The following is a 922,746-nucleotide window of genomic DNA, read 5'->3' as shown; positions in this document are numbered from 1 at the left end:
ACATTACCAGAAATACGGAAAAATCACCAATGAAAACGTACGGCATTATCTGACCGCCAATGGTGGTTCAGTGGCTCCGCCGCACGTGCTGCAGGATGAAAAAGATGTAATTCTGTATGGTACCAGAGGGGTAGTGGTAAAGGCCAGAACGGCAAATCAGCGATTGATGGTGGAGAAAGCTGCCGAAAACGATCTGATGTTCGCGATCGGTCCGGCAGGAACGGGAAAAACCTATACTGCGGTAGCTATTGCGGTACAGGCGCTGAAAGAGAAGAAAGTGAAAAAGCTTATTATTACTCGTCCGGCCGTGGAAGCAGGGGAGAACCTAGGGTTTTTGCCGGGAAATTTAGAGGAAAAGATCGATCCCTACCTGCGTCCTATCTATGACGCCCTTGACGATATGATCTTAAGTGAAAAGCTTAAATTTTATCTGGAAAACCGCATTGTCGAAATCGCTCCTTTGGCATACATGCGCGGACGAACACTTAATAATGCTTTTGTCCTGTTGGATGAAGCCCAAAATACAACCCCTGCGCAGATGAAGATGTTTTTGACGCGTATGGGTCCCAGTTCAAAGGTGATCATAACGGGAGATAAAACCCAAATAGATTTACCGAAAAATCAAAAATCCGGTTTGAAAGATGCGCTTGAAACCCTTAAAGATGTCAAGGGAATTGCCTTTGTCGAGCTTGATGGACGTGATGTAGTGCGCCACCGCCTCGTCAAAGATATTTTGGATGCTTATGAAAAGAAAGAGAAAGAATAAAAAACGTTTATCGGTGAGCAGTTCATTAAAGAACCTGCTCACCGATAAACGTTTTTTAGCGGCCTTTTTACTGCTTTGCGGTTCGCTCTCAGGTTCTTATGCACAGCGTTGCGCCTCAGTACAATATGATTCTGCCATCGCGAAGCGCTACCCTTATTGGCGCTTGAAACGAACGATGCTGGAAGATTCCATTCAATCGTATCTGAAAACCCCTGCCGCTAATCGCCGTGCTCGGTTGGGTGCGATTTGCAGTCAAATTCGTATTCCGATTGTGGTGCACATCGTGCATAACAATGCTGCCGGAACCATAGGCGGCAAAGACAACGGTAATATTTCAGACGACCAGATTCTATCTCAAATTCGGACGCTGAATGAAGATTATCAACGCAAAACCGGAACGCGCGGCTTTAACAATAATCCCGTGGGCGTCAATACAGGAATAGAATTTTATTTGGCTACCGAAGATCCCAACGGAAGTCCAACCAATGGTATCACGCGGCATTATTACAACGCAAAAACTACTTTTGATGTCTTTACCGATGACCAAACATTGGCCAATGTTGTCAGTTGGCCTACCGACCGCTATTTGAATATTTGGGTTACTCGATTCGGTAGTAATTATTTGGGAATTGCGCAGTTTCCCTCAACAACCGGCATCGACGGGTTGGATTCGGGCAATGAATTACTGGAAAAAACGGACGGGGTATTCATTGATTATAGAGTTTTTGGCTCAGGAGGCGCTGTAAACAGTAATCTGTACCGCTTGGGGCGTACCACAACCCATGAAGTAGGGCATTGGTTGGGGTTGATACACACGTGGGGAGATACCAACTGCGGTGATGATTATTGTGCCGATACTCCACCCGCTGAGAAAGGAAACCAATCGGATAACTGCGGGCCTCTTTATTCCAATTGTACGGGAGTACGTACTCGCAACATGACTGAGAACTACATGGATTATTCGCCCGATTCGTGCATGAATATCTTTACTAAAAACCAAAGTGAACGAATGATGGCGGTCATTGAAAAATCGGCACGGCGGGCAAGATTGGTGAAGTATTGGTGCGCAAAACTTCCTTTCAGCGATTCGTTTGGGGTAAATATTTTTCCTAATCCTGCCACCGATCAAGTGAATATTCAAGTAAATGTGACAGAATTTACGGATTTTGAAGTCGGATTGTACAGCTTAACGGGCCAACTGATGGGCCAACAGCAGTTCAACGATTATCCAAGTTGGGTAGTCTCATTTCCGACCACTTCGATACAGCCGGGTGTTTATATCGTGCGGGTAAAAACGGAGAAAGAGACCGTCAGCAAACGATTAGTGATCACCCGATGAACGTTTTATTGCGCTGCACAATCGCTTTTGCCGGTGGTATTTTACTTCAATCCTTTCTTCCAAACCATTGGTATATCTCCGGCAAAGAGTGGGTGATCATTGGCGGTGTCGGTATTTTATTTACTGTACTTTTGCTGCTCGTTATTTTCCGTCGTGGCAACCGTTATTGGTTGGGTACGCTGACGACGCTTCTTTTTGTCATTCTGGGTTGGATTCGAACGCCCGATGCCGTTTCGGTACCTGACCTGTCGCAGTTTACGGCGTATGAAGCAGCAGTACTTTCGCCGCCCGAAACCCGTTCCAAAACCTACAAAGCAGAAGCCGAATTAAAAAGTGCGAAATGGGAGAATGTGTGGCATCCAATACAGGGAAAGGTGCTGTTATACATTGATAAAATGGCAACAAAGCCGCGTTACGGCGAAGTATTGTTGATTCGTGGGCAACCCCGCCCGGTAGAGCCGCCAATGAATCCCGCGCAATTTGATTATCGAAAATTTCTGAGCTATAAACGCATCTGCCATCAACATTATCTCAAAGCAACGGATTTTACCATAACGAGTGATTATCAGGGTATATGGTACAAAAAATGGGCGTTTGCCGTAAGTGAGTGGAGCGATGCCGCGTTGCGGCGGCTTGTTCCTTTTGATCGAGAATACGCCGTTGCCAAAGCAATGGTTCTTGGCCTTCGCGATGAAATGGACAATGAATTGGTTCAGTCATATTCGGCGGCGGGAGCGGTGCATGTGTTGTCGGTGTCAGGGTTTCATATTACAATATTTATTTGGCTTTTGAATCTTATTCTGTCGGGCTTGGAAAAGCGCCGCCACGGGCGATGGCTGTCATTGAGCATTACATTAATAATTCTGTGGTTTTACGCGGTGCTTACCGGGCTTTCGGCACCCGTTATTCGCTCGGCGCTGATGTTTACGATTTTTTTATTGGCTAATCCACTAAATCGGACAAAAAATGGAGAAACTGCCCTTTTTGGCTCTGCATTGATTCTTTTGGCCATTGATCCTTTACTGCTGTATTCGGTTAGTTTTCAACTTTCATACGCTGCGTTGGGAGGTATTATTTTTCTTCAACCTGTTTTATATCAATCTTTTACGATTAAAAATTGGTTTGGCAATAAATTGTGGGAAATTACTGCGGTAGCCTTGGCAGCTCAACTCGTTACGTTTCCCATTGGTGTCTATTACTTTTATCAATTTCCCACCTATTTCTTACTGGCTAATCCTTTTGTGGCCCTTTTAGCGACGGCCATGCTGCCGGTTGCAATGGCAGCTATCGTCTTTTCTTGGATTCCTTTGTTGGGTCAAGGGCTCGGTTGGGTACTGACGGGCATTACGTGGTTATTGAATAAAATAGTGATCTGGACTGACGCATTGCCTTTTTCTACCCTTGGAGGGCTATCCCTGTCAGCGTTGGAATTGGGATTAGTGTACGCAGTCATAGCAATGCTTTTAGCGTTACTATATTACCGAGACAGACGTTGGCTTTGGAGTGCTGCAACGCTGAGTGTTTTGCTCTGCGCTTTGCAACTTATTGAAATGAACCATTATAGGAGGCAGAATGTGTTTGCTGTTCATGCAGTCTCTCGTCAAACGGTACTTAGTTTTATCAATGCCAATGACGCTTTTTTGGTGGCAGATTCTGCTTTTTTTCAGGCGGGGCAACAGCCGTTCAATTTTTACCTCAAAAACTTTTTCGTAGAGCGAAATATTCGACGAATCCACCGGCAGGCATTGGAGCGGAAAACGCAGCCTTTGGTCAGGCAACTTCCCTTTGGCAAACTGATCATTTGGCAGGGAAAAAGCCTTTTGTTGGTAGATCGGCCGGTACGCAGTGCCATTCCTGCCGTGGCAAATTATGTACTTATTAAAAATTCTGCTTTCCGAAAAGTAGAACAATTGCTTCCCATTTTTGGCACCCAAAAACTCATTTTTGACAACTCCAACAAACTTTATGTGTTAGAAACACTGCACGCCGAAGCACAAAAACTTGGCCTTCCTTGGTACTTTGTGAATAAAAAAGGCGCATTTTTGACCTTTTTGTAAGATTTAACTGGATAATTTAAAGAATTTAAAGTGCCCGTTTGTTTTTGTAAAAATAGTTGGCTTACATTTGCATACTAAATCAATAGATAATAAGTAGTAATACTCCGTATAGTCTATCTGGAGTAGGGTGTTAAGAGGTAACGCATTCTAATTGTTTTCTATTTAAAACTATTAAATCTATATTTTTACTATTTATTGCTAAAACAGAGAAATACCACCAACCACAATTACCAATGAAACAAATTTTCAAATCAGTTTTCTTTATAGGGGTGCTTATTTTGCCCTTTCTTTTATCAGCCCAAAATACGCCTACCATCAATGCCACCGTATCCGGGGTTGTAGTGGACGCACAAACCAATGAAAAATTAGTGGGCGCTACGGTATCCATCAAGGGAACCACCAACGGAGCGGCTACCGATGCCAATGGAGAATTTTCGCTCATTACCGGTCAAAAACTTCCTTTTACCCTTATTGTTTCGTTTGTAGGATATGTAAAAAAAGAAATCCTGATCAATGAAAGTAAAGTAGAAATTAAGCTCGAACAGGATGTAAATAAATTGGAAGATGTAGTTGTTTCGTCTCGTCGCCGTCAGGAAGCTGTTCAGGATATTCCAATTCCAATTTCGGTAATTCGTGGTGCTACTGCTGAGGATGCCGGTGCTTTCAACGTAAACCGTTTGAAGGAACTTGTGCCAACGGTTCAGTTGTATGCTTCAAATGCCCGTAATACAACATTGAATATTCGTGGGTTAGGTTCAACTTTCGGTCTGACCAACGATGGAATCGACCCGGGCGTAGGGTTTTACGTAGATGGTGTATACTATGCTCGTCCGGCTGCTACTGCATTAGACTTTGTTGACATTGATCGTGTTGAAGTTTTACGCGGTCCACAGGGTACGCTGTTTGGTAAGAATACGACTTCCGGGGCGTTTAATATTACAACTCGTGAGGCGAGTTTCACCCCAAGTGCCAGTTTTGAATTAAGTTATGGCAACTACGGATATATTCAGGCGAAAGGGTCACTTTCCGGGCCATTGAGCAAAAAATTGGCGGCAAGACTCTCTTTCTCGGGTACACAAAGAGATGGGCTTCTATACAATATCAAGACCCAACAACACATGAATGACATCAATAACCTTGGAGTTAGAGGTCAGTTGTTGTATACGCCTACGGATAAAATTAAAATTACATTCATTGGCGATTATACTGACCAAAAACCGAATGGGTATGGTTGGCCGGTAGCGGGCGTAGTTACTACTAAACGTGCTGCTTACCGTCAATTTAATGCTATCATTGCTGATTTGAACTATAAACTTCCATACAGCAGTCCTTTCGAGAGAATTGTTGACCTTGACACACCTTCAAAAGCCGATAACCAACTCGGTGGTGCTTCTGTGAACGCCGATATAAAAATCGGTAACGGTACGTTGACATCAACTTCTGCCTGGCGTTATTGGAAATGGACTCCACTGAATGACCGTGACTATACGGGTTTGCCCATTTTTACCATTTCATCGGGTAACTCAGTACACGAACAATGGTCCCAAGAGATCAGGTATTCAGGAAAGATTTCTTCAAAAGTGAGCGGAGTTGTTGGTGTATTCGGATTATGGCAGGATTTAAAATCAGATCCGGTTCAGACCGAAGAAGCGGGTTCGGCGCAATGGCGTTTTGCCCAAAGCTCAACAAGTGCCTTATGGAAAACGCCGGGTTTGTTTGATAATTTCGGTATCCGTACCACCAACCGTATCCAAAGCACAAGTTTGGCCGTTTTCAGTCAGGCAGACTGGGCTATTACCGAGAAACTACACGTTTTGCCGGGGGTTAGATATAACTATGATAAGAAAGTAGCCAACTATAAAAGAGAAACCTACGGTGGGCTCCAAACAACGGATGCGGCTTTAGTTGCCTTGAAAAATGGGGTTTATACCAACCAGGCATTTGATACAGAAGCCACAAACGGGAATTTTTCAGGGCAGTTGACTTTGCAATATAAAGCAAACAGCAACCTTAATGCCTTCGCAACGTACGCAATAAGCTATAAGCCGGTAGGGATTAATATCGGAGGTTTACCAACAGCCAATGGCCAGATTCTGCTCGATCTCGCTACAGTAAAACCTGAATTTGTAAAACACATTGAAGTGGGTTTGAAAACGAAACCTTCGGCCAACTCTGTTCTTAACATTGTATTCTTCGATGATGAGATCAAAGATTATCAAACGCAGGTTCAAACGCCTGAGCCCGGTGTAAACAGAGGTTATTTGGCCAATGCCGAGAAAGTTCGGGTAAGAGGTATTGAATTGGATGGAAATATCAGAGCAAGCAGTCACTTTACCTTCAACGCAGCAGTAGCTTATACAGACGGCAAGTATGTTTCATTTATCAATGCTCCTGTGCCGCTTGAAGAAGTAGGTGGAGCTCAGGCATTCAAAGATGTATCGGGTGGAGTCTTGCCGGGTATTTCAAAATGGTCGGGATCGGTGGGGGCAGAAGCTTCAGCGAAAGGAAGTCTTCTGGGCTTAAAAGGTAATTATTTTGCAGCACTGGATGTTTATTTCCGTTCGAAATTCTCATCGAGTCCATCACCTTCTGAGTTCTTAAACATTGACGGTTATTCATTGTTAAACGGCCGTGTCGGTTTCAGAGCATCAAATGGTATTTCGCTCTTATTTTGGAGCAGAAACCTTGGCAACAAAGATTATTTCGAGCAATTGCTGGCTGCTCCGGGTAGCGCGGGCCAATATGCAGGTATCTTAGGTGATCCACGCACTTACGGTACTACATTAAGATATTCTTTCTAATCAGAATAGCAGCGTAGAAAGTAGAATATAGAACGTTCGGATGGTTTTGAACCGTCCGAACGTCTCAAAGATTTAAACGGTTTAAGACCCGAATAAATGTATCAAAGTACACTTGATCAACGAATTATAAAACTAAATACGGCTATGAAAAACACAATCAATACAAACTTTTCATCCTCACTGACCCAATTGGAAATATTGGGTTTTGACCGTGTCGGATTTGTCGAGGAAGTCACTCGGTTTACTTCTGATTACGGTAAAATTGTAAGTGTAAAATTTGAAGCAGACGGTGTGCGCTCGGAGGGATTCTTACGAATCAAGCTTGAAAACAGCGACCGGTTGGACAGCTTGCTCGTGCGGCTTAAAGCCATTACGGGATTGGTAAAAGTAAAACATTTGATTTAAATCGAAGTAAAACAATGGTAGAAACTCAATCACAGGGGCGTGTTTTTTTGGGCAATAGGCTGCTTTATGGTTTATTCGTGAGCATATTTGCTATCGCCATTGCCCTGACGATCTGGCAATTATATGGCACAGACATAAAGCCATTTGCGGAATCTTTTTTTACAGCCGAGACATTGCTTTTTATCGGTGCCGGTTTTTTAGCCCAGACAATTGATGGAGCCTTGGGAATGGCGTATGGCATCAGCTCCACTTCTTTATTGTTGAGTTTGGGAGTAAGCCCTGCTGCTGCGAGTGCAAGCGTTCATATTGCCGAAGTTTTTACGAGCGGTGCCTCCGGACTTTCACATTGGAAATTTGGCAACGTAAACAAAAAACTTTTCAAACTTCTGCTCATTCCGGGCATCATTGGAGCCGTTACGGGAGCGTATATTTTAAGTTCATTTGACGGTAAAATCATACGGCCTTATATTTCAGCGTACCTGCTGATCATGGGTATAGTGGTGATTTTGAAGGCCATTCGTAAAAAAACACCTAAGAAGAAAACCCGTTTTGTGGGGCCGCTGGCATTGCTGGGCGGTTTTGTGGATGCCGTAGGTGGTGGTGGATGGGGACCCGTAGTGACCTCAACATTGATCGGGAGCGGACGCGACCCGCGTTATACCATCGGGTCAGTGAACACGTCTGAATTCTTCATTGCTGCTGCGGGCGCCGGAATGTTTACGTTGATGATCGGAATTGATAATTGGCGCGTGATCATCGGCCTTTTACTGGGAGGAGTCATAGCGTCGCCTTTTGCGGCATTTGTGTGCGGAAAGGTCAATCCAAAAATCCTGATGATTTTTGTCGGAATTGTTATTATCGCGTTGAGCGTACGAAATATTGTGACGCTGTTTTAACTGATTTGAGTTATGGTACTAAACGTTTTTGCTTTTGCTGTGCCGCTTTTCCTATTTTTTATCGCTTTAGAATATTATATCGGTAGAAAAACAGGGAAAATATATCATCAATTTAATGAGTCTGTTGCCAACCTTAACGTTGGTATAGCAGAGCGTTTGATCGACCTTTTTACGGCGGGTGGATTTTATTTTGTGTATGATTATCTGCACCGCCATTTTGCTCTTTTTGATATTAAACCCACATTTTTGCTGTGGGTAGCTTTACTGTTGGCAACTGACTTGCTGTGGTATTGGTACCATCGTTTCGGGCATGGAATTAACCTGTTTTGGGCGGCGCACATTGTCCATCACCAAAGCGAAGATTTTAACCTGACAACAGGCACCCGAATTACAATTCTTCAAGCGGTGGTTCGGACGGGCTTTTGGGCCATTTTGCCCATTATCGGTTTTCCTGCCGATATGATCACGTCCATTCTGATCGTCCACGGATTGTATCCATTCTTTACGCATACGCAATTGGTAGGTAAACTTGGTGTATTGGAATATATATTGGTTACGCCCTCGCACCATCGGGTGCATCATGCTGCCAATGAAATCTATCTTGATAAGAACTTCGGAGATATGTTCATCATTTGGGATAAGCTTTTCGGAACATTTGCCAAAGAAACCGAACCGCCAGCGTATGGACTGACCAAACCGCTTAAAAGCTACAGTTTTATGTGGCAGCACTTTCATTACTTTGTGGAACTCGGTTATGCACTTAAACAACAGAAAGGAATCCTTAAAAAACTAAAGGTACTTTTTGGATCACCCGCTGATTTTGATCCTTCCGCTCGCTTAAAGGCAGAGAAGAAATTTTTATCGAAACGGAAAGTCAGAGCGCATTCCAATCGGTTACGGGGCTATGTGTTTGCCCAAATGGCAGCCATTTTAGTGATTTTGTTCCTGTTGCTGTTGTTTGAACATTATTTGCCGCTTCCCCTGCAAATTGCGGCAGCACTGTTCATTGTGATCACGCTCATCAACAGCGGCGCTATTTTGGAACAACGCCGTTGGGTATTTTACCTTGAATACATTCGGGCGAGCATCCTCTTAGGCGTAGCGTATTACTACTATCCCGATCCAACCATCTTACTTCTTTCAATTGGGATTTTTACCGTCTCATTAGTGTACGAAAAGTCAATTCAGAAAAAATATCTACGATTGGTCTACGGATAAATAAACATAATTCATTGTATACAAGCACTTAAACCATAAAACGAACATGAAGTCGATTATTAAAATTGTGGGTGAAGATTACGTGATTTCTGCCCTGCCTAAGTCGTATCAAAAAATTCAACCCTTAAAAAATCGGGATACCATTCCTACCATTCGTATCAATTGTGAGTTGGGAGTATGGCAACATCTGCCTTCCGAGTTGCAGATGGCCAATACCATTTATCTGCATCAGTTATTGCAGGATGGTCCCTTGGTGATAAGCACCTATAGCCCCGATTGGAACGGATACGGCGAGCGTCATTTGCAACTGCTCAACAGCGTGTATCCACGGATTCGTGCTTTGGGAGGCAATTTACTGTTGCTGACTACCGAATACTTCAAAAACATTGTACACACGATTCAGGAATATGACCTTGAGTTTAACGTGGTGCAGGATTACGAAAACAGAATCAGCGAAGCGTTGGGAATATATTCCAAATACGAACCTGTTTGGGACCGTATCGCCGGCATTTCCGAAGACGTTCCTTTTGCGGCCACGTTCGTGATCAATTCTGATCGTCGTGTTGTGTATGATTACGTAGATCGTGATTTTGAATTTATTGTATCGGATAAAGAAATTGAAAAAGCCGTTAAAATTGCGCGATTATGAGTATTTTAGCACAAAATCAGCCATTGCATCAAGCACAGGTCAATGAAAATAAAGTACGGGTCACTGCGTTTTTGGTCTTGATTTTGGTTATTCTGTATGCCATTACCCGTTGGCCTGTCATTGCTGTATTGTTGGTTGTTGATTTCGGGTTGCGAGGATTTGATCTGGGGAAATTCAGCCCGTTGGCTTTTGTGAGTGATTGGATAGTAAAAGCATTGGGATTTCCCGTAAAACCGATCTATTATCCTCCAAAACGGTTCTCGGCACGCATCGGCTTGGGGTTTTCAATTGCCATTGTGATTTTGCATTTTGGCGGTTGGGACCCCCTTATAGTAAGTGCAGTCCTTGGCTTTTTTGCCGCCTTGGAATCGCTTGCGGGGTTTTGTGCGGGGTGTTATATGTATGATTTGCTCGTTAAACTCAAATGGATATAAAAATGCCTTTCAACTATAAAATCCTGCTTTTCTTTTTGCTGGGTGCAGTGGCAACCGGTTTCAGAACTGATGATTCAGGCTATGAAACCGAACTCAAAACCTGGCACCAAAAACGCATAGAAGGTCTTAAAGCCGAAAATGGTTGGCTGAATTTGGTGGGCCTTTTTTGGTTGGAAGAAGGGAAAAACAGCTTTGGCTCCGATGCTGGAAATAACATTGTCTTTCCTGCGGGAAAAAGTGCTCCGCTGCTTGGCAGTTTTACCTTAAAGAATGGGGAGGTGTGGGTCGATGTTGATCCCAACGCTAAGGTGTCGGTCAATAAAGAACCTGTTACTTCACTTAAAATTTATCCTTCTGAGAAAAATGTTGTGTTGGAAAGTGGTTCACTGCGTTGGTTTGTGATCAAACGGGGCAACAAATTCGGAATTCGCCTGAGAGACTTGGAAAGCCATGACCTGCAACATTTTACCGGAATAAAAACCTATTCAATTGACCAAAAATGGCGCATTGAAGCCAAACTGGAACCTGCGGCTGCCGATAAAAAAATCCCGATCACGGATGTAATGGGACAAACTTCGCTGCAAACGTCACCCGGTACATTGGTCTTTTCGGTTGACGGAAAAGAGTACCGTTTGGATGCCGTAGAAAGTGACCAACAACTGTTTATCCTTTTTGCCGACAAAACAAGCGGCAAAGAAACCTACGGCGCCGGCCGTTTTTTGTATGCCGAGCGGCCAAACGAACAGGGAATTACCGTCTTGGATTTTAATAAGTCGATCAATCCGCCGTGTGCTTTTACAAGCTTTGCGACTTGTCCACTACCGCCAAAACAAAACCGATTGCCGATTGCTGTAACGGCCGGAGAGAAGAATTACGGAACTCACTGATAGCTATAAATTGATACACAAAGGCGCGGAAAACTATTGACTTCCCGCGCCTTTGTGTTTTTATTGACAACCTGAAAGATAAGCGGTAAAAGTCGTGGTGGCATTGGCGGTTACGGTAAATGTTGGATTAAGTTCTACGTAATTCCCGCCTCTGTAAATGACCGTACCATTCGAAATGGTATTGGTTGCAATGACCGATTGAGACGCCTGCACTATGGTAGAAGCAGAAATAGCTGCCGTTTGGGTAATGGACGATGTGCAGGGAAGAATAGTAACACTTACCGAATTGTTGCTCAATTCACCGCAGACAACGAAATTGGCCAGGTCTATTTGTAAATCCGTGAAACTCCCTCCGATATTTGTCAGCAAAGCGGCCTGTTGGCTTGTAAGATAAGAGATGCCATATACGCTGTAACTGCCTGTTCCGTAGGCAGATGAATTACTTAGGTCTGCCGTTGGGGAAATATCAACCACATTGCCGGAAGCAGTATTGACAATGACGTAACCGTAAGAATAACTCGCCCCCGGATCAAAATATTGGTTTACACCCAGCTTCCCTCCTGCCGGAACGGTAAAGGAAACAGAATAAGAAGCCAACGTTCCCGATGAAAAATTAGCAGGAGTTGTGACTGCAAGATAGTATTGAATGCCGGGTTGTAATGTGGCTGAAATGGTATAGCGAGTACCTTGAAACGTGTTTGGAGAATTGTACTTCCGTGTTGAGGCCAGAAAATTGGTACAGGGAGAATTTTGGGTAAAAGATGTTTGGTACAGATTTGCTATTTCATAACCACTGCTTGTAGCATCAAAAGTATAGATTCCGGCAATATTCACCTGAAAAGGATAAATATCATAAAGAGAATTGGAAGGACTCCAATTGGCGCAGGCATCGGTGGTAGCTTCCGGAACAGCGAATGAACTTGTCAGATCTCCTGCAAGAAGGCTGCCCGCAATGGGGGAGGTATATTCGGCGGTATATTGAGGGGAAAGTGATAACGCTAATGCGGCATTGCCGGCGTAAGCCGCTACGCCGGTAGTTGGAGCAATCGGTGCGCCCGAGGCCAGACAATCAGAGGCATCGGTAATGGTGATGTTGGCGTTGTTGATGTCAAAGAAAATGTTGCCAATGGCTTCAATTTTAATGCGGCCGGCAGAAGTAACATACTTAGGAACGATCAGCGTTTCACTGCCATCGTTGGAGGTGCTTGATTTCAATACATATGGGAAGGTCAGGCCGCCGTCTTTGGAGAACGAGATCTTTACATTGCTGCAATTGACGGGCGCGCCGGTGGTTCCGTTCACATCCCATGTAATCGCGAAGGTAGCGTTTCCGTCAGCGGCTAAAGCAGTAGCGGTATTCTGCGAAGTAAGGGCAAAAGGTCCGGAATTGGCCACTGTAATGGTCGTTGCATCAAAATGAACTCCTCCACCTCCTGCACGATTGTCTTTGGTGGTAAGGCGAAATGTCAATGACCGGGCTACCAAAGGCAGTTCTTCGCCTGCCTGATCCGGCGCATCGTTGGCATTGTTTAAAATAAAAGAAAGAGCCGGTAATGTTCTTACCGCGCCTGATGATACGCTGCTTCTGAACAACGGTGCCGTCGTGCTGTTTGCCGCTGTACTGCCTATCAGACCTGCATCTCCTGCCGTTGCAAGGTTGAATTGCTCCCATTGATACGTAAGCGCATCTCCATCTGCATCGGTTCCTGAGCCGTTTAGTACAAAAGGAGTGCCTTTGGGAATGGTATAATCTGCTCCTGCATTTGCTACGGGCGGGGTGTTGCCGGTAGCGGAGGTTGTGGCGCAGGTACCCTGAGTTGCGCTGAAAGAATTAATGACGGTTTCAATGGTATTGGTATGGAAATAGGTTTGTCGGGAGCCGGTCAGATTTTGGGGAGAGCAGGAACCCTGATACGACATAAGTGTAGAACCACTGGCGGGTTCATACGCTCCGGCCGCCATTCTGTTACCTCCTGCGCATGAGCCGGTGTTTGAGTTAAAGGTATGAGGGGCATTGAATTGGTGGGCTATTTCGTGCGCAAATACGATAACGATCAGGGCATTGGAGGCCGAAAATCCGGTTGTTTCCGTATATTGTGTCCATGCGAGTGCTTTAGAGGCATTGGTGCAGGGCGTAGCTCCGGCTACTCCGTTTGCGCCCGCCGAACTTCCTGAGGCGGGAGGAATGGTTCCGCTATAATGCAGCAGATGACCAATGTCATAATTTGCATAAGGTAATGTTGCAGTGGTATTCAATGAGTCAAAAATAGATTGAGCACGACCGGCATTGGCGCTCGTTGTTGATAGATTTCCGATAGATACCGGCGATACTAATGTAAAATGCACCGCAACTTCGTTTTCCCAGATGGCATTTGTCAGGTTGATGATCGTAGTGATTCTGGAAACGGTATTCACGTCATTACGCGTGGTAAACTCTCCGGAAGCAACAATTGCCATGCGATAGGTCCGTAATGTACCTCCGTTGCTGTATACTTGGTTTTGAAGCAATCGACCATTGCGGGAAACCGCCCCGAAAGCATTGCCGGTGACCGAGCAGCCTTGTTCACCTTCCACTTCACCGGGCGAGATAACCTTGTAAATACCTCCCTTTGTATCGACCGGTTCAATGAATTTATAACCGCTTGGTGAAACGATGATGCCATGAAATCCCGTCGGGGAAATGTCAAAACGAATGGTTTCTTTTGGGCTATTTATGTTAACTCCGTGGTATGTTTTTATGGAAGGAAATTTGCCGGCAAGTTCCGCTGATAAAACATCGTATTCCACTACTTTGTAAGGAGCTAAATTGCCTTGCCGGTCGGGCAGGGATACCGTCGGAAGATTTGTGTTTTTTGTAGCATTGGAAAGATTTGATGCCGTTGCTTTAGGAGAGTTTTGCAGTGCTCTTTGCAAAGAAATTATATCCAATTTGACCGTTTGGGGTATATTTTGAGCCAATGACTGAAAAGAAAAGAAAAGGCCAAGGCTAACTGCAAGTAAATGTATTGGCTTCATAACTATAAATGATTTTTTAAATTTTATATCTTATAGTAGTTTTTTTACATTAAAATATATGGCTGTTATTGCCATTGTATACAAATAAATATAAAAAAATCACTAATTAATACAATATATACCATTAAAATCTTTTTTAGCCTCTACTTTACAATTACATTATTGGTATAATTAATATATCTTTTAAACATTGCAGTTATTGCAGAACACTAAACTAAGAACCCTCACATCGGAGATGTGAGGGTTCTTAGTTTAACAGTTAACCGGATTAAAGGCTTCTATAAGTCAAGCAAACTGCTGAAAAGGCGGGTATTATAATTTACCCAATGCCTGCTCTATATCCGCTTTTATATCATCGATGTGTTCAATACCGACCGAAATCCGCAATTGGTTGGGATCTACGCCGGCGGTGATTTGCTCTGCTTCTGAAAGTTGAGAGTGAGTGGTAGAGGCAGGGTGAATAATGAGTGTCTTGGAATCACCCACGTTTGCCAAATGGCTGATCAATTCAAGGCTGTTCACAAATTTCTCAGCCTGTGCTTTATCTCCTTTTAGCTTAAATGAAAGCACACCGCCAAAGCCACGGGTAAGGTATTTTTTGGCAAGTTCATGGTACGGACTGCTTTCCAAACCTAAGTAATTGACGCTTTCGATGGCTGAATGTTGTTGCAACCATTGGGCCAGATTCAGGGCATTTTCGCCGATGCGTTCTACCCGTAAAGTAAGTGTTTCTAACCCTTGCAACAGCAAAAATGAATTGAAAGGTGATTGTGACGGGCCCCAATCACGCAAGCCTTCAACGCGTGCCCGAATGATGAATTGAATATTGCCGAAAGGCCCGCCTATACCAAAAACATCGTTGAGAACCAAACCGTGATAGCTCGGCGAAGGCTCTGTAAATTGCGGATATTTGCCGTTGCCCCAGTTGAACGTTCCTGCATCAACGATCACCCCGCCCATTGTAGTGCCGTGACCACCGATCCACTTGGTCGCGGATTCAACGACGATGTGTGCGCCGTGTTTGATAGGTTGGGCAATGGCACCTCCTGCTCCAAATGTATTATCGACAATGATGGGTAGGTCGTATTTCTGCGCCAATTTGGCAAATGCTTCAAAATCAGGAACATTGAAGCCCGGGTTGCCGATGGTTTCCAAGTACAGAAACTTGGTTTTTTCGTCGATCAGTTTTTCAAAATCTTCGACTTTATCGCCTGACACAAAACGGGCTTCTACGCCGATGTTTTTGAAAGAATTTTTGAATTGGTTGTATGACCCGCCGTACAGAAAAGAAGTGGTAACAAAGTTGTCGCCGACGGTTGTAATATTATTAATGGCCAGAAATTGCGCTGCATGTCCGGATGCCGTTGCCAATGCTGCTACGCCTCCTTCAAGGGCCGCGATGCGTTTTTCAAAAACATCATGCGTAGGATTCATGATCCGCGTGTAGATGTTCCCAAACTCTTTGAGCGCAAACAGATTTGCTCCGTGCTCGGAGTTGTTGAAAACATAAGATGTTGTTTGATAGATCGGTACGGCACGTGCGTTGGTTGTAGGATCGGGCACTTGTCCTGCGTGCAGCTGAAGCGTTTCGAATTTCATAAAATTATTTTAGTTAGATGTAAATAAATCTGAGTGATTGGAAAGAATACTGATAGATTTTAGGAAAATCGTTTAGATAGCCCTTGAGCAGGTTTTCTACAAGTCAAGGGCTATTTCTTTTTTTCACGGAGTATATTTCAGTAAAAGACAGAAGACGGTGTTTTTTCTAATTATTTCATAAAAAAAGACTGAAATTTATGCTTTTCCTGCTTCAGTAGCTTCGGGAACCTCGATCAATTGGCCTGATTTTACGTCGTAGATGTAGCCATAAACAGGGATACTTTTGTTGACGAGCGGGTGCGCTTTGATGCGTTTTACATCTTCTGTAACACTGTTGGCAAGATTTGTAAACGTAAGAAACGGAATAAAATTGGCTTCTTCCGAGCCGCCTTCTTCGGTCACATTGCGCCAGCCGTTTTCGTCTACCGTTGCGGTGGTTAAGCTTTTGGCAAGCAATCCACGGATAATATCGTCGGTAAACAATTCCATGCCGCAGTCGGTATGATGGATCACAAACCATTCTTTGGTGCCGAGCAATTTATGCGAAATGATCAACGAACGAATGGCGTCATCGCTGGCTCTGCCGCCGGCATTGCGGATAACGTGTGCGTCGCCTTCCGAAAGCCCGGCGTACTTGGCGGGATCAAGTCGTGCGTCCATGCACGTCAAAATGGCAAATTGACGAGCGGGCGGAAGCGCCAATTTGCTTTTATCGCCAAAACTTTGGACGTAATTGTGATTGGCGTTAAGTACTTCCTGAAGTACAAAACCGGTTTCTTTTGCAAATGTTGCTGACATGGTTAACGTGTTTATGTTTTACAATTGGAGAAAAAACATGCTGATTTTTGGGATAAAGTACCGTCGGACAAATCTACCCGACGGTATCTTTTCACTTTTCGGTATTGACAGCATCATGTGCCGCACTTGCTGCCAATATTGACATCTAACTGACCGTATAACTAACCAAAGTTTTAAACTGCAAAAACATTTGAAAAATATTTAATACATGTATTTTGTAGATTAAAAAATAAAACATAACCTGCCTTATAAAACTGCAATCAATGCTCCGTGCATAACACATATTAGAGCAATTTCGTATTTGTCTTTTTTGTCTATTGATTTAATTCCATTGCAAAGATGAATGAAACATTTTGAATTCTCAACGTTTTTTTAGGAAAATGTTTGAAAAAAAAATTACGTATGAAAATTTATTAGTCTATTGATTATTAGGGCTTTAAGCTTTTGAAAAAAGCGAAATGCCGAATAAAGGGCTTTTAAATATGACTGCACCATTGTCGCGTAGCATTATTAATAGAAATTGGCTGAAACTTAGGTCTGGTGGCATTACAGATACTCCTTAAAATGGGTCGTTTTCAGGGAGTAAAGCCAAAGAAAATTGAATGATTTACTTTGGCTTTTTCGAAGGTTGTCTCTAACATTGTACCGATCCTTTCACTTCTTACTTCATCTACTCACTTTATTCGTATGAAAAAACATTTTCTCCTTTCGTTCGCCCTATTATTGGGCAGTATCATTGGATTCAGTCAAACGCCTATTCTGGTCAATGAAAAATCCACGACCCGTCACGGTCCCGAAAAAGGCTCACTTCTCATCATTGGCGGCGGGAGTGTTACGCCTGAGATATGGGCTAAATTTATTGAGCTGGCGGGTGGAAAAGAAAAGGCCAAACTGGTCGTGGTAACAGCTGCAGCAGGCGACAGTGCCGCGTTAAGCATGTCTCATGTAGAATTGTTAAAAAAACAAACCGGGGCGGCCAAAGTCACACTTTTGCATACCAAGAGCCTTAAAGAAGCCAACAGCGAAGCATTTGTAGCACCTTTGCGCGAAGCTACGGGCGTATTTTTTGTGGGCGGACGCCAATGGCGCATCGCTGATTCCTATTTAAACACCCTTACACACGAAGCATTTCAGGGAGTGTTGGAGCGGGGAGGAGTGATTGCCGGTACCTCGGCGGGTGCCAGTATTCAGGGATCATTTTTATGGCGCGGTGACACCAAAGGGCCGCAGATTTTGGTCGGTGATCATACGCAGGGATTAGGCTTTTTGAAAAATTCAGCCATCGACCAACATTTGCTTCGCCGAAATCGTATGTTTGATCTGGTAGAATTTATCAAACAGTCGCCTGATCTGATCGGTATCGGCCTTGATGAGTCTACGTCGGTACTGGTTCAAAAGGATTCGATGGAGGTGATCGGTAAATCATACGCCGTGATCTATGATTATGCCACTATTGTTGGAAAAGGAGAAAAGCACACCGAAGCCAACGGCGAAAACTTTACGGCCTCCAACGGCGCTTTCTTTTTCCTGGGTAATGGGCAAAAATATGACCTGAAGAATCGAAAAGTTATTCCGGAAACGCGTCGTCGCCCGGTACAGACGGGTAACAGATAATTTGTTTTTGGGGTAAAAGTAGCTCGAAAAAACAGTGACGATTTAGATTAACCTATCTTTTTGTAATGACCCAAACAGAGTATGATGCCATTGTGGTTGGTTCCGGCCCGAATGGATTAGCCGCTGCCATTACACTGCAACAGGCAGGATTGAAAGTTTTATTGGTGGAAGGCAAAAAAACGATAGGTGGCGGACTGCGTTCTGCGGAATTAACCTTACCGGGTTTTATACACGATATTTGTTCGGCCATTCATCCATTGGCCATTGCCGCTCCTTTTTTTAAGACGGTTTCGTTAGAAAAATTTGGGTTTGAATTTATTCATCCGGCTATTCCGCTGGCGCATCCCTTTGAAGATGGCACAGCAGCCCTGATAAAGCGGTCGCTGGAAGAAACGGCTGCTTTGTTGGGAACTGATGAAAAAACGTATCAACAACTCATCCATCTGCTTGTAGCAAAGTGGGATACGTTTATTGGTGATACATTGAATCCGTTGAGTTTTCCTAAACATCCGTTTGATTTTGCTCGATTTGGGTTGAACGCCATTCAGCCGGCGATGTGGCTTTCCAAGCATTTTTCAACCAAGCACGGCAAAGGTCTGTGGGGCGGACTGGCCGCGCATTCCATTCAACCCTTTCATAAATTGACCACTTCGGCCATTGGATTGGTGTTAATGGCGGCGGCCCATACCAACGGATGGCCCATACCCAAAGGCGGATCGCAGCAACTGGCCAATGCGTTGGCAGCGTATTTTGTGTCTATCGGCGGTAAGATCGAAACGCAGTTTTATGTTGAATCATTGGGGCAATTACCTTCGGCCAAAGCTGTTTTGTTTGATGTTACACCGCGCCAATTATTGAAGATCGCGGGCCATACTTTTTCTTCCATCTATAAATGGCAACTGGAAAAGTACCGCTACGGTATGAGTGTTTTTAAGGTCGATTGGGCATTGGATGGGCCTGTGCCCTTTGCTTCTGAGGGCAGTGCAATGGCAGGAACGCTGCATTTGGGCAATACGTTTCAGGAAATTGCGTGGAGCGAAGGTCAAACCTGGAAAGGAAAACATCCCGAAAAACCGTTTGTGTTGCTGGCGCAGCCCAGCGTATTGGATGCCACCCGCGCGCCTGCCGGTAAGCACACACTTTGGGGCTATTGTCACGTACCTAATGGCTCTACCAAAGACATGACCGAAGCCATTGAACGTCAGGTGGAGCGGTTTGCGCCCGGATTCCGCGAGCGTATTTTGGCCAAACACGTCATGAATTCTGTGCAGATGGAAGAGCATAATCCCAACTATGTGGGTGGCGACATCAACGGCGGAGTCATTGATCTGGGACAACTGTTTACCCGACCTGCGTTGCGGTGGTCTCCCTACCGAACCTCTACCAAGGGTTTGTACATTTGTTCCTCTTCTACGCCGCCCGGCGGGGGCATCCACGGAATGTGCGGATACAACGCTGCCCGTCGTGTTTTGAAAGATTTGTTTCCAAAAAACTGATAAATTGCTAGCTGAGAAGTGAATAGCTCATTAGATCAGGGAAATTTCAGCAGTTATCTTTTGCATTATCTGCAAAAAAGGTTACCTTTGCGCCCTCATTTACAATGAGTTCATTCATATAAACATTTAACAATTCTCAGTATGTTTACAAAACAGTATGAGATGGTGTTCATTTTAACTCCCGTTTTATCTGATCAACAGATGAAGGACACCGTCGAGAAGTTCCGCAAAATCCTTACCGACAACGGTGCGGAACTGGTACACGAAGAAAACTGGGGCCTAAAAAAATTGGCGTACCCGATCCAGAACAAGAACACAGGTTTTTATCACCTCGTTGAGTTCAAGTCTGAGCCTTCTCTCATTCAAGTCGTTGAGACTGAATTCCGTCGCGATGAGCGCGTAATGCGCTATTTGACGGTAGCTATGGAAAAACACCACATCACGTATGCAGAACGCAAACGCAGTGGATTAGTTGGAAGAAAACAAACCGAAACAGCTAAGGAGGGCGACGCATAATGACACTAGTAAACGAACCAATCGAGCGTAATCAAAATCGCAAAAAGTATTGCCGCTTCAAAAAAGCCGGTATCAAGTTCATTGATTACAAGGATCCTAACTTCCTTTTGAAGTTGATCAACGAGCAAGGTAAAATCTTACCTCGCCGCCTGACAGGTACCTCTTTGAAGTACCAACGTAAAGTGTCGCAAGCCATCAAACGTGCGCGTCACTTGGGATTATTGCCATACGTAGCTGATCAATTAAAGTAAAAACGGAAGGAGAAAACTGACGATGCAAGTTATTTTAAGAACTGATATTGCCGGCCTTGGATATAAGAATGATATCCTTGAGGTGAAAGCCGGTTATGGTCGCAACTATCTTATTCCGCAGGGTTTCGCGGTGATGGCGACCGAATCCAACAAGAAGCAATTGGCCGAAAACTTGAAGCAAGCTGCTCACAAGGCCGAAAAAATCAAAAAAGACGCCGAAGATCTGGCAGCAGCCATCGGTGATTTGACCGTTCAAATCGCGGCGAAAGCAGGTGATAGCGGCAAAATCTTTGGCCGTGTTACGAGCATCCAAATCTCAGAAGCGCTGAAAGCCAAAGGATTTGACGTGGATCGTAAGAAAATCACGGTTGAAGACGTAAAAACCATCGGAACTTACAAAGCTACGCTTGACCTTCACAAAGAAGTGAAACATGTCGTAACGGTAAATGTAGTGGCTGAAGCGTAATCAACGCCGAACATAAAAAAAGTGGCGCGACTTTCGGTTGCGCCACTTTTTTTGTGCCCTCATTTAAGGGGTAGGAGGGGTAGCCGGTTCAGAAGTGCCGCTTTTTCCCCGAAAACTATCCAACAGATCCTGAAGAATTTTCTCGGCTTCCGGCGAATACTTTTTCAACGTTTCGGAGCCTTGATTTTTGAGTTGTTCAAAATACTCAGGCATTTTATCAAGCGCACCTTCGGCTTCCGTTTTCAGGTCACCCGCCTTGGATTTCAGGTCGTCGAGCATTTTCTCTCCTTCTTCCGTCTGTAAATATTTGTGTAATGCTACCCCGGCAGCTGCTCCCAGAACAAACGTAGCTAAGTGTTTGGCATTGACCATGATATTTGTGGTTTTAGTGATAAACTGAAACAAAGGAATGTGATTAATCGAACCAAAAAATGATTTTTACACCAACGGTTGGCTTTTTATTTAGACTTTGCAAAACTCTGCTTTAATTTTGTTTGTTCTATTTTTAATGCAATCGCGTTGGTGTGGAAGACCTTAAAAGGTCGTTCATTACTAACGGAATTACTCACTACTAATTATCGACAAAGTGCTTGATATTCAAAAAATTCGGCAGGACTTTCCCATTTTGGATGAAGTGATCAACGGGAAACCGTTGGTCTATTTTGACAATGCCGCCACTACTCAGAAGCCATTTCCTGTTTTGAATGCATTGGCGCGTTATTATGAGCATTACAACGCCAACATTCACCGTGGTATTCACCATTTAGCCGAAAAAGCTACTTCTGCCTTTGAAGCTTCCCGTCATAAAATTCAGACCTTTTTGAACGCCCGTTACGTAGAAGAGATTATCTTCACCTACGGTACCACCGACGGTATCAACCTCGTTTCGCAAACTTACGGACGTACTTTTTTGAAAGCGGGCGATGAGATCATTATCAGCACCATGGAGCACCACTCCAACATTGTGCCCTGGCAAATGCTGTGCGAAGAAAAAGGCTGCGTGTTGCGCGTGATTCCCATCAATGATGAAGGCGAATTGCTGATGGATGAGTACGAAAAGATGCTTTCTGAAAAAACCAAATTTGTTTCGGTCGTACACGTTTCCAATGCCCTCGGCACCATCAACCCCGTCGCCGAAATCATTCAAAAAGCGCATGCAGTCGGAGCTAAAGTGCTGATCGACGGCGCGCAGGCCAGTTCTCACATTGACATTGACGTTCAGGCGTTGGATTGTGATTTTTACGTATTTTCGTTGCATAAATTGTATGGCCCCACGGGTATGGGAGTACTGTACGGGAAAAAAGACATTCTCAATGCCATGCCGCCGTATCGAGGGGGAGGGGAGATGATCAAAGAAGTGACGTTTGCCAAAACAATTTACAACGATCTGCCCTATAAATTTGAAGCCGGAACGCCCAATATCGCCGATGTAGTGGCCGCTTATAATGCATTGGAATATGTAGAAATGCTTGGTAAACAGGAAATTGCGAAGTATGAGCATGAATTGTTGGAATACGGTACGGATGCGCTGCAAAGCATTGAAGGATTGCGCCTAATAGGAACCGCCAAAGAGAAGGTAAGCGTGATATCATTCGTGATGGAAGGGATTCACCCGCAGGATATTGGAGTGATCTTGGATCAACAGGGCATTGCCGTTCGAACGGGCCATCATTGTACGCAACCTTTGATGCATCGACTGGGAATTGTCGGAACTTCCAGAGCCTCTTTTGCGGTTTACAATACCAAGGAAGAAATTGATAAATTAGTGGTAGGTTTGGAGAGAGTTAAGAAAATGTTGAGCTAAATCAAAAAACAATGTTATCAACAACAATAAGAACGGAAAGCGTCATTGAGTCTCTTCGCGATTTGCCCGAAAGAGTAAGCGTTGATGAAATTATTGAACGAATTATTGTGATTGCAAAATTGGATGATGCCTTAGAACAGGCCGCATTGGGCAAGGTATCTTCACATGCAAATGTCATGAATCAGGCCAAAGAATGGATAAAACGATAGTCTGGTCTGACCCTGCTAAAGAAGATTTTCGAGATGTGGTTTTTTATTTAATGCGCGATTCAGACGTTCTGGCTGAAAATTGGATAGAAGAATTAGATCATGCTTTACTTCTTTTGAGCAAATTTCCTGAAATGGGAAAGATGAACCCTGAGAAAGAAGTACGTTTTATCAGGGAAATATTTGTTGGGAAATATAGGATTGTTTATAGTTAGTTAAATGATGTTATAACTGTGCTAATGATAAGGCATCAATCCAGACCTTTAGGAAAAATAGAATGACAATCAACGAAAAGCAAGACGAGTTAATTGAGGACTTTGATTTGTTCGACGATCAGTTGGACAAAACACAATACATTATTGATTTAGGCAAGAAACTCCCGCCCATTGCGGAAGAATATAAGACGGATGAAAATCTTATCAGAGGCTGCCAATCAAAGGTTTGGTTGCATTCTGAAATGCGCGGCGATGTAGTTCATTTTGAAGCAGACAGCGAACCAACGGCTCAGATCAGTAAGGGGTTGGTAAGTCTTTTGATAAAAATATTGTCGGACGAAAAGCCCGAAGATGTAGCAAATGCAGATCTGTATTTTATTGAAAAGATCGGAATGAGCAGCATTATTACTTCACGGCGTGCCGGTGGTTTGGCTTCTATGATCGCGCGAATGAAAGAATTTGCGCAGAACGAGGCGGAAAAGGTTAGCTGATGAAAGATTGAATCATTCAGGCTACTACTTGATCTATAACGATTAACCCTAACAAAAAATGACTGAGTCAGAATTAAGAGAAGAAGTTGTCAAAGCGATAAAGTCGGTCTATGACCCCGAAATCCCCGTGGATGTATGGGAGTTGGGCCTTATCTATGACCTGAAAATATTCCCCGTAAACAATGTCTACGTTGAAATGACCCTGACGTCGCCTTCTTGCCCTTCGGCCGGAACGATTCCAAGCGAAGTTGAACAAAAGATTCGCGAAGTGGAAGGCGTCAATGATGTAAGCGTAGAACTGACGTGGGATCCGCCTTACTCGCAGGATATGATGAGCGAAGAAGCCAAATTAGAGCTTGGATTTATGTAAACCCCGTAGGGAAGTATAAAATTAAAAAAACTGTAAACTTAAAACTGTAAACTGATTATGTATCCTCCTCACTTAGTAGCTCCGATGAAAGAAGATCTGACGAGCGTAGGATTTCAACAACTTGAAAGCGCCGAAGACGTAGATAACTTTATGGCCAATGCCAAAGGTACTTCGTTGGTAGTTGTTAACTCGGTATGTGGCTGTGCCGCCGGGGCAGCACGTCCGGGCATCAAAGCTGCTTTGGCGTTCAGCGATGTAAAACCTGAAAACCTGGTTACGGTTTTTGCGGGTGTTGATCAGGAAGCTACTGCCAAAATGCGCGACTATCTGTTGCCATATCCTCCGTCATCTCCTTCTATCGCCATTTTCAAAGATGATGAATTGGTGCATTTTATTGAGCGTCACCACATTGAAGGACGTAACGCTAAAATGATCGCTGAACATTTGGTGATGGCTTTCGAAGAATTCTGCGGCGAAGGCGAAAAAGCATAATTTTCTTAGCTTTTGAAAATAAGGAGTGAGAAACACAGTTGTTTCTCACTTTTTTTATGCCTCTAAAATATCTTAACTCCTTCGCCTTTGTGACGGCACAAGACCGCGTAAGCATTGGGCTTTACTTGGCGCAAAGGCGAGTTTTCGAGCAAAAAAGCTTTTGTTTTATAGACCAACCGTTGTTTCCAATCTTTCATTAAATACGAAACAACCTCGTCACTGAAAAACAAAAACAACTCATCGATCACTTCAAATCCCTCCGATTTCAACAAAAACTTAAACAACGCCGGAGTGAAAATATTGATGTGTCCGTAGGAAAGAAAATGCTCGATCTTCCGATCCACGAACATACTGAAATCAATAGGAACCTCAAAGAATTGATATTCAGCGACGCGGGCAATTTCGCGTAATAACAATCGCGGATGCTCTACGTGTTCAATAACGTGCGAGCAGGTAGCCAACGGAAACGCTTTGTCTTCGTACGGAATGGTGTAGCCATCAAACAGTTTTACTTCCCGCAATGATTTCAGTTGGCGCTGATTGATCTTTTCAATGCCGCTGCCTGAGATCTCTACCGCGTGTAGATTTTCTGTAAATTCACGGCTATCCAGCTCTTTCAATACCGCTCCGTCGCCGGCGCCTACGTCCAATACCTTTTTAAAGTTATATTTTTGGCATAACTTTATAATGTCATCCGCTTTTTGACGCGCGCCGATCTCACGCCATTGTGCATCCGAATTGACGTATTGTTGGTCGTAAACAGTTTGTATAGAGGAAGAAAGCGGCGCGTTTGACATAGTTCAGAAGGTAACAAATACATTTTATCTTCAACAAAATTAATCAAAACCCTCGAAATCCGCGTAGATTATGCAAAAGTGCCTAAACTTCCCGGGGGATTTGATTGTTAACCCAAAATACAACAGTTCACATCCTTAACTTGATATTCAACCATGCTTGGTCATCGTTTTTCGGAATTTAAACCCACGGAACAAACCGGTAAAAATAAATTTGATGAGTTGTTGAACATCTTTCAGCAACTCCTGCTGATGAATTCAGGTGACGTAACGCAGGCAATGGCGTGGATGAGTCAACTGGATCGTCAATACAATCTGACCAATGATCAATACGGCATCGGCGATTTCTTCGAAGACCTGAAACGCAAAGGCTACATTACCGAAGAAAACGAAGAAGGGAAGGTCATCATGACGCCCAAAACAGAGCGGAGCATTCGTCGGAGCGCGTTGGAAGAGATCTTTGGTAAACTTAAGCGCTCAAAAGCGGGCGGTAACCACCATACACCATATACCGGCACGGGTGATGAACTCAGCAGCGATGTGCGTGATTTTCAGTTTGGCGATACACTTGACCAGATTGCCATGACCGAATCCATCAAAAATGCCCAGATCAACCACGGCATCGGCGAATTTTTCTTGGTGGAAAATGATCTGGAAGTAGTTGAAAAAGAGCAAAAAACGTTTACCGCCACGGTCTTGATGATCGACGTAAGCCACTCCATGATCCTATACGGTGAAGACCGCATTACACCGGCAAAGAAAGTAGCTTTGGCAATGGCTGAATTGATCAAAACCAAGTACCCAAAAGATACACTTGACATTATTGTTTTTGGCAATGATGCCTGGCAGATTCAGTTGAAAGACCTGCCGTATCTGGAAGTAGGCCCGTACCATACCAATACGGTGGCAGGATTGGAATTGGCAATGGATCTATTACGTCGTCGCAAGACCAAAAATAAGCAGATTTTCATGATCACTGACGGCAAGCCGACGTGCTTGAAAGAAGGCATTAAATATTACAAAAACAGCTTCGGTCTTGACCGTAAGATCGTGAGCAAGACTCTCACGCTGGCCGCTCAATGCCGCCGATTGGACGTTCCGATCACCACTTTTATGATTGCCTCCGATCCCTATTTGAAGCAATTTGTGCAGGAATTTACGCGGGTCAACAACGGTCGTGCTTATTACAGTAATTTGCAGGGATTAGGTGGTTTTGTGTTGGAAGATTTTCAACGCAATCGTCGTAAAAATATGAAGTAAATAAAACAGGACTTGGGAAGTTTTTAAACTTCCCAAGTCTTATAATAGTACTCTCTTCGCCATTACGGTTTTCAACGGAAAATATGCCCTCCAAATAAGGCGAAAACCCGTGTACGCTTACGCAATATTCAAAGAAACTTCTTGGGAGTTAGCTCAACAAAAAGACGGTTAAGGGTTTGATAATTAGGTTTTTTTGCTAATTTAGTTTTAGCATTATGATCTCATTGTTCATGTAATAAATTCCCGACATATGAAACTCCGGTTAGCGGTTATTGGTCTGATTGCGTTGCTTACCCAATTCGGTTGGGCACAAAGTAAAAAAGAGAAGTTGGATGAACTGATGAAAACCTATCATCGTTTCAACATGTTTGACGGTAGTGTTTTAGTGGCCGAGAATGGAAAAGTTATTTACAAAAATGCTTTTGGAATGGCAAATCGGGAGTGGGATATTCCAAACACGACCGATACAAAATTCATGATCGGGTCGGTATCAAAGCCAATTACATCCATTTTAATGCTCATACAGGTGCAGAAAGGCTTAATCAGCCTTGACAAAACCATTTCTGACTACATTCCTGAATTTTCAAAGAAAAACGGAAATCGCATCACCATTCGGCAATTGCTGGGGCACGCCTCCGGTCTGCCCAATTATGATATTATCAAGGATTTTTTTCCCCGAATCAGTCGGCAGAATTTTTCAAGGGAAGAATACATAAAATTGTACATGGATTCGACCTTGGTATTTGAACCGGGTAAGAGCTATTATTACAGCAGTTGGGGGTATTTTACGCTCGGTTACATTATGGAAAGAGTAACGGGAAAAACGTACGCTCAGTTGATGAAAGAAGATATTTTTGATAAACTGGACATGAATGCTTCCGGTTCTTATTACCATACCCAAGTCGTTAAAAAGAGAGCCACGGGCTATGATTACAGCCTTGGAGGCTTCACAAGTGCTGATTTTCGTGACCAATCGAATACCATGGGTACAGGAGATATTTATTCAACTGTCGAAGATCTTTTCAAACTGCACATCGCTATCTCCAACAATACGCTGCTCAATAAGAAACTCACGGAAGAAATGTTTACTCCGGGGATAAGACCCTGGCGGTATGGGTACGGATGGTTTAATCAAAATTTCAAATACACACCTACCGATAGTGTTTTTACCAATTATCATTTGGGAATGACCGAAGGGTTTCTTTCTTTTCTGGTTCGTATTCCTTCTTCCAACAGCTTTATTGTGTTTTTGTGCAATAGCTCGCCTACTCATTTTTTTGGAATAGCTACCAACCTCATGAAAGTACTTTATAACAAACCGGTCGACCTAAAACAACCGGTTCACAAAGCTTTGGAACCGATAATTGTGTCAAACGGAGCCGTAAAAGCCGTAGAAGAATACAAACGAATGAAGGCAGATACCGCACATTATTATATAGATTGGCTGGCTATGGATTTTTTGGGTAATCAATTGTATACCCTGAAAAAGTACGAAGATGCCCGGGTAATTTTTGAAAACAACGCGTTGGAATTTCCACAACGGGATCTGGTAATGCTGAGTTTGGCAAAAACGTATGAAGAGTTGGGGCGAAAAGAAGACGCAGTTGTCTATTACAAGAAAGTAATTGCCCTCAATCCGGGATATGAGGAAGCAAAAAACAGGTTGAAAGAATTAGTTAGGTAAGTAGTGGCTCATTCTAACTTCAGAACATGAAAATACAACGAAAAGGAATAGAAGCAGACCTCTGCATTTTTAAATTAATGCGTTAGTTTTGTTGCCGCCCCGTATTACTATTTACATTATTTACCTTCTCATGATTATCCGTAAATCCGCCTTGGAAGATTTAGCATCCATTCAACAATTGTATAAAGATGTAGCTCGTATTTCCGGAGGAATTGCGCGCAAAGAACACGAAATTTCGGAAGCATATATTCAGAATTTCTTATCCAAAAGTCTCGACAATGGTTGTTCGATGGTAGCGGAAGAAAACGGAAAAATCGTGGCGGAAGTGCATACCTATTCGTTTGGGATAGAATGTTTTACCCATTTGCTGGGAGATACTACCATTTGCGTACATCCTGAGTACCAGGGCAGAGGCTTAGGGAGGGAAATATTTGCAGCCTTGTTGGACTACATCAGCAATGAACGAAAGGATATTTTACGCGTAGAATTACACGCCCGAGAAAGCAATTCCGGCGCAATAGAGCTATATAAAAAATTGGGTTTCAAGGTCGAAGGACGCGCGGAAGGGCGCGTCCTTGACCCTGATGGCCGCATCGTTGCCGATGTGCCTATGGGGTGGTTGAATCCCAATTTTGTTCAATAACGGTAATGAATTATGAAAGTAGGGTAAAATTTGTTAATCAAAGGTCTGCCTCGAATTCTATTCTAAAACCGGTACAGGCTCCTGAATGAACGCCACCAGATCGTGATTCAATTGAGGCCAGTTAGTATAGAAAAAGCCGTGAGGCGCGTCTTCGTAGGAGATCAGCTGTGATCCGGCAATGCCGGCGTGCAATACTTTAGCGCTGATATCAAAAGGAACGATCTTGTCACCGGTACCGTGAATAATGAGCGTTGGCACGTCAATACCCGCTAACTCGTCGCTTAAATCTGCCTGACTGAACGTAAGGACACAATTAATAAAAGCACGGGGCGATGATTTCATGGCAAGTGCGTGGAACCAGTCCATGAGTTTACTGCTCAAAGGTGAACTGATGAGGGTAGCGCCAAAGAAATCTTTCGAAAAAGATTCCATAAATGCGGCACGGTCCTCAATGGCGGTTTCGATCATGGTATCAAACACCGATTTTTCAACGCCTTCTTCAAAGGCAGGTGTTTTCAACAAACGCGGCGCAGCAGCTCCCAGCAACACCAATTTTGAAATACGGCTGCTGCCGTGTCTGGTGATATAACGGATGGCTTCGGCGCCTCCCATTGAAAAGCCTACGAGCGTAATGTTATGCAGGTCAAGCTGTTCAAAAACAACCTGCAAATCGTCGGCAAGTGTGTCGTAATCATAACCTGTCCATGGTTTGTCTGATTGTCCAAAACCACGGCGATCAATCATGATGCAGCGAAAATCATTACCCAGTTGATTTATTTGGTATTCAAACATTTCGTGGCTAAGCGGCCAGCCGTGCAAAAAAACAATGGGTTGTCCCTGACCCCAATCTTCAACGTGCAATTGGACATCGGGTGCGGTGGTTATCTTTGGCATAAGAAAAGATGTTAAAAGCTGTCTGTGGATAAAAACAGCAGTTGAACTAATGTTTCTTTGTCTATAAAAGAAGTATGCCGTGCGTTGTTCAGGCAAAAAAATCCCCAACTTGATTAAAAAGTTGGGGAACTGAAAAACAGGTGAGTCAATAAAACTACGTGAGATTTTAAAAAGGGGAACGATTCAGATCAAATTTTTCCAAATAATCGGAAACCCGTTTAACAAACATTCCACCCAACGCACCATCCACCACGCGATGATCGTAAGAATGAGAAATATACATCATGCTACGCACGCCGATCACATCTCCCTGCGGTGTTTCGATCACCACAGGGCGTTTTTGGATCGCTCCAAACGCCATAATAGCCACTTGTGGTTGGACGATGATGGGAGTCCCCATCAGATTGCCAAAACTGCCGATGTTTGAAACAGTGTATGTTCCACCCGAAAGGTCGTCGGCGGTGAGTTTATTTTGACGGGCGCGATTGGCTAATTCATTTACTTTCTTAGCCAGCCCGATCAGACTGTATTGGTCTGCATTATGGATGACCGGTACAATGAGATTACCGTTTGGCAGGGCTACCGCCATGCCAACGTTAATATCCCGTTTCTTGAGAATGTTATCGCCTTCTACGGATATATTGATCAGTGGAAAATCCTTAATAGCTTTCACCACGGCCTCAATCAACAGGGGCGTGAAAGTAATTCCTTCACCCGTTTGTTTTTTGAATTCATCTTTGATCTGATTCCGCCAAAGCACGATATTGGTCATGTCGGTTTCTACAAACGATGATACATGCGCTGAAATACGCTGTGATTCCAACATCCGTTCCGCAATTACTTTTCGCATTCGGTCCATCGGAATGATTTCTACGCCTGATTTCCGAATTGAAGCCGCTGACTGTTTGACTGTTGGCTTGTCTTGAATAGATTCCGGATCCTGGGCAGACGCAAGGCTTTGGATAGATGCGAGGCTTTGGGCAGATGCGAGGCCTTGGGCAGACGCAAGGCCTTGGGCAGACGCGAGGCCTGCCCCTACTTTCTTTTGTTCAATGTATCCTAAAATATCATGCTTTGTGACGCGTTTTTCGGTACCGGTGCCGGCAATCTGATCAAGCTCCTGACGCGAAATTCCTTCGGTTTGGGCGATATTGAGCACTAAAGGAGAATAAAAACGCGCGTTGTCCAAAGAGACTAAGACTTCAGAAGGGGTACTTTGTACAGACGGTGAAACCAACGCCTGAAACTGAGATTCCAACTCAACTGCTTCCTGAGGCACATCTCCTTTTGGCGCAGACGAGCCTGAGCCATTGACGTGCGCTATTGCCTCAGTTTCAATCCGCATAACTGCGTTTCCGATGGCAACTACATCACCTTCCTGAACCAATATTTCTTTGATAGTGCCGCTGTAAGGACTGGGAACTTCGGTATCTACTTTATCGGTAGCAACTTCCATGACAGAATCATCAGATTCGACACGGTCGCCTACTCGTTTTAAGATGCTGATGATGGTACATTCCATGACGCTTTCTCCCATTCGGGGCATCACCATTTCAACTGTTGCCATTTGTTTTCGTGTTAAATTCTATTCCAAACTCGCAAACTTTTAACGTATTATAGAGCTGTGCTTACAAGCCAAGAATCTGTTTTCTCAGTAAATTCAACAGATAAACGCTTGTGAATTGGATGTTTTGTTCGCGAAATTTTCCAAGTTGTAATTTTTGAGTAACAGTACCGTCCGGTCCGGCACTTGCGATCCAGATGGTACCGACGGGTTTTTCGTCCGTTCCGCCATCGGGCCCTGCAACACCGCTTGCCGCAATGCCATATGTCGTATTGAGGCGTTTGCGAACTCCCTCAGCCATTTCAACGACCGTCTGCTCACTTACCGCGCCAAACGCCGCCAATGTTTCAGGCTTGACCCCTAATTCAGCTATTTTGACCTCGTTGCTATAACTGACCACTCCACCGACAAAATACTGCGATGAGCCCGGCACTTTTGTGACCAAATGCGATGCATACCCGCCTGTGCAGCTTTCAGCCGTAGAAAGCGTTTGGCCACGTTCTTTTAAAAGAGCGCCGATCACATTCTCAATTTCAACATTATCGTAGCCAAATATGTTGATGCTGATCAGCGGTATCAGTTTCTCAACTTCCGTTTGAGCGTCTTTTTTGAGTTGTTCTAAGTCCGTTCCGGTGGCAGTAAGCCGAAGACGTACCTGCCCAAAATTGGGCAAATAAGCCAATTTGATATGCGAAGGCAGATTATCCTCCCAATCGGCGATGCGCTCGGCAAGGAATGATTCGCCGATCCCGATAGTATGAATCATTTTGTGGTAAATGACCGGCGTTTCAAAAAAGGCCTGCAATTTGGGCAACATGGCATGAGTCATGAGGTTTTTCATCTCAAACGGCACACCGGGCATGGAGATAAATACCTTGCCGTTGTGTTCGATCCACATGCCGGGAGCGGTGCCCCAGAGGTTAGGAATGTAAGTGCTGTTTTTGGGAAGCGCCGCCTGCATGCGGTTAAGGTCGGTCATGGGGCGCCCTCTTTTTTCAAAAAAAGCAGTGATGAACGTCAATGCTTCTTCGTTAATATACAGCTCGGTATTAAAATAAGTGCAAAGCGTTTTTTTTGTAATATCGTCTTTTGTAGGCCCCAGACCACCCGTTATGAGAATGACATCCGCTCGTTTTTCGGCTTCGGCGAGGATTTCTAAAATGGCTCCTTCGGTATCTCCGACCGACGATTTTCGGATGGTTCTTATGCCGATATTCGTTAATTCGGTGCTAATCCACTGGGTATTAGTGTCGGTAATCTGTCCAAACAATATTTCGTCACCAATCGTAATTACTTCTGCTTTGACCATGAATGCTGAAATTTTTTCAAAGTTAGACAAAATTCTGTTTTGGCATGAATCTTGGCTTCGGGGTAAAGCAGATTGTTGACATTGAAGAGGTATTATTTGTTATTTAATCTTTCTCGGTACTTGCCAAAATCAATGCTCCTCCGGCTATTGCCAAGTCTTTGAGAACCGTACTGAGCGCCGATTGATCTCCTCCCAAAAATTTGGGCAGATGTACCAATACCACAAATACAATAAGCATGACTGCGAGGAGAATACAGGCAATTTTTGCCCCTTTTTGAAGAATAATAGCCAGCGAGGCGGCAATGAAGGCGACTCCCGTAATGTATACCCAAACGATACTTCCGGGTAAATAAGCAGGAACGATGTTTGCCATAACGGAAGCATTCATAAGATGAAATGCGCCAAAAACAGCCATTGGAATTGCCAATAGCAGACGACCGAGCGTTGGAAGCATAGATTGGAACGAGGTTTAGGGAAAGTATAAAATAGAAGCCTAAAATTAAATGTAATTACAGTTAAATACGTAACTATCCCGATAAATAATGTAAAAATAATAAGATATTATAGTTGCTATCAGTCATAAAGCCTTTCCCGTAGAAGCAGCTCCGGTGCTTCTACCGCTTAATAAACATTTATACCGTTCTTGGAAAGTTTTACTACCTTCATCCTTAAAGCGTTGTAATACGCAGCTTTATCCCGTATTTTCGTTTCATATTTAAACCTTAACTATCCTCATGATTGCATTTATCGTTATTCTCGTTTTGGCCTTGCTCATCGTATTGATGACGGTCAAAGTGGTACCTCAACAAACGGCTTATGTCGTAGAACGTCTTGGTAAATTTTATGCAGTATTACAACCGGGTATTAACTTTATAATTCCCTTCTTTGATCGCACTGCTTATAAGCATAGTTTGAAAGAAAAAGCAATTGATATTCCGGAGCAAATATGTATCACCCGCGACAACGTACAGGTACGGGTAGACGGTGTACTTTTTTTGCAGGTAGTTGATCCACAGCGCGCTTCTTACGGAATTGGCGATTATATCTTTGGGGTAACTCAGTTGGCTCAAACTACCATGCGTTCGGAAATGGGCAAGATTGATCTGGATAAAACGTTTGAAGAACGGACTACGGTCAATCAGGCAGTCGTACATGCTATTGATGAAGCCGCCATTGGTTGGGGCGTGAAAATGCTTCGTTATGAAATCAAGAACATCACGCCACCGCAAAGCGTATTGCACGCGATGGAGAAGCAGATGCAGGCAGAACGTGAACGCCGCGCGTTGATCTTGCAATCGGATGGTGAAAAAATGGCGGCCGTCAACGTAGCTGAAGGACAAAAACAGAAGGTAGTATTGGAATCGGAAGCCTTAAAAACTCGTCAGATCAATGAGGCAGAAGGACAGGCAGCGGCCATTATGTCAGTGGCAGATGCAACGGCCGAAAGTATCAGGGTAGTGGCAGCGGCCATTCAGGAAAAAGGAGGGATGGACGCCGTACAACTCAAAGTGGCAGAGCAAATGGTGCAACAGTTCGGTAACTTGGCCAAATCGACCAACACGATGATTCTGCCGGCCAATTTTGGAGACATGGCATCGATGATCGCGGCAGCCATGAGCGTAGTAAAACACGAAAATAAATCAGGCAAATAAAGCCTGCGGTAAATAAATGTTTATTAATCAAATGGATTCTACACAGATTTGGGTAATTGTTGGAGTGGCTATGCTCATAGCAGAGTTACTTTCAGTATCGTTTGTTTTCTTATTTCTGAGTGTTGGGGCATTTGCGACGGCGCTGTTGTCATGGATGGGAATTATACCGGCCGTAAATTCGCAACTTTTCAGTTTTTCGGTCATTTCAGTGCTTTCTATGCTGGCATTACGGAAGCCGTTGCAACAGTTTTCGCGTCGTAAAAACAAGACGCTGGAATATTCGGAATACGTCGGTGATAAAGCAACCGTGGTGCAGACAATTCCATCCGATGGAGAAGGTAAAGTTTTTTATCGGGGAACAGAATGGATCGCATTAACCCGAAAAGGACACCCTATTGCAATGGGTTCTTCGGTGGTGATCAAACAACTCGACGGCATAAAATTGATCGTTTCAGATACAGAAATAGAAGCTTTTGAATAAGGTAAATCCAATACCTATTTTAAGGACAATAAAAAAGAGGCGGACCGTTTGGTGCCGCCTCTTTCAGTATCGTTTTAAACCTAATTCTAGTACATAAACGGTTTGCCGCCGGCCAATACCTCCTGCGTTTTTTCGTCGAACGTAACGCGCTGACCGGTGCGGTAAGCGGCGTTGGCCATGATGGTTGCAATAGAGTGTTGATAACCTGCCTCAATCGGAGCGTTTGGCTGCTTGCGGCTGCGCACGCACTCCATCCAGTTTTTGATGTGATTGAAAGTCAATGGATCGCCGCCCGTGTTTGCATCGGTAGCAACTTTTATACCTTCGAGTTTGAAAGGAGCTACTAAATTGGCTTTCAATCCCATCGCGGCGGCTTCGCGTTCGCGCAAGCCACCTGTTGAACTGATCTCATTGGTATCCAAATTGATCATACCACCGTTTGAGTAATACAATTCTTTGGTTTCACCCGCTGAGTTAGAAAAACGGCTTGTAAACTGTACCTGGAAGCCTGTGGTAGGATCATTGAGCGGACCGTAATCAAATACGACCGTAAGGGTATCAGCATTGGTACGCCCGTCTTTCCACTGATAAATACCGCCATTGGCTACCGCAGAGCGTGGGTGTGGCAAACCGCTGAACCAGTGTACCGTGTCAATTTGGTGGCTCATCCACTGACCGGCAATTCCTGAAGAATAAGGCCAGAATAAACGGTATTCCAAGTATTTGCGAGGATCAAAAGCTGCTTTGGGACGATTGAGTTGATAGCGTACCCAGTCTACATCTGATTCTTTCAGGTCTTTGGTCAATTCAGGACGGCGCCAGCGGCCGGGTTGGTTAACGTTCCACATCAATTCCACCATAACGATGGGGCCGAATTTGCCTGATTTGATAAACTCGTCAGCCGCCCAGTAGTTTTCACCGCTACGACGTTGTGAACCGATCTGAACGATTTTCCCTGAAGCTTTGACGGCTTTCAATACGGCGCGGTTGTCTGCCATTGTTTCGGCCAACGGTTTTTCGGCGTATACATCACAACCTGCTTTTACGGCCTCTACGGTATGAAGGGCATGTTGAAAATCGGCAGTGCTCAAAAATACGGCGTCTACGACCTTGGCATCATACATTTCTTCGTTATTACGAAATGTTTTTACGTTACCTCCCAACTGTTTGTCTAAGAACGCTTTTCCTTCATCACGACGGCGATTCCAAATGTCGGAAACGGCGGTCATTTCAAAGTTCATTTTTTTAGATAATTCCTTGAACGGACCTACGTGTGAGGCGCGGTGACGGTCTGAGAATCCAACGACACCTACGCGTACGCGGTCATTGGCGCCGATGATTTTGGCATAGCTGGTAGCCGACATCGCGGTGGCAGTACCGGCTAAAATGGATTTTTTAATAAAGTCGCGTCTTTCCATGATAATATGTTCTAAACGGGGGTTACTATAGTTGTATGAATTAATTACGTTAAAATGCGAATGATGGACTACTGCAATTTCCGAATTCTAATGCTGCAATATACTGCCTTTTATGTGATAATTGGTTGGTTATTATGGCTTTAAAGGCAATTAATTAGGTTTTTCCAATGTTAAAACGTTCGACACCGAATTCTGATATGTGATCTTATAAAGGATGGTTCAGCGTCTTAACAATATAATCACGATTAGTGGTAGCACACGATAAAGGCGTTTTGTCTTTTTCAGGCACACCGTCCAATTCAATCACTCCCCAACCTTTAAATTTAATTTTGTCAATGGCTTTGAACACCGCAGGTACATCCACATTTCCGCGCCCCAATTCCACAAAGCGATAAGCTTTTGGGTCATCGGGCTTGTCGGGAACGGGCGAAAGGGTATCTTTTAAATGCAAAGAATGTAAAATATCCTTGTATTTGATGACGGCTTCTTCGGGCTTTCCTCCTCCCTGACGGTAATGGGCAATGTCCAACAACAATTGCACATATTTTGGATTCATTCCCTGAACCAACATATCTACTTCTTCGGGCGTTTCGCCCCACTGATTCATGTGGTTATGATAAACCGCCGTAACGCCCAGATCGGCTGTTTGCTGCCCGATCTTATTCATTACCTCCGAGAGTTTTTTCAGCTCGTCGGCAGTAGGAACAACACCTTTTTTGCGGAGGCTATTGGTCATTTGAATCGCATTTCCACCCAACGCCTTTACAAAACTGGCGTGTGCAACGTGCATATCAATGGTGCTTGATTCTTTGGCGGGGTCAATTTCCACACTTCCGCTTGAAAACATGGCAAGCTTTAAATTATTGGCTTGAAGCAAATCATGAAGTTCACTGACCTTGTTTCGATAAGGCCCAAACGTGTTGGCTCTCAGTTGAATACCTTTGAATCCCAATGAAGCGATCTCGCGAATGGCAACATCGTCTTTTCCACCCCATGTAATGGAGGAATATCCAATTTTAAAATCGGATTTTTTAAGAATATCAGCCCATAGATCGCTGCTTATCAATGAAGCAGCGCCGGCGATTGATAGTTGTTGGAGAAAATGACGGCGGGTAAGCATGGATTTGGTAAAAGCCTTTGCAGGCTATCGTTTACTGTTCAACTTTGGACCTTTGGTAATTTAAGACATGCTCTTTCAATTTCTACCCTGCAAAGGCTCGTTCATTATAAGTCTTACACAATTTACTTGGTTTTATTTTCAAGAATATGCAATCCGGTCATGCCCTTAGGCATTGGATTTGTATAAGGCGGTCGCTCAAGATAGCCCAACAACAGGTCATTATCCCCGTCTTGGTCATAATCAGCTTTTTCGAGCAGCATCCATTTGTCCTGTCGCGGATTGGGGAAAGTTTGGGCGGTAAACTTCATATTGCCCTGATTCTCAAAATACACAAATCCATCCTGCGGTTTGGAAGGAAAATAAGAAATGGCTGCAATATCAATATCTCCGTCCTTGTCAAAATCATCAGCGAGGGCTTTTGAAGCGCCGTGTAAGGGGAAAAACCATTTTTCCTCAAATTGATTTTTACCATTGTTCAAAAAGATACGCACGCCGTGGTACGGTTTTAAGATCAGGGAATAATCGGCATTGTCACCATTGGAGTATACTATATCGACCCAACCGTCACCGTTTACGTCAGCCAAGTCGGCGTAACTGGAACCATATACGGGTGGAAATCTGAGCAATAGCTGTTTTTCGTATTTTCCGCCACCACGGTTGTAAATAATGAATAATTTCTCGTCGCCCTGCGCCATCAAAACGAAAAAGTCTAATTTCCCGTCACGATTAAAATCATAGGGTTGAACCAATCGTGCCCCCGCCGCAGGGTCCAATTCGAAAACTTGGTAGGTATGGTCTTTCTCCTGTTTGAACCACGATAATTGTCCTACATAATTTCCGTATTCGCATATCACAATGTCTTCGAGGCCATCGCCATCTACATCAGTAAAAGATTGATTGACAGGACGACGCAGTTTTTTGAGAACCGGATTCAGCGTCCACGTTTTACCGTCGGCCGATTTTTTGGCTCTTTCCAACGTTCCTTTCGTGTGATCGTTGGGGTCCATGATGCCCATCAACAAAATATCCAAACTGCCGTCGGCATACGCACGCAAGTCCGAAGGGGGACTGCTTACCAGAATGGAATCAATGCGATTGAATTTTTGGTCAAAAACAGATACCATTCCGCGACGACTGCCCACAAATAATTTCTTAGTAGCAGAATCAAATTTAATAAGCGAAACAAATGGATCTATCTGAGGAGCATCGGATTTAGGAACAAAGCGAGTTAACGTAGGTGCGATAGGAAATTTACCTGATGAATCGGGCAATTTATCGGGAGCATTTTTGACGTAATAATTAACAATACTTTCCCATTGTTCCTGCGTAACGATGGGCGTTTCGGGAAAAATGTTGGCTTGGGTCAAAGCTACAATTTCTTCGGGCGAGAAATCCTGATAGAAGCCAATGTTCTGTTTGACAACGCCCAAACGCAGCGCCATCTGAGGCAGTACGCTTTCTTTCCACGTTTTTTTATCGAGCAAATCGGGCGTTGGCATTAAATGGCAGCCACCGCAATAACTTTGGGCTAATTTTTGCTCTTGGGATTCTTTGGTGGTATTGCAGGCAATAAGAATTGATAATACTAAACCAACGGCAATAATTTTCGTCATGGAATTGTTTACTTTGCAACTAAAACGCAGTGTCGGTGAAAAACTACGCAATGAAATCCAAAACTCCCCTTTTTTGGCGTATTCAGCAATTATTTTTTTGCTTTACCTTAATCAGTTACACGCTTACCTACTTTGCCTTTACCGGACATTGGATTGCGGGGTTCATTATGATGAGTCTTCCTTTGTTACTGATTCTTCATATTTTGTTGTTTGGCTTTTGGTTAGTGATTAGACCAAAGAAAGCTTGGTTATCGGGTTTGGCATTGTTACTGAGTTTCCCTTTTTGGGCAAGGACCTACGGATGGGGAGCCCCGGAGGAGGCCGAAAAGCATTCAGGGAAAGAAATTAAAGTCATGAGTTACAATGTGATGTCGTTTGACATGCAGAGTTACCTGGGCGAAAATGAACGTGAAAATACCTACAAATTAATTAAATGGGCTGAGAATGAAGATGCGGATGTGAAGTGTTTTCAGGAGTTTTTTAACCACGAAACTCAAGTGGAATTGCAAACATTTTCTCAATTCCAAAAGAAAGGCTACCCTTATCGTGTGTCTTTGCATTCTGAAGAAGAATCCGGAAAGGACTATTCAAACGGCTTGGCAATTCTCTCCAAATATCCGATTGTGCAGCACAAAGAAAAAGAGTTCAGTGCTCAAAATGGGATCATTTATGCTGATATTAACATTAAAGGAGATACCATCCGATTCATAAGTGTTCATTTACGTTCAATGATCGTACGAGTGGGCGGCATAAAATTAGCGGTTCGTGAAAAAAACTTCGGTTTGGGGCGTTATGAATTGTTCAACATTTTCAGAAAGCTGAAATGGGGGTTTGTCCATCACGCCGAAGAAGCCGCCATTCTTACGGAATGGATCGAAGAAAGCCCGCATCCGGTGTTGGTGTGTGGTGATTTTAACGAGATTCCTTATAGTTATGCGTATGGACAAGTCCGGAAACGATTGTTGAATGGATTTGAAGAAGCAGGCAGCGGATTTGGATTTACGTACCGAAAAGCGCCCGGCTTTATTCGAATAGACAATCAGTTTTATGATCAAAAAAGCCTAAAAGTGATTGATTTTCAAACCCGTAAAGATGTAAAATATTCGGATCATTACCCGACGATTGCGCGTTATAAAGTATTATAAAACGTAAATACTTTGGTGATGTCGCTACGGGATTTGAGGCTGAGTTTATTGGTCTTTATAAATTCTTCCACATCATCGGCGCGGTCGGCCATAGCATCCAATAACTTTTTCTTAGAAGAGCCGATCGCTACCAACGTATTTCCTTTTACAACGTAATATTGGCTGTTCTTTACGATCTTAGTGTCTTTGCTTCCCAACGCCATCGCTTCATTGTAGTTGGGTTTGATGATAGCTGTTTTCGTTAATTCCACCAACGATAAGCGTCCGCCTTTGATCAATTCTACGAATCCCTGAAGGTTGTCTTCAGACCTGAATTGGTTTGTATTCAGAAAAATCCGCCGCTCGGGGGCTTCAAGGGTGAAGAATCGGACTAGGTTTCCCGTCACTACCCTGACTTCTTTCGCTTCCCCGATCCGTACTTCCAATTCATTGACAAACAGGTCCAAACGGAGAGGTACGTTAGCTATGCTATCCCCTTCGCGTCCCGGAGGGCCTATTTTTTTGTATAATTTAATACTCCCGATTTGCCAGGTTGAGTCAAGATAAGGATCACCAACGAGATTGCCTTTAGGTCCTTTTATTCCAAAAAGCCCCACGTTGGAGTTATTGGCGTTGAGTTTAAACCCGTCTAAATTGATCAGATCACGAGCCGTATTTGTCAACTGCCCATTGGTTTGTTGAGCGATTGCGATGAACGTAAATCCAAGGAATAATAAGGTAAAATTGAATTTCTTCATTTTCAAAAAAGGGTTGATAAATGGTTTTTTGCTCAACGTAAAGCTACAAACAATTCTCAAATCAGGGGGTAGGCAATGCAGTTTTTATTTGCCATAACTGATATCAGTCAGTTAATCGGTTGATAAACCTCATACCTGAAAAAAAAAATAATAAGGAGTTTAGGTCTATTCATCTAACCACGCATATCATGGCACGAAATACTAAATTTGATCTGGCGCGATTTCATTTTGAGCATTCGCTTTGGCTCAATGAAACCATCTTTGTTGAGCAGGAAATTGATTTTTTTTCGCATTTGGTTCATGAAATGCGCGCGTTTTTGCCTGTTGAAGAAATAGAGAGCCACTTTGAAGAAACACTGACACGCTTTGAACGAGAGTTTGACCATTTTAAGCGGACCATTAAAAACATTCAGGCAGATCTCCGTGATCAGGAGGGGATCATCGCCAGTGTTATTAAAGAACAAACAGAAGATTTTAACGAAGAGATCCGTGAGACACAAACCTATTTACGGGAGAAAATGGTCTTTTTTCATGATAATTATCGTAAGTTAAAAACTGAATTTAAGCTGTTTGTAAGTAAAGATCTGGAAAAACACATTGACATCCCGGCAGATGCCCCGGGAGCGGAAAAATAAGACCGCTTGATTTTTATCATTGCTCTGCGTAAGTTGTTGCCGGAAACCCATTTTTCTGATGCGACAACTTATTTTTTTATGCCTCATGCTGCTCACGCTAGCGAGTAATGCGCAAAAAGGCCTTTCTTTTAACGCCCTTGAAACTTATCTTTCGCAACTTCCTGCCAAGACCGTTGTAAACCTGCAAATTGAATCGCTGAAAGGAGAAGTGTATTTCAGCAAAGGACCCGCTGAGGCCGTTCCGTCGGCGAGTATCATTAAAATTCCGATCTTGGTGGAATTGATGGAACAGGTCAAGGCAGGGAAAATCAGCCTAAATGAAACCTATACGTTGCTGGCTACCGACAAAACGGGCGGTTCAGGGGTGATGGCATCCTATCCCGACGGGAAGCAAATGACCCTGAAAGAAGTAGCTCGTTTGATGATGATCGCGAGCGATAATACGGCCACCAATATCTTTATTCGAAAACTCGGAAGAGCAACGGTCAATGATCGTATGAAACAACTCGGGTTGTCGACGCTCCAATTGAATCGAGTGATGATGGATACCGCAGCGGTAGCGCGCGGGATCGATAATTATGTGACTCCCCGTGACATCAACGCATTATTACGTCTTATTTATAGCCATAAAGTGGCTACGCCCGATCTGTGTGAGCAAATGATGGAATTCCTATACCAAAATCAAGATACGGTGACATTGCCTCGGCTCATTCCTAAAACAGTTAAAATAGCGCATAAAACAGGCGGATTGACGTACGTACGAGGTGATGCAGGCATTGTATTTGCTTCTATGCCTTTTGTGATCTCGGTTTTTATTCGTGGAACGCCCGAAAAAGAGGCCGAAAAAATGATTGGAGAAATAGGAGAGATTTGTTTTACCATTTTTAATAAAACTACTAAACCCTGATGAATACATTCATAGATTGGATTGCAATGGTCCCTTGGTGGGCATGGATATTGTTGGTTTTGGTTGTGGTTGCGATTTGGGATATAACCCAAAAAAAGCACACCGTTCTGCATAACTTTCCGGTTATTGGGCATCTTCGGTATTGGTTGGAGACCGTCGGACCGGAATTTCGCCAATACATTGTGGCCAACAACCGCGAAGAACTTCCCTTCAATCGCCGGCAACGTTCGTGGATATATGCGTCGTCCAAACGGGAAAATAACTTTCAGGGTTTTGGAACTGACCAGGATGTTAACAGTGCGGGGTTCATTTTTATCAAACCGGCATTGGTAACCAAACGGCTCGCCCCGGATCATCCCTATCGCGAAAATCCGTACGTCTTGCCTGCTCCCAAAGTCATTGGGTTAAGCCATAATCGTCGCAAGCCGTATCGTCCCAAACAGGTCGTTAATATCTCCGGAATGAGTTTTGGCTCTTTGTCGGCCTCTGCCATCACTTCGCTCAACGAAGGTGCGGCCAAATTTGGCTGTTATCACAACACCGGGGAAGGAGGTTTTTCGCCGTATCATGCCAAAGGCGGCGACGTGGTACTTAATATCGGTACTGCCTATTTCGGTATTCGAGATGAAAACGGAAATTTTGTGATGGAAAAATTGGTCAAACTCACGCAGAAAAACCCGGCCATTCGGATGCTTGAACTGAAACTTTCGCAAGGCGCTAAGCCCGGAAAAGGAGGCGTATTGCCCGCCGCCAAGATCACGCAGGAAATTGCTGATATTCGGCACGTTGCGATGGGGAAAGACGTTATTTCGCCCGCAGCCCACAGTGCTTTTTCTACCTTGCCGGAGATGGTAAATCTTATTGAAGCCATGGCTGAGGCCACGGGGCTGCCGGTCGGAATTAAAGCAGCGGTTGGGAAATTGGATATGTGGGAGGAGCTGGCTGAGTTAATGGTAAAAACAGGTCATGGGCCTGATTTTATAACCATTGATGGGGGAGAAGGTGGAACGGGTGCGGCTCCGCCTTCGTTTGCCGACCATGTATCTTTGCCTTGGGTCTACGGCTTTTCGAGCGTGTACCGGATCTTTAAAAAGCATGGACTTACCGACCGCATCACGTTCATCGGTTCAGGGAAGTTAGGGCTTCCTGCTCAGGCAATTATGGCTTTTTCGATGGGTGCAGACATTATCAATGTAGCCCGCGAAGCCATGATGTCTATTGGGTGTATTCAGGCGCAGTTATGCCATACCAACCGTTGCCCGTCGGGTGTGGCAACGCAGAATAAGTGGCTTCAGTCGGGGCTGGACCCGACATTGAAAAGCGAGCGTTTTTACAATTATGGCAAAACATTGACCAAAGAAATTCTTGAGATCGCGATTGCCTGTGGGTATGAACACCCTTGCCAATTTACGATGGATGACGTAGATGTGGCCATGGGCGATAATAATCATACGCGTTCGCTCAAAGTAGCCTACCAATACGAAAAAGTGCCTGTTCCATATCCCGGCATTGATGCTTTGATCAATTGTCAATACTTGGGAGGTGGTATTAAAAATGAACACTAAACTTAATTCATGGACCAACGTCTTTATCAGTTAGGATTGCATTTAACTCCCGGGTTGGGAGGTGTACTGATTCGGTATTTAATGGCTCATTTTGGAGATGCCCAAAAGGTTTTTGAGGCCAATTTTAAAACATTGATCCGTGTTACGGGCGTAGGGGAAGCACTGGCACGGACCATTTTACAAAAAGAAGGATTAAAGACAGCTGAAGCTGAATTAGTGAAGCTGGAAAAAGTAAATGGCAACATTGTTTTTTACACCGATGTTGCTTTCCCGCAACGGCTCAAATCACTGTACGATGCTCCCGTTTTGCTGTATACAAAAGGTAACATTGATTTTAACAACGGACGCTATGTGTCGTTGGTCGGAACGCGCAAAGCCACCGATTATGGTCGAAACATCACGGAACAGATCGTGGAAGGCCTTGTCAATCATGACGTAACGATTGTCAGCGGCCTTGCATACGGCATTGATATTTCGGCGCATCGGGCTAGTGTCAGGAGTCATATGCCTACCATTGGCGTTATGGCTACGGGAGTGGATGTGGTATATCCTGACAGTCATGCCAAAACCGCGGTTGAGATGGAAAGCAACGGCGGGATCGTAACGGAATATTGTTTGGGAACTAAGCCTGATCCTATGCGCTTTCCGGCCCGAAACCGCATCATTGCAGGTCTTTCAGATGCTGTTATTGTGGTAGAATCTGCCAAAAAAGGAGGAGGATTGCTTACCGCCGAGTTTGCCAATAATTACAACCGAGATGTGTTTGCTGTGCCCGGAAATCTCTCAAATCCGTATTCCATTGGCCCTAATAATCTGATAAGTGCCAACAAAGCCCAGATTTTTACGGGAGTGGATAATTTGCTGGAATCCCTGAGTTGGCTATCCAACAAATCATCTGTCAAGATCGAAGTTCCCGAACATTTTACGTTGGAAGAAAGCCAAATTGTTTCGTTACTTCGTCAAAAAGGAGAAATGCACATTGATAATCTTACGTGGGAAAGCCAGGTATCCACGGGCAAACTGGCAACGTTACTGCTTAATCTGGAGTTGCAAGGCTATGTGCGTTCACTGCCCGGCAAGCGTTATGCGTTGGGATAGAAGTCAGAAAACCTTATAGGCCTGATATACAATGATAACCAGACCTATAAGGTGGATTCTCATTACTTCCCGATCACTTTCACCAACATTCCTTTCTGGATGGGCGTATCGGCTTTCATGCTGTTGACCACTCCCAACTCTTCTAAGCGACTTGCGGGCATTCCCAAAGCACTCATAATTTCCTTAAATGTACCGTTACGGGGCGCACTTTTTACAAATATGCGTTCGGGTTTGCGGTTAAGCTTGTCAGGATCGCTCAGCGAACGAAAATTTTCGGCGGTATTTTTGAAGGTTGGAAACAACGAAGGAAAAATGTCGGCGGTAGATAAACCGTGCATGGCATAGATCAATCCGTTGTATTGAATCAACCATGTCCCGATCTGCACTGTAGTGGCGGGTGTTTGTGGTTGTTGGGCTTGTCCCTGTTGCGGTTGAGGAATTTGTTGTGATACTATTACAATGGCCGGGTTGCCGTTGATGGTTTTGCGCGTAGACTCAAGCACTTTCAAATTGTATTGTTTCACCACATTTTGTGCCGCTGAATCAAGCATTTTGCCTTGGGCAACGTTGAACAATATTCCTGATTTACCATCTTTAGGTGCCATGACCAGTTGCTCGGGCGAGTTTTGCGTTTGCCAGTCGGCAGGTACAGGAAATTGAAAACGCAGTTCAGGATGGTAAAAAACATTGTTTTCCACAAACCCCTGTTTAGGGTCTTCACCGTACACAATACCGTTGATCATTTGCAAATAGCTGTCCCGATTAATGGCGTAATTGCCCGCATTTTTGGCTTGCCAATCGGTCGCCATTGCATGAACATTGTTAAAACGGTCGCCCGGATCGGGGTGCGTTGACATAATATTTGGAATAGACTGCCCTGAGTTATCCGAAATACGCTTAATGGTACCGAAAAAGTTGGCCATTTGATGCGCATCATACCCTACTTTGCTCGAATATTCCACCCCAATTTTGTCTGACTCAGATTCATGGGCGCGGCTATAACTAAGCATCAACATTTGCAAACCCTGCATGGCTTGCTCACCAAACTGAGCAAATTTGGGCGAAATAGCCATGCCGGCGATTAGCCCAACCGTTCCCAAAATTTGGCTCGTCTGTTGGCGTGCAGAGTGGCGCGCCGTTACGTGGCCGATTTCATGTCCCAATACGCCCGCAAATTCGGCTTCATTGTTGAAATGGGCCATAATACCACGCGTAAAATAAACGTACCCACCGGGCACCGCAAAGGCATTAACGACGGGAGAATCAATGATATTGAACTGATAAGGCAGGTCGGGGCGATGGGAAATTTTAGCCATTGCCATGCCTTTTTCGGTAATAAAACTTTGCAGTTTCTTGTCTTCATACAGACCCATAGAGGCTATGATGGAAGGGTGAGACTGTTGACCCAAAGCAATCTCCTGATCGGTCGACATCAGGATAATTTCCCGTTTGCCCGTTACAGGATTACGCGAGCAGGATTGCAGGAAGACTATGCCGATTAGGATAAGGATCCCATGAAAACGAATACGGTTTCTCATAATAAGTAGTGATAAAATCAATAAAGGTATATTTTGTATTGACGAATAAGGCTGTAAAATGTCACTTTGAATTGCAAGTTTAAAAAATGTTTTGTTGGAAATCGTGATGAGAAGGCTTAGCCGTTAAAATCTCTTATTTTTGAAATCTCATCCTTTTGGTCTCAGAATTACATTGCGCGATTTAAAACACTTTCTGTATATTCCACTTATCACCCTCAATAATGGTGTTACCATGCCGCAATTTGGCTTAGGCATTTATGATCCGCAACCGGACCAAGACATTAAACAGGCAGTATTGTGGGCGTTTGAATTAGGATATCGACTCGTAGATACCGCCGCTGCTTATCGCAATGAACGGGAGGTGGGACAGGCTATGCGCGAAAGCGGTCTGGCGCGTGAAGAAATTTTCGTAACCACTAAAGTTCAAAACGAGGACCGGGGCTTTGAGCCAACATTGCGCGCTTTTGAAGAAAGTCTTCGTCAATTGAATACCGATTATGTGGATCTGTATTTGATTCATTGGCCGGTGCGTGGCCATCGCATTGAAACATGGAAGGCGTTGGAAAAGATCTATACCGATGGCAAAGCGCGTGCTATCGGCGTTTCGAATTACTACATTCCTCATTTTGAAGAGCTTTGGCCTGAGGCGGAAATTATCCCTGCCGTCAATCAGTTTGAACTGAGCCCGTACTGCTATTTGCCTGAGCAATTGGACTATTGCCGGCAGCGGGGCATTCAGGTGGAGGGCTATGCACCGTTGGTGCGCGGACTGAAAGCAAATGACCCAAGACTGGTAAAAATCGCTGAAAAATACGACAAAACTACCTTTCAGGTTTTAATTCGCTGGTCGTTGCAGCAAGATGCTGTTACGATTCCTAAATCAGTAAGCAAAAGCCGTTTGGCGGCAAACATTGATGTGTTCGATTTTATTCTTTCCGCCGAAGATATGGCCGAAATGAGTACATGGCACGACAATACACGCGTGGCCGATGATCCGATGGATTATTGAGTGTGTGAAGTTGAACTTGTGGAGTGGGTTTCTCAAAACCCACTCTATTGACGTTTTTATACCTTCGTTTTCAAGGTTTTGAGAAACCTTTGTATCGGATGAAGGCATCCGATAACACATTATCTATATCACATTACCCTAGGCTCTTTTTGATGTTTATTACAACTCTCTCTAAATCTTCCTCTGTCAGATTTGAACCTGAGGGGAGGCAGAGCCCGTTGTTGAATAATTTTTCAGCAGTGTTACCTCCATAATAGATCGCATGTTTGAATACAGGCTGTAGGTGCATCGGTTTCCACAAGGGGCGTGCTTCGATGTTCTCGGCGGCTAATTTCAATCGTATAGCTTCCCGTGTGATGCCGCCCGTCAGCGCAGGGTTAACAACGATACAACTCAACCATCGGTTGGAAAAATTGCCTTCGGTTTCGGGTTGGAATATAATGCCTTCACTATTTCCCAATTCTTTTTGGTAAAACGCAAAATTGGCGCGCCGTTGAGCCACTCGTTCGTCGATCACTTCCATCTGTCCGCGCCCGATGCCTGCGCAAATATTGCTCAATCGGTAATTATAGCCGATTTCGGAATGCTGATAATGAGGGGCATTGTCGCGGGCTTGGGTGGCCAGAAAACGTGCTTTTTGAATAAAAATTTCATTATCGGAAAGCAGTGCGCCTCCTCCTGAAGTGGTAATGATCTTATTGCCGTTGAACGATAATACATTCAATAAACCAAAACTTCCCATTTTTTGTCCATGATAGGAAGCTCCCAATGCTTCCGCAGCATCTTCAATGAGCGGAATATCATAAAGGCGGCAGATTTCCTGAATTTCGCGCATCTTTGCCGGCATCCCGTAGAGATGTACCGCAATTACCGCTTTCACTTTTTTGCCCTTTGCTTTTTCGCCTTTAATGGCAGTTTCCAGCGCATTTGGGCATATATTCCACGTTTCCGGCTCTGAATCTACAAAAACGGGTACCGCACCCTGATAAGCAATCGGGTTAGCGGAAGCGGCAAACGTAAATGACTGGCAGATGACCCTATCCTCGCGGCCAACCCCCAACAGCACTAATGCCAAATGAAGGGCCGCCGTTCCCGAGGAAAGGGCTGCTGCATGCTCTGCGCCGACATATGTACAAAGATCCCGCTCAAAACCATCGACATTTGGACCAAGGGGGGCGACCCAGTTGGTTGCAAATGCTTCCTGTACGTATTTTTGTTCATGGCCGCTCAAATGCGGAGAAGAAAGCCAAATTTTATTCATTGTTCGTTGGAAAACTTCCCGAAAGTTCTACATCTTTCGGGAAGTTCCAAAAAAAATCACTATCAGATGCACGCTCTCACCAACTGCACGATCTACACCGGCGAAGAGGTTTTGACCAATTATGCGGTTCTTGTTGAAAATGAAATCATTACAAATGTTGTGCTGCAAAACGACATTCCCCAAGACCTACAAACCATTGATCTGCAGGGCCACGACCTCCTGCCGGGTTTGGTCGACCTGCAACTGTATGGCGGGAAAAATGGCTTTTTTGTACGAGATCTGTCGGAAGAGTCACTCACCGATATGGTCGAAACGCACCGCCAAGACGGAACAATTGCTCTGGTGCCTACACTGTATTCTACCTCACACGAACGAATTTTAAAGGCGATTGAAGTAACCAAAGCCTATATTGCTTCAGGAAAAACGGGAGTTTTAGGATTACACATAGAAGGGCCTTTTATTAATTTTACCAAACGCGGTGCCCACAGTGCCAATGCGGTGCGCGTGCCTATCAAAGCGGAAATTGCCGAGATCATCGCCGCATGTGAAGGGTTGCTGACGGTCATGACCATTGCCCCCGAAATATGGCCCGAAGAATTATTTCATCTTTTGCAGGAAAGTGATATTATTCTTTCATTGGGTCATACCAATGCCACTTACGAACAATCCAAAAGTTATTTTAACGGCGGCATTCAATTGGCTACTCACCTCTATAATGCCATGCGGCCGTTTGAAAGCCGGGAACCCGGCGTAGTAACGGCAATTTGGGATACGCCTACGGTCAATGCCAGCATTATAGTAGATGGATACCATTGCGATTATGCCACGGTGCGCATTGCCAAACAGCTCATGCGTGAGCGCCTTTTTCTGATCTCAGATGCGACTTTGGCTAAGATCGATCCTATGCGGTTTGAATTTGAAGATTTCATTGCCAATTACGACGGCCACCGTCTCCTCAACGACGAAGGTAAACTGGCCGGTTCGGCGATCACACTGCTTGATGCCGTGCGTAACTGCATTCAGCACGTAGGTATTCCTAAAGACGAAGCTTTTCGAATGGCATCCATGTACCCTGCCCAACATCTCGGTGTTGGCGACCGATTTGGGAAGATCAAAACGGGCTATCCGGCAAATTTAGTCGTATTGAATGGTGAACAACAGGTCGTTGGCTTGGTCGGAATGCTGTGAGATTGCCGGTGAAAAACACAAATAAAGGCGTTAAACGATACATAAAAATGGTGCCGACGTTTTCGCTGTCGAGAAAACGTCGGCACCATTTTATGGGGCAAAATCATTTTAGTTCTATAAACTATTCACTCTTCAACACCTTTGCGGGATTGCTTCGTGCTACTTTCAGGGTTTGTGATCCGATGAGTAAAAAGGCCAGCGTCATTACTGCCAAAACCCCGGCTAAAAGTTCTGCCAAGCTAATAGACTGATGATAGGCGAATTTGGTTAGTACCACTTGTTCAAAGAAGAAATAAGTGGCAGGAAGGGCTATCAGCGCCGAAAGTATGAGCAGCATTAAAAAACCTTTGCTCAACAAATAGACCAAGGTAAATTCATTGGCTCCCAATACTTTGCGAATACTGATTTCTTTTAGCTTGGTTTCGGTAGTAAACACGACCATCCCAAACAGCCCCATAGAAGCGATGCAAATAGCCAGAAAAGCCAGAAAACCGATCACTTTGACCATGACCGAAAATTGACGATATGCTTCTTCAATTTGGTCATCATAAAAACGAGCATCCAACGGATGCGTTTTATCTATCCTCTTCCAAGCTTCTTTAATACTTTCCATCGCGCCGGGCAAATCGTTAGAGCTGATTTTGACATTGAGATAGCCGCCCGACTCTTCCGATGAATAGCGAAACACTAAAGGCTCAATTTTGTCTTCCAACGTACCATAATGAAAGTCTTTCACCACACCTACAATGCTCAGGTGTTTGCCTTCAGGCGTAATCAATTGTTTGCCAATGGCTTTCACAGGGAGGCGTTTCGCGATGTTAAAACGCTTGAGCAATTGTTCATTCACAATTACTTCGGTTTCTTCACCGTTTTTCGGACGAGTCCGGAAATTGCTCCCCGCTAAAAATTGGTGTTTATGAATAGGAAAATACTTTTCATCCACAAAGTTTAGCCACACGCCCGTTGAGTCAGTTTGATATTTCATGGACATGCCATATTTACTTCCTAAACTTGTTATCATGCGGGAGGTAGAAATATCACTTACTGCCGGAAGAGCAGCCAATTCCTTCTTAAATACTTCCGCTTTATTTCCCTGCATCCGAATGTTTAAAATATTCTCCGTAGTAAAGCCTAAATCAAAAACCAGAAAACTTTTGTATTGATTGTACCCGATGACCGTAGTGGTGATGAAAATGAGCGATAATGTGTATTGCACCACAATAAGTACTTTTCGCATCGTAACCCGACGGAATAATTGCAGTGATGCCATGTCTTTCATCACCTGAACGGCTTTAATGCGGGCAAAAAACAAAGCCGGCAGGAACCCTGCCAGAATGCCGACAAAGATGGAAAATCCGATAAAATAGACAATAAGTAATGGAGAAAGTTCCAGGGAAATAAGGTCACTGATTTGCGGTGCTAGCGAAAGAAATTGGGTTCTTAAAAACAGAAATAAGATAAAGGAGAAGGCCAATGCCAGTAAAGAAATGAGTACTGATTCCATGATAAACTGCCCCAATACATGACCCTTCAATGCCCCGATTACTTTGCGAATGCCCACCTCGCGCGAGCGGCGGAGTGAACGGGCGATGGAGAGGTTGGTGTAATTGAAACAGGCCGAAAGGATAACAACCACTACCAATCCGCTCAATATCCATATTGCAATTCTGTTTATGGTAGGGCCAATGGAGTTTTCCACTCTGTTACCGATCACCACCTCACTCAACGGTTGAAGCGACAACGAAATGATATGATTTTTTATATTCTTATTCTCTTGATTACTGAATTGATTCAGACGGTCTTGCAAAGTTTGGCGGTTTCCGTTTTTAGGTAAAACCAAGTAAGTGAAATTCGAATAAATGTTTTCCCAACTTAAAAAGTCCCCGTCGGCTCCCCCGGGATTTTGCAGTTCGATGGTTGCATAAGAAACCAGTGCCTCAAACCGCAGGTGCGAGAGTTTGGGAATGTCTTTCATGATGCCCGTCACTACGTAATTCAGGGTATCAAAACGAATAGACTTACCCAACGCGTCAGTGTCACCAAACAGTTTTTTTGCCGTTTTTTCGGTCAATACCAAGGAGTAAGGTTCTTTCAAAGCGGTGTTTGGATCGCCTTTGAGCAATGAAAACGAAAATACCTTGTAAAAATCATTATCGGCCCACAGCCCTGACAGTGGAATTTTGGTGTCACCAATCTGCGCATCGCCGCCAAATCCCCAACGAATGAGTGTTGTCTTTTCAACACCCGGCAGTTCATTTTTAATTTTTTTACCTGTTTTTACCGAACCCGAAACAAGCTCCATAGGTCGTTGGCCCGGTCGTTGGCTGGTCGTAATGATCCGATAAATCCGGTCTTTCTTTTCGTGAAAATCATCGTACGAAAGCAGGTCGGTAAGAAAGGCGATCAAGAGTAATCCGACCGACATACTAATGGACAGACCAATGATGTTAATGGCTGAAAATAATTTGTTGCGCACCAAACTGCGCCGTGATGTTTTAAAATAGCTGCTAATCATGATCCAAGGAATTATAGGGTGAAAAAAATCGAATTTTCGTACGGTATAAAAGCGGAAGAACTTCAATACATCAAGGCAATAAATGAAGCGGGCGCGTTTGGCACCTTTGGCTTTCAGGTTGCGGTCAAAAAACTCATTAAGATCGCCCTGTAAGTCTTCCAATAATTCGGCACGACAATACCAGCGCAGAAATCGTTGCGCCCAGCGGGGTGGTTGCGGAGAAGTGGCAGAGGTTTTCATAGAGAGCCTTCCAAGTTAAAACCGGGAATAATGCGCCAAAGCCCTTCACGCACATCTTTGGCGCGCATTAAGGCAATTTTGCCCGTTTGCGTCACTTCGTAAAAACGTTTGCGTTTGCCACCGCGCGTACTCGTTGCTTCTCCCAATTGACTTTTGACTAATCCTTTCTCTTCCAGTCGATTCAATACAGAATGCACTACTCCCAATTTCGCGGCGCGGCCGGTATGTTTTTCCAATTCATCACAAATAGCCACGCTGTAAGCCTCACTGATCAGCGCTGCAATAGTGAGTAAAACCAATTCTTCAAATTCTCCCAGATTGCTTCCTTTCATAAAAAATGATACCTGATGTTATTTATTTAGTAAATGTATGTAAAATCAATTTGATTTATTTGGTATTTGTATGTAAAATATTTTTTTGACCTGAATTTCTAATTCTTTCGGTTTTGAGAAACCGAAAGCACAGCACCAAAAGTACACTACGCCAATGTAACGTCAGGTTCTCAAACCTGACGATGAGGTTTCTCAAAACCGAATGTAAACAGGAGTAGTATTTGGAAACTTTGTATCTTTAGAAACAAAATATCAGCCTATCTTAAAAATGGAATTGAAACTTAGGATAATTTTAGAAAAGCCGGTATCGGGCGTAGTTATTGGACTTCAAGAGGGCAGTGGTTCCTTTTATCAAACCATTCAAAAACAGCAATTTGAAGGAAAAGACCTTCTGTTTGAATTTACATTGAAAGTAAAATCAGAAACGGATGAATTTCCGGTGTTTCTGGGTGCGATGGCGCAAGGTTCCCCCAAAGAGCGCTTCGTCTACCTTGACATTGGCACTGCCGCCGGCCAATTTGATTCGATCTGGAGCCGCCGATTGAAGGTTCCGCTGAAGAGCATTACGTGGGAAATGATTCATCAAATGCAAAGTCTCCCACAGGCAGTGTTGGAAATAAAAGTGCCGGGTACGGCCAAAGATGGCAGCCCCGGTTGCGCTACTGTAAAGACACCGGAAGGATGGAAGATAGTCCAATAATGGTTTAAATGTACAATGGAAGCAACATTTCGGAAGGAAAAACATCCTTTGCCAAACCCTTCATTTATGTCTGACCTCAAAACAGATACTCGGCGTTATTATTTAGATTGGCTTCGCGTCATTGCTTTCAGTTTACTGGTTTTTTATCATACAGGCCTCATGTTTGTAGACTGGGGCTTTCACATTCAAAACGACATCTTCAGCAATGATTTAAAACTGCCGATGCTGTTTTTGAACCAATGGCGATTGCCACTGTTGTTTTTCATTTCGGGCGCAGGTATCAAATTTGCGCTTAAAAAAAGGACGGCCGGCGCATTTCTCAAAGAGCGTTTTGTCAGGATATTTATTCCCCTTGTTTTCGGTATTTTGGTAGTGATTCCTCCACAGGTTTACATTGAACGGCTGTACCAAAACAAATTTGTCGGTTCCTATTTTCAGTTTTATCCCCATTTTTTTGACGGCGTTTATCCGCAGGGAAATTTTACTTGGAACCACTTATGGTTCTTAGTATATCTGTTTGTATTTACACTGATTACGTTGCCTTTATTCCTGCTTTTCCGGACGGAAAAAGGAACAAATTTCGTCCAACGATTGCATACCTTTTTGGCCGGCAGAGCCGCGCTGCTTTTTGTGTTTGCGGTGCCGTTAATTATTGTCGAAATTACCTTACGTGCCGCGTGGCCCACTACCCGAAATTTAATAAGCGATTGGTATAATTTTGCTTTTTACATTTTGATCTTCATCTACGGTTATTTCACCGCATCGACCGAAAAGCTTTGGAATGCTATAGAAAAAGATACGTGGCTTTATGTTTTTGTGGGCTGCGTTTCGTTCTCAATGATCTATTTTGGGCTGCACGCAAAGGGTAAAAATTTTCTGGAAAGCAGCGCATTGGGGTATTTTGGATTTCAAGTTTTCAGCAGTGTGAATGTTGTTACCTGGATTTTGGGCCTGATCGGTTTGGCTAAGAAATACTTTAACAAGAACCTTCCTGTTCTTCAATATACCAATAAAGCAGTATATCCTTTTTACATTCTTCACCAAACCGTTTTGCTTATTGCCGGCTATTTCATTCTCAAAACAGATTACGGAATTGCCGTAAAATACCTCCTTATTGTAGCCGCTACCTTTATCGGTTCCATGGTTTTGTACGAGTTGGTGATACGTCGAGTACCTTGGATCGGGTTCTTTTTTGGCGTAAAGCCGGAGAAATCGATATCATGATTATTATAATTGCTTGACTTTTATAAGAGTCTGAAAGGCAATATTCTAATTTTGGATAAATACGCAATTGACTCTGAAAGTGCTTTAAGAGATAATCAAAGTGATAGAATTGACTAACAATTATGGAATAATGATCTTTTAGTACGTACATTTGTATATGACCAAAACCTTAATGTTATGTTACAAACATTTGAAGGCACATTAGAAAATGGGCATATTGTGTGGGATGAACCTAACAATGTCCCTAAAAAAGCAAAAGTTTTAGTAACAGTTCTGTATCCGGTACAGGAAACGCCTACTGCAGAAAAACCTTCCCGAAGATTTCGAGGGGCATTAAAGCACCTTACTCAAACTCAAAAAGATGCCCACGGCCAACAAATACAAGAGCTTCGTAATGAATGGGAAAGGGATATTTAATTGATACAAATGTTTTTGTTAAATACATTCAAGAGCAACTTTCGGAGAAAGGAAGTGAATTGGTAGATACTATTTTTGATGCTAATGATTGCCGAATTTCTATCATCAATTGGATTGAACTGTTAAGTTGGCAAACGGATCAACAGACTCAAAAATTGGTTGAGGATTTTATTGAAATAGCCAATGAGTACGAGCTTTCGGAAATGATTGCCAATAAGACAATTATTATTCGAAGACAATTCAAAATTAAGCTTCCTGACGCTGTTATAGCAGCTACTGCAATGGTTCATGAGTTAATTCTATTGTTAGATAATGACAGAGATTTTGGCAAAATTGCTCATTTAAGCTACATCAATCCTACAAAACTATAGCTAAAGCATCACGCCGCTAATGCCCACAAAATCCCTTTTGCTTCATTATTCCTTTCCCGGCGATTTGGCCCGAGTGTATGAATGCGTTTTGAATTTCAGAAAATTCGGTGAACTTCATCCGCACATGGTGGAGGTAAATGAATTGTCAAAAACGGCGGCAGGGGGTATTGAATATGAAGTGAAAGAAGAAGTGGTATTGCTGGGATTTCTGAAAATGCGCCCTGAATACAAAGCGGAAGTTATTGAAATCGAGAAAGATAAGCACATTCGATATGTCAGCAATGTCAAAGGTGGGATTAACCTTGTGATTGATTTTACATTTATACCCGATAAAACTACGAGCTCAGTTCTGGTCGAGGAAAAGATTGAAATAAAAGGAAATAGCCTGCTGATTGCCTATTTCAGCACTATTCTGAAAAATGCCCATCTTCAATTGTTTAACCATCTTTCGGCCCGTCTTTTAGTAGAACGCTGATCGTTAAGATTTTTATGATTTAATTCCTCACTTCCAAACCCTTCATCCAATCCATGAAAAAGACCTTTTACCTTCTGCCGGTTTTATTTCTTCATGTTTTTTTCATTAACGCTCAGGTTATTACGTCTACCGAAATTGATGCTTTGGTCGAAAAAACCTTAAAAACCTTCGAAGTGCCGGGCATTGCCGTTGCGGTGGTGAAAGATGGAAAGGTGATTCATGCCAAAGGCTACGGCGTTCGGTCGTTGGCGACCGGGCAAAAAATGGACGAGAATACCTTGTTTGGGATTGCTTCCAACAGCAAAGCTTTCACATCGGCGGCGTTGGGAATGCTGATTGATGAGAAAAAAATGACTTGGGATACCAAGGTAACGGACGTTATTCCCGAATTTAAAATGTACAACCCGTACGTAACCGAAGAATTTACGGTACGTGACCTGCTTACTCACCGCAGCGGATTGGGGCTGGGCGCCGGCGATCTGATGTTTTGGCCGGATCAAAATGATTTTACCAAAAAAGACATCATTCATAACCTCCGTTACCTGAAGCCCGTTTCCGGTTTTCGTACCAAATATGATTACGATAACCTGCTTTACATTGTAGCCGGTGAAGTCGTGACGCGGGTGTCGGGGATGCCTTGGGAGGAGTTTATCGAAATCCGTATTTTGAAACCATTGGGCATGAACGCTACGGCGGCTTCGTTCAAACGGCTGAAAGATAAGTCGAACGTGATCGATCCACATGCGCCCGTAGAAGGCACGGTGAAAGTGATTCGCCGCGATTGGAGCGAAGTAGCCAATGCCGCCGGCGGTATTTACAGCAATGTGACCGACATGAGTAAATGGATCATCATGCAAATGGACAACGGCAAATACGATGGCAGCAAACAACTTTTCAGCGCAGATGTTCACGAGGATATGTGGACACCCCAAACCATTATTCCCGTCAGAGGAACAAATTCTTATAATACGCATTTTTCAAGCTATGGTTTAGGATGGGGGCTAACCGATGTAAAAGGCTATAAACAGGCCACGCACACGGGCGGTTTGGCGGGTATCGTAACGCAGGTAACGCTGCTGCCCGAGCTAAAATTGGGCATCATTGTTTTTACTAACCAACAGTCAGGGGCAGCATTTACGTCAGTTACCAATACTATAAAAGACAGCTATTTAGGCGTAAAAGGCATAGATCGGGTGAAAGAAAACCACGACAGGATGCTTAGAAATGAAGCCGAAGCAAAGAAAATAACCGGCGAAATTTGGCGCGATATTGAAGCGCAGCAAAAAGCCAACACCGGAAAAACAGATGCGTCGCTTTTTACAGGAACGTATCAGGATCAATGGTTTGGCGATGTGGTGATTTCGGTGAAAAATGGAAAACTATGGTTTGATTCCAAACGCTCTTTCCAACTGACCGGCGAGCTTTTTCCCTACAAAGGCAATACGCTGATCGTAAAATGGACTGAGCGTAGCATGGACGCCGACGCCTACGTGATGTTTGAGCTGGACAATGAAGGCAAAGCATCGGGCTTTAAGATGAAAGCTATTTCCCCTTTGACGGATTTTAGTTTTGATTTTCACGATCTGGATTTTAAAGTGAAAGACAAATAGCGTATAGACGAACGAGTATTGCTCAAAATGATAACAAATTCATGAATCTTTCTTTAACACGTATCCAACACATAGGCATTCCGGTCACTGATCTGACTCGCTCCATTGGTTTTTATGAGCGTTTGGGATTTGAAAATGTGATGTCGTCGTCGTTTACGCATAACGGCGATCAGGGGCAGGTTGCGATGATGCAAAGTGGTGAAATAATCGTCGAAATCTATCAAATGCCCGAAAGTGCATTGGCGGAGATCAGGCAGCGAAAAGATGGGCACGTAGACCACGTAGCCTTTGATGTAGAGGATATTGACGCAGTATTCCAAACGCTCAAAGCGGCTGATTTTAATGTGTTGGAAGAAGCGCCTGTATTTTTACCTTTCTGGAAAAATGGATGTAAATATTTCAACATCGCGGGGCCGGATGGTGAACGTTTGGAGTTTAATCAGATATTGTAGAGGATATATTTTTGTCTAATGATTCGTGTGCTGTTAGACCCCGGATGGGGTCAGACGTTTGTAGAAATCGGATTATTACCTACAAATGTCTGACCCCATCCGGGGTCTAACAGCCTGAAAGTAACTTAAAGCAATTTTGAATAAACACTTATGCAGATGCTTTACAAAACATTCCCATTTCACTAAAGGAACAAACATATATAGTGGAGCATTTCTATAACCAAAGACAATATGAGTAAAAAATGCCCTATTTTCAGTTTTAAGGGTAATTTGAAATTAGCATGAGAAAGAAACTTACCTCCGTTTTTATTATCGTTGGCTCTATGATTGCCGGCTTTGCCCAAGCCCAAACATCTACCGCTTGGGAAACTGTTCAATCGACCACAAGCTGTACCGCACGGCACGAAAATGCCTTTACCAAAGTTGGCGATAAATTATACCTGATCGGTGGACGCGGCACTCGCCCCGTGGATGAGTACGACCCTGAAACCAATACCTGGAAGCAATTGGCAGCACCTCCTGTTGAAATGAATCATTTTCAAGCCATTGAATACAAAAATGAGGCGTATGTCATGGGGGCTTTTATGGGGCCGTATCCGCACGAAAAACCCATCCCGAGCGTATATATTTTCAATCCTGTCAAAAATGAGTGGCGCGTAGGGCCATCCATTCCGGCTGACCGTCTGCGCGGAGCGGCCGGTTCGGTGGTGTATAAAAACAAGCTATACCTCGTCTGCGGAATTCAGGATGGGCATTATGATGGGCACGTAGGTTGGTTGGACGAATACGATCCTAAAACCAATACATGGCGCAAACTTCCCGATGCACCGCACGTGCGTGATCACGTATCGGTAGCGATCATTGATGATAAGTTGTACGTTGCCGGCGGACGACGCTCTACGGCCCGCATCAATCAGGTGTTGAATCTGACCGAGCCTGCGGTGGATGTGTTTGATTTTAAGACAAATGCATGGACGACCTTGCCCGAAAGTATGAATTTGCCCACGCAACGGGCGGGAAATACAACGGTACCTTTCGGCTATAAACTGCTCATCATGGGCGGTGAAAGCCCCGCGCAGGTAGAAGCACACGCCGAAGTGGAAGCTTTTGATACCAAACAAATGAAGTGGGAAAAACTGCCCAACCTTAACAAAGGTCGCCACGGAACGGGTGCAACGGTCTACAAAAAGAAAGTATACGTAGCAGCCGGTTCCGGCAACCGTGGCGGCGGCCCCGAGCTTACAACAATGGAAGTGCTTAAATAAAAGCAGGCAGGCTGTTTACTTTTACATTTTAAATTGCGGTCCGCCGCCCAGCGGTTCGGTTTAACATTTTTCAGTTTATTATTTATCATTTCTCGGTTTATTATTTCTTCAATGACAATTGATTCTCACCAACATTTCTGGATGTATGATGCTGTGCGTGACGCTTGGATCAATGACCAAATGACGCGTATTCAGTGCAATTTTTTACCCGAAGACTTATTGCCCGTTTTGCAGGCCAATGGCGTTGACGGCTGCGTAGCCGTGCAGGCCGATCAATCAGAAGCCGAAACACTTTTTTTGCTGGCCTTGGCCGAAAAATATTCCACCTTCGTCAAAGGCGTAGTAGGTTGGGTAGACCTGAGAGCGGAAAATCTCTACGAAAAACTGGAATACTATTCACAATACGAATTGCTTAAAGGTTTTCGCCACGTAGCACAGGCCGAGCCGGATGATTTTTTGATGCGTCCCGAAGTGATGAAAGGCATTCGGCAATTGACCGCTTTTGACTTTACGTACGATATTCTCATTTATCCAACCCAACTCAAAGCGGCGTTGCATTTAGTGCGAGAAGCACCTAACGTGAATTTTGTGGTTGATCACATTGCTAAACCATACATCAAAGATGGAAAGATCAATACATGGTCAAATTATATGCGCCAATTGGCCGCGCAACCGCATGTGCTTTGCAAAATATCGGGAATGGTGACGGAAGCTGATTGGAAAAATTGGACAAAAAAAGATTTTTATCCTTACCTCGATGTGGTATTTGAAGCTTTCGGCCCGGATCGCCTTTTATTCGGTTCTGACTGGCCGGTCTGTCTGGTAGCGGCTGAATATGAGCAGGTTATTGGGTTGGTGCGGGAATATATGACCAACATCGGCTTTTCAGAAAGCGATAAAGCAAAGGTTTTCGGAGAAAATGCAATGCGTTTCTATCGACTGGAAGAGTGATAATGCCGGCAACTGATTCTGATGTATTTTGGATAATACCTAAAAAAGCAGTCACTTAATGACTGCTTTTTTAGGTTGGGAAATCGCGTTTTCCTTCCATCATTTCCCTGAATTCTTCTAACGTATAACGGGGCGTAATGTGTTGCGGGCAATTCCAATCAAACGCTTTGACGTGTAGGATAAAAAGCCGTTCGGGTTTATGTCTATAATGTGCCGGGTCCAACTTTTTAAACAATTCCGGTCGTTCGTTCAAACCAACAAGCTCTGCTTCGGCATACAGTTTCAAACGCATTTGTCGAGCGTAATCCATCATGATCAGTGAGACGTTGGGGTGTGTTTGCAGATTACCCACCGATATGTATTGCTTATTACCACTGAAATCAACGAAACCCAACGTAAACTCATCCAGCACATGCACAAACCCTTTCGGGCCTCCTCGGTGCTGAATGTAAGGAAATCCGTTTTCACCAATGGTCGCCATGTAAAAACTGTCTCTTTGAGAAATAAAATTGATCTCTCTTGGTGTAAACCCTTTGTTTTCAATAGCTTTTTCAAATCGCTCATATGCTGCGCGGCTGTGTTGCTCCTGCTGTATTGCTTTGACAGGCTCCGTAAAGGCAAGCGAAGCATAACTTTGCGGTTTGGCCGGAGTGGGTTCCTGTGCAAGCACTTCGTCCCAAAGCGTATCACCGCATTCTTCATTTACGAACGGTACAAAATCGTTATCGTCCGGGGATTGATCTGATGTCGTTTCCATGGTATAAAATTAGTTTATATATAAGTATTTTAACTCTCACGCAAAGTCGCAAAGATATTGATCATCATGCATTTGCTCCTCTGCGGCTTTGCGTGAATAATTTTGTCTTTTTAAGAAAAAACTTCTTCCAAAGCAGGAACCGCCGGAAAATCTAAGGGAACCTGCGTTAAATTGTGCAGGTAATTCATGGCGGTTTTGTCACTTATCTGAAGAATGATATCCACTAAATTTCCATTGGTATATCCGGCGGCATAAAAAGCATTAAGCGTAGCATCATCAACGTGGCCTTTGTAAAGGGTAGCTTCTTTGGCAAATTTTACCAGCGCGTCAAATTTAGCGTTTGAGCTATTGCCCGAACGAAGTTTCAGGATTTCTTCGTCCGAAAAACCGTTCATTTTTCCGATCACTGTATGAGCGGCCAAACAATAAGCGCAGCCGTTTACTTCACTGACAATCAGGTTAACGATCTCTTTTTCTTTGTTGTTCAATGACGTTTTTGCGTTTTGATACGCCAAAAATTTTGCCAACCCGTTGTCGGAATAAGCGATCGTTGCGTACAAATTGGGAACAAAACCAAGGGCTTTTTGGAGGTTATCAAAAATAACTTTGTGTGTTTCAGAAACTTGGTCTTTGGTGGGAACGGTGAAAGTTGACATTGTCGTGGTTGTTTTAAAATGAATGATACATTGACAATGCAAAGGTGCGGCAATAACGAAGGCCGGTAAATGGCCCCATTTCCCGACTTGTTGTGTTTATTTCCCTACGGCAGCGATTTGTTTCCGATTTTTGAAATCGGTAGCGGAAACACCCGTTTGTTTTTTGAAAAAACTGCTGAAATAAGCCGCATCTTCGAAGCCCAATTCATAGGCCACTTCTTTCGCTGATTTGTCAGTATAGTAAAACAATCGCTTGGCTTCCATGATGAGACGTTCATGGATGAGCTGTTGCGGTGTTTTGGCACCGTAAAGCGCAAAATAATTGGACAGTGTTTTGGGAGATTTGTTGAGTTTGGCGGCGTAGAAAGCCACTTGGTGTTGGGTTTTGTAATGATGTTCTACCAAAATATTGTATTCCCGGACGATGTCAAATCTGCCGTCCGGTAGCATGTTATCATTGAATTGTTGTTGTCGGGCGAGCCGTGTAACAATGATAATGAGTCGTTTGAGCAGCATCAGCAACATTTCGGATTGAATGTTGTCAATGGTTTCAAATTCATCAATAAAGATCTGCACCAGCAGTTCAATTTTTTGTTGATGAACGGCGTCCAACGGCAGAAACAGTGTTTGGTTCCAACCATAAAACAAAAAACCAACGCAGCTCACTTCCTGGTCGTGGTCAATGATGCAGTAAAATTCACGATTGAACTGCCAAGCCACGATTTGTTCGGGTTTTTCAAAACGAAATGATTGATTGACAACCAATGGCAGAATACTGTTGGAAGGAAAAACATGGGTTATTTCGTCAATAATGACTTTCTGAGCTTTGCCTCGGTTATAGGCAATGGTAAAATGATTATCGGTACTGTCTTTGCCGAAAAAATGACGGTCAAATTGCTTATTTTCAATACTGAGCGATAAACTTGCGCCCATTTGAGCGCCCGAAAAATGATAAACCATTGTTCTGCTGATTTTTAGAGAACAGAAAAATTCTTTAAAATGGTCGCAACTCTAACATTCCAACCACCGATTCAGACTATTGATGCCGTTACTCAAAAGTAAGGAAGCAATTTGTTAACGTCTAATGCTCAGGGTTTAAATGCGTCAGTATCTCTTTGATCGTTTTAAAATCCCTGAAATTATCGTGCTCAATATGGTGCTCGATCTGCTCGTACGCCCACGTGGTGTGAAACGGGATATGAATGCCATGTCCTCCAATGGCCAACACCGGCAACACATCTGATTTGAGCGAATTGCCGATCATTAAGAATTCACTCGGATGAATGTCTAAATGCTTGATAAGTTTTTGGTAATCGGTTTCTTTCTTTTCGCTCATGATCTCAATGTGGTGAAAATAGTGTTCCAATCCCGATTTGCGCAGCTTTCGTTCCTGATCAAGCAGATCTCCTTTGGTCGCTACCACCAAGCGGTAATGTCCTGACAATGAATGTAAAACGTGCTCAACATCCTCCAAAAGTTCAATGGGTTTTTCGAGCATTTCTTTGCCCAACTGAATGATTCTTTCGATAACCGTTATGCTGATCGTGTTTTCAGAAATGCGCAAGGCTGTTTCTACCATGCTCAAAATGAAACTCTTAACACCATAGCCGTACAGCGGCATGTTTTGAATTTGGGTTCTGAATACTTCCTGAGATATACTGTGATGAGGAAGATAATCTTCCAGCAATGCGCAGAATTTTTGTTCAGTTTCCAGAAAAAAAGGTTCGTTTACCCAAAGGGTATCGTCGGCGTCAAAGGCAATTACTTTAATACTCATTGTTGCGTTTTGGTCATTCAGCCGCAAAAATAGCGTTGTTTTCGGTAACTGTACCGGATTATCTTACAGCGAATGTGGAATCCGGTTGAGCCTTTGACGAAGCAGGAGGAAGTTTTTTTGGTAACTCGGGTCTTTGTCCAGATCGTCGCTCATTTGTTGAACGAGTTGATTACTCAAAAACCATCCCAAAGGGTAATCACGTCGGCCACCGATTTCTTTTTGGGAATCCACCCTTTTCAGTTGGATATGGTAAAATGACGCATTCAGGTCTTTGCGTTTTTCAAAAACAGACTTAAATAAAATGGTACGCGTCTGTGTGCCGCGCGACCAGGGATTAAAAAAGCTTTTTACTATCGTTGAGTAATCGGTGAATGCGGCTCGTTTTATAGGTTTGAGCAGCAATTCATTGGTTGGAATATTTTTGGTGGAATCGATCTCATTTTCTGTATCGGAAGGTTGAGAGTTTTGAAGAAAAATAATGTGAAAATTGATCACTAAGTGGGTGGAGTCGGTTGCTGTTCGCAGTTTGTTAACGTCCTCAGAAACTGAATTGAGAAGTTGAGTTAAGGTTTCCATTCCCGTATTTTCAAAATAGCCACCGTCCGTGATATGGCCTACTCTTTCGTCTTTTGCATTTTTAAGCAACCCACCGCTTGTAATGAGCGGAAAGCGCGCACAAAGCAAAGCTGCGGTTTTTACGGGAATGTCATTCGGACGTTGGTCAAATGTAAAAACGATGTCTTCAAACGATCCTTTTTTGTTCTTTAAATCAAGATTGGACGTAATGATCCGTTGGCCGGTCTCGGCCAGTGTACCGTTGAGGATCAGCGCCGGCAGATCAAAATTGCGCGGCACATTGGCCGACGGTTTCCACAACTTGCTGAAATCGGAATCAAGAGTAGGGGAGTCAAAAACTCTTTTGTATCCTGCTGCCCAGGCATCTTCCAATTTCCGATTTCGGTCCAGTCCCGTTATGGGAAACGGCGAAAGACTGTTGATGGCATCCGAAAATAAAAAACCACCCAAAACGTCGGACAAAAAATCCTGATGGCAAAAAGCGCGCAACAGGCTGTCTTTCATGTGAAAAGGACTGAGTTGCTGATCGTGACGATACGCAGTATAAAAAGTAGCCCCCACACCGCCGCCGGAAACGCCGCTGACGGCGTACAAATGAGCATCAAACTCGGGGATAACTGTGTTGAGTTTGAGCAATGACAGCATCGTAAAGGCCGCTGCCCGTATGCCACCGCCCTCCGTGGCTATAAGCACCACGGGAAGTGTATCTTTAGGGGCATACCCTTTGGCTTTACGGTCGAGCGCCCATGCTCTAAAGTCGTTGCTGTCTGCAACGATACTGCGATTCGCTTGGCCTTCACCTTTTCTGATCTCTTTGTTGTCGTTCCAATACGAAACCACCCAAAGGTACACAAAGAAAAAGGTGACAATAGGGCGCCGCGCCGGAGAACTCATGAACAACAGAAGGCTGAAAAAAGTAGTAAGAACACAAACACCTGCTACTAAAATGGCGGGGGTTCCTATCAAAACAGCTATGCCGGAATCGACCGGTAGAATGACAAAAAAGAAGATACAAACAATGCTGACTCCTCCGATGGCTTCCAAAAAGATACGGTATTGTACATTACTCCATAATTTTCGAAAATCATCGGGAATGGACCCGGATAAATTCCAAAGTTGCGATATCCACTTCTCGTCCCACTTGATCAATGCAATCAGATTAGAAATGAAGAAAACAAGGTAGAGCACTGTCAACAATGACAAGACGAGCAGGCTATATCCCCACAAATTTTGCAAAAGTGCGACAAAAGGCAATTGAGCAAGAATGAATGGGAACCATTTGGCAACTCGCTCCGCAACGGCATTTTTGTCAATATTCTCGGCGTTGAAAAGGGTAATGTTCAGGCAAGCCTGACTCACATACGACCAAAAAAATACGGCACCGTAAAGGAAGGTTAATGGCCATGTCCATCCCTTTTGACTCATGTATTCTTTAAGAACATCTTGAGCTTGGGGCAGTTGAGTAAGCGTGTACCAGCCCAGAAATAAAAGGGCAAGCGTAAAGGAAGAATTTATAATGATCTGATAGAGAGCCAAAGCATAAGGCTTCAGCAATAACCAACGGTTTTTCATAGGGTTTACGGCAAAGGAAAGGGTCGAATCAAGGCAATGAAGATATAATTTTACACTTTCTTTTTCCTGAAAAGTCCATTAAAAATGCCAAAATTGTTGCCAAGCGGTTACACGTTCCACCAATAGGTTAATTTCAGAACAACAGCCCGGTTTTTAACCATGAGATTTTCGGGTAAATAGTTGTCAGTATAAACGATAAACAGGTCAGAGGCAGGCTTATAGCGCCATTGCAGACGGGTATTGAGGTTGATATTTTTTGCCTGACTGTTGTATTGTACAAACGTTGTCCAGAAAAGGCTGTTGGTAAACGTAACATCCACGCGCGGCCCCACGAGCCATAATTCAACGGGCGTTTTCAGGTACGGTACTTTGATGTTGTTGTAATCCACCGAAAACTTGGTTGCTACATACGGTTGGAAACGATAACCGAGCGTTGTTTTCAGGTTGAGGCGGGTGCCGTTTGCGTAAAAACCGCCGTAACGGGTATTAAAGGAATAGGTGAAGCGCGAGCGCGGGCTTGATATAAAATCCGTTCCCCATGCCTTCCATGAGTGTTTAGTGCCGGTAGCCAGTTTTTCGCGACCGGTATTTGTTGGGTCAAAAGGCGCCAACAATTCTACATAACTCGAACCTGCCCAAATATCGGCAATGGCTCGATTACGGAAGTTGAAATTGTAAATGAGCAGCGTTTCATTGTCCGTTAAACGGTTTGACTTGTTCCAAAACAGGGTCGATTGGATCAATGGCCCGTGACTGATCAACAGGTTGGACTTGACAAAGAACAAATAACCAACGTTCGGAACGGCCATTTGGTAGCCTTTGCGGGCCGCGTTGGGTACGTAGCCTACTTCTGCATTGTAATTTTCGCCCACAAACTCATGTCGTAATTGCCAAAAGAAATTGGCTTTATTGAAGTTAAGAAGGCTTGAAATGGCAACATCGTTGCCTGAAATACGCGGACTGAATGATTTGAGTACCGTGGCTTTGCCGGTCCAGATGTTGTTGGCCGAAGCCAAATTGAATTCAGCACCTATGTTGCGGTTGTATTGATTTACGGAGGTATGAATTTGCTCATTATAACCCAAGGATTCTTTATTGACCATTAATATTCCGACATTGGAACGGGCGAATACTTTGCGTTGTAACGCAACAACCGCAAAGTTTTGGGCCGGCAGATCGCCCTGTTTTTGGGTTTGAGTGTCCAATACCCCAATTCGCCAATTTTTATCCAACTTTCCGCTGAGCCGTGCGCCAAACAAAATCGGCACTCCTAATCCAATACGGCGCGAAAAAAAGGGGCGGAGTGTAGAAAAGCCAAAACTGGCGAATAAGTCTGCATTCTCTAAAAAGAATTGCCGCCGTTCGGGGAAAAACAGTTCAAAACGATCCAAATTGGTTTGCTGCACATCCACTTCCACTTGCGAGAAGTCGGGATTAACGGTCAAGTCAAGATTAAGCGAGGAATTAAGGGCAATTTTAGCATCTCCTCCAATGGCAGGTTTCCAATCGGTTGGCTTATTGTTGAGGTGATCTTTCGAGACATTGGTAAGTGCGTACGGAATCAGCGAAATGTTTTTGCCCGCAGGAGGAAGGGGTTTATCCCAAACCAATACTCCGGCGTAGCCGAGGTTGGCAGATTGGAATTGCCGGGGAACGGGTGCCCATGCCGATTTTTCGTTGATGGTCAGTTCCAAGCGGCTGAAATTTATCCCCCAACGCATTTGATCGGGCCGATACCGAATGGTTTTAAAGGGAATAACCGCTTCCCAGACCCAACGGTCGTCGTAATTTTTGGTTACACAATGCCATTTATTGTCCCAGTTGAGATTGATAATGGTTCCATCCGATTCCTGTCCGTCCCAATAGGCACCGGCGGCACTGGCACCAAATGAAAAGCCGTTTGTTAAGTCCTCAAAGGTATCCAGAACAACAAAAAAGTTGTCGTTATTGCCAAAAGCAAAATCACGCTTCAACGATTCTACCACCAATGTACCCTTGACGGGTTTATAGTTAATGGCTAAGATGTACAAATTGTGTTGGTCATAACACAGTTTTACCTCCGTTTTGCTGCGCGACAAACTGGTGTCCATCGGCGTGAGCATAAAAAAATCTTTGGCGGTTTCGGTGGTTTGCCAAGCCGCGTCGCCTTCGAGTCCGTCGATTTTCAGAGGAGCACTTGCTTCACGAATGTGGTATTGGTAGGCTTCGTTTTTCTTTTGGGCAAAAACCGTTGCCCCGCACAATAGAAACCACAGAAAGAAGCGCATTTGTTGAATTTGAATAAGTTAACGAAAAAAGAAAGAGGGTGGTTAAAGCCAAATCGTCCCTAACCACCCGATAAAGGTAAGTGTTTTGTGTTTATTGGTAAGCCACCGCCACCTGACGTTGGGTGCCGAGGTTGTCAATGCCTAGTTCGATCACGTCTCCTGCTTTAAGGTAGCGGGGAGGTTTGAACCCAAGGCCTACCCCAAACGGCGTACCTGTTGAAATAACATCTCCGGGCAGGAGGGTCATAAATTGGCTGAGATAACTCACAAGTTTGGGAATTTTGAAAACCATATCGTCAGTATTCGAATCCTGCAACATTTCGTCGTTTACTTTCAGCCAGAGGCGTAAGTTGTGTGGGTCGGTGATTTCGTCTTTGGTAGCCATAAAAGGGCCGAGAGGCGCAAATGTATCGCTGCTTTTGCCTTTTACCCACTGACCGCTGCGTTCAAGCTGAAATTCGCGTTCCGAATAATCATTGTGTAAAATATAACCGCCCACATAGTCCATGGCATCGGCTTCGTCGACGTAGCTTGCTTTTTTACCGATCACAAATGCTAATTCTACCTCCCAGTCGGTCTTGACGGAGTTGCGGGGAATGATGACGTTATCGAACGGGCCGCAGAGTGCCGTAGTGGATTTAAAGAAAATAACAGGCTCTGGTGGTACTTGTGCGCCCGATTCGGCGGCATGTTTGGCGTAATTCAGGCCTATACACACAATTTTGGACGGCCGAGCCACGCAGGAGCCGAGGCGAATGCTGTCAGATACTTCCGGACAAGTATCGGCATTGGTCTTTAGCCATTCGGCCAAACGATTGATACCGTCGCTCCCAAAAAAGGCTTCATTATAATCCTGACCGAAAGCGGATACATCAATTTTGCGACCGTTAGGGAGAATTACCCCCGGTTTTTCCTGTTCAAAAGTACCAAAACGAAAAAGTTTCATTGAATTAGGTGGTGTTTAAAGACTATCTCGGAGAGAAAGGCCATTGTTTAATGAATCGTTCTTCAAAAGAAGCAGTTTTGATTTGATTTCTAACGCTATGGGGGGATAGATTTAAAAAAATAAAAAAATATTTCAATCGTAATTGCTTGATATAGGGTAAGTTCTGTTTTTGATGCAATTTTTTTTCATGCGATTACTTGCGTCGTATTACCCATACGCCTACTTTTGCACCACAATTCACGGGAACAACCGCAAAATTGTTGAAAAAGTCGATTCTGTAGCTCAGCTGGTAGAGCAATACACTTTTAATGTATGGGTCCTGGGTTCGAATCCCAGCGGGATCACAAATTCATCTTTCATATCTATAAAAACCCTCAAAACAGCCCGTTTTGAGGGTTTTTTGTTTTCATTTTGTTTCAACATCTCGAAATTTCTTCATTTTTCAACCCTTATTTCAACATTGTTTCAATATGAAGTACTCTGTAAAGCTCTGTATCAACAAGCAGCGTGCACGACCAAACGGGACTGCTGCACTCTATTTTCAGATCATTCTCGACCGCGTAAAGACCACGGTGCCCATGAATCTTTATTGGCCTATAGACTGTTTCGATGCCGGTAAAGAAGCTATCATACCCCAAAGCAAAACAGACGCAATTCATGAGGATTACCAACGGGAAATAGACAGATTGAGAGGGGAGATCAACGAAGTCTTTATTTGGGCCAGGCTTTCACGTATAGAGCTAACGGTACCACGATTTAAAATGGAGTTAAAAAACAGCTACTCCCGAGCTGACTTCATTGCTTTTTGGGAGCAGGAGATAGCAGATAGAAAAGAAAAGGGAAGAGTAAAGATGCGCTCGGCCAGCGCCCAAAAAAGCTCATTAACAACCTTGAAGCGATTTAAAAAGGAGTTACTGTTTTCCGAGATTAATAAAAAGTTTTTGGAAGATTATAAGGCTTTTCTCATCAATAAGGAAAATTTAGAAATCAATACGGTCTGGAATAAGTTTAAAGACTTTCGAACCTACCTGAACCTTGCCAAAGAAGCCGGTCACCACTTCGACTATGCCTTTAAGGGTTTCAAGATGCCAAAGCTCCGAAATCGTTTAGACCATCTTTCTGAAGAGGAGTATATGAAGATGAAAAACTATTACTATTCAGGGCAACTGGAAGAGGGTGATGCCACTACATTAAGAGCGTTTTTATTCAGTTGTTATACAGGTTTACGTATCTCAGATGTAAAACAGGTATCATGGTCACAGGTAAATCAGGATCTACTTGTTTTCAGGCCCCAAAAGCAATCTCGTGAAATGATCACAGAGGTTATTATTCCTTTATGTCCGCCGGCCAAGGAACTGATAATTACCAAACGCGGGCGATTAGTTGAAACCCGGGCCGATCAGGTTATGAACCGAATGCTCAAAAAAATTGCCGCAAAATTGGATATCAAAAAGGAAGTTACCTTTCACTGGGCGAGGCACACCTTTGCTACGCGTTTCCTCCGACATGGCGGGCGTTTGGAGGTACTGCAAAAACTGCTCGGTCATGCAAAAATAGAAACGACAATGATTTATGTACACGTAGACAATGAACGACTTAGAAAAGAAATCAACCTGCTGTCATAAAAAACGGCCACCCATTTGGGTGGCCGGCACTTGTTTAGGTGGGTATCAACTTTGAGGCTTACCTGATGCCGCTACATACATGAGATAGTAGCGTTGCTTGTCTTTTTGAGCCTTTTCCTGAAGCTCAGTAAGGCTTTGTATCTTCTGAGTTAAACTCTCCTCCTGCATTGCCGAAGCTGTAAATCTCATCAAAATTTCCTCGGCCGCAAGGGCTTGCTCTGAATTATCTTTATCTTTGTCCTGCATGTTTTTAATTGGTTTCTATCGATTGAACATGGGGGTAGCGTCTCGAACACGCTACCCTTTTTTATTTAGTTTTCCTCTTTGCCAAAAATCGTGAGTTGGCTTCTCATGTTTTTCTTAATGCGCTTACCCATCTCACTGGCCTTTGATTGCAGCTCTATCATCTCAGCATATTCAGAATTTTCCTGTAGCAACTTTTGGTGTAGTTGCTCCCGTCGTATTTCTGCTTCCGCTTTTTCCTTTAGGTCGGTGCGGGTAGTTCCAAACATAAGTTGATCAATGGTGATATAAACCCAAAGCTCAAACGCAGGGTCAAGCCATGCTGCAAATTTCAAAGCCAGTACACGGTGCATCCATGTACCAGAACGTTGTTTAGAAACGTACAAATTCTCCTCTTTTACCAAACCTAAATAACGGGAATTCCCGTTATTTAGACAGGCTTCGATAAAACGTTTTGTGCTTTCATTAGCAAAAAAATCACTCATCCTTGCATTGTAAATCTTTGCCATTTCAGTGGCATTGACCATGATGTTTGCAGAGCTTAAATCAAACTCTACTTGCTGACCATTGAACTCTAAAATCTGATGTTGTTGCATCATGTCAGTGTTTATATTTATGATAAAAATTTATTAATATAAATATTTGTCACAAATATAAACACTACAAACATATATACAAGGTATGTTGTGACTTATTTTTATATTTGTCACAACAAACCATAATGTACCATGACAACCACAAAGATTTACCTAGAAACCCCTGATGATATACACGCAAAAATCAAACGAATCCAACTGGATAGGCAAGAGAAGGGGGAAAAAGTAAATCTAAAGGACTTATACTATGAAGTACTTCGTAAGGGCCTTGAAGCACTGGAGCCAAAAAAGCCCGCTTAGTAGCGGGCTTTTTTGTTTACCAATCTTTTTTAGGTCTAGACCTTATATATTTTTTCAAGCTCTCAAAACTATCTCTCACGTTTCTGTCAAGTTCATTTTGTAAATCAAGTTTTTCCTGTTTCATATCCTCCAGCCTGAGATTAGGCAAATACTTTTGGGCATTTTTAGGCACCATTTCTTTCAATTTTGCTTGTCCGGCTATTGCTTTTCCTTCATCATAAAATATACTTTCAACTGTAAACTTCTCACCATTTGGCCCTTTTGATTCACCGTTAAAGTCATTAGCATAAATCCGATACCTGCCTTTTTTTGTTTCAATCTCCAGTTTATAATGGAAATTATATTGATTCACAACTTCTTTAACCGCATAACCTACAGGCATTGATAATTTGGTTGTAATTTTGATAACAGGCTTTATGATCATTGTTGAATCGGCTTCGTCATAATAATCAATCATGTCTTTTCCTGCACCAAAAACAGTCACTGCCCATTTTTTAGTCAATTTCAATATAGTTATTGCAGATAGAGAATCAGCGGGTACTATTTCTTCATAACTGATAGTATTGGCCACTGGGTCTACTCTCAATTCCTGACTATAGCCCACAGTAATAGCAAGCATACCTAAAAGCATAAAGAGAAGCCGTTTCATTAGTAAAAGGTTTAAGGGTTATGAACTTGTATCATCACGGATAAAGTTAAATCTATTTCCTTCCCGGTCAAATTCAGTCCTGTTAAAGACAATCTTCTTTTCAGATTTCTCCTCTATCCCTTCCAAAATTATTATCATACGCATGAGCAGCGCATCACTCATCAAGGGCCCTGCATTTTTTCCCTTCGATGGTGATGGTGGTGTATTGCCTGCCGATGAGTAATAACGTGGCCGCAAATCTTCAATCATCCCGGCCATGTTGGCAACTACAGGGTCTTGCATCATGCGCCAGGGAATGATGTATTCAGGACGAAATCCCTCACCTGCCACAAATGCACTTTGTCCGAAAAGCGTAGGTCTATCCACCCGCCCGGCGGCCTCTCCTTTATTGACGGACAATGTTGGAGCAGATCCACCCGCTTCACGTCCCGCAAAAACAGGTATAGCCTGCGCGGCTATACTGGCAATACTCACCCCTGCACTTGTTTTAGCTGCCGTAATTTGGGCCGTCGTCGCTGCCAAACCTGCCCATGCTCCTACATCAGCACCCATTGATGCTGACAACCTTAATGAATAGTTAGCTAAAGCTGCTTGGTATTTGGTGATGGCTACGGTGGTAGTGGCAATAATATCTGCAATAGCCAGACCTTTTTGAACCAGAAATAAGGCTTTCCAAATACCTGATTGTTGCTTGGCCATACCCATCAATGCTTGAGTTCCTTGCTGCCAGAGTTCTCTTTTGTTGTCTGCTATTTGTTTTTCGGCTGTAAACTGCTTTTCATTTAGCTCACCCACTTCCTTTTTAATAGCATCATCGGCTTTTTTCGACGCTTTAAGTATCTCGGTTTTTTTATCTGCAGTATCTTGAGCAAGATCAATTTCGGCCTGAGCCAACTCCCGCTCTAAACTTAGAGTGTCTTCATCATACAGTTGACGAAACATGATTTCTGCACCAAGCTGGGCCACTTTCTTCTCCTTTTTGAGGCGGTCGAGTTCCTCTTCAGTAAGCAGGCCTTGCGCTGCTTTCTGTTCAATACTCAGATAATAAGTATCATATTCAATACCTAAATCTTTTAAAAGGTTAGCAAGGCCCTTTTTGCGTTCCTCGGCTACTCTTTCATCCAGATCGGCATAGGCTTCGATTTCTGCATCTTTAGCAGCCTGCAATTCCTCATAGCCATAGGTTTGTTTTTTCTTGCGTTTTTTGTCTTCTTCGTCACCGAGTGGCGACTTAATCTTATTGGGATTGACAGTTGGCTGTGTTTTTTCGGGCCGATTTAAACGATTATGGCGATCAATATCCTTCTGGGATATAATCCCCGTCAATTGCGCAAATTCCAATTCAGATTTACCTAGCTCCTTCTGTAAGGTTTCAGCCTCTTTTCGAAGTTCATTGATTTCATCTGCCGACAAATCTCGTCTGAATCCATAATCCCCTTCCACTTCAACGGTCATTCCGTCCCTAATCTGCCCATTGACTTCGGTTAGACGTTTATTTTTGTTTGCTATATCAATTCTTATTTTCTCTGCAGTCTGCTTTTTTGTCTCTTCAAAAGCCCTTCGTTGAACTATAAGAAATTGCTCCAACTTCTCACGGTCAACATCAATCGCATTGCCATAATCATCCCATGCCGTTACCGCCTGCGGGACAATTGATGCTATTTTTTGGGTAATATCATGCAATTCCTTTTGACGTTTTCCAGTAGTCAATACCTCTAACGAGAGCTCTGCATGTTTTTTCAGTAGGGGAGGTAAGGCACTGTCGAGTTGATTAATTGCTGAGTTTTGTTTTTCAAATTCTGCTCTAGCTTCTGCAATCTCATCTCTTAAGCCCATAACTGCTGTAAGCATGGCTACTGTCCCCTCAACAAATCCTTGGGCAGTATCACTGTACAGCAGACCGTTCCACCATTCCGATAGCTGCTTCATTCCCAAGGCAAGAGAGTGATTCCTTTTCTGGAATTCTGCCATGATGCTGTCGGTATTTTGCAACGCTGTACCTGCCTTGGTAATCTTACCGGTAAGCATTTCGGAGTTAGCGGCAAGTTTTGAGAGTACTTCACTCGCGCCAGAGCCTGTCAGCTTTGATTTTTCCAGTACCGACATAAACTCGATCTGATTTGGCACCACTTTCTTGAGTCCTTCCAGGTACTTCATGAATGCGCCGAAAATATCGTCCTGAATCAGCTTTTTATATTCCTTCAGGGGGATACCTGCTACCTTGGCAAACGTCTCGGTTTCGGTAAGCATCCGTTGGAAAATATCTACCGTAGCGGTAGATCCACGCTCAGCCGTTACGTTCAGTTCTTCGAGCGTGGCCGACAGTCCTAAAACCTGAGCTTCAGTAACTTTCAGAGGGATAAGCGTTCCCCCGATACGACTCGAAAAATCTGCCATGCCTGCGCCGGTCGCCGCGCCATCGGCCTCCAATACGTTCAGTCCGTTTCCTATTTTGAGCATATCCTGCTCAATGTTATCAGACTTTAAGTTTTGGAAAATATTTCTCAGCTTCAGTACGGCGCCGGCTGTGGCCTCAGCACCGCCAAACTGATCACCCAGCGCCACGTTTACTTTATCAGCCCCGGAAACAAACCCTTCGATCTGATTTTTCGCTACGCCAAATTGCCCGCCAACGCCCGCCATTTCGCGCAGTTCTGAGGTGGCCGTTCGGGTATTGATTTTTTTAATGGAACTGTTAAGCTTATTGACTTCCCGGTCGGTCATGTCAGTCTTTTTAGCCACGTCGGACAGCTCATCTTTCAGTTTGAGGCTGTGAGCTGTGAGCTGTGGCAAGTACATCAGCAATTTTTCGCTCATGGCCGTGATCAGATTACCTCCTACTACGCCCGTGGCAATGGTGACAAATTCCGATCTGAATTTTTGCCAACCGGTTCTTATATCTCCAATTTGCTTTTTCTGCTTTTCATACTCCGCTGAAATGGCACGCTTTTGTTCAATGAGGCCATCACGGCCGCTGTCATTGGCCTTCATGGCACGCAGCTCCTTATTGACTTGGTTCAGCGCACCCCCCAACTGATTGACGGAAGTTTCGGCTCCTTTGCCATCAATGACAAGCTGAATGATTGATTTGGACGTATTGGTACCGTTATTCTTTGCCATGATTATAGCTTGATTTCGACTTTTACATTCATTTGAGCGGCCAATTCTGCCAATACTTCCTGTGTATTGGCGGCGGCGAGTTTCCGGAGCTGATCCAATTCGTGCGCGAACTGAGGGCCAAACCACGGTTTTGGTTTCCGTCGGCTGTTCATTCGGCCTGCCCGAAGCGCGACGCCCGTTTGCAGCTCCAGCAAACTTGTTCCCTTCCCAACACCCCAATCCGTGAACCGGCCGTAGAAATTAAAACTGAGGATACCGGTTACCCCATCTGCCGACTTCTCCATTTTGGTACGGATACTTTCATCCAAATCACCTTCATGGCCAATGCCCAGTTCCTGCAAATTCCGTTTGAGGCGCTCCCTGAAAATCGGCATGAATTGCTTCATCGTGGCCTCATTCATGGCACTGAGCCTGATGGAGGGAAGCTCATTATTAGCCAAGCCGGGAATAGTTTGGGTTCCGACCAACTTCCGTTCCTTTGCTGTGCGTCTCCAGACGGCCTGCACTGTGCGGCCATCGGCTTTGATGGCGGTTTGCTTTGCCATTATTCGATAATTGAGTAGGTGGAACTTGCGATCAGTTTGGGCGTGTAGGCGTTGGTGGTATTGGGCAGAAAATCGTAGTTGGTGGCATAGATCACCGTCGTGTCGGTCAATACCACCTGCTCACTGCCGGTCACATCAACGGGGTATTCTGTACGCTCTTTGGTCAGTACATTTTCCATTGCAAACCAAACTCGAAGATTACTGACGGCCGCAGTTCTCTCTTTTTTATCGTCGGCATATACCCGTATTACCACATCAGCAATGGCATGGTAGATGGCACCTTCGCTCTGATCACGTTGATTGACAAACTCGATTACAAGCCAAATTACATTATTGCCGATGGTCCCGAGTTGACCCGGAAGCAGTGCATAACTATACACTTTGGCATGGAAGAAACCTCCCTGAGCAGGGAGATCGACCACCAACTTTTGAATCAAATGGCGCATCATCACGCGGTTTTCACCCATCAACCCTACTTTTTTGGAAAGTTTATATCCCTGCAAAGCGGTAATGGGCAATAGCAACGTCTGTTGAATTTGGCGGCTTTGATCCCTGAAAAACAGGTACGGTTTCATGTATTGAGCATACACGCTGTTGGTCAGCTCCGGGTTATCACTCAGCAGTCCAACCTTATTGCCTTTGGTATCGTATATCTCCGATGTAATCAGGGGATATACATTTCCTTCCAGATCGGGTTGCATCCCTCGGAAGGCAAGCAATCTGAGTTTGATATCATTCTTAGGAGGAAAAGTATCCGAGAAATTCTCACTTTTTGCGTAAAATCGACCGCGTAAATTGCCCGGTTGTTTGCTGTTGGGAATGGTCCAGAGCGCGCCGGTAGTTTCATTTTTTTGGCGTACCATGGGGAGCGTGGCCAGCGGTACCGAATAGGTTTGCTCACCGTCACCGATCAGGAATTCAGTCACCGGATTCAACTCTTTATAGAGCTTATCGGCACTATCCTCCTCAAACTTCACTTTCCAACCCTGCCCGGACGGACGGCCGATACGCACCGGGTCTAACGTTTGGTATTCTCTCCAATCAACGTAGTCGTTACTGATCTCAATGGTTTTGAACGGAATAATGGAAACCGTGCCGCGCAGCGCATCAAAGTCGATATTCAGCGCATAATATTTGCGGATGGCTTTGATATATTCCGCAATGGTCATATCAGGTACGTGCTCGGCTATTTTTACCGAAATCACCGGATTGGCCTGCGTTGTTTCAGTAAAACTTGTCAGCGCCTGTGTATTGTAGATAACTCTGCACTGAATTTCGGGATCAAAAAACCACTGGCTTTCAATGCCGAAACCCAGATAATCCATTATTTGCTGAAGGACGTACGCCATAAAAACGTACGGAACATTGATGATACCCGCGTTGATCGCCGTCACATTCAACTTTACCGGGCCGATTTTGTCCAAAAAGGAAGTTGTCGTATTGTATAAAAAACCACGGCTTCCATCCTGTCGTTTGCCCCAAGGGTTGATGGTATCATTGCGAGTGTAAAGAATAAAAGTAGACGCCGGCAGACCTTCAATATCCTCCCGTTCCAAGATAAAATCTTTTTCTACAAATTCAGGATTATAGACCGGGCCAAATACAATCGGATAATGGCCGATTTCTGCCCTGACCATATCTTCCATAATGCTCGCGGCCTGTGCCGGATTCCTTCCTAAATACACCACCTCAGTAAGCAGCTCACTGAGTTTTACGTTTTTGATCTGAGCGTTTACCTTGGCATGCTCAAACTTGAGAAAGCCTAAACCGTCTTTGCCTTCAATCTCATAGGCAAGGTTACAGCTCATTGTCAGTGCATTGCTGAGTACTGCAAAAACCTCAATTTCACGATAGGGCTGCTCAGCCAAATGGCGGTATTCCAGAAAGGCAATATTGAGAGGACTGAGCGGAAAACGGAACTCATGCGTGAAGCTGCCCAGCAACGTATCACTATCACTGAAAAGCCAACTGTTCAGCTCCAGATCAAAGCTTGTATCGGGATAGAGTTCGAGTTCCGAATTGTTGCGAGTGATGCGTATCATGTCGCAATAGTAGGATTCTGACCTGCTTACAAAAAGGAAAATAAGAAACCCGCACCACAAAGCGGAACGGGTTTCCAGTCACATAGCCATGTAGAAAATGTTATTTAAAAAGATTGATAATTAAGTAAATAATAGTGATGCCCAAAGAACCTGTGATAAGACCACCCGTTTGAGCCAATCTTGCATCGGTTTTTGCTTTCTCACGCGTTCGCTGAAGAACCTGAGTAGTGTCGGTAAGGGCGCATTCACAGGCGTTGAGCATGTCAACTGCCGCAATGGCCGCTTGTCTGTCACTTATTTTGGAGGCTCTTGAGGCTGTCAAGCTGTCGGCGTAATGTTGCAGCTGCAAGTCTCTTTTTGAAGGCTTCGAGCTTATACAGCCCGGTAGTGTCAGCATCAGAGCGAGCAATAACAGCAGCGCCCACAGCGTCGGAGTTGGTTTGAACGTTTTCAAGGGTAGCTTTTCGGTTAGGTGGGGGATTGAGTTGAAAAGATTTTATGGCAATGATGATCATGATGATACTGAACACGGTCACAATCAGGCCGAAGATGAGTTTCGTTTTCATGAGCTATTGAATGATTTCTGCCAGTGCTTCCACCAGCAAATTGTAATTGCGTCGATAAGAATCTACGTCGCCGTTATTGGTTAGAAAGCAAACCTCGACCAACACATTGACCGCGGCCGATGGTACTGAAATGATGGCCAAGCTACTGTGTTGGCTTTCCGATTCGTGTCTCACGCCTGCATTGCCGCGCAGTTTGATGCCCAGTACCCGGCTGATGGCCGTGGCAATTTGCCGCGCAAAAACTACTTCTTCACCGGTCGGTGTATCATCAATATAGACTTCTACGCCTGTCGCAGTTGGAGGCCCGGCATTAAAGTGCATTTCAATTACCTTATCGTTTTTCTTAACCAGCGACTTGAGCCACATCACTACTTTTTGCAACGGTGTAGTGTCTACGTCGTTAATTACCGCTACGTTTTTTGAACGGAGGAGCTTCGTTATATCATCACGAAGCCGGGCGGCTTCAATGGCCTCATCGAAGCCATTAATGCCAAATGCGCCGGTGCCCTTCCCGGCAATGATAGTATGTCCTGCCAATAAGTAAAGCATGATTATTAAGGGTTAGGGTTTTGAAGGTCACTGAGTTTACCGGACGTATCGAATTTCTTCAGGTATGACAGAATATTGGGATTGATAAGCCCCGGACGAATCGCACCTACAAGCTCTAATACACTGATACCTTCACGCACTACAATAAGCGATTGGGCAGAGGCTTTGAACCACCCCAAAACAACCTGTGCCCCTGCCATTGACGGCAGGTTATACAGAACATGAATTACAATTAAGGCAGAGAAATAGAGTACCAGTTTTTCGAAATATTTTGAAAAACCGCGTGAGCTGACCTGCTTGGTTTTTACTGCGTTCCAAAATCCCAAAAAGGTGTCAAGATGAACTAAGATCAATAGGGCAATAAGTACGTCCCAATCATTAAAAAGGTGAATTTCAACCAGATCAAAAACGGCTTTCAGCCAACTGATCAGTAGGGTTGAAGCCAAAATCATAGGTTTGGAGGCAAAATATTCGAAGAAATCAAACAGCTTTTTCATTGGTAAAGGTGGGTTAATGGGAAATAGGTAGGATGATTAGGCCATTGCTGTATCAAATCGGGCAAATGCTTCTTTGTAGGCCAATACTTCTGAATCGGTCAGTTGGGCAAAGCCAACAATAGCGCCTCTGATTGTACAGTCTGCATTGACAGAAGGGTTACTTGTACCGGTTGAAAGTCCACCCACATAGAGAGGGGTATTGCCATTGGTTTGCCAAGTATCGGAACGCGTAGTTTGTGCTATAACAACACCGTTATCGTACAGTTTTTCTACACCACCGGTAGTTCTGACCAATGAAAGCAGACCCGTTTTATTAATGTCATAGCCACCGGGAGCCGCCAAATAAAAAGGGGCAGAGTATGGCGAAAAAGCCCCTTTGGTAAAGGTATTTCCACGCCGATGCAGACCAATGTAAAACGCATTTCCTGTTGCATTTGCCTGCGCACCTGCCAAGAATGCATTGGTATTGGTGGAGGCTGTTTTGTTGAAAACGTGCAGGTGAAAACCGTTAATATCCCCGTTTATGGGAAAGTTTGTATTAGCGACGCGGCCCGTTAAACCGTCCGGTATATAGCCGGCTCGCGTGTGCGCTCCGGTAGTGTCGTTTAGCCAAGTGATTTGGTAGGCAGGCGCAGAAATTCCCAAGGCAGGATACACCAGATTGATAGAATCGGAGAGCGCCGTACCGCCACCAAAAGCATAAATGGCTTGACACTTTAGAAACGCTCCTGCGGCTTCCAGATCGGTGTAAAGTTGTCGGTAGGCATTTTTAATAATATCGTCGGTGATCTGCGCATTTCTGATAAATGTTTCTGCCGCGAAAACACTTTCTTCGCCGTTTCCGCTAAAATCAGCGCCTTCTATTGTGACTGTAAATCCCATATTTTTAATGTTTAGTTGATTGTATATTCGGTTATCGGCATCCAATTGTATATTCTGAAATTGGTTCCGTTGGGGTTGAAATTGACGTTTTGGGAGTCTCTTACACAGCCTCTTGTGCCTCCTGTTGGTCCGGAGCCGCCCAAGACGCCATTAAAACCATACCTTAACTTGGAGCCGGCAAGTATTGCGGTTGCGGCCACAATACGAATACGATTGGAGCCGGTAAGCGTAACGCTGTTGATGGTGATGGCCGCGCCGCTTGAAGAAACGAGCGAAAAACCGTAGTTTCCGGGATTGTTGATGGTGACAGTATCCAGTACCAAAGGTTCTACCGGAACGCGAAGCTCTACCTCTAAAATAGCACCCTGCAATACATAGTTTTGTATAATGATCGGCTTCCAGTCGATACCGTCCCAAACCTTTTTCGCGGCAATACCAAGCGATGCGCCCACTAATTTGGAAGATAGGGCCGGCAGGTGAATACCGTCCACATTGTACGTGTATTGATACATTGGCCCTGCCATAAAAATGTTTTTATGGCTTTTGTTCAGTGCGGCATTGAGTTGCTGAATGGCAACGGTTGGGGTTGCAACGGTTTGGGATACGGCGTTAAAACTTGCGGTTTGATAAATGATAAACATTACATCGTTCGGCTGTTTGGTTCTCGCTTTTATATCAGCGTTAATGTCCTTAAAAAGCGCAAACAGATTGTTCGTATACGTCGTGTCTGACAAATTGGCTTCTCCCTGCATCCAAAACAGGAAAGGAACATTGTACGTCTTATTGTCCTGATTTGCCCGTAAAAGCCCATACTCCACATCCTTCATAAGATGTGCGTAATGTGTTGTTCCTTTACTGAGTTGTGCAAGGCTCATTCCTCCATTGCCCGGTGCTGATACCAGAAATTTATTATCATCATTGGCTGTATATCCGTTTTCTGCTGTCAACAGTTGAATGAGCATTTCCACTAAGCCGGCCAGCGGGGTTTCCTGTACCGGTTGAGTGAAGGGTATAAAGCCGGCATATTTGGCAGCTTCAGAACCGGTAGGGTCAAGTGCCCAAGTGATTGGGCCTGCCGAAAAACAAATGGTATTGTATAGCTGTGTTGTGGTGATCGGTGGGGTGGAGCTGCCGCCAACGCCCAACGATTGACTGTAAATAATAAGGTGGTTGATGTTAGCCAGTGGCCTTGAAAGCTTTTTATTGGTTTGAGTTGGGGAGGGCCTGTTATCCACAAGATTTAACAGGCGGTCAAAACCATAACCTAGAATTCCGTTCGGGTCTTTGATAGCAAAAGGGTACAGATCGTTAAGGCTCGGCGTAACTTCAATGTCCTTTACTTTTAATTTACCCCTTTTATCAATACCTGCAAGCGTTATTCCACTTGATATACTTTTTACCGCAAATCCACCTGTACCGTCAGATTCCAGACTTAAATCCGTACCGATAATGAGTTTAGGGGTACGAACTTCCATTGCGAACAGTTTGCCATCTTTTCCGGCTTTAAAATTCGCGTAGCCTCTTGGGTCAATCTGAAGTAAAAAGAAATTGTCATTATTGGTGAATTTTACGCCATTCACCTTGTTGGCAGTGATCGTATTTCTGACAATAAGCTCCTTCAGTTTTGTGATCCCGGTTTTTGTGATTTGCAGAGCCGGAATACCGTTTTTATCAGTAATGTTAAAATTACCGAACAGGTCAATTTTGAATATTCCCCGTACAAACGACAAAAAATTAGACAGTGGGTTTTCCAGCTTTACCTGTGCAACTGTTCCATCGGCAAGCGCAAATGGCCCGCGAAACCATTGATTATTGATTTTACGGAGTTGGTCGCCTATCTGAAAGGTTTGTCCGGAAGCAAAATTGGTGCCTGCAAAACCGGCATTACCGGCGGCAGTAACAATAAACACTGTACCTGCTGAATATGCAGATGAGTCAGCCGTAAGGGCAGGGCTATTGGTGGAAGCGTTCCAGGCAAGCGGAGGTTGAACCTGCGCCTGAATGGCTTCGGCATATGCCTGTGCCTGCGTTTGACTTAACCCGGCGTTCATTTCGCTCGTATGAGCGTTGCCGGCACTTGTCAATGCTTCACCTGCTTTGTTTGTGGCAATACCTGCCTGTGCTGTCGCAATGCCTGCCTGCGCCGTTGCGGTATTTTTGGAATTATTGGCATCAAGGGCATGATTTTCCGCACCAGCTTCGCTGATCAGCGCCTCGTCCCTGAAATCTTCCGCTTCGTTGCGAAAGCCCAGTGCCTGATTTCGTGCTGCGACCGCTGCCGTTTTTTCTGCCGTTGCATCGTCGACCAAACCTTCAATTGTAGTAACGGCAGTATTTTTGACCCCTTCAATGGCATCAATCATTGGTTGGCTCAACACTGCCGAAACAACCTCAATGACCTGAGCTGAGGGGCTGACATACTTGATCGTAACGAGTTGGCTTTCTCCTGAAGCATTTTCTTCACCTTCAACGACCGGATTTTGAACGTTCACAGCAGCCTCAATCTGCACAGTAAATGCCTTAAAAGGAGTATGATCATCACCCGTATTGAACACGGCAAGTTGTGCCAGATAGGAAGTGCCTGAGCGACCCACACGGCCACGGGTATAGGAACCCTTAAAATGCGCTTTAAAGGTATCTGCACTGATCTTCTCCAGTATATAATCACCGGTATTGTCGCTTTTGAACTCCCATGTTTTATTGGCAGCCGCAGAAACTTTTAACTGCAAGCCGGCAAATTCAAAATCAGACAGATCGAAGTTCTCGACCTTTATGTAGAGATCAAATCCCTGTCCTTCAAAAAAACTGACTTCTTTCATTATCGAAAATTAAAAAGTGCTGAATGTTCCCATACGCTTCCAACCGGCAGCGGTTTTTTTATAGAGGTAATTATCATCACTGGCGAAGTCTCCGACATTGCCGTTAATGTCCGATGTGTCCGTTGGCGTATAGTCAGTTCTAAGGCGTAACTGGTTGTAACCGTTAGCCCCGACGATATCCAATTTGGAAGTTGGAGAAGCGGTATTGATGCCAACATTGCCGCCGGCTCCCAGAATGGTCATTCGCAGAGAGCTGTTATTGTTTGTATAAAAACTGACATTATTCGTTGATTGCGAGCTGATCTGAAGTTCATTGCTGCCCGATCCTAATATCCTTCGTATGTACAGATTGTTGAAAGCTGCTGCTGTATTACCGATGCTTACGGATAGGTTGCCATCAGGAAAAAGACTGCCGCCCAATTTTGTTGTACTCTTCAGGTACACCGTACCGTTCACGACAAAGTATTCCCCGGTAGGTGTCAGGGTATTAAAGTAAACATTGGAGCCGTACAAAAAGGCAAATTGCGAACCGTGATATTCGACCGGAACCCTTCCGGCTGTATCGTTTTCAGCGGAAAGACTCAAGCCTGCCGATCCTGAAATGTAAGACTTAACCACAAAATTTTGATTGGCGCCGGTCTTTACGCGCAGATTTCCATAAAGGTCTAAGGGATAAGCCGGCGCATTGGTACCAACTCCTAAGCGATTGTTTTTCCAGAAAATATTGCTGCCTCCGATGGTGTAACTGTTGATCCACGCGGCCACTGTGCCTTCAGGATACATAGTGGTTTTTGTCGGCCGATAGATCTGCACATTGTTCGGATCGGATGCAGCTCCTGCCAGCGTTACCCGTTGATAACGCAACCCGGAAGAATGTTTACGAATGCTATCGCTTTCCGGCGAGCGTCGGTCGTTGGGAATCAGCTTCCAAATCGTACCCCGATAGCCGTTTTTTCCAATGACAAAAACAACCGGGTTTGCCGTAGGCGAAATGCTGTTAAATTTTTCTTCCTCAATGATGGGAATGCTGTTGAGCTGCGCCTGTGACAAAAAGGAAAACGCGAACAGGAGAAGGAAAAGAAGCTTTTTCATTGCTAAGAGGTTTTGGTTTTGGTGTATTTGGCCGTAGCGCGCGCTGCCTCAGCAGCACCCAGCGAGGTAAGGCCGGATTGAAGAATTTTAGGGGGATTGAAGCGTTGCGCCTGTGCGTTGTCGGTGGTGGTACCGCTTACCACTTCGCCTACTTCGAGATTGAAGGTGAACGTCCCTGAAGGTTCTTTTACCTTCACAATTATTGCAGCTTCCTCAACCGTAACAGTATCGGCTACCGTGGGCGACTCCCCTGTTTTAAATGCATCAGCCTTGAAATTTCCGCCTTTGGCAAGACCTGTGATCGGAATTTCAATGGTGATAGTACCGGCGGTACTGTTTGGTCGCTGCGGCCCAAAGGCCAGACCATCCCGCAGGAGCTGTATGCTGGCACCTGCTTCAATGTTTTCGACGAAAACTTGAGTATGATGTGAATAGATAGGTTTACGGATCACCGGCTTATCGACCACCTCCAGACTGCTGACCAATTCAAAGGCAAACTGTTCGGCGGAGCTGTTTACCTGAAAAGAAAAAAGTTGAATATAACGGCCTTCATCGGGCAACGGTCCGGCAAGCTGCACGCGCGCATTGGGTGCGCTCCTGGGTGCAAGCATCACTACGCCCGCACTTACTTCGATCAATTGAAAACACTGCCGAAAAAAAGCATTGTCGGTCAAGCCGAGATCGTTTTGCAGGGTAAGCGGGCCGTCGCCGGTATTGGGCACTGTCCAATACTTGTTACTGTCGCTCTTGAGCTTATAGTAAGTAGTGGTCAAAAGCACCGTTTCCACTGCAATGAATTCAAAGAGAATATCATTGGCATTGTAGGTGTAATGGCCCAGCTGAGGAGTAGCGTCCGCGTTCGGCTTGATGTATTTTGAAAAAGCCAGGTTACGTACCCGGTATCTTGCGTTGTTGGTCAGGTTCATGGTTTTGAAAGATTAAAGTGTGCCTCTCCAGATGTGTAAAATGCCGCCTTCCCGATCATTCAGGGTGATTGTCTTGCCATTGTAGGTGCCGACGATATCCTCCTTCACGACCGGTGTCAAATAGGAATTAAGATAAACCGCGGCATATTGATTGCCCGCATGGCAGGCCAGCATCAGTCCTTTGCGATCATTGGCCCAATGCAATACCGTATCCTGATTCCAATTCTGTACACCGGGGCGAAAAAGTCTGGTATCTTCCGGTTTTTGAACGGCCACTGTCACACCGTCTGCCGTGTGTGGCACGTAATGCCAACCATCCGAAGCCCACAGGATATCTGCAATGGCTTCAAACTGCTGAGCACCCATTGTCATGGCATCATTGCCGCACTGAGGATATTGAGGATACATGGATTCGGTTGCGCCGGAATTAAATTGTGGCAGATCGGGTTCATCACCGCCTTCGCTGACCCAAACGGGCAGCGAAGGATAGCCGGGGCCTGTAGGCAATTTTTTACGATTTGCCTTATTTTTCGACCAAATAACTCCCGACTCCCAACTGAAGCAACCATCGGCCAGCGCGCAGCCGAAGAAACCGATCCAGCGCATCCTTTCGAAGGGAACGACATGCCAATTTTGCATTAACCAATAACCGCCTTCAGCCTCCTGATACCAGCCGGGATTACGGGAATGAGTATTGATAAGGGTAAGCACCGATTGCGTCCAGGGAGAAGTATAGACCACCGTACGGGCATCGGTTTTGGCAGCATACTTGCGCTGAATCTCAAAGACCCAGTACATGAACCAGTCGGTCACGTCACCGTCATTGGCAAACAAGGCCATTGTGAAGCTGTTGCACCATTCATGAAATCCGGATGTATAGAAGCCATCATCCGCCTGAGGCGAAGCGGGATTTCCAAAATCGTTGCTTTGCGCTTTCTTACGCGCACCCGCTTGAGAAGCTAAGGCACCGGTAAAACGTGCATGCAGCGGATTGCGGGAAGTAATGCCGGTAATATTAAAAAACTCTCCGCAGAAATTGGCCAGCCCCGAATCGTAGGTGCCGAAAAAATTATTGATAAAAGCCCGCGTGGCCAGCTTTTCACAAAGACGCCTATAGAACTTCGTCCCAACCGTATAATAATCACCCAGAGAAATCGCATTTGTTCCCTCACAAAACTGTTCACCAATTGCTGACTGTGCTTCAATGAGCGTCGCTACCTGATCGGCAAAGGCATTGATCTGTGCATCTGAAGGAGTAGAGGAACCGAAGCCATCGGGCAGCATTACAAAGCATTTGCGTACTTTTCCAAAGGTTGAATCATAGAAGTATTGCAGGTGTGTGATACCCCGATCAAATTTTTGCTGAATAGTAATTTCAGCATCCTGCGTAAAATTGGCCACGATCTTGCCACTCGGGTCGATCACGGGCGCTTCATCAATGTGCGAGGGAAAATCGGCAGTGAACCATTCTCCATTGGTAATTTCCTCTAGTGGCATGATTAGTAAGTCTTAAAATTATGTTGGCAGTAATAGCCGATCTTGTCCTCATTACCGGTGCCGATGGCCGCCTGCCAATGGTTGGCTTCGTAATCTGCCCAGCTGTCAAAAAATACCGGGTCTAAGAAAACTTTAGAAACTTCAATGAGTAAACCCGCGCGAAACGACACGTTTTCGAACTTAATTCTGGTGCCGCCCGAACCTTTCAAAGCAATGCCGTTCACATAATAGTGTGCGAGTTTGCCACCTTCCGAATCCGTGTAGGTATCAGACCAAACACCGTCAATTTTCTGAATGTTGATCTTTGCGGTGCGTACACCGGGGCTTGGAGTGCCGCTGCCGGATGTCGGCTCAGTCACCGAAGAAGACCAGGCAGAAGGAACCGAATCAACCACCGTACGAACGCGTGACTCAATGATCGCATTGGAGAACATGGCGTTTGCCAGCAGGAATTTAACGTTGAAGGGCAGGGCCTCGTCGATCTGATCATGCAAAAAGGGTATGGGTGGATTAATGGTCAGATTACCAAAGCTGTCCAGTGTATACCAGCTTGAGGTATTTTTCACCCGATAGTTCATTTCGTAATGATCCACCTTGCCGGGGTTCGTGTCGATAACCTCTACGGAAATCGTATTGGCATTGTAGCGCGTCACTTTGATCACAGGGGGATTTGGTGTACTGGTGGGAGGCTCAACCGTCACGGCACTGTACCAGCGCACTGATGCAGCCACGACTTCGTAGGTTGTTTCACCGGGATCAACGGGCGGCACATCCTGCCACCAACGCACTGTACCGGGAACAACTTCATACGTCGTCTCGTCAATGACCTCTTCATCTTCATCGAAAGCTGTTTGTTGCATAATCCACGCTGAAGCTTTATTCAGGGCGTCAATGTAGCGAACACGCCCGGCTACTTCGGTCATTCCTGAAGGGTGATTTTCGGCTGTCCAGAGGTGTTTCAGGGAAGTATAATCCTGCTGATTGACAAGCAGCCATTCACTCCATGCACCACCTGAAATGCGGTAGCGAACCTCTACGTGATAATAGCCACTTGTGCGGGCAATGTCAGTCCAGGCGATTTCCACATCAAATCCTTTCTGCGTCACCGTGATCGATGTAGGTGCTGATACAACCCCTGAAAGAATAGCTGACAGAGCCGGAAAGAACGTGGCCAGCATTTCACCCAAAGGCTTACTTGTCACACTGTCGCCATCCTCGCCAACTATAAGGACATTACCGGGCGGCAATTCTTCACGCTGAAATTTATTGGCAAACCACTGAAGCGCGTCCGCCTGTACCTGAGTAATAGTTTTTACCCATCGGGGAACGGTAGGATCAGCTTCCTCGGTAATCAGTCCGGCAGGTTTGCCGGTTATTTGGTCCCATGAAAAACCAATGGCTCCAATTGCGTTATCCAATAGTTGCTGAACCCAAGTTAAGAGCGGTCGCCAGGTTTTATTTCCAACCCATACATAATCTGTGGGATTTACTTCCACAGGCTGAATAACATCTTCTTTTGCCTGAAAAGCAGAATATACTCCTCCTGACGAAACAGCATTACTGCTGCCCTCAGTAGGGGTAGCATCAATAGGGATCGTTGTACCGCCATCACCGCCAATGGTTACCGGGCCTTCTCCCTGATAACCGGGCGGCGGATATTGATTGCCTGTTAAGTCCTGATTCATTGTAGAAGGGCGTCGTTTTTAAATAAATATTTGTACTCAAATTGATAATACAGCATTGTTTCATCGTCGGTCTGCTCACTCAAACGGCTGCTGGTAATGCCGATTGGATATAAGTCGCCATTCACATAGCGATATTTTTTCGGGGAAATAAACAGGTCACGGCAACGCTTTTGCTCTTCTCTTGAGAGCCAATCGGTAGAGCATTGGAAAGTTTGTTCATAGCTTACGTAGTAATCCGTTTGCTCACCATCGCCCTGAACCTGCGGATACGCCGGCCGTTTGGAGGAACTGTAGGTTTTAAGCTCAAGGGTACGATCTTCCACGCCGTTGGCACGTTGACATTCCCACGCTCCGAGGCTGTTGAAATACACAAAATACTTGCGTTTATCGCGGAGGTTAGCATCGGCTAAGTACCGGTATCGAAGCGTTTTTTCTGTACTTCCGGTTTTCAGATATAGGGTATATTCCTTTACTCGTTTGCCGGTGCTGTAGCTGTTTACGTTCAACTGCGTAATGCCCGCAGGTAAGATGATTTTTTCACCGTTGTTGACCTGATTGAGAGAAGCCAGTGTGTAGGTGCCGGTAGAATTATCATGCCAAACCACCTCCATTTTGTATTGAAGCCCTGTGATGTATGCCTCAACGCAAATGAAGGTCAGCCATTGCGGCTCATCTGCCATTACATAGCGTATGGTTGATCCGTTTCTGAGGGCTTTCATCAGGCCGTTGGCGTACAATCTTGCTGATACACCTGCCTGCTGAAAGTAACCGCTTCCTCCCCATAGCACTCGTTTCTCAGGAAGCGTAGCAGCGATTCCGATCTTGGTCGGACGGCCGTAGGCTTCCGCTACCGAAAGCTGGTATTTACGACTGGTAGCCCGGCTGATCACTGCGGTGGAGCCTGTCCAATAAGGATTTTCAATTTTGGGCTGGAGTATTGAGTTAAACACGTCGGCCAAATCAATTTCCGCTCGGCCATCGGCATCCGTAGGCAGGTATACTTCATAAATTTTATCCTGTCCGGCCCCGCCGATTTTTTCAAGATAAACCTGCATGAAAATGCAATGATTGATCCGAAGCTTTTCGTCGGTGCCGGGAGTGATGTTTTGCACTCCCCATTTGCCGGCAACGGCAATGGCTGACATATTGAAAGCCTCACCCTTTGCTTTTGCGGTAAAAACCAGCGCGGGCACACTTAGATCGGTTGAAACCGTAAAATCTTTGGAGATAGCGGGATTGCCTTGGAAATAAGGCAGGTTGGTCGTAACAAAGGCGGAATTGCCTGCTCCTGATTTAAACTGAAGCCCGTTGTTGACCGGAAATACGGCGGCGGTGAGCGTAGTCAGGACGCCGTTCCACAGTAGCTGTATGACCGTTCCTGCCAAAATTGGACCCGAAAAATAAAGGCGATTAACGGCCACCTCACCGACTGCACCGGTGTAGTCGTCAGACTGGAGGCGATAGACCAAGGGGTCTTTGGAAAGCCCAATTTCGGGGGGAGTAACGGTAGCCGTAATCATGCCCCGAAATTGGGTGGGAGAAGCACCTTAAAAAAGGAAAATAAGGCAGCGAACTACACAAAAAGCTCTTTTCCGTAGTTGATGTTTTCCGCAAATGACCACGAGAAATCCCGATTCCAACCTACGAACTGATTGGCAATTGGTGGAGTGCCATTGCCGGGACTATTGGAAAAGAAGTTGATCTTATTATTTAAAAGACTGCTCGTCTGTCCTGATTCCTCCGGAAACAGAGCAGAGCTGCTTCGTTTCATGTATTTCAGAATAGCTCGTACGTGTTGCCGGCATTCCTTCTGTTTTTTGATCATATCTGAAGGATTTCCCTGCTGAAACACATCTACAAGGGTAATACTTCCCTCCAGTGTACCGCGCGGATTGTCTTTGGAAAAATCCTCATCATCATCCGGTATGAAAACAATAAGGTGCTTCCCTTTAACGACATTACGGAGAGCCTGCGAAAACTCACTGAACAACATATCTTTAGAACAAAGGAATATCCGTGGTGATGCGGGGGTATGGCCGTAGAGTTTTTCAGCTATCTTAGTGAAAAACTCGATGTAATAATCTATGATCTCATCAGACGTCATTTCTTAGGATTTTTAGCTTTTAACTCTTTGATTTTAGTAAGCTTATTGTTCAGCATTTGCAGCGCAATGAGTACATTTTGTTTACGAAGTGACTCAAACTCCAGGGCGCTGTCATTGGCCATGTTAATGGCCAGTTGAAGCCAGCTGCCTTTTCCTTGTGCCTGTTTTTTCGGCTCCTGAGTCTCTTTGGTTTTTTGAGGAAAAACAATCTTGAATTGGTTGGCAAATGCCGCGCGGCATCCGGCATAATTGAAAGCAATCATCTCCTTTTTCAGCTCAGGCAAACGCCCTAAATGTGATTGCGTTTTATCAATCATTTCGGTAGAAAATGCCTTTTTTCGAAAAGCATCATCCCGGTACAGTACTCCGATCAAAGTATCAATATCACCCCGCTCATACGCAGCTTCGGCAAACCAAAATTCTTCAAATGTCAAAAGGGTTAAGCCATCGCCCGGGCCGTAGTAATTCTTACCGAGAAACGGGGTTTTCAGCTTCGGAACCTTCCAGTCGGAAGGCGCTGCGGATTGCGTAAACAGCTCACAAACTTTCAGCAGGGCTTGTCCCTGTTGCAATACGATTTCCTGCCCTTCATCGCTCATTACACCCATCATGCGCATAGCATCACGGTCGTAGAGGAACTGTAAAACCGAAGGATCAATCCTGAAAAGTGCTTGAGGAAGGGCAAAAACGGCATGAGGTTTTTCGGCCAAAAGCTGACCGACCTCAAATATTTTTTCGTAACACGCAGGATCTGTTTCCTGCCAGTTTTTAGGACCCTGATAATTGTACTGTTTGGCACCTACATGGAGGGTAATTTTCATCAGTTTGGCTATGTTTAGAATCCGACACTAAATTTTGAAGCAACAATTCCCGATGCGGTAGAGGTATCCACCACAGGAGGGTTAATTTCAGTAAGAATAGAATTGACGGTACTCCACATTTTTTCGGCTCTGCGCGCGGCAGCCTGTTGGGCTGAGATGCGCTGCGCGTCAGTGGGCGGAGTGTAATACTTGGTATTCTCAAATTGCGCGGTATAATTCACCCGTAAACCGCCTGCATCCAACTCCACATTCAGTTCGAGTTCCAGTACGTCAGCCACGGTCTGATAAGCCAAAAACCACTTACAGGCGTCCAGTAATTTTTTCTGAAGATCACTAAGTCCTGTGCCTGTTTTCAAAGTAGTATACAGCTCACCCAAGGCAGGTGCCAGGCGCTGAGTTTCGACCGCTGCCATCGTGGGCCGCAGGGCCAAAAAAGTAAGCTGCTTGCCGAAAATCTGATAATACGTGGAAAACTCAGTTGCATTTTTAATCAGGTATTTTTGATTTTCGGTACGCTGAGCAGAAGTAGCATATTGAGTCAGCTCAGTGAGAATATTGGGCTTTTCCAACCACCTGAGTAATTGCTCCAGTGCATTATAAGCAGAGTTGGTAAGAGAAGCCGTAATCCGTGCAATTTGGGCATCGTAGGCAGCCGTACGCATTTCACCCTTGCCCACGGTCGTGATGCCATCATTGCCGAATTGTACTTCTCCCATGGGAAGCCATCGAAGTGTACCCAGCCGGGCAACAAACCGCCGACAAAAAACAAGCCCTTGCCTTTCGATAGCATTGGGGTTTTCTGCGCCAACCAAACGTGCAATGAGGTCTGAGCCGATATAATCAGCCAGATCAATTTCCTCCGCATCGGTGAGGTAGGTTTCAATGGTAGGGAAATCAAAAATCAGGTTGAACTTGACGTAATCCCTAACATCTTCAATAGTCTGGAAAAGTGGCATCAGCTTATTTTTTTCTCGGTACCGGCGCCCGTATTGAGCGTGGTAAGGATGGTATCACGATACATAATCTTGAACTTAGGGTAGCGTTTGCGCCAACCGTTGTAACGGGCTGCAAACATCAACGGCTCATTAATGGCATCACGGTAAGGTTTCAGCTCAGCATTGGCAATCAGCCAGCTTTCCCGGATATCGGAGCCGGAGCCGCGTGAGCTTCCTCCGGTTTTGTTACTCAAGCCGATTTCGGTACCATCCACGCCCATCCCATAGCTGATATTATACGCGGCTTCGATACTGTCTTCGATGTACTTGTTATCCAACTTTGCATCGTCGATAGTCGTCAGCTCAATGTATTCCTGGTACTTACTGCTTTGCTCATCCCAAAACTTAGGAGTAGAGATCGATTTGCCCGCATTGGCAGCTTCAGCCAGCCTCGCATCCATTTCGGTAAGCCATTCAATACGAATATCCCTGCGCTGTTCAGGACCTGCTTTATCCCAGCGCTCGCCGTAGCGCAGTGGCCAGTAGCGTTCGTCAATCTTCCAGTGATACTTAATAGTCATCTGATTTTTCATCAGAAACTTTTTGAACTGGGGGATTGCTAAATGCACTTCAAGCCATCCGCTTTGGCGAATGCTGTCGTGAAAAGCAAGCTGATAGAAGGTTTTGCCGGGAGTGGGGAAAGAAACCGGATAGATGTATTTGTAGAGGTTGTCAGTCTGTACTTTTTCGACCCTCGAAAAATCATAGGGGTCAATCGCTTTTACAACCGTGGTATAAGGGTCTTTGGTGTGAACGTGGGGCCAATTGGCATTGATATGCACATTTTCACAGCGGCCCGTTTTATGATCCTGCTTGCTCCAACGGCAGTACGATGCTTCCTGATGGACCAATTGCACCACCCGTTTACGGTTTTGGCTCAGGTGCATTTCAGAAAACGCATTGAAAAACCATACCATATCCGTCGCCACTTCCCTCATGTACTTTTCCATCCATTCGGAGAAGAAAAACTCCCAAATGTCATCATCCATGATGGGCGTGTATTGCTCGGTACCGTCGGAGTTGAAACCCGTTACATTGACCGGGATGATACCATTGCCGATGATCTTGGAAACAAGCTTATTGAGTGCACGCAAAACGACCGTATCCTTATAGTATTCGCCCGTTACGAGCTGAGGGAAGTCGTTAGCGTCGCCCCACATTTCCACCTCATCGGTGTGGTGTCCGTAGTATGGATCAACAATGGGCATCGTTGGACCGCCGACAGTTCGCGTACTTGCCGACTCATTGCGCATAAAGACACTGCTCTGCGATTTTGGAAGCAGGGCAACATCAAAATATTCACCGCCAAAAAATTCAGGTTTACTCATGAGGTGGGTTTGTCATTAATCCAAAGAATCAAGTCCCAATGGACGCTTATGATCTGATTAGGCAGGCCGTACGGTGCAATATTCACCATGCGTTTTTTCTGTTTGATACCTACCAGTACCGCCCTGCGAAGTTCTTTTTTAGAACCTGCGGTTTTACGGGCTTCATCGAATGTTAGCCAAGCCAGGTCGAAGGGCCTTGGTTTGCCCCCCGCCAATTTCTGCTCCATCACGATCAGTACGTCTGTCCATTTAACCATTGATTTTCTTTGCAAAAACGGGCAGATTTCACTCTCAAAAAAGGAAAGTAAGGGAGGAAAGTGGTATCTTTGTATATGGTTGAGCTATCGACAGACGACGCCTTTGCCCTGCTTGTCAACAATCAATATCGTTGGCATAAGATGGGAGGGAATGAATCAACAAGGCGGTCGATACTGACGCGGATTGGCAATGGGAAAGAGATCAGTATGGATACGAAATTCAAATATCTGAAGATGGCAGGGTTTCGTCTGAAGTCATATCCGCGTTGGGTAACTCCCAAATTCAAGTAGCCCACTTATTTTTCGAGTTTTTACTCAAGAAAAAAGTGTTTATGTTTCAATTGAAACACAAAGCCCTTCTGCACTGCGGAAGGGCTTTTTAAATGACAGAATTTTATACATCGTGCCGGAATTTTATACAAACTCACGTGCCGTTTTGGGTTTTTCGCCCAAATGGGCACACTTGTGAAGTAGGGTGTTGGTCATTTTCAGCCAACTTCCTGCTTCACACCGCTTCGCGCCCGGGTCGAGCAAAGCAGGCGGGTTCTTTGCTACTTTCTTGATGCCTAAGGCAAGAAAGTAGTCACGAGCGCAAAAATCCCTATCGTTCACCGTGAAGTAAACAATAGGGATATAAACCGGAAAGTAAGACTACTTCACTACGCTATCTGAAATAGTAGGGCTTCGTCCTGAAGTTCATTTATACGCGAATTAAGGCGTATTTCAAGGGCTTCAACCTGTTCCTCAATCAATGTTACCCGATTGGTCGAAAACTCCCGGCCGGTCGAATCTCTTAAAATCAACGTGGCCACGTTGGAAACGTCCCCGGCTTGGTCAAATCTAAAGAGTCTCAAATCGTCGCGGGTTTCGGTTAGCTTGGTCAAATTGCGACGAATCCGGGTTAATTCCTCCAACTTTTGAAACTTGCTCCCGAGTTGAATCTGCTTGCTGTGATAGTCGGCTTTTGCCTGTGCAACCGGGTCCGGTTCGGGAGTTGGCGGTGTTAGGCTTGGCGTCGGTTTGAGGGTCGTAAGCGCGGGAGTCGTTGAACCGGCTTCGTCACTTTTAGGCGTTGTGTTCTCGCCTTTTTTTGGGGTGTTTTGATTGTTTGACATTGCAGTAAAAAAAATTATAGTTGAACATTTATTTGCTTGGATACGGGAAATTGATTTTTATTTGTGCGAGTTCCAGAGTTATATTTTTGTTGCATTTCTCGCATAGAATCCAATCAACTTCATTGGTCTTTATTTTTGTTACGTTGATTTGGCCGGGGTTCTCAGGGTCTTGAAATCCATAAAAAGCGGTCGCCTCCTGAATAATAAATTTAGTGCCTTGACAATGGGGGCAAACTGCCGTTTTATGCGGTTCAAATTCCTGTTCAAAGCCCATTATAAAAGGATTGTTTTGCATGGCTCAGGCGTGGTTCGGTTTGGTTAGGGTAGAAAATTCGGGAACCTGTTTAATGAGAAAATCAAATGCCTTTTGAGCTTCGGCGGCGGCTTCCCATAATAATTTAGGCTCGGCTTTCAGTACTTTGAGCCAACTTTTGAGGTAAGCGGCAGAAATACCGGTAATGTCTACGTTAGCAATTCCAAAGGCATTGCAGAGAAAACACGCGCCCAATTCCGCGACTAATTCCTCTTTAGAATAGTTTTCGTCACCAAATTGATGCTGTTCGGCCAACGTCGGGCGGTTGAGCCTCTTAGGGTGTCCGGTACTGTGTATGAGTTCGTGAAAAGCTACTGCATAGAAATTATTGGAAGTTTCAAACTGCTGAATCAGCGGCATATTAAGCAGGTCTTTTGTTTTGCTGTAGTAGGCATAATCTGAAAGTTTTACGTCAATAGTGGGCTTATCTTTCAGATTTTCAAAGAAGTAATCAACCTCCGCGTAACTGTCGTTTTCGTTCCAAGCGGTAGAAAATGGCTTTAACTCTATCCCTTCGGTATCGGCCATATTAAAAACCATGTCAAACTTGATGTAATAAATACGGCGTAAATCGTTCCGGACATGGGGCGGCATGTTTTCAAAGTCGGCCTCGTGGTATTCGTTTCCCTTCGAGTCATACCAAAGATTTTTAGAGAAGTACAAACGATGGGCTTTGCTGCCCTTTTTAACCTTTCCCCCGTTTTTGGTGATTTGGTTAAACGTCGCAAAGTAGGGCGTGGGGTACTGCTTAAAGAAAATCAAAAAGGCATTGATTCCCCGGTACTGATGCCCGGAAAAGTAGTTTTGGGGCGGCTCAACAAATCCCCATGTTTGACGCCAAGGCGCTACGCCGGCTTCGATAGAGGCAATAACCTTCCCGGTTATCTCCTCAAAGACAACTTCATTTTTCATTAATTTTTACTCTTAAAGTGTTATGTTTCAGTTACTAAGATAGTAATAATCAACGATTTACGCAAGTTTTTACAGGGAAAAAATGCGTTTTTTTTTCATTTAAAGCACTCATTTTCAACCTTTTTAAAAGTGTTTTTCACTTTTAAAAACCTCGTCAGCGACGAAAGACCCCGGAACGCACTGTCGAAAAGTGCAATTGCATAGGGGGGGAGGGGTGCGAAATGTGAAAACCCCACTCGCCTACTAGGTTTATAGGTTGGTGGGGTTTCAGAATCGAAACGAGAAAAGTGCGCGGACTCCCTTACTAAAACAGACCTTATAAATCTATTATAATCTTAGGTAGGGATAGTAGTATCAGGCTATCAGAAGGCTACATCGAAACCTATCATCTTATCAGTTAAGAGGAACTTATTAGCACCCAGCAATAAAGTATCAACGGCATCCGTGAAGTGGGTCGTTTCGCGTTGGTCTATCTTTAGTTTAGTTTCATTGCGCTTATCCTTTTGGTAGGTCTTAGTGCCCTGCTTGATTTGGGTGAGGCGCATAGCAGTAAGCAGATACTCACAGTTAGTCCGATTGAATGATACATTAAATACTTTATCACTTCCGCCTTTGAGAGCAACACCCCATGCTTCATATCGCTTATCAAAGGAGGGTGTATGACCCATGTAGCATTTATGTACCTTCCATCCATTGGCCTCTAAGAAGTTTACCACTTCATCGGCATACGATATATCAGAGCTTGCGTTGGTGGCAATGGCGGTATGATCGTAGAAATAGTAGAAGACTTTACACTTTGCAAAACGATAGTAATCTACAAACTTTGCTAACAGATCCTTTAACCGTTGAGGGTGCTTGACGTACATTGAATTAATGACCGGTAAATCAAAGTGTTTTGCCTGCCCGAGCGTCAACGTACTGATAATTGCACCATAGTCAAACCCACCACAGAGGGGCAAATGAGGATTATAATCGGCATCCTTTCGGCAGTCATCCAGCAAAAAGCCTTCCTGATTGAGTATCCTATCAATATTATCATCGACATACTTAAAATCAGTGGCATCATAGCAGTGCAGCTTATCGCGTAAATCAGGATAAAACGCGTTATCGGTCAGATAGGGGCGTTCATTCAGGATAGAGGTACGAAACACGAATGAAGGTAAAGTACGCTTCAAATCAAGAATTTGCTTGATACCAAACCCTTCCATGTTATCATGGCCTTTGGGTTCGTGGTAGCAAAAAGTGTATTTGCGGATAGCGTCCCAATATTGGTCAAGAGACGCTATTTTCTGCAAAATGCCCTTACGCCTGGACTCATGGGCAATGAGCAGTTTTTGAATCAGCTCATACTTTTCATACTGAATATCCAGCAGCAATTGCACCCTATCAGGATGCGCGACTTTTTCTTCTTCCAATACCCACATCGTATCCTGATCGGTGGGCATATCGGTTGTCCAAAGCCATGAATGAAACTCCGGTAAATGGGCAAAATCAAGGTGCATATCACCCCTATTGGCCTGCCGAAGCTCCGTATCAATCATGTTTTTGTCGAGCAGCTTCTTTTCATCGCCCTGCACCCAGTGGAGTGTCATGGAGTTGGCCGAACCTTTCCTGTCCTGACTGATAAGCTGAATAGCCGAACCGTTACGCATAAAGATCGCGTGACTGGAGTCAAGCGTTTCTCCGTAGGGTTCGGGTACGCCCATGCTCTTGGGGAATCGCTCTTTGATCGAAAAATCAACGCCTCGCTTCCATCCCAAATCTTTCCATCCCTTCACTAAACCCGGCAGAATATTCTCGAATAATTTCAGGTAAGAGTTTCCTACAAAACCACCGCGGGCGCCGGGCATTCGGGTGCTGCACTTATGAGAACGATGGGCGTGTATCTTCTCGGTTTTACCGGTACCCCTTGGCATGACCATCGTCATTTCGTTGGCATCTACCATCATCGCTTTGAACTGCGATAGGGTTCGGTGCTTTACCACAAATTCCTGCACTTCAGGAAGGAATATATCATCCATCAGCTGACCGAGTACTGCCCCTGAAGCGGGATTCCACTTGATCAGATCTATTATGTCGTCATTATCGATCAGATTCATCCTCCAATTCCTCTTTTAGGGTTTCAAAATCAGCCATTTGCGCTTCCTGTTCCGCTTCAATCTTCTTTAATTCCTGAGCAATTTGAGTTAGTAGATTAGGCCGCTTTTGCGCACCGATCAATGATGGGTCAAAGTTGAAAATGTTGATGATCACCGCACCGCCACCGCCCGAATGACTTGCCTCATCGGCTTTGAAAATCTTCATCAAATTGGCGTGTTCCTTAGCCATCACGTCCCGATCTTTGGGCGTATTGGCAATAGCCGCCTTTTGGGCATTGTCCTTAATGCTGTGAATCAGTTTAATCTTCTCCAGCTCCACATTCATCGGGTTCAGATAAACCGTAAGCATCTTGGCCAGCTGCAGATAATGCCTTGTTTTGGTCTTGGATACGTCAGGGTATTGCTCGTTGACCTTCTTAATAAGCTTCCAGTCCTCCCAATACCGGCTTTTCCGATCGCTTATCAGCTCCAGTGCAAAACTCACGACAAGGGCTGTATCATTCAGGTGGTTAGGAATTAAGTACTGATCATCGGTAGCAGCCCGTTTGAGTGCCTGAAATTCTTCCGTTTGGTCTATTTTGTCAAGGTTCATCAGTCTGCGGTTTTAGATTGTTCCCATAGCTTCAGGGCCAACGTTTGGGCCGGGCTGCTTCCCTGTTTTGCCAGTCGCATGACGGCCGTTCTTAGCTCAGCTTCGGATTTATAATGGCCGCGGTAATAGTGTTTGTAGATGGCGGAATCTTCATCTTCGAGTTCATCCATAAAATCAGATTCCTCTATGCCCACGATGATAGAAATGGCTTTTGGCGTCATAAACAGACCTGCCATTTCTTCTATTTCCAGTAAGATTTCATTCGTTAGAGTCATTGTTCAAAAGGGTTTTCACCGTTGAGTTCGGCTAAAATCCAATCACGGTGAAGTTCACTCACCGCGCGGCCTGCCGACAATACCCCCGCCTCGATGCGCGGGTTGTTGGTGTAGTTAGAAGATCCTACAATTCTGATGGCCCATTCCTGATTCATGAGCACCGTTACCTTGGCATGAGAGTTGCCAATGCCAACAGTCGTAAAATGTTGTTTGACGTAATCATGAACGCCCGGATACCTTACCTTGATTCGGTAGTCAAACAGGCAGTGCAGCTCTCTGATCACACCGGCCTGCATGGCTTCTACCAGCATTCGGGCAGGTGTTTCGCTCATGCTCCACGTAGCCACGTACAGGTTAGCCGGGCCGATCAGGCTCAGAAGATGAAATACCATTTCATGCGTGCTCCACTCACTCAAGCTGACAAAATCATAGCTTTTGCCCTGCTGAATGTCAGGAAAACACGCATCAAGTGCCTGTTTCACCTTGCATTTGACGAAATTTTCAGCAAACTCCTCGGCCGTTACCGGAGTTCTACGCTCAGGAAGAGCAACGGCGATATCTTTAGTCCTGAACAGCATCTTCGAGCGTTTTGAGTTTTTGTTCGATGCCAAACAATTCACTTTGCCAGAGCTGCCGTTTCGGACTGCCTTTCTTAGCCGTTCGGCTCAGGTAGGTACGAAGCGTATTGCGACGATTGATCAACTCCGATACCGATTGCACCGCCACCGCTGCCGTTTCAGGCAGGTAGCCATTGGCATCGTAAAAATCCCTCAAGCCAAAGATTTCGTCCAATCGCGGATTGATGCCCTGCATGATCCTAAGCACTATTTCGCTAAGTTCAGCTTCAGTATCAATTTTGCGTTCGATGATCAACCTCGCCCGCTCCTTCAGGGCCGTACGTTCATCCATTAAACTACCGGCTTCACGCATCAGGATTTGCACCACATCAGGGCGGGCCGCTTCTTTGGCGGTGACGGTGGCCACAGTAGCGGTAAGCAGCTCCTTCAGCTCTGTTGTGAGCAAATTACGGCGATGGTTCTCGGTACCATCATTGAAAAACTTCTTCAGATAGGCATTACTGCCATATTTTTGGTACAGCTGTACTCCTTCATAATACATCTCGTTTTCGAGCCAGGCAGTTATTTCCTCAATGATCTTTTCTTCCATGGTGGTAAGGAAAAAAAGCCGAAACACAGTATGTGCCCGGCTTTTTTTTTCATAGGTAAGGGTTTGGGAAAGCTATTTCAGGAATGGCACTTCATCAGGGAATTGCTTCAAATAGGTTTTCTGATCTTCAGTAAGATTACTTAAGTCATATCCCTGACCTTGAAACACAAAAGGCCGTTTCAGCTTTTTCTTTTCCTGTGGTGTAGCATTGGCACCACTTACGACTACTTTCGCTTCTTTTTCCATGATTATTCAGTAGGTTTAAGCGTGACAGCGCCCGTATACAGGATTTTAAACGGCTGCTTAACCATCAGCTCTCCAAAATACCCGCGACCGTGCTCTGTGGTGATCGGACCCGTTTTGTAGTCCAATTTTATGAAAACAAAGTGGTGCTGAGTTCCAAGCTGATTAAGGGTGCCGTCATTGTCCGGAATCAACGCCACAAACACATCTGACCGGCATACGTTGGCGACATAATTGAGTTCCTTGTCATTGCCGGGGATGAATATTTTCACTGAACCGTCGAAGCCTCCACCATCGCGGGCGCCAATAGCTGCCATGTCAAATTCACCAATCTCAGGCGTACAGTAAAATTTCAAAAAACCTTCATCCACTTTGGGAACAAAGGCTATTGTATGCAAAAACTTGTTACTGCCGGTCGAATTGGCCGCAGGAGCTGACCAAGTGGTAATATTACGCACCGCGATAATGTATCCGATCTGCGCAATTCCTCCCATGTTGGAGGTTTCGTTTCCCCAATCGGGGAGTAAATCTTTTAATACTGAAGACATTTTCTTGAGTGGTTAAGGGTGAAAGGTTAAACAGACTCTACCAATACGCCCGCTTTTTCTTCGACCAGTTTTGCCGCCAGTACAGGATCTGCTTTCACATCAGCCGCCGTCCGCTCTTCCCCTTCGTAGTTAAACTTAGGGATAGCAATGATGTAGGTTTTCTTACCCACTTTCACCGTAGGCACCACAGGAGCATCGTCCTTTTCGCTTATAAAAGCAGCGATTTCGTTGTTAAGGGCAGTAATGACTTTGTCCTTTCCCTGAACCTCCGTGACAAGATCAGATTTCAACTGACTTAAATCATTGACCTCTTTTACAAGGTCAATAATCATCGTTTCTTTTTCTGCAATGACCTTATCTTTTGCCTTAATATCAGATTTCAATGCATCCCTGTCAGTGTTGGCTATATTGATTTCGTTTGTAAGGCTTAATACGGTCGCTTTGGAATCTGCGATCTCAAGGTCTTTTCCTTCAAAAAATGCTTTCAAAGCAGCATATTCTTCCTCTGTCAGAGGAGTTTTTATCAGAGTCTCCACATTTACCGGAGTTTTGTCTTTTGCCATTGTATCAGTAGCGGGGGCTTTGACGGTTACCCATCGCCGCCCCCTGTTTGGGTTATCTTAGGTGAGAAATTAAGCCTGGTCGTTTACGATCAGGTAGCGCAAATCATCGAACTCAAAGGCCAACGTAAATTTCATGATGGTTTTGTAACCATGCATCGTATCTACGCGGTTACCCCATACGCCAAGGCTGTCAATGGAGTTCGTACCCATTACCAGGTTACTGTCAATCGTAACGATCACGCGTTGACTGGTACCCATCCAGTTACATGGAATGATCTCAGCCCGGCGGCTTGAGTCAATGATGTACTTGGCATGGCCTTCAAGTTCTACATCAGAATAACTAGCGCCTGCATCCTTTTTGGCACGCAGATGTGCCAAACGTTTGTCGTAAACGCTCCAGCTTACGTAGAACTTCACTTTCTTTTGGCGGAGCAGTTCCGGTACCGCTGCCCACATTACGCCGTCGATTTTGTCCACCGCGTTGGAGGTTGTAATGGCTCCCGTTACCACAGGCGTCAAATTCGTAGCCGCAATTTCTTTGGCCAATACCGTTCCCCAACCATCGCACAAATATTTGTTGGATGCCCATTGCCATTTGGCAGGGTGGGTAAGGGGCGTTTGTCCGGCTGAAGTTGTAGCAAGGCACAAAAAGTATTGCTGCAATGTACCATAGATGATCACATCACCGGCAGCATAGGTAGAACCGGCATTATAGGCGACCGCTACTGACTTATCTTTCATCAGATAAGCGTTGGTTTCCACCTCTTCCGCTACCTTCATCATTTGATTGCTCCAGTATTCCTCGGCAAACAAAGGAGGATGTTCACGGGTTAAATCCTTTTGCCCTTCATACAGGAACGTATCGGCAAATTCTTCCGAATTGATTTTCAGGATCTTCATGGCTTTGCGTGGCGAAATGCTGCGAAGCAACAAAGTACCGTCAACCAGATCCGTGTCTTCAATATTAGGGTTGTTGGGCTGCAAGCCATCGGCGGCTTTAAATCCCCAAAGTTGTTTGTCAACCGTCAGGTTGTTGATCGTACGCACGCCGGGCGTGCTGATGATCGTAAGGTTGCTGTAAAGCGTCTTCAGAATCTTAGGGGTATAAGCCCCTGCATAGTTCTGAATCGCTGCTACGTTTGATACTGGCATTGTCGTAGAAAATTGTTAAGGTGGGTTTGGGAAAATCAGGGGCTTATTTTTTTGGCCACAATGCACGCATCTGAATATCAGCTTCGCTCAAAAGTTCGTCACCCGCATTACCTGTGCGTTCGATTTTCTCTTCGCGTTTCAGAGGGTTGGTTACCTCATCACCGTGCTTTTCATAGCCTTCGAGCTTGGTCGTAAGCTCACCTACTTTGGTAGTGGCAGTAGTCAGTTTTGCTTCCAGTGCTTTGTATTCTACCGATGCTTTCACATCCACTGTGGTAGCTTTGGGTTGACCGAAAGACTGCATCAACTCAATAAAGCCTTCTCCACCTGCACTTTGCAGTTCGGTAAGGGCCGCATTGAGTTGTTCTTCGGTAATATCGCCCGCCGCTACGCCCATCAGGGCAAGCACCGCAGGCGCTTTCATAAATCCGAACATATCCGTATTTTGGGTTTGGTTTGAAAAATTTGCAGAGAGTTTCATTACACGCTTCAGTACAGCGTCAATATTTCCGATGCCATCAATCAGCCCTTGTTCCAGGGCTTTGGGCGCGGAAAATTCCCCACCCTTCAGGACAGTATCTGACTTGAGTTTTCCGCCACGTGCTAAGATTACCCGTGCCTGAAATTCCAAAGCTATTTCCTGAGCTTGGGCCTCAAGAAGTTTGAAATTGCCCTTTTTGGCTTCGCGGGTCGATTTGTTTTTGTCTGGACTGGCTTCTGCATACACGTCTTTTCGTACTATTCCAAACTTGGCATCCCAAGCATCGTAGTCCACAAAAGAGATATAGGCCCCAATGGAGCCAACAGAATCGGTATCGTTGCTGCAATTAATTCCATCACAACTACAAGCTACCAAGTAGTGTCCACTGTAGGCGCTGCCGTATTCGATATAGGCATATACGGGCTTATTGCGACGGCCAACAGCATCGGCCACCATGTAGGATGCTTTGCGCTCGCCACCCATACCATTGCCAAAACGCAGGACTACACCCTTACAGGAGGCGTCAGCATAGGCTTTGTCCAAGGCATCAGCATAATAAGCAGCTCCATAGGAGCGGCCGTAATTACTGCGCCACATGACCGAATCCATGTCGATTAGCCAAATAGATTCACCTTCCTGAAGCTCTGTAGTTTGACGACCGGGGATGTCGTCATCTTCGTAGTCAGCCCATAGGCGAGCATCTACCTGTTCAATGGTTTTGGCTTTTTGCTCTGGAGTGAGCGTCTGAAGATAATCAGCTAATGCCGATTGGAGCTCCTTAGGAACCAGCCAACCGGCATTCAGAAGTTCTGTTACATGTGAGGTGGGCGTTTGCATTCGTCGCGGTACACGATAATAGTGGCCGCAACGTTACGCCTGTGTCTCTGCCAAAAAAATGAAAGTAAGGCAGAGCATAAAAATTATAAGTGCCGATCAATCTTTTGTATAGGTATATACATCAAATTGTCAAGTTTTGTATACTTAATTTCATGTACAGGTTTTGTATACAAAATAGGCAGCTGTGAGGTCCATTTCTATACATGAATCAATTTGCATTTTTTGTACAGTTATACATTCCTTTTTTTATACAGGTCACTAAATAAAAAAAGGCGACAATTAGCCGCCTTTCGATTTTTTCATAAGATTAACACCTTTGACCGATTTCAGCAGGAGGTTTTTCCTCTACTGTCAGAAACCCTTCAAGTACTTTTGCAGGCAGATCAATTATAGGCACCACAGGAGCTTGTACATCCCACGGAGTATAAGTAACACCGGTAATACTAAAATCCAATGAGGGGATTATACATTCGATTTTAGGACTACTGCCTACAAAATCCTTTGTTTGGGTTTCTGTTATTGCTACCGCAAGGAAAATCCCTGCACCCAGCAACATTAGCCTTAAACTTTTCATTTGCGAACACTTAAGTAAACAGTGGCTGCAACGTTACGCCTGTCTTTATGCAAAAAAAATGAAAGTAAGGTAGAGCAAAAAAAAGCTAATTTTGGAAGGAAATATTTTTTGTAAAAATCCATTTAATTTTGGCTGAAATAGCTCGGGACTACTATGATAACAGGAATACCAACATCTGATGATTACAAAGCGATAGGGATTGAATGTTTGCTTCAGGCATATACAAATATCTATGAAGTTGATACATCCAAAACTATGAAAAATGTTCCCAGAAGGGAGATGTGGGGATATCATGCCATAGTCGTGAGAACATCAATTGTATTAGTTCATCAAGGTATAGAGTCTCTATTAAAAGCAAAAATAGCAGAAACAACGCCATTGTTATTAATTGATCAAAAAAGAGGTGACTGGAAAACCATGCCCAATAGTAGTGAGCAAAATTTTTCTGATTTATATACTATTTCCGGAGAAGATTTAATAAGGACTTATTATGCATGTATAATACCGGGTTCAGTTTCTGAAGAGTTTCAAGCTCACTTTGAAACAGTCAGAATTGCAAGAAATCGTATTGTTCATGGAGTTGGTGGCAAATTATTATCACCGGATGAAGTATTAAAATTGATTTTATGGACATTCACCTATTTATTTGGTCAAGATGGCTTTTGGGCCTGTTTTAAAGCAAAATTTGATAATCACCCCGGACACGATGCAAATGCTGATGAGATAGAGGAAGTTGAAGCCTTTCTGTATGATAATTTAGATTATTTAGAATTTGTGCTTAGTAAAAGAGAATTAAATAGACATTTTATAATTGATATAACTAAGAGAAGATATTTCTGTCCTGAATGTGTTGGGGGAAATATAATTAAAATGGGGATAGATGGACCCATAGAAGCTAGTAAATGGGCTTTTTTAAGCCCTAATGAACCTACATCTACTGCTGTTTATTGCTTAAGTTGTGATCAAACTTCAGAGGTTAAAAGAGAGGATTGCAATCAAATTATTAAAGGAAAGCAATGCAAAGGTAATGTTCTTTATATTGAAAACGAAGCAGAAGAAACCAGTTTATGCCTTACCTGTCTTGGTTCTCAAAATGAGTAATCAATATAGATCTTCACTAATTAGTATTGGATTGCTTTGGTCGTGCAAATTATGCAGTAATTGACCTGCCTTTTTTGCTATTTGATACCCTTCTTTGCGGTCAACATATCTATTCAGATTTGTAATAAAGCCCTGTTTATCCCGTCCAACATTTAGCTTACCATCATTATTTCCTAATAAAGCAGAAAGTGTCATATAGCAGTTGTCATGCCTGCGACCACAGATTATCAGACCACTACTTATGTTTTCAGGCTGATGTGGATATTGTTTACCATCTTCATAGTGGATGGCTGCACATAGAATGTATTCCATATTAACTAAACGGATAAAGCCCACTCAAGGCAGGTGTCTTCCCTTCAAATGCAATACTGAAGCCACGCGTGCCGGCCATGATACGATCAGTATCAAAGTCGGCTTTTTCCAGCTTCAGGCCGTGCCATGGTGTGCCGATCAAACGCCAATCACCCACGTGATCTTTGGTACGTACGATAAAGCGCCGATCCTCAGCCCATTCAAACACATCCCTAAACTCGGCATCATCGCCCGGTACCACACAACCCGCTTCTGTTTCGTAAAAAATGCCGGCAGCCGCCCGGCGTTTGGGTTCTCGGAAAAATAGTGTTTCGGGTATGCCATACACGTTAAACCAACGCCACCCCGCAAAAAACACAATTTCGCCACGGTACAAACCGCCGCTTTTGGCTATCCATGTTTGTACGGATTCTACCGGTGCAAACTGCATCAACATCACCCCTGCGGGGTTGGTGTCATCTAATTTTCGGATGATATCTTTCATGATACCACAACATTAGTGCTTAGACTCACCCACAAAAAGGAAAATAAGAACCTACGCGTAGGTTTTCTCGAAAGGAAAACTGCTGAACATGGCCACCATTCCCGCCGAGCGGTGATTGTGAAATGTTCTTATTTCCCGTTCCATATCCAATTCACCGTTGTGCTGATAGCCATATTTTTGGCTGAAAAGATTGAAGCCATCCATTTGCCCGACTTCCTGCATGTACTGATACAGCTCCTGTCTTATCAGCCATTCAACATATTTCACCCAGGGGCGGGTTTCCAGTACGGAAAATATTTCCTGAGGCTGTCCGGGAGTAAAGAAGTTCCAACGTCGATGATGAAAATGGGGGATTTCAATTTCAATCTTTTTCCATCCGGGTTCCATCGAAGTATCCAATACACGGGGGCATTGGGCCGTCCAGTAGAGGTAGCTTGTCAGCACATCACTCCACTCAATTTGCAGAGGCTTGTCATGGTTACATTTCGCGCGAAGCCATGGCGCGGCCAGGTCTGTGACTTGGATCACAAGCGGCACATTGCCGGGGTATCTCATAAGGTGGTCAGGTGGATTAATAATCTCCGAAAGATACGAAGAATCCAAGATATTTATTGCGTGTTCCGGCTCGTTTCAGGCCGTTGTTCTTCTTTCTGTCCGGAATAGCACCCGGCTCCAAAGTGGTTTTTTTTTTGTAACTTTTGTACCTGCGTTTTGTATCCTGATTTTCAGGAGATTAAAAGGTAAAACAGCATAATTGATTTTGTACCCGGGTCTGTTTTTTTTTGTATTTGTACCCTTATCAAGGCCAAAGGCTAATTCTTCTTTTTTATTTTTTGTAACTTCTTACCTTTTAGGTACAAAAAGATAAGAAAATATTATTTCTGCTAAAACCCTGATTTCCACACTATTTAAACCGCACTTTTCCCCAAGGGATAAGAAGTTACAAAAATATTATGAGTTTAAGAGGAGGGAAAGGAGGAAAAGTCAGGGCCTCTCTCTGAGGCACAAAAAAGGCCGCCCCCTCGGGCAGCCTGTTAAAAGGATTTTTTGTATTTTTTTTAGGGAGAAGTATGGCAGGAAAGTTAAACAGGTGTTACCCAATATCCAGACTTTTCCACTACATATTCAATCTTATACCACCGCCACGGCTCTATCCGTTCCTGATGGCTGTCGTATTCGATTCCCCGGGCCATCAGAAACTGTCCCAAGATGCCGGGAATCTCATAAGAACCTTGTGTCGCCATCGGATTTGTTTTTAAAGTGTTTATATATATCCCACCAAGGAGAAGAATCAATCCGGGCAAACGCGTAAAAATCATCAGTCAATACAGGAGGTTCAGGAGGAAACCTAAATCTTAATGACTCCCATTCATCTGACATGATCAGAATTTGGTTAGGGCTAATTAATGGACTGACATGCGTTTTGAACTTTTGAGATAAAAGAGGTTCTAACCCGGAAAGATTAGAACCTAAAATGATTATGAAGGGCTTACCATTTTCAGCTAACCTTTTTAGCGCCTCTTCATGATCGCTGAAAATATGAGTTAATATTTCCAGTTGGGATTCGGGAATATTTTCCCGCTGTATAGTCAAGTGACTCTCAATGTACTCCAAAAGTTCAGCAATGCTCTTCATGTTCTTCACCTTCAGGAGTTATCAATATAAGTGCAGGGTCCGGCCATTTTTCAAAATCCCAACCCTGCACTATCAGTGAGTTGGTGATCTGAGCACTGAAAATAAAGCCCTGCTCCGAGAGCAGGCCCATGGGGCGGGCTTCGTATCCTTCTTTGGGGCATTCCATCGCTTCGGCGTGTTCGGGCTTCATGGCCAGCGCTATGATCTGTTGCTCAGGATTAATTTGCAGCCATCGGGCAGGGATTTTGACTTCTCTTCCATCGCCGCTTGTCACGGTTACGAAAGTGTCATAAGCGGGCCGCTCATCGTCGGTTTTAAAGTCGTTTTGCATAGTTATAGAAATTAATAACCAATTTTTTTAAAGTATTGCCAATCTTTAGTTTTAAACAAATCAGCCACAAATGGCAAAGACTTATCAGTTAGAATACAATCTTTAGGTATTTCTTCCTGTAAACTTCTAATATCAAAATGCACCCATCCCTTGCAGGGCAATTGTATAAAATACCAGTACATCATACCCACACCGTATTTTAAACAATGCCTTACTTCTGTTTTTGTGCCGTTGGCAAATGAAGCCTCTATTCTTTGGTATCCTCTACTAAATTCACTCATTGATTTATTATTTAGCGTTATTCAGGCGTTTTTGAATCCATTTCAATCGGGAGGGGGGCAGGTAAGTCGGTAAGGACTCTTTTGCGCTCATTACAGCCATTTTCATCGCAGTAATTCATTCCGCAGTTACCGTTACAATTTTTGGCAACGGTATCTTTTTGAGTATTGATTGCGTCTAATTTCCAAATAGGAATATTATCCGGAATCACTGCTACTATTTCAGCACCTTGGTCATAAAGTATGGTAGGACGCTTTTCCTGAGGTACCAATAGTTTACCTTTTAAAATAATGTATTGGCCATTGGGTAATAAAAGTTGAAATTCGTGCATAAGATTTCTATTAAAAGGTTACTACTTCCATTTGCAATCACGGCAGTACTGCATGGTTCTATCCCTGACGTACTGTTCTATTTGTTTGGCGGGACGATTCACAAACGTAAAATCGTCCACCACCAACAAATCAAAGCTCTCTACATTTTCAGCATTGGCCCAATGAATCCGCCAGATCAATACGGTGCGTCGTTTATCGTCAATCCAAATACTGCCTTCGGTGAGCATACGCAATTCATCACTTATTTCGGGCATTGGCTTTACAGTATTTATTGAAAAGACCTACGACTGATCGGTTATTGACAAACTTTCTATAGAGATTCAAATCCTTCTGTTGCCGTTTTATTTCAATCCTCGTATTATCGTTGATCTTCTTTTGAATAGCATTTGCCTGTTTAAGCTCAGCATTTTTCTCCCGCAGGTATTTGTTTTCAGCCTCCAGCGTATCATTATCTTTAAGCAATCGGTCGCAATGCTGAGCAAGTATACGTACCTGTACTTCTTTTGGCAGGCTTTGAAATTGCATTTCAACGTCCGTAAATGGTGGCGCTTCCGCGTCTGTTATTCCGGGAACAGTATTCATATCAGTAAGGTTTTTGAGGTGAACCGGTAGTGATTTTTAGTTTTGGTGTAGGATCAATGATTTGATAATGGGTCGGCATTAAATCGTCTTCTGTATTATAGTAGTCTTGGTAGTTATTCCAGACGGCCGTTACAAATTTCCCATCCAACAAAAATCCGATGCGTGTGCCCTTAGGATTATAGTCTTCATCAATCCATTCAGAATGATGCGCAATGACTTCCTCACCCTCAACGAGCGGCATTTCAGCGGTAAGAATCCACTCCTTTTTAGTATCAGAAAACCAGATAAGAAGGCCGTAGAAGGCGCAACAAAGCCAGGCAATTGCCTCAGTATTATCTTTTTCGATAAAGCTCTGAACCATGTACCAAATATTGAAGCCGATAAAAAGGCGCCACCCGATTGTATTTAATTTTTTTGCCATATTAAATTGATTTTAAGTTGTCCGACTTCGTAATGTTTCCCGAATTTTTTACGACGAGCGTTGTCAAAACGGTCGTGTTTCAGATGGCATCGTTGGCAGAGCGCCTTCAGATTTGCCAAATCGTTGTTCTTTATGTCGTGGTCGAGGTGTGCGATAGTGAGTACGATCACCAACCAATCAGCATAAAAATGCGATGCTTTTAAATGGATACGGAGTTTTAGGGCAACTGAAAAGCAGTCAGGCGTTTCCTCATCATCGTATTCATAATAAGCCTCTCTGTCTTCATCCCAGCGGACCACAGCGTAGTTTTTGACCTTACAGCATTCACACGCATTGTTAGCACGGGTCAATACCGCAGGCCGAAGCTCTGTAAACCAGTTTTCAGGATAGAATTTGTAATTGATCGGCATCAGTTGAAAGGCAAAAGGTTGTTGGTCACGATAAATTCCTTCCAATACTTTTCCCTTTTTTTATGAAAAGCCTTTCGAGCATTTACCTGCTTTTTGTAGAGCCGATATTGTACCCAATTACGTCGATCAGGAATGCCGGTCTTTTTGTAGGTTTCATCAACGTTATTGCCTTCAGGAATTTTGCTGAGAATTACTATCCATTTTCCCCCAGGCAGTTCATTAGCCAACTCCATCAATGTGAGGATTTTTAAGGTTGCACACATGCTTCACCTCCTTCCACCACTTCACAAAGCAGTTTTTTATCATTGGTAGTCTCGTGATAAACCTTCACTGATTTAATTTCCATTTCCACCTTGATATAAGTGCTGAGAAATCCGCAATTTATACGGGGAAAATGATCGATTTCAGATTGGATGCCACGCATACAACCGCGCAGATCATCTTCGCTTGCACCGAATATTTTGGAAGTAAGATTCGACTCATATACTACCTTCTGAGTAAGTGCTCTTGCCTGCAAATGGATAAATTTCGATGATTTAGTGTGAGCTACATATTGAAGAATCATCCTTCACCCCCTTTCTGCTTGCTTTTTGATCTCGTAATTTCTACAAGACCATTTTTCTCCATTTCGAGCAATTTGTCATGGTTGAAGCTCATGCAGTAGTCACCCACTGTGCCAAAGGTGCGGCCCTGTTGGTAGACTATTTGGTGCTCCTTTTTTGCCACAGGCTTCACCTTATCAAGGTCTATTAAAACGCAGCAGTTAACAGGAAATACAAAACCGCCTAAGGTGATTGGCTTGAGCTGTCTTACTTTTAAGATTCGCATTTCTCACCTCCTTTCGGCAATGGCAATAGTCGCTTTTTGCGTTTAACTCTGGCAGATTCAGCATGGCATAAATCATCAGGCCATCCAAGTGCTTTTTTTACGAAATTCCCGCCTTTGGCCGCCATCTCGGATTCAGTCACAGATTTCCCCCATGTGACTACTGAAGTAGATCCGGTATTCCCATCCCATGCCACAATGATTACCTGAGAGTAACCGTGTGTCTCACCTATTTTGATTGCATCTGCAATCGGAATCCTGCTGCCTGATTTGTTTTCAGTTTCCATATTCACCTCCTTCCGGCAATACATAAGTGATCTGGCAAAGAAGTACAGTACGCTCCTTGGTATCCCAAATCAGGCCCACATAGCGGCGGCGTGGCGTGGTAGGATGCGGCTTGGGAGTCGATATAAGCAGAGCTTTACGAAGCTCGGGCGCGGCATTCATCACTTCGGCAATGTTAGTCTCAAGCGCAGTTTTTAAGCTTTCGGGCTTCTCGGTTATCTCATGAAACTGACCCTGATTGTGTTTGGCAACCAGGTCTTTCATGTGCTCCATTACTGCCATATAGAGCAGATTGGGCGCTTTTGTCACCTCTTGATAAGAGAGCTGTACCGTTTTGTTTTTAGTCATTATACTCGTGTTTATGTTTAAAAAAAGTTAAAAAGTTACAAATCAGAAGTCCGTTCCTTTGGGGAGTGGTTTGGTCCATTCATCGTCATCGGGGGAGGTGGGGGTAGTGGCCACGGTACGGGATTTGAAATACACCATTTCCTTTTTTACACCACCACCTGCATCGCGCATGATTCGGCCCTGAGAATTATGAAACTCAGAAGGATTATAGATAAGGCCGTAGTATTCAGCGTATTTTTTCAAGTAGTCTGTGAATTTCTGCGTGCTGAGGTCCCTGATTTTCTCAGAATTCATGTAGTCATTTTTCGCCTCTTCCTTGACTACCATCACATTGAGCCGGCCGCTGTCCGGAGCAAAATAGACCTCAGCCCATTCAAAGAATCGCCCTCCCATTGCGCTCAGTAAGTTTCGCTTGGCCAAGTTGTTCATTGGGGGTTTAACCTTCTCAGAAGTGGCAAGGTAGAAGTGCAGGCACTGACTCAGAAAGTTGTAAAAGCGGTTCCAATCGTCGGGCGTAAAGTCGTAGAAGAGGCGTTTTCCTTCAAAATCATCGGCAGGGGAGCGCGTTTCCAGATAGTGGCCATTATTTTCATGATAATAATCCGAGAACGCCGTTACCAACTTTCGCCGCTGGGTCGATTCTGAAAAGTCTCTGTCCCCAAAATTAGAGTCAAACCAAAACTTGGCACTTTCGTCAAAACTTAAGCTGAAGCTCTGCGCATTTTTCGGGTTGGGGGTCATATCCCCGGTGATATCCCCGTAGAAAAACCCAAAATCAAGGTATTCATAGCAGTCATCGACGGTGATCAGGTCGGTCTGCTTCGATACCTTGTCATAAATGTGTGGGTTTTTGGTCAGGTTGGGATTACGGCCCGAGAGCGGCACACAATATCGCCAAATCCAACGAAGCGCCTTTCCTGTTAATGATTTTCCACTACCACCATTACTTTTGGCATCCTCTCCTGCCAACTCGCTCAGCTTATTGTCCATCGCCCAAACACACCAAGGACGTGCCGGGTCTTTATATCGATGCAGCATATAGCCCAAAGCATAGATACGATTAACAAGGTGGTGTTTTTGTTCAGCCCGTTCGGCTTGAGTCAGCAGTGCTCCGCCAATCTCAAATCGGTTTGCCTCCACATACTCCTGAGCCTGTTCAGAAGTGCGCCGTACAAAGAATAAACGCTGCTCTTCGTCACTTAGACCGTGCTCAAGACTGTATTCTTCCTGCTTTTTAGCCGTATCGTATTTTAGCCACAGCTGTGGCCGCTCCTCCAATTCTTTTCTCCAGTGCATCCGGGCTGTCTGGATCATGAACTTGAAAAACATACACTTCATGTCCAAAACCTCAATGTCCCAATGGCCATCCACCTTTTCAATTTTAAAGAATGGGTCCAGTTTTTTAATCCTGGCTTTTTGGCCGGGCTTCGTAGGGTAACTTATTACTTTATCTTCCCACACATATTTACCACCTACAAGCCCCTGATGTTCTTCGATGCCTTTCGGTGTGAGCTTCCAAGTGGCATCAGGAAAAAAGAAGTATTGAAAATCGTAGCCATACGATTTAAAGTCAAGCTCAACGAGTGGCAGGTTCACCAAATTGGAAACACTCAGTTGATTGGTGATGTACATGGAGTTGCGCAGATCCTGCGTAATGTTTTCATCTGTCATGGCTCTTTCTTCCAGGAAAGAATGAATGAAGTTTTTGACGTCGTTGGCCTCGATGCGCGACACTACGTTATCCTGAATACGTATGTAGAAAAAGCCTTCCTTTTCCCGTTCCGATTTATATCGGGCAAAGCCGTTCCGGGTTAAAAAATTATACGCCTGCACATGGTTGAATTTGTATTGATACAGCAGCCGTCCGAACTTGTATTTTTTCTCTCCATCTGCATCATACTGCTGCTCTTCGTCCCAAAACTGATACGGCAGCGCAGTGGCCACCATCCGATCAAAGTCGTATTTTTTCTTTCCTGACTTGAGCCAATCACGCAGATCCTTACTTGTTGCTTTTCCGTTTTCATCCAGCTTCAGGAGTTCATCAGGAAGCCACAGCGTGTATAGCTTCAGGAAGCTGATGGCCAATTGATGCCCCTGCTTACGGCCGGTAGCATCTATGTCAGGAAGGTTATAGATTTTCCATGCGATCTTGCTGAGTTCCTTCCAGTCGCTTGGCTCCAACTGTTCACTTTCCGAATTTTGCCACAAAACCCGGTAGCCCAAGGCAGCCACGTTCAGCGCATCAGAGCCTCCCGAGCATCGAATGATCATAGGCAACCTCACATTCTCCATTTGCTCAATCTCCTTGGCAATATCTTCAGCTGTAGGAGCAAACTCAGTGTCTTTAGTGCCCTGATCATTAAGCTTCTTTTTACGAAGCTCTGTAATAAAATCATGAGCCTGCTTCAATCCGTGAATAAAGTGTTTTGGCTTGGTACCCCGGTACCGAAACCGTTTATCGTGGTCGGCTTTCGGCATATATAACTTTCCCCAAGTGCCTTCATCATAATAAAAAATAGGGAACGTCTCCGAACTGATCCGTTTTAGGTACTTGCCTTTATTTACCGTAGAATAGCTGTGAAGACTTTTGAGATGGTACACTTGAAAAAGCTGTTTTGCGGCCTCAAAACGCTTACTTTCTTCCTTGTCCAATGCTGCCCATGCCGATTCGGTAAGGATGATTTTGCACTCAGCTTCAGTAAATTCCTTTGGCTCTATATCGGTTTGCCCTTCAGCTTCTTCGGGTTTAGCCGGGCGTTCTTCGTATTTCGGTCGGGGTTTGTAGTTGATGGCATCATCTTGGTAATTATAAAATTCCGCTACCATTTTGATCGCATCACCATAGCTGATACTAAGCTTAAATTCAGCCAATCGGATGGCATTACGCCACTTGCCTTCATCGCCAAAATCAGTGGCGCCCCACTCACCGGATTCCATTCGTTTGATAGATGCACTTGCCGACTTCTCATCGCGCATCCTAAACTTCTTGGTGGGGTTGTCAAAGCATTCTTCAGAATCGGGGTATAGGTGAATAATAAAGCGTCGGCCGCCGTCTTCTGCAAACAACTTGGTAATATCAATCTTTGGCATTGGGTCGGGTTATTGGTAAAGGTTGGGTACTTAATTAAGGGAGGCAAAAAGCTCGTTCGGATTAAAAACGGGCTGATGTGGCAGGGGAGGAATGTTTACATCTGTGACACTCAAGCCGCCCAATTTTTCAAGCGTATCGACGGCATGAAGTACTTTAAGCCAGGCATCGCGGTGAGTTTCGGCTTCAATCTTTCCCTTTATTTTCTTCTTATTGATTTTGAAGCTGAAGGAGAAAGTGCTTTTTTCAGACGGTTCAACTATTGATAGAGAAGAATTTGACGAGCCTATTATTGGGCACTCAATTAATACATAACCTGCTGAATTGCTTACATTTAAACTTAGGTCAAAAACAACACTGGCAATTGTGATAATAACCTCAATATCATGCAGTACAAATGATTCTTCAGCTTGTGGGCTAATAGTAATTTTACCAACAAGAAAAGTGCTCAATGAAGATACCATGGCATACGGAACATCATCAAAAACTATTACTTCATCGTCTTTTTTTACATGACTTAAGAATCGCGGATTCGTTAGTTCTTTTATAAATCTAAAATCAACCCATGCGGCTTTCCTGTTTCCAACCAGTTCCTTGGCTTTTCTTGTTTTACCTGACAAGGCAGGCCCGTGGATAATAGTATTCTTTTTCATAATAAAATAAGGTTTGGCCCCTGCTCTCGACCTGCACAACCGGCAGGTTAGAGACTGTTAATTCAAACCCTTAACCAATACCCTTTCGGGAGCAGGGGGATATGTCAGTATAAATCGAAATGTCTTAAAAGGCTTTCCAAACGCAGTAATTCAAGCTGATAGGCTTTTGTCAGCGAAGGGTAAGAATAACTAAACGGCAGTGCGCGGAGGCCATCATTCAGTATTCTGCGGCAGGCCCCTTGCTGAGCCTCAGAGAATATCTTATGCTTTCCGTGGTTGACGGCAAATTCCACATCGGCAACCGTCACGGGTGTACTGTTTTTCAGTACTTTAGGCGAGTTTTGGTATTTGGCGATACGTGGCATAGTCATTGAATGTGTGCACCGTTATCATGTGAATCCCACCAATTTTTACTATCGTAAGATTTCTTTTCCCGACGGTCATAGAAACCAATAGCCACGCATACCCCCACGATCATAAGCCCAACAAATACCCCCAAAGTTTGAGCGAGTGTTTTCATTCTTCAGTGGGGGTTTCGGTCAATAACCCTATTTCAGTGAGGTATTTAACCACATCAGCTTTGGCTTTCTCCAAGTGTTCAGAAAATCGGGACACCAAATGAATCACGATACCGTGCGAATTTTTTGCCCAGGGAAAGCAGTAGCCATGCGAAACCTCTACGGCCCCCAGCACTTTTTCGTCCTTAGGAGCTTCATCAGAAGCCTGAATCAGTTCAGCGCCTACCGCGCTCGTTCGCCAAAATATTCCCATCTTATTTTATCGTTTATGTTTCGAATTAAAACTCTTATGAAGTAGGTAAGGAAGAAGAATCACTGCCGCCAGCAGCGCAATGATTTGAGGCGCAAATGCACTTAGTACAGGATTAATATTCATTGTGGTTTTTGCTATGAGGTGCACGTTTCATTTCCCATAGGAGCCAAGTCCACAGCAGCACAAAAACAATAATCAGTATCCGGTAGCCCATCTTATTTGTCAGTCAAAAGTTTCTTTTTTTGCCACTTATCAAATACAGTTATGGGCTTAGTAGGAGCCTTCAGCATTTGTTCCAGATCTGTCACCAGTTGTGCTGTTTTGGCAAGACCTGCGCGTTTATTGGCCACAGCCGTCATGGTTAGGCTTCCCTGATGTGTATTGTAGGCAGCGTTAAATTCAGCCAGGCATTCCATCCAATTTTTAGGAAGGATATCCTTTAATTTGGCAAACCGTTCACGCCAGTGATCAATGTCGAATTCGACATTTTTTTGCCTTTCAAGCATTTTTTTTTGCTCCTTCATGGTAACTCTGTGTAAATTGCTCACTGTAAAATACTCTATGCAAATGTATATAGATAGATTCTATAATTCAAAGAACGAATCTATAATTTATAGACTTATGACCGTATTTGGAACTAATCTAAAGAAGTACATGGCCTTGAAAGGCGTAACTCAAACTGCCTTAGCAAAGCAATTGGGAATGAAGCAAGGCTCAATCAGCGATTGGTTTCGAAAGGACATTATGCCAGAGGCAAAAAAAATTGGAATGATAGCAGAGATACTTGGAGTGACCACTAACGACCTTCTTTATGAAGTTGGCACCCCACGACAAGAGAAGCAGGATGATATGGTTTTGATAAGTAAAGAAGTGCTTGAAGCAAAAGACCGTGAGATTGAATACCTCCGGCAGATTGTAGAATTGAAAAAAGATAATGATCGCTTAAAAAATATTGAAGTTGTTAATGAGGGGCAATAATTAGGGTGCAAGCGAAAAAAGGCATATACGTAATTTATATAATACGAAAAGTTATCAAGCGGCTCTAGGCATACTTTTCAAGGCAAAAAACCTTCGTAAACATCAACAATAAGCAGTTAAAAGAATGGAGAATTACATGAAACACACAACAAATGTTTCAACAAAAAAATATAAGGCTTTGATTAACACGGCTTTGTTTGAAAAAATGCTCCCCCAGCGGGATCACCGAAAACCTTCTTAGTTTAACGTATTAGCCATTTAGCCCTCCTCCAGAGGGCTTTTTTGCTTTAAGTCCCTAGCCATCTTCGGGGTAAAAGTACCTACTTTTTTGGGTGCACACAAAAAAATTGGGGTACATCATTTTTGGTTTTTAAAAGTCATATTAAATGTGCTTATAAAAGTGCCGACATTTATAATAAATGTACCTTTTTGTGCTAATTTAAGCGAAATATACCCTTCTTAGTAGCTCCAACCGTTTGATAAATAAAACATAATTTATTGGAATATATTTTCAACCTATGTATGGTTTTTGTGATGTGCGACAAGTTTTAAACTATCAAAACACACAAACTGTATGTTAATCAAAAAACCAGAATGAGAATTGTAATCCGCTTCCGGATTCGCACAAAGAAAAACGCGCCAAAAGATGCGATGCTTTACATCTATGTTCGGCTGCGATTAAATGGAGTAGCTGCCCGTTCAGACATGGCTACAGGGGTAGGCTGCCTTCATGCCGATTGGGATAACAAAGCCCAACGTATTCGTGGTCACTCGGAATCTGCACGCCAGCAAAACGCAAAGCTTACTCAAATTCGAGATGATATAGACGCTATCTACAATGAGCTGCGCAAGTATGATAAGCCCATATCTGCTGAAATCCTTAAACAAGCCTACACGACAAAACAAGACCCTACACCAAGGACATTGCTTTATTATTACCGGAAATATATTGATGAAGTAAAAGCAGATGAAGTAAAGGGGGACACTCTGGACTGTTGGCATAGCCGCTACAATACAGTTGAGAAATACATTATCAAAAGCCTAAAACGGAAAGATGTTGAACTAACGGAAATAACCGGGCAATGGTTAATGCAATATGTGAAATATCACAAAAGCTTGGGCAATAGTAAAACCCACTCAGCCAGAGCGGTTGCTTCAATTAAAGCAATGTTAGACTGGACGGTAGTAGAGTCAGTTTTACCTTTTAACTGTACCCTGTCATATAAACCTAAACGAGATAAACCAAAGCCAATCAAATTCCTGTCGCAGGAACAACTAAGTCAACTTGCTAATTGCACATTCTACGATGACAGACTCCAAAAAGTAGTAGATTGTTTTTTAGTTCAAGCCTATACAGGAATGGCTTACAATGAAATACTGAACTTTAATAAGAGGCATATTAAAATCGACAAGGAAACGGAGTGGATAATGATCTACCGAAACAAATCAACCGAGTTAAGCAGTATCCCTGTATTTGTAACAACAAAAGCCCTGCTTGAAAAATACAACTATAAATTACCGGTAATTTCTAACCAAAAAATGAATGACTTTATTAAAGAAGCTGCGACAGTTGCGGGGCTAGAAAACGCCTTTGAAATCTCCACACACGTAGCCCGAAAAACGGCAGGTATGTATCTGCTCAATGCCGGGCTTCGCATAGAAAGTGTTAGTAAAATTCTAGGGCATAAGTCAGTAAAGGTTACGGAGAGGCACTATGCCACCCTGCTTACATCCGGTCTCGCTGATGATTTACGCAAGAATGGATTGATTTAATTTGGAATATTTCAGCAAAACAAGCCTTAACAAATTACCAAGGCTTGTTTTGCGTACGATAAATCTTCACCTTTTCCTACCTAAGTACCTGTTGAGAGTCTATTTTCATTAATCTGGCATAGTCACAGTTGGGAGGATTGAAAGTTCATTGATTCCGGAGAATAAAAGCAAAGTGTTTTTAGCTTGGGTAGGGCTGAATTTGTGTTTTAAACACCATTAATCTATGTTTGTGATCACAAAACTCCACTCCAAAACCATGCTGTTTAAAACATTAAAGTTACACAGGGGAGAAATTGCCATCTATGCCTTCTCCGGACTTATATCAGGCTTTTTGCTTACCATATTATTTGTATACGTCTTAAAACTAGTGCATTATCAATTTAATTTTATCTATTAATTTCGTTATATCTGGTTTTCATTTTGTTACGGGCTTTTTCCGTGGTAAACGACCAATTCACTTTAATAGCATTGTTATTTCTATTTTGTTGCCAAATCAATGCCTCAGATTCAAGTATTTCCATTGTTGGAATTCTTCTATCTAAGCATTGTCTTGAGAGAGCCGAAAACTCTATTTCTGCCATATTTAACCGCACGGGCGGCCCCGCAAGACCCATGTTTAGGTGTATAGTGGAATTCAAGTTTTTTCTTAATTTGGCGAGCCTCTTCAACCGGCAAGTTTTCATAAAATGAACCGTACGAATGAGTATTGTAATTGTCTTGAACAAGTTTTATTTTATCACTATTGGGATAATGAGTACTAATTAACCATTTCATAAAATGAGCATAATCGGCCTTGTTTTTGGTTTTTGTTACCATCAGATAACGCTTACCGGCATCTATGTCATAAGCTAATAAAACATTACAAACCCCCTTTCTTATATATTCCTGATGCTCTTTTTTAGTACAATTTGGTTTAGGGGGAATAGGTGTTAGCACCTCATCTAATAATTGACAGGGACGTTCCCGCGACGGCGTACCGTTCAAAACAGATTCTTGGCACATTTTCCTGCAAAGTTTCGGCATATAAATCTAAAATATCTTCCATATTAGCAAGATATTCGCCTGTAATAGTACCAATGCACCACCGCATCGGCGGTCCGAATTTGCTTTAACCAAGGCTTAAGCCTGCTTTTTTTAAAACTTGGCGTATAGATTCATTGGATATGGTTTCAATATAGTGTAACGTAACCAGTTTCTCATTGATGAGCGATAAAGTCCATTTTGCCGAACCTGTCGGAGCATCACTACAGGCAATACTTGTTATTTGGGCTTCCAGGCGTTCTGTTATTTTGGGTGGTTGACCGCTGCGAGGTAATTCCTCTAATGCACTCGAAAGACCCCCTGCAAAATATCGTTTCTTGATTTTATAATAATTATTGCTGTCTATACCCAATTCAGATTGTATTTCAAGGCGGCTTTTGCCGGAATCAAGCAATAATAAAGCCTTGGCCCTTATGATTTTACGACTTTTATGTGTGCCTTTTTTGGTAATGGATAGTAATTCGGCTTTTTCAGTATCCGTTAAAGTAAGTGCTCTTGAGTGCCTTGACATGAGAATAAAGTGAGTTTATTCTCAAATTAAATACATAAAATTAAATTGTCAATACACTAGTGGTTAAATCGGTACACTACATGGATTTTGTAAGAATGCAATACAAGTAATAAAGTGTTTTATATGTATCAATCAAAGTCGTGATCAGCACTATCCAACTGTCCGTTTTTAGCCATAACATTGTCCGTTTCAGGACATAGAAACAAATGAAAACCGATGTTGTTGCCCTATAGTGGCTTTTTGATCCAGCCGGCAAGATATTTGTCACATGGATAGCAACCCCTATCTATCCATTTTATGATTCGTCTTTTACTACTAACCGGTTCCACATTTCTTTTCGCCCTTTCGGCGTTAGCTCAAATCGAGCAGGTCAGGGACACCATTATCGCCCGTTTCAACCGAGATGATTTCAAGGGAATTTATCAATTGGCGGATACAGCCTTTACGAAAAATATTTCAGAAGCCAGATTAGTGGGTTACCTGAAAGCAAATCGAAATAGCGGCAACATCCTCAAAGTCGTTTCACAGGAAGAAATCAGAGGAGGCATTGCTTATCGGCTGGCCTCCGAAGTCAGAGACCTAATTCTTTTTTTAAAAGTCACCCCCCAAGGCAAATTCAGCAGTTTCGGATTTTCTAATGCTCCGACCCAATTGCTTGCCATGGCTCCCGAGGTGAAAACTACCAATCCTTTAAAGACTGCTTTGGATCACCGCATTGATAGTTTGGCTCGAGATTATTTTCGGAACCCGCAAGCGACCGGTCTCTCTATCGGATTCATAAAAGAGGGCAAGCACTACAGTTATCATTACGGAGAAATCAGGCGAGGCAGCGAAACAGTTCCAAGCTCATTAACAGGCTATGAAATTGCCTCCATTACCAAAACATTTACGGCTACCCTATTGGCACATGCTGTTTTGGAGGAAAAGGTTAGTCTCAATGACGATATTCGACGATTTTTACCGGGAGATTTTTCTAACCTGAGTTATGCCGGTCAACCTATTACCTTGCTGCATTTAGCTAATCACACCGCTCGGTTACCAACCTTACCTCCTGCTGTCGGAGAACAATCGGGGGCAAACCCGTTGAATCCGGAAGGCAATATGGACTCGTTGAGGTTTTACCAAGCACTCCGGGAGTTTAAGCCGGATACCTTGCCGGGTTATAAATTTGACTATTCCAATTGGGGAATGGCCTTGCTGGGGCATATCTTGGAAAACATCTATGATCAACCCTATTCCCGATTAATTGAAACCTATATTAGCCAACCTTTGGGGATGCATCATACATTCTACCATCTTGTCGATGAAGACAAATCACAGATGGCTCTGCCCTACAGCGAAAATGGTAATCAGATCATGTATCAACACGGCGGCATCTTTGGTCCTGCCGGTGATATTCATAGTAATTTGGCGGATATGACCCTCTATTTGCAGTCTCAAATTGAGGAGAAAGATACGGCCATTAAATTGACGCATCAATTCACTCGTAACAACACCGGCCTTGGTTGGGGAACCAGGGGCCAGGGAGTCAATCGAGACATTCAGCATAACGGGAGTTCATTAGGATTCAGGTCCCATATCTCCGCTTTCCCCGAATTGAAAGCCGGTTGTGTTCTATTGGCAAACAGCAAAGCAGATATGAGTAGATTAATTCTCGGCATGCAGGGTTTATTGAGCCGAAAATCTCCATAATATAGAAATCAGAATCCTGACAATTTTCGCTCAGTTCTCCGTCTCTCAAATCGGGCATTTCTCTGAGACTGGCAATACTGCCGGAAACTACTTGATTTGGTGGATAAAAACTGTTTCATATTGCCATCTCATTTATCAATGCGGCCGCCGAGCGGTATACTCCAAATTTAGTTCTTGATTTAGTGAGATAATTTCAAAGCTGAATAAGTGCTCAACAAACCGTCGTTTATTGAGCAGGTGAAGATTAGTGGGCCTTTGTAATAGATTTTTGACAACGCCGTAATTATATAGTAAATATTGGCGGACTGATAACTTACTCCATTCTGAGTAGACTATCTGCCATGAGCATAGATCTACGGAAATAAACCGGTGTTTAAATCAGTACACCTGTTATAAAGAGCCTTTTGAAACCCTGTTTAAAATATATTTTAGGCTGACAGGCCGCATTCAAAACGCTGTTATAGGTGTGGTTCTTTGACTTCCGTAGTCTGTTGCAGTTTGGCTATATGTCGGCTGAGAAAAAAAAGAGAGGAGGAGATTATGTCTTGGGAGGAAAGGACAAGCTCTTTTGCAAACTTTGGTCTGCGTGTTGGCTTTGAGCAGTTTGCAAATGTGCTTGACCCTGTGCAGTTGAAATTTGTTACCAGGGAATTTCCCCGGTTGTCGGGTTTGTTTCTTCACTGATAAATTTACCTGTCACCCCATCTTTATCTAACAAGGCATATTTGGCAATGCGTTTTCCTGCTTCTTCCACTTCGCCACCGTTGTATCCTGTAAAATCCGTTTTTGTATATCCCGGACAAACTGCATTTACTTTGAATGGGGTATCTCTGAGTTCGTAAGCTAAGTGAACAGTAAACATATTTAAAGCTGCTTTTGATGAACCATAAACTGCATATTTTGCAACGTTGTAACCCATCCAATTAGGGTCGCTTTGTAGTGTAAGTGAACCAACGCTTGTGCTTACGTTCACAATTCTTGGTTCAGGTGATTTGCGTAATAAATCAATAAATGCCTGTGTAACACTTGCTACGCCAAACACATTGGTATTAAATGCAGTTAAAAATTGCTCTGGGCTTGCTTCAAGTGCTGTATACGGTGCTCCGCCATTGATGCCGGCATTGTTAATCAAAACGTCTAAGGTATCTGTTTTTTTACCGATCTCAATTCGGGCATTTTTTACTGAATTCTTATCGGTTACATCAATCTCAATGATTTCAACATTCGTTAAGTTTTCGGCTTTTAATTTTTGAACGGCTTTTATGCCATTCTCCAAATTTCGGCTTCCGAGATAAATGTAAAAACCCTTTTGCAATAGTTGTTTGGCTGTTTCAAAGCCAATGCCTTTGTTGGCACCTGTGATAAATGCTGTCTTCATTTTTACTGTTTTTAAAATTACAGTGCAAAGATTTCACTATGAAGAACGAAGTCATTTACCATTTGGTAAAAAGCAAAATCATTTGATATTTTTTCTTATTCTGCTCAATGATTGTTGTGTAACGCCTAAGTATGAAGCAATATGTGAAAGAGTAACACGGTTAGTAAGTGTTGGGTAATTTTCTAAAAATTCCAAATAGCGTGTAGTGGCATCTTGAGAAATTACCGGGCTTTTTCGGGATTTTTGATAAAGGCACTTTTGAACCATTTTGTTTTTGATGTTATCCCATTCCACAATGGTATGCGAAAGTTCTTCCCAATCCTGTTTTGAAAATACAATAAGTTTACAATCTGTACCGGCTTGTAAATATTCGGCAGAAGCTGAGTTTGCTTCAAAGTTCACGTAATCAACTGCCAAATTATTCTCAGAAATAAAGCAACGTGTAATTTCTTCTCCTTTGTTGTTGTAGTAACAGCCACGAACAACACCTTCCACAACGAAACCGACTTGCCGGGGTATTTTCCCTGCTTCAGAAAAATACTCGTCCTTCCGAAGTCTTATTTCTTTGGCTTTGCCGGTAATAAGGTCAATTTGTTGCCTGTTCAAATTACCGAACTGCAAAATAAACTCTATCAATTCTTCCATGTTGCAAAGTTAGCAATTGGCTTCAGCTGTAATTTACCATTTGGTAAAAGTGTTGATTTTGAAGGTGAAAACCCCTTCGAAGCAAATCTTCGGGCTTAAGCTGATTGATTTTTTGGAATACTTGCTTTTGAAGGTAACACAGATTGTCGGAATCTGCCTAAAAAGACATATTTCTCTAAATTTCCTTTCTAAGGCCGGTGAGCTGCCCAACAAACGGTCGTTTGTTGGGCAGGGCTCTTCTAATAACCTTTCTTTATACATAAATAATCAAAATAGCAGATGCTCTCCTATTTGATTCAAATTGTGCTCATCAAACGGCCGTTTATTGAGCAGGCAAAGATTGCAGTGTCTTTGTAATAGATTTTTGACAAAGCCGTAATCATATAGAAAGTATTGGCAGGCCGATAATTTATTCCATACTTAGTAGACTATACGGCATGAGCAAAGGTGTACCAAAATAACCTAGGGGTTAAATCGGTACAGCCACACTTTACGCTTATCGAAACAAGGAACAATACAAGTAATAAAAGGTTTTATATGTGTCAATCAAAGTCGTGATTGACACACTATTCGGTATGAGCAAAGGTGTATCGAAATAACCTAATGCGTAAATCGGTACACCTCCCGCGAAAGCGGCCCGAAATGCTGTTTTATGGGTGGCATTATATTTATCTGCCCACAAATTATAAGAGCGAAGAAGATCATTCCTGATATTTTGTCCTGGTTACCCTAAGCCTTCCCTGTTTTTTAGTTGGACTTCAATGCCGGGGTTCACTTTTATCAACTCTTGGATAAACCCTTTTTTATCTTTTGGTGAAATCAGTACACTGTCAAATCAATTGTAGATCAGCTCGATTCGATCAAGCGAGAGTGCGGGTGAGCTTATGGGGTTACGAGTTTCAACGATTTTCTTAATTGAGTTGATCTCCAGGGATTTGCTGAAGAATAAACCGGACTTTATCTGTATGGGTATCAATCTTATAGTAGGTCTTTGCAAACAGGTGTATTATGAAGAAGGTAATGAGCGCAATTATAGCTACACCCGGTCAAATCTGTTTATAAAGCATAAGACCGCCTATCCCGGCTAATAGAATGGACAATTAGTCCAAGTCCTATTTTGAATTTATGTATCACCCTGAAATACCTTAAATTTGTCAAGCTATTTCAGGGTGATACATGCCGGAAAATTAAGTCGTTGTTGACAGGTTTAATGCAAATTATTGGTAATAAATTTTTCTCTTAATTGTATGTCAAAACAAAGCATTTTCAGCCTCCTGTCTGTGTTGGCAAAATTCAGAGCCAATTTTGCAATTTCCGATGACGACTGGGAAAAATATCTAGGTTTGTTCAAACGCATTGAGGTTCCGGCCAAGACTGTTTTGCTGCATGAAGGCGAAATATCCAGAAAGGCTTATCTTATTGAAAAAGGTGGTTTACGGGTATGTTTCAACAACAAGGGGGAAGACATGACTTTCCAGTTTTTTTTTGAATACAGCACTGTATCCTCTATTGAAAGTTTTAAAAATAACACCCCAAGTTTTTTTTCAATCGAAACAATTGAACCATGTACATTATGGTGGATTGATAAAACAGATGTAATAAAAATGTTAGAGCAAGTCAGCGAAATAGCGTCCATACGCAGTCAGATTATGGAAGCTATGTTTGCGCGTACCATTCATTACATGCAGCATTTTCTTTCTTTTATCCGCGATACCCCACAGGAGCGGTATTTAAATCTGTTAACCCAACATCCTTACATTATTCAGCGCGTTCCCCAACATTACATAGCTTCTTATCTGGGTGTAAGCCGCGTTCATCTGAGCCGGATCAAAGGCAAGTTAGCACGTACAAAATGATACATCCCGAATTTGGTAACAAATGTTATCGTTTGACGGCATGTCGGCCATATACCTTTGTTGTATCAAATTAAACAAAAAGGTAAGATGAAAGCAGCTGTGATGAATCCACCAGAGGGACTGATTAAATATACAGAATGGCCGGTTCCTGAAATTTCGGGTAACAATGAATTATTAATGCGCGTTAGAGTCGCGGCGTTAAAACACGTTGACCGAAGCAGAGCAAGCGGTAAACACTATTCCAGTGGAACGGTTAATGCCGCTCAACCCACGGTAATTGGAGGAGACGGGGTGGGATTATTGGCAGACGGCACCCGTGTGTATGCAATCGGCGTGAGCGGAATGGTTGCCGAGCAGGCTATTATAGATAAAGACCGGATGGTGATTTTGCCTGATAATCTGGATGATGCAACAGCTTCTGCACTGCCAAACGCGGTGATCGGCTCAGCTATGGCACTTAGATTTAAAGCCAAAATTCAATCCGGGGATACAGTACTTATTAACGGTGCAACCGGTGTTACCGGGCGCATTGCCGTTCAGATCGCCAAACATTACGGTGCAAAAAGAGTAATTGCCACGGGACGTAATCCGGATGCCCTGCAGGAACTACCGGATTTGGGGGCTGATGAAATTGTTTCGGTTCAGCAGGAAGATGAAGAATTTGTGGCTCAAATTCAGTCGCTTCATAGTCAGACACCGGTCGACATTATCATTGATTACTTGTGGGGCCATACTTCTGAACTTTTATTGATGGCTTTTAAAGGTAAAGGATCTTTCACCCACCACATACGATTTGTGTCAGTTGGCAGTCTGGCAGGTGACATTCTAAAGCTATCTGCGATGAGCTTACGAAGCGTTGATTTGCAGCTTACCGGATCCGGGTTAGGAAGTTGGAGCCGTCAGGATGTCGGAAAGTTATTTAGTGAAATTCTTCCTGAGATGTTTCAGCTGGCAGCTGACGGTAAACTCAAAATTGAAACAGTCAAAGTTCCGCTTGCTGAGATTGAGTCCGTATATGATACTGCCATTACTACCGGCAAACGTCTGGTAATTGAAACGATGTAATCAATGCGGCATTTTCGGTCATAAAAGTCTGTCAAATCATCTTTGCCACTAATTAAATCAAAAATTTTAAGGTCAATGGACTCTACAGCCAAGTGGACCACAGGAGCCCTTGTGGTCGCAGCGATAATTTACGGATTTTCCTCAGGACCAAAACACCTGATTGAAAATCTTAATGGATGGGAATTACGAGAGCAGTTTGTTTTTTTGACAGGGGTATCTTCCCTTTCGCTAATGGTGTTGTCCATGGTTATTTCTATACGTGTTCCATGGATAAACCACAAAATGCATGGCCTGGACAAGGCATATGTAGTACACAAGTGGACCGGGATTTTTTCAACTGTGCTAATTCTATTTCATTGGCTAGGTGAAAAAGTGCCTGAATGGCTTGTACAATCCGGAATTATACCTGACCCGGGCGAACTGACTGATGGAAGTGGATTTTCGGATCTGGAAATAAACCTTTTTCAAAGTGGTGTCGTCTTGGTAGAATGGACGTTTTATGTTCTGATTATTCTTGTAATTATAGCGTTAGTTAAAAAAATTCCATACCGGGTATTTCGTAAAACACACAAGGTGTTTCCTGTTGTTTTTCTTGTGGTTGCCTATCATGGTGCTACTGCACAACTGAAAGAACATTGGTTAGGAACATCTGCGGGCTATCTGCTCTTGTTACTTGTTTCGTTAGGTGTTGTATCTGCGATAATTTGTCTTTTCCAGAGCATTGGAAGAACGAGAAAATTTACTGCTACCATTAGTGATGTAAATCAAAATCTGCATAGCGTAGTTGATATACAACTATCTACCAAGAAATCTTTCTTGCACCAGCCCGGTCAGTATGCTTTTCTCCGTTTCGCGCACGACAAAGAACCTCACCCATTCTCTATCGCTTCTTCAGGAGATGATGTTTATTCCTTGCGATTTTTGGTAAAGCCACTGGGTGACTTTACCAAAAATCTGGGTAATCAAATATATATTGGGCAAGAAGTTGAAATCGAAGGTCCTTACGGAGAGTTCTTCCACTTGGCGACACAATCCGAGATGGCCGGCCGAAGAGAAATATGGATTGCCGGTGGCATAGGTATCACTCCATTCATAAGCCGTCTGGAAAAATTGGCCAATTCCGGCGCTACCCAACAACCAATCGACTTTTGGTATTCGACTCGCGGTGACTATAATATCTTATTTCCTGACAATTTGGAGCATTTATGCCAACAAGCCGGTGTAAACCTTCATCATCTGAATTCTGTTAAAAAGAAGCATCTTACAGCAGATATGGTTTTCGATTCCGTTGGCAGTTTTGAGAACGTGAGCATATGGTTTTGCGGACCGCCTGCCTTTGCCGAGTGCCTTTTAAAACGGCTGTCCGTATGCAATTTCGATAAGCGTTACTTTTATTATGATAACTTTAATATGCGGTAGCCGGTTGCGGAGAAAAACGCCCGTTTTGTAAGACGGTTGAAGCATTGGCAAATTACTTAATATTGTTAGGTAAAGTTATGATTGACACACTATTTGGTTTTTTAATCTATTTTGATTTAGGAAAATTTACGTTTGGGCTGCTTGGTTAACAGTAATTTTCCATTTAGGAATAATTCAGGAATGATAAGTGAAAAAACGAGTAGTATCCATAAAAAATGAATATAATGCTCATCACTCATTTGGCGAACAGCAGGTAAGCGGCTTAAAAAACGGGAAAGAACAAATGTAAATGTGACGCCATAACTTCTGGCCATCCAGACTTGGTGCACCCCAATTTGTCGGTTCACAGCAGCTAACCATGCGATTAGCGTCGTCAGTAGCCACACCACAGCTTGAGTCATACTCCGAACGTTTGCCGGCTCAGTAATTGGAGCATAAAGAAAACTCCAAACAAGAGCGAAGGAGCCTGCCAATACGATAGCCAATATATAAACCTTGCCCAATAATCGATGGAGTGGTAGATTTCGTTTCCGCAAACGGTCAGAAAACTGAGAAGGTCCTGTGAGCAGAGCAATGAAAGCAAATAGTATATGGGGAACCAATACCCACTTTGTTGCAAGCAGTCTATTGAGGGCAGGTGATGGAAGCGAATACAACAAAACTTTATAGTAGACTACAGTTAAGGTTATCAGACCCATCAGAATGAACAATATCCATTTGAAATAATTAGAGCGATTTTCCATAAGGGGATACAACAATTGGGCGAAGCCTTAATGCCCCATTAATGATTGCCCGTAAATTAGTTGACAAAGTTCTTAAAACAAAGTTGATTTTCGTAATTGACTATTAGTAAGTAAAGGCAAAAGAAGTTAGAAAGCAGTTAAAGGATATAGATTGAATGATTCTATTTTACATAAAATTCATTATTGAACAATTTTGCAGGGTGCTTTTACAGTCTGTTTTTCAGCTTCTTATCTCTAGTTTACAGTAAATTTATACGCCCGCAACGGCGGCCCAGCGTTTTGCGAGACAGACAATAATCAATATACTTAGCTAAATAAGGAAATGGGCGTTATAAAAGAACTACCAATGCGTCTGTTCCGGCCTTTTTAGGCTAGCAATCTTGGGGGAGTTTACTCCATTTGTAATCCGTCTCTTTGGAGAGTGTAGCTACTTCATATTTCAAATTCCATTCTTTTATGTGTTCTAAAATCGGCAAAAAAGCCAAGCCTTTTTCTGACAACTTATAGTCTACCCTGGGCGGTAGTTCCTTATAGGCCAATCGTTCCAATAAGCCATCTTCTTCCAATTCTTTTAACTGTTCGGCCAGTACTTTCCTTGAAATGTGGGGTACAATGGCATCTAACTGACCAAAACGAATGGTACGGGTACCAATGACATTAATAATGATCGGCTTCCATTTGTTACCAATGGTGCCAATAGCTCGCGTAAACGGGCAATTCGAATTACAAAATCGGTCGTCTCTCATAGTTAAAATTTGTAGTTACCCACTGGTAACCGGAATATATCATCAACAGTTCCAAAAATAAACTATTGATAGTTCCTTTGCGAAACAAATATAAAAGCAGTTAAAAATGAGTAAGCTAAAAAGCAAAGTTGCTGTGATTACGGGTGGTAATAGTGGCATTGGACTGGGCATTGCCCAAGAATTTAAAAATGAAGGGGCTGTAGGCGCTATTGTCGGCAGAAATCAGGCAACATTAACGAGTGCTGTGGCTCAGCTTGGCGATACGTTTATAGCCATAAATGCCGATGTAACCAGCCTTATTGACTTAGAAAGGGTGTTTAAAGAAACAGCTGAAAAATTTGGCAAAATAGACGTGATTGTCGCCAATGCGGGTGGTGGAACGATTGGAACGGTGGCAGATATTGGCGAAGCCGACTATGATAAGGCAATGGATCTGAATCTGAAGAGTGTCTACTTCACGGTTCAAAAAGCACTGCCCTATATGAATGATGGTGGCTCGATTATTTTGATCGGGTCAAATGCAGCCCATCGAGCCTATGCATCATTTTCGCTTTATGGTGCGGCCAAAGCGGCTGTAATCTATTTAGCAAAAGGATTTTCAAGCGACCTGTTAGCCAGAAAAATTAGAGCGAATGTCATTACACCCGGTACAACCGATACACCCGCATTTGAAAAGTTTGTTCCTGCAGAACAACTTGACGCAGTAAAAAAACACTATGCAGGTATCATGCCGATAGGTAGAATTGGGCAACCCGTTGATATTGGCAAAACAGCGGTTTTCCTGGCCTCGGATGATTCTTCGTTTATGCTGGGTGCTGAACTCCTGATTGATGGGGGTATGACCTACTTGGCTCAGTAATTGACCCCACGCCGGCGCGAGTTCAAATTCATGCCATTAACGAATTAAACTAAAGTCAACATGAATACATCAGAAAACAAAGAAGGAAGCTACGCAATAATTGGCTTCGGCAAGATCGGCCAGGCTCTGGCCAAGGCGTTTGCCCGCAACGGCATCGAAGTAGCCGTTGCCACAACGCGCGGCCCGGAACGCTTTGCCTCCGATGCAGCCGCGATTGGCCCCACGATCATTCCCACCACACTTATGGAAGCCGTTAAGGCAGACATCCTCTTTTTAGCGGTGCGTTTTGAAGCGCACCCGAATGTCGCCAAGGCGCTGCCCACCTGGCAGGGAAAGATCATTGTCGATGTAACCAATGCCTACGGCGTGTCCCCTGAACAGCTGGGAGGACAGCCTTCCGGCAGGGTCGTCGCGCAAGCTTTCACGGGTGGTAGGCTCGTTAAAGGCTTCAACCATTTGGGCGCTGCCATTCTTGGACAAGATCCGGCCGTACAGGGAGGCAAAAGAGTCGTGTTCCTGACCGGCGACGATGAGCGCGCCACAGCGGAAATTGCTGCGCTTGCGGATAAGCTTGGTTTCGCCCCCATCAACCTTGGCGGGCTATCGGAAGGCGGACTGCTGGTACAGGCGCGTGGAACCAGCTGGGGGCACCTCATCTTTAAAGACCTGGTCAAGTTCAACGGATAAGTCGAGATCACAACTTTTGATGCGATCAAGCTACAGATTGACCAAGTTGGTAAACTGAGTTTGCCGCTCAACCATTAAATCCAAACGTAATGAGTAAATTAATAAACAAAGTAGCCATCGTTACCGGTGCGTCAAAAGGAATAGGGGCATCGATTGCTAAACACTTCGCCGAAGCAGGCGCAAAAGTTGTGGTGAACTATGCTTCCAGCAAAGAAGCAGCAGACGACGTAGTGAAAGCCATCACTGAAGGCGGAGGTACAGCCATTGCCATACAGGCTGATGTATCACAAGAAGCCGATGTAATCCGGCTATTTGACGAAACCAAGAAGGCATTCGGCACCTTAGACATTTTGGTAAACAACGCGGTCGCTCAAGGATACGCACCCCTTGAACAGATTTCGACCGAAACTTTTCATCAGTCATTCAACACGAATGTTTTGGGCCCAATACTGACTATGCAGGCAGCGTTAAAACTGTTTGGCGATACCGGTGGCAATATCATCAATATCAGTTCGGGTGCCAGCAAAATGCCCCTTCCGGCAGCCTCGTTGTACTCGGCAAGCAAAGCGGCCGTGGATGCCTTAACAATTTCGTTGTCGAAAGAACTGGGGGCAAAAAACGTTCGGGTCAATTCGATTTTGCCGGGTGCTACGGAAACCGAAGGGGCCACCAGTGCCGGTATCACGACCGGTAGTGAAGCTGAAAAAATGTTTATTGCCAATACACCGCTTGGTCGCAGAGGTCAGCCCAAAGATATTGCGAAAGCTGCCGTATTTCTGGCTTCCGATGATGCCGCCTGGATTACGGGTGAGCAACTTTCTGTTTCGGGTGGTATGTACGGTTTTTAACTCCATTCACTCAAAAAAGAAATCCAAAGGGTCGGCACTATTGGTTGACGGTGTTTCTACCGACTGCGCAATAAACGAAGTCATCATCCCGATCCTTAGCTCAAAAAGCCACAGATATACAAAATATCCGTGGCTTTTTTGCTTTTCAGACCACACGTTTAACCGGCAAAAAAAACGGATAGCGGTTCATATGGGTGTATATCCCTAAAATAGCTTGACACTAATCGTGTAAAGTTATGAAAGTGAGCTACTTTATTGATTTAAAGAAAAAGTACAAAACAGGAGCCTTTCGATGGCATGTCATCGAACTGTATATCCCTGAAATAGTTTGACACAAACTGCATAAAGTTAGGAAAGGAATGTACAGGTTAGATCAACCGATAAATCTTAATAAAATTCAGCAACTCTGTCGTGTCCGTCAATTCCAGTTTTCGCAGCATATTCTGACGATGGGTATTGACCGTATTCACGCTGATGGCTAATCTCTCTGCTATCCGGTCACTCACCAATCCCTGTCCCAATAATTTAGCGATTTCCCGCTCTCTTTTTCCCAACATCGGCAATTGAGAACATGTTCCGGCTGCATGATCAATGACTCCCAACTGAGCTGTATCTCCCCCTGAGAGGTGAAAATGTTGTTTTCCTTCTCTTTTAAAATGGGTAATATCGGAGACAAAGGCCAAAAAATAAAGAATGTGACCCTCTTTGTCTGTTTTCAAAGCAATACTCTCCTGACAAACCCGAGTGATTTCTCCATCCTTTCCCTGCATTCGATAATCGTAGATCACTCTGAATTTTTTCAACTGTGGCGAGGTCAGGGCGGGAACATAAGCATTAATTTGTTTTGATATCTCACCTAAGCCGGCAGCATCTTCCGGTAAAAATTGAGCGGTATAGCCCTCGACTCCCACCTTATAAAAGTAATCAGCCGACCATCCACACACTTTTTCCACATCCCCCAGAATGATGGAGTACTGCATGGTTTTAATATCCAGTACCGCTAAGGCATTGCCCTGCATTAAAAGCGTTTCGTGCAATAGGGGATTGGTTTTAACCAGGTTTTCAACTACATCTTTCTCTTCGTTTAACCCACCTGAATTCCATATTTTTTTGAAATTATTAAAGTTAAAAGGGCATGAAATCAAAGTTGACATACAAAAGGGGGAATTAAAGGTAAAAAATACTGAAAATTCAGTATTGCAAAGGTAAGGTAATCGGGTAATATTTGTAGGTCATGCCTGAGCTTGATTAGCCTAATAACAATCAGGAAATATACCTGAAAGACCGGGGATATCATTCTGATTCAAACAGAATGTATTTTAAAGGTGTGAAATAAGGAGAGTAACTGAAAAAGGCCGGTAGTGGCTTTTCCTGTATTTTACCTTTTATAAGTGTTTTAGGCAGAAATTTTAAAATTATTTCCTAATGTAGTTATACGGATCATCTCATTGTTTTGACGGTCAGCTACGAATTACAAAATTAAGCTGCTATTGGCTTATTTTTTCGACACTGATCAGATCAGCAAAGATTATTTTAACTAATCCATTAATAAGGCGGTAAAGCTACAAGTCTGTTATCATGAAAAAGGCAAAAGAAATCAAAATTTGCAGCCTACTTTTTTTACAGCTTTTTACAGCGAATCCATTCGATTTATTTGCCCAAAAGGCTGATACGTTGTACGTTAGCGATGAAATTTATGTAAAAATTAAAGACTCTCAGCCTATTACAAAAACGACAGGCAGAGAGATTGAAACCATTTCCGTAAATTTCTTACGTAATACCCTGATTTCTTCCTTGGTTTTGAAGGCTGAATTACCCTTTTACTTTTCAAGTAATGAAAAACTTCTCAGAACCTTCAGAATAAAATTAAAGAAACCTGAAAATATCAACCTGATCATTGAAGAATTTCAAAAGGATACGACAATAGAATATGCAGAAAGAATATCAAAAGTATACAAATTCGATACTCCTGATGACCCCTTATTCTATCACCAATACTTCTATTACGATGTCATTCAGATGAATCAGGTTTGGGAACACTATAAATTTCTGCCTGATGCCACGGCAATTGTCGCGGTAGTGGATGATGCAGTACAAATATACCATAATGACTTAGTGGCAAATATTTATGATTCGCACGATGTAGCCGATAATGACAATGATGCCAGTCCGCCTTCTGCAAATTTTTCGCATGGCACTCATGTAGCGGGTATTCTGGGAGCCATCACTGATAACGGTATCGGAGTAGCTTCCATTGGAAGTAATGTAGTCAAAATCATGGCTGTTAAGGCGTCATATGATACATATACCGGTTTTATTGACAGATCCTATGAAGGCATTGCATGGGCAGCCGAGCATGGGGCAAAAATAATCAACTGTTCCTGGGGAAGCAGTGAGATTGATCAGACGGAGCAGATTATGGTAATTGGGTTGATATTTCAGCACCGGGATATGCTGTTTATAGTACTGTACCATTTAATTCATATGCCGGTTACAACGGAACCTCAATGGCATCACCGATGGTAGCCGGCTTGGCAGGACTTTTAAAAGGGATAAAACCGGATTTAACTTCCGAGGGTATTAAATCTATTATCCTCTCATCTGTCGATAATATAGATGCATACAATCCCGGATATGAGGATATGCTTGGAGCAGGTCAGATAAATGTGTATAAAGCCATAACAACACTTTGCCCAACTTTATCTGAAATTTATTACACAGGTTTAACCAATCTTTGTGAAGGCCAAACATTAACACTGTCGACAAATGCCTGTACCGGATGCAGTTATGCATGGAAAAAAGATGGAAGTATCATAGGAACCTCTCCAACATTTATTGCCGGTCAATCAGGGACCTATACTTTACGCCTGACAAGGCAGAAATGTTATTCAGAAGGTGAAAACAGCGTAAGTGTTTTTGTTAACCCTGCTCCTGCTACCCCTGATATCAGTGTCAGTCCTTCAAATATAATATGCAATGGACAAAGTGTAACTCTTTCGGTTACCAATTGCAATAACGGTACAGTCTCTTGGTCCGGAGGTTTTACCGGTGCTTCAATCAATGCCTCACCAACTGTCTCCACCAATTATCAGGCCACTTGTGATCTGAATGGCTGCCGTAAAAGTAGTACTACCTATGTGACGGCTATTCAAACACCCGTGCCTCCCATTGCCAATTCTCTCAGCTGTGCCACTACACCGACAAAAGTGTGGGAAAAGAAATTCGGGGGCAATCAAAAAGAAGAATTCAATTCACTGGTCGAACTCGCCGACGGCGGCCTGCTGTGGATCGGCGTTTCCTCCTCACCCCTCAGCGGCGACAAAACCCTGCCCAATATCGGTTTTGATGACCTGTGGGTCATCAAAACCGATGCCGCCGGCAATAAACTTTGGGAAAAAGTCTACGGCGGCTCGGCCGGTGAATATCCCAACGCCGCCCTCGCCACTACCGACGGTGGAGCTATAATCACGACGTTTTCCTACTCGGGCATCTCGGGCGATAAGACCACGGCTAATTACGGACAGGCAGACATCTGGACTCTAAAAATTGACGCTAACGGCATCATTCAGCAACAATGGACCTTTGGAGGTACCGGAGAAGATCTTCCCGTCCACCTTATTGCCACCGCTGACGGCAATTATTTGCTGAGCTGTTTATCCTACTCGCCCGGCGGAACCGGCAATAAAAGCAGCACTGACTCACCAAGCTATGGCGATTCTGATATCTGGGTCATCAAATTCGATCCCACCGTGAGCGACCCGTTGGCAGGAGCCATTTGGCAAAAGACCTACGGCGGCAGCTCTACCGATGCGCCCTATTTGTCCACCGAAACATCCAACGGTGATATTTTGATCGCGGCCTACTCCAAATCCAACAACAACGGCAATAAGACCGCCCCCAACATGGATGGCAACAACGGTACGATGGATTATTGGGTGCTGCGCATTACTTCGGCTACCGGGAACCTGCAATGGGATAAATCCTACGGGGGTGCCAAAACGGCATCCGATCCGGCAGGTCAAAATTATGGCGATGAGATTCCAACCTCAATCGTCAAAAGCAGCGTCAGCGGACGGTACATTATCGGGGGATTGAGCAAATCGCAGGCAGGAACGGGCAATAAAACCACAGCCCTGCGTGGAGATTATGACGGCTGGTTGGTGGAGATCAACGAGAGTGACGGCAGCAAGACTAATGAAAAGACCATTGGGGGAGCAAATCGGGAGGATTTCAGCAGCATGGTTCGAATGCCCAACGGCAACGGATATTGGGTGGTGATGCGGGTAGCCAACACGAATTCGGGTGACATCACGGCGACGCCGTTAGGGATGTTAGATTTTTGGGTGGCCGAGATCGACAATGATCTTTCGCTGGCCCCGCGTTGGGACCGGCGCTACGGCGGAGCATATGATGACAGCCCGCGCAATTATTCCATCGGTCTGACCAAGTCGGGAGAGTTGTTAGTGGGGGGCATTCAGGTTACCCAAGTAGTTAACACCGATGGAACAGCGCAGGATTATTTCGCCGTCAGGATCAATGAATGTTCGGTAAGCACTGCGGCAACGATTTGTGCCGGAACGGGAGTAACCTTATATGCCGGTGGCTGTGCAGGCAATGTCAGTTGGTCCAACGGCATGAGCGGCAACACCATCACGGTCACCGTGGCAGGTACATACACGGCAATCTGTACTTCAAACGGTGCAAACTGTCTGAGTGTGGCAAGCAATTCTGTAATAGTAACCACTCCGCCTGCTGCGCTTACGTTATCCGGAAGCGCTCCAAACGACGTCAAAAAAGCTACTCAAACTATTGCTTCCACTCAAACCATTCCCACTGGGTCAACTGTTATTTATCAAGCCGGCAGCAGCATTTCACTGCTGGGAACCTTTCAGGCGCAAACGGGGAGTATTTTTAAAGCGGAGATTAAAGGATGCAATTAAATAACCTGCTTTTGGGGAAAACTATATATTCTACTTATCATAAAATTCATTATTGAATTTTACGAAGTCCGCTATTATGTGCTGTATTTCAGATTATTATCTCCAATGTCGGGTATATTTATACCCCCGTGGCTGCGGTGGACCGTAGCCACTCCCATTTTGCGAGACGGCCAAAATAATTTTAAGTGTCTGTCTCAATTGGACCACTCCATCTCATTTACTGCAATACAACGGTTCGCTCAAACGGCTCACTTTGTTGTATTACTTCTTTGGTTTCAGGATCAACTTCCCGGATAAATGCTTTGTATCGCCCGGCAGGAACATCCGGTGGGATTGTCACATGAGGAGAAGCTTCAACAGGAAAAGTCAGCGGGAAGTGAAACACAGACTTGCCGGTAGATTCATCCTGCAACATAAAAACGTACCGCTCAAACTTTGCAATTACTGAAAACATGACATTAATTTTCTGATTACGAAACAACGAGACTGGTTCAGCAGTGAGTTCACCCGGCAACTGTACCGTGCTTAAGCCAATGATATAAGGTTGCTGCTTATTTTTAACGATGCTCAGTCGAGAACCTTTCCCTACAGGCAAACCATCCCTTAGAATTTCAATGCCATAATTTCCTAAACCCAGCGCAGCGGGGACAGCAATCCCCACTTGACGCCCGTCTAAAGCATACGTGGCCGAAACAGGAATGATCACTCCATTGAGCGTACGTATCCGAAAGGCAGTTGAACCTTCAAATAAGTTATTACCCCAGACCGTCAGCGTTTCTCCGGCCAATGCACTTAAACTCCAGTTAAAACTAAAACCGGACTTCCCCTGTACTGTTTTCAATACCTGATTGACCGGCATTACCGTGCCGTTCTCCATCTGAAAAGTAATATCATATTCGCCTAACACAAAGGGAACCGAATAGGCACGTACCCTTATCTTATCTAAATAAGAATGGATGAATACGTTTGATAAGGTATGCTGAATGCCGGTTTTGCGATGAGTAAAGTTGACCAGTTTCGGCAGGTCATTCCCATAGGCATTTTTGACCTCAATATCTATATCGGAAGAATCCGCAATAGCGAAGGTAGAAAGTGCTTTTGTCTGGGTGATTTCCAAAGGAGCCTTGGCCGATGGTTTGATTTGATAGATGACCGACTGGTTGGGATTAGTGATGGAGGAGATAGGAATCGTTAAATTGTTAGCGTTTGGGTAACTCCAAGAAGCAGCTCTACCAATATCGGCCAGTCTATCTTGACTTGAAATCTTAGCATCCGGCGAAAGTTCAGCAATAGGCAGCAGATTGGCAATTGTTAAAATTGCCGGCATTTTGACATGAATTGTTCGGTTAGGCTGGTCAATAGTAACATCTTTATCGGGAATGCCGGAGAAAGAAATACGGGTAATCAGTAAATGAGGATACTTTTCAGGCAACGGTTCCTGTTTTTCTTTACAACCCATCATTAACCCAACTATTATTAGAAGTACTAATGAGTTTTTCATAGAGATAGAATTGAAATGGTGGCTAAAGCATTGATATACAATGTTAATCATTAAGAAAATACTATGCAATTAATGTATATAGGAATTTACTCATTAAGCGTAAGACTCTCTTCTGACCTTGACGTTTTCATATTCTACTTAAATCCTATTATAAAACAGTCTGCAAACCAGTTATATAATAGGATTTATGATAAGTAGAATGCTCTTCAAAATAGGGGAAGGTAAAAATAAAGCTTCCACCAGCAATATTTATTAAGGTCAATAAGTGGATATTTAATATTTTAGTAAAAATTTATTATGAGGGCGTTTAGAAATAATCTTATTCCTTTTTTATTTATTGGTTCTTTTTGCTGGTGTATTTCATGCACAGTGTAAGTGCTCCTAAAAATCAGACAATTTAAAACTAATCAATAAGGCCCTGACTTTTGCTCATCCTACTTTACGCGGTTTATTTCCAGATTGACTTAGCCGTATACAGCTCAAGGTTCTTGACTTCAATGCGGTTCCCCCAAAATACAAGGCCGTCTTTGTTGGTCAAAACCGGTTTTCTTTCAAATGAATACGAGTAGGCACCGTTGTCGATAAATACCTCAATAGAGGTTCGATCCACATAGATGTCGGCGGAAACTTCCATCGACGTCATGTCTTCAGGAGAATAGAAAACGCCATTGACCAAATTGGAATTCATATCGTAATCAAGCACTCGCTGACCGAAAAAAGAAAGGCCCGCACTTGTAGCATGCGACAGTTTTAACGTTGTCTTTATTCGGAACCGATCGGAAGATTGAAACGATTTCAGCTTTTCATTTGCTTCCGTTGTGCTTAGCGAAGCCCATTGCCCGGCCCGATCAAACAATTGCTCCGTTTCCTTTACCGGTGCACTACTCAGGCGCAGACCGTTTTTAGTGGTATGAAGCCGCAATTCGGTGGGAAGCAGCATCATGTGGTTAAAAGGCATGCCGGGTTGTTGAATCCGCCCCCAGCCTATTTGAATGCGCCGGGAATCGCTTGCGGGCATGTTGGTAAACGTTTGGGCGGCATAGATGCTCCCGGTTGTGTAGTAATGCTTTCCCGATTCGGGCGTAAAGATTTTTCCGTCGAAAGAACCGATCATGTACGTTGCCGAGGCACCATACATGACCCATTTGGTCTTGCTTTTATCGTCGTCTATGGGTAATTCAAATAAGTCGGGGCATTCCCAAAAACCCGTTACATGGCTCTCATATTTCCACTCCTTTGCGTTTTTGGATGTATAGATCGAATGCCCGTCGCGCTCATTGAGTACCATCACCCAATGGTTGCCGGGTTTGTACCAAAATACCCGTGGGTCGCGCGTGTCCTTACTGTTCCATTTCGCTTTCGAATCAATCAGGGGATTTTTGCTGTATTTTGTCCAAGTGCGACCTTTATCCAAACTGTAGGCCATGCACTGAATTTGTTTTTCAGGATTATCGACGGTAAAAAAAGCAAGCATCGCCGGTATATTCCCCTGATTAAATCCGGCGGTGTTGGTATAGTCGATCACCGTTGAACCGGAAAACATCGTCCCCAGACTATCGGGTGACAAAGCTGTGGGTAATTCTTCCCAATGGATCATATCTTTGCTCACCGTATGTCCCCACGACATGTTTTCCCATTCTCTTTCATAAGGATTATGTTGGTAAAAAAGATGGTATTCTCCTTCGTAGAAAATCATACCGTTGGGGTCATTGATCCAACCCCGGCGGGTCGAAAAGTGGTATTGTGGCCGATTCTTTTCTTTATACAGCGAATCCTGACCGGCAAATGTATCTTCCTGGTAAATTTTATTCAATCCTTCCGGCTTACCGTCATAGCTTATGGTAATGGTTTTTCCCTGTAAGGCGGCCATGTCGCAAAACACCCAATAGTCGGGCTTATCAGTTGCGAGCCGTATTTTAAACGAACGCTCAAGTTTATCATTGATCTTGAATTGCATGATTCCCCTGTTTTGAGCTTGTGATACAGGCAGGTTCAAATAGCGTTTAGTGATCTTTAAGGAAAGATTCTGCGCCGGCAGTGAACGAATGCCGAACATCGTCAACACTGTTAGGGTTATAAGCTTTAAAACTGATTTCATTCGATTTAGGTAGTTACACGCGTAAAGTATGCATTGAAGCATTTATACTTTTAAGAAATGAGCATTAAGTCTCGGTCCTGATTTTCCGGTCTGTGGTAATTTTCAACCCGGCATTCGGTCTTATTTTGATTCTTAATTCGCAAAAATGATTGTACAAGTGACCCGAAAGATTTGGTCAGTATATTTACGTCAATACTTTGTGGTGGAATAATCGGTCAATAGCCTATGGTAGCTACGAAACGTATCCTCGCTTATATCCTTATTGGTTTGCTACCTGTTTTGGTTTCCTGCCAAAGCACTGAAAAGGCTAACTATCACCGGGAAGTCGAAAAAAGCAAAGAATTTGTCCAACGCAGATTTAATGATATGAACGCTCAATCCAATAAGCGCCTCGGTTTACTCCACCGGCTCTTTTCACTTGAAACTTCCGGCAGTAAGCAAATCATGAGTGAGTTGAGAAAGGCGGAAAACGAAGTAAATAATCTCCAATTGAAGAATAATGCCATAGTTCATAGCCAATTAGATCAGCAGACACTTGATAAATACATCCATTTACAGGAAAAAATTACGGACGAAGTAATTGCGTTGGATTTATTGGTCAATAACAATGGTACAATGAGCCAACCCGGTTTAAGTGAATTGTTGATACAGTTAAAGAAAGTCACTAAGCGGATTTCGATAGATGCGCGTAAATTTTCTTACCAACTGAAAAGGCACAACGAAAGCTATCCGGAGCATAAGATTCCATTGACATATTCCATTAGTAATAGTATTCTTGACAAGGTAGCTTCCTGAAACCTTTCCAAAAACACAACGGATAGCCACAGGCAAATTTTCGTTTTTTTTTTAACGTATTGCTCGCCCGGTCGGGTTGTGAGCAACCCTCCGCACGAGGAGTGTGTCGGACGGTCCGCCGCGCGGTTGCTCACAACCCGACCGGACGAGCATTGCGGTCAACAGCACAAGAATAATTTAAAGCAATTTTTAAGAAGCACATAACAACCACTGATATGAAAAAAGTACTCAAAAAAGTCTTTTATGTTATTCTTGCCTTAGTGGTAGCTATTGGTGTTTTTGGATTGATATTGGCGTTTCTTCCAACAGAATCAAGAACAAATCACGTTGGAATATCGTCGGAAGAAGCCGCAAAATTAAGGCAGAATTTTACAGGGCCACATCACCTGATCACTACAGCAGATGGAGAAACGCTGTTTCTGCGGCGATGGAATCCGGACAGTGGGAAAACGGGAAAAAAAGACATTGCCGTTTTGATTTTTCATGGCATAACTGCCCACAGCGGAGCCTACGACATGGGTGGTAAACCAATATCAGCCGGCGGATATACAACATTTGGGTTGGATTACAGAGGACATGGTTTATCGGGCGGAAACCGGGGAGATAGCCCGGGTAAAGAAAGATGGATCGCTGATCTGGTTGAGTCTGTACGATTTATTAAAGGTCTTGGTTATCCTAAAGTAGTTATTTTGGGACACAGCATGGGCGTAGCTTCCGCGATATGCGCAGTTGATGCCATTCCCAATGAGATCTTAGGATTAGTATTGCTTTCAGGGGCTTACGAAGGCAGAAAAGGATTGACCAAGGAGCCGACTTTTTTTCAAAAAGCTAAAATTTTTGCAAGTTCTGTTTTCCGCCCGTCGTATCAGGCGGTGGAATATTACAGAGAAGGGATGACGGTGACGAAAGATCCCCTGTTCAATTTAAGATACACGCTTCGATTCCTGACCATGCTGAATGTCAAGGAGCTCAGACTTCCGAAAACCCTGAATGTTCCGGTGTTGGTAGGGGTAGGGGATAAAGATGAATTATTTGAGATAGATAAAGTGAAGGAGTTTTATGGCCTTGTTCCCGGCAACAAAAAGGAATTTTTAGTGATGAAAAATACTACGCATGCCAAGATACCGGTCGAGAGCTGGCAGCAGGTGGTTGCTTGGTTGAATAAAACGTTTGATAGTGCGCCTTAAAAAAGAGCAAAAACAGTGATTTGTTAAGTAAAGTACATCAATATGAACGCAGAAGATAACTTGCACCGATTTTTGGAGGCACAGGATAACGATTATCCAAGGGCTTTGGCTGAAATTAAGAAAGGGAGAAAACAAGGACATTGGATATGGTACATCTTTCCGCAAATTTCAGGATTAGGTTTTAGCGCAACGACACAATTCTACGCCATTAAAGACCTTCAGGAAGCCGAAGCCTATTTGCAGCATCCCGTTTTAGGGAGCAGGCTGATCGAGATATCCGAAGCATTGCTTTCTGTGGAAGGAAAAACGGCCAATCAGATTTTGGGTAATCCGGATGATCTGAAAGTAAGATCAAGTATGACATTATTTAGCCTGTTACCAAAAACGAATCCGATTTTTCAAGCGGTTTTAGATAAATTTTTCAACAGCATCCAAGACCCAAGAACGCTTAGTAGTATTGAAAATTCAGCGAATGGCAGCGCAGGAAAGTAGTAACATGAGGCCAAGGCGCAAGACCCTTTTAATTTTAAGTCCCGGTTTTCCAAAAGATGAGGAAGACAGTACCTGTATTCCGCCGCAACAGCAGTTTGTCAAAGCCTTAAAGGAGACATATCCACTTCTTACGGTTGTAGTTCTAACATTTCAATATCCCTTTTTTACGGCTGAATATCAGTGGTTTGGTGTTCGGGTTATTGCTTTTGGCGGCAAAAGCAGAGGTAAATTATTTCGGTTAATGACTTGGATGCGTGTGTGGCGCAGCCTGCTGAAATTGCACCGTGAATATGAAGTGATCGGCCTTTTGAGTTTTTGGCTTGGAGAGTGCGCTTTTGTGGCGAGTTATTTCGCAAAACTGAAAAAATTAAGGCATTACTGTTGGCTCTTGGGACAAGATGCCAAAGCCGGAAATAAATATGTAAAATGGACACATCCAACCGGCAATGAATTGATCGCCTTATCCGATTTTATAGTCAGAGAATTCAAGAAGAATTATGCCATCACTCCGGCAAACGTCATCACTGTCGGTATCAATCCCTCTTTATTTAAACCGATAGAAATGGAAAGAAATATAGACGTTTTAGGTGCCGGTTCTCTGATTCCATTGAAGCAGTATCCTGTTTTTATTGAGGTCATCGACTCATTGAGGTCAGCGTTTCCGGATATGAACACCTTCATTTGCGGGGATGGCCCTGAAAGGCAAAAGCTTGTCGCATTGATTAACTCTTTGGCTTTGGAAAATAGCGTTGAGCTGAAAGGCGAACTTCCTCATCAACAGGTGTTGGCGCTCATGCAACGCTCAAAAGTATTTCTTCACACGTCAGCATACGAAGGTTTTGGGGCGGTTTGTTTGGAAGCACTTTATGGCGGGGCGCACGTGGTCAGTTTTGTGAAACCAATGGACGCAACTATTCCAAACTGGCACACCGTTGGCAGCATAGAAGAAATGAGCCGGGCGGTCAAAGCACTTCTGAGCGATCCAAAGCTGAATCACGAAGCCGTTTTACCTTATCCCATCGCCGATAATGCAAAAAAGATGATGAAGCTTTTTAACTACAGCGAAGAAGCAATCGATTGAATTTGTCGGGCGATGGCTTGAAAAGAAAGATTTTCCCGGAAATAGTTCAGCGCTGATTGGCGCTTGGTTGCCAAATTCATGTGTTGTGTTTGCATAAGGACATCAACCAATGCTTCTTCGTTGCCGGCCTGATAAAGCATTCCGCATTTGCCGTTGTTGGTAATCATGCGAAAGGAGAGAATATCCGTTACCAAAGGTATACACCCGCACGACATCGCTTCACATACCGATGTGCCGCTGCCTTCGTAATGCGAGCCGGAGAGGATAAAATCGGCGCTGTTGAACCAATACAACAACGCTGCGTGCGGCACTTTTCCTATCAAGGTTATTTGGTGACCAACGTTTGGTTCGGAATCAATAAGTGCCTTTAGGTGAAGCAATAATTCGTCGGTATGATAAACCATGTAAAGTCGAGCTTCCGGGGCAGTATGAGCGTATTTTAAAAATGCCCGTACCACCGTAAGCGGATCTTTATTTTGATTGAGTCGGCCTACCCACAAAAACACCTGCTCTCCCGAGACGCCCGTATGTGCTTTGGCCTCAAAACGGTCAATCGGATAAAAGACGGAGGAAACCTCCATTATTTCGTGTATTTTTTCGGCAGATCCCAGATTTCCGGCGGTCACCCATTGTTGCCCCATTGCTTTGGAAGCAAATAAATAGGCATTAACACAACGGTCAGCTAACTGCTGCAACAGTTTCCTTATTCCTGTAAATGGTTTTTCCGCATGGTTTTGGACAATGATCTTTACGGAATTTCCCAACAATAAACGTAGCTGAATGACCGGTAAAGGGCGGTGAAATCCTTGAATGAATACTACGTCGGGGTTTAATTTTTGAATGTAACGATGCAGGCTTCGGGGGAAAAAACGCAATGCGTTTTTAGAAAAACGTTTGAAATGATAATGTACATCGTTCTGAAAAACAGCACCTTCATGCGCAATCTGCTCAATACTGATGACCTCATTTTCTTTGCCCAATGCTTCCAAAATCCCGGTGTAAGCATTGATGCGGACCAACCACGCCTGTGGGTCACTGAACTCCCCGGAATACTCGTAGCCGACAAAAACAAATTTCATGGCAGGCAGATTTAAAGATCAGAAAATGTCAATATCGGCAAATACAAAAGCAAGCTCGCCGGGTGCTATGCCCGATCCAAGATCTTTTATCATTATCTGAAAGGATGGCATCGACTCGCTGTATTTTTTGAGCAGCGCGTATAGTGTTGTTTGTTTGCTGACCTGAAAATGCAATTGCCTCAATCCCAATTTTGCGGAAAGTTTTTTTAACGGCACAAGTATCTGATCAAAATCCGGCTCAAAACCGGTCATGTCACCGATGACAAACCCGTTATGAATCTTACACCAAATGAAAGCATTGCCAACAGAAATAGTGTACGTGTTGCTGTATGTTTTATACCGGAAATAGTAAGTATCTCTTAATACTCCGTTATAGTTTTCTGAGATCGGGAGATTGAACGCTTTCGGTAATCGGTACTTTTTCAGCATCAGGTTGGTGTAAATGTTGTATATCTTCCTCATAACAAGGGCTTTATTTACTATTCGTTCCAACGGGAAAGTTGTAACAGGAATCGTAAAGCGTTCTAATTGACCTGCCTTTATCCAACCAAGCTTTACAAAACCGGGCAGGGAATTTTGATTGGGAAAACCAAATACCAAACGGATTCCTTCCTCAATACAAAGTTCAAATGTGAGCGTAGCCAACGTGAAAAACAAACCCTTTTTTTGATGCTCCGGGTGAGTCATGGTATCAACGGATTGCGCAGCCAAAACAGGTTGTCCGTTATATTGCAAAAAGCAGGGAAGTACGCTGTAATGGCCCACCGGTTCATTGGCTTGATTATACGCAAGAAAACCTATGTATATGTGCTCCGTGTAAGCAGTGTCATATTTGCGCCTCCAAAAGCGATCGGATACTTTTTTACCATACAAAACGTAGTGCAGACGACGAACATCCTTTAGCCGCTCAATGGTCAGCCGTTCTATGCGGTACTCTCCGTGAAAGATGGCATTATTATTCATAACGGCCTTTGATAGTTGCATGCAATTGGCTGGCGGCAGAGATATATGGGTTAATGGTTAATCGCTCTCTCAGGAAAACAGCATCGTGGTCAGTCGGATGATTGAAATCGGTGCATAAGAGTTGACTATATCCTGCGGCTTTGGCCATTTCAAGGGTTTTTTCGGTATAAGCCCCGTAAGGAAAAGCAATGCTCGTGACTTCTTTGCCCGTAACTTTTTCAAGAAACTGTTTTGATAGTGTCATTTCTGAAAGCATATCTTCCGGGGAGATTTGCGAAAGGTCATTGTGATAATACCCATGAGAACCGATCGTAACATGCGATGAAGCTGAAAGTGCTCGAATCTGTTGCGTGTCCATTTGTACCCAATAGTCTTTGTCCCGGTCATTGTTTTTGAAATCAACCAAAGAATTCAAATGCTTTATAAGCGCGGCTTTTTCACCAAACCCTGTCAAGCGCAGTTGCTCCGCTAATGCGATGCCGTCTGAAGTGACATATTTATTATAGCGATTTTTACGATAATCGGCAGTGTTAAAAGTGAATACGTCGGGGCCGTATTTTGAGGCGATGGTTAAGAGATCATTCCATAAAATATCGTAACCGGCCTCTGTAATGGCCGTTATGAAGAAGGTAGCCGGAATTTGATATTTTTCCAGTAACGGCAGAACGTACCGGTAATTGTTGGCAAAACCGTCATCGAAAGTAAGGCAGACGTTAAATTTTTCGCTACTGAAACGCTGTGCGTAAAAGTCTTCCAGCGAAATCAGATTGAAATACTTTTTGTAATAGGTCAAATGCGCTTCAAAGCGTTTTTCTGTGATAAACAGCGTATTAAAACGGAACGGGTCTTCGTGACAAACACCATGATAAACGAGTATCCTACTTCCGCGAGCCGTTTGATACCGCCGTTGGTCAAGCCCCAAAAAATGGAGTAGATCCCACCGGGAATAAGGCAGTTGCTTTTGTTTTAAGGCTATCTTTTTCAGAATGTTCATGTCAGCGTATCGTTATAGGGAACTGCACATCCGACTTATACCGTCTGATCTCATTCAACAGACCTCTCACATCACCTGCTATAAATTTTGTACTTTTTCCAATACCGATCTTAGTGAACTCCCGCAACGGTATACCTGAAAGCTGCTCATAAAGGCTTTCATCAAAAAGCCGAATATGCCCTTTGTGCGTAACCAACAGAATATCTTTTGGACGTACGTTGTAAAAAGCGTCGTAACCTGTCGTGGTACCGCTTTTTGAGGTCACCACCAAATCGGCATCAAAACCCGTCGCTATTTTACCGCTGTTTAACTGCCAAATGGCGGCAGGCTTTTCGTTCAATGAATGATACAATTCAAAGTCGGTCAGCAGCTTTGTTTTTCTTGCCAAACGAAGATGCTCCCAAATATCCCAATGTCCCGTCAGCGTAGAATCACTTCCAAATAGAATCGTAGTATTTTTTTTTAGTTCCGACATAGATGCTGTGGCATTCAGAAGGAAAAAATTTGATTCCGGGCACCACACTAAGGCTTGAAAATGAGCCGATTGTCGCGCATCCATGCTAACTCCGTGGACGCCGATAAGTTTTCTTTTCAAAATGTTCCAACGAATAAATTCATCTATTTCTTCAAACACCGCTTCTGTAATTCCTTCGCCCACATGCATCACCACCGGCAGCTTTCTTTTGAACGGGTTATTGAGTTTCTGCTTCCATTTTTTTTCAAAACGGACTGAATGCAAACTCTGAGCCTGTTCCAATACAGTAATAAGCTCGGCGTTATGCCTCGTTTTTTCGCCATGATTCACAACGGTCGTAACGCCGCACAGCAAATTTTTATAAACGCCCCAACGCTCCCGCAACGAAGTCGGAATGTTAAGTACTGCTGCGATCTCGTTCGCGTATGTTTGATGGATATGATTTCCCCATTCGGTATAACTTTCGTACTTTCTATTACCTAATGCAGGAAAGAGATTGAAATCAAGATGGTCGTGCGAATTGATAAGGCCCGGAAAAATCAGCGCATCTGAAAAGGTAAGCATCAATTCTTTCGTATCGCCATGAATAGTGTCGGCCACCTGCACAATTTTATCTGCCTTAGTTTGGATACTTGACGTGTTTCCGGTATCAGCAAGGCAAACGTTATGCAGTATCATCTTTTCTTTTCAAGTGTAAGCCGTATATAATGGGAAAACCTTGGTACTTTTCATACACGTGCAGCGCATGTTGCTCTTCGTAATAGTGTTTTAAGGAGTTGTCAATCGTAATTTCTTCATAGACAATGGGATAGAAGTTGTTTTTTAAAAAGATTTCTTTCACTTTATCGACGGAATGCACATAATTTCGCACTGCGATATAGCCATTTTGATGTTTGAAGGTGCGTTGTCCGCCCTGAGCTAAAGTGCCGGGATGGAAGTCAGTGATGATGATCTCTCCGTTGGGCTTGAGGATTCGACACCAAGCCCGTAAAGCCGCTTCGATGTGTTGAATATGGGCTACGGTAAGGGTTGAAATGATCAGATCGTAGCTTTTGTCAGGCGTATCCAAAAACAGATCATCGGTGATGAGGTATATTTTGGCGTCGGGAAATTTATCTTTCAAACGGCTGAGCATTCCCTCTGATACATCATATCCCGTTATGCCGGATGGCTTTTGGCTCATTAGTTTAGCCCAATGCCGGCCGGTGCCGCAGCCAATATCGGCCAGTTGTTTATCTTTTAGTTCGACGTTTTGCAGCAGCCCGGAAAACAGACGTTCATCCAGATCCAACATAAGATTGCCCGGCTGCCGGTCGTACGCTTCTGACCAAATATCATACGCTTCCACAACGGCGGTTTCCGGGATGAATGCCGGGGAAAAACGGTTTTTCAAATAGTTTTTAAAACGGTGGAGCATGCGTAGCGACCAATAAATGAACAATCGGGTTTGAGAGTGTATACGGATATAAACCGATAAAGGTTGCCGGGCAATTTTTTATTTATCACGGCAGGCAACCCCGGCTACCGGCGCTACGTATTCATACTGTATGGTTGGATGCATGTTTCACCATTTTGTGAATCGAACCCTAAGACATGAACAAAATACTGTTATTCAATCCCAAAAGTGCGGTCAATAAATACCGAATACCTAATTCTATTCTGAACATTGCCGCTTCCGTTGACGGCAAATATGACTGGGTGATCGTGGATGGAAATTGCGAAGCGGACCCTCAAGCCAAGATTGAAGGTTATTTGCTGACCGGTGAGTTCAGGTACTTGGGTTTTACGGTGATGCCGGGTCCGCAATTAAGGCAGGCCATTGGAGTAGCCAAGGCGCTCAAGAGAAAATTTCCGACTACAAAAATGATCTGGGGGGGCTATTTCCCATCCAATCAGCCCAATGCGGTGCTTGATTCGGGGTATGTAGACTTTATCATCAATGGCCCCGGTGATCACGCTTTTCCGCAGTTAATTGATGCTTTGGAAACCGGCCGTTCCTTTGAAAACATAAAAAACCTTATCTATAAAACGGCCACGGGAAAGATAGTAAAAACCGCCAAGCAAGACCTCATCGACCAAGATTCGTTACCGCCTTTGCCGTACGATAAACTTGCGGACTTTTATGCGATTCCCAAATACCTCGGCAAAACCTATTTGGGCGAAAAAACACTGGCGTACCATTCCAGTATAGGTTGCCCTTTTACCTGCTCATTTTGTGCCGTGGTTCCCATTTATGAAGCGCGTTGGAAAGCAAAATCGGCGCAAAATGTGTACAACGATGTAAAATACATCAAGGATAAATGGGGAGCGGATGCCATTGAGTTTCACGATAATAACTTTTTTGTCTCGGAAAAACGAGCCGTTGAATTCGCAAAGTTGATAAAGCCCGAAAACATGACCTGGTGGGGGATGGCAAGGATTGATACGATGGCAAAATTCAAGGATTCTTCGTTGGCGGCTATTCGCGAATCGGGTTGTAAGATCATATTTTTCGGGGCAGAAAGCGGCAATAACGCCATATTGGAACAGTTGGATAAAGGCGGCACGCAAACCGGCGAGCAGATCATCCGATTTGCGGAAAGATTGAAGAAATTTGACATCATTCCGGAATATTCATTTGTGTTGGGCACACCGGCTCCGACCCAAAAACAGGTACAGTCACAAATAGATTTTGAGATCGATTTTATTAAAAAAGTAAAAGACGTAAATCCGAAAACGGAGATCGTGATTTACACCTATAGCCCGGTGCCTACCGAAGGCTCGGAATTGTATAAACAGGTATTGGCGAGCGGCTTTAAGTTTCCGGAAACGTTGGAAGATTGGATCAGTCCGGCGTGGGAGAGTTTTGACCTGCGCAAAAATCCGCTGACCCCTTGGCTCACTCCTGAGATGATCGATAAGATCAGAAACTTTGAAACGGTATTGAACGGAGTGTATCCCACAGTGACAGATATTCGGCTGAATTCCCTGAAGCGGAAGGCGATCAAACTGGTGGCAGGTATTCGATATAAAATTAACCTGTATCACTATCCTTATGAGATCAAATTGTTGCAAAAAGTGTGGCGCTACCGGCAACCGGAAGTACAGGGCTTTTGATACTTTATGAAATGAAAAGTCTCCTTAATAACGATGCTCATTTGCCAACGAAATCCTCAACGCAGGATTTCGAAGCGTTGTATGTAGCCGTAAGGCAAAAGGAGCAGCGTATCTATTCGGACAAACAGTTGAGGCAACTGCCTGATATTGAAGCTTCTCATGTTCATTACCGGGAATGGAAGATAAGGAAACGCTCCTGTGAGAAATTGACCGCTTATTTGTCCCGAAAAAACAGGCCTTTAAAAATACTGGAAATCGGTTGCGGCAATGGATGGCTTGCGGCAAAACTTGCTCTTTTGAAAGATACGCAGGTAACGGGATTGGATATAAACCGGGTCGAAATTGAGCAGGCTGAGAGCGTCTTTAACATGGAAAATCTGCGTTTTGTTAACGCTGTTTTTGAACCTGAACATTTTCGGGGAAATGCGTTTGATGTGATTCTGTTTGCGGCTTCGCTCCAATATTTTTCTTCGGCAAAAGAGATACTGCAAAAAGCGATGGAATGCCTGAACGATGAGGGAGAAATTCACATCATGGACACTCATTTTTACGAACCGGCCTCTGTCAATGATGCGGCAAAACGTACAAAGGATTATTTCACCGAACTTGGCTATCCGCAGCTTGCCGCCTATTATTTTCATCACACATTGAAAGAAATAAAAGAGTTCAGTTATACCGTTTTATTTGACCCCAACAACCTGCTGAACAGCCTGTTGAAGATGAGTCCTTTTTATTGGATATGCATCCGTAAATCATAAACTATGATCGGACAAGGTTTATTTCATACCCTTCAGCGCTATCGAACGCTGCACACTGACCGAATCTCGGTTTTGCCGATTGTGATTCTTATGCCGCACAGTGCCTGTAACTGCCGCTGTGTGATGTGTGATATATGGAAGGATAACAAAAACCTGAAACAACTGACTGTGAAGGATGTTGAGGCATTGCTGAATTCACTGAAAAAATTCGGAACCCAACAGATTGTTATGTCGGGAGGCGAGGCGTTATTGAACGTTCATTTTTTCACTTTGTGCCGTATTTTAAAAGAGCAAAATATCAAAATAACGCTGCTTTCGACGGGTTTGTCCATCAAAAAACACGCGGTTGAACTGTTGAAATGGGTGGATGATCTGATCGTTTCATTAGACGGTGACGAAAAAGTGCATGACCTGATCCGGGATATTCCGGGGGCATTTAGAAAACTAAAAGAGGGAGTAGAGCATATCAGGGAACTCGCTCCTGAGTACAGGATTACTTCCCGGACGGTCATCCACCGACTTAATTTTCAAAATTGGCCGGCCATCATTGAAGCGGGAAAACAAATGGGGTTAAACCAAATGAGTTTTTTGCCGGCCGATGTAAGCAGTCAGGCATTTAACCGCCCCACCGCGTGGTCAGAGCCAAAACAGCACGAAATACTGCCCGAAGAAAGCCAATTGCCTTTGTTTCAGGAAGTAATAAATCAATTGCCTGTACAATACAGAAGCGATTTTGCCGACCGATTTATTGCTGAATCGCCGACCAAGATTCAGGACATTTACCGGTATTATGCAGCATTTTACGGCTACAACGATTTCCCGTTTAAAAAATGCAATGCGCCTTGGGTTTCAACCGTCATTGAGGCAGATGGCAGCGTGAGGCCCTGCTTTTTTCACGAGGCCATCGGGACGATCCGTGAGCAGTCATTGGAGGAAATATTGAACAATAAAGCTGCCGTTGACTTTCGTAAAACGCTGAATGTAAGTACAAATGCTACCTGCGTAAAATGTGTTTGCTCGCTGAATTTATCACCGTTTGCCAAGTTGAATTAAAAAAAGAATGAATACTGTTTTATTTTCCCATTCTTATTTTCTGCGATTCGATCCAAAGCAATGGTCGCTCGGACAGCCATATCCACCCCTCGGAACCTTGTATGCGGCGGCGCTTATGCGGCAACGGGGCTATGATGTTGGATTGTTTGATACCATGTTTGTCAGTGATCCTGAAGAAGTAACAACGGCAATCGAAAAGCACCGCCCGGATTTTTTCGTCATTTATGATGATGGATTCAATTATCTCACAAAGATGTGCCTCACCAATATGCGTGAAGCGGCATTTAAAATGGGTAAATTGGCAAAGGAAAAGGGCTGCACGGTCATTGTTTCAAGTTCAGACTCCACCGACCGTTATGCCGACTACTTGTCCGAAGGGGTTGATTTTGTGCTGCTTGGAGAGGCAGAACATACGCTTTTGGAGTTAGTGGATTGTATTGGAAACGGCGGTAAAAATTTTTCATTGATCAAAGGAATTGCTTTTACAGATGGCACTGAGATCATAAAAACGCCTTCTCGCCCGGTGTTGAAAGAGTTGGACTCATTGCCTTTGCCCGCTTGGGATCTGGTTGATATGGACAGCTATAAAGAGACTTGGCTTAAACACGCCGGCTATTTCTCCATCAACATGGGTACTACAAGAGGATGCCCTTTCAAATGCAACTGGTGCGCCAAACCCATTTATGGTAATCGTTATAATTCACGCAGTCCACAGCACGTGGTCAATGAAATAAAGTTGCTCAAAGAAAAATATGCCATAGAACATATCTGGTTTTGTGATGATATTTTTGGCTTAAAGCCGGGTTGGGTAGCGGAATTTGCGCGGCTGATAACACAGGAGAAAATCACGATTCGCTATAAGATACAATCAAGGGCTGATTTGCTGATCGACGAAGAATTGGTGGCAGCGTTGGCCGAATCCGGGTGTGATAATGCGTGGATCGGTGCCGAAAGCGGCTCTCAAAAAATCCTGGATGCAATGGACAAAGGCATTACCATTGATCAGATACGTGTGGCTGCCCGCTTAATGAAAAAGCACGGGATCAAGCCTTCGTTCTTTATCCAATTCGGTTATCCGGGCGAAACAAAAGAGGATATCAAACTGACCATTGACATGATCAATGAACTTTTGCCTTTCGAGATCGGCATATCTGTATCGTATCCGCTTCCGGGAACTGTGTTTTATGAAAAAGTAAAAGCGGAATTGAAATCAAAAACCAATTGGACCGACTCCGATGAAATGGCGTTATTGTTTACCAATACCTATCCGGCATTTTACTACAAGCAACTGCACCGGTACGTGCATAAAAATTACAGGAAGCACCTGGCCAAAAACAGCCTCCGCTATTTGTTGAAACACCCGGCAATGGCGTCGGAAAGCAACATGAAAAAAGCACTTTCCTTTTTTTACTACGCTCCGCTGACGTATGTAGAAAAAGTCAGACTTAACAGATTTGAGAAAACAGTATGATGGAAAGAGTGGTCCCGCAAAACGAGCAATTGGCCCAAGCCGCTTTCAGCAACCAGTCGGGTGTTTTTGATGCATTGTATGCCGCCGATACCATTATTAATTACAAACGCCAAAGGGTAAGAACGCATATTTTGAGGTATCTTAAAGCCGGCAGCGCAATTCTTGAACTCAACAGCGGAACCGGTGAAGATGCGATATTCTTTGCAGATCAGGGTTTTAACATTCACGCGACCGATATTTCGTTGGGAATGCAGCAACAATTGGAACAGAAGGTAACAGAACGGCATTTACAGCACCGGATCAGCAACGAACAGTGTTCGTTTACGCAACTCGATCAACTGCAAAATAAAGGTCCTTATGACCTTATTTTTTCAAATTTTGCGGGTTTGAACTGCACCGATGAACTTGATAAAGTGTTGGCTTCCTTTTCTTATCTACTAAATCCGGGCGGGATGGTGACCTTGGTGATCCTGCCCAAATTTTGCCTTTGGGAAACCATGCTTCTTTTTAAAGGGAAATTCAAAACAGCTTTTCGTCGTTTTTTCAGCCGAAACGGCCGCACCGCCCACGTCGAAGGCGAATATTTCAAGTGTTGGTATTATGATCCTTCTTTTATCAGAAAGCATTTAAAAGCCGATTTTGAAGTGTTAAACATGGAAGGTTTATGCACCATTGTACCGCCATCGTACATGGAAGGTTTTGCGCAAAAACATCCCATCCTTTATGGTTATTCAGTACGGTGGGAAGAACGCTTGAAAAGCCGTTGGCCGTGGAAATACATCGGCGATTATTACATCATTTCTCTTCGAAAAAAGTAACGCTATTGAGCCGGTTTGTCATCGTATTCATGCAGCAGCAACGCAAGCTTGCGTTGGTATTTCTCAACTAATATATGCTGAAAACTTGCAGGGTCGGGTTTTGCGCAGTGTTTGCCGGCAGCCATACTCATGACCGTTCCGCGCAAATTCAGCTTTTTCATCAGCGTTTTTTGCTGCCAACGTTGAGCGGTGATCTTCATTAAGAAATCATCCAAACGATTTATTGCTCGGTGGTTGAAGAGCTTTTCCGCCCACCGTTTAAAGAAGTAATTTTCTGCGGTATCTATAGATGACGGGCACATGATTTTGTTGGGAAGAAAATCCCTCGTCCAGGCGTTGGCTTTGTAGAAATCTTCAAAAAATGATTTTCCCTGCATGGGAAGGATGGTGGCAATTTCTATGGCAGTATAAATGTTCTTTTCGGCAATTTCCAGTTCCAGTTCATCTACGTAATAATTCATGCAGAAGTAATGCTGCCTGCCCACCAAAAACGTTAGCTTTTTAAAAAAGTGCATCAGCGTTCGGGCAATCCAGAGCCGGTTTTTCTCGGTGATGATAAACAGGTCAATATCAGAGTGTTCATCCGCGAAGTTTTTGGACAACGACCCCGAAATGCCCACTCCGCGTACATAAGGAAATTTGATCAGCAATCGTGCTACTTTTTCTGCTTTACGAATCAATACCTGCGCGTTTTTATTTCCGTTAATGCGCCTTTCGGCGAGAGAAGCATCATTTTTTAATGAATAAAATTTATCGAGTTGGAAGATGAGTTTATCGGTGATCAGGCTGTTTAAGGCCACGCTGAAATCATTTTCAGCACATTTGTTTTCAAGAAATAAAAAGATCTCATGATATGTCAGAGGATAATCCCACATATCAAAATAGGCCAGCGCCGCTAAAATATTTTGTTCGATCTTCGACAATTTCTCTTTGTTTTAATGATTTTGACTTCTATGACTCAGCGGGAGCAGGTAGGGATGTATGTCCGCGAATGGTCTGTCGGTGGATTGATCCAATACTTTTTCTTTGTCCTGACAGCATAAAAAAGGAGAAAAAAACACTGTAAAAATAGATCCCTTTGTCTACGTCCAGAAAGTTTTCGGAGAAAGAAACAACCGTGATGAGTACTATAAATGTGCAGAGCATCAGGTCATTACGAATCAAAGCTGCTTTGAACCCCCAAATCAGCAGCATCAGGTAAACCGATACTCCGAGAAGGCCCGTCTTAATAAAAAAGCTGATAAACTGATTGTGGGCATTGAGTTCATACAAAAATGAACGGTAGAATTTCTTTTCAAAAAAACGCTCTTTCAACAGGTCGATCTCTGATCCTGCACCGTGACCGATAACCGGCGATTCCAAGCCCAATTTGATGGCTACTTCCCAGCGCGCCAGGCGCGGATCGGTAAGCTCGTGGTCAGTGGCTTGGCTCAGATCATTTCGCAGGTCATTGATATAGCGTTCTCTGAAATTTTCCAACTGATAGATTCCAATGGTTCCTATTGTCAGCAGCGAAGCGGAAGCAGTGACAAACCGGGTACGTTTTTTTCCTTTAAGTAAAAAATAAGGTACGGCTCCGATAACGAGGAGAATCATGGCAAATGAAACAGATTTGGAACTTAATTGCACCAGCCCGGCGGCAAGCAGGCAGCAGCAGGAAACATAAACGAATGTAAGGGCTCGGGTAGTTTTTCTTAACAAAAGCGATACCAAATAAATGAATGCAACGGCGACCTGCATGGAGAAAAAGGTTGCATGAAGATCCAGTGGACTTGAAAAATTATGGTTGATAAAAGCAGAGGAAAAGATGGCTGTAACCGGAAATTGATAGTAATGGATGGTATAAAAGGCGTGTGCAAACAGATAAGAAATGGATAGCGTACAACCCAAAGCAAAAAGAATGAGCAGATTATCTCTGTATTTTTTTAGATCCAAAGCGTTGATGCAAAAAACGAGAGGAATCAAAAGTATACTGAATTGCTTTTCCCATTCCTTAAAAGCTTCCGGCCTGTTTTCGGTGTAAGCAGTGCTCAAAAGGGTTAAAAAGAAAATAGCTGTAAGCAGAAAGTTAGATAAAGTAAAAAGCGGTTTAACACTTTTCTTATCAAAATGAATCATTGTATGTAAAGCCAGGCTTATCAACAGCACATGACTGTAAAAGCTATTGAAAGGCAAACTGAGCAGTAACAATAGGAGATGATAATAACTTATTTTATTGGCCACACTATCGTCCGGCAGAAACAGCTTTTTCATCATTGTGACTTTTATAGCATTCCAATATAAACTCCTCGTATTCTTCTATGATATTTTCCCAGTTGAACTGGTACCGAATTTTTTGCAGATTATTCTTTACCATCGTGCATTCATGATCTTTTCGTTGCACATTTTCCACCAACTGTTTTACCTCGGCTGCGTTATTAAAATAGAAGGCATCCGCACTGAGTACCGATTTATTGAATGGATTATCGTGTGCCGCAATAAGGGCCTCACTCGCCATAGCCTCAAGCAGCGATGGATTGGTGCCGCCAACGCTGTGGCCGTGAAAATATAAATAAGAGTTATTTTGTAAAGAGCGTACCGTGGTTGTATCAAAGTTGGCGCCTTTAAATTCTATTCGCTCATCATTTTTGAATTTCTGTCGGATGAATTTCCCGAATTTATTGCCGGTATTTCCCAAAACCTTGAATCTTTTCGGCGACGAACTTGTGCTGAAACCGTCTAAGATGGTTTCGATGTTGTTTTCAGGTTCCATGCGCGCCATCATCAGAAAATAATCTTCTTTTAACGAGCCGTTTTTGTCAAAGCGTTCCCTTTCTTGATCGGTGAAAAGATCAGCGCCGTAGGGGATGTACCTGCTGTCGATTTGGTAAGTATTTTTCAAATAGGTTTTAATAACGCGGGAATCGGAAATGTAAAAGTGACTGTGTTTTACGGCCAATTTTTCAGCGTATTTCAAAAACGTTTGCACCGGCTTTGAGTACTTGGAGCGTTTCCATTCAAGTCCATCCATATTGCTGATGATCACGCTGTTGGCCGGATACAGTTGCCACCAGATCGAACTGCTGGTGTAACCCATCAACAATATCACATCAAATTTTCTTTTGCGGGCATCCATCAGGCAATTAAAGTCATAGATAAACTGCCCTGCTGTTCCGATAAGGTACTCAGGGTCATGGCAATGGACAATGTCTACCCCCTTCCACAAATCTTTTGTGTAAGGATGATTGTGCGAATTATAAACGGTCACCGAATGCCCTTTTTTTACCAGACCGGCCGAAACATATTCTGAAACATGCTCAAACCCGCCATAATGATTAGGGATTCCGCGAGTACCCAAAATGGCTATCCTCAATTTCATATTCCGTTTGTTTATAGCTGTTAGCCCGTAGTAGACTGTAAAAATGGTGGCTGCTTTTTTGCCAATTGTACCGATGTTGTATCTGCGCAGCAACCCCGGTCGAGAAGGAGTTCGTGGGCGGAAAATTCAGTATATGTGCTAATTTTTGTTCAAAATCACGTTCATTCGCGGAATCAAAAGTATATGGCTTAAAAAAATCAAAGTCGTGCATGGCCGTGGACGACGAGCACAGCACCGGAGCGCCGCAAACGCCGGCTTCCAAAGGAGGAATGCCAAAACCTTCTGCTTTTGAAGGATAAACAAAAAGCCGGCAGGCCCGGTAAAAAGCAACCAGATCGGATTGGGGCAATTCCTCAAACCTGAAAAATAATTTCTTTTGCTCGGTACTGAGTTGCTTTATCAATTTGGTGAGAGCAGGCGTTCTGATGGATTCAAGTCCGATCAAAACCAGCGCGATGCCCTGTTTATCCAAACCTAATTTCAGGTACTTTTCCAACAGCAAAAGTTGATTTTTGCGGGGTTCCAGCCGGCTCGTATAAAGGATAAAATTCTCAACGCCGAATTTCCGTTTAATAAGCCCGGCCGCTTCCTTTTTTGTGTCCTGAGAATGCACAAATGCCGGATTGACCGCGTTGGGAATGACATGAACATCGGTGCGGCAGATTCCGTAATGGTGACAGATACGCTCCTTTGAGTAGACCGATACCGTCGTTTTGATGGCGGCATTTCTGATACTGTACCCAAACAATATGTCTCGACTCAGCCGGTAGATGAATGAAAAATCTTTTTTGAAATCTTTAAATATCACATCATGCAGCGTAACAATGTAGGTACAACCGGGTATCTTTTTAGGAATGATGTATTGAAAATGGGCAAAATCAAACCGATGCTTTTTAAGATAGAACGGAATATCAAACAGGAAACGCAGCAGACCGAATTTTCTCTTTTTATAAGGAAGAATATTAGCTTCCGGCAAATCGGGAAAAATGCTTCGAATGGTCTTTGTATTGCTTGCCCCAAAATAAATATCAACGTCCGGATAGTCGGCCAATAATTGGGTATATAATTCCCGCAGAAAGGTTTGAGTGCCTTGAAACTCTTTGTCGAAGCAGTGTGCGTCCACGAAGAGTTTGATTCTTTCAGTTGCCATAATTAAACTCCTTTCTTTTTACTTCGGCGTCGGATAAGGCGGCCTGATTTTGCTCATACTTCATCTTGAAAGCATTATAGAAACCCACCAGCCCTTTTTCGGGTAAGAAAGAAAGCAAAAGCAGAAAGTAATTTTTAATATGAAAAGGGCTGATAGACAGTGTTTTCAGGAGATTTTCCCGCGCTTTTGCAGGTTGATAATTATTCCATAGGTATTTCTTGCCCAGCAACGCATAATAGGCTCCTTCCTTTATACCTGAGGAATGTTGTTTTCTTCCGATCTCTAAAAGGCGACGACCGTCATGCTCGGAAATAGAGCGATTCTTTAACGTTCGGTATTTGATCTTACGGAAAGTATACGTGCGCCACTTTTCATCTATTGTGATGGATTCGGGGTTTAGCCTTACTTTAATGAGCGACCGATCCAGGTTACAGACCTTTACGTTGTCCGGAATTTGCGCCCATAAAAAATGATCCTCATAGGTGTAAGCATGCTCATTATAGCCGTCAAAATCAGTAATGGTCTTCTTCCTGTAAAATACGGTTGAGTGGATAAAGGGGCATATTTTATAATGTAGTCGGTTGATTTCATCATCACTGAAAGCAACCGGTCGGTTGGTGAAAACATAATTTCCGGCAACATCCACATAATCAGCGGCAGAGCCGATGATTTCGTAATCAGGATGGGCAAGGATAAAATTGTACTGGACTTCGAGCCGGTCGGGATAACAGATGTCATCCGCGTCAAAGCGGGCAATATAGGGCGCACGGGCGTGTTTTAATCCATGATTGAGGGCAGCGGCAATGCCTTTATTTTCCTGATTCAGAATTATGATCCGGGCATCATTAAATGCATTGATCACAGACAGCGTATCATCCGTTGAGCCATCGTTGACGACCAACAGTTCGAAATCGGTAAACGTCTGATCCAATACGGAGCGGATGGCTTCATAGATGTATTTGCCGGCGTTGTAAGCCGGCATCAAAACGGTAATTTTCGGTTCACGCACGCCCATGTACTTCAAAAGTTTTAAGGCCGGTTTCTTTTATATTCAAAAGCAGCAGCAATTCAAAGAGGACCAATACCGAAAGCTGCTCAAACCAATAATCGACCAAAAGAACGGCCATGATGAGCAGTAATAGCGGTAAACCATAAGTCAGTGTTTTGTAGTGTTTGGCGAAAAAGCCCAGGTAGAATACGCCGAAAGCGAACAAACCAAGCAATCCATACTCGGCCGGCAACTGATCGTAGACAGAAAACGGACTGTTGGTCAATGAGTGATAATCGGCCCGTTTGCTGAAAAAAGCCAGATAGATATCCAGATGATTTTGCATGAAATCGCCATTGATGTATGTATACTTCTTGGGAAATCCGCCCGCAATTCCAAGCCCGGTGGCTCGGAAAGCCAGTTTTGAAGAAAAATTGCCCATTCCTTCGCCCGTTAGGATTTTACCGGGATTTTTAACAAAAAATCGAAAGGTTTGGATAAGCGCCAATGCTTTGCCGGGTAAAGGGTGAACCAGGGTATCCTGCCTTGAAATAGGCAATGAATCGTTATGTCGGTGAATAAACCGAATCAATGGCTGTTGTGCCGCCAATGGCACTTTGATGTTTTGGTACGTTGCAGAATGTATATCGGCCTGTGGTAAGGTTATGCTGCCCGTTTCGGTTCTGATGATGGGTTTGTCACTTTCGAGCGCCGGTTCTTTTTTTTCTTTTAAGGCCGCAATTCTACTTAAACTGTCAAGGTATAAAGTAGCGATCTTTATTTTACGTTCGTTGGGATTCAATACAGAATCTGGGCGTTGAGAAATCGGAAGCAAACTCCCTGTAACTGCCCGGTGGTGAACAGTATCTCTATTAAAGGTTTCTTTAAAAGTTTCGGCAACATAAAGGTTGTTTTGGGGGGAAACTTTGGCCATGAACACAACCAAAAACAACAGGCACACCAGTATATAGCTTTTTTGGTCGCCATTGCTTCTGAAAAGAAACAGGCACAAAAGAAGAAACAGCAGAAAAAGATTAATAAAATTACTGCCGGTAAGCAGCAGCGCTGCCATGCAGACAAGGAGTAGGATCGGCTTTTTTTGGACTAAGAAATAAACCACGCCCATTGCGTTGATGACCGCATTGGTTGTTGAGGTATCAAACGTAACTCCTTTGATATAGTCGCCGGTGCTGATGAAGTATTTTTGAAATTCTCCCTGATAGAGATAGGGGTTGATCTCGCCGGTTTCGACGATGATAATCAGTAGATTGCATGCCGAAATTGCTGCATTGATGCCAAAAAACAGTCCTAATGTCTGATGAATAATGGCACTGTTATGCTTTTCGACGGATAATTTAACCTGATGGATCGCCAGTAGACAAAGCAGCCAAAAGAAAATACCCGTTGAAAAAACAACTGTATAGTTGGGACTGCGATGGTTTTGACTCATAAAAAGGCCTGCCAATGAGATCGGTATAATGAGCAGGTAAAAAAGCGGTAGTCTTGAGTTTTTGACACTGAACCCAAATTTGAAATTAAACTGCCAGAGGTAAAGGATAACAATGGTTGGGATTTTTACGGCAAGCTTTACATTTAAAAATAATAACAGAAATACCAGCAGTTTCCAGTCTGCGTAGCTTCTCCATTTGTTTACTTCCAAACCTACAGGGTTACCGATCATTCCGTCATTTTTATGTCAGTGAGTGAGCAAAAATGGATCGCGCTTTTTCCGCAGGAATCAGCCGAAAATAACGCTTTCATGCTCTGATGACAATACGGGTATTAAATCGGAATGGTTGCCTGTAACAAAGTGGTTTTATTGTTTTTTATTCAATGAAAAGGCTGCGGATGGATTTGCGGTCGCTGAGTTTGAGCTGAGATGTTACCAACAGCAACGTTAAAAAAATACCTAAGGCTAAAACTAAAACAAGGATATGATTGGTAAAGAAGAGTTTAGCAATAAAACCGCTGACAAAAGCAGCGCCGGTTGACATTAATATAGTATACCAAACAATGTTTAGTTCGGTTAGCTTGTTTTGGCTTGCATAAAAAAAAGTCTGTACTGCGCATGTCACCAAAAAAGCGAGAGCGGCACCTTCGTTCCCTAAAAAAGGAATCAGTACCAAATCAAGACCTACATTGACGATAAAAGTAATCGCAAATCCTTTTAATATCATGCGCATTTGTCCCTGAGCAAAATAAATGGTCCAATAGAAATTGTTCAGATAAAGAAACGGAAAGCAGAGTGAAAGCAGAAAAATGGTGTTGCTGTTGACTGAGCCATATTTTCCGGCCGTAATGGTATCAACGATCGGCGCCCAGAGGATGTTTAATACCAACGTCGTCGATGCGGCAATAACCATCTCTGCTCTCATTAAAAATACCAATTCATTGATACGTACCCGGTCTTTTGTGAACATCTTGGTAAAGCGGGGAATCAGCAAAGGAGCAATGGCCAAGAGCGGAAAAGTGGCCATTTCAAAAACTTTGTATGCAAAACTATATTCAGCCAGTTTGACGGTCGACACTATAAAGCCAATAAAGATCCAGTCGAAACGGGCAATGGCCGAAGTTAGAATAGTTACTCCGGTTTGCGGTAAAGATTCTTTCAGTAATTGGAGATATTTACCCATATTCAGGCTGATCCTGATAGGAATATGCGTATGACGGCTAAAAAGATAAATACAGACCGCAAGTTCAAGCACATCGCCGGCAATAAAAACAATAACCGTTGACTGTAAAGACAATACCTTTAAAGCGGTTAACAGTATCAAGCCGAAACTGCGCACAAAGTTTGTAATGATCAGCATCAACGAAAGAATCCTGAAACGCTCTAAGCCGATGGTTAATTGTTTGAAAGGGGTTGATAAATAAATCATTAGCCTGCCAAAGGCGATAAAGATGAGTAGGGGATAAAGCCCTCCTTCCGGACTGATGAAATACTTGCCTGCAAACACTAACCCGAAAAACAAAAAACCCGTTAGCAGCACATGGTACAGATACAATGAAAGCAGCGATTGTATATTCTCGCCGGAGGCTGTTTTTCGGATAGAAATCTGGTCTATGCCTAATGATAAAAGATTGAAGGAAAACTGCATTATTGCCAAAGCCAGATTTAATTGACCAAAATCGAATTTATCAAGCCCAGTGGATAAAAGATAGAAAATAACCAATCCAAGCAACTGGTTAAACAGGAGTTGAGACGTATTTGCCGAAAGGTTTTGAAGCAACCTGTTTTTTTTCAATGACAAATCTTGTTTTGGTTTTTACGTGACAAAAGCAGAACGACGGTAAGCCGTTTTAGCCTATACCGATTACTCCCCAAAAAGGTTGCTTCGTTCTCTTAAATAGTAGCTGAATTAAAAAAAAACGGTTTTCCGGTAGGTATGAGTTTTTAGAAGTCGAGCGAAAGTTTTCGGATTTACAGGAAAATATTGCTTTGATGGTCAGCCGGTCGGGTTGTGAGCAACCCTCCGCACGGATAGTGTGTCGGGTTGCTCACAACCCGACCGGTCAACACTCCTTATACTTCCCAGCCCCCGCGATACGTACGGCGTAAATAGCGCTCAGCATCTGGGTGATTCGGAAATTTCATTTTGACGGAATCCCATTCGAGCAATTGGTCGGGGACCCGAATCGCAATGGTGCCCAGTAAAACAGCTTCGGTCATGGGGCCTGATTGGGCAAAATGCGATTCCGTTTTTTCGCCGCCCAAACACGCATCTACAAAGTGATGATAATGATTACGTTCGGCCAATGTTGGAGTAGTATATTCTTTTACTTTTCCCGTAGGAATGATGACCGGCATTTTTCCGTGAGGCACCAATAAAGCGCCTTCAGTACCGATCAGCATGGCCGATTCGGCCGGGTATTCTTCGGCTTTGTACAGGTCCCTGATTTCCTGAGGCGGATAAAACTCTCCGTCAAACCATTCCACTTGCAAGGTGTTTGCGGCGGTTAGGTCATTGCCCGGGAATTGCCACGTAATATGATTTCCCTGTGGCCACGTATCGGCGCGGCGTGCCGGCGATTCCTGCCATGATTTCTGGACCTCTGCTTTTACCGATAGTGGTGCTTTCATGCCCAATCCTTTCCATACTGCATCAAAAATATGGCATCCAATATCGCCCGACCAACCTGTGCCGAAATCCTGCCATGTTCTCCAGATAGCAGGGTGATAAATATCCGGAGCATAGGGGCGAACCGGGGCCGTGCCCAACCATTGCTCCCAATGCAAATGGGCCGGTACTTCGTGAACTTCGGTGGGACGCGGCCCTACCAATCTGTATTTTGCTACGGCACCCGGGCGATTGGAACATAAATAAGCGTGTTTTACTTTGCCGATGATGCCCTGTTTTATCCACTGAACGGCGGTTCTGTCGCCCAAGCCGGACGCAACTTGAGTGCCGAGTTGGGTAGTTACCCCCGCTTTAACGGCTTCTTTGGTCAATGCCCGTACCTCGGCTACGTCATGGCACATTGGTTTTTGGCAATAGACGTGTTTTTTGTTCCGAATGGCCTGTACGGCGATGGGGAAGTGGTTATGGTCGGGAACACTTACGTTCACAGAATCAATATGGTCTGCTTCTGCTTTTAATAATTCCCGCCAATCGGTGTACGTCCGGGCACCCGGTGCAAATTCGGAAGCTCGTTTCAGGTTTTTTTCATCCACATCACATAGTGCCACGATCTCTACATTGGGATGTTTTTTGAACTGTTGCAGATCGCCCCATCCCATACCTCCAACGCCGATGCAGGCGTGACGCAGTTTTGAAGGAGCGGCATTAGCTTCTTCATGGAATAATAGGGGACCGGCCATCGCCGCCGTAGCTGCTTTGATCAAAAAATCCCGGCGGGAATCCAGGGTAGGCTTGTTTTTCATTTTGTTTACGAGGTTTAGGGTGAATAGTTGTTTTTACCGCTCACATTTTTTTTATAAGGCCAATTTTAGGGTATTATACTGAACTTTAAATCAGCCGTTTATGCAAACGAAAAATGACGTGCTAATCCTGAAAAACCACTTAATAAATTGTTTTTTTATTTATCGGATGTTCTGCTAAATTTCGTCGATTACTCCGCAATTGGAATTGAATTTGCCAAGGTTCGGTGCTTGAGTCCGGCCTGAGAAATCTCAACTAATAATAGATATCCATCCATCTTATGAAACTCACGTATTTAAGCTTTTCGAATAAAAGACAACTCGTTGCTGCGTTGGTCGGTCAACTCCTAAACTATCACCCCTTCTTTCGTATAAAATTCGGCTCCTATCGCATCGGCTCGGAATTTTAATCTGTACAAAACGATAGCTATACTGACAAGAGATTATGAGTTATAAAGTTTTGATCATAGATGATGAAGATTTTATTCGCGAGAATATTGCTGAAATGTTGACCCTTTTAGAGTATGAAGTTGCCATGGCCGTTAATGGAAAAGATGGAATTTCGAAAATAGTCAGCTTTCAGCCTGATGTTATTCTGTGCGATATTACAATGCCTTTTATGAATGGGTATCAGGTGTTGGAAATCCTTCGTAACTCCGGCGCTCAAGCCAATACGCCTTTCATTTTTTTGACTTCTATGGCCGGGGCTGCTGAGAGACGTGAGGGTATACTGATGGGGGCTGACGATTATGTGACAAAGCCGTTTGAGTTTTCAGATCTGATCTCAGCCATTGAAAAACAACTGAATAAAAGTAAACAGTAGTGAAGTAGACTTCCCAAGTCATGTTTGGCAGATACTTAAAATTTGGAAAGCCTACTTCAGGCAGGATACTTATTGCTAAAAACTAAGTACTGTATTAATCCCATATCCAACATTCCTCATCGGTGTCAGGGTGGAGTGTGGCATAACTGACTATGTAATTGTCGTGAAAACGTGTGGATAAAAAGTAATTCCGGCCATTTCTTTTTACCTCATCGTGCAAGGCTCTTACCTGTTTCAGGTCATCGCAAAGCCCTTCTCCCGTCGCTTTCAGCAAAGCTTCCTTTCTTGTCCAAACAGTGTAAAAATTCAACCGGTCATTTCCTGACAATAACTTTGCACGGTCTTCTTCTGAAAAGCAGGAATCAATGATGGGTTGCGGGTCAAAATCAGGATTGATTTTTTCAGCATCAATTCCAAGGGCAAAAGGGCTGAATGCGAGGTAGATATGGTCGCCTGTGTGCGTAATATTAAACTCCTGTTCCTGAAAAAAAGGTTTTTTGTTACCGGTAATCGAAAACGTAATTTCTTTGGGTGATAGCCCCGTTAGGTCGGCTAAAATACTTCGTAAAACGAATTTGCCTAACAGGTACAGTTCTTTGTCTTTGGCATGAAAAAAGCGTTCGGCGCGTTCGGCTTCTTCGTTACTTACTCCCGCAAAAACAGCTTCTCTAACGTCCTGAAAGCTGCTCCTGCGCACCAAAACAACATGAGTTTTAACTTTTCGGGAAAGTGAAAAAGCAGACTTGTCCCACTCTCGAAAGGTTATATGTCTCATTGACCATCAACGATTTGATTCAAGACCATCTGAAGTTTTTTGGCAAACGCTTTATCGTTTGGAGGAAGCAAAAATGTTTTGTGGTCGCCGGGAACGTTGGTCACAATGATTCCTTTGGGCGTGTATGGCTTCCAACCCAAATAAACGGGGTCGTCAATGTAATAGATTCGTTTGGAAACCCTGAAAAGGCAAATGGTATCATCATAAGGAGTCAGCTTATATTTCAAATAGGCTTTCTCATAATGTTGATTGATCTTATCCTCAATGGTTAATTCTTTGGCCTCTTCCGTTACCGCGTTGCCAAACATGGATTTTAGTTTTACTTTTGATATATATGCCTGATAGCGAATGGTTTCTTTAGGGTCTTTGATTAAATTCTGTAAGATAAAATTGAGTTTTTTGGGCTGACGTAAGAGCTTTGTTTTGTAACGGTCAATGGTCGACAAATGGTAATCTTCATTGTCGATAAACGTGTCGATGGTGCCAAGAAGTTTTACCTTTTTTCCCAAGGCTTTCAATTGTTTTGCCATTTCAAAGGCGATAATTCCACCGAGAGAATAGCCCACAATGGCATATTCATCGCCCAGGTTTGCCTCCAAAATTTCCTTATTATAAATGGCGGCCAAACCTTCTATGGTGTCAGCCTCGATGGGTCTTCCGTCAAGCCCTCGGGCCTGAATCCCATAGATCGGCTGATCTTCGTCAAAATACTTGACCAACGGCGAAAACAACAATACATTGAGCCCGGCTCCGTGTACCATAAAAAGGGGTGTTTTTGAGCCGGCAGCTCTGATGGGCACGAGCGATTTATAAGGTAGTCCTCCTTCTTTTTGGTCAATGGCGGCGGCAAGTGTGCGCACGGTAGCACTTTCAAAAAGAATAGCAAGCGGCAGTTTTTTACCCGTAACCTGATGAATCCGGTGCATTACCTGGGCGGCCACCAATGAGTGTCCGCCAATTTCGAAGAAATTGCCGTCCAACTCAATATGTTCATTCTTCAAAGCCTCCCGCCATATACTCATGACGGTTGATTCCGTCGGGGTAAGCGGATTGCTTTCCTGTACCCGATTCAATAAACTTTCCGGAACCTTCAGACTGTTTTTATCAACTTTTGCATTGGGGGTCAATGGAAATTCATCCAATGCCACATAATATTCAGGAACCATATAGCCCGGAAGGTAGGCTTTCAGCAATTGTTTCCAGGCAGTGGCCGGTAATACTTCCCCGTCATTTTCCAACGTATAAAAAGCTGCCAGCACCGTATGGTTGTTCCGGTTGAAAGGTTTGATGACTGCCTGCCGTACGCCGGGATGAGCAACGGTCATGGAATATTCAATTTCCTGTGGCTCGATCCTGAATCCATTGACCTTCAATTGATGATCTATCCGACCAAGGCACTGTATTTCACCATTTTCCAATAATTTGCCCAGATCCCCCGATTGGTACATACGTTGACCGGCCAGATTAAGCACCGTATCGGGCACAAACCGTTCGGCCGTAAGGGTAGGTTGATTTATGTATCCCCGGCCTACATTCTCACCTGCAATGTATATTTCGCCCACAGAACCTGCCGGTACAAGTTGTTTGTATTCGTCGAGCAGGTAAACGCGCATGTTTTGGATAGGCTTGCCAACGGTAATGATCTCATCGTCTTCGGATATTTTTTTGGCTGTAGCCCAGATCGTGGTTTCGGTGGGGCCGTATACATTCCAAAGTTCATTTACTTTTCTCAGCATCTTTTTGATGAGGTCTTTGGAAAGCGCCTCACCCCCGCAAAGTGCCTTGACCGGCAGCGATCGGTTTTCCGCAACTTCCAGAATACTGTTCCATACCGAGGGAGTAGTTTGTAAATAAGTGATCTTTTCCCGATGCACACACTCAACGATCTCTCGGGCATCTTTTGAATCGCCGGAATCGATCATGAACATGGTTGCTCCCGAAAGAAGCGGCAAAAAAAGCTCGAAATAGAAAATGTCAAAGGAGATGTTGGTAATGGACAAAATTCGGTCATTGGCCTGCATCCCGGGCACTTCTTTCATTCCGAGCAATTCACTGACCGCATTTCGGTGTTCGATCTGTACGCCTTTGGGCTTGCCTGTAGAGCCGGAAGTGTGCAGAATATAGATCAGATCGCTGCTGCTGCGGGCAACAGTGGGCGCTGACGATTTATGGTTTTTGAGTTGGGGAATGATTTCTTCAATGGAGATCGTTTCGAGTGCCGACTCAAATAAATGCTTGTATTTGAGCGAAGTGATCAGTGTTTTTGCTCCGCCATCCTGCAAAATATAATTGATCCTTTGCACAGGATAATCCGGGTCTATTGGCTGAAATACAGCCCCTGCTTTCGAAATTCCCAGAATAGCCACCGGCAAATACGTCGAACGCTCCATCGAAAGACCAACGATGTCGCCGTGGTTTATGCCGTTTTTAATAAGATAATGAGCAAACTGATTGGCTTTTTCATCCAGCTCTTTGTAAGAAATTTTTGTCCCTTTAAAATTGATCGCTGTAGAAGACGGGTTGGCAGCAGCCACTTCAGAGATCAATTGATCAACCGTTTTTTGAGAAGGATAAGGTTTATAGGTATCATTCAACTTCTCATAGGCCAAATCGTTGGGAACCGGTGATACGCCGGGCAGATCATGGATCTGTATGTCCGGGTTTTCCGCTATGAGTTGTAAGATAGTTTCAAGATGCCGATGTGATTTTAAAATGGTATCAGACGTGTACAGATTGGTATTGTAAGACCATTCAAAGATCATTTCGCTTTCAGAACCGCTGGCATTCAGAAAAAAATCGAAAGTTTCGTAATGCCTTGGATTGCTGATAAGTTTATAGGAAAGACCTTCGAAATAGACATCGTTGGTCATTCCCAGATCCACATTGAAGGAAACCGGCACCAGCGTGACCCGCGAAGGATCTCTTGGAACATTGATCTCTTTGAGCAAACTGCCAAACGTGATCTGTTGGTGTTCATAGCAATCAAGAATCGCCGACTTCCGATTTCTGAGGTATTCGGCGAAGGTCAGGGATGGATTAAGATGACTGCGGATAGGCAGCATGTTCACGCAATGGCCGATAAGATACGTATTTCCCGTCACGGATTGGCCCGCTGTGGGCAATCCGAAAATGACATCATTTTTTCCCGAAGCCTTATGAAGAAAGATCTCAAATGCGGCAATGAGGGTTGTTATGAAGCTGCTTCCGTTTTTTGCACCTACTTTTTTCAGTGTTGCGGCCAGCGCGAGGTCAATAGGGTAATCATTGCGCCGGCTTTGATACGAACGGGTAGCGGGCCTTTGAAAGTCAGTTGGAAAATCAAAAACGGGGGTGTTATCCTTAAACTGTTTTATCCAAAAGTTTTTGATTGTTGTGTATTCCTCCGTTTTCTGAAATTGATATTCCTCAATAGCATATTGAGAATACTGAACAACGGCAGGTAACTTAGGGAAATCGTTTTTATAATAGGCCGAATAGAGCTTTCCAAGGTCCTGCAATAAAATACCCAACGACCAGCCGTCAAAAATAATATGATGGCCGGTAAGGGTAAATTGCCAGGTATCGTTGCCGGTTTTGACCAGATAAGGCCTGAACAAAGGTCCTTTTACAATGTCCAAAGGCGTGTCGGCTTCGAGGTCGGCAAGGCGGCGAAGGTGTGCTTCCCGTTCTGAAGCCTCAAGGCCGGAAATATCTTCTTCTTCTAATTGAAAGAAAGGGGTTTTAAAGGTGATGATTTTTTCTCCATTAGCGCTGATGGTGGTTCGGAGCGACTCATGCCTTTTTACCAGGTCATCAAAGGCCTGTCGGAATGCTATAACGTTGAAATCACCGGTAAATAATAAGGTAAACGATTCATTATAAGCTCTGTTGGCATCATCTTCCCCAATAAGCGTCGAAATAAAGATCTCTTTTTGTGATTCTGTTGCCGGAGCCGCTTTTTCAATTTCTGTCCCTTCAAAAGGGTTATAATCAATAGGGGTAAAGTGATACATAACATTAGTCATTGCTCAATTTGATCTTCTTCATGCTTCTATCTTCAAAAACTTTCCGGGTCGTTGTGTATCCAACACAAACCACGCCGGATTGCCCTCCTGATCTAACCCCAATTTTGCGCCAATGACCGGCGGTTTAGTTGCGTCGGTAATGAGTGCTGACTCTTGCTTTGCCGATACGGGAATCAACTCTGCCTCAATAAGTTCCTTTACACTTTGTTCAAATTGCCGGATAATTTGGTCAATATCTGCTTTGGTGTGTGCTTCGGTCAGAAAGCAGGGGAAGTTTTCCCAGATATGAATCCCTTTGCTGCGCATTACGGCAAATACCAATTCATTGTATGGATACTCTTCTTTTAATTTTATTTTCCATAAAGACCCAAAATGAACACTGTATAAAGGGATGGTGTACCGCTCACAGACTTCATTCAAGGCATTGGCCAAATAGGCAGTTTTTTCATTGAGCTTATCCTGTAACGCTTTTCCTTTGGTTTTCATATATTCCAAGGATGCTTTTGCAGCGGCGAGTGCCAGGGGATGTCTTACAAAAGTTCCGGCAAAGTAAGTGACCCCTACTTCGGGAACAGACTCATCGCCATATTGCCAAAATCCGCCGTCCAATGCATCCATGAATTGTTTTTTTCCCGCAATAGCGCCGATCGGCAAGCCGCCGCCAATTACTTTTCCGTAGGTACCCAAATCGGCTTTGATGCCAAAAATAGCCTGTGCTCCCCCGGGATGTGCTCTGAAACCGGTGATTACTTCATCAAAAATAAGAACGGTTCCTGAATTTGCCGTTATTTCTCTGACTTTTTTCAGAAAATCAACGGGTTGAAATTCAGGACGTCGGCTTTGAACGGGTTCAACCAACACCGCTGCCAGTTCATCGGCGCGTTCGCGGATGATTCGAAGGCTCTCTTCGGTTCCGTAATCAAGAATGAGCATATTCTGAACCGCCTCCGGCATGATGCCCGGAGCGGCCGGGAAATTTTTCAGGCTTTTGGTACCCCGTACGATCACTTCATCATTGATGCCATGATACGAACCCGTAAAGGCAACGATCAGCGAACGCCCCGTCACCGTGCGTGAAATACGGATGGCACCCAGTACGGCTTCTGAGCCGGTATTGCACAGCGCCGCCCGGTCAAAATCGGTAAACTCGCAGATAAGGTCGCACACGGGGCCGGCAAGTTCATGCTGCGGACCGATCTCGTACCCTTTGTCCATCTGCTCACGGATGGCAGTTGTCAGAATATCAGGCTGATAGCCCAACATATTGGAACCAAAACCATTCAGGGCGTCAATGTATTCATTCCCGTCAATGTCTTTTACCCGGCTTCCTTTTGAACTGCTGACCACAATAGGGTAGACAATTTCTTTGATGACGGGTTTAAACCCGGTCACTACCCGGGGGTCGGCCATGGAAGCGCGATGCTTTTGGGTATATTCTTTACTCTTAGCGGTTTTCTTAGTATAAACGACGGTAAATTGTTGAATGAAATTCTTTTGAACCTCGTTCAAAGAGGTCTTTTGTCGTTCAATTCTGGCCGTTGCGCCAAAAGGTTTTTTCAGTTCGGCGGCCTCTTCAGCATTAATACTTACGGTACTGAGGGCCGGCGCCGCTGTCTTGACCGGAAGTTGCGGTTGAACAACCTGCGGAGTAGTGCCGGTATTTTGTAACAGTTGTACCTGTTGCGTAAGTACCTGTAATTGTTGAGCGATCTGGTCCAACGCCGTAAGCGAGCTGTTGCCGGCAGTACCATTTCCATTCATTGGAAGGGTCGATACCATGATCGGCTGCGGTTTGGGCCCAACCACCGGGGCAAATTTTTCGGCCGGAAGTTGTTGATCCAAATAAGCCACTAATGATTGAAGGCTGCCGTATTCTTCGCTTAATTGACGGAATGTGATGGGAACTGAGAATTCTTTTTTTAACGTAAGTGACAACTGAGTTAACAGAAGTGAGTCAACTCCAAGGTCGATAAATGGAAGATTTTCGTCGGCATTTCCAAGCTCAACACCTAGTGCGTTTTCCAGGATTTGCCTTATTCTTTCGGATAATACAGCGCTTCTGTTCACGGGTTGAGGAATTGTTTCGGGAATTGAATTAAATACAAATGGTGTAACTGTGGAGGTCGTTTTTGGTATATCGGTCACTATTGGCTCTAACCAAAGCCTTTTACGTTGGAATGCGTAATTGGGCAGGTCATGAAGCTTGGGTAAAGAAGCATCATAAAGACCCGACCGGGAAGGTTTCAGACCCAGTTGCCACAATCGCCCCAACGACAAAAGCAATTGTTTGGTTTCCGGGGTATTGGAGGTGATACTTTCCAGGGCAACCCAACGTTTATTTTGTTGTTTAATATACGATGAAAGGATATTGCCCGGGCCTGTTTCCAGAAATACGGGACCGGATTCTTCCATCGCAAAAGTGATCGCGTCAGAAAAACGCACGGTTGCCTTCAGGTGATTGGCCCAGTACGAAGGCGACGTAGCTTCGCTGTCTTTTAAATACGTTCCTGTAACGCCGGAAATAATGGGAATTCTGGGCGGATTCAGCGTAACAGAGGCAACAATACTTTGGAAAGGAGCGATCACAGGTTCCATGGCCGGGGAATGAAACGCATGACTGGTTTTGACCGGCGCGTGCGCAAGTCCCAGCTCTTTCACCTTTTCGATCAAACCGTTTATCTTTTCGGTCTCTCCGGAAAATACATGATTGTTCGGAGAGTTCATTAATGCATGGAAAATCCCTTCTTCCAGCAGACTGCTCACCTGTTCTTTGGGAACCCTGACGGCAAGCATAGAACCTTTGGGAAGCGTACTTACCATGGTTGCGCGTGTAGCAACCAGTTTTAACGCATTCTCCAAACTGAAGACCCCGGAAAGATGAGCGGCAACGAATTCTCCTAAACTATGACCAATAAAAGCATGAGGTTTGACGCCCATACTCATCCATAGTTTTGCCAACGCGTACGAAACAGAAAATAACGCCGGCTGAGCATAAAGGGTATTGTTTAAGCCTTCGGTCTCATAAGTATCTTCGCCGGGAGAGATTATTTCCAAAATATCGACCCCTATTTGCGCTTTTAAAATAGTGCGGCAAGCATCCATGGCTTCCCGAAATACGGGGAATCGTTGATACAATTCCCGACCCATAAAAGCATAGTGCGTGCCCTGTCCCGGAAAAACAAACACCACTTCCGGGACTGAATTTGAGGCAACAGGCGTTTTGGTCTGTATAGGGTCTTGCAAAGCGGCCGCTACCGTAGACGCATCTTTTGCCACCAGAAACCGTTTGTAAGGATACTCTTTGCGGGTAGATTGGAGTGTAGCGCCTACCGAAGCAAGTGCTGCTTCCGGATGAGCTTGTATGTATTCTCCCAGTTTGCTTCCGTAATCAGCGGCACTCCGGACGGAATGCGCCGACCAAGTGATCAATTGCCAGTCTTCTTCGGGTGGTTGCGGAACCGGTACAGGGGTTGGATAGCTTTCTACAACAACGTGTACATTGGTACCACCTACGCCAAAAGAACTGATTCCTGCCCGTTTTTTCTCATTTTTCCACTCATTGAGTTGATCATTGATAAAGAAAGGACTTGTTTCCAAGCCAAGGGCGGGGTTGGGTTTACGGTAATTGATGGAAGCGGGCAATACCCCATGCTGCATGGCAAGGGCCGTTTTGATAAGCCCCGCCACACCGGCGGCGTGGGTCAGGTGTCCGAAATTTGATTTTACAGAACCGACGGCACAAAAATGACTTTGTTCCTGCGGACCGAAAGCCATTTTCAATCCCTCTATTTCAATCGGATCGCCAATGGGAGTGGCGGTTCCGTGGGCTTCGATGTAACTGATGGTAGAAGGATCAACGGCGGCATCCTGTATCGCCATCGCGATGGCGGTGGCTTGTCCGTAGGCGCTGGGAGCGGTAAAACTGCCTTTTTCACCGCCGTCATTATTGACGCCGGTTCCTTTGATGATGGCATAAATATGATCTCCATCGCGCTCGGCTTCTTCGAGCGATTTGAGCAATACGGCACCTGCTCCGTCGCTGAAAACGGTTCCGGTAGCATCGGCATCAAAGCTACGCGTGTGGCCGTCTTTGCTGAACATGGCACCTTCCTGATACAGGTGTCCGCTTGACACCGGCACGGTCACGCTGGCTCCGCCGGCAATGGCAATGCTGCATTTGCCGTTTCGGATACTTTCCGTTGCCTGTGCTACTGCTAACAATGATGTAGAGCAGGCTGAAAATACGCTCACAGCGGGCCCTTTCAGGTTTAATTGATAGGCGGTTCGGCTGGCGATGTAATCCTTTTCGTTGACCGTATTGAGTTGAAATTGGCCAATAGCCTCTATTTTATCTTTATTGGAAAATACATTGTTCAGGTAATAGGTATTGTTGCCGCAACCGGCAAAAACCCCTACGGAATCTTCTTCTTTTGCCGAGAGGTACCCGGCGGTTTCCAACACCTCATACGCTATTTCGAGAAAGATACGTTGTTGAGGGTCCATTGCTTCGGCCAATCCAGGCGTAAGCCCAAAGAATTCAGCGTCAAAGTCTTTGATCCCTTCGATGATTCCCCGAGCGGCTACGTACGAGGAGTCGTTTTTCAAGGTTTCGGCAATCTGTTTGTCCAACTCCTCGGGTTTGAAAAAACGGACAGTTTCTTTGCCATTGACCAGGATGTCCCAAAAGCCTTCTATGGTATCTGCGCCCGGAAAGCGGCAGGCCATGCCAATGATCGCGATGTCTTTCTGCTGAACTGCAATTGCCGGAACAATGGGTAATCTGACCGGTTTATCATCGCCCGCCAGAAAAACCGAAATACCGGCGGCGGTAGGGAATTGATACAATTTGGTGATAGGCAATACGTACCCATGACGTTGTTGCAGGAGCACAACGGTCTTTTGGGCCAACAGGGAGTTTCCGCCGAGTTCGAAGAAATTATCGTCTGCACCAAGGTGTGTCAACAACAGAAGTTCCTCCCAAATGGCCACCGTCTGTTGCTCAACCAAGGTAGAAGGTTTCCGATAGGGCGACTGTAAAGCGGGCCGTTGAAGGGAAGGATTAGGTAACGATTTCTTATCTACTTTTCCATTGGGTGTACGCTTAAATTCGCTGACAATCACAAACCCCGACGGGATCATGTAGTCGGGCAGAATGGCGGAAAGCTGTTTTCGCAGGTTCAACTCCTGTTCCTGTTTGCCCGACATAAGGTAAGCAATCAGTCGGTTTTGACCCGGAATGTCTTTATTTACAACCACTACGGCCTGTGTAACATCCGGTAATTTATTGAGAGCGGCCTCTATTTCTCCTATTTCAATGCGATAGCCTCTTATTTTTACCTGATCATCTTTTCGGCCCAAAAATTCAATCGCACCATCCGGTAGCTTGCGGGCCACATCGCCTGTCCTGTAGATACGTTGGAGTCCTTCTTTCGGATGCTTCCATTGTTGGAATTTCTCCTTCGTCAGTTGCGGTTGATTCAGGTATCCTTCGGCCAAACAAACACCACCGATGCATAATTCACCTTCCACGCCATCTTTTACGGGTTTTTGGTGCTCATCGAGGATAAAAATAGAAACATTGTCGATGGGAGTCCCAATGGAAGGCAATTCAGGCCACGCATCTGTTGGCCCTTCAAGGACTAACTGAGTAACTACGTGACATTCTGTCGGACCATATTGATTATAAAGTTTACAATTGGGAAGAGCAGCGAAAAAAGCCCGTACCTGAGGAGTTATTTTGAGCTGCTCGCCGGCCGTCATCACTTCTGTCAGCGAAGCGGGGAAGTTCTGATTGTTTACGCCGGTTTCCGACAATAATTGCAGTGCTATAAACGGAAGGAAAATGCGGTTAATGTTATTCTTTGCAATAAATTCCAGCAGCCCCGACGGATTTAGTCGTTGGTCATCATTGATCAATACCAAGGTTCCGCCCGTTGTAAGTGTGGCGAAGATTTCCTGAAACGAAACATCAAAACTCAGAGGTGAGAATTGCAGGGTTTTAGTGCCCTGTCCGCAACTGCTGTTGTTGTTTTGCCAATGAATAAGATTGGCCAGGGCTTCGTTACCCATACAAACGCCTTTAGGAACACCCGTAGAACCGGAAGTATAAAGAACATACGTATTCGGCGAAGCAATTGTACTTTGTTGTATACCAATCTGTCCAAGACCTGAAAGATTGACCAGATTAAGTTTTTTATCAAAAATGGCCTCTTCATCGGCCGGATATAAACCGGTTTTTACACCGGAGTCTTTTACGATTTGTTTTAAGCGTTCTACAGGATAAGAAGCATCCAACGGTAAATAGGCTCTACCGGAATGAAGCACTGCCAAAACATGAATGATCATGTCCGGTGAACGAGTTGCACTTACAACAATGGTTTTTTCCGGAATACCTGATAATTTGGAAGAAAGCGCGACGATTTTTTCTGCAAGCTCATTATACGTGAGACGTTCTGCCTGATACTGTACCGCTACTGCATCTCCCGATAAAATTGATTGTTTTAAGAACAGCTCAATCAAGGTGTGAACAAGAGGCTGATTAGTCAAAATCATTCTTTAATCTAATTTTAATCTAATAGATTGTAGACAAAGATAATTTTTTTTGGTATAAAAGATATTTTAATTGGTATAAAGATAATTTCAAATCCTGACAATTAATTTTGTTTGTGTCAAAATGAGATTGATCGGTCATTCTTTTTTTATTCCCCAATAAGGCTAAAATCAAAAATATTCAACATAAAAAATAAACACCACTCAGGATAGAATGGTGTTTATGAAAGATTATTTATTATTACTCAGCAGAAACTGTATTACAATGTGATATTAATGACGGCCTCCACGCATACCGCCACCGCCTCTGAAACCGCCACCGCCGCTATAACTTTGACGACCGCCAAAACTTCCACTATTGCTGAACCCGCGGGAAGGGGCCGAATAAGAAGGCCGCGCCTGTGGAACAGATGAAGTTCTCGGAGAAGACGATTGGTAGGAAGGACGGGTACGTCCTTGGCTAAAAGTTCTTGCCGTTGAGAAACTCGATGCATTTATAACCCTGTTAGGTGAAGCAATTCCCCGGCTGTCTATGTAACAACGGTTGGGGTAATGCCGAACGTAATAGGCGTTGTTATACCACGGATTTCGAAGGCCCTGTTGCAGTAAAACAATGTACGCAGTATTGAGATTGATACCGGCATACATGGAAGGCAGGTAGGCGGATGAAGCCCAAATTCCTCCGTTATTGTACCAATACATTTGCGAGGACAAATCATAATACATGCCGTAATCGGGCAGGTAATAATACTGTACCCCCGCCATTGCAGCCCCTTGAGGTGCCCATGCAGGAGGAGTATAACTTTGATACGTTGTGCCATCTGCGATAGTGTATGTTCTTGGTGCACAGGAGTTAAGCGTGATAGCGGTAACGATGGCAACCACCCCCGCATAGGTCATTCTTCTTAACCATAGAAGATGAGGATGAGTGTGATTTTTCATGGTATTTAATGATTAATTGATCAGTTTTTGAATTACATTATCCCATGATACGAATAGGATAATGCTTTTTAAACACTTTGGTCACACCGGAATTGATCTGGTTCTGGATACGGTTCAGTTTGCCGTTCAATGTTCCCTGAATGACACCTTCCCAAAGTACTTCTTTGGTTCGGGCATCCAAAATATCCACTACCAACGTGCCTTCGGTGTATCGGTATTGGTACGCGTTGCCGCCTCCCCATCCCATTCCGTAGGGATAGAAACCGCCCCAACGTCCCCATCCGCCCATATAACCCATATATGGGTAGCCTCCCGAATAATTGGTGCGTTGCTGTTGCTGTGTGTACGTATGAAACTGAATGAGGGCATCGGGAGCCTGCTCGTCTTCTTTCATTCCTCTGATGGTCAGCTCGGTATTGACGGCGGTTTTGACAGTACTGTTTAAAAGTTCACTTTTATACATTGGATTGGGACCGGCCTTAATATCGGGGTCAAGCCAGGCAAAGGTTTTGTACGCACCCAAATTTGCCTTGGGGTTAATTCCGGCACTTATTTGAGCGGAAGCGGTTGATAAGGTCAGGGCGATCATTCCGAAAACCACTGACACTGTTTTTACGTACTTGTTCATGGACGTTAATCATTAGGTTAATTACTGATTCAAAATAAAGGTACCATTCTGTAGAAAATCCGGAGAATTCAGCCTTTAAAGGAAGAATTTTTATCTTTTTTTCTTTAGTATATTACCGTTCTTTCTATTGGTATATTAACGTTGGAACAGTAGGGAAGATTGTAATTAAAATATGGCGAAAAACGTCGGCGAGGTTCAAAACCTCGCCGACGTTAGCGGTCCGGAATTCCTACAGATTCGAACAATAGATTTGTGGATGACTATGAAAATTTTGATCATCGAAGACGAAGAATCACTCGCCCATACCATGCGCGAATACCTCACCGGCGAAGGCCACGTTTGCGAGTGGGTTTCGACGGTGCCGGCGGCGGAAGAAAAGATCGGAGTGTATGACTACGACTGCGTGTTGGTGGATATTATGCTGCCGGGTGGTTCGGGACTTGACTTAGTGGATATGCTCAAAAAGCAGCAATCGCAGGCGGGCATTATCATTGTGTCGGCCAAAAATGCATTGGATGATAAAATTTACGGACTGGAACTGGGAGCCGATGACTATCTGACCAAACCGTTTCACCTTTCAGAACTGAACGCGCGCCTGAAATCGGTCATTCGGCGGCGGCAATTTTCCGGAAACAGGGAAATTACGTTTGGTGAAATTAAGATCATTCCTGATTCAAAAGAGGTTTGGGTAAAAGGCAAAGAGGTTGTCTTGACGCGTAAAGAATATGATCTGTTGATGTACTTGGTCGTCAACGCCAATCGGGTATTAAGCAAAGGAGCTATTTCGGAGCACTTATACGGAGATGAGATCGATCAGGCAAACAGTTTTGATTTTCTGTATTCACACATGAAAAACCTCCGTAAAAAATTGACAGAATATGGTTGCCCGGACTACATTCAAACCATTTACGGAGTAGGATATAAATTTGCCCAATGACACTCATCAACAAAGCCACCCGTTCGTTTTTGCTCGCCTGTGTCCTCGCTTCGGCGTTGGGGGGTGTGAGTTGCTTCTTTTTCCTGAAAAAAATAATGGACAATGAAGCCTCCGACCAATTACTGCACGAAAAAGAACAGGTTGAAAATTATGTAGGCCAAGTGGGCATCCTGCCGCGTCGTTGGTTCTCGATCTCAGATAGTTTGTGGGCTGTTCGCATGCACCCACCTGTGCCGATGCAGATGAGCGATACCATATTATATAGTCCGGTCAATAAAGAGTATTTAGCGTATCGACAGTTGAGTTTTGGGATAGGTACCTTCAACGGCTACTATCAGGTGAATATTCGCAAGGCCATGTATGAAACCCATAACCTGACCCAAGCGTTGCTGTTGGCCTTTTCCGGCCTGACATTGCTGTTGATGGGTTTACTTCTGATCATCAATTATCAATTATCCAATAGCCTATGGCAACCTTTTTATCAAACCCTTGCCACGCTGCGCACTTTTCAGTTGGGGCAGCCGGAATCATTGCGTTTCAGGCGGACGAGCATCAACGAATTTCAGACGCTGCAAGCCAGTTTGAAACAACTGACCGATCAATTGCGTCGCGATTATCAAAGCCTCAAAACCTTTACCGAAAATGCCTCGCATGAACTGCAAACACCTTTGGCAGTCATTAACTCTAACCTCGAAATGCTCATTCAGGCACCCAATCTGACCGAAGAACAAATGGAAAGAATCGGGCATTTGATCGAAACGGTCGGTAATTTGTCAAAGATGAACCAGACGTTGGTGTTGTTGACCAAAATTGAAAATCGGCAATTCTCGGAAGAGGAAGAACTAAACATAAGTGAACTGCTGAACGAAAAAGTCAATCTTTGGGAAGCCCTGATCCGCGATAAAGGCATTGCCCTGACGACAGAAATTGCGCCCGACGTTCGGCTCAAAATGAATGCTTTTTTAGCTGATGTTTTACTGAATAATTTATTAGGCAATGCCCTTAAACACAATACTCCGTCGGGCAGTATTCGCATAGTGCTTACTTCCCGAAAACTGGAGATTTTGAATAAGGGTTTGCCGCCTTCGGTGCCCATCTCCCAACTTTGGGAACGTTTCAGTAAAGGCTCGACGCGCTCCGATTCAGTGGGGCTGGGTTTGGCATTGGTCAGGCAAATTGCTGATAATTATGGGTTTAAAGCCAATTATGATTATCAGGAAGGGTGGCATATTCTCAGCATACATTTCTTTTAACATTTGTTAACAACTCGCACCGGTATTCTACAGAATCTCTACATAATTGGGTCGTAATCTTGTATCGTAAATCATACGCAGCATGATTACAAACTAATTTTAAGAACACTAAAACTGTAAAATGCCATGAGTCAAAATTGGAATCAACTTGCCCTGGTTGGATTAATTTCAGGGGCACTTTCAGCAGGAGCGATTCAGCTTCTCAACCATTCAGAAAAAGACGTTGTGTTTAAAGAAGCCCCCGCCGTTTCTTTAAACAAATTGACCTCTGCCGGCAATCCGTCGGGTGTTCCCGGAGACTTTACTTACGCGGCTGATGTATCAATGCCCGCCGTTGTCCACATCACTTCAACCATGAAAGTAAGTCGAGGAAATTCTCAACAAATGCAAATTCCTGAAGAATTCAGAGAGTTTTTTGGAGACCGAGTACCACAATCGCCGCAAGGACCTCAGAAACAACAGGCTTCAGGCTCGGGGGTAATTATCAGCCCCGATGGTTACATCGTTACCAACAACCATGTGGTAGAAGGTGCGGAAGAATTGGAAGTAGTGTTGAGCGACAAACACACTTACAAAGCCAAAGTGATCGGAACAGACCCTTCGACCGACTTGGCTGTTATTCAGATTCCTGCCAACAATTTGCCTGCGCTGACGTTCGGTAATTCCGACGCCGCCAGAGTGGGAGAGTGGGTAGTAGCGGTGGGCAACCCCTTCAACCTTGAGTCGACCGTAACAACGGGTATTGTAAGTGCGAAAGGCCGTGGTTTAGGTATTATCGGTCAAAAACAAAGAGGAAACTTTGATGGCCCTGCGCCTAAGATCGATTCTCCGTTGGAGTCGTTCATTCAAACCGATGCGGTCGTAAACCCCGGTAACAGTGGCGGTGCGTTGGTGAATTTAAAAGGTGAACTCATTGGAATCAACACCGCGATTGCGAGTCCAACGGGAAGTTTTGCCGGTTATGCCTTTGCCGTTCCTTCCAATCTGGTAAAAAAAGTAGCAGGTGACTTGGTGAAATACGGCAACGTACAACGTGGTTATCTGGGCATCATGCTTGATGAACTTGACAGCAAAAAAGCCGAAGAATACGGCGTCAAAGAAACCTACGGCGTGTACGTAAAATCATTCTCGCCCAACAGCGCGGCCAAAGAAGCCGGCATCAAAGAAGGCGATGTGATCTTGAAAGTAGACGGTGTGAGTGTAAATGCCGTACCGCAATTGCAGGAGCAAATCGGTCGCAAACAACCCGGCGAATCCGTAACACTGACCCTGAGTCGTGGCGGAACTACCAAAGATGTGATGGTAAAATTGAAAAACCGTGACGGTGGCAGCCAATTGCTTAAACTCGACAGTGCCGAAATGCTTTTAGGTGACCTTGGCGTACAGCTCAACGATTTGAGCCCCCGCGAAAAAGCATTATTGAAACAAAGTGGGGTAGAAGGCGGCGCCAAAGTAGGTGCTTTAGAGCCGGGTAAATTTTCTCGGGCGGGTGTTCAGGAAGGATTTATCATCACTAAGTTGAACGATAAACCCATTCATTCAGTACAGGAATTTAAAAAGGCAATTGAAGGAAAAAAAGGCGCAAGAGTACAAATTGAAGGAATTTATTCCGATGCGCCTGCCGACAATTTCACTTTCGGATTTAACGTGTAGGTAACACAACGTTAATTCATGGCTGTATATAGGTAGTAAAAGCACTCGGCACCCTGCTGAGTGCTTTTCTGTTTTTAGTTAAAACAGAAAATAAATCCGGAATGAAATGACTTTTAAAAGCGCACGTTTAGATATATGGATAGTTGCGTAAGCGTTTCGACACTACATGGCGTTTTTGTGCCGTAGGCACTACCTGTTTGTAGCAACTTTCAGCGTTACGTCCGGCAATAAAATAATATACCTCATCTTCTCATTTATAAAGTTTTTTGATTGATCTTCCCCGATAATCTATTCTTTCATCAATGACCAACAGGTCTTCCCAACGCGTGGTGTAACAGGGAGAACGAAAAGCCTGATGAGTTGTTAATCCACTCCCTTGGGTCGCAATGCGTATTTTATCGCGTCCCAGTTTACGATTCAGCGCATCGACGGCCTTAAAAACGCGATGATCTTTGATTCTTTTGGATTCACCCAAGTCAAATAAAGTAGTTTGAATATTGTTCTCCGGAACAATTCCACTCACCATGATCCCCGCTTTTTTGTACCGATACCCTTCTTTGAACAAGAGTTTTAAGGCCCTTAGCGCCATTTCGACCAGGTCAAAACTGCTGTTGGTGGCGATGGGAAACTGAAGCACTTTGGAGCCGAAATACTGTGGGTCTTGCTCTCGGTGCGGATTGGTAAACAAAAACAGATGCAATAAATTCGCGACACTTTTTTGTTTGCGGAGCTTCTCGCCGCAACGTGAGGCAAAGGTTGCGACGGCTTCCTGAATGGGCAGCAGGTCGGTCACAGTGTGTTGAAAAGAGCGTGAAACACAAATACCTTTTTTGGGATGAGGTTCAAGGTCTAAGCCATAGCAAACCTCGCCGCGCAATTCGCGCACCATGCGCAAACCTACGATCTTGAGGTGCTTTTGTATCCACGAATCGGGCATTTGCACGAGGTCGAAAGCGGTATGAATTTCGTGCCCGGTCAAAAAGCGCGCATAACGTCTTCCTACACCCCATACCTCTTCGATAGGTGTACCGGAAAGGGCTATATCGGCGGTGGGTTCGTCTTCGATGATAAAAACACCTTCATCACTACAATGCGCTTTCACGTATCGATTTGCCACTTTGGCAAGCGTCTTTGTCGGTGCTATACCTATCGAAATCGGAATGCCTGTCCATTGTTTGATTTTTTGACGGATCAGTTGCCCAAAAGCGTACAGGTCATGGTAAGGCATCTGCCGCAGATCCAGAAAAGCTTCATCAATGGAATAAACCTCAATTTGCGGTACAAGCTGATGAAGACTTTGCATAACACGGTTGGAAAGGTCGCCATAAAGCGCGTAATTCGAGGAAAATACCGCTACGTTATGCTTTTTAATCAATGGTTCGATTTGGAACAAAGGCACACCCATAGGGATATTTAACTTTTTAGCTTCTTCGGAACGGGCAATGACACAGCCATCATTGTTTGACAAAACGACGATTGGCTTTTTGTCCAGATCGGGCCGAAAAACACGCTCGCAGGAAGCGTAAAAATTGTTACAGTCGATAAGTGCATACATCTTATAATAATTTGTGTGTTTTATGAATGATGTACGTTACGACGCCCCAAATTTTAAAATCATTTTCCTCTGTGACCGGGATAGGATCATAGGAAGGATGTTCGGCCAATAAAAACGTTTTCCCCTGTTCCATGCGCAATCGTTTGACCGTAAATTCGCCGTCGAGAGCCCCGATCACAACATTGCCGCTTTGAGCAATGATCGAACGGTCGACCAACAACATATCGCCGTCGTACACGCGGGCACCTTCCATCGAATTGCCCCGCACTCGAATGCAGAACGTAGTGTAAGGGTGTTCAATGAGGTGCGTGTTAAGGTCCAGCGAAAGCTCGGTATAATCGTCGGCAGGAGAAGGAAAACCGGCTGAAACCGTGGAACTGACCAGAGGGATGAAAATAGTGGGAAAATAAAAGTTCATGAGCAGCAATTAGTTAGGGATGTTTAATTGGAATATAAAGGCTTAAATGGCTATTTTATTTGTTTATTGGTTAATAATAATGTATTTTAGTTGCAAAAATTACTCGAAATTTAAATTCCATGCAAGAAAAAGTGAATAATTTTGCTCAAAACCTTTCTTTTTTACGTAGCAAATTGGACGGAAAGGTATCTCAACAGCGTTTGGCCGATGAGTTAGGGATAAAAAAGTCCACTTTAGCGGCGTATGAATTGGGTCGGGCTGAGCCGAGTTTTGGAGATCTGATTCGCTTGGCTACGTTTTTTAACATTACCATTGACGGATTTTTACGCAAGGATTTACGAAACGATACTCGTCCACTATCGTTGAACAGCGAACTGCGGGTGTTGGTAACGACCGTTGATCCGCAAAACCGCGAAAACATTGAATTCGTACCCATTCGTGCTTTGGGAGGCTACGCCGAAGGCTATGGTGATATTGATTACATTAATCGTTTGCCGGCGTTTCAGGTGCCTTTCCTGTCGCGTGACCGCAAATACCGTGCTTTTCCCTACGAAGGAGATTCCATGCCGCCGTTGCGTGAAGGTTCGGTGGTGTTTGGAGAATACATTGACCAATGGGACGGCGTTAAAAACGGCACGATTTGTTTGGTCGTGACCAGAGACGAAGGGGTAGTGTTGAAAAAAGTATTTAACTACCTGGAAGATAAAGGGGTATTGGTACTCAAATCGCTCAATGAAAGATATGCCCCTTATCCTGTTCGTCGAGAAGAAATTCAGGAATTGTGGCGCTTTGCGGGCTATTTTGATTCAGAATTTCCGACTGTATGATTTAGTGTGGTGCAAGTTTCTCAAAACCTGCATCAATTATGGTGACGTGGTGACGGCGGTTTCTCAAAACCGCCGGGTGGGTTGCTCACAACCCAAAGCGACCGGATTGCTTAGTGTTCGATTGATTGTTTTCACGAGGTTGTGAGCAATCTCAATGCAGGTTTCTCAAAACCTGCATCACGTGATGTGCCGGCGGTTTTGAGAAACCGCCGGCACACTTACAATTTCTTCTTCATCAGAAAATCATTTTGGACTTCAGCTCCCAAGGTAAAAACATGCTCTCCAAAGCATTGGAAGCCCATTTTTTCGTAGAAACGAATGGCTTTGGGATTATGCTCCCAAACACCCAACCAAACCACCTCTGCGTTATTATTTTTTGCCGACTTCAAACAGTCCTGCATGAGTTGAGTGCCCAACTGTTGTCCATGATACTCTTTTGCTACATAGATCCGCGCAATTTCCACCGCTTTTTGTCCCTTCAATGCTTCCGGTTGATGATTACTGACGAGTTTGGCAAAACCGATAAGTGCTTTATCTTTTTCGACCACCAAATAATGAACATCTTCTTCGCACAGTTCCTGTTGCACTTTTGTTAACCCAAATTGTGAGGATACGTGCATTTGCATATTTTCGGGCGTGTTGAAAACTGCATACGTATCAATGAAGGTTCTTTCCATCAAATCTCGCAACGCAATAGCATCCGACGGTTGAGCCGCTCGAATTTGCGGTAAAACCAAATCGTAGCGTTGTTCCGTAAGGGCAACACCAAACGTGGTGGTAGCTTTATCCTCAGTCAATTCAAAACCATAACGTGTATATAAATGAGCGGCTTCGGCAAGTCCTTTGACCGTCCATAAATAGGCCGAATGATAACCGCGTTCATTCAGCGTTTTCATAAACGAAGTCATCAGTTTTTTTCCAAGACCTGTGCCTCGATGATCTGAACGAATCAGAAAATAACGTAGCTGGGCAGCTTTGCCGCGATACATTAAGAACAAAGAACCCACAAGTTTTCCGTCGATCTCACAGAGCCAAACGCAGTCTTTTGAGGGGTTGTATTGCTGCGCAAATTCCTGTAATCCTTCCCGTACATAATTCGTGAAAACAGCACCGCCAAAATCGAATTCCCGGCGATAGATCGTGTCATGCAATTCAACTACTTTATCTATGTCAGATTCGGCGTGGAATTCAGTACGAATCGTAATTGTGGGTTTAGCTAATTCCATTATTATCCGGCAATTTTGTATTCGTAAAACACAGTATCAAGCGTCATAGCAGGAAATTGATGCGGTAGCGTAGATTTCGGCAATTGTACAAACCCGTTTTTTTCATAAAAACGCATAGCAGCCTGTAGCCGTGGAAGGGTTCCTAAATAAATAGAAGCCAATCCGTGCTGACGGCAATGTTTGAGCATTGCATTCAAAAGCAGCGAAGCAATGCCGAGTTCTTTCCCTCGAAAATCCCGGTGAACAAACATCTTACGAATGGCACCCATGTGGTCGCCGATATCAATGAGAGCAATCGTGCCCACGACCTGTTCACCGTTTAAGGCCACCCAAAAAGCGCCTTTGTTTTGGCAATAAAAAGAAGGAATTGTCAACAGATCGGGTTGATCGGCCAACGTAATGGGAATGTTGAACTCATTTTGCTGAATTCCTAAGATCAAATCAATAATTGACTGTTGGTGTTCTTTACGGTAATGGGCAATCTGAATCATGGTAGTAGTGTTATGGATGGGTTGCTAAGCCGGTAGTGACAACAAACCTCCCCACAAAAGCGGAGAGGTTATATTCTCATAAAGACAACTAAAAATCGTATTGGATACTTTAGTACGATGAACAAAGTAACGAAAGGCTTTTAATAATCAGAAATGCTATTTTTTTACTGATTTATGCTTAATTTGTATAAGTAGACAGATAAGACAAAAATTGATTCGGTTAATGTTTAGAACGTGTTTGGGAATTGATAAAGGCTGAGAGTCGTATCATCTTTGTATCGACCAAAATGCAAAGAAATGACCAAACAGTTTTCTAAACTGACCGACTCTCAGTGGGCTGCAATATCGCACTTTTTACCCCTTAAACGCAAACGAAAACTTGATTTATGCCAAGTAATGAATGCGATTTTATGGCTATTGCGTACGGGATGCCAATGGAGAAATTTGCCTGATGAATACCCGCATTGGCAGGCCGTTTATTATTATTTTAACTGCTGGAAAACGGATGGGACACTTGAACGAATCAATCGAGAATTGAACCAACTGGATCGAAAACAGGAAAAACGTGAAGCATATCCATCCGTATTTTGTGTTGATAGTCAAAGTGTTAAGCTAGCTCCTATGATCTGTGAATATCGAGGTCTTGACCCACATAAGAAAGTCAATGGACGCAAGCGCCAGTTATTGGTCGATACAGGTGGTCGCTTATGGGCCGCTCATGTACACGCTGCCAATGACGCAGATGGCCCTGCCGCATTAGCCTTGGTGAGTGATATATTGTGGTATGGTGATCGGGTTGAGAAGGTCTTTGGCGATGGTCCATACGGCGGTGTTTTTGCAAAAGCTCTGGCCAGTTGGGACATTGATTTTGAGCGGGCTTCTCGTCCTGAATCAGCTCAGGGATTTGTACCTGTAGCCAAGCGTTGGGTGGTAGAACGGAGCATTGCTTGGACAAATTTTTTTCGGCGGATCGTCAAAGATTACGAGTATACACTATCTTCTTCGGTTGGATGGCTACTTTTAGCCAACATTCAACTGATGCTGCAACGAATTAAGCCAAAAAACCAAACATAATTTCCCAACACGCTCTTAGGGTAGTATTCTAATGGATATTCGTCAACTTACGTATTTTCTGGGCGTCGCTGAAGAACTGCACTTTTCGCGAGCTGCCGAAAAATTGTTTATCGTTCAACCCGCATTGAGTCGTCAAATTCAGCAGTTGGAAGAAGAATTAGGCGTTTTGCTGTTTGAACGTGACAAGCGGAATGTAAAACTGACTGCCGCCGGAAGTTATTTTCGGGATGAGATCAGCCGTTTACAACATCAATTGACCTACATCACTGAACAAACACGTCGTATTCATCAGGGAGCGGTGGGTAAGATCAGAATGGGACATCCCGGCTCGGCATTGTATTCCATTTTGCCCGAAACCCTGGCCATGATGCACGAGCGATTTCCGGATGTTAATGTCCAATTGACCGAAACAACCGAAATAGAATTGATGGATGCCCTGAAAAATTATGAGATCGATGTAGGTTTTACGCGGGATAATAATGTTAATCCCCGTTTTTCTACGGAATTATTGTTTGAAGAACATTTTGCGCTGGTAGTCCCTAATGACTATCCACTCAATGCTTCCAATTTTGAAGACATCAGCCAATGTCGAACGGCAGAATTTATTTTGCCAAAGCTCAACGCGGATATTCATTACGGAAAAATTTTACACGGCATTTTTGAAGAAAAAGGATTTCGCCCGAAAGTGGTCTATCATTCAAATTACGGTGCAACAATTTTGCGACTGGTAGAAAAAAAACTGGGATTGGCAGTGCTGCCGATCTCCTATCGGGAAGGAGCATCTGCGTTGGGAGTTCGTTTTATGAAATTACCAACCGTAACGCAGTTATATCTCATTTGGCGTTCCGATGATAACAATTCGGTGTTGCCTCATTTACGGGAAATCGCTCAGGCAGCAGTGAAAAAACTGTCGTTGGATGAATTGTAAAACCCTATATAAACGACAGAATCTTACGTCTCTACGATTTTACAAATTTTTCCTTTTTATGCTTCCAACGGTTATGTGACCAAAGCCATTCGGCGGGGTGCCTTTTAATGGCGGCTTCCAATAAGTTTTTGTAGGAATCAGTAATGGCACCCTCAGGTAAATGATCGTAAGGAGGCTCGGCTACTGAGTGAAAACGGACAATATAATACCCGCGACCTGTTCGGTACATTTCGCCAAATACAACGGGCATTTTTGTGGTACGGGCTATTTTTTCCGTTCCCGGAAAAAAGCCCGTTTCGCGGTTTAAAAACGGTAGCCAATGCGCGTGTTCGGGTTCGTGGGGTGATTGGTCGGCTACCAATCCGGTGGTGCGGATGATTTTTCGGCGTGCAACAACCTCACGCATCAGGCGCTGCATCGGAATGGGATAAACACCAAACGAAGAGCGCACCTTGACCATGAATTCGTCGGACTGCTTGCTGGTCAGGTTTTTATACACCACATCCACGGGGATGCCACGCGTGGTCAGGGAGCCGGGTACCCATTCCCAGTTGGCGATGTGGGCGCTGAACGAAAGAAAAGATTGGCCTTTGTCGATATAACCCTTGGGCAATTCAAAATTCTCGATCTGTACGCGTTCCTGAATTTCCTGTGCACTTAAATAAGGAAGCTTCAGGGTTTCAACAAATAAGTCAGCCAGTAATTGATAAAAATCTTTTCGTATTTTCCGTATTTCCTGTAGAGACTTCTCCGGGAAAGACTCCTGTAAATGTTTGGTAACGAGTTTTCTTCGGTAGCGAACCACGTAATAGATCAATACGTAAAAAACGTCTGATAATTTATATAAAAATGCCAAAGGCAAACGCCCCAGCCAGCCCAAAAGCCACATCTGATTTTGTAATTTACGATTGCCGAATTGCGATGGGTGGAAAAATCACAAGGGAAACCTCTTGAAAAGATTGAATTTCAGCGGGCAAAATTAGTAAATCAAGCAATGTATTTTACTTCTTAAGAGAGAAGCCGTCATTAAATGTCAAAGCTGAATTTTAATTGCTTTAGTAATTGTCTGATTTTCAGAGTAATATTCTAAAATGAAGGGCTCAGTATTAAAAAAAGAACATAATTTTTAATCATAAAGATCATATTAATCAGCGTTCTTATGTCTCCTCGTCCTTACCTCCTTGCCGAAACCAACTGGAAAACTGTAAAAGATACGCAATACGATGTAGCCGTTTTGCCGTGGGGGGCCACCGAAGCCCACAACTACCACTTGCCCTACGCAACCGACAATTACGAAGCCGATGCCCTTGCTGCCGAAGCCGCGCGTTTAGCGTGGGAAGCAGGCCGCAAAGTGTTGGTTTTACCGGTAGTTCCTTTCGGGGTCAATACAGGACAAACCGACATCAAACTGTGCATGAACCTGTACCCAAGTACACAAATGGCCATTCTGCGTGATTTAGCTGAAGTCGTTTCAAGAAGCGGGATCAAAAAACTGCTGGTTTTCAACAGCCACGGAGGCAATGATTTCAAACAAATAATTCGCGAAGTAGGCGCTCACTTCCCCGATCTGTGGATAAGCACCTGCTTTTGGTTTCGAGCCTTGGACAGCACAGCCTATTTTGATAACGTAGGTGATCATGCCGACGAAACCGAAAGCAGCCTGATGCTGCACCTGCGTCCCGACTTGGTTTTACCCTTGGACGAAGCGGGAGAAGGATATGCAAAAAAAACAAAGATCAACGCCATGCGCGAAGGGTGGGCGTGGGCCGAGCGTAAATGGAGTCAGGTGACGGAAGATACCGGTGTGGGCAATCCTAAAAAAGCGACCGCCGAAAAAGGAGCGCGTTTCTACGAAGACCTGACCCAAAAGTTGGCCCGATTTTTCACCGATCTGGCCGATGCTGACCTGAATCAACTTTATGAATAAGGGTATTTGTTTTACCGAAAAGGATATAAACGGCCTTGATTAAATTTTTTAAAATTTGTACTTTCCTCATTTTTTGTATCTCTGAGGGGGGCTCTGTAAAATTTTTTTATAATTTTTTTGATACTATCGTGCAAATTACTTTATTTACATAATCACTCATTCATAAACCAATTTGTCGGCCAGAATAGAATTACAGTACTTGCCCTCATTAGAGTACTTTGCTTGTTTGTTAAAATACGGAGAGGTAGATATTGAAGCGCACGAACATTTCTTAAAACAAACGTATCGAAATCGCTGCCATATCCTGACCGCCAACGGTGTAGATACACTGATTGTTCCGGTAGTACATTCGGGAATAAAAATCCCCATTAAAGAAGTAAAAATTGATTATTCACAAGCGTGGGTAAAACGGCATTGGGGAGCCATTGTAGCCGCTTACGGCAAAGCTCCTTATTTTGAGTATTTTGGTACGGATTTTGAACGAATTTTTCAGAAAAAGCCCCTTTTCTTATTTGATCTGAATTGGGAACTGCTGACAATCTGTCTGAAACTGTTACGAATTCGTCCGACAATTAGGCTGACGGAAACATACCTCCCGGAGGTGGAAAGCGGCCAATATGACGGGCTTTCGGTGATTCATCCCAAAAAAGAGTACAGGCACAACAATTTATATAACCCTGTTGTTTATCATCAAAACTTCGGGAATGAATTTGTTCCGAATTTAAGCGTGATCGACTTGCTGATGTGTCAGGGTGCGGAGGCCACAAACATCCTAAAGCGGTCTGTAATCGTATATTGAACGAAGTAGGGGGTTTATTCGTTAAGAAGTTGATACATCAGTTAGCTATACTCCTCCGTTCCAACAGTGAAAGAAACCATAATTAAATGGAAGCAAAATTTTCAAACCGCGTAAAAGAAGTCATTTCACTCAGCCGTGAAGAAGCCTTGCGTCTCGGTCATGATTATATTGGCACCGAGCATCTTATTCTGGGAATGATCAGAGAAGGAGAAGGAGTAGCTTTGGCGTTATTGAAGAAACTCGGTGTTTCTTTGGATGAACTGCGCATTACCATTGAACAGGTAACCAAAGGAACCGCCACCAATAACGTTAAAAATCTGGCCAATATTCCATTGACTCGCCAATCTGAAAAGGTGTTGAAAATCACCTACTTAGAAGCTAAAATTTTTAAAAGCCCACTTATAGGTACGGAGCACCTGCTACTGTCCATTCTGCGTGACCCCGATAATCTGGCCTCGCAGATTTTAGCCAAGTTCAATGTAAACTATGAAATCGTTAAGGAAATGTTAGAGTATCAATCATCAGGCACCAAACCCCATGCGGGGCCCGAAACTGACGACGACGACGAACGGAGTATGTTCGGAGGCGGTGCTCAGCAAGGCAAAGACCCCAAAAATACCGAAAAATCTCGCACACCTGTATTAGATAACTTCGGTAGAGACCTAACCAAGATGGCTGAATTGGGTAAATTAGACCCAATTGTAGGCCGTGAAAAAGAAATTGAACGTGTAGCGCAAGTATTGAGTCGTCGTAAGAAAAACAACCCTGTTCTCATCGGAGAGCCGGGTGTTGGTAAAACGGCCATCGCTGAAGGCTTAGCGCTGAGAATTGTACAAAAGAAAGTTTCCCGTGTTCTGTTCGGCAAACGTGTCGTCACGCTGGATCTGGCCTCGCTCGTAGCGGGAACCAAATACCGCGGACAGTTTGAAGAACGTATGAAAGCGGTCATGAATGAGTTGGAAAAATCACCGGAAGTGATACTGTTCATTGATGAGTTGCACACCATTGTAGGTGCCGGCGGTGCTTCGGGGTCACTTGATGCCTCCAATATGTTCAAACCTGCATTAGCCCGGGGAGACATCCAATGCATTGGAGCTACCACGTTGGATGAATATCGTCAGTACATCGAAAAAGATGGCGCTCTGGCTCGTCGTTTTCAGATCGTCATGGTCGATGCACCGAGCGTGGAAGAGACCATTGAAATTTTGAATAACATTAAAGATAAATACGAGGATCACCACCACGTAAACTATACGGATGAGGCCATTGCACAAGCCGTGAAACTGTCGGAAAGATACATCACCGACCGCTTCCTGCCCGACAAAGCCATCGACGTAATGGACGAAGTGGGTGCCCGCGTACACATCAGCAATATTACCGTTCCGGAAGACATTGTAGTGTTGGAACAACAGATCGAAGAAGTGAAGAAGCAGAAAAACCTCGTGGTGAAAAGCCAGAAATACGAGGAAGCTGCCCAACTCCGCGACCGCGAGAAAAAATTGTTAGACCAACTCGACCGCGCTAAAATTGCTTGGGAAGAGGAAACGAAAAAACGCCGTTATACCGTAACCGATGATAACGTAGCCGAAGTAGTAGCCATGATGACCGGTATTCCCGTGAATCGTGTAGCGCAAAATGAAGGCCAGAAGTTGCTCGGCATGGGCGATGAACTCAAAAACAGAGTAATCGGTCAAAATTTACCAATCGAAAAGTTGACCAAAGCCATCCAACGGACGCGGGTAGGGTTGAAAGATCCTAAAAAACCCATCGGCTCGTTTATCTTCCTTGGCCCAACGGGTGTTGGAAAAACAGAGTTGGCAAAAGTGTTGGCTACCTATCTGTTTGACAAAGAAGATGCACTGGTACGTATCGACATGAGCGAATACATGGAGAAATTCAGCGTATCACGCCTGATTGGAGCGCCTCCGGGATATGTGGGTTACGAAGAAGGTGGACAGTTGACCGAGAAAATCCGTCGTAAGCCTTACAGTGTAGTGCTTTTGGATGAGATCGAAAAAGCTCACCCGGACGTGTTCAATATCCTGCTTCAAGTGTTGGACGATGGTATTTTGACCGATGGATTGGGACGTCGCGTAGACTTCCGTAATACCATCATCATCATGACGTCCAACATTGGGGTGCGTGACTTGAAAGATTTCGGTTCAGGCATTGGTTTTGCCACCAAAGCAAAATCTGAAAATCAAGACGATCTGATGAAGAGCACCATTCAGAGTGCATTGCGTAAAGCATTCTCTCCTGAATTCCTCAACCGTTTGGATGATGTAATCGTATTTAATTCATTGCAGCGTGAAGACATCCACCGCATCATTGATATTTCGCTGGCCAAATTATTCAATCGCGTAACCAACCTTGGCTATCAGGTAGAATTGACGGAAAAAGCCAAAGATTTCTTATCGGAAAAAGGCTATGACCAACAGTACGGTGCGCGTCCGCTCAATCGTGCTATTCAAAAATACCTGGAAGATCCCGTTGCTGAAGAAATTCTCAAAGGAGATCTGCGCGAAGGAGATACACTCTTGGCCGATCATGAAGACGGCGCGGAAAATCTTGTGATTACGGTTAGAAAAAAAGCAGAAGAATTGATTAATTAATCGGCTGTTTTATGGTCGGTAATGCTTTCCAAACCTTGATTTAAGAATTTTGAAAGACAGATTTTTCTAAAAATATAATTTTAAGTAGAAAAGGGTACGATTTTTGTCGTACCCTTTTTTGTTTGTGAAAAGATAACGTGCCAAATGAATTCACGTATACTCAATAATTTGCGGGACATCGCAATGAATAAAGTAGAGCAGGCTCAGTTTATGGACCGGATAGATGCGAGGTACCTTCTGCCCAAAAAGAATTTGGAGGAGATACTTGGTGTCATTCAGCCTCATTATCAATTGCTCCATCTTCGGGGAAAAAGGCTGTTTCGGTACGATACGCTCTATTTTGATACGCCTGAGCGCCTTTTTTATCACCAATATATATCCGGCAGATTGAAACGATACAAAATCCGCAGTCGTCGGTATGTAGAGACAGATGAGAATTATTTTGAACTGAAATGCAGGAATAATAAAAGAAATACGATCACCCAACGCGTTAGGTTGGATGATCTGTCGGAAGATATTTGTGACTATGGAAAGCAACTTTTAACTCAAAACGTTCCCATTGTTACGTCCGGGTTGAAGCCTGCTTTGTGGGTGTATTATCATCGGTTTATGCTGGTCAATCCCGAAACCAATGAACGATTGACTTTTGATGCCAATGTGTGGTTTCGGTGGCAGTCGCAATTTGTTGCGTATCCAAATTTGATCATTGCAGATGTGCAGCACGAAAGAGGATATCCAAGCCCTTTCAGGATGCTGATGAAAAAAATGGAACTGCGCGAAGGAGGCATCAGTAAATACTGTTTAGGGCTTGCCAATGTAGAGCCTTCGCTAAAGATAAATACGATCAAACCGATTCTTTCAAAAATTAACCAAATAACTAATTACTGAGAAAACTGAAACGACGTCACGAATATGTCCAATGTTTTACTTCACGAACTGGTTTTTCAGATTGGCCTTGATCTGTTCAGCATGGTGATTTTACTGTGGCTGATCTATTACCCCATTTATCGTAACCGTGAGTTTATTTTTACTTTTTTTGTTTTTAATCTCATCATCTTCTCCGTTACGTACCTGCTCAACAAAGTAGAGGTTTCGATGGGGGCCGCCTTTGGGTTGTTTGCGGTATTTTCCATGTTGCGTTACCGAACCGAAGGAATTACCATGCGCAATATGACGTATCTTTTTCTGTCCATTGCTTTAGGGCTCGTCCACGGTATTTCGGCAAATTCGGTAGGAATAACGGCTATACTAACTACAATGATGCTATTTTTAACCTTCCTTTTTGAAACCGATTTTGTGTTCCCCCGGGAATACTCCAAAGAGATCATGTACGATAAGATCTCGCTCACCACAGCCGCAAAACGCGAAGAGTTACTGGCGGATTTAAAAGAACGAACAGGCTTGAAGATCATTCGCATCGACATAGAAAAGCTTGATTTTCTGCACGATATGGCCTTCCTGAAAATATATTATTACCTGTAACAAACAGAACTTAAGGCAATTGTTTACTTAAGATTTGGCTCATGATCTGATGGGTGCGTTTATGTTTCATCAGGGTAGCATGTGTTGCGCCCTGAATTTCGAAGAACTCATCTTTTTTCTTAAGTAACGGTTTCAGCGTATGTGAGAGACTGTTTTTGTTGTCAGTACAAATAATTATTACGGGCGACCTTGCCCGTTTGATATCTTCCTCAGTGGTAAATAAAAAAGGATTGATAGAAGGCAACGGAAAATAAAGGCCTTCAAAAAAACGATCACTGAAATCTCCGGTAGTGGAAGCGGCATCCAATAAAATGGTCATGCGTGGCGTGTTGTTCGCGGCAAGGTTTGCCGCAATTCTTCCTCCCAATGAGAAACCGGCAATGACGATTTTATTTTCAGGATACCTTCTTTTCAATGAATCATAGACCAACTGAGCGTCTGAATAAAAATGCTGTAGTGAAATTTCGCCTTTGCTTTTCCCATTTTGCCGATAGTCGGTAATGATTATATCATACCCGAATTTTAAAAATGCAGGGACATGTTCTGCCCAATCTTTGATTGTTCCTCCGTTTCCTTTTAAAAAACAGATCACGCCTTTTGTAGAATCAGCCTTAAATATTAGTGAATTGAGCGTTCCGCCATCATTTGTCGTAAAATTAATTTCCTCAAAATGTTCCTGAAAAGAATATCGAAAATCTGATGGAATGACGTAGCCTTTAAAACGATTTCCCTGTTCTTCCTTTATTGAATATAAAAATAGATAAACGCCAAAATAGGTGATAACAATGAGAGAAATGCCTAAATAGATAATCCACTTTGACTTCATTTTTGTTTATTTTTCAAGGAGTTACAATTGCTCTTTCTCTCTTTTTGTTTGTTTCCTTTGGCTTTAATCCAAACAAAATTCGTGTGAGAATAAATGGTTTTATCAACCAATGATAAAGCATTGCAATTACCAAAAAACAAATGCAAATCAAAAGCAGAAGTTTAACGGCAATGGGCAACGACCATTGCACCACAAAATACCCGGCTACTACAATCACCGTTTGGTGTAAGATGTAATAAGGATAAACGGCTTGGTTGGTATAAGTTAAGAATGGAGTGGAAAAATTTAGGTATTTTTTGGCAAATCCTATCAAGGCCAAGATGAGCGTCCAAATGTGAACGGAGTTCAAAATGCCGTAGATGTAAAGTCGATTGTCGTTTATTTTGGGCAATTCCAACGCCCACCAATACCCATAGAAGAGAAGCGCAATACATATAATCGCCGTTCCCAGATAGTAAAGACGGAATTGCTCGCAGGTTTTCCAAAAGGTATTGCTTCCGCCCAAAAGATAACCATACAACACCAATGTAATGGAAGACACAAACAGGAACCAATCATTGAACAGACTTTGCTGCTCAGGATAATCGAGGTAAAGGGTAAAATAATAAAAAGTGAAAGGAATCACCAAAGCCCCCAACACCACAGGATTCGTCAGTCGATCAGTGATTTTTTCTTTCCAAGTGTTTACTGCTTTTAGCTTGAACAGCGCAAAAATGGGCAACAATAATAGGCAAAACACGAACAAGTAAACCACAAACCACAGGTGACTCCACGTAAGCGTCCCGTCCGGGTACGGTACCAATTCCCAAACGGTAGGATAGAACTCCGCATAGGAGCCTCTGAATTGCCCCCGTTGCAATCGTTCGATGTACACTTGGGCGGGCGTCAGAAAAAACATGCCAAACAACAAAGGGATAAATAAACGCACAATTCGTTCACCGGCAAACATTCCTACCGAGCGCCTTTGCAATGAAAAATAAATTCCCACGCCGGAGATGAAAAACAACAGTGGCAAACGCCATTGGTGCAACCAATAGATCAAGCGACTCAACCCTACGGATGTTTCGGCATTTTTGACCTCCCAGCCGAAAGTCACAAAAGGCATGGCGCAATGGAAAAAAATCAACAGGAAAAAAGCCAGGACACGTATCCAATCAATGTAATGGCGGCGTTCGGAAAGTAATTGCATCAGGTTAGCTGTATAAGTATGATGAGCAGATGCAATTTGGTTAGGTAAGGTTGCTTTAGGGCTTAGACATTCGATATCGCTTATCGCGGGTGTAAGAATGAATACAATAAAATCAAAATACCCATGTATAAAATTTTTCTATGTTACTCAGCCAAATGGTCACAAATCGGTAAAATTGGGTTAACAGTCACGTAAAATGTAACCGGTTCTTTTGCAGTTGAAAATTCTCTAACAACTAATGAAAAACCATTTACACACTGTTATTGCCTTCATTCTGCTGAGTTGCTTTGTCAACAGCGCACTGAAAGCACAAACTACTCAGGCGTCCATTTCCGGGGTAATTGCTGATAATCAGCAGTCTCCGCTTCCGGGTGCTACTGTTCAGGTTCGTAATGAATCGACCGGCTTCTCCACCGGTACCATCACCAATGCCAAGGGAGATTACTCGTTCAAAGAGCTTCCTTTGGGCGGCCCTTACACGATTCGCGTTACGTTTGTTGGGTTTGGTGAACAAAAGAGAAACGGCTACATGCTCAACCAAGGGGATGCTGTTAAGATAAACCTCACCATGCAGGAAACGGGCCAAACGTTGGAAGTAGTGCAGGTAGTAGCTTCGGGCCTGAAAAACAAAATTGAGAACTTGGGTGCGGCTACCGCCATTTCGGCTAAATCAATTGCAACGCTTCCCGTCAATGGTCGTAACTTTACGTCGCTGATGGATCTTTCGCCATTAAGCAGAGGTGGAAATATTTCGGGTCAGTTGGGGTCGTCTACCAATTACAGCATCGACGGTATGAACGCCAAAAATCCTACGTCGGCGGGGGCAACTACGAGCCGAAGCGGCGCACCTTACTCTATCTCTATCGAAGCCGTTCGGGAGTTCAAGGTTGTTACCAACCAATATGACGTAACCTTTGGTCGCAGCGGTGGCGGTACAGTGAGTGCGGTAACCAAAGCCGGTACCAATACATTTAGCGGAAGTGCCTTTAATTACATGCGTGCCGACTGGCTGTCAAGCCCTTACGATATCAGAGGAAACAAGCGTACGGCTCAATTTTCCACCTACCAATCCGGTTTTGCGTTGGGTGGGCCCATCGTAAAAGACAAACTTCACTTCTTTTTGGTGTGGGATCACCAACAGGATTCCCGCCCATTGATCATCGCCGATGTTCGTACCCCTGCGGATGAAAGCCAGTTTAACGTGACAAAAGTTACCCTTGATCGCTTCGTCGACATTGCCCGCAGCAAGTATGGGGTGGCCAATGTTCCTCAGTATGGGTCGTTTGACAAAGGCCGTGCTTCGGACGCTGCTTTTGCCCGTATCGATTGGCAGATCAACAGCAAAAACCTGTTGACGATTCGTGATAACTTCACCAACGACGTGAATAAACTTGGTTTGCAGGATAATACGTCCATCAATATTCTGGAATCTTACGGGAATGATTACAACCGTGACAACAGCTTGTTGGCTACCTTGCGTACATCGGTGAACCCACGAATTACGAACGAACTGAAAGTACAACACCTCTATACCTATCAAAAAAGCGCCCCGGGGGATCAATTACCGGAAGCAAATATTCCCCGCGCCATTGTTGAGAATGTAACTTCGACGGTAGACGGGGCTTCTCGCTCCACCAATATTCAGATGGGCGGCCACCGCTTTGCACAGGAAGGTTTTGATAATCATGTGTTGCAATTGGTTGATAATCTGTATTATAATACCGACAAAGTGCAGTACACTTTCGGTGTGGATGTTATGTATACCCGCGCACATTCTTTGTACGGCAGTGAAGTAAACGGTCGTTTTCACTATACGGTTGATGCCGCCGCCGGCATGACGGCCTTGGACAAATTTGCCGCGTTGCAGCCATATCGTTACTATCGCGAAGTTCCGTTGGTGGCTGATCCGAGCGTGTTGGGAAAAACCCTTAACGCCGGCGCTTATGCACAATTGTCCACTAAACTGGGACTTGGATTAGAAATGACCGCCGGGCTGCGCTTCGACTACGCACACTATCCTTCTTCTCCTCTTAATCAATTGGTTTTGGATGAATTGGGCGTACGAACCGACAATAAATTAAAGTCATTTGTGCCGCAACCCCGTTTGCAACTGACGTGGGATGTTAACGAGAAACACCGGGATTATGTGCGGTTCGGGGCCGGTATCTTTGCCTCCGATATCAACAACTACATGGTGATCAATAACCTTACATTTGACGGTAAACACTATGGAACGGTGGATGTTCGTGCCCCGAACATTCCAACGCCTGATTTTATTGCCTATCGCCAAAACTACGCTTCCATTCCTTCATTGGCGGCTTTTCAATTGCCCATCATTAATACCAATGCGCCCGACGCTCAGGTGCCGGTCATGTACAAAGCAAACCTGTCTTACAGTACGTATCTCAATGACCGTCTGAAAGTCGGTATCACCGGATTTGCGACGCTGGGCCGTCATAATTACATGTACGTAGATCGGAACATGGCCGCAGATCCTTTCTTCCGACTGGCCAATGAAGATAATCGCGGAGTGTATGTGCCTTTGAGTTCGATGCCGGCCAATGGCGCGGGCGACTGGTTGCAGGGGCGTATCAGCAATAAGCTTGGTCGGGTATTGGAACTGAACAGTCAGGGAAAAGTGAACCAGTTTGCGGTGGTGCTTGATGCTACGTATCAGTATTTCAGAGACGGCGAAATTTCGGGTAGCTATACTTGGAATGACACCAGAGACAATACCTCTTTCAACGGAAACGTGGCCAACTCAGCTACGCTGTCATTGCCCGTAAAAGATGATCCGCGCGACTTGAGCAAAATGACGTATTCAGACAACCATTTTCGTAATAAAGTGGTCGTATTCGGTACGTTGCCTACGTTCTACGGCATCAGCGTTGGGGTACGTTATTCAGGAATCGGCGGAACACGTTATACATTATTATCCGGAGCCAACAGCAATGCTGATTTCGTATCCGGGACCAACGATTTGGCCTTTATTTTCGATAGAAGAAGTGAAAACGTACCGACCAACGTAAAAACCGGTTTGCAGGCCATCTTGGATAATCCGAACGCAAGCCAAAGTATCAAAGATTATATCAATAAATACTCCGGCAAAATGGCGGAACGCAACGGTGGTATCAATGGCTTTTACGGGATCTTTGATATTCGGGCCAGCAAGAAATTCAAATTGTACAAAACCCACAGCATCGAAATTTCAGCCGATGTGTTCAACTTCGCTAACCTGTTGAACAAAAGTTGGGGAGTAAACAAATCATTAGGCTCACAGGCGTTGTACGCGTTGGGTATCCCTGCTACTTCTTCGACTCCCGCCGTGGCTGGGTTTGATAAAGCCAATCAACGTTTTGTTTACCGCGTTAACACTGCCGGTATTGTGAATCCTTCCGGAAACCCTTACCAGCTTCAGTTGGGAGCGCGCTATAGTTTCTAATGTTCAGGGTTGGAATGTCTGTTATATTATAGTTTGAGTAGATGCTCTAAATTAGTTTGATGTTTGACCCCATCCGGGACGGCCGGCCGCTGCCGTCACATGTTTGTAGCGATGAATCTTTTTCTACAAACGTCTGACCCCGGATGGGGTCAAACATCAAGCTAATACTCTAAAAAGTAAAAACCTTAAAGGTTTAATTCATTACTTCCTTATGATAAAAAAGATATTGTTCCTTTCGTTGCTGAGCGCACAATTCCTGATGGCTCAGCCTAAACTCGACCGGCAGGGGCATCGGGGCTGTCGGGGATTAATGCCTGAGAATACAATTCAGGCCATGAAAAAAGCCCTTGATCTGGGCGTGACTACGTTGGAAATGGACGTGGTCATCTCGAAAGACAAACAGGTAGTGGTTTCTCACGATACTTACATGTCTGCGGATTTTGCGCTCAAACCCGATGGCACACCCATAACAGCTGACGAGCAAAAGAAGATAAACCTGTATCAACTCACCTACGATGAGATCAAAAAATTTGACGTAGGAAGCAAACCACACCCTCAATTCCCTCAGCAACAGAAATTTTCGGTGTATAAACCCCTGCTCGCTGTGCTGATCGATTCGGTGGAAGCGTATGCAAGATCAAAAAGATTGCCTCTGCCGTTGTACAACATTGAGATCAAATCATCCAAAGCAACCGACAGCATTTATCATCCCGTTCCGCAGGAATTTACGGATCTTGTGATGACTGTTTGTAAAAGCAAAAAACCGGGTAAACGATTGACCATCCAATCCTTTGATATTCGGCCTTTGCAATTGCTTCATACCCAATATCCCGATGTTTCTCTTTCATATCTGACGGCCAACGCGAAGTCACTCGATGAAAATCTGGCCTTACTGGGTTTTACTCCGCCGATCTATAGCCCCTATTATAAAGCAGTAACGGCCGAAACCGTAAAGCTTTGTCACGAAAAAGGAATGCGGATCGTTCCCTGGACCGTAAATACCAAAGCTGAAATCGACAGCTTGATTCAGTTGGGTGTAGATGGCATCATTACTGATTATCCTGACTTATTTTAAATCGCTTTTTACGAACGTTTTTAGTTAAAAAGCGGAAAACCTTTGTCCATAAGCGTACAAAAAACGTCCAAAATCGGACGTTTTTTGTACGCTTAATTTTTGTAAAATGCCTCAATTGGACGAAATAAGGCCTTTTTATTCTCCGGCAAGACATTTGTTATACATTTACATAACTAATCATTGCTTTCACGATGAAAGGAACCTACTTAGGCGAATTTGAAGAAGTTGTTTTATTGGCCGTTGCTATTCGGGCAGGAGATGCTTACGGTGCAGCTATTGTAAACGAGATCGAACAACAAATGGGGCGCTCCGTCAATTTGGGGGCGGTACATTCAGCCCTGAACCGACTTGAAGAGAAGGGGCAGGTTAGCTCGCAAATGGGAGGCATGACCGCCGAACGCGGCGGACGCCGGAAGCGGCTTTATTCCGTAACGGCGTATGGACGCCGGGCGTTGGAAGACATTCGCCAATTGCGCAATCAGATGTGGGACGCTATTCCAAACACCGCCTGGTCATGAAACAAAACACAAAACCACAGCCGCCGCGTTGGGCGCACAAACTGTTTCGTTTGTTCTGTGCACGCCACCGAGTAGAGGAAATGGAAGGCGATCTGGATGAGTTGTTCCACCAACGCGTCGAAACAATGGGGCTTTCAAAGGCTCGTTGGAGATACGCAAAGGATGTGATCAGTTTGATGCAACCTTCCATAATAAAACAGGAACCTAATGAATATTCTACCCCTGCCACTACTACCATGCTGATCAACTATTTTAAAATCGCCGCCCGGACTTTGTTCAAAAACAAGTCGTATTCACTCATTCATGTTACCGGATTGTCCATTGGGCTTTGGGCCTGCCTGATGGTGGCTTCGGTGGTGCTCAATGACCTGTCGTATGACCGGCAGTGGAGCCGCAAAGACGACATGTATCGGATCATTTCCGTCAATAAAATGGGAGAGGGGCTTTATGACCGATTTCCTTCGTCTTTTGCCGGTTTGGCTCCCCGCCTTAAAAAGGATTATCCGGAAGTAGAACACTATTCTGAACTGTACACGGCTGATCTACACCTTAATTTGGGGCCTGATAAGCTCGACAATGAGATCAAAACGCACGCATTACATGCCGATACTACGGTGTGGAATATGCTGGACATCAACGTGATTGAAGGAGCGCCGCAGCACTACAAACACGGAACCCGTAATTTGGTCATCTCGCGTACTTTCAAAAACAAATACTTCCCCAATGAAAATCCTATCGGAAAGATCATTCACGATATTCCCGTTTATGATGAGCATGCCAATCCGTTTCTGATCACCGGCATCATGGAAGACCTGCCGTCCAACAGTCATTTACAGGCAGATGTGCTTTTTCTTCACAAGGGACGTTCGGAAGAACTTAGCCCAAAAGAATTCGGTACTTTTTCCCGGAATTATATTCTGCTGAAACCGGGCACCGACATCGCAGGGTTTTCCGAAAAGGTGAACAGCCTATACGGTAAATTTACCGGCGGCAAACCCAAATATCAATTTGAATTTCAATCGGTTAAAGACATTCACCTGCATTCGGACTTTGACAAAAAGAATAAAACCTACGGAAACGCAAAGAAGATTTACATTTTCTCGGGCATCGCGTTGTTGTTACTGTTCATCGCCTGCATCAACTTTATCAATTTAAGTACCGCTAAAGCCATTACCCGCCTGAAAGAAACCGGCATACGGAAGATATTGAGTGCTTCCCGTTCCCAGTTGATCATGCAGTTTTTGGCCGAGGCTTTCATTGTCTTTGGGATAGCCTCTATTCTGGCGGCCGGAATCTATTGGGTTTCGCTAAGATCGGTGGAAGATTTTTTAGGGCAGCGCCTGATCAAAACGGTTATCTCTGATTGGTCGGGGATACTGTCGTGGGTAGGTGTAGTGATCGTAACGTGTTTACTTACAGGATTGTACCCCGCTTGGCTTATCTCAGGGTTAGATCCGTCAAATACGCTGAAAGGCAGACTGTTGACGTGGACAGCCTTCGGGCAGAATCAACTGCGCAGAAGTCTGGTCGTTGTTCAGTTCTGCATTTCCATTTTTGTGCTGCTTGCGCTGATCGTGGTGCATCGACAGCTTGATTTCATGGAGAACAGGGATATGGGTTTTAACAAAAACAATCTCTTAAGCATTGATTATATATCGTGGGACGGCAAGAGTGATGCCTTCAAAAATGAATTGCTGAAACAGTCGGGTGTGACCAATGTCAGTGTATCGCAGTGGGTGCCGACGCAGGGAGCCGGCTTTATGTCCAAAGAAGTCGAAGATCCCGCAGATGCCAATACAAAAGTGAAAGTATGGTTTATTTCGGGTGATTTGGATCTGGCCCAAACACTCCAATTGAAATTGGCAAAAGGTCGGCTGTTGAGTGCCAAATTTGCAGCCGATGCATTGAATACCGATTCGCTTCAATCAGTTGATTGGGCTAAGTACGAAGGAGTTGCCAAACTTCAAACGTCGCTTATTACGGCATCGGCAGCCAAGATACTTCACATTGATAAACTGGATCAGCAGATCAAAAATGCACATACCATTCCGGTAGGTATCGTTGAAAATTTCAATAATGAATCGTTACACGAGCCTCTTAAACCTACCATCATCGTTGCCAACAGATCGGCTCAATACGGAGGAATGCTTGTTCGGGTAACGCCCGGAGCGGAGCAGTCGGTTAGGAATGGAGTACGTAAACTCTGGAAATCCTTTTTTCCGGCCAAGCTGTTGGAAATAAACCGGGTAGATGATCTGCTTGCTCAACAATATGAAGCAGAAGACCGACTTCGTCAATTCTTTACTTTTTTCAGCGGACTGACCCTGTTCCTGTCGGCGTTGGGCATTTTTGGGTTAGTGGTACAGGCGGCAGAACAACGCGCCAAAGAGATCGGTATCCGCAAAGTACTTGGCGCTTCGGTGGCCGGTATTGTGCAGTTATTGACCGGAGATTTTGTGAAATTAGTGCTGATCGCGTTGGTCGTGATATCACCCATTGCCCTGTATGCTATGAATGTCTGGTTGCAGGATTTTGCGTATAAAATTGAAATAGAATGGTGGATGTTTGCGTTGGCGGGACTATTGGCGATGGGCATTGCGCTACTGACCATCAGTTTCCAAAGCCTAAAAGCCGCTTTAACAAACCCCGTGAAAAGTTTGCGGAATGAATAGCATTCCCGACTATTCCATTGCCGGTTTATATTGATCGAATATTTTTTTCAGCGCCATTCTGCGTCGTCGGGCAACCTGTAGGATACATTGATCGGGGAGCGTTAACCGGAAAAACCGATCAATGCGACAATCCTTTAAAAAATGAAGGTTGAGCAAATAGGATTTGTGGAGACGCATAAACCCTTGCTCTTCCAAAAGCGGAACGTACGTGATCAAAGGAAGTGTGGTAACAACCTGCTCGCCCATCGCCAGATGAAAAATAGTGTAGTTGCCCATAGCCCTCAGGTAGATAATTTCTTTAGGGTCAATGGTACATTGCCCCGATTTGGTTTGAAAGCGAGGTAGTGTAACTGCACTTATTGCACTTTCGAAAGGAATCAATGCCGGAAATGGTGTCATAAGAATACTGTTTTGAGAAATTTTGATTAAAAATTTTCTTTTGAACAACTAATCAAAATGGCAAAGTATCAGCATTTCAATGCCTTGCTGATTTACTTAACTGTGAAGCAAATGTGGGATTTTTTGGCGCGTAGGTGTTAGCTCAAAATGAGCATTCTTTAACTCATTTTGAACTTTTACCGGCAAATTATAATCTCAAAGCCTTTTTTGGGATTCTTATTGAAAAATGTTGGAGAAACATGCCTGTGTTGTATAAATCCTGCTCAAGTTGAACTCCCTGAAAACTTTAGTTAATTGTCAGTCACATCGGGTTTGATGGTTGGCCTCATACTCCTGTCGCCTGCGAGTCTTGCGCCTAAACCGTCATTTCCTTTACTGTCAGAACTTAAATGTGAGCATTTTACTTACATTTAATGTTTGTGTATATTTGTATGGACAAAAAGGCGCTTTTCCATGAAAAAGAAAGAGAAATATAACAGCTTTCACGAAATGAAGGCAAGTTCAACTTCAATAACCCCGGCAAATGCTGCCGTGGTAATGGAGCGTCACGATAAATTTGAAAGCTTCATAAATTCTTTTAGGGTGACCAATTCAAAAAGTATCGCCACAAAGAGTAGTAAGCCGGCGCCTAAAGGATAACATGGACTTTAGTAGTATTCTTCATGTCTTCACTGCATTGAATAAGTACGATGTTCAATCAATGGCCGTTGGTGGTACAGCGGTAGCTTTTTACGGTTATTATAGAATTTCAACGAATATGGCGGGCGAATTTGTTGAAAAGCCGGATATTGATATTTGGTACAATCCAACCTATCAGAACTATTATAATCTTCTTAAAGCCATAGAAGAACTTGGGAAGAATGTAACAGAATATAGAGACGAAATTATGCCCGACCCTAAGAATTCTTTTTTTAGATTTGAATTTGATGATTACACCCTCGATCTTCTGCCAAGGGTAAATGCGTCTTTGAAATTTAGCGAATCCTTTATAAAGAGGGCTGTTTTTGCGAGAAACGGCCTTGAAATTTCAGTTATAAGTCGTGAAGATTTGATTGAAGACAAAAAAGTCACAGGGAGACAAAAGGATTTGTCGGATATTGAGCATTTAAAAGGTCTTCCTCCTCTCTTATAAGCCTATATTTTTAACTAAGCAATAATAATTGACAGAGATAAGATTATTCACAACAGGCTTTTAAAGCTGACTTGTTTCCGGGATTACCTTTTGGGAAGCAGGGAGTAGGGAAGGATAATTTGCTTTGCGTTTATAGATGCGAATGTGTTCGATTTCTTTCACAAACGAATACCGGCTTGCAATAAACGTATTCAATGCCGGGAAATATTCATGGCGTTGCGTTTCCAGTGTAAACATAAAGCTTTTAGGGCCAACTGCATCAAGAAACAGGAGCGGCTGATTTTCTTCAAGATTACGTAGGTATTTTTCAAGATAAACAGCCTGAAAAGAATTCTTCATAATGCTTCGTTGTGTAACACTTTCCGCAACTCCCTGCCGACGTTGGCTTTCGACATAAAAGCGACAGTTCCATCCCCATACGGCAATACAATCAGTGGGTTTGGTTGTTTGTTCGATCCATATCGACACGGGTGATTTCTGTAAGTGTATGTACCGGGGAAATAAAGTGAGGTAAGGATTAATATTGAAAGACACCGACTTGTCGGTATGCATCTTAAAATCACTCATCGGTGGATAAGTATTTAAAGCTGCACTGTAAGAATTAAAATAGCCGTATAATACAAATCGCAGGAGAATAAAAAACAGCATTGCCGAAACAAATACGCGAATCGGCCAACGGTTTGCTACAGCATGATTTTCTCGCAAAACTGCTGAAAGACAGAGAGCAAGTGCCCACCCGAAGGGAAAAACGACAAATAAGAGGTAATGGCTGAATTGCGTTTCAGGTTTAAATACTGCAAATAATGATAACCCTAAAGTAACCAAGGTCATGGCAATGGTCCATTGATACCCGCGGTGTTTTTTTACTTCAGGAGTTACTTTGAAGAACTGCATCAATAAAACAATAACGATCAGTGCAATAAGGGATAGTATATCCAAATTATGCGCTAAATAGCCCGGTAAGTCCAGCAACCTTTCCCAACTGCTGAGGCTCAACATGGTAGAATGTCGGGTCAATTCTTCGTACCCAATCAAATTAGCCAGCAGATAATAAGTATAGAAGTCATCTAATACATTATACCGGACACATAGAAGAAGAATGATGAGAACAGAACTCACTCCCCCCAGTACTAATACTGACAACGCCCGATAATTAGGAGCGGGAGATTGTGTCAGGTAAAGTGCAAGGATCACTAATGGACCGGCAATCACAGGCAAGGCCTGAAGCTTACCAAAAGGAACCAATCCGGCCATAAACCCCATTATGAACAAGTGAATGAATGATCTTTTTGTATCGGTTATCCATAAAGTGGCAATGTAGAAACAAGCTGTCAACAGCGGTAAGCCTGTTAGTTCGCCACTATAATACAGGAAATCAGACCAGGTTGTCCAGGCAAAAAAGACCGCAATAGCCAGTGCACTTAAACGAGTAACGACCGGTTGGGAAATAAGCTGAAGACTTCTGTAAAAAAAGTAAAAAGCGATTAGAATCAATCCAAGGCCAATGATCCGGGCAGCTGTATAATCCAACGGTATCCCGAAAAACGAAAGTAACAAAAGTACATAGCTATTAAGAGGGCCGGAAGTTGTACCATCCACAGACTCCCAGAAAATAGGCTTTTGACTCAGGGTAAGCGCCTGCGTCAACATTTGACTTTCGTCAGGATTTAATTCTTGATTAAATCCAATACTCGGGATCCGAAGAAAAACGATCATCAGGGCAAGCAGCGCGAAATGTGTTTTTCCTGAAATTTTGACGATATAGCCCGGAATTATCCCTGAAGCAAGGCATGTAAATAAAAGGAGAAAAAAACCTATTGGATAATATACCAACACTAAATTGCCAAAAAGCCAGTCCAATCCGCCATGTACCATTTGGGTATATATTTAATTTTATATACTACAAGATAGGGGCTTTGAGGAGAATATGAAGGCTTTTGAAAAATTCCCCTTCATTCAACAGAAGGTATTCTCGGTTGAGTTATTAGAATAATCCAATAATATTGGTCAATGACAGCGCTTAAAAAGAGAAGAAGAAATAATGGTTGATGGAAGAAAAGCTGATACCCGTGCACATCAATGCAATGGTGTATTTGCGGTGAATAGACAATGCATCGGCCATACTTACGATGATGTTTGGGCGCTCCTCTTTTTTTATATAAAAACCACTGAATATCAGTAGGAAACAACGCTCATTGTGGTGAGTAAGGAAAGGTGTTTTCCTTTTTGCATTTTGTTGTTTTTTATCCGGTTACGTTTAGCTCTTCATAAACGAAAGGCTTTTTGGTAGAAGCTTGGCAAAGTTATCTTATATAATTAACTTTGTTTGTAAGTAACCCCTCTACGAATCCAAGTCTTAATGAAAAGTTCCTCCTCTTTGAATGTGTGGTTGGCTGATGATGATGAAGATGATCGCCTTTTGTTTCAAGATGCTTTACAGGAAGTTTCGGAAAATTTCCAACTTTCAACCTCTACCGATTGTATTGATCTGATTGAAATACTTCATCAAAAAAAATTGCCGGATGTTCTTTTTCTGGATCTGAACATGCCGCAACGCAATGGTTTTGAATGCCTGGAGGAATTAAAAAAAGACCCTAAACTCAAACAGATCCCGGTTATAATCTATTCCACATCTTCCCAAAAAGAGGATATCCGCCGTGCTTATAGTTTAGGGGCTCAGTTTTATGTTAAAAAACCGAGTTCATTTTATCAATTAAAAGGGATACTTAATCGGTTGCTTACCATAGATTGGCAACATACAGAGCGCAACTTGAATACCTTTACGTTTGAATAGGCTTATAGCTATCAAGAGAATAATAATTGATTAACGAAGGCAGACTTGCCAAGTCTTGCACAACGATTTGTTATAACGTAGCTATACTCTGCTCAATCATAAAAATCCTTTATGAAGGCACTCATTCGTCATTTTCAAGAGTACATACCTTTGACTGAGGAAGAAATAAAATTGCTTGAGCCACGGGTACAAACGCGCAGGATCAAACGCCGGCAAATGATCTTGCAGGAAGGGTTTGTATGTAGGCATTATTCATTTGTAGTAGAGGGTTGTTTTAAAATGTATGGTGTTGACGATAAGGGCTTTGAACATAACATTCAGTTTGCGGCCGAGGGTGATTGGATTGCAGATATTGGAAGTTTTCACACTCAAAAACCAAGCAAATTATTTATTGAAGCCTTGGAAAATGCTGAAATCATACAAATAGAACAACCGAATTTATATTTTCTGTACCTCAATATTCCTAAACTCGACCGTATCTTTAAGGTACTTATCGAAAACAAATTTGTAGAGTTACAAAACCGGGTTTTGCAGACGTTCAGTTCAACCGCTGAACAACGGTACCTGAGTTTTCTCGAACAATATCCAAATCTTGCCAATCGGCTGCCCAATACCCAAATTGCTTCCTATCTGGGCATTACGCCTGAATTTTTAAGCAAAATTCGCAGAGATCTAAGCAAAAGATCCGTTTAAGCCTTAAACTATATTAAGAGTATTTCCTAAGATAGGTTAAGGGCGTGAACCGACCGCTCAAGGTACTTTTGCATTGTCAATCAATCAAAAAAAACTACGACAATGCAAACAACATCCGCTTCAAAAATAGCCGTTATCGGACTTGGTACTATCGGTCAGGTAGTGGCAACAAATCTTGTAAAAAACAATCGTTCGGTCATTGTTGCCGATAGAAATCTTGAAAAAGCCGATTCACTTGCGGCTCAATTAGGCAGTTTGGCTCAACCTGCAAGCCTTAGCGATGCCATCAAAGAGGCCGATATTGTGGTCTTGGCCGTTTGGTTTTCGGCAATAAAAGAGATTTTCTATCAATATGAATCTCTTTTTCAAGGCAAAACCGTCGTTGATCCATCCAATCCGATTGCGCCCAATGAAAAAGGCGGTTTTGACAAAATCGTTGGCGAAAATGAATCTGCGGGCCAAATCAACGCTTCTTTAGTGCCCAAAGGTGCAAAACTCGCTAAAGCGTTGGGCACATTAGGCGCCGCTTCTCTGGCAAATGCCGCTAATCAAACACCTGAATCGGCGGTATTGTTTTATGCTACTGACGACGAAAGCATCAATGCTGAAATAGAACAATTGATTCGTGATAATGGCTTTGAGCCGCTACGAGTAGGTGGTTTAGACGAATCCATCCGTATTGAAGTATTTGGTGATTTGCATGAGTTTGGGGCATTGGGTAAGGTTGTTACGTTGGCAGAAGCGAAAGAAAAACTCTGATAGTTTACTTTACATTTGGCTGGGATAAACCCACCAAGTGGGAAATTGTTTTAATCCTTTTTAAGATGTACACAAGACTGATTTCAGTACTATTTCTTCTACTTTGTTGCTCGTATGTTTACGGGCAACAAAAGTTAAGAAGGGCCTTTCAGCCGCCATCGGTGGTGAATAAAATTCCTTATGGTGCAAATGCAGAGGCCGGGCAGTATGTTCAATCAATTGACGCCAAGATTTATTACGAAGTGTATGGCAACGGACAACCCATTGTGTTATTACATGGTGGTATATTGGGGTCTACCATTGAAATGGCAACGTTTATCGACAGTTTAAAGAAAAATTTTCAAGTAATAGCAATTTCTACGCGTGGTCATGGCAAATCCGAAATAGGTAATACACCGATTACTTATGAACAAAAAGCTAACGATGTCATGGCCGTAATAAATGCTGTTACAAAAGAGAGTGTTGTGATTTTAGGGTTTAGCGATGGGGCGTACACAAGTTATAAAGTAGCAGGCATGTACCCGGGAAGCATAAAAAAAATAGTAGCTATTGGAGCCGGTGAACAAATTCCCGGCCTAAGAAAAGTGGTATTTAATCAGAAAGAATTACTTAACATTGATAAAGATTTTTGGAATCAACAAAAGACTTTAATGCCCGAACCGGAAAGATTAGAAGAGTTTTGGGCAGGAATGGAGAATTTCTATAATACTATGTCGGCAAGTAAAGCATTGTTTGGCTCAATAAAATGCCCTGTACTTTTTTTAGCAGGCGAATTGGATAAAAATGCACCCTTACCCACGATTATAAATGCATATAACATGACACCTAACTCCCAACTGAGCATTATTCCGAATACAGGGCATGTCGTTTTTCTTGAAAATTTTGCGGCAGTATGGGCAAGTATTGTGCCTTTTTTGAAAAATAAATAGGGTTAAATAAAACGATTATGAAAAACTTTATTTTTACGCTTTTTGTAATTTTATTTTCAGAAAGCCTATTTTCTCAGACTATCTATTTAGACGCTAATAATCTTGTAGCTAACCAAATATCAATGTCTTTTGAAAAGCTACAAGGTATAAAAGTGGTTAAGGTTATCAAAGACTCTACCGTAAAAGCAGTAGACGAACCTACATTTGTCAAGATCAAAGGCGTTGATTTTCAGGACGGAACGATTGAGGTAAAGGTACTGAGCCGTTTGCTGAAAACGGCTCGTTCTTCCGATCGTGGATTTATTGGCGTAGCATTCAGAATCCACGAAGATAATTCCAAATTTGAGTGCATATACATTCGCCCCACCAATGGCCGTGCCGAAGACCAAGTCAGACGTAACCACAGTATTCAATATTTTTCTTACCCCGATTTCAAATTTGACCGCCTCCGAAAAGAGTCGCCCGAAAAATACGAAACCTATGCCGACATGGGGCTGAATGAGTGGATTACGATACGCATTGAAGTAAAAGGCAAACAAGCCAACCTATTTTTGAACGACAGCCGCCAACCCACGTTGATTGTAAACGACCTGAAAATGGGCGAAAACGCATCGGGTGCACTTGGTTTATTTGTAGATGTAGGTACTGAAGGGTATTTCAAAGATTTGAAGATTACGAAACACTAATTGATGATCAGTCAGGAGTTTAACAAATCCTGTGAGGTTTGTAATGAGTCACAGCCTCACAGGATCTACGCCCTCAATACTTGTACTTTTTGCGGTAGGCGTTTGCTTCTTTTGTCATTTTTCCAAATTGTTTTCCGAGCCGTTTTTTGTCCTCCGCTTTTACTTCAAAACGCCGCTGCTCTTTGCTTAATTTGAGGTAACTTTCGTAGATATAAGCTTCCAATTGACCGGACTGCAACGCCTCCAACACCCCGCACCCCGTCTCATCGATATGCTTACAATCGCTGTATCGACAATGCGCCGCAAACTCTTGCAAAGCAGGAAATGAGATCTCAGATTCTTGCCCTTCTTCTGCCGTTAGGCCAAACTCGCGCATACCGGGCGTGTCTATCATCAGACTTCCGTTCGGCAACAGAAAAAGCTCTCGTGAGGTAGTAGTGTGTTTACCCTTACCGGTTGAATCGCTCGTATTACCCGTTTTTTGGGTATCATTGTTCAGTAGCATATTGAGTAAAGAACTTTTGCCCACTCCTGAAGAACCGATCAAAATATAGGTAAAATGTTTTTGTAATACACTGTTTTTCAGTTCTTCCATGCCAAGTCCTGTCCGTGTGCTGCATAGATAGATGGGGCAGTCGTGCTTCAGTCGCAAGACTTCATTTCGGTACTCCTCCGGATTGGCTACCAGATCGGCTTTGTTTAAAATGACGATAGGAGTGATGCGGCAGACCGCCAACTGAACCAAATACCGGTTAAGGCGCATGAGGTTAAAGTCATTGTCCAATCCCTGAATTACAAGGGCAAAGTCAATATTGGTGGCTAAAAGTTGTTTTGACGTTTGTCTTCCCGGTGTTTTCCGGGATAATTCGTTCATGCGCGGAAGTACCTCGATCAGGTAGGCAATGGAGTCATAACTTTTAAACAGCACCCAATCGCCCACTTTGGGAAGCTCTTCGGGAGCGGCTCCGTAGAGAAGTTTGCCGGATAGCTCTGCCTCCGATTCTCCTTGCTCGCTGAGAACAACATATTTGAAACCTTTGATGGATACCACCCTGCCGACAGAAAGTTCTTGGTTGGTATGGGCACTAAAATTCTCCTGATGGAAATGATTCCAGCCGTAATTGCTTAGTATAACCATTTGAATAAAATAGTAAAATGAGAGTTGGATCACCTGAACACAATAAAAATCAGGCAATCATCTTTTTAGACAATTGATTGGAATGGGTAGTGCGTTGCAGGGTAAAAAAGGACCTGCAACTAGGCAACTGTTATTCCGGCCGGGAGATGATATGTAGGAAGAATTGATTTCACCGTTTCAAAGATAATTGATTTTTACAAAACGTTCAAACAGAGCGTTTATCATGTCCGAAAATGAGGTTTTTCAAAGCAGATTAAATGTAGGTGCAGCTTTTTTTATGAGTCCACGTACGCGCGAACTGATTGACTGATTTCGAAAAACAGGATTAATTAAAGCCCCGTTGATTTTTCCATTGCTTCCGTATAACGAGTCCCTACAATTTCTACCTCCGCAGAAGCAGCTTCGATCTCCTGAAGCTCTTTGGCCGTAAGTACAATGTCGGCAGCGCCGTTATTTTCCGCCAAGCGGTGGAGTTTTGTGGTGCCCGGAATCGGGACGATCCACGGTTTTTGGGCCAAGACCCACGCCAAAGCAATTTGCGCATTGGTCGCATTTTTTTCTTTGGCAAAACGCTCAATGATATCCAACAAAGCCTTGTTGGCCATACGCGCCTCTTCGGTATATCTTGGTAAGGTATTGCGAATATCGCCTTCGGCAAACTTGGTGGTTTCATCTATTTTTCCGGCCAAAAAACCTTTTCCAAGCGGACTGAAAGGGACAAAACCAATGCCCAGTTCTTCGATGGTGGGAATGATCTCTTTTTCGTGCTGACGGGTCCAGAGAGAATATTCACTTTGGAGTGCCGTAACGGGTTGTACTGCATGCGCTTTGCGAATGGTGGTTGCACCGGCTTCCGAAAGCCCAAAGTGTTTTACTTTCCCTTCCCAAATTAAATCCTTAACGGTACCGGCTACGTCTTCGATGGGTACATTTGGATCAACACGGTGTTGGTAAAACAGATCAATGACATCTGCTTTGAGTCTTTTCATTGACTCCTCCGCTACTTTACGAATGTTTTCGGGACGGCTGTTTACACCTGACATTTTTCCATCCTGAATATTAAATCCAAATTTGGTGGCAATTACAAGCGGAACGGTGCTTTTGAATGGCGCCAAGGCTTCGCCTACCAATCGTTCATTGGTATAAGGTCCATACACTTCGGCGGTATCAAAAAAAGTAACTCCCTGCTCTATGGCCGCGCGAATCACTTTTATCATTTCATCTTTATCGCCGGCCGGCCCATACCCAAAACTCATTCCCATGCAGCCCAGTCCGATCTCTGAAACTTCTAAGCCGCCGTTTCCTAATTTTCGCTTTTTCATAGTTCAAACAACAATTTGATACTTACAATAATGAAACAAAATTAAACAAGTGTATTTTTTCGGAACAACGAAAACCAAACAGTATATTACGAATTTCAAACATTTCTGAATTTCAACGGACTTGTTTGAAGGTGTTTCTTGAAGAAGTTATTGAAATGGGTCACTTCCGTAAAACCCAGCGCATAGGCAATTTCGGCGACGTTCCAATTGCTGTGCTTCAACATAATTTTGGCTTCCTGAAGGATTCGCTCGGCAATGATCTGAGTAGTGGTTTTCAGCGTGATCTCTTTGACGGCCCGATTGAGGTGATTGACGTGTACATTCAACTGATCGGCAAACTCCGAAGCTGAGCGTAAGTGGATGTTCGGGTGATTTTCATCAATTGGAAATTGTCGTTCCAACAGCTCTAAAAACAGCGTAGCGATCCGTTTTGAGGCATTGATGGGTTGTTGACTTAAACCGGAGGCCGGCTGCATCTTCATGGCAAAGTGCAAAAGTTCGAACACCAGATTTCGTAACAGATCATATTTGTGAATATAGTCAGAATTTAGCTCGTCGGACATCTTCTTGTAGATGTAATTAACCTCCTCCGGCTGTGAATCAGTTAATTCGAAAATATGATTGCCGGAAGGCTGAAAAACCGAATACTGACTTAAATTCCCAAATTTATCAAAAAATTGAGGATTGAAAATGCAATAACAACCCCCTTTTATTTTATCCAAATACTCGCATTTATAAGGGATCTGCGGATTGGAAAAAACCAATGAAGGTTTGGTAACAAGTATTACTTTATCGGCATAATTGAACTCTACTTCACCGATCACAAGCATTATTTTATAATAGTCACGGCGTTTGTAAGGCAAAGCCCTTGTTGAACCCTGAGGAATGGGTTCGAGCGGAAACAGGTTAAAATGCCCAATTTCGTTTTTGAGACTATCGGGCATCCAATCAAACTTACGCCTATAAAATTCTTCAAGTGTTTCAACTTTTTCCATGAAAACAAATTTTAACGGTACAAAATTAGAACGGATTAACGGCTGTTTTTAATAAATTTCAAACGATAAATTACGAAAATCAAACAATAAATTAAAACGCAGCTCAGTTGCGTTGGAGCAGTTCTTCCAATTTGGCTTTAACCGGAATTTATCAGATCGCCGCACGATTTTCACGTTTTTACCGCTTACTAAAATTCATTGCTGAAATTTGGGAATGATAACTCATTGCCCAACCTTTAGTCTACAAACACCCAAAATAACTTAATCAACGATGAAAAAAACGGTTTACTTTCTACCTTTTATCATTTTAAGGTATTGGAGAGATTCAGAGGGTATGCCTGCATTTAAGGTGTTTGTACTGTTTAAAAGTTAGTGTTTCAAACTAACTACTGAAACAGTGAAAAGCTGCTTGGATCGCCGGTCCTAATGATGATGGGTACATCTGATTTTTAAGAAGTTTTCCCTTATATTTCAACGATAAAAGAGTAATACCGGATCATTGACGATCAAAGCCCAACTATTGTAAGATTTTTTGGCAACTATTGGAAAAGGTCGAGCGATAAAGCCGGTCAATGAATAGTTAAATTATACGTTTGATGCACACCCTTTTACCTTACCTGCTTGCCATGATAGCCGCCATCGTGTTGCTGAACATGTGGGCCAATAAACTGAAAATTGCGTATCCGATCCTATTGGTTGTTGCCGGGCTGCTCGTTGGTTTTATTCCCGGACTGCCAATGGTAAGACTCAATCCTGACCTTATCTTTTTTATTTTCTTACCGCCTCTATTGTTTGAAGCTTCCTGGACTATCTCATTCAAAGAAATGAGAAAATGGTGGCGCATCATTGGTAGTTTTGCCTTTCTTGTCGTGTTTTTTACCGCCATGTCTGTAGCGGTAGTGGCTGATCATTTCATTCCGGGATTTACCATGGCCTTAGGATTTTTATTGGGTGGGATCGTGTCCCCGCCGGATGCGGTGAGTACCGGAGCCATTACCAAATTTGTAAAAATTCCCAAATCCACGTCTGCTATTCTGGAAGGCGAAAGTCTGCTCAACGATGCTTCATCACTTATTATTTTCCGGTTCGCATTGGTAGCGGTTGGGACAGGGCAGTTCGTTTGGCAGCAGGCAGCTCTGAGTTTTTTATGGATGATAGTGGGCGGTACGGGTATTGGTTTACTGTTGGCTTGGATTTTTATTCAGGCTCACAAACGTCTTCCTCTTGATGCTCAATCCACAATAGCACTGACGCTCATTGAACCTTATTTTATGTATTGGGTGGCGGAGCAGTTTCATTGCTCGGGCGTGTTGGCGGTCGTGAGCGGCGGCTTGTTCATGTCGGCCAGGCGGCTTATTTTTCTGGACAGTGCCAGTCGTATTCAGAGCTTCAGCGTATGGGAGAGTTTTGTGTTTATATTGAATGGTGTGGTATTTCTGATCATTGGTCTGGAACTTCCCGAAATTGTCGAAGGTATGCGCGCTGAAGGGCTTCCGTTACGGACTGCCATTGGCTATGGTGTATTGGTAACGGGCGTATTAATTGCTGCGAGAATGATCAGTGCTTATGCGGCATTACTTGCTACGATTATCTTTCGTCCCGCTGTGATCCCCCGTGCCCGATCCAACAGAAGGCGTTGGCTGATGCCTATGTTGTTGGGTTGGACGGGTATGCGAGGGGTAGTATCGCTGGCGGCGGCTCTGGCGATTCCCATTACGTTAGATAATGGAGCAGCTTTCCCGCAACGAAATCTCATTCTGTTTATCACTTTTGTGGTGATACTCCTTACCCTTCTGGTACAGGGGCTTACGCTTCCTTATTTCATAGAAAGGACAAAATTATTTGATGGTTTGATCGAAGAAGGATCAGAAGAATTGGCCCGGCAGAAAATGAAACAAGGACTGAAACAACACGTCTATCAATTTTTGAAAAATAAATATGAAAATGAGCTCAATGGCCACGTCGGTATGGAGAAATTCCTGAAACAATGGGAAGAGCGGGCCAAAGCCACCGATGACAGTTGGATGAATCAAAAGACAAAGGCGATTTTTGTGGAACTGTTGGAGAGTCAGCGGGATTACCTTACGGAGCTCAACAAAGACCCAACGATTGACGAAGAAATCATTCGCCAGCAGTTATATCAAATCGATTTGGAAGAAGAACGGTTGAAGATCATTTGATTTTGACAAAGAAGGATAAGAAAAAAAACTTTAGGGGCTCCGTAAAGTTTCAAGCTTATGGTGGGCATAAGCTTGAAACATAAATAAAACTGCCGAACACTTTATTTAACAGATTCATTATTTGGTTATTACCGAAATAATGTTCACTTTTGAGTACCTCCATCTAAACTCTTTTCTTAAACGTGTTTTTCCGGACAGCCATACGGCAACGCATTGCGTGGATGCTTTGTACGCTGATGTTGTTGATTCAACTCAACAATATCTTCTTTCGGCATGCGCACCGGCTTTCCAACGGAAAAATTATTACCCACGCTCACCCTTATATTCCCTCCGGAAACGGACCCTATCAGCCTAACAATCATACCTCCGGCGAATTATTTTTATTAGATGCCTTTACTAACATTCTGTTCGTCGGGGCTACCGCATTTTCATTTGCCTTTTTAACGAACGCAGTACGGGCATTTCGCCCCGTTTTTTGCTATGCTTCAACGTATTATTCACGCAAACGTACTTATTGTTCGCTTCGCGGCCCTCCCGATTTCCGGATTTAGCGGGTTTTAACGGCAATTCTTTGATTAACAAAGGATAGAGGTATGCTCTGTCCTTTGGTCAGGAGTTTTGCGTGTTGCCCTATTGTTTTTTTTCTTCAATAAATCACGGAAAACCACATGAACTCGAAAATTTATTTTCTGGTGCCGGCTGTTTGCATCTTTGCATTAACGGCCTGCGATAAACTATTGCCCGCCGCTCCTGCCAGGCAGGATGTATTGGACGGAACTGTTGATGGCCTTTCAGCGACTGAAACAGCACAATTTTTACGCGGAGATGCCGCTTTTGGACGGGTATTCTCCCCAATTACGGGATTAGGTCCGCTTTTCGTTTCCAATTCCTGCATCAGTTGCCATGCCGGCGACGGTAAAGGCCACCCTTCTACCAGCCTGATACGATTCGGGCAAACGGATGATACGGGAAATCAGTTTATGGAACTGGGCGGGCCGCAATTGCAAAACAAAGCGGTTCCCGGTTTTACGCCTGAAATCATTCCGGCGGGAGCTTCTCATGCTACTTTTATGGCACCTGCCAATACAGGTTTGGGCTTTTTGGAAGCCGTGTCTGATTCAGAGATCCTGAAAATGGCTGACCCGGACGACAAAGATGGAGACGGCGTATCCGGCGTTCCCAATTGGATTCATCTGCCGGAATTTATCCGTCCCGTTGCCGGTGCAGCAACGAAAGACGGGAGGTACATTGGCCGTTTCGGACGGAAAGCCGGCGCGCACAACCTGCACAACCAGACCGTGAATGCGTACATTCAGGACATGGGGATTGTCAGCACGTATTCTCCTTATGATACGTATAGCAGTAAAGAACTGGACCCGGAGGTGACCAACGGCGAAGTGGAAGACCTGGTATTTTACCTGCACACCTTAAAAGCACCGATTCAACGGAATGCACAAGACCCGGATGTCGTTGCCGGTAAGCAGGTTTTTGTGAATACACAATGCGGATCGTGCCATAAACCTGTTTTGAAAACAGGAAATTCCTCCATTCGGGCTTTGGCCAACAAAGAATTCTCTCCCTATACCGACTTGCTGATGCATGACATGGGAAAAGAACTGGATGATAATTATACAGAAGGAACGGCTAAAACCTACGAATGGCGTACCACGCCGCTTTGGGGATTAGGACTGGCAAAAGATTCGCAGGGTGGAAGGGTCTTTCTGATGCACGACGGCCGAGCCAAAAGCATTGAAGAGGCTATCCTGCTTCATGGCGGGGAAGCGCTGAAGAGCCGGCAAAAGTACACCGGCTTAAGTGCCAAAGAAAAACAACAGTTACTCACCTTTTTAGAAAGCCTCTAACCTCCTTACTACTATGCAACGACGCGAATTTATCCGGACAGGCTGTTTGACCTGTATCGGCGGCGGTATCCTTTCTTCAGCGCTTCAGGGATGTGCTTCGCCTTATTATGCCAAACAGGTTGAACTGAAACAAAACAGCCTGGTGGTGAAAAAAAGCGAATTCATCGAGATCAAAAAAGACCAACAAACGATGCGAAATGCAGTGGTCGCCAAATACGAGAAACTGGCTTTTCCCATTGCGGTCTTTCGACTCGGAGAAGACCAATACAGCGCGGTTTATTTGGAATGTACCCATCAGGGAAATGAGGTACAGCCCCACGGTAACTACCTTGTCTGCGAAGGACATGGCAGCGAGTTTGACAATAAAGGAAACGTTACGCAGGGACCGGCGGAAGATCCGCTTCGAACATTTATCGTGAAAACCGACAAAGAAAATATTTACATCGCACTCTCCTGACTATGAGAAAGATATATATACTGACTGCGGTCATCTTACTGACTGCCATCGGGCAACGGGTAACTGCCCAAATAGACAGTACGCTGTTCAAACGAATGCCCAAACCTGACTCTGCCAAAGTCACTATGAACATGGATGCGGTTTATAACCGCCCTTTTTTACAGGTCGGGCGAACCCCGTTGGGCGTCGGCGGCTATGCCGAAATCAATACCAATTATGCCGCAACAGACGGCATCAGTGAAGGATTATCCTTCCAAATGCGCCGCATGACCTTGTTTTTCGGAGGAAGCCTGCACCGAAAGATCAAGTTTATGTCGGAACTGGAATTTGAAGACGGAACGAAAGAGATCAACATCGAATTTGCAGCCGTGGATTTTCAATTCAGCAATTTGTTCAATCTGCGCGGCGGTATTATCATGAATCCGATCGGTTCTTTCAACCAAAACCACGATGGCCCCCGTTGGGAATTTAATGATCGACCAATTTCCGCGACGCAAATGCTCCCGGCAACATTCAGTAACGCCGGAATGGGGATTTACGGAAAAAAATACACCCGACAGTGGGTTTTCGCATACGAAGCGTACCTAACCAACGGTTTCAGCGGGAAGATCATTTCCAACGAAGACAGTCGTACCTTTTTACCGGCCACAAAACAAGACCCGGACCGTTTCGAAGAAAGCAGCAACGGAAAGGCGATGTTTACCGGAAAAGTAGCTGTTCGGAATCGCAGGATTGGAGAGCTTGGGCTGTCTTATATGGGAGGGATTTACAATAAATTCCAAGATGATGGATTTGTGCTGGACAAAAAAAGGATGGTCAATGTTTATGCGATTGATTTCAATACAACCATCAGGAAAACCCGAACCTTCATCACCGCCGAATGGGCGTGGGTAAAAGTGGATATTCCCGAAAATCATGCAGTTCATTTTGGCAGGAAACAAAGCGGTGGGTTTGTGGATATTGTTCAGCCTGTTTTCAGAAAACCGCTGTTGGGCTTTCCCAACTCCACCTTTAACGTAGCCTGCCGATTGGAACGGGTGGACTGGAATGTGGGTGATTTTGCAGAAACCGGCGATAAAATTTACGATGAGGTTTATTCCATCATGCCGGCCATTAGTTGGCGGCCTATTCCTTCGACGGTCATTCGATTCAACTATCGGATTCAACGCCAATGGGATTTGTTGGGCAATCCGCCGGCTCGCACAGGGGCAATCCAACTGGGAATTTCAAGTTATTTCTAAATCACGGGGTTAACAATCCCTGTTTAAGGATACTGTTGTCCGGCAGCTCTTTGCACTGTATTGCGCAAAGAGCTGCCGGGCTTTTTATTTATATTTAGCGTAATGGTCAATATAGAGTTTTGTCACTTTGCCATTTTGAAAATACACCTGTATTTGATCCATTTGGTCAACACCTGTTGAATAACCGAAATACCACTGAGGGGATCGGCTCATGCCCAAATCGTAATTGGCAGATAGGTTTTTGGTGAGCAGAGAAATGTATTCAAACTTGTTTGTAAACTGCTTTATGGCTTTAATACTGACCAGCTTTTCATACAGGGACGAAACAGGATCGCCCAGACGTACAGATGAATTGTTAGGTTGTTTTTCGGGCCATTGCGTAAGTTGTTTCCCACTGTTCAGGTAAATGGCTTTAACCACTTGTTTCTCAACAGTGATCTGCACGCCGGAATCGCTCCCCGGCTTTTGATCTAAAAGAATGTATTGATACAAAGGCAGTTGCTCTTTAAGAGAAGTGAGGTCAGAGAAAACATTATTGACCACATTTAGGGCTGTTATCCCCTTGATCAGTTGAAGATTCTGAATTTTGGTATATACACTTGCCGCTTCTTCATTGATTGCGATGCCGAGATAATCACCGCTTGTGACGCTGTCACGGGTGACCTGATAAGGTTCGGGCTCTGGGCCTGTGGTTTCGGGTTTTACCGAAGTTGCCATCTTGCATCCATAAAAAAGGGGCAGTAACAGCAGGAATCCAATAAGCTTTGTTCTCATGAGTTTGTTTTTTTATTAACAACGACTCAGCAATCAGGCATTTGGTTGTAATGCTCGGCCGTAAAAATTTATTATTGTTTGACTCCGGATGGGGTCAAACAACACAAGGCAGATTTATTTAGATCAACTGCTTATATTGCTTCTTATTTGAATGTCAAATATAACATGCCGGCCCAAAACCAAGACCATGAAGAAAACTGCCATAAAATATCTTTTTGTTTTACAATTGTTTGTACCGTTCGCGGCGCTTGCTCAATCCACTGTAATTTCCGAAAAGCGGCTGACTATTTTCACCCTTGGTGATAGTAACGGTACTTTTCCCCACAGTTGGCCACAGCAACTTAAACTTGCCTTGCCCAATGCTCAAGTGTACAATATCAGTAAATCGGGCAGAACCATCGGTTTTTTAAATTTGGGCGACAGTACGCTGAATTCACTGTTTGTGATCGACCGAAATTTGAAAATGGCAGCGGAGTTTGTTGGGGAGAAACCTTATGATTTCATTGTCTTGGAATTGGGCACCAACGACGCCAAAGCAGTATTTGGCGGTCGCCAGGAGGAAGTGCCGATAAATCTGGAAAAACTTATTCACAAAATTAAAGGATGCCCATATACGGCCATCAATAAAGCTAAAATTGTGATCGTATCTCCACCGCCTTACGGAGCCAAAGCCGAGAATACTGAAAAATATGCGGGAGGCAACCAACGGGTAAAGGCAATGAGTGAAGCATTTAAAAAAGTGGCTCTGCAAAATGATTGCCTTTTTATCGACGGGTTTTCTATACCCGACTTCGACATCGAAACTATGACGAATGACGGCTTGCACTTAGATGCAACCGGTTCCCGAAAATTGATCGAACCTATCGTTGCTCAGTTTTTGAAACACAGCCGATAGGTACTGCATTTTTGTTTAGTGTAATGTACGAGGCTGTTACGCAACCCAAAGCAGTAAGTTTTCCGCCGTTTCGGATACCCATCCGGGGAAATAAATCACTGCGTTATTGAACCCTGATTAACTGAACACTCAGCACCGGGCGACCCTCGGCTGTAATGCCCTGTATCACCACGCGCAACGTTCGCGCTACGTCTGACAGCGGAAAACGTAGCCGGCTGTTCCCCTGACTGTCAGTTTGCATGATTGGTTTCCAGTATAAAACATCTCGGTAATCAACGGGGCCGGAAATTGTGCCGGCGGTTACCTCTGCCTCGTAGCGTGGCACATAAAACTCACGCTGTACCGACGGATAACCAATGAATTGAATCGGCGTCATTCCCTCCTTAGGTTTCGTGCTTGTCTGCATGGACCGTGCACCTTTGGAGTAAAAAGCAATGACGCCATTTCCCCCTCGAGCCCCGTAGGTAGCGGCTGTGCCACCATTTTTCAGCACTTCGACACGTTCGATATCGCCTGCATTAAAGTACAGCAAAGCAGTTCCGTCAGGGTCCTGAATGGGCATACCATCCATCAGGTATAGGGGCTGCGTACCACTTTTATAACTGCTTATTCCTCGTATAAATACCTGATAGCTACGCGCTTGCATGGCTCCTACACGTTTAACCGTCACACCCGTCAATCGTCCCTGAATCATTTCGTACAGATTTGCGTAAACCGGCGATTTATCATCGAACACAAGAACGGCATCCGCCGCATTGTGCAAACTACGTTGTTGAATATCGTCAGGTCTTTCCTCGTATTTACGCGCTCGAACCGTCACTTCCTGCAATACTTTTACCGTTTTATCGCGGTAAAAATCGGCGTTTGCTTCCTGCCGAATTCGAGCAGCTTCCGGTTGGGCCCGCAACGTCGACTCATTTGGCGCAACTGTTATTTCACCGGATTTCCAGTGTTTGCCGGGTCTTTCCTGAACCAAAAAGGCTTCTTTAGCAGAAACTCTTTTTGATTGACGATCAGTGATTTGCGTCATTAACTGTACCGTATCGGCAATGGCCATGCCCGCCAGTCGAAAGAGCCCCTGTTCGTCAGCGGTAGCCGATTTTACGAACGATTGCCCGGGGCCTGTCAACGCCACGGTAATCTGCGCACCGGGCATTGGTTGATTTTTTGCATTCAAAATGCGGCCCCTGAGCGAAACACCACCGAGCGAATCCGTTTCGGGCGTGCCACTGACCCGTCGCCACCCCTGCGTCAACAGCAAATCGTCCAGTGCCTGACGGGTTTGGGCAGAGTGATTTACTACGTATTGGTTGGGATTTTCGATACGTCCCCGAAGTTCTCCCGTTAGCAATAAGTGTGCTTGCAACGTAGCGTCGACGGTATCATCAGGCACTTGGTCGGCATCGGTAATCGACGCCGATAAAGCGGCCGGTGCAGGTGAGCCATTATCGTTCAGATTGAGGTTCAGGGTAACCTGTTCGCGGGGCTGATACCGGATTTTGTTGAAGCCCAACACCACACGTACCGGCGCGGTAAATTCGGATACAAAAATCAGTCGCTCGGCTTGAGGCTTTGCACCGGCATCATAAAGGGTGATTTGCGCAAGACCCGGCAACCATGTCATCATAGGTAAGCTTATCTTCGCTGCCCCATTTTGCAGGAGAATTTTTCGTTGATCGACCACACGGCCGCGTTGTTGAATCAGAATATACACAGAGTCGATAACGGCCCGGTTAGAACTTAGTATGGTCAATGTCAGATGAGTTGTATCGCTGACCGCATCGGCTGAAAGCAAAAGTCCTTCCGTTTCGGGTTTAGGCAAAGGAACGTGTTGCCGTTGGTTGTTATACGTTACGTCGGCGTAATACGTCCGCTGCGGCTTTGGTTCCATCGACACGCCGGTCATCCCCTGATGATTGGTCTTGAACCGAACGGCTTCAACTCCCAAGTCATCGACAATACGTCCTGCGATGGACAAGCCATGACCATTGGGCTGTACAATTTTCACACCCAAACGCGCCGGCAATCCCGAAATCCAACGACCGCCTTCCGGCAAAATCTGAACGTCTAATGGCTGAGGAACAGAATCACTACGCATTGGTAATTCGTTCCGAAGCAGATTATGAATGGCCACAGATCGCTCAAAAGCCGGGCGTCGTTGGGCATCATCTTCATCAGTATAGGCGCGCAGGCGATACGTTCCCGTTTTGAGGGTATCAGACAGACGGAAATTGCCTTCGCCACGTCCGTCAACGATACGTATCCATTGGTGCTGTACCGTTTCCCCTGTTGGCGTAAGCAGGTCGACGTGTATGGCTGTTTCACCGTCGGCTCGTCGGTAACCGGCCGCGTCGAGTAAGTACGTGCTCATCCAGAGCCGATCTCCGGTGGCGTAAAAGGGTTTATCAATGTGCACAAACAGGGTAGGAGCCAACAATTTGAATCGCTCGTTGAAGGCCGCAGTGATACGTTCCATGCGGGTGTCGGGTGGCGCGAGTTTTCCCTGTGTAGCCAATGAGCCGTTTGTCAATGACTCCTTCTCATTACCTTCGGGTTTCCAGTCGGCGGGCAACATAGTCGATAAGCGGTCATTACCCATCGAGCCTTTCGCTTCCATACCTTCCGGCATCGTAATAACCCCATCGACGGTCATCTGCATCTGACCGCCGGGCAGTTTCATTTCCGTATAGGCGTAACGGGCATCGGGATAGGGTGAGAAACCCGAGGACGCATTCTTGTAGAATATGATCAGTTTCATGGGCGAAACCAATCGGCGTTCGGTCGCTAATCGACCGGGTTGAATCAACGTAGAAACCTTAATGGGAACCAAATGCTTGTAGTCGTTGACCGCAGCGGCAAGCGTAATTGACTGCCTTTCCAGGGATAGCATTTTGGTAACATCTTCCTGATAGACCAGAAAGCCGTCCTGCTCGAACGTATTATCAATCAGGCCGGCCATTAAATGTCGAATAGATCCTTTATAGGCGGTCAACCGGTTTCGTCGGAATCGGTTGGCCTGCCGTTCGTTCTCGGGTTTCAGTTCTTCAAAACGGGCAGTACCCGCAGAATAAACATTTCCTGAAGCAGTCGCATCAAAATGTTGCAAATCATAAATCAGCCGATAGCCCAGCGCCTGATTATCAATAATTAACGGCTCATTGGCCGTTGCGTACAGATGACCTTTATCTTCGTTAAAATGGAGAACGTCGCTGTTTACAAGCAGACACTGTCCGCCAAACGGCTCGCCGAAGAGTTGCTTTTTAAACTGACGTAAATGTAGTTCCCGGCGCTTCGAATTGCCCCGTACGATTACGGTATCCAACGTTTGTTCACTTACTTTTAGCTGAAAATTGGCTTTTTGTGGCGACGTATTATCAAATCTGAATGAGCGTTTGTCAGACTGATAACCGATAAACGAAGCAACAACCTCAACTGTACCAAGCGGAATTCCGGCAAGGCTATACGCTCCTTTTTCGTCGGTGACAGCCCCCCGCGTGCTGCCATTAACATATACATTGGCAAACGGCATGGGTTTTCCCGTCGTGGCATCTACTACGTAGCCGGTCAGTACGGCTGTCGTTTGCCCATAAGTCGGCAGGATTAATCTCGGAAGTAGAACGACCGTTAGCAGGCCGATGAAGAACGAGCAACGCATAGTTATTAAATTACGCTCTGAAAAGAATTCTTCTGCGTAATTATACCTATGGCTGTAACATGCGATAATCAGCCAATCTCGTTGGCTTTTATCAGGCCATCGGCAAAAGCGCAATGTATTACCGTCAGAATCATTGACATAGAATTCAAGGCTTCCCCATGTTTGATCGAGTGGGCCTTCATGGACAGCGCGCTATTTTTAGTTTGATCTCTGTTTTGATCATTTGGGGGAATTTGGGTACGCCGGGCGGGTTGTGAGCAACGGCAGCGGCCGACCGCCCTCTACACTTCCCGTGCAGAGGGTTGCTCACAACCCGACCTGACCCGATCTTAGAAACAGTCGTATTCAGAGCTTTATCAGTCGTTGGTATTCTTCCTGACCGGTTTGGAAGGTACCTTTATTGGCGTAGGGTTTACCTGTTCGTTGGTGTGGTTACAGGCAATCATTGTCGGCAGCAATAATGCCGGTACGCAAAAAGTTTTTTTAGAAAAAGAAAACAGGTTGTTACCGGGCGATTTAAAACCTGTGTCAATCAGGATTTTGTTCAAGCGCTCGTTGTTACGTTTAGTTTAGGGATATATCCCCGGTCGTTTTCATTTTTGTGACCTTTTCCCATTTTGACTACAAACTCCCTCAATTAGGCTACAAATAGCGAATTGTATCTCCGGACCTTTGTTGTATCATTAAATCTCAAGTTATACATGATACATCAGAATGAAAATGCAGGCAACCAAATGACTAAGACGCCCGTAACGGCTCCTAAAGTTTGGTTCATTACGGGTGCTTCCCGAGGTTTTGGACGCGTTTGGGCCGATGCCGCACTGAGACGTGGCGATAAGGTCGCAGTCACAGCACGCTCTTTGGTAAGTATTGCCGATCTCAAAGAAAAATACGGCGCAAACGTTTTAACGCTGGAACTTGACGTGACCAAGCCCGAGCAGGTAAAGTCAGTTGTGGGGCAGGCACATGCTCATTTCGGAAGACTGGATATCGTCCTCAACAACGCAGGCTATTCACTGGTCGGTACGATTGAGGAAGCTAAAGCTGAGGATGTTCGAGCGCTTTATGAAACAAATATTTTCGGCGCGCTTGCCGTTATTCAAGCCGCCTTACCGCTACTGCGGAAGCAGGGTGGGGGACATATACTTGGTACATCAAGCAACCTCGGCCATGTGACACTGCCGGTGATCGGCTACTACTGCTCCTCAAAATGGGCTTTCGAAGCGATCCACGAAAGCCTGGCTGCCGAGGTCAAATCGTTTGGAATAAACGTAACGATCATAGAACCGGGGGCCTATGCCACCGAGTTTGGAAGCCGGGAATCGTTAAAATTTGCGGCAGGGCTTGACATTTACACCGATTTTAAAGACCATTTTGTGGAAGGGTTAAAAACCATGGAACGGGGTGATCCTGAGGCGACGCCGGAGGCACTTTTCAAAATGGTGGACGCCGAAAATCCGCCGTTACGGTTCTTTCTCGGCAGTCATAATTTGCCTTGGGTGCGTACTGCCTATGCTGAGCGATTGGCCACTTGGGAAGAATGGGAGTCGGTCTCCAACTCAGCTCAGGGTGAATCAAAATAAAAGATTTGGCAAAAACCTTGTTTACTGACCAACGCTAACCGATACACTTTAATGATCGGTTAGCGTTATATTCGTTATTTAATATATGAAAAAAGAAGAAAATAACCATCTTAAGCTCAATTCTATAGCGGACGCACATCGGGCTTTTGGCTTGCCAAAACCGCTGCATCCGTTGATCAGTATAATCAATGGAGCATCTAATCCAGTTGATCTAAACAGCATTCCCGATTTTCATGTGCTGAGCTTCTATAAAATATCGTATAAACCAAGACTCAGCGGAAAATTAAAATATGGCCAAGGGTATTATGATTTTGACGAAGGTGGGCTGCTGTTCGCTGCTCCCAATCAACTGATCGGCAGTAATAATGATGAAAACAACAATGCAGCGGACTGTTCGCTCTATACGTTGCTTATACATCCGGATTTTTTATGGAATTATCCTTTGGCAAGAAAGATCAAACAGTGTGGTTTTTTTTCCTACTCAACAAATGAAGCGCTGCATCTTTCAGAAATTGAAAAAGCAACGATCATCTCTGTTTTCGAAATGATTGAAAATGAACTGAAAAGCAGAATTGATGATTTTAGTCAAGACATCGTTATTTCCCAAATTGAACTATTGCTGAACTACGCTGATCGTTTTTACAGACGTCAATTCATTACCCGTAAAGCCGTGAGTAACGACCTGTTGCAAAAACTCGAAAATCTGTTAGACGATTATTTTAACAGTGAAACTTCCTCAAACCGGGGTGTGCCCACAGTTCACTATCTTGCAGAATGCCTAAACCTCTCACCCAGTTATTTAAGTGATATGTTACGGTCATTGATAGGTCAAAATGCGCAACAGTATGTTCATGCTAAACTCATCGAAAAAGCGAAAGAGAAACTGTCTACGACCAACTTATCAATAAGCGAAGTGGCCTATGCTTTGGGATTTGAGCACTCGCAATCATTCAGTAAACTATTTAAAACGAAAACGAACCTCTCACCGTTGGAATTCAGACGCTCATTCAATTAACAGGATTTGAAACGATTTATGATACTGTCTTTCCATAAAATCAAATACACTATTTCCCTATTTTTGCTCTATGCAAAATATCGAATCGTTCCTCAATCTCTATAAACAAAACCATAGACTTCCTATCCTCCTTATATCTCCTGACTTCGGCCATCTTCCTGCCGAAATTGCCGATAGCTATGGCCTTACTCATCGCAAAACTCACTACTTTTTCCTTTTTATGCTGGAAGGCTGCACACGCCACGGCGTTGATCTCCGGGAGTTTGATATAAAAAATAATGAACTCCTTTTTATCCTTCCTCACCAAATCCACCGACTGCCGACTACCGGAAAAGGCACCGACTATTTTAAACTTGGTTTTGATGAAGAATGCCTTTCCCAATTGCCAAAACAATATCCCTTCCTTATCAACCCTTTCAATAATCAAAAATTACAATTCACCCCATCTGCTGCTGCAAGACTCAAATCCATCTTCGGACTACTGCGCGATTTATTAAGCACGGCGGATACTGATCCTGAGCTTATTCTTGCGCACCTCAACAGCTTGTTAACAGAAATCAATACCGCATACTTCGCTGCCGGTAAAAGCCCCGCAGACAGCAAACTTTCCCAATACATTCGTTTCAAGCTCTTTATAGAAAATCACCTCACCGATCACACAACCGTTAGTGATATCGCTGAAAAACTCGCGCTCAACACCAACAGTTTATATTACATTGTTAAACACTACTCCGGGCTTTCTCCCAAAGAATTCATCACCAACCGTCTTATATTGGAGGCTAAACGCCGCCTCTACTACGCTGAAAGTTCTGTTAAAGAGCTGGCCTACGACCTGGGTTTCAACGATCCGGAATACTTCTCCCGTTTGTTTAAAAAAGCAACGGGCAAAACAATAACCATGTTCGTTCAGGATTTGTCAGGAAACTAATGCGTTTTGTCCGGTTCATTTTCTAAACTTCTCCGGACCTTTGCTCAACAAACAAACGCTAAGATGATGAACAGAAAATTGGGAAAAAATGGACCTCTTGTATCGGCAGTAGGGTTAGGATGCATGGGAATGTCGGGAGCCTATGGACAATCCGACGATAAGGAATCCATCGCCACTATCGAAAGAGCCCTTGAGCTCGGGCACAACTTTTTGGATACAGCCGATTACTACCGCACAGGCCACAATGAAGCGTTGATCTCTCAGGCCATTAAAGGCAAACGTGACAAAGCTTTTCTCTCTGTAAAAACCGGCCAGTTGGTTACGGCCGGACCTAACAGGTCTATGGGCCCCGGTTCGGTGACCGGCCGCCCTGATTACCTTTGCAACGCGGTCTTTTACAGTCTCCAACGCCTTAAAACGGATTACATTGATCTCTACACTCCTGCACGGGTAGATCCAACTGTGCCTATTGAAGATACGATTGGCGCTCTGGCCGATCTCGTAGAAAAAGGGGTAATTCGTTACATCGGCCTCTCTGAAGCATCGGCAGTTTCTATTCGTAAGGCTGCTGTGGTGCATCCCATTACTGCACTTCAAATAGAATATTCGCTTTGGAGCCGCGACATTGAAGCCGAAGTTCTTCCAACCATTCGCGAATTGGGTATCGGTATGGTGGCTTATGCCCCTCTGAGTCGGGGCTTTCTAAGCGGTGAAATCCGAACACCGGAGGATCTGAAAGACAGCCGCATCCACATGCCACGCTACCAAGGAGAGAACTTCTACAAAAATCTTGAGTTGGTAGAAAAAATTACAAAGCTGGCCACCGAAAAAGGATGCACCCCATCTCAGTTGGCGATTGCGTGGGTGCTCGCCCAAGGCGAAGATATCATTACCATTCCCGGGACTAAACGTATAAAATACCTTGAAGAAAACATCGGATCCGAAAATGTACAGCTTACCTGGGAGGACTTACAAGGTATTGAAGCAATTATGCCTGCCGGGGCTGTTTCAGGAACCCGTTACCCCGAAAGGTTCTTAAATTCCCTGAACCGATGAACGTTCATTGTTTGATGCAGCAGATAGGCGTGCATTCATCCAACGTTAATGGCCTGCTCACTCTAACATCACACTCCGGGGTCGGTGCACCCGCAGTTTTCTTCTACTTATCATTGGAAAGTAAGACTTTTGTTAAGTGAATCATTGCGATGGCAAAATTAAAGAATCAACGTTGGGCTACTCAGTAGACCGCCAAGAGTATATGGCTTCAAGTGAAAGTGAACAGAAGGCGTTGGCAAGGAGGAAGTCAAGCGATACACCGCTGTGCAGGACGGGTGAACGCCAATGCGAAGGTACTGTTCCTTTTTCGCCACGTGTGGGTTCTCTGAATTTTCTCTTTCTTTTTAGCGACTTCTGTCCACTTTTAGCTGATTGTTTATAGTCTATATGCTCTCTTACTTTTCCGATTTTATTTATTGAAAATGGTGGCTTTAATAGAAAAACACTTCAACTATTGTGCCCTTCTGCGTTCTTCCTCCGCAGCGTCTTCGGTTTGGCGGCGGCGGGTATATTTTTCATTCCCGAAACGGTAACTGAAATTAAGCCCGATGCGTCGGGTATCGTTCAGACTTTTTCGGTATTGCACCGTATTTTGGTAATTAGCCATGGTTTCGGTGCGATAGTTGGCAAACGTAGGGTCGTCTATTATCAAACGGAGGCTGCCTTTCTCTTTTAGTATTTTCTTCCCAATACTAGCATAAATCGAATAGAAATTGCCCAAGGTCATGGTAAACAGTTTATCTTTTGCCGAAAAATTGGTGTACAACTCCGCCGACCAACCCTTACCAAAACTGAATTGCTGACCGGCATAGATACGGAATGACACGTATTGCGTAACGGCCACATCCCCGTTTACAGTACCATTTATATTGAACCGAAAGCCCTGAAAACCGAAATTGGTTGTCCAGTAGTTGTTTATTTTTTTGTTGAAATTACTTACTATCCCAAATCGATACCCTTTTCCCAAATTAAAAGGTCGTCGCACAAATTTATTCCCCTCACGAATACTCAGATTTTCATTCAATCCATCCGCAAAATCCAGCACTGCGCCTATGCTGAAGCCACCGGTGTTCTGATAACGAAGCTGAAAATTATGCAGATAAAAAGGCTTCAACGTCGGGTTTCCGCTGGTGTAGGTGTAGTCGTCTACGTAGTTTAGGAACGGATTAAACTGCTGATAACTAGGGCGATTTATTCTGCGGCCATAGTTGAAATTCAAATTGTGTTTGCCCAAACTATCCAACGCCCGTCGAAAGAAAAAGGTAGGGAACAGGTTGGTAAAATGCTGAGAAAATTGCTCCCCTGCAGTAGCGATATTGGGTAGTAGATTGCCTTCGATATTGGTGTTTTCGGCACGCAAGCCCATCTGTAAGCTCGTTCTTTTGTTTATGGTATGCTTTAGGCTGAAGTAGGCAGCATTGATGTTTTCGTTATACACAAAATGATTACTTTGGGTAGGATCTATCACAAAAGTTTGGTCATTTTTATTTTCTACGTCGGCCTGATTGGTATTTTTCACCAAACCCACTTTTGCTCCCATTTCCATCACGGTTTTTTTAGAAACAGGCCGCCGATAATCCGTTTTGAAGGTCAAAATGGTTGCAGGCGTAAGGAATATGTTGTTGAAAATCTGTGTGTTGCCGGCATGGCTGCTTTGAAAATTTCTAACTCCGTCAGAGCCAAATTGCTGATAGCTGACATCACCGCTCCACTCACTTCCCTGTTTTTTGGGTTTATGGGTAAAATTCAGATTGGCACTTAAGTTGTTCCAATCAAATTGACCGTTATTTGCACCGGAAAAATTCACATTATTGACCAGATTGGCAAAAACGGCACCATCGTTTCTGTTGCTTTTTTGTAAAGACACCTGACCGCCAAACACCGTATTTTTGCTTTTGTCGTAGTCAAAACCCAATCGGATGGTGCCGCTCAGGCTCCGGTTAGTTGCCGTATTTTCGCTGATGTATTGCTGGCTGTTACTCCCTTCCGTAATGGTTCTTGTGGAAGTGGTCACCGTACGGTTGGCATCACGAGGCAAACCGATTCCTCCGAAGAGGTTCAGTTTTCCCTGCCTGTAATTTAGGTTCAAATTGTTATAACTTCGCCAGGTATGCCCTATGCTTTGACTGCTGCTTACATTGCCGGTAAGTCCGTATAGTCGGTTTTTTTTCAGTACAATATTGACGATAGCCGAGCCGGCGGCATCGTATTTGGCAGGAGGGGAGTCCATCAGTTCCAGTTTGTCCAACATTTGAGCAGGGAGTGATTTAAGGTAAGCGACCAAATCACTTCCGCTCATATAGGTAGGTCGCCCGTCAATAAGCACCAGCACGCCGGTACGGCCATTGAGTTGTATACTGCCGTTTTGGTCTATCACTACGCCGGGGGTTCTTTCCAGTACTTCTTGGGCCGAAAGGGTGGCTGCTGCACCCATAGCCTCTACATTTATGACGGTTTTGTCTTCTTCCTGTACCACCAACGGGCGGGTACTTTTCACTACTACTTCACCCAACTGTTGTACTTTGGCGGGAAGTAAAAAAATGGTGGGAAGCGTAATGGCATTGGCTCCAAGCCGAATGACGGGGCTTTGATAATTCTTTGCCCCCATGTAGCTGATTTTTAAGAAGTAGTTGCCCGATTTCAAGTTAGGGAATTCAAATTTTCCCTGTGCATTCGCCGTGTTGCCTGCCACTTGTTGGCTATCGGGAAGTGCAATCAACAGTACATTGGCCCCTACAGCGGCTTCGTTGTTGTGGTCTTTGATTTCCCCTTTCAGGCTGCTTTGTGCCAACGTATTAGTGGCAATGAATAAGAAGAATAGGATAATTTTTTTCATGCTGCTTGGCTGTTTTTGAAGCAAAACTCTGAAAGATAATTTTTCCCTTTCTTATGGGACTGACAGAAAGTCCGGATGCTGTGATAAAATGGGAAAATTGACTGACGAGGGCCAAGAGTCCGGGTCTGAATTCGCATTTGGCAGTTTTCGTCAGTCAAAAAGACCTTTCTGTCAGTCAGTAAGAAAAAAATTGAACAGGAATTGCCAATTTTGAAGTAAAACCGAACTGAGATGGCCGGCCAAATTTTTCTTATCATCATTTTGCTGATTGTCCTCTGGCTTATCTTTGGAAAGCAGAAGCAGTTTTTAATTGCTATTTTACAATGGATGATCGGCATTGCAGCATTGTTTTTTGTACTGCTTTTTACGTTTCACATCATTGATTTAGAACGCGAAAAGGACCAAACGCTGATCAGTACCTTATTGACGATAAGTTGTATTTTAGCGGGTCGTTTTTTGGCCGGCTATTATTTGAGCAGAAACACCGACAGTGAAGATCGAACCATAACGATTCTGGGCGTATTATTTGCGGGTCTCATAGCAGGATTTGGTCTGATAATCAATTATTTAAGAGTGAATGAGAGTTTCACGGTCTTGTTGTATCTGAATTTTACGTTGATGAGTTTAGGTTTCGTGGCAACGATGGGAGTTACCATTATTAAACACCAGATTGAGCAGAAAATCACTAAAGCCGAAACCAAAGCCAATGCAAGCGATGCCGAGTTGAAACTGCTCCAGAGTCAGTTGAGTCCTCATTTTTTGTTTAATACCCTCAACAATCTGTATGCACTTTCCATCCACGATGCTTCCAAATTGCCGCCCTTGCTTCTCAAATTGTCAGACCTGTTGCGCTATACCGTTTATGATACCAAAGCAACCATGGTAACACTGGAAGATGAAATAAATTACATCAAAAACTACATAGATTTTGAAAAAATACGCCTTGGCGAGCGATTGGAATTGGTGGCGAATTGGCCGGAAAATGTTGCCGAAGCACCACCAATTGCGCCCATGCTCTTGATCGTATTTGTGGAAAATGCGTTTAAACACTCCAAAAATACCCAAGACCCTCGGATTAACATTGCCATAGATTTGCAAATTTGGGGCAAAACCCTTCTTTTTTCCGTTCAAAACAGTTTTACCCCCAACCTGTCTGAGCCTACGCCGGAACAGCATAGCGGATTGGGGTTGGAAAATGTAAAAAAACGACTGGAATTGGCTTATCCCAACCGCCATGATTTAAGTATTGGGCAGAAAAATAATACTTTTATGATTAAATTAAGATTGACATGATACTGAAGGCACTCATCGTAGACGACGAACCTCTGGCGCGCCAACTCATTGAAGGGTATTGTAGTCATTTGGCTGAAATAGAGGTGGTTGGATCGGTGGTTGATGTGTTTATGGCAAGACCTGTCTTGGAGACCGGAAAGGTAGATCTGTTGTTTCTGGACATCAATATGCCCGTCATGAGCGGCGTTAATTTCCTGAAAAGTCTGCAAATCAAACCCATTACTATTTTTACCACCGCGTACAAAGAACACGCTCATGAAGCCTTTGATCTGGCCGCTACTGACTATCTTTTGAAGCCATTTTCAATGGACCGCTTTCTGCAAGCCATCGACAAGGCCAAAGCAGCTATAAAACAGCAACCGAATACCAAAGAAAACTACACCTTCATAAAATCAGACAGTAAACTGATAAAATTACTTTTCGATGAGCTTTATTATGTGGAAGCCCAAGGCAATCAAGTAAAATTTGTCACTGAACACAGTACCTTCAAGATCACACAAACATTCAGTTCTGTTTTGGAACTTTTGCCCGCTTCGCAATTTGTAAGAGTTCACCGTTCATTTGCAGTAAATATTCTGAAAATCAGCATAATAGAGTCATATAGAATTCTATTGCTACATAAAGGAGAAGTGCCATTAGGGAGCAATTTTCGGGAGGATTTTTTGAAAGTGGTGGTGGATAAACTACCTGATTAGTAAAACGTACAGTAATGGATACTCCGCCGGCCACTAAATACATTGCTATGTAAGAATGGGAGAATGTTTTCATATATTTGATTTTTACAAAACAAATAGTGATGAACGCTACTTCTCTGGAAGAACTTTGCTACCGACTGTCGACCGGCTCGTCGACTGATTTAAGTGCGCTGCTGCCAACCGGTATTCAGCAGGAAGCCGGGCATTTCAATGTGTTTAACCTGAATGATTTTGCACAGCCGGCGCGCGAGAAACCTGCGCTGCCCTATGCCTGTCGTGCGTTCTACAAAATCAGCCTTTTGATCGGGCGCAGTCAGGCCCGCTATGCTGACGACACCGTCGAGGTCACCCAACCTACGCTGATTTTCTCTACGCCTAAGGTTCCTTTCCATTGGTTACCGCAAGAACGACAAAGCGGGCAGTTTTGTGTCTTTACCGCCGAATTTCTTCAGCCAACAAAAAGCGGGGTGCTGTTGGACGAACTGCCGATCTTTAAAGCACCCGGGTACCCAATTTATAGCTTGTCCGAAACGGATTACCTGCACGTAAAAGGCATTTTTGAACAGATACATGCCGAAATAGCTACCGATTATGTCTATAAATACGATTTGTTGCGTACCTACACTTTGCAACTGATTCACATTGGACAGAAGCTGCAGGCAAATACAGCGCTCCATCCTAACCACAATGCATCCGTCCGAATGACATCATTGTTTGTTGAGCTATTGGAGCGGCAGTTCCCGCTGGAAACCCCGCAGCAGCACATACGCCTGCGTACGGCCATTGACTATGCCGATCACTTGGCGGTTCATGTCAACCATCTGAACAAGGTGCTCAAAGAAACAACCGGACTCACTACCACCGACCTCATTGCCGGACGCATCGTGCAGGAAGCCAAAGTCCTGTTGATCCAAACCGACTGGACCATCGCCGAAATTGCCGATTGCCTTGGGTTTGCTGATGTAGCGCATTTTGCCAAATTCTTTAAACGTGAGACAGCCTTTGCTCCGGGTGCCTTTCGCGTACAAGCCAATAGTTTGAATTATACATAAAATGGATTGATTCAGACAAACATTCAACGCGTCATTTGGCAGACTTTTGTCACGTTAATTTTAAGAAAAAAAGAAGCTAAATGACAACGGAAAAAATCGCATTGGTAACCGGCGGAAGCCGGGGTATCGGTAAAAACATTGCCCTGAGCCTGGCCCAAAAAGGAATTGATATACTGTTGACCTATCGCAGTAACGAGACCGAAGCTCAAAATACAGTCAAAGAAATAGAATCCCTTGGACGTAAGGCGGTGGCTTTGTCTCTCAATACAGCCGACATCGGCAGTTTCGACGCTTTTTTTCAACAGCTCATTCCAACACTTGAAACCACGTTCGGAACTGACCGGTTCGATTTCCTTATCAATAATGCCGGGACGAGCCTTTCAGCCCTCATTGCAGAGACGACCGAAAGCCAATTTGACGAAATGATGAATATTCATCTGAAAGGAGTCTATTTTTTGACTCAAAAGGCGTTGCCGGTTCTCCGCGATGGCGGCCGGATCATCAACATCTCATCCGGAGTAGCTCGGTATTCCTATGCCGGTGTTTCGGCTTACGGAATAATGAAAGGGGCAGTGGAGGTTTTCACCCGATATTTGGCGCTTGAGTTGGGTGGGCGAGGTATTTCTGCCAATGTGGTGGCTCCGGGAGCCGTTTTTGGGGGAGGGGCTATGGAAGATACACCGGCTATGCGCGAATATGTTGCCGGCATAACGGCGTTGGGGCGGGTCGGTCTGCCCGATGATATTGGCGGAGTAGTAGCATTCCTATGCAGCGAAGAAGCCAAATGGGTGAATGGTCAGCGCATTGAACTAACGGGTGGCATGAACCTGTAAACGCCGGTATGTTAATCGCTATAGCCCAAGGATTTATATCAGGAGATTGGCATTACCTTATCACTTTTCATCTTGCCGCTCTCATCATTGGGAGCGGCTTTTTATCATCAGTTCTAAAGCCGCGACTTAAAAACCGGAAAAGAAAAATAGACCTACGACTATTCTTGGGCCGTAATTTTCTTTTTGTGTTTTATACCCCAATCAGCCAACGTGGAAATTATATCCTTCAATGAACTGCTGTATTCAGTCGGTACATATTCTACCACCACCGGTTTTTGATCAGGATCAACCACTCTTTTTACCAAGCCGTTTAGCTCTAAGTCTTTCAATTCGCCCGAGAGCACTCTTGCGGAGATACCTTTTAGGGTACGCTGCAAATCGTTGAAGCGCGTGTGTCCGCTCAACAATGCAATGATCACCCGCAATGTCCACTTTCCGCCAACAACATATAATGCATCTTCCGTTGCAGCCAAATTTTTGCTGCATTGCAATTCAGAAAACGCGGCTTTTTTACCTACTGATTCTCCCATTTTGCTGATGTAGTAACAAAAACGTTACTACTAACCTTTAGTTTACTACTAATCTTTTGTTAGCAAATATACATAAGTTTGCAACATCAAAAAATAAAAAAATGAAAGCAACAAAAATTACGTACTACGGTCTTAGCGATATTGATCGTTTCCCCTAAAACAGGCAACAACTGAGAAAAGAGTATTAACCATCAAAAAATAAGCACTGTGAAAAAAATATTGCACATTATCTCAAGCCCGCAAGGCAAAGCGTCCGTTAGCAAAAAACTCGGAAACGCGGTTATTGAAAAAATCAAGGCAAAGTATCCCGACAGCATTGTTAAGGAACGGGACCTGACAATAAACGTTTTTCCGCATTTAGACGAACTGCAAATCGGCTCGTGGTTCACGCCTACCGAAAACCACTCCCCTGAACAGGTAAAGGCCATTAAAATTTCAGAGGAAGCGATTGCAGAAATGCAGGAAGCAGACATTTACGTGATTGGTGCACCTTTCTATAATTTTGCTATTCCTTCTCCCTTGAAAGCCTATTTAGACCACATTGCAAGACCGGGAATTACGTTCCGATATAACGCAAACGGCCAACCTGAAGGTCTTTTGAAAAACAAAAAAGCGTATGTTGCGATTGCTTCAAGCGGTGTTTATTCGGAAGGTGCATTTCAGTCGTTTGACTTTGTCAGTCCATACCTCAAATTCTTACTCGGATTTCTCGGCATTACAGACGTGACCATTGTTCGAGCCGAAGGCTTAAGAATTGACGGCATTAAAGAAACAGCTTTTGAAAAAGGTGTTGAAAGTATTGCGATTGATTAATGGTTATATTAAAGTATATTAATGGCAAACAGTGAATTGTTTTGCGACAGTTCACTGTTTGCCAAGCGGCTGTTGTATGCAGGTATTTTTTATTGACAGGTTTAAATTTCTATCAAGGGCGCTGATTTTTTATTCAGGTACCATTAATACATCCACATTGCTTCATTTTAACTATAAAACAGCAATACACTTTTTCGCCGATAAACTTAGTCAACAAAAATTGTGTCATCTGCATTTTTTTCAAAACATATATTTACTGTTCTGGTTACAGCACTTGTCTTATGGATAGTCTTTGAAGGAATTTTAATGAACTCGCCCGGTTTTAAAAACACAGTTTCATGGTCTTTAATTTCAATTTTGAGCTCGCCTTCCAGGACTACAAATAGCTCGTCCGTGTTTTTGTGATAGTGCCATCTATATTCTTCCTGCATAACTGCAATTCGTAAACAATGATCGTTTATAGTTTCCAGAATAAAATTGTCATACACTTTATCAACTTTATTGCTGATTTCTTCAAATCTTTTTTTGACTAAAATTTGCGCTTTGTTCATGTGTAGGTTTGAATTTTAAAGTTCAAATTATCAGAGTGTCACTATAAATAGCCGCCTCATAAGCAATTGTTTAATTGGTAAATTTATCAAAAATCGCCACATCGGCGTGTCATCCAATTTTCTGCTTTTAAACTATCCGCTCCTTAGGGAGACTTACACTTTACTCTACCTGCTTCCGTTCAAATGAATCGGGGCATCTTGGTGAAAAGTCACTCAAAAAGATGTTTTATATCATATTTGTTTATCCCGAAGATTCCTTAGTTGGGATAAACTTAAACGTGAAAAAGTCGGATACACGCCAATTTTTTATAACTCCGGGATGATGCAACTCTTTTTTAAAGTTATAGCATATTGGGACAACGGGGCAAATTTAGTTTGGTAAATGCCGGTTAAATCAATAGACCCGATGAAAAGGATAGCAACACATTTCTGCTCTTTAATGTTATTCTGTTTGAGCACCGGTGCCTCATTAAATGCCCAAATCCCTCTTTTAAATGGCTCAAACAGCGATTATAAGGTTCCTTTTGAAAAAACAACCGTCGTATCTGCGGCTGCCCGAATCGGCGGCAGCGGTATTCCTGACTGGCCTCCGGCAAAAGTTAAAATAGGCTATATTGTCCCTTCCAATCGTACTCCCCAAGCCAATTATAAAGAGAACCTGCAATTTGCCATAGAAATGGCACAAATGTGGTTTCGTGATAATATGGAGCAGAATGGTTTCGGGCCGAAGACGTTTATTTTTGAAACGGAAGAGGATTCTCCCCGACCCAAAATCCATCTGGTCAACGTTCCTGAAACGGACAGTTATCTGAGAGGGAATAATGGGGGGGAGTTATTTGACAGAACAAGGTTTGCCGCCAAAAATGCAGGTCTAACCATTGATTTGGAAGGGGAAGTATGGGTACTTATTCCGGAGACACAGGTACAGCTTCCGGATGGAAGTTTTATCGGCGGGCTTGCCATGGGGGGTGGGGGTGAAAGTGGAAACGGCAATAGATCGGCGACGGCTGAGTTGGGAAGTAACGTCATTCAATTATTCAATCCACAACGGTTGTTGGACAATACCAATTATGCGGGTCAAATTGTTCCTGAATTGGGCCCTTATCCTTTGGTTCAGGATGTTTCTTTTGCCTGGTTTGAAAAGAATACATTCAGTACCGTAGCTTCTTCCTATCTGGGAGCTTTATGCCATGAAATGGGTCATGCCTTTGGTCTACGTCACGATGCTCGTCATGACGAAAATTTTTTCGGAGGATTGATGGGCAATGGACTCAGGGGGATAAGAGGCAGCTTTTTTCCTGCTCTTTATCCAAATGACTATACACGATTGGAATATGGGGCAGCATTAATGTTAAATGAAAGTTATTATTTCAACCGTCATAGAAAAGCAAGCCTGTACAGGCCCAATTTAACGGTCTTAACCAACGGAACAGTCAGTCCCGTTGTAGGGGGCGGGTTATTGAATATACGATTTGTCGCTTCCGGTTCTGACAGTATAGCTTATGCACATTTATACGACAATAACGGACAGCTCATTGACGAACTTGTAATAAACCGATTGAATATAGATACTACGTTTAGAACGCCTTATTATCAGGCGGGAACGACTAACTCATTCAGTATTGCCGTAGGTGACAGGCAGGGAAACCGAACCGTTTCTCCCGGTTTTACTTTATCAGTAACGGTTGGCAACCAAGCTCCCAAGCCTTATTTGAAAATTTATTATCCTAATGCCCCTTATTCGGGCAATGGCACTCGCTTTGATGCCGGTTATACCACAGATTCCAACGGTGATTCGTTTACTGCTGAATTTGATGTTAACAACGACGGTGTTTTTGAGACGCCTGCTCTCAATGCTCACAATTACGACTATGTGATTCCACAAACCGGGCCTTATCGGGCACGTATTCGGGTTACGGATTCCAACGGAGCTTCTGCTGTTTCAAGTCCTGTCAGTGGAAATTATGGGAAGAATTGCGGCATTGATCCCCCCATTATTTATGGCGTAAATACCATTTGTCCGGGTTCTGCCACTAAACTTTCTGTTTATGGCTGTTACGGGACATTTTTGTGGTCAAACGGCGAAACCACACCTTCTATTACGGTCAGCCCAACTTCCACGACAAATTATACGGTGACCTGTAATTACGGCTGTGCACCTCAGGTAAGTCAGTCATTTACCGTCAAGACAGTGAACGATACTGCGGTAGTTTCGGCTACCGCTTCATCGGGAGTTCAGCAGGCTGCTCAAAGCCTTGTTTCCACGCAGGAAATACCCGTCGGCAATACGGTGATATACAGGGCGGGTAATAGTGTCAGTTTACTTCCCGGTTTTCAGGCTTTTAAAGGAAGTGCATTTGCTGCGTTGATCAGGCAATGTGGAACACCGATGGCTCAAGCGGATAATGCGTCCGTCACAGCGGGATACGCCAAGAAAATTAACATCCTGTCCAACGATTTTAACCCTGATGGTTCGGCCATTACGAATTTGACACAGGTTACTTTACCCGTGATCATTGTCAACCCAACCGGAGGAACGGCAACGGTCAACTCGGATGGAACCATCAGCTACTTCTCAAATGAAAATACCGGTACTGATAGCCTGGTGTATTGGGTCTGTAATAGAAATAATCCCTCTTTCTGTACTACTTCTAATCTAAAATTAACGTTGAACGGCGGGTTTCCCCTGCTTCCTAATGCCGATTTTGAGAACTCGGTTGACTTTGTAAGCGGCAGTTCTTTTTCATATTGGCTAAAAGACGGCTTGAAACCCGATCAGGCCGTATTTTCATGGCTAACGGGGCAGGGGCGTAATGGCTCCAACTGCATCCGGATTTATTCGGGACCGGCATCGGGACCGGTACAAAGCAATGATGTGCAGGCGTATCGGATTATTTTGCTTGCTCCTTATACCAATTATGTATTGAAAGGCTGGGTTAAAACCGAGAACATTACCACCAATGCCAACGCCGCAGGAGTAGGGGGATGTTTAAGTGTCGTGACAAGCATAAACAGTGCTGATTTTCCACCGAGAAGTAAAGACCTAAAGGGCACAACTGACTGGACACAAGTGCTGCTTCCTTTCAACTCCGGCGATGGTCATGTAAGAATCAGTTGCCGTTTGGGTTTTACCTACCAAGAGTCGGAAGGAACCGTTTATTTTGATGACCTGAGGATAGAGCTGCTTTAGGTAAACGTTGCTGATGGGTTTTCATTTTAACAGCCGCACCGGCTTAGCGGCCAATCCCCTTGGCCACTGCATAGACAAAATACCTTTTGCGATTGAAAACAGTTTGGTACTGCTGATTTTAACCATTTTTTTCTTTCCGGTCATTATTGGTTTGGTTTTGTAAACTTTTTCTAAATTTTAAAAACATGATATATACCTCAAAATTCAACGTTAAGAATAAGTGGGCTACCGGGCTTTCGATGCTGTTAACACTTGGTTCTGTAGTAGCTAACGGACAACTTGCTACGATCAACGCCACAAACGGTTCAATTACCATTACCCCAAAAGGACTGAAAGGAAGTACCAACAATGTTAATGATTCGACCAATATCGCTTTCGGTACGGATGCTCTTAAATCCAATACAGACGGTTATGAAAATACTGCTGTTGGGGTTTACGCCCTTCAATTCAATACAACGGGGCATTACAATACCGCCAATGGCTACAGAGCGCTCATTTCCAATACAACAGGGTCTAACAATACCGCAACCGGTGACAATGCTCTCCCGGCAAACTCTACAGGCACCTTTAATACCGCTGACGGGGCTTTTGCGCTTAAAGCAAATATGGTGGGTAGCTACAATACGGCGGCAGGGTATTTTGCGATGTATTCAAATTTGTCGGGCGGTTACAATACAGCCAATGGAAGCAATGCGCTGAATGCCAATACGACCGGTTATTTCAATACGGCCGGTGGAGGGTATGCGCTTCCGGCCAATACGACCGGCTCTAACAATACAGTTTTCGGCTATTTAGCAGGGACGACAATCATTTCCGGTAGTAATAATACCTTATTAGGGGCGAACTCAAATGCCACGGGTGATTTTACTAACGCCACAGCGCTTGGTTCCAATGCCAAAGTAGATGCGAGCAACAAGGTTAGAATTGGCGATGGAAGCGTTACAGTCATTGAAGGACAGGTAGCCTGGAGTAACCCTTCCGATCGCCGTTTAAAAGAAGATATTGTTTACACAAATCGTTTAGGACTGGACTTTATCAACCGTTTACAAACGGTCTCCTTCAACTTCATTACTGACAAAGCCCGTGTTCGGCACGATGGCTTTATTGCTCAAGATATTGAGATTGTTATGAAAGAACTGAATGTACCTTTCAGCGGATTGAAAAAATCGGTGGATGGTATGTATTCTCTGGCCTATTCTGATTTTGTAATTCCGTTGGTAAACGCAATCAAAGAACAACAGCAGCAAATTCATCAACAGCAAAAACAAATCAATGAAATGGAAAAACAAAACACATCTTTGGAAGAACGGCTGTCTGTATTGGAGCAAATATCTGCTAAGGCTACAACGATTAAATCAGCTAATAAATAACCTCAACCGGTTGGCCGCGTTTTATCAAAAATTACATAGCGAGCAGTTCGATAATTTTTACAGAAAAGAAAGGATTAAGTACATTGGCTAAACTACTTACTGTTAATTGCCTTAAATTTATTTAAGGCAATGTTCTCAGTCTTAGGTTGTATCTAATGATGGTCTGAATTCAAATTCCTGCTGATAGCAGCGACCTGTTTTAATCTTAATGTGAATTCGGTAAACAACAGCAGTAATAAATTTGGGATCGTCATGATGATTCTCACCTAAATGGCCTACTGTTTCATTGGCAAATATCGGAACCCTGCGGTCTCTGAGCAGATAAACAGCATATTCCCGTTTCTCTCCCTGCAACTCTTCAAATTCACCTTGGATAACAATACTGCACCAGACTCCGGGGCTGACCATATCATCTATTTCAAAAGCCACATTGGGGTTTTTTCTGAGCATTTGCAGCTTAGTGCCCTCGCGGGTAATGCCATAGATGTACCGGCCATCAAAGCAGAACATCATCGGTGCAATCAGGACTTGGTTATCGGCGGAGCAAGCCATACGGCCAAAATACTGGTTACTCAGCAGATGGTCGATAACTTCAGGTGAGATTTCAGTGAGCATGGCTGAGAAGAAAGAGGTTAATTATGCTTTAAAGTCGATTGTTATTGCCGTCTGATTCAAATACCAGCCGGCATACCGTTTTAACAATTGTTTTAGAATACGAATAAGAAAATTCTCTCATTCGTATTCTAAAACCAATAGGCTCTTTTTAAACGGTTGCCGGTTCGGGCTGCCCTTTTTTACTCAGGTATTTCTCTAGGATATCCGGCATTTTTTCAAAGGCTTCACTCAGTCCTTTAGATTGTTTGGTGGGAACAAATTGAATTTGGTCGCCCTTTGTAACCAGAAACCCAATGGGATCAATTCCGACACCTGCTCCGGCACCGCTTCCCTCGCCATGCCCCTGCTTTTTGTCCTCGCCTTCACCACCTCCAAATCCAAACCCCATTCCGATACGAATGACCGGAACACAGGAATAATTACCTAACTGGAAGGCTTGGCCTACGACGGTTTCTGTTTTTGATTCAGTACGAAGAAACTCCGTTACTTTATTAAGCACGTCATTGATTGAAGATTCCATAATAATAAACAGTTTATAAGTGGTTATGAACGAATAAATGCTTTGATAATGCGATAAGGACGATTCTCAATGATAATTTTTAAAGAAAGATCGCCGGTGAAGTTGATCTGTAAATGATAGTTTGAATTACTTAATAATCTGAATACCGGATACAGGTAGGCATTGAGCAGGTAATCATCGGTATCTATGCTGAGTTCAAACGTATGAACTTGAAATGTTTTTAAAACACGGATGGCTTTACGGACAATTATCCGAATGGGTAAATGTTGGTTAACTGTACCGGAATCGGACGTTTCAAGTACAGATTTACCCGGTCTGCTTCGGCTCTTGCCCGGTTTCCATGGATCTATCAATGTAGTCCATCGTATTATTGATAGTTGAATGACCCCATTTTGAAGAAATTGAGCAACGATCCACTTTCCCCAGTGTAAGGAATAAAGATGCTTTTTGCTGTCTATTTCCAAAATCAAAGGCGCCGTTATGAGCCAAGTAATTACTCCTGCCGGCAAACCGAAAACGAGTCCAATCCAAAAGTACCAAGCCATAATTCAGGCGGAAATTTAAAGCGAAAGGTTATTGAGCCAAATAGCCCCCATCAATTGGGTAATATGAACCGGTAACAAATGAAGCTTTGTCAGAAGATAGCCAAATGACGAGTTCCGCCACTTCTTCCGCTGTTCCAAATCGGCCGATCGGATGAAGTGACGTCAACATTTGTTTAGCTTCTTCAGGCAGCTGATCCAATAACGGAGTATCAATATACGCCGGTCCGACAGCATTAATACGAATCCCCCGCGAAGCATACTCTAAAGCTGCTGTCCGGGTAAGTCCTACCACTCCATGTTTGGCAGCCACATATCCCGGAGCCTGCGCTGTACCGACCTGACCCAGAATAGAAGCCATATTGACAATAGATCCGGCCACATTCTGTTTCAGCATGACTTGCAGTTCATACTTGAGACAATAAAATACGCTATTGAGATTGGTATTGATAATTTTCAGCCAGCCTTCCGTTGAATAATCGGCTGTCTGATTCATTTCTCCACCGATCCCGGCATTATTACAGGCCATATCCAGTTGTCCAAAGGCTGAAACTGTTTTTTCCACAAGCAGGCTGCATTGCACGGGATCTCCTACATCTGCTTTGTAAAATTGAGCATTGATGCCCGTCGAAACCATTTGCTCTGTTACTTTCCTGCCTAACGCATCGTTGACATCGGAAAGCATTACATTTGCCCCGAGCTGTCCATATAAAAGCGCAACCGCCTTACCGATTCCCGAAGCAGCACCTGTAACCAGCGCCGTCTTCCCTTTTAAGTATTTATCCATTATTCTGAAGATTAAAAAAAGGTCTGTCGTTAAACCTGACAGTTTAAAATAACGCCTAACGTATCCGTTATGAAATGACTAACTACGCTTGATCAACTGATAATAATCACTTTGTTTTGTGCCGGTTTATTTGTTTCTGAAATTCGCTCGATTTTAGGGTAAAGCAGATTTGGCCCATTCATCGACCATTGACAGGGCTACCTTTACGTTTGATTCTTCCATTCTTAATTCATCATTTGGGCGAAGCAACCAAAATGAACGTGACCCGACCAGTTTACCCTTCTTTTTCAGTATCAATTTTTCCAGTGCTTTTTGCGAAGATTCGGTTGAGCCGGAGCCGAGCGTAATGGCTATAACAGGTTTATCGGTTATTGAAGTTTTCTCAATAAACCCCGTAACAGCTCGATCCGGACGCCAATTATAGGTATTGGCACAAAAAACATATGCTTCAAAATCAGCAGCATTTAGCTTATCGGCGGCAGACACCGTGGCGACCTTTACCTTTATTCCACGTTTTGCCAATGCTTTTCCGAAAGTGACGCATACCTTTTCATCCAAATTGCAAATCGGATCGGGGTCATACACAATCAAGACTTGCTTTTTACCATTGCCGAGATCAATGCTTTTTGGCGGCCCTTTGGCCTCTGTCCAAACAGTAAGTATTGTCCAAACAACCAAGAGTCCGGAAAAGGCAAGAACAGTAATAATACTGATCGCTTTTGTTTTCATTTGTAATTTGGTAAAAGTATTATGCTTACTGCCGTAATGAGCGTTCCGGAGATCTATTATTTTGCTGAACTAGTTTCTGATTTTTGCAATGATCGGTATCATTCCAGGTATACCCTGCTTTACGAAGTACTTTCGCTTTCAGTCCGAAGGTAGTTTGGAAGAGTTTTTCAAATGCATTAATGGTTATAGTTGGATAAATCACGAGCCATTTTGGTCCGTTTTCCTTTCGACTTATTTTATGAAGCGGGATATTGCTTACTCCTCCCCTGATTGTGCGACCTTCCGGAGTATAAATCCGTAATTTTAAGAACGGAAAATGTCTTTGCCAATGCTGATTGAGTTGCAGTGCGGTAAGTAAGGTGGTGATGACAAAAGGTTTCATCTTTTATAGGTCTTACCAATTGAGATTGACTAGTTGATAAGGATATCCTGTTCCGTCCAGTAGTGTTCATTGCCATCCCACCAATCCAAAATCACATGCCAAAAACCGGAGCTAAGTTGCTGAGTTGAGACGACATGTCGTGGAAACGGTTGTTTTGGAACGGTTACCTGAAGAGGTTTTTCCCCACCAAAACGTTTTTGAAAAATAATCTCCGCATTTTTACAGGAGTCCGGTAAAACAAAAGCAAGTTGTTTAAGAGCAGCTTCAAATTTCATGGGATCTATTGTATTAATGATAGCAATGATACAATAGTTTTATAGGATCTAATGTGACCAACGTCAGCTAATGGGTTGACTTATATCAGATTAACGGACTGCCGTCCAATAATTTGTACTTATGACCGGAAAGGTCTGATTTCGATTTTAGTCCATAGCCGGTTAATTTGAAATAAGCGCATCATGTCCGCAATTTATGGATGATTGCCTATTTGTTTGCGGGTATGCGAGTCAGTGATGTACTTCGTCTTCGATGGAGTAATTTTCAAATTTTACAACGCAGCAGACGGATGAGGCATTGGATCCCGGGGTGAGCGCGTATTCACAAAAGAAAATTAAAAAACAATAGTTTAAACTTTAAAACCATGAAGACTTCAAGAGCAAGATGGTAGCACTTAAAATTTGTACATTTACCGTTTCGGTGGTTCGGGCTATCCGTGTAGATTTTCAGAAAGATATACTCCGTGTAGCGGCAATTTATAATTTAATTCAAAAAATTTTTGCAGAACTGTAATTTTTGATGTTACTTTGAATTTCAAAGTGCTTTTAAATGAAAGAAGAGCAAGATTATATTCGAGACATCGTTCAGATACGCACCATTATGGAGCGTTCGTCCAAATTTCTGTCGCTGGCCGGTTGGGCAGGCGTCATGGCAGGCCTGTATGCATTGGCAGGAACATACATTGCCTATGAAGTTCTTGATTTTAATCCGGACAAAATCATTTATACTGCCACAGGCAGTTTATCGAAGGTCATTGGTCTGGCCCTTATCGTTCTACTGTTGGCAATAGGCACAGCTATTCTTCTTTCCTACAATAAGGCAACTAAAAGAGGCGAAAAACTTTGGAATGCTATCGTAAAACGGCTCATAATCAATATGGCAGTTCCGCTGATCGTTGGTGGGCTTCTGATTCTTATTTTGATCGCTAAGGGGTTGATTGGTTTTATACCCCCATTCAGTCTGTTGTTTTATGGTTTGGCCCTGTTCAATGCAGGCCGGTTCACCTATGAAATAATGAAAAGTTTAGGGCTTATCCAGATCGGTTTAGGCTTACTGAGCGCCTACTTTGTTGAGTACGGATTGGTATGCTGGGCGTTAGGCTTTGGAGTAGTTCACATTGTGTATGGCATATACATGCATTATCGGTACGAAAGGTGAAAATATCAATTAATGGTTTACATAAAGCCTTTGAAAGCAGGATCAAGCTCGGTATTATGGCGGCTTTGGCTGTTAATCCTACGCTTGATTTCAATTCACTGAAGGAATTTCTTGATGTAACGGACGGCAATTTGGCAAGCCACCTGAAAGCGTTGGAGAAAGATGAGTTTATTTGTGTGGAAAAATCGTTTATTGACCGAAAAACCAATACAACGTATGCCGCTACAAAACTTGGCCGAAAAGCGTTTAGCGACCATGTAAATGCCTTAGAAAAATTGATCAAAGGAATTGCTTAACAGTTTACCCCCTCAATAACAGATGATTACTGCCGAAAGTGGCTTAGCTGAATTGGAGAAGCTTAAAAGGTTGTAACTATTTTTTTACTTGGTTACTTTGAAATTCAAAGTACTTTAATCAATAATTTAAAAACTATTTATAACGCTTAAAACTAAATGCTCATGACACCGAACAGCAATGTAGTGCAACCATTTTATCTGAATTCCTTGACTAAAAGAATGTTAACAGGTGCAGGAATCGGCCTGTTACTGATCTCCCTTTTTCTGGCGGGCGTCAATCATCCTAACCCGGCATGGGGAAAATTTTGGATGGTTAGACCGCTCATAATCGTTCCTTTAGCCGGCGCCATGGGAGGTTTGTGCAATTACTTTATTTTCCGTTTTCGTAGCCTTGTCGGTCTCAATAAGGCCATTGCAGCGATCGTAAGTGTCATTGTATTTATCATTGGCTTATGGCTTGGCATTGTTTTGGGATTAGTCGGCACGCTTTGGCATTAAACGGTTTTCACGTCCTGATTTGGGCTGTTTTTTTATTATTCAACTTTGAAATTCAAAGCTCTTTTAACTCATACCGCAATGACATTTAAATCACTATCCGCAACCGTACTGACCTTCGGCTTAACTGTGGCCGGTTATGCACAAACGCTCGACAAGGCTAAATTAGATCAATTTTTTGATCGACTTGCCGAAAAAAACAAAGCAATGGGAAGTCTGGTGATTGCCGAAACCGGCAACGCTCTTTACAGCCGTTCGATCGGTTACGGCCAAATCAACGGGGCTGAAAAGAAACCCTTGACCGCAACGAGCCGATTTCGGATCGGCTCGATCACCAAAATGTTCACCGCTGCAATGATCCTACAGCTTGTTGAGGAAGGAAAACTGAAGCTGACCGACCCTCTCAACAAATTCTTCCCACAAATCCCGAATGCCGATAAAATCACCATTGCGCAAATTCTTGCGCATCGCAGCGGTATCCATGATGCCGTTTTAGACAAGAATTTGCGGCCCTCATCAAACACAAATGCCATAACAAAAGATGAATTGCTCGCCCTTATTGCCAAAGGCACTCCTGATTTCGAACCCGACACAAAGCATTCCTACAGCAATTCCGGCTATGTGCTTTTAGGTTTTCTCCTTGAAAAGTTAACCGGTAGATCTTACGGAGAAACTCTCAAAGAAAGAATCACGGCAAAGATCGGGCTCAAGGATACCTACGTCGCGACCGGAAATATAGATGTGAACAAAAACGAAGCACTTACCTATATGAACCTGGACGGCAACTGGAAACCGGTTCCCGAAACCCATCCAAGTCTCCTTTTCAGCGCGGGCGCGATCGTTTCGACACCAAGCGACATGGTCAAATTTATTCAGGCATTGTTTGACGGGAAGGTTGTCTCAAAGGAGAGCCTCGATCAAATGAAAACGATAAAGGACGGTGACGGGGTAGGAATGGAACCCTTCACATTTGCCGGTAAAACCTTCTATGGGCACACGGGCGGGGCCGACAACTATGGCGCGTGGCTGGCTTACCTACCGGAAGAAAAACTGGCAGTCGCTTACACAACAAACGCAAAGGTGTACCCGGTAGCCAACATCATGCGCGGTGTTATCGACATTTATTACAACAAACCATTTACGATTCCCTCCTTAGAATCGGTCGCCGTCAGCCCGGAGGTGTTGGATAAATACGTCGGAATTTATTCGAACCCCGAAGCCCCCGCAAAATTGACGATTACCCGAGAGGGGACAACACTTTTCTTTCAACCGCCGGGAGCACAAACCTCTGCCCCGCTCGAAGCGACGGCAGAGAATAAATTTCAGATTGAGGGTGTGGTAATCATTGAGTTTGATGCCGCGAACAACCGAATGACACTAAAACGGCGCGGTGGAGAAAGGATTTTCACGAAGGAGAAATAACGGAAGGCGGGCGGAACAGCGCGACTCGCAACTATCCAAGGCAGAAGACTAAACGAATGGATACGGCGGTGCCATTTCAGTTCTCAAAAAACGCAGTATTGTTTTAAACATCTAAAAAAACAAAAGTTTTTATGACGGAATTACGCATTCAGGATGTGTCCAAAACCTATTCCGGCGGTCGGTCTGCCGGTGCGCGGCAGACCGACCCCATCGGTATCATGGCCATCATGAATGAGATGATGTCTAACTTGACCATCGTCGAGAAGAACGTGCGCATGTTTACCCTCGAAGGCGCGATGCTGTGGAATCGGCTGCTGCGGCTCGGTTTTGCCTTCGGATCGCTTGCCTTACTCTATCTGCGCTTTCGATTTGCGCATGGCACTGCCACCAATTGGCGGAGCCTAATCATGCGACGTTTTACTATAAAAATACCGTCATCTGCCGCTGCCATCTACAGGACATTAAGCCGTTGCCGTTATGTTCGGGGCAGACAGGAGCCTCTTGATAAAAAACCAACTTCTGACCGGCAAAGGTGTCAGCGGGATGGGTTCGAGCCCCATTTATACCTCTTCAGTTTTATTAATTCTTTTTAATGGACGTGATCTGAATCGGCCCTCCCGGAGCCGGTAACTCTAACTCAGGATGAGGACCCGGGCACCTCCTTTTTACATTACCCGAGATGGTGTAATTCAGGGTTTGTTTATTTTGACTTACTTCCCAGCTACTGTTCACGTCACAGGCCGAGACATACAGATAGCCTCCGGTTGTATCTGCAACAATGAACAAGCCGTTGCCGGAATATCCGGCTTGAAGGCTTTCAATGGTACGGTATGTTGAACCGGCACACCCACAATCCCTATCAACTTTTGTGCATGAAGACGCAAAAAAAAACAATAAAATATGGTAAAATGGAGTCTTGATCAGGAAACGCATTTTAAACGATGTTTGGTGATTTATCAAATAGACCCACTCATTTTAAAGATGGTTGGAAACAGTTAAACAAAAAGTTAATTCCTTAATACTGTTCTTTATTTATCCGGTTCTTATATATTGGCAATACGTCTTCTTCAATTGAATCAGTATAACATTCATTCTCTTTTTACTGCCGGTTTTCAGAGGTGGCCGGTTCTTCATTTCCCCAATTATTTAAACTTCTCAGAATGGCAGTTGAGTTGAGCATCAGAATCTTTCCATTACCTACGGACTACCCTGAGAGGTGATAATCATCGGTTCTAATGGATTGCCTTAAAAAAGCCAACCATAATTGGGTGCAACCCACGAATATGGGTGTGAAAACCGCAGGATGTAACTAAGTTGAAAGAGGGACAGAAGGCGGGACCGAAAACAATACAAGTAAGTATTAACAACCCTTTTTTCTCAGTCCTGCTATGATCCGTAACTGTATTGAGCGACATTATTTTCATTAAATTGTCAAGAAACAATCCATCGTCCTCAATAATTAAAACCTTTTTTTATGATACGCTTTAAAAGCGGCAGTGATATTGATACTGAATAATCTCTGTTAACACAAATAGTATTCCATGGCATGAAGAAGGGTTAACAGTTGATGTTTGTCTTCTAATGTACTTTTAGCAGGACTAAGTGTATCCAACTTTGCCAAAAAAGCCTGTACTGCCAAAGGGGCGGCTAACTCATCGCATTCGTTATAATCAAGGCGATGGGTCATTACAACGATTATCCGGCGCTTCTCCGAAAAAACAGCATGGCTCCAATCGAATGAAATTTCTTCCGCCAATTCCTGAATTGCCAAAAACAAATGAATATTAGTCATAATTATAACGTTTTTAGTAGAAACACTTGTCTAAGCAAATCAGCAAAAAAGCATTGATACTGTTTGTCCGGGGAATTTTGTAGCTGTCAGAACCAAAAATGTAATGTACACTATTTATGCTAAACAAGAAAAAAAGAACTATTAAAAGGTCAGTATAGTGCGCCGTTTATGTGTTGATTTAATTCATTATGAAAATGCGTTAGCTGAACGAATAAATCGGAGCATTAAACCGGACCGGTTTCTATTCGAGTTTTGGCAAGCAGCGAGGGCCTGCCTGCATGAGCCATTAACTCTGCCGAGCGATAGGATGTGCCATCGGAGCGCCGGTACGACCCAATTTGTTTACTCAAGTTACTGCGGTTTATTGGAATAATCTCACCAAATAAATCTAACGTACACGGCTCGTTGATCAGACTATTGATCAATCACTGTTTTTCACTCTTCGACATAGTTAAGCCACCACCGCTTCGTTTAGTAGGTTTCCATAAATTACGCTTTATTTAGAAACACTACTCATTCCAAAAGGAATATGCTATGAACAGAAAATATAAATACGTATTGCCGTTGATATCGTTTATCGTTTTAGCAGGATTACAAATAAGTGGCCTTACCGCTTTTGCACAGGGTCCGGGACAAAGACTACCGCTTCCTCCCATACCTATAAAAGGCGATACGACACATACCCTATCCAAACACTTCACGACAGCCTCTGCCGCAAAAAAAGCACCGGATGCAAAGGGGTTTATTCAACGCTGGCTTGTGCTGGAACCTGTAAAGAAAGATATTGTCAGGAATAATATTTTCACTGACAACTACCTTAGAACAGCTTTTTCGGCCGATAATTTTTCCGGTGATTACACCACAGTTCCCAAAAATGGCGAAACGGTAAAAGTGGGAAACCAAGAACTGAAGTGGTATGCGTTGGACAGCAAGGCATTCAACGTTAATTTATACCATTTTACCTACGCCCTTAACAAGCCAAAATACGGAATACTTGTCTGGCTTGTCACGGTCATCGATTGCCCCGAAGAAATCCAAAACGTCAGAATGGCTGCCGGATGTAATTCCGGCAGTATGTGGTGGTTGAATGGTCAGGAAGCATTGCTGCTTTCCGGTGACAGGGATATGATTGCCGATAATGGTACCTCTGCACGTTTAACACTTAAAAAGGGAAAGAACATCATCCGCGGGGCCGTAATAAACGGACCGGGTATGGCTAATTTTTGTATTCGTTTTTTAGATGAAAAAGGGTTGCCCGTAAAAAATCTCAGTATTAGTTACGAATAACAGTTAGTAGTCTGTTTAAGCTAATTAAAACAAATCAATACATGAAAAGAGTGAAAGTGATCGGCCTGACAACTATAGTAGTTTTATTGATAACACAGACAGCCATAGCACAGATCGGAAGACCATTTATCCATGATCCCTCAACCGTCACTGAATGTGACGGCAAGTATTACACCTTCGGCACAGGCGGTGGCGGATTAATTTCCGAAGATGGTTGGACATGGTATGGTGGCGGGGTGAGACCGGGTGGAGGAGCGGCTCCTGATGTCATCAAAATTGGGGATCGTTACTTGGTTATATATGGGGCAACCGGTGGTTCACCCAACCACAAAGGAGCGATTCTTACCATGTGGAACAAGACATTAGACCCAAAGTCCCCTGATTTTAAGTATTCTGAACCAATTGTCGTGGCAACGTCGGATGGTTATGAAGAGAACGACGCCATTGACCCGGGTGTTATGTCAGATCCCACTACGGGACGCCTTTGGTTAACCTACGGCACCTATTTTGGATTCACTCGCTTGATCGAATTAGACCCCAAAACAGGAAAACTCAAGGCAGGAAATAAACCCGTGGATGTAGCCATCGTATGTGAAGCCAGCACGTTAGTTTATCGCGACGGTTGGTACTACCTGCTTGCCACGCATGGCAGTTGCTGCGACGGTGCCAACTCTACGTACAATGTGGTGGTGGGTCGTTCAAAAAAAATAACAGGCCCTTACCTCGATAATGTAGGAAGAAGTATGCTGGAAGGGGGTGGGAAAATGGTGGTAGCTACCCGCGGAGGTTTAATAGGCCCCGGGCATTTCGGACACATCATTCTTGAGAAAGGCGTTGAAAAAATGTCCATCCATTATGAAGCTGACTTAGAGCAGGGTGGCCGAAGCGTATTAGGCATCCTTCCGGTGGTTTGGAAAGATGGATGGCCTGTTGCAGGAGAAAAGTTTAAAGAAGGTACGTATGAAATTGAATCCGTAAGAAGAGGATATGGATTAGAATTGGCCGTTGATTTTACAAGAATGCCGGTTGGACCACGGGGATTTGGCCCGCCCAACAATGACCCAATAAAACCCGTTCCGGCCCAGCAACCGGCCGAAGTAATGAAAAACTGGCCAACAGGTACAATTAATTTGAGAATAGGCGACTACATGTCCCGTCCCCATCAAAAATGGACGATTACCGATGCTCCTGATACGACCGGATATTTAGGTGGTCCCTATTATAAAATTGTACTTGCCGGAACAGATCGGGCATTAGCTGCCACTGCCGATGCAGAAGTAATAACAGTACCGGCATTTACCGGCACACCTGAACAGTTATGGCGAATTGATCAATTGACGGATGGTACCTACAGAATAATGCCTAAGATCGTACCGAATTCAGGAAAGAAGTTAGCTCTGGTATCTTCCGGAGACAGCACACCAACCTTGGCAGAATTTGATTTTAACAGTGATAATTCTAAATGGAATTTTAGGGCTCACTAAGAATATTCTTTGTGTATGTCGTCAAGCCAAAAGACTGAACCTGATGACGTACCTGTGTGACATCGGCAATCCGGTCTATAAACTGTCTCAGCGCAATTAAGCCAACTTTACCGATTTCAGTATTTCATTCTGAGGTATACTGCCAAAGACGGGAAAATCATCGATGATTTTGAAAGTTCAGAAAATGAATAGCCCAAAGAGTTTTTGAAATTATTCGACAAAGAAAAATGGGGAGTGGTGGACTTACATGCTTTGTGCGTTCTCTATCACAACGATAAAACACTGACCCAAGATACGTATCAAATTATTGATACGTATGATTTTACTGTTTTTCACCTGAGGTAAAAATGATACACTTTTACAAAGTCGGCCGAGTAAAACCACTTGATATATTGTCCTGCGCAGAAGGTAAAGACGGATGTGACAGAAGCGAATAAGAGTTGTGAGGGGTGTTCCGGTAGGACTTCTCCCGCAAATGCAACCCAACAAAGCTACTTTTTGAAGTTCTTTTGGTAGGACGACACAGGGCATCATTACTGAAAGCTGTTTTAAAAAAAAGATGTCATATTTTCCTTTTCGTGAGTATTTATTATATTTAACAATCTTTTGTGCATATTCTTTAATTGATTCATAAAAAGGAGTTGAAAACGCATTTTATGCTAAATAAGGAATAAAAAGCCATATTTTGGTAAATGGAGCACGGATCAAAAATAATTGAAAAGGAAGAGGGAGTTACTATCACAAGATCAGCCCTTAGCAGAAGGTAAATAGCCCTAAAAGACACTGGTTCACAAAATACAAACGTCTTATAACTGCGGGGTTGTATTAAAAAATTGCCCGATGCCTGCCCGAGCTAAATGGTAGCGGGGCAACTGTCCGGTTGAATGGTTATTTAAAGAGTAGGGGCGTCTACACGCTTGCATAAACCATAGCAATCCGCGCAATATACAATTAATTAAAAAGCGAAATCTTAGATGCCTTACAATAAAATCAACACCATATTCAAAAAATTGTTGAAGACATAGTTGAAGAAGCGGGAAACATATGTTCGTTACCCTGTTCCACTTGTTTACAAAATGCGCTACCTGTTTTTCGGATTAGTATTATTAAACATATAAGCCACATATATAACTCAACGTTATGAATAAATATTTTACTTTTTTTGCCGAAACCCATACCTGTATTTTAAAACCGCTTCTTTTTCAGATAGTCCTGTCCTACATTCCGGAGAAAGGGATTAAAAATACTATTTAGAAAAACGTAAGCTTTTACAGCAAAACCTTGCAGTAATGAAAGCTTGTGTAATGTAAAGTTTATACATGGTTCCGGAAGATGCATTCCTTATCAGGTTCTTTCCGCTTAAAGTAATCCAAATGGAATTTTTATAAATTCTTTGGATACTTATATATTATCCACATACGTTTATATTTGTTATGAAAAAAATAAAAAACTACGTTTCTTTATTAAGAGTCCATCAGTGGGTTAAAAATACTTTTATTTTTCTTCCTGCTTTCTTCGCATTAAAAATTAAAGATATTGCTATCGTTGAACAGTTAATTGTCTGCTTTTTTGGATTTTCACTTTTAGCGAGTGCTGTATATATATTCAATGATATGCTTGATGTCGAAAGTGATAGATTGCATCATGTAAAACGACATCGCCCTTTAGCCTCTAAAGCGGTATCTTTTAACGAAGGAATTATATTAATACTGGTTTTATTAATGGTGGGTTTGTCTGTTTTTATTTTTTTTATTAAAAATGAAGCAGCTATATATTTAGTACTTTTGTATTTGTTTCAAAATATTTTATATACTGTAAAATTAAAACATATTTCACTTCTTGATGTTGTTCTTATTTCAGTTGGATTTGTGCTTAGGATTTTAATAGGCAGTATAGTTTCAGATACAATTTTATCCCATTGGATTATTATAATGACCTTTGTCTTAGCTCTATTTCTTGCATTGGCTAAACGACGAGATGATGTCTTGAGCTATAATCAAACAGGAGTTGAAGTTAGAAAAAATATACAGGGGTATAATATGACTTTCCTTGATGTATCTATCACAATTATGTCCACTGTGGTAGTCGTAGGTTATCTAATGTATTGTACATCTGAAGAGGTAGTTTCCAGATTGGGCGATAATGTTTATTTTACAGCTTTTTTTGTGATATTGGGAGTATTAAGATACCTGCAATTAACTTTTGTGTGGCTGATCAGCGGCAGTCCAACGATGGTATTACTTAAAAATAAATTCCTTCAATTAATTATTATTGGCTGGATTTCGTCATTTTTTATTATTATTTATATGAAAAAATAAGTTAACTCCTTCCCGGATGGAAAAATATGTAAAAACAAGTCGACTCTTTTTTTTGTGCGGATATTTTTTTATTAGTTTATTCGCAATAATCCTGTTGTTGACTTCATTGTCTTTTTTTTGCCATATCTCCTTATCGTATTGGCACTTTCCCTTATCGGTTCTTTTGGCCTTTAGTTTAAATTATTTCTCCGGTTATCATTTATTCAAAGACCGAACTTTATTTTTTAAATCATTGGCGATCATCGTTGCCGTAATGATCACCTCTATTACTATTGCTGTTCTTGTTTATGATGTTTCTTATGATGGTCAGGCGTATCATCAGGAAACGCTTATTCAGTTGAAAAATGGTTGGAACCCTTATTTCGACCTATTACCAACTACCGTAAACCAGGCATTATATATCAATCATTACTCTAAAGGGGCTGAAATTTCAGAAGCCGCTATCTATCTGTTTCTTAATAAAATTGAATCAGGAAAAGCCTTGAATATAATGCTTTTATTCGCAGCGTTTTCCTTGACATTTTCACTGCTGCTGCAAATCATTAAATTACCTATCCTGAAAATAATTTTGATAAGCTTATTCTTAAGCTTAAACCCAATAGTTGTTAATCAACTTCTGACTTATTACGTAGACGGCCAATTGGGTTCTATCCTTCAATGTATGCTCGTCTCATCTCTTTTTATTATTATTTACCCAACGCGTTATTATTTTCTTCTGTTTGCTTTTACCGTTATTGTTCTTGTTAATACCAAATTTACTTCAGTAGTATATGCCGTTCTCTTGTTGTTCTGCTTTATTGGCTGGATTTTTTTTAACAGAAGACACCTGTTATATAAAATCATAATTGTGTCTGCAATATCGGGAATAATTGGTGTTGTACTGGTTGGCTTTAATCCTTATGTGAAGAATTTATATGGATTTGGGCATCCGTTTTACCCTGTTATGGGGAAAAATAAGGCTGATATTTTGACTTATAACTTTCCGGCAACGTTTATAAACAAGAATACATTTGAAAAGTTTTATATATCCTTATTTGCACATACGGGTAATCCTACTTCTACCAATGGTAAAGAAGTGAAATTAAAAATTCCTTTTACTTTTAATAAAGAGGATATAATCAGTGCATCCAAAATTGATGCCCGCATTGCCGGCTTTGGACCTTTATTTAGCGGAATTCTCGTAGTATCATTCTTGTTACTGTGTGTTTTACTGTTCTTTTATCAATTTAACAGGATCATTAAAAACACTTTGTTTTTATCAGGAATACTTTTGATTTCTTCTTTGGTTAATCCCGAATCATGGTGGGCGAGGTATATTCCGCAGTTTTGGTACATTCCAATAATAATTTTATTGGCCGGTGAATTAATGCCGACAAAGTATAATAAAGTGTTTAAGGGTATTTTATATTTAAGTCTGGCAGTAAATATCGGATTTACTTTTATCGGTATAGGTTGGAATATATTCATGACCGGACTGATCAATTACCAAATGGATAAATTAAAATATTCGGAGGAGATAGTTACCGTAGAGTGGGGGAGCGCAAAAAGTAACCGTATTCGGTTTGAAGAAAAAGGAGTCCCTTATTTAGAACGAAAATTGGACGGTCTGAAAATTGAAAATGTTATTCGTTCTGATTCCAGATTTATTGTTCCGGAAAAGAGTAAAAACGTAACAAAACCCCCTATACTTATATGGGCGCAGAAATTTATACCGGAAGGAAAGTAGTTGCTGTTTTCGACTTCGATGGCACTATTATTAATAAAGACAGTCTGCCTATGTTTATTTGGTTTTCCGTCAAATGGCCCGGATTGATTAAAGGCACCTTAAAAACACTGCCTGCGGTACTGCTATATGCTCTTAAACTCATGCCTAATGATAAAGCAAAAGAAACACTTTTCAGTGCTTACTTTAAAGGTATCTCGCTTACTGCATTTGATGATTTATGTGGAAAATTTATGCATTTGCTTCAACAACAGGTAAGAAAGGATGCCTTTGATAAAATAAAATGGCATCAGCAAATGAAGCACGAAGTAATAATCATTAGTGCTTCCCCTGAAAATTGGATCAAGCCTTGGGCCGGCCAACTGGGAATATCTACTGTATTAGCAACACAAATTGAGACGGTTAACAATCACATCACCGGGAAGTTTGCTTCTAAAAATTGTCATGGCTTAGAAAAAGTAAACAGACTGTTGGCTTATTTACCGGATCGAACTTCTTATGAACTGTATGCGTATGGAGACAGCAACGGAGACAAAGAATTACTGGAGATTGCTGACCATAAGTTTTATCGAACGTTTAATTGAACTCTTTATAGCTGAAGCGGTAAAGAATTTCCGGGTAGTGATTGGAAAGGTGTTGATGAGCACGGAGAGACAAAATTATTCCGACCTGGACGCTGCTTCAAAAAAGCTTTTACCACTTCGCTACGATGAATAGCTGCCCCATCCGCATGGGCCGTCCGACTGTCATGCAGGAGTAGCCCCTTTTGACGGGGGCACCCTTTAGATTTGTCCTATGGTAAAATTCTAAGATTGGGTATTTTTATTAACCAGTAAATAGGGTGGGTTTTCCTAAGGGGGCGCAGAGAATTTACTCTATGCGCGGATTCAGGTCCTGCTCTATAGTACTTACCGGAACTCAAATAGAAATTAGGCAGGGCCGCCTGTGCCGAGTTTCGTTCTGTTCAAAGCTAATAAAAAATGGCTTTGGTTAGCTTTAGACAGAGCCTCTCGACAGGTCGTGGCTTTGCATGTGGGTGACCGAGGGGCTGCCGGAGCGCTGGGATTATGGCATGCTTTAGCTGATCATTATCGGAAAAGGCTACCTTTTATACTGATGACTGGGAGGCCTACAAACAAATCATTCCGACGGCACAACATCTCTTCGGCAAACGAAAAAAAGATACAAATCATGTATAGCGTTTCTTTTGTACTTTGCGTCAACGTGCTTCGCGTTTAGTCCGCTTAGGGCTCTCTTTTTCTAAAAATATCGTTCGACATATAAATTCCATCCGATTTATTGTCACGCATTATAATCTCTTATTATAATCTTAGGACTACCTAAAAATAAACTCTTCAAATTTATTCCGGCAGCTTTGAGAATATTACAAATTTCATTGAAGAGATTTTGGATTTCAAATAAATTATTGTGCTATCTTTCTTGAGGGGTAGACATACCAAGGTGTTGTTTTAAGTTTGGCCACTCAAAATTCACACTTATTTGGGAGTCTTTTCCAAAAGTTTAAACAGCTTCGCTGTATAAATAAGCTGCCACTTTTACCACTAGATAACTTTTTGCAAAATTTTGCACCCAATTTGAGAGTTTAAAGGGGTGCATTTCAAATTGTCGTCTAATGTCTTTAACTTAGGGCATGACAGAAGACGAATACATGGCCTTAGCCCAACAAAAGTACCAAGAGCTGCATCAGCTCAAAACGCCGCCTACCTTTTACGATTATGAAAAATCGTTCGACCAAATCTGGACGGATTTAGGTCGTCAAGTGCTGGAGAAAAGTCTAAGCAAAGTACCGGCGGACCACCGTAAAAAAAAAGATGACGACAAAGTATGGGAGAATAGAAATAGCTAATACAGAGTCTTTTAGTTGTCATCTGTCAGGTTTTGGTATTAGTCCCTACTTACAGGAAAAATTACTTTATTTGGCCCAAGAGGGGACTTATCTGGAAGCGAGCCAAACAGGGGAAAGTTTATTGAATTTAAAAATTTCACCTGTTCAGATTTATCGTCTTGCCAATCATTATGGGCAGTACATTGAAGCGCCATTAAATGATACTCTTATTGATAAAGAGCCGCCTGTAAAACAACAGAAAATCGCAGCTTAACTTTTTGTCCACTTAACTATTGCAATTCCAGTTTGCTGGATGAGCAATAGATGGGACATTGTTAGGCAAAGTATTGAGCCTTATGAGGTAGCTGTAACCATAGCAGCTTAGCGACAATTTGTAATGCACCCGTTTAAACAAGACTTCCTTTTTATATTTATTAGTTTCAACGACTCTGTTTTTTGATGATGAGCCGTAAAATGAAAAAGTTTATTTTTATATTGAATTGTCTTGATTATTGATTACTGGGTCCTGCTTGGCTATTAAGATTTTCTGTTATATTTTTCTCCTTACAACCCTTGAACCATGAAAAAACCATCTTGGGGTACCTTGGCTGAACGCTATAGTGTCGAACAGCCACAGCGCAAACTTCTGGCCCTTGACGGGGGCGGTATTCGCGGACTGATCACGCTGGAAATTTTGCTGGAGTTGGAAAGCCAACTAAAGAAAAAACTCGAAAGAGGCGATGACTTTCGACTATCAGACTATTTTGATTACATTGCCGGCACCAGTACGGGAGCCATTATTGCCGCCGGTCTAAGCCTTGGAATGTCGGTGCAAACGTTGATTGACTTCTACCTCGAAAAAGGCGAAGCAATGTTTGATAAAGCGTTTTTGGCCAATTTTGGACGCAATTTTTATAAAGACAAAAAATTAGCCCAAGAGCTGAAAACAACGTTTGGCGATGGAACGAACTTGTTTTTAGACAGTGGAAAATTTCACAGTTTATTGTTGGTGGTTACTATGAATCGTTCCACTGATTCTCCATGGCCGATCAGCAATAATCCCTTAGCGAAATTCAATGATCCTGATCGGGAGGATTGCAACCTAAAAATTAAACTATATCAATTGGTGCGGGCCAGTACGGCTGCCCCGGCTTATTTTCCGCCTGAAACTTTGCAATGGGATCCCAATGATCCGGAAAAGACATTTGTCTTTGTGGATGGCGGAGTAACTCCGTATAATAATCCGGCATTTCTTTTGTTTCGAATGGCTACCCAGCCTGCATATAAACTTAATTGGAAGACCGGGGAAGATAACTTACTCCTTGTCTCTGTCGGAACGGGCTCTTCACCTACGCCCGGTGGTTACGGCAACTTTTTGGATACCCTCAAATCACTTCCTGACAACCTGATGTACGCCAGCCAGGTAGATCAAGACATTAACTGTCGCATCTTTGGTTGTTGTGCTTATGGAGCCCACATTGACCGGGAGCTGGGCGATTTGGTTTTACCCGAAGAAGCACTGTCTAACCCTGATCGAGAAAAACGCCTTTTCCGTTATATCCGTTACAATGTTAATTTGAGCCAAGAGGGATTGGAAGAAATAGGCCTCTCACATATTGAGTCCGAGCACGTTCGCCAACTTGACTCGGTTAAGTTTCTGGATGAGCTTCAGGAAGTAGGCAGGGAGGCTGCCAAACAGGTCAAGATTTCTCACCTTGGTAAATTCGTGTAATGATGGAAGCCTTTATCGTGCGCCCGTTTGGAAAAAAAGAAATTATAAAAAAAGACAAATCGACCGGCGAATTAACTACGGTAACGTTTGATTTTGACATAGTTGATAATGAATTGATTGTCCCTGCTATAAAGACAGCAAATCTCACCGGAGGTACTACCGGTAAGATTTTTGAAGCCGGTGATATACGGGAAGACATGTTCTCATTGCTCCTGTTTGCGGATGTGGTCATTGCGGATATTACCATTCACAATGCCAATGTATTTTACGAGCTGGGCATACGCCATGCCTTGAGGGATAAAAAAACGATTCTGCTTAAATGTCCCGGATTTGACGAAACTCCCTTTGATATATTAGGGTACCGATATGTTAATTACAACAAAGATAAACCGGCTGATGCGCTTGACAATCTGGTTCAGGCGATAAATGAAACATTACGTTCGGATAGGAAAGACAGTCCGGTCTTTAACGTACTTCCTTGGCTAAAAGCTACCAATACCGAGCAATTTCTGATTATACCGGATGACTTCAGAAAAGAGGTTGACCTTTACATTAGAAGTAAGCAAACAGATCGCTTGGCTTTATTGACCGAAGAAGTCAGAGGGTTTTTATGGGAGGTACCTGCTTTGCGTATAATAGGGCAGGGACAGTTTCAATTAAAAGCGCTTGAAGGGGCTAAGCAAACTTGGACACAAATAGAAAAGCGAAATCCTCATGACCGCCAGGCGAATGATCGGTTAAGTACGATCTACAGTCGCTTAGCCGAAATAACTACTTCAGGCCTGAATCGTTTGGAGTATCTGGCCCTGTCTGATCAGGCCATAACACAACTGTTAGAAACCGACGCCGTACTTGAGCCGAGTACGAATTCAGAAGCTTACGCTTTGCGCGCTCGTAATGCTAAGTCCCGTTGGATGGGAGTGTGGGCCGATAAGCCGGCCGGCACTGAACGGCAAATTACTGCCTTAGTATCGCCTTTTCTAAAGCAGGCGTACGAAGACTATGAACGTGGGTTTAACGAAGATCTAAATCATTTTTATTCCGGGGTTAATGCCTTGGGTTTATTATCAGTCATTGTCGCCTTAGCCGATGCCAATCCGGAGACTTGGGAATTGGAGTATGAATCAGAGGCTAAAGCACAACAAGCCTTGCAGGAATACAAAGATCGTCATCAGCAACTGGGTATCGTTGTAATGGCTTCGCTTGAGGCAACCCAAAAACGACTGCAGAGAACTCAGAAAGAAGACCCTTGGCTGTCTATTTCACTGGCAGATGTTAACTGTTTAGTGCTGAAACATCCTGAACGCGTAGGTCTGCTTTACAGAAAAGCCCTGAGTGATTTAAGAGGATTTAATTTGGATTCTGCTCAGCGACAGTTGTTGATTTACAGGCAATTAGGTATTTTGGTGGATAATGTTGATGCTGCGTTGAAGCAGTTTCCTCCACTCTCAACGCAGGTAGTGGTTGAAAAAATGAATTACCTGCTGTTTACCGGCCACATGATTGATAAAAAGGGGCGTGTTGATGTGGCAGGTAACCCTAATCCGCGTTTTCCTCCTGAAAAAGAAACTGAATTCCGTCAGGCAATTTATGATGCGGTCATGCGAGAGCAGAAGAAAGTAAAAGGACCATTGGTTGGACTGGCGGGTGGTGCCTGTGGAGGAGATATTTTGTTCCATGAAGTATGCAAAGAACTTGGTATTTCGACGCAATTGCTGATAGCCTTACCGCGCGATCAATTTCTGAAGGAATCAGTTCAGTTTGCCGGACCTGACTGGGTCGATCGTTTTGATGCGCTTTATGGTACTTTGCCGACTGAGATCCTGTCGGAAACAAAAGAACTGCCCAATTGGCTCCAAAAGAAAGAAAACTACTCTTTTTGGGAACGTAACAATTTATGGATGCTGCACAAAGCCTTGGCGAACGGAGGTCAATACATGACGCTGATTGCCCTGTGGGATGTTAAACCGGGCGATGCCGGTGGCGGTACTGAACACATGGTTAATCAGGCCAAGGCACGGGGGGCAAAGACGGTAATTATTGATGTGAAAAAATTGCTTTGATAGAATAGGATTTGCCGAAAAGGATATACTGTTAATGTCGACCTGAAACTCCGATTTTCCGGCCAAAGTTTTACGTCAATCAGTGATATACACTTCGGCTTTTCGTTCGATTCGTAGGCTCACCTTTTCTACTTATACCTACTTAAAACTTGACTTATGGGTTTTACTCGTTGGATATTACTGGTTGGAACAGGACGACAATATGATTTGCCGGCGCAAGTAGCTGGTCTTGCCAAAGAGTTTGGTCGTGCCTTGGCAGAAGAAGGCTATGGCTTAGTTATAGGAGGATGGCCGGGAGTAGATTATTTAGCCGCAGAAAGTTTTAATGAAGGTATTAAGAAGACGAAAAAGTCACTAAGCGATTATTTACTCCAAGTCATCGCAGATAAACGGCCGGCTGTATTTCCCGCTAACGCATCCTATCCGGACTATAAAGGAGGATTTATAATTACTGTTCCGACGGGAACAAGAGAATGGATCGAAGCTATTAAATATGCCGATGCAGTTATACTTTTAGGGGGAGAAGGAGGCACAAGAGAAACGTATTATTATGCCAATCAGGAACAACGCCCCGTATTTCCCATAGCCCGGACGGGTGGAGATGCTGCTTTTGTGTTTCAGGACAGTACTGAGCAGTGGGAATTTTTACCCTACAATGGCTTTACAAAAGAGGAGTTTAACCAAGCACTGAATCAGCCGGTAGAAACGGCCGAGCAAATACAGAAAGCAGTTCAGGATACTCTTAAACTTTTAAAATCGCAATTCTCAAAAGTCTCAGAATCACCAAACTTAGTCTTTGTCAGCTATGCTCATGAAGACCGGCAATGGCTGGTTAAAATACGCAGTGCGCTTCGTCCTTTAGAAAAGAAAACAGTGCTCTCGGTATGGGATGACTGGAAACTACGGCCCGGGGATGATTTTAAGCTTGAAATTCTTAAAAATATTAAACAGGTACGAGCGGCAGTATTGATTGTAAGTGATTCATTTATGAACTCGGAGTTTATTCAAAAATATGAATTACCCAAGCTTCTGGAGCTGCATCATCGTCATGGAATTAAATTGTTTTGGTTACAGCTTGAAGGAGAAACGTGGAAATCCTCTGAAGTTGCCAAGTTTTTATCCATTAATGACCCTAATTTCCCTTTGAGTACACTTCCCCCGGCGCAGCAACAGGAGGCATTGATACATTTGAGGAGGCGACTGGAAGTTGAGTTGTCAAATACAGTGTCATAGAATCAAAGACAATTAAGTAATTCAGATAACAAATAAACCCTTAGCCTCATGAAAATTGCTCAGCATGTATTAGTGCCCGAGGGCACTGAAAAAATCTTCACTTCTAAAAAAAGCCCTAATCAAAGAAACCTTACGACGGCAGATCAATTACCCAAGGATCTCATCATTCATTATACAGCTTGTAGCTTAGAAGCTGCTTTGAATACGTTTATGAGCTCAAACGGCACTTCCGCTCATTTGGTAATAGATTTAGACGGAAGTATTCATCAAATGGTACCCTTCAATCGTCAGGCTTTTCATGCCGGGTCCAGTGTATGGGATGACAACAGTTCATTTAACGGCCGAGCCATTGGGATAGAATTGGTAAACTTTGGCTGGGACGTGGAAAAAGTGAGTCCGGCAGATAGAGTTAATTTAAAGCACAAACACAAATTTGTGGGAAAAACCCAATGGCATATTTATTCTCCCAAACAGTTGGCTACTTTATTTGAGGTGACCAAGTTGCTCTTATCCACCTATGAATTACACCGTATTTTAGGACATGATGATATTTCAGCCGGTAGAAAACAGGATCCCGGCCCGGCTTTTCCATGGGATGAGTTTAGAATGCATTTGTTTGGAACAACAAACAATGTTGGTAAAATTTTTAAAACCAAAGTGGAAGACGTGAATTTGAGGAAAGGCGACGGAACGCAGTTTGAGGCACTCAGAAAGCTCAAAAAAGGAGTTGAAGTAGGATTGATTGAAACCTGGAACAACTGGTCGAAAGTATATCTGGCCAATAGCCCCGAAGAGGTAGTGGTCAATGAGAAAGTGAATGGCAAAATAACCCAAAAAAGTATCAAAACGATGGGCTGGATACGCTCTGATTTATTGGAACCTAAATAATGTCCTGTTTTCAATTAGGAAGTAATTGATTAGCCGGTGCCTGATTATTCCAACCTTTGAAAACAACCCTTCAAGATGGCCAAATGGAAAGTGTATCTGTCTTCTACTTTTAGAGACCTGAAAGAGGTTCGTGCGGAATTAATCCAACTTTTTCAAAAGCAACTTAGCAATCAGTTTGAGTTGACTGAAATCATGGAATGGATGTATGACAAAGGAACGTATGCTCGTTTTGAGATAGACTGTATAAAAGCAGTAAATGACAGTGATATTTATATCATTATTCTTGGTAATAAAGTGGGTTCATTTCCGGACCCGGAAACCCGGACCTATACCGAAATAGAATTGGATACGGCGCTGCAGACGCCCGGTAAAATGATTTTCTGCCTGAGGTTGGAAACATTTGATGAGCAGGAAATTGATCATAAGGCCAAGCACCGGGAACTGCTAAATAAATTCGCAGGCAGACCTGTCCATACTTTTAAAGATACCGAGAGTCTTAAAAATCGTATGTATGAATGCTTATATCCTTTTGCCTCTCAATCTCCCATCAACATAAGTAATCCTTATAAAGGTCTGGCGGCGTTTGAGGTAAAAGATGGGGGTTATTTTTATGGACGAGGAGCGGAGATAGAGAGTTTTATCAAAGAAATAACCGTTCGGCAACAGCGATATATCTCCGTTATCGGTAACTCGGGCATTGGGAAAACTTCGTTCATTCAGGCAGGCGTATTGTACAAATTACAAAATGAACCGGTTTGGGGATTCTCCCATTACCAACGCATTATTATAACGCCGGGAAGTACGCCGTTTACTAATTTTCAATATCAATTATGGGAAAAAGAGATTTCGTTGGAGCAGTTGGCGGATGAAAATACTCCTTCGGACAATTTTATTTTATTCTTCAACCAGTTTGAAGAAATAATTACCCAATGTACTACCCCCGAGGCTATTGGTGAAAGAGAGCAACTTTTTGATTTTTTATCGAAACTGACTTCTTCTCCGAAATCAGCCCAAAAATTCCTCATTATTACCACTTTTAGAAGTGATTTTCTTTCGCAATTGGCCAATTTTGATTTTATCAAAAAGCAGCGATTCTTCCCGTTGTCGAGTTTAGACTATGCACTTAATGTGGCTGACTGGGAAAAATCAATAGCTGAAATTATTACGAAACCGGCCGAAAAAAATGGAGTAACAATAGAGCCTGAATTGGTAGCTCAACTAACCCAAGAACTTAAGGAAGTAGATGGCTCATTGCCTATTTTACAATTTATGCTGGAAAAGATCTGGCATGAGGACACTATTAGAGATGGGAAGATTACGTCGACAGAATATATTGACTTGACCAAAGGGAAAGGGATTGGAGGAATCATTGAAGCTCACGCTGACGAAGTCATAAAACGAATCATTAATACCGGAACAGAAAGGAAAAATGAAGCCATTTTAAAAAGTATTTTTGTCAATTTGGTAGAGGTAAATGCTAACCTGCGAGATGTAAAAAAAACCATAAGACAATCAGAGTTATTTAAAAGCCTCGAAGTATATCCTGAAGAGAGGGTCAAAGCCATCTTTGAAGATTTAGTAAGCTCACAAAGCCGACTATTAACGGTGACTGAATCAAAAGATTTTGATACGGCTATAGAAGAAACTGAATATAATGTAGATATTATTCACGAAGTATTGTTACGCAAATGGGAGAGGCTACAAAAATGGATTGATGAACGTCGTGAAGCGTTGAGTTATCGTAAAGGGTTACTACTTCAAATTGAAGAATATAAAAAAAATAAAACGGAGTTATATAAAGGGAGCAAATTAGATAATGCTTTAAATTGGGAGAATAATAATCCTGATTTAGTAAATAAAATAATTAAAGATTTTATTGAAAAATCAAAAAAAAAGAGAAAGTCGCAATTGAGAAAATCTTTCTTTTTTCTGGGAGTTTTAGTTGCTTTTCTGGTATTTGCTATGCCTGCTTATAATTATTGGCAAAAAATACAGCTTGAAAAACTCATAAATAATAGCGATATGCTAAGAAGTAAAATGTCGGGGTGGGGTCTTTCATATAATAACATTGATATTGATAAAGTTAGCAATTTGGAAATAAATAGAGATATTTACCCTTTTGTTACTGAAAAATTGCATTATTTTAAAAATGTGACATCTTTGACTTTAAAAGGCATTCCTATAGAAGACCTGAAACTAATTTCAAATTTTTCGTCGCTTAGGTATTTGTCCATAAACGATTGTTCAAACTTGAAGAGCTTAGATGGGATAGAAGTTTTTAAATATCTTTCTGAGTTAATAATAGAAAAAACAGCTATAAAAAAATTAAAAGGAGTAGAAACGCTTGAGATGATTAATTCTATAAGAATCGACAATAACGATAGCCTTAGAAATACAGACGAACTTAGAAATCTTAAGTCACTCTCTGTGCTTGATATAGGAGGGAAGGGTATGTCAAATTTAGATTTGATTCGTAACCTTGATTCGCTTAAGTCATTGACAATAAATACTGGTGATATAGAAGATTTAAATGGAGTTGAAAGCTTAAAATCTCTTACAAACTTAGTCATAAAAAGTCGAAATGTAAAAAATATAAAAAGCCTTGGCAATAGTAAATCAATTACTTTTTTAAATTTATCAAATACTGGCTTGATTGACCTTCAAGGGTTGGGGAGTTCTGAAACTCTTGACTCATTAGTAATAAATGAAAATCCATCTTTACTTAACTTACACGGAATAGAGAATAACAAACGAATATCTGCTATTTTTTTAGAAAGAAATCCGGGCTTGAAGAGTTTGATAGGTATAAAAAACTTAGGATCACTCAAAACTCTTATAATTAACTCAAATGACTCTTTGGAGAATTTAGATGGCCTTGAAAATGTTTCGTTAAGCTTATTTAGAATTAATAATAATAATAAACTTTTAAACTTGAAAGATGTACAAAATGTCAGTGTAGATTCACTTTTTGTAGAAAATAATTTCTTTATAAAAACTTTGGACGGGATAGATAAGTTGAAATCAATTTCATTTCTTTCAATAAATAATAACACCAATTTGTATACTTTGAAGGAAACTCAAAAATTAAACAGACTTAATTCTCTTATTTTGGAGAATAATAAAAACTTAACAGATATAAATGCAATTGAAAAAATCCGCACTCCCTTTAGCTTAGCACTAAAAGGAGATATTGGGGTTCATAATATGAGACAAATTGCCAATTCAAAAATGATTATATCTTTGATCATACAGGGGGAAAGTATAAATAGTCTGGAAGGATTAGAAAATATTAAATCACTTACATCACTTGCGATAAATTATAATAACAATGGTAATTTGTTTAAAAAAATCAAAACGAATGAATCTATTAGTTCAGTAATAATTTCTGGCGGACAAGTACCTGATTTAGACAAATTGAAGAATTTAAAAAACTTATCTTCACTATCAATAAGTTCAAGTTCTCTTATTAATCCTGATGAACGACCTAATTTAAAGGGAATAGAAAACCTTGTATCGTTAAATAAACTTTCAATAGAATTGTCATCTTTAACTAATCTGGAGAAAATAAAAAACCTAAAAAAACTTAAATCTCTTGTATTGAAAATGAATCAAAACTTAGTTAGTTTGAAAGGTATAGAGAGTCTTGTATATCTTGACTCTCTTACCGTTACTTATAATAATTCATTGTACGATTTTAGAGGTATTAATAATCTTATTTTTCTTAAATATATAGATATTAATGGCTTAAAAAACCTTGATGAAATTATAAAACTAAAATCGCTTTCCTCTCTTACAATGTATAGATCTTCTGTCGAAAATTTAAACAGATTGAAAAATTTAAAGAAAATAACTTCGTTTTCTATTTCTTTTGCCGAAAAAAATGATTTGGTTGATATTGCTGGTATTAAATCTATTGTTTTTTTATCAATAGACTATAGCCGACTTGAAAATTTAGAGGGAATTGAAAACTTGAAAAACCTAAAAGAGTTAACCCTTTCGAACAATGACAGCTTAAGTAGTTTATTGGGCTTAGAAAAGCTTACCTCATTAGAATCTCTTGGTATTTATAGGAGTTACAATTTAAGGAATTTGTCAGCATTGGAAAATCTTTTCTCCCTGAAAGAATTAAAGATTGATATGGCTTACCCCTCCATCACCAATTTCTTATATTCATTCCGCAAATTGAAAAAACTGACTGTTCCAAAAAATATGCCTGTGGACTATGAGCGTCTTCAGGAGAAAAACCCGGGCATTAAATTAATACGACAATAGAACAACGATATAATAGCTTCATCTTTTCCTAACCTCTTCCCATGGACCCCATTCAATCAAAAAAACGTAATCTTATCAACGAAGCACGGCGAGTTTTAAACGGACAAAGCGCCTCCATTAAGGACTTAGAAGAACTCTGTAAAAAATTGGTAAAATTGGACCAATTCGGGTATGCATCGGAAGTGCTGCTTGCAAAGTTGGTACTTAAAGAATCGCTTGGAGAACCTGCTTCTCTGGAGGAGCAACAAAATCTTGTCAAATACATTTATAAAGACCCCACGCTGCCGGCTTCGTTTAAGTTTAAGAAGGCATTGTGTGAGTTGAACATCAGTGATCAACTCACAAAGACAAATTATTGTGAAACGCTCGGGTTGGCAGGGGCCATCTATAAGCGGCTTTGGCAATACAACCATCAGTTTAAAAACCTGATTCTTTCGCGCTATTATTATCAGAAAGGCTATGCTCTATGGAAAGAGTTTCTGGTCAAAAATTCGGTTGCAGACAAAAGCGAGCAAAACGATGAGGGATATACCGCAATCAATTATGCATATGTCAATGAATTGATGGCCGTTGATAAATTGGAAGAGCACGGGCGCATTACCGGCACCAGCCCGAGTATTGCCGATCGTTTGACAGAAACAGAAGAAGTTCGGACGTTTATCATTGATAAATTAACTGAATTTGAAGGCGGAGGAAAATTTGATAGAGAAAAAAATAAATGGGTTTATCAGACCATTGCCGAAGCCTATTTTGGACTGCGACGTTATGAATCAGCAGCTGAATACATCAAAAAATACTTGGATATCCGTAAAACGGAGGAGGCAAAAACACCAAACCTGTCCAACGATGAATTAGAGGAAAAAATAGCGTGGGAAGTACGTACGTTTCACCAACAAATGTTGTCGATTGCTTATTTGCAATTGTTTCAAAGTGAATACGTTACGAAATACATCACCCCCAAGGGTCAGGCTGTTAATCCCCATGAAATAAAATTGGGGGAGATAGCTAAGGAAATTGATTTGGACAAAATCAATAGTTGCCTGAACCACTTCCGGATTACACCTTCAGACGCCCCGGATATAAAGGTGAAGAAAGACGGAAAACTTGGTTTGGCGCTGTCGGGAGGAGGCTTTCGCGCTTCGTTATTTCACATTGGGGTTTTGGCCGCCTTGGCCGAAACAGAGCAATTGAAAGATGTTGAAGTAATTTCGTGCGTTTCGGGCGGGTCCATTATTGGCGCTTATTACTACCTGAAATTGAAGACATTGCTGGACAACCGGCAAGACGAAAATATCACGGCAACGGACTATATTGGTTTGATCAAAGAAATTGAAACCGGTTTTTTAAAAGGTGTACAAAAAAATCTCCGTCTTCGATTATTGACTAATCCGATAAAAACGTTAAAAATGCTGTTCAGCAGCAGTTATTCCCGCACGCATCGGATGGGTGAATTGTACGAAGAGTTTCTTTATAAAGGATTACTGACCAAAGTCGGACAAACAACTCCTGCCGAAAATCTGTACATGAGTGATCTTCGTATAGAGCCGGGAAAAGATGCCTCATTCAACATCGCCATTGACAATTGGCAAAGAATCAATAAAGTACCCCAACTTATCTTAAATGCTACCAGTTTGAATACGGGACACAACTGGCAATTTACGGCCTCGTGGATGGGAGAGCCACCGGGCATGATACAGGCTGATATTGACGTAAAACCACGGCTGAGACGCATGTATTACCCGGATGCCCCCCTCAAATACCAAAATTTTAGATTAGGTTATGCCGTGGGAGCATCTTCCTGTGTGCCGGTGCTGTTCAAACCCATGCCCTTGCCTGACCTCTACCCGGGAATTGATTTGCAACTGGTGGACGGAGGCGTCCATGACAATCAGGGGATTGGTGCCCTGATCGAACAGGAATGCAGCAATATGATCATCAGCGATGCCAGTGGCCAAATGCCCACGAAAGAAGGTGCAACAGGAGGATTAAGAGGGGTATTTTTCCGCTCAGATACCATTTTACAGGAGCGAGTAAGGGAGCTGCAATTCAAAGACATTGAAGAACGAAACCAAACCACCCAAATTCGTAAGTTAGTCAAAATACACCTAAAGGACGATTTGCAACGTAAGCCCATCAGTTGGAAAAACTGCATGGACCCGCCACGAAAGATCATGTATGGTTCAGACGAAGAAAACGATACGCAGTTGACCAAGTACGGGATATTGCGTAACGTTCAACAGCTGTTGTCGGAGATCAGAACTGACCTGGATTCCTTTCATGATACCGAAGCTTACGCCCTGATGTACAGCGGTTATCGGCAAACCTACTGTAAGTTGGGACAGACGCCACCCCAAACCGGCAATTGGAAGTTTTTGGAAATGGAAAAGTTCATGACCCGATCTGACGAGGCGGAAAAGATAATTCCTAAACTGACACCCGGCAATCGGCTGTTTTTTAAGGCTTTTTATTTAATAGGAATCGGAAAATTGCTGAAATCACTCATTACTTTTTTGGGTGTGGTCTTGGTTTTTTATGCCGTTTATCGGTATTACGATGCCTCTTGGGTGCCCTTTATTAAGTATCTCGGGAAAATTTTGGCAGGTACAGCCCTTGGGTTTCTTTTGTTTACCGTCCTTATACGGCTGTATTCAGAAATCATTCATCCCCTTTATAATAAATTGGGGAGTATGAGCCAAAAGAAGAATACTACTTAAAACTTTATGGAGGATAGATACTGTTTGAATTGATTTTTTGACCTGTCACCAATGCCCCATGAAATTATTCTTATCCTACAATACTCAAAATAATGCCTTTGTGCAAGGATTGGCTCGCGATCTTAAAAACAGCGGTTTTGAGGTGTTTTATGACAAAGAAAGCATTGCCGCCGGGGATGTTTGGACCAAAGTCATTCAGGAAGGGATTAACGCCAGCGATGCGTCATTGGTATTCATTGGCGAAGTGGGCATTGGGGAATGGCAAAATAAGGAAGTACTGGATATTGTGAATAGCCGAACCAAAAAGGAGGGTTATAAAATAATTCCGGTCATCGTACCCAAAAAAGCGGCCAATTATACCCTTCCTTGGTTTTTGTCTGATTATCAATGGGTTGAATTTGGAGGCGTTGACGACAAACACGCGTTTACTAAATTAGTAAAAGGACTAAGGACACAACCTGAGCAAAACAAAGACCTGATTGGAAAGAATCCGTACAAGGGCCTGCAAAGTTTTGAAATGGAAGATGACTATTGCTATTTTGGCAGGACCTACGACCTGAATCAGGTTTTTCATAACAAACTCCGCTTTCATATTTCGGTGAAAAACCATAATTTTTTGGCAATCATTGCTGACTCCGGTGCCGGGAAATCGTCGTTTGTGAAAGCGGGGATTTTGGCCGCCTTACAAAAAGGGAGAGCGCCGGGAAGCGATACGTGGAAGCAAATCATTATGAAGCCCGGCAACAGCCCCTTAACGGCTCTTTCTTCTACGTTAAAAATAAACGGCCTTATTACGGATTCCCTTAAGTTTGAAAAAGAAGCTGAAGTGCGTGACGACACACTCCTCCGAACGATTCGAGACCAGACCGAAACCCGGGTGTTGTACATTGATCAATTTGAAGAAGTAATTACGCAATACAAAGAAAAAGAAATCAAGAATGAGCAATCAATATTCCTTAACACTATTGCCCGAGCCATAGAAACCGAGAAATTGATTGTTTTGCTCTCGCTGCGGAGCGACTATTACACTGCCTTTGCGGGATTCCCTTTATTTAAAAGCGTATTGGAAAAAAACAACTTTACGCTCCCGCCTATAGATGTCAATAAAAAGGAGGACGATAAAACCAATCAAATTTTACGGGATATTATTGTGAAACCCGCCCAAAATGCAGGAGTGACCGTAAGCCCCGGTTTGGTAGAAACCCTGATTAACGACCTGAAAGAAGTGAAAGGGAAGTTGCCCATTTTGCAATTAACCCTTGATCTGCTCTGGAAAAACAAAGCCAATGCCAAAGAGATAACAACGGATGATTATGCAAAGCTTTCAAAAGGTAAAAATATAGAAGGAATCATACAAACTCATGCAGATGCGGTATTTAACCGATTGACCGATGAGGGTACAGACCAACGAAAAGCCGATTTATTGAAAAAGATATTTGTGCCACATTTAGTAGAAATAAGCAGGAACGGTGAAGATGTACGAAGAACGGCCTTACTGAGTGAATTGAAAGGAATTGATAACACGGTGCAAGACGACATTATGGCCTTGGTGGAGGAACTGAGTGATGAGAAATCAAGGCTATTGACGAAAGGCGATACCCACGTAGAGGTAGTACACGAAGTGATCATACGGGAATGGCCACTGCTGAAAGGTTGGATTGATGAAAGGAGAGAAGCGTTGTTTTTTCAACAGCAAATAAATGCTGACGCAAAGAGATTTTACGCGGGAAGCGGTAAACTGCTAAGTAAAGAGGCGTTGAAAGAAGCAAATGAATGGCAGAAAAACAACCCTGACCTGATAGAGGATTTGCCTATCATTATTAATTACATCAATGATTCTGCCAATACTATACGGAAGCAATTCTACAAGCAATTAAGAGTGGCAGGCATGGCAGCAGTTATTCTTATCGTGTTGGGGTGGATTTTGTATAAACCCTATCAGAGAAGAAAATTTGAAGAGGATATAAATAAAGTAGCGACATTGAGGGAGCAGGTAGAAGCCGCCGGAGGGCTGGACTCGGTCAGAACCCTAATAATTGATAATAATAATTTCAATGTTCTGAATGGCCAATTGTTTTATTTTACCCATTTGGATACGCTAAAGATAGAAGGAATAACAACTATTCAGGATGTATCTTTCCTTTCCGGAATCAAATCACTAAAGTTGTTGCAGATTTTTTCCAATCGTTCCATAAATAGTTTGTCGGGCTTGGAAAAACTTTCCTCTTTGACTTCGTTGGAGATTTCTAACAATAAAAATTTACGCAATTTGTCGGGTTTGGAAAAACTTTCCTCTTTGACTTCGTTAAAGATTGTAAGAAATCTTTACTTAAACAATTTGTCGGGTTTGGAAAAGCTTTCCTCTTTGACTTCGTTAGAGATTTCTGACAATCCTTACCTAAGCAGCTTGTCGGGTTTGGAAAAGCTTTCCTCGTTGACTTCATTGGTGATTTCTTACAATGAAAATTTACGCAGTTTGTCGGGTTTGGAAAAGCTTTCCTGTTTGACTTCGTTAGAGATTTCTTACAATCCTTACCTAAGCAGTTTGTCGGATTTGGAAAAACTTTCCTCGCTGATTTCGTTAAAGCTTTCCGGAAATGATAATTTACGCAGTTTGTCGGGTTTGGAAAAGCTTTCCTCTTTGATTTCGTTAGAGATTTCTTCCAATCGTTCCCTAAGCAGCTTGTCGGGTTTGGAAAAGTTTTCTTCGCTTACTTCGTTAGAAATTTCTTACAATCATACCCTAAGCAGTTTGTCGGGCTTAGGAAAGTTTTCTTCGCTTACTTCGTTAAAGATTTCCGGAAATAATAATTTACGCAGCTTGCTGGGTTTGGAAAAGCTTTCCTCTTTGACTTCGTTAGAGATTTCTGACAATCCTTACCTAAGCAGCTTGTCGGGTTTGGAAAAGCTTTCCTCGTTGACTTCATTGGTGATTTCTAACAATGAAAATTTACGCAGTTTGTCGGGCTTAGGAAAGTTTTCTTCGCTTACTTCGTTAAAGCTTTCCGGAAATAATAATTTACGCAGTTTGCTGGGTTTGGAAAAGCTTTCCTCTTTGACTTCGTTAGAGATTTCTTACGATCCTTACACAAGTAACTTGTACGATCCTTACACAAGTAACTTGTCGGAGATTTCCAGAAATGATAATTTACGCAGTTTGTTAGGCTTGGAAAAGCTTTCCTCCCTGACTTCGTTAGTGATTTCCGGCACGGCCTTAAGTAGTTTGCCGGGCTTGGAAAAGCTTTCCTCCCTGACTTCGTTAAAGATTTCTTACAATCCTTATCTAAGCAGTTTGTCGGGTTTGGAAAAACTTTCCTCGCTGACTTCGTTGAGTATTTCCGGCACGGCTATAAGCAGTTTGTCGGGTTTGGAAAAACTTTCCTCGCTGACTTCGTTGAGTATTTCCGGCACGGCTATAAGCAGTTTGTCGGGTTTGGAAAAACTTTCTTCACTGACTTTGTTGGAGATTTACAGTAATAGTAACCTACGCAGTCTGTCGGGTTTGGAAAAACTTCCCTCCCTGACTTGGTTGCAGATTGATATAAATACGCCGGAGGTGATCCATCAACTGTATCAATTACCGAAACTAAAAAAACTGACCGTTTCTGAGAACATGACGGTGCAATTTCAACGACTTCAGGAGAAAAACCCGGGAGTCAAACTAATCAGAAAACAATATCTGTATTAGATAATATTCCTTTACAATGAATGCTCAACCGTAACACTTTTCATAAACCATGGCCAATCCGGAACATCTTGTACTGCTGCAACAGGGTGCCACGCAGTGGAATGCTTGGCGTAAGCATCATAAACACATCCGTCCGGATCTTCAGGAAGCAGACCTCCGGGGGCTAAACCTTCAGGAGTTTAACCTGAAAGAGGCGCGGATGAAAAGAGCCAATTTGGCTCACTGCAATCTTACCAAAGCAAAGTTGGATAATGCATACCTGAGAAATGCCGATCTCACCGATGCCAACCTAACCAAGGCCTCCTTGGCGGGCGTTAACCTAAGGCATGCAATTCTCTGCCGAGCCAACTTTACCGAGGGTTACTTACGGAGAGCCGATTTAAGCTACGCCGATCTAACCAACGCCAACATGAAGGAAGCGGTGCTGGAATACGCCCAATTGGTCGACGTAACGCTGGAAGGCACTGACCTAACCAATTGTAAAATTTACGGTGCTTCGGTATGGAATTTGATGGGAACACCGGCCAACCAATCTAATTTAATTATAACTCCGCAAATAGCCCTACGGAAACCAATCGACAATGAGTCGGAGCCCATCGTCACCGTGGATGACCTCGAAGTGGCGCAGTTTGTGTATTTGCTGCTCAATAATGCCAAAATACGAAACGTAATCAACACCATGACCTCCAAAACGGTCTTGATCTTAGGACGGTTTACTCCCGACCGCAAAGCCGTTTTGGATACCATTGCCGGTGAGTTGCGTAAGCATAATTTGCTGCCCATCATTTTTGATTTTGAACGCGCCCAATCAAGAGATTTTACCGAAACGATAAAAATACTGGCCGGGTTAAGTTTTTTTATCATTGCCGATATTACCAAGCCCAAATCCGTTCCGCTTGAATTGCAGGCCACCGTCCCCGATTATCAGATTCCCTTCGTTCCCATTATCCAATCAGGAGAAGAGGCGTTTTCCATGTTTAGAGACCTGAAAAAGTATGACTGGGTACTTGATTTGCTGACGTATTCAACATCGGATAAACTTAAAGCCGGTTTTAAAGAAGCCATTATTGACCGAGCCTGGGCAAAACACCAAGAATTGGAAAAAAGCAAAGCCGTGGTGTTAGAAACGCTTTCCATTGATGATTTTTTGAACAAGCCTAATTGAGCCGGCTATTTCGCTTTCCCCACGATATTCAACACGTTGGTTTCGTTGCCTTTTTCGTAACTGATTGTTAATGAGCGGTTAAATGCTGACAGTTAAATTAACGACTTATACTGTTTGCTGTAAATGAATACTATACGAATCTGTACTCATATAATCGGAAATCCAGATAGCATTATTAGTCATTACTTTGACCTGAATTAAAGCCCCTCTCTGTACATTAAAAACCTGCACTGACAATCCTCCCGGTAATGGAAGAATTTTAGTTGGATATTCCTCTGATTCATTGTTGTCAATATACAACCGATACGTACATCGTAAATAAGGATTGTTTATTAATGGACGTATTTGAGTACAAAAATCATCGGGCAGTAGCTGCATTTTAACCTGTACATTCTGATTCCAATTCCCTAAAGTCGTAACAATATCAACCAGACATTGATCCCGGCGATTTTCATCGTATTCAATTCGTTGTCTATCGCCTGCAATTCCCCCTTGAGGATCGACCCCTGTTTCACGAACTTCTACCACCAGCCGTCTTGATTCAATCGCTATGGCAAGTTCTTCAACTACCCACCTATGCGTCGGCCATATCCCATTTTCGGCATTTTCTCCGCGACGTGTTAAAAAGGCAATGAGACCATCGCTTTTTCTGATGTTGGCTCTAACTGCTTCTGAAAGTATTTGACCTTGTATTTCCTCCCCTGATATTACCTCATGGCCAAAGGCCTTAATTATAGGAAAAACCAGTTCGCGTATCCATCTATCACGCGCATTGTAGCCGAAGGCGACGAATATTTTCATTGAAATAAAGATTTTAAGAATGGAAAAACAACGATAGTGCCGACTTAGTTAGCAGTAAATGAGCCATCCGGGTAGCCTAATTTTAAATAATGAGTTAATTGTTGTACTTCTCCATTTTTGAAGGTGACAGTAGCGCGAATTCGAAAAACACCCCATCCGCTCGTTTTTAGTTCAAATTTTGATTTTCTATCCGTTATAGTCCGTACCGGATTAGGAAACGATGAATGTAAATAATAGGTAACATGAGAAATTCGATCCAGAATTTTTCCGGAGCCTTCGATCCATATCCACCATTTCCAGGATTCTTCACCCATGTATTCATAATCTTGGGCAATTTTAATTGACTTGGTATCGGGTATAACTTCCTGTTGAGATTGATTTATTGAGTTATCTAAAGAAAATTTGGGATCAACGACTCCCTTTTCAAGGTTAGCATCAGTTAAATAAAAGGCTGTCTTATCGACTGAAGCTTTGTTGCCGGCAGTCATAAAATGTGCGGGATTTACAGTGTATTGGGCAAAAGCTCTACCGATCATCTGAAAGGCAGTGAGCGCATCAATTGCGTCAAGTGCCTGAACGGAATCTGCGGGTATGGACGATAGGCCTAAAGTGAGCAAAGTTGGATCTGAAAGTTCAACATCATAACGCAGGTAAGTGAAAAGTTTAACAGATAAGCCGGTATCCTGATTAACCATGTCACCTATTTCCTGTGTTAACACGTCGCCGACCAGACAACGGCCAAAAAAGCGGCAAAGAAAATCCTGCTCAAAGGAAGACGATTGCAGTAATCCGGACGAAATAGGATCCATTTGAAAGAGAGGATTAATTTCTTTGGGTCCTATAGTTAGATTAATCCCGGGGTTTCGGCCTGTTCCGACTGATGTAAGCAGCAGTTGTTCCTCGCCAACAGGCCAGTTAATTTGATAACTTCGAGCCGTTGCATTCAAAAATAAGAGAAAGGCAGGATTTTTATAAATGCTGACGCTTCCATCCACCAGGGATAGGTTGGCTTCCGGTAGCTGAATTTGTTCCGGACTTGTGAATGACGGTGTAGTTAAACTTGCTTTTATAAGTTGCCAGATTGGAATCCCCAGATTACTTTTAGGTTGAGAAGGTTGGTTATAAAAAGCATTAGGGTTATTGGTAATGGCCCAAGGTGAATCGGAATCTGCTGCTTTCAGCACCAACAATAGTAAGGTTTTGAATTTATCACTTCCCAAAAGTGTATCTTTACCAAACAGGTCTTGAAGAAGACAGTTAAGGTTTTCATCACGTTTTTGACTTCGAACAGGGTATAATGAATCAGTTGGAGTAAATGCTTCCAGCGCAATAGGCGTAAATTGGGTTTGAATAGCTTCTACCCGCATACCCAGTGAGAGACAGGCCGCGATAAAAGCTCCCGAGCCTGTCCCCGCAATGTAATCGTAGTAATCGGACAGAACAAACGTATCCGGCTTATCATCTTCCTGCCGTAATGAACGTTCAAGTTGAGCCAGTACCTCCAGCGAAAAGACACCGCGTACGCCTCCACCATCAATGGCCAATAATCGTTTAGGCCCCGTTTTCGTAAGTTTTTCTTGGACTGTCATAGGACAAAGCGTTTTTGTCTGGGTGAATCATTTTTTAACTATCGTTGGATCGTTAAGAAAGTTATAAGGATTGCAGTAAATCACTTTGCCTGTTGAGGAGCTCACTAAGCTTATTTATTTGTGACTCAAACGAATCAATCATCCATTGAGCCGGTTTAAGGTTCTTAAGAGCCAAAAGAGCTTTTTCATACTCTTCTGTTTCACCTAATCCGAAGTGCGCTTCGGCTTTGGTGGCTATGCACCAGAACTGATCATCCATCAGTTTTTCAATCTCTATAGCGGTACTTGCATCTATATCAGCGGCTCGCTTCTCAGCACGATCTAACTGATCCTGCATACCGTCTATTTTTTGTTGGCAAAGCGTAACAATTTCACGCCTGAGTCGATTCGCCCAAATTATATCAGCTACCTTTTCTTCTTTCGCAGAGTAAATAGTACTATCAACTCGCAGATTGAACAAATAGGCTAAATTAATTCCATTATACCAATCATTTCTAATTAGATAGCCGCGCTCATAATACCGAATTGAAAGACTTAGGTGATCATTTCCTTCTCCTGATTCGTAAAGCCTTTTTTCTATTGCACCTGCAATACCTAATGTTTCAGGGTCATTTGATTCCCTTGGATTTAAGGGTTCAAGTAATTGTAAGGCTTCTTTCAAAGCCGTTACCGGATCCGGTTTTTTTGCTTTATAAGTAGCAAGTGCTAAGCGTTGAACCAAGTACTGATTTTCAGGATTTGATCCATTTACTGAAGATGCCTCAGTAGAAACTTTTAGTGCACGGGCAATGAAAAACTTAGCTGTATCAAAATCACTTTCTTGTATGGCCTCTTCTCCTTGCTGAACGAGCATAGAAATTGTTTGCTTATGTTCATTGGAGGTATCGTTAATTGTGGTGCCAATCTCCCCTAAAGCTTTACCGGCCTCAGCAATAGCCTCAGCAATTTTTTCTTTAAGAAAGGGTGGAGTTAATTGTTGAAGAAATGTGTAAACCGGACTGTCTGTATCCTGCTTTGTTAAAACAGCATTGATTTTATTAACCAATACTTCTCGAAACCGGATTACTTCTTCAAAATCTATGGCTTCACCAAGATGGGAGTACCCTTCTATAACTATGTGATTGAGGTCAAATGGATAAATAAGTTTATTTTCTGATATGACTATGGTTGTAAAAGGGCGTAGAGCATGACGAATGCCAAGCTCATAAATTGCATTAGGATTTGCAGTTGAAAGGTCAGCAATGACAACATCAGCCGTTAGCAATTCCTGATACATCTGCGATTCGATTGAACCGGAATGAAGAATTTCATCGGCTCGAATACAAACTAAATCTTTCGCTTCTACAGCCGGCTTAATTAGTAATCGGTATGATTTATCTAAGTCAAGCTTTCGGCCGGTAGCGAGATCGGTCTTCGTGCCGAATCCCATCACAACAAAGCAGGTTTTCTTTTTTTCTGACATAATAGAGGTGAATTAGGAGCATCGGTTGGTACTTATGTGTAGGTTAATTCTTTAAAGCAGGAAGATGCCCTATCAATTCTTCTGCTATCTTCCTCAATTCGGCGGTAGTGGTGGAAGGATAGGCGATAGGCCACCATTTGATATACCGCTCCAATTGCCGGGCAGTGGACTCTTTAGCAAATGCAAAATCTGAATTGGCAATCTCATTTAAACAGGAAGCGGCTTTTTCAATCGCTTTTGCCTTTTCCGCCTCAAATTCATCGGAACTCACCGTAAAAGGCTTTAGCGCATATAATTCCGCTAATGTACCACTCGCCCAAATACGGTCTTCCTCCTTCATTGCATTGAGCTTATCTTTTTCTGCGGCAAATAGAGTTACGCACCACCGATCATGTTCATTTAGTAATTCTCCTTTAAGTATTGCCGTTAGTGATAAGTATTGTACAGCTGTCCAGTGATTTGCCAGCATTAACTCATGCCCTCGCTGATAATAGGTTCTGGCTTTCTCAAGGGATTTCTGCGATTTTTTGAGCAAAGCATCCTGATTTTCATTAGCTCGCTGTCCCTGTCTATTATAGTATTCTGCCAAACGTTTGTAGGCGCTTCCTAACAACCCAAGATGCTCGGCCATCCGTGCCGGGTTATTGGCAAAGCCTTTGTTTCGGTTAAGAAGTTTTTCCAGTCTGGTAATTGCAAAATTTAGATTTTCATCCGCCCGTTTATCAATTATTTCTATTCCTGCGGCCTCTTTTAAAGAGAAATCAGTCCAGGCATTGGCAGCTTTCATAATCTCTAAGGTTATTTTGAGCTGAATGTCTTCAAGTTGGTCTTCAAAATTGTCAGGAAATCGGGCATAGGCTACTAAACTCGCCCAATCGTGAATATCCGGGTGATCAATAGCTTTACGAGTATAATAAAGTGCTGTACGTGGATCTTCGCCCAGCAGAAGTCTTGGATAAAACTCCTTTACCAACTTTACCGAACCATCCATTGAAAGCGGGAACTGGGATGCCAATACATATGAGAAGCCCGACTGATGTAAAATATGAGCTAAGCTGCCTCCGGGTAACATATTGGTGCCTTCATTTCCCCCATCGCAAGCGGCTATAGTTACTACGGCCGGACTATAAAACTGATTGTCATTTATGTAACGCAGAGCATCTGCTAACCGGTAACCGTCTATTGCATCTGCACGAATTAAAGTGTCTTTTTTTTTTATAGGCTTCTCTAATTTCAGAGCGATTGCAAACCGTGGCCCAAGATCGGGGTCTGCAATTGGTGTCCCATGTGCTAAGATATGAACATGTGTGTAAGGATTGCTCTGTCGAACAGCTTCTTCAACTGTAGCCTGAAGGGCAGAATAAGTAGCATCTTTTAACTCTGTAATCAACGAATTATAGTCTTCTTCAGGGTTGGCTTTACGTTTGTCGGGGCAAACCCAAGGCAATAAAGCTTCTTTTAGTTTTTCTAAATGTTTTTGGGCGGGAACCGCTCTGGGATCCTCCGGATCGTTGGGGATTGTACTGTTTGATTCGGGCTCGGCCCAAACAAATAGTATGCGGGGTTTGATTGGCCAATCGTATTTTTTAGGAGCTACCTGGCGAACTTCTCGTGTTATTGTAGTGAGCCGTTGCGGATTCATTAGAAATGGGATTTCACGTCCGCCCTGAAATCCATTGGGAGTAAGAGCAAGCTCAAAAGGCAGCATAGCGAGTTCACGGGGACTCATGATTAAACGTAAGTGGAGCCAACTGTCATTACAACCGGTTTTTGCTTGCAGTGCCGGAATTTCTTCAAAAATTTTTGTAATAATTGCCTGTAATGCCTCTTTTGCTAATTGAATTGGTATAGCCTTGATGCCTGATTGATAACGCAGGAGTTGTAAATAGCGAGAAAATTTATACTGCTCCAGTTCTATCCTGAACTCAGTAGGAGGCTTATCTTCGCTCAAAGCCAAATAGGTAATACCTGGTGATAGGGTCTGATTGTGCGGTGTACCCGTCCGGAGTAACTCTATGGTCATAGAATTACTCACCGACGGGTATACGGGTTGACTTTGCTCATTCATAGCTGTTAGTCAATTTACTTCGGACAATTTTTGGCCATCAAGGTCTTCAAATGGATTTTCATCTGATTCATCTTCCCCTCCTTCAACTTCGTCTCCAAGAAAAGTAGGTCCCCCTCCTATTAATCTAAGTTTAAAAAGGCCAAGGGCAATAACTCCTGTTTCCCCTTTAATCTCTAAACCAAGTTTCTTATTCGTTTTTAAGCTGAATTTTACAGAAGCCTCTCCAACATTAAATTGCTCCAAACCGTTTCCTTCAGCCGAAATCGTAACCTCTGTTCCACCCTCATTGGCACCAATAATCAGCGCTTTTTTAGCTGTATATACTTTAGATACAACTATAAATTTTCTTTTCCACCCGTCAGTCTCTTTAAGCTTTATAGCTACCTGATTGACATTATTGATTATTGAGACATTAATAATCGGGGCATTAATCAGAAACGACTCATCTTTTTGGAATTTATAGGTCACATTCGCCTTAATTTCCGCTTGTGGAGTAATATTAACTCCTGCATTAGCGCCTGAATCAACCACAACAGTTTTTTCTGATATGAAATTAAAGGAAATATCTTTCCCGGGTTCATCAGTAAACGATACCCCAAAATCAGTAAAAATATTACCCAATTTTTCAAAAACGCCATTTGAAATTTGGCCATAATCGCCTAGCTTAAACGGATCTGTAACAGGCAACCAAGCGGCATGAAGCTTAAGCTCCTGATGAATAATGTCTTCGTATTTTGAAGCAAGTCCCATAATTTTAATTGGTTAAAGTTGAAATAATCAAGCATTTTAATATGCCTTACAATTTATTTATATGTTTTCAAAAAATCTTTATGTTAAATGATTTTGATGTCTAAAAGTTATCAAGTGGTAAATTGTGAAGAAAATGCATCAATAAAATAACGAAAAATTGGTTTTTAGAACACCTTCTTCTGAAGTAATATGCTAATTTTCAACTTAGTAGAGTTGACTATTAATGTTGACCGCTATCTGAATTATTTATTTTATGTCTATCTTGACCCACGAAAGTTTGCCGCTCAACCTTTGAAAAAACACCTGAACCGGATTCTGATGAATATCTTCCTCTCTTACAATCGCAAAAACCAAGTCTTTGTCGACGAAATTGCCAACAAACTGAAAAGCTTCACGATTGGTGTAACAGATACGCTGTTTTTTGACAAAGACGAACTTCGTTCAGGCGATGAGTGGGCGAATAAAATCCAGCAGGCATTGGTCAACAGCGATGCCTGTGTGGTGTTTATCGGAGAAGACGGAATAGGGAAATGGCAAATGAAACGCATTAAATAATCGCCTGTATCTGTCTTTCTTACCACTTGATAACTTTTTGGCGGTGCCGGTATCAGCTATTCTTGCTTTTTGTAACTTGCTGACAATTCGTGTGTTATATGGCCTTCGTGTATAATACGAAACCTGCTCGCCCATTACAAACCTTTTAACCTCTACTTCTCGTGTCAGTCCTAACAATCAGCATCCCCGGTGTCAGAACAGACAACGCCCCTGCCGATACCACCGAGTATTTGGCCATTGAAAAAACGTATGTGATCGGGTCCGCTACCCGAGGAGAGGCGGTCACATCTCATGTGGAGGAGTTGGATGGGAGTAAAATTATTGAGTTTGTTTACGATGATGATACCGTCTGGGTAGGTGATTTTACCACCATTGATGAGATTTTTCCCGGCACGTCAAAGCAGTTGCGAAGTACGGAAAATGGAGATGGGGTATTTGTCATTCCCACAGAGGTACAGGTAGGCGATGCAAGTCGCGGAATATTTCAGAAAATAGCCCTGAAAATTGTTAAGATTTTTACGAAAAAAGTAGTGTTAGCTCCGTTGGTGCATAAGCTGGCCGGGGAGTTGGAAGATAAACAATTGGGCGAACAAAGGGGGCTGTTGGGCTTTACCGATGCCTTTACATTGGTTAAAAAAGAGTTAAAAGAAGATACCCACTATTTGCTTTTTATTCACGGTACAGCTACCTCCACCATCGGTTTGAAAGAGAAAGCGCGCGGTTCGTTTGATGATTTAAAAGGAACGGACGTTTGGAGTGCGGCCACTAGGGCGTTTCCGCAAAATATACTGGCTTTCCAACACGAAACACTCACCAAAAGTCCGCTGGAAAATGCGTTGGATTTGATTCGCCAACTTCCTGCCAAGGTTACCCTGACTCTCGTCACCCAATCGCGCGGAGGACTGGTGGGTGATATTCTGAATCGCTTTTGTCCGGGAGGAAGCGCACTGCAAGTTGGTTTTTCGGCCAATGAAAAGAATTTTCTCCGAAAGCAAAAACGCGACAAAGATCTTGAGTTGATCGAAGAGATTGAGATCGCGATGCGCGATAAAAGCATCACGATCAACAAATTCATTCGGGTAGCCTGTCCTGCCAGCGGTACAACGTTGGCTTCGCGTCGGTTGGATACTTATTTCAACGTCATTTTTAATGTCATCGGATTGGCGTCCGGCCTGGCTGCTACTCCCGTGTACATTGCCTTCAAAGACCTGCTGGCGGCCTTGATCGAAAGCAAAGACGATGCCTCGGCCTTGCCGGGGTTGGAGGTGCAAAACCCCAAGTCGGCGTTTAACCAAATGCTGAACAATATCCAACCGGAAACCATCATCAGTACACCGCTCATTATTATATCGGGCGATGGCAAAATGAGTCTTCGCTGGCAGGGGCTCAAGGTCGCGCTGTCGAATTTGTTTTTTTGGGGAGACAATGATTTTATCGTGGACAGTCGCTCCATGTACAACGGTGCGAAACGCGAGAATGGCAAAGTGCAGTACTTTTTTGATGAAAGCAGCGATGTAAGCCATTTCAAGTACTTTGAAAATACCAAAACCCGAAAGGCCCTGCAACTTGCCTTAGAACATAAGGGCGACACGCTCATCCCAAGCTTTTCGAAATTAGATACCCGAGCGTTTACGGAGGCCGAAATCAGAAATATAGATTCGATACTTCCGGGCGGAAAGGTCTTTCGCACTGAAGTGTCGGGTAAAAAGCCCATTGTAGTTTTATTGCCGGGGATCATGGGCAGTACGCTATCGGTCAATGACAAGGCAGTATGGATCAACCTCTTGGGTTTCGCCTTTGGAGGATTGACTCGTTTGGTACACAGCGAAGCCAACAATAAAAATGTAAAAGCAGATGGACTGGTGGGCAGTTCCTATAAGAAACTGACCGACCATTTGTTAAAAAATAATTATGACGTAGTGACTTTTCCGTTCGATTGGCGCACCGATATGAAAAGTAATGCGACGGTTTTGAATCGAAAAATCATCGAACTCCAACAGCACCGGCAACCCATAAAACTCATCGGACACTCAATGGGGGGCGTGTTGATTCGGGATTTTATCATTAATCACTCCGATACCTGGAAAGAATTGAACAGCAGTAATGATTTTAGGCTGTTGTTTCTGGGTGCTCCGTTGGGTGGCTCATTCCGAATTCCATACGTGCTTTTTGGCTTGGATTCTTTGATCAGGAAGTTGGATTTTATCGACGTTACCAATTCCCAAAAAGAGTTATTGGTACTGTTTTCCCAATTCCCCGGTATTCTCAGCCTATTGCCGTTAACGACCGACACAGACAACGATTTTGCTAAGCCGGCCGTCTGGGAAAAAATGCGGGACGCCTTCGGTGAACCGGATTGGCCAATTCCCGCCAATGCATTATTGGAGGACTTTGCAGACTATCGCAATAACTCCCTTCAAAAAATGGGGAACATTGATTTCGGGCGGACTGTTTACATTGCCGGACAAACCCCCAAAGGAGAGCAGACCATCAGTGGCTATCGCATCGTCGATAAAGGAAAAGGACCTGAGTTGGAATTTCGGGCCACGCAGGAAGGAGACGGAAGTGTAACTTGGGAGAGCGGCATACCGCAGGTGATGATTGCGCAGAAATCGGTTTATTATTCAGATGTGTCTCATGGAGAACTGGCTAATGACTCCAAACTGTTTGGAGCCATTACGGATATTTTAAGCACGGGTTTAACTACGCAACTCAAACGAACCCCACCGGCGCTGCGTGGCCTCGGTACTGACCATGAATTTGAGGCCAAAGCATCGTTTGATTTTGACCTTTCGCCCGAAGGAGTGGAACGAACGCTCTTGGGGCTGGGGACTGATACCCGCTTCACGACCGGAGATACACCTATTACCGTAACAGTGAGCAACGGTGATCTGAAATACGCGTCTTTTCCGCTGCTCGCAGGGCACTTTGACAAGGATGGTATTCTCTCTGCCGAAAAAGCAATCAACTGGCATCTGGACGGGGAACTGAGCCGCAGGCATCAATTAGGCCTTTATCCGGGCCCAATAGGTACCGGCGAAATTATTTTGCGGGATACAGATAAAGGCTTTCAGGGAGCTATCATTGTGGGTTTAGGAAAACAGGGCCTGCTCACCGAATATTGGCTAACCTCTACAGTAGAGCAGGGAACGGTTAAGTATCTGGCGAATTTGAACAGTAATCCGGATAAGATAAATGATAAGAACTCAATACCAAAGCGCGGTATTTCTGCCTTGATCATTGGTTCGGGCTACGGCGGGCTGCGCATTGAAAATGCCGTGCGATCTATTATTCAGGGAGTACAAAATGCCAACAACAAAGTCAGACAACTGTATGCTTCGCCCAAGTTGATTGATACCATTGAATTTGTTGAATTGTATAAAGACCGGTCATTGGCCTGTATGAAAGCCATCAGTGCCATTGAAAAGGAAGAAAGCCGGGCACTGAATATTTTCAGAAATGGAAATAAAATCAAACAACTCATCGGATGGCGGGAAAGGCTGCCCATGGATGATACGACCGAATGGTGGACGCGCATCAGTGTACACCGCTACTCGGAAGATGAATTACCATCGGAAGCACAACGACGAGCTTTGCGATTTGCCATTTCGACGGACGCGGCTCGCATGGAAGAGCGGTTATTGAAAACGGTAAACGAGACTCTGCTCGGTATGTTGGAGGAGTTGTCAAGAAAAGATGCCTGGTCGCCGGAGTTGGCAAAGACCATTTTTGAGTTGATGATTCCCAACGATTTTAAGGAGCAGCTTAAAAGACAAAACAATATTATTTGGATACTGGATAAATACACGGCGGCCTTTCCTTGGGAACTCCTTCAGGATAGCATTACCAACGCGCGTCCCCTAAGCGTCAATGCGGGGATGGTGCGTCAGTTGTTGACCGGTAATTTCCGTATCAATGTGAATCCTGTTGTTGAACAGACGGCGATTGTAATTGGGGATCCTCAATTGAATGGTTTTGCCAGACAGCTTCCGGCGGCCTTTACTGAGGGGGAAAGTGTGGCCGATCTGCTGTTAACGCAGGGATTTGAAGTGAACCGTCTGTTAAAAGAAACTGCCGCACAGATCCTGCACAATCTGTTCGGTAAAAACTACAAAATCGTGCATTTGGCCGGACATGGTGTCTTCAACAGCGACCCTAACAAACCTGCGGGCATGTTGATCGGGCAAAATGCGTTCCTTACCCCTGCGTACATAGATCAGATGAGCAATGTACCGGAGTTGGTATTTGTAAATTGCTGTTTTCTGGGTCAATCGGATGGGGATGCAGAAGAATTTAACAGAAGCAGATTCCAATTAGCGGCCAATATCGGTACACAATTGATCGAGATCGGTGTCAAAGCCGTGATTGTGGCGGGTTGGGCAGTCAATGATAGTGCGGCGCTTTTGTTTGCGGAGCAGTTTTATAAGGCCATGTTTGAAGGCTACACTTTTGGTGAGGCAGTTAAAAAGGCGCGGAAAGCGGTGTATGAAAACGACGGTGCAAAAACCAATACGTGGGGAGCCTACCATGCCTACGGCGACCCTTTTTATAAACTTTCAAACGAAGCCGTGAAGGCAGACATCGTGTATGACTTTGTCATTCCCGAAGAAGCGGAAATTGAACTGGGCAATTTGCTTAATAAAATAGAGCGCGGCGGGTATGATTCTGAAGAAACAATTCAAACGATGGATGCCATTGAGCAGGCACTCACCAAATCGGGAATCAAAAGCGGGCGCATCACCGAACTTCAGGCGCTTTTGTACAGTGCTTTGAATGAATATGAATTGGCCGTAGCTAAGTTTGAAGAGCTTTGGAAAGTTGAAAAGGCTTCTTTCTCCTTTTCGGCCACTGAAAAATACTGCAATACAAAAGTTAAGCTGTATGTGGCGCAGGTAAAGAAAAAAGGCGCAGCCAATCCCCAAGTCATAGGTGAGGCCATTGACGGGTTGAAAGGAGTTATTGCTGATTTGGAAGGACTCAGCCGTTTTGGTGCCACGATGGAGCGCACAAATCTATTGGCAAGCACGTACAAACGGTTAGCGATGCTCAGCAGTGGCCCTGACAAACGCAGTGCCTATGAATGTTCGGCTTCTTATTACCGCAAAGCGTACGAAAATCCCGATAATAAAAATAAATACTACCCTCTCACCAATTGGGTAGCGATTGAGAATGCCTTGGTGTTGGAAGGGAGCCATAGTTGGGGAAAAAATCACCTGCTGAAAAAAGGCGATTTCTTAAAGGCACTCGACGCAGAATTGGAATTGCTTCAATCAAAAGCCGCCGATGACCGGGATTATTGGGATTGGATCGCCGAGCCAACTCTTTTATTATGTAAATTCCTTTTGGAAACTCCCAAAGTGACTTTTGAATCTGTTTTGGAAAAATACACCTCCGTTTGGAAAATGGTCGGAACTCAAGGTCAGCGTCAAGCTGAAATTGAGCATTTGGAGTTTTTGGAAGATGCCTTGGGGATGGGTAATTCTCAAAAAAAAATTCAACTTTTGGAGGAGGTGAGTAGGTTGAAAATGGTGATGGTGGGATAGTGTAATAATAAATTTTACTTTATTTTTGATCCATGCTAAACTGTCACAAATTAATTTCCATACAAATTATTTCTTATTTGAATAATTGCTGAATTATATATAGTTTTAGCAGTTTTTGATCGAAAGTGTAACAAAGTATTTGTTTTTTTAATATTAGCTTGACTCCGAATTTTTAAAAACTTTTAATGTTATCATATAACTATGAAGACTACTGCAAATTCTTCCTTTATTTATGATGTATTTATCAGTTATAATCATGCTGATTATGTATTTGTCCAACATTTGTGTGAACGTTTTAAGCAAGATAATATCAAATACTATCTTGATAAAGAAAATATACTTTGGGGAGCGAATATCCCTAATTCAATACAAAAAGCCTTGTCTCAGAGTAGGCATTTATTGTGTGTTTTTTCAAAAAAGTATTTAGAATCTGCTTGGACAAATATAGAGATGTCATCTAGGCAAATGCAAGATCCTAATGGGGATTTTAGATCTATTCTGCCAGTTATAATAGAAGATGATGTAGTACTGCCAGTTTTAATCAGACCTTTATATTCAATTTACTGCAATGGAGTTAAAGCATTGGCCTATCATTATCCATTCATGCTTAAATCTATTAAAACATTAAATTATGTTGTGGCATATAATGATACTGCAGAGTTGATGATAGATATTTCAGATAAGAATTATTTACAACCAGCTAAATTTATTTTTGTAATCGGTAATCCTGGGGCTGGAAAGTCTACATTTAGCAGAGAGTTATTAAAGCAAGTAAATGCACATTTTCCAACAAAAACTATAAAGTTTTATAGCGACTACCCTTTTCTTCAAATATTATTTCGGATGGACCAAGGTAAAACAGATAGATTTCGCCCAGATGACACTTCTGAATTTGAAATTTTAGACCCGCAAGTTTACAATGAGGCGTTGGAGCTTATTTATAAGCAAGTTATTGAAAAAGATTTTTCAGACGTAGCTATCATTGAATTTTCAAGACCAGAATATGATTCGTCGTTTATATTTTATACATTAAGGGCATTAGTTAATAGTGCTATTGTACATATTGATGTTCCTGTAGAGATATGTATGGAAAGAAACGAAGGGAGGCGAAAAGAGCTTGAAAAAAGGCTTAAAGGAGCTGCGAATAATGTTGATATTTTTGGTGATAATCCAGATCTTCATTATGTGCCTCCCTTTGTATATGATAGGTTTCGCAAAGATGTTTTAACAAACGATGAACAAGCCTTGGGTTTAGCATTAATGCCCTCACGTGGATATTTTAGAATAATTAATACAAAAGATGGTTATCATGAGTATAAAAATTATATTCATGATTTAATAAATGTTGATATTTTTCCCTTAATAAGTAAAAAAGAAAACCTGGTACATTACTACAAGAGGCGCTTGAAATCTTTAAGCGATTTTCTTAAAAACTTATAAAAAGAAATGAAAAATACATTAACTGTATATTCTGATAAGCGATATATTATTCTTTGGCTCTGTAGTTTTTTGACTTTTGGTAGTCTTTTCTTTATAATAAGCCACTTTGAAGATTTTTTTAAGGAGTTCAGTATAAAACCTCCCTTTAAAATTAGTTCAGGACTAGCAGTCTTGCTTTTTTCAATAACAGCAGGGTGTACTCGATTTTTTACTGTTAAGTTGACAAATAAATATGGCGAATATAAAGTTATAGTAGGGAGTATTTTAATAAATTTCATCAGTTGCTTCGGTTATTATATTTCCTCTTTTTTTGTCTCTTACTCAATAACTATATATATATTCCTTTCTTTTCGAATTTTACACGGATTTTCTCTAATTTTTCAACCTGTTTCAACTGCAATTATTACTGGTATTTTCTTAAAATCTCAAAGAGGTCGCTTTTTAAGCGCTTTTTCATTAAGTGCAAGTATAGCTATTGGACTCTTTCCGATGTTAAGTAGATTGTTAGATAATCATTTTAGTGAAATATTTTTAGTAGCTTCTATGTTTCCATTAGCTGCTCTCTTGCTAATGATGTTTTATCCACGCTCTTCAACTGACAAAAAACAAAACGATGACAGTAATAGTGTTCTTTTTAAAGAGAGTTTTCCTGAAAAAATCTATTCACCAATTCTTATTACATTTTTAATATCAATTATTTATGGAAGCTTAATTGTTTTATCAATAAAAATGGAAAAGGATATTGAAAATGAGGGTATCCCTGAAGGTTTTTTTTTTCTTGTTATTACAATAGTCTCAGTGTTTATAAGGTTAATTACAGGAAAATATTTTGACAAAATAAATAGATTGGTTTTATTAATGATATCAGCTTTTTGCGCAACCTTAACAATGATTATTTTTAGTTTTGATCGTTCCCTTATCTTGTTTATATTAGGGGCATTTATTTTTGGCGTCTCACGTTGTATTTTCACTCCAATAACTTGGGCTTGGATAGCAGATGTTGTCCCCGACGAAACTAAAGAGTATTGTTATTCAATAAATACTTTCTCTACAGAAATAGGTATAGGCATTGGAGCTTTAATGGCTTCAATAGAATATCCGGAATTTATAAATAAATACCTTATTTTTGCAATTTTTCCTGCTTTCTCATTTATTTATCTTTTAAGTTTGTATAAATTTTATAACAAAACTTTTTGACCCTATTAGAGAACTTTTGGATAGCTCATTTAGTGGTTAGGGGCTGGTGCTTTATTCAATATGAGTGTTTTATTGATCTGTGCATTAGTCTGTAATGAAGGCTACCTCTTTTTTGTTGAAGAACGCCTGCACTAATTTTGGGTCTTTTTGCAGGCATTTGACTTGATCAAGAATTGCTGCCGTTAGCTTCTCCAGACTCGTAAAAACCTGATTTTTTAAACTGCGTTTTAACTGGCTCCAGACCAACTCGACTGGGTTGAGTTGGGGACTATAGGCCGGTAAACGTTCCAGATGAATCCGTCCCGGGCGGTTTTTCAAAAAGGCTTTTACTACTTCACTGCGGTGGATGGCTGCTCCATCCCAGATAAGTAGCATATCCCGCTTGCGATAACGCCCACACAGCTTGTTAAGAAACCACACAATGTCCTCGCTGGTAAATGACCGGTCTTGACCCGCTAAATAGATCCGACCGTTAGGAGCAATAGCGGCAATCAAGCTCAAATGAGCGCGTCCTGCTTTCTCAACGAGCACCGGGGTTTGTCCACAAGGTGCCCAGGTGTGCGCTAGTAAAGGTAGCAAATAACACGCCGACTCATCCACATATAATATAATCCGATTCTCATCCTTGGCTTTTTTTGAGTTCAGGTAAACGCTCTTCCCGCCATTGAGCAACAGCCTGAGGGTCTTGCTGACTGGCTTTTCGCTGTGGTTTCTGTCGACTCCAGCCTACTTTCTTTAGAATCCGGCCTATTTGGGAAGGGTCGTAACTGACGCCAAAGAGCTTCTTGATCACTTCATTGACTCGGGGACGAGTCCAGATTGCTCCGCTAAAGCCATGATGTTCGGCTCCTTTGTTAAGCTCAACCACAAGTTGCCCCAATTGTTCAACCGATAAACGGGTCGGTGCTCCAGTTCGCTTCCCTTCTTGCAAGGCAGTTAACCCTTGCTGGTTGTATTTCTTAAGCGTTCGACTAACCCAAGGTTGAGTTAGGCCAAATGCTTGAGCAATAGCTGCTTGTTGCCAACCTGCTTGGCTCAGTTCAACACAGCGTCGGCGAAGCGCTTCGTAATCGGATTGTTTATAGATTGCCATTAAAGAGAAAGTATCTTACATAACGGACTTACTCACGCATCAATAACGTTTACTAATTTTACTACCGGGAAAAATGAAAATTGGCGAATAGTATACAACTTATTCAGTCCTTTGATTCGCTGGTTGAATGACGCCTGAAGAGCCCATTTTACCGCTGAGAACAATGTCAAGAAGGGAAAATACTTCAAGTGCTACTATCTGACAAATGGGACACTTGCAAAATTTTGACATCACTAAAGGTAATAATCTCACAATTTATCAAGTACTAAACCAGCCACCGCTTTCACCTGCACCCAATCCTTCTCAATATCCGCTTCCGTAAGGAAATAAAAAGGAGTAAATGTATCCCGCGTAATGCGCTTTAAGCTGCGGAAAGGTTGTCCGGCTTTCCAGGTGGCATTGGCAAAACGGCATAGCAGTTGTTTGTCAGCTTGGCTGACAGTGCCGTCTTTAATGGATTTCAGGATCTCGGAAGGAAGTTTGTGTTGGGTGGTTTGGAGATAATCAAGTCCGCATTCCAAGGCGTAAAACCCGGCTAAGTTCGTAGCAATTTTTTGTCCCTTTACGCTTTTTGTTATGGTAGCTTTTTCTTCTTCGGGAGAGAGAAAAGGAGGAGGAATTTGTTTTTGAGCGGTATAATAGGTGGAGTCTAAAAAGGACGCAATGTCGAAGGCAAATGACTCGTCTTGCAGCAAACTTCGTATTTTTTTCATTTGATCCTCCAAAGAACTACCCCTAACCTCCTGCATGGAAGCTAAAAGCTTACCGGCAGCCGCTACAATTTGGTCATAATCTTTCTGTACTTCGTCTTTTGGCAGCAGACTCGCTGCTTTGAAAATGGGTCGTTTGATACGGTCTAAGTCACGGAAAGGTTGGCCCGCTTTCCAAGTGGCATTGGCAAAACGATTCAGCAACAGCATCGTAGCCGAGGCAGCCTTTTTCTCAACAAGGATTTGAAGTAAGTCAGTGGGTTTTTGATGGGTTTGACTACATAGCGCACCAAGGCCGCATTCCAGCGCGTAAAACCCCGCCAAATTGATGGCGATTTTCTCTTCTTTTTGACTCATTTGTACGCTTGCCGTCTCTTCCGATTTTGATAAAAAGGGTGGTGGCGTTTCATTTAGGCCGATGTAATAAGCGGCATCCAACGTTTGGGCCATTTCCAAAGCGAAATCTTCACTGCGTAGCAGAGAGTCGATGATGTTACGTTCCTGATTGATTTTAAGACTCATTTCCTGTTGTTTGTTATCTTGGCTATTGTGTTTTACACACGACAAAGGTAGAAACAGGAAGCTAAATACAATCAGTGTTTTATAGTTATGTGTGGTCATACTTATTTTAAGGACAAAAATGGTGAAAATACAAAGGCATATTGGGAAGTTAATTTTTTGAAGTTTTCCATTCACCAAATGTCGGGCTTCCAAAGTCAGGTTAAAAACGACTGATTTTCTGCATAATCACTAATAACGTTCATTAGTAAGACCAACATAAGTGAAATTTTTACTTGCCAAACACCTGTTTTGCTTTAAAATAATAATTACTTCGTGCTTGCAGTCCATTTGTTCCACCACGTATTTTTTTTGTGATAGAAGGCAAATCCTCTTTATCAGCCAGTTTGTTCAATTTTCTATCTTGCCAATACCTGCAGGCCACATCAGTAGCCACATCAACAGTGCGTAACAATTCAGGATGATTTACAAGATCATATTTCGGTGGATTTGAGAAAGTAGAATAATTGCTTCTGCCTACAAGCATAAATAAGCCACGACCGTTATATTTTATACCATCGCCGGGTTGTGTATTGCCCAGATCCAGTCTTCCTTCGTATGCAGAACCGGCATTAGCACCCACTTCTTCTAAATAATAAAGCTCTCCGGTTTCATAGGCAACCTGTGCAAGAAATGCAGCTATTCTGTTAGTGGTATTTATTTCGTATATGTCCATCACTTTATTAAAAGCTTCCACAAACTGGGTTACATTTTTAGCGGAAGCTTTCGGCATTACCTGCTGTACTTGTTGTGTAGTAACTGAATGAATTAACTTGTCGTTATTTTTTTCAGGATTAATATTTGCTTCTAACTCATTAGTGATAGATTTAAGTTTGTCGATACTTGCAGTGTCAGATGTTTGACTGATTACAGTATTGATATTTTTTAACGCTTTTTCGGTAAGCGCTTTTGCTTTCGCTTTGGCTATGCTATCAGCTGTGGCATAATATTCCTGCGAAGTGATAGCATCTAATAGATTTCTTATGCTATCTGCCTTTGCCAGGGCTTTTCTTTCTTGCTTTCGTGCTTCGCTGTATGCCCTATCTGCCTTTGTCTTTGCTTCTAATGCCTCTATTCTGTTCATTTCAGACATTTGTCTTGCATTCTCTGCCAATTCCTTTTGCTTTAATGCCTCTATTCTACTCATTTCAGACATTTTTCCTGCCTTTTCTGCCAATTTTGTTTTTCTATTTGCTTCCATTCTGAGGCTGTCAGATACTTGTCTTTCATAATTTGCTATTTTTTTTTGTCTATTTGCTTCATAGCTTTGCCGTAATGCCTCTTTCTCACTTTCCTGTGCTGCTTTTGTCTGAGCTCGAAACCAGAAGGATACTACTGACACTGCAAACAATAATAAAGCAGCAAAGCCATAAATAAATTTTCTTATACGCTTTTTATTTCGTTCTTCCCTTGCCTGTTGTTTACTTTTTTCTAAAAATAAAAGTGTTTCTTCATAACTGTTATTATACCTGGCTGCCCATGCTGCGTTTGGGTTTTGTTTTTTTTGCCAGTTCACCGCTACCTGCAATTCCGCGCCGCTTATTAAATCTTTTTTTCCTTCTTTATTTAATGTTGCTGCTTCGCTCAGGCGCCGGTAGTTTTTGGCTGATTCTGTTTCTTTATCCACCCATTCAACCAGTGTTTCCCATTGGCGTATCAGGCTTTCGTGCGATATATCAATTAATGGATTTTCTGCGTCAATTGACTTGTTTATAACAAGAAAGCATCGTTTGTCATCATTAAAGTGATTAATGATTTTATATATTGCTTCAGAGTCTGCACCTGTAAGATTTGTCAATTCATTCAGGTGGGCAGGCCTTCGTATTTTTCTTCCTCCGTAATCAGTAGAAGTAAGCGCCTGAAATATTAATTCTGTAATGTATTTCTCTTCGTCACTTAAAACGGCCAATGCTTCATCAGCATGTTGAGAGAGTGCTTTTTCAATACCACCAATGGCGATGTAATCGTCTAAGTCAAACACTCCATTGCGGCCGGTTTTCATTTCCTGATCCCATATACGCATAAGAGAATGCTGTAGCAACGGCAATTCATCCTTCACCGTTTGTACATCATTCAGCAATTTCGTTGTAAGTGCAGGATTAATGGTTTCTCCATATAAACGAATAGGGCCTTCAATGGCATTTTTAAGTTGTTCACGGGTAGGGCGTGGTACAAGATACTGGCTTTTGTTTAAAGCTTCAGGCAATCCAAAGAATTGTGAGCAGTCGCCAATAAAATCAGAACGCATAGTGATAACAACATACATCGGCACGGTCGTATTGTCAACCAGTTCCAGTAAAATATTTACAAAATCAATGGCCTCATCTTTTTTAGCTGCGTCTTTTGATTCAATCGAAAAGCGAAATAATTCTTCAAACTGATCAACAAGAATAAAAATATTAATGCGGTTTTCATTGTACACCGGTTGCAGTAAATCAATGATAGCGTCGGCACCCTCTTTTTCTATTTTATCTACGAAGCTCTTTACGGAAGCAGGGGAGTTGTCTTTTTGCATTTCACTCAAAACAGCATTTGCAAAATTATAAAGCGGTCCTTCACCGGGTTTAAAAATGGGGGTCATCCATTTGTCCCTGTCATTTACAAGATAGCCGGCTTTCAAACTTGGAATAAGCCCGGCACGGATAAGCGATGATTTGCCACAGCCTGAGCTTCCTACTATGCCTACAAAATGATGCCTATGTAACCTTTGTAACAGTTCAATAGTTTGTTCCTGTCTTCCAAAAAAAAGAAGGCTCTCATCAATTTCAAAGGGTCGCAGACCAACAAATGGATTTTTCGATATTACTGAATTCATGCTGCACTTCCTCCTTTAATTTTTTTTATAAATGCATCAAGCATTTCTGCATTCAAATCAGGATTCGCACTATTATTTACAACATTTACTTTTAAAAAACGCTGGTTAAGTTTGATTTCATTATTCATTTTATTGGGGGGAGCCATGTACACATAGAAATCATCAATTGCATAGTTATTGGTAACAATCAATTGAAGTGCAGCACTCATACGTTCAAGTACCCACTCTTTTGAAACTTGGCCATATAAAAAAACCAGTTTATTTACTTGGCTTATGCGCTGAGCAAGGAGGTTAATATTTTTCCTTGGATCATCTTCTTCGGGATTGATATAGGGCTGCATATTGTTTTTCAATAGTGCTTCTCCTAAAGTAAATGCATATAGTTGATCGCTTAAATGAGTATCAAGTAAAACAGAAATTTTTGCTGAGCTTTCTCTTCTTGCACGGTATTGTTTTATAGCTTCTGCATAATCCGTTATCTGCCTTGTGAGCTCATTTTTATTGCCTCGGATAAATTCAAATTTATTTTCGGGTTTGTTGTGTTTTTCAAGCTCTTGTATAAAGACTTTGTATTTTTCTTCTTCAATATTATTTTCATCAAGATCTGATGGAACCCACAATAATTTGGCTGGTGATAATTGCAATGAAAGTTCAACTTGTTTTTTAGGATACCAAGTGTCGGTACCATCAATATCCCGGCCTGGAAACTGGTCGAGCAAGTGGATAGCTAAATCAGCCTTGGGTAAAATCTGTAGTAATTTTTGCTCGTGTGCTGATACTTCATCCGGCGGTGGTATATTCGTAATAATGCTGAACCCAATTTTCTCCAATTCAGTCATAGTTCTTTTACGTGCTGTACGAAGTGAATCAGATACTTCACCAAAATAAAGTGTGAGGCCGTTTTTCGGGGTAGGGTTATCCAGAGGGGCAGCGGTTGGTTGCAGCGTATCATCAACCGCTAAATTACTCCCTGTAATAAATGACACTTTACTTTGTTCCCTTGGAAACATTTCAAAAATATGAACCAGTGAATCCCGAAGGTCTTTTAGTTGCTGTGTAAATGTAGGGTCAGTATAATCAAGCGGATCACCAAGATCATCTTTGTCTTCTGATTTATAAAATGGAAAACCTGTCGCCCTTCCAAACTGATTTGGTAATTGAGTATGAGGTATATTATTAAGCAGTACCTTTATCATTCTTGTAGTGTCCCCCACACTAATACCTGTTTTTTCTGCGGATGATTTTGTGTAAAAAAGATTCATTTCTTTTTTACAATATTCTGATTGAAGATACCCGGGAGATATAAGGCTAATAAACAAGGCGGAATTTTGAATGCCATCTTCGATTGACTTGTCAAATAATTTCGTCCCATTTAATTTTTCGGTATCCCACCATATTTTTACAGCATTCATTTTACCAACTCGCTGTGCAAGTTTAATGTTAAGGCTTTGGTAAAAAAGTTCTATCCAGCCATATTCCTGACCAGGCATTCTCATATTGTCAAGGTGAGCATAACTGATAAAAATATCGTAAGTATATCCGGGGATATATGCCATGATTGGTTTTAGGTATAGTTTTAATAAACCGAAATAGTCTTGCGTAATATAAGGAAAAATTAAACCAATAAGCTTATAATAATAGATTAAACTCACCTAAATGATGTTGTTTTTAATAATCTTATTAGCGCTCCCCAAAAACTGGACAGTAATAATAAGTAAAAATCAATTAATCACTAAGTAGACTTGTTAGAACTGTGAAATTTCTAATATTGTCTGATTTACTTTCTGAATAAATGGGTAATTTAGTCCTTCAATTATGCTTTTATTATACATAACCCTGATAGTTAAATCAATTGAGAAATTTACGCATATGTATCTACGGGGGTACCGATCTTCAAGGTGCGTCACCCCATTTTACCTCCGAACTTACTCATACAATTCTGAAAACAATTCCGGGATGTATAATCATAACCGGCGGATTCCTTCATTCGAGCAAAAAGCCTCATGCAAAATCTACTGATTCAGCTGCATTAGAGGGTGCTAAACGATATGCGGCTGAAAGTAATACAGAACTAAAAAAATGTTTTGAGGCTTGGATTCCCGAGCCTAACCTTGACAAACGTCAGGAAGTTGAGGGAGTGAAGAGAATGGATGAAAGCCAAGGAATTACTGTACGGGTGATGCAGGGAAAAACCCCATTAGGTCGTCGCTTGGCAATGGTCGCAGGTGTAGATTTTGTACTGACAATTTCCGGAAAAAGGCACACTGAGGTAGTAGTAGAACAGGCGTTGGAGTTAGGTATTCCTGTTTTGCCTATTCCTGATTTTGGAGGTGACTCGCAAGAACTGCTTAGGAATTATCGAGAACGTATTAAAGCTGCATTTGAACCAAATAAATTTGACAATTGCCTTAAAATGCTATCGAAAGAGCTAAAAAATAAGGAGTATGCAAAAGCGGCTAATGCTGTTATTGATTTGATTGGAACAGCAAAGTTGGGAAAATGTCTCATTCTGTTGCCTTATGATGAAAAGCATAATGAACTGTATATTTCAACCATTGAACCGTGGGTTGCAAAGCACATGATTCCCGTTCGTTTGGATCTGCTCCCGGGCAGCGAATCGATATATACGAATTTTGCAGAGGCAATACGCTCGTCTTTAGCTGTTATTGCTGATATAACGGTTCTCAAAGATAATGTAATGTATGAAGTCGGTTATGCACACGGTCTTGGACTGACCCCTCTGATTTATACACAAGATAAAAATCGTCTCGAACAACTACCGGTCTACCTCCGAACATTGAATGTACAAATTGCACTTAAGGATGAAGACATAAAGCAGCTTATTGATGATTACTTGAGTTCGGTTAAGAAGAAAAAAAAATCTAGTTGGCTTTAATATTTTTTGCCCTTCTCACAAATCTCGGAACCTTAGATAAACCTTTAAATATTGACCTCTATGAAACTATTTAATTTTTTTAAAAAAACACCTTCCCAAGCACGGGCTCAAACAGCAATCAATCCTTACAGGGACCGTTCAGTAAATTTTACTTACAATTTACTTTTTTGTGACAATCCTGACCTATATAAGGAGGAAAAGCAACAGCCCCATATTTACCCGTTTGATCTTTTATTTTCTGAAACAGTTTCAGTAAAAGACCTGCAAAAAATTATTGAAGACGAAGGCTCAGACCCCAGAGTTAAAATTCTTGCCTATAATAAACAAATAGCGCTCGGTCACAGTCCAACGAAGAAAGAACTTCTTGGAGTAATTATAGAAGTTGCCCTTGATGAAGGGCTTGATGTTTTAGCTTCTTTCAATAACGGAACAGCACGATACATAAACCATACGGAAAGAATAATAGTTTGGGAAACAACCCATGACGAAGCGGCAAACAAAATAACCAACGACTTATTTACCTGTAGTCAGCATATAGTAAATCAAATTGGCCCTTGGGACAAACCACGGAGGCCAAATCCGGCTAAGGGTAATGTAAGAATTTCATTTCTTGTTGCGGACGGACTTTATTTTGGCGAAGGACCAATCAATGTTTTATTCAATGATCCAATGGCAAGCCCGGCCTTGGCAAAGGCAACAGAGTTAATGCAATACCTGACACGGAAATCGTTGGAAAAAAACAATTAAACCAAATTAGGTTGTATCGGATGGGTGAATGAAGTATTGCAACAGTTTTTATCGTTCCTATGCCTTGCTTAGCAACTTGGATGGCCGGTACACAAACATAAAGGGACACATAAAAATCCATTATCGAAAAACAAGTCGTAGGTTGTGGGAAATCTATTTAATGAGCAAATTGTTACTGACTGGTAAAACTATTATAGGTTCTTGGTTTGCCCTACTCGGTTCGAATATTTTAAGGGTTGCAACTCAATAATATCTATATCCTTGCCATGTTAAATATTTAAATTACTATTTTCTAAAGCCACTTTGACTAATTAATGTATGCCGCCGTTCGCAAAAATCTTCGGTATTTTCAAAACATCTCGGAGATTTGGAAAAGCGATGCGGATATTTTCGACATCACGGACACGTTTATTGAAAAGCTTCAGCAGACAAAAGAACTGACCAATACAGTCCAGATGGGTTAAATAAAATTGGTATTAATGATTATCCCCACCAAAGAAAAATAAAGCTAAGGGATATCAATGCCAATATTCTGCATAATAACTTAGGTGGAAGGCCAATGCCGGGTCAAAGCCCACGTTGGGTGCTATTTAGGTATCCTTAATTGTTTATAGTATTGATTTATCTGACATGGTCCAGACGACCACTCCCGCTTTTTCTTTCAAATACAAAGATATGCCTTTGGTCTTCGCTTTCAAGGGTAATTTAAACGGCCACTTCGGTGAGCCGATCGTTCGTCGCCGCCCTTGACAATTTCACCAGTCGGTATAAAAAGCACTTAAAAAGAAAAAGCTTTCGGAGAATAGAGAAAGGTGACCTTCTCCCGAAAAAGTGTCTAAGGCTTGGGAAAAATCAAGAAATTTGAATCAAAAAGAGCTTACAAAAAAAATGTAAGCTCTTTTTGATGTGTATTGAAGCCGCAATTATTATTCTCGATCTATTGATAATAATTAACTCCCTTAATTAACTGCTCTGAAAAGCTATAGATGTCATCTATGGTAGCAATTTCTGATTTAGCCTCTTTCTTTTCAGTGTCAAACGTACCAATGTATTTTTTGCCGCTATTCAGGTATAATCTGCAAATGGGTTTTCTGTTATTGTCATCCAAAAAAATAGCGAAATAAGATAAAGCATCCCTGTGAACAATCCTTTTGGATTCAATAACCGGCCTTAAAATGGAACGAACAATGTAGAATGCTTCCAGTTCTTCGGCAGTCGTTTCAACCTCCTTACCGGCAGAGGTAGCTATTGGTGCAACAACGACTTCTTCAATAACATCTTCTCGCTGGACCTGCTCCTCGATTGTAATAGCAGATTTTAATCGGTCGCTGATGCTATCACTTATGTAATTATTTAAAGTGCGTTTTACCAAAGGTCTGAAATATTCCAATGTTTTGGCGGTTACGGCAGAGGTATAAACCTGCTTCACAAAATACTTGACAAAATCGTCCTTGGGTTCTTGAAACTCTCCTTGAATTAGATGGCGTAACTCATTTGTATATTTTAACTCACTCGCAGATTGAAATACGCTTTCGGGATTAAAATACGTTTTGTGAAACTCTTTCAGGCGTTCTATTTGTCCATCTTTTATATCTTCAATATTAAAGTCTAAAAAGGGTTTCTCGTCCATTTTATTAGGCTCAATCAAATCAGTATAAAAACGGTAGATAATACCATTCGTAAGAAGAGCGAATTTTGCTTTTGATACATGAAAATATCGGAGTAACTGTCCATCATGAATGTCAAGTTTTTGCTTCCAATGCTTACATTCAATTAATATAATGGGTGTATCATCACGAAATATGGCATAATCAATTTTTTCACCTTTTTTAATACCAATGTCACAAATAAATTCCGGGACAACTTCCAATGGATTGAATACATCATAGCCCAGACTTTGAATGAATGGCATTATAAATGCGTTTTTGGTAGCTTCTTCAGTATGAATATTATTTTTCAGTTTTAATACCCGCTCAGAAAGCTGTTTGATTTGATCTTTAAAATCCATTGTTGTAGAGGGTTTAAGTAGTTAATAATCAAATTTATATATAAGTCGAATGATACTCTGACTTATGCTGCAAAAAGGCATATACTTATTTTTCTACGCAACTCTTCTAAAATAATTATCAAGCGGTTATTCCTAAATCAATTGTGACAAATGAAGTTGTGTGCTTTGAGTTTTATTCAAATTGACTTGAGTGATTTTTTATATTTTAATAACAAATCTATTCTCTACTCATCAGGAAAACAACATAAAAACTGTATATTGCATTCATCCTTAGACCTCTACCTGATAACAAGCGTTTCTCCTTTAGTTTATGACTTGGTTTAATAAAAAAGATATAGTCATACTTCTGGTATGCGCAATTTATTTCATAAGCTGTGTTGAAAAGTATCCAATTTATAAAGGAGATGCGTTAGTCATCAGCCAATCCATATCTACACGTCCGGTGGTGAGTGGTTGCCAAGTTAGTTATACTATAAATACTACAGGTGTACCAAACGCTTCGGCTATCAATGGCTGGATACGCAGTAGTTTTAGTAGCTTCGCACAGGCAGGAACATATTTACAGTTTATTGAACGCAGCAGCGGGAGTATTATCCTAAATGTGGTATTTAGAGAACAGGATGCTTTGCCTTACTCGACTACTCCCGGGGTATTTTCATTTAAAAACTATACATTGGGGGTACTTGATAATAATACGCTTACCCTTAACCGAGATTATGCATGGACCGAATCCACCATTCGTAAGGCTGTAATGTATCACTTAGGGCTGTTTTTAGGAATGTCCCCAAATCAACAGGATGCTGCAAGTATTATGTCTCCACTTCTGCAAAATTCAGGTGCTTCTCTCACCACAGATGACATAGCGAATCTCAAAGCATTATATTCCGCAACTCTTCCAATTACCTTATCCGGCAAAAATGCAGTTGTCAATCCGAGGGGGACGTTGTTTACTGTCAATTTCCAAAATCCTAAAAAGTTTCTCATAAAAGATTTTGGAATTACCTGGACCGATGAATTTGGGAATGTTGGTACCGGGTATCGCTCCCTTAATAATACTACAGAATCCATTGCTCAAACCTATCAGGTACTTTCTTTACAGCAAAATCGTGCTTACACTTGTCGCGCATATGTTCAAACGGAATGTCAAGTAGTTTATGGAACGCCATTCACCATACGAACTCCGGCATCAGGCTCTTGGAATAATTTAGGCAATCTTCCATTTAGCGAGCGTAAAGAAAGCACTGTTATCACTACAAATGAATTATGGGGAAATGCCTTTGTTATTGGAGGAGAATTAGCCGGTGGACAGAAAACAAATGAAATGTGGCAGTTTTCTGCCCAGACCAATAGTTGGCAGAGTCGGAAAGCATTCCCGGGTGCTGTCAGAAGTGGAGCGGTAGGATTTGCTATTGGAGATAAACTGTATTATGGATTAGGAAATGTCCCCAATTTGCTGGCATCGCAATTACGTGATTGGTGGGAATATGATATTGCAACGGATCAATGGACACAAAAAAAAGACTATCCGGGAGCGTTACGTTCGGCTTCCAGTGCATTTTCTTTTCAAACCACCGGGATTGTTACTCTGGGGGTTAATTGGACATCAGGAGGGGGTAATACTTTATTTGGTTCTTATAATAGAACTACTTACAGATATACAGCAGCTACTGACACTTGGAGTTATGTAGGAGATTCTCCCATTACAACAGCACTTCCAATTGGAAGTTTCAGACTACAGGGAGCCGGATTTTTATTGTTAACCAACCGTGAACTTTGGCGTATTGATTTACAATCTGCATCGTGGAATAATTTGGCAAGCTTACCAACTGACATCGTTATCAACCAAACACAACCTATTGCAGTTACAATCGGAACTTCTGATGCCGTAGCAATCAACAATGCTGGTTTTTTTGGATTGTCGGCATTCATAAATAATGCAAACCCTTCCTATTCAAAGCAGTGGTGGCAATATTCAATGTCCAATAATTCCTGGACTCAATTGATTGGATCAACCATTGACAATCGCCATAGCAGTATTGTCTTCTCCTTAGGAGAAAAGATTTACATATTGGGTGGACAGCGTACAGTACAAGGCGGAACGATTACCAATTTGAAGGATTGGTGGGAGTATAATCCGTAAAATTCTTATGGGTTAAAAATTACTTGGTGATTTGTATTATCAATGGAGAAAGAACCAAATCCGGCTGCAAAAAGCTGCGTTTCTACATTATTCATCCTCCTCCGAATCGTCGCTATCTGAAGAGAGGTCTTTTAATAAATCTGCTAAGTGTTTAATATGAATTCCGTATTTTAGTTGGGAACCATCTATCCCGGCAAAATTAACGGCTATCAATCTACCTGCCTTATTGAAGACGGGCGAACCGCTGGAGCCGGGTAAAGTAGATATATCGTATTGCATTTTTACATCATCCGTCACCTGAGAAATTTTACCTTCTAACTGTTGTACTTTTAGCCCTTCGGAAGTATTACCGATTGAAAGTCCCCGATTGTAGCCGATAATCATAACTTCATCACCTTCCCTCACTTTAAGCTTGACAATTTTAGGCACTTTAAAGAACGTTTTTATACCTGCCGGCAATTTTTTATCTTTAGTTTGAATAATTGCTAAATCTACGCCATCTTTTTCCGCTATTTTCAATAAGACACAACCGATAAAATCACTTGCTTTGTTAATATAGGTATTGTTCATGGCAATTCCCAAGTCTAAAATTTCAGTAGTAACTTGAATATCGTGGCTGTCTGTTGTGGCTGAACGGAGTACATCAACAATAGATTTAGTTTGTTGCACTTTAAGGAGTTGGCCTTGCAGGGTGGCAATATCGGCGGAATTATCATAATCATACGCTTGCTGTTCGTACTCAAGTCGGCTGATTTGGGCCGATACCTGTTGCTCCTTCCCGGCAATTTGAGCCTCAATCAGCGCCATTTGAATTTTTAATTTATTGATAATGTTGCTTACGGCGGTTTTTGTCAACCCTTCCACTACGTGGCGATTGGTCGCAATTTTACCATCTTTGCCGATAAAAAAGCCGGTTCCATACATCTCATTAGGGCGCGCGTAGGCGTCGTCTTTCCCCAAAAGACCATCTAAGCCACCCTTGATTCCTTGAGCGTCGTCCAGTTCATTAAAATAAAATACTAAATCTTTACTAAACGCAACCTTAAAAACAAATTGGGTACGAATCAGCACTACGCTATTTTTTAGTTTCTTAGGGTCTTGTTCTTTTCGACAGCTTTGAAACAAAGGAACATAAACTAATAAGCAAAGGAGAAAAATCCTTCCATTCATTGTTATTGTCAGTTAAGGGTTCTTTTCAACGATTTCTTTAACGGTCATCCAATTGTTGGCGAAGGTTTTTTATTTTTAGCCTTACATCTTCCAACATCAAATAATTAAATCCTTTTTGAAGCAAAGCTTTCTCTTTGCCCATATCCATCATGGTGGCTTCTGCCTCTACTTCCAGTTCATCCACCGCCTCTTCTAACTTGTCCAGTTGCTTCAGATAATCTTTCGTTTTTTGCCTTGACAGATTGCCATTTTCGACTTTTTTCTGAATTTTCAATACTGTCGTCTTAATCCGTTTGTATTCATCTTGGGGTGTTTTCTTACATCCTAAGACCGCAAACAACACTGCGACGCCCATCAAAAAGTATTTTGAAAACATTGTTTTTAAGGTTTGGGTCTGAATTTCACTGTTTCATTTTCGTACTTAAACAAAAGTATATCAGTATCAAAAGCGTGCTCCACCTCAAAAGCGATCCCCTTCTTGTTTTTGCAGTTGATAACCGCCCTGCTGTAATCCTCTTCGGTTGTAGAAGTAATAGTCAGGACATCGGTTTCTTTGGGTGTAACGATCCGGATAGACCGGGCATTGATAAAAAAACGAATACCGCCATCGTAAGGCTTCCATTCACCCCATTTTTGGGTATTTGTATCTAAATCGGCATATTCGTTGCAGGTAATATCTGAAATACCGTTTTCGGTCTTTAAGTAGGCCGGCAATTTAGACTGATTTTTACTTTGATAATCATCGTAAATCACGTAGCCGCTTCCCAAAATAGCTGCAATCACAACCCATAAAACCATTTTCTCAAATGAAAAACCCGCTTTAAATTCCTTAACCGTTACAGAAAGCGTTGCCGATACCGAAGTATCCGGCGGCACTTTAAGTACGTAGTCGGTGGAGTGAGGAGGTGTAATGGAGCGCTTTCCCCGGGGAGGCAGGTTGTTGCCAATTCCGGAAATGTGTACTACTGTGGCATTGCTTACTTCCCACGATATATCTACCTTTTCGTTGAGCATTATTTCAGTGGAGGTACTTTTGAAATAATTAATAACGGCTTTTTGGATTATGACGGAAGCCTCAGGCAATGCCTCATTTTCGTCAGGCACCGGAACTATATCATTCTTTTTTTCCTCAGCAACTGTCTTTTTGGTTTCGTCGATCTTTTCTTCTTTTACGGCTTCAACGACTCTCCAGTCAGCAGAAGTCAACCGAGTTCGGGCAGTTGTTCCTGTTTTCGGAGAAGTACTTGTCAGTTTATGGTCATCCAAAAACGTTTCAACAGCACCAATTATGTGAGATTCATTGTTTTCATTGGCCAATAATTCGAAAAGTGCCGTTACCTCTTCACTTTTAACATATCCTTTTTCATCTAATTTCTTTCTCAAAAAAGTGTATGTTTTCTCCGATTCTGTATTGTTTAAAATCTCAATAATAGGAACCTTGCCCAATACCTGCGGAATAAGTTTTTCAAGCACATATTCTCTTCGAATGTCAATTTGGGCAGCATTCCTGATAATTTCTTCCTTATCGGCCTCGGTCAGTAGCTTTCGACGGCGTACCGCCAAATCTTTGATTTCCTCTTTTATCTCATCAAACCGATTCCAGCGAATATCGCGACTGATGAGAGCAATATGTCTTCTAAGCAGAGCTTCCTCCATTCCCAAATCGCTTGCCTGCTTTAAAATACCGCTGTTGAACAGAGCTAACTCGCTCGTATTTCCGTCGGTATCAAGCAAAAAATCACGCAGGATTTGTCTGAAATGTTCTATTTCCATGGTACTGAGCCGACTTTATCCCTCAAAAAATTATTCCCTACCTATAAAAACTTATTTCGGCTTTTGTTAAAATTCGCCATTTATTCCCAACCAACTCCAATTCCCCGGGCGTATTTGTTCGAATGCGCCCACCGGGATCTCCACTATAAGTGCAGGTGGTACGTAAGTATTGATAAGGATCGGAGAAAGCCATTTTTTGGGCACTTTCATTTTGAGTGACTGAAAGTTTTGCCGAAGTAGGTGAAGTGATTCTGATTTCAAACAGGCTATCAGAACTCATTTGATTGGACAAACTTGAAACGCTGAACCCATCTCCCGTATCCGCGTAAAGGGCATATTTGCACTTTTCAGGTTCACGCACTCCTGGGGCTGGGTTTGGATCAGGATGCACATAAAACCCTCCTCCCGATTGCACCGGAGTTGTAAGTTCCCTTTCTTCCCTTAATTTGTCTCCATCATTATTCCGGTTATATACCTGTCTCCTCAAATTTTCGATGTTAGACTCTGATTTATATACTCTATCCATAAGAGACTGTGCCTTAAGAGAGATACTATTTATATCCTCTTCAGCAGTATTAATCCGCTTATGTAAGTCCCTCTCAAGTCCACCCGCATTTCTACTTTGTCTTTTGGATGATTTATACAAAAGATAGCCAACTAAACATAAATTGAGAAGGGACAACAAATAGGGTAAATAGTCAGTTAACGAACGCTCGGACTTCACTACATCTTTGACAATTTTTGCCACTTGAGCACTATCCAAAGCTACACTGTTGGGGGGGGGCGATGTTGTAACTACTTCCTTGCCAGTTGAAACCTCTGTTGAAGTAGTAGGGGTAGGGTCAGTAACGACAATAGCATCAATGGTGGCCTTTAAATCCTTGAATACTGCTTCCTCGGCCCTGTTAGGCTTATTCTTTATTAATTTATCAATGAGCAGTTTTTTATAATCAGTAATTGTAAGGTTAGGGTCTTTATCGGGGTTAGCAAAATCTACAAATTCTTCTCCTTTTTTTATATTTTCAGCATAATTATTGCATTGCTTCACTGTGGTGCAATCGTCGCATACCGGAGATATTTTTTGGGGATCATTTGGCGAATCACGCGCCAAATATTCCAAACACCTTTTCAGAACCTCATATTTAGCCTTTTTTAGGGCCTCCTTTTGGGCAAAGCCTGCGTGGCCTAACAGCCAAACACTTCCAAAAACAACCAAAACTTTCCAGTTTTTCATGATAGGTAGGGAGAAATAGTTAACCGTTGACGATTTTTTTAGACAACTCATACAGGGCATCTTTGAGAGGATAAAAGAAGAAAGTTTCTATTACCTGATCTTTGGGTGAATTGCGCATCTGTTCGAGCATTTCGTTGAAACTATCGTTTAAAATGCCGTTTTGGGTCACATCACTTCCAATCAAAAACTCTTCGTAAGGTTTTAAGTCACGTATATTATAATCGCTCAAAAATCCTATGATGTCCGGGTCATTAAACATCTTTTCAATAAATTGTTTGACGTTTAATAACACGGCATTATGTAAATCCTGTTGGTTTACTACATCCTGTATAAGGGTTCGTTTGTGGGTAATGTTAGGCTCAAAATCAGCGATAGTTCCCCAATGGCAGTCTGAAACGCGATTTTTGAAATCCTGTTTACGTTGGTCGTTGTCGGGTTTGTTTTGATACAACACAGATCCGTTTGCAGTTACTTCTTTGGGATTGTCTTCCAGTTCTACTTTGAAGTCGTTCGGAATGGGACGCTCCGTAAATGCCTTGAACAGGTATTTTGTAAAAACAGTAAGCCGGGGGCGGGTACAAAGCATATTGAGGTATTGGCTGCCTCGCCCGGTAAAAGATAAATAACGAGGGATAGGCAAATCATTTTTCTCCAGCAATTGAGTAAGATGATAAATAATGGCCCCGTAATGAATGTAAAGAATCACTTTCAACTCGGGCAGGCCATCGTTGATAGAGTTAGTAAACCTAAAATGCTCGTTGTATTTAAATAACAGGCTGATGACGTCCTCTGAAGTAAGTTCTTTTTTTGCTTTAAATGCGCTATAAATAGCATCGGCAGGGTGGGGAACTTTAGTAATTTTAAGGCGGTAGTAGTCAAAATTTTGAATAAAGCCATTGTCTTTTCGGTTGTTCCGAACTCCATCTCCCCATATATCGTTGCCGGCAAATCGAAATGAGGTATTCAGGTATTTTTTTCGGCTGTTCATAAACAACATCACATCGGTTGTACCTCCTCCAATATCTACATTTGCTACATCGGCAAAGCTACGGATGCCTTTTTCCACCAAATAAAAATAAGGAGCTAAAGATTCTTCAATGGGTTCAGACACAAATACATTTGTAGTTTTGAATACGCGTTTCACTGCTTTTTCCCACTCTTCAATCAATCGTTCCTGATTGCTTAACCGCATACTCAACGGTGCTGACCAGTTAATGGTCAAATCGCTTATTTTACCTTGATTCAGAATTACTTTGTTTCGAATCATTAACAACAATGATTCAAAGAAAACACTCACCCGAGCCGCGCTTTTGGGATCTTTAACTGCTTGAGCATCTTCAAGCATCCATTTGAGATTGGTGATGTAATTATTGACGCCCGATACATCACCGCTTTCTAAATCTATGTTAAAACCTGCATTGAGATTCGTAAAGATATTATTGTCCCCCGCGTCTATAAACCCGGTTTTTTCACATACAGCCGTTCGGAGCGGAAACGCAAAAGGCGATTCGGTTCCCTTCTCTTTGCCAAACAGCGCCGGAATAAACTCCCTCCTGACCAATGTGTTGAACTGAGGTAAGTTACCAAAACCCAAATTATAACGCTGTTCATAACCCTCTCCTTCTCCGGGTTTATTAAGCATTATCATCTGCATATCCTCCTCCGTAATAGTAAAGGGAAGAGGCTCTTTGGAATCAATGTCTGAGGTATAAGCGATATGGGTATTTGAAGTACCGAAGTCAATCGAGAAGGTAAACTTTTTATAGGCGTTATCACCTATTTTTTTAAATTCCGGCACAATCAGCCCGCGATACGTCAGCCCGCTGCGGCTCAATCTAAACTCAATGAGATCAAAAAGACTATTAACTTTATAATGGTAAGAAGCAGGAAGCGCACCTTTGGAGGTACGTGCCTTGGGCACTTCAACGCTGATGGGTTTACGGCTGTTTATTTGCTCATATTGGTAAAATTTGACAGTTTGGGCAGGGCTGAAATCGTAACCATCTGAAGTACGGTCGGCTACCAACACGGTATATTCATTTAATTGCATCAGCTTTGTATCCTGACTTCGGATTTGGTAGAAAGGAAAAAAAGCCATGTTGCCTTGAAAATTGCTGATGATAGTACTTTCCGGCAGATCCTGACCGTGGACATCGCCGATTTCATATTCTTTTGAAAATAATAATGTTCGTCGGTTTTTGAGGGGTATCTGAAGTTCAGCCACCAAAAATTTTCCTTCGCGGCGTGGATCAATGCGCATGGAGAAATGTCGCTTTAGGTCATCAATCCCAAAAAAGTTAAAGTACTCTTTCCGAATGGGCAGCAGAAAATCAATGTCACCCTTGAAACCCGTAAAAAACTTCTCACCGTTGACTGTAAAAGGCAGTTTCACCAATTTATCTTCCAGAAAGTCGCTTACGGTCACAAACGGATACTGCACGTGATCTACACCCGGAAGAAAACGATCTGATAACAGCCCGCCTTCAGCCAAATCGTTCAGTTCCGAAGGACGAATTTTGGTTCGAGGGTTCCATCGGCTGTTGGGCGTATAGACCCCGGGCTCATTCATCTCTGAAATAAGGGCCAATGGCTCGCGTACCGGTATCGACTGCCCGTCTTTGTTTTCAATCTTGTAATGTTTTTGGGTGGTTTCCATTACAAAATCGCTGTTTTTTTCAATATCAATTTGAACGCCATCCGGTCTTACCTTGTAAAGCGGCAATCTTGGCGCGGCTTCCAGCGGATAGCTTGATTTGGCATAGATTAATTCATAGCTGTCCATGCTCTTGGTTTTATCCACGCTTTTCTCTGCCGGCCCCTGAAAAGCCCCCTTGAAAAATTCAACCATATCGGCCGACAGGTATCTTTTATATTCCTGATAATAATGGTACAAATATGAGATAAAAGCAGGGTCGCGCTCAGCCAAAGGAATATACGCGTTAAAATAAGGCTGCCCTGTCGGGCTTTTTGGCTCTTCGCGTTTATTATACAACCCTCGAATAAGGTTGGGAGAAGTAAATACCAATGTGAGTGGCGAAGTCCCCCCAATCAGTATGTCTTTGTAGTAAATCAACGTAAATTGGCTGATGCCTTGAAAGGGACCTTCCAATTCTAAAGACAAGGCTTTAGCCCAGACACGATGGGGGTGATCATTGGGCTTATCCTCTTCCAGTTTTCTTAACTGCTCATTTTTATCCCATATTCGAAATGTTATATCTCTACTTTGACCTGCCTGAAACAACAACTGTAACAAGTCCAGGCAATGAGAAACCAACTCGTGATACATGGTAATTTTGCCCCGCGCTTCCTCAGGTGGATTAGCTACCATTTTAAATGCCGTATCAAACAAATACATTCGGGCAAAAGGCGAAGGTACCGAAGAACCTGCCTTGGCAATGTCGCCTTCTAAGGAGTCCGGGATGGTGGCAATGCGCGTCCGATCCAGTTTAACGCTCGTTCCTGTCCAGCATTTGATACTGTCGGGGCTGGTGCCGCCCTTATAATTTCTAAATACGTATGCCATTGTGATTACACTTCTTTAGAGGGTGGAAGGAATATCGCCTAATTCTTTGATGCATTCGTCGCTTACAGCGATCAACATTTGCATAAAACGCTCTTCGTTAGTGGGGATTTTTTTTGAAAGGTCATCCTGCGTTTTATTCAAATGTTGAATGAGGAATTTTTCACTAATGCCTTTTTTAAAGAAACCCGTTTCTATTTTTTTACCTCTGAAAAAAGTATTAAAATCTTTTTCAAACTCAAAAAAATAACCTCCTCTTTTGTTGGCTGCCAATTCATTAAGCCATTGCTGATAATGGTCTTTGAAAAAGGCATTCATTTGCATATAAAAATCGTTACCGGTTAGCTGCGAAGCTAAAGAAAGGCCTTTGGCAAACGCCTCGTTGGTTTGGGTTGGAATAAAATCCATGAGGAGCTTAGTAGCATAGCTTAGACGTACCATTGGGTTTAAAACTTTGGTGCGGGAATCGTCGTAGAAGTGGGCAAATTCCAGTTTGTCATCTTCTCGCTGTACTCCGAACTCATGGTATTTTTCGTTACCAAAACTGCCTGTATTGGAAAAATGAACAATACCCATCGCTGCCAAAAGCTCTACCATGTGGGCGTTGTTTTTTTGGTCTTCACCGCCTTCTTTGTTTTCGTAAGGCTCCTTGGCTTTATCAGAGAGATAATAAAAGGCATCCAGATCAATAGCTTCTTCATAATAACTCAGTGCCGCTTTGGTTTTGGAATTGAAGCGCAGTGAATCAATGGCGCTTTTTTCATCCTTTTTAACGGCAAAATAAGGCATCACCACCACAGCACCTTTTTTAGCATTGCGCAGGTTATTGTTGCGGCTTTTTTGTAAGAGTTTAATCAGTTGCGGAAACCCGGACGAGCCCGTACCACCAAAAATAGAACTGATGATAAAAATGCGATCGTTGGAGTCGTTGAAAGCCTGCTCAAAGTACCTGTATTCATCGGTGTTTTCTAAGTCATTGAATATCACCGAACCAATATTAGGATTTCCCTTGAACCCTTTTGAAAGTTCAAGTTTAAGTTCGGTATGGTTAGGATCATCTGAGTTATCATACAATAAATTCAGGAACTCTTCATTGTCTTTGTCCATTTCATTGACTTTCAAATACCGTTCAAAAGTGGTATTGATTCCTTTAAAAGTCATTAAAAATGAGTCTTTGACTCGTGTCTGCTCCTGTCCGTTTTGTACCGCCTGCCCGCCAAGGGTACTTAATTTAGGGCCGAAAAACTCCTTTCGCTCATTGGGTTCGTCTCGATACGCTTTTGCTCGAATTTTCTTATATAATTCCAAAGCTGTTACTGTTCGGGCAGTGTCGGCATTGGACAGGTCCACGTCAATAATGATGGGGATGATTTCTACGTTGGGATTCAGTTTAGCTCCCGCCGCCAGAATCATCGTCAGCGAACGCAGTACGCGGGCACCCGTACCGCCAATTCCAAAAACAAAAACGCGCATGGTCAAATAAAGGAGTTAGAAAGGAGTGTATTTGGCGTGAATGGAGAAACGCTTGAACAGTAAAGAAAACAGACAAAACAGAATAAAAGTATAACCAACATTAACAGCTCCAAAACTGTACATATAGTTGTCGTACTCATCGGCTTCGGTAGCATCCAAGGCTTGATTGATGGCAAAGACAAACGCAAAGACAAAGGCAATCAGCAACATGATGACCCAATGAATTGTTTTGTGGAATACGGGCTTCCAACGTCCAAGACCGACATAAAATACCAACGCTAATACCAGACAAACGCCTATAGTAATAAGAAATACCGGTTGAAATACGAGCTCACGGTAAGTGTCTGCGTCTTCGTCTTCGCCAAGAATCCACTCATAAATAATTTCCATAATAGGTCTAAGAAAAGGTTAGTTTTTAGAAAATTTGAGTTGAATATTAAGATAATTACTATTGCCTGTATCATAAGCTTCTTTTGCTCCTGTTACTAAATGTTTGAATGCAAAAGTTTTATGAAGGCGATTTTCTTTCAAAAGGTCATCATCAGTTGACCAAGTCATATACCAATCATCGAAACGATAAGGAAGAATAATATCGGCAGTAGCATCATCATTTCCCCTCATGTCGGAAATGCGAAAAGTGAAAATATGCGTGTTATTATTAATTAACTTTTTCTCTCTGTCTTTTTTTGAAAGGTTCATTACCTCTACTGCTTTCTCTATTTTTATCAACTTAATAGTAGCCTGTTGAGAACTAACCTGTAAATTTCTGTTCAAATCCTGAAGTACGTAAGCGGGCAGTAAATTGAGATTGACGCCAATTGAAAAAGTAACAGGTTTTGTTTTTGTCAATTTTATTTCTCTCACTTCATTCTTTCGCGCTTGCCAATCTCCTTCTTTACCATAAGAAAATAAGAGGTCAAACGATTTAATTTCACTATTGCTATCTCCAAAATTGATAAATTTTTCGGGCTTAAACCCGTCATCTTCCTGTAGTAATTTATTGACATGGCCAATCACATCTCGATGCCCAATCACCCATACATAAAAAGGGCGATTTTCTCCGGAAACAGGCTGATTATTGTTCCGGTAATCAAAATAGGGACCATTAAAAGATGATTGAAAAGCATATAAAGTTGCTCCAATATATTTGGCCCTTAATTTTCCAAATGTACTTTTTATGCTGCTTTTTAGCGTACTGGATGCATTGTTACGGTTTATCTCACGGTCTGCCCTTATTTCAGCATCTGAAAAAGATAGAATACAGTCAGAGACCAAAATGCTCACATTATTGGAACCTGCCTTATCGCCAACTGCATCAAATATTTTATGTAATTTCGAACTACGCGCTGTAGCAAGAGGGGTAGTAGCTAAGTCATTGGCAAATGACTGAGGGCTATTTCGATATTTTACAGGATTGTCAGAAATCGTCCATACAGAATCCGGAATCGTATCCTTTCCTAAAACCGCAATCAGGTTCGTCACAACGTCTTTAAACTCTGTTTTTCCTTTCAAATACCCTTTCATACTGGCAGAAGTTTCCAAAAAGAAATGCACCTGTTTTGGAGGGTGAGCAGTAACAGGCGGGGGCAGGGATGTTTCTTCCTTTTTCTTGCGATCACAACTAACCGCCACGAGCAGAAGCACGAGAAATACAAAAAATGAACGCAAACAATGCATTAATGTAGAGAGATTATAGAGGTTAGGAATCAGGCATATTAAAATTGAATTGTCAAATAAGCAAATTATGACTAATAATGCCTATTATCTGCTCTGTTTTTTTCAAAAAAGTTATCTAACGACTATTTCTTTATGAGCAAAGTCTCAATTGATAACTTTTCAGGAAAAATCTTCACTTTTATTTCATATTTACCTATAATTGTTTTTTATTACCCTCTCTATTGTTCTTACCTTCCCTATGCCTGCGGTAAAAATCAACTCATTTTCGGTAGTTCCCAAGTCTCTCCACAAAGCCAATACCATTACTTTATCATGGGAAATCGAAAATGCACAATCAATAAAGCTATCGCAAATCCGCTCAGGGGGGGAGGCTGTCGATTTACAATCTGATATGCCTGCTATTGGATCAGTTGAATATTCCATTAAGGAAACAATCACTTATCGCCTCTCCGCCGATAATATTTCCCGTGAGCTTACAGTAAAAGTTGGATATGGCCCTATTATCAAATATATTCTTTTAGGGCTATTAGCCATAAGTGTGACCGGTGTTATTTATATAAAATGGCCATCGCAGGAAAATAGTGAACCACGTAGTAATCATAGACAAACTTCACAAGTAATAGAAAATATAAACTCGCCAAATTGTCCTGAAGAACTATACAGTCAATTGCTTAAAGAAGGTGAGGAACTTGCATTGAAAGGAAATTATACATCCGCAGAATCTAAGTTTTGGGATGTGCAGAAGTTATTAGATGTGCATGACTGTTTAGATAAAAATAAGGCAATTTTGCTTCAAAAGAAGTTTATCCGGAAAGCTGAACAGTTTTGTAATACTTATAGAAATGAGCCTACTCTAAAATATATTCCAAACAATTATTATAAAATGGCTGCTATTCTTCAAAAGAAGAAGCCGAAGCAATGCTTATGAGAAAGATCTATGTACTTTTTATATTTCTGCTACCATTAACACTATATTCTCAGAGGCTTTTCGATAATCCTGATTTGTACCAAATATTGCGTACCGGAGATCAAAAACTACAGGAGGGAAAGTTTGATGAAGCACGTGTTATTTATGCGTCTTACAAAGTGCTGTTAGGTGGTATTACAAACGATTACTTTGAAAATCAAATCAAGAAGTGCAATCAGCTTAAAAATCTCTATCAGGAAGCCGAAAAAAGTTTTAAAGCAAAACGGTTTCCTCAAGCCCTGACCCAATACCGAGAATACCGAAAATTGATGCCAAACAGCGGTAGATTAGCTGCATTTGAAGATAGGATACAGATATGTCTGACACAGACAGATAAGAAAGTGGTTGGTGAGCTTCGTGACCCTGAACGAATAGTGGCGGGTTTTGAGTGGTCTGATAAAGGACAAAGACAAATTATTCAGCTAGATACTTCCGGTGCCCAGTTTAGTTTCCAAAAGGCAAAGAAATGGGGCGGTACATTAAATACTACACTTCAAAAACAGTATGAAGAAGGAATTTTAGCCGTGAAAGAGCTTAAAGCATGGGGCAAGAAAGTTAGAGATGCAAAATTGAAAGGAATAACTGAAGAAGAGGAAATTAATCTACTGAAGGAAGGTGAAAAAATTTCAATTTTTAAAATACAACCCCTAAGAGAAAAAATAGAGTCTATTGAAGTAGCAACTGCTTTTCCTGAAAGCCAGTCTCCCCTGATAACAATTCAAACTTTAGCAAAGACTTGTAAAATTGAACAACTTTTAAGTTATATTAAGTCTAACAAAAGTAAAATTGAAAATTCTGATAAATTACTGGAAGCTATCGACGATTATCGAAGAATTCAAAATGAAATCATTAAACTTAATCCGAAATTAGACCGTAGTAAGGATAAAGAAGCCTTATTATTAAGTGCTTATGAAAGTTTACTGAAAACTGCGGCTAACATTCCATTTGTGGGAAATAATCTCTCCGATTGCGCAAAACAGGAATATGTAGCAACTTTAATAGAATTGGCAGGTTTTGCCGAGAAATCATTTGATAATAGTGGAGAAAAGGGCCAGGTTGAACGTGCGCTTAGTTACTTAGCGAAAGCCCAAAATCTGGTTGCACCTCAAAAATCTGATGAAGTTGAAAAGGCAAAAAACCGAGTAGTGGGTAAACTGGGTTGTGATTCGGTTATAAGAGATTTTCGAAAAGCAGTAACTGACGTACGTAGGGCGGTCAACAACTGTCGTTTGCAGGAAGCAAAAGCTAAATGGGATGAAGCAACTATAAAATTGAGCGTTTGCTCCGATGCATCTTCAGGCATACTGAACAACTATGTGTCCCTTACAGACACTATAATAGGACTTATGAAGAATGACAGTCTATATTCAATCCTTCAAAGCCAAATTCGTGATTTAGTGCAACGTGAACGCTGTGATGAAGCTCATAGCATTTATGAACAACTAAAGGATTTAAAACTGTGTGATGATGCTAAACGCCTTCGAGATAATAGAACCCTTCTGGAGAGTATACAAGGCTGTAAAAATCGTATTTGCTATAAAGAAACAGCAATAAGAGCTGAAAAAGCTGAAATCGCGAAGGAATGGAAAAAAGCCTATCGCCTGTATGAAGAAAGTCTTAAATGTGCATCTCCCGGCCAAATCGAAGTTGTCAATGCAAAGTTGAGTGAACTTGAATGCGACGCGTTCCCTGAACGTTGCAAAAGTGAGACGACCTATTTTCGGCCTGAAGTAATTGGGGCTTATTCATTGATTAAACCTACTTATACTGTAGGTGATAAAGCTCAGGAAATGTCAATTGGGCATTATATAAGCGGTGGACTTCAGTTAAGTTTGATCAGTCATACATCTCTTGCTGATTTTTCCATTGGTGCGGAATATTTTCAAACACAGTTCCAATCTTTAGGGTCTATTAATGATACAAAGTATGTTCTGGAAGACTTCTCGTTAAAAGGAGTCAATGGGTTTGCTACTATTAAACTTCATAAGGTAAATACTGATCCTGAACGTTGGAGGCCTTATATAAAATTTGGCCTTGAAGCGATGATACCACTTTCATATCGCTATGAAAATTATGCATCCCGCAGCATTATGGAAAGTAAAGGTCAATTAAGCTCTCAATCGTTTTCCGGAATAGGGGGAATTGGTATTGAGCTTCAGCGTAAGCATTTTGGCTGTTTTCTGGAATTGTATGGCAGTTATAATTTTACAGGTATTTATAACACTAATGCTACTAATCTTTCTACAACTTTAAACAGCTCAATACGTGCTAATATTCACCGTGCCGGAATTCGACTTGGAATTCGACCATGGTAAAAAGTCTTAGCATCAATATATATTGATAATTTATCCATAAAAGATGAGGCCCATTTAATTGCATGACTCAGTTATGAAAAATATTTTTTCATTGTCTCTTTTATGTATTCTATACTTATACGAAGCTAACCGGCAAGTTTCATCCAGGCAACCAAACACGTATAAAAGAGCGGATAAAACCAAAACAATCCGCCTTCTGGAAGAGCGAGTATACGTATGTTATAGTAAAAATGCATATGCCTACCATGCCTATATCTGTTCTGGTCTAAAAAGATGTAAAGCATCCAGAGGAGAAGTTAGTGTTTCAGAAGCTAGAGCAATGGGTTATGTAGCCTGCAAAATATGTTATTGAATTGGAGAGAAGCCGGTGAAAAACACTGATGAATTCAAAGAATCTATAAATACCCGGCCACAAAAATCAAATTTTCCTCTTTGCGAAGCTGCTCAAACAAATCAAAAATGTTTGAGCAAAAACAAAAACGACTTACAAATTTCTCTGTAAGTCGTTGATAATGAGGGTGGAGAATATCGGATTCGAACCGATGACCTCTTGCATGCCATGCAAGCGCTCTAGCCAACTGAGCTAATCCCCCTTATGTCAATTTACAAATGTTTTGGTTAGAGAATAACCTCAAAAATGAGGGCCATCCTCAAACGGGACTGCAAAGATGCAGGGCTGATACGACATTTGCAAACTGTTTGTAAAAAATATCATTAATAAGAAACCTGAATGTCGTTTCCTTCCAGAACTTGTACAATGGCTTTGGAACGTTCGCGAAGCTGTGCGTCTTGAGCCACAGGGTTTTCGCGCAAATAAATCTTTTTAAGCTGTCGAAGATGAGGGATAGGGGCGGGTACTTCGCTCAAATTATTATAACTCATATCAATTTCTTCCATGCGTTGCAAATAGCCAATTTCGTTGGGCAAGGCGCTGAATTGATTGTAGCCAATGTCGAGAATCTGCAACGATCTAAGTTTGCCGATACTGTTGGGCAGTTTTTCAAGACGGTTGTGGTGGAGATATAACGTTTGGAGTTTTCGGAGTTTCCCTAAATTACTCGGAAGCAACGTGAGTTGATTGTGAGATAACGCCAACTGCTGTAATTTTTGCATCCGGCTGATAGAAGATGGGAAAGTAGCAAGTTCGTTGTAATATACGTCTAATACTTCCAGTCGCCGTAGTTTTACAATGCCTTTAGGAATGGATTTGAGTCCGCAGGAATAAAGATTAATGTCCTGCAAACGCCGCATTTTCTTGAAACTCTTTTGGTTAAGGGCAGTAAGATTGTTGTAACCCATCCATAAACTTTTAAGGCGTCGACAATTTTTCACTGCTTGGGGAATATCAGTAAAATGATTGCCCTGAATATTTAAAATTTGAAGGGTTTTGTTTTTAGAGAGGTGCAGGCTACTGTCAGATAATTGGTTGGTGTTAAGCCAGATCTGTCGCAATTTTGGAAGGCGGGATAAATCAATTGTAACGCTTTTCAGTTCGTTGTTGCTGAGGTTCAATTCCCTCATGTTTGGAAAACGATAGATAACGTCAGGAACAGACTTAAGTTCTAACTGATTAAGAGCCAATATTTTTACGGTATCCGGGCGATTTGTTGACTTAGCGGCTTCTATGCTGCTGATGATACTGTCTCCTTTGGGAACAGTGCGAATAAGCCCCAGATTCATGTAGTGAGAAGATACATGAGAAGAGATGATTTTAACGCCAAAGCGATAATTATCAAGCAATGTTCGGAGCGAGTCTACCAATGCTTTTTCAGATTCGGGCGAAATCCTTCCCCTTATTTCATATAAAAGATAGTCAAAAGTACCTGTTTTGCTTGCATAAAGGTGGTACATAATGCCGGCAGGAACCGTTTGGACTCCGAAAATTTTGCGGGCAATCTGACTTTTTCGCCGCAACAACGCATTCTCTTCTTTTACATATTCCTCCTGAGTGCCTTCATAAAATTTGCGAGCGCCTCGGTACAAACTATCTAACTTTTTATAGGTGAGTCCTTGTTTTGTCGCTTCTGCAAAAGGAAGGATATTGACTTGTGCGGAAGCAGAAGAAAGGATAAAAAAAAGCAGTGCAATTAAAAGGTGTTTCATGGCTAATTAGGATTTTTACTAATTAACTACGAAATTAGTTTTAATATTATATAAATCAAAGCTTTTTATAAAAAAAACTTATATATACTTGGAAAGTAACAACCTTATCTTGATAGTTTTCCTGAAGTATCACCGGTCGCGAGCCTTTCCACCTCTTCAATACTGACCAAATTAAAATCGCCTTCGACGGTATGTTTCAAGGCGGCTGCAGAAATGGCAAAATCAAGCGCTCGTTGAAGGTCTTTCCTGTAATAATCGTATCCAAACAGGAAACCGGCAATAAATGCGTCACCGCTTCCTATGCGGTCTACAATGTGGTGCAGGTCGTGAGTGATGGTTTTATAGTATTTATGGCCGTCAAAAGCTTTTCCTTTTAATTCGTTGTGCGAAGCGCTGATAGATTGTCGTTTGGTATCAAGCACCAGTTTAAGATTTGGAAAACGTTCCATGACCTGCTTCATCGTCGACACCCAACTGTTTTTATCACCTTCTTTTGGATGTATGTCAAACAGGTCATCAGCGTTGGAGTTTCCGCATACGATCAGGTCGCAGTGTTCAACCAGTTCAGGCATTATTTCCTGAGGTGTTTTGCCCCATTGCCAGAGACCTTTACGATAGTTAACATCCGCTGAGATTTTTACTCCCAACTTGCGGGCCGTTTGGACAGCTTTCAGACAGGCATTGGCCGCACTTTCGGATAAAGCGGGGGTTATTCCCGTAAAGTGGAACCAATCCGCTCCATTAAGAATCCGTGCCCAATCAAATTCATTCTCATCAAGCGTACAGAAAGAGTCGTTCATGCGGTCATAAAGTACCTGACTTGCCCGGGCGTTTGCGCCGTTTTCCACAAAGTAGATGGGAAGGCGGTCACCGCCAAAGCAAATTTCGGAAGTATTGAGGCCGAATTTTCTCAGATACATAACCGCAGCACGCCCCATATCATTATCGGGAAAACGCGTAACATGCACTGCATCAATGCCCCATTGGGCGGTTGCAATGCCAACATTAGCCTCTCCACCGGAATAAGTAATGTCAAATGTATGTGCCTGTACAAAGCGAGTAAAGCTTGGCGGTGATAACCGCATCATGATTTGACCGAACGTAACAATTTTCTTCATATCCTTTTAAAGTCATTCAACGGCGACTTTTCCCCGTCGGGCCTTTCGTTTTTTTAGTGCATCTTTTGTTAAATGGTATGTATCAAGAAACAGGGCACTTTCCAAAGTAAACCCAACGCTGTAATAAGCGCCGTTATAATTGGTTGGAATATTTTGCTGATAAATAGCGTACCTATATCCTCCCTGAACGCTCAGACCCACCCAACGAGTGGCTTTCCATTTGGCGTACAGTCCGATTTGAGCAGGCATAAAAAAGTCTTTTCTACGCCATATAAACAAGTCATTCAGCAATTTGTTAGCGGTGCTTTGCGTGGCTCCGATTCCTAACTCGACCGGAATACTGAAGCGCCATCTATGATTTTCGATGATATTGGGCCAGTACATCAAATTGAAATAGTAAAGATCTGTTTTGGTATAATAGCCGAGATTTATCAACCGTGATGCGCTTTTTCGTAGATCGATCAAGCGTAAAAAAGAATTGAACGTGAGCCAATAATACCCTACTGTAAGTTCATTTCGATTTTTTCCAAACGATATTCCGGTGTTTACTCCCCAAATATTCACCAGTTTCTTGTCAACAAATGAGCTTCTGGCGTCCCAGTTGACCGTATAGGTGAGTTTGGGGCGTGTTTTCAGTGTATCTTTTCGGACTGCCAAAATCCTCTTGAAAAAGCCCGGGCGAGGTTTTAACGTATCTTGTTGTGCAACGGAAAGACTGTCTGAACCGTACGAAAGATGGGTTAGAGCGAAAATAAATAAATAGATAAAATGGTAAAATGGCCTATTAAAACACATTTCTGAAAAAGTATCCGTAAAACTTGTTATTTAAACGCTTTATAAAAAAGTTTAGTTTGAAAAACGAAAAACTTGGAACAATTTTGAGGCGGTCATTGTATCTATTTTGTCGGAAACGTATAAATGCCCCTTTCCTTCTTAAGTTTAACATATTAAGTCGATAGGGATTAAGTAAAATAATTGTTTCACCAAAAATCATTACACAATATGTCACTAAGATTAGGCGATGTAGCCCCGGATTTTGAAGCAGAAACCACCAAAGGTCACATTAGTTTTCATCAATGGCTTGGCGATTCCTGGGGAATGCTTTTTTCGCACCCTGCTGATTTCACGCCGGTGTGTACCACCGAATTAGGAAGAACGGCTCTCCTGAAAGGCGAATTTGAAAAACGCAACGTAAAAGTTATTGCAGTCAGTGTAGATGATCTGGAATCACACAATCGTTGGGTGCCTGATATCAATGAAGTTAACGGAACAGAAGTTAACTTTCCAATCATTGCCGACGGCGACCGTAACGTAGCTACTTTGTATGACATGATTCATCCAAATGCCAGTGAGAAAGCAACGGTTCGTTCGGTATTTGTGATAGGGCCTGATAAAAAAATAAAACTTACACTTACCTATCCTGCCTCAACAGGCCGTAACTTTAATGAACTGTTGCGTGTAATTGACTCGCTGCAATTAACGGCCAACTATCAGGTAGCCACTCCTGCCGATTGGAAAGACGGAGAAGATGTAATTGTAGTTCCTGCGGTTTCTACAGAAGACGCTCAAAAGAAATTTACGAAAGGACTTAACATTGTCAAACCTTATTTGCGATATACTCCTCAGCCGAATAAATAGCAACAGTTTTTCAAATGCCCGAAAAAGCCCCTTCATTTTCGAATAAAGGGGCTTTTTGCTTATCCTACACGTTATATTTAATGTAATGACAGATAAATAATAAATATTATGATGTATCTTTGAAGCTTTTATATGAGCAAATAATTGCAATTGCGTTCGCCCTGTAAGAATAAGCTCTCACTTACCCTAACTGAAAGTAATGATACTATTGAATGCTAAAATCCTATTGGTAAAGGATGAGCTGAATGATGTTGTTGCCATTGAGGCAATGATTGAAGAATCAGGTTACGAAACTTTACGGGCTTCTGCTGCTGAGCACAAAAACTCAGCTCAACTCCCCAAAAACTATCCTGCGCTTATTGTTTGCCATTATTCTCAAAAAGAGAACTTTTCCGGGGTACAAATGAATGGCAGTCATATACCCATTTTATTGATTTCGGATGCCGATGAAAAAATGGTTATTTCAGCATCATCCACTCAAAAAATAGCCTATTTGACCCATCCTTTTTCGAAGATGGTCTTAAAAACGGTTATTGACATGCTTCTGACTTCACAATAACCTACTTAAAAAAGAATTCAACTTGCAGTTTAATTGATTTGTGGCCATTTTTGGCTTTTATCAATTTTCATCTCTGAAATATATGTCACGTATAGCTCTTATTACAGGCGCTACCTCCGGTATTGGTAAAGCCACCGCCGAAGCGTTTGCCAAATCAGGAATTGACTTGATCTTGTGTGGCCGCCGTCAGGAACGATTAACCGAATTGGCAGATGCGCTCGGAAAACAGGTTAAAATCACTACGCTTTTGTTTGATGTACGTAACGGTGATGAGGTTTTAAAAGCAATTGCTTCTATTCCTTCTGATTTTCATGCCATTGATATTTTGGTGAACAATGCCGGTAATGCGCACGGCATGTCGCCGATACAGGATGGTGATTTTAACGACTGGGATGCAATGATGGATGGTAATGTGAAAGGCCTCCTGTATGTATCTAAAGCAGTTATTGGAGGAATGATAGAACGTGGGAAAGGGCATATCGTGAATCTAAGCTCAGTGGCAGGCAAACAAACGTATGCCAACGGGGCGGTCTACTGTGCGTCCAAAAAAGCCGTGGAAGCTATCAGTGAAGGCATGCGCCTTGACTTAACGCAACACGGAATCAAAATCACAAACATCGCTCCCGGTGCTGTAGAAACCGAGTTTTCTTTGGTTCGATTTAAAGGCGATGAAAATCGAGCCGCAAAGGTGTACGAAGGATTCGACCCGTTGCGTGCCGAAGATATTGCAGACACTATTTTATATGCCGTCAATGCCCCTGCCCATGTCACCATCGCCGATGTGACCATTTATGCCGCTGCCCAAGCAGCCCCAACGACTGTTTATCGTAAATAACATTAAGTGGAGATAGTTACTTATTGAATCATCGGCAATCAGGTATCCGGTTTTTCTATCACCCTGACGATCAGTAAGATTGGAAATAAGTATAAAAAAACTGAAAAAAATAGTTGGAAAAGTGTTTTGAAGCCGCCATATTTGCACTCCCAAACGCGGACAACGAGTCAAAAAGCGTTAAAAAAGGGGAGTTTAGCTCAGCTGGTTCAGAGCATCTGCCTTACAAGCAGAGGGTCGGGGGTTCGAATCCCTCAACTCCCACAGAGTAAAAATCAAATAGTGTCCTTCAGTAAAAAGAAGGGAGTTTAGCTCAGCTGGTTCAGAGCATCTGCCTTACAAGCAGAGGGTCGGGGGTTCGAATCCCTCAACTCCCACGTTGAAAGTCAAGCAGTTACGTTAAATCGTGGCTGCTTTTGTTTTTTACTTGCACCACAAGTTGCACCACAAAAAGGCAGTTTGCCTACTTTTCCCCCTTTTCAGCCCTTAATTTGCTGCTTAGGCCGGTTTTTTGATTTTTTCCAAGCTGCACACTTTTTTGCTGACTTTAAGCAATTTTTAGAAATCAACTTGCACTACATTAAAAGCGGGATTCCTGTAAAATCGCCATTTTTAGGCTGTATTGGGTGATTTTAGTTGCACTACAAGATTTTGCCAACTATTGTTAAGTTTTAGGCATTGGGAAATCCGCAGGATGTAGCAAAAAGCAGCAATTTGATAGTAGTCGTTTGGCTATTAGCAAAAATGAAAATTTCCAAAAAATATTTTTTTAGACCGGCCCGTTTAAATGATTTGGGTTTTTAAACGGTACTTAAACGATTTAGGTTTATTGATCTGTTTGCAGGGACTGGAGGTTATAGATTAGTTGCACTTATTTACCTCCTACTTAAAAGAACCTGAATTGTTTTTGATAAAGTATCTTCAAACGCCTTCATACCCCTTGGGTTATATTGGTATATGATCACCCTTAAATGCCTCAGATCAAAAGGAATGTCGTCAATATTTTGTGCAATCAAGATTGTTTCTTTTGATAAAGTGTGAGCTATTCCGATCTCATAGAAAACATTAGGGTTTCTCCCCGTACAATCCGCAATTAAGATTTTCGCTTTTTTTATAGCGCTCCACACATCGGCCATGACAGAGCCGTTTGAAAACAGATCATCGGCTCTACCTACTTTTAACGGTAGATCTTTGGTAACATTTTTTATATGATCATCGTAGATTGGTCTTAAATCTTCCGCAAATGGCATTAATATTAAAATATCCGGAAAATGGTCGTCCGAAAGTCTACTTTCATTGAAAATAGCGGAGGAGCTTGTACTTAGACTGACCCCAAGCGCCCTTTCAATATCAACCGCCTGCTTCGATATAAAGAATTCCAGATTTTCAGGCCAATCCCATCTACTTGCATATTTTAAATCCTCTGCTGAGTAAAATCTGCCCTCGTTAAAAGCTTCAATTAAACCCCATCGCATTAAATTAACCAAATAGTCTAACACCAAATAACTTGGATCATAATCCATCGCTTCATATGCGGCGGGCAATACATGAATTAATTCTTTTAGGTGCATACCTCTATTGGCTCTTAATTCAGCCAAGATCAGGGAGTATGAATTCTTTTCCATGGATTTTTTTATAGGGAAGGCTGGGTCGTTGTGAAGTTTAATAAAGTGCAGACTCTGAGGTATTCTACCAATATTCCCGTAAAAAAATTATCAAACGGTCATCCGGCCCCATCCCTTTTACCGCTTGATAACATTTTTGCCTCCAATACGTAGAACTTTTCTCCTCCTTGGTTTTAATGGAAACTTAAAACACTATACACATGAAAAAGGTCTTATTCTCTGTATTGGCATTGGCTGTTATTGTCTGTTCTTTCTTTGCGTATTCTTTCGCGAAACCGAAAGAGGATAGCGAAAGATATATCTCAAAAGAAGTAGGAAGTTTAATCGGACTGGATATATCAATAGCAAGAGCGGATATAAGCTGATAGAGGTAGAGGCGTATAAGGTTAAAGACGCTAATAAATGGCTTGTGATCATGGAGAAGAAGTAGACCAAAAAAGCCGCACAACAACGCTGCACGGCTTTGATCGACTAATCAATATTTGGGTAATTGAGGCTATACATACGATGTGCATTCTCGAAATGTTTTCGTTGGCATAAAAAGAGTCCCGAACGCACAATGCTAGTGCATGCATTCATCTATATTTATTTGTTTGGATATTTTTAGCTGGCCTCTAATAATCATAAGTTGCCTTTTTGGGTATATTGTTTGCCTGCCTAAAGGTTAAAATAGTAAAGTAGGATTCAAGCGTAGATTGCAAGGAAAACATTGGTAAGCCGGGTACTTTTTTTGCCGAATACTCAACTAACCCATTGATTTGAAAAACTTAAATAAAAACGTTTAGTCCTCTTTTGGTTCTACACCTATTTTATTATCATTCTTGGCATTAGAATCAGGCAATTCAACAATTGGCGCGAGCGGCGTTCTGCTTAAGCTATCCAACTTTCTTTTTAATTCGTATTTCTCCAAATCAAGCTTATTTGATGTCACTAAGCTTCCAATAGCAAATCCGCCGCCGCCTAAAACCGATATTAACCCAAATACCCAAGCAACTGCAACCTCTTGTTTCATTTTGGATAAAAAGTTTTCTTGAGGTTTTTGATAAACACCATTATGTTTAATGTAATTAATAAACATATCAATTGTGGCATTCATCTTAGTTGGTTCAAAGCGATAAACAGACCTTCCATCCTCAACACTAGTAAGAGTGTAAAAACTCTCTAAATATGTTTTATCAATCAATGTTTTATATTGGCGACTTTCTATCCCAATATACTTCCCCACTAAATCGGTTAATTGGCTAAACCAAACGTCTGATTGATGCGAAGTCCCTTTGACGGTTTTTCTATATTCTTCGAAAGCTGCAACAGCAGTTTCTTGTTCACTTTCATTTTTTAGCAAACGTTGGCTCGCTGAGATACTTATTCTTGTAAAGTCGAATACATCCATGTTTTTTGGTAGAAATTGTCTTAGAGTTGAGTGTTAAGTTTAGTATCAGAAGTTTTCGTAGGCTTTCTTAAAAGCTTCTTGCAGGCCTTTTGCGGCTTCAATGCTGGTAACAATAGCTGGATAACCTCTAAATTTCACCATAGTTCCAAGGCCTGCCCCGCCAAGATAACTGGGCACTAATCCCACAAATACTGAAGAATACCCATCAGGCAGCAAATAAATAGCTTGTCGCTTACCATTGTCTATCTTTCCTGTCTTAACACCAAGTACAGCTTCTACCGCATCAATCCAATTTTTAACCTCCTCTTTTGTGTATACGCTGGTCCCATATTTATGCTCAATAGCCAACTCCTTTGTTTTGCCGTTTATGCTCTGATAATAGAAGTCACAATTATAAAACGGAGTCGCGATCTTACTGAACTCAAAGACGAAAAGGCCTGTATCTTTATTTCTTTAAGTGGTATCTCGTTGAGCATTACAGGTAAAAACACTAAAAGGAAAGTAAGTAAAGAAATTATTTTCATTAGTTCCGATTTGGGATTTTTGACACAATTAAGCATAATTTTTAATTGGTAGTTGAAAAAGTTATCAAACGGTATTGGGTCAAAAACGTTATTAGAGAGGGCGGCCAGCTTAGTCATTGCAGCCTTTTAGGCCTCCTTTATTCATACATGTAAAACAAAAAAATTTGCCGGTCTTGGCATAGTCCGGGTGATAGCAGTTGCATATTTTTCGCTATTTGGAGAGAATACCTACTCATTTAGGCATACGTTTAGGCGCATGTTCAGTTGAACTGCGCTAAATTCGTATTATTCAATAAGAATAATTATTCTACCCCTTGAGGAACGATGAGGCGATCGCCATATTTTTCCCGTTTTTGAGAAAGTGCTTTGGGGTCAAATGTGATGGTAAAGCTTTTAACGGGATCTTTAACCAAGCATGTGATAAACCAAGACGGATCTTGTTTAACTTCACCCGTTTCGCGTTTATTTGCTGCTCTGGAAGTGCCTCTGTTGTTATTGGTAGCCATAGGTTCTTAATATAATTATCTCTTACTATATCCAACAAGCATATGGCTATAAACGTGCTATAAATTGAGTATCTTTCTGATTTACTTTCAATTAATGCCATACCGCTCTCCTAAGGCCTGTTTTGTTGCTGAGTTTAACAAAAAAATAAATAGTTTGTCTTCTGATTTTGCTGCAAACCGCAAAATAATCAGTGTTTTTCGGTTTGCAGGATATGAGTAAAATTATGCAGATAGTCACATTTTGCATGAAATTCCAATGAGCAGGTTTCAAAACAAATTGTTTGCATTTTGAAGGCTATGATAAGCATTTTGTTATTGCTGACCTAAAATAATTGGCGTACGTCCATCGGTAATGATTACTTTGTTTTGGGTATTTCGAATTGCTTCTATCCACTGCTCCTGCAATACTCTAGGCTCCAATCCGCTGGCTTTTACACGGTTGGCTTCTGCTTCGATTTTTGCCTTTTCCAGATTCATACGTGCTACTTCCAATTCATTTTTGACCTGTTCGGCCTGTTGTTTGGCGTTGTTGCGGCGCTCAATGGCTTCTGCCATTGAGGCAGGAGGTTTGAGGCCACTGGTCAAAGACGTGAGCGTAAAGTACTTAGACTCAAAATCTCTTTTTAACCGTATTTCCACGGACTGTTCAAAATGATTCAGGTTGTTCATTAAGCTGTCGGTGCTGAAATTTCGCGCTTCTTCCCGATAAGCATTGACTACCAAGGCATTTAAAACCGCTCCTTCGATGTTGTCCATAATGGTATTTTCGTCGTCAATGCCTACATGTTTGTAATTGAAAATAATATCAGCCCCTTTGGTTCGAATAGCCTGATAGGTCAGAGAGGGGTCAACGGTGAAGACGCCGGCATCTTTGGCGGTAATGACAACCTCCGCAGGGTCGGCTTTTTGCTCAAACATAGGTACTTGGTAAAGCTCGGTGCCGGGGCCGAGCAATCCCTGCGAACCCGTTACGACGCTAAAATCGCTACGCCCTTCACGCCCGTAATTTTTCATAAGTACACCTTCATAATTGGGTTGTACACGCGTACAACCTACTATTGCCACCACGAACAATAAGGTATAATTAAGGTAATTTTTCATGTTTTTTGAAGTAGTTAGTATAAGGGAAAAAAATTAAACTAATGATGTGAATTAATGCCGTAACCCACGCTGCAAAGGGGTAAGGACCCCTGAATACCCAAAAATGAAACCAAAACAGCAGTAGATTGGCAAACCCGAAAAGGAAGCTTCGGAGGAGGAAATTTCTCATTCAGAATCAGGGGCTTTATTATTTCTCGCCGAATTTATAAAATAACTTTTTGATCCCTCTACAGCCATTCAACATTCTTATTATTCGGCTGAAAAATTGAACGGAAATGTTGGAGACAGCTTCTTATTTTTGAAATCTTTCATCGAAAAAAGAGAGCGATTTAGATAAAGACATGCTTTATATCTATCAATTTTAACATTCGTTGGCGTAAAATTTTGTCTGTACAATTATTTGACTTTCAAATGTTTACTTTGTTGTTTGATCTTTGATACGATATATCCCGTTTATTTTTAACTATTCTGCGCGAGTCAGACTATCTTTGCAGCTTTAAAAAGTTATCCTACCTATGTGGAATAAAATTGCTGCCGGCATCATCCGTTTTCGATTTGTGTGGATTGCCTTGATTTTTGTAACAATAGCATTTATGGGATATGAGGGAAGTAAAATTGAGCTTTCCTATCAAATGGCCCGTATTCTCCCGTCCAATGACCCAATAGAAAAAGAATATCAGGCTTTTCGTAAAGTATTTGGCGAAGATGGTGCCATCATGGTAATAGGTTGGCAGGATCCCAACCTCTTCGACCTTACTAAATTTCGGAATTGGTATCAGTTGGCGGAGCAGATCAAAGAAATGAAAGGGATAAAAAATGTTCTTTCGTTGGGTCATTTGTACAAAGTGGAGCGCAATGACAGCCTGAGTAAATTTGATTTTAAGCCGCTTTTTACCAAACTTCCTACAACTCAGGCGGAGATGGACAGCCTGAAAAATCAAGTCAAAAAACTCCCTTTTTATGAAGGATTGGCCATCAATTCCAAAACAAATTCTACGTTGATCGTTATTACCTTCAATGACAAAGACCTGAATTCATCGCGCCGCATTACGATCGTAGAAGATATTAAAGCTATGGCCGATGAATTTTCGGTCAAAAACAAAACCGACCTTCATTATTCGGGAATGCCGTTCATTCGGACGGTTATCATGAAAAAAATATCGGGTGAGTTAAAGCTTTTTATGGCGTTGGCGGTGTTGGTCACGGCATTTATTCTTTGGCTTTTCTTTCGTTCCGTACGACTCACGGCATTGTCAATTGGCGTGGTATTGATGGGCGTAATTTTCTCAGTGGGTTTGCTTCAATTATTTGGCTATAAAATTACAGCATTAACAGGTCTGATTCCGCCGCTTTTGATTGTGATCGGTGTACCCAACTGTGTGTTTCTGTTGAACAAATATCAGTTGGAATTAAAAACGCACGGCAACAAAGACGAGGCGATCCGGGAAATGATCTGCCAGATAGGGCTTTCTATTTTCCTTGCCAATATTACAACTGCTATTGGTTTTGGGGTGTTTTATTTTACCAATAGTGCCTTATTGGTTGAGTTTGGCATCGTGGCATCTATTTGTGTAATGGTAACCTACGTACTTTGTTTAGTGCTTTTGCCCATCACATTGTATTACATGGATATTCCTAAAGCGCGCCATTTACAGCATTTGGATGGAAAATGGGCGAAGGGATTCCTGACAAAGATAGATTATCTGGTACATCATCGCCGTCGTGCTATCTATGTGGCAATGATCGTGGTAATATTGGTTTCGGCGTATGGTATGACCAAGATCAAAGCCGTTGGTTACATCGTGGACGATCTTCCGCAAAATGACCCTGTGTACGTAGATTTGCGCTTTTTTGAGTCCAATTTCAACGGCGTTTTGCCTTTTGAGGTGATGATAGATACCAAACAGCCCAACGGCGTGTTCGGAAATCAGGCGCAGGTTTTGTATAAAATTAAGGCATTGCAAAACGAAATGGCTGACTTTAAGGAGTTTTCAAAGCCCGTTTCGGTGGTGGAAGCATCGCGATTTTTGTATCAGGCGTATCGGGGAGGAGAGGCTAAGTATTATGTATTGCCGGGCGCGTTGGAACTTTCAAAACTAACAGATTATGTGCAGGGCGACAATCGTGGTGTGAAGCAGTTAAACTCGTTTATGAACGAAGATCGCAGCATTACGCGGGTAAGTTTTCAGATGGCTGACGTTGGATCGGAGCGAATCAAAGTCCTTATCAATAAAATACGTCCCAAAGTTGATTCGATTTTCAATCCTGCACAATACAAAGTCAGCCTGACGGGACATAGCTTGGTATTTTTGAAAAGCAACGATTATTTATTGGGTAACCTTTATGAAAGCTTGTTGATCGCTATCGTTTTGATTGCCATTGTGGGTATGGTGCTTTTTCGTTCAATTTCAATTATTCTGCTTTCCAAACTTCCATGTCTCATCCCACTGGCATTGACGGCGGGAATTATGGGCTACTTTAATATCCATTTTAAGCCTACAACCATTCTGGTTTTCAGTATCACCTTCGGGATTGCTTCCGATGGAACGGTTTATTTTCTAACGCGTTATCGTCAGGAAATCTATGAACGAGGTCGCACCGCAGCCGAAGCGGTGACGCAAGCCATCTATGGAACAGGCTTGAGCATGATCTACACTGCAGTCATTTTATTCTGTGGCTTTTCTATTTTTGCAGCTTCCAGTTTTGGCGGTACAGCGGCGATGGGCGTGATGGTCTCAATTACCTTATTGGTGGCAATGTGCACCAACTTAATCTTGCTGCCGGCATTGTTATTATCCATTGCAAAAAGACAAAAAGAGCGCCCTTCTTAGAGGGATTTTAAAGTGATTTGTTTTGTGATGATGTAATTTAGTTGGAAGAGGATTTTGTTGGTTGGAGATAACTCCAACAAAGGCGTCAAACTTTATAGCCTTTATTTAAGCTAAGAAAGAGCTTCTGTAATTGATTATCATCCGGTTACAGGGCTTCGGAGAAGCCGAACCATAAAATAATGTTTGGCTTCCGTACGGGCTGCCCCATCCAAAGCTATTTTTGTAAAATAAAAAAAGGAGCAGCTTTGTGCTCCTTTTTTTATCATTTCACATTGGCCAACTTTCGCGGAATGGTAAAAACCTCCATCTGTCGGCCATCCAAGTAACGAAAGCCATCGGCGGTGTAGTAACCGTCTTCTTCGAGCATGATGCGAATGATTTTCTTCCATTCGGCCACTTCTACAGCGGCATTGAGTTCAATGGAATAGCCGGTATTGAGATACAAAGGATAATCTCCCGGACCGGGAACGCCCTTTTGTTGATCCCACATGCCGATCGTTGGCCCGGCTGCGTGGCCGTGTACGCCAATGGGATGAGAGTAAATACTACCTGTAATGCCTTCTTTCTTTGCTTGTTCAAGCGCGCCCAACAGCATTTGATTTCCGGTTACGCCCGTTTTAAAACGCTCTGTCAAAAGGTCTTGCAGGCGATTTCCCTGTGCAAATGCTTTTTTGATAAAGTCCGGAACATCGGTCTCGCCGGGTCGCAGTACATAGGCGTTTTGTTGTTGGTCTGTATTGAGTCGTAAATAGGTAATACCAAAGTCACAGTGAAGCAGGTCGCCGGGCATGATGACCTGTTTGTCAGGGCGTTTGGAAAAAGCGCGGAGATGCTCAAAGTTCTGTGAGTCAAACCGCTGAATGTCCACTGTGGGGTGAAACCACGTTTCAAGCCCTAAGTCTGTCACTTTCTGGCGCATCCACCATACCACATCATCGGTGGTTGTAACGCCCGGTTGAATCACTTTTTCTGAAAAGGCTTCCTGAATGATTTCGTGCGAAATACGGCAGATCAAAGGATAAATGGCCGCTTCTTTTTCCGAACGTGTTTCGAGCCATGCCACTGCCAAGCGGTCGGCCGAAATGATTTTGGCTTTTTGCTTTTCCGATAGGTTTGCCATCAATTCTTTTTGCTCGGTAAAGGTCAATCCGTCGGCGTGACCGTAGTCTTTGGAGTAGTTAAGCGCAATTTTTTTAGGATTTCGGTCTTCAATAACTTTACTCAGCGCCAACCACTGGTTGGGCTGCACATTAATGTCCCATTCACCTTTCAGCAAATTGCCCACGTCATAGCGGGCAATAGCGAGTTTTTCCAAAGGTTTATCGCCTCCTGCATCAAAAAATACCATGATCGTACGTCGACGTGCCGAAAGCCACGTACTGGGCAGCATCGTCTTCATGACGGGATCTTCGTTGTATTCGCGTGAAATGATGACCCACATATCAATTCCTTCGCGCCGCATGAGTTGAGGCAAAAGGTTGGTCAGTCGGTCTTCCAGAATCTCATCGACCACGCGCGCCCGTTCGCGTTCAGGCAGAATAGGGTATTGAGCGAAAAGAGAAAATGGTAATAATAAAACAATAATGTAAGGACAGGCCCATGCGGCGTACCGTTTGCGTCTGCCCAATTCTGATACACAATAAACAAAGGGAAGAGAGAAAAAAGAAAAGGAGAGCGATTTTTTCATTGAGATTAGGTTTGTTGAATGGAAGTAAGGCAAAGATAGGGCGTTTATTTGTCATGCTGAAAGCATCTTGGTACTTTTGTAACAAGTTCTTACTGCCGATTGCAAATCGGAAACAGACAGCATCCGGACGGTTCGCCGCGCGATTGTAAATCCGAATGAGCCAATCAACAAACAAACCCATCTAGGGTGACAAATAACTAATGCCGATTAATTATACTACTGCTGCCACCGATGAGGAGCTACGCCAAATAATGGCCCTCCAACGTCAAAACCTTTATAAAAACACTCCTGCCGAATATCAAAAAGATCAAGGATTCACAACGGTAGAGCATTCGTTTGAAACGCTCAAAGAAATGAATAATGCGTTGCCCCAGATCATTGCCAAAGACGGTGATACCTTGGTGGGTTATGCCTTGGTCATGCCCCGGACATTTGGCAAATTAGTACCTGAACTGGTGCCTATGTTCGACATTGTGGCTGAATTGGATTGGGAAGGGAAGGCCATCGGCGAACAACGTTTTTACGTAATGGGCCAAATCTGCGTGGCCGAATCGCACCGAGGACAGGGCATCTTTGATGGTTTGTATGCCGCGCACAAAAAATATTTTTCTACTGATTTTGACATCTGTGTTACGGAAGTAGCCGTGCGGAATACGCGTTCACAGCGGGCGCATGAACGCGTTGGATTCCGCACGATCCATACCTATGAAGACTACACGGATGTATGGAATGTAGTTGTTTGGGATTGGAGCTAAGCTTTCATGGCTTCGCGAAGCATGGCAATGCTTTTGCGAACGCCGGTCTCGGCGGCTTCTTTGCCTTCAAATTCTAAGGCGATGTAACCTTTATAATTGGCTTGGCGCAAAATGTTGATGATGCGTTTGTAATCCAAATCCAGCGAGTACCATTCGCCGCCGCCGTAATAGGTTTTGGCTTGTACAAAATTCGCAACGGGTGCCACTTTTTCGAGTTTAGTATAAGGGTCTTCCAGAAAGTTACCCGTATCCAACAATACACCCAACCAAGGAGAGTTGATGGCGTTGCGGATGCGCAGAAGCCCTTCGGGTGTAGACGTAAGGCCCCAGTGATTTTCCAATGTCAGCATCACTCCGCACTCTGCGGCTTTGGCGAGACATTTCTCTATGCTGTCGATGCACCATTTGAAACCATCGTCTTCGGTATAACCGGGCAAAATAGGTTCAACGCCGCGTTTGGCCATTAATTCGTCAAACGACTTGATCGTATTCCAACGCCCCGAATTAAGACGCATACTCGGAATGCCCATTTTATAGGCCAGTTCGATGCAGTGAATCGTATGATCAATGTTCTTTTGGCGTTCGGCGGCATCCGGCGAAACAAAACTTTGGTGAATGGAAAGACAGATCAAATCAACACCGTTAAGAAAAGCGTGGCGTTTTAATTTTTGCAGGTAAGCATTGTCATCGCTGTCCATTTGTCGGTGCAAAATATCGACTCCTTCAATTTCCATACGGGCGGCTTCATCAATGACCGTTTCAATGGGGACTTTAGGTGTTTTGAAATGCCAATACGAATAACTTGATAGACCAAGTTTATACGGAGTTACATTTTTTTCGATAGCCGGCATACTATTTTCAGGAGAAACTATAGCAGCAGTGCCCAGCGTAGCTTGTTGGAAAAAGTGGCGACGATTCATGATAAAAAAGGGTTTAAAAAGTCCCCGAATATAAGGAATAATTGATTAATTTCAGGGAACGGGCTTTTAATTAAAACTTGTACTTTATCGGTAAATACGTCCCAAATCGTCGGTATTCTTTGTCTTTTCATCGCTTTTTACAAAAGCACGGCTAAACTTTCTGCTACTTTATTACTCTAAAGGTCAAACCCAACACAGCACACCATGCAATACATTCGCCGTACATTCGTTCTGTTGCTTTTTTTAGTAACCCGCCAACTACTTGCTCAGGAAGTGGAAATAAAAGGGCGCGTGGTTGACCAAGCTACCCAATCACCTCTGATCGGGGCCACTGTTTCACTTGTCAGTACTGCCGACTCCACAAAAAAGTTTGGCGCAGTAGCCGATTCTTTGGGAGGTTTTGCACTTAAAAATATTCCAAAAGGAGCATATCGTTTGATTGCTTCACTGAAAGGTTATCTTTCTCTCGCTCAACAGATCAGCGCAGATAGTATCAGTGTTGATCTAGGAAAAATACAATTAAAATTTGATGAGCCGGTGTTGAAAAATGAAGCACCTAAAAATGATACAACGCTTAAGTCCGTGACTGATAGGGTAATCGGTAATGCCGGTGTGGCTAAAGATACGTTAGTCCAAAGTGCGACGGAAAAAAGCCCCACTGCACCCGTAGCGACCGGACCGGGAAGAGTACAAAACGGCACAGCCGTATCCAACGCAGCCGGTACTGTAGAAGTGAAAGGGCGTTTGGTGGATGCTAATGACAAATCACCCTTGATCGGTGCCAATGTGATATTGATCAACAGCACCGATTCTACGAAACGCTTTGGGGTGGTGGCTGATACTGCCGGCGTTTTTGTATTCAGAAGTGTTCCCAAAGATAATTATCGTATGATCGCGTCTTTTCTGGGATATATTACTTACAACCAACGTATCAATTTTCGCCGTGTGAGCCCTGATTTGGGAATTATTTCGCTGAAAACGGATGCACAGCTTCTTAAAGATGTAGTGATAAAAGGAGTGGCCGAACGCGTTGTACAAAAGGGCGATACCACTGTTTACAATGCAAGCGCCTTCAAAACCAACCGCGATGCCAACGCACAGGATCTGATCGAAAAAATGCCCAATATCACCATTGAGAACGGGCAGGTAAAAGCGCAGGGAGAAAATGTACAAAAAGTGACGGTCGACGGCCGCGAATTTTTTGGAGATGACGCTACCCTTGCCCTGAAAAATTTGCCGGCAGAAGTCATTGATAAGATTCAAGTGTTTGATCGCCTTAGCGATCAGGCTCAGTTTACGGGTTTTGACGATGGGCAAACCACCAAAACCATCAATATCGTAACGCGTTCAGACCGAAACAATGGACAGTTCGGAAAAATTTACGCAGGGTATGGTACCGACGGCCGCTACATGGTGGGAGGAAGCACCAACTATTTCAAAAAAGATACCCGTATTTCGTTGATTGGGATGTCTAATAACGTCAACCAACAAAACTTTGCCAGTGAAGACCTATTGGGCGTCTTGGGTAGTTCGGGCAGCGGTGCTCCGGGTGGTGGCAACCGTGGCGGTGGTGCCGGTGGCGGCGGAAATCGCGGTGGCGGTGGTAATACCGGCGGCGGTGGCGGCAATTTTGGCGGAGGAAATGCCAGCGGCAATTTTTTATCGGGTCAGCAGGGAGGGATCAATAAGACCCACGCGTTAGGTTTGAATTATTCAGACAACTGGGGCAAGAAATGGAAAGTGTCGGGAAGTTATTTTTTCAACGATGCCAACAACAATAACCAAAGCGAATTGGCCCGGACATTCTTCACAACGCAAGGCCCCGGACAATTATATAATGAAGATTATTTTTCATCCAATAACAACACGAACCACCGCTTGAATGCGCGTCTTGAATATACTCTTAATACCAAGAACTCGATCATCATTACGCCGCGCATCAGTTTTCAGGGCAATACCGCTTACAGTAGTTTATTAGGGGCAAACAGCATCAATGCCGCTGCGATCAGCCAAACCCAAACGCAAAAAACGTCGACAAACAACGGAAATAACTTTGGCAATACCATTCTGTGGCGGCACCGCTTCGGAAAGATCGGCCGGACACTTTCGGTAGGATTGACAACCTCGACGAATGACCGTACCGGAGAGTCTTCGCTGAATTCAATTGTGAATTATTATACCCGTAAAACTGCCGATTCATTGCAGATCACCGATCAACGTACCGATACGAAAGCAAACGGATATACGGTTTCAAGCAATATCTCATTGACCGAAAATGTCGGCAGAGGAGGACAGTTACAGTTGAACTACACGCCTTCCTATACCAAAAATTACTCGGATCGTAAGACCTACAATTACAACCAAAGTACCAGCGAATACAGTACGCCGGATCTGCGTTTGTCGAACGAATTTGACAATACGTACATCACCAACCGGATCGGCGGAAGTTATCGTTTGCGCATCAAAAAAACGATGGTAACGGCTGAGGTTAACTACCAAAATGCACAATTGAGCGGTAAACAAAACTATCCTTTGGAGTTTAAGATCGACCGGACGTTCAACAATATTTTGCCGTCGGCCATGATCATGTACCGCGGAAGTGACGGAAAAAGCTTACGGGTCAATTACCGTACTTCTACCAATGCGCCTTCTATCAGTCAGTTACAGAACGTTGTTGATAACTCCAACCCGTTATTCCTGAAAACAGGTAACCCCAACCTTAAACAGGAGTACAATCATAACATGGCGATTCGGTACGGATTTACGAATGCCAAAAACGCCCGCAGTTTCTTTATTAACCTGAACGGGTCTTTTACGCAGGATAATATCAGCACTGCCACTTACATTGCAACAAGAGATACGACCGTGGGAGGCTTTCCGCTCAATCGCGGTTCGCAATTCAGTCAGCCCGTTAACGTGAACGGAAACTGGAATGTACGTTCATTTATCACCTACGGCTTGCCCGTTCAATCGCTTAAAAGCAACCTTAATTTTAACTTAGGAACGGGCTATACCCGTACAATGGGGTTGATCAACAATGTACAAAATACTTCCAATACGCACTCTATCACGGGTGGATTGGTGTTGAGCAGTAACATAAGCGAGGAGCTGGATTTTACGGTGTCAGTAAATGGTAATTATAATACGGTCACCAATACATTGCAACCTGCGTTGAATGGAACCTATTATTATCAAAACAGCAACGTAAGATTGAACTGGTTGACCAAGGCAGGGTTCTTCCTGAATACTAACCTTAATCATACGTTCTATACGGGATTAGGACAGGATTTTAACCTCAATTTTACGCTTTGGAATGCGGCCGTCGGGTATAAATTCCTGAAAAAACAGGCAGGAGAATTGAAGTTGAGTACGTTTGATGTGCTTGGTCAAAACAACAGTATTAGCCGTACCGTTACGGAAACTTACATCGAAGATCTTCAAACACGGGTATTGCAGCGGTACTATATGCTTACCTTCACGTATACGCTTCGTAATTTCCGATAGAAGTAACCACATAATTATAAAGAACGCATAGAAAATTTCAACTTCTATGCGTTCTTTGTGTTTATAGGACTATTACTTTTACGGTTATGAAAAAAATTCTCATTACAGGTTCCAATGGTCTGCTGGGGCAGAAATTAGTTGAACTTCTTTTAAAACAACCCGATATTCAATGCATTGCCACTGCTCGCGGGGCCAATCGTCTGCCTTTTACGGAAGGATATGAGTACTATTCGATGGACATTACCAAACGGGAAGAAGTGGATGAGATCATTGAAAAAACAAAACCCGATGTTGTCATTCACGGAGCAGCCATGACAAACGTGGATCAGTGCGAATTTGAAAAAGATAACTGCTGGGCGCAAAATGTGCATGCTGTCCAATACATCGTGGATGCGTGCCGAAAGCATGATATTTTCCTCTGTCATGTCTCTACTGACTTCATTTTTGACGGTGCTGCGGGGCCATATACGGAAGAGGGAGAAGCCAATCCGCTGAGTTTTTACGGATGGAGTAAATACGCCGCCGAGAAAACTGTTCAGCATTCGGGTATTCGTTGGGCTATCGCACGCACGGTGTTAGTGTATGGAATTGCCTACGATATGTCACGCTCCAACATTATTCTTTGGGTAAAAAAATCGTTGGAAGAAAAGAAGAATATCAAAGTCGTTACCGATCAATGGCGTACCCCGACCTTGGCCGAAGACTTGGCTATCGGTTGTTTTCTGATCGCGGATCAGGAAGCGTCGGGCATTTTCAATATTTCAGGGAAAGATTTCCTGACCCCCTACGAAATGGCCATTCTGACTGCCGATTATTTTGGACTGGATAAATCATTGATTGCTCAAGCGGATTCTTCTACCTTCTCACAACCTGCCAAACGCCCGGCACGAACGGGATTCGTGTTGGATAAATCGAATACAGTGTTGGGGTACGAGCCTCGCAGTTTTTCGGAAGGCATTGCGATTTTGGCAGGGCAATTGTAAAAACAACGTCGGCGAGGTTTTAAACCTCGCCGACGTTATGTTACGAATCTCTAAAACTGAAAATAGATAAATTGATTGGATTCAAATACCCCAAAGAAATAAGTAAGAATAGTTAAGGCAATAAAAACGCTCCAAAATGTGGCGTTTTTGCGTGTGGGGATAGTCAGGACATAATGCTCTTTGAGGAGTAACAGACCAATTAAAACCACACACAGTATCATCTCAACGGAGTTCAGCGCAGATTGGATAGGAGAGTGGATCGACAGCGTTGCGATCTTTTTTAAGATCAGAAACGAACTGCGAACTTCTTCGCCAATGGTCATTTTGGGATTGTCACCCACGGCAAAAAATACCCACGTCAGCATCACTAATACAAACGTGACAGCAGTTTGCAGGTAGCCGTACCACGCTCCTGTGGGCAATGAGATATTCCAACGTTTCAGGTATTTGTCGCGAATAGAGGCCAATACGAGGTAAAATCCGTGTAATCCGCCCCAAATAATGAAATTCCAACTGGCGCCGTGCCAGAGTCCGCTGACCAGAAATACCGTAAAACGGTTGAAGTAAGCACGTCCTTCGCCCACACGATTTCCACCCAATGGAATGTAAAGATAATCCCGAAACCACGTAGAGAGCGATAGGTGCCAACGCCCCCAAAACTCAGAGATGGATTTGGAAACATAGGGTGTTTTGAAGTTTTCCATGAGTTTGAAGCCCATCACCTGTGATGCCCCCAAGGCAATGTCGGAATACCCCGAAAAGTCGCAATAGATTCGAAAGGTATAGAAAAATGTTGCGACCAGCAGCGTCAACCCGTTGTGATGAACGGGGTCGAGGTAAGCCGGTCCCTGCATCAGTGCAAGGCGGTCGGCAATGACCACTTTTTTGAAAAAACCGAACGCCATGCGCGTAAGCCCGGCTTTCACGTTTTCCCAATCGTATGGATGATTTTCGTGGAATTGGTGCAGTACATTTTGGGGGCGTTCGATGGGCCCTGCCACCAATTGCGGATAAAACATGACGTACAATGCATAAATACCGAAGTGTCTTTCTGCCTTTTGATTGCCTCGATACACTTCAATGGTATAACTCATGGCCTGAAACGTGTGGAATGACAAACCAATGGGGAGAATCAAATCAGGATTCAGATGTTTCAGAATGGGCATGCTCCAGGCAATCCCCATTTTCCAACTAAATGAGTTAAAGGTTTCGGCAAAAAAATCAAAGTATTTAAAAACGGCCAAAATACCTACGTTGGTCACAATACTTACTACCAAAAGCCATTTGCGACGCGTTCCTGTGGCAGAAGCGATCCATATCCCGGCAAAATAGTCAATGACAATCGTGGCAAAAAGGATGAGAATGTAGATCGGCTTGAATACTAAGTAGAAATAGCAGCTTGCCAACAATAACAGTAACCAACGCAGATTCCACCGAAGGCTGAAATAAGCCAACGTAACGACAATAAAAAAGATCAGAAATTGGACAGAATTAAATAGCATTTTTTACCCTTTTTCAGTTTTGCGGTTTCTCAGTTTGACGGTTTTGCGGTTTTTCCACTTTCCCTTCCACGATCTGCTCTTTGATGATAAATAACGGCCGATTTTTGGATTGAAAAAAGATTCGTAAAACGTATTCGCCAATGATGCCAAGCGCAATTAACTGCACGCCGCTGAATAAGATAATCACAAAAAGCAGCGCCGTAAACCCTTCGATGATTCCGGCATAGAAAAACTTCTTGACCAAAACGATGACAAAATAAATTAAAGCGAGCAGAATGGCAATTCCTCCGGAGCGCGTCATAAACTTGATGGGGAATTCGCTAAAATTGAAGATCCCGTTGTAGGCCAGATTAAATAGCTGTTTGAACGAGTACTTCGATTCTCCTGCTATACGTTCGCTGCGTTCGTACTCAAATCCTGTTTGTTTGAAACCTACCCAGGTGCGCATACCGCGTAAAAAGCGGCTTTCTTCCGGCATTTGATTCATGACGTCGACCACGCGCCGACTGATGAGGGAAAAGTCGCCGCTGTCGAGCGGAATTTCTACGTACGAAATGGATTTCAATAAGCGGTAAAACAGGAAATAGCCGGTTCTTTTGAAAAAATTCTCTTTGCGTTTACGACGAACGGCATACACTACATCGTAACCTTCCTGAAAAAGTTTATAAAAATCAGGAAGTAATTCGGGTGGATCTTGGAGATCGCCGTCAATGACAAATACTGCTTCAGTACCTCTTGCTGCGGCTAAGCCCGCCGTAAGAGCCAATTGGTGCCCATGATTGCGCGACAGAAAAACACAATGGTAGCGTTTGTCCAAAAACGCCAATTGACGCATGAGAATGGCCGTATTGTCGCGGCTTCCGTCATCAACCAACACCACTTCAATCGTAAGCGAAAGGCTGTCCATCAGCTTGTTGAGTCGCTCAACCAAGTGCGGAAAGGATTCGGTTTCGTTGTATAACGGGGCAATAATTGAAATTTGAGGCTTTTCCAAAGCAAAGTGTTTTTTTAACAATAAACGTTCAACAGTAATCAGCTACCGGTCTATTGCCATTTGATGGCTTGAGAAACAGTCGCTTTGGCTTGACCGTGTTTTACGTAAACAAAACCAAGATTGTACGGGCCCGGAATAACCGTTGCGTAAGGGATCAATACCGAACTGCCATCGTCGTATTGACGAAGCCAATTGTGGCCTTTATAGAAATTGGGCTCCAATTTAAACAAATATGTGCGTTTGTCGGATTGTAAAAATGCGTACAAAGATGCGTCAAAACCGGTATCGAACGAATAAGCATCGGTATAAATAGATAACCCGTCCTTCTGTTTTGTAATAATGGGTTTGATTTGCAGGCTGCGGTCGGTTTGTATGGATTGGAATGCAGGCACCAAGTGAGTAGGGTAGTGGTACGTCCCATTTTTGACATGGTATTGCATCAACGTATCTACATAAAGCGCAGCGGGAGAATTGGGCGTAAGTCCCAATCCAAAACCGTTATGTTCCTGATTGTAAGCATAAGCCAACAGGGTCTTGCGTCGCTCGCTTATGGTAGGCCAATAATTGAGAAAACTCAGCGCCCAAACAAAGACGCTGAGTCCCAATGCGGCATTGAACCATTGTTTTTTGGGCGAGAAAAGCCCTAAATAAAACCCATAACTCACCATCATAAACAGCGCGGGATATATCTTATAGTTGCTGACCAACATCACAAAATACCCGAATCGAGGCCGTAGGAAAGCGATAATGGCAGCATTAGCGAGTAAATATGTAGCTACGCCAATAAGAAAAAGCAGCAACGTGTTTTGAGTAAGGGCCGGTTTTCGGTATAATTTCCACAAACGTGTAAAGACAACAACGAGCCAACCGGCCATGACCATTCCAAAGATCGTTGGGAGAATGGAACGCTCGAGTGTGCTGCGGTCGGGAAAGAAATCGAAAAGGCCGCCGATGAATGTAAAAAAGCCAAAAAAGGTTTCGTGAGGATGCTGTAAAAAATACCCGAAACTGGACTCATTGTTAAGGGTTTGCATTCCGTAGAAATACAAAAATACGGCGATCATGCCTGTAGCCAACCACAGTCCTACAAAACGATAATTGCCTTGTAAAAACAGTATTGCTAATCCGGCCGGCCAGACAAAAATACCGTTGCTCATGGCAAAATTGGCGCAAAGCCCCGCCAAAACAGCCCATGTAAACTGCCGTTGAGCCAGCAGATACGATGTAAGGCAAACAAAAAAGATCACAGGCTGGTGTTGCAAGCCCGTAATGGCCCAAAGCGCCGTCATGTGGTACTGCAACTGAAACAACAGAAAAGGGAAAGGCAGTAAATAAAGCCACGAAATGTTGTTTTGGCGAAATACTCGAATGAAAATGGCGAAACTTCCCAAGGTAAAACAGAGGCCCGCCCAATGCAGAAACGTAAAATTCAGCTCACCAAACAACCAATAATAACTCAGCGCCGCCAGTTTTCCGAAAACCATTCGGTGCTCATTGTTGGGCTTGAAAAGTAATTTAATATAGGTAGAAAAATCGTCGGTTCGCTGCCATTCACGGAGAAAATCAGGAAACGGATCAAAATCGTCGAACCACGGCACATTGAGTGAATATCGAGCTATGACCAGCAAAAACAAACCGATGGGTAAAAAAGCAATAAGCCAAAAAGTAATCCGACGCATCAAGGGTTTGTTTTAAGTACAATTTCTTTTTTGCCAAAATAACCACCCATGCATCTGCTCCATAGGTGCTGAGGATTGGCGTTGGCATCTTCTAAAAACAGGGATTGTGGGCGGGCTTTGAGGGGCTCCACATACACTCGGTCGCCGGGTGTTTTTTCGATGTATTCGTAGCGTTGTTTCAACTCTAAATCGTATGCTGCAGCTCGCCCGCGCAGCCAATCGCCATACACCATTCGGAGGTTATAACTGAAAAGAGCACTTACTAAAATAAGTACTGCGAGTACTCCTTTAATAGAGGGCGGTAAGTACCATTTTGTTGCACCCAAAAAATCATTTTTGTGAAAATAATGCACTAATACAGCGATGGTATAAAACCAACCGATCAGAAAATAAAGATAGATCGAGTTGACAACCCGGGGAGCCGGCTCAATACCGATGCCGTAGTAAGAAGGAAAGATCTGAACGAATAAGATGCCGAAATAGGCTAAAACGGCCACCCAAAGCGGAATGGAAAAATAGCGGGATGCTCCACTGTTTAAAAAAATCTTTGGTAATAATGCGATCCATAAAATGGTAAAGACAAGCAAAGGCGTACGGGTGATCCATGCAATGCTCAATCGGGCCAATTGCTTAATGGATTGGAGCGCTGAAAAGGGAATATTTCGTCCTTCGGGATTGCCGCTCATGCGGAGGATATTGCCCGGTGATGTAAAGAACATATAACACGAGAAAGCCGCAATGCCGATCAAAAAGAACGCAAACCAATCCCATTTGCGATTGATAACCAATTGATAACCCCACCAACCGGCCACCAGCAGCACCATTATGGTCAGATTGGTTTCACTGCAACCAATGACCGCAAATACCAAAAAACCTGCTAAAACGGCCGTAAGATTTTTGAACATTCCGTTGGGTAATTGATACCAACGCATCATCACTACGATCCAATAAAAAGTAAGAGTATTGGGCACGGTATACGTAACAAAGGCCGCCATCCAATAGAAAGCTTCGGCAATACTGGCAATTTTGAGAATGAACAAAAACAATAAACCTCCCACCAATCCCAACGCTCCGAGACGTGACCATTTGAAAAAAACTTCCTTTGCCAGTGCATACAAACTGCCGGTGAAGCCCAGAACCAATAAAAAAGAAAGCAATTTGAACCCGCCGGGCCATTTAAGAATGAGCGGATTGGAATGATTGAGCAAAATACCGAAATAACGCCCTGTCCAGCCGGTATAATAGAAATTCATGGCTTCAAAGTAGCCATACTTAAAAACGGTATCTATATAGCAGTAATCATCCACAGGCGACGGATGATTATAACACGCCAACGCCAGCAACGGAATCAACACCATAACCAGCAAGCCGACGTTGAAAAGGTCTTGAAAGAAAGGTTTTTGTAATGTTTTGAGCATTTAACTATTATTTGTAAATGAAACTTGGAGGTCTTTAAAGCTTTCAAGGCAATGTTCCTATTTGTTTCAATGTTTTTATTTATTGGTTTTTGACTTCTCCACAACTTTCTCAATGATATATCGGGGCCGCCCCTTTACTTCTTCGTATATCTTGCCGACATATTCACCGATCAGGCCAATGGCGATCATGTTGGCTCCACTGAAAAAGGTCATTGGCAATACAATAGATGTCCAACCGGCTACTGTACTTCCATACAAATAAGAAATACCGATATATACTGTGACGGCCATCGCAATGAAAAAATTAAACAATCCGAAATAAAGCACCAGCCGCATAGGAAACGTACTGAAAGAAGTGACCCCGTTCCAGGCAAAAAGTAACATTTTTTTCAGCGGATATTTCGTTTCACCCGCTTCCCGCTCCAAACGTTTGTAAAAAACTTTTTCAGAACGAAAACCGATCAGGGGAATAATACCCCTTAAAAAGAGATTTACTTCCTTGAAGTGCGCAAATTCTTCCAATATACGACGATCCATCAGCCTGAAATCAGCATGATTGAACACCACCGGCACACCCATCCAACGCATCATAGTATAAAATGACTCAGCTGTGGTGCGTTTGAACCAACTGTCATTGCTGCGGTCGTCACGCACTCCGTAGACCACCATCGCGCCGTCGCGGTGTTGTTCGAGCATCTTGCCGATGGCGGCGATGTCGTCCTGTAAGTCAGCGTCAATGGTAATAAAACAATCGAAATCGTTGGTGTACTCTGTTAAACCCGCGAGAATGGCACTTTGATGACCAAAATTGCGGGATAATTTGATGCCAATGCTTTTGGGATCCTGTTGGCAGATAGTTTCGATGAGTTCCCAAGTACGGTCGCGGCTTCCGTCATTCACAAAACATATCTTACTTTCCGGAGCAATAAGGTGCTCCGCTTCCAGATGTGTATAGTATTCTTGAAGAGTACGGTGGGTTTTTGTTAAAATTTCTTCTTCGTTGTAACAGGGAACAACAAGTAATAACTTGGTTGGAAGCATCGACTTCAATTTTCAGTATCGGGCAAAAATACGGCACATTCCGGAACGAAGCGTTATTATGTGAATAGATTTTATTTTTTGGTAGTAAACACGCCAATTTTTTTATTCCGAGAATACAAAAAATGCTTAAATGTAATAGCAATTAATAATGACTTTATTGTAAGATTTTAATATAGTGTGATATGATTTCTGGGAAATGTTTAACTTTCGGCTTTAAAAGTTTCGGTTTAAACCAACCACAGTATGTTTCTCCATCAAGTTGGTCACTACCTGCCCGAGCAAGTTGTTGACAACGAACATTTTACCAAGCTCAACGGCCTCTCGGACGAATGGATTGTACAGCGTACAGGTATACAACTACGTCGAAAAGCGGCCTCTGCCGAAAACTCCCACACCATGGGCGTTGAAGCGGTAAAGGCATTATTAGATAAAATTGAGATTCCGGCAAGAGAAATAGATTTGATCATAGGAGCTACCTACACATCTTATGATACGATTGTAACGTTGGCCCATGCGGTGCAGCATTTTCTGGAAATCCCTGATATTCCGGTCGTGACCATTTCGTCGGCCTGCTCATCTTTACTTAATGCGATTGAAGTGGTAGAAGGATATTTTGCCATGAATAAAGCAAAAAAAGCGCTCGTCATTACTTCCGAACATAATACCGGATTTTACAACGAAACCGATACCGTATCAGGGCATTTGTGGGGAGACGGCGCGGCGGCAATGTTAATCTCAAAAGAACGTATCAGCGACGAAGATATAGAGATCCGTGCATTGGTTACGGGTGGCGCCGCCACGAGCGGAAAAGCCACAGAAGCCGTAGTTCTTCGACCCAATGAGCGGGGGGTGATCATGCCTTTTGGAAGAGATGTATTCATCAATGCCTGTACCTATATGCCCAAAGCGAGTTTGCAGGTGCTTGAGCGTTGCGGCCTTACCGTAAATGATGTCGATTATGTATTACCGCACCAAGCCAATTTACGCATCAGCATGAACGTAATGAATACGTTGGGCCTTCCGGAAGAAAAACTTCTTTCCAATATTCAATATTTAGGAAATACCGGTTGTGCCGGCTGCGCCATCGGCCTTTCCGAAAACTGGCCGCGTTTCAAAAAAGGAGAACGAATTGTGATCACTGTTTTTGGTGGCGGATACTCTTTTGGAGCGATGTTGTTGGAGAAATAAGAGAAATTACGCTGTATATTGCGGCGTAATTTCTCTACGCCATGATAAAACAAATACTATTCAGCCTTCTGTTGTTGGGGTGCTCATTCATTTCGCAATCACAGCAACAACTTTCGTTCATTCAGCACCGAACCGGCGCTTCTTCCAATCCGAGGGCTTTTCAGAAGCTGGGTGCTAAACTGCTGTTTATTGCTGATACACAGGAATATGGGGCTGAGTGGTGGACCACTGACGGAACAGATGCAGGTACAAAACTGCTGAAGGACATTGCTCCCGGACCGGCGAGTAACTTGGTTCGAGTTCTCAATAACTCTTTCATGCCGGAAGTCGAGCAGAGTATTCAGGTTGCGAATGGATTGATGTATTTTTTGACCAAAAATGCATTGAACCAATCAGAACTTTGGCAAACGGATGGTACCACGGAGGGGACGCAACTAATATACACCTATGAAGGGGTGATTGAGCAATTTAAGCCCACTCTTCAACGCGATAAGTTTTATATTATAGAAAATTTCGGACTCTACTACGTCGATATTACAGCCAAAACCAAAAGACGGGTAAGTAACCCGGGCGGATCGGTCACGTTTGTTCTCCCTGATCATGTGCTTAACACTGATGCGCCTGTGCTGCTGGAATACCAGTTATTTTTTACCTATAATGTTCAGGGCGAATATGAGCTCTGGCGGACAGACGGCAGCGCGAGTGGCACGCAAAGGCTTTTTGCTCAACTTTTTCGGATCGGCCAACCTCTCTACAATGTGTATAAAGGCGATGTGTATGTATACAACAGCCACAATGATAAAGTAGTGATCAAAACGCGCGGTACGCCGGCCACCACTCAAGTGTTGATTCCTCCGGTCACTACTTTGCCGTCGCAGACGCCCGAACGTTTTCGCGGGATGACCTCCCGAATCGTCGGCAACGAATTTCAACTTATTGAATATCCTCAGTTGCATAACTCATCCGGCAGCCAAGTGCTGCTGCGAACTACGTCTGATGGGCAAGCTTTGCGAACTGTCTTTGAAAAAACGCTACCGATAGGAGTGGCGTCCCGCATTCAGGTGTTGGAAAACAAACTTTATTATGCCGTTCAAACAAAGATCATTGGGTTGGATCTTACGACAGGAGATACCACAAATACCCCGGTGGGATGGAGTGTAGGTGGTGTTGAATATTTGAGTGTCAAAAAACTGAGTACAAATTCGTTGGCGTATCATTTGATCTCGTCCGATTCCCGCAGTCAACTGTATTTGTTTGATGCTTCTGCCCGCAGGGTTTCGACGATGAATTCTTACGTTTCGGAGGTAAATGAACTGAACAATTCGCTGGTGCTTTCGGGAAGTACTACTGCCAAGGGAAATGTCAATTTGTACAAGTCCGCTTTGACAGGTGCCGATGTAAAAGCACTTGGCAATCTCTATCAGACGGGCGATAACGAAATTCCGCAGTTTGTGCTGAAAAACCAATTGTATTTTATTGCAGATAATGAAGGACAGGGAATTGCGCTTTATAAAACAGATGGACTGACAGGCAGCCAACCCGTAAAAGTATTGACTACCTCACAAACCGCCCTTCTCAACGGAGCAGGGTCCGGATTGGTCTATTCGGATGGGCAAAGAGCCTTATTTTCGTACACAGACCTTAATAGAAACCGTTCTTTCTGGGTTACGGATGGGACGGCTGGCGGAACCGTTGTGTTGGCCAATTTTGTCAATGCTGACTTTATTCCTGTGGCTTATACCTCGGGTCAGCAATTGGAAGTTTGGCTTGGAGGAACCCGGTTTTATAAAGTCGATTTGGCTGGACCGACAATGGTACAATCTGCCGGCACAATTAATGTGAGTGGTGATCGAAAAACGCAGTTGGCAGAGAATAAAATTTTAGTGTATGATACTCAATCACTGGCCGTTGTCGGTTTTGATAATGCTATCAACAACCTTGAAAATCGAACACTTTTTACCATTGATTCCACCGTCGTACCGCTGAGCATCGGCGCAAGGTTTTTCTACCTGCGTCGTAAAACCTCGGGAAAAGTGGGGGTAATGAGCAGCGCTGCTGTCACTGACACACCGCGTGAACTAATCGAACTGCCTTCGGCAAAATCGACTTTTAAAACATCGGACGCCTATTTTGTTCATCGCTCAGAAGCAAATACAAATGGACAAATCGTCAGCTTTTTGACGTTTGTCGATGCTGACGCACAGCGTGTTCAGGAAATGGGGCCATTTGAGTTTTCGGAGTTGCGCGGCGTTCAAAAAATAGGGAATAGTTATGCCTTGGCCGTAGTAACGGGCACAAATAGACTCAATGTTGCCATGCTTGATGTGACCGCCAAAAGCATTCGTTTGCTTAAGGGCGATGCCGCTGCTGATGCCCGTTCAAGGTTTGTGGTTAATGGGCAGGATGTGTTTGTGATCGGGGGCAATGTCTGGAAAGTGCTGCCCGCCAAAGATTCGCTGAGTCGGTTGCTTCCTGCGAAGTTTTATCAGAATGGGCGCACGTTTGCGCAGGACAAAAAATTGTACCTATCCTATGCTGATCCTTCTCCTGAAACATGGGAAATTGATAGTGTTAAGGCCCAACAGCTCGGGAATTTCTTTGTCACAACCCGCTTTACCGAATTGCTTGAAAAGAAAAGTTTTCAGGGATATATCAAAAACAGTACCGGACCGGCAAATGGTATTTATATAGTAGAATCGCCCACACAGGCGGTGTTATTGAAAGCATTGCCTGCCAATCGGATCGTTCCCGAACAACCTTTTGCGGGAATGTTAATTTTTGCTGCCGAAAATGAAGCCACCGGCAACGAACTTTGGATCACGGAAGGCACCCTGGAAAGAACTCGCCAATTGGCGGATTTAAGAACCGGAGTGCAGAGTTCAAACCCGAAAGATTTTAAGGTTATGGGAAATAGCGTAACCTGTTCGGCATTTGTCGGCACGCAAGGGCGGCAACTTTGGAATGTGACGCCTCCGGTTTTGGCGGTAAAAATGCCGATACCGACTTTTTCATTAAATGTATTTCCAAACCCGGTTAGGGAAACCTTATCTGTCCGTATCACAGGAGCTGAAAAAGCCGCAATGTATCTTAAAATCATTGATATAAGCGGCCGGATAGTTGCAGAGAAATTGTTGGCTTCAACGGAGCAAACGGAAGAAATGGACGTTTCGCACCTGTCTACAGGAACGTACATTGTTTCGGTAAGCAATGGCTACCGGTGGGCTTCCCAAAAAATATACAAGTACTGAGCTATGAAAAATAATCGGGTATTCATTGCCTTTTTACTGACGGTCAGCGTATCCTTATGCGCTCAAAATCAACTGACTGCGGTAAAACACTTGGCCAATAATTCATCCAATCCGCGTAAATTCGTTCGGGTTGAAAACAAATTATTCTTTATTGCCACTACCAACCAACAAGGAGATGAATGGTGGGTAACGGACGGGACGGAAACCGGTACGCAACTTTTAAAAGACATTGTTCCGGGTTCAGGCTCGGGGCTTTACTATGCTGACAACCTCACTGTAAACCCAACGGCGGTATCAGAGGGGAAATTTTATTTTACGTCTCAGCAGACAGATGGCCAATGTGCCGTATGGCAGAGCGATGGAACGCCTAATGGCACTGTCCGCATAACACAATGGAGGCTTCCTATCACAGAGCTGATGCCGTATAATGGACAACTTTATATCGTAGACAATACCAAAAAAGTATGGATTCTTAATCCCTCAACCTTGGGCAGTACACAATTGGCCGACTTAGGATCCATGGAAGGCCGAGCGGCCTTTTTTCCTCATAACGGCAAAGTCTATTTTTATAACAGAGGAGAGGTATACCAAACGGACGGAACAGCTGCCGGAACGGTGCGCGTCGGCTATTTTGGCAGTTCTTCAGAATTGAAAACACTTGTTTGGCGCGATTACCTGTATTATTACTCCAATGAGTACAATGCAGCACGTATTGTTCGAGTAAAAAATAATGATGCGGCTTCTGCCGAATTAATTTATGTGCGAGGCTTTTCCAACCCTAACCCTTCGCTAATCCTTAACGGAGTAATTGATATAAGGGTCAAAGACGATAAACTGCAAATCCTTCAGCATATAAATGATGGTGCTCCTTCTGTTCGGTTGTTGGAAAGTACGGATGGGAAAAATTTTCGTGAGATCAGCAAAGCGACCATTCCATTTATTCTAAGTAATTTTTTATGGATCGATGCTAAATTTTACGGTGTTTCCCGAAAGAATACCTTCTTCTTTCACGATTTTGATCGGGCGGAAACCAAAGAGATTGGCGGTGTCAGGAACGCAGATGACTACACAAGTTTGACGCTGAAAAAGCTGGATCAGCTGATTTTGATCGCAGATGAAACCAATAGTGTTCCTCCGAAATGGTTTAATACCTTGGAAAGTAAGTTGATGGACGTTTCGGTTGCTCCTGCCAATTTCGGGCTTCTGCCGAGCGGTATTTTTCATTCGGGCCGTTTGGCCGCCGGTGGCGATACAGAGTTGTACAAAACAGATTTTGCAACGCTTAAAGCAAATTTGGTTAAAAACATCAAAACTACCGGAAATGATGATTTTGAACTGATACGTGTTGGGAAAAAGGTATTTTTTCTGACCCGAGACGAAGCCACCTTGCCTGCCTCAACGTCCCTTTGGATTACTGACGGAACCATTGGTGGAACGGTCAAATTAAAAGATATTCCGAGCGTTTCGGCTTCGAAAATAGTGTCAACTTATCAGGATGGTGCCAATTTATACCTGCAAACTCAAATCGGTTCAAATGAACATGCCGTTTGGATAACCGACGGAACCCTTGAAGGAACGAGAGAATTAAAGCGTTTTACGGGGCAGCGAACAGAACCTATGAAAGTGATTGTCCGCGAAAATCGCCGAATGTTTCTGCATCCTCACGTTTCTTTTATCTATGACGTGACCGGCAAAAGTATCATAGATTTTAAAGTTGGGGGCAATGATAACTTGGGAATTGATTTCAGGGAACTGCCAAACAATGTGGTGATTAAAGTAAACAGTACATTGTATTCGGTTGATTTTGACGGGAAATTCACAGTGCTGGACGCCAGTGGGTTGCCGGCCCTGCAATCTATGGCCGGTACTGCAAACAAGGTATTTTATAATCGCTTTGTCCGTTTTGATTTCAGCATCGGTGAGCCCACTATTGCGTTGATGGTGACCGATGGAACCTTGGCAGGAACCCGGGAAATAAGTCGTTCGTTGTTCGGCGCATATAGTGTACAGTCACTTAAGACCGATATTATTGCTACCTATGCTTCTGCGGTCACGCCAAAAAGGGTCTACGAAACAGTAGTCATCAATGAAAATACGCTCAGCCTGCGGAAAGCTGCGGTCGATATTATCCCGCGAGAAATACTGACGGTTGATGATATGTACGCCATCTTGGCGGACAATGGACGGACTTTTGCACTCAATCCACGCAACGCTTCTATCATTGAATTACAAAGTGTGGCTTATTCTGATAAAGTGATTGTGCATGAAGGAGAGCTATACATTCTGGGACAAAATTGTAGAAGAATAAATCTTAAAACTCTCGAATCAAGCCTGTTACTGCCCGTAGGTGATCGATATACCAAGCCCTTTTCCTTTTTTCAGGACGGTAAGGACCTTTATGTGTCATGGGATGGATCAAGCCCGCAAACATGGCTGATCCGTTCCAAAGAAGTGCGTAAGGTAGGTGATTTTGTCATGAATCAACGACCTTTGTTATTCAATGGCCGTAAAGCATTTATGGTTTCAAAAACCGGTTATCCTCCTATAATGCTTTACACCTCCGATACGTTGGCAACTCAGTTAACGTATATGCGTGATGTGGAAGACAACGGTGAGGAAGGATGGGTTGTTTTTAACAATTATCTGATAGTAAGCAGTTTTGATGTACAGGCAGGCGTAGAGCCTTGGACTACCGACGGAACTCCTGAAAACAGCCGTGTGCTCGATGACTTACAACCTGCTGCCGAGAGCTCTTTTCCTTCGCGTTATGCGGTGATCGATGATAAGCGTCTTGTGGGTATTGCAGAGGCGGGCGCCTTGGGCAAGCAACTTTGGGCTTTGCGTTCTCCCATTTTATCGGTAGAGCCTGCATCGTTCAGTAACCGTCAATACATCTATCCAAATCCTGCTTCAACCCATGTTACGGTTGTTTCGGAGGTTCCATTTCAATTTGGCACTCGGCTTTCAGTATATAATTCAATAGGGCAACAAATTTTTCAACAAGCTCTTATGATTAATGCCGCCCAAGCAGAAATAAGTGTAGAAAATTTAGCTACAGGGACTTATTTTATAGTAATAAATGATGCTTCCGGCAAGAGAATAACGCATAAACTTTGGGTTGTTCGCTAATTGGAAAGTGCTTTTGTGGGATAAGAATGTAACAAAAGATAACATAAACATAATATCATTCTTTTGTTTTAACGAAATTTTAGTTATGTATTTGTAGATTTTTTTATTTAAATATCACTAACATTTTCCACCTCAAAATGAAATCGAAAATAAAGGCCGAAGCAAATGAAATTGCTCAAAAAATTGCAGGCGTAATTGTAGGAGACACTGCTTCCAAAAAGGTTAAAAAAGCAGTCAACAAAAGCTCCGAAAAACTTGCTAAGAAAATTGTGAAAATAAAGCTGAAGGAAGAAAAAGCAAAGGAAAAAGAAGCTCAGGAAAAAACGCCGAAAGTCAAAGCGGAAAAGGCCGGTAAAAAAGCCAAAAAGAAGGAAAAGAAAGCACCAAAAGCTGAAAAACCGGCTACTGCAAGTACTCCTTCACTGACCGAAAGCACAGAAGCGTAGATTGATTTTTTAGTTTTCAGGAAAATAAGCACGCCGCTTACGCTTATTTTCCTGAAAGTTTAGCTACTCACCTCCTTTTACTATTGCCGAAGGCTACATTTCAGCAATAATTTCTTCTACTTTGGTTTGGGGCAATTCAAAGGTTTGGGCAATGGTAGCAGCATCCATCCCGACTTTTACTAATTTCTGCACAAACAAGATGGTTGCTTCTTCTTTACCTTCAATCTTGCCTTCAATTTTACCTTCGATTTTGCCCTGAATTTTGCCTTCAAGCTTCATGGCTTCTGCGATAGTCATGGGAGTTACGCTACATTTTAGCAATGATTTCTTCGACTTTGGTTTGGGGCAATTCAAAGGTTTGGGCAATAGTAGCGGCGTCCATCCCGATTTTTACTAATTTCTGCACAAACAAGACGGTTGCTTCTTCTTTACCTTCAATTTTGCCTTCAATTTTGCCTTCAATTTTGCCTTCAATTTTACCTTCGATTTTGCCCTGAATTTTGCCTTCAAGCTTCATGGCTTCTGCGATAGTCATGGTAATGCTGTTTGTTTGAATTGAAATGTTTCGAAATATATCAACGATTTTTGGCTTTGCCAAGTTCTCGGTGGTTGAAAGTACATACAGAAATACGCTTCGGATATAACTCATATCGCCCGTGGATTCAATGGCTTGGATTAGTTCGGTAAAAGCCCGGGCAATGCCGAGCAAGTAGGATTTGGTTCGACTGTTTTTGAGCAATATCCACGAGAGGGCCAGAAATTTGTTGGAGAATCCCGCGATTTGTTGGTCTGAAAACTGCGAAATGTCAAAGAGTAAATACTCAAAATCGGGTAAAAAACGACGGAGTTCAGCATCTGATCCTTTGAAATACTGCGGTAGAGATTGGTATTTCCAACGGTTTTTGCCGTGATAAATCACAATGGGTATAGTAAGGGTAGGCTCTTTTTTCTCTTTACTGTCTTGTTCCCACGCATTGAGTAAATAGCGTAATAATTGAAAATGAGGGTATTTTTCCTGATAACTTTTGTGCTCAAAAAGCAACGCAATGCGTATTTTTTGAGAATCTTGGTACGTACACTGGTAAACAATATCGGCAAAGTGTTCTTCCAATTTTTCGTCCGTGTAAGAGTTGTTGCTTAACTCTAAACTTACCAAGTCTATTTTTTGACCCAATTCTTTGGGGAAAAGCTCCTGAATCAAGCCTTCCACCAATTGTTTTCGAGAAAAGCTGTCTTTGAAAAACTTATCGTGTACGTTGTCTATGTGCATAAAAATAAATGAGGGCGAAAAAGTGAGGGAAAGTTAGTTTTTTATGCTTAACTAAAAAATTACCCGTGCTTTTTCGTCCCTGCTTTACTTTATACCAATACCTCTTCACACAGCGCCAAATACTTCTCCAGATCAGGCTTTGGCAAGCCCGTTACTTTGGCGGCTTCATCCCAGCGGCGCATTTGGATAATGAGTTCAAAATAAGGGTTTTGTTCGAAGACCGCGGCTTCTTCGGCCTGCATAGGACCGCCCTGAAATTCGAGCGTTTTGAGACTGGCTTCTGATAAACCGGCAAAGTACTTGGGGTTTTTGAAGGTAAGATATCGCTTGGCATTGACATGATTGGCGACTAAAATGCACACTTTTTCGGGAAAACCTTTTTCGCGCAGCCAATCGGCCGCGATTTCTTCGTGGTCTTTGCGGCCATACATTTCCATCAGTTCTTCTTCCTGCTCGGCAGGCATCAAATGACCGATATCGTGCAAAAAAGCCGCGGCCTGTACTTCTTTATCAAAGCCGCCTTTACGGGCCAGTTCAGCTCCCTGCGCGGCGTGTTCGAGTTGGCTTACGTCTTCACCGTAGTATTGTTCATCACCTTGTGATTCAAACAATTGTCGGATTTCGTTTAAGGAAGAGTTTGGTATCATAGAATGAAAACGGAAAAATGATAGATTCGGAATTAACGTTTAATCGATGCTTTAGTTCCTAAAACTCCGGGAATAGCTTCACCTACCGGGTGTTCACATTTAAAATCTAAACCGAGAAAATGCGCCAATGTCTGCGCTATTTGGTTTTGAAACAACACATTTTCAGTTTTAACTTCCCCCAGAGCGGGTGTATCGGGGCCCATTGCGCCCATCCATATCTGGAAGCTGTCGGGGGTTTTGGTACCGTGGTCTTTCCAGCGGGCTTTGGGCGTATGGCCGCGACCGTGGTCGGTGGTGAGCAAGATGGTGGTTTTGCCCTTATATTCAGCTTGGGATTGTAAATAATTCCACAGATCAGCGATGAATTTATCCACCATATTTACCGTTTGAAGATAGTTGTCGTACTTGCCCGCGTGGGCATAATCATCGGACTCGTCAAACGACAGGAAAAATACTTTTGGCTTGTTTTTTTGAATGTATTCTTTCGCCATATAATACGTAATAAAATCCTGACGGGTTTCACCCCAAGGGCTGGGTATTTTGTCCTGAATTTCATTCAGCATTTTTTCATTTGTGTTGACATTCGGGCCGCTGACAGGCTCATTGCCCGCGTTAATGGGAATACCGGTACGGTTTTCGTTAACTATGTTCGGAATCACGCCCCACGTAGCATAACCCGCCACTTTTCCCTTATACGCAGGCTGTTGGTTGATAAACTCAAAAACCGTGGTGTTAGGATTGTCTTTGGCGTCATTGGAATTGATGCGGTCATCGGCATAGCCGCACAGGATCTCGCTGTAGCCCGGATAGCTGAACCAGTACGTATTGCTTACATTCATGCGACTGTCTTTCCAACGATTACCGTACAATTGGCCTTGTTTGGCAATTGTTTCCCAAAAAAAAGGAAGCAGTTTTTTGCGACGTTCTTCGGGGGTATTTGCCCAAAATTGTTTTTTCAGTTTATTGGTATCACTTGTAAAGGCAGGGTCAAAAAGCAGCGAAGAATCGGCCCCGCCGAATACTTCCTGCCAACGCAACCCGTCGGTGGTGATCAAAAAGATGTTCTCGGTTTGGCGTTGTGCATAGCTTATAACCGTCATAAATAGGAAGCAGAAACCTGTAATTGTTCTTTTCATAATGAGGAAATAGTTTGGGGGAATATTTTACTCAATTTTCATTTTGCTGCCGATAATGTTCCTTACGCTGCTCGTCAGGGTCATCCATTTTGGGGCCGGGCTTGGCGGTTTTCCAGTCGAATGTTTTTTTGTAAATCTCCATTGCTTTATCTACGTCAAAAACACGCTTGTCAGGAATGACCATTTGATAGGGTGTGAAATCGGGTTTGTCCGTAAAAAAATCCTGAAGCAACGACGCCGTAGCATCGTATTGATTCACATACGGAACGCCCATTGTATTATAAATTATCTTCAGAATAGAGCCAAAATTGGCGTGCGTATGCGATACATGCCCGCGCTTTACGTAAGGCCCCGCCAGCATCAATACCGACCGGTGTGCATCAATATGGTCAACACCGCCCTGCGGGTCGTCTTCGGTAATAACAACGAGCATGTTTTTCCAGTAAGGCGTATGCGACAGAAATTGCAGTAATCGTCCCAACGAAATATCGTTGTCGGCCATGAACGAATGCGGATAAGGATACCCTGCCTCCGGACGGATGCCCGCGCCGTGGTCATTGGGAAGTTGGAGAGCAATAACGCGCGGCATATCGACTTTTTTGGGCGATTTTGGTTTGGCGGTTTTTGAGGACAACCATTTTGCGGTAAATTCTTTCTCAAATTGATCCATTCGAAGCCAATCCGGAATATTCATGTCAAAGCCGGCATAATTGCGGGAAGTATGTTCAAAAACAGATTCTGCCAACGGAAAAACAACCGGCTGACGAGCCCCAAACTCAAGATGATCCCATTCTTCCGAAACACCGGCAAATTCATTGCCTTCCCCAAAACTGTAAAAGGGAAGTTTTTTGCGTTCCAAAGCTTCCCATAATCCGCCTGTTTCGTTGTAATCCTCGGGGTCAATGGCTCCTGTCGCTTTAGGGAATCGCCTTCCCGGTGCTTTGGAAAATGCGTTAAATGTACCCGCATGGTTGGAATTAGCTTCTACCCACTCGTTCGGAATGACACCCATCATCCAATGGTGCCCGTGAATAGAGGCGTCAGAATCACAATAGAAATTATCGGAATACGCAAACTGTTTGGCAATCCGCTGATGGTTGGGCATTACATCAACATGGTGAAGCGTGTCTTTTTTTGAAGTCACCGTAACGTTGGTGCCGTAGCGTGCCAGCGTAGTATCTCCTTGAGAAAGTTGACCTAACACTTCATCGTAGGTACGATTTTCTTTAGTGACGTATACGATGTATTTGATAGGACTTGGCCGCAAAGCGGGTAGGGAAGGAAGAGGATTTTTTCCGTCGTCGGTGATAGTGACAGATTCGAAGGTGTTATCAATGGCCTGTTGCGTCCAGGTTTTTAATTCAGCAGGTGTCGGAAGAGTAATTTTTTGAAATGTACCCAGTTGAATATCACCGATATAGGTTCCTCGGGCGGGTTTTACAAAACCCTTTCCGCCGTTTTGGCCGGCTCCTAAGCCTCGGGCAGAAACCACATACAACGTTTTTTCATCGGGCGAAAGCTTGACTTTGGTCGGTCCCCAGCCGGTAGGAATCAGTCCTTTTACCCGGCGGTTGGTCAAATCTACCACGGCAACGGCATTAAAGCCCAGCAGGGCGACATACAACGTTTTTTCGTCTTGTGTCAGCGCCATTCCGAAGGGAATTAGGCCTCGGTATTTGTCAATTGCGGGAAGGACTTTCAAGGGGATATGGCCCGTGATTTTGCGGGTTTTATAGTCAATGATCGAGATATTGTCGTTGGTGGCATTGGAAACGTAGGCAAAGCGTTTTCCTACGGTCACGGAGTTGGGGCTGGCACCACCTACAATTTCGGTTTCTTCGATCATTTCACCGATTTGATTCCCTGTCTTGAATTTTCCGGTGACCTTATTGGTCAATAGATCAACTATCCAAACACTCATGGCTTCGGGCACCAACGGGCTGCCGAGGCCGGGAATTTTTCGTCCTTCCACTTCTACGCCTTCAATGGATTCTTTGGTATATGTGCCGTAAGGAGGAAACTTCAGCATCATGGTGTCGCGGTTTTTGGGGGTTACCCCGGGCACCAATGGGTATTCGTACAGTCCAACGTTGGCCACAAACGCGTGTCGACGGTCAGGACTCAGGGATAGCCCAAACGGTTGCCGCCCGACGGGGATCGAAGCGGTGACCTTTTTGGTAGTCAAGTCAATGCGTACCATTCTGAAATGGGCACGGTCCAGCACCAGTAGTTCATTTTTGGTTGGATTCAGCAGTAAATCGGAGGTAAAACTTTCTTCAAATCGCTGCTTTCCAACGGGTTGATTAAGCGATATCTCATCAATTTTTTCCTTTTTTTCGGTATCAAACACCACTACATTTCCCTTGTCACCTCCGCTCAGATACACCAGTTTTGAATCGGGCGCAAAGGCAGCTCCTAAAAAAGATGTCCCTTTGAGTGGGTCGGCGAATGTTTTGGCATAATCGGGAATTCGAATGGCCCGGCGGGGCATTTCAGCATCAATGAGTGATATAGCACCGCTGTGCAAAGCGACCACCCGTCGTCCGTCCGGACTTACTGTCAATCCGAAGGGGTCGTTGGTGATGCGCAGGGTGGTACCCACGGGAGTGACGCGTCGACCGCTTGGCAGAATTGAGTAGCCGCCTGTGGTGTCAATTCTGCAAAATTCATTTCTACTTGGTACCTGCAACGTTTTCACGACACGGGTTTGTGAATAAACAAGGGTAGAGATGAAGAGAAAAGGGATAAAAACGAATAAGCAACGCATAGTTGAGTAAGTTGGAAATGTTTAAAACGAAAATAAAGCGGGAAGAAATCTCTCCCGCTTTATTGTTCAATATTAACCTATTTAAAGTCTATTTTAAAATCCATAGCTCATCGTTGATACTTTCGCTCGCTTTTCCAAATTGTGATTGAATTGATGCTTTATAATTGGCTTCGTTATAAATACGCTCAGAATTGGGATACAACCACCGGCGGGGAATTACGCCTGAATTGCCTATTCCGGCACCGCTTTTGGCAAAGTTGGCCGGGTAACCTGTGCGGCGCCAGTTATAGAATGCTTCCATTCCGGAGTTCATAAAGAAGCCAAGGTATTTTTGATTTAAGATTTGCTCCAACCCTTTGGCGTTGTTGCCGGTGTATTTAACGGCGGGTTGTGCATAGAAATCAGTGAAATTAAATTTGACTGTATAACCGGCGGAGGTAGCATTGGCACCGTTACGGGTTTCAAGTACGGCGGTATTTTCTCCGTTTTTAATGTCAAAGAACCCTTGAGATGCCTGGATACCTTTGGTGTACCAATCTTCCGCATTGCTCGTGATCCAGCCGCGATTGGCAGCTTCGGCAATGTTGAAACACATTTCAATGTAACCGATTTGGATAGTAGCTTCGGGAGAATAGTTTTTATAATAGCGATTACGGTTAATGAAAGAATACTGGCCATTAAGCGCTTTGGTCGACATATCATCTAAACTTTCGCCCGGGTTTGCTCCAATAAAAGCGGCAAAATCAGTTTGGGCCAAGCCCTTTTTGATCTGCGCTTCGGCCGGTTCAGCAATGAAGAACAGACGTGGGTCTTGAGTTGCTTTCAGAATGTCAATGTTGGTTGAAGACATCTGCTGACGCGTAGCATCAAAACCGAAATTGTCGGGATTGATGGGATATTTGTTATAAGTGGAATTGTACTTATAGGCTAAGTTGTCGCTCATCCCTGTCATGATCGGGAACTTGGCGGCATTGTTTATTACCTCCGCAAAGCGAGCTTTGATGTTTAACTCGCCGTCGGTTTCTTTTTTGCTCAACGCTACCAATACGCGCAATTTATAGGTATTCACCACTTTTTGCCACGCTTTCAAATTGTTGCTGAGGTAAATATCTCCCTGCAATGAAATATCCCCCGCCGCAATCAGTTTAGACAAATCATCGTTGGATTCATCCAGCCATTTCAGGGCCTGCAGGTAGATTTCTTTTTGCGTATTGTACTTTGGGCTGGTGTTTTCGGTACCTTTTAGCGCTTCGTTCATGGGTAGATCGCCAATGCGTTGAGTCATCCAAACAAAGAAATACGCCTTGAAAAACTTACCCAAAGCGGAATAAGGATTCAGGTCTTTTCCCGTTGCCTTTTTGGCTTCTTCTTCCATTTTAACTACGTTTTTAAGCGTATTAAACATTGAGGTCGATGATGTCCAATCGTATTCGTTGTTGCCATAATAGTTATAATTAATGGTATAAAACTGATTCCAACGAGCCCCCTTTTTCCAAGGGCGTTCTTCGTCAGGCTGGGTTGCCATATCGTTTAGAATCCCGTTGAAAATAAGATTGGCCGGTGAATTGGCAGGAACGTTTGGATTCTTTTCAAGTTCTTGAAAAGATTGGCATGCACATATGCAAAGTGCAGTGAGAATAATGATTAGTATATTTTTCATATTTGATTTCGATTTATTTTAACGACAATGAACCGGATTGTTAGGGTCACAACAGTATATACAAACACCTAATGTAAGGGCGCCAAACATAGGCGGTAATAAGGAGGAAGCACCGATGCATTGAGATAAGTTCTCGTAATAAATTGAAGGGGAGTTTTGCATGGCAGACTCTCCACCTGCATAGATGTGACAACCTATCATATCTGCTATACCGGTTACTATTCCCATTGCAAATCCTGCTGATTCACAATCATCACATAGCGTTGAAATTCTAAATTTTCCTTGATTTTTTTTGAGAGATTTAATGAAAATTTGATTTAATTCAGGTTTGCTGAATTTATTAAATGATGTATAATACTTCTTCGAAAGCTTATAAGAAGTAAGTTTTGCCATTTCCAACTCATCTTCAATTAAATCATAGACATCTGTTTTTTTAGCTTCATTTACTAATTCTTCACTGAACCCTTTGTCTACAACTTTCTTTAGTTGGGAAAACCGGTATTGATCCATTTTTGAAAGTGATGCAATTAGTTTTTCGTGATTTTTCATTGTAAAATCCAGAGCAGTAAGAAAAGCTTCATCAGACGCCAATAAGTTTATTAACTGTTGCTCATTATAAGGTTTGTCTGTATTAATGTAGCCGTTATCAACTTTGCATGAGCTTGTACTCAAAAACAGTAAAAATGAACAGAATGTGATGAGATTTTTCATTGTTTAAGTGTGTTTTTAAATTTTAGAACGTGAAATTAAGGTTGATTCCATAACGGCGCAACGTAGGTGTTTGAAGCGACGAAGAACGGTTGCTGTAATTCACAAATTGCTCCACATCCAAGTCTTTCGAGTGAGCGAAGTACAGCAAATTACGACCAACCAAGGAGATAGTAGCCTGACGAATGTTTTTGCCCAAAATCCCCGACGGCAATGAATAACCCACCTGCACTTCCCGCAATTTTACGAACGTACGGTTCATGATGTTGCCTTCATTTGAGTTGTAATAACGGCTGATCCAATCTTGCAGATAGGTAGCGTTGGCTGTTGACATTGGCGTAAACTTCAATTCTCCATAGTTGGTAATTAAACCATCCGGATCGTATTTGATAGTACCTCCCGTCAATACCACGCCTTCGCCAACCCACGTTTTTCTTCCTTCTGTATCGGCCAAACGGGAAACGCCCATCGCACCTTGTACGGTAGCAATATGGCGTCCGCCACGGAAGGTTTGTTTCTGGATGTAGTTTTCGATCACACCACCGATACGTCCATCAAACTGGAAGTTGAAATTGAAGTTTTTGTAACTGAACTTGTTTTGGAAACCAAACGTCCAATCCGGGTTTGTATAACCCAAAAACTGAGATACCGGATTGTAAACAGGGCGACCGCTGGCATCGTTGATGATTTGGCCATCCTGCGTACGGGCAAATGCGGTACCATAGTAGGCATCCAAACGGTCACCGATCTTATAGAATTGATTCAAACGGGTTTGAGTACCGTAAATCTCTTTCAGTGTTTCCTGCCAGGTAGACCAGTTGGCCAAAACGTCCCAGTTGAATCCATTGGGGTTTTTGATCACATTACCACTCACCGAAATCTCCAATCCTTTGCGTTGCGATTTGATACCGTTGGTGGTCAAGCTGCCATATCCCGTTGATTCCGGCAGGGTCAATCCAAAGATCCGTGGTCCATCCAAATAACTGAAATAAGTGACATCCAAGCCTAAACGGTTGTTCATAAACTTCATTTCTACCCCGCCTTCGTAGTTAGTACGGGTAGAAGGCTGAATGTTAGGGTCGATCAGACTGCTTGAATAATAAGCGGCCGCTTCGTTGTTGTAAGGGCGAGAAATGCTGTAGGCCACTGTGGTACCGTAGCTGGGGCCGTCATACGATGAAGTATAGTTGGCTCCGTAATAAACCGGTGCTCCGGGAGGAACTCCGATATTAGCCTGCGTAAAGGCTTCTTTCACGCGGGCAAACGAAGCGCGGAGTTTTAAGAACGTGATCGCATCCGGTAATTTTACATAGTCGGAAAGGACGGTTGTAAGTCCTACCGAGGGGTAAAATCCAACGTTACGCCCTGATGGCAGGGTAGAGGTTTTGTCCCAACGGCCTGTCAGTGAAATGTTTGCGTATTTGCTTAGCGAAACGTCAGCGGCATAATATGCGCTCATTACTTTCATGTATGCCTGATAGTTGTAGGCCTGAACGGGGTTGCGGGAGTTGGAGAAACTATACACGCCCGGTACGTTGAGGTAATCGGTAGAAGCGAAGTTGGACGTGTAACGGAACAAACGCATGCTTCCCCCGACAGAGGCTTTAACAGTAATGTTTTTGGCAACTTCTTTATCGAAATTGACCAACGCATCCGTGTTGTTTTCCCACAAACTGCGGCGGTCTTCCCGATAATCTCCCCGTGCTTCTTCACGACCGTACGAAGTAGCGGAGTAAGGCATTTTTTCGGTGCGAAGAATGTCGTACGTCGTAACCTGAGTACGCAACTGAGCATTCAGAAAGTCGTTGATCTTGTACTTGCCGAGCGCATACGCATAAATATCGTTTTTGTAGTGACCGCGCAACCATTCTTTTACCACAAACCAAGGGTTATTGTAGCGTTGGTATTCGGCATAGATCTGCTGAACACCTTCTTTGCCCGGCTGCCACAATTGCTTCATATCATCAACGTTCCAGTCGGCACCACCCCAAATGATGGAGTTGTAAATGAGTGAGTTAGGGCCATAATCTACGTCCGGAACGTTAGGCGTGTATTGACGGCTGTAGTTGACAGTACTCTCAAAGCGGAGTTTTTTGGAGAAATTATACCCCAACGATGTATTTAAGTTGGTAATATTCAATTGAGTATTCGGAATTACCCCGCGTTGGTATTGATGCGACAGCGATACCCGAATGTCGGCTTTCTCGTTGCTGGCTGAAACTGACACGTTATTGGTAGACAATATACCTGTCTGAATAAAGCGTGTTAAATTGTTGGCACCTCTTGGCAACCAAGGCGTAGGAACTCGTTTTCCCGTAGCGGGGTCGATTGGACTGTCATATTGCGTCAATAAACGGCCATCCAACGGCGGACCCCAAATATCATAATCACCATCGTTTACACCACCTCCGCGACCATCTACGAAGGCGTACTTGCCGTGGTCACCGGGGCCGTACTGATCCTGCACTTTCGGAATGGCAATGAAACCTTTGTCAAACATGGTAGAAGAGTTCACATCGACCGAGAAGCCTCTTCTGTCTTTTGAGCCTTTTTTGGTCGTGATCATGATCACCCCGTTCTGTGCACGGAAACCATAAAGGGCGGTTCCGGAAGGCCCTTTCAATACGTCCATTGACTCAATGTCGTCAGGGCTGATATTCCAGGTATCTGAATTAATGGGAATTCCGTCAACCACATACAAAGGTGCACCACCGCGCAATGACACCTGAGGAGCGCGGAGAAGTTCAGCACTGGCACCCACGTTCAGGCCGGCTACTTTTCCTACGAGCGAGTTGATAGGATTGGGTTCGCGAGCTTTGACAAGGTCAGAACCTTTGACACTTTGTGTAGCAAAAGCCAACGTTTTCTTTTCTTTCTGAATACCCAATGCCGTAACAACCACTTCCTGAAGTTGTTTGAGGTCTTGCGACATTTTCAGATCAATGGTGCTGCGATTACCAACGGCTACTTCCTGCGCAGTGTAACCGACAAATGAGAAGACCAAAATAGTATTTGGCGCGATGCTGATACGATATTTACCGTCGGCATCAGTATTCGTACCGCGAGTTGTTCCTTTTACAACAACACTGACACCCGGAAGCGGTGTGTTGTTTTCGGAATCAGTAACTTGTCCCTGTACCGCAACATCCTGTGCAAATACAGTTGTGCCTAAATGGAATGTCAGTAAAAACAGTAACATCCAAAAAGTCTTCCCTACGTTTTGGGGTAAAAAATTCGGCATAGTTGTAAATTGTTTATGTGGAAAATGAAGGAGATAAGACCTGCTTATCAGAGTGCAAAGTAAGTTTAGGAGAGTTAATAGATAGTTAACTTATAGTAAAGGATTTGTTAACTTTTTTTTAAATAGTTAACACTGGAACAAACCACCTCAAAACGTGGTATTTAGACTGTTTATTAAAGTATTGGCCTTAATAAGTTGATTAGTTTACCCTATTATTTACGTTGAAATGTATAATTTTACTAAACTTTAATATTGAAAATTGTTAACTTTTCTTATGGAACTATTACTTTTGCAACATATAAAGTAGTCATAACACAATGGAGCAACAAAAGATAAAATTGGTGGTTTTGGACATGGCAGGGACCACCGTAACCGACCAACATGAGGTAGAGGCCTGCTTCGCAAAAGCAGCAGGACTGTCGGGACTGAATGCGTCGGATGAAGCCATTTTAGCCGCGCAGGGATTGTCAAAACGGTATGTTTTTCAACTTTTTTGGCGAGAGCAATTGGGTGAAGCACATCCCGAAGTAGAACAGCGTGTGGATGAATCGTACGCTGTTTTTAAAGAAGTATTGGAAGCGCATTATAAAACGCAACCTGTTTTTCCGACCGAAGGATGTTTGAAATTGTTTAACTACCTTAAACAACAAGGTATCAAAATAGCGTTGACAACGGGCTTTTATCGGGTCGTGACCGATATTATTTTGGAGAAACTGGGCTGGTTGGAAGGATTGGACGAAAACCGTATCGGCAATGAATCGACCATCATTCAGGCTTCTATTGCCAGTGATGAAGTGGAGCAAGGTCGCCCTGAGCCATTGATGATTCAGAAAGCGATGCGTTTGTTGGGCGTTAACGATCCTAAACAGGTAATTAATGCAGGAGATACCCCTTCTGATCTGCAATCGGGCCATGCGGCAGGGGTTTATCTGAATCTGGGGGTTACCAACGGTACGCACACCTCACACCAATTGATCGGCCATCCTCACGATGTCTTGATCGGCTCTATTGACGAAATTATTAACATACTCGAAGAAATTAATCAAGGCCGTTTGGCGATAAAGAACTGATGCGCACTCATTATGACCTGATTGTAGTGGGTGGAGGAATCATGGGTACTTTTCACGCGTACCATGCCGCTCGCCAAAACAAATCAGTATTGCTTTTAGAAAAAGATAACTTTCCCGTAGGGGCTACTGTACGAAATTTCGGCCAGGTAGTTCCATCCGGATTGGCGGGAAGGTGGTTTAATTATGGGCAACGAAGTCTGGAATTATACCAAGAACTTCAGTCCAAAACCGATTTGACCGTTCGCAAACATGGCTCAGTGTACATTGCCTCCGATGCCGACGAGTGGCAATTGGCCAATGAGTTGTATGATTATTATCAGGCAATAGGCTATCCATGTGAGTTATTTACGAAAGAAGCTTGTTTAGAAAAATATCCGTATTTGCAGAAGCAATATCCCGTAGGGGCGATTTTCTTTCCCGACGAAATGACGGTAGATTCACCGCTTTTGATGCAGCGATTTTTGGCGTATTGTGTAGAAAAAGAAGGGGTTACGTACTTAAATAATGCTACCGTTGTCGAATGCCAATCCTCGAATGGCAAAGCAAACGTGCGACTTACCAATCAAAAATCGTTTCAGGCTGATAAAGTACTTATCTGTAACGGGCATGAATTCCGAATGCTTTACCCCGAATTATTTGCGGAAAGTGGCCTGATTGTCAGTAAATTGCAAATGCTTCAAACAATTGCTTTTCCAACATTGGAGATGCAGGGCAATATCCTGACGGGCTTGACGATTCGTCGGTACGAGTCTTTTCAACAGCTTTCTTCCTACACAAATCTCACTACGCCTGCGCATTATGATGAACTCAAAAAATGGGGAATTCATGTATTGTTTAAACAGGCATTGGACGGCTCGGTCGTGGTAGGTGACTCACACGAATATGCGGGTGCGCAAAATGTGGATGATTTGGGCTATCACATAAATGATTACATCAATCAACTGATCATTGACGAAGCCAAGCGCATTGTGACTTTCCCGGTTGAAAAAATGCAGATGAGTTGGGCGGGTTTTTACAGCCAAACCTCTGATGAAATCTATGAATATGATATTGATGAACACATCCGCATCATCACCGGGATCGGCGGAAAAGGAATGACCTCCAGCGGTGGATACGCCGAAGAAACTATCTCTCGTTTATTTTCTTAGTCAGTGTAATAAAACGCTGATCGTTAAGATTTTTAAGATAAAATTATGCCAATACATAATCAAATCATAATAATCTTAACGATCAGCATAATCTTAACGATCAGCGTTCCAGCTTCTTCAACGTCTCGCTGTCGATGGTATGTTTTCCCTCAAAGGTTATTACTTCCAAATGAGGAATAGCGGTCTTGATGTCTGTTTCGTATTTTGCTAAATCTACCTGAACCAAATATTCATCCTGTGTTCCGTACACCAACGTGGTTGGAATATTGGTTAATTTGGCCGGATCGATCACGTCTGCTACGCCATTGGCAAAAAAACCTGCCCAAATCACCAGACGATCATACCGAATATGGTCGGCATTTAGCCAACGCAATACCGTCGCATTTCCCTGAGAAAACCCCAAAATAGTAATTTGAACGTCTGAGAGACTTCGGTCGTGCAGTAAGCTGTCGTACAATTGGTTGAGGTAGAAAATATAGTCGTCGATCTCATAAGCCCGTTCTTCTTTTGTCATCCAACTCGCACCTACGCGACCACTAACACCTTGTAAGTAAAACCGTGAAAGCGCCTCCGGTGCCACAATGAACGTATCATCGTTGTGAAGAACTTCAAACTTTTTGATGAAAAATTGGGCCAATTGCCCATAGCCATGAAGCACAAACCAAATGTGTTTTGTTTGCTCGTTAAGCGTTCCCAGTGTAAAATATCGTGCTGTTCGTTTGACTTCCAGATGGTGTTCCTGCATAAATTGAAGTATATTTGCCGCACCAAAACAGGCGCTTGCGCAAGATATTCTTTATTTATAAATAGTTTGTTTTCATGAATCGTAATCTTTCTTTTTACCTTATTTTGGTTGTTTTAGTAGTGGTTGATGCGTGGCTTTTAGCCCATCCGAATTTGATCGGAAGATTGGGCGTTCTGTTCTTTAAGTACGACATGATCAGGACTTTTCCACGCGCGTTGGCAACGGTCGGCATTGCTGCGTTGGTCAGCATCGGTATTGTTGCTTTTATTCCCAAAGCCGGTAAACAAACGGCGCTGTTGGTATTGGCTCTTTTGACCTTGGTATCCATCGGGGTGTTGATCAATACGATCTTTAAATTTTCGTCCGGTTCCTATGCCATGACGGGCGCAGGGTTTAAAACAGGCGCTATTTTGATGCCGATCATTTTGATTTTGGTGTTTGGGCATGGTTTGTTGGAAACGTCAAAGCTCAAAAAAGCCTGACAAATTCACATATTCCAAACGGCTTATTTCTTACTACATTCCATTCAATAGCTAATTTCTACGCCTGAAGGATAATTAATGGCGTTATTTTTTCTTTTTTCTGACTTTTGTTGTGTCAAATGAGCGATCGGCAACGTTATATTACCGATAACTAAGTTATAAGTCTCTCTTCCTCAGAGAAGTATATCTTTGTATTTGATTACAATTTAACAGCTATGAAAAAGATAAAGTACACAATTATTTCGTTGGCCATTGCCATTGGACTGAAAGCCTGCTGGGTAAAGGATACCCAACAAACATCACTAAAAGGTATATTTATAAACGAATCGTACCTTGCCAAAGCCGCCGATACACTTTTAAGCACGATTCCCTTTTATTGTACCGAATTGGTTTTTGACCATCCCGACAGTGTTTTGGTACGAAACGGAGTAGAGGAGTATTTTCTCAACTATCAGATCCATCAGGATACCTGCTTTGTGAAAAATGCGTATCAACACGAAGGAAAGCTTAAAGATCTGGTATTGATCGTAAAATCTGATACTTCGTTTGTGGCTTTGGATCAGGATTTTACCGGAAACAATCGGCCTGCACTTTTTCACAAAACATCCATTTTTAAGGGATTTGAATATGGCTTGAACAATGCAACCCTTGCCGGTAACTATGCTATTGTTGATGGCGTTGATTCGAAGGTGAAAAGTGTTACTTTTTCAGCAGATGGCCGAATTGAAGGACTGCCTGCTTATCGTAAATTTTCAGTGTGTTATTCAGGCGATTGTGTGTCAGAATCAACGGATGCTTCCAATATTATTATGTTGGAAAATGTTCAAAATAAGTTCGAATACGCCGTTTGGCGCTTAGATAAAACAAACGGGAAATTGACCATCTTCAAATTGACAGACGCCCGGCCTGATATCAAAGGCGACAGAGCCATCAAATCAACGTTGCTGGAAGCGAAAAAAATCAGCTAAAAAGTATTGGTTATCAGTTAAGTACCTTACAGTTGTCTATGATGGACTGTAGGCAGGATGCCTTTGCCCTATAAATACGTTTACCATTTATTTAAAACTCACTTTATACAGCCATGAATAAAAAATTAAATCAGGTACGTTTAGTGCCGGCCGTCATTATCATCGTCGTTTTTGGATGCAAGCCGCAGAATGAACAAAAAAAAACAATTGACCCAACTCCCCAAACCGTAGCAATTTTACCCCAAAAGCCGGCGGTTGAGCAGTCAAGAATTAAGCCTTTTACGCTGACATTTATCAATTTGATTGAAAGTAATCGACTCAATAAGTTACCCGCATTGACCCAAAAAGAAATAGCTTCTTATTTTGTGGAATCCATCGACGAAAATTTTGCGGATGATTATAAGTACCATTTGTTGGACGAAGTTGTGACAACTCCCGCCTATAAAATGCGGCTGATTGCGCGCGAATACGAAAATGAGAACACGGTTTGGTTGTGCTTATTTGACAAAAACCACAAAATTATGGATGCCAAGGAAGTCTATTACGACAATGCCGAAGGCAATTATCAGGTAGAAGCCATTCTCAAAAAAGACACGTTGACGCTGTTTATGGCCGATGTGAATGATGGAAGATACACGGAAGTGTATTCGTTCGATAAAAACTTCAAGATCATGCCGGTGAATACGAGTAAGAAATAAAAATAATAGTGGTCAAGAATGGTTGATGGAAAAAGGGGAGGGTGTTTGCAAAAAAAACAGGCCTCAACTAAAAGTCGAGGCCTGTCCAACCCATACAGCCATTTTAAAAATATTCTACTTAACGTAAGTTCTTGTTTCGAAATTGTGTTATAACTTCATTTGTCATAACAATTAAATAACAAACCTAACACCTAAAATAGTTCCCGATTGTTAAGCCCTCTTATAGGGACTTTAATCTAATCTGTTTTGTTTGTTATTCACTGCAAAGTACTAAAATAATCGTGCCGGACAAATCTACAAATAAAGCTTTTTTGTTAGGTCTGACATGCGACAAAGCCCGGCAAAAAAGCGTCCAAAATGAAATTTGCTTTTCGGGCGTTAGACCATTTTTCCGGAGAAAAGTTTAACGGCGCAATTACGATTTTTTTTGGATGTTCACTTTCATTCCGCCAAACCAGAACTGTCCTTGTGCCGGCTCAAAATAACGTCCGTTGGCGGCATTAATTTGAACGTTTTGAAAATAAACTGCATTCAAAAGATTGTTTACCCCCACAAAAGGTTCTACAACTAATCTTCCAAAGTGAAAAGTGCCGCCAATTCTCAAATTTAAATTTGTGTAGCCGTTGGCAGTCACCGCGTTGGCGTCGTCAGCGTAGAGGTCGGAGGCGTGGCGCACCTGGGCGATGGCAAACAAACCTGACGGCCTGAAATACCTTAATTCAACCTGCGCGGCGTGTTTTGGAATACCCGGAAGGATATTTCCATCAAACTCGCCGGCGGTGGTTTGGTAATGCCGATACTTGAAATCGGAATAGGTATAATTGGAAAACAGCGAAAGTCCCTTAGCCAACATTGTGTTAAAACTTAATTCGATGCCTTGGCGGCGCGAGCTGCCGGCGTTGCGGTAAAAAACGCGTCCGGCCTGTCCGGTGATTTGGTAAGGCACCAATTCATCTTCTACATTAATGTTGAACAGAGCTATATCAAATCGAACGCGGCGGTTGAAATACGTTTTGGCACCGATCTCATAATTGGTAGCACGTTGCGGATTCAAGTCAGGATTCAAACCGCCTGTGCCTGAAGGATTATTGGAAAGCTCGCTGAGCGTTGGTGTTTCGAAGCTTGTCCCGATATTAGTGTAGATATTTACCTTCGAAGAGAGCTCATACGATATACCGATGGTTGGGTTGATGCGACTGTATTGACGCTTGCCGGATTGGTCACCATCGCTTAAAAAAGCATCTTCGGCTTTCATCCTTATAGCGTCTGAACGCAATCCTGTGAGCAGCGTGATCTTACGATAACCAAGTTCCTGCGTAATGTAGGCGGCAGTATTTTTAAAAGATTCTACTTGGTCAAACGTTAACTTTCCGCGAACACCCGTCAGGTTGTCGAAGCGACGGCGGGTATCGGCCTGGGTTTCCAGATCAATTCCCAGACGAAAACGGTAGCTCAGGTCGCCGAATTGTTGGGCGTACTGGTATTGCCAACTTGCTCCGGCAAATTCACGATTGATGGTTCCGGCACCCGCAGCCTGAAAGGCCAGGTAATTGGCAAAATCACGCTTGGTGCCAAATACCCGGGCGAAGATGAGGCTTTTGCCCATGCGTTTTTCAAAAATAATTCCAATTCGACCTTGCGATACCGATTCGGTAGCCAGAAAGCGAATATTGTTGGGATGCGCCTGACGGCGATTCTCGGTCACTTGGGCCATTGTTAATCCACCCGGATCATCGGCCTGCGGGCTGTTGCCATAGTTGGCTAATATCGATAGCCGCGTCAACGAATCGAAATCGTAGCGGAGTTTCAGGTTGAAAATACTGCTCTCCATGCGACTGTTACCGCGATAACCGTCTGATTGATTATTGGTTGCAATTAAAACGTATTGAAATTTTCCTTTTTGTAAACCCGTCTTTACCCGAAAACTTCGGAAACCGTAGGAGCCAACGGTAGCTTGCCCTTCTACCAACGGCATATCAGCAGCGTTGTCAGTTTGTAGGCTGATAATGCCGCCGGCGGCATTTCCATACAAACCCGATGATGGCCCGCGCATCACTTCGACGCGTCGCATAGCGCCCATGTCCAGATTGTCAATGTCGGCCTGTCCGTCGGGGGTTGACTCAGGTATACCATCCACGACCAATCGAATGCCGCGAATTCCGAAAGCGGCCCGAGCGCCGAATCCACGAATTGAGATACGCAGGTCTTGGTTAAAATTGTCAGGATTTTGGGCAAAAAGCCCGGCCACTCCTCCCAACGATTCAAACAATGAAAGCTGCGGTTGTCCGATCTGGATTCTGCTGCCATCCAATACCGTCAGCGCCGCCGGCAACCGTTTTTCGTTTGTTTCCAGACGCGTTGTAGTGACAATAACGGGCGACAGTGACAGCGTTCTGAGCGAATCTCTTTTTTGGGCAAATCCGGCCATGGAAAAGAAAAGGCCGGCGATGACAAAAGCCCTTGTATAAAAGTGAGTTGAAAAACGTAACGGGGAAATAATTAAGTGCTTGAGCATAAATTTTAGAGTATTTGAAATAGTACGCCCTTCTCCGAGCGGACGGGTCGGGTTGTGAGCAACCCTCCGCACGGAAGTGTGTCCCTGTGTAGAGGACAGTCGGCTGCTGCCGTTGCTCACAACCCGACCCGTCCGCTCACCGGAGTAATATCTATCTTGTAAAAACTCGAAAATTTTTGCTCGAATACTTAAAAGTAAATGTAATGACATATCAATTTGTATTAAAAAAATGGGCGATTGCTTTTTGTGGAAATGGCTATTTATTAAGTACTGTATACTTACGGAAAACAACGAAACAAAGGTTTTTTTTATTAATCCGACACTGTAAGAGTCAATTATCCACTTGGTGCAGACCAAAGCCCGTACTGTATTGACCAACGTTCTGCGTTATTAATTGTCGTTTTTTACTTTCGCAGGTATGTAAATCTCAAATTTGGCACCTTCCCCCGGTTTTCCCTGTGCTTTAATAAATCCCCGGTGATTTAAAACGATTTTTTGGCAGATAGCCAGACCAATGCCAATGCCTGAGTACTCATTCTTGTTGTGAAGGCGCTGAAAAAGTTCGAAAATTTTACGAGAATACTGTTGATCAAATCCGATGCCATTGTCAGCAATAGAGATAAGATGGTATTGATTTTGAGGGTTTGCGCCTTCATGAAGCAACGCTTCCCCATGAACAATATCAGAGCCGATTTGGATATGTGGCGCTACATCTTCACGACTGTATTTAAGCGCATTGGTGATAATATTCTCCATTAACTGCTGAAATTGGATCGGTACAAAATGGATGACCGGCAAGGGTGCAACGGTAATGGTTGCCTTTTTTTCTTCTATTTTTTCCTGCAATAAATAGGTCACTTCGTCGAGCATTCGATTAAGGTCAACGGCCTGAACCACTTCTTCCGTGGAGGTGGCGCGTGAAAATGCCAGAAGTGCCTCGATCAATTTTTGCATATGATGCGCCGATCCGGCGATGCGCTTCACGTAGTCGCGGACATCTTTAGAGATGTTTTCGTCTTTATTTTCAAGAACCCTGCCGCTGAAAAGCGCAATTTTGCGTACCGGTTCCTGCAAATCGTGGCTTGCTATGTAGTTGAATGCCAGTAACTCCTGATTGCTTCGTTCCAATTCGCTGTTTTTCTGTGCCAGCTGTTTGCGTTGGGCTTCGAGTTCGAACTCAGCATTTTTTTCTTTCGAAATATCCCGAATGAAAGAAATGAAAACGGGTTCACCGGCGCGGAAAGAACGCGCAATGGAGAGCGCAATGTAAAACTCTTCTCCATTCTTTTTTTGAGCGGTGATCTCGATGGTTTGATTCAAAACGCGTGATTCCCCCGTTTTGTGCAGACGCTGTATGCCTTTGAGATGACCCTCCCTGAATTTGGGCGGCATAACCGTTTGCGTCAGACTTTGCCCTATGATCTCTTCTGAGGTCCAGCCGAATATCGCTTCTGCTTTTGGGTTCCAGAGCAATATCTTGCTGTCTTCGTCGATCACAATGATGGCATCGGGAGCGTTGAAGATCAATTGGCGGAATGTTTCTTCATTTTCTTTCAATTGCTCATTGAGCAAATGTTGCCGGGTAATGTCCTGACAGGTTCCGACCAATTTATAGGGATTTTGATTTTCGTCCAAAAGAACTTCTCCTCTTCCCTGAAGCACTTTTGTGGTTCCGTCTTCGCAGACGATTCGTATGATATAATCATCGGCAATGTGGGTTTGGAGCGCTTTTTGAATTTCATCCTGCCTGTTTTGGCGGTCGTCCGGATGAATCAACGATAGAAAGCGCTCAAATGTAATCTCTTCCGACTGAGGCTCAAGACCATAGATCCGATACATCTCGTCGCTCCAAGTTATTTTGTTATCGGGTATGTACCAACTCCAGTTACCCAAGTGGGTGAGAGCCTGCGCCTGTTTGTGCAATTCTTCGCTTCTTTCCAATCGTTTTACCATATCATGGCGTTGGGTAACATCCATGATCGTTCCTTTCATTTTTATCGGTTTGTTGTTTTCAAACTGTACCAAACCACGCGACCAAATGACTTTTTCCGGTCCGCTTTTTCGATAGCGATATTCACTTTCGTATAATCCATCTCCCTGAATAGCATTTTCCAAGGCGGTTTTGACCTTTTTTTGGTCGGAAGGATGAACATAATTAAGAAAGAGAGGAAGCGATGTTGCTTTGTCCAACTCAAACAATTTCATCAACTGAGGCGAAAAAACAGAATTCTCTCCAATAAAATCCCACTCAAAACTGCCCAAGCCCGCAATTTCCTGTGCTTCGCGCAACTGATGCTCGCTGCGTTCCAATTGATTGGAAACCTCTTTTTCTTTCGAAATGTCAATCGCAATGCCAATGACCTGAGAAGGCAGGCCGTCATTGCCTCTTTTAAAAATGGTCTCATACCCCCGCTGCCATTGATACATGCCGTTTTTAGCGCGTATCCGGTATTCGATCATTTTTATCTCTCCGTCAGCAACGGCTGAAAATGATTGAAAATGGTTCAGAATTTGCGGAAGATCATCGGGGTGAATCAGCAAATGGAGAATAGTATTGCCCATTGCTTTTATATCGTCTTCCGTATATCCCAACAATTCTTCTCGCTTATGGTTGGAATATATTTCTTTAAGTTCTTTTATATCAAATACATACGTAATGCCGGGAATGGTATTATTGATCTTATCAATGAAATAATGGTGTTCGTTTATTTTCTCCTGCTTCAGATCAAAGAGCGTTTTATAACAAATCTCTTCCAGCATCACCGTAAATCTGTCCACCTCATTCATCACCTGAATATAGACTGAAATGTCGGAAGTGTAGTGGGGTAAAAATTCGCGGAATGCTTTCCTGCGCGAAAAACTCACCTTTGAAATATCTTCAACGACTATCTCATTGGATTGGATCTGGGGAAGTTGATTGGTAAGCCAAGTGTTGACGCTGGATTCAATAAAATCATATATTTTATTTTGAGAGAATTTTTCCAACAAACGTTGAGTGCCTTGAATAGATAAAGCAACAATTTCAGCTTCGGACAGTGCTTCAAAATACTTGAGCAAAGGTACGTTGGTCTCTCTCGAAATTCTTAAAAGAGCTGCCGCAAAGTCGTTCAGATGGTGGGCCAGCAAAAAACGGGCGTAATCCGGTAAATGTATAAAGTCGGGACTATTTCGCAGATGAGATAATTCAATGCCCACTTTTTGCTCAATGGATAACATAGCAACTTACAGCTTAAGGTATGGTAAAATGGGTGTTTGAATTAAGTGCCTTTTAGTCAATTACTTCCGCTGCGGAGGATAAATATATATTCGCAACTTGGTTTTATAAGAAAAAGCAGGAAAAGGTTGAAAACTAATGAATTGAACGGAAGATAATGCATTTTTTTTGCGTTACACCGGGGTTGGAAAACAGCTTAATGACTACCAAATGTACTTCTTTTAAACGGCGATAAAGTCTTTTATCCCGGAATATTTGCGTTTTTAATAACCATCTTTTCCCTAACTTTCGGAAAAATCAGTACTGTAAATGATTCCTGAAATCTACCTTGCTTCAAAAGACGCCGTTCTTGCATCCATTATTGAAACTACTCCTACGTTGAAGACAACCGATTGGAATAACGATGTATATCTGGCGTTGTTGGAAAGTATTGTCTCTCAGCAAATTTCAACCAAAGCCGCTGATTCTATTTTTGCGCGTTTCAGAGCGTTATTTGATGATTCCTACCCGCATCCGGAGCTGCTTATAGGCAAAACAATTGAAGAGTTACGTGGCGCGGGATTGTCTTTTCAGAAAATAAATTACCTACAGAACGTTGCGGTCTTTGCCATCGAAAAAGGCATTGATTATCACCAGCTCAGCAACATGACAGACGATGAGATTGTCGCGTACCTTATCCCGATCAAAGGGGTAGGACGATGGACAGTGGAAATGCTGTTGATGTTTGTCATGGAACGGCCCGATGTATTTCCGATTGACGATCTGGTGATTCGACAAAAGATGGTGCGGGCCTATAATCTAACCGAAACGGGGCGTGTATTGTATAAAGAACTGCACGTTATTGCTGAAAATTGGCGACCGTACCGAACCATGGCGTGTCGTTATTTATGGCGTTGGAAACCGGAGTTATAGTTCCATTTTATAATTAAAAGCCCTCTTTTTGTCTAAAAATCATTAATTTGCGGACCAAATTTGTTTTTTATGGATCATAAAATCCTGACGAGCAAGCAATATTTTAAATTACTGTTGCTTGTTTATGGTGTAATGTTGGTGGCGCAGGTGGGGACAGGAACCGTTTTCTTTTTTTTACGAAGCACCCAAGCGAATGCTATGCCTAGTGAAGTCACACTAGGGAAATTGTTTGTTTACTTGGTGCCCGGGGCGGCCGTGGTGTTGCCGCTGTTGGGTATGCAACTCTCCAAAAAATCCATCAAAGAATTAGGAATTGCTGATCTGTTGTCGGACAAGCTTCGCAAATATCAAAGTGCCCTTATTTTTAAATACGCATTCTTCGAGGCCGCGACATTTCTCTCGTTAGTGGCTTATTTTCTGACGGGCGAGATGCTGCATTTAGGCGTGGCCGGTACCCTTGTCTTATTTTTTCTGACACAACTGCCCACCCGAAACAGGGTTTTCAACGAAGTGCCATTGTCTCCGTTGGACGAGTCGCAACTTAACAACCCGGATGCGGAAGTGGCCCATATTCCCGTTAAAGACTGATTTTTTGTTTTAAATTTTTGCCTGAATATGGCGCGCCGAGTTTCAGTTCCTTCTTCCCCCAAAAAACGTGCATTGCCTCCTGTCGGTTGGGCGATCATTGCGGCTGTCGTTTTGATCGCGGGAGGTATAATTTGGTACATTAATCGCCTGAATACCAACGATTGGCGACACGTACATAAGATCGGGATTCGCTTACCCTTCAAATATTCCATTCACGGAATTGACGTATCCAAGCACAACGGCCAAATCAATTGGTCGCAATTACGCCAAATGCGTTTTGAGGAATTACGGCTTCAATTTGCTTTTATCAAAGCCACAGAGGGAACATCGCTGACCGACAAAGACTTTAAAAACAATTGGAAACAGGCGGATGCGGTGGGGCTGTATCGGGGTGCCTACCATTTTTATATTCCCTGGAAAACACCGCAACCGCAATTTGAGAATTTCAAACGTTCGGTAAAACTTAAAAGAGGGGATCTGCCTCCCGTACTGGATTTTGAGATCGGTACCAACGCGCTGCCCCGAGAGCAGGTGATCGCGAATTTAAAAACATGGCTCGCTTTGGCCGAAAACTATTACGGTGCGCGACCGATCATTTATACCAATGCTGATTTTTATCGTCGCTACATCAAAGATAATTTCGTGGGTTATCCGCTTTGGATCGCTGATTATTCGGGTTGGACACTCAACCGCTACGATGATGCTGTCATTCATTTTTGGCAACATTCCAAAAGTGGCTATACCGACGGTATTCGTGGCCCCGTAGACTATAATGTTTTTTTAGGAGAAGTGGAAGACCTGAAGGCGCTGTGTTTGCGATAATTATGATTTATTCGAGGTTTAATGATTTTTAATTAAACGCGCCAGGGTGGATTTTTTCGATTCACGCCGCCGTAAAAAAGAATCAATTGATTATAGTCGGGATCTTTGAGCCTTGCTTCCCGCCAAAGCCAGGTTTTGTCATTGGGCAATTCTTCAAACGTGATTCCCTTTTCGATCAATTCCTGAACGTAATTGTCTAAGTCTTCACACTCAAAATAAACCCAAATACCTTCTCCTTGCGGGAGTTTTTCTACTTGGTGAAGTGAAAAAGTCCCTTCTCCATCGGGGCACTCAAATCGTGCATAATGAGGCGGAGCGTTTACGATGAGCTTAAGTCCCAATTGCTCATAAAACGGAACTGACCTACTCAGGTCAAGCGATGGAACGGTGATTTGATTAAGATTCATAATAGGTGGTATCGGTAATACCCGTCAGTCGGTTAGAATACGTTCGTTAATAACCGACCGACGGATAATTGACTAATCTACCCAATCGGCAATGTACAGATTAGTATCGCGTGAACCCGGTGCATTATTACGATTAGAGCTGAAAATGAGCTTTTTACCATCGTGTGAAAACATCGGAAAAGCGTTGAAAATACTGTTGTTAGTTATTCGTTCCACTCCGGTGCCGTCTAAATTGACAGTATATAACTGAAAGTCATACCCACGTTGTGAGTGGTGATTGGAAGAAAAAATGATCTTATCGCCTTTAGGAGTAAAGTAGGGAGCCCAGTTGGCCTTGCCTAATTTGGTGATTTGGCGCAAATCCGAACCGTCAACGTTACAGGTATAAATTTCCATATCGGTAGGGGCGACCAAGCCCATCGACAGCAATTTTTTATATTCGGCCACTTCTTCATTGCTCTTTGGGCGCGATGCGCGGAAAACTAATTTCTTGCCGTCAGGAGAGAAGAAAGCCCCGCCATCGTAGCCCAATTGATTCGTGACGCGTTTAACATTTTTGCCGTTAATGTCCATGACGTACAGGTCCAGATCACCATCGCGGGTAGACGTAAAAACGATTTTGTCGCCTTTGGGTGAAATGGTGGCTTCCGCATCGTAACCTTTTTCGGTGGTTAATTGCTTCACGATCTTTCCTTTCAGGTCGGATACGAAAATATCGTAGGTATCATAGATAGCCCATAAATATTTGTTGAGGTAAGGCTTGGCAGGAGGAGGGCATGAATCGTTTCCGACGTGCGTACTGGCAAAAAGTATCTGTTTATCGCCCGGCATAAAGTAGGAGCAGGTAGTGCGGCCTTTGCCCGTGCTGATGAATGGAGGGCGCTCATCCGGATTGCTTAGGCCTTTGTTGACATCTAAATAAAATATCTGATCACATTGCAAACCCCACTTCGGGTTGTTGGATTGGAAGCTGACATATTGGTCGTTGAAACTGAAATAGGCTTCTGCATTGTCGCCTCCAAAAGTGAGCTGCTTCACATTTTTCAAGTGTTTTTCTTCTCCTGATTGCGAGTAAGCATGTAGCGAGAAGACCAGAAAGGCAATAAGTAAACGGTTGACTCTCATAAGATTTAAAGTAATTTATTTAAGTACAAAGAAAGATATAGAAACGCGAAAAAACAGCAGCAAACCCTCAAAAAAAGGTTTTTTCACCCTTTAAAAGTTATTTTTCTATTGAAAGGCCCGAATAGGTAAAAAATTAATGAAAAATAAATTGTTTGTATTTAATCTAAATAAGCTACTTTTGCGTTAGTAATTGAAACTATTAAAGCTGTAATGATTCAGACTGAAGTATCCGCGTGCTCATTGGTTGAAACCGAAGAAAAGTTTTTTACCGCTAATCCATTTATAGGGTGTGCCTTTGCCTGTGATCTCAAAAAGTGCTGCAAAGCCTACAAAAAGAAAGGCAAGCACTGCAAAAAATGCCCTAAGAAAGACGACTAGATTATAGCTTTTTAGCGGACTTCACAACAATGGCTGAGCCTTCGGCCAAGACGGCAGAATGAGGAGATTGGTTGGTGAGAAAGTCGAATTCACTTCCGTACACTGCTCCAAAATCTACTTCAATTGTTTGTGTTTTGACGGGGTAAATTTCCCAACGCGGATGCTCAACACCGTACTCATAGGTAGTGGAAGCATTGTATTTTGTATACCCCCAATAATGTTCGGTGATAAATTCCTCCAAACTGCCAACTTCCATTGGAATTGCCGTATCGTCGGCGATAAGTTTTAAACGGTGCCATTCCTTTTTTTTCCATTCATAACTTACGGTTAATTGATCGTCCGCATTTTCCCAATGGTGACGCATCGGCATTGTGACGTAAGGCTCATGATAGATGGCATTCGCTACCCAACTAACCGCATATTTCGGGACAATTTCCTTCACAAAAGTAACGCCTCGTTTCCAAGTGCCATCTTCTGCACGATGCTTGACGTAAAACCGCAAATTGACTTCTTCAAACGTGGTATGAAACGGAATCGGTCTGCCCAGAAGGCTTACATTATCAAATAAAAAACCAATCAGGCTTACAAAGCAGTGTCCTTCAAACAAATCAAGTTCGGTGTGTTTGGGAACCAGTGGTTGCAGGAGGTTGGGAGGAACTGCGTAATTGACCATCGCCAATTTGCGCCAGTCGGCAGTGAGGAAGGAGGTGAGCATGATTTTGAATAAGAGTTACAACGTTGGCGAGGGCTGGGCCGCAGCGGAGTACCGTGCCCCCGCTCCAAGCCTCGCCGACGTTGGTTGCCGACAAATGTAGTGGCAAAAGCACCATTTTGCTATTTCGCCAGTGCTTCTTCCAATACTTTTAGTAACGCTTTGCCTTCTTTTTCGCTTGGACTTGGCGGTTGTATGGCGTAGAAATTTCCTGTTTTGTCAATGATAAACGATGAAGGAATAGAGGTTGCATCATAGATATTGGCTATGCTTTTTTCATTTTTTATATCATCACGCAAGTGTATTCCCGTTATGTGATGATTTGCAATGGCTTTGCGCCAATTACTATCCTTTTCATCAATAGAAATATATATAAACACCAAGTCCTTTTGGTCTTTGAAATGATCTTTGAGTTTTTTAGCAGATTTGATTTGAGTAATACAAGGCCCACACCAACTTGCCCAAAAATCTAAATAGACGATTTTCCCTTTAAAATCAGCCAATTGTACATATTGCCCGGTTGTATCTCGCAAGGTAAAAGCAAAGGCAGGTTTGCCGGGCAAAAACCTTGCTTTTTTGATAAGCACTTCTTTGATTCGGGCTGTAAAACGACTGTGTGGATATTGTTTTTCAAACTCCGTAACTTGATGCAATAGGCCGGGAGTAGCACCTTTATAGTTTATTTCACCCTCAAGCAGTTCGCTCTGTAACGTTTCAACAAACGCAGGATGAAATTTCGATTTGTTGGTCTTAAAATAGTCATTTTGTTCCCCAAACGGAATTCCGGGCGAAGGATATTTGAGCATTAGAAAGTACATTACCATCGTTGGGTAACTCATCGACTTAGCCGTTATCTCATTTTGCAGCGGAATTATTTCGGTAAATGAGCCTCGGTAAGCCACAGGGATTAGTGAATCTGTAGGTTCTATACTTTTTGCCTCTGCTTCCCGGTATATAGCTTGAACCATCTTTTTGCCAATGGCAGCTTTTACATCGGCTCGACAAATTGTACAAAAAGAAGGTGTAAGTTGTGATTTGTATTTTTCCAGTATTTTCAGTCTTGAGTTTTCTATTTGAGTCAGATAACGATAAAATTCATTTTTGGAGGATTTCAATTTGGCTTTTGCAGTGGTTTCCCAATTCTGACTTAGCGTTGTTGTTGCAAAATCTTCTTTGTAATAGCTAAATTTTGCCGCCGAATTGCCTGTGTAACAAATTGATTGCCAAAAATTTTTAGCATCAAATGTCATGGTAACCTCGTCGTTTGGTTCCAGAATATACCAATGTAGTTGCCCTCCTTTGTTGATTGAGCGATTCTCGTCGAACGTCAGCGTCATATAGGCTATGTCATTCAATGTTGTTTTAAATTCGAATTCATTGGCATCGTTTAAAAAAAGCACTTCTTTAATATTCTTTTGAGCATAAGGAAATAGCATAATTTCAATGGTACGAGCGGTAGGATTCTTGATTTTTCCCCGAATTAAAATGTTTTGCGCTTTCATCTGAAAACTGAGCAGAAGAAACAATAATATACATAGGAGTTTCATGCAGAAAGTTTTTTTAAATATATAAAACTAAATTTTATATATCCAGACAAAATTCCAATTCAAAGCAACGGCGATTTTGAGAAACCTTCTGCACAATTGTTTTATACTTCTTCCAAATACTTTTAGTAGGATTTTGCCGTCGCTTGGAAAATCAGCGGTTTTGAGAAACCGATGACACTACTCTGCTTCAAGTTCTTTTGCACAGGCATGCTAAAATAGTAAAGCAGCGCACTTCTATGCTTCAAAAACCACTTTATATAACCAAAATGTGCGGAAAGCCGGCGAAAATCCTACTTTTGCATATTCATAAAAAATCACAAAACAGATGTTACAAGCCATTCCTTTTGATCAGACGGCTGCTTACCGCAAACTCAAAACCCATCATAAGAGCATCAGCAAGAAGCACTTGAAAGAGCTTTTTGCCGAAGATCCCAACCGATTTAAGAAGTTCTCACTGCGCTTGGGAGATATCATCGTTGACTATTCTAAAAATCGCATCAATGGTCGTACCTTGGCGTATCTCTGCGATTTGGCGCGGGAGTGTCAACTGAGTGAAGCCATCGAAAAAATGTTTACGGGCGATAAGATCAATGCCACCGAAAAACGTTCGGTATTGCACGTAGCCTTGCGCAATCGTTCCAATACACCCGTGCTCGTGGATGGCAAAGACGTGATGCCTGATGTGAACGAAGTATTGGAAAAAATGAAGGTCTTTTCGGAGAAAGTACGTGGCGGTGAATGGAAAGGATTTTCGGGGAAGAAGATCACCGATTTGGTCAATATCGGCATTGGCGGCTCTGATCTTGGCCCCGTTATGGTGACGGAGGCCTTGAAAGCATACGGCAAAAAAGGGCTGAATGTGCATTATGTGTCGAACGTAGACGGCACGCACATTGCCGAAGCGTTAACAAATTTGAATCCTGAAACGACGCTGTTCATGATCGCGTCCAAGACCTTTACAACGCAGGAAACCATGGCCAATGCCCATACGGCTCGCCGCTGGTTTTTGGAAACGGCGAAGGAAAGCGCTCACGTAGCCAAGCACTTTGTGGCGATCTCCACCAACCGTACCGAAGTAGAGAAGTTTGGTATTGATCCCGAAAATATGTTTGGTTTTTGGGATTGGGTCGGCGGGCGTTATTCGTTGTGGTCGGCCATTGGATTATCTATTTCCTGCTACATTGGTTTCCAAAATTTTGAACAACTCTTGGCGGGGGCGCACGACATGGATAACCATTTCCGTTCGGCACGTTTTGAGAAGAATATTCCGGTCGTATTGGCTTTATTGGGCATTTGGTACAACAATTTCTTTGACGCCGATACGCAGGCTATTTTGCCTTATGACCAATATATGCACCGTTTTGCGGCCTATTTCCAACAGGGAGATATGGAGTCGAACGGTAAGAATGTGACGCGTGGAGGTGAGAAAGTGACTTATCAAACAGGGCCCATCATCTGGGGTGAGCCCGGCACCAACGGCCAACATGCTTTCTATCAGTTGATTCATCAGGGAACCAAGTTGATTCCTGCCGATTTTATTGCGCCTGCGTTGAGCCACAATCCGATCGGTGAGCACCACAAAATGTTGCTTTCCAATTTCTTTGCCCAAACCGAAGCGTTGATGAACGGTAAAACATATGAAGAAGCCGCCGATGAACTCAGCAAAGCGGGAAAAACAGCGGAAGAAATTGCGTTTTTGGCTCCTTTTAAGGTGTTCGAAGGAAATCGTCCGACGAATTCAATATTAGCTAAGAAAATCACGCCGCGTGTATTGGGAAGCCTGATCGCTATGTATGAGCACAAGATATTTGTACAGGGTATTATTTGGAACATCTTCAGTTTTGATCAGTGGGGCGTGGAATTGGGCAAACAGCTTGCCAACCAAATTTACCCGGAACTCCAAAACGACTGGCCCATCGACGCACACGACAGCAGTACCAATGGACTCATTAACCAGTACAAACGCTGGAGATAAACCGGAGAAATTTTGAACCGAGAAACTGAAAAATGTAAAATGATAAACCGGAAAAGTAGTTGAACCGAAAAACCGAAAAATGTAAAATAATAAACTGAAAAAGGGATGGGTGCAAGACCGAACTTCTTCTTAACTTTATCATTTTACATTTAAAATTTTTCGGTTCTTCAGTCTAACTACTTCATCATTTTACATTTAATACCTTTCAGTTTCTCGGTTTAAAAGGTTTTCAGTTCAGCCACTTTATCATTTTACATTTAAAATTTTTCAGTTTTTCGGTTCCCTATTTTTTGCCTCTCATGCCCGTTCGCATTGATTTTTTTGCCATTGTGATTTTGTTGGGTGTCGTGCAGGGCGTCTTGTTGGGAGGGCTTTTTCTGACGGGAACGCGGGCCAAAGTGCTGTCCAATCGCATCATGGGCTGGACCATGCTGGCGTTTTCAGCGGCTATTTTTGAAGTATTTCTGTGTTATTCCAATTATCAGTTTCAGGTGTTATGGACGGATAATTATGCCGAGCCAACCAACTTCCTCTTGGCGTTGTTACCTTACTTTTTTATTTACGCTCGCCTGCACGGTCATTTGCCCAAAGGTTGGAGATGGCATCTTATCCCTTTCTTTTTTTGGTTTTTGTATTCCGGATTTTGGCAATTTCAGCCGTATGACTATAAGTACAATTCATACATTGACGCCTGGCACCCCGAATTGCCTTATAAATCTTTTGAATATTGGCTACCGGAAGACCCGCTTCATATACGCAATCACGTCAATGACCTGACATTGATAAGCATGATCATCTATATTTGGCTGTCTTTGAGGGATATATACCGTGCGTTTAAGAAAGCGGAACTGTCTTTTTGGGTGTTTCAACGGGTTGCTCCTTTGACTCAGTTGCGTAATTTTATGTTGATCACTACCTTATTCCCACTCGTTTTTATAGCGGTAAAACTTACGTTCAAACAGGACTTGGGCGATTATTTATTAGGAAGTTTGATCACTTTTTATATTTACCTGACAAGCTATCTGGTCATCAACCATTCGGCATTGTTCCGAGTGGAATCAGCAGTGATCGAAAACAGAAAGAAGTACGAAAAATCTTCGCTCTCCGATGATTACGGCGAACTGATCCTGCAACGCTTGCAGGCCTATTTGCGGGAAGAAAAACCCTATCTCGAAAACGACGTTACGCTGCCTAAATTGGCACAACGGCTTTCTGTTTCGCAGCATCATTTGTCGCAGGTGCTCAACGACCGCCTCAACCAAAGTTTTTTTGATCTGATGGCGATGTACCGTGTGGAAGAAGCCAAAAATATGTTGGCCGATAAAGCCTTTTCTCACCTCAAGATCGATGAAATTGCCGAACGGGTCGGGTATAATTCTACTTCTGCTTTTCATACGGCGTTTAAGCGCATAACGGGTAAAACACCCGCACAGTTTCGGACAAACGGCGTTTAAATGACGGGGAAATAAATATTGAAAGTAGCTCCTTGATTTAACAGACCTTCTGCTGTAATAAGTCCTTTGTGGTTGGAAACTATTTTTTTGCAAAGTGCCAGACCGATCCCGGTCCCTGAATAGGACTGTCGATTGTTGAGACGCTGAAAGATCGTGAATATTTTCTCTGCATACTGTTGTTCGAAGCCTATCCCATTGTCAGTAAGTGTAATACGCTCATAATTTGCTGACGAGTTCAGCTGCGGAATGGCCTTCACTTCGTCGCCGGAAAGGCGTTTGGAGGTAATGGAAATGACCGGTTTTTTTTCGGCAAATTTGAGTGAGTTACTGATAAGATTTGAAAAGAGCTGTAAAAGTTGTGAAGGAATTCCCGCCACTACCGGAAGTGACACACTGGTGAGGGTTGCTTTCTTCTCTTGGAGCAGCAGATCAAAATCACTCTTGATCGTATCCACGATAGCATTAAGATCGACCGGGATGAATTGCTCCATGTGGTTGGACAATCTTGAGTAATTAAGCACGTCTTTGATAAGATTGGACATACGGTCGGAGGACGAAATGATCTTATCAAAATAGGTTTTTTGGTCCGGATTCAGCGTTAGATCTTTCTCCAGTAAAGACGAAAATGTTTTGATCTTGCGTAAAGGTTCCTGCAAATCATGGCTGGCGATGTAGGCAAATTGTTCTAGATCATGATTGCTGATGTTCAATTCATTGATCTTTTGCTCCAACCGGGATTGATACCGCTCAAGCTCTATCTGGGTCTGTTTGAGTTCTTTGTTATCCTTGAGTGTTTCTTCGATTGACTTTTGGGCGTTTATATCCACAAAAAAACCTATCCAATTACTGATTCCATCTTTTTCATTGTTAATGGGAATGATGGAAATAAGGTGCCAAAGAAATCGGTCTTTTTCTTTTTGCTTTAACCGCGCCTGTGCACGAAAAACGGTAGTATTGACTAAAGCTCTTTCCCAATTTTGCCAAATATCTTTTAGATCCTCCGGATGAAGTATTGATTGCCATGAGCTGTTGGAAACTTGGTTGAAGGTTTCGCCCAAATAATCTTTCAGCCATTTGTTGGCATACGTTACTTCTCCAAGGGGATTGAGGGCAAACATCATGAGCGGTAACGTATCGGTCAATAAACGGTATTGCGTTTCACTTTTTTGCAGCCGTTCTGAGAGGTCAATTAACTGGATATTTTTTTTTCGGATCTCATCATAAGGCGAAAGGGGAGGCTCCTGCTTGAAATAATTTTTGAAAGACTCGATCTTCGCGTCAGAAATAAGCCCGCCAAAGTGAATCCGTTGGTTGATCCTTACTTCATATAACCCATTTTCGTTGGAAAGGTGCAAATCGCCCATGAGGCGGGCAGCGTAAGAAAAAGCTTCTGAATTTTTATTGCTCAGGTTAATCGTATTGAAAACCGAAGCAACAATTTCTTTGCGGTTGAGTTTGAGGTGATGAATGCCAAGTACAAGGTACGATTTATTACCATAGCCAATAGCACAACGGGCAATTTCTGAAACGGCGGTGGCAAAAACGGTTTGTGCGGTAAGCGTAAGCCCACACAATTCCGCCAGTTTCATCGTGCGCTTGTGCGCAAGGATCAGATCCATTTCGTTGTCAAGATTGATTTTGGCTACCTCTTGCATGGTTTTCAATGAGTTACTTTGCCTGTTAATATCGTCATATCGTCAGTACGCCGGGCATTATCTTTGAAGATGACAGAGGCGATGATCGACGAATCATAATTAAGGATAAAAGGAAATTTTGCAGGGTTCCAACGATTGCGTATGCCGTCAGAATACATAATGATACCCGGATACGTATCTGCCGGTACTCGGTAGCTGTCAATAGTATTGGGAATATTCATCCCAATGATTCCGTTGTGTGAAATGCAATTTTTGGATTCAAGTCCCTGATATAGGCGAGTGGTAATATTGCCTATTCCGCAAATATTCCATTCGTTTTTTTTGCTGTTCAAAATAGCTACCGTCCCCACCAATCCTCGTGTTTTTTTTACATTTTGATGAATAAACCGGAGAATGTCTACCGGGTCTGATTCCTGACACTCTTTAAAAGCTGCAATGGCTGTTTGTACGGCTTCATATGCCAAAGGGCCATGACCTAAACCGTCGCCCAAAAAAATGTGGGTTTCGGCGCCGTTCTTCTTGATCCAGTAGCCGTCTCCGCACACTTTTTCGCCGGGAAGCGGCAACTGGATGGCCTGTATTTTCAGCTCACCTGAGCCGCGTTGGATCTTGGGTGTCACCGGATGCATGTGTACTTTGGCGTAGGCAACGGTTCCCCAATCTTCTTTTGAATAGATCTGAAAAAAATCGCTGAGTCGTTTGATCGCACCCAATCCATGCCCCAGTGTATTGGCAGAGGAAGCGCCGTCTCGCATCATCTTTGTGATGTCATTGGTGCCCGGCCCATCGTCCATACAGAATATTTCAAACGTCTTATTGTCACCTTCTTCGCTCAGGCGATAGATCAACTCACCGCCGTTTGCGTATTTGATCAGATTGGAAGTAAGTTCAGACACAATGATGTCTACTTCGCCCGCCCGCATAGAGCTGAACCCTGCCTGAATAACAATGTTGTGTATTTCTCTTTTAATAAAAGAAACGTAGCTGCGGTCCTCCACTTTATAAGTGAAAAAAATTCTATTATCCATTTTTCCACTTTATGATGGTAACAGTCGTTCCTTTGTTAACTTCCGACTGTATATTAAATTCGTTGACCAATCTTCGCGTACCGGGCAATCCCAACCCCAGGCTTTTGCCCGTTGTGTAACCGTCTTTCATGGCCAATGTAATATCTTGTATGCCGGGGCCTTTGTCAGCAAAGATGAGTCGGATACCCTGATTTTTTCCTTCGCTGACCACTTCAATGGAAGCATTGCCTCCACCGCCGTATTTGAGCATATTTCGCACCAACTCACTGGCTGCTGTGATCAATTTCGTTTGATTCAGAATGCCCATCCCAATTTTGATCGTATACTCTTTGACCCGGTTGCGAAACGGAACCACATCCTGCTCTCTAAAAATGGGGACAGTCTCTTTATTCAGTATCATCATCTTCGTCCTGCTCCTCGTTTTCGTCAGGTCCGATTCTGGAACGTAACAGGTCCATACCTTTTTCAACATTTAATGCGCTGTATACTCCTTTAAGAGGCAATCCCAGTTCTACCAATGTAATGGCAACGGCAGGCTGCATACCTACCAATACTGTTTCGGCATCCATGATTTTTGACATGGTGGCAATATTGCCTAAGATGCGTCCCATAAAAGAATCAATGATCGAAACGGCCGAAATATCAATTAACACTCCTCGTGCGTTCGTTTTTTTGACCATATTGATCAGATCAGATTCGAGGTTTTCGGCAAGTTGATCGTATAAATCCACCTGAATGGTCACCAAAAGAAAGTGGCCCATTCTTAAAATAGGTATTCTATCCATCCGCAGTATTTTCCGATTTATTTTATTCTTGATTTTTTGACAACTTCCAGTGTAAGCATGGTGAAAGCCGTTTTCAGGGCGCTTGCCAGCGTTGATTTCGTAATAATGTTGGAAAGATCAATGCCAAGATGTACTACTGTTTGTGCAATCTCGGGACGAATACCGCTGATGATACACTCTGCGCCCATTAAGCGGGTAGCGGTTACTGTTTTGATCAAATGTTGGGCTACCAACGAGTCTACGGCAGGAACGCCTGAAATATCAAGAATGGCGATCTGGCTTCCGGTTTCAACGATCTCCTGCAAGAGGTTTTCCATTACTACCTGCGTGCGTGAGCTATCCAATGTACCAATGATCGGTAAGGCCAAGATTCCGTCCCATACTCTGATAACGGGCGTTGATATCTCGGTAATCTCTTCTGTCTGGCGAAATATCACATCCTCCCGACCTTTGATGAATGTTTCAAACGTTACGATACCGAGGTGGTCGAAGAGTTTGGAAATATTCAGAATGGTTTGATACAGTACCGTCAAATCCTTGATTTCCTGCTGTGCTACCTGTAGTAAAGCGTCTTTTAGCCCAAAGATATACTCTCCGGTTTCGCGGGGTGAAAACCCCTGCTTGGCACGAGATACGGATATACCGGCGAGGACATCAATTATCTTGTCAAACTCTTTGGAACGTATATTTTCAAAATTTTCGTCATTAAGTGAATTTAACAGCACTGTCAAAAGCTCATCGGATTGCTCAAGCTGATTCTCATTGTTCAAAAGATAGTCTCGAAATCCTTCTTCCACTGCCTGATTTTTCATCCAAAGATCAAGAATGGTTTTCTTATTTTGTTGAAGGATTTTTATGGATTCGTTTTTCATTATACTTGATTGTTATCGTTTATATCAAAGGTTGAAATGTATGCATAGAATAAAAAAAGTGATCTGATGTCATCAATGTGAGCGGGTTTGCTACTAAAAAAGACACCATCTGAGTCAACCGTTTCGATTTTGTCTCGCTGCTCGAAAGAGCTGATGTAAATGATGATGGGAATAACTTGCAGGAATGGTATTTTCTTGAGGCAACAGCTTCAGCGCTTCGCCGGCACCGGTTGTACTGATATATTGAGTGGGTTTGTTGAGGTATTCAAGAGCCGGCTTAAAAATAAGTAGGTCATCTTCGTTAAGATTTATCAGCAGGCACATCAAAGGGGTCATAATCAATCGGTTATACCGGGCATAAAATTTTTAACCGAAAAGGTGGTCATGGCGACCAGTCTTCCCGGAACGAATATTCTAGCAGTTTACTAAAAACATACCAATTAACATAAGAATAAGAAAAATATTAATTTAATTGGTATATATAAGATGCCGTAAAGTACTCCGCGTGAATTCTAAGATAGAGCAGAAAATGTTTTTTTGTAAGTATGCAATTACCCTTTTACAGTACCGAAAAGCATAAATCCCGCTACTTTAAATCCCGCTTTGAGGAGGGTGGCTTTTGAAGCTTTATTATGAATAGAACAACGAGCTGCCGGAACTCGGCCCTGTTGATAACATTCCCTTTTCAATTCCTGAAGAAGATAGCTGCCCAAACCGTTGTTTCGGTAACTTTCGTTGACCTCCATAAACAGATCGGCAAAAGGAATATTGTAGTGCAACATGATACCGCCCGTAGCAACAATCCTACCCTGATGCTGTAATACGTACGCCCCTGCTCCCTCAACGTGCGGATCGTCATCGGTGCGAAGGCGAAACTGTGTTTCGGGATGGGTGATGGTGGTTACGTGATGATCTTCAAAAAGAATGGCCTGTGCGTTGATGTTCTCAGAATATTCATAGATCAGGGACGACAGTGAGGCATCGTTGCTTTGGCATTCGATATAGGTGGCTTTGGAAACTTTCAGCAATTCTTCAAAAAGCAGTGCGGTGTAAGTACGGTAAGCCGGGATCACATAAAACTCAAAAACGGTGTCTCTGTCGGGAATTTCCTGTCCTTTGATGGAACCATAACCAACCACATGATGATCAATGATGAGTCGATACGAGTCGGTCCAGCCGCGTTCATGACATGCATTGTACCTGATCTGAAAATTTGTCTCCTGCAGAAATAACGTGCGCAATGATTTAATCCCGGCCAAAGTGGCCTTCTGTACTTTTAATTTCATCGTAGGCGTTGAGAAAGTGCGCCCAAAGGTAAGATAGAGATTTCTGAAAATAGAAATCTCACTTTATTATTTTCCCATTGTCAGGTCTGTTTTCATCAGGCATATAGCAATAAGGGTCAATGATAGCATAGCGGGGTTTTTTCGATATGATGAAGGTCAACATTGTTGTATTCCCGGAAAATGCCTGCTTTTGAAAATAAAGCAACTTTGGCGTTTTTTCGCCGGCGGGGCCATCGTCATAAACGGCAACATCAAACGATTCATTCACCGGAACAGCTTTCCGTTGACCCGAAGGCATTTGTTCATTTTTGCGGGTAACTATGCCTAAAGTAAGCCTATACTGCCCATTGGGCAGCTTTTTGTTCGTTGCTGACGTAATTTTCAGATCATAAGTTATTACTTTTTTGAGCCAATCGTCGATGAGCAAGCGCTGCGCCGAAGTAGCAACGGCGTATAACTCATGGATAAAATCCGCAGAAGTTGCTTTGGGTAAAGGGTAGGTATGTTTAAGCAACATATTTTTCAACACCTGATTCATTGCCGCTTCACCCACTAATTCTTTCAGCGCATACATCACCAAACCTCCTTTTTGATAATATACCTGCGGCTGTCCTTCGGATCTGTACAAAGGCAATTCGGCGGTTCCTCCTTCTCTCAACGAAAAATAAAGATCCATATCGTTTTCCTGATAAGCGGCCATCCGTTGTTTGCCAAATGATTTTTCGAGCAATGAAACTTCCGAATACTTAGCTAAGGATTCTGTCAGAAATTTATAACCGGCATCATCCTGCGGGATGAGTTGATTGGCCCACCACTGGTGCGAGATCTCGTGAGCGACAGTGGCATACGTATAATTGACCTTGGCAGTATCTCTGAAATCGCTCAGAAAATTGATGTTTTCGGCGCAAAACACAACGCCCGGATAGGCCGTTGCCGAGCCGCGATAGTGCGGAATCTCGGCCAGTGTCAACCGGTTGTATTGGTATGGTCCAAACGATTCACTGTACTGTTTCAACGCATCTTTCATCGCTTTCTGCATACCGGGAACGTTGTATTCATGGCCTTTCAGATAACAGAGTTGCAATGCTACGCCTCGGTAATTTTCTTTCAGAATGCTATATTTTGCGGAGGAGATCGCAAACATGAAATTGATGGGCTGCGATGTTTTGTAATGGAAATAGTGCCGATTGTGTTTATTCCACTCTTTTTGCAAAGCCCCCACGGTTATAATACGCTGGTCGGCGGCGGTGGAAATAACGGCGTCAAAATCGACCAATGCGTATTGATTGGCGGGAGAAGAACGGCGGATTTGAGGAGGGAGCCCCTGTTTTTTTCGCTCATTAAGGTCGCCAATCTCGATGTGTTCGGCGTAGCCAAATCGGGGGACATATTTTTCCAATTCGATGTAAGAACCGTTTTCAAGGATAGAATGCTCATTGTTAAAACGCGCAAATCCCTGCTTGGATACCTCAAACGAAAACGTCATTGTTGTTTGTTGATGCGGCAAAAGCGGTTGTTTTAATTGAAACCAATAATGTCCGAATTCGGCGTCGTGTTCTGTCAGTTCGGCATTTGGAAGTGCAAGCGCGGAGGCGTTGCTTTCGGTGTCTAACCAAACCAATACTTTCGTTATGGGCAATGCGGTTTTGTTTTCGAGGCGATAGGTTCCTTTGACCTGATAGCGCCGTTCTTCAGGAAATAAATCGGCATATATTTTTATCGCCGTAATGGTAGGTTGCGGTAAATGAGCGAACGGTTTGTACTTCGTTTCGTAACCCACTTTCATCGCGCGTATTTTGTCAGACGACCAATAGGGTTGGAGGATATTGCTTTGATAGAAAATATAACTACCCGTTAGAATGAATACTGCCAAACACGCAAATGCTGATTTACGAGCCGTTTTGTTTTTCCACCCGGCACTCAACAAAAACATGAATCCGGCAAAGGCCGTCCAATAGAGCATGTACCAATGGAAAGGCTTGGCGTAATAGCCAAATTGGTTGAAGTCGGAAAACAACAATTCGGGTGTAGAAGCATAGCGCAGTAAGTAATGTTCAAGCCCTAATCGTCGACTGAAAATGATGAGACCAATGGCCAAAATGCTCAGTAACAGTCCGATGTATTTGTTGGGTGAAACAAGCTGAATAACGAACGTTAAAACACCCATCAAAAACAACGGAAGACCGCTATAATAATAAAGCGAAAGATAGCGCATCGGCTCAAAGTTGGAATAACCCGACAGCAATTGAAGTGTGATTCCAATAGTGATATTTAACGATACAAAAACCGCCGTCAGCAACGCCAATGTCGCGCATTTTGCGCCCCAAAAAGTAAGGTCAACCATTGGAGAGGCGCTGATGAGTGCCTGAATGCGCAGCGAACGTTCCCGCCAAACCAATTCCGCCGCGTAGAAAATAAGGATAATAAGCAGCGGCCGCGACGCCCGAAGTTGCTCGATAATAATTCCCGTGGTAGGATAGGACGAAATGCCCAATAGTCCGTTGAAAAGCGTTTCTTTTAAATCAATACCGATCAAAAATGCCCACAACAGCAGCATAACCGCGAACGATGGGCTTTTAAATAACCCAATGCAATCGACTCGAATTTGTGAAAGAAACGAAAGCCAAGCGTAGCGTGCACCTTCGGTACTGCCGACGACCGAGCGGTACGGAATTGGTCTGATGGGTTTGATCTTAGATGGATTTTTGCCGGAAGTTGAGGAAGAAGACGTTCGAAAAGAAAACAAATAGCTTGCAACGAACAGGACTAACAGCGAACAGGAAATCCATAAAATGCGGTTGCCCAAAAAAGCACCTTCCAACGTAAAAAGCGTATGATTGCGTTGATACACAGACCACAAACGGCTTTCTCCGTAGAAGGCAGTCAGCCCAAAAGGGTCGAGCAAAATGGGTAACAACGCATCATGATCAGATTTGAGGGAGGAAGACGCCATCAAGGGTGAATTGCCTAAAATAGAACCGACCAAGTACAGAATATACATCATAACTCCCGTGATGTACACCGTTTTGATATTCCGACTTAAAAGGGCCGTAGCATAGAGAAATGTAACACCAAACAGCACATTGGGAAGTCCGAAAAGGAGCAGAGGTGATAGATAATTACGCCATTGATTGGGGCTCAGTTCGTCGGGAGAAATTAGAAAAGTGCCGGCGTAAATGCCAAGTGCTGATGTACCCATCAAAAAAAATAACGCTGCCAACAGTGCCAAAAATCGGCCGGCAATATAACTGAATTTGGAGATAGAAGTAGTGTAAATGATGGCTTCCGTTTTGTATTCGCTGTCGCGTAAAACAACGTTGGCAGTGAGCAACGTGCTGATAAACAACGAAAAAAGGGATAGCAAACAGATAACTGTTGTAATGGCATAAGGTGCGTTCTTGTAGACTTCATCGCCGCCGTAAGAGCCTCGCAAAGAAAGTATTCCCAGCAAAAAACACGCAATCGCTGAGCCGATGAAAACAAGCTGTTTTGATAAATACTTCAGCTCATACTGCAGGATAAGAATCAGCATCTTGCAGCCTCCTTTCCGCCGAATAAGGCCGAGAAATAAACATCTTCCAAATCAGGATTCAGGGACTCAAAACCCGCTTCGGGACAATGATCGGACAAGACATGAAGTTGCATTTTGCCCGAGAACAGCCGCGTAGAAAGAACCGTTAAGTTGTTTTTGTAGCCATTAAGCGATTGTTTGTCAATGGTTTTACTCCATATTTTTCCTTTCAGTCCCGCAATTAGTTCGTCAGGTTTACCTTTTAGAATCACCTTACCGTTGGCCAAGATCGCCATGTTGGTGCAGAGCTCCCGAACATCTTCCACGATATGTGTGGAGAGAATGACGACCACACTTTCGCCGATTTCGCTCAATAAATTATGAAAACGGTTACGTTCTTCGGGGTCAAGGCCCGCCGTGGGTTCGTCGACAATGATGAGTTTAGGCGCGCCCAATAATGCCTGTGCAATGCCGAACCGTTGACGCATTCCGCCCGAAAAAGTGCTTACTGCGTTCTTTCGAACTTCATACAAATTCGTTTGTTGTAAGAGCGCCAAAACCTGTTCTGAGCGCTCTTTTTTATTCAATAAACCTTTCAGTACCGCCAAATGGTCCAGCAGATCAAGGGCAGATACCTTGGGGTAAACGCCAAAATCCTGCGGCAGGTAGCCAAGCTGTTTTCGCAATCCGTGCGGATTGGCATGAATATCTTCACCCGCAAAAAGCATCTTCCCTGAGTCGGGAGCCTGTAATGTGGCGAGGGTGCGCATCAGCGTAGATTTGCCGGCACCGTTGGGACCCAATAGCCCAAACATTCCTGCGGAAATGGACAGGTTGACGTTGTCCAATGCTTTTACGCTGTTGCTGTATACTTTGGTGAGATTTTCAATGTGCAGTTCGTTCATTTCATTGCTGTTGATGGTAGAAAAACTGCGTCAAAAGTAGCCGCGAAGAATTAAGAGGTAAATAAATAATGACCAAGGAAACGGAAGTCGTGACAAACGCATTCAAAAGACGTTCGTCAGGAGTTTTGTTACTTTCATCATTATTCCTTGGAAAAACTGCTTTTTAGCCCTTCTTTTATTCTCATTCGTGTATGAAAAAGGCAATCCATTTCCTGACTCACTTCTTTTTGGCCCATACCGAATGGGCTTTTGGAGCTATTATCTTTTGGTTAAGTATTGGCAGCGCCAATGAAAAACCTGCATCCGGTTGGGCCATATATTTTATTACTATTGGTATATTAAGTGTGTTTTTAGCCCCTGTTTTGGCGTTGGAATGGAAGAAAATGACATTGAAAAAACGCCTTTCAACCGCTCAGTATGGGCTAATATGGATTCTCTGTTATAGTGTGTACTTGCCCTGTACTGCGTGGCTGTTGTCGCAATATCCCCAAATTCCTGTACGGGAAAATATGTTTTGGGAAGCTTTACTGTACAGTGTATTATTGAGCATTGCCTTGGAAATCAATGCCTTTATTGAAAAACGAAGTGAGAATATAGAATGGATACGGCGACTTAGTGTCGAAAAAGCGATTATTTTTACGTTGTTGCTCCTTGCAATAACACTTTCTGCAATGGCCGTTTCCAGTTTGGATGACCCGCGTTTTCATACACAAGAGCAACTTTTGATCGGTTTTGTGTTTAGTTTTGAGAAACTTATTCGTCATTTTGGCCTTTTTCTGAGTTTCAGCCTTCAGTTATTTTTGATGTACATGGCGGGCTACTTATGCTTTGTGTTAAATCGTTATTTTTTGGTTTCCGTCATTTTAAAGAAAAAAGGTGTTTTGATATATGGATTAGCGCTGCTGACAACTACGGCGGCCATTTATCCAATCCTTGCGCAGTTGCTTTTGTGGTTACCTATCAATACCACATTCGGAAAAGTTTTTCCGGACAATCCTTTTCAGTTCGAAAATGGCATGGGCGTGTTGGGAATTATGCTGATCAGCCTGCCCATTGTGTTGGCGATTCAATGGTTCAACCAAAACAACCAAATTACCAATCTTGAAAAGGAGAAGATGCAGGCCGAACTGGATCTGTTGAAACAGCAGATCAATCCCCATTTCTTTTTCAATACCCTTAACAATCTGTACGCTTTGAGTCTGGAAAAGTCGGATAAAGCGCCGGAAGCCATTTTGCAATTGTCTGAATTGATGCGGTACGTTATTTATCAGGGAAATCAACCACGAGTGGCTATCGGGCAGGAGATCAAGTACCTTGAAGATTACATTGAACTGCAACGTCTGCGGTTAACCGTTGATCTGAACGTAACTTTTGAGAAATCCATTGACGATGAACAAAGACAAATATCACCTTTGCTTTTAATTATTTTTGTCGAAAATGCCTTTAAGCATGGTATTGAACAGGCAGAAAATCCCGGGTTTTTGTTTCTGTCTTTGAGCAGTAATCGGAATTGTTTAACTTTTACGTGCATCAATTCTTTTGAAGAAACAGCGATTCAGAAAGATGGCATAGGATTGAAAAATGTACGAAAGCGCTTAGCTTTGTTGTATCCTGATAAACATATACTTATTATTGAAAAAGAAGAAGGCGTTTTTAAAGCTGAGTTAACCTTGTATTACGTGCTTGAACGTAAATTTTAGAGTATTTGAAATAATAGATTGTTCTCCGGTTAGTGCTTTAACGGTCCTCCGGTCGGGTTGTGAGCAACCCTCTGCACATTGTGAAAGGGTTAGAGTCGGGTTGTGAGCAACCCTCTGCACACAAAGTGCCTCCCCGTGCGGAGGGTTGCTCACAACCCGACCGGCAGCAACCATTAGAGCGTTACTGAAATCCGAATATGTGTGCTCGACAGCTTAGGTAAAACAATTTAGAAATCATATAAAATCAACATTCCAACAGTAAACCAAAACTTCAAAAATGATGCTTCGCTGTGTGATATTGGACGATGAGCCGCTGGCCCACAAGGTCATCCAAAAATACATGGAAGAAGTGCCTTTTTTGGAGCTAAGCGGTCAATTTTACCGCGCCGCCGATGCCATTGCTTTTCTGAACGATACGTCTGTGGATCTGCTTTTTTTAGATATTCAAATGCCTAAGCTCAACGGACTGGAGTTTTTGAAAACGCTGAACCGCAAACCATTGGTCATTATTACGTCGGCGTATGAAGAATATGCACTGCAAAGCTTTGAGTTGGATGTGTGTGATTATCTTCTGAAACCCTTCCGTTTTGACCGATTTTTAAAAGCCGTCAACAAAGTAATGGATCAGGCAAAATGGAAACAATCAGCGGCAGTGACGGAAGAGCAGGTTTCGGCGGCGGAAGAATTTATGTATGTCAAATCGGATAAACGATATACGAAGATCGAGATCAATCATATTCATTTTTTGGAAAGCTACGGCAACTATGTCAAAGTGTGGTTACAGGATCATTTTCTGCTCACAGCCCGCACATTGAGCAGTTTTGAGAGCCAACTGCCGCTCAAAAATTTCATCCGTATTCATAAGTCCTACATTATCAATAAGAAATACGTGGATTATATTGAAGGCAACACCTTAATACTCACAAACAGCCAAGAGTTGCCCATTGGTAAAAACCATAAACATGTGGTGAGAACGTTGATGGGCAGCGCAGAATAGATTTGCAAAAAAGTGTATGCTGATTCCAACCAAATCATTTCCATTGGGGTCATGTAGTTAATTCTTAAATCAATACACCCATGAAAGCACTCTTTTCTATTTTAATCCCGATCCTTTGTTTGTTAATGGTAAGTGCCTGTAAAGAATCTTCTGTCGATACGGATACGCCCAAAACCGAGCAAATAGCGCGGATGAAAGCCGCGTTTGGGTCATTGGACGGCACGGAATGGTTACTGAAAGACTACGCCACTCATCCTTTGCTGACAAATCTGAAAAATACCGCTTCCCTGAAATTTGTTAAACAATCCGACAATTCATACCAATTGACCGGAAGGAGTTTTGTAAATCTTTACGGCGGCGAATTCAGTCTTGATGAAGAAAAAGGACTGATCGTTAAGAAAGATCATTTGATGACTACTGAAATGGCCGGGCCTTCCGACAACATGAAAGCGGAAGATACTTACTATCGGAATCTGTACAATGCTTCTTTTTACGAAATGCGCGGAAATGAGTTGTGGTTATATATTGGTCAGAACACCGACCCTGCCGAAGAGGTAATGTATTTTGTGAAAAAATAGATAAATTCTTAGTTAGAAGTAATGAGCTGCGAAAGCAGTTGGTTGAGCGTTGATTTCGAAAATGCCCTTTTGGTTATCCTGAGGGTATTTTTTATGCTTCCCGATAAGCACGAACTTCGATTTTGTCGGCAAATAGGAGGTAAATGATTCGAAGGTTGTTGTTTTGCTGAAAAAACAAACAACCATGAAACCTCAAAAAACAGTTACAGAACAAGATCCTTTACTTACTTCTGCGCCGCGCCGCTATGACCTTGATTGGCTGCGGGTTATTTGCATTGTTGTTTTGCTGTATTATCACGTCGGTATGATCTATGTGCCGTGGGATTGGCACATTAAAAGTGAAGAGAAAAGCCAGGTGCTGCGGTGGGTTATGATCTGGCTGCATTATTGGCGTATGCCGTTGTTGTTTTTCATTTCCGGTGCAGGAACCTATTTCGCGCTCAAAAAACGCACTTACGGAGCGTATGCCGGCGAACGGGTTAAGCGTTTATTTATTCCTTTAGTGTTTGGAATGTTCGTGATCGTACCACCGCAGATCTACTATGAGCGCCTTTTTAACGGTGTTCATTTCGACGGATATGCCGATTTTTATAAAACAGTTTTTGAATTTGTGTCCTATCCCAAAGGCAGTTTCAGTTGGCATCACCTGTGGTTTGTGGCCTATCTGTTTTTGTTTTCGTTGATCAGTATTCCGCTTTTCCGTTGGCTGAAAGCCGGCAGTGGGCTGCGATTTATGAATTGGGTTGAGCGTTTGGTTGCCCGAAAAGGCGGTGCTTTGTGGTACGCTTTGGTACTGATCATCAGCCAGGTTATTCTGCAACCTTTTTATCCCGATGAAACTCACGCACTTTTCGACGATTGGGCCTATTTTGTCTTCAATATTCTGCTGTTTTGGGGTGGGTATCTATTGGTTAGCCGCCCAACAATGTGGCAGGTAATGACCAACCAACGCCACATTTATGGCTGGGCTACGCTGATTACGACGATCATTCTGTACGGACTTTTTATGAGCCGTCTGTTTATCTACCCTGAATGGGACGATGAAAAATGGTATGATGTGGTTTGGGATATAAATTCCTTTTGTCTGACGTGGTTTTCGGTCTTGGCAAGCATTGCTTACGGGCATTATTACCTTAATCACAATCATCCCATTTTAGCAAAGCTTAATGAAGGCGTTTATCCGTTTTATATTTTACATCAAACCGTCATCATTGCCATTGGGTATTATTTACTCAAACTTAATTTGGGCGTTTGGGGTGGTTTTTTGGTGATAAGTACGCTGTCGTTGGCGGTGAGTGCGGGCTTATATTGGTTGGTGATCAAACGAGTAAAAATCCTGCGTTTGGTCTTTGGGTTAAAATAACCCTCAATTAAATGACATATAAAAAGTGCGAAAATAAAAACATTTTTGCCGATAACAGCACTGTTGACGTGCAGTTTGAAGGAAACGAAGTGCTGCTTATAAAACAAAAAAAGTGGACAACGAAAGAGCTGGAAACACAAGTGGCGGCTTTTCATTACACTGGTGAAAAGCTGCCCATAGACCCGGACGTTGAAAAAGCCAGGCTGCCGCCTTTCGCATTGGCATTTTATAAATATATTTTCTTCAAAAGTCGTTTGCCTGACGAAACAGAATTGTGGGAGTATTACGTGAACCGGCACTTTACAACCATTGATGATGAACACATTCAGACCGGAATAAGAGGAACATTGAAGACATTTGCGACGACTTCGGTGAAAGCTCGGCTATTGAGAAGTTATCCGTCCTTGGTTCGGGATTTTCACTTTTATGTACTTTGCCTGACCTCCGGTCAATTTGAGCGTGTAAGCTATTCATTACGTCAGGATTATTTTGAGGGTATTGATCTGTGCGTGCACTATTCGGGTTTTGAGTTTCATGTCTCTATCCTGCTCAACTCCCAACGAGCGCGTACTTATAAAAACCAAAAGTACGGCCGTCATACTGAAATGCCCAAAAATGAAGTGGTTATGCTGTTTGATCTGACCCAATTTGGGCAGGTAAAGAAAAAAATAAAGTTATTTTCGAGTAATCATGTAGAGATTTTGATCGAAGAATTGAAAAGGCGTATCGGAAGTTGCAACTTTGAGGTACCGGAGTAAATTTTTGTTTTCGTGGTTTTGAGAAACCGACGGCACGTTGCCGTAAAATCAGATTCTCACGCTTGGCCACTCACAGATTTTTACGTAAGAATGAGTAGAAAACGACCGGTCAGCCCTACTTATTTAAAAAGCAATAACCAATCCTCTGATGAATTACCACGTTTTTCCCACGTACGAAGAGCTTTCAACCCACGCAGCCCATTTTATTCTGGCGCATGTTCGCAACAACCCACAGGCTACCATTTGCGTGGCTTCCGGCGAAACGCCACTGTTGACCTTCCAAAAAATAGTAGCCGATGCCCAACCCGGCGATTTTGACAGAGTTACGTTTGTTGCGTTGGATGAGTGGGTAGGCATTGCGGCCGATAATGCCGGCAGTTGCCGCTCATACATTGATGCACCCCTCATTAAACCATTGGGAATCAGTCCCGAACGTGTTTCTTTCTTTGATGGTCTGGCCACTGATCTGGAAGCGGAATGCCAACGCGTTAATGATTTCATTGAAAAGCATGGCGGCCTGGATATCATCATGGTGGGTATTGGTTTAAACGGCCACTTAGGACTGAACGAGCCGGGAAGTTCCTTTGATTCATACGCACACGTTTCTGTGTTAGAAGAAGTTACGGCCTCGGTTGGACAAAAATACTTTCAGTCAGAAACGCCGCTTACGCAAGGAATTACGGTAGGATTGAAACATTTTTTGGAAGCCAAAACGGCCATAGTTTTAGCCAACGGTCCTCGTAAAAGAGACATTATTCGGCGCGTTTTGGAAGAGCCTGTCAGTGAGAGCCTACCTGCTTCGGCGTTGAAGTTGCATTCTAATAGTTATTTGTGGGTAGATGTAGCCGCCGATCCTACTTAGATGCGTTTGCGCAACGCGTCCAACAAACCAAGGGTAAATGCCCCTAACGGTACTGTCGCCATAATACGCAGATCCTCGCGGAACGTTGTGTCTTCGTCCAAAAAAGCGAAGAGGCGAGGGGTTGGGTTTTTCTTGTAAAGAGCGGTAAAAATATCTTTTCCGGAAGCGCGATTTTTCAGCAATACATTTAACATCGTGCTGTCGAGGAGTTCTTTAAAGCGCTGCCGGAACTTCTTAGGCTCGTGCAGCGGCTTGCCGACGGTCACTAAATTACGGACCAATTCCTGCGTAAAGCGTTGCGTGCGTTGAAAGGCATATCCGGTAGATGCTTTCACGTACCCACCGGCAGTTCCGATGCGAATTACATGTTCGCCAATGTGTTGAGGAGTCGGCTCGTCGGTCATGGGAATAACGCCAAACTCTTCGTGCTCAATGCTGAAATTTTCTATTTTGAGAAAATCCCGAATGTATCGGTGAAGTTCAACATCGTAGTCGGTAGGAGAGAGGAGACTGTCCGAAAAAACCGTGAATTCGATCATGGCGCGTGTGGGAGATTCGGGTAATATGTACATGAACCGAACGCCAACGCCCTGTTGTTCAACCCGATAATCCATCATGGTGGGGCAGGCCGGATCAAAGACCGGTTTGTCCGTCACAATTTCCCATCCTTTAAAATGTTGAAGCATATTGTGACAGTCATCCAAATCCAGCCGAAGGGGTTTGATGCTGTCAAACACGTACTCGCCCAAGTATTGGTTTTCGGTGGTAATGATAAATCCACCGGCGGGCGTATCGATCAGGCGCTCAATACGCTCGTTGACAAATTTGATGTTGGGATTGGTAGCCAGATCAGTACGGACGAAATTGTAGAAGTCAATGCCTTTCAGCCACTTGTAAGAATATTCGCCTAGATCAAGCGTATCGGAGTAGTTGGTGCCGTGAAAGTAGACCTTTTGCCACTTGCGATGTACAATTTGGTCGAACGGATTCTGATTCCCTTTTTCCCAAAAACACCAAGTCCGGTCATTTTTGGTCTTGGTGTCTTGGTCAATAATGAGGATAGATTTTTCGCGCAGTATCGTTTGGTTCATGTAATAAGCCAAACTCAATCCTGCCAATCCGCTGCCTGCTATGATGAAATCGTATTTCTGCATGGAAAACTATTCGTAATGACCTTCTAAGGCCAATATACGGATGGAGCCGTCAGAAACCTTATAAATCATGCGATGTTCATCGGTAATTCGACGCGACCAACACCCTGATAAATCACCTTTAAGAGGTTCCGGCTTGCCTATTCCATCGAAAGGATTTCGAGCCGTTTCAACTATAATGCGACATAGTCGAGCATGGACTTTCTTATTAAGAACAGCCCAATCTGCCAATTGTTGAAAAGCATTCAGATCGAACTCTACTTTCCTCATGGAAGAGTAATCTTAAATGATTCAGTATCAATTGCTTCACCGTTATTCATTTTTGACGCAATGATCTCAAATTCTTCCGGGGTAAAAGAGAGAACTTCCGAACTCTGTAAAGCCTTTTTAGCAATGCTTTTGGTGATGTCGCTTATTTCTGCTTCCTTATTTTCTTCAACGATAATTTTTAATTTACCGTGACCAAATAAAGAACGCAGTTTTTGGAGAAAATTTTCGTCTAACTCAGACGGCTCTATTTCAAACGTAACAACCATGGCAAAGTCAGTGTTAAATCAAATTAGATCGGCACATTTACGTGCCGCTCAGAATGGTAGCTTGAACGAACCAACGGTCCGGATTCAACGTATTTGAGGCCGCGCTTTAGACCTTCTTCGCGGTACATTGCAAACGTTTCGGGATGAATCCACTCGATTACCTCGTGGTGCATTTTGGTGGGTTGCAGGTATTGACCCAACGTCAGAATGTCGAGGCCGTGCGCCACCAGATCATCCATGGCTTTAAACATCTCGTCCTGCGTTTCTCCCAAACCCAGCATGATACCCGATTTGGTCCGTTTTCCAAAATCTTTGGTACGACGGATCTGTTCCAGACTGCGCTCGTATTTGGCCTGCGGACGCACCGCGCGGTAAAGTCTTGCTACGGTTTCTACATTATGCGATACTACTTCCTGTCCGGCCGAGATCATACGCTCCAGCGCCGCCCAATTGCTTTTGGTATCCGGAATCAAGGTTTCTATGGTGGTAGCCGGACTTAATTGTTTGGTCAAAACCACGGTTTGATGCCATATATCGGCGCCGCGATCTTTGAGTTCGTCACGGTTTACGGAGGTAATGACCGCGTGTTTTACGCCCATTGTTTTGATGGCTTCTGCCACACGGCGCGGTTCGTCAACATCGTATTCATTGGGGCGGCCTGTGGCTACGGCGCAAAAACTGCAACTGCGGGTACACACATTTCCTAAGATCATGAAGGTCGCGGTTCCTTCTCCCCAACATTCCCCCATGTTTGGGCAATTGCCGCTTTCGCAAATCGTGTGAAGTTTGTTGGTATCTACAATGGTCCGAACTTTTCGATACTCGGGACCTACGGGTAATTTTACTCTCAACCAATCCGGGCGTTTTTTTCGCTCAGATGTTATAACGGGAAGTTCTATCATTCTGAAGTTAATGTTACCGGTTAACAGTTATTTGACTCATTTAACGATCAACAAATAACGATTAACGAAAGTTACTTTTTATTTCCGAAAAACAAAGTTACATAACCCGAAGTGAACAAACTACGATTTTCGGCAAAAGGTATAATCACGGGCGCTTTGCTGAACAACTCCGTTAGGAAACCAACTTCCAAACCGGTCAGGTTACTCCGAAAGGCACTCAATTCAAAACTGAAGGCGATTTTGGCGTTTACTCCCGGTACGATCTTCGACTTTCCAAGACCCTGCAAAATGTTGCCGGCTCCCAGAATATTGCCCAGGTCTGTATGTTTCATTGGGTCATAGGCTTCGGTCTTCACCACTCCCGGACGTACCTGATATTGAATGTAATACGGCTTCAAAATACCCAATGAGGCGCCAAAAGCCACAATCCCGTTGATGGAAATCCCTTCGTCATTGCTGCGATTGGAGAGGATAATTTCACGGCCATATTGGGGACGTAACACAAAGAGATAATTCTGTTTTCCCGGCGTAAATCGCGACCCTGTATTGCTTGATTGGGCGAGTTCTTTGGGGTGTCTTACATTCACCAGTTCCATGGCTAAGTATCGGTATTGAGCTCTCCCGAACAATTCATTTTCGAGGCGGGTTGAATGCCGAACCACTAATCCACCCAACAGCCCTGAATTGGTGTTGGTCGTAATTCCGTAGGTAGTTATAGAGGAATACTCTTCCGCTTCATCCTCAAGGTTTGTTTTGGTACGACGTTGTTGGCTCCATGCCGCTTCATTGAAGAGCAGAAAAGCCAAAAGTACAGTTGATATCGCTTTCATCAGAATTAACAAAAAATTTATCTAAACGTAACAAGAATACTTAATAATGTCAAGTCAATATACGTTAAAAAACGCTTAAAGGTTGCCGTTACTTTCAACAAATTAAACTATTTTAATGCTATCATGGTTTGCGATTTTTTTCAAATCGTAAATTGCCGCTCTTTTGTTCAATGGATTATTTGTCAATTTTTTAGCAATTAAACATAATTTTTGCTCACTATGCCAACCGTTCAAACCACTTACCTTGGTGACTTGCGCACGCAAGCGACTCATTTACAATCAGGAACAACGATCATTACCGACGCGCCCACCGACAATAACGGCCGGGGAGAGGCGTTTTCTCCCACCGATCTGGTAGCAGCAGCCTTAGGCAGTTGTATGATGACCATCATGGGAATTGTGGCCCGGCGCGATGGAATTGATTTGAAGGGGTCTCAAATGGAAATTACCAAAGGCATGTCGGCCGAACCGCCGCGCAAAATTGCCAAAGTAGAGGTCAAACTGTCGATGCTGACTGAGGCCGAACTCAGCGATGTGGAGAAAGCAAAATTGGAACGCGCTGCCTATACCTGCCCGGTTGCGTTGAGTCTGCATCCTGACATTGAGCAGGCCATTACCTTTGAATGGAATGTAGCCGTGGAAGGATAATCCGATTACCTGTACATTTTTCAGCTAAAAATAATGACGCATTGCTCAGTGCTTGCTTTCCTGCTCAGTTGCCTTTTCAGCCATTCTCTTTGTGCCCAAAACGAGTCTGTTTTTGCCGAAAAGATGCGCCTGCCCCAACAGGCAACCAAGGCTGAAACAGCACTGAGCATTGCCCGAAGCTTTTTGGAAAAACCGTACGTTTCGCATACGCTGGAACAAACTCCCGAAGCACTCGTTTGCAACTTGCAAACTTTTGATTGCTATACTTTTGTGGAGTCTGTTCTGGCGCTGACGTTGACTCGGGAAACTTCAGGTACATATAAAGAATACCAAGATTTTCTCCAAAAACTGCGTTACCGTAACGGAAAGATCAACGGATACGGTTCGCGACTTCACTATTTTTTAGAATGGAAACAACAGGCGATTGCGCAAGGATGGCTCACGGACGTGTCAGCATCTTTGGGTGGAATAAAAATACAGCCGTCGATTCAGTTCATGACGAGCCATCGGACGTTGTATCCTGCCTTACACGACGAAAATGCGGTAAGTGAAATTCAACAAGCGGAAAAGCAATTGTCGGAAACGCCGTGGTATTATATTCCTAAAAATAAAGTTGCGGCCATAGAGCCCAAATTACAGAACGGCGACATCATCGGCATTACCTCAGGCATTGCCGGATTAGACTTTAACCACGAAGGATTTGTGGTAAGAACCGGTGCTCGGGCATATTTATTACACGCTTCTTCTGATCTGAAAAAAGTAACACTATCGGCCGAGCCGTTGGCAGAATATCTTGCCCGAGTCAAAAAACACAGCGGAATAGTGGTGTTGCGAATGAAAGAGTAAACGTTTTTAAAACCCTAGTTTCTGGCGGCAAACCAGCCTTTGGTGGTATTGGCGCTTTCTAATTTCTTCTCCAGGGCATCGGGCAAACGTGGGAAAAAGTCAATGCCTGTCATTTGCTCAATTTCGTCCACACTTACCACAAACGTTTTAAGGTTTTCGCCGGAGAATTCATTTTTGAGCACAAAACCGATCATGCGCGGTTGAGAATCGGTGAGGCAGAGAGCGATCTTATAGTATCGCTCAGGCACTGCGATTTCATTTTTGTTGCCAATGGTGGGTAAACCGGGCTTCAATACCGGTCCCGTAACGATGTATAATTCGCCGTCGCGTTGTGCCCATTGACGGAATTTCTGTTCCAGATCGTTCCAGATACCACGGTTGAAATCAGGTACTTGGGGGCTGATATTGCTTAGGTAGAATGTCTCCTGTTTTTCTTCCGGAGTAAGGTTAAAATCGCCGGCAGGAGCGAGGTGCCCTCGGTCATAGCCCGAACGCGTATAGTCGGAAGTAACCGCCGATCCCGTGGAAACAAGCGGATCGGGCACAAATTTATTGCCGTCGCGTGAAAGATAAGCGTTGGCTTCGTCGTCGGTGAGTTTGTAGGCTACCCAGTCGGCCTGTTCATACTGCTCGCGATACCGAAGTGTGTATTTGTTATGGCGAATGATCTGATCGTTGGAGCCAATGGCGGGCAGGTTGAAATCTTTTGTTCTTGAATAGTCTGCAGTAGAGGAAGAATTGGAGCTTTTTTCCTCACTTTCTTCCTCCGTTGTTTCTTTGGATTTGTTTTCCAGCCCTTCTTTTTCCAGTAACGTGCGGTCGTCGGAAGCCACGTCTTCGGTACGGTCATCCACGGCTACGTCGCCCGGTTCAGGGTTTTTATACGGGTTGTCTCCACGGTCTTTAGGGGCTTTGTCGTAGATAAACACACTTTTTACATCATTCCAGAAGGCAACGAGCGGTTTGGTTCGACCGCGATAATGCAGCACCAGACCGATGACAATAAAGAAAAAGAGTAAATAAAGCGTATTTCCTAAACGTAATCCTTTGCGATGCATTCTGATGTCAGCGTTTTTGATAATAAACGCAAAGAACGGCATAAAACGTCTCGATTACCATCGGGATGCGCAAAGATTTTTGGACATTTGCAGCTAAAATTCAACTTTCGAAACGTGCAACAATTTCATATCATTGTCATCGGTGGAGGTGCGGCGGGATTTATGGGGGCCATTACCGTCGCCGAGACCTTTCGTGATGCCAACGTCATCCTTCTGGAAAAGAATAAAACATTACTCAATAAAGTGCGCATTTCAGGAGGCGGGCGCTGCAATGTTACAAATGCCGTGGCTACTTTGCCTGAATTGTTGAAAGGCTATCCGCGTGGCGCCAAATTTCTGCGCTCGTTGTTTGAAACATTTAACAACCAACATACCGTTGAGTGGTTTGAGCGTCGCGGTGTTCCAATCAAAACAGAGCCTGACGGGCGCATGTTTCCCGCCACCAATACTTCTGATACTATTGTGGAATGCCTGATGAGAACGGCCCTTAAAGCGGGCGTTCAAATTCGCACGAGTGCGGGTGTCAATCAACTGAAACCTATAGATACGGGTTTCGATGTCATTCTTCAATCGGGAGAAATACTGCATGCTGACCGGGTGTTGGTTACTTCGGGTGGGCATCCGCAGTTGAGCGGTTACGATTGGTTGACCGAATTGGGCGTGGAGGTTGTTTCGCCGGTTCCTTCGTTGTTTACGTTCAATGTGCCGGCGCTTCCGTTCAAAGATCTGATGGGTGTTTCGGTGAGCGGCGTTGGGGTAAAACTGGCGGGCAGCAAGTTGGCCGAAACAGGTCCTTTGCTTTTTACGCATTGGGGCGTGAGCGGTCCGGCAGTGCTGCGACTGTCGGCGTGGGGCGCGCGTGAATTGTCCGACAAAGAATATCAGTTTGTTTCGTTGGTAAACTTTACCAATAAAAAGCCGAATGAGATCTTGCAGCAACTCACCGATTTTCAGCGCGATTCGGGGTGGCGAGCCAAGTTTGTACCTACGCAGGCTCCCTTTGGATTGCCTCAACGTCTTTGGAAACAATTGGTCGAGTTGGCCAATATTCCGGACACCATGCGTTGGGCCGATCTGCCCGCCAAGAACATGAATCGATTGGTAGAACATTTAACCAATTTTCAGTTGGACGTGCGCGGCAAAACGACGTTTAAGGAAGAATTTGTGACCTGCGGTGGGGTGGCCCTGTCGGATGTAAATCCTAAAACCTTGGAAAGTCGTAAAGTGCCGGGGCTTTATTTTGCCGGTGAAGTATTGGACATTGACGGCATTACGGGTGGCTATAATTTTCAGGCTGCCTGGACTACAGGATACATAGCAGGAACCCAAATAGGTGCGTCTTCTTTGGTATAAGAACCTTTTACCGTTAACTAAGTCGCGATTGCTCCTGATAAGAATATGCGTTAAATTGGCGTTATCATAGTGGTTGTGCATACATTGATTGTGTAAAACTCTACCATTTAGCTTTGCTGAACGCCCATGAAATCTTTCTTATTCCTATTGACACTGTTATTGTTGGCCGGAGCAACGTATGCTCAGAAAGTCACGTTTGATGACTATAAAAAACGCGGAGATGCCTGTTTTACCAAACAGGATTACCAGTGTGCCAAAGATAACTACGAGCGCGCCCTGCGTATTCGTGATAACGATGCATATTGTACAAATCAGCTCAAAAAAGTAAACGACGCCATTAAAAAGGCGGCCCAACCGGCCCCTAAAAAAACAACCCAAAAAGACCCGAAACCCGTAGAACGGGAATCTGAAACGGTTCGTATTGCGGAGTTGAACAAAAAAGACGGCGACGACCTTTTTAAAAAAGGAGACTACGAAGCTGCTCAAAAGAAATACGAAGCGGCACAGAACTCACCCGCTTTTTCCAACGACGGCTATATAAAAGAACAGATAAAATTCTGTCGTTTGGCGGCGGCGTTTCAGAAAGATGCCAAAAGTGCTTTTGCGCGCGGAAATGGAGCGGAAGGGTTGGCTTACCTGAAAAAGATCTTGGAAATGAACAGCACAGACCCTCTCACAAGGCAACAAATCACGGATTATCTGCAACAAAGGGGAGATCAGCAATACGCCAGAAATCAATTTAACGAGGCAAAGAAAAGTTACGAAGAAGCCCTGCCGTATGCAGATATTCAAACCAAAGGAACATTGGCAAACCTGATCAACAGTTGTGATAAAGAAATAAAAGCAGAAGCTGACAGAAGAGCCGAAGCCGCAAAGGTGGCCAAACAGGAACCGAAAACAACCCCTAAAGAGTCTAAACCGGAAACTCAGAAAGTCCCTGAAACAAAACCGGTCGAACCTGCTGTGAAACAGGAAGTTGTGAAAAAAGAAGCGAAGCCCGTACCTGAAGTGGAACTGATCTCAAAACCTTCGGTCGTTCCAAAGATCATAACAGCCGGCATTGGCGTAGGCGCGCTTGCTTATGCGTTCGTACTGAACAACCAATACAAATCCAAGTTGGATAATTTTACTTCCCTCAGTCGTTCGTCTGAATATCGTCAATGGCGAGTGGCGTACGATGACGTAAAGGCTGCCCGCAGCAAAAACGGCCTGATGAATGCCTGTCTGGGAGTAGCGGTAGGTGCCGTGATCGTCGAAAGCGTCTTGCTGATCAAAAAACCCAAAGCAAAACGGGCGGCTTTGCAGTTGAATTCCTCGTCTCAAAATTGGGGCTTGGCACTTCAGTATCATTTTTAAGACTCTAACCCATATTTTATACACCATGAAAAAGATCAGTTTTTATCTTCTGTTGTTGACCGTAACGAGTTGTAAGTGGGAAGAGCCTTCAGTAAATCCTTTGTTTGAGATGGTATTGGTGGATGGAGGAACGTTCGATATGGGCAGACGCGCCAACGATGCGATATTGGATATCCAAAAAAGAGACGATGAGATCCCCGTTCATACCGTTACATTAAACAGTTTTTACATCAGTAAATACGAAGTGACGGTCAAACAATACCGCGATTTTTGCGAAGTAACCGGACGTACTGCTCCCACCAATCAAAAAGATGAAAACCCGGTAGTAGGAGTAACCTGGAACGATGCGGTAGCGTATTGTAACTGGTTAAAGCAGGAAACCGGCCAGGCGTTTCGCTTACCAACGGAGGCAGAATGGGAGTTTGCGGCACGCGGCGGTACCAAAAGCCAGGCTTTTATTTATGCCGGAAGTAATGCATTGGCAGATGTAGGTTGGTTTGACGGCAATGCAGGGCGTACGGTACATCCGGGTGGGCAAAAACAGGCGAATGAATTAGGACTTTATGATATGAGCGGTAATGTATGGGAATGGTGCAGCGATTGGTATGGCCCATATTCAAAAGAAGCGGCGACAAATCCCAAAGGGCCAAGTTCTCCAAGTCAGGGAGCAGTTCATGTGCATCGTGGAGGTTCGTTTATGTTCGCAAATATTTATTGCAGAATAACGTATCGCGGTGGGCCTATTTATGGTACCGCGCCCAACGTCGAAACATTTACCAATTCCACCATTGGTTTCCGGTTGGCCGCTGACGTAAAATGATTTTTTCAAAAAGGCCGCATGGCCTTCACAAAACGATTTTTGAAGTATTTGGAGTAAAGGTTATCTTCCCGAACTCCCTTGGAGGAAGAGGCATGAATGAACAGGATTTCGTTTTTGCCCTTCACTTCCGTCACAATACCGACGTGCGATACGTAGCCGGCTTTGCCGGCCTCCGGTACGTAGAATATCCAATCGCCTTCTTTGATATTATGCACTTCTTCGATCTCGGTGCCAAATTCAGCCTGTTGCCATGAGATACGCGGTATCTTAAGCCCTACTTCGGTGTATACACTTGCCAATAATCCCGAACAATCAATGCCGCGCCGGTCGTTGCCGCCGCTGCGATAGGGTGTGCCGGTGAAGGTACGTGCTGTGCGTACAATGTCACGGACATAATTAGTGTAGGCGCCTTTGGGTTTGACGGCCAATGGACGTTTGGAAGCAGGTGCTTTTGCGGCCGGGCGCGAGTTGGTATTTCTTGAAGGCGATTCGGTGGTTCGGAAAACTGCGCATGAGCTTAAAAACAAAGAAAAACAAAGGCCATACTGCAGAAAAAAGAAACATCGTTTTGGAACAGACCAAGAGTGTAGACGAATGCGCATGGAGTTAGGGATAACCGGTCAATGATAACAACTTACTTCGTACCTTATGGGTGGGTTTTGCAAAAATAACGAACGAATGAGAAAATTAGCGTAGATGTTTTTCATTTTTACCAACGGCTATAACAGCACAACTTTTTGTTCTTTATCTTTCATTGTCCGCAATTCTCTTGTGAATTGCTTTCTTCAACGTTGGGTTAACCGAGCCGGAATGCTATTTTTGGGAACTTTGAAAATCAAAAACTGTTTTAGAAAAAAGCCCAACAACCACGAATGATTGAAATAATTACGGCAAACGAGGCACATTTGCCCGATATCAACCGCATTGCCTACGAAACCTGGCCTTCTACTTTTGGGGCCATTCTTTCCGAAAAACAAATCTCTTACATGCTCGACTGGATGTATAGCATACCGTCGCTCAGAAGTCAGATAGAGGAGAAATCGCACGTATTTCTTTTGGCAAAAGAAGGAGATGAATACCTCGGATATGCTTCTTATGAATTGAATTACAATGAATTGTCGAAAACAAAGATCCATAAGATATACCTGTTGCCCCTAAGTCAGGGCAAAGGCGTTGGGGCGCTACTGATCAATCGCATTGGAGAAATAGCGGCTGAGAACGGTAATGATACGCTTTCACTCAACGTAAATCGGTATAACAAAGCCATTGGGTTTTACGAAAAAATGGGTTTCAACATCGTCGGCAACGAAGACATTGACATTGGAGACGGTTTTCTGATGCAGGACTTTATCATGGATAAGCCACTGTGATTTTTAGCTTTAGGTGACTGTTTCAAATTTTTTACTTATTCACACTTTTTTCACGATCCGCCATGTCAAATCGCCTTATAAACCAAACGTCCCCGTATTTGCTTCAACACGCTCACAATCCTGTGGATTGGTATCCGTGGGGAGAAGAAGCATTGACTAAGGCTCGTACTGAAAATAAGCCCATCATTGTAAGTATCGGCTATTCGGCCTGCCATTGGTGCCACGTGATGGAGCGGGAAAGCTTTGAAAAAGAGCAGGTTGCAGCGGTCATGAACGCTGATTTTGTGTGCATAAAAGTAGACCGCGAGGAGCGCCCCGACGTGGATGCTATTTACATGGATGCCATTCATGCCATGGGTACGCGGGGCGGTTGGCCGCTCAATGTCTTTCTGATGCCGGATGCCAAGCCTTTTTACGGGGTTACGTATTTGCCCGCGCAAAATTGGGTGCAATTGCTGGGCAGCGTAAAAAATGCGTTTGTGAATCACAATGACGAATTGGTGAAATCGGCCGAGGGATTCACGGAAAACATGCTCATCAAAGAATCTGATAAGTACAACCTGCACGTAGGGGCAGGCCTTGCGTCTGCCCAAAACACGGAAGCCGGAACGAGGGCAGAGGCAAGCCCTGCCCCTGCAATAGAAGATCTGGACGAGATGTTTGAAAAGATAAAAGCGCATTTTGATACCGAAAAAGGAGGAATGGACCGCGCTCCCAAATTTCCAATGCCTTCCATTTACAAATTTCTGTTACGCTATTATGCCGTATCTAATAACCCCGAAGCCCTGCGCCACATTGAGTTATCATTAAATCGCATTGCTTTGGGCGGAATTTATGACCACGTAGGCGGCGGATGGGCGCGTTATTCGGTGGATGATGAATGGTTTATCCCGCACTTTGAAAAAATGCTTTACGATAACGGGCAATTGTTGAGTATTTATTCGGAAGCTTATACGTTGACAAAAAGCGAATTATACAAAAGCCGGGTATACGAAACCATTGAGTGGCTTGCCCGCGAAATGACGAGCGACGAAGGTGGATTTTACTCAGCCTTGGATGCAGACAGTGAAGGAGTGGAAGGAAAATTTTATATCTGGACCCAAGCCGAATTGAAAGCCATATTAGGCGACGATTTTGAATGGTTTTCTAAACTGTATAACACCAAAGCAGCGGGTAATTGGGAGCATGGATATAACCATTTGCACCTTATAACCCCTCCTCGGCTCTCCCCTGTTAGGGAGGGAGATAGAACTACTCCCTTCCCCTCAGTGGGGGAAGGGTTGGGGATGGGGGTTTATAAAAACGCCCTACAAAAACTCTTCAAAGCCCGTGAAAGCCGCGTACGTCCGGGGTTGGATGATAAGATTCTGGCTTCTTGGAATGGATTGATGTTGAAAGGATTAACGGATGCTTATCGGGCATTTGGCGAAGAAAAATTCAAAGAATTGGCTTTGGTCAGCGCGCGTTTTCTGAAAGAAAAAATGACTGCACCCAACCACCAATTGTGGCACAGTTACAAAAACGGCAAAGCATCCATTGTGGGATTTCTGGAAGATTATGCGGCAGTAATTGACGGTTATTTGGGACTTTATCAGGCTACTTTTGAAGAAGACTGGCTCGACGAAGCGCTGAAATTAACGGCTTATGTCGTCGAAAATCTGTACGATCCTGAAGACGAATTTTTCTATTTTACAGATGCCAATGCGGATGGCCTGATTGCACGAAAAAAGGAAATTTTTGACAACGTAATTCCCGCGTCCAACTCCCTCATGGCGCAAAACCTCTACGCTTTGGGGACTATTTTTGATTACGCCGACTATATAAAATTATCAGATTGGATGCTCGCCAAAATGCGCAATGCGTTGTTGACGGATGTGCAATGGGGCACCAACTGGGCGGCATTGTACGCAATGCGGGCCAAACCAACGGCCGAAGTTGCCATCGTGGGAGAAGACATGGATGAAATTCGAAAACAACTGGAATCCCGCTTTATTCCCAATAAGATTTTGGTCGGAACAAAAAGGGCTTCGGAGTTGCCCCTTTTGCAGGAACGTACGGCCAAAAATGAGTTAACGACTGTTTATGTTTGTTTTAACAAAACCTGTAATTTACCTGTTTATAGCATTGAAGATGTTTGGAAACAACTCAATTATCTCAACGAATAACCCTTAACACCTGTCACCCATCTATGCCTAACGCTACTGCTTTTGAACAGAAAAAACAGTTTCTGTTTCTCTTTCTGTGTGGTCTTTTTCTGACCAATGCTCTCATTGCGGAGATTATCGGTGTCAAAATATTTTCCGTTGAAGCACTGCTCGGAGCGTCGCCTGCGCAGCTGCCTTTGTTTGGTACCAAATTGGATTTTAACATGTCGGCGGGAGTGGTCAACTGGCCCATCGTTTTTATTACATCCGACATCATCAATGAGTATTTTGGTAAAAAAGGTGTTCGGCGCATTTCGTACCTGACGGCCATTTTTATTGCTTATATGTACATCGCCATTTATTCAACCACTTCATTGCCGCCTGCCAAATTTTGGTTGGAAATCAACAGCAAAGACAGTTTCGGCAACGCTATGAACATTGACGGTGCTTTTAATGCGATCTTTCGGCAGGGGTTGGGCATCATGATCGGTTCAATTGTGGCTTTTTTGATCGGTCAGGTATTGGACGTTACCATCTTTTCGTGGTTGCGTCGCCGTACGGGCAGCAAGCATATTTGGCTGAGAGCCACGGGTTCTACGCTATTTTCGCAACTCATTGACAGCTTTGTGGTGATCTTTATTGCTTTCTATCTTTTCGGGAACTGGTCGGTGGCACAGGTGATGCAGGTGGGGAGTATCAACTACATTTACAAAGGCTGTGTAGCTTTATTGACCACTCCTGTTTTGTACGTTGCCCATTACCTGATAGACCGTTATTTAGGGAAAGAAAACGCACACCAACTGGCCAACGATGCCGCCGCTTCCAGTTTTACGACGATGTGATGGAGTAAATTAAACCAGATAAGAGTATGTTTTGGAAGTCAACAAAATAGTAATAAAATGAGAATCGGTGTAACTTTGGTTTAATCAGAACTAAAGTAAATGAAAAGTAAGATTTCAAGAGTTTACCACACGGGTGGCCCGCAACGAAAGCGTAAACTTAGTTTGAGGGCAATCTTAATCGGTTCGCCGCACGATCACCATGGGCTCGCAACGGCGTACTGTGCCTCGCGCCGTTGCGGGCCCCGCGATGGTTCAATAAAAATCATCCCTACAAAAATAGGCAGGCAATCAAAATCTTTGAAAACGAAGATCATTTTTGCGATAAAGTTGCCAACAGGCCTTCCAGATTTTTCAATGTCGCCATGAATCCTTCTTTGAAGCCCATTTCAATCATCTTCTCCATACGTTCAAGGGATTCATTATAAATAGTAACGCTCACTTTTGTCTTTCCATTTTCTTCGATGAAATTCAGATCCCATTCAGAACCCGGCAATTCAGGATTTTCATTTTCGTCTGCAAAAGCATTCAAAAATTTAAAATTGGTTTTCGGGCTAATAGAAGTGTATTTCTGAATAGACCAACGTTCCTGTCCTTCCGGGCTTACCATAGCATAAAATCTTCTTCCGCCCGGTTCAAAATTCATAACTTTTGTTTTTGAGGACCAGGGCTTAGGTGCCCACCATTGATCAAGAATTTCCTGTTTGGTAAAAGCGTCCCATACCAGTGAAAGGTCGGCATCAAATTCCCTGTTTATAAATGCCGTTTTTTTTGATTTGTCCAGTGTAAAATCAAATAATAAGTCGTTCATTTTTTTTGTTTTTTAATCGTTGATAATACGTTGTCAAGTTGATTGAAGCGGGTTTCCCAAATTTTTCTGAATTGGTCAATCCATTTATCTATCTCTTTCATTTTTTCAATTTCAAGTGAGTAGTAAATTTCCCTGCCCTGTTGTTCCTGTCTTACCAGTTGGCATTCTGTCAGTATTTTAATATGTTTTGATACAGCCTGTCTGCTTGTCTGAAAATGTTCTGCAAGGGCATTGGGGGTCATTGCCTGTATGGCAATCAATGTAATAATTGCTCTTCTTGTTGGGTCGGCAATAGCTTGAAAGATGTCTCTTCTTATTTCCATTTTTAAATTATTTGCAACTATATGGTTGCAAATATAAATGCAATTATTTGGTTGCGCAAATTTTGCGTGAACTATTTTTTGTTGGAATGAAAATGTAATGATTTTTGAAGTGATTGAGAGTTGCAATAGCCTGACCGCTAGGGAGAATCCCATATTGGGAGCATTCATTTCTCTGCGTTGTTCGTCAAGCCGAAAATTGTGTCAAGTGATGATTAATGCTCCCAACATAGCAACTATAAATTTGCCGATATGGCCATTAAAGCTGAATAGCGAAACAAAAGTTGATTTGTGCTGACCATTCTTATCAAGGCAGTTTTGAGCAGGCTGCCGGCTATTGCGGCCTTTTCAGTTTCTCTTTTATGAGAAACGTTCCTGCCGCCATACTTTTTGTTGATGATTACCTAAGAATGTCCACGCTACAATGCGGCTGACCTTTTGCCCCTGCGCCATTTCAATCGTTTGTGTATCAAAGGCTTTTACTGTTTTCAGGGATTTGTAAATGAAAGGCAGCGTTGTTTTTTTGGAGACCAAAGTAGTAAACCAAAAACACCGGTTGGCTAGTTGGGCGCTTTGCTCGATCATCCGGGTAATGAATGCCTTTTCGCCGCCTTCACACCATAATTCAGCATTCTGACCGCCAAAATTCAACGTATCTTTTTTGGCCAAATTCGTCCGTCCGAGGTTTTGCCATTTACGTTGCGTCCCCGCCGAAGCTTCTTCCTGTGATGAATGAAAGGGAGGATTGCACATCGTAAAATCAAAGCGTTCGTTGGGCTGCACAATGCCTTTGAAAATAGAGGAAGGCGATGATTGCAAACGGCATTCAACGAAAGGCGTAAGAGCAGGATTGGAAGTAATGATCCGTTTGGCGGATTGCAACGCTTTGGGGTCAATATCGGACCCGACAAACGACCAGCCATAACTTTGATGGCCAATGATCGGATAAACACAATTGGCGCCAACGCCAATGTCAAGCCCCGTAATGGCCTTACCCATAGGAATATCTGCGTCATTTCCTGCGCTCAACAGATCAGCGATATAATGAATATAATCAGCGCGGCCCGGAATGGGCGGCCGCAGGTAATTGGCGGGGATGTCCCAGTAATGAATGCCATAAAAATGGATAAGAATGGCTTTGTTGAGCATTTTTACCGCCTCTGGATTGGCAAAATCAATGGATTCGTCGTGGTATTTATTGAGCGATACAAAGGGTGCAAGGGCAGGGCAACTTTTGATCAATGCCTTGAAATCGTAGCGAAACCGATGAGGGTTTCGAGGATGAAGACCTTGTTTTTCAGAAGAAGCTGATTCTATTTCGGAAGACATTGGATAAAATGAATTTTTAATGACAACGCAGGAACCGGAAAAATAATCCAATACAGCTGAATCAAAAACAGTACTAAGGATGATTGTCGGAGCAATTGGCTGAAATTCAACGATTTTTTACCACAAATTCCACTGCCGAGCGGCGGATATTTGCATTGTACAATTCAAACAACGCTACCATGCAAACATCTTTTATACTGAATGAAAGTGAAGGGCGCTTACCTGAAGCTTACAACGTTTTGGGAATGCCCGTTACACTCAAAATTGCGGGAAGTGACACCCAAGGACAAATGAGTATGTTTTGGGCTGAATATCAAAAAAATCAAGGCCCGCCTTTGCATTTACACAATGTGGACGAGACCTTTTACATCACCGAAGGCGAGTTTATTTTTCAGACAGGAGACACACGCATTACGGCCACTGCCGGCAGCACCGTTTTTGTGCCGCGCAACATGCCCCACGCTTTTCTTACCATAAGTGAGATCGGCAAAATGCTGTTTATGGTCAATCCTACCGGGAACGTAGAAAAGGTATTCGAAAAATTGAATGAGTTTCAGGAAATGCCGTCGATCGCAGAAGTTGTACGAGTGCATGAAGAGCTCGGCTTTAAAATTGTCGGCCCCCCATTGACGAATGAATAGCAGCATTAAATTGGCTAAAAACAAATAAGCCAATAGTTGATTTTTTACCTAAATTTGAGTAAATGAACCTGTTACTATGATTTGCAAGCGCATCAGTCCCGGGCTTTTTGTGAGCGGTTACATCAAAGAATACTTGCTGCTGCACATGAAGTTTGATGTAAAAGACACCCCTCCGGTCAAAGCCTATCCTGTCAATCCTGAAGAAGGGATCACCTTTCAGATCAGAGGGAATTTGGTGGCGGAAAATCCGGAATTGAATTCGTCTGAGAAAAGACCCCAAACATATGTGTTTGGATTGCCCGATTCGCGTCAGAATTTTTGCCTGTCGCACGAATTTATGATGGTACACGTTCGGTTTCATTCGGGAGCCATGTTCAAACTCTTAAGAATTCCTATGAACGAACTTGTCCATCAAAACATTGATGCCGAATTGATCTTCGGAAAAGAGATCAAAGAAGTAAATGACCGATTGGCCAATGCCCGTGAGTATGAGTCGATTCCGCTGATCTTAGATGCCTTTTTTGCCAAAAGAATCAACCAAATTAAGTACGGAATGCAACCGATTGATAAAATCGGACGGTTGATCTTAGCAAATCCTCAGGGTTTTAACTTGGCAAAAATTGCAAACGAAGCTTGCCTGAGTTTTCGACAATTTGAAAAAAGGTTTGCGCAACAAATAGGAATTACGCCTAAATATTTTGCACGCATTTGTCGCTTTTATCAGGCGTATGAACTGAAAGAATCCCAACCGAATCTTGACTGGCTGAGTATTGCGGTCCAAACGGGCTACACCGATTATCAACACATGGTCAAAGATTTTAAACGATTTGCCGGGACAACTCCCAACACCCTCATTCGGGAAAGTGTGCAAAATCCGGAACGTCGCCTCAACCTTGCTTCTGATTTTGTAGGAGTTTAAAAACACGCCCTTTTTAGCAACGCGCAGCGCCTTGATTTTTCACCATAACAAAATGCCCGCTTCTCAAGAGCGGGCATTTTGATGTAAAAGTATATTTAAACAAAAACTGTACATTGTACTTTATGCGGAATATTTATTGCAAAATAATGTAAATAACGGATTTATATTTTTTAATTGTTTTTTTAATCCAAATTTAATTTCTTTGTTAAAGCTATTATGGAACAATAAAAATAACTTTAATGGCGTATAAGCATTGCATTTAGTATTCTTAACCTGGACAATGGCACCCTAGGTGCTGAAAGCAATTATGCAGATGTATCGACGCGAATTGGAAACGTCGGCCACGGCAAAAAAATGTAGACATTGAGGCGCGCGAAAACGTCGGATGTCGGGTTTGATGACGAATGCAAAGCAGGAGAGAAGGCCCGAAAAAGGCAATTGGCAAGGATGGATTTTATGCGTAAAATGACCATCAACTCATACTTCTTTGAGCGTTGAAAAGGCTGTAACAAATAGCCTACGAACGAAGAAGTGCTCCCGTCAAAAACCCAAATAGATTTAGTTTGTATTGACCAAAACTACCCTCCGCGTTTGCAGAGGGTAGTTTTTTTATTTGAGGAGCAATACTATTTTTATAGTTTGTTGGTTACGAATGATTTCAAGGTCTATCTTTCCGTGCCAATTGATGGCCTGATAAATATCCAACAGTTCATTAATGTTTTTGACTGCTTTTCCGTCAGCCGTTCGGATGACGTCTTTTGCCAGTAATCCTGATGTTGCCAAAAGGCTTTTCTGACCCGGTGAGACGATAATAACGCCTGTTTCGTTGGGCAATCCGTAGGCCGAGCGCTCGCCTAAACCTTCGACGTTTTTGAGTGTTCCGCCCAAGAAAGAGATCGTTGACGTTTTACCCGAAAGGGATTGTGTGCTGATAAGAACAGGAATGGCCGGCTGTTGCGCCAACTTTTTCAGCGACGGCTTTTGGACACCGAAGGCATTCATAGAAAAATTTTTAAAGCCGATTTTTAAAGCGGGAGAAGTTGCCAAAACGGCAAAATTGCCCGCAGAAGCGTTGGCAAACAATGGATCACCTATTGTACTTTGCGCATCTGTATTGTTTTTTTGGGCCAATGCCAAAGAAGAAGAGTCGGGAAAAAGATTTTGATCAATGGAATGTCCCCAATCGTTGATCTGAATCGGAAAGTATTTTTTCAAAACGATATTGTGCCGAAATTCATCGCCGCTGTTTTTAAACCAAACGTGCGGGTGGAAAGAGTTGTTGACCATAATGTTGTTTTCCACTTTTCGGTAAAAACCTTCCCGCAGTTTGAGGCCACCGTTGAGGCAAACGTTGTTGTAAATGTGATAATTGGAAGAGCCATCATCCAGGTCAATATCCCACCCGTGGTCGCATCGAAAACGGTTGTTACGGATAATGGTCTGTTTTTGAGCGTCCAGCAAAATCAGTTCAGGATGCACCGCTACAATACTGTCCATGTATTTGCGATTGGCGTACCAAAATCGGTCACGCCCCCAAGAGTTAAAGGCGCCGTGGTCGCCCGTTTCCAGTACCGTGTTAAAAACGTCGTTGAATTCCAAAATATGCCCGCCCCAAGCGCCATCGCCGATGTTAATGCCCGCGCGGGGCGTGTTGTAAATACTGTTATGACGCACCAAAATCGAAGCCGACAGTTCTATTTGTACGCCCGTAGCTTGCTTTTCCATCTGTCCCACATCGTGGATCAAGTTATCCGCCACCGTACATTCCTGCGGAAAATTGTTGTTTTGTGGCCCCGGTGTTTTGTCCAGTTTTTCGTAAGGAATGGAAAGCTCATAGCGGAAAGAAGGAGAACGTGCGGCTTTGGGGTCACCTACAAAAGCCACGGCGCTTGCTCCGATGTGATGAATGTGACAGCCGCTGATGGTGTCTTGTTTATTATAATTGCTTAAAACAATGGCATTTCCACCTAAGTCGAAGAATTGACAATCGGTGATCGTACAATTTTCGGTTCCGTCAAAGAGAACCGCGCCACCTCGATAAAACGTCCAATCACTGCGTACCAACGGTTCCTTTGTTTCCATAAAACTGCGTTCGGTATGCACGAAATGTAAGTTTTTCAGTTGAACATTCCGCATAGGTTTTTCGGCCGAGCCGTGCAACTCAATGACGTTTTTAAGTGTCGAAACTTCCATCAACGCAGTAGAAAGGTTGCTGTTTTTAGGCGGGAAAAAGTATAGAGTTCGGTTTGATTTATCAAAATACCACTCGCCGGGAGCGTCCAATTCTTCGAAAATATTTTCCACAAAACGATGCTGTTTGTGCATAGGAGAGGGGCGATTATTTTGCCAACCTCCTTCCAATTTCAACTCACCCTTTTCATCTTTTCCCTTGATCAAATAATGAAATCCACCCCACTCACCCGAGTGCAGCGCATGGACATAACCACCCGTAGGATTTTTCCACGTTTTTGCTCTTTCGGGCGAGATCGCGTCTGCGGCTGTACCGTGAAATACGCGAGCGTTGACATCGTAATTGGGATAACGTGCTAAGTGTTGAAGTTGACCGCCGATAAAAAGTTGTTCAAATGAAATGTTATCAGGAACAACTGCTTGAAAAATACCTTTTTGATACGGTTTCCATTGGAGTTTTAGCTTTTGGCCTCCGTCGATAACCACGCTCTCTTTTGCGAAAGCTGAAATTTCCAGAGAAGTAAAGAGCGTTTCAGAAGCATTCAGAATAAGGGTTTTTTCTACATAATAAATGCCTGTCCTCAATTGTATTTTTACGCTTTTGCCTGTTGCTTGGTTGGCACTTTTTATGGCTTTAGTGAGCGTTTTGAAAGGCTTTTGCACCGTGCCGGCATTTTGATCACTGCCATAGGGTGCTACATAAAAGTTTACTTGTGAAAAGGCTGTTTCAGCAAAAAGCAACGTTGCAAAAAAGAGAAAAAATTGAATAAAAGCCATGATTATTTTGAGCGGGAATAGTCAGAATAGTTACTGATAGTAGTATTTAAAATAGGGCTAATACGAATTTTCTACTGTAATGTATCTTTTTTTGGTAGATTATCGCTCCCTTCATTTAATTTACATTTCTTTAATCCTTTATTTACGATATACCTTAAAATTTAGCGTTCCTTAAAGCTAAACCAACCCCTTGTCTCAAAAGAACTACATGGAAAAAATTATTAATGCAGTTAATGACATTATATGGAGCAATGCACTGATTTTACTTTGCCTGGGAACAGGAATTTATTTTTCAATAGTTACCCGTTTTTTGCAGGTACGTTATGTAAAAGAGATGGTAGCATTATTGTTTGGAAGTAAGGCTTCAGCTAAGGGTATTTCGTCGTTTCAGGCATTTGCCATTGCTATTTCGGGCAGGATCGGAACGGGAAATATCGCAGGAGTGGCTACGGCCATTGCGATGGGCGGCCCCGGGGCTGTATTCTGGATGTGGGCTATTGCTTTCTTAGGAGCTTCTTAGGCCTTTATTGAAGCCACGTTGGGACAAATCTACAAACAGGTAAAAGATGGCCAATATCGCGGCGGTCCGGCTTTTTACATTGAGAAAGGCTTGGGAATTCAATGGTATGCAACTCTTTTTGCCGTTGCTACCATTTTAAGTGCCGCTTTGTTTTTACCGGGAGTTCAGAGCAACAGTATTGCATTGAGCGCCAAGATTGCTTTTGATATTCCCGTGGAAGTAACGGGAGGAGTTGTGACCTTGTTGTTAGGCCTTATTATTTTCGGTGGTGTAAAACGTATAGGGCAAGTCGCTGAAATTGTAGTGCCTTTTATGGCCGGGGGCTATATTTTAATGGCCTTAATTATTATTGCGCTTAATATTACCAAAGTGCCGTCTATGTTCAGTCTGATTTTTCGCTCGGCCTTTGATATGGAGCCTGCCCTTGCGGGTATTTTTGGAATGGCCGTTTCGTGGGGTGTAAAAAGAGGCATTTATTCCAACGAAGCAGGACAGGGAACTGCGCCACATGCGGCAGCGGCAGCAGAAACAAGCCATCCGGCAAAGCAGGGATTGGTGCAGGCCTTTTCCGTGTATGTGGATACTCTTTTTGTCTGTACAGCTACGGCACTTATGATTTTGTTTACAGGGCAGTACAACGTTGTGAATCCTGCCGGCGGTTTCCTGATTGAGAATGTACCGGGCCTGGCTATTGGTTCTGAATACACACAAGCGGCCGTAAATGTCCATTTTCCATCGCTTGGAGGTGGTTTTGTGGCAATTTCTCTGCTGTTTTTTGCCTTTACAACCATCATGGCTTACTATTTATTGCTGAAACAAATTTGAGTTATCTGCTTCATAAAGGCGATAAAAAATGGATGGTGCAGGCCCTCCGAATTTTGATCATGGGCGCCACTTTTTATGGTTCCATCAAAACTGCAGCATTAGCGTGGACCTTAGGAGATATTGGTGTAGGCCTGATGGCGTGGCTCAATATAATCGCTATTCTTTTATTACGTAAACCCGCATTCAAAGCTTTTAAAGATTATGAAAAACAATTGAAGGCGGGTATAGACCCTGTGTTCAGCCCTAAAAAGTTGGGTATTAAAAACACGGAAGAGTGGGATAAGTACTAACAAAACCAATCGTGTAATGCCAAATCAATGCATCACGAAGCGAAGGTTGTTGAGACGTATAAAGCGAGCCGGAAACCTTACATCAAAATCCCAAATTTCGCCTGTGCTCTTTCAGGTAAATTATCTTCACCCAGCATATCGCGCAGGTCAATCTCGATGTTGCGAACGATGCTGCGCAGTGGAACGTCATTGAGCAACCCTTCGAAAGGATTTTCGCTTACATCGCCTGTGTATTCCATCAACATAAATACCCACGTCACCACCAAATTGAACGGGATCAAAAGCCACAGCATGGTTTCGCCCAACTTGACAAATTCTCCGATCATGCCAAAAGGCAGCAGAACAATAAAAATAAAGATGTAGATCAGGCTTGTGGTAGCGTATTGACGTGGAAAAGGTGTGTTTTTGATGCGCTCTGACCGACCCTGTTCATTGTAAAAGTCATTGATGATCTTTTGCAATTCGATCTGGCGAAGCGTGTTGATCAAACCGGCTCGCGTCAGCTGTGCCAAATGCTGTGATTGTTTATCCAGTAGTTGCGTTGCGCCGTTTTTCCTGGTTTTTACCCAAGCAATCTCTTCCGGCGATAGATAAGGTGTCAATTGTTCTTCGAGCGATTGTTTTTCTTTGGGCAATGCTTTGCGTTGGCGCTTGCTCGCACTATCCTCGTGTTCCCAGGAAGTACGTTGCGCCATCGCATATTTGAGCACGTGCAGCCAACCGATATGGCGATAAATAAGGGTTCGTATTTCCCGGTCTATCTCGGTTTGCGGCACAGGCTGTGTTGTGAAATCATTGTTGATATACGCTCGGGCCGTAGCGGCAAACGAACGACTCGAATTGGTAATGGCCCCCCAAATGATACGCGCTTCCCAATTGCGACCGTACGCCTGATTGTTTTTGAAACCTACGTAAAAAGCAGTAGCCGTACCGATCAAAGACATGGGCAACCAGGGAATCGCCACCCACTTCCAACCGAGGTATTGATACACGTAGATCGCCAGTATTCCCGTACACAGAGAAGCGAGAATCATTCGCCAGGTATAAAAATAAATAATAGTAAAGTTGAGATGTCGTTTAGTATACATACGGCAGGTTTTTTACCCAAAAATAACCGTTGATCTCAATTTTGCAATAGCTCGTTTTGGTTTTGGCCGACCTGAATGTATAGTGGAAAAGGCAGTTTGATCAGTAAATTCGAAAATTCCATTTTCCAACAAAACGGAGAATTTGGAATTGTAATTTAAAATAATTTACTATTTAATGAATAGTTATTAAAAAAAATGTAGCATTTTTGAATCAACGTAAAAACACTGAAATAATAGACAAGGCGAATCATGTCTGTAAATCATTGTTTTTGTATCTTTACTATTTTCTAAACCATTTAAACACACATTCATATGAACACCTCACGTCGCGATGTGTTAAAATTAGCAGGAGCGGCCCTTGCAAGCACCGCATTTCCATCCATTATTGTTCCTACTAAAGCCTTTGCAGGACCCAACAGCGAAACTTTAAAAGTGGGTTTGATCGGTTGCGGAGGTCGTGGCTCAGGAGCCGCTATGCAGGCGCTCAAAGCAGACCCGAACGTGGTGTTATACGCCCTTGGTGATATTTTCCCCGAACGATTTGATACGTGTTTGGAAGGTTTGAGAAAAGTCCACGGAGAGAAAGTGAAAGTAGATAATGAGCGTAAATTCGTAGGATTTGATGCTTACCAAAAAGTGATCGATTCGGGTGTGGATGTGGTTTTGTTGGCTACGCCGCCTTTCTTCCGTCCGTTACACTTGGAAGCGGCTATTAATGCAGGGAAACATATTTTCTGTGAAAAACCGGTAGCGGTTGATGCGCCGGGTATTCGCAAAGTGATCGAATTGGCAAAAGTAGCCAAAGAGAAAAATCTTTCACTTGTTTCGGGTTTTTGCTGGCGCTTCCACGAGCCTAAGCGGGCCGTATTCGGTAAGATCAATGATGGTTCTATCGGTGAGGTGATGAGCATTTACAACACCTATTATACCGGCGGGGCCTGGAATTTTCCACGTCAGATCGGTTGGACGGATATGGAATTTCAATTGCGTAACTGGATGTATTATACTTGGTTAGCAGGGGATCACATCGTAGAGCAAGCCGTTCACAGTCTGGACATGATGTCATGGGCGATGGGCGATGTATTGCCGGTAAGTGCCGTCGGTACAGGCGGTCGTCAGGTTCGCGTTGATCCTTTGTTCGGTCATATCTTTGACCACTTTGCCATTACGTACGATTATCCAAACGGTGCCAAAGGATTCCACTTCTCGCGTCAGCAGGAAAATACAGAGCGCAGTTATTTGGTTGAAACCTTCGGAACAAAAGGCCGTGCAATGGCCAATTGCTCACGCCCAACGCATAAGATCGAAGGACAAAATCCGTGGGAATATGCCGGCGTGCAAAACGATATGTACCAAACTGAACATAACGAATTGTTTGCGTCGATTCGTAACAGTAAACCCATCAACAACGGCGAATGGATGGCCAACAGCACCATGATCGCGATCATGGGACGTATGGCGGCCTATACCGGTAAGAAGATCACATGGGAAGATGCCATGAAATCGACCGAAAAACTGGGCCCTGATGCCGTTAGTTTCGAGACTCCAATCCCTAAAATAGAAGTGGCAAGACCGGGCTTTACGCCTTTCATCTAAGTATAGTTTTAAACCCCTATCCCCAACCCTTTCCCCTCTTAGGGAAAGGGAGCGAATTACCCCTCCCTTAGTGGGGAGGGGCAGGGGTGGGGTTTAACTTTCGGATAAACGAAAACCTCTCCCATGCAAAGAAGAACATTTATCAAAAATACCGTGGTGGCTGCCTCGGCGGCAGTGGTTGGCGTAGAGGCGTCGGTACAGGCTTTGACCTCGCCCGTAGCCCAACCGCTTATTAAGAAGAGTTTGAAATACGGAATGGTGACCGAAAATCTTTCCGTAATGGATAAATTCAAATTATTGAAAGACCTTGGTTTTGACGGCGTTGAGTTGGATTCGCCCAACGATATCAACCCAAAAGAGATACTGGAAGCCCGTGACAAAACAGGGTTGGAGTTGCCGGGCGTTGTCAATTCGGCACACTGGAAATCACCATTGTCGAGTGCTGATCCCAAAGTGCGTGAAGTGTGCAGCAAAGCAATGGAAAAGTCGCTGTACGACTGCAAAATGTACGGCGGCACCACTGTATTGCTCGTTCCCGGCGTAGTGAATGAAGGAACAAGCTACAAAGAAGCCTATGAGCGTTCGCAGATCGAAATTAAAAAACTGATTCCGATCGCTGAAAAAACGGGTATCAAAATCGCGCTCGAAAATGTCTGGAATAACTTCCTCATCAGTCCCCTCGAAGCGGCGCGTTACGTAGACGAGATCAATCACCCATTGGTGGGTTGGTACTTTGACGTGGGCAATATTCTGCGCTACGGCTGGCCGGAACATTGGATCGAAGCGTTGGGAAAACGCATCATGAAAATCGACATCAAGGAATTCAGCCGCAAAAAGCAGAATGATGAAGGCCTTTGGAAAGGCTTCAACGTGGAGCTGATGGAAGGCGATTGCAATTGGCCCGTGGTCAACAAAGCACTTGCCAAGATCGGTTATTCCGGCTGGGCTTCTGCCGAAGTACCGGGAGGCGACCGAAAACGACTCGAAGTCATCAGTCAAAAAATGGACGGAATTTTTAAAGCCGTTTAAATAAAAAGGTAAGTCGAAAGGCTTGCCTTTTTATGTTTATATGCCTTAATGTGTGCCGTCCGATTCTCAAATCGGAGGCTTGAAACAATAATTCATTTTTATCAGCTACCTGAATCTGCCGCATTCAATTCTCAAATACCGCCGGAAGGGTGTACCTTTGCAGGATGGACAATAATCAGAAAACGGCACATATCCTTTCCCATTTAGGTATTGAGGCATTAAATCCAATGCAGGAAGCGGCGCAAAACGCTGTTTTAAATCACAATAATACCCTTTTAATCTCCCCCACAGGTTCGGGAAAAACCTTGGCATTTCTTTTGCCTTTGGTGCAATTACTGCAACCCGACAAAGCAGCAGTACAATGCTTAATTTTGACCCCTTCCCGCGAGTTGGCGATGCAGATCGAGCAGGTATGGAAAAAAATGTCCACTGGGCTTAAAGTAAATGTATGCTACGGCGGACATCCCATGGCTACCGAGATTCAAAATCTGAGTCAACCGCCGGCGTTATTGATCGGTACACCCGGACGGATCGCCGACCATTTGACCCGAAATTCGTTTACGCTGGATGATATTCAAACCTTGATCTTGGACGAATTTGATAAATCGTTGGAGATGGGTTTTCAGGAACAAATGGCCTTCATCATGGACGGTCTGCGTAATCTGAAAAAGAGAGTACTGGTGTCGGCTACATCAGGTATTCAAATTCCCGGCTTTGTGGGATTGGTTACTCCCAAGATCGTCAATTTTACGCCTGAAGAAGAAGGGCCGCAAGCCTTGGTCATGAAGGCAGTGATTTCGGAAGATAAAGACAAAGCAGACACACTGTTTAGACTGATTTGCTCGCTGAATTCGGAATCGGCGTTGATCTTCTGTAATCACCGCGACGCCGTAGAACGCACTTGTGAATTATTGAATGAACGAGGCGTATATGCCGCTTTTTACCACGGCGGCATGGATCAGGAAGCTCGTGAGCGAGCATTGATTCAATTCAGAAACGGAAGCGTGAATTATTTAGTAACCACCGATCTGGCAGCCAGAGGTTTGGATATTCCTGAAATGAAACACGTAATTCATTATCATTTGCCCTTGCATGAACATGAATTCATCCACCGAAACGGCCGAACCGCCCGAATGCACGCAACCGGTAATTCATACTTGATTTTTCAGAAGGAAGAGATTCGTCCGGCTTATGTGGAAAACAACATGGTAGAAATAAAGCTCTCTGACAACTATCCATTGCCCAATCCTCCCGAATTTGTCACGATTTATATCAGTGGCGGGAAGAAGAATAAACTGAACAAAGTAGATATTGTCGGTTTTTTCTCACAAAAAGGCGAGCTTGAAAAAGGTGATCTGGGCCTCATTGAAGTAAAGGATTATACTTCTTTCGCGGCGGTAAAACGCACCAAATTCAAAGCCCTTTTGCAAAATATCAGAGACGAGAAAATGAAAGGGAAAAAGTATAAGATTGAAGTGGCGCGTTGAATAGCTCTGTTGCTGTTGCGGATTTAAAATCCGCAACAGCCGCGTATTGTGGGTGTACATAGTGCCATTGTATGCTTTTTCACCCATAACTTTACCGCCGGCAGAGGAAATAACATCCTTGTGTGCTTGAATTTATCCCATCTCGTTGTTATATATGAAAAACTCGCCCATTCGAAATCAGATCATAAATGCCTACAGGCAACTCAAAAATTATTACGACCGGCTCCCGCGTGACCCCGATCTGGATGCCTACATCAATCAGTTTTCGTTTGGAGAAGTTATTGAAAAAATATACGCCGTAGGGCCTTATTGCTGGTTTCTCTCTGACATGCGGGAAGCAAAATTTCTAAAGATCGGCGGCGCTTTGGAACAAATGACGGGCTATACACATGAGGAGTTGGTGAACAAATCGTTTATCAATGCGGCACGATTTACCAATGAGCAACACTTAGAAGGAATCGTACAGGCGGCCGGTTACTTTTGGGGCTATTATTATGCGCAACCGTTGGAGAATCGACTGCATATAAAATCATCGTACACCTATGAATTCAGACGCAAAGACGGGAGTACTTTTCACGCGCTGCAACAAAGTTCAACCATTTTTACGGATAAGCAGGGAAACGGGGTTTACCAGTTCGATCTGATCACAGATATTACCCATTTGGACCCAATTATTCAGCTGCGTTTTTTTATTTTAGATACTTCCGATGCTACCCAAATGAAAAATATCCCGGTGTTGCCGGGTGTTACCCGAAATCCTGAAAAATTGCCCGTTACACCCGCTGAAAAACGAGTACTGGAGCTGATGGCACAGGGAAAGAGTATCAAAATGATTGCTGCCCAACTCAATATCAGTGAGAATACAGTAAAACATCACCGCACCAATATGTTTCATAAATGTCAGGTAAGCAACATGGCCGAACTCACCGCAAAGGCTATCAGTCAAGGGTGGTTTTTGAAGTGATTTTTACCTGAAATGAGCGTGAAATCTCAGGTGTTTTAAATAAATTATTCCTGCAATTTTGGAATTAAATTCTAAATTTGCAGGAATAATTTACAAAAATGGAATTCAAACGATTTATTACCAATCGGGTTTTAGAAAGAATTGAGAATTTACCGGCGGTAGCTTTATTAGGCCCAAGACAAGTTGGAAAAACAACTTTGGCCAAACAACTGCAAAAGGAGATAAAGAAAGACAGCATTTACCTTGATCTGGAATCGCAGGAAGATGTTAATAAATTAACAAACCTGGAAGGATACCTGCTGCAAAGAGAAGATAAATTAGTGATTATTGATGAAGTCCAACGAATGCCCGAACTGTTTCCGGTATTACGTTCGGTGATTGATCGAAAAAGAAGCAATACCCGATTTATGCTTTTGGGGTCAGCTTCTCCCGAATTATTGGCTAAAAGTTCAGAGACTTTGGCCGGGCGTATTTCTTATATTGAAGTACATCCCTTGGTCTTTACGGAAGTATCAGAGACGTATACTTTTCAACAGTTATGGCTAAGAGGAGGTTTTCCAACGATGTTGATGACTCAAAGTGAAGAGGTTAGCTTTGAAAACAGGATTGATTTTATTCAAACCTATCTTGAAAGAGAATTGCCTTTGTTGGGTTTATTCGTTTCTCCGATCATGTTGCGAAACTTATTACGAATGATCGCGCATGTGCATGGCAACCTGCTTAACTATTCGGATATTTCCAAATCGCTGGGCATTGATGTAAATACCGTGAAGCGCTACTTGGATTATTTTGAAAATTCATTCTTAATAAGGCGTTTACAGCCTTATTTTGTAAATATATCTAAACGGTTGGTGAAATCGCCCAAAATATACATTCGAGATACGGGGCTGTTGCACGCGGTTGTCAGTATTGAAAATGAAGAGGAGCTGGAGGGGTATATTGGAAAAGGAAATTCATGGGAAGGCTTTGTTATTCAGCAAATTATTGCTCAATTGAAACCCAATATTCATCCTTATTTTTATAGAACCCAAGACGGTTCAGAGTTGGATTTATTATTGGTAAAAGGAATGAGTCCGGTGGTAGGAATAGAAATAAAATATGCCGATGCGCCCAAAATTTCGAAAGGTACTACCATTGCTTCACAGGATCTTGGGAATATACCTGTTCTTGTTGTGACGCCTTTCGCTCGTGAAGATTATGAATTGAGCCCATTGGTAGTGGTAACAAATTTTGAAAGACTTTTTACCCGACTTGCCCAATTGAAATTAATAAACATCAATTAAAAAAATAAGAATGCAAAAACGCTCTACTCACTTCATTACATTTCTCTTCTTCTTTTTTGCGGTTTTTAATGCCTATTGCCAGCCTAAAACGGATGCTTTTTTGACGCAGTTATTTGCTAAAAATGCGCACCCGATCTTTCAGGAAGTGATTCAACATCCTGAAAAGTACCGACTTCAGATCATTTATACGCAAATTGAGCGCGATAAAAACAATACCCCGTCGTTCAAAAATTACTATTTCAACATTGACAGCACCTTTTATTTCAATCCTGCTTCTATCGTCAAATTGCCATTGGCATTACTCTCGTTGGAAAAGCTGAATCAACTGAAAATATCGGGCGTGAACAAGTTTACTTCGATGCAATTTGATACGGCTTTCAGCGGGCAAACCAAGGAATGGAAAGATGAAACATCCCAAAACGGATTTCCGTCGATTGCACATTTTATCAAAAAAGCCTTTTTGGTCAGTGACAATGACGCTTACAGTCGCATGTACGAATTTGTAGGACAGGAAACGACCAACCGCGTTTTGCACGCCAAAGGCTATCCCGATACGCGCATCACGCACCGATTCGTACGCATGACGCCCGACGAAAATCGTCATACCAATCCCGTGCGGTTTATCAAAGAAGATGGCACATTGTTGTATGCGCAACCTGCGGCTTACAACCAAACGCCGTTTGATTTTAGCCGCATTGCGAAAGTGGGGAAGGGGTACATGACCGGAAAAGACAGCCTTGTCAATGCGCCGATTGATTTTACGACCCGTAACAAACTGCCGTTGGAGGCTTTCCAAACAATGTTACAATCGGTGATGTTTCCGTTGTCGGTGCCTGCAAAACAGCGGTTTAGCTTAACGACCGAAGATTATTCTTTTCTGTATCAATACCTTTCCCAATTTCCCGGAGAGACCAATTATCCCAAATACGATGGTACTCAATACTATGACAGTTACGTAAAATTCTTCTTTCAGGACAGTACGCATCATCAATTGCCCGAGGATTTGCGGGTTTTTAATAAAGTAGGTTGGGCGTATGGTTTTCTGACGGATGCGTCGTACGTGGCGGATTTTAAAAATAAGGTTGAATATATGCTTTCAGCTACGGTGTATGTCAACAGTGATGGGATATTGAACGACAATAAATATGAATACGAAAGCGTCGGGCATCCGTTTTTGTATCAATTGGGACAAACAATTTATCAACACGAATTAAAACGCAAACGAAAAGCCGTTCCCGACCTGAGCGCGTTTAAAATTCAGTATGAAAAACGATTGAACGATAACCGGCCGGTAATCAAAGATGTTGATAATTAGGCGGTTTAGCGTCTGATGGTTTTGAATCGTCAGACGCCAAACTGTCTGGTCTTCAACTATAAAATGAAAACTGTTACAGCGTACTCAGCGCCTGATCGAGGTCTTTGATGAGGTCTTCCACGTTTTCGATACCGACCGAATAACGGATCAGGCTTTCGGGAATGCCCAAATGTTTGCGTTGTTCTTCGGTAAGTTCTACGTGGCTTGTAGTGCGCGGCGGCCCGGCTATACTGCTGACCGAGCCTAAACTTGCGGCCAAATGAACCAGTTTGAGTTGAGGCAAAAATTTCCGAACATCGTCATAACCACCCTTTAGCGCAAAACTGAGAATACCCCCAAAACCCGACATTTGTTTCTTGGCAATGGCATAGCCCGGGTGGGTTTCCAATCCGGGATAAAATACGTCGCTTACCTTCTCGTGCCCTTTTAGAAATTGCGCTATTTTTAACGCAGAAGCATTTTGACGCTCAATCCGTAACTCAAGCGTTTTCATTCCGCGAGCAATCAAATAGGCTGATTCAGGGTGAATACTGGCTCCGTTTATCTCCCGAAACTGGAATACTTTTTTAACCAATTCGGCACTTCCGCAAAGTACACCGCCCATGGCGTCGGAGTGCCCGCAGAGGAATTTGGTTGCGCTGTGAATCACCAGGTCCGCACCCAATTTAAGCGGATTTTGATTGACGGGTGTGGCAAAAGTATTATCCACCACCACCACTGCATTTACCTGATGGGCTGCTTTGGCGAGGCGTTCAATATCAACGACTTTCAGGGTTGGATTGGTGGGTGTTTCGAGGTAAACCACGTCGCAGCCTTTGGCAATTTCGGCTTCCAATTGTTCGTGGTCGGTGGTATCGCAAAGAGTTACGTTAACCTGATAACTGGGCAAAAAATCCAAAAATAACTTACTGGTACCGCCGTACGTATCTTTAAGCGATACCACCCGTTTGCCCGAAGTCAGCAACGCAAAAAGTGTGTTGCTTATCGCGCCCATGCCCGTAGCAAACGCAGTGGCGGCTTCGGCATTTTCCAGGGCTTTTATCTTTTCTTCCAGTACGTGTACGGTCGGATTGGTATTACGACTGTAAATATACCCTTCGGCTTTACCCAAGGCCACGTTGTGCCATTCGTCGAGGTCTTTGTAGCCGTAGGTAACGCTGTTGACAATCGGAGGAGTAATGGCCCCGTCGGGGAAAAGCTCGGTTTCTCCGCCCCAAACCGAGGTGGTTCCTTTTTGGTAATTGGAAAAATCCATTGATGTGAAATAGTTATTTGTTGGAATGATAGTGTTCGATGTAATCCAATGCCAAGTGACATAATGCTTTGACGCCTGTGCCAAGACTTGCTTCATCCAGTTGAAAGTCAGGTGTATGATGCAATACTTCGCCCGGCCTTTTGCCTTTGGGCAATGCGCCTAATCGAAAAAAGAATCCCGGTACTTTTTGTGCATAGTAGGCAAAATCTTCCGCGCCCGTACCCGCAGGAACGAGCACCACATTGGAGATGCCCACCAACGTTTGGAGCGTGGGAACCATCTGAGACGTGAGGAAATGATTGTTGAAAACCATCGGATCTTCGGCGCTGATGGATACCTCGGCAACTGCGCCGGCACTTGCGGCAATGTGCGTGGCGATCTCGCGAACCCGATGGTGAATGGTGTTTCGCATGGTGGTATCAAACGTGCGAATGGTGCCGATCATAACAGCTTCTTCGGGAATGATGTTTTGGCGATTGCCGGCATTGAATGCCCCGACCGTGACCACGGCGGCGTTTTCGGTAATGGGTACATTCCGGCTCACAATGGTTTGAAGACCAAGGAGAATTTGAGCGCCCGTAACAATCGGATCAACCCCCGCCCAAGGCGAAGCTCCATGACTTTGTTTTCCTTTGACGGTGATTCTGAAAATGTCGTTTGCGGCGTAAAAACCACCGGGACGAAATGTAATGACACCCGTTTGGCTGCCCGAAGCGATGTGTTGCCCAAAAACCACGTCCACTTTTGGATTGTCAAGCACTCCTTCTTTGACCATTAACTGTGCTCCGCCCTGCTCGCCCGTTGGAGGCCCTTCTTCGCAGGGTTGAAAAATAAACTTGATGGTTCCTTTGAGTTGCGATTTAACAGCGACCAAAGCTTCCGCTGCACCCATGAGCATGGCAACGTGGGCATCGTGACCGCAAGCGTGCATGACGCCTGTTGTTTTGCCGTTGTATTCTGTTGTAACCGTCGATTTGAAGGACAAACTGCCTCGTTCGGTAATGGGCAATGCATCCATATCGGCGCGTAAGGCGACGACCGGGCCCGGAGAGGCACCTTTCAGAAGACCTACAACGCCCGTTTTCCCCACTTGGGTCTGCACTTCAATGCCCAACGCGCGTAGGTGAGCCGCAATTTTTTCAGCGGTTTTAAATTCACGATTCCCCAGTTCGGGATGTTGGTGAATGTCGCGTCGCCATTCAATGACTTTGGGAGTAATGACATCGGCTATTTTGTCTACCTGTGCGGTTAAGATGGAATTGCTGACTGCCGGGATTTTTTTTGCGGGAGCCTGAGAAAAACCTGCAATGGACAGCAATAGGCCTGCGAGCGAAATAAAAAAAGAGATTTTTGGGGATGGCTTCATGAAAAAGGGATAAAGCAACAAAATAGGGCGAAATCGAATACCTCACAATTTTCTCCCGATATTATTTTACGCCAATGAGCGAGAGTGATGCTTTATCGCAAATGAGTCGAAAAATGTCGTTTTTATACCAATAAACCCTCCGGAGCGCAGTGTACATTTGGTGCGGCAAATTCAATAACTATTTCACTAATCAACGCTACCCACATGAAACCCAGCCTCTTTATAAACAACTCTTTAGATTTACACAATTTTTTGCAGCAATGCTTTTTGCACCGCTTCGGTGGCCGAATGAACATGAAGTTTTTCGTAGATCTTCTTTAAATGCGAGTTCACCGTTCCGTAGCTGATGCCGCAAGCATCGGCGATCATCTTGTAACTCATGCCTTTGGTAAGGTAGCTTAAGATTTCTTTTTCACGTTCCGATAGTGTGTAGTATTCATTTTTGGGTGAAAAACTAACCTGTTGTTCGGCAAACATCGTCAGTACTTTACGGGCAATGTGCGGGCTCATGGGTGAGCCGCCGTTGTAAGTGTCCGCAATGGCTTCCAATATCTTGTCAGCAGGTGTACTTTTTAAGATATATCCCGATGCGCCCATGCACAAAGCGGCAAAAACGCGCTCGTTGTCGTCAAACATGGTTTGTACCAATACCTGCACCTGCGGATAACGGTTCTTGATGAGTCGCGTAGCTTCAATACCCGACAGTCCGGGCATTTGAATATCCATCAGCACGACGTCGGGCTGCTGTTTCCTGACCACGTTCAGCACATCAATGGCGTTGGGATACGCGCCCGTAAGCATAAAATCTTCGGAGCTTTCGACCAGCGTAGCCAAAATTTCCCGCATGTCATGGTAATCTTCAAATATCGTAACGCGAATCATGTGGTAAGGTGCTGAAAAAGAGTATCAATGAGTTGGCTCGGACGTTGCAAAAATACGGGTTTCCCGGGTATGATAACTACCTAATATTAGGGATTGAGCGGCGAGAATAATCTGTCGAATTTTGAAAGTGTATGATTGTACAGCCCGGAAACGGTTGCCGGTAAACTATTAAATTTCTTTTCCATGAAAAAAAATATCCTTTTAGCAGTAAGTGCATTCCTTATCACCAATACAGTATTTGCCCAATCCGTGACGATTGATCCCAAAGCCGGTGCAACAAAGATCATTGATGCCAAATCGACAACGGCGGGCGTAATGGTTCCGAAAATGAGCGCCACTCAACGGAATGCCATCACAAACCCGGAAGAAGGCCTTTTGGTGTATGACACAGACATCAAAAATTTTTACTTTGTCCAAAACGGTGTTTGGAAAAATATCGCCGGAACGCTTGATCTGCCTTTTTCGGGTACTTATAATCATGCCACAACGAGTGCCCTCTCGCTCAGTAATTTCCAGAATGCAACCACCGCAACGGCTGCAACCTTCGAAGGGTCTTATGGTATCGGGGTTTTGGGGATAACAGGTTCAGGTGTTGCGGGGAAATTTAAATCTGTACAGGGCGGCACGGGAATTTATGCCGAGACCTTCAGCGGTGGCTATGCCGGTAATTTTTATGGCGGCGACGGCACCGGCGTCATGATTGATAGAAATGGCAGTACGGGAAATTCGTTGGTGATACCCAGAGGGAAAGTAGGGATTGGGACTGTTACACCTCAAACTCTTTTTCAAATTAAGGGAGGGATCAATGAATATTTATGGGAAACCACCGCCAAAGAAAACGAGAACACAAGCGATATAACGGTGGGTTTGAGAATCAACCAGCAATACGCCGGCTTTCCCGAAACTGCCAAAGTGATGTTGGGTACAAAAAGCGACCATGCCCTTAATCTTTTTACCAATGATAACACAGATTCTCCCGACATGACCATTTATGACGGGAAAGTAACAATCGGCCCACAAATTTCGGATTCACGACTGACGGTTACCAGAGGCACGTATGGAACGGCAAAACTCCTTGGAACAAACTTTTACACAAGTTTTATGGAAGGTGTCAATGAAGATACGTACATCGCCGGAGGCCTTTTTGCCTCAAAACTGTATTTAAATGCAGCTAACGGACAAACAGGCTCTATTCATATTGGAAGCGCAACCAATGCCATAACCATCGGCTCATTGGAGGAGCCACTTTCCAAATTAACCATCCACACTCCGGAAAACTCCCTTGGTTTGACGCATACCGATGGTACGGTTCGGATGGGAACCTTTTTGGGCGTTAAACCTAATGTCCGGGAATCGGCCGGATGGCTGGGAACCGAAAGTGATCATCCATTGCATCTTTATACCAACGCAGGAGAGCCGCAACTGACCGTTAAAACAGATGGGAAAGTGGGGGTCGGAACGGTGACGCCAACGGAAAAACTCCATGTGAATGGTAATATGAAGGCTGATTCAGGGATTTATTCGAACCAAGTCGAAGGACTGAATATTGTGCCGTTGGGAATAATTCATTATGTATTGCAAGCCAACGATACGGGCAGCGGATCGGCGTCGTTTACGCAATATTCTACGGCAAATGTAGTAGGCAATTTGTATGATAATACCAATTCAGCGGGTGTTGAACTCTCTACCGATGATCGTATCTACGGTACGCTTAACCTAAACGCGGCTCCATTACAAGGGTACGGGTCGGTATTTATCACGGCCACCTACAACATTTCACAAGGCAATGGTTCCCACTCTTCACTGTACGAGATCAAACACATTCTTATACGTTCAAACGGTACAACACCTGATCAAATTAACATCAATTACGAGCTTGATAACCTCACGATGTTTGAAGCTACAGGCACCATTATGATGTATGGGATCAAAGGAAGCCCTACCGGGCCGCCAATTTTCGGGGCCTCAATTTCTTCGCAGAAATAAGAAGTGTTTAAGGTGTTATTTTTTCCTGATAGGTTGATACCGCTTGAAATCGGGACTGTGATTCGCAGTCCCTGATTTTACTATTGAATGATTTGGAGCAATTTTTTTCATCAAAGAAGGAGAATACGCATACCTGCGTAATGAAATTACGAAAATCTACGGACAATGCTCAGCCGGGCGCTTGGTACCATGCAGAGCTCCGGAAGGGCAGAGGCAACCAACGCTGCTCTATGCGGGAGTAGGTATATGAAGTGGCATTGTAAAGGCCAGGACGGTTCCCTTGCCGGCGTTGCTTTCAATGTTGATTTTTCCGCCGATCTCCTTCATTCGTTCTTCAAAATTTCGTAATCCATTACCATGATTTTGGGCGTTGCCTACATCAAAGCCCTTGCCGTTGTCGGTGATAATGAGCGTTAACTGCCCATTTCCCACTTCATTTTTTACACTTACTGAAGTGGCTTCGGCGTGTTTGATAATGTTGTTGAGGGCTTCTTTAAACGCCAAAAACAGGGTGCGTTTTGCAGCAAACGGCACTTCAGCGGCGGTATCAGAAGTGATTTGCCAGTTTAGGGCAACGTTTTTGGCGGCTAACGTTTCGATGCCGTACTGTTGCATACGATCCCAAATACTTTGCGGATTGTCTTCGTTGAGGGCCCGGATAGTGTCACGCATGGTCTGGATCATTTCTCGGGATTTGAGCCCGATACGCTCCAATTCACCCACCAATTCCGGCGCTGTTTTTTGGGCTTTGCGTTTGGTAAGGTCGCTGAAAATGGCGATGGTGCTCAGGGCGGAGCCGATCTCGTCGTGCAGGTCGGCCGAAACGCGCTTTCGTTCGGTGGATTGACCTTTCCAAAAGGCCTCTTCGATCTCGCGGTTTTTACGAAGAAGTTCAGCATTAGCCGCTGAAAGTTCGATGGTTCGTAGGGTAACTTTCTCTTCGAGTTCATCGTTCATTAGCCCGATCTGTTTTTTCTGTTGGCGAATACGGTAGTAGAAAAAAGACAGAATGCCGGTAAATAAAGCCGTTAATAATAGAATGCCCCATAAAAAATAATTGATTTTTTGCAGCGAGCCGGCAATTACACGTTGATTGTCAGCAACCAGCTGCACTTTTTCAACCTCATAGTTGCGTTGTTGGATGGCCAGTTGGTTTTGATTTTTAAGGTTGGTTATGTATTCCGTTTCCATCATATATTCTTCAAAATGAGTCATTGCCTTTTTTACATCGCCCATTTCTTTATAGATGAGGTATAAGATTTTGGAACCGGACTCATACGGGTCACTGATATAAGGGGTGCTGACGGCATACTTTAAGGCTTTTTCCGGTTGCTTCATTCCCAGATAGATTTGGGCAAACAGGCCGATGTAAGCATCACTCAAAAAAGGTTGCTTGTGAATTCTTCGATAGTTTTTGTCGGCTTCGATGGCTTTATTGGCATAATCCAGTGCGTTGGAATAGTGATTCAACAGTAGATAAGCATAGGCCTTTTCGGTCAGGAAAGGATAGGTATAAAAGTGCAGCGCAGGATTTTTCTCCAGAAGATTAATAACTTCCAAGGCTTTTTCGGGTTGTTTTCGGTAAATATAGAACCCGGCCAATTGCGTTTGGCTATACTCTTTTTCAGCGCTTGATACGCTTCCCTGAATGGCTTTTCGGTAATAAGTTAATGCGCTTTTTTCATCGTTTAAAAAAGCATAATACCGCGCCACCGACAGATAGCACTCAGGAATCATATTGCAGGCATCGCACGACATGTTGAAGCCTCTGTCGCAACGTCGGGTTCTTGCCAAGGCTACTTCCAGCGCTTTGATGAAGTCTCCCTGACTTTGGTAACAGCTTTCCTGCCCATCATATGCTTCGATTTCGTACAGTTCATGTTTGGCTTTTTTTGCAATTGCCAATTGCTTATTAAAATATTCTTTGGCTTTTTCATCAAACCCATTGCCGCCCCTTAACGTGGCGAGCGCAAAATGAATCAAAGATATATCATGAAGATAGTCAAGCAGTAAGCTATCTTGACGGGGGCTGCGCTTTACCTTTTGCAGCGTTGAAATGGTTTGTTGGTAGGCATGCAATAAACTGTCATACGCTTGCATATGAGCAGGGGTGAACTGCCCAAAATTGGGGGGATAGGGAGTGGGGAGGTGGGCAGGAAATAAATGGGGCAATGCCAAATTAAAACTCATACGCGGAGGATGGGCAAAAACAGGCTGAGCGTTTGATCTACCATAAAGACCAAGCATAAATAATAAAAATACCAAGAAATTTCTCATTGAGCTATTGCTAAGGTTATTGCCTTTTCTTTATGCGTTGCTAAGGTAAATAGAAAAAAATCAGGAAAGTGCCGGAGTAGGTATATGAAGTGGCATGGTAAAGGCCAGGACGGTTCCCTTGCCGGCGTTGCTTTCAATGTTGATTTTTCCGCCGATCTCCTTCATTCGTTCTTCAAAATTTCGTAACCCATTACCCTGTTGTCGCGCTTCAATGCAGTCAAAGCCTTTGCCATTGTCGGTAATGATCAGTTGTAACGTGGCTTGCTCAACGTTATACTTTATTCGTACCACCGTTGCTTCGGCGTGTTTTACAATGTTATTGAGCGCTTCTTTATACGCCAAAAACAAATTGCGTTTAGCGGTAAAAGGTGCTTCGGGCGCATTAGTGGGGATTTGCCAGTCGAGTTCAATGTTTTTGACTGCCAGTGTTTCAATACCATACTGTTGCATACGATCCCAAAGATTCTGCGAATTGTCTTCGTTGAGGGTCCAGATGGTGTCGCGCATAGTCTGGATCATTTCTCGGGATTTGGCGCCGATGCGTTCCAATTCGCTCACCAATTCAGGCGCTGTTTTTTGAGCTTTGCGTTTGGTGAGGTCACTGAAAATGGCAATGGTACTCAGGGCGGAGCCGATCTCGTCGTGCAGGTCGGCCGAAACGCGCTTTCGTTCGGTGGATTGCCCTTTTCCAAAAGCCTCTTCGATCTCGCGGTTTTTGATGATAAGCTGAATATTGGCCGTACGTAGGCGTTGGTTGTAATGGAAGAGAATTAATCCTAAAAAACTTAACAGGCCCAGCCCTGTCAATAAGAAATTTCGAGTACGATTTTGAAGCGTTACCTTTTGGTTTAATTCGTTGATTTTTAGTTTGTTGATTTCCTGCTGCTGTTTCTGTTGCGCTTGTTGGGCGGCCGCTTTGAGGGCTGCCGTTTCGAGACTGCGCTGCAATTCGGCTTTTTCTGTTTTTTCTAAAAAGGCGATTTTCTCGGCATTGGCTTTCAGTTTTTCGATTTCGACCTGTTTTTGGAAAGCAACAAGTTTCTGAGCCTGCAACTGCTGCGCTTGCCGGCTATGTAAAGCAAGTTGGTCGAGCTCAAATTGATTTTGCATAAAGATCGACTCATTGTGCTTGCGTCTTGACGATAATGTATCGGAGATATTATTAAATTTTTTGTAGTAAAAAAACGCCTTGTCCCATTGTTCTTTGGCTTGGTAAGACTGATAGAGCGCATCGTAACACTGACGGTCGGTGACCAATAAAGTGCCTTTCACCATGGCCTTTTCGGCAAAAACAATGGCTTGGTCGTAGTTTTTAAGAAAGCAATACGTTTGGGCCAACGAGGACCAAACATGAAAGGTCATGTTGCGATTTTTCATGCGGGCGCTTTCCTTTTCCGCTTTTAAGAACGACGAGATAGCCTGCTCGTAGCGCCGGTAGTAAGAATACAATTCTCCCAAATCACTGTATAAATAATAAAGGCTGGTAGCACTTTGGGTGGGTTTGATTTCTTCTATGGCATCCAATAAATGCCTTTCTGCTTCCGAAAAATCAGTAAGTCGGCGGTAGGAGTTGCCTATTTGCTGTAAGATATTGCTGTGATAAAATACATAGTTTTTCCCAACGGTGGCTCTATGTTCTTCCAATTCAAGGCGTGCCAATTGAAGTTCATTCAATGCTTTCTGATATTGCTCGAGGGCAATCAATATTTCCCCTAAACTGAGTCTGAATTTCCAGCGCTCGGGTTTTAAAAAATTATTTTGCTCGATCAATTGAATAGCCTCGTGGTTGAATTGCAGCGCTTTGGGAAAATTCGGTCGATTTACCTGATAATAAGAAGCCGCCAAATATAATCCTTTCAGTTCGTCCCGAGGCTGCCTGTATTCATGTGCCAATGCGATCAATTTTTGGGCATAAAACAGTGCACTGTCTCTTTTTCCGCTGCGGGCACGGTAGACCAAAGGCAGGTAAGCAAGAGCGTTTAGCTTGAGGGTATCATTCTTGAGATTGGATTTCAGGAGGGATACTTCATGCCAATTGCTCAACCCAACCTGAATGAGACTGTCCACATACAGCGTATCGGCGCGTCGGTCAAGATTGAGTTCCGGGAGTTTGCCGGTTTGTCCAAAAACCCATGAGCTGAAGAAAATCCACAGGAGGAATAAAATATATTTCATTGGTTGGGTAAAGTCAGGATATCCTCAAAAATATGATTTTTTATTACTCTTTTTTAGCGTAAAACTACCTGTTTTTCAGTCGAATCTATACCTATAATTAGGGATTGAACTATGCGTGGAAAGCGCTGAACTTTGGGGCATGGCTCTGAAACGTTTATTCATTATCTAAATAACACAATTCACCTGCCTGATTCTTAATGATAATCATTGAAAATGTCGGTTTTTACCAATTGAGTATGACCTGATTTTTGATTATTACTGCGACTATGTCTAGCTTTTAAACCCTTACAATAACTACTACTCTTTATGGAAACATCTTACAAAAACATCAGTTACTTTTTCGTGGGTATTCTGCTTTGCGTATTGGTGGGTTTTCATCAAACCTATACTGCCAAATTTCCCACTTTCGAAGGGCTTACTACCGTGCATCATTTCCACGGAGCCATGCTCATGGCGTGGTTTGGAATGCTCATTGGGCAACCGTTGCTCATCAAATACCAAAAACGCGAATGGCATCGCCAACTCGGCAAAGTGTCGTATGTGCTTATACCGCTGGTTTTGTATTCCATTTTTCTGGTGACAAAGACCCAATACCTCCGAACTATTTCACAAATGCCTAAAGAAGTTGTCATCGGAGGGTTGGCGTTGGATATTCCTGATATTGTGGTATTTGGATTGTTTTATGTGTTGGCGATGGTCTATCGTCACAGGCCTGATTATCACATGCGCTACATGATTGGCACCTCATTATTGATGATTGGGCCGGGTATTGGCAGGGCTATGATTATTTATGGGGGGCTTGCTTTTCCTGTTGCCATTATTTATACCATGTATTTTACCGAATTGATAGCCGCCATCTTCCTCGTTTTAGACTATATCAAGGGCCGATCGATCAAGCCTTTTGGGGTCATTTTAGGCTGTTTAGTTGTGTTGCATCTTATCTGGAACTATCAAATGTCCGGTTGGTGGCAGGCGTTTGGAGGGTGGTTTGCCAATGTATTTTTTTAAAATAACTCCCTGCTTAAAGATGAAAAAGGCTTTTTTATTTATTTCTTTTTTGCTTTTGACGAAGGAAAACTCCTTTGCCCAATCTATTCTGAGGGGGTGGCATTCGTGGGTTTGGGCCGACTCAAACGTAATTGTCCGGGGAGGTGCTAATAAATACTTAGACAATAGTTACGCCTCAGGAGGCATTTATCTCACTCCTAAAGCACTCTGCCTGTATCAAAAGAATTGATCATACTATCCTATATTCCAAGAAGTGCATGAAACTCTCTACGCCCTACCTTTCCAATCTTACGCCGCTGCGCGGCATTGCAGCCTTATTGACCGTCATGTTTCACGTCGATCTGATGCTCGGCGGTGGTGGAAATTTGCTCCTGAAGTTCAAAGACTCGCTGTTGTTTACCCGAATGTATCTCATGGTGGACTTTTTTTTCATCCTGAGTGGATTCATCATGGTTCACGTATATGGACGATGGTTCGCCGATTCAGTCAGCAGTAGCGAGTTCAGGCGGTTTACGGTGGCGCGCTTTGCGCGGGTCTATCCTTTGCATTTCGTGACGCTGGTCTACTGCGTGGGACTCAAACTTTGGTTTGTGGCCGCCGGAGGAGTTGACACTAACCCAATGGATACCGTCAGCAATAATTGGGCGGCTATTCCGAGTCATTTGCTGCTGTTGCACAGTATGAATGTCAATGAATGGTTTACGTGGAACAACGCCTCCTGGTCTATCAGTACTGAGTGGTGGATGTACATGCTTTTCCCGTTTTTGGTGAAGCCTTTTATGGGGTTGAAATCTTTGGGCAGAGCGGTGGTTGTGTTGGCTTGTTTTGCGGGTTATCTGTTCATCATGTTTGTTATTGTGCCCATTGTTACTGTTCCTGCTTCCATCCCTTTTGTCGCGGTCAATCCTGCCGATCTGACCATCAATGTATCTTACCAATACGGTTTTTTGAGGTGCCTGTTTGGTTTTGTGTTAGGCATGATGGTGTACCAATATTATGTTGAAGGGGCAGCTAAACGGTTGTTTGCCAATGGATATGTGTTGGTTCTGTTCACATTGGGCTTGGGGCTGTGTTTGCATTTTGCCGTACCGGATGTAGTTACCGTAGCTTTCTTTCCGCTCATTTTACTTTCGGCGGCGTATGGCAGTCAGCGCACGGATGCGTTTTTTGGAACGGCACCTTTGCAGAGAATCGGTGATTGGTCGTTTTCGATTTACTTAGTTCACCAACCACTAATGTACACCATTGCCACCATTATGACCTACCTCAATCCGCCGAATCCAAAGGCGCCCGCCGGCCCGCCACCGCCTCCAATGGATACGCTCACGGGTTGGCTTATCTGTCTGGCTTTTATTGCCTTTACCCTGCTTGTCTCATTTCTGACTTACCGTTTCGTGGAAGTCCCCGCACGAAAGTGGATCAATGCACGGTGGGAGAGTAAAGTAGTTTTAAATACATAAAATTTACCTTAAACGATTACAACTATGTCAGATGCGTATTTAATTCAAATTAGTGAGTTGCAGAAAATCACGACATCCAAGCAGGTAGTCGCGGCCCTGAATCTTCCTGCCGGTAAATACCTTATTTTTGGCAAAGCTAATGCGGCGGCCATGAAATTGAACGGAACGATTGATTTTAATCAACCTTTTGGGTGTACCTTGGTCTGCGGTACTACCGAAGACAAGTGTGGTGGAAATTTGTATTCAAATGCTTCAGAAGGAGGTAATTGGGGGACTGTCGCTCTGAATATTGGCGTTACGTTGGAGGCAGATGGTCGTGTCGAAATGCAATGTACTCCCGGAAATCCGGGTTGTATTCTGTTTTTTGAAGTGGTGATCAGCGCCATCAAAGTAGAAAATCTCACCATAATACACTTAATTCCGCCCGGAGAGTCACGGTTTTCTACACGGAGCGACTTTGAGAAAATCCATTTTGCTATTAATCTGGATGAATTAAAGGTCAAAATCTAGAAAGTTCTGTTTTATAGGTTGAAAAATGATGTCTAAGTTTTCAGGAAACGTTTTGGATAAAGCCGCTGTCCTGATTATAATTGTATTGGCTTATCATTTAGCTGCCTACTATAGAATTTTACAAAGAAACTCCCTTTTTTTATCGCCAAAATGCTACTTTATGAAGATCAATAATTCCTATTGGTTCAAAGCTGTTGAAGTGTTTTGTATGCTATTGGTTCTCATTGGACTGATGCAGTATTCAGAAAGCTTGTCCAAACTGCAATGGACAGTAGCAAATGATGTTCAATTGATACTGGCCGTAGGCGGAGGAATGTTGATTTTGAGCGCGCTATTGGGCTACCTATGGTATAAATTTGTCAAAAATACAGAGATTCATTATTGGATTCAGGCAATTATTGCACTGTATACTGCCCATATGATCACCACATATGGAGCGGCTAAATTATTGAAGACCCAATTTCAGGCCCCCAAATACATCCTCGACACGCCCATCGGCGAATTGGATGGTTTTTGGTTGACGTGGACCTATTTCGGCTATTCCGAACCTTTCGCAATGCTGCTCGGTTCATTGCAGGTCATTGGAAGCATTCTATTGGTTTTTCGTAAAACCCGTTTACTGGCAACGTTTATTCTCCTGCCCGTTATGGTCAATATTGATCTGATCGATCACTTTTACAACATATCTCCATTGGCTTATTTTAACGCGCTGCATTATACTTTTTTGTTGATTTTTCTACTGATGTTGGATTATGAAAAATTAAAAGAAACGTTCTTTTCGTATCGGGATACGTTGAGTATCAATTGGAAAAGCGCCGGCTTAATGCTGTTGCGGGTGATTGTGATCAGTGGCGCATTTTTTCACATTTACTCGCTTAGAAGCGGTCTTCAGGAGCCCACAGCCATTAATGGTGTTTGGAAAGTGGAAGAAATCAAAAAGAACAATCAAACGATGAACCCCGCCGCCGCTAAGCAAGATTCGCTCTGGTCTAAAATTTATTTTGAGTGGCGATACGGTTGTTTATTGAAGCACGACGCCGATAAATTTGACGCTAAAAAAGACTTGCGCGGACAGTACAATGTTGACGAAAAGAAAAAAGAGATAACATTGAGTCTTTTCAAAAAAGATGGCAGTAAGCCGGATTCTCTAAAGTGGAATTACCGACTGAAAGACAGCACATTGATCGTTCAGGGAATGTACCGAAATGACTCTTTATTGATGAGATTGAAAAGGATGTAAGCTTGGCAAAAACAACATTCTTTCATTCAAGCGCCTCCTTGATACTGATGAGCTTTATATTGCGCTCGGCAATCACTTTTTTGACGGCTGCGCTCGTAAATGCCCGCGTAACACCTTCCCGGTCGTAGGCAACATTTTCGTATCCTTCGTGCCCCACGCCTTTCATGTCGCCACTGTCGTAGCCCGGATGCTCGATCAAAAAGTGAGTGCCGGGCGTAAGGTTTTTCAAAATAGTCACCAGATCCTGCTCTTTTTGTTCGGGCGATTTTGTAGCTCCGCCAAAACCTTTGACATAAGAAATTCCCTGTGGCATTTGAATGGGCAATTTGTATTCGGCTGCAAGTCTGGCCACCAACGCTTTCACTTCCGCGTTGGCGTCGGTACAACCCATGTGTGATGAAAGATGACTTGCCCAAGGCAGATACTTTTTCACCAATTCGATCTGTGCCCGAAACTCGCGTTCCACTTCGGCGATGTTGATGGTTTTTTGGAGTAAGTAGGCACTGTTCTTCAATTTCTTATTTTCCCAAATAAACTGCGGGAAATACCCATCCAAGTTGGTGAGGGTAGGAGCGGAGGTCAGAGGACGCCATTTGAGGTTTTCCCATTCGCTTGTCAAACAAAGGTGAACACCGACATCGTACTTGGGTTGGGTTTTCAATAGTTGCACGGCTTCCATGAACCACGGCGCGGTAGCCAAAATTTCCACTGATTTGCTGATACCATCGGTATAGACTTTCATGCAGGCCTCGTTGGCGGTGTGGCAAAAGCCAATATCGTCGGAGCGGATGATTAGGCGAATTTCGTTGGTGTTCTGTGCCAATGTCAGTTGAGTATATAAGAGACAGAGAAAAAGAAATTTTCGCATAGCGTTAGATATATAAAGAACCTGATAGATGCTTTTATAAGTGCTGAGGGTTTCAATAATACTCGACGGTTGAAAAAGAGAAACACGTATAATGGATAAAAACAGGATGATCGACGCCACGTTATTGATGAACTGTACGTATGGATTGATGAAAGTACTTTCATCAATCATTTTATCCAAACTAACTTCCACAATGAGAAAAACTACTACTACTTCAGAAACGTTTACAGCACTCAGTTCTACAAAAAGGCGATTATGATTCGCTTATAGAGTATTATTTAAATATTTTATATAGATACTCCGGTATATTCTAAAATTTTATTTTGTTTTAATGGTTTTTTAATTTCTTTAGATAAATAAGTTTCTTCTTTTTTAGTAAATTGCTATTCTTAACTTAAACTAAATAGTCGTATGAAAAAAATGCTACTTGTTAGCCTACTTATGGTAGGCTGGTTGGGCGTGCTGTATGCCCAGGAACGCAAAATAACCGGTAAGGTCACCGCTTCTGACGATGGCTCTCCACTGCCCGGGGTTTCAGTATTAGTAAAGGGCACAAGCCAAGGTACTACAACAAACGGCGACGGTGCGTATAGTCTTACCGTTCCTTCAAATGCAGGAATTTTAGTGTTCAGTTTTGTGGGGATGACTCCTTTGGAAATTACCATTGGCAATTCGACAGTGATCGACGCAAAGTTGCAGTCAGATACAAAATTACTTTCCGAAGTGGTTGTAACGGGTTCGGGGATTGCTATTTCAAAAGCTCGCCTGGGTATTTCGGTAGAAGCGGTAATGGCAAAGGATCTGCCTTCTACGCCAAGTGCTTCGGTAGATCAGGCACTTATCGGTAAGATTCCCGGTGCGTTGATCAAAAGTGGTGATGGTACGCCGGGTGCGCCTGTCAACATTTTGTTGCGCGGGATCAACTCGGTCAATCGTGGAACAACGCCGATGATCTTGGTAGATGGTATTCAAATGGCCGCCACCGACCTTAACAGCTTGGATCTGAGCAACATTGAGCGTGTTGAGGTAGTGCAGGGAGCAGCGTCAGCTTCTATCTACGGTGCGCAGGGTGCCAACGGGGTAATTCAATTGTTTACCAAAAAAGGGAAGAACGGACAATTGAACATCGACTTTTCGACGGGTATTACCAATAATACTTATCTTAATATTGGAGGAGTCGCTAAATCACAGTTTCATGGATATAATACGGATGCAAGCGGCAATGTGATCGGTAGTTCAGGGAAGCCTATTACCATTGATCCTACAACCGGCGCGTATACTGAAAACGTTATTTGGAACAGTACTGATCCCGCCAACCTGACCAATAAACCCTACAACGCCAATTTGAAGTATCATGATCACTTCAGCGAATTTTTTGTGCCGGCCAATACCTACAACAACAGCCTCTCTATTTCGGGCGGGAAGGAAAAGTTTGATTTTAGCCTTTCGTTGGCAAACAACCATCAGAACAGCAACTTTTTGGATAATGGTTATAATGACCGTACCAATTTGGTATCAAACGTTGGGGCTGAATTGGCAAAAGGGCTGAAATTGCGCAGTACTACCCAGTTGGTATACACTAAAAATACCGTTAACGGGAATCAGGGCCTGGTGTATCCTATTTTCAATAGTCGCGCTTTTGCTGACTACGATGCCAGACTCACAGATGGCAGTCCCAGTGTTTATTTGGGCGATGCGGTTGGGGTAAACGGAAATAACCCCATCTATACACAATATTATACAAACTCATTAAATAATAAAGTAGACGTTCTTCAAAGCTTTAACTTAAATTATAACATCAATAAGTTTGTAGAACTGGATGCTAAATATGGGCTTAACTACCGAGTGGAAGACAAAACTTTTACTGCGCAAAATCAGTCGGAGAACCTGAATTCAAATGCTACATCGCACTGGTCAGGTACGACCATTTCGCCCGACAATACCGGTGGGATTGACAAGTACAACTACAAAACTACGTTTCAGAACTTTTTGGCAACGGCCTACATTCGGACCGATTTCAAAAACGATTTCAACCTGAATATTCCGATCACTACCACTACGCAGGTATCGTTCGATTATCGTAAAAACAAATACCAAGAGTATTCTGCTGCTACGGCCGGTTTGCCAACATACACGCCTTTTACTTCTGAGCAGGGAACGTCATTTAAGGTGTTCCGTGATTATACTGAGCCTTTTATTACGTACGGCTACTTAGTCAATCAGCGCATTGAATACGGTGAAATTGTGGGGATATCGGGTGGTTTCAGAAGCGATTACTCGTCGGCATTCGGTCGCGGTTCCAAGCCGTTTACGTTCCCGCGCGGAGATATTTATTTCCGGGTTTCATCATTGCCTTTCTGGTCAAACAGCAGCCTGTCTGACCGTATTCCCGAATTTAAGCTGAGAGCGGCTTACGGTGAAGCGGGTATTCAACCACAACCTTTTGACCGTTATGTAACCCTGAGTACCAAAGTGTTAGGTGCGGGCAATGCCTTTTATTTCTCGCCCAATCAAAACAACCCTGACTTGGGTGTAGAGGTGTCAAAAGAATTGGAAATAGGAACGGACCTGACGTTTAACGTTACGAAAGGATCTGATTGGCTAAATAACGTACGCCTATCGGCTACGTACTGGAAAAGAAGCACCGACAACGCTATCTACAACGTTGACGTAGCGCCATCGACCGGTTCGGGAACGCTCAAAACCAATGCTTTCTCGATTGGTTCCAACGGATTCCAGGCTTCTTTATCAACAACAGCGTTCAAACAGCGCGGCTTTACCTGGAATACGACCGTTAACTTTGGAAAGCAAACTTCCAAGATCTATTCGGTGGTAGGAAATCAGGAAATTGTGGTGATCTCCAACGCGGGAAGTACCAACTACGTGTTGCGTGCCGGAGAGAAGATCGGTCAGTTATACGGCCACTTCATGTTGCATGATGTGAAAGCCCAAAAAGCCGACGGAAGCTATTATATTCCTGAAAGTGAGCAGGCACAATATACCTTGGCCAGCAATGGTTGGGTAGTTAACAAAGCCACGAAATTTCCGTACGTAACGCCCGATAAATATAGCTTTGGTGACCCTAATCCGAAGTTTAACATGTCGTTCATCAACGATTTTACGTTCAAGAATTTCCTGACATTCTCATTCCAATTGGATTGGTTGCAAGGCGCTCACCTTTACAATCAAACCAAAGAATGGATGTACCGCGACGGTATCCACGCCGACTACGCGGTGCCGTTGACCATCGACGGGCAGACGGGAGCCTGGACGGCTTTCTACCGCGGAGTATATGCCGCCGTAACACGGAACGGTACCAAAAATTATTTCTACGAAGATGCTTCGTATGTACGTCTTCGTAACGTTGCCATAGGAATTGATTTTGCCAAAATGACCAAGCTTCCGGTGTTCAAACGCCTCCAATTGGTGTTGTCGGGACGTAACCTGTTGACTTTCACCAAATACACGGGCATGGATCCTGAGATCAGTTCAGGTTCTGTCAACTCAGCTTGGGACAGAGGAACGGACCACAGCACAATGCCTAACTTTAGATCGTATCAGGCTACGCTCAACTTCGGGTTCTAAAAGGAATTGGTGATTGACTTAAAACATGAAATGAAAATGAGAAAGATACAATTATTTATTTTGGGAGCATTGGTGATGCTTTCGGGTTGCAAAGACCAATTGGACGTAAAAAACCCTAACCTGCCAACAACAGGAAGTGCCGATACGGAGAAAGGACTCATTTCTCTGGCGCAGGGAAGCGTGTACATCAACGGATTTTATACCCTCAAATACTTTGGTTTTCAGGGAACATTCTGGGGCGATCCTTTTTCGTACCACGAGATCATGGGGGATAACGTAGGCTACGAAGCGGCCAACCAGCGCGGTAACGAACTCGGCGTAGCCAACTACGTTATATTGGACGATAACTCGAAAGTAAATAACCCCAACTCGCCTCTGCGTCAGCCGGATATGTTGCGTCAGGTAAATATCAACGCCAACGCCAGTGATAACCCGTTATACTACGAGTGGGCGTATATGTACGCCCTTAACGCCGCAGGAAACAATATCTTGGCTTTGGTTGATAAAACTACGTTTTCGGGTAATGCTGAAACCAAAAAGAGCACCTTAAAGGCATGGGCTTACTGGTGGAAAGGTTACGCTTATGCGCGTATTGGTTCGATCTACTACGCGGGTATTATCAACGATGATCCCGTCAATACCAACGGAAAGTTTGTGACCAAAGAAGATATCATCAAAGAATCCAACAGCAATTTTGACAAAGCCGCCGCTGCACTTACCGCTTCTACCAGCGCTACCGATTATGCGGAAGTGGTTGGCAAGTTGATTCCTGATATTTTTCAAGTGGGTAAAGGCGGAGTATTGACCGTAGACATGTGGAAGCGTAACATCAATACCATGAAAGCCCGGAATATTTTGGTAAACACCACCACTAAAACGATGACCGCCGCGCAATGGACTTCCATTCTGGATTTGGTCAATGCCGGTATTCAGACGAGTGACAAGGTATTTACGGGGCGTTCCAATGCCACCAGCGATTTCTTTGCGGCATCGGGCAATACGCCGGCGGCGATCTCCACCGGCGCACAACCGGGATACCACATCAGCGAGCGTTTGGTTCAGGATTTTAAAACGGGTGATAAACGCCTGGAAAACAACTTCAGATCGGATGCTGCTACGTGGATCGGTAACAATGACCGGGGAAATATTTTTAACAGTCGTTGGTATTTGATCGATGGTGGTAAAGGACTGCCGGGTGTAGTGTCATTGGGAACCAGAGAGGTCGGAAAGTACGAACTTTACATGGCGGGCACGTACGAAGAAAACGAATTGATGAAAGCAGAAGCGCTCATTAATACGGGAAAGATCGAAGATGGACTGAAAATTATTGACGCTATTCGTACCCTGCAGGGAGCCGGTCTGGCACCTGTTGCCGGAACCAATCTTGCGTTGACTGCTGCGAAGGAAGAATTGCGTCGTGAGCGTCGTGTGGTGTTACCTTTCAGAGGGTTGGCTTTTTACGACGCGCGCCGCTGGAGTGTGATTGATGATGTATCGGCAGGAGGAGGTCGTACTAACGCCGTGGTGGTAGATAAGAACGGTAAGGTCAATACCAAAGCAACCATTAACTACAACTTCCTTGATTATTGGGATGTGCCCGACAACGAGTTGGCCTACAACAAGCCGGCAGAGGGCAGTGTTCCTGTCAAAAATCCAAAGCAGTAACTCATATGATTTAGTTTAGAGACAATGACGATAAAACCGTTCTTCTATATCGAAGAGCGGTTTTTTTATGGCTAACAGTAAGCGGTTGAGCAAAATTTGATGATTCGGTCGGATTGTAAACAACGGCAGCCGCCGGCCGGTTTTCGCATGTAGAGTGCAGAAGGTTGCTCACAACCCGACCGGTAACCGAAGAAAGAGTTATAAATTTTTTCTCAAGCACTTAAGCGTTTATCAAAAGGGCATAATTGCAAGAGAAAACGAAAAGTTTCGAAATGATCGATAGGCAAATGCCTGAAATCTTGGAAATATTCAAGATTATGGAAGCGAAAAAATGCAAATAGTTGATAAACAGTTGTTCTTATTTGTAAGGCGCAAAAAAAGCCCGCATCAGAATTCCGAAACGGGCTTGAACTAACTAGGGTAAAGTGTGAATAAAGAAAATCAGATAGCTTCTGAAATCGCCGGTTTCTGAGATTTCTTGGGCTTTTTATTTTTTTCGCTGAAACGGTCTTTCAAGCGGTCAACGATCAGATAAGTGGCGGGAACGACAAACAGCGTAAGTACCAATGAACTGGTCAAACCACCGATGATAACCCACGCCATGCCGTTTTTGGTTTCGGCACCGGCACCGCTCGCTAAAGCAATCGGCAACATCCCGAACACCATTGCCAAAGTAGTCATCAGAATAGGACGCATCCGTTCTTTTCCTGCTTCAATGAGTGCGTGAACGACGTCATGTCCCTGTTCTTTTAACTGATTGGTAAAGTCTACGATCAAAATGGCATTTTTCGCCACCAAACCGAGCAACATGATCATCCCTACAATCGAGAAAACCGTCATGCTTTCCATCGTCAGCGCTAATGCCAAGATGGCACCGATCAGGGCTACCGGAATGGAGAATAATACGACGAAAGGATAAATCACACTTTCGTACAATCCCACCATGACGAAGTACACCAACAGAATGGCGATTCCGAGCGCGAGTCCCAAGCTGCCAAAAGCATCAGATTGCTGCTGCATTTGACCCAGATACTGAACCGATACGCCTTCGGGTAGTTTTACCTGCGCCATTTTCTTCTGAATATCAGCCCCTACCGTACCCACCGGGCGGCCAACTACCTGCGCATTGACGGTGATGGACGATAGGCGGTCGATGCGTTCGAGGACGCTTTCCCCGATCTGTTCCTGCACTTTGGCAAACTGCGACAATTCAAATGCTTTGCCTTGATTGTTCACAAAAAGCAGGTGACTTACATCGTCCAGACTGGTGCGGTCAAATTGATCGAGGCTAATGAGAATGTCGTATTCGTTGCCGTTTTGTTTGAATTTAGAACGGTCATTGCCACGGAATGCATTTTGCAAGCCCATCCCTACCTCCGAGGCACTAATGCCCAACTGCGCCATTCTTTCACGATTCAAATCGACCGTAATTTCAGGCTTGGGATCTTTGACCGAATATTTTACATCCTGCGTGCCGGGAATCGACTGCACTACTTTAAGCGCTTCCGCCGCCGTTTTACGAATCACTTCCAAACTCGTTCCTTTGATCGCGATTTGAATGGGTGCCTGCGAAGAACCCACAATACTGGCCGGACTTACCGTTACTTTTACGCCGGGAAGCTGACCCACTTCTTTTTTTAGCATTTGCCCAAAATCATCGGTCGAGAGTTTCCGTTGTTTTTTATCAACGAGCTTCACGTTTATATCCGCAACGTTACTGTTGGAAGCCGTACTTATTCCGCTGCTGGTGTATCCAATGTTGGAGAATACGTTCGTCACTTCAGGGTGTTGCATAATGATCTGCTCGGCGCGTTGGGCAATGGCGTTGGTTTGATAAATAGAAGCCGTAGGAGCCATTTCCAACTGAATGGTCATTTCTCCCTGATCACTTTTAGGCATAAAGGCTGCGCCGATAAATCCTGCCGGAACCAATGCAACTGTCCCGACAAATAAGGCAATAACGCCAAGGTACAACCAACGTTTGTGGCCAAGCACCCACGTTAAAGCGCCGGTATATACGGCAATGACGCGGTCAAGGAAATGCTCAAAACCGATGTTCAGTTTTCCCCACAAACTTTTGGGATTCAGGGTTTCCATTTTTCCGAAACGTGAAACCAGTAAGGGTGTCAAGGTAAAGGAAACAACCAAACTCATCAGGGTAGAGAAAACAACTACGAGAGAGAATTCCCGCAAAATATTTCCGATCAAACCACCCGTAAGCGCCAACGGTACGAATACCACCACGTCGACCAAGGTAATCGCAAGAGCCGTAAAACCGATCTCACTCCGTCCGTCGAGGGCGGCGGTTCGGCGGTCTTTGCCCATTTCGAGGTGTCGGTTAATGTTTTCCAAAACTACAATGGAGTCATCGACCAGAATCCCGACCACCAATGAAAGCGCCATCAGCGTCATCATATTGAGCGAAAAGCCCGCCAGATACATCAACAAAAACGTAGGCAGAATAGAAGATGGCAAAGCCACCAACACAAACAACGACGAACGAAAACTGTGCAAAAACATCAGCATCACGACCGACACGATCAAGATCGCCAAAAACAAGTCGTCAACTACCGCGTGAGCCGAAGCCAACGTGTAAACAGATTGGTCGGAAGCGATGGTGAATTTCAGGTGTTGACTGTTATGTTGTTTTTCCAGTAATGTAATTTTTGCCCGCACCAACTCGCTCACTGATACCGCGTTGGCATCCGATTGTTTCAGAATTTGAATACCGATCGAAGGTTTGGCGTTGATGTGGTTAATGGCAGTTGGTTTGGCGGTTGCATCAACAACCTCTGCCACATTTTTCAACAATACTTCACTGCCATCGGCCCGACGTGCCACGACCAGATCGCGCATGCGGTTGGTGTTAGCGATGGAGGCATCAAAACGAATGGAATACTGCGACTCGCGCGTTTCAAGCTGCCCTGCCGGATAGCTGGTGTTGGCGCTGTTGATGGCCTGCGACACCTGCACAATAGAAATACCGTAAGCGCGAAGTTTTTCGCTGTCAACGTTTACCTGAATTTGGCGCTCATTTCCTCCGATAAGGTTCACTTGCCCTACGCCGGGAACGTTGGAAAGTTGCGGCTTTAACTCATCGTCGATCAGGTCGAAAAGTTCGGTAGGTGATAGTTCGGCCGTAACCCCCATCCGTAGAACGGGTAATTCGTCGGTCGAGAATTTATTGACAATGGGGCGGTCAGCTTCGTCGGGCAGCGAGTTAATGATCTGCTCTACTTTCCGTTGGGCATCCTGTTGGGCCAAGGTCGTATTAATGCCGTTCTTCAATTGAATGGTTACAATCGACACTCCCTGTTGCGAAGAGGAAGTCATGCGATCAAGTCCTTCGAGTGATGATAACGCATCTTCGATACGTTTGGTCACGTTGGTTTCTACCTCATCGGCAGAGGCCCCGATGTAGGTCGTAGCTACGCTGATAACGTTGGCTTCAAATTTGGGTAATAGATTGTAGGACAGTTGCTTGTAGCCCAGCACACCGAACAAAATCAGAACGATAAATACCGTTGTGACCAAGAGTGGTCGTTTGACGGCAATTTCGGTTATTGACATAGTTGTAATTTTTTATTTTCGATTATGCCATTGGAATTGCAGATTCTCGATTTTCAATAAATCGCCAATCGAAAATCCACAATCGCTGATGGCTTATTTTGTGATCTGTACCGGTTTGCCTTCGCTGAGGTTGAGTTGGCCCGTTACGACCACTGTTTCGCCCGCTGAAAGGCCGCTGAGAACTTCTATTTTATCGCCCAATTCGCGTCCAAGCTTAATGACGCGCTGTTGCGCTACGTTGTTGTTGACCACGTACACGTACGGATTTTTAAGACTTTCAACCAACGCGATGCGCGGAATCTGCAGCGATTTTTGATTTGATTTCTGCGAAAAATCAACGTTAACAAATGTTCCTGCTTTTAAACCGTTAGTATTATTGACCGTAATTTCGACCGGATAATTATGTTCGGCGCTTCCCTGCGGCGCGATGTACGAGATCTTACCCGAAAGAGGCTGGCCCGGAAAGACATCGCTGGTAATGCGAACGGGTTGACCTAAACGCAGTTGATACACATCGCTTTCGTTGACCTGCACATCTACTTTCAGACGCGCTACATCCAACACCGTACCGAGTACAGCTCCAACGGTGATGTACTCACCTGCTTCAATATCTTTCTTAATAATACGGCCGCTGATGGGCGATTTTACGTTGGCGTCCTGCAATTGCTTTTTGATCTGCTCCGCCTGATTCATGGCGTTTTCGTAGTTATATTTCACATCGTTCACCTGAAGTTCAGTGGTAGCATTTCCTGCCAAAAGCGTGTTGTAGCGGTCAACGTCTTTCTTTAACTTGTTGATGGTGAGTTGCGTAGCTTCCAATGACAATTCTTTTAATTTATTGTCGATCTGAACCAGTACTGATCCTTGGCTTACCTGCGAGCCCAATTCAAAATTTACGTTGGTTACTCGACCGGCAGTCGTAGCCGTGATGTTGGCTTCTTTGAAAGGAATTAAATTCCCCGTTTTGATAAGCTGCTGACTTACATCACCTTCTTCTACCCGACTCACCGTAACGGGAATGGTGGTGTTGACGGTGGTGGTAGGCAACTGATTCTGTACGTCTATTTTCTTTTTATTGGAGGAGAGACGAAAGGCAATCAGACCGATGATGGCCAATGCGGCTCCGATGACGATGAATGTGGTCTTTTTCATTATGTTGGCCGGATGTTCTAAAGTTGATTATAAAAAGTAAGTAATGAGCCCTGCGATTGTTCCAGATCAAGGCGGGCTTGGTAAAAATTGATCAGTGAATTGATGTAATTCGACTGCGCCTGTCGGTACGAATTGTCGGCGTTGATGAGGTCCGTCAGTGATTTCGTGCCTTGTTTATATTGCAATGTGGTGATGTTATAGACTTCCTGGGCCAGCTTCACGTTTCGGTCGTCGTTCTGAATGTTCGTTTGCGATTTTTGGATCTGCGATTGCGCATTGCTGAACTGCAATTGATACGCAGCCGTATTCAGTCTAAGTTGTTCTTCCTGCGTCAGCACCGTCAGGCGGTTTTGCTGAATCTGCGCATCACGCTGAAATCCGTCAAAAATGGGAATATTCAAACGTAATCCGATGCTGCCGAAGCCCGTAAAATTGCGGAAGCCATCGGCAAATTTATTACCCAATGCCAAGGTGCCGTAGTTAGCCGTAAAATTTAACGTTGGCTGATAACCTGCCTTGGTGCGCAACAACTGAAGACGTTGAAGGTTCAGATTGGCGGTAGCCTTTTGGTACGAGATCAGGCTCTGCGCGTTGAAGTTAGATTGCTCCAACGTAGGTACCTGTTTCAACAAAAGTGTATCAGAAAGGGTGAGCTCTTGGTCCTGCGAAAGGCCCATTTGGTATTTTAAACGGTTGAGAGCCAGTGCCAAATTGTTTTCGCTAAGCGAAAGTTGCGAGCGCGTATTGTTGTAAGTAACTTCTGTATTGGTATAATCAATCGGTTGAAGAACTCCATTGTCGCGTTGCAACTTCAGGATATTCAATACCTGCTGTGTGCGGTTGAGGTTGTCTTTGAGCAATGCAATTTGCTGTTGGACAATGAACACCTGGTAATAATTGGTGGCAATGTTGTAGATGATCTCCTCGCGCGTTTGGCGAACATTCAGATCGGCCAATTTTTGATTTGCTTCGTTGGCTTTGATGCCAATGAGCAACGATTTGTCATAGATCGTCTGGGTCAATTGGGCCGAGAGATTGGTTTGGTACTTGGAACCCAATGAGATACGGGTCGGCTCAGGGCCTGCAAAGCCTGCCGGAAGCAGCGTGGATTGCAGTTTGAGGTTGTCCGTATAATTCCCCGTTCCGGTTACTTGGGGCAAATATTGTCCAAGCGCCTGACGCGCCTGTTGGTTGGCCGTTTCCACCTGATATTGCGCTACCCGAATGGTGCCGTAGTGTTGAAGGCCATAATCAATACATTCTTTCAACGACTTGCCCTGTTGCGCTGAGCCGGGCAAGATCGCTGCCATTGAGATCATTAAAAAGGCTGCTAATCGTTTCATGTTTGTAAAAAATAAAGAAAAATTTGTATTGTTGATATATCAATGGTAGACATATCAACTAATTAAATAAAAAAACTAACTTTCCATTGTTGCGGTGATTTTTCTTAACAGCGTCAACATGGTGGAAACTTCTTCCGGGGTAAGTCGGCTTGTTATTTCCTGATTGATCGCGGCAGCTTTCTCGCTGATCTTTTCAATCGTTAACTTTCCCGCCGGAGTAAGTTGTACTAAATTTTTACGGCGGTCATTGTCATCTGCCGTAATTCGAAGGTATCCATCGCGCTCTAAAGTGCGAATAGAGCGTTGAATGCCCGATTTGTCCTTCTGTAAAAAATTGGCAATATCCTGTTGTGAAAGCGATCCTTCGGTGGAATGGGCGAGCAAAAACAAAATAGGAAACTGTTCTACCTGTAAAGAAGAACCCGATTTGCTCAACTCACGGTTTACCTTGCGAATAAACAGGTGCGATACCTGATTGATGTTGAACGTCAAAAGCTGTCCCAAACTGTTATGGATTTTCTCCTTGATGTTTAATTCTTCCTGCGTTATCATGGCACAAAAGTAAATATAGTTGATATATCAACCAAACTTTTTTTGAAAAAGTTTATAAACGGCTGAAAAGAAAATTGAATGGCAATCCTCCGGCTCGTTGCAAAATAGAATAAGAACCGTTTTTTCGGACCATTTGGCAGATACTAAAGAAGCAAATTTGAAAGAGGAAAACGGAAAAGTGTTTTTCGAAATAACAAATAAAGAGTGGTACGTATTACCGCTCACCTTTGAAATACAAAGAAAGCCGTAATAGGATTTCGGGCGTTTATTTCCTCTGCAAATTATCCAGTACCACCGCTGCTGCAATGCCTACATTCAACGATTCTGCGCCGCCGAAGCGCGGGATCGTAATTTTTTGAGAAACGAATTTCTCGACCGTCGGGCTAATGCCATTGGATTCATTGCCCATTACGATGTAACCGGTATCGGTAAAGGTAGTTTGGTGAATGTTTTTTCCTTCCAGAAATGTCCCATATACCCCTGTTCCCTGTTCCGTATTCCTCACTTTTTCCAAATATGCAGCCAACTCCGTATAATACCCTCTCACGCGCGTAAATGACCCTTTACTCGCGGCGATGACTTTGGGATTGTACCAATCGGTGGTGGTCAGGGAGCAGATGATCTTGGTGATGCCATACCAATCGGCAATGCGGATGATGGTGCCCAAATTGCCGGGGTCGCGGATATCGTCGAGCACGAGTACGTATTCTCCCTTTTCGGCATACAAAAAATCGTTCGGTTTCGTTTTTACTACGGCCAACGCGGCGTCGTTGGTTTGCAGCGTGCCGGCGCGGGAAAGTTCGTCGGCCGTGGCTATTTCGACGCGAAAAGGTTGTTTATCCAATTTTTGACTGTTTTCTTTGTAAAATATGTCAGTAGTAACAACCGATTCAATCTGAAAATCAGACGCTAACAGTTCTAATACACTCTTGGCACCTTCTACCAAAAAAGTATTGTGTTCTTGCCTATATTTCTTTAATTGCAGTGAATGAAGGTATTTTATTAGATTTTTGGATAACATTTGCGTGATATATCAATTTTTCAAAAAGGATTCTGAATGCTTCGAAAAGCCGGTTTTGTCGCTCTGAAAAGATTTTATGCTACTGCGGGGCATGTGCCCGAATTGTCAAAGGGCAAAGATACAATTCAGTATCATAAAGCGACTAAACCGGCTCAATTGTCGACCCTGTTTTTAGTCGGCTCATTTTTCTTTTTGGCAGGGTGCTCCCACAAAAGCGCTCTCAAAAAAGACGAATATCTGTTGGGAAATCAGCTTTTTAAAGGAAATTCTGCGGTAAAAACCGAAGACTTGGAGCCATTGTTACCCCAGCGGCCCAACAAACGTTTTCTGGGAATTCCCGGCGCTACGGTTTCACTTTGGATCTATCAGGCGTTGGACAAACGCTATGACCGCGAAACCCAACGCATTCGATTTGATACACTTAGCCGCTATTATGAGCGTCAATTCACCTTGTACGCTGATGACTCCCGCAAGCTTTCCCGACTTCGCCGAAAGTATAATCGGATGGTGAATAAATACCGTCTCCGAATCGAAGAAGGAAGCTGGGCAATGCGCACTTTGGGCGAGCCACCTGTTTATTTTTCAGAAAAAAATGCCCGAAATAATGCCCTTAAGATCAAAGGATATTTGGTCAATGAAGGCTATCGGGATGCCAATGTCGAATTCCTGCCCGATACGATTTTCGGCAGAATTCGTATTACGTATAACATTGCCGAGGGGCTGCCGCATATATTACGAAATGTGGATGTTCTGACGCACAAAGACGCCGACATTGATAGCTTATTATCCTCCACCAAAACCGCATCCTTCCTGAAATCGGGCAATAATTTCAAATACAGTGACGTCGTAAGTGAAATAAGCAGGGTTGAGTTATTGATGCGAAACAATGGCTATTTCGGATTTGATAAAAATTACCTTCGTCCGGTACAAAGTGCCACGGGAAAGCGAAACGGCGGCTTTTTGGTAGATACCACGGGGCATAATTCGGCCACAGATTCACTTTTCCATATTGTAGATATAAAAGGATTGCAGGTAAATTATCCTCGTAATCAGGATAAACACATCCGTTATCGATTTAATCCTGTAGGTTTTAGGGTAGAAAGCCTGCCCGGTGAACCCCCTTTTTCGACAAATGATACGACAATATACCGGGGCATTAATTATTCATTTACCCCCAAACATTATTATGCACCCCGTGTGTTGGATGGAAAAATTTTGATCCGTCCGGGGAATTTGTATCGCCAACTCGACTGGGACGAAACCTTTCGTCAATTGAGTGCATTGGATCAATTTCAGTTTATTAACATTGATACCGACACCACAGACAGATACATAAAAACATTGATTCGGGTAATTCCGCACGACAAATACCAAGTTACGGGGGAAGGCGGGGTCAATGTCGTGCAGAATTTGCCGGGGCCGTTTTTGAACGGCACGTTTCGGGTACGCAATATTTTCGGACGACTTGAGAATTTTGAAGTATCCCTTCGCGGCGCATTGGATGCCAACTTTGGGCTAAATAACAACGCTGTCTTGGTTCGGACGCTTGAAATGGGAGTAAACACGGCATTGATTTTTCCACGCTTTTTGTTTCCGGGAAAAATAGCCGCCGGTTTTAACCGAAAAACGCCCCGCACCATCGTCAGTCTTGGATATAACTATACCAACCGCGATTTTTTGGGTTCTGACCCCGATTTTATTCGGAGTGGTTTTCAGGCAAGTTTGAGGTATAACTGGAAAAAAAGCGAATTTGAATACTTAAGCCTTACCGCCGTGGATTTGAGTGTTTTGCAAAGTAAGCAAAGTCGTGAGTTTGGAAAATTACTCGACTCCCTTTACCAATACGGCGGTAATCCGCTTAAATTCAGCTTTCAGCCTGCCGTTATTTCAAGTGTTAGTTTTTCGTATATTTTTAATAACAACATCATTGGACAAAACCGTCGCGCTCATTATCTAAGGCTCTTTGTTGAATCAGGCGGAACCGCGTTGAGCCTTCTGGAACCAAAAAAAGTATCGTTAGGGTTGGAAGGATTTGAGTTATATAAGTTTCTGAAAGGCAATGTTGAATACCGAAATTATAAACCGATAGGCCCAAAAAGCACATTGGTATACCGTGTCAATACCGGGTTGATCTTTAACTACAATAACCGCCGCGTAGCACCCTATGAAAAGTCACTGACGGGAGGAGGAAGCAACAGCCTGCGCGCTTGGCCGCCACGGCGATTGGGATTGGGTTCGGCGTATCCAAATGTTGACTTACAAACGGGCAGCCCGATTTTCAGAAACGGTGAAACCACCACACTGCAACCCGGCGTGACGAATTACAGCGGTTATGAGTACCGTTTTGAGCAACTCGGCGACGTGCTGATGGAGGCTAACATGGAGCTGCGGGGGCATTTGTTCCGTTTTGTGGGCGATATTAATTATGCACTCTTTGTTGATGTCGGCAATGTGTGGCGCTTGCGGCTCGACAAAGGCACCAGTCCCAATCAAAATACGTTGAACGGCGTATTTGATCTTAGCCGTTTTTACAAAGAGATCGCCGTTGGAACAGGCGTTGGGCTGCGCTATGATTTATCGTATTTTATTTTCCGTCTCGACATGGGCATTAAAGTGTATGATCCCAGCCGAAAATTTGTGGTTAAAGATACGGCCGGACAAACCACTGCCATTGATGAGCGCTACTTGCTTCCCAAGTTTTCTTTCCGACGTTCAAGCGCCAATTATCCCGTTTTTAATATTGGGATCGGGTACCCTTTTTAGAGGACGGATCATGGAGAATCGGAAAAAGGAATCCGGAAATACTTAACACAAAATGATAGTTCCACGAGCCGACTCAGGTTGCTCACAACCTGAGTCACTTCCGTTCCCCGGTCGGGTTGTGAGCAACCCTCTGCACAGGGCACGCTTACGTGCAGAGGGTTGTTCACAACCCGACCCCCAAGGGTATAGAGAAAGCGAAGCGATCTTTTTTTTGTTTTTATAGTACACTGATTCCTTAACCTTTACACTTTTAACTTTACTCAAATGTTCCGGCGGCAAACAGCAGTGTGGCTTTGGCTTTTTCGTATTTTGACTTCATAGACTCGAGTTTGACTTTCAGTTCGTTGAGTTTGGATTCGCGTTGATTGACCAGAAATAACTGACTTTCTCCGATGCTGAATCGCTGTTCTTCTGCCCGAAGCACTTGGGCCTGACGTTGTACCGCAATTTGCTGCTGAACGATTTGCCCTTCCAGGTTTTTGACATCATTGTACGCCGCCTGAACATCATTATTGATCTCCCTTCGCAATTGCTGCAATTCGAGCGTATTCTGAAATTGTTTGACACGAATGGTTTCTAATTTTCCACGCTCCTTTCGAAACAGCAAAGGCAGAGAAAAATCAACGTTGAGTTTATAAAAAGCGGGAAAAGTCCCCGTATCCGGAATTTTAGAATTAGTCAAATGGCGATGCATATAATTGAGCGATGACAGTCCAATGTCAAAGCGAGGTTTGAGCATTTCGCGCCCCAAGCGCTCATCTACGTTGAGTTGTTGGGCTTTGAGGTCAAGTTTCCGGATTTCGGGGTGACGAAGCCGCGCGGCTTCGAGCAAATTGGCCAAGGCCGCAGCATCAATGACCTGCCCGGCACTTAGTTGGGGAACGGCTGTTTCGGGCAGTTCGAGAGGCGCACCGTTGGCATCCCAAAGATGATTGGAGAGTCTCAAACGGGCATTTTGAAGGTCGACCGTAGCTTGGTCAAACATGACGCGACGGTCGAGCAGGGTCACTTGGGCATCGGCAGTATCAATGGCCGGCAGGTCTCCCTGAATGACGCGCTTGCTGACAAGTTGGAACCGTTGGTTGGCAAGTTCATAAAACTCTTTGATAAGCAGTTGATTACGATACGCAAAATACCATTCCCAATACTCTTTCGCCGCTGTAAGGATCAATTTATTAACCATTTTGACGCGCTCGGCTTCGGCGATATTCTGAAAAATGCGGGCGTTTTGGAGCGTGGCGCGGCGTTCGTCGATGACAAAGCGTTGCAGAACAGGTACGTTAAACCCCACATAACTCAGCCCATCAATCGGCGTTCGGATATCGGTACCGAGTACATCTCCTATATTTCGCTCAAAACCTGCCTTTAGATCAATGCCTCCCCAATACAACGGTACTTTGAGTTGATTGTCCCAAAAATTGAAATAGGTTTTATTTTCAAAGTATTTACGGTCAAAATTAACCTCCAATTTAGGGTCAAATCCGCCTTTTGCCATCAGTAACTCAGCCTTGGCTTGGTCTGAAAGGGAATTGGCCTGACGCAAAACCGGATGGTTTTTAAGCACCAGATCGTAGTAATCACGGTACGAAAACACCTTTGCCGTGTCGGTTTGCGCCCATAGGCAAGTGTGAAATACTATGAGTATCAGAGTTGCTGTTTTTTTCATGACATTGGAACGCTGATGTTGATGATCTTTAGGATAAAATTATGTTTTGAATTCATCAATATCGGCGCTTTGTTGGTTATTTCTTGGCATCTTTTTCTCCTTCGTCCGGTAAAATATCAGAAAGATAATCGGGCGGAAAGCCGTTGAGTTGCCGCCAGATCTCCCACCAGATAGGCACGTCTTTGAGCATCACAAACCCATTAACGCCCGAACCGATGCGAAGTTGGTCAGGCCATTTTTCGTTTTCATTTCCTTCCTGATTAGGCCGAATGAGCAGGCGGTATTGACCGTTTTTACTGTTGACGCGGTCAATGATGGCCACCGAGCCGCCAAAGGTTCCGACGGAAGTGCCCGGCCATCCGGAAAACTGCAAGGCCGGCCAACCGTCAAACTCTAACCGCACGTGGCGCCCGGGCGTGATCAGCGAAAGATCCATGGCTTTGACGTACAATTCCACGGCCAATTCGGGTTGACGCGGTTGAAGGGTAATAATAGACTCGCCTTCTTTGATGGTTTCACCGATACCTGCTTTGAGAGATTTGACTACGTAACCATCCTGAGGGGAGCGGACCACGTATTGATCGCGCCGGATGCGAATATTTTCGTATTTATTTTGAAGCTTCGAAAGCTCTGATTCGCCGTCGGCCACGCTTGATAATGCCGTACTGCGGTCAGAAAATGACTTGGCAATTTCCTTTCGATAGTCGGCTTCCACGGAACTCAGCTCAATGCGTGCGTTGATCAATTCATTGCGTGAAATGCTGAGTTTTTGCGTCTGGGCGATCATTTTGGCTTGGTCTTCCTGAAATTTCAGCCGCCGTGTTTCGGCATCTACCAACGAAATCGTCCCTTCTTTATACATCACTTCGGCGCGGTCAAGGCGTTCTTTGGCGATCTGTAAATTGCGATTGACAGCCACCATATCGGCACTGTCGCTGCGCACTTTCATTTGTGCCTGAATGAGCTTGTTGCGGGCTTTTTCCAGACTGAATTGAAGTCCTTGGCGCAGGGCAGAGATTTGGGTATCAGTAGCTTCAATTTTGGCTTTGTAGGCGGCAATCCCGTCGATTTTGGCCTGTATCTGCTCCTGTGTTCGGGCCAAAACCTGCGGGTCAAAATAGTCATCTTTGATTTCCGTAATCACCAAAATGGTATCTCCCTTTTTGACATAATCTCCTTCTCTGACGTTCCAACGGGCTATCTGCCCGGCCACGGCATTCTGAATATTTTGGGGCCGATCCTGCGGGGTCAGCGCCGTTACGTAGCCTTTTCCGTTGATATTCTGTTGCCACGGCAAAAACATCACCAACAACATAGCAATCACAATGCCTAAGATCCAACGATAAACGATTCTGGCCGTTTTGGGAGAATGGAGGGTATTGAGAGAATTAACTTCTTTTTCTATGGCGGGTATGTTGACCCGTTGCTTTGATAAGTTCAGCATACTGTTTTGGTATGTTAATCAGGCCGTTTAATTTTCAGGTAACGAAAGGTGCTTCAAAACATGTTTATAAGGCCCTTCGGCAATGATCTGCCCTTCATCCATGACAATGACCCGGTCGCAGGCACCCATAAATTCAGGCTCATTGGATAAAACCAACAGCGTCCAGGCATTGGCAGGGTCGGTCAACAGGTCAATGATGCGAAGTCGTTCATTGCGCTCGATTTCGCGGAGGGCATCGGTATAGAGCATCAATTTAGGTTGAGTCAACAAACAACGCGCCAAGGCGATCTTGGTCACAAAACTCAACGAGAATCGGCGCCCTCCCGAAATGACCGGAGTGCTGAGCCCTTCGGGAAGTTGGGCGATCTCGTCCGTTAAATTCAGTCGATCCATCACTTTATGCAATTCTTCCAGGGTAATTCCTCCGCGTCCCATGGTCAGATTTTCGAGGATACTGCCGTCAAAGATCTCCTGATTGGGGAAGTTCATGCTCACGTGCGTTCGCAACACATTCATGTCCAGATCACGCAGGGAGATGCCATTATAAAGTATACTGCCCTCGTAGCCGGTCAGTATGCCCGACAATACTTTAAAGAGTGTATGTTTGCCGGAGCCGTTTTGCCCCGTCACGCAAATGCGCTCGCCCGGTCGTATGTCAAGGTGGATATTTTTAAGCGCCTTTTTGGGCGAATTTTCGTAGGCGTACTGTAAGCCTCCGACTTTGAGGGTCATTCCCTGCTGAGGAGTATTGAATTTAAAACCGCCGTCTTTTTCGAGCGGCAGGTCGCTGACATAACCCAATTTGTCAACGGCTGTAAGCAGATCAAAGACCACATCAATGCTTAAAAAAAGCTTTTCAACCGCTCCCGTCAATAACACAATGACAATCTCAGAAGCCACAAATTGCCCAAGCGATATTTGACGATTGACCAACAGGTACGTTCCTAAGACCAATAATCCGCCAATTACCAATACTTTGAAAATCAAGGCATAATAATAAAATCCCTGCAAAATTTTAAAGTGCTTGGTTCGATACGTGAGGTAATTGGTCACCAGACCATCCATCCGTTGGATGGGCAAATTGGTAGCTCCGGCCGTTTTGAACGAAAACAGGGTACCCGCCATTCCTTCCAGCCAAGCTACCACCCGGTATTTGTACTTAGATTCTTTGATACTGGTTTCCAGACCTTTACGGCCATTGAGACGAACGATCAGAAAGAAGATAAAAAGTACAAAAAAGCTGAAGGCAATAAAGAAAGGGTGATAAAACGACAGTAATAAAAGCCCGAAAATGATCTGAAGTACGGCACCGGTCAGGTCGATCAAAAACTTGGGCAACGATTTTTGGACAGTCAGCACATCGAAGAAGCGGTTCATAAGCTCCGTCGGATTGTCCTGATGTAATCCTTCAAAGTTGAGGCGCGGAACGCGGTAGGTAAACTCAAACGCCGCCTTGGCAAAAATGCGCATTTGGAGGGTTTCTACCAGCGTGACCTGAATGATCTGCATGATGCCGCTCCCCACCAATCCCACAACTACCAATCCCATCAATACGTAAACCGAACTGAAAATGGACCCGCTGGAGACCAAACTGAAAATAGCCTGCACTCCCAACGGCAGAATAAGACTGATAAGCCCCACCACCACGGCATAAAAATAAATGTATCCGATGTCTTTTCGTTCGTTGCGAAGCAACCGCAGGAGCCGTTGCATAGGCGAGAGGACTTCCTGCTCCGCTTGGCGTAATGAACTGTCATCGCTGACCAATGGCTGCATCGGAAACGCGGTGATGTACAGCACCTGCCCATTTTTTGCGGGGTCCGGATGGTCCTTGAAAAGCAACGGGTCTTTAATGGAAATCTGCTCGGTAGGTTCGTAAGTAATAACGGGCGACCAGGCAATTTTTTTGCCCTGAGAATTGCTGCCGCCAATGATGGGCGTGAGCCCAAGCGTCAGTTGCTCAAAATACAGGACCGGGTAAGCTGAACTGTTGACCAAGGCGTCAAATTGTTCCGTCGGGCAATTGTTGATAATGATGGTTAGGTCATTTAGCCGGGCAGCATGACTCAGTTCCTCAATAAAACGATCAATGTCTTTGGCGGTGTACGTACTTTCTTGCTCAACCAGGTCTACTTTATTTTTTTGAGCCACTACCGGTTGACCCGTTGCCAAAACCAGTTGCTCAATTATTTGTTTTATGTAGTGAGAATTCATTGATGGATGAGTGGTAAGAAAAAACAACTATGGTTGCTGATGACGTTTGGATTGGGTGCTTAAATAATTACGTTCTTCTAACTAAGAATCTTTTAGGGTGTATATTTGTTCCGATTTTTTTCAATTCTAATTTAATTCTAATTTAATTCTAATTTTAGAAATTCAGTCGGGAAGTCGTAGCCTTAATATATGCACTATTTATTGAATTTGTTTTTTTTTAGTAATAAAACAACCTCCCTAACCCGGTTGGGGGTTTGCCTGATGCTGATAGGAGGGGCGATAGGCTGTACCGGGCCGGCCTGCGATGATTGTGGAAATCAGCCTTCAGGGGCGGCATTTTTCCCTACTGAAACAGGGCGTTTTGTTGAATATGAGGTAAACGAAGAAGAATATGCATTGGGCGGAAAAGTAACCACTCGTCACTATCAATGGAAAGAAATCATTGCGGAAAGTTATACCGACCCGGAGGGAAAGACCGCGTATCGTATTGCCCGTTTTCGGCGCAACGCAGACGGTCAACGCTGGCAGCCTGATTCGACGATTACCCTGCGATTGTTAGCAGATCACGCCGTGCGCAACGAAAACGGAAAGGAGTACGTAAAGATGATGTTCCCGCCTGCCGATAAAAAGGTTTGGAACGGGAATATTTATAATACTTCAGGAGAAGATAATTATGAACTGACAAACGTAAACAAATCGTATATACTGGCAAAAACAACCTTTGACCGCACCGCAACGGTCATCCAACAGAATGATTCAACGCTCGTCAATCAGGATAAACGTATCGAAATATATGCCGCCGACGTTGGATTGGTATATCGCGAACGTATTCTGTTGCAGTTTTGCTCTTCTACGCCTGCCTGTGTGGGAAAAGCGCAGATCGATTTTGGAACTCGTCAGTATGTACGTTTTAAGAATTCGGGAAAAGAATAGCAGATGGGTTGTCAGTTTTAAAGGAAATACTAAAAGTAATTTGGGTCAGTTATGAAGATGAGTTTACTGCATACTAAGTTTGAGACAGGGAAGTTGAACCTGCGAACGCTGTTTTTTTATGGGCTGATGGCTTGTTGGTTGTTGGTTTCAACGGCGCAGGCGCAACAGGCCAAATACCTCGTGTTATTGAAAGATAAAACAGGAACCACCTATACGGTAGATAAACCCGAAGCCTTCCTGACCCAACGCTCCATTGAGCGGCGTCAACGCCAAAATATTCCCGTAAAAACACGGGATTTACCGGTCACGCCATCGTACGTTACGCAAATTCGGCAAACGGGTGCCAAAATATGGTACACATCAAGGTGGCTCAATGCCGTGTTGGTAGAGGCTACGGCGGCTCAACTTACCGCCATTCGCGCCCTGTCGTTTGTAAGTGGTATTGAATTCAATAAAGCATTGTCCAACGCCCGTTTATCGGCAGAAAATCAATCCAAAACGACCAACAACAAATTTGGGCAGGAGAGTTTGGATTATGGCTCTTCGCAGAATCAAATTGAAATGCTGGGCGCGAATGTCATGCATGATCGCGGTTACAGCGGTGCCGGAAAGTTAGTGGCGATCCTGGACGGTGGCTTTCAAAATTCAAATACCAACCCTGCCCTGAAACCGATTTTCGACACAAAGCGTGTGATCGGTACTTACGACTTTGTAAAAAAAGAAACAAGTGTTTACGAAGATGATTCGCACGGCAACAACGTGTTCAGCATCATGGCAAGTTATTTGCCGGGTTCGCTGATCGGCCCCGCATTCAGTGCCTCATTTCTATTATTACGTTCCGAAGATGCCGCTACAGAAACACGCTTGGAAGAAGCCAATTGGCTGATCGCGGCTGAATATGCCGACAGTTTGGGCGCGGATGTGATCAGTACCTCATTGGGATACAATGAATTTGATAATCCTGCCGATAGCTACACTTATGCCGACATGAACGGCCGTACCACACTCGTGACACGGGCGGCAGATTGGGCGGTAGGTACCGGCATGGTCGTAGTGGCATCGGCAGGAAATGAAGGAAGCAGCGCCTGGAAATACATCGGCGCGCCGGCCGACGGCGATTCTGTGTTGGCGGTCGGGGCGGTCAACAGTTTAAGGGTAGCGGCCTCTTTCAGCTCATTTGGACCATCGGCGGATGGCCGGGTAAAGCCCGATGTAACTGCCCGAGGGCAGGCGACAACGCTTTCCAACCAAAACGGTACGGTCACGACCGGAAACGGAACCTCGTATTCGGCACCGTTGATTGCGGGGTTGGTGACCTCTTTTTGGCAATCTCAACCTCATCTTACTGCCATGCAGGTAGTTGACTGTATTCGTCGGGCCGGCGACCGTTTCAGCGCACCGACACCACTGTACGGATACGGAATTCCGACGTTTGAAAATGCTGTTCAGGTGGCCAAAGACCGATACCCTGTTACAGCTATTCCTGATTGGACAAAACCCGTGGATGTCTTTCTTTATCCCAATCCAATGGGTGTAACTTCAGAAGTAAATATCCATTGGGGTACTTTTTTTGCCGGAAAAAATGTTTATATCCGCCTGATAGATACCGCAGGACGGGTATTGTATCAACAGTTAGCCACTGCCAATGAGGCAACGACAAAGATTACGCTTCCGCCATTGACCAATGGTGGCTATTTCTTAAAATTGAACGATAATCAGGATGAAAGGGTTTTGAAAGTAATTAAACAATAACCGCAATAGGTGATAGAACACGGTGTTTTATCGCTGAATTGAAATTGAACAATTCCCCAATGAAACCACATCTTAAAATAGACATTGTATCTGATGTAGTATGTCCCTGGTGCTATATCGGAAAGCGCCGACTGGAAAAAGCCGTGGCGCAATTGAAAGACGATTACACGTTTGAACTTCGCTATTTACCTTTCCAACTTTCTCCGGATACACCCGTTGAAGGTGAAAACCACAAAGAACGATTGATCGCCAAATTTGGCAGCGAAGAACGTTATGAACAACTTATCCGTCAGGTGTCGGATGTAGCGGCGGGAGAGGGGTTAGATTTTCATTTGGAAAAGCAAATCATGGCGCCCAATACGCATGCATTGCACCGTTTGATCGGTTATGCCTTACAACAGGGCAAACAATTGGAAATGGTAGAAACACTTTTCAAAGCTTATTTTGAAGATGCGTTGGATCTGACCCAAACCGATACGGTGGTGCAACTCGCCGAAAGCATTGGCTTGGAAGGTACAAAAGTGCGTGAAGTTTTGACCACCGATGCAGGCACCGAGCACTTGGATAAGCAGTTGTATCAGAATCGTTTGATGGGCGTAAGCGGAGTGCCGTACTATATCATTAACGATAAATATGCCGTTTCGGGAGCGCAGCCTACGGAATTGTTTTTGGAGGCATTGCCCGAAATTGCGCTCAAAGCACCGATTCAGGCACCGGTTGTTTCCGGCGAATCCTGTGATATTGAGACGGGTGTATGTTGATTATTTCTCTTTTTGTGGAGAATATCTATTTTATTTTTTATAAAAAAACCGTACTTTTGCGGCACGTTTCATCCGAAGGACGTGATCCTTCATAAGTAAACCAATGCAAATACCATGGTAAGAATTCGTTTAGCGCGTCGTGGACGCAAAAAAGCGGCTATGTATGACATCGTTGTAGCCGATGCTAAAGCACCACGTGATGGTCGCTTTATTGAGAAATTGGGTACATACAACCCAACCTCGAATCCAACTAAGATTGTTTTGAACGTAGAAAAAGCGGTAAAATGGCTCCTTAACGGTGCGCAACCTACTGATACTACTCGTTCTATCCTGAGCCACGAAGGTGTATTGATCCGTAAACACTTACAGGTAGGTGTAATCAAAGGTGCCATTACCCAAGAAGTAGCTGACGAACGTTTCGAAGCTTGGAAACAAGAAAAGCTTGGAAGAGTTGAAACCAAAAAAGGTGGTTTGGACAAAAAACAAGCGGATGCTAAATTAGCACAATTGGAAGCTGAGCGTAAAGTAAATGAAGCTCGTGCTGCTGCTATCGCTAAAAAATACGTAGTAGAAGAAGCTCCTGCCGAAGCACCGGCTGCTGAAGAAGCTGCCCCTGCCGAAGAAGCTGCTGAATAATTGTGAAAGCTTTCCTAAATGGTATGAGCCTCTTTTCCAAGGGTTCATACCATTTTTTTTAATTAAAAATTATGCAGTACAACGATTGTTTTCAACTTGGACATATCACCCGTACCCACGGGACGCGGGGGGAAGTCGTCATTTTTCTGGACGTTGATTATCCGGAAGATTACGATGAACTGGACTCGGTATTTGTGGAAATAAAAGGGCAGCTTGTGCCGTATTTTATCAAAAATATCAACGTTCAAAAAGGAAGCAAGGCCATTGTGAAATTTGAGGACATTGAGTCCATTGAAGCGGCTACTCCTTTGATCAACTGTGCGTTGTTTTTACCCGAAGAAAATCTGGACGAACTGGACGAAAGCCAATTCTATTACCATGAAATCATCGGTTTTAAGGTTTTAGATGAAAAATTGGGCGCGCTCGGCACCGTTACAACGGTCTATACGATGTCTACGCAGGATTTGATTGCGATGAATTACCGTGGAAATGAAGTATTGATTCCTGTTAACGATGACATTGTTTTGCGGGTTGACCGTGAACAAAAAATCCTTCACGTTTTATTGCCGGAAGGATTATTGGATGTATATACCGAAGAAACAACCACTCCCGAAGACGGACAAGAAGACGAGCAGGAATAATTATGCGCATTGATATCATCACCTGTTTGCCGCGTTTGCTGGATAGCTTTTTTGCTCATTCCATTTTGAAACGCGCACAAGATGCCAACCACGCACAAGTGCACGTACACGACCTACGTGATTATACATCCAATAAACAACGGCAGGTGGATGATTATGCCTTTGGCGGCGGCGCGGGAATGGTATTGATGATTGAACCGATTGCCAAGTGCATTCGTCAACTACAGTCAGAACGTAATTACGACGAAGTCATTTACATGACTCCCGACGGCCAACGATTTGAACAGAAAACGGCTAATCGGTTGTCGATGGCTGAGAACCTCATCATTTTGTGCGGCCATTATAAAGGAGTGGATGAACGACTCCGTGAACATTTTATTACTAAAGAAATCAGCATTGGCGACTATGTATTGTCGGGCGGAGAACTTGCCGCTTGTGTCATTGCCGATTCTATTATTCGTCTCATTCCCGGTGTGTTGAACGATGAGACCTCTGCTTTAACCGATTCTTTCCAAGACAACCTGCTGGCTCCGCCGGTCTATACTCGCCCTGCCGATTTTGAGGGGTGGAAAGTGCCCGATATTCTTCTTTCAGGCCATGATGCCAAAATTTCAGATTGGCGTTTTCAGCAATCGCTGGAGCGTACACGTACGCGCAGACCTGATTTGCTCGATTGAGGCTGCCATAAAATGGCACGAAATTTGACGCCATAGCTTTTCTTCACTTTTGATTTTACAATCAGTATATTTTGGGCTATAACCTGCTGAATTTGCCTGTTTCGGTTATGTTTATTCCATTTTGGTACAGTTCTTGTCCTAAACGTTTTTGACGGAAAGGGCTATTTTGTTCAAATTGGATAAAATGGAAAAGTAAATTTTCTCAGATTATTTGCCTAAACCTTCCCGGATGAGTGCTAATTACTTTTAGCAAATTTTTCCCTACTCTATTATGCTGTTTTTTTACGATTACCAAAGTAGGCTCAATGCCTTATTGGGCCTGCTTTTCAATTGTGTGTTTAGAAAAGCACCTTTTGATGCAACCTGCATCTCTCTTATCTTCTTGGGCAGTTGCCTATTTTCAATGAAGACAATGGCCCGAGATCCATTGTTATCCGAAGCCCTTCGTGTTGATATTTTTCAGAAAAATGCTGATAATGAACTCAATATAAATGACGAATTAATATACCTGAAAGGTAATTTTGAAGAAACTACAGTTGCTGCAAACACTGTTTCAACACCTAAAACTACCCTTTATAAGACTTTAAAGCTCCCCGGAACAACTACCGAAGAAACCTCTCCCGCATCGTCTTCTATGATGAGCAGTGGACAGAACAAGGCTTCCTCTCCGCTGAAATCCGTTTCCAATGCATGCACAAAACCCAATGCCGGTAAAGACTCGACCATTTGCCGTGCGGTCATTCAATTAGTGGCACCTGCACAAGGCGAAACATGGACCTTTCTTTCATCTAACAATTCAACGACGGCCTCTGTTACCGCCTCCGGACTTGCTTCGGGCCTGAGCGTGACCGGACAATATAAATTTGTATTGAAGCAAACGCAGGATGATGCGTGTAGCGATACTGTTACGATCACAAGAGCTAATTTTATCATTTCTGCCATTTCCGATAAGTCCATTTGTCCGGGCGAAATTCTGACGTTCGGTTATCAGGGACTTTCGGGTGTTACATACCTGTGGAGTACGGGTGTAAGCACTCCTACCGTTACGGTGGCTCCTGTACAGACAACGGATTATACCGTTAAAGTCACTTCTCAATCAACAGGTTGTGTGTCGAACGATACGATCAAGGTAGCAGTGTTACCAAAACCTAATGCCGGAAAAGATACCCTGATCTGCGGGAATTCGGTCAAACTCAATGCGGCGGGTGCCGGCGAAACGTGGTCTTTTCTATCTTTTAATGACCCGAATACGCCCGGCAATACCGCAACGGCAAGCATTGATAATCAGGGAAATGTAAGCGGAATTGCGAAAAATGGTTTTTATCGTTTTGTATTAACAAACGGACAAACCTGCACTGATACCATACGGGTACAAAAAACATCCGTTAGCCTTCCTGACATCACTCTTACCCCCATTTGTCCCGGCGCAGAACTTACTTTCGGTTACACCAATGCCGTTGACTTTACCTATTTGTGGAGTACGGGAGAGACGACCCCGCAGATCAAAGTTTCGCCCGACCAAACGACCGATTATTACGTAACGGTCACTTCTGTGCAGAACAAATGTTCGGTAAAAGACACGGTAACGGTACCGGTAAAATCAACATCCGTGCTGACATTGGTTACTTCCGTTTGCGCTCCCAATAATTTAACGTATGCCACAACCGTCACTGTCACCAACGGAGCGGTCGTTACATCCAACGCCGGAATTGTAACCGGAAGCGGTACTTCCTTTATCGTTACCGTTGGCAGCGATACCACCCAATACACGATCACGGCGACGTTGGCTGGGTGTAAAACAAAATTGACCGTAACCAAGCCCGATTGTACCTGTCCGCAAATAGCAGCTCCAACCGCGACAAGCAGCAGTGTATGCGGAGGCGGCACAGTAGCACTTTCCGGTTCGGGTTGTGCTGCGGGAACGACGGCCAAATGGTACAGTAATCTTGGTTTGACCGCTGAAGTAGGTTCGGGTGCCGGTTTTACAACTCCGACTTTGACCCAAACAACTGATTATTACGTTGCCTGTGTCAGCGATGCCAAACCTGCCTGTAAAAGTTCGGGCGTAAAAGTAACGGCTACTGTCAAACAGGTACCTTCTTTCAGCGCAGTAAGCGCAACATGTAGTGCAGGAAATACAACTTATTCAGTAACAACCAGTTCGACCGGGACCGTAGGTGTGAAAACACCGAATGGCCTCAATGTGACCGGTAGCGGCCCATATATTGTTTCGGGCATTACAGCAGGACAAAATTTGGTGTTGACCGCTACCTTAAACGGTTGCTCGAAAGATACCACCATCACCGCTCCAAGCTGCGTAAGTGATTGTCCCACCATTACTATTACAAAAGCGACCGATACGTTGTGCTCGGGCTATTATGGTGACCCCATCATGGTAAATGTATCGGATACATCCAAGATCGTGCGATTTGTTTATTTCACAACCCCGCAAACAGGCACCGGCATGTATTTGGGAGGAACGCTCATCGAAGAAATAAAACCGTTTAGCTCAACAGTTGGAGTGCCCAACGGCCAGCCGGGATTGCAATTACCTGCCAATACAACCGGCGCTCCCATAAAATATTATGTGTATGCAATCTTTAAAACGCCGCCGACAGGTTCTCCCAACTGCTTCCCTTTTGCGGAAAAAGTGTATACAGTTTTGCCGCTTCCCAAATTTGAATTGGACTCCATTCCGGCCTGTACGGGTGATACCACATATACAGTGAATTTGAAAATAACATCTGCCGGCAATTTTACGGTGTACGTGGCAGGGTCTTTCGCAACCATCGGAAACGGGCCTATTCCGGGAAATGTGAGTCAGACCTTAACAACTATACAGGGCGGAGGGCAGATAACTGCCTTGAAAATCAGCACGACCGGTAATCATTATATCATTGTAAAAGATGCCAATGGATGTGCTTCGGTACTGGCGGCTCCTGTTCCTTCTTTCAAACCGTGTAACGGAGTCTATGATGTGGCATTGAAAAAATCGGTTAGTACTAAAATCCCGAAAGTGGGAGACAACATTACATACACCATTAAAGTATGGAATGAAGGCGATGCCAAAGCGACCAATGTTTCCGTAAAAGATACTTTAAATGCGGGCGTTCAGTATGTAACCTATGCTTCAGCGACAGGAAATTATAATGCTGCAACAAAAATTTGGACCCTTGGCGATTTAGCGCCGGGCGATACCGCCGTACTGCAATTGGTGGTCAAAGTAATTGCTCAGGGGGTATGGTTCAACACAGCCGAAATCTGCGGCATGACCGAAAAAGACCTAGACTCCACTCCCTGCAACGGCGATGAATCAGAAGATGACCTTGACCGTAAATGTATCAGTGTTCCGTTGGAAGTATGTACGGGAGAAGCCATTCAGGTTTCAGTTCCGGGAAGTTATCAGGATGTAAAATGGTATAAAGACGGACAACCGGCGGTAATTGCGGTAGGCAATGTGTTTTTAGCCTCCGAACCGGGAACATACACCTTTACCGCTGCCCAAAATACGTGTCCTGCGCAAGGTTGTTGCCCCATTATCATTTTGGCCGGTACCAACTGCTGTTTACCTGATCTGTGTATTCCGTTTACCGTCCATAAATCCAAAAAAGGCGGTAAATCCCTCTAATACAATTTCTAATTTCCTACTCTGTATTCATTTAAAAATGTATGCCCTATGGCCTATTTTATGCTTTCCCCTACCTTAAAAGGCAAGAAAACAACACCTTTTAAACTATCACACTCACTCCTGCGCTGCCTGTTGGGAGTACTGTTTTTATCATTTTCTCATTTTGCTTTTGCCACGGATATAGGCGGGCGTATTTTTTGCGATAAAGACGGGGACAACGTCTATGACAGCGGAGAAGGATTAAGCGGTGTAACGGTGAAGGTATATCGCCAAAGTAATAATACATTGCTTGGAAGTCCTGTAACCAATTCAAGCGGTACCTACACTATGACGGCAAACTCTCTTTCGGGAGTCTCTGTCAGGGCTGAAGTAGTCTATAATGGCATCACGTATTATAGTACCGGAACAGCTTATACCTCTGCCCTGAACGTACAGGTTACGTGTGCCGCTTCCTGCGATTGTCCTGACAATGCGCTTATAAACGGAAGTTTCGAAGACGAAGTAACGGGTTGGACCGCCTCGGGAGGGAATTTTTACAATGGGACCGGCTATCAGATATGCGGAGCTAAAAATGCCTATTTAGAAGCAACAACATCGAATGCACGCTTTTATCAGAATGTCAACGTAACACCGGGAAGTGCGGTATCGCTTTCTTTCTGGGCCGGTACCCATGAGCCGTCATTAAGCCACTTTGTAAGACTTAAATTTTATACTTCTGCCGACGTCGTTATCGGTGGTAGTACCGTAGAAGTGGAAATTAATAAAGATGTGGATTCCGGGCCTTACCCGCGTACCCAATATTATACATTGAACGCCAATGCACCGGCAAATGCTTCGTATGTGCAGGTGGAAGGAACGGCCACGGGGGATTACATTAAGATCGACATGGCATGTTTGAAAATTACATGTCCGACCGTTACGGACGCAAATCCAATTGATACGAAGACGATATGTTCGGGTACAAATGTAACTTTCTCGGCAAAAACAACCGCTTTGTCACCCGTAACATTGGAGTGGGTACGGTTTGATGCATCAGTTGCCAACCCTTATACCGCAACCGGTAATGGAAAGACATCTTTGGGAGCATCGGCGATCAGTAGCGGTTCCGCTTCAAAAACATCGAATAATTTTCCGGCGGTTAACGGGCAGGTAAAATCCTATTATGTATATGCTCTTTTGAAGGGTGCCACATCGACTTGCCAACCTTTTGTAAGTTATAAAGTGGACGTGATAAAACCCTCTGTTTCAGCTACGGGAGGTATTGTAAACTGCGCCGCTCCGTCTCGGCAAATTACCGCAGTTGGCAGCATTACTCCAACTGCCGGCACCACTACGGCGTATAGTTGGGCCGGCCCTGCGGGGGCAACGTTTACGCCCAACAATACGGTAGCCAATCCAACAGTATCTGCTGCCGGAACGTACACAGTTACTTATTCCGTAACCAAAGCCGGAGTAACCTGTTCTGCAACCGATACGGCCAAAGTTACCTCCTATACCTCTACCCCAAATGCAGACGCAGGAACCAACAAAGTAGTGACCTGTACCACAACGAGCGTACAACTGAACGGAAGCAGCTCAACGGCAGGGGTTACCTATAAATGGACCGGGCCGGCCGGTGCGACGTTTACCCCAAGCAGTACCTCAGCAGTGCCAACGGTTTCGGTAGCAGGAACTTACATGCTGACGGTAACGGGTACAAATGGTTGTACCGCAACCGATGTTGTGGAAGTAACCGAGAATAAAACACCACCCAACGTAAATGCAGGACTTGATAAGGTATTGAATTGTGTCGCAACGAGCATTCAATTAAACGGCAGCAGCTCAACTGCCGGCGCAACCTTTAGTTGGTCCGGGCCCGGCGGTGCCACATTTACGCCTAATAACACCTCAGCAACTCCGGCAGTATCGGTGGTAGGTCAATACATTTTGACGGTTACCAATCCGGCCAATGGCTGTACCGCAAAAGACACAGTAGTGGTAACAGAGAACAAAACGCAACCTACTGTCGTCATAACCGGGGGAGAACTTACGTGTTCAACCTTAAATTTAGCCATCAATGCCAATGCATCGGCCGGCGTAACGTATGCATGGAGCGGCACGGGAATAAACGGGCAAACTTCTCAAAATGTCTCGGTATCCTCTGAAGGTATCTACACCGTAACAGTAACAAATACAGTAAGTAAATGTACGGCTACCGATACGGCGGTTGTGACCAAAGATGTGGCTCGTCCTACGGTGGCGGCTACGGGAGGTGCTATTACGTGTACCAATTCATCCGTATCTATCAATGCGCAGGCCGCTCCGCCGGGCGTAACATTTGCGTGGACGGGACCCGGCAATTTTACCGCAACTACTCCTTCAATTACCGCAACGCTGGTCGGTGTATACACCGTAACCGTCGTTAATCCGGATAATAACTGTACGGCCAGTGATACGGCAATTGTTATTGAAAATAAAGTAAAACCAACTGTAAATGCCAGCGCTGATAAAGTGTTGACCTGTGCCCAAACGAGCATTCAACTCAGCGGCAGCAGCTCAACTGCCGGGGCAGCCTTTAGCTGGGTCGGTCCTGTGGGTGCAGTATTTACTCCTAACGTAACTTCAGCCACACCAACTGTAACTGTAGCCGGAACGTATATTTTGACCGTTACGAATCCCGGCAATGGATGTATTGCAAAAGATACAGTGATAGTGACGGAAGATAAGAGCAAGCCAACGGTCACGATCGATGATGCGGTCTTAACGTGTCTGAAAACGAGTCTTGTCTTAACGGCGAATGGTTCTACGGGCGTAACGTATCTTTGGACCGGTGCCAATGCCAACGGAAAGACTACAAAGACCGTTACCGTCTCTGCCGCAGGGACGTATTCAGTGGTCGTTACCAAAACAGCCAATGGTTGTACCGTTTCTGATACCGCCGTTGTTACGGAAGATAAACAAAAACCAACCGTAAGTTTAAACCCGATTACGTTAACCTGCGCGTCGCCAAGTCAAACCTTGACGGCTGCTGTTACCGATGCCGGCGCAAATCCGGTTTACGCGTGGACTGTACCGCAGGGAGTTACCGCTCCGGGCAATGTTAAATCATTCGCTGTTACCAAAGAGGGAGTGTATACCGTCGTGGTTACTAACTCCGCCGGTGGATGTTTCGAAGATGCAAGCGTAACGGTGGAAGCTGATACTGCAAAAGTACTGATTTCATTAACTCCGATTACACTGACCTGTGCATCGCCAAGCCATGTTTTAAAGGCTTCGGTCATCAATGGCGGTGCCGATCCAACCTATGTGTGGACTGTACCGCAGGGAGTAACCGGCCCGGGAAATATAGATTCACTCGTTGTTACAAAGGCCGGAGTTTACAGCGTAGAAGTTACAAATTCGCTCAATGGTTGTAAAGATAATGCAAGTGTCACGGTGACGGCTGATACTGCAAAAGTAAGTGTAACGCTGAATCCCATTACGCTGACGTGCCAATCTCCCGGCCAAATCATGACTGCAACTGTAACAAAAGGCGGGGTTTCTCCTATTTATGTGTGGACGGTTCCGCAAGGTGCAACCAGTCCGGGCAATAGTGCAACGGCTACTGTCACCTTGCCGGGGTTGTACACGGTAGAAGTAACCAATGCGCTTAACGGTTGTAAAGCCACGGCAAGTGAAACGGTGAAATCCGATACCAACCGGGTAACCGTAACATTAAATTCTGTAAACATAACCTGCGCTGCACCGAGCCAAACTCTGACGGCGACTGTTAAAAATGGCGGTGCCAATCCTGTGTATGTGTGGACGGTTCCGCAAGGGGTGACCAATCCGGGCAATGTCGCAAGTTTTGCCATAAGTGTTGGCGGAACATACACCGTACAGGTAACCAATGCATTGAACGGATGCAAAGGTTCAGCCTTTGTGACCGTTGCGGCCGATACCTCTAAACCGATTCTGGAAATATCAGAACGCTCTTGTGCCATTGACTTGCAGTTCTACTCGGTAAAAGTGGTGTCAAACGGTACCGTTACGGCAGTGCCATATACCGTGACTGCCAATGGCGGCGGAGTGTTTACCGTCAGCGATATTCCGGCAGGGCAAAGTGTTTTAATTACAGCCACATCTGCCACGACCCAGTGTAAAACCACTCTTCAGGTAGCTGCTCCTGATTGTAGCTGTCCACCGATCAATCCGCCGATCGGTACCAGTCAAACGTATTGTGAAGGAGATACTTCAGCGGCCTTAACGGTAGTGGTTGGGGCAGGAGAAACCGCTGATTGGTACAGCGCCGCCACCGGCGGAACATTATTGGCTTCCGGAACTTTGTCATTCAAACCGGCAACGCCCGGCACGTATTATCCGGAAGCACGTAAAATTGACGGCCCAACCTGTTCGAGTTCGCGCATTGCATTAACCCTGACCATTGATCCGAAGCCTACGTTGGCAATAAGTCAGGCGCCAAAATGTGCGGCCAATGTTCAAAGTTACTCATTTACCGTAATTTCCAACGGCACCGTTACAAGTACGTTAGGACAGGTAGTGGATAATCAAAACGGTTCATTTACGGTAAGTAATGTGCCTGTTAACCAAGATGCTTTAGTAACGGCAACGTCAGATAAAACCTGTAAAGCTGAACTTACGATCAAAGCATCTGATTGCAGTTGCCCACCTTCGAAGTGTGTACCTTATACAGTGGTCATTAAGAAGAAATGAGTTTGGAATAGTCAGAGCGAACGTTTTTCAGGCTTTATAGGAAAAGTATTGCGTTTATGGCTGGACGGTCGGGTTGTGAGCAACCCTCCACACAGGGGTATACGTTTCGTGTGGAGGGTTGCTCACAACCCGACCGGTAGAACATCCGCTTATTTGTTCAAGAAAATTATCCTCAATCACTTAGTAAAACGAAATGGGTTGGTAAATTTTACCAACCCATTTCGTTTATAATATCTGAAGCAATGAGGGCGGGCTGAGTACATTTCTGCGCCGCGCGATCCCCCGCTTTGCCGTGTTGAAATACCCCAAAGACTGCAGCATCGGCCGGAGCCATTCCCTGCGCGAGCAAGCCCGTCAAAATTCCCGTCAGCACATCGCCGCTTCCGCCCGTTGCCATTCCGGGATTTCCGGTAGAATTGAAATGAACGGTACCATCCGGCAATGCTACGGCTGTATGAGCCCCCTTTAAGCAAACGATGAATTGGTGTTTTTGGGCAAAATCATGAAGCAAATTCAGTTTTTCAAAATCATCTTTCCATTTGTAATCCAATAACCGCTGAAACTCCTTAGGATGAGGCGTTAAGATGGAATTCTTTGGGACAGATTGCAGCAAATCAGGATGTTTACTTAATAAATTAAGCGCATCGGCATCCAAAACAACGGGAGACGTAAGTGATTTTAAAAGCCCCTGAAGCATTAAAAGTGTTTGTGGGTCTTGCCCCAAGCCCGGGCCGATTCCTATTGCTGAATATGGTTCAATATCGGGCACCGTAGTATTGACCATCCAATGCCAATCGGGAAGTACCATTGCCTCCGGTAAACTCGTTTGGAGAATATCATAACCGCAACGCGGGGCCTGCACGGTCAAAAGCCCTGCGCCTGAGCGCAGACATGCCTTGGCAGACAATACAATTGACCCCATTTTTCCATAACTGCCTCCAATTAATAAAGCATGACCGAAAGAGCCTTTATGGGAATATTTCTTTCGTGCTTTTGCAAACGGAAAAACCGTCGAAGGCGATGTGTAAAAATAAGGAGTCGGCGTTTGTGCCGCATATTCTTCCGAAAGCCCAATAGGAACAATGTCCCAATCTCCCACAAATTCACCGCATTGGGGTTGAAAAAAAGCTAATTTAGGTGATTGAAAAGAAACCGTAAATGCAGGTTTGATAATAATATCCTCAGGAGCATTGGGAGCATCGGTGAAAAGCCCGGCAGCGATGTCGACGGAAATGATGGTACCTGCTGAATTATTTAATCTTTGTATCACCTCTGCCATAAGTCCTGTTGCCGGACGGGAAAGCCCGGAGCCTAATAACGCCTCGATCACAAGAGCATTGGCAGAAACAGTTTGAATTTCAGGAACTGTATCAATCCAATGAACAGAAGTAAGGGAGTTCAGCCGATGCAAATTTTGGCTAAAATCGGCGCTTCCCCGTTCGGTATGTTTGACAATATACACTTGAACATTGTAGCATTTCTGAATCAATAAGCGAGCAATGGCTAATCCGTCGCCACCATTGTTGCCCATGCCGCAAAAAATCACCACAGGATGACGGTCATCAAAACGGGCACATAACCACTGAGTAAATGCCACGGAAGCGCGTTCCATCAGATCGACGGAAAGGATAGGTTCATGCGCAATGGTAAAAGCATCCCATGCACGTATCTGATCTACGGTGAAGACTTTCATACGGAATTAATTCAGCTTGTTGAAGCTAAAAGTAAGAATTAAGCGGAAGAACCATGAAAATTGACCGCGAAAAATCGCTTTCTCCGGTAATTTCTAACTGAATTCCAGCCCATCCAATTCTTCATACATTGAATTATTGCTGACGAATTCGGGGACAATTGCTTTTAAATGTGTGACCATTAAGGTCTTATCGCCTTCGCGCAGGGCTTTACGAAGATCCTGAAGGGAAGAAGTGATCTCGGTAAAAGGGGGAGAATATACCTGGGCAATCTGAATTTTCGGGTGATAGGTTGCCACGGTTCGTTCCTTATCGCTCAACAGTTCTTCGTACAGTTTCTCGCCGGGACGCAGGCCGGTATAGATGATCTGTATATCTTTTTCAAGGCGTAACCCCGAGAGTTTTATCATCTTTTGGGCCAGATCAGCAATTTTAACGGGTTCGCCCATATCAAAAACAAAGATCTCGCCGCCTTTTCCCATACTTCCCGCTTCCAATACCAATTGGCAGGCTTCGGGGATGGTCATAAAATAACGAATTACATCGGGGTGAGTCACCGTAATGGGGCCGCCTGCCTGAATTTGTTTTTGAAAAAGAGGAACAACGGAACCGTTGGAACCCAAGACATTCCCAAAACGGGTAGTGATAAATCGGGTATCGTTGGGAAAACGTTGGTTGAGGCTTTGAACGTACAACTCGGCCAGCCGTTTGGTGGCTCCCATAACGTTGGTAGGATTCACTGCTTTGTCGGTCGAGATCATCACAAACTTGTTAACGCCCATTTCAACGGCTAAGTCTGCCAGAATTTTTGTCCCGAAAACATTGACCTTGATAGCCTCGTAAGGATGATCCTCCATGAGCGGAACGTGCTTGTAAGCCGCCGCGTGAAAAACAAAATGGGGGAGGTATTGACTGAAAATATGCCTCATCCTGATCTCATCGGTAGCATCGGCTACTTTTACAATGACGCGTGTTCCGTCGCCTAAATATTTTTTAAATTGTTGTTTCAATTCATTGTCCAGATCATACAATCCCGATTCGGATTGATCGAGTAAGATCAATGTTTTGGGTTGAAAACAAATTAATTGACGAATGATCTCACTGCCGATAGAACCGGCGGCACCCGTTACCAATGCCACACTTCCCGCCAATTGACGACTGATGTTTTGGTTATCAATTTGAATGGGGTCGCGCTCAAGCAGGTCTTCAATGCGAATATTTCGTATTTCTTCGGTTTTTAATTCCTCATTGCCGAGTCGGTCATAGATGGAGGGAGCCACTTTGACGACGATATCCTTCTTTAAAAAACGCTCGATGATTTGATTTTTGCGATGAGGTTTAATGTCTTTTATGGCCAGAATGACTTCAATGTCTTCCGGGCTGCTGCCTTCAATAAACTGACTGACAGCTTCTGTTTCAGGATAGACAACCACTCCTTCGAGCGTCTTAAAACTTAAGGAAGGATTGTCATCAATGAACCCGAGAATATTGTATTTTTTATGGCGATTACGGAGTAAGGTGTTCTTAATTAAAATCCCTAACTCACCGGCACCGTAGATGAGTACATTTACTTTCTCTCCGGGGGCGTTGATAATGAGTATTTTATAGATATTTTTTACTAATAAACGACTGGCTGTCATCAGAAAAAGTGAGATGAAATACTCAATGCCAAGGATCGAAATAGGAATGTAAAACAGGTTATTGTCAGTAGAGCGGGATAAAGCGATGGAAAACACCAATGTCAGTACGCTGCTTGTCGAGATGGCTTTAAAAATAAGGGAGGTATCTTCGATGCTTGTATGTCGAACGATACCGGTATAGGATCGAAAAAAGAGAAAGAAAATGATTCTGTTGACCAACAGGACCAAGAGATGATATTTATAAAGCGGCCAATTGACCTCAGATACTTTGAGATTGAATCGTAGGGTACATGCAATTACAAAGGAGACAATGACTACGACTATATCAATGGCTAATATCAAATGTCGTGATACAAAACGGTTGGAATATTTAGTCAATAAATGCTCAATCATTGTGTCTGGAACTACAATTGCACGGGAAATAGGGTAACATTGATTTGTCAAAGTTAAAAAAACATTTCAAAACAGCACTACGAATCATGGCCTTTTTGGGATTTAAGTAAATCCTGCAATGCCTCTGAGACGGATTTGAACGAGTACGTAAAGTTTGTTGCCTTGGCAATCCGATGATTGACCACAAAATTACTGCCTAATACCGTGTCTGCCAATTGCCCAAAAACCAATCGTAATGCAAAAGAAGGTACATTAGGAAGCCATAAGGGCTTTTTCAGTATGCCTGCTATTTGACGTGTTAATTCTTCGTTTGTTACCGGCGTCGGTGCTACTGCGTTATAGATCCCGCTCCATTTCTCGTTTTCAAGCGCCTCAATATACATAGCACATAAGTCTTCAATATGAATCCACGAAAGCCATTGCTTGCCGCTGCCGAGTGGTGAACCTACTCCCCACCGAATAGGCATTGCAATTTTGGGAAGCGCTCCTCCTTCCATACTCAGCACCACACCCGTGCGCAACTTTGTTGTTCTGATGCCAACGTTGTGAATAAGTTCGGAGGCATTCTCCCAGGAACGGGTTACATGGGCTAAAAAGTCGGTTCCTGACCGCGTTTCTTCCGTTAGCTTGGTATCTCCTGTATTGGCCCCGTAAAACCCAATGCCCGAGGAAGATACAAAGGCTTTTAATTTATAAGGTCGTCCCTGCAAATGTCTGGCAATGAGCTCAATGCTTTGCGTACGGCTTGTAATGATCTCCTGTTTTCGTTCGTTGGTCCATCGCCCGTCTGCAATTCCGGCACCGGCAAGATGGATAAGATAATCAGCTTTTGCGAGGGCTTCTTCCTCAATGATTCCTTTGGCAACGTCCCATGTATAGACCTTAACATTGGGAATATTTTTTTTCTTACGGCTAAGGTAGGAGACTTCATACCCTTTTTCCAATAAAAGTGCGGTAAGGCGTGTTCCTATCATACCCGTGCCTCCCGTAATTAGAACTGTTTTTGACATTTTTTGTCTTTATTACCTCTGTTGAAAAAGAATACATGTATATAACTAAATATAAGGCCAAAAAGTGGTGATTCTTAGAAAAAAATAGTGCCTTGACGGAAAATTAAGCCATTTTTATAACTGGTACCCGGATAGCAAAAACCGATAAAAAGCATAGATTTCTTTGGAATAAAGGCAACACAACCTCGACCGATGAAAAAATACTTTTGGGCTTTAAATGCCAAATTTCATTGAAATGCTACCTGAAACGGTATTCTATTGATGATTGTCAGACGTTTGTAGGAGTGGCTAAAATTTAATCAAACATATAATTTGCTTAAATTTTCGATGGATTTCACAGTTTGGCATAGTAGTTGTATTATCACTTGCATAATATAATAGAGTAGGGTAATTTGGCATTAGCCTCACTTCTTTGAAGTGAGGCCATGTTTTTTTATAGGAGGCAGTAATTGGAACGAACTTTTAAAACAGGTTCATTTGTTGTCAATTATGGACTTAACAGCCTTCTTATGTCATTCAAACTAACTTCTGAATATCAACCAACGGGAGACCAACCCCAGGCAATTGCCCAATTAGTAGAAGGAATACGCGAGGGAGAACGTGCTCAAACGCTTTTAGGAGTGACGGGTTCGGGCAAAACCTTTACGGTTGCCAATGTAGTGGCGCAACTGGATCGGCCTACCTTGGTGTTGAGCCATAACAAAACCCTTGCAGCTCAGCTGTACGGAGAGTTCAAGCAGTTTTTTCCGGAAAATGCCGTGGAGTACTTTATTAGTTATTATGACTATTATCAGCCTGAGGCGTATATTTCCACCACAAACACGTACATTGAAAAGGACATGGCCATCAACCAGGAGATCGACAAGTTACGTCTTTCAACGGTTTCTTCGTTGATGTCGGGACGGCGTGATGTGTTGGTTGTGGCGTCGGTTTCCTGTATTTACGGTGCGGGTAATCCCGAAGAATATCGAAAAAGTATTCTGCGGGTAAGTGTGGGTGACACCATCAGTCGGAATCAGTTTTTATTTCGATTGGTTGAGATTCTTTACAGTCGTTCCGAGGCCGAGTTTTCGAGAGGTAATTTTCGAGTAAAAGGTGATACCGTTGATATTTACCCCAGTTATGCAGATTTTGCGTATCGGGTCATTTTTTTTGGTGACGAAATAGAAGAAGTGCAACGCATAAAACCTGATAATGGAAAGAAAATCTCGTCCGAAAAAATGGTGGCAATTTTCCCCGCCAACTTATTTGTAACGGGGCGAGATGTGTTGCTCAATGCCATTAATGAAATACAGGATGACTTGGTGGCGCAGATCCGTTATTTTGAATTGGACGGCAGACACATGGAAGCGCAACGGATTCGGGAGCGAACCGAGTTTGACATGGAAATGATGCGAGAACTTGGGTATTGTTCAGGGATTGAGAATTACTCACGTTACTTTGATCGTCGCAAGCCCGGCGAACGCCCTTTTTGTTTGATCGATTATTTTCCGGATGATTTCCTGCTTGTCGTGGATGAAAGCCACGTGACCATGCCTCAGATCAGGGCCATGTGGGGTGGAGACCGTTCGCGCAAGGAATCATTGGTTGATTTTGGCTTTCGCCTGCCAAGTGCTTTGGACAATCGCCCGCTTACCTTTCAGGAGTTTGAAGAATTGGCCGGACAATCGGTTTTTGTCAGTGCAACACCCGCCGATTATGAATTGCGCCGAACAGATGGCGTGGTAGTAGAACAGATCATTCGTCCAACGGGATTGCTTGATCCTGAGATCGAAGTACGACCAAGCATCAATCAGATCGATGACTTGCTTGAAGAAATAGATAAACGTATCAAGCGTCAGGAACGTGTGCTTGTAACGACGCTCACCAAACGGATGGCTGAAGAACTCAGCAAGTATTTAGAACGGGTAGGCATCAAAGGGCGCTATATTCACTCGGATGTCAAAACCCTCGACCGGGTTGAGATATTGCGGGATCTTCGACTGGGAGCGTTTGATGTGTTGGTGGGTGTAAACCTCCTGCGCGAAGGGCTTGACTTGCCTGAGGTGTCATTGGTGGCCATCATGGATGCCGACAAAGAAGGATTTTTGCGTGATATTCGTTCGTTGATCCAAACCATTGGTCGCGCGGCAAGGAATGAAAACGGCAAAGTGTTGATGTATGCCGACCGAATGACGGGTTCCATGCAGAAAGCCATTGATGAAACGAACCGTCGCCGGGCCATTCAAATGGAATACAATGAAGAACACGGCATCACCCCGAAAACGATCTTTAAGAGTCGGGAAGCTATCATGGAGCAGACATCTGTGGCAGATTCTAAAGGCGGCAGTAAGCGCTACTATGTAGAACCGGAAGATATTCGCATTGCCGCCGACCCTGTTATTCAGTATTTGGGTAAACCTGAGATTGAGAAACTTATCGCCGAAACGCAGCGTAAAATGGAAACTGCGGCCAAAGAACTTAACTTTCTGGAAGCGGCGCGTTATCGTGATGAAATGTTGCAGTTAAGAGAAAAACTGAAAGGATAGAAAACAGATCGAACAAAGCTGAAAATGTCACTCAACTCCGCTTATTCTCATACGATTGTTGTTTCAGAAAGGGACATTGATGAACTCAATCACGTCAATAACGCGGTATATCTTCAATATGTGCAGGAAGTAGCCACGGCTCACTGGCAACATGCGGCCTCAGAGCAACTGCTGAATGAAGTGATTTGGATGGTTCGACGCCATGAAATAGATTATCTGCGGCAGGCGGTGATGGGCGATACGCTCCACATCAAAACATGGGTGGGTCAATACACCGCCGCCACGTGGGACAGGCATTACGAGATATATCGGGCCTTGGATAATCAACTGTTGGTCAAAGCCAAGAGCGTTTGGGTGCCCCTCGACCGCCAAACGCATCGTATTAAGCGTATTGAAGGTGCGCTTTTGGAATGTTTTTTAGGAGAATAAATAGTGAAATGCATTCATTGAATTTGCACCCCTGCAATTTCTTTAAGAACTTTCGGCAAATCTAAGCAGGTATGCCGAAATATGAAGTTGAAATTACCCAATATGCAGAAAGGCAATTCAGAAAAATTGATCGTCAACATTGGAATAGCCTGCGTCAGGCTATTAAGTTATTGGGAGAAGAACCCAGACCTTTTGGATATAAAAAGTTAAAGGGAAGAGAGGCGTATCGGATTCGAATGGGTGATTATCGCGTGATTTACGAGATCTTTGATAAAAAACTTGTTGTGCAGGTAATAGAAATCGGACACCGCCGCGAAATATATGATTAAGGAGTTTCTAGTTCCTTGATAAAACTCTCAAAGGTTCTTTTTTGACCCGCATTTTTTTTAGCACGGTCATATGCTTTGATTTCTTCCAATTCCTCTAATTCAAGCATTAATTTTTGATATTGTTTCATGGTTAAAAAAACACCCGTTTTTTTTCCCTTATCGTCTGTAACAAATTGTACACTGCTCATAATGTATTCTTATTTTAGACAAAGATAAGTAGAGTTAGCACATAAAAATATGATTAATCCTGAAATTCTCCATCCCGAACTTCAATTTCAAACCGCTCGCAGTGGCGGGAAAGGCGGGCAAAATGTAAATAAAGTAGAAACAAAAGTAGAGTTGCGCTTTGATGTGGCCAATTCGGCGCTGTTGTCGGAAGAAGAAAAAGCGATCTTGCTCGAAAAACTCACCAATAAACTTACTAACGAAGGAATATTAGTGCTGTATCACCAAACCGAACGGTCGCAATTGGCGAATAAAGACAAGGTGATTGAAAAATTTAACGCCCTGATCAAAAAGAGTTTTGAAAAACCAAAGCCTCGGAAGGCCTCAAAACCAACGGCAGCCTCCAAAGAAAAACGTTTGCAAACCAAGCAACGAGATGCGGAAGTAAAAGCCATGAGGCGGAAAATAACGGAATGAGTCTGTCAATGGCAATTGGACGCGTATAGCTGAAAGAAAGTCACAAATTCTCCAAAAAAGCCATTGACAGCTTTTTTATTAGCTCTTGTTGCCGCCGCCAAACATTTTAAAGGCTCCGACAATGACCAGAACTATTACCAACAGAACTACAAAAACGCCGACATTAAATCCGGCTTTGAAAATTCCGGCAATGGCATCGCAGGATGACAATCCAAAAACGGATGCGAGCACTACTAAAAGGTTTATTTTTTTCATGAAAAAGATGGTTGATATTGATTTATTCGATTACGGTGTTCTCTAAGCAATTCTAAGTCCCGGCCTTCATTGCTGCCTTCTGAAATTAAGCCAATAGCTCCAGAATTTCCCCGACAGGACCTTGAAACACCACTGCCTCCGGTTCCGGATTTCCCCGAATAGGAAGGCCAACCTCACTCAATATCTCCCAGTTTGCTTCCTGAAGTTTATAACGGAGCATTGACAGATCCTGTCCCTGCCAACAGGCAGAAGCGACGCCCGTTTTTAAGAAATCACATGGATATGTTTGAAAAGTATCTCCTGCATAATCAGAATAAATATGCTGTTCGAGTCCGACACTGTGCGTATCATAGCCCATAAGGCACATCTCAAAGCCCGCCTCGGCCGGCGCACCCAATAAAGTGGTTTTGCCTAATGGCCTGATCCGAAAATCGTTGATAGGAACCGAACCAAGTACTTCAGCATACATAGATTGTAACTCGTGCGTAGTCACCGAAATAACGGCGGTACTGGGAGCGTTGATTCCTTCGCAGCGTTCCACACAATCATTGGTTTCGGTGACAAATAACTGTTCACCCGAAGGTCCAATAAAAGCTACACTTTTTACGGCACTATTGGTCTGGTTTCCAAAGGATTCAAAGTCGAATTCGCCCGGAGAGGCAATGGCCCCGAATCGCGCGCGTAATACTTTCCAATACGCTCGTTCAACATCTGCCGTGCAGGCTTCCATCACCGCAAGGCCATTGTCCCACGGATGAGCGCCGATACGATTGGGTAATGCTCCAATGTTACTTGTTTCGATCAGGCGCACGACAGAACCTTCATCGTAACCCAGCAAAGCATATTTGCCCAGGTGCCGTCCAAAGGTATTTTTTTGGATATGGGTTAATTCGCCACGCTCAATGATTCTGTAACCCAACGCTTCGGTATAAAATCGAATACTTTGCGCCCAGCTGTTGGTAATGACAGATACCGCCTGCAATGCCCCCACAATATGTGGTTTTTGAGAATTCATGGGTTACAATTTTGGAGTTTGATTATAATAATTCTAAAAAAACTACGCCAAAGAGTTGGAATTATGGGGATTGTAATAAGTTTTATTTATTTAAGAAAAAAAATAACTTTATTGAGTTTAACAAACATCAATGCTCCAATCGGTTAGAAGAGATTTTTTATCAATAATTTTCAGGAACCTAAAATTCGGAAAATTGTCCGAAAATAAACAGGGAATTATTTTGCCCATTTTTGCCCGATTGGTGTAGAAAAAAATGGACATTTTTAATAAGGAATAATTTCACAGGAGCAGACGAAAAGTAGATAGATCGTTGGAATGGTTTGGGGTATCGTAAACAAAAACCTATCTTGCGGCATGGATATTCGTGATTACATTCGTTTAGCAATTTCGGAAGATGTTGGTGACGGCGACCACACATCTCTTTCTACCATCCCTCGTGATGCCGAACGCCGTGCCCGATTGCTTGTCAAAGAAGATGGCATCGCAGCAGGTGTTGACGTTGCCAAAATTATTTTTGAAGAGGTTGATCCACTGTTGAATGTAGAGATTCTGATTGAAGATGGGCAAGCCATTAAAAAAGGCGACATTGTATTGACCGTGAGCGGTGATGCACAGGCAATTTTAAAAGCTGAGCGCTTGGTACTCAACACGATGCAACGCATGAGCGGTATTGCAACTTATACGCGTTCGTTGGTAAATCTGTTGGAAGGACTGCCGACAAAACTGCTTGATACCCGTAAAACAACCCCTAATTTTCGGATTTTTGAGAAGATGGCCGTACGGATCGGAGGCGCGGTAAATCACCGTTATGCATTATACGATATGATCTTGATCAAAGATAATCACGTAGATTATGCCGGTGGAATTGAAGCGGCCATTACGCAGGCCAATGAATATCTGCGTCGTACAGGACGGAAATTGCAGATTGAAATTGAAGTAAGAAGCCTTGCCGAATTGGACGAAGCTTTGCGGGTTGGACAAATTCAACGCGTAATGCTTGATAATTTCAGCTTGGAAAACCTGCGCACAGCGGTGGAAAGAGTAGGAGGGAAGTATCCTACTGAAGCCTCCGGTGGTATTCGTGAAGATACAATTCGTGCGGTAGCAGAAACGGGTGTAGATTACATATCGTGCGGTGCGCTTACGCACCAGATAAAAAGCCTTGACTTGAGTTTGAAAGCGTATTGACCTCAATCCATGCCCCTAAATCATAAAAGTGAATGGCTTTAAATCAACGGATTTAAGGCCATTCGCTTTTATGATTACTAAGTACTGAGCGGAGTTGAAAATTTTTTCGTAACAGATTGAAATTTAATGAGTTATGTAAAAAAGGTCAACGATTGATTGGAAAGCTAAGACCGACATACCACATTTTTGAGCGCAAACGAAAGCGACGATTATCTGCCACAAGCATATTGTCGGTTTTGTATTCACTCACTGCAAATAGGTAACTTACTTTAATGGCAACACGTTCTGTAAAGCGTAAACGGGCAAACAATTCAGAATTTAGGGTGCCTTTAACATGATCACCGGGAAGCTCAACACTGAGGCCGGTAGGGCGTGCTGCCTGATTTGTTTTGTGGAGATTCAAGGAGTCTACTTTACTGAAACCTGTAGAGCCCAGATAAAAACCGGAACGGCGTGTTCCGAAAGCAAGCCCCAAAATATCTGCGTTTGCTCCAATATCAAGTCTGTTAAACAGGGAAATCTGCGCTCCAACGTTTAAATTAAAAGAAGTAATAGCCGTTCGTATCTGAAGTGTATCTATATTTTTTAAGATTGCAGGAGCATTAACAGCTAATCCGGTCTTGCCCTTAGTAAGATCAGAAGGCGCTGTGGTGTAATCTAATGTATTGGTTCTCAGATGAGAACCTCGAATTCCCCAGCCTACTTGAAAGATTCCTTTGCGGTCTATTTTTAAATATTGATTGTAAAGAAACCCAATGCTCCATGCTTTTTCCTTCCATGCCGCGCCTATATCAACCCCTGTTCGAATGGGGTTGAATAATTGGGCGTAAGAGGAAGGGGTGAGAAATGTGAATAGAAAACATACCAATAGGGTAAAAAGTGCTTTATTGTTCATTATTTGGGTTATTTTAGCATTAGTTGCAAAGGTCTTCGGTACAAATGAACACGCTTATCAGCAAATGCCAAATATCTTCAAGTAATTTTTTGATAAAAAAATAAAAAAGCCGGAGGCAGCTGCCTCCGGCTTTTTCTTCCTAACCTAACCTATGAGAAAAAATCTTGCACCATTGAGATGCTGATTCAACCAAACCCGATACAAATGTCGTGCCTGCGAATGGAATATTTTAGCGTAGAAATACGTGTTTTTCAAAAAAGGTAAATTTACTTTCTACAATTATTCAACGGTTTGCTTATCCACGCTTGCTTTCTTAGCTTGCAACATTGTTCAACCCTTTTTAATCCTTCACCACAATGCAAAGTGAGTTTAAGTCCCGCTTACCTAAGAATGCAGGAAGTTTTTTTTCAAAAGCCGAAATAGATAAGTATCGCGCCGAATTTAAAAGAGCTCATCAGCCACTGCCTTATGAACCAAAAGATCCGGAGCAAAACAGACAGGGAGAATACTTCAGCCGTGAGATACTGGAACAACTCCTGGCTACCGACTGCGATGGCATACGTATTTATTACGGTGTGGCTCCTGAAACCGGCGGCGAAATCCACCCTGAAGGAAAAACCATGATGCGTCGCCTGTTTCTGGTTCCTGTAAAAATTGATGAAAAAGGCGACGGAAAAGATTTTCAGTTCAAACCCATCAAAAAAGCGTCGGGCGAGAAAGACGGCGATGGCGGGAAAGGCGGAGCAGGAGGAGGATTGCCATGCCCCGGATTTTGTAATCCATAAGATTTTATGATTGCTTCATTTCTGGCATATTTTGCCGATTTAAGTATAATTATGCCGACTGTTTTTGGAATAGTCAGGAGGAGTTATTTTCAAACGAACATTTATAAGTTAATAGGCTTTTATGTATTCTTAACTTTGCTGAGAAATATTGCTACTCTTATAATGAATCAAATGGGAGTATATAATATTTACATCTATAACTGGCATAATCTACTGGAATTTATTCTGATTGCTATCATTTATAAACTTGTTATTAAGAACAGCAATTTTAAATTTTTAGCAGTTGGGGGCATTTTGGTTGTTATATGTACGGCTTTTCTGGATTATAATACGCTTATTAATATCAGAACAAGGGATTTTAATCAGTTTTCTTACAATGTTTCAGGCTTTATAGCGATTGTATTTATTCTTTTTTATTTGTACCAACTTCTAAAAAGCCTTAATGTACCGAATTTAACCAGCTATCCTTTGTTTTGGTTTAGTGCCGGTGCATTATTTTACTATGCCGGCACTATTTTTTCATATATTTTTATCGAAATAACTTTTAACAGTACGATAGAGTTAAGGCAACAATATTGGATGATTGATGCCATACTATCAATTGTTTTCAGTATTTTTCTTTGTTTTTCCATTTGGTATATGAAACCTGCTAAAACTATTTAATATTTTTGCTATACTAAAAGGCGTGGTATGAAATATTTGATACATTATTTTTATATATTGTATCAAATATTTTACCCTTTACTTAAAACAATTCTCATTTATGAAAAAAATTCTTATTGCCTTTAGCCTCGCGGCTTTTGTTTTTGCCTGCCAAAAAGACCGCGAAGGAAATGTTGACCCCCAAAAAACAGTATTAACTGCCCAAGAAAAGAATGCTGCGGCTAGAATGACCGCCGAAGAGCAACGCGTAGCGGCGAGCCTTGGGGGTATTATTCCTTTTAAGGAAGCAAAAGTCCGAATGGCATCTTTTCAAAAAAACAGCCCTGATGAAATCAAAGGCGTGGCATTTGGAAAAGATGTTATTGAAAAACTCATGGACCAAAAAGGAGTGGTAGGTTTGCGATTTTATTTTGCCAAGGATAAGGACGGCAAAAATTCACTGGTATTTGTGGGCATTGACAAAGACGGAAAAGACATTCCCGTTGCCGCCACCAATGCCCGTACGAGCGAAGATGGCGATGGTGGAGCGGGAGGAGATCCCATGCCTTGCCCGGGATTTTGTAACCCTTAAGCATGTTTCAATGCTCGTAGGGTGTAAAAACGCACCGACGTTTTTGTGCCATTTTCTTATACCGAGCCATTTGCTCGGTTTTTTTATGCCGTTAACTAAAAAAATAAAGCACCGCGAGTTTTTCTGCGTATTTTTGAGTGGGTCATATACAGTCATTCAGCCCGGTTATGGAATCTCCCTATGTCATTATTATCGGGACGGGCATCATGCTTATTATGGCAATGTTCATTGTATTGTTTGTGATGTATTATCAGCGCAAACAGATTGAACAGAAAATGCGTGTCAAAGACATGGAAGCTGAATTTCAACGCAAGCTTCTGGAGGTTTCTATGGCCTCAACTGAGGCTGAACGTCGACGAATTGCTCAGGATCTGCACGATGACATTGGTGCTTTGTTGTCGGTTACAAAGTTGACATTCAATGCGTTGTATGGACAATTAGGTTCCAAGGAACAGGCTGAGCGATTGGCCCAACAAGTACGGGAAGCTATGGATGAAACCATCAGCCACGTACGGCGGATCAGCCGAGAACTGGTGCCTACAACATTGGAGCGTTTCGGACTTCCGGCGGCATTGCAGGAGTTTGCGGCAAAAAGCAACAGCAGTAATGCGGTTCGTATCACGTTTGGATACTCGGGCGATGAAAATACCCGCCTGGAACCGAAGGTAGAATTGATGTTGTATCGGGTAGCGCAGGAACTCATCAATAATGCGCTCAAGCACTCGGGAGGCACCAACGTTCATGTACAATTGTCGCTTCCCCCCCAAACGTTTGGATTAGTGGTTGAAGACAACGGGCTTGGGTTTAAGTTGGAAGAGGTACAATCCCGCCCTTCGCCCGGACTGGGTCTGGACAGCATTGAGGGGCGATTGCGTATTATCAGTGGAAAGATACAGTATGAAACTGCTCCTCACAAAGGGTGCCGTGCAGTAGTGGAACTGAAGCAGTTGGTTTTGTTTGATAAGACAAAAAAAACAGATCTCGAAAAAATAAAATAGCTTAAGCAGAAAACAATAAGAAGGAAACTATCGGATGGATAAGATTAAACTCGTAATAGCGGATGATCATAACCTTTTCAGAAAAGGAATGACAGCTATGTTGAATCAAATCGGTGATTTTGAGTTGATTGGTGAGGCCGCTAACGGCAAAGAATTGTTGGATCTGCTCGCTCGGGTTACGCCCGATATTGCGTTGCTTGACCTGCAAATGCCCGTCATGGATGGAGTAGAAACGACCGAACATATTCAAGTGCAATTTCCGAATGTAAAAGTGATCATTGTTTCTATGCATGAAGAAGATCGCTTCATCATTCACTTGCTCGAAAAAGGTGTCAATGGCTATTTGCTCAAAGACTCTGAGCCGGGTGAAGTTGAAAATGCCATTCGTCGGGTTATGTCGGATGGATTTTATTACAGTGATTTTGTCTCTAAAGCTCTGCACCGCAAAGTGATCACACGGGCTACGCCGCCCGCCCCGCTTTTCAACAGCAAAGTGCAAATCTCCCCACGCGAAATGGAAGTATTGCAGTTGCTTTGTGAAGGCCTGTCAACGCTCGAAATCAGCGAGAAACTATTCGTCAGTCCGCGTACGGTAGAAGGGCACCGGTTGAGATTGCTCGAAAAAACCGGTACCAAAAACACAGCAGGACTGGTAGCCTACGCATTTAAGAACGATCTGCTCTAGCTCCTATGGATTACCCAATGGCCTCATTGAGATCAGGAAGACGTCCGAGCTGATGCAGATTGGCAATGTGCGAACGTAGTGCTACGCCAAAAGAAGGATTTTCAAGGTATGGAATTCCAAATTCTTCCGCCGTTTGTTTCACAATTGGGGCCAAGTGTGGATAGTGTACATGCGCAATTTTTGGGAAAAGATGATGCTCTACCTGAAAATTTAAGCCTCCTACGTACCACGATAACCATTTATTATTACGCGAAAAATTGACGGTTGTATTCAACTGATGAATGGCCCAATCGTTTTCGATAACGCCTTTTTCGTTGGGAATCGGATGACTTGTGCCCTCTACAGCGTGAGCAAGTTGAAACACCGTAGTAAGAATAACACCGCCGACAAAGTGCATCACCAAAAATCCAAGCACAATTTCTCCGAACGGTATATGAAATACCAACGTAGGTACCCCAATAATGACGGTGAAATAAATGACCTTCAACAGAATGATTTTTAACAACGTGATGGCATTCTGAGCTTTCGAATTTTTGTTTACGCCACTCGCCGTAAATCCAATGAATTGAATAAAGTCTTTTGCCAACACCCAATACAAGGTCAGAATTCCGTAAAAGAAAAAAGCATAGAGCCACTGAAGCTGATGAAAGGATTTGACGGGTGTATGCGGAGAAAATTTTAAGACCAATTTATCATTGATATCTTCATCCACGTGAACCACATTGGTATACATGTGGTGTAACACATTGTGTTGCAGGTTCCAATTGAACGTAGAGCCACCCAACATGTTGAGGTAAATATTGCCGATCCAATAGTTTGTTCGGGCATTTTCTGAATAAGCCCCGTGGTTTGCATCGTGCATTACGCTCATTCCCAGCCCTGCCAAACCCAGTCCCATAATGAACCACAAGAGAAGGCTGATGCCTAACGGAGGTTGCAGCCATAACAGAACTGCAAAGGGAAGTAAGTACATCGCCGTTAGAACCGCCGTTTTAATGACCAACGTGCTATTGGCATTTTTCGAGCGATTCAGGTCTTGAAAATGGGCGTCAACTCTTTTCTTTAAGGTTGGGAAAAATAGGTTTTTGTCTTTGTTAACAAATCTAATTTGGCTCTTTTGTTTCACTTTTCATAAGGTTAGATAAACGGCGATACTTCAGTGTGTAAAAATAAGGAGGGTAGGCTAAAATTTCTAACGATTAATAAAATAGCCCTGAACAATTCGGTTAAATGTCATTGTTATTTGTAACATTGTGACTTAAATTGTGTTTTTCACGTCGAACTGTATAAATTGTTAAGAGTCGTAATTCAAACTTGTTAAAAAATGAAAAAAATACTATTTATTGCCGCTTTAAGTTGCTTTTTTGGATATTCGAGTGAAGCACAAACGGTGTTGCCGGATAAGCGGGAGATCGACAAGTCAAATTTTGAAGGCTTATATGTAACGACCAAGATCGAAGAAAAGTATCTTGGAAAATATTGGGAGGATTATTTGAAGCAATTTGGCAAGGTAAGCAGCTCAAGAGGTGGAGTATACCGAGCATCGACTGCCAGCATCCCCAGTATTTCTTCTTCTTCCATCAACTTGGCGAGTCAGGTAAGTTCTAAAAAAGGGCTTTCGCAGGTGTTTATTTATTTGGATTTGGGCAATGGCTCGTACGTGACCCAAGGCACCAAAGGGTATGCCGAGGCGGAATCATTTCTGAAAAAATTTGCCGAAGATGCCATTCTGTATGACGATGCCCGTGTTGCGGAAGAAGCCATGAAAGATTCGGAAAAGAACTACAGCAAATTGACCCGTAAAGGTGAGAGTCTTAAAAAGGACATTGAAAAAACGGAAAAAGAACTCGCCAATCTGAAGAAAGACCTGGAGATAAATGTAAAAGACGTAGCAACTTCACAAACGGACTTGGAAACGAAAAAGAAAACGTTTGAAGACGCAAGTGCCAAAATCCCCACAAAACAATAAATACCGTATCGTAGGGGCAGGCTTTACGTCTGCCCTTTTTTGCAATGAAGCAGATTTTGTATTTGCATTACTTGTTACTTGGTTTTACGGACGGGCCGTCCGTACCACATTAGATTATTCTTTAAAAAAAACGCGTTTGACACGCTCGCTGATACCGGTCAAAAGCTCGTACGGAATGGTTCCGATCTGATCTGCCAACTGCATGATTGGCAGATCATTTCCAAAAATAATGACTTCGTCACCTTCCTGAACGGTGACTCCTGTAGCATCGACCATGGTCATGTCCATGCACACATTTCCAACCACGGGACACAAAGCACCGTTAATAAGTACTTTTCCCACTCCTTTGCTGAAACGCCGGTCGTAACCGTCGGCATAACCGAGGGCGATGGTGGCTATAGAAGAAGCTTTTTCCAAAATACCTTTACGACTATACCCGATTGTTTCACCGATGGGAAGATGTTTGACCTGAGAAATCACCGTTTTGAACGTGCCGATTTGCTGTAAAGCCCGCTGTTCCAAACGGTTTACCTCTACGCCGTATAGCCCGATGCCCAACCGTACCATATCCAGTTTGTAGTCCGGAAAACGCACGATGCCTGCGGAGTTGAGAATATGTCGCAATGGTTTATAGCCTAAAGCCTCCTCAAGCTGCGTTGCACCGGAGATAAAACGCTCATATTGCAGTCGAGTAAAATCATTATGCAAGGCCTCATCTGCACCGGCCAAATGGCTGAAAATGGAGGCGATTATTAAAGAGGGATGTTGTTGTAATTTATAGATAAGCAGCGGTAAATCGGCTTCAGTAAATCCCAACCGATGCATACCTGTATCAAGTTTAAGATGGATAGGCACCTCCTGCCGAGTTAATTCGCTCTCATCTTCATTTGTTGGAGAAAGAACGGGGAAATTGAGCCATTCGTCCAAAATTTTGTGACTGTAAATTTCCGGTTCCAGTTGGTATTCAACAAGTTTGTCGAAGGTAGAAGGCGAAGGGTTCATGACCATGATGGGTAATTCAATGCCGTTTTGGCGCAACAAAACTCCCTCATCGGCGTAGGCTACGGCCAAATAATCGACGCGGTGAAACTGCAATAACTGAGCTACCTCGGCGCTGCCGCTACCGTACGCAAATGCCTTTACCATGACCATGATCCGGGTGTCGTTTCCGACGCGATTGCGGTAAAAATTGAGGTTGTGCGTGAGGGCGTCCAAATTGATTTCCAGTACAGTACCGTGCACTTTTTGTTGCAAACGATGCACGATCCGTTCAAACTGAAACGTGCGCGCGCCTTTGATCAGCACCAATGCATCCCGAAACGATTGGGTGGAAAATTTAGCCAGAAAATCGTTGGTTGTGGCAAAATAGTGTGCTTCTACCTGAATCAGGTGCGCATTTCGTTCAAATGCTTCGCCTATGGCAATGAGTTTTTGAACACCTTTACCTTGCAGCAAAGTATTGATTTGAGTGTAAAGTTCATCTTCTTTTTGCCCCGTTTGCAGCAAGTCAGATAGAATAGCCACTTTTTGAGACCGCTGTTCCTGCTGACTTAAAAAATTGAGTGCAATGGTCAGTCCTACGAGGTCATTGTTGTAGGTGTCATCGATCAAATAGCAATTGTTAATTCCTTCTTTTAACTCAAGCCGCATCGAAATAGGTCGTAAGCGGGCTACCCGTTGTCTTATTTCGGACGAAGGAATGCCCATCGTAAGCATTACTATAAGGCAATGGATGCAGTTCTCAACAGAAGCCTCGTCCGTAAAAGGAATCGAAAAAAGTTGATTATCATAGAGTGCGACCGAAGAGTTTAACACTACGTAGGTTTGTTCAGTATCTTGATGCCATTCGGCCTGTATCAGGCAGTTTTCGCCGGAACCCCAACTGATGAGTTCACATTTTGGGTTGACCGATTTTAAAATAAGGCGAATTTCTTCGTCAATGTCAGAATAATCGGCGCGGTAGATGAGTTGATTGCATTGGGTAAAAAGACGAAGTTTCTCGGTTACTTTCTGTTTACGGCTTCGGAAACCTTCGTCATGCGCCGAACCAATGTTGGTAAAGATACCGATGGTAGGTTGAATGATTTCCTGAAGGGATTTCATTTCGTGTATCTGTGAGATTCCCGCCTCAAAAATCCCGAGCGTATGCGTCTCATTCATTTGCCACACCGACAGCGGCACCCCGATCTGAGAATTATAGCTTTTAGGGCTTTTAACGATGCGGTAATCGGCGCTGAGCAATTGCCCAAGCCACTCTTTCACGATGGTTTTTCCGTTACTTCCGGTAATTCCGATGACAGGGATATCAAATTGGGCGCGGTGACGTTTGACTACGTCCTGTAAAGCTTTCAGGCTGCTTTCCACTTCCCATAGTTGGGCGTTTTCGAAAGCGTCAAGCGCGGTTAATAACGTATCGCTAAGGGCTTTTTGCTCTACTACAAATTGCCGAACCCCTTTTTTGTACAGTTCTGCAATGAATTGATGCCCATCGTGGCGCTCGCCTTTTATGGCAAAAAATAGGGTCTGTTGAGGGAAAACCAATTGCCGACTATCCGTCAATAAATAAGTAGCATCGGTGTCAATTGGAGTATTTTGAAAAATCGTTGCGGTCATTTTTGTTCTAAAATTTCCGCCAAAAATAGTATTTATGTCTGAAGTTGTTGACTTTATTCTCAGAATGTCTCAAAGCACTCCTGCCTATAGACCGATTGACAGAGGCTATTATTTGCTTTCCAACAAGTCCCATTTGTTACCATATATATCTCTAAAAACAACAACCCAACCGTACAGTTCAGAGCGAGGTTCTTCCTGAAAATCAACACCCTGTGCTTGCATTCTTTCGTAAGTTGGCCAAAAGTCATTGGTATACAAAAATAAAAAAACGCGACCTCCGGTTTGGTTGCCGATATGCATTTTTTGTTCATCGTTCGCTGCTTTGGCCAATAATAAACCACATGCTGAGTTGTCGGAAGGTGCAACTACCACCCAACGTTTTTCTTCCGTCAGTTTGGTGTCTTCTTTGAGGGTAAAACCAAGTTTTTGGGTATAAAAAGCAATAGCTTCGTCGTAATCGTTGACTAATAAAGTAATGTGACCGATTCTCATGCAATAAATTTGTGTTGCGTCTTCTCAGCTATTACCGAAATTGCCCCTTTAAAAGTTTCAATTCCATGCCCAACGTTCGGTAAAATAATAACTTCTTTCAGGCCGCTTAGCTTTTCTTTGGCGTTTTGAACGGAGGTTTTGTAAGGAAACAAAAGGTCATGATCACCTTCAATGAGATAAACCTCGGAGGCCACTTCTTTGAGCTCATCGTCCATGTAATAGGGCTTTTGCGTATTGTCTTTATAGTATTTGAGCGCAAATACTTCATAAGCGATCAGCAAACCTTCATAATCATCAGGTAACTCATGCGTTGGCTTACAAAAAACGGCTTTGTTTAAAAAGGTCGCGACATTTTTTCTGGTGGGAAAAAGAATCGGCAATAGGTTGTAATACAGGTTTTTAAGCGATAAAGAAAAAGGCTGCAAACATCCCGGATTCAGTAAAAAAACTGATTCAACCGTAGAGGGGGCCACAATGCATAACTTCATACAAATTAAGCCGCCGAAGGAAGCCCCCGCAATGGTTGCTTTTGAAATGTGTAGTTTGTCGAGCACTTCTGAGGCCCATTCACCGTACCCAAGCGACTTAATATCAGGCGTATGTCCATCGCTGAGGTTTGGCAAGCCGTTGGTTTCCACCAAATAAATGCGGTAGTTTTCTTCCAACTCGCTTAGGCCATTGTCAAGATCCCAAAACAGGGCAGTGGTTCGTGCGCCCGGAAAAATGACCAAAGGCGGTCGATGCAGTTGGGAAGTATGAAGACCCCATACGTGGGTTTTACCAAGCGAAGTTTCGATGATTATTCGCTCGTATTTTTTTTGATTCAATGATTCAAGCCGAGCCACCCATTTTTCAAACCATTGATGGTGCAGCGCCGGGTTTTTGAAATGAGAAGTTCGGTATATTTTCATGGCGTATGAAAATTTTATTTGAGATTATACAACCTCATTATTTCTTCCGGAATGACCGGCTCCGGGTCTTTGAATGCTAATTTTTGGGTTATTCTCCAACGATGGAGCCACGAGAAACCACCTTTGCCTACGTATAGCTCTTCGCGTTGATAGACAGGGTCTTTCAGGGCTTCTTCCAGCGTAATAAAACCATAATTGCGGTTTTTCATCAGGGCAAGCACTTTATCAAAATGATGGCAATTCAGCAAATTGATGTGGCAGAGAAAAACGTGCCTGATGGGGCGTTTTTCCAATAAAAAAGCCAGTTTTTCAGAATAGTCAAACAATTCGTTCAAATACGTTAAATAAGCATTGACCACCATCTCCATTTTGGGTTTATCGCCCGCTCTGTACGCATTTTGATACACTCTGTTGAAGATATAATCTTCATTATCAAGCGTTACCGGCGCAATTTGGTAGCCTTTTTCGGTAAGAAATCGGTTGAAACCATACTTTTTTAAACTATCAGAACCTGTCTGCAAAAAAGGATGCCGAAAATAGCGGAGCGGAGAATTGTATTTTTTGGCCAGCACTTTCGAAACCTTTTCTCCTTTCAGAAAATCAGCTTTATATTCCTCCAATGAAGCGACATTGAAGGAAGGGTGTGAATAAGTGTGATTTCCGATCCAATGCCCGTTAGCCAGCCAAGTTTCGAGCAAGCCAATCCGTTTATCAACTTCTCCCGGTTTTTTATAAAGTGTTGATTCATTGACAAAACCAATGACAGGTACTTGGTTTTTCTTCAAAACTGCCATTAGCTTTTCGGTATTTTCAACGCTGTGTTGAAGCGATAGCTCGTTGGCAAAAATCAGATCATCAAACGTAATTGCCAGTTGGTTTGACTGTGCGAAGGCCGCACTAAACGAGAAAAACAAGAATAAAGAAAGAAAAAGGGCGGTATTTTTTTGCATGTAAAATGGCTTTTGTTACCTGTAAAACACGCTGAATGAATTTTCAGACTGTGCGAAGTTAAAGAATCTTCGCACAGTGCTTCCCACCTCTAACCTTGTTTTTTATAGTCTTGGCTGTCGCGTGTGTTTTTCTGAACGGCAATGGCGCCAAACATGCTCAGTAAAAATGCAAAAGCATAAAATCCTTTTTCGCTTGGAAGCATAGTCGCATTCCAAAGACCAACGGCCAAAAGTGTGATGGCCAGGATGGTGGAAAACCAACTGATTCCGTAATAAATATCCGTAACCGGCACGCCTTCCAAACGGTCGCGAACGCATTTTTGCACCGAGACGGCCGAGAATAATCCGTACATTAAAATCGTGAAATAATATCCCTTTTCGTTAAGCAGCATTTCGGCTCTCCAGAGCCCGATGAGATACCCCAGCATTCCTGCGCCGAGTGCTACCCAAGAAGCACCAATAAAGGCATTTGACGGTTTTTGATACATGGCTGTTGTCATTGTGTTTTTCTTTACGTGTAAATGATGGGACGAAGTTTCAGGAAAAACCTAAAATGAACAACTAAATGCCTGATTTTCTGAGGATGAACTTATTTTAAGGTCGTTGGGAAGAGATGACACCTAAAAGTCATAGTGTAATATGGAATGACAGAGAAGAGAAGCCGCGCTTTTTCTACAGATTTATTTTTTTTAAGACCTCCGACAATTCATGACTTGCTTTTATGGATTGTTTTTCTTCGGCAGTCAATACAATATCATGGTTAAACTTTCGCCCTTCAAAACGTACTTTTACGGGCTTTGACGTTGAGTCGGCAATGGCTTGTATAATGCCGTTGTCGCCCGTTTCGAGGTAGTACACATTTTCCCAAAAGTTATTGCCTGTACCTGCCTGCTTATTGTACTTGCTGGAGGTTTCTACTTTTGGACTACTCAGGATCAGGCTTCCCACGCGCACTTTTACCTGATTGTGAAAGATCCAGTCATTGCCGTACCATTGCGATTCCAAATAGATAAAACCATCTTCGCGCACGTGCGCTTTCAGGGTTTTACGACCGGCGGCTTTTTTGCCGAAATCCATGTGAGTGTACCAACCTTTATCCTGAAAGTCATCCTTGGTAAAAGTGAAGCTACCGATCATTTTAGCCAGTTTTTTCTTATAAAATGCCTTTTCGCCGGCGCGTTCGGCGATTATTGTAGAGGGGGTTATGGCGATACTGCCGGCTGTTTCCGTTGTATTTCTTTCGTACGGCTCAGTTGCCAACGTATCGGTAGAAGAGACAGGAGCAGAAGGGGAATAGATTCTTTTTACAAGCACTAAAATACATACGACAAGAGAAATTACTACGATGGTAATGACTGATGAACTTATTAAATTCTTGGAGTTAGGTTTTGCGTTTTTCATGTTGATTCCTTGCACTACTATTGATTGAAAACAAAGAAATTGCCTTCATTTGGTAGCCACAGGCATTAGTGCAAAAATAAAGAAACTACAAATACAACGGGCGTAAACTTCTCAAAAGAGTCAGGTTTGTTCTGCTGATAAAGACGTTTCAGGGAATATGTCCTTACAGGTGGCATAATTTTTTAATGCTGACAGTATATATCAAAACTGTTTTATCATGAAAACGAGCCTGATAATAGGATTGGCAGCGATAATGATGAGTAGTCCGGGAATTATCGCATTCGGCCAATCGGCACCTCAACCTAAGAACAATACGTCGGCAACTGCAATGAAAAGCGTGAGCAACGATGCAACGTTTCTGGCAGATATAGACGCTTGGAGCATTTTTGAAATCGAGCTCGGGAAAGCAGCGCTGAAAAAAGCCATTTCGACGCAGGTACAGGAATTTGCTAAAATGATGGTAGATGATCATACCAATGTAAAAACAGACCTGAAGGCTTTGGCAACTTCCAAAAAGGTTATGTTAGCTAATGGAATACAGGAAAGATACCAAAAAGTAATTACTGCTTTGACAGCCAAAAGCGGACAGGATTTTGACCGTGAATATTTGGCTATTGTACATACTGAATATGGAAAGGAAGTGGAATTGATTAAAAATGCTTCAGAAAACGCGAAGGATGCTGATATTAAGACCTTTTCTAAAAAAACACTTCCCAGACTGCTTTATCACTTAGAAATGGTGGAAAGGCTGGAAAAAGCAACTGCAAATTAAATCATAGCATCTGTACGGTTGAAGAATCTCAGTTGCACATTTGGTTGAGCCTAAGATTCTTCAATTTACCGTTGCAGGGTAATTACCCCTCGAAATTCAAAAACAGTATCATTGTTACGAATTTTATACCGAAACACATAGGGATAGGTGCCTTCAGGCAATAGAGTACCATTTAATTTGCCATCCCATTGAGGATCACTCTGTTCGTTTTTGAAGATTTTCTCTCCCCACCGATTATAAATATCAAGCCCTATGGCTTGGCCACTTACGATAATAAGCCTGAAAACATCATTAAGACCATCTTCATTGGGCGTAAAAACATCAGGAGCATAAATACGTGAAACGCAGGGCTCATTGATTGTAATGGTTCGCGTGGAAGTACAGCCCTGCGGTGTACTTATATCTACTTTATAAATACCTTCTTCGGTGACCGGAATATTTGCAGTTGTTTGTGCTGAATGTTGCCAATGGTAGGTTAAACCGGATTCCAATCCTCCCGCTTCAATTTCTTTGTTCAAACACACCGTTTCATCGGCTTTGATTTTTGGTAAAGGATTGATCGTTACCTTGACGGAATCCGAGATTTCACACACAAATTGCTTGGTTGTCAATTTGTAGATTCCGGGTAAAGAAGGTTTTATGGTTCTGGTATTTTCTCCGGAAGACCATTTGTAAAGTATTGAAGGAGATGCGTTTGTGATGGTTGGTGACAATTCCACAATTTCGCCTTCACATACTGTAATATCATTACCGATTTTTACTTTTTGAGCAGAAAAGACCTCAACAGATCGTGAAGACGAGCAACCTTCAGCAGTAGTGGCTTTCACTTTATATTTGCCGGGTTTAGATATTTCCAGAATGGCGGATTTTGATACACCGGGCATCCATTCATACCTCAGATTATTCTCAGAAGTCCCTGCTTCAATTTTAAGCGAAGAATTTATAAGGCAAAAATTTTCGTTGGGTTTAATGAAAGGAGACTTGTTAATGATAACAATTACGGTATCTTTTGCTTCGCACTTCGATTGGCTGTTTTTGGCAGTAATAATATAACTTCCGTTTTGACTGCCTGTAATTTTGGAGGCAACAGTGATTGAATTATCGGGTCGTTGCCATGAGTATGTGTCCCATTTTGAGTTTATCGGCGCGTTGAGCGTTGCGGTATCACAGGCCGTTAATGTACCTTGTCCAAAATTGTAAATGCCTGCCGGTGAAAACGTTACTGTAAAATTCTTTTGAATAGAGCAGGTTGCATTATCAGGATGAAAGATCTGTAATTGATAAACTTGAGTATTGACTCCTGAAACTGTGAGGGTATCTTGGATGGCTTTTTCAGAGGAGACATTCACCCCGATCCATTTTACAGGCGCGTTTGCATTGGCTTTAAGCAGCGCATTATTGCATCCTAAATTAGTGAATTTCGGAGTAGCCTCTAAAATTTTAATATCCATTGGCGCAGAGTTAACGGAGTCATTACTGCATTGACCTGCTTCTTTTATACTTACGCTGTAACTGCCCGAGCGGCCGGGTTTAAAACTTACGTTAGTGGCTTCGTTTACTTTTTTACCGTCCACAAACCACTGATAGTTAAGAGTGGAGGTTGTTTTTTGGTCAATGTTTGCCGTTAAAACTACATCATTACAGTTTTTGTCGGTGGTTTGTTGAATGGATGCAATAGGTGTAATATTGAAGTTAGAAGCAATAAAATTGGGAAGGCCAATGCCGCTTTTTTTATTGCCCAAACTAACTCCATTGGCAATGAATTGACAATCAGTGCCCTTTTGATCAGGGTTATTAATAACTCCTAAATAGTTAGCATTATTGATTGACGCATAAATTTTATTGTCGGGACCTAGCTGCAATGCGCCAAAGTAAGAGTCAGTTATCTCTCCAACGACCGTTTTCGATTCAAGAATAGCCGCCGTGGTAGTTTCAGTTATATCTAATTGATAGATTTGTTTTCCTTCACTTAGCGTACCGGTAACATATAAAAATTGATTATTAGCGGAAAATTCTGCCCCATATAGTCTTTTAAAATTAGGATGCGATAGTAGCAATGAATTTGAAAGCGTTCCCTGATTGTTGTTGAATTGGAGTACTTCCAGAACACTTTTTTCAAATAATGCGAGGACTATCTTTTGCCCGTTGGGAGATGCCTTCATGTATCCAAGCGAGGTTCTGTTAATGCTTCCAACTTTGCTTTCCACAAAGTTGAGGTTTAATCCACTTTCGGTAAGTAAGAATGCCCTGAATGCTTTTGTACCTACTTCATGAGTAAGTACCCAATAATCAATGTTATTACAATGTTTGACAATCGTTAAGCTTTCCGAAGAATTCGTTATCAGAAGATTATTTTTAGAGATCAGCCCTCCAAACCCATTGTTCAATCGTAAATCTACAATAGCATATTGTGCTCCTTTTATACCGGTATTTATGTCGTTTGTGTTAACCGAAAAAATATAAAAAATATTCGGATTCCCCGGTTGAGGAACAATAGTACCTGATTGAGTCGTAGAATTATGGCCTCCCAAATTTATCGCATCCGGAATAAGTTGATGCTTTTTATTCCAAATAGAGCGACCATCGGTGTAAAGAAGTAAATTGCCATTTTCATCACTAATACTTGCGCACCCTTCCCAAATACTTAAAGCGCCATCAGTAGCCGGTTCAGGTTTGCCACTACTGAAATCAAGCCCGGCATTATAGCCAAAATACCAATGATTGGCCTGCTTATTTAATTGACCAAACATCAAAGAAGGAATAAAGCCAAAAATGAAGAATAAATATAAAACCTGCCTCGCCATCTTAATATGATTTTGTACTTTTCACTAACCCGGCACCTCTCATTACACATTAAAATACAAAAAAACAGCCTGCTGATAACAGACATAATTTTATGAACCGAAGATCAAATCAGATAAAGCAGATTGTATTCAAAAAGTCGGTTCGGAATTCTTTAGGAAAGATAAGGCCTATAGCTGTCGAACTACAAATATTTATACTTGTTTTTAGTTTAAAAACGCCATTTTAACCTAAAATTAACAAAGAAGTAATAAAGCAGTGAATAGGTTGAAAATTAAATCTTTGAATAGTACAATAAATTTGCCTACCTCAAAAGTAGTTGATTTAGCCCTGTGCTAATGTTGTTGTTTAAAAGACATATCAAATGTGTTTAAATAAAACATATGCTCTGTTTTATCATCCCCCCAAAATTCATAAATGGTTATTCTAGTTTGCGGTTTCTGCCTATGTTTGCAGCGAAACAAACCCATCCCATTAAAAATGACAAATCGAAATTTTAGCCTCATTTTACTTATTTTAACCATTACTGAATTTTCATTTGCACAAAATCCTTCTCCCAAAAAATCGCTTGCATTAGATACTTTATACCTCAATGAAGTGATTATTTCGGCGTCGCGAACGGCAGAACCCATTATGGAAACACCCGTAACCGTTGAGCGTATTTCCGGTTTACAACTGCAAAAACAGCCTTCTTCCGAATTTATTTCGTCGCTGTCAAGGCTGAAAGGTGTGGATGTGAGTCGGTCGAGCTGGTTGATTACCAGTTTCAGTACGCGTGGTTTCAACAGTTCCAAAGCAGAGCGTGTGGTGCAATTGGCCGATTATGTTGATGTAACGTCTCCCACGGCGTCGTTGTATTACGGAAACTGGGTCGGTATTGGTGAATTGGATTTGGAAAGTGCCGATATTGTGTTTGGCGCGAACTCGGCGTTGTATGGTTCCAATGCCTTCAATGGTGTGTTATTGATGCATTCCAAAGATCCTTTTAAACATCAGGGACTTTCCGCTTCGTTGCGTGGCGGGAATCGCTCGATGATTGATGGGCAAATTCGCTACGCTAAAGTGTTGGGTAATAAATTTGCCATTAAATTTAACGCGAACTACTTTGAAGCCGATGAATTTTTATCGTCCAACAATGCCGCCATCAAACGTGTTACGTCGGGTGGATTGGCCGGCTCAGACCCTCTCAATAATGCAACGGGCAATCCGGCGGGATGGAATGCCATAAATCGGTACGGCGAAGCAGGGACAACCGTTACCAATGCTGCTCTGACATCACTCAATAATAATACTGCTTATCGCATCTACACCCAAGGATATACCGAAGCAGAAATGGCCAATTGGCCTGAATCATCAGGAAATCCGTTTAAGTTGTTTAGCAACGGCAATTATAAAGCGGGCAATTATCGACTCAATCCATCATTGCATTGGCAGATCAATCCTAAACTTCGTGCAGTATATGAATACAAATTGGCGGTGAGTAACGGTATTTTTCAGAGCACCAGTCGATATGCTCAACGCGGTATGAAGTATGATGTGCACCGTATTGAGCTAAAAACAGACCAATGGTTTATAAGAGCTTATACTGTTTTTGATTATGGCGGCAAAGCCTATGATTTGAATTCTTTGGCAAGCGGACTAATGAATGCGCCCATGGCTTCCGGAACGCAGGCCAACGGAAGTCGTTATCCAAGCTATGCTTCTAATTATTATACGCTTTGGAATCAGGTATTTACAGCGGCTCGTACTACAGGCCTTGCGTCGGGAGCTGCGCTTCCAAATGTGTTTGCCGCTAACTCTTCGGGAGGTGTTCCTGCTGCATATACTTTGCCACAATCAATTGTGGGTGGACAAAGCATTGAAGCGGCTCAGGCGCTGGCCTCTCAATTGGCGGCCGGCGTGCAATTGCCTGTAGGAAGTCCTTACTTCAATCAGCTTCGCGAGCAGATCGTAAATGGGGTAGGCTTGATCGATATCAACGGGACTAAAACAGTAAGGGGAGCCGCTTTTGCCAATACCGGCCGTTTCTGGGATATCAGTGCTCAGCGTGAATGGAATATTGATAAACTTAATGTTATTGCCGGAGCTTCGTATCGCACCCATTTGCTGCAATCGGCGGGGACGCTTTTTTCCGATGGACCCAATTCGCCCATTTCGCCCAATACCAACGATATTCAACGCCGCGACCGGATTGTCAATTGGGATGGCGGTGCTTATGGGCAACTTCGTTATAACGTGTGGCAAAATCGCCTGAAATTGGCTGCGGCCGGGCGTTTCGATCGGTTTCGCAATTTTGGCAGTCGCTTCTCGCCCCGCATTTCAGCGGTACTTTCTTTGGGGGATAACCGACAACATAATTTTCGCCTAAACTACGCGCAGGCCTACCGCCAACCGGCTCAACTTGACCAGTTTATCTACCTTGATTTTGGCACACTTCTGGTGGCCGGAAATGTACAAAACGGTTATCAAGGTCTGAATGCAGTATCGGCATTGCCTGACGGTCGCACAAATCCTGATTTTCTGAAGCCCATTACCATTAAAAAAATTGCTCCTGAACAGGTCAATACCTGGGAAATTGGCTATAAAGCCCAACTTGTCAAAGGCCTGTATGTGGATGTAAGCTATTATCGTTCATGGTACAATGATTTTATCGGGACGCTTCGATTCTATGGTCGTGAAGATGGAATTGCTCCAACGGGTGTTCCACTCCCTGCCGCCACGGGCGATTTTGCAAAGACAACCACCGACCGTACACGCGGCCGATTGATCCAAACATGGGCCAATGCCGACCGACAGGTACGCACACAGGGATTGATTGGAAGTGTAGAGTATTTTTGGAACAAAAAACTTAATTTGAATGCCAACTACACTTGGTCTCACATCAATGACGAAGATGTACCGGGATTGATATTGGGTTTTAATACTCCTTCCCATAAAATCAATGCAGGCATCAATGGAGAACCTTTCAAAAATGTAACGTATGCGGTTAATTATCGACATAGTAGTGGATACACGTATTTTATGCCCGTCGACGAAGGGTACATCAATGCTTTCGGAACGGTAGATGCGCAGGTGAATTATCGTTTGCCGAAATTGAAAAGCAGCCTTCGATTGGGCGGAACTAATCTGTTGAATACCAATGCAGTACAGGTTTACGGTGCCGCTTCAATGGGAAGAGTTGTTTATCTTGGTTGGACGGTAGAAGGATTGTAATTTGAACCACTTATAGAAAGCATTTGAGTTAAATTTTGAGCAAGGGTATCGGTATTTACACTTACATCCGCAATGAAAGGTGGAGAGCCGATACCTTTATCAAAGAAGTTTGGCAACGTTTTTATAACTTATGATTTTTCCGCTATAAAAAAAACTATCCCACTGTCAAATAGTATTGTCTGATTCCAATACCTCCAAAGCCGGAAAATTTATTTTGGTAAATGCTGCATAAAGCCCATTAGACTCATTTATAAGGTTAGCTGGCAGTTGCCGGATAATGATCCGGTTCGGGTAAATTTGATGGCTAATCATGTTTTTAGTAAGAATTTATTAAATTGCGCATTAATATATTAAAAGGTCAATTTTATAATTTAACTAATACATGAGGAGTAAGATCTACTATTGAAACAGTATTGGAGAAGCTTTTCTCCTGCGTTTTAAAGCTGTGAAATAAACGATTCCGGTTGATATAGCCGGGATGTTTACCAATCCATTGGTCGTCTTTCAGGGTCGATAAATGATTGTTTTTTTCTTGGTTGCAAAGCTCTTTGGATAGATTTTAGTATACCGTTTACTCAACCATTCCCTATGAAAAATTATCAAATCGCAACAAGAGGCATCTCATTCGATCATTTTGAAGACGAGACCGTAGCTGTAAATCTTCCGCGAGGCAATTATTACAGCCTTCGTTTTACCGCTGACTTTATTTTCAGACAATTAGTGTCCGGTAATAATGCCGAAAAGGTGGCTGTTGCTTTGACTCTAATCTATGATGTTGAATACAAAGAAGCTTTGAAAGCGGCTAATCAGTTTATTGATCAATTGCTGGTAGAAGAACTGCTGAAAGAAGCAGAAGCAGAAGGGGAAATTGAAATTGTCCAATTGGATGAAAAAAAGGAGTTTACGTTTCCTGTGTTGGAGATTTTTGACGATATGCAGGAGATGTTAGTACTTGATCCCGTTCACGATGTAGACTCTACCCAAGGATGGCCGCTGAAAAAATAAGTAAGCCGCTGATAAGCGTTATCATTCCGGTGTATAACGGAGTACGTTTTATCAAAGATGCCATTGAAAGTGTATTAAGCCAGGGATATGATCCGGTTCAATTAATTATGATTGACGGAGGCTCTACGGATGGTACACTTGATCTTGTTCGCTCTTATGGCGATAAAATTGAATTGATTCATCAGCAGAGTAAGGGGTTGGCATTGGCACGTAATGAATCTCTCCTTTTTGTAAAAGGAGAATTTATGGTATATCTGGACAGCGATGATCTTCTTGCGCCACTGAGCTTTGCGCGCATTATGGATGTATTTGAACACTATCCTGATACTGAATTTGCGTTTGGGAAAGTACAACATTTTTTTGAAGAAAATACTGCTAAAGACTTAAGCAACAACGATATTACAACTTCTCCTGTGATGGGAGCGGGTTTGTTTCGGACGTCGGCAGTGCAACGCATCGGTAATTTTATCCCTGCACTAAATCCCTGTGAGGATATAGAGTGGCTTCATCGGGTAAAAAAACAAATGAAGATTAGAATTATAGAGGGAGTAACTTTGCATAAACGGCGGCACGATGCCAACCTGACAAACGATATCCCGGTCATTTATACCCAATTGGTGCGTAGTTTAAAAATGGTCATTGATAGAGAACGTTATGTAAAATCATGATTTCTGATCTAAGCGTTATTATTACTGCCTATAATTCTGAAAGATTTATTGAACGCTCTCTCGAAAGTGTTTTGGCACAATCCATTCAGCCTCAGGAAATTATTGTCGTTGATGATGGCTCTACCGACCAAACTGCGGCAATCATACAGAAATACAGCAATAGGGTACGCTATGTATATCAGGCAAACCAAGGGCCGTCGGGAGCACGAAACACAGGAATACAGTCTACGCAAAATGAATTTATCGCTTTTTTGGATGCGGATGATTATTGGCCTTCCGATAAATTGGAGAGACAATACACCATGCTTCAGCAGAATAAAGCGGTTGATCTGATTTGGGATAGAGTAAAAATTGTTTACGAATCTGCAGAAAGTCAACGATTTACCAATGAATCTGTCGATGAAAATGCTGCGCCCATTACTTGCTTAGGAGCAGCACTTTTTCGACGGAGAGCATTTGAAAAAGTGGGCCTTTTTGATCATACATTACGAATTAGTGAAGATTGGGATTGGCATAATAGAGCGTATGAGTACCCCCTTACTATTTTAAAGACGAGTGAAGTTGCGTTGTATTATTGCCGTCATACTAACAATCTGACCAAAGACCTGAAAGAACTGACCCGATTTAGTGTTCACCTGCTGAAACAGACGCTTGATCGTCGCCGACAAATCCAAAATCAAACCCGGGAATCGTGATACTGCCCATCTCTATTATTATACCTGTCTATAATGCCGAAAAATATGTGCATGAAGCATTGCAATCGGTTATAAATCAATCTATTCCTGCCGCTGAAATTATTGTTATCAACGACGGTTCCACGGATAGAACCTTAGAAATAATAAAAAATCACGAGGCTGACATTTACTTCCGAAATAATAAAAACCAAGGCCTTTCTGCTACCTTGAATGAAGGGATTCAATGCAGCACGCAGCCCTATATCGCTTTTTTGGATGCAGATGATGTGTGGGCACCGCATAAATTGGAAACCCAATGGCAACACTTTCAACAGACTCCGGACATTGAGATCAGTTTTGGTTTGGTAGAACAGTTTATCAGCCCCGAATTGCCTGAAGAAATAAAAGCCGGGATTTATTGTCCTTCTCAATCTATGCGCGGATTTATGAAAGGAACAATGCTCGTTCGGCGCACCGTTTTTGAGACCGCAGGATTATTTGATCAAAGTGCAATACTGGGCGATTTCATTGATTGGTTTGCCAGAGCGCAGGAAAAGAAAATTCTTTTTGAGTGCTTAAATGAAGTGCTGCTGTACCGGCGATTGCACCGAGAGAGCCTCTCAGGAAGACATCAGCATCGCAAAGATTTTCCTCGCTTGCTCAAAAAAGCTTTGGACAGACGAAGACAGGAACTATAATATGAGAGCAAAGGCCGGTATTTATTTACTGATTGGCATCTTTTTGCTGTCTATTGCCATTTTCAGACAGGATTGGCTTTGGGAATTAGGTGAAGCGGGAGCGTGGATATATAATGGCTGTATATCGACAGGAATTGTATTGATAGGATACTCAGCCGGTAAACTAATGAAGATTCGGCCTCTGTTCGTTTTGGGGGGGCTGATCGGCTTTGAACTATTGATTGGGTTGATAATTGGTTTTATTGTTATAGCACAACCGGCGAAAGTTCCGTATATGCGCTTCTTTCAGAATCTATACGCTTTATGCTATAATACACTTCAGTATGACTCTGACATCAGTGAGTATAACCCCGTCTTTGGTTATCTGTTCAAAAAAAACACGAAATCGTCTTTCAGCCAATGGGAATTTTCGCCGAAATCTATTTCTACTAACTTTTTAGGGTTGAGAGATGACAGCGCCTCGTGTATTGATCCCGATATTATCGTTTTGGGAGATTCCTTTACGGCAGGGTGGGGAGTAGGTCAGGAGGAACTGTTTACCGTTTTGCTGGAAAAGCAATTGGGCAGAAAAGTATTGAATGCCGGGATTTCCTCTTTTGGCACCGTTAGAGAAAATTTGTTACTAAGGCACCTTCCCCGAGATTCGTGCAGGCTGGTAATCATTCAATATTGTGCCAATGACTTCGAAGAAAACAAAGCATGGAGTGATTCAGCTTCGGCTTTTCGTTCTTCAATGAATGCTCAGATGTACTCAAACAGGCAAATTCAGAATAAGGCAGGAAGAATGTATGTGCCCTTCAAACTGCTTTTTTATACCTCCCTGAAGGTATTTCAGTATTTGTTTGTCTCTCCTGAAAAACATGACATTTTTTATAAATCCAAACCGGGAGAGCCATTAGAGCATACCGATTATTTCTTAAAAACAGTGCAGGATGTGAGAAGTTATTATCATGGAAATGTATTAGTGGTAAGTTTGTCTAATTCGAAGCGTTTTGATACTCAATTTATGCTGAATACTGAGCAAAGTGCTCGGGAAAAAGAGTGGAAAAATATCTTTTTTTTGAATATTTCACCGATTTTTGTCCAAGGGGATAACTACACCATTGACGGACATAATACAGCCTCAGGGCACCGAAAAATAGCCGAGCAACTGAGTAAGTTTATAAAAAATAATGACTTATAATGCATCATTCAGAAAAACTGATTCGGCATTCATTGAAAGATAAAGGTGGCTGGTGGCCCGATGAAGATCATATCTTATTGCTGAAAGCAGGTTTATTGGAGCCGTCAAAAGCATTAAATGCATGGCAGCAGTGGTTGAAAAAACAAGACCTGACACCGGATTTGCTGGAAGATGGTGAAATTTTACCCAAAATTTTCGACCCTATTGACGAAGCATCGCGGCAGTTACTTCCTTTAGTACATCGAAATCTGGAGAACCTTAACGAACCGTTTTCGAAGCGGTTGAAAGGATATTATCGTTTTAAATGGGTTCGAAATCAGCAACATATAGCGAGAGCCGATCAACTTTGTGCTGTTTTGGAGAAATCAGGAATACCAACCATGCTTATCAACGGTTTGGCATTATCGTTGTGGTATTATAAAGATACAGGTGTACGTACCGTAAATGCCATTTCCATTTTGGTGCCTTTTGAACATCGTTTCAAAGCGATCGAATTGCTGAGTACTTCTGCTTTTCAGTATCAATTGCAACACCAAAATGTTCAGTCAGCACGCCTGATTTGCAATGATAAATTGACTTGTGATATTCAATGGTATTTGTTTCAGGAACATGCTTACGCCGATGCTGATATGATCTTTTGGGAGAAGTCTATAATGTGTATAGTAGGTGAATCAACCCCTTCTCGCCGACTGTCTTCCACGTATCAGCTTTTCCATAGCCTGATGCAGGGAAATCGGTGGAACAGCCCTGCACCCATCGGGTGGGTGTCGGATTGTGTATGGATTGCGCGGCAACATTCTGTAGATTGGGATATAATTTTCACCTTAGCAGAGCAATTTCAATACGTTAACTTTATTAAAATAGCTTTGCCCTTTTTAAAACAGGAATTCAGCTTGGACATTTCGGAGGAATATCTGCTCAAATTGGAAAAATTAATCGCTACTCCTAACGACGATTACTACTTTAAGGTAACAACCAAAGGCCCCGATTATGGACGTATTTTAACGTATTTTTGGCGAAATTATGCTCTTTACAGCTGTTTTGTCAAACACCAAAGCTCAACTCCTGCTTCATTTCTTACGTGGATGGGGCGCAAGATCACTCAACGATTTAAATTGTAAAATGGACGCTTCGATTTGGATAGTTATTGTATTGACGTTTATCATTCACTACATCGGTACATTGGCGATGGCCGTTAGGATTGTCGGCATTCAAACCAAACTTTGGAGTATGTCATATGCCATTTTCAATATTATCTCAATTTTTTCGAGAATGTCCAACACATTGCAGGCACCCTTATTGGCCAAAATAGTCGAGACAGATATTCAGCAAGGCCGCGAAATAGATACGTTATCTTTCCGAATTATTATCATGGCAGCTTCTGTGGGAACCATTGTGGGCGGCTTTTCTATTCCCACTTTCCAGCGAGTGTTAGCCAGAATGGTGAGAAAATATTATGAGGTCCATTCATTTACAAGACTTTTTTTGTACGGTTTCAGCCCCAGAGCCTGGGTATATGTGTATCAATGCTTAACGTGGCCGGTGAAAGGCAATTGGCATTTTCTTAAGAACTTTTCGGGGATTTCTCCGAAAATATTGATCCTTAACATGCTGTCAAGTGCCATTTTGACCATTGGGGTACTTTCATGCTTATATGCAGGTTATTTGAACCCTGATCTACGAGCTACATCGAGTTCAATGAATGGCGTTATCAATGGAGTCTCGACGCTGTTGGCCTTGGTATTGGTTGATCCTTATATTGCTTTACTAACCGATGAAGTCAACGTGGGAAAACGTCCCGAATCAGATTATAGACGTTATATTGTATTTTTATTGGTAGCTCGTTTGGCGGGAACACTTATTGCTCAACTCATGCTTATTCCATTGAGTTATTTTGTCCTGTTTTTAGCGGAACATATTCGTTTTTAATTGATTCAACGGTTTGGGAGAATGGAAATAGCCCTTATATTCTTGAAAAATCCTGCATTTATCGAATGCAATAGTGGAAGGAATTTTCCCCGAAATCGGAAATAGATACGTATAGAGGCGATGGGTAGTTAGGCCACTATTCATTTTTAATAATAACACCTCGCTCGTTGGCCGAGTGTGAGCAGCAATTGAAAAATACATTATGACGTAGAATTGACGAGTTATTATTGCTTGGCCAAACAGCGTGATGTATGCATAAAAAAGACGACAACCCGATTAATTAAGGTTGCCGTCTTTTTTATGCATGAAGGGAAGTACTATTCGCTGCCATTATCTTTTAATAAACCTTCACGTTCGGCTTGGGTTTTATAATCATGAAGCTGAACCGGCTTTGAAGCTTTGCGCATTTTGATGTTAAGGACTTCCACCAAGAGCGAGAAAGCAATGGCAAAATACAGATAGCCTTTGGGTACAGCGCCTACGTGTGAGCCAAAGAACGAAACTTCGGCCAAGTGAGCGCCTTCGGCGATAAGCATAAATCCAATGGCGATCAAAAAGGCCAACCCCAACATTTGTACAGACGGGTGGCGGTTAACAAAATCACCTACCGGGCCTGAAAACAACATCATAATAATGACCGAAAGGACAACGGCCACGATCATAACGGGTACATTATTCGTAAGACCAATAGCGGTAAGGATCGAGTCAATGGAAAATACGACGTTGATAAGTGCGATCTGCAATACCACACTTGTCAATTTGCTGCCTGCACTTCCTTTAGGCTTTTGCACTTCTTCTTCGCTGCCTTCGAGTTTATGGTGAATTTCGGACGTACTTTTATACAGCAGAAAGATTCCGCCAAGAAATAAAATGAGACTTTGTCCGGAAAAAGCTGCTTTGAACCAACCCGTATCTATGTGGGTAAAGGGTTCTGATAACGAAATGATAAAAGAAATTCCGAAAAGCAGCGTTACCCGAAAGATCATGGCGAGCAGTAATCCAATGTTACGCGCTTTAGGTTGTTGTTTGCGGGAAAGTTTGTTGGCCGCAATGGAAATAAAGATGATGTTATCAATACCCAAGACGATTTCCAGAAACGTTAGGGTCAATAAACTGACAAGTGCTTCAGCAGTAAATAAAGAATCCATTGTAAAATGAGTAAATGAGCGATTGGTTGAATGTGAAAACAGTATAGATGAGATCGTTGATATGCTAATGATAAACAAATAAAGCAATAGAAATTCAAAAATGGGCGATTTTTCAACGTGAATCGAATAATTTTACACGAAAATACCAAACACTACACAGAAGGTCTAAAAATGGAGTCAAAACTACCAAACGTCGGTACAACGATTTTTACGGTCATGTCGGCGTTGGCCAATGAATACAAAGCCATCAATCTTTCGCAGGGGTTTCCTGATTTTGATATGCCCGGAGCACTCGTTCGATTGACAAGTGAGGCTATGCAAAACGGTTTTAATCAATATTCACCCATGGCGGGCTGGATGCCGTTGCGGGAAAGTATCGCGGCCAAGATTCACGATTTACACGGCGTCTCCATCAATCCTGATACTGAAATTACCATTACGCCCGGTGGCACGTACGCTATTTACACGGCTTTTACAAGCGTTTTGCGCGCGGGCGATGAAGTCATTGTGTTTGAACCTGCCTACGATAGTTATATCCCTAATATTGAAGTCAACGGTGCGGTTGCGGTAAGAATATCGCTTGATTTTCCAACCTACCGCATCAATTGGGACGAAGTACGCGCCCGCATTACGCCGCGTACGCGCATGATCGCGCTCAATACACCTCATAATCCAACGGGTAGCATTCTTCGAGACGATGATATTGAACAATTACGCCAAATCGTGGAGCAATATGATCTGCTGATCATGTCGGATGAAGTGTATGAACATTTGATCTATGATGGTGAGCCGCATCGCAGCATGTTGCGCTACGAAGACCTGCGGCAAAGAGCTTTTGTCTGTTTTTCGTTTGGCAAAGCGTATCATTGTACGGGCTGGAAAATGGGCTATTGTGTAGCGCCACCGGCTTTTACCGCCGAATTTCGGAAAATCCATCAATTCAATTGCTTTTCCTGTTTTACACCGGCACAGGTGGCGTTGGCCGAGCATCTCAAAAATGCGTCTGAATACCGAAGCATTGCAGGATTTTATGAAGGAAAACGCAATTATTTTGCGCAGCTCATGCAGCAAACGCGGTTTAAGCCCTTGCCAAGTTATGGAAGTTATTTTCAGTTATATTATTTTGATCACTTATCGGATGAGTCAGACAAAGACTTTTCTATGCGACTGACCAAAGAACATAAAGTGGCCTGTATTCCCGTTTCGGCGTTTTATCAGGAAGCCACCGATAACGGCGTAGTTCGATTTTGTTTTGCCAAAAAAGAAGAAACCCTGGAACGTGCCGTAGAGCGATTGATAAAAATGTAATGGTTTTCGTTCCAATATAAATAACGTATATTTGTTTACTGAAAACATTGTAAAGTATGAATCATCTAATAACCATACATCCTGATATTCAGAGTGGTACGCCTGTGTTTTATAATACTCGCGTTCCTGTGAAAAACTTATTTGACTACCTGAAAGGTGGGCATACAATTGATGAATTTATTGAAGATTTTCCTTCAGTCAAACGTGAACAGGCACTTGCATTGTTAGATTACGTTCAATCAACCGTTACATTTAATTTTAGCTTAAATGTACAGACTGCTGCTTAATGAAAATCTCCCAAAAAAACTTAAATATCGTTTTGGTGATAAATTTGAAGTTACTACTGTACCGGATATGGGTTGGAACTCGCTTCAAAATGGAGAATTATTAAAAGCAATGTTTGATTCCGGAATAGAATATTTGGTGACAGCTGATAAAAACATGAGTTTTCAGCAGAATTATCGCAAATGGAATGTAAAGTTAATTGTCTTGAATACTCCTGACAATCAGTATGAGTTTGTTTTACCGTTTGTTTCTAAAATAAAAGAATTATTTGACCTCAACCAAATTCAGGATTATAACCGGATTGATTTATAAACGCTCTATTGGAGTATTCTTCTGATACCTACAAAGCGCTTTTTGTAATAGGCAGCATCCAAAAAGTCGTAACGTACGCCGCCTTTCCAGGCAGAATGGATAAATTTAACGTAGTTGGAGCCCACTTCGACGATCATTCCCACATGACCAACGCGTGTGCTGCCTGAATTATGACCTTTGAAAAAGATCAGATCGCCTGCTTTGGCCTTTTCCACAGAAATCTCCTGTCCGTGCGAACTTTGCGCGGCGCTTGAATGCGGTAATGCAAAACCGAATTGCGAGAAACAATAGCGGACAAACCCTGAACAGTCAAATCCTTTCTTGGAAGTACCGCCTGAGCGATACCGAAGTGCCAGATGCTTTTTGGCAAAACTGAGCAACTCAGCAGACATTGAAGCGTTCTGAAGTGTGTCTTTTTTTGCCATTTGGGCGAAAATAACTTGGCTAAGGCATACCAATGCCATCAACAAAATCAACTTTTTCTTCATAAGGTTAGAGAGACTGATTTGCTTGGGGTAAAGCAAAGGTAATGCCAAATAAAAGTAAAAAATTTGGCATTTACCAACTTTTTTGGAATAAATTATCATTAAAAAGTGTTATAGCCAATTTTTATATGTTTTACGTTTCTTGTGTAACTCTCTGAAAATAAGCGAAAAAGCAAAAATGTTTTGTTGGAAAAATTATATATCGTAATATTGCGATATATAATTTCAATAATGATTATGGGGCTATCCAAAACCGAAGTATTCAGCGAAGAAGACAACCGAACAGCAGATTTGGCCAAGGCATTCGCGCATCCGGCACGGGTCGCAATTCTGCGATTACTTGCCTCAAAAAAGGCCTGCATTTGTGGAGATTTGGTCGATGAACTGCCGCTTTCACAGGCAACGGTTTCGCAACATTTAAAAGAGTTGAAGCGCATAGGTATCATTCAGGGAAGCATTGACCCGCCGAGAGTTTGCTATTGTATCAATGAAAAAGTGTGGGAAGAAGCCCAGCAAATGTTTGGAGCTGTTTTTGCCGTTTTGTTGAAAGCCGAATGCTGTTAAATTTTTTGCCCTAAACCATCGTAATAATACAATCAGTTATGTGTTATAATCCTTCCACTAACCAACTGCCCAATTTCTGGCGTAACTACGGACAATCCGTGGCAGATTATGTTCGTAAACGCATCCGTGATGAGGAGATTTCCAAAGACCTTACCCAAGATGTTTTTATCAAGATCTATACGTTTTGCCAAAAGCATGATTTTTCCTGTGAGAAAGCAGGGATAACTAATCTGCGTTCCTGGATTTTTCAGATTGCGCAAAATACCATCGTTGATTATGTGCGGCGCGAACAACGTTTCCAAAAATATGATACTTGGAACGATGTCGCCGAAATAACTGAAACAACTACTTATTTACAGGCCGAAACCTTTATCAAGCCATTATTATTATTAATGCCCGCTGCTTATGCCGAACCGCTCCGTTTGGCAGACTTAGAGCAACTGCCCCAACAGGAAGTGGCTGATCGCCTTCAATTAAGTCTTTCGGGGGCAAAATCCCGTATTCAACGGGGTCGGGCAAAATTGCGTCATTTACTGGAAGAGTGTACTTTCATTGAAACCAATGAAAAGGGAGAAGTACTGTCGATAGAAGCTAAACCCACTTGCCACACGCTTTCCGGCTCAGAAAAAAAATGTGAAAATAATTGTAAACAAGTTGCGTCTTTTCAAGTATGCTGTTCGTCTTGACGGTGTAATTTAAAAACACTACCCATTTACAGCCATTTATTTTCATTATTCACATTTAATAAAAGAACTGAGATGAACAACGAACAGACGCTCAAAGACATTGTCCGTGAAAAATATACGGAAGTAGCACAGCAGTCAAAGGATCAAAATTCGGCTTCTTGCTGCGGTTGTGGCCCCACCTGCGGCACTGAGGAAGATTTTATCGGCATTATGGCCGAAGACTATACCAAGCTGTCAGGCTATGTTGCCGACGCTGATTTAGGACTGGGCTGTGGTTTACCGACGCAATTTGCCCAAATCAAACACGGTGATACTGTCATTGATTTGGGAAGCGGAGCAGGGAATGACGCCTTTGTGGCCCGTGCCGAAACGGGAGCGGAAGGCAAAGTGATTGGCATTGATTTTACCCAAGCAATGCTCACCAAATCCCGGGCGAATGCTGAAAAATTGGGTTTTAATAACGTAGAATTTCGTCAGGGTGATATTGAACAAATGCCTGTAAATGATAATGTTGCCGATGTGATCGTGAGCAACTGCGTGCTGAATCTTGTGCCCAATAAAGCCAATGTATTTGCTGAGATCTTTCGCGTATTGAAACCCGGCGGACATTTCAGTATTTCGGATATTGTATTGGTGGGAGAACTGCCGGAAGGATTGCAACATGCCGCTGAAATGTATGCGGGCTGCGTAGCGGGAGCGATTCAGAAAGAAGCATATCTCAACCTGATTGAACAAACGGGTTTTGTAAACATAACGCTGCAAAAAGACCGTGAAATCGTTCTTCCTGACACTATCTTAACTACGTTTTTATCGCCCGAAGAAATCACAACTTTCAGAACAGGCGGAACAGGAATTTACAGCATTACAGTATACGCTGAAAAACCTGCCGCTTCGAAGTTTTATTCGTCTGACGGGTCTAAACCTTCAGACACATTGGCAGCCGTGGCTGAAGTTGAAATTCGAATGGCGCAGGCGTCTGATTATGAATCAGTTGTTAATTTATTAAAATCGGCCGGATTGCCTACTGAAGACCTTAATCCATCATTGCCTGATTTTTTTCTGGCTTTTGACGATGAAAAATTAATGGGCTCAGCGGGGGTAGAAATAAATGGAACGATTGGCTTATTGCGTTCGGTGGCAGTACATAAAGATTTTCGTAATTATAAGATTGCTCGCCGTTTGGTAAATGATCTAACCAAGTCAGCGCGCCTGAAGGGGGTAAAAGAACTTTATTTGATAACCACTACGGCTGACGGCTATTTTGAAAAACAGGGCTATGAACGTATAAGCCGGGAAACCGTACCCATCGAGATTGCACACTCACAACAATTCAGCAATTTATGCCCAAGTTCGGCGGTAGTAATGAAAAAAGAGATTGAAAAGTCCAAGATAAAACTGTCTGATTTGGAACAGGTTTCTTCCTGTTGTACGCCCAACTCGGGTTGTTGCTAATGCAGTTTGCTTTTTTTATGAGCAGTTCTATAGTGCAGCGGTGATTTTCCCGTTTGGCGTTTAAATGCTTGGTGAAAATTGGACAAATTATGAAATCCGCATTCCAGGCCGACCTGCGCCACGCTCAGTTCAGAATCCGTTAATAACGTACGGGCGTGGCTGATGCGGAAGCCCGTGAGAAAATCAATGTAGGTTTTCTGCGTTCTTTTTTTGAAATAACGACAAAAAGCCGGCACTGTCAAGTGTGCGATTTCTGCAATGTCACTGAGCCGAATCTCGTCCTGAAAATGCGCCAGTGTAAATTCAATGATCCGTTTCATTCGTTCGGTATCGGCGTCATCGGTGGTTATTTGGTACGCAGTATCGGCCAACAATTCGGCAGAAATATCTTCCGTTAATTCCAAAAGAATATGTAGAAATGAAATAAAGCGAAATCCTTCGGACAAATAAGGCAACTGCAAAATCGCGGCTTTTACTTTTTGCGTAGTCTCAGCACTGAACTTTATACCACGAGTTGCTTTTTTCATCAGTTCCTGAATCGACTTAAATTCAGTTACTTTTTCGAAAAAATCAGCAATCAAACTTTGCGGGAATTGGATTACAACCGATTCAACCAAAAGGTCAGGGTTTGATTGATAAAACACATCGTCGTTGCGCCAGAAATGGGGGAGGTTTGATCCAAGCAACACCAGATCACCTTCGTAAAATGGCCCAATATGATCTCCTACAAAACGTTGTCCGTAGCTTTTAACAATGTACGTTAGCTCACATTCGGGATGATAATGCCACGGGGCATCGAAATACGCCCTTTTGAAATGACGAGCTAAGTAAGAAAAAGAGCCATCAATGGCTATTTTTTCGAGCTGAGGTTTCATGCTTTTTGACTCTTTGGGCTGCGAATATGTTAAATATTTACTTAAAAATATCTATATGATTAAATAATAAGTTAATATACCACATTATTTAATCAAAAAACTGCATTTTCTCTTTTTATAATTTCTGCTATTTTGTATCAACATTCAAGCTAATCATTCACAATCATGCTCGCAACAATTGATACCGCAGCTTTAAAAGAAGAGTTGAATACGCCATATTCGGTTACGCCCGAGGCCATCGCCTTTTACCAAGAGTTCGGATACGTAAAACTTAAAAATGTATTGAGCCCCGAAGTGATCTCTTATTACGGAGATATCATTACTGATCTGGTCTTTAAGCTCAATAAATTGACTAAACCGATGGAAGAGCGCTCCACCTACGAACGTGCTTTTTTACAAATCATGAACTTATGGAGAGAAGACGAAACGGCCAAAGAGTTTGTGTTTTCAAAACGTTTGGCCCAAATCGCGGCTGACCTTATGGAAGTGGAAGGTGTACGTTTGTATCACGATCAGGCACTTTACAAAGAACCGAGCGGTGGCATAACTCCTTGGCATGCGGATCAATTCTATTGGCCGTTGGCTTCACCCAAAACGGTGACTGTTTGGATTCCATTACAGGCAACTCCGATGGAAATGGGACCGTTGGCTTTTGCCGAGAAAAGTCAATCTGTTGAAATAGGCCGTGATCTTGAAATTAGTGACGAAAGCGAAGTATTGATGTCTCAAAGTCTGAATCAGTTTAATCAGAACGAAGGACCGTTTGATTTGGGAGAAGTAAGTTATCATGCAGGTTGGTTGTTCCACCGTGCCGGTGCCAATGCCTCAAAAAGTGCCCGCAAAGTAATGACGATGATTTATATGGATAAAGACCAGCGTATTGCTCAGCCCAAGAATAGTTTTCAACAGGCTGATTGGGAAACGTGGTTGGCATCGTCGCCGGTAGGAAGTGTGCCTGATAGTGTGCTTAATCCGATTTTATTTAACCGTTAGTTCTTTAACTATTAATGTCGAATGCCTTTTAAATTCCAACCGACACTTTTTTGGCATGATGTGCTTGATTTATTTTATCCAAATCTGTGCAGCTCCTGCAAGGCGCAATTGGTAGGTAATGAAGAAATTATCTGTACTAAATGTCGAGCTAATCTGCCCAGAACACATTCGCATTTAGTGCACATACCTGTTTTGGAGCAAAAATTTGCGGGAAAAGTGTCGGTTGAAAATGTGTATTCTTTCCTGAAATTTGAAAAAGGAGGAAAAGTGCAGCGAATGCTTCACCAACTTAAATATGGTAATCGACCCGAAGTCGGAAATGTATTGGGGAAACTCTACGGCTACGAACTTCGGCAGGCAGGGATGAACCATTCTTTTGATTGGGTAATTCCTATCCCACTTCATTCCCGAAAATTGACTCAGCGAGGTTATAATCAAAGCGACCGATTTGCCGCAGGACTTTCCGAAAACTTAGGAGTGCCGTGGTCGGACAAAATTCTTACAAGGAGAAAAAATACAGAAACGCAAACGCATAAAACCCGTATTGAACGATTTGAGAACGTTTCGGGTATTTTTGAGGTAAAGTTGCCTGAAAAGATCAATCATCAACGAATTGCTTTAGTAGATGATATTGTGACCACCGGCTCCACCCTTGAGTCAGCAGTCATTGAATTGCAACAGAATGGCGCCAAAGAAGTCTCAGTCATTACGATAGCAGCAGCGTATTAGCGGTTGTTTCAACATAAAAAAGGGCGATTGCATCAGCAATCGCCCTTTTTTATGCATTTATAAACTACTTCTTATTTATTTCTTCCGGTTGAGATCATTGCGCAACGGAAGCCGATGGTCGCTGTAGATGAATCTTGCGCTAAGAAACGGCGTGTGCCGGGTGATAGCCAATAAGCTACATCATTCCATGAACCACCTTTATAAACACGTAACTTATCGTTTACAACGGAATTGCTGTTTTTGGCATCGTAGCGTTTTTCGTCATCCAGGAAGCCATCACGACGCAATGGGTTCAAATCTTTAAAGTCCATGTACGAAAGAGGACGATACACGTCATACACCCATTCGTTTACGTTGCCGGCCATGTTATACAGACCAAAATCGTTGGCCGGATATTTGTAAATTTCTTCGGTAATGATGGCACCGTCGTTTGATTTACCTGCAATACCCGCGTAGTCACCACGTGCACGTTTGAAGTTAGCCAACATTTGGCCTTTGTTCTTGCCGCGTGGATTGCGCAATGATGAGCCGTCCCAAGGATAAATCCGCTGATTTGACTGGTTTTCGTCCGCATACTGCGTTCCGATCATTGCTTTGGAAGCGTATTCCCACTCAGCTTCTGTTGGCAGGCGGTAATCAGGTAAAACATAGCCGCTTTCTACCGCAGGGCGCGCCGAAGGCGAACTTGCCATCAATGCTTCTGATTCGGCGGCAGCTTGGCCTTTTTTCTTGCTGCGTTTTAAAGTAACTCCTTTTTTGCTTTTGCCGTTGGCTTGTTTTGCCAAATTGCTGTTTACAAAATTGGTCCGCCATGTAGAATAATCGTTGGCCTGAATCCAAGATATCCCAACAACAGGATACATACGGAAGCCCGGGTGACGGAAGTAGTACGTTACGTATGAATCATTGAAAGACAACGGATCGTACCAAACAGTGGTATCAGGCAGTGCTTTTGCATATACTTCCGCAGAAGAATCGCGTTGGGTATAGTGCAAATATTCTAAATAATGCAAATTAGCGATTTCAGTTTCGTCCATGTAGAACGACTGCACACTCACAGTACGCTCGCGGTTATCGTGCGTACTCATCACATCTTCTTCCAATGCCCCCATCGTAAAACGACCGCCTTCAATAAATACAAGGTTAGGTCCTACTACTTGTGACTTGTAAGGTAATACCACAAAACCATCTGATGGCGCATCTGCCGCACCTTTCTTCTTACTTTTCTTTCCATTCTTTGAGGCAAAGTCGGAGTTAGTTGCCGTACTTTTCTTGCCCGGATTAAGGCTGGAAGGGTGTTTTGACTTACAAGCACTAAACAACACTGTGGCTGCCAGTACCCAAATCGCCGCTTTCATACTGAATTTGACCATTTAGATTAAATAGTTAATCGTTATTTGTTATTCTTTGATCGTTATTACTACTACAGGGAAATACTGTTTGTTGGTAAAGAATCAGGCAAAAATACGATTATTGCCCAAAAAACAACTAAAATTCTGTCAGATTGTTCTGCATCAATAACTTTGCCAAACTTAAAGAAGCCTAAATTATTGATTATACGTAAGGGTTAATCTGCTTATTTTGTTGTTGTAATAACGAAGATAAAATTGGGTCTATTGTCTATCCGAATGAGATTTTCAATAAATATTAGTGAATGGTGCTGTGGACCAATGTGCAAAGGAGAGCGCCACAGTGCAAGTAAGTTCCATACCTCACAATGGAGAACGCATTGCTGTTTAGTATTACTTCTTTTTTGTGGAGATTTGCAGGGGGCAGCGCAATCGAAAACTTTCCTTGATTCGCTTCAAAATGACCTCTTGGGAGCGCTTAATTATTTGGCAGATTCGCAATGCAGGCAAACGATCGAGAACAAAGAATTTAAAGGCGAATGGCCGGCGTATATGCAAATGCATAAGCGTTTTATAATGCTCGGAAAGCGCTATAAATACCGTGATTCCAATAGTTTTACCACATCAGGTATCTATAACGTATTGGCGGAGATGTATTTAGCAGATACGTCTTTAAACCATATTCTTCCAATGCTCCGAGCTTCATACCCCGAAATTCAGAGTTATGCCGGTGAGCAACGGTTTAATTTTTGGAAACTTCTTCCGCCCAATCGTGACTTGCAGAAAGGGCCGGAACCGTATCCCGTGCCGTTGGTACGGCGGCCTACGCATTATAAACTATCCTCGCGTTATATCAACAACGCGGCTAATGTCGAAAACGATGCCGATGATACTGCCTCCGGAAATTTGGCGGTTTGGTACCATCAACTGATTTTCGGAAACCGAGAAAATCCGGAAGCGATTCCGTTAGCGTCATTTGAACTGTTTGATGCTTACCGAGATGAGCAACGCAAAAATCGGCACTGGTATAACTATTTATTTAATGGTTGCCCGGATTCAGGGGCTTATATGACGTGGTTGGGTCAAGAACATATGTTTAAACGTTGGAACATAATTAAGACCATTGGGCACAACCAAATTTTTTATTTGAAAAGCAGCATCTGTTATCCAACGCCTTACAAACCTTACATTCCTTACGGCACCAACGATGTAGATGCGGTGGTAAATGCCAATGTGCTGACGTATTTGGCGAAGAGAGGAGATATTTCTTTAAGTAAGGGCCAACAAGGTGCGCATCGTTTTATTCACCATCAGGCGCTGTATCGGCGATGGAGCCGTGCGGGGCATTATTATCCCAATCGCTACCATTTTCACTATGCCGTTTCGCGGGCTTTGGCGGCAGGAGATACTGCCCTTCTTCCCACAGCACAATTGATGCTTCAGCATTTGATGGAATCACAACGGAAACCGGGAAGTTATCATAGTCGTCGTAGAGTCAATCATCATGATGAACTCCAATCAACGACGTATGCATTACTGGCAATGTTAAATTTCAGAAGCTCGGGATTGAATGTTCCGCAGCACTTATTGGATCGGGCTGTGGATTTCCTGCATCATCAGCGACAATCAGAGGGAAATAGAATTTATTGGAAAGGTGGAGTTTACTTTTCGGGCGGGACGGTGGTGCGCAATGTACTCTATTTCACGTCGAATGCGTATACCACCGCATTGATAGCACAGGCATTGCAGAAGTATATGCAGCAAACTGATAAAAATCAAACACTTACCGGGCGTGATTAGCCGTTAGGGCTGATTCCTGAACGGTAATGTGCAAAAGCGTTTGGGCGCTTCCGATGGCGAGAGCGGTATTGGCAGAAGTGAAAATGGCTTCATAAATGCTGAATTGATCGTTGAGCTTTACGCCAAAACGCTTGTAATTCCCCTTTTTAGTGTCCAGAATGATTTGTCCGTTGCAGGCGGTATACAGGTCATATTGGTGGTTGGAAACACGACCCCAGATCAAACCGGCATCGTTGATGACCTGTTTGTGGGTATTACGATAAATACGACCTTTTTTGCCGATCCAGCCTCCGGTTGCTATAAAATCAGTGGCATTTTCAAATTGTATTTCGTGAAAAATGCTGTTACCTACCTTTTGACGGCGTTGCCAACGGTCGTTTTCCAGCGCGTACAAATGCGTACGATTGGGCGAATACATCAATGCGTATACTTTTCGATCATGAGGATTGTATTTGACACACCAAACCATTTTAAACGCATTACTATATACTTTTTGCCAAGTTCGACCGCGATCAATGGTTTTTAAAATAAAACCCAGCGGGATCGTTTTTTGCGAATGGGCGATAGCGGTGTTGCCGCCACCTATAAAAGCTGTAGAATCATTAACGACGGCCATATTGTAAAAACAGGCTTTTTCGTACCCTTTTACTTTAATAACTTCCCACGTTTTGGCCACAAGGTTGTGTTTGTACACAATGCCTTTATCAGCGCATGCGATCAGATTCTGCGCGTCAAAACGGTCAATTTTATAAATGTCAACGTTTTGATTGGGATACTCAATGTTGGATAAATGACCGAGTGAATCACTGGATTTTAACGTGCCATATTTGCCCCCGATCCAGAATTGATTTCCTACCGGGACAATATCATAATAAGAAGAGTCTTTAAATGTCTTGCCCTGTTGCACTATTTTGATATGGACTTCCTGCGCACATACGGTGCGATAAACTATAATCAGGACAAAGACAAACGTTATTTTGGCTGTAAATTTCAACGATGGTGAGTTTTTCTAAGGTTTCGAGTTTATGGACTTATCTGCAAAAATAGTCAAGCAGGCGCTCTTTACAAACTTACATGAAGACAACTTAAAGGGATTTTACCACTATTTATTAAATGGAAATCGACAAAATAGTGCATGTCTTTTACCGCCCGAACTATTTGATCCGATTCGGATTCTCGCTTACAAATGCCGACCAACCTCCTTTTTTAGCGCCTTTCTTTTTAGCAGCGGCGGAAGGTAAGGCTGTGGCGTGGTAATGGTGACAAATGGCGATGGCAACAGCATCGGTGGCGTCCAGGTATTCAGCCTCTAATTTTTGTTTGAGAATACTTTCCAGCATATATGCTACCTGTTCTTTGGAAGCACTGCCGCTGCCTGTCACCGACATTTTTACGGTTTTTGGGGAATATTCTACAATTGGAATGCTGCGATTTAGGGCAGCGGCCATTGCCACACCCTGCGCTCGTCCAAGTTTTAGCATGGATTGGGGATTCTTGCCATAAAAAGGATCTTCAATGGCCATTTCATCAGGTAAAAACTCTTCTATGATTTGTGTAATGCGGTCAAAGATTTTCTTTAGTTTCAGTTCGTGGCTGTTATATTTGTCGAGCTTTAAAACGCCGTATTGAAGAAGTTCGATGCGATGTTCGATGATACGGATGATTGCGTAGCCCGCGATGCGGGTGCCGGGGTCAACACCTAAAATGATTTTTTCAGTTGGCTGATTTGACAAGTCTTTTTGCATGATGCAAAGTAACACCCCTTCGTGGTTTTCTCGGTGGTATTCGCTTAAAAAAATCGGGTGGTTTTTAAAATTACTCCTATTGGGTGCCATGCTTTCGTACCTGTATGCCACCATTCGGGAGAAAGGCGAAAGCTTGCAGGATGTCTACCAACTTCTCATAGAACGCCTCAATTTCAATCATTTGACAGAATTAGGAATGGTTGTATCGCTAACTCCTCTCAACTGGGCCTGCGAAAGTCGAAAATGGCAACTATTGGCTCAAAAAATAGAAAAGATCAGCTTTTTACAGTCGCTGAAAGGTGTGTTGGCTGGATTGGCGTTGGGTTTTTTAATGCCCAATAACGTGGGAGATGCCGCCGGTCGGGTATTATCCTTGCAAAGCAGTCAACGTCTTACGGGAGTGGGGGCCGCGCTGCTTTCCAATGGGTTGCAATTTTATGTATCACTGTTTTTTGGAACAGTAGGCTGGGTCTTTTTCATTGGACATCAGGCAGCACTTCAACATTGGCCTCAACTAACACTGTTAGGTATGCTGACGTCGACATTGATTTTTGGTATATGGTTGATTATCAAACGGAAGAGTGCTGAAAATTACCTCGAACGTTTCCGCTGGTTTCGGTGGATTGAGACCTACGTAGACGTTATTGCTCTCTATGAATTAATTGAAATCCGCCGTGCTTTTCGTTGGGCCGTACTTCGCTATGGGGTATTTACCCTTCAGTTTGGTTTATTGCTTTCTATTTTTGATATTTCGCTGCCTGTTTTGCCGGCGCTCGCTTGTATTTTTTTGGTCTTTTTTGCAAAAACGCTTATTCCTGCCCTCAATTTTCTGGGTGATCTGGGCATTCGTGAAGCCTCTTCATTGTACTTTTTCAGTTTTTACGAAATAGCTCCCACCCGCATTGTTGCTGTAACGCTGACCTTATGGTGCATTAATATTTTGCTCCCCGTAGGGATAGGAGCATTTTGGATGCTGAAAATGAAGTGGTGGCGGGAGTGACCCCCACAAAACGCATCATACAATGGAGATTTTGGAATAAGGAGTTTTTTGTAATTTCGCCGCATGATGTATGCGGTTTGGTTTATATTTTTACTTTATGCCTTTGCCTGCCTGTGGCTTTGTGTGCAATGGCTTCGTATTCCGCAAAGGCCCTCCGAGAGGGTTACTATCCCCACCCAATTCAAGCTTTCGGTCATTATACCGGTACGCAACGAAGAAAAGAGCATTGGCGTATTGTTGAATGATTTGTTGCGGCAGACGTTGGCAAAACATTCTTTTGAAGTAATTGTAGTCAACGATGTTTCGACAGATGCGACGGAAGGCGTTGTAAATGATTTTAAAAGGTCGCACGCAATAGACATACAATTGATCTCCTTGGAGGATATTGTAGTCAATTCTCCCAAGAAACGCGCTATTACGGAAGGATTAAAAATAGCGGTGGGGCAACTGATCGTAACCACCGACGGTGACTGTCGGGTAGGAGAGAAGTGGTTAGAGATAATTGCGCAAACGTATTTGCAAACCAAGGCTAAATTTATCAGCGGTCCGGTCACATTTTTTGATGAAAGAAATAGTTTTGATATCTTTCAAACAGTTGAATTTGCCAGTTTGATCGGTACGGGTGCCTGCTTATTGGAAGCGAAACATCCAACGATGTGCAACGGTGCCAATCTTGCTTATGAACGTGCTGCGTTCGACGAAGTAGGCGGTTATGCCGGCATTGATTCCATTGCGTCAGGAGATGACGAATTTTTGCTTCAAAAAATGCATCATCGATACCCGGAAAATATTTGTTTTTTGAAAAATAAAGACGCTGTTGTACGCACTCAAACGCAGGAAAACTGGCGTGCTTTTTATCGGCAGCGAATTCGCTGGGCGGGCAAATGGGCCGTAAATCGGAGAATTGCCACGATGCTTGTGGCCGTATTTGTATTTATTGTCAATGCGTTAACGATTGCCGTGTTGGTAAAAGCACTTGGAGAAGGAATGAAGGAGGTAAGGTTTAATACAATTTTAATGATAAAATATCTGCCCGAATTTCTATTTTTGAGTTTGATTATCAGCTTTTTGAATAAAAGTAAATTTGTATGGTATATTCCTTTTGTGCAACTTTGTTACCCGGTGTATGTGTTGTTTTTCGGACTGGCAGCCCAACAAAAAGAGTATGAGTGGAAAGGAAGGAAATTGCGTTGAAAATTATAACCTATTGAGCAAAAATTCACTATTGTACAGCTAATGATTCCATTGTTTGTTCACAAATCACCCCGCCTGCTCAAGGCTTTCTACACGCCCTTTGTGTGGAATATCTCAACGGACGAAGACGTCATTTATCTTACCTTCGACGACGGCCCGATCCCTGACGTGACGGAATGGGTGTTGGAACAATTGGAACGATTTGATGCCAAAGCAACTTTCTTTTGTATTGGCGATAATGTGCGTAAGTACCCGGAGATTTTTAACCAATTGATAAGTGCCGGACACAGCGTAGGAAATCATACCAACAATCACCTTAACGGCTGGAAAACGGACGATTCGAGGTATTGGGAGAATGTGGCAGAATGTCAGGAAGTTTTACCTGTCAAAACGAACCTTTTTCGCCCGCCTTATGGGCGTATTAAATTAAGTCAGGCCAAACCGCTGTTGAACGATTATCACGTTGTGATGTGGGAAGTATTGACGGGTGATTTTGAAAAATACCTTTCTCCGGAGCATTGTCTCGAAAAAACACTGAAACACACGCGGCCCGGTTCTATTGTTGTCTTGCACGACAGTATCAAAGCATGGCGTAATATGAGTTACGTACTGCCTCGTTTTCTGGATCATTATGCTTCCTTAGGTTTCCGTTTTGAAGCGTTGCCGCAACAAATTCCGGTAGAATATAAGCTGGGAGAAGCTATGAAAGTTTTCTAGATACCTTATCCGTCACACGGTTAATGACAGCCATTGCTAATTGATTTTCTCCCGAAAGAAATATGAATGGTTTTTTTCTTCAATATCATCGTAAGTGTACATTCTGTACCTGACGTTTTTAAAATAATACCTGATCAGGATAAAATCACCGATGCAGGCAGTGGTGTGAAAAAATAAGGCAGTTGCCCAAAATAACGGCCATTGCGGAAAAAGATACCACAAAAATGCCAGCGCAATCGTGATCACGATAAACGGCATGGCCGCTGCCCACGCGTTCTCGCGGAGCGTCATCACAAATTTCTGAGCGTAAGCATATACAATGAGGCTTTTCTTCGACCATCCAAATCCTACTTTTTCAGCGCCTAACGCCTTAAAAAACAGCGCATGAATAGCTTCGTGAATAGGCAATAAAACAACAAAAAAACCAAGAAAAGCCAATCCGAATTGTAGAGCTATGTTAGTGCCGTCTACGCCGGATTTTACAGTTGCCTTTCCTAGCACTGAGCCAATTGCCCAGCCGATACCTCCGAATATTAAAAAAAGCAGAAACGTTTTGGGGGTCATTTTTCGTTGGTCCGACGCGGCTTTTTTTTGCTTCATTCTTATCTCTCGCGCCAAAAATTCGCCCATTTGGTCAATATGGAAAGAATCGACCAATTCATAGTTTGGGGAATTGTGCAATTGTTCGATAGTCGGTTTCATAAAGTTGGTTATGCTTGAATCGACAAAATTACCTGACTATTTTGTTTTTGTAATGCCGTCGCAAACGAATGTATTCGCAGCCCGGAAGCTCAAATGTTTAAAAAAGTGTAATTTGCGACAGGAATAATTGAAAGTAAGAACATGGTTCAGCAAGTAACAATTGAAAACTTTAAATCCATTCAATCGCTCACGTTGGAGTTGGGGCGAGTCAATGTGTTTATCGGAGAGAATGGCAGCGGCAAGAGTAATATTTTGGAAGCTATCGCGATGGGTTCAGCTGCTGCTGAGAATAAATTAGATAATGAATTTTTGAGTTCTAGAGGGATAAGAGTGGCGGAGGCTCAGGCCATGCGGAGTGGTTTTGAGAAAGAGAATTTGGATAAAGACATTCAAATAATTGTTAAAAGTATAGATTCTGGTAAAATAAATTTTACTCTGCATAATAAAAATGGCCCTTTTTCAACTTGGGAAGAAAGGAATATGGGTGAAATTATTGATACTATTAAAACCTCGACTTTAGAAGAAATACAAGAATTAGATGATGAATTAAGAGAGAGGTTGGAAATGAAACAGGGAAATTTAAATATATGGGTTGAAAAACTCGTTGTGGATAAATTTAGGCAAATGCTTAATATTAGATTTAATTTAGTAGATTTCCTCATTTATTCCCCCGAAAACTACTTCCTCCGCCGCTTTGAAGACGAATCCCAAATTACGCCACTAGGAATCCGAGGAGAAGGATTATTTAAACTATTATCGGTCATTTACGAAGAAAAACCCGAGCAATTTCAAAAAATCCGTGAAAACTTAGCCTTGATTGATTGGTTTGAAGGGTTCGAAATTCCCAATGATCTACGCTTTACAGAACGTAGAATCCGCATCAAAGACCGTTTTTTGGAAGATGGATTAGCGTATTTCGATCAACGCAGTTCCAACGAAGGATTTTTGTATCTGCTGTTCTATTTCTCGTTGTTTATCAGTGATTATACTCCCAAATTCTTCGCCATTGACAACATTGATAATGCCATGAATCCGAAGTTGGCGAGTCGGTTGGTACAGCAATTATCCCAACTTGCCAAAGAGCATGAAAAACAGGTTATCATGACTACGCACAATCCTGCGGTGTTGGATGGGCTTGATTTGAAGGATGATGAACAGCGTCTTTTTGTGATTTCGCGCAATAAACTTGGTCATACTAAGGCCCTCCGCATTACGCATAAGCCTGTGCCGGAAGGGCAGGAACCGGTGCGGTTGTCGGAGCAATTTTTGAGAGGATACATTGGCGGGCTTCCTAAAAATTTTTAATCTATGCCCACATTTGGACTCATTGCCGAAGGTGTCACCGACCATGTGGTTTTGGAAAATATTTTGATTGGTTATTTCAACGATCCTGACCTTGTTGTACGCCAGTTGCAACCGTTACGCGATGCTACCAATGAACTAAAAGGTTTTGGTAATTGGTACAATGTTTTTGAGTATTGTAAATCAACCGTTTTCAAAGATGCCTTTATTCAAATTGATTATTTTGTTATTCAGATTGATACTGATTGTGCCCATGAAAAGAATTATGATGTACCTCCCATTCATGGAGAATCAACAGCGCAATTCATTGAACGAATCATTGATAAATTTGTAAGACTGATTTTGGATAGTTTTGGGAATGAATTTTATGAATCCCACAAGGATAAAATTCTTTTTGCGGTATCTGTTGATGAAATAGAATGCTGGTTGCTGCCGCTTTATTATACCGATAAAACTCGAACGGCTGTGAATAATTGCCTGCATAAACTCAATCAGTCTTTGGGGAAACTTAAAAAGGAAACTATAAATCCAAGCCGGAAAGATGCTAAGATTTACGAAAAATTGTCACGAGACTACTGCAAAACAAAAATATTGAAGGCATCATATCCTCATAACCCAAGTTTTAATTACTTTGTTGAAAGGTATCTTGTGCCAATTGATGTGGAAATGACAAATTAGAACGCTGATTTTTAGGCCATAATTTTATCTTATAAATCATAAAAATCAGCGTTTCATTCTTAACTGAAAAATAATTTTTGAGATGAATCTCCCCTTTGAAGGAACTGAGAAATACGTTGCTACCCGTGAGTTATCGGTGGCAGTTAATGCCGCTGTTAGTCTGCAAAAACCGCTGTTGTTGAAAGGAGAGCCCGGCACGGGCAAAACCATGCTGGCGTATGAAGTGGCAAAAGCTTTAGGCAAACGACTGATAACATGGCACATAAAGTCAACCACGCAGGCGCATCAGGGATTGTATGAATATGATGCCGTGTCGCGTTTGCGGGATTCGCAATTGGGCGATAAACGCGTTTACGACGTTGAGAATTACATCAAAAAAGGGAAATTATGGGAGGCCTTTGAGTCGGACGAACAGGTGGTGTTGCTGATTGATGAGATCGACAAGGCTGATATTGAGTTTCCCAATGACTTGTTGCAGGAGCTTGACCGTATGGAGTTTTACTGCTATGAATTGGACCGTACCGTCGCGGCCAAACAACGTCCGATTGTGATCATTACCTCCAACAACGAAAAAGAACTGCCCGACGCGTTTTTGCGGCGCTGCTTTTTCCATTTTATTCGTTTTCCGGATCGGGAAACCATGCTCCAAATCGTGAAAGTACATTATCCTGAGTTGGAAAAGGAATTACTTGAAAGAGCGATGAAAACTTTCTTTGCCGTACGCGACGTGAAAGCGCTGAAAAAGAAGCCGTCGACGAGTGAATTGATCGACTGGATCAAATTACTTTTATGGGCCAAAGTTTCTTCCGATGACCTGAAAGATTTGGAAACGCTTCCCGAGGTTCCGCCGTTTTTGGGGGCATTGCTCAAAAATGAGCAGGACAATGATTTGTATGCGGCTCTCAGAGCGAAAGGGTTTAAGCCGTATTGACCGGTTGAATTAACCAAACTGAAAGTTATCTGAGAAACGAATATATATAATCGTAAATAACAGATCGGCATAGTTAAATGTATTTTTAATATGTTTCTCGATTTTTTCTTATTGCTCAAAAAACACACTCTGCCTGTTTCCATTGGTGAGTATTTAAATTTGCTGGAAGGGCTCAAAAGGCAGGTGATCGGCATGAGTGCGGAGGAGTTTTACTATTTCAGTCGCACGGCGCTTATCAAAAATGAGATGCATTACGATTTGTTTGACCGACTGTTTGCCGAATATTTCAAAAATGCCGAAACCGTTGAGGCTAAGATCATGGAGGCCAATCTCCCTCCGGAATGGTTCAAAGATGCACTTTCACGCGAGTTGACTGACGAAGAAAAAGAACTCATTGAACGGATGGGGGGCTTAGAAAAACTCTTTGAACGATTTCAGCAATTGCTTCAGGAACAGAAAGATCGACACGACGGTGGCAATACGTGGATCGGAACAGGCGGCACTTCTCCCTTTGGCAATAACGGATTTAATCCCGAAGGGTTTCGAGTGAAAGGGCCTTCGGCGGGCAACCGAACGGCGGCCAAAGTGTGGGAAAACCGGGAATATAAAAATTACGACGAAGACCTCGAACTCAATACCCGCAACATGAAAATGGCGTTACGCCGGTTGCGCATCCTGACGCGACAGGGAATGGACGAAGAACTCGACATGGACGCGACCATCGAAGGCACGAGCCGCAACGGTGGTATTCTCGATATTCACATGCACCCTTCGCGCAAAAACAATGTCAAAGTATTGTTGCTGTTGGATGTAGGCGGTTCGATGGATGACCATATCGAAATGTGTTCGCAATTATTTTCGGCGGCCAAGTATCAGTTCAAACACATCGAATATTTCTACTTTCATAATTGTGTTTATGAAACCCTTTGGCGCGACAATACGCGGCGCAGTTCACGCGTGCCGACGTTGGAAGTATTACATAAATACAACAAAGAATACAAAGTGATCTTCGTGGGCGATGCTTCGATGGCTTCGTATGAAATTACGCACCCACGCGGCAGTGTAGAGCATTATAATGAAGAGTCGGGCATGGCGTGGCTCAATCGTTTCAAAGAGCAATACCCTCATTTTGTGTGGCTTAACCCCGTCACCGTAGCCGATTACTGGAAATACACCCATAGCATCAGTCTCATCAGAGAATGGTCGGATAATCGAATGTTTCCATTGACGCTCGGTGGTTTGACACAGGCCATGAAGTCATTGAAGAATCCTAAAGTTAAATTTGAAAATTAGGAGTTGGAAGCGAGGAATCAGGAGCGAGAACAGATGCTTCTGACTCCTCGCTCCTGACTGCTCACTTCTGAAAATATGCATCTCTTTTATCAACCCAATTTTTCTGAACTATCTGCTTTACTTGACGATGAAGCCTTTCATGCCGCAAAAGTACTGCGCCTACGTGAAGGCGAAGCCGTGCGCGTCACGGATGGGCAGGGGAGTTGGTTTGATGCGATTGTTCAACAAAATAGCCCCAAACGTTGTGATCTGAAAGTAACGCAACAAACTCGACAAACTCCGAAACCTTTCAGTATCGAAATTGCGCTGGCTCCGACCAAAAACATGGACCGCATTGAATGGTTTGTGGAGAAAGCGACCGAGATCGGCATTGATACCATTTCGTTTTTTTACACCAAACATTCCGAACGACGAAATATGAAGTTGGAGCGATTGCATAAGATCGCCGTTTCGGCCATGAAGCAATCGTTACAGGCCTTTTTACCTGAAATCAGAGAAGTAGGAGATTTTACAAAATATATCCCCACGGTTACGTCAACTCAAAAATTCATTGCGCATTTGCCGGAAAATCGAACCCCGTTACATATATTAAAACAGGCGCAGCCAATGCAGCAGTATACCGTTTTGATCGGTCCCGAAGGCGATTTTACAGAAGCAGAAATACAATTGACCCAACAGTACGATTTTGAAATGGCAACGCTTGGCAATACGCGTTTACGCACTGAAACCGCCGCTTTGGTGGCTTGCCAAACACTTCATTCGGTTAATTATATAGCCCAATCCTAACGCTTCGATTGGTACTTCTCTACGTTTTAATCGGCTATTGATACGATTCACTGTTTCTTATTTGATTTAGGCTCCCGGAATACCCCAACTTTGGGTCATTCAAAATGTCTAAATCAACTTTCTTATGTCACAGCCACAACTTTTTTCACTATCACAAATTGAAGAAACACCCGTACACCACCTTTGCATCCATCTTTGCGGAATGGTCAGAACCATTGACATCAGTACAATTATGTACCTGCAATCGGAGATCAACTATACGCGTTTCTTTGCCAAAGACGGGAAGACATACCTGGAAGCCAAGACGTTGAAGCATTTTGATAAAGTGCTGGAAGATACCGAATTTATCCGAATTCATAAATCATATTTGGTCAACCGAAACTGCATTGTTTCGATGACATCAGACTTTGTTTTACTTAAAAACGGAGTGCAATTGCCCGTTTCCCGCCGTAAAGGACGTGCTCTCAAACGCAATCTTACAGTGACTCCTTTATTTACAAAGCTGCGTGAGCGAAGAAATTGGTATTGATTTTGTATGAGATGGAAAAAATGGTTATATATGTTTGCGTAAGCCGTTCGTTTACGTTAAGTTCGTAAACCATAAAATCCATCTCACACAAGGTAGCTATGAATGTTATTCGAGTTTTTTTTATATCCACCCTGCTTACGACTTACTGTTTGTTGCCCGCTGCACAGGCGCAGTATGCGTATAAAATTGCTAAATTAAAATATGGCGGGGGCGGAGATTGGTACGCTAATAAAACATCGCTGCCTAATTTAATTAAATTCTGTAATCAAAACCTCCGCATGAATGTCTTCCCTGACGAAGACATCGTTGAGCCCGGAAGTCCCGATCTTTTTTCCTATCCGTTTGTTCATTTAACGGGTCACGGAAACGTTCTGTTTTCGGATTCAGAAGCACGTAACCTTCGCCGTTACATGATTTCGGGTGGCTTTTTACATTTGGATGATAATTACGGTCTTGATAAATTCATTCGACGGGAAATGAAGAAAGTATTTCCTGAATTGGAATTTGTAGAAGTACCGTATACGCACCCTGTTTACCACCAAAAATTCAATTTTCCCAACGGTTTACCTAAAGTGCATGAGCACGATGCCAAAGCCCCGCAGGGATTCGGGTTGTTTTGGGAAGGGCGTTTGGTATGTTTTTACAGTTACGAATGTGACTTGGGGAACGGATGGGAAGACCAGAGTGTTTACAATGATCCGGAGGAGCTAAGACAGCAGGCATTGCGTATGGGAGCCAACTTGGTACAGTACGCACTTACGGTCAATCAATAGCTGCGAAATTTCGCTGAACAGTGTTGTTTATGCCGAAAGTATTTCTTAGTTTTGTACAAGTTTTCAATTTAAAAATAACCCGTTAATATTCATGTACGCAGTTTTGGCCGCTTTCTTTGGACACTGGTATCTTTCCTTGTTTTGCCAAACATTTTTTCTGCATCGTTATTCTGCCCATAAAATGTTCACTATGAACAAGTTCTGGGAGAAATTCTTCTATGCATTGACCTACATTTCACAAGGGTCATCTTATTTGAGCCCCCGCGCTTATGCAATTTTACACCGAATGCACCACGCATTCAGTGACACTGATAAAGATCCTCACTCGCCGCATCATACCGAAAACGTATTTACGATGATGTGGAAAACCAAAGATATTTATAATGCGGTTCTGAGCCGTAAAATGAAAGTGGAAGCTCGTTTTGAGCGCGATTATCCTTACTGGGAAAAACTCGAAAAACTTGGCGATTCATGGATGTCGCGCCTTGGTTGGGGAATTATGTACTCGGCATTTTATCTGTTTGCCTTTTTGTACCTTGACATGCACTGGGCATTTTTCCTTTTGTTGCCGATCCATTATTTGATGGGACCCGTACACGGCGCAATCGTCAATTGGAGCGGTCATAAGTACGGATACCAGAACTTTGACAACAAAGACGAGTCTAAAAACTCGTTGATCTTTGATTTGTTGATGATGGGCGAATTATTTCAGAACAACCACCACAAATTGCCAAACCGTGTGAATTTTGGAACAAAATGGTTTGAGTTTGACCCTACGTATCCCGTCATCAAACTTTTGAGTTGGACAAAGATCATTAAAATGAAAGAAGCAAAGGTTGGAGTAGAAGTGCCCAAACCGAAGGCTGAAATGATGCAATAATTAAATTTATAAACCTTATAGGTTTCAGATTTTATATACAAAAAAGGGACGAATAATTCGTCCCTTTTTTGTATTACAGCACTTTTGAGACGATGTCGTCCTTTACAAACCTATAAGGTTTTCAAAACCTTATAGGTTTTATTTTGCTTACAGCAATCTTGAAGCAATATCGTCCCAATTCATTACGCGTTCATAAGCGGTTTCTTCCAAATTATGCGGTGCATTGAAAAGCAATCCTTTTCCTTTGAAAGTCTTGAGATTGCGAGGCATATCGTCGATCAGATAATCACCGTTGAGTACGCTTTTGTCGCCGCAAAAAACAATATTTGACCAAGGAATAAAATCGAAATGTTTCTTCAGCCAATCGTATTTGTCACGGAATGAATTGGGAAACTCCATCGCCGCCGTTGCCACGAAAATTTCATATTTTTTGCTGAGTTCAAAAACAGTTTCCTGCGCTTTGGGCACTAAAGGAATATCGCTGAAAAATCCCGGTTCCTGAATGAGTTTGTACAATCGCTGATGATGGTCGGAAGAGAGAATTTTGTGAAAAGATGTTTTGTAAAATTCTTCACGAAGAAGGCCGGTTCCGAAATCACGAACTACAATGTCGGCAAGTCTGCCGTGTGTATCGGCCAATACGTCATCCTGATCTAAAATAAGGCGAGGTTTTGTCATTATAAATAGAATGTTAGTTATAAAGACAACCGGTGCATTTTTTGAAAAATTCACCACTTCGCTAAAATTTGCATTTTAATAATAGCCCAACCACCGAAATCCTCCTTCGTAAATTGGGATAAGTTCTTGACTTATTGCTATTTTTGACATTACACTATGCATCAGTTATGGCGAAACTTTACCTTGTCTTTGGTCTTTGGTTGTTAACTCTTCAAGTACAGGCTCAACGTATTTACGGGGGACATTTTGACCGGCGAAATCCTGTAGGAGCTTTTTCGGGGCAGCCGTATGCCTATCGTTTTGCCTGCACTTTTTACGCCGATGCACAGGGCGCAAACGCTTTGCCGGATAGATTGACATTCAGGATCATTCAAAAAAGCACGAATACGGTCGTAAAAGAGTATACGGCACGAAAAGACCAGGACACTCAAAGCTCTGCTGTTTTAAACGATTGCGGCTCGGCGGGGGGGACTTCCGGGATAAACTATCTTTTTGTGCGTTACAATTATGATACCATCGTAAATCCGATCCAATTCAATGACAGTCAGGGATATTATGTAGTCAATGCGCCTGTGGGAGCGCGTAATCCCTCGGCCAACGTAGCTTCTTCTCCTATAGTGTTATATCATTGGTTTTCGCCTCAGTATTTATTTGAACAACTAAACGACCCCAACGATGGAAAAGCTGCATCCGGTTGGATACCTGAGAGTTATAAATACATTTGCAAAGGACAAAGCAATCGTATCAATATAGGAGTAGGTATTTTCCCTGCCCAAACCACCTTTAATCCTCAAACCTTTAATTTAGTACTGCGTAATGCCGTTCCGGTGACGAGCGGCAGTTTGCCTTTTAAGGAAGTAGACTGGAAATCGGGCTTCAGCGCCTCCAGTCAGGGAATGGGAAACAGTGTTGTTCCTTCCGGCAATGCGGTTTTTACAAATAATTCATCTACATCTTCTTTTATTGTTACCTTGACTCCTCCCCAAACCGGTGTCTTTTCAGTAGCCTTTTTAACCGAGCAAAGCCGTAACGGTGTTCTATTATGTATTAATTACCGTGAAATGCAGTTTGAGGTCAATGATTGCAGTCAGACAAACAGTAAACCACTTATCAGCGTATCGAAAGTAGGAAAACCTGCGTTACCTGCACTGACGGCAGTATGTGAGGACAGTATCGTGCAGCTCAATCTGAAAAGTTATGCAAAAGGGAGTGCGTTCCAATGGAAGTTGAATAATACAGACATTCCAAACGCAACGGATACTGTTTTAGTGATTCGAAACAACCAAACCGGAGTATACACCTGTACGGTGAAGAATGAATTGCTTTGCCCCAAAACAATCACTTCGGACCCCGTGACCATTTCGTTGGTTCCGAAACCAACAGTAAGTGTAACGGCAGGAAATCCCTCCGGCACGCCCTGTGTGGATGGCACAATAAAACTGACGGTAACTGCGTCGGGAGCCGGCGCGTTGACTTATCAGTGGTATCGCGAAAACAAGAAAATTGATGGTGCGACCTCAACCTCATATGAAGCCATTGAAACGGGCGTGTATGCCATAAGAGTAACGGACTCAAACGGTTGCGCCACTACTTCAGGTAATTCGCCGGTTATTCCTAGTACGCCACCCAAAGCGGACATTAGGGCTTTAAAGAATGGTTATTGCAAAGGAAATAATTTGACCCTTTATTCAACAAGCGGCCGAACCAATATTTACCAGTGGATGCGCGACGGGCAGCCCATCGGAGGAATAAAAGACTCTGTGATCATATCACAGGCAGGCGTATATACTGTTAAAGTAACGGCTCCGAATTCATGTTCCACTACTTCTTTACCTCTGACGATAATCCAGTATCCTGAACCGGTGGTTACTGTTGACAGTCAGGGAAATCAACTGTGTCAGGGAACTTCACTTTCTTTAACAGCGAAAGGAGTTGACTTAAAAAAGTTTGAATGGCGTAGGAATGGACAAGCAATAAGCGGTGCGTCTAAGGACCTATTTACGGTAAATCAGGAAGGAAATTATGCGGTATCTGTTACTGACACAAATGGTTGTAAAGCAGTTTCAAAAGAAATTGAAATAAAAAAAGTAGATAAAATTACGGTTCAGATAGATTCCATTCCTGACTTCTGCGGCATTTCGGCATCGCCGATTGCATTGAAAGGCATTCCGGCAGGTGGAAATTTTTCAGGCCCGGGGATTGCCAATGCAACTTTTGACCCAAAAATGGCCGGGATTGGACGACATGTCATTACCTATACCGTCAAAGGGAACTTAGATTGCCTGAATGGAGAGGCCCAAAAAACAGTTACAGTCTCAAGCCCTCCGGCACTCAACTTAGGCGAGGATCGAATTATATTTAAAGGAGCGTCCGTAACATTGAACGCTGATATGGGAGTTGGTTACACGTACCACTGGACCCCGGAAAGCGGAGTTGATAATCCTGCTTTGGCAAAAACGACATTTACGCCTGAGCATACAACGACCTATCATATCACGGCCAAAGGGCCAATGGAGTGTTTGGCCGAGGATAGTATCACGATCCGGGTATTTTCAGGCATATACGTGCCGGAGGTATTTACCCCAAACGGGGACGGGCAAAACGATACGTGGGAATTGAAAGGGCTGGAAGCATACCCGGCGGCGGAAGTCACCATTGTAAACCGTTGGGGGCAGGTCATCTTTTTCGAAAAAGGCAACACTCAAAAAAACTTTGACGGTACCGTACAGGGAGATTCATTACCGATAGGGGAGTATGCCTTTATCATTCGCACTGAACCAAATGGGCATGTGCTGAGAGGGAAGTTTTTACTTTTGCGGTAGTTGTTTTGAGTTGCAATGAAAAATTATGGATTTTTGGCCTATTTAACCAAAAACATTACTTTTGAGTAAATACATGACAGGGGAAATTATGCTTAAATCATTGGAAATACGTAATTATCGAAACCTCAAACATCTCAAAATAGATAAATTAGGGCGTGTGAATTTGATAGTGGGTAAGAATAATACGGGGAAAACGAGTGTACTTGAGGCAGTAAGTATTTGGGCTTTGGAAGGCAAATTTGATTGGATATTTAAATTACTTCAAAAAAGAAAAGAGTATTTCGAGATTGAGGAGTTGACACCTTATGAACAGTTTAAAAATCTTTCTAACATCTTTTTCCAACGAAAAGTATTGTTTTCTCAGGATGATGCGATACAAATTGTTGCCCCTTTGAGCACTCTTAGTCTTCGCTTTGTGAGATATATTGATGCTAATTCTTTTGAAAATCTGGCAGATGCACCTCAAGGACTTCCAGAAGTATTCGGAAAAATCTATTCGTACAAAAAGGAAGTAGGGACAGATATTCAAGGTGCAAAATTGGGCTTGGAATGTAAGATTAATGAAAAAATCAAATTTAGACCTTTTACGAGAGAAAATATTTCTGAGTTTCTCGCTGATTCGGAAGCGGAATTTGAATCTTTACCAAAGGTTTTATTTGTTTCGGCTAGCAGTATGGACGAAGAATTGGTAGCTGATTTATGGCGTAAAACCCAATTAACTGACTTAGAAGAAGAAGTTGTAAAGGGATTAAGAATTTTGGATGATAATATCGAAAGAATCTCATTCCAGCGCCATGAAGATACAGAGTACGCAATTTGTAAAGTTAAAGGTTATACCAGCCCTTTACCGCTGCGATCCATGGGAGATGGCATTAACCGCATCCTCACCATTATATTGGCGATGGTTAATTGTGAAAATGGTTATCTACTGATTGATGAGTTTGAGAATGGACTTCATTATTCTGTTCAGGAAAAATTATGGGAAATTATTTTTCATTTGGCAGAACGGCTTAATGTTCAGGTTTTTGCAACTACGCATAGCTACGATTGTATAGATGCGTTTTCGGAAGTACTCAACGGTGGAAAATATGCGAAAGACTCAGGGGTAATGATTCGATTGGATAATTTTAAAGATACCATCGAAGCAACAGTCTATGACGCAAATGAAATTCAAAACACCACCCGTTTACACGTTGACCCACGATGAGTATCTTAAATCCGAAACACTTTAAAAAATTTCTAATAGTAGAAGGCAACGATGATTTACATGTTATCGCCAACATTTGGAAAAATTATGCAGGAGAGCAGCTCCCTGTTTTTTATATAGATGATAGCAAAGGGTTTCCAAATGTGTATGGGAAAATTGAGTCGTATTGTTTAAAAAAGAGACCAAATGTTGAAGTCATAGGAATAATTGTTGATGCGGATGAAAATCTACGTACTCGTTGGGAATCACTTAAGTATTCGCTTGAACAACTGGGATATAATGTTCCTCAAGTGCCTGATCCTAATGGCACAATTTTAAGAGGGGAAGAGCGAAATCCTGATATTGGGTTATGGTTGATGCCTGATAACGATGCCGAAGGGATGTTGGAAGATTTTGTCAAACATCTTATTCCTGAAGATGATTTCCTTTTGGCGGAGGCTGACTTGGTTTTAGAGAAACTTGAGAGAGAAGCGTATAATAAATATCACCTTATCCATAAATCCAAAGCTCGTATTCATACTTGGCTGGCTTGGCAAGAAGATCCGGGAACTCCTATGGGATTGGCAATTACCAAAACTTACTTAACCACTGATTCAGAAGTTTGCAGAAAATTTGTGGAATGGTTAAATGAGCTTTTTAATTCATAAAAAAAGGGTGCATTAACGATGCACCCTTAAATACTATACCTAAATCTTCTAGTTTACACCCAAAGACTTCAATACTTCAGTTACTTTGGCAGCAGCTTCTTTGAATTCAATGGCTGAAAATACTTTCAAACCTGATTCATTGATGATGCGCGCACCTTCTTCGGCGTTGGTTCCCTGCAGACGCACGATGATCGGCACCGGAATATTCCCGATGGCCTTATAGGCTTCTACAACACCGGTTGCCACACGGTCGCAACGAACGATACCTCCAAAGATATTGATAAGGATGGCCTTAACGTTAGGGTCTTTCAGGATGATACGGAATCCGGCCTCTACCGTTTTGGCATTGGCACCACCCCCTACGTCGAGGAAGTTGGCAGGCTCACCGCCTGAAAGTTTGATCAAATCCATGGTTCCCATGGCCAAACCGGCACCGTTTACCATACAACCTACGTTGCCGTCGAGTTTTACGTAGTTAAGGTTGCTTTCTCCCGCTTCCACTTCGAGGGGATCTTCTTCGTTGGTATCGCGCATCAGGGCCAAATCAGCGTGGCGAATCAGGGCGTTATCGTCCAAATTCACTTTTGCATCAATGGCCATGATCTTATCGTCTGAAGTTTTCAACACAGGGTTGATCTCAAACATAGACGCATCCGATTCCCAATAAGCAGTATACAAAGAAGTGATAAATTTCACCATTTCTTTGAAGGCATTGCCTGACAATCCGAAAGCGAAGGCAATTTTACGTGCCTGAAATCCCTGCAAGCCTACACGAGGGTCAACCCACTCTTTGATGATCTTTTCGGGTGTATGCTCAGCTACTTCTTCAATGTCCATACCACCTTCGGTACTTGCCATGATAACGGGGCAACCTTTGGCACGGTCGAGCAGAATGGAAATATAAAATTCTTTGGGTTCAGAAGCGCCCGGATAGTAGGCATCTTCCGCCAAAAAGATTTTGTTTACTTTTTTACCTTCAGGACCCGTTTGGTGAGTAACCAAAACATTACCCAAAAGGTTGGTAGCGATTTCACGCACTTGGTCAGGTGATTTTGCGACTTGCACACCGCGTTGTTCCAATCCCTTGATCTGACCTTTACCGCGCCCACCCGCGTGGATCTGCGATTTTACAACGACGAATTTAGAACCTGTACGCTCAGCAATAGAACGATAAGCTTCTACGGCGCGCTCAGGGGTATCTACCACGATGCCGTCTTGAATACGGACACCGTATTTTTTGAGTATTTCTTTACCTTGGTACTCGTGGATGTTCATAATAGGTATTCCGGTGAGTGTTTGTGATTTTTTGTTTTACCGTGCCAAATTACGGAAAATAACTGAATGAGAAATAGGATTTATCCGGTTTTGCTATATTCCTGTAGAATAAGAGAAAGAATGTGGAAGAATAAGTTCTTTTGTATTCCCTGCCGCAAGATCATCTGTCAGTATCCGGTTGCTCTTTAGTGGAAGCCGATAATCTCCCTTGTATAGATTGGCTCATGTCGGTCAAAGAGTTGAATGTAAGGTAATTGTAATAAGAAATGAAAAAATATAACTTAAAAATGTATTTTACGTAAGAGGAGAAAACTTTTCACAGGAAAGATAAACGGAGAGGATGATTTAGACGTTCTTGTAAGAAATCAATACACACATGCTTTGCTGAAACGTTTATTTAATCGATTTTGGAAGTATCGCTTCTTTATTTCCGACCCTCCAATTATCACAGTGGAAGGGCTTTATCCGCTTTTACTCCTTTTACTTTTGAGTTTAGTTGCGCTTACGTATCACATGATACGTATCCAATTTAAAGAAGCCGTCGATTTCTCAATGGATTGGAATTTATTTTTAAGTTGGATTCCGGTCCTGATTGCTTTTATGGTAGACGTGACGGTAAAACGGTTTGGTAAATTGCCTAAATGGGTAGCGTTTTGGAGTATTGGCTGGTTGCTTTTTTTTCCAAATGCCCCTTATATGATCACCGATCTGCTGCATTTATCGGTCGATATGGGAAGTGATCTTACATGGCACGATATCATTATGCTGTTTTATTACGCCGAAGTAAGCCTTTTCAACGGACTTATCTCTCTGTATTGGATGCACCGCAGTTGGCAAAAAACATATACAAATACAATAGGGAACATTTTATTGGTAATCAGCTTGCCAACAGCCGGTTTCGGCATTTATTTGGGTCGTATTCGTCGTTGGAACAGTTGGGACATTATCCACAATCCTGATGAATTATTGAGTGCGGTCTGGCAAAGTCTTACCGACCGCACTGCATTAATTCTAAGCTTCGAATTTGGCCTATTGTTAAGTATGCTATATTTGGTATTATGGGTATTATTGCGCTTTCGAATCAGGCACATCAATGATTAAGCTAATTCGCTTACCTTATTTATTCTCCCATTTTTCGCCCGCTTTCAATATATTTTCCTGAACTCCAAAATCAGGGTTTTGATAAATACCTACGCCGTTATAATGTTCTGTCACAGGAGGTTGCCCGAACCGATGGCGGTGAAAAGGAAGGGCTTCTTCTGTCGTGTAATGGCACACATACGATTTACGCGTTTGGTCAGGATTGGTAATGATACCACCACCGTGCGCCAAGGCAGCATGCCAGATCAATACGTCACCTCTTTTAATGAGAAGTGTATCTTTCGGGAGTTTTAGATCAGCACATTTTGTATCAAGATAATCGGCAAATTCGAGCGCGGTTCTGGTAGAGCGGTTGTTGTATAAAATGCCGTTGCCGAAATTGAATTTTGGCATTTTGTGGGAGCCTATATAATAATACAACGGACCTGAATCAATTTTTATATCTTCCAAAGGAATCCACGCTGCGGCCAAATGGCTCGGGATTTTGGCTGTAACCCACGGAAAGTCTTGGTGAGTAGGTTGCTGGCTGCCATACATAAACGTCAGGCTTTGCATAACTACCGTCTTTTGCTGAAAAACAGCATCCAGAAAATTAACAATGGCCGGGTGAGTCATTAACTTCTTGCCTGCTACCGAAAGGTTATGGAAGTCATTTAGTTTGACGTATTTCTCTTTAAGATCATCTTTTGTAAATTCTTCAATATGACGCTCGCGAACGGGGTCAAACTTTGGAAGGTCAATCCGGGCCCACATTTTATATTTTTGCGGATGCTCTACCAATTCTTCCACATCTGCCCAAAACAGATCAAGTAATTCTGATTGAATGGACTGCTCAAGAATAACATATCCGTTTTTTTGCCAAAACTTCAATTTTTCCGCCAAGTTGTAAGAAACCTCAAATTTTGGTTTATACTTTTTTATGAATTCATCCACATTGGCGTCAGCCCGATCGATCCACGGAAGTGTTTCTTCATCAAATTCCGTTTGTGGAAACAATTGTTCTTTGGTGGCAATGGCCTTTTGTTTCAGTGTTGATAATAATCCCATGATAAAGCGAGGGTTGGATGAATGTTTTCCAAAGATAAAAGTATTCAGAGATATTCTCAAAATCTTCCTTTCAGCAAATAAGTGCCCGTACATGCATACAGCGAAGAATAGATGGTAAAATGAGGCCGATTGGTTTCGATGCATTTTTCGAGACGCAAAACGGGCGTATTTTCAGCAATGCCCATAATAGTTGTCAATGGCGCTTGTGCCGCAGTAGCCCAAACTTTCTCTTCACCACCTTTTACAATAACATTATAACGATTTCGAAAAACGCCGAACAGCGAGCGATTTTCTAATTTTTGTTTATGAAAATCAGGCACTTCAGCCGACGGGAAAGCCAATCTTTCATAGAAAATCACTTCTTCATTGACCCGTCGCAAACGCTCCAGATAATAAAAAGCGCCGGCGGTATTAGGGGGAGTAAAAAGAAAATGTTCAGGAAATGGCATTAACTGAGGCTTTTTAAGTATCTCGGTTCGGATATCTTCTTCTTTGAGAGTGTGGTTGGGGTGGTGCGGTTTGATCGACAGCATTCCCAAACCGATGGGAAGTGGTTGCACTACACTGCCCTTACCTTGGTATTTTTTGATGAAGCCTTCCTCGGCCAACATCGAAAGCGCTTGGCGAACAGTAGGTTGTGTTAATTTATACGTCTGCTGAAGTTCTTTTTCAGAAGGCAATAAACTGCCGATTTCATAAACGCCTTTTACGAGCTGTTGACGCAATGTTTCGTACAAATGTTGGTAATGCGGGAGACGACCGGAGACTTCAGACATTGATAAAAGGTTTTTATTAAGGCAAAAATAGCGCCTCTTTTTTGAATATTTTTCTTAACATTGCATCATGCAACCAGTTGTTCCGATCCACTATTTCCTTATCGTTGCGGCGGCATTGTTCAGCATTGGACTTGCTGTCATGATTACCAAACGTAATGTCATTGCCGTACTGATTGGCGTTGAATTGATTTTAAATGCGGTCAACCTCAATTTAGTGGCTTTTTCTCAATACGACCCTTTACACCTTGAAGGCCAATTGTTTGCCTTGTTTGTAATGGTGGTAGCGGCCGCAGAGTCGGCAGTAGCGCTGGCTATTATACTGAAAGTATACCGTCATTATCAAACTACTGATTTAGACAAAATCAATTCGATGAAAAAATAGGTCCATTATACGCGATTAAGTGGATTTTTACGTTTTTATGAAAGTAAAAAGAGACCGCTTTTATATACTGCAAAGCGGCAAAACAAAAGAATATATGAATCGTATTGGCCTGATTTTATTTTTTTTGCTTGCAATCACGGTGGTTAGTGAAGCACAGCAACCTTCCAAAAACAGGAAACGTAAAGGCGAAGCCCAAACTGCGGTTGCGACAGGAGTAGACAATGTAACCATTTTGGGGATTAAAAGTAAGTTTTTAAGCAGAGACACCAACTCGATCACTGTTTTTATGCGGGTTGATCTGACCAAGCCCAACAGTGTGCCTATTCGATGGAAAGATTTTACGGATAAATTTACCCTTAACTACGTTCTTTATCCTGATTTTGCATCTCGCGAGCGCTTGGGCTATGGCAACATCCCTCTGAATAATGAGCAAAATGTGATTCAGCTAAGTTCTACTAAATTCATGATTCGATTTGAGGTGAAAAGGCCTGCCAATCACGCTACGGCGGTTCTTTTGGCAGAAATCTCAGAGATCGGAACCACTAAAAAAGTGCTTAATGATTTAGCGGTTCGATTCAGCACGCCAAAACTCAGCGACCGATTTGCTTTATTTGAGCGCACGGGTCAGGTATTGATGCACCAAAATTACGTCAACGTCAACGACACATTGCTCATTAAAGACATAAACAAAACGGTGAAGCCTTTGTACGTAATGCGTTATAGACACGATTTTGAGGCGGCCACTTCACCCATGAATACCACCCCGCGCAATGCGCCGCGCACTTTAGGGATTGATACAACTTTTATGATCAATACGAGTACGCCGATTACTTTTTCGAAAGAAGGATTATATTATATGACGGAAGATACAACCGATGCTACGGGCATTGGAATTGTAGTAACCAACAAACGTTTTCCTAAAATGACACGGCCTACGGAGTTGGTTCGCCCGGTCATGTACATGAGTCAGAATCAGGAAATAAATGAGCTTCTGGGAACAAAAGACCCGAAGAAATCCCTTGATCGCTATTGGCTCACGTTGATGAATGGAAATACTGATTTGGCCAAACGTACCATAAGCGTTTTTTATAATCGCGTAGAAGAAGCAAATCGGCTTTTTACCAGCTATAAAGAAGGTTGGAAAACAGACAAAGGAATGATCTTTATCGTCATGGGTTCCCCTGATCGGGTTCAACGCAGCAAAGACCGTGAAGTATGGGTCTATTCACAGCGAGCCAATTTTTCTGAAATCAACTTCACATTTAATCGCCGTCCGAACCAATTTGTAGAAGACCATTATGAACTTCAGCGCTATGTAGAATACCAGCCCATCTGGTATCCGATGGTCGAAGCATGGCGCACGGGCGCAATAAGAGATTAAGAAATTGTTGCACCGGAAACAGGATTGTTTTGTAACTAAGCATTAGAATTGTGATTGTTTGTTCTTAAATGGGTTACTAACATTTCAATGCTTACAATTCATGCAACTTAAATTCTTTTGCCCTAAATGGGGCTTGGAAAGCCTTTCCTTTGCCGATGCTGCCAAAAAAGTAAAAGCCGTCGGCTACGATGGCATGGAAATTTCCGCATCGCCCAACCAATCCGCCGAGGCAATCAGGGTGATGCGCGAGCATGGGCTCGAAACAATATTGATGGCTTTTGGCGGAGGGGATAAATTCCCGGAACATAAAGCAAAATTCAAGCAGGATCTGGAACAAATAGCGGCAGCCAAACCGCTTTTTATCAATACTCATACGGGCAAAGATTATTTCTCGCATGAACAAAATTGTGAGTTGATTCAAGTCGCGTTAGATGTGCAAAAAGCTGCCGGTGTGCGAATATTGCACGAAACCCACCGAGGGCGATTTACATACAGCGCCCCGGCTACCCAACACTATTTTGTGACCTTTCCTGAACTTCGTCTCACGGGTGATTTTTCGCATTGGGTCAATGTATCGGAATCGTTATTAGCCGATCAAGTTGCCAACATGGAACGCTCTATTCAGCGTACCGACCATATTCACAGCAGGGTAGGGCACCCGGAAGGGCCGCAGGTAAATGATCCGCGTGCGCCGGAATGGAAATACTGTTTAGAGGCGCATCTTGGTTGGTGGGATAAAATAGTGGAAACGCATCGAAAGAAAGGCTCACAGGTGCTAACCGTCACGTCGGAATTTGGGCCTGCGCCGGGCTATTTGCCAACGCTTCCCTTTACGAATTTGCCGGTAGCAAGTCAGTGGGATATAAATGTGTATATGAAGGATTTACTGAAAGAAAGATATAAGTAAAACACAATTGGTGTTAAAACAAAAACCCGACGGCATCGTCGGGTTTTTGCATAAAGGGAGTAGCTGATTTAGAAGAACAACCCGATGGAACTTACTACATTGATGCTGTTCACGTTCAACTGAGCTGAAAAATAATTATTTGGATCATTGAGCTGATAAGGGGAAAACGCATCCTTGGTTTGCAAATAAGTACCCGCCAGATCAATGTAAAAACGTTCGTTACGATACCCTAACCCGCCTGAAAAAGAAATCTTAGCGCGGTTTAATTTGCCTTCGACGTTATAGTTTTGGCTATAGATATTCGGCATATAACCTACACCTGCTCTTATACGGAAAGTATTTAGCCGAGCTTCGCCCCCCGCGCGCAAATTCACTACATTGTTGTAGGTAGATTGGATCAAGCGACGATTATCGGTGCGAAACTGGTTATCACTGGAAGTGCTGATCCCCATCCCTTTATAGCCTACGTATTCGGCCGTTGCCGTGATGAATCCTTTTTTACCAAAGAAGAAAGTAACGCCTCCCGTGGCTCGGAATGGTGTACGCATACTGTATTCAAAATCGTAAGGCTCGAGCGTCACGCGGTTGGTAGGCAATTGGTCAAAAGCTTGCTGTCCTTGCCCGTTCGTGACGGGATTTCCGTTAGAGTCATAAATTGGAACGCTGTTGTTAGCCACGTCTACCCCTACTTCTTCTTCATACGTCATTTGCATATTACTCCATGTTGGGCTGTGAATGGACGCGCCTAATTGCAGGAATTCATTGGCTTTATAAATCACCCCCGCCGACAGAAAGATTCCTGTTCCGTTGATGTTTATATCCTCGCGATAATCCAGTCCGCGAAAAGCGCCGCCGTTGACAAAGCGTTCGGCATAGTTCTGTTGACGGATGTACGTATGACGTGAAAAACCACCTGAGACACCAAGGTATAATTTGTCAGCGTAATTGCCGGCATAAGCAAACGTCCATTGAGAAGAGCCGCCCGATAATTCTACACTGCCGGTTTGTTGAAACGAAGACCGTGATAAAGGAACAGGGCGACGATAAGGGCCATTGGCCGACAGCGCGTCAATTTGATAAAGATTGTAAAAAGCGGATTCGATGGAGTAGGGGCGGCCGTTGTTATAGTCGTTTTCAAGCGTTGTAACCGAGACGCCGCTTGCCAATTCCGCAATATTGTCGATCATTGAGCTGCGATTGTTGGTGCCTCCGTATGAAAATTGTGTGTTTGCATTTACCTGCCGGGAATAACTGATCCCAAATGAAGTGCGGCGCCATTCGCGGTTATAGCTTTGAGGATTACCGGCCAAGATCAATGAAAATTGTGATAAGTTCGCATTGGCCTTTTGATCGGTCGTGGTAGTGCCGATGTAGCCCGCTTTGTTATTGATGGAATAAAAAGTAGGGCTAAGGCTGATCTCTGAGCGATTAAAAAAGGCAAGCCCCGCAGGGTTGCCGAAAATATTGCTGGCATCTCCTCCAAGTGCAGTTTGATTTCCGCCTACACCCTGAAAACGCGCCGTTCCGTTTTGAGTAATTTGAGATAATTGGGCAGCCGCATTGGAATAAAGGCGACTTTGTGAAAAAACGTGAGTTGAGGTCATCCCGACGACAATTCCCACTAAAATGTGACGTGTTCTCATGGCAGATTTAAAACGATTTCCCCGTTGAAATAATATAATATAGTGTGAGTTATTTATTGTTAAAAGTACATTTATTGGTAATAAAAAAACCTCGCCATTCAAAAATAGCGAGGTTTTTTATGAAAGCGAATTTTGTCATTTCTTTTTACTGAACGAACGGTTATTGAGATGAGAAAAGAATTATTTCTTAATCATTAACCCATGTCTTACTGCTAGCGTGGCCCGCGTGAAGAGCCGCTGCTGCTGTGACTGCTGCTTGAGCTACTGCTGCTGCTTGGACTGCTATAACTTGGGCTTGGGCTGCTGTAGCTGCTTCGGCCGCTGTTACTGTTGTTATAAGAATTCGAACTGTTGTTGCTATAAGAACTGCTCCGCTGGTTGCTGTATGAACTGCTGCTTTGATCGCCGTAAGAGCGGGTTGCTCCTCCGCGAGTGCCGGAAGAATAGCCTGAACTTTGCGAAGAAGGCGAGCTATACGTGCTGCTTGAGCGGCTGCCGGAATTAGACGAATAACCATCGTACGAACGGTCAGCGCCACCGCGTGGACGGGAATAATATCCGTCGCTCGTTGTTGAAGTGCTGCTGTTGGTACGGGCCGAAGGATCATAGCTCTGACGACGGCCTTCGTTGGTATAACGGGGACTGTTGTCGTTATTGCGGTTATAAGCGTTGGCTGAACGATCTACACGATTGTAATAATCAGTTCCGGGACGACGACGTGCGTCAACAATCTGAATGTTGTTGGTGGGGCCGTTGTACCAAACGTTGTTATTCCCGTAGTAACTGTTACCATAGCCATAATAGCTGCTTCCATAGTAACTGTAAGGTGAGTAGAACGAATTGTAGCCCCAGGGACTGCCAAAGCTTGAATATCCACCCCAGGCAGAATATGGAGAATAATACGAGTAAGGTGAATAGAAAGGATCGCTGTAAGCAAAGGCAGAACCATAACCGTAAGGGCTTCCGAATCCAAAACGATAAGGATTGCCGAAATAAGAACCGTATCCGTAGCCAAAGCCCAGCATCAACGCCGAACCGGTACCGAAACTGTTCATACCATACGAACGATACGGATTATTCCAATAACTTCCCCAGTTATTATTCATTGCTGTTTGGTATCCATCTGAAAATCCTGAATTGTATCCAGCATTGGGACCTACATTACGTTGAATTCCTCTTGAACTCAAATAGGATTCATCATAATAATCATAATTTTCAGCGTTAGTATTAGGCTGTTGCTGGCCGGTCGTGTAGTCGGGATTGTAATTGCGAAGGCTTCTTTTTTCTTCATCCTGACTGCCCGACTTTGCTGCTACTGCTACACTGGATGAATTACCGTAAAGGTCGTCGTACTCGGCGTCGTTGCCGGCGGTGTACTGTTTAGAGTTACACCCCCATAAACTAACCAAGCCTACTGCCGACAAAATGGTGAGTGAACGAAAGGTTTTCATGGTTATTTAAAGTTTTTGTTCCTACGATTTAAAAAGAAAATCAGAGTCTCTATATACTATGAACGTCAATTTGGCTGATATTGATTCAGTTTCGTCACAAATTTAAGATAAAAAAGTATCTTTGCAAGAACTTTTTAGAAAAAAAAAGGAAGGATTTTATGGTAAAAGGTGCTGAAAATCAAATAATTATAAATGTAACTGCGACACTAAATAACGCAAGTTGCTGATTTCGAGCAATTAGTATAGTATGAGTGTGGATTTTACGTTTTTTTGGGATAAAAAAATGTTTTTTCAGTATTTAAGAAGTTATGAATTAGGAAGTTAAGCGGTGTGATACGTGAGCAGAAGCGATAATTCTATTCAATAAAGTTTAAAACAAAAATTTACATAAACAAAGCAATGGCAAACGCGATACCCAGCCGTAGTGAAAATTATTCTGAGTGGTACAATGAATTAGTAAAAAAGGCTGATTTGGCCGAAAATTCAGCCGTAAGAGGGTGCATGGTCATCAAACCGTACGGCTTTTCAATTTGGGAAAAAATGCAGCGTGCATTGGATGATATGTTTAAAGAAACAGGTCACATGAATGCTTATTTCCCGTTATTTATTCCCAAATCATTTTTAAGCAAAGAAGCGAGCCACGTAGAAGGTTTCGCCAAAGAGTGTGCCGTTGTAACACATTACCGCCTCAAAAATGCGCCTGATGGAAGCGGGGTTATCGTAGACCCGGATGCTAAATTAGATGAAGAATTGATCGTGCGTCCTACTTCCGAAACGGTTATTTGGAGTACATATAAAAATTGGATTCAATCGTATCGCGATCTGCCTTTATTGATCAATCAATGGGCCAATGTTGTTCGTTGGGAAATGCGTACCCGTTTGTTTTTGCGCACCACTGAATTTTTGTGGCAGGAAGGACACACCGCTCACTCAAGTTCTGACGAAGCAATGGCCGAAACTCGTCAAATGCTGGAAGTCTATGCGCGCTTTGCGGAAGAATGGGCCGCCATCCCCGTTATAAAAGGGTATAAAACGGCCAATGAACGTTTTGCGGGGGCTGAAGAAACACTGTGTATTGAAGCCATGATGCAGGATGGAAAGGCACTTCAAGCCGGAACATCCCACTTTTTAGGCCAAAACTTTGCCAAGGCTTTTGACGTGAAATACCAGAGTAAAGCAGGTACGCTTGAGTATGTATGGGGAACTTCCTGGGGGGTAAGTACCCGCCTGATGGGAGCACTTGTAATGGCTCATTCGGATGATTCGGGCTTAGTATTGCCGCCTAAACTGGCACCGATCCAAGTGGTGATCGTTCCTATTTACCGTAGTGAAGAACAACTGGCACAGATTTTTGAGAAAGTAAAAGAAATCACGGCAGGCCTTCGCAAAAAAGGAATCAGTGTGAAATTCGATGATTCTGATGCCAACAAGCCCGGTTGGAAATTTGCCGAATATGAATTGAAAGGTGTGCCTGTGCGTTTAGCACTGGGTGCCCGTGACCTTGAAAACGGCACAGTTGAGGTGGCTCGTCGTGATACAAAAGAAAAAACGACGGTGCCGCTGGAAGGAATTGTGGATAGAATTGAAACGCTGTTGGAAGATATTCAACAGAATATTTATGCTAAAGCGTTGGCGTTCCGTACTGCAAATACCTATCAGGTAGATGATTATGCTGAGTTTAAAAAAATCCTGGACGATAAAGGAGGGTTTATTTTGGCTCACTGGGATGGAACTTCCGAAACCGAAGAACGCATTAAAGAAGAAACGAAAGCAACAATTCGTTGTATTCCATACAATGCTCCTGAAGAAGAAGGTAAATGTATTCTGACGGGGCAACCTTCAAGTCGGCGTGTGTTATTTGCGCGGGCTTATTAGTAAAACTTTTTAGGTTGGATTGAAGTTGATTTTATTTCAGCAAGTACAACTTAAAATAGAGCAATCAATAAAATCAATCATTCAAAACAACAACAAAATGAGTGTAGCAAAATCAGGAGATACCGTAAAGGTACATTACAAAGGCACCTTGACCGACGGTACTGTTTTTGATTCGTCGGAAGGACGTGAGCCATTGGAGTTTGAACTCGGCTCAGGAATGGTGATTCCGGGCTTCGACAACGGAATTCAGGGAATGAGCATTGGAGATAAAAAAACAATCGATATTCCGGTAGAAGAGGCCTACGGCCCTTCGCAGGATGAATTGGTTTTTCCATTCAACCGTTCTGATCTACCCGACGATATTCCGTTTGAGGTAGGAATGCAATTAAACATGCACCAAGACGGAAATCCACAACCTGTGCCTGTAACGGTAGTGGATGTAACGGATTCGCAAATTTTGGTAGATGCCAATCACCCATTGGCGGGTCAGGCCTTGATATTTGAAGTAGAACTCGTAGGCGTGAAATAACAACTCCGGACTAAGAGCCGTAAGAAGTTTAAATAGACGTTAGAATGATCTAGTCATCTCTAACGTCTATTTAACATTTATAGGCTGTTTGCCGTATTTTTCGTTCACTTTCTGATACAGATCATTGGGTATTTTACTATCCAAAACAGGTACTTTAGGCTGAGGACGTACCCAATCCAAATATCCTTTGCCCCAAGCGTAAGCCAGGCCCAGTACCAAAATTCCCACAAAAATCAACATCTCCACCAGCGAGAACCAACCCCACAAACCGCCTGTTTGTTGGATAAGAGGAGCTTGGCCAAAAACAACGGCCCACGGAAATAAAAAAACAAGTTCCACTTCAAACAAAAGGAAGACCAGCGCCACTACATAAAAACGCACGTTGAATTGCACGTTGGCATTTCCTATGGGATCCTCGCCTGATTCATAGGTCGTTAATTTCTCTTCATTGGGCTTGTGAGGCCGCAGCACTTTGGCCAGCATCAGCATCGAAACGATGAGGACAATGGCCGTAAATATAAATAAGAGAATAGTGCCGAATTCAGAAACCATAGCTTGTTTATCCTTGCAAATACGCTGACGTTACCTAGTTATGAAAGCGTAAAAATAGCCAATCGTTTTGTAAAACGACCATGTAGGAAAAACAATTAATGCGTATTCTTAATTTGATAAGTTAGGAAACTGCGCTTTGAGTTCATCGTCCAGTTTGTCAGCCCAATATTCCAAATCGGCAATACAGGTAGACAATTCACTGTAATCCATCCCTTTAATGTCGCGCTCATAAGTGGCATAGACCATTTGGCTATTGGGCATGATCGTCAATTTTACGCCTAGTTTTGAATCGTTTAGTTCTAACAGATGACGGTAAAAAGCCAGCAAATTATTGGTCGGGATGGTCATGAGCGGAGAAAATACGCGTAGGTAATCACGACGGCTTCCATTGGAAAAATTCAATTTGTCGATCAAGACCTCAATATTGGCCGAGCCGTTTTTCCAACGCCAATTTTTACGCTCTGCATTATAGGTTTGCTCACGGGATAAACCTACGGATTCAGCATAGCAGTGAACCATTTCAACCACGCGACGGTGTTGCTCATCAAGGGCTGCATGAGCAGGATTGGGAGTTTCGGGAGTGTTCATATATGTTTGCTTTTGAATTGATAAGACAAAATAAATTGGATGAATAAAAAGAGGAAAAAAAGTTTATTAAACGGTAAAATTCCGGCATAAAAAAAGCCGCTTATCAGGCGGCTTTTTAATGAGAAACGAAGAAGATTTATACTATTTAACGAACAGCATTTCGCGGTATTTTACCAATGGCCAGTCTTCGTCATCGATCAGAAGTTCAAGCTTATCGACTTCGTAGCGAATTTTATCAAAATAGTCTTTTACTTCTGACCCGTATAACTCGGCGCGCTCGGGAATGCTTTCCGTATTATTGGCTTTTTTGCGGGCTTCGGTCATTGCTTCTACTGCCTGCTTAATGATGGATACTCGTCGAGAGATTTCTTTGATGAGTTCTTTCAGTGGTTGTGCTTCGTCGATCAATTCCAGCTCAACCAACGATTTTGCCGTTTGTGCTAATTGATGTTGGTATTTCACCGCCGTCGAAACAACGTGATTAAGCGCCAGATCGCCAATGACGCGCGATTCGATCTGGACTTTTTTGATGTAATTTTCCAGTTCGATCTCGTAGCGAGCGTGTACTTCACGTTCACTCAGAACGCCCATCTTTTCGAGCACCAGAATAGAAGCAGGATCAATGTATTTCCCTAAAGCCAATGGGGCTGAGGCAATATTCGAAAGACCGCGTTTGGCCGCTTCCTGTACCCAATCTTCCGAGTACCCGTTGCCTTGAAAAAGAATGCGTTTGGATTCACGGTAGTAATCTTTGAGAATATCTACGATGGCCAATTCTTTCTTTTCCCCTGTTTCAAGACGCGCTTCCAACTCTTTTCTAAACTCTTGGAGCTGATTTGCCACGATGGTGTTGAGAATGATCATAGGCGAAGCACTGTTGGCGCTTCCCCCCACGGCGCGGTACTCAAATTTGTTGCCCGTAAAGGCAAACGGTGAGGTACGGTTACGGTCGGTATTGTCGCGCATTAGAGGAGGTGTGCGCGTAATGCCCAGTTTATAAAATACATTGTCGCCTTTTTCCAATTGGATCTCGCCGCGATTTTCGAGGGTTTCCAACAATCGAATAAGTTCTTCTCCCAAGAAAATAGAAACAATAGCCGGTGGCGCTTCATTGGCTCCAAGGCGATATTCATTGCCCGCTGAAGCAATAGAGGCGCGTAGCAGATCGGCATGATCATGAACGGCTTTTACAACGTTCATCAAAAACGTTAAGAACCGTAATGTTTCTTTTGGTTTGGTGCTGGGTGCCAGTAAGTTAACGCCTGTGTCGGTCATCATTGACCAGTTGTTGTGTTTTCCGCTTCCGTTGATTCCCGCAAAAGGTTTTTCGTGGAAAAGCACTTTGTAATTATGACGTTCGGCGATTTTATTCATCAGATCCATCAACAACGCATTGTGATCAATGGCCAGATTGAGTTCTTCGAAGGTCGGGGCGCATTCAAATTGGCCGGGCGCTACTTCATTGTGGCGGGTGCGAACCGGAATGCCCAACTTCCATGCTTCATACTCAAAATCGACCATAAACGCATTGACGCGTGGAGGAATGGACCCAAAATAATGGTCTTCCAATTGTTGGCCTTTGGCAGGAGAGTGCCCAAATACGGTGCGCCCGGCCATGACCAAATCAGGGCGGGCGTAGTAAAGCGCTTTATCTACCAAAAAATATTCCTGCTCCGGGCCGAGCGTTGCAGTAACTTTTTCGACGTTGCGATCAAAGTAATACATTACCGCAGTAGCGGCTTTATCCAGCACATGTAATGCGCGCAAAATCGGCGTTTTGTAATCCAGTGCCTCGCCCGTATAGGAGATAAAGACGGAGGGGATACAGAGCGTTTTACCACCGGCACCATTGTCCATTAAGAATGCCGGAGAGCTTGGGTCCCAACCGGTGTAGCCACGGGCTTCAAAAGTAGCACGCAAACCTCCGCTTGGAAACGAAGACGCGTCGGGTTCCTGCTGTACAAGGGCACTCCCTTTGAATTTTTCAATGGCTTTGCCTGAAGGAGTCACATCAAAAAAAGCGTCGTGTTTTTCGGCCGTTCCGCCCGTAAGCGGCTGAAACCAATGAGTATAATGCGTAGCGCCTTTGGAAGTGGCCCATGCTTTCATGGCCGCAGCAACTTCGTCGGCAATCTCGCGGTCTATGCGGGAGCCTGATTTGATGGCATTGGATACTTTAAGGTAGGCTTCAGGAGTTAACAACGTTTTCATCACGTCGTCGTTAAATGTATATGAACCGTAGTAATCAGCTACTTTTTCTCCGGGACCGGATACGCTGATCGCTGTACGGTTGTAGGCCGTTTCGATGGCCTTAAATCGCATATTTGCCATTCTTAGGGTTTAGTTTGAGGAATGATTGAACTGTTTATGGAATACGCACCAAACATATATTTTTTTTGTTTGACTCACAAAAGTATTGAAAGCAATTTGAAGAAATGGTAAACGTTCTTTTTGTTTGCAGCCGAAATCAGTGGCGAAGTCCTACCGCAGAAGAAATTTTTAAAAATCAGTCCACTTTCTCAGTACGTTCGGCGGGAACATCGCCGCGGGCACGGATAAAAATTTCGGAGAAATTGGTTCATTGGGCCGATCTGATTTTTGTGATGGAGAAAAAGCACCGGGAGATTTTAAAGGCCTGGTTCCTGAGTTTAGGTGCAGAAAAACAAATCATTGTCCTGAATATTCCGGATGAATATGGATTTATGGACGCAGATTTGGTGGAAATGCTAAAAACTTCGACCGCTCCTTACCTCAATCAGCTTGATTATCACTAATTTTGCAGGATGAAAAAAGTAGCATTTTATACATTAGGCTGTAAACTTAATTATTCTGAAACGTCCGGTATTTCACGGATGTTTGAGCAGCGGGGGTATAAGAAAGTCGCATTCAATGACCAACCCGATATATTTATTGTCAATACGTGTTCGGTAACCGAAAATGCCGATAAGAAATGCCGTAAGATCGTCCGTGAAGCGCAGGCGATCAATCCGGATGGATATGTGGCCATTATCGGTTGTTATGCTCAGCTTAAACCAAAGGAAATTTCGGAAATTCCGGGTGTGGATGCCGTTTTGGGAGCCGCTGAAAAATTTAGATTGATCGATTTATTGGATGGATTTGTCAAAGAGCCTTCGCAATCCAAAGGGAAAGTGTTTGCCTCGCCCATCGAAGATGCGGTAGATTATCATGTAGCCTATTCGCTCAATGACCGTACGCGTACTTTTCTGAAAGTGCAGGATGGTTGCGACTATCCCTGCGCGTATTGCACTATTCCGTTGGCGCGCGGCAAAAGCCGTTCTGACACCATTGAAAATGTGGTCAGATCAGCTCACGAAATTGCTTCTCGCGGTGTGAAGGAAATTGTGCTGACGGGGGTGAATATCGGCGATTTTGGTCTGCAAAACGGCCAACGAAAAGAAACATTTTTTGAATTGGTCAAAGCGTTGGATGAAGTGGAGGGGATTGAACGCTTCCGTATTTCTTCGATCGAACCCAATTTATTAACGGACGAGATCATCGCTTTTGTGGCTCAATCAAAGCGTTTTGTGCCGCATTTTCATATTCCGCTGCAATCGGGTTCCAATAAAATATTGGGTTTGATGCGCCGTCGTTATCGTCGCGAACTTTACGTGGAGAGGGTCAACAAAATCAAGGAGTTAATGCCGCATTGCTGCATTGGCGTAGATGTGATTGTGGGACATCCGGGCGAAACCAATGATGAGTTTTTGGAAACCTATCATTTTTTAAACGAATTGGATATTTCCTATTTGCACGTTTTTACGTATTCTGAACGCCCCAATACATTGGCGGTTGATATTAAGCCGGTTGTTCCTCAATCACAGCGGGCAGAGCGTTCCAAGATGTTGCATATTTTGTCGGATAAAAAGCGCCGCGCTTTCTATGAAAGCCAATTGGGAAGCGAACGAACCGTTTTATTTGAAGACGAAGTAGTCAATGGGTATATGCAGGGCTTTACCGAAAATTACGTCCGTGTAAGCGTGCAGTATGATCCTTTATTGATCAACGAAATGAAAACGCTCCGTTTGTCAAACATCACTGATGAAGGACTTGTCGAGGCCGAAGAAATAGAAAGTATAGCCCTGTTCGTTCACAGTTAGAGAAGGTCTTTGTGCCTTCTTTAACTGAACCTAATAACGCCCGATCGAGAGTAAGACCAAAGTACACGCTTCTTCTGCCTCAATGCCGTTATTGTTCAAGAGTTGCTCAAATTCAGGATTTTCTGTACCGGGGTTGAAAATTACGCGTTTAGGTTGAAGTGCAAGAATGTAATCATACCATTCGGGTTGGTGTTGAGGCCCAATATAAAGCGTTACAGTATCAATGTCTTTAACTCCAGGTTTTCCGGTTAGGATCTGATTGCCGGCCACTTGCCCTTCTTTCAGTCCCAGCATTACAATGGGGTGACCATGCTGCACCAGTCGATTTGCTGCGAGAAATGAATAACGTGCCGGATTGCCGGAGGCACCAAGAATGAGTGTTTTTTTCATTTTTTTAAGAATTCTGATTTTTTTCAAAACAAAAGTTGCTAAAACGTGTTCTAATCACACCCCTCGAACGTATATATGGTATTTCTTACTAATTTTAACTTTCATTAACGACGCAATGAGTGATAAGAAAGCAATTAATTATTGGAATGAAAAGTGGGTCCCCATTGAGTTTGTGGGAATTGATAATCCACCCCACTATGAAGTCTCTAATTATGGACGCCTTCGTAGTTTTCAGAACGAAGAAAAAAAGGCGGTAATTATCAAAGGCTCGGTAATTCAAGGGTACCGTTCGCTTAATATTCGAATTGCGGGGGGAAAGACCATTAATAAGTACGTTCATAAATTGGTGGCAGAATTGTTTTTGAAACAGGAAAGTGAATTGCACAAGTACGTGATCCATCTTGATTTTGATAAACAAAACAATCGTGCCGAAAACCTCAAGTGGGTCACAAAAGTAGAAATGGTTGACCATAATCGCGAAAATCCGGCAGTCATAAATCGTAAACTTCCTACCCGAACCCGTAATTACAAGCTGACCGAGATCAAAGTCAGAATGATCAAGAAAATGCTGAAAAGCGATAAGAGCCGCTTGAAAATGATTGCGAAACAGTTTGGAATAACACACACGCAACTCAATCGTATACGCTCGGGAGAGAACTGGAAGCACGTGAAAGTAGATGATGAGTAAGGTTAGCCGCCGATCGTTGACATAGATTCCGATACCTCACCCACCGTACGTCTTGCTTCCGCTTCAAAGCCATCTTTGGCCCGGTGTTGAAGTACTTCAAAAATACGTTGCTTTACGCTTTCATCATTCAATCCCTGACGTAACAGGTCTTTGATGTTAAAAACACCGTCATCGTAAAGGCAGGTTTTAAACTGTCCCTGAGGAGTGATCCTCAGGCGATTGCACGTACCGCAGAAGGTTCGACTGAAAGCCGCAATGATTCCAATGGTACCTTTGTGGCCTGGAATCTGATAATTATAAGAAGTGGAAGCGGGAGGGTCCGGCAGTTTATAAATGCCCGGATATGATTTTTTCAGTTCCTCCAGAATTCTGCGATAATTCCAGAATTCCTGATACTCATGAGCACCGTCACCATTGAAAGGCATTTCTTCAATAAAACGCACGCTGACATTGTGTGTGCGCGTAAGTTCTGCCATTGGAATAATATCGTCCGTATTTTTTCCTGACATTACCACGGAGTTTAACTTAGTAGAAATGTTATACTCCTGCAGGGCTTCAAATGTTTGCCAAACTTTCTGAAATTCGTCACGACGGGTAATGTCATAAAATCGCTGACGGTCAAGGGTATCCAAACTGAGATTGACCGATTTGATACCCAATCGCCGGAATTCGGGAATAAGCGGAGCCGTCAGTACGCCGTTGGTGGTAATATTTATTTGACGAAGACCGTCAATTTTATTTATCTCTTCCAAAAATTCCATAATACCGCGCCGAACGAATGGCTCGCCGCCCGTAAGTCGTACTTTGTCGACGCCCATGCTGACCAATATCCGAATCACACGTTCCATTTCCTCCCACGTCAATAAATGCGGTTTGGGAACATATTTGATCCCTTCTTCGGGCATACAATAAAAGCAACGCAGATTGCACCGGTCAGTAACGGCAAGGCGCAGGTAGCTAATGGGACGTCCGTGGTTGTCTATAACGCGGTTCAAGGAGGTTGAAATTTAGTGGCAATTTACCGTTAAACGGAAAGAGTTTATTCAAACCGTTCTCTTCAAAGTAAATAACCAAATTGTTAGTAAACAAGTTTAAAGATAGGGAAGAGATAATTATCGCGCTCAAAATAGTTGGCAATAAACTTGAATTATGGCACAAAAGCAGGTAACAGGGTTAATGTAAGAAGATTATAATTGGAAAATACATGTAAAAAATTGGCATCTACTTTGTACTATTTATAACGAACTCCCATTTATTCCTTACTTTTGCGGCACTTTTTAAAGAAATTAAGAAATAGACTTTTGTATGCTCAGAACGCACACTTGCGGAGAACTCCGTATTTCAGATGTCAGTAAAGAAGTAATTCTCAGCGGTTGGGTACAACGTACACGCGATAAAGGCGGTATGATATGGATCGACCTGCGTGATCGTTACGGTATCACTCAATTAATGCTCGAAGAAGGAAAGACCAATCCGGAGATCATTGCGCAGGCCCGAAACCTAGGCCGTGAATTTGTGGTACAGGCCACCGGCGTAGTGACCGAGCGATTTGCCAAGAATGATAAAATGGCAACGGGAGATATTGAGATAAAATTGACGGGACTGGCGGTGCTGAATCCGGCCAAGTTACCTCCTTTCCAAATTGAAGATAAAACCGACGGCGGTGATGAACTTCGCCTTAAATACCGCTATTTGGATCTGCGCCGTGATATAGTGCGCAAAAATCTGGAACTGCGCCATAAAGTAGCTCAACAAACGCGTCTTTTCATGGACGCTCAGAATTTTATTGAAGTAGAAACGCCCGTTTTGATCAAGTCTACACCGGAAGGTGCCCGCGACTTTGTGGTGCCAAGCCGGATGAATCCGGGCGAATTTTATGCCTTGCCCCAGTCTCCGCAGACCTTCAAACAGTTGTTGATGGTGTCGGGATTTGACCGTTATTACCAGATCGTAAAATGTTTCCGTGACGAAGACCTTCGTGCTGACCGTCAGCCTGAATTTACGCAGATCGACTGCGAAATGTCGTTTGTGACGCAGGAAGACGTATTGCAAATGTTTGAAGGGCTGATTCGTCATTTGTTCAAAGCGGTCAAAGGACTTGATTTGCCGGAAGTTCCGCGCATGACATACGCCGACGCTATGAAGAAATATGGTTCTGACAAGCCGGATGTACGTTTTGGAATGGAGTTTGTAGAACTGAAAGGCGATATTGACGTTACGTCAGGAAAAAATTTCGGCTTGTTCGATTCGGCTGAATTGGTGGTCGGGGTGTGTGCCAAAGGCTGTGCAGAATATACGCGTAAGCAAATAGACGAATTGACCGAATGGGTAAAACGCCCGCAGATCGGCGCCAAAGGATTGATCTATGCCCGCTATAATGCAGATGGAACCATAAAATCATCCGTTGATAAATTTTACAGTGAAGAAGATCTGAAAAAATGGGCGGAAGCATTCGGCGCTGAACCCGGCGACTTGATGCTCATTCTGGCGGGTGAGGCCAACAAAACCCGTAAGCAATTGAACGAACTTCGTTTGGAGATGGGTAGCCGTTTAGGGTTGCGCAATCCTGACGAGTACAAAGTGTTATGGGTGGTAGATTTTCCGCTGTTGGAATACGGAGAAGAAGAGCGGCGTTGGTTTGCCATGCACCACCCGTTTACGAGTCCGAAACCGGAAGATATTCCTTTGTTGACGACCGACTTAGGTGCTGTTCGAGCCAATGCCTATGATATGGTTATCAACGGAACCGAAGTAGGAGGAGGTTCGGTACGGATTTTCCAACGTCCGTTGCAAATGCAAATGTTCGAGATCTTGGGCTTTACGCCTGAAGAAGCGAAAGCACAATTCGGATTCTTGATGGATGCCTTTGAATTTGGCGCGCCGCCGCACGCGGGAATCGCCTTCGGATTTGACCGACTTTGCTCCATCTTTGGAGGGGTTGACTCAATCCGTGATTTTATTGCCTTCCCCAAAAACAATTCAGGCCGCGATGTGATGATCGATTCACCTTCGACCATTGACCAAAAGCAATTGGACGAATTGAAGATTGCGACAAAGGCATAGGCTTTGATTTTATAGAATTTGTAGAAAAAACTCCACACATTTTGTGTGGAGTTTTTTATTTAAAGGTAAAAAAATGAACTCTGCGTCATAAATTGCGCCTTTCGTCCCATTTTTGGGGCGCTGTACAATAATTTTGTTCAACTTCAAGTTTATAAAACGTCCGTTTTAACAGCCCAAATACGCCACTATGAGCCTTTTTGATCGAATCAAAGCCTATTTTAGCCCTGACAACTTCCGAAAAGACCCCGAATTAGTGTCTTTTGCGGAATTGGACCCTCCCAAGACCGAAAGCCCGAAGTTGACCACTGAACTTCCAACGACCTCTTTACCTGTGATTGTGCCGCAAACACGTATCCTGACCGAAGAGACTCCCGCTCCCACCCATACGTGGGATTTTACGCAACCTCAACCCGTACAGCCGACTATTCCCGTGGAATGGCCTTCATGGTTGGAGGATGAAACAATGCTCCGTGATGAAGGCGTTATTTTTGGACTTTCGGAATCAAAACCCGAAGAAAAAGTAGCCATTATCAGGAGCTATTTTGTTCATCAAACAGCTGATTTAGAGTTAGATGTAGAACGTCATGGTGAAAAGATACAGGAATTGAATTTGTTCATTGAACAAAAAGAAACCAAGATCAATGAGCTGAAAGATAAGGCTGCGGAATTGGATGCGCGCCAAAATGAAGGAGAGCACCAATTGCCCCGTACCATTGTAGGCCTGGTGTTTTCTACGGCGATGTGTGTAGGCAATTATTTCCTGATTGCAGATACACTACAGCCTTTGTATTCAAGCAGCCAATGGATAGCCGTTGGAGTGTTTCTGGCAGGGATGTTTAACTTATTTGGAAGAGTCTCACTTTTCCACGATACCGACAGCAATGTGTCGTGGCGCAGACTTTTAGAGGAGGTTGGTATGCCTTTTGCAGCGGCGTTGTTTGTGTTTGTACAAGCGCTTCAAAATCAAACCGTTTGGCGAGCAGTGGCGTTGTTTGTGTTTGTGTTTTTCCTGTTTCTGTTTGCCGGCAAATTGCTCTTGAGCAATATCACCGTACTTCGCAATGATCTGCGGATTTGGCTGACGGGAGCTGACATGAAAAAAGAAAAAACAAGCAAAACAGAAACGTGGGAAGAAGAAACGAATCGTTTGAATGCAGAAATAGATGAACTGCGTATTCAAAAATGGCAGATCATGCCGCATCTGAATCGGGCAGAGGCGGAACTGGCGCGGGTTAATGCACGTCGTGATGCGCTTATCAAATTATTTGAGAGCGAATTTTACCTTGCGCGCCAATTGCGCGACCGTTTGACAGACCGACAAATGAGGGCGATTCAGTCAACCTCAAAAAATCAACAATAAGTAATCAAACGACACAGACTTTCCGAGTTTATGTCTGAATACTTAAAACTTGGAAAGTCTATAATTACCCGGCATAAAATTAGTTGCAAGTTTTTAAAACAAAGAAAGCCATGCAGGAAACAAATAAAGAGCACACCGAAGAATCGGATTTTCAACACGGCTATAACAGCGGGATTGAGGGTTCGGAAAATCGTAATCCCTACGAAAGCTATTTGTCAAGCCAAATTCATTATAATTGGCTTGCCCAACGCATCGACGACCGTCGAAATGATATTCAACGCATCGATAAAGAAATCGAAGAAACGGCCGTAAAGCGCAAAACAGCGTATGACCGTTTGCAGGAATTTGTCCAACGGGTTATAAAAGCAACAAAACGCATTACAGAACTGACTTCTCAACGTGATAAAGTTGATGCAGAAACGGAAGCGTTACGCCATCGCCGTAAAGAAACACAGTCAGAGTATTCGTTGTTGGCGGGTTTCTTTTTCTTCTTTGCGGGTGCTGCTTTTATTTTCGGGGACTTAATTATTTCGCACGAAATTGTGGCGTACGCGCTCAATATTCGGAACAGCAATGAGGCTTGGGCTTTTGCCGTTGGTCTTGCTATGATCTCCATTTTGCTGAAACCGGCCTACGACCGCCTGATTGAAAAGCCGTATGTAGATCAACACACTCAACAGGATCGTAAGCGTTATGCATGGTTCAAAGTAGGTTTGGCAGGGTTCGCTATTGTGACTTTGGGCATTTTGGGTTGGTTTCGTTACGAAGCCTACCGCACTGACAAACTGAAAGAAGCCATTAATAAATCCGTTAAAAACCTTCAATTGGGCGCTACCCCGCTTGATCCCAACAGCACTATTACGCCAAAAGAACAACAGGTATTATTACAAAAAATTGAACAACAGCTTTTGCGTTCCGATGAACTCAATTTGGGGTTGGTCAATAGCCCTTGGGCCTTGGCATCCTTTGTTTTGAGCGGTATTTTATTTGCCTTGGCGGGAGCCGTTTCGCTTGGAATGGCGCTGCCGGTATTACAAAATTTCTGGTATCGTTGGCTCCAGATCGACCCCCGTTTGTGGCGATTGGGACGTCGTCGCCGAAAACTGAACAAAGAGCTACAGGAAGCGGATAAAGATCTGGCTGAGCAGACTACGCAGAAAGATATTTTGGAACATGAACTTCAGCAATTTCAAACGTTGGATGATCTACGGGCTGAGCGTACAAAATTGCGGAATGACTTGGATGAACTCATCGAATCAACGCGTTTGGCACAAACGGACAGTCGGATCGCTTCCTTCAACGATGGTTATGCCAAAGGAGAAATTGCCCGTGAAATGATGAACGAAGAAGAGTTTACGCAATTCCGCAATTCAATGCTTAATACGCATAATTTGGCCCTTAAGGCTTCTTCTTCTGCCGACAGAACCATGAATTACGGCAATGGAAACAGCAATAAACGTACAAATGGCCTTCGTCCTCACCAAATGATTCGTAAGATGATCACGGATGGGTTGGAAGGCGAGAAGGAATAAAAAAGTAATAATTTATAAAAAGAAAGGATGCGGAAACGCATCCTTTCTTTTTATAAGCTACCCCGTTTCCCCAACTCAATGGCTTCCAATTGAGAGATTTTGCCGTTATCCAAGGTAAAGCGCAATACAGTACGAACTTTATGAAATCCTTCACGCCCTGCTGCGCCGGGGTTCATGTACAGCATATTACGAAGTTGAGGATCGCGTATGACGCGCAAAATGTGCGAGTGACCGCAGATGAAAATGTCCGGCGTGTTTTTCTTTAATTCAGGCCTGACCTGAGGATTGTAATTGGGCGGAGCGCCGCCGATGTGGGTCATCCAAATCCGAAATCCTTCGAGTTCAAATCGTTGATGCTCGGGGGCTTGCCATTGCACTTCTTTGGCATCGATATTCCCATAAACGGCACGTAGCGGTTTGAATTTCTCCAGTTTTTCCAAAATTTCGAGATTCCCCAGATCGCCGGCGTGCCAAATCTCATCACAGTCTTTGAAATAGTCAAAAACAGCATTATCTAAATAGGAATGAGTGTCGGAAAGAAGACCAATGCGAGTCATTTCTGGAATTAAGTGAGTTCACCGATATGATTTAGAATGCCAAATAGGGAAGAAAAATTAAAAAAAAGTATCTTTGACTAAAAAATAAGCTATGCTGCCAGCTAAAACCCGTAGGATAATTGAAGGCCCGCGTCGCGTGTCGTTGGAGGCTTATTTCCAATCTGAGGAAAAGGCTTTACACAAACACGAATATCATAATGGAATTATAAGACCGGTGGCAGGAGCAACATTCAATCACAACCGTTTAGCCCAGAAAGCGGCTAATCTAATTGATATTTTCATAGAAGAGAATAATTTTGATTATATCGTAAACAACAGCGATACTAAAATCAGAATTGAACAATATGACAAAGTTGTTTATCCGGACGCAGTAGTAATTTGTGAAAAGCCTGAATTTTTTCAAAACCGTAAAGATACTATAATCAACCCTCTTCTTGTGGTTGAAGTATTGTCAAAGTCTACTGAAGCTATTGACCGTACCACCAAATATGAAATGTATCGAACGTTGCCGAGTTTTAAAGAGTACGTGCTGATCCACCAAGATCGCAAGCATGTTTCAGTTTATACCAAGCAACCCGACGCTACGTGGATCATTCGCGATTACGATAACGACGAGGCTACTGCCGTTTTGTATGCGCTTCATCAATGCCCTTTGTCCTTGAAACGATTGTATAGAGGCTTAGATATGTAGTTGTAAACTTTTTAAATCAATGCTTTAAAAGCCATTCCGCTCATTATCAGCACCACAAGCCAACCCGAAAGTTGCAACCAAACAGGATGTTTGTAAGTCCCTATTAATCGCTTGTTTCGAGCGGCGATGAGCATAACTGCCAAGGCAATGGGTAAAATAAAGCCATTCAATGTCCCGACGAACACCAGAATCTGTACGGGTTTTCCAATCCATAAAAACAAAACGGTCGAAATAACGATAAAACCAACGGTTAAAAAGCGGTGGTTCTTTTCCAATGATGAGTGGAAAGTACGCAGAAAAGAGACCGAAGTATACGCTGAGCCAATGACTGAAGTAATAGCTGCGCTCCACATCAATACCCCAAATAACCGATAGCCTGTTTGCCCGGCGGCCAATTGAAATACCGATGCCGGTGGGTTTTCTTTGCCCAATGTAAGCCCCGCTGTGACGACTCCTAAGGTGGCCAGAAACAAAAAATAACGAATAAAAGAGGTGACCAATATGCCCATTGTAGCACTACGGTTGACCAATGGCAGCGCATCAGCACCTTTAACTCCTGCTTCCAAAAGTCGATGCCCGCCCGCGAAGGTAATATAACCGCCAACTGTTCCACCAACCAGCGTAATAGTGGCAATTGGGTCAAACTTTTGAGGGAAGATTGTTCGGGTAATCGCTTCGCCAATTGGAGGATTAGCGGAAAGAACAACGTAAGCGATCAATATAAGCATCAAGAGACCCAACCATTTGGCGAAATTGTCCATGACTTTTCCGGCTTCAGGCAATAAAAAAATCCCAATGCCGATCAAGGCGCTGATGACCGCGCCGATTTTTACGTCTAAGCCACTCATGACCTCAATACCTAAGCCTGCTCCGGCCACGTTGCCAATGTTGAATGCAAAACCTCCAATGACGATCAATGCAGAAAGCAAATACCCAAGCCCGAAAAACAGATCGTTAGCAATATCCTGCGCTCTCTTTTCGGTGACGGCAATAATGCGCCAAATATTGAGTTGAGCGCCCAGGTCCAGCAAAATGGAAAGGAGAACAACAAAGCCGAAATTGGCTAATAATTTATCGGTAAAAACGGTGGTTTGCGTCAGAAAGCCCGGTCCAACGGCGGAAGTAGCCATAAGGAAGGCCGCGCCGAGAAGGGTAGATTGGGTTTGACGATTAGGGTTTGAAAGTTTGTTCTTTGGTGATGAAGGCATTTTGTAAAGCGTTAGGCAGTTTCCTGATACGGATTACAATAATGGCGATTTTTTGGTAAATAAGCGCGTTTTGCCACACCAAAGGGTTCTTTTTTTAGCTACTTTCGTTATGGCAAAACGGACTTTTAATAAAATTTACAAAGCTTTTATAATAACTTGAATGACTAATTCCTCATGATCATTTCCTTCATTTCGGAACGTATCCGCTTTTTGTCAATTTTACCAACGGAGGTTTTAGGGATTTCGGGAACAAATTTGATTTGGTCCGGAACATACCATCGGTTGATCTCTCCACAATCTACTTTTGCCTGCAAAGTAGATTTAATGCTTTCCGGTGTTAATTTACCTTGATAATCAGGCTTGATAACGAGAATAGCATGCGGTCTTTCCCCCCATTTTATATCGGGAAATCCTACGACAGCCGACTCGGCGACGCCTTCTATTTGTGAAAGCAAATTCTCAATATCCAATGAAGATACCCATTCTCCGCCCGTCTTGATCACATCTTTGACGCGGTCGGCGATGGTGACATAATAATCGGGACCGATAGTAGCAACGTCGCCGGTATGTAGCCATCCGCCGGCCCAAAGCTTTTCCGATGCTTCCGGATCTTTGTAATACCCCTGTGTCATCCACGGTCCACGTGCTACCAATTCGCCCACGGTCTCGCCATCGTGAGGGAGGAAGTTGCCTTCATCATCCATGAGTCGCAATTCAACGAATGGGCCGATTTTTCCCGCTTTTGTTCTAAATTCAAGTTGATCTTCAATGCTTAATTTTTGTTGCTCATCGTTGAGGTGAACAACGGCCATGATCGGTGCCGTTTCCGACATTCCGTACCCTTGCGTTATGTTAATGCCCAGTTCCAATGCAGCCTTGGCCAAACCCCGTGTTAGAGCTGAACCCCCGATCAGTACATTCCAATTGCTCAGGTCAACCTGTTTGGCAATGGGGCTGTTGACCAACATCGTTAAAATAGTTGGCACACAATGCGAGAATGTTACTTTTTCTTTGAGCAACAGCCTAAGCAACATTTCAGGCTCGTAACGGCCCGGATATACCTGTTTGAAATTGAGCATGGTAGCCAACAACGGAAATCCCCAACCATGAACATGGAATAAAGGTGTTATGGGCATATATACATCACGATTATCCAAGGGAAGTGCCCGATAACCCGGGAAATAAGCCAGTAAACAGAATGTATGCATCACTAACTGGCGGTGAGAAAAATAGACGCCTTTAGGGTTGCCCGTAGTGCCGGTGGTATAAAAAGTGGTTGCGATGGAATCTTCCTCAAAATCAGGAAATTCAAATTGGTCGTTTGCATCATTGACCAAACGTTCATATTCTCCCTCTAGTGCAAATGTCGTAGAAATGATCTCTGCGTCAGGGTTTGCATATACTTTGTCACTGATGATAATGTATTTTTCGACGGTAGAAAGTTGTCCTTTAATGGCCTCAAGAAGCGGCACAAAATCCTCATGAACAATCACCACTTTGTCTTCGGCGTGATTCATGGTATATAAAATCTGTGCGGGCGAAAGCCGCACATTGATGGTGTGCAAAATGGCACCCAAACAGGGAATAGTAAAGAAGCACTCCAGGTATCGATGGCTGTCCCAGTCCATAACGGCCACAGTATCACCTGCTTCTACGCCGGCGCTTGTGAGAACATTGGCAAGTTGGCGCACGCGTTTATCAAACGTATGATAATCCATCCTGAATAGATCCCGATACACGATTTCGCGTTGGGGATTGTATCGAACCGCTTGGGCAAGGAGGGTTTTGATCAATAAAGGAGGGTCGTAAGCGGATGAAGCACGGGGAATCAACTTGGTTTTTGCCATGATTTATCAAGGGTTTTTAAGAAAGTAAAGTTATGTTTATTCTTTAAATACTCACAGAAAAGCCAATCTTACCACTTATAAAGGCAAAATTGGCTTTTTAATTTTAGGTACTTTTTGGGTTTGCTTCATTTTTGGCAGTACTGGATAATTTTAAGAACCGGGAAGAGATAAGTGATTTTCAGAAGAAGCAACAGCGCGTACATAAAATCACTATGTGCATTATTTGCACAAACTTAAGTCGACTTATTTCTCAAAAATACAGCCAATGCCCTTTCCAACCTTGCTTTCGGTTGAATTCCAGAGCAGGAGCAGGGACTTTGAGGGTATTGAGCAGGAAGAAAAGTGTTTTAAGCCCTTTGTGGCGCGTAGGAATGCGGCGAAAATCAATGTCCAGCGACAGGTAATATTGGCGATAGGGGTCATAACCCAACGATTGACTCTTCTCTATTTCGGCACCAACCATATTATGAATTCCGTAGCCGAGCGATACACTGAGCCATTTGGGAATGTTGGAATGCGGCGCAAAAGAAGATAAATTTACTGAAAACCAGTACGTTTGGCCGTTGTAATCCTTGAGCCACTGCTCACTAAAGTTTCGTCCTAAAAGTTCCGGACGTATTTTAGCGAGAGAGGTAGGAGAGAAAGAAAACTTTGGAGTGATGCGTTCTTCACCCCATAATGCATACTGACCCAAATAGAGCGATGGCCCCATGATGTTGGCAACCATATCGCTGGGTGAAAACCCATACGTTGGATACTGAAATCCATCTAAAATCTCAATGGGTGTCAGAAACAGGAAACCGGATAATGCGCCATACAAAGCTGCCTGGCGGTTAGTGATTCCGGTTTGTTTGTAGATGGCAGCGGTGTGGCGACATATCTGATAGGCCGTAAAAAAATGCCCGACTTTGTCGAGCTGTTTCCATTCGTGGGCATCGTCGTTGATGCTGAAATGCGTGAAAGGTGTTTTGTACCATGCTTTACTCAGACCGTAGATAGAGGCCGAATAAGCAACAGACTCGCCCGCCAAAAGCCACCGTAAAGCACGATAGTTAGGACGTGTGGTATCAGCTTGGGCGAATGCGTCAGAACCGAAAAATGATAAATGCAAAATGTAAAACAGAAAAAGGAATTGATTTGTCGTGCTGAAAATACCTGAGCAACTGCGCCAAAAGAGAAGATAAGTCCTTTCAGGACGACAAAATTGTTTTTCCATAATACTCAACTCAATAACTCCCTTGGTATTTACGCGTTCCCCATTCCAGCGTAACCAGAAGCAATAGAAGGAAAAATAACCACTTGTTTTGAATCAATTCCGAAAGATCTTCGGTACTGTCAAGGCGGTCAACGGCTTTATTTTTAAGCAAATAGTCTTTCAAGCTTTCGATTTGGTTTGCTTTAACAAATTGACCGCCGGACTGTTGGGCAAGAGCGCGCAGCATACCATAATCAGCCGTATGATTTAACGATTCGAGTGCCAGATCGCGAACGATGAATTGTCCTGTTACGGTTTCAATTTTGTTGTTAAGACTGGTAGTCGCTTTGAATTGGTGCACCCCCTGTTTAAGTCCGCTCAATTCAAAGCGCGAATTTCCTTCACCGTTGGTATACGTATAAGGTTGCAGTTTGCCCTTTTCATCCGTGATTTCGAGGCGGATACTTTGGCCGTATATTTTTTCGTAAATATCGTTGTAAACCTCCGTTTCAAACGTCACTTTATCGCCCACATTATACTCATTGGCCAGCGGATATACCCTGAATTTGCGTTTGTCTTCTTTGACCGAAATGAGTTGAATCACTTTTTGCAGCAACTCATCGACCGCTTCCTGCTTGTCGGTGAGGGCGTATTCTTCCAAGCGCCATTGCCAGATTCCTTCACCGACAAGTACCGCCGATTTGCGGGCACCACCGGTATTTAAGATCAACAAAGGTTTGTTGGTGCGCAGATTGCCGACATTTTGATACAGGATCGTTTCACTGCCGGGCATCAGGCGATATTCACCGAACGGCACGGTCAGTGGCGGCATTTTTTCCAAAATACTGAGTTTATCAGCATCCAGATTCAACAGTTTGAAGTTGGGATTAAAACGGCCCGATACCTTATCAATTTGCCCCGGGTTGGAAATGACCGTTACGGCAGAGTTTAACTGGCTGACTTTGGTAGTATTGGATTGGGTCCCTAAAATAAAGAAAACAGGCGTATTGTCGCGCTGAAGGTAGCGCTGGAGAATATCGCCGCCAATGTTAAACAGATCCGGCAGTTGATGAAGAATGATCAGATCGTATTTTTTTTCGGCAAACGTTTCGGCGGCCGGATTCACCCCGAAAATTTTAACATCTACTTCGTAATTCAGGTTTTTTTCAAGAATAGTTCGGATAGCTTTGATATCGGGGTGCGTGGCCAAGGCCAGCATCAGGACTTTTTCTTTGCCGTCGATGATGTCAATGTATACATCGCGGTGGTTATTACGGGTTGTAAATTCACCTTTCAACGGTTCTACATCCAATGTATAATGTTGAACGCCTTTTTGAGTGGAAGAAGTTTGGAACGAAACCTGTTTAAAATCTTCTTTTTGACCAAACGCGATGCGTTGTGTACTGATCGTACTTCCATTTTGGCGCAACGAAACAGTAGCTGTTTGTCCCTGAAAACCGCTCGCCGTAATGTCTGCCTGAATAGGAAACTGATTACCTAAATAAGCAATTTTATTAGCCGAAATGGCTTTGATGCTTACGTCTCGCTTAGGAAGAGTATCGCCTACCCCAATGCTGTGGATACGAAATGGATAATTGCTGTACGTAGGAGCAAGGCCCTGATTACTAATGCCATCCGTCAACAGTACCACGTCGGTCAGGTTGCGGCCTTCGTAATTGCTTTTGGCGCTGTTCAACAAATTCGACAGATTGGTGGTGGTTCGGTCAAATTTCAGCTTGGCAAGTTCATCTTGGTAATTTTCACTATTGAGTGTTTGAACGGCCACTTCGAGCCCTTCATCCGCCAGTGCTTCGCGAAGATTATTGAGGGCCGTTAATGTTTTGGGGCCATCGTTGGTCATTGATTCCGAATTATCAATCGCTATCACCACTTTTGGTTTGTCAACGAGCGTTTGAATGCTGCGCAGCAGCGGATTAAGCAGTAAAAAGGCAATGATGCTCACAAGCGCTCCCCGCAAAATGGCCAATCCGGTATTAAGAAGTTTACTCCATACAGGCTTGGGTTGGTAGAGAAAAAACGCATAAGCTGCGCCCAATAACAAGCAAAATCCGACGTACCAGGGAGAAGTTTGAAAGATAATTTCGGTTAAAAGCATTTGTATGGTGTTTGTCTTAGTGGGTCGTTAGTCAAAGGTCGTTTGCCGCCCGAGGTCGGCCATTGTTCATAATGAAAAAGGGTTAATGCGTACTCACTGATAAGACGGTGGACGATTGACTAACGACGCCAAATTACATAACCATACCGCCGTCTACCTGCAATACTTGGCCGGTAATGTATTTAGACAAATCTGATGCCAAAAATACGACGCAATCGGCTACTTCTTCGGGTTGGCCGCCGCGCTTGAGTGGAATATTTTGTTTCCATTCCTCGATGGCTTTCTCGTTCAGCTCACCTGTCATTTCGGTTTCTATAAAACCCGGTGCAATGGCGTTAGAACGAATATTTCGAGAGCCGAGTTCTTTCGCCACTGATTTTGTAAATCCGATGATACCTGCTTTTGAAGCGGCATAGTTGGCCTGTCCGGCATTGCCTGTCAGACCTACCACCGACGTAAGGTTGATGATAGAACCGCTGCGGGCTTTCATCATGACGCGTGTCACGGCTTTGGTCAAATTAAAGACAGACTTTAGATTAACGCGAATTACTTCATCCCATTGTTCTTCTGTCATACGCATTAATAAACCGTCGCGCGTAATGCCTGCATTGTTCACTACAATATCAACAGTTCCGAAGTCGGCCACTACTTGAGCGATGAGGTCTTCCGCCGATTTGAAATCGGAAGCATCGGAGCGATACCCTTTGATCTTGGTGCCAAATTGTTGGAGTTCTTCTTCTAACGCTTGGCCTTTTTCAACACTTGATAAATACGTAAATGCTACCTGTGCGCCTTCCTGAGCAAACCGAGTGGCGATGGCTTTCCCGATTCCGCGAGATGCACCCGTTACGATAGCTACTTTGTTTTGTAAAAGAGACATTTATGAAATAGTAATTGGGTGAATCTTTTTAACGTTGTTGGTTTTCTTATGATTATTTCGGAAATACGTTGGCTTCAACGATCTCGCACATGATATGTCCGAGTAATATATGACATTCCTGAATGCGAGGAGTATCTTTGGAAGGAATATTCACCAAAAATGTACTCACTTCTTTCATTTTTCCGCCGGTTTCACCCGTCATGCCTACCGTGATCATTCCCAGTTCGTTAGCAACTTCCAATGCTTTGATCACATTGGTTGAATTACCGGAGGTCGAAATCCCTACCAGAACATCGCCTTCCCGGCCCATGGCCTGAATCATTCTTGAATAAATAACATCGTAACTGTAATCATTGCCCACGGCTGTTACATAGGAAGAATTGACGTGCAGTGCTTCTGAATACAACGGCGGACGGTCGTAATAAAAGCGACCGCTGAATTCGGCGGCTAAGTGTTGCGCGTCGGCAGCACTGCCGCCATTACCGCAAAAAAGCACTTTTTTGCCATTTTTAAAAGCAGTTGTCATGGCTTCGGCTACATCGGCAACCGTATCAAGAAGGGTTTGGTCAGACAGGACGCGATTTTTGGTATCAATAGAGGCTTGTACGATGGATTGAATGTTGATCATTAAAATGGTTATTTAATCAGGTGGCAAAAATAGTAAACTTCGTTTAAACTTCCCGAAAGTTTTGAACGAGTCGTCCGGCCTTTCGAGATGTTAATTTAAGAAACCCCTAAACGACTGATTCGTACTATCGGCTCTTTTAATTTCTCTATTTCCCGAATCACTTCCACAATTCCCCGTAAGGGAATATTTACCCACGACGGGCGATAACTGATCTCATACCCAAGCTCATACACCGCTTTTTCCAACAGGAAGAACAGCAGTAAAAAGTTAATTTCATTTTGACTTTTGAACAGCGGATGAGGCCAACCAAATGCTTCCAAATAGGCTTCCAAATAGGTATCTCGCATGAGTTTGTACCAACGGTCCGACACAACCTGAAGCTTTTCGGGGGAAATATATTTGGTTTCGTTGCTGTCAAAAAGCTTCGCACTGACGGCATAATGATAGCTCCGGATCATACCCGCAACATCCTTAAATGGGCTATGCTTGATTTTACGTTCGGCAATGGTCGCTTCAGGCTCGCCTTCAAAATCAATGATGATAAAGTCGCCGTTTTGGGTAAGTACCTGTCCCAAATGATAATCTCCATGAATCCGAACGCGTAGAGATTCCAGTGGACGTGTGAGCATTTCATGGGCAAAATCATCGATTAACTCACGCGCTTCCATAAAGATCCACGCCAATCGTTGCGTAGGTTCGTCCAATTTTTGATAATTATCGATCAACAACGCATAGCGACGGTCGAGAAGGTCAGTGAGGCGACCAAGCAAAAATGCCCGGTAAGAAGCATCAAATGCTTCAGGAGCAAACGCTTCTTCGGCACCGGGTGCATACAAGCCGAGGTGCATTTCACCCGTACGTTTGCCAAGTAGGGCTACCTGCTCAAAAACTCCTTCTTTAATGCTAAACAAGCCACTCGGAACGCCGTACATGAAATCGTTGAGAAAATCGCCCGTCAAGACCCAATTGTCTTTGTCGGCGCGGATAGCTTGTTGCATCATGCCGAGCGTAACGTCGGGCAGCCCTTTACGTTGCCAGGTAATGCTGCCGGCATAAGCAGGAATATTGCTGAAACCGGAATGTTGGGTTAAAAAACTCACCATTTCAACCTCGGGGTTGGTTTGGTCGAAAAGTTTTCGGTAGAGTTTCAGAAAATATTTTCCACCAAACAACATCGCTGAATTGCTTGAATCGACCGGTAATACCCAACTGTCGATGCTTTCCGGGGTATCGGACTCGGAGAGGCCTTTGCCTTTCTGTGATGTGAGCAGTGAAGAACCGGAAATAAGATGCGAACTTTTGAAAATGTTCGTGTATAATTCCTTTCTGAATCCTTCATCATAAATGGCATCGATCAACTGTGTCGAATCCGTTTTCTCAAGAATGCCTTTTTCGGGAATTTCGGTGTTGTGAGAAACTTCAGTAAGCGGCAATTGGTAAAACTCAGAAGGACCGTCGTAGTAAGAAACTTCAACGATCATAATGCAGGCATTGCCAAAAGGCAACGAATGTTGAACCTGAAACTCTTTCTGTGCACGTGCTTTCCCCGCAAACCAGCGACAGGTATTGAAATAGTTTGGGAAAACGTTGGTTTCCAAATGGTTAATATAGTTATCGTTTATCATGAGCGGTTAAGTGTTAATGCAGGTTCTTGGAATACAATAGATACGTTTTGCCGACAAAAAATAGAGCAAAAAATCAAAAAAACAGCCGCTTTTACGCTAAAAAAAGCACGAGACGTTGTCCCGTGCTTTTCATTGGAGGCAATTACTTCACCGTTCCAACGTGCAAATGCGAGTCGTGCTGACTGCTGTGGTAAATGCGAATCGTTGCTTTCTGAAAATCTTTTTCGTCGGCTTCCGGAATAGACATAAACTTTTGAGGGTTACGATCTACCAACGGAAACCACGAGCTTTGAATCTGTACCATGATCTTATGCCCTTTTTTGAACGTATGTAATATATCCGGCATGCGTACTTTTACATCCGTAACCTGATTCGGCACAAAAGGTTCAGGCTTTTCGAAACTGTTGCGGAATTTGCCGCGTAAAACTTCGGCCCGTACCAATCGTTGATAACCCGCCATCGTTAAATTCTTAGGATTTGGGGTTGGATTGGGGGTTTCATCCGGTAAAACATCGATCAGTTTTACAATAAAATCGGCATCGGTTCCCGTGGTGGAAGCAAAGAAATGCGCCGTCATGGGGCCGGCAAAGGTTACATCTTCGGTAAGTGCCTCGGTTTCATACGAAAGTACATCCGGACGACGCGCCGCAAAACGTTGATCTTCAACGACGTATTGATTATTTCTGCGGGCAAAAATCCCATCAGTATACGGAACAGGCTTGGCAGGATCGCTCACGTATTCGTCAAAACCGTCTTTTTCAACGGTGTCATTCCATGACAGTTTTCCGTTAGCCTGAAAGTGAAGTTCTTTCTTTTCACCGTTCTTTGGGGGCCATGTCTCAAAGGTTTTCCATTCGTTCGTGGCGGTATTGAAAAGAGTCGCTTCGGCGGCGGTCCATTGCCCTTTGTCTTTCAGGTAATAATTGAAGAACTTAAGTTCCAGTTCTTCCTGAAAATACTTGGAGGTATTTGCGCCAAAGTTTAAGGTGCCGAATTCTGTCCACTCGGGCCGTGACCAGGCACCGTGCGTCCAAGGGCCCATGACCAATTGATTTTTGTTAACAGGCGTTTGTTTTTCAATGGCTTCGTACGTGCGCAATGCACCGAAAAGGTCTTCGGCATCAAACCAACCGCCTACCACGAGTGTAGCGGGCTTGACGTTTTTCAGCGCCGGACGAATGTTGCGCGATTTCCAATAGTCGTCATAAGTTTCATGTTGAAGATACTCGTTCCAAATGCGCCCTTTATTGTTGAAGAACTTTTCGCCGTTGGCATTTTTGAGTGGGCCAAGTTTCAGGAAAAAATCATACGCATCTTTGGTGCGGTTGCTGAAAAGCCCATTATAGTTTTGGACAGGTTTGTCGGGCTGTGCGTCAAAATAACTGAGAAAATTAAAGTTGTCGAGCAGGAAAAATGCGCCGTTGTGGCGGGCATCATCGCCCACAAATTCATCCGTTACAGGTGCTTGCGGCGATACGGCTTTAATAGCGGGATGGGCGTCAGGCAAGGCTGCGGAAGCGTAAAAGCCCGGGTATGAAATGCCGGTAATGCCAACGCGGCCGTTGTTTTGCGGTATATTTTTCAGCAACCATTCCACCGTATCGTACGTATCGGTGCTTTCGTCAGTGTCTTTGGGTGTTTTTTTGTTGAATTTGTGCGGGGTCATTTCTTCAAATTTTCCTTCGCTCATATACCGCCCGCGCACATCCTGGGTTACAAAAATGTACTTTTCTTCCGATAAAAGCTTGCTCGGACCGGGGCCGTTATCGGCATAGTTGGCTTCGCCGTATGGTCCCGCCGAGTAAGGGGTACGCTCCATCAGAATCGGGTACTGCCGGCTCTTATCTTTTGGTATATAAATGACCGTATAAAGCTTGATGCCGTCGCGCATGGTGATCTGACGGTCCCATTTTTCGAAGTTGTCTTTAACAAAATTGGGGGTTTGGGTGTAGCTGTAATGTGTCCAAAAAAGTGCGATCAGAAGGGATAAGAATGTTTTCATACAGTATTTTAGATGACGAGTGTTGTTTTGACAAAAGTAGAATAAAATCAAAAGGTTCAGCATGAATTTTATCGTAAAACTATGAACGTTCAATCACACCGCAGAACATTTCTTAAAGCATTGGCCGGTATATCATTGGCGACACTTCCGAGTCCAGGTACGGCCGCACATTTATCGTTAAAAAACAGGAAGCTCAAAACCGGTCTGAATGCGTATTCATTCAACGCGCCGCTGATGAATAAGTCGATGAACTTAGACGATCTCATTGATTTTTGTGCCGGCGTTGGATTTGATGGCGTAGATATTACAGGTTATTATTTTGATGGCTATCCGAATGTTCCTTCCAACGAAACCATCTTTCACGTTAAACGACGTGCTTTTCGGCAGGGGTTGGAGATCAGCGGGACGGGTGTTAGAAATGATTTTACGATTGCTGACAAAGAAAAACGGAAGAAAGAAGTTCAACTGGTTAAAAACTGGGTAGAAGTGGCCGCAAAACTGGGTGCGCCGGTGTTGCGTATTTTTTCAGGAACGCAAAAAAATGAAGGAATTCCGCGCGAGCAAATCACCGATTGGATGCTGAAAGACATTGAAACGTGTGTTGAATACGGCAAACAAAACGGCGTGATCATCGGCTTTCAAAATCATTACGATTTTATCCAAACCGCCGACCAAGTAATTCCGTTGTTTGAAGCGATTCCTTCGGAGTGGTTTGGGCTTATTCTCGATACGGGAAGTTATCGCATCGGTGACCCTTACAAAGAAATCGAACGTACCATTAAGTATGCCGTTAACTGGCAGTTGAAAGAGCGGATATATGTAAACGGCCAAGAGGTTGATACCGATTTGGGGAGGGTGATCGATCTCATTAAAGCATCTCAATACCAAGGTTTTATTCCTATTGAAACCCTCGGTGCCGGCGATCCGAAAGTGAAAGTAGAGGCCATGTTGGCAAGGGTGAAAAAATACCTTTAGAGCAATGCTTTTATTCTACTTTAGAACATCATAAGCGGTGCTTTCATCTTTTACCCATTCTTCTTTGGGTTGAGAAAGTGTGCTTACAAAAATCGTTTGGAGTTTATTGTTAGTGCAAGTTAACAGTTGCAGAGCGGTATTTTTGCTTACATCCAAAGCTATCAGTTCATTACTGTCACAATAAAGACTATCCAGTTTTTTATTTAAAGTCGTATCCAAAGAAGATAGAAGGTTGTCTCGGCAGTTAAGATTTTCCAGAGATATGTTCTTGCTTATGTCTAAGCTATGCAACTGATTTTCACTGCAATTGATGATTTCAAGTGCCGTATTCTTACTCAAGTCCAAGGAGGTTAACTGATTATGAAAGCATTCCAATTCGATCAACGCCGGATTGTTATTTGTATCCAACGTTTGCAATTGATTTTCATCACACCACAATATGGTTATGGCGGCATTGTTGCTTATCTCTATGGTTTGAAGTTGGTTTTCATAACAATGCAGTACGACCAACTCGGTATTGTTATAAACATCTAAGGTTTGAAGGGCATTAGACCCGCACCGGAGTTCTTTTAAAGCAGCCAGAGAGCTTACTTCCAGCGTAGTCAGTTCATTTTCGTCGCAATTGAGTTTTTCCAATAGTGCATTACTGCTGAGGTCTAAACGGCTTAACTTATTGGTGTTGCAGGCAAGCGTTGTTAAAGCGGTAAGTGTATTTACATTCAACGTTGTCAGTTGATTCTTTGAACAATCTAATTCCTGTAAATTAACAAACGCTTCGATGCCGTTGAGGCTCCGAATATCCTGATCGGCAACATTCAATTGCGTCACTTTTTCGACCCGTTCTACGGAGATGGTTTTATCGTTTATATCAATGATCCCTGATCTGATCAAAGCATTTTTAAAATTTTTGTCAGCTATAATACTACCTGCCGGTTGCTGATTGTCAGAAGGATTTGAAGGTGAAAAAAAGTTAGTGAGGTAGCGGATAATTGCATTCATAATAATGGTGGCTTTTGGGGTATAGATAGGTGATTGTTTACAAAAATAAACGATTAAATAACAGTTTGTTATCCTTTCAGAAGTATCCCAATCACAAACTTTCATATAAAGGTGTTAAGGATAATTAATTATCAGTATATAAAATTGAATTATTCCGATAAAAAACTGCCATATTTTACTAATGTGAACACAGAGTATAGGATTCATCTGTGTTTTGTCATAAAATAGTCGTACCTTTGCGGGTCTTTTAGGAGACAAGCTAAATGTGAATGATTTTTCGTTAGTATACTACGTTTTAATCGATTCGATTAGCTATCAACAGTTAACAAACAACTCAAATGCAAAGCATCCGCAACATTGCCATCATTGCGCACGTTGACCACGGTAAAACCACATTGGTGGATAAGTTTATCCACTATTCTAAACTGTTTAGAGAGAATCAACAGTTTGATGACCTCATCCTGGACAGCAACGACCTCGAACGTGAACGAGGTATTACGATTGTCTCTAAAAACGTATCGGTACGCTATAAAGACGTAAAAATCAACATTATTGATACCCCGGGTCACTCCGACTTTGGAGGTGAGGTAGAGCGCGTACTTAAAATGGCCGACGGTGTCGTCATTCTGGTCGATGCTTTTGAAGGACCTATGCCGCAAACGCGCTTTGTATTAGGCAAAGCCTTACAATTAGGTTTAAAAGTTGTGTTGGTTGTCAATAAAGTAGACAAACCAAACTGCCGCCCTGACGAAGTACATGAAGCTGTGTTTGACTTGATGTTCAACCTTGAGGCAAACGATGAGCAATTGGATTTTCCAACGGTTTTCGGTTCGTCAAAACAAGGATGGATGGGTCCTGATTGGGATAAACCCACTGAAGATATTTCGTATTTATTGGATGTGATCGTTGAACATATTCCACCGGCACCTAACAACGAAGGCGATCCGCAAATGCAGATCACTTCCTTGGATTACAGTTCTTTTGTAGGACGTATTGCCATCGGTCGCGTACATCGCGGAACCTTCAAAGAAGGTGCTCAATTGGGTCTTTGCAAATCAGACGGAAGCGTAAAACGGGCTCGTGTAAAAGAATTGCAGGTGTTTGAAGGCTTAGGTCGTCAAAAAGTAACGGAAGTTTCTTCGGGCGATATTTGTGCCATTACCGGTTTGGAAGATTTCGAGATCGGTGATACCATCACCCTGTTCGAAAATCCTGAGCCGCTGCCTCGTATCTCAGTAGACGAGCCAACGATGAACATGTTGTTTACCATCAACAACTCACCGTTTTTCGGCAAAGAAGGTAAATTTGTGACTTCACGTCACTTACGTGAACGTCTGTTCAAAGAAATGGAAAAAAACCTTGCCTTACGCGTTGAATCAATGGGTAGCGAGGATAAATTTATGGTATTCGGACGCGGTATTCTTCACTTGTCGGTGTTGATCGAAACCATGCGTCGCGAAGGATACGAATTGCAGGTAGGTCAGCCACAGGTGATCTTTAAGGAAGGCGAAAAAGGCGAACGTCTTGAGCCCATTGAAATTCTTGTAGTAGATGTTCCCGAAGAATCAGCCGGAAAAGTAATTGAATTGGTTACCCAACGCAAAGGCGACCTGCTCGTTATGGAGCCGCGCGGCGATCTGCAACACTTGGAGTTTAATATTCCTTCACGCGGTTTGATCGGTTTACGTTCCAATGTACTGACGGCTACGCAGGGAGAAGCAGTACTTTCACACCGTTTCAAATCCTATGAGCCCCACAAAGGTGCTATTCCGGGACGTATCAATGGTTCAATTATCTCTAAAGGAACCGGAGTCGCTACTCCTTACGCCTTAGACCGTTTGCAGGAACGCGGAAGATTCTTTGTGGATCCAAGCGAAGAGCTGTACATGGGAATGGTGATCGGTGAGCATAGCCGCCCGGGAGATATTGTGGTAAACTTGCAGGAAACCAAGAAGTTGACCAACATGCGTGCTTCAGGTACGGACGACAACGTACGTATTGCACCTAAAATCAATTTCTCTCTGGAAGAATCAATGGAATACATCCAAAAGGATGAATATTTGGAAGTAACGCCGCTCACGCTTCGTATTCGTAAAATATATTTGGACGAAAACGAACGTAAACGCAATTCGAAAGAAATGGAGATGGCGTAAGAAAAAAGGAGTCAGAAGCCGGGAGTGAGAATACTTTATCTCTACCTCCTCGCTACTGACTCCTCTATACTAATTTTAATGTTTTGGGCAGTCGCAGGCGTTGCGTTTGCGGAAGATCCCACCCAAAAAACCTTTACGTTGCCGATTACGCTTGCGTTTACGGTACGAAGATTGCTCAGAAGCGGCCTCTACGGTCGCTTTTTTGTTTGCCGCCACTTTTACTTCCGCAGCGGGAGCCTCAAATTGCAAAAGGCTAATGAACAAAAGCAACAAAATACTACGCTTCATTTTGTATGGAATTAAAGGGTGAATCCGCTTATAAACTGCAAATTTATAAAAAAACAACGTTTGTTTTACCAACGACCTCTTCCACGTCCGTGGCGATTGTAATTGCGACTTTCATACCGTTGGCGGTGTGAATAGCGTGGCGGGTTAGCATACACTCGCGGGCGAACCACCATTGGTGGAGGCACTACACGTACGTAAGGGCGAGGGGCATAATAGCGGGAACCGTAATAGTCACGGCCGTAGCCGCCACGATAACCACCTGAATAAAAACAGCTGCTCAACATTGCAGTGAGCGCCAATACGGTTACAAAAAGTGTTATGCGCGTTTTCATAGCTTGTCAGAATTTAATAGTACCGGGTATATAACGTTTTTTATCCTTTTTTTTGTTCAAGACAACCCAAAAAGTATTTTCCCTTACTTCAAAGCAAAAAAATACCGAGAAATAATCCTTTTGGATTTGATGGCGCTTATCTTCTATTTTCGTACAATTCTATCTTGCCTCTTGTCCAATGAAATTCTTTTATGTGCTTATGTTGCTGGGATTGGTGGCTTACCAATCGTTTGCTCAAAAGATATACACGATTGAAACTGTTCCTGACCCGAAGAGTATTCCAAGTTCGCGGTTTGTGAGTAACCCCGACGGGCTTTTATCGGAAAAAACGGTTACTGAGATCAATCATCTATTGGCTGCATTGGAAGATTCTACCACGGCGCAGGTGGCGGTTGTGTTTGTTAATTCTATTGGCCAGGTCGTACCTAAAGATTTTGCACATGACTTGTTTAAGAAATGGGGAATAGGTTATCAAAAAAAAGACAATGGTTTGTTGATTTTGGTGGTCAAAGACCAACGGCGCATTGAGTTTGAAACAGGCTATGGATTGGAAGGCGTGCTGCCCGATGCGATCTGTCACCGAATTCAAACCGAACGAATGGTGCCTTACGCGAAAAAGGGTGATTATGATCAAGCTTTACTGGAAGGGGTAAAAGCAGTGGTGCAAATAGTGCAACTGCCCGAATCCAAAGAAGAAGTATACGACGAGTCTAAGTACAAAGCTAAGGCAGTGCCGGCCAATCCTAATTATACCATTGAAGATTTGGTCGATGTACTGTTTGTCTATCCATTCCTATTTTTGATCGTGGCAATTATCCGTGGCATTGTTAACAGTAAGAATACCACTAAAAAGGCCATTTTTAAACAAATACCACTGGGTTATCGCCTGTTTCGGTTGTTTGGTTTATACTTTTTTATTCCTGTCGGTATATTTTTCGGGATTCTTTTATTTGATAACCTTTTGAATGATATCGCCTTTTATACATGTCTGTACGTGTATGCTCTTTTGATGTTTTTGGAGCGTTCCCGTACTTCAAATCGTATTTTTCAAAAATTGTATGGCTCGTTGAATGAGCCGGAACGTTGGACGCACTTGGATGAACTGTATCATCATTCGTTTTGGAAAGTACTGTTTTTCCCGATCCCTTTTTTTCAACGAAGAAAAGACGCATTGAAAGAATTGGATTTTATTCGAAACCACCCGCGTACATGTAAAAACGATAACGAGCCATTGACCAAAACAAATGATAAAACCCGTCTCAATGCATATCAAAAAGTGGAAGAAGACCTCAAAACCGTTGATTATGATGTTTGGGAGTGTTCCAATGGGCATGTTGAAGCCATTGGCTATCCAAGATTAGGACTTACACAATACACGCTCTGTCCAAAGTGCGCTTCCCGTGCATACATACGCAGTGAGCAAACCGTTAGACCTGCCACGGCAGAAGTTGAAGGAAAAAAGATGGTAGTGAATGAATGCAAAGCCTGTAATTATCGGCAGGAAATTATGGTAAAGATTGAGAAACTTACCCCACGTTCTTCCTCGTCTTCCCACAGCAGCAGTTCATGGAGCAGTTCCGGCAGTAGCAGCAGTGGCTCAAGCAGCAGTTCAAGTAGCTCTTCAGGCAGCAGTAGCAGTTGGGGAGGAGGAAGTTCGGGCGGCGGCGGAGCCGGCAGCAATTGGTAAAAGAAGTTTTTATGCCTGTTTGTTCAACTTATGGTTTTAGAGTATTACATTTGTTATGTTCCTTAACCTAACTCTTGACGTATGAAAAAATCATTCTTTTTACTGATCCTCATTGGGTTTGGATGGCATTCATTGAATGCTCAAACCCCAACTGCCGCTCAAGCCGCGCAGGATTTCTACAAATGGTATCTGACCAAAGGAGTCGCCCTTGGATGGCGGCAAGTGGTCAAACGTTCAGACCTAACCCCCGCGTTTCAAAAACGCCTGACCGTTTTTTTTAAAAAAATGGAAAAAGACAATGAAGGCGGGTACGACCCAATTTTACAGGCTCAGGATTTTGAAGAAAAATTTTCGTTAAGACCTGTATCGCAAACCCCCACAAAAGCGACGTTTGATTTTTGGATGTTCGGTCAAAAGGCAGCGTTGGTAACCTTGATCAACAATGACAACAAATGGCTGATCGATGCAATCCAAGGCATTCAATAAGAGTATACTTAAAATACTCATGCCTTTGGATACAAGTGATTTGCTTTAAAATCATTTGTATCGGTTTCCTTCACAACCTTAATTTTCAATAGTATGAAACAATTATTCGCAGTAGTTGGATTGCTTGCCATGTATTTGATGGTCAATGCTACCTCAAAACCCTCGGCCAATGTAGCACAGGCAGTTGCCGAATGGGAACGTGCCAAGGCATACACCAAAGAGTATTTGGACGCCATGCCTGAAGATGGATATAAATTAAAACCTACTCCTGAGATTCGTTCGTTTGCCGAACAAATGATGCACCTTGCCGACGCTAATTATGGCTTTACAGCGGCCGCAACGGGTAAAGCAAGCCCGCTTGAGCGCGGAGCAGCTGAAAAAGCAGCGGCTACCGGCACAAAAGAACAGGTAATGAAGACGGTGTTGGACAGTTATGATTTTGCCATCAATGGCTTAAAAGGACTCACTGATGCGCAATTAGGTGAAACCGCAAAATTTGCCGGCCGTGATATGACCCGTGAAATGATCTTTGCAAAATGCTTTGAACACCAAACGCACCACCGTGGACAAACAACCATTTACATTCGCTTGAAAGGCATCAAACCGCCAAATGAGAAATTGTTTTAACCACTATTGATAGAACGCTGATTTTTATGATTTTGAAGATTAGTTATGTTAATCATAAAAATCAGCGTTCCAATTTATCATCACCCAATAGCAGCAAAGAATGCTTCAAGTTTGGCACTGTCTAATTGACCATTGGTACGCACACTGCTGCATAGATCCAGTCCGAAAGGCTCTACGGTTTCAATCGCTTCCCTCACATTATCAACATTCAGGCCTCCTGCTAAAAACAGCGGAACGGGAATACTTTCGCGTATTTTGCGACTGATGGCCCAATTGTGTACGCGCCCTGTTCCACCTAATTCTTTGATTTTCAGATTCGGGTTGCCACTGTCCAATAAAATGGCGTCAACAAATTCGGCGGCCAGTACAGCTTCTTCTACTGTTTTTTCATCGATCACGTGTATTACCTGCACCAATTTAACACCCGGAAGTGCTTCGCGGATTTGCTGATAACTTCCTTCTGATAAGGCATCAACGATCTGAACCGTAGTTGTATGAACCCGTTGATGATGGGCAATAATGGCTTCGGGCGTGGTTTCGCTCGTAAGCAGAAAAGTAGCGACGGGCGGAGGGACCGCTTTCGCAATTTGTGCAATCAGTTCATCAGAAATAACGCCCGGACCGCTGGGCATATTTCCGACCAGACCCAGCGCCGAAGCGCCGGCTTCAATGGCCAATTTGGCTTCCAATAAGCTACTGATACAGCAAATCTTAACGCGTGGTTTCATTCCTAAAAAGTCACTTTTACGGTCAATTTTTCATTGCTTCGTTGGATTTCCGCATCTATAGTTTGGCCCTTTTCGTATTTGCCCAATGCGCCCATATAATCGTAAATGGTATTCAGGGTGTAATTGCCCAAACGCAAAATAAGGTCACCGCCTTTGATGCCGGCATGTTCGGCGGGGCGCCCTTTGGAAACACCGTCTACTTTAATGCCCGGACCATTGAATGAGTAATCCAACAATAATCCCATTGTTACTTTAAAGCTGGCGTTACGTGCCATTGGCATGGCCGTTTCGCGGTATTCGAGGCGATTGGGAAGTTTGTCCAATGCATTAACGGTCGCTGTAACGGCGTTCAGAATCTGAGCCTCACCCGCAAAATTGATAAGGGCAATGTCGTCGCTCGGCCGGTGATAATCGGAATGAACGCCTGTAAAGTAAAATAAAACAGGAATTCGTTTGGTATAGAAAGACGTATGGTCAGAAGCGCCGGCCCCTGAGGAGTCAATTTTAAAGGCCATTTTCTCACGCTCCATTACCGGCGGAATTACTTGCCCCCATGTTGGACTGGTTCCCCAACCGCCAATGGTAATGGGTTTGGTAGGGTCAAAACGCCCGATCATGTCAAAGTTGAGCATGAAGTTCACTTTTGAGAGGTCGATGGTGGGATTATTGGCGAAGTATTTCGAACCTATCAACCCCAATTCTTCGGCTGAGAAACAGATGAAAAGAAAGTTGTGGTTTTCTTTGACGCCGTTTTTGGCGTAATAGCGCGCCAATTCCAATACTCCCGCCACGCCTGAGGCGTTATCGTCGGCACCGTTGTGGATTTTCCCTTTCGCGTCCGGGTCCAGTGAACCGCGCTGATAGCCTTCACCTAAATGATCGTAGTGCGCTCCGATCACAATGGTACGGTCAGCGCCATTGTCCAGATAGCCTACCACATTGCGGGCGTCCAATACGTGTATGGTATCAAGGTTGGCTTTGAAAGGTTGCTCAAAACCGTTGGTTCCTTTCGGTTGTAAGCCTAATTCATTAAAATAACCGGCAATGTATTGAGCGGCTTTTTGCTCGTCTTTAGTCCCTGTTCCTCTTCCCTTTAATTCATCGGAAGCCAGAAATGAAATATGTTTTTCAACATTATTTGGACTGATGGTTATGGATTGACCAAAGGCATAAGCGCTCGTAAATACGAGAAATAATGCAATAGACTGTTTCATAAATTTGGTTTTTGTATGCTTAACTTCACACGTTTTCGCGAAAATTATCAATGCTTTCTTTAATGAACAAATTTCGACTTGGATACGCAAAGGTAGCGCCGTATTCGCGCACAATTTCAATGATCCTGAAGTTAATTTCTTCTTTTGTTTCCATATACACTCGCCAAATAGAAGTATGAACGTGATAAATAACTACGATATCCAGTGAATTTTCTGCCAAATTTTCCAAACGAACCGTAGGTGTTTTGGAATTGGTCAAATAGTTTTCTTCTAAATGGAGACGAATGGCATTGATAATATTGGTGAGCGTTTCAGGGGGCGTTTCAAAGGATAAACGTACGTAGTATTTTGCCCGCCGATAGCTACGTTGTGTCACATTTTCAAGGGCTTGCGTGGTCATAAGACGATTGGGAACGGTGATCAAACTCCCGTCGTCCGAACGAACGCGTGTGCTGCGAAATCCAATTTGCTCTATCTCTCCCGAAATTTTGTCTAATACAATAGAATCGCCAATAACAAAAGGCCGCTCAAGCATGATAGCCACGGAAGCGATTAAATTTTCGAGGGTCTCACGGGCGGCCAATGCAATCACCAACCCCCCAATTCCCAAACTTGTGATCAATGCCCATACGTTGACCTCGTAAATTTTGTGAAGCATGAAAAAGAAACAGGTCAACGTCCAGACAATGATGGTAATGTCTTTGAAGAAAGGAACCAACTGGTCATCGAGCGGTGTGGGAGTTTCAGCTGCTTTTTGTTTGAAAATCAGGGAGATAAATTTAATTAATCGAATGCCCAACCAGCCAATGGCACCTGCCAGAAGAGTAAAAAACAGACGTTCTATGAGCATCAACCAACCAAATTTATCCGCTGAAACCCATGCCCATTGTTTGGGTACCGTTAAATGGCTGAACGCCCAAAAAATCATCATCAGCGTAATAAGCAATTCGAACGGGCGACGTGTGAGCCGAACAAATTCAGCCAAAGGAATTTTACCGGATTCACTTTTAATAAATCGATAAATGGTGCGACTGATCGTGAAAGAAAGCCCGCGTTTGATCAAAATGCCTAATCCAATAATTCCCACAAACCACAATAGGTTTCGGACGGGGTTTTCTAAAATGGTATAATTAAGCCACGTTGTTACTATTTCCATGGTAACTATTCGGTTATTTAACTGCAAAACAACAATTTTGTGCCGCGAAATTAATTAAACTCCTTATGAATGCAGCCATTGACCTCGGAAATACCTTTGCCAAAATCGGGTGGTTTGATGAAGACAAACTTGTAAAAGCTCACTATAAGATCCCCTTTGAAGAATTGACCGGAATTTTGACCGAACAATTACCAACTCACGCAATTTTGTCTTCCACAAGTCATGACACTCAACCGTATGCTGACTTTTTGCAACAATTGAATACACAGGTGGTACAACTTTCGCCAACTCTTCCGGTCCCTATTGGTAAGGATTACGATACCCCTCAAACCCTTGGTGCAGATCGTCTGGCGGCGGCGGTTGGGGCTGCCGGGCTGTTTCCAAATGAGAACTGTTTGGTCATTGATATGGGCACGTGCATTACGTACGATTGGGTAAGCGCCGATGCCGTTTTTCACGGTGGAATAATTTCTCCGGGCTTCCGTATGCGATTTCAGGCCATGCACACGTTTACTAAAAGGCTACCTTTGATCAATACTATAGAGACGGAATCTATTACGTCTTTGCCGTTGATCGGAAAAAGTACACATACAGCTATGGAGAGTGGAGTCATCAATGGACTATTGGCAGAAATAGAGGGCTTTGTGGAAAGGTATCGCAACGAATACGGCGAATGCCGCGTACTATTGTGTGGCGGCGATGCGCCTTTCTTTGAAAGTCGGCTTAAAAATCGCATCTTTGCGGCGCCAAATCTGGTTTTGATGGGCTTGAATCGAATTTTACTATACAATGTCAATTTACAAAACGCGTAAGCTTCTTCGATGGAGTTTGGTAGTGGGAGTGGTATTTCTGCAAACAAAGGGGTTTGCTCAAGGTTTAGGAAACTCTCCTTATTCGGCCATTGGACTGGGAGAAGTGTTATCCAAAGGTTATTCTCCCAACGCCGGTATGGGGGATGTCGGAGTAAGTTCCTCTAACCCTCTATACATCAATTCGCTGAATCCCGCCTTATTGGTTCGAAATCGCTTTACGATGTTTGATGTAGGGGTGATCGGTCAATATAAAAGTCTTCAGGACAGTAAGCAGAACCAACGCGATTTTGGCGGAAACATTGGCTATTTGGCGTTATCTTTTCCGGTTGCACCCAAATGGTCGCTTGGATTAAGCATCAAACCTTACAGTTTCGTCAATTACCAACAAAATTCCTACGGCCGTATCGGAACGTCTATCTATGAGGCGCAATATGTTTACAATGGCAAAGGAGGGCTTAATCAGATCAATTTGACCAATGGATTTCAAATTGGGAAAAACCTGAGTGTTGGGGCCGATGTAACCTATCTTTTTGGAAATTTCAACCGCAGTGTCACTTCTCAATTGCGTATCGGTGACAGTAGGGACTACATTGTTAGCCGCGACGACCGTTTGAATTTCAGTGATGTTAATTTGAAATTAGGCGCTGCTTACCGGCAAAAATTAAAAGAGAACCATTTTCTGAATTTTGGTGCTACCTATAATTTGGCTTCTTCTTTGAGCACTATTCGAAGCACTACCTTGGAAGTATTGAGCAGCGGTAGCCAACCGATCACGAACCCCGATACATTGACACAGGCAAATTTGAAGGTCAACCTTCCGGCCAATTGGCGTGTGGGATTAAGCTATGAGCAATTTTTTAAATTGTTGCTGAGCTTTGACTATGAACGTCAAAATTGGTCTGAATACAAAGGGATTTCGGGCAATAATGAGAACATGCGCAATGGACAAAGCTTCCATTTCGGCTTGGAATATGTGCCAAAATTCAATTCAACAAAGTATTGGGATTTGGTGTTTTACCGTCTGGGCTTTGTCTATAATCAGACGCCATTGGTTATCGGAACCAAGGCCGTGGATGATATGAGTGTTTCGATGGGGATCTCCCTTCCCGTCGGGCGGAATTTTGTAAATTTGATCAACGTGTCGTTTATCGCGGGGCAACGGGGAACGATTTCTACACAGACTTTTCGTGAGCGATATGGCCGCGTAGTTCTTGGAATATCACTAAAAGATACGTGGTTCCAGAAGTTTAAAGTTGATTAACGAAGGTTTAAAAATTGTTAAAAACGAGCAATAAGGTATTTATTTTCAGCATATTTGTATGTCTGCATACAAATCTTTGCTAAAAAAAATGAAAAAAAATCCTTTTATAAATCAATTGTTTTTGGAAAAGACGTTAGAACCCCTTAATTTTGTCAACAAGATGTTAAGGTGGGTTAATACAACATCTGCAAGGATGCAAATGGGAGATAAACTTTTATCTCCTATTTGTTTTTTACAACAGTCAGTTAAAACAGGCGTATTCTTCAAAGCTGCCTGTGCACTTTTTCTTCTTTGTTTATTCAGTGCCTGTGAGGAAGACAAAAATTCCAAAAAATTTATCCCCTATAACGGCCCGCTTGAAGAGGCTGAAAATATTGAAGTGCTTTACAGCGAACTTGGCTTTTTGAAAGTTCGGGTAAGAACCGCAAAACAGATCAAACTTCCATCGGAAGATAAAATATTCCCTAAGAAAGTATTTGTGGATTTTTACGGGCCGGCGGGAGATGTACTTACTACGTTGGAATCCGATTCCGGGCGCTTCGAAAATCGCACAGGTTTGTACAAAGTAAAGGGAAACGTAAAAGTGGTAACTCAAAAAAAAGAGCGCTTATTCTCTGATGAGCTGACGTGGAATCCGCAAACGCAAAAAGTATATACCGATAAAAAGGTAACGATTGAAAACCAATTGTCGGGTGAGCGCATGAATGGATTGGGATTGGATGCTAATCAGGATTTCAGTCAATACAGTATTCGCAAGCCTACGGGCTTCTTCAATGCCCCTGCCGGAATGTCTCCCAATTGATCCAAAAACGTTTATTGCTTCCGGAATTCATGAGTGAAATACCGCACTCGTGTCAATTCTATTATTGGGCATAGATCACTGTTGTTACTCAAATCTATATGTCTATAGGCTTTTAGTATAATTATGTGAAGATTTTTTTTGAAAATATTTACATAATGGGCAAGGGTAAAGAGGTGTTTTAATACTCTTAGTAGTTAAACATGCGTTTTTATACCAACCCTATGCTTTCTATGGATGCCAAGGAGCCAAATTATTCTCAGTCGGAGGAGAGCAATCTTTTTCCGTCACCATTGAAGGATAATTCGCCCGCAATCGTTGATTCTGAATTGTGGATCAAACGAGCTTTTGAAAATGATACTACAAAAGGCTACGAGTTATTATTCAAACGGTATTATCAACCCCTTTGCAGTCATGCCGTACGGTTTGTCTATTCAAAGGAAGTAGCAGAAGACTTGGTCATGGAAGTGTTCAGCCAATTTTGGCAAAAACAACTTCACCAAACCGTTACTACTTCTTACCGAGCGTATTTGTTTACCACTGTTCGCCATGCTGCTTATGCACATTTACGGACTGAATTCAGTCGGGAAAAGCCCACAGAATATCCTGTCGATGATGACTTGGTAAATGCACCGATCACTCCTCAACAACTGCTTCAATACAACGAACTGTATATAAAAATTGAAGAGATCATTCGTTCAACATCGCCTCAGAGCCAAAAAGTGTTTGTGATGAGCCGGTTTGAAGGAAAGAAGAATGCAACAATTGCCGAAGAATTGGACCTTTCGACCAAGACAGTGGAAGGGCACATTACGAAAGTGCTGTCATTATTGCGGCAGTCTTTGCGGAACTATGGACTGCTTTCTACCGTACTCATCAGCGCATTTTTCAGCCACTAACAACGATTGCTTTTCTCTTTTATAGCCATAATTACTACGCACCTATGAATCAGGATATATATAAACAGGCAATTCAGGCCTTATTTGAAGGTCGGGCAACTCCCTTGCAGAAAGCATTTCTGGAAGAGTGGTTAGCTGATGTAAACCATCAGGAACTCTATTTTTTATGGCTTGAAGAATGGGAGCGTCAAAATCCGCAGTTGATCGTTGATACCGAAAGTGCCCGCCTGCGTTTGCCGAATCAGACAGAAATTACCGAAAAGAAAACCGCCGCTGTACACCCCTTGGGAGGCAGACCGACTTTCTATTGGTGGCTGGTGGCGTCCGTTGTGTTTTTAGTGGCTATTGGCACGTATGTGTTCCGGGATTCGGTCAGGTACAAACACTATGAAACCTCTTATGGTGAGCTTCTTACCATACATTTGCCCGATGAGAGCCGCGTAATACTCAATGCTAATTCTATCCTGAAAGTCCCTCGTTTTGGGTTTGGGAGTAATTCCCGGGAAGTTTTTTTGAAAGGAGAGGCTGAATTTTCGGTTAAACATTTGCCAAACCACGGACGATTTATCGTTCGTACACCCGATCAACTGGAGGTGAAGGTACTGGGGACGGAATTTATGGTCTACAGCCGCGCACGGGGCAGCAAAGTAGTACTGAACAAGGGTAAAGTGCAACTGCGTTCATTGAAAGACCGGACGATCAAACCGTTGATCATCACCACAGGAGATGTGGTAACGATCTCTTCTCAGGGACGGTTGCTGCTGCGCCATCATCAGCCGGTCGCCCTTCATGCAGGTTGGAAAGAACATCGCTTTACCTTTCAAAATACATCTGTATCGGAAATAGCCTACCAATTGACCGAACGTTTTGGAACACAGATCGTTATTGCAGATTCTGCCTTGGCAAAACGTACACTTGGCGGCACTTTTAAAGCAGAGTCGGCCGAAAAGTTTCTACAGGTCATCGCCGATCTGTTGGAAGTAAGAGTTATCCCCAATGATACCGTCGCAGGAAAACCTCAAACCTATACCTTAACTTATTGAATTTAAACCCCCTATGATTATGATAAAGTCTGTACGTATTCCAATTTTTCTGGTGAGTGTTGTGGTTTGGCTACACACTTCACCACGACTTTCAGCCCAATTACTGGCTTTTAACCAACAATCGGCGCCGCGTTTGGAAGCGCAGCCACAATCCGGTAAGATCGCCTTGCGCGATGCGTTGATGCAGCTTAAAAAGCAACACGGAATTGATATTCTGTTTGAAGAAAAACTGTTGGAAGGTATTTCTATTCCTTCAAATCAACTGAATGCTGATGCAAATGCTGAGCGCAATTTGACTCAATTGCTCCGCCCGTTAGGCTTGCGTTTGAAAAAAGTGAGCAAGGATACCTTTGTGATCGTTTCATCAAAAGCCGTTCATAAGGCTGCCATGCAGGAAACGATTTCTCCCGCAAGTGCTGTTCAAACATCCCTTGAACGACCCACAAACTTAACGGCTCAAGTGTCAAGTTTGGAGAACCATGCTTCCGTTTTGGAAGCTATTGACAAGACGATTACGGGTTCAGTTACGAGTGAGAGCGGAGAAAAACTGCCCGGTGTAAACGTAGTCATCAAAGGAACACAACGAGGTACTGCAACTGACGAAAACGGTAATTTCAGATTGGATATCGCTGACGAGAACAGCGTATTGATTTTCAGTTTTATTGGTTATGTAAAACAGGAAATAGTAGTGGGTACCCGAACTGCCCTGAATGTTTCGCTGAAATCAGATGACATGGCTTTGAGTGAAGTCGTGGTCGTTGGGTATGGCGAAATTAAAAAGACGGATTTGACAGGAGCCGTGGCTTCGGTCCAAACCAAAGACATTGTTCGCGCTAACCCGGTGATGGCTTCCAAGGCAATTCAGGGACAGGTTGCGGGTGCAACCGTAACAAAATCAAGCAATAAGCCCGGTGCTCCTTATAATATCACGATCAGAGGTGAAAATACGATCAATAACTCAACGGAGCCACTGATCGTCATTGACGGCTTAATGGGTGGAAGTCTCAACAACCTCAATCCCAATGATATACAATCGATGGATGTATTGAAAGATGCATCCTCTACAGCTATTTATGGAGCGCGTGGAGCAAATGGAGTCATTATCGTAACGACCAAAAAAGGAATATCGGGCAAGCCGCGTGTGAGTTATGACAGCTATGTAGGCGTAAAAATACCCGCACACATTCCAAAATTGATGAACAGCGAGCAATTCTATAAATCGGTTTATACCGACCGAATTTTGGAAGGTTCGACAGGGGCTACTTTCTCTGCCGCCGAAATGGCAAATATTCAGTCAGGAAAAACCACTGATTGGGTGGATTTGATTACCAATCCGGCGCTGCAAATGAGTCATAACATCAGCGTATCGGGCGGCAATGAGAAAACGACCTATCGTTTTTCGGGTGGTTTGTTAAATGAAAACGGGAACGTTTTATACACCGGATACAGAAGATACAATCTGAATGCAGGTTTAGACAGCAAATTGGGGAATCACTTCAAAGTAGGTTTTACTTCTTATGTGACTTACAGCAACCAAAATGTGGGTTCTCAGGAGTCGTTGCGGGGGGCTTACCGCGCTCGCCCTACCGGTACGGCGTATTATAGTGACCTTGCGAATCCTTCTGAAAACGGAGATTTTAATATTGACGGATTGGCATATTGGATGGGAATCAATGATAAGCAGGTACCTAATCCATTGGCGGATGTTGACCCTAAAACTTCTAAGCTGCAAACTACTAACCTGACTGTAATGAGCAACGGGTATGTGGAGTTTACACCTATCAAGGGTTTAAGCATTCGCTCTTCACTTTCAGCTTCTTACAGTTCAGAGAGAGTGGGAGATTTTAGAGGCCAATGGTCAAAATCGCAGATCGGTGCCAAGCCAAGAGCGCAGTACGACAGTCGGGTACAGGGCAACTACACATTAGACAATATTATCAATTATAACCTTGAATTCGGTAAACACAAAATTGGCGTAACGGGCTTACAATCTGCGTTTTATCAGCGAAATGAAGCCTACCAGATTGCGGCAAAAGACCTGCCGTACAATTCGGATTGGTATGCACTGAATACAGGTACGGTTACGGGGATAAACAGTTCGTTGGTTGAGCGCTCGTTGCTGTCTTTTATGGGTAGAGTTAACTATTCTTATAACGACAAATATTTGTTGACGCTTACCGGTCGTTCAGATGGTGCTTCTCAGCTTTCAGACGCCAACAAATGGGCATTCTTCCCTTCAGTGGCCTTTGCATGGCGTTTGGGTGATGAACAATTTATCAATGATCTCAATGTTTTTTCTAACCTTAAACTGCGCCTGAGCTACGGCCAAGTGGGGAACTCTACGGTGAATCCATACAGTACACAGGCAGGTTTGTTGAACACCGGTTATGATTTTGACGGAACGGCCGCCTACGGATTTGCTCCTTCCAATTTGGCTAATAAAGATCTGAGATGGGAGAGAAGCAAAGAACTGAACCTGGGTTTAGACTTTGGATTCTTTAAAAACCGCATTGCGGCATCGCTTGAAATTTATAATCGGAAAACGAGCGATCTGATCCTGAATCAAAAAATACCAACCGTGACCGGGTTCTCGCAAGTAATTGCCAACGTGGGACAAATTGAGAACAAAGGCGTAGAACTTACCTTGAATACCGTAAACATTGTCGGGAAAAATTTCAGTTGGAACAGCACGTTTGCTTTCACCAGAAACCGCAATAAATTGCTTGAATTGTATGGCAATGGACAAACCGTTGACAAAGGCAACAAACTCTTTGTAGGCTATCCGATCAGAGCCAACTTCGATTATAAATTTGACGGTATCTGGCAAACTGCCGACAAAGATCTGGCCACAAAATACAAGCAGGTACCCGGCTCGGTGCGCGTAGTGGATGCCAACAATGACGGCCAGATTTCTTCGACCGAAGGAATTGACGATAGAATGTACCTCGGTACACAATTGCCTAACTGGATTCTGGGGGTTACCAACCGTTTCAATTACCGTCAATTTGACCTGTCTTTCTTCATGTACTACCGCAACGGGGTACAATACAGCAACAACACCTTGGCAGGTACCTTTGGAGAAGTAAGCGGAACGCGTTACAATCGTTTGGCGTCGTTGGATTATTGGAGAAGCGACAATCCTTCCAATACCTATTTTGGTGTTGTGGCGGCCAACCCTTACCGCAGTGCCATCAACTATCAGGATGCCAGTTTCTTACGTATCTCTGACATTACATTGGGTTACTCATTGCCAAAAGGTTTAATGAATAATCTGAAACTGTCGAACGCGCGTTTTTATGCCCAAGTCACCAATCCTTTTGTATTCACCAAATTCACCGGATTTGACCCTGAATTCAACTCGGCCATCTATCAGGACGACGTGCCGTCAATGACTTGTTCCATCGGCGTAAACATCAGTTTCTAACCTTGACTTTAACACGAAACAACAATGAAATCACTCATAAATATACGGATTACTTCTTTCGCAATTGCCCTTTTAGGCATCGTTGCTGCGGGTTGCGAAAAAGACTTTTTGGTTGAAAAACCCGTGACTACGCTCACAACCGACGTTTATTATAAAACAGAAGCAGGGTTTGAAGACTTGGTTCGGGCTTGTTATCCGTTGCTGCGGAATATTCACCAGAACCGTTCGCTCGTCTTGAACGGTACCGATATCTTCTCGCAGAGCGGATTTAGTGATCCTAAGTTTTCTACCCTTACCACGAGCCCTTTAGAGCATTATGACGTTCGCCTAAATGCTACATTGGCTGAGTTTCAAAGCCTTTGGACGCTGTTATACACTGAAGTTGCCCGGACCAATACGGCCATCACCCGTGCCGCTGATATTACCGGAATGGATGCGACCTTAAAAGGCATTCGGGTGGCGGAAGCCAAATTTTTGAGATCCTTGGCATATTTTTATTTGGTTCAACAATGGGGAGATGTTCCCATGCCTTTGGTCGAAACCCTCAGCCCCAGCAAAGAAGCGACCAGAGTTCCTTCGGCGGATATTTACAAACAGATCATTACGGATTTAACGGATGCGGAATCCATACTGCCGGTGACGGCCTCTAACTATGGACGTGTAACCAAAGGGGCAGCTCAGTTTTTGTTGGCGCGGGTGTATTTGACCCGTGGATGGAATTTCAAAAATGCGTTGGGAGGTACCGCGGCTGATTTTGATCTGGCGCTGCAATATGCCGACAAGATCATTGATGCGTATCCGTTGGCTACGGCTTATAATCAATTGTTTCCGACTCATACTGAAAATCCGTTGAAGCAATATACGGGTGCGCAAAATGATAAGAACGCAGAGATCGTTTTTGCGGTACAATATAATTCAGATGTGTTGACCAATAAAACCGACCCCGCTTTTACACAGGATGCAGCCGGTGGAAATAATTTACACTCGGTATTTGGCGGTGGCGGCGAAGGCTATCCGGGTTCTAAAGGCAGAACGACGGATTATAATCGTCACCAACCTATTCACATTACCAATCCGGCCATGTATCGCCTGTTTGACCCGGAAAATGATTCACGCTATGACCTTAATTTTGTGGAAGTAGGATATGCCTTATTGCCCGTTGCCGGTTTTAAACCTTTACCGGTCGTGAATCCAAACCTCAAGATCGACATAAAAGCAGGAGATACCGTTGTTTATTTCCGTCCTTGGAACAAACCGGCCACGACACTTGCCGAACGAGGAATTGATTACGGCGGTAAAAAGAATTATTCGGTCGTTAATGTGGATGAATACAGCGGCGGCTACGGATTCATCAACGGAAGCGTTGTAAACGTAAGCGGTTTCCCGGCCGACCAGCCGATGATGTGGAAGTTCTGGCAACCGGGCATTGCTTATGGCGATGCGTACGGAACATTCAACGAAGCCGTTTTCCGTTCGGCAGAAGCCTATTTGATTGCAGCTGAGGCTATTGTAAAAGGAGCAAAAAATGGAAAACTGGGCGGTGCCGAAGTGTATTACAACAAAGTATTGGACCGCGCTTTGGTGAAAAAAGGAACAGATCCTAAATGTGCCAAAGCGCCCGAAGATGTAAAATCACTGGAAGCAGTTTCGTACCGCGCTACCGCCGCCAATATCACCATAGATTTGATTTTGGACGAACGTGCTCGCGAACTCATGGGCGAATATTCAAGATGGTTTGACTTGAAACGTACCGGCAAATTGGTAGAACGCGTCAAAAAATACAATCCTTGGGCGGCAAAAAGTGCTGCCATAAGTGATAAACATTACCTGCGTCCCATTCCACAGGCTGAGATTGACTTGTCTTTCCCTGCCATGAAGCAGAACGAAGGATATTAGGGCAGGAGTGAGTAATGAGAATTGAAAATAAAACGCATTTCAGTATGATAAGAAAAAGAGAAGAAGAAGCTGTTTTTCTTCTCTTTTTTTGATCCTTTCGATCCAATTTTGACCCGAAAAAGACCTTGCCTTTGCCTTGCCATGGTCTGTGGAGACACAGACCATGGCAAAAAAGACACAGACCAAGGCAAAACAAAACAGGTCTGTGGAGACACAGACCACGGAAAAGAGACACAGACCACGGCAAGGCAAAGATTCGGTTCTATTTCAATCTAACACTCATTTTTATTCAGATACACAATGAAATTCCTTTTTTTAGCATGTGCAATTGCCCTTCTTTCGTTTAATTCCAATGCGCAATGGAAAGACCTTTTTAATGGAAAAGATTTAAAGGGTTGGGTAAAACGCAACGGCAGTGCTGAATACAAAATTGTCAATAATGCCATTGTAGGAGTGTCGCAACTCAATACGCCTAACAGTTTCATTTGTACGGAAGAAACTTACGGGGATTTTGTGTTGGAACTGGACGTAAAAGTAGACTTGGGGCTGAATTCAGGCATCCAGATCCGGAGCATCAGCGACCCCGCCGTCATGGCCGGTAAAGTGCACGGCTATCAGGTAGAGATCGACCCGGGAGATCGGGCTTGGTCAGGCGGCATCTTCGACGAAGGGCGCAACGGGTGGCTGTATCCGTTGTCTGTGAATCCCAAAGGGCAAAAGGCGTTTAAGAACGGACAATGGAATAAATACCACATCGAAGCGATCGGCAATAGCCTGAAAACGTGGATAAACGGTATTCCGTGTACCAATCTTTTAGACTCTCAAACCGCGCGCGGGTTCATTGCGTTGCAGGTTCACCAAATAAAGAGAGAAGAGCAGGTAGGATTGACGGTTCAGTGGAGAAACATCCGAATTGCCACCGAAAACCTGAAAGATGTCGTTTTTAAAGGAAAGGAAGAAGCCCCGGAAATAAGCTATCTGATCAATAAATTGTCGGAAAATGAGCAGAGAAAAGGCTGGCGCTTACTTTGGGACGGCAAAACTACCAATGGTTGGCGATTGGCAAACGATGATAAATTTCCGGCGGTAGGCTGGGCAATTCAGGACGGAGTATTGAAAGTGCTTGGTACCAAGAAAGATACGTTGATAAAAAGCGGAGACATTGTTACTGATAAAGAATTTTCAAACTTTGAACTCGAAATGGATTATATGCTTACTCCGGGAGCAAACAGTGGGTTGAAATATTTGGTGGTGGAAGATCGCACAAAAAGGGCAGGAACGGGTTTGGGACCTGAATTTCAATTGTTGGACGATAAAGTACACCCCGATGCCAAGATGGGCGTGGGCGGAAATCGCACGACGGCTTCCTTATATGATCTCATTACGGCCGAAAACCTGTCGGAAGGCAGTAAAGACAAACGCATGAACGGGCCCGGTAAATGGAATAAGATACGATTGGTGGTGAGAGACGGCCATGTAGAACATTGGTTCAACAACCTCAAAATGGTGGAATACGACCGTTTTTCGCAGATATTCCGCAATCTCGTTGCTAAAAGCAAATACAGTACGTACCCTAATTTTGCCCAAGCACCTTCGGGACATATTCTCTTGCAGGACCACGGTGATGAAGTGCATTTCAGAAGTATTAAGATCAGAGAATTTTAGCGTACATCGCTGTGTGGGCAAAAGTAAAAAGGGTAGCCGCATCGGCGTTCCGACACCATGTGGCATTTTGTGCCATAGGCACTACCTATTTGTAGCAAATGGTGAATTATAAATACAAAAAATGCCACGTAGTGGTTACCCAATCAATATAAGTGCATTTCAGGGGTAGCATTTATTCCAAATTGGAGTTTAAAAAAGAGTAGAACAAAATGGTTTATTCTCTTATTTTATAATTACTATACTCTGATTAATGGATAAAGATAATTCCTTAAAATCCCTCATTTTCAATGAATAGAAGAAGTTTTGTGACGATTGGCGCAGCCTCGCTTTGTGCCATGCCTGTAATGAGTTTCAGTATGTTTAAAAAATACAGCACGGTCAAACCGGCTTGGCTGATAGAATGGATTAAAATTTATGATCAGGGGTATCCCAATTATAAACCATTGAAAGTAACAGACCCTAACCACAAGTATTTCGGGGGCTATATGAACGATGTAGAGATTCCTAATCCGCACTCAACGGCCGGATTTATCATGGTTTCGTGTATGCTCATGTCGTGTCCCGAATCGGCTTATTATCAATCCAAAGATGTGTTAAAAGAAGTAGAAGCCGCCGCGCGGAGCATACTGAAAATGCAGCATTCGGACGGAACCATTGATTTATTGGAAACCAATTTCCATTCGACGCCCGACACGGGTTTTATTTTGGAAAACATGATTCCCGCTTATAAATTTTTGAAGCAAACCACTATCAAAGACTCCGAAAGGACGCTTGATTTATTAAAAACATTTTTGAAAAATGCGGGCGAAGCACTTGCGGTAGGAGGGATTCATACCCCAAATCACCGTTGGGTAGTGTCGGCGGCGTTGACCAAATTGAATGAGTTATTTCCCGATCCCCGTTATACCAATCGCATTGATCAATGGTTGGCAGAACATATTGATCTGGACCCTGATGGCCAATTCAACGAAAAAAGCACGAACAGTTATTCTCCTATTGTCAATCGCTCGCTGATCATCATTGCCAAAGGACTGAACAAACCGGAATTGTTGGAGCCCGTTCGTAAGAATTTGATGATGACGCTTTATTACGTCCATCCCAACGGCGAGGTGGTAACGGAAGCTTCCAATCGGCAGGACAAAGGCACCATCGGCAATATGGCCAAATATTATTATTGCTATCGTTACATGGCATTGCATGATAATAACGGCGAAATGGCCGCCATGTGTCGATTGATCGAAAATACCGCTGCCAAAGGCCAATTGGCAGGTTATCTGGATTATTTTCTGGAAGACCCAACGCTTTGGAAGGAATTGCCGACGAGCAAGACGTTGCCCACCAATTACGCCAAAGCGTTTCCTTATTCGGGTGTTGTGCGGATTCGACGGGAGAATTGGGATGCGACGATTTTGTCTAACAATGCAAGTTGGCTTACGTTTCATAAAGGTAACGCCGTGTTGCAGGCCATGCGTGTTGCGGCTTCTTTCTTTGGGAAAGGCCAGTTTGATTCCGTGAAAATTGAGCAACAGGGCGATACTTGGGTATTAAAAAAAGCACTTGAAGGGCCTTATTTTCAGCCCATTGCCAAAGATCAAATTGACCCGAACGGCGATTGGGACAAAATGCCCAAAGCCAATCGCCCACAAAGCGAAATACAAAAACTGGAAACAACGGTAAAAATCAAAGAAGCCAATAACGGTCTCCAAATAGACATTGACATCAGCGGAACGGAAGGCGTACCCGTATCTTTCGAACTGATTTTTCGAGCCGGCGGCACGTTTGCGGGTGTGACAAAGCATCCCAAAAAAGACAATGCGTATCTTTTGGCCGGCGAATCAGGTTCTTTTACGGTCAACACCGATACCATTCGTTTTGGCCCCGGAAAAGCGGAGCACAAAGGCATTCAATTAAGAGGAGCTTTGCCGGCAATGGATACACCCACGGTTTACCTGACAGGTTTTACACCTTTTAAACATACGTTATCTTTAAGCTAGGCAGTCGCTCGCGTCCCGCGAGTGACGACTATTACGAGGCCTCCGGCCGAATAAACAAATGTAGGCCAGAGGCCTTATTATAATCGTCACCCGCAGGACGCGAGCGACTGCGGTTGAGTCCATTGGTAATTATTAGAACCAACTATACAGTAGAACGCTGATACCGATTGCCTTCGAGATGATTGTATGGCCCAACTGTCCGGGCTTAACATTCAACCGATCATTTGAAAAAGGAAAGTAATGAAAAAGACCAAACTGAACTTATTGCTATTGGGGCTGACCGTTTTGATCTATGCCTGCTCCGTGAGAGTTGCCAACAAATTTGCTTCTGCAGATTTTTCGCAAGCCGCCACCGAGCAGGTTTACACAGAGAGTAGAAAAGACACATTACGAGAAGCCTTATCTTTTGATTTGAAACCACTAACGCCTGAGCAAAGCCTTCAAAAATTTGTGCTTCCGGAAGGTTACCATATGGAATTGGTGGCGAGTGAGCCGATGATTACTGAGCCGGTAGCTATTGCCTGGGACGGCAACGCCAAAATGTATGTGGCTCAAATGGAGACCTATACCCAGGACGCCGATGGCACAGGCACGAAAGAACCGAAGAGTCGGGTAATGCTGTTGGAAGACACGAACAATGACGGCAAAATGGACAAGAGTTCGGTCTTTATTAAAGACATGATCTTACCTCGTATGTTGTTGTGTGTCAACCACGAACTCTTGGTCAATGAAACCGATACATACGATATTTATAGCTATAAAGACACCAATGGCGACGGTATTTCGGACGTAAAAAAGCCCGTTTATATTTTGGGAAAAGTTGCTCCCGGTAATTTGGAACACCAACGCAGCGGATTGATCTGGAACATTGATAATTACATTTACCAAACCGTTGATCCGATTCGTTTTCGGTACGTGAAAGGAGTGCTTCAACCCGATTCACTACACAGCGGTTCCAATGGCCAATGGGGCTTAACCTCAGACAATTACGGTCGGTTATTCTTTAGTCGTGGTGGGGGCGAAAATGCCGGTTCGGGTTTCCAGATCAACCCAAAATACGGTCAATTGGAATTTGCCGACGCGTACAGCGAAGAAACATTCAGCCCTGTTTGGTCAAAGATTCAAAATCCTGATGTGCAGGGTGGATTGCAAAGAGTACGCCCGGACAGTACCTTGAACCACTTTACTTCCGCCAATGGGCAATCCATCTTCCGAGGTGACCGCCTTCCCGCCGACCTGGTGGGTGATTACATTATCAATGAGCCGGTAGCCCGCATCATCAGACGTGCTAAAGTTGTCAACCGAGAAGGAAAAACGTACCTCGAAAATGTGTATGACCACAAAGAATTCATTGCCAGTACCGATGCTTTTTTCAGACCGGTCAATACCTATTCCGGACCTGATGGATTTTTGTACATTATTGATATGAACCGTGGTATTATTCAGGAATCTAACTGGACCCAAAAAGGAAGTTATCTGCGTGGAAAGATCGATTATTACGGGTTAGCCAAAGTGAACCAACGCGGCAGAATCTGGCGCTTGGTACACGATGGCTATAAAGCCGGTCCCAAGCCCAAAATGCTGGATGTACCTGCCGTAAACCTGCTGCCTTATTTGGATCATCCCAACGGCTGGTGGCGCGATAACGCTCAGAAACAGATCATTGTATTGGGCGATAAATCTGTTGTTCCCGAATTGAAACTGATGGCATCGGGCAAAAAAAATGTATCGGCTTTGGGGCGATTGCACGCGCTCTGGACACTTGAAGGTTTGAACGAAATTAACAAAGAACTTTTGCTGCCTGCACTGAAAGACACCGATCCACAAATCCGACGGGCTGCCATTTGGATGAGCGAGCCGTATATCAAAAAGAATGATAATCAATGGATTGAGCAACTTGGTAAATTGGCAACGGATGAAAGTTTTGATGTAAAAACACAATTGCTTTTGTCTTTTGGTGCAAGCAAAAATGCATCGGCGAAAAAGATAGTACAGGATATTTTAGCCCAAAATCCAAACAATCAAATGCTGGCAAGTGTCAAAAAGAGCACCGATAGAAACGAAGATGCCAAAATATACGGAGCCAAATTGGCGGGCTTTACACCTACCGAACGAAAACTGATTTTGGGCGGCGGAGAAATTTATAAAGGGATGTGTTCACCCTGTCATGGAGGTGATGGCAAAGGACTTCCCACCAATGCCGCTCCACCGTTGAGAGGCGCCAGACACGTAAATGCCGACAAAGAGATCGCCATCAGAATCCTGTTACACGGATTGAAAGGTCCCATTGACGGGAAAGCCTATCCAAGCGAGATGGCTTCCATGAAAGATAATTCAGACGAATGGATCGCTTCCGTTATCAGCTATATCCGTTATGAATTCGTAGGCACTTCTATGCGCGTCGGAAAAGGTCGTCAATCGGCGGTAGTGTTGCCTGCCGACGTGAAAGCGTTGAGAGACCAATATTCAAACGTAACTACGGCTTGGACGATCGACGCGTTTGACAACCTATTGCCACAACCACCCAAATAATAAAATCGTATGCAAAGATTCCTTTTCAGCGCCGTTGTCTGTGTTGCTTTGATGACAACCTGTTTTGCCCAAAAATCGCAAAAACCTAATATTATCTATATTCTTGCCGATGATCTGGGCATTGGAGATGTATCGTGTTACAATCCCAACGGAAAAATTCAGACGCCCAACATTGACCAATTGGCGCAAAAAGGAGTTCGTTTTACCGACGCACACACTACTTCTGCCGTTTGTACGCCTACCCGTTACGGTATCATGACCGGGCGCTATAATTGGCGAACAAAGATGAAAAGCGGCGTTTTGCACGGATATGATCTGCCGCTGATCGATCCCAAACGTGGAACCGTTGCTTCGTTTCTGTCAAAACAAGGCTATAAAACCGGAATCGTGGGCAAATGGCATTTGGGTTGGACATGGGCAGGCATCGAAGGCGGAGAAAAGGCGGTGGATTTCTCAAAAACGGTGAAGAACGGACCAAATTCCAACGGTTTTGACTATTCTTTCTGCATTCCGGCGTCGTTGGACATGCCGCCGTATGCGTATGTAGAAAATGGACTTTGTACAGCAATTCCCAAAGATTCATGTGTGGGCAGAAAAGGGATTGAATTGTACCGGGCAGGCTTGGAAGCGCCGGACTTTAAGCCGGAAGAAGTGATCGGGAAATTTACCGAAAAAGCCCTTCGTTTTATTGATGATAACGCCAATAAAGAGAAGCCGTTTTTCCTTTATTTTCCGTTGGCGGCTCCGCATACGCCCATTTTGCCCATCGGAAAATTTGTTGGGAAAAGCGGCGTTTCTCCCTATGGAGATTTTGTGTTGATGGTAGATAATGTTGTAAGACAGGTAGTTGCGACCCTAAAAGCCAAAGGTGTTTACGACAATACACTCATTGTTTTTGCTTCAGATAACGGTTTTGCCCCGGCCGCAAACACAAATGCCCAACTTGAAAAGGGACATCATCCTTCGATTGATTTCAGAGGTTACAAAACGGATATTTTTGAAGGAGGCCATCACGTACCTTTCATTGCAGCGTGGGGGGATAAATTGAAAACGTCAAAAGTCAGTAATCAAATAGTGTGTACCACTGACTTTTTCAGAACACTTTCGGAATTGACCAATGCGCCGCTGAACGACCAAACCGCTGAAGACAGCTATAGTTTTTTAGCAGAAATTACCGGTACTAAAACAACGTTTCCAAAGCGTGAAGCCATTATTCATCATTCCTCCAACGGCTTTTTTGCCATTCGCAAAGACAATTGGAAACTGATCATGTGTGGACACTCGGGCGGAAACAGTAAACCGAAAGAAGCGAGTGAAGAGGCGAAAGGGCTGCCATCCATTCAGCTGTATAACCTTGCAAAAGACATTGGCGAAACCCAAAATGTCTATGCCGAAAATCCTGCCGTGGTCAAAGAACTGACCGATCTATTGACTCAAAATCTAAAGAACGGACGAAGTACAGCCGGCAAAAACCAATCCAATGACGGCCCTGCGTATTGGAAACAATTGACTTGGTTGAAAGAATAAACCCCGACCGTGGAGGTGTTTGGGAAAGTAGTTTATAAATGGAATGCCGATAATGAAACAAATAATTACTGCGTAGTTAAATGACCAAAGTGAAGAGTACGCTTTTATTGCTTGTCGTCAGTCTGGGTGCTATTGCTCAAGTTCCTGTTTCCTGGAAAGTAAGTGTTTCAGTTGCACCCGAAATGAGACAATCATTTCTGAAAGGTGGGAGGCTATTATTGCATGTGACTAAGCAAAATGAACGGGAACCGCGCAATCGTTCGGAGATTACCATAGGCATCACTCCGCACCGGTGGGATGCTTCAAGTCCGTTTGTCATTGAAACAAAAGACAAAAATGTGCTCTCCATCGGATTGGATAAGTTGCCGAAAAATGCATCCGACAAGTACTATTTTCAGGTTGTTTACAAACAAAATCCAGACGATGGACAGGAAAACGTACCCGGCAATTTGTACAGTACTATTGATTCTGTGCAGTTTTCGACCAATATTAACCTGAGTCTCACCCTAAAGACCTTAATACCGTCGGCTACCATTATTCAGCATAAATTCGTCAAAACGGTCGAAATCAAAAGCCCAATTCTTTCAGCGTTTTCGGGGAAGCCGCGCTATTTAAAAGCGGCTGTTTTGCTGCCTTCGGGTTATTTCGATAATCCCGATAAAACCTATCCTATTTGCTATCGAGCGGCAGGATTGAACGGGCGTTACACGGCGATCAATGGATTGATCAATAATAAAGAATTTTCGGATTGGTGGTTTTCCAAAATCGCCCCGCAAGTCATCTACGTTTTTCTGGATTCACAAGGGCCTTACGGCGATACGTATCAGGTAGATTCTGAAAACAACGGTCCCTGTGGTAAGGCATTGACCGAAGAGTTGATCCCTGAAATTGAACAGCAGGTCCGTTATAGCCCCAACGCTAAAATGCGCTTTTTGACGGGCAATTCAACGGGCGGCTGGGTGTCACTGGGGTTACAAATTTTCTACCCTGATTTCTTTGACGGAACTTGGTCGTATAGCCCTGATCCCGTTGATTTTGAGCATTATGGCCTCATCAATATTTACGAAGACGAATCCATTTTTTACAACCGTTACGGCTATTTACAACCCGGTCGTCGAACAATCTACGGCGAGCCTACTTTTTCGATGAAAGACTGGATTGCGGGTGAAAACGTAAACAGTCGAACGAATAATTACCTGATTTCGGGAGGACAGTTTGGGGCTTATAATGCCGTTTTTGGCCCCAAAGGAAAAGAGGGTTTACCTTCTCTGATGTTTGACCCGTTCACGGGAAAAATAGACCACAGTATTGCCAAACAGTGGGAGAAATACGATTTAAAAAAAGTGTTGGAAAAAAACTGGGTAACGCTCGGTCCGAAATTGCAAGGCAAAATTTGGGTTTGGATGGGTGATATGGACGGCTTGTATTCAAACGTAGCAACGCGGTTTTTGCAGAAGTTTTTGGACAAAACCGAAAATCCCAAATCAGATGCTAAAATTTCATTTACGGCGATGGCAGGGCACGGACAGGAATGGAGCGATAAGGCGGTGCTGACCTTGATTGCTGAAAAAGTTTCAAAAATGGAAGGGAGTAAATTGACAAAATGACAAAATTCAACAAATTAATAAGCTTTTGTTTATCAGTTGTTTGTGCAACGGTTCATGCCCAAAAAACCAAGCCGGTCCGGTTGGATGACCTTACCATTAAATCGTTTTCGGAAGGGATTCCGGCGGTGTTGGGAAAGACAAATGCCGGCGGCGATTCCATGCTCATCAATGGAAAGTATTTCAATCATGGCGTAGGGGTGAATGGAGTCGGCATTCTGGCATTTTTTTTGGATGGAAAAGCAACTGAATTTTCAGCATTGGCAGGTATTGACGACAAAGGAAACCGAGAACTGCCGCATACTTTTTATGTGGTTGGCGATCGAAAGGTTTTGTTTGACAGTGGGGAAATGCGCTGGGGCGATGCACCCAAAAAAGTAAATGTAAAACTAAACGGAATCAAGCGATTGGGCCTTTTGGTGAAAGTCAATGACGAAGGGCGCACGAAAGTGTATTCCAATTGGGCGAATGCACAGATTGTAATGTTGGACGATTTTCTCCCGCAAAACATTCCGAATACAGATGAAAAATACATTTTAACGCCTGTTCCTGCCCGAACACCACGAATCAATTCCGCTAAAATAGTTGGAGCCACGCCCAATAATCCCTTTCTGTACACCATCGCTGCAACGGGTGAACGGCCTATGAGTTTTTCAGCAAAAGGATTACCTAAAGGGCTTTCCTTGGATATCAAAACAGGTATTATTACGGGAACAGTTTCACAACGAGGAACGTACCCCGTCACTCTGGTTGCAAAAAATACGTTGGGCGAAGCTACCAAAAAGTTAACCATAAAAATTGGTGATACGATTGCGCTTACGCCTCCCATTGGCTGGAACGGCTGGAATTCATGGGCACGGAACATTGACCAAGCAAAAGTAATTGCCTCGGCCGATGCAATGGTGAAAATGGGGCTAAATCAACATGGCTGGACGTACATCAACATCGATGACGCTTGGCAGGGAAAGCGCGGCGGTAAATTCAACGCTATTCAGCCCAATGAAAAATTTCCAAAATTCAGGGAAATGGTGGATTACATTCATGGACTGGGTTTAAAAGTGGGCGTTTACTCTACACCCATGATCACGAGTTACGCAGGCTATGTGGGCGGTACATCTGATTTTGAAGACGGAAAAATAACCGACGCCATCATTGCCAATAAACGCGCGTTTCGCTACGTTGGTAAATACCGATTTGAAACCAACGACGCCAAACAAATGGCCGAATGGGGAATTGATTATCTCAAATACGACTGGCGCATCGAAGTTCCTTCAGCCGAGCGGATGTCGGTGGCCCTGAAGGAATCGGGGCGAGATATTTTGTACAGTATTTCCAATTCGGCTCCTTTTGCCAACGTCAAAGATTGGGCACGTTTGACCAATTCTTACCGCACCGGACCTGATATTCGAGACAGTTGGAACAGCCTGTTTGAGTCGGCATTTACGCTTGATAAATGGGCGCCCTACGGCGGCCCGGGCCATTGGAATGACCCCGATATGATGATCGTGGGCAATGTTACTACGGGAACGCAACTGCACCCCACTCGCCTGACACCCGACGAACAATACAGTCACGTAAGTTTATTTAGCTTATTGTCAGCACCTTTACTTATTGGCTGTCCTATCGAACAATTGGATCCTTTTACGCTGAATCTGCTCACCAATGATGAAGTTATTGAGATCGACCAAGATCCTTTGGGAAAATCAGCAAGATTGGTTGTGGATGAAAACGGCATTCAGGTTTGGCTCAAACCCTTGGAAGACGGCTCGTATGCGGTGGGTTTATTTAACGTGGGTGATTTTGGCAAAACGCCCGAATCGTATTTTCGTTGGGGTGATGAAACATCGAAATCATTTACCTTTGATTTTACAAAAGTGGGTTTAAAAGGAAAATATCTGCTGCGGGATGTGTGGCGTCAAAAAGACATTGGTAACTTTAATGGTTCATTTAAAACGGACATTCGGCACCACGGCGTGGTGATGTTGCGGATGTCTCCCAAGAGGAATGACATGAAATAGAATTTCAATTCCCGTTGCTGTGGAGACACAGCAACGGGGAGGGGAGGAGAAGCAGGAAATTCGTTTATGGATGAAATTTTAACTCTTTACATGAGAAACAAAATTCGATTAAATAAAAAAATACTGCCGGGCATTTTGCCTTTCCTCCTATGTATGTTGGGGGAGGAAGGGCTGTTTGCTCAAAAACCGGAAATGCATTACGGAGATTTGGACGTTCCGACAAGGCCTTATGCCAAAGACCCTTATGTGATCTTTTTTCAGGATAACTATTGGATGTACTATTCAGTCCCAAGTGATCAATTTAAAGAATGGTATATAGGTATTGCCACAAGTAACGATTTGGTACATTGGGATAAAAAAGGAAGCATTAAAGGCCAAAAAGGAACGATTGAAGAAAAAGGTATTTGTGCTCCCGGAGCATTGTTGAAAGACGGAGTGTTGCATCTTTTTTATCAAACCTATGGTAACGGTAAATTGGACGCTATTTGCCACGCTACGTCTACCAACGGCATTGATTTTGAACGAGATGCGACCAATCCCATTTTTAGGCCAAAAGTAAGCGATTGGAGTTGCGGACGAGCGATTGATGCAGAAGTAGTTGCCTACAAAAACAACTATTTCCTTTATTACGCCACAAGAGATCCCGAATACAAAATTCAGCAGCAAGGCGTTGCGATAGCACCCATTTCTACTGATTTTAGCCGAACCGGTTGGACAGAAGTACCAAATATGCCTATGCTGAAACCTGAATTGGCTTGGGAAAAAAAATGCATTGAAGCCGCGTCCTGTATTCAAAAAGGCAAGTATCTGTACCTATTTTATGCAGGTGCGTATAACAATGAGCCTCAGCAAATAGGAGTTGCCCGCAGTGAAGATGGCATTCATTGGAAACGTTTATCGGAGCAGCCTCTCCTGAAAAACGGCGATGCCGGTTCGTGGAATGAAAGCGAAAGCGGCCACCCCAATATTTTTAAAGCCCAAGACGGTAAGTATTACCTGTTTTTTCAGGGAAATAATGACAAAGGAAAAACGTGGTACTTGTCCAAAGTGGAAATCGGTTGGAATAAAAAAGGACCTTATTTGAAGAAGTAAAACCAGTAGCATATACATAATGAAAATGTCTAAATTCACCATTAACAATCCTACATTTAAGATTGCATTGTGCTCAATCTTAGCGCTTACCATCTTCATGGCAGGCTTCAGAATCATATCGTTTGATGCGCCCAACATTTCGCTTGAAAATTACACCATTGAAGACGGCTTTGAGCTAAAAGTAATCGCTTCCGAGGCGTTATTGAAAGCTCCCGTCAGCATGGATTTTGACAACAAAGGCCGAATGTGGGTGGTAGAAATGATCGGCTATATGCCCAATCTGGAAGGCATCGGTGAAGAAGAACCCAACGGCAGGATCACTATATTGGAAGACGTAGACAAAGACGGCGTAGCAGATCACTCCAAAGTCTTTTTAAATAAACTCGTTTTGCCCCGTGGACTGGCGCACGTGTACGGCGGCCTTTTGTACGTAGATGGGCCTAAACTTTGGTTTGTAGAGATAAAAAATGACAAGCCCGGTAAAAAAACACTGGTTGACCCGGTGTATGCCGAAGGCGGGAATGTGGAACACTCGTCCAATGGATTGATGATGCACATTGACAATTGGATCTATAATTCCAACTACAATTTTAGGTATCAGTTAAAAAACGGGAAATGGGTGAAAGAGCCTACGTCCTATCGAGGCCAATGGGGAATAACGAAAGATAATTTTGGGCGACTCTATTACAATAACAACAGTACCCAGTTACAGGGAGATTTTGTTTTGCCCAACAAAACAATTCGGAACCGATATTTTAAGCCTACCGCGACCGAAAATATACGGTTGACCGGTAACAGAGTATTTCCTATTCATCAAACATCGGTCAATCGGGGGTATCAAAAAGGCGTTTTGGACGAAAAAGGATTTCTGCGGGATGTGACCGCCGCTTGCGGGCCATTGGTGTATCGAGGTGGGGCTTTTCCCGAAGCGTACGATCAAAATGCGTTTGTGTGTGTGCCCGAAGCCAATCTGATTAAACGAAATATTCTGAATTTTAAAAACACCCAAACCACCGCTACGCAAGCCATTGAAGGAAAGGAATTTATCGCTTCTACCGACGAAGGTTTTCGTCCCGTAAATTTGTTTAACGGACCTGATGGCGCGATGTATATCGTAGATATGCACCGGGGAATTATTCAGCACAAGGCGTACATTTCGCAATACCTCGCTGAACAGCTTGCCGGTAAAAAATTGGATACTTTACAAAATGCCGGTCGAATTTTGAAAGTAACAAGTAAAGCAAAAAAGACGAATACCGTACCGGACCTGTCGAAAGCTACTGCCAAAGAATTAGTGGCATTGCTCAGCCATCCGAACGGTTGGTTGAGAGACCGTGCGCAGCAGATCTTGATTCAGAAGAAAGACCTTACGGTTATCAAAGAGTTGACCTCCTTAACCAAAACCGGCAATGAATTTTCAACGGCCATTCATGCGCTTTATGTGTTGGATGGCTTAAATGCTCTTTCTTTTGCCGTGCTGAGTGATGTTGTAAAACAATCAAAACAGCCCGAAACCATTGCACATGCATTAGGTCTTTTAGAACATTTTGCCACTGCACCGCAGATCACAAAGATGAAAGAGATCAGTACGCAATTATTGGCGCAAAACAACGAGACAATTGATCTCTACTTGTCGGTGTCACTCAATGCGTGGCTCAAATTGTCGGAGGAGGCTTTTTTGCCTGTTCTCTCGGAAATAGAAAAGAAATACGCTGCTCAAAAAATCTTTCAGGAAGCGATTGTCAGCAGCCTTGAAGGCAAGGAAGAAAATTATCTTAATACGTTGAACCCAAATGCACAACTTAAAAGCAATTTGACATTGGCCGTCAATAATCGGCAGAAAAAAGAAATGAACCCGATCTTTGTCAAGGAGAAAAATGTCTTGGACAGCAGAACCAGAGGTTTACAACTGTTCAGGACCATTTGCGCTACCTGTCACGGGGCCGATGGCAAAGGTATTCAGGACCTGGCGCCACCCCTTAAAGGCTCCGAATACATTGACGGTTCGATGCGCCGGCTGGCGGCTATCATTTTACACGGTGTCAGCGGACCGATTCACGTGAATGGGAAATTGTACCAACTGAATAATGAAATGCCGGCTCTGATCAATAACAAGGATATTACCGATCAGGACATAGCCGAAATTATTCGATTTACCCAAAATGCCTTTGCTAAATCAGGAAAGCCGGTTTCAAATGATGATGTTAAAAAAATGAGGGAGAGGAAGCCGGAAGGAAGCGCAATTTTTACCGAGAAGCAATTGTTGGAAACTGATTTTGAAAAATAAATTAAGCTAAACAAACCAATCTTTTTACAGTCGGGAATTGCCATTTTTCGCTTTGAGACAAAGCGCCTAAGGTGCGCCATGTCCACTCACTACACCACACCTGTTTTCTAAACTCTGACCAACCTAAAATGCCCAAATTCTTAACTATTGTTTTTCTATTTATAGGCCTTTCTACTTATTCTCAGACAACCAAAACCGTTTGGCTGGACGATTTGGTCATTCAAACCTATTCCGAAGGTATTCGCCCCGTACAGGTAAAACGGAATTATTCAAACGATACGTTACGTATCAATGGAACAAAATATGACAGAGGTCTTGGAGCGCAGTCACCCTGCGTATTGGCGTTTGATCTTGATAGAAAGGCCACTCGTTTTTCAGCATTGATTGCAGCCGATGACTTGGGCAACAAAGACATTGCACTGACTTTTTATGTCATGGGCGATGGAAAGGTGCTGTTTGAAAGCAAAGAAATGAAAATTGGCGATGCCCCCGTTCCCGTCAACGTTGACCTCACGGGCATTAAGCAGTTCGGCCTTTTGGTAACGGATAAAGTGGGAGGTATTGGCAACAAACGGACTTATTGCAACTGGGTAAATGCACAAGTGGAAATGATAGGGAATGCGTTGCCCGAACATGTTCAGCATTTGGGGGAAAAGTACAGCTTAACCCCACCACCCGCCAAAAAACCAAGGATCAACTCCCCAAAGCTCTTTGGGGCAACGCCCAATAACCCCTTCCTGTACACCATTGCCGCTACGGGACAAAAGCCTGTTTCCTTTTCGGCACAAGACCTCCCCAAAGGACTTGCCTTGGATGGAAAAACGGGAATCATAACGGGGAAAGTCAGCGAAAAAGGAACGTACATAACCATCCTAAAAGCAAAAAATGCCTTGGGGGAAGCTACGAAAAAATTGACCATAAAAATAGGTGATACCATTGCCCTCACGCCCCCGATTGGCTGGAACGGTTGGAATTCATGGGAGGCGCACATTGACCGGGAAAAGGTCATTGCATCGGCTGATGCGATGGTAAAAACGGGTTTACGTGACCACGGCTGGACTTATATCAACATTGACGATGCTTGGCAGGGAGTGCGGGGTGGTACACTTAATGCTCTGCAACCGAATGAGAAATTTCCCAAATTCAAAGAAATGGTGGACTACATTCACTCACTGGGCTTAAAGGCCGGTTTGTATTCTACGCCCTATATTTCCAGTTATGGCGGCTACGCCGGTGCTTCTTCTGATTTTGCAAAAGGCGGTGAATCTCACGAGTCGATCAAAGAGAACCGACGGGCGTTTAACCGCATTGCCAAGTACCGATTTGAAGCGGAAGATGCTAAACAAATGGCCGAATGGGGATTTGATTTCCTGAAATACGATTGGCGCATTGATGTTAATTCGACCGAGCGGATGTCTGCGGCATTGAAGCAATCCGGGCGGGATATTGTGTTCAGTTTGTCCAACAATGCTCCTTTTGAAAAAGTGACCGATTGGGTACGATTGTCCAATATGTACCGCACCGGTCCTGATATAAAAGACAGTTGGACAAGTCTTTACCTGACTTCCTTTTCGCTGGATAAATGGGGCGAATTTTCCGGGTCGGGCCATTGGGCCGACCCGGATATGATGATCGTGGGCAAAGTGTCCATTGGACCAGTCATGCATGATACCCGTCTGACGCCCGACGAGCAGTATAGCCACGTCAGTATGTTCAGTCTGCTGGCGGCCCCTATGTTGATTGGTTGTCCTATTGAGCAATTGGATGATTTTACCCTGAATTTGCTCACCAACGATGAAGTCATTGAAATCAACCAAGATCCCTTAGGTAAGCCCGCAAGGCTGGTAATGAATGAAAATGGAGTAGAAATTTGGGTAAAACCTCTGGAAGATGGTTCGTACGCGGTGGGCTTATTCAACACGGCAGATTTTGGAAAAACACCTCAGTCGTACTTTCATTGGGGCACTGAAAAAGCAAGATCGTTTACGTTTGATTTTGCCAAAGCAGGTCTGAAAGGTAAGTTTAAACTACGCGATGTATGGCGGCAGAAGGAGTTGGGTACGTTCAACGAAACATTCAAAACGGATATTCGGCATCATGGCGTGGTGATGTTGAAGATGGTTTTAAGTAAATAATATCAATTCCACAAACGAATAACTATCATGAAAAATGTAATTCTATTCACTACTGTTTACTTGCTAAGTGTTGCTTTCGTTTTTGGACAAGGAAATGCTCTGTATGCCAAAAAATATACTTACACAACCCTGTCGCCGTATCAAAAACACCTGTTTGAGGATTTTATCAACGATGAAATTCCGGCAGGAAAGAAAATCGCAGAGGTACTGACCAATACTACCAGTCTCCGAACTAAAACCCGTCTGGCAGAGGCGCTGTTATTCCGCAATAAAGCGGGCGATAAAGAAAATGCCGCCGAGATTCTGACTTGGATTTTAAAAAATCAGTACCGCGACGAAAATACGAAAATTTACGGCATCTGGAAAACAAACATCAATGACGATAAATTTGACCAAAACTGGCGGGAATTTATCGGTTGTGACCTCATTATCATTCGCCAAAAGTATAGCCACCTTTTGCCCAAGGATATTCTAAAAGAAATTGAAGTTGGTTTGGTACATGCGGCTCGCGGTGCTTTAAAACGGAACGTTGGAGCTGATTACACCAATATTTCCATTATGAGTGCTTTTTTGATGAACTATGTCGGGACCGAATTTAACATAGAGGAGTTGAAAACAGCAGGCGTGAAGAAGGCACACGATGTATTTAATTTATATCAATCACACAAAACCTTTAGTGAATATAACTCGCCAACGTATTATGGTGTGACATTGGTAGCCATTGCGTTATGGCGTGAGTTGGCGCTTTCGCAGGAGATAAAACAAATGGGGCAAACGCTCGAAAAAGAGTTCTGGCACGAGGCGGCCACTTTTTATAATGCCAATCTCAAGAATATGCCCGGACCGTATTTCAGAGGCTACGGCATGGACATGCGAAAGTATTTTTCCATCATGGGCATTTGGATCGCTCTTGCCGTTGACAATGAAAAACAGGCGCCGTTGCCTCCAACAACAGATGGGCCTAAATACGGCGAAATGAGTAACTTAGCGCCGATTTTTAACCTTGGCCTGTCGATTCCAACAGCAGATTTAGCAACACTTACAAGTTTCACCTCACCGCGATTTATCAGCCGAACGGTTCCTAACAAGTATATCGGCGACAGCCTCAAACAAGTAACGGCCATGATTGAGAAAGACTGGATGATGGGAGGTGTGTGGGGCAACCGACGGGTGTGGAATCAAATAAAAACGGGCGCTATTCACTGGAAAACCGCCAATGGCGATATTGGATGGCTATTGGTGCCGGGCAGTGGCGTGACCAACGTAAAAGTCAGCAAAACGGCTATGAGTCTTTATCTTGCAGATTCAAAAGCAACGAGTATTGAACTGTTTGTTTCGGTAAATAATGCACTAATTGATGCTTTTACCGATAAGGTATGGACATTGCCGGCAATGACAATGAATATAAATACTGTATTGAAAAGAAAAACGATTGAAAAAGTAGATTCAGCGAGTATTGAACGTGATCTGGCGATTGCAGAATCTTGCCCTAACGTCATAAAGATCGTTTATGAGATTCCTGCTTCGTGGGATTCGGCGAAGCCTTTAATTGAAATTACGCCTAAACGATGAAATTGATTCTATAACCCCATTGCTGTGTCTGCACAGCAACTTCTCGGCAAAATAGTAGAGTTGCTGTGCGGACACAGCAATGGGAATAGCGAAGCCTTTAATTGAAATGACCCCTAAAAAATAACCCCTCCTTTCATGGAAAAACAGACTGTGTATAAGCTTTTGATTCGCTCGTTTTTCCTGACGTTAGGAATGTGGTTGATCTGGTTTGGTGCCAATACGTTTTTCAACGGAGAGGTGTGGCAAGGAATGGTGGTCAGCAAATCGGCGCTGATGACAGAATACTGCGAATTCAACAACGTTGCCCGCTTTTTTCACCAACGAATGAATACGTATTCCAACTTAGCCTATTTCTTCTTTGGGGTTTTGATCTTACAAATGGCGAACGAAGACCATAAAAACCAAGGCATCAAAAAGCAAAACAGACTGGAGTCATTTCCGTTACTTTCGGCTTTTATGGGACTGGGCTTTGTTTATTTGAGTTTTGGAAGTGCTTTTTTTCACGCTTCGCTCACTTATATCGGTCAGCGTGTAGATATGAACGGTACCTACGGAATTACGCTGGTCTTGGTCAGCATTACGCTGTATCATGTGCTGCACAGAGTTACGTTTACGCCATCCCTGAAAATCGCTTGGTTGGCTTCTTTTTTTGTCATTATTGTCCTGTTTTTAAAAATTGCTTTACTGATTCCGAGCGCCAAATTATTGCCTTCGCTAATTTTGGTGATGTTGATAGGGATGGTTATCAATTATTTTCAATTCAGGAAAGAACGTCTGATCAGTCTGGTGGTGCTTAGCCTTGTTTTGATGGTTGTTGCCATAAAAATTCGTACGATGGATGTACAAAAAATGGGTTGCAATCCTTATTCCTGTTATCAGGGGCATTCCGTATGGCATTTGCTTACCGCAATAAGCAGCTTTTGCAGTTATTCCTTTTTTCGATTTGCCGGTACTACGTCTAACCGCTCTATGAGTGTTAGTTATGAATAGAATTTTCTGTGTATTTCTCTTTGTACTATTGACTGTTTCGGCACGGAGCCAAACAATTCCCGCGCCAAATCAACTACGGTGTGATTTATTGTTGCATACCGGCAAGGTCAGCAAGGGCGGATTTGCCGTAAAAGAGCCTTTAACTTCGGCAATTCAGCAAAAAAGCAGCTATCAATTCCCGCTCATTTTTAATAAAAAACCGACTTTTAACTGGGTACTCAGCCCAGCCATAAAGAATGCATCTGCTTTTCGGATACTTGTGGCTTCGGCTCCGGAATATTTGAATGAAAACAAGGCGGACTTTTGGGATTCAAAGAAAATAAAGAATAGCCATAGCCAAGCTGTTTACAATGGAAAACCCTTAGAAACAGGACATATTTATTATTGGAAAGTGCAGGTTTGGAATGATAAAAACGAGATAACGCCTTTCTCAGAAACGGCTTCTTTTTACCTCAATGCACCTGATCCAACGGAAGTTTTTGCACATTATCCACTGGCCGCTGAAATGCAGCACCCTGCTCAACTAATTAAAAAGGAGCCTGATACCTATTTTTTAGATTTTGAAAAAGACGCTTTGGCACAATTACAACTTCATTTGACGAGTCCCGTAAATGATTCGATTTGGATAGAAGTAGGGGAAGCTATTGAAAAGCCGGGCACTATTCACAAAAATCCCGGGCGGAATATTCGTTATCTGAAAGTCGCGCTTTTTGTCAGAAAAGGTACGTATGATTATTCCATTAAGTGGCCAACGAATGAGAAAAGAAACAGCCGAAATCCCGTTTTGATGCCGTCTTATATCGGCGAAGTTTATCCTTTTCGGTATGTGTCCATTCAAAATTTCAAAGGCGAGATCAAAAAAGAATCTGTTCAGCGAAAGATTGTTTATTATCCTTTTGACGAAAATGCGTCGAGTTTTACGTCAAGCGATACGGTGTTAAATCAAGTTTGGGATTTGTGTAAATATTCGATCAAGGCTACAAGTTTTACGGGTTATTATATCGATGGCGACCGTGAGCGCATTCCGTACGAAGCCGACGCGCTCATTAATCAATTGTCGCACTACGCCGTCGATGCTGAATACAGCATGGCAAGGCGCTCCATGACATACCTGTTATTTCACCCGACTTGGCCCACCGAATGGAGTTTGCAAAATGTGCTGATTGCCTGGTATGATTATCTCTACACCGGCGATGATTTGCTGCTCAAAATGTATTATCCTGAACTACAGAAGAAAATCCTGATGCCTTTGGCGGGAGAGAATGGATTGATCAGCACCCGAACCAACAAACAGACCGATGATTTTTTGGCTTCCATTCACATTAACAAGCTGTTTGACGGACGGCGCGGCTTGCACGACAACGTCGATTGGCCCCAAACCGGCGATTACATTGGCCCCGAAAAAGAGTACAAAGGCGAAACGGATGGGTTTGTTTATACCAACTACAATGCCGTGGTGAATGCGTATTATTACCAAAATCTGGTATTGATGCAGAAAATCGCCGCGCTGTTACATAAACCGGTAGACGTAAAATTGTACGAAGCGAAAGCTCAGCAAGTCTATACTTCTTTTCAAACGGTTTTCAGAGATGCGATAACGGGGTTGATACATGACGGCGACAGTACTAACCATACTTCTTTGCACGCCAATATGTTTGCGTTGGCTTTTGGATTAATTCCTGAAAAGGATGTCGAAAAAGTGTGCGAATTCATCAAACAAAGACGTATGGCGTGCAGTGTTTATGGCGCACAATTTCTTTTGGATGCCTTATACGATGCCAATCAAGGCGATTATGCCTTGGAATTATTGACGGCAACCACGCAAAGAAGTTGGTACAATATGATCAGAGTTGGCTCGACGATTTCAATGGAAGCGTGGGACAAAGTGTATAAACCCAATTTGGATTTGAATCACGCGTGGGGTGCTGTTCCTGCAAATACTATTGTCCGAAAATTGATGGGAATCGAGCCGTTAAGTCCCGCTTTTGAGACGTTTCAAATAAAACCACAACTCGGTCATTTGACGTATGCCGATTTGAAAACGACGACTATAAAAGGTACCGTTGCGGTATCTTTTAAAAAGAATGCCAACACAGATACAATGGAGGTCAGTATTCCGGGAAGTACGACCGCAACAGTTTATGTGCCGTGTGCTGCGAATAAATCAAATTTGTATATAAATGGCAGGAAAGCCTCTATTTTGCCTCAAAAAGGCTATTTCTTACTGAAAGATGTAGTGTCAGGCAAGCATGTATTTGTCCTAAAATAAAACGGTAGGAAAACCTGTCCGGTAGCTTTATAATTCAGCTGCCGATATTTCGAAAAGTAAGATTTATACGTACAAAACCCTGATAAAGTGCAGGAATTGAGGTAATTATTGAAAGGTTACCTTAGAATAAATACGGCAGATCACTTCTATTCTACATCCTTAAAGTAACTTTAAAATGAAACAGGAAAATTCAATTAATCGCCGGGATTTCGTCGAAAAAGCGGCTACTTCTTTGGCAGGATTCATGATTGTCCCCCGCTTTGTGTTGGGAGGCAAAAAGCCGGATGGTTCAAGATACCTGGCACCGAGTGACATTATTTCACTGGGCTTTATCGGAACCGGCAAGCAGGGGAAAGGACTGATCAACTCATTTCTGGGCACAAACGAGGCGCGCATCGTCGCCATCAGCGAAGTGTATAAAGCCAAAGCTCAGTTGGCGCTTGAAAGAATCAAGGCGAACTACGAAAAAAATACACAATTAGGGACTTACTCTGAGGTTCCGGTATATAATGATTTCAGAGAATTGTTGGCACGTAAAGACGTGGATGCCGTTGTGATTGCCACGCCCGACCATTGGCACGCAGCAATGGCTGTTCGAGCAGCCGAAGCAGGCAAAGATATTTATTGTGAAAAACCATTGGCATTAACGGTAAAAGAAGGGCGGGCAATGGTCGATGCCGCTCGCAAATACAACCGCGTGTTTCAAACGGGAAGCATGCAGCGCTCTTGGCCGGAGTTTCGTCAAGCCGCCGAATTGGTTCGTAACGGCTACATTGGCGACATAAAAAGCATCAAAGTGAACGTTGGTCCGCCACCAACGCCTTATGATCTACCTGCTGAACCTATTCCCGAGGGATTGGATTGGAGTGCTTGGTTGGGTCCCAATGCACCGGTAGCTTTTAATTCTGAACTGGCACCGCCGATCTCTAAAGATGTATTTCCCAATTGGCGAAATTACCGAGAATTTGGCGGCGGCATGGTGACTGACTGGGGCGCACACATGTTTGACATTGTGCAATGGGCTTTGGACATGGACAACAGTGGCCCGGTAGAAGTGATCGCGCCCGATGGCAAAGAACATCCTTTCCTGACCTACCGCTATGAAAACGGCATCACAATGACCCACGAAAAATGGGATTGGAATAACGCCATTCTTTTTACCGGTTCAGAAGGCGAGATCAGAATACAACGTAAGAAAATTGAAACCACGCCCGCTTCATTGGCTACGAAGGTGATCGGTGAGAATGAAAAGCACGTCTATAAAAGTGAAAACCATTACAAAGACTTCTTCGATGCAATGCGCAAACGAAGCAAGCCCATTTGTGACGTAGAAGTGGGGCATCGTACCGCTTCCGTTTGTAATATTGGAAACATTGCGTACCGACTTAAGCGACCGTTGCAATGGAATCCAAAGAAAGAGTCATTCAAAAATGACAAGGAAGCCAATGAGTTATTGGGACGTTCGATGAATGATGTGTGGGGTATTAAAATTTGATCACCGCAACGACGTATCGTGCAGAGGTGCAAAGAAGCAAAGTAAATTGCTGTAAACGGAGCAGTGCCTTTTAGTTGGAAGGGCACTGCTCCAGTGCTTTTTGTACAGTATCGATCGGAATTATTTTTGTTTCCTTTCCCCAAGTAGTGTACATATACGTCATGATTTCGGCGATTTCGAGCTCTTTTAATCCGGGATTGGCGGGCATGGGGCGATTGAACGTTTTCCCATTGACTGTAACCGATTGATTCAGGCCGTTTTTTATCCAACAAATTACCTTTGATTTATCGTTAAGGTAATCGACTGATAGGGCAGGGTAGAGGTTTCCCAAGCCTTTCCCATCGCGTTGATGGCAATTGGCACAATGTGTTTGGAACAAAGTAAAACCCTCGGCAACGTATTGGTCGTGTTTGGTACTTTCTTCACTTTGGCAGGAGGAAAAAAAAAGGAACAGGAAAAAAAGACGGAAAATCGGAGAATGGAAAAAAACAGCTGCAATTTCTTTTTCTATAAGCATTATATTTTTTATTAGCTACTCCTAATCACTACTTATTCTTATATTCTTCCTGCAAACGTTCGATGTCAGCAATCAGTCGTTTGGTGGCGTCGTCGTCGGTACCGTTGTACATTCCGCGTACGCGTTTGGCTTTATCTACCAATACAAATGCTCCGCTGTGGATATATCCGCCCGGCGCGGTAGAATCAGCTCCCGCCACTACCAAATACTTTTTCTCGCCAATTTCATAGATTTTTTCCCGATTGCCTGTCACAAACAGCCATTGGTTGCCCGTAACGCCCAGGTCGGCGGCGTATTTTTTCAATACAGCCGGAGTATCGTGGTCGGGGTCAATCGTGTGGGAAAGAATGCCTACGTCGTTTTGGCCTTTTATCTTTTCATACACTTTTAACATCTGCTTCTTCATCACCGGGCAGATCGTGGGGCAGGTTGTAAAGAAAAAATCGGCAACATAGATCTTATCTTTGAAGTTTTGCGCCGTAATGGTATCACCGTTTTGGCTGACAAATTTGAAATCGGGAATGGTATGATAGAGCGTATCTACTACTTCTTTTCCGTCAACCATTCGAGTGGTGGTTTCCCGTTCTCCCAAGATAGGCAGGCGGTCGGCATTGGTATTACATCCCCAAACGGCAAAAAACAGAAAGGCAAAAAGGATATTTTTCATATATGGGTTACTCAGTCCAAACGATGGATTGGTTATTTTTTTAAAAATTGTTCGGCTTTGGTCATGCTTTCGAGCATTTTATCGCGAACGGCCGTGATTTTGGTTTTTTCGGCAGTCATGGCTTTGAGGGCGGTTTCACCGGTAAGCGCCTTTAGGGAGTCGCTGTTGTAGTCATGCATCCAATCCATCATGCCCTGATCGGCTTCGGTAAGCGCAATACTAAGCGTTAAGGCTTCTTCTTTACGCTTTTGCAGGCTGTCATTGGAGCTGATTTTTATCAAACTGTCAATGGTAGTGATCTCTTTGCTTAAGCCATTTTTTAATTCCATCAATTGCCCCATTTTCGGCATTACTTCATCATGGATCACAAACACTTCTTTTTCGGTTTGCTCCACAGCCGCTTTATCTTGCCCACAGGCAAAAATCAGTATACATAAAGACAAAGAGATAATAAATTTTTTCATTTTATTTTACTGGATTGTTTCGTGAAGAATATCTAATTTTTCTTTAATTTCCGGATCAATTTCGTCCGGTTTAAGGAGCTTTATAAGCTCAAAATAATCTCGTTTATTATTCTTATATATGTTTTGCGGAAATCCCAATCGCTTATAAAATTCGGGGAATATTAAGTCGAGCCAATCGTCGCTAAGTTTGGCAGTATTCCACCAATCATTTTTTAAATCATTCAAATAGGCAGGAACAGTAAAGTTAGAGATTGCATCAGTCATCGCCTTTGCTAATTTTTGTGCAGGTAAATACTGATATTTAGTGTGTAATAGTTGCGCATGTCTCAGTAATATATCCGGTTTGGCAAAATAGTTTTCCAATTCTCTTTTCCTCCAACAAACTATTTTTAGTATTTTAATGTCCTTGATATTCTTATCTATTTTATCAAATAAAGCAATCCCTTTCAATTCAGGAAAGATGGCTTTTAGAGCTTCATATCGTTTAACTGCAGTGTTTGGAACATTATCGTCAGTATAATCAATATTCGCTAATCTTAGCTTAGATTCAACCGGATGTTGCAATTTATTGGCAAATGTTAGTAACATCTCTCGGTCTGTAGAGCCTTCCAAAAAAATAATATGGTGTTTTGCTCTTGCTAAATAATATTTTTCCCAACCGATTTCAGTCAGCGATTTTAATAAATGCTTTTTATTATCAGGGTTTAATTCTATTGCCTGATTTTCAATAAGGGCAATAACTTTAGCTGCTTGAGAAGCTTCGTTCAGTACGATTTCAGAGTGCGATGCTATGATGATTTGTGAGCTTGTTTCAGTAGCGACTCGATTAATTTGCTGAAAAACTTCGCGTTGCCTAATTACTTCAAGATGGGCATCAGGTTCATCTAATAATACCACAGTGTTTGGATTAGCAAACATATAAGCAAATAGCAATAAAGTTTGTTGGAAACCACGCCCGCCTGAGGAAATATCATAACGTATATTGTTTTCAATATAGTCTAATTGAATAAGCCCTGTAGCTTTAATTAACTCCGGTTTTTGCAAATCGGCACCAAACATAAGTTTGACAGCAGCACGAAGTTTTTGCCATTTTTGTTCACTGTCAGAAGATGTGAATTTTTGTGTTTCAGGATATAATATTTCGTAGCAGATGTTTCTTAGTACTTCTGCGGTTTTTCCTTCTCCTAATTTGCGCCCAATAGAGCCTGCTGTAAGTTTATCTTCCGTAGTACTAATACCGGACATTGGTTGTAAAAAACCAAAATGCAATCCTTTCCCGTTATCATATAGTTGTTTTACCTCCTCCAATCCTGATACTACTTTGCAGCTGAATGATTCTTCATTATAATAATGAAATTCAGCTTTGCATAACCATTTTTTCTCTTCATCATCTCCTTCGATTGTAACTTCCAATTTGATAGCTTGTTGTTTCCCATTCTCATTGTAAGCAACTTTTTGGTCTTTCCATAAAAAGCGAGCGTTTGCAATAGGGCTGTTGGTTAGAATTTGCCTATTTAAAGTGACTGCACCGTTTTTATTTAATTTTTTGGTCTTATGAGCTGCAATAAAATTTGTAACACCAATTTCCCAAAGACATAGAGCTTGGAAGACAGTTGATTTTCCTGAATTATTAGGCCCAATAATAACCACAGCTTGGGCAAATGGAAAGGAGATTTTTCCTAATTTCTTAAAGTTATTTATGGTAATTTTAGTAATCATTAATTAGAAGAATGGCATTGTTTAGAATAAATTGGTTTGCCCGTTTTGACTGAGTGCCGTTTGTGCCTGAAGCATTTCACGGGCGTTTTGAATGATGGCTTCGCTTGGCTTACTTCCACCGATCATTTGCGCAATTTCCTTCACCCGTTCATCAAACGTGAGCTTGCGGATCTTGCTGACGGTTTTGTCTGATGAATTGTCTTTATAAACAAAATAATGAGCAGTTCCCTGCGTGGCTATCTGGTGTAAATGTGTAATGGAAATGACCTGATGGCTTTTGGATATTTCGCGCATCATTTGTCCCATTTTAATGGCAATCTCGCCCGATACACCCGTATCAATTTCGTCAAAGATAATGGTAGGAAGTTTACGTTTGCTGGCCAAAATGTATTTGATGACCATCATTACCCGCGAAAACTCACCGCCGGAAGCCACGTTTTTCAATTGCTGTGGCTTAATGCCTTTGTTGGCGCTGAACAGGAAATCTACATCGTCGATGCCCGATTCGCTTGGTTCGATGATTTTGTGCTGAATGCTAAGAGTAGCGTTGGGCATCCCAAGTTCCAGCAGGTATGTTTTTACCTGTTTTTCGACGGGAGCCATCACCGCTTTGCGATTGTTAGAGAGTTTTTCGGCGCTTTTCAGCAATTTCACCTGTGCTTTATCTGCAATGGCTTTTGCTTTGTTAATATCTTCGTCGAGGTTCATGACCCGACTTACCTTTGCCTCTAATTCCTGTTGAATGGCAATCAATTCCTTGAGCGTCTTGACTTGGTGTTTTTGTTGTAATTGATAAAACAGATTAAGGCGCTCTCTGATCACTTCCGCACGGGAATCATCAATTTCAACGTTATCCTGTTCATAGCTGATCTCACCCGCCAAGTCCTTCAATTCTATGTAAACACTTTGGGCACGTTCGCGAAGCAGCTCGTACTGAGGCGCGAATTTGCTGATGGCGTTCAAACTCGAAACGGCATTTTTTAAAAATACAATGACCGATTGTTCCGGATTGTCCAGGTATTCAGTAGCCAGTTGCAGACGCTCACGTACATCGGTGGCATTTTCAAGGATGAGCAACTCCTGTTCCAATTGCTCCTGCTCGTCGGGGAGCAATTGTGCTTTTTCGAGTTCGTCGTACAGGAATTGGTTATAGTCAAATTCTTTCCGCATTTGCACCGCTTCGGCTGTGAGACGATTGAAAACCTGTTGCGCTTTGCGGTACGCCTGAAAATCGGCGTGGTAATTTCGGAGAATTTCTTCGTTTTGAGCGTACGTATCGACAATTTGTAATTGAAACTCATTGGAACCCAACAAGAGCGTATCGTGCTGAGAATGAATGTCCATCAACTGACCCGCGATGCGACGCAGCGTTTCCAGATTGACGGGCGTATCATTGATAAAAGCCCTGGACTTGCCGGTAGGGCTGATCTCGCGACGAATCAGACAGGTGGTTGAAAAATCTAATTCTTCTTCGTTAAATAAGTGTTCGATGAAGTAACCCGAAAGGTCGAAGGTGCCTTCAATAACACATTTCCCGGCGGGATTGTACAGTACTTTCGTGTCGGCACGGCTACCCAACAGTAAGCCGATAGCGCCGAGCATGATGGATTTTCCTGCTCCCGTTTCGCCCGTTATTATATTGAGTTGTGGGTCGGGAGTAAGCTCCAAATGGTCTATTAATGCGTAATTTTTGATCAGCAGATGAGCAAGCATAAAGCAATCGGTTGAGCCGCCGCGAAGTTAGTCAACTATTCAACAAAATGTACTGAAATTGTGTTCGCGACTTATTAAAATGTGGACTCATGGTCATAAACCACCAAATCAATTTGAGTGAATGCCAACGTATGATCGTGCATGCGTTGGTCTTTGAGGAAAAGAAGCTGATTCTCAATTTTCAGACAATGGCCAAAAAAGGTCTGATTACTTTTCAGTACTACATTTATTTCCCGATTCAGTAGCTCCGCCGCTCGCGCCGAAAGTTCCGATTGAAATACGCGTATAAGTCTTTTTCCCACTATGATGCTTCTTTTATCTTAACAGCTTACGATACAATTCGGTCTTGGAAGGATCAAGTTGTGAAAGCATGGCAAATGCCTTTTGACGATCTTCTTTGCTTGCTTCCATCAGAATCTTGTTAATTTCTTCTCCTTTGGCGTCGAAAAAAGAATTAATATAGACCGAGCCCGGCAATACCCGACCGATTTGTTGAAGTGTGGTAAGCAAATTCATAACCTGCGCGCGGGCCGCAATCGGATTGTCGTTGAAGGTATCCAATGCCAATCGGTGGTAGTTGTAAATTCCTTCCCGAACGGGCAGCATCAATTGATTATTAAGGTTATCAATCAACCAAAAACGATTCCGACGGTCGTTGCCGGTGGCATACCAACCCGCCGGAGCGCCGCCGGGGTTGACACCTAAGGCTAAATTCGTTACCTGCTGCGCACGCTGTAAAAAATTGTTACCGCCGTATTTGCTGAAAGAATCATAATCAATGGCTAAAATTATATAGGCGTAAAAGGCCAACGTTTGCGTTAGTTCATCCGTGTATGCATTCTCATTATAATACATCGGATTGTTGGGTAGGTAATTAAAATTGAAATTCCGGTCAATAAAACTGAGCAAAATAGTTTCATAATTGGTGCCGTAAACGGGACGCGTTACGATCAGTTGGGTGGTGCCTTCATACACCCCCTGCGCCGGAGAACGAATGAGGTTGATGTTGAGTTTACAGTTAATGCGTTCTTCGGGGTTAAAATTATCGTTTGTCCAACGCCGCGCGTTCATAAAGTCAGTAATGACGTTTTTGAGTTGGTTCAGGCTGGCATTGTCTGTGTTTTGTTGGGTGAAAAGTTGGTTGTAATTGAGGGTAACAACGCAATTCAATTCCTGCGCCCGGGTTGAAAAAACGAGGCACAAGGCGCATAGAGTCAGTTGGATTACTCTTTGTATAACTTTCATGATTTCGCAATTATGCTGAAACAGTTGTGCTTTTTAGTGCAATTTCCCTGCCACAAGTTGTAAAATATCCTGTGCCACTTCGGTTTTGGATTTCAAGTCAAACGAGTGTTGAGCGCCGTTTGCTTCAATAACGGTAATTTTGTTGGTATCGTGTGCAAAGCCTGCGCCTTTGTCGTTCAAAGAATTTAAAACGATGAGGTCAAGGTTTTTTGACTTCAATTTACCCAATGCATTCTCCAATTCGTTATCAGTCTCAAGCGCAAAACCCACCATGATTTGCCCTTCCTTTTTTTGACGGCCAAGCGTAGCCGCAATGTCTACCGTTTTGGTAAGTTCGATGTTGAAATGAGACTCTTTTTTCTTGATCTTGCGGTCGGCAGGATAAGCGGGGGTATAATCGGCAACGGCGGCAGAGAGAATAACAACATCTGCTTCCCCAAAATGTTTCTCCGTTGCTTCATACATTTCCTGCGCTGAGCGCACAGCAACCACTTTAATACCTGCATTCGGCGTTGGCTGAGCCGTCGGGCCGCTTATGACTGTCACATCAGCCCCCGCGAACGAAAAAGCCCCGGCAATGGCAAAACCCATTTTTCCCGTTGAATGATTGCTGATATAGCGTACGGGGTCAATGGCTTCCTGCGTTGGACCGGCGGTAATTAAAATTTTCTTGCCAACTAAAGAAGGAATCGTCGAGAAGTGTTTTTCCAATTGAGCCACGATGTGTTCAGGCTCGGCCATGCGCCCTGTTCCAATCAATCCACTGGCTAATTCTCCGTGTTCGGCATCCATAAAACTATTGCCAAACCGTTGTAGTTTTTGCATGTTTTCAACCGTCGAACCGTGAAGGTACATGTCAAGATCCATAGCAGGAGCAAAGAAAACAGGACAACGGGCTGACAAGTAAATTGCTGTCAGCAAATCTTCACAAATACCATTGGCGCACTTGGAGAGTGTATGCGCAGTAGCCGGAGCAATGACAATGGCATCCGCCCAAAGGCCCAATTCTACATGATTGTTCCAACTCCCTTTGTCATCGTCAATGAAAGAAGATAAGACCTGGCGCTTCGAAAGGGTCGATAAAGTTAACGGTGTAATAAAATCTTTCGCCGCCCGCGTCATCACAACCTGCACTTCTGCCCCGGCCTTAATGAGCAATCGCACCAAAAGGGCTGATTTATAAGCTGCGATACTTCCTGTAACGCCCAAAAGAATCTTTTTATGTTGAAGAATAGAAAGCATGCATCAAAATAGTAGACAACGAAATTTTTTGCATCGATTCTGAAAACCTATGCGTTCTCAAAGGTACGTAATATGACAAAAAAAGCCGCACAATGTTAAATAGTGCGGCTCTTAAAATTGGGGAGTAAAGATTAAGCTTCCTCTTCGCTTGAACGCCAGAAGAGTTTATCTTCCATAAATTCTTCGATGGCGATACCCGTTGGTTTAGGCTGGCGCTCGTAGAATTTTGAAATTTCGATTTGTTCGCGGTTTTCAAATACTTCTTCCAAGTTGTCGATGCCTGAAGCAAACTCAGCAAGTTTATTGTTAAGTTCTTCTTTGGTTTTAGAGGCGATCTGACGAGAGCGGCGGGAAATGATAGCCACTGATTCGTACAGGTTACCTGTTTTCGCGGCCAATTTGTCGGTGTCGCGGGTTATGATGGATGGATTTGCTGCCATTGTATTTGAATGATTTAATGTTCGCGTTTAATTTTGGGTAGAAGAAGGTGTCGAAAGTTTGCCGGCATCAGAAGGTTTTTTATCCTTCAATGCCTTCTCAGCTTCCACAATGACTCCTAATTCTTTGACTGTACTTTCGTAATAGCGCTCTGCCTGACGTAAGTACTTACTGTTGGGGTATTTATCCAAGAATGCCAAATAATATTTTGATACATCCTGATAACGTTCTTTTTGCTTTTCAACAAAGCTCAGTTTTGCTAAGTTGTATTGAGCATCAACACGCAGAAAGGCTAATTCTTCATTGTATTTCGAAGAAGGGAAATCTTTCTGATAATTATTAATAGCTACCACTGCAGAGCGATAATTGGCGATATTGGCTTCGCTCGTCTTGTAGTAAAGTTTGGCTTTATCGTACGCTTTCTTCTCAAGCTTATCCCGCAGTTCCAAGATCAACTGAGTACTTTCTTCGCGAAAAGCGCTTTCGGGATAGGTATTGATAAAATCCTGAAGGGCACCAATAGCGGTAAGTGTGTTGGCTTGATCTAAGTTGGAATTCGGGGAGTCCTTGTACAAAGAATAGGCGTGCATATACAATGCTTCCTGCGCGTATTCGCTGCGTTGAAAGGTCTCGTAAAAGTTCTTGAACAGAAACTGCGCCATGTTATAATTCGCCTGTTTGAAATTACAATAGGCATTATAAAACTGGGCAAGCTCGGCTTGGCGAGCATCTTTACCGTTCAAGAGGGGAGTGATTTCTTCAAACAGTAAGCCGGCGTGGTAATAATCAGCTTTTTTATAATACTGAAGAGCCGCCTCATACTTCTGTTCAAGTGTTCCTTCCTTTTGCAGTTTAGCAAACTTGCTGCACGAACCCAGCACTACGGCGGTGAAAATCAGCAGAAAAAATCCAAATCGGGTGTTACGCATATCGGGCGCAAAAATACAAAAATTGCTTCATATCTCATAACGAAACAGAAGCAGAAAAAGTATTGGATACGTTTAGTTGATTGATTTGTGCAAATCAGTGTCTGATCAGCAGTTTCTTGGTCGCTACTTTTTTGCCTTCCAACAATAACTGATAAAAATAAACACCGGTAGGAATTTCGCGCGTTTGAATGCGAAGTTGACGATCATTTCTATCCAGATCATATTCCGCTACATTGGCACCCAAGATATTGTACAACGAAATTTTAGCACTGCCGATAGAACCGGAAATTTGGTAATCTATTTCGGCGTAATCGTTGGCAGGGTTGGGATAGGCATTCAATACGCGAAGTTTCTCGCTAACGAAAAATAAATCTTCCGATTTCGCAACTTCTTCCAAATTCGGACGAGCTTCAGTAGTAGCTACTGCAGGTATTTCACCATTGGCACGATTTTTAGTGGCAGTAGTATTGCCGGCAGCGGCACCCGGAGTCAGCAGTATCGAACGGTAATAAGCGTTGATAGCAGAGCTTGGGCGCAAATTTATACTGCGGTCTAACGAACGGGGAATCTTAGAAAGAGCGGTAGGGCTGCTTACGGTTGGTTTTTTGCCAACGTTCAGGCGGCTTTTGCTTCGACCCACCTCTGACTGCGCCAAGGCGTCAGTCAGTGCAAAGGCACTGAAAAAGGTGAGAAAAATGTATGTAAGTATAGTTTTTTTCATAGCTGAATACGGATTGGAAAATCATATTTTTTTATATGTTTTTTGCAAAAATATAGTCTATTTTTTACAAAATCAAAAATCGTGCCTTAAAAGGTTGTTAAAATTTATTAAACGGAACACAATATATACGCAAAAACTGCGTAAAAGATCTATTTTGAACTAAAGTTTCTTTTTATTGGATTTTACCCTTGCCCTCGGGATTTCTTTCGTCACCGTTTTTGTTGGCTTTCGTTCTTTTACTTCCGGGGGTTTGACAATTTCAGGCTTCGTTGGTTTAAAGTTGGTCTTGGCTAAAATTTCCTGCTTCGTTGGTTTTTCTTTAATTCGCCAACTGAACCCCTCCAATTCTCTGTCGTCTCCCTTAATACGTTGCGGAGGGATAAAACGACCATCGGGTTGGCCTACAAATTGAATGCGTTGCACTTGATTTTGGTTGAAATTCAGCGTCATTTTGGCGCATTCCACGCGATTTAGCCCCATGGGCTTGTTGGCTTCACTGGCGGCGTAATATATGCTTTCTCCATTGCCTTCCACAAACACGCGCTGTAAACGAGTGCTGTCGTCAAAATAAGCGGTAATTCTACGCCCTTTCACCTGATTAAAATTAAGAAGGGTATCCTGTGAGATAACAAATGATTTCGCCTTCAAATACATCGTTCTCAGTTTTTGATCAACCAACTGGGCTACAATAGAGTCTGCTTCCAACTGATATTTTGATGACCAAATGATGGGCTTCTTCAAAAACGTGATGTTGGAATCCAATGAGTTATAAATCAATGAATCACACCGACTTTGCAAATCCTTTTTATACAGCAGAACGTTTTTATACCCGATCAGTCTTCGAGGTTTTGAAGCATTTGATGTGTCGGATCCCGGTTTAGGTTTATAAATCGGTTTGGGAGCGGGAGCAGTACGTTCGGGCCCAAAAGGCGGAACAGTGTTAGCTAACGCCTCAGGTTTAGGCTTACCGGCAACAGCCTCCATGACCGGTTTAGAAAGCGAACGTCCCGGTTTTGCCGGCAACACTTTTTGGGTTAAAGCATCTGCTGCGATTTTAACTCTTTCGGAAAAGCTGCCCAATTGCGTATCTACCGTCAGGATGATCGGTGCCAAAGAATCAATGCTTACGGTCTTGGCTAACGAATCGAAGGGTAGTGCATTGCCGGTTGTATCAGGAAATATATCAATGGAATACAGCGTATCGGCAGTCATGAACAACGTGTCCTTTGAGATCACCGAGCGCGTCAACGCATGGCCCCACACTTTAGAAATTCCTGATTTACCATTGTACAGCCCAAAATCACCGTTGAGGATGGTATCATCGTTTTTAGAAACGATCTCTACCTGTCCTTTTGCAAACCCTTTTTTGTTTAGGTTATCAAACGAGAGTGAATCGCCTGTCAAGGTATAATCCGGATTGTCAATAGTAGTTCGGGTACGGAAAAGAGATTCGCCGGTGTCGGTATTGTAAGTACCGTTTTTGGCAATGACCGTTCCGTCTTTACTGACTACTTTGGTTGGACTCTTAAAATCCGCGAGTTTGGTCAGTGAATTATAAACAAGGGTATCGGTAGTCAACGTATATTTCTTATTGACCAATTTTACGTCTTTATAATAGGTTGAAACTTTGGTGCGGGTGTCGTAATAACCGATGTTACTGGTAAGGGTATTTTCGGCGTCAACAATTTTTCCTTTGTTAGGATAGAAGGCAATTCCCGTGGCCATATCATATTCGATACGTGTAGAGGTAACCGTTCTCTTTTTATCTTTCAGATTTACCACTTTGCCCATCACTTTTGCCAAGCGAGTGTTGCCGTAATAGAAGAGTGTATCACCCGTTACGGTTATGGTATCTCCCTGCACAATGCGCACATTTCCGTAGGCTTCAATGGCATTGGAGGCCACGTTATGAATGGCCAAGTTGCAATACATCAGCGCCCCTTTATGGCGAAAAACAACTTTGTTCACTACTCGGCGTACTTCACTGCCATCCGTCGATTTCAGGACGGTCATGCTGTCAGCACCCAGCAAATATACCTTTTCTTCCCCCGGATTGACAGGAGCAGAGCCGGTTGAAGGGCGTTGAGCATAAGTGAGTATGGAAGTAAAGACGCTCATGAGAATTATAAGTCGTTTAATCCCTAATACGCAGTATATGGACACGGGGTTGCAATGGAAATACGTATTTTTTGAAAAAATCATAAAGTCGAATAAAAAAATAACGGGAACAAGGTGAATAAAGGCATTGAAAGCGCCTTGCCAAAAGACCTTGTTTACTATTAACGCACAAAATTAGCTAAAAACCGATGTTAGCATGATACTTAACATACATTAACGATTTTTTTAGAACAATAGACTTCACTAAAAAGAAACAAGGGGCTTTTCAATGTCATTTTAGGTAATATGAGATTTGCTTTTATCCGATGGGCAAATTTATGAGTAAGGAATTCTTATTTTCTCATATTGAGACAATGATAGGATAGTACAGGATGCTTATTGTATAATATTACTATATTTTTGAATTTATAAAAGAAGTGTTTAACATAAAATCACAAATATCACTTATGTTAGATATAAACTGTTGTACTAATAATTCGAAACCTGATTCCAACCCAGTACTGTATAATGACTGCGGTATTGGATTTCGTTTCCACCATAAATCAACGTTTTTGCAGCAACTGCCTCTTGGGCTATTTCCTGTAAAAACTTTAAACCTTTAAATTGATCAGACATAATGGTTTGCGAAGATTTTATTTCAAAAATATCAAAAGTCATTGCGTGTGGGCGTAGCAAATCGACTTCGTTTCCGTTGGAATCGCGCCAAAAATAAAAATCCATATGTTGATATCTGTGTTCGTTTTGTTTATGAAATTCAGCAACGATTAAATTTTCAAATAAGCTGCTTTTCAAAGGGTTATACACTAAATCGCCATCTGTTTTAATGCCAAGGAGGTGGCAGACCAAGCCTGTATCATAGAAATACAGTTTGGGGCTTTTGACGATACGCTTGCTGAAATTTTTAAAATAGGGGGGCAATTGAAACGTGATATAGCTACTTTCTAAAATTGAAAGCCAAGCTTTAGCCGTTGGCTGTGAGATACCACATTCATTCGCTAAAGCGCTGATATTAAGCAATTGACCAACTCTGACGGCACATAATCCTAAAAAAGCTCTGAATTGACGCAAATCTCTTATATGAATCAACTCAACAGCATCGCGTTCAACGTAGGTTTGAATATAATTTGCATAAAAAACATCGGAAGGGATTTGACGGTCATACAAGGCAGGATAGGCCCCTTTGATAAGTATATCCGGGTAATCGTTTGTTAACAGATTAACGTTTTTCAGTTCTGTAAAATCAAAAGGCAAAAGTTTAAATAAGGCTACCCGACCCGCTAAACTCTGCGTAATATTCTGTGACAGTTGAAAATTTTGCGAACCTGATAAGATAAATTTTCCCATTTGTCGACGCGTATCAACAATGGTTTGGATGTATGAAAATAAATGAGGTACTCGTTGGACTTCGTCAAAAATAACTTTTTCGCTATAAAGTTTCAGAAATCCTTTGGGATCACTATGAGCAAAATCACAGTTGCCAGGGTCTTCGAGTGATACATATTGGTAATCGGGAAAAGTATTTTTGAGTAGCGTTGTTTTTCCTGACTGCCTCGGGCCCGTAAGGGCAATTACAGGGAATTTATCGCATAAAATATTAATAGTATCTACAATTTGTCTTTGTATCATAACCTATTCATTATTAGCGCAAATATATATCTATTTTGAAATTACATAAGTTTAATATTGAATTTACATAAAATAAACTTTGAAATTGCATGAAGAATTTATCCTTAATTTTTACCTTTTCAGTTGGATGTATAACCCTGCTGAGCTTTGTAAATCAATCGAAATCAGCCGATGAAAAGTGGTTTTCATCCTTTGATTTTGATGCTGCAACTTTTCAAAAAGCACCTCGCGAGTTTGGGCCGTTTACCCGATGGTGGCTACCGGGCAACGACATTGAAAGCGACGAGCTCCAACGCGAGATCAGAATGTTTGCCGACAATGGTTTTGCGGGCGTAGAAGTACAACCCCTTACGCAAGGTTTGAACCCTAAAGCGCCCAAAGAGCAATACGACCGTATTTACAGTTGGGACTCACCCTCTTTTTACGAACACTTGAGTGCCATTATGGAGCAAGCCAACAAATCGGGCATTGTGGTAGATATGAACGGCGGTAGCGGTTGGCCATTGGGTGGGGCTTTTTTCGATCCCAAAGAAAGCATGAAAACGCTCGCCGTTTCGGATACGTTATTGAAAGGTGGTCAAACTTTTACGGGAAAATTACCGCACGTAGGCAATCATGCTCCCAAAGCGTCGGGCATGATGGCGGCAATGATGTCCAAAAATTTTGTGGACGAAAATTGGGGGAAAGTGCTCAGTGTTATTGCGGCCAAAGTGGTTAAGCAGGCAGATAAGCAGAGCGTTTTAGACCCCAAATCCATCGTTGACCTAACGGCAAAAGCACAGAACGGGCAACTTACCTGGCAGGCTCCCGCCGACGGTGAATGGCAAATCGTGGTTTCGTGGTCGATTCCTTCGGGCGAAAAACCTTCGTTGGTGGCATCGCCCAAAACCAATTATGTCATTGACCATTTAGACCCGGCTATTGTCAGTAAAGCCTACGATCATATGTTGGGAAGTCGTACCGGTTTGCCGAAATATTATGGAAAACCGCTGCGGGCTATTTTTAACGACAGTTACGAATTTCACACCGACCGCATGACTTCGCCCGATTTTTTGGACGTCTTTAAAAAACAAAACGGCTATGATATTGCGCCTTATTTGGGTTCGGTTTTTCAAAAGGGGTACAATCATCCAACCTATTTGGCCAACATGTACGCAGGTGCCAAACCGCCCGTTGTGTTCAGCGAAGCCGAAAACTGGCGCATCATGTACGATTATGACCGTACAGTAAATGAGGTGTTTAAGAAAAATTTTCTGGGCGCTTCCAGTCAGTGGATGCGTAAAAACGGCATGTTGCACCGCACGCAGGCTTATGGATTTCCTTTTGATCTGATCGGCGGTGCCGGCGCGGCCGATATTCCCGAAGCCGAACAACTCTTTGCCGAAGGTTCGGAAGGCTATTTAAAATTGGTCACTTCGGGCGCACACCTGTACCACCGCCCCGTCATTACGCAGGAGTCGTTTGTTTCCATTTTACGGGCCGAAATGACCACGCCGCAAAAGATCAAAATATGGGCTGATAAGTCGCTGGCGGCGGGAATCAATCAATTTGTCTATCACGGAACACCCTATAAATACAACAAAGGAGAATACGCTAAAGAGGGTTGGAATACGTGGTCGTCGCCTTTTTTGCCGTTTGTTAATTTCTCTACGGGAATGAACGAAACCGATCCTTTTTGGAAAGATATCAAAACCGTCAATCAATACCTGGCCCGTTGTCAATATGCGTTGCGTTCGGGCAAACCCAAAACGGATGTGTTGATTTACATGCCTTTCATTGATTTTACCGAAGACCAATTGGCGACCAATCCCGAGGAGATCATGGAGCGCGGTTACTTCAAAGACGTAGAACCTGACATTAAAGGTTTCGGCGTATTTGCTGCGCCCGATACCCGTATCAATCGCTGGTACAAAGCACTTTGGAAAACCGTCAATGCGTTGGAAGCCAAAGGCGTATCGTGGGAGTTCGTGAACGATGAGGCGTTGCAAAAAGCCAAATGGGCAAACAATCAAATCGACATAGAAGGCAATCAATACCAAACCCTGATTTTGGCGAACTTGCCGTATCTTAATTTGGAAAGTGCCAAACATATTAATGCGCTCAGTAAGCAGGGAATGTCTTTGTGGTCTATCGGTGAACTGCCTCAAAAACAGCCGTCTTACCATAATTTTGAAGCCAATGATCGTTTGTTGAAACAACTAATGGAAGAAGCCGTTCAACAAAAAAACAGCAAAACAATAGCGTCAGAACTTCCTTTGAATACGATTTCTCAAAAAATTGGCTTTGCCAATCCGGCGCCCTTTTCCAGACAGATCACCCGTGAGATGGGCGACGGCAGCCAAATCAAATTTTTGTGGAATAAAACCAATCAATGGCAGACGATTTCGTTGACATTGGATGTTCGTTTCAAAAACAATTATTGGCTTAATCCCGAAAATGGCGAAATTGAAAAAGCTACCGGCAAAACCATTTCGTATTGGTTGCCGCCTTACGGTTCGATGCTCTTGTATGCTTCAACCAAAAACGCTGTTGCGTCTAATTTGCTTACCACCAAGGCTTCGGTAAATAGTAATGATATGGCTCCAAGTTTGACCATTGAGAAATGGACTGTAAAGGCCGGGGATGCCAAAGCCGAGAACACGGCACTTTTCGATTGGCGCGATAAAGAAGAGTTCAAGTATAAATCCGACGAGGGCATTTATACTTCTTCGTTTAGTTTGGATAAATTGCCGCGTCAGGCGTTCTTAGGATTGGGGAAAGTGTATTACACCGCTGAAGTTTTCATCAACGGTAAAAATGCAGGAAAAAGACTCTTTTCGCCGTACCAATTGGACGTGGCAAAATACCTGAAAACGGGCGGAAATACCATCGAAGTACGCACCACCACTGCGCGTCGAAACGCATTCATTGGCGAAGCCGCCAAGAAAAATCCACACTATGCTCAATTTAACGGCGCTTTAACTACTTTGATTCCAAGCGGATTGGTTGGGCCGGTAACGTTGAAGGTTAGAAATTGAGAAAAGTGAATGGTCGGGTTGTGAGCAACCCGACACACTCAGAATGTATTCTCGTGCGGAGGACGGTCGGCCGCTGCCGTTGCTCACAACCCGACGCTGATCGACTCCGACTTGGCCGGTACTCCGTAGTATTATTTCGGTGCCTGTTCTACCAGATACGTTTTTGTTTGGGTAAAGGTATGCCCGAACATATCCTTAGCCCTGACTTCAATCGTATGTGTCCCCTCGGGATGATTGCCGAAAAAACTTCCGGCCCATAAGTGACCGGATTTAACAGGGTTGCTGGGACGGCGGCCCGGTATAAGTTTGTCAGAAGTATCCCAAAGATAAAGCTGACTCATAAATTTAGGGTCTACTTCCTCCACCAAGGTCATGGGTTTCCACTCACTGTTGTCAATGCGATATTCAACGAGGTCGTTTTTGCTGCCCATGAAGAAATTTGCGTAGATCTTGGCCGCCGTACCTCGCTCTGCCGGAATTACGTGTGGCGAAAAAATATCAATTTGGTATTCTTTGGGTTTGCCGGCCACTTTATAATCAATACTGTATTGGTTGCCTTTGAACGAAAGAAAGATGTATCCTTTGGGCGTACCGTCCCGCATGGTAGAGATCGGCACACCCTGCTCGTTGAGTTGGCCCGAATACCAGTCACCGGAAGTAGTCCCGGCATTGTACTCATGATGCGGTTTGGTCTGTTGCCATCCTTCTTTTGAAGTAAAAAAATTCTGCTGTTGATAATGGGTATGCGCGGAAAGGGAGAGCGTATTCGGGAAATCTTTCAAAAGGGTAAATAACCGTTGCCGATCTTCCAAACGAAAGGATTCTCCTTCTGTTTTTAATGGGATATGAAAGGCAAGCACAATGAGATTGTCTTTTGAAACGAATTTGAGGTCATTTTCCACAAAATCAAGCTGATCTTTGCGAAACCCGCCCCAATAGCCTTTGCCGTCACGTGGGTCGGGATACAAAATATTATCCAAAACAATGAAATGCACTTTTCCGTAGTTGAATGAATAATTGGCCGGTCCCAAATGGGCTTCAAAAGCCTCATCCGCGTGCTCGTCTTTGGTAGCGTCATAATTCATATCGTGGTTACCCATCAGGTTATACCACGGAATACCTATTTTTTTGACGGCTTCTTTGTAGGCTTGATGAAGCTCAAGATTGTCGCCTACCAGATCGCCGAGCGTAAGTCCAAAGGGAATGTCTTTGATGCCCTGAACTTCCCGGACGATTCCTTTGATGAAATAATCTACATCTTGCGCTGTATAAGGTTGAGGATCACCGAAAACGAGAGCGGTAAAATTTTCATTTTCGGGAGAAGGCGTCAGTGCAAAATCCACTGAGGCAGGCAACGGACCTGTTGGCGCTACGCCTTTGTACTTCAACGAAGGCGAGCCTGCCGGTTTGTGGATGTAATAAAATTTAGGCAGGTTGTTTTCATTTACTACGGCTTTGTAGCCCGTTGGCTTGATAACAAATAAGATATTATCGTCGCCTACGGGTAGTTGATAAGCACCTTTTTCATCGGTCAAAACCACCTCCACTCCGTTGGAAACGGCTACGTTGGCGATTCCTTTTTCTTTTTTATCTTTTTTGTTATCGGCGTTGGTGTCCTCAAAAACATACCCTTTTGCGATAGATTGCGCTCGGGCAGTACTGATGGATAAACCCAGAAACAGTAGCAGTGAGAGTTGTTTCATTGTTGATTTTAGGAAAGTAGTGAAAATAACGGCAATTAATAAATTGATTGTTAACTCATGATGAAGTTAATAAATTTGAATTGTTTAAGCTATCACTTTTCAAATTTTCAGAATGAGTAGTTTTCCCATGCTTTTACATTTCATAGGTATGAAAAAACTTCCAATTCTACTATCGGCACTGTTGCTTGTCGCAGGGATAAAGAGCCGGGCACAACTGGACATTGTTAAAACCGAAAACGGTTCTGTTTCGGGACGTAAAAGTGCTGAGATATATAGTTTTAAGGGCATTCCGTTTGCAGCTCCGCCCGTAGGTGATCTGCGTTGGAAAGCGCCTCAACCTGTCAAAAATTGGACGGGAGTGCGCAAATGCGAAGCTTTTTCGGCCAGCCCCATTCAATCCAAACCTGTGCCTTTTTCCTGTTGGACAGAGGAGTTCATTGCTCCACCTGAGCCGCTGAGCGAAGATTGTCTTTACCTCAATGTATGGACGGGCGCAAAAGTGCCTTACGAAAATCGGCCCGTTTTTGTTTGGATCTATGGCGGTGGATTTTCGTCGGGTTCGGCGGCCTGTGCCATTTACGATGGAGAAGAAATGGCTAAAAAAGGAGTGGTTTTTGTGAGTATCAATTATCGGGTAGGTGCGTTGGGTTTTATGGCCCATCCCGAACTGAGCAAAGAGCAAAATAATGCGTCCGGAAATTATGGTTTGTTAGACCAAATTGCAGCGTTGAAATGGATTCAAAACAACATCGGCGCTTTCGGCGGCGACCCCAATAATGTAACCATCGCAGGCCAATCGGCCGGTTCGATGAGCGTGAATTGTTTGGTAGCTTCTCCGTTGGCCAAACGCCTTTTTCACCGCGCCATTGCCGAAAGCGGCGGCATGCTTTCCAACCGCATTCCAACGACCTTAGCCAATGCTGAAAAGAACGGTGAGGCCTTTCAAAAGAAAGCCAATGCCGCCAATTTGGCTGAATTGCGTAAAAAAACACCCGAAGAGATTTTGGCCGCTACGCAGGGAATACGCTTTGGCGTAACATTGGATGGCTATGTACTGCCGACCGACATCTACAATCATTTCAAAGAAGGAAAACATAACGACGTGCCGCTGATGGCCGGTTGGGTCACCGGCGATGGCAGTCTTGCGAGCGGACAGGCAGTGACCGCCGAAAAATTCAAACAGCAAATGCAGGAGAGATACGGAGAAAAGGCCGATGCCTTTTTGAAACTTTTTCCCGCTACTACCGACGAAGAAGCCAAAGCGGCGCAACTGAAATTAGGTCTGTTATCTTTCGCGGCCATGTCGGCGAATTTGTGGGCGGGCTTCAACAAAAACAAATCATACCTTTATCAATTCACGCACGTACCGCCGGATAAGCCTGATTTCCCAAATTATGGTGCTTTTCATACTTCTGAAGTACCTTATGCACTGCATACGTTGCATACGTGGAAGCGTCCTTGGCAGGAAGTGGATCGCCAATTGGAAAACACCATGGCTGATTATTGGGTCAATTTTGCAAAATTCGGTAATCCCAATGCCAAAGGTGTTCCTGAATGGAAAAGTTATGATAAGAAGTCAGGGGTGATCATGGAATTGGGCGACAAAGTGCAGGAGCGGCCGGCATTGTTCAAGGCTGAATTTGAATTGCTTTCAGAAGTACAGAAGCAATAAAATGGTGAAGAGTAATTGATAACTATAGGTGAGGAAGCATTGTGAAGAGGAAATAGTTTAAAAGGATTGTATGCCAAGGTTTGACAATACGGAGCGGATTGGAGTTACGACCGTGGAGGGAATTTTCCTGAGGGATTTTAACTGGATTCCCCGCACGATCTTTCAGTCGGATGTAGGCATTGATATGATCGTGGAATTGACCGATGCCGGTGTTCCAAACGGTCGCATGATCGGCGTTCAGATCAAATCCGGTGAGAGTTATTTTGCAGATAAGGACAGCACAGGCAATGTTATTTTTCGTTGCTCCGATGTTCACGTGAATTATTGGATCAATTATGCATTGCCGGTCATTGTTGTTCTGCATCATGTTTCGCAAAATCATACCATTTGGGAGCAGGTTACTTCGCTGACGATTGTGAAAACCGGAAAGAATTACAAATTGGTGGTTCCGATGTCCAATACACTCTCGGTGGATAAACGGCGAATGCTGGAAAATATCGTACCCTTGGCACCCGCTATCAACCGGTTACAACGCTTTATTTTTGACAGCCGGATCATTCGAAAATTACAGCAAGGGGGTGAGATCTCACTTGAATGGGCTTATACCGTTTCGACCAAGATGTCGATCATCAGAATATTGGAAGCAACGTACATAGAATTGGAAGAAGAAAATGCGCTAAATGATTATATCATGGATATGCCGCCGTTTGAGGGAGAAATGATGCGGTTTACAACATCTAAAATCAAGACATTCAATGATTTCTATCATTTTTATCCTTGGGCCGTCATCGCGCTTGATACCCGATTTTATGCAGATTTTCCGAGTTTTGAAGAAGATATTTTTTCCGATTATCCGGTGGATAAGAAATACGAATGGGATGTGGATGATCTGCCGGGAACGGTATATTCACTTGAAGCAGGAATCATTAAACGCAGGTATTCTCTGAGTTTGAATCACATCGGCAAAATATTTATCGACTTTTTTGACTTTTTAGACGGTACAAAACAATTGGAAATTCCATTTTAATGCTATTGTATTTTATATCCGAGATGAAATTTCTGCGTCACAGGTTTTGAAATATCATTTAAAGTATCCGCCATGCCATGTTTTTATTTCGCTGTATTGTTCTTCTTTTCCTGCTTACCGCCTGCGAACCAAAGACTTTTTTTGATTCTGTACCTCCTTTTGAAGTGCTGAAACTTACCGTAGTTACGCCTGATTTTGCCGGAAAAACGGCCTCTTTTGAAGGACAGGCGATCAATGAAGAAAACAATGAATTAGGTTTAGTGTATAGTGAATCGCCGTTGCCTACATTGACTGCCCAAAAAGCGGCCTCTTTCTCTCAAAACGATCAACGTATCAGTGGCAGAATTGATGGCTTACAGACGGGAAAAAGATATTACTTTCGGTTGTACAAAAAAAACGGTGGGACGACGGTGTACAGCAACCAACTCAGCACTGTTTTAAGCCCTGATTGGCAGCGCTTGCCCGATATTCCTTATGAGGGGCAGCCACTGCCTTATGGCTGGCTGTATGAGTATTCGTCCGGGTATCAACTGGCAGTATATACCCGGACTACCTTTGTCTCTGAAAGTCAGGCCATACAATGGGCTTTTTTTTCCGCTACTCAGCAATGGCAAACCTATTTTCCAAACAACATAAGCACCCCCGCCCGTTATAATCCTATTTATCTGCCTTATGCTGATGAAGATACTTATTTTTTTGGGGCAGGGTACTTCTACATTCCCGAGCCGCATCCGGTTTACATGTATCAGAAAAACTTATCGGAATACCGGGGCACTGCCAACGAAGCCTATCCGGGCGATGACGTACCCACGGTGCAATTTGCCATTGGCGGTTTTCTTCCTGACCTCTACGTGTTGGAAGTGGGAAATCAATACCGTCTTTGGAAATATCAAAATCGACTTTCTCCGTCCGGTTGGCAACCGGTCAGCGGGGGTGAGTTCCCGCGTAAAGAACTCAAAAAACCATTGGCATTCTCGGTGGGTACTAACGGGTTTGTACTTTCGGAAGAAGATGGCAGCCTTTGGGCCTTTGACCCCGTTACCGTTCGGTGGACGGCCCGTAAAAACATTCCTTTTAAAGACCGGGAAAAGGGAGCAATAGTCACGATCAGCAAAGGTGGTGTGTATGGATTGGGGTATAATCCCAAAACGGGAGAAGGCTACCGAGATCTTTGGCTTTATGATGATAAAGCCGACACTTGGAGTTACCTGACCGATTATCCGGGAGAGGGCAATGTGAATATTACGGCTGTAGGGCGTACCAATCGAGTGGGCTTTATGATGGGGTATCGCGCAACAGCCACTGCCATCAATACTGCCGAATTTGGGGCGGCCAAAGATGTATGGATATACGAGCCGAAGTGATGGATGTAATGTGTTGAAATTGAATGGATTGTAGAGTTTTAAAAGGCTTGCGGGAGAAAAACACCTGCAATGGCAGGGATTTTAACAACTTTTCCAAATATTATTTGTACAGATACTATTTTACACGTTCCTTAGTAAAGTAAACCCCTTTTCTAACAGCTATTCTAATGAAAAACGTCCTGTTATTGCTATTTGCCTTTGCGCTTTTTGGCTCATGCGCACGAAAAAATGAACCTGTAGCAGATACTAATGATGTAGTATTTATAAGTGCGAGTAATCATTTGTATGCTTTAGATGCACAAACAGGAGCAGAACGTTGGCATATAAAGGAAAAAAATAATTATAGCTATTACGGTTCCCCGGTCGTTTTAAAAGAGCATTTATATATCAACAGTATCAATAAGTTTTACGTTTATAATACTGAAAACGGCACAGAAAAATGGAATTTTGGGAATGGAAACTATGGAAACGGATTACCACTTGTTCATGATGGACTTGTATTTACTCCTTCAGGTGGCCCTGAATTTTTTACCACCAAACTATTAGCACTTAATGCTGACTCAGGTACTGAAATATGGAATTTTCAATCATCCGGCTCGGCTTCCTCACCTGTATATCTGAATGATAATATATACTTTACAATGCAACGTTCCCTATATGCGCTGCATGCCAAAACGGGTGTGCGAAAATGGGTATTTACCACAAAAACTCCAACATATACTCATGCCGAATTTACAGCCCCTGCTATTGTAAATAATGTTGCATATTTTGGAAGCAGCGGCGAAAATAAGCTATATGCAATTGATACAGATACCGGCGCAAAAAAATGGGAATTTTTGGCTGATAGCTCAATATATACTGCCCCTACTTGCTCCAATAGATTTGTTTATTTTGGTTGTGCCGATAATAAATTATATGCTCTGGATGCAGATACAGGCCAATTAGCTTGGACTTATACGACCAAAAATGCTATTATATCTTCTCCCGTTGAGGCTGATGGTGTCATTTATTTTGGGAGTCTTGATGGCAATATGTACGCGGTAGAAGATAAAAACGGAGAACCGAAATGGGTATTTAAAGTAGGAAGCACAATAAGATCATCACCGGTTTTGGCTAATGGATACATTTATTTTGGAAGCGATAATAAAAAAATATATGCCTTGGATGCGTCTACAGGCATAAAAAAGTGGGAATTCGAAACAGTTAGTTCGGTTTCATCGTCGCCTTGTGTTGTGAGTAAATTTGGTAATGTTTTTCATTCAGGACTGAGTGGTATGCAACAATAATGTAGCATTTATAGAAAATGAAAAAAGAATCCAAGGCTTCCCGCAGAAAATTCATTCAGGTATCGGCAGGTATGGCTGCATCATTAGCTGTATGGCCTGATTCAATGGCTTTTTCATTAAATTCTGATGTTCTTTCAAACGAAATTGAAAAAATGGCAATCAATAAAAGCCTCATTGGCAATTACGGTGAATGGGCCGCTTCGTTGGTCAAAAATATTCCTTCGTTATCATTCAGACAAACCAACCGGCGTGACGTAAAAGCGTGGCAAAAAGAAGCCCTTGCCAAAACCAACGAATTGATCTTTAAGCCTGATTTGGGGAAAACACCTGTCGTTACGGTGGAAAAAAAGTATTCCTACGATGGGTTGGACATTGAAGAGTTGTCGTGGCAATTGCCCTATGGACGCCCGACCAAAGCTTATCTTCTCAAACCGCAGGGAGTTCAAAAACCGCTGCCGGCCATTCTTGGGCTCCACGACCACGGCGGCAATAAATACTTTGGCAAACGCAAGATCGTTCGCGTTGCGGACGACATGCACCCAATGTTGGTCGAACATCAGCAAACCTATTATGGCGGCAAAGCGTGGGCCAACGAACTCGCCAAAAAAGGCTATGTTGTTCTTGTGCATGATGTTTTTGCGTTTGAAAGCCGCCGTGTATTGTACGAAGAGGTGACAGGTTTTGCGTGGGGGCCGCTCAAAACAGATACAAAGTCGGATGAAAATCCCGAAAAAGTCGAAAATATTACTGCTTATAATACATGGGCCGGTGAACACGAACACGTGATGTCGAAGTCGTTGTTTTGCGGAGGAACTACGTGGCCGGGCGTTGTTTTGGCGGAGGATCAGGTAGCGTTAGATATTTTGAGTAATCGACCCGAAGTGGATAAAAATCGTATCGGATGCGCCGGACTATCGGGTGGGGGACTGCGTACAGCGTATTTGGGAGGACTGGACGCACGTATCAAATGTGCGGTCTGCGTAGGTTTTATGTCAACGTGGGACGATTTTACGCTCTACAAATCCTACACGCACACGTGGATGCTCTATGTGCCGCTTTTGCCAAATTACCTGGATTTTCCGGAGGTTTTAGGAATACGTGTGCCGTTGCCTGTGATGGTTCAAAACAACAACGACGATGATCTTTTTACGTTATCCGAAATGAAAAAATCGGATGACATACTCCGTGAGATCTACCAAAAAGCGGGAGCGGTGGAAAAATACCTGGCAAAATTCTACGACGGTGAGCACAAATTTGACCTGCCTATGCAGAAAGACGCTTTTGATTGGTTTGACAAATGGCTTGCCTAAACGTATTTTATAGAATACACTTCCCAAGTTTCAAAAACTTGGGAAGTGTGCCTTATCAAGAGTTTTAATGAATAACTTACTGAATCTTACCTACTTCAATGCTTTTGACGGATCTTACATAGCGTGTTTCGGTAAAAATATCAGCCGTCGTGATCAACGAAAACGGCCCGTCTTTGGCAATTGGGCGGCCGTTGTCTTCAAAGAGAATCAATGCTTTATCGCCCGTGGTTCCGTTGTATAATTCACTCCATGAGAAAATGACCTTTTGCCCGTCGTTTCCGACAACTGATACGTAGAATTGCCCCTTTTCTTTTGGATTTGTGATCAGAATTTTTGCTTCATCCAATAAGGATTTCAGGGCAACACCGCGAAAAGCGGCAATCGTTTTCTTAACCTGTCCTTCCAACGAAACTATTTTGAAGGCTTTTCCGCTCACCACTTTTTTGGTTTTAAGATCGTCAATAGATAAGGCCATTGAATTTTCGACGGCTCCGGAAACTTTGAGTTTTTGTGGTTCTTTTTTCTGAGCGATTACGTTAAACGTCGTTAATAAAACTATAATCAGTACTTTTTTCATGCGTCTTTTGTTGAATAGTTAGCTTCCTTCGTCACCAGCACCTTGTCGATCCTCGCGCCATCCATGTCAAAAACTTCAAACGTAAAATCATGCCAAAAGATTATCTCACCCGTTTTGGGAATATGTTCAAATTCTTCAAGCAATAAGCCCCCGATCGTATTAAAAGGAGTAGTATCGTTGTAGAGATCTAACTTATCAAAATAGCTTAGAAAATCGTAAAAAGGCATTTGCGCATCCGTAATATAGGTACCGTCTTCGCGCTGCAAAATGCTTGTTTCATCGTCATAACTCGTATCACTCACATCCCCTACAAGTGCGTCCATCAGGTCATTCAGGGTTACGATTCCCTGCAAAGCCCCGTATTCATCAATGACCATGCTGTAATGTTGGCGGTTTTCCTGAAGGCGTTCCAACGCAATATACGCCGAACTGTTGTCGGGAAGGTATTGGGGTTCTTTCACCAAAAGCTCCAGATTGAGGGGCTTATTTTCCATCACTTGCTGAAAAATATCCTTCATCAGGACCACGCCCACTACCTCGTCGACGGTATTACGGCAAACCGGATAGACAGAGTGAATTTCCCCTTTGATCTTTTCGCGAATCTCATCGGCACTATCGTTCAAATCAAGCCATACCAACTGCATTCGGTGCGTCATGAGCGAGCCTACTTTTCGGTCTCCCAAATGAAATACACGCTCCATGATCTCCTGCTCAATTTCCTGCACTTCTCCGCCGTCGGTCCCTTCCTGAATGATGGCCTTGATCTCCTCTTCCGTTACTTTGCTGTCGGTGGAAGGTTTGATACGTAAAATTTTGAGTAACAAATCGGACGTATTGGTCAAAAGCCACACGAATGGAGCCGTCACTTTTGACAGGATCTGCATGGGGAATGCCACCGCCTTTGCAATTTTTTCGGGATTGGTCAAACCAATTCGCTTCGGCACCAATTCACCAATAACCAATGAAATAAAGGTGATCATTACCAATACGCCGCCTACCGACAATGGCCGACTGTAAGGTCTCAACGCCTCGAATTGATTCAAATAAGCTTGCCATTGGTTGGTGAGGCTTTCTCCCCCGAAAATCCCCAGTAAAATACCGATAAGCGTAATCCCGATCTGAACGGTTGAAAGAAATTGATTGGGAGAATTAATGAGTTCCAACGCTTGTTTGGCCGATTTGCTGCCGCGTTTGGCCGAGTTTTCCAGTTTGATTTTACGAGAAGATACTACCGCGATCTCGGACATTGAGAAAATGCCGTTAATGATCGTAAGTAGGAAAATGATAAGTAATTCCATGTAATGGTTGAAAATTGAATAAGGTATAGAAACGGACTCCCATGATCCGATAAAATAGTCTTTGCGTTTTCCGGTTACCGAAGTTTTATGCAAAAACAAAGCAAAATTAAGTAGAAAAAAACCGTACCTATCCCTTGGTGTGAATATCGGTTATATGTTAAACTACAAACAGATAGCGGGCTTTAGGAGGTGGCGGATTGATTGTAGTGATGTACTCTAAAAGCCATGAATGATATGCAAATGCAGTGTTTTTGGTAAAGGTAAGAGGTTTATTTTCAGTGAGTTGAAAGAAAATACGTTCGTCGTGGCAAAACAATATCACTTTGCCTGAATCCTGAACGAAGTCATCTTCGTCGTTTTCGGGTACGGCATTCTCAATGCCCAACAAATTTTCCAAAACAAATTCAGTAATGCTTTCCTGCTCATTGACAGACAGATCTTCGTGCGCGGAATAGCGAGGCCCGTAAACCAAATAATCGGGTGTATCAATACTAAAGTTAAAGAGTAGTATTGAGAGAAGATATAAAAAGTGTTTGCGCAACAAGTTCTTCAACGAAGATGGTTTTATACAAATATGGTTTAATTTGGCTACAAATCATAGATATTACAAATATTTGGCATAAAGAAAATACAAAGCCCGTTAAAAAAACGGATTGATCTGCGCCTCCGGGCCGAAGAAAGATTTGAAACCAACATAGAGTAAGTAAGGTCCGGATTCGACTTGTGAAAAAAAATTACTGCCTTCCCGACCTGCAATTCATGGCGCGGCGTTTCGGGGGAAGTTAGACCCTTGTCTTAACATAATGAGAAATCTGATCTTCAAATTAGTCCTGTCAGTAAGTTTGATCTCAGGAGGTTTCAACGCTACTGCGCAATCATTGCAGTGGAAAGAGATTGCTTCCGGAATCTGGAAAGTATCGGTTGGCAAACCGGAAGCCTATGATCTTCTGACCGCTTCGGGCGTTCAACCTAATGTTGGCGCCTTAAAAAAAATGGGTGCTACGGTATTTCCGCTGAACCAAAATGATATTTCGGTGCAGATCAAAGATGGAAAAACGTATTTGCGTTTTCCATTGGACCGTGGCGAACAGCTCTATGGTTTTGGGCTTAACTTTCAGACGGTCCATCAACGGGGGAAGATCCTGAAATTGCACGTAGACCATTACGGCAATAAAGATAATGGCCGCACACATGCGCCGGTGCCGTTTTATGTATCGTCAAAAGGATACGGGGTTTTTGTGAACTCCGCCCGGTACATTGATGTCTATGCGGGAACGGCCGTTCGAACCGACAGCAAAAACCCTCCTCCGGCGCAGGACCGGAATACCGATAAGAATTGGCAGGCTCATCCGTACTCCGACGCCGTCGAAATGCTCGTTCCTGCCGGGGGTGTTGAACTGTACGTTTTTGGTGGCCCTTCCTCAATGGAAGCCGTGCGCCGCTTTAATCTTTTCAACGGTGGAGGTTGCCTGCCGCCGCGTTGGGGGTTGGGTTTTACGCAGCGCGTCAACCGATTGTATACCGATCAGGATGTGAAGAAAGAAGCGTTGGAATTTGAAGAGAAAGGCTACCCGTTGGATTTTATCGGCCTCGAACCGGGTTGGCAAAGTAAATCGTATCCCTGTACTTTTGAGTGGGACAAAACCCGTTTTCCACAGCCGGCCGCTTTTGTCAAAGACATGCTCAGTAAAGGCGTTCGCATCAATCTTTGGACTAACCCCTATGTTTCACCTGATGCGTCTATTGCCTCGAAAATTGCGCCATTTACCGGTTCTCATTCCGTATGGGTAGGTGCCGTCCCCGATCTGACGATCCCCAAAGCCCAATCCATTTTTTGGGGACAATTTGACAAAGATCATGTAGGCATCGGCGTTAGCGGTTATAAAATTGATGAAGTGGACGGCAATGATTCCTGGCTTTGGCCGGATGTGGCTACTTTCCCGTCGGGGCTCAGCGCCGAACAGATGCGACAGACCTACGGAGTGTTGGTGCAAAAACAAAGCACCGATCTTTTTCACAAGCACAATCGCCGCACGTATGGATTGGTAAGGGCTTCCAATGCAGGGGCGTCGTCGTTGCCGTATGTAATTTATAATGACAATTACAGTCACGAAGATTTTATTACGGGTTTGATCAACAGTGGCTTTTCGGGAACATTATGGACACCGGAAGTGCGCGCTTCCAAAACAAGTGAAGAATGGCTGCGACGCTTTCAGTCGGTTTGTTTTTCGCCCATGGCGATGATCAATGCGTGGGCGAGCAGCACCAAACCCTGGACTTTCCCCGACGTAGCCGAACAGATAAAAGAAATTTCACAGTTGCGAATGCGTATGATGCCGTATTGGTATTCTGAATTTGCCAAATACCATTTTGAAGGCACACCGCCGTTTCGTGCCGTTAATCTCGAACCTGACTTTAAAACGGAAGTAAGAAAAGAAGTGGTAAACGCCAATTTGGAAGAAAACCCCTACGTAGAGGCCGTCAATAAAGAAATCAAAGATCAATACATGGCGGGAGAATACCTGTTGGTAGCGCCGATGTTTACGGGACAAACCTCACGTAAAGTAGTGTTGCCTAAAGGAAAATGGTACGATTTCTACACCGGAAAATTGGCAGGAGAAGGGGAAGTGATCACGGTAACACCGGGGTTGGACAAAATTCCCGTGTTTGTGAAAGATGGAGGGATTATTCCGATGATGCCCGTTATGCTGCACGCCCCCTCACCCATCCAAAAAGTAGACATTGAAATTCGGCATTACGGCCAAAAAGCAGGCCGATACCAATTATACGACGACGACGGCGAAACGTTTGATTACGAAAAAGGTCAATTCAGTTGGCGTACCATCACAGTTGAACGTCAATCCAACGGACAGTGGCAAGGCAATATTTCAGCACCCGAAAACGGCAAACCGAATACCGTAGGAAATGTGACGTGGAAATTTATGACGCAGCCCTAGAATGTTAACTTGTCATGCTGTAAGCATCTGAAACTATGTTGCTTTAGATGCTAACACCGTGGTCTGTGTCTCACAAACCATAAACAGGTTTGTTTGTAAGGTCTGTGGAGACACAGACCACGGTGTTGAGATGCTTACAGCATGACAAAGAGACGGTATTATCTCCAAACGGGTATCTTCAAGTAGCTGTCGTTCAGCCACTTGATCTGTAACGGCACGGTGGCATCTTTAATGGTTTCAGTATTAATGTCTTTGCCGGTTCCATAGTTTATTTGCTCAAAAGGACTTTTATTGATATTGATGATTGCCGCTATTCGGCTGCCTTTGCTAAGCTTTCGACTTGTCATGTAAGAATTGGTAAATGGAATGGACTCTTTTTTGCCGGGTGTCAATAGCTGTCTTTTCATGATATCTTTGGCATAACTTGCCCGTCCCATAAAATACGAAAGGTAGAAATACTTTCCGTCGGGCATAACCTCAAACAGCACAACATTGCAATCCATGTCTTTTTTGTTGATGATCACTTCCAGATTACCCGTAAAACAACCTGAAATTTCCAACGGTTTTGTTAACGGATCACTGACAAACAATAGACCGTTATTGGTGTTCAGGCTGTCATAAATGATGTTGTTCAAATAGTAATAACTGTTGATATTATCTCTGTCTTTGAAATCGACCATTTGCAGCGTATGTCCGCTTTTTGATGGTTTTTGAGTGCTTAGCCGATAGGGTGCTTTGGCAGAGGCAGTGCTCAGGTAAAAAGTAAGGGTATCATTGCTCATTGCGTTCAGCGAGGGGACATGTTTCCATTCGTTGCTGCCCATTACCTGATAGTTGATCTTGTCTTTCAGAAAAGTCGGTTTAGGAGCATTTTTCAGGACATAGTCAAACCATTGATAAATAAGGGCGTGGATGGAAATGTTGGCCACCGGATCAATTTTGTATCCCATGTAGGTGGAGTCAGGAAAGCCCTGTGCGCCAAAATGTCCGTAAGGACCGATCAGCAAATGGTGATCGGCTTTGGGATTATATTTTTGATGTTCCCGCAAATAATACGTGGCTCCGATCTGGCCGCCGTCGAAATAGCCGGTGGTGGTCAGGACGGGAATGGTAATTTTTGAGAAATCTTCTTTGTACGGAATCATCGACTGCCAATACGAATCGTACGTCGGATGGTTCAGCCAGCGGTGAAAGATCTTATTGCCGGGTCTTCCCAAAAGACTGTCCAATGAACGATAAGATTTCCCTTGCTCAAACCATTTCCAATATAAATTGTTCCATTGCGGATTGTTGTAATCTGCCTCGTCCAAAAATTGATTGTTGGACACATAGTACGTCCAGGAAAAGACAAAACTCATGGAGACATTGTTGGTCATCGGTACATCCAATCCCGGGGCAACGGAAGCAGAGGGAACGATGGTTTTTAAAGCAGGGTGCAGCTTTTTGGTAGATGCCCATTGGGTAAAACCGTTGTAACTTCCGCCAAACATTCCCACTTTTTGGTTGCTCCAGGGCTGTTTGGTGATCCAGTCGATCACTTCATACGCATCCCGGCCATCGTGTTCGTACGGGAATACTTCACCATAACTGTAGCGTTTGCCTCTTGAATACGCTATCACTCCGACGTAGCCATGATCAGCCGCCGTTTTTGCTTTTTTGATGTCTGTTTTGCGGGCGTAAATGGTAAATTGCATAATGGCGGCCTGTGGTTCCGTTACGTCCTTTTTACGTACCACAAGTGCAGACAGATTGACGCCATCCCCGGTTCTTATCATCACACTGTCTTCGATGATGTATTGACTGTCGTCGTTCGGGCTGCTGACAGACTGCGCTATTGCCTGAACGAAAACGAAAAGGCACAGCAGTGCCGTTGAGACGTAGTTTCTCATAAAATTGATTTGTTTTAAGGTGTTAAAGGAAATTAGATGACCCCCACTAAATCTCCCCCGGTTAGGGGAGACTTTATTTAACTGAGGTGCAAAAGCTAAACTCTGTGATTGTTTAAATGATTATATGTCTGTTTTTAAATTCGGCGGATTGACGGCTGGAAACCATTAATTTTTCGCCCGTTTGTAAGCTGATACTGAGTCGCCCTTTTGGTAATGAATGAATTTGTTTGATGTAAGCGGTATTGATGATCTCGGTTCGGCTGATTCGGAAAAAAAGCGTTGGGTCTAAGGTCTTTTCCAATTGATTGAGCGAACGCTTGATGTAGACTTTTTTGCGGTCAAAATACAGTCGCGCGTAGTTGCCCATTGACTCGATCAAATAGATGTCTTTGATACGTACAAAATGATATTCTTCGCCTTCTTTCACAAAAATGGTCCGTTCTGCCGACAGCACACTTTCTTCTTTTTCGTTGATGGCTAATTTTATTCGGACCTTTTCGATGGCTTTGGCAAAGCGCTCCTCCCGAATGGGCTTAACCAGATAATCCAAGGCATTTTGCTCAAAAGCCCGAACGGCATAGTGGTCAAAAGCCGTGGTAAAAATGATCTCGGGTACATATTCTAAGGATTCCAACAGGTCAAATCCTGAACGTTCGGGCATTTGAATGTCCAGAAAAAGCAGCTCAGGATGCATTGTATTTATCAACTCTTCCGCATCGTCGGCATTTTCTGCTTCTCCTATTAGCGCAAAATCAGGGTAGCTTTGCAAATGCCGCTTTATTTCTTCGCGGGCCAGACGTTCGTCGTCAATGATCATTACCCGAAATTTGTTCATGTCAGCGGAGTTATGATGGTGGCCAAAACGGTATCATCGGATTGCTCGGCCAAGTGAAAAGTGGCTTTGCCATTGAATTGCAATTGGAGCCTTTCGGTCAGATTTTTTATTCCCAAACCCTGCGACCTTTCCATTTTCAGCTTTCCGGGATTTTGAATCGTGGCTTGAATAAAATCACCTTTTTGCTCAATTTTAATGTGAATGGTACCGCCGCTTTTTCGTTGTGCAATGCCGTGTTTAATAGCATTTTCCACCAATGTTTGAATACTTAACGGTAAGATCAACGCTTTCGAAAGTTTTTCTTCCACGTCTATAACTGTTTGCAGCCGTTTCTCAAAACGCATCTTTTCCAGTTCCAGATAATCATTGATCAGCGCCATTTCTTCCTGAACGGAAATCAGTACAGAATCCCTGTTGTATAGCGAGGTTCGCAGGAGGTCAGATAACAGATCAATCGCTCTCCGCGCTTGGTGAGGATTTTCAAACACCAACGCCTTGATGTTATTGAGTGAATTAAAGAAAAAATGCGGGTTAAGCTGAGCCGCCAAATGATCGAGTTGGGCGTCTTTGGCAATGATGGCTAAACGGGCATTTTCTTTGGTGGCCGTGATCTCACGTTGGGCGTAGTGATAGAGGTAATACGCCAATACCCAAATAGACATGAGCCGTACGCCTGTTGCAAAAGTAGTTAACCAGGCATTACGGGCATAATGCTGAAAACTTTCGGAAAAATCGTACTCGAACCACCACCGGATCAAATAGGTTTTACTGATCGTCAATGCCATAAAAACAAGCCCCAACAGAAAAACAGCAGGAATAATTCTGATCAATAATGGCCTGGGCTGAAGGGTGTGCCAACGGTGTTTTACGGAAAAATTTCGAAAGAAGTGAGTGGGAACAATGTAAATCAACAGATCGCCGAAAAAATGGATAATGGCTAAAATAACGCTGAAATTACTGCCGATATACCCCATCAGCGTCCAATACAGAGAAGCCACTGACCAACCGATGAGTTGACATTTCCAGTAAAGAGATAATGGCTTTTTCACGGCTGCTGGATTGATTTGACGGACAAACCAACTAAATCCATTTCAGACTGTCAAGAAAAAGTACAGGAACGTGAATGAATGGGAGATGGGCGTGAGTTTTTGAAGGCGTTTTGAAGCAAGGGCAATTATTTAAGGAGGCCGGCCAACCATAGGCAGCGGAATCTACGTCTTTGAAGAAGTAACGGTTGAACGATAATTTATTCGCCAATGGCAACTTTTCAAGCAATCATCCCTTTTGACCGCCTAGTGGAACTGCCGCGCTTCCAAACCAAAAAGTGCGAGTCGGGAATTGACCCGCAAAACATTATCTACTTAAGCGCACAGGGGAATTATACGTTATTTCATTTGAAAGATGGAGAACAGATCATTACTTCTTTGTCTTTGAGTGTTTATGTGCCTTTACTGGAGAAACATGGGTTTATGCGTATTCACAAATCGTACCTGCTGAATCTTCATTATTTGAAACAATGCCGCATCCATCATTATTTTTCTCTGACCCTGCCTACCGGGCAAATTCTTGAGATCGCGCGAAGAAGAAGGGCGATCATAAAAAAAACAGTTAGAGCCTATTATAATGCAAAGTTCAGTCAATGAACGAAGTGTCGAAAGCTATACTGCATCAATAATTACACATTTACTAAACTATCCATAGAAAAACCTGTAAAGCAATGCGGGTTTAAACTATGCTCACTATCCAAATTATCTTCAATACGTTTTTTGGATACCGCTGAAAAGCGCATAAAAAAAGCCTCAGAGAAATCTGAGGCTTTTGCGGTCCGGACGGGACTCGAACCCGCGACCCCCTGCGTGACAGGCAGGTATTCTAACCAGCTGAACTACCGAACCATTTTTACTGTAAAAGAACGTTACTAAAACACTGTTGGCGGTCCGGACGGGACTCGAACCCGCGACCCCCTGCGTGACAGGCAGGTATTCTAACCAACTGAACTACCGAACCATTAATTTTTGTTTCTAAGTTCTTCTGCGTAACAGTCAGGTATTCTAACCAACCGGCAAACGCTTTGTGAACTACCGAACCATATTTTACTTTTTACGATTTCGTTTCCGTTAAAAGTGGTGCAAAAGTAGTATTTTTAGATTTCAATCCAATACATTTACCAAATAAAACAGCGCTTTTTTTTGCATGAAAATCAATTTTATGCTTAAAAAATCTCATTTCTAAAGAGTTACAAAATTTATAAAAATGACCCTTGTCAAAGATATTACGCATTACTTAGAACAAATTGCCCCACTTTCTTACCAAGAGTCGTATGATAATGCCGGCTTGATCGTCGGAAATCCACAAAATGAAGTGACAGGAGTGCTTGTGACATTGGATTCTACCGAAGCGGTGGTGGACGAAGCCATTGCTAAAGGGTGCAATCTGATCGTGGCGCATCATCCGATTGTTTTCAAAGGACTCAAAAAATTGAACGGAAAGAATTATGTTGAGCGAACAGTCATCAAAGCCATCAAAAATGACATTGCTGTTTATGCCATCCATACCAATTTAGATCACGTGATGGGGGGAGTAAACTCCATGATCGCTGAGCGACTTCACTTACAAAACGTTCGAATATTGTCTCCGAAATCGGATACCCTCCTAAAATTAGTTAGTTTTGTCCCCACGGAAGCTACCCAAAAAGTATTGGATGCGCTTTATGAAGCAGGAGTAGGAGCAATTGGGAATTATGACCATTGCAGCTTCCGAGTCAATGGTACCGGGACATTTCGACCGAATGAAGCCGCTCAGCCACACATTGGAAGTGCTTATAAAGACGAAGAAGTAACGGAAGATCGCATTGAAGTTATTTTTCCGGCGTATATGGAAGGAAAAGTGCTGAGTACGTTGAAACAGGCGCATCCTTACGAAGAAGTGGCTTATTATTGTTCGACGTTGCGAAATCAACATCAGGAAGTGGGAGCGGGGACAGTAGGAGAATTGCCCGAGCCGATGACAAATGACGATTTTTTGACGTACTTGAAAGAAAAAATGGACCTGAATGTGATACGTCATACGGCATTTATCGGTGATTCTATCCGAAAAGTGGCGGTTTGCGGTGGTGCCGGCGGGTTTTTACTCAATAATGCTGTACAGGCAAAAGCGGATGTATTTGTAACGGCTGATTATAAGTACCATGAGTTTTTTGATGCCGATGGTCGAATTTTGATTTGCGATATCGGGCACTATGAAAGTGAAGTTTACACAAAAGAATTATTACAGCGATATTTGTCGAAAAAATTCGTTAATTTTGCGACAATTTTGTCGGAAACTAATACAAATCCAGTCTTTTACCGCTCTTGAGTAAAAGGTTGAAAATCGAAAATTGTAAATCATAAATATTGAATGGAACTGACGGTCGCGCAGAAACTGGACTTGCTCCTTAAATTGCAAGAAATTGACTCTCAATTAGATGACATCAAAAAAATCCGCGGCGATTTGCCCGAAGAAGTAAGAGATTTAGAAGATGACATTGCAGGATTTGAAACCCGTATCGGGAAGTTCAACAGCGAGATCAGCGCTCTTGAAGACGAGATCAGCCGCTATAAAGCCGCAAAGAAAGACGCGGAAAAACTGATTGCCCGCTATAAGGAGCAACAAATGAACGTTCGTAACAACCGTGAGTACGACGCCATTACCAAAGAAATGGAGCTTCAATCACTTGAAATCGAACTTGCCGAAAAGAAGTCTCGGGAAGCTGATTATAAAGTAAAAGCCAAAAAAGAAGAAATCGCCGCCACAGACAGTCTGTTGAAAGAACGTCGCGAGGACTTGAAAGCTAAAAAGCAGGAATTGGACGTTATCACGTCTGAAAGCCACGAAGACGAGAAAAAACTCTTGGAAAAGCGTGAGCTTCAGGCAACTAAAGTGGAAGACCGCCTGTATAAATCATACACAAAAATTCGTAACAACTCCGGTAACGGCCTTGGTGTCGTAACGGTACGTCGCGGTGCCTGTGGTGGTTGTTTTAACGTGGTACCTCCTCAACGTCAGGCAGATATTCGTGAGAAAAAGAAAATCATCGTTTGCGAACACTGTGGTCGTATCTTCGCCGATGTAGATACTGAATACAAGTAATCGTACCGGATACGCTTCCTTCGAAGCATCATGATACAATAACAAAAAAGCTGCACAGTTTCTGCGCAGCTTTTTTGTTGCTTAAGTAAGCAATTATTAATGGATTAGTTTTTGGCTATTGTTTTCTCGACAAAGAACTGCCAAAGCCATGCAAAGAAAATGACCAATATACATCCGACTACGTTGAGCCACAGAAACGCCATAAAATCGAACCACCAACAAAGCACAACGCCAATCTCCGCAAGTACTGCTCCCCAAAATGTTGCTTTTCCACCGAGGTTTTTAAAGTAAAACGCCACCAGAAATATTCCCAAAATAACGCCGTAAAACAAAGATCCTAAGATATTTACGGCTTCGATCATGCTTCCAAGCTTACTGGCGTATTGGGCCATGGCTACACAAAATATTCCCCAACCGATGGTTGCTACGCGAGAAGCCATGAGGTAATGAGCTTCGGAGGCGTCTTTACGATACAGTCGTTTGTAAATATCCACAATACTTGTTGAAGCTAAGGAACTGTAAGCCGCCGCAATGGAACCCATTGAAGCGCTGAAAATGACTGCGATCAATAATCCAATGAGCCCGATGGGCAAACGATCTAACACAAATCGCAGAAAAACGTAGTTAACATCGCTGGTATCAGCGGCAGGATTGTTCTTTTTGATCAATGCTACCGTAGCGGTGCGTATCTCCTTTGCGGTATTTTCATTGGTTTGTAATTTACCTTTTTGAACCGTTAACTCTCCTTCATCATCCCCATCAATTGCTTTCGCTAAGGCATTTACCGTTTGTTGGCGTTCTTTGGTCAATTGCAAATGTTTGCCTTCCAACTGACGGTATTCTTCGGCGTATACGCTCGTTTTAAGTTTATCCGTTTCTACTTTATTGAAGAATAGCGGCGCAGGATTGTACTGATAATACACAAACACCAAGACTCCTACCAGTAAGATCAAAAACTGCATCGGAATCTTGAGCAAGCCGTTCATCATCAACCCAAAACGACTTTGCCCGATGGATTCTCCCGTTAAATACCGCCCGACTTGCGACTGATCGGTACCGAAATATGATAGTTGTAAGAAAAAGCCGCCGATCAAACCCGACCAAATATTGTATCGGCTATTGGGGTCAAAATGAAAATCAATGGTATTGAGTCGGCCCGCTTTTCCCGCTATTTTGAGGGCATCTACGAAACCAACATTTGCCGGTAATAAATGAACGACCATGTAACCTGCCACAAACATAGCGATGGTGACGATCAGCATTTGTTGTACGTGTGTGTGCGAGATGGCTTTTGTGCCTCCCGAAACCGTATAGATCAACACAATCGAACCCATAAAAATATTGGTCCACATGATGTCCCAGCCCAAAATAGTAGCGAGAATAATGGACGGAGCATAAATGGAAAGTCCCGTAGAAAGCCCTCTTGAAAGCAGAAAAAGGGCTACGGTAAACATTCGAACGCGCGTATCAAATCGCTTTTCCAAAAACTCATAAGCCGTAAAAACCTTCAGTCGATGGAAAATAGGAATAAATGTAATGCTCAATACGACCATGGCCAGCGGAAGCCCGAAATAGAATTGCACAAAGCGCATCCCGTCCGAAAACCCCTGACCGGGAGCCGACAGAAACGTAATGGCACTCGCCTGCGTTGCCATTACCGAAAAACACACATGATACCAGGGAAGCGACTGATTGGCGATGAGATAATCTTCCATATTTTGTTTGCCACGGCTGCGGTAAATTCCGTACAAAACAATAAAACCAAGTGTACCGATGAGTACAATCCAGTCAATAAAACTCATTGAGAAGAGGTGTTAGGACGGGGCACATTGCGGCATAACGCGCCCGTATGGTTAAGAGTTAGGAAATATAAATGATTGCATCTGCGAACAAATCAGTCAAAATACTGCATCATTGCATAAAATAGAACAATAAGTAAAAACAAGGTCCCGATCACGATCAGGTACATTTGATTCCAGCTTTTGACAAAGGGAGGAAGCCCTTCGCATTCATTTTCCGGTAAGGGAGAAGAAGGCGGAATTTGCCCGTTTACTTTCATAGGGGGATGGTTTAGGGGGTTACTCTATCTACTTTTAGGTGTGATTTGTTTTACAACGAAAAAATAACCAAAATGCGTGCCGTAAAATTAGCCCTAATATGTCAGCTTCGACTTTTTCCGGTGCAGAAAGTCAAAAAAGTAGATTAAATCGTAGTAAAAATAGATTCAATTGCATTTTTATATATCGAATAAACCCTTTTAAAAAATTTCTAAACCTCAAAATGTTTAAAGACCAAGTAGTAATTATAACCGGCGGATGCTCAGGAATCGGGCGGGCGGCGGCTTTCAGTTTTGCCAAAGAAGGCGCTAAGATATTTCTGGCCGATCTCTCCGAAAAAGCCGGCGACGATCTGGTGGAAGAACTGGAAAAAGCCGGGGCCGAAGCAGCTTTTGCCCGTATTGATGTCACGGATGTGGAAGATGTAGAGCGAATGATCAATGATTGCATTCAGCGTTTTGGCACCATTCATGTACTCATCAACAGCGCCGGTGTTTTGGGGCCGCGCGCTCGCACGGATCGTTATCCCGCCGAAGAATTCAAAAGAATATTGGACGTAAATGTGATGGGGTTATTTTATTGTATGCAGGCGGTGCTTCCTCATTTTCTGTCTAAGAAAAGCGGAACCATCGTCAATATTGCTTCCGTAGCAGGGTTAAGCGGATTTTCGGGGCATATCGGCTATTCGGCGAGCAAACATGCGGTGGTGGGGATGACGCGCACCGCTGCTTTGGAAATGGCTAAACATGGCATTAGGATCAACGCCATTTGCCCGGCGTTTACGTTGACCCCTATGCTTGAAAGCGCCATAATTAATGACGAAACCAATTACTTGGATGGTCTTCAAAATGCAATACCAATGAAACGATTTGGCAAACCCGAAGAAATCGCGGATGCTGTTTTGTACGCAGCCTCCTCGGCCTCTTCTTTCATGACAGGGCAAACAATCGTGCTTGACGGAGGATTGCTGGCATCGTAAAAGTACTGCGAAGGTGCTTTCAGGTTCTCAAACCCGAAAGAATCGGGACGATAAAGCGAACTGTATTGAATGTATTTTCGGGTTTGAGAACCCGAAAGAATCAAGACGATGTATTACCGCAATTTGCCAAAAATGAAAAACACAAAACCGGCACATACCTGAAAAATCAGTTATTTAATTCACTTCAATCAACGTTTTTAACAAAATGCACCCTAATCAAGTCCTTATTGAGCGTTTTTATACGGCTTTTCAGCAAAAAGATTTTCGCACCATGCAGCAATGTTACCATCCTGATGTGCGCTTTTCTGACCCTGTTTTTCCTAAATTAAAAGGCGCAGAAGCAGGTCTTATGTGGGAAATGCTCCTTACTCGAAGCAATGATCTGACGATTACATTCAGCAATGTTCAGGCTGATTACCGCAGCGGAAGTTGCGATTGGGAAGCTACCTATACTTTTACGGGCACCGGCCGGAAAGTCCATAATGTAATACATGCCGAATTTCTGTTCAAAAATGACCTCATCTCTCGTCACGACGACCATTTTAGTTTTTATACCTGGGCTTCTCAGGCGTTGGGGCTGACGGGTAAACTGCTGGGATGGAGTCGCTTTTTAGAGGAAAAAATTCAGCGAAAAGCAGCTGATGGCTTTCGAAAATTCATTCAAAAACAAGCAAAAAGCTGAGTCTCTTTCAGCGGAGTATTGTTTCATCAAATTCTTATATCTTTCTTTATGAATAGCGAACCTGCACAAAATATATTTGATCTAACGGGAAAAGTAGCCGTTATTACGGGTGCCAGCAAAGGAATCGGCGAGCAAATAGCGCGTTATTTTGCTCAATATGGTGCCAAGGTAATTATCAGTAGCCGTAAACTGGCTGACTTGGAACAACTTGCGGAAGAAATGCGCCAAACGGGCGCAGATGTAACGGCCATAGATGCAAATATGGGCGACGAAGCCCATGTAAAACACCTTTTTGAGAAATCGGTGGAAGTCTACGGCGGTATTGACATCTTGGTCAATAACGCGGCATCCAATCCATACTATGGCCCCACGGTCGACTGTCCGGATTCGGCGTATGATAAAATCATGGACATCAACGTAAGAGCGCCTTTTCAACTTTGTAAAATGGTACATCCGATCATGAAACTTCGCGGCGGCGGAAGTATTATCAACATCAGCAGTATTGCAAGTGTGACGCCTGATCCCGGCTTAGGTATTTACAGCGTCAGCAAAGCCGCACTTAATATGCTCACCAAAGTGTTTGCCAAAGAATGGGGAGAAGACGGTATTAGAGTCAATGCCGTATGCCCCGGATTGATAAAAACAAAGTTCAGTAAAGCGCTGTGGGACAATGAAAAAACGTTGGCTCACTTTACCAAACGCATTCCCATCTCACGCATGGGTACGGTGGAAGAAGTGGCGTCGTTGGTTTTATACCTTGCTTCAGATGCTTCCGGTTATTGTACGGGCGGAACGTATACCGTGGATGGCGGAACAACCATTTAAACCATTGAATGCCGGTCGAACTGATTTTAAAGATTAACATAACAAATCAGCCTAAATCATAAAAATCAGCGTTCTAAGTTGTTTTTCTTTCATATACCAAAAAAGAATAGGCAACGGCATGTTGTTCGTCGGCGGGAAAATCCTGCCGACTTTTTTGTATAAAGTCAGCTTCTGAAAATTCTGGGAAAAAAGCATCTCCTTCAAAGATACCGTGGACAATGGTCAGGTGAATAGTGTTAGCCAAAGGCAGGGCTTGACGAAATATTTCGGCCCCGCCAATGACAAATACCTCCTTATCATTTTGACAGGCGTTCAATGCTTCTTCCAAACTGCCCGCTTGTGTAAAACCTTCTTCCAAAGGAAAATCTTTTTGGCGAGTAATAACAAAGTTGCCCACTTCGGAAGCTAAACGGTCCGGAGTATCGTAGCTTTTTCGCCCCATGATCATTCGGTAGCCTTTGGTTATTTTAAAAAAATGAGCCCAATCGTTTGGCAATGACGGCCAAGGTAAATGTCCCTGAAAACCGATGGCGCGGTTTTCGGCCATAGCACTGATCAATGAAATTTTCATGTACGAATTATTTGAGAATTTAGTTGGCGCTAAAAACCGCTAAGTTAAGATAAACGGTGAATTGTAAAATGTTAGCTGCCAAATTTTGAATCCCCAATTAACTAAATTTATATACCCAACCGCCTTCAAAAAAATAGGATGACTTACTGATTAAAATCAGGAGCCATTCCGGGAAAATAAACGTTAAAAACGTTCGGAACTATTCAATTAGGGTAAAAGTGGTGATTGCCAAATCAGCTGATTCCTGATCATCTTTTTCAGCGTTTTTCTGCGGCGGCGGGCAATGGTGATGATTTCTCCGGTTGGCAGCGTTACTCTTTCAAAACGCAGAATAGTACATTGATCCAGATAAATCAGATTCAGCAGGTACGTTTTATGTATACGTATAAAACCTTTGGCTTCTAACGCTGATGAGTACATACTCAGGGGAAGCGATGTAATGACGCGTTCACCACTTTTTAAATGAAACATTGTGTAGTTGCTCTGTGCGCTTAAGTATACTATTTGTTGCAAGTCGATGGCACATTCGCCCGACTTGGTCTGAAAGCGTGGGAGAGTCACTACACTTTCGTAAGAGATAACGCCTGAAAAATTGTTCATCCCTATAGATTTTTGTCATCATCAATGCTCAAGAAAATAAAGCAATGATGTATATACGAAAATCGGCGTCGTGCCGGCATCGGCCCATTGATTATTTTTACTCAATGCTGTAAAGGTTGAACCTATACCCACCTAAAATGCGAAGAAATAGGGGAGTATTCCCGTAGGGGCAGGCCTTGCGTCTGCCCAACTACGGCCAATTGGGCAGACGCAAGGCCTGCCCCTACATGGTATAAAAAACAAAACAGCGGAGCATGCATTGCCCCGCCGTTTGTGTCCTATCCTTACTATACTACTATTACTTTGTTACTTCCCGGTCAATTCTTCACTGCCTCCCTTGACCGACAGAATTTTAAATTCTGTACGACGATTTAAGCGGTGCTCGGCATCTTCACAATTTACTCCGTCAACACAATCATTAACCAATTCTGATTCTCCATAACCTCGCGCCACTAAACGTGACGGGCCAATTCCTTTGCGGACCAAGTAGTCGTATGCTGCTCTGGCACGGCGCTCAGACAGGCGTAAGTTGTATACATCGCTGGCGCGGCTATCGGTAAACGACCGCAACTCGATTTGCATGGTTGGGTATTTTTTCATCAATCCTACCACTTTATCCAATTCTTTAGCAGCTTCGGGGCGAATGAAATATTTATCCAGATCGTAGTAGATATTGTCGAGCGTAAACACGTCGCCGGTGCCGTACATGCTTAGATCGCTCTCTACAATTTTCTTCTTCGTTTTCTTATTCTTGTTGATGGTTTGCTCATTGGTGGCCAATTCGTCGCCTTCAGCACGCAGATCATAGTTGCGACTTGGATCAACTTCAAATTCATAACCACCATCCGCTCCGGTCACGACAGTACGCTCGGCACCCGTTTTCTGGTCACGCAAGGTGACTTTCACACCTTCCTGCGGCGATTGGTTCACTTCACGTTTTACCGTTCCGCGCAAAATAGTGTTCTCGCTCTTGTTGAGGTAGATCGACACGCTCATTTGAGGGTTAGCCGATTGAGTCATCGTTGAGAAACGAACATTGTTGGTGGCGTATCCTTCTTTGATGGCTTTGAAATCGTATTCGGTTTGTGCTTCCAGGCATATTTTAGTCATACCGTCAATGCCTGTTTGCTGCATGTCTTGGTTTGAACCGTTTTTCACGATACGAACATCCGCGCCTTCAATAGGCGTGTTTGTTTTGGCATCATACACCAAGATCTCAAGCGGACGGCAGGTACGTTTGAAGCTGTAAATGTTATCGTCTGATACACCTTTGCTGCGGTTGGAGCTGAAATAGCCGGTGCCGCGTTCTTTATCGGTAATTAAACCAAAATCGTCTTTTTCGGAGTTGACAGGTGCGCCCAAATTCTGAACTCCTTTGTACGCAATTCCTTCTTTAAGTTCAGCGTAAAAAATGTCCAATCCTCCTAATCCTTCGTGACCATCAGAGGCAAAATAAAGGTTGCCGCTTCCGTCTATGAAAGGAAACATCTCATTCCCTTCGGTATTGATCTCTTTTCCTAAGTTGACAGGAACACCCCATTGGCCATTGTTATATTCAACTACATAAACGTCTGTTCCACCAAATCCACCGGGCATATCTGATACAAAGTAAAGTTTGGAATCATCGGGTGAAAGTGCCGGGTGACCGCAGGAATAATCGTTATTATTGAAGGGCAGTTCTTTCACTCCGCCCCAATCTTTGCCTTTTTGGTCGGCAATGTATAATTTCAATTTATTGATGCCGTCGTTGCTTTTCTTGGTTTTTCCGCTGTTGTAGTTGTTACGGGTAAAAACCACTTTGGTGTAATCTTTGAAGAAAGAAGCAGGGCCTTCGTGGTATTTTGTGTTCAGCGTACGGCTGAATTTCTCGGCTTTGGTGACAGGCATTGGAAGGTCTTCGGCGGCACTTGCTTCAGTAAGTGCGCCTGAGTTTCCATCTTTGGGTGAGGCTCCGCCCAGTGCTCCCGTTGTATTCCGATAAGTATCTTTTACGCCTTTGAGGGCCGATGTATCGGGTGTAAAATATAAGTCCAGGAAGGGCGTTTGATTCCAGTTAAAAACCCGCTTAATGATTCCTGATTCAGCGCGGGCCGATACAAAAACCAATCCGCCTTTATAATACATAGGACTAAAATCCGCTTGTTTGGAATTGACCGGCAAATACTCCACGTGGTACATTGCTGAATCCTTGTAGAAACGATTCATGTCCATATATGTAACGGCAAATTTGCGACCGCGTAAATCAGAGGATTGCAACTCTGCATACTTTCCATACATTTTTTGGGATTCGCGGTGTTTTCCGTTGCTCGCGAGGGCCTGTGCATAATACAGGTAATTTCGGCTGTCGGCATCGGCAAAGCTTTCTACCAATTGCCCGTAGATTCTTTCCGCATTGCGGCTGTCTTGGAGGCGACGGTAGCTGTAAGCCAATTTTTCCAAGGCCTCTTTACGTTCGACAGGATCGGCTTTTTTGTCAGTACGTATAAACTCCTCGTAGCCCCGTACAGCATCGGCGTAGCTGTATTCGTCAAAAGCCCTGTTCGCCGACCGTAGTCTGGCGTTTTGGGCGAATGCGTTGAGTGTCAAAAGGGCTAGAACCAATCCCAACGCAATTTTACCTACGGTTTTCATATTCAAAAGTGTTACAGTAGCAGGAAAATAGGATTCTATCTGTCAAATCTCAAATACTGTGCCAAATTGTAAAAATAGCTATTACGTGTCGAAAAAACTATTATAGGGAAGTATTGGTATGTGATTAACTATTTGACTATAAGATATTTATGAACTTTTAAAATTAAGAATATTTTTCGTTTTTTCGGTAATTTTAAAACGTTCATCGGTTCTGAAACCTACTATCCATGCTATTTTACCGGAAGATTCCAAGACATATACTTGGTCTTTTACGCCTCTCGGCACCTTCGTATCGACTAAAAAATCGCTGACTTTTTTCCGCTTTCCGGCCATTCCCAAAGGGCAAAACCAATCCCCCACCTGCCAGGGACGAAGTGTTAGCGGAAACGTGAGTCGGTCAGCATCAAAGTACGCGACTCCGGGATTCCGTTCAAAAATGTATTCTCCAACGACTCCCCATTCCAAGCACCCCTGTGCATAAACGATTTCTTTGTCGTTTTCTTGAAGTTGGTAGGTTATATTGTTTCGTTTAGTGATTGGATGTACCAGCCACTTACCCCGGTCTAAGGTTAGGCTATAGGTTGGAGAGAAAAAACGTTTGCCCGTTTGCCCCTTTCGATTTGCCCAAATGTGTTTAACTTGTCCATAACTAAAGTCAAAGTTATTCAACCAATGGGCGAGGTATTCTACGGGTTCGATATGGTGTTCTAAAGCCTCAATATTTAGCCATACATTTGAGCCTTCCATCTGAATAATCTCAGCTTCGATGTTTTTGCTGCTTTCGGCTAAAATGTTTTCCGTGGCTTTTACGCGCTCGGCCAGTTGTGCTGCTGCTGCCGATACCTTTGGGTTGAGTTCACGTAAAATAGGAATAACATCATGCCGTAGCCGATTGCGTACATAGTCTACGGAAGCGTTGGAGCTATCTTCGCGCCAAGCCAATTGATGTTGAGAAAGAAAAGTCATTATGTCGTTGCGAGTGGCAAAAAGCAACGGACGCACTAAGAAATCTTTTTTTGGAAGAATCCCGTGTAAGCCTGCTAAACCCGTTCCGCGCGTGAGATTGAGAAGCATTGTCTCCAGTAGGTCATCCTGATGATGGGCGGTAAGGATATAATCGTAATTGTTTTCGCGGCGAATTTCTTCAAACCACGGATACCGCAACTCACGCGCGGCCATTTGCGTGGAAATGCCTTCTGTTTTGGCAAGTGCCTTAGCATCAAATCGTTGGACGTGGCATTCGACTTGGTATTTTTGCGCTAACTGCCGAACAAAAACTTCATCTCCTTCCGAATCTTCGCCTCTCAGTTGAAAATTGCAATGCGCTATGCCAAAGCTAAAACCTGCCTGATGACAAAGTTCGGCCAAAACAACAGAATCAATTCCTCCGCTTACCGTCAGTAATAATCGGCCAGCGGGAGTAAACAATTGTTTTTCAGAAATAAAGGAAATGAAAGCGTGTAACATTGGGTTGCAGGTATCTCGGCAAAGATACATACAAAAAAAGAACGTCGGCGAGGTTTGGAACCTCGCCGACGTTAACCTTCGCCAATATTTTCCTAAATACTAGCTCAGCAGCGCTTTCTCCAAAAGCCCCTTTGTTGCGCGAATGCCGGCATCTTCGTCTAAGTAATTTTCCGTGGCACCCATCATTTTCATGAATCCGCCTTCGTACTCGATACCGATAAAACCTTTAAAATTTTTAGGAATTCCTGCTTTGACAATCGGCATCATTTTGGTAAAATCAACATCGGTACAGTTTCCATTGGCATCAAAGAGGTGCGTTTTGGCACTGACTCCTTTGGCGTAAGGCATCAGCTTTTTAACGCCTTCGTATTTGTCAAAGTCGTTCAGAACCTTAGCGTTTTTAAAGCCTTCCATTGTCATGGTTTTGGGCGTTTCGCGTTCGGTAAAGTTGCCGAAATCAGGCAATGAACCCGCATAGGGGCTTTTTATCTGTTTCAACAAACCTACCAACCAATCGGGATTTGTCGAAACGTTGATGTGGTTTTCGATGATGACACCAATGCCTGCTTTTTCACCAAATTCGACGAGTTTTCCGTAACCATCAACTCCTGCTTTCATCAATTCCTCGGGGCTGCCATCGCCCGTCATATTGACCCGGATCGAATGGCATCCCAAAAACTTGGCAGCTTCGATCCATTTATAATGATTTTCAACGGCTTTTTGGCGTTTTGCCGCGTCACTTGCGCCAAGATCGCCTTCATTGTCCACCATGATAAGAACGTTTGTTACGCCCATATCACCGGTGCGTTGTTTGAGCTCGGTAAGATAAGCTTGGTCTTTGGCTTTATCGGCCCAAAACATAGACACATATTCCACGGCGTTGATGCCAAAATCATTTTTCGCTTTGGCGGGAAAATCCATGTTTTTGAGTTTTCCACTCATTAATGAACCTGCCAATGAGAACTCAGCCAATGAAATGGTGAACCAAGGCTTAGCCGCCGCAAAAGAATAATCTGCTACAAGTCCGGCCGCCGCGACCATTCCTAATTGATTCAGAAATTGGCGACGATTAGGGTTATTTTCCTGCATGATAGTAAAAGGGAAGAGGTAAATATTTTCTTTGTTAAGACTTGCCAAGTTTTTGAAACTTGGCAAGTCCGGTTGTCATTTATTCTTTTTTCCCTTCAAACGCCATGCCCATTGCTTCCAGCTTGATTTTGGAGACTTTGGCTGTTTCATCACGAATGAAGTAAATCGTAGCTTTTCCTTCGGCGTCAAATTTGTCTGCGGTGCCTGTCGATTTGATCTCACCTCCCTGACCGCCTGCATTCATTATTACCTTTCCGTCTTTGACTTCCACTTCAATGTATTCAAAAGGTAATCCTGACATTTTGTATTTACCTGCATATGCCGACAGATCATTGGAAGGGGTAGGGGAGGAAGCAGGAGCCGCAGAACTGCCGGAAGCATCCGTTTTAAATTCCGCACCCATTACCACCATGAGCGAACCTTCAGCTTTGGGATTTTGGAATACCAGATAAACGTCATGGACACCTTCGGTGGGCGCGAGATCTATTTTCGCTACAGTTCCTGCAAATCCTCCTTTGTCAGAGGCCTCAATAAATCCGGATTCGCCAATGACTTTGCCCGTAGGGGAATCTAAGCGAAACTCAATATTGCCGCCCTGCGCATTGAGCTGTGCTTTTGGAGCGGTAACGATCAGTTCTAACCGTTGAAGTCCTGTCATATCCACCTGATTAAGTGCCAAATATGAACCTGATTTGCTCGGAATGGCCAAATCGTTGCCGCCAAATGCCATTTTTGATACGGATTCATATTTATCAAAAGCATGTGGACTCACTTTGGCATTGCGCAATGCGAAGGTTTGTTCGGAGGCTAAAGAGGGTAATCCGTTTGCCCCCTGATCTTCGTACGAAGCACGCAAAATATAGACGCCCTGACCTTTGTCACCGGCAGGAAGTTTGGCCGTATATGAACCTTTAACGGGCAATGAATTGGCTTTCGGTTTTTCCTGCGACAGGCTGAGAATGTATTTCACCATATCGCCGGCATCGTTGGCTGACAATTGCGGGTGGCCTGCCATTGGAGTTTCTCCCCATACACCGCTTCCGCCCGAAATTACTTTTTTTGTCAATCGTTCCAACGCCCCTTTATCTCCTTTGTACTTTTGAGAAACGTCGCGGTAAGCGGGCCCGATGGATTTTTTGTCGAGACTGTGGCATGCTTTGCAATCACTGGCTTCGATGAGTTTTTTGCCCGCACCGAATCCGGCAGCGGCATCTGCCGAACGGTGTCCCTGTGCAATGGCTACTTTGTCGTATCCTTCGGCCAAATAATCAATGCTGACCGAAACCTGTTCGGGTTTGATGCGTCCGTCGGCTAAGCTGCCGTCTTCTTTATCCTTTACTTTTACGTCGTAATCAAAGGCTTTGTTAGGAAAAAAGAATGTTTTATTGCTTTTTGGAAGATCAAAAGCCACTTCCGGAAGTTCGTTGCCTGCCGTCAATTCCAACGATTGGACAGTAGCTGCACCTTTGGCATCCGTGACCGTCAAGGTAGCTTTATATACCCCCGCTTTGGCTAAAGTCAATGTAGGATTGGGGTCAGTAATGATTTTGTTAAAACCATTTTTCGAAGAAATAGCCCAGGAATATTTCAGCACATCGCCATCGGCGTCAGCTGTTCCTTTTGATGATAAATTTACTTTGAATGGAATGGAACCTCCCATCTGATTCGCTGCGATCTGAACGTTAGGTTTGCGATTGCCACCATTGTATTCGATTCGGATCAGGCGTGCATCGTCATTGGCCGTAAACCAACCCGAACCGTATTCGAGCATGTATAAGTCACCGTTTTGGTCAAATTCCATATCCATTGGATTGCTGAATTTGTAACTTGGCATAAAACGCTCCATCGAAACATAGTTGCCGTCTTTGTCCATCGTTACGGACATGATCCAACCGCGCATCCATTCATACGCCAGAAATTTGCCATCGTAATAGGCCGGGAAGGAACGGGCTGCGGTTTTGAAATTATCGCTGTAAAACACAGGACCTGCCATTGCGTTACGGCCGCCGCTTCCCACCAACGGAAATTCAGGTGACTCGCCGTAAGGATACCAGATAAATGCTTTTTGAGCCGCAGGCAATTCTTTCAAACCGGTGTTGTTGGGAGAAGTGTTGGTTGGTTTCGCTACTTCCCATTTTTCGCCTGATTTGTTGGCTGCAAAGTCAAATTTATTGTAAGCTTTGTTGTCACCTACGAAGTGCGGCCAGCCAAAGTTTCCCGCTTTGCGTGCCTGCCCGACTTCGTCGTGACCGGCGGGGCCGCGATCTTCCACGGGTTTGTTGCCGTCGGGGCCTACTTCGCCCCAATACACAAATCCTGTTTTAGGATCAACCGAGATGCGGAAAGGATTGCGATGACCCATCGTGTAAATTTCGGGGCGTGTTTGCGGTGTTCCTTTAGGGAATAAGTTGCCTTCGGGAATAGTATATGTTCCGTCAGGTTGTGGTTTGATACGAATGATTTTTCCGCGTAAGTCGTTGGTGTTGGCCGATGATTTTTGGGCATCCCATGCTTCACGTCCCGGGCGTTCGTCGCTGGGACTGAATCCGTTGGAGCCATGCGGGTTGGTGTTATCGCCCGTTGAAAGGTACAAGTTGCCTACTTTATCCCAGGCAATTGAGCCGGCCGTGTGGCAGCATTGTTCGCGTTGGGTCGGTACTTCCAACAATACTTTTTTCGAACTCATTACCAACTCATCACCCCGCAATTCGTAGCGTGTCAGGATGTTTTTGGATTCCTCCGGGATAGAGTAATATAGGTAGATCCAGTGATTTTGGGCAAAATTCGGGTCTTTATTCAATCCCAACAGCCCGTCTTCTCCCTCGCTGACCTTTCCCTCTTTGTCGGTATATTTGGTGCTTACCGGAATCGTCGCGATGGTTTTTAGCTTCTTGGTTTTGGTATTATAAATACGTACCGCACCATGACGTTCAATGAATAGAATACGTCCGTCGTTCAGCACGCTCAATTCCATCGGCTCGTTGAGTTTTTCTTCCAACACCACTTTGGAAAAACGATTTTCTTCGGGGCGTGCTTTGGTATAATCCAACGCTTTGGGCGCATCGCCTCCCATGACGTAGTTCAACCCTGCCCAAACATGGTTCAGAAACAAAGGCTCCGAGAAAGTTTCGTCGGTATGGCCCATCGCGGTATAAAAAGCGCGACCGCCCTCAAAATCCTGGTACCAACTCATAGGGTGATTGTCCCCGTTTTTGCCGCCTTGGTAGGTTTTTTCGTCAATTTTCAGCAATACATTAATGCTTGGGCTAATGTTTTTGAAGGCATAGAATTCGTCGGTGCGATCAAATTCGTCGGGCATTCCTTTGGTAGCCCAATGATTTTTCATGGCTACAATGAATTTTCCTTTCTGGACATTACTTGGAACAGAAGGGTGATCTAAGAAATAAGCCCCGGCTAAGCGTCCGTACCAAGGCCATTCGTACTCAGTATCTGTAGCCGAGTGAATTCCCAAATAGCCGCCACCTGCCTGAATATAGCGCTCAAAATCAATTTGTTGGTCAGGATTTAAGACATTGCCCGTTGTATTTAAAAATACGACAGCACGGTAACGCTTCAGATTTTCGGTGTTGAATTGGTTGGCATCTTCGGTTACATCGACTGTAAATCCTTTTTCCCCGGCCATTTTTTGAAAGGCAGTTTTGCCCGCCTCAATGGAAGCGTGCCGAAATCCTGCCGTTTTGCTGAAAACGAGCACCCGGCGCGAAGGATTTTGACCAACGGCCAGTAAAGCGCTCAATGCGATCATTCCCCAACTCAGCAACAGCAAACGAGCCGCTTTTTGGAGGGTTGAACTTGATTTTTTCATCTGTAGTACTGTTTCAATAGGTTTGTGAACTTAATATAATTTTAAAAAACAATGGGATGCTTTTATTATTATCTCATTGTGAGACAATATTAATTGCTTTTATTTTCCTTACCAAATTTTTCTGTATTTTTGCCCGTCACACAAACCCTGAATCATGTCCGCCTCTGAAGATTTATTTCAATTTCTATCCCAAAAAGACCGCTTTATTCCTCAGCTTTCCATTGACAGTGTCATCTTTGGTTTTCATGATAACCAATTGAAAATCTTACTGTTGAAAATGAAAGGCATGAAGCTGTGGGCTTTGCCGGGAGGGTATGTGGAACAACATGAAGACATAGACGGTGCAGCGCTGCACATTTTGGAAAACCGGACCGGATTGTCGGATATTTATTTGGAGCAATTTCGGGTATTTGGAAAGGCTGACCGAACTACCAAAGAGTCGATGCAGTTGTTTTTGGAAGCCAATAAGGTTGAAATGGGTGAATTTCAGTGGATGATGAAGCGATTTGTGTCTATCGGGTATTATGCATTGGTGGATTTTTCAAAAGTGACTCCCACACCCGACCATTTTACCGAATCCTGTGAGTGGTTTGAGGTCAAAAATTTGCCAAAATTAGCTTTTGATCATTATGAGATCATCCAAAAAGCACTCGAAAGTTTACGTCTGAACCTTGATTCCAAGTTGATAGGTTCTAACCTGCTTCCCGAAACATTTACGATGAATGACCTCCAAAGTCTATACGAAACCATCTTGGGAACGCCCCTACGTCGCAATAATTTTCAGCGAAAAGTATTGAGTCTGAATATTTTAGAAAGAATTGAAAAGCTGTATACAGGCGCGGCCAACAAAGCCCCTTACTTGTATAAATTTAAAAAAGCATAGACATGCTTTCCAAGACCGGGTGTCCCCGTTTTAAAAACTTGGAAAGTCTATTTTTAGATAGAGTTATAGGAACATTATTTTGGCGGATGGTGTTTTTTTTTCATGGATATACTTTACCGCTACCTTCGGCCTTATTGGAAACTTATTTTTGTCGCCCTTACGCTGGCGGCTGTTAACCAAATTTTTTCACTGCTCGATCCTTACATTTATCGGTTGGTCATTGACCGTTATGCTTCTCATTTTAAGGATTTTGGCGAAAGAGAATACATTTACGGAATTCTCAAATTTGTAGGCTTGGCCGTGGGTGCTGCAATGGTATCGCGCATTGCCAAAAACTTTCAGGATTATTTTATCAGCGTCATTACGCAACGAGTTGGTACACAGATTTATACCGACGGGATCAAGCATTCTTTGGCGTTGCCGTATCAGGTGTTTGAAGATCAACGCAGTGGACAGACCTTGGGCGTATTACAAAAGGTAAAAACTGACACCGAACGTATGATCACGTCGGTGGTGAACGTGGTTTTTCAGTCATTGATCGGAATTACGTTTGTGATCATTTATGCATGGAGTATTTATTGGCCCATTGCTCCCGTTTATTTTCTGACCATTCCTATCATTGCGTGGTTGAGTTCGGTATTGAGCAAGCGCATCAAAAAGATACAGACCAAGATCGTGTCCGAAACCACCGCGCTGGCCGGAAGTACGACCGAATCCCTGCGCAATATTGAACTTGTGAAAAGCTTGGGTTTGACCGATCAGGAAATCAAACGTTTGAACGGTAATACCGAAAAAATCCTTGGCTTGGAATTGCGCAAAGTGAAGTTTGTCAGGACGTTAGGTTTTGTGCAGGGAACAACCATCAACTTTATGCGCAGTTGCATCGTTGCGTTGATGCTTTGGCTGATCTTCAAAGAAGTCTTGAGTATCGGGGAATATTTCTCCTTGTTGTTGTACTCATTCTTCATTTTCGGCCCTTTGCAGGAACTGGGAAATGTGATTCAATTGTACCGTGAAGCGGAAGTTTCGCTCAATAACTTTCGCGATATCATGAGTCGCCCCAAAGAGGCGAAACCTGCGCAACCAATAAAATTATCGAAAATTGAAAAGGTTGATTTTAAGGATGTTTCCTTTAAACACCTTACGGCTTCGCGACCTGCTTTGCGGGAAGTGGATTTTGAAGTCAAAAAAGGCGAAACCATCGCTTTTGCGGGCCCGTCAGGAAGTGGAAAAACAACCTTGATCAAATTGCTCGTGGGCCTGTACGATCCCGAACAGGGGAGCATTGCGTACAACGGCATCGACAGTCGGCAAATCGACAAAGACGAACTGCGTGAGCAGATTGGTTTTGTGGCGCAGGATGCACAATTGTTTTCAGGAACCATTCGCGAAAACCTGCTTTTTGTGAAACCTACGGCCACCGATGAAGAGTGTTTAGATGTGCTGCAAAAATCGGCGGCGTATTCATTGCTCAATCGTGCAGATAACGGTTTGGACACGGTGATCGGTGAAGGCGGAATGAAAGTTTCGGGTGGGGAAAAGCAACGTTTATCCATTGCCCGTGCGTTGTTGCGGAAGCCTAATTTGTTGATATTCGACGAAGCTACTTCAGCGCTTGATTCCTTGACTGAAGAAGAAATTACGCAAACGATCCGCGAAATTTCCAATAATCAGCAGCACATTACGGTTTTGATCGCGCACCGTTTGAGTACTATCATGCACGCCGACCGTATTTTTGTCTTTGAAAAGGGTAAAATAATTGAGTCAGGAAACCACGAGGATTTACTGACTCAAAAAGGATTGTATTATGCCATGTGGCGCCAGCAGGTAGGTGAAAGCGAGGTCGTAACCAACGCATAATTGCCTACTTTTTGCCGATGATCGTCACTTGACCAAGTGTGGGGTCTATAGCAGAAAGAGTGATAACTCCGTTGGAATACGTGCCGATTTTGGTGGCTCCGCTATAGGCCTCTATTTCGCCGGTTGCTGCTTTTTTCAATGTAGCTTCGCCGAGGGCCGTTTTTTCGTCAGTAGATTTGCCGGCTTTATCGGTGTCAGTTTGGATGATGGTAGCACTTACTTTGTCGTCAGCTGACTTTGTTACTTCAATTTTTCCCGAGGACTTAACACCGGTGGCCGGATCAGTATAAGGATATTCAATTCCAAGCGGTCCTAACGAAATTTTGGTAAGCGTATAAGTGCCGGCAACCTGATCGCCCATTGATGGTTCAGGTTCGTCCTTTTTACTGCATGATACGATCACAAATGCTGCTAAAATGACTAAAAGTGCGGAGGAAAACGAAGTGTGTTTCATAATTTGTGCTGTAATTAAGTGAAGAAAAAGTTGGTGTATGTCTATAAATCCTGTGCAAAGGTAAAAAAACAAAAAAGAATTGATAGAAAGTAAGCATAAAAAGGCTTCCCGGTTTTATTAAACGGTAAATGGTTTGATTTTTTGAAGGTCTCTTTGTAGTATTGTAAAGCCGCTTCACCAATACAAAACTATACCTGATCAATGTTTAACCGTCGTCAATTTTTAGGGTCGCTCGGCGCTGCTGCCGGAGCTGTGACTCTGCCACCGTTTTTAGCTCCTGCCGAAGCTCAGAATTTTGAAATGCTCAATCGTCAGATTGCCCACCTTTCACCGTTGGAAGCTGCTCAAAACGAAGATTTTTGGGCGTGGGTAAAGACGGAATATACTGTCTCGCCCAATTTGTTGAACCTCAACAACGGAGGTGTTGGTCCACAGCCTCGCTCGGTACAGGATGCTCACATTCGATTCTATCAATATTGCAATGAGGCTCCCAGCTACTATATGTGGCGAGTTTTGGATCAGGGCCGTGAGTCGTTGCGGAGCAAATTAGCGGATTTGGCCGGCTGCTCTGCCGAAGAAGTAGCTATCAATCGCAATGCGACGGAGGGATTAAATACGGTCATTTTTGGACTGGACTTAAAGCCGGGCGACGAAGTAGTATTGACCAAGCAGGATTATCCTAATATGATCAATGCCTGGAAACAACGCGAAAAACGGGATGGCATCAAGTTGGTTTGGATCAATCTGGATCTTCCGCAGGAAAACGACGACTATTTTGTGGAAAAATACGTCAGTGCGTTTACGTCGCGTACCAAAGTCGTTCATGTGACGCACATGATCAACTGGATCGGTCAGACTGTACCGGTACGCAAAATTGCCAACGAAGCCCACAAACGCGGTATTGAAGTGATTGCCGATGGTGCACATACGTTTGCATTGCTGGATTTCAAAATTCCCGATCTGGGCTGCGACTATTACGCCACCAGTTTGCACAAGTGGTTGGGAGCGCCGTTTGGCAGCGGGTTGATGTACGTTAAAAAAGATAAGATTTCGAAAGTATGGGCATTGTTGTCAAATAACGAACCTGACGGACCCGACATCCGTAAATTTGAAAGCTTAGGAACGCGTTCGTTCGCTTCAGAAATGGCTATTGGGACAGCAGTTGATTTTCAATTATCCATTGGTGCTGCCCGAAAACAAGCCCGTGCGCATTTTCTTCAACGTTATTGGACCGATAAAGCCCGCCAAATTCCCGGGGTAAAAATTCATACATCACCCGATCCTAAATACGCCTGCGCCATTGCGTTGGTTTCGGTCGATGGCCTGAAAACCTCTGAGTTGGACGGACAATTGTACAACAAATTCAAAATTCATACGACGGGTATTGAGTGGGAAAACATCAAAGGCGTACGCGTAACACCGCACGTATATCATACGCCCAAAGACCTTGACCGTTTGGTGAATGCCCTGGATGATATTGCATCTGCTTCAAAAAGAAAGAGTTAGTAAAAAGTTATAAGAAGATTTTCGATGCCTTTGCAGCTTTTGGCTGCGAAGGCATTTTTTGTTAATGATGAAATAAACGTATATTTCTGGAATGGAAAATAATGTAGAATTAAAGACGGCTTTACAAGACTGTTGGAAGCAAATAGAGGTAATTTACAAACAGGGGAGAATGTGCTCTGAAAGGCATTTGCAAGCCGAAATGTTTCATGTTTTACGTCAACACGCTACTTTTGAAGTCCTACCTTATCGAATATTTGTCGAACCATGTATCCGCTTTAAAAATCCGTCAGCGACGGTTATTCCGGATATGATTTTTACCTATGGCGATCAAATCGTTGGAGTTATGGAGATAAAATATGTTCCTCATGGCTTTCCCATATTTGAGAAAGATTTTAATAGTTTAGGGCAATTTTATAAACAACGTGCAACTGCTTCTCCTTTCAATTTAGAGACAGATTTTCAAACAGGGCAATGGAGCAAAAAAGAATTTAAGGTTGCTCCAAATCTCCTGTTGATTTACTGTGTCATTGCTAATTATGAAGCTCATATTGTTTCCGAAAATGAAAATGTAAAAAAAGTGTGGAAAAAATTAATTGGTCAAGATCAGACATTTGAAAATTGCTTACAACTGAGTGGGGTTGTCAGCAAGAGTAACGTTGGTTTCCATTCTACCTTTTTATCTGAAACAAAAGGTTATTGAGTCAATAACTTATCCCTAATGTAAGTAAGAGGAGCGTCAAAATCGTCTGAAATATAGGTTACCAAGCCTTTGCCCGCACCTCTTGCATTAGGAAGCCTCGGATAAAGTTCATTTTCTGATTTTTTCCGACTTTTTTTTACATTCAGAAACTCTACAAAATCAAGTACTTCTTGCTGCATATCAGGCGGCAACAGACTTGCTTTTATTCCGATTAAATCTAAAACTGACATTTTGTTCGATGATTTTTTTCAAAACTAACAAAACAAATTATTCGTTCAAATTGTGTGATTGCGGTTAAATAATAAAAAGACGATGGATCTAAGTAGTTCATTAAAAATACTTTGCATTATTTGTTTGACCCCATCCGGGGTCAGATATTTGTAGTAATGCCGCTCTTTTCTACAAACATCTGACCCCGGATGGGGTCAAACAAATATTTTAGCCAATGTACTTAAAAGAATAAATACCTGATTGTTGTATGAAACGAGCCATTGAGTTGTCAGATTGTTGAATAAAAGGTAGTTATCATCAGACAACTCAATAACTTCGCTAAAGCAATCTAAGCTTCAGCCTTCGGGCGGGTCTTTTTTACAGTAGCGTTTTTCTTCTTTTTAGAAGGACGCAAAACTCCGTACGAACCACGCCAAATTTTGCCTTTTTTTGATTTTTTATCTCCTTTGCCCATGATGAGTGATTGGTTATAAATAAAGAAAAAATGAACACACAAATATAAAAATCAATCTATTTTACGTCAATAACCTCATCGGAATTTGAGTTTCTGAGCCTCAATGATTTTTCAAAAACCGTATTTTGAGCCTCCAAAATTGAACTCTTTTTTGTCTTTCTCTCCGAACTTCAACGATTAAGTACGGCTTTTCTACGTATAAGGCAACGCTTTCGACGCTTCCCTTTTTTTGATTTTTTCCTTCTGTTTTTATGGTGAACCTTTGGGTAGTTCTAACCAAGTTCCATTACTAACGTTCCTTAAATAATTACCTAACATTCAATCAGTATGAACCTGTTTTATATTCTTTTCTTTATTGCCGCACTCGGACTGATTTGGGGCATCAGTATCTACCACGATTTGATTCGCAGCCGTGCTTTGGTCGATGAGGCATGGAGTGGTATCTCGGAACAGTTAAAACGCCGTTTTGGGCTGATTCCCAAGTTAATAGGTGTTTTGAAAAATTATGGTAAAGGTGACAGCGAACCACTCGAAAAAGTAAATCAATTGCGCAACGCAGCGGCTTATACTTCTCCCTTTGACATACCGGCCCAAGCTCAGGCAAGTGAGGCATTGTCGCAGGGGCTGCGAACGATATTTGCGCTTGCCGAAAATGACAACGATCTGAAAGCCATCACGGCCTTTACAGAAATACAGACAGCCTTACAAAAAGTAGAACATGATTTGCAGCACAACCGTCGCTCTTACAATGCGATTGTTCGTGAGTATAACATTAAATGTGAATCCTTCCCGTCGAACGTGATTGCCTATTTGTTGCAGTTTTCGAAAAAGGCTTTTTTCGAATCGACAAATCGTGAAGAAGTGCAAAACGTTGAAATTTCCCTTACTAAAATCTGATTGATCAGTTTCCCCCAAAAGTATTTATCAGTAAAATTGAATCTGAAACAGGGCGCGAAACCGGGTTTTGCAGAAAAGGATTCTGTAATGGTTGCGATAAGCTGAAATCTTCACTTAGCTTTATCGTTATAGAAAGTATCTTTGTGCATCACTCACTTTAAAATCCATGAAAACAATTCAACTTATTGTTCTTTGCTTTTTTGCCCATTTTATCAACGCTCAGGAAAAATCACTTTTGTGGGAAATATCGGGTAATGGCCTCAGCAAGCCTTCTTATCTCTACGGAACCATCCATATTATTTGCCCCAAGGATTATTTTATGACGGATTCTACCAAAGCCGTTTTTCAAAAAACAGAACAGGTGTACCTTGAACTTGACATGGACGACCCGACACTGATGAGCAAAATGACGCAGACGATGTTGTTGACCAACGGCAAGAAGATGAAAGACTATCTCAAACCCGAAGATTATACATTGCTGAGCGACTATTTTAAGCAAAAAATGGGCATGAGCCTCGACCAAATCGGCGGAATGAAGCCTATGACGCTTATGTCGATGTTGTACATGACCTTATTAAGTTGCCAGCCACAATCGTACGAATTAGTATTTACGCAAATGGCCACCTCGGCCAAAAAAGAATTGCTCGGGCTTGAATCAGTGGAATTTCAAATGGGCGTTTTTGACCAAATTCCTTACGAAAAACAAGCGGAATTGTTGGCGGACATGGTTCGGAAAAAAGATGAATCTTCCAAAGAATTCGTTGATATGGTGACGTTGTACAAAAATCAGGATCTGGAAGGATTGCTGAAGTTGATGGACAACAGCGAGTGGGATTTTAACGGGTACGAAGATATTTTGCTGGCCAATCGTAATGCGGCATGGATACCTATTATGGAAAATGCCATGAAAGCTAAATCCACTTTTTTCGCCGTGGGAGCGGGGCATTTGGGCGGCACAAAAGGCGTTTTGCAATTACTTAAAAAGAAAGGTTATACGGTCAAAGCCGTACTGTAAGAGAGAAAAAATATCATTTTGGATGACCGGTTATACAGGTCCGGCCTCCAAAAAACGTTTGATAAATTGCGTAGTCAGGTAGCGCGAGGGAAAAGAGTGCAACTAAAAACGGATCAGTTATGAAAAATATCGGTTTGATCGTACTTGCAGTGGTGGGAATAGCAACGGTTGAAGCTAAGGCACAAACAGCCGACGACGTAGTGAATAACTATTTGATCGGTATTGGAGGGGCAGATAAATGGGCTTCTGTGAAAACCCTTCGAATGTTGGGGAAGATCAAGATGCAGTCGGTGGAAGTTCCCGTAACGATAGTACAGGGAGCGGGCGGCAGAATGAAGATTTCAACGTTTATGAATGGGACTGAATTTGTGCAAATGGCATTTGACGGAACTATCGCATGGTCTACCAATGCGGTGACAAAGATTCCCGAAAAAATGTCGGAAGAAGATACGTACAACCTTCAGCAGGATGCGATAGCTGATTTTCCGGATCCTTTTTTAAATTACCGAAACAGAGGCTATGAAGTGCAGGTGGAAGGAACCGAAAAATTGGAAAATGTTGATCATGTTAAAGTTAAGCTGATCAAGAAGCCGCAAAAAGTCAATAATGTAATGGTAGAAAACAGCGTCTACTACTATATGAATCCCATAAATTCTGTTCCATTTTTATCTCAAATTACCCTTCAAAAGGGACCGATACGAGGCATCATGCAGGAAATAATGTACAGAAATTACCAAAATGTAGAGGGAATTTTGTTTCCGTTTGAAATGAATTACCGCATGAACGGGCAACCCGGACAGACAATTTTGATCGAAAAAATTAACATTAATCCGAAGTTAGAAGACAAAGAATTTGCTTTTCCTGCTATAAAATAACTTCCGGTATTCTCCATTGGGGGGGGCAATGAAGGAAGACGAATTTCAAACAGTATAAAGCTGCTCTGAAACCAATGCTTCCAAGCCTAAATCTTCTGTAACCAAGCGGCCAGATCCATCAGCCACGCCACTCCTACATGCACAACAATGCCACCCCAAACGCTGCGTGATTGCAAGGCAATAACCCCTAAAATGTACCCGCCGAAAATAGAACCAATGGTCTCGCCAAGTGGTTTGCCGAAGTGCAATGAAGCATAACAGACAACCATCGGAAGGATGGTTCCTCTGCCCAATAGGTGCGCCATACCAATGACCATAAAACCTCTGAACATCAATTCGGTAGCTACAAAATCAAAGCCGTAAAAGAGTTCGTAAAGCAAGGTAGTTACCCAACGTGATACGCCGAAATATTCATCTGCGTTGGAATCAAAATAGGAGGGATAAGAGCGTAGAAAGTCGGGTTGGAAAGAAGCCCACGCGATCAGTGGAATCATGAATGAAACCAGCAAAAAATAAGGCTTTAAATTGGTCCATTTGGGTTGAAGTCCGTAAAAATGATGGCGTTGGTTATCAATAAAGTAATAGAATAACCCAAACGGAAGAAAGACGGTCAGCGCCGATGAGAGATTGGTGAGACAGCGATATGTATAGCTGTATATTTCTCCGTTAAACAATGTACGGCTCCATTGGCTATAGCTGTACAAACCGCCGTCTATCGCCAGAACCACCAAAATAAATAAGCTGTAGAGCCAGAAGCGCGGGTTTTTGATGCGCTGCCACTCTTTGGTAAAACCCAGCCAAATGAATAAGCCGCTATAATAGGCAAAGCAGTAAAGAAAAAAATACCCAACGATACGCAGCGGATTGCCGTAGTAGCTGTCAATAATGCCTTTTTCGAGATTGACCGAGTAGTTGAACGTAATAAAAAGAGCTAAAAACAGGGCAATTGTTACGTAGAGATCCCAACGGAAGTCTTCCCGAAGCTGTTTGCGAAGCGCTTCCCAAATCTGTTTCATGTTAGGCTTTTCTTCCTGCCTCTACGGCATTACGTACGCTTCCGTGGACGTCGAGCAGAGCTTGCGCTTCTTCATTGGTCAGGTAAGGAAGTTCTTCTTTGACCATTCTGATGGCGCGTTGCACCAATTTATAGTTGGTCATTTGCATGTCGACCATCTTGTTGCCTTTCACTCTTCCCAACTGAATCATGACCGATGTTGAGATCATGTTAAGCGCCAATTTTTGGGCGGTTCCTGATTTCATGCGGGTACTACCCGTTACAAATTCAGGCCCTACGACAATTTCTACGGGATATTCAGCAGCAGCGGCTACGGCAGAACCGGTATTGCAAACGATACATCCCGTCAAAATACCTGCTTCACGGGCTTTTTCTAACCCCCCAATGACATAAGGCGTACGACCCGAAGCGGCAATGCCTATCAGCGAATCCACCTCATCTATTTCATATTCTTTTAAGTCGAGCCAAGCTTGGTCGGGGTCGTCCTCGGCGTTTTCAACGGCTCGTCGGATAGCTTTGTCGCCACCTGCCATCAGCCCAATGACCAAGTCAAAAGGTACGCCGTACGTAGGAGGGCATTCAGAAGCATCCACCACGCCCAATCGTCCGCTGGTTCCGGCGCCGATGTAAAAAAGACGTCCTCCCTGCTTCATTCTAACCACGATCTGTTCTACCAATGCCTCGATCTGCGGAATGGCTTTTTCGACGGCATGTGGTACGGTTTTGTCTTCGTTGTTGATATTGATAAGCAATTCCCGCACGCTCATTTGGTCAAGGTGATCATAACGGGAAGTAGATTCAGTCGTAGATATAGATAGCATAGCTTGGTTAAATAATGCGTACAATGATAAAACAGGGCTGTCAAACTTATTTTAATTCGGCCAATACGGTAATTCCGCCCGTTGTCTTATCTTCTAAATTAACAAGTATTTTTGCGTCTAAAGGCAAATAGACATCGACTCTTGATCCAAATTTTATAAAGCCCATTTCGGAGCCTTGCGCTACCTGTTGCCCTTCTTTTACGTACCATACAATGCGTTTTGCCAAGGCACCCGCTATTTGCCTGAATAATACTTCTACACCGTTTGGCGCTTGCAGGACGGTGGTGGTGCGTTCGTTTTCGGTACTTGATTTCGGGTGCCAAGCTACTAAATATTTTCCCGGATGGTACTTGAAATATTTCACGACTCCGGCAATCGGATTCCAGTTAATATGTACATTAATGGGCGACATAAAGATCGAAACCTGACGACGAGGCCCTTTAAAGTATTCAGTTTCAATTACTTCTTCAATAACCACCACTTTGCCGTCACAAGGAGCAATGACATGTTTTGAATTGACCGGGATGAGGCGGGTAGGTTTACGAAAAAATTGAAGGATAATAAAGAAAAAGATGATAGAAGCCACCAACCAAGTGGTAGCAAACCATTCGGGCCCACCCCAAACGTAACGGATCAATCCGTTGGTTATTAATACAAAAAGTGCCGCTAATCCAATGCTTACAGAGCCTTCTTTATGAATAGTCATATTTCTGTTGGGTAGAATAAAAAATGCGAGGGATAGGTTTTTAGCCTTTCACCTCGCAAAAATAACAATCTTCTCACTACTCGCTACTCACACCGCATTACTTTATTAGTAACCGCCCCGGAATTTGTACGTACTGGCTACTTTGTCAATGGCCACAATGTAGGCCGCCAAACGCATATTCACTTTATATTTCTGAGAAGTAGCATACACATTTTCAAAAGCATCTTTCATGATACGGTCCGAACGGCGGTTGATGCGTTCGAGATTCCACTTGTAACCGATCCGGTTTTGTACCCACTCAAAGTAAGAAACCGTTACTCCGCCGGCATTGGCCAGAATGTCGGGCACTACCATAATGCCTTTATTATTGATGATAGAATCTGCACTGGCTGATGTTGGCCCGTTAGCACCTTCCACGATCATTTTTGCCTGAATGCCCGAAGCATTTTCGTGCGTAATTACATCTTCTTTAGCGGCAGGAACGAGCACATCGACTGCGAGTGAAAGCAATTCTTCGTTAGAGATCTTTTCGGCACCGTTGTACCCGTCCAACACTCCTCCGTTGGCATTGCGGTATTGCATGGCTGCTTCGATATCAATTCCGCCCGAGTTGTAATACCCGCCCGAAACATCACTGATGGCCTGTACACTTACGCCGCGTTCATGCAGGAGGGCGGCGGCATACATTCCTACGTTGCCAAAACCCTGTACTGCGGCCGTAGCGCGATACGGATTGATGCGCATTTTTTCCATGGCAGCTAAGGCCGATACCGTTACCCCTCGGCCCGTAGCTTCAGTGCGACCAAGCGAACCGCCCAATACCAGCGGCTTACCCGTCACAACGCCCGGCACGGTCATTCCTTTGGCTTTGGAATATTCATCCATCAACCAAGCCATTTCGCGGGGGCCGGTACCCATATCGGGAGCGGGAATATCTTCGTCGGGACCAAAAACGTTGAGCATGGCGGTGGTATACGCCCGCATCAATCGCTCGATCTCACCCGCCGACATTTCGCGCGGATTACAGGCAATTCCTCCTTTTGCTCCTCCGTAAGGAATATCAACAACGGCGCATTTCCACGTCATCCAAGCGGCTAAGGCCCGGATCTCGTCAATATTTACCCCCATGTCGAATCGAATTCCTCCTTTTGAAGGCCCCAGAATGGTGGAATGTATAACACGATAGCCTTCAAATACCTTGATCTGTCCGTTATCCATCGTGACAGGTAATCCTACCACTACTTGCTTTCGAGGCATTTTAAGGATATGGTACATTTCGTCGCTTATACCCAATAATTCGGCAGCTTTGTCAAAGCGCGACATCATAGACTCCAGTGGATTCTCCTTGTCTTTGATAGGAGCCGGCTCAATGTAAGTCATCATTTGTTTTAAATTCTGATTGTTTGGAATATTCGTTTGTTGGAAAAAATCAACTTCCATTGGCTGCTTGGAAGGGCGATTTTTCGGCTGCAAACTTAACAGGATTAAAACGAAAAAGGCAGAAAGATAGTTTTGTCTTGGTATTGTACAATTTTATATAGAAGAAGGTTGTACTAACTATCTCACTGTGTGAAGAATAGTGTAGGGAGAAGCCGGGTTTTTTCCAAATAAAACTTGGCATTTGGCAGGATTCATAGAATCAAAAAAAAATATCTTTTTATTAAACGGTTGGGATAAATGATTTGAAGGAAAAGAATAAAGCGTATTTTTGCGCCTTAATCAACTTCCGCCGCTAAGTTTTTTTACCCCAAACGAGAACTTTTATATGACAGTACAGGAAGAAAAGAAACGTTACTCAGAAGAAGAACTGAAAGAGTTCGAAGGTATCATCAACGAAAAACTGGATGCAAACCGCAAAGAATTGGCGTACATCAAAGACACATTGAGCCGTAAAAATGACAGTGGAACCGACAATACCGGGGCAGCTACCAAATTGATGGAAGATGTGGACACGAGCGAACGTGAACAGATGAGCCAATCAGCGGCGCGTCTGCAAAAATTCATTACCCAACTTGAAAATGCTTTGGTACGCATTAAGAACGGCACCTACGGCATTTGCATTGACACAGGCAAGTTGATCCCAAAAGATCGTTTGCGCGCTGTACCGCATACACAGCAGACGATTGAAGCTAAACTGCGTCGCAAATAGGTATAGGTATACTTCTACCTAAAAGGCGGCAAAATCACGTTTCCTGTTTCTCAAGAGCAGGAGAGTGGTTTTGTCGCCTTTTTAGTTGAAGCTTTTACGCGTGTTTATTCTTTTTTGCCTTCCTGTTTGCTGGCGCGATTGGCATTTTTGATCTGTGCTTCCAGTACGTCCCACATTTCAGGCGTGACTTCATTAAGAAAATTGAACTGTCCGCCGTTCAATACTTCGCCGCCGTCAAGGGTAATTACCTCGCCCGTCATATACGCTGAAAAGTCAGACATCAGGTAAGCCGCCAAATTGGCCAGTTCCTGGTGTTCGCCCGTGCGGTGCAACGGAATGCGGTTTTCAAACGCAAATTTTTCGGCCAAGTCCTTCGGAAATAAACGATCCCATGCGCCTTTGGTAGGGAAGGGGCCGGGGGCGATGGCGTTGAGACGGATGCCGTATTTACCCCACTCGTACGCCAGCGATTTGGTCATCGCTAAGGCGCCCGCTTTGGCCATTGCTGAAGGAACGACCCAACCCGACCCCGTCCAGGCGTAGGTAGTGGAAATATTGAGAATAGTGCCTTTGATTTGATTGTCGATCCAGTACTTGCCGATGGCGAGCGTAAAATAATACGTACCGCGCAGCACAATGTCAACGACCGTATCAATGGCCTTGTACGAAAGTCGTTCGGTTGGGCTGATAAAATTACCTGCCGAATTGTTGACCAAACCGTGCACAGCGCCAAACCGGACAATGGCGGCTTCAATGACGGCTTCGATTTGTTCGGGTTTACGCACATCGCATTCGGCGGGCAATACCTGTCCGCCCGTTGCTTCGCTTAATTCTTTCGCAGTAGCTTCTAAAACAGGCAAACGACGGCTGCATATTACAACGTTTGCACCTAATTCGAGAAAATACTTCGCCATGGATTTTCCAAGGCCGGTGCCTCCGCCCGTTACAATAATGGTTTTGCCCGAAAGAGATCCTTCACGGAGCATGGGTTGAGAAAAGTTCATTGAGTGATTTTGGAAAAGTGGTTAGAGGTTTATTGTTTAAAGATGGCGTCACGCTTTTGCATTTTTGCCTGAAATGCTTCCATCAAATCGTCGGAGAGAAGCATAGCGGCGTTCCAGGTCGCCATATAGTCAAGGCCATCGGCGACAGAATGATCGCGGCTATGATTCAGAATTGCTTTGGTTCCTCGGATCGAAAGCGGGGATTTAGACGCAATTGCCTGTGCTGTTTTCAGTACTTCGGACAACATGATTTCGGCATCCGCAAAACTGCGATTGGCAAGGCCGATTCTTTCGGCTTCTTTGCCCGATACATTTCGTCCCGTATAGGCCATTTCGCGGGCAATACCCGCAGGAATGATCTTGGGGAGACGCTGTAACGTACCCAGATCGGCGACCATGCCCATGTCAATTTCTTTGATGGTAAAAAAGGCCTCATCCGTGCTATAGCGCATATCGCAGGCACTGATAATGTCAATGCCGCCGCCGATGCATCCGCCATGAATGGCCGCGATGACGGGCTTACTGCATTGTTCGATGGCGTTGATGGGGGCTTGCAGATCCAGTACTTTCTTTCGAAGTTTTTCGCGTTTTCGTCCTTCGCATTTTTGGGCAAATTGCGCAACACTCATCAACAGTTCCAAGTCGATTCCCGCACAGAAATGCTTGCCGTTACCTCTTAGAATGATGACCCTGACTTCGTCGTTTTCGTCGAGTTCCTCAAAAATGACTTTCATTTCATCCCATGCCTTTTGATTGAGCGCATTGGCCCGTTCGGGACGGTTGAATACCACTTGCGCAATGTATTGGTTTATCGTTACTTCAAACGTTTCAAAGCTCATGATTGTAGGAAAAAGATAGAGGTTAAACTTTGAGGGATGTGTATACTAAAAGAAAGTATTCTGCTTGCATACTATATCGCAAACCTACACAACTAATTTTTCTTTCAAAAAGATTTGGCGTAAAATTGTGCAAGACCTGAAAACTACGGAAAACGGATACACGTAAAACGGTTAAACGAATAATTTCCAAACCGATGAATTTTGAAACCCTTGCCATACAGAGCACTCAATTTCACGATGCCAACGCGAGTGCAGTTGTGCCGCCCATCTATCTTTCAACAACCTTTGAGCGCGAGCCCGACAGCAGCATGCCGCACGGTCATATTTATACTCGGGCAAGTAATCCTAACCGCAATGCGTTGGAAAGTGCGTATGCCGCGCTGGAAGGAGGGCAAGTGGGAATGGCGTTTGCGTCGGGGCAAGCCGCTACGACGACTGTATTTCAATGCCTGCTTCCGGGTGATCACGTCATTATTCCCGACGACGCGTATTATGGAACGCCTGCGCTGTTGCAGGATGTGATGAGTTTGTGGGGGCTTCAATTTTCCAAAGTAGATATGAGTGATTTGGCGGCTGTAGAAAATGCATTTCAGTCCAACACTAAATTGGTTTGGATGGAGACTCCTTCCAATCCCTTATTGAAGATCACTGACATTAAAGCCATTGCTGACCTTGCTCGTGCCAAAGGTGCTTATTCTGCCTGTGACAATACATGGGCAACTCCCGTGCTTCAACGTCCCCTTGATTTGGGTTGTGATGTAGTGATGCATTCGGCAACAAAATATTTTGGCGGCCACAGCGACTTACTGAGCGGAGCGTTGATTTTCAAAGAAAACGGCCCATTAGCTGAAAAAGCACGGCAAATACAGGCCTTAGGCGGAGCGGTACCTTCTCCTTTTGATTGTTGGTTGATTTTGCGGGGAATTAAAACATTGGCTGTACGTGTGCGTCAGCAATCGGCAAATGCAGCCAAGCTTGCCGAATATTTGAGCACACACCCTAAACTGGAAGCCGTGCATTATCCGTTTTTAGAAAGTCATCCGGGCTATAACGTGGCTAAGCAACAAATGATAGCAGGTGGAGCAATGTTGTCGATTCGGGTAAAAGGCGGGGCTGAAGAAACCTTGACGGTAAAAAGTAAAGTAAAATTGTTTATTCGGGCCACAAGTCTGGGAGGCGTCGAGAGCTTGATCGAACACCGAGCTACTGCCGAGGGTATTCATTCGGTTAGCCCGAAGAATTTACTGCGTATTTCAGTTGGATTAGAGCATGCTGACGACTTGATTGCGGATTTGGCGCAAGCGTTATCGTAAAAATAAGTCTTTGAAAATCAAAACATTGCTGATTTTATGGCATTTAGAAGAAGGTTTTTTAGCTCATTTTGTGATATTTTTTGATATAAACACTTGACAAGACTCAAAAAACAGCTACCTTTGCAGTCCCAAAACAATGGTTCTGGGAAATTTTAGAGAGATGGCAGAGTGGTCGAATGCGGCGGTCTTGAAAACCGTTGACTGTTACAGGTCCGGGGGTTCGAATCCCTCTCTCTCTGCAAGTGGCTGTAAATCAACGATTTACAGCCTTTTTTTTGCCCATTTCAGTAATTTCTACGAAAATATATCTTTAAAGTCTAGTTTTAAATTAATACACTTGCCACACATAATTTTAAGTTTCTAATCTTTAAACTGTATTTTATATATATTATGAAATATAATTAGAGATTTATAAAATCAAGGTTGCGGGGTTCAGTCAGATATTAACATTAAGCTATTTTATTAACAAACAATGATAGAACCTTATCCTAATAAAAATTTAACCCCATTTTTGCGTTGGACTGGCTCAAAGAGGTGGTTTACAAAGGATTATCTTAAAAACTTCCTGCCCGAGAAATTCAATAATTTTCATGAACCATTTTTAGGAGCGGGAGCAGTTTTTTTTTATTTAAAGAGCCAAAACAAGGACTTACATAGACAGTTTTATCTTTCAGATACTAACTCCGATTTAATAAATTGCTATTCTCAATTGAAAGGAGACGCAAATGCTGTAATAAAATTCCTGAGCCAGTATAAGAATACTGAAAAAGATTACTATGCTATTCGAGCATCAAATCCTGAGGGTTTAAGTGAGCAAGCAGCTCGCTTTATTTATTTAAATCGAACATCTTTTAACGGTATATATAGAGTAAATAGTAATGGTGTATATAATGTACCTTATGGTAAACGCCATAATGTAGATATAGTTACAGAAAGGCTTCTTCAAGAAATACAATTATTATTAAATGGTAGTACTTTATCTAATCGCAGCTTTGAGAAATCAATAGATGATATTAAAGAAGGAGATTTAGTTTTTATCGATCCACCATATACTACTGCTCATGAAAATAATGGATTTATTGAATACAATCAAATACTATTTTCATGGGAAGATCAATTAAAACTAAAAGAATATATCGTTAAAATAATTGAAAAAAAAGCTTTCTTTATTTTAACAAATGCTAGCCATCATTCGCTGCTAGACCTTTACAACAATTTAGCTAATATTCAAAAGATAAGTAGACTAAGTAAGGTTGGTGGTAGAAATAAGACCAGAGGAATTTATAATGAACTTGTAATCTACAATACAAACGAGAATTATGGCCAGTAAAACCTTAAAAGTTGCGATAATTAGCGATCTGCATTGCCATCCAGAAAAAGAAGCGTTAAAAGATAATAATACTTATTTATTTAGTGCTAAGCTTAGATCGCCAGCTAACGAGCATCCAGTTGAAGACCTTCTTGGCATTATAAGCAGAGATAATATTGAAGTAGATTTAGTTTTAAGTCCCGGTGATATAACTGATCAGTGTGATATCCAAGGTTTTTTTTCAGGTTGGTCTTACGTAATTGAAATTTCTAGAGCTTTAAAATCAATGGATACAATTGCAACGGTAGGAAATCATGATGTAGACTCAAGGCTTAAACACTCTCAATATAGTTTAGATATACCAAAAAAAATTAGCCAAAATTTCCCATTGTCAGTAGCAGAGGTTGGTACTTTTTGGGATAAAGGATTTACATTTATCGAAAAAGAAGACTACCAAATACTTGTATTTAATTCTACACATTTCCATACACACTCGACTAAAGAACCAACAGAGAATCCTTCTGTTAAAGGGAAAGTAGATTCATTGCAAATTGAAGCTATAGAGAAGTACTTGTCCTGTAATAATGACGATTCAAAGATAAAAATTTTTCTTTGTCATCATCACATAATAAAACACTCTCGCCTTGGAATGGGTGAATACGATTTTATAGAAAATGGAGAAGATTTATTGAGAATAATTGGAAAGTACAAATTTGATTTAGTAATACATGGACATAAACATGATCCTTGGTTGCGTTATGTCTACACAAGTAGTGGCAGTTATCAAATTCCAATATTGTCTTCAGGGAGCTTTAGTGCAACAAATCAAATTCTTTGGGCTTCAATATTTAACTACTTTCATGTGATTGAAATAGAAAAACAAGAATCAGGTAATTGTTTTGGGAAAATATTGACATATACTTTCAAAAATAAATCTGGCTGGCGAAAAGATAGGGAAGATGGTTTTTTGCCTTATACAGGTTTTGGCTACCAAGGCAATATTAATGATATTGTTAAAAAAGTTGAAAGTATAATTCGTGGAAAACAAGTAGTTGCTTGGGAAAAGGTTTTAGAGGCTGTACCGGAAATTAATTTTTTAACTCCAGATCAAATGGAGGAATTGGAAAAACAACTTTCTGAAAGAAAAATAAATGTGAATTCAAAAATAGGTTTAAGACCAAAGCATATTTATTATGAAGGAGATTGATATTTTTTACAATACATACAATGCTCGCCACCTAAATCCAAGAGAAGTTGCAGAGACTTTTATTTGGTCAGACAGTTTTGGGAAATTAATTCAAAATAACCATTCAGTAATATTGGGTGCAAGAGGATGCGGAAAGACCACGTTAATGAAAATGTTGACTTTGCCTGCTTTACATTCTTGGCGTGGCCCTAAGTCAGAGAATATTTTAAATAATATAGAGTTTTACTCAATTTACATTTCAACCGATATTTATTGGAATGTAAAAAACCAAACCTATAGCTCTCAACTTGAAAAATTTGGCGAATTTTCAAAAGTTATATCTGAATTTTCGGTAAATAGTAATGTATTTAAAGCCCTATGTGATACATTTAAAAACGTCATTAATCTAGAGCTTAATGATTTGGATGAAGAGAAAGAATTTGAACTGTCTAAAATACTTATTGAGGCTTGGAAATTGAAATCTGCAATTCCAAAATTGGATTATATAATTGATGCTATAAACTTACGAATTGATAATGTAAATCAAATAATACAAGGATTGATTTTTAATTTTAGATCAGAAGGTGATTTGCCAAAAGATGATTATTTTAGCTTAACTTTTGAATCTTCTATTGAATATATAATCCCAATATTCGAAAGGATATATGGTATTAAAGGGAAAAAAAAATGGGCTTTATGTTTTGATGAACTAGAGTTTGCCCCTGATTGGCTTCAACAAAAGCTATTTGTTTCTCTTAGAAGTAGAACGCAATTTTTATTGTATAAATTGAGCGCAAGCCCAATACTTTCAAATGAATTAGAAAAGTTGCTTACAAAAGATTATGGCCCTACAGCAGGTAATGATTTTCAAATTATAAAGATGTGGGGATCACAACAAACTGAAACATTTTCTCTTGAACTAATTGAGTCTATATTAAAGAAAAAGTACCCAAATTGCTCCGCTAGTGAGTTTTTTGGATCAAACAATATTTACAACAAAAGCCCAAATAGTTATGATTTAAACAGCGATTTTTATAATCAAGAATTGGCTCTGCTTAAGAAGGATGATTCTTTTAGAGAATTTCTAATTGAATATAAAATTGATCCTGAGTTACCTGTTCCGATATCTGATGCGCAAAAAGATACAATCTTTCGAAAAATAAAACCAATTGTTTATTTTAGAAATTTTTATATCAGACACAATAAGAGAACTGAACAAGGGTTTAATCATGACTTAAGAAGTAGAAAAACTGGAGATTTGTATTTCGGAATTGAAGTATTAAAAAAAGTTTGTGATGGTAATCCTAGATGGTTAATTAGTTTGATAACATCTATTTTATCTAGAGCAAATGACTCAGGTGCGGATAAAAGAGTGCAATATGATGAACTACTTTTAACTTCAAGGAGATTTTGTAACGTAATCGAAAATATCCCAATTGGGCATAATAGCGCATTAAACTTCAAGCAAGTGTTAGAAAAGATTGGAGATTACTTTAATAATCAGATTCTCGGTCCATTTTTTAGTATGGACCCAAAAGGAACATTTGTAGTTGATTTAGATAAATCTCCTTTATCAAATAATATAATTGAAATTTTAGAAAAAGGTGTATCTCAAGGAGCGTTTGTATTGCTTGATTCCAAAGACGAAGTTTTTGACTTTCAGATAAGGGGAAAACGCTTTAAACTGTCATATCTTTTATGTGTTTTACATAAACTTCCACTTCGAAAATACCCTTCTGATAATTTGTCTGATATCTTGTTGTTAAAAAAAGAAGGTAGAAATACTGGACGGCATAGTAATCAATTAACAATATTTAATAAATAACTAATATTATGAAAATTGAATATGGTGTACAGATTGACCCAGACCAAATACATTCGCAAGATATTGATATTTTTATATTTGCAGGAAATCATGAAAAACGTGTATATACTTCTTATGATTTTGTGATAAAAAATAACTATATAAGGCATTCTATTATGTTTTGTTACAGTATTTTTAAATGCAGAAAGCAATATAAAAATGTTGAGATGAGTATAATTTCAGAGTATACTGACATTTTTCTGGTTTTAGATAAGTATTTCGACAGTTTCCTTAAATCAGATGCGAGAATTTTTGTAGATTACTCTTGCATGACTAAATCTTGGTATTATTCTATTATCCTTTATTTGTCTAATAAACAGTGTAATATTGAAAGAATGACTGTTTATTTTAGTTACACCCCATCGAAATTTTCAACTCCACAACCACCAAAGTATAATTCTGAAATAGCACCTTTACCGGGTAAATATGTAGTTCCAACTGATAAGCCTAAAGCATTGATAGTTTGCTTAGGATATGAACAAAATAAAGCTGAAGGAATAATTCACCATCTTGATCCTAAGATATATTACATATTTTATACTAAACCTGCATTAGATGAAAAATTTGTAAGTGTGTTAGAGCATAATAATGATTATATCTTAAACAACTCACCTAATGTTACAACTTTTAAATTTGATGACTTGCTCTTTTTAGAAAGAGAATTAACTTCTCTTTATTTTTCTCTTCGTGACGATTATAGTATAGTAATAGCACCTCTAGGTCCTAAACCATTTGCATTTGTTTCAATGCTGCTTTCTGTTAAATATCCTGATATTGATATTTGGAGAGTTGGGTCTGGATCAGATATTAACATATATTCTAGAGAGCCAATAAATAATTCATGTTTTATTATAAGTGAGATGGTATGGACTAGGTAAGACGTTATATTTAATTATAATTTAGATAAATTAAATTATTTAACCTTTTATGTTGATTGAATAAATCTTCGATGATTGGAATACTAACCAATAAAACAACTAATGCATTTTGATTTATAATTTTACTTAAGGCTACCTTTTTAACTTTTCCCCATTAGAAATTTATTGAAATCTTTAAATCCGTCATAGACTGTTGAAAAATCACTGATATTTAATCCATCTCGTTCTTCCAAAATCCTTAAGCATTCCACCCCTGCTTTATCACGATCAAGAAAACAATTGACCTTCTCAAACTGACTAAGGAACTCTACGGCCCTCTTTCGGTTACTCGTTGAATTAAGCACCACCGTTGAAATACGGGGCGTTTCCAGTCCAAACCAAACCAACGCCGACAGAAAGTCAAAAAAGCCCTCAAAAACGGCTACTGTGCCACGATTGCCTATATCTAAGGTAGTAATATCCTGCGGCCCTGTATTTCCTTTGTGATAGCGGTTACGTATAGCAAAGCCGTTGGAATCATTACGAAACCCTACGCTGAAGTATTCTTTATCATCCACCCGTGTAACCACTTCGTGAAGATACTTTTTGCCTAAGGAATAGGGAATCCCACGTTGTTTAAGATAATTGATAAGTGCAGGATGCTGAACGGGGAAGGTAATATCGGTTTGTGTTGATGGTGATGCAGATTCGGTTTTGGCCGCTGAAAGAAAAAGAGACTCTGAACGCTGCCATGCCTTTCCTTTGAAATCCAACAGCCTCGACACAGCCATCGGGAAGTTTAAGCCCTCCAGCAGCTGTACCAATCGGATCACATCGCCTTTGTAATCATCATGGGCAAAATCGGTAAATCTGTTCTTGGCCGTATTGACAAAAAAGGAGGCTTCGTGTTCATGCCTTAGGGGAGAAAGGTAGGCAAACTCTTTGCCGGTGGCTCTGAGGGGTTCAAAGCCCTGCGAGGCCAGATAGTCAACGATGGGAACGGCCTGTGCCTGTTGAATCAGAGAAGTGCTTATCATGGATTGTAAGGAAGAAGAGCCAACCGAAGAAAATTCGGTTTGGCTGTTTTGGCCCATCCCTACATTTTATCCCTACAAACACAAACGCGTATCTCTTTATATAAGGGTTTTTGTTTGTATGTATGGATGTTTGTATGGATAAAGGGTTTTTTGTTGCCAAATAATATTTTGAATTGCAGGTATTTTGAGAAGCAAATGCCAAATATTCTGTAAAATGGATAGCAGCAGGAGCATTTCTAAGGCTTACTCTTTTTCTTTCAGCGGCTAAATCCAATTTTGCAATTATCCATACATACAAACATTTACTGATATATATATGTATGTTTGTATGGATATATGGGGCGTGTTTGTATGTTTGGATTGTCGGAATAATCCATTTTTCAGAAAAGCTTGTCGTTCTGCATCAACAGTCCGTCCAGTTGAGCAAAGGGTTCGACCGTCTGGTTTTTGCCGCTTCCGGTCAAACGAATGAAAAAAGCCTTTTCCAACTCCCTGACCATCCGATTGGCGTAGGTTTCGCGGGCAGTGGGTAATTTCTCTTTGTGGGGGTCATAGTGATCTTCAATTCGCTTCCTGAATTCCGCCCTTGGCAGGACGGTCTCGGCACCCATGCAGGTATCGTAGAGCTGTTTGAGTTCACTTCCTTTGGATTTATCCTTTTGCTCCTGAAGCGCCAGTTGTGATGTCTGGGCATCGACCGATACCATTCTGCCTTGGGTTTTGTCATAGCGGAACACCACGGGCGTAAAATCTTCGGCATCCCTGAGGTACTTCGGCTCAATGAAGTGCAAATCCTTTTCCCGGTCCTTCTTGATGGAGATAGCCCCGCCACATTTGCGTTCGGCCTCGCTGCCGATGTGACCGCGCATTTTGCCGTTTTGGGGGTTCTCATGAATCAACAGGATAATGGCCGCGTTGTTCTCGCTGGCCTTCTGCATCAGAAAGCCGATGAGTTCATTGCCCGTTTCCTCGTTGTTGGCACTGGTGACAAAATCGGTGATGCCGTCAATGACCCATAAACAGGCATCCTTAAAGGAATCAAGGGCATGAATCAGGTTTTCGTACTTGAGCTTTTGGGGAAACACCCGCCAGTTCATCACCTTGAGGCGGTCGGTGTTCTGCCGTTCGATTCCTGCCATTTTCAGCACGATCTTGAGACGTTTTCGGGTATGGGCCGGGTGTTGCTCGGTGTCAATGTAGATGATGGGTCGTTCGCCCTGGTAATTGGAAATAATGCCTAAGGAATCTAAGTCACGGGGTTTGTCTTTCATGAGGGCCGTAGCCAGAATAAAGCCCGTGACGCTGGATTTTCCCGCTTTGGGAGCCCCTGAGATAAAGGAAATGTCCCCCAGACTGGCGAAGGTGGAACCGTTCACCGTCACGAAGGGGACAGGGTCCTGAATATCAGACATATCGGTAATGAAGGAACTATTGAATCTTTCGAGAAAAGACTCTTTTTCTGACGAACCCTTTTTTTTATTGTCAGCAGAGTACATATCTTTACAAAGCGGTTAAATGTGGGGAATCCTGCCTGTACACCGTGTTTGGAAGGCAGCGGAAAACAGGAAGGATTCGGGAAGGTTAGGTAGAGGGGCGGTAAGGCAATACCGCCTTTTTTTATGCATTAATTAGAGCAGGGGAATTGCCATCGAAGCCGCTTGTTTTCTTCCTCCAGTTCTTTGATCTTAAGTTCGCGTTGGTGGAGAAGGTAGTCTTTGCAACCCACCAGAGAGAGCAGCGTTTTGGTCATCGAATCATAGTTGGCGATCTGAGTTTGTAACTCTTCGATGAGTTGGCTTTTGAGGTCTGACTTGTTCATAGGATTTAATATTTTTAATAGAATAGAATAATACATAAAGCCCGTAAGCACTTGCCTACGGGCTTTTTTACTGCTTAAATTGGTACTCGGCGGCGATACTTTCCTCGGTAATACGCGCGTATCGCTTGATGAATTTGGTGCTTTTATGCCCCAAAATGGCGGCAATGGTCACTTCCCGCATCCGCAGTATGTTCAATGCGTAATTGGTGAATGTTTTACGTCCTATTTTGGTGGTGAGGTGTTTGGGGATTTGACAGAAAGCCGCGATTTCCTTGAGCAGTTTGTTGCGTTTGGTGTTGGCTTTCACGGGAAGTTTATCAATGCCTCCATACTTCTCAATGATGGCAAGTGCAATGGGATGAACCGGCAGGGTATAGGGCGTTTTGGTTTTATTGCGATTGTCACGAAGCCATTTTCGGCCGTCCTCTTGGTGAACAAACAATTCAAACCCGCGTTCGTGAAAATCGGTGTGATGTTGCGCGGTGAAACAGGTAATAATGAAACAATCCGCTTCATCGCGGAGGCTTTGAGCGGTCAGGGGATGAATAGGTAAAGCGGTAAAATCAAAATTGGCAATGAGGTTTACTTCATGCATGGTAAGGTGGGTAGTATCGTAATTATCATCATCGGATAATTTGAATCCCTTTAACGGATTTTGCTTAATGAAGCCGGTGTTATCTGCCATGAGAAAGACGCTTTTAAGAAGTTGGACATTGTTGTTGGCATAGTCATTGGTAAAGCCTTTGGTGTCGATTAACCAATCAAGGTAATTTTCAGCCCATTCGTAGTTTATCTGATCAACGTACAGGTGCCTGATTCGTAGGAAAGCCATGTATTTGTCAAGGTTGCTTTTGTAGCGCCAATAGCTTTCTTTGGTGCGATCACTGACGGGCTTCCGTTTTTGAGCCGCTTTTTTATCATAGAAGCGGGTAAAACAGTCCCGGAATGTCGGACGTGTTTCTTTGGCCGTTTCCTGCGTTGTTTGGGCCTTATTATGGCCGTGTACGTTCAAAAAAGCAGCTTTTACAGCTTTTGCGGTGATGGCTTTTCCTTCAAGTTTTAAACGTAATTCCGCTTTTTTGATCTCCAGCTTTATAAATGCCAGTCGTTCATTAAGCAGGGCTGATTCGGGGGAATCATCCATCATCTTTTGCAGCTTTTGTGCCCAATAGTTGGTTTTTATTTTGCGTTCAACAACGAACTCGGTAGCGTAGCTGCCATTGATGCCGATTTTACATTGTAATGACGTTTCGGGGCGTTTGGGATTTCTGAGATTGAAGCGGATAGAAAGTAGCTCCACCCGTTGTTTTTCCTCTTGCATCTGAGTGAGAATGTTTTGATTCATGCTTTTTCAAAGGCTGAAATTTGACAGCATTGCTATCAAATTAAATCGTTAATAGAAGTTGGAAAGAAACGAGAGAAGAACTTGATAAGGTTATTCGCCTCATCAAGCATTGGGCGTTTTTCGCCATTTGCTAACTGGGCGAAACGTACGCGATTAATACCGGTATTTTCGTAGAATTTACGAGAAGGCTTAAACACCAATGTGGTTTCAGCTTCATAACGGTCAATTAGACCTTGAACGGGTGAATTATTTATTGTTTGCATTACATTATGGTTTTATTTACCACAAATAATGGTATTATAAACCATAAATACAAGTAATATTTACCATATCTTTTATTCTTGCCTACTCTATCTTTGCGGGAACGGCATTTTAAGTCTTTGTAATGATGGACAGGATTACAGAAAATATAAAGAAGCTAAGAGAAGAAAAAGGGATTTCTAAAGCTAAAATGAGTGAAATTCTAGAGTTAGACCCATCAAATTATAATCGTTATGAAAGGCTTGGCCGAGATTGGACAATCAGTCAGGTTCAAAAGATTGCAGCTGCACTAAGTATCTCAATTGTTGAACTACTTACAGGAGAAAGCCAACCTATAAAGGTATTAAACAATAATACTGAGTTTGAAGCAAAGATGAATGACCTCCTAAAGAGGCTAAAGGACAAAGAAGAACTGATTGATCTGAAGGATAAACAATTTGAATCAATAGAAAGCCAGTTTCAAAAATACGTTTACCAACAGGTTGCAGAAACAGCCTATGAAAAAGGGTATAGTCGGATACGATTTTTTGAGCGTAAAACAGGAAAAACAATACGGAATGTAACGTGGCAGGATAATCCTGAAGATATTCGCAACTATACTATTAAAGAACTCATCTATACCGATGTGAGTTGGCATATTAATACTATTTTGAAGGAGCAACCCAAAGGAGGCTTAAAGAAGGAGTGGGAAATAAGTTATGATATAAACATTATACCGGAGCATAAACAGGCAGCCGTAAACTGCTATTTTTCCCGTATGATTGGCGGAGGCTTTCCAGACGAGATAGTACTGATCATGGAATCAGGAGTTATTACAGATAAAATGCTTTCAGTCGCTTATAAAAAGGCGAAACTGTTCGAAGAAGAGGGCTTTGAGGAAGATGAATGGGTAAACGAGGACTTAGAACTTATAAAGATACCCGTTGATGATATAGTGCCTGTATGGAAAGGGGATAAAGTACGCTTTGTGAAAAAAGCTGAGAAAAAGACCAAAGGAGAGGAGTAAGGTTTTGTAAAGACATTTGTAAAGTACTTGTGTTACATTCTTCTTGATTATCGCTTCATTTGGGAATCCTGCTGATATACGTGATTGGAATTTCTGTGTACTTCCTTAATTTCTTCCCAATAGCTTTGTAATTTATTCTGTATTGCCGTTTTTAAGTTGCTTTTTTTGTGTATCAATGTTAATATTGTGTTAAATATTTATCATTTAAGAGTGGTTTAACCTATTAAATTTTAACCATTTAACCCTTTATCATTATGCCAATCAGCTCAAATGTTCTAAACATGGAGGTTAATGCAAAATTTCTCTATCGGAATGCCTTCTATTCTCCCGGCTATGCCGAACACAAGATGGCTCGCATTCGAAAAAAGTTAGGATTGCCTAAAATCAGTGTAAAAACCTTCTGTGAATTCTATAAAATAGACCCGGAGCTATTTGCCAATGCCAAGTAGAAAAACTTACATATGTAAAGTATATTCAATTACACTTGTTTTACAAAAAACAAACGAAGTAATGCAGCGGGATTGGGTTGTTGAAAAGCCTTAACAGGATGAAAAAAGTACTTCGCAATGCATGTATATACAAAATGTCATTACAAATGTCTTTACATAGCTTTTAAACACGGATATATACTTCTATTTTAACAAAAAGGCAGGATTCCTCGAGGAATCCTGCCTTTTTGCAGGAATCGGATTCCTAAGAATCCTTGGAATCCTAAAATAGGAATCCGATTCCTGCTCTGGTATACCCCGCCTGAAAGACGTGTATATACATTTTGTAAAGACGAATATGAATACACCGGATAGAACTTTAGGCTTACGGTCATAACCATTACCAATCCTAATGGCCGGCTAAGCGTACATGAATCAGTTGTGTATTTACAGAATGTCTTTACATAGCTTTTAAGTACGGATAGATACTTCTATTTTAACAAAAAGGCAGGATTCCTCAAGGAATCCTGCCTTTTTGCAGGAATCGGATTCCTAAGAATCCTTGGAATCCTGAATAGGAATCCGATTCCTAACCTACTATACCCCTGATGAAAGACGTGTATACACATTTTGTAAAGACAAATCAGGAGGTAAGGGAAGTACTGCGCCACCAAGAGCGCGACCGATCACTTTGATCTGCCTGTTTCTTTGACTTAGACCACCAACGCCACACCATATACGCTATTCCCGCACCCAGAAATGTAAGCAACAATAACCAATAACGTTTTACCCCAACAGTAACCTCTTTCCACGTGAACGGTTCCGACTTTTCCTCTGCGGGTATAGGTATTGGTTGAGCCTGTAAAACGATTGGTATGATCTCCGATGTTAAGGATTCCCGGTCTTCTGTCTCAAGCACATTGATGGTGGTATTTTTGGCCAAGATGTTTACCAGATCTGCACGTTGAGAGATGCGTTTGTCGTCGATGATTTGCCCCTTATGAGCCGAAAAAAGATTAGTCAGATAGATATCATCTTCGTAGGCCTGTAATTGTCGCTTTAACTGCTTGAGAGAGGCTTCCAGCTGCGTTATACGTTCTTCTCTTTGCGTCCATTTATCGGCCTGTTCCAGCAATGATTCATACTCCCAGATAGCTTTGCGGATGAACTCGCTTTCATTCAGTTGAAGGCTGTGGGAAGTGTCTTTTAAGCGGTCTTTGGTTGAATCATCGACACGCAGGTTAATAAGGTGCTTTTTCATAAGATTTAACAGGGCTGTTAATAGGTGATAAGTAATAAGCTTAAATTAATTGTTTTGAGAGGTTACGAGTGATTCAGGATTATAGAGTTTTTTAACCATCATAATTGTGAACCTGACCTCGGTATAATTTGGACCTTCTTTTATGATATTTAATCCCATTGTAAATAAGTGAGTTAAGGGTTTAAAAACGGCAAGTTATTATTTGTTTCGATACGTCATTCTTACTTAGCGCCAAAAGCTGAAATTCTCTCTTTTGGGGAAGTACCTATTCTACATTACACCTATGTTTCGCTTTTAGCATTGATCTTGAAATTGTGATCGAATGGCATTTATAAAGCACAGTGCTTTCACATTGTGACTATACCAGGAGTAATACAGGCAGCATAGTCACAAACTGTCGTTTTGTTGAACTAAACGGCTTTCGGTCATTCACAGTTTGTGAATTGGCGCCGATCAGAAAGCCCAGGCGATTCACGTTTCAGACTGATTCGCTTTCTGCAAGCGTCAGTAGCTGTCTTCTTCCAACCCGATAGTGTCCTGCCACAACCACAAACACAAGTACGGCTATTTTGGAACGTTTGAGGATTGGGGTTTGTAAATGCGTCCTTAATGGCTTTAGCTATTGCCTTCGATACGTGAAGATTTACAGCATTGCCGACTGCTTTGTAGGCTCCGGCTTGAGTGAGGTCCGGTAAATCGAATTCCCACGTAATGCCCTGCAATCGGCAAAAGTCTTCCCATGTGCGCCGGTCCTTTTTAGTGCCCTCCGTAGCCATCACACAGGGTTGTGAGCGTTCAGGCTTAGGTTGTCGTTGCACATCAATGACCAATCCCTCTTTTGTCCCAAACTGAAAATAGCGGTTTCGGTTTTGAATGCTTCCCACTTCATTGGCATTGAGAAAAAAACGTTGTACCTGATAGCCTTCAATTTCAATCATCGGTACTCCCGGCACGTTTTCGAACAGGAAGAATTTAGGGTGTGCCTCTTTGACGACTCGTGCAAATTCCGCCATCATTTCAAGTCCGTTACCTGTGGGTAATGTTCTGCGGGCATTGGAAAAGTCCTGACAGGGCGAGCCGCCGATAACACCGTCAAATTTCCCGCTTAATGCTGAAAATTCGCGAATGTCCTGTCCAAGAATTATATCCCCTGAAGAAACAACACAAAAGCCGTTTTCTCTGAATCCTCGCCCCAGCAAATCTATTCCGCTAAAAGTTGAAAGTACCAGCATTGTGAAAGAGTCATTTTGAATGCCCTCAGCTGATTCACAAATTGTGACAAAGCTGCGGTTGTTGAGAATCGATTTGTCACAAAGTTACGTTTCCGATTGTGACTTGTCAAGCATGAATTATATGCACCTGTTCACAATCATGCTACTACTCTTTGTGATCTTGCGTATATAGTCTACAGTTAAGTCATACACCTTTAAATCCATAGCTGAAGTACTGCGAATTTAGGCTTTCCGGTATCACAGTGACTTAAAAGTATCTATCCATACATTGAGTACATTGAATCGTAGCAAATAAAATTGAATTTAAGCTTTTCATTTTGAAGAAAATGACGACAAATCCGACGACTTTCTGCGAAATGTCTGTGTAATACATTGATTATTAGATAGATAATAAGTCCCTCTCTCTCTGCGGAGAGATATACAAAACCCCATGTAAATCAGGTATTTACATGGGGTTTTTACTTTATCAGTGAAACAATGGTGAAACATTGATTTTGTCAAAGGTTCAATTCCAAAAGTTGTAGAGCATAGTAGATTACCCTTTTATTTTGAATTGAAAAGAAATAGCGTAATTACCGATAGACACCCTTTTGACAGTAAGTAATGCCGACCCTGTCTAATTCTTTATGGTTCTTCACTTTGACTTAGGTTTATTAAATTCTTTGCCGGCCTTTGACGCGCGAGGTAATGGAACAGCCGCATTGAACGAAGCCCCTTCTTACTTATCAATTCGGACGATATATACATCAATACTTCCGGCAGAGGTCTTGGTATTTCTGCTAAAGGTAGCCGTATCATTAAAAAAGCCTGTTACATAGAGATTGCCGTTAGTATCGCTATCAATCTTCTGACCATAGTCTTCGTTTGTTCCACCTGCGGTTTGCACCCACTGAAAAATTCCGTTAGTGTTATATTTGGCTACAAAAATATCACTACCACCTGCCGAGGTTTTGAGGGTGCTGCCGAAGGTGGCAGTACCCTGAAAATTGCCGGTTATGTATACATTGCCGCTGCCATCGACAGCAATCCCATACCCAAGTTCAGTGGAGGTTCCTCCGGCGGTTTGCACCCACTGTAAGGTGCCGCCTGTATTATATTTAGCCACAAAAATATCACTAATCCCTGCCGAGGTTTTGGAAGTACTGCCGAAAGTGGCGGTACCGAAAAAATAGCCCGTGATATAAACATTGCCGCTACCATCGACGGCAATCCCATAGCCAACGTCCGAGCCGGTTCCTCCGGCAGTTTGCACCCACTGTAAACTGCCGCTGTTGTTGTATTTAGCTACAAAAATATCATAGCCGCCTGCCGAGGTTTTGGAAGTGCTGCCGAAGGCGGCGGTACCGGAAAAATAGCCCGTGATATAGACATTGCCGCTGCCGTCGACGGCAATACTTTGTCCCTGCTCAACACTCGTGCCACCTGCTGAAGCAATGGCCAGCATATTAGGGGTATAGTTGGCGGGGTCTTGGTAGCTGCACAGCCACTTTCCATCTACATATACCCGCAGGCAATTGAAAGTAAGATCAAAGGCTACATCACCGATTTGCGGCGAAGGCAAAGCTAAAATGGCATCGTAGGTCAGTTTGGGTGGAGAGAAAACCGTGGGAGAAAGCGTGGTGTTTTGGGCCGACAACCGGACCGCCCACACAAACAGGAAAGCAATTAAGCAGAGGTATTTCATCGTGAAAAGCAGTGTGGATGTTTTTGTTATAAAGATTTCGGATTTGTTGAACATCTCCAAATTTAGGCTCTGTATATTACTTAACGGTACCTGTTGATTCTTTCCCAATTATGCTCAGCATGAAGCAATGAGAGCATTCCATAGTCATTGTTTTTTATGGGGCGGTTACCCGCCCCGGTTGATTAATTGATTTGAGAAATATCAAAACGGACAGAAGGGATTTTGGCGGGAGCGGCGGCGTATTTCAATGCTTTTGTCATATCATCTGAATCATATCCCCAAAGCAAGCCTTCCATGCGGTGTTCATTCGATTTATAAGCTTTTAGATTGTTAAAATAGCCTGTAATGCCGTTATAGCACCACCAAGCCGACATTTCGCCGGCTTCCAATTGCCCCGGGCCCGTATGGCAATATTCAATTATAGAGGCAATTTTATCCCTTTTCCGTTTTCCAAGTACATCCTTTACCGCTTCACGATTTTTGAGTCGAATGATTTCTTCATTTTCTAAAAACAGATTGGCCAAGTAGCTGCTGAACTGATTGGAAGAAAAGCGGATTTGGGCCAAATGGTTAAAGCCGGCCGTGGCACATTCATGATTGGTGTCAATGATTCCCAATACTTTTAAGGCCTGATGGGTTTTTTCCTTGACATTGCCCGTGTGTTTAATGGAGATTTTGTTTTTGCAATTCCGCAATGCCAACTGTAATGTATTGTTACAAACCACGCGTATAGTGGTAAAAAACGCCTGTACGGTACTTAACCCGTCATGTCCGTTGGATAACACCACATATTGATAATTTTCATCGTGGTTGTTGACAATGATCGGTTGTTTTACTTTCAAACAAATGAATACTTTCGTCCCACCTTTGAGAGCGCCGGCCGTTTCAATGATGAAATTACCGTTTTTGACCACTTCATCAAAAAAGCCCAGAGCATCGCGGTTTTGCAGAATCGAGTATTTAGGACTGACATAATCACCCAAAACCCGGTGATTGTCGGTACGATACGTGAAATAGGCCGTATCTGAAATTACTTCAATGTCACCCATGCGGTGAATGTTTGGCGCTTTTTCAACCTGAAAATCCAAGCCGCCGTGAACAATAGCATCTTCGATGCTTAATACATTTTGGAAGATGGTGCCGAGGCCATGCCAGGCACGCTGACGATAGGACACAAAGTCCCCGTTTGATTCAATCAATGAAGCCATTTTGTAACGATGTTTATTATTGTAATGAATGATAATTAATAACAAAATTAATAATATTATTAATAATATAAAATTATTATCAATATTTTATTTTATACTAAAATGAAAATGCTTAAAATTGCCTTATAAACACCTGTAAATCATGCTAATACCAATCAACGTAGGATTGTCTCACTTGAAACACCTGAAAATGAGCATTCTTGTACCGCTTCAAGGTGAATTGAAAATATTATCCCCCGCAAATTATGAGCGTCTCAAAAAATCAATCCTTGAAAAAGGCTTTTGTTATCCGATGTTTGTGTGGCCTTTTGAAGGCCAAAATTTCATTTTGGACGGCCATCAGCGACAGAATGTATATGAAGGAGAGGGGTGGAGCGAGCAAACGGTTCCCTGCGTTGAAATACATGCCGAAACCCTCGTTGATGCAAAAGAAAAGCTGCTTGTTTGCACTTCTCAATACGGCACCGTCACCGTTGATGGACTCCGTTCTTTTGTGGATGGCATGGATTGGAATTGGGTGGACGATTTTATCAATTTTGACGCAATCCCCGTATTGGATTTTACCGACATTAAAGACCCTGATAATTATGATCTGAAACAGCCTGAATCCACCAAACCTGCCCGTACCAAAGAAGCCAACACCTGTAAATGCCCAAATTGTGGACATGAATTCACTACTGAAGGATAAATCATTCGGTCTTATCAAAGACCCAAAAAAGATATTTAAGCCCTCATCAGAGCTGTTTTTTGTGCCGTTTGTTACTAAACGTCTGTATGCTCCCAATACCATACCGCACTTTTACATGTGGGATACGCATTTTACGCCTTTAAATTCCAAAGAAGGGTATGTAAGCCTTTTAAAACGCATGAATGATGCCGGCATTCAATATGTTTGCCAAACCGACTTTTCCGTGTGGCATTTTCAAACGCCTCAGCAAAAGGATTGGGCAGTCAAAAAAAATACCGAGTGTTACTTGCTCGATATTCAATACAATATGCAGCCCTTTTTTAATTTCAATGTCGTCATTGAAGAATATTACGATTTTTATCTGGAGCATTATCCGAAAAACCTTGGTACCATTCTTATTGATTACAATCATTCCCACAACTCGGAAGGAATCACCATGGCTGAACATGTCAAAAGGGAAACAAGATCCATGAAATTCATCGTCGACAACTTTGACTTTGATCTGTGTTTTGTCTTTTCCGGTAAAAAACAAATTCCTACGCCCTGGAATCCTTTCTTCAATCTCATAAAACAAAAGGCACGGATCGTGTCCATGCCTACGGAAATGGCGGTATTACACGCCATGAAAAAGAAATATTATACTTGAATAAATCTTTCATCTCTATTGTGTTCTGATCGATTGTTGTGACCCGATAATATTTTGATGCGTCCAGATACCTCTCCAAAATCCAAAAGCAGTGCCACCGGTGCTGATAAGAGTTATAATATCATCAGCTGCATTTGAGACTACTGTTCCCCCATTTAAAGCCGTTGTAGACCAACTGCCAGCGCCATTTGCATCTTGACTAAACCCGTAAGCGGCACTAAATTTAAATAAAACTATCTGTGTTTTTGAGACAATCGCAGTTGATGTTGAACCCAATGTTAAAGCTACTTCAGCCCACTGGGCTACTCCCTGACAGTCCTGATAAGATGCATAGGCTGTACTTGAATTATACAGAACAATCTGTTTTTCGGATGCGATTGACGATAGTGTACCGCCACTGACAGAACGAACACTCCATGAACCTATGCCATTATTGTCGATTGAAAAAATATACGCATATCCTCCACCCCACAACAATATCTGCTGTTTTGATGAAAGTGAAGAGATAGCTCCTCCGTTCAAAGTCTGTGATACCCACGTGCCTGCACCGCTTGGATTCACATAAAAGGCAGAGGCGCTGCTGTTATTAAATACTACAACTACATTTTGTTTAATGGGGGCCGAACAATTTACAACATTCGTTGCCTGAATGTTGGTCCATGCGCTTCCATTATAATAATAATAGGTATTGGTTTGGTTGTTGTAAACAATCGTTCCCGTTTGCGGAGAAGGGATGGCAGATTGAATGGCGGTAAGATTGCTGTATCGTGGGACGTTAATGCCTTTTGGGTCAATCGTAGTTTGACCAAAAGTCACGAAAACCATTAAACTAAAGAGAAGGGTGTAGAAAGTGTTTTTCATGGTAGTAAGATGTTTTTAAATGGTGTATTTATTTTACAGACCTTAACTTACCTAAGAAACAGCCGAACTTTTGAATTGGTTTGGTAGAAAACTTTACATTTTTTGGACTTTTTACTTTATAGGTGCAATAATGACATTCTCATATTAAAACCCATAACTTATCAGGCAGAAAGCTTTTATTATGCTCATGCTGATTGGAATGGCGGTAACATACGCCATGAAAAAGAAGTTCTATAAGAAATTAAATCTGTTTTTTACCGGGTACAAATCCAATAAAGCCGGTGGGAGGATTAGATTCCCATTCCTGAACTTCTGCCAGGTATTGGACAAAATAGCCTAATATTGACTCATAATTCAATTCACTTGGTTCAATAATGCCAAGTATCTTTACCGGTTCTTCATTTTCAACCAGTCCAACTATTTGAGGCTTTCCAACGATGATTTGAATTTTGCCGTTAGGTATTTGTAAAAATTGTAAAAAACCAAATTCCTTTTCATAAGGCACATCATCTGCCAAAAAGCCACTTGGGCCATTTTTTAAATTACAAATAACCGATTCCAGGTTTATTGCAAAATCTTTTATTTCAACTTCCAGACTAATTTTGAATTGTTCATTGAGTGACTCCAGAGTGGTTTTCAGATTTTCCTTTACATGTGATTTCCAATCTGCCCATCTCTTTTTTCGTTCTTCAATGATTTTTCTGATTGAATAAAAGGCGGTTTTAACGTCTTTAATTAGCTGTTCTGAATCCTGCATCTGTAGAAAGGTTTGATTTATAAGATGTTGAACGGTTTCAAAACAAAAATAGTGCATCAATTTGATGCACTATTTTAAAACTATTAACCAATTGTAAACTAATTCGACTTAATTTCAGGCGGTGTTTTGCCCTGCATGGTCCCCTTTAATGAGCCGGTGTGCGTACTTGATGGCACCACCAAATTCAATCCGTAATAAGAGTATGAGGACCGTTCTCCAACAATGGGGAATGCATAATTTTTGGAGGCGTTCACAACTGTGGCCGAGTCAATAATTGCCAGTTTATTGATACGATTTCCGGCCAACAAATACAGCTTAGTATTTGCCGGGAAGTTGCCCGTAAATTTTGAAACCTCACCTACAACATTCTGAGCATATGTCCCGCCAATGAATTGCCCCACCAGTGTAACATTGGAAGTGCCATTAGTAGACGCTGAATCCAGAACACTGAGTAGTGTTGGTTTTAAGACAATCACGCCTCGATTGGTACTGGGCGGTACATTTTGCGCATTCGCTCCTACCGTCGCCACTAACATTGTCAATACTACTAAAAGAAACTGTTTCATTTGTGTTTGATTGTTTAAATGAAAAATTGAATTAATAAAGATTATTAAAAGCTTATGGTATAGCGTGTCCATCCGTACTCATTAATACCAACCGGCCTGTTTCCTGTAGAGTTGATATGCTCCTTATTTCCGGTAGATGGCCGGGAAGGGACAAAAAGTGCATCCTTTTCATCAAGCGTAAGGTCGTATTCGGGAGAGTTTGAGCGGCGGTATACGATACTTTTTGCAGTCGGAATGATATGTGTATTGGAGATCACCCACACGCGATTAGTGTCTTCATTGGGGTTGGCATCTATTGCCCGCTGAAGGTTATCATTGTGAACGGCGCGCAGCGACTCGTTCATGCTTGCCCAGCTTCCAACCTCCGGGTACAGGTCCGGAAAATAAGTGCCGGCCCCGTCGATCACAGACAGGCCGACATTGACACGCCCCCAACCGTTGGCTAGATATTCCGCCTTAATATTCTTGGCGAACACCCATGTCGTTACCCCATAATGATCGATGTTTCCATCATTTTGGCAGCTTTGCATTATAATATGACTTGGCAGAGTTACGTCCAGCGTTGCCAGTTTTGCACCTACCTTGGTTCCTATGCTTCCGTTGCCGGTAAGCAGCCTTGTGCCGGAGTTGTCCATTGTCCGCCAGCGAGACAGGTATTTGGTCATCGAAAACCGCACTGTCCATACGTTGCCATTTGTGTCGGTATAGGTTGCCGCCTTGTCTTTGTCGTAGAACGGATTGGTCGGATCTGTTTCCAATGCCTGCATTTTTGCCACATAATCCGCAAGGGTAGTCCCTGTAAATCCGTATGCTGAAAGCATAAACGCTCGCATCGGAGCTGTGTCAACACAGTTAGCCGGCGTCCAAGCGGTACGATCAAAGAGGTAGGTTTGTGCAGCGCTTCCCGTGTAATCGGTTCCGCTGCCGTTCCCTAATCCTAACATATCCCAGCTGCCCTGTGATCTTGCAACCTGAGTTGGTTTGTTCAAATACGCGTTATACGTCCAACCTCCACGGCCTTCCGCTTTCAGGCTGTAAGAGAGGGTTACTCCGCGATAATTGAGAGTGAAATTATCCTGTGCCGCAACCGCATCAACGGTGCCGATATTGATGTATCGGTGTTTTGTGTTGTGAGGGGCTGAGATTGACCCTGCGTTGATCTGAGCGGCGGTATACCCCTGCGAAAGCAGGTAATCAACCCGGGCCTTCGCGTACTGTTCACCGATTACACCCCATGATTTATGCCCAAATCCGTCCGGAACACCAACGTCCATAACAATACCGTACACGGTAGAGTCGCCGATTTTACAGAGTTTTACCAACGTGTCGGCCCCTGCCGATTCTCTGGTACTGACCTGATTAAAAGTAATCGTACGGTTATTGTAGAGCGAACCTCCGTAAATGACAACAGACTTAGCGATGATTTGCGAAGGTGTCGGATGATCGGTAAAGTCGTCAAAATCACCCTTACGGGGGCTGAAAATTCGATATTTATCGGTTTTAGTATCGTTGAACCGTACTTCCGAGTTGAGCGAAAAAGATTTTAAGAATCTGTCAACGTACAGCGAAAGGGAGTACTGGCGGACAAGATCCTGCCGAATAGGAGTTTCTCCGTTTACAACGATGTTGTCCGGATTTACATCATTAAGTACCGTATAGACTCGATGGGGAACGGTTGTACTTGGCAAATTGCTCTTTGTATTGGCAACGAGCGGCGTTAAGCGTCTACGGTTGTAGGCGTTCGGAGAAAGTGCTCCTTTCGCTCTTGTGCTTCCCGAATAGATATTTGCAACTCCCGATGTCGCCTTGGCCCAATTGACCTTAATTTTCCCCGATTTGCCTGAGCCTGAAATCTCGCTTAGGGTGATCGTGTCGAAAATATTGCCGTTCGCGTCCGGCGTTGGTTCGGTGTAATTGTTGGCCCCCCAGAAAACAAAACGGTTGTCATTGATCGCTATATCAATCGCGTGACGCGGTATATTGGAATTACCCGGATTGGGGTACGCTCTCCAAACGTTGTTTAAGTGCACTGTCTGGCCGGTAGCCGGGGAAATGTCCTGATCGAAAATGATATCCAAAAGGAAATCTTTCATAAAAGCGTCATGCGACGTTCCTGAAAGCAGATTGTTTACATCAATTCGGTCTACCTTGGTATTGTCGACAGCAACCGGCAGAGTAGGCATATACGCTTTTTCCGAAAGCAGCGCATTGACGCGGGTAGAGCCGGCAAAGATATTTTGAACACCTGGTGTAAGTGCCGCCCAATTGACTTTAGCGGTTGCTGTAACTCCTGAACTCCCAAAGGCCGGAAGCGTGATCGTTTCGATGATATTGCCGTTGGCGTCGGGCGTTGGTTCGGTGTAGTTGTCCTGTACAAACTGCACAAATCTTGTACTTGTACCTCCTGAATAGACAGCAATATCCACTACCCAACGGGGAGTTGTGGGGTTGGGATAGGCTCTCCAAACATTATAAAGGTGTACCTGTGACGAAGCTGCGGGCACTGTCAGGCCTGTAAATTGTATATCCAATAAAAATTTGGATAACTGCGAATTAACTTCCGGACCCTTAAATAGCCTGGTTATGTCCATTCGCGCCAGTTCGGTAGCAATATCGCCGGCTGAACCTATTGTTACATTTGTCGACGCCAGCTTTCCACCGGTCGAAAGGTTTTGGGTTTTTTGATCTGAAAACGTAGAGACAATATATTTCTTGGGCGAAAGCAGCGACTTCAATCTGTCGGTCGTGGTAGTGTACTGCGTCTCGGTATTGGTTGTCAAAACTGACCAATCAACGATTGCCACGGCCGAAACACCGGAACTGCCTTCCTGAACAAGTGATAGCGTGGCAATACGTTTACCACCGGCATCGGCTGCCGGTTCTGTGTATCCATCCACAAACCATGTGCAGACATTGGTTCCGTTTTTGGCGATACGAATAAGCCATCTGTCGAAAATTGTCGGTGTAGTGTAGTGCTTTGCCCTCCTGACATTTTCCACATAAATCTGATCTGTGGCGTTGGCTACAAGACCGGTGAATTGAATATCGAGAAGAAAGCTGCTTAAAGGTACAACCGTATCAACATCACCTTGAAAAATCGAAGTAGCCTGTGCTGTATTTGCCCGATTCAGTGCTGTTGAAGAGGGTAATACCCGTACCCATGCCGTTCCGTTACTTCTCACCCGATCCCCTACTGCAAAGGCGACAGAACTCCCGGTGATCGACTGCGTACCGGCTACCGTGACTTCATAGTAGTCATTAAGTGCGCTCGGGGTCGTGGTCAGCGTCGGGGAGTTGGTTGAGGCGTTCCATACCCCCTTGAAGTTGCCCAGTGTGGTCAGGTTGTTATACGCATTAATTACCTCATTTCGGTAAGTCAGCGTAGTATTTTGAGCGCTCGTTGCATTGGCAGCAGAAACGGAAGCAGCATTTTTTGAACTTGTTGCAGCGTTTCTTGCCGCAACGGTAGTGTCCTTTAAAGTCTTCATTTCGACTACGGTAAGGCTATCTGTATTCTTCAGATACGTTACCATAGTTTGCAAAACAAGGCGGTTATCGGAGGCGGTTATCAGTTTGCTGCTATTCGTCGGAAACTTTTGGTTGATAAGTTGACGAATGGTTTGCTCATTAATAATGTCTGTTTGGGCGCAGGCACTATAAGCAAATAATAAGAATAAAAACAATATTCTTTTCATTGATTAAGCTGCTTTTAAAGTAAAAGGAATGTATTGAACGGCTCCGTTTTTTCGGATTGCCTGTAAGACCTGTTTGCGATTTGCGCGGATTTCAGGATCTACATAACTGACATGAACCCAATCGGGTTTTGTGGCATTCCCGAATTCCCAAATCAATTGGTCGAATTCTAAATTCTCCTGAATCCAGAGAAATAAGTCTTTATTGTCAACGCCTTTCTCAATCATGTCCATGTCAAGGTCAATGGCTTCACCGCTGACGTGTTGAGAGTTTTTAGCGCCGCCAATGATTCGATTCAGGCTTGGGCTTCGATAGAATGACGAAAAAGGAATTGGGAAGCCAAAATGTTCCGTTGCCGGTGTATGCACCTTTTCGGCAAGAGTTTTCATTGATTTTAACTCACGCGCACCGGGTTGATTTTTTATTCCCTTTTCAATGGCCGTTGTGCTTCTGACCGCCTTTTCTAAAGTGATGTATTTGCTAATTGCTTCCATTATTGCCTGTTGGATTTTTTGGAACAAGAAATGGAAATCTGGACTTCACCCATTCTTTAAACCAAGGGTAAGCGTCTTTGTGAATACCTGCCATAATGGACCAAACCATGTTCAGAATGAGTACTCCGATCAGTCCGGTGCCATAATGAGTGGCCACGATGTATTCTGTTGCCCCAACTTCAAGGTATCGGCAAATGGCAGGTGCGGTAAATATCCCTAAAGGCAAAGCGGTCAGCGCAGAAAGTGCCGCCACTTTTGTATTAAGGTTGTCATTGATGACCGCTCTGGTAAAGTAGGTCAAAGCGCCGGACATAACGACAAGCGACAATATCATTGCTGACATATCAACTTTAATGACAGATTGCAAAAGAGGAGCGGTTAAGGCTAACCCCAGAGTAAATACGAATTCGATCGGTTTATCCATTACGTTAGTATTCATGATTTTCAAGCCGCCTGAACGGTAGATTTATTTAGCTTTCAAGTAGGTATAGTAGCAATTGCAATCAACGTGAGAACCGCCCCCGTACCAACACCTGCCGCACCCCAAATCCATTTTTTGACTTTGATCCACCGAATACGACTTTTGACTTTGCGAAAATCCCAAGCATCCAAACCAATCAGTTTCAGTATATCGGATCGTTCAGCATTCGTCAGTTTTTTGAGGTCTTTATACAATTCCTCACTTTTATCTGATTGCTTTTTGAGCTTCGGATAGTCCTTGACGATTTTGATCGTGGAATCAATTTCTTTTGTAGGGCCGCACAGACAAATGGAATCCGGAATGCTTATTAATGGAATCAATTGCGCGCTGACGGGCATCGTCAGAAAAAGGAATAGGAGCGGCATTGTCAACAGCACGCTCAGCTTTGATTTTTTGCAATGTATCTTCATTGGCTTTGATGTCTTTTTCAAGTTTTTCGGATTGGGTGATTTTACTGCGACTCATTATCCACGAAATACCTACGGCAAATGCAATGATGATGGCGCAGGCAATGATGTAGTGTTTAGGTTTCATAATTTCGCCATGAATAACCGATTACCCTGTGTTTTACCCCTATACTCCACACCGTTCAATACGAAATCAAATTCCGTCCACCGACCGGGCCTTGCCCAGAGATCCTGAAACAGTACTACCCGTTTGCCGTTGTTTTCCAATACAATGGCAAAGGGTTGACGCTTGACCAACGAAGCATTGAACCAAGAGCCATCCTGAATCGCTTCCACTTGATTGGATGCTTCTACCCCGCCGTTTTTTGTGGCTCTTTGAAAATGAAAAGCAGGTTGATACCTCACACCGTCGGCCGCTTCCTGAATCAATGAGAAATTATAAGCTGCCTTGACCGTGGCATTCAATGCCATTGCTTCTTTTCCTGCGTAAAATTTAGTCTGAAGGGGAGGTAAGCCCTGCTCAAAACGCCAAACCGAGAAGCCCGTAGTGTAGACATTTGAATTAGTGGTAGTATTGGCAGGATTCCATCCCAAAGGACCCGGTGACCAATAAAACAGGTATTTGGCGTTCAGTAAGCCAAGAGTCAGATTGTCTTCCCATTGATTGGGGGGGTATAATGGCTTATTGTCCGTTCGAATGGCCCTTGCCTGAAATTCCGGAATTTCCACCACATGATTTCCGGGAAATTGTACAAAATCAAATTCCTGAAATGCCCAACTGAAATAAACCTGGTCTTTTTCGGGCCAAACACGGCTCCATAATTCCGAAACATCCAAAGCGCGCAGGTACGTAAGTTGAGGTCCAATATTGATATTGCTTTCTCCATCACCGAAATTGGAATCATACCCTGCATAACCATACCCTGTTGAAATGAGTGAATAAGGATTGTTACGCCGTTGAACATCACCGATGCGTTTGTACATTTCTCCAAACTTCGTAATGTCTTTGCCGTAATTGCCGCCCGTTCCAAACTTCATACCATCCAATGAAATCACATTGGGAGATTTGTCGGGAACATCCAACCAATTGTACGCCAATGCACCGCGCTCTTTGAGGCGGTCTATGACAATGCCCATATTACGGGTGAAATTTGCACCATCATAATCAATGATCCAATTCTCACCTGCACCGGGTTCAATGTCGAAGGCTACGATTTGCTCGATAGGGAGCGTATTGGCAAAATCAATACATTCTTTTTCGGTTAACTCCTCAAATCCCTTGCGTGTAGGTAATTTACGCAGAAAAGACCCCAAAGCACTGGCATACAATTTTAAATGCTTCTTGCCCGGTAGCCAGTTAAATTGTATACTGAGTTCTTTTTTGCGCGCGTCCGTCTCATCCAATAAATCATATTCAAATCCATACACGCGGTTTTTAAGCGTAAAAGCCGGCAGATCGGAAAACACTTTAGGGCGCCCGATGGGATTGTAAGATTGACCAACTGGATTCCATGTTTCGCCTTTGGGTACAATGTAAAAAAAGAGTTCCGAGCGTCGAAACTCAGCTTTGGGCGTGCTGTACATGGCCATCCAAAATTCCCTGAGGGTTGGCCTTGCCACACTCCATTTTGAAACATGGTACAACGTATAGGGCAATACCGGCTCTTTCTCAAGCCTACCCGAATTCTCTAAATCCGTCCACCCATTCAGTGTAATACTGACAGACTGCAACGAATTACCCGTATCAGTCAATAGAATATCGTTACCTGATTGTTCAATGATTAAATTCAAATGTTCGTCAGGTCTGCTTTCAATGTATCTCAGTTCATAATTGCCCGTTTGTAAAGACGTAGCCCCTAATGGATCACTGAGTGCAGTAAGATTGTAGTTGCCTAAAACGGGAATTGCACCCACGGACGCAATGGTAAATTTCTTTTCAGCTTTGCCGATGCAACCGGTAGACGTGATTTTAAAATTGTATTCCCCCGGTAGCAGGCCCGTTAAGTCTGCAATAAATGTGCCTGATGTAGGCGCAAACGTATCTGCTTTCGTACCGACTTCCCAACGCAGTGGGTTAACACCGCAAGCATCGAAATTCACTTCATACAGCGCACCTTCTTTTTTAAGGATGGATACAATGGAAAAGTCAGCAGTAGTACAGCCACAATTTTTAAGTACAATGGGAATTGTTGGTTTTGCATCAGTAACCTTTTTATACGTTCCCTTGGGAATGGTATAGGTATTGCCAACGCTGTCAACGATGGTGATTTGCCCAAAACAAACACTCGATATAAGCCAAAAGGCAAAAAAAAGATTTTTCATACAAAAGGTTGAAAAGCAGGGGTGATGTTCTCACCCCTGCGGTTATACGTCTGTGGTAATCACTAAGCCGCGTTCGGTACCGTCAGCTCGAAGCAGAAGATACCTGTTACATCTTTCAGGAAGTTGGATGATCCTGAGGTATAGAAGAAGTTGACCGGACGACGGTACAAACCGTATAAAAGGGAAGGTGTAATGTCCAGCACCGGGAAGCGGCCGTTATCGGTAGTCTCCTCAGCGGTGAAATCCACATCCATTTCAAACAGGTCATTCCCTAAGCCGGCAATGCTGCTGTCTAATGCACTTTGTTCCAAACGAATTGCCATGTTACCATAAGCAGTGTTTGCCCAGCTTGAATTGTTCACAAATCCGTCAGGACCATGCTCAGGAAGCGTACACAACCCCGCAGCGGCACTGTCAAAAGCCAAAATTCTATTGGCACCGACAATTGAATCGCAATCAGGATCGTAGTAAAACAGAATAGGCAGACTGGCATAAACCTTTGCCAAATCAATACCGGCAGAGTTGATGGCAACAATGCCCTGTTTTGCCATGTACTTGCTGGCCCGTGATCCGCCAACAACAAGCATTTTACCTTTCAGGCGGTTTTCCAACATGGTTTGTTGGAAAGCTTCCAATAAGTTTTCATTAGGCTTACCATCTGAAGTAAAGCATTCGATGGGCACTATGGGGGCACCGGCCGTCGGAGTGGCTGCATCTTTAAAAGCAGCGTTTTTACCAACGCCTGAATACATCAACGCCAATAAGGCAAGGTTCACCGGTGTAAAGACGGTATCATCAATGGTGCGGTAAATTTCCAACCCCAATTTTTGCATCATGTCGCCATACTTGACACCTGCATCACCACCGAACAATTCCACCTTACCGCTAACCAATTCTTTCATGTATTTCAATGCGTCCGGTTCGGTAGGTACATCCTTAATTTTGTAGGAAAGTGTATACTCACGGCGCAAATTGAAATCAACCTGCAAAGAACCGCCACCCTGAATAGCTGTACCGGCGGTTTTGGCACGGGTGTTTCGACCGGTCCCGGCATACGCAGGCAGGAAGTTGGTCACTACGCTCCAGTAAGGAAGATCAGTGCCAACATCATGTTTCTTGGTTGTACGGTTTCCCTTTTGATCTTTTGAGGCTTTTATGGGGTCGATTTCATCAACAATTGCCTTTACGCTTGGATCGCGCAGGGCTTTCATCATTCCATGCAAACCGAATTTGAAGGTATTGTTTAATACGTGCATCGCTGCAACGTACACGATACGGGCGGCACTAAAATTAATGTCTCTCATTGTGTGTCTTTAGATTTTTCATTTTCACATTCCTTTCCTTTCGTGTCTAAGACACCATGTTTTTTCGCGTATTGCTACGCCCCTTGTGCGCGCTGACGGTTACGTTCCGCAACAGAGTCCTTGTTTGATCCGCCACCTCTGGTGCGATCAATCTCAACCTCCTCTTCGGTTTTACCATCAGACTTTTGTGCCCAGTCTTCGTATTCTTCATAAAACACCCCGGGTATGTGCTCTATGGTCATCGTATCCATACTGCCTTTTACCAAAACAGCTTCTTCAGGAGCGGATGCTTTACGAATTTCGTCCGTTTCATGGTCAATAACCCACCCTTTTTTCTTGAGCATTTTATTGATACGTGAATTGTAATCATCCTGCACTTCGCCATCCTTTAACTTGTCTTTTGACATTTTGGGGACGGACATGGCAAACAAACGCGCAAAGGTTTTGCCTTCCTGAGCGGCACTTACTTTACCGGATACTTTCTCGTAATCAGCTTTGGGAATATAATCCCCGTTTTTGATTTGTTCCTGAATTTTACCCAGTTCCTTTTTAAAGGTTTCAGCATCCGAACTGCTTCCTTTGCTTCGCTCAGAAAGGTATTTGTTCATGAACTTCTGCTTCTTGTAGGTCGTATCAAGCTTATCGTAAGTCTCTTTTTCTTTGTCTTCCAAAAGAGGTTCGTATAATCTCAACTCAGCATCGATTGGGTCAAGAAATTCAGGACGTAACGACTTTCTGTGCTTTTCTTTTAAATTTTTTTCCACTGTCGGATGCGCTTCCGCCTCCGCAAGTGTGACAAAAGTTTCGGAAAGGACTTTAACATCGTTATCGTCCAAATCCTCAGCAACCTCATTGAGTTTTTCAATCAGTACTGTATGTTTTTCGGCATTAAATGCCCCGGTTTTTTCGAGCTGTTTTTTTTAAATAGCTCCCAATTTTTGTCCCATTTTTGTAGGAAAATTTATAATATTAAGTAATTTATTAATTTTATAAAAACAATTTTACTTTTTTTCCGGCTTTTCCGGCTCCCAATCGTCTTCAATCGGCAAAATATCGTATTCTCCTTTTTCTCGATCGGTAAATTTGGCAATGCCCAACAGTTCAAGTCCCTGCAAACGATCCAGTTCAGCTTCACGGGTTTGTTCCCAAAAACGCTTTGTCACCACCTGCTCAATGCCGTTGGTATTCTTGATAACCAACTCTGTCTTGTAATTCAATTCAGAGAATAATTGCGGTTCAACTACTTTTTCTTCCATCTTCTTGATAGGGTTTTGGGTTATAAATTGATTTTCGGCCTCCTTTAAATCATTCACCGTTGGAGGCGTTTGCGGTGACGCAAGCGGTTGGTTTGAATTGGATTCTTCGGATTTTAAACCATCCTGATTATTATTCTTTTTTTCCGAAGTTTCAATATCAGCCTGATTTTCCTGAGCTATTGATTGTGTATCGACATTCGATGACTCATCACCGGAGTCATCGTACGTTGGAAGCCCTTTTAACAGATCATCCGGAAGCGCTGATTCTGAATTTTCTTCATTGATGATTTCATCGGTATTTCCGGTTACCTGCTCATCCTGCGAAACATCCTCAGTCTTTTGAGTGTCTTGGACGGTTTCCGACAATGGCTGACTGCTTTCGTTATTTTGGGCATTGGCCAGCGCCTTTGCCGCTCGTTGTTCCTTAGTTAATCCTGCCATGATTATGTGTTTAAAATGAATTTCAAGCTATGCCGCCTAACCGAATGAACATTTCTTCCGAAATCGGAATCAAACGATGGCGACAATTGTACCCACCCACGTACATAAAAATGGATAGGATGGATGTACCGGGAATCTTGCCTTTCCAATCCAATTTCAGCCAACTCAACACCTGTTTTTTGGTAAAAGCTTTGCCGTGTCGATGGTGGCAAAATTCCCGCGTGGTTTCAATACGATTGCCCATGTAATAATAAAATTGGGCATCCAATTCTTTGGTCACTTCCAATGTATACGCCCTTGAATATTGGTATAAAGCATAGGAAGAGTACGTTGTGAGGGATTTAACCACTTGGCCGTCGTTACCCAGTACTTTGCGTAATGCCTCACGAAAGGCTGTTTTGGTGGATTTGCTGTAAATGTGAAACTGCATGGTCTTTACAATTTCTCCTACCATGCCCTGTTGAATGCCTTCACCCAGCAAACTTTCCCGAACTTTTGCCAATGCTGCGGTAAACGTGTTGGTCACTTTGCGGATTTTATCGGGTTGATTGTTGAAAACCTTATTCAAATAGCTATCCACCTTTGTGATGGTTTCCCCGATCTTCGTTACCAAATTATTGACCATGACACCGTAACCGGCGGATTGGATCAATCTCGGCAATTGAAATTGAGCAGCCAGCAACACATTCAGGTTTTCTCCCAAACTCAGCGTATTATCTACTTTGTCAATGAACTCATATAAACCGTCCAATACGACGGCATTGATGGCTAAAATGCGTTGTCTGAGCGATTCCAGCCATTTGGTCAATTGATCTTCCCAATCAGCCAATTCTTCCAATTCTTCCATTACGCTGCCTGTTGGTCTGCATTGTCGATGTTAATCGGAGTATCAATCGTCAACGGTACTGCCAACCCATTGGGAATGGAAGAAGTATATTTCTCATTCAATTGCCAAAGGATCACTTTGCGTTGTTGAATGGTCTTTTGGTAAAAATCATCATACAACAATTCCGCTTCATCCAGTAAAGGCTCGAATTGCAGTGAAAACACAAACAATTTGATGAGCTCCTTGTGTGCATCGCTTCCGGGTGTGGCTACCTGAGCCGCCAAGCCCAATTGAAAAACCTTCTCCGTCGTGGCCATGCTTCGATACGGGTCCAATTCCAAACGGGTGATGTACCGCTTGTACTCTTTGGAATCTTTCCCTGCCTGGTATTCCAACCAACGCGCCTGAATGATGCCGACCAACACGGGATCGTATTTGTTATTCAATGCATCATTGAGTTCATTGCGGGTTTCATCAATGCCTGAAAGCATGAAACGACTTGGCACCAACACCGTCGGCAATTCCAATTCATCAAAGCCCATTGGCCCATACAGCCAACACATTTCCATTTCATACCCCCATTGCAAAAGCGTACAAAGGTGTTTGGCCAATACGATGGAATCTTTGTAAAACTCCTCCCGGTCCACCTCTTTGGCCTTGCCCGTTTCCACCAATGGCGTACGGTTGTGAAACTGCATATGAACATCCGCATAGGCTTCCTCCGTTTTGCGTTTGTATTCTTCCACCAACGCCTTTACTGACTCAATCGGACGCGGAATAAAACCGCCCGGAACAGGTGGCGCAGACGCTGCGGCATCATCCGTAAAGCCCTCTTTTTTGGGCATGGAATACACAATAAAACCCAATGCCGAAGACTCTACTTCAAAACCGGTACCATGGCAATTCGGGCAATTTTGTTTACCTGCAATTTCATGATTTTTGAAAATCGGTACTTTGCCTTTGTCACACTTTTCATGCTGACAAACCCGCGTGGCTATTCGGTATTCCTGCGAATTCACATGATAATTGAATTCAATCTGAATATCCGAATACCTGCCCTGCGCATCCTTGATATGCTCCAGCGCATTAGTCACCGTTGAGGCAAACAATTCTTCCCCTTTGCCGTTCGACTTCAATCGTTTCAAACCGATCTTACGCGCCGGCATGGATTTGCAATTGTGTTTGAAGGGCAAAAACGTCAATTCACCTTCATCGCTGAGCGTATAGTCCCGGGACATACCCCAAATTTTGAATGTGCTTTTTTTGAGCGTTTTGGAGGAATCCCGTATTACTTCACGAACGATCGTAAAACTTTCATCGTCAAAAAAGTAAAGTAACAGGCCATTTTTTTCGGTTTTACCCGTATCTCTGATCTGTACCAATACTTCTTTGGTCGAACGAAGCACTGCCCATTTACCTTTACGGAACTGCAATACGTTTTCTGAAGGTATCAGCTCAGCTTTAGGCAAATACGGTTCATTGTCAGATTGCGGAAGCGATTCAGGTACAAACACCAACACCGCATTGGGATCATCCACAAACTGGGTTTTCACATAATCGAAAAACCAATCCTGAAAGCCTTTTTTTTCATTAAAGGAGTTCTTGTCGTAATTGAACAACGTTTTGCCCTGTTTGCCCTCCGGCCATTTCACGCCAAAATCATCTGACTCGGGAATGTAGTCCAACCGTCCGATTTGCTTATCACGAAAGCCTTTGAACGTATTGCGGAAGATAGCTTCACGATACGTTTTATGCTCCGTCTTTTCCCTCGGACGGTTGATATTCAGATAATCCGGATATTCATCCCCAAACACTTTCGCAATATCCTCTTTGAGGTCTTTGGCTTTGCCATGAAATTCATGACACATATCCTTTGGCAGTTTCCCGTCAATGGAAATACGCTCTAAAACACTCATTACCTGCGAAAGCTTAATCATAAATAAAGGGGTATAAATCCTGTGTTGTAAATTAAGATGCTACGATTTTAAAGCAGTAATAAGCAAAAATGCCTGTTTCGTTCTCGTATGCATGTGTAAAGCGGTGTGTACCGGTCGAAAGCGCCGTAAAGGAAATAACACCTGTTGTCGGATTGACACTGCCTGTTACACCACCGGGGAAGGCTTCATCATCGTTGTAAAAAAGATAATGAGAACCGCAACCTTTAGGATCGGTCACATCGCGTGTAAATCCGCAAGTGGCGTTGGTCGTACGGTTGAACGTAATACAATCCCCGGCACAGCCCGGCTGTTGTGTCATATTGACCAAAGCAGATGGGGCTGCGGCAAAATTGTATACCATTAATTCTGCATCCAAATCCCCTACAGTAATACCGAAATATGGTACCAATTCCCCGTCCAAATCATTCCATGAAATTTCAAACTCACCTGCAATGACATTTTCACGTTCACCGGTGATAGGGTGACCAATGCTTTCAAACACCGGGCTATTGGTTTTTGCATCAATTTTTTGCACCGAATTGGCGGTATACAACCAAATGTCATACCCTCTGGAATTGCGTCGCAAATCATTGAAAAAAGGAATGTTTCGGTAAAAGTGCTTGTAAGTAAGTTGGGCCGTTTCCTGCACTTCACCCGTTGGCCGTGGCTTGAAGGCACGTCCGTACGTCATACCTTCCGTGATTTCCGTGGGTTTACCTTTGGTACCGTTGATGGTACCTTCACCGAAGAAATAGGCTCCTCCCTGGTATGCTAAATCTTTTTGCAGTAAGGCGATATTTGCCGCTGTTACCACCGTAGCACTTCCACCAAATGGGGTATAAGACCCGCCAATGTCGGGGAATTTACCCTTTTTGGTCAATACCATCGCAATGTATTGACTTGCCGGTGCCTTTACTGCACGGCTTTGACGAAGTGTCGAAATACCGACATCTCCTTTTAAAAAATCCGTTAATCCTGTCATATCGATCTCCTCTGCCGTTTAAAATGAAACTAATCAATTGTATAGGTATATTCCTCAGGCAATGACTTTGAAAGCTTTACATGTGCAATACCATCAATCACAACTCCGCTTGCTTCTTCACCGTTAAAGGTTCCCGAAACCTTTTCAATGCCTTCCGGACATTGAATGACGAATGTGTCATTATTGGCTATGTACATAAGGGTAGGTTTTTCAACTTTTTGCCCCGGTACTTCTTTAACATCGTTTGTCACAGGCTCTTCAATTTTGACCGCAATAGCTGTCGCTTCCTGACCTTCCAATGACACATTCACTTCCTGTACACCCTCTTCAATTTTTGATTTTGCCATAATTTTTTATGTTAAAACTGCCTGAAACGTCTTAAAATCACCTATATTGGTTTTGTCACGAACCTCAACATTATATGTGCCTGCGCCTGAGGGTACGCCATATTCACGCGAATACCTTTTTGAGCCAATAAAATTCATATCAACGTAAGGGCCGACGGTCAACCCATCAATTTTCATTTCCAAAGCGGGGTCTGTAGAAGCGGCAATAATCGTAATTATTAACAATGCGCCTTCCCAACGGAAATTATAGCCGGCGTTTGAAATTACACTTGAAGGCACAGGAGCGACCGGAACAGTAATGCTATACTCCCTTTCAAAAAAACGGGCAACATTGTTGGCATCGATCACCCGAATGGTTTTGATCCCATCTGTGGTATACGTTTTCGAATGAACGTTACTGGCGGCATCTGCATCAAATTTGATGCTGTACCCTTGAGAGCAATTCTGCACATTATCCACCGTTAAAATCACAGTACCGTCACTGATTTTTTCGATCAAATCGAAGCCGATACCGGTTAACTGTTCAATGCCGCTGACAGGATTTACGGGGGTATGATTGAAAGATTCCGGAGCATATACGGCAGGTAATTGAATACCCGTTGTTTCGGTATATTCGGATGCAGTCATTGTATTCTCACCAATCTCTACTGTTTCCGGCAATAGCCATCCCGTAGGTTTTGCTCCGGTACCGAGAACAATAACAACACCACCCACTTTTTGCCCGAATGTACCGACGCAGGCATAAATAGGTTCATTTTCGATTAGGGAACGATTCAATGCAACAATGCCGATATTGTCATTCAATGCCACGCTACCCAATTGATTGTAAAGCGCATCAAATACCAATACAATGGTGGCATCTGACTGAACAGCCTGAACTTTTACATTGGTACTTCCCGCCTCAAAACCTTCAATTATAACGGCCAATTCATCAAACATAACACCGTGTTTTACCCATTGAAATCCGGCCCGTAGTCCGGTCCGTAATCTGTGCTTTCAAACTCCTCATCCATGTAATAAATCACCTCTGCATCCTGACTTTCCAATTCCTGTAAATAGTTTACGGACAAAGCGGCCACTTTCTCACATTTGATTTCCAATGTTTGACCACTGGAAATTCTCACCAATCTCGCAAATCGTACAAGTGACCGCTTTGGCACCACACCACTCCACAATTCATATCCACCGGGTGCAATCCGTATTTTTCGTGCATCACCATCGTTGTAAATGATGATACTGTATTCCGCAGCGGGCAATACATTCGTATCTTGCTGCAATTCAGGCTCAAATGTGCCATATTTCAATAGGATATTTAGGCCATACGAGAAGCCATCCAATACTACACTCCCGTATTTGACTGGTTTTGAGTCAATTGCAAAGTAGGTGGTTTTGTTGTTGCGTTCGGCTTGAGTTACCAGTGTGGTTTTTGCCTGCTTTTTACGAGACGATTCCGAAATAATATTTTCCGAGTACTCCCCTTCGGAAAAATACGCCTTATCGGATATCCAAACATTTGTATGTTTGAGCCAAGCCGCCAAAGTGGCATGAAAATTATCATCTTCCGCACGCGTGATAAGTTCGGTCGTTTCCTGAATGATAGTATTAGACCTGCGATATCCACCGCCAAGCAGCTTGGTTCGATTTTCCTGTGAGCGTTGCATGGGAGTGTTTAAATACACAGGCAACCTTATTACCTGTGTCAACTTTTCAAAGTACTCATAGCCCATTGCCTCATATTCATCCGCTACCTCTACCAGATTAGTTTCCTCAGAATTGGCCACTGTATCAAGCAGGTTGCTGTACCCTAAAATAACATTGTGTTTGGCGTCAATGAGTTGAATGCAATAGGTTTGGGGCGTTGTTGGAAAATCAATTTCCAAAACCAATTGATTGGATTTTAATACGCGCGGCTGTTGCACAATGACAATATCCGCAATGTCCTCATCCGTGTATTTGTTCCCCGGAACTGCCCGGCCGTCCAATGCTGCCCCCTGTGCCACTTCCACATAATCCACTGCACCTGATAACCCCAATGCAATTCCCACCGAATCGGCATCATCAGTGCTTTTGGCAATGTATTGTTTCGCCCCCAGTACATATTTATTGCCTTTGATTACATCACTGCCGATACTGATGCGGTATTTGTCTTTGTTGCCAGCTGCTATGGTTTGCAGATCATTCAAATACAAATTCGGCTCATTGAGATTCTCTATTTTCTCATTTCCGGCAATCGCGGACCATGTGGGTATTACGCCGGCCGTTACTTCATAATAGCCTGAAGTTGCTGCCAACTCCGCTTTGATGGTAGCGGCTGTGTCTGTGGCCGCGGCTGTTTTGGTTACCAAAGGTTTTCCCGTAGCCTGTATTTGAAACGTATTCCCCGTTCTGACGCTGCTTCCCACCGACACAATGTATCTGTCATTGCCGCTGAATGTATCAAAATACGTAAGATTCAAACTCGGTTTATTGGTATTGGTTACATACCGATATCCTTTTGTTTTTTTGATGCTGACCGGATCGGATTGAGCAATGATAAAGCGCTCATTCTCGCCAATCAACGCCTTTTTGACCGTTTCAATCGTATCTCCTTTCGCCACTTCATATTTGGCTGTATTCAATTCGAAAATGTTGCCTTCCTCTACATTTTCAATGACAATATTCCACGAATTTTGAGCAGGGTAGGAGATGGTATTGACGAAAGCAACATACAGGGCAGGGGTATTGGAATTCTGCTGATCTACCTGACCGATACCAATGGAAAACTCCTCATCTTCAAACTTAAAATTGTCATTGGTAAAAGCACGTACCTTCAACAATGTTCCGCGTCGATACACCAACACTTTTGTGAAAGAATAACTTTCAAAATATTCTTTGATCTTGACGGCATATTCCTCTTTACCTGCAGCCGTTTCCGTAACCGTACCGAGCACCAAATCACCATTGGCGCGCGTCAGCCCGAATTGTTTGTAATTGGCAATGGTGGAAATGCCATTGACCTTCAAGGTAAATTCCACGTACTTTTCACACAATTGCGGCCGGATAACCGCTTTTTTGGCAGTATCCGTGAAAGCACCTGTCCATACACCCGGGCAATTGGTAACACATGAAAGAATTCGAGCCTCCACAAACTGAGGATCTACCCCGCGCAAAATGGATTTATGCAGCAACAACCGCCAAAAATCACCCGTTTGCGCTTCAAACGTTTTGAGTTTATTGACAGGGTGATGCAGGTTTTTGACTTGGGCTTCACCATTATCCGTGACCCATTGCAGAAAATTCACAAATCGTTTCATTAATAATAAAAAGAAGATATTTATAAATTTACTAATATATATCAAAAATAATAAATAGAACATAAACAATTTAGGCTCTACAAAAAATATAAAATATTGCCAAATCAATTTTGAACACCCTATGAAGTACGTCTTTCTCGGCATAGTTTGACCGCTTGATAACTTTTTGCAAAATAAAACGTAGAATATTAAAGGAGTTACTTTAATAGACAATAATGTAAGGTCACTATTTAAAAACTTCAATCTGATAAAAATGATAGACCCAAAAAATGAAAATTATGCATACCGGTCATACATTAAAGATGTATATATTGAATTGCCGGATTATCAATTCAGCCACAGTCCTTTAGGCAAAGAATTGCCGTCGGGTATGGATGAAGAGATATTTCTGGGTAGAGGTCAGATAGAAGAAAAATTCCTGAATATCTTATTGAAAAGTGAAAATAACAGCTCTGGATCATACCTGATTACAGGGTACAGAGGCATGGGTAAAACCAGTTTTGTTAGAAAAGTAATAAAGAGTTATAAAAAAACACTGGGTGAAAAAGGAGAAAAGGTAGAAAAGATAGATATTAGCTTTGCTCAATCCAATCTTAATGAAACGGATATTTTAAAACAAATTACAAATAATCTGATACAAAGAGCTGAAGAAAATAAATTATTGAACATAGTAGAATTATTTACACTGACAAGTATTTTTAGATTTGTATGTTTTGCGTTAATGTTTTTTGCTTTAATTTACTATGTATTTTTTTACTCATATAATTCTAATAAATCATTTATTCGGCAACAGTATGTATATAGAGATTCAACTGTATTGAATGAAAAAATGTCTACAAATGTAGAATCAAAAATAAATGATTCATTGAAGAAAAACTTAGGGCATTTTAATACAAAACAAGTAATTGTTGATTCATCTAGTATTAAAATAACAAATGATAAAAGTGAGAATTTTATAAAAAGATTTTTTGCAAATCAAAATAACCCAATCAAAGAAATACTGGATAATAATAACGAAAACAAGCTCACAGTTTTATTAGCTTATTTAGTGCTTCTGGGCATAATAGCTTTGGTAATTACATATGCTTTTACAATATTTAAAAATACCTTGTCTTTTGTATTTAACACTGTTAAGAATATAAATTTTTTAATAGGATTAACTATAGTTTTTTTTACATTAACCTTGTTTGTATTTGATTTGCTATTCTTAGAAGGATTGCCTTTTGCAATTGGCTGCTTTCTCATTTCTTTAATGATTGCTCTATTTATTTATGAAGGAAGCGAATTTTATAGTGTTCCTGAATTAAGATATATATACGAAGTTACATTCGGAGAGTATAAAATTTATAAAAAATTGAAAACTTTACAGGAAAGAAGCAATGCAGCAATTACCAATGAAAATGGGATACAAAGTTTAAGTGAACAGTTGCCACTTGGATTTATTCAACGAAAAGTTAGACAATATGCAATAAAAAATCCTAAAGAAATTGAATATGAGTTAATTGATATTTTACAAGATTATAATAAACTTAAAAGTTATAAGAAAAAATTTATAATAGTATTTGATGAGCTGGATAAAGTTGAGCCATCACCCGGTAAAGGTTTCTATTATAATGACTTTGAGCCCTCTGAACAGATAGAGTTTAATCAAATAAAGATTAATGAAATTAGAAATAGAAAAAATTTGATAATAAATATATTATCCACGTTGAAATATTTTATTACAACAGCTAATTCTAAATTTGTTTTTATTGCCGGTAGAGAAATGTTTGATGCTTCACTTGCCGATATTGCGGATAGAGAATCTTTTATAAGCAGTATTTTTCACCATGTAATATATGTTGATAGTTTCTTAAAAGACTCAAACGATAATGACTTAAGAACAAAAGGAGTGACAGCGTTAGTTGACTCTTATCTTGAAAAAATATTGATTCCAAGAGATAAATTAAAAAATGATAAAGCAGTTTCATTTTTGAAAAAATATTACAATTTTTTAAAAGAAGACAGAAATGGTATGTATTCTGAAAGTCAGATTTTGAAAACAATTTATATACTGCAAAATTTTGTAATTTACTTAACATATAGAAGTAATGGTTCTCCTAAGAAATTGACTAAATTAATAGAAGAATATATTGTTAGTTATAATGAAGAATGGAGAGATAATGAATTGAAGTTGGTGATACATGCCACAGTAATGAATGAAAATGAAAACGTATTGTTTCTTGATTTTCCTTTCAAACATCAATATCGTTTTGGTTTTATCTCCTATTTATTTAGGCCATTCATATTAGCCCAAAGTCAGGTTATAAAAAAATTCAGCGATACTGTTCTAGTTTCTATGCCATATCTGATGGATCATATTCTGAAATTTCACCCATTTGCTTTTTCTATTGAAAATTTAGAGTTAATCCCTGAAATAATTACCAATAATCGTAATCCAATGTTTCGATTTTTTATCGAAGAATTAATAAAATACTTGCGGAATAACCATATTAGAGAAACTGAACTTGGCCTTTTTGATTATAGATTCTTCAATAAAACAGCGAACGAAATCACATATATATCTAAAATTTTTGAAGATGAGCTGGCTGCATTTAACTTTTCTTTAGATGAAATGTATAACGTGAAACAATATGTACTGACTAAAATTAAGAATATAAGAAATAACTATAGCCAATTAAATACAGGAGTTAATAATGAAGGAAACAGTGTTATCTATTCTATTGCTTTTTTAAATAACCTTCTTGGTGATACACAGTATTTTGACCAGGAGTTTGATGATTCAATTGTGGCTTACTTAGATGGTTTACAACTCCTTAGAGAATGTAATGAAGATACCTTTGAACGAATCGTACTGCTTGTGAAAATAAAACTAAAGCTTGGTCTTGTTTATGAAAAGATGAAAAACAATAGTCTGGCATTGGCTTATTTTAATGATGCTATTGCTGATATACGAAATTTTGTTTATACAGCTGTAGTAGGTATTGATAGAGTTAGAATCGAATCGCGATCTCTTGAAGAAAAGGAATTGATTCGTAACTCAACAAAAAAATTGGTGTCATACAGCGAAATTCTACAAATTATCCATTTGCCTTATTCAGCCAGCCTTTTTTTACAGGAAAAACATAATGTTGAAGGTATAAATATCGAAAAAATTCAAAATTATAGTTTAGATCTTTTGTCGATCATTGAACATATTAATAAAAAAGACGGAAATAATGAAATAGTGCTTTCAGGGCATTATGTCGATATGGGGAATTTGTTGTTTTACAAAAATTTTGTTGAAAAAAAATACGTAAAGATAGTTGACGAGAATCCTTTTATTTTTCTAATTAATAAACAGTTTTCGATTGACGAACGCTTTGTTTTAATAAATGAAAAAAATCAGTATAATAAAGATTACAGAGCTTCATATCAGGCATTTTACTATTACCAACAAGCTTTAAATACTTTGTTGCCTTTAAATACTGCTTTAACCTATCATTCTTTGTGCTGTGAAGGTGCTGAAAAATTAAGGTTTTATAAAAACATCTATAGTAAAACATATTTAAAAGTGTTGGCATTTGCTTTCTCAAATGCTGCTAATTCTTTATATACAGTCTCAGAAAATAATCAAAAAAATACATTTAACTGGTGTATTGATTTATGGGAAAACAGGTCTGATATTGTTGCTTTTTTTGATAATGTAACTTTAGAGAAATTAAATAGTGCTAACGTAGTTAATGATTTTGATAAATTAACTTCTAAACACAAATTTGTTGAATTTGAATTGAATCAATTAAAAATTGACTCCAGAAATAAGTCGTTGTTTGAATATAAAATAAATCAATTCAAGAATTTTGACAGACCAATGGTGTTTTGGGATATTGTTGCGCATTATTATTTTAAAGAAATTGAAGCGTGCATAAAAGAAACTAAAAGCATTAATAAAGAAATAGAAAACGTTAATCACCTCGAATATATTATTTTTAATTATTATTTATCTGCAAGATTCTATTCTAAGATTGGTAAAAACGCCAGCTTTAGCTTTCAACTTAGAAAAATTTTACAATTGGTTAGAAATTCTGCCTTTTTTTCAAAAGACAATAATTATTATGACGCTGAAATAATTGAATATAATGATGGATTGATTAAATTTTTAGAAGCCAGTATATTTCAGATGATTTTAGAGGCTACCAGTTGGAATAGTGGATCGACTGATAGGCCCCAGATATACAAATATAAGTATATCGTTGGAATGAATGATATCTTCCACCCTGAAAAATATACAAAATACAATTATTTAAATATCTCTAATAATTCTGAAATTAAAGAAGCTGTCTTTTTTATGGCAGATCTGAAAGTAAGAAATCTTGATCTAACCAAATACCCCAATTATGACCTGGTTTCTAAATATATATACAATTCTGAATACTCTGCTAAAGGAGAGCCTGTTGAAATACTAAAAGGTATCCCTGAGTTGAATTTGGTACACCCCTATATTGGAATAACCTCCCAGTTTACCCGTATTCAGGAGCTTGATTTACAGGAGAAAATCAATAAAGTATTGCTTTCAAAGATATTTCCCAATTATGAAGAATGGGAAGTGGATTTTAAAGAACATAAAAGGTCTGAAATATATTCGAAAAAGAATAGAAATGGACATAAAAGTCTGGAAAACACAAGTGGGATTGTCAGTAGTATTGATAAATACTTAGATGATTCTGAAAATGACCCGAAGAAGACTTTTTTTGCTGAATACAAAAAAATTACTTCTAACTCTATCTTTTCATTGATTCAAATAATAAATATAATCAAAATGTATGGTGTCAACCCATACCTTAGCTATTCATACATTGCTAATTTTCACCGAAAACTTGGAAAATGGCTTAAGCATTATGAGTTATGTGACTTGTATGACTATGAAAATAATATAAAAGAACAATTTACAGTTAAATTTTACTTAGAGAAAATGATTGGTTCTGAAGCGATGGTGACATTGGACGCTACCTCTCAATTTCAAATTGCCTTGCAGCACTATCATAAAGCAAAACAAATGCATAGCAATGGTATTGCATATCATCAGGATATGAGTAATTTTATTTTTTTGGAGGGTGACTATGATGATAATCTATATCATTTTGGAATTGCCTTAGAAAGACAAAAAATAAATTCTCATCAAATACGGGATAGAATCAAAGAGCTTGAAAAAGAATTGGTAACCTCTCCACTTTATAAATATTCCAGTTATGCTAATACCAAGGAATTTTGATAATTATATGCAGTAATAAAAATTTCTTAGTTTATTAAATTTTCAACTCAAACCCTTCAATAATGGTATTAAAGTCAGACCCGCTCCCCGCCGCTCCGGGACGATAACTTGCCTTGTTGACCAATACTTTTACCATCCTGTTTTGCGGATAAAAAGTGAGTGTATCACCCAAAAGCACCCATTCACGCGACGTTAAATTGCCTTGGACCAACACAGGGCGACCGGTGAATCGGGGTTTGTCAAAAGCAGCTGTAGTTTTAGTATTATCAGGACTGCCTTTGGTTTTGGTCAGTACCTGATTGGAGGCTGACCAAACACCGCCCCAGTTTTCCAACACCTGCTTTGTGTCAATAGGATATTCATAGCAGGGTATCAGAAACAATACATCATCATTGTTTTCATCTTTATCTGTCCGATTGCCGCCTACTTCAAATTGCTGACGACGAACCGCCTCAATGAGTTTTTCACTTGCACAAAGCGTTGTACATACCAAATCCAATGTATTGTTGATCTTTAGTAAGCCCGTACTGTATTCTTCATTACCGTACTTTTCTTCATTGCCCGTTGGTGTACCCGATTGCCATTTATTGAAACCCACTCGTACCCGACTGACGAATACTTCAGACGATGTGCCTCTTTCGTAATAGTTCACATCCTGCATGACTACACCATCATCCGTATTGTCAATGTAGAAATCAAAAGAAACAATGCTGATCTCATTGTCACCCACCCGATTAATCATCAAATTGTGAAGCCGATTAAGATCATCCCATAATTGCCCGAAGCTTGCTATCAAATCCGCTTTGACACCGCGCAAATTATACCCGTTGGTGATCCACTCTTTTTCCAAAGCAGGCACTTCGTTTCGTATTACCAGGTTAGGAGCGATTATGGCTGCAATCAGCCGCAATGCATCAATGGCATAACATCCATAACACGTTGATTCCGGAACTGCATTGTCGGGGTTTACACCCAAATAGGAATCATCCCGGTAATTAAATTCGTAATCCGCACTTGTTCCCACAAAACTGAGCTTAATGAATACCTGCCCGTTTTGTGGTACCGTTATCTCACGGTCAACAGCATACGTCACAGTGGTTAAAGCATTTGTCAATACCACATCCACAATGGTATAAGACGTTGTGCCGACGCCTGAAATGACATACAAAATAACCTGCCCTGTCATGGTAGTGGAACTGCGGTGGGCAATGGAGATACGAGCCGTCACATAAACGCGCTTCTCATCTCCCGTACTGTTTACCCAAACGGGTTGTTCCTGATTTACATCATTGACGGTTTGTGGTGTTCCCGTTGATTCCGCCTTGGAGGAAGCTGCTTTCCATGCAGGAAAATGAGAAGGATTTTTAGAAGCCGGTGTTTTCCAAGCCACTCTTGCCAAATCGGAATTGATCGTGTGGGTTACCGATTGAGCCAAGGCAATCGTCTCAATGGTAAATAACGTTTCAGGTGTAATACTGACAACCGCATCCAATTGCAGATTCAGGGTTTCCACATCACCGTTATCGCGCATAGTTACACTCCAGCCATCAGGTTTTTCCCGACAGTTTGCCATGTTGATTTCAGAATCAATAAAATTGGCCCCATCATTATCCATCAATTGAAATCGTACGGCCGCATCTACTTTGTATTTCTCAAAAGCACTGTTCAATATGGCTATAGCAATCGGCTCACTAATTGTAACCTCGCCGATGCCTCTGGCCATACCCGTATTTTTGACACGGCCAATATTGATCCGTGTTTGACCGCGCAGGCGTGTGGAACGTAATTTTTCAAAGTACATTCCGGCCATTCCTGCCGGTTCATCAATGGTAATGTTGTCAATGGCTATTTTCAAGGTTCGAATGTTTTTCCGGTTTGCTCTTTGTATTCAGCTTCCAATGTGTCACGAACATCAATGATGCGGTCAATTTGATTTTGGCGCACATGAGCCGGTTGATGCAAATACAAAGTGACGGTATGCAATGCCTGAAAAAGACGTTTAGACATGGCAGAAGATAAGATGATCTGTCCACGTTCACGCTTGACGTTTTTTCGTATTTGCTTTGTCATCAAATAGGTCGATTTGACCATTTCTTCGGTACTGGGTATTTTAGGTTTTGGGGGCATGTCAGGAATTGTAGCTATTGAATAATAAGCAAGCAGTATTTTTTATTAATATTAATAAATTACTTAATATATTTCAAAAATACAAAAACTAAAAATAAAATAAACGATATTTTGAGCCTTCCGCTTCATAAGCGTAACCTAAACCTTTTTTAAATTTTGTTACCGTTTGATACATATTTTACGACTGATTGAAAACTGATATAGTTTTTTGGCAAAGGTCATTTAATAAGAAATTATGAAGAAATACCATCTTTTTTCAGGTAATAGTGAATTTCGAATGTATGCAGCCGAAAGACATACTGCCGGACGGCGCAGGAGGCAACGATCTCAATCCCCTCATGAAGAGGATAGACCCTTTGACCTTTTTTCTCAAAATGACTCTACCGGATTCAGGCTTTGGGAGGCAGAGTTTACCCAAAGTGAGATGCTGCGATTTACAGACCGAGAGAGTCTCAGCATGGATTTACAGGAAGAATACTTTCGAGTGTTGAATTTGAGCATTGATATAGCTGCAAATGCTGAGCAATTGCTTCAATTTATTAATGCAGGGGTCATTAGAGTTAGTATATCCCCCAGAACCCTGGTAAGAGGTATACCCCGAATTCAATACGAATTGGAACAGTTAAGAGATATTACTCCCGGGACAAATGTTTTGGACTTAGGCGGGCGTATGGGAAATTTAGTGATTCCACAATTGAATATTCTATCAACACTGGTCGAGTTGGGGCGACAATCTCAACGAAGAAATACCCCTTTGGGTATATACAGTATCGCCCGACCTAATGACAGTGACAGTTTTCACAGTCATTTACAGGCAGTTGATTTGTCCAGATATGGTGGGCATACCTTTAATGAATGGGCGCAGTTTGCACCGGAAGAAATCAACCTGGGCCTTGTTTCTTTGATTGAGGATTTGCCCGTTGGGAGTTACGCTTTGGGTTTACCGCGCCTTCCCATTCGCTATGGGAATCTTTATCAGCGAGCGGAAGATGCAAATAGGAGAACTGCCATAAGAAGGGGAGATTATGAACATATGGCAGAAGAAAATGAGGATTTACAAATGTCGCGTGAAACGTTCACTCCCGGACCCAGATTGAGTCAAATGCCCGAACCTGCCATTAGTGAACCAAGAGGCGAGGCGAGTCAAAGAAGTTTGAATGTATACGACAGACTCTCTATGATTGAGAGCAGGGAATATCGTCTTCGATTAACCCAGGCCATTGAAACAGCCAGAGCCAGAGGTGTCCATATTATGATATTCAGAGATAAATTTGTTCATGTACACGTTACTGTAATGGAATTTGGCCAAAGAAATTGGTAGTTTGAAGCTTTCCCTGATTTATGAGATTTATTTCGTTTGCCTTAAAATGCTTCGCAGTTTGTTGGTATAGTATTGATGCATGCTTTCTTTGGTAATGATGTTGTTGGAATCAGTTTCCAAAGGCAATTCACCCCTTGCTTTTTGCCACGGTCCATCCGAAAGCGCCCATTCTTCCAATGCATCACGATAATACATATTTCTGACATCCATAAGCAATTCTTCAACTTCTTTACTGATTGGACTGAGATCAATCTCATAAGATTCAAACAACTCCGGTAGGGTAGGGCCTTGTGATCCAGACTGAAAATCCTGCTCAAACAGTGATCTGTTAAAAATTGCCAATGACCAACCTTGAGCATAGTATACCAGTTTTTGCACCTTTAAGTAGGGTGGTGAGTCATCAATATTGCAAATAAACCAATGAGAGATGTCCGGAGGACTGAAGTTATAAGAATCCATGATCTGTTTGCCTCCGAAGCCTTTCTTTCATTGGATGCTGACACCCAAGCCAATCAACAAAACATGGCGATTGCATTAATTACATTTTTGAACGGTGCCAAAGACCTTGACAAAAAAATTACCAACAAGGTTGTTAAAACAGTTCAGCGCAAATACCGCGAAACGCAATCTTAATCATGCAGCAACTTATCAATATCACCACCGACGGGCAAGGCTCGGAGGTGGTGAGCGCAAGAGATTTGTATGAATATTTTGCACTTGCGGAACGATTCAGTAAATGGATTGAAAGAATGTTTGAATATGGGTTTAATGAAGGCGTTGACTACACCCCGTACCAAAAAGTACACCCCCTTAACAACCAACCCATTACCGACTATTACCTCACCCTTGACACCGCCAAAGAAATCGCCATGCTGCAACGAAGCGAAAAGGGTAAAGAAATAAGACAGTATTTCATACAATATGAAAAAAGAAGCAAAGAATTGATCGGGCAATTGACCAAACCCCAAAGTGATGTTGAAATATTGTCCAATGCGGTATTGGTTGCCAATCGGTTATTGGCCGAAAAAGAAGAACAGATTCAAAAACTGGCTCCCAAAGCGGAATATGTGGACAAAGTATTGCAGTCCGATACCGGTATCACCACTACGATGATCGCCAAAGAATTGGGCATGACGGCCAAAACATTGAATGACAAATTGTGCAAGGCGGGGTTACAATACAGAAGCGGTAAAAATTATATCCTGTATGCCAAATACCAACATCGCGGCTTTGCGTTGATGAAAACACATCAATACACGGACAGAGAAGGGCAAAGTCACACGAATCATTATCTGGTGTGGACGGAAGTAGGCAGGGTGTTCATTCATAATTTATTTAACAATGATTTGTCATGGTCAAAACCCAATAGACAAAAAGTGTTGCCGAATCAGGTAAGGCGTCAATAGCTTATGATGTCAATACAATTCATTACAATAATAACCGCACCGGCGTTCCGGCGCATGAGCGGATTTTCGTTACACATTACAATAATACCTCACGGCAGGTCTTGTGAGCATTCGTTAAAAACGGGGCTTCCAATCAAAGGAAGCCTCAAATTAACTAACTCTAACAATGCAGGTCTACAAAATCTATCAAATCGCAGGCCACTACGATTGACATGTAAGTGTCGGTTCGTATATAGCTTGACGTTATAGACTAAAATTCGATCGTAAATTATGGCAAGTAAAAAAACGGAATCCGTTAAAAATGGATGAATAACAGTTAAATAAACAATTGATTTTTAGAAATAAGCCATAGTGGAACCGGTATCGTCAACCAAAAGCCCAACGACGTTGCCATTCTATAAAACAGAAAGTCGACAGTGATTAAAACTGCATATGTTTTGAATCATAGAGAGATGCCTGTTAATGTTCTTCAAAGATGAAGGAGAACCAAGCGGGAATATTGTAGCTTTCAGGCATAATTGAATTGCTTAATTAATCTAATAGGTAGAAAAGGATGTTGTAAATAACTGAAAATCAAAAGATAAAGAAATTGGGCAGTGTCAATAAAAAGCATTGAGTATATAGCAGAACAGAAGATACTTTATCGTTTAAATTAAAACAGATCTATAAACAATACCGGAATTCCGGTATTGTTTTTCTTGATTAAACTTCCAATGTTTGTAATAAAGTTTTCGATGTTATGAAAAATCTATTTAACAACCTGTTTTATGCAACCACGTTGATGCTGTTGACAGGTGGCTGCTTAAAAAGTCCTTTTGAAAGTCGAGTAACAACTGTTTATGGCAGTATCATTGACAATAACACCAATTTACCTGTTGATAGTGTTGAAGTCACAATTCTGGGGATGAGTGGTTCTATACGTCCTGTCAGTGATGTAATTAAAACTGTTTATACAGATAAAACAGGTACATACAATGTCACAGTTGACGTGCCTAAGGAATTTCACTCAATTAATGTTGAAATTTATACCCGAAACAGGTATAAAGATTTTTTACTGTTTCTTAACGGGCAGAGCGCCAAGAGTTGTTGTATTGTAGAGGTAGGAGCAACAGCGCAGTACGATTATAGATTAATTCCAAGATAATTACTATAAACCTTTTCCTTCATGAAATCTCATTTAAAATTTCTCATCCAAATTTTGCTGTATGCGCATGTCTTTTTTTCAGTATCCGCTCAAAAAGAAGACGATTTTCAAAAACAGATTGATGATTATGTTAACAAACTGGATGTCTCAGGCTTAAAAAACAGTGTTTTGATTAATAAAGGTTTTTTTTCTGTTGATGAATTAGATTATTATCGCAAACCGATCCGTAATTCAAAAGGACAAATCATTGCAAGTTTCAGTGCTGATCAATGGCTTGGTTTCTATGAAAGACTATCAATGGCAGATTTACGCAAAGGAAGTGATAAAATGCCAAACAGTAGTACGCTGGTTAATACAGATATTCAAAATCAAAGTAAAAATAACAGTATTCCGATTGGTATTATTAACATTGATGCCACCTATCTAAACCAAGAACAGCTGGATGAAAATGCTAAGGCCAAAAAGGATGGGAAAAAAATCAGTTCTGATAAATATGAAAATCTTTACATAGTGGCGGCATCTGTTTTACAGGAAGACATTTATCAGGCTGATGTAAATTTTAGGATAAGCCCTTCGCTGCATATTTCCAATAATAAGAATGAGATAAAGAAGTTGGAAATTGATTTTCAGGACGGCAAAGGTTTTCGATCATTTGACCTGAAAGACCAAATAATCCCTTATCACTTTTCAAGTATTGGTGAAAGATCACTCAGTATTCGTCTTTACACCGCAAGAAGTACTTATTTATTTTATACAAGAGTTAATGTTAGACAACTTGAACGTCCTCAAATATTTCGAGAATTTACAATTACAGCCAAACCTGTTCGAGAAGACACCATTACCCCTAACAGTCGTCTTAAAAATGGTCGTACATCCGTTTCTGTTCCCAGGGGAAATGTACGGGTAATTTTAGGATGTGATAATTATTTTGATAAACCTATTATTGTGGCAGAAGGGTTTGATCTTGGAAATGACGTAGGACTTGATGAAATTCAGGCATACTATACCAGGGTTTTAAGAGCATACACTAATAGAGGTTATGATTTAGTCTTACTGGATTATGACGATGGTCGTGATTTTATTGAAAATAATGCTGAAGTATTGAAAAACCTGATAATGCAGGTAAATGCTGAAAAACAGGGAAATGAAAAATTGATTGTAATAGGCGAAAGTATGAGCGGATTAATTGGTAGGTGGGCGTTACGAAAAATGGAAAATGACAATATTAATCATAATGTAAAAATTTTTATTTCCAGCGATAGCCCGCATCAGGGAGCAAACATTCCTGTTAGTATTATTCAACTATTTAGATCTGCTAATCCTGCATTTATAACAAATGTAGTTTTGAGGTTTTTTCCAAAATTGTCCAGTTTGTATTCAGCGCTTAATACTCCGGCAGCGACACAATTATTAATGCATTATGGATACCCGGGTTTTGTAGTTGGAGTAGGTCAACCTCATCCTGAATTTGACCATTTAAGGAATCGTTTACAACAAATGGGAAACAATGGTTATCCCCAAAATACCGAAAATAATGTCGCCATAATTAATGGCAGTATGAATGCCTCAGACAGAGATATATTCAATAATTTTAATTATGGGAGTAATCTCATGGCAGTACGGCTACTGTTACCGATTATACCGGCTGTTCAGTTGGCTTATATTGATGCATATACCAATCAGATTAATAATAATAGCCGCATTTTAAGCTTTTGGGCAAATGGGACACTTTTTTGGGGGGCATCACTCATTTACTATGGGTCATCATTTAATGATGATTTTTTGCCGGGGGGGGAAAGCACAAAGCCGATTCCTCGCCGACTTTTTAATTATAACGGTCCTTCTTTTTCCTTTTGTTTTGTCCCCACTTTTAGTTCCATCGATTATCAAGGAGCCAGAGCGACTCAAAACGACCGTGAATTATTAAACGTGAACACGGCGCAAACTCTCGGACTTACCAGGTTCAGCGCCGTTTATGGACTCGGTGTTAATACTCCCCATACTGACTCTCCGAGGGAAGTATGGGAGAATTTAGGAATAGGTGAAAACTTATTGACCAGTCCGTCTACTTGCCCTGTTGTTCCACCACCTTCTCCATATTTTAGTCAGGGAAGTACGCCTTGTCTGCAAGATCCCGGAACTGACCCGGGGTCTGTACTGGTAAATATTTCGATGCTTTCACCTACTCAAGGGCAATATTTACATTCATGGTCTGTTCAACCGACCGGCCATTTTGCATCCGGTTCAGGAGATAGTTTTAACTTTTCTGCAAATGAACCCGGGGAATATACTGTAACCTGTACAAGAAGCTATCTAAATCGTCCGGATTTAACCTCTTCAAATACGTTGATAGTTACAATTTACCCGTGCAGTATCGGTAATAACTCAAGTAATAATTGCGGATTTATAGCCGGGGATTTTGTATATGTCTTAAATAACGGTCAAAATGTTTATGCGCGCTTTCATAACGGAACACTCTATGCTGAAGCCGACAATGGAGGTAATTGGCAATTTGTATCAAAAAGTACTCTGATTTCTAACGGTTTAATGGAAGTTTTCGCTAATTGCTTTGCTGAGATTGATCCTCGGGGCGGCGGCAATAATTTGCCATTCCAAAATGGTTGTTATACAATGAAGAGTAAGCTGTCTAACAAAATGATGCAAATGGATAATGATGGTAATGGAGCAAGAATTCGCCAATATAATGCCAACGGTCAAAACAGCCAAATATTCAAATTGGAAGCCGTTGATGGAGATTCATATAAAATAATGGCTGCCACTTCCAATAGAAGTATTGAGTCTCCGAATGGGGGTACAAGTTACGGAACAGAATTGCAACTATGGGATTACAATGGGTCAAATTATCAAAAATGGCAATTTGCCAATATGAATGACGGTAGTTACCGTCTCAATCCTAAGCATAGCAATCAAATGGTAATGGATGTGTCCAATAATAATAATGATGATGGAAATTTAATTCATTTGTGGGGAATTCATAACGGCGACAATCAGCGCTTTATTTTTCAATCAACCGGTTGCCCAAATGCATGTAACCCTCCTTTGCCACCGAACCTTTCTGCTAATCCTTCCACAATATCTCCGGGTGGTACATCAGGTCTTACATCAAGCAATTGTGCAGGAACTGTCAACTGGTCAAATGGGGCAACAGGTGCTTCTACGAATGTAAGCCCGTCACAGACAACGACTTATTATGCAACTTGTACCGTAAATAATTGCCAAAGCAGTTCTGCCGGGGTTACTGTAAATGTAGATAATGGGCCGGGAGGTAATTTGATTTGTAGTGCAGAATCTATTGAATGTTCCGGTAATCAATATGAGGTTCGTAATTATACAGTTAATGTGCCAACTACAGGAACTTATACTCTGAAAATTTATTGCCGTTCTCATGAAAGTGCAGGTACCATACGTTGGGCAATTAGTGGCAGCAATACTGTTCAAACGGTTGGTATAGGACAAACGGGACCCAATCAATACGTAGAAGTTCAGGTGCAAAATGTTTCTCTAAATGCGGGGAACAATACTTTTAATCTTAGTAGTGGGAGCGCTTATCTGTGTTTTCAGAAGGTGTGTATTCAAAGTGGCAATAGCTGCACAGCACCTTCAGCACCATCCATCAGTCCGACTTCAGGAACAGTTTGCGCTTCTTCCAATCAGACAGTCACACTAAATGCCTATAATTGTACTGGAACGGTGACTTGGTCAACAAACGCAACGGGTAGCAGCTTGGTAGTTTCAACACCGGGAAATTACACTGCCACCTGTACGGTTGATAATTGTGTAAGCGGCAACTCTAATACTTCTACCATTTTACAAGCAAATGAATGTGGAGGAAGCGGCAATTCGAGTTGCAGTGCAGAGTCAATTGAATGCTCCGGTAATCAATATGAGGTTCGTAACTATAGCGTTACCGTATCCAATGCAGGAACCTATACTATCAAAGTTTATTATCGCTCCCATGAAGGACCCGGCATAATACGCCGGACGGTTAACAATAACTCCGGTACATTACATAGTGAGCCTGTTGCACTTTCAAGTGGTTACACCGAGGTAACCGTAGGAACCGCCTATCTTAATGCGGGAACTAATACGGTTAATCTCAGCAGCGGACAAGCTTATCTTTGTTTCCAAAAGGTATGTGTTCAAAGCGGCGCACGTATCAGCTTTGAAGCTGATAAGGTGGTTGTTCCAAATGAACAGGAGGATAGATTAACAATAAAGCTGTTTCCTAATCCTGCCGATGGTAAGGTAACTGTACGTTACTATTTGGAAATAGGACAAAAAGCACAATTGGAGTTTTTGAACCTGAACGGCAGTGTTATTACCGGTAAATCGCTGAACGGTAACGGAAGTTGGCAGGAAAATCAAACTGATTTATCATCTCAACCTAATGGTGAATATTTGTTGAAATTTAATAATGGGCGAAATATTATTAGCCGAAAATTCACTATAATAAAATAGTGACATTTACACATATAAAACCTCACCCCAATTGGGGTGAGGTTTTATATGTGTAAATGTCACTAAAACTCGGTAAGTTTAAAAGTTGAGAAATTCAATTTATGTTAGACCGGTTGCATTCAGGGGTACTTCATTAATTACAACCTCCTGAGGTTGCCGTAAATTTAGAACCGCTGTCTGCTTTAAATCCGGGGAGCAGTTCAATTTTATTAGATTGATAAATCGTATCGGCTTTAGGACTTATTATCCCGCTGCTTTCTATGACTCCATTTGTTTTATAATACATTGGCAAAACCGAATTTTGATGGACAAAATTCGGTGGACACGGCGGAGATACTCTGACTAAAGCGATTTGTGAATCAACGACTCCCGAGCCGCAAATACCTGTGAAATTATCCAATTGATAGACGGTACTTTCTGTTGGTTTGACATAGATTTCAACGGGCGTTCGCCATACATCTTTATAAACCTGTTCTCCGAATTTAAATGTAAACGGCCCTCGCCCGAATAGCGCTAACGTTATTTTAGTACTGTCTCCCATCTGTATGTTTTTGTCTCCAAATACCTGCGCTCTGTAAGTAGTTAGGGTTGTAGGTACGCTGTAATAGGATGAAACCAGAGAAGGCAACGTCGTTTTTACCGTAAATATTCGCGCATCTGCCGGCGGGTTAACGGTAAGAGTGTTGCCGGTTATAACAGGCACAACGGTACTGATCAATCCATAATCAGCCGTGTAAAAGTTTACCAAAAACTGATTTCCCGTTCGAAAGGGCTTTGAGGAGTGGTACATTATTTTCAAATCATTGCTGCTGCAACGATGAACGGCATCGATTTCCCAATAGAGATTGGGAATCGTATAGACATTCAAAGGTATTGCCAAACTTGCAAGGCCTTTTTCAGCATCCACCCCAATGTATCTTATGGGTGCATTTGCTAAATTCGATGTATTTAAAAACGTAAACCGGTTTCCGGAATGATCCGGAGGTACAACACAATAGTTCCTGTTTGGTAAATACCAATCTATTTTCAAATTGCCTTTGTACTCAGCTGTAACAGAAGCTCCGGAATAAGCGGCCAGGTCATTAACAACCGGAATTTGAGAGTCTTTAAGTATAAATAAATCGGGCGATGAGGTGTAATTAGAATTTTTAGATCCGTAAACTCGATTGAACCCATCAGAAAACAGAAGGCCTGGGATTGGGTTACAGTAAAGTCTGTCTAATTTTTGAAATTTACCGGCACCATCGGTTCGCCAAATTTCTGATTTGTCATAGTTATAGTTATCATTAAAATAATATAAATAAAGAGAATCTGTTACAAATACTCTCAAATCTGCGGATGTTACATAAGCCGGCGATTTTGTAACCGGATTATATAATCTTGATGATCCATTTTGTGTACCATCTGTTTTCCATAAATATTTTACCGAAGCCTGAAATGGACCCGTGCCTAAAGTGGAAAAATACAGTTTAGATTTAAAGGATGTCAAAGCGCCGATATTTTTTAAAGGAAGTCCTGTTTCCGGATCGTTTAATGCAAATGTACCTTCCGGGGTCCCATCAGAACGCCATAATATTCCCTGATTACTTGTAAAATACAGGACATCATCTTTTATCAGATAAGAGTAGATATAGGATGAAGGTGTTCCCGGATTAATATCCCTGACAAGTTGGGTTCCCTGAACAGTTCCATCCGTACGCCAAAGCTCAACTCCATAAGTTGCCGTATTCGCATGAAACAGAAAATACCCGTTTACTTCACCGAGAGGGCTAATATACCCGTTTACATTATCTGTAGTCCAATAGGAAGAAGTAAATAATGTAGTAGCCGGTTTGTCGAGCTGATCAGCTATGTATAGATAACTGTTCTCATAAGTAATGGTCTTTCTGTAAATGACTTTATTTTTAAAGACCTGAGGGATTTGATATGTATTCTGACCTAACGGGAAAATGGTATTTCCATCCGTCTTAAAAAGATGGCCTGCTCCGATAACTCCGTCCTCAATGAATTCACCCTTAAAATACAAAGTATCCCGTTGGATGAAAAACATATTAGGGTTATTGGCATACCTTGCATCGGGTAGAACCAGTTGAGAAGTTCCCTGTACTGTGCCGTCTGTTTTATATAATACAAATCTGCCTGCAGGGTTTTTTCCTGAAAAATACAATTTATCTTTATAACAGACCGGTGGTTCATAATTTACTCCCCAATGGGAATAGCCGGCTTCGATGGGCAAAAGAGTAATTTCATCCTTTTGGGGCTCAAACACATAGATACGATGAATATCACTGTTTAAATCTGTTTTTAAAAAACTTTTGCCGGCACATTTACAGGCTTTATACATTATATCAGCGTTATAATCAAAACCGGACGTTAAATTTTTGGCGGTAAAACCTTCAGAGTCCGGTCTTTCATATTCTGTTACGATTACCTGCTTTGAGACGGTGCTATGACCGCAATCCTGCTTAACAGAGTACGTTACATTGTATACTCCGTTGCCGGTATAGTGATGATAAACTATATTATCATAATCAGTAGTTCCATCCCCGAAATCCCACTTCATTTCTTTATTTGGATAGCTGCTGCCTTGAAATTTTACTAATCCGTTGAGGTGAGTAACCTGAAATGATATGGGAACAAAAGTGCCGAAATTGAAAAGTCTATACTCTTGATTTACGGAGCATCCGGAAGCATCATTAATAGATACAGAATAAACCCCCGGGGCTAAATCCAGGCGAACTGAATCTTTATTTCCATCCGACCAAAGAAAAGATGGATTCTGCATTTTAGCAGATAACCTGATAATTCCATTGTCTTTATCACAGGACGGATGGATTATTCTGACGGTAATCAATGAGTCGCAGGATGATTCAATCAAATGGTTATTTTTAAATAAATTATTGGCAATCAAAAAATTAGCTTGAAGAAAAAATAACAGAGGCAATAAATATCGGGTCATAATAGAGCTAAAGGCAATAAGGGGTTTTAAGGTATTGCAATATAAAAGATATTCATGGATACGCTAAACTATTTTTTCAAGTTAAGTGTGTGAAACAAAACTTCAATTGAAACAAAAATAAGTATCAATTTTGATTTGACTTTTAAGGATTTTGGCGAGGCTTTTTCGAAGATTCACTCGTAAATTGCGCTCACTTTCCCGTCTGTTGAAGTAACTGTTATTATTACAATAAGAAAACGGGCAGTTAAACAGAAACCGCAATTAAACCTTTATCTCGTTGACACAATGAAGCACCTTTGCTTATTGGCATTAGTATTTGCTTTGCATATTCAGTTACAGGCTCAAAATACCACGATTTCTCCTACGGTTTTCTCACCTCCCAAACTTAGTTATGATGCTGTTTTAGCCTTATCTTCTCCGCAGGAAGGCGATGTCGTTTATGACATTACCTTTAAATGTTTGCGGGTGTATTTGGACGGCAAGTGGCTGTGCAGTTATCAGGATCCCTCCAACTATACGCCCAATCTGCTGGCCATTTCTTCGGCAGGTGGAACAGGAGTGGATGAGGCAAGATCCATTGCCGTCGATGGCAACGGTAATGTATATGTGACAGGTTATTTTGAGGGGACAGCCACATTCGGCACTGTCACGAAAACATCAGCGGGATATAGAGATATTTTCGTAGCCAAATACGATAAAAGCGGCAGTGTGCAGTGGGTACAGAGTGCCGGGGGAACAGGCAATGATTTTGGTTATGGCATTGCCGTTGATGGCAACGGCAATGTGTATGTGACAGGTGCTTTTTCCGGCACAGCCACTTTTGGTTCTGCCATAAAAACCTCGGCAGGTGAAACAGATATTTTTATAACCAAATACAATCCAAGCGGTATGTGGCAGTGGACGCAATTTGCCGGAGGGACACATTTTGATTATGGCAATAAGATTGCTGTTGATAGCAGCAACAATGTATTTATAACAGGTTTTTTTTACTTAACGGCCAAGTTTGGCCGAAATTCCAAAACATCAGCGGGAAGCAGAGAGATATTTATAGGTCGATTGGATAAGTAACAAAAACGCATCAATACACCGTCACGGCAGGTATCTTGAGCATTCGTTACAAAGTGCGAAAGGACTGTTGAAAGGCAGTCCTTTTATGCATATAACAGGGGCATTAACAATTGTGTTTTTTTATATCAAAAAGGTAAATGTATCAACAGATTGCTAAACCGGGCCTCAGTGGGTGACAATGCATTGGTGAAAGCATCATCACATACGTTAATACAAAAAGAAATACATTGGTTTAAAGCGTTGGAATAGCTAAATAAAGCGTTAATTGCTTTAAAAAAACAGGCAAATTTGGGCTAAATGCTCATTGTTTTCAATCAATCAAACAATACTCATAAATGCGGCTTTCATTTTTAGACGAATCAATGGTGGGTGCAGTCATCAATCAACTGGATATTGAGACACAGGCGCCGGTATTAAGTGTCAGAGAGATCATTGAACTGCGTGTGCGAGCGGAAGTGGATCGCTTCAATCAGCAACGCGAACAGAGTTATTTTAACGGTTTAATAGCCCCTGTTGATGCCGAAAAAACGCTGAATGGCTACTTATTGAAGCCTAATCAAAAAATTGATGCCGAAAAGCAGTATTACATTGCCGTTGATGCTTTTCAGAAAAACGGCTTTTTTATGTTGATTAATGACAAACAGGTGGACGATCTCAATGAAACGTTCACTCTTACCCCTTACACTAAAATCAGTTTTGTCAAAATCACTCCGCTGGTAGGAGGGTAATGTTATTTTCATATGGATATTACAGCAATCTTCAGAGATGGGAAAGTAAAGAATTCAGCATCTTTGACAATCAATGAAATTGAGTCTTTTACTGCTGTTACAAACGCTGTCTATGAAGAATCAAAATTAAAAAAAGTTTATTATTATGACAGTAAAGCTGTTTTTGAGCTTGAAAGCGCACAAATAATTTTACATTCATCCGAAAAAATTAGCTACCTGTTTTATTTGTTGGAGGTATTGATTGAAAAGGGCAGGATGAGGTCAATAAACAATGTAGGGGTAAGTGACTTCGATCTCATTTTATTTGTTATTTATGAAGGCGTTACCCGTAGTACCTTACCTTTATCAGAAGAGCAGCTGTACGCTTTGCTGGAACTTCATTTAAAATATGAACCTTTTCGATGGTCTTACTTTGATTTAGATTGGGATAATATAATCAGGCAAACAGAGCGGTTTTTTAAAACAAGCGGCATTTTATTGAGTAAACGTTTTACAGATATCCTTGATGCCTGTAAGGAAACGGTAAAAAGAAGGTATGAAAATACCAATCAGTTTACCGAAAAAAACAAATACATCAATCGTATTGATACTGTCTTTTATCTGTATACCGGCAAAGTTGCACCTTCATTTAACCAATCAATTTATTTTTCAAACAAAGATGAATTGGGTGTTTTGTTTAACCGACACATTAATCAAATGCCGGATAAAGAGCGGAATGACTGGTTTTTGATAATGGCATGTATACAAAATGTATCCGGGTCGAAACCTACCGCTAGGTTTTTCAAAGAAACAGAGAAGTTAATTCAAAATATTGATAAGCAATGGATTAAAGATTGTTTATTGTTGTTTTTAGCGTTATTTATTCAACAGGAGAATAAAGATGTTTCTACGGGGTATTGGTATCATGGAATTGTAACTGAATTAAACAAAGAGTATATCAAAGGGTTGATTTGGCTTTGTACTTCTTTTAAAGACAAACACATTTGGCAAACACTTACGAAAGTATGTGAAAGAGCATACCGTAAAACACCCGGTATCGGCCCGGAGGCACCTGCCATAGGTAATGCCTGTTTATATGTCTTAGCGCAACATACGGAAAGCATAAGTTATCTGTCTCGCCTTAAAATGCGCATCAGGCAGCCGAATACAAAAACATTGATTGAAAAATACCTGACCGAAGCTGCTCAAAAGCTGGGCATCAGCACATCGGAATTGGAAGATATAGTCAATAATGATTTTGAACTGACCAACGGGCAACTTATTCGGTTCTTTGATGATTATAAGGCGATTTTGAAAATAGAACAAATTGGCAAAACATCCTTAAACTGGTACAAACCCGATGGAACACCCCAAAAAACGGAACCGGGTTTTGTTAAAGAAAAATACAGAGAGCAGCTTATTGAGCTTAAAAACACGGCCAAACAAATTCAAACCAATCTCACTGTTCAGCGCGACCGGTTGGACAGTGAGCTGAAATTAAACCGCATTCATCGTTATACCCATTTTAAAACCTGCTTTTTGGAGCATGGGCTAATGAGCTTTATCACCAAAAAACTGATTTGGGAGTTCTCTGACAATACACATAGCTTTACAGGCATCTGGTTGAACGGAGGATTTGTAGATTTAGATGAGCAGCCTATCGAAGTAACGGATCAGCAATCGGTAAAGCTTTGGCATCCTGCCTTACACAGCCCGGAAGAGGTACGAAAATGGCGGGATTTTTTGAATAAACACCAAATCATACAACCCGTCAAACAGGCATACCGTGAGATTTATTTGCTTACTGATGCCGAAATCAACACTCGCATGTACAGCAATCGCATGGCGGCGCATATCTTGAAACAATATCAGTTCAACTCATTGGCCAAACTTCGAGGCTGGGCGTATAGCCCATTAAATGCCCATGATGGAGGAAATGATTTTACATTTGCTAAGTTACATTTGCCTCAATACCATTTAAAAGCGGAATACCGGGTTTCAAATGTAAACGCCAACGACGCTTGGAGCGATGCCGGTATTTGGCTCTACATCACTACTGACCAAGTGCGCTTTTTGAGTACTGAAAACGGTCGATTGGATGAAACAGTGCCGTTAACGGAAGTACCCCGCCTCGTATTTTCGGAAATCATGCGCGACGTGGACCTGTTTGTGGGCGTAGCCGGTGTGGGTAATGATCCAAATTGGCGTGACAGCGGGGGAATAGCCAATCATTATCGAAATTATTGGCAAAGTTATTCATTTGGAGAAATTGGGGAAATTGGAAAAATCCGACACGAAATTATTGCAGGGTTACTGCCTAAACTCAAAATCGCACCTGTTGCAGAATTGCAGGAAAGGTTTTTAGTAATAAAAGGGAGATTGCGCACCTATAAAATCCACTTACAAAGTACCAATATCTTAATGTCGCCAAACGATCAATACCTTTGTATTGTCCCTGATCGAAGCAAACCAATGAGCTTTGAAAATGTATTTCTCCCTTTTGAAGGAGACTCGGGACTGTCAATCATTTTAAGTAAGGCATTTTTGTTAGCCAACGACGATAAAATCACAGATACTACTATCATTCGTCAAATCAATCAACAGTAGCACAATTTTAAGTGTCCCTGCAACATGGTAAGTTTAAAATTTGCGAAATTTAATTAATTTCAGACTGTTTGCGTTACAGGGGTACTTACACTGTCGGTTACTTATTCAGGTCAACTTTGAATGACTTTAAGAATACACCTTGCATAAGGGTGCCTTTGTAAGTTCGAAGCGCACCGGCCGGGTGTGACCTCAGCAGAAAATGCAACTCACCTTTGTTATGGTCATAAAATGCGTAAGGTTGATAGGGAATCACAGAGCCATAAGTCACTTTGACGGTTTCAGCACTTCCTTTCAGAGGATCGATTAAATACATTACAGGAGAGGTAATATATTCTTGGGATTCAGTTTGGATCTGCCGTTTATCGGTGTACTCCTTACCCGTTAAGCGTGGGTCAGGCCCTGAAAGTCGATCAAGGGTGTTAAAGAGACGAACCGCCTTCGAATTGTTGATTTTATTTTGAGAGCGTTGAAGCGTAGATGCATTAAAATGTAAGTTGGGCTTATCGGGCTCTCCCAAGGATTGAACTTGAGCCGTAAAGTCGGCCGCCAACTCCAGGTCCAGATTTCCATAAGGCTGATACGGTACGGAACTCCCCCAAGGCTCATCGGTGATGAGTAAAATACGGCCGTCTTTAAGGGTGATGCATTGCGGTACACGAGCTACAAAAAGTTGTGAACGAAACGCCAAACGGTTATGTACATAGTAGTTTTTCAAAATCCCATCGGCAGAAAGATGAACGGTACCATAATGATCATCTCCTGTAGTGGAGGTGCTGTTGACACTTACTGCAAGATTGTCGCCGTTGGATAAGGAGACCAAGTGATAAAACTGCTTGGATATACTTGCTGCCGCAATCCGAGCCTTCCGTTGGTCTTCTTTGGACTCTTCCTTTACATAAACAACCCCTTTCTCTACGTTGATTTTGACATTGAAGGCCACGGTTTTAAACAGCCCTTTCCCGAACTCAATGTGCAGGATACTCTCTTTTTCGTTACCAATAATCCACGTTCCCACCGCTCCTGTGAAGCCGGCTTCTACGGGGATTTTGAAACGATATTTACAAACAACAGTGCCTTGTTTATCAACCCGAACAAATACAAACGAACTGTCTTGAGTCTTGGAAATAAAAGCAGGTCCAAAGACCAGATCAATACCTAATTCAGCGTTGAAATTACCCACATTATTAAAACCGTTTCCTGAAGATTCAAGATAGGTATTTTCGGCCCGCATGAACATGTCTTTGTCAATTGGCAAAGGTACCGTGAGTCCTTTTCCTGTGGTATCTAACAATCGAACTTGGTTTCCGTCGCGTAGCAGCACTTGGAGATGGGTTTGGTCGATGATATAGGCTGTTTTAGTACGAAGAGGAGCGAGTTCCCTTTCGTTTGTTGCCGATACCAGATAGGCCGCTGAGTAAGGGGTGTAGTACTGGGTCTGAGTTTGGTAGCGCAACACTCCTTCCCGAACAAAAATCCGTCGTATTATCTTCCGTTCTCCTTCATAAAGAAGGGTTCGGGGCTGGGTCGCAAGGGTATTGAGATAATCCAGTCCTGACTCAGAGGTAGCCAGTGGTGTTTTATTGTTGATGGTACCTCTGTTACTAATTATGTCAAACAATTTGTAGGAGATGGGCTGGCGAAGACCACCGTTAATGTTAAAAATTCCCTCGCTGATTTGTTGCAGTCCAGTGGCAGGTTCGTAGCGATACTGTACCATTCCCGGAAGAGCGTTGGGAGCAAGCGGTACACCTTTGGTAGGAGTGGCGTCGAGGTAACCTATAGTTTGCCGAAAAGCCGAAACCGTAATAGTGCCCTCGGGCGTTAGGGCAAGGTGCGTGACACGCCCTTTGGTTTTGAGAATGGAAGGTACACCTGCCCCACCTGTCTCATCAGCAGTGCTGTAAAACAATGGGAGTGAATCACTCGCCACTACCCGTTGGGCATGAGAAATTTGGGTTACCACTACGGCAACTATGCCCGGTAGTAACGATTTTAGTAAAGGGAATTGCATCAAATAATGTGTATAAGGTATTTAATTGTTTAGACCCAAATGTAACCGGTTTTTTATAATATATGCCGTATAAGTACTCCTAAAATCGACCGGTTTAAAATTTGAGAAATTTAGATCGATTGTATTCCGGGGTACTTACATAATCACCTTTATGTCGGCTTTTGATATGGTTTTATACTATGATCCTTTCCCACATCTTCCCTCAGCTTATCCCGGTTGTTCTTAAAATTCCCCAATCATGAACAATCGTTCTTTGGTACAACTTTTTTCGGAATATTGATATAAACAGACGATTTCCACACCATTCTTAATAGTAAAAAAGCCATGAGTAACGAACCGATCGAAAACGACGATACCGCCGACGGTGAAACCAATGTAACCGACGGGGAAGCGCCGAAAGAGGATACCAATGATACGCTCGACGACAAAAATGCCCCGGATGAGCTTTCAAAGCCGAATGTAGACGGCGAAAAAGAAGATGAACCTGTAGGTGACAGCGACTGAATTAATATTCACACTATAATTGAAAGGAGAAACAGGCTATGTTAACCGAAGATCAAAACACAACCGCCCCGGATGATTTGACAGATGACGGAACTGTCATTACAGATCAAAATGATGATGTTACTGATAATGTGGAAGATATAAGCGAGTCAGACGACGATTCAGAAGTAGATACAGGCAATCAGTATAAGCAAATTATAGACTCTGACAACGGTTAACTACTATAGAAATCAGTAATCTCAGTTCTTCCGCAGGAGATGCTCTAAATAAGGAATAATTTCCTTAGCGTCGGGACGGGGTGCTGAGGTTGTCTGCAATTTACCGTCACGGTCCAGCAAAGCATAACGGGGAAAGCCTTGGTCAATCCCGAAAACTTTCTGAAAGTACGATTCATTTTCTTTTTCCGCTTTCAGATGTAAACCTGACAAGTGCTTATCTCTTACCGTTTTTAACCACTTTTCTTCTGAATCATGGAAATTGATAAATAAAAAAACGATCGGTTGGTTTTTAAATTTTTGTTGTAATTTCTCCGAACTCGGCATCAACGCCATGCAGGGTTGACACCAACTTCCCCAAAAATCAATATATACCAACTTCCCCTTCAATGACTTGCTATCCACTAAATTACCTTGGGAATCGCGGAGTTGAAAACTCGGAACAATAAGCTTAGCGTCATTTTTCTTTCTCCATTCCCTTTCTAAAAAAGCGGCATAAGGTGAATGCGGAAAATCGTTATAAAGTGCAGAAATAGCTTGTTGAGACAGGTCGTTTAAATCCGTGTACTGAATCAAAAAGCGGATAGCCTCTGCTTTTTGTCGCTGATGAGTAAGGGGTTTATCTTTCAATAAAGAATCCATCAATCTAAACTCAGCCTGATATAATTCGCTTAGCTTCGGTGAATGACCAAGCTTGCTTTTAGCACTGAATTCAAGGAATGCCTGCAGACTTTGATGGTAGATATCACTTGAGATTGTATCGTTTGCTAACTGAAACCCTTGCCAAAAGTTATAATAATCCCGAGAGATGTCTTCTTCACGGAGCGTTTTATTCATATAAACAAACCGTTGCGGATATTGATGCTTTTGTAAAAACGTAAAACCGCTGATCTCTCCGGTAACGAATGACCGGAAAGCGGAAGATACTTTTTGAGTGGCAAACGCGGTGCGGTAGGTCTGCCACCGTTGCTGTTCGAGTTGGTTCAGGTAGGCTATATGTTGAACAGGTTGAAATTGGTCTGAATTGACCAAAGGATTGACAGTGTAAGGGCGCATCAATCCGGTAGTGAACAAAAATCTATTGTGATCAGCAGTCGCACCGATAAAATCAAATTGCCCGTCAATTTCTTTGATATGAAGGGTGGTTTGAGGAGTTAACCAAATTTTAAAGAACTGATTGCCTATAAACAGCAAAGCGGGTTGTTCGCCACTAAGGGCAAAGGAGGCGGAAAGTTGCCCGTTTGTATCTGATCTTCCTTCAGCTAACAAGTCTCCGTGATAAGCGTTCAACATAGTTTGTTGATGAACAATGCGGTAGTCCATCGAAGGGAAGGAAGACAAATGAGCGGAGAGGGACGTTTGGGTAAAAGCGAACAAAGGGAAGATAACCGGTAAAATTCGCGCAAAGGCAATAATCTTAGTCATAGCGAAGTAGATTAATTGAAATGGTATTGGTACAGGGTACTTCGCTGTCGTGTTTTAGTTACAATAAGCAGTAAATTTTTTGGAAGGCAAAGGAAAATGGGTGAGAGAAGCAAATCAACCGGGCATCAGCTAAGTAAGTTGCAGACGGATTTCTGTATTGATAAATTGTGTCAATCACGACTTAGCCTAACAATTTACAACCAAATTTACTGTCTTGTAAGTGCCCCTGTAAGACATACAGGTCAAAATTAAAATTTTGTGTCTGTTTTTAATCTATCTGTTATTTAGGGGCACTTACAATTTAACAATCGTGTCCTCATATTATGTAAGGTCTGACAAATGATTGACGATAAGGGTATAGTTGATGCGAAATGCAAACAGATTCGGATTGTAATTGCGATCATCACCCACGGTTGTACGCCAATCATCCCGAATGACCTGTTCTGAGTTCAATATGTAATTGGTGATGCCGACCATGCGGGATTTCTCCAGGCATTCCAGTACCTTCACAAAATCCAGTTCATTCAGACTTACACCGAGATAAGCCAAATTCAATACATGGTTATTGTTCTGAAAACTGCCGAAAGCTTGCTGAGAAACAGGACGGCCGCTATCAAGCAGGTGAGCAGATTGATAGTGATAAGTAGTACTTTCAATCGTTACCCGCTTCAGATCTTTGTCGAACAGCAAAAAACGGCGGTCATTTTGAGCATACAACAAGCGTACACGGCCTGAGCTGAGTACATTAATTTGCGGTGGATCACATTGGCGAGTGATGATTTTATTGACTTTATCGTCGATGGCGGCTATTTGCTCAGATATGGTCATGATTGCACAGGAAACAGTTCAATTACACGTTTTATACAAGCCTTTCTTGTTCTGCCGAAAACAAACGTTGTCATCGGAATGTCGTTATCAAGCATTTGCTCAACTTTAAAGGACCATCCACGCATAAGCTTCATGGGTTTGATGTCCTCAATTTTTAGACTTAACATTCTTAGTTAATATGTAGTAAAGGCGTTTAACATTTTTTGTGCATTCTTCCTGAGTTGCACCCCAAACCACAATTTCATGCGTACGTTTATCAGCAGAAAGCCTTTCTTTAAGATCATCGGGTAACATCAACCCTTCAGCTTTTACCTTCGTTTCAAAACGCCAGAGTGTCCCCACTTTTAAGGGCACAATATCATTGGCTTTCATCGCAAATCCCTCAAAGTTTTCTCCGTCATCAGCGTTCCAATCATTTTTCGTTCACTACTGCTTAAATACCAGGCACCGCCAAAATAAGCTTCCAGATATCCCGCAATTTCAGCCATGCCCAAGTCCATAAAACCGACAATGACCTCTTTGGCTGTTGCCTGAAGGATATTGTAATTGCGAAAAAGATCACCTTCCAATGTAAAATCAACTAGATCTGTTTGGCGACCGCGTTTCTGACGTAACAATGCATACGCTCGGCTGTAGGCATCCAAGGAGCGTGGGCTTTTGGTTCGCATTACCTCACCGGCCGAATTTCTACCTTCATGCTGAATCCGATGGGATTGAAGCACTATTACATCACCTGCAGTCTCAAGCATATTGGCTCCAATATTCTGCTCACCACGTTCCAATTGGTCACGCATCCGAATCGCAGCCTGTTTTAGCTCGTTAAGATTGTAGGTGTACATAACAGATTATTGATTAGCCTTTTTAATTGGCATGCTTTGTTCAAAATGATATGTCATTAATTCAGCATCTTCGAACCAGGCTATAATCAAATTGGTCAAAGCTTCTTTCTTTTTATAGCCTTTATCATATCGGTGATTGAACTCAATTATGACAAAATCTTCGCCTCTTTTGCGGATGTTTGCCCAGTCGTTGTTAGTCGCAGGAAACAAATGATAACGGCTGTTATCTTCATCCAAATAAGGTTTACGGCCCAAATTCACCTCGGTTTTTTCCTCCTCAGTAGGCAAATAACCGCCTTGACATATAACCGAAGCCATTGTTATGATGCGGTCGATGTTGCGTTGCAGCCGTTCCGGTGTTCTGCCTTTGATCTTGATTTCCATGTGTTTAAGGTTGGTTGATTTAAAAGTTGCAGGTGTCAATGGGAAGTAAACTTTTATCAAGAAGGACAAATCGGTGATACGATTATCAACAGGTTTGAGATTGGTGGCAGTGTCAAAACGAGTAGCCATAAGATTAAAGATTTGTGCAAATATATAAATATTAATAATATTATTAATTAAAATTAATAATATACTTTTTGATAGGAATATTTAGATGTTTTGACCGCTTGATAACTATTTGTTGACAGATGTATATAATATTGAATTAATGATTTAATTGTATGAATTATTTATTTCTCTTCTCCATACTCAGGTAATAAACGATTATTAAGTTATATAATGTAAACTCAAATTGAAGCTAAATAGGGCTTTGAGAGATGGTGAACAAAGTCTTAAGATATTAGAAGTAAATCCATTTGAAGATCTGTTCAAATACAAAAATTGTAGAGCTAAAAATATTTATCAATGCTATGTAAATGCTTCTAAACAACAAGTAAAAAAAAGTTTAAAACGATGGGTAATAATAAATCGCTATAAATTCATCATAATATGACAAAATTCCGTTGGACAGTATTGATGTTAATAATCGGGTTATCTAATAGTAGTGGAAATCTAAAAAGTCAGGTTAAAATAATATGGTATGAAGACCTTCCTGATTGCCCGTGCAAGAATCCTGATTTTTATGAAGTAAAGTTGAACGATGGTTGGGCTAAAGACAAAGGTGATATAAAAAAATATCATAAGGGGGCAACCGAATGTTTTAGATCATATCCCTTTACAAAAACCTCAATAGGGAACTCTGGGCAGCAATGTTGTTTTGATATCCAAGGTAATCTTATAAAATCGGGCGCAGGGGCTGGCACTCCGGATAAAGTAAGCACCTGCAATGGTGAAGACAAAAATGGACAAATGAAGTTAAGATTACTGGGAATATATGGCCACTATTTCAAAGACGTAACACCATGGAATAAAGCAGGTAATGCCGAAGATGCTTGGAAGAGTTATAATACACAATGGGTGCCTAATCAAGGATTGAATTGCAATTAGTATATAAAATGATTCTATTTACCAATGCTATTCATGGAACCTAAGAAAAAAAGAATAATAACTATTGTAGGATTTTTACTTCTCATAATAACAATTAGTGAGTTATTAAAAGAATTAAATATTTTGCCGGCTACTTTTTTTGGTAATCAATGGTTGGATAAGCTCTTATTGGTCTTTGCAGCTTTAATATATGAGATATTTAAAGATTATAGTAAGGACATATTTAAAGATTTGATAAAAAATAATAACTCATCTACAGAAGTAAAAATATTTAATACCAATAGCGCTGATTTAACGGAAACATTAAAAAAACTTAAAGCACGTATTATAAAAAGAAGCCAATACCATATTCAAGATGTCCAAGAAACAGAAGTTAAATTTATTGAAAAGCTTAATTGGCGCATTAGAGTAAATGAAAAAAAATATTTGTTAAAGCAAGGTGATTTATTCAGTATTGAAAAGGAGTTCCATTCTGAAACACCTTCTCCCCAAGGTTTTATAATTATTGGATTTCCTGGAGTCGGGAAAACAACTTCAATGCATAATTATTTACTTAAATCTCTTGACAGCTCGGCTCAAATTAAAATACCGATTTATTTCTCGCTTTCACTTTGGACCACAGATCAACCTTTGGTTGAATGGATGAAAAATGAATTGGATAAAAATTATCAGATTAAAAAAGGTGATATTGAAGAGCTGGTTAATAATAATGTATTTACACCGGTTTTTGACGGCTTAGACCAAGTTAATATTGATTTAAGGAGTAAATGTGCTGAAAGAATTTACGAATACTCAAAAGGTAATTCAATTATTTTGACTTGCCGGCCTAATGAATTTATGGTTTTGGATATGCACTTTAGAAATAACGAAATTTCACTTACAGATTCATTTACAATTTTTGAACTTAACCCTTTGTTATTTGAACAGGTTTCAACAACGCTCTCCAAAATAAAGGATTCCCAACATCTTTTAGATAAAGCTAAAGCTAATGAACAATTTGCGGCATTGATAGCATTTCCTATGCTTTTATATATAGTTGTTACAATTAGAGACGCAATTAAAGACGTTGATTTTAATATTGACATAAAGAAAGCATATCAAATACTTTGGGAGAAATACGATATATATATATTTAATAAAGAAGGCATTAACAGCGGTATTCGAACAAAGCTTCAAAGAAAAATATCATACAGAGAAGAACAAACCCGTACTTGGCTGCATCGACTTTCATGTCAAACAAATAATAATATTTTTATTGAAGATCTACAGCCTGAATTCTTAACTTTTAAGGCTGACAAATATCTATATTATTTTTTTTCAAGAATTTTCTGCGCAGTAAGTTTATCAATTGCCGTTGGTTTCTTTTTATCAGGACCGTTTAACTACTTTAGTGCAGGTGTTTTATCGGGCTGTACTATCACAATCATTACTATAATTTTACGCGAGTATTTGAAAAATACCAATATTTCTACAAAACTAAATAAAAAAACATACTTTTCAGTTATATTTAAAATTATACTTTTTTACGTACCCTGCTCGCTTACTCTGATTTCCTATTTTGGCTTCTCAACACCCAGAAAGGGACAAGACATGAGAATTTACGAGACTTTTGCCCTTACAGAAGCCAATGCCGGATTATTTATGGCCCTTTTTATGGGCGTAATATTTGGATTGAGAGAGTATTGGTATGATACCAGAGATGTTAAGCCTGTTGAACGAATAAGCATTGATTGGAAGCAATTTATCAAATTTGGAATGATAGGAGGGATACTTTTAGGTGTTTTTTTAGCAATTTGTGCTATTTTAGTTGTTAACCTACTTCCTAATTCTACTTTTTCCAATTGGGGGAGAACAGTTCAAATGTTCTCTAGTAATACTGTCAGCATCAGTCTTTTAGCCATAACTGCTGGAATAGCTTTTGGTTTTCCTTTGATTGGAGTTCTTGGTGTATTAAAACAGGATGAAATATTAGAGAATCCTCAAAAAAAGATTGAATTTGAAATTAAGCCAAACTATGGCATTAGAATGTCATTTTTAAATCTTCTGAAAGGCAGTATCCCTGCTGGCCTGATTATGGTGAGCATTTATGGATTGTTTTTTTGGTTCCTAACCAAGGATTTTTCTTGTTTTTTGAAAGGAGTAAATACTGGTTTTGGCGGAGCTATTATGGTAGCTTTATGGTTTGGGGGGTTTGATGTAATTCAACATTTTGTACTTAGGATTATTATTTATTTAAGACATTATGGGCCTTGGGATTATGTGAGATTTATGGAATTTTCTACAAGGTTAAGATTTGTTAAACCCGCAGGGGCAAGCTATGAATTTTTTCACGACACATTATATGATTACTTCAAAACAAATTTTGAAGATAAAAAAGTACCTAAAGTAGATTACTCTCTTATAAGTGTACTCATATTAATTATTATAATTCCATTAAGCTTTACAGTATATAATCGAATATCATTAAATCACTTTTGGCAAGATGGAAATGGATTTAATTTCGTTTCAATTCCCAAAGATATTCACAAAACAAAAGTATATAATACCTTTGTAGTTGGTAAATCTGGGCATTTGAGTATTAAAGCAAAAGGGACGATCAATGTAGGCTCGTTTGCGGGTTCAGTTACACCTGAAGGGACAGAAGGGGGGTTTTTAGGGTTCCGTATTGGTGATACATTTGATTTTCAACCTACTAAAATAGCTAAGCATGGGGCTTTACTGGTTTACTCAACCAAAAAAGATAAATTTTATACTTTTGCTGACCAACCTATTTTTTCATTTCCATTTAAAGAAAGGGTAATGTCTTTAAAAGTTAGCCAAGGTGATACTATCCGTTTTTTAATAAATGACAATGAGTGGAATAATAATTCCGGTAAATTTCAAATAAAAATGCAATTTGTAAACCCTGACAAAAAAAGAATCATAGCTCATCGTGGAGGTAGTGGATTAGCTCCTGAAAATACGCTGGAAGCTATAAAAAATGCATTGTCAATCAATGCAAAAACAATAGAAATTGATATTAGACAAACGAAGGACAATGTATTGGTAGTGATGCATGATAATAACGTAGGCCGTACTACAAATGGCAATGGTAAAATAGGAGATTATACATATGAAAATCTTAAAAAGTTAGATGTTGGGAATAATGGCTTTGAACAATTTAGCAATATTAAAATTCCAACTTTAAAAGAAGTTTTATTGCTATTAAAACCAACGTCTGCAAGCCTTTTAATAGAAGTTAAAGACCCTTCATCTTATATAGGATTGGAAGAAAGGCTTATTAAGTTAATTCGCGAATTTAATATGGCTGATCGAGTTGAAGTGTTTTGTTTTGATTCAAAATTTATCAAAAATTTTAAAATGAATAATCCTGATATAAAAACAGGTGTGTTCGTTTTAAGTTTATGGGATATGAATTATGATACGGGAGCAGAATCAGTTGGGCTTTATTTTCTAACAGCTTTGTTATTTCCCGATTTTGTTGAGCGCTTACAAAGAAAGAATTATAATGTTTACGTATGGACCGTAAATTCTTCTTTCTATTTCAAGCCAATTTTAAATTCGGCAGTAGATGGGATAATTACGGATTATCCTAATAAATTTTTGTTTTAAGCTTTAAAACGATTCCAGTATTGAATAGAGTATATAATATAAAATAAGAATTCTTAAAATTGGGTGGATTCACTGGTTAGGCGATAACTGAAAAATATTTGTAAAACAGACCACTATGCGGTGCAAAAATGCACTGCACTTTGCACCGCATTCCATACCGCATGTTGCACTGCATCCGATACCGCATCCTGCACCGCATTTTACACCCATATATAATAAACCTATTAAAACCTTATGATGATGATGACATCATCATAAGCAAAAACACCATTATCAACATTGATTTTTGAATTGGTTTTTACAAAAAAGAAAAGTTGTAATGCGCCTCCCCATGTTGCGCCGCACCCCTTCATAACCGCTTGATAACTTTTTTAAAGGTTTTAGTATCTTTTTGGCAATGCTTGCATGTTTGTTAATATATTTGAATAGAGCAAGTTGGTACCTAAATATTAACGCAGATACTAAATGAAGAAGATATTTATACTTTTAATTCTATGCACAGGCAATTTATTCTCGCAGGTAAAAGAACATCATTTGACAAATGTAAAACTGCAATATGGGGTAAGTGTCAGTCTTAAATGGGAGATTGTATATAAATATGGGTACTTGTCCAATTATCGATTGGACATTGGCGGAGGGGTTGGTGCATTAATAGAAAAAAATATAATGCCTTTTGCGCAATACTCAATTACTGCTTTTCAGGGAGGCCTTGGCAGTTCTATAAGTGTGAAAGAAAGAAATAAAATAAATTTAGAATCAATGTTTGCTTTAGGTTTGTCGGGAGGCTCGCAAAGAAACAATGATTTGTATTTTAAAAGGCCACTTTATACTATGGGAAGGCTCGTTGCCACCCCTCTTTATAATCCATTTGATGCATATATAACATTAGCAACTACCCTCATTTACAGACATACAAAGTTCAGTACTCCAATTTATGGAACTGATAAATATAGATATTCTCAAAGGGTAGGAAGCCTTACACTTGGAGGGCCGGATTGGGATTTTAATTATTACAATGATGGTACTCCATTACATTGGATTGGATTAGGAGACGGGAAGGACCGGTATTGGACGGGTGGTGGATTTTTCAATTTACATGTTAATAATTATTTTGATAAAGCACGAAGAGATACAAGCAACAATACAGCATTCAGAAATATATTTATAGGTTTTGATAGATTTACGGGGTATTACTCTGAATCCTTTGAAGTGGCTAACAATTTAGGATTGAATAATGTACCCTATGGAGATAAAACCCAAGCTTTTTTTAATAAAGGCAGAGTTTTTGCAGGAGTTGAAATAGCAGGCATTCCGGGTCTAACGCCCATTTTTTCATTAAACGATAGAGATCAATTTGATTTTCAATATTTGATTCACAATACAAGAGATCAGCCAGTTCACAAGACCCTGCATAAACAATCAAATGCTATAGATTTATTTTATACAAGAAATTATTGGGATTTTAAATAGCGTAAAATATGAGATGGTGTATTTTTTTTATAATAATAGGTATTGCTGTGAGCAATTGCAATAGGAGATTTAATAGTAATATGTTAAATGACGCTAAGGGAAATGTCGTCAAAAAATCAATATTTAAATTCTATGATGACCCTGACACCTCATTCTACTATTTACTTACATTCTATAGAACAAATGAAAAAATTATAGGCGAAGATTTTTCATTTGAATCTGTTAATACGTTTAAAAAAAACCAAAGTGTAGACCCTTCAAAAATAGTTCAAAATGTAGCCCTTTATTTCTTTAGTAATGGCGGTGTAATTTATGATACACCCTATATAGTACATAAATCTAAAGAGAATCTTATTGGGGAATATCAGCCTATAAATTTGCGAAATTTTCAAGATTTATATAAAACTAAGCAAGAGCTAAGTAAAGTTAATAAAAAAATTGAAAAATTGAGAAAAAGACTTAAAAGTAAACCAAATATAGAAGATGAAATAAATCTAGAAAAATTCAAAAATTTTGCGACCTCAATTAAAGAATATATAGAATTGTCTGCTTCTTCAAAATTAGCTAACGAAGATTATAGAGGGATTATGCATGGTTACCAATTAAAAGATTTGAATCCGGGGCAAATAGTTGAAGATACCCCCCCCTTAACAAATAATACTAAAGATTCGACAGCAAAACGCGTTCAACAAAATCATCTTTCAAATTACAATAATGCAACTTTGCCAAAAGATAGTTCAATAAGTATGAATAATGGTGACTTAATAAAAAATAATAATAAAAAAAATGCACAAATAAAACCGACTTTGCATATATATTTGGAAAGAAGAAATAAAAACTATCCATTGATATTAAATGTAAATCATATTCCAAAAACTGGCAATAATGTAGAAGCTATATTAATTGAGAGCATATTTTTTCAAAAAGAGATAAATTCATCTAGCGGTAAATACACATTTGCTGCAATTGATAATACATTTAATTTAGGTAATATTTCCGATAATTTAGCTAATGGTAATCAGCCCGATTCTACAAAATCACTGTTGTGGTTCAAATTGATGACAACCTTTCCTAAAAATAAAGAATTAAAAAAATGAATGAAAATATGACTGTTTGCTAACTGACTTAATCGTGAAAATAGTTGATGTATATAACGCAATTACTCGGATTCTAATTGAATATATTTCTTACAAAGAAAAAGTTATAATGTTGTGTGCTATTATTGAGGTTCTGGCAGAAGTGTAGGATACGTTAATATACTGAATGATATTTTTTTTATATATTGTCGCCATATGCAGGTTTTAAAACTTTTGTTACATATTTGGTGCAGCGTTGGGGATAAAATTTGGTGTAGCAGGTCACAGAACAGCTTCATACAGTCTGATTACGGGATATAGTATATCTAATGTTATTCTGGAAAAATATTCAGTCAGAAGAAATGACGTTGATCTAACTGAAATTAATAATTATACCGCATTTTCTTTATCAATTGGTCCAATGATTGAGCATAATAGAGTTCAGGCCGGGATTTTCTTGGGATTCGATATTTTAAGCAGATTAAATCAAAGCCATTTTGGCTGGTTTCATCAGGGAAAACCTTGGCTCAGTGTTGGTTTTGGATATTCGATATTTTCAAACCAAGAAGAAAATAAAGTAACCAATCCCACTAATAAACTCTGATGCTTGCCAACTTTTACTAATTATTAGTAAAAGTTGATTGAGGCATTTGTAAGTATCCCTGTAATGCAAGCTGTTCTAAATTATAGAAAAACCTTTAATCCACCTCTTACTAAAAACTTTATAATAGGTTCGGCCTTTTATTGTTTTCCCAAAACATTCCAATTTTGTCGTAAATTTTTAACGGTGCCGTTGTATATGTTAACATCCATATCACATTTGATTCCTTCAATTTTTGTAGATTTACCTTTATTGTACGGACATTTGGATATATAATTCAACTTATGTTTTGTGCATTCAACATCAATGCATTCACAACAGTTTATTTCACAGGCAAATTGCCAAACGGTATAGGTGCTCCAAACATTTTTCGGAAAATCGGTTACTTTGTTTTTGAACCTTGCATACCATAAAGGACATTTAGCGAACACACTGTTTTTATTAAATTTCAAAGATATGGCTTTGACTACCTTCTGATTGGCATAAACCAACGGGTACTTTCCCGTTTTCTGTTTAATGTGTTCTATGAATTTAATGGCATTGTCCATATTCATAAACTTACTGTCTTCAACATCTTCCAGATCAAGGGCCATGACGTTAACAGAGTCCTGATTGATGGCGGAAAGGTAAAAATCCGCCTGCTGAATCGGATCGCCTGGCCGCCCCAAATGATAAGAACCCCATAATAGATTTTTTTTGGTTGCCTGAATTTTTCTGCCTGCAAAACCTGTGTCTCTCTTTAGCCCATCAGATGCCCTGTGAATGATCCCGGTCATCCTTGGGTTGGATATTATTTTATTGAAATCAATCACATTACCTGAATAAGGATCAAGAATGAATGCTTTTGTGGAATCAATCCATGGTCTGTCAAATGCCGATTGAGCGCGCAAAGACAATGTTAATACAAAGCAGAAAATAAGTAATAAGTATTTCATTTATACCAATAGTATTGGGGGGTGATTAAAAATACACGCTATTAGCGTCAAATACGGCACCTTTGTCCACATTTTTTAATAAAAAGTTATCAAGTGGTCTCTACCTCGCCAAAATCCCATAACAACGCCCAATACTTTGCAAAAGCTGAGAGTTCAGTAACTCATAATTGCTGTTAAGTTGGCAATTTTCAAGCCCCCGTGCTTTCATTCGCTCGGTGTACTTCTTAGCTGCAAACAATAGAATATTGACCGCTTGATAACTTTTGGGTGACACCTGCGTAGAATAACAAGTGGGACTCTTTTAAAAGTTATCAGTAGTTTGGCTAACAATCCGGAGATTAATAATATGAATTGGATTACAAACAAATCGCCTGAAGCTTCCAACACTTACTTAGTGTCTTCGGAAAGGAAAATAAGTAATGTAATGGCAAGAGAGTGTTTGCCATTGTAGCTTATTATAACAATGAACAAGATTCATGGCATAAATTCGATCCCTTTGCAGATGAGCCTTATGATGAAGCTTTTGAAGGGCCAATCTTAGCATGGGCAGAACATTCTATTTATGTTAGATAAATTGATAATAACTTTAAAGCCGTAATATGAAACCCAGAATTTTTATCGGCTCTTCTACTGAAGGTCTTGACATAGCGTACGCTATTCAGGAAAACCTTGAATATGACTCAAATCCAACGGTTTGGACGCAGGGCATTTTTGAGTTGTCGAGTAACGCACTTGATGACTTAATAAAGGCTCTGAATAATTTTGATTTTGGCATTTTCGTCTTTAAACCTGACGATTTAACGCAGATCAGAACTGATAAGTTGAATACAGTACGCGATAATGTTATTTTCGAATTGGGGCTTTTTATTGGTAAATTGGGAAAGCAGCGTGTATTTTTTGTAGTACCCCAAGTAGCTCAGGCTTTTCATTTACCAACTGATTTGTTGGGAGTAACGGCCGGAAAGTACAACAATCAACGTGAGGACGGCAACCTTAAAGCGGCATTGTGGCCCTTTTGTAGCCAGGTGAGAGAAAAGCTGAAAAACTTTGTGTATGAAAGTTTACTGGATTTAGAGGGCGAAAGTGATAAAATAAAGAAAATAGCAATTGATAAAGCACCTTTTTGGGGTTTTTTCCTTTCTGCAGAGCTATTGAGGGCACGCTTAATCAGTATTAATAGAAGTTATATTGAACTGGAAAAGGGATTGATCTTTCAGCGTTCAAAGTCCTACACAGAACTTGAATTTTTACAGTGGTTCAACACATCAGCCGATGATTTGATTCGTCTGGTTGAAATATTTAAACAAACGTTTGAAGTTGACTTACTTAACGCTTGCGGAGGAGAAGCAGCAGGTAATACTTATGAAATAAAAGCTGCAATTGATAAAATAGCTTCTATCTGTAAAGAGCTGTTGGCTTGGGAATATGAATTACAGGGTGTAACTCCTCCTGATTCATTAAAAGAAATTAAAGAGTTAATGAAAGGATGGACCAAGGGCGTAATTGATACAATTAACAAATACCCTCAAATGATAGAAAATTCGTTAACTCCTGAAAATATTGAAAAAGACGGTGAAATAAATATAGCTTTGGTTTTTCAAGATCCTGCAAATATGAGTAGGATTTCACAAATATTAGATGAAATTAAATTACGGGGAGGGTTTTTTTTAAGATGAATACCTTACTCGATGAAAATTTTTCTCAAGTCTATCGACCTTTAGCAGCGGATTTCGCAAATGCTGTTTCCGAAATAAACTGTAAGGATGAAGTTCTGGAACCGTTTTTGCCTCTATACGGTCCACTTTATGAAACTGCCGATACCCGCATCGTCTTTGTCGGCATCGAAACAAAAGGTTGGGGGAGTTTGAATGGTTTCGTAACACAGGCGCTTCAAAATCCCGAATCAGCCCTGTTTCGCCATTCCGATGTGTTTGATGAATTATTGTTTTGTAAAGAGATATGGGGTAATAACTTCGGTACCGGCTTCTGGGACTTCATTTTTAAATTTCTAGCTAAATTTTACTGTATTGAGGATTGGAAACAACTCAAACAGGGCCAACATCCCGAAATCTTACAAAGCTTTGCCTGGGCCAATACCAACGCCGTTGAACGTCATCATGTGACTGCTGAAAAACACGGGCTTTCAAAACAACAATGGGACATTATCAAAACCGCTTCCAAACCCTTTGACCGCGCCAAACACATGATTGATGCATTACAACCTCATTTGATGATTATTTTAAGTTGGAACACTCCCGATGAATGGCTCACCGATGACACCGGCCCCATTGAACCTGTTAATAAAATTGAAACATACCTGTATCATTATTACCTGTCTGACACCAACACCAATGTGCTTTGAACCGCTCACCCTCGATTCTTATCGCAAAAAGGGGGATTTGATGACTTTATTCTTAAAATTGCCAATACTGCCAAACAAAAACTGAATACATAACACCCTCACTTTGTTGCGCGACACCCCTCCATTGACCGCTTGATAGCTTTTTTGAAAAAAATCGTATATAATTTACATAAAAATTAAATAAATCTTCACCTTTGAATGAACATGTAATTGGATAATTTGTAATTACTCGTGTCATACAAAAACATGGAATATCTAATTCTTAAGTAATCAAGCAAAATTAGTTTAGATTTATTATATTGGCGACATGAGCCGAAAAGAAAAGCATATTGACCTGATAGAATCTGAACAAATTACCTTGCGGGAAGGGGCAAAATATCATCCGAAAGTGGAGTTTAGAGAAAAATGTCGTGCTCTTTTATTGAATCAGGCAGGTGTAACGATTAAACAAATTGCTACCCATCTGGATGTCAATCATAATACCGTCGGAAATTGGATAAATGCTTGGGAAACAGCAGGCATTGTTGGTCTAAATCGCAAAATAGGTCAAGGTCGTAACCCGATTTTGAGCGTCACTAACGCCAGTCATATTCAGCAATTAGACAAGGCAGTTGAGACCCATTCGCAAAATGTGAAAGCGATTCAGGCCGAATTAGTAAAAGAATTGAATACCTCTATGAGTTCAGATACGGTCAAACGCTTTTTAAAAAAAATCATTACTCATGGCGACGCATCCGTCGCTGTACGCATCAAGGCCAAAATAAAATAGTATATGCAGACAAACATGAACGCTGGAAATTATTGCTAACACTTTGGTTATTAGATTATATAGAGCTTTACTTTGCCGATGAGTCCGGCTTTACGATGCAACCCTATGTACCTTACGCCTGGCAAAAAAAAGGAATAACTCAACGTCGATTTGCCCGCAGACAGAAAAATCGCTTAAATGTATTTGGCCTGATGAGTTTGTCCGGTCAGCTAACGGTTTATCACAGTGAAGCCAATCTGGATGGTGCCTTTATTAAGAATTCCCTGGATGATTTTGCTCAAAAATCACACACTAAACCTTACGTCATTGTACTTGATAATGGCCCTATTCATCATGCGAAAGTAGTTAAAGATGAGTTGGATAACTGGGAAAATTTAGGTTTGTCTATTTTTTATTTACCTACTTACAGCCCACACTTGAATCCAATTGAAATTTTGTGGCGCTTCTGCAAATACAGATGGCTCAATAAAACACATTATAAAAGCTGGTCAAAGTTAAAAAAAGTCATTCTTTGTATTTTTAAGGAGTATGGCTCGACATATACCATCAACTTTACAGAGCTTATTATAAAAAATACCCCAATTAATATCAAGCTTAATTTTGCGTGATTACTTATATTTGGTTTTTGTGCAACTCTTCTCGCCATCTTTGGCGAAACCCGTAGCAATGGGAAGCTTACTAAAATAGGATATCTCACCCTTATTATAGGTTTTTGTGGACTTGTCACGAGTTCCGTTAAGTCATGGTCCGATGATAAGGAAAAGGAAAATGTCAAGCAACAAGCACAAGTTGAAAGTGAAACAAAGGATAAATCTTTAGAAAATATAACTTCATCCGTAAAAAGATCTAATGACTCAATTCAAAGATTAAATGGACAACTATTATATTCTAATTCTCAAATACAATTATTAAGGGAGCAGGTAGATGAGTACAAAAAGATACTCGGCAAGGTTAGTACAGAATCTGAGAGACAACCCCAATGGGTTATGTTGAATTACTATAATCTTGATGCGCGCCAGGAAATAAATCTGCCTTCTACAGTTTATTCCGGCTCTCTGATAAAATTTGTAGGTGATTGTCCCGGCTCTCTACAAGTAATGTTTGGAGATAGGGTTATACAATTACCTTCTTTTGATTATCAAAAACCAATTGAGGTTCCTGTAATTGGCAATAGCGGTTGGCATGGTAGAGTTAAAATTATAAATTTAACCGATGAACATTGTGGTTTTAAATTATATATAATGTCCACTCCTCGTTCCAGGTCCAAAGAATGGAGCTGGAAAGAAGAAAAATTAGGCAGCACTACTCAAAAGCCTACATCTAAGATTGATGATTTTTTACGTGTTTTAGCTCTATATAATACTCATCCCAAAAAAGAGCAAAAATATAAAAGTGGCTATATGAATATTATTTATTATCCTAACTGCGATACAGTCACTATTGATGAAGGGAAATTTGTTTCAAATATAAAATTTTACAGTCAGAAAGGAGGAGAGCAGGAAACCACCATTTTTATAAATACTGAAGCTGAATTTATCGGTTTTTTAAAAAGTCGTAAGTATAAAGTTTCTAAAATTAAGGATATCAGCTTAATTGGCTGGACAAGAGCTATTTATGTAGCAAAACAACACAAAGTGGAATTTTATTTTCTTTGTGAGCATGAAACTACACCTAATTTTAAAATGTCTTATTATAAAATAACAATTATGAATAGAGCATAGTAACTACTCAATAATAAACAAATTTATTTCATACAATGAATAAGGCCTTGAAATTACTCTCAAACTGTTTACAATATCATACCACAAAGCAAAACATCAATCATTGATATACTGCTTATTGATCGTGATGCCAATAAAATATATGTTGGCTCTTCCCAATTGCAGTACAGAGAGGACGTCAGAGGTCACTTTGATGTGTTTACCAGGTTTCAACTGAAAGTATAAACAATTGTTTTATGATTTTAGCGACTCAAACCGATCTTTTATCGCTTCCTTGATTTTGGCAAAATTATCAGCAGAAAGCAGGTCTTTTGTAAGTGCGTTCATATCTCTCAAATGATCTAACAAATCACCTAATTGGTTATGAATGCTACGAACCTTGTCGTATTCATTGAATTGTGCGGGCTTTATACGATCACTATGCTTTGTAATCAACTCCTTCCATTCTTTTTCTCTTTCATTCCAGTAGTCGAAATAGCTACCTTGAATCCCCGGTTTATCCAAAGCAATATTTTCTACTCGAATAGGGAAAACAACTTTCACAAACTGTTCTTTTGTAAATTTAGAAATGCGGTAAATTTCCAGTAATTCAAACATACAGTAAGGCGACTTCAGATATTTGTCGCTAATGGCCACTATCACAATATCACCTTTTCCAATTTGTCTCATAAAATCCGAGATCAAACCTTTGTAGCTTAAATCCATTTTATCACGAAACACAAGATGGCCTTCATTTTTCAGGCTTTTATACAGTTCATCAACAATTTTTTCACGGCTTTCACCAGTTTCGTGCTCGTCGCCCCATGCGTATGAGAAGAAAATTTCGGGTGTGTTTTTATTAAGCATTTTGTTTGAAGATAATATGTTTGTAGGAGGTAATGATTTGCCAAAAAGATGAAAAAAATCTTTTACATCGAGCCAGTTCCCTTGCTTCGATTTAATCTTGGGAACTTGATTTAGTGCATCTATCAAATAGCCAATTTCAACAAAATCTGTTTCGTTTACAGATAAGTTTATATCAGATTTTCGGTCGCTCAGTCGCCATAAGCCATCAAATAGTTCTCGTGAAAATGAATTCTGCGAGTTACTTTCGATAGCAACCCGAATTTTCCGTTCAGGAAACACACATTCTGCCAGAATGTCGATTCCTGCTTTCTCCAAGACAATACCATTTTTCCAATAGACTTCGGTCGCCAGATTACCGTATCGCACCATAAAACGCAAAAACACGGAACGGGGCATAAATCCAGGGAAATGAAGTGTAAAACTATGTTTGGTTTTACTTCTGTATCGACGCAAATCTCTTTCGTCGTGTTTGTCTGGTAGGTACTGCGGAGCAATGTATTCATCCTGACAATTAGGTTTCTCGAAAATCAATTCAAATCGATCCTTTTTCATCAATTCAAGAAAGGTATCTGTCAATTCGCCAATACGTTTTTCACTGAGTATTTGGTTGACCTGCCCACGGTTAAACTCCCCTGGCCTGTCAGCCTTTTCCCGAATATCATACGTCAGAATATCATAAATTGTATCGGTAACCCACTGTGGGTTCAGAATAACGATGTTTCGTAACTGGACATCACCCCCATAATACACGATGGTACTTGCAGCCCCGCTTAAGTAGGCTAGCAAGGCTGGCATCTCAATAGATATGTCAAATTTTAGACCAATTTTAGTGGCTGCTTGGTGGCAGAATATGGCAAATTCAGCAAACGTTGTCCAACGCTGGGTTTCGGCTATCTGTCTAATGGCATCCCGAATGGCAACCCAACCGATCCCCAGTTTATATCTGGCAGCATCAGTTTGTAGTGCAGTAATTAAATTCGCCTTAAAATCCTGAAAAGCAGTCCATGCTGGATGAGAAAGTTTATTTTTATATTCGTTAGCTTGGTTAACACTCAGATGATAAGTAGGAGTGTGAACATTGTAAGGTGATTTAAAATACTCATCGGATACATTCTGTATGCTCGTTTTGTCAATTTTGTTCTGAACTAACAGTATGGTGCTGTTGGGGGCATAATAGCGGATGCTATCTAACCAATAGCTATATGGAAAATGATCTAAGCTTAACTGATACTTTTTATCATTTAGATAGATATCCGTCGGTATGTTACCTTCATGATTGGTATTCGTTTCCCAGACTACTACGTATATAGCATGATCATCCAGAAACAGGCGGTGAGTGGCGTGATAGTATTCTTGCCCGCCGAAATCCCAGACGTTAACATTCAGATTGATGTCTGGTACTGGCCAGCGCGTTAGCTTAATGCCATGCGTAGAATTCTGCGTATTTTTGTAATTACCTTTCCATATAAATTGCATTAATGATGTTTTTCCAGCGGTGGTATTACCTACCACAATTAGCTTTACCTCATCATTTTGAATACTTCCCTGTTTTATGGATATGAAATATCCCCATAGGTTCTTTAATATATTATCATTTTGTTGGAAAACCTCTTTAGGGATATTTTCAATGGGATTGTCTCTTAAATATAATGTTCTGAGTAACGGCCAACCCTGTAAAAGTTGTTCTGAAAATTCTATAATATCATTATTTATTAGATTAAGGCTCTGAAGCTGAGTTAGCTTTTGTAAAGAATCAATATCCCTGATTTTATTGTAACTTAAGTCGAGAGTTTGTAGCTGAGTTAGCGTATCCGGAATATGAATATCCTTGATTTGGTTGTTATTCACATTAAGGCTCTGAAGCTGAGTTAGCGTATCCGGAATATGAATATCCTTGATTTGGTTGTAACTTAAGTCGAGAGTTTGTAATTGAGTTAGTTTTTCTGAAAAATGAATATCCCTGATTTTATTGTAACTTAAGTCGAGAGTTTGTAGCTGAGTTAGCGTATCCGGAATATGAATATCCTTGATTTGGTTGTTATTCACATTAAGGCTCTGAAGCTGAGTTAGCGTATCCGGAATATGAATATCCTTGATTTTATTGTAACTTAAGTCGAGAGTTTGTAATTGAGTTAGTTTTTCTGAAAAATGAATATCCTTAATCTGGTTGTAACTTAAGTCGAGAGTTTGTAATTGAGTTAGTTTTTCTAAAAACTGAGTATTCTCAGTCCGGTTAGAACTCAAATTTAAAATGCGAAGTTGAGTTAGCTTGCCCAGAGAGCCAGTATCTTCGATCTGATTATAAACTAGGTTCAAAGTCTGGAGTTGGGTTAATCTTTCCAAATATTCAATGTTTTTAATTTGGTTATAACTCAGGTTAAGAGTTTGAAGATGTGTCAAATTTTGTAGAAATCCAATATTCTCAATCCTATTGCTTGTCAGGATCAAGTTCTGAAGCTGGATTAACCTTACCAAAAAACTATAATCCTCAATCTGATTAGAACTCAGGTCAAGAGTCTGAAGCCGAGGGAATTGGCTCAGGAGATATAGTGATTTACCAGTCAATCTATTTCCAAGCCCAAAGTTTTGAGTACTAAGGGGTTTAATCCAATAATCAACGCCTAGATTCAATTTAATTAACCAATATAAATTAAAAAGCTCATCGGGCAGATTCGCATCCGTTAAACCACAATTACCAAGATCTAAAAAAGGGGCACGGGTACGTTGATTTTCGGCAATCAGTTGGCGGGCTAAATCACTCATGCGGGAAAGAAAGCTAAATGTCTTCTAACTACGCATTTTTTACGATATTATGCAAATAGACCTATGACAAAGACTTGTAAGTGCCCAAAAACCCAAACAATTTATAATTTAATTAATTGTATACTATCTGCATTACAGAGTTACTTACGATGTTTACTAAAAAGATTTAAATATTTCTTACGAAATATCACCTAACAGTAGCATTGTACCGATAGGAGTGAAAAAAATATTTTACATTTTGTTTGTTTTATTGGTTGACAGTTGTTAACTTTGAACCATGAATAAAGAGGTATTAAAAACAATTCAAAATTTTAGTAGAGAATACGGGTACTCTACAACCTATATCTATCGTCTAATCAAGGATGGAAGATTAAAAGCAGAGATTATTGATGGTGTCTATTTTGTAGATATATCACGCCTACCCCCCGATTTCAAAAAGAAATAAATTTTTTTGCCTTAAAAGTTCACAGTTGCCAACTTGCAACTAATTAATCACAAAAAACCCCTTGCTCGTCCGACCAAAGATTTACAAGGGGCCTAAACCACAAAAGTTTATCATGCAAACCAAACAAAATTCAAGCGAAAATCCAAACACAATTGGAACGCTTACAGAACAAAATCAATCGGAATCACCGTTTCAGTTCAACCCCATCACATTGATGTCGATGTTGGACAGCAAACAACATTTTGACATTGCCGCCCAAGCCTTTTTACAAAGCCAATTACTTTTCAACGTCGCCAGACTCAAAGACTACGAGCAATTTTTAGTCCCCATCCTCAAAGCTGTTTTTACTTCCGAAGCTTTTTTGTCATTGAATGCCGACACACAGGCCAATCAACAAAACATGGCGATTGCGTTGATTACATTTTTGAGTGGTGTCAAAGACCTTGACAAAAAAATCACCAACAAAGTTGTCAAAACCGTTGAGCGCAAATACCGCGAAATGCAATCCTAATCATGCAGGCATTGATTACCATCACCACCAACGGGCAAGGCTCGGAAGTGGTGAGTGCAAGAGATTTGTATGAATATTTTGCACTTGCCGAGCGATTCAGTAAATGGATTGACAGAATGTTTGAATATGGCTTCAATGAAGGCATTGATTATACCCCGTATCAAAAAGTACACCCCCTCAACAATCAATTTATTACAGATTACTACCTCACCCTCGACACCGCCAAAGAAATTGCCATGCTGCAACGCTCCGACAAAGGCAAAGAAATCCGTCAATACTTTATACAATACGAAAAGCGGAGCAAAGAACTGATTCAACAACTCACCAGACCGCAAAGCGATGTTGAAATATTGTCCAATGCGGTATTGGTTGCCAATCGGTTATTAGCTGAAAAAGAAGAACAGATTAAAGCTCTTGTACCCAAAGCGGAATACGTCGACAAAGTATTGGCCTCCGATACCGCCATCACCACCACCGTCATTGCCAATGAATTGGGTATGACAGCGCAAATGTTGAATACCAAATTGTGTCACGCGGGTGTGCAATACAAAAGCGGGAAAAATTATATCCTGTATGCCAAATACCAACATCGCGGTTTTGCAATGACAAAAACCCATCAATACACGGATAAAGAAGGCAAGAGTCACACGAAGCACTATTTGGTCTGGACAGAGATAGGTAGAAAATACATTCATTACCTGTACAGTCAGGATTTATCGTGGTCTAAACCCAATAAACAGACCGCTTAACCAAACAATACATTACAATAATAACCGCACCGGCGTTCCGGCGCATGAGCGGCCTCTCGTTACAAAAATCATTACAATAATAAATACCTCACGGCAGGTCTCGTGAGCATTCGTTAAAAACGGGGCTTCTGCATCATCGGAAGCCCTAAATTAAACAAACTCTGATGAAGGTTTATAAATCGTATCATTACAAACTAAAATTAACCAAAGTACAAGCTGAAACCGTAGACCAATGGTTAGGTACTTGTAGGTACGTATACAATTTGGCGTTAGAGACCAAGATAGCTGCTTGGCAGAAAGGTGTAACTTTGTCTAAGTTTGACCTATTCAAGCAATTACCAACTCTTAAAGATATTGACTGGATAAAAACAGTACCTTCACAAAGTTTGTATGCAGTTATTGAGCGATTGGATGCCGCTTACAATAAATTTTTTTCAGGTGGCGGTTTCCCTAAGTGGGCAAAGAAATCAGAGTATAATTCTATGATTTTTAAATTGCCTGAACAAACTGCTAATGGTTTCAAACTGCCAAAATTGGGAAATGTAAAGATTTTTAAAGATCGTATGCCAAATGGAAAACTCAAAACTGCCAACATTGTAAAAAACCGTAACAACTATTATTTAGGTGTTACGTTTGAAAGTGAATCACAAAATATTTACCCTACCGACAAGAACCAAGTTGTGGGGCTGGATATGGGACTAGCTTATTTTCTAACCGATTCTAATGGGATTTTTATCAAGAATCCGAAGCATTTTAAAAAGTACGAGACCAAATTGAGAATAAAGAATCGAGCATTAGTAAGAAAGAAAAAGGGGAGTAATGGTTATAAAAAGGCTAAATTAGAGCTTAAACGGCTTTATGAGAAAATTACAAGTACACGTAAAGACTTTTTAAACAAAGTAAGTTTTAAATACGTGCGGGAAAATACGTTAATTGTCAGCGAAGAATTGAAAGTGTCTAATATGGCAAAAAACACTAGTTTAGCTAAGTATATTTATGATGCGGGGTGGGGTAATTTTTTTTTAATGCTTGATTACAAGTGCAAATACTATGAGAAAACGTTTGTACAGGTAAAACCGCATTATACCTCTCAAACGTGTAACGCCTGCGGTTATGTAGCTAAAGAAAACCGTGTAACACAATCAATTTTCAAGTGTGTTCAATGCGGACATGGTGAGAATGCAGATTACAATGCTGCTAAAAACATTCTGGGTCAGGGTATGGCCTTAGTTCGTCAACGTGAGGGGTTACCCTGTGCGTAGAACTTGAAGTTGTTTTTCCAAAGAACAATATTCCAGATTGCTTATGAAAATCATTATTGAACAGTTTTCAGTATGAAAAAGAATATCAAAGAGGTTGATTTTAAATATAACTTCCATTAAACCAGCCTCCTTGATGGTCGATATTGAGATCTACTGCACTACTGTTATCTAGCGAAGGATATATAATTTTAACTGCTTTAGTCAATTGGGATTTGTATTGAGTATGAAAATCATCCCGCAATTCTTCCATGCGCAGCATCAATACATTGGAAAATTCATTGAAATTTTGAGTGGAAAGCCGTTCAACGAGCAATAAATGGCCGCACAAATACCGAAATGCTGATGCCAATACGATTTTGTTGTTAGTGGCCAATTCGTCAATATCGCCTTTGATTTTGGCTACCAAATGCACCGGCCATGTCCACGAAGATTCGACAAAAGCTTCATCAGCAAAGGTATCATCCACAAAACATGCAGTAACAGCAGCAACATCACAGACAGGGCCTTGCCAACCGAGATTGGATTTCATTGGCCGCATTTTCACATTGGTTTTCAGGCCAACAAACAATTCCATGCCGTATAACTCCAGTTTTTGCGGGGCAAATGTCAGGTTCAAGGTATTGAAACCTGCGGTAAGGGCCTGAGTGGTTAATCGCTGTATTTCTTTGCGCAGTAATCTATTGTACAAAACAATATCAGCAGTACCGTCGGCTTCGGCCCATACGATAAGGCTGTTCAGATGAAAGGCGGTAAGTTTGGAGTATCCGGCCTTTATCAATACGCCGGTCCAATTGAGATAACTGCCAAAGGGTAATTTCGGGTCGGGGAGAAGGGGTTGGGTTTCGGACATTTCATGCATGAAATCCCGTTTTTCCGCCATCAACACCTCAAAATCCAACAATAAGCGTTCGTATGCATTGTTTTTGATACGTACCCACAGTTCACCGGGTGTTTCCAAACTATTGACTCGTTTCAGGGAATCAATCATAGCGGGTTCCAGTCCCGTAAGATCGTTGACAATAAACGTAGTGCCGTTATCAACGGGTTTGAGATTGACGAGGCCGTCAAAAGGGGTAGCCATGCAGTGAAAGGTTTTGGCAAATATATATAATATTAATAATGTTATTAATTTAATAAGAAAAAATTAATAATTTACTACTAATTGCCTTAAATAATCGTTTCCAAATGGTTTCTTTAATTGGTGACAGCAGCTTTATCAGGTCACGCGGATGTACATTGGTGGTAAATGAGCCGACAGTTGTTTCAATATTCAAATCACCGTCACTGCTTGGATAGAAGGCAATAATATCCTTTTTACGAATCCAGCAGGTACGATACTCCCCATGATCTTCAATGTCAATGCCCAAATTTGCTAAATGCGAATCCTTTCCGGTATGGCAGAGTACCGGGAGCATAAGGAAATCGCATTCAATAGCGTGGTTTTTCATTCAAATATGATTTTGAGGCTCAACGTAAACTCCGTAAGTGATTTCGACTTTGAAATTCATGTTATTATCATCTTCACTTACTTCTGTGACTTTAATTGATTCAATTGCCTTTTCATCAATGCCTTTTTCAATTGCCAGATTTCTGACATGCTTTGCAATTGTTTGAGCAACTAAATCTTTACGTTTCATAGCCTCATACTTGGCATGAGCTATTGCCCAATGTGCATTTACAGACAATGGGCCTATTTTGTCCTCAACTTCTTTGAGAATTTCCTCAAAGGTTGGTGTAGATGTAAGTTTCAATATTTCATTAATCATTGTTCAATGTATTGTTTCAAAAGCAAATCATCCCATACCTTCATATCAAATGCCGCATTCTTATAGCCCGATTCGACCAATTCATCAGTAAACGTAACATTGTAAAGGTCAAGAATGGCTTTATTCAGATCGTCAATGGCGGCATTAATCCTTTGCTCATTGGTTGAATTGCGCTGTAATCTCAAAACTTCAATCTTCGATCTCAGGTCTTCAATTTGAGCATTTTTAAGTCTTTCAAGGTGTTGCATAATGAGCTGGCTTTCATGGATGCGAAAAGCTTTGTCTACACCCACGGCAATTGCATGCAAACGGTCAATGTGAATATATGCTTTGTGAGAAAGATTCTCAGACCAATTGCCTTTGTGGTCACACACGAGGGTATCACCGTTGCGGATGCTTATTTCAACACAATGGTTTTCATCATTGGCGCCCCAATACACTTCGGTCTTGATGAATATGCCGAGTTTGTCAAAGTAGCCGGGCATGGCATAGATATCCTCGTCTTTCAATCGACGAGCGGCGAATGCAGCATCGGCGGGAGACAGTTTAATTTTTGCTTTATCGCTGATCTTTAAATGAGACTTTGCCCATTCAATGAGCGCATTAGGGCATTCTTCTTGAATTTTTGTCCAGTCTAACATAATGTTGTTTGATTATACCAATGAAATTTAATAAAATATGTCTTATTGGCGGTGTATCACCCTCTTGCCAAACATCATTCATCGTATAGCATTTCGGGCAGTTGACATAACCATTGAGGACAGCAACATCACCAATAAAACCGCATTCCAAGCAATGATGAGCTAATATAACGTTCATTTCAGCATGGTTAATAGTTATTTCACCTGCCAATAGTTAGGTTTCACGGTGATGAGGCATTTAATATTGATATACACTTGATTTTATGCCTTAAATTTGAACGTTATTAAAATGTACGTTCAATCACTCTCGTGATTATGAATAATATTTTAAGTAGGGTAAAGTGTACCGTATGGCCATATCTTGATGAGGTATGGCCATATTTTTTTAAAGACATACATTTACCCTAGCTTAAACCCGTGACCGGACACCGCCTTTACTTTGTGAGGGCGGTGTTTTTATGGTTTTAACTCCGTATACAGCCAGTCAATACAGATATTATGACGGGTAGAAGGTCGGTCTAACAATGCCCAACGCAACATCATCAACGCTTCAAAAGGAGTAGATCCTGTGGCCTCAAGCTCTAGAAACAATCTGTATTGATTGGATGTATATAAAGTTGGAACACAAATTGTTGCTTTATGAAGATATTCTTCATTGTAATGCTCAGTTATGACAGCATGGTCAGCTACCCAATCATTAACGATCTCATCTTCCGCGCTCATTTCGGCAAAACTCATTCCATTGTTTTCAGTCATGATCGTTTTCTATTTGCTTCCAATTGTGAAAATCCATTACCCGACTTGCCCAATAACATAAACGACGATACGTATTAAATACAGCGGTTCTACGGTACAAACGACCGAACATCGTTGATTTGCCCTGCTTGTCTACGTAGATCATGACCAATGCATTGGCATCAAAGCGTTTGAAAAACAACTTACAAATCTCCTCATCTGTCAATGCTTTGACAGGCAGATTGTCGATTTGGGTCAATGTGCGGATGCCAACGTCGGAATCATTGGGCCATTTGAGCTTTCATTTTCTATAAAGGCGAAATACAAGCCCTTTTAAGTAGTTAACAGAATTTAATAACTAAGAATTATACAAAATTTACCGAAAGTGTATTTTAAGCAGCATTTCCTACACTAGATAAATTATAGGTTTTGATTAAAAATATTAAGACTTCTATAAACGGCTGATTTATTATGATTTTCTTATTGTAATGGCCACTTGATAACTTTTTTTTGTAATCTGTTGTAAAGCTGTTATCCTTGTGAAGTTAGTATTAAAGTTTTTATTTGACTCTTCTCTTTATTACTTGCTTTTAATTTTAATAATGTTTTGCTTTTAGGTTGAAAACTGTTGTATTTCTTACAATCAGTACAAATAATAACTTACATATGTAAATAGAGAATTTCAGAATATTTTCTGAGTCTATTTTCAAATTGAGTAGCATGTTGAGTATAATAAATTCATTTAAATATTGTTTTAAACTATAATGCAATTATGAAAATATTTATAACATTTACATTGCTAAGTATTTGCTATTTGTCATTTGCCCAACAAAAAGAAATAAATTCAAAAGATACAAGCCTTGTACCAAAATCTCTTTTGCTGCAACAGGTCTTAGCTTCAATTGAAGGTTGTAATTTTAACAATTGGCCCAATCCCCTTAAAGGTTCAACAATTACTTATCCCGCTCCTTTAAATGGCAATGGGTATAGCGGAGCAGCATCTACTCAATGGAACTGCATAACAACAAGGGAAAATCAAACTTGGTTTTATGTGAAAGTTCTAACAGGCGGCAACTTGAAATTTAGATTTACAAATTCAAGTAATGTAGACGTTGATGGTATAATTTGGGGGCCGGTAGCCAACGATAACCTGTCCTTGGCATGTAGTGCCACTCAAAGTGCGCCATTGTCATGTGATTACAGCGTTAGCCCTATAGTGGAATTGCCCTGCACTACGCATACTGATCTCTGTGGAGGTACATCACCAAACGGGATACCTGCAATAGCCGGTCAAATATATATAATCTGCATCTTGAATTATGCAAATAGGTCAACGAACATAACTTTAAGCCCTCCGACTGGAGGAAGTGTATACTATTCTCAAGAACCACCAAACGGTCTTGCTGAGCATTATTCAAATTTAGGTCCAAACAATGGTTTAAAACTTAGCAGTTTTAAAGAAAATGGGGTATTTAAAGTATGTGCTGATGGGTCGGAAGGGTCTTTCTTTAATATTACTGACTTTCCTGTTTCAACAAATATAAAACTTAGAATTCAGCAGGATCCTAATGCGCTTGATGAAAAAGTGTATGGTAAATTTACCGGAATAACACCTATTTCAGGAGGAATTAAAGTGACTTACAGGCATCCTTCTTTTATGTCCTTAAATTATTTATTTAGACTGTTGAATATTGAAGTTTATGACCAAACTAATAATACTGTTTTAGCGGTATACCCATTAAGAATTTATAGAACTCCTCTTTTAATGATTCATGGCCTCAATAGTGAAGGAATTTCATTTAAAAAGATGGAAGATGAATTTATTTTAAGTAATACACATCCATTTGATTTAATGCTGAAAGTTGATTATAAACCAACCAATACACATTTTTTTCAAACAAACAGTAATGTTGTCCCCCGGGCAATAAGTGAGCAGCTATTAAGCTGCCTAAGAAAAGGTTATGCAGTTACAAAGGTTGATCTAGTTGGTCACAGTATGGGTGGAATATTATCAAGATTATACCTTCAATCAATATTTTATTTAAATGATATAAACAAATTAATTACTATAAATACACCTCATTCCGGGTCTCAGATGGCAGATTTATTATCTGATCCTAATTTAAGACTTGATGTAAAAGCATTGGCATGCTATAATATCCCGTGCAATAACGGTGCTATATTTGATCTTAGGGTAAATGGACTGGCTATTGATAAGGATCTAAATGGAAGCTCATTAAACAGAAATACCGTGCCATCACATACTATTGCAACGACAAGTATTGTCAGCCCTTCTGGGAGCAGCATCCTTATTAATCCAATCATTACTCATTATTTATTGGAATTGTCATATGATTTATATTCATATTACGATTTGGCATACAATGGAAATGCGAACGATCTAATAGTGCAGCTTGAAAGCCAGAAAGGAGGCTTGACAGGTGATTGTACATCAACTTATACTCCTCAAATACATGTAGGAGCACAGGATAATAGTAATGTTATTAACAAAGTTAAATTTTTATTGTCTTCAGATCCATCCACATCAAATTTTTGCTTGGGTTTTAATCCGGTCGATTTGACTTACACTCCACTTGCAGGTGTTACTGTTAAAAATAGCTCATTAACAGATACTACTATTAAAATAACCCAACCTATCGCTAATTATAAAGTCAATATAGGTAATACTTTCACATTCAGTGCGACAGGAACCGGACTGGCGAAAATTAATGTTTTAGTAAAAGCAAGTGAAACGAAAATGTATAAGTATGTAGCTTCGGGAAATACGATTTTGACTGATATAACAGTCGATAATACATACAACGTTGGAGATGTTGATATTTTAGTAGTAGGAGAATCAACTACGGGTGAAAAAGTATTTACATCAAGGAAAATTATTGTTACGAATTGCGTAAATAGCTATAATTTGACGGGAACACTTCTTCAACCGGCATATCAGGCAATAAATACTATTGAGACGACAGGCGTAATTCCTCCAGGGTACAAAATAGATTTTTCAGCGGGGAAATCTATTTTATTAAAACCTGGATTTGAAACGGATGTATATAATAAAGTATCTTTAAGTATCAATAATTGCAATTAATGACCAAATGTAATCCCCTGCCTGATTTTGCTGTTCTGAAATCAGTAAGGGGGCGCATTTATTCTGATTTTGTACTTCCATTGTTGACAATAGGTACTTTTCCTTTTTTCATCATGCCACATTTGAAAGATCATAGCCTAAATTGACAAAAGTATCGTACTCAAAACCCGTCAGCAGGTAACGTTTGCAGTCGCCAACGTGACCATAGTCATTGTCATCGCAGTCCTTTTTATTCAGTTTACCATCATTCAGTACTGACATGCGCGCAATATCTGAAAGCAGGGTTTTGCATTTATAGGAAACCACGAATTTGCCGTGGTAATATTTCAACAAGGCATTGACAATCATACGGCTGGTTTCGGTGCCCAAATTGTAGGTAGGCACACGGTCAAAATTCACCCAAGCAGCTTTGTATTGTTTAAAATAAGCGCGTATCAACATCCACGCGGAAGCATTTCCGGTCGTAAGTGCATTGGCACTCCTTCCAGATGCATCACCCGTACAAAAGATTTGGTTTTTGCCGTACTTTATCGCCAGTTCTTTAATCAATTCCTGCAAGTCTTCACCGTCCCCACCCAGCATGTAATATTCCTCAATGATGTAAATACAACCATTGATTTTTTGAGCTACAAGGCATGTATTGCGTTTATTGAAGTCAAAGGACAAATAGACCGGAAAACGCTTATCATATTGAATAGGCTTTTCGGGTGAATCCACCATCACCTTTTTATCAAAATGCCTAAAGAATGGATTACCATTGACCAAGATCCATTCTACCAGATAAAGCGACATAAAAATATCTTCAGGCAATTCACGGCGCGCCTTTTCGATTTCTTCAATATCAATGATCCCCTGTTTGGCGGCTTCATACGCATCGATCTTGAAATACGCCCAATCCAATCCCAGTACTCCTTTTTCCGCATCTTCGGCCAATTTCGTACCCCAATGCTCAGGGTGCGTTTTGTTACCGATGAATTTGACCTTTGCTTTGGTTTTGGTAATGGTGGAACGCAAAGCGTAATATGCTTCTTTTTTGGCGCGGGTAAACTCATCGAAAACGGCTCCGTACACATCTTCTCCGTACAATGAATCAGGTGAATCGGCCGACTTGAACCAAATCACTGCTTTATTCCAAAGCGTGACGGTCATTTTTTGGGAATTGAATTTTACATGCTTCCCTAAAGGCGACAAATAACGTTTGAGACGGTTAAAGGCAATTTCGGATTGAGAGTAAACAGGGGCTATCCACCAGTAGTTACGGCCGTCTTTTCCTTCCAAAACAGCCAACGTAATCAATCAAACGATGTGACTATACGTTTTACCGACTTTGGTAGAGGCCTCAGTAATCGTAAAGCGTTGTGGTGCATCAACGATCTTCCGTTGATACCCTACCAATTTGGAAAATTTAAGCTTGATTTTCTGCTTTGGGGCAGCAGCTTTGGGGATTATATTCGGCACTCCCATTATGCTTCAATGTCACCGGTCAAATCCAAATTGAACTTTTTAAGACCCAATAATTCTGCCTGAAAGTTCAAACACCACTCCACGCCACGCAAAAAGGCGGGATTTCCCTCTTTTCCCTTGATTTCTTCGCTTTTATCAACGGATTGAGTCAAACCATCTGAAGGTTCTTTCTTATCCTCAGGTTTTGCTTTCGGATCGACTTTTGAGGTTTTGGGATCAGTAATCGGTTTGCCTTTTGCGTTTTTTTGAGACACCTTAAAACGCGTGGTTTTCGCATCTTCCTGCGAACGTCGCCATGCCTGCCAATACGTGAATTTTAATACATCCGTCTCGGCCATCATTTGCGCCATGACATAATTCGTATTGAGTTCAATGTTCTGTTGCCACTCTTTTTTCTGTTTCGCAAGATCCTTGTACACCTGACTCTCCGAAACACCCACTTTGTTCGCTATATCCGGTACTTCAATGCCCTGTAAATACATATCCGATACCTTCTTTAGCCTTTGAGCGAGTTGAAATTTGGTTAACCCACCCTTTCCCATCGCATTCGCATTATTATGTGATAATATATTATTAATAATATTATTAATTATTGCGCTAATTTATTAATTTAACGATACAATCCAAAATTGGAGCACAAAGCCCCATCAACAACATTTTGATAATACAATACAGTGAAACTAACAACATTGCAATATCGAATCAAAGACCAAACGACAGGAAAACGCCTTGTTGAAATGGGCTATTCGTGCAATTATGCCTGGAATTACTGTAATGAGGTTAATCAGGAGAGTTGGAAGAAATTTGGTAAACCCCTTTCAGCTTTTGATCTTCACAAACTGACTTCCGGATGTGCTAAAGAGTTAGGCTTACACTCTCAAACGGTTCAGGCTGTTTGTGAAGAATACGCCAAGTCCTGTAAACAATATAAAAAACGCAAACTCAATTGGAGAAGCCGAAAGAAATCATTGGGTTGGATACCATTTAAGGGGAAAGGCGTAAAAGTAGAAGTGGATACAGTAACGTATAGTGGGCACAGGTTCAAATTTTGGCTTTCTCGCTCAATTGATTCCAAGGTTCGCTTCGGATCGTTTTGTCAGGATTCAAAAGGGCATTGGTTTGTTAATTTTGTCATTGAGCAACCTGAAATTATCAGAGAAAAAACGGGCAAAGAAGTAGGTATTGATTTGGGGTTGAAAACTTTAGCTACTCTTTCAGATGGAATTGAATTTAATCGGGAAAACCTGATAAAGAAATTTGAGAAACAATTGGCAATGGCTCAACAGGCACGTAAAAAGAAGCGTGTAACCGCCATTCATGCCAAAATAAAAAATAAAAGAAAAGATTGGAATCACAAAGCAACCGCCGCCATTGTCAATGAATATGACAAAATAGCGGTTGGCAATGTGAGTTCATCGAAATTAAAAAAGACCCGGATGGCTAAATCTGTATCGGATGCAGGTTGGTCAGACTTCAAACGGATGCTTGCATATAAAGCCATCAGGCTTGGTGTCGAAATGAATGAAGTCAATGAAAGTTGGTCAACTGTCACGTGTTCGTCCTGCGGCTCACGCTCAGGTCCACACGGCCTAAGGCATTTGATCGTAAGAGATTGGATATGTTCCGACTGCGGCACTTCGCATTTACGTGATGTAAATGCCGCAAAGAACATATTGCAATTCTCCGTTAGGGGCAACTAACGCCGGTTAAGGGAACCCTCTGTTATTTATGCAGGGGAGGATGTCAAAATAATAAAAATGAAGACAAAGAAAGAACAATTACTACAGGCCATCAGCGCCGACAACATCCCCGCAGCATTACGAATCGCAAAAGACTTTACAAAGGACTTCACAAAGGACGAACAACGCATTTTGCAGATCGCCCATGAATGTAATGATGCTTCCAAAGCACATTACTATACGCAATTGGGCATTAACGTATATGCAAATAATGTTGTCGCTTTGGAATTACTTAATTCGTATTATCAGAAAAGGCTGACTATCAACCATATTGAAAAAGACAGCCGTTCAACCGTTCAGTAATTTTAACTTGGAGGGCTGTGGGAAGAAAATTAACTTGGATACATAATTACTATAAACAGGCTATTATGAAAACATTATCCGCTCTTTTGATTCTCTGTCTATTAGGCAGTTTCGCCTTTGCCCAACAAAGTATTGAAATCAAACCCAACGAATTGTCACTGAAAGGGCAGGACGCTCAAAACAATGATCGGCTTGGCATCGATGCTACAGGCGTTACAAGGCCTAAGCGTACGCAGGAACTGAAATTGATTCGTAACTATGTCGCATCACCGGGAACTGCCCAAGGTTTTACCAATAACTCTCCTACAAAATTAGATTTTACCATCAACTCAAACGAAAAGAAAAATAACAGTACCAGCAATGTAGATTTGACCAATGATTTTTTTTTAACTGAGGAGAGTGGAATGTATGCTTTTGATTTGACACTTAGCTGGACAACTGCAATGGATGGTACAGTTACCATTGAGATAATCCAGACGGGCATAATTTATTCCAATGTAGTCAGAAGGCGGTCTGATGATCCGGCGACCATGGTAATTTCCGGTTTGGTCGAATTGGATGCAGGACTGAATGCCTATGTGAGAGTAAATCAAATAACGGGAGCGGCCAAATCAGCGATATTTACGCTAAAGATCGCTAAATTGTAAAACGGAAGCATCAACAAAATGGCACCATCATCAAAGTAGGAAAATGAACCGAAAGTTGGCAGAAACGGCCAGCTTTCTTTTTTTTAGGCAGATTAGGAGCCGGCATCAACGATACGAGCTTTACGTTGTTCCTGTAATTGTATAACATGACTGTCAAAATCGAAATTTGGCAGCTCTGCACAATGATTGGAGGATTGAATCATGCATTGACGTCCACGCCAATCAATTCCTATTGGTTTGGTACCTTCAAAGCCTATTATTTTAACAATTTTAAGGCCCAAGACGCTGACAATTTCATTTAGTTGAAACATATCACTTTAATTTTCGTCATCGCTTACCAAACCATAATTTTCCAAAATAGTATCCAGTTCATTTACCAAACCACGACCGATCCCGGGTGTTCTAAAAAAATCGCCTCTGCTTCTGGCTTCAGCAATTTTATCTAATGTGGTCAATCCCTCACGTTCCAGAATATTTTCAAGTTTTTTACTTGCCCCCAAGTCTTTTAAAGGAATAGGGCCCATTTCTTCAACCAACCTGGCTATTTTACTTGCTTTATCAATAGCTTCTTTCCCGCGGTCAATCAATTTTGCCTTTTGCTGAATATAAGCTTCGACAACTGCCAATGCCTCCAAATACTCTTTGTTCGAAATAATACGCATAATTAAAGGTTTAATTGTCCGACGCCTTCGGCGCCCATTCATTTTCAATAATATCGCGCGGGGGCGGGCTCACTTTTATGTATTGGTTTTTAATGACTTTAATAACTTAATCAGATCAAACAACTCCGCTTCCGTCAATAATAATGTTGTTTTAATGGCATCATCGTCAGGGTCAGGGAAATATAACAGCCCTATTTTATCAGAATCAGGATAATTGATGATTTCCCAACTGCCGTTTTTGGATTCAATATTCCATATTTCACTAAGCTGTCGTTTCATCTGCCGAATATGGGTTTGCATAAAACGCTGACGGAACCTTACTCAGTTCATTCAGCAGAGATTGAACATCATCATGCTTTTGAATAGAACAATGTATAGGGAATTGTTCTTCAAACGAGAAACAAGTTACATTGTTATTTTCATCCACACCAATATAAGCACCACCAACATTGATGACAACACAGGTCGATAAGTTCTGATAGCCAACCCCAGGATATTCACCGACATTATGATTTATAAGCCAACGGTTTTGGATCAGCTGTAATTTCAAAACTTCAGGAGTTATCTCCTTAAATCCATATCCAAACTTTACAAATTCTTGAATAGACATTGCTTCATCGCAACCACCATCATCACCAATGGCTTTCAGGTAGTCATTATGAAAAGCAAGCATTTGTCGCAAATCTCCAAAGATCAATAGTTCAGGTGATAAGCTCAACCCTTCAAAACGGTCATTGAACGCCGCCAACAACTTAGATAAGTCTTGGTATTCCATAGTTTATTATTTTTATGAATAATTCTATTATCATCATACTTTTCAAAAAACTCTAAATGCCGGTCGATGATTAAAAACAGAAATAATTTCATAGGCTTGTCTTTGATATTCTTTTTCTACAGCCCTAGCTCTTGGTCTTTGGCAAAAGGCTGAGTTACTTGTTGAGCCAAGTACAAATCCTATCTCGTCATTATTTATGAAATGTGTATTTAACGTATATACACCCAAAACCTTTGGACAATAAGGTAGAGTACTATCCAAAATTTCACGCATGACAATTTCTACTTCATTTAACCTTTTGAGATATGCTACCGTATGAGCTTCGTAATCAAGTGGAAAAGAATCCTCCGTAAACCCCATGTAATCGTCCATTCCTAAACCAAGAACCCCAAATTTGTTATTTTTAATCAATGATTTCTGGAAATCCCGTAAAATACTGTCTATTTTATCTCTTGTAAATATTTCAAGATGCTTACACTGTATCTCTATATCAAGATACACTATATCATTCCCTTCAGTTGATTGAGGGAGTTCTACCTGTACACCTTTTTTTACTAACATTGCAGCTGAGAATATCTCAAATTCAAAATCTTTAAAATATTGTTCTTTTGGTGTGATTACACCAAAGTTGTAGTCACCACTGTTCATTGACCGTAATTGTACACTAAATTCTTTCTTATTAAGCCATAAAGTTCTGAGAGCATCAGATAAAAAATAAAGTACAAAAACAGGTTTCAATATAACTGGATTTACTTCAGTTGTATTGGGTAATAAAATATATGCATCACATTCATCAATTAACCTTTGAAGACCAGTCCCCGAAATCAAATGAACATTGCATAATTTAATTTGAAATTTCAAAAAGTCAAGGTCTGCGCTGACAAGCTCATTGTTGAAATATTTAAGATCAGATTTTATCATATTGTTTTTTCAGTTAAAGTTTTAATGTCTACTTGATTTCCACAGCATAATTTCTACCTCCACCTTTATATTGGGGCGGTTCCAACTTATAAACCACACCATCGGCATCAACATAATCATCAGGATGACGCAACTTTTTGGCGAATTCCTGTAATTCCTTCAGTTTGGTCGCCTGTTCGACAATGGAAGGACTGTTGGAGAAATCAGCACGCATGGGATTGAATTTCTTTTGAATGATACAGCCCGATTTTTTGACAGAGTTCTCAGAATATTGATCCAATTCCTTTAAGGTTTCATCGGTAATGCTTTTTAAGATGCACTCAATGAAATATTCGGCTTTTTTGAGGTTCACGGCCGTTTCCAGTGCGCTGACTTCACCTTCCTGAATGTCAGCAACGATGTCTGAAGCACGTAGCTCAATTTGTTGTTTGGTCAGTTCAAATAGGGGAGCAAGGGAGGCAAATGCGCTCCATGCAGGATTTATTGTTTTCATACATTAAACGATTTCTTCATTTTCATCATCAACCACGGGCTTAAAAAGGCCAAAAAGCCATAACAAACGGTTTGGGTCTTCAAATAGTCCCTGTTCAAAATATACTTGGGCAGTATATAAATTATATCTTTGGCGGTCGTTCATTTCACCGTCAAACTTTTGAATGTCTGAAATAAAGCTTCTGTAGGCTTGTTCATAATCCCATTTTTTGAAGTATTGAACAGCGCGATCATACGCCCATTGATAATGTTCCTGTTTTGTCATGGGGTTTATTTGGGTTTGGTAAGCCAGATCAATCACTTTCTCCAGCATTTGGCGGGTTTCTTCGCTCATGTTTTCATCGGCCAATACATGAGCAACATTGCCGGCTTTGGTTTGCACGTATTGGCCGAGGTGTTTTGTGTTTGCCATTTTATTACTAAATATCTATATCGTAACTGTTTTAATATTAACAACTTACGATGTTTAATGATAATATTTATTACTAAATAAAGATATTTTTAATCAGTATAAACGGTGCTGCCATTCAAATCAGCAAAAACCGGCTCAACCTGTTTTCCTTCAATTTCAGCCAACCAACATTCCACCTTGAGCATCGGCATCAGCTTCTTTAATTGAACAAAATACTTAACAAGCTTCGCTCTTTTCTTCTCATCACGGCTCATCCACTGCCTTGATATGCCTTCAATCACCACCTTTAAAATAAAGATTTTGGCATCAACGTATTCGAAGGCCGTACCTTCCCCTTCACTTAGGGTTTCATCAATATCACCAACGATTTCCATGGGGTAGAGGTGAGGCGGCTCAACGATTTTGAATTGCTCCATTGTCTTAAATATAACGAATTTTAACCGAATCTTTTGTGCCAAAACCCGACTATTTTGACCTTCTCAGGTGAGCATAACAGCTTTTTGCCATCATCCAAAACCACCTGAACTTTACCGTTTATGAGTTGGGTGCCATCGGTAGTTTTGCCCATCCCCAAACTTGTTTCGACTACTTTTCCTGATTTCATAATTATTTGTTAAATGGGTTGTCTGAGTCAATTGATTTTATCTCTGTATAGATAATACAGCATGCGTCATAGTCACCGTCCTCCCATTCATCCCAACATCCGCATGTGCAACTGTAATCATCTTCCCAAACCATCAACTTTCCTTTATCAGTTTTGCAAACATGAAAGTCATTATGGCCATTGGGCTTCAAACAACCGCTTACATCCTTAAAATCTTTTCTAATAAAAAGAATGCCGCATGATTGTAGCTCATTTGTAGGTATATCTTCAGTCGACTTCGTCATATTTCATAGCGGCTTCGAAGCCTTTGCATTTGATGTTCTTGAACTCAAGATCAGCGGTATGGCAATAAAAGGTTCGACCGGTCAAAACGGCCGTCATTGCTTTTGAAACGGCATTGTCATCATTATTGGCGTCGGAGTCTTTTCGAAATGCACAATCTTTACACATACCTTTGGCTCCATGAGCGAATAACGCCAATGCTTTTCGGGATTGATCGCGGTGGATTTGCGTTAAAAAGGCCAATTCAATAATGCTGCGTCGATTCTCTTTCGAACCGGGCTTATGAATGTTCTGGTACCACCAAATCAGTTTCAATGAACCCTCACCACCTTGACTTAAAAAACAACCTGTACGGCTAAAGGCTTTGTAAGCTCTTTGATATTGTTCCGCTTTGATGGGATCATCACTCATCAAACTGACACCTGCAAATTGTTGCCCAATTGATTTTAACAGTTCTTCCATTGTCCAAACCCATTATTTTACCTTTATTATAGTAATTCGCTTCAAATCCTCTTCAGATGGAGGGCCATACTCAATATCCAAATTCAAAACTTGAATTACACGACCGTCACGCACTTCTAAGGGATGACCGTTTTCCCGTTTCAAACCACCGTTATTCATCATCGCCAGTGCGTGTTGAATGCCGTCTAAAAAAGAATCAAAGCAAATTTGCGCATTGGCTCCTTTATCGGCTGCGTATTGTCGAGCCGCTTTTACCTGTGCTTCATGATGCAGGTTTACATAGGGTAGTGCCATATCAATCAGGGAATGTGATTTCTGCCCACCAATCAATAGAATCTATGTCATACTCATCATCGCTTTTGTCAATCCAACATTTTCTACCATCAGGAAATTGACGCACATACATCAAAGCCATCGTCGAAGTGTCTTCATTGAGTGTCAATATCAACTCCGATGATTTAATGATGTTACCCCCAATATAGGGTAGTTCGTAGGATGGCATTACCCAACGAATCTGTTTAAGTTGAACGGTTTGCAATTCAGCCATTTTGAGATTGATTTAGTTTTTTGAGGAACTTACCGCATCGAATTGATACACCCACAGGGGTAACACTTCCTTTTATGTGCATTTTATGTTCGGTTCCGTTCAATACAGTAGTTATTTCTACGCTGCTTGATTTGTAGAAAATAGTGCAAATCCCAAGCGCAGACACGAATGTTCCCCGTTGATGCCATTCCCCCGATGGTCTGATTGTATTTTTCCTGTGCCATTCTGTGCGATTCTTGTGCAGCTTTACGGCTTGAGTGGTGACAATGGTTTTCATTTTAAGAAGCCTTCGTTGGTTAAGTATTCTTTTAATGATAAATCAAGCCTACCCGGGATATACACCTTTAGAAATTGCAGGAAATCCGTATAATAGTCCGTTGGGCAGGCGGGTTTGCAAAACAGGTCGGGATGTTTCCATATCTCAATACAGGATGGTAACAGCTTATCCGCCCTCAGCAACATTACCAAATCACTGTTGGTAGAATAAATTTTACATTTGGGATATTCGGTTAAAAGAGCATATAACATTCTTAACGTAGTTGCGGCCGTTTGCTCAGCTTCGTTAATCATGTCATCCACATTACCGCCATTATATTCATATTCATTGACAGCTCGTGCCAATTCGCCCATTTCCTCAGTAATGATATTAACACGACGTACCATACAGTCCGGCCATTCGGGATGCTTTTTCAATGCGCGCTCCAATTCATCGGCAACGCCCTGCCATACCTCTGCGGGGAGGCTTGTTTCGATGGTGACCGATTCCGGGTTTCCGGAAGTTTTACTGAAGGGTTTTCCTTTTAGCTTGAAGGGGAAATCTTCCTCATAAAACTTGAACTGATTGCGCAAATCATCCCAAATTATCATAAAGGGAGTTCCGAAATGTTCTGCGTGAATATCCTGCAAACTGCATAATCCAATATTATTTACATAAGTAACGAAATAGCCTTTGGCGTTATAAGCGATGTATTCAGGAAAATTGGAAATAACCTGTGAAAGCAGTGCTCGTGTCTCATCATTGTCTTTTACATCCAAGTACAGGATCTCCCCACTGTCATAGGTGTCACTTGTCACAACATGGCCTTTATTATATAAAGTATTGAAAATTGTAAGCGTCAATTCTTCGTCAGCATAAAACGCCTCCGTCATAAAAGGGTGTATGGTTTTTTCAGTTTTCATATTTTGGTACGTTTTTGGAAATTTTATTGCAGATTTTGGAAATTTTAGCCCACAAAAGGCCAAAAAATTGCACGTTTAGGAAATTATGAGGCGTTGATATAATGATTGGGGAACTGACGAATTTGCAGATCAGTGGGTATGTCCTGAACCTTGTCAATCTGCTTGAAGAAATAGGGTATACCCAGCGCCAACGCCTCATCACGCATGCTTCGTGCCCAATCCAAATTGAATGGACGTTTCTTTGGACCGCTTTCGCCGCCTTGAATGATCCAATCAATTCCCTCCAGTTTGCCAAGTTTGATTAAGTCCAATTGCGGCTCAATGCTTAGGAACTTCCTGCCGTTGACCGCCTGAAGGTTTTTAATTACCCGGTCGAGCGTTGCCTGATTTACCGCTGTTGCTCCAAACATTACATTGGATGGTGGATTCAATTTCCAATGTTCGGGGATATACTTATTGATATTGGTTTCCCTTTTTGTCAGAAATAATTGAAGCAGATGACTGTACAGACCTGCATCAATGTTAGTAAACAATTGCTGACGCAGTTTTTCGGTCGTATAATCCAACGGCTCACCCTTGCTGTTTATGAGCGTCATGGGCTTTTCAAAGATATCCATCATGGAGCCCACAAAAACACGGTGAATTTCACCCGCAGCTTTTGCAAGGTTCTGATACTTTAGGAAGTTGGCAAATGCGTTTTTGATTTCTTTGCGCGCTTTATCATTGCCCCAAAGATCATTACCCCAACGGTTGGAAAGAGCGGCTGCGTAACAATGGTCGCAGCCTTCATGTACTTCTGTGCAACCCCACCAAATTGAGTTGGAATGGTTCGTCCATTCAATTTTACTGTCTTGTGCCATGATTTAATTAGATTTTTATGTTGATGACATCAACTTCATGCCTTTTATTGATTGTTTCAATCAGTGATTGGATCAACCCCGCGCGCTCGTAATACCAGGCTTTATCGTCTTCATGTAATTCGACGAATTTTGATTTATTGCTGCCAACCAATGTCAATGCCCGTAAAGCATCCAATAAAGCTTCTTCCTGATCTGAGGTAATTTTTAAGTCCGTTTCAACGGGCTTGGAGGCGTTTTCTTTGAAGAAATCATTGGGGTTTTTTCCTTTAAAGACAAAGGCTAAAAAAGCACCGTACTGATCTTTCAGGTCATGGTGTTTGCAGAAGATCTTACTTAGGGTAATGACATCAGCCCCTCTTTTTGAGACGCCCTGTATTTTACTTTCAGTCGTGTTTCTCAACTTTGAGCGAACCAATTGCAGGTCTTTGGTCAATTGCTCATTCTCCTTAATAAGTTGATTGAGCTTTTTATCATCAGTGCCTTTGGCTTCTGCCAATCGTTTTTGAAGTATTTCAATGTCCGATTTCAGGTCGGCAATTTCTATTTCCTGACGTTCATACCCTTTTAAATCCAGACGTGATTGAAGGGTTTTACAATGACGTATCAGTAAATTGACCTTTACAGACCATGGCATATCCAAAAAATGAGAATCTTCGTTTGAAGCAGCTGTATATTCAGTATTGGGTTGGGTAATCATTAGTTAAATTAGTTTAGTAGTAATGGTTTTCATATCAGTATTTTGATTTTACACAGTGGCCGTGGGAGTTTCTGTATTCTCTTAATTGGTCATCACTCCAATGACCATATTTGCGTTTCGCGTTTTCGAGAAACTCAGGAAGCGTTTTTTCGCCTTTTACGCCCAGATTTCGCGTTTTTGAGCCATTCTTTGCCAGCTTATTGGCTTCCAACTTCACCCATTGTTGCCAATCATTTGGGTGAAACCTTTCCAGATACACGATTTCAGGATCGTTCTGAAAAGGGCACATCATGCAGTTGGGAGGAATAGGCACCGGTAATGCCTGCGCTGAAATGTAGGCTTGACAATCGGCTCGACTCATGCGCATTTCTACCAATGGGTAGCGATGCTGCACACATTCACGGCGATATTTGGGCAGATAGTTTTTCGTTTTAACTGAACTCGGAAACAGTTCGAGTTGCGGAGAGTCAGCACAACGGGATTCTTCACCTTTGGCAAATCCGATGAAGGAGGTCAACTTACCAAACTCCGCTGCGTACTTGTAAAAAACACCTTTGGATCGTTTGGAGGTATAGCCATAATACTTTTTCAAATAACCTTCCAAGAAGTTATAACACGGCTTGATTTTCAGGTTATCGGTACAGCTTTTGGGAAAACCAACGCTGAAAATGGTATCATTCCGTCTCATTTGTGAACCGAGCGAAGGCCACGTACGGGGATGATAGCCCATGTGAGGCTTTAAATGATAAAACTCAACATCATACAATTCACAAAAAGCTTTGATACTCGCTACATGATGGTAGGTTTCGGGAAACTCATTACCGGTATCCGACATCACCACCAGAAAACGATTATCACCTACGTACTTTTCGCGCCATTTCAGGTCATGAACGTACATGTACAGCATTGCCGTTGAATCCTGCCCTCCACCAAACCATAAAACTGTTAGCGGTTTTCTCATTGAAACAGCTTTAGTTGAACGGGGTTGAACACCTTCTTTTCAGCAACACTTTGGAGGATTTCCACCTTTACGCCCGATACTTTAGCCTCATTTTCCGTGACAATTACATTGTCGTAGTTTACAATATCGAACCGGTGTCTGCTTTTTCCGGGGCGTGGGAAAGGAAAATGTAATCTAAGGTCATTATGGGCTAAATAGCATCTGGAGACAAACGACATTTTGGGGTAGATGCTGAGAGTGATCCACGCAAGAGAGCCGGCTAAGTCTGCATGAAATTTGAGATAAACAATCCCATCGACCCAATTTTGTTGCAATGAATCAATGGTCGCCTCAAACGGCTCAAAATCGGGCGTATGAAAAATCATACTGTTGCCTCGCTTCCATTCCATTCTTTCCACTTTTGCGGTTTCTTGGATCGGGGGAGCCGAAGGATAATTAATATACTCTCTTTTTTTGTAGACCTTTGCCATATCAAAAGACGTTTACCGGCTTTAAGCCGCAAATTCGATTTGATCCCAAATGCCGCTTTCCAACTTTTTCCACCCCTGACACCCTCTGATTTCAAAAGGTTTTATTGGGGTAACATCTTCGTAAACATGGCAATACAGTTCCGGAAAGTACGTCACAAAGGCTTTGTCTTCATCCGCTTTTACCATTGGCCGACAGTCTACCAAGCGGCCTACTGCAAGCGCAAAACCTTCAAAGTCCAAAGTGTCATCGTATTGCAAAGTTTCAATGACACGCTTAAATTGTTCAGGGCCACAAATGGCCTCCACCGATTCCTGAGAATAAGAAGCTTTGGAAGCACACAGTAAAACCAATCCCCGATAAGAAGTATACCAGGTGCGGGTTTCAATTTTCCCGTGCCGCATTAAACTGCAAAAAGGTTGTTTCAGCCAAATCGCACGAATAAGCTGTTTGACAAGATCAGGTGTTTTAATTAAGTAATTTATTAAATTAATGAATAAAAAGATGATTTAATCAATGGATGTTAGCCATCAGGAAACAGCTTTTGAACTTTTTCGATCAGAATATTAGCATGACATGGTTTGTCAAGGCCACAAAAACACGCCAAATCCTTGTCTTTCAACATAGAGAAATCAGCATTTTCGTAATACATTCGCCAATTCCATACTGTTTCATCCATCTTTAATTCTACATCAATAGTGGCCGGCAAAGCCAACATAAATCGGTAGATTTCCAACATGAGATCAATGTCACCTTTGCAAAGCATTTGATAACGGCCGTTCAACTCAGTTTGAATCAAGATCCATTCATCGACAATCTTCATTGGGTTTCCCCATTGTCCGGGTCTGGTGACCGAAACCGCATTTTCAGGCATTCTCCAATCCTTTTTGCGTTCACGTTTAATTCGTTTCATGTCAATTGTTTGATTTGTTCTTCCGTGCAATACGCCCGAATTTCAGCAACGACCGGTGAACCCGGTTGGTAAGCAATGATCTTGCCTTTGATGCCCAATGATGACAGTTTTTCTAAAAAATAGTCGGGGGTTGTAGATTTGAAATAGTATCGTTTCTTTGCCATATTACTCCATATTTCACTCCATGTTTTGGTTCGCTCATGGCTATACGTGTTGATTTCCCATAAAGGTCGGATACAATTCGCTCTGCAATGGCAACCATGATTCCAAAATCAATTTTGTGGCTTTAACAAAGTTTGGATCGAACTTACAACTGGCCAGTTTTCCTTCAATCGGTTTTAGGCCACGTTCATGCAAAACACATTTGCCGTTTTCCAAAAATGCACAATGTCCTTTTTGCTTATCGAAGATAGGAGCTGTCATCACCAACGGTGGCAAACCCAATCGCGGCGCTATCATATTCATTGTCAATGCTACCTTATCCTTATATTCGGGTTCCTGCTGAATTAAATACATATCAAAAGGAGTACCGAGACACGGGGCGGTATGGCACATTTTTTGGCATTCTAAGCAACCACATTCCGTGGGCAGTACTTGGGAACGCTGAATGATTTTCGATTGAAAATGCAGGGTGTATTGAGGGGTTATGGTATCCATATTAAAAAGGGGGTAGTTCAACTTCACTTAAATCAATTAATTGTTTGAGAGCATGGCAATGAGCATAGCATTCATGATGCAGATAAAATTCATGCATTTGTTGTAGTCTCCATAAGGACGCACCGTACATGGTATTGAATAAATCACCGGCAGGAATATCTAATAAGATTTGAACACAAGCCGCTTGAATTTCCTGTAAGAGCATCTTTATAAGGTTTTAGCAAATTCAACAGCTACTGCATAATCCTTTAAAACTGCCATAAACCCACTGGCATGGCGAAAAATGAATCCTTCCAAATCTTCAACACTTTCGGGCACCAACGTTACTGTCGTATCAAAACTTTGAATTTGCCAGCCATTGGCATGAGGCATCACTGCAAAATGATGATCCCCTTTTTTCTTCCATAGCGTATTGAAGGCCTTGAAAACGGCAACATTGTTAGGCAAAATCTCACGCTCAACGTATTCCTTTCAGAGCGGGCATGTTCCAATGCGGCATGATTTTCATTTTGGATCACCAAAAAGGCAACCTTGGCCGCTACATTGAATTGTGCGTTTTGAACAGCGCGGTCGGTTACATCACGATTGAAGCCTGAAATAATGCTGCTTACATTTCTAAAGCCTTCAGGCAGAGTATGTAATAATGCATAGATATTGTTCCTATTGGTATCAACGGCATCAATGGCAGAAAAAAAGGCATCAAAATGTGCATGAAGTGTTTCAGGAAAAACGGGTTTTAAAAATTGATACACCAACCCCGCTGCGGAGGGTAAAGACAAATCCTGATGATGGTCAAAGTTGAGCATTGCAGGATTGTAAACACCGCCAACATCAATTACAAACACGGTCGGGTCTTCCAATGCCTCTGCCAGTAAAACCCTATCTCTTGTTCTCATCAAAGGCACATCATAACCGACGTATTTGATAAGAGCGACCGCAAACACTTCATCTGCGTGAAAGGTGGTGTCATGGGTGACGATACGTGAAACGCGTAAATTCATAGTTTTATAGTTAAGTGAAAAAATTATGCTTTGTTGTTATTGTCTGAAACTGGGCATATCAGGAAATAGAATGAGGTTTACCTTTCCCATCATTCGGTCATGGAATCGGGAGCCATATCTGTTTTCCAATTGGGTTAATGTGTGATTGGTTGAAAAATGTGTACAAAAGCCGGGCAGGTTTTCCCATCGCTCATACATTACGGACTCGGCAGTTTCACAGGGAGATTTATAATGATAGCCGAGAGGTTCAGCATTTAATTCATCCATTGCCAAACCGACATTCTGTTGACCGAAATTCAATGCTTCATTTCCCGGTATGTGTTTGAAAAATTCAGAAAGGCCAACCAAACCGGCTTTCTGGTAAATTTCAGGGAAGCGTTTTGCTTTTTGTAGATATATGAAAAGCGTGGATTGTTACGAAATGCTTTCAAAAACAGGCTTTTGCCTACACCATTGCTGCCGAAACAACCAAGACCTTTGTTCAGATCAGGCCGACCGTCAATGATGATAGGCTGACCGTCGAAGTTTTGTCGGCAATACCAATAAAACCGCTCATCACAGGCAAAATAATGGCAAAACATCTTGAGCATGAACTCCGTTTTTTCGTTAAGTCGAAATTGTTCGCCGGGTTTATCCTCATCGACCAATTTGGTTAATTCAGGCATTATAAAATCCCAATATTGGCGACTGGTGAAATTGGTAGGTGCTTCAATGGGTTTGATGTTCAAAATGTATTGAGAGTGTTTCAAACATGATTCTTTGGCTCTGCGCTCTTTCAAATATTGGTTTTTGTAATATTCCAGTCGTACCCGCGCCATTTGCTGAAATTTTTCATACTCTTCTTGGGTCAAATCCTCAGTATTTCCACTTTCAGCGCGGGTTTTCAGCACATGGTCAATTAATTCATCGTAATAAGCGTATGCCTTGTTCTCTAATGGAACCAATTCTTCCTCCGTCAACTCCTCACTTCCAGTCACTTCGCTTTCCTTTAAAGACGGCAGTGGCCCCGCCGTTATCTCTGAGATTATTTTGGGTTGTGTTGTTGCCATGTTTCTTGCTTTGTTTGACCTTTATTCGACCGAGATTCACAATATGTTCTTTCAAATCAGGATAATCGGGGTTTAGGGGTTGACTTAAGCCATGTTCCTGAAGGATATAATCCAAAATCAAATCGGTAAGCTGTGCTAAATCATTTTTTCCGTCGTTTTTGAAACCCAAAGTATGACAGGCAAAAATCACCCAATCATCATCTGCCAACAGCACGTCTTTGAGATTGTCCCAATTATAGCCGGGGTGTCCATTTTTGGGCGGCACATGACCCGGGGGGGATTTTTCCGGAACTTTTGGGGGGTGTTCCCTTTTCCAGTTTTCAACGTATTCCAAAAACTCCTCTTTTTCTTTTTTCAACCATTCAGGTTCTTCCCGCGCCGCCGCCGTTGATGTATTTAAATTATTATCTCTATTTTTTATATTATTATTATAGGTTAAACTTTGTTCATGGGGGGCTGAATCTTTGTTTATACCCTCCCTTGTACTTTGTTCAATACCCCCTTGTACTTTGTTTAAGGGGTTTAAACTTTGTTCATGGGGGTTTGAATTTTGTTTAAGGGTCTTAATTTTTGTTCTGGCCTTTTCAATTTCAATATCCCAAATCGGCAATGAACGCCTCAAAGTAGTCCCACCTTCTGAGCTGACATTTTTTTCAAGTAACCCTAATTTCTCCAGCCTCGTACAAACTTTGCTCACATATTCCGGGGTAACATCTTGAGATGAGCCCAATGTCTTATTGGAAGCATTGCACCATCCTTTTACAGAATAGTCAGAATGTGACGCCAAATTTGCTATCATGTTCATTATGCAATACTCTACATGAGTCAGTTTAAAATGTCGCCTGACATCATGAAGTATTGTGTCGTATTCCCAATTCATCCCTCTCTTAGGTCATAGCAATAAAAAAGCCCGCAACAGGTTCGGAGCTGTATACGGGCACACGGTATGAAACCGATATTTTTGGGCGTCAGAGGCTCCGACCTCTCCAACGCTCAAATTGTATACAAAATTAATGATATATTTTGATAATATTAATAATATTATTAATTTTTTTATTTACAATTTATTTTTTTGGACGAATTCGTATCAAAGAGGTGTAATACTCGCCTCGCTTTTGCTTCCATTTTTTTCGCCAACAGCTTTAATGTACCAAAGCTCTTTACTCCATAATTCACCGGTATCACGGGCTACATACACAAATAAACAGCTTTGATAGCGGCCGTGGTGCATGTATGATTGTGCCTGAAGAAAATGAGCATCGGGTAATATATTCTTCTTTCTGATTTCATCCAGATTGCCCGAAACCGTGGACTTAATTTCAAAAATCTGGTTTGGCATGCAGGTCAAACCTTCAATATGGCCTTTGACGCGTTTATCATACCATGCTACAATTTCTTTTTGCGTATTGGGTAATGCAAGCGCAATCCCTTCCAAGCGGCTTCTGATGTCAGCTTCAACCGAATATCCCAACGCCAAACGTAAAACGGTTTTATCGTCGAGTGGCGCTGAACCTTGTTGCATTTCTCGAACCAAATCACTTTCGTTTTTATGCAATTGTGACAGGCCCAGATAAAAACGTTTTTCATGACCGCCGTTCTGACGAGTCCATTCGGTCAAATCTTTGATAATTCCCTGCATTTATTTCAATAATAAGCGTGATTCTATGTGTTTCTGAGCAATTTCAAGGCAATGCCGTACTTTGACCAAGTCAAATATTTCTTTGGTTCTGACATGTGTTTCCATGTCAATCCAAATGTCCTGAGTTCCTGCCCGTTCTTCAATCAATCCGATCTGCTCTTCCAGATTATCAGGCCCCAATCCACCTGCAAATCCGCATTTCACATTGGGCAACAGCTCAGGCCATTGCTCGGGCAAAACACCTTCACCGTGTGAGAGATCAAACAATGCGCTGCAACTCAATCCTTCATCTAGTGCATGATTCAATTGATGAAAATTGACGTTATCGTATTGAAAAATGTATTCAATGTCGGAAGGCAAATGCTGAACATAGTCCATCGTGAATGGATGGTACTCTCCATGCGTATTGAGTTGAATGCGGCCAAAGAATGGATAGGACATAATCAACTCTTTGGCAGGCCCAAAACCTTTGAAGGTTTCTTTGACCGCACGGCCGCACATGTGCAATGAAGTATTTACCGACAAATCCGTTCGCTTTTCACACAAAATCCCGTACTTGGTTAGCCATAAAAACGATGGAAAACGGGGCGTGTACTTGCCCATTAACTGTTTTGAATACAATAAGCCCCATTCCACAAACGGGAATTCCTGACTTAATTCAATTACTTCTTCGGGTTGGACGGAATCATCCGCACCGGTGATGGTGACGATTTTAATCATGTTGGTACGTTTTTTAATTGTTTTGGTACATATTTTCCGGCACCTATTCAAATCGAATGGTGTAACCCTTATTAATGCCAGAGCATACACAGCCTTTCACCAAAATTGAATCTTTGGTATACGCCGTAAATCCACGGGCATAGACATCATTATCCCCGCACATAAAGAATTTATGGCCAGTCATTTTGATGTTGTTGTACCCCTGCTGCTGCAATACGCGCATGGCAGAAGCATCAGGATCTTTGCAATACATCACAATTTCTTCAATGGCATCTTTGATATTTTGTGCCAAATAGTCATTTTGCGCTTGGTCCGGAAATGCACATTCGTAGGCTCTTTCAACGTAAGGAAGGGCTTTTGTTAAGACTTCAAGTAATTCGTGATTTGACATGATATTTATAAGGATTGATTAAGCACACGCTAAAGCCGATGTCCACGCCGCGGCGACATTCACCTCCACAGCATTACCAATAAATTTCTTTTTATCTGTGTCGCTTCCTTTAAGGATGTAATCTTTCGGAAAGCCCTGAATAGGCAGCAATTCGGACACCTTCAGCATCCGCATGTAAATGTTGGAAATATTGAAAGCCTGCATGAAAACCTTGATTTTGACCATTGCTTCACTATCGCCTTTTTCAATGATCCAATGGCCGGAACCTTCTGATACCGAAACTACACTGATAGGGGCCTTGTGTTGACTGGCGATGACAACAGGGGAGGGGTTTTCAATTGAATGAGTATTGCCACCGTGGTTGGTTGTAACCAAATAATGCTGCCCAACAGTTAATAAAGATGGTGCAGGTTCTTCCAGTGAACGTGGCTCATTTTCATATTTGTAGTCATGTAACCACTGTTTTTCCACCGACACCATACGATTATTGCAATCCGTCAAAAGCGTTACCGAGGGTTCATCATCGGGCTTCAATGCAGCGCTTGAGGCTTGACCGAGCAGGAAGTTTTCAACGCTGACCAATCCCGCTCTGTCCTTTGTCGTAATACTGCCGCATGGTTTATCCAAGCTGTGAGCTTCTTTCTCACTTCCGTGATATTTTACCAAAAATTCAGGCGAAACAATGGACTGATTGTCGGATGAGGTAATTACCCGTGATGGTTGGCTGACAGGATAGGATTTGGCAGACGGTTCACCGCCGTTGGATTGCATAATAAAAGGATCTTGTTCTACACTCACAACACCATGACGGTTTTCCGTCGTCACCGTCAAATAGGGTTCATCCAATGATTTTACACGATTTTCATGTGAGCCTGAATAGTAAGTCATCAAAAACGGCTCAGGTGAAATTAGTGCCTGTCTGCCTTGGGTTGTGATGGCAATGGACGGTTCATCAATGCTTTTGCCGTTGTTGATACCTGTCTTTTCATTATTGCCCAGGTATTTCATAATAAAAGGATCTGCACTGACCAAACCGTGGCTGTCTGTCGTAGTCATTGTTCCGGCAGGACCATCAATACTTATGCATTTTCCTGCATCATCACCGCTGTAATACTTCGCCAAAAATGTTAAATCCCCTTTGGCTACATGCTTTACAAGTCCTGCATAAATACGTTTTAAGGTATTTTCAACAAGTGGCTCCTTTCTTCCGAAAATGCTTTCACCTTTATCTTCCAAGTCCAAACAGGAGCGTACGGCATTCCATTTCTTTAACTCACCAAATAGGGTCTGTTTTGCGGGATTTTTTGCATGGGTTTGTTTTGGCCAAGCTACCTGTAAGCCGGGTTTTGAAAATATCGCAAAGTAGCGTGATCGGGAAGTAAAAGCACCGTAATCCGCTGCATTCATGATTCTGAATGAATACACATAACCCATACCTTCAATTCCCTGCATCCATCTGACGTAATCCTCACCCTTTTTACGGCTGACAGGTATAAAAACGTACTCATCCCGTTTGGTCTTTTTATCATACTTGATTGCTAATTCAGAGTATGTTTTATGAGCCTTTTTACGTTTTATTCGCAATGGGCCCCATGCCATAAACTCCCGTACATTCTCCACTTGGAAATAATCGGGATTAATGGCACGGATGTAGCGTGGCATGTGCTTGGCCAATGATCTGCTGTCCGCATTACGTGAACCGCCGCCTTTAGCATTACTGAAATTTGTACACTCCAGACTTGCCCAAAGGCAAATTTTAATGTGTGGAAAACGTTGACGGATAGAACGAATTAAACCCGTTAATTCCGTCAAATTAAGCGTTTTTATATCTTCAATATAATGCAGCGCGTTTGGGTGATTGGCCGCATGAGAAGCGATGGCCTTTGCGTCGTGATTCACACAGGCGACCACCATCGCCACCTGTTCGCCTTTTGAATTCTTGGCTTTATGCACTCCTGTACTGGTCCCACCTGCACCGCAAAACAAGTCTACATAGACAAGTTTAATCGTTGGATGAAGTGCAATGTGATTTATTATTGATGAAAATGCCTGAGGTTGCATACCTATAAAATTTAAGCCCCCTACTTGGTATTTTCAGGGGCGGTAAATCAAAAAATCAATTTTCGAACAGCGTCAATTGGCTGCTAAGCCCGGAATACTCAAGAAATTTTGCTCTGAAAAACTCGCTGAATATCTCATACTTTCGATAAAGCGTATTCTTTTGGTCATTTGCTCAAAAATCGCTTTGTCTTCATCTGTTTCCTGTTTGAGGTCTTTGGTAGCCTCGTAATCAAAGAAAGTGTTCAATGATACATCAGCTGTAAGTAAACCAACCGGGGCTGAGCCTTCCAGATAGATCATTTGCATTCCATCCGTCTTTTTAACTTCAAACTTTTTGGCATAAAAAGTCCCCTTTGGCTCAATGAAGCTATTTATGTCAACAATGAGTTTACTTAACTCTTCATATACCTCAGTACCGATCAAATGCATCAAATCAATGGTTGTAACAAGCTTACTGCCATTGTCTGAAAGCGTTGTAAACTTGTAACCCTTTGAAGTTGAGGCAAACGCTGTCAGAAAAAGTAATTTCTTTTCCTTTACATCTTCTTCCAATTCTTTTGCCTCCTTGCTCTTTCCTTTCCCACTAAAATGTCCTGACATAAAATTGTTTGTTTAAAAGGTGAATATTTACTCGACGATCCAATCCTTCGCCAATAGATCATGGTGCAAAGGCCTCCAATACGTATCTGACACCCCCACGCACATGCGAAATGAAGGCCCCACCGTTGGCGTTTGTTCTTCCGAAAAATCAAAAAGCGTGTTCGGCAAACCGTTAATGGTTTCCCGCGCGGGTCCATCAATGGGGTATTTCCCGCGCTGAAACTTAATACAGGCATTATTTTCAAAAGTCGGCCGTTTGGCAATCGTAGCCTTTCCGCTTTCAAGCTCATCCGAAACCTGACCCCAACTGAGATTCTTTTTCATATTTTCTTTTTAAAAAGTTTATTCATTCTTACAATCACCTCAAGTACAGTCAATCCCGAATCTTCGTTTTTGCCATGTTTGAATACAATACCATCATTTGCGATGACGACGCGGCAATTGTCTTTGGCATAAGCACCCGACTCGGTCATTTCAAAACCATGTTTTTTCAATGCTTTTGCCAGTCTGTCCGCATCACCAAATGTGGTATCATTGATTTCCAATTGATCTTTCATGCTACCGCCTCCATAAAATCAAACAGTGTCGGTACCATTCGTTTGTATTCAATTTCGCGGCAATAGCCAACGCCCGTTTTGAAGTACACCGGATTCAATTCACAGCCAATACCAAACCTTTTTAGGGCAATGGCGCGGTAAGGAACCGTAAACAATCCCGCAAAGGGGTCATACACAATTTCACCTTCATTGGAAAATCGGACAATGACACGGTCAACAATATCAAAAGGCAGAGGGCATAAATGTTGTTCTTCTCCTTTTTGCCCCTGCGCCGTATTCAGGCCGCGCATTCTTGTTACATCGGCCCAAACGTCCTGATGCCATGATTGAGGATCAACGACCATGAAACCCGTTGGCAGTTTATCGGCACGTTCCAGCGCTTTAGCCGTTTCTACATGTTTGGCGTAATCATACACGCTTTTCAAACTGTCGGATTTCATCAGCTTCATGGCCGCATCCAAATCCATGCGCGCCAATTCATCCGGTTTAATCAAACGTTCTCCCGAAGAACGCCAAAAGCCGTGCGCATCAATTTGCCATTGGGCCCTGGTATATTCTTCTTTTACTTTGGTTACCGGTTCATCCGCGTACGCATTGCTCAGATCAGTCGGTATTTTGCGGAACAAAAGCAGGTATTCAGGCAAACCCGCTCCCATTTTTGTAGAATCAATACAGTTTTGAGTATACCCCAAACGGTACGTACCCGCGTTTTCTCTGACGACATCAGTCACGATGGTGATGCGTCCCATGTAGGCAAATCCATGCTTTTTGAAAGCCTTCACTACATCATCCGAAAATTCATACACCGTGGCCGTGGCCATTCCCGATAAATTGCCCGGTACCAAACGATCCTTTACGTGAATCACCGCCAATCGGCCGGGCATTAATATTCGTTTCCATTCAGGAATTACAAAATCCATTTGATTAAAAAACGCCTCATTTGAGATATTATGCCCGAAATCATTGTAACTCGGACTGTATTCATATTGCATTGAGAACGGAACAGACGTATGCAGTAAGTGAATACTGTTGCTTTCCCGTGCCATTGCATCCAATACACAATCATCGTGAATGGCATTAAAATTGGTACCGTTAGTCTCTATACGTTCAAGTCCTATGGTGCGGTGTAAGGCGTCAACGTTGACATTGGACAAACCGAACTCTTTGACAATGCCGGTCATTATTTCGGTTTGCTCATCATGCCGTCTCCATTTGGCTTCCAACTCACGGCGGATATGTTCTTCCTTTTCAGTGTAAATAATATCAAGTACACAGGGAAGATTCTGCAAAAACCGTTGGATACGGTAAATCGCCTGAATAAAATCGTTAAATTGATAATTGATGCCCAAGAAAATAGCGCGGTGACAATGCTTTTGAAAATTACAGCCCTGACCGGCAATGGAAGGCTTCGTGGCTAATATTCGGTAGTGTCCTTCCGCAAAGCCAACGAGCAGTTCTTCTTTTTTTTCATCAATTTGACCGCCGTACACAGAATGATAATTCAACGCATTGTTTTTGGCCCATTCATCCAATGCAGCACGCTCTGATTCCAAATGATGCCATATGATAAAATGCTCATTTGAAGTCGCTACGATTTCGGCCGCTTTGCTTACTCTATCGCCAATACTTTCCCTTTTTACCCTTGCTGCCGTACTCAGATCAACGGCCACTTCCGAAACGAACGTCAATTGGCCGTTGGATAATTGACGTTCGTTGTTACCGGATTTCACCAAATGCCAATTGATTTTCAACTCAGGCAGGTCATATCCTTTATCCGAATATCCTAAATCGGAAGGCTTGGTAATAAACAATGCCCAGGAAGAAACCCACAACCAAAACTCTTTTTCTTTATGTGGTAAAAGCGTGAGATTGTCCGCTTTTTCTGAATTTCGCTTGAAAAAACGCGTTTTAGCCTGACTCACATCCATCACTCCTAAAAACGCTGCATAATTCAATAACTCAATATAATCGTTAGGGGAGGGGGTAGCGGTGCAAACGAACCGATACGGAACTGACGCAAATAATTTTAAAAACTGAATATACGTTTTTGAAGCCACTGACCTCAAAACGGATGCCTCATCCAAACACACGAACGTAAAATAAGAAGGGTTAATGTCGCCATCTCGCACCCTTTCGTAATTCGTGATGATGATATCTGTTTCAGCTGCTTCACACTCTGCCTGCGTTTTACAATACGTGATGGCAATGCCCAGCATATCCGCATCTTTTTTAAATTCCTGCTTTACGGCGAGTGGGCAAACGATTAACGCTTTGCCGCCTTTTTGCAGTAAGGTAATACGCGCCATTTCCAATGAAATTACCGTTTTGCCTAAACCGAATTTGGCAAAAATGGCTCTTTTCCCTCCTTCAAGCCCCCATTTGACACAATCCCGTTGATGAGGATATAGGATTGAATTAATGCCGTTTATATCAGTTAGCCCCGTTTTAGGGGCTAACTTGATCTTCTCACGTAAAAAATTGTAATAAGCACTCATATGGCTTTGTTAATAGGTCGACAAATAACACAATCAGACGAAGGCACCCCATTGAAGCGCACTTTTGAATCATGCAGGTAATAATCGGGAGTTGTAACAGGTTGCACCGGATTCAATATCGGCATACCATCCATGTTAAAATTTCCCGAGGCTACACCATGCGTATAGGTTGTGGAGTTTTTTGTATCCATTAAATACACACGCACCTTATCTCCCTTTTTGATGACCTCCGTTAAAGGAGGTAATTCTTTTTTATCAGCCATTGTTGAGACGTTTTTTGAGTTTTTGAATAAAGACCTCACACTCATTGACAAATTCCAAAGCAGCTTGGATATCATCATCGGCATCATCGGCCATTCGGTCAATAAAAGAGTCTTGGTAACCCTCCGGGTAGGCAATGATCGTGGCAAGTCCATCCAGAGCCTGCCACGATGAATTAGAAGGAATCATCGGTTGTTTGAGGCAACTCCAACGATTCCAACAGGCGCGCAAAAGAGCGGGACACTACCTTGTGTTCAAGGTTAGGGGCCATCGTTTCCAGACGATATACCGCACGATCTTTGACGAATTCGCGGTATTCCAACACTTTTTCCGATTTGGAAACTTCGTATGAAAAACGGGTGATGTACCATGTCTTGGTTGGGTCGCCTTTACTGGTAACACGTTCGGGACGAGCCGTCAGAATAACATCACACAGGGAAAGTTTTTCGTAGTGCAACGGTTCCATCAAACGAAACAATTCGCTCACTGAAGTATTGTTGAACATGATAGAGGACACACAGTTCTGATTGTCAATGAAAAACAATTCAGCCCACATTTCCCTTTCGGTACGTCCGAACAGGATTCCTTCAAAGAACCGATACGCAATGGGTTGAAAGGTGAACGAAGACAGCGTTTTCCCTCTGTCATCCATCAAAACGCGGTCGCCATACAAATTAAATTGCCCGTTTTGGCCGTTAAAACGATACTCACGGGGGCGACCGGGAAGATATAAGTATTTATCTTCAATGATTTCTTCCCCTGTTTCCATATCAACTCCTAATTGCTGATAGGGTTTCATTTCGGTAGCATCAATGGCTACGGCATTGGTATTTTCCATGTTGTAGAAAGTAATGTGATTAATTATAAACAGATACTAATTCCGGGTTAGGTAAATCAAGCAACTGAATGGCCTTTTTTTCAGCGGCATCAAACTCCGCTGCGGGGCAGGGGACGCATTTAAGTTGTTCAATGATGGTATTCGAAATCCGGCGTCTTTCGATGATTGGATTGAAGTCGTATAGGCTTATTACCTTGACTTCATACTGGCTTAACAGCTTGAAGAACTGACCGCCGCCTTTGCTTTTAAAATACTCTGATTGCTTTTCCATTTATGATAGAGTTAGAAAGTTTCAATGTTATCGAATGGCATTAGGATTTCTCATGGCTACAGCGGCACACCAAAGCATGGCGCAAATGAACAGCGTCAATAAGACCATTGCCCACATTTTGAGTTCATCCTGTTGCTTTACCAAGAGGCGGAGTTTAGGAAATTTCATAAGTCAAAGTTTTAAGTGGATTGATAAAATTTAGATTGAGGATCGTCAAAGACTCATTCAATCGAGTCACTAAACGTTATGAAAAACTCTTTATGGGTTAGGAAACATCGGGAGAGGGTTTCCCTCTCCCGTGTACGCTATTCCTAAACCCTTTACTCTATATTCTACTACAAGCTCAGATTCAATAAATTACATTTATCCACCGTTTGCCCACAGGCTATTTTCAAGGCTTCACTGACGGTGAAATGATAAGCAGACCGGATTTTTTCAACCAATGCCCACCGATTTTTTCTTTCTTCTTTCCGACGTATTTGCGATGGCGTAGGTGGTGTTTTGACCAGTGTGATTTTATCACCATAACAGGAAATCCAGTCGCCTTTTACCGTGTCGAACAACACAATCAGCTTTGATTTTTTGCTTTTGGAAGCATTCTTGGGATGCTTTTCAGCAGGAATCAAATCAGGATTTCTCGTTACCCATGCTCTTCTTGGATCACCGTTTACTTTTTCAAATTCAATCAGAACGGTTTGACCGTTACCCAACGCCTTTTGGAGTTTTGATACATTTTTCATTGTTTTGCAGCTTATTATTGTAATGATTTAAATAAGACGGTTGTTTTACGGCCGTCTTATTTTTTGTGTTACAATATTAATAATATTATTAATTTTTAACAAATAATATTATTAATATTTATTTCACGCTGCAAATAATGAATTGATTCTCGCCTCTATCGCTTCCGGAGTATATTGCCCTTTCTTTAAATAGGCTCGGATGGAATTCAGACTGTAACGAACGCTTCGCCCCCGTTTAATTGTTGCCAACTCGTTGCGCTCAACCATACGATAAATTGTTCTTTTAGAGCAATTTAGTAATATTTCGGCTACTTCTATACCGACCCATTCCACCGTCACACGTACCTGTATCATTTGTTTGACCAACTGTTTTACCTCTGCGAAATCATCACGCAGTTTGGTAAATTCTTGCATTGTAGGTACATCCATAATAAATATTAGGAGGCTTGGTTTGTGTGTAAATTAATAATATCCTTAACTTTTGTAACGCTGTCGAACGTCACAAAATCGCCCTTATTGAGCTTTTCGATGCCCAATAAAATTTTCTTTTCCGTATTTTTTCGAACTGCCTCCCCATTGTAATATTTCATGACGCTTTGATACGCCTTGAGACCGGAAGCATCCGCAACTGTCTGATAACCAAACTTTTTAATGTCTGATTTTATCGGATTAAATAGGTCTGGTGTGTTCTGTACCACCGAAACAAATACCTTTTTTTGTCCTCTTTGTTGTCCCATGTTTCGACCGTTAAAATTTTTATTCTTCCGTTCACCACGGAATTTGCACATTATTAATATTAATGTTATTATTAATAATACTATTGCAACAAAATTAATAATAAAATTCATTGTTGCAATAATATTAATAATAAAATTAATAATTAACCATGCAAACCATGCCTCAGTTAGAAGAAAGCGGCCTTTTACGTAAAATCAAACTGCGTCGTTTTATACGCGACTATGCAGAAGATAATCAAAAACGCTTTGCTGACCTCGTAGGTTTATCACAGAATCAAATCAGTCATATGGTGGGTGTTCGTGATATATCCGACAAAATGTGGAACCGCATTATCAATGCATTGAATGTAAAGGATACTGCTACCAATGAGGATTATGAAAAACTGAAAGAACAGATTGAATTATCCAAAAGCACAGCGCATCAGGGTCAGCAATTGGAACAGTACCTTCGCAAACACGGCATTAAAAACAAAGATGCTGCCGAACGGCTCGGTGTGTCACCGGCCATGATGGTATTGTATAAAAATTCAGCCCAATTTCGGCCGGAGGTGGCTGACAAAATCCGTAAATTCATCCAGACGGAAAACGATCCCATCCTGACAGAAACGCGTCATGTGTATGCAAAACTTCCAATCATCACCGATACCGAACGTAACCTGACGGATCTTTCCAATTGTCCGACCTATGAGATTAATCGAAAAATGGAGTACGATCTGGAAGGCGCCGTCATTGTTAAAATCGAAACTGACACCCTGGAGCCGGCCATAAAAAACGGTTCTACTTTGTTGGCTTTGAAAGTTGAAGAAAGAAAATACAAATACCATACGGGTATAACGGTTATAAATTATGCAGATATGGTTGCTGTGGGTGATGTCACTTCAAATGATATTTTGGACAAAGGCTACATTACCCTTCACCGGGGAAAAGGTGCAGTACTTCGCGTGCTGGCGGAAGATATCCAAAATCTATGGCATATTGTATTGGGTCTTAACGTAAAATTCTAATGGTTACCTTTCGTGTAGAATTGGCATCGGCCCCTAATCGGGACGGTCATTACCCTATACGTTTCAGAATTACGGCCAACCGTCAACATAAACGTATCAGTATGGGTTTTGCCATCAATCTAAAAGATTTTAACCCAAAAGCTACCCTTGATAAAGCCAATTGGGTACGTGCTACCTGCCAACAGTCCCATATTTATAATTCCCGTATTCGGGAAAAGTACGAAGCTGCTCATCAGGCAGTCACTGAACTTTCACGAACATCCAATCCAACCGTTGAAGAGATTGAACAGGCTTTGCTGCATGGCAATGACCAGTCTTTCATTGATTATTATAAACGTCAGTTAGAGTACGTTAAAGTAAAGAATTCGTTGGGAACATCCGATAATTATGGAGTGCCTTTGAATAAAATCATTGCTCATTTGAAACTAAAGGGCAAAACCGATCTGATGTTTCGGGAACTTACACCTACCTGGTTGAAAGAGTTTGAAACATACATGATTAAAATTCCAAACTCAAAAAATACGGTAAGTAAACAGTTGGGTTATGTAAAGACGATCATTGGAGCTGCGATAAAAGACAAATTGCTCAGTCCGCAACACAATCCTTTTCAGGATTACAAATTTTCATTTGATGAAACTGAGAAGGATAAGCTGACACCCGATGAAGTAAGCCAATTGGAAAATATGATATTGGAGCCCTCCTTTCGTATATGTCATGCGCGTGACATCTTTCTTTTTATGTATTATACCCACGGAATGCGTATCGGTGATGCTTTATTTCTGAAAGTACGCAGCATTGAAAAGGAGCCTGATGGTCTGCGTTGCAAATACCAAATGCATAAAACCGACTCAAGACGTAATGTAAAATTAACGCCCAAGGCACAGGCTATTGCATTGAAATATGCCAAAGGCAAAAAGCCGGATGACTTTTTATTTCCATTCGTGGAAGTGGGAAAAGATTATACTATTGAAAAAGTGTATGAAGATACAAAATCAGCCAAAACATCGGTGGTTAACAATAATCTTAAAAAGGTCACCGAACGCCTGAAGTGGGATAAACCCTTGACTTGTCACATTGCAAGACATACCTTTGCCGATACCGCTCGGGTAAAGGGAGCCAATACCTATGCCATATCCAAAGCACTGGGTCATGCCCGTCTATCCACCACGGAAAAGTATTTGAAATCCTTTGACCAAAATGCCGTTGATGACATTAACGAGATATTTGAGTGAAACAATAGTGAAACATTGATGTCATTTAGTGTCATTTGGGCAAGTACAACGATTATAGATATACAGCCACCTGCTTACTGTGACATTATATAAGTGTCATGAAGTGACAAGGTTCGAGAACCTCTCTCTCTGCAAGTGGCTGTAAATCAACGATTTACAGCCCTTTTTGTGCCCTAGACCTTTGATTTTTCTTTTAGCAATAACTTCAGGTATTGACCTCTCTGCTGTATGAAACACTTTTTATTACCTCTTGCCTTACTCTTTATTTCTTACCGTTCTATTAATGCTCAAGTCTACACTCAAAGTACTGTTGACGGCTCAATCACTATTTCTCCTCAGGGAATGCAGGGCAGCAACAACGGCAACGCAGTTAGTTCAAACACGGTACTTGGAGCAAATGCCATGAAATCCAATACCACGGGTTATAATAATACCGCTATGGGCTTAAATGCCCTGTTTTCCAATAGGGGAGGCCATGAAAATACAGGTGTAGGGATGAATGTGCTTTATAGTAGTTATGGGAATTATAATACAGCAATGGGGCATGAAACTCTTATGAACAACGGTCCCGGCAGTGTGAATACTGCTATTGGGCAACATTCAATGCAGTATAATTGGAGTGGAAGTGTTAATACTGCCGTTGGAGTGTCATCACTTCAGTCCAATACCAGCGGTAATGGAAACACGGGCATTGGTATGTCAGCGCTCTACAATAACAGAACCGGAATAAATAACACAGCCTTGGGCATATCTTCATTGTATGCAACAAGAGACGGACGGTCAAATACAGGGGTAGGAGCCTCAGCGCTTGCAGATAACAACTTAGGCTCTCGAAATACGGCGGTAGGTGATTCAGCAGGGTGGAATAATGTAAGTGGCAATTCAAATACGTTTTTAGGGTATATGGCTGATGCTTCCGCCACGAATCTCACGAATGCTATCGCCATTGGTTATAACGCTGAAGTGAATGCCGATGACAAAGCTGTGATTGGAAATGCCGCAGTTGCCACCATCGGGGGATATGGGGCATGGACAAACTATTCAGACCGACGATTGAAGGAAAATATTATTTATACCAATCGTTTGGGATTGGATTTTATTTTAAAGCTTAAAACGGCTTCTTATAATTACAGTAGTGATCCGTATAAACGTCGCCGTGATGGGCTGATTGCGCAGGATGTGCAGCAGACTTTGCGGGAAATGAATATTCCGTTCAGTGGCTTGGTGGAAGATAAAGATGAGGCTAAAACGCTTAATCTTTCGTATGCAGAATTGGTAGTACCATTAGTGAATGCAGTTCAGGAATTAGATAGAAATAATCGTCATTTACAAGCTGAAAATGAGGAGCTTAGAAAGAAGTTAGCTCGAATTGATGAGCTGGAAGAATTGAAGGGGGAGATTGCCAAATTAAAGGCAGTGCTGAATACAGATTCTTCACTACATCTATCTGAGAAAAAATAGCTGTTTATGTGAATAGAATGTCTATAGTTGGAAAGGCCCCTAACAAACTATCATCTTTATTTCATTAATGCATACCGGCTGGTACCTTGTTACTGATAATGAAAGGTTTAGAAATTACATTAGTTTGGCAAGACCCTAACACAGAGGAATTTTATTTCAGAATAAGCAATGGGGTGAATTCATGTGAACTGACCTTATACTTAGGGATAGAAGACTTATATGATTTTGGCAAAAAGCTTCAGGAATTTCCTCAAACACTTAGTGACAAAGTATCTATTGAAATCGAATCAACAGATATTTCTTATTTGTCATTAGAGGCGTTGTGCTATAATCAATTTGGCCATGCTGCTCTAAAAATTCATGCAATTAATGACAGTAATATTCCGCAAATGTTTGATCTGACATTTTATATTCAATGTGAAGTGGCAGCCATAAACGAATTAGGGAGTCAACTGACGAATTGGGATTTGGCAAACTCTGACTATTTGGAGTGGCATCCTAAAATGTGAAGATTTTTCATATTAATCTTAACGAGTCTTTCATTAGGCGAAAAAGAAAAGCCTCTCAAACAAATTAGTTGAGAGGCTTTTCTTTGTGAAAATTTAAGACTGGAGGCTACATTTCAAACCCTGCAATATTCTCGGAATGACTACAGATTTTGGCCGGTTACATTAATAATCTTTTCGCCCAAGGTGTGTAGCAAAAGGGATAGCAAACAAAAAATAAATGCAAAGAATATAAAAGACTATCACCAAAATTTCCACCAAGGCTTAGAAGCTTTGTTCAACCTTTTCCATAATTCTTTTTTATAAGCTAAATAGTTATCTGACAACGGTACGTTTATTTCTGTTGCTCCTTTTTTTTGCAAATGTTCTTGCAATTTTTTAGAATCTTCATGTTTTACCGAACTTTCACCTTTTAGACTTTCCCATAATTCTTGCTCAGAAGCTGAAAAACTGTTTAGAACCGGTTTATTTATTTGTGTTGCTTCTTTTTCTGCGAAATATTCCTGCAATTTTTCAGGATCATCATATTCTTTGGACAAAAGTAAATAATTGCTATTCAGTATCTCTTTAATTTCCTTTTTAGGTTCATAATCAACATCAGATTCTTCAAAATCTTCATCATCGTATGAATACATAAATCCTTCTAAATCATAATAAAGGTAAATGTCATCATCTTCACTGGTCAGATAGCCTTTCCCTGTTACCATATACTCACCGGCACTCGGTAAGTTCAAATCAATGAATATTAGGTCTTCTAAACTAAAATATAACTCCCCATATTCAACTATCTTACCGTCGACAAATGGTACAATATGTGCTTCATCGTTTCCACAATTGAAGTCAATTGTAATTTCCTTTCCTGCTTTGAGCAGTTCGTTTAATTGGTGTTTTAAACCGTATTTGTTAATTGTTCTCATTTTTTTGAAGCCAAATCAATTCGTCCCTATCAGGGAATACCTGCCATTTTTGGGTGAAACGATATTCTTGTAAAAGGTTATTTATCATTTGTTTAGGTGGGATAGACTTTGCCAATAGCAAAGCTTTGTCCATGCCATAAAATTTCTCAACTAAATATATTCCAAAGTCACTACAAGTGATTATCAAAGATGACTCGCACGTTGAGCGTAAAAAAGGTTTGTATATAAAGTCCTTTAAATCAGGGTCTTCAATTTGCGGAATTATAAAGTTGGGAGGTAGTTCAAAATTTACAAACCAATCATTCAATGTAGGAACATACCCACTTAAGTCCTCTTTACAATGCTCCGCTGCAATATCCCGAATTAAAATAGTTTTGTTGTCTGAATTTAATATATAGTGGCCAAATAGAAGGACGCAGAGTTCAATTCCATATAAATTATGAATTAATACTCGATGTTTTGAGTGAAAAATAAATAGCTTACTACTATCTATGAAGTTATGAATTTGAAAATAATCTTCGGCCTTCCCACCGAATTTCCTCTTTGATAATAAACAATGTTTCCAAATGTCCATTTTTAACTTATCTATTCGTTTTTGATGCTAATCCTCTTGTCACCAACGAGAGGGTTTTTCTTTATCTTCTAAGATTAAGAGTTGATTCTCAGTCCTTTAATGTTATACTGTGGTGAGTAGTTTGAAAAAAGCCTTTTTTCAAGCTCTTTTCGACCTAATTCAACAGGGATAAATGAGATCGTTAACTCTGTAGTGATGTGCAGATTTAATTCTGCCTCTATTGTATCACAAAACTTTTTACTTGATGTAGGTTTAGTGTAATCATCTCTGTTTGAAAAAAGTTTTATCCCGATCGAACGCCTTATTACGTGATTGCGTGTATCAATAAGGTCTTTCATTCGCCCACGGATACTGCCGGTTTCACCGGCATAGACAATTTGATCTGCAGAACGGAAGATATAAACTCCCGGCACGTTTGGGAACTGTGAAGCCCATGAACGTGTCAACTCTATTTGATGTCGCTCAGAGGCAAGTAAATTGTTGAGAAGTTCATTAAGGTAATCTGAAATTGATAATTTCATAGTATGTTAAAAAAGCACCACAAGATCCCAAACTAGCCTGTCAACCCGCCTGATACAAAACTCGTTATGGATAGTTTTTAGTCATCCTCCATTAAATCAATTATCCGACCATCTTGAAGTCTGTATGGGCCGTTTAATTTGGAGTTTTCGGCTTTGGCTTTTTCCGCTGCATCAAAGTAATTATCCAAGCACTCTTGAAGCAGTGCTTTGTCCTGAGTATCCCAGTACTCACCCTCGTCTGTTACCTGCAGGTAAACAAAATGAGGTTGAATTTCTTTTAGAAGGGAAATGATTTGCAAATGTGTGTCAATACCTGCGAACTGCGTTTTGCAGTACTCTTGGATATAATTGTTTTTGTCAAACTCAAGCCATAGCGGGTCCGAGTTTTCGTCGGGTTGTATTTTTATTCCTTTTGTGGGTCCTTCGTAATCCCAGTCTTGCTCATCTTTTACCCGGTCAAGTTTTTTCAATAATTCAGAAAAAGATTGGTGGGGCAAGCTATTTGTCAGCGCAAAATTTTTAGCTTTGGTCATTACGATGTCAAAGTCTTTATCTGACTTTAATTGTCCTTCAAAATGAATTGTTACTCCCATGTCTATCTTTAAAATAACTGCTAATGGTTTGGATATTGCCGAATGCGGTGATCCTCAGTACTACCATTCCATAAAATTACAAATATTGAATTACTTCTGTCAGGTCAATAATTACCGATAATCCCAGTGTGCCAGCTCAGTTGCTTTTAACAATATCTTGTTGACGTTAGTTTTAAGGGAGCATCAGGGGGTAATTCGTAATCCCTATTCCTTCCGATGCTGAGAGGAAATAAAAATCAACCGTCAGTTTATGTCTAGTAAGGTTATACAAATTACTGCCGTTGTCGAACTTTATTGTCTTTAATTTGTTTTCAAAATCTTCAAGTTCAGATAATTGATAAGGGATGCCTTCAGTAAATTTTTTAATGGAGTATAGTTTTATTATTTCTTCAGCCGTTTTTGGAGCAATTGGGATGTCGACCCAAATTTCGATACCATAACTACCTTTTGAAGGGATGTCTTTGGGGAACATCATTTTTTGTCCATTTATTTCAAAAACATGGTCCCAATAATAGTTAGTTTCTCTATCCATAGTGACGTCAACTCTTTCTATTGGTTGAGTAATTCCTGATGTATTCGTAATCATAATTCGAATAGGAACTGTTAAGTGAAATGTAGAGTTGTTTGAAGTTAAAGTTAGTTTTTTACCGGTTACTCTTGACTCCGTAAGCTTTAAACTGAATTCCTCACTCTTTTGAGCCTGTCTATATGAATAATAAAACGTCAATGCCGAAACTAGCATCGCTAATAGGCTAATTATGTTTGCAAATTTGGGGGATTCGAGTACTTTCATAAAATTGGAGCTAACGTTGTGGCAATATTCTGCCTGCACAGTGTTACTGATTGTCTGAATAAATTCTACTTTTAATAAGTTCGAAAAGCTGGCTTTTCGTTAAATACTGAGAGTTTTTCATAAGCATGTCTATGAATTCCTTTTATTACTTATGTAGCATTGGGTCTCAAGCAGAAACAAAATTAGCAATTGCCATAAGAGATAGTCTGGTCGAAACCAAAGGGAAACTTGAAAGTATACTCATTACCTGCCATAAAATGCAATGTTGCAGTAGGTTGGGTTAGAGATATATAGTTTTATAATTTACAGGGCTTATACCGCCTTTTTTGTCAAAAGTAAATCTTTCTTCTTGTGATACTATATTTATTGCCATTGCTTCCATGTAATTAAATACAATATGTCGTATAAATCTTATCGTTTCAGCAAGTATATTCATTCGGTTGTTATATGTAAAATCAACTAGCTTTTTATTGTTATTCTCTCTGTTGTAAATTATATCTGGCAGAAAAATATTAAATACTACATCATTATTTTCGGTTATTCGAAACGAGCCTTTTGCCATAGGTTTTGTCAGTTCCTCAATGCTATCCTTTTCAAAGTTATCTACACCTTCATATTTTATTACGGAATGATTGTTGATTGCAAATGTCCTATAATGAACCAAACAGTTTCTTAAATCGATTAAATATTGTAATTCTTCAGTGTTTGCAATTCGCTCATAAATGGGGCAATCAGTATTTCCACTCCCCAAATCGGTTACGGATTTAGGCATTTGATTTGTTGGGTTTTTAAAAAGAGGATATATAATGTGTTTGAGGTTATCTAACGAAATTCTAGCTAAACTAATAAATGCATAAAATTCATACATCAAATTCTGCATTTGTGGTGTATGCATAATAAATACATGGACAAACGTTAATTTATTAAGCCTTGTTAAGAGTTCTTCTGCAATCGCTGAGTATTGTGTAATCATAGAATCAGCATGGTACATTAATCCATTCAAATGCCATATTGCATATTCTCCCTTTAAATAATGTTCCTTTGATATTTTTTGGTATTCCTGACTAATTTCCTGAATTGCATCTTTCATCTGCTTAAGGTCTTCAGAATAGGAACTTGGCTTGCGTTGTGTGTGCATAAAAATTACTGATAACTCGCTGATTGATGTACTCAAAAGGTTTTACATATGGTTTTCTCACTAGTGATGAATGTCGTTTATTTATTTCTTTTCAAATAATTGTAGAACCATTGAGCCATTCGATCAAATGAGCCTTGAAATTTGGATGTAATATTGTAAATAGTCAACTAAAAGTGGACAGATAAAGCTTAAGAGCGAAGAGACAATTTTGTATATTGTTTCACTTAACTTTTCTTTATCATGTCCAAATCAACCAAAAAAGCTTCAGTTAAGCCCTCAGCAAGTAAGTCAAGCTCTTCACCGGAACGCAAACCCGTTCTCTCCATCATTAAAGACATTCAGCGGCAGACTCGCCGTCAATACTCCGTAGAAGAAAAAATTCGAATTGTCTTGGAAGGTTTACAAGGCGAACAATCGGTGGCGGAAATATGTCGACGCGAAGGATTAAACCCCAATGTATATTATCGCTGGAGTAAGGAGTTTCTGGAAGCGGGCAAAAAACGTTTGGCCGGTGATACGACTCGAGAAGCTACCGCTCCAGAAGTCCATTCAATGAAGAGTGAAAATGAGGCGCTTAAGCAGTTAGTAGCGGAGTTAAGCTTAGAAAATCGACTCTTAAAAAAAAACCTTAAAGCCGACGAATAACCCCTATCATCGTATGACACAGTCAGAAAAAATGCGGGGCCGCCTTTAGATTTGTATGGTTGAACCAAACCAAGAAACCGGTAAGTTTACTTTTCCGTTGTTGAGCAGGACATAGGCACTTTAAGGGGCCGCATGGGAAAAACCCACCACGGGATTGAATCCTATCTCCTGTCTTTATCCAAACATCAACGGGGTCGCCCGAGCGATAGAAATTCGGGTAAAACCCATTAGCCAAGGTGTTGATGGCGGATAAAATCTCAACAACAGACTGTAAAAATACACAAACTCTTAGCATCAATCACATGGAAACGCAGTATTTTATCGGTATCGACATTTCAAAAGAAAGCTTGAATTGGGCGGTTTGCAGTGCTAATAAAATTATTCTGGAACAGGTCTCAGGCAATGATATAAAGAGCATTACCAAAACTGTAATAAGCCTGCAACGGCAGTTAAATTGTAAACTCGGGACTGCCGTTTTCTGTATGGAACACACCGGGATTTATCATACTCGTTTACTGAAATATTTGCTGAGCCGCAAAGCTGCAATTTGGCTGGAATCAGGTAGCCAAATTAAATACTCAATGGGGGATGTACGAGGTAAAAACGATATCGTTGATGCTCAACGTATTGCCCGTTATGCTTACAAGAATCGGGACGAAATCAAGCTCTATACCCCTCCCAGAGCCATTATTGAGCAATTGGATAACTTACTTGACATTCGTGACAGATTAGTTAAAGTACGACAAATTTGCCTGACAGCATTGAACGAGCAAAAGTCTTGTGAAGCCAACAAAACCCTGACAAAAGACACAAAAAAATACTCTGCCCATACGCTTAAAGGAGTCGAAACTGATTTACAAACTCTCGAAAAGCAGATCAAAGAACTCATTAATTCTGATCCACAGCTCAAATCACTTTTTGAAAATATTACCGCACCGGCGGCCCGGCTCTGTTCCTGGGGTTGGTATTGTCACTGCGGCTAAATGTATTGTCATTACCGATGAGCGGCCCGCCGCAGCGGTTTAAAAAGTTCGATAATGCTAAACAACTGGCCTGCCATGCCGGGGTAGTACCCTTTGAAAACTCTTCAGGTACCAGTTTACAGTCAAAGCCCAGAGTCAGTAAAAAAGCTCACAAAGGGATTAAAGCCACTTTGTCAAATTGTGTTATGTCTGCCATGAGATACAACACTCATTTTAAAGCTTTTTATGAGCGAAAACTCAAGGAAGGGAAAAACAAGTATGCGGTCTTCAATGCGATGAAAAACAAGTTGGTTAGGCTTATTTTTTCTTTAGCCAAGAATAGACAGAAATATAACGAAAATTATACCTGCTCTCTTGTTTGAATCATGAACTGTGTTCAAATGCAAGCATTCAATCGAAATTTTGGTTGATAATTATCATTATAATCTTCATCAAATCGAACTAATGCGAAAGCTTGGCGGAGTAACTTGTTGGCAACAGCAATCAGAGCTAATTTAGATGCTTTACCGGCAGCTTTCAGACGCTGATAAAACTCTCGACACGCTTTATTATAACGGATTGCTGACCAACTGGCAACATATAATAAACCACGCAAATCAGGATCTCCCGTTCGACAAATACCGCGATGAGTAGCCATTTTACCTGATTGATAAGTAGTAGGGGCAAGGCCAATAAATTTGGCTAATGCTTTAGCCGAACGGAAATCCTGAAAGCCATTTGTAGTCTCAATCAGTGCCGTAGCAACTTTATGCGAAATGCCTTTTATTGATGTTAATCGATTATACTGTTCTTTAAAATCATCCTGACATATTTGGCATACCTCCTGTTGGAGGCTGGCAATAGCAGCCTCAAAGCGATCAATCATTTCCTGTAAACTTTGCTCAGTTGATAAATCTTTAACCGGTAGGGGAGCAAACGAATGTTGTAAATTTAGAAGTATGGTGCGTTGCTTGTGATATTGGCGCAATAGTGTTCTCTTTTGTCGAAGACGCAACAGACTATCAGTAGTCATTTGATATAGAGGCGGTTGTATTAATCGACCGTATTCGGCCAATAAAACAGCATCTCTTGGATCAGTCTTAGTGACTGACAATTGCATCTTAGCGAAATTATGGCTCTGTTTAGGATTAATGACCGATACATTAATTTTTGCCTGACAAAGCATGTATGTCACCAAAACGGAATAAGAACCCGTAGCTTCCAAAATACAGTGAGATCCATTAGGTAAATGGCTTAATAAGGAATGGATACCCTCCGGTGTATTATGATAAGTGTTAATAGTCCAGCCTCCGCTCATTGTTGGCAAGGCCACTGCTAAGGTAGTTTTAGCTACATCAATCCCAATGTACTTTTTCATAAATAAATCGGTTTAATAAACGTTTAGCAAACAATGAAGAAGCGAGCAGTGAATTTTTAGACCCTGGCATAGCATACACGGTTTCAAAACCAATTGAACTGTCGAGGCTTTAAAAATTCACCCGTGCAGATCGGAACATGATTCACAGGGTTGGCTATAGAAATCGCGGATTTCCCTACACGGGTTGCTCAACTGACAGTTTAATTACGGCCATTTTGAGTATTTATTACAACAGAGTTCAAATGTACTATAGAAATCCCGTGCGGAAATAATCACTTTAGTAGAGCAATCCTCGGCCAGTGTTAAGACTACTTTGCGTGAATTGGGGATTAATCGGTCTACCTTTTATGAATGGTACAAGCAGTATTTATCACATGGTTATGACGGCTTAGCCCTGTCACCGGTAAGTCGGCAAAGTGGCTGGAATCGACTCCCGCCTGCCCAAAAAAGTCGTATTATCGAATTGGCTTTAGAGCGGCCTGAACTTTCCTGTCGGGAATTAGCTTGCTATATCGTTGATAATCAGGGCTGGTTTGTCTCTGAATCAACTGTTTATCGACTTTTAAAAAAACAAGGTTTGATCACTACACCGGCTTACCGATTAATGGAAGCAGCGGATCACTTTATTAACCCTACCACCGCACCTAATCAGCTTTGGCAAACCGACTTTACCGCACAGGCGGCCCTGCTACTTCAAGGTTAAACAGTGGGGATGGTATTATCTGTCAACAGTACTGGATGATTACTCGCGTTTTATTCTTTCCTGGGAGGTATGCCCGGGTATGCAGGCCACGGATGTAGAACGCACCTTGCAAGCAGCTTTGCAAGTCAGTGGATTGAGTAGCGAGCAACGCCCCTGCCTCCTGACAGATAATGGATCAGCTTATGTGTCACAGTATTTGAAAAGTTTTCTTAAACAGCAGGAAATTGAGCATGTCCGCAGTGCTCCATTCCACCCCATGACACAAGGTAAGATTGAAAGGTAACGGTACGCCGTCGCGGCATCGATCTATGAAGAATATTCTTTTGTTGGAGCATTATTTTAGCCCTGATGAATTAACTCACAGAATTGCAGAATGGGTGGATTATTATAATCATGAGCGTTATCACGAATCACTCAATAATCTGACTCCAGCGGATGTCTATTATGATCGTCAACAGCAACGCTTAGAAGCACTTAAAAAAACAAAACAATTAACTATGTTACAACGTCGGAAAAATTATATTTGTCAGCATGTTTCGACCGCCTAAACTCTCTCTTTCTTTTCAACAGCTTCTGTCCACTTTCAGCTGACGACATACAATGCCAAGTTAACGGCTCGGTTATTTCCTCCATCAGTTTTGGCACAGGTTGAGACTGTAATACGACGGGTAGAACTTCTGATATTTCTTCAAGCACATTTATAGTGGTATTTTTAGCTATGATATTCACTAAATCGGCTCGTTGAGAAATGCGTTTACCGTCGATGATTTGCCCCTTATGAGCCGAAAAAAGACCGTTAAGGTAGATATCCTCTTCGTAGGCCTGTAATTGCCGCTTTAACTGCTTGAGGGAGGCTTCCAGCTGCGTTATCCGGTCTTCTTTTTGGGGCCATTTGTCGGCCTGTTCAAGCAATGCTTCAAACTCCCAGATAGCTTTGCGGATAAACTCGCTTTCTTTAAGTTGGAGGTTTTGGGCTGTTTCCTTCAGATGGAGTTTAGTTGAGTCATCGACGCGGAGGTTAATGAGGTTGTTTTTCATTTGTATTGGGCCGGTTAATAAGTATAAACGCAAGATAAATAAACTTTCTTTGATTCAATTGTTCCATTAACTACCTTATGCTCCATGAATGATAGTTACCGCTCCCTGTTCAAAAAAAACCTGATTGCTTTTGCCAATAACAATCCCAATAAAGAGAAAGAATATACCGCCTTTTATCCCATCGTTGGAAAGAACTATAATCTGAATAATCACCTGTTAGTTATTGGGCAGGCGGTGAACGGTTGGTTAAGCTCAGGCTTTAAAGTTACCGATGATGAAACTGCACTGGATGCTCATATAGAATTGTCGCTTCAGGAGTCACAGGCTGAAGGGGAGGAGTGTGCATTGAATTGGGTAAATACAAATTGGGTATCATCGGGTCTTTATCGTTCCTTCTTTTGGAATGTCATTTATAAGCTGGTTAAGCAAAAGTATAGCCAAACCGATGAAAATTGGAATGAGGTAATTGCATGGAGTAATTTGATGAAGATAGCCCCTCAACAGGGCTGGAATCCTGACGATGAAGAGATAAATGCACAGGAGTATGCTGCCGCGTTGTTTATGGAAGAGCTAAGTCAATTAAAGCCCAAAAACGTCATTCTCTTTACAAATCTGGAAACATGGGCAAAACCCATTTTTGAGAAAGCCGGTATCGCATACGAAACGCATCCATCGGGATTTATTCAGGCTACGGCCACCTATGGTAATTCCAGGATTATTGTCACTCAACGTACACGTATGGGCATGAATCATCAGAACTGCATTGATGAGTTGATGAAGGAGATGGTATAAGTTATCAGCCGTTCAGAATAATCCGAAATTCGTCGAAGGTGATGATAGGGATAGGAGGGAAGAGGTAAGAAAAAGGATATACCTATATCAGTGATCAGATAATCCGCAGTTTGTTCGAAAATTGATGATTATTCCGAGTCTATTTTTTGAGAATATTATATGAATTACTGATTATTAGATAGTTATTTTTAGATAAATATCGGTTAGCAATTAACTGAACATCTCAACAAAGACTTTCATTGAAACAATTTGTGTTGAGGCATATTTGCTGATAGCTAATAAATCAGGGTCGCCGGTGGTAAGAAACCTGGCACGGGAATCACGACTTAAACTCAGCAGAAAAAAGTCGTTTTTGTCACGGCCTAATTGAACCTGACTGGTTACGATGATTTTAATGGAGTAGGATTGAAAAGTGGCTAAGAAGCTCTCAATTATTTCTGAAGTAATACCCTGTTTTTGAAAGTAAGCCACTTCTGAAAAATGTCTGATTTCCTTCAAAACCTGATCTGAATAACAAATATCAAACCGGTCAAGATTATCTAAAAGCCAAATATAACGTTTTCGAGTAAGTCCGCCTATCAATACACTACCAATGATATTGGGGTCTATTACTACCCTTATCTTACTGATAGCCATGCTTTTTACGTATAGATTTCACGGCCTTATTCACATCAGATTGGCGATTTGGCCGATTGGGAAGACCCGTCAAAAACTCTTTCGCTTTTGCGACCGCCTCCGCTTTGGTATCCGGCTCAAGTGGCTCCAGTTTTACAAACTCCAATGAGCGTAAATATTGGATAAGTGCTTCTGCTTGCGTTCCGTCTGCTGTGGTGATGATGAATTGGCTCATGATTATTTCGTTTGAAGTTAAAACCAATATATGTTGTCTTAAATTCCTCTTGTCAACCTAACTTACTCATGCTAAGGTGTACAACACAGCCCTGTCAATTCTTCTTCATTCATCCGGCGATGCTGGAAGAGCTGAAGTATCAGCATTTGTGCTTCATTGAGCTTTAATGGCGATGTTTGTGTCGTTGCCATAGTCAAATTGTTTAACACAGGTTACAAAACTAACTAAAATATTAGAATTGTTCGTTTGAGAATCCTTACCTTCGATTTTAGGTGTTACTTCAGTACTGTTTTTAAAACCGCAAAACCTGTGAATACTATATAAAATTTTAGCAAACACTACTATGACTGATTGGGAGCCCATAAGCTTAACTGAATTGTACGATCTGATTCAACAGGAAGAAACAGCATTGAACGGAGAACTTTGGAATTTTTGGCAATTAATAAGAATTGACCCATCAAAGTGGGTTGAGAAGGAATTTGGTGAAGAGGGTGGTGGATTTTGGGTTGTAGCTATTTGTGGGACAAAAGTTATTTGGTACAACGACATAGAAGAAGGCTTCAATATCTCTGACTACAAGGCATTTGGTCAAATCGGAGACTATTATTGTAATAAAGATGAACTTAGTTGGAGCATTAATCGACTGTTCAACTTAGTGAAATTTGGAGGAAACATTATCGGGCAAGCAGGAAAACCCACGGAGTTGAAATGAATTTATGAGTTATCCAATGATTTTAAATCTGAAGTAATGCAGGTCGTAATAAAATTTCGAATAGATAATTTGTTGATTAATAGGTTTTTTAGAGATAATTAGGGGTGTTCCCCAATACTGACAGCTTCTACCATGAGGGAGTCATTTTTAATGCTTGATATACTTCATTAATATCTTCATAATCTACTTTAATCGGCTGTAATAATTTTTTATTGATCAGTTTGTCAGAGATAGCTATCGACATACCGAAATCAATGGCCAGCTTGGCATAAGCAGTAGCTTCATAAGAAATAAAATTTCTCATAAAACCTTCAGATTTATTTTTTCGAAAGGCTTTTAAAACGAGCGATAGCCCTTCATTGAAGAGGGGAGTATCTTTGTTTTGAAGGCCTTCCAGAAGGTATAAATGTCCCTTTTGTTGTAGAGGCGTTTTGTAATTAAGTTTTGATAGCGCAGACTTAAAATGAATTTGAAAATTATTCTTTTGACCAAGCATCATATATTTGAATGCGTGTGTAAGTGCATATTCAATGGTGTCTTGCCTTTCTATATATATGCTATTACAACATTCTAACAATAAAGATTTTGAGTTAGATAGTATTAAAAATGGATAACATGTATCCATTAAATCAACCCGAACCGCAGGTTTTTTTAGAGGATATTCTGCCTGAATCGCTACCTCGCCACTACGTAGTTTATTTAGTAGTAAATAAGCACGACCATATTTATAAAAATAGGTTGATAGCCTATAGGGATCATCATCTGATAAATAATTAAAATACCCTATAGCAGCATAGTTCTGACAAATATGGTTTAATTCGTTTACATCGTTCTGTAAAGCAGACAATCCAGTTACTAAGAGTTCTTGAGAAAAATCTATATTTTCTTGCAGAATTATTTTGATATCCATTGAGAGTTTAAAGTTCAATCATAAGATTGTAACAATCATACATTTACCTGCTTTATCTTCGCCTTAATTCCTTTTTCCTCCATAGCCTTCTTTACTGTCATTATGCTATGATTATGGACAAGGAGTATATTTCTGAAAATTGGGAGTACTCCAAATCAGATAAGGGCAGGAGGCTTTTGAACTTAAAAGTAACGTAATAAAATCCTTTGTTTCTTTATCTTCAGGGAGTGGCGTTGGGATATATTTTCTTGCTCCATCGCAAGTTCGGTAAGTTAGATTTCCGAACGTTGAGACGCTATAAAGCCAGAAAACCCTTTCGCCCTTGTACTTTTTGGTATAATAAGCAAAGTCCAAATAAGGTGGTTTGGAGGTGAACAGTTCAATATCTTGCTTGAGCCAACTTAATTCCTCCACAGGGTTTTTGACACCACATGGCCCTTCTTTTTCGGGATCGTCTTTTTTACAGGAGAAAAGCATAATAATAAAGACGAATCCAATAAACTGCTTCATAGTGTTCATAATATACATACATTTCCTATCACACATAGAAAGTAAAATGTAGGGATTTATAACACATTTAGGCTTCATTTGAGGATAAAAACGAAGGGTTTTCTGAATTGATATTTATAATATATTGATAGTCAAACACTTAATAAGTTTCTCTCTCTGCGGAGAAATATACAAACCCCCGTGTAAATACTTGATTTACACGGGGGTTTTGCTTTATCAGTGAAACAATGGTGAAACACTTATTTGTTTTCACTCAGAAACGGTGAGTGCACCAATGGCAATACATTGCGTTCATAGCCCGGCCTGTCAAAAATAACATGACAATTTGTAAGTACCCCATTTTTTGAGATAGGTAAGTTACACGGTTTACTATAAGCGGGAAAGATACAAAGCGGCACCAGCCGTGCCGGAAGGTGTGAATGTTATAACTATTTTCCGGAATTATATAAAACTTCAGTCAATAATGATCCCAACTTTGTAGGCTGAAATAATGGCAAAATCATGGATACGAAAGAACTGGAAAAATTGCCCAATAATGAGGGCGAAATTGAAAAAGGTACCACCCATATCATCGTTGAACTCATCGAATATGAACATAATGCGGTTGTCAGCAAATCAATCATGAAAAAGGCAACGGGTTCGATAAATGCGTTGTCATTTGCGAGTGGGGAAGGACTTAATGAAAAAACATCACCTTTTGACACCTATGTTCAACTCATTGACGGCAGTGCCATTATTGAGATCGCCGGCAAGACCTCTACCCTTAAAACCGGCGATGGGATTCTTATTCCTGCCCATAGTCCAAGTCATATAAAACCCAATGGCAGGTTCAAATTGATTCTGACGGTCATAAAAAGCGGCTACGATATATGAACCTCCGAAACCGGTGATATTATTCCTATTCACGATGGTTGCCGGGCCGGTAACCGACGAGCTTACGGAGTCAGTATCAACGACAGCGATTGAAATACGATTTAGGGAAGAGAATAAAATCTGATTTTGGGGGCTGTTTGCGGTTTGTCTCTTGGGATAGACGAAACACCTGCTCATTTATCCCCGTTGATAAGGCAATGACGGGCAATGATCGCAAATCAGGATCCCGGATGATTTCCTTTGAACATTGGCGACCGTTTTTTCGCGGCATGTTCAAATCCAAAAACAGCAGGTCCGGTAAGCCATTGCATGAGTTCAACGCCATCCTTCACGGTGGTGCGTTGGATGGCATAAGGTAATTCATCTGAAATTTCCTGAAAAAAATCACGATCATCCTCGTCGTTATCGGCCGGCAGCACATGGAGTGGTGAATTAGTCATAAGGGGTTGGGAGACAAAAGAATCAATGATATGGCTCGACATCCTCGCATTGCCCAACCGTTTATTCTTTTTCTCCTGTTTAGTTTTTTAAAACAAGAGTTTTCCTGAATTATACAGGAAAGCCTTCCGGGTTCAACTCAACAAAGGAATGGGTTGCTGAAGGCTTTTCTCTACACTGCCTCGCAATTTGTTCAGCGCTTTGCGCACCCGGGTTTTCACGGTGCCCAACGGTAATTTTAAACGCAGGGCCGTTTCTTCGTGGGTATAGCCTTGCCAATACACCATTTCAATAACTACTTTATAGTCTTCCTTTAATCGACAGATCAATTCTTTGACATCATGACAGTCAAAGCCCCGGAATACATTGTCAGGGGCATCCATCAAATAATCGACTGTACTTAACTCCACCATTTCATGTTGCTGAGTCCGTAAATAATCACGGCCTGTATTGCGGGCAATGTTAAGCATCCACGTAAAAAACCGCCCCTTGGAGGTATCATATTGCCCGGCATTTTTCCAGATCTTTACAAATACATCCTGCAACAGGTCCTGCGCCACTTCCTCCTTTTTAACTAATTTAAAGATGACACCATATAATGCCTTCGAATAATGATCGTACAGATAACTGTACGCCCGCAGGTCCTGTTTGGTCAACAGCATGACAAGGTCACCTTCGGCGTAGATTCGTTTCATGCGCTCAAAATTAACGTTGGGTAATTTCTTTTGTGGATCAAAACAAACTGCCGGCTTGCGAACAGCCCATAAAAAAAGTAACTAAGGATAAACTTAGTTACTTACAACACTCACTATAAATCAACACAGGAAACTGTTTATATCACTCCTCAAAGGTGCCGGCATTTCATGGGTAAAGTATTATATATATAAAGTATTTTCTTTTATATATCACACATTTTTCATGTCTGATAACAGGCAAGATACCTCCCCGCTGCCGGGTAGCCCTGTTTTAGGAGTTTTCCGGTGGATATGCCCGTTTAAGCGGTTAAATTGCTTACGAACCTTGTGTTGTATTGATTTGTTGGTTGCTAAAAGGCCATGGAAAATAAGTATATTGAATAAAAAAAGCCGGCATGAAGTTATACATTAAATATATGGTCAGCCTGCGGTGTAAAATGGTCGTGGAAGCCACCCTGAAAAAGCTCAGGTTGCCTTACAAAACCATTGAGTTGGGAACGGTGGAACTGTTGGAAGAAATTACCCCGGCACAACGCGAAGCCCTCAAAGAACAACTGCTCCCTTCAGGACTGGAATTGCTGGATGACAAAAAGAGTATTCTGATCGAAAAGATAACAGCCGTCATCATTGAAATGATCCATTACGAGGATGAAGTGCCGAAAGTGAATCCTTCGGAGTATATCAGTAAGAAATTGGGCTATGATTATGCGTATCTGGCCAACGTGTTTTCCGAGGTGAAAGGTACAACCATCCAACAATTTATCATCTTTCATAAAATTGAACGGGTCAAAGAATTGCTGTTGTACGATGAGCTGAATTTGACCGAGATCGCTCATCGGCTCCATTACAGCGGGGTGGCGCATTTGTCAACGCAGTTCAGAAAGGTGACGGGATTGTCGCCTTCCTATTTTAAGCAATTGCAGCAGCAGCGCAAAAACCCTCTTGGAACAGGTGAGCCGTCGTAAGATTCTCCGGAAAGGTGTAAGAAATAACCGATAGAATGTCCCTACTTTTGTATTTATTGCTTTGGCACGAATGCGTCTCAACGCAGGCAATTATTAAAAAAAAGCCCTTTTTCAGTCACATTTAAATCGTATTCTATTGGAAAATTCAGAATTTGAAAAGTCGAAAGCGTATATCATTGTGGAAATTATTGAATATGTTCCCAATTCGGTCGTCATCAAAACGGTGATGAAAAAAGCAACGGGGAACATCAGTGTCATGTCCTTTGATACGGGTGAGGCCTTCATGGAAAAAATGTCTCCGTATGATACATTTATTCAGATCATTGACGGCCAAGCCGAGATCATCATTGATAAGCAATCCAATGTATTGAATACAGGCCATTCGATCATTGTTCCTGCCCATGCGATCAACACGATCCAAGCCAATGAGCGTTTTAAAATGATCTCGACGGTGATCAAAAGCGGTTATGAATAAGCGTAAGGCAGGGGCAGAGCAGGCAGACATATTGTTATTACAGGAGTCCTTACGCCGGCAGGATTACCGTAAAGGTCGCTGTATATAGTACAATTCGTTGCGTTTGTAAATCATACTATGCAGTCAGAAATTTACCTTGGTGTCACAGGTATATACTCTCCGCCTTTCATAAAAAGGGTCTTTTACCCATCTTTTGGGTACTATTTTACCAAATATCAAGACATTATCCAACTGCATATTTGTCCTTAAAAGACAGACAAAAAATGCAGTTGGTTTTTATGAGTACTTATGCAGTATAAGATGTAAAGATGTCAGTCTGTGAGCCCGTTTTTTGGGTCAATTTTTTAACACTTCCGATAGTAGACAATGTAGGTTTTGAATAGGCACGTTTGCCAAGCTTTCTTTTTGCAGGAAGCGTAGTATTTTTCATGATTATAACGTTTAGTAATTGTTATATGTTGATTCTAACTGATACTCTCTTGTTTGAAACGGAACTTCCCTAATCAACAATCATTCGATGATTACGTGTTTGACCTCGTTCACTAACAGTGAGAATATACACACCCATTGGTACTTTTCCTGAGGTTTTCAGCAAAAGACTGCCGGTTTGATTGGATACCTTTTGGAGAGGAATTAAACGGCCGTCCATACTGTAAAAGCTCACCAACGCGGTTTCAGGCTCGTCGAGTCGAAGGGTAAATTGTCCGCCTGTAGTAATGGGATTTGGAAATACCCCATAAGCGTCGTCTCTGACAATGACCGAAACAGCCGGATATATCGTTGATTTGCCGCTTAAATCGGTCTGGATCAATCGGTAATAACTCGTACCCATATACGGCGTTCGATCAATGAGGCTGTATTTTCTGAGTGAATTACTGTTGGCCGTTGTTTCCCGACCTTCGCCTGCCTTCTCAAATTGAATCATATTTTTACTGCGTTCAATGACAAAGCCCTTGTTATCCACTTCCAGAGATGTTGCCCAGTTGATATCTACCGTATGATCGGCCATCGCTTTGGCAGTAAAGGAAATAAGCGTTACAGGCAACGGTACTGCCACGGAATTTGAGATTCGGCTGTTATTTAGTGAAATAGCTCCTGCACGTGAGAGTGCTCTGCCTTCCAGAAATGTTTGGTCAAATAAATTGATAGGCCCATTGGCCAAAATCGTACCCCGGAAAAGAGAGCTAGCGGCAATATCCACCTGACCGTTGATCTGCCAGTACACATTGCTCCAGGAAGCGCCATTGGTAAGTACGATGTTTGATAAGGTATTTGTGGTCAACGCACCGCCTATTTTAAAAATAAACAGTGCACCGGCATTGCCCTGCCCGTCTAAAGTGAGCATACCGTTAAAAGTAGCTGCTGACCCCACACAATAAACACCGGCAGTAAGTACCGAATTATTGCCAAAGGTAACTCCTAAGGGAGTAGCACCGCACGTATTTGTAGTTAAAGCATCATAAGCGGTTACGACATCGGTTGCAGCCTGTAATGAAGTGGCATCAGCCACGTGGCTGATGCCAACCAACGTTCCGGGAGGGAATGCACTGTAGGCTCCTGCGTTTGTGCCAACATCTCCTTTGACGACGCTTGCTCCCAGATTGGAAAATGCCCCAACGGCGGTAAAAGCGGCAAAATTAGCGGTTACTCCTAAGTTCGGAGCCTGACCGAAGCTTAGTTGAGAGCAAAGTATTAATGTGATAAATACTTGATTAAGGTATAATATTTTTTTCATAATGTTATTTTATTTTTTTTGCTGAAAATCAAGCAATAATGTAGCCAATATTATTAATAATATTTTACATATTATTAATAATATTTTTACCAATAGGCAAAGTATTGAATAAAGGGCACCTGCTGAGTGCAGAGGCACAATAAAGCTTATGAAATAAAAATAAATTTATAATACTGCACCAAAATATGGGCGGTATTCATAGGGGCCGGTAGACTTTGGCATGATTTATTCGCCTCAGTTCCTGAAGACCGAGTTACCATTTTCTGACTGGAATGATTAGCCGATCAAGAAAATAATTACGTGAAAAAATAACCTGTCATTCGGATTTCAGGCCAATTATTAGGGTAATCTGAAGTCTATAAGGGATTTAATTTTGTCGGTTTAACTTCAAAGAATATTCTTTGAAATGCCCGGTCACAAATTTATTTCGGAAATACCTTTTCACCGTTAACCGAGCCATTAAATAGCTGACCGTCGATTCTGCACCTTGGTTTAAGTTAACGTAGTTTTCCTCCAACCCGTCGTAACATCCGCCCGTGCGGGGATTATAGATAATTTGGTGAAGGTGATTGTTTCCCAGAAACCACTCAAAAGAGGTAAGCAACTTTTGCAGGTAGCTTTCGTCCCTGAATACATCGTAAAATTTACTTAACGCAAGAATCGTATAAGCAACATCAATGGGCTGCTCGCCTCCTACGGTTACCGGAGGCAGTTCTTCTCCTTTTTGCAACCAGCTTTTATTGGAAATGACGTTGATATTGTTTTTTCGAAAGGTTTTCGATAGTAGAAAATCAAATGACTCTTTGGCAATTTCTTTGTATATACCGTCACCGGTGTCTATCCAGGCACATAGCATTGCTTCGGGTAAAATACTGTTGGCATAGGTGAGATAACTCTCAAACCACCGCCAATCGTGGGTTGCTTCGTGCCGATACATTTGCACCAAGCGGTTGGCAAGTTGTACGATCAATGTAGTGTTCCGGGGCGACTTGTTTTTGGTATTACTGTAATATAATCCTTTGACCGCAAATGCCATAGCGCGCGTTGAGTGGATTTTTTTGACGTTCACCAAGGCTGCTTGCATGGTTGCTTCCGCTTCGGCAGTCAGTTCTTTCGGCAACAGATCGCTCATTGAGATCAAATAGCCCAGCGCCCAAATCGCCCTTCCGTTCGCATCGGCAAGGTTGGTTTCATTGTTTTGTTCGGTAAACGCTTTTTGTTCGTCTACATAATTCAGAAAGTTGCCATCGGGTTGCAGGCAATACTTAATGAAATGGAAATACGTCTGAATGGCCGCTACATCGGTTTTTTCAAGCGTCTGTTCAAAATGCTGACACATGGCAACCATGGCCCGGGCATTATCATCCAATGTATAGCCGGAACCAATATCAGGCTGATTGATGGTCGAAAATTGGATCATGCCAAACTCCGTGGTCATCTTTTTGACGTGGTCAAGATTAATGGCCGGTAAGTTGTACCGCAATGCAATCTGACCGTCATCCATTTTTTCAAAAAGCATGGCATGGGCAATAGCAGCATTTTCCCAGGCAGTAGAAGCCATTCGGTGCAAGGCATTAGAGCTGATATTCTGCCTTAACTTTTCATCATTCAGTAAACTGTTGACGGCTACCGATAGTTGCGCCGAATTTTGAAAATCAATGATAATACCTGCATCGTTTTGTAATACTTCTCTGGCGTGCGGAATTGGGGTGGAAACGATGGCGCAACCGCTGCTGATAGCATAGGAAAACGTTCCGCTGACGGCCTGATTGGGATCTTTAGAGGTAAACAAATAAACATCCGTCAGTTGGAGGTATTCCAGCAGATCGGGGAGTGGTAAAAAATAATTGACAAATCGAACGTAGGATTGCAATTGCAGTTTTTTCACTCGTTCTTCCAGCATGTTACGGTATTTTTCTCCTTCCTGCTTTACCACGGAAGGATGCGTTTTGCCGATGATAAGAAACAGTACTTCAGGGTTTTGACGTACGATGGCAGGTAACGCCTCTAACGTCGTTTCGATGCTTTTCCCTGAGCTTAGCAACCCAAAGGTGGAAAGTACTTTTTTTCCGGTTAACTGATGTTTACGTTTTAGCCCTTCCCTGTCTGAGTGCGGCACTAAGTGAGTACCGTGGGCAATGACCGTAATTTTTTCGGCAGAAATGGCATATTCATGGATGAGTACATCGGCCGAATAGTGAGTCATGACCACAATGGATTCAGCAATGGCCGCAATGTTTTCTACCTGCACTTTTAATACGCTGTTGGGGTGTGGTAATACGGTGTGAAAAACAATGATGACCGGTTTGGTCAATGCTTCCAGAAACTGTTGAAAATCACCTTCTTTCTTTTCAAAAAAGCCAAATTCGTGCTGAACCACTACGATATGGATACCGACATCTTCATTAATGGCTTTGGCCAAGGTCAGAAACGCATTGGGTCGGTCGGTATTGAGTACGTATTTTGGTGATTCGGCGTAGACATGGTTTTCACTTTCCGATTCCAACGGGCAAATCTGAATATTGAACGAACGGTTGAACTTGTTATCAAGCACCTGTTTCAAATCCTGCGAATACGTAGCAATTCCGCATTCACGTGGGGGGTATGAAGTAATGAATAAAATGTCCGGGAGGTTATTGTTTTCCCACAAAGCCGGTAGTATCTCCGAACGGTTTTCAGGATAGATTTTGGGGATTCCGGTAAGTGTCAGGTAGTTGGTATGGTCTACCTGGATTTGATCTTTCATGGTTTATTTGGGTTAAGCAACAACTCTTTCAGCAGCGCAGCTATACTGACCGACGCACAGGCAATTTGTTCGTCGGCGGCTCCGTAATATATGTATAGGGTATCATCCTGCACAATGGCACCCGTCGGGAAACACACATTATTTACTTCGCCTTTCAATTCCCAGTCAAATTCGGGTTTGAACAACGCATAAGGTAACCTTGCAAGTTCTTTTTGGGGATTCTCCAAGTCAAGCAGGGCCGCACAGGCCGAATACACGTAGCCTTTGACGGTATCGTGTACACTGTGATAGATCAACAACCAGCCGTGTGCTGTTTCGATAGGAGGACAACCACCGCCAATATAGCTGATTTCGTGCTTGTATTTTGGCGACAGCACAATGGAATCGTCGAGATGAAGAAAATAGTTTTGCCAGAATGCAGGCGTTAATTCTGCTAAGTCGGCTACAGCAACAATTTGAATATCAGGCTTTATTCGATGCAGGAAATACAGTTTTTCCTTTATTTTTCGCGGAAAGAAAATAACGTTCTTATCCCAGAGCAATACTTTCTTTCCTTCCTTTTCCTGAACGCGCTCGTGCTCATTGTAGCGCAGGTATTTTTCATTAATGATTCCTTTGGACTCGGCAAGGTGACGAAACTCCTCATAGGCTATATGCGGTGTAATGATGCCCATTTTTTCAAAATGCGGCAACTCTTTTGAAACAGCCAATGCTCCCAGCGCATTGATCCCGTCATACGCAGTATAGGTGAGGTAATATACCTCCTCAATCCTTACAATGCGCGGGTCTTCGAGCCCGTGGGATTCGTAGTCAAATTGCGGAAAAAGGACGGGCGTGTTCATCCGTTCTCCGATGGTCAGGGGATCGGTGAGTTTACAGTAGCCAATGCTTGAGTAATTACCTTTGCTGACGGCTCGGTAAAAAAGATGGATATCATTTCCTTCCTGAATTGCGGCCGGATTCAAAACACCCTCATTTTCAAATCCCGAATGCGTTTTCATCAGGAGTACTCCTTCTTTTTTGACTTCTAACATGAATTGATGTCTAATATGATTGGATTGGAAAGCAGCAAAAAGGTTGCCTGTAAAATGACCGCACTGTGGAGAGAATTTGAATACTTGCGGAAATACAAAATTGGTTGGATATACTCGAAAATGTGTTACACAATCCTTTGAAAGAGTTACATAATTCACACTTTTTCGGCGTATAAAAAGAATAGAAAAATACGTCGCGCAGTTTTGCAGGACGTATTTAAGGTAAATTTTATTTCTTAGGTATAGAGTAGTCTTTCAGGAGTTTGTGTTTGAAGATCTCCCAAAAAATGGTGAAATCATACGTTATCAGCCAATGCGATCTCTATCTCTCTTTCAAAATAAGCAAATCCTTTTTGGGTGGAGTTATCCTGCACTTGGCAGTAGTAAATCCTTGACAGATACGACGTAATGACCAACTTTTGCGCAGGATTTGTTTTGGCAAAAACAATGTCTCCTACTTTATATTTATTTTCCATGGTTCAATTTTAGATTTCCCTGCTTCAAAAGCATCGCATTGGTCTATTGCCTTGTTTTCTTTCGGGAAACAATAAATCATCGACTGTAAAGTGAATAATGTATAACAGTTTGAATATTAGCTACTTAGTGTATAGATTGTCAAGTTTGCGATTTATTTCTTTCAGCAGATCGAATTGTTTTCCCTGTGTATCAAACAATGTCTTGATTTGTTCTTCCAATAACAGGTCCATTTTTTGATGCAAACTTCTGATTTGCATTTCTGCTTTCAGATTGATAAGGTAATCGTTTTCGCCTCTCATTCGATCTTTCTCTTCCTGGCGGTTTTGACTCATCATAATGACCGGCGCCTGCAATGCTGCAATGCACGAAAGAATAAGATTCATTAAAATAAATGGGTATGGGTCAAATTCGTAAAAGCCAACGGCAACGGCATTAAAGAATATCCAGACTGTTAAAACAATGCCAAACAGAATTATAAAGCGCCAACTTCCTCCAAACCGGGCAACTTTGTCGGAGATCTTTTGCCCTTGGGAGAGGATTTCCAACGGAGGATTTAAAAGATTATAGATAATAAGTTTTTCGGCTTTAAGAGTATCTTCTACGATTTGATGTAATTTTTTGAGGTGCTTGTTTTCGTCAGATACCAGCCGATCCACTTCTTTGTTATCCATAAAATAATGTTGATTTCAGTAAAAATAAAACGCCGGCCAGCCCCACATAAGGTCTTCATAACCAACCGCTTTTGATATGCCCGGTAGCTGTTAGATTGGATTTGTCCTTACTGAATTAAGAACGTATTCAATTATGTCAGGAATGATAAATAGCTCTGATTGTTCCACTCCTGACTTTTCCACTGTAACTACGTTCAGATAAAATGTAAAGTAAAAAAGAGCAGAGCCCATTTCGATTGGCAGAACCTATACTTTTTCCGGTTGCCCTTTTTTGATGATGTTGATCACCTCTTCGCGTTTTTTATTCAGTCGCAGTTCTACCCGTCTGATCAGTTCATTTTCTTTGCCGGGTTCAAATTTCAGATCGGCATCGGTAAGTTGGGCAAATTTATCTTTAAGCAATCGTGCCATCGAATCCCAATTTCCGGTAATCTTAAATATTTCAACGTTCTTTTGCTGCGGTGCGGCCATGATTTTCAGATTAGGTGAATTTAACACATGGCAAAGGTGAAAACAATTAGCCGTGAAATCGTTACACAGTTACGGCCCAATCTTACATATATCACATGTTCTCCAAATTGTCTTTTCGCTTATCTATAAGCAAAATACGCTCAATTCCCTGAAAAGAAAAGAACACTCTCCAAGGGAAAATATTGGAAAAGCCTTGGTAGATAGGTCTTATTTGTTTCGGAACCGGATATTTTACTCAACTCTTTATCAAAGTGAGCCGACCGTTTCGGTCGGCTCATAAAAAAAGTAACGAAGGATCGCTTAGTTACCTACCGGTTAAAAGCAAGGTAAAATGATTTATTCATTACCAAAGGTCAGAATGTTTCTCTGGGAAAGTATTACATATCTTTAACTTATTGTTACACATATCCCACATTTTCAAGGATTTCAATGATAGGAAAACCGTAGCCAAGCTGCTTGGCATCATTGTTTTAGGACTTCCCACCGGAGATACGCTGATCTTAAGGGTTGGATCGCTTAAGAGTCTCGGATTGTATTGACCTGCTTATGTTTAAGTAGGGGTAAAATGAATACAAAAACGAAGAACTAGCATGAAGCTATACATCAAATACATGGTCAGCCTGCGGTGCAAAATGGTGGTGGAAACTGCCCTGATAAAGCTCAGATTATCTTACAAAACCATTGAATTAGGCACGGTGGAGCTGTGGGAGGAAATTACCCCGACACAATGGAAAGCCCTGAAAATAAATCTGCTCCGCTCAGGACTGGAACTGTTGGACGATAAAAAGAGCATCCTGGTCGAGAAGATAAAAGCCGTCATCATTGAAATGATCCATTACGAAGATGAAGTGCCGAAAGTGAATTACTCGAAATATATCAGTGAAAAATTAGGCTATGATTATACCTATCTGGCCAACGTGTTTTCCGAGGTGAAAGGCATGACCATCCAACAATTCATCATCCTGCATAAAATTGAGCGGGTCAAAGAATTGCTGTTGTACGATGAGCTGAATTTGACCGAGATCGCTCATCGACTCCATTACAGCGGGGTGGCGCATTTATCGACCCAGTTCAAGAAGGTGACGGGACTCACACCCAGTTATTTTAAGAAGTTAAAGCAGAAGCGCCAAAGTAATCTTGAAAACATGTGAACTATAGTACTATTGCCCGGCGATATGTAAGAAATTGCCCATGGAATGTACCTACCTTTGATTCATGGGACCGGGCAACAAAATACCGCTGAAGAAGCCGTTTTTCCACCATCCAATAATGTTCTTTTTCAATCTCATTTAACGTGTGTTCTTTTGGAAAATTCAGAATTTGAAAAATCGAAGGCGTATATCATTGTGGAAATTATTGAATATGTCCCCAATTCAGTGGTTATTAAAACGGTGATGAAAAAAGCAACGGGGAACATCAGCGTCATGTCCTTTGATACGGGCGAGGCCTTTTTAGAAAAAATGTCGCCTTATGATACGTTTATTCAGATCATTGACGGTAAAGCCGAGATCATCATTGATAAGCAATCTCATGTACTGGACACCGGGCAATCCATCATTGTGCCCGCGCATGCCATCAACACGATCCACGCCAACGAGCGCTTTAAAATGATCTCGACGGTGATCAAAAGCGGCTATGACTAGAGTGCCGGCTTTAGTTATAACCGCTTTACCGGCATGATAACCCGTTTTTGAGGGACACGTATCGGCTACGCCTTTGTAGACGTGCGTATAGTTGTGGGTTGATGGCACGGTTTTTTGTCAGCTTATGCACTTATTACTAACGAGTGTTTAAAGATGGAAATCAAACCTTTACACATTTTATTGGCCGATGATGACTTGGATGACTGTGAACTGTTTCAGGCGGCTCTGAAAGAAACAGCGATTCCTGCCGAACTCACCCTGATGGATGACGGGGTAAATCTGATGAGGTTGCTGAATCAGCCGGAGGTTAGGCTGCCGGATGTGCTGTTTTTAGATGTATATATGCCGCGAAAAAATGGTTTGGAGTGTTTGATCGAAATCAAAGGGCATCCCGATCTGCAATCGTTGCCCGTCATTATTTTATCCCAAACCATCAACCCAATGATGGTTGATGCCCTGTATGAAAACGGCGCGTTGTATTATCTTCAAAAACCTGCCGGTTTTCGGCAGCAGATCAGGTTGATTGAAAAACTGCTCCGACTGCCTGACGAAAGCAAACGGGTTCAACCTCCAAAGAAGGATTTTGTTATCTCTGTTGAGTAGTAAGGGTTCACTGAAACTATTTACCGGTATAAAATTTAAAATTTCTTTAAAATTGGGTTTCACCTTTGAGCCATACATCTTACAACATGGTACAAAGAACCCCATTCAACCTCCTGAAAAGTGTATTTTGGCTTGTTTATTTATTCATGAGTCAAACATCCCTTTTTGCCCAATATACGGCCGTTACCGTCTCGGGTATGGTCAAAGACAGCAAAACCAAAGCCGTTGTTCCTTTCGTCAATGTTATTCTCAAAAATGCCCAAGACAGTTCCTTTGCAGGAGGGACTATCAGCGGGGATAACGGTCGTTTTACGTTAGCAAAAATCAAACCCGGCAAGTATTCATTGCAACTCTCGTCCATAGGGTATGTGTCCGGTCAGCAACCGCTTTTTGTTGGGAATCTGTCGGAATTCATTGATTTGGGGGTGGTTGAACTGCAAACCGATACCCGCACGCTCAACGAAGTTGTCGTTACAGGCCAAGCCGATGAGATCAGAGAAAAATTAGACAGAAAGACGTTTTCGGTGGAAAATAATATTTCCCAGAGCGGCGGCTCAGTCTTGCAGGTGATGCAAAATTTGCCCGGCATTACGGTGCAGGAAGGAAAGGTCATGCTGCGCGGAAGCGATAAAGTGGCGGTGCTCGTCGACGGCAAACAAACCGCACTTACGGGCTTTGGCAGTCAGACGAGTCTGGACAATATTCCCGCTTCGGCCATTGACAAAATTGAGATCATCAACAACCCTTCGGCCAAATACGACGCCAACGGCAATGCAGGAATCATCAATATTATTTTCAAAAAGAACAGGCAGGAAGGCTTTAACGGTAAAGTGGGAATGATGGCGGGCTTGGGCGCATTGTGGATAAAAAGAGGGAACCTACCCAATATTCGTGCTCAGTTTCAAAATACGCCAAAACTCAACCCATCGCTGGCGCTGAATTACCGCAAAAAGAATATCAATACGTTTTTTCAGGGAGATGTTTTGTATACGCCTACGCTCAACAAAAATGAGTTCGTCACCCGTACGTACGACACGGGCGAAGTCATCAACCAACAGACCAAACGCAACCGTAGAACGACCATCAGCACGTTGCGCGCAGGAATGGACTGGACAATTGACCCCAACAATCTATTCACCATTTCAGGCCTGTTCAGCAGCGAAAAGATCTTGGACGACGGCGACGAGCCTTTCTTTAACAAAACCCTGACGGAGCGAAAACGCCTGTGGCAGTTTTTGGAAGATGAACTGAAAACGACCGTTACCGCAGCTTCTTCCTTTCAGCATAAATTCAGCCAGCCGGGACGTTTGCTGAACGTTGGCCTCAATTATACCTTTCACCGGGAAGACGAAAAATACTTTTTTACCAACATCATGCCCACCTTTACGGGTTTGGATGCGTTCAAACTGCTGTCAGATGAGCACGTGATCGACTTTACGGTTGATTATGTGCGTCCGCTGCGATACGGTCGTTTGGAAGCGGGAATGAAATACCGCTGGCGGCAGATCCCCACCAATATGCAGTTTTTTCCCGGCCAAAATTCTCCCCTGGATGTCAACGCGGGAGGAAAAGCCACTTACAAAGAAAACATTCCGGCGTTGTACGGCAATTACGTTTACGAGAATACAAAAGTTGAACTGGAAGCGGGGCTTCGCATGGAATACGTGGATGTTCGCTACTTGGTTGACCCCAATCACAACACTTACAAAAGTGACGGCTATCACTATACACAGCCCTTTCCCAATCTGCGGGCGGCTTACAAGATCAATGATCGGAATAAAATCTCGTTGTTTTTCAATCGCCGGGTAGATCGTCCCAATGAGGTAGATATCAGAGTGTTTCCCAAGTATGACGATGCCGAGATCATCAAAGTGGGAAACCCCGCTTTAGCACCGCAGTTTACCAATACCTTGGAACTGGGTTATAAAACCAATTTGGCAAAAGGCTATTTGTATATGGCGGCGTATCATCGCATGGCAAAGGGCACCATCACCCGTATTGCCGGTATCGTTCCGGGCAGTACACTGATCTATTCCATCATGCAAAATGCCGGCAAAAGCTACAATACAGGCTTGGAATTGATGTGGTCGCAGGAGATGTCCAAATGGTTTTCGTTCAACCTGAACCTTAACGGTTACCGCAATCAGATCAATGCGTTCAGTGTTGTTAACAAATATCCCGCGCTTAACACGTTTACCGCGCCTACCGAGCAACTTCTTTCGGGCAATGTAAAATGGAACGGTCTGTTTCATTTGCCAAACCGGATAGACCTGCAAATGACCGCCATTTATTTAGCGCCGGATCTGATTCCGCAGGGAAAAATCGGGCAACGGTTTTCGTTGGATGCGGGCATAAAAAAGTCAGCGCAGAACGGCAAACGGGAGTTTTACCTCAACGCCACCGACTTGCTGAACACGATGCAAATCAAAAAAACCATTCAAGGTGCCGGTTTTAATTATATTAGTACAGACTATTACGAAACCCAAGTGGTTAGAGTAGGCTATAACTATAAATTTTGATCAAATACTGACGGGAGGTTTGCCTATGAAATTGTTGTTGATCGAGGATGAGCCGTTGCTGATGGATGAAATGGAGGCCTATTTGACCGAGCAAGGATATCGTTGCGAGAAAGCAATGTCTTTTGAAGCGGCAGAAGACAAGATCGCATTGTATGAGTATGATGTTATCATTCTGGACATTACGTTGCCCGGAGGTAATGGGCTTACTTTATTACAAATGCTCAAAAAACAACACAGCGAAGCCGGTGTATTGATCGTTTCGGCCAAAGATTCGTTGAACGATAAGTTGATCGGACTTAACCTTGGAGCCGACGATTATATGACCAAACCTTTCCATTTGGAAGAATTGAACGCACGAGTCAATGCGCTGGTAAGACGGAAATCGTTTAAAGGGAATGCACAAATCATTGTAGATGACCTTATTATTGACCCTGTGGCAAAAACCGTTTTTTACCGGGAAACGCTCGTGAATTTTACGAAAAAAGAATATGAATTGCTGCTCTATTTCATTGTCAACAGAAATCGGGTAGTCAGCAGGCAATCCATTGCGGAGCACCTGTGGGGAGACCATTATGACATTGCCGATAATTTCGATACCGTTTATGTGCATACGATGAATCTTCGCAAAAAAATTGCGGTACATACGGGAATTGATTATATCAAAACAGTCTATGGGATGGGCTATAAATTTACGTCAGCGTGAAACTTCTTTATAAAACCACGCAAAACTTTTTGCTGGCGATGGCCATCATTTTATCCATTGCGGGCATTGCTTTGTACCTTTTGTTGAGGCAGGAAGTAACGGCAGAGATCAAAGAACAGCTTGAATTACAGGCCGATCTGGTCGCTGACCAAGTGGCTCAGGGTAAAACCGTCAATTTTCCGCTTACGACGGTCTCGGAAGTTACCGCCGATTTTCCTTCCGGCAAGCGTTTGGGGGATACACTGATCTACGACCGATTACAGCATGAAAACGAAGGTTATTATTATCTCACACTTGTCAAAAAAGTCAACAAACGTACTTATCAAATTACGGTCATGACCTCTTACATTGGTTGGGAAAGGTACTATAAGACCATTTTTATCTCTTTTGCCGGAGTGGCATTATGGATGGCTTTTTTCGGGGTGTTGATCAATTATTACTCCAACCAAAAGATCTGGCGGCCTTTTTTTCTGAATTTGGAAAACCTGAAGCAATTCTCGGTGCGTTCGGCCCAACCGCTGCAATGGCATGATTCTACGATCACCGAATTTAAAGAATTACATTACTCACTCAAAGACCTCACCGAACGCAGTCGCCGCGAATACCTGGCGCTTCGGGAATTTACCGAAAATGCATCCCACGAGATTCAAACGCCTTTGGGAATTATCCAATCCAAATTGGATCGAATGAGTCAACTGGAGGTCAGTGAAGAAATGGCGCGTTATATTGTGCAGGCCAAATCAGGGGTAGAACGGCTGAGCAAAATGAACCGTAACTTATTGCTTTTGGCCAAATTGGATAATCAAGTGTATTCTGAGAAGCAATTGGTACGGGTGGATGAGTTGCTGAAGCAGCATTTGGAGCAAATGGAAGAGTTATTCTCGGTCCGAAATAGTATCCTTTCCACAGAATTGCATCCGGTCAGCGTAAGATCAGATCGGAATTTATGTGATATCTTACTTTCTAATTTGCTTTCAAATGCCCTGCGCTATTCACCTTCTTACAGCGAAGTGGAAATTGTTTTGAACGAAAAACGCCTGATGATCAGCAATCCCGGTTTTGCGTTGGATTTTCCCTCCGAACATTTATTTGATCGTTTTACCAAAAGTCTCAATCATACCGGAGGCACCGGATTGGGATTGGCTATTGTTCATCAGATTTGTTTGTTAAATGGCTGGGCCGTTTCCCACCATTTTCATAACGGGATTCATCATTTTTCAATTGATTTTAACTGACCGGCAATCATGTGGACATACTACGCACTTTTGGCGGCTTTTTTTGCCGCTCTTACGGCCATTCTGGCCAAAATAGGAATTAGTGGTGTCAGTGGAAATGTGGCAACCGCTATTCGAACAGTCGTCATTTTGGGGATTGCCTGGGGGATAGTCATTGCCGGTGGTGAGTATAAACAGATAAGCGGTATTTCAAAAAAGAGCTTATTATTTGTCGTTCTTTCGGGGGTCACAACCGGGTTGTCATGGTTGTTTTATTTTAAAGCCCTGGAAACAGGACCGGTGGCTAAAGTGGCAGTGATCGACAAGTCAAGTTTAGCACTTACGTTGATTCTGGCATTTATAGTGTTGCGAGAACCGGTTAGTTTGAAAGTGGTGATCGGCTGTATTTTTATTATTACAGGAACACTTATTGTAATGAAGTAAATAAGGCTGATTTTTTGGAACCTGACTGAGCGATATTATTTTTCGTTTTCACAAAGAGGATTTTCAAAATACAGGTCTAAAGATGCCGAAATTACTGATTAAAGTGATATTATGGCTTATACAATAGCTTAAACCTATTTCTTAGTATCAAGCCTAAGCTCTTCCTTAACAATCACCTTCACAGTACCTGATCTGCTGAACACATTTCAACGAAAGACTGCATAGCATGAAGCTGATATTGTGCAAATTGATATAAAAACAGACATTCCAAGTAGGCCTACTTGGAATGTCTGTAAGTTTAGCCTTACTTTCCGTGTTTTGGACGTTTTCCCATCGGGCCTTCAGGGTGTGAAGGAGGAGTGGTTTCCTGTTTAAAAGTACCATCTGCATTGAATTGCAGTACTTTGCGTGAGGCCTTTACCTCAGCCTCAGTACCTGTGGTTTTCTCAATGATCAAAAAATACTCGCCGGTGTCATTTCTTCCTGCCGCTTTAACCGTATAGTCAGCATAATGGGAAGCGGCATAGCCGGTAATGGCGGAAGGCAATGCCGATACTTCCACTTTGGTCAATTTAGCGCCTTTAGGATATTTTTCAAGTGCTTTGCTAAATGTTCCGTCAGCGTTGAAGATCAATCCTTTGTGGGTACCATCGGCCAACTTAAGTCCAACGACAATTTGACCGGCAGTGTCTTTTCCCGCAAATTGAATTTCCGCACCTGCGTAGTTGGTGTTGATGTAAGCGGTAATGGCGGCCGGCAAATCTGCCGCCGTAATTTCGACCAATTTGCCTTTACATTTTTGTTTGGTAATTGTATCAGTTGTAGCGGCCGACCGTGCCGCAGATAGCTGAACCAATTCGGTCAGATCATCCTGTGCAGCATTGATATTTTCGCGATTACAACTTGCAAAAAACAATCCAACCAGTGCAAAAACAAGAAACAGGGACTTTTTCATCGTTTATTTAAATAAATTTAAATTGAAGAATAACATAGTTCAAAGACCATTACGTCGGAAAATGGAAACGCGTGGCAGAAATGTTATTATTAATTACAAACGTTTGCAATCCAGATCTATAAAAAACCATTATACGTTGAATTGGCTTCAATAATTCAGTGATTTTTCGGTAGGAATATCAACTGTATTCAGTAGGCCGAGACGACATTATGCAATTCTGAATTGCCTGTTGAATTTTGTAAGTCCGAGCTTCAGATGCCCGTTTATTTCCTGACCCATATTGTTGTAAAAGATTGGCATTGATTCCGGCCCGTACGGCAATGGCAGGTATTTTCAGTACGGATGGACGAAATCGGGGCTTTGCCGTTCCTGCTTCCGGAATATTGTCTATCACAGGTATTAGAATGCTTCGCCTGTAAACAAATAAATGTTGGGGCCATCTTCTGAAAATCCGACATCTAACCTAAGATAAATATCCCGTCTTGGAAAGAGCAGATAACGCAACCCTATGCCGCCGGAGGTACGGATGTGTTTAGTTGCAAATTCACTGATCTTGGGTGCCACTACAGCGGCACCCAAGAATGCAACCGCTCCAAACCGCTTGCTGAAACCAAAGGGCAGCCAGCGATGTTCAACCTGAGCCGCAATCATACTTTTATCTCTGTAACGCCCTGAATAATACCCCCGCATGATCATTTCTCCACCCATAAGCGCCAGTTGGTTGAAAGGACTGTTGCCACTATAAAAATTACCATAAACCTGCCAGGCAAGGACATTACGTTGATTGGTCGGATGATAGGAGCGCACATCAAGATTGATGCCATGAAATGTATACTCACTGCCAATGCCCGGATGGTATTTCAGAAAAGATATTTCACCGAAAAAGCCTTTTCTTACATTCAATACATTGTGCCGATTATCAAAAACCACTGCTGCTCCGAGGCCTACATTAATTGTTCCGTCTGTGCCTAACGGTTTTTCGTAAAGATGGCCCTCGGGCTGTTCAAACGATGTATTATACAATTGTTGATAATCGAGTTCAGGGCCGATAAAAAAATTAGGAATGATCTTTCGTAAGACCCTTTGTCGGAACAAAAGATAATTTGCATCAATCAATGCAGGCTCTTTTCCGGGAGTTTCGGGGCCAATGCCATAATAGAGAAGCGGAAATTTCTGGAAACGCGTTCGACCCAGAAAAAACCAATTGTCACGATCTCCATAAATGGCGTTATCTATCCACAGACCATACTGCCCTTTCACTGTTACAAAGCCAAAAGCCTGCACTTCACTTAACCGGTTAAGCGTATCGTTTTTTGCCTGAAAAAGTACCAGTGATGACAAACCAAACTCAAAACCGGTCTCAGGCGCGTATGCCAACGTAGGGTAAAACCTAAAACTGGGTTTTCCGGGCGCAGTGGTATCTGAAATTGTTTTCTGTATAAAACGCTTAACCCAACCATCCTGCCCAATAACCGGCACAGTCAAAGCAAAAAAGCATATAAAAAACAGCAGAAGTAATCTCTGTAAAATCGGCATGGCATCAATAGTAAAGCATATATACGAAAACTGCTCCATGATTGGCATTTCTCAGCGCCCTTTTTAATTAATCAAGACCGTAAATAGGTGTCTCATTTCTTTTTTTGTACATAGTGCTTGCTTCGTACGAAAAATTTCCTACCTTTGATGTGTGATTATATAACACCAAAATGGAACCTACAAAATCAGAATTGGAAATCCTGCAACTACTTTGGCAATATGGGCCGTCAACTGTCCGATTTGTTAATGATAAACTGAACGAAGAAAAGCGAGCTGTTCAATACTCGTCTACGCTGAAACTCATGCAGATCATGTTTGAAAAAGGAATTGTGACAAGGGATGAAAGCAGTATGAAACATATTTACGGTCCGGCGATAGAAGAAAACAAACTGAAAAAGCAGCTTTTAAACCGATTCGTGGATACGATGTATAAAGGCTCGGCCTCCAGTCTGGTCATGCAACTTTTCGGCAATAAGGATACTTCTCAGCAGGAACTGGATGAAATACGGGATTTTCTCAAAAAGCTGGATCAATAGGACTTTATACTTCTACTATACTATCAGCCATGAACTTCAACTTTGTCGAACAACCGTTTTTTCAGAAGATTTTACAGGCAATATGCCTGACACTGATCCACTCATTATGGCAAGGCGCAATACTGGCCTTATTGGCAGGATTGGTACTGATATTGAGCAAAAGGAGTAAGCCTGCATGGCGATATAATCTGCTCTCGGGGCTATTGTTTGTCTTTGTAACAGCGAATATTCTTACTTTTTTCATTCAGTTCAGTTTATCTCTTCCCAAAAGTAAAAACGTATCGAACGCTTTAATGAGCATTTCGAACTATGATTCCGGAAATGTAGCTAACCCAACTACGCAAATCACACATTACCTGAGTCGACAGCATTTATTTGAAATGATCATTGCCTTTTGCAGTAACCATTCTGTCCTTATTGTCACGATCTGGTTTCTTGTGTTTTGTTTTAAATCAGCTCAGGCCACCGCCGGCTTTATCTACATTCAGCGAATAAGGCATTCAAAAACGCATGAACCTTCCGGCTATTGGAAAGACCGTTTGCAGATACTTTCCCGAAAACTGGGCATTAACGAGGCTGTACTGTTCTTTGAATCGGAAATTATATCGGTTCCGGCAGTAATTGGGTTTCTGAAACCGGTCATTTTGATACCCATTGGTTTTTTGACAAGTCTTCCTTCCAACCAGATTGAAGCGATCCTGTTGCATGAACTGGCGCATATCAAACGAAGGGATTACCTGATGAATTTACTTCAAACCTTTGGCGAAGCTGTTTATTTCTTTAATCCCGCCGTAGTATGGATCTCGGGGTTGATCCGAGAGGAGCGAGAACATTGCTGCGATGATCTGGCTATTTCCATTCTGGCCAATAAGACGTCTTTTATCAATGCGTTGGTTTCCTTTCAGGAATATAAACTTGCCCAAGCCCGTTTGGAAATGACTTTTGCCGCCGGACAAAATCACCTTCTGAACCGAATAAAAAGGATTATTAATAACAACAATAAATCACTGAACGCCATGGAAAAATTATTTGTAACAGCCGGTCTGATCACCGTAACCTTGTTCTCGGTCGCTTTTTCACCTTCAACTCCTGAAAAAAAGCCCAAATCCTTTCCTACTCCTAAAAGAATGATTGCCACTCAGGCCACTCCAAAAACGCCACCGGCTCCGATTGCAGCCCCATTACCGACTGCCGTACCCGCTATCGAAAATGACACCATTCCGGGTTCCGGAAATACGAAGATTAAATCGGGAGTCAGTACGATTCATGTTACAAGGAATAATAAGCGGTATGAAATGGTTGAAACCAACGGCAAGGTTACTGAACTGATCATCGACGGCGTATCTATTCCGGAAGAGCAGCGAGGACAGTACAAAACTGAAATTGAGAGTATCATCAAAGAGGTTGAGGAATCCCGCGAACAGGCCGAGGTCATGCGAAAAGAGGCCGAAAAAATGCGTAAACAGGCCGATGAGATGCGTGAACAGGCTGAAGTAATGCGGGTTGATGCCGAGAAATTCAGGGCTGATAACGAAAAAATGAGGAAGGAGGCGGATGAAATGCGCAAACAGGCCGAGGTGATGCGAGTAGACGCCGAGAAATCAAGAGCTAACAACGAAGTAATGAGAAAGGAAGCCGATGAAATGCGTAAACAGGCCGAGGTGATGCGGGTAGAGGCGACAAAATCAAGGGATAACGCCGAAGTGATGCGCAAAGAAGCCGAAGTAATGCGTAAAGAGGCCGAAGTAATGCGAGTAGAAGCGGAGAAGTCAAGGATAGCTTTCCAAAAAAAGCAGGACAATCTGATCAATGATCTGATCACAGAAGGCGTAATAAAAGACCGGGATAATCTTTCGTATAAGCTTAATGCAGAAGAATTGATTGTTAACGGAGTGAAGCAACCCGCTGCAGTACATCAGAAGTTAAGATCAAAATACCTGGAAAACTCAAGCGCAGAATTTACCCGTAATTTTAATGGAAGAAGCGGCTATAGCATTAAAAAGTGAAACCACTATTGTACATTTTATGGCAGGTTGTGAGGGTTTGACGACATTCCAAGGTTAATCAGTCAAATAAAAGTTTTGGGGGCTTATATGGAAAAGTATTGCTTTTAGGTTCGTTTGGTCGGTCGGGTTGTGAGCAACCCTCCTCACAGAGAGACTGTTGTGGTGCGGAGGGTTGCTCACAACCCGACCGGACGATACCGGAGAACGACCGACTCTTTCGAATACCTTTTGCAGGAATTTGGGCTGGAAATTAACAACTGCTTATTTTCCCATCCACTCTTTAAAAACGGTTACTTTGTCAACGCTTACAAATACCTCTTGGCGGGGTGGGGGAACCACTTCCACTTTGAGCTTGCTGCCCGAATAAGTATAGACGGATTTGATAGCCGATGCACTGACCAAAAACGACCGATTGACCCGAAAAAACCGGTCAGGATCGACCAGTTGCCCCAATCGGTCCAAACTATAGTCTATCGACACGGGAATACCGGTATGAGGGGCTACATAGGTTGCTTTATCTTCAAAAAAGAAATAAGCGATCTCCTCGGTTCGGATACTTCGAAGTTTAGGACCAATACTTACCATAAACCGATTGCGGTAAACGGGTTGATCCGGTTTTTGCATGAACCGGTGCAGTACGGTGGTATCAATTAAAGCGGTTGTCGGGGTTTGTCGAACTAATTTGAACTTGTTAATGGCGGTAGCCAATTCTTCCGCTTCGATGGGTTTTAATAAATAATCAATGCTGTTTGCCTTGAAAGCCTGTAAGGCGTACTGATCAAAAGCGGTAGTAAAGATAATGGGAATGGTGAGATTCAGCTCTTTAATGATGCTGAACCCCAGATCATCCTCTAAGTGAATATCCAAAAAAATTAAGTCAGGCTGAATTGGTTGCAGAGACCTAAACCATTGTATCGACTTGCTGACCGATGGCAATTGAGCCAACACCCGAATTTGGGGGTCATATTCATGCAGAAGCAACTCCAGACCCTGAGCCGACAGCGGTTCATCTTCAATAATGAGTACGTTCATTCGAGTAAAGGAATTTTTACCTGAAATACATTCGCCTGATCCTCAATTATTACCGGAAGATCGGTCAGTAATTGGTAGCGTTTGATGATATTTTTTAAGCCTAATCCGGTTGATTCTTCGGTTTTGGGGCGGAGTCGAATTTTATTGGTAACGATCAAATAGCCCTGTTCTTTTTCGATGGTGACCAGCAGCGGTACTTCAATCGACATTTGGTTATGTTTTACCGCATTTTCAATCAACAACTGCAATGTCAACGGGGCAATGCTGTATTGATCGACTTGGTTCTCAGGAATAGTTGTAACGACTTGGAATTTATCGCCAAAACGAATGTGCAGCAAAAACGTATAAGATTTCATAAAATCCAGTTCTTCCCGGAGTTTGACACATTGGGCGTCGTGTTGCTCTAAAACATAACGATACGATTTCGCCAACTGCCCCACAAACTGAATGGAAAGCTTGGGATTTACCGCAATGAGTGAAGAGAGAATACTGAAGCTATTGAACAAAAAATGCGGATTTACCTGATTTTTTAAAGCAACAAATTGAGCCTGAGCAGCTTCCTGCTTCATCTGTTCTGCCTTGACGCGTATATCTTCCAACTGCCGGTAACCTCTGCGGTTTGCCGCTAAGTAAAAAGCCGCTAACATCGCCATGATGGTCAGACCATTATCAAATTTTTGGTGTTTAGCTTTGTCTGTAACTCGTTCAGGTCGGCTAACGTTAGCCGGTTCAGGAACATATCTTAAATGTTGGATTGATTCCAACTTAGACATTCCCGCCCACAAGCGATAGAAGCCCATATTAAATAAAATAGCCAGTCCGCCTGCCATGAGTAAGGTAGCCAATTGTGCGGGTAGATCGAATTTAATGAGAAAGCCTTTATGGAACAGCTTGAAAATTCGCCGTTGAAACCAATCGGTTACGGTAAGCCACAAGCCGAAAAAAAGAATCGTAACGACAATTTCCATGATCCAAAAAGGCCATATCCTGCCAATAAGGGCCAAAGAAAACCGGTCGACGGATACATACACTCGAATGGGCCAGTAAATAGCAAAAATGGTCGCTGCCAATTGCCAACGCTGCTGATTGGTTAGGTTATCGCCGGCCTTTTCTGCCATTGCTGATGCATGTTTGTGGTTAGTACGCTGCTGCCGTCCGAAAAATAGTCATTTCATACGGTTGAAAAAACCGGCTGAGAAACATTCTCAAGGTGGCTAAATTCGTAAGCAGTTATTTGCGTTGAAAAAAAAAGAGTACAAATGGCGGGTTTATAAGGTTGGAGCAAGGGTTTTACGGATTAAAACCAAACTTTGGTTCTTTTACTGAAACGAGTAAAGAGGCAGACAGAGGAAGATTTTGTGAAAATCTAAAGCTTGTTCAAAGAGAATTAAACAGTTCCAACCGCCAAAAAGGGAGTTCCAACTCCCAAATCCTGACAATTGACCTTATTGATTTGAGGTTCCTGTGGTTCTTCCGCAATTTTGACTAAAAATAGTTAAGGAGTCATAATTGGCATGAACGGGTATTGAAGGATTGTTCCAAAGCGAACAAAAAATAGAGAAGATATAGAAAACTTTTAAATAAAAACTGATAGTGTTTACATCGCTTTTCCTTTGGAGAAGCGATGTTTTTTTATGAATGCACGGTGTGGTAAAGTAGTAAGCGATCAATTCGGCAATAAAATTCGGTTTTTCCTGAATCCGCTCTATCATCCATCCCAACGCCAATACCATCATAATGACGGCCCCGATTTGATTGGCGACGCTGACATAAATTATAAGAATACTACAGGTTTGTTTCGACAACTGTTTTCATAATAATACTGAATACAGAAAAGGTTGTTTCTGGTAATAGGCCTCCGTTGGTGAAAAACGGGTGCATTCAAGCTAATTCCATTCGTACTTCTTTAAATTTAGTAGGCATTTCAGCGGTCAAAATAGTCATTTCACCGGCCAATAAGTTGATTTCACGGTTGTCAAGCTGCCAATATCGTTCAAAAACGCATTTTATGCGTTAGTTTTGTAACAGATTATTAAAGTGTTAATTCAATCACTCACGTGGTTATTTAATAATATTTTAAGTAGGGTAAAGTATATCGTAAGGCCTCCTCTTAATGAGAGGAGGCCTTATTTTTAGTAAGAATCAGTACTCATTTTTATACGACGCTCTTTAGCTGACACCGCCTTTACTCTGTGAAGGCGGTGTTTTTGTGATAAATTTAAGTACTTTCGATAGGTATTTTTAAAAAGCGCAGGACTTTGCAGAATAGTTCGGTAAGCCATAAAAAGTCTGTTTAAGCTATTTTATCCACCCATGAAAAGTGTGCCTAAACTATTCTATTCACTTATTCTGCTATTGGTGCTGCACAGTTGCGTGCAACCTTATGCTCCCCCGGAAATCACCAATGCCGGAAGTTACCTTGTGGTGGACGGTTTTTTGAATGTTAACCCTTTGGCTGCCAGTCAGATCAAGTTGAGTCGCACTCAGAATGTAAATGGGAAAGAATCTCCCGAAGCAGTGCGAGGGGCTGCGGTCAGCGTGGAAGGCGACAAAGGCAGTAACTTTAACTTTACCGAAGCACAACCCGGAGTGTATACATTGGGAAAGATAGCCTATTCGGAGAATGAAAATTTCCGGCTGCATATTAAGACAAAAGACGGAAAAGAGTACCTTTCTCTCTATGTGCCCGCTATGCAAACGCCTCCCATTGAGAGTGTTACCTATCGAATAAGCCCGGACAGGAAAGGAGCACAGATCAATGTCAATACAACTGACCCATTGAACAAAACTCATTTTTACCGGTGGAATTTTGAAGAAACCTGGGAGTATCAAATGCCATTATTCTCAGGCTTTGAAGTAATAGGTAAGCAAATTAAACCGCGTACCGAAGACGTCAATACCTGTTGGGCTACTCGAAAATCGAGTCAGATCACGGTTGCTTCTTCCGTTAAACTCAGTAAAGATGTTATCCGGGATGTTCCGATTACTTACGTGCCGGTACTTGGTGACAGGTTGCGGATCAAATACAGCATTCTGGTCAGGCAGTACGGCGTTTCACAAAAAGAATTTGAATACTGGAACGCCCTATCCAGAACAAACGAAGTGACCGGCGGGCTATTTGATTCTCAGCCCTCACAGGTAACGGGCAATATGTCCTGTGTCAGTGATCCGAATGAAATGGTTTTTGGTTTTTTCAGTGCATCTTCCGTTGAAGAAAAAAGGCTTTTTATTACGGAGAAATTGGGTGGGCGTACGCTCTTGGATGTATCCTGCGAGCCTATTGATACGTTGCCTGATGTGGAAGCGATCAGAATGTTTGAAACCGCATCTCATTTGATCCTGCTTGAATTTCCTATCCCCGGACAGATAAAGCCCTGGTACATCACCGGCAGTCCGGGCTGCAGTGATTGCCGAGAATTGGGAGGGACGAACAAAAGACCAAGTTTCTGGAAATAGTGTCTTATTGGGTCATAATGCCAAAAAATACAGTCGACGAATAAAATTCTTTATTCCTGCTAACCTTTCTGCAAGCACAGTCTTTATTAAATTCAGGCGGAAAAAGCACTGGCAAGGTGATTTCTCCGCCTGAAGTAAGAGATCAAACTATCCTGTTTTTTAGTGAGGATTTGTAGACAATTTAGGGGTTGTTGTTGAAAAAAAACTATTGGGGACGACATCTTTCCAGAGTTGCAGGTATTTATCATGGCCTAATTTCCCCCGGAAGTGCCCTTTTCCTCCATCATCTCGCCACGGTCCCTGACTGGATGGGTCGCTTAGGTCAATTCCCTGACTGGTGTAAGGAACGTTGTTTAATACCTGTTGTATTTTGTCATTAACAACGCTTGTATTCAGATTCAAAAAGTCAACGCCTTCCTTACTTAATTTAAAAGCCAGTTGGGGATGATTGGCCTGTACGGTTCGGGTATGGTTAATGACAAAAACAAAATTCTCATAAAGTGTGGCTAAATACTCCGGAGAGACATCGTTTCCTCCATGTTCCACCAAAACACCCCGTACGCCCGTAATGGGAATGTACTTGTAGAAAGCAGCTTCGACCGGACGATAAGGCATCCAATATTGATCCTGTCCGCCAAACCAGTCAAATCCAAAGGGTTCCCGTTTAATATTTTTCATGTTCATCCATACGTTGGAGCCTCCATAAGCCGTCATATACAACAGAATAGGAACATTTAAACGTTGCACAAGAGTATCTCCAAAACGGCCCCACATCCAGCTATGCACTCCAAAAGGCCCGATATTGGATGTTGTAATGGGTTGAAAAGTGTAGGGAAGATCATCAAGATTCTGAAGTTTGCCGGGTTCATCAGGGATGGAGGGATTTCGGACGGTAGCAACCGTGCGTACCCGGGCATCGGAAGCAGGTTCATCGTAGCCGGGATCTCCCGCCAGAAAGCTATGTCCCCATAGCAATAAAACTTCTCCAACACCGACTCGCTCCACCTTTCGGGAGGTTCCATAGACAGGGACCGGTCCTGTGCCGGAGGGAGAAAATTGCATAACAGTCCTGACTTCCAGACGATAGTCCCCTCCGGTAAGCCAAAGGCTGTCGGTATACCGACCATTCGAAGTTTGGAACGTATCATTTTTAGCCACCCCACCCTGAATAGGTGTTAAAAGGGCTATGATCGCTACGGCATTGCTGTCGCAAGTGCCGGAAATCCGTAATAGCCCCTGATTGGAATTGTTGCGCTGAATGATTTGATTCGGTTTTGGAAAGTCAACCTCTATCTGCCTTCCAACGATAATGCCTTTATAAAAGGTCGTATTGGTAGCTTTTGTTGAAAAACCCGGCTTAAACAGAATGGATTTACCTGCGGAATCAATGGTGGAAGGGGGTTGGGCCAGGGTACTGTTTCGAGTAATATATCCCGAAATGGTTGCGGTGTTGCCGGTTCTGAGATTTTTTGTTTTGGAGATGGAATCAGGCTCAAAAGGAACCGGAAGAATGTGATGGGCAAAGCTGAACCCAATGAAAAATACATTAAAAACTACCGAAAGTAGACTTCTTTTCCTCATAATCTCGCTACACATTTAGTCTTGAACTATTTGATTTTTAGATGTATATAATTGTTTTTTCGCTCATTTATTAATGTAGGGTAAATAGGTAGACTAAAAAAAAGAGCTATCTCAAGCATATAGATTTGAGATAACCCATGTATTAAGTATAAATTGACTCAGTGCCCAAAGGTAAGTGCAAAGATTTAAAATTGGTATATTTATTAATTGTATTTTTTTGAGAAACCAGATGAAATATCCCAATCGGTCAGTTAGCCAAAAGAGTATTTGGGGATAACATCTTAAAATTCAGATACTTTGTCTGTATGCTTTATTTTAATTTTTTTTTGTACTTTATTCATAATTATAGTTTTCATAAATTTTAAAATCTACTTACTGTAAACAAGTTCTTGGGTGATAGAGAATGAAGTATCAATGTGGTTATTATTTGCGCATCCATCTAACCAAACGACTTCCGGTATTCAAAGAACCAAAGAATAATATTTTTCTCCCGGATTAGCCTTCAATGAGAGATACTATTATATGAGCGAATAATGTGGCTGTAAAATAAAGTAAAGGCTGTAAATCATTGATTTACAGCCTTTGGACTTTTACTTGGTAAATTATTCAGGTTAAGAAAACATTCACAAATTGATCGAAAATTTTATCGGTTACTTTTTCAGTGCATTTTCAAATAAAAATACACCGTTTTTATTGGCAATGACAATGTCAGGTTTGCGGTCTTTGTTTATGTCCTGGACTACAATATTCAGTCCTGCACCGGAATCATTATCAATGATGTGTTCTGTCCAATAAGGTTGTTTGCCGGGGGTTAAGTCAAACCACATCAGATACGAAGCATCGGCATCGCCGGGATCGCGGCCGTGATGGGCTAAAAATCGCTTGCCGGTAATGTATTCCTTGCGACCATCCCCGTTTAGATCGGCCATGATGGAGGAGTGAGTTTGGGCAGTGGTGGTACTCATGAGGTTGGTTTTGAAATTGATTTTACCTTCGCCATCCGTGATTTGTTGGTGCCACCAAACGCCCAACGCATGGGCTGATGCACTGATGACGTCGTTCTTTCCGTCGCCATCTACGTCCAATACCTGCATGTGGGAGCAGGGTTCGCCCAAATTGACCGGGTAAAATTTCCAGTTCCCGGATTTATTGTCGGTGGTTCCTTTAAACCAGCCTTCCCGCACTACCACATCGTTGAGGCCATCTTTGTCAACATCGCCGTAACCGATTCCGTGGGAAAAGATCTCGGTTCCGGGTACATTTTCGGCGCTTAGTGCGTACCGTTTCCATTCCGTGTCTCCCTTTTTAACGGGTGCTTTCAGCCAAATGACCTGTTTTTTTTCTTTATCTCCGCAAAGAATATCCAATCGTCCGTCGCCATCCATGTCAATAAATCCCGGCGATTCGTTGGCAATACCGACCGAATCGGCAATAATGTGTTTTGCCCAAACGCCCGGCTTGTTGTGTGGATTTTCAAACCAGAAAGCAGGTTTTCCGGGGAAGTCAATGATGACAACATCGTCCCAACCATCCAAATTGACATCCATTCCCATGTTCAGAAAGGAATTACTGTACTCTTTTCGGGGGTTAAATACGCGTGACATTCCAAAACCTACGGCCTCAGAGGGGGCCGCGCTTGGCTGGGCGGGAGCCATTTCGTGTTTAGTCCAGGAAGGAGCTTCAAACCAGTAATAACCTGCCACAATGTCTAATTTCCCGTCTTTATTCAGGTCGGCCACCGCAACTCCTTCGGAGATAAAATCGCCGGTCAGTTTGGTTTTTTTGAACCCGCTTTCCAACATAGTGGTCATCGGTTGACTGTAAGAAATACCGCAGGTGAAGGCCAGAAATACAGTTATGAGATATTGATTTTTCATGTTTTTAAGGTTTATTTTACTGTATTTGTCCTTCCGAAGGAATCTAAGTTACCGCGATATAGATTCCTTCGGAAGGACAAATACGCTTTATTTCCCTACTGCTTCATCCAGTAACATCTGACTTTCGTGGTTTTCGTGCGAATGCGATTTTCCCAAACGGTCTTTCAGGTCTTTCAGTAACTTCTTGGAATCTTCCGTACCGATTGCTGTAACGCGCTGAATGGTGTAGGGCAACAGTTTAGGCATTTTGGAGGTTTCAGCCATTTGAAGCGCACGCTTCGTATCTACAACCGACAGAGGTTCTGCCGCATACCAAAGCATCAGCGGCAGGTTGTGGTCGTCTTTATCTTCGGATTTTTGTACAAGTGCTTCCACAACACCCCATCTTTGGGAGGGTTCCAGTCGCAACATCGCTGAAGTAAGATAAAGTCTGACCAACGCTGATTTGTCATTTTTTGCCAATTCAGTAAAACGGTTCATCGTTTCGGGAGAAACAGTTTTATTTTCGGTTACCAACTGAATAGCCCAGCTTCTAACGTATTCACTTTCATTGGCCAATAAATCGTTCAACTCTTTTTCGGTTAACCCCTTGGTTACGTGAAGCGCCCACAAAGCGCGTAGTTTGCGGGTTTCATCAGGATTTTTGGCAAGAATTTCTTTTAGCGCTTTGTGTACTTTCTTATTCGGTCCGCGTTCCTGCAAAATGGTTCTGGATTGGCGTACGTACCAATCGTTGGCATGTAGCTGATAATTAACCAATTCCATATCAGAAGCCTTGGACAGATCTACCTGCACCCATTTGTCATTTTCGTGCGAAATCTTGAAGATGCGTCCCATGGTTTTGTTATGAACGTCCGGGTTGGGACTATGGCATTGATTCTTGTCATACCAGTCGATGGCGAACACGGAGCCGCTTGGGTCGTATTTGAAATTCAGCCACTGCGACCATGAATCGTTCATTGCCATAAAATCTTCTCTGTGCTGTACGGTATATCCCGAACCGCTTCGCTGCGGATGGTCACGATTGAAGCGGGCGCCGTTGATATTGTTCATAAAGATGTCATTACGGTATTCCTGAGGCCAGGAACCGCCCAAATAGATCATCGCGCCGGCATGGGCGTGACCGCCTCCTTTGGCGGCCGAACGGAAATTTCCGGCATGAGGACCGCGTTCGCCCACCCAGTGTACGTGGTCGGCGGCGGTTTTGATGTCGTCGTAGGTATAAGGATTGAAATGTTTGCCGGCTTGCCGTTGGTAACGGGCGTTTTGAATGATATGGTACATGTGCGGAATCACACAGGCCGTGATAAAAGGTTGACCGTAGTCGTTAAAATCAATACCCCAAGGATTGCTGGTGCCTTCGGCAAATACTTCAAACTGATGATTGGTAGGATGGTATCGCCAGACGCCGGCGTTGATCTTCGTCCGTTCCGAATCAGGTGCGCCGGGTTTTCCTACGTTGGAATGGGTAAATACGCCATGCGTTCCGTAAAGCCAGCCATCAGGGCCCCATCGTAAGCTGTTGAGTGTTTCGTGGGTATCCTGCGTCCCCCAACCATCCAGCAATTTTTGCGGTGGACCGGCCGGTTTATCATTTTTGGCATCAATCGGTACAAATAAAAGATAAGGAGCTGCACCCAGCCAAACGCCGCCCATACCCACCTCCATGCCGCTGACCAGATTCAGGCCTTCCATAAATACTTTGCGTTTATCAAGTGTGCCGTCACCGTTGGTGTCTTCAAAGATCAGGATGCGGTCTCGGCCCTGTCCTTCGGGAGCCGGAACGGGATAGGTGTGCCCTTCCACGACCCAAAGTCGGCCACGTGAATCAATTGTAAAACAGATAGGGCGAATGATATCGGGTTCAGCCGCCGCCAACGTGATCTTAAACCCTTTGGGTGGAGTCATGGCTTTGGCCGCTTCCACGCCTGAAAGCCCTGCATTCAGCACAGGATCGAGCGGCGGAAGAATGATGATGTCTTTTTGCTTCAGCTCGTTGGGAAATTCCGGGCGAGTGGGGTAGAAGAGAAATTCATCAAAGTTGATGTGCGCCCATTTATCGTGCGGAATGTACGGAATTTGGGAAATTCCTGTTTCGTTATCAATGATCTTGATGTAAATATCTTTGGTTAAATACGCCTGAAGGTCTACAACGACGGGTTGCAGGTTAGCACGGCCTTGGCCCGTAATATGAAAAATAATTTCGTTTGTACCTGCCAGGCGCAACTCTACACGCGTATCTTCCAAGGCCCCTCCCGATACTTTGAACGCCGCAAAAGGTTGAGTTACTTTAAAAGGAACAGACGTTAATGTTCCCGTTGATTTTGCATTAACGGTACCACCGCTGCTTAGAAAATACTTCCCTTCAAAACCGATTTTCATTTCCTTCTCATGGATAGGAGAGGGGTCTTCCGTAATGAGTGGATTGTTAAAGGCAGTACCGGTGGCGGTCCAGTCTTTTAAAGAACCTGTTTCAAAATTAAGGTTTAAAGGCTGCCCATCCTTTTGAGGTACTTGCCCCTGCATGACAGCGGTCGAAATGATTCCCTCTACTACCTCAAAATTCCCCACCATCCCTGCTGCCCGGTGGCCCGGTACCGAGCAAAAGTAAGTGTCACTTTTGTCGGCGGTAAAAATGAGGGTTGTACTCATGCCTTTTTCCAAAATGGTCTTACTTTTTATCCCCATTTTTTCCAGCGCAATGTCGTGGGTCATCAGCTCGACATTGGTGATCTTTATCCGTACTCTGTCGCCTTTATTGGCTTTCAGCGTAGGGTTTCGTGCGCCATCCGGGCTGAAATAACCAACCATAGAGGCTTCCAACGCGTAATCGCGGTCAAAGCGTGTCGTATCGGTTTGCGGTTTAGAGGATTGTTGAGCGTTGACGTTGCCGGATGCAAAAAAAAGGACAGCAAGTAACGGTATAAGCAGACGGTTAAGGTACATAAGATGAAAAAGAGGTTTGTTTATACGAATTCCTCTTAAAATTATTAAATAATCTTGGTTTTTGGCAATTTTCGAGGCTAAGAAAAAAATACCCCGAGTTTCAGGAATCGGAAATCAAATAATTGCCGAAAATTAGCCGGCGCGACAAAGAATGAGGATTTGGTACCCCGGTTATTGGTGTTGTACCGATGGCATCAAAATTTAGAATACAAAGTAGATAATCAATAAATCATAAAACAATCGGTATTTAATTTACCTTATCCATTTAAAATCATGGCAACCAAACCAAGTAACACCGAAAAAAACAAAGAAGCGGATGAATTTCCGGGCTATCCGCTGTATCCGCCAAGCGAAGATATTTACAGTCGCGCAACCAAAGAAGAAGACATTGATCCCGATGATCCTTCAAGAACTAAGGAACTGAACGATGAGGCGGATCAATGGAATGAAAAGGATTTTAAGGATGATGTTTCAGGCGGTGATTTGGATGTTCCGGGCGCTGAACTGGACGATGACTTGGAGGAGATCGGCTCAGAAGATGAAGAAAATAATTATTATAGCCTGGGAGGTGATAACCATATCGACCTTGAAGAATACAAAGGTGAGTAGAATTGAATTGATTCTCCTTTTTTTAATTTACCGGCAGACAGGCAGCAATACGTTTATGACAATGCTGTCTTCTGCCGGTAAATAGGCGAAAGAACCAATTGTATACTTCTAAAACAGCACTTACATGGCACGCTCCCGCTACACACAACACTCCCGGCGCTCAGGCCAACCTTCGCAAAATATTATGGGTGAGATGTTTCAGAAAACACCTTGGTGGGTATGGATCGTGGTTATGATTGTACTCATTCTGCTTTGGAAGTTTAACGGCTGATAAAAATGGCTTTTTGAATAGGATAGGGGTTTTTACGCTACGATTGTAGAAAAAACTACACTTTTAAAACCGCTCCAATGCCGGCACGATTACTTTAAGAAGTATAGCGTATAACTTTTAACTTCTACGGCAATGGAACGGAACGGCAAACATATTTCGGTAAAAGGAGTAGCTTTTGATATCTATGATAGAACGCCTTGGTGGGCATTTATGTTGGTCACAATTTCCCTAATGCTTATTGGGAAATTTATTGGCTAACTACTATATAGCTTAAAAATTCAACGAAATATCGATACAAAAAGGTACGATTCCCTTTCGTTGTCCGGTTGAAACACTTAATGATGTCCTGCGGGTATCAAAAACAAAAGGGAGCTGTCGGCTCCCATTTTTGTGTTCAGATTAGTTATCTCTAATTGTATCTTCTCAAAATTTGACTGACATAAGGTTCCAGTTCTTTAAAAGGTTTGATGTCCCACCCCTTGTCATAATGAGCTACACAGCCATTGGCCATTCCTTTTGCACTATCCCATACACAAAGTTTGAAAATTTTTCCAAAATCAATCCCAAGATCAGACCGCTTTGTTAACACATTTACTTCAAACCGGTATTTCCCAATCTTGCCACCGTGCCATCCCAACGTGGCATTTATAATTTGCTCCGCTCTTAAATTTAAAAAATAATCACGCTCTGTTTTTAATTTTAAGAGGAACTCCTGCTCACTCATTGGCTTCAAAAGATATTCCATATTTGTAGGGTATTTTGAGAGTATGGTAATTTTTTTATAGAACAAATTTAAGAGAATTATACATTATAGAAAGTCTCTAGGGTAGTTTGAGGTATAAAAAATGTAGATTTATCTAAAAAAAGACTTTTTTGACGAAATTTCAACGCATCCATTGCTTCGTTTTTATTCTACTGCACCAATTGACGGAGGGTTGGCACGTTTGGTACTGTAAAAATCATCATTGATGAAAGACTGATACAAACCTGCCTTTTTAGCAGGTGACGCTGAGAGTAACTTGAAACTTACCTCGTCGGTTAGCCCTGCCATGGAAGAAGTCGCAAAATAACGATTGTTGGTGTTCAGGCTCGGCGTGGTTGAGCTTTGCTGACTCCACACGTTGTCTTTGGAAGAGGTCTCGACCTGATTGAATGATAAATTGTTAAAGATCTGAATATCGCCTCCCTGAAGATTATACACATCTACCACCACGCCTACGAATACCGTTGGTTTTGTGGTGTTCATTTTACCAACTGTATTGTTAAATACCTTAACGTTACAGTAAGTGCTTATGCCCGGAATAATATTATTCTCAAAACTTTGTACCTCCAGAGCGCTGTATTTACGACTGTTCCAGACAATGTTGTTATACAAAAGTACTTCTTTGGGTTTGGTACCTTGTGAAAAAGGCCAGAAGCGCACAAAGTTCCCCTGGTGGTTGGTGCATTTATTATGGTGAACGCTGCCGTTGCCCAACAGTAAAAAGATACCGTTATGTTTTTCAGTATTGGCATTGATCTCATCCAGTGTATTATGATGAATATCACATCCCTCTACATTTCCCATGTATAAAAGGGTTTCGGAAGTTGGGCAATTTTTAAATGTGCAATAGGCTATTTCAGGGTTTTTGCAAAAGCCGTTGTTAATTGCACCCGACAATTTGTTAAGACCTCCGTCGATGTGAATGGGTCCGGTGTTCTCAAATTCGCAGTTAAGTAATTTGAAATCAGTAAAAGCTGTGGCATCAGTGCCATCGTAAGGGGTTGGATTATTGTAAGAGATGGCATAGTCGTTAACATTTTTCAAACGGATTCCCTCCAACGTCAGCCCATGAGGAATGCTTCCTGAGAGCGTAATGGCCCGATAGTTGACATCGTGAAAAAAAATGTTCTTACTTTTCTTATAACCGGTTATGACCAGATTGGAAACATTTTCAAGTGAGAGTCCGCCGCCGCTTATTTCCACCGAGCCATTGGCAACCAAGGTGATAGGTTGGCTTGGCGTACCCGTAAGATTGGAAAAGGAGAGGTCTGTGTAAGTGCCGGGAGTGATGGCTATAATTTCTCCCGGTCTGATACCAAGAGAGCCGCCATCGACGGAAAGGTTTCCAGACCCTGTTCCAACGGTACGGGTAGGAGTGAGTAATTGGTCTTCCTCTTGGGGTTGACTATCAATAGGCGTGGCGCCTCCTTTGCATCCCCCAAAGAGCACTAAAAAGAAGAGCAATATCAAAGTGTAGGGTAGGGAGTGATTTTTATGGACTTGACAGTTCATAACTTGCATTGATTTTCCAAGAACGTCTATTTATGGGTATATTAATTATCCTTTCGGAAGGCCGGAACCGGGAGTTATAATAAAATAGGGTAAAATTAACTATCCGGCAAAATCAACTGGAAATGATAACAGGGTACAGCTATGAACGATGGCAAGATCGGTTTATTACTGCTTATGTTCACATTTCCACTTGAATGGCTCTAAACAAAGTTAAGAAGAGTTGCGATAATTTCCAAAAGCGGGGATACTAAAAATCAGGCTATTATCTGTTAAGTACAATATGTTTTCGTTTTTAGCTTACCCGGACTTTATAGTAACTTAACCTGAGAAGTCGGCGAAATAACCGATACCGGCCTTCTGAACTTCTACTGACATTGGTAAGACCATAAAGTATAAAAGCCCCAAAACAATGAGTTTCGGGGCTTTTATACTTTATATGAAGGAATACTTTCTTTTACATCTTTTTAACCGAAACGGCGCTGGGACCTTTTTGGCGTATCTCGATTTCGAAAGTTACTTTATCGTTTTCCTTAATAGGGCCACTCAGTTCATTGATATGGACAAAGATACTTTCCTGGCTCTTGAGGTCTCTAATGAATCCATAGCCTTTTTGTTCGTTGAAGAAACTAACCACGCCTTCCCGTATGATTTCTACAGGTTCATTGATTTGTTTCGCTACTCCCAGTGTAATGTCTTCACTATTAACTACTTTCTTTTTCCTTGGATCAGGAGGCGTATTGGTGATGTTCCCATCTTCGTCGACATACGCGATCATGTCTTCCAGAGATTGTCCCTTTTTGGCACTTGCCTGACGCTCCTCTTTCTTTTCCTCCTTGTCCTTTTTCTTCTTTAATTTTTTCTTTTCTCTTTCTTTCTTATTAAATGTCTCTTGTGAACTAGCCATATAGTATTGGTCTTAATCTTTGTATCTGTTTCTCAAAATTAATTGGAGTTTAAAACAGATTGGTTTATTAAATATGAATGAATAACAATCAAAATGCCTGCATAAGTCTTAATTTTATGCCAACAGGATTGGAAGGGCACCTGCTTACCGGGAAATGCTGAGAAAAATGTTGGTATTCCGTTTAATCGTAACGCAAATATGGGGGTAATAATTTCCAATTGTTTTAATTATATATTTTGGGGTGAATCCAAATCATAAAATACAGTAAGATGAGTTCCGAAAAATAGCCATTTCGAGATTTTTTGCCCATTTTTAAATAGAGAAAATCCGAGGTATTTAATTGATTTTATTTTTAATGGGTTGAATATCAGATATTTGTAATATTGTAATTGCCTGATACAATCCTTGAATTTAATTGGTGTCGATTTTTGAAAAAAACTGAATTATTTTGAGGAGACAAATTTTTTGATTTGCCCTTTATAATGATCAAGGACATACAGTTCCCGATTGGCATCCTCACCAAAAGAAGAAATAGAGCCGCCTCCGCTCATGAGTAACTCATGATAGGTTTTTGAAGTACCATCATGGGTCAAGGCCCAAATATTTCCATTGCTGTAGTCGCCAAATATGTACTTGCCTCGCAGTGCCGGTAAGCGTGAGCCTCGGTATACAAAACCACCTGTAACTGAAGTGCCGTCGCTTCGTGGGTATTGGTGTACCGGGTCAATGAGACTATCGGATAGATTGCAGTCATTGCGAGGGTTATAGCAACGATTGGCTTCCTTGAGTCGCCATCCATAGTTCCCCCCTTTTCTGATGATGTCAATTTCTTCAAATTCGTTTTGTCCTACATCACCCACCCATAATTGTCCCGTTTGGGCGTCAAAACTGAATCGCCAGGGGTTTCGGAGGCCATACGCGTAAATTTCCTCTTGAAATCCCTCTTTGTTGCCTACATAAGGATTGTCGGTCGGAATTCCATAGTTCCCTTTGTCGGTTTTCGTAACATCAATACGAAGTATTTTACCAAGCAGTGATTTTCTGTTTTGGGCATAATTGTGTTGATCGCCCCAAGCGCCGCCATCGCCGGTTGAAATATATAGGAGACTGTCAGGGCCAAATGCCAGTTTTCCGCCATTGTGGTTGTCGTAAGGTTGCGAAAAGGTAAACAAAATCACTTCGGAAGATGTCGATGCTTGGGCGTCTTTGTAAGAAGCAACTTTATAGCGGGCAATGACAGTTTGTAAAGGCTTGCGTTGGGTATAGTTAACGTAAAAATACCCATTCTTTTTAAAATTGGGGTCAAAGGCAAGGCCCAATAACCCCATTTCGCCGCCATCGCTTACCCGGTCACGAATGTCCAGATAGGTTTCTGCTGATTTAGTCGCAGAATTATTATCAAATACTTTAATTCGCCCTTCCTGTTCCAGTACGAAGACCCGGTTGGTGCCGTCGCCTGCGTGGGTAAACTCAACAGGTTCATGAAACGATAAATTAGGGAAAGCATTCTCAAGTTGATGATTGGAGGTAGAGCCGGGAATCAATTTTTGAACATGACTTTTTTCATTGAACTCATACATCAACAAAATCAAAAAGGCAATTCCTACTGCAGCAACCAACAAAAGCAAAGTGGCTGTTCTTTGTTTGAGGGGAGTCATTATCATGGGTAAAAAGGATAGGAAAACAAAAAGTTCAAATATACGTTTTAATTATAAGTTACCTCAGGGCAAATTGCTACTTCTTATTATCTTGTACTGTTTTTGAAGCGACAAAGTGCCGGACGGGCCTTTTTTGTCAAATTTTTAACGTTTATCACTAGTAAAAATAGTGTAAGACCAACTTTACTTATACTAAACCACCCGAACAACATGAACCGTAGAGATGCTATTCAGCACGTAGCTGTCCTGCTAGGAAGCGTGATCTCCGCTCCGACAATGGCAGGAGTATTGGGACAAAGATTAAATGTAGGGGAGAGTGTTCCCGTTACTGCCGAACAGGAGGCATTTTTGTCCGATTTAGCCGACGTCATTATTCCCACAACCAATACTCCGGGTGCAAAAGCGGCCGGCGTCGAAAAATTTATTGTGCGAGTAATGCGTGATTGCTATCCCAAAGAAGATCAAACTTCATTTTATTCCGGACTTACACAACTCAATACCGATAGCCGTACCGCTTTCGGAAAAAGCTTTGTTGAGCTGGACTCAAAGCAGAAGATCGACGCCGTCAAGGCGCTGACAGTAAGTAACAAGCCCTTCTTTCTCCGTATGAAAGAATTGACGGTAACGGGCTATTTTACGTCAGAGATCGGAGCCACCAAAGCGATGGAATACCTTCCTATCCCGGGGCGTTTTGAAGGATGCGTTCCTTTAAAACCCGGCCAGAAAGCATGGGCTATTTAGTCTTCAATGAATGGCCCATTAGAGTGAGAATGTCCTAAAAGGAGTAGTTAATTTTTACTTTTCAATTAAGAACCGATGTACCTTAATATAGATGCACAAAAAGAAGTGACTTACGATGCTATCGTGATTGGCTCGGGAGTTAGCGGTGGCTGGGCAGCCAAAGAATTGACAGAAAAAGGCCTGAGGGTGCTGATGCTCGAAAAAGGGCATAAATTAGAGCACGTATCAGGCTACGAAAATGCCATGAAAGACCCTTGGCAATCGAACTATAACGGACGTTTGACTGAAGATCAAAAAGCAACGCACCCGAAACTGAGTCGTGACTATCCTTACAATGAGATGTCCGAAAAATACTGGATGAATGACTCGGATTCTCTATATAAAGAAGTAAAACGTTTTGACTGGTTTCGTCCCAATATCGTGGGTGGAAAATCCATCATGTGGGGACGTCAGTCGTATCGTTTGAGCGATATTGATTTTGAAGGAAACCTCAAAGACGGCATTGCAGTAGACTGGCCGATCCGTTACAAAGACATTGCGCCTTGGTACAGTTACGTGGAAAAAATCGCGGGGATATCGGGGGAGAAATTAGGCTTGCCTCAATTGCCCGACAGCGAGTTTTTGCCGCCAATGGACATGTATTGCGTGGAAAAAGAAGTGCGCAAACGTATTGAGAAAGAATTTCCCGGTCGTAACATGACGATTGGACGCGTGGCCAATTTATCAAAACCTACTCAGGTTCAAATCAATAACGGCCGTGCGGCATGTCAATACCGTAATAAATGTGCTTTGGGTTGTCCGTTTGGGGCTTATTTCAGTACGCAATCGTGTACGTTGCCACCGGCGGTAAAAACGGGATTGTTGACACTGCGCCCTGAATCGGTGGTGACCAACCTGATCTACGACGAAAACAAGAAAAAAGCTACCGGTGTACGCATCATTGATGCCGTAACGATGGAAGAGAAAATCTACCATGCAGGATTGATCTTCGTGTGCGGTTCGGCATTGGGTTCAACGTCTGTATTGCTTAACTCAACTTCCAATCGCTTCCCTAACGGTTTTGGAAACGATAGTGGTGAACTGGGCCACAACCTGATGGATCACCACTTCCGTACGGGAGCCAGCGGAACATGGGAAGGGGATACCGATAAATACTATTTCGGCCGTCGCGCTAATGGTATCTATGTGCCACGCTACAGAAACATCGGTAACGACAAGCGTGATTATTTACGCGGTTTTGGTTATCAGGGCGGCGGAAGTCGCGCGAGCTGGCAGCGAAATGTAGCCGAATTGAGTTTCGGAGCAGATTTTAAAGACGAACTCACCAAACCGGGACCGTGGTCTATGGGCTTGGGCGGTTTTGGAGAAACGCTGCCTTATCACGAAAATCGTATGTATCTCGATCCTAAAGAAAAAGATAAATGGGGCATGCCGTTGGTTGTATTTGACGCAGAACTCAAAGAAAACGAGAAAAAAATGCGTGTTGACATGGCCAACGACGCCGCAGAGATGTTGGAAAAAGCGGGAGTGAAGAATGTGAAGTCGTATGACCGTGGCTCATGGTTGGGAATGGCCATTCACGAAATGGGAACGGCACGGATGGGGCGCGATCCTAAAACATCGGTGTTGAATGGAAATAACCAAGTACACGCCTGTAAAAACGTATTTGTTACAGATGGCGCATTCATGGTTTCCGCTTCCTGCGTTAACCCATCGCTTACCTATATGGCAATGACGGCTCGTGCGGCTGATTTTGCCGTGAAAGAGAAGAAAAAAGGAAACATATAGTATTTCCGATCACTTAAACAGCCGCTAAGACGTGTCGTTTTAGCGGCTGTTTGTTTTTAAAATACTTCGTCTGCTTACGAGATTCCGGGCTCCCATGTTCTCTATTATTACGAAATTGATAGGTTCTTTAATACAATTGTTTGCAAATTGAACCCATGAGGAATGTTTTTTTGTATTTTACTTCTAAGCATACCGGCTGCAAAGGCCCAACAAACTATTAGTTTAACGGATACTTTGGACAAATTAATAGGTTCATGTTGATGACGAGTGACGCAGATTTCTACTATTTCACCTGTTCGGTTATTGTCATTTTATCAGATAAGCTACTGAATTTGGCCGAAAGTACTTTTAGTGTTGCAGCTTGCGCGCGGTTTTCAGCCGTGATTTGTTGGCGATGTTCACTCAGTTGTTGACTTTCTTTTTGTAATTTTTCAATCTCTTCCTGTTGTTCCTGTAAGGCTTTGACAAGGATGGGAATCAAATCATTGTAGCGCAATGAAAGGTAGCCATTTTCGTCCTTGTGAAGTAATCCCAAGTCTTTGATTCCTAATTTATTGAGTGCCTCTTCTACTTCCTGTGCTATTAATCCCATTTCATGTTCGGAATCGGCGTTGCCTTTGCGGTGATAAGTCACAGGTCGCAACTCTTTAATAAAATTCATGCCTAACCCAATCGGCTGTATATTTTCTTTCCAACGGTGGTCAGAAGAACAGTTCCACGCTACCTGAACGGCGGCATAAGTAGTGGTATTGCTGCCTACTCTGACCTGATTATTGCCTGAGGCAGAAGGAACGTTGGCACTGAAACCGATCAAAATATTATTGTTGCCCGTACTGACTTGGGAAGGAAAAGCTTCTACCTCTGCGCCAATGGCAACGTTTTGATTTCCGGTGCTTAAATTGTAAAGCGCATTGCTGCCAAATACCGTATTTTGTGTTCCGGTAACGGTCGTTGATGAACCATAGGAGAGAGCATCGTAGCCAACAGCCGTATTGAACATAAGTGTATTTTCGGGAACAACTCGGTTCATAGCCATTACTCCTATGGCAGTAGTGCGGACGGAAGCGCCTCTGTTAAGGCCAATGGAAGTACTTTGAGAAACGTAGTCGTAGCCAAAAAATGCGCCGGTTGAAAAATTTTCGCCAATGACCGTATTGCCGCTCCCGGCCTTTTTTACCTGTAACGCTTGATAACCTATTGCTACATTAAAACTGCCGGAAGTATCCTGATAAGCAGCATAAGCGCCTAACGCAACATTTCTTATGCCTTTAAATTTGCCCGTGCCGGCCAATCCATACCCATACAACGCCGAATAGCCTACGGCAACATTCATAAAGGGGGAAGTTAGGGAGTCAACCTGCATCATTGCCCGGCTGCCAACAGCGACATTGCTCTCACTGTATTTACTGTTATATAATGCTCGGTAACCTATTGCTTCATTTGATTGGTTGGAGTGATTATAAAGTGCTTGGCTGCCGGCTGCCGTATTGGCACTGCTATTGGCACTTTTGAGCATACTGTAAGCGCCACTTGCTGTATTGAATTCGCCTGTTAAGTTCTCTTTCAATGCCTGATATCCACTGCCGGTGTTTTCCTGTCCGGAGGTGTTTTGCATTAATACCTGAAAACCAATGGCTGTATTTTTGATACCTATATTGGCCGAAGGTGTACTGCTTCCCTGTAGTGCATAATTGCCCAGTGCGGTATTGTAAGTGGTGATGCCGGTGGCGCGGTTGTCGGCATAATTCATGGCACGATACCCCACGGCCGTACTGCCGCTGTTGGCGACATTGGAATAAAGGGCTTCTGTTCCCAATGCCGTATTATAATTGCCGGCGGTATTGGAAAATAAAGTAAATGCGCCTACCGCTGCATTGTGTGTCGTTCCGGGATTGTTGTTTCGCAGAGCGCTTCTGCCGAGGGCCATATTGTTATAAAAGTTGGCCGTACTGTTGCTGCTAATGCCTTTAGGAGTAAGGGTAATGGAGCCATCGGTGCTTTCTTCGACCGATATCTGGGCTTGGAGAAACAAGGGGCAAAGGAAAAGTAGGAAAAGAATGTATCTGTTTTTCATGTGTATGCTTTATTGAAATGAGACAAAGGCTATTTTTTGAACATCTCTAAACGCTCCAGCAAGGCATCCGTCTGAGCATTAAGTGAGGTAAAATCAAGCGCGTTGGCATTAGCCAATGGGAGGTAGTTGTTCTTTCCGGTTTCGAGTTGGGCTTGTTGCTCCTGTACTGCTTTGATGAGTGGTGCTACGAGATCATTGTAACGTACCGTCAGAAATCCCTTGTCGTCGGCGTGAATCATCCCCCAATTTCTGATTCCAAGCTGAGGCATTGTTTCCTGCAATTCTTGGGCAATAAATCCCATTTCACGGTCAGGGGATGGGTTATTGGTGCGGTGATACACCACCGGGCGCAGGGCTTTGATAAATGTCAAACTGTTTGGGAGGGATTTGATGTGTTCTTTCCAACGTTTGTCAGAGGTGATCGTCCACGCTACCTGTACACCTGCATAGGAGATGGAACTGTTGCCGATTTTGACTTGGTTGCTTGCTGTTCCCGAAGGTACTTCGGCACCGTACCCAATCACCGTGTTGTTGGAACCGGTGGTAATGTTGTTGCCCGCAAAAGTGCCTACCACCGTATTCTGACTTCCCGAAGTGACATTGACCAAGACACTGTCGCCGATGGCAACGTTGTTTCGGCCGGTGTTGTCAGCAGACGTGATACTTCCCCGCATGGCTTTATAGCCTACTGCAGTATTGAACGTTTGAACGCCGGCCGTTTGGTTGTCAGCATACCGCATAGCTTCGTATCCCACGGCGGTACTTCTGATATTGGCTTTGTTGTTAAACAGTGCATAGTAGCCGATGGCCACATTGTTGGTACCGGTTGTATTGTTGTAAGCGGCATTTGCTCCAATGGAGACATTATTGTCGCCTGTGGTATTACTTGTAAGAGACATATCCCCGGCCGCAGTATTGCTGCTGCCCGATTGGTTGGATGATAATGAACTGAAACCGGCTGCTACATTGCCCGTGCCCGACGAAAGTGTATTGTAAAGTGCCGTGTAACCAATCGCTACATTGAAACCGCTTAGGTTGCTGCCGGTATTTTCGGTGTTGCCCATCGCACCTCGCCCGATGGCGGTCATGCGCCCGTTGGCTACGTTTTTTTGTAAAGCGGTGTAGCCTATGGCGGTGCAGCTATCACTATTGGTGGCCATTTCCATTGCTTTGTTGCCATAAGCTACGTTGTTGTTTCCCAGAACCATAGATGCCAACGCTCTTGTGCCGTAGGCAACACTGTTTTCAATAAATGCCGATGAACTGCTGCTGTTATTTAATGACTGTGCACCAATGGCCGTATTAGAACTGCTCTCCCTAACATAGTGCATGGCACTTGCTCCCACTACCGTCGTGTAGGAAGCCCGACTTAAGGAAGATGGAACTCCATAAGGACTGCCTGTAAAAGCCTCCGAACCTACGATCACATTACCACTGACAGTCGCATCATCAGAATCAATCAAAGAAAATACGGAGGCTCCCATGAGGGTATTTTCGTTGCCGGCCAAACTATAACGATACGTAGCGGAACCGATGATGGCGTTATTGGAGCCCGTAGCTGCCTGCCCATCATCCACTCCAAGTACCGTATTTTGAATGCCTGTTCCTCCCGAACCTGAAATTTTTCCGCCAAAATATACATTGGAAGGTGTCAATGGCCCTAACAATGTTCCTGTCATCCCGCGCGGGGTGATTTGCAATGACCGGTTAGAACTAAGATTTGAATAGACTTGGGCTTGGGCTAACTGTATGCCCCAAAGTAAGAATATAAAAAGACTAAGTATTTTGTTCATTTTCTTAGAAAAATTAAAAGAGCGGATCTTTATTTTCGGGTATTTTCAATGGCTTCAAGCAAGGCTTTTATTCGGGAGATTTTAGCCGCTACTGCCTCATTTTCAGCCGTGAATTGCTCGTTTGTCAGCTTTGCCTGCGTGTTAGTGACTTTCCATTCGTCCATCTGCAGTTGCTGTTCCTGGAGGGCTTTGATGAGTGGCATCAGCAGGTCAGTATAGCGTACGCTGTAGAATCCTTTGGTATTTTTTTGGAGTAAGCCCAAAGAAGGCGCATTCAGTTGTCGGAGCGTAACGGCCAAATCTTGGGCAATAAGCCCCGTTTCAACGTCGGCATTGGCATTGTTTTTACGATGGTACGACACCGGTCGCAGTTGCCCAATAAAATCACTGCCGAGGTTCAACGGTCTGATTTGTTCTTTCCAACGGCGGTCGGAAGTCACTGTCCAAGCCACTTGTACACAGGCAAACGTGACGGAGGAGTTGCCGATTCGGATTTGGTTATCGGTTGTCCCGGAAGGTACCTGCGCATCATAGCCGATGGCGGTATTGTTGTGCCCGGTACTGATGGTATTGCCTGCCAACGAACCCACGGCAGTGTTATTGCTGCCTGAAGAAACCAAGCGTAAAGCCTGCGCTCCCCCGGCAGAGTTGTAGCGTCCGGTGTTGTTGGAGGCGGTTGTACTGCCTCGCAGCGATTCATACCCCACGGCGGTATTGTAGGTGAGCCGCCCATCTGATGTTCGGTTATCTGCAAAAATCATAGCACTGCTTCCTATGGCGGTGCTGCCGTTATTGGCCCTATTGGAAAACAATGCTCCATTCCCGGCGGCGATATTGTAGCTCCCGGTTGTATTTAACAGCAATCCATTGTTGAGTGCGATATTGTAGCTTCCGGTACTGTTGGTGGAGAGAGCGCCAAAGCCGATAGCGATATTTCGGTTGCCGGAAGTATTATTTAGTAAGGCATTATCACCGATGGCGGTATTACCACCGCCTGTATTATCGGCGACGGTGGCACTGCCGCGCAGAGCCTGAACCCCCACGGCGGTATTATCACTTCCAATCGTAAAATACTGGGTCTCAAAACCTACTGCCGTGTTGCGGAGACCTCCGGTATTGTTGTAGAGCGCATTTTTTCCTGCCGCTACGTTTTCACTGCCTGTAGTATTTCGGTAAAGCGCATTTACTCCGATGGCTACATTGTTACTGCCTATGGTATTGCTGATCAAAGAATAGGCTCCGATGGCTACATTGTCTCTGCCTGATGTGTTGGAAAGCAGACTGAACGCCCCCAATGCCGTATTGTTCATCCCGGAAATGTTTTGCCTGAGTGCAGAGTAGCCCACGGCTGTATTACGGACACCAAGATTGTCGGTAGGGGTATCCCCGCTGCGTAATGCTTCAAAACCAATGGCTAAATTCTCCCCGCCTCGACTGTTGAGCATGGCCTGTGAACCTACGGCAATGTTATGGGAGGTACTGCCTCCGCTGATTGTTGAGCTGTTGTAAAAGGCACGATAGCCAAAAACCGTTGAATGGAGAAATAAACCACCCAATCCGGCTGCTTGGGCACCTATTACGGTATTGTTTGGTTTAGAATTGTCAATGGCAGGAATACCCGGACCAAATAAAAGCGTGGTGGTTGATACTGAATTTGTGCCTGCTCCTTTGATACCGCGCGGAGTAATTTCGATAGATTTGTCGGTAGCTTCCTGAATAAAGATTTGGGCGAGTAAGCCACTTGTGCTGTAAATAAGTAGCAGTCCGAGGAGTAGTAATTTTTTCATGGTGGTTTTTTTGAAAAAACTTTCCAAGTTTGGTGATTGAAAATCAGATGAAGCCTGCACTATTGTAAACTTGGAAAGTTTCAGTAGAGCAAAGGTCAGTAATTCAAATCCCCAAAAAATCACATCATCAGGTGAAAGGGATTCTACGCAATTCAGTAAGTAAAAGTACGTATTGACTCCGGTTGGTTGACTTTGGAAGTAAGCAGTTCCGCTAATCTTCGCTCACATGATTAGGGGCTATACGATTCTGTCACGGACGGCTTTGACCACGGCTTCGGTGTTGGACTTTACGTGAAGCTTGTCGTAAATATTTTTAAGGTGGGTGCGAATCGTATCAATACTCAGGTTGAGTTCGGCCGCAATCAGTTTATAACTAAGACCTTCCACCAACCAACGCAGCACCTCCAGTTCTTTGGGCGTGAGGTTATAATCGGTTGGAGCTGTTTTGGCAAAGAAATGAACCACTTTTCGGGCAATCAGGGGAGACATGGGAGCACCGCCATCCATCACTTCCTGAATCGCTTCCAAGACTTTTTGCGGCGGTGTTTTCTTTAATAAATACCCAATAGCCCCTGCCTGCATGGCTTTAAAGACCCGATCTTCTTCCTCAAAAACCGTCAGCATCAAAATATTTAAACGTTTAGAATTCGCTTTTAAGAGCTGTACTGCCTCAATACCATTGATATGGGGCATATCAATGTCCATCAAAATAACGTCAGGTTGTGTACGTGTGATATTTTCGACGATATTGATCGGATTTGGAAAACACCCCACCACTTCAAAACCCGTGCTGAAATTGAGGTAATGAAATAGCCCTTCGCGGTAGTCGGCGTTGTCGTCGACGATTACTACGCGAATGTTATACGCCTGTGACATGTGCCGGTGTTAGCTTGTAAGAAAGTAGTAAAAATAGGCATTTAATTTGCTGACTCAACTCACATGATAGAGTGAACGTCGTCAATTATTCAACTGAATATAAATGGTAGCCCCTTTGTCTTTTTGACTATCTATTCTGATCTCTCCACCGATCTCTTTCGCCCGTTGACGCATGTTTTCCAAGCCGTTACGAAGGGTAGGTTGAAGTGTATCAAATCCTTGACCATTGTCCTGTACAACCAGATGTAACGTCCTTTTTTCTATTTTTAATTGAATTTTCAACTCACTACAGCCCGAATGTTTGATGGCGTTGTTGATGCTCTCCTTTAAAATAAGGTACAGATTCCGTCTGATTTTCATGGGAATCTTAAGCTTTCTGAAACTTGGGTCAATGTCAAAAGTGAGTTTTATGTTTTTTGTTTCAGTTAGGGTATAAGCAAACTCCTTTGTGCGTAAAACGATGCTTTCGAGTGAGTCGTCTTTGGGGTTTATGGCCCAAATGATGTCGTCCATGTTTTCCAACACCTTTTGGGCATTTTTAGTGATGCTTTCCATGAACTTACGACTTTGTGCTTCGTCAATGTCCAATGATTTTTTTGCAGATTCGCTCAGCATCGTAATACTGCTCAAGGTCGAGCCAACTTCATCGTGCAAGTCACGGGAAATCGAATTTCGTAAATGGTGAAGTTTAAGAAATTGTTTTAGGCGATAGCGATATAAACCGTAAAAGAAGGCGGTGACACCCGTAAAAATCAACCCAAAGAACCACCAGCTTCGATAATAAGGAGTAGTGACAAAAATTCGGAACTCCGTTATATGGGAATCAACATCCCCGTCGGCACTGAGTGCCTTTACTTTGAAGGTATAATGGCCGCCGCTGAGATTGGTATAACTGACTTCGCGACGCGTGTTCCCATTTTTCCAATCTTGGTCAAATCCTTCCAGTCGGTACTGAAAAGTTATTTTTTCAGGATGTTCAAACTCCACGACGGAATACCGAAAAGTAATGATGTTTTGATCGTAATTGACTTCGAATGGGTCTTTAGTTGTTTTGAAATCAATGGATTGCCGATTTTCAAGAAGGTAAAAATCCGTCAAAATCGGCTCGTATACTTTAGGCGTATTTCGAGCTTGGAGCGGGTCAAAATAATTTACCCCTTCTTCATGATTAAGGTAGAGATTTCCATTGTTTTCATACATAAAACCGTAGAAATAATTACTGATAAGTCCGTCATTCTCCGTAAACAATTGAAATTTTTCGGTAACAGGATCAAAATTAAGCAGACCATTGCTGATATTCATCCACAGTTTGCCGGCCTTATCAACGGTCAGCCCGTTCTTGAACCGCAACTTTTTGTTATTCCCATAGCTTTTCCAACCTTTAACAACCCTATGTTTGCTGATTTTTATTAATTCATCGCTAAACGCCACCCAGACAGTTCCTGCGGAGTCAATATCCAAGGCGAATACATTCCGGCGAGGCCCAATTCTTTCGGTAACTTTTTGGGTTTCTGTATCAAAAACAGTGACACCGGTCCGCGTAGCCAATGCTATTTTTTGATTGTTTAACAGCTTTAAATCATAAATATAAGAGTGATTGTCGGATGGTGGGTTGGTAGTATCGGTTGGATATACCGTCATTTTTTGGGAAGGGAAGGCTACTTTTACTAACCCGATTTCTGAACCGATCCACGCGTTGTCAAATCGGTCAAATATAATTCTCCAACAGAGCAAATCGGGTTTTAAGTGCTTGGTCGGGAGCCTTCTGCTATGTAAATTCGGTTCAATGATGAACAGCGTTTTGGGCGAGAGCACCCAAAGTCTTTTGTGGCGGTCGTAGTTGATTTGGGTGATGACGCTCCCCGGTATTTTAAAAGTTTTAATGATTTTTTGATGTGATTTATCATACAGAAACAAACCATAATCAGAATTAACTACCCATTCAAGGTTTGGCTCAGTAGCGTGTTGAACGATTTGACGAACCCGACTGATGTTTAGCTTTCTAAAAAAAGGGAACAGTTCTTTTCGGATCTGAAATTTTTTAGGATTGGCTCGGTAAAGGCCTTGGTCGGTACTTAGCCAAATATTGTATTTACTGTCCTGATAGATATCCAGGATTCTTCTGTGATGAAAATCATTTATCTCATTTATACGTTTTACAGGCGCACTAAAAGCTTGATACCCATTTTTGTTTTCCGTATCCAGCATATCCAATCCACCGGAGGCCAATCCACACCAAAGTACCTTTGAACCCATTTGGTCGGATAGGGTAGTGATGCTTCTGATTTCTTTACGATTGGGATTGATTTCTGTGAGTCGAGGATGCGAAAATTGGCCGTTTTGGAAGGATTGCTCCCATATTCTTCGCTTTTCATCGCTGTAAATCCAGTGATTGTTTCTGATGGAATGTATGACCCAATCAAAGGATTTTTTGGCCATCCGAGAAGATTGTTTTGTATGGATATCGTAACTTATCCATTCTTCATTGGTAGCGATGATGAGGGTAGTGGAATTAATGCTGATAATCTTGTAAGGAGTGCTGAATGAGTGAATAGAGGTTGTTTCAAGTTCTTCTGTATCAATGATATAACGAAAAAGTCCATTTTCCCGGGCTATCCAAAAACATTGATGAGTTAGGTCGTTAAACAACGCGAATTTTTGCTTAACCTTTTTATTGACCGCATTGAATTCTTTGTTTTTAGATTGTAATTTTAACTCAAATCGGTCTTTTATGGGGTTATATTTAAACAGGTTGGCATTGTTTGTTGCCCAAATAGCGCCTCGGTAATCTTTAAATACTTTCGGTGAGGGCAGTGCATCGGTTTTTAAACTGTCGTTTAAATCATACTGCTTTACTTCCGCACCATCCAGTCGATTGATACCCTGAAATGTAGCCACCCAAATAAAATGTTGACGGTCTTCCACGACATTAAAGATATAATTGTCAGAAAGTCCGTCGCGGGTAGAATAACGTTGAAAGAGTAGGTCGTTTTGCAATTGTGCCACTGCAACATACGACCATAGAAGAAAAATAAGAAGGGTATAGGGCTTTTTGGGCAACATTTCTTACTCGAATGAGAAGCAATTTGGTTAAAAATCTTTAAAAACTGTTTACCGATCCACTATTTGAATTCGTTCTTGAAATAATTACCTATTTTTGCAACAATTCATGAAAGAGTTTATGAACGAAGGTAATTGAACTTTATACGCTGCGGGCTCCGTATTCACTTTATATTCTATTTATGCCTCTGAAAAAGAAAAAGGTTGGTAGTTATCCTAACGCCATGATTATTGTTAGCCTGACCGCGGCGTTGTTTCTGATTGGGTTTTGCGGGTTGCTGGTCATGCAGTCTAAAAAGCTGATCTCGATCATTAAGCAGAATATTGAGGTGCGCGTCATGCTTAACAAAGGGATGGATTCAACCCAAGTGGCTGATATTGAGAAGAAAATAATGGCTAAACCTTTTGTGCTGAATGCCGAGGGGAAACCATCGGTGATCTTTTATTCCAAAGACGAGGCGGCCAAAGAGTTTATTGCCGATACAAAAGAAGATTTTACGACCTTTCTGGGCGAAAATCCCCTGCATGACAGCTACCGGGTGCGGTTGCACGAAGATTATTTTGAGGATACCAAGCTTAAACAGATCAAAGCCGATCTTGAAAAAATGGATGGTATTTTTGAGGTGGTTTACCAAGAGAACCTGGCCGACCAGATCAACAAAAACCTGACGAAGATATACATTATTTTAGCTACGTTTGCGGTCATTATGTTGGTTATCATTGTGTTACTGATGAATAATACCATACGTTTAGCCCTCTATTCACAACGCTTTTTGATTCGAAGTATGCAGTTAGTGGGCGCGACCAACAATTTTATTCAAATGCCGTTTCTCAAAAACGGGGCAGTTCAGGGCTTGATCAGTGGAGTGATCGCGGCGGGATTGATCGTGGGTTTGCAGCAAATTGCCCTGCGCCAAATTGAAGGTTTACATATTTTACAGGAATACGAAAAACTTGGTTTTCTGCTCCTTGGTGTCATTATTTTGGGTGCATTAATTGGAATTTCCAGTACATTTCAGGCATTGGCGAGGTATTTGCGGATGACTTTGGATGATTTATATTAAAAAAGCCTATTTTGGATAGTTTCTGGAACTGAAAATAATAAATATAAATGCCGGATATTCTTATTTTGCAGGAACGAATTAAGAACTCAATATTAGTTGGAGAGAGTGATTTTCGTGAATTTAAATCGGCATTAGAGGGGAGGCCAGATAACAAAAAACCTCGACTTGCTAAAAAAATATGCGAAGATATAGGAGAAGCCTTGGTTGCTTTTTCTAATACTGATGGAGGTGAATTAGTAATTGGAGTAGAAGATGATACTACAATTACAGGAATCCCTCATTCTGAGTCGGATATTGAAATGATGCTTAATGCTGTAAATTCTCACGTTCTGCATGGTCAAGAATTACCGATAGTTTATAAATTGAAGCTTACAATTGAAAATAAAATTATTCTTTTCTTTCAAGTTGAAAAAGGAACATCGGAGATATATCAACTTCCTGATGGGCGAGTCGTAATAAGAAAAGATAAACGTACTGTCCCGGTAAGAATTAAGAATCTACAATTTGAACAGCAGGAAACTAAATCACGGGAATATGACCGACAATTCGTTGATGGTGCAATAGTAGGTGATTTGGATATATTATTAATCCAGAATTTAGCAGATAATTATATTAAAGGTTTAACAGCAGAAAGGTACTTGCAACAGTTGGGACTTGCTCAATATGCTACTAATGGTTTAAGGTTAACCAGAGCAGCGGTATTACTTTTTGCAAAAGACATTCAACGTTGGCACCCTCGTTCTCAGGTGCGTTTTATAAAAATTAATGGTACAGAATTGTTATCAGGGGAACGATATAATGTAATAAGTGATGAATTTGTTCAAGGGAACATTTATGAACTAATAATTAAATCTTGGGAAATGATGCGCCCTTATTTGGCCTACAAAACCGAATTTGGAGCAGATTCAAGATTTGAACAGCGATATATTTATCCGGAAGATGCTTGTAGAGAAGCTGTTTTAAATGCAATTGCTCATCGAGATTATTATAATAGTAATGGTATTGAAGTACATATTTATAATGACAGACTGGAGTTGAAAAGCCCAGGGGCATTATTATCAACTTTAACAATCAATGACTTAGAAGCGCTGGACAATAGGCACGAATCAAGAAATGCAAAAATTACTTATGTATTAAAAGTAAGTAAATTGATGAGAGAAATGGGAGAGGGAATGAAGCGAATTTTTACTTTAATGGCACAAAATGAACTTCAAAAACCTAAACTTTATTCTAATACAGTCTGGTTTACAATTACATTATTTAATAAATCTGATTTTACGCAAACACAACAAGATTTTTTGAGATTATTTTCTGATTATGACCTAAGTAGTGTACAGAAAAGAATTCTTGTGGCAGGTATGAACGGTAAAGAACTCTCACAAGCTGATATATATCACGCAATGAATACGAAAGATAGAGATACTTATGACAAAGAAATAACTTCATTAAGAAATCAAAACTTACTTCAACAGATTAGAACAAATTTTCAGGCTAAGAATTTTGCTTATCATAACAAAATTGAAAAATCAAGAGTCCCTCGATTTGTAGTCCAAGTTCCACCTGATAAGCATATCAGAACATATAAAATCATCTAATAATTTAAAATACAAATGAAAAAGAACTCATTTCCCTTTGGTAAAAGTAATTACACCTTAATGATCATCGGCATCGTGTTAGTATTGGGTGGATTTGTTATTATGAGCATGGATTCAGCAGAATTTGGTTTCGGTGCTTTGGGCTTAACCGTTGGACCATTGGTCGTTATGTCGGGTTTTATTCTGGAATTCTTTGCCATTCTGCGCCGCCCTGTCGACGGGAAATAGTTAAAAACGTTATGAAGTGAGGAAGAAAATACGCCTCACAAACACTCCTTTATCTTCAAAAAATGGATTTTGTTCAAGCGCTTATTCTTGCCGTAGTCGAAGGTATTACGGAATATTTACCTATATCCTCTACGGGTCACATGATTTTAGCTTCCTCTTTCATGGGAATTGCTTCTGACCCCTTTGTTAAATTCTTTACCGTTGCCATTCAATTAGGTGCTATCCTGTCGGTGGTAGTATTGTATTTCAAACGGTTTTTTCGCAGCCTTGATTTTTATTTTAAACTCTTGGCAGCGTTTATTCCGAGTGCGGTTTTTGGCGTGTTGTTCAGTGATGCTATTGATGCCCTGCTCGAAAGCCCCTTGGCGGTGGCTATTTCACTACTGGTGGGCGGGATCATTTTATTGTTCGTAGATAAATTGTTTACTAAAACCTTTATCGAGGATCCCGACGAAATTGATTATCTGACAGCCTTTAAAATCGGCTTTTTTCAGTGTATCGCCATGATACCGGGCGTATCTCGCTCAGGCGCAACCATTGTGGGCGGTATGTCGCAACGACTGAGCCGCAAAGCCGCAGCCGAATTTTCATTCTTTTTGGCCGTGCCTACCATGTTTGCCGCTACGGCAAAAAAAGGATATGATTATTACAAAGACGGTCTTGTACTGACCGACGAACAAATAAAGTTGTTGGCCGTTGGCAACGTTGTCGCTTTTGTTGTAGCAATGCTTGCCATTAAGTTTTTTATTGATTTTCTGGCAAAGTATGGTTTCCGCCTGTTTGGCTGGTATCGTATCATTGTCGGCGGCGCTATTTTGGCAATGCTGCTGGCAGGATACAAACTGGAAATCGTTTGATGATTGGTATATGATAGATGATTCGGCAACTTCTCCCGATGAAGGAGAAGTTATTTTGCTTAATAAACCCCTCACGTGGACTTCTTTTGACGCGGTCAATAAAATCAAGAAAGCCTGTCGGATCAAAAAAATCGGCCATGCCGGTACGCTTGACCCGTTGGCGACGGGTTTGTTGATCTTATGTACGGGTAAAAAAACCAAGGAAATAGATACGTATCAGGGAGCCGAAAAAGAATATACCGGCAAATTGGTATTGGGTAAAACCACTCCTTCCATTGACCTCGAAACGCCTTTTGACGGCGAATACCCCATTGACCATATTACGCCTGAATTAATGCAGGCTGCCGTGACAAAGCTAACGGGTGACCTTACGCAGTATCCACCTATTTATTCAGCCGTGAAAATGGGAGGAGAGCGCCTTTACAAGAAAGCCCGTCGGGGAGAGACTGTTGAGATAAAACCTCGTTCGGTTTCTGTGCCTGTTTTTGAGATCAATGCGGCCAATTTTCCCGAAGTGAGTTTTCGCATTGTTTGCTCAAAAGGAACGTATATTCGCAGTTTAGTACGGGATTTTGGGATGTTGTTGGAATCAGGAGCGTACATGAGCGAGTTGTGCAGAACTCGAATTGGTACTTTTTGGTTGAAAGATGCAGAAGACATTGAAGAGTACGTTAAAAAGAAACGTTTGGAGTTAAATCTTTGACGATAGACTTTGGGACAAGAATGATTAGTTATTCCGGTCCGGAGTCAGGTGTCCATTTTAAGAACATGCAAGTTTATTACGATATAGGTGATTTTGAGCCACTTCAAAATGCCATTGTTACCAGCGGAACATTTGACGGGGTTCATTTGGGCCACCAAAAGATACTGGCAAGATTGACCGAAACAGCCCAAACCTTCGGTGGAGAAAGCGTAGTGATAACCTTCTGGCCGCATCCACGCATGGTGGTTTCAAAAGATAGCCAAAATCTGAGATTGCTTTCTACCTTGGAAGAGAAAATTGAGCTTTTACGCCAAAACGGTGTTCAGCATTTGGTGGTGATTCCTTTTACTCGGGAATTTAGTGAGCTGTCTTCCGAAGAGTTTATCCAACAAATTTTAGTGGAGAAGATAGGTACCAAAAAGTTGGTCATTGGCTATGACCATCATTTTGGCCGCAACCGTGAGGGGAGTTTTGATTATCTTCAGCAACATGCGCCACGTTATGGATTCCAAATTGAAGAGATACCGCGTCAGGAGATCGAACACATTACCGTAAGTTCGACCAAAATCCGTCAGGCATTGTTGGAAGGTGATACAACCATTGCAACCGAATTGTTGGGGCGCACTTATACATTTACGGGTATTGTAGTAAAAGGCCGGCAATTGGGCCGCACCATTGGGTATCCTACTGCTAATGTACACATCACAGAAAGCTATAAGCTGATTCCCGTCGATGGTATCTACGCCGTACGTGTAGAGGTACGAGGCCAACGATTAAATGGAGTGATGAGTATCGGCTTCCGCCCAACCGTCAACGGAAAGAATCGGACGCAGGAAGTGTATATTTTTGACTTCAATGAGGATGTATACGGCGAAAAAATGACCGTTGAATTGGTACAATACATTCGGCCCGAACTCAAATTCGATGGCCTGGAAGCGCTGACAAAAGCCATTGAAGCTGATTGCGTGGCCGCGATGGAGGTTTTGGGAAAAGCAAAATAAAACTTTCCAAGTCTCAAAGACTTGGAAAGTTCGAGTCAACAGACCGTTACCGGTTGCAAATACATTTCTTCTATTTCAGCAACCCATCTATCAACGATTTCTTTGGTGGCTCGGTCGGCCTTGTCAAAAAACAGGTGATGCTTGAGGTCTAATCCGCAATAGGTATAAATGCCCTTATCGGAGGTGAGCCGCAGGGCTGTGTCCATCCCGATTGCGCTGTATTCCGCATGAGATTTGCCGTGGGTATTAATGACAAAAGCCTGTTTACCCACCAATAATCCTTTTTGAATACCTTGATCGTAGCGATAGGCAAACCCGTACGACATTACGCGGTCGATGTATCCTTTCATAATGGCGGGCATCCCTGTCCACCAAATCGGATAAATAAAGGTGATGGTTTCGGCCCATTCAATGTGCTTTTGTTCTTCTCCAATCAACGTATCTACTTGTCCTCTTCGCTGGCCCGCCATATCTTCCAATGACAAAACAGGGTTGAAATTCAGCTCATAAAGATCCCTGATCACCACTTCGTGATTTTCTTTTTTGAGAATATTTACGACGGTTTGCTTGATCAAATGATTAAGACTCCCGGCATTGGGGTGGGCATAAATGATTAAGTGTTTCATGATGTTTTCTTTTTTTGACAAAACTAGCGGTTGTCGTTTTGCCCTGATTGTAAGAAAACGAAACGCACTTAGAGGGTAGTCATGCAGATATTTTCCTGAAGCTTGAGGTAGTGCGAAGGGGAAAGGTGAATGAAAAAATTGAAGTCATGAATGAGGTGGCTTTGGTCGTAATAACCGCATTGCGTAACAATATCGAGCCAATCCACCGACTCAGGTTTGCCGTTGAATAGTGTTAAGCACTCAATGGCTTTTTTAAAACGCTGATATCGATTGAGTTCTTTATCACTAAACCCCAAATACTTTTGATAGTTAAGTTGAACGTTTCGCTCGCTGTACCCGCTTTCTGCCGCAATTTTTTTGACACTGTTAGGTTCATTCCCGTCGATAATTCGTGCAGAACCTAACTCTCTTTCCCTCAGATAGGGTAAACTGAAATCCAGAAGCAATGTTACTTTTTTTTGTAATGTTTCAGCTTTTCTGAGTTGAAGCCACAAATCTTGGAAACATGCCTCTTTGACCAGATCATCGGGTTGTTTGATGAATTCTTTGTAGGATTTTAATGATTGACCGAAAAAACGATAAAAAGCATCCCACTTAAAATTGGCGACAAGCATCTCGGCACCCGGCGACAGCGTATACTCAATGGACTTTTTAATGGGACCCAGAATCAGGCTGTTGGGGGCATCAAAGTAATTATCATTCTCAAAGGCAAAGGAAATTCTGTTGCCAAGGTTAAACACCAATATAGTTTGAAAAGAAGGGATCAATTTTTTATGAATAGGGTGCACTGTACGATTGGCGGCATAATAAAAATGAGAAAAAAAATCCTGAAACGGTTCAGGTACGGCAATGCTTTGCGTTTCGTAAAACGAAGTTATGTTGACATCTATTTCTTCATTCATTTCCATTAGCAGTCTATTTTTCTTAAAAATACATACAACTTATTATATAAAAAGCGACAGAACAGCCAATTTTCGGCCCCTGTCGCTCTTTTTATAATAAGGAATAAATGGTTTGCTTATCCTTTCATCTGCGCTTCCACAACCGCAATCGCTACCATATTTACGATCTCACGAACGGAGCTACCTAATTGCAAAACATATACCGGTTTGCGCATTCCGAGCAAAATCGGCCCAATGGCCTCATATTCGCCGACTTCTTTCAGTAAGTTGTAGGCGATGTTGCTGGCCGATAGATTCGGGAAAATAAGCGTATTGGCACCATCTTCGGTCAATTTGCTGAACGGATGATTGGTACGCAGCAATTCAAGATCAAACGGTAAGTGGGCCTGCATTTCACCGTCTACCACCATCTCAGGGTGCTTTTTCTGTAAAATGGCGGCGGCGGCACTCATTTTTTCTGCGTCTTCACCTTTTGCACTTCCAAAGTTGGAGTAGGTAAGGAGCGCAATACGCGGTTTGATGTTGAATCGTTCAACAGCCTGCGCGGTCAACTCCGTGATTTCTACGATGTCATCAACCGTAGGATTAAAATTAACGGTTGTATCAGCCAAGAACAAAGGGCCGCGACGTGTGAGCAGAATGTACATCCCGGCTACTTTTTTCACACCGGCTTCTTTACCAATGATTTGCAAAGAAGGGCGAATCGTATCGGGATAGTTGCGCGTTAACCCTGAAATCAGCGCATCAGCTTCGCCCATTTCAACCATCATGGCCCCAAATGAACTCCGATAATACATCATCTTGCGGGCTTCAATAATATTAACCCCTTTCCGTTGGCGTTTTTGAAAGTATACTTCCGCATAACGGTCGATGTTAACGGTTTGCTCGGGGCTATACGGATCAATGACCGGAATCTCGGCAAGATCTAACTTATTGAGCTGAATAATGGAGCGAATCTTTTCTTCTTTTCCCAACAGGATCGGAAATGCAATGCCTTCGTCGCGTACCTGTTGCGCGGCTCTGAGCACCTGCACGTTTTCAGCATCGGCAAATACCACTCGCTTTGGAGCTTTGCGGGCTTTGCTGATGATAACACGAGAAATCTGATTATCCTGCCCCAAGCGTTTTTCCAGCTGTTGTACGTACGCATCCCAATCTGTAATGGGAAATTGGGCCATTCCGCTGTCCATGGCAGCTTTTGCTACGGCCGGTGCGATGGTGGTAAGCAAACGCGGGTCAACGGGTTTAGGAATAATGTATTCGCGCCCAAAGGTAATATTGTCGGTATTATAGGCTAAATTGACAATATCAGGAACCGGTTTCTTGGTCAATTCCGCTAAAGCGTGTACCGCTGCCAATTTCATTTCTTCGTTGATCTCGCGGGCACGAACGTCCAAGGCTCCACGGAAAATGTAGGGAAAGCCCAATACATTGTTCACTTGGTTGGGGTAATCCGAGCGACCCGTAGCCATGATCACGTCTTCGCGAGCGGCAACGGCATCAGGATAGGGGATTTCAGGGTCCGGGTTTGCCATCGCAAATACCATCGGATCTTTGGCCATCGACCGAACCATGTCCTGAGAAACAACATTTGCTTTTGACAATCCCAAGAACAGATCAGCCCCCACCATCGCGTCGGCCAACGATTCAAAACGACGCTCTGAAGCAAATTCCTGCTTCATCGGATCAAGATCTTTACGCTCTGTATTGATATGGCCTTTACTGTCAAACATATCAACGTTCTCTTTGCGAACGCCCAACGACATGTATAATTTGGTACAGGAGCTGGCGGATGCACCGGCACCGGAAACGACAACGCGGATTTCTTCGATTTTTTTACCGACCAATTCCAGACCGTTCAGTAAGGCCGCCGAACTGATGATGGCGGTTCCGTGCTGATCGTCGTGCATGACGGGAATGTTGAGTTCTTCTTTGAGGCGGCGTTCGATCTCAAAACACTCCGGAGCTTTGATGTCTTCCAAGTTAACACCTCCGAAAGTCGGCTCCATGATTTTGACCGTTCTGACAAATTCATCCACGTTTTCGGTGTTGAGTTCAATGTCAAAAACGTCAATGTCGGCGTATATTTTGAAAAGAAGACCTTTTCCTTCCATAACGGGCTTACCTGCTTCAGGCCCGATGTTGCCGAGGCCTAAAACCGCCGTTCCGTTACTGATCACGGCTACTAAATTGCCTTTGGCGGTGTATTTGTAAACATCCTCGACATTTCTGAAAATTTCCATGCAAGGCTCTGCCACTCCCGGAGAGTAAGCGAGCGACAGGTCGAGTTGATTATTTGTTTCTTTGGTAGGAACAACCTGAATCTTGCCCGGACGCCCCTTGGAATGGTAGTAGAGAGCGTCTTCACGACGAATTTTTGGATTCATAAGCGATAAACATTGGTAGTTTTGGGGCTGCAAGGTACAAATGAAAAGCATTCGTCAGACAAAGTTTAGGGGTTTTTATGGAAGAGGTTCGTTAACTTTGCTTCGATCGCAAGATGAATGAAACGTTTTAAAAAGCCCTAAAACCGAATCTGATGAATAAGCAAAAAATAATGGTTGTTTCCGCTTTATGCGCATTGATGAGTATAACTGCCGGTCTATCGCACGAATTCTGGCTGTTTCCTTCCTCCTTTTTTCCACAAGTTGGGAAACCGGTGCCGGTAAGTATAAATGTCGGTGAAAATTATGAGGGAGAACGTTGGGGTGGAGGAAACCGACGGGTGCAGCGATTGCGATTGATAACGCCCAAAGGCGAACAAAATCTTACTGCTTCCATTAGCCAATCAGATTCATTGGTAGAAATTAAGCCCCTGATCCTCAAAGACGGAGGCACGCAAATGATCACACTCGAAACCAACAATTCGTTTATTGAATTGGAAGCCAATAAATTTCTGGAATACCTGAAAGAAGATGGTTTGGACAATGCTGTTGCCTACCGTCGTGAACATAAAGAAACTACTAAGAAAGGACGGGAACAATACCGTCGCTGTGCCAAAACACTCCTTCAGGCAGGGAATGTTTATGCTGCCAATGTAACAAAATCTTCGGGTATGGCGATGGAAATAGTGCCGCTTCAAAATCCGTACAGTTTGCCTAAAGGCAGTTTGCTGACTTGCCAAGTCTTATATGAAAACAGACCCCTGAAAAATGCATTGGTGCGTTGTTGGAGACGTGTCAACGGAAAGACAGAACTGGAATTCAAACGCTCGGATGCGGCGGGAAATGCAACATTCGATCTGCCCAAAAAAGGCAATGCCGCTTATATGATCAGCGTTGTTACGATGGTGCGCCTTACCCATAATCCCAAAGCCGACTGGCAAAGCACTTGGGGAAGTCTGACGTTTGGGATGAAGTAATAAACTGTAGCTAGGTTTCACGCAAAGACGCGGAGGAGCAAAGTTTTTTTTTTTCTTTGCTCCTCCGCGTCTTTGCGTGATTTAACCGATCCTGTAATTAAACCAAACGCTTTATAATTTCATTGACCGAAATCCCTTCAGCTTCCGCTTTGAAGTTACGCACGATACGGTGGCGTAATATAGGAAGCGCAACGGCTTTCACATCTTCAATGTCCGGCGAGTATTTACCGTTGATGAGGGCGTTGCATTTGGCTGCAAGAATCAGGTTCTGCGATGCCCTCGGGCCTGCTCCCCATTCAAGGTAATTTTTAGTATCGCTACTTGCCATATCACCCATTGGGCGGGTTTTTTGTACAAGTTTTACAGCATACTCTATCACATTATCAGTTACCGGCACACGACGTACAAGGTGCTGGAACGCTTCGATCTCAGCGGCCGAAATAACCGTATTGATAACGGGTTTATTGTCGGTGGTAGTTGATTTAACAATGTTAAGCTCTTCTTGGTAAGAAGGATAATCCAGGTACACCATAAACATAAAACGGTCTAACTGAGCTTCCGGAAGCGGATAAGTTCCTTCCTGTTCGATGGGGTTTTGCGTAGCCAACACAAAGAACGGACGGCTCAAAGAGTGCTTTTGACCGGCCACCGTTACGGAATATTCCTGCATGGCTTCGAGCAGCGCAGACTGGGTTTTGGGAGGAGTCCGGTTGATTTCATCCGCCAGAATAATATTCGCAAATACCGGTCCTTTGATAAAACGAAAGTTGCGTTCGTTATCCAGCGTTTCAGACCCCAGAATGTCAGACGGCATTAAGTCAGGCGTAAACTGAATACGGTTAAAGCTCAGGTCCAGAGCTCCTGCAATGGTTTGAATTAAGAGCGTTTTTGCCAGTCCCGGCACCCCAACCAACAGGCAATGCCCTTGACAAAAGATGGCGGTGAGCAACAAACGAACCGTATCATCCTGACCGACAATGACTTTGCCAATTTCTGAACGGAGTTTTTCGTAGGATTCTTTAAGTGCTTCTGCAGCAGCGACGTCAGAAGAAAACTTCATTTAGGGTTTATGGTTAGTGGTTAATAAATGGTATTTGTGAATATAGCTCATTGCCGTTTAAAAAAACGCAAACGCCGCTAATTTCCTTCGGGTTCAATGCCTAACATTTTACATTCCTGAAATTCGGGGTCCACTTTGATAAATACATCGGCAATTGCCTTCTTAAACCATTCATCCACCGCCTGGGTTTTTTTATTGGCCAATACAATGTTGGTCAACTTCTCAAAATCTTCTTTCAAACTGGCCGTATGCGGCTCGATCTTGCTTTTGTAATAAATGATACGCATGGCGGTTTTTCCATCATCAGTACGATAGTTCATGGGCGCACTTATCGTGCCAACTTTCATGGTATCAAGCATCATAAATAGACCATAATCCATCGAAGCATCAAGGGCTAAACGTGACGACCCCTGTTGGTCCTTTATTAAGCCTCCTGCGTCAGCGGTATTTTTATCTTCTGACCACGTTTTGGCTACTTTTTCAAATTTTAAAGTATCTGTCTTCATCAAATTGTAAAGACTGTCCAAAACATGTTTTGGCTCCGACATATCCATACGGTTATAATCAGGGCGCAGTAAAATGTGGCGGGCGTGGTATTCTGCGCCGCGGGTTTCAAGCAATTGGATCAAGTGCAAACCAAAGTCAGACTCAACGGGCTCAGAAATTTCGTTAGGTTTAAGCTTTAAGGCGGTTCCTTCAAATTCAGCTACCATGTCGCCGCGCTTGGCAAATCCCAGATCACCACCCTGTTGGGCTGAGCCAAGGTCTTCCGAATAAGCAGATGCCAGAGAAGAGAAATCTTCTCCTTTTTCAACCCGTGTTTTAAAATCCAACAGGCGGGCCCGCAGTTCTTCTTTCTGCGCCTTGGTCACTTTGGCATAACGTACAATTTGACCGATCTCCACTTCGGCAGGAATGTAAGGTAAGCTGTCTTTAGGAATGCTGTTGAAGAATTTTCGCACTTCGTTAGGCGTCACCTTGATGGCTTCGGTTATTTTGGTCTGCATTTTTTCGGCCACCATCTCTTGCTTGATAGGATCTCTCAATTCATATTTGAGGGATTCAATGCTTTTTCCGTAAGCTTCAACGATGTTTTTCTCTGAACCGAAACGCTTGGCCATATAATCCATCCGCGCAGCTACCTGACTCTCAATTAGTTTATCATCTACAATGACAGAGTCAATTTCAGCTTTTGCCAACAGCATTTTGTTAACAACCAACCGCTCCAGTGCCTGACATGCGGTAGGAGCGGGCTGTCCCTGGGCTTGCGATTGTGCCTGTATAATATACTCTTCCAGTTCGGAACGCAGTACATAATAATTATCTACTCTGGCAATCACTTTATTAACACTGATGCTTTTTCCCTGTGCCTGAGCTCCCGCAATGGCAGTACACGCAAGAATAAGCGCAGCCAATAAGGAGCGAATGAGCGAGGAATATGACAGATCTTGATTGAATGTTTTTTTCATTTTGTTAGGCTTTCTTCGAATTCGGGGTATGTATTATTATCAAACGGATTTTAACCGCTTTTTACTTTGCTAATTTACGTAATTCTTCTTCGTTTATTTGTACGGAATACTTTTGACGCAATTGACTGAGCCAATTTTTTTCCAATTGCTTTTGATAATCGTTGATCACTGCACCACGTGCTTCCGCAAATGTTTTGATTCTCGGGGGTTCAATTTTAGAAATAGCTACCCACACTTTTTGCTTGTTGACATTCACCGAATGGTTGCCGATCTCCCAGCGGGCGGCGTCTATAAAACGGTTGGTTCCTTTGGCAAATGCCCCTTCTGTAATAAGGATATCGCCCAATTTTAACGCATTCAGGGCTTTTTCAAGGTCTTTTTTTGAGGTACTGAAATACTGAAAACTCACACGACGATTACGGGCTGCATTGGCAACGGGTTTAAATTTCCCGTAATCCTTTTCCATAATGCGGGTCAGCGGCACACTGTTGTTGGTGAGTGCCTTAATGGCGTTCTGAAGCCGCATTGTCGAAACGGAATCCGGCTCATCGGCATCTCCATACGCGGAGACTTCTACCGAATAATTTTCATTATTGAGCAAGGTCAGTGCCACTTCAAACAATGCTTCCCGATGCTTTACACTCAATATACTCGCTTTGGAAGGAAAAAGTAAATCATTGCCTTTCCGACGTAATTGATAAGGTTTTGACGCGAGCGACTCCTGCGCCCGTTTTAACAGCGTATCACTGTCGGTTACTACGAGGGTTGCAAAGGCACGTTCGGGGTAACGGTAGTTAGCTTTATTTTGTTCCCAATAGTGTTTTTGGCCCAACGAATCCACCAGCGAGCGTTCCGTCACGTTGGCTTCCATGGCTTGAGTGAACAGTACCCCATCGCGCATTTCGGTCATCAGGGCACGAAAATCAGGGTGCTTTTTCTCCAGATTTGCTTCTTCTGTCTCAATCAATTTCTGATTAACAAACTGCCGATAATACCGTTGGGAAAGGATAGAAAGTGATGTGCCCGCAGCAACAGGTTGTTGGCGATTATAGACGTAATCAAAAAACTGATTGACGGTATAAGGTTGATTGTCAATCTGAAATACTATTTTCTTTTCAAGCGAAACGGAAAGCGGCTCGCGAAATTTCCATTTTCCTTTTAATAGACTTGTATCCAATTTTGCCAGTGCTTCGTCTTTAAGCGCGGCTATTTCCGTAATTTTGTAGGCAGTGCGGAGTTTGGCGATCAATGCTTCACGAATAAGCTCGCCGCGCGAATCGGTCGTGACTTTTTGGCGCAATTGCGGAGCCAGTTCAGTAAACGATTCGATAGGCTTGCGGTTGATCAATTTAATGATGTGCCAACCATACGTACTCTGGAAAGGCTGTGAAATATCGCCGATGCGTTTCAATGAAAAGGCAGCCTCTTCAAAAGCAGGCGTCATCGAACCCGTTCCAAACTCATGGAGGATACCGCCGTTATCTTTTGTGGTTACTTCGTCAGAATAATCACGGCAAACCACTTCCCATGATTCCTGTTGCAACAGACTGTGCGCCTTTTCTATTTTTGCTTTGGCGGCGGCTTTTCCTTCGGGAGTAGCATTGCCGCTGATACGGACCAAAATATTGGCAACCTGCACTTTACCACGCGACGCACGTCGGTCGTTGACTTTGATTAAATGGTAGCCTGCTTTGGTTCTTACAGGGTCTGAAACCTTTTCGATGGGGGCCGTATAGACCACATTTTCAAAGGGATAGACCGTTTGAAATACGGTGAAATAGCCCAGGTCGCCTCCTTTTGGTGAAGAAACACCGTCTTTGGAAAAACGTTGAGCCGCCTCTTCAAAAGTAATTTCCTGTTGTAGTATTCTGCTTCGCAAAGCGACTGCCGCCCGATACGCGGATAGTGTATCTTCCGGAGAAGCATCGGGCGAAACGGCAATGAGAATATGAGAAGCTCTGACTTCCACTTTCAGCCGTTCGTAGGCTTCGGCAATAAGATTTTCAACCAATACACGATCTGTAAGATAGGGCTGCGCCAATTGTTTCCGGTAGGAGGCAAGCTCTTCGCGAAAAGCGGCCGTTGTATCCCGCCCTTCATTTTGGGCGGCAATTACTTTGAGCTTAAGATTGGTATAGATCTGCAGGTACTCGCTGATGCCGGTGGACTTTGTTGTATCGTCCGAAAATTGATTCTTGGTGAAAGATTGAAAGAATTCATCGGTCGTAAATTTCTTATCCCCAATGGAGAGAATCACAGGCTCCGGGAGAGCCTGAGGGACAGGTTTAGCGGTTTTGCAACCCCAAATACATAGAAATACGCCAATAAAACCCCAAAAACAATACTTCATCCTTAACTTTTTAAATCTTAACAACAATGCACCTTCATTTATTGTGAAGTTTGCAAAGTTACGCCAACTTTCTGAAAGTTTAAACAATCTACCCTTTTCACCTATTGCAATGTATTTTTAGCCGGTATCTTTGCGGATGCGTTATTTTATAGAAGTAAGTTATAAAGGAACAAATTACCACGGTTGGCAACGACAACCCAACGGAATCACCATTCAGGAAGAATTGGAAAAAGCCTTGGGGATCATCATGCGTCGACCCATTGAGATCATCGGGAGCAGTCGTACCGATGCGGGCGTTCATGCCGAGCAGCAATTTGCTCATTTTGATGTAGAAGAAGCGATTACGTCTTCTGATCGGTTGGTATTGGGCCTGAACAGCCTTTTACCGAAAGATATTGCCGTTCCTAAAATTGTTGCTGTCAGATCGGATATTCATTCGCGTTTTGCGGCAACGTATCGTTGTTATGAATACCGCATTGTATTTCAAAAAAACGCCTTTTTGTCGGACTTAGCTCACGTATTTCGCCCTGCGCTGAATATCCGAAAAATGAACGAAGCCGCAGAATTATTGCTGCAATACACTGACTTTGAATGTTTCAGTAAAATTCATACTGACGTAAAAACGTTTCTGTGTACCATCGAATACGCGTATTGGAAAGAAACACTATATGGATTGACTTTTTATATTAAAGCCAATCGTTTTTTGAGGGGCATGGTGCGTGCCATCGTGGGTACATTGCTTGAAATAGGGCAGGGAAAAAAGACTTATGCTGATTTTGAGCAATTAATTATTTCGAAAAACCGTAAAAATGCCGCTGCACAAGCGCCCGCTTGCGGGTTGTTTTTGGTGGAGGTAGGCTATGACTGGGAATCTATTATTGTTGAAGCTTAACGTCGGCGAAAAACGTCGGCGAGGACTGCGCGTCTGCGGTTTAGAACGGGGACGCCCAGTCCTCGCCGACGTTAAACTTCAACATTCACTTTAACTATATACATTCATTGAACAAGATTGGTATTATCTTATTGGCCGCCGGAGAATCCAAACGTATGGGCTCGCCCAAACAATTGTTAGATATTGACGGAAAAAGCCTTCTGCGTCGTACCGCAGAAGTAGCGTTAGCCACCGAATGTTACCCTGTTGTAATGGTTATTGGAGCCAATAAAGCCCGGATCGCTCCTGAAATCATAAACTTACCGCTGACGGTAATTGATAACCCTATGTGGCCCGAAGGAATGTCATCGTCCGTAAAGATGGGAATGGCCGGGTTGTACATGACCTATAAAGACGTAGATGCCGTCATAATGCTGGTATGTGATCAACCTTATATATCTGTTTCACTGCTGGAGCGGATGATTGAAATGTATGAAGCCAAAAAACCACTCATTGTGGCCTGTAAATACGGTGATCAGGTAGGCGTTCCTGCGCTGTTTGACCGCAGGTTGTTTGATGAATTACTGAGCCTAACCGGCGATAAAGGCGCTAAACCTGTTATCATGAATCATTTGGATGAAACACACCTCCTGACCTTCGAAGCCGGAAGTGTGGATTTGGATACCCCCGAAGATTACGAAGCCTTTCAAAAAGGCTAACCTCGCAAAATGTTGCTTCTCCGCATTTTTACAAAATTTTGCTCATGTGTTGTGACGCAACAGCTTATGTCTCTACGGATAGTCGCTTAAAACAACAAATATGTCGACGAATAGTGGGGTAGTTTTATATTTTTCCTATTTTTGACCATTACGTCCTAACCAACGGTATCGGAGTGCTTCACTTTGACCGGCGACGACCATTCATCAAAAACTAAACCAAGTATGAAAAGAAGGGATTTTATTCAGTTGTCAGGCATGGGCTTGGGGGCTATGATGGGAGCATCTATTCCTGTCTTGGGCAATGTAGTTCCGATTGAGCAACTGCTCGAACCCAAAGCCGACGCCGCCATGAAGAAAAAAATGGCCGATGTAGCCCTTAACGTGGCCAAGTCGAAAGGGGCAACTTATACCGATGTGCGCATCGGTCGTTATCTTCAACAATATTTATTTACCCGCGAAACCAGAGTTCAAAACATCGTCAACGCCGAATCGTACGGTGTGGGAATTCGGGTCATTGCCAATGGCACGTGGGGATTCTCCGCCACGAGCGATGTGAGTGAGGCAGGCATTGCCAAATGTGCCGAAACTGCCGTTGCCATTGCGAAGGCCAACTCAAAGATTCAGACTGATCCTGTAGTATTAGCTCCTCAAAAAGGAGTAGGGGAAGTAGTTTGGAAGACGCCCATTAAGAAAAATGCCTTTCAAATTCCTATTCAGGAAAAGATCGATCTATTGATGAAAGTGAATGGCGAAGCGATGAAGAACGGTGCCGGATTTGTAACTTCCAACCTGTTTTTTGTCAATGAACAAAAATATTTTGCTTCTTCCGACGGGTCTTACATCGACCAGGATATACACCGCATTTGGCCTACGTTTACCGTAACAGCGGTCAATAAACAGGCAGGTAAGTTTAAAAGCCGCGATGCCATCAGCTCACCAATGGGGATGGGCTATGAATATTTGGATGGTTTGGCGAGTGAAAAAATTGCCGGACCTAATGGATTGGTAGGATATCGTAACTCATACGATATGGTGGAAGATGTGATCATGGCCTCCAAACAGGCCAAAGAAAAAATGACCGCCAAATCGGTAGTGCCCGGAAAATATGACCTCGTGCTTGATCCTAACCACTTGGGCCTGACCATTCATGAATCGGTAGGGCATCCCACCGAACTTGACCGCGTGTTGGGATATGAAGCCAATTATGCAGGAACAAGTTTTGCGACGTTGGATAAGTGGAAAACAAAAAGCTTTAACTACGGCAGCAAACAGGTAAATATTGTGGCCGATAAAATACAGCCGCACACGTTGGGAACGGTTGGGTTTGACGATGAAGGCGTTCCCTGCAAAGAATGGGATTTGATCAAAGAAGGTATTTTGGTTAACTATCAGGCCACGCGTGATCAGGTCAATATTTTGGGCGAGAAAGAATCGCACGGTTGCTGCTATGCCGACAATTGGAATTCGGTTCAATTCCAACGGATGCCCAATGTTTCGTTGCGTCCGGGGAAAGAAAAACTCAATGTTCAGGACATGATCAAGGGCGTTGATAAAGGAATTTACATCATTGGCCGTGGCTCGTATTCGATTGATCAACAGCGTTATAACTTCCAATTTGGCGGGCAGTTGTTTTACGAGATCAAAAACGGAGAAATCGTGGGTATGCTGGACGACGTAGCTTATCAGTCGAATACGCAGGAGTTTTGGAATTCGTGCGCGCAGATATGTGACAAAGATGATTACCGCACCTTTGGGTCGTTTTTCGACGGAAAGGGACAACCTTCGCAGGTCAGTGCGGTTTCGCACGGAAGCGCAACTACCCGCTTCAATGGAGTCAATGTCATCAATACCGGCAGAAACATCGGCTAACTAAAAACGACATCAACAATGGCTATTTTAACAAAAGAAGAAGCTAAAAAGATAATAGACAAAGTGTTGGCGTTTTCGAAAGCCGACGAAATGAGCGTGATCCTGACGGGCAGTCGCACGGGAAACATCCGTTATGCACGCAATACGGTTTCAACAAGCGGAGAGTCCTACGATTTGGCTTTGGCCGTAACGGCCGTATTTGGCAAACGTTCAGGGTCTTCCACCATCAATGAGTTTGATGACCAATCGCTGGAAAAAACGGTTCGAAGAGCGGAAGAAATTGCGAAACTCGCACCCGAAAATCCTGAATATATGCCTATGTTAGGACCTCAAACCTATGCAGAGAATCCTACGTTTGTGCAGAGTACCGCAAATATTGACCCTTCCTATCGCGCTCAGGTCGCTTTTGACAGTATTGATCCCTGTAAAAAGAAAAACCTGACGGCGGCGGGTTATTTGGAAGACACCACTGAATTTGTAGCTATGGGCAACAGCAAAGGTCTTTTTGGCTATAACAAATCCACTTCGGTCGATTTTTCGGTAACCGTCAGAACAGCCGATGGAACCGGTTCGGGGTACGTAGCGCGCGATTTTAATGACACCTCTAAGCTTAATGCCAAAGCCGCAACTGAAATAGCCATGCAAAAAGCGATGGCTTCCATAAATGCTAAAGCCCTGGAGCCCGGTAAATACACCGTTATTTTGGAACCTACGGCTGCTTTGGATCTGATTCAGAACATGATGCGCAGCATTGATGCCCGCAGCGCAGACGAAGGCCGAAGTTTTTTGAGTAAGAAAGGAGGAGGCATCCGTTTAGGCGAAAAATTATTTGACGAACGGGTTACTATTCTTTCTGATCCTTCTCATCCCGATATTCCGAAAGCCGGTTTTGATACTCCGAGAGGAAGAGCCGGTGGTGGTGGCGGAGGTGGCGGTGGTGCTTCAGGAGAAGGCCGCCCTCAGGAAAAAACGTATTGGGTTGAAAAAGGCGTTGTGAAAAACATGGCTTATTCGCGCTATTGGGCGCAAAAACAAGGCGTAAAAGGCGTGCCATCGCCGCAGGGCTTCATCATGGAAGGCGGCACGCAATCTTTGGCAGAACTGATCAAAAGCACTCAAAAAGGAATATTGGTGACGCGTTTCTGGTACATCCGGGCCGTTGATCCTCAGACACTTCTTTATACCGGCCTCACCCGCGACGGGACTTTTTACATTGAGAACGGACAGATCAAATACCCCGTCAAAAACTTCCGTTTCAACGAAAGCCCGGTCATTATGCTCAATAACCTTGAGGCGATGGGCATTCCAACGCGGGTAAACGGGAACATGATCCCGCCGCTTAAGATACGGGATTTCACCTTTACAAGTTTGTCGGACGCAGTCTAAGGAAGTGTAAAGTGGAAGAGGTAAAGTGTAAAGGTTTTGTTGATCTTTGTACTTTAACCTTTCCACTCTACCCTTTCACTTTTTCTTGCCGTTCATCAAAATCCCCCTGTCCGGGGGAGAAATAAAACTATATTTATCAGGATTTTTGCTCAATGAGTAAAAGATAGAACGCTGATTGTTAAGATTGTTAAGATTACTTATGTTTTGCAAAGCACAAATGAATCATAACAATCATGAAAATCAGTGTTCTAAGATAATTACATACCCATACAACCAACTATAAACTGAACCGGCCTTGAAAAGAAGAGATTTTATGCAATTGTCGGGCATGGGATTTGGCGCAATGATGTTGCCCAATATCCCGATCGTGGGAAACACCGTGACCCCGGAAGCCCTCATGGAAGGCGGCATTGATGTTGCCCTCAAAAAACGCCTGGCTGACGCTGCCCTCAACGCGGCGAAGTCCAAAGGCGCTACTTATACCGATGTTCGCATTGGCCGGTATCTGCGCCAATTCGTCATTACGCGCGAAGACAAAGTACAGAACATTGTCAACACCGAATCGTACGGCGTAGGAGTACGCGTAATTGCCAATGGTTGTTGGGGGTTTGCCGCAGTGGTAGATGCCAAAAGCGAAGCCGACACCGCCAAGGCCGCCGAAGAAGCGGTAGCTATTGCGAAAGCTAATGCCCGTTTGATGAAGCAGCCGGTGCAACTGGCTCCTCAAAAAGGCTATGGTGAAGTAAGCTGGAAAGCCCCCATTCAACGAAATGCGTTTGAAGTTCCCATCAAAGAAAAAGTAGACCTGTTGTTGGGAGTTAACGATGCGGCCCTGAAAAACGGTGCTAACTATGTGAATTCGCTGCTGTTCATGGTCAACGAGCAAAAATACTTTGCTTCGTCCGACGGCTCGTACATTGATCAGGACATTCACCGGATTTGGCCCATTTTTGCCGTTACCACCATTGACCCTAAAACGGGAAAATTTGAAACACGTCAAGCACTGAGCGCACCCGTCGGGATGGGGTATGAATACCTGCAAACCAATCCCAAAGATAAAGTAACGGGTATCACCACACGCTACAACAAAGGCTATGACATGTTGGAGGATGTGATCTCGGCTGCTAAACAAACCAAAGAAAAGCTTACTGCCAAATCGGTGGAAGCCGGCAAATACGATCTGGTGCTGGATCCTTCTCACCTTTGGCTGACCATTCACGAATCAGTAGGGCACCCGCTCGAACTCGACCGTGTGTTGGGCTATGAAGCCAACTTTGCAGGAACAAGCTTTGCCACATTGGATAAATGGCAAAGTAAGAACTTCAATTATGGCAGCAAAGAAGTGAATTTGTTTGCCGACAAAACCCAAGTCGGCTCATTGGGCGCCGTAGGTTGGGACGATGAAGGGGTTGAAACCAAAAAATGGGATCTGGTAAAAGACGGAACTTTGGTCAATTATCAAGCCATTCGCGATCAGGTGCATATCATCGGCGAGAAAGAATCGCAGGGATGTTGCTACGCCGACAGTTGGAGCTCAGTACAGTTTCAGCGCATGGCCAACGTTTCGTTGGCGGCGGGAAAAACGCCTCTTTCGGTCAATGACATGATAAAAGACGTGAAAAAAGGAATTTATATTATTGGAGATGGCTCGTTTTCGATTGACCAACAACGCTATAATTTCCAGTTTGGCGGTCAATTGTATTATGAGATCAAAGATGGACAGATCGCAGGAATGCTCAAAGACGTAGCGTATCAGTCTAACACACAGGAGTTTTGGAACTCGTGCGTGAAAATATGCGACGAACGTGATTATCGCATGGGAGGTTCGTTTTTCGACGGGAAAGGGCAACCAATGCAGTCAAGTGCCGTTTCACACGGTAGTTCTACGGCTCGTTTTAATGGCGTGAATGTCATTAACACAGCTCGCAAAATTTAGTCTTTGAATTCATCTCCAACAATTAACATCGAAAAAAATGGCAGTTATATTAACTGAAGCGGAAGCCAAAGCCTTGCTACAAAAGGTGTTGCGCTTTTCTAAAGCAGATGAATGTGAATTGAATCTGCTGGGTGAAGTACGCGGTAACCTCCGCTACGCCCGAAACGAAGTATCTACCAGCGGCGCGCTTACCAATAAGAATTTAACGATCCAATCGGCTTTCGGGAAGAAAGTAGGCGTGACCAGCATTGACGAATTCGACGATGCTTCGCTTGAAAAAGCAGTGCGCCGCGCTGAAGAATTGGCGCAATTGGCTCCTGAAAATCCTGAATACATGGGTGTTTTGGAACCGCAGCAATACATCAAATCAAACGGTTATTTCGAATCTACAGCAAACATCACCCCTGCTAAACGGGCGGAAGCAGTCGCTAAAAGTCTCGAATTGTCGAGCAAGCAAGGGCTTGCCGCCGCAGGATTTTTCGATGACCGTAAAGGCTTTACGGCCATGATGAATTCCAAAGGGTTGTTTGCGTATTATACTAATACGAATGTAAGCTTCTCCCTTACAGTACGTACCGACGACGGAACGGGCTCAGGTTATATAACCAAGGGATACAATGATTTCAGTAAATTGGATACGGTCGCGGCAACCAAAATTGCCGTTCAGAAATCATTGGGTTCGAGGGGTGCAAAAGCACTTGAACCGGGAAAATATACCGTGATCTTAGAGCCAACGGCGGCCGCAGTGTTGGTTGAAAGTATCTTTTTTGGCATGGATGCCCGCAGTGCCGACGAAGGGCGCTCGTTTTTCAGCAAGCCGGGTGGCAAGACTAAATTAGGCGAAAAGATCATGGACGAACGGGTTACGTTCTATTCTGACCCTACACACCCTGATTTGCCGGCTTCACCCTGGTCGGGTGATGGCCAACCACAGAATAAATTGATGTGGATAGAAAAAGGGGTTGTCAAAAATCTTTCGTATTCACGTTTTTGGGCGCAGAAGAAAGGCGTGAAACCCATTCCCGGCCCTAACAATATGATCATGGCGGGAGGAACGGCAACCTTGGACGAGATGATCAAAAGCACCCAGCGCGGTATTTTGGTGACCAAACTCTGGTATATCCGTCCCGTAGATCCTCAAACGCTTTTATTGACGGGCCTTACCCGCGACGGAACGTTTTACATCGAAGACGGAAAAATCAAATACCCGATCAAAAACTTCCGTTTCAACGAAAGCCCCATCATCATGTTGAATAACCTTGAAACGTTGGGTATTCCTGAGCGGGCAGTAAGTACAGAATCTGAACAAAACTATATCCTGCCGCCAATGAAAATCAGGGAGTTTACATTTTCCTCCCTTTCAGACGCGGTGTAATTACCTCACCCCTGCCCCTCTCCTTACTAAGGAGAGGGGTGCATTTTACTCCCCTTCTCCTTAGTAAGGAGAGGGGCAGGGGGATGAGGTTTAATCTTTTCCACACGTGAGACCATTTTTTTTTACTCGGATTCAATATGCTTCGGGAGACTGGGACACCGACCAACGGATGCCTTCCAATCTCCTTAACTCGTTGGTGGAGTATACAACGATTCCGATCGATGAAAAAGAAAAAATTATACAACTAACGAACAATGACATTTTCAGAAGCCCTTTTTGCTATTTGAGTGGACATAAGTTGGTGGAATTTTCAAGTCAGGAACGCGACCATTTTAAAAAATACGTCGAAAACGGCGGATTTGTGTTTGTGGATGACTGCAATCATGACATTGACGGCCTGTTTGCCAAGTCGTTTGAACAGGAAATGGCGCGTACCTTTGGGCCGAAAGCCTTGCAGAAAATCCCCAATGATCATCCCATTTATCATTCGTTCTTTCATTTTGAAGGCCCACCGACCACCGGTTTTGAACTCAATGGTTGGGGCGATGATCTGGTACACGACTACCTGAAAGCCATTCAGATCAACGGCAGGATCGGGGTTTTGTACAGCAATAAAGATTATGGCTGTGAATGGGATTATGATTTTAGAAATAAACGTTGGTTGGCCGAAGACAACACCAAATTTGGAGTAAACATTATTAGTTACGCATTAACAACTGTTTAAGAATTGGAAACAACGCAGGATTTAACCCACTTTAAAACATTGGTAGCTAAACTACCGCACCTGAAAAAAGAAATTGGCAAAGTAATCGTTGGGCAGCAGGAGGTCATCAATGAAATTCTGATTTCTTTGTTGGCGGGCGGTCATTGTTTGCTGGAAGGCGTGCCCGGATTGGCTAAAACACTCATGGTGAGAACCATGTCCGAAGCGCTCGAAATGAAATTCAAACGGGTGCAGTTTACCCCTGACCTGATGCCGGGCGACATCGTCGGAACCGAGATTCTGGAAGAAGACCACGAAACCGGCAAAAAGTTTTTCAAATTCAATCAGGGACCCATCTTTGCCAATATCGTTTTGGCCGATGAGATCAACCGTACGCCCCCCAAAACGCAGGCGGCGTTGTTGGAAGCCATGCAGGAATACCGCGTTACGTATGCCGGCGTTAGCTACGACCTTCCGCGCCCATTTCTCATCATTGCCACGCAAAACCCTATCGAACAGGCGGGTACGTACCCATTACCCGAGGCACAGCTTGACCGTTTTCTGTTGTATATCAAACTGGGTTATCCTTCCGAACAGGAAGAATTGGACGTTTTGAAAAACACGACAGGATTTGGAAGTCAAAAACTGCAAACTATTCTTACCGATAAAGAAATCATTGATTTACAGAAACTTACGCGCCAAGTACACATCAGTGATGAATTGATCATAAAGGTGAATCAATTGGTAAGGTCAACCCGCCCGGCCACTACCTCTTCGGCTTACGTAAAAAAATGGTGCGGATGGGGTGCCGGTCCCAGAGCGGGGCAGGCTTTAATTCTTTGCGCTAAGGCAAGAGCGGTACTGA

823 protein-coding genes, 7 tRNA genes and 2 pseudogenes (2 of these 832 cut by a window edge) are annotated in these 922,746 nt (G+C 42.7%); 388 read left to right on the top strand and 444 right to left on the bottom strand.

From position 1 onward, the window contains the following. The 10 genes from ACQY73_RS07730 to ACQY73_RS07685 all read left to right on the top strand — a co-directional run. On the top strand, positions 1-766 hold the 3' portion of the coding sequence (locus ACQY73_RS07730) for a PhoH family protein (RefSeq protein ID WP_428663757.1). It extends 191 nt beyond the left edge of the window; 766 of the gene's 957 nt are visible here — the last part of the coding sequence; its start codon lies beyond the left edge, outside the window; it ends in the stop codon at positions 764-766. After that, positions 744-2,105 carry a M43 family zinc metalloprotease gene (locus ACQY73_RS07725; protein WP_428663754.1) on the top strand — a complete coding sequence of 454 codons (1,362 nt, stop codon included), beginning with the start codon at positions 744-746 and terminating at the stop codon, positions 2,103-2,105. The genes ACQY73_RS07730 and ACQY73_RS07725 overlap by 23 nt, the downstream gene beginning before the upstream one ends. Beyond that, positions 2,102-4,162, top strand: a complete 2,061-nt coding sequence (locus ACQY73_RS07720) for a ComEC/Rec2 family competence protein (RefSeq protein WP_428663751.1) — start codon at positions 2,102-2,104, stop codon at positions 4,160-4,162. The genes ACQY73_RS07725 and ACQY73_RS07720 overlap by 4 nt, the downstream gene beginning before the upstream one ends. Before the next feature lie 233 nt (positions 4,163-4,395). Further along, a complete protein-coding gene (locus tag ACQY73_RS07715) occupies positions 4,396-6,963 on the top strand; it encodes a TonB-dependent receptor (RefSeq protein ID WP_428663748.1) in 2,568 nt (855 codons plus the stop codon). 144 nt (positions 6,964-7,107) lie between these two features. Then, entirely contained in the window at positions 7,108-7,368 is a 261-nt protein-coding gene (locus tag ACQY73_RS07710) for an ACT domain-containing protein (protein WP_428663745.1), read from the top strand. Positions 7,369-7,382: 14 nt separating this feature from the next. Next, positions 7,383-8,264 (top strand): sulfite exporter TauE/SafE family protein, encoded by an 882-nt coding sequence (locus ACQY73_RS07705; protein ID WP_428663742.1) that lies wholly within the window; start codon positions 7,383-7,385, stop codon positions 8,262-8,264. A gap of 12 nt (positions 8,265-8,276) precedes the next feature. Beyond that, a complete protein-coding gene (locus ACQY73_RS07700; RefSeq protein ID WP_428663739.1) occupies positions 8,277-9,482 on the top strand; it encodes a sterol desaturase family protein in 1,206 nt (401 codons plus the stop codon). 46 nt (positions 9,483-9,528) lie between these two features. After that, positions 9,529-10,131 (top strand): redoxin domain-containing protein, encoded by a 603-nt coding sequence (locus ACQY73_RS07695; RefSeq protein ID WP_428663736.1) that lies wholly within the window; start codon positions 9,529-9,531, stop codon positions 10,129-10,131. Beyond that, positions 10,128-10,565 carry a DUF4395 domain-containing protein gene (locus ACQY73_RS07690; protein ID WP_428663733.1) on the top strand — a complete coding sequence of 146 codons (438 nt, stop codon included), beginning with the start codon at positions 10,128-10,130 and terminating at the stop codon, positions 10,563-10,565. The genes ACQY73_RS07695 and ACQY73_RS07690 overlap by 4 nt, the downstream gene beginning before the upstream one ends. 2 nt (positions 10,566-10,567) lie before the next feature. After that, entirely contained in the window at positions 10,568-11,452 is an 885-nt protein-coding gene (locus ACQY73_RS07685; RefSeq protein ID WP_428663730.1) for a DUF1684 domain-containing protein, read from the top strand. A 60-nt stretch (positions 11,453-11,512) separates the two neighbouring features. Here ACQY73_RS07685 and ACQY73_RS07680 read toward each other — a convergent pair whose 3' ends face one another. The 3 genes from ACQY73_RS07680 to ACQY73_RS07670 form a co-directional block, all read right to left on the bottom strand. Then, the gene (locus ACQY73_RS07680; RefSeq protein ID WP_428663727.1) at positions 11,513-14,467 is read right to left on the bottom strand and encodes a M12 family metallo-peptidase; all 2,955 of its coding nucleotides are present in this window, start codon (positions 14,465-14,467) and stop codon (positions 11,513-11,515) included. Between the two features lie 312 nt (positions 14,468-14,779). Further along, complete coding sequence (locus ACQY73_RS07675; protein ID WP_428663724.1) at positions 14,780-16,066, bottom strand: O-acetylhomoserine aminocarboxypropyltransferase/cysteine synthase family protein; 1,287 nt, start codon at positions 16,064-16,066, stop codon at positions 14,780-14,782. 195 nt (positions 16,067-16,261) lie between these two features. Then, positions 16,262-16,864: a beta-class carbonic anhydrase gene (locus ACQY73_RS07670; RefSeq protein ID WP_428663721.1), complete on the bottom strand. Its 603-nt coding sequence runs from the start codon at positions 16,862-16,864 to the stop codon at positions 16,262-16,264. Positions 16,865-17,551: 687 nt separating this feature from the next. Here ACQY73_RS07670 and ACQY73_RS07665 point away from each other — a divergent pair. The 5 genes from ACQY73_RS07665 to rplI all read left to right on the top strand — a co-directional run bounded on the left by ACQY73_RS07665 (position 17,552) and on the right by rplI (position 21,207). Continuing rightward, positions 17,552-18,478, top strand: a complete 927-nt coding sequence (locus ACQY73_RS07665) for a cyanophycinase (protein ID WP_428663718.1) — start codon at positions 17,552-17,554, stop codon at positions 18,476-18,478. Positions 18,479-18,543: 65 nt separating this feature from the next. Continuing rightward, positions 18,544-19,974, top strand: a complete 1,431-nt coding sequence (locus ACQY73_RS07660) for a phytoene desaturase family protein (protein ID WP_428663716.1) — start codon at positions 18,544-18,546, stop codon at positions 19,972-19,974. Between the two features lie 141 nt (positions 19,975-20,115). Next, positions 20,116-20,490, top strand: coding sequence for a 30S ribosomal protein S6 (gene rpsF, locus ACQY73_RS07655; protein ID WP_428663713.1), 375 nt, complete (start codon positions 20,116-20,118; stop codon positions 20,488-20,490). After that, positions 20,490-20,741 (top strand): 30S ribosomal protein S18, encoded by a 252-nt coding sequence (rpsR, locus tag ACQY73_RS07650; protein ID WP_013930944.1) that lies wholly within the window; start codon positions 20,490-20,492, stop codon positions 20,739-20,741. Before rpsF ends, rpsR begins: the two co-directional genes overlap by 1 nt. 22 nt (positions 20,742-20,763) lie before the next feature. Next, complete coding sequence (gene rplI, locus ACQY73_RS07645) at positions 20,764-21,207, top strand: 50S ribosomal protein L9 (RefSeq protein WP_428663710.1); 444 nt, start codon at positions 20,764-20,766, stop codon at positions 21,205-21,207. Positions 21,208-21,270: 63 nt separating this feature from the next. Here rplI and ACQY73_RS07640 read toward each other — a convergent pair whose 3' ends face one another. Beyond that, positions 21,271-21,579: a YtxH domain-containing protein gene (locus tag ACQY73_RS07640; protein WP_428663707.1), complete on the bottom strand. Its 309-nt coding sequence runs from the start codon at positions 21,577-21,579 to the stop codon at positions 21,271-21,273. Positions 21,580-21,784: 205 nt separating this feature from the next. Between ACQY73_RS07640 and ACQY73_RS07635 the strand changes: the two genes are divergently transcribed. The 6 genes from ACQY73_RS07635 (at position 21,785) to ACQY73_RS07610 (ending at position 24,785) form a co-directional block, all read left to right on the top strand. Next, on the top strand, positions 21,785-23,011 hold the full coding sequence (locus ACQY73_RS07635; protein WP_428668437.1) for a SufS family cysteine desulfurase: 1,227 nt from the start codon (positions 21,785-21,787) through the stop codon (positions 23,009-23,011). 11 nt (positions 23,012-23,022) lie between these two features. Continuing rightward, complete coding sequence (locus ACQY73_RS07630) at positions 23,023-23,220, top strand: hypothetical protein (protein WP_428663704.1); 198 nt, start codon at positions 23,023-23,025, stop codon at positions 23,218-23,220. Beyond that, positions 23,205-23,432 carry a type II toxin-antitoxin system RelE/ParE family toxin gene (locus tag ACQY73_RS07625; protein ID WP_428663701.1) on the top strand — a complete coding sequence of 76 codons (228 nt, stop codon included), beginning with the start codon at positions 23,205-23,207 and terminating at the stop codon, positions 23,430-23,432. Before ACQY73_RS07630 ends, ACQY73_RS07625 begins: the two co-directional genes overlap by 16 nt. A 62-nt stretch (positions 23,433-23,494) precedes the next feature. Next, positions 23,495-23,923, top strand: a complete 429-nt coding sequence (locus ACQY73_RS07620) for a SufE family protein (protein WP_428663699.1) — start codon at positions 23,495-23,497, stop codon at positions 23,921-23,923. A 58-nt stretch (positions 23,924-23,981) separates the two neighbouring features. Continuing rightward, a complete protein-coding gene (locus tag ACQY73_RS07615; RefSeq protein WP_428663696.1) occupies positions 23,982-24,293 on the top strand; it encodes an SUF system Fe-S cluster assembly protein in 312 nt (103 codons plus the stop codon). 57 nt (positions 24,294-24,350) lie between these two features. Further along, the gene (locus ACQY73_RS07610) at positions 24,351-24,785 is read left to right on the top strand and encodes a BrxA/BrxB family bacilliredoxin (RefSeq protein ID WP_428663693.1); all 435 of its coding nucleotides are present in this window, start codon (positions 24,351-24,353) and stop codon (positions 24,783-24,785) included. A gap of 62 nt (positions 24,786-24,847) precedes the next feature. Here the strand turns inward: ACQY73_RS07610 and ACQY73_RS07605 are convergent, their stop codons facing one another. Further along, a complete protein-coding gene (locus tag ACQY73_RS07605) occupies positions 24,848-25,582 on the bottom strand; it encodes a class I SAM-dependent methyltransferase (protein ID WP_428663690.1) in 735 nt (244 codons plus the stop codon). A gap of 153 nt (positions 25,583-25,735) precedes the next feature. Between ACQY73_RS07605 and ACQY73_RS07600 the strand changes: the two genes are divergently transcribed. The 3 genes from ACQY73_RS07600 (at position 25,736) to ACQY73_RS07590 (ending at position 29,166) form a co-directional block, all read left to right on the top strand. Continuing rightward, positions 25,736-26,839, top strand: coding sequence for a vWA domain-containing protein (locus ACQY73_RS07600; RefSeq protein WP_428663688.1), 1,104 nt, complete (start codon positions 25,736-25,738; stop codon positions 26,837-26,839). Positions 26,840-27,089: 250 nt separating this feature from the next. Continuing rightward, positions 27,090-28,523, top strand: a complete 1,434-nt coding sequence (locus ACQY73_RS07595; protein WP_428663685.1) for a serine hydrolase — start codon at positions 27,090-27,092, stop codon at positions 28,521-28,523. Positions 28,524-28,653: 130 nt separating this feature from the next. Continuing rightward, positions 28,654-29,166, top strand: a complete 513-nt coding sequence (locus ACQY73_RS07590) for an N-acetyltransferase family protein (RefSeq protein WP_428663682.1) — start codon at positions 28,654-28,656, stop codon at positions 29,164-29,166. Between the two features lie 57 nt (positions 29,167-29,223). Here ACQY73_RS07590 and ACQY73_RS07585 read toward each other — a convergent pair whose 3' ends face one another. The 4 genes from ACQY73_RS07585 to ACQY73_RS07570 form a co-directional block, all read right to left on the bottom strand. Further along, complete coding sequence (locus tag ACQY73_RS07585; RefSeq protein WP_428663679.1) at positions 29,224-30,060, bottom strand: alpha/beta fold hydrolase; 837 nt, start codon at positions 30,058-30,060, stop codon at positions 29,224-29,226. Positions 30,061-30,226: 166 nt separating this feature from the next. Then, complete coding sequence (locus ACQY73_RS07580) at positions 30,227-31,627, bottom strand: dihydrolipoamide acetyltransferase family protein (protein ID WP_428663677.1); 1,401 nt, start codon at positions 31,625-31,627, stop codon at positions 30,227-30,229. A 61-nt stretch (positions 31,628-31,688) separates the two neighbouring features. Continuing rightward, a complete protein-coding gene (locus ACQY73_RS07575; RefSeq protein WP_428663674.1) occupies positions 31,689-32,933 on the bottom strand; it encodes a competence/damage-inducible protein A in 1,245 nt (414 codons plus the stop codon). Between the two features lie 103 nt (positions 32,934-33,036). Further along, positions 33,037-33,387, bottom strand: coding sequence for a DoxX family protein (locus ACQY73_RS07570; RefSeq protein WP_428663671.1), 351 nt, complete (start codon positions 33,385-33,387; stop codon positions 33,037-33,039). A 280-nt stretch (positions 33,388-33,667) separates the two neighbouring features. Here ACQY73_RS07570 and ACQY73_RS07565 point away from each other — a divergent pair, with 280 nt between their 5' ends. Next, positions 33,668-34,585 carry an SPFH domain-containing protein gene (locus ACQY73_RS07565; protein ID WP_428663668.1) on the top strand — a complete coding sequence of 306 codons (918 nt, stop codon included), beginning with the start codon at positions 33,668-33,670 and terminating at the stop codon, positions 34,583-34,585. A gap of 31 nt (positions 34,586-34,616) precedes the next feature. Beyond that, positions 34,617-35,066 carry an NfeD family protein gene (locus ACQY73_RS07560; protein WP_428663665.1) on the top strand — a complete coding sequence of 150 codons (450 nt, stop codon included), beginning with the start codon at positions 34,617-34,619 and terminating at the stop codon, positions 35,064-35,066. A gap of 86 nt (positions 35,067-35,152) precedes the next feature. Here the strand turns inward: ACQY73_RS07560 and ACQY73_RS07555 are convergent, their stop codons facing one another. The 3 genes from ACQY73_RS07555 to ACQY73_RS07545 form a co-directional block, all read right to left on the bottom strand. Continuing rightward, entirely contained in the window at positions 35,153-36,487 is a 1,335-nt protein-coding gene (locus tag ACQY73_RS07555) for a Gfo/Idh/MocA family protein (RefSeq protein ID WP_428668435.1), read from the bottom strand. Between the two features lie 202 nt (positions 36,488-36,689). Continuing rightward, positions 36,690-37,604, bottom strand: coding sequence for a sugar phosphate isomerase/epimerase family protein (locus ACQY73_RS07550; protein WP_428663662.1), 915 nt, complete (start codon positions 37,602-37,604; stop codon positions 36,690-36,692). Positions 37,605-37,726: 122 nt separating this feature from the next. Continuing rightward, complete coding sequence (locus ACQY73_RS07545) at positions 37,727-39,217, bottom strand: FG-GAP repeat domain-containing protein (RefSeq protein WP_428663660.1); 1,491 nt, start codon at positions 39,215-39,217, stop codon at positions 37,727-37,729. A 50-nt stretch (positions 39,218-39,267) separates the two neighbouring features. On the opposite strand from ACQY73_RS07545, the gene ACQY73_RS07540 reads away from it, so the two are divergent. Continuing rightward, entirely contained in the window at positions 39,268-40,362 is a 1,095-nt protein-coding gene (locus tag ACQY73_RS07540; protein ID WP_428663657.1) for an endonuclease/exonuclease/phosphatase family protein, read from the top strand. Here ACQY73_RS07540 and ACQY73_RS07535 read toward each other — a convergent pair. Next, on the bottom strand, positions 40,347-41,099 hold the full coding sequence (locus ACQY73_RS07535) for a hypothetical protein (RefSeq protein ID WP_428663654.1): 753 nt from the start codon (positions 41,097-41,099) through the stop codon (positions 40,347-40,349). The two genes, ACQY73_RS07540 and ACQY73_RS07535, sit on opposite strands and share 16 nt — an antisense overlap. A gap of 188 nt (positions 41,100-41,287) precedes the next feature. Between ACQY73_RS07535 and ACQY73_RS07530 the strand changes: the two genes are divergently transcribed. From ACQY73_RS07530 to dprA, 4 genes are all read left to right on the top strand, one after another. Further along, positions 41,288-41,734 carry a hypothetical protein gene (locus tag ACQY73_RS07530; protein WP_428663651.1) on the top strand — a complete coding sequence of 149 codons (447 nt, stop codon included), beginning with the start codon at positions 41,288-41,290 and terminating at the stop codon, positions 41,732-41,734. 85 nt (positions 41,735-41,819) lie between these two features. Further along, entirely contained in the window at positions 41,820-42,641 is an 822-nt protein-coding gene (locus ACQY73_RS07525; RefSeq protein WP_428663648.1) for a serine hydrolase, read from the top strand. After that, positions 42,641-44,206 carry an FMN-binding glutamate synthase family protein gene (locus ACQY73_RS07520; RefSeq protein ID WP_428663645.1) on the top strand — a complete coding sequence of 522 codons (1,566 nt, stop codon included), beginning with the start codon at positions 42,641-42,643 and terminating at the stop codon, positions 44,204-44,206. The genes ACQY73_RS07525 and ACQY73_RS07520 overlap by 1 nt, the downstream gene beginning before the upstream one ends. Before the next feature lie 9 nt (positions 44,207-44,215). Continuing rightward, positions 44,216-45,304, top strand: coding sequence for a DNA-processing protein DprA (gene dprA, locus ACQY73_RS07515; protein WP_428663642.1), 1,089 nt, complete (start codon positions 44,216-44,218; stop codon positions 45,302-45,304). A gap of 62 nt (positions 45,305-45,366) precedes the next feature. On the opposite strand, the gene ACQY73_RS07510 is transcribed toward dprA, so the two are convergent. Then, complete coding sequence (locus ACQY73_RS07510; protein ID WP_428663639.1) at positions 45,367-46,842, bottom strand: M48 family metalloprotease; 1,476 nt, start codon at positions 46,840-46,842, stop codon at positions 45,367-45,369. 232 nt (positions 46,843-47,074) lie between these two features. On the opposite strand from ACQY73_RS07510, the gene ACQY73_RS07505 reads away from it, so the two are divergent. Then, positions 47,075-47,851 (top strand): aldo/keto reductase, encoded by a 777-nt coding sequence (locus ACQY73_RS07505; protein ID WP_428668433.1) that lies wholly within the window; start codon positions 47,075-47,077, stop codon positions 47,849-47,851. A 133-nt stretch (positions 47,852-47,984) separates the two neighbouring features. On the opposite strand, the gene ACQY73_RS07500 is transcribed toward ACQY73_RS07505, so the two are convergent. After that, on the bottom strand, positions 47,985-49,112 hold the full coding sequence (locus ACQY73_RS07500; RefSeq protein ID WP_428663636.1) for a DegT/DnrJ/EryC1/StrS family aminotransferase: 1,128 nt from the start codon (positions 49,110-49,112) through the stop codon (positions 47,985-47,987). A gap of 66 nt (positions 49,113-49,178) precedes the next feature. On the opposite strand from ACQY73_RS07500, the gene nagA reads away from it, so the two are divergent. After that, positions 49,179-50,300 carry an N-acetylglucosamine-6-phosphate deacetylase gene (nagA, locus tag ACQY73_RS07495; RefSeq protein WP_428663633.1) on the top strand — a complete coding sequence of 374 codons (1,122 nt, stop codon included), beginning with the start codon at positions 49,179-49,181 and terminating at the stop codon, positions 50,298-50,300. Between the two features lie 121 nt (positions 50,301-50,421). Here the strand turns inward: nagA and ACQY73_RS07490 are convergent, their stop codons facing one another. Continuing rightward, entirely contained in the window at positions 50,422-53,055 is a 2,634-nt protein-coding gene (locus tag ACQY73_RS07490) for an ABC transporter permease (protein WP_428663630.1), read from the bottom strand. Beyond that, on the bottom strand, positions 53,052-53,387 hold the full coding sequence (locus ACQY73_RS07485) for a PadR family transcriptional regulator (protein WP_428663627.1): 336 nt from the start codon (positions 53,385-53,387) through the stop codon (positions 53,052-53,054). The genes ACQY73_RS07490 and ACQY73_RS07485 overlap by 4 nt, the downstream gene beginning before the upstream one ends. A 268-nt stretch (positions 53,388-53,655) precedes the next feature. On the opposite strand from ACQY73_RS07485, the gene ACQY73_RS07480 reads away from it, so the two are divergent. The 9 genes from ACQY73_RS07480 to ACQY73_RS07440 all read left to right on the top strand — a co-directional run bounded on the left by ACQY73_RS07480 (position 53,656) and on the right by ACQY73_RS07440 (position 60,852). Then, positions 53,656-54,087 (top strand): DUF5990 family protein, encoded by a 432-nt coding sequence (locus ACQY73_RS07480; RefSeq protein ID WP_428663624.1) that lies wholly within the window; start codon positions 53,656-53,658, stop codon positions 54,085-54,087. Positions 54,088-54,153: 66 nt separating this feature from the next. Next, positions 54,154-55,311: an acyltransferase family protein gene (locus ACQY73_RS07475; RefSeq protein WP_428663621.1), complete on the top strand. Its 1,158-nt coding sequence runs from the start codon at positions 54,154-54,156 to the stop codon at positions 55,309-55,311. Positions 55,312-55,488: 177 nt separating this feature from the next. Continuing rightward, positions 55,489-55,728 carry a hypothetical protein gene (locus tag ACQY73_RS07470; protein WP_428663618.1) on the top strand — a complete coding sequence of 80 codons (240 nt, stop codon included), beginning with the start codon at positions 55,489-55,491 and terminating at the stop codon, positions 55,726-55,728. Further along, positions 55,710-56,099, top strand: coding sequence for a type II toxin-antitoxin system VapC family toxin (locus tag ACQY73_RS07465; RefSeq protein ID WP_428663615.1), 390 nt, complete (start codon positions 55,710-55,712; stop codon positions 56,097-56,099). Before ACQY73_RS07470 ends, ACQY73_RS07465 begins: the two co-directional genes overlap by 19 nt. A gap of 19 nt (positions 56,100-56,118) precedes the next feature. Then, positions 56,119-56,574, top strand: coding sequence for an SRPBCC family protein (locus tag ACQY73_RS07460; RefSeq protein WP_428663612.1), 456 nt, complete (start codon positions 56,119-56,121; stop codon positions 56,572-56,574). A gap of 53 nt (positions 56,575-56,627) precedes the next feature. Then, complete coding sequence (locus ACQY73_RS07455) at positions 56,628-58,184, top strand: serine hydrolase (RefSeq protein WP_428663609.1); 1,557 nt, start codon at positions 56,628-56,630, stop codon at positions 58,182-58,184. A 41-nt stretch (positions 58,185-58,225) separates the two neighbouring features. Further along, a complete protein-coding gene (locus ACQY73_RS07450) occupies positions 58,226-58,636 on the top strand; it encodes a VOC family protein (RefSeq protein WP_428663606.1) in 411 nt (136 codons plus the stop codon). A 281-nt stretch (positions 58,637-58,917) separates the two neighbouring features. Continuing rightward, entirely contained in the window at positions 58,918-59,901 is a 984-nt protein-coding gene (locus ACQY73_RS07445) for a Kelch repeat-containing protein (protein ID WP_428663602.1), read from the top strand. A 111-nt stretch (positions 59,902-60,012) separates the two neighbouring features. Beyond that, entirely contained in the window at positions 60,013-60,852 is an 840-nt protein-coding gene (locus ACQY73_RS07440) for an amidohydrolase family protein (protein WP_428663599.1), read from the top strand. Positions 60,853-60,922: 70 nt separating this feature from the next. On the opposite strand, the gene ACQY73_RS07435 is transcribed toward ACQY73_RS07440, so the two are convergent. The 7 genes from ACQY73_RS07435 to ACQY73_RS07405 form a co-directional block, all read right to left on the bottom strand. Beyond that, on the bottom strand, positions 60,923-61,609 hold the full coding sequence (locus ACQY73_RS07435) for a pyridoxamine 5'-phosphate oxidase family protein (RefSeq protein WP_428663596.1): 687 nt from the start codon (positions 61,607-61,609) through the stop codon (positions 60,923-60,925). 110 nt (positions 61,610-61,719) lie between these two features. Next, complete coding sequence (locus tag ACQY73_RS07430; protein ID WP_428663593.1) at positions 61,720-62,265, bottom strand: carboxymuconolactone decarboxylase family protein; 546 nt, start codon at positions 62,263-62,265, stop codon at positions 61,720-61,722. Positions 62,266-62,361: 96 nt separating this feature from the next. Further along, the gene (locus tag ACQY73_RS07425; RefSeq protein WP_428663590.1) at positions 62,362-63,225 is read right to left on the bottom strand and encodes a helix-turn-helix domain-containing protein; all 864 of its coding nucleotides are present in this window, start codon (positions 63,223-63,225) and stop codon (positions 62,362-62,364) included. Between the two features lie 121 nt (positions 63,226-63,346). Beyond that, a complete protein-coding gene (locus ACQY73_RS07420; protein WP_428663587.1) occupies positions 63,347-64,042 on the bottom strand; it encodes an HAD family hydrolase in 696 nt (231 codons plus the stop codon). 63 nt (positions 64,043-64,105) lie between these two features. Beyond that, complete coding sequence (locus ACQY73_RS07415; RefSeq protein WP_428663584.1) at positions 64,106-66,190, bottom strand: patatin-like phospholipase family protein; 2,085 nt, start codon at positions 66,188-66,190, stop codon at positions 64,106-64,108. Between the two features lie 107 nt (positions 66,191-66,297). Beyond that, positions 66,298-68,457: a DUF5916 domain-containing protein gene (locus ACQY73_RS07410; RefSeq protein ID WP_428663581.1), complete on the bottom strand. Its 2,160-nt coding sequence runs from the start codon at positions 68,455-68,457 to the stop codon at positions 66,298-66,300. Between the two features lie 91 nt (positions 68,458-68,548). Continuing rightward, complete coding sequence (locus tag ACQY73_RS07405; RefSeq protein WP_428663579.1) at positions 68,549-69,403, bottom strand: fumarylacetoacetate hydrolase family protein; 855 nt, start codon at positions 69,401-69,403, stop codon at positions 68,549-68,551. A 271-nt stretch (positions 69,404-69,674) separates the two neighbouring features. On the opposite strand from ACQY73_RS07405, the gene ACQY73_RS07400 reads away from it, so the two are divergent. Together ACQY73_RS07400 and ACQY73_RS07395 are read left to right on the top strand one after the other, a co-directional pair. After that, positions 69,675-69,747: transfer RNA gene (locus ACQY73_RS07400), tRNA-Lys, on the top strand. A 126-nt stretch (positions 69,748-69,873) separates the two neighbouring features. Next, positions 69,874-71,028 carry a tyrosine-type recombinase/integrase gene (locus ACQY73_RS07395; protein WP_428663576.1) on the top strand — a complete coding sequence of 385 codons (1,155 nt, stop codon included), beginning with the start codon at positions 69,874-69,876 and terminating at the stop codon, positions 71,026-71,028. Positions 71,029-71,073: 45 nt separating this feature from the next. On the opposite strand, the gene ACQY73_RS07390 is transcribed toward ACQY73_RS07395, so the two are convergent. From ACQY73_RS07390 to ACQY73_RS07290, 21 genes are all read right to left on the bottom strand, one after another. Continuing rightward, positions 71,074-71,274, bottom strand: a complete 201-nt coding sequence (locus ACQY73_RS07390; RefSeq protein ID WP_428663573.1) for a hypothetical protein — start codon at positions 71,272-71,274, stop codon at positions 71,074-71,076. Positions 71,275-71,339: 65 nt separating this feature from the next. Continuing rightward, complete coding sequence (locus tag ACQY73_RS07385) at positions 71,340-71,870, bottom strand: KilA-N domain-containing protein (protein ID WP_428663571.1); 531 nt, start codon at positions 71,868-71,870, stop codon at positions 71,340-71,342. Between the two features lie 313 nt (positions 71,871-72,183). Next, positions 72,184-72,816 carry a DUF4468 domain-containing protein gene (locus ACQY73_RS07380; RefSeq protein ID WP_428663568.1) on the bottom strand — a complete coding sequence of 211 codons (633 nt, stop codon included), beginning with the start codon at positions 72,814-72,816 and terminating at the stop codon, positions 72,184-72,186. A gap of 18 nt (positions 72,817-72,834) precedes the next feature. After that, positions 72,835-75,936 carry a phage tail tape measure protein gene (locus ACQY73_RS07375; RefSeq protein ID WP_428663565.1) on the bottom strand — a complete coding sequence of 1,034 codons (3,102 nt, stop codon included), beginning with the start codon at positions 75,934-75,936 and terminating at the stop codon, positions 72,835-72,837. A gap of 2 nt (positions 75,937-75,938) precedes the next feature. After that, the gene (locus ACQY73_RS07370) at positions 75,939-76,481 is read right to left on the bottom strand and encodes a hypothetical protein (RefSeq protein WP_428663562.1); all 543 of its coding nucleotides are present in this window, start codon (positions 76,479-76,481) and stop codon (positions 75,939-75,941) included. Next, a complete protein-coding gene (locus ACQY73_RS07365; RefSeq protein WP_428663559.1) occupies positions 76,481-78,523 on the bottom strand; it encodes a hypothetical protein in 2,043 nt (680 codons plus the stop codon). Before ACQY73_RS07365 ends, ACQY73_RS07370 begins: the two co-directional genes overlap by 1 nt. A gap of 100 nt (positions 78,524-78,623) precedes the next feature. Beyond that, entirely contained in the window at positions 78,624-78,977 is a 354-nt protein-coding gene (locus tag ACQY73_RS07360) for a hypothetical protein (protein ID WP_428663556.1), read from the bottom strand. 115 nt (positions 78,978-79,092) lie between these two features. Further along, complete coding sequence (locus ACQY73_RS07355) at positions 79,093-79,638, bottom strand: N-acetylmuramoyl-L-alanine amidase (protein WP_428663553.1); 546 nt, start codon at positions 79,636-79,638, stop codon at positions 79,093-79,095. 5 nt (positions 79,639-79,643) lie between these two features. Further along, positions 79,644-80,135, bottom strand: coding sequence for a phage holin family protein (locus ACQY73_RS07350; RefSeq protein ID WP_428663550.1), 492 nt, complete (start codon positions 80,133-80,135; stop codon positions 79,644-79,646). Between the two features lie 36 nt (positions 80,136-80,171). Continuing rightward, positions 80,172-81,017: a hypothetical protein gene (locus ACQY73_RS07345; protein ID WP_428663547.1), complete on the bottom strand. Its 846-nt coding sequence runs from the start codon at positions 81,015-81,017 to the stop codon at positions 80,172-80,174. An 11-nt stretch (positions 81,018-81,028) separates the two neighbouring features. Beyond that, on the bottom strand, positions 81,029-83,836 hold the full coding sequence (locus tag ACQY73_RS07340; RefSeq protein WP_428663544.1) for a hypothetical protein: 2,808 nt from the start codon (positions 83,834-83,836) through the stop codon (positions 81,029-81,031). Between the two features lie 9 nt (positions 83,837-83,845). Further along, positions 83,846-84,928: a hypothetical protein gene (locus ACQY73_RS07335; protein ID WP_428663542.1), complete on the bottom strand. Its 1,083-nt coding sequence runs from the start codon at positions 84,926-84,928 to the stop codon at positions 83,846-83,848. 2 nt (positions 84,929-84,930) lie between these two features. Continuing rightward, positions 84,931-85,854: a hypothetical protein gene (locus tag ACQY73_RS07330; protein ID WP_428663539.1), complete on the bottom strand. Its 924-nt coding sequence runs from the start codon at positions 85,852-85,854 to the stop codon at positions 84,931-84,933. Between the two features lie 12 nt (positions 85,855-85,866). After that, positions 85,867-87,351: a hypothetical protein gene (locus tag ACQY73_RS07325; RefSeq protein WP_428663536.1), complete on the bottom strand. Its 1,485-nt coding sequence runs from the start codon at positions 87,349-87,351 to the stop codon at positions 85,867-85,869. 2 nt (positions 87,352-87,353) lie between these two features. Next, complete coding sequence (locus ACQY73_RS07320; RefSeq protein WP_428663533.1) at positions 87,354-89,036, bottom strand: hypothetical protein; 1,683 nt, start codon at positions 89,034-89,036, stop codon at positions 87,354-87,356. After that, positions 89,033-90,556, bottom strand: coding sequence for a hypothetical protein (locus ACQY73_RS07315; protein ID WP_428663531.1), 1,524 nt, complete (start codon positions 90,554-90,556; stop codon positions 89,033-89,035). The genes ACQY73_RS07320 and ACQY73_RS07315 overlap by 4 nt, the downstream gene beginning before the upstream one ends. A gap of 53 nt (positions 90,557-90,609) precedes the next feature. Next, on the bottom strand, positions 90,610-91,140 hold the full coding sequence (locus ACQY73_RS07310) for a hypothetical protein (RefSeq protein ID WP_428663528.1): 531 nt from the start codon (positions 91,138-91,140) through the stop codon (positions 90,610-90,612). Beyond that, positions 91,137-91,961, bottom strand: a complete 825-nt coding sequence (locus ACQY73_RS07305) for a hypothetical protein (protein ID WP_428663525.1) — start codon at positions 91,959-91,961, stop codon at positions 91,137-91,139. Before ACQY73_RS07305 ends, ACQY73_RS07310 begins: the two co-directional genes overlap by 4 nt. Before the next feature lie 14 nt (positions 91,962-91,975). After that, on the bottom strand, positions 91,976-92,917 hold the full coding sequence (locus ACQY73_RS07300) for a DUF6712 family protein (RefSeq protein WP_428663522.1): 942 nt from the start codon (positions 92,915-92,917) through the stop codon (positions 91,976-91,978). Then, on the bottom strand, positions 92,917-94,284 hold the full coding sequence (locus ACQY73_RS07295; RefSeq protein ID WP_428663516.1) for a hypothetical protein: 1,368 nt from the start codon (positions 94,282-94,284) through the stop codon (positions 92,917-92,919). The genes ACQY73_RS07300 and ACQY73_RS07295 overlap by 1 nt, the downstream gene beginning before the upstream one ends. Beyond that, positions 94,281-94,541, bottom strand: a complete 261-nt coding sequence (locus tag ACQY73_RS07290) for a hypothetical protein (RefSeq protein WP_428663513.1) — start codon at positions 94,539-94,541, stop codon at positions 94,281-94,283. The genes ACQY73_RS07295 and ACQY73_RS07290 overlap by 4 nt, the downstream gene beginning before the upstream one ends. A 75-nt stretch (positions 94,542-94,616) precedes the next feature. Here ACQY73_RS07290 and ACQY73_RS07285 point away from each other — a divergent pair, with 75 nt between their 5' ends. Beyond that, positions 94,617-94,832 (top strand): hypothetical protein, encoded by a 216-nt coding sequence (locus tag ACQY73_RS07285; RefSeq protein ID WP_428663510.1) that lies wholly within the window; start codon positions 94,617-94,619, stop codon positions 94,830-94,832. Between the two features lie 123 nt (positions 94,833-94,955). Here the strand turns inward: ACQY73_RS07285 and ACQY73_RS07280 are convergent, their stop codons facing one another. From ACQY73_RS07280 to ACQY73_RS07215, 14 genes are all read right to left on the bottom strand, one after another. Then, a complete protein-coding gene (locus ACQY73_RS07280; RefSeq protein WP_428663507.1) occupies positions 94,956-95,153 on the bottom strand; it encodes a hypothetical protein in 198 nt (65 codons plus the stop codon). Between the two features lie 47 nt (positions 95,154-95,200). Continuing rightward, positions 95,201-95,656: a hypothetical protein gene (locus tag ACQY73_RS07275; protein ID WP_428663504.1), complete on the bottom strand. Its 456-nt coding sequence runs from the start codon at positions 95,654-95,656 to the stop codon at positions 95,201-95,203. A 298-nt stretch (positions 95,657-95,954) separates the two neighbouring features. Then, entirely contained in the window at positions 95,955-96,881 is a 927-nt protein-coding gene (locus tag ACQY73_RS07270) for an ArdC family protein (RefSeq protein ID WP_428663501.1), read from the bottom strand. A gap of 362 nt (positions 96,882-97,243) precedes the next feature. Beyond that, positions 97,244-98,980, bottom strand: a complete 1,737-nt coding sequence (locus ACQY73_RS07265) for a hypothetical protein (protein WP_428663498.1) — start codon at positions 98,978-98,980, stop codon at positions 97,244-97,246. Next, the gene (locus ACQY73_RS07260; protein WP_428663495.1) at positions 98,964-99,572 is read right to left on the bottom strand and encodes a hypothetical protein; all 609 of its coding nucleotides are present in this window, start codon (positions 99,570-99,572) and stop codon (positions 98,964-98,966) included. The genes ACQY73_RS07265 and ACQY73_RS07260 overlap by 17 nt, the downstream gene beginning before the upstream one ends. Beyond that, positions 99,572-99,847 (bottom strand): hypothetical protein, encoded by a 276-nt coding sequence (locus tag ACQY73_RS07255; protein WP_428663493.1) that lies wholly within the window; start codon positions 99,845-99,847, stop codon positions 99,572-99,574. Before ACQY73_RS07255 ends, ACQY73_RS07260 begins: the two co-directional genes overlap by 1 nt. Further along, a complete protein-coding gene (locus ACQY73_RS07250) occupies positions 99,844-100,425 on the bottom strand; it encodes a hypothetical protein (protein WP_428663490.1) in 582 nt (193 codons plus the stop codon). The genes ACQY73_RS07255 and ACQY73_RS07250 overlap by 4 nt, the downstream gene beginning before the upstream one ends. Next, on the bottom strand, positions 100,409-101,014 hold the full coding sequence (locus ACQY73_RS07245; RefSeq protein ID WP_428663487.1) for a hypothetical protein: 606 nt from the start codon (positions 101,012-101,014) through the stop codon (positions 100,409-100,411). Before ACQY73_RS07245 ends, ACQY73_RS07250 begins: the two co-directional genes overlap by 17 nt. Before the next feature lie 72 nt (positions 101,015-101,086). Continuing rightward, positions 101,087-101,260, bottom strand: a complete 174-nt coding sequence (locus ACQY73_RS07240; protein WP_428663484.1) for a hypothetical protein — start codon at positions 101,258-101,260, stop codon at positions 101,087-101,089. A gap of 2 nt (positions 101,261-101,262) precedes the next feature. Beyond that, positions 101,263-101,805, bottom strand: a complete 543-nt coding sequence (locus ACQY73_RS07235; protein WP_428663482.1) for a hypothetical protein — start codon at positions 101,803-101,805, stop codon at positions 101,263-101,265. A 26-nt stretch (positions 101,806-101,831) separates the two neighbouring features. After that, positions 101,832-102,368 (bottom strand): hypothetical protein, encoded by a 537-nt coding sequence (locus ACQY73_RS07230; protein ID WP_428663479.1) that lies wholly within the window; start codon positions 102,366-102,368, stop codon positions 101,832-101,834. A 69-nt stretch (positions 102,369-102,437) separates the two neighbouring features. After that, entirely contained in the window at positions 102,438-103,520 is a 1,083-nt protein-coding gene (locus ACQY73_RS07225; protein WP_428663476.1) for a hypothetical protein, read from the bottom strand. Positions 103,521-103,563: 43 nt separating this feature from the next. Continuing rightward, a complete protein-coding gene (locus ACQY73_RS07220) occupies positions 103,564-104,838 on the bottom strand; it encodes a S49 family peptidase (RefSeq protein WP_428663473.1) in 1,275 nt (424 codons plus the stop codon). Between the two features lie 307 nt (positions 104,839-105,145). After that, positions 105,146-105,412, bottom strand: a complete 267-nt coding sequence (locus tag ACQY73_RS07215; protein ID WP_428663471.1) for a hypothetical protein — start codon at positions 105,410-105,412, stop codon at positions 105,146-105,148. 153 nt (positions 105,413-105,565) lie between these two features. Between ACQY73_RS07215 and ACQY73_RS07210 the strand changes: the two genes are divergently transcribed. Continuing rightward, entirely contained in the window at positions 105,566-106,513 is a 948-nt protein-coding gene (locus ACQY73_RS07210; RefSeq protein WP_428663469.1) for a hypothetical protein, read from the top strand. Here ACQY73_RS07210 and ACQY73_RS07205 read toward each other — a convergent pair whose 3' ends face one another. From ACQY73_RS07205 to ACQY73_RS07095, 23 genes are all read right to left on the bottom strand, one after another. After that, positions 106,514-106,825: a hypothetical protein gene (locus tag ACQY73_RS07205; protein ID WP_428663467.1), complete on the bottom strand. Its 312-nt coding sequence runs from the start codon at positions 106,823-106,825 to the stop codon at positions 106,514-106,516. 1 nt (position 106,826) lies between these two features. Next, positions 106,827-107,309: a hypothetical protein gene (locus ACQY73_RS07200; RefSeq protein ID WP_428663464.1), complete on the bottom strand. Its 483-nt coding sequence runs from the start codon at positions 107,307-107,309 to the stop codon at positions 106,827-106,829. A 51-nt stretch (positions 107,310-107,360) separates the two neighbouring features. Beyond that, positions 107,361-107,864 carry a hypothetical protein gene (locus ACQY73_RS07195; protein ID WP_428663461.1) on the bottom strand — a complete coding sequence of 168 codons (504 nt, stop codon included), beginning with the start codon at positions 107,862-107,864 and terminating at the stop codon, positions 107,361-107,363. 527 nt (positions 107,865-108,391) lie between these two features. After that, a complete protein-coding gene (locus ACQY73_RS07190; RefSeq protein WP_428663458.1) occupies positions 108,392-108,553 on the bottom strand; it encodes a hypothetical protein in 162 nt (53 codons plus the stop codon). Then, a complete protein-coding gene (locus ACQY73_RS07185) occupies positions 108,531-108,944 on the bottom strand; it encodes a hypothetical protein (RefSeq protein WP_428663455.1) in 414 nt (137 codons plus the stop codon). Before ACQY73_RS07185 ends, ACQY73_RS07190 begins: the two co-directional genes overlap by 23 nt. Next, the gene (locus tag ACQY73_RS07180; protein WP_428663452.1) at positions 108,928-109,275 is read right to left on the bottom strand and encodes a hypothetical protein; all 348 of its coding nucleotides are present in this window, start codon (positions 109,273-109,275) and stop codon (positions 108,928-108,930) included. The genes ACQY73_RS07185 and ACQY73_RS07180 overlap by 17 nt, the downstream gene beginning before the upstream one ends. Before the next feature lie 11 nt (positions 109,276-109,286). Beyond that, entirely contained in the window at positions 109,287-109,556 is a 270-nt protein-coding gene (locus ACQY73_RS07175) for a hypothetical protein (RefSeq protein WP_428663449.1), read from the bottom strand. 17 nt (positions 109,557-109,573) lie between these two features. After that, entirely contained in the window at positions 109,574-109,885 is a 312-nt protein-coding gene (locus ACQY73_RS07170; RefSeq protein WP_428663446.1) for a hypothetical protein, read from the bottom strand. Positions 109,886-109,906: 21 nt separating this feature from the next. Next, on the bottom strand, positions 109,907-110,140 hold the full coding sequence (locus tag ACQY73_RS07165) for a hypothetical protein (RefSeq protein ID WP_428663443.1): 234 nt from the start codon (positions 110,138-110,140) through the stop codon (positions 109,907-109,909). After that, positions 110,124-110,468: a hypothetical protein gene (locus ACQY73_RS07160; RefSeq protein ID WP_428663440.1), complete on the bottom strand. Its 345-nt coding sequence runs from the start codon at positions 110,466-110,468 to the stop codon at positions 110,124-110,126. The genes ACQY73_RS07165 and ACQY73_RS07160 overlap by 17 nt, the downstream gene beginning before the upstream one ends. Before the next feature lies 1 nt (position 110,469). Beyond that, positions 110,470-110,889, bottom strand: coding sequence for a hypothetical protein (locus ACQY73_RS07155; protein WP_428663437.1), 420 nt, complete (start codon positions 110,887-110,889; stop codon positions 110,470-110,472). Beyond that, the gene (locus ACQY73_RS07150) at positions 110,874-111,344 is read right to left on the bottom strand and encodes a hypothetical protein (protein WP_428663434.1); all 471 of its coding nucleotides are present in this window, start codon (positions 111,342-111,344) and stop codon (positions 110,874-110,876) included. The genes ACQY73_RS07155 and ACQY73_RS07150 overlap by 16 nt, the downstream gene beginning before the upstream one ends. Then, the gene (locus ACQY73_RS07145) at positions 111,299-111,562 is read right to left on the bottom strand and encodes a hypothetical protein (RefSeq protein WP_428663431.1); all 264 of its coding nucleotides are present in this window, start codon (positions 111,560-111,562) and stop codon (positions 111,299-111,301) included. The genes ACQY73_RS07150 and ACQY73_RS07145 overlap by 46 nt, the downstream gene beginning before the upstream one ends. Continuing rightward, on the bottom strand, positions 111,547-111,864 hold the full coding sequence (locus ACQY73_RS07140; protein WP_428663428.1) for a hypothetical protein: 318 nt from the start codon (positions 111,862-111,864) through the stop codon (positions 111,547-111,549). The genes ACQY73_RS07145 and ACQY73_RS07140 overlap by 16 nt, the downstream gene beginning before the upstream one ends. Then, positions 111,861-112,127, bottom strand: coding sequence for a hypothetical protein (locus tag ACQY73_RS07135; protein ID WP_428663426.1), 267 nt, complete (start codon positions 112,125-112,127; stop codon positions 111,861-111,863). Before ACQY73_RS07135 ends, ACQY73_RS07140 begins: the two co-directional genes overlap by 4 nt. After that, the gene (locus tag ACQY73_RS07130; RefSeq protein ID WP_428663423.1) at positions 112,115-112,411 is read right to left on the bottom strand and encodes a hypothetical protein; all 297 of its coding nucleotides are present in this window, start codon (positions 112,409-112,411) and stop codon (positions 112,115-112,117) included. Before ACQY73_RS07130 ends, ACQY73_RS07135 begins: the two co-directional genes overlap by 13 nt. After that, the gene (locus ACQY73_RS07125) at positions 112,401-112,691 is read right to left on the bottom strand and encodes a hypothetical protein (RefSeq protein ID WP_428663420.1); all 291 of its coding nucleotides are present in this window, start codon (positions 112,689-112,691) and stop codon (positions 112,401-112,403) included. Before ACQY73_RS07125 ends, ACQY73_RS07130 begins: the two co-directional genes overlap by 11 nt. A gap of 108 nt (positions 112,692-112,799) precedes the next feature. Continuing rightward, entirely contained in the window at positions 112,800-115,847 is a 3,048-nt protein-coding gene (locus tag ACQY73_RS07120) for a hypothetical protein (RefSeq protein WP_428663417.1), read from the bottom strand. A gap of 30 nt (positions 115,848-115,877) precedes the next feature. Continuing rightward, positions 115,878-116,498, bottom strand: a complete 621-nt coding sequence (locus tag ACQY73_RS07115) for a hypothetical protein (RefSeq protein WP_428663414.1) — start codon at positions 116,496-116,498, stop codon at positions 115,878-115,880. Positions 116,499-116,602: 104 nt separating this feature from the next. Beyond that, positions 116,603-116,863 carry a hypothetical protein gene (locus tag ACQY73_RS07110; protein WP_428663412.1) on the bottom strand — a complete coding sequence of 87 codons (261 nt, stop codon included), beginning with the start codon at positions 116,861-116,863 and terminating at the stop codon, positions 116,603-116,605. A gap of 2 nt (positions 116,864-116,865) precedes the next feature. Next, positions 116,866-117,018, bottom strand: a complete 153-nt coding sequence (locus tag ACQY73_RS07105; RefSeq protein WP_428663410.1) for a hypothetical protein — start codon at positions 117,016-117,018, stop codon at positions 116,866-116,868. Continuing rightward, positions 117,015-117,269: a hypothetical protein gene (locus ACQY73_RS07100; protein WP_428663407.1), complete on the bottom strand. Its 255-nt coding sequence runs from the start codon at positions 117,267-117,269 to the stop codon at positions 117,015-117,017. Before ACQY73_RS07100 ends, ACQY73_RS07105 begins: the two co-directional genes overlap by 4 nt. A gap of 215 nt (positions 117,270-117,484) precedes the next feature. Continuing rightward, entirely contained in the window at positions 117,485-117,793 is a 309-nt protein-coding gene (locus ACQY73_RS07095) for a hypothetical protein (protein WP_428663404.1), read from the bottom strand. A 97-nt stretch (positions 117,794-117,890) separates the two neighbouring features. Between ACQY73_RS07095 and ACQY73_RS07090 the strand changes: the two genes are divergently transcribed. Both ACQY73_RS07090 and ACQY73_RS07085 read left to right on the top strand, forming a co-directional pair. Further along, positions 117,891-118,247 carry a helix-turn-helix domain-containing protein gene (locus ACQY73_RS07090; protein WP_428663401.1) on the top strand — a complete coding sequence of 119 codons (357 nt, stop codon included), beginning with the start codon at positions 117,891-117,893 and terminating at the stop codon, positions 118,245-118,247. 594 nt (positions 118,248-118,841) lie between these two features. After that, positions 118,842-120,020 (top strand): tyrosine-type recombinase/integrase, encoded by a 1,179-nt coding sequence (locus ACQY73_RS07085; protein ID WP_428663398.1) that lies wholly within the window; start codon positions 118,842-118,844, stop codon positions 120,018-120,020. Between the two features lie 534 nt (positions 120,021-120,554). Here ACQY73_RS07085 and ACQY73_RS07080 read toward each other — a convergent pair. Together ACQY73_RS07080 and ACQY73_RS07075 are read right to left on the bottom strand one after the other, a co-directional pair. Then, on the bottom strand, positions 120,555-121,022 hold the full coding sequence (locus tag ACQY73_RS07080; RefSeq protein ID WP_428663395.1) for a transposase: 468 nt from the start codon (positions 121,020-121,022) through the stop codon (positions 120,555-120,557). Positions 121,023-121,128: 106 nt separating this feature from the next. Next, the gene (locus tag ACQY73_RS07075; protein WP_428663392.1) at positions 121,129-121,572 is read right to left on the bottom strand and encodes a helix-turn-helix domain-containing protein; all 444 of its coding nucleotides are present in this window, start codon (positions 121,570-121,572) and stop codon (positions 121,129-121,131) included. A gap of 297 nt (positions 121,573-121,869) precedes the next feature. Here ACQY73_RS07075 and ACQY73_RS07070 point away from each other — a divergent pair, with 297 nt between their 5' ends. Beyond that, positions 121,870-123,264 carry a serine hydrolase domain-containing protein gene (locus ACQY73_RS07070; RefSeq protein WP_428663390.1) on the top strand — a complete coding sequence of 465 codons (1,395 nt, stop codon included), beginning with the start codon at positions 121,870-121,872 and terminating at the stop codon, positions 123,262-123,264. A gap of 640 nt (positions 123,265-123,904) precedes the next feature. On the opposite strand, the gene ACQY73_RS07065 is transcribed toward ACQY73_RS07070, so the two are convergent. From ACQY73_RS07065 to ACQY73_RS07055, 3 genes are all read right to left on the bottom strand, one after another. Then, positions 123,905-124,642 (bottom strand): SDR family oxidoreductase, encoded by a 738-nt coding sequence (locus ACQY73_RS07065; RefSeq protein ID WP_428663387.1) that lies wholly within the window; start codon positions 124,640-124,642, stop codon positions 123,905-123,907. Positions 124,643-124,720: 78 nt separating this feature from the next. Further along, positions 124,721-125,287, bottom strand: a complete 567-nt coding sequence (locus ACQY73_RS07060) for a Crp/Fnr family transcriptional regulator (protein WP_428663384.1) — start codon at positions 125,285-125,287, stop codon at positions 124,721-124,723. A gap of 835 nt (positions 125,288-126,122) precedes the next feature. Next, positions 126,123-126,263, bottom strand: coding sequence for a PH domain-containing protein (locus tag ACQY73_RS07055; RefSeq protein WP_428663382.1), 141 nt, complete (start codon positions 126,261-126,263; stop codon positions 126,123-126,125). A 304-nt stretch (positions 126,264-126,567) separates the two neighbouring features. Here ACQY73_RS07055 and ACQY73_RS07050 point away from each other — a divergent pair, with 304 nt between their 5' ends. The 3 genes from ACQY73_RS07050 (at position 126,568) to ACQY73_RS07040 (ending at position 129,627) form a co-directional block, all read left to right on the top strand. After that, positions 126,568-127,143, top strand: a complete 576-nt coding sequence (locus tag ACQY73_RS07050; RefSeq protein ID WP_428663378.1) for a Crp/Fnr family transcriptional regulator — start codon at positions 126,568-126,570, stop codon at positions 127,141-127,143. Between the two features lie 102 nt (positions 127,144-127,245). Further along, positions 127,246-128,208: a quinone oxidoreductase family protein gene (locus ACQY73_RS07045; protein ID WP_428663375.1), complete on the top strand. Its 963-nt coding sequence runs from the start codon at positions 127,246-127,248 to the stop codon at positions 128,206-128,208. A gap of 75 nt (positions 128,209-128,283) precedes the next feature. Further along, positions 128,284-129,627, top strand: coding sequence for a ferredoxin reductase family protein (locus ACQY73_RS07040; protein ID WP_428663372.1), 1,344 nt, complete (start codon positions 128,284-128,286; stop codon positions 129,625-129,627). Between the two features lie 116 nt (positions 129,628-129,743). Here the strand turns inward: ACQY73_RS07040 and ACQY73_RS07035 are convergent, their stop codons facing one another. Together ACQY73_RS07035 and ACQY73_RS07030 are read right to left on the bottom strand one after the other, a co-directional pair. Then, entirely contained in the window at positions 129,744-130,370 is a 627-nt protein-coding gene (locus tag ACQY73_RS07035; protein WP_428663369.1) for a DUF2306 domain-containing protein, read from the bottom strand. Positions 130,371-130,741: 371 nt separating this feature from the next. Continuing rightward, entirely contained in the window at positions 130,742-131,116 is a 375-nt protein-coding gene (locus ACQY73_RS07030) for a winged helix-turn-helix transcriptional regulator (RefSeq protein WP_428663367.1), read from the bottom strand. Between the two features lie 106 nt (positions 131,117-131,222). On the opposite strand from ACQY73_RS07030, the gene ACQY73_RS07025 reads away from it, so the two are divergent. The 3 genes from ACQY73_RS07025 to ACQY73_RS07015 all read left to right on the top strand — a co-directional run bounded on the left by ACQY73_RS07025 (position 131,223) and on the right by ACQY73_RS07015 (position 133,510). Then, positions 131,223-131,975 carry an SDR family oxidoreductase gene (locus ACQY73_RS07025; protein WP_428663364.1) on the top strand — a complete coding sequence of 251 codons (753 nt, stop codon included), beginning with the start codon at positions 131,223-131,225 and terminating at the stop codon, positions 131,973-131,975. Positions 131,976-132,035: 60 nt separating this feature from the next. Further along, on the top strand, positions 132,036-132,662 hold the full coding sequence (locus ACQY73_RS07020; RefSeq protein ID WP_428663361.1) for an NADPH-dependent F420 reductase: 627 nt from the start codon (positions 132,036-132,038) through the stop codon (positions 132,660-132,662). 89 nt (positions 132,663-132,751) lie between these two features. Continuing rightward, a complete protein-coding gene (locus ACQY73_RS07015; RefSeq protein WP_428663359.1) occupies positions 132,752-133,510 on the top strand; it encodes an SDR family NAD(P)-dependent oxidoreductase in 759 nt (252 codons plus the stop codon). Positions 133,511-133,878: 368 nt separating this feature from the next. Here the strand turns inward: ACQY73_RS07015 and ACQY73_RS07010 are convergent, their stop codons facing one another. After that, positions 133,879-134,664 carry a LuxR C-terminal-related transcriptional regulator gene (locus tag ACQY73_RS07010; RefSeq protein WP_428663356.1) on the bottom strand — a complete coding sequence of 262 codons (786 nt, stop codon included), beginning with the start codon at positions 134,662-134,664 and terminating at the stop codon, positions 133,879-133,881. 424 nt (positions 134,665-135,088) lie between these two features. Here ACQY73_RS07010 and ACQY73_RS07005 point away from each other — a divergent pair, with 424 nt between their 5' ends. Next, entirely contained in the window at positions 135,089-136,036 is a 948-nt protein-coding gene (locus ACQY73_RS07005) for a S8 family peptidase (RefSeq protein WP_428663353.1), read from the top strand. Then, positions 135,946-138,450, top strand: coding sequence for a 3-coathanger stack domain-containing protein (locus tag ACQY73_RS07000; RefSeq protein ID WP_428668431.1), 2,505 nt, complete (start codon positions 135,946-135,948; stop codon positions 138,448-138,450). The genes ACQY73_RS07005 and ACQY73_RS07000 overlap by 91 nt, the downstream gene beginning before the upstream one ends. A gap of 217 nt (positions 138,451-138,667) precedes the next feature. On the opposite strand, the gene ACQY73_RS06995 is transcribed toward ACQY73_RS07000, so the two are convergent. After that, complete coding sequence (locus tag ACQY73_RS06995; protein WP_428663351.1) at positions 138,668-139,951, bottom strand: hypothetical protein; 1,284 nt, start codon at positions 139,949-139,951, stop codon at positions 138,668-138,670. A gap of 448 nt (positions 139,952-140,399) precedes the next feature. Next, positions 140,400-142,049 carry a DUF4980 domain-containing protein gene (locus ACQY73_RS06990; protein ID WP_428663348.1) on the bottom strand — a complete coding sequence of 550 codons (1,650 nt, stop codon included), beginning with the start codon at positions 142,047-142,049 and terminating at the stop codon, positions 140,400-140,402. A 225-nt stretch (positions 142,050-142,274) separates the two neighbouring features. Here ACQY73_RS06990 and ACQY73_RS06985 point away from each other — a divergent pair, with 225 nt between their 5' ends. From ACQY73_RS06985 to ACQY73_RS06970, 4 genes are all read left to right on the top strand, one after another. Continuing rightward, entirely contained in the window at positions 142,275-142,844 is a 570-nt protein-coding gene (locus ACQY73_RS06985) for a hypothetical protein (RefSeq protein ID WP_428663346.1), read from the top strand. A gap of 215 nt (positions 142,845-143,059) precedes the next feature. Continuing rightward, entirely contained in the window at positions 143,060-144,031 is a 972-nt protein-coding gene (locus ACQY73_RS06980; RefSeq protein WP_428663343.1) for an alpha/beta hydrolase, read from the top strand. Between the two features lie 42 nt (positions 144,032-144,073). Continuing rightward, on the top strand, positions 144,074-144,523 hold the full coding sequence (locus tag ACQY73_RS06975) for a DUF1810 domain-containing protein (protein WP_428663341.1): 450 nt from the start codon (positions 144,074-144,076) through the stop codon (positions 144,521-144,523). A gap of 4 nt (positions 144,524-144,527) precedes the next feature. Beyond that, the gene (locus tag ACQY73_RS06970; protein ID WP_428663339.1) at positions 144,528-145,604 is read left to right on the top strand and encodes a glycosyltransferase; all 1,077 of its coding nucleotides are present in this window, start codon (positions 144,528-144,530) and stop codon (positions 145,602-145,604) included. Here the strand turns inward: ACQY73_RS06970 and ACQY73_RS06965 are convergent. Genes ACQY73_RS06965 through ACQY73_RS06945 form a run of 5 tightly spaced genes read right to left on the bottom strand, consistent with a single transcriptional unit; the run spans position 145,580 to position 150,508 of the window. Continuing rightward, complete coding sequence (locus tag ACQY73_RS06965; protein WP_428663336.1) at positions 145,580-146,683, bottom strand: glycosyltransferase family 4 protein; 1,104 nt, start codon at positions 146,681-146,683, stop codon at positions 145,580-145,582. The two genes, ACQY73_RS06970 and ACQY73_RS06965, sit on opposite strands and share 25 nt — an antisense overlap. Positions 146,684-146,701: 18 nt before the next feature. Beyond that, positions 146,702-147,646, bottom strand: a complete 945-nt coding sequence (locus ACQY73_RS06960; RefSeq protein WP_428663333.1) for a GNAT family N-acetyltransferase — start codon at positions 147,644-147,646, stop codon at positions 146,702-146,704. Then, complete coding sequence (locus ACQY73_RS06955) at positions 147,639-148,640, bottom strand: polysaccharide deacetylase family protein (protein WP_428663330.1); 1,002 nt, start codon at positions 148,638-148,640, stop codon at positions 147,639-147,641. The genes ACQY73_RS06960 and ACQY73_RS06955 overlap by 8 nt, the downstream gene beginning before the upstream one ends. A 1-nt stretch (position 148,641) precedes the next feature. Continuing rightward, the gene (locus ACQY73_RS06950) at positions 148,642-149,793 is read right to left on the bottom strand and encodes an amidohydrolase family protein (protein WP_428663327.1); all 1,152 of its coding nucleotides are present in this window, start codon (positions 149,791-149,793) and stop codon (positions 148,642-148,644) included. After that, positions 149,780-150,508 carry a class I SAM-dependent methyltransferase gene (locus ACQY73_RS06945; protein WP_428663324.1) on the bottom strand — a complete coding sequence of 243 codons (729 nt, stop codon included), beginning with the start codon at positions 150,506-150,508 and terminating at the stop codon, positions 149,780-149,782. The genes ACQY73_RS06950 and ACQY73_RS06945 overlap by 14 nt, the downstream gene beginning before the upstream one ends. A gap of 200 nt (positions 150,509-150,708) precedes the next feature. Between ACQY73_RS06945 and ACQY73_RS06940 the strand changes: the two genes are divergently transcribed. From ACQY73_RS06940 to ACQY73_RS06920, 5 genes are read left to right on the top strand one after another with little or no spacing between them, the layout of a single operon-like run. Beyond that, the gene (locus ACQY73_RS06940; protein ID WP_428663322.1) at positions 150,709-152,211 is read left to right on the top strand and encodes a B12-binding domain-containing radical SAM protein; all 1,503 of its coding nucleotides are present in this window, start codon (positions 150,709-150,711) and stop codon (positions 152,209-152,211) included. 11 nt (positions 152,212-152,222) lie between these two features. Further along, positions 152,223-152,969, top strand: a complete 747-nt coding sequence (locus ACQY73_RS06935) for a class I SAM-dependent methyltransferase (RefSeq protein ID WP_428663319.1) — start codon at positions 152,223-152,225, stop codon at positions 152,967-152,969. Between the two features lie 3 nt (positions 152,970-152,972). Further along, complete coding sequence (locus tag ACQY73_RS06930) at positions 152,973-154,022, top strand: radical SAM/SPASM domain-containing protein (RefSeq protein WP_428663317.1); 1,050 nt, start codon at positions 152,973-152,975, stop codon at positions 154,020-154,022. 7 nt (positions 154,023-154,029) lie between these two features. Then, positions 154,030-155,493 carry a B12-binding domain-containing radical SAM protein gene (locus tag ACQY73_RS06925; protein WP_428663314.1) on the top strand — a complete coding sequence of 488 codons (1,464 nt, stop codon included), beginning with the start codon at positions 154,030-154,032 and terminating at the stop codon, positions 155,491-155,493. Further along, complete coding sequence (locus ACQY73_RS06920; protein ID WP_428663311.1) at positions 155,490-156,311, top strand: class I SAM-dependent methyltransferase; 822 nt, start codon at positions 155,490-155,492, stop codon at positions 156,309-156,311. The genes ACQY73_RS06925 and ACQY73_RS06920 overlap by 4 nt, the downstream gene beginning before the upstream one ends. A gap of 2 nt (positions 156,312-156,313) precedes the next feature. On the opposite strand, the gene ACQY73_RS06915 is transcribed toward ACQY73_RS06920, so the two are convergent. From ACQY73_RS06915 to ACQY73_RS06880, 8 genes are all read right to left on the bottom strand, one after another. Then, the gene (locus tag ACQY73_RS06915) at positions 156,314-157,234 is read right to left on the bottom strand and encodes a nucleotidyltransferase domain-containing protein (protein ID WP_428663308.1); all 921 of its coding nucleotides are present in this window, start codon (positions 157,232-157,234) and stop codon (positions 156,314-156,316) included. Between the two features lie 28 nt (positions 157,235-157,262). Further along, positions 157,263-158,567: an O-antigen ligase family protein gene (locus ACQY73_RS06910; protein WP_428663306.1), complete on the bottom strand. Its 1,305-nt coding sequence runs from the start codon at positions 158,565-158,567 to the stop codon at positions 157,263-157,265. Next, complete coding sequence (locus ACQY73_RS06905) at positions 158,536-159,669, bottom strand: DUF1972 domain-containing protein (protein WP_428663304.1); 1,134 nt, start codon at positions 159,667-159,669, stop codon at positions 158,536-158,538. The genes ACQY73_RS06910 and ACQY73_RS06905 overlap by 32 nt, the downstream gene beginning before the upstream one ends. After that, entirely contained in the window at positions 159,626-160,819 is a 1,194-nt protein-coding gene (locus ACQY73_RS06900) for a glycosyltransferase family 4 protein (RefSeq protein ID WP_428663302.1), read from the bottom strand. The genes ACQY73_RS06905 and ACQY73_RS06900 overlap by 44 nt, the downstream gene beginning before the upstream one ends. Continuing rightward, positions 160,809-161,834 (bottom strand): glycosyltransferase, encoded by a 1,026-nt coding sequence (locus tag ACQY73_RS06895; protein ID WP_428663300.1) that lies wholly within the window; start codon positions 161,832-161,834, stop codon positions 160,809-160,811. Before ACQY73_RS06895 ends, ACQY73_RS06900 begins: the two co-directional genes overlap by 11 nt. Beyond that, positions 161,821-163,488 carry a hypothetical protein gene (locus tag ACQY73_RS06890; protein WP_428663297.1) on the bottom strand — a complete coding sequence of 556 codons (1,668 nt, stop codon included), beginning with the start codon at positions 163,486-163,488 and terminating at the stop codon, positions 161,821-161,823. The genes ACQY73_RS06895 and ACQY73_RS06890 overlap by 14 nt, the downstream gene beginning before the upstream one ends. Positions 163,489-163,633: 145 nt before the next feature. Then, entirely contained in the window at positions 163,634-165,052 is a 1,419-nt protein-coding gene (locus ACQY73_RS06885) for an oligosaccharide flippase family protein (RefSeq protein ID WP_428663295.1), read from the bottom strand. A 278-nt stretch (positions 165,053-165,330) separates the two neighbouring features. Beyond that, the gene (locus ACQY73_RS06880) at positions 165,331-166,689 is read right to left on the bottom strand and encodes a Gfo/Idh/MocA family protein (RefSeq protein ID WP_428663292.1); all 1,359 of its coding nucleotides are present in this window, start codon (positions 166,687-166,689) and stop codon (positions 165,331-165,333) included. A gap of 442 nt (positions 166,690-167,131) precedes the next feature. Here ACQY73_RS06880 and ACQY73_RS06875 point away from each other — a divergent pair, with 442 nt between their 5' ends. After that, positions 167,132-167,509 (top strand): response regulator, encoded by a 378-nt coding sequence (locus tag ACQY73_RS06875; RefSeq protein WP_428663289.1) that lies wholly within the window; start codon positions 167,132-167,134, stop codon positions 167,507-167,509. 94 nt (positions 167,510-167,603) lie between these two features. Here ACQY73_RS06875 and ACQY73_RS06870 read toward each other — a convergent pair whose 3' ends face one another. The 5 genes from ACQY73_RS06870 to ACQY73_RS06850 all read right to left on the bottom strand — a co-directional run bounded on the left by ACQY73_RS06870 (position 167,604) and on the right by ACQY73_RS06850 (position 180,407). After that, complete coding sequence (locus ACQY73_RS06870; RefSeq protein ID WP_428663285.1) at positions 167,604-168,284, bottom strand: 4'-phosphopantetheinyl transferase family protein; 681 nt, start codon at positions 168,282-168,284, stop codon at positions 167,604-167,606. Then, a complete protein-coding gene (locus ACQY73_RS06865; RefSeq protein ID WP_428663283.1) occupies positions 168,281-172,276 on the bottom strand; it encodes a non-ribosomal peptide synthetase in 3,996 nt (1,331 codons plus the stop codon). Before ACQY73_RS06865 ends, ACQY73_RS06870 begins: the two co-directional genes overlap by 4 nt. Positions 172,277-172,306: 30 nt before the next feature. Continuing rightward, entirely contained in the window at positions 172,307-178,840 is a 6,534-nt protein-coding gene (locus ACQY73_RS06860; RefSeq protein ID WP_428663281.1) for an amino acid adenylation domain-containing protein, read from the bottom strand. Positions 178,841-179,110: 270 nt separating this feature from the next. Beyond that, the gene (locus ACQY73_RS06855; RefSeq protein ID WP_428663279.1) at positions 179,111-179,779 is read right to left on the bottom strand and encodes a hypothetical protein; all 669 of its coding nucleotides are present in this window, start codon (positions 179,777-179,779) and stop codon (positions 179,111-179,113) included. Between the two features lie 37 nt (positions 179,780-179,816). Next, entirely contained in the window at positions 179,817-180,407 is a 591-nt protein-coding gene (locus ACQY73_RS06850) for a DUF4136 domain-containing protein (RefSeq protein ID WP_428663277.1), read from the bottom strand. 262 nt (positions 180,408-180,669) lie between these two features. Here ACQY73_RS06850 and ACQY73_RS06845 point away from each other — a divergent pair, with 262 nt between their 5' ends. The 3 genes from ACQY73_RS06845 (at position 180,670) to ACQY73_RS06835 (ending at position 184,250) form a co-directional block, all read left to right on the top strand. Further along, complete coding sequence (locus ACQY73_RS06845; protein ID WP_428668429.1) at positions 180,670-181,344, top strand: response regulator transcription factor; 675 nt, start codon at positions 180,670-180,672, stop codon at positions 181,342-181,344. Continuing rightward, the gene (locus ACQY73_RS06840; protein WP_428663275.1) at positions 181,341-182,597 is read left to right on the top strand and encodes a sensor histidine kinase; all 1,257 of its coding nucleotides are present in this window, start codon (positions 181,341-181,343) and stop codon (positions 182,595-182,597) included. The genes ACQY73_RS06845 and ACQY73_RS06840 overlap by 4 nt, the downstream gene beginning before the upstream one ends. A gap of 126 nt (positions 182,598-182,723) precedes the next feature. Further along, positions 182,724-184,250, top strand: a complete 1,527-nt coding sequence (locus ACQY73_RS06835; protein ID WP_428663272.1) for a Do family serine endopeptidase — start codon at positions 182,724-182,726, stop codon at positions 184,248-184,250. 250 nt (positions 184,251-184,500) lie between these two features. Here the strand turns inward: ACQY73_RS06835 and ACQY73_RS06830 are convergent, their stop codons facing one another. Continuing rightward, the gene (locus ACQY73_RS06830; protein ID WP_428663270.1) at positions 184,501-185,805 is read right to left on the bottom strand and encodes a Y-family DNA polymerase; all 1,305 of its coding nucleotides are present in this window, start codon (positions 185,803-185,805) and stop codon (positions 184,501-184,503) included. A gap of 1 nt (position 185,806) precedes the next feature. Continuing rightward, entirely contained in the window at positions 185,807-186,223 is a 417-nt protein-coding gene (locus tag ACQY73_RS06825; RefSeq protein ID WP_428663268.1) for a LexA family protein, read from the bottom strand. Between the two features lie 119 nt (positions 186,224-186,342). Between ACQY73_RS06825 and ACQY73_RS06820 the strand changes: the two genes are divergently transcribed. Next, positions 186,343-187,050 carry an XRE family transcriptional regulator gene (locus ACQY73_RS06820; protein WP_428663265.1) on the top strand — a complete coding sequence of 236 codons (708 nt, stop codon included), beginning with the start codon at positions 186,343-186,345 and terminating at the stop codon, positions 187,048-187,050. Positions 187,051-187,268: 218 nt separating this feature from the next. Here the strand turns inward: ACQY73_RS06820 and ACQY73_RS06815 are convergent, their stop codons facing one another. Then, positions 187,269-188,276, bottom strand: a complete 1,008-nt coding sequence (locus ACQY73_RS06815; protein ID WP_428663262.1) for a GNAT family N-acetyltransferase — start codon at positions 188,274-188,276, stop codon at positions 187,269-187,271. Positions 188,277-188,278: 2 nt separating this feature from the next. Further along, positions 188,279-188,767, bottom strand: coding sequence for a GNAT family N-acetyltransferase (locus tag ACQY73_RS06810; RefSeq protein ID WP_428663260.1), 489 nt, complete (start codon positions 188,765-188,767; stop codon positions 188,279-188,281). 297 nt (positions 188,768-189,064) lie between these two features. Here ACQY73_RS06810 and ACQY73_RS06805 point away from each other — a divergent pair, with 297 nt between their 5' ends. Together ACQY73_RS06805 and ACQY73_RS06800 are read left to right on the top strand one after the other, a co-directional pair. Then, positions 189,065-189,841, top strand: a complete 777-nt coding sequence (locus ACQY73_RS06805) for an IS5 family transposase (RefSeq protein ID WP_428660136.1) — start codon at positions 189,065-189,067, stop codon at positions 189,839-189,841. A gap of 31 nt (positions 189,842-189,872) precedes the next feature. Beyond that, positions 189,873-190,769, top strand: coding sequence for a LysR family transcriptional regulator (locus ACQY73_RS06800; protein ID WP_428663258.1), 897 nt, complete (start codon positions 189,873-189,875; stop codon positions 190,767-190,769). Positions 190,770-190,800: 31 nt separating this feature from the next. Here ACQY73_RS06800 and ACQY73_RS06795 read toward each other — a convergent pair whose 3' ends face one another. Beyond that, positions 190,801-191,658 (bottom strand): lysophospholipid acyltransferase family protein, encoded by an 858-nt coding sequence (locus tag ACQY73_RS06795; RefSeq protein WP_428663256.1) that lies wholly within the window; start codon positions 191,656-191,658, stop codon positions 190,801-190,803. Between the two features lie 270 nt (positions 191,659-191,928). Between ACQY73_RS06795 and ACQY73_RS06790 the strand changes: the two genes are divergently transcribed. From ACQY73_RS06790 to ACQY73_RS06770, 5 genes are all read left to right on the top strand, one after another. Then, positions 191,929-192,696: a creatininase family protein gene (locus tag ACQY73_RS06790; RefSeq protein WP_428663254.1), complete on the top strand. Its 768-nt coding sequence runs from the start codon at positions 191,929-191,931 to the stop codon at positions 192,694-192,696. Between the two features lie 172 nt (positions 192,697-192,868). Beyond that, positions 192,869-193,495 carry a WbqC family protein gene (locus ACQY73_RS06785; RefSeq protein ID WP_428663251.1) on the top strand — a complete coding sequence of 209 codons (627 nt, stop codon included), beginning with the start codon at positions 192,869-192,871 and terminating at the stop codon, positions 193,493-193,495. Between the two features lie 86 nt (positions 193,496-193,581). Beyond that, the gene (locus ACQY73_RS06780; protein WP_428663249.1) at positions 193,582-196,107 is read left to right on the top strand and encodes an ATP-dependent Clp protease ATP-binding subunit; all 2,526 of its coding nucleotides are present in this window, start codon (positions 193,582-193,584) and stop codon (positions 196,105-196,107) included. Between the two features lie 144 nt (positions 196,108-196,251). Beyond that, on the top strand, positions 196,252-196,995 hold the full coding sequence (locus ACQY73_RS06775) for a polyphosphate polymerase domain-containing protein (protein WP_428663246.1): 744 nt from the start codon (positions 196,252-196,254) through the stop codon (positions 196,993-196,995). A 24-nt stretch (positions 196,996-197,019) separates the two neighbouring features. Further along, on the top strand, positions 197,020-197,589 hold the full coding sequence (locus ACQY73_RS06770; RefSeq protein WP_428663244.1) for a DUF4956 domain-containing protein: 570 nt from the start codon (positions 197,020-197,022) through the stop codon (positions 197,587-197,589). A 10-nt stretch (positions 197,590-197,599) separates the two neighbouring features. On the opposite strand, the gene ACQY73_RS06765 is transcribed toward ACQY73_RS06770, so the two are convergent. Both ACQY73_RS06765 and ACQY73_RS06760 read right to left on the bottom strand, forming a co-directional pair. After that, on the bottom strand, positions 197,600-198,415 hold the full coding sequence (locus ACQY73_RS06765) for an alpha/beta hydrolase (RefSeq protein WP_428663241.1): 816 nt from the start codon (positions 198,413-198,415) through the stop codon (positions 197,600-197,602). A 13-nt stretch (positions 198,416-198,428) separates the two neighbouring features. Next, positions 198,429-199,604 (bottom strand): acyltransferase family protein, encoded by a 1,176-nt coding sequence (locus ACQY73_RS06760; RefSeq protein WP_428663238.1) that lies wholly within the window; start codon positions 199,602-199,604, stop codon positions 198,429-198,431. A 238-nt stretch (positions 199,605-199,842) separates the two neighbouring features. Here ACQY73_RS06760 and ACQY73_RS06755 point away from each other — a divergent pair, with 238 nt between their 5' ends. From ACQY73_RS06755 to ACQY73_RS06740, 4 genes are all read left to right on the top strand, one after another. Beyond that, positions 199,843-203,046, top strand: coding sequence for a carboxypeptidase regulatory-like domain-containing protein (locus tag ACQY73_RS06755; RefSeq protein WP_428663235.1), 3,204 nt, complete (start codon positions 199,843-199,845; stop codon positions 203,044-203,046). Between the two features lie 211 nt (positions 203,047-203,257). After that, positions 203,258-204,121 carry a glycerophosphodiester phosphodiesterase family protein gene (locus ACQY73_RS06750; protein ID WP_428663232.1) on the top strand — a complete coding sequence of 288 codons (864 nt, stop codon included), beginning with the start codon at positions 203,258-203,260 and terminating at the stop codon, positions 204,119-204,121. 191 nt (positions 204,122-204,312) lie between these two features. Then, complete coding sequence (locus ACQY73_RS06745) at positions 204,313-204,639, top strand: PadR family transcriptional regulator (RefSeq protein WP_428663229.1); 327 nt, start codon at positions 204,313-204,315, stop codon at positions 204,637-204,639. Then, positions 204,636-207,311, top strand: coding sequence for a permease prefix domain 2-containing transporter (locus tag ACQY73_RS06740; RefSeq protein ID WP_428663227.1), 2,676 nt, complete (start codon positions 204,636-204,638; stop codon positions 207,309-207,311). The genes ACQY73_RS06745 and ACQY73_RS06740 overlap by 4 nt, the downstream gene beginning before the upstream one ends. A gap of 9 nt (positions 207,312-207,320) precedes the next feature. Here ACQY73_RS06740 and ACQY73_RS06735 read toward each other — a convergent pair whose 3' ends face one another. Beyond that, positions 207,321-207,710 carry a LytTR family DNA-binding domain-containing protein gene (locus ACQY73_RS06735; protein ID WP_428663224.1) on the bottom strand — a complete coding sequence of 130 codons (390 nt, stop codon included), beginning with the start codon at positions 207,708-207,710 and terminating at the stop codon, positions 207,321-207,323. A 453-nt stretch (positions 207,711-208,163) separates the two neighbouring features. On the opposite strand from ACQY73_RS06735, the gene ACQY73_RS06730 reads away from it, so the two are divergent. Beyond that, complete coding sequence (locus ACQY73_RS06730; RefSeq protein WP_428663221.1) at positions 208,164-208,349, top strand: hypothetical protein; 186 nt, start codon at positions 208,164-208,166, stop codon at positions 208,347-208,349. 1 nt (position 208,350) lies between these two features. After that, positions 208,351-208,842, top strand: coding sequence for a hypothetical protein (locus ACQY73_RS06725; RefSeq protein WP_428663219.1), 492 nt, complete (start codon positions 208,351-208,353; stop codon positions 208,840-208,842). Positions 208,843-208,902: 60 nt separating this feature from the next. Here ACQY73_RS06725 and ACQY73_RS06720 read toward each other — a convergent pair whose 3' ends face one another. Continuing rightward, positions 208,903-210,717: a hypothetical protein gene (locus ACQY73_RS06720; RefSeq protein WP_428663216.1), complete on the bottom strand. Its 1,815-nt coding sequence runs from the start codon at positions 210,715-210,717 to the stop codon at positions 208,903-208,905. Positions 210,718-211,201: 484 nt separating this feature from the next. Here ACQY73_RS06720 and ACQY73_RS06715 point away from each other — a divergent pair, with 484 nt between their 5' ends. The 5 genes from ACQY73_RS06715 to ACQY73_RS06695 all read left to right on the top strand — a co-directional run bounded on the left by ACQY73_RS06715 (position 211,202) and on the right by ACQY73_RS06695 (position 214,703). After that, a complete protein-coding gene (locus tag ACQY73_RS06715; protein WP_428663214.1) occupies positions 211,202-211,636 on the top strand; it encodes a response regulator in 435 nt (144 codons plus the stop codon). Between the two features lie 111 nt (positions 211,637-211,747). Next, positions 211,748-212,329 (top strand): Crp/Fnr family transcriptional regulator, encoded by a 582-nt coding sequence (locus ACQY73_RS06710; protein WP_428663211.1) that lies wholly within the window; start codon positions 211,748-211,750, stop codon positions 212,327-212,329. Between the two features lie 72 nt (positions 212,330-212,401). Beyond that, entirely contained in the window at positions 212,402-213,088 is a 687-nt protein-coding gene (locus tag ACQY73_RS06705) for an NADPH-dependent F420 reductase (protein ID WP_428668427.1), read from the top strand. Between the two features lie 164 nt (positions 213,089-213,252). After that, the gene (locus ACQY73_RS06700; protein ID WP_428663208.1) at positions 213,253-214,017 is read left to right on the top strand and encodes an alpha/beta fold hydrolase; all 765 of its coding nucleotides are present in this window, start codon (positions 213,253-213,255) and stop codon (positions 214,015-214,017) included. Positions 214,018-214,139: 122 nt separating this feature from the next. Then, positions 214,140-214,703: a family 16 glycoside hydrolase gene (locus ACQY73_RS06695; protein WP_428663205.1), complete on the top strand. Its 564-nt coding sequence runs from the start codon at positions 214,140-214,142 to the stop codon at positions 214,701-214,703. 73 nt (positions 214,704-214,776) lie between these two features. Here the strand turns inward: ACQY73_RS06695 and rsgA are convergent, their stop codons facing one another. The 3 genes from rsgA to ACQY73_RS06680 form a co-directional block, all read right to left on the bottom strand. After that, positions 214,777-215,841, bottom strand: coding sequence for a ribosome small subunit-dependent GTPase A (gene rsgA, locus ACQY73_RS06690; protein WP_428663202.1), 1,065 nt, complete (start codon positions 215,839-215,841; stop codon positions 214,777-214,779). Between the two features lie 329 nt (positions 215,842-216,170). Continuing rightward, positions 216,171-217,163 (bottom strand): aldo/keto reductase, encoded by a 993-nt coding sequence (locus ACQY73_RS06685; protein ID WP_428663200.1) that lies wholly within the window; start codon positions 217,161-217,163, stop codon positions 216,171-216,173. A 95-nt stretch (positions 217,164-217,258) separates the two neighbouring features. Continuing rightward, positions 217,259-218,158 carry a helix-turn-helix domain-containing protein gene (locus ACQY73_RS06680; RefSeq protein ID WP_428663197.1) on the bottom strand — a complete coding sequence of 300 codons (900 nt, stop codon included), beginning with the start codon at positions 218,156-218,158 and terminating at the stop codon, positions 217,259-217,261. Positions 218,159-218,754: 596 nt separating this feature from the next. Here ACQY73_RS06680 and ACQY73_RS06675 point away from each other — a divergent pair. The 5 genes from ACQY73_RS06675 to ACQY73_RS06655 all read left to right on the top strand — a co-directional run bounded on the left by ACQY73_RS06675 (position 218,755) and on the right by ACQY73_RS06655 (position 223,898). Beyond that, positions 218,755-220,338: a Na+/H+ antiporter gene (locus tag ACQY73_RS06675; protein WP_428663194.1), complete on the top strand. Its 1,584-nt coding sequence runs from the start codon at positions 218,755-218,757 to the stop codon at positions 220,336-220,338. A 182-nt stretch (positions 220,339-220,520) separates the two neighbouring features. Beyond that, positions 220,521-220,889 carry a hypothetical protein gene (locus ACQY73_RS06670; protein ID WP_428663192.1) on the top strand — a complete coding sequence of 123 codons (369 nt, stop codon included), beginning with the start codon at positions 220,521-220,523 and terminating at the stop codon, positions 220,887-220,889. 117 nt (positions 220,890-221,006) lie between these two features. Continuing rightward, positions 221,007-222,200, top strand: coding sequence for a di-heme oxidoredictase family protein (locus ACQY73_RS06665; RefSeq protein WP_428663189.1), 1,194 nt, complete (start codon positions 221,007-221,009; stop codon positions 222,198-222,200). A gap of 13 nt (positions 222,201-222,213) precedes the next feature. Further along, a complete protein-coding gene (locus tag ACQY73_RS06660) occupies positions 222,214-222,657 on the top strand; it encodes a ubiquinol-cytochrome c reductase iron-sulfur subunit (protein ID WP_428663187.1) in 444 nt (147 codons plus the stop codon). A gap of 2 nt (positions 222,658-222,659) precedes the next feature. Next, complete coding sequence (locus tag ACQY73_RS06655) at positions 222,660-223,898, top strand: porin (protein WP_428663185.1); 1,239 nt, start codon at positions 222,660-222,662, stop codon at positions 223,896-223,898. Between the two features lie 84 nt (positions 223,899-223,982). On the opposite strand, the gene ACQY73_RS06650 is transcribed toward ACQY73_RS06655, so the two are convergent. Then, positions 223,983-224,672: a hypothetical protein gene (locus ACQY73_RS06650; RefSeq protein ID WP_428663182.1), complete on the bottom strand. Its 690-nt coding sequence runs from the start codon at positions 224,670-224,672 to the stop codon at positions 223,983-223,985. Positions 224,673-224,859: 187 nt separating this feature from the next. On the opposite strand from ACQY73_RS06650, the gene ACQY73_RS06645 reads away from it, so the two are divergent. After that, on the top strand, positions 224,860-225,567 hold the full coding sequence (locus ACQY73_RS06645) for a GDSL-type esterase/lipase family protein (RefSeq protein ID WP_428663179.1): 708 nt from the start codon (positions 224,860-224,862) through the stop codon (positions 225,565-225,567). A 103-nt stretch (positions 225,568-225,670) separates the two neighbouring features. Here the strand turns inward: ACQY73_RS06645 and ACQY73_RS06640 are convergent, their stop codons facing one another. After that, positions 225,671-229,222 carry a carboxypeptidase regulatory-like domain-containing protein gene (locus ACQY73_RS06640; protein ID WP_428663177.1) on the bottom strand — a complete coding sequence of 1,184 codons (3,552 nt, stop codon included), beginning with the start codon at positions 229,220-229,222 and terminating at the stop codon, positions 225,671-225,673. Positions 229,223-229,578: 356 nt separating this feature from the next. Beyond that, positions 229,579-229,770: a hypothetical protein gene (locus ACQY73_RS06635; protein WP_428663174.1), complete on the bottom strand. Its 192-nt coding sequence runs from the start codon at positions 229,768-229,770 to the stop codon at positions 229,579-229,581. Between the two features lie 153 nt (positions 229,771-229,923). Here ACQY73_RS06635 and ACQY73_RS06630 point away from each other — a divergent pair, with 153 nt between their 5' ends. The 4 genes from ACQY73_RS06630 to ACQY73_RS06615 all read left to right on the top strand — a co-directional run bounded on the left by ACQY73_RS06630 (position 229,924) and on the right by ACQY73_RS06615 (position 233,804). Further along, complete coding sequence (locus ACQY73_RS06630; RefSeq protein ID WP_428663171.1) at positions 229,924-230,805, top strand: SDR family NAD(P)-dependent oxidoreductase; 882 nt, start codon at positions 229,924-229,926, stop codon at positions 230,803-230,805. 85 nt (positions 230,806-230,890) lie between these two features. Then, entirely contained in the window at positions 230,891-231,820 is a 930-nt protein-coding gene (locus tag ACQY73_RS06625; protein ID WP_428663168.1) for a helix-turn-helix domain-containing protein, read from the top strand. Positions 231,821-231,890: 70 nt separating this feature from the next. Continuing rightward, entirely contained in the window at positions 231,891-232,748 is an 858-nt protein-coding gene (locus ACQY73_RS06620; RefSeq protein ID WP_428663165.1) for an AraC family transcriptional regulator, read from the top strand. A 63-nt stretch (positions 232,749-232,811) separates the two neighbouring features. Continuing rightward, on the top strand, positions 232,812-233,804 hold the full coding sequence (locus ACQY73_RS06615; protein WP_428663162.1) for an aldo/keto reductase: 993 nt from the start codon (positions 232,812-232,814) through the stop codon (positions 233,802-233,804). Between the two features lie 451 nt (positions 233,805-234,255). Here the strand turns inward: ACQY73_RS06615 and ACQY73_RS06610 are convergent, their stop codons facing one another. Then, complete coding sequence (locus tag ACQY73_RS06610) at positions 234,256-236,640, bottom strand: outer membrane beta-barrel protein (protein ID WP_428663160.1); 2,385 nt, start codon at positions 236,638-236,640, stop codon at positions 234,256-234,258. Between the two features lie 231 nt (positions 236,641-236,871). Between ACQY73_RS06610 and ACQY73_RS06605 the strand changes: the two genes are divergently transcribed. The 4 genes from ACQY73_RS06605 to ACQY73_RS06590 all read left to right on the top strand — a co-directional run bounded on the left by ACQY73_RS06605 (position 236,872) and on the right by ACQY73_RS06590 (position 240,513). Then, positions 236,872-237,933 carry a sensor histidine kinase gene (locus ACQY73_RS06605; protein WP_428663157.1) on the top strand — a complete coding sequence of 354 codons (1,062 nt, stop codon included), beginning with the start codon at positions 236,872-236,874 and terminating at the stop codon, positions 237,931-237,933. Further along, entirely contained in the window at positions 237,930-238,628 is a 699-nt protein-coding gene (locus ACQY73_RS06600; RefSeq protein ID WP_428663154.1) for a LytR/AlgR family response regulator transcription factor, read from the top strand. Before ACQY73_RS06605 ends, ACQY73_RS06600 begins: the two co-directional genes overlap by 4 nt. Positions 238,629-238,729: 101 nt before the next feature. Beyond that, complete coding sequence (locus ACQY73_RS06595; RefSeq protein WP_428663151.1) at positions 238,730-239,680, top strand: helix-turn-helix domain-containing protein; 951 nt, start codon at positions 238,730-238,732, stop codon at positions 239,678-239,680. Positions 239,681-239,760: 80 nt separating this feature from the next. Then, positions 239,761-240,513 (top strand): SDR family NAD(P)-dependent oxidoreductase, encoded by a 753-nt coding sequence (locus tag ACQY73_RS06590; RefSeq protein ID WP_428663148.1) that lies wholly within the window; start codon positions 239,761-239,763, stop codon positions 240,511-240,513. Positions 240,514-240,671: 158 nt separating this feature from the next. On the opposite strand, the gene ACQY73_RS06585 is transcribed toward ACQY73_RS06590, so the two are convergent. Next, the gene (locus tag ACQY73_RS06585; RefSeq protein ID WP_428663145.1) at positions 240,672-241,043 is read right to left on the bottom strand and encodes a winged helix-turn-helix transcriptional regulator; all 372 of its coding nucleotides are present in this window, start codon (positions 241,041-241,043) and stop codon (positions 240,672-240,674) included. Positions 241,044-241,250: 207 nt separating this feature from the next. Between ACQY73_RS06585 and ACQY73_RS06580 the strand changes: the two genes are divergently transcribed. Continuing rightward, positions 241,251-241,856: an FMN-dependent NADH-azoreductase gene (locus tag ACQY73_RS06580; protein ID WP_428663143.1), complete on the top strand. Its 606-nt coding sequence runs from the start codon at positions 241,251-241,253 to the stop codon at positions 241,854-241,856. 206 nt (positions 241,857-242,062) lie between these two features. Here ACQY73_RS06580 and ACQY73_RS06575 read toward each other — a convergent pair whose 3' ends face one another. Further along, entirely contained in the window at positions 242,063-242,407 is a 345-nt protein-coding gene (locus tag ACQY73_RS06575; protein WP_428663141.1) for a cupin domain-containing protein, read from the bottom strand. Between the two features lie 406 nt (positions 242,408-242,813). Here ACQY73_RS06575 and ACQY73_RS06570 point away from each other — a divergent pair, with 406 nt between their 5' ends. Together ACQY73_RS06570 and ACQY73_RS06565 are read left to right on the top strand one after the other, a co-directional pair. Continuing rightward, positions 242,814-245,597 (top strand): 3-coathanger stack domain-containing protein, encoded by a 2,784-nt coding sequence (locus tag ACQY73_RS06570; protein WP_428663138.1) that lies wholly within the window; start codon positions 242,814-242,816, stop codon positions 245,595-245,597. Between the two features lie 185 nt (positions 245,598-245,782). Further along, positions 245,783-246,967, top strand: a complete 1,185-nt coding sequence (locus ACQY73_RS06565) for a tail fiber domain-containing protein (RefSeq protein WP_428663135.1) — start codon at positions 245,783-245,785, stop codon at positions 246,965-246,967. Between the two features lie 141 nt (positions 246,968-247,108). Here the strand turns inward: ACQY73_RS06565 and ACQY73_RS06560 are convergent, their stop codons facing one another. From ACQY73_RS06560 to ACQY73_RS06530, 7 genes are all read right to left on the bottom strand, one after another. After that, positions 247,109-247,582: a pyridoxamine 5'-phosphate oxidase family protein gene (locus tag ACQY73_RS06560; RefSeq protein WP_428663132.1), complete on the bottom strand. Its 474-nt coding sequence runs from the start codon at positions 247,580-247,582 to the stop codon at positions 247,109-247,111. A gap of 148 nt (positions 247,583-247,730) precedes the next feature. Continuing rightward, positions 247,731-248,102, bottom strand: coding sequence for a GerW family sporulation protein (locus ACQY73_RS06555; protein ID WP_428663130.1), 372 nt, complete (start codon positions 248,100-248,102; stop codon positions 247,731-247,733). A 23-nt stretch (positions 248,103-248,125) separates the two neighbouring features. After that, positions 248,126-248,647, bottom strand: a complete 522-nt coding sequence (locus tag ACQY73_RS06550; protein ID WP_428663127.1) for a hypothetical protein — start codon at positions 248,645-248,647, stop codon at positions 248,126-248,128. Positions 248,648-248,675: 28 nt separating this feature from the next. Then, on the bottom strand, positions 248,676-249,431 hold the full coding sequence (locus ACQY73_RS06545; RefSeq protein WP_428663124.1) for an SDR family NAD(P)-dependent oxidoreductase: 756 nt from the start codon (positions 249,429-249,431) through the stop codon (positions 248,676-248,678). Positions 249,432-249,584: 153 nt separating this feature from the next. Then, positions 249,585-250,160, bottom strand: a complete 576-nt coding sequence (locus ACQY73_RS06540; protein WP_428663120.1) for a hypothetical protein — start codon at positions 250,158-250,160, stop codon at positions 249,585-249,587. 25 nt (positions 250,161-250,185) lie between these two features. After that, on the bottom strand, positions 250,186-250,542 hold the full coding sequence (locus tag ACQY73_RS06535) for a hypothetical protein (RefSeq protein WP_428663117.1): 357 nt from the start codon (positions 250,540-250,542) through the stop codon (positions 250,186-250,188). A 29-nt stretch (positions 250,543-250,571) separates the two neighbouring features. Further along, positions 250,572-250,817, bottom strand: a complete 246-nt coding sequence (locus tag ACQY73_RS06530) for a hypothetical protein (RefSeq protein WP_428663114.1) — start codon at positions 250,815-250,817, stop codon at positions 250,572-250,574. A gap of 550 nt (positions 250,818-251,367) precedes the next feature. Between ACQY73_RS06530 and ACQY73_RS06525 the strand changes: the two genes are divergently transcribed. The 5 genes from ACQY73_RS06525 to ACQY73_RS06505 all read left to right on the top strand — a co-directional run bounded on the left by ACQY73_RS06525 (position 251,368) and on the right by ACQY73_RS06505 (position 254,782). Beyond that, positions 251,368-251,976, top strand: coding sequence for a hypothetical protein (locus ACQY73_RS06525; protein WP_428663111.1), 609 nt, complete (start codon positions 251,368-251,370; stop codon positions 251,974-251,976). After that, positions 251,973-252,272, top strand: coding sequence for a winged helix-turn-helix domain-containing protein (locus tag ACQY73_RS06520; RefSeq protein WP_428663109.1), 300 nt, complete (start codon positions 251,973-251,975; stop codon positions 252,270-252,272). The genes ACQY73_RS06525 and ACQY73_RS06520 overlap by 4 nt, the downstream gene beginning before the upstream one ends. A gap of 162 nt (positions 252,273-252,434) precedes the next feature. After that, positions 252,435-252,770 carry a potassium transporter KefB gene (locus ACQY73_RS06515; protein ID WP_428663107.1) on the top strand — a complete coding sequence of 112 codons (336 nt, stop codon included), beginning with the start codon at positions 252,435-252,437 and terminating at the stop codon, positions 252,768-252,770. A 78-nt stretch (positions 252,771-252,848) separates the two neighbouring features. Continuing rightward, positions 252,849-254,189: a serine hydrolase domain-containing protein gene (locus ACQY73_RS06510; protein WP_428663104.1), complete on the top strand. Its 1,341-nt coding sequence runs from the start codon at positions 252,849-252,851 to the stop codon at positions 254,187-254,189. Between the two features lie 131 nt (positions 254,190-254,320). Next, a complete protein-coding gene (locus tag ACQY73_RS06505) occupies positions 254,321-254,782 on the top strand; it encodes a hypothetical protein (protein WP_428663101.1) in 462 nt (153 codons plus the stop codon). Here the strand turns inward: ACQY73_RS06505 and ACQY73_RS06500 are convergent. Together ACQY73_RS06500 and ACQY73_RS06495 are read right to left on the bottom strand one after the other, a co-directional pair. Further along, positions 254,769-255,122, bottom strand: coding sequence for a hypothetical protein (locus tag ACQY73_RS06500; protein ID WP_428663098.1), 354 nt, complete (start codon positions 255,120-255,122; stop codon positions 254,769-254,771). The genes ACQY73_RS06505 and ACQY73_RS06500 overlap by 14 nt on opposite strands. 589 nt (positions 255,123-255,711) lie before the next feature. Further along, the gene (locus tag ACQY73_RS06495; protein ID WP_428663096.1) at positions 255,712-255,981 is read right to left on the bottom strand and encodes a hypothetical protein; all 270 of its coding nucleotides are present in this window, start codon (positions 255,979-255,981) and stop codon (positions 255,712-255,714) included. 534 nt (positions 255,982-256,515) lie between these two features. Here ACQY73_RS06495 and ACQY73_RS06490 point away from each other — a divergent pair. The 16 genes from ACQY73_RS06490 to ACQY73_RS06415 all read left to right on the top strand — a co-directional run bounded on the left by ACQY73_RS06490 (position 256,516) and on the right by ACQY73_RS06415 (position 282,394). Further along, entirely contained in the window at positions 256,516-257,268 is a 753-nt protein-coding gene (locus tag ACQY73_RS06490; RefSeq protein WP_428663093.1) for an acetylxylan esterase, read from the top strand. A gap of 41 nt (positions 257,269-257,309) precedes the next feature. After that, positions 257,310-258,752: a family 43 glycosylhydrolase gene (locus ACQY73_RS06485; RefSeq protein ID WP_428663091.1), complete on the top strand. Its 1,443-nt coding sequence runs from the start codon at positions 257,310-257,312 to the stop codon at positions 258,750-258,752. A 204-nt stretch (positions 258,753-258,956) separates the two neighbouring features. Then, the gene (locus ACQY73_RS06480; protein ID WP_428663088.1) at positions 258,957-259,097 is read left to right on the top strand and encodes a hypothetical protein; all 141 of its coding nucleotides are present in this window, start codon (positions 258,957-258,959) and stop codon (positions 259,095-259,097) included. 1,088 nt (positions 259,098-260,185) lie between these two features. Further along, the gene (locus ACQY73_RS06475) at positions 260,186-261,070 is read left to right on the top strand and encodes a UbiA prenyltransferase family protein (protein ID WP_428663086.1); all 885 of its coding nucleotides are present in this window, start codon (positions 260,186-260,188) and stop codon (positions 261,068-261,070) included. Positions 261,071-261,086: 16 nt separating this feature from the next. Next, positions 261,087-262,796, top strand: a complete 1,710-nt coding sequence (locus tag ACQY73_RS06470; protein ID WP_428663084.1) for a hypothetical protein — start codon at positions 261,087-261,089, stop codon at positions 262,794-262,796. Next, complete coding sequence (locus ACQY73_RS06465) at positions 262,763-263,377, top strand: HAD family hydrolase (RefSeq protein ID WP_428663081.1); 615 nt, start codon at positions 262,763-262,765, stop codon at positions 263,375-263,377. The genes ACQY73_RS06470 and ACQY73_RS06465 overlap by 34 nt, the downstream gene beginning before the upstream one ends. A gap of 1,067 nt (positions 263,378-264,444) precedes the next feature. Then, positions 264,445-264,660 (top strand): hypothetical protein, encoded by a 216-nt coding sequence (locus ACQY73_RS06460; RefSeq protein ID WP_428663079.1) that lies wholly within the window; start codon positions 264,445-264,447, stop codon positions 264,658-264,660. After that, positions 264,626-264,913 carry a hypothetical protein gene (locus ACQY73_RS06455; RefSeq protein ID WP_428663077.1) on the top strand — a complete coding sequence of 96 codons (288 nt, stop codon included), beginning with the start codon at positions 264,626-264,628 and terminating at the stop codon, positions 264,911-264,913. Before ACQY73_RS06460 ends, ACQY73_RS06455 begins: the two co-directional genes overlap by 35 nt. A 306-nt stretch (positions 264,914-265,219) precedes the next feature. Beyond that, a complete protein-coding gene (locus ACQY73_RS06450; protein WP_428663075.1) occupies positions 265,220-266,371 on the top strand; it encodes a patatin-like phospholipase family protein in 1,152 nt (383 codons plus the stop codon). After that, entirely contained in the window at positions 266,371-268,434 is a 2,064-nt protein-coding gene (locus ACQY73_RS06445) for a tetratricopeptide repeat-containing protein (protein ID WP_428663072.1), read from the top strand. Before ACQY73_RS06450 ends, ACQY73_RS06445 begins: the two co-directional genes overlap by 1 nt. Before the next feature lie 156 nt (positions 268,435-268,590). Next, positions 268,591-269,667 (top strand): toll/interleukin-1 receptor domain-containing protein, encoded by a 1,077-nt coding sequence (locus ACQY73_RS06440; RefSeq protein ID WP_428663069.1) that lies wholly within the window; start codon positions 268,591-268,593, stop codon positions 269,665-269,667. A gap of 48 nt (positions 269,668-269,715) precedes the next feature. Next, on the top strand, positions 269,716-270,555 hold the full coding sequence (locus ACQY73_RS06435) for an N-acetylmuramoyl-L-alanine amidase (protein WP_428663066.1): 840 nt from the start codon (positions 269,716-269,718) through the stop codon (positions 270,553-270,555). A 75-nt stretch (positions 270,556-270,630) separates the two neighbouring features. Then, positions 270,631-274,827, top strand: a complete 4,197-nt coding sequence (locus ACQY73_RS06430; RefSeq protein WP_428663064.1) for a DUF4062 domain-containing protein — start codon at positions 270,631-270,633, stop codon at positions 274,825-274,827. Between the two features lie 41 nt (positions 274,828-274,868). Next, a complete protein-coding gene (locus ACQY73_RS06425) occupies positions 274,869-277,541 on the top strand; it encodes a patatin-like phospholipase family protein (RefSeq protein WP_428663061.1) in 2,673 nt (890 codons plus the stop codon). A 58-nt stretch (positions 277,542-277,599) separates the two neighbouring features. Then, positions 277,600-281,229, top strand: a complete 3,630-nt coding sequence (locus tag ACQY73_RS06420) for a leucine-rich repeat domain-containing protein (protein WP_428663059.1) — start codon at positions 277,600-277,602, stop codon at positions 281,227-281,229. 49 nt (positions 281,230-281,278) lie between these two features. Further along, positions 281,279-282,394 (top strand): pentapeptide repeat-containing protein, encoded by a 1,116-nt coding sequence (locus ACQY73_RS06415; RefSeq protein WP_428663056.1) that lies wholly within the window; start codon positions 281,279-281,281, stop codon positions 282,392-282,394. 105 nt (positions 282,395-282,499) lie between these two features. Here ACQY73_RS06415 and ACQY73_RS06410 read toward each other — a convergent pair whose 3' ends face one another. From ACQY73_RS06410 to ACQY73_RS06390, 5 genes are all read right to left on the bottom strand, one after another. After that, positions 282,500-283,195 (bottom strand): hypothetical protein, encoded by a 696-nt coding sequence (locus tag ACQY73_RS06410; protein ID WP_428663054.1) that lies wholly within the window; start codon positions 283,193-283,195, stop codon positions 282,500-282,502. 44 nt (positions 283,196-283,239) lie between these two features. Beyond that, positions 283,240-284,784 (bottom strand): pYEATS domain-containing protein, encoded by a 1,545-nt coding sequence (locus ACQY73_RS06405; protein WP_428663051.1) that lies wholly within the window; start codon positions 284,782-284,784, stop codon positions 283,240-283,242. Between the two features lie 61 nt (positions 284,785-284,845). Then, a complete protein-coding gene (locus ACQY73_RS06400) occupies positions 284,846-286,246 on the bottom strand; it encodes a tetratricopeptide repeat-containing protein (RefSeq protein WP_428663048.1) in 1,401 nt (466 codons plus the stop codon). Between the two features lie 43 nt (positions 286,247-286,289). Further along, on the bottom strand, positions 286,290-288,314 hold the full coding sequence (locus ACQY73_RS06395; protein WP_428663046.1) for a CHAT domain-containing protein: 2,025 nt from the start codon (positions 288,312-288,314) through the stop codon (positions 286,290-286,292). A gap of 9 nt (positions 288,315-288,323) precedes the next feature. Beyond that, complete coding sequence (locus tag ACQY73_RS06390; RefSeq protein ID WP_428663044.1) at positions 288,324-289,064, bottom strand: hypothetical protein; 741 nt, start codon at positions 289,062-289,064, stop codon at positions 288,324-288,326. Positions 289,065-289,277: 213 nt separating this feature from the next. Here ACQY73_RS06390 and ACQY73_RS06385 point away from each other — a divergent pair, with 213 nt between their 5' ends. The 4 genes from ACQY73_RS06385 to ACQY73_RS06370 all read left to right on the top strand — a co-directional run bounded on the left by ACQY73_RS06385 (position 289,278) and on the right by ACQY73_RS06370 (position 297,799). Next, positions 289,278-289,619, top strand: a complete 342-nt coding sequence (locus tag ACQY73_RS06385) for a toll/interleukin-1 receptor domain-containing protein (protein WP_428663042.1) — start codon at positions 289,278-289,280, stop codon at positions 289,617-289,619. A 161-nt stretch (positions 289,620-289,780) separates the two neighbouring features. Beyond that, positions 289,781-295,162 carry a CHAT domain-containing protein gene (locus ACQY73_RS06380; RefSeq protein WP_428663039.1) on the top strand — a complete coding sequence of 1,794 codons (5,382 nt, stop codon included), beginning with the start codon at positions 289,781-289,783 and terminating at the stop codon, positions 295,160-295,162. Positions 295,163-295,363: 201 nt separating this feature from the next. Continuing rightward, a complete protein-coding gene (locus ACQY73_RS06375; protein ID WP_428663036.1) occupies positions 295,364-296,602 on the top strand; it encodes a TIR domain-containing protein in 1,239 nt (412 codons plus the stop codon). Positions 296,603-296,608: 6 nt separating this feature from the next. After that, positions 296,609-297,799 (top strand): MFS transporter, encoded by a 1,191-nt coding sequence (locus ACQY73_RS06370; RefSeq protein ID WP_428663033.1) that lies wholly within the window; start codon positions 296,609-296,611, stop codon positions 297,797-297,799. Between the two features lie 84 nt (positions 297,800-297,883). Here ACQY73_RS06370 and ACQY73_RS06365 read toward each other — a convergent pair whose 3' ends face one another. From ACQY73_RS06365 to ACQY73_RS06345, 5 genes are all read right to left on the bottom strand, one after another. Further along, positions 297,884-298,399: an IS630 family transposase gene (locus ACQY73_RS06365; RefSeq protein WP_428663030.1), complete on the bottom strand. Its 516-nt coding sequence runs from the start codon at positions 298,397-298,399 to the stop codon at positions 297,884-297,886. 19 nt (positions 298,400-298,418) lie between these two features. Continuing rightward, on the bottom strand, positions 298,419-298,892 hold the full coding sequence (locus ACQY73_RS06360) for an IS630 family transposase (protein ID WP_428663027.1): 474 nt from the start codon (positions 298,890-298,892) through the stop codon (positions 298,419-298,421). A gap of 248 nt (positions 298,893-299,140) precedes the next feature. Next, positions 299,141-300,124, bottom strand: a complete 984-nt coding sequence (locus ACQY73_RS06355) for a hypothetical protein (RefSeq protein WP_428663024.1) — start codon at positions 300,122-300,124, stop codon at positions 299,141-299,143. Positions 300,125-300,392: 268 nt separating this feature from the next. After that, positions 300,393-302,975, bottom strand: a complete 2,583-nt coding sequence (locus ACQY73_RS06350) for a hypothetical protein (RefSeq protein WP_428663021.1) — start codon at positions 302,973-302,975, stop codon at positions 300,393-300,395. Beyond that, the gene (locus ACQY73_RS06345; protein ID WP_428663018.1) at positions 302,972-304,531 is read right to left on the bottom strand and encodes a toll/interleukin-1 receptor domain-containing protein; all 1,560 of its coding nucleotides are present in this window, start codon (positions 304,529-304,531) and stop codon (positions 302,972-302,974) included. The genes ACQY73_RS06350 and ACQY73_RS06345 overlap by 4 nt, the downstream gene beginning before the upstream one ends. A 296-nt stretch (positions 304,532-304,827) precedes the next feature. On the opposite strand from ACQY73_RS06345, the gene ACQY73_RS06340 reads away from it, so the two are divergent. The 3 genes from ACQY73_RS06340 (at position 304,828) to ACQY73_RS06330 (ending at position 307,082) form a co-directional block, all read left to right on the top strand. Beyond that, positions 304,828-305,871, top strand: a complete 1,044-nt coding sequence (locus ACQY73_RS06340) for a hypothetical protein (protein ID WP_428663015.1) — start codon at positions 304,828-304,830, stop codon at positions 305,869-305,871. A gap of 60 nt (positions 305,872-305,931) precedes the next feature. Then, complete coding sequence (locus ACQY73_RS06335; RefSeq protein WP_428663012.1) at positions 305,932-306,618, top strand: hypothetical protein; 687 nt, start codon at positions 305,932-305,934, stop codon at positions 306,616-306,618. Between the two features lie 314 nt (positions 306,619-306,932). Further along, complete coding sequence (locus tag ACQY73_RS06330) at positions 306,933-307,082, top strand: hypothetical protein (protein ID WP_428663010.1); 150 nt, start codon at positions 306,933-306,935, stop codon at positions 307,080-307,082. Between the two features lie 473 nt (positions 307,083-307,555). Here ACQY73_RS06330 and ACQY73_RS06325 read toward each other — a convergent pair whose 3' ends face one another. Then, a complete protein-coding gene (locus tag ACQY73_RS06325) occupies positions 307,556-308,626 on the bottom strand; it encodes a type I restriction endonuclease (protein ID WP_428663007.1) in 1,071 nt (356 codons plus the stop codon). Positions 308,627-308,936: 310 nt separating this feature from the next. Between ACQY73_RS06325 and ACQY73_RS06320 the strand changes: the two genes are divergently transcribed. Then, positions 308,937-310,766 carry a Kelch repeat-containing protein gene (locus tag ACQY73_RS06320; protein WP_428663004.1) on the top strand — a complete coding sequence of 610 codons (1,830 nt, stop codon included), beginning with the start codon at positions 308,937-308,939 and terminating at the stop codon, positions 310,764-310,766. 87 nt (positions 310,767-310,853) lie between these two features. Here the strand turns inward: ACQY73_RS06320 and ACQY73_RS06315 are convergent, their stop codons facing one another. Genes ACQY73_RS06315 through ACQY73_RS06280 form a run of 8 tightly spaced genes read right to left on the bottom strand, consistent with a single transcriptional unit; the run spans position 310,854 to position 321,478 of the window. Next, positions 310,854-311,936, bottom strand: a complete 1,083-nt coding sequence (locus tag ACQY73_RS06315) for a S1 family peptidase (protein ID WP_428663001.1) — start codon at positions 311,934-311,936, stop codon at positions 310,854-310,856. A gap of 37 nt (positions 311,937-311,973) precedes the next feature. Further along, the gene (locus ACQY73_RS06310; RefSeq protein WP_428662998.1) at positions 311,974-312,312 is read right to left on the bottom strand and encodes a hypothetical protein; all 339 of its coding nucleotides are present in this window, start codon (positions 312,310-312,312) and stop codon (positions 311,974-311,976) included. Positions 312,313-312,317: 5 nt separating this feature from the next. Continuing rightward, positions 312,318-313,709 carry a hypothetical protein gene (locus tag ACQY73_RS06305; protein WP_428662996.1) on the bottom strand — a complete coding sequence of 464 codons (1,392 nt, stop codon included), beginning with the start codon at positions 313,707-313,709 and terminating at the stop codon, positions 312,318-312,320. 37 nt (positions 313,710-313,746) lie between these two features. Next, positions 313,747-314,943, bottom strand: coding sequence for a hypothetical protein (locus ACQY73_RS06300; protein WP_428662993.1), 1,197 nt, complete (start codon positions 314,941-314,943; stop codon positions 313,747-313,749). Positions 314,944-314,962: 19 nt separating this feature from the next. Further along, positions 314,963-318,466 (bottom strand): hypothetical protein, encoded by a 3,504-nt coding sequence (locus ACQY73_RS06295; protein ID WP_428662991.1) that lies wholly within the window; start codon positions 318,464-318,466, stop codon positions 314,963-314,965. A gap of 15 nt (positions 318,467-318,481) precedes the next feature. Beyond that, the gene (locus tag ACQY73_RS06290) at positions 318,482-319,936 is read right to left on the bottom strand and encodes a tubulin-like doman-containing protein (protein ID WP_428662988.1); all 1,455 of its coding nucleotides are present in this window, start codon (positions 319,934-319,936) and stop codon (positions 318,482-318,484) included. Between the two features lie 15 nt (positions 319,937-319,951). Continuing rightward, on the bottom strand, positions 319,952-320,326 hold the full coding sequence (locus ACQY73_RS06285) for a hypothetical protein (protein ID WP_428662986.1): 375 nt from the start codon (positions 320,324-320,326) through the stop codon (positions 319,952-319,954). A gap of 18 nt (positions 320,327-320,344) precedes the next feature. Continuing rightward, positions 320,345-321,478: a hypothetical protein gene (locus ACQY73_RS06280; protein WP_428662983.1), complete on the bottom strand. Its 1,134-nt coding sequence runs from the start codon at positions 321,476-321,478 to the stop codon at positions 320,345-320,347. A gap of 373 nt (positions 321,479-321,851) precedes the next feature. Between ACQY73_RS06280 and ACQY73_RS06275 the strand changes: the two genes are divergently transcribed. Both ACQY73_RS06275 and ACQY73_RS06270 read left to right on the top strand, forming a co-directional pair. After that, the gene (locus ACQY73_RS06275; RefSeq protein WP_428662980.1) at positions 321,852-322,541 is read left to right on the top strand and encodes a hypothetical protein; all 690 of its coding nucleotides are present in this window, start codon (positions 321,852-321,854) and stop codon (positions 322,539-322,541) included. Continuing rightward, complete coding sequence (locus ACQY73_RS06270; protein ID WP_428662978.1) at positions 322,538-324,895, top strand: hypothetical protein; 2,358 nt, start codon at positions 322,538-322,540, stop codon at positions 324,893-324,895. Before ACQY73_RS06275 ends, ACQY73_RS06270 begins: the two co-directional genes overlap by 4 nt. A gap of 519 nt (positions 324,896-325,414) precedes the next feature. Here the strand turns inward: ACQY73_RS06270 and ACQY73_RS06265 are convergent. The 4 genes from ACQY73_RS06265 to ACQY73_RS06250 all read right to left on the bottom strand — a co-directional run bounded on the left by ACQY73_RS06265 (position 325,415) and on the right by ACQY73_RS06250 (position 328,773). Continuing rightward, a tRNA-Ala gene (locus tag ACQY73_RS06265) sits at positions 325,415-325,488 on the bottom strand. A gap of 121 nt (positions 325,489-325,609) precedes the next feature. Beyond that, on the bottom strand, positions 325,610-326,998 hold the full coding sequence (locus ACQY73_RS06260; protein WP_428662976.1) for a leucine-rich repeat domain-containing protein: 1,389 nt from the start codon (positions 326,996-326,998) through the stop codon (positions 325,610-325,612). Between the two features lie 104 nt (positions 326,999-327,102). Next, entirely contained in the window at positions 327,103-328,116 is a 1,014-nt protein-coding gene (locus ACQY73_RS06255) for a PfkB family carbohydrate kinase (protein ID WP_428662974.1), read from the bottom strand. A 12-nt stretch (positions 328,117-328,128) separates the two neighbouring features. After that, a complete protein-coding gene (locus tag ACQY73_RS06250) occupies positions 328,129-328,773 on the bottom strand; it encodes a hypothetical protein (protein ID WP_428662972.1) in 645 nt (214 codons plus the stop codon). A 345-nt stretch (positions 328,774-329,118) separates the two neighbouring features. On the opposite strand from ACQY73_RS06250, the gene ACQY73_RS06245 reads away from it, so the two are divergent. The 5 genes from ACQY73_RS06245 (at position 329,119) to ACQY73_RS06225 (ending at position 331,522) form a co-directional block, all read left to right on the top strand. Further along, positions 329,119-329,754: a peroxiredoxin gene (locus ACQY73_RS06245; RefSeq protein WP_428662969.1), complete on the top strand. Its 636-nt coding sequence runs from the start codon at positions 329,119-329,121 to the stop codon at positions 329,752-329,754. 199 nt (positions 329,755-329,953) lie between these two features. Further along, positions 329,954-330,313: a hypothetical protein gene (locus tag ACQY73_RS06240; RefSeq protein ID WP_428662966.1), complete on the top strand. Its 360-nt coding sequence runs from the start codon at positions 329,954-329,956 to the stop codon at positions 330,311-330,313. A gap of 82 nt (positions 330,314-330,395) precedes the next feature. After that, entirely contained in the window at positions 330,396-331,148 is a 753-nt protein-coding gene (locus ACQY73_RS06235; protein ID WP_428662963.1) for an SDR family NAD(P)-dependent oxidoreductase, read from the top strand. A gap of 186 nt (positions 331,149-331,334) precedes the next feature. Beyond that, a tRNA-Val gene (locus ACQY73_RS06230) sits at positions 331,335-331,409 on the top strand. Positions 331,410-331,447: 38 nt separating this feature from the next. Continuing rightward, a tRNA-Val gene (locus ACQY73_RS06225) sits at positions 331,448-331,522 on the top strand. A 498-nt stretch (positions 331,523-332,020) separates the two neighbouring features. On the opposite strand, the gene ACQY73_RS06220 is transcribed toward ACQY73_RS06225, so the two are convergent. Then, positions 332,021-332,770, bottom strand: coding sequence for a hypothetical protein (locus tag ACQY73_RS06220; RefSeq protein WP_428662960.1), 750 nt, complete (start codon positions 332,768-332,770; stop codon positions 332,021-332,023). Between the two features lie 200 nt (positions 332,771-332,970). Between ACQY73_RS06220 and ACQY73_RS06215 the strand changes: the two genes are divergently transcribed. After that, positions 332,971-333,135 (top strand): hypothetical protein, encoded by a 165-nt coding sequence (locus ACQY73_RS06215; RefSeq protein ID WP_428662957.1) that lies wholly within the window; start codon positions 332,971-332,973, stop codon positions 333,133-333,135. Between the two features lie 37 nt (positions 333,136-333,172). After that, positions 333,173-333,310 carry a hypothetical protein gene (locus ACQY73_RS06210; RefSeq protein WP_428662955.1) on the top strand — a complete coding sequence of 46 codons (138 nt, stop codon included), beginning with the start codon at positions 333,173-333,175 and terminating at the stop codon, positions 333,308-333,310. Positions 333,311-333,551: 241 nt separating this feature from the next. Here ACQY73_RS06210 and ACQY73_RS06205 read toward each other — a convergent pair whose 3' ends face one another. The 4 genes from ACQY73_RS06205 to ACQY73_RS06190 form a co-directional block, all read right to left on the bottom strand. After that, positions 333,552-334,160, bottom strand: a complete 609-nt coding sequence (locus ACQY73_RS06205) for a hypothetical protein (protein WP_428662952.1) — start codon at positions 334,158-334,160, stop codon at positions 333,552-333,554. A 45-nt stretch (positions 334,161-334,205) separates the two neighbouring features. Then, positions 334,206-334,508: a hypothetical protein gene (locus tag ACQY73_RS06200; RefSeq protein WP_428662949.1), complete on the bottom strand. Its 303-nt coding sequence runs from the start codon at positions 334,506-334,508 to the stop codon at positions 334,206-334,208. A gap of 478 nt (positions 334,509-334,986) precedes the next feature. Beyond that, a complete protein-coding gene (locus ACQY73_RS06195; protein ID WP_428662946.1) occupies positions 334,987-335,190 on the bottom strand; it encodes a hypothetical protein in 204 nt (67 codons plus the stop codon). Between the two features lie 312 nt (positions 335,191-335,502). Next, the gene (locus tag ACQY73_RS06190) at positions 335,503-336,291 is read right to left on the bottom strand and encodes an SPFH domain-containing protein (RefSeq protein ID WP_428662943.1); all 789 of its coding nucleotides are present in this window, start codon (positions 336,289-336,291) and stop codon (positions 335,503-335,505) included. 515 nt (positions 336,292-336,806) lie between these two features. Between ACQY73_RS06190 and ACQY73_RS06185 the strand changes: the two genes are divergently transcribed. Next, positions 336,807-339,122 (top strand): efflux RND transporter permease subunit, encoded by a 2,316-nt coding sequence (locus tag ACQY73_RS06185; protein ID WP_428662941.1) that lies wholly within the window; start codon positions 336,807-336,809, stop codon positions 339,120-339,122. A 262-nt stretch (positions 339,123-339,384) separates the two neighbouring features. On the opposite strand, the gene ACQY73_RS06180 is transcribed toward ACQY73_RS06185, so the two are convergent. Then, positions 339,385-340,809, bottom strand: a complete 1,425-nt coding sequence (locus tag ACQY73_RS06180; protein ID WP_428662938.1) for a M24 family metallopeptidase — start codon at positions 340,807-340,809, stop codon at positions 339,385-339,387. Between the two features lie 200 nt (positions 340,810-341,009). Between ACQY73_RS06180 and ACQY73_RS06175 the strand changes: the two genes are divergently transcribed. Continuing rightward, positions 341,010-341,564 carry an N-acetyltransferase family protein gene (locus tag ACQY73_RS06175; RefSeq protein ID WP_428662936.1) on the top strand — a complete coding sequence of 185 codons (555 nt, stop codon included), beginning with the start codon at positions 341,010-341,012 and terminating at the stop codon, positions 341,562-341,564. Here the strand turns inward: ACQY73_RS06175 and ACQY73_RS06170 are convergent. Then, positions 341,561-342,484 carry a sugar phosphate isomerase/epimerase family protein gene (locus tag ACQY73_RS06170; RefSeq protein ID WP_428662933.1) on the bottom strand — a complete coding sequence of 308 codons (924 nt, stop codon included), beginning with the start codon at positions 342,482-342,484 and terminating at the stop codon, positions 341,561-341,563. The two genes, ACQY73_RS06175 and ACQY73_RS06170, sit on opposite strands and share 4 nt — an antisense overlap. Positions 342,485-342,688: 204 nt before the next feature. Here ACQY73_RS06170 and ACQY73_RS06165 point away from each other — a divergent pair, with 204 nt between their 5' ends. Next, positions 342,689-345,988 (top strand): TonB-dependent receptor domain-containing protein, encoded by a 3,300-nt coding sequence (locus ACQY73_RS06165; protein WP_428662930.1) that lies wholly within the window; start codon positions 342,689-342,691, stop codon positions 345,986-345,988. An 86-nt stretch (positions 345,989-346,074) separates the two neighbouring features. Then, positions 346,075-346,971 carry an SDR family oxidoreductase gene (locus ACQY73_RS06160; RefSeq protein ID WP_428662927.1) on the top strand — a complete coding sequence of 299 codons (897 nt, stop codon included), beginning with the start codon at positions 346,075-346,077 and terminating at the stop codon, positions 346,969-346,971. Positions 346,972-347,021: 50 nt separating this feature from the next. Here ACQY73_RS06160 and ACQY73_RS06155 read toward each other — a convergent pair whose 3' ends face one another. The 5 genes from ACQY73_RS06155 to ACQY73_RS06135 form a co-directional block, all read right to left on the bottom strand. After that, the gene (locus ACQY73_RS06155; RefSeq protein WP_428662924.1) at positions 347,022-348,473 is read right to left on the bottom strand and encodes an MBOAT family O-acyltransferase; all 1,452 of its coding nucleotides are present in this window, start codon (positions 348,471-348,473) and stop codon (positions 347,022-347,024) included. 13 nt (positions 348,474-348,486) lie between these two features. After that, a complete protein-coding gene (locus ACQY73_RS06150; RefSeq protein WP_428662921.1) occupies positions 348,487-349,467 on the bottom strand; it encodes a glycosyltransferase family 2 protein in 981 nt (326 codons plus the stop codon). Between the two features lie 50 nt (positions 349,468-349,517). Beyond that, complete coding sequence (locus ACQY73_RS06145) at positions 349,518-351,146, bottom strand: hypothetical protein (RefSeq protein WP_428662918.1); 1,629 nt, start codon at positions 351,144-351,146, stop codon at positions 349,518-349,520. Continuing rightward, positions 351,146-352,564 carry a hypothetical protein gene (locus ACQY73_RS06140; protein ID WP_428662915.1) on the bottom strand — a complete coding sequence of 473 codons (1,419 nt, stop codon included), beginning with the start codon at positions 352,562-352,564 and terminating at the stop codon, positions 351,146-351,148. The genes ACQY73_RS06145 and ACQY73_RS06140 overlap by 1 nt, the downstream gene beginning before the upstream one ends. 75 nt (positions 352,565-352,639) lie before the next feature. Beyond that, positions 352,640-353,605 carry a glycosyltransferase family 2 protein gene (locus tag ACQY73_RS06135; protein WP_428662912.1) on the bottom strand — a complete coding sequence of 322 codons (966 nt, stop codon included), beginning with the start codon at positions 353,603-353,605 and terminating at the stop codon, positions 352,640-352,642. Between the two features lie 243 nt (positions 353,606-353,848). Between ACQY73_RS06135 and ACQY73_RS06130 the strand changes: the two genes are divergently transcribed. The 4 genes from ACQY73_RS06130 to ACQY73_RS06115 all read left to right on the top strand — a co-directional run bounded on the left by ACQY73_RS06130 (position 353,849) and on the right by ACQY73_RS06115 (position 361,616). Beyond that, complete coding sequence (locus ACQY73_RS06130; protein ID WP_428662909.1) at positions 353,849-354,793, top strand: 3-oxoacyl-ACP synthase III family protein; 945 nt, start codon at positions 353,849-353,851, stop codon at positions 354,791-354,793. Between the two features lie 41 nt (positions 354,794-354,834). Further along, on the top strand, positions 354,835-358,041 hold the full coding sequence (locus tag ACQY73_RS06125; protein WP_428662906.1) for a T9SS type A sorting domain-containing protein: 3,207 nt from the start codon (positions 354,835-354,837) through the stop codon (positions 358,039-358,041). A 3-nt stretch (positions 358,042-358,044) separates the two neighbouring features. Next, the gene (locus tag ACQY73_RS06120; protein ID WP_428662903.1) at positions 358,045-361,170 is read left to right on the top strand and encodes a T9SS type A sorting domain-containing protein; all 3,126 of its coding nucleotides are present in this window, start codon (positions 358,045-358,047) and stop codon (positions 361,168-361,170) included. Between the two features lie 137 nt (positions 361,171-361,307). Then, positions 361,308-361,616 (top strand): hypothetical protein, encoded by a 309-nt coding sequence (locus ACQY73_RS06115; RefSeq protein WP_428662900.1) that lies wholly within the window; start codon positions 361,308-361,310, stop codon positions 361,614-361,616. A 93-nt stretch (positions 361,617-361,709) separates the two neighbouring features. On the opposite strand, the gene ACQY73_RS06110 is transcribed toward ACQY73_RS06115, so the two are convergent. From ACQY73_RS06110 to ACQY73_RS06075, 8 genes are all read right to left on the bottom strand, one after another. Beyond that, on the bottom strand, positions 361,710-361,913 hold the full coding sequence (locus ACQY73_RS06110) for a hypothetical protein (RefSeq protein WP_428662897.1): 204 nt from the start codon (positions 361,911-361,913) through the stop codon (positions 361,710-361,712). A gap of 10 nt (positions 361,914-361,923) precedes the next feature. Further along, positions 361,924-362,886, bottom strand: a complete 963-nt coding sequence (locus ACQY73_RS06105) for an Rpn family recombination-promoting nuclease/putative transposase (RefSeq protein ID WP_428662894.1) — start codon at positions 362,884-362,886, stop codon at positions 361,924-361,926. 89 nt (positions 362,887-362,975) lie between these two features. After that, complete coding sequence (locus ACQY73_RS06100) at positions 362,976-363,533, bottom strand: phosphonate degradation HD-domain oxygenase (RefSeq protein WP_428662891.1); 558 nt, start codon at positions 363,531-363,533, stop codon at positions 362,976-362,978. Between the two features lie 32 nt (positions 363,534-363,565). After that, the gene (locus tag ACQY73_RS06095) at positions 363,566-364,669 is read right to left on the bottom strand and encodes an alkaline phosphatase family protein (RefSeq protein WP_428662888.1); all 1,104 of its coding nucleotides are present in this window, start codon (positions 364,667-364,669) and stop codon (positions 363,566-363,568) included. A gap of 31 nt (positions 364,670-364,700) precedes the next feature. Further along, a complete protein-coding gene (locus ACQY73_RS06090; RefSeq protein WP_428662885.1) occupies positions 364,701-367,436 on the bottom strand; it encodes a bifunctional YncE family protein/alkaline phosphatase family protein in 2,736 nt (911 codons plus the stop codon). Positions 367,437-367,524: 88 nt separating this feature from the next. Then, positions 367,525-369,096: a SusD/RagB family nutrient-binding outer membrane lipoprotein gene (locus ACQY73_RS06085; RefSeq protein ID WP_428662882.1), complete on the bottom strand. Its 1,572-nt coding sequence runs from the start codon at positions 369,094-369,096 to the stop codon at positions 367,525-367,527. Between the two features lie 18 nt (positions 369,097-369,114). Further along, positions 369,115-369,807 (bottom strand): hypothetical protein, encoded by a 693-nt coding sequence (locus ACQY73_RS06080; RefSeq protein WP_428662878.1) that lies wholly within the window; start codon positions 369,805-369,807, stop codon positions 369,115-369,117. 22 nt (positions 369,808-369,829) lie between these two features. Beyond that, a complete protein-coding gene (locus ACQY73_RS06075; protein ID WP_428662876.1) occupies positions 369,830-373,045 on the bottom strand; it encodes a SusC/RagA family TonB-linked outer membrane protein in 3,216 nt (1,071 codons plus the stop codon). A 317-nt stretch (positions 373,046-373,362) separates the two neighbouring features. Between ACQY73_RS06075 and ACQY73_RS06070 the strand changes: the two genes are divergently transcribed. Both ACQY73_RS06070 and ACQY73_RS06065 read left to right on the top strand, forming a co-directional pair. Then, positions 373,363-374,115 (top strand): HAD family hydrolase, encoded by a 753-nt coding sequence (locus ACQY73_RS06070; RefSeq protein WP_428662873.1) that lies wholly within the window; start codon positions 373,363-373,365, stop codon positions 374,113-374,115. After that, positions 374,115-375,263 (top strand): TIGR03364 family FAD-dependent oxidoreductase, encoded by a 1,149-nt coding sequence (locus ACQY73_RS06065; RefSeq protein ID WP_428662871.1) that lies wholly within the window; start codon positions 374,115-374,117, stop codon positions 375,261-375,263. The genes ACQY73_RS06070 and ACQY73_RS06065 overlap by 1 nt, the downstream gene beginning before the upstream one ends. Positions 375,264-375,363: 100 nt before the next feature. On the opposite strand, the gene ACQY73_RS06060 is transcribed toward ACQY73_RS06065, so the two are convergent. Beyond that, positions 375,364-376,008 carry an alpha/beta hydrolase gene (locus ACQY73_RS06060; RefSeq protein ID WP_428662868.1) on the bottom strand — a complete coding sequence of 215 codons (645 nt, stop codon included), beginning with the start codon at positions 376,006-376,008 and terminating at the stop codon, positions 375,364-375,366. A gap of 74 nt (positions 376,009-376,082) precedes the next feature. Here ACQY73_RS06060 and ACQY73_RS06055 point away from each other — a divergent pair, with 74 nt between their 5' ends. The 3 genes from ACQY73_RS06055 to ACQY73_RS06045 all read left to right on the top strand — a co-directional run bounded on the left by ACQY73_RS06055 (position 376,083) and on the right by ACQY73_RS06045 (position 378,156). Then, positions 376,083-376,490 carry a hypothetical protein gene (locus tag ACQY73_RS06055; protein WP_428662866.1) on the top strand — a complete coding sequence of 136 codons (408 nt, stop codon included), beginning with the start codon at positions 376,083-376,085 and terminating at the stop codon, positions 376,488-376,490. 215 nt (positions 376,491-376,705) lie between these two features. Beyond that, positions 376,706-377,458, top strand: a complete 753-nt coding sequence (locus ACQY73_RS06050) for a hypothetical protein (RefSeq protein WP_428662863.1) — start codon at positions 376,706-376,708, stop codon at positions 377,456-377,458. A gap of 113 nt (positions 377,459-377,571) precedes the next feature. Next, complete coding sequence (locus ACQY73_RS06045) at positions 377,572-378,156, top strand: hypothetical protein (RefSeq protein WP_428662861.1); 585 nt, start codon at positions 377,572-377,574, stop codon at positions 378,154-378,156. 415 nt (positions 378,157-378,571) lie between these two features. On the opposite strand, the gene ACQY73_RS06040 is transcribed toward ACQY73_RS06045, so the two are convergent. Together ACQY73_RS06040 and ACQY73_RS06035 are read right to left on the bottom strand one after the other, a co-directional pair. Further along, positions 378,572-380,671, bottom strand: a complete 2,100-nt coding sequence (locus tag ACQY73_RS06040) for a TonB-dependent receptor family protein (protein WP_428662859.1) — start codon at positions 380,669-380,671, stop codon at positions 378,572-378,574. A 390-nt stretch (positions 380,672-381,061) separates the two neighbouring features. After that, positions 381,062-383,887, bottom strand: a complete 2,826-nt coding sequence (locus ACQY73_RS06035) for a PAS domain-containing sensor histidine kinase (protein WP_428662856.1) — start codon at positions 383,885-383,887, stop codon at positions 381,062-381,064. 307 nt (positions 383,888-384,194) lie between these two features. On the opposite strand from ACQY73_RS06035, the gene ACQY73_RS06030 reads away from it, so the two are divergent. The 3 genes from ACQY73_RS06030 to ACQY73_RS06020 all read left to right on the top strand — a co-directional run bounded on the left by ACQY73_RS06030 (position 384,195) and on the right by ACQY73_RS06020 (position 386,207). Then, the gene (locus tag ACQY73_RS06030) at positions 384,195-384,797 is read left to right on the top strand and encodes a DNA-3-methyladenine glycosylase family protein (RefSeq protein ID WP_428662853.1); all 603 of its coding nucleotides are present in this window, start codon (positions 384,195-384,197) and stop codon (positions 384,795-384,797) included. A 69-nt stretch (positions 384,798-384,866) separates the two neighbouring features. Beyond that, the gene (locus ACQY73_RS06025; protein ID WP_428662850.1) at positions 384,867-385,385 is read left to right on the top strand and encodes a hypothetical protein; all 519 of its coding nucleotides are present in this window, start codon (positions 384,867-384,869) and stop codon (positions 385,383-385,385) included. Positions 385,386-385,412: 27 nt separating this feature from the next. After that, positions 385,413-386,207 carry a glycoside hydrolase family 25 protein gene (locus ACQY73_RS06020; protein ID WP_428662847.1) on the top strand — a complete coding sequence of 265 codons (795 nt, stop codon included), beginning with the start codon at positions 385,413-385,415 and terminating at the stop codon, positions 386,205-386,207. A gap of 32 nt (positions 386,208-386,239) precedes the next feature. On the opposite strand, the gene ACQY73_RS06015 is transcribed toward ACQY73_RS06020, so the two are convergent. From ACQY73_RS06015 to ACQY73_RS06000, 4 genes are all read right to left on the bottom strand, one after another. Next, positions 386,240-386,614 (bottom strand): VOC family protein, encoded by a 375-nt coding sequence (locus ACQY73_RS06015; RefSeq protein ID WP_428662844.1) that lies wholly within the window; start codon positions 386,612-386,614, stop codon positions 386,240-386,242. 72 nt (positions 386,615-386,686) lie between these two features. Beyond that, positions 386,687-387,739, bottom strand: coding sequence for a TolB family protein (locus ACQY73_RS06010; protein WP_428662841.1), 1,053 nt, complete (start codon positions 387,737-387,739; stop codon positions 386,687-386,689). Positions 387,740-388,118: 379 nt separating this feature from the next. Further along, a complete protein-coding gene (locus tag ACQY73_RS06005) occupies positions 388,119-388,832 on the bottom strand; it encodes a YqjF family protein (protein WP_428662839.1) in 714 nt (237 codons plus the stop codon). Positions 388,833-388,951: 119 nt separating this feature from the next. Further along, positions 388,952-390,376, bottom strand: coding sequence for a TlpA family protein disulfide reductase (locus ACQY73_RS06000; RefSeq protein WP_428662837.1), 1,425 nt, complete (start codon positions 390,374-390,376; stop codon positions 388,952-388,954). A gap of 325 nt (positions 390,377-390,701) precedes the next feature. On the opposite strand from ACQY73_RS06000, the gene pgi reads away from it, so the two are divergent. Beyond that, positions 390,702-392,351 carry a glucose-6-phosphate isomerase gene (pgi, locus tag ACQY73_RS05995; RefSeq protein WP_428662834.1) on the top strand — a complete coding sequence of 550 codons (1,650 nt, stop codon included), beginning with the start codon at positions 390,702-390,704 and terminating at the stop codon, positions 392,349-392,351. 299 nt (positions 392,352-392,650) lie between these two features. After that, positions 392,651-393,805 carry a helix-turn-helix transcriptional regulator gene (locus tag ACQY73_RS05990; protein WP_428662832.1) on the top strand — a complete coding sequence of 385 codons (1,155 nt, stop codon included), beginning with the start codon at positions 392,651-392,653 and terminating at the stop codon, positions 393,803-393,805. On the opposite strand, the gene ACQY73_RS05985 is transcribed toward ACQY73_RS05990, so the two are convergent. The 9 genes from ACQY73_RS05985 to ACQY73_RS05945 form a co-directional block, all read right to left on the bottom strand. Beyond that, positions 393,802-395,460 (bottom strand): sensor histidine kinase, encoded by a 1,659-nt coding sequence (locus ACQY73_RS05985; RefSeq protein ID WP_428662830.1) that lies wholly within the window; start codon positions 395,458-395,460, stop codon positions 393,802-393,804. The genes ACQY73_RS05990 and ACQY73_RS05985 overlap by 4 nt on opposite strands. 5 nt (positions 395,461-395,465) lie before the next feature. Next, positions 395,466-396,488, bottom strand: a complete 1,023-nt coding sequence (locus ACQY73_RS05980; protein WP_428662828.1) for an ATP-binding protein — start codon at positions 396,486-396,488, stop codon at positions 395,466-395,468. Continuing rightward, positions 396,481-396,891 (bottom strand): anti-sigma regulatory factor, encoded by a 411-nt coding sequence (locus ACQY73_RS05975; RefSeq protein ID WP_428662825.1) that lies wholly within the window; start codon positions 396,889-396,891, stop codon positions 396,481-396,483. The genes ACQY73_RS05980 and ACQY73_RS05975 overlap by 8 nt, the downstream gene beginning before the upstream one ends. Beyond that, positions 396,875-397,249, bottom strand: a complete 375-nt coding sequence (locus ACQY73_RS05970; RefSeq protein WP_428662823.1) for an STAS domain-containing protein — start codon at positions 397,247-397,249, stop codon at positions 396,875-396,877. Before ACQY73_RS05970 ends, ACQY73_RS05975 begins: the two co-directional genes overlap by 17 nt. Positions 397,250-397,290: 41 nt before the next feature. Then, entirely contained in the window at positions 397,291-398,145 is an 855-nt protein-coding gene (locus ACQY73_RS05965; RefSeq protein ID WP_428662820.1) for an STAS domain-containing protein, read from the bottom strand. A gap of 114 nt (positions 398,146-398,259) precedes the next feature. Then, entirely contained in the window at positions 398,260-398,481 is a 222-nt protein-coding gene (locus ACQY73_RS05960) for a hypothetical protein (protein WP_428662817.1), read from the bottom strand. A gap of 215 nt (positions 398,482-398,696) precedes the next feature. Next, positions 398,697-399,431: a GNAT family N-acetyltransferase gene (locus tag ACQY73_RS05955; protein WP_428662815.1), complete on the bottom strand. Its 735-nt coding sequence runs from the start codon at positions 399,429-399,431 to the stop codon at positions 398,697-398,699. 58 nt (positions 399,432-399,489) lie between these two features. Beyond that, a complete protein-coding gene (locus tag ACQY73_RS05950; RefSeq protein WP_428662812.1) occupies positions 399,490-402,963 on the bottom strand; it encodes an ABC transporter permease/M1 family aminopeptidase in 3,474 nt (1,157 codons plus the stop codon). Further along, the gene (locus ACQY73_RS05945) at positions 402,957-403,847 is read right to left on the bottom strand and encodes an ABC transporter ATP-binding protein (RefSeq protein ID WP_428662810.1); all 891 of its coding nucleotides are present in this window, start codon (positions 403,845-403,847) and stop codon (positions 402,957-402,959) included. Before ACQY73_RS05945 ends, ACQY73_RS05950 begins: the two co-directional genes overlap by 7 nt. A 191-nt stretch (positions 403,848-404,038) precedes the next feature. Here ACQY73_RS05945 and ACQY73_RS05940 point away from each other — a divergent pair, with 191 nt between their 5' ends. The 6 genes from ACQY73_RS05940 to ACQY73_RS05915 all read left to right on the top strand — a co-directional run bounded on the left by ACQY73_RS05940 (position 404,039) and on the right by ACQY73_RS05915 (position 410,105). Further along, complete coding sequence (locus tag ACQY73_RS05940; protein ID WP_428662808.1) at positions 404,039-405,547, top strand: sensor histidine kinase; 1,509 nt, start codon at positions 404,039-404,041, stop codon at positions 405,545-405,547. 277 nt (positions 405,548-405,824) lie between these two features. Continuing rightward, entirely contained in the window at positions 405,825-406,544 is a 720-nt protein-coding gene (locus ACQY73_RS05935; protein WP_428662806.1) for a LytR/AlgR family response regulator transcription factor, read from the top strand. Positions 406,545-406,624: 80 nt separating this feature from the next. Continuing rightward, positions 406,625-407,122: an META domain-containing protein gene (locus ACQY73_RS05930; protein ID WP_428662804.1), complete on the top strand. Its 498-nt coding sequence runs from the start codon at positions 406,625-406,627 to the stop codon at positions 407,120-407,122. A gap of 184 nt (positions 407,123-407,306) precedes the next feature. Further along, positions 407,307-408,485: an acyltransferase family protein gene (locus ACQY73_RS05925; protein ID WP_428662800.1), complete on the top strand. Its 1,179-nt coding sequence runs from the start codon at positions 407,307-407,309 to the stop codon at positions 408,483-408,485. Between the two features lie 11 nt (positions 408,486-408,496). Next, positions 408,497-409,243 (top strand): hypothetical protein, encoded by a 747-nt coding sequence (locus ACQY73_RS05920; protein ID WP_428662797.1) that lies wholly within the window; start codon positions 408,497-408,499, stop codon positions 409,241-409,243. A gap of 148 nt (positions 409,244-409,391) precedes the next feature. Next, complete coding sequence (locus tag ACQY73_RS05915) at positions 409,392-410,105, top strand: glucosamine-6-phosphate deaminase (RefSeq protein WP_428662794.1); 714 nt, start codon at positions 409,392-409,394, stop codon at positions 410,103-410,105. Here the strand turns inward: ACQY73_RS05915 and ACQY73_RS05910 are convergent. The 5 genes from ACQY73_RS05910 to ACQY73_RS05890 form a co-directional block, all read right to left on the bottom strand. Continuing rightward, positions 410,102-411,259: a lycopene cyclase family protein gene (locus ACQY73_RS05910; protein ID WP_428662792.1), complete on the bottom strand. Its 1,158-nt coding sequence runs from the start codon at positions 411,257-411,259 to the stop codon at positions 410,102-410,104. The two genes, ACQY73_RS05915 and ACQY73_RS05910, sit on opposite strands and share 4 nt — an antisense overlap. Positions 411,260-411,265: 6 nt before the next feature. Beyond that, positions 411,266-411,526, bottom strand: coding sequence for a Txe/YoeB family addiction module toxin (locus tag ACQY73_RS05905; RefSeq protein WP_428662790.1), 261 nt, complete (start codon positions 411,524-411,526; stop codon positions 411,266-411,268). Further along, entirely contained in the window at positions 411,523-411,792 is a 270-nt protein-coding gene (locus tag ACQY73_RS05900) for a hypothetical protein (RefSeq protein ID WP_428662787.1), read from the bottom strand. The genes ACQY73_RS05905 and ACQY73_RS05900 overlap by 4 nt, the downstream gene beginning before the upstream one ends. A gap of 23 nt (positions 411,793-411,815) precedes the next feature. Next, positions 411,816-412,694 carry a lipoyl synthase gene (gene lipA / locus ACQY73_RS05895; RefSeq protein WP_428662784.1) on the bottom strand — a complete coding sequence of 293 codons (879 nt, stop codon included), beginning with the start codon at positions 412,692-412,694 and terminating at the stop codon, positions 411,816-411,818. Positions 412,695-412,765: 71 nt separating this feature from the next. Then, entirely contained in the window at positions 412,766-413,524 is a 759-nt protein-coding gene (locus ACQY73_RS05890) for a hypothetical protein (RefSeq protein WP_428662782.1), read from the bottom strand. 219 nt (positions 413,525-413,743) lie between these two features. Between ACQY73_RS05890 and ACQY73_RS05885 the strand changes: the two genes are divergently transcribed. Together ACQY73_RS05885 and ACQY73_RS05880 are read left to right on the top strand one after the other, a co-directional pair. Beyond that, positions 413,744-414,172, top strand: coding sequence for an OsmC family protein (locus tag ACQY73_RS05885; protein WP_428662780.1), 429 nt, complete (start codon positions 413,744-413,746; stop codon positions 414,170-414,172). Between the two features lie 33 nt (positions 414,173-414,205). Then, entirely contained in the window at positions 414,206-415,018 is an 813-nt protein-coding gene (locus ACQY73_RS05880; protein WP_428662777.1) for an N-acetylmuramoyl-L-alanine amidase-like domain-containing protein, read from the top strand. A 14-nt stretch (positions 415,019-415,032) separates the two neighbouring features. On the opposite strand, the gene ACQY73_RS05875 is transcribed toward ACQY73_RS05880, so the two are convergent. After that, positions 415,033-416,076 carry a DNA/RNA non-specific endonuclease gene (locus tag ACQY73_RS05875; RefSeq protein WP_428662774.1) on the bottom strand — a complete coding sequence of 348 codons (1,044 nt, stop codon included), beginning with the start codon at positions 416,074-416,076 and terminating at the stop codon, positions 415,033-415,035. 114 nt (positions 416,077-416,190) lie between these two features. Here ACQY73_RS05875 and ACQY73_RS05870 point away from each other — a divergent pair, with 114 nt between their 5' ends. The 3 genes from ACQY73_RS05870 to ACQY73_RS05860 all read left to right on the top strand — a co-directional run bounded on the left by ACQY73_RS05870 (position 416,191) and on the right by ACQY73_RS05860 (position 419,605). Further along, on the top strand, positions 416,191-417,429 hold the full coding sequence (locus ACQY73_RS05870) for an NAD(P)/FAD-dependent oxidoreductase (protein ID WP_428662771.1): 1,239 nt from the start codon (positions 416,191-416,193) through the stop codon (positions 417,427-417,429). 126 nt (positions 417,430-417,555) lie between these two features. Next, positions 417,556-418,785 carry a hypothetical protein gene (locus tag ACQY73_RS05865; protein WP_428662768.1) on the top strand — a complete coding sequence of 410 codons (1,230 nt, stop codon included), beginning with the start codon at positions 417,556-417,558 and terminating at the stop codon, positions 418,783-418,785. Between the two features lie 25 nt (positions 418,786-418,810). After that, complete coding sequence (locus ACQY73_RS05860) at positions 418,811-419,605, top strand: formylglycine-generating enzyme family protein (RefSeq protein WP_428662765.1); 795 nt, start codon at positions 418,811-418,813, stop codon at positions 419,603-419,605. Positions 419,606-419,610: 5 nt separating this feature from the next. Here the strand turns inward: ACQY73_RS05860 and ACQY73_RS05855 are convergent, their stop codons facing one another. Continuing rightward, entirely contained in the window at positions 419,611-420,207 is a 597-nt protein-coding gene (locus tag ACQY73_RS05855; RefSeq protein ID WP_428662763.1) for a C40 family peptidase, read from the bottom strand. 270 nt (positions 420,208-420,477) lie between these two features. Between ACQY73_RS05855 and ACQY73_RS05850 the strand changes: the two genes are divergently transcribed. The 3 genes from ACQY73_RS05850 to ACQY73_RS05840 all read left to right on the top strand — a co-directional run bounded on the left by ACQY73_RS05850 (position 420,478) and on the right by ACQY73_RS05840 (position 423,961). Next, the gene (locus ACQY73_RS05850; protein ID WP_428662761.1) at positions 420,478-420,975 is read left to right on the top strand and encodes an N-acetyltransferase family protein; all 498 of its coding nucleotides are present in this window, start codon (positions 420,478-420,480) and stop codon (positions 420,973-420,975) included. 62 nt (positions 420,976-421,037) lie between these two features. After that, positions 421,038-423,140, top strand: coding sequence for a thioredoxin domain-containing protein (locus ACQY73_RS05845; RefSeq protein WP_428662758.1), 2,103 nt, complete (start codon positions 421,038-421,040; stop codon positions 423,138-423,140). A 23-nt stretch (positions 423,141-423,163) separates the two neighbouring features. Then, a complete protein-coding gene (locus ACQY73_RS05840) occupies positions 423,164-423,961 on the top strand; it encodes a queuosine precursor transporter (RefSeq protein ID WP_428662756.1) in 798 nt (265 codons plus the stop codon). A 310-nt stretch (positions 423,962-424,271) separates the two neighbouring features. On the opposite strand, the gene ACQY73_RS05835 is transcribed toward ACQY73_RS05840, so the two are convergent. The 3 genes from ACQY73_RS05835 to rlmF form a co-directional block, all read right to left on the bottom strand. Next, on the bottom strand, positions 424,272-424,769 hold the full coding sequence (locus ACQY73_RS05835; RefSeq protein ID WP_428662753.1) for an SRPBCC family protein: 498 nt from the start codon (positions 424,767-424,769) through the stop codon (positions 424,272-424,274). Beyond that, positions 424,766-425,086 (bottom strand): ArsR/SmtB family transcription factor, encoded by a 321-nt coding sequence (locus ACQY73_RS05830; protein WP_317165840.1) that lies wholly within the window; start codon positions 425,084-425,086, stop codon positions 424,766-424,768. The genes ACQY73_RS05835 and ACQY73_RS05830 overlap by 4 nt, the downstream gene beginning before the upstream one ends. 363 nt (positions 425,087-425,449) lie before the next feature. Next, positions 425,450-426,418 (bottom strand): 23S rRNA (adenine(1618)-N(6))-methyltransferase RlmF, encoded by a 969-nt coding sequence (gene rlmF / locus ACQY73_RS05825; protein WP_428662751.1) that lies wholly within the window; start codon positions 426,416-426,418, stop codon positions 425,450-425,452. 179 nt (positions 426,419-426,597) lie between these two features. On the opposite strand from rlmF, the gene ACQY73_RS05820 reads away from it, so the two are divergent. Then, positions 426,598-427,059, top strand: a complete 462-nt coding sequence (locus ACQY73_RS05820; RefSeq protein WP_428662748.1) for a cupin domain-containing protein — start codon at positions 426,598-426,600, stop codon at positions 427,057-427,059. A 76-nt stretch (positions 427,060-427,135) separates the two neighbouring features. Beyond that, on the top strand, positions 427,136-427,978 hold the full coding sequence (locus ACQY73_RS05815) for a helix-turn-helix domain-containing protein (protein WP_428662745.1): 843 nt from the start codon (positions 427,136-427,138) through the stop codon (positions 427,976-427,978). A gap of 609 nt (positions 427,979-428,587) precedes the next feature. On the opposite strand, the gene ACQY73_RS05810 is transcribed toward ACQY73_RS05815, so the two are convergent. Beyond that, complete coding sequence (locus tag ACQY73_RS05810) at positions 428,588-430,945, bottom strand: DUF1565 domain-containing protein (protein ID WP_428662743.1); 2,358 nt, start codon at positions 430,943-430,945, stop codon at positions 428,588-428,590. A gap of 208 nt (positions 430,946-431,153) precedes the next feature. On the opposite strand from ACQY73_RS05810, the pseudogene ACQY73_RS05805 reads away from it, so the two are divergent. Next, a pseudogene (locus ACQY73_RS05805) lies at positions 431,154-432,580 on the top strand (alanine/glycine:cation symporter family protein). A gap of 77 nt (positions 432,581-432,657) precedes the next feature. On the opposite strand, the gene ACQY73_RS05800 reads toward ACQY73_RS05805, so the two are convergent. Next, complete coding sequence (locus ACQY73_RS05800; protein ID WP_428662740.1) at positions 432,658-433,614, bottom strand: bestrophin family protein; 957 nt, start codon at positions 433,612-433,614, stop codon at positions 432,658-432,660. Positions 433,615-433,980: 366 nt separating this feature from the next. Here ACQY73_RS05800 and ACQY73_RS05795 point away from each other — a divergent pair, with 366 nt between their 5' ends. The 6 genes from ACQY73_RS05795 to ACQY73_RS05770 all read left to right on the top strand — a co-directional run bounded on the left by ACQY73_RS05795 (position 433,981) and on the right by ACQY73_RS05770 (position 441,342). Further along, positions 433,981-435,264, top strand: coding sequence for a Gfo/Idh/MocA family protein (locus ACQY73_RS05795; RefSeq protein WP_428662738.1), 1,284 nt, complete (start codon positions 433,981-433,983; stop codon positions 435,262-435,264). Positions 435,265-435,387: 123 nt separating this feature from the next. Next, a complete protein-coding gene (locus ACQY73_RS05790) occupies positions 435,388-436,293 on the top strand; it encodes a sugar phosphate isomerase/epimerase family protein (protein ID WP_428662736.1) in 906 nt (301 codons plus the stop codon). Between the two features lie 164 nt (positions 436,294-436,457). After that, entirely contained in the window at positions 436,458-437,780 is a 1,323-nt protein-coding gene (locus ACQY73_RS05785; RefSeq protein WP_428662733.1) for a DEAD/DEAH box helicase, read from the top strand. A gap of 154 nt (positions 437,781-437,934) precedes the next feature. Next, complete coding sequence (locus tag ACQY73_RS05780; RefSeq protein WP_428662730.1) at positions 437,935-438,744, top strand: LuxR C-terminal-related transcriptional regulator; 810 nt, start codon at positions 437,935-437,937, stop codon at positions 438,742-438,744. Positions 438,745-438,842: 98 nt separating this feature from the next. Next, positions 438,843-440,027 (top strand): ATP-binding protein, encoded by a 1,185-nt coding sequence (locus tag ACQY73_RS05775; protein WP_428662728.1) that lies wholly within the window; start codon positions 438,843-438,845, stop codon positions 440,025-440,027. A 10-nt stretch (positions 440,028-440,037) separates the two neighbouring features. Continuing rightward, positions 440,038-441,342, top strand: coding sequence for a serine hydrolase (locus ACQY73_RS05770; RefSeq protein ID WP_428662726.1), 1,305 nt, complete (start codon positions 440,038-440,040; stop codon positions 441,340-441,342). Positions 441,343-441,415: 73 nt separating this feature from the next. On the opposite strand, the gene ACQY73_RS05765 is transcribed toward ACQY73_RS05770, so the two are convergent. The 3 genes from ACQY73_RS05765 to ACQY73_RS05755 all read right to left on the bottom strand — a co-directional run bounded on the left by ACQY73_RS05765 (position 441,416) and on the right by ACQY73_RS05755 (position 444,845). Then, complete coding sequence (locus ACQY73_RS05765; protein ID WP_428662723.1) at positions 441,416-442,597, bottom strand: cystathionine gamma-synthase family protein; 1,182 nt, start codon at positions 442,595-442,597, stop codon at positions 441,416-441,418. Between the two features lie 13 nt (positions 442,598-442,610). Further along, positions 442,611-443,963, bottom strand: a complete 1,353-nt coding sequence (locus ACQY73_RS05760) for an amidohydrolase (RefSeq protein ID WP_428662721.1) — start codon at positions 443,961-443,963, stop codon at positions 442,611-442,613. 240 nt (positions 443,964-444,203) lie between these two features. Then, positions 444,204-444,845, bottom strand: coding sequence for a response regulator transcription factor (locus tag ACQY73_RS05755; RefSeq protein WP_428662719.1), 642 nt, complete (start codon positions 444,843-444,845; stop codon positions 444,204-444,206). Between the two features lie 183 nt (positions 444,846-445,028). On the opposite strand from ACQY73_RS05755, the gene ACQY73_RS05750 reads away from it, so the two are divergent. Next, positions 445,029-446,831 (top strand): hypothetical protein, encoded by a 1,803-nt coding sequence (locus ACQY73_RS05750; RefSeq protein WP_428662716.1) that lies wholly within the window; start codon positions 445,029-445,031, stop codon positions 446,829-446,831. Between the two features lie 228 nt (positions 446,832-447,059). Here ACQY73_RS05750 and ACQY73_RS05745 read toward each other — a convergent pair whose 3' ends face one another. Together ACQY73_RS05745 and ACQY73_RS05740 are read right to left on the bottom strand one after the other, a co-directional pair. Further along, complete coding sequence (locus tag ACQY73_RS05745; protein WP_428662713.1) at positions 447,060-449,108, bottom strand: tetratricopeptide repeat-containing sensor histidine kinase; 2,049 nt, start codon at positions 449,106-449,108, stop codon at positions 447,060-447,062. 60 nt (positions 449,109-449,168) lie between these two features. Then, the gene (locus ACQY73_RS05740; RefSeq protein ID WP_428662710.1) at positions 449,169-451,283 is read right to left on the bottom strand and encodes a tetratricopeptide repeat-containing sensor histidine kinase; all 2,115 of its coding nucleotides are present in this window, start codon (positions 451,281-451,283) and stop codon (positions 449,169-449,171) included. A gap of 306 nt (positions 451,284-451,589) precedes the next feature. Here ACQY73_RS05740 and ACQY73_RS05735 point away from each other — a divergent pair, with 306 nt between their 5' ends. The 5 genes from ACQY73_RS05735 to ACQY73_RS05715 all read left to right on the top strand — a co-directional run bounded on the left by ACQY73_RS05735 (position 451,590) and on the right by ACQY73_RS05715 (position 455,501). Continuing rightward, entirely contained in the window at positions 451,590-452,291 is a 702-nt protein-coding gene (locus ACQY73_RS05735; RefSeq protein WP_428662708.1) for a hypothetical protein, read from the top strand. A 19-nt stretch (positions 452,292-452,310) separates the two neighbouring features. After that, a complete protein-coding gene (locus ACQY73_RS05730) occupies positions 452,311-452,520 on the top strand; it encodes a hypothetical protein (RefSeq protein WP_428662705.1) in 210 nt (69 codons plus the stop codon). Positions 452,521-452,548: 28 nt separating this feature from the next. After that, a complete protein-coding gene (locus ACQY73_RS05725; protein ID WP_428662703.1) occupies positions 452,549-453,751 on the top strand; it encodes an acyltransferase family protein in 1,203 nt (400 codons plus the stop codon). Positions 453,752-453,775: 24 nt separating this feature from the next. After that, positions 453,776-454,261, top strand: a complete 486-nt coding sequence (locus tag ACQY73_RS05720) for a hypothetical protein (protein ID WP_428662701.1) — start codon at positions 453,776-453,778, stop codon at positions 454,259-454,261. Between the two features lie 160 nt (positions 454,262-454,421). Further along, complete coding sequence (locus tag ACQY73_RS05715) at positions 454,422-455,501, top strand: hypothetical protein (RefSeq protein ID WP_428662699.1); 1,080 nt, start codon at positions 454,422-454,424, stop codon at positions 455,499-455,501. A 22-nt stretch (positions 455,502-455,523) separates the two neighbouring features. Here the strand turns inward: ACQY73_RS05715 and ACQY73_RS05710 are convergent, their stop codons facing one another. Further along, the gene (locus ACQY73_RS05710; protein ID WP_428662696.1) at positions 455,524-456,540 is read right to left on the bottom strand and encodes a ChbG/HpnK family deacetylase; all 1,017 of its coding nucleotides are present in this window, start codon (positions 456,538-456,540) and stop codon (positions 455,524-455,526) included. A 240-nt stretch (positions 456,541-456,780) separates the two neighbouring features. Here ACQY73_RS05710 and ACQY73_RS05705 point away from each other — a divergent pair, with 240 nt between their 5' ends. Further along, the gene (locus tag ACQY73_RS05705; protein WP_428662694.1) at positions 456,781-459,954 is read left to right on the top strand and encodes a SusC/RagA family TonB-linked outer membrane protein; all 3,174 of its coding nucleotides are present in this window, start codon (positions 456,781-456,783) and stop codon (positions 459,952-459,954) included. Between the two features lie 36 nt (positions 459,955-459,990). Further along, the gene (locus ACQY73_RS05700) at positions 459,991-461,619 is read left to right on the top strand and encodes a RagB/SusD family nutrient uptake outer membrane protein (protein WP_428662691.1); all 1,629 of its coding nucleotides are present in this window, start codon (positions 459,991-459,993) and stop codon (positions 461,617-461,619) included. 441 nt (positions 461,620-462,060) lie between these two features. Here the strand turns inward: ACQY73_RS05700 and ACQY73_RS05695 are convergent, their stop codons facing one another. The 5 genes from ACQY73_RS05695 to ACQY73_RS05675 form a co-directional block, all read right to left on the bottom strand. Beyond that, the gene (locus ACQY73_RS05695) at positions 462,061-465,189 is read right to left on the bottom strand and encodes an efflux RND transporter permease subunit (protein WP_428662689.1); all 3,129 of its coding nucleotides are present in this window, start codon (positions 465,187-465,189) and stop codon (positions 462,061-462,063) included. 93 nt (positions 465,190-465,282) lie between these two features. Beyond that, positions 465,283-466,341 (bottom strand): efflux RND transporter periplasmic adaptor subunit, encoded by a 1,059-nt coding sequence (locus ACQY73_RS05690; RefSeq protein ID WP_428662687.1) that lies wholly within the window; start codon positions 466,339-466,341, stop codon positions 465,283-465,285. A 17-nt stretch (positions 466,342-466,358) separates the two neighbouring features. Beyond that, positions 466,359-467,684: a TolC family protein gene (locus ACQY73_RS05685; protein WP_428662685.1), complete on the bottom strand. Its 1,326-nt coding sequence runs from the start codon at positions 467,682-467,684 to the stop codon at positions 466,359-466,361. A 75-nt stretch (positions 467,685-467,759) separates the two neighbouring features. After that, the gene (locus tag ACQY73_RS05680; RefSeq protein ID WP_428662682.1) at positions 467,760-468,236 is read right to left on the bottom strand and encodes a MarR family winged helix-turn-helix transcriptional regulator; all 477 of its coding nucleotides are present in this window, start codon (positions 468,234-468,236) and stop codon (positions 467,760-467,762) included. A gap of 265 nt (positions 468,237-468,501) precedes the next feature. Further along, on the bottom strand, positions 468,502-469,257 hold the full coding sequence (locus tag ACQY73_RS05675; protein WP_428662679.1) for a TrmH family RNA methyltransferase: 756 nt from the start codon (positions 469,255-469,257) through the stop codon (positions 468,502-468,504). Positions 469,258-469,293: 36 nt separating this feature from the next. Here ACQY73_RS05675 and ACQY73_RS05670 point away from each other — a divergent pair, with 36 nt between their 5' ends. Beyond that, on the top strand, positions 469,294-472,020 hold the full coding sequence (locus ACQY73_RS05670) for a BamA/TamA family outer membrane protein (protein ID WP_428662676.1): 2,727 nt from the start codon (positions 469,294-469,296) through the stop codon (positions 472,018-472,020). Positions 472,021-472,276: 256 nt separating this feature from the next. Here the strand turns inward: ACQY73_RS05670 and ACQY73_RS05665 are convergent, their stop codons facing one another. The 3 genes from ACQY73_RS05665 to ACQY73_RS05655 all read right to left on the bottom strand — a co-directional run bounded on the left by ACQY73_RS05665 (position 472,277) and on the right by ACQY73_RS05655 (position 477,344). Further along, positions 472,277-473,686: a TolC family protein gene (locus ACQY73_RS05665; RefSeq protein WP_428662674.1), complete on the bottom strand. Its 1,410-nt coding sequence runs from the start codon at positions 473,684-473,686 to the stop codon at positions 472,277-472,279. 76 nt (positions 473,687-473,762) lie between these two features. Further along, positions 473,763-475,130: an HlyD family secretion protein gene (locus ACQY73_RS05660; protein WP_428662671.1), complete on the bottom strand. Its 1,368-nt coding sequence runs from the start codon at positions 475,128-475,130 to the stop codon at positions 473,763-473,765. Positions 475,131-475,157: 27 nt separating this feature from the next. Then, a complete protein-coding gene (locus tag ACQY73_RS05655) occupies positions 475,158-477,344 on the bottom strand; it encodes a peptidase domain-containing ABC transporter (protein WP_428662668.1) in 2,187 nt (728 codons plus the stop codon). A gap of 261 nt (positions 477,345-477,605) precedes the next feature. On the opposite strand from ACQY73_RS05655, the gene ACQY73_RS05650 reads away from it, so the two are divergent. The 8 genes from ACQY73_RS05650 (at position 477,606) to ACQY73_RS05615 (ending at position 491,064) form a co-directional block, all read left to right on the top strand. Continuing rightward, positions 477,606-478,277 carry a hypothetical protein gene (locus ACQY73_RS05650; protein ID WP_428662665.1) on the top strand — a complete coding sequence of 224 codons (672 nt, stop codon included), beginning with the start codon at positions 477,606-477,608 and terminating at the stop codon, positions 478,275-478,277. Between the two features lie 51 nt (positions 478,278-478,328). Next, positions 478,329-480,029 carry a S8 family serine peptidase gene (locus ACQY73_RS05645; protein WP_428662662.1) on the top strand — a complete coding sequence of 567 codons (1,701 nt, stop codon included), beginning with the start codon at positions 478,329-478,331 and terminating at the stop codon, positions 480,027-480,029. Positions 480,030-480,088: 59 nt separating this feature from the next. Continuing rightward, positions 480,089-480,790, top strand: a complete 702-nt coding sequence (locus ACQY73_RS05640; RefSeq protein ID WP_428662660.1) for a DsbA family oxidoreductase — start codon at positions 480,089-480,091, stop codon at positions 480,788-480,790. Between the two features lie 114 nt (positions 480,791-480,904). Next, on the top strand, positions 480,905-481,426 hold the full coding sequence (locus ACQY73_RS05635; protein ID WP_428662657.1) for a 30S ribosomal protein S16: 522 nt from the start codon (positions 480,905-480,907) through the stop codon (positions 481,424-481,426). Between the two features lie 71 nt (positions 481,427-481,497). Then, positions 481,498-482,067, top strand: coding sequence for a ribosome maturation factor RimM (rimM, locus tag ACQY73_RS05630; protein WP_428662655.1), 570 nt, complete (start codon positions 481,498-481,500; stop codon positions 482,065-482,067). 2 nt (positions 482,068-482,069) lie between these two features. Then, positions 482,070-482,744 carry a tRNA (guanosine(37)-N1)-methyltransferase TrmD gene (trmD, locus tag ACQY73_RS05625; RefSeq protein ID WP_428662652.1) on the top strand — a complete coding sequence of 225 codons (675 nt, stop codon included), beginning with the start codon at positions 482,070-482,072 and terminating at the stop codon, positions 482,742-482,744. Between the two features lie 403 nt (positions 482,745-483,147). Continuing rightward, positions 483,148-486,372 (top strand): hypothetical protein, encoded by a 3,225-nt coding sequence (locus ACQY73_RS05620; RefSeq protein ID WP_428662649.1) that lies wholly within the window; start codon positions 483,148-483,150, stop codon positions 486,370-486,372. Between the two features lie 48 nt (positions 486,373-486,420). After that, the gene (locus ACQY73_RS05615; protein WP_428662646.1) at positions 486,421-491,064 is read left to right on the top strand and encodes a hypothetical protein; all 4,644 of its coding nucleotides are present in this window, start codon (positions 486,421-486,423) and stop codon (positions 491,062-491,064) included. A gap of 208 nt (positions 491,065-491,272) precedes the next feature. Here the strand turns inward: ACQY73_RS05615 and ACQY73_RS05610 are convergent, their stop codons facing one another. The 3 genes from ACQY73_RS05610 to ACQY73_RS05600 all read right to left on the bottom strand — a co-directional run bounded on the left by ACQY73_RS05610 (position 491,273) and on the right by ACQY73_RS05600 (position 495,798). Next, positions 491,273-492,757, bottom strand: a complete 1,485-nt coding sequence (locus ACQY73_RS05610; protein WP_428662643.1) for an NAD(P)H-hydrate dehydratase — start codon at positions 492,755-492,757, stop codon at positions 491,273-491,275. A 93-nt stretch (positions 492,758-492,850) separates the two neighbouring features. Continuing rightward, positions 492,851-494,788 (bottom strand): polysaccharide biosynthesis protein, encoded by a 1,938-nt coding sequence (locus tag ACQY73_RS05605; protein ID WP_428662640.1) that lies wholly within the window; start codon positions 494,786-494,788, stop codon positions 492,851-492,853. Between the two features lie 77 nt (positions 494,789-494,865). Further along, positions 494,866-495,798: a TIGR01777 family oxidoreductase gene (locus ACQY73_RS05600; protein ID WP_428662637.1), complete on the bottom strand. Its 933-nt coding sequence runs from the start codon at positions 495,796-495,798 to the stop codon at positions 494,866-494,868. A 509-nt stretch (positions 495,799-496,307) separates the two neighbouring features. Between ACQY73_RS05600 and uvrB the strand changes: the two genes are divergently transcribed. The 3 genes from uvrB to ACQY73_RS05585 all read left to right on the top strand — a co-directional run bounded on the left by uvrB (position 496,308) and on the right by ACQY73_RS05585 (position 499,084). Beyond that, a complete protein-coding gene (gene uvrB / locus ACQY73_RS05595) occupies positions 496,308-498,326 on the top strand; it encodes an excinuclease ABC subunit UvrB (protein WP_428662634.1) in 2,019 nt (672 codons plus the stop codon). A 24-nt stretch (positions 498,327-498,350) separates the two neighbouring features. Then, positions 498,351-498,755 carry an acyl-CoA thioesterase gene (locus tag ACQY73_RS05590; protein ID WP_428662631.1) on the top strand — a complete coding sequence of 135 codons (405 nt, stop codon included), beginning with the start codon at positions 498,351-498,353 and terminating at the stop codon, positions 498,753-498,755. Between the two features lie 71 nt (positions 498,756-498,826). Beyond that, entirely contained in the window at positions 498,827-499,084 is a 258-nt protein-coding gene (locus ACQY73_RS05585) for a type II toxin-antitoxin system RelE family toxin (protein ID WP_428662629.1), read from the top strand. Here ACQY73_RS05585 and ACQY73_RS05580 read toward each other — a convergent pair. After that, positions 499,081-499,272, bottom strand: coding sequence for a hypothetical protein (locus ACQY73_RS05580; RefSeq protein WP_428662626.1), 192 nt, complete (start codon positions 499,270-499,272; stop codon positions 499,081-499,083). The genes ACQY73_RS05585 and ACQY73_RS05580 overlap by 4 nt on opposite strands. A gap of 49 nt (positions 499,273-499,321) precedes the next feature. Here ACQY73_RS05580 and arfB point away from each other — a divergent pair, with 49 nt between their 5' ends. Further along, positions 499,322-499,726 (top strand): alternative ribosome rescue aminoacyl-tRNA hydrolase ArfB, encoded by a 405-nt coding sequence (gene arfB / locus ACQY73_RS05575; RefSeq protein WP_428662623.1) that lies wholly within the window; start codon positions 499,322-499,324, stop codon positions 499,724-499,726. Between the two features lie 78 nt (positions 499,727-499,804). Here the strand turns inward: arfB and ACQY73_RS05570 are convergent, their stop codons facing one another. Both ACQY73_RS05570 and ACQY73_RS05565 read right to left on the bottom strand, forming a co-directional pair. Beyond that, entirely contained in the window at positions 499,805-499,981 is a 177-nt protein-coding gene (locus tag ACQY73_RS05570) for a hypothetical protein (RefSeq protein ID WP_428662620.1), read from the bottom strand. 85 nt (positions 499,982-500,066) lie between these two features. Then, positions 500,067-500,996 (bottom strand): VOC family protein, encoded by a 930-nt coding sequence (locus ACQY73_RS05565; protein WP_428662617.1) that lies wholly within the window; start codon positions 500,994-500,996, stop codon positions 500,067-500,069. A 354-nt stretch (positions 500,997-501,350) separates the two neighbouring features. On the opposite strand from ACQY73_RS05565, the gene nadC reads away from it, so the two are divergent. Continuing rightward, a complete protein-coding gene (nadC, locus tag ACQY73_RS05560; protein WP_428662615.1) occupies positions 501,351-502,184 on the top strand; it encodes a carboxylating nicotinate-nucleotide diphosphorylase in 834 nt (277 codons plus the stop codon). A 145-nt stretch (positions 502,185-502,329) separates the two neighbouring features. On the opposite strand, the gene ACQY73_RS05555 is transcribed toward nadC, so the two are convergent. Continuing rightward, positions 502,330-503,079, bottom strand: a complete 750-nt coding sequence (locus ACQY73_RS05555; protein ID WP_428662613.1) for a hypothetical protein — start codon at positions 503,077-503,079, stop codon at positions 502,330-502,332. A 356-nt stretch (positions 503,080-503,435) separates the two neighbouring features. Between ACQY73_RS05555 and ACQY73_RS05550 the strand changes: the two genes are divergently transcribed. The 5 genes from ACQY73_RS05550 (at position 503,436) to ACQY73_RS05530 (ending at position 506,781) form a co-directional block, all read left to right on the top strand. Continuing rightward, on the top strand, positions 503,436-503,864 hold the full coding sequence (locus ACQY73_RS05550; RefSeq protein ID WP_428662611.1) for a hypothetical protein: 429 nt from the start codon (positions 503,436-503,438) through the stop codon (positions 503,862-503,864). A 6-nt stretch (positions 503,865-503,870) separates the two neighbouring features. After that, positions 503,871-504,527 (top strand): hypothetical protein, encoded by a 657-nt coding sequence (locus ACQY73_RS05545; protein WP_428662608.1) that lies wholly within the window; start codon positions 503,871-503,873, stop codon positions 504,525-504,527. A gap of 100 nt (positions 504,528-504,627) precedes the next feature. Next, on the top strand, positions 504,628-505,098 hold the full coding sequence (locus tag ACQY73_RS05540) for a hypothetical protein (RefSeq protein ID WP_428662606.1): 471 nt from the start codon (positions 504,628-504,630) through the stop codon (positions 505,096-505,098). 167 nt (positions 505,099-505,265) lie between these two features. Next, positions 505,266-506,096 (top strand): sensor histidine kinase, encoded by an 831-nt coding sequence (locus ACQY73_RS05535; RefSeq protein ID WP_428662603.1) that lies wholly within the window; start codon positions 505,266-505,268, stop codon positions 506,094-506,096. 34 nt (positions 506,097-506,130) lie between these two features. Continuing rightward, the gene (locus ACQY73_RS05530) at positions 506,131-506,781 is read left to right on the top strand and encodes a response regulator (RefSeq protein WP_428662600.1); all 651 of its coding nucleotides are present in this window, start codon (positions 506,131-506,133) and stop codon (positions 506,779-506,781) included. Positions 506,782-506,791: 10 nt separating this feature from the next. Here the strand turns inward: ACQY73_RS05530 and ACQY73_RS05525 are convergent, their stop codons facing one another. Then, positions 506,792-507,907, bottom strand: a complete 1,116-nt coding sequence (locus ACQY73_RS05525; RefSeq protein WP_428662597.1) for a fatty acid desaturase family protein — start codon at positions 507,905-507,907, stop codon at positions 506,792-506,794. A gap of 198 nt (positions 507,908-508,105) precedes the next feature. Between ACQY73_RS05525 and ACQY73_RS05520 the strand changes: the two genes are divergently transcribed. Next, positions 508,106-508,750: a hypothetical protein gene (locus ACQY73_RS05520; protein WP_428662594.1), complete on the top strand. Its 645-nt coding sequence runs from the start codon at positions 508,106-508,108 to the stop codon at positions 508,748-508,750. A gap of 114 nt (positions 508,751-508,864) precedes the next feature. On the opposite strand, the gene ACQY73_RS05515 is transcribed toward ACQY73_RS05520, so the two are convergent. From ACQY73_RS05515 to ACQY73_RS05490, 6 genes are all read right to left on the bottom strand, one after another. Next, positions 508,865-511,363: a bifunctional UDP-N-acetylmuramoyl-tripeptide:D-alanyl-D-alanine ligase/alanine racemase gene (locus ACQY73_RS05515; protein WP_428662591.1), complete on the bottom strand. Its 2,499-nt coding sequence runs from the start codon at positions 511,361-511,363 to the stop codon at positions 508,865-508,867. A gap of 108 nt (positions 511,364-511,471) precedes the next feature. After that, positions 511,472-511,855 carry a VOC family protein gene (locus ACQY73_RS05510; RefSeq protein WP_428662588.1) on the bottom strand — a complete coding sequence of 128 codons (384 nt, stop codon included), beginning with the start codon at positions 511,853-511,855 and terminating at the stop codon, positions 511,472-511,474. Continuing rightward, positions 511,852-512,766 carry an alpha/beta fold hydrolase gene (locus ACQY73_RS05505; protein WP_428662585.1) on the bottom strand — a complete coding sequence of 305 codons (915 nt, stop codon included), beginning with the start codon at positions 512,764-512,766 and terminating at the stop codon, positions 511,852-511,854. The genes ACQY73_RS05510 and ACQY73_RS05505 overlap by 4 nt, the downstream gene beginning before the upstream one ends. Positions 512,767-512,780: 14 nt before the next feature. Then, entirely contained in the window at positions 512,781-513,716 is a 936-nt protein-coding gene (locus ACQY73_RS05500; RefSeq protein ID WP_428662582.1) for a polysaccharide deacetylase family protein, read from the bottom strand. A gap of 89 nt (positions 513,717-513,805) precedes the next feature. After that, positions 513,806-514,204 carry an inner membrane protein YiaA gene (gene yiaA / locus ACQY73_RS05495; protein WP_428668424.1) on the bottom strand — a complete coding sequence of 133 codons (399 nt, stop codon included), beginning with the start codon at positions 514,202-514,204 and terminating at the stop codon, positions 513,806-513,808. Positions 514,205-514,388: 184 nt separating this feature from the next. After that, positions 514,389-515,117, bottom strand: coding sequence for a hypothetical protein (locus ACQY73_RS05490; protein ID WP_428662579.1), 729 nt, complete (start codon positions 515,115-515,117; stop codon positions 514,389-514,391). 217 nt (positions 515,118-515,334) lie between these two features. Here ACQY73_RS05490 and ACQY73_RS05485 point away from each other — a divergent pair, with 217 nt between their 5' ends. Continuing rightward, a complete protein-coding gene (locus ACQY73_RS05485; protein ID WP_428662577.1) occupies positions 515,335-515,889 on the top strand; it encodes a DUF4142 domain-containing protein in 555 nt (184 codons plus the stop codon). Between the two features lie 65 nt (positions 515,890-515,954). Here ACQY73_RS05485 and ACQY73_RS05480 read toward each other — a convergent pair whose 3' ends face one another. Continuing rightward, positions 515,955-518,693 carry a gliding motility-associated C-terminal domain-containing protein gene (locus ACQY73_RS05480; RefSeq protein WP_428662575.1) on the bottom strand — a complete coding sequence of 913 codons (2,739 nt, stop codon included), beginning with the start codon at positions 518,691-518,693 and terminating at the stop codon, positions 515,955-515,957. Between the two features lie 478 nt (positions 518,694-519,171). On the opposite strand from ACQY73_RS05480, the gene ACQY73_RS05475 reads away from it, so the two are divergent. The 8 genes from ACQY73_RS05475 to ACQY73_RS05440 all read left to right on the top strand — a co-directional run bounded on the left by ACQY73_RS05475 (position 519,172) and on the right by ACQY73_RS05440 (position 528,061). Beyond that, positions 519,172-521,904 (top strand): TonB-dependent receptor, encoded by a 2,733-nt coding sequence (locus tag ACQY73_RS05475; protein WP_428662572.1) that lies wholly within the window; start codon positions 519,172-519,174, stop codon positions 521,902-521,904. 588 nt (positions 521,905-522,492) lie between these two features. Continuing rightward, positions 522,493-522,909, top strand: coding sequence for a PqqD family protein (locus ACQY73_RS05470; RefSeq protein ID WP_428662569.1), 417 nt, complete (start codon positions 522,493-522,495; stop codon positions 522,907-522,909). After that, positions 522,891-523,577, top strand: coding sequence for a glycosyltransferase (locus ACQY73_RS05465; protein ID WP_428662566.1), 687 nt, complete (start codon positions 522,891-522,893; stop codon positions 523,575-523,577). Before ACQY73_RS05470 ends, ACQY73_RS05465 begins: the two co-directional genes overlap by 19 nt. Further along, entirely contained in the window at positions 523,574-524,272 is a 699-nt protein-coding gene (locus ACQY73_RS05460; RefSeq protein ID WP_428662563.1) for a glycosyltransferase family 2 protein, read from the top strand. The genes ACQY73_RS05465 and ACQY73_RS05460 overlap by 4 nt, the downstream gene beginning before the upstream one ends. Continuing rightward, positions 524,269-524,949 carry a glycosyltransferase family 2 protein gene (locus tag ACQY73_RS05455; RefSeq protein ID WP_428662560.1) on the top strand — a complete coding sequence of 227 codons (681 nt, stop codon included), beginning with the start codon at positions 524,269-524,271 and terminating at the stop codon, positions 524,947-524,949. The genes ACQY73_RS05460 and ACQY73_RS05455 overlap by 4 nt, the downstream gene beginning before the upstream one ends. A gap of 1 nt (position 524,950) precedes the next feature. Beyond that, positions 524,951-526,132 (top strand): SGNH/GDSL hydrolase family protein, encoded by a 1,182-nt coding sequence (locus ACQY73_RS05450; RefSeq protein ID WP_428662557.1) that lies wholly within the window; start codon positions 524,951-524,953, stop codon positions 526,130-526,132. Continuing rightward, the gene (locus tag ACQY73_RS05445) at positions 526,132-527,253 is read left to right on the top strand and encodes a nucleotidyltransferase family protein (protein WP_428662554.1); all 1,122 of its coding nucleotides are present in this window, start codon (positions 526,132-526,134) and stop codon (positions 527,251-527,253) included. The genes ACQY73_RS05450 and ACQY73_RS05445 overlap by 1 nt, the downstream gene beginning before the upstream one ends. A gap of 1 nt (position 527,254) precedes the next feature. Then, positions 527,255-528,061, top strand: coding sequence for a lipid II flippase family protein (locus ACQY73_RS05440; RefSeq protein ID WP_428662551.1), 807 nt, complete (start codon positions 527,255-527,257; stop codon positions 528,059-528,061). A 317-nt stretch (positions 528,062-528,378) separates the two neighbouring features. On the opposite strand, the gene ACQY73_RS05435 is transcribed toward ACQY73_RS05440, so the two are convergent. Further along, positions 528,379-529,209 (bottom strand): TerC family protein, encoded by an 831-nt coding sequence (locus ACQY73_RS05435; protein WP_428662548.1) that lies wholly within the window; start codon positions 529,207-529,209, stop codon positions 528,379-528,381. Positions 529,210-529,380: 171 nt separating this feature from the next. On the opposite strand from ACQY73_RS05435, the gene ACQY73_RS05430 reads away from it, so the two are divergent. From ACQY73_RS05430 to ACQY73_RS05420, 3 genes are read left to right on the top strand one after another with little or no spacing between them, the layout of a single operon-like run. Beyond that, positions 529,381-530,517: a methionine aminotransferase gene (locus tag ACQY73_RS05430; protein ID WP_428662546.1), complete on the top strand. Its 1,137-nt coding sequence runs from the start codon at positions 529,381-529,383 to the stop codon at positions 530,515-530,517. 56 nt (positions 530,518-530,573) lie between these two features. After that, positions 530,574-530,804 carry a DUF433 domain-containing protein gene (locus ACQY73_RS05425; protein WP_428662543.1) on the top strand — a complete coding sequence of 77 codons (231 nt, stop codon included), beginning with the start codon at positions 530,574-530,576 and terminating at the stop codon, positions 530,802-530,804. Continuing rightward, positions 530,785-531,114 carry a DUF5615 family PIN-like protein gene (locus ACQY73_RS05420; RefSeq protein WP_428662540.1) on the top strand — a complete coding sequence of 110 codons (330 nt, stop codon included), beginning with the start codon at positions 530,785-530,787 and terminating at the stop codon, positions 531,112-531,114. The genes ACQY73_RS05425 and ACQY73_RS05420 overlap by 20 nt, the downstream gene beginning before the upstream one ends. A 5-nt stretch (positions 531,115-531,119) precedes the next feature. On the opposite strand, the gene ACQY73_RS05415 is transcribed toward ACQY73_RS05420, so the two are convergent. Then, a complete protein-coding gene (locus ACQY73_RS05415; protein WP_428662537.1) occupies positions 531,120-531,602 on the bottom strand; it encodes a C40 family peptidase in 483 nt (160 codons plus the stop codon). 234 nt (positions 531,603-531,836) lie between these two features. On the opposite strand from ACQY73_RS05415, the gene ACQY73_RS05410 reads away from it, so the two are divergent. The 3 genes from ACQY73_RS05410 (at position 531,837) to arsN2 (ending at position 534,301) form a co-directional block, all read left to right on the top strand. Beyond that, positions 531,837-532,163 (top strand): ArsR/SmtB family transcription factor, encoded by a 327-nt coding sequence (locus ACQY73_RS05410; protein ID WP_428662534.1) that lies wholly within the window; start codon positions 531,837-531,839, stop codon positions 532,161-532,163. 38 nt (positions 532,164-532,201) lie between these two features. Next, positions 532,202-532,849 (top strand): sigma-70 family RNA polymerase sigma factor, encoded by a 648-nt coding sequence (locus tag ACQY73_RS05405; protein WP_428662531.1) that lies wholly within the window; start codon positions 532,202-532,204, stop codon positions 532,847-532,849. 72 nt (positions 532,850-532,921) lie between these two features. Continuing rightward, positions 532,922-534,301, top strand: a complete 1,380-nt coding sequence (arsN2, locus tag ACQY73_RS05400) for an arsenic resistance N-acetyltransferase ArsN2 (protein WP_428662528.1) — start codon at positions 532,922-532,924, stop codon at positions 534,299-534,301. Here the strand turns inward: arsN2 and ACQY73_RS05395 are convergent. Further along, positions 534,298-535,176 (bottom strand): AraC family transcriptional regulator, encoded by an 879-nt coding sequence (locus ACQY73_RS05395; RefSeq protein WP_428662525.1) that lies wholly within the window; start codon positions 535,174-535,176, stop codon positions 534,298-534,300. The genes arsN2 and ACQY73_RS05395 overlap by 4 nt on opposite strands. 165 nt (positions 535,177-535,341) lie before the next feature. Between ACQY73_RS05395 and ACQY73_RS05390 the strand changes: the two genes are divergently transcribed. Both ACQY73_RS05390 and ACQY73_RS05385 read left to right on the top strand, forming a co-directional pair. Beyond that, positions 535,342-536,169 (top strand): phytanoyl-CoA dioxygenase family protein, encoded by an 828-nt coding sequence (locus ACQY73_RS05390; RefSeq protein WP_428662522.1) that lies wholly within the window; start codon positions 535,342-535,344, stop codon positions 536,167-536,169. Positions 536,170-536,190: 21 nt separating this feature from the next. Next, complete coding sequence (locus ACQY73_RS05385; RefSeq protein ID WP_428662519.1) at positions 536,191-536,898, top strand: ComF family protein; 708 nt, start codon at positions 536,191-536,193, stop codon at positions 536,896-536,898. 71 nt (positions 536,899-536,969) lie between these two features. On the opposite strand, the gene ACQY73_RS05380 is transcribed toward ACQY73_RS05385, so the two are convergent. Beyond that, positions 536,970-538,271: an SUMF1/EgtB/PvdO family nonheme iron enzyme gene (locus ACQY73_RS05380; RefSeq protein WP_428662516.1), complete on the bottom strand. Its 1,302-nt coding sequence runs from the start codon at positions 538,269-538,271 to the stop codon at positions 536,970-536,972. 255 nt (positions 538,272-538,526) lie between these two features. On the opposite strand from ACQY73_RS05380, the gene ACQY73_RS05375 reads away from it, so the two are divergent. After that, positions 538,527-540,047 carry a hypothetical protein gene (locus tag ACQY73_RS05375; RefSeq protein ID WP_428662513.1) on the top strand — a complete coding sequence of 507 codons (1,521 nt, stop codon included), beginning with the start codon at positions 538,527-538,529 and terminating at the stop codon, positions 540,045-540,047. Here the strand turns inward: ACQY73_RS05375 and ACQY73_RS05370 are convergent. Beyond that, positions 540,031-541,041, bottom strand: coding sequence for a WD40/YVTN/BNR-like repeat-containing protein (locus ACQY73_RS05370; protein WP_428662511.1), 1,011 nt, complete (start codon positions 541,039-541,041; stop codon positions 540,031-540,033). The two genes, ACQY73_RS05375 and ACQY73_RS05370, sit on opposite strands and share 17 nt — an antisense overlap. A gap of 160 nt (positions 541,042-541,201) precedes the next feature. Further along, positions 541,202-541,792, bottom strand: coding sequence for a crossover junction endodeoxyribonuclease RuvC (gene ruvC / locus ACQY73_RS05365; RefSeq protein WP_428662508.1), 591 nt, complete (start codon positions 541,790-541,792; stop codon positions 541,202-541,204). Between ruvC and ACQY73_RS05360 the strand changes: the two genes are divergently transcribed. The 3 genes from ACQY73_RS05360 (at position 541,791) to ACQY73_RS05350 (ending at position 544,703) form a co-directional block, all read left to right on the top strand. Beyond that, a complete protein-coding gene (locus ACQY73_RS05360) occupies positions 541,791-542,792 on the top strand; it encodes a hypothetical protein (protein WP_428662505.1) in 1,002 nt (333 codons plus the stop codon). The two genes, ruvC and ACQY73_RS05360, sit on opposite strands and share 2 nt — an antisense overlap. 63 nt (positions 542,793-542,855) lie before the next feature. Continuing rightward, entirely contained in the window at positions 542,856-543,986 is a 1,131-nt protein-coding gene (locus ACQY73_RS05355; protein ID WP_428662503.1) for a glycosyltransferase, read from the top strand. A gap of 42 nt (positions 543,987-544,028) precedes the next feature. Continuing rightward, entirely contained in the window at positions 544,029-544,703 is a 675-nt protein-coding gene (locus ACQY73_RS05350; protein ID WP_428662500.1) for a polysaccharide deacetylase family protein, read from the top strand. Positions 544,704-544,739: 36 nt separating this feature from the next. On the opposite strand, the gene ACQY73_RS05345 is transcribed toward ACQY73_RS05350, so the two are convergent. Continuing rightward, positions 544,740-545,405: a DUF3267 domain-containing protein gene (locus tag ACQY73_RS05345; protein WP_428662498.1), complete on the bottom strand. Its 666-nt coding sequence runs from the start codon at positions 545,403-545,405 to the stop codon at positions 544,740-544,742. Positions 545,406-545,546: 141 nt separating this feature from the next. Here ACQY73_RS05345 and ACQY73_RS05340 point away from each other — a divergent pair, with 141 nt between their 5' ends. The 8 genes from ACQY73_RS05340 (at position 545,547) to ACQY73_RS05305 (ending at position 552,577) form a co-directional block, all read left to right on the top strand. Further along, positions 545,547-546,710 carry an AAA family ATPase gene (locus ACQY73_RS05340; protein ID WP_428662495.1) on the top strand — a complete coding sequence of 388 codons (1,164 nt, stop codon included), beginning with the start codon at positions 545,547-545,549 and terminating at the stop codon, positions 546,708-546,710. 3 nt (positions 546,711-546,713) lie between these two features. Continuing rightward, the gene (locus ACQY73_RS05335; protein ID WP_428662492.1) at positions 546,714-547,385 is read left to right on the top strand and encodes a hypothetical protein; all 672 of its coding nucleotides are present in this window, start codon (positions 546,714-546,716) and stop codon (positions 547,383-547,385) included. Positions 547,386-547,467: 82 nt separating this feature from the next. Further along, positions 547,468-548,316 carry an AAA family ATPase gene (locus tag ACQY73_RS05330; RefSeq protein WP_428662489.1) on the top strand — a complete coding sequence of 283 codons (849 nt, stop codon included), beginning with the start codon at positions 547,468-547,470 and terminating at the stop codon, positions 548,314-548,316. Positions 548,317-548,406: 90 nt separating this feature from the next. Next, positions 548,407-549,609: a vWA domain-containing protein gene (locus ACQY73_RS05325; protein WP_428662486.1), complete on the top strand. Its 1,203-nt coding sequence runs from the start codon at positions 548,407-548,409 to the stop codon at positions 549,607-549,609. A gap of 75 nt (positions 549,610-549,684) precedes the next feature. Beyond that, a complete protein-coding gene (locus ACQY73_RS05320) occupies positions 549,685-550,395 on the top strand; it encodes a 16S rRNA (uracil(1498)-N(3))-methyltransferase (protein ID WP_428662484.1) in 711 nt (236 codons plus the stop codon). Positions 550,396-550,519: 124 nt separating this feature from the next. Continuing rightward, positions 550,520-550,924 (top strand): LytR/AlgR family response regulator transcription factor, encoded by a 405-nt coding sequence (locus ACQY73_RS05315; RefSeq protein WP_428662481.1) that lies wholly within the window; start codon positions 550,520-550,522, stop codon positions 550,922-550,924. A gap of 98 nt (positions 550,925-551,022) precedes the next feature. Beyond that, the gene (locus ACQY73_RS05310; protein WP_428662478.1) at positions 551,023-551,697 is read left to right on the top strand and encodes a DUF4159 domain-containing protein; all 675 of its coding nucleotides are present in this window, start codon (positions 551,023-551,025) and stop codon (positions 551,695-551,697) included. A 91-nt stretch (positions 551,698-551,788) separates the two neighbouring features. Continuing rightward, the gene (locus tag ACQY73_RS05305) at positions 551,789-552,577 is read left to right on the top strand and encodes an acyl-CoA desaturase (protein WP_428662475.1); all 789 of its coding nucleotides are present in this window, start codon (positions 551,789-551,791) and stop codon (positions 552,575-552,577) included. 147 nt (positions 552,578-552,724) lie between these two features. On the opposite strand, the gene ACQY73_RS05300 is transcribed toward ACQY73_RS05305, so the two are convergent. Further along, positions 552,725-553,255, bottom strand: a complete 531-nt coding sequence (locus ACQY73_RS05300; RefSeq protein ID WP_428662472.1) for a 5' nucleotidase, NT5C type — start codon at positions 553,253-553,255, stop codon at positions 552,725-552,727. A gap of 167 nt (positions 553,256-553,422) precedes the next feature. Here ACQY73_RS05300 and ACQY73_RS05295 point away from each other — a divergent pair, with 167 nt between their 5' ends. The 3 genes from ACQY73_RS05295 to ACQY73_RS05285 all read left to right on the top strand — a co-directional run bounded on the left by ACQY73_RS05295 (position 553,423) and on the right by ACQY73_RS05285 (position 557,931). Next, entirely contained in the window at positions 553,423-556,077 is a 2,655-nt protein-coding gene (locus ACQY73_RS05295) for a gliding motility-associated C-terminal domain-containing protein (protein ID WP_428662469.1), read from the top strand. A gap of 61 nt (positions 556,078-556,138) precedes the next feature. Continuing rightward, positions 556,139-557,284: an AAA family ATPase gene (locus ACQY73_RS05290; protein WP_428662466.1), complete on the top strand. Its 1,146-nt coding sequence runs from the start codon at positions 556,139-556,141 to the stop codon at positions 557,282-557,284. Then, the gene (locus tag ACQY73_RS05285) at positions 557,281-557,931 is read left to right on the top strand and encodes a DUF3226 domain-containing protein (protein WP_428662463.1); all 651 of its coding nucleotides are present in this window, start codon (positions 557,281-557,283) and stop codon (positions 557,929-557,931) included. Before ACQY73_RS05290 ends, ACQY73_RS05285 begins: the two co-directional genes overlap by 4 nt. Before the next feature lie 48 nt (positions 557,932-557,979). Here ACQY73_RS05285 and sucC read toward each other — a convergent pair whose 3' ends face one another. Next, on the bottom strand, positions 557,980-559,206 hold the full coding sequence (gene sucC / locus ACQY73_RS05280) for an ADP-forming succinate--CoA ligase subunit beta (protein WP_428662460.1): 1,227 nt from the start codon (positions 559,204-559,206) through the stop codon (positions 557,980-557,982). Positions 559,207-559,587: 381 nt separating this feature from the next. On the opposite strand from sucC, the gene ACQY73_RS05275 reads away from it, so the two are divergent. Next, positions 559,588-560,307 carry a DUF1361 domain-containing protein gene (locus ACQY73_RS05275; RefSeq protein WP_428662457.1) on the top strand — a complete coding sequence of 240 codons (720 nt, stop codon included), beginning with the start codon at positions 559,588-559,590 and terminating at the stop codon, positions 560,305-560,307. 15 nt (positions 560,308-560,322) lie between these two features. Here ACQY73_RS05275 and ACQY73_RS05270 read toward each other — a convergent pair whose 3' ends face one another. Together ACQY73_RS05270 and ACQY73_RS05265 are read right to left on the bottom strand one after the other, a co-directional pair. After that, positions 560,323-561,354, bottom strand: coding sequence for a phytanoyl-CoA dioxygenase family protein (locus tag ACQY73_RS05270; RefSeq protein WP_428662454.1), 1,032 nt, complete (start codon positions 561,352-561,354; stop codon positions 560,323-560,325). A gap of 56 nt (positions 561,355-561,410) precedes the next feature. Further along, positions 561,411-562,130, bottom strand: a complete 720-nt coding sequence (locus tag ACQY73_RS05265; protein ID WP_428662451.1) for a GntR family transcriptional regulator — start codon at positions 562,128-562,130, stop codon at positions 561,411-561,413. A 67-nt stretch (positions 562,131-562,197) separates the two neighbouring features. Between ACQY73_RS05265 and nuoK the strand changes: the two genes are divergently transcribed. From nuoK to ACQY73_RS05250, 3 genes are all read left to right on the top strand, one after another. Further along, positions 562,198-562,512 carry an NADH-quinone oxidoreductase subunit NuoK gene (gene nuoK / locus ACQY73_RS05260; protein ID WP_428662449.1) on the top strand — a complete coding sequence of 105 codons (315 nt, stop codon included), beginning with the start codon at positions 562,198-562,200 and terminating at the stop codon, positions 562,510-562,512. A 94-nt stretch (positions 562,513-562,606) separates the two neighbouring features. Further along, positions 562,607-563,893, top strand: coding sequence for a GWxTD domain-containing protein (locus ACQY73_RS05255; protein WP_428662447.1), 1,287 nt, complete (start codon positions 562,607-562,609; stop codon positions 563,891-563,893). A gap of 100 nt (positions 563,894-563,993) precedes the next feature. Further along, complete coding sequence (locus ACQY73_RS05250; protein WP_428662444.1) at positions 563,994-564,800, top strand: sugar phosphate isomerase/epimerase family protein; 807 nt, start codon at positions 563,994-563,996, stop codon at positions 564,798-564,800. A gap of 68 nt (positions 564,801-564,868) precedes the next feature. Here the strand turns inward: ACQY73_RS05250 and ACQY73_RS05245 are convergent, their stop codons facing one another. Together ACQY73_RS05245 and ACQY73_RS05240 are read right to left on the bottom strand one after the other, a co-directional pair. Continuing rightward, positions 564,869-566,443 carry an OmpP1/FadL family transporter gene (locus tag ACQY73_RS05245; RefSeq protein ID WP_428662442.1) on the bottom strand — a complete coding sequence of 525 codons (1,575 nt, stop codon included), beginning with the start codon at positions 566,441-566,443 and terminating at the stop codon, positions 564,869-564,871. A 212-nt stretch (positions 566,444-566,655) separates the two neighbouring features. Beyond that, entirely contained in the window at positions 566,656-567,894 is a 1,239-nt protein-coding gene (locus ACQY73_RS05240) for a hypothetical protein (protein ID WP_428662439.1), read from the bottom strand. Between the two features lie 399 nt (positions 567,895-568,293). Here ACQY73_RS05240 and proS point away from each other — a divergent pair, with 399 nt between their 5' ends. Further along, positions 568,294-569,769: a proline--tRNA ligase gene (proS, locus tag ACQY73_RS05235; RefSeq protein ID WP_428662437.1), complete on the top strand. Its 1,476-nt coding sequence runs from the start codon at positions 568,294-568,296 to the stop codon at positions 569,767-569,769. Positions 569,770-569,866: 97 nt separating this feature from the next. Then, complete coding sequence (locus ACQY73_RS05230) at positions 569,867-570,298, top strand: FKBP-type peptidyl-prolyl cis-trans isomerase (RefSeq protein WP_428662434.1); 432 nt, start codon at positions 569,867-569,869, stop codon at positions 570,296-570,298. A gap of 66 nt (positions 570,299-570,364) precedes the next feature. Here ACQY73_RS05230 and ACQY73_RS05225 read toward each other — a convergent pair whose 3' ends face one another. From ACQY73_RS05225 to ACQY73_RS05215, 3 genes are all read right to left on the bottom strand, one after another. Next, the gene (locus ACQY73_RS05225; protein ID WP_428662432.1) at positions 570,365-570,850 is read right to left on the bottom strand and encodes an NADH-quinone oxidoreductase subunit A; all 486 of its coding nucleotides are present in this window, start codon (positions 570,848-570,850) and stop codon (positions 570,365-570,367) included. Between the two features lie 108 nt (positions 570,851-570,958). Beyond that, positions 570,959-571,438, bottom strand: a complete 480-nt coding sequence (locus ACQY73_RS05220; RefSeq protein ID WP_428662429.1) for a YbjN domain-containing protein — start codon at positions 571,436-571,438, stop codon at positions 570,959-570,961. 141 nt (positions 571,439-571,579) lie between these two features. Then, entirely contained in the window at positions 571,580-573,769 is a 2,190-nt protein-coding gene (locus ACQY73_RS05215; RefSeq protein WP_428662426.1) for a glutamine synthetase III, read from the bottom strand. A gap of 104 nt (positions 573,770-573,873) precedes the next feature. On the opposite strand from ACQY73_RS05215, the gene ACQY73_RS05210 reads away from it, so the two are divergent. Continuing rightward, positions 573,874-574,212: a low molecular weight protein tyrosine phosphatase family protein gene (locus ACQY73_RS05210; RefSeq protein ID WP_428662423.1), complete on the top strand. Its 339-nt coding sequence runs from the start codon at positions 573,874-573,876 to the stop codon at positions 574,210-574,212. A 9-nt stretch (positions 574,213-574,221) separates the two neighbouring features. Further along, positions 574,222-575,556 (top strand): tRNA (N(6)-L-threonylcarbamoyladenosine(37)-C(2))-methylthiotransferase MtaB, encoded by a 1,335-nt coding sequence (gene mtaB, locus ACQY73_RS05205; protein ID WP_428662420.1) that lies wholly within the window; start codon positions 574,222-574,224, stop codon positions 575,554-575,556. Between the two features lie 30 nt (positions 575,557-575,586). Here the strand turns inward: mtaB and ACQY73_RS05200 are convergent, their stop codons facing one another. Next, on the bottom strand, positions 575,587-575,946 hold the full coding sequence (locus ACQY73_RS05200; protein ID WP_428662417.1) for a CoA-binding protein: 360 nt from the start codon (positions 575,944-575,946) through the stop codon (positions 575,587-575,589). 115 nt (positions 575,947-576,061) lie between these two features. On the opposite strand from ACQY73_RS05200, the gene ACQY73_RS05195 reads away from it, so the two are divergent. Then, a complete protein-coding gene (locus tag ACQY73_RS05195) occupies positions 576,062-576,634 on the top strand; it encodes an HNH endonuclease (RefSeq protein ID WP_428662414.1) in 573 nt (190 codons plus the stop codon). 2 nt (positions 576,635-576,636) lie between these two features. On the opposite strand, the gene moaA is transcribed toward ACQY73_RS05195, so the two are convergent. Continuing rightward, the gene (moaA, locus tag ACQY73_RS05190; protein ID WP_428662411.1) at positions 576,637-577,629 is read right to left on the bottom strand and encodes a GTP 3',8-cyclase MoaA; all 993 of its coding nucleotides are present in this window, start codon (positions 577,627-577,629) and stop codon (positions 576,637-576,639) included. 310 nt (positions 577,630-577,939) lie between these two features. On the opposite strand from moaA, the gene aspS reads away from it, so the two are divergent. The 3 genes from aspS to ACQY73_RS05175 all read left to right on the top strand — a co-directional run bounded on the left by aspS (position 577,940) and on the right by ACQY73_RS05175 (position 582,589). Next, on the top strand, positions 577,940-579,697 hold the full coding sequence (aspS, locus tag ACQY73_RS05185) for an aspartate--tRNA ligase (RefSeq protein WP_428662408.1): 1,758 nt from the start codon (positions 577,940-577,942) through the stop codon (positions 579,695-579,697). 187 nt (positions 579,698-579,884) lie between these two features. Beyond that, positions 579,885-581,057 carry a hypothetical protein gene (locus ACQY73_RS05180; RefSeq protein WP_428662405.1) on the top strand — a complete coding sequence of 391 codons (1,173 nt, stop codon included), beginning with the start codon at positions 579,885-579,887 and terminating at the stop codon, positions 581,055-581,057. Between the two features lie 110 nt (positions 581,058-581,167). Beyond that, the gene (locus ACQY73_RS05175) at positions 581,168-582,589 is read left to right on the top strand and encodes a hypothetical protein (RefSeq protein ID WP_428662402.1); all 1,422 of its coding nucleotides are present in this window, start codon (positions 581,168-581,170) and stop codon (positions 582,587-582,589) included. Between the two features lie 50 nt (positions 582,590-582,639). Here the strand turns inward: ACQY73_RS05175 and ACQY73_RS05170 are convergent, their stop codons facing one another. Continuing rightward, positions 582,640-583,146, bottom strand: coding sequence for a metallophosphoesterase family protein (locus tag ACQY73_RS05170; protein ID WP_428662399.1), 507 nt, complete (start codon positions 583,144-583,146; stop codon positions 582,640-582,642). A 91-nt stretch (positions 583,147-583,237) separates the two neighbouring features. On the opposite strand from ACQY73_RS05170, the gene ACQY73_RS05165 reads away from it, so the two are divergent. Beyond that, entirely contained in the window at positions 583,238-583,837 is a 600-nt protein-coding gene (locus ACQY73_RS05165) for a Uma2 family endonuclease (protein WP_428662397.1), read from the top strand. A gap of 11 nt (positions 583,838-583,848) precedes the next feature. On the opposite strand, the gene ACQY73_RS05160 is transcribed toward ACQY73_RS05165, so the two are convergent. From ACQY73_RS05160 to ACQY73_RS05125, 8 genes are all read right to left on the bottom strand, one after another. Further along, complete coding sequence (locus ACQY73_RS05160; protein ID WP_428662394.1) at positions 583,849-585,045, bottom strand: NRAMP family divalent metal transporter; 1,197 nt, start codon at positions 585,043-585,045, stop codon at positions 583,849-583,851. Between the two features lie 164 nt (positions 585,046-585,209). Further along, positions 585,210-586,892 carry a fatty acid--CoA ligase gene (locus tag ACQY73_RS05155; protein ID WP_428662391.1) on the bottom strand — a complete coding sequence of 561 codons (1,683 nt, stop codon included), beginning with the start codon at positions 586,890-586,892 and terminating at the stop codon, positions 585,210-585,212. Between the two features lie 250 nt (positions 586,893-587,142). After that, the gene (locus tag ACQY73_RS05150; RefSeq protein ID WP_428662388.1) at positions 587,143-588,108 is read right to left on the bottom strand and encodes a DUF2279 domain-containing protein; all 966 of its coding nucleotides are present in this window, start codon (positions 588,106-588,108) and stop codon (positions 587,143-587,145) included. 10 nt (positions 588,109-588,118) lie between these two features. Further along, positions 588,119-590,203 carry a VWA domain-containing protein gene (locus tag ACQY73_RS05145; RefSeq protein WP_428662386.1) on the bottom strand — a complete coding sequence of 695 codons (2,085 nt, stop codon included), beginning with the start codon at positions 590,201-590,203 and terminating at the stop codon, positions 588,119-588,121. A gap of 133 nt (positions 590,204-590,336) precedes the next feature. After that, on the bottom strand, positions 590,337-591,083 hold the full coding sequence (gene fabG, locus ACQY73_RS05140) for a 3-oxoacyl-[acyl-carrier-protein] reductase (protein WP_428662383.1): 747 nt from the start codon (positions 591,081-591,083) through the stop codon (positions 590,337-590,339). Positions 591,084-591,135: 52 nt separating this feature from the next. Next, on the bottom strand, positions 591,136-591,711 hold the full coding sequence (locus tag ACQY73_RS05135; protein WP_428662380.1) for a D-sedoheptulose-7-phosphate isomerase: 576 nt from the start codon (positions 591,709-591,711) through the stop codon (positions 591,136-591,138). Positions 591,712-591,806: 95 nt separating this feature from the next. After that, positions 591,807-593,336, bottom strand: a complete 1,530-nt coding sequence (locus ACQY73_RS05130; RefSeq protein WP_428662377.1) for a maltokinase N-terminal cap-like domain-containing protein — start codon at positions 593,334-593,336, stop codon at positions 591,807-591,809. Positions 593,337-593,478: 142 nt separating this feature from the next. Further along, positions 593,479-595,338: a CocE/NonD family hydrolase gene (locus ACQY73_RS05125; RefSeq protein ID WP_428662375.1), complete on the bottom strand. Its 1,860-nt coding sequence runs from the start codon at positions 595,336-595,338 to the stop codon at positions 593,479-593,481. 81 nt (positions 595,339-595,419) lie between these two features. On the opposite strand from ACQY73_RS05125, the gene ACQY73_RS05120 reads away from it, so the two are divergent. After that, complete coding sequence (locus ACQY73_RS05120) at positions 595,420-596,313, top strand: sugar phosphate isomerase/epimerase family protein (protein WP_428662373.1); 894 nt, start codon at positions 595,420-595,422, stop codon at positions 596,311-596,313. Positions 596,314-596,328: 15 nt separating this feature from the next. Here the strand turns inward: ACQY73_RS05120 and ACQY73_RS05115 are convergent, their stop codons facing one another. Further along, positions 596,329-597,312 carry a hypothetical protein gene (locus tag ACQY73_RS05115; protein WP_428662370.1) on the bottom strand — a complete coding sequence of 328 codons (984 nt, stop codon included), beginning with the start codon at positions 597,310-597,312 and terminating at the stop codon, positions 596,329-596,331. A gap of 338 nt (positions 597,313-597,650) precedes the next feature. On the opposite strand from ACQY73_RS05115, the gene typA reads away from it, so the two are divergent. Then, a complete protein-coding gene (typA, locus tag ACQY73_RS05110) occupies positions 597,651-599,465 on the top strand; it encodes a translational GTPase TypA (RefSeq protein ID WP_428662368.1) in 1,815 nt (604 codons plus the stop codon). Between the two features lie 75 nt (positions 599,466-599,540). Here the strand turns inward: typA and ACQY73_RS05105 are convergent, their stop codons facing one another. Both ACQY73_RS05105 and ACQY73_RS05100 read right to left on the bottom strand, forming a co-directional pair. Beyond that, a complete protein-coding gene (locus ACQY73_RS05105) occupies positions 599,541-599,753 on the bottom strand; it encodes a hypothetical protein (RefSeq protein WP_428662365.1) in 213 nt (70 codons plus the stop codon). Positions 599,754-599,818: 65 nt separating this feature from the next. Continuing rightward, a complete protein-coding gene (locus tag ACQY73_RS05100) occupies positions 599,819-600,085 on the bottom strand; it encodes a hypothetical protein (RefSeq protein WP_428662362.1) in 267 nt (88 codons plus the stop codon). Positions 600,086-600,263: 178 nt separating this feature from the next. Here ACQY73_RS05100 and ACQY73_RS05095 point away from each other — a divergent pair, with 178 nt between their 5' ends. The 3 genes from ACQY73_RS05095 to ACQY73_RS05085 all read left to right on the top strand — a co-directional run bounded on the left by ACQY73_RS05095 (position 600,264) and on the right by ACQY73_RS05085 (position 602,885). After that, positions 600,264-601,772, top strand: coding sequence for a TPM domain-containing protein (locus ACQY73_RS05095; RefSeq protein ID WP_428662359.1), 1,509 nt, complete (start codon positions 600,264-600,266; stop codon positions 601,770-601,772). An 81-nt stretch (positions 601,773-601,853) separates the two neighbouring features. Beyond that, the gene (locus ACQY73_RS05090; protein ID WP_428662356.1) at positions 601,854-602,258 is read left to right on the top strand and encodes a hypothetical protein; all 405 of its coding nucleotides are present in this window, start codon (positions 601,854-601,856) and stop codon (positions 602,256-602,258) included. A gap of 93 nt (positions 602,259-602,351) precedes the next feature. Then, entirely contained in the window at positions 602,352-602,885 is a 534-nt protein-coding gene (locus ACQY73_RS05085; RefSeq protein WP_428662354.1) for a DinB family protein, read from the top strand. An 80-nt stretch (positions 602,886-602,965) separates the two neighbouring features. On the opposite strand, the gene ACQY73_RS05080 is transcribed toward ACQY73_RS05085, so the two are convergent. From ACQY73_RS05080 to ACQY73_RS05070, 3 genes are read right to left on the bottom strand one after another with little or no spacing between them, the layout of a single operon-like run. Beyond that, positions 602,966-603,613 carry a phosphoribosylanthranilate isomerase gene (locus ACQY73_RS05080; protein WP_428662351.1) on the bottom strand — a complete coding sequence of 216 codons (648 nt, stop codon included), beginning with the start codon at positions 603,611-603,613 and terminating at the stop codon, positions 602,966-602,968. A gap of 2 nt (positions 603,614-603,615) precedes the next feature. Next, entirely contained in the window at positions 603,616-604,827 is a 1,212-nt protein-coding gene (locus ACQY73_RS05075; protein ID WP_428662348.1) for a M20/M25/M40 family metallo-hydrolase, read from the bottom strand. Positions 604,828-604,852: 25 nt separating this feature from the next. After that, on the bottom strand, positions 604,853-605,983 hold the full coding sequence (locus ACQY73_RS05070) for a mechanosensitive ion channel family protein (RefSeq protein WP_428662345.1): 1,131 nt from the start codon (positions 605,981-605,983) through the stop codon (positions 604,853-604,855). 65 nt (positions 605,984-606,048) lie between these two features. Here ACQY73_RS05070 and ACQY73_RS05065 point away from each other — a divergent pair, with 65 nt between their 5' ends. The 20 genes from ACQY73_RS05065 to ACQY73_RS04970 all read left to right on the top strand — a co-directional run bounded on the left by ACQY73_RS05065 (position 606,049) and on the right by ACQY73_RS04970 (position 639,297). Continuing rightward, positions 606,049-606,795, top strand: coding sequence for a type III pantothenate kinase (locus ACQY73_RS05065; RefSeq protein WP_428662342.1), 747 nt, complete (start codon positions 606,049-606,051; stop codon positions 606,793-606,795). Continuing rightward, complete coding sequence (locus ACQY73_RS05060) at positions 606,773-608,056, top strand: OmpP1/FadL family transporter (RefSeq protein ID WP_428662339.1); 1,284 nt, start codon at positions 606,773-606,775, stop codon at positions 608,054-608,056. Before ACQY73_RS05065 ends, ACQY73_RS05060 begins: the two co-directional genes overlap by 23 nt. Positions 608,057-608,255: 199 nt before the next feature. Next, complete coding sequence (gene lptC / locus ACQY73_RS05055; RefSeq protein WP_428662336.1) at positions 608,256-608,858, top strand: LPS export ABC transporter periplasmic protein LptC; 603 nt, start codon at positions 608,256-608,258, stop codon at positions 608,856-608,858. 200 nt (positions 608,859-609,058) lie between these two features. After that, entirely contained in the window at positions 609,059-609,754 is a 696-nt protein-coding gene (locus tag ACQY73_RS05050) for an RNA polymerase sigma-70 factor (protein WP_428662333.1), read from the top strand. A gap of 44 nt (positions 609,755-609,798) precedes the next feature. Further along, positions 609,799-610,797, top strand: coding sequence for a FecR family protein (locus tag ACQY73_RS05045; RefSeq protein WP_428662330.1), 999 nt, complete (start codon positions 609,799-609,801; stop codon positions 610,795-610,797). A 19-nt stretch (positions 610,798-610,816) separates the two neighbouring features. Continuing rightward, a complete protein-coding gene (locus ACQY73_RS05040) occupies positions 610,817-614,221 on the top strand; it encodes a SusC/RagA family TonB-linked outer membrane protein (protein ID WP_428662327.1) in 3,405 nt (1,134 codons plus the stop codon). Positions 614,222-614,245: 24 nt separating this feature from the next. Next, positions 614,246-616,117, top strand: a complete 1,872-nt coding sequence (locus ACQY73_RS05035) for a RagB/SusD family nutrient uptake outer membrane protein (protein WP_428662325.1) — start codon at positions 614,246-614,248, stop codon at positions 616,115-616,117. Between the two features lie 300 nt (positions 616,118-616,417). Further along, positions 616,418-617,782: a 3-keto-disaccharide hydrolase gene (locus ACQY73_RS05030; RefSeq protein ID WP_428662322.1), complete on the top strand. Its 1,365-nt coding sequence runs from the start codon at positions 616,418-616,420 to the stop codon at positions 617,780-617,782. Positions 617,783-618,069: 287 nt separating this feature from the next. Next, entirely contained in the window at positions 618,070-619,776 is a 1,707-nt protein-coding gene (locus ACQY73_RS05025; protein ID WP_428662319.1) for a hypothetical protein, read from the top strand. A gap of 240 nt (positions 619,777-620,016) precedes the next feature. Then, positions 620,017-622,308, top strand: a complete 2,292-nt coding sequence (locus tag ACQY73_RS05020) for a DUF7133 domain-containing protein (RefSeq protein WP_428662317.1) — start codon at positions 620,017-620,019, stop codon at positions 622,306-622,308. A 9-nt stretch (positions 622,309-622,317) separates the two neighbouring features. After that, positions 622,318-623,835: a sulfatase family protein gene (locus ACQY73_RS05015; protein WP_428662314.1), complete on the top strand. Its 1,518-nt coding sequence runs from the start codon at positions 622,318-622,320 to the stop codon at positions 623,833-623,835. Positions 623,836-623,915: 80 nt separating this feature from the next. Then, positions 623,916-625,442 (top strand): alpha/beta hydrolase-fold protein, encoded by a 1,527-nt coding sequence (locus ACQY73_RS05010; protein WP_428662312.1) that lies wholly within the window; start codon positions 623,916-623,918, stop codon positions 625,440-625,442. Then, on the top strand, positions 625,439-627,457 hold the full coding sequence (locus ACQY73_RS05005; protein WP_428662309.1) for an NPCBM/NEW2 domain-containing protein: 2,019 nt from the start codon (positions 625,439-625,441) through the stop codon (positions 627,455-627,457). The genes ACQY73_RS05010 and ACQY73_RS05005 overlap by 4 nt, the downstream gene beginning before the upstream one ends. Positions 627,458-627,547: 90 nt before the next feature. Then, positions 627,548-628,549 carry a family 43 glycosylhydrolase gene (locus ACQY73_RS05000; protein WP_428662306.1) on the top strand — a complete coding sequence of 334 codons (1,002 nt, stop codon included), beginning with the start codon at positions 627,548-627,550 and terminating at the stop codon, positions 628,547-628,549. A gap of 19 nt (positions 628,550-628,568) precedes the next feature. Next, positions 628,569-630,836: a DUF7133 domain-containing protein gene (locus ACQY73_RS04995; protein WP_428662303.1), complete on the top strand. Its 2,268-nt coding sequence runs from the start codon at positions 628,569-628,571 to the stop codon at positions 630,834-630,836. Between the two features lie 128 nt (positions 630,837-630,964). Continuing rightward, complete coding sequence (locus ACQY73_RS04990; protein WP_428662300.1) at positions 630,965-632,971, top strand: NPCBM/NEW2 domain-containing protein; 2,007 nt, start codon at positions 630,965-630,967, stop codon at positions 632,969-632,971. Positions 632,972-632,998: 27 nt separating this feature from the next. After that, positions 632,999-634,543 carry a hypothetical protein gene (locus tag ACQY73_RS04985; RefSeq protein WP_428662297.1) on the top strand — a complete coding sequence of 515 codons (1,545 nt, stop codon included), beginning with the start codon at positions 632,999-633,001 and terminating at the stop codon, positions 634,541-634,543. Positions 634,544-634,678: 135 nt separating this feature from the next. Beyond that, positions 634,679-635,533: a ceramidase domain-containing protein gene (locus tag ACQY73_RS04980; protein WP_428662294.1), complete on the top strand. Its 855-nt coding sequence runs from the start codon at positions 634,679-634,681 to the stop codon at positions 635,531-635,533. After that, on the top strand, positions 635,526-637,802 hold the full coding sequence (locus ACQY73_RS04975; RefSeq protein ID WP_428662291.1) for an alpha-L-rhamnosidase C-terminal domain-containing protein: 2,277 nt from the start codon (positions 635,526-635,528) through the stop codon (positions 637,800-637,802). Before ACQY73_RS04980 ends, ACQY73_RS04975 begins: the two co-directional genes overlap by 8 nt. 175 nt (positions 637,803-637,977) lie before the next feature. Further along, positions 637,978-639,297, top strand: a complete 1,320-nt coding sequence (locus ACQY73_RS04970) for a Gfo/Idh/MocA family protein (protein WP_428662288.1) — start codon at positions 637,978-637,980, stop codon at positions 639,295-639,297. 70 nt (positions 639,298-639,367) lie between these two features. Here ACQY73_RS04970 and ACQY73_RS04965 read toward each other — a convergent pair whose 3' ends face one another. The 13 genes from ACQY73_RS04965 to ACQY73_RS04905 all read right to left on the bottom strand — a co-directional run bounded on the left by ACQY73_RS04965 (position 639,368) and on the right by ACQY73_RS04905 (position 652,696). Further along, the gene (locus ACQY73_RS04965) at positions 639,368-639,814 is read right to left on the bottom strand and encodes a c-type cytochrome (RefSeq protein ID WP_428662285.1); all 447 of its coding nucleotides are present in this window, start codon (positions 639,812-639,814) and stop codon (positions 639,368-639,370) included. Positions 639,815-639,842: 28 nt separating this feature from the next. Beyond that, a complete protein-coding gene (locus tag ACQY73_RS04960; protein WP_428662282.1) occupies positions 639,843-640,481 on the bottom strand; it encodes an SCO family protein in 639 nt (212 codons plus the stop codon). Between the two features lie 32 nt (positions 640,482-640,513). Further along, positions 640,514-640,945: a viral A-type inclusion protein gene (locus ACQY73_RS04955; RefSeq protein WP_428662279.1), complete on the bottom strand. Its 432-nt coding sequence runs from the start codon at positions 640,943-640,945 to the stop codon at positions 640,514-640,516. A gap of 6 nt (positions 640,946-640,951) precedes the next feature. After that, entirely contained in the window at positions 640,952-642,664 is a 1,713-nt protein-coding gene (locus ACQY73_RS04950) for an ATP-dependent nuclease (RefSeq protein WP_428662276.1), read from the bottom strand. A gap of 21 nt (positions 642,665-642,685) precedes the next feature. Beyond that, positions 642,686-644,377 (bottom strand): DNA repair protein RecN, encoded by a 1,692-nt coding sequence (gene recN / locus ACQY73_RS04945; protein ID WP_428662273.1) that lies wholly within the window; start codon positions 644,375-644,377, stop codon positions 642,686-642,688. 74 nt (positions 644,378-644,451) lie between these two features. Continuing rightward, complete coding sequence (locus ACQY73_RS04940) at positions 644,452-644,679, bottom strand: hypothetical protein (protein ID WP_428662270.1); 228 nt, start codon at positions 644,677-644,679, stop codon at positions 644,452-644,454. Positions 644,680-644,692: 13 nt separating this feature from the next. Further along, the gene (locus ACQY73_RS04935) at positions 644,693-645,622 is read right to left on the bottom strand and encodes a DUF4835 family protein (protein WP_428662267.1); all 930 of its coding nucleotides are present in this window, start codon (positions 645,620-645,622) and stop codon (positions 644,693-644,695) included. A gap of 33 nt (positions 645,623-645,655) precedes the next feature. Next, positions 645,656-646,864: a bifunctional phosphopantothenoylcysteine decarboxylase/phosphopantothenate--cysteine ligase CoaBC gene (coaBC, locus tag ACQY73_RS04930; protein WP_428662264.1), complete on the bottom strand. Its 1,209-nt coding sequence runs from the start codon at positions 646,862-646,864 to the stop codon at positions 645,656-645,658. 131 nt (positions 646,865-646,995) lie between these two features. Continuing rightward, positions 646,996-647,304: a DNA-directed RNA polymerase subunit omega gene (locus ACQY73_RS04925; RefSeq protein ID WP_428662261.1), complete on the bottom strand. Its 309-nt coding sequence runs from the start codon at positions 647,302-647,304 to the stop codon at positions 646,996-646,998. A 27-nt stretch (positions 647,305-647,331) separates the two neighbouring features. After that, positions 647,332-648,231, bottom strand: a complete 900-nt coding sequence (locus ACQY73_RS04920; protein ID WP_428662258.1) for an outer membrane protein assembly factor BamD — start codon at positions 648,229-648,231, stop codon at positions 647,332-647,334. 94 nt (positions 648,232-648,325) lie between these two features. After that, positions 648,326-648,952, bottom strand: a complete 627-nt coding sequence (locus tag ACQY73_RS04915; RefSeq protein WP_428662255.1) for a T9SS type A sorting domain-containing protein — start codon at positions 648,950-648,952, stop codon at positions 648,326-648,328. Positions 648,953-649,111: 159 nt separating this feature from the next. Next, positions 649,112-651,070, bottom strand: coding sequence for an OstA-like protein (locus ACQY73_RS04910; protein ID WP_428662253.1), 1,959 nt, complete (start codon positions 651,068-651,070; stop codon positions 649,112-649,114). 468 nt (positions 651,071-651,538) lie between these two features. Further along, positions 651,539-652,696, bottom strand: coding sequence for an ATP-binding protein (locus ACQY73_RS04905; protein ID WP_428662250.1), 1,158 nt, complete (start codon positions 652,694-652,696; stop codon positions 651,539-651,541). Positions 652,697-652,785: 89 nt separating this feature from the next. Here ACQY73_RS04905 and ACQY73_RS04900 point away from each other — a divergent pair, with 89 nt between their 5' ends. Next, positions 652,786-655,713 (top strand): glycosyl hydrolase, encoded by a 2,928-nt coding sequence (locus ACQY73_RS04900; RefSeq protein WP_428662247.1) that lies wholly within the window; start codon positions 652,786-652,788, stop codon positions 655,711-655,713. A gap of 131 nt (positions 655,714-655,844) precedes the next feature. On the opposite strand, the gene ACQY73_RS04895 is transcribed toward ACQY73_RS04900, so the two are convergent. Beyond that, complete coding sequence (locus ACQY73_RS04895) at positions 655,845-657,416, bottom strand: calcineurin-like phosphoesterase C-terminal domain-containing protein (RefSeq protein ID WP_428662244.1); 1,572 nt, start codon at positions 657,414-657,416, stop codon at positions 655,845-655,847. A gap of 148 nt (positions 657,417-657,564) precedes the next feature. On the opposite strand from ACQY73_RS04895, the gene ACQY73_RS04890 reads away from it, so the two are divergent. The 5 genes from ACQY73_RS04890 (at position 657,565) to ACQY73_RS04870 (ending at position 664,075) form a co-directional block, all read left to right on the top strand. Continuing rightward, entirely contained in the window at positions 657,565-659,088 is a 1,524-nt protein-coding gene (locus tag ACQY73_RS04890; protein WP_428662241.1) for a carboxylesterase/lipase family protein, read from the top strand. Positions 659,089-659,158: 70 nt separating this feature from the next. Further along, on the top strand, positions 659,159-660,115 hold the full coding sequence (locus ACQY73_RS04885; RefSeq protein WP_428662238.1) for a DUF4365 domain-containing protein: 957 nt from the start codon (positions 659,159-659,161) through the stop codon (positions 660,113-660,115). Positions 660,116-660,192: 77 nt separating this feature from the next. Then, positions 660,193-661,479: a hypothetical protein gene (locus ACQY73_RS04880; RefSeq protein WP_428662236.1), complete on the top strand. Its 1,287-nt coding sequence runs from the start codon at positions 660,193-660,195 to the stop codon at positions 661,477-661,479. A 167-nt stretch (positions 661,480-661,646) separates the two neighbouring features. Further along, positions 661,647-662,765 (top strand): PQQ-binding-like beta-propeller repeat protein, encoded by a 1,119-nt coding sequence (locus ACQY73_RS04875; protein ID WP_428662234.1) that lies wholly within the window; start codon positions 661,647-661,649, stop codon positions 662,763-662,765. Positions 662,766-662,782: 17 nt separating this feature from the next. Then, positions 662,783-664,075 carry a dienelactone hydrolase family protein gene (locus tag ACQY73_RS04870; protein ID WP_428662232.1) on the top strand — a complete coding sequence of 431 codons (1,293 nt, stop codon included), beginning with the start codon at positions 662,783-662,785 and terminating at the stop codon, positions 664,073-664,075. A gap of 76 nt (positions 664,076-664,151) precedes the next feature. On the opposite strand, the gene ACQY73_RS04865 is transcribed toward ACQY73_RS04870, so the two are convergent. From ACQY73_RS04865 to ACQY73_RS04855, 3 genes are all read right to left on the bottom strand, one after another. Next, on the bottom strand, positions 664,152-664,652 hold the full coding sequence (locus ACQY73_RS04865) for a molybdopterin-dependent oxidoreductase (protein WP_428662230.1): 501 nt from the start codon (positions 664,650-664,652) through the stop codon (positions 664,152-664,154). Further along, positions 664,649-665,950: a hemolysin family protein gene (locus ACQY73_RS04860; protein ID WP_428662228.1), complete on the bottom strand. Its 1,302-nt coding sequence runs from the start codon at positions 665,948-665,950 to the stop codon at positions 664,649-664,651. The genes ACQY73_RS04865 and ACQY73_RS04860 overlap by 4 nt, the downstream gene beginning before the upstream one ends. 157 nt (positions 665,951-666,107) lie before the next feature. Further along, complete coding sequence (locus ACQY73_RS04855) at positions 666,108-666,422, bottom strand: hypothetical protein (protein ID WP_428662225.1); 315 nt, start codon at positions 666,420-666,422, stop codon at positions 666,108-666,110. 331 nt (positions 666,423-666,753) lie between these two features. Between ACQY73_RS04855 and ACQY73_RS04850 the strand changes: the two genes are divergently transcribed. After that, entirely contained in the window at positions 666,754-668,907 is a 2,154-nt protein-coding gene (locus ACQY73_RS04850; protein WP_428662222.1) for a TIM-barrel domain-containing protein, read from the top strand. 158 nt (positions 668,908-669,065) lie between these two features. On the opposite strand, the gene ACQY73_RS04845 is transcribed toward ACQY73_RS04850, so the two are convergent. The 3 genes from ACQY73_RS04845 to ACQY73_RS04835 form a co-directional block, all read right to left on the bottom strand. Further along, on the bottom strand, positions 669,066-670,796 hold the full coding sequence (locus ACQY73_RS04845) for a CocE/NonD family hydrolase (protein WP_428662219.1): 1,731 nt from the start codon (positions 670,794-670,796) through the stop codon (positions 669,066-669,068). A gap of 112 nt (positions 670,797-670,908) precedes the next feature. Next, complete coding sequence (locus ACQY73_RS04840) at positions 670,909-671,631, bottom strand: LytR/AlgR family response regulator transcription factor (protein ID WP_428662216.1); 723 nt, start codon at positions 671,629-671,631, stop codon at positions 670,909-670,911. After that, a complete protein-coding gene (locus ACQY73_RS04835) occupies positions 671,628-672,680 on the bottom strand; it encodes a sensor histidine kinase (protein WP_428662213.1) in 1,053 nt (350 codons plus the stop codon). Before ACQY73_RS04835 ends, ACQY73_RS04840 begins: the two co-directional genes overlap by 4 nt. 207 nt (positions 672,681-672,887) lie before the next feature. Between ACQY73_RS04835 and ACQY73_RS04830 the strand changes: the two genes are divergently transcribed. Next, entirely contained in the window at positions 672,888-673,274 is a 387-nt protein-coding gene (locus ACQY73_RS04830) for a LytR/AlgR family response regulator transcription factor (RefSeq protein WP_428662210.1), read from the top strand. 178 nt (positions 673,275-673,452) lie between these two features. On the opposite strand, the gene ACQY73_RS04825 is transcribed toward ACQY73_RS04830, so the two are convergent. Then, positions 673,453-673,526 (bottom strand) — tRNA-Asp (locus ACQY73_RS04825). A gap of 35 nt (positions 673,527-673,561) precedes the next feature. After that, positions 673,562-673,638: transfer RNA gene (locus tag ACQY73_RS04820), tRNA-Asp, on the bottom strand. A 246-nt stretch (positions 673,639-673,884) separates the two neighbouring features. On the opposite strand from ACQY73_RS04820, the gene ACQY73_RS04815 reads away from it, so the two are divergent. Then, positions 673,885-674,985: a Nif3-like dinuclear metal center hexameric protein gene (locus tag ACQY73_RS04815; protein ID WP_428662207.1), complete on the top strand. Its 1,101-nt coding sequence runs from the start codon at positions 673,885-673,887 to the stop codon at positions 674,983-674,985. 42 nt (positions 674,986-675,027) lie between these two features. Next, positions 675,028-675,759 (top strand): zinc ribbon domain-containing protein, encoded by a 732-nt coding sequence (locus tag ACQY73_RS04810; RefSeq protein ID WP_428662204.1) that lies wholly within the window; start codon positions 675,028-675,030, stop codon positions 675,757-675,759. A 104-nt stretch (positions 675,760-675,863) separates the two neighbouring features. Here ACQY73_RS04810 and ACQY73_RS04805 read toward each other — a convergent pair whose 3' ends face one another. Together ACQY73_RS04805 and ACQY73_RS04800 are read right to left on the bottom strand one after the other, a co-directional pair. Beyond that, the gene (locus ACQY73_RS04805; protein WP_428662202.1) at positions 675,864-677,561 is read right to left on the bottom strand and encodes a sodium:solute symporter; all 1,698 of its coding nucleotides are present in this window, start codon (positions 677,559-677,561) and stop codon (positions 675,864-675,866) included. Positions 677,562-677,653: 92 nt separating this feature from the next. Continuing rightward, positions 677,654-677,818, bottom strand: a complete 165-nt coding sequence (locus ACQY73_RS04800) for a hypothetical protein (RefSeq protein ID WP_428662199.1) — start codon at positions 677,816-677,818, stop codon at positions 677,654-677,656. Positions 677,819-678,039: 221 nt separating this feature from the next. Here ACQY73_RS04800 and ACQY73_RS04795 point away from each other — a divergent pair, with 221 nt between their 5' ends. The 3 genes from ACQY73_RS04795 to ACQY73_RS04785 all read left to right on the top strand — a co-directional run bounded on the left by ACQY73_RS04795 (position 678,040) and on the right by ACQY73_RS04785 (position 680,302). Then, positions 678,040-678,795 (top strand): SDR family NAD(P)-dependent oxidoreductase, encoded by a 756-nt coding sequence (locus ACQY73_RS04795; protein ID WP_428662196.1) that lies wholly within the window; start codon positions 678,040-678,042, stop codon positions 678,793-678,795. Between the two features lie 205 nt (positions 678,796-679,000). After that, complete coding sequence (locus ACQY73_RS04790) at positions 679,001-679,477, top strand: nuclear transport factor 2 family protein (protein WP_428662194.1); 477 nt, start codon at positions 679,001-679,003, stop codon at positions 679,475-679,477. A 48-nt stretch (positions 679,478-679,525) separates the two neighbouring features. Continuing rightward, positions 679,526-680,302: a glucose 1-dehydrogenase gene (locus tag ACQY73_RS04785; RefSeq protein ID WP_428662191.1), complete on the top strand. Its 777-nt coding sequence runs from the start codon at positions 679,526-679,528 to the stop codon at positions 680,300-680,302. Positions 680,303-680,375: 73 nt separating this feature from the next. Here ACQY73_RS04785 and ACQY73_RS04780 read toward each other — a convergent pair whose 3' ends face one another. The 6 genes from ACQY73_RS04780 to ACQY73_RS04755 form a co-directional block, all read right to left on the bottom strand. Beyond that, on the bottom strand, positions 680,376-680,873 hold the full coding sequence (locus ACQY73_RS04780) for a dihydrofolate reductase (protein WP_428662188.1): 498 nt from the start codon (positions 680,871-680,873) through the stop codon (positions 680,376-680,378). Positions 680,874-681,080: 207 nt separating this feature from the next. After that, positions 681,081-681,473 carry a LytR/AlgR family response regulator transcription factor gene (locus ACQY73_RS04775; protein WP_428662185.1) on the bottom strand — a complete coding sequence of 131 codons (393 nt, stop codon included), beginning with the start codon at positions 681,471-681,473 and terminating at the stop codon, positions 681,081-681,083. 306 nt (positions 681,474-681,779) lie between these two features. Further along, positions 681,780-684,104 (bottom strand): OmpA family protein, encoded by a 2,325-nt coding sequence (locus ACQY73_RS04770; protein ID WP_428662182.1) that lies wholly within the window; start codon positions 684,102-684,104, stop codon positions 681,780-681,782. A 147-nt stretch (positions 684,105-684,251) separates the two neighbouring features. Continuing rightward, positions 684,252-685,571, bottom strand: a complete 1,320-nt coding sequence (tilS, locus tag ACQY73_RS04765; RefSeq protein WP_428662180.1) for a tRNA lysidine(34) synthetase TilS — start codon at positions 685,569-685,571, stop codon at positions 684,252-684,254. 99 nt (positions 685,572-685,670) lie between these two features. After that, positions 685,671-686,660: a sugar phosphate isomerase/epimerase family protein gene (locus ACQY73_RS04760; RefSeq protein WP_428668422.1), complete on the bottom strand. Its 990-nt coding sequence runs from the start codon at positions 686,658-686,660 to the stop codon at positions 685,671-685,673. 79 nt (positions 686,661-686,739) lie between these two features. Next, entirely contained in the window at positions 686,740-690,486 is a 3,747-nt protein-coding gene (locus ACQY73_RS04755; RefSeq protein ID WP_428662177.1) for a ThuA domain-containing protein, read from the bottom strand. Between the two features lie 154 nt (positions 690,487-690,640). Here ACQY73_RS04755 and ACQY73_RS04750 point away from each other — a divergent pair, with 154 nt between their 5' ends. Together ACQY73_RS04750 and ACQY73_RS04745 are read left to right on the top strand one after the other, a co-directional pair. Next, positions 690,641-691,369 carry an NUDIX hydrolase gene (locus ACQY73_RS04750; RefSeq protein WP_428662174.1) on the top strand — a complete coding sequence of 243 codons (729 nt, stop codon included), beginning with the start codon at positions 690,641-690,643 and terminating at the stop codon, positions 691,367-691,369. Positions 691,370-691,471: 102 nt separating this feature from the next. Then, complete coding sequence (locus tag ACQY73_RS04745) at positions 691,472-693,229, top strand: ABC transporter ATP-binding protein (RefSeq protein ID WP_428662171.1); 1,758 nt, start codon at positions 691,472-691,474, stop codon at positions 693,227-693,229. Between the two features lie 4 nt (positions 693,230-693,233). Here the strand turns inward: ACQY73_RS04745 and ACQY73_RS04740 are convergent, their stop codons facing one another. Next, complete coding sequence (locus ACQY73_RS04740; RefSeq protein WP_428662168.1) at positions 693,234-693,683, bottom strand: hypothetical protein; 450 nt, start codon at positions 693,681-693,683, stop codon at positions 693,234-693,236. Between the two features lie 201 nt (positions 693,684-693,884). On the opposite strand from ACQY73_RS04740, the gene ACQY73_RS04735 reads away from it, so the two are divergent. Both ACQY73_RS04735 and ACQY73_RS04730 read left to right on the top strand, forming a co-directional pair. After that, positions 693,885-695,189, top strand: a complete 1,305-nt coding sequence (locus ACQY73_RS04735) for an aminotransferase class V-fold PLP-dependent enzyme (protein WP_428662166.1) — start codon at positions 693,885-693,887, stop codon at positions 695,187-695,189. A 91-nt stretch (positions 695,190-695,280) separates the two neighbouring features. Next, on the top strand, positions 695,281-695,889 hold the full coding sequence (locus tag ACQY73_RS04730) for a hypothetical protein (protein ID WP_428662163.1): 609 nt from the start codon (positions 695,281-695,283) through the stop codon (positions 695,887-695,889). On the opposite strand, the gene ACQY73_RS04725 is transcribed toward ACQY73_RS04730, so the two are convergent. Then, complete coding sequence (locus tag ACQY73_RS04725) at positions 695,883-696,119, bottom strand: DUF2281 domain-containing protein (protein ID WP_428662161.1); 237 nt, start codon at positions 696,117-696,119, stop codon at positions 695,883-695,885. The two genes, ACQY73_RS04730 and ACQY73_RS04725, sit on opposite strands and share 7 nt — an antisense overlap. A gap of 329 nt (positions 696,120-696,448) precedes the next feature. Beyond that, on the bottom strand, positions 696,449-696,574 hold the full coding sequence (locus ACQY73_RS04720) for a 30S ribosomal protein THX (protein WP_428662158.1): 126 nt from the start codon (positions 696,572-696,574) through the stop codon (positions 696,449-696,451). 327 nt (positions 696,575-696,901) lie between these two features. On the opposite strand from ACQY73_RS04720, the gene ACQY73_RS04715 reads away from it, so the two are divergent. From ACQY73_RS04715 to ACQY73_RS04705, 3 genes are all read left to right on the top strand, one after another. Continuing rightward, on the top strand, positions 696,902-697,471 hold the full coding sequence (locus ACQY73_RS04715; protein WP_428662155.1) for a LemA family protein: 570 nt from the start codon (positions 696,902-696,904) through the stop codon (positions 697,469-697,471). A 166-nt stretch (positions 697,472-697,637) separates the two neighbouring features. Further along, positions 697,638-698,486: a TraB/GumN family protein gene (locus tag ACQY73_RS04710; RefSeq protein WP_428662153.1), complete on the top strand. Its 849-nt coding sequence runs from the start codon at positions 697,638-697,640 to the stop codon at positions 698,484-698,486. A 119-nt stretch (positions 698,487-698,605) separates the two neighbouring features. Then, a complete protein-coding gene (locus ACQY73_RS04705; RefSeq protein WP_428662150.1) occupies positions 698,606-699,361 on the top strand; it encodes a hypothetical protein in 756 nt (251 codons plus the stop codon). Between the two features lie 86 nt (positions 699,362-699,447). Here ACQY73_RS04705 and ACQY73_RS04700 read toward each other — a convergent pair whose 3' ends face one another. The 4 genes from ACQY73_RS04700 to ACQY73_RS04685 form a co-directional block, all read right to left on the bottom strand. Beyond that, positions 699,448-700,377, bottom strand: a complete 930-nt coding sequence (locus ACQY73_RS04700; protein WP_428662147.1) for a CPBP family intramembrane glutamic endopeptidase — start codon at positions 700,375-700,377, stop codon at positions 699,448-699,450. 1 nt (position 700,378) lies between these two features. Beyond that, positions 700,379-701,197 (bottom strand): N-acetylmuramic acid 6-phosphate etherase, encoded by an 819-nt coding sequence (gene murQ, locus ACQY73_RS04695; RefSeq protein WP_428662145.1) that lies wholly within the window; start codon positions 701,195-701,197, stop codon positions 700,379-700,381. A gap of 46 nt (positions 701,198-701,243) precedes the next feature. Continuing rightward, positions 701,244-701,903 (bottom strand): phosphatidylserine decarboxylase family protein, encoded by a 660-nt coding sequence (locus ACQY73_RS04690; RefSeq protein WP_428662142.1) that lies wholly within the window; start codon positions 701,901-701,903, stop codon positions 701,244-701,246. 105 nt (positions 701,904-702,008) lie between these two features. Beyond that, complete coding sequence (locus ACQY73_RS04685) at positions 702,009-703,283, bottom strand: Glu/Leu/Phe/Val family dehydrogenase (RefSeq protein WP_428668420.1); 1,275 nt, start codon at positions 703,281-703,283, stop codon at positions 702,009-702,011. A gap of 385 nt (positions 703,284-703,668) precedes the next feature. Here ACQY73_RS04685 and ACQY73_RS04680 point away from each other — a divergent pair, with 385 nt between their 5' ends. Next, positions 703,669-704,052, top strand: a complete 384-nt coding sequence (locus tag ACQY73_RS04680; RefSeq protein WP_428662140.1) for a TraR/DksA family transcriptional regulator — start codon at positions 703,669-703,671, stop codon at positions 704,050-704,052. Between the two features lie 104 nt (positions 704,053-704,156). Here the strand turns inward: ACQY73_RS04680 and ACQY73_RS04675 are convergent, their stop codons facing one another. Both ACQY73_RS04675 and ACQY73_RS04670 read right to left on the bottom strand, forming a co-directional pair. Next, entirely contained in the window at positions 704,157-705,056 is a 900-nt protein-coding gene (locus ACQY73_RS04675) for an SDR family oxidoreductase (RefSeq protein ID WP_428662137.1), read from the bottom strand. A 29-nt stretch (positions 705,057-705,085) separates the two neighbouring features. Beyond that, the gene (locus tag ACQY73_RS04670; RefSeq protein WP_428662135.1) at positions 705,086-705,895 is read right to left on the bottom strand and encodes a crotonase/enoyl-CoA hydratase family protein; all 810 of its coding nucleotides are present in this window, start codon (positions 705,893-705,895) and stop codon (positions 705,086-705,088) included. A 194-nt stretch (positions 705,896-706,089) separates the two neighbouring features. On the opposite strand from ACQY73_RS04670, the gene ACQY73_RS04665 reads away from it, so the two are divergent. The 6 genes from ACQY73_RS04665 to ACQY73_RS04640 all read left to right on the top strand — a co-directional run bounded on the left by ACQY73_RS04665 (position 706,090) and on the right by ACQY73_RS04640 (position 712,445). Then, complete coding sequence (locus ACQY73_RS04665) at positions 706,090-707,208, top strand: trans-sulfuration enzyme family protein (RefSeq protein WP_428662132.1); 1,119 nt, start codon at positions 706,090-706,092, stop codon at positions 707,206-707,208. Between the two features lie 154 nt (positions 707,209-707,362). Continuing rightward, positions 707,363-707,447 (top strand) — tRNA-Ser (locus ACQY73_RS04660). 233 nt (positions 707,448-707,680) lie between these two features. Next, positions 707,681-708,538: a DNA adenine methylase gene (locus ACQY73_RS04655; RefSeq protein ID WP_428662130.1), complete on the top strand. Its 858-nt coding sequence runs from the start codon at positions 707,681-707,683 to the stop codon at positions 708,536-708,538. Continuing rightward, positions 708,528-709,724, top strand: coding sequence for a metallophosphoesterase family protein (locus tag ACQY73_RS04650; protein WP_428662127.1), 1,197 nt, complete (start codon positions 708,528-708,530; stop codon positions 709,722-709,724). Before ACQY73_RS04655 ends, ACQY73_RS04650 begins: the two co-directional genes overlap by 11 nt. Then, on the top strand, positions 709,711-711,528 hold the full coding sequence (locus ACQY73_RS04645; protein WP_428662124.1) for a hypothetical protein: 1,818 nt from the start codon (positions 709,711-709,713) through the stop codon (positions 711,526-711,528). The genes ACQY73_RS04650 and ACQY73_RS04645 overlap by 14 nt, the downstream gene beginning before the upstream one ends. An 8-nt stretch (positions 711,529-711,536) precedes the next feature. Next, positions 711,537-712,445 (top strand): hypothetical protein, encoded by a 909-nt coding sequence (locus tag ACQY73_RS04640; RefSeq protein ID WP_428662122.1) that lies wholly within the window; start codon positions 711,537-711,539, stop codon positions 712,443-712,445. Positions 712,446-712,585: 140 nt separating this feature from the next. Here the strand turns inward: ACQY73_RS04640 and ACQY73_RS04635 are convergent, their stop codons facing one another. The 5 genes from ACQY73_RS04635 to ACQY73_RS04615 form a co-directional block, all read right to left on the bottom strand. Continuing rightward, positions 712,586-713,518: a toprim domain-containing protein gene (locus tag ACQY73_RS04635; protein ID WP_428662119.1), complete on the bottom strand. Its 933-nt coding sequence runs from the start codon at positions 713,516-713,518 to the stop codon at positions 712,586-712,588. Between the two features lie 323 nt (positions 713,519-713,841). Further along, positions 713,842-714,957 (bottom strand): AAA family ATPase, encoded by a 1,116-nt coding sequence (locus tag ACQY73_RS04630; RefSeq protein ID WP_428662116.1) that lies wholly within the window; start codon positions 714,955-714,957, stop codon positions 713,842-713,844. Between the two features lie 128 nt (positions 714,958-715,085). After that, entirely contained in the window at positions 715,086-715,280 is a 195-nt protein-coding gene (locus tag ACQY73_RS04625; RefSeq protein ID WP_428662114.1) for a hypothetical protein, read from the bottom strand. Positions 715,281-715,347: 67 nt separating this feature from the next. Continuing rightward, positions 715,348-716,601 carry a phage integrase SAM-like domain-containing protein gene (locus ACQY73_RS04620; RefSeq protein ID WP_428662111.1) on the bottom strand — a complete coding sequence of 418 codons (1,254 nt, stop codon included), beginning with the start codon at positions 716,599-716,601 and terminating at the stop codon, positions 715,348-715,350. Positions 716,602-716,660: 59 nt separating this feature from the next. Then, positions 716,661-716,888, bottom strand: a complete 228-nt coding sequence (locus ACQY73_RS04615; protein WP_428662108.1) for a hypothetical protein — start codon at positions 716,886-716,888, stop codon at positions 716,661-716,663. Between the two features lie 122 nt (positions 716,889-717,010). On the opposite strand from ACQY73_RS04615, the gene ACQY73_RS04610 reads away from it, so the two are divergent. Continuing rightward, a complete protein-coding gene (locus ACQY73_RS04610) occupies positions 717,011-717,892 on the top strand; it encodes a helix-turn-helix domain-containing protein (RefSeq protein WP_428662105.1) in 882 nt (293 codons plus the stop codon). Between the two features lie 254 nt (positions 717,893-718,146). Continuing rightward, positions 718,147-718,341, top strand: a complete 195-nt coding sequence (locus tag ACQY73_RS04605; RefSeq protein ID WP_428662103.1) for a hypothetical protein — start codon at positions 718,147-718,149, stop codon at positions 718,339-718,341. A gap of 622 nt (positions 718,342-718,963) precedes the next feature. Here the strand turns inward: ACQY73_RS04605 and ACQY73_RS04600 are convergent. The 4 genes from ACQY73_RS04600 to ACQY73_RS04585 form a co-directional block, all read right to left on the bottom strand. After that, a complete protein-coding gene (locus ACQY73_RS04600) occupies positions 718,964-719,581 on the bottom strand; it encodes a hypothetical protein (RefSeq protein ID WP_428662101.1) in 618 nt (205 codons plus the stop codon). A gap of 425 nt (positions 719,582-720,006) precedes the next feature. Continuing rightward, a complete protein-coding gene (locus tag ACQY73_RS04595; RefSeq protein ID WP_428662098.1) occupies positions 720,007-720,813 on the bottom strand; it encodes a DNA cytosine methyltransferase in 807 nt (268 codons plus the stop codon). A gap of 718 nt (positions 720,814-721,531) precedes the next feature. Next, complete coding sequence (locus ACQY73_RS04590; RefSeq protein ID WP_428662095.1) at positions 721,532-722,497, bottom strand: SBBP repeat-containing protein; 966 nt, start codon at positions 722,495-722,497, stop codon at positions 721,532-721,534. A 182-nt stretch (positions 722,498-722,679) separates the two neighbouring features. Further along, positions 722,680-723,705 (bottom strand): DUF932 domain-containing protein, encoded by a 1,026-nt coding sequence (locus tag ACQY73_RS04585; RefSeq protein ID WP_428662092.1) that lies wholly within the window; start codon positions 723,703-723,705, stop codon positions 722,680-722,682. 142 nt (positions 723,706-723,847) lie between these two features. Between ACQY73_RS04585 and ACQY73_RS04580 the strand changes: the two genes are divergently transcribed. Together ACQY73_RS04580 and ACQY73_RS04575 are read left to right on the top strand one after the other, a co-directional pair. Beyond that, complete coding sequence (locus ACQY73_RS04580; RefSeq protein WP_428662090.1) at positions 723,848-724,393, top strand: ParB N-terminal domain-containing protein; 546 nt, start codon at positions 723,848-723,850, stop codon at positions 724,391-724,393. Continuing rightward, positions 724,371-725,039: a hypothetical protein gene (locus ACQY73_RS04575; RefSeq protein WP_428662087.1), complete on the top strand. Its 669-nt coding sequence runs from the start codon at positions 724,371-724,373 to the stop codon at positions 725,037-725,039. Before ACQY73_RS04580 ends, ACQY73_RS04575 begins: the two co-directional genes overlap by 23 nt. Positions 725,040-725,054: 15 nt before the next feature. Here the strand turns inward: ACQY73_RS04575 and ACQY73_RS04570 are convergent, their stop codons facing one another. The 18 genes from ACQY73_RS04570 to ACQY73_RS04485 all read right to left on the bottom strand — a co-directional run bounded on the left by ACQY73_RS04570 (position 725,055) and on the right by ACQY73_RS04485 (position 745,006). After that, positions 725,055-725,900 carry a hypothetical protein gene (locus tag ACQY73_RS04570; RefSeq protein ID WP_428662085.1) on the bottom strand — a complete coding sequence of 282 codons (846 nt, stop codon included), beginning with the start codon at positions 725,898-725,900 and terminating at the stop codon, positions 725,055-725,057. Between the two features lie 241 nt (positions 725,901-726,141). Then, on the bottom strand, positions 726,142-726,657 hold the full coding sequence (locus ACQY73_RS04565; protein WP_428662083.1) for a hypothetical protein: 516 nt from the start codon (positions 726,655-726,657) through the stop codon (positions 726,142-726,144). 98 nt (positions 726,658-726,755) lie between these two features. Then, positions 726,756-727,223, bottom strand: coding sequence for a hypothetical protein (locus tag ACQY73_RS04560; protein WP_428662080.1), 468 nt, complete (start codon positions 727,221-727,223; stop codon positions 726,756-726,758). A gap of 44 nt (positions 727,224-727,267) precedes the next feature. Continuing rightward, positions 727,268-730,918, bottom strand: a complete 3,651-nt coding sequence (locus ACQY73_RS04555; RefSeq protein ID WP_428662077.1) for a hypothetical protein — start codon at positions 730,916-730,918, stop codon at positions 727,268-727,270. A gap of 3 nt (positions 730,919-730,921) precedes the next feature. Further along, complete coding sequence (locus ACQY73_RS04550; RefSeq protein WP_428662075.1) at positions 730,922-731,410, bottom strand: D-Ala-D-Ala carboxypeptidase family metallohydrolase; 489 nt, start codon at positions 731,408-731,410, stop codon at positions 730,922-730,924. Continuing rightward, on the bottom strand, positions 731,397-731,849 hold the full coding sequence (locus ACQY73_RS04545; protein ID WP_428662072.1) for a hypothetical protein: 453 nt from the start codon (positions 731,847-731,849) through the stop codon (positions 731,397-731,399). Before ACQY73_RS04545 ends, ACQY73_RS04550 begins: the two co-directional genes overlap by 14 nt. 38 nt (positions 731,850-731,887) lie before the next feature. Next, entirely contained in the window at positions 731,888-732,211 is a 324-nt protein-coding gene (locus tag ACQY73_RS04540) for a hypothetical protein (RefSeq protein ID WP_428662069.1), read from the bottom strand. Further along, positions 732,150-732,425: a hypothetical protein gene (locus ACQY73_RS04535; protein WP_428662066.1), complete on the bottom strand. Its 276-nt coding sequence runs from the start codon at positions 732,423-732,425 to the stop codon at positions 732,150-732,152. The genes ACQY73_RS04540 and ACQY73_RS04535 overlap by 62 nt, the downstream gene beginning before the upstream one ends. Then, a complete protein-coding gene (locus tag ACQY73_RS04530; protein ID WP_428662063.1) occupies positions 732,422-734,620 on the bottom strand; it encodes a hypothetical protein in 2,199 nt (732 codons plus the stop codon). The genes ACQY73_RS04535 and ACQY73_RS04530 overlap by 4 nt, the downstream gene beginning before the upstream one ends. Before the next feature lie 62 nt (positions 734,621-734,682). Then, complete coding sequence (locus tag ACQY73_RS04525) at positions 734,683-735,924, bottom strand: hypothetical protein (protein ID WP_428662061.1); 1,242 nt, start codon at positions 735,922-735,924, stop codon at positions 734,683-734,685. Positions 735,925-735,998: 74 nt separating this feature from the next. Continuing rightward, a complete protein-coding gene (locus ACQY73_RS04520; RefSeq protein WP_428662058.1) occupies positions 735,999-736,688 on the bottom strand; it encodes a hypothetical protein in 690 nt (229 codons plus the stop codon). 237 nt (positions 736,689-736,925) lie between these two features. Further along, on the bottom strand, positions 736,926-737,621 hold the full coding sequence (locus ACQY73_RS04515) for a hypothetical protein (RefSeq protein WP_428662055.1): 696 nt from the start codon (positions 737,619-737,621) through the stop codon (positions 736,926-736,928). Between the two features lie 22 nt (positions 737,622-737,643). Further along, complete coding sequence (locus tag ACQY73_RS04510; RefSeq protein ID WP_428662052.1) at positions 737,644-738,468, bottom strand: hypothetical protein; 825 nt, start codon at positions 738,466-738,468, stop codon at positions 737,644-737,646. Beyond that, the gene (locus ACQY73_RS04505) at positions 738,468-740,384 is read right to left on the bottom strand and encodes a hypothetical protein (RefSeq protein ID WP_428662049.1); all 1,917 of its coding nucleotides are present in this window, start codon (positions 740,382-740,384) and stop codon (positions 738,468-738,470) included. Before ACQY73_RS04505 ends, ACQY73_RS04510 begins: the two co-directional genes overlap by 1 nt. A 31-nt stretch (positions 740,385-740,415) precedes the next feature. Beyond that, positions 740,416-741,366, bottom strand: a complete 951-nt coding sequence (locus ACQY73_RS04500) for a hypothetical protein (protein ID WP_428662046.1) — start codon at positions 741,364-741,366, stop codon at positions 740,416-740,418. 29 nt (positions 741,367-741,395) lie between these two features. Next, positions 741,396-741,713, bottom strand: coding sequence for a hypothetical protein (locus ACQY73_RS04495; RefSeq protein ID WP_428662044.1), 318 nt, complete (start codon positions 741,711-741,713; stop codon positions 741,396-741,398). A 6-nt stretch (positions 741,714-741,719) separates the two neighbouring features. Further along, positions 741,720-742,652, bottom strand: a complete 933-nt coding sequence (locus tag ACQY73_RS04490) for a hypothetical protein (RefSeq protein WP_428662041.1) — start codon at positions 742,650-742,652, stop codon at positions 741,720-741,722. 11 nt (positions 742,653-742,663) lie between these two features. Beyond that, complete coding sequence (locus tag ACQY73_RS04485; protein ID WP_428662038.1) at positions 742,664-745,006, bottom strand: hypothetical protein; 2,343 nt, start codon at positions 745,004-745,006, stop codon at positions 742,664-742,666. 253 nt (positions 745,007-745,259) lie between these two features. On the opposite strand from ACQY73_RS04485, the gene ACQY73_RS04480 reads away from it, so the two are divergent. After that, positions 745,260-750,257 (top strand): ATP-binding protein, encoded by a 4,998-nt coding sequence (locus ACQY73_RS04480; RefSeq protein WP_428662035.1) that lies wholly within the window; start codon positions 745,260-745,262, stop codon positions 750,255-750,257. A gap of 34 nt (positions 750,258-750,291) precedes the next feature. Here ACQY73_RS04480 and ACQY73_RS04475 read toward each other — a convergent pair whose 3' ends face one another. Together ACQY73_RS04475 and ACQY73_RS04470 are read right to left on the bottom strand one after the other, a co-directional pair. Next, complete coding sequence (locus tag ACQY73_RS04475) at positions 750,292-752,112, bottom strand: hypothetical protein (protein WP_428662032.1); 1,821 nt, start codon at positions 752,110-752,112, stop codon at positions 750,292-750,294. Beyond that, positions 752,109-752,327, bottom strand: coding sequence for a hypothetical protein (locus tag ACQY73_RS04470; protein WP_428662029.1), 219 nt, complete (start codon positions 752,325-752,327; stop codon positions 752,109-752,111). The genes ACQY73_RS04475 and ACQY73_RS04470 overlap by 4 nt, the downstream gene beginning before the upstream one ends. 292 nt (positions 752,328-752,619) lie before the next feature. Between ACQY73_RS04470 and ACQY73_RS04465 the strand changes: the two genes are divergently transcribed. Beyond that, a complete protein-coding gene (locus ACQY73_RS04465; RefSeq protein ID WP_428662026.1) occupies positions 752,620-753,705 on the top strand; it encodes a hypothetical protein in 1,086 nt (361 codons plus the stop codon). 27 nt (positions 753,706-753,732) lie between these two features. On the opposite strand, the gene ACQY73_RS04460 is transcribed toward ACQY73_RS04465, so the two are convergent. After that, the gene (locus ACQY73_RS04460) at positions 753,733-754,083 is read right to left on the bottom strand and encodes a Panacea domain-containing protein (RefSeq protein ID WP_428662024.1); all 351 of its coding nucleotides are present in this window, start codon (positions 754,081-754,083) and stop codon (positions 753,733-753,735) included. Between the two features lie 42 nt (positions 754,084-754,125). Here ACQY73_RS04460 and ACQY73_RS04455 point away from each other — a divergent pair, with 42 nt between their 5' ends. From ACQY73_RS04455 to ACQY73_RS04440, 4 genes are all read left to right on the top strand, one after another. Further along, positions 754,126-754,338 (top strand): hypothetical protein, encoded by a 213-nt coding sequence (locus ACQY73_RS04455; RefSeq protein WP_428662021.1) that lies wholly within the window; start codon positions 754,126-754,128, stop codon positions 754,336-754,338. Positions 754,339-754,340: 2 nt separating this feature from the next. After that, positions 754,341-755,111, top strand: a complete 771-nt coding sequence (locus ACQY73_RS04450) for a phage antirepressor KilAC domain-containing protein (RefSeq protein WP_428662018.1) — start codon at positions 754,341-754,343, stop codon at positions 755,109-755,111. A 739-nt stretch (positions 755,112-755,850) separates the two neighbouring features. Beyond that, complete coding sequence (locus ACQY73_RS04445) at positions 755,851-756,255, top strand: hypothetical protein (protein ID WP_428662016.1); 405 nt, start codon at positions 755,851-755,853, stop codon at positions 756,253-756,255. Positions 756,256-756,276: 21 nt separating this feature from the next. Next, a complete protein-coding gene (locus ACQY73_RS04440) occupies positions 756,277-760,734 on the top strand; it encodes an RICIN domain-containing protein (protein WP_428662013.1) in 4,458 nt (1,485 codons plus the stop codon). 133 nt (positions 760,735-760,867) lie between these two features. Here ACQY73_RS04440 and ACQY73_RS04435 read toward each other — a convergent pair whose 3' ends face one another. Further along, positions 760,868-763,519 carry a 3-coathanger stack domain-containing protein gene (locus ACQY73_RS04435; protein ID WP_428662011.1) on the bottom strand — a complete coding sequence of 884 codons (2,652 nt, stop codon included), beginning with the start codon at positions 763,517-763,519 and terminating at the stop codon, positions 760,868-760,870. Positions 763,520-763,978: 459 nt separating this feature from the next. Between ACQY73_RS04435 and ACQY73_RS04430 the strand changes: the two genes are divergently transcribed. From ACQY73_RS04430 to ACQY73_RS04420, 3 genes are all read left to right on the top strand, one after another. Beyond that, positions 763,979-764,761 carry an SBBP repeat-containing protein gene (locus ACQY73_RS04430; RefSeq protein WP_428662009.1) on the top strand — a complete coding sequence of 261 codons (783 nt, stop codon included), beginning with the start codon at positions 763,979-763,981 and terminating at the stop codon, positions 764,759-764,761. 335 nt (positions 764,762-765,096) lie between these two features. Next, positions 765,097-765,489, top strand: coding sequence for a hypothetical protein (locus ACQY73_RS04425; RefSeq protein ID WP_428662006.1), 393 nt, complete (start codon positions 765,097-765,099; stop codon positions 765,487-765,489). 477 nt (positions 765,490-765,966) lie between these two features. Then, a complete protein-coding gene (locus ACQY73_RS04420; RefSeq protein WP_428662003.1) occupies positions 765,967-768,075 on the top strand; it encodes a DUF4132 domain-containing protein in 2,109 nt (702 codons plus the stop codon). Positions 768,076-768,172: 97 nt separating this feature from the next. Here the strand turns inward: ACQY73_RS04420 and ACQY73_RS04415 are convergent, their stop codons facing one another. Next, complete coding sequence (locus ACQY73_RS04415; RefSeq protein WP_428662000.1) at positions 768,173-770,086, bottom strand: hypothetical protein; 1,914 nt, start codon at positions 770,084-770,086, stop codon at positions 768,173-768,175. 324 nt (positions 770,087-770,410) lie between these two features. Between ACQY73_RS04415 and ACQY73_RS04410 the strand changes: the two genes are divergently transcribed. Further along, on the top strand, positions 770,411-770,590 hold the full coding sequence (locus ACQY73_RS04410; protein WP_428661998.1) for a hypothetical protein: 180 nt from the start codon (positions 770,411-770,413) through the stop codon (positions 770,588-770,590). Between the two features lie 38 nt (positions 770,591-770,628). Beyond that, positions 770,629-770,808 carry a hypothetical protein gene (locus ACQY73_RS04405; RefSeq protein ID WP_428661995.1) on the top strand — a complete coding sequence of 60 codons (180 nt, stop codon included), beginning with the start codon at positions 770,629-770,631 and terminating at the stop codon, positions 770,806-770,808. A gap of 21 nt (positions 770,809-770,829) precedes the next feature. Here ACQY73_RS04405 and ACQY73_RS04400 read toward each other — a convergent pair whose 3' ends face one another. The 5 genes from ACQY73_RS04400 to ACQY73_RS04380 all read right to left on the bottom strand — a co-directional run bounded on the left by ACQY73_RS04400 (position 770,830) and on the right by ACQY73_RS04380 (position 774,410). Continuing rightward, positions 770,830-772,230 (bottom strand): TlpA family protein disulfide reductase, encoded by a 1,401-nt coding sequence (locus tag ACQY73_RS04400; protein ID WP_428661993.1) that lies wholly within the window; start codon positions 772,228-772,230, stop codon positions 770,830-770,832. Positions 772,231-772,551: 321 nt separating this feature from the next. After that, the gene (locus ACQY73_RS04395; protein WP_428661991.1) at positions 772,552-773,058 is read right to left on the bottom strand and encodes a hypothetical protein; all 507 of its coding nucleotides are present in this window, start codon (positions 773,056-773,058) and stop codon (positions 772,552-772,554) included. Positions 773,059-773,205: 147 nt separating this feature from the next. Beyond that, complete coding sequence (locus ACQY73_RS04390; RefSeq protein WP_428661989.1) at positions 773,206-773,430, bottom strand: hypothetical protein; 225 nt, start codon at positions 773,428-773,430, stop codon at positions 773,206-773,208. Beyond that, the gene (locus ACQY73_RS04385; protein ID WP_428661986.1) at positions 773,427-773,897 is read right to left on the bottom strand and encodes a hypothetical protein; all 471 of its coding nucleotides are present in this window, start codon (positions 773,895-773,897) and stop codon (positions 773,427-773,429) included. Before ACQY73_RS04385 ends, ACQY73_RS04390 begins: the two co-directional genes overlap by 4 nt. Positions 773,898-773,903: 6 nt before the next feature. Further along, the gene (locus ACQY73_RS04380) at positions 773,904-774,410 is read right to left on the bottom strand and encodes a hypothetical protein (protein ID WP_428661984.1); all 507 of its coding nucleotides are present in this window, start codon (positions 774,408-774,410) and stop codon (positions 773,904-773,906) included. Between the two features lie 420 nt (positions 774,411-774,830). Here ACQY73_RS04380 and ACQY73_RS04375 point away from each other — a divergent pair, with 420 nt between their 5' ends. The 5 genes from ACQY73_RS04375 to ACQY73_RS04355 all read left to right on the top strand — a co-directional run bounded on the left by ACQY73_RS04375 (position 774,831) and on the right by ACQY73_RS04355 (position 782,090). After that, positions 774,831-775,328, top strand: coding sequence for a hypothetical protein (locus ACQY73_RS04375; RefSeq protein WP_428661981.1), 498 nt, complete (start codon positions 774,831-774,833; stop codon positions 775,326-775,328). Between the two features lie 33 nt (positions 775,329-775,361). After that, a complete protein-coding gene (locus ACQY73_RS04370; RefSeq protein ID WP_428661978.1) occupies positions 775,362-778,940 on the top strand; it encodes a glycerophosphodiester phosphodiesterase family protein in 3,579 nt (1,192 codons plus the stop codon). A gap of 465 nt (positions 778,941-779,405) precedes the next feature. Next, a complete protein-coding gene (locus ACQY73_RS04365; protein ID WP_428661975.1) occupies positions 779,406-780,410 on the top strand; it encodes a hypothetical protein in 1,005 nt (334 codons plus the stop codon). An 8-nt stretch (positions 780,411-780,418) separates the two neighbouring features. Continuing rightward, the gene (locus tag ACQY73_RS04360; RefSeq protein WP_428661972.1) at positions 780,419-781,507 is read left to right on the top strand and encodes a hypothetical protein; all 1,089 of its coding nucleotides are present in this window, start codon (positions 780,419-780,421) and stop codon (positions 781,505-781,507) included. 235 nt (positions 781,508-781,742) lie between these two features. Beyond that, a complete protein-coding gene (locus tag ACQY73_RS04355) occupies positions 781,743-782,090 on the top strand; it encodes a hypothetical protein (protein ID WP_428661969.1) in 348 nt (115 codons plus the stop codon). 137 nt (positions 782,091-782,227) lie between these two features. Here ACQY73_RS04355 and ACQY73_RS04350 read toward each other — a convergent pair whose 3' ends face one another. Then, entirely contained in the window at positions 782,228-783,022 is a 795-nt protein-coding gene (locus ACQY73_RS04350) for a glycoside hydrolase family 25 protein (protein ID WP_428661967.1), read from the bottom strand. A gap of 599 nt (positions 783,023-783,621) precedes the next feature. On the opposite strand from ACQY73_RS04350, the gene ACQY73_RS04345 reads away from it, so the two are divergent. From ACQY73_RS04345 to ACQY73_RS04325, 5 genes are all read left to right on the top strand, one after another. Continuing rightward, on the top strand, positions 783,622-784,698 hold the full coding sequence (locus ACQY73_RS04345) for a nucleotide-binding protein (RefSeq protein WP_428661964.1): 1,077 nt from the start codon (positions 783,622-783,624) through the stop codon (positions 784,696-784,698). Then, positions 784,695-785,384 (top strand): hypothetical protein, encoded by a 690-nt coding sequence (locus ACQY73_RS04340; RefSeq protein ID WP_428661961.1) that lies wholly within the window; start codon positions 784,695-784,697, stop codon positions 785,382-785,384. Before ACQY73_RS04345 ends, ACQY73_RS04340 begins: the two co-directional genes overlap by 4 nt. A 307-nt stretch (positions 785,385-785,691) precedes the next feature. Further along, positions 785,692-786,153, top strand: a complete 462-nt coding sequence (locus ACQY73_RS04335) for a helix-turn-helix domain-containing protein (protein ID WP_428654236.1) — start codon at positions 785,692-785,694, stop codon at positions 786,151-786,153. Next, positions 786,036-786,761, top strand: coding sequence for an IS630 family transposase (locus ACQY73_RS04330; RefSeq protein WP_428668418.1), 726 nt, complete (start codon positions 786,036-786,038; stop codon positions 786,759-786,761). Before ACQY73_RS04335 ends, ACQY73_RS04330 begins: the two co-directional genes overlap by 118 nt. Before the next feature lie 378 nt (positions 786,762-787,139). Further along, positions 787,140-787,874, top strand: coding sequence for a hypothetical protein (locus ACQY73_RS04325; protein ID WP_428661958.1), 735 nt, complete (start codon positions 787,140-787,142; stop codon positions 787,872-787,874). Positions 787,875-788,108: 234 nt separating this feature from the next. Here the strand turns inward: ACQY73_RS04325 and ACQY73_RS04320 are convergent, their stop codons facing one another. Continuing rightward, a complete protein-coding gene (locus tag ACQY73_RS04320; RefSeq protein WP_428661956.1) occupies positions 788,109-791,483 on the bottom strand; it encodes a leucine-rich repeat domain-containing protein in 3,375 nt (1,124 codons plus the stop codon). 557 nt (positions 791,484-792,040) lie between these two features. On the opposite strand from ACQY73_RS04320, the gene ACQY73_RS04315 reads away from it, so the two are divergent. The 3 genes from ACQY73_RS04315 to ACQY73_RS04305 all read left to right on the top strand — a co-directional run bounded on the left by ACQY73_RS04315 (position 792,041) and on the right by ACQY73_RS04305 (position 794,450). Continuing rightward, positions 792,041-792,439: a hypothetical protein gene (locus ACQY73_RS04315; protein ID WP_428661953.1), complete on the top strand. Its 399-nt coding sequence runs from the start codon at positions 792,041-792,043 to the stop codon at positions 792,437-792,439. A gap of 2 nt (positions 792,440-792,441) precedes the next feature. Continuing rightward, on the top strand, positions 792,442-793,188 hold the full coding sequence (locus ACQY73_RS04310) for a phage antirepressor KilAC domain-containing protein (protein WP_428661950.1): 747 nt from the start codon (positions 792,442-792,444) through the stop codon (positions 793,186-793,188). Positions 793,189-793,352: 164 nt separating this feature from the next. Continuing rightward, positions 793,353-794,450, top strand: a complete 1,098-nt coding sequence (locus ACQY73_RS04305; protein WP_428661948.1) for an RNA-guided endonuclease InsQ/TnpB family protein — start codon at positions 793,353-793,355, stop codon at positions 794,448-794,450. Positions 794,451-794,550: 100 nt separating this feature from the next. On the opposite strand, the gene ACQY73_RS04300 is transcribed toward ACQY73_RS04305, so the two are convergent. The 6 genes from ACQY73_RS04300 to ACQY73_RS04275 all read right to left on the bottom strand — a co-directional run bounded on the left by ACQY73_RS04300 (position 794,551) and on the right by ACQY73_RS04275 (position 797,851). Further along, on the bottom strand, positions 794,551-795,531 hold the full coding sequence (locus ACQY73_RS04300) for a hypothetical protein (protein ID WP_428661945.1): 981 nt from the start codon (positions 795,529-795,531) through the stop codon (positions 794,551-794,553). Positions 795,532-795,580: 49 nt separating this feature from the next. After that, a complete protein-coding gene (locus ACQY73_RS04295; protein WP_428661942.1) occupies positions 795,581-795,898 on the bottom strand; it encodes a hypothetical protein in 318 nt (105 codons plus the stop codon). After that, positions 795,899-796,216, bottom strand: coding sequence for a hypothetical protein (locus tag ACQY73_RS04290; RefSeq protein ID WP_428661940.1), 318 nt, complete (start codon positions 796,214-796,216; stop codon positions 795,899-795,901). Continuing rightward, positions 796,213-796,857 carry a hypothetical protein gene (locus tag ACQY73_RS04285; RefSeq protein ID WP_428661937.1) on the bottom strand — a complete coding sequence of 215 codons (645 nt, stop codon included), beginning with the start codon at positions 796,855-796,857 and terminating at the stop codon, positions 796,213-796,215. Before ACQY73_RS04285 ends, ACQY73_RS04290 begins: the two co-directional genes overlap by 4 nt. 456 nt (positions 796,858-797,313) lie before the next feature. After that, positions 797,314-797,613, bottom strand: coding sequence for a hypothetical protein (locus ACQY73_RS04280; RefSeq protein ID WP_428661935.1), 300 nt, complete (start codon positions 797,611-797,613; stop codon positions 797,314-797,316). After that, positions 797,606-797,851 (bottom strand): hypothetical protein, encoded by a 246-nt coding sequence (locus tag ACQY73_RS04275; RefSeq protein ID WP_428661932.1) that lies wholly within the window; start codon positions 797,849-797,851, stop codon positions 797,606-797,608. The genes ACQY73_RS04280 and ACQY73_RS04275 overlap by 8 nt, the downstream gene beginning before the upstream one ends. 513 nt (positions 797,852-798,364) lie before the next feature. On the opposite strand from ACQY73_RS04275, the gene ACQY73_RS04270 reads away from it, so the two are divergent. Further along, a complete protein-coding gene (locus ACQY73_RS04270) occupies positions 798,365-800,695 on the top strand; it encodes an esterase/lipase family protein (protein ID WP_428661929.1) in 2,331 nt (776 codons plus the stop codon). A 111-nt stretch (positions 800,696-800,806) separates the two neighbouring features. Here ACQY73_RS04270 and ACQY73_RS04265 read toward each other — a convergent pair whose 3' ends face one another. From ACQY73_RS04265 to ACQY73_RS04255, 3 genes are read right to left on the bottom strand one after another with little or no spacing between them, the layout of a single operon-like run. Further along, positions 800,807-801,991 (bottom strand): hypothetical protein, encoded by a 1,185-nt coding sequence (locus ACQY73_RS04265; protein WP_428661926.1) that lies wholly within the window; start codon positions 801,989-801,991, stop codon positions 800,807-800,809. Then, positions 801,992-802,153 (bottom strand): hypothetical protein, encoded by a 162-nt coding sequence (locus ACQY73_RS04260; protein WP_428661924.1) that lies wholly within the window; start codon positions 802,151-802,153, stop codon positions 801,992-801,994. A gap of 5 nt (positions 802,154-802,158) precedes the next feature. Continuing rightward, complete coding sequence (locus ACQY73_RS04255) at positions 802,159-802,701, bottom strand: hypothetical protein (protein WP_428661921.1); 543 nt, start codon at positions 802,699-802,701, stop codon at positions 802,159-802,161. A 132-nt stretch (positions 802,702-802,833) separates the two neighbouring features. Here ACQY73_RS04255 and ACQY73_RS04250 point away from each other — a divergent pair, with 132 nt between their 5' ends. From ACQY73_RS04250 to ACQY73_RS04240, 3 genes are all read left to right on the top strand, one after another. After that, the gene (locus tag ACQY73_RS04250; protein ID WP_428661919.1) at positions 802,834-803,859 is read left to right on the top strand and encodes an RNA-guided endonuclease InsQ/TnpB family protein; all 1,026 of its coding nucleotides are present in this window, start codon (positions 802,834-802,836) and stop codon (positions 803,857-803,859) included. 57 nt (positions 803,860-803,916) lie between these two features. Beyond that, on the top strand, positions 803,917-804,201 hold the full coding sequence (locus tag ACQY73_RS04245) for a hypothetical protein (protein ID WP_428661916.1): 285 nt from the start codon (positions 803,917-803,919) through the stop codon (positions 804,199-804,201). Between the two features lie 65 nt (positions 804,202-804,266). After that, a complete protein-coding gene (locus tag ACQY73_RS04240) occupies positions 804,267-804,848 on the top strand; it encodes a hypothetical protein (protein WP_428661914.1) in 582 nt (193 codons plus the stop codon). Between the two features lie 92 nt (positions 804,849-804,940). Here the strand turns inward: ACQY73_RS04240 and ACQY73_RS04235 are convergent, their stop codons facing one another. The 44 genes from ACQY73_RS04235 to ACQY73_RS04020 form a co-directional block, all read right to left on the bottom strand. Then, entirely contained in the window at positions 804,941-805,159 is a 219-nt protein-coding gene (locus ACQY73_RS04235) for a hypothetical protein (protein WP_428661911.1), read from the bottom strand. Between the two features lie 6 nt (positions 805,160-805,165). Then, positions 805,166-805,510 carry a hypothetical protein gene (locus tag ACQY73_RS04230; protein WP_428661909.1) on the bottom strand — a complete coding sequence of 115 codons (345 nt, stop codon included), beginning with the start codon at positions 805,508-805,510 and terminating at the stop codon, positions 805,166-805,168. A gap of 75 nt (positions 805,511-805,585) precedes the next feature. Beyond that, positions 805,586-805,789 (bottom strand): hypothetical protein, encoded by a 204-nt coding sequence (locus ACQY73_RS04225; protein WP_428661907.1) that lies wholly within the window; start codon positions 805,787-805,789, stop codon positions 805,586-805,588. Then, positions 805,773-806,285: a hypothetical protein gene (locus tag ACQY73_RS04220; protein ID WP_428661905.1), complete on the bottom strand. Its 513-nt coding sequence runs from the start codon at positions 806,283-806,285 to the stop codon at positions 805,773-805,775. The genes ACQY73_RS04225 and ACQY73_RS04220 overlap by 17 nt, the downstream gene beginning before the upstream one ends. 42 nt (positions 806,286-806,327) lie before the next feature. Beyond that, positions 806,328-807,206 carry a hypothetical protein gene (locus ACQY73_RS04215; RefSeq protein ID WP_428661903.1) on the bottom strand — a complete coding sequence of 293 codons (879 nt, stop codon included), beginning with the start codon at positions 807,204-807,206 and terminating at the stop codon, positions 806,328-806,330. A 28-nt stretch (positions 807,207-807,234) separates the two neighbouring features. Further along, positions 807,235-807,699: a hypothetical protein gene (locus ACQY73_RS04210; RefSeq protein ID WP_428661900.1), complete on the bottom strand. Its 465-nt coding sequence runs from the start codon at positions 807,697-807,699 to the stop codon at positions 807,235-807,237. Between the two features lie 3 nt (positions 807,700-807,702). Then, a complete protein-coding gene (locus ACQY73_RS04205; protein WP_428661897.1) occupies positions 807,703-808,110 on the bottom strand; it encodes a hypothetical protein in 408 nt (135 codons plus the stop codon). Positions 808,111-808,199: 89 nt separating this feature from the next. After that, complete coding sequence (locus tag ACQY73_RS04200; protein WP_428661895.1) at positions 808,200-808,526, bottom strand: hypothetical protein; 327 nt, start codon at positions 808,524-808,526, stop codon at positions 808,200-808,202. Between the two features lie 20 nt (positions 808,527-808,546). Beyond that, a complete protein-coding gene (locus ACQY73_RS04195) occupies positions 808,547-808,714 on the bottom strand; it encodes a hypothetical protein (protein WP_428661892.1) in 168 nt (55 codons plus the stop codon). 267 nt (positions 808,715-808,981) lie between these two features. Beyond that, complete coding sequence (locus ACQY73_RS04190; protein ID WP_428661889.1) at positions 808,982-809,458, bottom strand: hypothetical protein; 477 nt, start codon at positions 809,456-809,458, stop codon at positions 808,982-808,984. A gap of 12 nt (positions 809,459-809,470) precedes the next feature. Beyond that, the gene (locus tag ACQY73_RS04185) at positions 809,471-809,752 is read right to left on the bottom strand and encodes a hypothetical protein (RefSeq protein WP_428661886.1); all 282 of its coding nucleotides are present in this window, start codon (positions 809,750-809,752) and stop codon (positions 809,471-809,473) included. 1 nt (position 809,753) lies between these two features. After that, a complete protein-coding gene (locus ACQY73_RS04180) occupies positions 809,754-810,005 on the bottom strand; it encodes a hypothetical protein (protein ID WP_428661883.1) in 252 nt (83 codons plus the stop codon). Next, positions 809,998-810,282: a hypothetical protein gene (locus ACQY73_RS04175; RefSeq protein WP_428661881.1), complete on the bottom strand. Its 285-nt coding sequence runs from the start codon at positions 810,280-810,282 to the stop codon at positions 809,998-810,000. Before ACQY73_RS04175 ends, ACQY73_RS04180 begins: the two co-directional genes overlap by 8 nt. Then, positions 810,279-811,184 (bottom strand): hypothetical protein, encoded by a 906-nt coding sequence (locus ACQY73_RS04170; protein ID WP_428661878.1) that lies wholly within the window; start codon positions 811,182-811,184, stop codon positions 810,279-810,281. Before ACQY73_RS04170 ends, ACQY73_RS04175 begins: the two co-directional genes overlap by 4 nt. Positions 811,185-811,267: 83 nt before the next feature. Continuing rightward, the gene (locus ACQY73_RS04165; protein WP_428661875.1) at positions 811,268-812,044 is read right to left on the bottom strand and encodes a DUF5131 family protein; all 777 of its coding nucleotides are present in this window, start codon (positions 812,042-812,044) and stop codon (positions 811,268-811,270) included. A 7-nt stretch (positions 812,045-812,051) separates the two neighbouring features. Continuing rightward, entirely contained in the window at positions 812,052-812,741 is a 690-nt protein-coding gene (locus ACQY73_RS04160; RefSeq protein ID WP_428661872.1) for a hypothetical protein, read from the bottom strand. A gap of 34 nt (positions 812,742-812,775) precedes the next feature. After that, positions 812,776-813,702: a hypothetical protein gene (locus ACQY73_RS04155; RefSeq protein WP_428661870.1), complete on the bottom strand. Its 927-nt coding sequence runs from the start codon at positions 813,700-813,702 to the stop codon at positions 812,776-812,778. Beyond that, positions 813,699-814,172, bottom strand: a complete 474-nt coding sequence (locus ACQY73_RS04150) for a hypothetical protein (protein ID WP_428661868.1) — start codon at positions 814,170-814,172, stop codon at positions 813,699-813,701. The genes ACQY73_RS04155 and ACQY73_RS04150 overlap by 4 nt, the downstream gene beginning before the upstream one ends. 21 nt (positions 814,173-814,193) lie before the next feature. Next, positions 814,194-814,574, bottom strand: a complete 381-nt coding sequence (locus ACQY73_RS04145; RefSeq protein WP_428661865.1) for a hypothetical protein — start codon at positions 814,572-814,574, stop codon at positions 814,194-814,196. 119 nt (positions 814,575-814,693) lie between these two features. Beyond that, on the bottom strand, positions 814,694-815,083 hold the full coding sequence (locus ACQY73_RS04140; RefSeq protein ID WP_428661862.1) for a DUF4326 domain-containing protein: 390 nt from the start codon (positions 815,081-815,083) through the stop codon (positions 814,694-814,696). Beyond that, complete coding sequence (locus ACQY73_RS04135; RefSeq protein WP_428661859.1) at positions 815,080-815,247, bottom strand: hypothetical protein; 168 nt, start codon at positions 815,245-815,247, stop codon at positions 815,080-815,082. The genes ACQY73_RS04140 and ACQY73_RS04135 overlap by 4 nt, the downstream gene beginning before the upstream one ends. 40 nt (positions 815,248-815,287) lie before the next feature. After that, entirely contained in the window at positions 815,288-815,740 is a 453-nt protein-coding gene (locus tag ACQY73_RS04130; protein ID WP_428661856.1) for a hypothetical protein, read from the bottom strand. 1 nt (position 815,741) lies between these two features. Then, the gene (locus tag ACQY73_RS04125; protein WP_428661853.1) at positions 815,742-815,945 is read right to left on the bottom strand and encodes a hypothetical protein; all 204 of its coding nucleotides are present in this window, start codon (positions 815,943-815,945) and stop codon (positions 815,742-815,744) included. 2 nt (positions 815,946-815,947) lie between these two features. Continuing rightward, the gene (locus tag ACQY73_RS04120; protein WP_428661850.1) at positions 815,948-816,112 is read right to left on the bottom strand and encodes a hypothetical protein; all 165 of its coding nucleotides are present in this window, start codon (positions 816,110-816,112) and stop codon (positions 815,948-815,950) included. Then, the gene (locus tag ACQY73_RS04115; RefSeq protein ID WP_428661847.1) at positions 816,112-816,741 is read right to left on the bottom strand and encodes an MYG1 family protein; all 630 of its coding nucleotides are present in this window, start codon (positions 816,739-816,741) and stop codon (positions 816,112-816,114) included. The genes ACQY73_RS04120 and ACQY73_RS04115 overlap by 1 nt, the downstream gene beginning before the upstream one ends. Positions 816,742-816,777: 36 nt before the next feature. Then, on the bottom strand, positions 816,778-817,041 hold the full coding sequence (locus tag ACQY73_RS04110) for a hypothetical protein (protein ID WP_428661844.1): 264 nt from the start codon (positions 817,039-817,041) through the stop codon (positions 816,778-816,780). Next, positions 817,038-817,718 carry a hypothetical protein gene (locus ACQY73_RS04105; protein WP_428661841.1) on the bottom strand — a complete coding sequence of 227 codons (681 nt, stop codon included), beginning with the start codon at positions 817,716-817,718 and terminating at the stop codon, positions 817,038-817,040. Before ACQY73_RS04105 ends, ACQY73_RS04110 begins: the two co-directional genes overlap by 4 nt. After that, positions 817,705-818,589, bottom strand: coding sequence for a hypothetical protein (locus ACQY73_RS04100; RefSeq protein WP_428661838.1), 885 nt, complete (start codon positions 818,587-818,589; stop codon positions 817,705-817,707). Before ACQY73_RS04100 ends, ACQY73_RS04105 begins: the two co-directional genes overlap by 14 nt. A gap of 288 nt (positions 818,590-818,877) precedes the next feature. Beyond that, a complete protein-coding gene (locus ACQY73_RS04095) occupies positions 818,878-819,429 on the bottom strand; it encodes a hypothetical protein (protein WP_428661835.1) in 552 nt (183 codons plus the stop codon). Continuing rightward, entirely contained in the window at positions 819,430-820,149 is a 720-nt protein-coding gene (locus ACQY73_RS04090; RefSeq protein WP_428661832.1) for a hypothetical protein, read from the bottom strand. A gap of 43 nt (positions 820,150-820,192) precedes the next feature. Continuing rightward, the gene (locus tag ACQY73_RS04085; RefSeq protein WP_428661829.1) at positions 820,193-820,540 is read right to left on the bottom strand and encodes a hypothetical protein; all 348 of its coding nucleotides are present in this window, start codon (positions 820,538-820,540) and stop codon (positions 820,193-820,195) included. Between the two features lie 18 nt (positions 820,541-820,558). Next, complete coding sequence (locus tag ACQY73_RS04080; protein WP_428661826.1) at positions 820,559-822,601, bottom strand: DNA cytosine methyltransferase; 2,043 nt, start codon at positions 822,599-822,601, stop codon at positions 820,559-820,561. A 72-nt stretch (positions 822,602-822,673) separates the two neighbouring features. After that, positions 822,674-823,201, bottom strand: a complete 528-nt coding sequence (locus tag ACQY73_RS04075) for a hypothetical protein (protein ID WP_428661823.1) — start codon at positions 823,199-823,201, stop codon at positions 822,674-822,676. 27 nt (positions 823,202-823,228) lie between these two features. Continuing rightward, a complete protein-coding gene (locus tag ACQY73_RS04070) occupies positions 823,229-823,525 on the bottom strand; it encodes a hypothetical protein (RefSeq protein ID WP_428661820.1) in 297 nt (98 codons plus the stop codon). Continuing rightward, positions 823,522-823,758 carry a hypothetical protein gene (locus ACQY73_RS04065; RefSeq protein WP_428661817.1) on the bottom strand — a complete coding sequence of 79 codons (237 nt, stop codon included), beginning with the start codon at positions 823,756-823,758 and terminating at the stop codon, positions 823,522-823,524. Before ACQY73_RS04065 ends, ACQY73_RS04070 begins: the two co-directional genes overlap by 4 nt. Further along, positions 823,755-826,253 (bottom strand): DNA methyltransferase, encoded by a 2,499-nt coding sequence (locus ACQY73_RS04060; RefSeq protein ID WP_428661814.1) that lies wholly within the window; start codon positions 826,251-826,253, stop codon positions 823,755-823,757. The genes ACQY73_RS04065 and ACQY73_RS04060 overlap by 4 nt, the downstream gene beginning before the upstream one ends. Beyond that, complete coding sequence (locus tag ACQY73_RS04055) at positions 826,250-826,516, bottom strand: hypothetical protein (RefSeq protein ID WP_428661811.1); 267 nt, start codon at positions 826,514-826,516, stop codon at positions 826,250-826,252. Before ACQY73_RS04055 ends, ACQY73_RS04060 begins: the two co-directional genes overlap by 4 nt. Continuing rightward, positions 826,509-826,703, bottom strand: coding sequence for a hypothetical protein (locus ACQY73_RS04050; RefSeq protein ID WP_428661809.1), 195 nt, complete (start codon positions 826,701-826,703; stop codon positions 826,509-826,511). The genes ACQY73_RS04055 and ACQY73_RS04050 overlap by 8 nt, the downstream gene beginning before the upstream one ends. After that, positions 826,690-827,352: a hypothetical protein gene (locus ACQY73_RS04045; protein ID WP_428661807.1), complete on the bottom strand. Its 663-nt coding sequence runs from the start codon at positions 827,350-827,352 to the stop codon at positions 826,690-826,692. The genes ACQY73_RS04050 and ACQY73_RS04045 overlap by 14 nt, the downstream gene beginning before the upstream one ends. Before the next feature lie 19 nt (positions 827,353-827,371). Next, positions 827,372-827,623, bottom strand: coding sequence for a hypothetical protein (locus tag ACQY73_RS04040; protein ID WP_428661805.1), 252 nt, complete (start codon positions 827,621-827,623; stop codon positions 827,372-827,374). 27 nt (positions 827,624-827,650) lie between these two features. Then, entirely contained in the window at positions 827,651-827,791 is a 141-nt protein-coding gene (locus ACQY73_RS04035) for a hypothetical protein (protein ID WP_428661803.1), read from the bottom strand. 167 nt (positions 827,792-827,958) lie between these two features. After that, a complete protein-coding gene (locus tag ACQY73_RS04030; protein WP_428661800.1) occupies positions 827,959-828,363 on the bottom strand; it encodes an SH3 beta-barrel fold-containing protein in 405 nt (134 codons plus the stop codon). Between the two features lie 123 nt (positions 828,364-828,486). Further along, positions 828,487-828,777, bottom strand: coding sequence for a helix-turn-helix domain-containing protein (locus ACQY73_RS04025; RefSeq protein WP_428661798.1), 291 nt, complete (start codon positions 828,775-828,777; stop codon positions 828,487-828,489). A 23-nt stretch (positions 828,778-828,800) separates the two neighbouring features. Further along, entirely contained in the window at positions 828,801-829,211 is a 411-nt protein-coding gene (locus ACQY73_RS04020; RefSeq protein WP_428661796.1) for a hypothetical protein, read from the bottom strand. 47 nt (positions 829,212-829,258) lie between these two features. On the opposite strand from ACQY73_RS04020, the gene ACQY73_RS04015 reads away from it, so the two are divergent. From ACQY73_RS04015 to ACQY73_RS04000, 4 genes are all read left to right on the top strand, one after another. Further along, the gene (locus ACQY73_RS04015) at positions 829,259-830,104 is read left to right on the top strand and encodes a hypothetical protein (RefSeq protein ID WP_428661793.1); all 846 of its coding nucleotides are present in this window, start codon (positions 829,259-829,261) and stop codon (positions 830,102-830,104) included. Beyond that, complete coding sequence (locus ACQY73_RS04010; protein ID WP_428661790.1) at positions 830,104-831,336, top strand: tyrosine-type recombinase/integrase; 1,233 nt, start codon at positions 830,104-830,106, stop codon at positions 831,334-831,336. The genes ACQY73_RS04015 and ACQY73_RS04010 overlap by 1 nt, the downstream gene beginning before the upstream one ends. Before the next feature lie 228 nt (positions 831,337-831,564). Further along, positions 831,565-832,797, top strand: a complete 1,233-nt coding sequence (locus ACQY73_RS04005) for a tail fiber domain-containing protein (RefSeq protein ID WP_428661787.1) — start codon at positions 831,565-831,567, stop codon at positions 832,795-832,797. A 98-nt stretch (positions 832,798-832,895) separates the two neighbouring features. Beyond that, positions 832,896-833,306 (top strand): hypothetical protein, encoded by a 411-nt coding sequence (locus tag ACQY73_RS04000; RefSeq protein ID WP_428661784.1) that lies wholly within the window; start codon positions 832,896-832,898, stop codon positions 833,304-833,306. Between the two features lie 239 nt (positions 833,307-833,545). Here ACQY73_RS04000 and ACQY73_RS03995 read toward each other — a convergent pair whose 3' ends face one another. The 6 genes from ACQY73_RS03995 to ACQY73_RS03970 all read right to left on the bottom strand — a co-directional run bounded on the left by ACQY73_RS03995 (position 833,546) and on the right by ACQY73_RS03970 (position 837,791). Then, positions 833,546-834,220, bottom strand: coding sequence for a hypothetical protein (locus tag ACQY73_RS03995; RefSeq protein WP_428661782.1), 675 nt, complete (start codon positions 834,218-834,220; stop codon positions 833,546-833,548). Next, entirely contained in the window at positions 834,207-834,794 is a 588-nt protein-coding gene (locus ACQY73_RS03990; protein ID WP_428661779.1) for a DUF6915 family protein, read from the bottom strand. The genes ACQY73_RS03995 and ACQY73_RS03990 overlap by 14 nt, the downstream gene beginning before the upstream one ends. A 74-nt stretch (positions 834,795-834,868) precedes the next feature. After that, positions 834,869-835,315, bottom strand: a complete 447-nt coding sequence (locus tag ACQY73_RS03985) for a GIY-YIG nuclease family protein (protein WP_428661777.1) — start codon at positions 835,313-835,315, stop codon at positions 834,869-834,871. A gap of 77 nt (positions 835,316-835,392) precedes the next feature. Continuing rightward, on the bottom strand, positions 835,393-835,848 hold the full coding sequence (locus ACQY73_RS03980; RefSeq protein WP_428661774.1) for a hypothetical protein: 456 nt from the start codon (positions 835,846-835,848) through the stop codon (positions 835,393-835,395). Between the two features lie 232 nt (positions 835,849-836,080). Continuing rightward, positions 836,081-836,701 (bottom strand): hypothetical protein, encoded by a 621-nt coding sequence (locus ACQY73_RS03975; protein ID WP_428661771.1) that lies wholly within the window; start codon positions 836,699-836,701, stop codon positions 836,081-836,083. Positions 836,702-836,981: 280 nt separating this feature from the next. Continuing rightward, positions 836,982-837,791: a hypothetical protein gene (locus ACQY73_RS03970; RefSeq protein ID WP_428661768.1), complete on the bottom strand. Its 810-nt coding sequence runs from the start codon at positions 837,789-837,791 to the stop codon at positions 836,982-836,984. A gap of 288 nt (positions 837,792-838,079) precedes the next feature. Between ACQY73_RS03970 and ACQY73_RS03965 the strand changes: the two are divergent. The 3 genes and pseudogenes from ACQY73_RS03965 to ACQY73_RS03955 form a co-directional block, all read left to right on the top strand. Beyond that, positions 838,080-838,463 (top strand): annotated as a pseudogene (locus ACQY73_RS03965) (transposase); the annotation flags it as partial. Between the two features lie 323 nt (positions 838,464-838,786). Then, positions 838,787-839,467, top strand: a complete 681-nt coding sequence (locus tag ACQY73_RS03960; protein ID WP_428661765.1) for an IS110 family transposase — start codon at positions 838,787-838,789, stop codon at positions 839,465-839,467. Positions 839,468-839,484: 17 nt separating this feature from the next. Beyond that, the gene (locus ACQY73_RS03955) at positions 839,485-839,829 is read left to right on the top strand and encodes a transposase (protein ID WP_428661763.1); all 345 of its coding nucleotides are present in this window, start codon (positions 839,485-839,487) and stop codon (positions 839,827-839,829) included. A 14-nt stretch (positions 839,830-839,843) separates the two neighbouring features. Here the strand turns inward: ACQY73_RS03955 and ACQY73_RS03950 are convergent, their stop codons facing one another. Then, positions 839,844-840,824, bottom strand: coding sequence for an IS110 family transposase (locus ACQY73_RS03950; RefSeq protein ID WP_428657733.1), 981 nt, complete (start codon positions 840,822-840,824; stop codon positions 839,844-839,846). A 268-nt stretch (positions 840,825-841,092) separates the two neighbouring features. On the opposite strand from ACQY73_RS03950, the gene ACQY73_RS03945 reads away from it, so the two are divergent. The 3 genes from ACQY73_RS03945 to ACQY73_RS03935 are packed head-to-tail and all read left to right on the top strand — an operon-like array spanning position 841,093 to position 842,075. Further along, entirely contained in the window at positions 841,093-841,527 is a 435-nt protein-coding gene (locus ACQY73_RS03945; RefSeq protein ID WP_428668416.1) for a helix-turn-helix domain-containing protein, read from the top strand. Further along, positions 841,442-841,810: a DDE-type integrase/transposase/recombinase gene (locus ACQY73_RS03940; protein WP_428668414.1), complete on the top strand. Its 369-nt coding sequence runs from the start codon at positions 841,442-841,444 to the stop codon at positions 841,808-841,810. The genes ACQY73_RS03945 and ACQY73_RS03940 overlap by 86 nt, the downstream gene beginning before the upstream one ends. Beyond that, positions 841,800-842,075, top strand: coding sequence for an integrase core domain-containing protein (locus tag ACQY73_RS03935; RefSeq protein ID WP_428661760.1), 276 nt, complete (start codon positions 841,800-841,802; stop codon positions 842,073-842,075). The genes ACQY73_RS03940 and ACQY73_RS03935 overlap by 11 nt, the downstream gene beginning before the upstream one ends. Here ACQY73_RS03935 and ACQY73_RS03930 read toward each other — a convergent pair. Beyond that, positions 842,023-842,565 (bottom strand): hypothetical protein, encoded by a 543-nt coding sequence (locus ACQY73_RS03930; protein ID WP_428661757.1) that lies wholly within the window; start codon positions 842,563-842,565, stop codon positions 842,023-842,025. The genes ACQY73_RS03935 and ACQY73_RS03930 overlap by 53 nt on opposite strands. An 84-nt stretch (positions 842,566-842,649) precedes the next feature. On the opposite strand from ACQY73_RS03930, the gene ACQY73_RS03925 reads away from it, so the two are divergent. Beyond that, positions 842,650-843,357: a hypothetical protein gene (locus ACQY73_RS03925; RefSeq protein ID WP_428661754.1), complete on the top strand. Its 708-nt coding sequence runs from the start codon at positions 842,650-842,652 to the stop codon at positions 843,355-843,357. Between the two features lie 210 nt (positions 843,358-843,567). Here the strand turns inward: ACQY73_RS03925 and ACQY73_RS03920 are convergent, their stop codons facing one another. Further along, on the bottom strand, positions 843,568-843,993 hold the full coding sequence (locus tag ACQY73_RS03920) for a putative toxin-antitoxin system toxin component, PIN family (protein ID WP_428661751.1): 426 nt from the start codon (positions 843,991-843,993) through the stop codon (positions 843,568-843,570). Further along, the gene (locus tag ACQY73_RS03915) at positions 843,980-844,207 is read right to left on the bottom strand and encodes a hypothetical protein (protein ID WP_428661748.1); all 228 of its coding nucleotides are present in this window, start codon (positions 844,205-844,207) and stop codon (positions 843,980-843,982) included. Before ACQY73_RS03915 ends, ACQY73_RS03920 begins: the two co-directional genes overlap by 14 nt. A gap of 343 nt (positions 844,208-844,550) precedes the next feature. On the opposite strand from ACQY73_RS03915, the gene ACQY73_RS03910 reads away from it, so the two are divergent. After that, positions 844,551-844,919 (top strand): hypothetical protein, encoded by a 369-nt coding sequence (locus ACQY73_RS03910; RefSeq protein WP_428661745.1) that lies wholly within the window; start codon positions 844,551-844,553, stop codon positions 844,917-844,919. 127 nt (positions 844,920-845,046) lie between these two features. On the opposite strand, the gene ACQY73_RS03905 is transcribed toward ACQY73_RS03910, so the two are convergent. Beyond that, the gene (locus tag ACQY73_RS03905; protein WP_428661742.1) at positions 845,047-845,829 is read right to left on the bottom strand and encodes a hypothetical protein; all 783 of its coding nucleotides are present in this window, start codon (positions 845,827-845,829) and stop codon (positions 845,047-845,049) included. A 111-nt stretch (positions 845,830-845,940) separates the two neighbouring features. Then, complete coding sequence (locus tag ACQY73_RS03900; RefSeq protein ID WP_428661739.1) at positions 845,941-846,339, bottom strand: hypothetical protein; 399 nt, start codon at positions 846,337-846,339, stop codon at positions 845,941-845,943. Positions 846,340-846,840: 501 nt separating this feature from the next. On the opposite strand from ACQY73_RS03900, the gene ACQY73_RS03895 reads away from it, so the two are divergent. Continuing rightward, on the top strand, positions 846,841-847,212 hold the full coding sequence (locus ACQY73_RS03895; RefSeq protein WP_428661736.1) for a cupin domain-containing protein: 372 nt from the start codon (positions 846,841-846,843) through the stop codon (positions 847,210-847,212). Positions 847,213-847,430: 218 nt separating this feature from the next. Here the strand turns inward: ACQY73_RS03895 and ACQY73_RS03890 are convergent, their stop codons facing one another. Both ACQY73_RS03890 and ACQY73_RS03885 read right to left on the bottom strand, forming a co-directional pair. Then, a complete protein-coding gene (locus ACQY73_RS03890) occupies positions 847,431-847,652 on the bottom strand; it encodes a hypothetical protein (protein ID WP_428661734.1) in 222 nt (73 codons plus the stop codon). Positions 847,653-847,784: 132 nt separating this feature from the next. Next, complete coding sequence (locus tag ACQY73_RS03885; protein ID WP_428661731.1) at positions 847,785-848,345, bottom strand: RNA polymerase sigma factor; 561 nt, start codon at positions 848,343-848,345, stop codon at positions 847,785-847,787. Between the two features lie 395 nt (positions 848,346-848,740). Here ACQY73_RS03885 and ACQY73_RS03880 point away from each other — a divergent pair, with 395 nt between their 5' ends. Both ACQY73_RS03880 and ACQY73_RS03875 read left to right on the top strand, forming a co-directional pair. Further along, the gene (locus ACQY73_RS03880) at positions 848,741-849,310 is read left to right on the top strand and encodes a helix-turn-helix domain-containing protein (protein WP_428661728.1); all 570 of its coding nucleotides are present in this window, start codon (positions 848,741-848,743) and stop codon (positions 849,308-849,310) included. Positions 849,311-849,446: 136 nt separating this feature from the next. Then, the gene (locus tag ACQY73_RS03875) at positions 849,447-849,785 is read left to right on the top strand and encodes a cupin domain-containing protein (RefSeq protein WP_428661725.1); all 339 of its coding nucleotides are present in this window, start codon (positions 849,447-849,449) and stop codon (positions 849,783-849,785) included. A 286-nt stretch (positions 849,786-850,071) separates the two neighbouring features. Here ACQY73_RS03875 and ACQY73_RS03870 read toward each other — a convergent pair whose 3' ends face one another. From ACQY73_RS03870 to ACQY73_RS03840, 7 genes are all read right to left on the bottom strand, one after another. Beyond that, on the bottom strand, positions 850,072-850,215 hold the full coding sequence (locus tag ACQY73_RS03870; protein ID WP_428661722.1) for a hypothetical protein: 144 nt from the start codon (positions 850,213-850,215) through the stop codon (positions 850,072-850,074). A 69-nt stretch (positions 850,216-850,284) separates the two neighbouring features. Next, a complete protein-coding gene (locus ACQY73_RS03865) occupies positions 850,285-851,520 on the bottom strand; it encodes an ice-binding family protein (RefSeq protein WP_428661719.1) in 1,236 nt (411 codons plus the stop codon). A 367-nt stretch (positions 851,521-851,887) separates the two neighbouring features. After that, positions 851,888-854,266 carry a glycosyltransferase gene (locus ACQY73_RS03860; RefSeq protein WP_428661716.1) on the bottom strand — a complete coding sequence of 793 codons (2,379 nt, stop codon included), beginning with the start codon at positions 854,264-854,266 and terminating at the stop codon, positions 851,888-851,890. Continuing rightward, positions 854,263-855,300: a hypothetical protein gene (locus tag ACQY73_RS03855; RefSeq protein ID WP_428661713.1), complete on the bottom strand. Its 1,038-nt coding sequence runs from the start codon at positions 855,298-855,300 to the stop codon at positions 854,263-854,265. Before ACQY73_RS03855 ends, ACQY73_RS03860 begins: the two co-directional genes overlap by 4 nt. 296 nt (positions 855,301-855,596) lie before the next feature. Then, positions 855,597-855,776, bottom strand: coding sequence for a hypothetical protein (locus ACQY73_RS03850; RefSeq protein ID WP_428661710.1), 180 nt, complete (start codon positions 855,774-855,776; stop codon positions 855,597-855,599). Positions 855,777-855,896: 120 nt separating this feature from the next. Further along, a complete protein-coding gene (locus ACQY73_RS03845) occupies positions 855,897-856,448 on the bottom strand; it encodes a DUF1003 domain-containing protein (RefSeq protein ID WP_428661707.1) in 552 nt (183 codons plus the stop codon). A gap of 246 nt (positions 856,449-856,694) precedes the next feature. Continuing rightward, a complete protein-coding gene (locus tag ACQY73_RS03840; RefSeq protein WP_428661705.1) occupies positions 856,695-856,919 on the bottom strand; it encodes a CsbD family protein in 225 nt (74 codons plus the stop codon). Between the two features lie 590 nt (positions 856,920-857,509). Between ACQY73_RS03840 and ACQY73_RS03835 the strand changes: the two genes are divergently transcribed. From ACQY73_RS03835 to ACQY73_RS03805, 7 genes are all read left to right on the top strand, one after another. Then, positions 857,510-858,070 (top strand): helix-turn-helix domain-containing protein, encoded by a 561-nt coding sequence (locus ACQY73_RS03835; protein WP_428661702.1) that lies wholly within the window; start codon positions 857,510-857,512, stop codon positions 858,068-858,070. A gap of 45 nt (positions 858,071-858,115) precedes the next feature. Further along, positions 858,116-858,562, top strand: coding sequence for a cupin domain-containing protein (locus tag ACQY73_RS03830; protein ID WP_428661699.1), 447 nt, complete (start codon positions 858,116-858,118; stop codon positions 858,560-858,562). 153 nt (positions 858,563-858,715) lie between these two features. Continuing rightward, a complete protein-coding gene (locus tag ACQY73_RS03825) occupies positions 858,716-859,165 on the top strand; it encodes a response regulator (RefSeq protein WP_428661696.1) in 450 nt (149 codons plus the stop codon). A 146-nt stretch (positions 859,166-859,311) separates the two neighbouring features. Beyond that, positions 859,312-861,684, top strand: a complete 2,373-nt coding sequence (locus tag ACQY73_RS03820; RefSeq protein WP_428661693.1) for a TonB-dependent receptor domain-containing protein — start codon at positions 859,312-859,314, stop codon at positions 861,682-861,684. A 25-nt stretch (positions 861,685-861,709) separates the two neighbouring features. Further along, positions 861,710-862,387: a response regulator transcription factor gene (locus tag ACQY73_RS03815; protein ID WP_428661690.1), complete on the top strand. Its 678-nt coding sequence runs from the start codon at positions 861,710-861,712 to the stop codon at positions 862,385-862,387. Next, on the top strand, positions 862,384-863,622 hold the full coding sequence (locus ACQY73_RS03810) for a sensor histidine kinase (protein ID WP_428661687.1): 1,239 nt from the start codon (positions 862,384-862,386) through the stop codon (positions 863,620-863,622). The genes ACQY73_RS03815 and ACQY73_RS03810 overlap by 4 nt, the downstream gene beginning before the upstream one ends. Before the next feature lie 9 nt (positions 863,623-863,631). Continuing rightward, positions 863,632-864,045 carry an EamA family transporter gene (locus tag ACQY73_RS03805; protein ID WP_428661684.1) on the top strand — a complete coding sequence of 138 codons (414 nt, stop codon included), beginning with the start codon at positions 863,632-863,634 and terminating at the stop codon, positions 864,043-864,045. 304 nt (positions 864,046-864,349) lie between these two features. Here the strand turns inward: ACQY73_RS03805 and ACQY73_RS03800 are convergent, their stop codons facing one another. Then, complete coding sequence (locus ACQY73_RS03800; RefSeq protein ID WP_428661681.1) at positions 864,350-865,000, bottom strand: hypothetical protein; 651 nt, start codon at positions 864,998-865,000, stop codon at positions 864,350-864,352. 293 nt (positions 865,001-865,293) lie between these two features. Between ACQY73_RS03800 and ACQY73_RS03795 the strand changes: the two genes are divergently transcribed. After that, positions 865,294-865,419, top strand: a complete 126-nt coding sequence (locus ACQY73_RS03795) for a hypothetical protein (protein ID WP_428661679.1) — start codon at positions 865,294-865,296, stop codon at positions 865,417-865,419. On the opposite strand, the gene ACQY73_RS03790 is transcribed toward ACQY73_RS03795, so the two are convergent. Further along, entirely contained in the window at positions 865,400-866,575 is a 1,176-nt protein-coding gene (locus ACQY73_RS03790; RefSeq protein WP_428661676.1) for a BamA/TamA family outer membrane protein, read from the bottom strand. The genes ACQY73_RS03795 and ACQY73_RS03790 overlap by 20 nt on opposite strands. 131 nt (positions 866,576-866,706) lie before the next feature. Here ACQY73_RS03790 and ACQY73_RS03785 point away from each other — a divergent pair, with 131 nt between their 5' ends. After that, positions 866,707-867,072, top strand: a complete 366-nt coding sequence (locus ACQY73_RS03785; protein WP_428661674.1) for a BlaI/MecI/CopY family transcriptional regulator — start codon at positions 866,707-866,709, stop codon at positions 867,070-867,072. 29 nt (positions 867,073-867,101) lie between these two features. Continuing rightward, positions 867,102-869,078 carry a M56 family metallopeptidase gene (locus ACQY73_RS03780; RefSeq protein ID WP_428661671.1) on the top strand — a complete coding sequence of 659 codons (1,977 nt, stop codon included), beginning with the start codon at positions 867,102-867,104 and terminating at the stop codon, positions 869,076-869,078. A 261-nt stretch (positions 869,079-869,339) separates the two neighbouring features. Here the strand turns inward: ACQY73_RS03780 and ACQY73_RS03775 are convergent, their stop codons facing one another. Together ACQY73_RS03775 and ACQY73_RS03770 are read right to left on the bottom strand one after the other, a co-directional pair. Next, the gene (locus tag ACQY73_RS03775; RefSeq protein WP_428661668.1) at positions 869,340-870,110 is read right to left on the bottom strand and encodes a LytR/AlgR family response regulator transcription factor; all 771 of its coding nucleotides are present in this window, start codon (positions 870,108-870,110) and stop codon (positions 869,340-869,342) included. Next, on the bottom strand, positions 870,107-871,228 hold the full coding sequence (locus tag ACQY73_RS03770) for a sensor histidine kinase (protein WP_428661665.1): 1,122 nt from the start codon (positions 871,226-871,228) through the stop codon (positions 870,107-870,109). The genes ACQY73_RS03775 and ACQY73_RS03770 overlap by 4 nt, the downstream gene beginning before the upstream one ends. Positions 871,229-871,744: 516 nt before the next feature. On the opposite strand from ACQY73_RS03770, the gene ACQY73_RS03765 reads away from it, so the two are divergent. Both ACQY73_RS03765 and ACQY73_RS03760 read left to right on the top strand, forming a co-directional pair. After that, complete coding sequence (locus ACQY73_RS03765) at positions 871,745-871,927, top strand: hypothetical protein (protein WP_428661662.1); 183 nt, start codon at positions 871,745-871,747, stop codon at positions 871,925-871,927. Between the two features lie 505 nt (positions 871,928-872,432). Further along, complete coding sequence (locus tag ACQY73_RS03760; RefSeq protein WP_428661659.1) at positions 872,433-873,566, top strand: DUF4249 domain-containing protein; 1,134 nt, start codon at positions 872,433-872,435, stop codon at positions 873,564-873,566. 159 nt (positions 873,567-873,725) lie between these two features. On the opposite strand, the gene ACQY73_RS03755 is transcribed toward ACQY73_RS03760, so the two are convergent. The 3 genes from ACQY73_RS03755 to ACQY73_RS03745 all read right to left on the bottom strand — a co-directional run bounded on the left by ACQY73_RS03755 (position 873,726) and on the right by ACQY73_RS03745 (position 879,970). After that, positions 873,726-875,147, bottom strand: a complete 1,422-nt coding sequence (locus ACQY73_RS03755; protein WP_428661657.1) for a hypothetical protein — start codon at positions 875,145-875,147, stop codon at positions 873,726-873,728. 650 nt (positions 875,148-875,797) lie between these two features. Further along, complete coding sequence (locus ACQY73_RS03750; protein WP_428661655.1) at positions 875,798-877,024, bottom strand: FG-GAP repeat domain-containing protein; 1,227 nt, start codon at positions 877,022-877,024, stop codon at positions 875,798-875,800. 87 nt (positions 877,025-877,111) lie between these two features. After that, on the bottom strand, positions 877,112-879,970 hold the full coding sequence (locus ACQY73_RS03745; protein ID WP_428661652.1) for a PVC-type heme-binding CxxCH protein: 2,859 nt from the start codon (positions 879,968-879,970) through the stop codon (positions 877,112-877,114). Positions 879,971-880,243: 273 nt separating this feature from the next. Between ACQY73_RS03745 and ACQY73_RS03740 the strand changes: the two genes are divergently transcribed. Both ACQY73_RS03740 and ACQY73_RS03735 read left to right on the top strand, forming a co-directional pair. After that, on the top strand, positions 880,244-880,579 hold the full coding sequence (locus tag ACQY73_RS03740) for a hypothetical protein (RefSeq protein WP_428661649.1): 336 nt from the start codon (positions 880,244-880,246) through the stop codon (positions 880,577-880,579). 124 nt (positions 880,580-880,703) lie between these two features. Beyond that, positions 880,704-880,850 carry a hypothetical protein gene (locus tag ACQY73_RS03735; RefSeq protein ID WP_428661646.1) on the top strand — a complete coding sequence of 49 codons (147 nt, stop codon included), beginning with the start codon at positions 880,704-880,706 and terminating at the stop codon, positions 880,848-880,850. 409 nt (positions 880,851-881,259) lie between these two features. Here the strand turns inward: ACQY73_RS03735 and ACQY73_RS03730 are convergent, their stop codons facing one another. The 4 genes from ACQY73_RS03730 to ACQY73_RS03715 all read right to left on the bottom strand — a co-directional run bounded on the left by ACQY73_RS03730 (position 881,260) and on the right by ACQY73_RS03715 (position 885,693). Continuing rightward, a complete protein-coding gene (locus ACQY73_RS03730; protein WP_428661643.1) occupies positions 881,260-881,595 on the bottom strand; it encodes a DUF7678 domain-containing protein in 336 nt (111 codons plus the stop codon). 162 nt (positions 881,596-881,757) lie between these two features. After that, positions 881,758-883,125, bottom strand: coding sequence for a hypothetical protein (locus tag ACQY73_RS03725; RefSeq protein WP_428661640.1), 1,368 nt, complete (start codon positions 883,123-883,125; stop codon positions 881,758-881,760). A 454-nt stretch (positions 883,126-883,579) separates the two neighbouring features. Beyond that, positions 883,580-884,029: a cold-shock protein gene (locus tag ACQY73_RS03720; protein ID WP_428661637.1), complete on the bottom strand. Its 450-nt coding sequence runs from the start codon at positions 884,027-884,029 to the stop codon at positions 883,580-883,582. A gap of 443 nt (positions 884,030-884,472) precedes the next feature. Then, complete coding sequence (locus ACQY73_RS03715; protein WP_428661635.1) at positions 884,473-885,693, bottom strand: PQQ-dependent sugar dehydrogenase; 1,221 nt, start codon at positions 885,691-885,693, stop codon at positions 884,473-884,475. Between the two features lie 204 nt (positions 885,694-885,897). Between ACQY73_RS03715 and ACQY73_RS03710 the strand changes: the two genes are divergently transcribed. Both ACQY73_RS03710 and ACQY73_RS03705 read left to right on the top strand, forming a co-directional pair. Next, positions 885,898-886,428, top strand: coding sequence for a gluconate 2-dehydrogenase subunit 3 family protein (locus ACQY73_RS03710; protein WP_428661632.1), 531 nt, complete (start codon positions 885,898-885,900; stop codon positions 886,426-886,428). Positions 886,429-886,503: 75 nt separating this feature from the next. Next, a complete protein-coding gene (locus tag ACQY73_RS03705; protein ID WP_428661629.1) occupies positions 886,504-888,216 on the top strand; it encodes a GMC oxidoreductase in 1,713 nt (570 codons plus the stop codon). 283 nt (positions 888,217-888,499) lie between these two features. Here ACQY73_RS03705 and ACQY73_RS03700 read toward each other — a convergent pair whose 3' ends face one another. From ACQY73_RS03700 to ACQY73_RS03680, 5 genes are all read right to left on the bottom strand, one after another. Further along, complete coding sequence (locus ACQY73_RS03700; RefSeq protein WP_428661626.1) at positions 888,500-890,290, bottom strand: tail fiber domain-containing protein; 1,791 nt, start codon at positions 890,288-890,290, stop codon at positions 888,500-888,502. Positions 890,291-890,319: 29 nt separating this feature from the next. After that, positions 890,320-892,083: a tail fiber domain-containing protein gene (locus ACQY73_RS03695; RefSeq protein ID WP_428661624.1), complete on the bottom strand. Its 1,764-nt coding sequence runs from the start codon at positions 892,081-892,083 to the stop codon at positions 890,320-890,322. 29 nt (positions 892,084-892,112) lie between these two features. After that, positions 892,113-893,870, bottom strand: coding sequence for a tail fiber domain-containing protein (locus ACQY73_RS03690; RefSeq protein WP_428661621.1), 1,758 nt, complete (start codon positions 893,868-893,870; stop codon positions 892,113-892,115). A 237-nt stretch (positions 893,871-894,107) separates the two neighbouring features. Next, a complete protein-coding gene (locus tag ACQY73_RS03685; RefSeq protein WP_428661617.1) occupies positions 894,108-894,746 on the bottom strand; it encodes a response regulator in 639 nt (212 codons plus the stop codon). Between the two features lie 81 nt (positions 894,747-894,827). Further along, positions 894,828-897,809 (bottom strand): triple tyrosine motif-containing protein, encoded by a 2,982-nt coding sequence (locus ACQY73_RS03680; protein WP_428661614.1) that lies wholly within the window; start codon positions 897,807-897,809, stop codon positions 894,828-894,830. A gap of 179 nt (positions 897,810-897,988) precedes the next feature. On the opposite strand from ACQY73_RS03680, the gene ACQY73_RS03675 reads away from it, so the two are divergent. The 6 genes from ACQY73_RS03675 to ACQY73_RS03650 all read left to right on the top strand — a co-directional run bounded on the left by ACQY73_RS03675 (position 897,989) and on the right by ACQY73_RS03650 (position 903,254). Beyond that, on the top strand, positions 897,989-898,870 hold the full coding sequence (locus ACQY73_RS03675) for a cell division protein FtsX (protein ID WP_428661611.1): 882 nt from the start codon (positions 897,989-897,991) through the stop codon (positions 898,868-898,870). Positions 898,871-898,917: 47 nt separating this feature from the next. Continuing rightward, positions 898,918-900,465 (top strand): ATP-binding protein, encoded by a 1,548-nt coding sequence (locus ACQY73_RS03670; protein ID WP_428661608.1) that lies wholly within the window; start codon positions 898,918-898,920, stop codon positions 900,463-900,465. A 15-nt stretch (positions 900,466-900,480) separates the two neighbouring features. Further along, a complete protein-coding gene (locus tag ACQY73_RS03665) occupies positions 900,481-900,693 on the top strand; it encodes a DUF3098 domain-containing protein (protein WP_428661606.1) in 213 nt (70 codons plus the stop codon). A 62-nt stretch (positions 900,694-900,755) separates the two neighbouring features. Continuing rightward, entirely contained in the window at positions 900,756-901,550 is a 795-nt protein-coding gene (locus ACQY73_RS03660; protein ID WP_428661603.1) for an undecaprenyl-diphosphate phosphatase, read from the top strand. Between the two features lie 10 nt (positions 901,551-901,560). After that, positions 901,561-902,253, top strand: a complete 693-nt coding sequence (truB, locus tag ACQY73_RS03655; RefSeq protein ID WP_428661600.1) for a tRNA pseudouridine(55) synthase TruB — start codon at positions 901,561-901,563, stop codon at positions 902,251-902,253. A 65-nt stretch (positions 902,254-902,318) separates the two neighbouring features. After that, the gene (locus ACQY73_RS03650) at positions 902,319-903,254 is read left to right on the top strand and encodes a bifunctional riboflavin kinase/FAD synthetase (RefSeq protein WP_428661597.1); all 936 of its coding nucleotides are present in this window, start codon (positions 902,319-902,321) and stop codon (positions 903,252-903,254) included. A 35-nt stretch (positions 903,255-903,289) separates the two neighbouring features. Here ACQY73_RS03650 and ACQY73_RS03645 read toward each other — a convergent pair whose 3' ends face one another. The 3 genes from ACQY73_RS03645 to ACQY73_RS03635 form a co-directional block, all read right to left on the bottom strand. Further along, complete coding sequence (locus ACQY73_RS03645) at positions 903,290-903,880, bottom strand: NAD(P)H-dependent oxidoreductase (RefSeq protein ID WP_428661594.1); 591 nt, start codon at positions 903,878-903,880, stop codon at positions 903,290-903,292. 68 nt (positions 903,881-903,948) lie between these two features. Further along, entirely contained in the window at positions 903,949-904,782 is an 834-nt protein-coding gene (locus ACQY73_RS03640) for a DUF6597 domain-containing transcriptional factor (protein WP_428661591.1), read from the bottom strand. Between the two features lie 116 nt (positions 904,783-904,898). Beyond that, positions 904,899-907,169, bottom strand: a complete 2,271-nt coding sequence (locus ACQY73_RS03635; RefSeq protein ID WP_428668412.1) for an NADP-dependent malic enzyme — start codon at positions 907,167-907,169, stop codon at positions 904,899-904,901. A gap of 152 nt (positions 907,170-907,321) precedes the next feature. Here ACQY73_RS03635 and ACQY73_RS03630 point away from each other — a divergent pair, with 152 nt between their 5' ends. Beyond that, positions 907,322-908,143 carry a DUF4198 domain-containing protein gene (locus ACQY73_RS03630; RefSeq protein WP_428661588.1) on the top strand — a complete coding sequence of 274 codons (822 nt, stop codon included), beginning with the start codon at positions 907,322-907,324 and terminating at the stop codon, positions 908,141-908,143. 97 nt (positions 908,144-908,240) lie between these two features. Here the strand turns inward: ACQY73_RS03630 and ACQY73_RS03625 are convergent, their stop codons facing one another. The 3 genes from ACQY73_RS03625 to ACQY73_RS03615 all read right to left on the bottom strand — a co-directional run bounded on the left by ACQY73_RS03625 (position 908,241) and on the right by ACQY73_RS03615 (position 913,022). Continuing rightward, the gene (locus tag ACQY73_RS03625) at positions 908,241-909,203 is read right to left on the bottom strand and encodes an AAA family ATPase (RefSeq protein WP_428661585.1); all 963 of its coding nucleotides are present in this window, start codon (positions 909,201-909,203) and stop codon (positions 908,241-908,243) included. Positions 909,204-909,280: 77 nt separating this feature from the next. Continuing rightward, positions 909,281-910,672 (bottom strand): foldase protein PrsA, encoded by a 1,392-nt coding sequence (locus ACQY73_RS03620; protein WP_428661582.1) that lies wholly within the window; start codon positions 910,670-910,672, stop codon positions 909,281-909,283. 61 nt (positions 910,673-910,733) lie between these two features. After that, positions 910,734-913,022: a peptidylprolyl isomerase gene (locus tag ACQY73_RS03615; protein ID WP_428661579.1), complete on the bottom strand. Its 2,289-nt coding sequence runs from the start codon at positions 913,020-913,022 to the stop codon at positions 910,734-910,736. Positions 913,023-913,158: 136 nt separating this feature from the next. On the opposite strand from ACQY73_RS03615, the gene truA reads away from it, so the two are divergent. The 8 genes from truA to ACQY73_RS03575 form a co-directional block, all read left to right on the top strand. Beyond that, on the top strand, positions 913,159-913,914 hold the full coding sequence (truA, locus tag ACQY73_RS03610; protein ID WP_428661576.1) for a tRNA pseudouridine(38-40) synthase TruA: 756 nt from the start codon (positions 913,159-913,161) through the stop codon (positions 913,912-913,914). Between the two features lie 107 nt (positions 913,915-914,021). Continuing rightward, on the top strand, positions 914,022-914,612 hold the full coding sequence (locus ACQY73_RS03605) for a nucleotidyltransferase family protein (protein WP_428661573.1): 591 nt from the start codon (positions 914,022-914,024) through the stop codon (positions 914,610-914,612). Between the two features lie 222 nt (positions 914,613-914,834). After that, positions 914,835-916,481, top strand: a complete 1,647-nt coding sequence (locus tag ACQY73_RS03600) for a TldD/PmbA family protein (RefSeq protein ID WP_428661571.1) — start codon at positions 914,835-914,837, stop codon at positions 916,479-916,481. An 18-nt stretch (positions 916,482-916,499) separates the two neighbouring features. Continuing rightward, positions 916,500-917,867, top strand: a complete 1,368-nt coding sequence (locus ACQY73_RS03595; protein ID WP_428661568.1) for a TldD/PmbA family protein — start codon at positions 916,500-916,502, stop codon at positions 917,865-917,867. A 295-nt stretch (positions 917,868-918,162) separates the two neighbouring features. Further along, entirely contained in the window at positions 918,163-919,803 is a 1,641-nt protein-coding gene (locus tag ACQY73_RS03590; RefSeq protein WP_428661565.1) for a TldD/PmbA family protein, read from the top strand. A gap of 37 nt (positions 919,804-919,840) precedes the next feature. Further along, a complete protein-coding gene (locus ACQY73_RS03585) occupies positions 919,841-921,178 on the top strand; it encodes a TldD/PmbA family protein (RefSeq protein ID WP_428661562.1) in 1,338 nt (445 codons plus the stop codon). Positions 921,179-921,284: 106 nt separating this feature from the next. Further along, the gene (locus ACQY73_RS03580; RefSeq protein WP_428661560.1) at positions 921,285-921,902 is read left to right on the top strand and encodes a DUF4159 domain-containing protein; all 618 of its coding nucleotides are present in this window, start codon (positions 921,285-921,287) and stop codon (positions 921,900-921,902) included. Positions 921,903-921,905: 3 nt separating this feature from the next. Continuing rightward, on the top strand, positions 921,906-922,746 hold the 5' portion of the coding sequence (locus ACQY73_RS03575) for an AAA family ATPase (protein WP_428661557.1). Its footprint extends 140 nt past the window's final position; only the first 841 of its 981 coding nucleotides appear in the window; the start codon lies at positions 921,906-921,908; the stop codon falls past the right edge of the window.

It is taken from the genome of Runella sp., from assembly GCF_965279615.1.
Taxonomy (GTDB): Bacteria; Bacteroidota; Bacteroidia; order Cytophagales; family Spirosomataceae; genus Runella.
This window is presented reverse-complemented; position numbering and strand designations above follow the sequence as displayed.

Bases quoted from the DNA above. Each gene is read 5' to 3' on its own strand.
- ACQY73_RS04635 (WP_428662119.1), bottom strand. From the start codon at position 713,518: ATGGGCCAAAACAGCCAAACCGAATTTTCTTCGGTTGGCTCTTCTTCC.
- ACQY73_RS07705 (WP_428663742.1), top strand. From the start codon at position 7,383: ATGGTAGAAACTCAATCACAGGGGCGTGTTTTTTTGGGCAATAGGCTG.
- ACQY73_RS05605 (WP_428662640.1), bottom strand. From the start codon at position 494,788: ATGATTGAGCATTTATTGACTAAATATTCCAACCGTTTTGTATCACGA.
- ACQY73_RS05155 (WP_428662391.1), bottom strand. From the start codon at position 586,892: ATGGCAAAAACCAAGTTGATTCCCCGTGCTTCATCCGCTTACGACCCT.
- ACQY73_RS06470 (WP_428663084.1), top strand. From the start codon at position 261,087: ATGGAAAAATATGTAAAAACAAGTCGACTCTTTTTTTTGTGCGGATAT.
- ACQY73_RS06875 (WP_428663289.1), top strand. From the start codon at position 167,132: ATGAGTTATAAAGTTTTGATCATAGATGATGAAGATTTTATTCGCGAG.
- ACQY73_RS04470 (WP_428662029.1), bottom strand. From the start codon at position 752,327: ATGACAAAGCAAATACGAAAAAACGTCAAGCGTGAACGTGGACAGATC.
- rpsF (WP_428663713.1), top strand. From the start codon at position 20,116: ATGTTTACAAAACAGTATGAGATGGTGTTCATTTTAACTCCCGTTTTA.
- ACQY73_RS07490 (WP_428663630.1), bottom strand. From the start codon at position 53,055: ATGAAAACCTCTGCCACTTCTCCGCAACCACCCCGCTGGGCGCAACGA.
- ACQY73_RS04875 (WP_428662234.1), top strand. From the start codon at position 661,647: ATGAAAAACGTCCTGTTATTGCTATTTGCCTTTGCGCTTTTTGGCTCA.
- ACQY73_RS03740 (WP_428661649.1), top strand. From the start codon at position 880,244: ATGGCAACCAAACCAAGTAACACCGAAAAAAACAAAGAAGCGGATGAA.
- ACQY73_RS06335 (WP_428663012.1), top strand. From the start codon at position 305,932: ATGAAACTATTTAATTTTTTTAAAAAAACACCTTCCCAAGCACGGGCT.
- ACQY73_RS05680 (WP_428662682.1), bottom strand. From the start codon at position 468,236: ATGATAACGCAGGAAGAATTAAACATCAAGGAGAAAATCCATAACAGT.
- ACQY73_RS06550 (WP_428663127.1), bottom strand. From the start codon at position 248,647: ATGGCTTGGTACTTTTGGATTGGACTCGTTTTCGGTTTGCCGGCAGGA.
- ACQY73_RS07010 (WP_428663356.1), bottom strand. From the start codon at position 134,664: ATGTCAACTTTGATTTCATGCCCTTTTAACTTTAATAATTTCAAAAAA.
- ACQY73_RS05985 (WP_428662830.1), bottom strand. From the start codon at position 395,460: ATGCAAGAGGTAGCCAAAATCAATCTTGACAACGAAATGGATCTGATC.
- ACQY73_RS06640 (WP_428663177.1), bottom strand. From the start codon at position 229,222: ATGCGTTGCTCGTTCTTCATCGGCCTGCTAACGGTCGTTCTACTTCCG.
- ACQY73_RS05780 (WP_428662730.1), top strand. From the start codon at position 437,935: ATGAAAAACTCGCCCATTCGAAATCAGATCATAAATGCCTACAGGCAA.
- ACQY73_RS05650 (WP_428662665.1), top strand. From the start codon at position 477,606: ATGCTGATAGGAGGGGCGATAGGCTGTACCGGGCCGGCCTGCGATGAT.
- ACQY73_RS05660 (WP_428662671.1), bottom strand. From the start codon at position 475,130: ATGCTGAACTTATCAAAGCAACGGGTCAACATACCCGCCATAGAAAAA.
- ACQY73_RS07230 (WP_428663479.1), bottom strand. From the start codon at position 102,368: ATGGCAAAAGACAAAACTCCGGTAAATGTGGAGACTCTGATAAAAACT.
- ACQY73_RS03785 (WP_428661674.1), top strand. From the start codon at position 866,707: ATGGAACCTACAAAATCAGAATTGGAAATCCTGCAACTACTTTGGCAA.
- ACQY73_RS04210 (WP_428661900.1), bottom strand. From the start codon at position 807,699: ATGAAAACAATAAATCCTGCATGGAGCGCATTTGCCTCCCTTGCTCCC.
- ACQY73_RS06710 (WP_428663211.1), top strand. From the start codon at position 211,748: ATGAAGGCACTCATTCGTCATTTTCAAGAGTACATACCTTTGACTGAG.
- ACQY73_RS07130 (WP_428663423.1), bottom strand. From the start codon at position 112,411: ATGGAAACTGAAAACAAATCAGGCAGCAGGATTCCGATTGCAGATGCA.
- ACQY73_RS05360 (WP_428662505.1), top strand. From the start codon at position 541,791: ATGATGCAAAGTAACACCCCTTCGTGGTTTTCTCGGTGGTATTCGCTT.
- ACQY73_RS05310 (WP_428662478.1), top strand. From the start codon at position 551,023: ATGAATGTTATTCGAGTTTTTTTTATATCCACCCTGCTTACGACTTAC.
- ACQY73_RS05485 (WP_428662577.1), top strand. From the start codon at position 515,335: ATGAAAACGAGCCTGATAATAGGATTGGCAGCGATAATGATGAGTAGT.
- ACQY73_RS06255 (WP_428662974.1), bottom strand. From the start codon at position 328,116: ATGAAGAAAATTGTTACGTTCGGTCAAATCATGATGCGGTTATCACCG.
- ACQY73_RS07270 (WP_428663501.1), bottom strand. From the start codon at position 96,881: ATGAAAAATGAAGTTGTCTTTGAGGAGATAACCGGGAAGGTTATTGCC.
- ACQY73_RS04095 (WP_428661835.1), bottom strand. From the start codon at position 819,429: ATGCAGGGAATTATCAAAGATTTGACCGAATGGACTCGTCAGAACGGC.
- proS (WP_428662437.1), top strand. From the start codon at position 568,294: ATGGCAAACGCGATACCCAGCCGTAGTGAAAATTATTCTGAGTGGTAC.
- ACQY73_RS07370 (WP_428663562.1), bottom strand. From the start codon at position 76,481: ATGGCAAAGCAAACCGCCATCAAAGCCGATGGCCGCACAGTGCAGGCC.
- ACQY73_RS04230 (WP_428661909.1), bottom strand. From the start codon at position 805,510: ATGCGTATTATTTCGAACAAAGAGTATTTGGAGGCATTGGCAGTTGTC.
- ACQY73_RS03710 (WP_428661632.1), top strand. From the start codon at position 885,898: ATGAACCGTAGAGATGCTATTCAGCACGTAGCTGTCCTGCTAGGAAGC.
- ACQY73_RS07210 (WP_428663469.1), top strand. From the start codon at position 105,566: ATGATAACAGGAATACCAACATCTGATGATTACAAAGCGATAGGGATT.
- ACQY73_RS07595 (WP_428663685.1), top strand. From the start codon at position 27,090: ATGAAACTCCGGTTAGCGGTTATTGGTCTGATTGCGTTGCTTACCCAA.
- ACQY73_RS05100 (WP_428662362.1), bottom strand. From the start codon at position 600,085: ATGAAAACGCGCATAACACTTTTTGTAACCGTATTGGCGCTCACTGCA.
- ACQY73_RS05210 (WP_428662423.1), top strand. From the start codon at position 573,874: ATGGTAAACGTTCTTTTTGTTTGCAGCCGAAATCAGTGGCGAAGTCCT.
- ACQY73_RS04550 (WP_428662075.1), bottom strand. From the start codon at position 731,410: ATGGAAGCAATTAGCAAATACATCACTTTAGAAAAGGCGGTCAGAAGC.
- ACQY73_RS04600 (WP_428662101.1), bottom strand. From the start codon at position 719,581: ATGAAAAAGCACCTTATTAACCTGCGTGTCGATGATTCAACCAAAGAC.
- ACQY73_RS03755 (WP_428661657.1), bottom strand. From the start codon at position 875,147: ATGAGGAAAAGAAGTCTACTTTCGGTAGTTTTTAATGTATTTTTCATT.
- ACQY73_RS05975 (WP_428662825.1), bottom strand. From the start codon at position 396,891: ATGATGATACTGAATAAAGAGACTGTCCCCATTTTTAGAGAGCAGGAT.
- ACQY73_RS04920 (WP_428662258.1), bottom strand. From the start codon at position 648,231: ATGCGTAACACCCGATTTGGATTTTTTCTGCTGATTTTCACCGCCGTA.
- ACQY73_RS06210 (WP_428662955.1), top strand. From the start codon at position 333,173: ATGGCTTGTGATCATGGAGAAGAAGTAGACCAAAAAAGCCGCACAACA.
- ACQY73_RS04965 (WP_428662285.1), bottom strand. From the start codon at position 639,814: ATGCTTATAGAAAAAGAAATTGCAGCTGTTTTTTTCCATTCTCCGATT.
- ACQY73_RS03870 (WP_428661722.1), bottom strand. From the start codon at position 850,215: ATGAAAAATACTACGCTTCCTGCAAAAAGAAAGCTTGGCAAACGTGCC.
- ACQY73_RS04380 (WP_428661984.1), bottom strand. From the start codon at position 774,410: ATGGCTACTCGTTTTGACACTGCCACCAATCTCAAACCTGTTGATAAT.
- ACQY73_RS05470 (WP_428662569.1), top strand. From the start codon at position 522,493: ATGAAAAATTATCAAATCGCAACAAGAGGCATCTCATTCGATCATTTT.
- ACQY73_RS06970 (WP_428663339.1), top strand. From the start codon at position 144,528: ATGAGGCCAAGGCGCAAGACCCTTTTAATTTTAAGTCCCGGTTTTCCA.
- ACQY73_RS05385 (WP_428662519.1), top strand. From the start codon at position 536,191: ATGCCTTTTAAATTCCAACCGACACTTTTTTGGCATGATGTGCTTGAT.
- ACQY73_RS03955 (WP_428661763.1), top strand. From the start codon at position 839,485: ATGAGCGGCCCGCCGCAGCGGTTTAAAAAGTTCGATAATGCTAAACAA.
- ACQY73_RS05050 (WP_428662333.1), top strand. From the start codon at position 609,059: ATGCGTTTTTATACCAACCCTATGCTTTCTATGGATGCCAAGGAGCCA.
- ACQY73_RS04180 (WP_428661883.1), bottom strand. From the start codon at position 810,005: ATGGCTGAATTGCAAACCGTTCAACTTAAACAGATTCGTTGGGTAATG.
- ACQY73_RS04410 (WP_428661998.1), top strand. From the start codon at position 770,411: ATGAGTAACGAACCGATCGAAAACGACGATACCGCCGACGGTGAAACC.
- ACQY73_RS03765 (WP_428661662.1), top strand. From the start codon at position 871,745: ATGAATGCACGGTGTGGTAAAGTAGTAAGCGATCAATTCGGCAATAAA.
- nuoK (WP_428662449.1), top strand. From the start codon at position 562,198: ATGCAACCAGTTGTTCCGATCCACTATTTCCTTATCGTTGCGGCGGCA.
- ACQY73_RS06940 (WP_428663322.1), top strand. From the start codon at position 150,709: ATGAACAAAATACTGTTATTCAATCCCAAAAGTGCGGTCAATAAATAC.
- ACQY73_RS07120 (WP_428663417.1), bottom strand. From the start codon at position 115,847: ATGCCAAAGATTGATATTACCAAGTTGTTTGCAGAAGACGGCGGCCGA.
- ACQY73_RS07325 (WP_428663536.1), bottom strand. From the start codon at position 87,351: ATGCCACTAGAGGAAATTACCAATGGAGAATGGTTCACTGCCGATTTT.
- ACQY73_RS06810 (WP_428663260.1), bottom strand. From the start codon at position 188,767: ATGATTCAGATTGCCCATTACCGTAAAGAACACCAACAGTCAATTATT.
- ACQY73_RS03815 (WP_428661690.1), top strand. From the start codon at position 861,710: ATGAAATTGTTGTTGATCGAGGATGAGCCGTTGCTGATGGATGAAATG.
- ACQY73_RS03645 (WP_428661594.1), bottom strand. From the start codon at position 903,880: ATGAAACACTTAATCATTTATGCCCACCCCAATGCCGGGAGTCTTAAT.
- ACQY73_RS03730 (WP_428661643.1), bottom strand. From the start codon at position 881,595: ATGGAATATCTTTTGAAGCCAATGAGTGAGCAGGAGTTCCTCTTAAAA.
- ACQY73_RS06955 (WP_428663330.1), bottom strand. From the start codon at position 148,640: ATGAACATTCTGAAAAAGATAGCCTTAAAACAAAAGCAACTGCCTTAT.
- ACQY73_RS06095 (WP_428662888.1), bottom strand. From the start codon at position 364,669: ATGAAAAGAACAATTACAGGTTTCTGCTTCCTATTTATGACGGTTATA.
- ACQY73_RS07290 (WP_428663513.1), bottom strand. From the start codon at position 94,541: ATGGTTAAATGGACAGACGTACTGATCGTGATGGAGCAGAAATTGGCG.
- ACQY73_RS07570 (WP_428663671.1), bottom strand. From the start codon at position 33,387: ATGCTTCCAACGCTCGGTCGTCTGCTATTGGCAATTCCAATGGCTGTT.
- ACQY73_RS07350 (WP_428663550.1), bottom strand. From the start codon at position 80,135: ATGAAAAAGCTGTTTGATTTCTTCGAATATTTTGCCTCCAAACCTATG.
- ACQY73_RS07405 (WP_428663579.1), bottom strand. From the start codon at position 69,403: ATGAAACTTTTTCGTTTTGGTACTTTTGAACAGGAAAAACCGGGGGTA.
- ACQY73_RS07520 (WP_428663645.1), top strand. From the start codon at position 42,641: ATGAATACATTCATAGATTGGATTGCAATGGTCCCTTGGTGGGCATGG.
- ACQY73_RS05250 (WP_428662444.1), top strand. From the start codon at position 563,994: ATGCAACTTAAATTCTTTTGCCCTAAATGGGGCTTGGAAAGCCTTTCC.
- ACQY73_RS03985 (WP_428661777.1), bottom strand. From the start codon at position 835,315: ATGAAATTATCAATTTCAGATTACCTTAATGAACTTCTCAACAATTTA.
- ACQY73_RS05225 (WP_428662432.1), bottom strand. From the start codon at position 570,850: ATGGTTTCTGAATTCGGCACTATTCTCTTATTTATATTTACGGCCATT.
- ACQY73_RS05980 (WP_428662828.1), bottom strand. From the start codon at position 396,488: ATGGATAATAGAATTTTTTTCACTTATAAAGTGGAGGACCGCAGCTAC.
- ACQY73_RS05415 (WP_428662537.1), bottom strand. From the start codon at position 531,602: ATGAAGAAAAAGTTGATTTTGTTGATGGCATTGGTATGCCTTAGCCAA.
- mtaB (WP_428662420.1), top strand. From the start codon at position 574,222: ATGAAAAAAGTAGCATTTTATACATTAGGCTGTAAACTTAATTATTCT.
- uvrB (WP_428662634.1), top strand. From the start codon at position 496,308: ATGTCATTCAAACTAACTTCTGAATATCAACCAACGGGAGACCAACCC.
- ACQY73_RS07380 (WP_428663568.1), bottom strand. From the start codon at position 72,816: ATGAAACGGCTTCTCTTTATGCTTTTAGGTATGCTTGCTATTACTGTG.
- ACQY73_RS03840 (WP_428661705.1), bottom strand. From the start codon at position 856,919: ATGGCCGCACCGCAGCAAAAGAACGTTGAAATATTTAAGATTACCGGA.
- ACQY73_RS04010 (WP_428661790.1), top strand. From the start codon at position 830,104: ATGGTTACCTTTCGTGTAGAATTGGCATCGGCCCCTAATCGGGACGGT.
- ACQY73_RS06235 (WP_428662963.1), top strand. From the start codon at position 330,396: ATGTCACGTATAGCTCTTATTACAGGCGCTACCTCCGGTATTGGTAAA.
- ACQY73_RS04405 (WP_428661995.1), top strand. From the start codon at position 770,629: ATGTTAACCGAAGATCAAAACACAACCGCCCCGGATGATTTGACAGAT.
- ACQY73_RS05170 (WP_428662399.1), bottom strand. From the start codon at position 583,146: ATGACTCGCATTGGTCTTCTTTCCGACACTCATTCCTATTTAGATAAT.
- ACQY73_RS05255 (WP_428662447.1), top strand. From the start codon at position 562,607: ATGAATCGTATTGGCCTGATTTTATTTTTTTTGCTTGCAATCACGGTG.
- ACQY73_RS07175 (WP_428663449.1), bottom strand. From the start codon at position 109,556: ATGAGTGAATTTAGTAGAGGATACCAAAGAATAGAGGCTTCATTTGCC.
- ACQY73_RS06510 (WP_428663104.1), top strand. From the start codon at position 252,849: ATGACATTTAAATCACTATCCGCAACCGTACTGACCTTCGGCTTAACT.
- ACQY73_RS04745 (WP_428662171.1), top strand. From the start codon at position 691,472: ATGGATATACTTTACCGCTACCTTCGGCCTTATTGGAAACTTATTTTT.
- ACQY73_RS06545 (WP_428663124.1), bottom strand. From the start codon at position 249,431: ATGGATAAATACTTAAAAGGGAAGACGGCGCTGGTTACAGGTGCTGCT.
- ACQY73_RS05550 (WP_428662611.1), top strand. From the start codon at position 503,436: ATGCAAAGTGAGTTTAAGTCCCGCTTACCTAAGAATGCAGGAAGTTTT.
- ACQY73_RS04605 (WP_428662103.1), top strand. From the start codon at position 718,147: ATGCCAATCAGCTCAAATGTTCTAAACATGGAGGTTAATGCAAAATTT.
- ACQY73_RS06155 (WP_428662924.1), bottom strand. From the start codon at position 348,473: ATGCTATTTAATTCTGTCCAATTTCTGATCTTTTTTATTGTCGTTACG.
- ACQY73_RS04390 (WP_428661989.1), bottom strand. From the start codon at position 773,430: ATGAAAGCCAATGATATTGTGCCCTTAAAAGTGGGGACACTCTGGCGT.
- ACQY73_RS07315 (WP_428663531.1), bottom strand. From the start codon at position 90,556: ATGATTACGGCTACCGTTACTCCCCCCGAAATTGGGCTTTCCAAAGAC.
- ACQY73_RS04775 (WP_428662185.1), bottom strand. From the start codon at position 681,473: ATGAACAATTTTTCAGGCGTTATCTCTTACGAAAGTGTAGTGACTCTC.
- ACQY73_RS07115 (WP_428663414.1), bottom strand. From the start codon at position 116,498: ATGAAAAAGAATACTATTATCCACGGGCCTGCCTTGTCAGGTAAAACA.
- ACQY73_RS04630 (WP_428662116.1), bottom strand. From the start codon at position 714,957: ATGTACTCTGCTGACAATAAAAAAAAGGGTTCGTCAGAAAAAGAGTCT.
- ruvC (WP_428662508.1), bottom strand. From the start codon at position 541,792: ATGCAAAAAGACTTGTCAAATCAGCCAACTGAAAAAATCATTTTAGGT.
- ACQY73_RS07185 (WP_428663455.1), bottom strand. From the start codon at position 108,944: ATGAAGAGCATTGCTGAACTTTTGGAGTACATTGAGAGTCACTTGACT.
- ACQY73_RS06005 (WP_428662839.1), bottom strand. From the start codon at position 388,832: ATGCTCACCTCCTTCCTCACTGCCGACTGGCGCAAATTGGCGATGGTC.
- ACQY73_RS03975 (WP_428661771.1), bottom strand. From the start codon at position 836,701: ATGAAAGTACTCGAATCCCCCAAATTTGCAAACATAATTAGCCTATTA.
- ACQY73_RS07670 (WP_428663721.1), bottom strand. From the start codon at position 16,864: ATGTCAGCAACATTTGCAAAAGAAACCGGTTTTGTACTTCAGGAAGTA.
- ACQY73_RS05715 (WP_428662699.1), top strand. From the start codon at position 454,422: ATGAAGATCAATAATTCCTATTGGTTCAAAGCTGTTGAAGTGTTTTGT.
- ACQY73_RS05990 (WP_428662832.1), top strand. From the start codon at position 392,651: ATGCCCGTTCGCATTGATTTTTTTGCCATTGTGATTTTGTTGGGTGTC.
- ACQY73_RS05345 (WP_428662498.1), bottom strand. From the start codon at position 545,405: ATGAAACCGACTATCGAACAATTGCACAATTCCCCAAACTATGAATTG.
- ACQY73_RS05535 (WP_428662603.1), top strand. From the start codon at position 505,266: ATGGAATCTCCCTATGTCATTATTATCGGGACGGGCATCATGCTTATT.
- ACQY73_RS05665 (WP_428662674.1), bottom strand. From the start codon at position 473,686: ATGAAAAAAACAGCAACTCTGATACTCATAGTATTTCACACTTGCCTA.
- ACQY73_RS05045 (WP_428662330.1), top strand. From the start codon at position 609,799: ATGAATCAGGATATATATAAACAGGCAATTCAGGCCTTATTTGAAGGT.
- ACQY73_RS03745 (WP_428661652.1), bottom strand. From the start codon at position 879,970: ATGTACCTTAACCGTCTGCTTATACCGTTACTTGCTGTCCTTTTTTTT.
- ACQY73_RS07470 (WP_428663618.1), top strand. From the start codon at position 55,489: ATGTTACAAACATTTGAAGGCACATTAGAAAATGGGCATATTGTGTGG.
- ACQY73_RS04970 (WP_428662288.1), top strand. From the start codon at position 637,978: ATGAAACAGGAAAATTCAATTAATCGCCGGGATTTCGTCGAAAAAGCG.
- ACQY73_RS04705 (WP_428662150.1), top strand. From the start codon at position 698,606: ATGAAAAATATCGGTTTGATCGTACTTGCAGTGGTGGGAATAGCAACG.
- ACQY73_RS06750 (WP_428663232.1), top strand. From the start codon at position 203,258: ATGATAAAAAAGATATTGTTCCTTTCGTTGCTGAGCGCACAATTCCTG.
- ACQY73_RS05420 (WP_428662540.1), top strand. From the start codon at position 530,785: ATGTACAGACTGCTGCTTAATGAAAATCTCCCAAAAAAACTTAAATAT.
- ACQY73_RS05490 (WP_428662579.1), bottom strand. From the start codon at position 515,117: ATGAAAAACGCAAAACCTAACTCCAAGAATTTAATAAGTTCATCAGTC.
- ACQY73_RS03625 (WP_428661585.1), bottom strand. From the start codon at position 909,203: ATGAAGTTTTCTTCTGACGTCGCTGCTGCAGAAGCACTTAAAGAATCC.
- ACQY73_RS03880 (WP_428661728.1), top strand. From the start codon at position 848,741: ATGAAGTTATACATTAAATATATGGTCAGCCTGCGGTGTAAAATGGTC.
- ACQY73_RS07065 (WP_428663387.1), bottom strand. From the start codon at position 124,642: ATGAAGACAGCATTTATCACAGGTGCCAACAAAGGCATTGGCTTTGAA.
- ACQY73_RS06375 (WP_428663036.1), top strand. From the start codon at position 295,364: ATGAAGACTACTGCAAATTCTTCCTTTATTTATGATGTATTTATCAGT.
- ACQY73_RS06575 (WP_428663141.1), bottom strand. From the start codon at position 242,407: ATGAACAAAGCGCAAATTTTAGTCAAAAAAAGATTTGAAGAAATCAGC.
- ACQY73_RS05435 (WP_428662548.1), bottom strand. From the start codon at position 529,209: ATGGATTCTTTATTTACTGCTGAAGCACTTGTCAGTTTATTGACCCTA.
- ACQY73_RS05645 (WP_428662662.1), top strand. From the start codon at position 478,329: ATGAAGATGAGTTTACTGCATACTAAGTTTGAGACAGGGAAGTTGAAC.
- ACQY73_RS04400 (WP_428661993.1), bottom strand. From the start codon at position 772,230: ATGACTAAGATTATTGCCTTTGCGCGAATTTTACCGGTTATCTTCCCT.
- ACQY73_RS07565 (WP_428663668.1), top strand. From the start codon at position 33,668: ATGATTGCATTTATCGTTATTCTCGTTTTGGCCTTGCTCATCGTATTG.
- ACQY73_RS07430 (WP_428663593.1), bottom strand. From the start codon at position 62,265: ATGTCAACTTTCACCGTTCCCACCAAAGACCAAGTTTCTGAAACACAC.
- ACQY73_RS03670 (WP_428661608.1), top strand. From the start codon at position 898,918: ATGCCGGATATTCTTATTTTGCAGGAACGAATTAAGAACTCAATATTA.
- ACQY73_RS05120 (WP_428662373.1), top strand. From the start codon at position 595,420: ATGAACGTTCAATCACACCGCAGAACATTTCTTAAAGCATTGGCCGGT.
- ACQY73_RS05910 (WP_428662792.1), bottom strand. From the start codon at position 411,259: ATGCAGAAATACGATTTCATCATAGCAGGCAGCGGATTGGCAGGATTG.
- ACQY73_RS03615 (WP_428661579.1), bottom strand. From the start codon at position 913,022: ATGAAGTATTGTTTTTGGGGTTTTATTGGCGTATTTCTATGTATTTGG.
- ACQY73_RS07035 (WP_428663369.1), bottom strand. From the start codon at position 130,370: ATGGAAAATCGCTCTAATTATTTCAAATGGATATTGTTCATTCTGATG.
- ACQY73_RS07240 (WP_428663484.1), bottom strand. From the start codon at position 101,260: ATGGAAAAAGAAGCGAAAGTAGTCGTAAGTGGTGCCAATGCTACACCA.
- ACQY73_RS05230 (WP_428662434.1), top strand. From the start codon at position 569,867: ATGAGTGTAGCAAAATCAGGAGATACCGTAAAGGTACATTACAAAGGC.
- ACQY73_RS05540 (WP_428662606.1), top strand. From the start codon at position 504,628: ATGAAAAAAATTCTTATTGCCTTTAGCCTCGCGGCTTTTGTTTTTGCC.
- ACQY73_RS04580 (WP_428662090.1), top strand. From the start codon at position 723,848: ATGCTAATACCAATCAACGTAGGATTGTCTCACTTGAAACACCTGAAA.
- ACQY73_RS05530 (WP_428662600.1), top strand. From the start codon at position 506,131: ATGGATAAGATTAAACTCGTAATAGCGGATGATCATAACCTTTTCAGA.
- ACQY73_RS04575 (WP_428662087.1), top strand. From the start codon at position 724,371: ATGAATTCACTACTGAAGGATAAATCATTCGGTCTTATCAAAGACCCA.
- ACQY73_RS04235 (WP_428661911.1), bottom strand. From the start codon at position 805,159: ATGTTTCAACTAAATGAAATTGTCAGCGTCTTGGGCCTTAAAATTGTT.
- ACQY73_RS03790 (WP_428661676.1), bottom strand. From the start codon at position 866,575: ATGGAGCAGTTTTCGTATATATGCTTTACTATTGATGCCATGCCGATT.
- ACQY73_RS07435 (WP_428663596.1), bottom strand. From the start codon at position 61,609: ATGGAAACGACATCAGATCAATCCCCGGACGATAACGATTTTGTACCG.
- lptC (WP_428662336.1), top strand. From the start codon at position 608,256: ATGGGAGATAAACTTTTATCTCCTATTTGTTTTTTACAACAGTCAGTT.
- ACQY73_RS04225 (WP_428661907.1), bottom strand. From the start codon at position 805,789: ATGAAACGACAGCTTAGTGAAATATGGAATATTGAATCCAAAAACGGC.
- ACQY73_RS06330 (WP_428663010.1), top strand. From the start codon at position 306,933: ATGTATGCCGCCGTTCGCAAAAATCTTCGGTATTTTCAAAACATCTCG.
- ACQY73_RS05670 (WP_428662676.1), top strand. From the start codon at position 469,294: ATGCTTCGAAAAGCCGGTTTTGTCGCTCTGAAAAGATTTTATGCTACT.
- ACQY73_RS05785 (WP_428662733.1), top strand. From the start codon at position 436,458: ATGGACAATAATCAGAAAACGGCACATATCCTTTCCCATTTAGGTATT.
- ACQY73_RS05295 (WP_428662469.1), top strand. From the start codon at position 553,423: ATGGCGAAACTTTACCTTGTCTTTGGTCTTTGGTTGTTAACTCTTCAA.
- ACQY73_RS05935 (WP_428662806.1), top strand. From the start codon at position 405,825: ATGATGCTTCGCTGTGTGATATTGGACGATGAGCCGCTGGCCCACAAG.
- ACQY73_RS04995 (WP_428662303.1), top strand. From the start codon at position 628,569: ATGAAAATGTCTAAATTCACCATTAACAATCCTACATTTAAGATTGCA.
- ACQY73_RS06115 (WP_428662900.1), top strand. From the start codon at position 361,308: ATGAAATCGAAAATAAAGGCCGAAGCAAATGAAATTGCTCAAAAAATT.
- ACQY73_RS04170 (WP_428661878.1), bottom strand. From the start codon at position 811,184: ATGAAAACTGAAAAAACCATACACCCTTTTATGACGGAGGCGTTTTAT.
- ACQY73_RS07550 (WP_428663662.1), bottom strand. From the start codon at position 37,604: ATGCTTACCCGCCGTCATTTTCTCCAACAACTATCAATCGCCGGCGCT.
- ACQY73_RS07445 (WP_428663602.1), top strand. From the start codon at position 58,918: ATGAGAAAGAAACTTACCTCCGTTTTTATTATCGTTGGCTCTATGATT.
- ACQY73_RS05240 (WP_428662439.1), bottom strand. From the start codon at position 567,894: ATGAAAACCTTTCGTTCACTCACCATTTTGTCGGCAGTAGGCTTGGTT.
- ACQY73_RS06390 (WP_428663044.1), bottom strand. From the start codon at position 289,064: ATGGGACTTGCTTCAAAATACGAAGACATTATTCATCAGGAGCTTAAG.
- ACQY73_RS04340 (WP_428661961.1), top strand. From the start codon at position 784,695: ATGAATACCTTACTCGATGAAAATTTTTCTCAAGTCTATCGACCTTTA.
- ACQY73_RS07680 (WP_428663727.1), bottom strand. From the start codon at position 14,467: ATGAAGCCAATACATTTACTTGCAGTTAGCCTTGGCCTTTTCTTTTCT.
- ACQY73_RS07275 (WP_428663504.1), bottom strand. From the start codon at position 95,656: ATGTCAAACAATCAAAACACCCCAAAAAAAGGCGAGAACACAACGCCT.
- ACQY73_RS05335 (WP_428662492.1), top strand. From the start codon at position 546,714: ATGCCCACATTTGGACTCATTGCCGAAGGTGTCACCGACCATGTGGTT.
- ACQY73_RS07170 (WP_428663446.1), bottom strand. From the start codon at position 109,885: ATGCACGAATTTCAACTTTTATTACCCAATGGCCAATACATTATTTTA.
- ACQY73_RS05390 (WP_428662522.1), top strand. From the start codon at position 535,342: ATGCTCGCAACAATTGATACCGCAGCTTTAAAAGAAGAGTTGAATACG.
- ACQY73_RS06360 (WP_428663027.1), bottom strand. From the start codon at position 298,892: ATGGCAATCTATAAACAATCCGATTACGAAGCGCTTCGCCGACGCTGT.
- ACQY73_RS05355 (WP_428662503.1), top strand. From the start codon at position 542,856: ATGATGTATGCGGTTTGGTTTATATTTTTACTTTATGCCTTTGCCTGC.
- ACQY73_RS04115 (WP_428661847.1), bottom strand. From the start codon at position 816,741: ATGAATTTACGCGTTTCACGTATCGTCACCCATGACACCACCTTTCAC.
- ACQY73_RS03685 (WP_428661617.1), bottom strand. From the start codon at position 894,746: ATGTCACAGGCGTATAACATTCGCGTAGTAATCGTCGACGACAACGCC.
- ACQY73_RS06600 (WP_428663154.1), top strand. From the start codon at position 237,930: ATGATACTGAAGGCACTCATCGTAGACGACGAACCTCTGGCGCGCCAA.
- ACQY73_RS04270 (WP_428661929.1), top strand. From the start codon at position 798,365: ATGAAAATATTTATAACATTTACATTGCTAAGTATTTGCTATTTGTCA.
- ACQY73_RS06840 (WP_428663275.1), top strand. From the start codon at position 181,341: ATGACACTCATCAACAAAGCCACCCGTTCGTTTTTGCTCGCCTGTGTC.
- ACQY73_RS07700 (WP_428663739.1), top strand. From the start codon at position 8,277: ATGGTACTAAACGTTTTTGCTTTTGCTGTGCCGCTTTTCCTATTTTTT.
- ACQY73_RS07605 (WP_428663690.1), bottom strand. From the start codon at position 25,582: ATGTCAAACGCGCCGCTTTCTTCCTCTATACAAACTGTTTACGACCAA.
- ACQY73_RS07475 (WP_428663621.1), top strand. From the start codon at position 54,154: ATGTCTGACCTCAAAACAGATACTCGGCGTTATTATTTAGATTGGCTT.
- ACQY73_RS06910 (WP_428663306.1), bottom strand. From the start codon at position 158,567: ATGATGAAAAAGCTGTTTCTGCCGGACGATAGTGTGGCCAATAAAATA.
- ACQY73_RS05025 (WP_428662319.1), top strand. From the start codon at position 618,070: ATGAATAGAAGAAGTTTTGTGACGATTGGCGCAGCCTCGCTTTGTGCC.
- ACQY73_RS04160 (WP_428661872.1), bottom strand. From the start codon at position 812,741: ATGATTACCCAACCCAATACTGAATATACAGCTGCTTCAAACGAAGAT.
- ACQY73_RS07145 (WP_428663431.1), bottom strand. From the start codon at position 111,562: ATGTGTGCAACCTTAAAAATCCTCACATTGATGGAGTTGGCTAATGAA.
- ACQY73_RS05860 (WP_428662765.1), top strand. From the start codon at position 418,811: ATGAAAAAGATCAGTTTTTATCTTCTGTTGTTGACCGTAACGAGTTGT.
- rplI (WP_428663710.1), top strand. From the start codon at position 20,764: ATGCAAGTTATTTTAAGAACTGATATTGCCGGCCTTGGATATAAGAAT.
- ACQY73_RS07005 (WP_428663353.1), top strand. From the start codon at position 135,089: ATGAAAAAGGCAAAAGAAATCAAAATTTGCAGCCTACTTTTTTTACAG.
- ACQY73_RS06355 (WP_428663024.1), bottom strand. From the start codon at position 300,124: ATGAGTCTTAAAATCAATCAGGAACGTAACATCATCGACTCTCTGCTA.
- ACQY73_RS03920 (WP_428661751.1), bottom strand. From the start codon at position 843,993: ATGGCTATCAGTAAGATAAGGGTAGTAATAGACCCCAATATCATTGGT.
- ACQY73_RS06440 (WP_428663069.1), top strand. From the start codon at position 268,591: ATGGGTTTTACTCGTTGGATATTACTGGTTGGAACAGGACGACAATAT.
- ACQY73_RS05300 (WP_428662472.1), bottom strand. From the start codon at position 553,255: ATGACAAAACCTCGCCTTATTTTAGATCAGGATGACGTATTGGCCGAT.
- ACQY73_RS04285 (WP_428661937.1), bottom strand. From the start codon at position 796,857: ATGTTAGACTGGACAAAAATTCAAGAAGAATGCCCTAATGCGCTCATT.
- ACQY73_RS05410 (WP_428662534.1), top strand. From the start codon at position 531,837: ATGGGGCTATCCAAAACCGAAGTATTCAGCGAAGAAGACAACCGAACA.
- ACQY73_RS04425 (WP_428662006.1), top strand. From the start codon at position 765,097: ATGCGGCTTTCATTTTTAGACGAATCAATGGTGGGTGCAGTCATCAAT.
- ACQY73_RS04960 (WP_428662282.1), bottom strand. From the start codon at position 640,481: ATGAAAAATATCCTTTTTGCCTTTCTGTTTTTTGCCGTTTGGGGATGT.
- ACQY73_RS06740 (WP_428663227.1), top strand. From the start codon at position 204,636: ATGAAACAAAACACAAAACCACAGCCGCCGCGTTGGGCGCACAAACTG.
- ACQY73_RS05845 (WP_428662758.1), top strand. From the start codon at position 421,038: ATGTCAAATCGCCTTATAAACCAAACGTCCCCGTATTTGCTTCAACAC.
- ACQY73_RS07085 (WP_428663398.1), top strand. From the start codon at position 118,842: ATGAGAATTGTAATCCGCTTCCGGATTCGCACAAAGAAAAACGCGCCA.
- ACQY73_RS06965 (WP_428663336.1), bottom strand. From the start codon at position 146,683: ATGAAATTTGTTTTTGTCGGCTACGAGTATTCCGGGGAGTTCAGTGAC.
- ACQY73_RS05810 (WP_428662743.1), bottom strand. From the start codon at position 430,945: ATGGCTTTTATTCAATTTTTTCTCTTTTTTGCAACGTTGCTTTTTGCT.
- ACQY73_RS07560 (WP_428663665.1), top strand. From the start codon at position 34,617: ATGGATTCTACACAGATTTGGGTAATTGTTGGAGTGGCTATGCTCATA.
- ACQY73_RS06090 (WP_428662885.1), bottom strand. From the start codon at position 367,436: ATGCGTTGCTTATTCGTTTTTATCCCTTTTCTCTTCATCTCTACCCTT.
- ACQY73_RS04885 (WP_428662238.1), top strand. From the start codon at position 659,159: ATGCCAAGGTTTGACAATACGGAGCGGATTGGAGTTACGACCGTGGAG.
- ACQY73_RS04490 (WP_428662041.1), bottom strand. From the start codon at position 742,652: ATGTTTGATGAATTGGCCGTTATAATTGAAGGTTTTGAGGCGGGAAGT.
- ACQY73_RS04000 (WP_428661784.1), top strand. From the start codon at position 832,896: ATGAAAGGTTTAGAAATTACATTAGTTTGGCAAGACCCTAACACAGAG.
- ACQY73_RS06865 (WP_428663283.1), bottom strand. From the start codon at position 172,276: ATGTATCACTTTACCCCTATTGATTATAACCCTTTTGAAGGGACAGAA.
- ACQY73_RS05925 (WP_428662800.1), top strand. From the start codon at position 407,307: ATGAAACCTCAAAAAACAGTTACAGAACAAGATCCTTTACTTACTTCT.
- ACQY73_RS05705 (WP_428662694.1), top strand. From the start codon at position 456,781: ATGAAAAAAATGCTACTTGTTAGCCTACTTATGGTAGGCTGGTTGGGC.
- ACQY73_RS03660 (WP_428661603.1), top strand. From the start codon at position 900,756: ATGGATTTTGTTCAAGCGCTTATTCTTGCCGTAGTCGAAGGTATTACG.
- ACQY73_RS06215 (WP_428662957.1), top strand. From the start codon at position 332,971: ATGAAAAAGGTCTTATTCTCTGTATTGGCATTGGCTGTTATTGTCTGT.
- ACQY73_RS03675 (WP_428661611.1), top strand. From the start codon at position 897,989: ATGCCTCTGAAAAAGAAAAAGGTTGGTAGTTATCCTAACGCCATGATT.
- ACQY73_RS05765 (WP_428662723.1), bottom strand. From the start codon at position 442,597: ATGGATTTTTCCAATTACCAAAAAGGAACCACCTCGGTTTGGGGCGGA.
- ACQY73_RS04085 (WP_428661829.1), bottom strand. From the start codon at position 820,540: ATGTCAAATCACGAATTACTTGAAGTCTTAACAAAAGCCCTTCCTTAC.
- ACQY73_RS06525 (WP_428663111.1), top strand. From the start codon at position 251,368: ATGAAAGAAGAGCAAGATTATATTCGAGACATCGTTCAGATACGCACC.
- ACQY73_RS06515 (WP_428663107.1), top strand. From the start codon at position 252,435: ATGACACCGAACAGCAATGTAGTGCAACCATTTTATCTGAATTCCTTG.
- ACQY73_RS06405 (WP_428663051.1), bottom strand. From the start codon at position 284,784: ATGACAGTCCAAGAAAAACTTACGAAAACGGGGCCTAAACGATTATTG.
- ACQY73_RS05200 (WP_428662417.1), bottom strand. From the start codon at position 575,946: ATGAAAAAAACACTCATTCTTGGTGCCTCCGGCAATCCGGCACGTTAT.
- ACQY73_RS06145 (WP_428662918.1), bottom strand. From the start codon at position 351,146: ATGCGTCGGATTACTTTTTGGCTTATTGCTTTTTTACCCATCGGTTTG.
- ACQY73_RS07245 (WP_428663487.1), bottom strand. From the start codon at position 101,014: ATGGAAGAAAAGATCATTGAGGAAATAACTGCCTGGCTCGAAAACGAG.
- ACQY73_RS05655 (WP_428662668.1), bottom strand. From the start codon at position 477,344: ATGAATTCTCACTACATAAAACAAATAATTGAGCAACTGGTTTTGGCA.
- ACQY73_RS06220 (WP_428662960.1), bottom strand. From the start codon at position 332,770: ATGGAAAAGAATTCATACTCCCTGATCTTGGCTGAATTAAGAGCCAAT.
- ACQY73_RS07160 (WP_428663440.1), bottom strand. From the start codon at position 110,468: ATGAATACTGTTCCCGGAATAACAGACGCGGAAGCGCCACCATTTACG.
- ACQY73_RS04375 (WP_428661981.1), top strand. From the start codon at position 774,831: ATGACAAAATTCCGTTGGACAGTATTGATGTTAATAATCGGGTTATCT.
- ACQY73_RS04140 (WP_428661862.1), bottom strand. From the start codon at position 815,083: ATGAAACGAATTAAACGTGAACGCAAAAAGGATTGGAGAATGCCTGAA.
- ACQY73_RS03735 (WP_428661646.1), top strand. From the start codon at position 880,704: ATGGCACGCTCCCGCTACACACAACACTCCCGGCGCTCAGGCCAACCT.
- ACQY73_RS07330 (WP_428663539.1), bottom strand. From the start codon at position 85,854: ATGAACCTGACCAACAACGCAAGATACCGGGTACGTAACCTGGCTTTT.
- ACQY73_RS05890 (WP_428662782.1), bottom strand. From the start codon at position 413,524: ATGAAAGCGATATCAACTGTACTTTTGGCTTTTCTGCTCTTCAATGAA.
- ACQY73_RS04315 (WP_428661953.1), top strand. From the start codon at position 792,041: ATGCAAACCAAACAAAATTCAAGCGAAAATCCAAACACAATTGGAACG.
- ACQY73_RS03895 (WP_428661736.1), top strand. From the start codon at position 846,841: ATGGATACGAAAGAACTGGAAAAATTGCCCAATAATGAGGGCGAAATT.
- ACQY73_RS07165 (WP_428663443.1), bottom strand. From the start codon at position 110,140: ATGCCCGAAATAAGTGATGAATTGCGTATGCTCACCGAAGGCAGTATT.
- sucC (WP_428662460.1), bottom strand. From the start codon at position 559,206: ATGAACATCCACGAGTACCAAGGTAAAGAAATACTCAAAAAATACGGT.
- ACQY73_RS04190 (WP_428661889.1), bottom strand. From the start codon at position 809,458: ATGGAAGAACTGTTAAAATCAATTGGGCAACAATTTGCAGGTGTCAGT.
- ACQY73_RS05165 (WP_428662397.1), top strand. From the start codon at position 583,238: ATGCTGCCAGCTAAAACCCGTAGGATAATTGAAGGCCCGCGTCGCGTG.
- ACQY73_RS06165 (WP_428662930.1), top strand. From the start codon at position 342,689: ATGCAATACATTCGCCGTACATTCGTTCTGTTGCTTTTTTTAGTAACC.
- ACQY73_RS05130 (WP_428662377.1), bottom strand. From the start codon at position 593,336: ATGATAAACGATAACTATATTAACCATTTGGAAACCAACGTTTTCCCA.
- ACQY73_RS06530 (WP_428663114.1), bottom strand. From the start codon at position 250,817: ATGAAATTTGAAGCTGCTCTTAAACAACTTGCTTTTGTTTTACCGGAC.
- ACQY73_RS04320 (WP_428661956.1), bottom strand. From the start codon at position 791,483: ATGAGTGATTTAGCCCGCCAACTGATTGCCGAAAATCAACGTACCCGT.
- ACQY73_RS06645 (WP_428663179.1), top strand. From the start codon at position 224,860: ATGAAGAAAACTGCCATAAAATATCTTTTTGTTTTACAATTGTTTGTA.
- ACQY73_RS03680 (WP_428661614.1), bottom strand. From the start codon at position 897,809: ATGTTGCCCAAAAAGCCCTATACCCTTCTTATTTTTCTTCTATGGTCG.
- arfB (WP_428662623.1), top strand. From the start codon at position 499,322: ATGATTAATCCTGAAATTCTCCATCCCGAACTTCAATTTCAAACCGCT.
- ACQY73_RS06630 (WP_428663171.1), top strand. From the start codon at position 229,924: ATGATACATCAGAATGAAAATGCAGGCAACCAAATGACTAAGACGCCC.
- ACQY73_RS05865 (WP_428662768.1), top strand. From the start codon at position 417,556: ATGAAATCTTTCTTATTCCTATTGACACTGTTATTGTTGGCCGGAGCA.
- ACQY73_RS06695 (WP_428663205.1), top strand. From the start codon at position 214,140: ATGTCTTTTGAAAAGCTACAAGGTATAAAAGTGGTTAAGGTTATCAAA.
- rpsR (WP_013930944.1), top strand. From the start codon at position 20,490: ATGACACTAGTAAACGAACCAATCGAGCGTAATCAAAATCGCAAAAAG.
- ACQY73_RS03860 (WP_428661716.1), bottom strand. From the start codon at position 854,266: ATGAAAGATCAAATCCAGGTAGACCATACCAACTACCTGACACTTACC.
- ACQY73_RS07640 (WP_428663707.1), bottom strand. From the start codon at position 21,579: ATGGTCAATGCCAAACACTTAGCTACGTTTGTTCTGGGAGCAGCTGCC.
- ACQY73_RS07295 (WP_428663516.1), bottom strand. From the start codon at position 94,284: ATGAGTAAACCTGAATTTTTTGGCGGTGAATATTTTGATGTTGCCCTG.
- ACQY73_RS05195 (WP_428662414.1), top strand. From the start codon at position 576,062: ATGAGTGATAAGAAAGCAATTAATTATTGGAATGAAAAGTGGGTCCCC.
- ACQY73_RS06920 (WP_428663311.1), top strand. From the start codon at position 155,490: ATGATGGAAAGAGTGGTCCCGCAAAACGAGCAATTGGCCCAAGCCGCT.
- ACQY73_RS05600 (WP_428662637.1), bottom strand. From the start codon at position 495,798: ATGTCAAAAACAGTTCTAATTACGGGAGGCACGGGTATGATAGGAACA.
- ACQY73_RS04840 (WP_428662216.1), bottom strand. From the start codon at position 671,631: ATGAACAAATTTCGGGTAATGATCATTGACGACGAACGTCTGGCCCGC.
- ACQY73_RS05160 (WP_428662394.1), bottom strand. From the start codon at position 585,045: ATGCCTTCATCACCAAAGAACAAACTTTCAAACCCTAATCGTCAAACC.
- ACQY73_RS05115 (WP_428662370.1), bottom strand. From the start codon at position 597,312: ATGAATGCAATTATCCGCTACCTCACTAACTTTTTTTCACCTTCAAAT.
- ACQY73_RS05915 (WP_428662794.1), top strand. From the start codon at position 409,392: ATGAATTACCACGTTTTTCCCACGTACGAAGAGCTTTCAACCCACGCA.
- ACQY73_RS06450 (WP_428663075.1), top strand. From the start codon at position 265,220: ATGAAAAAACCATCTTGGGGTACCTTGGCTGAACGCTATAGTGTCGAA.
- ACQY73_RS04625 (WP_428662114.1), bottom strand. From the start codon at position 715,280: ATGAACAAGTCAGACCTCAAAAGCCAACTCATCGAAGAGTTACAAACT.
- ACQY73_RS05460 (WP_428662563.1), top strand. From the start codon at position 523,574: ATGATTTCTGATCTAAGCGTTATTATTACTGCCTATAATTCTGAAAGA.
- ACQY73_RS03905 (WP_428661742.1), bottom strand. From the start codon at position 845,829: ATGGATATCAAAATAATTCTGCAAGAAAATATAGATTTTTCTCAAGAA.
- ACQY73_RS05500 (WP_428662582.1), bottom strand. From the start codon at position 513,716: ATGCAAAAAAATACCGCCCTTTTTCTTTCTTTATTCTTGTTTTTCTCG.
- ACQY73_RS05315 (WP_428662481.1), top strand. From the start codon at position 550,520: ATGTCACAGCCACAACTTTTTTCACTATCACAAATTGAAGAAACACCC.
- ACQY73_RS04675 (WP_428662137.1), bottom strand. From the start codon at position 705,056: ATGAACTTTTCTCAACCCATGCTCCGTGAAGGATCTCTTTCGGGCAAA.
- ACQY73_RS04815 (WP_428662207.1), top strand. From the start codon at position 673,885: ATGACCCTTGTCAAAGATATTACGCATTACTTAGAACAAATTGCCCCA.
- ACQY73_RS03690 (WP_428661621.1), bottom strand. From the start codon at position 893,870: ATGAAAAAATTACTACTCCTCGGACTGCTACTTATTTACAGCACAAGT.
- ACQY73_RS07285 (WP_428663510.1), top strand. From the start codon at position 94,617: ATGGTTGAGCTATCGACAGACGACGCCTTTGCCCTGCTTGTCAACAAT.
- ACQY73_RS07500 (WP_428663636.1), bottom strand. From the start codon at position 49,112: ATGAATAAAATTTGGCTTTCTTCTCCGCATTTGAGCGGCCATGAACAA.
- ACQY73_RS05520 (WP_428662594.1), top strand. From the start codon at position 508,106: ATGAAAAAAATACTATTTATTGCCGCTTTAAGTTGCTTTTTTGGATAT.
- ACQY73_RS04080 (WP_428661826.1), bottom strand. From the start codon at position 822,601: ATGCAACCTCAGGCATTTTCATCAATAATAAATCACATTGCACTTCAT.
- ACQY73_RS05065 (WP_428662342.1), top strand. From the start codon at position 606,049: ATGAATGCAGCCATTGACCTCGGAAATACCTTTGCCAAAATCGGGTGG.
- ACQY73_RS04795 (WP_428662196.1), top strand. From the start codon at position 678,040: ATGTTTAAAGACCAAGTAGTAATTATAACCGGCGGATGCTCAGGAATC.
- ACQY73_RS07525 (WP_428663648.1), top strand. From the start codon at position 41,820: ATGCTGCTCACGCTAGCGAGTAATGCGCAAAAAGGCCTTTCTTTTAAC.
- ACQY73_RS04300 (WP_428661945.1), bottom strand. From the start codon at position 795,531: ATGGCTACCCCTTTTGACGGCCTCGTCAATCTCAAACCCGTTGATAAC.
- ACQY73_RS06445 (WP_428663072.1), top strand. From the start codon at position 266,371: ATGATGGAAGCCTTTATCGTGCGCCCGTTTGGAAAAAAAGAAATTATA.
- ACQY73_RS06020 (WP_428662847.1), top strand. From the start codon at position 385,413: ATGGCGCGCCGAGTTTCAGTTCCTTCTTCCCCCAAAAAACGTGCATTG.
- ACQY73_RS04255 (WP_428661921.1), bottom strand. From the start codon at position 802,701: ATGGGAAAGGGTGGGTTAACCAAATTTCAACTCGCTCAAAGGCTAAAG.
- ACQY73_RS06845 (WP_428668429.1), top strand. From the start codon at position 180,670: ATGAAAATTTTGATCATCGAAGACGAAGAATCACTCGCCCATACCATG.
- ACQY73_RS03595 (WP_428661568.1), top strand. From the start codon at position 916,500: ATGGCTATTTTAACAAAAGAAGAAGCTAAAAAGATAATAGACAAAGTG.
- ACQY73_RS06950 (WP_428663327.1), bottom strand. From the start codon at position 149,793: ATGATACTGCATAACGTTTGCCTTGCTGATACCGGAAACACGTCAAGT.
- ACQY73_RS04715 (WP_428662155.1), top strand. From the start codon at position 696,902: ATGAACCTGTTTTATATTCTTTTCTTTATTGCCGCACTCGGACTGATT.
- ACQY73_RS04700 (WP_428662147.1), bottom strand. From the start codon at position 700,377: ATGAAACAGATTTGGGAAGCGCTTCGCAAACAGCTTCGGGAAGACTTC.
- ACQY73_RS07220 (WP_428663473.1), bottom strand. From the start codon at position 104,838: ATGCAAACGCCCACCTCACATGTAACAGAACTTCTGAATGCCGGTTGG.
- ACQY73_RS05565 (WP_428662617.1), bottom strand. From the start codon at position 500,996: ATGAATTCTCAAAAACCACATATTGTGGGGGCATTGCAGGCGGTATCT.
- ACQY73_RS05675 (WP_428662679.1), bottom strand. From the start codon at position 469,257: ATGTTATCCAAAAATCTAATAAAATACCTTCATTCACTGCAATTAAAG.
- ACQY73_RS07310 (WP_428663528.1), bottom strand. From the start codon at position 91,140: ATGACGTCTGATGAGATCATAGATTATTACATCGAGTTTTTCACTAAG.
- ACQY73_RS03780 (WP_428661671.1), top strand. From the start codon at position 867,102: ATGAACTTCAACTTTGTCGAACAACCGTTTTTTCAGAAGATTTTACAG.
- ACQY73_RS07125 (WP_428663420.1), bottom strand. From the start codon at position 112,691: ATGGCAGTAATGGAGCACATGAAAGACCTGGTTGCCAAACACAATCAG.
- ACQY73_RS05330 (WP_428662489.1), top strand. From the start codon at position 547,468: ATGAATCTCCCCTTTGAAGGAACTGAGAAATACGTTGCTACCCGTGAG.
- ACQY73_RS04295 (WP_428661942.1), bottom strand. From the start codon at position 795,898: ATGAAAAACCACGCTATTGAATGCGATTTCCTTATGCTCCCGGTACTC.
- ACQY73_RS05450 (WP_428662557.1), top strand. From the start codon at position 524,951: ATGAGAGCAAAGGCCGGTATTTATTTACTGATTGGCATCTTTTTGCTG.
- ACQY73_RS07725 (WP_428663754.1), top strand. From the start codon at position 744: ATGAAAAGAAAGAGAAAGAATAAAAAACGTTTATCGGTGAGCAGTTCA.
- ACQY73_RS07625 (WP_428663701.1), top strand. From the start codon at position 23,205: ATGGATAAAACGATAGTCTGGTCTGACCCTGCTAAAGAAGATTTTCGA.
- ACQY73_RS04720 (WP_428662158.1), bottom strand. From the start codon at position 696,574: ATGGGCAAAGGAGATAAAAAATCAAAAAAAGGCAAAATTTGGCGTGGT.
- tilS (WP_428662180.1), bottom strand. From the start codon at position 685,571: ATGTTACACGCTTTCATTTCCTTTATTTCTGAAAAACAATTGTTTACT.
- ACQY73_RS07505 (WP_428668433.1), top strand. From the start codon at position 47,075: ATGCCGCAATTTGGCTTAGGCATTTATGATCCGCAACCGGACCAAGAC.
- ACQY73_RS04780 (WP_428662188.1), bottom strand. From the start codon at position 680,873: ATGAAAATTTCATTGATCAGTGCTATGGCCGAAAACCGCGCCATCGGT.
- ACQY73_RS04925 (WP_428662261.1), bottom strand. From the start codon at position 647,304: ATGGCAGCAAATCCATCCATCATAACCCGCGACACCGACAAATTGGCC.
- ACQY73_RS07480 (WP_428663624.1), top strand. From the start codon at position 53,656: ATGGAATTGAAACTTAGGATAATTTTAGAAAAGCCGGTATCGGGCGTA.
- ACQY73_RS06995 (WP_428663351.1), bottom strand. From the start codon at position 139,951: ATGAAAAACTCATTAGTACTTCTAATAATAGTTGGGTTAATGATGGGT.
- ACQY73_RS03865 (WP_428661719.1), bottom strand. From the start codon at position 851,520: ATGAAAAAAATATTATACCTTAATCAAGTATTTATCACATTAATACTT.
- ACQY73_RS06325 (WP_428663007.1), bottom strand. From the start codon at position 308,626: ATGGATTTTAAAGATCAAATCAAACAGCTTTCTGAGCGGGTATTAAAA.
- ACQY73_RS06455 (WP_428663077.1), top strand. From the start codon at position 264,626: ATGACGACAAAGTATGGGAGAATAGAAATAGCTAATACAGAGTCTTTT.
- ACQY73_RS04530 (WP_428662063.1), bottom strand. From the start codon at position 734,620: ATGAAAAATCTTTTTTTTGCCTTTTGGCTTATATCGAGTGTTTGTTTT.
- ACQY73_RS06140 (WP_428662915.1), bottom strand. From the start codon at position 352,564: ATGCTCAAAACATTACAAAAACCTTTCTTTCAAGACCTTTTCAACGTC.
- ACQY73_RS05750 (WP_428662716.1), top strand. From the start codon at position 445,029: ATGAAAAAAAATATCCTTTTAGCAGTAAGTGCATTCCTTATCACCAAT.
- ACQY73_RS06070 (WP_428662873.1), top strand. From the start codon at position 373,363: ATGGAGCAACAAAAGATAAAATTGGTGGTTTTGGACATGGCAGGGACC.
- ACQY73_RS04310 (WP_428661950.1), top strand. From the start codon at position 792,442: ATGCAGGCATTGATTACCATCACCACCAACGGGCAAGGCTCGGAAGTG.
- ACQY73_RS05445 (WP_428662554.1), top strand. From the start codon at position 526,132: ATGCATCATTCAGAAAAACTGATTCGGCATTCATTGAAAGATAAAGGT.
- ACQY73_RS04305 (WP_428661948.1), top strand. From the start codon at position 793,353: ATGAAGGTTTATAAATCGTATCATTACAAACTAAAATTAACCAAAGTA.
- ACQY73_RS06815 (WP_428663262.1), bottom strand. From the start codon at position 188,276: ATGGAATTAGCTAAACCCACAATTACGATTCGTACTGAATTCCACGCC.
- ACQY73_RS07140 (WP_428663428.1), bottom strand. From the start codon at position 111,864: ATGATTCTTCAATATGTAGCTCACACTAAATCATCGAAATTTATCCAT.
- ACQY73_RS07590 (WP_428663682.1), top strand. From the start codon at position 28,654: ATGATTATCCGTAAATCCGCCTTGGAAGATTTAGCATCCATTCAACAA.
- ACQY73_RS07410 (WP_428663581.1), bottom strand. From the start codon at position 68,457: ATGCGCTTCTTTCTGTGGTTTCTATTGTGCGGGGCAACGGTTTTTGCC.
- ACQY73_RS06245 (WP_428662969.1), top strand. From the start codon at position 329,119: ATGTCACTAAGATTAGGCGATGTAGCCCCGGATTTTGAAGCAGAAACC.
- ACQY73_RS03970 (WP_428661768.1), bottom strand. From the start codon at position 837,791: ATGAAAGATGCAATTCAGGAAATTAGTCAGGAATACCAAAAAATATCA.
- ACQY73_RS06930 (WP_428663317.1), top strand. From the start codon at position 152,973: ATGATCGGACAAGGTTTATTTCATACCCTTCAGCGCTATCGAACGCTG.
- ACQY73_RS04005 (WP_428661787.1), top strand. From the start codon at position 831,565: ATGAAACACTTTTTATTACCTCTTGCCTTACTCTTTATTTCTTACCGT.
- ACQY73_RS03910 (WP_428661745.1), top strand. From the start codon at position 844,551: ATGACTGATTGGGAGCCCATAAGCTTAACTGAATTGTACGATCTGATT.
- ACQY73_RS04215 (WP_428661903.1), bottom strand. From the start codon at position 807,206: ATGATAAAATCTGATCTTAAATATTTCAACAATGAGCTTGTCAGCGCA.
- ACQY73_RS07225 (WP_428663476.1), bottom strand. From the start codon at position 103,520: ATGCCAGTATCAAACGTAGCAGCGATTCAGAACTATGCAGGGGCTTAT.
- ACQY73_RS06055 (WP_428662866.1), top strand. From the start codon at position 376,083: ATGAATCGTAATCTTTCTTTTTACCTTATTTTGGTTGTTTTAGTAGTG.
- ACQY73_RS07660 (WP_428663716.1), top strand. From the start codon at position 18,544: ATGACCCAAACAGAGTATGATGCCATTGTGGTTGGTTCCGGCCCGAAT.
- ACQY73_RS06425 (WP_428663061.1), top strand. From the start codon at position 274,869: ATGGACCCCATTCAATCAAAAAAACGTAATCTTATCAACGAAGCACGG.
- ACQY73_RS07335 (WP_428663542.1), bottom strand. From the start codon at position 84,928: ATGAAAAAGCTTCTTTTCCTTCTCCTGTTCGCGTTTTCCTTTTTGTCA.
- ACQY73_RS03960 (WP_428661765.1), top strand. From the start codon at position 838,787: ATGGAAACGCAGTATTTTATCGGTATCGACATTTCAAAAGAAAGCTTG.
- ACQY73_RS06105 (WP_428662894.1), bottom strand. From the start codon at position 362,886: ATGCACATAGACAACGTACACGATAAGTTTTTCAAAGACAGCTTTTCT.
- ACQY73_RS03885 (WP_428661731.1), bottom strand. From the start codon at position 848,345: ATGAAACGAATCTACGCCGAAGGTGACCTTGTCATGCTGTTGACCAAA.
- ACQY73_RS07200 (WP_428663464.1), bottom strand. From the start codon at position 107,309: ATGAAAGATATCATCCGAAAATTAGATGACACCAACCCCGCAGGGGTG.
- aspS (WP_428662408.1), top strand. From the start codon at position 577,940: ATGCTCAGAACGCACACTTGCGGAGAACTCCGTATTTCAGATGTCAGT.
- ACQY73_RS06285 (WP_428662986.1), bottom strand. From the start codon at position 320,326: ATGGAAATTATTTATGAGTGGATTCTTGGCGAAGACGAAGACGCAGAC.
- pgi (WP_428662834.1), top strand. From the start codon at position 390,702: ATGTTACAAGCCATTCCTTTTGATCAGACGGCTGCTTACCGCAAACTC.
- ACQY73_RS03695 (WP_428661624.1), bottom strand. From the start codon at position 892,083: ATGAACAAAATACTTAGTCTTTTTATATTCTTACTTTGGGGCATACAG.
- ACQY73_RS07375 (WP_428663565.1), bottom strand. From the start codon at position 75,936: ATGGCAAAGAATAACGGTACCAATACGTCCAAATCAATCATTCAGCTT.
- ACQY73_RS04030 (WP_428661800.1), bottom strand. From the start codon at position 828,363: ATGAAAAATGTATCAAAACTCCAAAAGGCGTTGGGTAACGGTCAAACC.
- ACQY73_RS05005 (WP_428662309.1), top strand. From the start codon at position 625,439: ATGACAAAATTCAACAAATTAATAAGCTTTTGTTTATCAGTTGTTTGT.
- ACQY73_RS06855 (WP_428663279.1), bottom strand. From the start codon at position 179,779: ATGAAAAATCACACTCATCCTCATCTTCTATGGTTAAGAAGAATGACC.
- ACQY73_RS03700 (WP_428661626.1), bottom strand. From the start codon at position 890,290: ATGAAAAACAGATACATTCTTTTCCTACTTTTCCTTTGCCCCTTGTTT.
- ACQY73_RS07390 (WP_428663573.1), bottom strand. From the start codon at position 71,274: ATGCAGGACAAAGATAAAGATAATTCAGAGCAAGCCCTTGCGGCCGAG.
- ACQY73_RS04090 (WP_428661832.1), bottom strand. From the start codon at position 820,149: ATGATTAAAATCGTCACCATCACCGGTGCGGATGATTCCGTCCAACCC.
- recN (WP_428662273.1), bottom strand. From the start codon at position 644,377: ATGCTTGCTCATCTGCTGATCAAAAATTACGCATTAATAGACCATTTG.
- ACQY73_RS04485 (WP_428662038.1), bottom strand. From the start codon at position 745,006: ATGAAACGATTTGTGAATTTTCTGCAATGGGTCACGGATAATGGTGAA.
- ACQY73_RS06585 (WP_428663145.1), bottom strand. From the start codon at position 241,043: ATGGGAGAATCAGTAGGTAAAAAAGCCGCGTTTTCTGAATTGCAATGC.
- ACQY73_RS05580 (WP_428662626.1), bottom strand. From the start codon at position 499,272: ATGAGCAGTGTACAATTTGTTACAGACGATAAGGGAAAAAAAACGGGT.
- rsgA (WP_428663202.1), bottom strand. From the start codon at position 215,841: ATGGTTATACTAAGCAATTACGGCTGGAATCATTTCCATCAGGAGAAT.
- ACQY73_RS06735 (WP_428663224.1), bottom strand. From the start codon at position 207,710: ATGACACCATTTCCGGCATTGATTCCTTTCGAAAGTGCAATAAGTGCA.
- ACQY73_RS03705 (WP_428661629.1), top strand. From the start codon at position 886,504: ATGTACCTTAATATAGATGCACAAAAAGAAGTGACTTACGATGCTATC.
- ACQY73_RS04145 (WP_428661865.1), bottom strand. From the start codon at position 814,574: ATGCGGCACGGGAAAATTGAAACCCGCACCTGGTATACTTCTTATCGG.
- ACQY73_RS06890 (WP_428663297.1), bottom strand. From the start codon at position 163,488: ATGATCGGTAACCCTGTAGGTTTGGAAGTAAACAAATGGAGAAGCTAC.
- ACQY73_RS07575 (WP_428663674.1), bottom strand. From the start codon at position 32,933: ATGGTCAAAGCAGAAGTAATTACGATTGGTGACGAAATATTGTTTGGA.
- ACQY73_RS04980 (WP_428662294.1), top strand. From the start codon at position 634,679: ATGGAAAAACAGACTGTGTATAAGCTTTTGATTCGCTCGTTTTTCCTG.
- ACQY73_RS06475 (WP_428663086.1), top strand. From the start codon at position 260,186: ATGAAAAAAATAAAAAACTACGTTTCTTTATTAAGAGTCCATCAGTGG.
- ACQY73_RS06570 (WP_428663138.1), top strand. From the start codon at position 242,814: ATGAAAAGGATAGCAACACATTTCTGCTCTTTAATGTTATTCTGTTTG.
- ACQY73_RS03600 (WP_428661571.1), top strand. From the start codon at position 914,835: ATGAAAAGAAGGGATTTTATTCAGTTGTCAGGCATGGGCTTGGGGGCT.
- ACQY73_RS06030 (WP_428662853.1), top strand. From the start codon at position 384,195: ATGATTCCTGAAATCTACCTTGCTTCAAAAGACGCCGTTCTTGCATCC.
- ACQY73_RS07485 (WP_428663627.1), bottom strand. From the start codon at position 53,387: ATGAAAGGAAGCAATCTGGGAGAATTTGAAGAATTGGTTTTACTCACT.
- ACQY73_RS06500 (WP_428663098.1), bottom strand. From the start codon at position 255,122: ATGCGTTTCCTGATCAAGACTCCATTTTACCATATTTTATTGTTTTTT.
- ACQY73_RS06860 (WP_428663281.1), bottom strand. From the start codon at position 178,840: ATGATTTTGACTAATCAGCCTCTTGTTCACACCTTGATTGAGCTGTTC.
- ACQY73_RS04150 (WP_428661868.1), bottom strand. From the start codon at position 814,172: ATGGCAAAGGTCTACAAAAAAAGAGAGTATATTAATTATCCTTCGGCT.
- ACQY73_RS04990 (WP_428662300.1), top strand. From the start codon at position 630,965: ATGCCCAAATTCTTAACTATTGTTTTTCTATTTATAGGCCTTTCTACT.
- ACQY73_RS07255 (WP_428663493.1), bottom strand. From the start codon at position 99,847: ATGACTCTAACGAATGAAATCTTACTGGAAATAGAAGAAATGGCAGGT.
- ACQY73_RS04680 (WP_428662140.1), top strand. From the start codon at position 703,669: ATGACAGTACAGGAAGAAAAGAAACGTTACTCAGAAGAAGAACTGAAA.
- ACQY73_RS06065 (WP_428662871.1), top strand. From the start codon at position 374,115: ATGCGCACTCATTATGACCTGATTGTAGTGGGTGGAGGAATCATGGGT.
- ACQY73_RS06595 (WP_428663151.1), top strand. From the start codon at position 238,730: ATGAACGCTACTTCTCTGGAAGAACTTTGCTACCGACTGTCGACCGGC.
- ACQY73_RS05770 (WP_428662726.1), top strand. From the start codon at position 440,038: ATGCAAAAACGCTCTACTCACTTCATTACATTTCTCTTCTTCTTTTTT.
- ACQY73_RS05965 (WP_428662820.1), bottom strand. From the start codon at position 398,145: ATGAAAAACGAATCCATAAAAATCCTTCAACAAAATAAGAAAACCATT.
- ACQY73_RS05710 (WP_428662696.1), bottom strand. From the start codon at position 456,540: ATGATTGATGAAAGTACTTTCATCAATCCATACGTACAGTTCATCAAT.
- ACQY73_RS06825 (WP_428663268.1), bottom strand. From the start codon at position 186,223: ATGAACTTTTATTTTCCCACTATTTTCATCCCTCTGGTCAGTTCCACG.
- ACQY73_RS04205 (WP_428661897.1), bottom strand. From the start codon at position 808,110: ATGGCAAACACAAAACACCTCGGCCAATACGTGCAAACCAAAGCCGGC.
- ACQY73_RS04395 (WP_428661991.1), bottom strand. From the start codon at position 773,058: ATGACCATATCTGAGCAAATAGCCGCCATCGACGATAAAGTCAATAAA.
- ACQY73_RS06135 (WP_428662912.1), bottom strand. From the start codon at position 353,605: ATGCTTCCAACCAAGTTATTACTTGTTGTTCCCTGTTACAACGAAGAA.
- ACQY73_RS06430 (WP_428663064.1), top strand. From the start codon at position 270,631: ATGGCCAAATGGAAAGTGTATCTGTCTTCTACTTTTAGAGACCTGAAA.
- ACQY73_RS07180 (WP_428663452.1), bottom strand. From the start codon at position 109,275: ATGCAAAACGACTTTAAAACCGACGATGAGCGGCCCGCTTATGACACT.
- ACQY73_RS03775 (WP_428661668.1), bottom strand. From the start codon at position 870,110: ATGAACGTACTCATTATTGAAGATGAACCGCTGTCGGCTCAGGGTCTG.
- ACQY73_RS07025 (WP_428663364.1), top strand. From the start codon at position 131,223: ATGAGTAAGCTAAAAAGCAAAGTTGCTGTGATTACGGGTGGTAATAGT.
- ACQY73_RS04560 (WP_428662080.1), bottom strand. From the start codon at position 727,223: ATGAAACAGTTTCTTTTAGTAGTATTGACAATGTTAGTGGCGACGGTA.
- ACQY73_RS06305 (WP_428662996.1), bottom strand. From the start codon at position 313,709: ATGGAAATAGAACATTTCAGACAAATCCTGCGTGATTTTTTGCTTGAT.
- ACQY73_RS04480 (WP_428662035.1), top strand. From the start codon at position 745,260: ATGATAGACCCAAAAAATGAAAATTATGCATACCGGTCATACATTAAA.
- ACQY73_RS05795 (WP_428662738.1), top strand. From the start codon at position 433,981: ATGAACACCTCACGTCGCGATGTGTTAAAATTAGCAGGAGCGGCCCTT.
- ACQY73_RS05035 (WP_428662325.1), top strand. From the start codon at position 614,246: ATGAAATCACTCATAAATATACGGATTACTTCTTTCGCAATTGCCCTT.
- ACQY73_RS04860 (WP_428662228.1), bottom strand. From the start codon at position 665,950: ATGGAATTACTTATCATTTTCCTACTTACGATCATTAACGGCATTTTC.
- arsN2 (WP_428662528.1), top strand. From the start codon at position 532,922: ATGAACAACGAACAGACGCTCAAAGACATTGTCCGTGAAAAATATACG.
- ACQY73_RS04025 (WP_428661798.1), bottom strand. From the start codon at position 828,777: ATGCAAGAATTTACCAAACTGCGTGATGATTTCGCAGAGGTAAAACAG.
- ACQY73_RS05245 (WP_428662442.1), bottom strand. From the start codon at position 566,443: ATGAGAACACGTCACATTTTAGTGGGAATTGTCGTCGGGATGACCTCA.
- ACQY73_RS06800 (WP_428663258.1), top strand. From the start codon at position 189,873: ATGGATATTCGTCAACTTACGTATTTTCTGGGCGTCGCTGAAGAACTG.
- ACQY73_RS05145 (WP_428662386.1), bottom strand. From the start codon at position 590,203: ATGCTTTTAACCGAAATTATCTTTCAAACTTCTCCCTGGTACGTCGGA.
- ACQY73_RS04865 (WP_428662230.1), bottom strand. From the start codon at position 664,652: ATGAAAAAAGTACTGATTATAGTTTTATTAACGACGTTTAACGTAATC.
- ACQY73_RS07675 (WP_428663724.1), bottom strand. From the start codon at position 16,066: ATGAAATTCGAAACGCTTCAGCTGCACGCAGGACAAGTGCCCGATCCT.
- ACQY73_RS06435 (WP_428663066.1), top strand. From the start codon at position 269,716: ATGAAAATTGCTCAGCATGTATTAGTGCCCGAGGGCACTGAAAAAATC.
- ACQY73_RS04055 (WP_428661811.1), bottom strand. From the start codon at position 826,516: ATGGCTGATAAAAAAGAATTACCTCCTTTAACGGAGGTCATCAAAAAG.
- ACQY73_RS06400 (WP_428663048.1), bottom strand. From the start codon at position 286,246: ATGTCAGAAAAAAAGAAAACCTGCTTTGTTGTGATGGGATTCGGCACG.
- ACQY73_RS04890 (WP_428662241.1), top strand. From the start codon at position 657,565: ATGAAAAAACTTCCAATTCTACTATCGGCACTGTTGCTTGTCGCAGGG.
- ACQY73_RS07720 (WP_428663751.1), top strand. From the start codon at position 2,102: ATGAACGTTTTATTGCGCTGCACAATCGCTTTTGCCGGTGGTATTTTA.
- ACQY73_RS04175 (WP_428661881.1), bottom strand. From the start codon at position 810,282: ATGAAAACCATTGTCACCACTCAAGCCGTAAAGCTGCACAAGAATCGC.
- ACQY73_RS07615 (WP_428663696.1), top strand. From the start codon at position 23,982: ATGACTGAGTCAGAATTAAGAGAAGAAGTTGTCAAAGCGATAAAGTCG.
- ACQY73_RS04155 (WP_428661870.1), bottom strand. From the start codon at position 813,702: ATGAGAAAACCGCTAACAGTTTTATGGTTTGGTGGAGGGCAGGATTCA.
- ACQY73_RS06270 (WP_428662978.1), top strand. From the start codon at position 322,538: ATGAGAAAGATCTATGTACTTTTTATATTTCTGCTACCATTAACACTA.
- ACQY73_RS04935 (WP_428662267.1), bottom strand. From the start codon at position 645,622: ATGAAAGTTATACAAAGAGTAATCCAACTGACTCTATGCGCCTTGTGC.
- ACQY73_RS07345 (WP_428663547.1), bottom strand. From the start codon at position 81,017: ATGGGATTTACAGTCACAATAGAAGGCGCTGATTTTAGCGGAAACGGC.
- ACQY73_RS04515 (WP_428662055.1), bottom strand. From the start codon at position 737,621: ATGGCAGGATTAACTAAGGAACAACGAGCGGCAAAGGCGCTGGCCAAT.
- ACQY73_RS07620 (WP_428663699.1), top strand. From the start codon at position 23,495: ATGACAATCAACGAAAAGCAAGACGAGTTAATTGAGGACTTTGATTTG.
- ACQY73_RS05000 (WP_428662306.1), top strand. From the start codon at position 627,548: ATGAGAAACAAAATTCGATTAAATAAAAAAATACTGCCGGGCATTTTG.
- ACQY73_RS04435 (WP_428662011.1), bottom strand. From the start codon at position 763,519: ATGCAGAATCCATCTTTTCTTTGGTCGGATGGAAATAAAGATTCAGTT.
- ACQY73_RS05395 (WP_428662525.1), bottom strand. From the start codon at position 535,176: ATGAAACCTCAGCTCGAAAAAATAGCCATTGATGGCTCTTTTTCTTAC.
- ACQY73_RS07440 (WP_428663599.1), top strand. From the start codon at position 60,013: ATGACAATTGATTCTCACCAACATTTCTGGATGTATGATGCTGTGCGT.
- ACQY73_RS06835 (WP_428663272.1), top strand. From the start codon at position 182,724: ATGAGTCAAAATTGGAATCAACTTGCCCTGGTTGGATTAATTTCAGGG.
- ACQY73_RS05610 (WP_428662643.1), bottom strand. From the start codon at position 492,757: ATGAAAGTCTTCACCGTAGATCAGATACGTGCATGGGATGCTTTTACC.
- ACQY73_RS07385 (WP_428663571.1), bottom strand. From the start codon at position 71,870: ATGATGCAACAACATCAGATTTTAGAGTTCAATGGTCAGCAAGTAGAG.
- ACQY73_RS04665 (WP_428662132.1), top strand. From the start codon at position 706,090: ATGAATTTTGAAACCCTTGCCATACAGAGCACTCAATTTCACGATGCC.
- ACQY73_RS07260 (WP_428663495.1), bottom strand. From the start codon at position 99,572: ATGAACCTTGACAAAATAGACCAAACGGAAGAATTTCAGGCACTCAAA.
- ACQY73_RS06850 (WP_428663277.1), bottom strand. From the start codon at position 180,407: ATGAACAAGTACGTAAAAACAGTGTCAGTGGTTTTCGGAATGATCGCC.
- ACQY73_RS04280 (WP_428661935.1), bottom strand. From the start codon at position 797,613: ATGACTGAAAACAATGGAATGAGTTTTGCCGAAATGAGCGCGGAAGAT.
- ACQY73_RS06660 (WP_428663187.1), top strand. From the start codon at position 222,214: ATGCAACGACGCGAATTTATCCGGACAGGCTGTTTGACCTGTATCGGC.
- ACQY73_RS05960 (WP_428662817.1), bottom strand. From the start codon at position 398,481: ATGACCCCTTTGATGTGCCTGCTGATAAATCTTAACGAAGATGACCTA.
- ACQY73_RS03890 (WP_428661734.1), bottom strand. From the start codon at position 847,652: ATGACTAATTCACCACTCCATGTGCTGCCGGCCGATAACGACGAGGAT.
- ACQY73_RS07585 (WP_428663679.1), bottom strand. From the start codon at position 30,060: ATGCCAAAGATAACCACCGCACCCGATGTCCAATTGCACGTTGAAGAT.
- truA (WP_428661576.1), top strand. From the start codon at position 913,159: ATGCGTTATTTTATAGAAGTAAGTTATAAAGGAACAAATTACCACGGT.
- ACQY73_RS04125 (WP_428661853.1), bottom strand. From the start codon at position 815,945: ATGCTCTTACAGGAAATTCAAGCGGCTTGTGTTCAAATCTTATTAGAT.
- ACQY73_RS05135 (WP_428662380.1), bottom strand. From the start codon at position 591,711: ATGATCAACATTCAATCCATCGTACAAGCCTCTATTGATACCAAAAAT.
- ACQY73_RS07630 (WP_428663704.1), top strand. From the start codon at position 23,023: ATGTTATCAACAACAATAAGAACGGAAAGCGTCATTGAGTCTCTTCGC.
- ACQY73_RS05405 (WP_428662531.1), top strand. From the start codon at position 532,202: ATGTGTTATAATCCTTCCACTAACCAACTGCCCAATTTCTGGCGTAAC.
- ACQY73_RS04655 (WP_428662130.1), top strand. From the start codon at position 707,681: ATGATAGAACCTTATCCTAATAAAAATTTAACCCCATTTTTGCGTTGG.
- ACQY73_RS07510 (WP_428663639.1), bottom strand. From the start codon at position 46,842: ATGAGAAACCGTATTCGTTTTCATGGGATCCTTATCCTAATCGGCATA.
- ACQY73_RS05900 (WP_428662787.1), bottom strand. From the start codon at position 411,792: ATGGTTGTTACGTTTGAAATAGAGCCGTCTGAGTTAGACGAAAATTTT.
- ACQY73_RS06650 (WP_428663182.1), bottom strand. From the start codon at position 224,672: ATGAGAACAAAGCTTATTGGATTCCTGCTGTTACTGCCCCTTTTTTAT.
- ACQY73_RS04900 (WP_428662247.1), top strand. From the start codon at position 652,786: ATGAAGAATTTATCCTTAATTTTTACCTTTTCAGTTGGATGTATAACC.
- ACQY73_RS04245 (WP_428661916.1), top strand. From the start codon at position 803,917: ATGAAGACAAAGAAAGAACAATTACTACAGGCCATCAGCGCCGACAAC.
- ACQY73_RS05855 (WP_428662763.1), bottom strand. From the start codon at position 420,207: ATGCGCATTCGTCTACACTCTTGGTCTGTTCCAAAACGATGTTTCTTT.
- ACQY73_RS06035 (WP_428662856.1), bottom strand. From the start codon at position 383,887: ATGTTATCCATTGAGCAAAAAGTGGGCATTGAATTATCTCATCTGCGA.
- ACQY73_RS04905 (WP_428662250.1), bottom strand. From the start codon at position 652,696: ATGATACAAAGACAAATTGTAGATACTATTAATATTTTATGCGATAAA.
- ACQY73_RS04130 (WP_428661856.1), bottom strand. From the start codon at position 815,740: ATGGATACCATAACCCCTCAATACACCCTGCATTTTCAATCGAAAATC.
- ACQY73_RS03805 (WP_428661684.1), top strand. From the start codon at position 863,632: ATGTGGACATACTACGCACTTTTGGCGGCTTTTTTTGCCGCTCTTACG.
- ACQY73_RS07535 (WP_428663654.1), bottom strand. From the start codon at position 41,099: ATGAAGAAATTCAATTTTACCTTATTATTCCTTGGATTTACGTTCATC.
- ACQY73_RS04325 (WP_428661958.1), top strand. From the start codon at position 787,140: ATGTTGAATTACTATAATCTTGATGCGCGCCAGGAAATAAATCTGCCT.
- ACQY73_RS06755 (WP_428663235.1), top strand. From the start codon at position 199,843: ATGAAAAACCATTTACACACTGTTATTGCCTTCATTCTGCTGAGTTGC.
- ACQY73_RS03990 (WP_428661779.1), bottom strand. From the start codon at position 834,794: ATGGACATTTGGAAACATTGTTTATTATCAAAGAGGAAATTCGGTGGG.
- ACQY73_RS07040 (WP_428663372.1), top strand. From the start codon at position 128,284: ATGGACTCTACAGCCAAGTGGACCACAGGAGCCCTTGTGGTCGCAGCG.
- ACQY73_RS06295 (WP_428662991.1), bottom strand. From the start codon at position 318,466: ATGGCATACGTATTTAGAAATTATAAGGGCGGCACCAGCCCCGACAGT.
- ACQY73_RS05515 (WP_428662591.1), bottom strand. From the start codon at position 511,363: ATGACCGCAACGATTTTTCAAAATACTCCAATTGACACCGATGCTACT.
- ACQY73_RS06195 (WP_428662946.1), bottom strand. From the start codon at position 335,190: ATGGCTACCAATAACAACAGAGGCACTTCCAGAGCAGCAAATAAACGC.
- ACQY73_RS04725 (WP_428662161.1), bottom strand. From the start codon at position 696,119: ATGTCAGTTTTAGATTTAATCGGAATAAAAGCAAGTCTGTTGCCGCCT.
- ACQY73_RS07365 (WP_428663559.1), bottom strand. From the start codon at position 78,523: ATGATACGCATCACTCGCAACAATTCGGAACTCGAACTCTATCCCGAT.
- ACQY73_RS06110 (WP_428662897.1), bottom strand. From the start codon at position 361,913: ATGACTATCGCAGAAGCCATGAAGCTTGAAGGCAAAATTCAGGGCAAA.
- ACQY73_RS06320 (WP_428663004.1), top strand. From the start codon at position 308,937: ATGACTTGGTTTAATAAAAAAGATATAGTCATACTTCTGGTATGCGCA.
- ACQY73_RS06190 (WP_428662943.1), bottom strand. From the start codon at position 336,291: ATGAAAAATTACCTTAATTATACCTTATTGTTCGTGGTGGCAATAGTA.
- ACQY73_RS07195 (WP_428663461.1), bottom strand. From the start codon at position 107,864: ATGAGATACCCCGGCAATGTGCCGCTTGTGATCCAAGTCACAGACCTG.
- ACQY73_RS06160 (WP_428662927.1), top strand. From the start codon at position 346,075: ATGAAAAAAATTCTCATTACAGGTTCCAATGGTCTGCTGGGGCAGAAA.
- ACQY73_RS04755 (WP_428662177.1), bottom strand. From the start codon at position 690,486: ATGAAAAAATCAAGTTCAACCCTCCAAAAAGCGGCTCGTTTGCTGTTG.
- ACQY73_RS03850 (WP_428661710.1), bottom strand. From the start codon at position 855,776: ATGGAAAATAAATATAAAGTAGGAGACATTGTTTTTGCCAAAACAAAT.
- ACQY73_RS05350 (WP_428662500.1), top strand. From the start codon at position 544,029: ATGATTCCATTGTTTGTTCACAAATCACCCCGCCTGCTCAAGGCTTTC.
- ACQY73_RS05305 (WP_428662475.1), top strand. From the start codon at position 551,789: ATGTACGCAGTTTTGGCCGCTTTCTTTGGACACTGGTATCTTTCCTTG.
- ACQY73_RS04545 (WP_428662072.1), bottom strand. From the start codon at position 731,849: ATGAATACTAACGTAATGGATAAACCGATCGAATTCGTATTTACTCTG.
- ACQY73_RS04645 (WP_428662124.1), top strand. From the start codon at position 709,711: ATGAAGGAGATTGATATTTTTTACAATACATACAATGCTCGCCACCTA.
- ACQY73_RS04685 (WP_428668420.1), bottom strand. From the start codon at position 703,283: ATGACTTACATTGAGCCGGCTCCTATCAAAGACAAGGAGAATCCACTG.
- ACQY73_RS04050 (WP_428661809.1), bottom strand. From the start codon at position 826,703: ATGATTCCTTCTAATTCATCGTGGCAGGCTCTGGATGGACTTGCCACG.
- ACQY73_RS04735 (WP_428662166.1), top strand. From the start codon at position 693,885: ATGTTTAACCGTCGTCAATTTTTAGGGTCGCTCGGCGCTGCTGCCGGA.
- ACQY73_RS04790 (WP_428662194.1), top strand. From the start codon at position 679,001: ATGCACCCTAATCAAGTCCTTATTGAGCGTTTTTATACGGCTTTTCAG.
- ACQY73_RS05905 (WP_428662790.1), bottom strand. From the start codon at position 411,526: ATGAGGAAAGTAGAGTTCGATCTGAATGCTTTTCAACAATTGGCAGAT.
- ACQY73_RS04440 (WP_428662013.1), top strand. From the start codon at position 756,277: ATGAAATCTCATTTAAAATTTCTCATCCAAATTTTGCTGTATGCGCAT.
- yiaA (WP_428668424.1), bottom strand. From the start codon at position 514,204: ATGTATCAAAAACCGTCAAATGCCTTTATTGGTGCTTCTTGGGTAGCA.
- ACQY73_RS06460 (WP_428663079.1), top strand. From the start codon at position 264,445: ATGACAGAAGACGAATACATGGCCTTAGCCCAACAAAAGTACCAAGAG.
- ACQY73_RS06395 (WP_428663046.1), bottom strand. From the start codon at position 288,314: ATGAATGAGCAAAGTCAACCCGTATACCCGTCGGTGAGTAATTCTATG.
- ACQY73_RS04570 (WP_428662085.1), bottom strand. From the start codon at position 725,900: ATGAAAAACACTTTCTACACCCTTCTCTTTAGTTTAATGGTTTTCGTG.
- ACQY73_RS06935 (WP_428663319.1), top strand. From the start codon at position 152,223: ATGAAAAGTCTCCTTAATAACGATGCTCATTTGCCAACGAAATCCTCA.
- ACQY73_RS05740 (WP_428662710.1), bottom strand. From the start codon at position 451,283: ATGAAATATATTTTATTCCTCCTGTGGATTTTCTTCAGCTCATGGGTT.
- ACQY73_RS05955 (WP_428662815.1), bottom strand. From the start codon at position 399,431: ATGAAATTAAAAGTACAGAAGGCCACTTTGGCCGGGATTAAATCATTG.
- ACQY73_RS04915 (WP_428662255.1), bottom strand. From the start codon at position 648,952: ATGAAAAAAACTATACTTACATACATTTTTCTCACCTTTTTCAGTGCC.
- ACQY73_RS07460 (WP_428663612.1), top strand. From the start codon at position 56,119: ATGCCCACAAAATCCCTTTTGCTTCATTATTCCTTTCCCGGCGATTTG.
- ACQY73_RS06370 (WP_428663033.1), top strand. From the start codon at position 296,609: ATGAAAAATACATTAACTGTATATTCTGATAAGCGATATATTATTCTT.
- ACQY73_RS06555 (WP_428663130.1), bottom strand. From the start codon at position 248,102: ATGGAATCTTCAATCAATGACGTGCTTAATAAAGTAACGGAGTTTCTT.
- ACQY73_RS06075 (WP_428662876.1), bottom strand. From the start codon at position 373,045: ATGCCGAATTTTTTACCCCAAAACGTAGGGAAGACTTTTTGGATGTTA.
- ACQY73_RS07305 (WP_428663525.1), bottom strand. From the start codon at position 91,961: ATGAAAATTACCCTCCATGTAGGTGCCAAACAGTACAATTATCAGGGT.
- ACQY73_RS05640 (WP_428662660.1), top strand. From the start codon at position 480,089: ATGAAACCACATCTTAAAATAGACATTGTATCTGATGTAGTATGTCCC.
- ACQY73_RS06870 (WP_428663285.1), bottom strand. From the start codon at position 168,284: ATGAGACATATAACCTTTCGAGAGTGGGACAAGTCTGCTTTTTCACTT.
- ACQY73_RS06410 (WP_428663054.1), bottom strand. From the start codon at position 283,195: ATGAAAATATTCGTCGCCTTCGGCTACAATGCGCGTGATAGATGGATA.
- ACQY73_RS05080 (WP_428662351.1), bottom strand. From the start codon at position 603,613: ATGAAACCACGCGTTAAGATTTGCTGTATCAGTAGCTTATTGGAAGCC.
- ACQY73_RS05375 (WP_428662513.1), top strand. From the start codon at position 538,527: ATGAGATTTTCAATAAATATTAGTGAATGGTGCTGTGGACCAATGTGC.
- ACQY73_RS04590 (WP_428662095.1), bottom strand. From the start codon at position 722,497: ATGAAATACCTCTGCTTAATTGCTTTCCTGTTTGTGTGGGCGGTCCGG.
- ACQY73_RS07110 (WP_428663412.1), bottom strand. From the start codon at position 116,863: ATGCCACGTATCGCCAAATACCAAAACTCGCCTAAAGTACTGAAAAAC.
- ACQY73_RS03820 (WP_428661693.1), top strand. From the start codon at position 859,312: ATGAGTCAAACATCCCTTTTTGCCCAATATACGGCCGTTACCGTCTCG.
- ACQY73_RS05125 (WP_428662375.1), bottom strand. From the start codon at position 595,338: ATGAAAACATTCTTATCCCTTCTGATCGCACTTTTTTGGACACATTAC.
- ACQY73_RS06795 (WP_428663256.1), bottom strand. From the start codon at position 191,658: ATGTGGCTTTTGGGCTGGCTGGGGCGTTTGCCTTTGGCATTTTTATAT.
- ACQY73_RS07690 (WP_428663733.1), top strand. From the start codon at position 10,128: ATGAGTATTTTAGCACAAAATCAGCCATTGCATCAAGCACAGGTCAAT.
- ACQY73_RS06310 (WP_428662998.1), bottom strand. From the start codon at position 312,312: ATGTTTTCAAAATACTTTTTGATGGGCGTCGCAGTGTTGTTTGCGGTC.
- ACQY73_RS04360 (WP_428661972.1), top strand. From the start codon at position 780,419: ATGAGATGGTGTATTTTTTTTATAATAATAGGTATTGCTGTGAGCAAT.
- ACQY73_RS06465 (WP_428663081.1), top strand. From the start codon at position 262,763: ATGGGCGCAGAAATTTATACCGGAAGGAAAGTAGTTGCTGTTTTCGAC.
- ACQY73_RS07235 (WP_428663482.1), bottom strand. From the start codon at position 101,805: ATGTCTTCAGTATTAAAAGATTTACTCCCCGATTGGGGAAACGAAACC.
- ACQY73_RS07540 (WP_428663657.1), top strand. From the start codon at position 39,268: ATGAAATCCAAAACTCCCCTTTTTTGGCGTATTCAGCAATTATTTTTT.
- ACQY73_RS05735 (WP_428662708.1), top strand. From the start codon at position 451,590: ATGGAAACATCTTACAAAAACATCAGTTACTTTTTCGTGGGTATTCTG.
- ACQY73_RS03770 (WP_428661665.1), bottom strand. From the start codon at position 871,228: ATGGCAGAAAAGGCCGGCGATAACCTAACCAATCAGCAGCGTTGGCAA.
- ACQY73_RS07265 (WP_428663498.1), bottom strand. From the start codon at position 98,980: ATGAATCTGATCGATAATGACGACATAATAGATCTGATCAAGTGGAAT.
- ACQY73_RS04185 (WP_428661886.1), bottom strand. From the start codon at position 809,752: ATGGCACTACCCTATGTAAACCTGCATCATGAAGCACAGGTAAAAGCG.
- ACQY73_RS05430 (WP_428662546.1), top strand. From the start codon at position 529,381: ATGGAGTCAAAACTACCAAACGTCGGTACAACGATTTTTACGGTCATG.
- ACQY73_RS05555 (WP_428662613.1), bottom strand. From the start codon at position 503,079: ATGAACAATAAAGCACTTTTTACCCTATTGGTATGTTTTCTATTCACA.
- ACQY73_RS07020 (WP_428663361.1), top strand. From the start codon at position 132,036: ATGAATACATCAGAAAACAAAGAAGGAAGCTACGCAATAATTGGCTTC.
- ACQY73_RS03800 (WP_428661681.1), bottom strand. From the start codon at position 865,000: ATGAAAAAGTCCCTGTTTCTTGTTTTTGCACTGGTTGGATTGTTTTTT.
- ACQY73_RS07695 (WP_428663736.1), top strand. From the start codon at position 9,529: ATGAAGTCGATTATTAAAATTGTGGGTGAAGATTACGTGATTTCTGCC.
- ACQY73_RS04370 (WP_428661978.1), top strand. From the start codon at position 775,362: ATGGAACCTAAGAAAAAAAGAATAATAACTATTGTAGGATTTTTACTT.
- murQ (WP_428662145.1), bottom strand. From the start codon at position 701,197: ATGCTATCTATATCTACGACTGAATCTACTTCCCGTTATGATCACCTT.
- ACQY73_RS06685 (WP_428663200.1), bottom strand. From the start codon at position 217,163: ATGAAAAAGCGAAAATTAGGAAACGGCGGCTTAGAAGTTTCAGAGATC.
- typA (WP_428662368.1), top strand. From the start codon at position 597,651: ATGCAAAGCATCCGCAACATTGCCATCATTGCGCACGTTGACCACGGT.
- ACQY73_RS06205 (WP_428662952.1), bottom strand. From the start codon at position 334,160: ATGGATGTATTCGACTTTACAAGAATAAGTATCTCAGCGAGCCAACGT.
- ACQY73_RS04445 (WP_428662016.1), top strand. From the start codon at position 755,851: ATGAAAAATCTATTTAACAACCTGTTTTATGCAACCACGTTGATGCTG.
- ACQY73_RS05885 (WP_428662780.1), top strand. From the start codon at position 413,744: ATGCCAACCGTTCAAACCACTTACCTTGGTGACTTGCGCACGCAAGCG.
- ACQY73_RS05265 (WP_428662451.1), bottom strand. From the start codon at position 562,130: ATGTCTGAAGTCTCCGGTCGTCTCCCGCATTACCAACATTTGTACGAA.
- ACQY73_RS05940 (WP_428662808.1), top strand. From the start codon at position 404,039: ATGAAAAAGGCAATCCATTTCCTGACTCACTTCTTTTTGGCCCATACC.
- ACQY73_RS04385 (WP_428661986.1), bottom strand. From the start codon at position 773,897: ATGTACACCTACAATCTTAACGAGCTAAAACAGGCTGCGATTCGGATG.
- ACQY73_RS06040 (WP_428662859.1), bottom strand. From the start codon at position 380,671: ATGCTCAAGCACTTAATTATTTCCCCGTTACGTTTTTCAACTCACTTT.
- ACQY73_RS06180 (WP_428662938.1), bottom strand. From the start codon at position 340,809: ATGAAAAAATCGCTCTCCTTTTCTTTTTTCTCTCTTCCCTTTGTTTAT.
- ACQY73_RS07685 (WP_428663730.1), top strand. From the start codon at position 10,568: ATGCCTTTCAACTATAAAATCCTGCTTTTCTTTTTGCTGGGTGCAGTG.
- ACQY73_RS03950 (WP_428657733.1), bottom strand. From the start codon at position 840,824: ATGAAAAAGTACATTGGGATTGATGTAGCTAAAACTACCTTAGCAGTG.
- ACQY73_RS05180 (WP_428662405.1), top strand. From the start codon at position 579,885: ATGAGCCTTTTTGATCGAATCAAAGCCTATTTTAGCCCTGACAACTTC.
- ACQY73_RS04120 (WP_428661850.1), bottom strand. From the start codon at position 816,112: ATGCCTCATGCCAATGGCTGGCAAATTCAAAGTTTTGATACGACAGTA.
- ACQY73_RS03845 (WP_428661707.1), bottom strand. From the start codon at position 856,448: ATGGATAACAAAGAAGTGGATCGGCTGGTATCTGACGAAAACAAGCAC.
- ACQY73_RS06905 (WP_428663304.1), bottom strand. From the start codon at position 159,669: ATGAAATTGAGGATAGCCATTTTGGGTACTCGCGGAATCCCTAATCAT.
- ACQY73_RS07215 (WP_428663471.1), bottom strand. From the start codon at position 105,412: ATGAAAAGTTTAAGGCTAATGTTGCTGGGTGCAGGGATTTTCCTTGCG.
- ACQY73_RS06565 (WP_428663135.1), top strand. From the start codon at position 245,783: ATGATATATACCTCAAAATTCAACGTTAAGAATAAGTGGGCTACCGGG.
- ACQY73_RS05730 (WP_428662705.1), top strand. From the start codon at position 452,311: ATGAAAAAGGCTTTTTTATTTATTTCTTTTTTGCTTTTGACGAAGGAA.
- ACQY73_RS07340 (WP_428663544.1), bottom strand. From the start codon at position 83,836: ATGAAAGAAGTCAGTTTTTTTGAAGGACAGGGATTTGATCTCTACATA.
- ACQY73_RS05950 (WP_428662812.1), bottom strand. From the start codon at position 402,963: ATGCTGATTCTTATCCTGCAGTATGAGCTGAAGTATTTATCAAAACAG.
- ACQY73_RS06985 (WP_428663346.1), top strand. From the start codon at position 142,275: ATGGTAGCTACGAAACGTATCCTCGCTTATATCCTTATTGGTTTGCTA.
- ACQY73_RS04345 (WP_428661964.1), top strand. From the start codon at position 783,622: ATGAAACCCAGAATTTTTATCGGCTCTTCTACTGAAGGTCTTGACATA.
- ACQY73_RS06960 (WP_428663333.1), bottom strand. From the start codon at position 147,646: ATGAATAATAATGCCATCTTTCACGGAGAGTACCGCATAGAACGGCTG.
- ACQY73_RS05030 (WP_428662322.1), top strand. From the start codon at position 616,418: ATGAAATTCCTTTTTTTAGCATGTGCAATTGCCCTTCTTTCGTTTAAT.
- ACQY73_RS07425 (WP_428663590.1), bottom strand. From the start codon at position 63,225: ATGGTTTATCATTTTTCGGGCGCTCAAATGGGCGCAAGTTTATCGCTC.
- ACQY73_RS04335 (WP_428654236.1), top strand. From the start codon at position 785,692: ATGAGCCGAAAAGAAAAGCATATTGACCTGATAGAATCTGAACAAATT.
- ACQY73_RS04950 (WP_428662276.1), bottom strand. From the start codon at position 642,664: ATGATTACTAAAATTACCATAAATAACTTTAAGAAATTAGGAAAAATC.
- ACQY73_RS06760 (WP_428663238.1), bottom strand. From the start codon at position 199,604: ATGCAATTACTTTCCGAACGCCGCCATTACATTGATTGGATACGTGTC.
- ACQY73_RS07395 (WP_428663576.1), top strand. From the start codon at position 69,874: ATGAAGTACTCTGTAAAGCTCTGTATCAACAAGCAGCGTGCACGACCA.
- ACQY73_RS05850 (WP_428662761.1), top strand. From the start codon at position 420,478: ATGATTGAAATAATTACGGCAAACGAGGCACATTTGCCCGATATCAAC.
- ACQY73_RS03620 (WP_428661582.1), bottom strand. From the start codon at position 910,672: ATGAAAAAAACATTCAATCAAGATCTGTCATATTCCTCGCTCATTCGC.
- ACQY73_RS04810 (WP_428662204.1), top strand. From the start codon at position 675,028: ATGGAACTGACGGTCGCGCAGAAACTGGACTTGCTCCTTAAATTGCAA.
- ACQY73_RS06975 (WP_428663341.1), top strand. From the start codon at position 144,074: ATGAACGCAGAAGATAACTTGCACCGATTTTTGGAGGCACAGGATAAC.
- ACQY73_RS05010 (WP_428662312.1), top strand. From the start codon at position 623,916: ATGACCAAAGTGAAGAGTACGCTTTTATTGCTTGTCGTCAGTCTGGGT.
- ACQY73_RS07060 (WP_428663384.1), bottom strand. From the start codon at position 125,287: ATGGAAGAATTGATAGAGTTTATTTTGCAGTTCGGTAATTTGAACAGG.
- ACQY73_RS06925 (WP_428663314.1), top strand. From the start codon at position 154,030: ATGAATACTGTTTTATTTTCCCATTCTTATTTTCTGCGATTCGATCCA.
- dprA (WP_428663642.1), top strand. From the start codon at position 44,216: ATGGACCAACGTCTTTATCAGTTAGGATTGCATTTAACTCCCGGGTTG.
- ACQY73_RS06605 (WP_428663157.1), top strand. From the start codon at position 236,872: ATGGCCGGCCAAATTTTTCTTATCATCATTTTGCTGATTGTCCTCTGG.
- ACQY73_RS04805 (WP_428662202.1), bottom strand. From the start codon at position 677,561: ATGAGTTTTATTGACTGGATTGTACTCATCGGTACACTTGGTTTTATT.
- ACQY73_RS06025 (WP_428662850.1), top strand. From the start codon at position 384,867: ATGGATCATAAAATCCTGACGAGCAAGCAATATTTTAAATTACTGTTG.
- ACQY73_RS04640 (WP_428662122.1), top strand. From the start codon at position 711,537: ATGAAAATTGAATATGGTGTACAGATTGACCCAGACCAAATACATTCG.
- ACQY73_RS06675 (WP_428663194.1), top strand. From the start codon at position 218,755: ATGCACACCCTTTTACCTTACCTGCTTGCCATGATAGCCGCCATCGTG.
- ACQY73_RS04985 (WP_428662297.1), top strand. From the start codon at position 632,999: ATGAAAAATGTAATTCTATTCACTACTGTTTACTTGCTAAGTGTTGCT.
- ACQY73_RS05875 (WP_428662774.1), bottom strand. From the start codon at position 416,076: ATGCATCGCAAAGGATTACGTTTAGGAAATACGCTTTATTTACTCTTT.
- ACQY73_RS03640 (WP_428661591.1), bottom strand. From the start codon at position 904,782: ATGAATGAAGAAATAGATGTCAACATAACTTCGTTTTACGAAACGCAA.
- ACQY73_RS06655 (WP_428663185.1), top strand. From the start codon at position 222,660: ATGAGAAAGATATATATACTGACTGCGGTCATCTTACTGACTGCCATC.
- ACQY73_RS04100 (WP_428661838.1), bottom strand. From the start codon at position 818,589: ATGATAGCAAATTTGGCGTCACATTCTGACTATTCTGTAAAAGGATGG.
- ACQY73_RS05095 (WP_428662359.1), top strand. From the start codon at position 600,264: ATGAAATTCTTTTATGTGCTTATGTTGCTGGGATTGGTGGCTTACCAA.
- ACQY73_RS05270 (WP_428662454.1), bottom strand. From the start codon at position 561,354: ATGGGATTATTATCAACACTGAAACAAAAGGCCATTGCCACCAAAGAA.
- ACQY73_RS05620 (WP_428662649.1), top strand. From the start codon at position 483,148: ATGAAGACAATGGCCCGAGATCCATTGTTATCCGAAGCCCTTCGTGTT.
- ACQY73_RS04350 (WP_428661967.1), bottom strand. From the start codon at position 783,022: ATGAAATACTTATTACTTATTTTCTGCTTTGTATTAACATTGTCTTTG.
- ACQY73_RS05800 (WP_428662740.1), bottom strand. From the start codon at position 433,614: ATGATTCTCGCTTCTCTGTGTACGGGAATACTGGCGATCTACGTGTAT.
- nagA (WP_428663633.1), top strand. From the start codon at position 49,179: ATGCACGCTCTCACCAACTGCACGATCTACACCGGCGAAGAGGTTTTG.
- ACQY73_RS04620 (WP_428662111.1), bottom strand. From the start codon at position 716,601: ATGCAAGAGGAAAAACAACGGGTGGAGCTACTTTCTATCCGCTTCAAT.
- ACQY73_RS04045 (WP_428661807.1), bottom strand. From the start codon at position 827,352: ATGGAAAATACCAATGCCGTAGCCATTGATGCTACCGAAATGAAACCC.
- ACQY73_RS05475 (WP_428662572.1), top strand. From the start codon at position 519,172: ATGACAAATCGAAATTTTAGCCTCATTTTACTTATTTTAACCATTACT.
- ACQY73_RS07155 (WP_428663437.1), bottom strand. From the start codon at position 110,889: ATGGCAAAAAAATTAAATACAATCGGGTGGCGCCTTTTTATCGGCTTC.
- coaBC (WP_428662264.1), bottom strand. From the start codon at position 646,864: ATGCTTTCTATTCTTCAACATAAAAAGATTCTTTTGGGCGTTACAGGA.
- ACQY73_RS05685 (WP_428662685.1), bottom strand. From the start codon at position 467,684: ATGAAACGATTAGCAGCCTTTTTAATGATCTCAATGGCAGCGATCTTG.
- ACQY73_RS06980 (WP_428663343.1), top strand. From the start codon at position 143,060: ATGAAAAAAGTACTCAAAAAAGTCTTTTATGTTATTCTTGCCTTAGTG.
- ACQY73_RS05835 (WP_428662753.1), bottom strand. From the start codon at position 424,769: ATGAACGACTTATTATTTGATTTTACACTGGACAAATCAAAAAAAACG.
- ACQY73_RS05480 (WP_428662575.1), bottom strand. From the start codon at position 518,693: ATGGCGAGGCAGGTTTTATATTTATTCTTCATTTTTGGCTTTATTCCT.
- ACQY73_RS04895 (WP_428662244.1), bottom strand. From the start codon at position 657,416: ATGAAACAACTCTCACTGCTACTGTTTCTGGGTTTATCCATCAGTACT.
- ACQY73_RS06290 (WP_428662988.1), bottom strand. From the start codon at position 319,936: ATGCGCGTTTTTGTTTTTGGAATTGGCGGTACGGGTGCCCGCGTACTG.
- ACQY73_RS04565 (WP_428662083.1), bottom strand. From the start codon at position 726,657: ATGCAGGATTCAGAACAGCTAATTAAAGACGTTAAAACCGCCTTTTAT.
- ACQY73_RS07095 (WP_428663404.1), bottom strand. From the start codon at position 117,793: ATGAAGGAGCAAAAAAAAATGCTTGAAAGGCAAAAAAATGTCGAATTC.
- ACQY73_RS07250 (WP_428663490.1), bottom strand. From the start codon at position 100,425: ATGCTGTTCAGGACTAAAGATATCGCCGTTGCTCTTCCTGAGCGTAGA.
- ACQY73_RS06060 (WP_428662868.1), bottom strand. From the start codon at position 376,008: ATGCAGGAACACCATCTGGAAGTCAAACGAACAGCACGATATTTTACA.
- ACQY73_RS05380 (WP_428662516.1), bottom strand. From the start codon at position 538,271: ATGGTCAAATTCAGTATGAAAGCGGCGATTTGGGTACTGGCAGCCACA.
- ACQY73_RS04495 (WP_428662044.1), bottom strand. From the start codon at position 741,713: ATGGCAAAATCAAAAATTGAAGAGGGTGTACAGGAAGTGAATGTGTCA.
- ACQY73_RS05570 (WP_428662620.1), bottom strand. From the start codon at position 499,981: ATGAAAAAAATAAACCTTTTAGTAGTGCTCGCATCCGTTTTTGGATTG.
- ACQY73_RS06725 (WP_428663219.1), top strand. From the start codon at position 208,351: ATGGACTTTAGTAGTATTCTTCATGTCTTCACTGCATTGAATAAGTAC.
- ACQY73_RS04290 (WP_428661940.1), bottom strand. From the start codon at position 796,216: ATGATTAATGAAATATTGAAACTTACATCTACACCAACCTTTGAGGAA.
- ACQY73_RS07355 (WP_428663553.1), bottom strand. From the start codon at position 79,638: ATGCTTTACTTATTGGCAGGACATACTATCATTGCCGGGAAGGGCACC.
- ACQY73_RS05815 (WP_428662745.1), top strand. From the start codon at position 427,136: ATGATTTGCAAGCGCATCAGTCCCGGGCTTTTTGTGAGCGGTTACATC.
- ACQY73_RS06420 (WP_428663059.1), top strand. From the start codon at position 277,600: ATGAAATTATTCTTATCCTACAATACTCAAAATAATGCCTTTGTGCAA.
- ACQY73_RS03585 (WP_428661562.1), top strand. From the start codon at position 919,841: ATGGCAGTTATATTAACTGAAGCGGAAGCCAAAGCCTTGCTACAAAAG.
- ACQY73_RS05725 (WP_428662703.1), top strand. From the start codon at position 452,549: ATGAAACTCTCTACGCCCTACCTTTCCAATCTTACGCCGCTGCGCGGC.
- ACQY73_RS04240 (WP_428661914.1), top strand. From the start codon at position 804,267: ATGAAAACATTATCCGCTCTTTTGATTCTCTGTCTATTAGGCAGTTTC.
- ACQY73_RS06625 (WP_428663168.1), top strand. From the start codon at position 230,891: ATGAAAAAAGAAGAAAATAACCATCTTAAGCTCAATTCTATAGCGGAC.
- fabG (WP_428662383.1), bottom strand. From the start codon at position 591,083: ATGTCTCTTTTACAAAACAAAGTAGCTATCGTAACGGGTGCATCTCGC.
- ACQY73_RS04065 (WP_428661817.1), bottom strand. From the start codon at position 823,758: ATGAAAGATCAATTGGAAATCAATGATACCACATTTGGTGATGCGGAC.
- ACQY73_RS07665 (WP_428663718.1), top strand. From the start codon at position 17,552: ATGAAAAAACATTTTCTCCTTTCGTTCGCCCTATTATTGGGCAGTATC.
- ACQY73_RS05175 (WP_428662402.1), top strand. From the start codon at position 581,168: ATGCAGGAAACAAATAAAGAGCACACCGAAGAATCGGATTTTCAACAC.
- ACQY73_RS05285 (WP_428662463.1), top strand. From the start codon at position 557,281: ATGAGTATCTTAAATCCGAAACACTTTAAAAAATTTCTAATAGTAGAA.
- ACQY73_RS07715 (WP_428663748.1), top strand. From the start codon at position 4,396: ATGAAACAAATTTTCAAATCAGTTTTCTTTATAGGGGTGCTTATTTTG.
- rlmF (WP_428662751.1), bottom strand. From the start codon at position 426,418: ATGTCTTCCGAAATAGAATCAGCTTCTTCTGAAAAACAAGGTCTTCAT.
- ACQY73_RS04670 (WP_428662135.1), bottom strand. From the start codon at position 705,895: ATGAGCTTTGAAACGTTTGAAGTAACGATAAACCAATACATTGCGCAA.
- ACQY73_RS04615 (WP_428662108.1), bottom strand. From the start codon at position 716,888: ATGCAAACAATAAATAATTCACCCGTTCAAGGTCTAATTGACCGTTAT.
- ACQY73_RS04710 (WP_428662153.1), top strand. From the start codon at position 697,638: ATGAAAACAATTCAACTTATTGTTCTTTGCTTTTTTGCCCATTTTATC.
- ACQY73_RS05615 (WP_428662646.1), top strand. From the start codon at position 486,421: ATGGCCTATTTTATGCTTTCCCCTACCTTAAAAGGCAAGAAAACAACA.
- ACQY73_RS05590 (WP_428662631.1), top strand. From the start codon at position 498,351: ATGTCACTCAACTCCGCTTATTCTCATACGATTGTTGTTTCAGAAAGG.
- ACQY73_RS06085 (WP_428662882.1), bottom strand. From the start codon at position 369,096: ATGAAAAATATACTAATCATTATTCTCACTGCACTTTGCATATGTGCA.
- ACQY73_RS07100 (WP_428663407.1), bottom strand. From the start codon at position 117,269: ATGGGAATATTTTGGCGAACGAGCGCGGTAGGCGCTGAACTGATTCAG.
- ACQY73_RS03635 (WP_428668412.1), bottom strand. From the start codon at position 907,169: ATGAATCCAAAAATTCGTCGTGAAGACGCTCTCTACTACCATTCCAAG.
- ACQY73_RS06990 (WP_428663348.1), bottom strand. From the start codon at position 142,049: ATGAAATCAGTTTTAAAGCTTATAACCCTAACAGTGTTGACGATGTTC.
- ACQY73_RS07530 (WP_428663651.1), top strand. From the start codon at position 41,288: ATGGCACGAAATACTAAATTTGATCTGGCGCGATTTCATTTTGAGCAT.
- ACQY73_RS06770 (WP_428663244.1), top strand. From the start codon at position 197,020: ATGTCCAATGTTTTACTTCACGAACTGGTTTTTCAGATTGGCCTTGAT.
- ACQY73_RS03750 (WP_428661655.1), bottom strand. From the start codon at position 877,024: ATGAAAAATCAATATCTCATAACTGTATTTCTGGCCTTCACCTGCGGT.
- lipA (WP_428662784.1), bottom strand. From the start codon at position 412,694: ATGATAGAACTTCCCGTTATAACATCTGAGCGAAAAAAACGCCCGGAT.
- ACQY73_RS05070 (WP_428662345.1), bottom strand. From the start codon at position 605,983: ATGGAAATAGTAACAACGTGGCTTAATTATACCATTTTAGAAAACCCC.
- ACQY73_RS05440 (WP_428662551.1), top strand. From the start codon at position 527,255: ATGGACGCTTCGATTTGGATAGTTATTGTATTGACGTTTATCATTCAC.
- ACQY73_RS05920 (WP_428662797.1), top strand. From the start codon at position 408,497: ATGACATATAAAAAGTGCGAAAATAAAAACATTTTTGCCGATAACAGC.
- ACQY73_RS07465 (WP_428663615.1), top strand. From the start codon at position 55,710: ATGGGAAAGGGATATTTAATTGATACAAATGTTTTTGTTAAATACATT.
- ACQY73_RS05150 (WP_428662388.1), bottom strand. From the start codon at position 588,108: ATGGAAAAACAATTTTGTCGTCCTGAAAGGACTTATCTTCTCTTTTGG.
- ACQY73_RS03665 (WP_428661606.1), top strand. From the start codon at position 900,481: ATGAAAAAGAACTCATTTCCCTTTGGTAAAAGTAATTACACCTTAATG.
- ACQY73_RS06730 (WP_428663221.1), top strand. From the start codon at position 208,164: ATGAAAAAGAAAGAGAAATATAACAGCTTTCACGAAATGAAGGCAAGT.
- ACQY73_RS06315 (WP_428663001.1), bottom strand. From the start codon at position 311,936: ATGAATGGAAGGATTTTTCTCCTTTGCTTATTAGTTTATGTTCCTTTG.
- ACQY73_RS04200 (WP_428661895.1), bottom strand. From the start codon at position 808,526: ATGGAGCAATTCAAAATCGTTGAGCCGCCTCACCTCTACCCCATGGAA.
- ACQY73_RS06590 (WP_428663148.1), top strand. From the start codon at position 239,761: ATGACAACGGAAAAAATCGCATTGGTAACCGGCGGAAGCCGGGGTATC.
- ACQY73_RS03835 (WP_428661702.1), top strand. From the start codon at position 857,510: ATGAAGCTATACATCAAATACATGGTCAGCCTGCGGTGCAAAATGGTG.
- ACQY73_RS07420 (WP_428663587.1), bottom strand. From the start codon at position 64,042: ATGAGTATTAAAGTAATTGCCTTTGACGCCGACGATACCCTTTGGGTA.
- ACQY73_RS04555 (WP_428662077.1), bottom strand. From the start codon at position 730,918: ATGAAAAGAATATTGTTTTTATTCTTATTATTTGCTTATAGTGCCTGC.
- ACQY73_RS06490 (WP_428663093.1), top strand. From the start codon at position 256,516: ATGAACAGAAAATATAAATACGTATTGCCGTTGATATCGTTTATCGTT.
- ACQY73_RS06615 (WP_428663162.1), top strand. From the start codon at position 232,812: ATGATGAACAGAAAATTGGGAAAAAATGGACCTCTTGTATCGGCAGTA.
- ACQY73_RS03900 (WP_428661739.1), bottom strand. From the start codon at position 846,339: ATGAAGCAGTTTATTGGATTCGTCTTTATTATTATGCTTTTCTCCTGT.
- ACQY73_RS03995 (WP_428661782.1), bottom strand. From the start codon at position 834,220: ATGAGAACAATTAACAAATACGGTTTAAAACACCAATTAAACGAACTG.
- ACQY73_RS06045 (WP_428662861.1), top strand. From the start codon at position 377,572: ATGAATAAAAAATTAAATCAGGTACGTTTAGTGCCGGCCGTCATTATC.
- ACQY73_RS06300 (WP_428662993.1), bottom strand. From the start codon at position 314,943: ATGAAAAACTGGAAAGTTTTGGTTGTTTTTGGAAGTGTTTGGCTGTTA.
- ACQY73_RS04760 (WP_428668422.1), bottom strand. From the start codon at position 686,660: ATGCAGGAAAATAACCCTAATCGTCGCCAATTTCTGAATCAATTAGGA.
- ACQY73_RS06080 (WP_428662878.1), bottom strand. From the start codon at position 369,807: ATGAAAAATCTCATCACATTCTGTTCATTTTTACTGTTTTTGAGTACA.
- ACQY73_RS05930 (WP_428662804.1), top strand. From the start codon at position 406,625: ATGAAAGCACTCTTTTCTATTTTAATCCCGATCCTTTGTTTGTTAATG.
- ACQY73_RS06125 (WP_428662906.1), top strand. From the start codon at position 354,835: ATGATAAAACAAATACTATTCAGCCTTCTGTTGTTGGGGTGCTCATTC.
- ACQY73_RS04595 (WP_428662098.1), bottom strand. From the start codon at position 720,813: ATGCTGGTACTTTCAACTTTTAGCGGAATAGATTTGCTGGGGCGAGGA.
- ACQY73_RS05545 (WP_428662608.1), top strand. From the start codon at position 503,871: ATGATTGCTTCATTTCTGGCATATTTTGCCGATTTAAGTATAATTATG.
- ACQY73_RS05425 (WP_428662543.1), top strand. From the start codon at position 530,574: ATGAATCATCTAATAACCATACATCCTGATATTCAGAGTGGTACGCCT.
- ACQY73_RS03715 (WP_428661635.1), bottom strand. From the start codon at position 885,693: ATGATAATGACTCCCCTCAAACAAAGAACAGCCACTTTGCTTTTGTTG.
- truB (WP_428661600.1), top strand. From the start codon at position 901,561: ATGATAGATGATTCGGCAACTTCTCCCGATGAAGGAGAAGTTATTTTG.
- ACQY73_RS06745 (WP_428663229.1), top strand. From the start codon at position 204,313: ATGAAAGGAACCTACTTAGGCGAATTTGAAGAAGTTGTTTTATTGGCC.
- ACQY73_RS04785 (WP_428662191.1), top strand. From the start codon at position 679,526: ATGAATAGCGAACCTGCACAAAATATATTTGATCTAACGGGAAAAGTA.
- ACQY73_RS04850 (WP_428662222.1), top strand. From the start codon at position 666,754: ATGAGAAATCTGATCTTCAAATTAGTCCTGTCAGTAAGTTTGATCTCA.
- ACQY73_RS05505 (WP_428662585.1), bottom strand. From the start codon at position 512,766: ATGAAAATATACCGAACTTCTCATTTCAAAAACCCGGCGCTGCACCAT.
- ACQY73_RS05790 (WP_428662736.1), top strand. From the start codon at position 435,388: ATGCAAAGAAGAACATTTATCAAAAATACCGTGGTGGCTGCCTCGGCG.
- ACQY73_RS06900 (WP_428663302.1), bottom strand. From the start codon at position 160,819: ATGGCAACTGAAAGAATCAAACTCTTCGTGGACGCACACTGCTTCGAC.
- ACQY73_RS06820 (WP_428663265.1), top strand. From the start codon at position 186,343: ATGCAAGAAAAAGTGAATAATTTTGCTCAAAACCTTTCTTTTTTACGT.
- ACQY73_RS05970 (WP_428662823.1), bottom strand. From the start codon at position 397,249: ATGGGCCACTTTCTTTTGGTGACCATTCAGGTGGATTTATACGATCAA.
- ACQY73_RS07080 (WP_428663395.1), bottom strand. From the start codon at position 121,022: ATGTGCCAAGAATCTGTTTTGAACGGTACGCCGTCGCGGGAACGTCCC.
- ACQY73_RS05945 (WP_428662810.1), bottom strand. From the start codon at position 403,847: ATGAACGAACTGCACATTGAAAATCTCACCAAAGTATACAGCAACAGC.
- ACQY73_RS03980 (WP_428661774.1), bottom strand. From the start codon at position 835,848: ATGACCAAAGCTAAAAATTTTGCGCTGACAAATAGCTTGCCCCACCAA.
- ACQY73_RS04020 (WP_428661796.1), bottom strand. From the start codon at position 829,211: ATGAATTTTATTATTAATTTTGTTGCAATAGTATTATTAATAATAACA.
- ACQY73_RS07580 (WP_428663677.1), bottom strand. From the start codon at position 31,627: ATGGCAACAGTTGAAATGGTGATGCCCCGAATGGGAGAAAGCGTCATG.
- ACQY73_RS04955 (WP_428662279.1), bottom strand. From the start codon at position 640,945: ATGAAAAAATTTATTATCTCTTTGTCTTTATGTATACTGATTTTTGCC.
- ACQY73_RS06715 (WP_428663214.1), top strand. From the start codon at position 211,202: ATGAAAAGTTCCTCCTCTTTGAATGTGTGGTTGGCTGATGATGATGAA.
- ACQY73_RS03650 (WP_428661597.1), top strand. From the start codon at position 902,319: ATGCAAGTTTATTACGATATAGGTGATTTTGAGCCACTTCAAAATGCC.
- ACQY73_RS03930 (WP_428661757.1), bottom strand. From the start codon at position 842,565: ATGAAAAACAACCTCATTAACCTCCGCGTCGATGACTCAACTAAACTC.
- ACQY73_RS06130 (WP_428662909.1), top strand. From the start codon at position 353,849: ATGTTTCTCCATCAAGTTGGTCACTACCTGCCCGAGCAAGTTGTTGAC.
- ACQY73_RS05840 (WP_428662756.1), top strand. From the start codon at position 423,164: ATGCCTAACGCTACTGCTTTTGAACAGAAAAAACAGTTTCTGTTTCTC.
- ACQY73_RS06720 (WP_428663216.1), bottom strand. From the start codon at position 210,717: ATGGTACATGGCGGATTGGACTGGCTTTTTGGCAATTTAGTGTTGGTA.
- ACQY73_RS07455 (WP_428663609.1), top strand. From the start codon at position 56,628: ATGAAAAAGACCTTTTACCTTCTGCCGGTTTTATTTCTTCATGTTTTT.
- ACQY73_RS04535 (WP_428662066.1), bottom strand. From the start codon at position 732,425: ATGAAACCTAAACACTACATCATTGCCTGCGCCATCATCATTGCATTT.
- ACQY73_RS06505 (WP_428663101.1), top strand. From the start codon at position 254,321: ATGACGGAATTACGCATTCAGGATGTGTCCAAAACCTATTCCGGCGGT.
- ACQY73_RS04500 (WP_428662046.1), bottom strand. From the start codon at position 741,366: ATGACAGGATTAACGGATTTTTTAAAAGGAGATGTCGGTATTTCGACA.
- ACQY73_RS04975 (WP_428662291.1), top strand. From the start codon at position 635,526: ATGAATAGAATTTTCTGTGTATTTCTCTTTGTACTATTGACTGTTTCG.
- ACQY73_RS05325 (WP_428662486.1), top strand. From the start codon at position 548,407: ATGTTTCTCGATTTTTTCTTATTGCTCAAAAAACACACTCTGCCTGTT.
- ACQY73_RS06680 (WP_428663197.1), bottom strand. From the start codon at position 218,158: ATGGAAAAAGTTGAAACACTTGAAGAATTTTATAGGCGTAAGTTTGAT.
- ACQY73_RS06000 (WP_428662837.1), bottom strand. From the start codon at position 390,376: ATGAAACTCCTATGTATATTATTGTTTCTTCTGCTCAGTTTTCAGATG.
- ACQY73_RS05040 (WP_428662327.1), top strand. From the start codon at position 610,817: ATGATAAAGTCTGTACGTATTCCAATTTTTCTGGTGAGTGTTGTGGTT.
- ACQY73_RS06880 (WP_428663292.1), bottom strand. From the start codon at position 166,689: ATGAAAAACAAGCCTACCCTGGATTCCCGCCGGGATTTTTTGATCAAA.
- ACQY73_RS07090 (WP_428663401.1), top strand. From the start codon at position 117,891: ATGACCGTATTTGGAACTAATCTAAAGAAGTACATGGCCTTGAAAGGC.
- ACQY73_RS05760 (WP_428662721.1), bottom strand. From the start codon at position 443,963: ATGAAGCCATCCCCAAAAATCTCTTTTTTTATTTCGCTCGCAGGCCTA.
- ACQY73_RS05085 (WP_428662354.1), top strand. From the start codon at position 602,352: ATGAAACAATTATTCGCAGTAGTTGGATTGCTTGCCATGTATTTGATG.
- ACQY73_RS05585 (WP_428662629.1), top strand. From the start codon at position 498,827: ATGCCGAAATATGAAGTTGAAATTACCCAATATGCAGAAAGGCAATTC.
- ACQY73_RS07045 (WP_428663375.1), top strand. From the start codon at position 127,246: ATGAATCCACCAGAGGGACTGATTAAATATACAGAATGGCCGGTTCCT.
- ACQY73_RS04365 (WP_428661975.1), top strand. From the start codon at position 779,406: ATGAAGAAGATATTTATACTTTTAATTCTATGCACAGGCAATTTATTC.
- ACQY73_RS04800 (WP_428662199.1), bottom strand. From the start codon at position 677,818: ATGAAAGTAAACGGGCAAATTCCGCCTTCTTCTCCCTTACCGGAAAAT.
- ACQY73_RS06535 (WP_428663117.1), bottom strand. From the start codon at position 250,542: ATGAAACCTTTTGTCATCACCACCTTACTTACCGCACTGCAACTCAAT.
- trmD (WP_428662652.1), top strand. From the start codon at position 482,070: ATGCGCATTGATATCATCACCTGTTTGCCGCGTTTGCTGGATAGCTTT.
- ACQY73_RS06240 (WP_428662966.1), top strand. From the start codon at position 329,954: ATGATACTATTGAATGCTAAAATCCTATTGGTAAAGGATGAGCTGAAT.
- ACQY73_RS06495 (WP_428663096.1), bottom strand. From the start codon at position 255,981: ATGACTAATATTCATTTGTTTTTGGCAATTCAGGAATTGGCGGAAGAA.
- ACQY73_RS03915 (WP_428661748.1), bottom strand. From the start codon at position 844,207: ATGAGCCAATTCATCATCACCACAGCAGACGGAACGCAAGCAGAAGCA.
- ACQY73_RS06275 (WP_428662980.1), top strand. From the start codon at position 321,852: ATGCCTGCGGTAAAAATCAACTCATTTTCGGTAGTTCCCAAGTCTCTC.
- ACQY73_RS06665 (WP_428663189.1), top strand. From the start codon at position 221,007: ATGAACTCGAAAATTTATTTTCTGGTGCCGGCTGTTTGCATCTTTGCA.
- ACQY73_RS07030 (WP_428663367.1), bottom strand. From the start codon at position 131,116: ATGAGAGACGACCGATTTTGTAATTCGAATTGCCCGTTTACGCGAGCT.
- ACQY73_RS04465 (WP_428662026.1), top strand. From the start codon at position 752,620: ATGAAGAAATACCATCTTTTTTCAGGTAATAGTGAATTTCGAATGTAT.
- ACQY73_RS03720 (WP_428661637.1), bottom strand. From the start codon at position 884,029: ATGGCTAGTTCACAAGAGACATTTAATAAGAAAGAAAGAGAAAAGAAA.
- ACQY73_RS06050 (WP_428662863.1), top strand. From the start codon at position 376,706: ATGAAAAAGATAAAGTACACAATTATTTCGTTGGCCATTGCCATTGGA.
- ACQY73_RS06805 (WP_428660136.1), top strand. From the start codon at position 189,065: ATGACCAAACAGTTTTCTAAACTGACCGACTCTCAGTGGGCTGCAATA.
- ACQY73_RS07320 (WP_428663533.1), bottom strand. From the start codon at position 89,036: ATGAATCAGGACTTAACAGGCAATCAATATCCGCCGCCCGGTTATCAG.
- ACQY73_RS06120 (WP_428662903.1), top strand. From the start codon at position 358,045: ATGAAAAATAATCGGGTATTCATTGCCTTTTTACTGACGGTCAGCGTA.
- ACQY73_RS07300 (WP_428663522.1), bottom strand. From the start codon at position 92,917: ATGCCACTTTTCCAGACTATTGAAGATGTTAGGGATTACGTCAAGTTC.
- ACQY73_RS07075 (WP_428663392.1), bottom strand. From the start codon at position 121,572: ATGTCAAGGCACTCAAGAGCACTTACTTTAACGGATACTGAAAAAGCC.
- ACQY73_RS07105 (WP_428663410.1), bottom strand. From the start codon at position 117,018: ATGAAAACACTCGCTCAAACTTTGGGGGTATTTGTTGGGCTTATGATC.
- ACQY73_RS04585 (WP_428662092.1), bottom strand. From the start codon at position 723,705: ATGGCTTCATTGATTGAATCAAACGGGGACTTTGTGTCCTATCGTCAG.
- ACQY73_RS07205 (WP_428663467.1), bottom strand. From the start codon at position 106,825: ATGGAATACATTCTATGTGCAGCCATCCACTATGAAGATGGTAAACAA.
- ACQY73_RS05775 (WP_428662728.1), top strand. From the start codon at position 438,843: ATGGAATTCAAACGATTTATTACCAATCGGGTTTTAGAAAGAATTGAG.
- ACQY73_RS04730 (WP_428662163.1), top strand. From the start codon at position 695,281: ATGGAAAATAATGTAGAATTAAAGACGGCTTTACAAGACTGTTGGAAG.
- ACQY73_RS06780 (WP_428663249.1), top strand. From the start codon at position 193,582: ATGGAAGCAAAATTTTCAAACCGCGTAAAAGAAGTCATTTCACTCAGC.
- ACQY73_RS05105 (WP_428662365.1), bottom strand. From the start codon at position 599,753: ATGAAGCGTAGTATTTTGTTGCTTTTGTTCATTAGCCTTTTGCAATTT.
- ACQY73_RS04070 (WP_428661820.1), bottom strand. From the start codon at position 823,525: ATGAAAAAGAATCTCAGTTGGGGTCAGGTTTCGGATGAGCTTGAAAGC.
- ACQY73_RS04060 (WP_428661814.1), bottom strand. From the start codon at position 826,253: ATGAGTGCTTATTACAATTTTTTACGTGAGAAGATCAAGTTAGCCCCT.
- ACQY73_RS04450 (WP_428662018.1), top strand. From the start codon at position 754,341: ATGCAGCAACTTATCAATATCACCACCGACGGGCAAGGCTCGGAGGTG.
- ACQY73_RS04135 (WP_428661859.1), bottom strand. From the start codon at position 815,247: ATGGCAAAGAAACGATACTATTTCAAATCTACAACCCCCGACTATTTT.
- ACQY73_RS05745 (WP_428662713.1), bottom strand. From the start codon at position 449,108: ATGAGAAATTTCTTGGTATTTTTATTATTTATGCTTGGTCTTTATGGT.
- ACQY73_RS04195 (WP_428661892.1), bottom strand. From the start codon at position 808,714: ATGAAATCAGGAAAAGTAGTCGAAACAAGTTTGGGGATGGGCAAAACT.
- ACQY73_RS06895 (WP_428663300.1), bottom strand. From the start codon at position 161,834: ATGGGCGTGCGTGAACCGAAAATTACCGTTTTGATGCCGGCTTACAAC.
- ACQY73_RS03925 (WP_428661754.1), top strand. From the start codon at position 842,650: ATGAATGATAGTTACCGCTCCCTGTTCAAAAAAAACCTGATTGCTTTT.
- ACQY73_RS05465 (WP_428662566.1), top strand. From the start codon at position 522,891: ATGGCCGCTGAAAAAATAAGTAAGCCGCTGATAAGCGTTATCATTCCG.
- ACQY73_RS06790 (WP_428663254.1), top strand. From the start codon at position 191,929: ATGTCTCCTCGTCCTTACCTCCTTGCCGAAACCAACTGGAAAACTGTA.
- ACQY73_RS05700 (WP_428662691.1), top strand. From the start codon at position 459,991: ATGAGAAAGATACAATTATTTATTTTGGGAGCATTGGTGATGCTTTCG.
- ACQY73_RS05090 (WP_428662356.1), top strand. From the start codon at position 601,854: ATGAAAAAATCATTCTTTTTACTGATCCTCATTGGGTTTGGATGGCAT.
- ACQY73_RS04870 (WP_428662232.1), top strand. From the start codon at position 662,783: ATGAAAAAAGAATCCAAGGCTTCCCGCAGAAAATTCATTCAGGTATCG.
- ACQY73_RS06415 (WP_428663056.1), top strand. From the start codon at position 281,279: ATGGCCAATCCGGAACATCTTGTACTGCTGCAACAGGGTGCCACGCAG.
- ACQY73_RS07070 (WP_428663390.1), top strand. From the start codon at position 121,870: ATGATTCGTCTTTTACTACTAACCGGTTCCACATTTCTTTTCGCCCTT.
- ACQY73_RS04750 (WP_428662174.1), top strand. From the start codon at position 690,641: ATGTCCGCCTCTGAAGATTTATTTCAATTTCTATCCCAAAAAGACCGC.
- ACQY73_RS05320 (WP_428662484.1), top strand. From the start codon at position 549,685: ATGCATCTCTTTTATCAACCCAATTTTTCTGAACTATCTGCTTTACTT.
- ACQY73_RS04650 (WP_428662127.1), top strand. From the start codon at position 708,528: ATGGCCAGTAAAACCTTAAAAGTTGCGATAATTAGCGATCTGCATTGC.
- ACQY73_RS05695 (WP_428662689.1), bottom strand. From the start codon at position 465,189: ATGTCAATAACCGAAATTGCCGTCAAACGACCACTCTTGGTCACAACG.
- ACQY73_RS05020 (WP_428662317.1), top strand. From the start codon at position 620,017: ATGAAAAAGACCAAACTGAACTTATTGCTATTGGGGCTGACCGTTTTG.
- ACQY73_RS04415 (WP_428662000.1), bottom strand. From the start codon at position 770,086: ATGCAATTCCCTTTACTAAAATCGTTACTACCGGGCATAGTTGCCGTA.
- ACQY73_RS03830 (WP_428661699.1), top strand. From the start codon at position 858,116: ATGTACCTACCTTTGATTCATGGGACCGGGCAACAAAATACCGCTGAA.
- ACQY73_RS07710 (WP_428663745.1), top strand. From the start codon at position 7,108: ATGAAAAACACAATCAATACAAACTTTTCATCCTCACTGACCCAATTG.
- ACQY73_RS06485 (WP_428663091.1), top strand. From the start codon at position 257,310: ATGAAAAGAGTGAAAGTGATCGGCCTGACAACTATAGTAGTTTTATTG.
- ACQY73_RS05215 (WP_428662426.1), bottom strand. From the start codon at position 573,769: ATGGCAAATATGCGATTTAAGGCCATCGAAACGGCCTACAACCGTACA.
- ACQY73_RS04910 (WP_428662253.1), bottom strand. From the start codon at position 651,070: ATGAGCGTCTTTACTTCCATACTCACTTATGCTCAACGCCCTTCAACC.
- ACQY73_RS06010 (WP_428662841.1), bottom strand. From the start codon at position 387,739: ATGAGAGTCAACCGTTTACTTATTGCCTTTCTGGTCTTCTCGCTACAT.
- ACQY73_RS07015 (WP_428663359.1), top strand. From the start codon at position 132,752: ATGAGTAAATTAATAAACAAAGTAGCCATCGTTACCGGTGCGTCAAAA.
- ACQY73_RS03725 (WP_428661640.1), bottom strand. From the start codon at position 883,125: ATGAACTGTCAAGTCCATAAAAATCACTCCCTACCCTACACTTTGATA.
- ACQY73_RS04075 (WP_428661823.1), bottom strand. From the start codon at position 823,201: ATGTCAGGACATTTTAGTGGGAAAGGAAAGAGCAAGGAGGCAAAAGAA.
- ACQY73_RS04040 (WP_428661805.1), bottom strand. From the start codon at position 827,623: ATGGAAAAGCAATCAGAGTATTTTAAAAGCAAAGGCGGCGGTCAGTTC.
- ACQY73_RS05340 (WP_428662495.1), top strand. From the start codon at position 545,547: ATGGTTCAGCAAGTAACAATTGAAAACTTTAAATCCATTCAATCGCTC.
- ACQY73_RS04740 (WP_428662168.1), bottom strand. From the start codon at position 693,683: ATGAAACACACTTCGTTTTCCTCCGCACTTTTAGTCATTTTAGCAGCA.
- ACQY73_RS03630 (WP_428661588.1), top strand. From the start codon at position 907,322: ATGAATAAGCAAAAAATAATGGTTGTTTCCGCTTTATGCGCATTGATG.
- ACQY73_RS03825 (WP_428661696.1), top strand. From the start codon at position 858,716: ATGGAAATCAAACCTTTACACATTTTATTGGCCGATGATGACTTGGAT.
- ACQY73_RS07135 (WP_428663426.1), bottom strand. From the start codon at position 112,127: ATGCGAATCTTAAAAGTAAGACAGCTCAAGCCAATCACCTTAGGCGGT.
- ACQY73_RS04035 (WP_428661803.1), bottom strand. From the start codon at position 827,791: ATGAAATTTCCTAAACTCCGCCTCTTGGTAAAGCAACAGGATGAACTC.
- ACQY73_RS06540 (WP_428663120.1), bottom strand. From the start codon at position 250,160: ATGAAAACAAAAGCGATCAGTATTATTACTGTTCTTGCCTTTTCCGGA.
- ACQY73_RS06775 (WP_428663246.1), top strand. From the start codon at position 196,252: ATGAATTCACGTATACTCAATAATTTGCGGGACATCGCAATGAATAAA.
- ACQY73_RS06610 (WP_428663160.1), bottom strand. From the start codon at position 236,640: ATGAAAAAAATTATCCTATTCTTCTTATTCATTGCCACTAATACGTTG.
- rimM (WP_428662655.1), top strand. From the start codon at position 481,498: ATGCAGTACAACGATTGTTTTCAACTTGGACATATCACCCGTACCCAC.
- ACQY73_RS06350 (WP_428663021.1), bottom strand. From the start codon at position 302,975: ATGAATTCAGTAATATCGAAAAATCCATTTGTTGGTCTGCGACCCTTT.
- ACQY73_RS04830 (WP_428662210.1), top strand. From the start codon at position 672,888: ATGGCAACTTTTCAAGCAATCATCCCTTTTGACCGCCTAGTGGAACTG.
- ACQY73_RS05635 (WP_428662657.1), top strand. From the start codon at position 480,905: ATGGTAAGAATTCGTTTAGCGCGTCGTGGACGCAAAAAAGCGGCTATG.
- ACQY73_RS04690 (WP_428662142.1), bottom strand. From the start codon at position 701,903: ATGACTATTCATAAAGAAGGCTCTGTAAGCATTGGATTAGCGGCACTT.
- ACQY73_RS05720 (WP_428662701.1), top strand. From the start codon at position 453,776: ATGTCAGATGCGTATTTAATTCAAATTAGTGAGTTGCAGAAAATCACG.
- ACQY73_RS05015 (WP_428662314.1), top strand. From the start codon at position 622,318: ATGCAAAGATTCCTTTTCAGCGCCGTTGTCTGTGTTGCTTTGATGACA.
- ACQY73_RS06830 (WP_428663270.1), bottom strand. From the start codon at position 185,805: ATGTATGCACTTATCGACTGTAACAATTTTTACGCTTCCTGCGAGCGT.
- ACQY73_RS04845 (WP_428662219.1), bottom strand. From the start codon at position 670,796: ATGAGAAACTACGTCTCAACGGCACTGCTGTGCCTTTTCGTTTTCGTT.
- ACQY73_RS04770 (WP_428662182.1), bottom strand. From the start codon at position 684,104: ATGAAAACCGTAGGTAAAATTGCGTTGGGATTGGTTCTAGCCCTTTTG.
- ACQY73_RS06185 (WP_428662941.1), top strand. From the start codon at position 336,807: ATGTGGAATAAAATTGCTGCCGGCATCATCCGTTTTCGATTTGTGTGG.
- ACQY73_RS04015 (WP_428661793.1), top strand. From the start codon at position 829,259: ATGCCTCAGTTAGAAGAAAGCGGCCTTTTACGTAAAATCAAACTGCGT.
- ACQY73_RS07610 (WP_428663693.1), top strand. From the start codon at position 24,351: ATGTATCCTCCTCACTTAGTAGCTCCGATGAAAGAAGATCTGACGAGC.
- ACQY73_RS04510 (WP_428662052.1), bottom strand. From the start codon at position 738,468: ATGGAAGAATTGGAAGAATTGGCTGATTGGGAAGATCAATTGACCAAA.
- ACQY73_RS07600 (WP_428663688.1), top strand. From the start codon at position 25,736: ATGCTTGGTCATCGTTTTTCGGAATTTAAACCCACGGAACAAACCGGT.
- ACQY73_RS07415 (WP_428663584.1), bottom strand. From the start codon at position 66,190: ATGAAAAACCGTTGGTTATTGCTGAAGCCTTATGCTTTGGCTCTCTAT.
- ACQY73_RS07450 (WP_428663606.1), top strand. From the start codon at position 58,226: ATGAATCTTTCTTTAACACGTATCCAACACATAGGCATTCCGGTCACT.
- ACQY73_RS05075 (WP_428662348.1), bottom strand. From the start codon at position 604,827: ATGAAACAGTCTATTGCATTATTTCTCGTATTTACGAGCGCTTATGCC.
- ACQY73_RS07545 (WP_428663660.1), bottom strand. From the start codon at position 39,217: ATGACGAAAATTATTGCCGTTGGTTTAGTATTATCAATTCTTATTGCC.
- ACQY73_RS05880 (WP_428662777.1), top strand. From the start codon at position 414,206: ATGACGCATTGCTCAGTGCTTGCTTTCCTGCTCAGTTGCCTTTTCAGC.
- ACQY73_RS05755 (WP_428662719.1), bottom strand. From the start codon at position 444,845: ATGATTCGCGTTACGATATTTGAAGATTACCATGACATGCGGGAAATT.
- ACQY73_RS04165 (WP_428661875.1), bottom strand. From the start codon at position 812,044: ATGGCACAAGACAGTAAAATTGAATGGACGAACCATTCCAACTCAATT.
- ACQY73_RS05690 (WP_428662687.1), bottom strand. From the start codon at position 466,341: ATGAAAAAGACCACATTCATCGTCATCGGAGCCGCATTGGCCATCATC.
- ACQY73_RS06260 (WP_428662976.1), bottom strand. From the start codon at position 326,998: ATGAAACACCTTTTAATTGCACTGCTTTTTTTTATCCTTTCTTCTGCT.
- ACQY73_RS04880 (WP_428662236.1), top strand. From the start codon at position 660,193: ATGTTTTTATTTCGCTGTATTGTTCTTCTTTTCCTGCTTACCGCCTGC.
- ACQY73_RS04505 (WP_428662049.1), bottom strand. From the start codon at position 740,384: ATGATTAAGCTTTCGCAGGTAATGAGTGTTTTAGAGCGTATTTCCATT.
- ACQY73_RS06560 (WP_428663132.1), bottom strand. From the start codon at position 247,582: ATGCTCACTGAAATCTCACCTGAAGTTATCGACCATCTGCTGAGTAAC.
- ACQY73_RS06100 (WP_428662891.1), bottom strand. From the start codon at position 363,533: ATGATACCAAACTCTTCCTTAAACGAAATCCGACAATTGTTTGAATCA.
- ACQY73_RS04220 (WP_428661905.1), bottom strand. From the start codon at position 806,285: ATGGAATACCAAGACTTATCTAAGTTGTTGGCGGCGTTCAATGACCGT.
- ACQY73_RS03855 (WP_428661713.1), bottom strand. From the start codon at position 855,300: ATGTTAGAAGTCAAAAAAGAAGGAGTACTCCTGATGAAAACGCATTCG.
- ACQY73_RS04525 (WP_428662061.1), bottom strand. From the start codon at position 735,924: ATGAGAGACATTAATTTTAGTGCCGCCCGTATCGTGTACGTTGCAGCG.
- ACQY73_RS04430 (WP_428662009.1), top strand. From the start codon at position 763,979: ATGAAGCACCTTTGCTTATTGGCATTAGTATTTGCTTTGCATATTCAG.
- ACQY73_RS05060 (WP_428662339.1), top strand. From the start codon at position 606,773: ATGTCAATTTACAAAACGCGTAAGCTTCTTCGATGGAGTTTGGTAGTG.
- nadC (WP_428662615.1), top strand. From the start codon at position 501,351: ATGGATATTCGTGATTACATTCGTTTAGCAATTTCGGAAGATGTTGGT.
- ACQY73_RS06345 (WP_428663018.1), bottom strand. From the start codon at position 304,531: ATGGCATATATCCCCGGATATACTTACGATATTTTTATCAGTTATGCT.
- ACQY73_RS06170 (WP_428662933.1), bottom strand. From the start codon at position 342,484: ATGAATCGTCGCCACTTTTTCCAACAAGCTACGCTGGGCACTGCTGCT.
- ACQY73_RS04455 (WP_428662021.1), top strand. From the start codon at position 754,126: ATGAGAGATGTCCGGAGGACTGAAGTTATAAGAATCCATGATCTGTTT.
- ACQY73_RS05220 (WP_428662429.1), bottom strand. From the start codon at position 571,438: ATGAACACTCCCGAAACTCCCAATCCTGCTCATGCAGCCCTTGATGAG.
- ACQY73_RS06175 (WP_428662936.1), top strand. From the start codon at position 341,010: ATGCCGATTAATTATACTACTGCTGCCACCGATGAGGAGCTACGCCAA.
- ACQY73_RS06620 (WP_428663165.1), top strand. From the start codon at position 231,891: ATGCAAAATATCGAATCGTTCCTCAATCTCTATAAACAAAACCATAGA.
- ACQY73_RS06015 (WP_428662844.1), bottom strand. From the start codon at position 386,614: ATGAATCTTAATCAAATCACCGTTCCATCGCTTGACCTGAGTAGGTCA.
- ACQY73_RS04610 (WP_428662105.1), top strand. From the start codon at position 717,011: ATGATGGACAGGATTACAGAAAATATAAAGAAGCTAAGAGAAGAAAAA.
- ACQY73_RS06765 (WP_428663241.1), bottom strand. From the start codon at position 198,415: ATGAAGTCAAAGTGGATTATCTATTTAGGCATTTCTCTCATTGTTATC.
- ACQY73_RS05510 (WP_428662588.1), bottom strand. From the start codon at position 511,855: ATGAGAATCGGTCACATTACTTTATTAGTCAACGATTACGACGAAGCT.
- ACQY73_RS07190 (WP_428663458.1), bottom strand. From the start codon at position 108,553: ATGGCGACACAAGGTTCTTATGAGATTCCCGGCATCTTGGGACAGTTT.
- ACQY73_RS05820 (WP_428662748.1), top strand. From the start codon at position 426,598: ATGCAAACATCTTTTATACTGAATGAAAGTGAAGGGCGCTTACCTGAA.